Raw genomic sequence first — 900,022 nt, forward strand, 5'->3', positions numbered from 1 at the left:
GCAAGCCGGGCATGGTCGGCGACGGCATCCGCGGCGCGTTCACCGTCACCGGCTCCGCGCAGCGCTCGGTCGACACCGACACCCGCCTCGCCGAGGCCACCGCGGGCTACCAGCGCTACGTGAACTCGCAGGTCGAGGCGCTCGTGCCGAAGACGCAGGAGTTCGTCGACGCCGTGGTGGCCGGTGACGTCGAGGGCGCGAAGGCGCTGTACCCCGTCGCCCGCACCTACTGGGAGCGCATCGAGCCGGTGGCGGAGTCCTTCGGCGACCTCGACCCGCGCATCGACGGCCGCGACGACGGCGAGCCCGGCGTCGAGTTCACCGGGTTCCACCGCCTGGAGCGCGACCTGTGGCAGGACGGCCTGCAGCCCGACTCCACGGCGATCGCCGACATGCTGATGGACGACATCACCGAGCTCGCCAACCGCGTCCCTTCGGTCGAGCTCACCCCGCTCGCGCTGGCCAACGGCGCGAAGGAGCTCCTCGACGAGGTCGCCACCGGCAAGATCACCGGCGAGGAGGACCGCTACTCGCACACCGACCTGTGGGACTTCCGCGCCAACGTCGACGGCTCGCAGGGCGCCATCGCGGCCCTGCGCCCGGTCATCGACGAGCGCGACCCCGATCTCGGCCCCCTGCTCGACGAGCGCTTCGCGGCCCTCGACGCCCTGCTGGAGAACTACCGCGACGGCGACGGGTTCGTGCTCTACACCGCGCTGACCCCGGACGACGTCAAGGCCATGACCGAGGCGGTCGACGCGCTGGGTGAGCCGGTGAGCCAGGTCGCGGGCGTCGTCTCGTCGTGAACGCCTTCTCGCGTCGCCGCCTGCTCGGCTGGACGGGTGCCGGCGCGGCGGCCGTCGGGATCGGGGCGGTGGCCGGGTGCGCCGCCCCGGCCGCGCCGGCCCCCGCCGAGCTCGTCGTGCCGTTCCGCGGCGAGCACCAGGCCGGGATCGTCACGCCGGCCCAGGACCGGCTGCACTTCGTCGCCCTCGACGTCCTCACCGACGACCGCGAGGAGCTGCGCGCCCTGCTGCAGCGCTGGACCGCGGCCGCCGAGCGCATGACGGCGGGTGCGGAGACCACCCCGGGCGGGGCCACCGGCGGCAACCCGAACTCCCCTCCCGACGACACCGGCGAGGCGCTCGGGCTGCCCGCGGCCTCGCTCACCCTGACCTTCGGGGTGGGGGCGTCGCTGTTCGCGAAGGTCGGCCTCGACCCGTCGCTCGTGCCGCCCGGGCTGGCCGAGCTGCCCCGGTTCGCCGGCGACCAGCTCGACCCCGCGCTGTCCGGCGGCGACCTGTGCATCCAGGCCTGCTCCGACGACCCGCAGGTCGCGGTGCACGCCGTCCGCAACCTGGTCCGGATGGGCTTCGGCACCACCGCGGTGCGCTGGTCGCAGCTCGGGTTCGGGCGCACGTCGTCGACGTCGACCGCGCAGCAGACCCACCGCAACCTGTTCGGCTTCAAGGACGGCACCAACAACCTCAAGGCCGAGGACCCCGACGGCCTGCGCGACCAGGTCTGGGTGTCGCCCGACCGGGCGCCCGCGTGGCTCGCGGGCGGGAGCTACCTCGTGGCCCGGCGGATCCGGATGCACATCGAGATCTGGGACCGCACCTCGCTCGCCGAGCAGGAGGTGATCATCGGCCGGACGAAGGACTCCGGGGCCGCGATCGGCGCGGCCGGCGAGTTCGACCCCGCCGACTTCGCGGCCGTCGACGAGACCGGGGCCCCGCGGATCGCGGTCGACGCCCACATCCGGCTGGCCTCGGCGGAGTCGCTGGGCGGGGTGAAGATCCTGCGGCGCGGCTACAACTTCGTCGACGGCAGCGACGGGCAGGGGCACCTCAACGCCGGGCTGTTCTTCATCGCCTTCATGAACGACCCGCAGGCCCAGTTCGTGCCGATGCAGCGGGCGCTGGCGCAGTCCGACGTGCTGATGGAGTACATCGAGCACACCGGGTCGGCCGTGTTCGCCTGCCCCGCCGGGCTCGGTGAGGGCGCCTACTGGGGTCAGTCGCTGCTCGAGGCCTGACCCGGGGTCAGGAGACCGGGGCGGCCGCCGTCGCGTACCGGTCGGCGGCGGCCCAGACCAGCCGGGCGTACTCGCCGGAGCGGTTGTAGGTGAGCACCCCGTCCCACCAGCCGGCGCCGTCCGCGGTGTCGCGGTCGTCGGCGCACAGGTAGGCGGCCGCGCCGCGGGCCGCGTCGTCGATCTGGTGGGGGTCGGCCACGCCGTCGCCGTCGCCGTCGGCGCCGTAGGCCTCCCACGTCGTCGGCAGGAACTGCAGCGGGCCGACCGCGCGGTCGTGGACGGTGTCGCCGTCGAGCCGGCCGCCGTCGGTGTCGAGGATCTCGCGCACGCCGGCGGAGCCGTCCAGGGGCACCCCGACGATCCGCGGGGTCGGCCGCCCGTCGTCGCCGAGCGCGGCCCGGCCGAGGTTCCCGTGGTCGGACTCGACGCGCGCGATCCCGGCCAGCGTCGTCCAGGACAGGCGGCAGTCGGGGGTGTCGGTGCGCTGCGCGAGTTCCGCTGCCCCGTACGCCCGCAGCGCGCGGGCCGGGACGCCGGTCTGCCCGGCCGTCGCGTCGGCCCAGGCGACGAGGTCGACATCGACGGCGAGGGGCGCGCCCTGGGCGACCGGGGTGTCGCGGTCGACGTCGGCGGCCACGAGCCCGTCACCGCGGGACTCCCGCTCCCCGGACACCCCCCGGACGATCGCGACGAGCACGGCGACCACCACACCGAGGGTGACGAGGACGGCGACCGTTCCGGCCGATCGGGAGTTCACCCCGTCCAGACTAGCGGGGCCAGAACCGTCGCCAGGCCTGCTCGTCGAGGGAGTGGGGGTCGAGCCCGGCGTCGCGGGCGGCGGTCTCGGCCGCGCGCACGTCGGCCTCGAAGCGGCGGGCGGTGGTGCGCAGCTCGGCCTCGGGGTCGATGCCGGACAGCTTCGCGCGGGCGGCGAGGGCGAAGAGCTGCTCCCCGATCCCCGAGCCGGACGGCAGGAGGTCGACGGGCAGCCCGGCGCGCGAGGTGCGGCTGGCCAGCTTGGCGGCCAGCGCCACCGCGGGCTGCGCCGTCGCCACGCCGTCGACGCTGGACCCCCGCTGCTTCTCCGCGCGCTTGAGCTCCTCCCAGCGGTGCTCCTGCTTCACGGCGGTGTCGACGGTCTCCGCCGTGTCGATCCCCGACGGGGCGAACACGTGCGGGTGCCGCCCGACCAGCTTTGCGACGAGGTCGGCCGCGACGTCGTCGATCGTGAACGGGTCGGGGCCCTCGGCGGCGATGCGGGCGTGGAAGAGCACCTGCAGCAGGACGTCGCCCAGCTCCTCGCGCACGGCGACGCGGTCACCGTCCTCGATCGCCTGGTAGAGCTCGTAGCACTCCTCGACGAGGTACTGCAGCAGCGACTCGTGGGTCTGCTCGGCGTCCCACGGGCAGCCGCCGGGCGAGCGCAGCCGGTCCATCACCTCGACGGCGTCGAGGAGCGGGGAGCCGCTCACCCGGCTGCGGGGGGCGGCAGGATCGAGCCGGCCGTCTGGTCCTCGGCGACGACGGCGAGCTGGATCGGGTCCCACACGCCGTAGCGGGGGTTGACCTGCACGCCCAGCTCCTCCGACGCGGGCTGCAGCATCCGGTAGCCGATGAGCTGCAGGTCGGACTGGCCGAGCTGGTCGACGATCGACGGGCCCTCGGCCGGCAGGTCGGTCGTGCGGTCGAGGATCCGGATGACCGTCCACGGGGCGCCGTCCTGCGCCGGGCGCAGCACGATCACCGAGCCGGCCGGGGTGCCGAAGGCGAACGAGGTGGCGAGCGCGGGGTTGTCGACGGCCCGCACCTGCTGGGCGCGCTGGTCGGCGGGCACCCCGGCGAACACGGCCTCGGCGTCGGCGCCACCGGCCGCGACGGCCCGGGCGGCGCCGATCGCCTCCTCCTCGGACGGCAGCGCGACGAACTCCAGCGTCACGGCGAGCCGGTCGACGTAGCGGGCGCCGAGCGCGGCGGCCGCGAGGTCGTCGCGGATCTTCTCGCGCTGCACCTCGGGCGTGTACAGCGAGGACTGCGCGATCTCCTCGGGGGTGCCGGCCGTGGCCAGCGCGGCGTCGAGGTCGGCGTCGCTGATCGAGATGCCCTCCTCGGCGGTGCGCCGGTCGAGGAGGTCGCCCAGGATCGCGCCGGTGACGATCTCGCGCGCGACCTGCGGAGACCCGTAGCCGCCGCCCGCGCCCTGGTTGCGCCCGGAGACCGCCTGCGCCTTCTCCGGGCTCAGCGCGAGCGCGATCTGGTCCTGCACCACGTCGAGCGCGATGGCGTCGGTGCCGACGATCGCCGCCGACCCGATCTGACTCGGGCCCGACCCGCACCCGCTGACCATCGCGCCCACGACCGCCACCGCGGCCACGACCCGTCCCACCTGCCTGTGCACGGCGCCCACCCTCTCACGGGCCCGCGGGTCCCCCGGATTCCACCCGCGGGTCACCGGTCGGCGGGCACGACCACGGTGTCGCAGATCTTGTCGGCGAAGGTCTGGCTGCGGTCGTCCCACAGCGGCCACAGGTAGCCGACGTAGAACGGGACCGCGTCGACGACGTGCAGCAGCTGGCGGCCGATCGCGAGTCCGAACCCGACGGGCTGCAGGTCCCGCACCCGGACCAGCTTCGTGCCGACGATCCGCTTGCCGATGCTCTGGCCCGTCGTGCCCTGGCGGTAGCCGCTGTTCCAGATCGCGAACGCGAAGAGGGCGAGGTAGACGACGCCGCCGACGGTCAGCAGCAGGGTCAGGTCGCCGGAGGCCGAGAGCGGCACGATGACCAGGAGCGCGACGGCGGCCGGGACGACGCCGTCGATCAGCGTGGCGGCGACGCGCAGGCCCCACGGCGCGTAGGCGGTGGACGTCGTCGCGCCGCGGTCGGGCGTCGGGTAGCCGGCCGCCCCGCCGTACGCGGACGATCCCCCGTAGGCCGGTTGGGCCCCGTACGCCGGTTGGGCCCCGTACGCCGGTTGGGCCCCGTACGCCGGTTGGGCCCCGTACGCCGGTTGGGCCCCGTACGCCTGGTCGGGCCCGTACGCCGGACCGGCGGCGTAGCCCGGCCGGTGGTCGTACCCGAGTGGGGCCGCGTACCCGGGCTGGTTGCCGTACCCGGGCTGACCGCCGTAGCCGGGCTGGCCCCCGTAACCGGGTGGGCCCCCGTAGCCGGGCTGGTTGCCGTACCCGGGCTGGCCCCCGTAGCCGCGCTGACCGCCGTACCCGGGCTGGTCGCCGTGGCCGGGCCGGGGCCGGCCGGGGCCGGGGTGGGCGGGCGGTGGGGTGGCGGTCACGGGTCCTCCCGGGGGTGCGGACGGGGCCGGTACCACGGTCCGGCCCGGTCCACCGCCTGTGTTCTCGTCCCCCGGCCCGCGGCGTTACCCCGCGGCGGGCGCCGCCGTCGGCAGGACCAGGTCGTGGACCAGGCGCGTGCACCACTCCAGCAGCTCGACGTCGCGCAGCGGGGCTCCCCCGATCCGCCCGCCGGCCACCGGCTTCGGGACCACGACCGCCCGCGCGGCCGCCTTGTACTGCGACTTCGGGTAGAGCCGGTTCAGCCGCAGCTGGCCGGAGTCGGGCAGGTCGACCGGACCGACGCGGATCCCGTTGCCCGCCACCGCGACCTCGGCGATCCCGAGCCGGCGGCACTTCTGCCGGAACTCCGCGACGGCGAGCAGGTTGCGCACCGGCTGCGGCGGCTCGCCGTAGCGGTCGGTCAGCTCCTCGACGATCCGCTCCAGCGCCTCGGCGTCACCCGCCTCGGCGATCTTGCGGTAGACCTCCAGGCGCAGCCGCTCGCCGGTGACGTAGTCGTGCGGCACGTGGGCGTCGATCGGCAGGTCGACGCGCACGTCGGTGAGCTGCTCCTCCTCCTCGCCCTCCCCCGCGCCCGCCTGCTGCCGGAACGCCGCGACGGCCTCGCCGACGAGCCGGATGTAGAGGTCGAACCCGACGCCCGCGATGTGCCCGCTCTGCTCGGCGCCGAGGATGTTGCCCGCGCCGCGGATCTCCAGGTCCTTCATCGCGACGGCCGCGCCCGCCCCGAGCTCGGAGTGCTGGGCGATCGTGGCGAGCCGGTCGTGCGCGGTCTCGGTCAGCGGGTGCTCCGGGGGGAACAGGAAGTAGGCGTACCCGCGCTCGCGCCCCCGGCCGACGCGGCCGCGGAGCTGGTGGAGCTGCGAGAGTCCGAGGGTGTCGGAGCGCTCGACGATGAGGGTGTTGGCGTTGGAGATGTCGAGGCCGTTCTCGACGATCGTGGTGCAGACCAGCACGTCGAACTCGTTGTGCCAGAAGCCGTTGACGGTGCGTTCGAGCAGGTCCTCGTTCATCTGCCCGTGCGCCACCGCGATCCGGGCCTCCGGGACGAGGTCGCGGATCGTCTTGGCCGCCCTGTCGATCGTGGACACGCGGTTGTGCACGTAGAACACCTGCCCGTCGCGCAGCAGCTCGCGGCGGATCGCGGCGGCGACCTGCTTGGTGTCGTAGGCGCCGACGTAGGTGAGCGTGGGGTGGCGGTCCTCGGGCGGGGTCGTGATCGTCGACATCTCGCGGATGCCGGCCAGGCTCATCTCCAGGGTGCGCGGGATCGGCGTGGCGCTCAGCGTCAGCACGTCGACGTGCGTGCGCAGGGCGGTGATGTGCTCCTTGTGCTCGACGCCGAAGCGCTGCTCCTCGTCGACGATGACGAGCCCGAGGTCCTTCCACCGCACGCTGCTCTGCAGCAGCCGGTGGGTGCCGACCACGACGTCGACGGTGCCGTCGGTGAGACCGGTGATCGTCTCCTTGGCCTCGGCGTTGTCGGTGAACCGGGACAGCCCGCGCACGGTGACGGGGAACGCGCGCATCCGCTCGGTGAAGGTGTCGAGGTGCTGGGTGGCGAGCAGCGTCGTCGGGACGAGGACGGCGACCTGCTTGCCGTCCTGCACCGCCTTGAACGCCGCGCGCACCGCGATCTCGGTCTTGCCGAACCCGACGTCGCCGGAGATCACGCGGTCCATCGGGACGGGGCGCTCCATGTCGGCCTTCACCTCGTCGATCGCCGCCAGCTGGTCGGGCGTCTCGGTGTAGGGGAAGGCGTCCTCCATCTCGCGCTGCCACGGCGTGTCCTTCGCGAACGCGTGGCCGGGCGCGGACTGGCGCGCCGCGTAGAGCTGCACGAGCTGCGCCGCGATCTGGCGGACGGCCTTGCGCGCGCGGCCCTTCGTCTTCGCCCAGTCGCCGCCGCCGAGCTTGTTGAGCGTGGGGATCTCGCCGCCGACGTAGCGGCTGATCTCGTCGAGCGCGTCGGTGGGCACGAACAGCCGGTCGGCGGGCTGCCCCCGCTTGCTCGACGCGTACTCCAGCACCAGGTACTCCCGGGTGGCCCCGCCGACGGTGCGCTCCCGCATCTCCACGAACCTGCCGATGCCGTGCTGGGAGTGCACGACGTGGTCGCCCGGCTTGAGAGTGACCAGGTCGACGGTGTTGCGGCGCTTGCTCGGCATCTTCGTCGGGGCCGTGGCGGCGGCGCGGTTGCCGGTGAGGTCGGCCTCCGACAGCAGGACGAGCGGGCCCGCGGTGAAGCCCTGGTTCAGCCGCCCGCAGGTGACGGTGACGAGCCCCTTCTCCGGGTCGTCGGTCAGCTCGTCGACCAGCGTGGCCGGGACGTCGGCCTCCCGGAGCTGCTCCAGGCTGCGCTGCGCGGTACCGGCGCCGCCGACGACGAGCACGGCGGTGCCGCCGGAGGAGACGTGCGCGCGCAGGTCGACGAGGGCGCGGTCGGTGTCGCCGCGGTAGGACTCCACCTCGTGGACGGGCGGGGCGAGCGCGTCGTCGCGGCCCGAGAGCAGCGGGCTGAACGTGACGACCGGGTGGCCGGTGGCGGCGGCGTGGTGCAGCACGTCGTTCAGGTCGCGGTAGGCCGAGGCGCCCACGTCGATCGGGGCGTCGGCGCCGCTGGAGGCGGCGAACCAGGACGCCTCCAGGAACTCCTGCCCGGTGCGGACGAGGTCGGCGCTGCGGGTGCGGACGCGCTCCGGGTCGGCGACGAGGACGAGCGCCGTGGCGGGCAGCAGGTCGGTGAGCAGCTCCAGCTCGCCGCCGGTCAGCACCGGGACGAGCGACTCCATGCCCTCGGACGGGATGCCGTTGGCCAGGTGGTCGAGCAGCTCGCGCAGCGGGGGGTTGTTCTCGTGCGCCCGCGCGAGTGCGGCGGCCCGCTCGCGCACCGGGGCGGTGAGCAGCAGCTCCCGGCAGCCCGGGGCGTGCAGGACGTCGACGGGGGCGACCGAGCGCTGGTCGGCGACGGAGAACGTGCGCAGCTCGCTCACCTCGTCGCCCCAGAACTCGACGCGCAGCGGCTGGTCGGCCGTCGGGGGGAAGACGTCGACGATCCCGCCGCGGACGGCGAACTCGCCGCGCGCGGTGACCATCTCGACGCGCGTGTAGGCCAGCTCGACCAGGCGCTCCAGCAGGGCGTCGAAGTCGGCGGTGTCGCCGACCCGCAGCGACACCGGCTCCAGGCGGCCCAGGCCCGGCGCGATCGGCTGGATCAGGCTGCGGGCCGCGGTGACCAGCACCCGGGGCGCGGTGTCCGGGTCGGCGAGCCTGCGGAAGATCGACAGGCGGCGGCCGACGGTGTCGGGGCGCGGCGAGAGGCGCTCGTGCGGCAGCGTCTCCCAGCTCGGCAGCACCGCGACGGCGTCGGCGTCGACCAGGTCGGCGAGCGCGGCACCCAGGTCCTCGGCCTCGCGGTCGGTGGCGGTGACGGCCAGGACGGTGCGGCCCGCCTCGCCGAACCCTGCCGCGAGGAACGGGCGCAGCGCGGCCGGGCCCTCGACGCGCAGGGCCGGACCCCCGTCGGGGCCGGTGTCGGCCCGGGTGTCGCGGGCCGCGTCGAGGACGGCCCGGATGTCGGAGTCGGCGAGGACGGTGCGGAGGAGACCGGCGAGCTTGGCCACGGTGGCGGGGACCCCTTAGACGCGGATGGACGCACGCGGAACAGACCCCTGCCCGGGACGAATGCCCGGTCGGGGGTCTCGCACCCCACCCTACGCCGGGCCCCCGACGCCCTCCCCCGGCGTCGGATCAGGCGCGCGGCGGGAGGTCGGGGCGACGGCGGCTGGGTCGGGTCGCGATGTCCGGGGGCCGCACCGCCGGGGTGCGCTCGAGCGCCTCCAGCGCGAGGGCGATCGCCCGGTCGAGCTGGGGGTCGCGGCCCGCGGCCCAGTCCTGCGGCGTGACCACCACCTCGACGTCCGGCTCGACCCCGACGTTCTCGACGTCCCAGCCGAGGTCGTCGAACCAGTGCGAGTAGCGGGGCTGCGTCACCCCCGTCCCGTCGACGAGCCGGTAGCGGCTGTCGATGCCGATCACCCCGCCCCAGGTCCGCACGCCGACCACGGTCGCGATGCCGCGGCGCTTGAGCGCGACCGTCACGATGTCGCCGTCGGAGCCCGCCAGCTCGTCGGCGACGGCCACGACCGGGCCGCGCGGGGCGTCCATCGGGTACGTGCGCGGCGGGCGGTGCCGGGCGATCGTCCACGCCGTGACGCGCCGCGCGAGCTTCTCCACCACCAGCTGCGAGGTGTGCCCGCCCCCGTTGATCCGCACGTCGAGCACCAGCCCGTCGCGGGTGAGCTCGCGGCCCAGGTCGCGGTGCAGCTGCGCCCAGCCCGGCGCCATCATGTCCGGCACGTGCAGGTAGCCCAGGCGCCCGCCCGACCGCTCCGTGACGTGCGCGCGCCGCCCGGCCACCCAGTCCTGGTAGCGGAGCTGGTCCTCGTCGGGCAGCGGCCGGACGACGACGCGGCGCACGTCGGCCCCCGAGCGCACGGTGATCTCAGTGAGCGTGTCGGCGGTGCCGGCGAGCAGCGGCGCGGGCCCGGCGGCGGGGTCGATCGGCCGCCCGGCCACCTCCAGCAGCACGTCACCGGCCCGCACGTCGACGCCGGGCGAGGCGAGCGGGCTGCGCGCCCCTGGCGCGGACGTCTCCGGCGGCAGGACCCGCTCCACCCGCCAGCCGTCGTCGGAGGGCGCGAGGTCGGCCCCGAGGAACGCCGGGGCGACCCCCACCGGCCGCGGCCGGGCGCGGACGTAGGCGTGCGAGGAGCCCAGCTCGCCCTGCAGCTCCCACAGCACGTCGACGAGGTCGTCGTAGCTGCCGACGGCGTCGACGAGCGGGCGGTAGCGCTCCTGCTCGGCCGCCCAGTCGACGTCGGCCATGTCGGCGGTCCAGAAGTGGTCGCGCATGAGCCGCGCGGCCTCGTCGAACATCTGCCGCCACGACGCCGTCGGGTCGACGGTGACGGACAGGCGCGCGAGGTCGACCTCGTACTCGTCGGCGCCGTCGCCGCCCTCGGGGGCGCCGGAGCCGGACCGGTCGGTGCGCAGCACTCGCAGCGCCGTGCCGTCGCGGACGAGCAGCCGGGTGCCGTCGCCGCTGACCGCGTACCCGTCGACGGCGTCGGCGATCACGTCGAGCTTGCGGCGCACCAGGTCGAAGCGCTCCAGCACGGTCCGCCGCGGCTTCTCCGACGTGCCGGCCCGCCCGTCGCCGAGCACGCCGTTGACCGGGCTGCGCAGCCACAGCAGGCAGTCCTTGCCCGCCGTCAGCCCGGAGTACCTGGCCTCCACCACCGGCACCGGGACGACCCGCCCGGCCAGCCCCTCGACGTCGACGACGACCTCGGGCACGTCCGCGTCGGGGGCGGCGGGCACGGACGCGGCATCGGGCGACGACGGGTCGTCCGGGCCGGGCGCGGGCGGGTCGGCCGGGCCCTCGTCGCCGGGGCTGACCGGGCGCCCGTCCGGGCTCGCCCCGAACGGCGACGGCGTGCGCGCGGCCAGCGGCACCAGGAACGGTCGCCACGACGCCGGGAAGGTCAGGTCGAACGAGTGCTCGTCGTAGATCGGGTCGAAGCTGCGCCGCGACAGGAACGCCAGGTAGCGGCCGTCGTGGGTGAACGCGGGCCTGCGGTCCAGGAAGCGGGCCGGGGTGACCGGCACCAGCTCGCCGTCGGCGACGCGGGCGAGCACGATCCGGGTGGCCACCGCCTGCTCCACCGGCTCGGCGTACGCGAGCCACGCGCTGTCCGGCGACCAGTCCAGGCCCGACACCTCCACCCCGTCGGCGCTGCGGGCGAGCTCGCGGAACCCGCCGGACGCGGCGTCGAGCAGCAGCAGCCGGCCGTCGTGGGTGGCGAGGGCCACGGTCGTGCCGTCCGGGGACGGCTCGAGCTCCAGCACCCGGCCCAGCTCACCGGCCCCGCTGCGGCGCGGGGCGTCCCCGGCCAGCGGGTCGAGCGGGGCGACGCACACCGCGTCCTCGCCGAGCACGTCGTCGACCCACACCGCCCGGTCGGTGCCCAGCGGCCGCGCGAGGCGGGCCCGCGCGCCGGGCTCGGACAGCAGCGTCCGCGCCGGGCCGTCGCGGTGGGTCAGCCGGTGCACGGTGCCGCGGACCAGCGCGATGCTGGTGCGCCCGGTCCGGTCGGGCACGGCGGCGTCGACGCGGCCGGTGACGCGGTGGGGCTCGCGCGCGGTGCGCGGGCCGCCGAGCCGGACGTCGACGCGGCGGGGAGCGGCGTCGAGGGAGTCGAGGACCCAGATCTCCCCCGCCGACTCGTAGACGACCCGTCCGCCGTCGCTGGTGGCGTGGCGGACGTAGAACGCCGGCGCGTCCGGGCCGCCGTGGTCGGTGTGGCGGCGCAGGTCGGTGCCGTTGTGGGCGATCGAGTAGAGGTTGCCCCACCCCTCGTGGTCGGCGACGAACGCGATGCGCCCGCCGATCAGCATCGGCGACTCGATCTGCCCGTCGACGTGGGCCGCGACCCGCGCGAACGACCCCGCCGAGCCCGCGTCCCACCACAGCTTGCCGACGGTGCCGCCGCGGTAGCGCTTCCACCACGCGGGCTCCCGGGACAGGACGCTGAGCAGCAGCGTCCCGCTCTCGTCGGCCACCAGGTCGGCGACCGGCCCGACGGGCAGCGCCCGCGGGGCGCCCCCGGCGGCCGGGATCGCGAACGCGAAGGTGCGCCGCGGCGAGTGGTAGCCCGTCGAGGTGACGCCGAGGACCTCCTGGTCCGACGCCCAGCCGAGGTTGCGGGCGCGGGGATCGCCCCACCAGGTCAGCCGCCGCGCGACGCCGCCGTCCAGCGCCGTGACGAAGACGTCGGGCCCGCCCTCGCGCCAGGACGTCCACGCGACCCGGGTGCCGTCCGGGGAGATCCGGGGGTTCGCGACCGGGGCCGCGTCCGCGGTGACCCGGTGCGCCCGGCCACCCGCGAGCGGGACCGTCCAGACGTCGTCCTCGGCCGCCAGGACGAGGGTGTCGCCCCGCAGGTGGGGGAACCGGAGGTAGCTGGGCTGCGACATGGATCGCACCGTAGCCAGTCGAGGGCCCTACGGTCGCCTCACCCGGTCGGAGGCAGGATGGCGGCCATGCGGCGTGCGAGTGCAGCGGTGGCCGTGGCCGCCGCGCTGGTCCTGACCGGCTGTGCGGGGGCCTCCCCCGAGTCCGTCGCGGGGGGTGGCGCCGGCAGCGCACCGGCCGGCGGGGCCGAGGGCGGCCCGAGCCGCACCGGCACCCCGGAGCTGCGGGTCAGCGAGATCGCCGCCGGGTTCGACAACCCCTGGGACGTCGGCGTGCTGCCCGACGGGCGGGTGCTGGTGACCGAGCGCGACGGGCGGCTGAGCCTGCTGTCCGGGGTGACCGCGGGCGCCACCGTCACCCCGGTGACGGCCGACTTCTCCGACCTCCTCGCCCAGGGCGAGGGCGGCCTGATGGGCATGGTCGTGCACGACGACTTCGCCGAGACCCGCCGCTTCACCACCTGCCAGACCCACGTCGAGGGCGGCACGCCCACCGACGTCCGGCTCGTCACCTGGGAGCTCGCCGCCGACGGCTCCGCGGCCACCCGCGTCGCCGATCCGCTGGTCGGCGGCCTGCCGATCAACCCGTCCGGCCGGCACTCCGGCTGCCGCCCCACCCTCGCCGCCGACGGCGCGCTGCTGGTCGGCACCGGCGACACCGCCCGCGGCACGATCCCGCAGGACCTGTCCTCCCTGGGCGGCAAGGTGCTGCGCGTCGACCTCGCCACCGGCGGGCCGGTCGCCGGCAACCCCTTCGCCGACGCCGCCGACCCCGCGCAGCGGCTGATCTACACCTACGGCCACCGCAACGTGCAGGGCGTCGCCGTCGACGCGGCGGGCGGGGTCTGGACCGCCGAGCACGGACCGAGCACCGACGACGAGGTCAACCTGCTGCGGGCCGGCGGCAACTACGGCTGGGACCCGGGCCAGGGCGGCACCGTCGGCGGCTACGACGAGTCGGTGCCGATGACCGACCTCACCCGCTTCCCCGACGCCGTCCCGGCCGCGTGGAGCTCGGGCAGCCCGGTCGAGGCGCTCTCCGGTGCCGCGTTCCTGGCGGGCAGCCAGTGGGGCGACCTCGACGGGACGCTCGTCGTCGGCGCGCTGCGCGGGGAGAAGCTGCTGTTCATGACGCCGGGCGGGGACGCGATCGCCTCCGTCGCGGTGCCCGAGGCCCTCGACGGCACCTACGGGCGGCTGCGCGCGGTCCGCCTGGCCCCGGACGGCGCGCTGCTCGTCAGCACCTCCAACGGCGGCGACGACCGGATCCTGCGCATCGATCCGGTGTGAATGAAATGTCTGGTTCGTCACCCTCACCCTCGGTGACTCGTTAGGCCGAACGGGGGTCGTCGCTCGGCCTCCCGCCCGGACCCTTTCGAGAGAGGCCCCCGATGCCGACGACCTTCCGTCGCTCCCTGATCGCCGTCGCCGCCGTGACCACCGTCGGCGCGGCCGCGTTCGCCCCCGCCGCGTTCGCGACCGACGACGAGGACTCCTACGGCAAGGGCCTGCACGCCGTCGGCCTGGTCGACGGCACGACCCTCGTCGGCTTCGACACCGGTGACGCGGGCGCGACCTACGAGATCGGCGACGTCGACCTCGACCGCGACGCCTACCTCGTCGGCATCGACTACCGCGTCCAGGACGGCGGCCTCTACGGCGTCGGCAACCTCGGCGGCCTCTACCTGATCGACGACGAGGACGCCGACGCCGAGAAGATCGGCGAGCTGACGACCCCGCTGGTGGGCGTCGACTTCGCGGTGGACTTCAACCCGGCCGCCAACGCGCTGCGCATCCTGTCGGACACCGGCCAGAACCTGCGCCAGCCGTTCGCCGCCACCCCGCTGGCCGCGACCGCCGTCGACGGCCCGCTGACCAACCCGGCCGTGGCCCCGGCCACCGGCACCGTGCCCGCGCTGGGCGTGACCGGTGCGGCGTACACGAACAACGACCTGGACGCGGTCACCGCGACCACGCTGTTCGACCTCGACACGGTCCTGGACCGCGTGGCGCTCCAGTCCCCGGCCAACGCCGGCACCCTGGCCCCGACCGGCAGCCTCCCCGCCGACATCGGCCCCGACGCCGGGTTCGACATCCACTCCTCGCTCACCGACGGGGTGACCGACGGCAACGCCGCGTTCGCCGCGGTCGAGGTCGACGGCGAGCGCCGGCTGTGGAGCGTCGACCTGCTCACCGGCGGCGCCTACGACCTCGGGGCCTTCGGCGACGACGTCACCGACCTCGCGATCCAGCTCGACCAGTAGGTCCTCCGCGAACGGCCCGTCCCGGTTCCCGGGGCGGGCCGTTCGTGCGTTCAGCGTCCGTAGCGCACGGCCGCCCGCTCCCGCGCCTTCGCCGCCTCCACCTCGCGGTCCTTGGGCGGGGCGGCGGTGACGAGGGAGTCGAGCAGCTCGCGGGTGGCCGCCTCCACGGCGGCGACGGCCCGCTCGAACGCCTCGGCGTTGGCGGCGGACGGCTTCGCCGCCCCCGAGATCTTCCGGACGTACTGCAGCGCGGCCCCGTGCACCTCGTCCGGGGTGGCGGGCGGCTCGAAGTTGTGCAGGGTCCGGATGTTCCGACACATGCACCCGTTCCTACCGCATTCCGGAGCCGTGGTGCTGTTCCCGGGGTCCGGAACCGGCAGTACGGCTCCGAAGTGCGTCAGGGCGTGAGGGCCGCCGTCACCGTCCGCACCACCGCTCTCGGGTTCCGGAGCATCGGTGCCGTCACGAAGACCACGTCCCACCCCGCCGCGTGCACGCGGTTGAGCCGGTCGCGATCGCGGTTGAGCGACCAGCGGTCGCCGTCGCGCCAGTCGCCGTCGTACTCGATCGCCACCCGCTGCTCGGGGAAGGCCAGGTCGACGCGGGCCAGGCGCCCGGTCCGGTCCTCGACCCAGTGCTGGGGCACCGGTTGCAGGCCGGCCAGCACCAGCAGGACCCGCAGCCTCGACTCCGGCAACGACTCGGCCCGCGGATCGGCCAGCTCCACCGCCCGGCGGGCCCGGACGATGCCGTTGTCGGAGCGCCCCCGCACCATCGCGGCCACCGCCGCGCGGTCGACCCGGCCCGCGCGGAGCACGGCGTCGAGGTCGGCGACGGCGTCGGCGAGGGGCCGGTCGGGCACCAGCATGTCGAGCGCCGCGCGCATCGGCGAGGCGAGGAGGCCGTAGGCCCACGGCTCGGCGTCGTCCGGTCCGATCCCGCTGCGCCGGACGTCGAGCCCCGGGCGCCGGCCCAGCCGCATGTCCGGCGGCGCCAGCACCTGCACCGGGTCGTCCGGCCACGCCAGGCGGACCCCGCGCACGGTGAAGGCCGACCGCCCGGTGATCACCGCCCCGCGCGGCAGCCCGAGCGACGCCGCGCGGCACCGGACCTCGTGCGTCACGGGCACGCCCGCCCGCACGTACACGTCGCGGAGCACGCGGATGACCCGGTCGCCGCGCAGCTGTGCAGGACGGATCACGCCCGCGGCCACCGCCGCCGACCCCAGGAACACGTCATCCCGAACCGAGCCCATGCAGAAAAGCTGGCACAGGAACGCGAATGACACCGAAGCTTGTCCACACCCCCCGCACTTCGGAGCCGTAATGGGGTTCCGGGACCCCCGAGAACAGCACTACGGCTCCGAAGTGCGGTGGGGGCTGCTACAGGACGCGCATGTTCTGGTCGAGGGTGCCTTCGGCCTGCCTGCGGTTGAGGACCGCGAGGCGGGTGAAGCTCTGGTCGAACGCCTCCTGGGTCAGGCCGCGCTCGGTGTACTCCGCGGCGAGCTGGCGGGCGCCCTCCGGGATGCTCCACTTCGCCTCGAAGTCGAGCTCCTTGCGGGCGCGGGAGAAGTCGACGCGGTAGCTGCGGGGGTCGTTGCCCGCCTCGCCGGTGATGTTGAGCGTGGAGCCCGGCACGGCGTCGATGACGGCCTGCGCGATCTCGGCGACGGTGCGGTTGTTCTTCTCCGTGCCCACGTTGAACGCCCGGGCGCGGACGACGTCGGCGGGCGCGGCCAGCCCCGCGACGACGGCACCGGCGATGTCCTCGGCGTGCGCGAGCGGGCGCCACGGGGTGCCGTCGGAGAGCACCGTGACCTCGCCGGTCAGGATCGCGCGGCCGACGAGGTTGTTGAGCACGATGTCGGCGCGCAGCCGCGGCGAGAAGCCGAACGCGGTGGCGTTGCGCAGCGAGAACGGCACGAAGTCGGAGTCGGCGAGCTTCGCCAGGTCGTCCTCGACGCGCACCTTCGAGATCGCGTACGGCGTGACGGGCTTGAGCGGGGCGTCCTCGTCGACAAGGTCGTCGCCGGACTGGGCGCCGTACACCGAGCAGGTCGACGCGTACGCGAAGCGCTGCACGCCCGCCTCCTTGGCCAGCGTGGCCAGGCGCGTCGAGGCGTGGTGGTTGATGTCGTAGGTGATCTCCGGGGCCAGCGACCCGAGCGGGTCGTTCGACAGCGCCGCCATGTGCACGACCGCGTCGTAGCCCGCGAGCTCGGCGACGGTGACGTCGCGCAGGTCGGTGGAGATGCCGTCGACGTCGGGGCGGTCGAGGCCCCCGAGGATGCAGTCGGCGAACAGGCCGGAGTCCAGGCCCGTCACCTCGTGCCCGGCGGCCGCCAGGATCGGGGCCATCACGGTGCCCAGGTAGCCCTGGTGGCCGGTCAGCAGAACTCGCACGTCGGGAATCTCCTCAATCTGTCAGTCGACCGGGTCGGGACCGGTCAGCGGTGCCACTCCGAGCACCAGCTTGGACACGTGGAAGGCCTCGGCGTACCGGGCGTGGCACTGCACGCCCCGGATCCGCGCGAGGCCGGCGAACGTCTCGGGGTCGAACCAGCTGCGGTCGCGCTGGCTGCCGTAGTGCTCGTGCAGCTTCGCGACCTTCTCCCGCAGCACGGGCTCGGCCAGGGGCAGGTAGGCGGTGGGCTGCTGCAGGTCGCCGTCCCACTTGAGGATCTCGTAGCCCAGCGCCAGGTGGTCGCGGAACACGGTGGGCACCAGCTCGGCGAGCGTGCGGTGGTCCTGGTGGGCGTCGTGCGGCGACGGCGCGAAGATCAGGTCCGGCTCGCCGTGGGAGCGCAGCTCCTCCAGCCCCAGCTTGGCCCGCTCCCAGCGGGTGGGGACGCGGCCGTCGGGCAGGTCGAGCACGGCCACCTCGAGGTGCGCGCCGGGGCAGAACGCGGCCAGCGCGGCCCGCTCCTCCTCCTCGCGCAGCGATCCCCCGCCGGTGAGCACCAGTGCCGAGACCGTGATCCCGGGGTGCGACCGGCACAGCTCCAGCAGCGCCCCGCCCGCGCCGATGGCGATGTCGTCGCAGTGGGCGCCCAGGAGCAGCATCCGGTCGAGCCGCTCGGGCAACAGGCTCAGCACGCTCGACAGTGTTCCACGGACGGGGGACGGCCCGGGTCGCCGGTGGGGGCGGTCAGCGGGCGGCGAGCTTCGCCAGGCGGGTCGGGGTGGGCCAGCGGACGTCGTGCGCCCACCCGAACCGCTCGAAGATCCAGATCGTCCGGGCCGAGATGTCGATCTGTCCGGGCAGGACGCCGTGGCGCGCGCAGGTGGGGTCGGCGTGGTGCAGGTTGTGCCAGGACTCCCCCATCGACAGCACCGCGAGCGGCCAGAAGTTGCGCGACCGGTCGCGCGAGCGGAACGGCCGCTTCCCGACCATGTGGCAGATCGAGTTGATCGACCAGGTGACGTGGTTGGAGATCGCCAGGCGCACCAGCCCGCCCCAGAAGAAGCCGGTGACGGCGCCCTGCCACGACCACGTCACCAGGCCGCCGATGACGGCCGGGAGCAGCAGGCTGACCGCCACCCACAGGCCGAACGTGCGGGCGACCCGGGTGATCGCGCGGTCGGCCAGCAGGTCGGGGATGAAGCGCGCGTGGTTGGTCTCGTTGCGGTCGAAGAACCAGCCCATGTGCGCGTGCACGAAGCCCTTGGCGACGGCCGCGGGCGAGGTGCCGAACGCCCACGGCGAGTGCGGGTCGCCCTCCTTGTCGGAGAACGCGTGGTGGCGCCGGTGGTCGGCCACCCAGTTGAAGACGTTGCCCTGCACGGCGAGCGACCCGCTGATCGCGAGCGCGACCCGCAGCCACGGCCTCGCCTTGAACGCCTTGTGCGTGAAGTGCCGGTGGAAGCCGACGGTGATGCCGAGCACGGCCAGGGTGTAGAAGCCCGCGAGCAGCGCGAGGTCGTGCCAGCCGACGCCCCAGCCCCAGGCCAGCGGGACCGCGGCGACCAGCGCCAGCATCGGGCCGCCGACGAACACGTAGATCATCGCGTGCTGGAACCGGGTGCGCTGCCCCCCGAGGACGGGGTGGGGGCCCTCCCGCAGGGGATCGGGAACGGCCTCGGCAGTGGTCGACATCGGGCTCCTCGGGTGGGGGGTCTGGGGCCACGGAGGCGCCGGACGGCGACCCTGCGCACCGTCGAGGGTAGGTGGCGGGTCGGGCCGGGCGCAGCCCCTGTAACGGGAACTCCGGGCAGATCGCCCTCGACCGCAGGTCGACGCCCGTGGTGGCCCCGGCGTACGGGTGAGCCCCCGTGCCAGGATGGAGGCCTGTCCGCCGTGGTGTAAGGGCAGCACTGCTGATTTTGGTTCAGTAGGTCCAGGTTCGAATCCTGGCGGCGGAGCTCCCACCCCCGGACACGACGAAGGGCGGACGACCGTGGTCGTCCGCCCTTCCGTCGGTTCCGCCTCAGCGACCGCCCGGCCGCGGAGGCGGCGTCGGCTCCGGCCGACCGTTGCCCGTGCACCTCATGCTGCGCCCCTCATGTGTCGTACCCCTCGTGATGACCGGCCTCATTCGAGGCCGGCGTCCAGCGTGATCGTGGTGCCGGTGAGCGCCTTGCTGACCGGGCAGCCCTCCTTGGCCTTCTGCGCGGCGGCCTCGAAGCCGGCCGCGTCGAGGCCCTCGACCTCACCGCGCACGGTGAGCGCGATGGAGCTGATGGCGAAGCCGCCGTTGGCCGAGTCCGGGCCCAGCGTGACGTCGGCCGTCACGTCGAGGGACTGGGGCGTGCCGCCGGCCTCGGCGATGAACGCGGAGAGCTGCATCGCGTAGCAGGAGGAGTGCGCCGCGGCGATGAGCTCCTCCGGGCTGGTGGTGCCGCCGGCCTCGTCCGCCGCGCGCTTGGGGAAGCTGACGTCGTAGGTGCCGACCTTGCTGCTGCTGAGCTCGACCTGCCCCGATCCCTGCTCGAGGGTGCCGTTCCAGGCGGTGCGTGCGCTGCGGGTGGGCATGGGGTGGACCTCCGTTGTTCGTCGACGTCTCTGGTGGTTCCAACACCTGAGGCGTCCCGGACATTCGGTTTCTCACGCAGTGTGAGACGACCGGTCCCGGATCAACGGCGAACGGGTGAACACCGGCGGTCGCCCGCGGCCCGGTACCCCCGATCCGGTGACGGTCGTCCGGTCAGCGGTCGAGCGGCCCGCGCGGCCTCAGTGGACCTCGACCGGGTCCCCGGGCTCCAGGAACTCGAACCACGCCTCGGCGTCCTCGTAGGCCATCCGGACGCAGCCCGCCGACGGCGTGTGCAGGTTGCCCTCGTGGAAGGCGATGCCGCCGGGCGCGAAGAACACGGCGAACGGCATCGGCGCCCCGTTGAACTCGGTGCTCTTGTGGTCCTTGTTCTTCCAGTCGACGGTGAAGCTGCCGCGGGGCGTCTCGCGCCCCTCGCCGCCCGTGCTCACCGGGACCGGGCCGCGGACGATCTCGCCGTCGTCGATGAGCCAGGCCTGCTTCGACGCGATGTCGACGCAGGCCCGCGTCGTCACCGAGCACGGGGTCCCGTCGATGATCCCGTCACCCGCCGTCGCGGTCCCGACCACTCCGAACGCGGCCAGACCGGAGACGACGAGCGCCACCGCCGCCCGCGCCCGGAACGAAACGCCCTTGCTGTGCGCACCCATCCGACGTCCTCACACCCAGTAACCTCGCGGGCCGGTTCGTCGTGCCGCGCGTCCGCTCGCCCAACGAGCGACGGCGGCCGCTGGTTACTCACCGCAAGAGGTGGTTGACACGGGGTTCCGTGACCTTCCCGGGACGTCCCGGGGGCCGCGCCGGGCACGACGTAGGATCCCGGGGTACTCCGACCGGTGCCGCCCCCGCGGCCCGGCCGGATCGCCAGTCGACCAGGGAGCCGCTCCCATGCCCGACCCCCTTCCCCCGGTGACCGCCGCGTCGGCACCCCCCGCCGCGGCGATCGTCCTGGCCGCGGGACGCGGCACCCGGATGCGCTCGTCCACGACGAAGGTGCTGCACCCGATCGGCGGGCGCACCCTGCTCGGGCACGCCGTGCACGCCGTCGCCGCGCTGGACCCGGCGCACCTCGTCGTCGTCCTCGGCCACGACCGCGAGCAGGTCACCGCGGCCGTCGACGGCCTCGGTTCCGAGCTCGGCCGCACCGTGCACGTCGCCGTGCAGCACCGCCAGCTCGGCACCGGCCACGCCGTCGCCTGCGGGCTCACCGCGCTGTCCGGCGACGTCACCGGCCCGGTCGTCGTCAGCAGCGGCGACGTGCCGCTGCTCGAGACGCGCACGGTGCACGCCCTGCTCGCCGAGCACCGGCGCACCGGGGCCGCGGTCACCGTCCTCACCACCGAGCCCGAGGACCCCACCGGCTACGGCCGCGTGCTCCGCGACGCCGACGGGTCCGTGTCGGCGATCGTCGAGGACCGCGACGCCACCGCGGCGCAGCGCGCCGTCCGGGAGATCAACTCCGGGGTCTACGCGTTCGACGCGGCCTTCCTGCGCTCCGGCGTCCCGCGCCTGCAGACCACCAACAGCCAGGGCGAGCTCTACCTCACCGACCTCGTCGCGCTGGCCCGCACCGACCGGGCGCACGTCGGGGCGCTCGTGTGCACCGACCCGTGGCAGGTCGCCGGCGTCAACGACCGCGTGCAGCTCGCCGCGCTGCGCGCCGAGCTCAACCGGCGGGTGCTGGAGCACTGGATGCGCGAGGGCGTGACCGTCGTCGACCCGGCCACCACCTGGGTCGACGTCCAGGTGCAGCTCGCCCCCGACGTCGTCCTGCACCCCGGCACCCAGCTGCACGGCGTCACCTCGGTGGCGGGCGGGGCGCAGATCGGGCCCGACACCACGCTCACGGCGTGCGAGATCGGGGCGGGCGCGGTCGTGGTCCGCACGCACGGCAGCGAGTCGGTGATCGGGGCGGGTGCCTCGGTCGGGCCGTTCGCCTACCTGCGGCCCGGCGCGCGGCTCGGCGAGCGCGGCAAGATCGGCACGTTCGTCGAGGTGAAGAACTCCGACATCGGGGCGGGCACCAAGGTGCCGCACCTGACCTACGTCGGCGACGCCTCCATCGGCGAGAACAGCAACATCGGAGCCGGCTCGGTGTTCGTCAACTACGACGGCGTGCGCAAGCAGCGCACCACCGTCGGCTCGCACGTCAAGACCGGCTCGGACAACACGTTCGTCGCCCCCGTGCACGTCGGCGACGGGGCCTACACCGGAGCCGGCACCGTCGTCCGCGAGGACGTGCCGCCGGGGGCGCTGGCCGTGTCGGCCGGGTCACAGCGCACCATCGAGGGGTGGGTCGTGCGCAAGCGGCCCGACACCCCCGCCGCCCAGGCGGCCTACGACGCCCTGGAGGCTGACGCCCGGTGAGTGCCATGACCGCCACCCCGAAGAAGAACCTCATGCTCTTCTCCGGGCGCGCCCACCCGGAGCTGGCCGAGCAGGTCTCCAAGCACCTCGACGTGACGATCACGCCGCAGTCGGCCTACTCCTTCGCCAACGGCGAGATCTTCGTCCGGTTCGAGGAGTCGGTCCGCGGCTGCGACGCGTTCGTGCTGCAGAGCCACTCCGCGCCGATCAACGACCAGATCATGGAGCACCTGGTCATGGTCGACGCGCTCAAGCGCGCCTCGGCGAAGCGGATCACCGTCGTCATGCCGTTCTGGGGCTACGCGCGCCAGGACAAGAAGCACCGCGGGCGCGAGCCCATCTCCGCGCGCCTGATCGCCGACATGTTCCTCGTCGCCGGGGCCGACCGGATCATGACCGTCGACCTGCACACCGCGCAGATCCAGGGCTTCTTCGACGGCCCGGTCGACCACCTCTTCGCGCTGCCCGTGCTCGCCGAGTACATCAAGCGCACCTACGCCGACCGCGAGCTCGCCGTCGTCTCCCCCGACTCCGGCCGCGTCCGGCTGGCCGAGCGCTGGGCGGAGACCCTCGGCGGCACCCCGCTGGCGTTCATCCACAAGACGCGCGACCCGCGCAAGCCGAACGAGGCCGTCGCGAACCGGGTCGTGGGCGACATCGACGGCCGCACCTGCGTCGTCATCGACGACATGATCGACACCGGCGGCACGGTGGCCAAGGCGGTCGAGGCGCTGCTCGCCCAGGGCGCCCGCGACGTGATCGTGGCGGCCACCCACGGCGTGCTGTCCGGCCCCGCCACCGAGCGCCTGTCCACCTGCGGCGCGCGCGAGGTGGTCTTCACCGACACCCTGCCGATCCCGGACGAGAAGCGCTTCCCGGCGATGACCGTGCTGTCCATCGCGCCGCTGCTGGCCCAGGCGATCCACCAGGTGTTCGACGACGGCTCGGTCACCAGCCTGTTCGACGGCAACGCCTGACCCGCGCGCCGGCGCCGCGGCGCCCGGGCGTATCGTTGCCCGCAGTTCCGCGGCGAGGGCGGGTGCACTTCTAGCCCGCCGTGATCGACGCAGGCCCGGTCCTTCCGGTCAGCCTCGCCGCGCGTCCGCATCGTGAAACGCAGATCGAGGAGTACCACCGTGGCCGAGGCCCGTATCGACGCCGAGACCCGCACGGAGTTCGGCAAGGGCGCTGCCCGCCGCACCCGTCGCGCGGGCAAGATCCCCGCCGTGCTCTACGGGCACGGCACCGACCCGCAGCACCTCTCGCTCCCCGAGCTGGAGTTCAAGCGGATCGTCCGCGAGCAGGGACGCAACGCCGTCGTCACGATCAACGTGGGCGGCACCCCGCAGCTCGCGCTGACCAAGACGGTCGTGCAGCACCCGATCCGTCCCTACATCGAGCACGTCGACCTGCTGGTCATCCGCCGCGGCGAGAAGGTCGTCGTCGACGTCCAGGTCATCGTCACCGGCACCGCGGCCCCCGGCACCCTGGTCACCCAGGAGCTCGGCTCGCTCGAGGTCGAGGCCGACGTCTCGTCCATCCCCGAGAACGTCGAGGTCTCCGTCGACGGCCTGCCGATCGGCACGCAGATCTTGGCCGGCTCGCTGACGATGCCCGCCAACACCGACCTCCGCACCGACCCGGAGGCGCTGGTCGTGAACGTCAACGCCGCGCCGACCGAGGAGGACCTGGAGGCCGAGATCGACACCGAGGGTGCCGGGGTCGTCGAGGACGCGCCGGAGACCGAGGAGGACGAGGCCACCGACGCCGACTCCGCCGAGTCGTCGGACGAGAAGTCCGAGGGCGACTCGGACTCCGCGGAGAGCTGACCGTGGAGCGGGGCTCTGCAGCGCCGGGCCCCGCCCTGGTGGTCGGGCTCGGCAACCCCGGGCCGGACTACGCCGAGACCCGGCACAACGTCGGCTTCCGCGTCGTCGACCTCCTGGCGACGCGGGCCGGCGGGGGCCGGTTCTCCAAGCACCGCAGCAACGCCGACGTGCTGGAGGGCCGGCTCGCCGGGCGGCGGGTCGTGCTGGCCAAGCCGCGCACGTACATGAACGTGAGCGGCGGGCCGGTCGCGAACCTCGCGAAGTACTTCTCCGTGCCCGTCGCCGACATCGTCGTCGTGCACGACGAGCTCGACCTCGGCTTCGGCGTCGTCCGCCTCAAGCGCGGCGGCGGCGAGGGCGGGCACAACGGGCTGCGCTCGATCACGTCGTCGATCGGCACGCGCGACTACCTGCGCGTCCGGTTCGGGATCGGCCGCCCGCCGGGGCGCCAGGACCCGGCCGACTACGTGCTCAAGCGGTTCTCCGGGGCGGAGGCCAAGGAGCTGGGGTTCGCGGTCGACCTGGCCGCCGACGCCGCCGAGGCCCTGCTGCTCGACGGCCTGGAGCCGGCGCAGAACCGCTTCCACGCCCTCTCGGGCTAGACGCGGGCGCGGAGCAGGTCGCCGGTGGCGGCCCGGCGGAGCTTGCCGGACGGGGTCTTGGGCAGGCTGCCCGGCCCGAGCACCACGACGTCGGCCGGCCGCACCCCCACCGCGGACACGACCCGCGTGGTGACGTCCTTGCGGATCACCTTCTCCGCCTCCGGGTCGCCGGCCCGCCGCGACTCGACGGCCACCGTGAACGACTCGCGGTGCCGCCCGCCGTCGCCGCCCGCGAACATCCGGACGGCCACGACGTTGCCCGCGCGCACGTCCCCGGCCTCGGCCGCCGCCCGCTCGATGTCGGTCGGGTAGATGTTGCGGCCGCCCATGATGATCACGTCCTTGCGGCGCCCGCAGACGACGACCTGACCGTCGGCGAGGTAGCCCTCGTCGCCGGTGTCGAGCCAGCCGTCGGCGTCCTGCGTGGCGAGCGGGCCGTCGACGGTGAGGTAGCCCGGCGTCACCGACTCCCCGCGCAGGTGGATCATCCCGACCTCGCGCTCGCCGCGCACCGCGCCGTCGTCGCCGACGATCCGCACCTCGATGTCGGGCAGCGGCGGACCGAGCTTCGGGAAGCGGCGGGTCGGGCCGTAGGTCGCCGGGGCGGCCCGGCGGTGGGCCTCCAGCTGGTCGGCGTCGACGTGGTCGACCTGCAGCCCCGTGTCGATCGGGGCGAACGAGACCCCGAGCGCCGTCTCGGCCATGCCGTAGGCGGCGAGGACGGCGTCGGGCCGCAGCCCGAACCGCGCCCCGGCGGCGACGAACGCGTCGACGGCGTCCGGGTCGATCGGCTCCGCACCGTTGAGCGCGATGCGCAGCGACGACAGGTCGAGCGGGCCGTCGGCGCGGGCGAGCTGGCGGGCCAGCACGGCGTAGGCGAAGTTCGGGGCCGCGGTGACGGTGCCGCCGTACTTCGAGATCAGCTCGGCCCACAGCAGCGGGCGGGTCAGGAAGTCGACGGGCGTGACGGTGACGAGGTCCAGCCCGGTGGCCATCGGGATCGTCAGGAACCCGACCATCCCCATGTCGTGGAACAGCGGCAGCCACGACACCATGACGTCGCGCTCGACGTCGAGCGCGGACGCGGTGACCATCCCGGTGATGTTGGCGTGGAGGTTGCCGTGGGTGATGCGCACGGCCTTGGGCTCCGCGGTGGACCCGCTGGTCAGCTGCAGCAGCGCGGTGTCGGACTCCCCGGCGACCTCGGCGTCGGGGGTGAGGGGGTCGCCGTCGAGCTCGTCGATCGTGCGGAAGGCGATCCCGCGCTCGGTGAGGACGGGCGCGAGCGCGTCGAAGGGCGCGCCGAGCAGCACCAGCTCCGCGCCGATCATGCCCAGCACGGTGACGGTGTCCTCGGCCCACGCGGCCAGGTCGGTGCGGGCGGTGGGCTGGTGCAGCATCGTCACGCTGCCCCCGCACAGCCACACGGCCTGCGCCGCCGGCGCGATCGCGGCGGGCTCCCCGGCGAGCACCCCCACCGCGGTGCCGGGCGCGACGTCGGCCCGCAGCGCCCCGGCGATCCGCCGGGCCCGCTCGTGCACCTCCGGCCAGGTGCGGCGGACGGGCTCCTTCGGCTCCCCGGTGGTCATCGCACGGGAGGAGCCGACGGCGGACTCCAGCAGCATCGCCAGGAACCGGGACATACCGGGAGCCTACGTGTTCCGGGCCCGGCCGGTGATCCGTAGGACCACGGGCGGGGGGCCACTACCATCGGGGCCCGTGTCCGATGCCACGCTGCCGCCCTCCCCCGTCACCGCCGCCGTCGAGGCCGCCCTGCCCGGCGCCCGGGCCGACCTGGAGCGGCTCGTGCGCATCCCGAGCATCTGGGCCGATCCCGCCCGCGCCGACGACACCCGGCGCAGCGCCGACGCCGTCGCCGAGCTGGCGCGGGCGGCCGGGGCCGCCGACGTGTCGGTGGTCGCGGCCGAGGGCGGCGCGCCCGCCGTCCTCGCCCACTGGCCCGCCCCCGAAGGGGCGCCGACCGTCCTGCTCTACGCCCACCACGACGTCCAGCCCACCGGCGGCGACGACGAGTGGACGAGCCCGCCGTTCGAGCCGACCGAGCGGGCGGGCCGCCTCTACGGGCGCGGCGCCGCCGACGACAAGGCCGGCGTGATGACCCACCTCGCGGTCCTGCGCGCCTACGACGGGCGCCCGCCGGTCGGCGTCACGCTGTTCGTCGAGGGCGAGGAGGAGTCCGGCTCCCCGACGCTGCCCGCGCTGCTGCGCGAGCACCACGAGGCGCTGGCCTGCGACGTGATCGTCATCGCCGACGCGGGCAACCCCGCCGTCGACGTCCCGGCGCTGACGACGAGCCTGCGCGGGCTCGTCGACGTGGTCGTCGAGGTCTCGATGCTGGAGCGGCCCGTGCACTCCGGGGTCTACGGCGGCCCGGTCGGCGACGCCCTCACCGCGCTGTGCCGCACGCTCGCCAGCCTGCACGACGAGAACGGCGAGGTCGCGGTCCCCGGGCTGGTGCACGGCACGTCGCAGGCCCCGGAGTTCGACGAGGCCACGTTCCGCTCCGACGTCGGGCTGCTCGACGGCGTCGAGCTCATCGGGTGCGGCACGATCCCGGAGCGCTCGTGGAACAAGCCCGCCGCCGCGGTGCTGGGCATCGATGCGCCGGGCGTCGACGACTCGTCCAACGTCCTGCTCCCCCGCGCCCGCGCCGCGGTGAGCCTGCGCCTGGCCCCCGGCGACGACGCCACCAAGGCCCGCGACGCGCTCACCGAGCACCTGCGCGCGCACGTCCCGTGGGGCGCGCGCGTCGACATCCGCCCGCACCACGGCACCGCGGAGCCGTTCAGCATCGAGGCCACCGGCACCGCCTACGACGCCGCGCGCCGCAGCTACGCCCACGCCTTCGGCAACGCGGCCGTCGAGACCGGCATCGGCGGCTCGATCCCGTTCATCGCGGAGTTCGCGCGCACCTTCCCCGGCGCGGCGGTGCTGGTCACCGGCGTCGGCGACCCGGCCAGCCGCTGGCACGGCATCGACGAGAGCCTGGATCTGGGCATGTTCGGCCGTGGCGTCCTCGCCGAGGCGCTGCTGCTCGCCGATCTCGCCGGGATCGATCAGGGCGGGATTCAGGTCGCCGACTGACCGCAGGCGGGTCCACTCTGGTCCGGTGATCCACGCACGCGGGCTCGCCCGCACGTTCAAGACCCGGCGCGGACCGGTGGAAGCGGTGTCCGGCGTCGACATCGACGTCGAGCGCGGGGAGCTGGTCGGCTTCCTCGGCCCCAACGGCGCGGGCAAGTCCACGACGCTCCGGATGCTCACCACCCTGATCGACCCGACGGCGGGCACCGCCACCGTCGCCGGGCACGACCTGCTCACCGAGCCGGTCGAGGTCCGCCGCAGGATCGGCTACGTCGGCCAGAACGGCGGTGCGGGCCCGGACTGCCCGGTCGGCGAGGAGCTGGTCCTGCAGGGCCGCTTCTACGGCCTCACCGCGGCCGAGTCGGCGAAGCGGGCGGGCGAGCTGATCGGCGACCTCGACCTCACCGGCCTCGACGACCGGATCGTCGGCACCCTGTCCGGCGGGCAGCGCAGGCGCCTCGACATCGCGATGGGCCTCATGCACCTCCCGGCGCTGCTGTTCCTCGACGAGCCGTCCACCGGGCTCGACCCGCAGAGCCGCGCCAACCTGTGGGGCCACATCAGGGGCCTGCACGCCGAGCGCGGCACCACGCTGTTCCTCACCACGCACTACCTCGACGAGGCCGACGCCCTGTGCGACCGGATCCTCGTCATCGACCAGGGCCGGATCGTCGCCGAGGGCACCCCCGACGCGCTCAAGCGCCGCGTGTCCGGCGACCTCGTCGTCGTCGACTCCACCGACCCCGCCCGCACCGCCGACCTCGCCGGGCGGATCGGCTCGGAGGTCGCGGTCGAGGGCACGGTGGTGCGGTTCCGCGTCGAGGACGGCGCGCGCGTGCTGCCCGCCGTCCTGCGCGAGCTCGACGCGGCCGGCATCGCGATGACCGCGGTCGAGGTCCGCCGCCCCAGCCTCGACGACGTCTTCCTCACCCTCACCGGCCGCTCGCTCCGCGAGGACGCGGAGGTGCCGGCATGAGCGTCGCCACCGACACCTGGCTGATCTTCCGGCGCTCGATGAAGCAGTCGCTGCGCAACCCGTTCTGGGTCGTCATCGGGATCGTGCAGCCCTTCCTCTACCTCGCGCTGTTCGGGCCGCTGCTCATCCCGATCGTGCAGAGCACCCCCGGCTTCCCGCCCGGCGACGCCTGGCAGGTGCTCGTGCCCGCGCTGCTCATCCAGCTCGGCCTGTTCGGCGGGCTGTTCGTCGGCTTCTCGATCCTCACCGAGTTCAAGGCGGGGGTCGTCGAGCGGATGCAGGTGACGCCGGTCAGCCGCGTCGCGCTGCTGCTGGGCCGCGCGCTCAAGGAGACCGCGGTGCTCCTGACGCAGGGCGTCCTGCTGACGGTCATGGCGATCCCGTTCGGCCTGCGCGCGCCGATCGGCGGCGTGGTCGTCGGGCTGGCGCTCGTCGCGGTGCTCGGGTTCGCCGCGTCCTGCGCCTCCTACGCGCTCGCGCTGCGCGTCAAGAGCGAGGACGCGTTCGTGCCGATCGTGCAGTCGGTGTTCCTGCCGCTGCTGCTGCTCTCGGGCATCCTGCTGCCGATGACGATCGCCCCGGCGTGGCTGTTCGCGCTGTCGCGGGCCAACCCGTTCGTCTACGTCGTCGACGCCACCCGCGCGGTGTTCGTCGGCGACCTGTTCACCGCCACCGCGCTCGTCGGCATCGTCGTCGCGGTCGTGCTCGCGGCCGCCGCGCTGTTCTGGGGGGTGCGCACGTTCCAGCGGGAGAGCGCCTGATCACCGTCAGCGGGCAGACTGGACCGGTGCGGATCAGGCTGCTCGGGGCGGTGGAGGCGTGGCCGGACACGGCCGCGGCGCCGATCCCGGGACGGCGGGTCCGCGGCCTGCTCGCGCGCCTGGCCCTCGACGCCGGACGGCCCGTCGGCACGGCGGTGCTCGTCGACGACCTGTGGGGCGAGCAGGCCCCGGACGGCGTGGGCAACGCGCTGCAGGCCCTGGTCTCCCGGCTGCGACGGGCGATCGGCACCGAGCTCGTCGGCACCGGGGCGGGCGGCTACCGGCTGCGGCTCGACCCCGGCGCCGTCGACGCCCTGCGCTTCGAGGAGCTGACCGCCGCCGCCACCGCGGCGGAGGAGCGCGGGGACCCCGCGGGCGCGCACGCGCTGCTCCGCGACGCCGTCGGGCTCTGGCGCGGTCCGGCGCTCGCCGACGTCGACGGCCTCCCCTTCGCCGGCCCGGCCGCCGCCCGCCTCGACGAGCGGCGCGCGGTCGCGGTGGAGCGCGCCGCCCGGCTGGCCCTGGGCCTGGGCCTCGCCGACGGCGAGCGCGACGCGCTGGCCGCCCAGCTCGACGCGCACCCGCTGCGGGAGACGACCGCGGCGCTGCTCGCCCGCGTCCTGCACGCCGCGGGACGACAGGCCGACGCGCTCGCCGTGATCGACCGCACCGTCGCCCGCCTCGCCGACGAGCTGGGCGTCGACCCGGGCGCGGAGCTGGCGGCGGCCCGCATGGGCGTGCTCCGCGAGTCGCCGCTCCCCCGCCCCCGGATCGCGGCCCCCGTCAGCAGCTTCGTCGGCCGCGACGGCGACGTGCGCCGGGTCCGCGGGCTGCTCGGCACCCACCGCCTCGTCACGCTCACCGGGCCCGGCGGCGCGGGCAAGACCCGGCTGGCCCGCGAGGCCGTCGACGGGGAGGAGCACGTGCGGGTCGCCGAGCTGGCCGCGCTCACCGGCCCGGAGCAGCTCCCGGTCACGCTGCTCGCGGCCGTCGGGGGCCCGGAGGTCCAGCTCCGCACCTCCGACGACGCCGCCCCCGCCACCCCGGACCGGCTGGTGGCCGCGCTCGCCGGCCGCGACACCCTGCTCGTGCTGGACAACTGCGAGCACCTGGTGCACGCCGTCGCCGCGCTCGTCGACACGCTCCTGCCCCGCTGCCCCGGCCTGCGGGTGCTCGCCACCAGCCGAGAGCCGCTCGGGGTGCCGGGCGAGGTGCTGCACCCCGTCGACGCACTGGACGGGGCCGACGCCGTGCGGCTGTTCGTCGACCGGGCGGTGGCGGTCCGGCCCGGGTTCGCGCTCACCCCCGACGTCGGTCCGGTCGTCGCCGAGATCTGCCGGCGCCTCGACGGCCAGCCGCTGCCGATCGAGCTGGCCGCCGCGCGGATCCGCACGCTGAGCCCGGCCGAGATCGCCGAGCGCCTGGCCGACCGCTTCCGGCTGCTCACCACCGGCGCCCGCACCGCGCTGCCGCGGCACCAGACGCTGCGCGCGGTCGTCGACTGGAGCTGGGACCTGCTCGCCGACCCGGAGCGCGCCGTGGCCCGGCGGCTCGGCGTGTTCGCGGGCGGGGCGACCGCCGCGGCGGTGGAGCGGGTCTGCGGGGCCGACGTGTTCGACGAGCTCTCCTCCCTCGTCGACAAGTCGCTGGTCGTGGCCGTCCCGCAGGCCGGAGGGCCCACCCGCTACCGGATGCTGGAGACCATCCGCGTGTACGCGGCGCAGCGCCTCGACGAGGCCGGGGAGCGCGCCGCCGCCGAGGCCGCGCACCTCGGGTTCGTGCTCGACCTGGTCGAGGAGGCCGAGCCGCTGCTGCGCGGCCCCGAGCAGCTCGACCGGCTCGCCCGCCTGCGCGCGGAGGCCGAGGAGATCGACATCGCGCTGCGCCGCACCGTCGCGGCCGGGGACTCCGCGGCCGCGCACCGGCTGGCCGCCGCGACGGGCTGGTCGTGGATGGTCCGCGGCCTGATCGACGAGGCGCGCCGCTGGCTCGGGCTCGTGCACGCCCTCGACGGGCCGGCCCCGACCGCGGCGCGTGCGCTCGTCACCGGCTACCTCGGGATCTCGCAGGTCACCGGGCCCGGCTCCGCGCGCGGCATCGCGCTCCTCGCCGACGCGGTCGCCCTGGTCGAGACGCTGCCACCGCCCCGGCACCCGCTGCTGGAGCTGCTCGGCCCCGGCACGGCCGCCTTCTCCGGGGACGACACCGCGATCCGCGCGCTGTCGGAGGAGGCCCCCGACCCGTGGCTGCGCGCGTTCGCCCTGCAGGTGCGGGGCGTCATCGCCGAGAACGACGGCCGGATCGACGACCAGCGCCGGTTGCTCCGGGCCGCCCGCGCGCTGCACGTGCGGACCGGCGACCGGTTCGGGCTCGGCATGGCCGTGCACTCGCTCGGCGAGCTGGAGGAGCTCGCGGGCGACCCGGTGGCGGCCGCCGCGGCCTACGACGAGGCCATCGCGCTGGCCGGGGCGCTCGGCAACGACGACCGGGTGCAGTTCCTGAGCCGCCGCGCGCTGCTGCACGCGCGGCTCGGTGACCGGGCCGCGGCGTGCACCGCGCTGGACCGGGCGGCCGCCGTCGGCGACGGGTCGGCGGAGTCGCGGTGGACGATCGCGATGACCCGGGCCGGGATCGAGCGCTTCGCCGGGGAGGTCGACACGGCCCGGGCGGCGGTCGGGGTCGCCGCAGAGGGGCTGCGGGAGCTGCAGGGCGAGTTCGGCCTCGCCATCGCCCAGCGACGGGCCTGGGTCGGCGCGCTCCACGCCGAGGTCGAGCTGCGGGCCGGGGACCCGGACGCCGCGGGCGGCCCGCTCGCCGACGCCGTCGCCGCGGCGGTGGAGGCGCGCGACGGCCCGGTGAGCGGGATGGTCGCCGAGGTCGCGGCCCGGCTGCTGCTCGCCGTCGACGACGCGGAGGGCGCCGCGGTGCTGCTCGGGGTCGCGCACACCCAGCGCGGGGCGCTCGACCTGGGCCACCCCGACGTCGTCGCGGGGGTCGCGCGGGTGCGCGACGCACTCGGCCCCGCCGCCGCCGGGGAGGCGGAGCGGCGGGGCCGGGAGCTGTCCCGCGAGGGCGGGCTCGCCGAGCTGCAGCGGGCCGTCGATCAGGTGCGGCGGCGGTAGAGGACCACGGCGAGCGGTGCGAAGACCGCCACGACCATTGCGGCGGTCACCAGCGTCGCCGTCGCCGGGCCGAGCACCGGACCCCCGTTGAGCAGCCCGCGGACCGCGTCGGCCGCCTTCGACACCGGGTTGATCTCGACGAACGCCCGCAGCCAGGACGGCAGGGTGTCGGCGGGCACGAACGCGCTGGAGCCGAACGTCAGCGGCAGCATGACCATCGCGCCGAGGCCCTGCACCGAGCGCGGCTCCTTCACCACCATGGCCAGCGCGGTGAAGATCCAGCACAGGGCGAAGGCGAGCGCCATCACCAGGCCCATCGCGGCGACGAAGGCCAGCGGGCCCGCGTCCGAGCGGAACCCGAGGACCGCACCGAAGGCCAGCATGATCACGCCGGAGGTGAGGTAGCGGACGAGGTCGGCGCCGATCGCGCCGAGCAGCGGGGCCGTGCGGGAGATCGGCAGGCTGCGGAAGCGGTCGAAGATGCCGGTCTTGAGGTCGTCGGCGAGGCCGACGCCGGTGCCGGCCGAGGCGAACACGACGGTCTGCACGAGCACACCGGGGAGCGCGAACTGCAGGTAGCTGGCCGGGTCGCCGGAGATCGCGCCGCCGAAGACGTAGACGAACAGCAGCAGGAAGATCACCGGCTGCAGCGTCACGTCGAGCAGCGCCTCCGGGGAGTGGACGGTCTTGACGATGCCGCGCCAGGCCAGGGTGCCGCCGTGGCGCAGCGTCGATGCGAACGGCGTGGACGGGCCCCGGCGGGCGGGGACGGTCGAAGCGGGCCGGGCGGGGTCGAGGGTGGTGGTCATGCGGCGGCCTCCTCCGGTGCACGGCCGGTGAGGGTGAGGAACACGTCGTCCAGGCTGGGCAGGCGCAGCCCCAGCTCGGCGACGGTGACGCCGGCCCGGTCGAGGTCGGCGCCCGCGCGGTGCAGCAGGTCGGGCCGGTCGGCGGCCACGGTGATCTCGCCCGCGGCGTCGGCGGCGGGGACGTGGCCCGGCGTCAGGTCGGCGACGACGGCGAGCGCGGCGGCCAGGTCGGCGCGGTGCAGCGGGCGGACGTGCAGCCGCTGCCCGCCGACCTCGGACTTCAGCGACGCCGGCGTGCCCGCCGCGATGACCGAGCCGCGGTCGAGGACCACGAGGTCGTCGGCCAGCTGGTCGGCCTCCTCGAGGTACTGCGTGGTGAGCAGCACGGTGACGCCGTCGGCGGCGAGCGCGCGCACGGTGTCCCACACCTCGGAGCGGTGCCGCGGGTCGAGCCCGGTCGTCGGCTCGTCGAGGAACAGGACGTCGGGGCGCGCGATCAGGCTGATCGCGAGGTCGAGGCGGCGCCGCATGCCCCCGGAGTAGGTGCGGACGCGCCGGCCGCCGGCCTCGGCCAGGCCGAAGCGGTCCAGCAGCTCGGTGGCGCGGCGGCGGGCGTCGGCGCGGGGGAGGTCGAGCAGGCGAGCGACCAGCACGATGTTGTCGCGGCCGGTCAGCGCCTCGTCGACCGCGGCGTACTGGCCGGTGAGGCCGATCCGGGAGCGCACGGCGTCGGCGTCGGTGACGACGTCGTGGCCGAGCACCGAGGCCGTCCCGCCGTCGGGGCGCAGCAGGGTGGCGAGCACGCGCACGGTGGTGGTCTTGCCGGATCCGTTGGGGCCCAGCAGGCCCAGGACGAACCCGGCGCGGGCGGTGAGGTCGATGCCGGCCAGGGCGGTCGTGTCGCCGTAGCGCTTGACCAGGCCCCGGACGTCGATGACGGAGCGGGTGTCGGGGTTCATGACGACGACCCTGCGCCCGTCCGCTGACACGGCCCTGACCGCGCGCTGACACGTCCCGGTCAGCGGCGCGCGCAGGGGGTGCGCGGACCGGTCCGCCGCCGTCGAACGGCGGACCGGGCCTCGCGGTGTGCGTGCTCCCCAGCGGGGTCCCCCGACCCCATCCGCACGGGATCGACGCTAGTCCCGCCACCGGCTCCCGCGCCTCGGTCGAAAGGCCTAGGTCCGGTGGACGTCGGTCGGTCAGCCCTCCGCGAGCTCCGCCGCCTCCAGCCAGGCCAGCTCCACGGTCTCGATCTCCGCGTCGACGTCCTTGAGCTCCGCGTTGAGGGTCTGCAGCCGGCCGGGGTCGGTGGCGGCCTCGGCCAGCGCCGCGTGCAGCTTCTCCTGCTTCTGCGTCAGCGCCGTCATCCGCCGCTCGATGCGCTGCAGCTCCTTGCGGGCGGCGCGCTGGTCGGCCGCGCTCGACGCGGGCCGCGACACCGGCACACCCGACGACGCGGTCGCGGTGAGCCCGTTGCGCTGGTCGCCGTCGGCCGCGCGGCGGCGCAGGTACTCCTCGATGCCGCCGGGCAGGTGCGTGATCTTGCCGTCGCCGAACAGCGCGACGACCGTGTCGGTGGCGCGCTCCAGCAGGTAGCGGTCGTGGCTGACGACGACGAGCGTGCCCGGCCAGCCGTCGAGCAGGTCCTCCAGGCGCGCGAGGGTGTCGACGTCCAGGTCGTTCGTCGGCTCGTCGAGCAGCAGGACGTTGGGCTCGGCCATCAGCAGCCGCGTGAGCTGCAGGCGGCGGCGCTCGCCGCCGGACAGGTCGCCGACCGGCGTCCACTGCCGGGCGGCGGGGAACCCCAGCCGCTCCAGCACCGAGCTCGCCGTGAGCTCCAGCTTCCCGAGCTTCACGTACTTCGCCACCTGCTCGGTGGCCTCCAGCACGCGCATGTCCTTCGGCAGGTCCACGAGCTCCTGGCTCAGCTCCGCGAGCTGCACCGTGGTGCCCGTGATCAGCCGGCCCTTCTCCAGCGGGCGCTCGCCGGTGAGGGTCCGCAGCAGCGTGGTCTTGCCCGAGCCGTTGACGCCGACGATCCCGATGCGGTCACCCGGCCCGAGCCGCCAGGTCACGTCGTCGAGCAGGGTGCGCCCGGCGACGGTGGCGGTGGCGTCCTCCAGCTCCAGCACGGTCTTGCCGAGCCGGTTGGTGGCGAAGCCGAGCAGCTCGACGGTGTTGCGCGGCGGCGGCACGTCGGCGATCAGGGCCTCGGCGGCCTCGATCCGGTACCGCGGCTTCGACGTCCGCGCGGGCGGGCCGCGCCGCAGCCAGGCCAGCTCCTTGCGCGCCAGGTTCTGCCGCTTCGCCTCCGCGGAGTCGGACTGCCGGGTGCGCTCGGCGCGGGCGTAGATCCAGTCGGCGTAGCCGCCGAGGTAGCTCTCGACCCGGCCGCCCGCCACCTCCCAGGTGCGCGTGCACACCGCGTCGAGGAACCACCGGTCGTGCGTGACGACCAGCACCCCGCAGCGCCGCGAGATGAGGTGCCCGGCGAGCCAGGTGATGCCCTCGACGTCGAGGTGGTTGGTGGGCTCGTCGAGGACGACCAGGTCGGGGTCGCCGACGAGCGCGGCGGCCAGCGCGACGCGGCGCTTCTCCCCGCCGGACAGGCCGTCGGTGGTGCGGTCGAGGTCGCCGATGCCGAGCCCGTCGAGGACGTCGCGCACCTTCGCGTCGGCGGCCCACTCGTGGTCGGCCGCCCCCTCCCAGTGCGCGAGCACGACGTCGCGGACGCGCGCGCCCTTCGCGAGCTTGTCGCCCTGCGCGAGGTGGGCCAGGTTGAGCCCGCCCACCCGGCTGACGCGGCCGCCGTCGGGGGCGCGCTCGCCGGTGATGATGTCGAGCAGCGTGGTCTTGCCCCCGCCGTTGAGCCCGACGACGCCGACCCGCTCGCCGCGCTCCACGCCGAGCGACACGGCGTCGAGCAGGACGCGCGAGGCGTCGCCCGGGACGTGCGCGGTGACGGCCTCGAGGTTGACGAGGTTCTGGACCTTCGGTGGCATCAGCCGCGTCCTGCCGCTTCCTGGTTGTCGATGATGCGGGCCCCCGGCACCGGCCCGTGCGCGACGCGCACGGTGCGGCACACGCCGAGCCCGGCGAGTTCGGTGGCCACGTCCATGGCCGCGTCGGCCCCGCTGCACAGGAACGCGCAGGTGGGGCCGGATCCGGAGACGAGCCCGGCGAGCGCCCCCGCGTCGACGCCCGCGCGCAGCGTGCGCCGCAGCTCGGGGGCCATGCTGACCGCCGCCGCCTGCAGGTCGTTGCCCAGCGACAGCGCGAGCTGCCGCGGGTCGCCACCCGCGATGGCCTCCAGCACGGGCTCCACCGGCCGCTCGACGGGCTCGCTCCCCGCCCGCAGCCGGTCCAGCTCGGCGAACACCTTCGGCGTCGACAGCCCGCCCCGGTGCAGGGCGATCACCCAGTGCTGCGGGTGCCGCGAGAGCACCGGCACGATCCGCTCGCCGCGGCCGGTGCCCAGCGCGGTGCCGCCGTAGAGCGCGAAGGTGACGTCGCTGCCCAGCTCGGCGGCCATCGGGGACAGCTCGTCGCGGGTGAGGTCGAGCTTCCACAGCGCCGACAGCCCGACCAGCGTCGCGGCGGCGTCGGCGCTGCCCCCGGCCATGCCGCCGGCGACCGGGATCCCCTTGCGCAGCACCAGCCGCACGTCCGGGTCGCGCCCGGCCCGGTCGGCGAGGAGCTGCACCGCCCGCCACGCCAGGTTGGTCTCGTCGACCGGCACCTCGGTCACGCCCTCGCCGAAGACCTCGATGCCCGGCTCGTCACCGTGGGCGACCGACACCTCGTCGAACAGGCTCACCGCGTGGAAGAGCGTGACCAGGTCGTGGAAGCCGTCGTCGCGCAGAGGTCCCACGGCCAGATGCAGGTTGATCTTGGCAGGGACCCGCACGGTGACCGGGGGCGGGACGGCGGACAGCACCCGTCAACACTACGGGCAGCGACCCGCGCGGGTGGCGCCGCAGCTATCCGACCGGGGTGACGGTGGTCGCCCCCGCCGGCCGCAGGCGGGCCAGGTGCCGGGGCAGCGCGAACCCCAGCGCCGCCACCAGCCCGATCAGCACCACGCCCGCGGGCAGCAGCAGCGCCTGCGCCATCGCCGTCGCGAACCCGGCGTGCAGGGCCTCGGGGAGCCGGGCGATCGTCTCCGTCGACCCGCCACCGGGTGCCGCCGGCAGGTTCGCCGCGAGCCGCGACGCGATGAGCACCGCGATCGCCGCGCTGCCCAGCACGGCGCCGACCTGGCGGGTGGTGTTGTAGACGCCCGACCCGGCCCCCGCGTCGGCGGGCGGGAGGTTGCGGGTGGCCGTGGTGGACACCGGGGCCCAGACGAACCCGTTGGCCACGCCCAGCAGCGCGATCGGCAGCAGCAGCTGCCAGATCGGGGTCTGCGGACCCATGACGGCGGCGAGCCACACCAGCGACACCGACCACGACGCCAGCCCGACCCCGGCCAGCACCCGCGGGTGCACGCGGTCGCTCAGGCGCCCGACGACCGGGGCCAGCCCGCCGGAGACGACGGCCATCGGCACGAGCAGCAGCGCCGAGCCGGTGGGGCTCAGGCCGAGCACGGCCTGCGCGTAGAACAGGATCGGGAAGACCATCGCGGTGACGGTGAAGCCGACCGTGGTGATCACGACGTTGGCCAGGCTGAAGTTCCGGTCGCGGAACAGCGCCAGCCGCACCAGCGGCTCGGCCGCACGCCCCTGCCACGCCACGAACGCCACCAGCACCACGACGCCCGCGACGATCAGCGACCACACCGACACCGGACCGGCGATCGTGCCCCAGGCGTAGGCCTGGCCCTCCTGGATGCCGAACACCAGCAGGAACATGCCGACGGCGCTGAGCCCGACACCGACGAGGTCGAACCGGCGCACGTGCGTCGGGAGCTCGGGGACGAGCCGCAGGGCCAGCACGAAGCCGACGACCCCCACGGGCACGTTGATGAAGAAGATCCACTCCCAGCCGAGGCCGTCGACCAGCACCCCGCCCAGGATCGGCCCGACGAGCGTGGCGATGCCCGCGACGGCGCCCCACAGGCTCATCGCACGGCCGCGGTTCTCCGCGGGGAAGGTCCGGGTGATCACGGCCATCGTCTGCGGCGTCATCAGCGCCGCGCCCAGGCCCTGCACGACCCGGGCGGCGATCAGCCCGCCGAGCGTGCCGGTGAGCCCGCACCACAGCGAGGCGACGGTGAAGACCACGAGGCCGACCAGGTAGACCCGGCGCGGGCCGAAGCGGTCGCCGAGCCGGCCGGTGACCAGCAGCGGCACGGCGTAGGCCAGCAGGTAGGCGCTGGTCACCCAGACGACCGCGTCCACGCCGACGCCGAGGTCGGCCATGATCGCCGGTGTCGCGACGGAGACGATGGTGGAGTCCACCAGGATCATGAAGAAGCCGAGCACGAGGGCCCAGAGGGCGGGCCACGGGTTCTCGGGGGTCCCTTCCGCTCCCCTCACCGGCTGCTGGGTGGTCATGTCCGGAGTATCGGCCGGAGCAGGTGGGCCGACAACTCGACCCCGCACGGCGGCCGGGGCGAACCGGTCAGACGGTGGCGAGCCGGGCGAAATCGTCGATGCCGAGCCGCTCGGCGCGGGTCATCGGGTCGATCCCGGCCGCGCGCAGGGCGTCCTCCGCGGCGGCCGGTGACCCCGCCCAGCCGGACAGGCCGCTGCGCAGCGCCTTGCGCCGCTGGGCGAACGCGGCGTCGATCAGCGCGAACACGGTCTCGCGGTCACCGGGCGGGGGGTCGCGCCGGTCGAAGGCCAGCAGCCCGGAGTCGACGCCCGGCACCGGCCAGAACACCGCCCGGGGCACCGGCCCCGCGCGGCGCGCGGCGGCGTACCACGCCAGCTTCGCGCTCGGCACCCCGTAGGCCTTGCTGCCGGGGGTCGCGGCCAGGCGCTCGGCCACCTCGGCCTGCACCATCACCAGGCCCCGGCGCAGCGCGGGCAGCTCCGCGAGCAGGTGCAGCACGACCGGCACGCCGACGTTGTAGGGCAGGTTCGCGACGAGGGCGGTGGCCCCGGGCAGCTGCGCGGCGGTGACCCGCAGGGCGTCGGCCCCGACGACGGTGAGCCGGTCGGCCAGCGTCGGCGCCCGGTCCGCGACGGTGGCCGGCAGCCGGGCCGCGAGGACCGGGTCGATCTCGACGGCGTGCACCCCGGCCACCTCGGGCAGCAGCGCGAGCGTCAGCGACCCGAGGCCCGGGCCGACCTCGACCACGACGTCGTCCGGCGAGAGCTGCGCGGCCCTCACGATGCGGCGGACCGTGTTCGGGTCGTGCACGAAGTTCTGGCCGAGCTTCTTCGTCGGCCGCAGGCCCAGCTCGTCGGCGAGGGCCCGCACCTCCGCGGGGCCGAGCAGTCGGGAGGGTCCGGTCACGCCCGCATCATCGCGGGAGGCCCAGCTTGCGCGCGCAGGCGGGCCAGGCCCCGTAGCCGCCGCGGTCGTCGCGGACCTTCGTGGCGATGGCGATCTGCTCCTCGCGGCTGGCCTGGTGCGGCAGCTCGGCGTACTCGTCGCCGCCGTAGGCGTTCCAGGTCTGGCGGTCGAACTGCAGGCCGCCGTAGTAGCCGTTGCCGGTGTTGATCGCCCAGTTGCCGGTGGCCTCGCACTGCACCAGCCGGTCCCACACGCCGCCGTCGGAGACCGCGGGGGCCTGCGGGACGTCGTCGTTGGTGCCGACCTTCACGATCCGCGGCGACGGCGGCGTCGTCGACCCGGCGCGCACCTGCACGCGGCGCACCTCCTGGCCGTTCTGGACGAAGACCCGCACGACCGCGGTCTGCTCGCCGGGGCGGCCCGGGTCGACGACCTCGCGCTCACCGCGCGGCATCTCCGGGTCCTCGACGATCTGCTCGGGCGGCTCGATGGTGCGGGTCTCGATGACCTCGCCCTCGCCGTTGCGGACGATCTGCACCGCGGTGCCCTCGGCGAGGACGGTGTCGGGGCTGGGGACCGCGACGTCGTCGGGGCCGAGGGTGACGCCCTGCTCGGCGAGCAGCCCGGCGACCGTGCCGGCCGTCGTCGTGACGGGCACCTGCGCGGCGGGGCCGTCGGCCAGGCTGACCGTGCGGGGGATGTTCAGCTCCAGCGCGAGCCCGGACAGCGGGATCGAGGCGTCGGGCGCTGCGGACATCTGGATCGGCGCGGCCCGCAGCCCGAGACCGGCCAGCGCGTCCTGGACCGACGCGGCGGTCGTCCAGATCTGCCGCTCGTGCCCGCCCTCGACGAGCGTGAGCGGCCGGGCGCGGTTGACGATGATGTAGTCGCCGTCGGCGACGTCGGTGGGCAGCGCGGGCTGCACGCGGTCCTGCGGCGTCGGGGCCAGGCCCGCCGCGGCCAGTGCACCGGCGACGTCCCCGGCGAACGTGTGCAGCGTGCGCTCCTGGCCGTCGACGGAGAGCACGACCGTCTTGTCCATCGCCAGCGCGCTCGCCCCGCCGCCGACGAGGGCGAGCAGGACGGCCAGCACCGTGGCGCGGACGCCGACGCGGGTGGTGGAGCGCGCACGCCGGGGGGCGGGGACCGCCTCGGCCCGCACCTGCGCGTCGGGGTCCTGCGCGTCGGGGTCCTGCGCGTCGGGGTCCTGCGCGTCCGGGACCTGCGCGTCCGGGTCCTCGAGGGCGGGGCTCTCGAGGGCGGGGGCGTCGACGGCGGGGGCCTCGGGCGCGATCGCCGCGAACTGCTCGGTGTGCGGCTCGTCGTCGGCCGCGGGGAGGGCGGCCGGGGCGAAGGCGGGGACGGTCCCGGACTCGGGGGCGACCGTCGGGAGCGGGCCGGTGAGGTCGTCGACGAACGGGTCCAGCTCGCCGGTGAGCTCCTCGGGGCGCTGGTCGCCGCGCACCAGGGCGATCGGGCCGGTCGGGGGGAGGCTCTCGATCTCGGGGATCCCGAGGCGGCGCATGCGGTCCGGGCGGCCGAAGCCGGTCTCGGCGGGCCACATCTCGGTGGCGGGGGCGGCCGAGGGGGCCGGGAACGCGTCGGCCGTGCCGAACCAGTGGTCGTCGTCGAGGGCGAGGGACGCCGCGTCGCCGCTGCGCTGCGACTCGGAGGACAGGGCCTCGGAGGGCACGAACTCGCCCACCCGGGCGAGAGCGGCACGGCGTCGCGCGCGCGCGGAAACGTCGACCACAGCGATCCTGACCTCGACGGACCCGGGCAGGGGAGGAATCACCGGCCGCGGTGGTCCGAGGGCGTGGTGCTGGGGGAGCGCCTCGAACCACCGCGGCCGCTGTGCTGGGGAGCGTTCCCCACCCCGGCTTGAGCGATCACGGAACCGTAACGGGCGGTGACCGGATGCGTTGGGTTGCGACACACCGTGAGCGCCGAGCGGCACGTCCGCTACGCCGAACGTGCATTTCCTACGCCGAGCGTGCCGACCGGCGCGACGGGTGACAGCTCAGCGGCTCCGGATCACCGCCCGGCGCGCCGTCAGGCCCCGAGACCGAAGACCCGCTCGGCGTTGCGCCGGGCGGCGTCGGCGACGTCCTCGGCCGGCACCCCGCGCAGCGCCGCGATCCCCCGGACCGTCCACGGCAGGCAGTACGGCTCGTTGGCGCGGCCGCGGTGGGGGTGCGGCGTCAGGAACGGGGCGTCGGTCTCCACGAGGAACGCGTCCTCGGGCACCAGCACCGCCGCCTCCTGCAGGTCGTGGGAGTTCCTGAACGTGACCGGGCCCGCGAACGACAGCACGTACCCGGCGTCGACGCACTCGCGCGCCATCGCCGCGTCGCCGGAGAAGCAGTGGAACACCACCGTCTCCGGGGCCCCCTCCTCGCGGAGCAGCCGCAGGACGTCGGCGTGGGCGTCGCGGTCGTGGATCATCAGCGGTTTGCCCAGCCGCTTCGCGAGGTCGATGTGCCAGCGGAACTCGCGCTGCTGGGCCTCGGGCGGCGAGTGGTCCCAGTGGTAGTCCAGCCCCGTCTCCCCCACCGCGACGACGCGCGGGTCGCGGGCCAGCTCCTCGATCTCGGCGCGCTCGGCGTCGCTGACGGCGGCGGTGCGCGTCGGGTGCAGGGCGACGGCCGCGTGCACCCGGTCGTCCCAGTGGGCCGCGCGCACGGCGAACCGGGCGCCGTCGAGGTCGTCGGCGATCGTGACCGCCCGCGTGACGTTCACGGCCGCGGCGCGGTCCATCGCGGCCCGGACGTCCTCGGCGGTGACGCAGCCGCACGCGTCGAGGTGGGTGTGGGAGTCGACGGTGGGCACGCCGAGCGCCACGGGCGGATCAGGAGCAGCCCTGCGCCCGTGCCCGCTCACCGCCGTCCCCGGCACTTCGGAGCCACGATGCCGTTGCCGCGCCCCGGAAACCGCGTTGTGGCTCCGACGTGCGGTCGGGAGGGGGTCACGGGACGATCGGGGCCCACTCCGGGCCCGTCTCGCCCAGCTCCGGGTCCAGTTTCGTGAAGATGGGAGTGGGCTTCTGCAGGGGGCGGCCGATCTCGATCGGGGTGCTCGCCCAGGACGCCTGCTCCGCCGCGTAGTCGCCGGTGAGGACCGGGTAGCCGGGCCCCTCGCCGAGCTCCTCGACCTCGCGGACCTCCGGCTGCGCCGCCCACACGCCGGTGCCGCCCAGCGCCTCGTGCACCTGCTGCGCCGAGTGCGGCAGGAACGGCGTGAGCAGCGTGTTCGCGTCCTGCACGACCTGCAGCGCGGTGTGCAGGATCGTGTCGCGGCGGTCGGGGTCGTCCTTGCGCTTCCACGGCTCCTGGTCGCTCAGGTACCGGTTGGCCAGCGTGACGATCCGCATCGCCTCGCCCGAGGCCTGCTTGAACCGGTTGCGCGCCAGCAGCGCGCCCACCGAGTCGAAACCGGCCCTCGACGCCGCGAGCAGCTCGGCGTCGGCGTCGGTGGGCGCGGTGGGCTTCGGGATCGCGCCGACGTTCTTGTGCGCCATGGAGATCGAGCGGTTGACGAGGTTGCCCCACTCGTTGGCCAGCTCGAAGTTGGTGCGGCGCACGAACTCGTCCCAGGTGAAGTCGGTGTCCTGGTTCTCCGGGCCGGCGGTGGCGATGAAGTAGCGCAGCGCGTCGGGGCCGAACTCCTTCAGGAAGTCGGTCACGTAGATGACGGTGCCGCGGCTGGTGGAGAACTTCGAGCCGCTCATCGTCAGGAACTCCGACGACACGATCTCGTCGGGCAGGTTCAGCGTGCCGAACGCACCGGGCGTGCCGCCCTTGTCGCCCGCCCCGTTCTGGCCGAGCAGCAGCGCCGGCCAGATGACGGAGTGGAAGACGATGTTGTCCTTGCCCATGAAGTAGTAGGCCTGGGCCGACGGGTCGGTCCACCACTTCTTCCAGGCGTCCGGGTCGGGCCCGCGCCGCGCCCACTCCACCGACGCCGACAGGTAGCCGATCACCGCGTCGAACCAGACGTAGAGCCGCTTCATCGGCTGGTCGCTCCAGCCGTCGAGCGGGATGGGGACGCCCCAGTCGAGGTCGCGGGAGATCGCGCGCGGCTTGAGGTCGGCGGCGAGGTTGGCCGAGAACTTCAGGACGTTCGGGCGCCAGTCGGTGCGCGTGGACAGCCACGACCCCAGCGACTCGGCGAACGCGGGCAGGTCGAGGAAGAAGTGCTCGGTCTCGACGAAGACCGGCGTCTCTCCGTTGATCTTCGACTTCGGGTTCTTGAGATCGGCCGGGTCGAGCTGGTTGCCGCAGTTGTCGCACTGGTCGCCGCGCGCGTGCTCGTAGCCGCAGATCGGGCAGGTGCCCTCGACGTAGCGGTCGGGCAGCGTCCGGCCGGTCGACGGGCTGATCGCGCCCATCGCCTTCTTCGTGAACACGTAGCCGTTCTTGTGCAGCGCCAGGAACAGCTGCTGGACGACGGCGTAGTGGTTGCTCGTGGTGGTGCGCGTGAACAGGTCGTAGGACAGGCCGAGGCCCTGCAGGTCCTCCACGATCACGCGGTTGTACTTGTCGGCGAGCTGCCGCGGCGTGAGCCCCTCGGCGTCGGCCTGCACCTGGATCGGCGTGCCGTGCTCGTCGGTGCCGCTGACCATCAGCACGTCGTCGCCGACCATCCGCCGGTAGCGGGAGAAGACGTCGGAGGGCACGCCGAAACCGCTGACGTGACCGATGTGCCGCGGGCCGTTGGCGTAGGGCCAGGCCACGGCGGTCAGCACGTGGGAACTCATGGTGACCAGCGTAGGCCCGGGCGGCCACCGGGTTCCGCGCGGTCGCGGGTCGGCGGATCGGCGAACAGGGTCTCGTCACCTGAGCACAGGTGTGCCTATCCTGTGCCGTGCGCAACCTCGATCAGGTGATGCCCGGGCTGCACGGCGTCGACCTGCACCTCGGCTACCACGGCGTACCCGTCGTGCACGGCGCAGGCGTGGCGCTGGTCCCCGGGCGGATCACGGCGCTGGTCGGGCCCAACGGCAGCGGCAAGTCGACGCTGCTGCGGGCGCTCGCGCGGCTGCACGCGCCCTCCACCGGCGAGATCCACCTGGGCGACGGCACCGACGCGCTCACGCTCACCCGCCGTGACTTCGCCCGCCGCGTCACGCTGCTCGCCCAGAACCGCCCGGTCCCCACGGGGCTGTCGGTGCGCGACGTCGTCGGGTTCGGCCGCCACCCCTACCGCGGCCGGTGGCGCGGCGCCGACCCGGGCGGGCCCGCCGCCGTCGACCGGGCGATGGCGGTGACCCGCGTGCAGGACCTCGCCGACCGCCCCGTCGACGAGCTGTCGGGCGGGCAGCTGCAGCGCGTCTGGCTCGCCGGCTGCCTCGCCCAGGACACCGGCGTGCTGCTGCTCGACGAGCCGACCAACCACCTCGACCTGCGCTACCAGGTCGAGATCCTCGACCTGCTGCGCGACCTCGCCGACGACGACGGCGTGGCGGTCGGCGTGGTGCTGCACGACCTCGACCAGGCCGCGGCCGTCGCCGACGAGATCGCGCTGCTCGCCGAGGGACGGGTGCGCGCCGCCGGCGCCCCCGAGGACGTCCTGACCACCGAGCTCCTCTCAGACGCCTACGGCATCCGCGTCGAGATCGACCACGACCCCGTCACCGGGGCCCTGCGCACCCGGCCGATCGGCCGGCACACCGAACGGAAGGCACTGCGATGAAGAAGGCAGTCCGATGAGGACGAGGTTCCTGCCCGTGCTCGCGGCGGCGGCGCTCGCGCTGGCCGCCTGCGGCACCACCGAGGAGGCCGCGGCCCCCGACGCGGCCCCGGCGGGCGAGCAGATCACCCTGACCGACGCCCGGGGGCAGGAGGTCGTGCTCGACGGGCCCGCCGAGCGCACCGTCGGCCTGGAGTGGAACGTCGTCGAGCACCTGGTCTCGCTCGGGGTGACGCCGGTCGGCGTCGCCGACGTCGAGGGCTACGGGAACTGGGTGCAGAGCGCGCCGCTGACCGGCGAGGTCACCGACGTCGGCGTGCGCGGCGAGCCCAGCGTCGAGTCGATCGCCGCGCTCGCCCCCGACCTCGTGGTCGCCACCACCGACCTGCCCGAGGCCGCGGTCGCGCAGCTGGAGACCGTCGCGCCGGTGCTGCTCGTCCGCTCCGCCGACGCCGCCGACCCGATCGGGCGGATGCGGACCAACGTCGACCTGGTCGCCCGGGCCACCGGCACCCAGGACGCCGCGACGGCGCTGCTGGCCGACTTCGACGCCGCGCTCGCCGAGGGCGCGGCGGCGATCGGCGCCGCCGGGCTGACCGGCCGGCCGATGGCCTTCTCCGACGCCTACGTCGACGGCGGTCAGCTCTCCATCCGGCCGTTCACCGGCGGCTCGCTGGCCGGGGCGGTGGCCGCGGAGATCGGGCTGCCCAGCGCCTGGACGGTCGAGGGCGACCCCGACTACGGCCTGGCCTCCACCGACGTCGAGGGGCTGACCGCGCTGGGCGACGTGGAGTACGTCTACTACGACAACGCCGCGGTGACCCCCGACCCGATCACCGAGACGCTCACCGGCAACGCGGTGTGGGAGTCGCTGCCCTTCGTCCGGGCGGGCAACGTCACCCGGCTGCCCGACGGCATCTGGATGTTCGGCGGGCCCGCGTCGATGCAGGCCTACGTCGACGCCGTGGTCACCGCGGTGACCGGCTGACGTGACGCTCGCCCCCACCGCTCCCGCGACGGCGGCACCGGTCCCGGCCCGGCCGCTGCGCGTCACCGGCGCCACCGTCGCGGGCACGGTCCTGGTCGCCCTGGTCGCGGCCGTGCACCTCACCCAGGGCACGGCCGCGGTCGACGCCGCCGACCTCTGGGCGCTGCTGACCGGCGGCGGCACCGACCAGGCCGCGGCCGTGGTCGTCGCCTCGCGGCTGCCCCGGCTGCTGGCCGGGCTCGTCGTCGGGGCGGCGCTGGGCGCGGCGGGGGCGGCGCTGCAGTCGATCGCGCGCAACTCCCTGGCCGCCCCGGACACCCTCGGGGTGAACGCCGGCGCGCACCTCGCGGTGGTGGCCGTCGCCGCGGTCGGGGTGAGCCTGCCGTTCTACGCCTCCGGGCTGCTCGCGTTCGCCGGCGGGCTGGTCGCGGCCGGGCTGGTGCTGGCGCTGTCCGCGGGCGGGGGCTCGGCGCCGACCCGGCTGGTCCTGGCCGGCTCGGCGGTGTCGCTGGCGCTCCACGCGCTCACCACCGTGCTGCTGCTGCTGTTCGCCCAGGAGACCTCCGGGCTCTACGCCTGGGGCAGCGGGTCGCTGGCGCAGACGGGGCTGTCCGCGGTCGGGCAGGCCGCGCCGGTGGTGGCGCTCGGGATCGCCGCGCTGGTCCTGCTCGGGCGGCGCCTGGACGTGCTCGGTCTCGGCGACGACACCGCCGAGGTGCTGGGCGTGCCGGTGCGCCGCACGCGCGTGGTCGTCGTGGTGCTGGCGGTGCTGCTCGCGGCCGCGGCGGTCACCGTGGCGGGTCCGGTCGGGTTCGTCGGGCTGTGCGCACCCGCGGCGGTCCGGATCGTCGCGCCGCTGGTGCCGGGGATGCACCGGCACCGGGTGCTGGTGCCGTTCTCGGCACTGGCCGGGGTCGCGGTCGTGCTCGGCGCGGACGTCGTGGTCCGTGCCGCGCTCGGCGGGCAGGCCGGGGTGGAGGTGCCCACGGGCGTCGTCACGACGGTGTTCGGCGCGGTCGTGCTGGTGCTGCTGGCCCAGCGGTTCCGCGACTCGGGGCCGGTGCGCCACGCGCCGTCGGCGCGGTCGGCACGGCTGCGCGACCGGCGCGCGTTCGCCGTCGTCGTGGCCGTGCTGGTGGTGGCCACCGCGGGCGTCGCGGCCGGGGCGCTGCTGCTCGGCGACGCCACCCTGCTCGGCGGTGACGTCGTCAACTGGCTCGCCGGGCGCGGCGGCCGGGTCACCACGTTCGTGCTCGACACCCGGGCGCCGCGGGTGCTCGCGGCGCTGCTGGCCGGCGCGGCGCTGGCGCTCGCCGGGACCGCGGTGCAGGCCGTGTGCCGCAACCCGCTCGCCGAACCCGGGCTGCTCGGCGTCAGCGGCGGGGCGGGGCTGGCCGCCGTCGCCGCGATCACCCTGGCGCCCACGCTCGGCACCTGGACCCTCGCCGGCATCACCGCCGCCGGCGCGCTGGTCGCGTGTGCGCTGGTGTTCGGCCTCGCCGCCCGCGGCGGGCTCGCCTCCGACCGGCTCGTGCTGATCGGGGTCGGCGTCTCCTACGGGACGCTGTCGCTGATCACCGTACTGATCGTGCAGACCGACCCGTTCAACGAGACCAAGGCCCTGACCTGGCTGTCGGGTTCCACCTACGGCCGGACCGTCGTCCACCTCGTCCCGGTGCTGGTCGCGCTCGTGCTGGCCACCGTGCTGCTCGCCCGCGCCCGCGAGGAGCTCGACCTGATGGCGCTCGACGACGACACCCCGCGGGTGCTGGGCATCGCGCTGGGCCGCACCCGGCTGGCGCTGCTCACCGTGTCGGCGCTGCTCACCGCGGCCGCCGTGGCCGCGGTCGGGGTGATCTCGTTCGTCGGGCTGGTCGCCCCGCACGCCGCCCGCGCGCTCGTCGGGTCGCGGCACGCGCGCGTCGTCCCGGTGGCGATGCTGCTCGGCGCGGTGCTGGTGTGCGTGGCCGACGTGCTGGGCCGCACCGTGATCGCGCCGGCCCAGCTCCCGGCGGGCCTGCTGACGTCGCTGATCGGGACGCCGTACTTCGTCTACCTGCTCTGGCGCTCCCGGGCCCGCTGACCCGGGCCCGGGACCGCCGGGACGGCTAGAGGATGTAGAGCATCTCCTGGTAGGTCGGCAGCGGCCACAGGTCGTCGGCGACGACGCCCTCGAGCACGTCCGCGGCCTCGCGGACCGCCGCCATCGCCGGGAGCAGCTCGTCGCGGGCGTGCTCGGCCTCGTCGAGCGCGGTCTCCCCCGGCTCGGCCGCCAGCGCGGCCTTCAGCGTCGCGAGCGCGGAGCGCAGGGCGGTGAGCGGGCCGGTGACCTCCGCGAGCGCGGACGCGTCGGCCTCCACCCCTGCCGACCGCAGCGCCCCGAGGTTGACCGCCAGCTCCGTCTGGTGGCGCACCGCCGCCGGGAGGATCGACGTCGACCCGACCTCCAGCGTGATCCGCGCCTCGACGCCGACGGTCAGCGCGTACTGCTCCAGCCCGACCTCGTAGCGGCTGTGCATCTCCCGGTGGTTGAACACGCCGTAGCGCTCGAACAGCTCCATCGCGGGCGCGGCGATCAGCTCCGGCAGGGCGTCGAGGGTGGTGCGCAGGTTCGGCAGCCCGCGCTCGGCCGCCTCGACCTGCCACTTGTCGGAGTACCCGTCGCCGTTGAACACGACCGCGCCGTGCGTGGCGATGATCTCGGTGAGCAGGTCCTGCACCGCGGTGTCGAAGTCGGTGCCCGCCGCCACCGCGGTCTCCAGCTCGGTGGCGCAGTGGTCGAGCGCCTCGGCCATGATCGTGTTGATCGTGACCATCGGCCCCGCGACCGTCTGCATGGAGCCCGGGGCGCGGAACTCGAACCGGTTGCCGGTGAACGCGAACGGGCTGGTGCGGTTGCGGTCGCCGGGGTCGGTCGGCAGCACGGGCAGGGTGTCGACGCCGATCACCATCGTCCCCTTGCTCTTCGACGACGTGGCGCGGCCCTTGGCGATCTGGTCGAACACGTCCGCGAGCTGGTCACCCAGGAAGATCGAGATGATCGCGGGCGGTGCCTCGTTCGCGCCGAGGCGGTGGTCGTTCGTCGCCGACGCCACCGACGCCCGCAGCAGGCCCGAGTACTTGTGCACCGCGCGGATCACGGCCGCGCAGAACACCAGGAACTGGGCGTTCTCGTGCGGGGTGTCCCCGGGGACGAGCAGGCTGCCCAGGTCGGCGTTGCCGAGCGAGAAGTTGACGTGCTTGCCCGACCCGTTGACGCCCTCGAACGGCTTCTCGTGGAACAGGCACTCCATCCCGTGCTTCTTCGCGATGGTCTTGAACGTCGTCATGAGCAGCTGCTGGTGGTCGGCCGCGACGTTGGCGCGCTCGAACATCGGCGCGATCTCGAACTGCCCGGGCGCGACCTCGTTGTGCCGCGTCTTCGCCGGGATGCCGAGCTTGAACAGCTCCCGCTCGGTGTCCATCATGAACCCGAGGACCCGCTCGGGGATGGCGCCGAAGTAGTGGTCGTCGAACTCCTGCCCCTTCGGCGGCTTCGCGCCGAACAGGGTGCGGCCGGCGTTGAGCAGGTCGGGCCGGGCCAGGAAGAAGTGCCGGTCGACCAGGAAGTACTCCTGCTCCGGGCCGCAGAACGACACGATGTGGCCCGGCTGCTCGTGCCCGAACAGCTTCAGGACGCGCTCGGCGTGCACGCCCATCGCCTGCTGCGAGCGCAGCAGCGGCGTCTTGTGGTCGAGCGCCTCGCCGGTCATCGACACGAACACCGTCGGGATGCACAGCGTGTTGCCGTTCGGGTTCTCCAGGACGTACGCCGGGCTGGTGACGTCCCAGCCGGTGTAGCCGCGGGCCTCGAACGTGTTGCGCAGCCCGCCGCTGGGGAAGCTGGACGCGTCCGGCTCGCCCTGGACGAGGGTCTTCCCGGCGAACTCGGCGAGCGCCGAGCCGTCCGACACGGGCTCCAGGAAGCTGTCGTGCTTCTCCGCGGTCAGCCCGGTCAGCGGGTAGAAGACGTGCGCGTAGTGGGTGGCGCCCTTCTCCAGGGCCCAGTCCTTCATCGCCGACGCGACGGCGTCGGCGACCAGGGGGTCGAGCCGGGCACCGCGCTCGATGGTGGCCATGACCGACCGGAACACCGACTTCGGCAGCCGCTTCTGCATCACGGCCTTGTTGAACACGTTCTCGCCGAACACCTCGCCCGGGGCCTCCCCGGCGTGGCTGATCGTCGGCGGGACGTAGGCCTCGACGTCCTTGATCGCCTGCAGACGGACGGTGTTTCCACTCATTTTCCCGGCCCTTCGATCGGCTCGCTCCACGGCCGCGCACGAGCTCGGCCGGTCGACGCTACGAATCCGGCGTGCCGGTGGTGTTTCGTCGCGGTGACACCGGCGTGCGCCAGGTCAATTCCCCGTGCCGCTTTCGCCGATCGGCCGATCGGGACCGGCGACCGCCCTAGTGTCGTGACCGTGTCGTCACCGGACCGCCGCCTCCACGACGGACGGATCGTGACCACGCGGACGGAGCTGCTGCGCCGCCTCGGCGTGCCCGCGCCGACCGGGGAGGCCTGGTACCGCGACCGGGACCGCAACGGGCACCCGCCGCCGGTCGCCGCGGTGGGCAGGCGCCGGTACTTCGACGAGGCCACGCTGCTCGCCTGGGTCCACGCCCAGCTCCATCCCGCCCCCGCACCGGCCCGGATCGTGCGCAACGGCCGCACGCTCGTCAGCCGCGCGGAGCTCGCGCGGCTCGCCGGGCTCCCCGAACCGGTGCTCGCCGACCTCTACGCCCGGCGGGCCACCACCCGCCACCCGGTCGCGGTGCACCGGCACCGCCTCGACCTCTACTTCGACGAGGTCGAGGCGCTGGCCTGGCACGCCGCCCGGCTGGCGGGGCCGTCACGCCGGCGGAGCGGGCGCTGACGCGACGGGCGCCGGGGCGAGGGGCGCCGCGGCCGTCCGCGCCTCCCCCGCCCTGACCACGACGACCCCGCCCAGGACGAGCAGGCCGCCGAGCAGCTGGATCCCGGACGGTGCCTCGGCCAGCAGGATCCACGCGCAGGCCAGCGCGGCGAGCACCTCGCCCAGCGCGACGAAGGACGCGAGCCGGGACCCGAGCCTGCGGGTGGCGGCGATGCCGCTGACGTAGGCGAGCGCGGCGGTGACCAGGCCGAGCGCGGCCACCGGCAGCCACCACGGCACGGCGAACCCGCTGAACGCGACCGGCGCCGCCGTCACCGCGAACGGCAGGATCCCCACCGCCCCCGCCAGCAGCAGGGTGCCGCCGCCGACCAGCAGCCCGCCCGCGGCGAGCACGACCGGGGGGAGTCCCTCGACGTCGCGCGAGGAGAGCACGAAGTACGACGCCGCCCCGACCATCGCCCCCAGCGCCCACAGCACGCCGACGACGCTCACGTCGGCCCCGGACAGCACGTCGAGCACGAGCACCAGCCCGGCGGCCCCGAGGACCGCGCCCAGCGCCGTCAGCCGGCCCGGGCGCTGCCCCTGGCGCAGCCAGAGCCACAGCACGACCGCGACGGGCGCGGTGTACTCGATGAGCAGCGCGACCCCGACCTCCATGTGCGCCACCGCGTTGAAGTAGGCGAGCTGGCAGCCCGCGACGGCGAGCAGGCCGAACCCGACGATCAGCCCGACGTTGCGCCGCACCGGCGCCCAGCGCCCGCGCAGCTGCCGCACCGCGACGGGCACGAGCACGGCCGCCGCCAGCAGCACCCGGACGGCTACCGCCGCGGCGGCCGACCAGCCCGCGTCCATCAGCCCGCGGGCCAGCGGGCCGGAGAGCCCGAACGATGCCGCGGACACGACGGCGAGCCCCAGTCCGGAGGTGAGCCGCGCCGAACTGTCAGGTGCCAACGTCGTCATGGGTCATGACGCTAGGGTCCGTGCCGTAAGGTGTCAACGTGGTCTTCGCTCATGACACGAACGCGTCGCTGCAGGCCGCGGTCGTCCTTGCCAACTCCGCGCTGGAACCCGACACGCTGACCACGGTCGCCCAGCTCGACGCGTTCTACGCGGAGTTCTCCTACACCGGCACCCACGACGGCGACGCGGCCGAGCTGGCGGCGGTCCGGGCGCTGCGCGGTCCGCTGCGCGAGCTGCTCACCGCCGACCGGGACACCGCGGTGCGGCTGGTCAACCGGACGCTGGCCGAGCGCGACGTCCGCCCGCGGCTCGTGCGCCACGACGGCTGGGACTACCACCTGCACGTCACCGACCCGGCCGCCCCGCTGGCCGACCAGATCGCCGTGGAGACGGCGATGGCGATGGTCGACGTCATCCGCGCCGACGAGCTGGGTCGGCTCTCGATCTGCGCCGACGACACCTGCGACGGCGTGGTACTCGACCTGTCCCGCAACCGCTCGCGGCGCTTCTGCAGCACGGCCTGCACCAACCGCGTGGCCGCGGCGGCGTACCGGGCCCGGCGCTCCGGCTGACCCGCCTCAGCCCAGCGCGCGGTCCAGGTTGATCGCCGCGCTGATCAGCGACAGGTGGGTGAAGGCCTGGGGGAAGTTGCCGAGCTGGTCCCCGGTCAGGCCGATCTCCTCGGCGTAGAGCCCGAGGTGGTTGGCGTAGGTGAACATCTTTTCCAGCGCGACCCGAGCCTCGGGGAGCCGGCCGGCGCGGGTGAGCGCCTCGACGTACCAGAACGAGCACATCGAGAACGTGCCCTCGTCGCCGTCGATGCCGTCCGGGGCGTCGTAGCGGAAGACCAGGGTGTCGACGACGAGCTCCTCCTCGATCGCGCGCAGCGTCGAGAGGAACCGCGGCTCGGTCGGCGCCACGAACTTCACCATGGGCATGAGCAGCACCGACGCGTCGAGCGTGGTCGCGTCGTAGCGCTGCACGAACGAGCCGCGCTCGGCGTCCCAGCCGCGGTCCATGATCTGGTGGTAGATCTCGTCGCGGGTGGTGGTCCAGCCGGAGAGGTCGCCGGGCAGGCCGCGGCGGCGGGCCATCCGGATCATCCGCTCCAGCGCGACCCAGCACATCAGCCGCGAGTAGACGTGGTCGCCGCGGCCGCCGCGGGTCTCCCAGATGCCCTCGTCGGGCCGGTCCCAGTGCTCGCGCAGCCAGTCGATGGCCCCGCAGAGGTTCTGCCAGTCGTCGTGGGAGATCCCGGCGCCGTACTTGTCGTAGAGGTAGACCGAGTCGATGATCTCGCCGTAGACGTCGAGCTGGAGCTGGTCGCCCGCCCCGTTGCCGACCAGCACCGGCGTCGAGCCGCGGTAGCCGGACAGGTGCTCCAGCTCGACCTCGGCGGGCGGCGGGTCGCCGTCGATGGTGTACATGACGCGCAGCGGGCCGCTCTCGTCGTCGCGCGGCTCGGCGAAGCGGTCGGTCAGCCACCCGACGAACGCGCCCGCCTCGCGCGTGAACCCCAAGCGCAGCAGCGCGTAGAGGGAGAAGGCGGCGTCGCGCAGCCACACGTAGCGGTAGTCCCAGTTGCGCTCGCCGCCGAGCTCCTCGGGCAGCCCCATCGTCGGGGCGGCGACGATCGCGCCGGTCGGTTCGTGGGTCAGCAGCTTAAGCGTGATCGCCGAGCGGTGCACCATCTCGCGCCAGCGCCCGGTGTAGGTCGAGCTGGTGAGCCAGTCGCGCCAGAACCGCAGGGTGGCGTCGAACAGCGCGTCGACGTCGGACGGCGCGAGGTCGTCCGGCACGTCGTCGGAGGGGTCCCCGACGGCGAGCACGAACAGCGCGCTCTCCCCCGCCGCGAGGTCGAACTCGGCGGACGCGTCGGCGTCGCCCGTGGCCAGCCCGACGGAGCTGCCGACAGCGAGCGTCAGGTCCTCGCCGGTGAACAGGACCCCGCCCGGCACCGCCTTGGCCGCGGCCCGCTCGCGCGCGTACCCCGGGCGGGGCACGATCTCGGTCCGCATCCCGACCTCGCCCCGCACGTTCAGCACGCGCCGCACCAGCCGCTGCGGCCCGTCCCCGACGGGCATGAAGTCCTGCACCTCGACGATGCCGTGCTCGGTGAGGAAGCGCGTGACGAGCACGGCGGAGTCCGGGTAGTAGAACTGGCTGCGCGAGGCGACCTCACAGGTCGGCGCCATCGCCCAGTGCCCGCCGCCCTCGGCGTCGAGCACGGCGGCGAACGCGCTGGGCGCGTCGAAGCGGCCGGGGCAGAACCAGTCGACGGTGCCGTCGGTGCCGACGAGCGCGGCCGAGCGCAGGTCGCCGATGAGGCCGTGCTCGGCGATCGGGAGGTAGCTCACCCGGGCAGCCGCCAACCGCGCTCGCCGGCCAGGTCGAGCGCCTCCTGCGGCCCCCACGACCCCTGCTCGTAGCGGTGCACCGGCGGCGGGTCGGCGAGCACCGGGTCGCACAGCTCCCAGAGCCGCTCCACCTCGCGCGTGCTGGTGAACAGCGTGTGGTCGCCCGCCATCGCGTCGAGGAGGAGCTTCTCGTAGGCCTCCAGCGAGTCCTCGCCGCCGAACCGCAGCGACAGCGTGTGGGCCTCCAGCGCGAGCTCGGGCCCGGGCGTCTTGGTGCGGATGTCGAGGGAGATGCGCGGCTCGTCGGTCAGCTCCAGCACCAGCTCGTTCGGGGCGCCGTCGGTCTCGCCCGCGAACATCGCCAGCGGCGGCTCCCGGAAGCCGAGCGTGATCGTCCGCCGGGTGGCGCCCATCGACTTGCCGGTGCGCAGCAGGAACGGCACGCCCTTCCAGCGCCAGTTGTCGATGTGGGCCTCGATCGCGACGAACGTCTCGACGTCGGAGTCGTCGTCGACGCCCTCCTCGTCGCGGTAGCCCGCGTACTGGCCGAACACGACGCGCTCGGGATCCAGCGGCCGGATCGCGCGGAAGACCTTGGCCTTCTCCTCGTGCAGCGCGTCGGCGTCGAGGACGACGGGCGGCTCCAGCGCGACGAACCCGAGCAGCTGGAACAGGTGCGTGGAGATCATGTCGCGGAACGTGCCCGTCGACTCCATGAACGACGCCCGGCCCTCGATCCCGATCTCCTCCGGCACGTCGATCTGCACGTAGGCGACGTGCTGGGCGTTCCAGATCGGCTCCATGAGCCCGTTGGCGAAGCGCAGCGCGAGGATGTTCTGCACCGCCTCCTTGCCCAGGAAGTGGTCGATGCGGAAGACGTCGTCCTCGCCGAAGGTGCCCAGCACCGCCGCGTTGAGCGCCTTCGCCGAGGCCAGGTCGCTGCCGAACGGCTTCTCCAGGACGAGATGGGCGCGTTCGGCGAGACCCGTCGAGTCGAGCATCGCGATCATGGGTTCCATCGCCGACGGGGGGACCGACAGGTACAGCAGCCGCCGGACGTCGTCCCCGCCCAGGTCCTTCTCGGCCTCGGCCACCGCGGCGGCGAGGTCGTCACCGTCGTCGGCCGAGGACACGACGAACCGGATCCCGGACGCGAACTCCGCCCACTCCTCGCCCCCGTCCTCGGGGGCGACGGACGAGCGGAACTCCTCGTCGGAGCCGGGCGAGTGCCGGCCGGTTCCGATGATCCGTACCTCGGGCAGGAGCCCGGCGCGGTGCAGGCGGAACAGGCCCGGGAACAACTTGCGCTTCGCCAGGTCGCCGGACGCGCCGAACAGGACCAGGACGTGGGGTGACGTCATGGGACCAGCTACCCGCTACGGCTACCGTGGACACGTGAACGTAGAGGTGACGCCGCTCCCAGGCATCGGTGTACGCAAGGACTTCGCGCTGCGCAACGGACGGCGCGTCGGCGTCGTCTCCCATCGCGACGGCCAGATCGAGCTGATCATCTCCCACGTCGACGACCCGGACGCCTCGCTCGCCGAGGTCCCGCTCGCGCCCGACGAGGCCGGGGCGCTGGCCAACCTGCTCGGCGGGCCGCAGCTCGTCGCCCAGCTCACCGACGAGCACCGGGAGCTGCCGGGGATCCACACCCGGCAGATCCCGGTCGGGCCGCCGTTCGACGGGCGCACGCTGGGCGACACCGCCCTGCGCACGCGCACCGGGGTGTCCGTCGTCGCGGTGATGCGCGCGGGCCAGGTCCACCCCTCGCCCACCCCCGACTTCACGCTGACCGCGGGCGACCTCATGGTCACCGTCGGCACGACCGAAGGGCTCGACAACGCCGTCGCGATCCTGAAGAAGGGCTGACGCGTGGAGGAATCGGCCCTGCACCTGCTCGAGCTGGGTGCGGTGTTCTTCGTGCTCGGGCTGCTGGGCCGGCTCGCGGGCCGGATCGGGCTCTCCCCGATCCCGCTCTACCTGATCGGCGGGCTGGCGTTCGGCAACGGCGGGATCATTCCGCTGGGCGGCATCGAGGAGTTCACGAGCCTCGCGGGCGAGGTCGGCGTCGTGCTGCTGCTCCTGCTGCTCGGGCTGGAGTACTCCGCGGCCGAGCTCGTCACCGGGCTCAAGCGGTCGTGGACGGCGGGGCTGCTCGACATCGTGCTCAACGCCGCGCCGGGCGTCGCCGTCGCGCTGATCCTGGGCTGGGGCCCGGTCGGGGCGCTGGTGCTCGGCGGCGTCACCTACATCTCCTCGTCCGGGATCATCGCGAAGGTCCTCGGCGACCTCGGCCGCCTCGGCAACCGCGAGACCCCGGTGGTGCTGTCGATCCTCGTGTTCGAGGACCTCGTGATGGCCGTCTACCTGCCGATCCTCACCGCGGTGCTGATCGGGGTGTCGCTCGTCGGCGGGCTCACGGCGGTCGCGGTGTCGGTGGCGGTGCTCGCCGTCGTGCTGCTGGTGGCGCTGCGCTACGGCCGCTACGTCTCCGCGCTCGTCGACTCCCCCGACCGCGAGGTCTTCCTCCTCAAGGTGCTCGGACTCGCCCTGCTCGTCGCCGGGTTCGCGCAGGCCATGCAGGTCTCCGCGGCCGTCGGGGCGTTCCTGCTCGGCATCGCGATCTCCGGGTCCACCGCGGAGAACGCCACCAAGCTGCTGGAGCCGCTGCGCGACCTGTTCGCCGCCGTGTTCTTCGTCGTGTTCGGCCTCAACACCGACCCGGCGTCGATCCCTCCGATGCTGGGCTGGGCCGTCGTGCTCGCCGTCTCCACCACCGCCACGAAGATCGCGACGGGCTGGTGGGCGGCGCGGAGACAGGGCATCGGGCCGCTCGGCCGGGCCCGGGCCGGGGCCGCGCTCGTGGCCCGCGGGGAGTTCTCGATCGTCATCGCGGGACTGGCCGTGAGCTACGCGGCCGTCGACGACCGGCTCGCCGCCCTCGCCACGACCTACGTCCTGCTGATGGCCGTCATCGGTCCGGTCGCGGCCCGGGTGGTGGAACCGGTGGTGCGGAGGCTCCGCCGCAGTCCGGCCCCGGTCGCGGCGGTCCCGGCCACGGGCCCCTGACCCCCCGCTCCGCCCCCACCCGGCGAGTTTGCCGCCCCCACCCGGCGAGTCTGCCGCCTGCGCCCCGCGAGTTTGCCGCCCCCACCCGGCGAGTTTGTGGCCTACGCCCGGCGAGTTGGCCGCCCCCACCCGGTGAGTCCGCCGATGACGCCCTCATCCCCGGACGCGATCGGCAAAGACGCCGTGCCCCGGCGGAAAACTCGCGGGGGTGGGGTCAGTCGCGGGCGGCGAGGGCCGCCTCGTAGAGGTCGCGCTTGCCCACCCCGGCCGCCCCGGCCACCGCGGCGACGGCGTCCTTGAGGCGCTCGCCGTCGGCCACCCGCTCGGCGACGGCGTCGACGAGCGACTCCACGGGCGGCGCGGTCGTCGGCGCGGCCCCGGCCAGCACCACCGTGATCTCACCGCGCACCGGGCCCTCCCGCGCCCACGCGGCCAGCTCGGCCAGCGGCCCGCGCAGGACCTCCTCGTGCTTCTTCGTCAGCTCCCGGCACACCGCGGCGCGCCGGTCGGCGCCGAGGACGGTGACGGCGGCGGCGAGGGTGTCGGCCAGGCGGTGCGGCGACTCGAAGAACACCGTGGCGCGCGGCTCGGCGGCAAGGGTCTGCAGCCACCGCGTCCGCTCCCCGCCCCGGCGCGGCGCGAAGCCCTCGAAGCAGAACCGCTCCACGGGCAGGCCGGACAGCACGAGCGCCGTCGTGACCGCCGACGGGCCGGGCAGGCAGGTCACCGGCAGGTCCTCGGCGGCGGCCGCGGCGACGAGCCGGTAGCCGGGGTCCGACACCGCGGGCATCCCGGCGTCGGAGACGAGCAGCACGGTGCGGCCGCCGCGCACGTCGTCGAGCAGGCCGGGCAGCCGGGCCGCCTCGACGGCGTCGTAGTGGCTGATCACCTTCCCGGTGACGGTGACGCCGAGTGCCGCGGCGAGCGACCGGAAGCGCCGCGTGTCCTCCGCCGCGACGACGTCGGCGCGGCCGATCGCGTCGACGAGCCGGGCCGACGCGTCGCGCGCGTCACCGAGCGGGGTGGCCGCCACGAGCAGCATCCCGGGGGCCCCGGCGTCGGTCGACATGTGGCCCACCCTACGAGCGGCCTACCATCTGCCGGGTGACCGACCGCTCCCTCGCCGCGCGCCCCCGCGTCGCGACGGTGCCGGTCGACGACCGGGCGCCCACGCCGGGCAGCCGTCCGCTCGGCCCGGAGCCCCCGCTGTCCCCCGCGCCACCGGTCACCCCGGCGCTCCTCGGGGCCCCGCCGCCGACCGACCGCGTCCGCGGCTGGGTCGTCGCGATCGGGCTGGCGCTGGTCGCGCTCGTCGTGCGGTTCGTCGACCTGGGCCGCGTCACCGACGGCGGCACCCCGGTCTTCGACGAGAAGCACTACGTGCCGCAGGCCTGGCAGATGCTGCGCAACGGCGGCGTCGAGGACAACCCCGGCTTCGAGCTGATCGTGCACCCGCCGCTGGGCAAGCAGCTCATCGCGATCGGCGAGCTGCTGTTCGGCTACGACGGGTTCGGCTGGCGGGCGTCGGCCGCGTTCACCGGCGTGCTCGCGGTCCTGATCATCGTGCGGGTCGCGCGGCGGCTCACCCGCTCGACGCTGCTCGGCGCCGTCGCGGGCGTGCTCCTGATCTGCGACGGGCTCTCGCACGTGCAGTCGCGGATGGGCATGCTCGACGCCTTCGCCGCCCTGTTCGTGCTCGCCGCGTTCGCCACCCTGGTCCGCGACCGCGACGACGTGCGCGAGCGGATGGCCCTCGTCGTCGCCCAGGGCCGGATCGGCGACACCCCGTACGGGCCGCGGCTGGGCTGGCGCTGGTGGCGCCTGGCCACCGGGGTGCTGCTCGGGCTGGGCTGCGCGGTCAAGTGGTCGGGCCTGTACTGGCTGGCCGCGTTCGCCGTGCTCGCGGTGCTCTGGGACCTCACCGCGCGGCGCTCCGCGGGCGTCGAGCGGCCGGTCAAGGGCACGATCGTCCGCGATCTCGCCCCCGCGCTGTGGGCGCTGGCCCTGGTCCCGGTGCTGGCGTACCTGTCGGGCTGGTGGGCGTGGTTCGGCAGCGAGACCGCGATCGACCGGTACGCCACCGGCGGGCCGTCGTTCCTGCCCGGGGCGCTGCGCGCGCTCGTCTTCTACAGCGGCCACGTCCTGGACTTCCACGCCGGTCTCACCACCGCCGTCAGCGGCGAGCACCCGTGGGAGTCGAAGCCGTGGACGTGGCCGATGGGGCTGCGGCCGATGCTCTACTACTTCGCCTCCGGCGAGCAGGTCGTCGGCTGCGGCACGAACGACTGCGTCAGCGCCGTCATGCTCGTCGGCACCCCGGCGCTGTGGTGGCCCGCGTTCGGCGTGCTGGGGTTCGCGATCTGGCGCGTCGCGACCCGCCACGACTGGCGCTACGCCGCCGTGCTGGTCGGGTACGGGGCGGGCATCGTCCCGTGGTTCCTCAACATCGACCGCCAGATGTACTTCTTCTACATGGCGCCGGTCGTGCCGTTCCTGGTGCTGGGCACGGTGCTGGTGATGGGCGAGATCCTCGGCCGGGCCGACGCCCCGCGCGAGCGCCGGCAGACCGGGATCCTGCTCGTCGGGCTGTGGGTCGGGCTGGTCGTCGCCAACTTCGCCTGGATGTGGCCGATCATGAACGGCCTGCCGATCACCCAGGAGATGTGGGACGCCCAGCTCTGGCTGCCGTCCTGGCGGGCGAAGGGCTAGCAGCCCGCGGTCCCGCGGTGCACCGGATCGACGGCCAGCGTCACCGGCTCGATCCGCGAGACCAGCACGCAGCCGCCGGTCCGGACCTCCACCTCGTCGACGCCGCGGAACGCGACCCCGCCGGGCCCCGCGCCCTCGGGGTCGCCCTGCCACACCAGCGACTCCTGCTCGAACGGGCCCGCGCCCGCGCGCAGCACGACCCGGAACACCGGGTCGATCGTGAACGCCGCGCCCTCCTGCACCACCAGCCGCCGGTCCCCCGACGCCACCTCCACGACGGCCGAGCGCGGGTCGTCCAGGCCGATCGCGAGCCAGGCCGTGAGCCCCCACCCGACCGCGAGGATCCCGCCCACCACCAGCACGAGCAGCCGGAGCGCGAACACCCGCACCGCGACGGCCAGCGCCGCGGTGACCAGCACGATCGTCAGCAGCACCGTCCCGGCGACGAACCACTGCACGTGGCGGAGGTGGAACGGGTCGAGCACGGCGAGCCCGGCGAGGAGGGCGGCGAGGATCGCGCACGCCGCGAGGACGGCGGCACGGCGCAGGGTGGTCATCCGGGGAGGCTAGAGCGGGGGCACGGGGGCGGGACCACGCAGGACCCGTTCGGCGCGGCCCCCGGCCCGCGCGGCGAAGCTGCAGTCGCGACCGGCCCGCTTCGCGGCGTACAGCGCGGCGTCGGCCGCGCGCAGCAGCGCCTCTCCCCCACCCCCGACCACCTCCGCCGCAGCCACGCCGACCGACATCGTCTGGCCGTCGACGAGGTCGGCGAGACGGGCCGGGGTGGCCGCGCGGAGCCGCTCGGCCGCGGCTCGCGCACCGGCGTCGTCGGTCCCGGGGAGCAGGAGGCAGAACTCCTCGCCACCGAGGCGGACGGCGACGTCGCCGATCCCGGCGTGCTCGCGCAGCAGCTCGCCCACCCGGCTCAGCACCCGGTCCCCCACGGCGTGGCCGAACCGGTCGTTGATCGACTTGAAGTGGTCCAGGTCGCACAGCACGACCGCGATCCCCTCCGGGTGCCGGGCCAGGTCGTCGAGCACCGCCTCCAGGTCGCGGCGGTTCCGCAGCCCGGTGAGCGCGTCGTGGTGGGCCTGATGCTCCAGCTCCGAGCGGTGCCGCGCGACCGCGAGGGCCGCCGTGGCCTGGTCGGCGAGCAGCAGCAGCTCCCGCTCGGTCTGGGCGTCGGGACGCAGCCCGTCCTCCGGGTCGTCGAGGACCAGCAGCCCGACGAGCAGGCCGCCGGGCCCGCGCAGCGGCACCAGCAGCCAGTCGTGGCTCCAGGCCCGCGATCCCCGGCGCCCGCGCTCCGCCGGGCGCTCGTGGGTCCGGAGGAACCAGGCCCGCTCCACCGTCCGGCACCCGGCGTCGGCGGACGGACCCGGCCGGTCGAGCGCCGCCAGCACCGACTGCAGCGGGATGCGGGTCGTGCGGGCGCGGCCGGCCACCGGGACCAGCCACTCCCCCCGGCACACGTACGCCGTCACCGAGCCGAACCCGAACGCCTGCGTCGCGACGGCGCAGACCCCGTCGAGCACGGCGGCGTCGCTCGTGCGGGCCCCGAGGCGGGCCGAGAACCCGGCCAGGGCCATCAGCACGTCGCGGTGGCGCGCGGCCGCCCGGTTGCGCTGGGCCGTGTCGAGCGCGAGCGCGGCGTGGGCGCTCACGGCGACCAGCATCTGCAGCTCCGCGTCGGTGGGTCGGCACCCGGAGGCCGGCTGGTCCACCGACAGCAGGCCCAACGGCTCCCCCGACGGGGACCGCAGCGCCATGATCAGGCCGTCCTCGGGCTGCCAGTCCCCGGACGCGGGCGACGTCGGGGTGTAGGTGGTCCCCAGGTCGTCCCACACCGCGTCGCCCCCGGTCAGGAAGTAGACCCCCGGGAGGAGCTCGAACTCCGGCCGCAGCAGCTCCTCGTGCAGCACCTCGTAGGAGTTGGTGGTGTACATCAGGGCGGCGCGCGCGTCGGCGTCACCGAGCACCAGGACGACCTCGTAGTCGTGCCACGCCGGGCGGTACACGTTCACCGCGACGGCGCCGTACCCGAGCACCGACTGCACGGTGTCGGCCACCGCGACGAGCGTGTCGGACACCGACCGGTCCCGCCCGGTCCGGGCGAGCGCGAGCAGCGCCTCCAGCCACCGCGCGGCCACCGGCCCGCCCTCCGCTGCCGTCATGCGCAGACCGTGGCACAGGCCCGCCGCCGGACCAAGCGAGGGCGGCGCTCGGCCCCGACCGCCCACCACGGGCCTGCGGCGCTGCCGCGCGGCGGCCGAGACGACGAAACGGCCTGGTCGGTGGATGCGGATGCACCCCGACCAGGCCGTTCGGTGGTGGAGCTGAGGGGAATCGAACCCCTGACCTCTTCGATGCGAACGAAGCGCGCTACCAATTGCGCCACAGCCCCGGTGCCCGCCGAGGCGGACCTGAGAAACCCTACCAGCCGCTCACTCGCCCGCCGCACGGCGGTAGTCGGGGCGGACGGGACCCTCGAGATCGTGCAGGGCCGGGTCGTCGAGGTCGTCGCCGACGACCGTGGTCCCGGCCGGGACGGCGGGCGGCGGGGCCGGCGTGAGGCGCGGGAGGGCGGGCTGCTCGGCCGCGTCGGCGCCCGTGACGCGCAGCGGCCCGATCGGCTCGCCGGTGCCGGTGACGCGGTCCGGGTCGTCGTCGGCGGGCACGACCTCGTCGAGCTCGTCGTCGGCGTCGTCGACCTCGTCCTCGCGGCCGTCGCCGTCGCGGGCGGCCGGGCGGGCGGCCTCCTGGCCGCGGCGCGCCCACTCGTCGAGCTCGGGGTCCTCGGCCGCGGGCGGACGGCGGGTGCCCGCCATGCGCGCGGCGCGGCGGTCTCGGATCGCCTCCTCCATCTTGACCTGCCGGCGCAGGTAGACCAGGTAGCCGACGAGCGCGATCCCGGCGACGGCGGTGAGCCACCACAGCGCGGGCACGGCGATCACGGCGATCAGGGCGGACAGGCCCGTGGTGACGAGCAGACCCAGCACCACCCGCTGGCGGAAGGCGTAGCGGGCGCGGGCGGTGATCGCCGCGGCCTCCGGGTCGAAACCGCCGCGGCCGGGGCGGTAGCGCGGGGCAGGGCGCTCCCAGCCGTCGTCGTACCCGTCGGCGCCGTATCCGTCGGCGTACCCCTCGGCGTACCCCTCGGCGTCGTAGCCCTCGGCGTCGTCGTGGTCCTCGTACGCGTCCGGCCCGTGGTCGTCGTCGGGCACCACGTCGTCGGTCTCGTGCGGGGCCGTGCGGGCCGCGGGGATCCGCGAGGACACCTCGAGCCGCGTCGAACCGCGTGCGTCGTCGTCGGACTCGTCCACGTCGTCCACCTCCTGGATCCGGTACCGGCGCTGGGGCCGGTCGAGCACCCGCCCGGAGAGGGCGGCGTAGCTGGGCCGGGCCACCTCCTGCTGGTGTCGCGCCACCGCCGGCACGAGGATCAGCAACCAGAGCACGACCAGCCCGACGAAGATCAACGAGCTGGGCACTGGCAGCCTCCTCCCCGTCGGCGCGAGGGGCGACTCCAGGGCCCTCCGCGGCCGAAGATCGCTCCCGGACACCACGGTAGTGAGGGAAGGCGGCGGAATCGCTCAACGACGCGCCGTGACCGTGAGGTTCACCCCAGGGTCGGCAGGGGCCCGTGTGACTCGTGTGGGTGATCAGGCGCGTTCGGCGCGCCCCGATGAGACCAACCGGCCGGCCAGGCCGCCGGGCGGGACCTCCTCGGCGGTCAGCGCGAAGCAGAGGTGGTCGCGCCAGGCCCCGTCGACGTCGAGGTAGCGGCGGAAGAGCCCCTCCTCGCGGAAGCCCAGCTTGACCAGCACCCGGCGGCTGGCGACGTTCTCGGGCCGGACGGTCGCCTCGATGCGGTGCAGCCCGGCCGGCCCCAGGCAGTGGTCGACGGCGAGCGCGACGGCCGCCGTGGTCACCCCCGACCCCGTGACGCCCCGGTCGCACCAGTAGCCGACGTACGCCGACAGCAGCGGCTCGCGCACGACGTTGCCGATCATGACGTGCCCGGCGAGGCGCCCGTCGAGGGTGATCGCGAAGGGCAGCGCGGTGCCCTTGCGGGCCGCCGAGCGCAGCAGCATCCAGCGGCCGGGCCACTCCGCCGAGGAGTGCCGCTGCGCCCACGTGCCCGGCATCGTCGGTTCCCACGGCGCGAGGTGGGCCTCGTCGCGCAGGCGCAGCGCCGACCACGCGGCGCCGTCGAGCAGCCGCACCGGACGCAGCTCCACCACCCCGGCGCCGACCCGCAGCGCCCCCAGGCGAGCGGGCCATCCCGGGTGCCGCCCCCCGGCCGGGAACGGGGCGGCCATCAGGGCCGGGCCATCACGCGGGCGCGGGCAGGAACGCGACGGTGACGACCTCGTCGACGGTGGCCTCGGTGACGTCCTCGCCCACGACGATCAGCCCGTTGGACTCCCCCAGCGACGACAGCAGGTGCGTGCCGGAGGTGCCCAGGGGCTGCACCAGGTACTCCCCGGTGGCCTGCTCGCGCAGCAGGCGGGCGCGCAGGTAGCCGCGCCGACCGGGGCGCGAGGAGATCGGCGACGTGAGCCGGGCCGTCATGGTGCGCCGGTAGGGATCGGGCCGGCCCAGCGCCGTGCGCAGCAGCGGCCGCACGAACACCTCGAACAGCAGCAGGGCGGTGGCCGGGTGGGACGGGAAGATGAACGTCGGCACCCCGTCGGGGCCGAGCCGTCCGAAGGCCTGCGTCGAGCCGGGATGCATGGCGACGCGCGTGGCGTCGAGGTCGCCGAGGCCCGACAGCGCCGCGTGCACCTCCGCGCCCGCGTGCCCGCCCGCCGCCCCGCAGACCACGATGACGTCGCTGAACGGCAGCCGGTCCTGCATCGCGGCGCCGATCTCGCGCGCGTCGCCGCGGACGAGCCCGGCCTTGCCCGTCTCGGCCCCCGCGTCGCGGGCGGCGGCCGAGAGCGCGTGCGAGCAGACGTCGGCGACCTGCCCGGCCCCCGGCGTGCGGGCCACGTCGACCAGCTCGTCGCCGACGGAGATGATCGAGACCCGCGGCCGCGGGTGCACGAGCAGCTTGTCGCGGCCCGCGGCGGCCAGCAGCCCCACCTGCGTCGGGCCGACGATCGCGTCGCGGCGCACCGCCACGTCACCGGGCTGCACGTCCTCCCCGACGCGCCGGACGAACGCCGCGGACGGCACCCCCCGCGTCGCGACGAGCCGCGCGGACCCGCCGTCGGTGTAGCCCAGGGGGACGACCGCGTCGGCGAGCGTGGGCAGCGGGGCCCCCGCCGTGACGCGGACGGCCTGACCGGGCTGCAGGCGCAGCGGCTGCCGGGACCCGGCCGGGATCTCCCCGACCACCGGCAGCGACGCCGGCTCCGCCTCCGACGCCCCGACCAGGTCGACGCTGCGCACCGCGTAGCCGTCGACGGCGGCCTGGTCGAACCCGGGCAGCGGCCGCGACACGACCACCTCCTCGGCGCACCGCAGGCCGTATGCCTCGGAGATCGACACCCGTACGGGTGCCGGGCGGACCACCCCGTCGAGGATCCGTGTGAGCTGCTCGTCGACCGTGCGCATGGGAGCTCAGTCCGCCAGGCGCGCGGCCAGCCAGGTGCGCAGCTCGGGGCCGTAGTCAGAGTGCTCCAGGGCGAAGTCGACGAACGCGCGGACGTAGCTGCCCGGGTTGCCGAGGTCGTGTCGGCCGCCGCGGTGGACGACCACGTGGACCGGGTGGCCCTCGGAGATCAGCAGCGCGATCGCGTCGGTGATCTGCAGCTCGCCACCGGCGCCGGGGGTGATGCGGTCGATCGCGTCGAACACGGCGACGTCGAGCAGGTAGCGCCCGGCCGCGGCGAAGGTCGACGGGGCGTCGGCCGCGGCGGGCTTCTCGACCATGCCGTGGACCTGCTTGACGTCCGGGTCGTCGGTGTCGCTGACGTCGAAGACGCCGTAGGCGGAGATCTCCTCGCGCGGGATGTCGAACGCGCACAGCACGCTCCCGCCGAACTGCTCGCGCACCGCGGCCATCCGGCTCAGGACACCGGTGGGCAGCACCAGGTCGTCGGGCAGCAGCACCGCGAACGCCTGCTCGTCGTCGGCCAGCGCGCCGCGGACGCAGCCGATCGCGTGACCCAGCCCCAGCGGCTCGTCCTGGGTGACGGTGCGGACGTCGAGCAGCTCATGGGCCCGGCGCACCTTCGCGACCAGGTTCTCCTTGCCGCGGGCGGCGAGGGTCTTCTCCAGCTCGGAGGAGTCGGCGAAGTGCGCGGCGACGGCGTCCTTGCCCGGCGAGGTGACGATGAGCAGCTGCTCGGCACCGGCCTCGGCCGCCTCGGCGGCGACGAGCTCGATGCCCGGGGTGTCGACGACGGGCAACAGCTCCTTGGGCACGGTCTTCGTGGTGGGCAGGAACCGGGTCCCCAGGCCTGCGGCGGGGACCACGGCCGACCGGAAGGGCGTCGCTGTCATGGGCACGAACCTTATCCGCGCCGGTAGCGTGCCCGCGTGACGGCACGCACTGACGATCACGACCAGTCCTCCAAAGATGTGTGGCGGGAGCGGATCCTGCGTGCTCGCAAGGCGCTCGACCCGGCCGTCCGGACCCGGCGGGCCGCCGACCTCACCCGCGGTGCGCTCGCCCTGGCCGCGGCCACCGGCGGTCCCGTGTGCGCCTACCTGCCGATCGGCACCGAGCCCTGGTCCGCCGACGGCGTCGACGCGCTGCGGGCCGCCGGGCACGAGGTGCTGCTGCCGGTGGTGCCGGGCGCCCCCGGCCCTCTGGACTGGGCCCGCCACGACGGCCCCGGCTCGCTCGCCCCGGGACCCATCGGCCTGCGCGAACCGTCAGGCCCGCGCCTGGGCCCCTCGGCGATCACCCGGGCGCGGCTGGTGCTCGTGCCGGGGCTGGCCGCGGACCGCGGCGGGGTGCGCCTCGGCCGGGGGAAGGGCCACTACGACCGCACGTTGCCGCTGGTGACCCCCGGTGTGCCGATCGTGATCGTGATCGACGACGACGAACTCGTGGACGCGCTGCCCGCCGAACCGCACGACCACCCGATGTCGGCCGCGCTGCTCCCCCGCGCCGGGCACACGCTCCTCGGGAAGAACGGCTGACGATCGCGGGTTATGCTGGCACTCAGTGCGCGAGAGTGCCAAGACGTCCCGGGAAGGACCACGAGCGTGCCCACCTACCAGTACGCCTGCACCGCCTGCGACCACCGGTTCGAGGCCGTGCAGTCGTTCTCCGATGCGTCGCTGACCGTGTGCCCGGAGTGCTCGGGTGCGTTGCGCAAGGTCTTCTCCTCGGTCGGGATCGTGTTCAAGGGCAGCGGCTTCTACCGCACCGACAGCCGGTCCGGTGCCGTGCCCGGCGGCGACCCCAAGCCCGCCTCGTCGTCGAGCGAGGGCTCGAGCGGTGAGAAGAGCGGCGGCGAGAAGAAGTCGTCGGAGAGCACCGGCGCCAAGAAGGACTCGGGTTCGTCCTCGTCCACATCCTCCACGAGCTCCCCGGCACCGGCAGCCGCCAAGAGCTGAGTTGTCCACATCGCGGTGGCTCCGTCCACAGGCGGCGTGATCGATCCCCGTCCGGCCTGACGCCGCCCTAGCGTCGTCGGCATGAGCGACGACCCACCGCGACGCGTCCCCCGCCTCCTCGCCCCGCTCGGGGCCCCGGGCTGGCGGCGCACGGCGCTGCTGCGCCGCGCCGGGGCGGGCCTCCTCACGGTGCTGGCCCTGGCCCTGGCGCTCGCCCCGCAGGCCCGCGGCACCCCGGTCGTCGTCGCCGCGTCCGACCTCGCCGCCGGTTCCACGCTCGCCGCCGACGCGCTCGTCGTCCGGGAGTGGCCGCGCGAGCTCGTGCCCGCAGGGGCGGTGCCGGCCGTCGCCGACGCCGCCGGGCGGGTGCTCGTGGGCGCCGCGCGGGCGGGCGAGCCCCTCACCGACGCGCGGCTCACCGGCGACTCGGCACTGCCCGGCGACGCCGCCGCGGTACCGGTCCGCCTCGCCGACCCCGACGTCGCCCCGCTGCTGGTCGCGGGCCGCCGCGTCGACGTCGTGACGCTCGGCGAGCGGGCGGGCGAGCCGCTCGTGCTGGCCTCCGACGCGGAGGTCGTCACCGTCCTCCCCGGGCCGCTGGTGCTGGTCGCGATGCCGCGCGGCCTCGCCACGCGGGTCGCCGCTGCCGCCCTGTCGGACCAGGTCGCGGTTACGCTCCGCTGATCTCACCGACCACCGAGGAGGCACGATGATCAAGGGTTTCAAGGACTTCATCCTGCGCGGCAACGTCGTCGACCTCGCCGTCGCCGTCGTCATCGGCACGGCGTTCGCGTCGATCGTGTCGTCCTTCACCGACGGCATCGTCCAGCCGCTGATCAACGCGGTGTCGCCGCCGGAGAGCACCGGCCTGGGCTTCTCGATCGTCGCCGGCAAGGAGAGCACCTACGTCGACTTCTCCGCCGTCATCACCGCGGCGATCAACTTCCTGATCGTGGCGGCGGTCGTCTACTTCGTGATCGTGCTGCCGCTCAACACCCTCAAGGAGCGGCGCAAGAAGGGCGAGGAGCCCGGCCCGGCCGAGCCCACCGACGTCGAGCTGCTCATCGAGATCCGCGACCTGCTCAAGACGCAGCAGACCCGCGGCTGAGCCTCAGCGGTCGTGGTGCGGGGGGCGGTCGGCGAGCAGTTGGGCGTCGTTGCTGTCCGGGGAGGGGTCGCGCTCGTCGCCGGTGGTGTCGGGGAGCGCGTCGCCGAACACCGCGGCGAGCCGGCGGCGGACGGCGTCGGACAGGCCGGAGTCCGGCGGATCGGCGTCCGGCGGTCCGGCGGCGTCCGCGGGGCCGGGGGTCCGGTCGGGCACGGCGGTCCCTAGTCGTCGAGCCCGGACAGCTCGGCGATCACGTGGGCGACCAGCGGCGTCAGGGTGGCCATGCCGTCGCGGACGGCGGCCCGGGACGGCGCCAGGTTCACCACGAGCGTGCTGCCCGAGACACCGACCAGCCCGCGGGAGAGCCCGGCGTCGACGGCACCCGCCGCCAGACCGGACGCCCGGATGGCCTCGGCGATGCCCGGGATCGGGCGGTCGAGGACGCCCGCGGTGGCGTCGGCGGTGACGTCGCGCGGCGACACACCGGTGCCTCCGACGGTCACGACGAGGTCGACACCGCCGATCACCGCGGTGTTGAGCGCGTTGCGGATGGCCACCGGGTCACCGGGCACGACCACCGCCGCGTCGACGACGAGCCGGGCCTCCTCGAGCAGCTCCGTGACCAGGGGACCGATCGAGTCCTCGCGCTCGCCGTGGCTCACGCGGTCGTCGACGATGACGACCAGAGCACGACCGATCTGAGGCGGCGCCATTTCCATGCGCTCACCGTAGCGGCCTTACCGATCGCGAACCCCGCAGGCCGGACTGGTCCGCCCGGCCTAGCCTCACGACGGTGCGCATCCTGATCACGGGCGGGGCGGGCTTCGTCGGCTCGCACGTCGCCGACCACCTCTCCTCCGACGGCCACGACGTCGTCGTGCTCGACGCGCTGCTCCCCCAGGCGCACGACGGTGCGCCGGGGTGGACGCGCGACCACGAGTTCGTCGAGGGCGACGTCCGCGACCCCGACCTGCTCGCCCGGCTGCTGCCCGGCGTCGACGCCGTGTGCCACCAGGCGGCGATGGTCGGGCACGGCGTCGACCCGTCCGACGCGCCCGCGTACGCGAGCCACAACGACCTCGGCACCGCGGTGCTGCTGGCCGCGATGCACGCGGCGGGGATCGGGCGGCTCGTCCTCGCGGGGTCGATGGTCGTCTACGGCGAGGGCGCGTACACCTGCGCCGAGCACGGCCCGGTGCGCCCGGGCCCGCGCCGCTTCGCCGACATCGACGCCGGGCGGTTCGAGCCGCCGTGCCCGGTGTGCGGCGCGCCGCTGGAACCCGGGCTGGTGGGCGAGGACGCCCCGCTCGACCCGCGGTCGACCTACGCCGCGACGAAGCTCGCGCAGGAGCACCTGGCGTCCGCGTGGGCGCGGCAGACCGGCGGGTCGGTGTGGTCGCTGCGCTACCACAACGTCTACGGCCCGCGGATGCCCCGCGACACCCCCTACGCCGGGGTCGCGTCGATCTTCCGGTCGGCGCTGGAGCGCGGCGAGGCCCCCCGCGTCATGGAGGACGGGCGGCAGCGGCGCGACTTCGTGCACGTCACCGACGTGGCCGCGGCCAACGTGCTCGCGCTGGGCACCGACCCGGCCGAGGGCACGCTGGTGCCGGTGAACGTCTGCTCCGGCGAGCCGCACACCATCGGCGACCTCGCCGTCGCGCTGGCGGCGACCATCGACGGCCCGCCGCCGGTGATCGTCGGCGGGGCCCGCCCCGGCGACGTGCGGCACGTCGTCGCCGACCCCGCCCGGGCCCGCACCCTGCTGGGCTTCCACGCCCGGACCGGGTTCGCCGAGGGGGTGCGGGACTTCGCCACCGCGCCCCTGCGCTCCCCCGTCGGGGCGAGCTGACGGTTCACCGCGCCAACGGCAGCCGCACCTCGAACCGGCACCCCGGCCCGTGGTTCCGGGCGTCGATCTCCCCGGAGTGCGCCTCCACGAGCCCCCGCGCGATGGCCAGGCCCAGCCCGCTGTGGCCCTCGCCGTCGGGGGTGCGGGCGTCCTCGCCGCGGAAGGCGACCTCGAAGACCCGCCCGAGGTCGTCGGCGGGGATGCCGCCGCAGCCGTCGTCGACGCGCAGCCAGGCGCGGTCGCCGACCACCCCGGCCGCGACGACGACCGCACCGTCGGGCGGCGTGTGCCGGATCGCGTTGGACAGCAGGTTGCGCACGACGCGGGCGAGCTCCGGGTCGCTGCCGAGCACCACCGGCCACTGGCTGTCGGCCGCCGCCTCGACGCGCACGCCCTTCCGCGACGCCGCCACCCCCTCGACCGCGACGGCCTCGGAGACCACCTCGTGCAGCGGCACCTCCGACAGCGTCAGCGTCAGCGCGCCGGAGGTGATGCGCGAGAGCTGGAACAGGTCGTCGACCATCCCGGACAGGCGCACGGTCTCGCCGCGGATCCGGCGCGCGTACTCGGCGACCTCGTCGGGGTCGGAGACGACGCCGTCGGTCAGGGCCTCGCTCATCGCGCGGATCCCGGCGAGCGGGGTGCGCAGGTCGTGGCTGATCCAGGCCACCAGCTCGCGGCGCGACGCCTCGGCGACGCGCTCGGCGTCGTGGGCCTCGTGCAGCCACATCACGTCGTTGGCGATGCCGCGCCCGAGCATGAGCGCCGCGGGCACCGTGAACGCGGCCACCACCGCGCACACGACGAGGAACCCGCCCAGCTGCGGGGTGTACATGAACCCGCTGACGCCGATCACGCCGGCGAGGGTCGCGAGGACCGGCACCAGCACCAGCACGGTGACGGCCGCGGTGATCGAGTTGCGCCGCATCCGCGTCAGCAGCAGCGCGCCCAGCAGGGCGACCGGCACGGAGAACGCCAGCGCCAGCGGCACCGACGCCAGCAGCATCTCCATCACGGGGAACCGTCGTAGCGGTAGCCGACGCCCCACACGGTCGCGATCCGGACCGGTGACGTCGGGTCGATCTCGATCTTCTCGCGCAGCCTGCGGACGTGGACGGTGACGGTGGACTGGTCGCCGAAGTCCCAGCCCCAGACGCGCTCGAGCAGCTCGGCGCGGGTGAACGCCTGGCCGCGGCGGCGGACGAGGAAGGCGAGCAGGTCGAACTCGCGGACGGTCAGGGCGAGCTCGCGGTCGCCGATCGACGCGCGCCGCCCGGGGATGTCGACGCTCAGCTCCCCGTCGACGACGGGCTCGACGCCGGTCTCGCGCACCGGCCGCTCCCGCGAGCGCCGCAGCACCGCCGCGACGCGCAGCACCAGCTCGCGCGGGCTGAACGGCTTGGTGACGTAGTCGTCGGCGCCCAGCTCCAGGCCGAGGACGCGGTCCTCCTCCTCGCCGAGCGCGGTGAGCATGACGATCGGGACGCCGACCGACCCCCGCCGCAACCTGCGGCACACCTCGAGCCCGCCGAGCCGGGGCAGCATGAGGTCGAGGACGACGACGTCGGGCGTCCGCTCCGCGACGGCGCGCAGCGCGGCCTCCCCGTCCCCGGCGACGTCGACGCGGTAGCCGGCCCGGTCGAGGTAACGGCTCACGACGTCGCGGACGGTCGTGTCGTCGTCCACGACCAGCGCGAGCGGGCGGTCGGTCATGACGCCGAGGCTAGCCGCGGCGCGGGGGAGTCCCTGCGGACGTCACAGAGCGGTAATCCGCTCACCCGACGTCACCGATCGGTAAGCCGTTTCACCGCGCGGCGCTCCGCCGACCGGCCTAGCTTCACGATCATGGACCAGCTCGTCGACGTGATCCTCCCCTGCCTGGACGAGGCGCAGGCGCTGCCCGGGGTGCTGCGGGCGCTGCCTCCGGGGTTCCGCCCGCTCGTCGTGGACAACGGATCGCGCGACGGCACCCCCGACGTCGCCGCGGGCCTCGGTGCGCGGGTGGTGCACGAGGCCCGGAAGGGCTACGGCGCCGCGGTGCACGCCGGGCTGGAGGCCGCGACCACCGACGTCGTCGCCTTCCTCGACGCCGACGGCTCGCTCGACCCGGCCGAGCTGCCGGGGATGGTCGCGCTGCTCGACGGGGGCACCGGGAACGCGGACCTGGTCGCCGGGCGCCGCAGGCCGCAGGGCCGCGGCGCGTGGCCGTGGCACGCGCGGGCGGGCAACGCCGCGATCTCCGCCCTGCTGCGTCGCCGGGGCGTGCCGGTGCACGACATCGCGCCGGTCCGGGTCGCCCGGCGCACCGCGCTGCTCGACCTCGGCGTCGCCGACCGCGCCTTCGGCTACCCGCTGGAGCTGCTGGTCCGCGCCGGGGCCGCCGGATGGCGGATCACCGAGGTCGACGTCGCCTACCGGCCCCGCACCGGCGGCCGCTCGAAGGTGTCGGGCTCGGTCCGCGGCACCGTCCGCGCCGCCCGCGACATGGCCGGGGTGCTGCGGTGACGGCCCTGCTCGTGCTGGCCAAGGCCCCCGTCCCCGGCCTGGTCAAGACCCGCCTGTGCCCGCCGCTGGAGCCCGCGGCCGCCGCCGACCTGGCCGCCGCCGCGCTGCTCGACAGCCTCGACGCGGCGTCGGGCGTACCCGGTGCGACGCCGGTGGCCGTGCTGACCGGTGACCCGTCGCGCGCCGCCCGCGGCCCCGAGGTGCGCGCCGCGCTCAGCGCGGTCCGGGTGGTCCCCCAGCGCGGCGACGGGCTCGGCGCCCGCATCGCCGCCGCCCACGCCGACGCCGCGGCGCTGCTGCCCGGCCGCCCGACGCTGCAGATCGGCATGGACACCCCGCAGGTCACCGCCGGCCTGCTGGCCGACGCCGCCGACCGGCTCAGCGGCGTCGACGCCGTGCTCGGCCTCGCCCTCGACGGCGGCTGGTGGGCGCTGGGCCTGCGCGACCCCGCGGCGGCGTCCCTGGTCGCCGACGTCCCGACCTCGCGCGACGACACCGGCACCCGCACCCTCGCCGCCCTGCGCGCCGCCGGGCTGCGGGTGCACCTGCTGCCCGAGCTGTCCGACGTCGACACGATCGACGACGCACTGGCCGTCGCCGCGCTCGCCCCCGGCACCCGCTTCGCCGCCGCGCTCCGGTGCCTGCCCGTCCCGGCCGGGCGCCGGTGACGACCTCCTTCGCCCGGGCTCTCGCGGGCCACGACGCCGAGCTCGTGCGCAGCGACGGCGGGACCGCCCGGCTCGACGTCGACCGGTGGCGCGGTGCGGCGGCCGGCGAGGACGCCTGGCTGATCGAGCGCTGCCGAGGGTCCACGATCGACCTCGGCTGCGGACCCGGACGGCTCGTCGAGGCCCTGGTCGCCCGCGGCATCGAGACCCTCGGCGTCGACGTGTCCCCGGAGGCGGTGGCCCAGTGCGCCGGCCGCGGCGTCCCCGTCCTGCACGCCGACGTCTTCGGGGAGCTGCCCCGCGAGGGCCTGTGGTCGCACGCGCTGCTCGCCGACGGCAACCTCGGCATCGGCGGCGACCCGGCCGCGCTGCTGCACCGCGCGGCCCGGATCGTCGAGCCGGGCGGCACCGTGATCGTCGAGCTCGATCCGGCCGAGCCGGGTCTGTGGCGCGGCGAGGCCCGCGTCCGCAGCCGCGACGACCTCACCCCGCCGTTCCCGTGGGCCTGCGCCGGGCCCGCGGCGCTCCCGGAGCTCGCGGCCGGGGCGGGCCTGCGGGCCGGGGCGCACTACCGGGGGGTGCGCCAGTTCGTGGAGCTCACCGTGCTGCGGAGCCACGCCGATGCCGGGAGGGGGTGTCGGCACCGACGCGGCCCGCTGGTCCCGGAGCGCGGGGCACCGCGCGGGACCAGGTGAACGAGACCACCCCGGCGGACGATCCGCAAGACCCGGATGGATCAGTACACACAGGACGCAACGTGCCGGACCGGACCGGCCACCGACGGTGACGTCCCCGGCGGGCCGCCCGGACGGCATCGCCCGATCGCACGCACGGGGCACGCCGCCCGGGTCAGCCGGACTCGCCGCCGAGGGTCACGTCGACCGGCTGCCCGTCCACGACGAGGGTGACGAGGTCGCCCGGGGCGTTCTCGCGGATCGCCGCGATCAGGTCGTTGCCGTTGGTGACGACCCGGTCGCCGACCCGCGTGACGACCTGTCCCTGCCGGATCCCGGCCAGCTCGGCCGGTCCGCCGGGGACGATGCTGTTGAGCACCGCGCCGCTGAGCTCCTGCGCGTTGCCCGCGTTGACGCCGGCGCCGAGGATCGCGCGGGTGGCGCGCCCGGTGTCCTCCAGCTCCTGCGCGGTGCGCCGGGCCTGGTTGACGGGGATCGCGAACCCGACGCCGATCGACCCGCCCTCCGCACCGGTCGTCGCGATCACGGAGTTGATGCCGACGACGCGGCCCTGCATGTCGGTCAGCGGGCCGCCGGAGTTGCCGGGGTTGATGGCGGCGTCGGTCTGCAGCGCGCTGAGCACCGTGGCCTCGCTGGCCCCCGACTCCTCCCCCACGCTCACGGCCCGGTCGACCGCGCTGACGATCCCGGTCGTCACCGTGCCGCCCAGCCCCAGCGGGGAGCCGAACGCGACGACCTGCTGGCCGACGCGCACCGCGTCGGAGTCGCCGAACTCGATCGGCGTCAGCCCGGAGACCCCGCGGGCGCGGATCACGGCGAGGTCGGAGCCCGGATCGAGACCGACGACGTCGGCCGGGGCGGTGCTGCCGTCCTGGAACACCGCGAGGATGGCGCCGCCGCCGGTGGAGGCCTCGACGACGTGGTTGTTGGTGAGGATCAGCCCGTCGCCCGAGAGCACCATCCCCGAGCCCTCGCCCGCGGCCGTGGGGCCCTGCACGAGCAGCCGGACGACCGACGGCAGCACCCGCTGCGCCACCGCCTCCACCGGGCTGAGGGGGGTCGTCGAGGCGTCGGGGGCGGGCAGGGGCGCGCCGAGCACCCCGGACGACCCGCCGCTCCCGCTCCCGCCGCCCGCGAGCGTGGCGCCGACGGCACCGCCCACCCCGCCGCCGAGCAGCGCGGCGACCAGGCCGACCGCGACGAGCGCACCCCGGCCGGTGCGGCGCTGCGCCGGGGGGGCCTGCGGGGGGCCGTACGCCCCCACGGCCGAGTGGGCGCCGCTGCCCTGGACGCCCCCGCCCTGGTTGCCGCCGCCCTGGTTGCCGCCGCCGTTCCCCGGGTAGGTGCCGCCGCCGTAGGCACCGCCGCCGTACCCGCCGCCGGGGGCCCCGTAGGTGCCCGGGGCCGCCGCCTGTCCGCCGCCCTGCGCGTACTGGGCCGATCCGGTGTGGGCCGACCCGGCCTGGGCCGACCCGTACTGCGCTGCTCCGTACTGGCCCGGTCCCGGCTGGCCGGATCCGTACCGGCCCGACGCCGGCTGGACCGAGCCGTACTGGCCCGATCCGTGACGGCCGTCGGTCCCGTACGGCGCACCGGGCCCGTACTGCGCGGTGGCCCCGGGCCGGACGGCCGGACCGGCGCCCTGCCCCCCCGCAGCGGCCTGCTGACCGGTCCCCGCGGCGGGCGTGCCCGGCCGGGCGTACGGGTCGGCCTCGGCGGGGGCGCCGGTGTCGGGTCGGGGGTGGAAGGTCGTCTCGGCTGCGCGATCCGGGCGGGGCTCGCCGGGGCCGGGGGTGTCGTTCGACATGACCTCACCACGTTCGGGGGCTCGCCGGTCGCGGACCCGCCACGCCAGCGTAGGACGGTCCCGACGCTACTGCCCGCTCGGCGGGAGCCCTCCCGGGGAACGGCCCGGCAGCCGCATCGCCATCAGCGCCCCGCCGCCGGGTGCCCGGCCCGCCCACACCGCGCCGAGGTGCCGCATCGCGACCTGCCGCACGATCGCCAGCCCCAGCCCGGATCCGGGCATGGTCCGGGCGCGGTCGGCCCGGTAGAAGCGGTCGAACACGCGCGGCAGGTCCTCCTCGGCGATGCCCGGCCCCTCGTCGGCCACCTCCAGCAGCACCGACCACCCGTCGAGCTGCCGCATCCGGACCGTGACCGTGCCCCCGGCGGGGCTCCACTTGACCGCGTTGTCGAGCAGGTTGAGCACCGCGCGCTCCAGCGCCGTCGAGTCGCCCATCAGCGTCCACGGCACGAGCCGGGCGTCGAACTCGACGTCGCCCGCCCGCCGCTTCACCCGCTCCAGCGCCCGGTCGACGACGTCGGTCAGCTCGACGGGCTCGTGCACCTTGAGCGGGGCGTCGTCCCTGGCCAGCTCGACGAGGTCCCCGACGAGCGTCGAGAGCTCCTCGACCTGCGCGTGGACGTCGGTGAGGATCTCGGCGCGGTCGGAGTCGGGCAGCGTCGGGGCGCCGGGACGGCTCGCCGACGCGAGCAGCTCGAGGTTGGTGCGCATCGACGTCAGCGGGGTGCGCAGCTCGTGCCCGGCGTCGGCGACGAGGCGGCGCTGCTGCTCCTGCGAGGCCGCGAGCGTGCCGAGCATCTCGTTGAAGCTGATCGTGAGCCGCGCGAGCTCGTCGGCGCCGTCGACGGGGATCGGGCGCAGGTCCCCGGTGGCCGCGACCCGCTCGGTCGCCGACGTCAGGCGCTGCACCGGCCGCAGCCCCGTGCGGGCCACCGCGATCCCGGCCAGCCCGGCCAGCACCACCCCGATCGCGCCGACGAGGGGCAGCGCGAACGCGAGCTTCGTCAGCACCTGCTGGGTCGGGTCGAGCCGCTGCCCCATCACCAGCGCGCGGCCCGGCCCCGCCTGCACCGCGACGACCCGGTACGGGTCGGTGCCGATCGACGCCGTGCGCACCGACGACGGGGCCAGCCCGCGCGCCACCTCCAGCTCCGGCCCCTCGATCGGCGGCGCGGACAGCTGTCCCTCCGCCGACTGCGCGCTGCCGTTCGCGGCGAGCAGCGCGATCCGGATGTCGCCGGCGCCCAGGACGTCGGGCGGGATCGTGGACAGCTGCAGGGGGTCGGCGAGCTCGCTCTGCGCGGCGGCGACGGCGCGCTGGAACAGGTTGGTGTCGAGCGTGGCGAGGATGTTGGAGCGCACCGTGAGGAACGCGGCGAGCGACACCAGCACCACCGCCATCGCCGCGACCAGCGCGGCGAGGATGCCGATGCGGGAGCGCAGGGAGAACCGGTCGAGCATCTCGACGCGCGCGACCGACCCGTCGGGCCTGCTCACGGCGGCGTGTCGCGCAGCACGTACCCCACCCCGCGCACGGTGTGGATCAGCCGGGTCTCGCCCTCGGCCTCGGTCTTGCGGCGCAGGTAACCGATGTAGACCTCCAACGCGTTGCCGGTGGTCGGGAAGTCGTAGCCCCACACCTGCTCGAGGATCTGCGTGCGCGACAGCACCCGGCGCGGGTTCGCGAGCAGCAGCTCCAGCAGCGAGAACTCGGTGCGGGTGAGGCTGATCGGGCGCTCGCCGCGACGGACGTCGCGGGTGTCGGGGTCCAGCGAGAGCCCGGCGAACTCGAGCACCGCGCTGTGCCCGGCCGCCGCGGCCGCGACGTCCTCGGGGGTGCGGCGGCGCAGCAGCGCGCGGAGCCGGGCGAGCAGCTCCTCCAGCGCGAAGGGCTTGGGCAGGTAGTCGTCGGCGCCGGCGTCGAGGCCGGAGACCCGGTCGGACACGGCGTCGCGGGCGGTGAGCACGAGGATCGGCAGCGCGTCGCCCGCCCCGCGCAGCCGCCGGCAGACCTCCAGGCCGTCCAGGCGCGGCATCATCACGTCCAGGACCATCGCGTCGGGCCGCTGGGCGTCGACGGCCTCGAGGGCGGCGTAGCCGTCCTCCGCCAGGTCCACCTGGTAGCCGTTGAACGCGAGTGACCGCCGCAGCGAGTCGCGCACGGCCCGATCGTCGTCGACCACGAGGATGCGCATGGCGTCCAGTGTGGCCGCTTCGTCTGAGACGTCCCTGAGAGCCTCCCTAGAAGGAGGCCAGGTAACCGGCCGCCATGTCGTCGTCGCCGTGCCCCGCGTCGGCGGCGCGGTGGTAGCGGGCGGCGGCGGCGGGGGCCACGTCGAGCCGGATCCCGGCCTCCTGCGCGGCGGCGGTGATGAGGTCGGCGTCCTTGGCCGCGTTGGTCACCGAGAAGCTCGGCGTCCAGTCCCGCGCGCGGATCGCCTTCGCCTTGGCCTGCAGGTAGGGCAGGTCGAGCGGGCCGCCGCCGACGGCGTCGAGGAACGCCTGGGGGTCGACGCCCAGCCCCTCCGCCAGCGCGACGGCCTCGCCGGTCGCCGCGGTGATCGCCAGCACCCAGCTGTTGACGACGAGCTTGAGCCGGCTCGCCGCGAGCCCGGACGCGGTGTCGGCGACCCAGCGCGTCTCGCGGCCGACGGCGTCGAACACGGGCTGGACCGTCGCGCGCGCGTCGGCCGACCCGGCCGCGAGCACCAGCAGCTGCCCCGCCTCCGCGGGGGCGCGGGTGCCCACCACGGGGGCGTCGACGAACCGCAGCCCGCGCTCCGACGCGATCGCGAGCAGCGCGGTCTGGTCGACGCCCGCGGTCGTCATCTGGGCCCAGACCTGGCCGGAGGTGGGCTCGGCCCGCTCCATCACCTCGCGGACGTGGGTCCCGTCGCCGAGCATCGTGACGATCACGTCGGCCCCCGCGACGGCCTCGGCCGGGCTCCCGGCGACGACGGCGCCGGCCTCGCCGAGGGCGAGCGCCTTGTCGGCGGTCCGGTTCCAGACGCGCAGCGGGAGCTCGGCGGCGAGGATGTTGAGCCCCATCCCCGCCCCCATGATCCCGGTTCCGAGCAGTGCGACGGTGGGTGTGTCGGTCATGCCCCCGACGCTACGACGGTCGCCCGCAGCCGTCACACGCGGCTCGTGACGATCACCGCAGGCGGCCGTCCGGGGCGGTGGGGCAGGATCGGACGGTGGGTTACGTCGTGTTCGTGCTCGTGTTCGTCGCGCTGCTGCACGGGTACGTCTACCGCCGGGCCGTCCACGACCTGACGGCGAGCCGCCGGGTCCGGATCGCCGGCGCCGCGCTGGTGGCGCTGCTGGGGCTCGCAGTCGCCGGGGCGCTGGTCACCCGCGGCGCGCCGCCCGACGCGGTGCGCCCGCTGCACTACCTCGGCTTCTTCTGGCTCGCGGTACTGGTCTACCTCGGCGTCGTCCTCGCCCTCGGCGAGCTCGTGCGGCTCGCGGTGCGGTTCGTGCGCGGGCGTCCGTCGGAGGACCGGCGGCGGTTCCTGGCCCGGGTGGTCGCCGGGACGGCGGCGGTCACGGCGGCCGGCACCGTCACCTACGGCGCCGTCGTCGCCCGGCAGCCGCGCGTGGAGCGCCGCGAGGTCCTGCTCGACCGCCTCGACCCCGCCTTCGACGGCTTCACCGTCGCCGCGATCTCCGACATCCACCTCGGCCCGCTCGTCGACGGGGCCGACGTGCGCGGCTTCGTCGAGATGATCAACGGGGCGGCGCCGGACGCCGTCGCGGTGGTGGGCGACCTCGTCGACGGCAGCGTCGCCGACCTCGGGGGCTACGCCGCCCCGCTCGCCGACATCGCCGCGCCGACGTACTTCGTCACCGGCAACCACGAGTACTACTCCGGCGCGGCGGAGTGGGTGGAGTTCCTGCCGAGCCTGGGGATCCGCGTGCTGCGCAACGAGCGCGAGGAGATCCGCCGCGGCGACGCCGTGCTGCACATCGCCGGCTGCGACGACCGCACCGCCGCCGCGTCCGGCGTGCCCGGGCACGGCTTCGACCTCGACGCCGCGCTCGCCGGCCGCGACCCCGAGCAGCCCGTCGTGCTGCTGTGCCACCAGCCGGTGATGGTCGACCGGGCGGTGCGCGCGGGCGTCGACCTGCAGATCTCCGGGCACACCCACGGCGGGCAGCTGTGGCCGGTCACGCAGGTGGCGCTCGTCGACCAGCCGGTGCTCGCCGGGCTCGTCCGGTTCGGCCCGACGTGGCTCTACGTCACGCGCGGCACCGGGTTCTGGGGGCCGCCGGTGCGCGTCGGCTCGCCGCCGGAGATCACGCTGCTCACCCTGCGGTCACGCTGAGCGGCGCTTCGGGGCCGCCCGCACGTGCATCTTCTCCCCCTGCTTGCCGAACAGGCTGAGCATCTCGACGGGCCGGTCGTCGGCACGGCCGAACCAGTGCGGCAGCCGGGTGTCGAACTCCGCGGCCTCCCCCGCCCGCATCACGAAGTCGTGCTCGGCCAGCACCACCCGCAACCGTCCGCTCAGGACGTAGAGCCACTCGTAGCCCTCGTGCGTGCGGGGATCGGGCTCCCTGCGCGGGGAGTCGGCCGGGATCGTCATGCGGTAGGCCTGCAGCGGCCCGGTCTGCAGCGTCAGCGGCTGGAACACGACGCCGTCGCGCTCGAACGGCTCCAGCCGCACCCGCGGGTCCTCCACCGGCGGTGCCCCGACCAGCTCGTCGAGCGGCACCCGGTGCGCCCGCGCGATCGGCAGCAGCAGCTCCAGGCTGGGGCGGCGACCGCCGGACTCCAGGCGCGACAGCGTGCTCACCGAGATGCCGGTGAGCTCGGCCAGCGCCGCGAGCGTGACGCCCCGCTGGCGGCGCAGCCGCCGCAGCCGGGGGCCGACCTCGTTGAGCACGTCGTCGTCGGACATGCCGCCATCTTGCCATAGCGGCAACATTGCTTGTCGGATTCGTGGATCCGGGCGCATGGTCGGGACATGACGAGATACGACGTACTGGTGGTGGGCGGCGGGGCCGCCGGGCTGAGCGCGGCGCTGGCGCTGGGCCGGGCGCGGCGCCGGGTGCTGGTGGTCGACGCCGGAGCCCCCCGCAACGCCCCGGCCGACGGGGTGCACAACTTCCTCTCCCGCGACGGCACGCCGCCCGGCGAGCTGCTCGCGGCCGGACGCGCGGAGGTGCGCGGCTACGGCGGCGAGATCGTCGAGGGCACGGTCACCGCGCTGGCTTCCGACCTGACCGCGACGCTGTCGGACGGCTCGACGGTCGCCGCGCGGGCCGTCGTCGTGACGACCGGGCTCGTCGACGAGCTCCCCGCGATCGACGGGCTGCGCGAGCGCTGGGGCCGCGACGTCCTGCACTGCCCCTACTGCCACGGCCACGAGGTCGCCGGGACCGCGGTCGGGGTGCTCGGGTCGGTGCACAAGGCGCTGCTGGTGCGGCAGTGGTCGAGCGACCTCACGCTGTTCCTCGACGGCGGCCCCGACCCCACCGAGCAGGAGTGGGCGCAGCTCGCCGCGCGCGGGATCTCCGTCGTCGACGGGAAGGTGTCCGGCGTCGTCGTCACCGACGACCGGCTGGTCGGCGTGCGGCTGGCCGACGGCACCGTCGTCGCGCGCACCGCGCTGTTCGTCAGCCCGTTCTTCCGCGCCTCGGGCGACCTGCTCACCGCCCTCGGTGTCGAGACCGCCGACCTCGTGTTCGGGGGCGTGCCGGTGGCGACGCACGTCGTCGCCGACGCGTCCGGCCGCACGTCGGTGCCCGGCGTGTGGGCCGCGGGCAACGTCGTCGACCCGATGGCGCAGGTGGTGACGGCCGCCGCGGCCGGGATGGCGGTGGGGGCGCAGGTCAACGCGCACCTCGTCCTCGACGACACCGACCGCGCGGTGCGCGGGCGGGAGGCGGCGGCCCTGGAGCGGCGGGTGTCGGAGATCGTCCTCGGCGACCGGCGTCACGGCCTCTCCTTGACGCCCTCCCCCAGCAGCTCCACGACGTAGGCGATCCGGCGGGCGCGCTCCTCGGGGCGCTTCTTCGTCCCGTCGATCCAGCGGAGGTAGGCGCGGCGGTGGAACTGGGCGAGGGAGTCGAAGAACGCCCCGGCGGCCGGGTGCGCCTCCAGCGCGGCGGCGAGGTCCGGGGCCAGGTCGCCGCGCTGCGGGCCCTCCGGGGCCAGCTCGACGTCGACGACCTGTCCCGGCCCGATCCCGCGGTCGCGACCCCAGGCCGGCCCCAGGACGATCCGCCCGCCCGCGACCGTCCCCCGCACGTCGCAGCCGGCGACGGTCCCCGCGACGCGGTGGACGGGCTTCGCGCCCCAGGCCTCGTCCGGGTCGAACGGCACGGGGATCGCGACCCGCCCCCGCTTCCCGTCCTCGGTGGTCGCGGTGAACCGGCGGGGCTGCATGCGCCCCAGGATGCTTCACCGGCCGCCGCGGCGGGTACTGACCGCCGTGGACACCACCAGGATGGGACGTCAGGGACTCAGCGGATGGCGGATGCGGGTCGGCGGGCCCGTGTCGCAGCAGGTGGCGCGGCGGACCGGCGTCGCACCCGAGACGGTGCAGGCCGTGCTCGGCGCCGCGTTCTTCCTCAGCTCCGCCTGGTATGTCGCGGCGACGATCGCGGCGATCGTGCGGGAACGCTGACCCGGCGGCCGCACTCCTAGCCCAGCGCCGCGACGACGGCCCGGGTCGCCTCCGCGATCGTCTCGTCCGACGGGTCGGCGTCCGGGTCGGCCGGTGCGGTGTAGACGGCGAGGACGATCGGGGCGCGGTCGGGCGGGTAGAGCAGGCCGATGTCGTTGCGCTCGCCCCGGAACCCGGTGCCGGTCTTGTCGCCCACCCGCCAGCCCGCGGGCGCGCCGGCGCGGATCGTCCTCCCACCGGTGGTGTTGGCCAGCAACCAGCCGGTGAGCCGGTCGCGGCCGGCGGGGGCGAGCCCGTCGCCGAGGGTCACGGCCTGCAGGCTGCGCACGATCGCCGACGGGGTGCTCGTGTCGCGCTCGTCGTCGGGGCCGGTGGACTCGTTGAGTTCCGGCTCGGGCCGGTCGAAGCGGGTGACGTCGTCGCCGGTGCCGCGGACGAACGCCGTGACCGCGGGCGGGCCGCCGACGACGTCGAACAGGAGGTTCGCGGCGGCGTTGTCGCTGTAGGTGATGGCGGCGTCGCACAGCTCGGCGACGGTCATGGCGGGGTTCTGCTCGGTGATCGGCGAGTTGGCGACGAGCACGCCGCGGTCGTAGGTGATGACGCGGTCGAGCAGCGCCGGGTCGTCGGCGGCGCGCCGCAGCACGGTGGCGGCGATGAACGCCTTGCTCGTCGACGCCAGGAGGAAGCGCTCGTCGCCGCGGTGCGACACGACCGCGCCCGAGCCGGTGTCCAGTGCGTGCACGCCGAGGCGGCCGCCGAACGCCTGCTCGACGGCGGCGAGCCCGTTGTCGACCTGCACCGGCGCGGGTGCGGTCGGGGCGGCACAGCCGACCAGCGCAGCGCCGAGCCCGAGCAGGAAGGTGCGTCGTTCGATCGTTCTCATGGCGCACACCAGACCAACTCCGGATCGATAGTGCAAAGACGAAGATGATCGCCCTTCGATAGCCGAACGCCTATCGAATCTGGTGGGATACGGGACGTGGACCTGCTCCGGCACCTGGATCTCTTCGTCACCGTGGCCGAGGAGGGGCACTTCGGGCGGGCCGCGACGCGCCTCGGCATGACGCAACCGCCCCTGTCCCAGGGCGTGAAGCGCCTGGAGTCGGAGCTGGGCGTCGTGCTGCTGACCCGCAACGCGCGGGTGGTCCGGCTGACGCGCGCCGGCGCCGACCTGCTCCCCGCGGCGCGCGCCCTGCTCGACGACGCGGCGGCGCTGCGGGCGCGGGCCGCCGACCACGCCCGCCCGCAGCCCGCCCTGCGGCTCGGGGTGGTGCCGCAGGTCGGGGCGGCGCTCGCCGCGTCCCTCGCCGCCGCGGCCGGCCCCCGGTCGGCACTGGTCACCGCGCCCACCACGCACCTCGTCGACGCCCTCGACGCCGGACAGCTCGACGTCGCGGTCGTCCGGCACCCGGCCGTGCTGGGGTCGCTGACCGCGGGCGCGGTGACCGGGCTGCCGACCGTCGCCCTCGTCCCGGCGTCGTTCGCGGCCACCCGCGTCACCCTGCGCTCCCTGACCGGCCTCCCCCTGGCCGTCCCGCCCCGCACGCACGCCCCCGCCGCCCACGACCTGCTGCTCGACACGCTCGTCGAGCGCGGCTGGGACCCGCCCACGGTCACCGCGGCCGACGACCGGGCCGCGCTGGCCCTCGTCGCGTCGGGGCAGGCGGTGGCGCTCACCGCCGATCCCGCGCTGTCGGCGCCGGGGGTGCGCCGCATCGACGTCGGCCCGCTCCCGCTGTGGGTGCGGCCGGTGTGGCGCGACCCGGCCCCCGACACCCTCGCCGCGATCACCGCTGTGCTCCGGGCGGCGTCGTGACACCCGCCGTCACCCCGGCGGAACGGGTGCGGGCGGCGTTCGCCGAGGCCGGCGTCGAGGGCCGCCTGCACGCCGTCGGACTGCACCGGTCGCGGCCCCGGGAGGTGGCCGTCGACGCCGACGAACCGGTCGTCATGGCGTCGGTCTACAAGCTCGTGCTGCTGGTGGCGTTCGCCCGCCTCGTCGACGACGGCGGGCTCGACCCCACCGAACCCGTCACCGTCCCCGCCGCCCGCCGCACCCCCGGCCCCACCGGGCTGTCCGCGCTGCGCGACGCGGTGACCGCGACCTGGCGCGACCTGATGACCCTGACGATCACGCACTCCGACAACACCGCGGCCGACGTCGTCCTCGCCCGCGTCGGCCTCGACCGGCTCGACGCGATGCTGGACGGGTTCGGCCTGCACGCCACCCGGGTGCTCAGCGGCACCGACGACGTCCAGCACGAGCTGCGCGTCCAGACCGGGGCCCGCGACGTCGCGGCCGCCTTCGCAGCGCTGGCCCGCGACGACGGCGTCGGGGACGTCGCCGCCTACGACCCCGCCCTGACCAGCGCGACCACCGCCCGCGACACGACCCGCCTGCTCGGGATGATCTGGGACGACACCGCGGCGTCACCGGAGGGCTGCCGCTTCGCCCGCGACCTGCTCGGCGCCCAGATCTGGACCCACCGCCTGCGCGCCGGCTTCCCCCGCGGCGCCCGCGTGGCCGGCAAGACCGGCACGATCGGCGCCGTCCGCAACGAGGTCGGGGTGGTGACGTTCGACGGCGAGCACCCCGTCGCCGTCGCGGTGTTCACGCGGGCCGCCCGCGCCGACCCCGTCCTGCCCCGCGCCGACGCGGTGATCGGCGAGGCCGCCCGCATCGCGGTGACCGACCTGCGGTCCGGCCGGGTGGAGTAGTCACCCGCGCTCGCCGAGCAGGTACGCGGCGGTGTGGGCCACGCCCGGGTCGGGGTCGTCCCGGAGACCGGCCAGCGCCGCGGCCGCCCGAGGTCCGGGGATCCCCGCGAGCGCCTCCGCCAGACGGCGGCGGGCCGGACCGTTCGCGTCCGCGAGCTCCGCGGCGATCGCGCCGGCGATCTCGTCCGCCCGTCCGTGCCGGGAGGCGAGCGCGGCGAGCACGTCGGCGGCGTCGACGTCGTCGGGACCCTCGACGACCAGGACGACGAGCTCGGAGACGGTGTCGACCTCGCCGCGCGCGCCCCGGGCCAGCGCGACCCGCCCCCGCACCAGCGGGTCGGGATGCCCGGCCGCCGCGGCCAGCGCGGCGTGCGCCCGCGCCGAACCGATCTTGACCAGCGCCGCCAGCGCGCGGTGCCGCCGGTCGGCGTCGGCCGAGTCCAGCGCCTCCGCCAGCACCGGGACCGCGGCGTCCCCGGTCCGGGCGAGGGCCCAGTCGAGCGCCCCGGCGACGTGCGGGTCGGGCTCCGCCAGCGCCGCCTCGGCGAGGGGGACGGCGTCCCGGTCGCCCGCGGCGGTGAGCGAGAGGGCGAGGCGTTGGCGGGCCGAGGGATCGTCGACGTCGAGGCCCCGCACCAGCCCGATCGTCCGCAGCACGTCCGACCACGCGGAGGGGTCGCTCGCCTGCACCCGGCCGAGCCTGCGGAGCAGCTCCTCCTCGCGCGCGAGGCGCTCGCGGGCCCCGGCGACGAGCTGCTCCACCATCGCGGCCGGGCTGAACGACAGGTCCCCGAGCACGTCGGCGACGTCCTGCAGGCTCAGCCCCAGCGAGCGCAGACCCTCCACGTGGAACAGGCGACGGAGGTCGTCCTCGGAATATTGCCGGTACCCGGCGGTCGTGCGCCCGGTCGGCGACACGAGCCCGACGGAGTCGTAGTGACGCAGCATCCGCGCACTGATCCCGGACCGCTCGGCGACCTCCCCGATCAGCACCCCGCCCACCCCTCGGACCCGGCGTCGGGGTCCAGCAGCACCCGCTCGGTGGCGGCCGCGTGCGCACGCACACCGGCGTCCCGGTCGGTCATGGCGCGCCGGACGGCGGGCAGCGCCACCTCGCCGAGGACGACGAACGCGCGACCCAGGCTCCGCCGCACCTCCCCGCCCCCGCGGCCGAACTGGGTGGCCAGCGTCTCGGCGAGACCGGCCTCGTGCCCCTGCGGGACGAGGCCGACCGCGGTCCGCCACGCCGCCCTGGCGACCTCGTCGTCGTCATCGGTCAGGAGCTCGACGGTGATCGCCGGCCACGTGGTGGCGTCCCCGATCTTCGACAGGGTGTGCAGGGCCTGGCTGCGCGCCTGCGGGACCTCCGACCGCAGCTCCGACAGCAGCCTCGGCACCGTGAGCGAGCGGGCGTGCCGGGTGAGCGCCCAGGTCAGCATGTCGCGGACGAAGAAGTCCGGCTCGACCCCGCACCGCTCCACCAGCACCCCGACGTGCTCGGGCGCGGGCCGCGTCCCGGCGGCGAGGGCCGCCCGCAGCCGCACCGACACGTCCCCCGACCCCCACGACCCGTCCATCCCGACCACCTCCGCCCCCGATCCCAGACCCTGCCACGGTGTGAAGGTCAAGCCGGTGCGCCGGTGTGCGGAGGGGGCCCGGGTAGTCTGCGCAGGCGCCCTCGTAGCTCAGGGGATAGAGCACCGCTCTCCTAAAGCGGGTGCCGCAGGTTCGAATCCTGCCGGGGGCACAAGCACTGACCAGCGGATACGTCCCGCAATATCGCGGGCAGACACCCCGCGTGGCACGTTTCGTGGCACGAACTCGCTCTACGGTGGCTCCATGCCACCTCGGAAACGACGGCAGCGCGGCTCGATCCTCCCGCTGCCGAGCGGCTCCTACCGCGTCACCGTGTACGCCGGCCGCGACGCGCTGACGGGCAAGGCGCGGCAGCTCCGCGAAACCGCGAAGACCTACGACGAGGCCAAGAAGGTGCTCACGCGCCTGCAGCGCCAGGTCGACGAGGACAAGCAGCCGAAGAGCAACATCACCGTGCGCCAGGCCGTCGAGCAGTGGCTCGAGGTCGCTGTGCTGGAGGAGACCACGCGCGAGCGGTACGACGACCTGCTGCGCCTCTACGTGCTGCCGACGCTCGGCCACCTCCAGGCCGCACGTCTCGACGCCGAGCTCCTGGAGCGCTTCTACGCCCGGCTGCAGCGCTGCCGGGAGATGTGCACCGGCCGAGCCCGCGGCGGCCACACCTGCCGGCCGCTCAGCAGCAGCACGACCCGGAAGATCCACTACCTCATTCGCGGCGCGCTCGACCGCGCCGTCCGCTGGCAGCACCTCGGCGTCAACAAAGCGGCGATGGCCACCGCGCCGACACCGGGACACCACGAGCCCGACCCGCCCAACGCCGGGGAGGCAGCACGGCTCCTGAACGCCGCCCAGGCCGATCCGGAGTGGGGCCTGCTCCTGTGGCTCACCATGCTGACCGGACCACGACGTGGCGAGATATCCGCACTGCGCTGGCGCCACGTCGACTTCGAGCGCGGCTTGCTGACAATCCACCGCAGCAACGCCCAGCCGAAGACCGGGCTGAAGGAGAAGACCACCAAGACCGGTCAAGCCCGCAAGATCGCCCTCGACCCTCACACCCTCGGCCTGCTCGCCGCCCACCGAGAGCTGTTCGAATCCCGCTGCGCCGAGCTCGGCTCTACTCTCAGCCTCGACGCCTTCGTCTTCTCCCCCGCCCCCGACGGCTCGACCCCGTTCCTGCCGAGGGCCATCAGCCAGCGCTACCGCCGGCTCGCCCTGCGCCTCGAACTCCGCAGCACCCGCCTGCACTCGCTACGCCACTACTCGGCAACCGAGCTCATCGCGGCCGGCGTGGACGTCCGCACAGTGGCCGGCCGTCTCGGCCACGGCAGCGGCGGAGCCACCACACTCAAGGTCTATGCGGGCTGGGCTAACGAGGCCGACCGCCGCGCTGCCGTCACAATGGGAATGATTTTGCCGAAGCCTGCTCCGGCGCCGGCGCGGTCCCGCTGGCCCTACGAGACCATAGCCGACGCGCTCCGACGAGAGATCGAAACTGGCCGACTAAAGCCCGGCGATCAACTCCCGACCGTTGTCGAGCTCGCTGTCGCCAACGCCGTCGCAGTCGGCACCGCACATCGCGCCTTAGCTGTGCTAAAACTGGAAGGCCTCGTGTCAGTAAAACGCGGTCAGCGAGCTATTGCGCGAAGGCTATCGGTGACCGGCCCCGACACTCTTCACCACCACAAGTCGTTCGCCTCAGACTGCTCCGATCAAGCTTAGAATCGCGTTCCCATGATACGCTTGCCCAGTGGCGATAGACGACGACCAGCAGCACATCGGTCGGTTCTGGACTAGCGATAGCGAGAATCGAGTTGGGGGCGTACTCAAGCTCCGGTCCGGCAGAGCTCCACGCGTCGAGTTGCACGACGAGTTGACGCCTGGATTCAGACCAGTCAATGATGCAGAAGATGGGCAGTGGCGCACCCTCGGTCCGGCGAACGATGGCCCGCACGTCGAGTCCCTCCTTCTCCATGGAGAGATTTCCAGCTCGCCGCGAGCAGTCACCCTTGTCGACTGCTTCACATACCACCGCCGATTTCAGCTCTTCGGAGAAGGGGTATCAGAGCAGTTTCTACAAGCGCGGTACGCCCTGTTCGGCGCTCATGTCGAGTCACAAGATCTCAAGTTTAGCGGCGTGAGGGTTCGTTTGAGTTCTCTGGCCGCGTGGGCCAACCTCGAAGGATTCAGCGGAACGCAATCCCCAGGAGCAAAAGCCAGTCTGCATCTAGATTACGAGACCCCTGAAGTACCGCAGATAAAGCTTCATAATGGGGCAACGCTCCGGATTGTGCCGACAATCAAGCTGCCTGTATCCGTCACGCCCGACGGAGTATCAATCAGTAGATCAGTGTTCGTGGAGATCACTGGTGCACCATCATCGGACTGGAACGGCATCGACCGATCGTACGTTCGCCCGCTCCGCAGCTTCCTACAGCTATGCACACTCCGCGAAAGCATGGTTGATCAAGTCGAAGTGCAAGTGGGCGGCAACTGGATACGGTTGGTCGCATCAAGAATTGGAGGAAACGCTCTCGCCAATCAGACCGCCGACTCAGTAATCAGATTCAGCGATATCGGTATTGAACCATTGGCCGAATGGCTGGATTGCGTCGACGACCTTGGCCCAACCCCAGCGGTTGTTTCCGACGGCATTACCGGGAGCCAAGACACCATCGAGACGCAGCTCCTCGAACTTACAACCGTCGCCGAGGGCTTACACCGATCGATCTTTCCTCAGGAAGACCGTCTGACAGTCGACCAGGCTGAAAACGTTAGATTGATCGTTCGGGAAGCCATCAAGTCCGAGCCTTCTCGTGTCCAAGACGTTGTCAACGGGCGGTTCGGATACATCGAGGAGATGAGCTACCCGCATCGACTGCGAGCGATTGCGAAGGAAGCAGCGGTGGCGCTTCCAGAGATCGCAGGCAGAATCAACCGGTGGGCTGATGCAGTTTCGACCGCGCGAAATCGGTTTGCGCACGGTACCGGTCGAGGCGTCAAGGAGGAAGAAACGGATGAGCTAATCGGCCTGATCGAGTCACTCCGATGGTGCCTCACTACAGTCCTTCTTCTCAACTGCCACACACCGGCCCAAGTCATCGCAGATCGATTCAAATCGCATCAGAGGTTCGAGCACTACACTGCACAGGTCAAAGTTTCGTTACCTCGAGTCTACGCGGAGTAGAGGTCGAGCGCAGCGACCGCTCACTTTTCGAGTGCGTCCGCAATGTTGTCTCACAGCCGCTCCCGCGCCACCATCGCGTACTCCTGCAAGTTCCCGATCGCGACGTCAAGCGAAAGTCGCGCCGCCCGCACGCTGGCGAGTCAATCGTCAAGCCGAGGCGTGTAAGGACCGCCAAGCCCTCAATTGGCTCGTGCACCGCCGTTGCGCCCAGTCGTTTCAGCGGCTTGACGGATCGTTTCGCGGATGGCGGCCGCGGCTGGCACATCTGGCGCCGTTCCGGCGAGCTCACCCCTCCGCTCTCCGTTTCGCCGCGGCGGCGGCTTTCCACCGGTAAACGGTCCGCTCGGTCACTCGACACCGTCTCGCCACGGAGGCTGGCGAGCGACCCGTGGCCAGGAGTGCCGCGCCGATTGCCGCGTTCTCCGACCGTGTGCTCGCTGGTAGATCGAAATCCGTCCGGATGTCGATCTGGTGCCAGCGGCTGGCGCGGCGCTCCTCGGGCGTCAGCCCACCCGCGATCCCGTGCGGGAGGAGCTCGAACGCCTCAACGAAGCACTCGGTTATCACCGGGCAACCAGCGCAGACCGCCTTGGCAGTAGCAACTTGCCGCTCGAACGTCGCGCCAGTCGTCGTGACGGGGAAGAAAAGCTCGGGGTCAACATCGCGGCACGCGGCGAAGGTATGCCAGATCCGGGCAACCGGCTCGTGTCTTGCGGTCGTGCGGACCATCGCGGCCTCCATGCAGCAGCTGCGGGCCTGGTGGCCCGGTAGAGGTGGCGGGTGCTCTCCCCGCCGCCTTACGAGCGCGCTGCGCGGCCGCGGAGGCTCGGTGTCCAGGGCGGCCAGAGGCCGTCGGCGAAGCCGATGCGAAGCACCCTTGACACTGAGGGCGGCCGTGCTCAGCTCCGGGCCGCCAGGCCCGCCCCGCCGCAGGCGGGTCCATCGGCGGTTCCTCGGCCCGCGCGGCCGTGAGCGCGATGTCGACCGGCTCGTGGCCCGTCGCCCGTCTGACCAGCGCAAGCCCCTTCGCAACGTCGGCGGGTCCTGGCACCCTGGCTGTCGTGCGCGTGACGGAGGCCGACATCGCCCGCATCCCGGCGGGGAACCTGCGGGTGTCCCGGGCGGAGTTCGTCGCGCTCTGGATCGCGGCCGAGCAACTCTGCGACGAGCAGGGCGGGCGCGGCGTCACCGACTGGTACGCGGCCGGCGTGGCCGCAACGTGCGAGTGGCTCGCGGCCGCGGTGTTCCGTCCGGCGACCGGGCCACAGCAGGACGCGGTCTCCCCCGTCACCGGCCGCAGCGCCCGCGCCTACGAGGAGCTGATCGAGGCGGAGTGCGTCGCCGCGGAGCGGATGCTGGCCCGCCACCCTCAGCCCCCGACGATGCGCCGCCGGCCGGGCTGGGTTCCCGGCATCACTGCGACCCTGCGGTGGGCGTGGCTCGCCAGCGGCCGCGCACCACTGGCCACTGCGGGTCTCGACGCCGGCTGATCGTCACCACGCGGTGTCGTCCCGTTCGAGCGCGGGGTCGTCGTCGAGGAAGGCCGCGTCCTCGGTGCCGTAGTCGTCGACGTGCCAGCGGGTCAGCTGCTCGATGTGAGCGGCCTCGGCCTCCCGGGCGGTGTCGGCAGCCTCCCGCTCCCTGATCACGTGCAAGGCCCGCTGCGCCCGGCGGATCGACTCCGCCGTCTCGTCGCCTGATGGCACCCGTACCGCGTCTTCCGCCGTCGGCGCCGGCTCCGTGGCGGCGAGCTCGCGGACGTCGTCGACCTCCTCGCGCGTCTGCTCGCGCTCGACGTCGTCGAAGTGCTCGGGGATCTCGCGGTACCGGTCCTCGGCGCGCATCGCATCGTCGTGGGCGGTGATCCATTCATCGGCGGTGATGTCCGGCTCTCCCGGCTCCCTACCGGCCTGCCGGGCCGACAGCTCGGCCGATGCGCGATCGGCCGCAACACGGGTGGCCGCGGTGTGCACCAGCCAGCGGGCGCGCGCCATGTCGGCAGCGTCGAGTTCGGCCGCCTGGCCGTCGAGCAGTTGTGCGAGCGCGGTCGCGTCCGCGGCCTCGCGCAGCAACCGCGCGCGCTCGTCGCCGCTCGTGTTCTCCGCTTCCGCGGTGCGGAGCGCTGCCGTCCCGCGGTGGGTCTCAGCAACCCGCCGGGTGGCGGCGAGCTCGTTCGCGACGTACCGCGGCGCCCACGCCTTCTCCCGCTCGTAGGCCCGTACGCGCATGCGCAGCCGTCCGTCCGACATCTCCAGCTCGTCACACTCGGCCTCCGGTCGTCCCAGCGCACGCCAGGCCGCCCGCCACGACGCGTAGTCCTCGGTCTGCCCCGGCTTCGGGACGGCACCGAGGGCGGTCGCGTTGTCGTCGTGGCCGCTGGCCTCTCGGTGGGCGGCGACGGTCCCGACCCGCCACTCCCACACCGCCCGCTCCTGGCCCGCGGCCGGCGGCATGCCGAGCGCCTCGACGGCCCACTGCGGTGGTTCGTCGGCGAGCTGGGCGCCGAGCTCGTCGCGGCGCTCATCGGCCGCGGCGGCGAGGGTGTCGAGGTACTGCTGCCAGTCGGGCTCGTCGACGCGCGGGACGCGCTCGGCGAACGAGTCGCCCGTCGGGTCGAGCCGGAGCCCTCCGGCGATGCGGTGGTGCAGGACGTTCGTGAGCTGACGGGCGTCGTCGAGATCGCGTGCGGCGACGGTGTCGCGCAGGACCTGCTCGGCGTCGGCCCCGCTGAGCTCGACGCGGCGCAGCAGCCGCGCGAGCGTCGTGGCGCCGTCCTCGGCGGCGAGCGTGGCGCGCTGCTGCGGCGTGAGCAGCTCGTCGTCGACGAGCCGGTCGAGCCAGCGCGCGGTGCGGCCGGCGGTGGCGATCTCGATCGCATCGGTGAGCAGCTCGGCGGGGGTGCGCACGGACCGGTTCTCCTCGGCGGACTCGGTGGCCGTCGCGAGCGCCGACTTGCTGGTCTCGCCCGCCTCCAGGACCCCCGCGAGGACGGCGGTAGGCGAGCGGCGCAGGACGTCACGCGCACCGCCCTGCGCGGGGTCGTCGGGCATCGCGGCTGTGGTGACGTGCGCGGTGTTCGCCTCCCGGCCGCGGCTCATGCCGACGTAGAACGACGCCGCGCCGGTCGTCCCGGCGACGACCGTGTGACTGGTGTCGACGGTGCGGCCCTGGCCGGCGTGCGCCGTCGACGCGTAGGCGAGAGCGACGTGCGCGGAAACGTAGGAGCCGGGGAGCGTCATCTGCTCGCCCAGCTGGTCGCCGTTGTCGTCACGTCCGACGATGGGCGCGACCAGCAGGCCGCCGTCGGCGCGAGTGTCGAGCACGCGATAGGTCTCGCGGTTGATAGGGCCGCGCCGGTTGCCCTCGACGCCTGCGAGGTTCCATCCGTTGAGACGCGCCTGCACGACGTCACCGACCCCCGCGTAGGTGCCTTCCAGCTCGAGCGGCACGCCTTCCTCGGCGACTCTCCCCAGTCGGACCAGCTCCGCGCGCAGTGACGCGGACAGGCGCGCGGCCTGCTCGTTGGTGTCGACGACGAGCAACGTGCTGCGGCCGGCGAGGGTGTCGGCGAGCCATCCCCTGGCGGCGGACTGCTCTGCCACCTCCGTCGTTCCGGCGTCGATCAGCCGGCCCTGCTTGTGATACTCGCCGAGCACCGTTTCGTCGCCCTCGCGCAGGCGCAGTGACGCGTCGCGCTCCCACTCGTGCGTGAACCGGCGGGCCTCGGCCAGCTCGTAGCGGGCGCCGGCGTTGGCGAGCAGCTCCATCGCTCCCCCGGCCCCGACGGCGGCGAGCTGGCGGTGGTCGCCGACGAGCAGCAGCTTCGCGCCCGCGTCGTCGACATAGCGGTGGACGGCGGCGAGGTCTGCGGTCGCGGCCATCGCGGACTCGTCGATGACGACCAGGTCGTCGGGCCGCAGCCGCCACGCGATGTCCTCGCCACCGCGGCCCCCGGCGAGCCGCTCCTGCGTACCCAGCCAGCGCGCGATGTTCGATGCGCGCAGTCCTTCGCCCGCCAGAACGTCGGTGGCGATCTGGCTGGCGGCGAGGCCGAAGACGCGGCGTTCGGGCCCGCCCCACAGCGCCGGGTCCTCCCACGCCTTCGCGAGCGTGCCGACCACGAAGGACTTCCCCGTCCCCGCGGGGCCGACGAGCGACTCGATGCGGGCTCCGGACGTGAGCACTCCGCGCACGGCGGCGGCCTGGTCGGCGCCGAGCTCGATGCCGGACGCGGCGAGCTCGGCGACGAACCGCTGAGCGAGCTCGGGTGGCAGGGCCGGCGCGCCATCGCGTGCGGCGGCCTCGACGAGAGTGCGCTCGCTGTGCACGTGATCGGGCGTCGCGTAGAGCAGCGACCCGGGCGCGCGGTACGCCGTGTCACCGTTCGCGAGCCGCAGCTGTGCGGGCACCTCGTCCTCCCCGGGGCGCCGCACGGTGAGCTGTGAGGCGCAGTCGAGCGCTGCCTCGGTGAGGGTGTCGAGCAGCTGCGCGATCTGGTCGTCGGTCAGGTCACCGAGTTGGTCGGGCAGGGCGTCGGAGATCGCGCGCGTCAGGTCGGGCGCGTACCAGGCGGACTTGCGGCTCTGGACGTCGGCGAGCGCCGTCTCGAGGACGGCTGTGGGCGACCAGGTGTCGACCGACGGCTGCTCCCCAGCCATAGCCAGCACGGAGTCGGCGACCTGGGCCAGGCCGCCGTCGATCTCGGCGTGCAATGCGGCGTCCCAGCGTTCGAGCATCTCCTCCCGGGTCTCGCCGTCATGGGTCTTCGACCGCCTCGTCGCGAGCGTCGCCTGCCGGGCGAGCCGGACCAGCTCCAGCGAGTTCGGCTGGCGGCCGAACTTGGCCTCGAACGCCGCGGCGAGCTGGGCACCCTTCTCGGTGACCTGGCGACGACGGGTGCTGAACAGGTCCATCGCCTGCTGCGAGACCCCGACGATCTCGCGGGACTTCCCGTCGGGTCGGGTCGCGGCGAGGACGCCGAGGGAGCGCGTGAGGCGGGCGACCACGGTCCGCTCCCCGACCGCGGACGCGGCCGGGCGCCAGCGGCGCAGGCTGCGCCCGTCGAGGGTGCGCCAGGTCCCGTCCGGCCCCTGGACGCGGTTGAGGACGCCGTTGTGGATGTGCAGGTGCGGGTCGAGCTCGCGGTTGTCGTGCTGGAAGAACGAGGCGACGACCCACTCGTGCGCGTCGACGTAGCGGCCGCCGGCCCCGCCGTGGTGCCCGACGCGGGAGTAGCCGGCCTTCTCGGTGAGGTAGTCGAGTGCGGCGTTGTTGCCTGCCCAGATCGCATCCTCGACGGCCTCCCGATGTGCGGCCCACGCCGCGGCGATCTCCTCCTCCCCCGCGGCCCGCGCCTTGGTCTCCTGCGCCTCGAAGGCCGTGTGCATCACCGTGATCGACTTCGGGACGTTCAGCGTGACGTCCGTGAACGCGACGTTGTGCCGGGCCTGTTTCCCCGCCGCGAGCCGCAGCTCGGCGCGGCGTTCAGCGGATGCGTCCGGCTCGGCGTCCAGCGCGCGGTTGTACAGCTCCTCCTCCGTGGCGTAGCGACGTCCGGTGTGACCGAGGGTGGACGCCTCATCCCACTGCGACGGGTCGCGGAACCGCTCGTCGCGCGGGTCGATGAACCGTTCGTACAGCGCGGTCATGTCCTGGTGGTCGACGAGCCCGCGCAGGCCGAGCGCTTCCGCGCCCCGGCCGTACCAGCGCCCCGGAGGCTCTCCGGCGGCGACCGCGCCCGTGTAGTAGTTCTCTCGACCCGTCGCGACGGCGTCGAGCAGGTACGCGGCGGAGTGCCCGGAGGAGATCGTCAGCATGGCTGCGGCCCGCCGTTCGTCCGCGTCGCCGAAGGCGGCGCGACGCACCATCGGATCGTGATGCAGAGGTGTGCTCTGCAGTTGTCCTTGTTCGTGGTCGGTCGTCGTGTCGCTTCGTCGTGGGGTCGAGTCGTGCTGGTCGTCGTGGTCATGGCTGAGTCCTGGTGATCTCGTCGGGTGCTACGAGGTGGAGTGCGGTGGCTCGGTTGCGGAGGGCCTTGAGTGCCTCTCCTGCGGTGCCTCGGGAGACGTCGGCGAGGTCCATGAGCCGGGTGACGGTCGGGAGCTCGCCGTACTCGTGGGCGTGGCGCTCCGCGGCCGTGCGGGCCCGTTCACCGGCCGGGGCATCGGACGGCCGCCGTCGGGCCGCAGGCGCCGGATGTTCAGCTGGTGAGGGCTGTACGACGTCCGGCTGTACGGCGGGCGCGGCCTGTACGGCCGGCTCGACGAGCAGGTACAGCAGGTGCGCGACGACCGCCGCCGCGACGGCCGGCCACGCGCCGACGCCGAACCGCAACGAGGCGGGCGCGACGGAGTCGACACCACCGGCGAGGTAGCTCGCCTGTGCGAGCCCGGACAGGCCGGCGGCGAGGACGACGACGGTCCACGCGTACCGGCGCGCACCGCCGTCGAGCCGGGCCGTGGCCGCGTAGGCGACGAGCGCGAGCCCGTCGGTGATCAGGGGGTAGATCCACGCCAGTCCGGAGGGCACGCCCGCCGCGGCGGCGACCTCGAAGAGGCCGTGCGCCGTCACGACGGCCGCTCCGACGGCCACCAGGAGCCCGGGAATCCAGATCGCGCGGGCAGTCAATTCGGGCCACCCGGTGAGGCGAGGTGCTCGGCGGTGGGCTCGGGCCCCCGGCCGGCCCGGTCGTGGGCCCACCACGCGGCGATGTCCCCGACGGCGTCCGGGCGCCGGGAGACGAACGACGCCCGCTGCCGGTCGGGCCGGTCGAGGTGCACCTCCAACGAGCACGTCCCCGCCAGGCCCTTGACCCGCCGCACGACGCCGGGCCGGTACCGGTCGTGCCAGTCGGCGACGAGCGCTACCGACGCCTTCTCTTCCTGGTACGCAGCGAGCCATGCCCGCATGAGCCAGAGCAGTTCCTCGACGATGTCCGGATGCCACAGCCAGCACTCCGGCAGCGCAGTCGCGGCGTCGGTGTACCGGAGCAGGACCATCGCGACCCATGCGTCCAGTTCGGCCAGCAACGAGCGGGTGACGTCCGCGTCCTCAGGCGCGACGATCCACGACGGCATCGCCCCCGGCTTCGGCGCGACGGTGAGGTCTCGGACCTGGGCGCCGAGCTCGGCGGTGAGGCGAGCGAGATCGGCGATCCGGCCCGGCAGCGGGTCGACGGCACGGCGTAGCGCCTCGACCTCGCTCGCGAGTCCGGCGACTGCTGCGGCACTGGCCGTCTCGGGGTCGCTCACCGCGACCTCCGAGCAACCTCACGCGCGCTGCGGACGCGCCGCAGCACCACCACGACGATCGCCGCCGCCCCGACGGACCAGGCGATGACGACACCCGCTGCGGGCCAGGCCGTCGCGACGAGGGCGAGCAGGCACAGCACCGTCAGAGCCACGGCCATCCGGTCGACTTCGGCTTCGCGCGGGCGACGGGCCGCGCAGCGGCTCACCGGTCCCACCGCTTCGCGACCGCCGGGCTGTACCCCGTCCAGCGCAGGTCGTTGTCCGTGCGTACCTCGGACGCGGTCTTGCTCAGGTGCGGGCTGAGCTCTGCGAGCGCCGCCGCCGTCCAGTCGAGTGCGTCCGCAGCCCAGGCCCGGGCTGCGCACCGGCGCTTCGCCCACGTCGTCGCGCGGACCACCGCACGGACGTCACGCCGCTTCCAGGCCATCTGAACCCGCCCGATCGCGGGCGGCATCCCGCGTCGGATGACGACCGCCCGGCCGGCAGGCAGTTGCGCGACCTGAGCCGGGGAGAGCACAGCGACCCTGTGGGCGGCCGTCGAGTGCAGGTCCCCGTCGCGGCCCCACGTCGGTGCATCCTCGTAGCGCTCGCCGGTCAGGCCGGAGTACGCGGCGAGATCGTCGGGATCCCGCGTTCCGCCGTAGATCATCAGTGTGGCGGCGTTGTTGAGGATCGCGGCCGCGCCGACATCACCCCAGCGCTGGCGCAGCTGGGCGCGCGACTGCGCGGCGATGTGGATGGTGACGCCCCGGCCGCCCATGTCAGCGGTCCAGTTGTCGAGCGGGATCGGGCAGATCAGTGCGGCCTCGTCGAGCGCGAGGGTGAGCGGCGGGTCGAGCCGCCCGCCCGGCTTGTGGCCGGCGATCCGGCGCGCCTCCCGCGCGATGTGCCCGGTGAGCGCGGTGACCAGCGGCGCGACCTGCCCGTCGTCGGCGCCGAGCATGTAGACGGTGCCTCGGAGGTCGAGCAGCTGATCGACGTCGAACGCTCCCCCGGTCGCCGCCTCCGCGGCGGTGGAGTCGGAGAGCCAGCCGAGCGCGGGCATGATCGTCGAGCAGATCGACGACCGGGTCCGCTCGTTCGTCCCCAGGAACTGCTGGGCGTCGAGCTCGAAGGCCGGCTCGGGCGAGTGCCGCAACGCCCGCTGGACGTCGCCGCTCGCAGCGTCGGGGTCGGCGACCCAGGACAGGACGTCCCGCATCGTCGCCCCGCCCACTGCCGCGGCGTGGAGCAGCGCGGCCAGGACGCGCCGGGCCTGTTCCTGCCAGAACTCCATGTCTCCGGCCCGGCCGGTCGCCGCGACCCCGGCGAGCAGGTCGGATGCCCGCGTCACCGCCGTCCGAGGATCGGCACAGCCGGAGATCGGATCGAAGGTGATGGTGGACGCCAGCCCGCCGAGACCGCTGGGGTTGAAGACGTGCACCGGCCCGCACAGCGAGCGGATCGGCCCGGTGAGGTAGACGAGATCGGTCCGGGTGCTCGTCGCGATCACGGCGCCGGGCGCCTCGACGACGCGCCCGGCGAGCTCGCCGGTCTTCCCGGTGCGCGGGCCGCCGATCCGGATCGTCACGTCCTCGGCGGACGACCAGATCCGCAAGGCCCCGACCCGTGCGAGAGCAGTCGCGAACTCGGTCGTCGGGACGAAGGGCCGGCGCCACCGGGGCACCTGCGCGAAGCTCGGCCGGACGATCGTCGCGCGGCGGCGGACCGCGATCCACGACGCGACGCGGAGCAGGGCCCACGGGCTGGCTACTCCGTCGTTGCGGCGCGAACGGCGCGACCACCGCTGCACCTGGCCGGCTGACCCGCCGTGGCGACGCCACAGGACGATGCCGAGCAGGAGCAGGATCAGCGCGCCGACGAGGACGAACCCCGTCGCGACGCGGGTCGCGTTCACATCGATCGGCCGCCGGAGCCCGGCCGCGCCGATCAGCACGAGTCCGACGCCGACCGCTGCCACCTTGGCGAGAGCACGACCCCGCAGCGCGCGGGCGCTCATGCCGCACCTGCTCGGTGCAGGGTGTCCGGCGCCTGCGCAGCGGCGTGGCGCCGCCAGGAGCGCGCGGAGACGCGAGCGTGCGCCTGGGCGACGAGCGCCGCCCGCCACATGAGTCGCGACCGGGTCGTCTCGAACAGAGTCGCCCAGAGCCATGCCTCGTAGTCGAACTGGTCCGCGAGCAGGTGCGAGCGGGCCGGTGACGCCTCCGTCCGCAGCAGCCGCTCACGGTCGCGGTAGAGCTCGTCGAGCTCCGCCTCGATGGTGCTCGTGCGGGGCGGGAGGATCGCGGTCATCGCCGCACCACCGCCCAGCTAGCGGCGTCGACGACGCCCTGCTCTGCGACGGTGGCATCGACCATCGCCTCGATTGCTTTCGCCGGGACGATGAGTCGTCCGCGGATCCGCATGGCCGGGAACTCGCCGTCTCGGATCGCCCGGTAGAGCGTCACCGCGGAGGTGCCGATCAGCTCGGCCGCCTGCGGGACGCTGTAGAAGAGCGGCGACGGTGCCACGGTGGCGATGTCCCCGCTGGTCGTTGGTGCTGTCATCTGCTGCCTCTTCTCCGAAACGGCCTCGGAATGTCAGGCCGTGGAGCTAGCGTCGAGGCGCATTCCTGATTGGACCCGGAAGAAGATTCCGGGGTCTCTCGTCGGCTTCGGGGGAGGTTGCAGTCCATGCGCGGGATGACCGAGACGATGACCATCGGCGAGCGCGTCGCGTTCTACCGGCGGCGCCGCGGGATGGCTCAGGTCGTGCTGGCCGGTCTCGTCGGCCGCACCGAGGACTGGCTCAGCCGAGTGGAGAACAACAAGATCGAGCTGGACCGATTGTCGGTGATCCGCAACCTCGCTGACGCCCTGGACGTCACGCTCGCCGATCTCGTCGCGGAGCCGGCGCTGCTCGACTGGACGTCCGACAGCGGCGTACGAACTATCCCAGCTCTACGCGCGGTCCTCATGAACTACGGGCTCGCGGTCCCGGCTCTCGCCGACGATTCCAGCGACGAACCGCCGAGCCTCGACGACGTGCAGCGCGCCATCGGCGAGGTCTTCGACGCCTATCAAGCGTCGCGGTACGGCTACGTCACGGGCCGGGCACCCTCCGTCTTGTCCGACGCGCTGCGCGCCTCCCGCGCGGCAGGCGCTGACGAGACGAACCGCGCCAGCGCCCTCCTCGCGCTCGCGTACCAGTCGACGGTGTCGGTATTGACGAAGCTCGGCGAGACCGACCTTGCCTGGATCGCCTCCGAGCGCGGCCTCTACGCCGCGCAAGCCGCCGACAACCCCGTCGTGCTCGGCTCACTGTTCCGCTGTGTTGCGCACGCGGTGCACTCAACGGGCCGGTTCCAGGACGGCGTGCGGCTGGTGCAATCCGCGGCAAACGTCCTCGAACCGCACATCGGGACCCGTGCCGAAGACGCCCTGGTCTCGGTCTACGGCACGCTGTTCCTGACCGGCGCCGTCGCTGCCGCCCGCGCCGACGACCGGGGATCGGTCACCTCGTTCCTCGCGGAGGCGGCCGAATGCGCGGGCCGGGTCGGCCGCGATGCGAACGCGATGTGGACCGCCTTCGGCCCCACGAACGTCGCCATCCACCGCATGACCGCGGCGATGGAGCTCGGCGACGTGCAGATCGCCGTCGACCTTGCTCCCCGCATCGACACCTCGAGGCTACCGGCCGAGCGGCGGGTGCGCCACGCGATCGAGACGGCCCGCGCCTACACGGCTCGTAACCGCCGCGACGACGCGCTCGGCGTCCTTCTGGACGCGGAGCAGCTCGCGCCCGAGCAGATCCGCCATCACGCGATCAGCCGGCAGCTCGTGCTGAGCTGGCTCCGGAACAACCGCGGCGCGCGAAGCGTGGCGCTTGAGCAGCTTGCCGGGCGCCTCCGCCTGGCCTGACCATTGCTCGTACGCTCGCCGTGTGTCCGACCCAAGCGAGTCTTTCGCGACCCCCCGCGTCGCCGCCGGCGCCCTGTTCTTCGACGAACAAGGCCGCATTTTACTCGTCCATCCCACTTATAAGGACACGTGGGACATTCCCGGTGGTTATGTAGAACAGGGTGAGTCGCCTGCAGCTGCGTGTCGACGCGAGCTGAAAGAAGAGCTAAACATCGACTGTACGCCCATTAAGCTGCTTGCTGTGGACTGGGCACCAAGCGATTCCGAAGGCGACAAACTGCTGTTCCTATTCGACTGTGGACGACTTGACCAAGCCCATGCTGAGATTCAGCTCGACGAGAACGAGCTTGACCACTGGGAGTGGGTTGATCTGAGCGTCCTCTCCGACTATGTGTCGGAAAGGATTAGTCGGCGCATCCACTCGACTGCCACCAGGACGGCACTTTATCTTGAGCACGGGCTAAACCCGACTCCACACTGACTCCCCCGACTCGTTCCGTCGATCTCACCATTCCGAGTCGTTTGCGCCGGCCGCGTCCAAGATCCACGCACCCAGCACGTTGCTATATTCGCGTTGAGCCTCAACGACCTGTTGATTGCCGTCTCCGACGGCGGTAACGCAGGTTTGTCCCTTGCGGGGGCGCCCCCCTTGACCTGCAGCTCTCCTTCTTGAGAACACATGAGGAAACTCACCTTGCAAGGAGCGGTTCTGGCTTCACCTCACTTCTCGCAAGCGCCACCAGCACGGGGACATCCGGCAGTCATTCGATTGCCATACCGTGCGGTTGCCTACCACAGCCAACAAGGAGGTCCGGACTCACGGGCGTGAGCATTTTCGACGGCTGACCCAACTCCGCAGGCTCAATGCCGCCGTTGCCGTGACTGGCTGCCTGAACCTCAGGAGCCCGGCGGCATTCGCAATGCCGCCGGGCTCTGAGCGATCAGCGCGTCAGCCCGGCCTCCTCGAGCAGCGTCCACACCGCGGAGGGCGACATCGGGAGCTCGACCAGACGCTCGGCGATCTCCGGAACGGCTGCCGCCACGGCGTTGGCGATCGCCGCCGGGGGCGGGATGATCCCGCTCTCGCCGAGGCCCCTGAAGCCACCCGGATTAAGGGCCGAGGGAGTGACCAGATGTTCCTGGACGATATCGGGGACGTCTTCGGAGAGCGGCAGCAGGTAGTCCAAGTAGGTCGCGGTGATGGGCTGGCCGGTGTCCGAGTAGCCCACCTCCTCCAGCAGGGCCGCACCGATTCCCATCGCGACCCCGCCGGTCATCTGTCCCTCGGCGACCAACGGGTTGACCACCACACCGGCGTCGTGGACCAGCCAGTAGCCCTCCACCGCCACCTTGCCGGTGTCGAGGTCCACCGCGACCTGCGCACCGTGAGTGGCGTAGCCGTAGGTGATGCTCGGTGGGTCGAACTCGGCGAGCTCGTCGAGTGCGATCGGGGCTGTCGGGTCCGTGAGGTCGCGCCCCCAGCCCATCCAGCCGCGATGGGCGATCTCCGTCCAGGCCACCGTCGCACCGGCGGGCCCGTGGAAGTCCGCTCCGTCGAAGGTGACGTCGCTGACGTCGACCTTGAGGTAAGCCGCGGCGAGCTCGTGCATCCGGGTCCGCATCCGGTCGGCGGCCTGCCACAGCGCTCCGCCGCCGAGCGGGAGACCACGGCTGGCCTGCGAGCCCATGTTCGAGTAGGGCGCGGTGTCGGTGTCGCCGAGCTGCACCTCGACCAGGTCCAGCGGCACCCCGAGACGATCGGCTGCGATCTGGGCGAGGGCCGTCTCGATACCCTGCCCGATCGAGGTGACGCCGGAGAACACCGTGACGGTGCCGTCCTCGTTGACCCGGATCCGGGACGCGTCGTAACCGCTCCAGTGGATGTTGAACATCTCGAGCAGCGCGCTGGGGGCAAAACCGGTGATCTCGGTCATCGACGCGAGACCGACGCCCCGCCGGATCCGGCTCGAGATCGGAACGGTCGTCGTCCGCTCCGCACCGATCGCCGCGGCCCGAGTGAGGGCCTCCGGATAGTTGCCGCTGTCGTAGGGCATCTGGGTACGGGAGACGAAGGGGAGCTCGTCGGGACCGAGCATGTTCCGCTCGCGGAGCTCGACCGGGTCCGCGCCCAGGACACGGGCGGCCTCGTCGACGAGGCGCTCTCGGACGTAGCAGGACTCCTGCATCCCGTAACCGCGGTAGGCCCCGGTCGGCACCGAGTTGGTGTACCAGGCGGTGACAGTGGCAGCCGCAAGCTCGAAGCGGTACGGCCCCTCGACCATCAGGCCGGAGACCTGGAAGGGGCCGGCCCCACCGGTGCCGGTGCTCGGAAATGCGCCGAGATCGCCGTGGATGTCGAGGTGCAGCGCGAGGAAGCGACCGTCGACGTCGAGCGCCAGCCTGCCGCGGGTCCGCTGCCCGCGGCCCTGGTAGGCCGCGATCAGGCTCTCGGACCTGTCTTCGATCCACTTCACCCGCCTGCCGAGCGTCTTGGCAGCCAGGCAGACGAAGGTCTCGTCAGGGAACAGCGATGTCTTCTGACCGAACGCCCCGCCGACGTCGGGGGCGACCACGTGCACTCGGTCCACCCGCAGTCCCAGCACCCGGCCGAGCTCCTGGCGGACCAGGTGCGGTACCTGGGTGCTGGAGATGACTTCGAGCCGTCCGGTACCGGGCACGTAGTCGGCGACGAGGCCGCGGGTCTCGAGGGAGTTGTGGCCGACCCGCGGGATAACGAACTCCCGGTCCACCACGGTCGCGGCACGGGCAAACACGTCGTGGAGGGACTCTGCGGGATCGCCGTAGTGCATCGACCCGACGCGGTTAGAACCCAGCTCGGGATACACCAACGGTGCGTCCGGGGCGGCGGCCGCGGCCACGCCGACAACGGCGTCGCGCTCCTTGAAGTCGATCTCCACCAGTTCGGCGGCGTCCTCGGCCATCGCCCGGCTGGTCGCGACGACCACGGCGAGCGGCTGCCCGACGTAGCGGATCTGAGTGTCGGCCAGCTTCACGTCCGCGACTTGCTGGCCGGGGATCAGCCACGGGTGCGGGATCGTCCCCAGAGCCGCGGTGACCTCGTCCGGTCCGAGCACCAGCGACACGCCCGGCAGGGCCAGGGCGCGGCTCGTGTCGACTGCGATGACCTCACCGCTGGAGACGGGGCTGCGGACGATCGCGGCATGCAGCGTCCCGACGTCGTCGATGTCGTCGACGTAGCGGCCATGGCCACGCAGCATCCGGTCGTCCTGCACCCGGGGAACCCTGGCGCCGATCCGACCCGCCAGGGCCGTCGCGGGTTGGACGTTCGGGGAGGTCTCGGTCGTCGGGGTGCTCATGCCTTCTGCCCTTCCTGCCAGGTCTCGCGGATCGCGGCGCGGATGCCGGAGTAGCCGGTGCAGCGGCAGACGTGGCCGCCGAGCACGACCTCCTCCGCGTGTTCGACGGTGTCGCCGTCACGCTCGGACGCAGCAACGCTCATCAGGATCCCGGGGGTGCAGAAACCGCACTGCAGCCCGTGGTGGCGCCGCATCGCGCCCTGGAAGCAGGAGAGCTCGTCTCCGTCGGCGAGCGACTCGACGGTCTCCACGGTCCGGCCGTCGACCTGGACGGCGAGCATGAGACAAGATCGGACGGCCTGCCCGTCGACCAGCACGGTGCAGGCACCGCAGACGCCCTGTTCGCACCCGACATGGGTACCGGTGAGGCCCCTGTCGTGCCGCAGGAAGTCGCTGAGCAGGGATCGGACCTCGACCTCGGCGGTTGCCGGGCTGCCGTTGACAGTGACGGTGATAGTGCGCGTGTCCGATGTCATCGGGTCTCCTCGAATCGGGCGGCGAGGCGGCGGACGAGGGTGCGCAGCAACCCGCGGCGGAAGGCAACCGTGCCGTGGTGGTCGGCCGGCGGGTCGATCTCCGCGGAGGCGGCCGCGGCGGCGTCCTCGACCGCCTCGGCCAGCGGCCGCCCGAGAACTGCCGCCTCGAGTCCGACCAGCCGAACCGGCCGGTCCGCCACACCTGCGGCGGCCGCGATCACCTCGGCGACCACCCCTGCCTCGGTGCGCACACCGAGACAGAGCCCGGCGAACGGGAAGTCCCCGTGCCGGCGGGAGATCTCGTCGTAGAAGACGGTCATCCCGGGTCTGCGAGGGAACTCGACCGCGACAAGCAGCTCGTCGGGCTGTTTCGCCGTGGTGAAGACGGTCTCGAAGAAGTCCGCGGCCGGGACCACCCGTGCCGCGCCGCGCGAACGCAGATGGATCCGTGCCCCGAGGGCCACCGCAACGGTGGGCATCTCGGCGGCTGGGTCGGCGTGGCAGAGGGTGCCGCCGAGGGTGCTGCGCACCCGGATCTGGGGGTGGGCCACCCGGGACGCAGCCTCGGCGAGGACGGGCATGGCCCCGGCGATCCCGGTGTCGTGCTCCACGGTCGCCAGCCGCACCGTGGCGCCCAAGGTCACCGCGTCGTCGGTGATCGTGATGCGGTCCAGGCCTGCTACCCGGTTGAGGTCGATGAGGACCTCAGGCCGGGCCAGGCGCATGTTCAGCAGCGGCATCAGGCTCTGGCCGCCGGCCAGCAGGGTTGCGTCGTCGGTGTGCTCGGCGAGCAGGGAGAGCACGTCGTCGACGGTCGTGGGATCGCGGTAGTCGAACGGTGGTGGTTTCACGGATGTCCTCCTTTGGGCGGGTACGGGCGTCGGCTCGGGCGCAGGTCGGTCAGCGGGGAGCGAGGAGGGCCCCGGCCCGGGGGGCGACCGGGTCGAGGCCGAGGTCGGTGAGGAGGCGCCAGACTGTCGCCGATGCCGCGGAGACGACCGGGATGTCGAACTGCTGCTGAACGGTGTCGAGCACGGCCAACGAGGGCATCTGCACGCACGCGCTCAGCACCAGCGCGTCCGCGCCGCGGGTGTCCACCTGCTTGGCCAGCCCGACGAGCTGCGATGGATCGAGGCGGCCGACGGCGAGATTGTCCGCGACCTCCAGGCTGATCGAGTCGGTGACCTGGACACCCTCATGCTCGATGTACTCGCACACCGTGGCCGTCAGCGGGCGCATGTAGGGCGCGAGCACCGCGATCCGGCGGGCCCCGAGATGGTGCAGCGCCTGCACCAGGGCACCGGCCGAGGAGACGACGGGGACCGCCTCGCCGGACTCGGCCTCGGCGGCGGCGGCCAGCTTCTTCTGCGAGTCCCGGTGGTATCCCAGCCCCTGGGCCATGATCGCGACGAGGCAGGCGTAGGCCATCACGTCGACGCGGGCGTCGGACAACTCGACGGCGCACCGGAGCGAGTCGGCGTCCATCGCGGCGAGCTCGGCCGGGTCGACGTGTTTCATCCGCATCCGCGACGAGTGGAAGGTGAACCGCTCGGGACGGATCTCCTCGCGAGCCCGCAGGATCGCCGGGATCTCAGTCTCCATGGTGGTGTTCGAGCTCGGCACGATGAGCCCGACCCGGTACTGCGACATGGGGTGTCCTTCTTCGGTAGGGGTGTCGTTCGGCGATCCCGGCGGTGTCATCGTCCGGCGGGATCAGCCATCGGCGGGACGGCGGACCCGTCCGCCCGGCCGCGCGATCCCGCGGATCGACAGCCCGGAGTCGGCGGTGAGCATCGATCCGGTCATCGCCTCCCCGTCGGCCGAGGCGAGCAGGGCGAACACGCCCGAGTAGGCCTCCGGGTCGGGGACCTCCTGCAGCGGGAGCGCGGCGCGGGTGCCGTCGAGGACGGAGTCGCTCGCGCCCTGGCCGAGCGCCGCCGTTCCGCGCAACCGGGTCGGTGCGACCCCGGGGGCCACCCCGTTCACCCGGACGTCAGGGGCCAGCTCGTAGGCGAGCTGGCGGACCAGCCCCAGCACTGCGTGCTTGGAGGCCGTGTAGAGGACACCGCCGCCGGCGGCGTTCGCCCCGGCGAACGAGCCGGTCAGGATGATGCTGCCGCGGGCCGCGATCAGGTCGTCGAGACTGGCGCGCACGCCGAGCATCAACGCCAGCACGTTCACCCCGAAAAGCTCCTCGAACGCCGGAGTCAGCTGCGGTCCGGGGATCTCCTCCAGGGGACGGGCCGCGTCCGTGATCCCGGCGTTGCCGACGAACACGTCGATCCGGCCCCACCGTTCGCGGGCCGCCGCAGCCACGGCCTGGTTGTCCTCCCACGACCGCACATCGGCGACCATCGGCAGGACCGAGTCGCCGAGCTCGTCACCCAGCCGGTGCACGGTGTCGGCGACGTCGACGGCGACGACCTTGGCCCCCTCGGCCACGTAGCGGCGAACGACGGCGCGGCCGATGCCCCCGGCCGCACCGGTGAGGATGGCGACCTTGCCGTCGAGCCTGCCGTCGCGTTCGCCTTCGGGAAGGCCCATCGGATCATCTCCGGTCAGGATGGTCGAGGATTCGATTCATGTGCATCCACAAGTGTGTGCACTATGCGAGGATCGAAGCGCACCGCGCCGCACACGTCAATGGGTTGCGCCGCTCCAAGTTGGATGCAAAACTGTGCACACTCTAGGAGGTGAGTTCGTGACTCTCACGAAGACCCGTGTCCCGGTGGGCAGCGCCCTGCACAACGAGGTCGTGGAGTGGCTCTATACCGAGGCCGAGCTGCTCGATGACGGGCACGAGGCCCAGTGGCACCAGGAGATGGTCAGCAGGGACATCGTGTACCGGGTCCCGCTGCGGCAGACCGTCGAGCGGGCGCGCGGCAAGGGCTTTGCCGAGGGCACCTACCACCTGGACGAGACCTACGGCTCGCTGGGCAGCCGGGTCTTGCGCAACCAGACCCCGTACGCCTGGGCGGAGGACCCGCCGTCGCGGATCCGGCACTTCGTGACCAACGTGCGAGTTGCCGAAGCCGACGAGGACGCTGTTGCCGTCCGCTCGAACTTGTTGATCATGCGGACCCGGCAGGAGCAGACCCAGCCCCAGATCTTCGCCGGTGAACGCCAGGACCTCCTGCGTCGCGAGGAGGGCGTGCTGCGGCTCTTCCGCCGGACCGTGCTGCTCGATCTGACGGTCATCGGCACGCACAACCTCGCGATGTTCTTCTGAGCCGGACCGGCTTCCTGCGCGCCCGACGATCCTTCCCCGAGGAGAGGCCATGACCACCACGAACCCACAGCACGAGAGTTCGGCCGCCGGCTGGACCGCCGACGAGGTGCTGCACAAGCTCGACGACGGCCTGCCCCAGGGCGAGATCCCCGCCGCGCTGTTCGGCAACGCCGATGTCTACGACCGGGAGCTGCGGTCGGTCTTCGGCCGCTGTTGGGTCTTCCTCGGCCACGAGTCGGAGATCCAGGCCAAGGGCGACTATGTACTCCGCAGGATCGGCGAGGACAACTTCGTCGTCGTCCGCGACGAGGACGGCGGGATCAACGTCCTGTTCGACGCCTGCCGCCACCGCGGGGTGCAGGTCTGTCGTTCCGACTCCGGCAACACGTCGCACTTCCGTTGCCCGTACCACGGCTGGACCTACAACACGAAGGGCAACCTGGTCGGGGCGCCCCTGTGGCGCAACGCCTTCGGCGGCATGTCCAAGGAGGGCAACGGGCTCAGCCCGGCCGCCCAGGTCGCTTCCTACCACGGGCTCATCTTCGCCACCCTCGACGCGACCGCCCCATCGTTGGAGGAGTACCTCGGCGGGATGACCTGGTACCTGGACCTCGTCTTCGGGCTCAACTCCGACGGCATCGAGGTGCTCGGCCCGCCCCAGCGCTTCGTCATCGACGCCAACTGGAAGTCCGGCGCGGACAACTTCTCCGGCGACGACTACCACCTCGGCACGCTGCACCGCTCGGTCTGGGAGATCGGCGCGTTCCCGGTGCCGTTCCGGGAGAACATGCTCGGTTACCACGTCCAGGCCTCGCCCGGACACTCCCTGTCGTTCTCGATGGCGCCCACCGAGGACGAACCGGGCCCGAAGTTCTTCGGCTACCCCGAGGACCTCGCGGCGACCTTCGACACGAGCCGGATCAGCGAGCACCAGCTCAACGTCGCCCGGCGCTCCCGGGTGTTCGTCGGGAACGTGTTCCCGAACTTCTCGATCCTCGCGCTCCCGATGACGGAGGACGGCAGTAGCCACCCGCCCACCGGCATCCTCACGATCCGCACCTGGCAGCCCAAGGGCCCAGGTCAGGTGGAGGTGTGGAACTGGTTCTGTGCCTACAAGAACATGAGCCCAGAGCAGAAGGAGCGCACCTACCGCGCGGGCCTGGGGACCTTCTCCATGGGCGGTTCCTTCGAGATGGACGACACCGAGCCCTGGATCACCGTCAGCCGCACCGGCCGTTCGGTCGCGGCGGAGGTGCTCGACTTCTCGCTGAACTACCAGATGGGGATGCCCGGGGTCGGCATCGCCAAGCAGGTCGACGATTGGCCGGGCCCGGGTATCGCCTACTGGACCCGCTACGAGGAGGGCGTGCAGCGCAATCTGTTCTCCTTCTACTCCCGGATGATGCAGGCCGCCCCCGGGCAGTGGCCCGACCTGCGGTTTCCCGAGTGAGCGGGCCGGAGTGGATCGCTGAGGTGCGCGAGCGCTACACCAGTGGCGGCCTCGCCGGCCGGCTGCGCCCCGGTGCGCGGCCCGCGGTCGTGGTGATCGACCTGATCCGTGGGTTCACCGATCCCACCTGCCCACCCGGCTCAGATCTCGACGCCGTCGTTGGGGCGACGCGCCAGGTGCTCGACGCGGCGCGCGCCGCGACGGCGCCGGTGCTGTTCACCAGCATCGCGTTCACCCCCGACGAGCTGGACTCGACGCTCTGGCTAACGAAGATGCCCGCGATGCGTGTGCTGCTCGCGGAGTCGCCCTGGGTGACGGTGGACGAGCGACTCGCGCTGCGGCCGGACGAACCGGTCGTCGTCAAGCGGGCGGCGTCCGGCTTTAACGGGACCGACCTGGCCGCGCGGCTGGACGCCGCCGGAGCGGACTCGATCGTCCTATGCGGGGCAACCACCTCCGGTTGCGTGCGGGCGACCGCGATAGACGCGTGCGCGCTGGGCATCCCCACCTTCGTCCCGCGTGAGTGTGTCGGCGATCGGGCGGCGGGTCCACACGAAGCCAATCTGCTCGACATCGACGCCAAGTACGCCGACGTCACCGACCTGAACCACGCGCTCGAGCTTCTCCGGATCCCCTCCCCCGCGGGGGCCGGCCGATGACCACCGGCACACTCGACCCGACGGCCGCCGCCGGGCACCACCCGTCGATCACGCCGCGGTTGGCCGTCCCCGGCACCGCCCGGGGCCCGCTGGCCCTCGCCGAGGAGCGGGCGCTGGGCACCTATACGCCGCCGCAGGTGCCCGACGTCGTTGCCGCGCTGGCCGAGGCGGACCTGCGCGGACGTGGCGGCGGGGCGTTCCCGGCCCACGTCAAGTGGGCGGCCGTCGCAGCGGGGACCGGCCCGCGGGTCGTCGTCGCCAACGGCGAGGAGGGCGAACCCGCGTCGGCCAAGGACCGCTGGCTGCTCACCCATCGCCCGCATCTCGTGCTGGACGGGCTCCTCCTCGCCGCGCGCACCGTCGGCGCGGAGCGCACGGTGGTCTATCTCTCCCATCCCGGCACGGTGCAGGCGATCGAGCAGGCGCTCGACGAGCTGCGGGACGCCGGTGGGCTGCCCGGGGACGTCCGGATCGACGTACACGTGGTCGCCCACAGCTACGTCGCGGGTGAGGAGACCGCCGCCTGCCGCGCGATCGACGGTGGTCCCGCGCTGCCCGTGGCCAAGCCCCCGCGGCCCTTCGAGAGTGGGGTCGGCGGCGCCCCCACCCTGGTGAGCAACGTCGAGACCCTCGCCCACGCCGCCTGGATCTCCCGCAACGGCGCCGCGGCCTACCGGGAGGTCGGCACCGCGGCGTCACCCGGCACGACGCTGGTCACCCTGAGCGGTGCCTGCGCCCGGCCCGGCGTCTACGAGGTGCCGTTCGGGCTGTCCGTCCTCGACCTGTTCACCTCGGTCGGAGGCGGGCTCACCAGCGAGCCGTCCGGCTACGTCATGGGCGGATGGTTCGGCGGTGTGCTGGCGCCGCAGCGCGCCGCGGTCGGCTGCTGCTACGACGCGGTCCGCATGATCGGGTCCGGGCTGGGCTGCGCAGCGATCACCGCGCTGGGCGCGACGGAGGACCCGGTCGTCATCGCCGCGGACATCGCCGCCTGGTACGCCCGCGAGACCGCCGCTCAGTGCGGGGTCTGCGTCCGCGGCACCGCCTCGATCCGGGACGCGCTCGGCAGGTTGCGGGACGGAACGAGCGCCGGCACCGAACCCGATGATCTCGCCCGATGGGGCGCCGGCCTCTCGCGCCGCGGTGCCTGCGCCTTCCTCGACGGCGCCGCCACTCTCGCCCGAACAGTCGTCGCCGAGTTCCCGGTCCGCGTGGCCGACCGGGCGCGCTCGGCCCACCACCACACCCCAGGAGACCCCTCATGAAGGCCTACGTGGACTCCACGCAGTGCTCTGGATACGGCACCTGCGCCGAGGCCTGCCCCTCGGTGTTCTCGCTCGACGAGTGGGGTTACGCCGCCACCGAGGCCGACGGCGCTGTGCCCGCCGACGCCGAGGAACAGGTCCGGGTGGCCGCCGCCGGATGCCCCGAAAAAGCAATCCGGTACGAGGACTGACCGCCGTGGACATGGAACTCGCGGGCAGCGTCGCGCTCGTCACCGCAGCCAGCAAGGGTATCGGCAGGGCGATTGCCGAGCGCCTCGCCGCCGAGGCGGCGACCGTGGCACTCAGCTCGCGCGACGCGGGCCGGGTCGAGCAGACGATCGCCGAACTGGGTCCGCTCGCCGGCGCCCTCCACGCTCATCCCGCCGATCTGTTCGACCCGGCGGCAACTGAGGCGCTCGTACCCGGTGTCGTCGCCGCGCACGGGCGGCTCGACGTAGCGGTGCTGAACACTCCCGGCCCGCGCATCGCACCCTTCCTCGACACCACCGACGCCGACTGGGCCGGCGCCTACGACCTACTCGTCCGCCCGGTCGTGCAACTCGCCCGGGCCGCAGCCCGGCAGATGGTGCAGCAGGGTGGGGGCAGCATTGTCTTCCTCACCTCGACCTGGGTCCGCCAGCCCGCGCCCGGCGGGGTGCTCTCCGCCGCGATGCGGTCGGCCCTGTCGGCCACCGCGAAGCAGATGGCCCTGGAGCTGGCCCCAAACGGTGTTCGGGTCAACCAGGTGATGCCAGGGGCGACGGGAACCGGGCGGATGGAGGCAATCCTGGCTGCCAAGGCCGCCGCCAACTCCAGCTCCCGGGACGAAGAGCTGGCCAAGGTCGTCGACAACATCCCACTCGGCCGCTGGGGCGAGCCCGCCGAGATCGCCGACGCCGTCGCGTTCCTCAGCTCGCCGCGATCGGCCTTCATCACCGGCTCGACGCTCGCCGTCGACGGCGGAGCCATCCGCTCCGTCTGACCATTTTCACGAAGGGACGCACCACGCAATGCCGAAGACACTTCGCGAGCTGTTCGTCGATCAATTCCACCTCTGCGGCGTGCAGGCGAACGAGACGATCGGGGTGATCAGCGAGCTCGGGCAGAAGACCGAGTACGTCGAGGCCGCCGTCGCCGCCGCACGCGACCTCGGGGCCGGGGCACTCGTGCTCACCGCCTCGAGCCTGTCCAACCCGATGCTCCCGCCCTACTCGGCGGACGGCCGCGAGATCGCCGCGCTGCTCGCCGGCGCCGGCGAATGCGACATGGTGGTCGACGTGACCGTCGGCGGCCTCATCCACTCCGACGTCCGGACGCGGATCACCGGCGCCGGAAAGCGCATGCTCTTCGTCGCCGAGCCCCCCGACGTGCTCGAGCGCCTGATGGGCTCCACCGAGCTGCGGTCCGTCGTCGAGACCGGTGGGAAGCGCCTCAAGGCCGGCACCACCCTGAAGGTGACCAGCAGCGCCGGGACCGACCTCACCGCGGACATCTCCGGCTCGGAGCTGCCGGTGACCCACCAGTGGGGTTACGTGGACGAGCCGGGGCGCTGGGACCACTGGCCTAGCGGCTTCGTAGCCTGCTTTCCGCACGACCGCACGGCCGAGGGCACGCTCGTCCTGCAGCCCGGCGACGCGCTCGTCCCCTGGCAGCGCTACGTGCGCGAACCCGTCACGCTGACCGTGGAGAAGGGCTTCATCACCGACGTGACCGGCGGTGCGGACGCCTTCCTGCTGCGCGACTACTTCGAGAGCTGGGAGGACCCGGAGGTCTGGGCACTGTCGCACATGGGCTGGGGGATGCTCCCGGTCGCGCGCTGGTCGGCGTTCGAGGTGTACGACCCGCGCTCGCTCTACGGCCAGGAGCTTCGCTCCACGGCCGGGAACTTCATGTGGTCCACCGGCTCGAACCGCTTCGCCGGCCGCGAGACTCCGGCGCACCTCGACATCCCCATGCGCAACTGCACGGTCACGATCGACGACGTCGCCGTCGTGCGCGACGGCCGACTCACGGAGGGCTGATCGTCATGGACTCGAAGATCCTCGAGCGCGCCATCCTCACGCTTGCGGGCGACCCGGACCTGCTCGACAGGTTCCGGGCGGAGCCTGCCACGGTCGGGCCCGAGCTCGGGCTGGACGCCGAGTGGGCCGGGGTGATCACCAGGGGCGACCGGGACCGGCTCCGGTCCGCCGGGCTCGGCGACGGCATCACCATCCTGGTCAGCCGCTGGTTCGCCGACGACCTCGGCGACTCGGCGAGTACCGGCCGATTCTCCGTCGAAGCTGGCGGCGAGCTGCCCGATCCCGACGTGCCGTCGAACCTCGTCTTCGCCGGGGGCTGCTCGCACGTGCCTGACCTGCTGGCCCGCCCCGAGATCGACCCTGCTGACGGGGTGGACCGTCTGACGGCAGGATACCTGCGGTTGGCCGCTGACCTCGCTGCCGCGGAGCCAGACATCATTCTCGTCACCGCGGACTGCCACTTCCAGAGCTTCACCACCGGCGCCACGGTCGTCGGGACGGGATCGGCGCACACCGGGTCCATGGCCTTCTTCAAGCGCCCCGACCTGGACCTGGAGTTGCAGGGCGACCCGACCTTCGCCCGAGCGATCGTCGACGCCGTCCGCGCGGAGGGCCTCGAGGTCGAGGAGTCCACCCGGATCGAGCTCGACCACGGCCTGATCGTGCCGCTGCGGATGCTGCTGCCGCGGCCGGACATCCCTGTCGTGCCGATCATCACCCAGCCGGCGCGCGGATTCTCCCCCTTCGGCTCCCGGGCCTTCGGCGAGGTCCTTCGCACCGTCGTCGAGTCGGGCAAGCGCCGCGTCGCCATGCTCGCCACCGGGGGCCTGTCGCACTGGCTCGACCCTGGCAAGTTCGGCCACGTCGACGAGGAGTTCGACACCTACCTGCTCGAGATGCTCAAGGCCGGCAAGGGCCTCGAGCTCGGCAACCTCGAGCCCTACGCCTTGCTCGACCACGGCCAGTACGAGTTCCCGAACTGGCTGATCATGCTCGGGCTGGTCGGGCCCGGGATCCGTGGCGACGTCTACGCCTACGAACCGATGCAGGCTTCCGGCGGTGGCTGGACCGTGGTCAACATGCCGCTTCCACGGAAGGTGCCCGCAGGTGTCTAAGCGGGAACGGGCCGCGAGTCTGCGGATCGGGCTGACCCAGTGGCGCCCGACCCGGGACATCGCAGCCAACCTGGCGACGGCGACCGACCTGGTCGCCGCCGCCGGGCCCGGCGCGGATCTGGTGCTCCTGCCGGAGAACGGCCTGATGCTCGGCAGCAACACCGAGATGCGCGAAGCGGCCCTCGCCGTCGATTCGCCGGAGATCGACGAGCTGCGCGCCGCCGCCGAGACGGCCCGGACCGCAGTGGTCCTCGGCGGCTTCAAACACCGCACCGACGACGGACGGATCACCAACACCGCCCTGGTCATCGGCTCGGACGGGGAGATCGCGGGCAGTTATGACAAGATCCACTTGTTCGACGCGCGCATCGCCGGGACGTCGTTCGAGGCATCCTCGGTGGAACAGCCCGGGGCCCGCCCCGTAATCGTCGAGATCGAGGGCGTACGCGTCGGCCTTTCCATCTGCTACGACGTACGGTTTCCTGAGCTGTACCGCGGGCTGGCACTCGCCGGGGCCGAGGTGATCCTGGTGCCGGCGGCGTTCACCCACACGACCGGGAAGGCACACTGGGAAGTGTTGCTGCGCGCACGCGCCATCGAGAGCGCCGCATTCGTCGTCGCGTCTGCCACGATCCGGGGCACCGACGGCACGGACGCGTTCGAGACCTACGGCCACGCGCTGGCTGTGGACCCATGGGGCGAGGTGCTCGCCGACCTCGGCGAGGCCGCCCCCGCCTGGCAGGTGCTCGAGCTTCCCCTGGCCGAGGTGCACCAGGTCCGCGACCGGCTCCCGGTCCTGCGTGGCGTCCGTCCAGAGGCAACGGGCGCGCCTCCTGAGATCATCCCGGTGCGCTGACATGCTCGAGGGAAGGAACAAGGACGTGCATGAGAACCAGGACGACGACGGCATCGTGCGGGTCGGCGAGGCCTTCGGAATCGGTAACGAGTTCACCGGGGTGCAGGTCCGCAAGGTGTGGACCCGGCAAGGTGAGCGCCTGGAGCTGACCGTCCCGCGCACCGAGCGTCGCATCCTGCTCGACGCGATGCAGCTGGAGATCATCACCGCGCAGGACCCCGAGAAGTTCAGCGAGCTGTTCGCCATTCAGTTCGAGGCTCACGAAGGACCGCAGCCGTGACCGGGGTACGGGCGGGCAACACGGTAGACGAGATCTACCACACCCTGCGTGAAAGGATCATCGACGGCGTGTACGCGCCGGGGGTCCGGATGTCGCAGAACACCCTGGCCGCCGAGTTGAGTGTCAGCCGGACCCCGCTCCGGGAGGCGCTGCAGCGCCTGGAAGGCGACGGCCTGCTCGTCTCCAAGGCCAACCGCGGGATGCAGGTCGCTCCGACCGATGTCGGGCAGGTCGAGCAGCACTACGCGATCCGGCTCCTCCTCGAGCCGCCGACGATCGCCGCGATCGTGGCCGATCTGGCCGAGGCTGACCACGCGAAGATGGCCGCGGAGCTCGACGCCATGGAGGTCTACCGGAACCGGATCCGGGACTTCCAGGAAGCGCACATGCGCTTCCACGAGTTCTGTATCAACCACTATCCACCGGCCCTCGCCGAGCTCACACACACGCTGCACCTGAAGATCTACCGGCACCAACGGCTCTACCTGTCGCGGCCCGAGGTACCCGAGGACTTCACCAACGTCGATCGGATGTTCCTGGACGCCATGCGCGCAGGGGATGCCGAGCTCACCCGGCAGCTCCTGGAGTTCCACCTCATCGACGCCGCCATCGGTCTGGTGTCAGACGGCGCGCCGGACCACCGCTACGACGCCCTACTTGTGGCGGCCCGGGGGGTGGGCATCACACTCGGGGTGGAGGCCGACAACACGGCGAGGCGTCCGGCGTCGATCTCCTGGGTGAGGAACGGCGCCCACACCATCCCCTCCATCACCACTGCGAACCTCGTCCACAGCGCCGACGCACGACCGGACCAGGGCGACTGACGAGCTAGGCTTCAGCCACCAGAGGACAGCCGGGGTCGGGCGGCGGAGGTTGGAGGGTGGCTTCGCGGTGTGCCATACGGAGGGGCCGGAGCGCCACCGGTACGGCCGATAACGCGCTCGCCCCGCCATCCGCGTGGAATGTCTTGTGGAACGAACGAGGGGACTGGGCGGATTCCCTGAGGAACGTAGAGCGAACCTGGAGCACTGGTAGAGCTGCTTAGGGCCCCGCAGTTCACCCAGTCTACCGGCCTCCTAAAGCGGGTGCCGCAGGTTCGAATCCTGCCGGGGGCACACAGGTCACGGCCTCGCGCCGCAGGTCAGGCCGCTCGACGTGGAGCTATACGTGGAGCGAGCCTGCTACCGTCGCTCCATGCCGGGGTCCTCGAAGCGTCAGCGGGGCGAGATCGAGAAGCTGCCCAGCGGCTCGCTGCGGGTCCGCGTCTACGCAGGTCTTGACGCTCTGAGCGGCAAGCGCAACTACCTCGTCGAAACCGTCCCCGCAGGCCCGAAGGCTGCCGCGGAGGCCGAGAAGGTCCGGCGCCGGCTGGTGCACCAGGTTGACGAGCGCCGCAACCCGCGCACCAAGGCGACGGTCAACCAGCTGATGGACCGCTACCTCGAGCTGCTCGACGTCGAGGAGACCACCCTCGACCGGTACGAACAGACGATCCGCGTTCACATTCGCCCGCTCCTCGGGCACATCCCGCTAGCCAAGCTCGACGGCGAGACGATCGACAACCACCAGGCGATCCTCCGCCGCTGCCGCACCCATTGCGACGGCCGGCCATTCATGGAGCACGCCGTCAGCGGCTCCCACGAGTGCTCAGAGAAGTGCCGGGCGCACGTCTGCCGCCCGCTGGCGACCTCGACGATCCGCAAGGTGCACTTCTGCCTGAGCGGCGCTCTCGGCCGCGCTGTCCGCTGGCGCTGGATCACGGTCAATCCCCTCGACCAGGCGGAGCCACCCCGCGGTGGCCGCTCCGACCCCAACCCCCCAACTTCCGATCAGGCCGCAGCGATCCTCAACGCCGCGTTCCCGGACTTCATGTGGGGCTGCTTCCTCTGGCTGGCCATGACCACGGGCGCCCGGCGCGGCGAGCTCTGCGCGATGCGCTGGGACCTCCTTGACTTGGACCGCGCCGTCCTGACGATCCGCAGCAGCATTGCTCAGCAGGGCACACGTACCTGGGAGAAGGACACGAAGACCCACCAGCAACGCCGGATTGCGCTCGACGACAACACGGCCTCCCTGCTGCGTGCCTATCGTCAGCTATGCGAGCAGAACGCTGCAGCGGTCGACGTCACGATCGCAGAGGACGGGCGATTGTTCTCCGCGTCCCTCGACCACCGGGTGTGGCTTCGACCCTCATCCGTCTCGAATCGCTACGCCCGGATGTGCGGGCGACTCGGCTGGGACATGCATCTTCACCAGCTGCGCCACTATTCCGCCACCGAACTGATCGCCGCGGGTGTAGACGTCCGCACCGTGGCCGGTCGGCTCGGACACGGCGGCGGAGGTTCGACGACGCTGCGCGCCTACACAGCCTGGGTCGCCGAAGCGGATCAACGAGCGATGAAACTTGCCGGAGTTCGAATGCCGCCGCCGCCCATCAGTAATCATACTATTGAAACAGCAGGGCTTTCGACGACACAGCCTTGCCGCAGTAGCCCCTACCGGCGGATAGCCAAAGACCTTAGGTCCGCTATTGCATGTGGCGCAATCACGGCAGGCTACACTTTGCCAACAATCACCACCTTGCAGCAGCGCTACGGAGTATCAGCAGGAACGGCTCACCGCGCCATCGCTCTACTCAAGACAGAAGGACTTATCGCGACGACTAGGGGCAAGCGCGCTGTCGTTACCACTCCACCGGCACGAATACACGATAAGCAGTTCAGTATAGACGCCCGGCCGGTCGAGCAGCACAGCCCCATCAGAAGGCGACCTCGGCAGTAAGTAGACGGTCCAATGACCAACCGAGCTGTGAACATCAGGAGGCTGAACTATGGATTGCGAGAAACTTCCTGAAGAAGCGCGATGGCAGTACGTTGCAGTTACATTCGGCACCATCGAAGATGCCCCCTCGTCAACTGGGTCACGGCTGGTGATCGACCAGATTCGTCACGATCTCAAGAAACAAGGGCTATCCGATAACGTCATTCACGAGGTGGCCACATATGCCCTTCTGTCGGATCTCGCTGGCGGCGATCCAACGGACGAACTGTCGTCGCTCGTAGCTGATGTCGCCTCGCACGGATTCGCGACAATCGGTTATGCCGTTCAATTCATCATCGAGAACTCTGACTGGATAGCGGCCGCTGCGACGAGCGGCATCATTGGAAATCGAACCGATGCAGCGATTCTATCGATCGTCCGGCGACTTCAGAAGCAGCGAACCATTCGAGACCTTCCGGAACTGACTCTGCAGAATGCAACAGTAAACGCCCGGCACGCAATAATTCGCACGTTCTCACTACCACGGACAGCCAGGTTCAGCCCGCAGGGGCAGGAGCAGCAGCCGGACGGTTCGTGGATACTGACATTCCATTGCTGGACTGGTCGCACCGTCGACGCCGAGGAACACGATGGATGGCGATACTCCGCACACGTGCTACATATTTCGGACACCGAACAATCGGAGCGCGGACGATTCGCCGCAACTCGGGTGAAGCGTGTCCGATCCTGACGACCGCAAAAGTACTCAGGTCCACAACTTTCTACTCCGAGCAACATCGACAACCTCTGAGTTGCGCAGCCGCCAAGATCCTTCGCTCACATACAAGTCCCACAATGACGAAACATTATACTTGTCTCTCAGCTTCTCCACCATGGCGGCTCCAGCGACCCAGGAGTGCGAAACGCTTTGCACTCTTTCTAGGTAGTCCATTCCCATGTACCAGTTGCAGGAAAATGCATGAGAGGCACCCCGCAGCAGCCAAAATGAACAATCGCTCGGTGAATCTTGGGAACGAATATCTGCGACCAGCAGATCGATCCAGCAGGCCAGATCATAATAGCCTGCTGCGACAAATCCCTCAGACAGCGCCATAAGCCGGTCGCGCAGCTGTTGCACCTCTGAATCACCTGCGTCACGTGATCGTGCTACCGCGCATCGACAGGTCACAACGTCTAGGTGCCCTTGCAAGTAGACCGCACCGGTACCGAAAGCTGCCTGGGCGCCTACCTCTAATGCATCCTCGGCGCCTGAGAGATCTTGTTCCTCCAGTCTGGCCTCGGCCAACAAACGAGCAGAGTCTGCTAAGAAGTATGAATGATTCAGTGATGCGCTAACATTCATCGCCCGCTCCGCATACGAACGTGCCTCAACCAGATTGCCTCTGCGTCGCTCGAGCATGCTTGAGTTCTGCAGGCAAACAGACAACATCTCCGAATTCCCCGTGAGCTCACTAAGCTGACGCCCTCGTTCTAGCATCTCAGCAGCTCTGTCTAGGTGTCCAGCAGCTGCATAAACCCCGCCAAGATGCCCAATCGGGTAACATTCACCCACCGGGCTCTTCAACGCAACCCACCTATCCCGGCAATTCAGAAGTGATTCTTCTGCGACTCCCCATCGCCCCGCATGCCAGGAGAAGTAGCCGATGCTATTCAAGGCATAACCAGAACTTACAGGATCAGGTTGCGACCCATCCCCGCGCGAAAGCATCTCTTTCACGGCGACTAGTGCGTCATCAAATCGTCCAAGTCTATCCAGCGCAAGACCCACTATTCCGAGTGAACGATTGTAGAAGTTTTCTTTTCCCATCTCATCATTAAGAAGCATGCTTTGGCCAGCGACGGTGATTGATTCCTCATAGCGGCACAGATACCATAGTGCGACGCTACGTTGATAGAGCAACTCAGCCATCAACTCGCGATCCGAATCCACGCCAGGCGTAGCTAAGAGCTCCTCATAGGTTCGCTCTGCCGCAGCGAAATCAAATCGTTGACGGTACAATGATCCTTCATAGAATCGAATCCAACTTTCGGGCAGAGCACCTTCAAAATCCGCCTCATACGCCACCTTAATAATCGACTCACATAGTTCCGGCTTGATCGCCAGCGCCGCTGAGGAAAAGAACGACCTAAGGGACTTGAAGCCTTCAGGAGGATCCGACGAGAGAACATGATACAACCACTCGATGAAATACTGGTCATCATCTACATTCAGACGTCGACGCGCCGCGTAGAACGCTGCAGCGGAGCTATGCAGGCTAGCGTGAAGTGTGGGCTCCTGCCGCCGCAAGTCTCTCAGAATGAAGTCCCGGACGCTGTCATGCACCGCATAGCCGTACCGATCATGCTTCATGAACCGTGCTGCAAGCATGCTTATGATCGCAGCTTCATCACCGAGGTTAAAGGCATTCAGAGTCTCGCGATTAAACCTACGAAACACAGCGAGTCTCTGGAGGGCAGTTCGGTGCTCAGCGGAGAGCTCCCCGAGAAACACTGCAATCATTCTGTCTACGACGAACGCATCAACATCTTCGTCCTGCTGCAGGACACCGAGCGAGCCAGCGCTCTCGACGGCCAGCTCAAGGGCAAGCGGGATCCCAGCGGAAGACCGCGCTATTCTGTCCCTCAGAGAGTCTTCGCGAACACCGGCAATGCTTAAGTACTCCTGCACTTCAGCCGCAGTGAGCGGGCCAAGCTCGTAGATCTTTACTCGACCGGGTGGCGGCTGCCAACTGGGCGGAATGTCGTTTCGTCCAGCAGTAATGATCGTGATGCCACGGATCAGAGGAAGAAGATCCCTCCAGAGCCATTCTCCAAGATGCGCTGGAATCTTCTCGGTGCGATCGAGCAAGAACAACGAGCGTGAAGAAGCACCTTCCACATCCGAGCCAAACGCATCTGCCATCACATTCAACGGACTTAAGAAGAAGCTGCGATCGTCCGCATCGAGAGCCGCATAGATGGATAGGAGGCTATGCTGATCCACTCCTGCCAGGCCAATATCAACACTCTCAGGAACGTCGTAATGGGACATCTGAAGTTCATGACGCTTAGATACAAACACTACAGCTGATTGACTTAACTTCGGATTGCGCAATAGAACCGCCTCAATGCGCTCATACCGAGCGCTCGCCTGCGCATAGGCAGAGAACGCAAACTCTCCAATCGACTGAAGCGTCTGCGCTAGCCTACGCAGAAGGTCGAGCGGACTGCGCACAAAAGCCAAATCAATGTATGCCGGACTCCGCCCCAGGGATCGCGCGTCCATCGCCAATTGCTGAAGAAGCGACGACTTCCCAATACCACCATGCCCGATAATATGAAGCGGAGTCGACCCCTGCCCGCCGGCAATCCTCTCAATAATAGCTTGCTTTAGCTCAACTCTGCCAACAAAGAACGTCGACTCGCTCGCTTCTATGGCTCTCTTCCTTGTCTCGCCCCTGGCAGAAGCGCCTAATGCGCTAGAGAAGCTTTCAGCACCCACATCATTGGCATTCGGCCGACTAGTTATGACACCGATGAGGGCGTCAGCATCAATGAGTTGCGCCACCCGCGAAGACTCGTCTCGGTCCGCTTCTACTACCATTCCCACGACGATCTCCTGGTTCTCATCGAAAACCGCTGCGCCGCTGTAACCGCGTTGAATGCGATGGCCCGAAATTCTGGTACCGTCGAACTGCATTCGCCCCCCGGGTTGAGAGCCAGAGATCGTTCCTCGTGCCCACTCTCCATCGGGGTGACTCACGGAGAGTCCTCCTGGCTGCACAATACTGCGGAAACCATACGCCTTTACCGCTGCCCCCGGTCTCGGCGTACCGAGCATCGCAGGTTGCACTCCCTCAGGAGCTTCCCCGGCGAGCTGTATGACAGCAACATCTGCAGCCAGCGACGGCCTCAACCTAGATCGACCACGCGGCGTATAGCGATTTCGGTCGACTATTCCGTCGCGATAGACCGTTTCTCCCTGAAACGGAAAGGCGACGCGCACTACAGCGCCTGACCCTCCCCGATGCCAGTTGACGCCAAGTACGTCATCCAAAACATGGGCGCACGTTACAACTTCTTGAGATGAGACTAGTATTCCCATGCCAAACACAAATGGGCGATATCCCTGTTGGGCTCCAGGGACCACCGCGCATACTCCATCTACGTCGGTCCCCACAGAATCCTCCAAAGAAGCCAGTGTCGAGCCACCAAAACACGAACAGCGGAATGATGAGGCAGGTACCTATGCTGTGAAGCGGCGTATACTATCTTAGCGCTGCTACCTGGGCAACCTCTGACGAATGGTGGCCATACTGCGCGCGACAGGCACTTCGGGCTCCGGCAAAGCGAATTATCGGCCATCTGCCTCCCGTCATCTTGAGGTCTCCGATGCCGAAACGCTATGAAGGTCCACGGATGACTTAGACAGCCAATAGAAATAATGGCCTTACCGACTTTATCTGGACTGCCGGACTCCACTTGATCCGTGACACGCTTGCTTCACTTGATGGGCGTCGCTCCCGTCCCTGGGTCTGCTGCGCGCGACCCTCGTCATGCGGGAGGGCTCGGGCTGATGCCCGTGGAGGCAGGCGTCGTTTCACGCCGTCATGGAGGCCCTGTCCGGCGCTGGTGGTCGAGGCGGCCGAGCGCGACGCGGTCTTGCGCAGATCCGTGCACCACTGGGTGCACCGCTACCGCGAGGAGGGACTGGCCGGGCCGGCCGACAGATCACAACGTCAGCACCAGCATCTCCTAGCAGATCGCCCGGGAGATCGAGCCACGATCTGCGAGCTCCGCCGCAACCACTACCGCCGGGGGCCGCGCCAGCTGGGCCACGAGCTCGCGCGCAGCGGCGTGACGCCGGAGCCGTGTTGCGAACGTGTGCCGCGGGCAGGGCCAGAGGGGTGCGAGCTCGACGAGGTGATCGCGCTGGGCATCGACCACGACACCGCCCAGGTCATCGTCGACGGCGCCCTGACCCGCAGCACCGCGCTCGTCCTCACTCCCGGCCCAACGCCACCGGCCCCCGCGCCGCCCAGATCGCAGGCACGCCACTCCAACCCGATCAGTGCCGACCCGGAACCAGCAGCGCGCCTCCTCCGGCGGCATCACGCAGGTAATCAGGCAAGGCGTCCCCGTCGGGCTCCGCCACGCCGGCCGCATCGTCACCATCGAGATCAGCGACACCGTCGTGCGCGTGTTCGACGAACACCGCCACACTCTGATCACCCATGTCCCCGCACCAGTACCGTCGCCCATCAGTTGAAACCGGCCTGTCCCGCATCGACTGGAACTCGACACGACTTCGTCGAGTCCTACTTCTTACCTAAATGCGAAGGAGGTACGCAGCACGCCGTACCGGACCAACTAGCACGCTGGCGCCCCAACGTTGCTTGTAGCGAAATAGCGTCTCCGAGGTACCATATCCCAGATCGACGACTTCCATACCACATTCTCTATAGTGATCGATGAAGTTCCAATATACTGAATCAGAGGCCCCGGCCATAGACTTCCTAAAAAAGGCCCAGCGCGCCACCACAACGCCGCTTGACATCACCCGGCAAATCTGTGCTCCCCCGATCTCGCCGTCACGCATCGCGACAAAGGTTGCAGCGTCTTCGTAGAGGTCCTCCCTCAGTGCGAGCCGCATACGTTGACGTTGGGGAACAGGTATCCCAGGGTTACCCAGATATGGCTCCATGAGACTGCTCAGAATATCGCCTCCGACGAACCCGAGGTGGTACGATACCTGGAATTTTCCAGAGGTCGCTCGCCTAAAGTTTCGGTGACGCGAAAGCCGATTCATATCAAGCGACGCAAGGTCAATCTGAAGTATCGAGTCATAAGGCCTTGCGACTGAAACCTGCTCTACTCTCCAGGGGCCTTCTCGCGGCGGCTCGTATAGCTGGAGGCCCCAGACCTCGAGTCGTTCTGGGTCGAAAGTGCTAGTGATACAGCGGACCGCATCTTCGATCTCGACATTATCGCCAGCGTCCTCGGTTAACAGTATCGTGCAAAGTGATACGGTGTCACCTGAGACGAACGCAAGGAATCGGCCGATCTTGATTGGTTCACCTAGCCACGCAGACATAACAGGCAAATCATGGTCTGTCGTCCAGCCACAACGCGACACCAAAGCGGAAAGATCAGATGAATCGACGAGATTGCTCACCATAAGCTATCCAGCTCGTCAAAACCCGCAACCGGTGCCTGGAGGATACCAAGACCGACGTCGTCTCTTGCCAGGCCAGCACGACGGGCATGCGTGTCGAGCGCGCGGACGACGTCCTCCGCCCAATGCCTCGGCCGTCTGCCATCAGCGAAGAGCGCCTGTGTCCAGAGTGCCGCTATGCCCGCTACGTGCGGGACAGCCATGCTGGTACCGCTCATACGCGCCAGGCCTCCGCCAGCACGAGCAGATTCGATCGCGACGCCGGGCCCAGCGTAGGCGCAACCAGTATTCGAGAACGGTGCGATCTTAGCTTCGCCGCGGCCAGTCACGCCGACGGCTCCCACCGAGAAGAATCCTTTGGTACCCGCCGGCTGAACCGTCCCGACAGTGAATCGGAGGTCGACCTGACGCAGGCTGTTGTTGCCGGAAGCGGCGAACACGAGTGGACGGGAGCTACTCGCAGAGAGGAAGGCGCTTAGATGGTCGAAAAGGCGAATATTTGCCTGGTACGCTTCTAGAGCGCGTGACGTCGCGACGACCAGCGGATAGTCCTGAGCAAGAAATAACTCAACAATCTTGCTGAAATCCATGCTTAAAGACATTACTATTATGTCTGCCCCGCAGTTTACTGCCCACTGCATTGCTCTTACAAGTGCGCCTGTTGTCCCGCCACGGTCATCAATGACCTTCCCGATTATCGGTCGAGCTATTCCTGGCGCAACACCTATACGGGCTGCATCAACATCTCTACCTAGTACTGTTCCTAGGACGTGCGTCCCATGACCGTTAGAATCACGTACATTATGGACATCACTCTCTGAGCTAGAGGTGACGATGAAGTTCCGCATCAACTCTGACTCGAACGCTACCCCGTTGAACGCAAGGTGCTCGCAGTCAACGCCGGTATCGAGCACGGCAACAGAGACGCCTTTGCCGCTGTAGCCGCACGAATCCAGACCGCTTGCCTTGAACGCCCACGCTGGATCGTCAACCGGGGACGAATCACCTCCGTCGGTCTGAGGCTCTACCAACTGCAGGCTCACCTCTGGCGCAACCTCGAGCACGGCGGGGTCCGAAGCGAGCTCCGCTTCCTCCCGCCTGTCCGCATCCACTACCGAAACAGCCCAATCCAAGTCCGCTCCATGAACGCTTACAGGCTCAAGGAACGGGTCACCTGCGCCGTCTGATCGGAGCACTACGTACTTCATTACTGGTCGCCTCGACCCAGTGCTTCGCTATGGTCGCCATCGCCAACGGCGTCGAGAATGGCGAGCTCAACGGCTTCCGATGCGGCCGTCCCAAGCAGCGAGATTGAGCAATGCAATTCTCCGTCGATCGGTCCCGCTGCGAATATAGCGTCTCCATCGACGTCGGTATGCGAAGGCCTGATCACGCGGGCAATGCCGTTCTGTGCAACCGTGGCCACGCGATTAGCATTCTCCTTCGTCAGAACGGCATTTGTGCAGACAACTCCGATCGTAGTGTTCTTGAAATCAAATGCGCTGAGTCCGACCGATCCGCGCTTCTGACATTCGTAGGTGTTGACGAAGTTCCCCAAGTTGTCACGAGTGCCTGCCAGGATCCTGTTCGATGAGGGACAAACAACATCTCCGAACGCATTCACAACGACTACTGCACTTACCTTCACGCCACCGGGAAGAGAGACTGTTGCGGTACCCAAGCCGCCAGGGGATGCCCCTCCGATACCGAACAGCTTGCCTACCGTTGCACCCGTACCGGCGCCTACACGGCCCCGCTCGAATGGCCCACTTTTCGCGGCCATACACGCTTCTACTCCCATCTGAACATCTGGCCTGATCGATGAGCTGCCTATGGAAAGGTCGTATATGACCGCTGCGGGAACGATTGGGATGCGCGCCACCTTTACGTCGAACCCGCGGCCGATTGACTCCAGATGGCGGGCTACGCCGCTAGCTGCCTCCAAGCCAAATGAGCTTCCGCCGGTCAGTAGGATCGCATGAACTTCAGGCATCACCGAAGTTGGCCTCAGCAAGTCGGTGTCCTTAGTCGAGGGATTCGCTCCTCGTACATCTACACCGGCCACTGTTGGAGTATCAAACACTACAACTGTACAGCCAGTCATACTCTGCTTATCTGTGACGTGTCCCAAGCGAACGCCTTCGATATCGGTTAACACGATGCTCCCCTCGCTACAGACGGTTCATTCGTAAAGCTAAGTTGGTCTTCCACGTCCGGGAGGGCACTTGCGCAGCAGCTGCAGCCAAGGGGCCCAATCGAGTCGGTAGTGCCCACACCCTGTCACGCCGCAGCCCCTTCGATCGGACGCTGGCGCAGTAAGGGCGGAGCCACTCGGTGAAGTGGCCCTCGGCTCCAATCCCGCAGCGGCCATGCTACTTCGGAGTCGAGTACTGGTTCCGAAGCAACTGCCGCCTGACCTTCCCGGAGTCGGTACGAGGGATCTCGCTTACCGCGACGACTCGATCTGGCTGCATCTCGGGTGGGAGGCCTGCGTGCAGGAGGCTGTGCAACGAATTATAGTCGAGGGCTTGCGCGCGGACGGAAACAAATAGCCAAATCTTCTCGCCATAGTAGTCGTCTGAAACCCCGACGGCCGCCGCTTCGGCGACCGTACTCTCCAGGGTGGCAACTTCTTCTATGTCTGCCGGCATGATAGTCAGCCCACCCTTAATTATCACATCCTTCTTTCGGCCGACTATCTGCAAATAGCCTTCCGGGTCTATTGATCCTAAGTCTCCAGTCTCTAGCCATCCATCCTCGTCAACAGTCAAGTTGTAGGAAGCTGCGTCGCCTCCGACGTACCCAAGCATCGTGTACTCGCCTCTGATGAAGACCTCGCCTACCTGGTCGCTACCAAGACGCTGACCGAACTCGTCACGAACTTCAATTTCATTTCGGCGTAGTGCTATCCCGACTGTCCCCAGGCGCCTGGCGGCCGGGCGCTCAACCGATGAGAAGCAAGTTGCTTCACTGAGTCCGTACTCCTGCAGCACTTCGACTCCGTACATCTCCTGAAAAAGAATGAGATCAGCGGCCTTAACTGGGGCTGCGCCGCAGATGAAGTATCTCAGGGAAGCGAGTCGTGGAGCTTGATTCGGAGGCAGCCGCAATAGAGTGTGGATTATGGTCGGAACGACATCGACGTAGTTGACCCCGAACTCTTCAATCTGGCCCCACAGACGTGAGAGGGCCGTGATATTGTACTGGCCGCCACAGATAATCGTACTGCCAGTCACTACCGGAACGAGGATGTTCGCGATCTGCGCATTCGTGTGATGCATCGGGAGCAAGCCAAGCAGTCGGGCGCTTGATATACCTACTGCTGCGGCGAAGTCGGTAGCATTGGCCAACATTCCTGACGCTCCCAGTCGAACCCCTTTAGGTGTTGAGGTTGTGCCGGAGGTGAATAGCGTCACTGCGTTCCCTGCAGTTTGTCGCCACTTCGTTTGAGGAACGACGCCGCGGTTTAGCGCGACACGCGACACTGCAGCGGCATCAATCAACGGAACTTGTGACGAGATTGTTCGGTCGGCGACTACAGCGCCCGCTCCCGCCATTTGCGCTATACGATCAATGGCCGAAGCCGTCGAGGCGGGGCTACATGGAACGACGCACACACCGGCGCGAAACAAGGACAAGTAGACCAGCGTAAAGAGGTACTGATCACTAATACTCAGGATCACGCAATTCTTATCCTTCATTAGGGCCGATGTGACGGATGTCGCAATTGCGCTAGTACGGGCTTGCAGCTCGCCGTAGGTTATCGACACCCCAGTACAGGCATCAATCGCAAATAGCTGGTCCGGTCTGGTTGCATGAATTATTCTATCGAGCTCCTCCAGCTCGGTGGTCCTAGGCATCATTGCCTCGCTTCTCGATCAGCTGCTTTTTGGCGAGAACCATGTCCGCGAGGTCGTAGACGGAGGAGAAGTTGTCGTACGTAATATCCTCTATACCAACGCGCACCTTGAAAACATTCTCGATGAACTTCGCAAGTTCCACTATCTCCAGGGAATCGAGTTCATTTACGAGGCTGGCTGCACGGTCTGCGATTGCCCCGTCAGCAAATCCCATTAAGATCTGAATAACGGGTTCGCGAGTATCGCTATTCTGATCAGTCTGCGCGGGCCGGTCTGGGCCATTGCTCATGGATTCTCACCGCCAGTGGCTCCAGAGTTCTGACCAAAGTGATGATCTAAGCACTCTTCTCCCGGACGGGTAGTCAATGAGCGCTCCAGATCGGGAAGCAGTTTGACTGCCACGGTCTCGCCAAGAATCTCCAACGCTGTGTGCCAGATCGATTCGCGTACTGCCTGCTGAATGCTCACCTCAGTTTGATTGTTGGGCCGCCTCACACTCTCTGTCCTGCAAGCACAGGAAGTTTGACTTAGAGTGTTCACAACGCTGCGGCTCCGCGTAGCCACGAATTCATCAAGTAGCCCTACGACCTGCCGGTAGCATTGCGGGCACGTGAAGGGGATCCGGCTACTCTTTCGAATACTTGTCGCTTGGTTGAAATAGTATGGTTTGTGCCAAGCGACAGAAACGCAGCTTAGCTCGTCCTCATTGAGTTGTTCAAGCACGCTGATTAGGCTCCAGAGTGACGGAGGCCGAAATCTATCGTTTTGCCATAACCAATGAGTGAGTGTCCCCACCTTGATACTCGTCGGGAAAATGTAGCAATCTCTGATGCCGATTTCAAGTAGCCAGCGGATTGACCGGACGCAATCCGAGATCGATTGGCGTTCCGATAGGAACGGGGCGCCTAGAATCAAGTTGGTCGAGAGGGCGATATCATACCTTGTAGCGCTTGCAAACGCGTTGAGAAGGGTGCTCGTCGGAAGGTCCTTATTAAAGACGTTTCTTCTCACCCATGGATGCGCCGATTCGACTCCGCATACAACTTTTAGAGGTATGTCCGGCATTAGCTCACGGAAGCGACTTAATACCTCATCCGTGACGTACTGAGCTTGCGCCTCGGTTTCGAAGCCGGCGAGCGGTAGCTCCCTAGCCATCGCAAGTATCTGGTCTAGCGCGTGGGCGGGTACCTCACCCTCGTCAAGCAGGCTGCCCGACGGGTTAATAAGAAGTTTGTCTCCTGCCTGTAAGCCGGCTTCACCCAGCGCGCTGGCCACACTCTGAACCATCTCGTCAGTCCCCACCTTATGGTGGCGACCGTAGTTGCACATCGTGCAGCCACCCTGCAGGAAGTACCTGCATCCTGCAGTCTTAAACCAGACTTCGACAAGCCTGCAACCCTTATCTACGGCCTCTCGAACAGTGTACGGACGAAGGGTCTTCGGTGAGTCCCTTATCAGTTTGGCCGACATGGCGCCGAGCATCTCGTTGTAATCGTGTGATCGAATGTACAACGCTACCCCCGCATGGGTGTGGCCAGGCTTCATGTATCGACCTAAGTATGAGGACTGTACTAAGCGCTTGTCGACATGCGATCGGTTCTTGGCCCCCATCCACCCAGACGGACCTGGCATGATGCCTGGCCGCCGTCGTTCGGGCGTGGGCAGCAAGGCTGCGCTGGCGGCGGGAGGGGCAAGCACGCTGTTCCGCTTGCGGCTCCCCCCGCCGGTGTGGTTTCCCTTCGGGCGACCGAGCGACGGCGGGACCTCCCCAACCACCTCCCCACCGCGGCGTACGCCGTTGGCCGCCTCCGCCGGAGTGAGTGGTCTCTATGTCCTGTCAACCCGCGACTCGTCGGCGGAGTGGCCCTGGCCAGGCTCCGTCTCGATGACGGCTGACGCGCGTTCTAGTCTCCACCGTCGGTCGGGCGTGCGCAGCAAGGCCGCGCCAGGGGTGGTCGGGGCAAGCAGCGCTTCCGCTTGCGCCGACCACCCCTGGTGTGGCATCCCTCGGGGCGACCGAGCGGCGGTGGAGACTCCCCCCTCCACCCGACCGAGGGTCTCTTCTGGTCCTTCACGCCGCGGCAGCGGCCGGGTTCAGTTTGTCAGCGACCGGGGGGCCGGTAGGGGTGGCCGCTGCGGAGCATTGCGTAGAGGACGTCAAGGCGGCGGCGGGTCAGGCAGATCAGGGCGCTGTTGTGCCGCTCGCCTTCGGCGCGTTTGCGGTCGTAGTAGGTGCGGCTGGCCGGGTCGGCCAGGCTAGCGAACGCGGAGAGGAACAGCGCCTTCTTCAGCCCGTGGTGCCCGCGCTTGGACCGGGTCTGGCTCTTGACCGAGGTGCCGGAGCGCCGTGTGACCGGGGCCAGGCCGGCGTAGGCGGCCAGGTGCGCGGCGCTAGGGGACCCTGAGGCGTCACCGACGACGGTCAGCACCGTGAGTGCGGTCCTGAGCCCGACCCCGTGCATCGACCTTCAGGACTGCGGCAAGAGGGTGGGCCGCCAGGCGTTGCTCCAGCTCCGCGGCCAGGGCGTCGCGTTCGATCCGAACGTCACGCAGCTGTGCTGCGACGCCCGCGATGACCCGGGCGAACGCCCCGGCCCCCGGGGTAACCACCGTCTGCGCGTGCAATGCGTCGGTGATCGGCTCCGGCAGCGTGCGTGCCATGTGCGGGGACCGTGGCCGCAGCAGCCCGGCGATCCCGTCGGCGCCCAGCTCGCGCAGCGCCTGCGGGGTCGGGGCGGCGGCAAGCAGATCCAGCACTCCTGGTCGATCCAGACGGGCCCCAGGACCCGCTCCAGCGCGGGGTGGACGTGGAGCAGCGAGTCGCGGAGCTGGTTGGACAACCGGGCCCCCGACTCGACCAGGTCCGCGTCGTAGCCGGCGAGGACCCGTAGCTCGGTGACGGTCTCCTCGTCGACGCTGACCCGGCGCAATGTGTGCGGCATGCTCCGGGCCGCGTTGGCGATCAAGAACGCGTCGCGTGCATCGGTCTTGGACTGGCCCGGGTTCAGGTCCGCGATGCGGCGCATCGCCAACCCGGGCAGATACGCCACGTCGACGCCCATGGCACGGGCGACCGCGATCGCCAGTGCACCGATCGACGCCAGCTGATCGACCACCACCAGGACCCGCCCGTGTACACCGAGGTCGGTGAACACCTGCCGCAGCGCCGTCTCGTCGTTGGGCAGCGCCTTGTCGTGCAGCCGGTGCCCGGACGGGTCCAGCGCACACGCGTGATGCGTGGACTTCCCGACGTCGACCTCGCAGAACACGGCGTAGTCGACCGGCCTACCCTCGGGCTCGTCTGCTGAATCCGTCACCTCGCGGCTCCTGTTCCGCTGGGCAGGCCGACCGCGAGCACCCTCACCGGCAGCCACGTCACGGCAGACCACGAAGGCTCGGGTCAGGTCTCCATCAGCGGTCGCTGGCGCCCTCCGACCACGGCGACATCACTCTCTTGATCATCGAGTGACAGGCCGGGAAGTCGTACCGTGGCCGGCGGCCTGCAAGCCCTCACGGGCTGATCGACAAGGTAACGAGCCGGGTCCGGGCGGAGCCCGGGTAGTTCGTGCTTCCGGATGGTCGGGGGTCGGTCGCATACTCAGGTCATGTCCACGCTGGCCCTGCCGTCGTGGGTGGTCCCGGAGTTCGACGCGGTGATGGAGTGCGAGCGGGTGGCCCGGCGCCGACTCGGGCTCGGGCAACGCGCGGTGACCGCCCGCGATATCGGCGTGACCGCGGCGCTGGCGTGGCTGACGCTCGGCGAGGTGTCGCCCATCACCCGCCGCGCATCGCCGGGCGAGCACCGACCGGACGGCTCGTGGACGGCGGGCGTCTCGTGGGAGCTGGCGCGGGCGGAGTCGTGGGTGGCATTGTGCGTCGCGGCCGGGGCCCCGGAGCCGAGGGCGGAGGACTGGCGCCGGCTCGGCGTCGAGCCGATGCCGGCGGCCGTCGACGACGTGGAGTTCGCCTACGGCGCCTGGCGAACGCTGGCGTGGCTGCTCGGTGTCCGGGAGGACTTCCCGATCTACACGAGCTGGCACCGGGCCACGGGCATCCGGCGCGACCGGACGCACCTCTACGGACGTCGGCCCGCCGAGCGGGATGCAGCCTGGCGGGGCGCCGAGCAGGCTGCGCGCGACCAGGCGCAGGCCGACGCGCGGCGCTATTGGGCGCACGTCCGAGCGCGGGTCGACGCCACGGCGTAGGCGCCGACCCGCGGGCCGGAATCAGCGATCGCGGACCAGCTCCGCGCCGTCGTCCATCTCGACGACCGGCTCGGCCTGCCGGCCCAGCTCGATCAGCTGCTCGTCCTCGGCGGCCCGCGCAGCGCGGGCAGCCTCGACCTGCTGCCGGGCTGCGATCTCGGCGAGGGCGGCCTGCGCGCGCTCGACGGTCTCAGCGGTCTCGTCGACCGTCGGGATGCGCCGACGCTCAGCCGCGTCGGTCCGCTCGCTGACGTGCGCGGTACTGACCTCACGGACGTCGGGCACGGCGGTCTCGACCGCGTCGACCGGCTCGTCGAGTAGCTCGGCCGCCGGGTCGTGCAGTTCGTGCTCGTCGTGGATCGCGCGGTCACGCTCGGCGTCGGCCTGCTCGGCGAGGTGCGCGGCGAGCCACTCGTCCGCCGTCACACGGTCGTCCTGCTCGTCGGGGTCGATGCCGCGGGCGCGGAGTTCGGCGCCGGAGCGGTGGGCCTCGTCCCGCGTGACGGCGGTGTGGACGTACCACCGGCCGCGGGCCTCGTCGGCGTCCTCGAGCACAGCGGCGCGTGCGGCGAGCTGCTCCGCCTCCTGCGCGGCCGCGGCGGCGTCGGCACGGAGCCGCGCGGCGTCGGCCTCGTCGACGCCCGAGGCGTCGGCGTGCGCGGCCCACACCTCGGCGTCGGTGCAGGCCTGGGCGAGGGCCTGGTGGACGGCGTCGAGTTCGTCGGCGACGTCGCGCGGCGCCCATTGCTCCTCCCGCTGGTACGCGACGTACCGGGCGCGGAGCTGGCCGTCGGTCAGGTCGGCCTCCTCGGCGCCGGCGTCGAGCAGCCCGAGCGCCTCGTGCGCGGCCCGGTAGACCGCCGCCTTCTCCGCGAGTCCGGGGGCTGGCGCGAAGCCGAGCGGGTCGCGGTCGTCGGTGTATCCGGCGAGTTCGCGGTAGGCCGCGGCCCAGCCGGCGCGGTGCTCCCACTCCTGGCGGGCGAGCACGTCGTCGTCGGCCGGGACCGGGCCGAGCGCATCGAGGGCCCATCGCGGCGGCTGCTCGGCGACTTCGGCGCCGAGTTCGTGGCGGCGGGTGTCGGCGGCCTCGGCGCGGTCGCGCATCCATGCGGCCCACTCCTCCGGCACCCGGGACGGGATGAGGTCGCTCATCGTCGTCAGGTGCGGGGTGAGCCGGCCGGCGTAGGCAGTGGTAATGCGGCTGTGGAGCACCTGGGCGGGTGAGCGGGCGCCGGTCAGGTCCCGGTCGGCGAGCACGCCGGACAGCACGGCATCGGGGTCGTGGCCGGCGAGTTCCGCGGTGCGCAGCAGCCGCTCCAACGAGCCGAACGCCTCGTCCGCGGCGAGCGCGGTGCGCTGGTCGGGCGTGATCGCGCCCTCGGCGGTGAGCCGGTCGAGCGTGGCCGCGGTCCGGCCGACGGTGACGGTGCGGCCGATGACGTCGGCGAGCTGGTCGACGTGGGTCATCGTCGAGCGCGCGGCCATCTCGTCCTGCTCGCGCTCGGCCAGCGCGGAGCGCTCGCGCTCGTACCCGTCGAGCACGTCGGCCAGCACCGCGGCGGCACTGCGCGGCTCAATCTCGAACGTCTGCCCGGTGTCGGTGTCCGCTGCGGTAGCGGTGGTGACCACCCACGCGGCGTTGCTCTCCCGCCCGCGGGTCATCGGCACCAGCAGTCCGGGAAGGTCCGTCCCGGACCCGGGCACGCAATGGGCGGTGTCGACCGTGCGGCCCTCGGCGGCGTGCACGGTGGAGGCATAGCCGAGCGTCAGGTCGGCGGTCACGTAGGCGGGCGGCAGGGCGAGCGGGTCGCCGAGCACCTCCCCGTCCGGGCGCCGCTCGACCACCGGCGCCACGGTGAGCCCGCCGTCCGGGCGCAACGCGGTGACGCGGTAGGTGTCGCGGTTGATCGGGGCGCGGGTGTTGCCGTCGACGCCGATCAGCTCCCACCCGTTGCGACGGGCCTGCACGAGATCGCCGACGCCGGCCACGACGCCCTCCCAGCCTTCGCGGGCGAGCGGCACACCCTGCTCGTCAACCCGGCCGAGCGCGACCAGCTCGGCGCGCAGCGCGGCCGACACCCGCGCGGCGGCGGCGTTGTCGCGGACCATCAGCAGCGACTCGCGGCCGGCGAGGGTGTCGGCGAGCCACGCCCGGGACGCGGCGGTCTCGGCCTGCTCGGGCGTGCCGCCCTCGCGGAGCCGGCCGTGCTTGGCGTACTCGGCGAGCACACCCGTGTCCCCGTCACGCAGTCGCAGCGACGCGGCGCGCTCCCACTGCGAATGGAAGCGGCGGACGTCGGTGAGCTCGTAGCGGATACCGTGCTCGGCGACGTCGGCCAGCGCCCCGCCCGGCCCGACGGCGCCGAGCTGGCGCGGGTCGCCGACGAGAAGCAGCTTCGCACCGGACTCGGCACACCGGGCCTGGATCTCGGCGAGCTGGTCGGTCCCGGCCATGTTCGCCTCGTCGACGACCACGAGATCGTCGGGCCGCAGCCGCCACCGCTCGTCGGCCGCGGAGCCGGCGCGGAGCCGGTTCTGCGCACCGAGCCACGCGGCGGTGTTCGTCGCGGCGGTGACGCCCTCCTCGGCGAGCACCCCGGCCGCCACCTGCGACGGGGTCAGCCCGAAGACGCGCCGGTCGTCGAGGCCGGCCCACGCCTCGGACAGCGCGCCGACGACGAACGACTTGCCGGTGCCGGGCGCGGCCGACAGGACCTCGACCTGCGCACCAGAGGTCAGCACGCCGCGCAGCGCGGCCGCCTGGTCGACGCCCAGCGGGCGCCCGGACGTGGCGAACCGGGCGACCATGGAGTCTGCGGCGTCCGTGGTGAACCGGGCCGTGCCGCGGCGGACCATCGCGGCGCGCAGCGCGTGCTCCGCCGAGACCTGGCCCTCGGTGGTGAACAGGGCGACGGCGGGCGCGGTGTAGGGCGACTGGCCGTTGGCGAGCAGCTCCGACGCCGGCAGGTTGGTCGTATCGCCGGGGCGGGTCACCGGAACCGCACCGTCGAGCGCGGCGTCGGTGAGCCCGTCGAGGAGCGGCCGGACGTCCTCGGGCCGTATGCGGAGGTTGCCCGGCAGTGCGTCGGAGACGGCTCGCAGGAGCCCCGAGCGGGTCCACGCCTGCTTCGTCTCCGACACCCCGGCGAGCGCGCGGTCGACGACGTCGCGCACCGACCACGCGGCCGCCTCGCTTGCCTGCTGGGCGCGGGCCCGCACGTCGTGGGCGATCTGCCCGAGTCCGGTCCCGATCGTGCTCGCGCACTGCTCGGTCCACCGGGCGAGCTGCTCGCCGCGGGTCTCCCCCACGTGCGACTTCGCCGCGCGGGTGGCGAGCGTGGCCTGCCGGGCGATGTAGAACCGCTCCGCAGACGACGGCTCGCGCCCATAGGTCCGGCGGAACTCGCCGAGCATCTCCGCCGTCCGGCCGGTGACCGCGCGCCGGCGCGAGGAGAACAGGTCCATCACCTCGGCCGACACGCCGACCACCTCGCGCGCCCGCCCGTCGGGACGGGTGGCGAACTCGACGCCGAGCGAGCGCGTCATGTGGGCCTCCATGACCCGCTCGCCGATCGCGCCGGCCGCGCCGCGCAGGGCGTGGATGGCGCGGGAGTCGAGCGTGCGCCACGTGCCGTCCGCGCACGGGACTCGGTTGAGCACGGCCTGGTGGACGTGCAGCTGCGGGTCCTTGTCGCGGGAGTCGTGCTGCAGGAATTGCGCGACGACCCACTCGTGAGCGTCCACCCAGCGGCCTGCCCCTCCGCCGTGGTGGCCGACGCGGGAGTAGCCGGCCTCGTCCTGCAGGTAGTCGATCACGGCGCGGGCGCCGGCCATCACGGCCTCCTCGACGGCCTGCGCGTGTGCCTCCCACGCCTGCGCGGCTTCCTCGTCGCCCGCGGCGCGGGCATCGTTGGCCGCCCGCTCGAAGGCGACGGCGAGGACGGTGACGCTCTTGGGCGCGGAGAACGTCAGGTCGAGGAACGCGACGGCCTGACGGGAGGAACGCTCGGCCTGCGCGCGCAGCTCGGCCCGCTCCTCGGGTCCGGCGTCCGGGCGCGACTCCAGCAGCCCGGTGTGGATCTCGTCCGCGCTGCGGTACTTGCGGTGTCCCGGCGCGAGCGCGTCGGCCTCGTCCCAGGTCTCCGGCGAGCGAGAGCGCGGGTCGCGAGGGTCCCGCAGGTGCGAGTAGAGCGCCTCCATCAGGTGCGGGTCGACGTGGCCGTCGAGCCCGAGGGCCTCGGCGCCGGCGCCGTACCAACGTCCCGGCGGTTCGCCCGCAGCGACGGCGCCGGTGTAGTAGTTCTCGCGGCCCTTGGCGACGGCGTCGGTGAGGTAGCGGACGGAGTGTCCGGTAGCGATGCTGAGCACGGCAGCCTCCTTGTTGATCTTGCCATCGAGCGAGCACGCCAGGGCGAGCGAAGATCACCACGGGATCGTGATGCCTCGGTGTGCTTCGTCCTGGGTTCTTCTGCTCGTCCTGGCGGTGATGCGCTTCGGTCAGGTGCGTCGGTGTTGCTGGCGGGTGTGGATGTCGGCTTCGTGGAGCTGCTCGTCGGTCGGTTCGGGTCGTGGGGCGAGTGCGTCCTTCGTCCAGGCGATGGCGATCAGCTCGGCGTGTTCGGCAAGCGGCGCGGGTGCGGCCGGCCGGGCGTGCGCGGTGCCGGTGCGGTGCAGGGACAGCTCGCACGTCCCGATCGCGGCGCGGACGCGCTTGGCGACGCCGGGGCGCTGGCGCTCGTGCCAGTCGCCGACGCGGGGCCAGGTGCCCGCCTGGGGGTCGAACGCCTCGGCGTGCGCGCGGCGCAGCCACCACAGCTCCTCGATCACGTCCGGGTGCCAGAGCCAGCACGCGGAGAGCACGGCGTCCGGGTAGCGGAGGTAGACGCGGCGGGTCCACGCGATCAGGTCGGCGAGGTCGGTGACGGCCTGCTCGGGGTCCTGCGCGAGCATCCAGGACCGGACCGCGGTCGGCGCCTCCCCGGCCGGAGTGAGGGCGGCGGCCACCTCGGCGAGGTCCCCGGCGAGCTGGCGGACCAGCGCGTCGAGCGCGGATACCCGGCGGCTGTTGCGCTCCACGGCCTTCGCCACGGCGCCGAGCTGCTCGTCCTCGGACGCGCTCATCGCGGCCACCGGTCGCCCTCACCGCGCACCACGCGGAGCAGCGGACGCTCCTCGATGGGCACAACCTCGACGGCGCGCCACGGGTCGGCGGCCCGACGGAGGACGCTCGCCGCCCACGCGACCGGCCGGGCGACGCGGACCGCCAGCCACCGGCGGGCCGTGCGGGCGGTGGCGCGCAGTCGGACGTCGGGCGCGTCCGGGTGCTGCCACGCCCGGACGTCGGGGCGCCGGTACGCCATCTCGACGCGTCCGATGACTGGCGGCATCCCGCGGCGGAAGGCGACGACGGTCTCGGCGGGCAGGTTCGCGATCTGCGCCGGTGCGAGCACCGGGACCCGACGGACCGTCCGGGACGCGACGCGCCCGTGCAGATCGGTCGTGGTGATCGGCTCGTCTCGGTCGCCACCCAGCGTCGACCAGTAGTTGAGGTCGTCGCGGGACCGGGTGCCGCCGAACACCATGACGGCGGCGGTGTTGTTGAGGATGACCTCGGCCTTGGCGTCGCCCCAGCGGTCGAGCAACTGCGCGCGGGACTGGAACGCGCCGATGATGGTCACGCCGCGCCCACCCATGTCGGCCGTCCACTGGTGCAGCGGCACCGGGCAGATCAGCGCGGCCTCGTCGAGGGCGAGGGTGAGCGGCGGGTCGAGCCGACCGCCCTTGCGCAGCGCGGCGATCCGCCGGGCCTCGCGGGCGATGTGCCCGGTGAGGGCGGAGACGAGCGGCGCGGTCTGCGTCTCCTCGGCGCCGAGCAGGTAGACCGTCGCGCGGGCGTCGAGCAGCTCGGCGACGTCGAACCCGGCTCCCCCGGTCCGCGGGCCCGTCGCCGCGGCGGTCGCCGCCTCGTGGGTGAGCCAGCCGAGCGCGGGCATGATCGTCGACGTGATCGAGGAGCGGGTCTTCTCGTTCGTCGCGAGGAACTGCGCGGCGTCCTGCTGCAGGGCCGGCTGCGGCGAGCGACGCAGCAGCGACGCCACCTCGGCCTTGGCGTCGTCCGGGTCGGTGACCCACCGCTGCACGTCGTGCATCGTTAGGTCGCTGTCGAGGGCGGCGGCGTGCAACAGCGCGGCCAGGACGCGCCGGGCCTGCGACTCCCAGAACTCCCGGTCGCCCGACCCGCCGCCCCACATGCCGGCCGAGAGCAGGTCGGCGGCGCGCTCGGCGGCCGTTACGGGGTTGGTGCAGCCGGTGAGCGGGTCGAAGGTGATCGTCGAGCCGAGCGACGCGAGCCCCACCGGGTTGAACACGTAGACCGGGCCGCGGGCGCGGCGCAGGGGCGCGGTCAGGTCGTAGAGGTCGGTGCGGGTCGACGTCACCAGGACGGCGCCGGGCGCGTCCAGGATGCGGCCGGCGAGATACTGCGACTTGCCGGTCCTCGGGCCGCCGAAGATGCACACGACGTCCTCGCTGGACGCCCAGACGCGCATCAGCCCGGCGCGGCAGAGCAGCACGGCGACGTCGGCGGTGCGGACAGTCCAGTAGCGGGCGACCCGCTGCCAGCGCGTGACAGCAGCGAAGGACGGCCGGACGGTCCCGGCCCGGCGGCGCATCGCCAGGGAACCGGCCACCCTCACGATGTCGGCTGTGGAGGCGACGCCCACCTTGCGCCGAGTGCGGGCACCCCAGCGGACGACGACCGCGGACGTGCGGGCGTAGCGGTGCCAGAGCAGCAGGGCCGCTGGCGCGAGCAGCAGGGCGAGGACCCACCCGGGGGTCTGCCGGTATAGCGTCATCGCCGGCAGCAGGGCGAACGCCCCGAAGGCGACGGCGACCAGACGGGCACCGCGACTCCAGGCGGCCCAGGCCACCCCGGCGGACACGGCGAGTACGAGCAGGGCGGAGCCGTTCACGGCTGGATCTCCGATCGGATCGGGGCGCCGTTGGTGGCGGCGTGGGCGAGTTCGGGCGGTGGGGTGGTGGTGCGGGCGCGGTCGATCAACCGGCGGGCCTCGTACTCCGAGACCCCCAGCTCGCGGGCGATCCGGCGGCGGCCGGCGCCCTCGGCAATCAGGTCGGCGGCGCGCGGTCGTCGTCGACGTCCGGTTCGGCCGGCGCCGCGTCCGGCACGGGACGGCCCACGTGCACCGCCAGGTGGACGACCGCACCGAGCACGGCCGGTGCGACGGCGGAGACGATGACGACGACCCACCAGGCCGGTCCCTGGCCGAAGGCGGCGAGCCCGTGGCCGAGCGCGTTGGCCGCGACCGACAGCCCGAGCAGGGCCAGCGCGAGCGAGCGGGCGAACCTGCGGGCGCCCATCGGCACGGCACCGCCGAGCCAGACGAGCGACCCGGCCGCGGCGCCGGCGTCGACGACGACCGGCAGCAGCCACGCCAGCTCCGGCGAGAACCCGCACAGCAGGGCGAGATCGCGCAGGGCGGCGAAGGACAGGACGGCGGCGGCCGTCGCGACGACCAGCAGTAGCCCGTAGAGCACGGCGCGGGCCCTCACGTCGGCACCTCGACACCGATGTGGCCGATGGTCGACCAGAACTCGTTGAACCGGCTCTCGGCCGCTGCGACGCCGGCGCGGGCGGCGCGGAGCTGCTCGACGGCGTCGGCGAGCCGGGTGGCCGGGTCGACGGCGCGGGTGTCGTCGTAGAGGGTGCGGCCGGTGGCGTAGCGGGCGACCTGGGCGGCGAGCACCTGCGTCAGGTCCTCGACCGCATGCAGGGTGCGGACCAGCTCGCCGGCGAGGGCGCAGAAGTCGGCGTGATCCGGGCCGGCCCAACGCTGGAGGCGGGCGACGTCCTCCCACCCGTCGGTCGCCTGCTCGGCGCGGGCGACCGCGGGCGCGCGGCCGTCGTCGGTGGGTGTCGTTGCGGTGGTGCTCATCTAGGATCGGGCCCTTCCTGCGTCTGTGTCCCTGCCTGGGTGCTGTGCGTGTGGGAGATCAGGAGGGGGGCCCGGTTGCAGCCGCGGCTCCCCTCCGCCTTGCTGATCCAGCGGGTGACGGTGCGGGCGGTGACGCCGCACCGGTGGGCGACCTCGACGACCGGTCGTCCCGCCGTCAGCAGGACCCGCCCGGCAGCCTCGACCTCCACCCGCGTCGCGCCCGGCCGCAGCCCGGCGTCGAGCACGGCGGTCGCCCGCCCCGCCTCCGCCGACCCGCGCCCCCGCCGCTCCTCGGGCGTGAGCCCGCCGGCGATCCCGAACGGGATGCGCACCAGCGCCTCGGCCAGGCACTCGGCCCGGACCGGGCACCGCGCGCACACGGCCTTGGCGACGGCGACCTGCGCCTCGTAGACCGGACCGTCCTCGGCGGTGGGGAAGAACGTCTCGGGCTCGACCGAGCGGCACTCCGCCCAGGCCCGCCACTCGCCGTTCACCCGACCGCTCCGGACCCGGACAGGGCCGGCGTCGCAGCGTTGTCGAGGGTTGAGAGGAACGTCGCGACGGCGCTGGGCAGACCTGCACCGACCGGCGTCGAAACGAAGAGAACGATGGCGACGAGCGCGAACACCACGGCCCCGCCGGGCACCCGTGCCTTGGCGCAGATGATCGCGCCGACGATGGCGAAGAAGATCAGGACTCCGACGCTGGGCATCGCTCACACCCCCCGGCCGGGCTGGAAGGGGACCCACTCCGCGGCGTCGACGACGCTGCGGTCCGCCACGGCGGCGTCGACCATCTCCTCGAGCGCGCGGGCCGGGACGATGAGCCGGCCACGGATCTTCACGGCCGGGAACTCCCCCGCCGCGATGGCCCGGTAGACCGTCATCGCCGACATCCCGAGCAGCCGCGCCACCTCGGCGACGCTGTAGAACTGCGGCGCTCCGGCGGGCGGTTCCGTTCGCAACTGCAAACCTCGCATGACCACTCCCTCATTGTGTACACGTACGGTACGTGTACTAGATAGCGTAGGCACGAGTGGCGCTTTGTCAACGCTGTGACCTCGTGCGATACCGAGAGTGCGGGCGAGGTGGGTGTGGCGGCAGATGACGCGGGATGACGTGGGGTGACGCGAGTTCCGCATCAGGGTTGATCTCCGCAGGTCAGCGCGTCATGGTGAGGAGGAGGTCGACCAGGAGGAGCGATGCCGAACCGGCTTGCTCAGGCACGTGCAGAAGCGAAGTGGACGAAGTCGCGACTCATCCACGAGCTGCGCCGCGCCGCGAGATCCACGGCGCTACCGACCGACGAGAGCCTGAAGCGCCGGATCGCGGTGTGGGAGAACCAGGACGGCGCGGTCAGTGACTTCTACCGCGACCTGCTCTGCGCGGCCTACCGCCGAAGCGCCGTCGAACTGGGCATCGCAGACGTGCCGGCACTTCCGCCACCAACGCCGGCCCTCGACGATGCGCTACCGGTTGCCTTCACCCGTCTCGATCCCGGCGTCGTGGCCTTGCTCCGCGACCACACGCAGAGCATCCGCCTGCTCGACCGCCGGCTCGGCGGCGCGCTGACGTTCAAGCAGACCGTGGCGCACGTCGAGCAGATCGACGGCCTGCTCCGGCACGCTCTGCCGAGCGCGCATCGGGAGGCGGCCGCCGACGAGCTCGGCCAGGCCGCCGCGCTCGCCGGCTGGCAGGCGCTCGACAGCGGCGACGTGCGCGAGGCGTGGCGGCTTCACGAGCTCGCGACGGCGGCCGCGCGGGAGAGCGGGCAGGCGGCTGGCCTCGCGTACGCCACCGCGCAGCAGGGCTACGTCCTCCTCGACGCGGGCCAGGCGGACGACGCGCACGCCCTCATCACCCGTGCCCGGGCGCAGGCCGCCACCGCCGTTCCTTCGGTCCTGCTCGCGTGGCTGCATGCCGCCGAGGGCGAGTCGCTCGCAGCTCTCGGCCGGCGCGACGGCGCCCTACGTGCGCTCGACGCGGCAGCCGATCTGCTTCCGACCGACGCGCAGGACGACTCGCTGCCCTATGTCATGCTCGGCGCCGACCACCTCGCCCGCTGGCGCGGCCACTGCCTAGCCCGGCTCGGCGACGGCGACGCGATCGGCGACCTGATGAGCGCACTGAACGCGATGGGTGAGGGCCAGTACGGGCGCGCGGAAGTCGGCCTGCGCGTCGACCTGGCGCTCGCCTTTGCCGCGCGTGGCGACGTCGGCGACTCGCAGGCTCACGCACGCAGGGCCGCGGAACTGGCCGGCCGTACCGGCTCGGTGCGTCAGCGTCGGCGAATCGCGCAGCTACTCGCCGCGTGACGTCGGTGCGCCCGGCCCACTGAGCGCGAGGACGTGCAGCAGCCCGACGAGCGACCCCGAGTTGACGATCTTCTGCGTGCGGATCAGCTCGGGGACGTCGGCGAGAGGCACCCACTCGAAGGTGCCCTCGTTCAGCTCAGTCGCCTCGGCCACCTTCTCGGCGCCGCGCGCGAGGAACACGTGGTGCGCGTTGCGGACCATGCCGACGTTCGGCTCGAAGGTCACGAGGTGCTCGACGGACCGCGGGCGGTAGCCCGTCTCTTCCTCGACTTCTCGCGCCGCGGTCTCGGCCGGCGTCTCCCCTGGGTCGAGCAGGCCGCCCGGCAGCTCCCAGTTCCACACGTCCGGCGCGAAGCGGTGCCGCCACGCCATCAGCACTCGCTCGCCGACGTCGTCGAGAACAACGGTCATCGCGGCCGGCTTCATGGTGACGACGTGGTGCTCGAACCGCTCCCCCGACGGCAAGCCGACTTCGGCAAGGTCCACAGTGACCCACTCATTGGCGTAGACCTGTCGCTCGCCAGCCACAACCCAGCGATGCCCGGCTGCCGCACTGTCGGTCATGCCCGAACCCTAGTCAGACGTCATGCACGCTCCGAGCCGAGACCCGGCGCAGGAAACGCGCCAGAACCGTGACGCACGATCACCAAACCCTCCTCGACGAGCTGCCGGTACGCCCGTCTCACCGTGTTGCGGGAGACGCTGTGTGCCGCCATCAGCTCAGCCTCACTCGGCAGCGGCGTCGTGGGTGACCATCCAGATCTCAAGCGCTCGCGAAGGTCCGCGGCCACCCTCTCCCACGCCGTCGCCGCCGACCACCTAGCGGAGTTGCCGACGATCCGGCGGCCCTGACCGGGCATCACCTCGAGAAGTCCCGCGTCTACAAGGACGGCAAGAGCTGTCCGAGCCGTCCCGCGCGACACTGAGTACTCGCGGGCGAGATTCAGCTCGCCTGGCAACATCGATCCCGCCGGTAGCTCGCCAGCCTCCATCCGACGACGCAGATCGGCGGCAATATGGCGGTAGCTCCCACGCGGCGCCACTTCCCCACACTCCTCGGTCAGTCGGCTCGGAGGGCTAGCGTACGACCTGGATCTTCCTGATCGAGTCGACGCGTCTAGGAGGCAGCGCGCTGACATGCAAGCGACCGAGCGCTACACCCTCTGCATGTTCATCTCGGCGCATCAAGGCGCTTGCACCCGAGAACTGCCCCACGGGGCACGCCTATGATCCCGATTCGGGCCAGTAGCGGAGGCAAGCTCACGGTGACGAGACGTGCAGGCGAGGCGGAGGCGGAGCAAGCAACATGTACCTTCATCGGATTCAGGTGTCATCCGTTCGAGGATTCTCCGGTAAACGCACGGTAGACATTCAACTTCGTCGCTCTGGGCGCAACCGAGATATCATTCGATCCTATGCGGGCTGGAACGTCATCGCCGGCCGCAATGGATCCGGAAAGACAACACTGCTACGAGCGATCGCATTAGCGCTGGCTGGACCCGAGATCGCGACGACTCTCACCGAGGGTGAAAGCGATTGGGTTACTGCTGGCAAGGCCACAGGATTCGTTGTCGCCGAGTTCCATCGGGACGGTCGCGAGCAAAATCTGGGATCAGGGCGACCCGCCACAAACTTTGCCGCACGACTTCGCTGGAACGCTCAGGACGGCCCCAGGCCTCGACCTCAGGCGGAATGGCCGAAGGGTGGAGTTGGCGGCCGAATGGCCGAACGTTCAATATGGTCACCGAAGCCCACCGGCTGGTTCTCTGCCGGATACGGCCCATTCCGTCGCCTCGCGGGAAGCAGTGCAGAAGTTGCGCGACTCATGGCTGGCGACTACGCGATGTCTCGCTTTGTAACTCTCTTCAGAGAAGAGGCCTCACTCGCCGAGACAGTCCAGTGGCTCCAGCAAGTCAATTACCGTGTCACATCTGGCCGGTCGGGATACGCATCGCTCGAAGCTAACGTTCTGCAGATTCTTAATGACGGCCTGTTTCCGGACGGCCACAAGATCGAGAGAGTCGATCCCGACGGGCTTTGGATCGGACGTGAAGGTCAGCCACCGATTCGTGTAGAAGAAATGAGCGACGGTTACCGAACTGTTAGCGCGTTGGTCATTGACATCATCCGGCAGATATATCAATGCTTCGACGAGAAGATCGAGTGGGACAACGGTGAGCTTGGCCCCCGAGTCCTCACATCAGGAATCGTGTTAATCGACGAAGTTGACGTCCATCTTCACGTGTCGTGGCAGAAGAAGATCGGACCCTGGCTGGTCGAGCACTTCCCGGGCATTCAGTTCATTGTTACGACCCATAGCCCATATGTGTGTCAAACTGCGGACGAGGGTGGCCTTATTCGTCTGGCAGGGCCGAACGAGAAGTTTGCGCCCCACATAGTGGACGAGGATCTTCATCGCAGAGTGACCATGGGCAGCGGCGACGACGCTGTCATGACGGAGCTATTCGGCCTTGACTCTCCCTACTCTCTCGACGCCGAACGAGCTCGACGCGAACTATCGTCTCTCGAGGCCAAGATGATCCGCGGCGAAGCAAGCGAAGATGATCGCATTCGCCTATCTAATCTGGTTGAGGAGATTGAACCGTCCCCACTCAGTCGTGTCCAAGACATCAGCGAGCGCTCCCGCGGATGATCCTCTTGCAGCGGCCCGCAGTTGATAAGGGGACCCGGAAGGCTCTCGATTCCGCGACAGAAGTCGTGCTCAATGCTGACAGTCAAAAGCGCCATGCGGTCGCCAGAGCATCGTGGACGAGTCGACGCACGTTACGCCAGCGCTTGAAGACAGAACTTGAACGGACGGCTCATAGGCCAGACTTCTGCATGTACTGCTATGAGAGCAGAGGCACGGATGTCGACCACTTCGAGCCGATCAAGAGCGAACCACTGCGGACCTTCGATTGGACCAACCACCTCCTGGCTTGCGGCTTTTGCAACCAGCAAGCGAAGCGTGAACAGTTCCCACTCGACGTGGATGGCAATCCACTCCTCATCGACCCCTTCGTCGTTGACGCTTGGGACCACTTGCGACAGGGTCCGAGTGGACACCTTCACCACCTCACAGAAATGGGGGAGCAAACCATTGAGGTTCTTGGACTCAACCGAAGACCGCAACTAGTCGAAGCCCGCCGCGTCTCATGGCGATTCATAGTTGAAACCTTTGATCGGCTGCGAAAATCGGCTACCGCCACGAGCGTCGACGATCTAGTTGATCTCCGATTCTTGCCGGTCGTAGATTCGCTGCACTACTTCGCACATGACGCTGCCGCCGGGCTACTAAAAGATCGCGCAGTAAGCGCAGAATGCGCACAATTTGCTGCTAGCATGTTGCCGACACTGCGAACCGTGTTTCCGGCTTGCTCCCTATAGGACGTCGCGTGCAAGCGGGTCTCCTACAAGCCCCCCGGTGGCGGCGGTGCGGACCGGATGCTCATGGAGCCACACGTGGAGCGAAATCGCGGAGAACGACGTTGCGATGTGCGTCCGACGTGCTGGTTACTGGAGATGAAGCGCACGTAGATGCGGATGCTTAAGAGCAACCAGACACTCCTAAAGCGGGTGCCGCAGGTTCGAATCCTGCCGGGGGCACAGGTGAGGCGCTCCACGGCGCGTTGCTCGACGCCACCAGGCGGTCCTCCCCCGCTGCCGGGCCCACTGCGCCGGAGTCGGTCCAGCGCAAAGGCGGGCGCGTCGGCCCGGCTCCCCCCGAGGTGACCGCTCAGAGCCCGAGGAACCCGGAGACCGAGTGCCTCAACCCGGCGACGTCGATGCCGTGGGCGGTCTCGTGCTCCTCGCGGGACCCGTACCGGCGCAGCTCGCTCTGCCCGACACCGAGCCCGAGGGTGCGGTGCCGGAGGTCGCCGAGTGCGCGGGCGACCTCGGCGGTGGAGGTGTCGCGCAGGTAGGGCTCGACGAGGACGACGTCCGGCGCGGACAGGGTCGCGCGCAGCGTGGCGGCGTCGAACGGGCGCACGGTCGGCGCGTACAGCACGGTCACGTCGAGACCCTCGGTCGCGGCCAGGACACGGTCGAGCAGGGGGCCGACCGCGACGACCGTCCCGTGGCGGCCCCGTCGCTCGACGTGCATCCGGGTGCCGTCGACCCGGCGAGCCGCCTGGTTGGAGGTTCCGTCCAGGCGCAGGTACACGCGATCGTCGCCGGCGACCGCGGAGCGCAGCAGGGACTCCATCTCGTCGGCGTGGCCGGGGACGTGCACGGTCCAGCCGTCGAGGGTGTCCAGGAGGGCGACGTCGCGGTGACCGAAGTGGGTCTCGCCGCCGCCCGGCCAGTCGTGCGACCCGCCCGCGGAGACCAGCACCGCGCCGACGCCCTGGTGCCCGAGATCGAGCTTGACCTGTTCGAAGGGGCGTTCCACGAGGAACGGCGCGAACGTGTGGGCGATCGGGCGCAGCCCGGCCAGCGCGAGACCGCCCGCGGTCGAGACCAGCAGCTGCTCGCGGATCCCGAGGTTGACGACGCGGTCCACGTCCCGGAGGCCGTCCAGGTCGAGGTAGCTCACCCCGATCTCGGCGAGCACCGCCACCACACGCGGGTCGGCGGCGATCAGCTCGGGCAGCAGCTCGTAGAAGCGCGTCCGCTGGTCCGGTGCCGCGGTGGTCGGGGACGCCGGGGCGGTGAGCTCGGCGGAGGACATCAGGACTCCTTCGACTCGACGTGGGCGACCACCGCGTGCGGGCGGCCCCCGGTGGATGCGGTGAACGCGCGGTGCAGGGCGTCGTGGTCGCGGCCGTCGACGTCGGCGGTACTCCAGCCCTCGACGGCGAAGCGGGCGGCGATGCCGCCCGGCCAGCCCTGCGAGGCGGACGAGTTGTCCACCACGACGGTCATCAGCCGGTCCAGACCGGCCCGGCCGGCGTACTGGATCGCCTCGGCGTTGGAGCCCTCGTCCAGCTCGGCGTCCCCGACCAGGACGACGGTGCGCGCGTCCCGGCCGGCGATGCGGTTGCCGAGGGCGGTGCCCACCGCGAGCCCGAGCCCGTGCCCGAGCGATCCGGAGCCGATCTCGACGCCGGGCACGAGGGTGCGGTCCGGATGGTGGCCCAGCACCGAGTCGAACCGGCCGAACGTGTCCAGGACGGACTCCTCGACGAAGCCCATCGCGGCCAGCACCGCGTAGTAGGCCATCGGGCCGTGCCCCTTGGACAGCAGGAAACGGTCCCGGTCGGGGTCCTCGACGGTGTCCGGACCGACGCGCAGCACACGCTCGTACAGCACCCAGATCGCGTCCAGGGTGGACGTCGCGCTCACGTCGTGCTTCTCGTCCCCGGTCATCCGGGCCAGCAACCGTGGGAGATCGGAGTATCCGTGTCTCGTGATCCGCATGGCCTCCACGGTGCAACGTGAAGCCGACTTCAGGTCAAGCGGGAGACGACTGCACTCCGACCACCTCCCGCCCACCGGGCCCGGTCCGCCGACGCCGGTGCGCACCGCGGTCGGTACCCGACCTCCTTCCGGGAACCCGGGTGCGGGCCGGCCGGATGCGCTCTAGCGTCACCCGACGATGACCGACACCACCGACGCCCGCATCCGCCGCGCCCTGGCCAACTCGACCAAGGGCGAGGCCGGGCGGATGACCCTGCCCGCGTGGGTCCGCGACCTCGACCTCGACGCCGTCGACGACGTGCTGGGGTGGCGCGACCCGAAGGCGCCGGACCGCGGCGTCCTGCTCGTCCCCGGCGACGACGGGCCGGTGGCGATCGCGGTGCGGGCCGGGGAACGGGCGGCGCGGGCCACCGCCATGTGCGCGCTGTGCCGCTCCACCCACGCCCCGGGCCGGGTGGAGCTGCTGGTGGCGCGGCGTCCCGGACCGGCCGGGCGCAACGGGGACACCGTCGGCACCTACGTGTGCGGCGACCTGCGGTGCGCGCAGCACGTCCGGGTCGAGAAGGCGACGGCGGCGCTGCGGCCGACGCCGGGCACGAGCGTCGAGGAGCGGCGCGAGGGCCTGCGGGAACGGGCGCGGCAGTTCGTCGACGCCGTGCTGGGCTGAGGCGCGACGGGGATCAGGCCCGGGAGCCCTGCCTGACCAGCCGCCGCCGACGGTGGGCCGCCATCCGGACGGGGGCGTCGGTCCAGCCGTACCCGTCGTACGCGCCGACCCGCTGCACGAACGCCAGGAACAGCCGCCCGCCCAGCACCTCGGTGCACACCTGCAGGTAGGCGCCGTCGGGCGTCTCCTCGTACAGCACGCCCAGGTCGCGGAACTCGGCCAGCCGCGCGGGCGGGAGGCCGAGGCGGGCGTCGAGGTCGGCGTAGTAGTTGTCGGGGATGCCGAGCAGCGGTGCGCCCGCGGCGCGGGCGGCCCGGGCGGTGGCGAGGACGTCGTCGGTGGCCAGTGCGACGTACTGGGGCTCCGCGACGCCCGGTGACCACTCGCCGCGGCGCAGCAGCGAGACCGTCAGCGCGAGCCGGACCCGGCGGCGGGGCTCGGTGAGGGCGCGGCTGCGGACCAGCCCGAACGGGGCGGCGAACTCACCCACCGCGGCCGGTTCGAGGCCGAGCACCGAGCGGTAGAACAGCGCGGCCTCATCAACGTCGTGGCCGTGGCGACGGGGCGCGACTACTACCGCACCCCCACCGAGCAGCTCGGCGGGCCCGTCCGGGACGCGCGACCGGCCGCCCCGGTCGGCGGATGAGCGACGAGTACGCCGTCTACGCCGTCCGGTACGCCTCGCGGGCCGGACGGCGCGGGCAGCACTTCCTCGGTTTCGACGACCGCTCCGCCGAGCCGCACCCCACGGCCTACTACGTGTGGCTCGCGGTGTCGGGGCGGCGGGCGGTGGTCGTCGACGCCGGGCTCGACCCGGCACGGCCGCACGGCCTGGAGGGGCTGGAGTTCCACTGCTCGCCGGTGGACGGGATCGCCGCGCTCGGCGTCGACCCGTCCGACGTGGAGCACCTGGTGCTCTCGCACCTGCACTACGACCACACCGGCACCGCGGCGCACTTCCCGCGGGCCCGCCGCGTCGTGCAGGCGGGCGAGGCCCGCTACTGGACCGGGCCCGCGGCCGCGCGCATCCACCGCGAGCGCTGGCTCGTCTCCGACGACGACCTGGGCGACGTCCTGGGCACCACCGACCGGCTCGACCTCGTCGACGGCGACACCACCCTCGCCCCGGGGATCAGCGTGCACCTCGTCGGCGGGCACACCGCGGGCCTCCAGCTCACCCGGGTCGACACCGCCGCCGGCCCCGTCGTCCTGGCCTCGGACGCCGTCCACTTCTACGAGAACATCGACGACGACCGCCCGTTCCCGATCCTGCACTCGATGCCCGGGGTGTACGCGGCCTTCGACCGGGCGGCCGAGCTGGGCGGGCCCGGGCTCGTCGTGCCCGGCCACGACCCCGAGGTCTCCGCGCGCTTCCCGGCCGTGCCCGGCGTGTCGGCGGTGCGCATCGCCTGAGCGCCGGGCCGACCGACCGCTCAGACCGCGGCCGTGCCGATCAGCCCGTTGCGGGTGACGAGCGCGGCGAGCGCGTCCTCCGCCAGGCCGCCGGTGCCCTCCGGGCGCCGCGGCACCACCAGGTAGCGCGACTCCGCGCTCGCGTCCCACACGGTGACCGCGGTGCCGGCGGGCAGCTCCAGGCCGAACTCGCGCAGCACCCCGCGCGGGTCGCGCACCACGCGCGAGCGGTAGGCCTCGCTCTTGTACCAGCTCGGCGACGGCCCGAGCAGCGCGATCGGGTAGCACGAGCACAGCGTGCAGACCACGACGTGGTGCTCGTCGGGGGTGTTCGCGACGACCTTGAGCCGCTGCTCCTGCAGCCCGCCCGCCATCGACAGGCCGAGCTCGCGGATCGCGGTGTTGGCGTCGGAGAGCAGCCGCCCGGCGAACCCCGGGTCGGTCCACGCGCGGGCGACGATCCGGGCCCCGTTGGCCGGGGTGCCCCCGGCGAGGAACGCGTCGATGCGGGCGTCGATCTCGCCCGGGTCGAGCAGGCCTCGGGTCTCCAGCAGCGCCTCGACGTGCCGGACCTGCGCCGAGATCGTCGAGCTCGGGTGGTGCCCGCTCACGGTGCCTCCTCCAGGTAGTCCTCCCACAGCTCGACGACCACCGCGTGGTCGCCCGCCCCGAACAGGTCGGCCGCGGCGAAGCGGACGTGGTGCACGGCGTGCGGGTCGGGGGTGCCGCCGCGGGCGCGCTCGTCGGCCAGCGGGTGCGCCCCGGCCCGCTCGACGACCGTGCCGACGGCACCGCGGGCGTAGCGGGGCAGGCGGGTGTGCCCGTCGGGGTCGGTCGCGCGGGTGCGGACGCGGTCGCCCGGGGCGAAGCGGTCAGCCATGCGGGAGCTCCAGGTCGGCCGAGGTGGCCACGCCCTTCTCGACCAGCAGCACGCGGATCGCGGCGAACCACCGCTCGTAGTAGGACGCGGCCAGGTACTCCGGCACCGGCAGCCGCTCCTGGGCGTCGCGGAACTCGTCGAGGTTGTAGATCCCGCGCCGGATCAGGGCGCCGTTGAGCGCGAGGACGTGCGCCTCCCAGTCGGCGTGGAAGGGCGGCTCGTCCGGCTCCTGCACGATCGCGGCGAACCCGGTCATCCCGCCGACGTCGTTGATGCGGCTCACCCGTCCTTCCTACCCGGACCGGGGGTGACCGCACCACCGGCCGCGTCGTCGGGCGCCCCGCCGATCAGGTCGCGGATCCGGTCGTGGCGGCGCGCGTAGTCGGCCCCGAAGCGGCGCCGCGAGCGCGCGAGTGCGGGCTCGCCGTAGCGCCGCCGGGCCCAGACCGACCCCGGCTTGGCCAGCCGCAGCGCCCCGACCGTCGCCACGATCGGGACCACCACCCCGATGACGCCGGTCGCGAGCTTGCCCTTCGCCACGCAGACCCCCGCGGTGACCAGGTGCAGTGCGACGACGAGCAGGTAGAGGACCGTCCCGAGGGCCCCGCCGTCGGTGGCCGGGCCGACCGGGGCGGCCTGCAGGAGCAGCGAGACGCCGAGCGCCCCGCCGACGAGGACGGCGTCGATCGACTTGCGGCCGTCCGCGCCCCAGTAGACGTCGTCGAGGTGGAGCCAGAGGGCGAACTCGTCCAGGGCCAGCGCGGCGCCGGCGCCGAAGCCGACCGCCAGCACCTCGGTCCACGGCGAGCCCGGGTCCCAGCGGAACTCCACCAGCCCCGCGACCAGCACGAGGAGGATGCCCCACACCTGGTGGTGCACGTGCACCCCGGCGATGTGGACGTCGGCCAGCGCGCCGCCCCCGTCGGCGGACGGGCCCGCGACCCGCCGGGCGCGGATCCGCCGGGTCACCGCGCGGGTCACGGCGAAGGTGACGAGGAAGGCGAGCAGCGCCCACAGGGCGGCTGCGCGGCCGGAGTCCACGATGACGCGTTCGTACCAGTCCATCGACGATCCTCGCCCCGGGCGGATGCGGCCGGCCCCCACGCTGTCGGACCGGCCGGTGCGGGACAAGGCCCGGGTCGCCGACGGGACACCCCGGCCGGCCGGGGCAGGGCCGATCGGAGCCGTGCCGTGGGCCGCACGGCCCGGAAGGCGGGGCCGAGCGGCCCTGATCCGCCGGAACCGCTGGCGAGGGCGCCGACCCCGCCTCTACCGTCGACCCTCGACCTCGGGTTGGGAGACCTCATGCGGACCGCACCGCGCGCGCGCACCGCGATCCTGGTCGCCGCCGTCTACCTCGCGCTGGTCTGCGCGGTCTGGTTCCTCACCGGCACCGACTACACGACGATCGGCACCACGGTCGGGACCACCGTCGCGGGGATCGTGGTCCCGGTCGGGCTCGGGGCCGTGTTCCTGGCCGCCGTCACCACCTACCTCGGCTGGTGGCGTCCGGTCCTGTACGAGGAACCGCGCGTCGGGCCGCGCTGGCTCCTGGTGGTCCCCGTCCTGTTCGTCGTGATCGCGGTCGGCACGCTGACCCGGGCCGACCTGTCCCGCTTCTCCGCCACCCACCTGCTGATGCTGGTCGTGGGGGTGGCGCTGGTCGGCTTCTCCGAGGAGCTGCTCTGCCGCGGCATCGCCGTCGTCGGCCTGCGCGGATCCGGCTCGGAGGTCGTCGCGTGGCTGGGCAGCTGCCTGGTCTTCGCACTCCTGCACGGCGTCAACGCCCTGTTCGGCGCGCCCGTCGCCGCCACCGGGGTGCAGGTCCTGTTCGCGTTCCTGGCCGGGAGCGTCCTGTACGTGACGCGGCGCGTCACGGGCGTGCTGGTGGCCTGCATGGTGATCCACGCGTTCTGGGACTTCACCTCCTTCGCCGCGCAGGCGGCTCCGGCGCAGGGCCCGTCGCCGCTCGGTGTGCTGGCGCTGCTCCAGTACCCGACCGTGGTCCTCGCGCTGGTCGGGGTGCTCCTGCTGGTGCGGCGGCCGGTCCCGCAGGCCGCCTGACCCGGCGGCCCTCAGGTCCTGCGGACCACCCGCTCGTCCTGCCCCGGCTTCCAGATGCCGACCTCCATGTGCCCGTCGACGATCTCCACCGACGACGCCCCGGTGGGGTGGGCCTCGTAGAAGTGGTCGAACGTCCCGCCGCGCAGGTCCAACCCGATGTCGTCGAACAGGTCCTGGGCGAACCGCTGGTGCAAGTCGGTGTCGCGGACGTCGGCGACCGTGCCGAACAGCTTGGCGTCGCCGTCGCCGACCTGCGTGTCGACGGTGGCGGTGTGCAGGCAGAAACGGGGGTCGCGGTGCAGGTCGTGGAACTTGGTCGTGTCGGGCATCCCGATCAGCCACAGCCGGTCCTCGAACACCCGCGGCTCGATCGGGCTGATCCGCGGGGAGCCGTCGGCGCGCAGCGTCGCGAGCAGGCAGAGCTTGCCGGTCGCGGCGTGGCGGCGGGTGAAGATGGCCGAGATCCGCGGGGCGCCCGCGGTGAAGTCCGTCCAGCTCGTCATGGGGACGACGCTAGGACCGGTTCCTGACAGCTCCTGTCAGGAACCGGCGCGCGAACGCCAGGTAGGCACCGGCCAGCGCGGGCCCGGCCACCGCCAGCCCGACGACGGCACCCGCCGTCCCGGGCAGCAGCGGCAGCACCGCGGGCACCCCCGCGACGACGAGCGCGGTCGCGACGGCCTTGTGCACCGCGGGCCACACCCGGGACAGCCACAGCAGCACCAGCCCGACGACGGCCCCGGCACCGAGCGTCAGCAGGGACGTGGCCAGCAGGTGCACCGGGGCGAGGTCGCGGGTGCGGAACGGGTCGGGTCGCTCCCCCGTGCGCTCCAGCTCCGCGCGCACGAGACCGGCGGGCGGGCCCAGCTCGGCGAGCGCCTCCCGGATCCGCTCCTCCGACGCCCCGGGCCCGGCGCGCTCGGCGCAGTGCGTCCAGATCCGCGACCCCACCTCCAGCCGCGAGACCGGGGAGAGCTGGTGGGCGCACGCGTCGAACTCGCGGAGGTAGGTCGTCAGCGCGCTCACCGGGCGACCCGCCCGGACAGCTCCGCCCCCAGCGCCACCGCGGCCGCCCGCAGCACCGGGGTGATCTGCTCGACGGCCGCCCACGTCACGCGCGTCTCGGGCCCGGAGACCGACACCGCGGTCGGCGACGGCCCGCCCGGCACGGCCACGGCGACGCACCGCACCCCCAGCTCCTGCTCGGCGTCGTCGACGGCGAAGCCCTGGCGGCGGATGCGGTCCAGCTCGCCCAGCAGCGCGTCGGGGTCGGTGATCGTGTGCGGGGTCGGCGCGGCCATCCCGGTGCGGGCCAGCATCGCGCGCACCTCGACGTCGGGGAGCCCGGCGATCAGCGCCTTGCCGACGCCCGTGCAGTGCACCGGCACGCGGCGGCCGACCTCGGTGAACATCCGCATCGAGTGCCGCGACGGCGCCTGCGCCACGTAGACGACCGCGTCGCCGTCGAGCATCGCCATGTTGGCGGTCTCCCCCAGCGCGTCGACGAGCGCGGCGAGCTGCGGCTGCGCCCACGACCCGAGCAGCCGCGACGCGGCGTCGCCCAGACCGATCAGCCGGGGCCCCAGGCCGTAGCGGCGCGACGGGAGCTGCCGGACGTACCCGGACGCGACGAGCGTGCGGACGATCCGGTGGATCGTGGGCAGCGGCAGGCCGGAGCGCGCCGCGAGCTCGGACAGGGCGAGGTCGCCGTCGGCCTCGGCGAGCAGCTCGAGCAGCCCGAACGCCCGGTCCAGCGACTGCACGCCCGCCGACCGTTCGATGCGCCCGGCACTGCTCATGATCACCCGATTCCGGTCCCGCCTGCGCACGAGCGTATCGCCCGCCCGCGGCGACCCGTGCCCGTACCGCGATCACGGCGCCCCGTCCGGCGATCACGACGAATGCGACGTACGGTCGCCGACCGGACACCGACGTCCACCTTCGGAGGGGTCATGGCCACGCACGCACCGGAACCCGCACTGCGGACGTCGCGCAAGGTCGCGGCGGCGAGCCTCGTCGGCACCACGATCGAGTGGTACGACTTCTTCATCTTCGGCACCGCCGCGGCGCTGGTGTTCAACCAGGTGTTCTTCCCGTCCTTCGACCCGGTCACCGGCACCCTCGCCGCGTTCGGGTCGTTCGCCGTGGGCTTCATCGCGCGGCCCGTCGGCGGGGCCGTGTTCGCCCACTACGGCGACCGGATCGGGCGCAAGCCGATGCTCGTGTGGTCGCTGCTGATGATGGGGGCGGCGACCGTCCTGATGGGGCTGCTGCCCGGGTACGACCAGATCGGGGTCTGGGCGCCGGTCCTGCTCGTCGTGCTGCGCTTCCTGCAGGGCTTCGGCGTCGGCGGCGAGTGGGGCGGGGCGGCGCTGATGGCCGTCGAGCACGCCCCGTCGAACCGGCGCGGCTTCTACGGCAGCTGGCCGCAGGTCGGCGTCCCCGCCGGGCTGGTCCTCGGCACCGGCGCGTTCGCGATCCTGTCGGCCACGCTCACCGACGAGCAGTTCCTCGCCTGGGGCTGGCGCATCCCGTTCCTGGTCAGCGCCGTCCTGATCGGCGTCGGCATGTGGATCCGGCTGACGGTCAGCGAGAGCCCCGTGTTCCAGGAGTCGCTCGACACCAAGGCGGCCGCCCGGATGCCCGTCCTGGACGCCCTGCGCACCTACCCCAAGGAGATCGCGCTGGCCTCGGGGTCGTTCATCGCGACCCACTCCACGTTCTACGTCGGCTCGGTCTGGCTGGTCTCCTACGCGACGACCACCCTGGGCTACGAGCGCTCGGAGATCCTCAACGCCAACGTCGCATTGAGCGCGTCCGACATCCCGATGATCCTCGCGTTCGGCCTGCTGTCGGACTACGTGGGCAGGCGGAAGCTGTTCCTCGGCGGGATGGGCCTGCTGGTGCTGTTCGCGGTGCCCTACTTCTTCCTCGTGGGCACCGGCTCCATCTGGCTGTTCCTCCTCGGCGGCCTCGTCGTGCAGGCCTGCCGCAGCGCCGTCTACGGCCCGCAGTCGGCCTTCTTCGCCGAGCAGTTCTCCACCGGCATGCGCTACAGCGGCAGCTCGCTGGCCTACCAGTTCGCGGCCATCATCGGCGGTATGGCGCCGCTGATCTGCACCGCGCTCGTCGCCTGGACCGGCAGCCTCTACGCCGTCGCCGGCTACGTCGCGTTCCTCGCGCTCGTCTCGTTCGTCTGCTCGTACCTCATGACCGAGACGCTGCGCAGCGGCCTGCCGACCGACTCCCCGGTGCGGGTGGGCTCCCGCTGAGGCCCGCCGGCCGGGACCGTCCCCGTGCTGCGGCGGTCCCGGATGCGCCGTACGGTCCGCGACCGGGTGACGGAGCACACACGGGGGTGGGCGATGACCGAGGCGGTCGCATCGACGGCGGGTCCGGCGCAGCTGCGGCGGGTGGCGCTCGCCAGCGCCGTCGGCACGACGATCGAGTGGTACGACTACTTCATCTACTCGACGGCGGCCGCGCTGATCTTCGGCTCGCAGTTCTTCTCCACGCTCGAACCGGCGTCCGCCACGCTCGCCGCGTTCGCCACGCTCGGCGTCGGGTTCATCGCCCGGCCGGTCGGCGGGATCCTGTGGGGCCACTTCGGCGACCGCGTCGGGCGCAAGGCGATGCTCGTGGCGTCGCTGCTGCTGATGGGCGTCGCGACGGTCGGGGTCGGGCTGCTGCCGACGTTCGCCCAGATCGGGGTGTGGGCACCGGTCCTGCTGCTCGTGCTGCGGCTGCTGCAGGGCCTGTCGGCAGGGGGTGAGTGGGGCGGGGCGGCGCTGATGGCCGTCGAGCACGCCCCCGCCGGGCAGAAGGGGCGCTACGGCGCGTACTCGCAGATCGGCGTGCCGGCCGGGTTGATCCTGGCGCAGCTCGTGTTCGTGCTGGTCGGGGCGACGTTGACCGACGAGCAGTTCGCCGCGTGGGGCTGGCGGCTGCCGTTCCTGCTCAGCATCGTGCTCGTCGCCGTCGGGCTGTTCATCCGGCTGCGGATCGAGGAGAGCCCGGTCTTCAGGGAGCTGCGCTCCGGGCGGGAGCGGGCGCGGCTGCCCATGGTCGAGGTGTTCCGGGAGCGCCCGCGCGAGCTGCTGATCGCGTCGGTCAGCTTCATCGCCAACACCGCGATCGGCTACGTCTTCCTCGCCTACCTGCTGTCCTACGGCACGTCGGTGCTGGGCCTGAGCCGCACGCTGATGCTCACCGTCGTGATCGTCGGCAGTGTGTCCTGGCTGGTCAGCATCATCGTGGCCGCACGGTGGTCCGACCGCGTCGGCCGCAAGCCGGTGTACCTGGTCGGGTCGGTGCTGCTGGTGGTGTGGCCGGTGCCGTTCTTCCTGCTCATCGACACCGGCGACCCGGCGCTGATGGTCGTGTCGGTGATCGTGCTGACGATCGGGCTCGGCCTGTCCTACGGCCCGCAGTCGGCGCTGTTCGCGGAGATGTTCGAGGCGCGCTACCGCTACAGCGGCGCGTCCTTCTCCTACGCGGTCGGCGCGGTGCTCGGCGGCGGGTTCGCGCCCGTCGTCGCGACGGCGCTGCAGAGCGCCACCGGCACGTCCCTGTCGGTGGCGGCGTACATGATCGCGACGGCGGTCGTCAGCCTGCTGGCGGTGCTGGCGATCCGGGAACCGGTCACGTCCCGCTGACCGCGGTCAGGCGGTGCAGGGCGAGGCGGGCGACCGGGAGGTAGGCGGCGACGACGGGCGCCGGGCCGTCGACGGTGAGCCAGGTCGACCCGTCGGCGTCGACGCCGTGGCGCAGGTGCATCCGCAGCGGGCCGACCCGCACGTCCCACGCCCACGTGCGCGCGGCCTCGTCCACGGCGGTGACGACGAACGCGACCCGGATCCCCACCGGCCCGTGCACGGTGCCGGTGACGCCCGGCGCGATCCGGGCGGCCGCGGTGTCGACGCGGCGGATCTGCGGAGCCCAGCCCGCCCACCGCGCGGGGTCGGCGTAGCGCTCCCACACCAGCGCGGCCGGCGCGGGGCCCCGTGCACTCGTCCCGGCCCGCATCGTCCGATCGTCGCGGAGACCGGGCGGAGGCGCGCGTCGAGCCCTACCGTGGAGGGGTGATCCGTTCCGAGCAGTCCGTCGCCGCGCCCGCCGCCGTCGCGCACGCCGTGCTCACCGACGTGGCGGCCTGGCGGTTGTGGTCGCCGCACATCCGCTCCGTCGACTCCGCGGGCGAGGTGATCCAGGACGCGAGCTGGAGCGGGCTGGTCAAGCCCTGGTTCGGGCCGGCCACGCTGATGGAGGTGACGTGGTGCGAGCCCGGCCGCGGCATCCGCTGGACCTCCCACGCCGCCGGCCACCGCCTCGACTACGCCGACCTCATCACCCCGCACGGCGACCAGCGCTGCACGGTGACGATGACGGCCGAGGTCACCGGCCCGGCCGGCCCGCTCGTGCAGGGCGTCGTCGGACCGCTGTCGGCGTACGGGCAGCGCAGGCGGCTGACCCGCCTCGCGGCGCTGGCGGAGTTCCTGCACCGCCGGGCGATCGTCTACGCCGCCTGAGCACCGTGCGCGGAGAGGCGTGCCCCGGCACACCTCTCCGCGCACGAGGTCACCGGCTCAGGACCTCCGTCAGGACGCGGGTGAGCTCGGACGTCGGGTCGTCGGCCAGGCCGTGGCTGCGCCAGGCCACGTGGGTGTCGGGCCGGACCAGCACGCAGCCGTCCTCGCCGACCTCCCGGGCCCGGGCCCAGTCGTCGTAGAGGTCGATGTGCTCGCGGCCCGGGCCGATCACGTACGGCACCAGCTCGACGCCCAGCTTCTCCGCGACCTGGACGGCCGCCTCCGCCCACGCCGACCCGCTGATCCCGGTGAGCAGGGCGAAGCGCCCCTTGCCCGCGAGGTCGTGCGTGGAGACCCGCCGCCCGCCCGCGCCGCCCAGCCAGACGTGCGGCAGGCGCGCCCCCGGCCAGGTGGTCGGGTGGTAGTGCAGCTCGGGGTCGCGGGTGAACTCCGGCTCGGGCGTGCCGTCCGGGACCACCGCGTTCGAGGCGTAGCGGTGGTTGAGCTCCACGCCGTGCGCGTTGAACTCGTAGTTCTTCAGCTCGAGGGCCTTGCGCAGCTTCGCGCGCTGCTCCGCGGCCTCGGGGGTGTTGTCGGCGCGCGCCGCGATGTGCCGCGTCATGACCTCCGGGTCGCTCTCCCCGAGCAGTCCCAGCGCGTCGAAGATCGGGCCGAACTCCTCGATGCTCTTGTTGGCGCGCAGCACGATCTGCTTGCCGATCGGGGCGCGCTCGGCGTCGAAGGAGTCGAGCAGGCCCTCCCCCGCGGTGCCCCGCAGCACGTACGCGAGCTTCCAGGCCAGGTTGTAGGCGTCCTGGATGGAGGTGTTGGACCCCAGCCCGTTCGACGGGGGGTGCCGGTGGCAGGCGTCGCCGAGGCAGAACACGCGGCCCGCGCGGTAGCGGGTGGCGTAGCGCTTGTTGTTGCCCCACAACGAGGTGGAGCGGATCGTCACCGGGATCGTGTCGTCGCCGACCAGCTCGTGCACGATCTTGATCGCCTCGGCGTCGGTGACCTCGGGAGGCGGCTGGGAGATGTCGTACCCCCAGATCACGAGCCACTCGTTCCACGGCCGCACCATCCGCACCACGCCCATGCCGATGCCGCCGACGTCGGACCCGGGCTGCAGGATCCAGTACAGGACGCTGGGCCGGTGCTCGACGTAGTGCGACAGGTCGGCGTGGAACACGATGTTCATCGAGCCCGCGAGGTCCATCTCGCCCTCGAACGGCAGGCCGACGTCCTCGGCGACCTGGCTCCGCCCGCCGTCGGCGCCGAGCACGTACTTCGCGCGGATCGTGTACTCGTGGCCGGTGGTGCGGTCCCGCACGGTGACGGTGACGCCGTCGGCGTCCTGCTCCAGCCCGACGTACTCGGTGTCGAACCGGATCCGGCTGCCCCGCGACGCGGCGTGCCCGACGAGGATCGGCTCCAGCAGCGTCTGCGGGATGTCGCAGTTGGGCGACGGGCTCGCGGCGATGTAGTCCGACGCCCGCTCCGGCGCGGTCTCCCAGGTGCGGACGCGCCCGATCTCGTCGCCGGCGAGGCTGGTGCAGAACACCGTCTCGCCCATCCGGTCGTGCTCGGTCCCCTGGGCGAGCACGTCGTCCTCGATGCCGAGGTCGCGGAAGATCTCCACGGTGCGCTGGTTGGTGATGTGGCTGCGCGGCGTGTTGGCCGTCCAGCGGTACTTGGTGATCACCATGTGGTCCACGCCGAGCGTGGCCAGGGACAGGGCGGCGCCGGAACCGGCGGGCCCGCTCCCGATGACGAGGACGTCGGTCTCGAACGCGGCGGTCACTTACTTCTCCTTCGCGAGGACGATGTCGAACTCGATCGACGCCCACGGCTCGGTGAGCTCGCGGCCGTCGGGTGCGGTTCCGGGGGCGTGGTCGGCGACGTCGACGACGAGGCTGTCCTTGACGCCGAACACGGCGTCGCTGGCGAGGTACTCGTCGCCCGCCACGAAGACGTGGGTGATCAGGGTGCGGTACCCGGGCGCGGTGACCATGAAGTGCAGGTGCGCCGGGCGCATCGGGTGCCGGCCGGTGGCGGCGAGCAGCTCGCCGACCGGGCCGTCGTCGGGGATGCCGTAGCAGGACGGGCGCACCGACCAGAACCGGTACTCGCCCTCGTCGCCGGAGGTGAGCCAGCCGCGGCCGGCCGTGCGCGCGTCGGAGTACTGGACGTCGTAGAAGCCGTCGTCGTCGGCCTCCCACACCTCGATGCGGGCGCCGGGGACCGCCTCGCCGGTGGTCGAGCGCACGGCACCCGACACCCAGCACGGCGTGCCCTTCGCCCCGACCGCGATGTCGCCACCGAGCTCGATGCCCGGGGCGCCCTCGACGAAGAACGGGCCGAACACCGTCGACTCGGTGGCGTCGGGCTCGGGCGCGGCGTTGATCCCGACCGTCAGCATCGACAGGCCCAGCACGTCGGAGAGCAGGATGAACTCCTGGCGCCGGTCGTCGGTGATGTGCCCGGTCCGGGTGAGGAACTCGATCCCGCGCATCCACTCGTCCTGGGTGAGGCGGACGTCGCGGGCGAACGCGTGCAGGTGCCGGGTGAGGCTGCGCATCACCTCGGCGAGCCGGTCGTCGTGCCCGAAGCTCGCCACCACCTCGTCGGTGACGGCCTGCTCCCGTTCGTCCTGGGTCATCGCTCTCCCTCCCACGCCCTCTGCACCAGCTGCCTCATCGCGCCGCCGCCGACCGGCACCGGGTTGTCGGCGGGCACGACCCGCTCGGTGCGCTCCGCCACCTCGTCGAGCTGGTCCGCGCGCAGGCCCAGCTCCGCCAGCCCCGTCGGCATCCCGGCCGCCGCGACCACGGCCCGCAGGCCGGCGACGGCGTCGTCGCAGCCCAGTGCGCGGGCGATGCGCGCGGTGGCGTCCGGCGAGCCGGGGGCGTTGAACGCCAGCACGTGCGGGAGCAGCGTCGCGTGGCTGCGGGCGTGCGGCAACCCGAGCCCGCCCAGGACGTGCGCGAGCTTGTGGTGCAGGCCGCTGCCGGCGACGGCGAACGCGGAGCCCGCGAGGTAGGCGCCGAGCAGGAGCTGCTCGGGGTCGTCCTCGCGCAGGCCGGCGGCGAGGGCGCGGACCCCCTCCTCCGCGACGACGCTGCTGACGGGGTTGCGCCGCGGCGCCCAGAACGCCTCGACGCAGTGCGCCATCGCGTTGAGCGCACTCGCCCTGGCCAGCCCGGGCGGCAGCGACGCCGTCAGCTCCGGGTCGTAGACGACGGTGCGCGGCAGGACGACGGGGTCGGTGCCCGTGGTCTTGACGCCGTCCTCCGACAGCCCCCAGACCGGCGTGACCTCCGAGCCCGCGTACGTCGTGGGGACGGCGAGGATCGGTAGCCGGGTCGTCAGCGCGACGGCCTTGGCGGCCCCGACCGTGGATCCCCCGCCCACGCAGAGCACGGCGTCGGTGCCCACCGCGGCCTCGCGGGCCGCCTCGGCGGTGGCGACGGGGACGTGCTCGCGCACCGCGGTGAACACCGCGGCGATGCGGTCGGCGAACGGCGCGGTGAGGGCCCGGACGCGCTCGGTGTCGCGCTCGGAGGCGATCAGCAGGACCTTCGAGGCGCCCAGCCGCTCCACCTCGGCGGCCAGCCCCGTCCGCGCGACCCCGGACCCGAACACGACGCGGCCGGGCAGGGCGTCGTAGGTGAAGGAGTGCACGGGCTCACACTGGACCATCCATCAGCCACACGTCCAACACGCTTCGGTGACCCCCAGCCATACGATGAACCATGGACCTGCGGCAGCTCCGGTACTTCGTCACCGTCGCCGAGGAGCGGTCGGTGACGCGGGCGGCGGCCCGGCTGCACCTCACGCAGCCGCCGCTCTCGGCCCAGATCGCCCGGCTGGAGCACGAGCTGGGCGTGCCGCTGCTGGTGCGCCACCGCCGCGGCGTCGACCTCACCGAGGCCGGGCGGCTGCTCGTCGAGCACGCGCGGTCGGTGCTCGCCGACGTCGACGCGGCGGTGGAGTCGGTGCGGCGCACCGGGCAGGGACGCAGCGGGCGGCTGACGCTCGCGTTCGTCCCGGCGACGGCGTGGTCGGTGCTGCCGGGGCTGCTGCGCGGCTTCCGGGCGGTGCGTCCCGAGGTCGAGCTGCGGTTCCTGGAGGGCGGGTCGGACGCGGTGGCCGAGCACGTGCGCGCCCGCCGGGCCGATCTCGGGCTGCTGCACCTGCCGCCCGGCGGGGCGGGGGCCGGGCCCGATCTCGACGTGGCCGTGGTGCGCCGCGAGCCGCTCGTCGCGGTGCTCCCCCGCGAGCTCGCGGCGCGGTTCGGGGACCGGGTCGACCTCGCCGACCTGGCCGACGAGCCGTTCCTCGCGCCGTCGCGCGAGCTGGCCGGCGGACTGGCCCCGCACCTGCTCGGGGCGTGCCGCCTGTCCGGGTTCGAGCCGGTGCCGCGGGACGTGGAGCTGGTCGCGACGGTGGTGGCGCTGGTCGGGGCGGGCGTCGGGGTGTCGGTGCTGCCCGCGTCGGTCGCGGCGGTGTGCGGGCCCGACGCGGTGACCCGCCCGCTGGCGAGACACGTGCCGGTGGTGGAGACCGGCCTGCTGCGCAGACGCTCGGACGCCCCGACCCCGGCCGTCCAGCGGTTCCTGCGCCTGGCCCTGGACACCCCCGAGCCCGACGCCCTGGGCCCGGCCTACGCCCGCCCCTAGCCGGGGCCCACCCGCGCCGCGGGCCGCGCACCCCCCCGCGCCGCAGTGGGGTGGCTCCACTCCGACCGGGCTGCAGTGGAGCCACCCCACTGCACGCGGGGGCGGGCGGGGCTCGCCCGGGTTGCGGCGTTCCGCCACGGGCTGGGGGCGGCGGCTGGCACCATGTCCACCCGTGACGATCACCGCCCGCACCCCGCGGATCACCTCGCTGCACGTGTTCTGCGCGGTGCTCGTCCTCGCGATCGCGGCCCGGCCGCTGATCACCGACGCGGCGTCCGCCCCGGCCGTCCGCACCGCGGCCACCGTGTTCGTCGCGGTGTGCGTGCAGGCGCTGCCGTTCCTGGTGCTCGGGGTGCTGCTGTCCGGGGCGATCGCCGCGTTCGTCTCCCCCGTGGTCCTGCGCCGGGCCCTGCCGCGCCACCCCGTCGCGGCCGTGCCGGTGGCCGGGGCGGCGGGCCTGGTGCTGCCGGGGTGCGAGTGCGCGTCGGTGCCGGTGGCACGGCGGCTGATCGGTCAGGGCGTGCCGGACGCCGCGGCGCTCACCTTCCTGCTGGCCGCCCCGGCGATCAACCCCGTCGTGCTGGTCGCCACCGCCGTCGCGTTCCCGGGTGAACCGCGGATGGTGCTCGCGCGGTTCCTCGGGTCGCTGGGCACGGCGTGCGTGATGGGCTGGCTGTGGCAGCGGGTCGGGCGGGCGGAGTGGATCACCGAACGGGCCCGGCGCTCCACGCCGCGCCGGGACGGGGAGCACCGGTGGGCCGTCCTCGCCGAGACCGCCCGCCACGACCTCGTCTCGGCGGGCGGCTTCCTCGTGCTCGGCGCGGTCACCGCCGCGGCGCTGTCGGTCCTCGTCCCCGCCGAGTGGACCGACGCGCTCGCCGGCCGGCTGCTGCTCGCGATCGTCGTCATGGCGGTGCTCGCGGTCGTGCTGGCGCTGTGCAGCGAGGCCGACGCGTTCGTCGCGGCGTCGCTGTCGATGCTGCCCCTGCTGCCCCGCCTGGTGTTCCTCGTCGTGGGCCCGGCGGTCGACGTCAAGCTGATCGCGTTGCAGGCCGGCACGTTCGGGCGGGCGTTCGCGGCCCGGTTCGCGCCCGCCACCTTCGTCGTCGCCGTCGTGTGCGCCTGCGCGGCCGGGGCGGTGGTCCTGTGAGGCGCGAGACCCAGCACGTGCTGCTGGTCCTGCTCGGCGGGGCGCTGCTGCGGATCGCCGCCGACGACACCCACCTGCGCTACGTGAAGCCGTCGCACCGCTGGCTGCTGGTCGCGGCCGGGGCGGTGATCGTCGCGCTCGCGGTGGTGGCGCTGGTCCGGGACCTGCGGGGGCACGGCCCGGCCGACGACCACGACCACGCCCGGTCGCACGTCCCGTGGCTGCTGCTCGCCCCGGTGCTGGTCATCGCGCTGGTCGCCCCGCCGGCACTGGGTGCCGACTCGGTGAACCGCACGGGCGCCCGCAACGCCGTGGTGCAGGACGGCGACGTCTTCCCCCCGCTCCCGGACGACCCGCGGCTGACGGTCGCCGAGTTCGTGCAGCGGGCCGCCTGGGACACCTCCGGCTCCCTCGACGGCCGGGAGGTGACGCTCACCGGTTTCGCCGTGCGTCGCGGGGCGGCCGTCGAGCTGGCCCGGCTGACGATCTCCTGCTGCGCCGCCGACGCCCGCCCGAACCGCGTGCGCCTGGTCGGCGACCTCGGTGATCCGCCGCAGGACACCTGGCTGCGGGTCCGCGGCACCGTGCAGACGGGCAGCGCCACCGCCGCCACCGGGTACGTCCCGGCGATGACGGTGGCGGCGGTGGAGGTCGTCGACGCCCCACCCGACCCCTACGAGTACTGACTCACACCGGCGAGCGCCGGACCACGAACCAGCCCGCGACGGCGAACACCGCGCCGATGGCCACCAGCCGCACGGTGTCGGCGACGGGGATCGGGGCGCCGATCGTCAGCAGGCCGGTGGCGACGACCACTCCGAAGGCCGCGGCCCCGGCGAGGACCGCCCCCACGACCAGCCCGGGCACCCCCCACCGCGCGTGCAGGACGACCCCCAGCAGCACCATCGGGAGGGTCAGCAGCAGCGGTGCGGCGAAGACCACGAACTGGCCGACGGGGTTGCCCACCGCCTCCCAGCCCGCGCCGAGGAACCGCACGTCGCCGCCCCAGCCGCCGGTGAGCTGCTCGACGCCCAGGAACAGGAACAGCAGCGCACCGAGCACGAGGGTCTCCAGGAGGACGAACAGCACGGTTCCGAGGTAGTAGTCGCGACGCGTCCGGCCCATCGCGACGGAGAACGGGAGCAGGCGCGACAGCGACGTGGCCTGGGCGCCGGCGACGCCGCCGTAGGCGCCGCCGATGATCCCGATGGCGAAGCCGCGGCCGAAGCTGCCGCTGGCCGCGATCTCCGCCGCGGTGATCCCCACGCCGAGCGCGACGAACAGCAGCACCCCGGCGAGGGTGCCCAGCACGAGCCGGCGGTCGAGCAGGTGCACGCGAACGATGTCGATGGCGTGGTTCATCGGGCCTTCCCCCGGTCGGCGTCCGGTGCGGACGCGGTGTGGACGATGAGCTGCTGGAGCGACACGGGCGTGACGTCCAGGTCGGGCGGCACCGCGGCGGGCGTGCCGACGGCGGTGACCCGCAGCGTCGGGCCGAGCTGCTCGCGGTGCAGCTCGCCGCACCCGGCGACGAACCGCTCCACGGTCTCGACCGGCCCGCTGACGGTGACGGCGCGCCCGCGCAGGGCGTCGACGTCGTCGTCGAGGACGACCCGGCCGCGGTCGAGGACCACGACGTGCTCGAGCAGGTCGGCGACCTCGTCGATCAGGTGGCTCGACAGCACGATCGTGCGCGGGTGCTCGGCGTAGTCGGCCAGCAGCACCTGCGACAGCGTGGCGCGGGCGCCGGCATCGAGGCCGAGGTAGGGCTCGTCGAGCAGCGTCAGCGACGCCCGGGACGCGACCCCGATCGTGGCGCCGAGCATCGAGCGCTGGCCGCGGGAGAGCTTCCTGATCCGGCGGTCCAGCGGCAGCCCGAACCGCGTCACGAGGTCCTGCGCCACCTCCTCGGACCAGTGCGGCTGCAGCAGCGCCGCGGCCCGCAGGGCGTGCCCGACGCGGTAGGTGTCGGGGTGGGTCTGGTCCTCGCGGACGAGGCAGACCGTGGAGCCGACGCCGGTGACGGTGCCCGCCGACGGGTACTCCTGGCCGGCGAGGATCCGCAGCAGCGTGGTCTTGCCCGCGCCGCTGGCCCCGAGCAGGCCGTGGACCGCGCCCTCGGCCAGCGTGACGTCGACGGCGTCGAGCGCGTGGACGTCCCCGTAGTGCCGGGTGAGCCCGGTGGTCGTGACGCTCATGCGTCCCCCCAGGTGTCGATCATCTTCTTGACCTGCTCGGCGTCCATGCCGAGCTTGCGGGCCTCCGCCAGCAGCGGGGCCAGGTAGGCCCGGGCGAACTCCTCGCGGCGCCGCTCCAGCAGCAGCGCGCGCGCGCCGGTGGCGACGAACATGCCGATCCCCCGTCTCTTGTAGAGGACGCCGCTCGTGACGAGCTGGTTGACGCCCTTGGCCGCGGTGGCCGGGTTGATGCGGTGGAAGGCCGCGAGCTCGTTGGTGGACGGCACCTGCGCCTCCTCCGCGAGCGAGCCGTCGACGACCGAGTTCTCGATCTGCTCCGCGATCTGCGCGAAGAGCGGCCTGCCGTCGTCCCTCACCCCGACCCCCGGTCCGTTGGTTCGTTACTCATGTAACTAACCATGCAACCGATGAAGCTCGGTGTCAACCCGGACGCCGCCAGCGCGCGGAGCACCGCGGGTCCCGCCGACGGCACCGGGCCGGGTCCGCGCCGGTCGGGCGGGCACCGCGGCGCCGACGGGCGGCAGGCACGGCCGCACGGCCGTGACGGTCACGAGCAGCACCGTCGACGGCGGGGAGGGGCCGCTGGGCACCGACTGCGCGACGGGCACGGCGTCACCCGCGAGGACGACCGTCACCGCCGCGACCGGGCCCCGGCCCGCGCCGGTGGCACGAGCGCACCGCCGCCGGGCGGACGGGTCAGCCGGGCAGCCGGAACTGGATCCGCTCGATCGACGCGCTGATCGGCGCGAACAGCTCGCGCCGGATCCGGTTGTGCTCCTCGTCGCGGTCGTAGACGCGGTAGGCGTCCTCGTCGTCGAGGTCGACGGTGATCGCGTAGCTCGCGTTGCCCTCGCGCAGGCCCAGGTCGACCCCGGAGACCATGCGCAGCTCGACACCCTCGACGCGCAGGTCGCGCAGCGCCTGCAGGGCCGTCTCCACCTGCTCGGCGGACACGTCGGGGAGCAGCCGGCCGACCACCACGTTGCGGATCACCGGATCAGGCTAGCGACCCCCGGTCACACCTCGCTGCGGTGGTCCACCAGGGTCTGCGCCACCTGCGCGAGCTTGACGTTGAGCGACTGCGACGCCGCCCGGAGCACCTCGAACGCCTCGTCGGAGCCGATCTTGCGCCGCTCCATCAGGATGCCCTTGGCCTGCCCGATGACGTCCCGGCTCTGCAGCGCCTGGCGCAGCTGCGCGGACTCCAGCTCGGCCGAGGTGGCCGCCATCGTGGCCGCGAGCGCGGTGGAGGCGTGCGCGGCGAGGACGATGGCGAGGTCGCGGTCGAGCTCGTCGAGCCCCGCGACCCGGCGCGAGTAGACGTTGAGCGCGCCCATCCGCGGGCCGTCGCCGTCGGGGAACAGGCCGACGGCCAGCACGCTGTGCACGCCCAGTTCGGCCGCCGCCGGGCCGAACCCGCCGAAGCGGGTGCTCGTCGCGAGGTCGGAGCAGAACGTGAGGCCCAGCCCGGCCGTGCGGGTGGCGGCGACGCACGGCCCGTCGTCGAGGCGGTACTGGATCTCGTCGAGGCGGGTGGCCAGCGCGTCGGTCTCGACGGGGGTCTGGAACCCACCCGCGACGCGCAGTGTGACGCTGACGAGGTCGGCGCCCGGCACGACCGCCTTCGCCGCCTCGACGACCCGCACCAGCACGCCGCGCACCGTGCTCGCGTCCATCAGCGCGGAGGCGAGCGCGAGGAACTCCGCGGCCACCGGGCCCGGCACCTCGTCGTCGACGACCGCCAGCACCGCCTGTTCCGCCGCACCGTCCGTCGTCACCCGGCACCCCCGATCGCTCCGTTTGTCCGGCGCGGAAGCTTGACCCACGGCCCCCCTTGCGGGCAAGCCGCCCCCCGATCGGCCGATCAGGTTCCTCCGGCGCGGTGGCGGGCGGTCGGGGCCGGACGCCGGGCGCGCAGCTTGCGCACGATCAGGACCACCACGGCGACGACCACCACCCCGGCCACGACGTAGGACACCGGTCCCAGCCACTGCTCCACGACCTCGAAGTTCTCCCCGAGGTACCACCCGAGCCCGATGAACACGGCGTTCCAGACGCCGCTGCCGATCGCGGTGAGCAGGCTGAACCGCCACACCGGCATCCCCACGATCCCGGCCGGGATCGAGACCACGCTGCGCAGCAGCGGGACGCAGCGCGCCAGCAGGACGACCTTGCCGCCGTGCCTGTCGAACAGCGCGTGGCCGCGCTCGAGGTCCTTCTGGCTGGACAGGATGAACCAGCGCCGGCCGGCCAGGTCGTGCAGCCGCTCGTAGCCGAACCAGGCCCCGAAGCCGTAGAGGATCAGCGCCCCGAGCAGCGACCCGAGGGTCGCCGCCCCCCACGCCGCGACCACGTCGAACGCGCCCGCCCGCGCCCGGAACCCCGCCAGCGGCAGGATGATCTCCGAGGGGATCGGCGGTATCACGTTCTCCAGCAGGATCAGCAGACCCACACCCGCCGCGCCGAGGCGGTCGACGATCGAGAACACCCAGTCGGCCATGACTCAAGGTTGCCCGATTCGTCCGGAGATCATCCGATGCGGGTCGTGAGTCTCACAGCCGGGCATGATGGGACCATGGCCGTGAACCCGTCCGGGGCCGACATGAAGGCGTTCCTCGCCGCCGACCCCGACCAGCCGATCGTCATGCTCAACCTGCTGCGCTTCGCCGAGGGCGGGGCGGAGCGCTACGAGGCCTACCTCGCGCACTTCCGGCCGTTTGCCGAGAAGGTGGGCGCGAGCGTCGTGTACTTCGGGCACGGCGCCGACCCGGTCGTGGCCGAGCACGGGCAGGACTGGGACGCCGTGCTGCTCGTGGCGTACCCGAGCCGACGCGCGTTCTCCGACATGGTCCGCGACCCGGGCTACCAGGAGGGCACGCACCTGCGCACGGAGGCGCTGGTGGAGGCCGTCCTGCAGCCCACGGTGCCCCGCGGATGACGACGGAGTTCGACTACTCCAACCTCAGCGGCCGCCCGTCCGGCCCGGTGCTGCGCCTGCTGTCCCGCGTGCTGCCGGGCGTGCGCAGCGTGCAGGACCAGGTCGAGCCGTACGCGCGGGCCTGGCAGGAGCACAACCGGGCGGCACTGGCCGCCGACGGTCCGCTGTGGGTCGCCCTGGGCGACTCGCTCACCGTCGGGATCGGGGCCGGGGCCCACGACCGGGGATGGGTCGGGCAGCTGGCGTCGCGGATGCCGGGGTGGCGGGTCGTCAACCTCGCCGTCAGCGGCGGCCGGGTGCGCGACGTGCTGGACCGCCAGCTCCCCGCGATGGAGGCGCTGGGGCAGCGGCCCGACCTCGTCACGCTGCTCATCGGCAACAACGACCTCGTGAGCCCGCGCCTGCGGCCCGCGCTGCCCGGCAACCTCGACGAGCTGCTGCACCGCCTCCCGCCCGGCACCGTCGTGGGCAACCAGCCCGCCACCTACTCCGCGGCGCTGGAGGTCAACCGCCTGATCGACGACGCCGTGGCCGAGCGCGGGCTGCGCCTGGCCGAGCTGCGCGTCCCCCGGACCCGCGACTGGTCGGGCAAGCTCGCCGCCGACCACTTCCACCCCAACGAACGGGGCTACGAGGGGCTCGCCGCGGTGTTCGGCGCCGCGATCGGGTACTGACGCGGATCGGGCGCTCATCGGTGGACGCGCGCGGCTCGACCCTCGGGTCCGCCGTGCCGTGGACCGCATCGCAGCATGGCCACCTTCACGCAACGAGGTGGCGTGAAGGTGGCCATGCTGCAACGGGAACAGCCGGGGATCAGGCCGCGACGGCCGCCTTCGCCCGCTCGCGCAGGCTCGCCGGGACCGCGAACCGGTCGCCGTGCTTGGCCGCGAACTCGTCGGCCCGGGCCACGAAGCCCGCGACCCCGCCCGGGTAGCCCTCGACGTACTGCACGACGCCGCCGGTCCAGGCCGGGAAGCCGATCCCGAAGATCGAGCCGATGTTGGCGTCGGGCACCGAGGTGAGCACGCCCTCGTCGAAGCACTTCACGGTCTCGAGCGCCTCGATCACCAGCATGCGCTCGGACAGCTCGTGCAGGTCGACGTCGTGGTTGGTCGCCCCGAACTCGGTGCGCAGCCCCGGCCACAGGCCGGTGCGCTTGCCGTCGGCGTAGTCGTAGAAGCCCGCGCCGCCGGACTTGCCGGGACGGCGGGCGTCGACCAGCCGGTCGATGACGGCCTCGGACGGGTGCGCCGTCCAGGTGCCGCCTGCCGCCTCGACCGCCGCCCTCGTCTCCTTGCGGATCTTCTGCGGCAGCGTGAGCGTGAGCTCGTCCATCAGCTGCAGCACCGGCGCGGGGTAGCCCGCCTGCGACGAGGCCTGCTCGATCGTCTGCGGGTCGATGCCCTCGGCCAGCATCGCGACGCCCTCGTTGATGAAGGTGCCGATGACGCGGCTGGTGAAGAACCCGCGGCTGTCGTTGACGACGATCGGGGTCTTCTTGATCCCCAGCGTGAGGTCGAACGCCTTGGCCAGCGCGGCGTCGGACGTGCGCTCGCCGCGGATGATCTCCACGAGCGGCATCTTGTCGACCGGGGAGAAGAAGTGCAGGCCGATGAAGTCGGACTCGCGGTCGAGCCCTGCGGCCAGCTCGGTGATCGGCAGCGTGGAGGTGTTGGAGCACAGCAGGGCGTCGGGCTCGACGACCTTCATCGCCTCCCGGAACACCTCCTGCTTGAGCGCGACCGACTCGAACACGGCCTCGATGACGACGTCGCAGCCGACGAGGTCGCCGTAGTCGGCGGTGGGCGTGATGCGCGAGAGCAGCGCCTCACCCTTCTCCTGCGTGGTCTTCCCGCGCTTGACCCCCTTGGCGACGAGGCCCTCGGAGTATGCCTTGCCCTTCTCCGCCGAGGCGAGCTCGACGTCCTTGAGCACGACCTCCCAGCCGGCGAGCGCGCAGACGTAGGCGATGCCCGCGCCCATCATCCCGGCGCCCAGCACGGCGACCTTGCGCGGCGCCCACTTCTCGAACCCGTCGGGCCGCGACTTCCCGCCGTTGATGGCCTGCAGGTCGTAGAAGAACGCCTTGGTCATGTTCTTGCTGACCTGGCCGCAGACGAGCTCGGTGAAGTAGCGCGCCTCGATCCGGAACGCGGTGTCGATGTCGACCTGCGTGCTCTCGACGGCGGCGGCCAGGATGTTGCGCGGCGCCGGCATCGGCGCACCCTTGATCTGCTTGCGCAGGTTGGCCGGGAACGCGGGCAGGAACGCCGCGAGCTTCGGCGACGACGGGGTGCCGCCGGGGATCCGGTAGCCGGGCTTGTCCCACGGCGCCGACGCGTCGGGGTTGGCGGCGATCCAGGCGCGCGCCTTGTCGAGCATCTCCTCGGGCGTGGCCGCGAGGTCGTCGATCACGCCGACCTCCAGCGCCTGCGCCGGCTTCATCCGCTGGCCCTGCGCGAGGACCTTCATGAAGCCGTCGGCGATGCCGAGCAGGCGCGTGACGCGCACGACGCCGCCGCCACCGGGCAGCAGCCCCAGCGTGACCTCGGGGAGGCCGTAGAGCACGCCCTTCGCGTCGAGCCCGATGCGGTGGTGGCAGGCCAGGCCGATCTCCAGGCCGCCGCCGAGCGCGGTGCCGTTCATGGCCGCGACGACCGGGCGCCCGAGCGTCTCCAGGCGGCGCAGCACCGTCTTGATCGCCATGGACTGCTCGAAGAACCGCGGGGCGTCGGCCGCGGTGGCCTTCGACAGCGAGTCGAGGTCGCCGCCCGCGAAGAACGTCTTCTTCGCCGAGGTGAGGATGACGCCGGTGATGGCCTCCTTGTCGGCGACGAGGGCGTCGACGCACTCGAGGAAGGCCTCGCCGAAGCGCTCGTTCATCGTGTTGGCGCTGCGACCCGGGTCGTCCAGGGTGACGACGACGATCCCGTCGGCGCCCTTTTCCCAGCGCACTGCCTTCTGGTCGCTCATCAGATCCGCTCCACGATCGTCGCAATGCCCATGCCGCCGCCGACGCACAGCGTGGCGAGGCCGTACCGCAGCTCGCGCCGCTCCAGCTCGTCGATCAGGGTGCCGAGGATCATCGCCCCGGTGGCGCCGAGCGGGTGGCCCATCGCGATCGCGCCGCCGTTGACGTTGGTCTTCTCGTGGCTGATGCCCATGTCGCGCATGAAGCGCATGGCGACGGCGGCGAACGCCTCGTTGATCTCGAACAGGTCGATGTCGTCGACGCTCAGGCCGGCCTTGGCCAGCGCCTTCTTCGACGCGGGCGCGGGGCCCGTCAGCATGATGGTCGGGTCGGCGCCGGACAGCGCGGTGGCGACGATCCGCGCGCGGGGGCGCAGGTTCGCGGCCTTGCCCGCGGCCTCGGTGCCGATCAGGCAGAGCGCGGCGCCGTCGACGATGCCGGAGCTGTTGCCGGCGTGGTGCACGTGGTCGATCTTCTCGACCCAGTGGTACTCCTGCAGCGCGACGGCGTCGAAGCCGCCGGCCTCGCCCATCATCGCGAAGGAGGGCTTGAGGCCCGCCAGCGAGTCGAGCGTGGCGCCGGCGCGGATGAACTCGTCGTGGTCGAGGACGGTCAGGCCGTTGCGGTCCTTGACCGGCACGACGGACTTGGCGAAGTAGCCGTTGGCCCACGCCTTCGCGGCGCGCGCCTGCGACTCGACGGCGAACGTGTCGACGTCCTCGCGGTTCCAGCCCTCCAGCGTGGCGATCAGGTCGGCGCCGATGCCCTGCGGCACGAACCCGGTCTGGTAGCTGGTGTCGGGGTCCATGGCCCAGGCGCCGCCGTCGGAGCCCATCGGCACCCGCGACATCGCCTCGACGCCCCCGGCGAGCACCATCTCCTCCATGCCCGAGCGCACCTTCTGGGTGGCGACGTTGACGGCCTCCAGCCCGGACGCGCAGAAGCGGTTGAGCTGCACGCCCGCGACGGTGTGCGGCAGGCCCGCGGCGATGGCGGCGGTCTTGGCGATGTCACCGCCCTGGTCGCCGATCGGCGACACGACGCCGAGCACGACGTCGTCGATGGTGTTGGTGTCCAGCTCCGGGTAGCGGGAGCGGATCTCGTCGATGAGACCGGTGACGAGCGAGACCGGCTTGACCTCGTGCAGCGAACCCGAGGCCTTGCCTCGGCCGCGCGGTGTGCGGATGGCGTCGTAGACGAACGCCTCGGGAATCTCAGCCATGGTCCTTTGTTACAGCAGTACTGTCACATAGGTCAAGGTTGGGCGTACGGTGCCACACATGACGGGCCAGCTCACCATCGACCAGCTCGCGGAACGCACCGGGGTCACCGTCCGCACGATCCGCTTCTGGGCCGGCCGCGGGCTGCTCCCGCCGCCCACCCTGCGCGGCCGGACCGGGCTCTACGGGCCCGACCACATCGCCCGGTTGGAGCTGGTCAGCGAGCTGTCGGCGCTGGGGTTCACGCTCAGCGCGATCGAGGGCCACCTGGGCCGGCTCCCGTCCTCGGCGGGCGCGGCGGAGCTCGCGCTGCAGCGCGCCCTGCTCACCCCGTGGGTCCCCGAGCAGATCGAGGAGGTCGACCGCGCCGAGCTCGACCGCCGCGCCGGCCGGACGCTCGCCGACGCCGACGTCGACGCCCTGCACGGTCTCGGGGTGATCGAGGTCCTCGACGGGGACCGCGTCCGCCTGCACGGGTCCGGCACGCTCGGCGAGGGACTGGCCGTGATCGACTCCGGCCTGCCCGTCGACGTGTGGCGCCGCGCCCACCAGATCATCGAGCAGCACACGACGGCGCTGGCCGAGGACCTGATGAAGGTCTTCCAGGACGAGGTGCTCCAGCCCTACCGCGACCGCGGCCGTCCGGCCGACGAGCGCACCCGGCTCGCCGAGGCCTTCTCCCAGCTCAAGCCGATCACCGTCCGGGGCGTGGTCACGGCCTTCGGCCGGGCGGTCAACCGGACGATCCGTGAGCGGGTCGGTTAGATTTCACCCATGCGGGTTCTTCGCGCCGCCGGTCACTTCGCGGTCCCCGACGGCGAGCCCAACCAGTACCGCGAGCACCTCCGTGCCGCCGACCTGTCCGTCGGCACCTACTGCATCCCCGTCGGTGGCAAGGACGGCCAGCCCGCGCACGGCGAGGACGAGGTCTACGTCGTCGTCCGCGGGCGGGCCCGGCTGGTGTCCGACTCCCTCGACATCGTGGTCGGCCCCGGATCGGTCGTCTACGTCCCGGCGTGCGAGGAGCACCAGTTCGTCGAGGTCAGCGAGGACCTGTCGATGATCGTGGTGTTCGGGCCGGCCGAGCGGTCGCGCGGATGACGTTCACGCACCCGCACCAGGTGCGCTACCTGGAGGTCGACGCGCAGGGCGTGGTCTTCAACTCCTGGTACCTCGCCTGGTTCGACGACGCGATGACCGCGTTCCTGCTGCACCGCGGCCTCCCCTACGCCGACATGCTGGCCTCGGGCCACGACGTGCAGCTGGTGCGGTCGGAGATCGACTGGCGCACCGGCGTCGGGTTCCAGGACGAGGTGGCGATCGCGGTGTCCACCGCCCGCATCGGCCGCACCTCCTTCGCACTGGACTTCGAGGTCCGCCGCGGCGACGAGGTCACCTGCGCGGGCCGCACGGTCTACGTCGTGATCGCCACCGACGGGTCGGGCAAGCGCGCGATCCCGCCGCTGATCGCCGACGCGCTCGGCGAACCGGCACCGCTGCTCGCCCCGTGAGCCCCGCCCCGGTCCAGGCCCTGCTCGTCGTCGACGTGCAGGCCGCGACGGCCGCCGACGAGGAGCTCACCGCGGTGCGCCGCCTGCTCGGCGCGGCCCGGCGCACCGGGGCGCTCGTGGTGCACCTGCGCCACGACGGCCCGGCCGGGGCACCGGACGAGGTCGGCACACCGGGCTGGCGGCTGCACCTGCCGGTCGGCGGCGGCGAGCCGGTGCTGGGCCGGGCGGGCGACGACGGCTTCGCGGGCACCGACCTGGGTGCGCTGCTCGACGCGCGCGGGGTCCGTCGGACGGCCGTGTGCGGGATCTCCCCGGCCGCGACGATCCGGGCCGCCCTCGACCGCGGTCTCGACGTCGTGGTCGCCGACGACGCCCACGCGGTGCCCGGGGCGGAGGTCGCCGACGCGACGGAGGTCGTCTTCACCCGTACCGGTGTGTGAGACGTCTCAATTCGGGTCACGCAGCCGGGCCGGGCGCAGGCACACTGCCCCCAGTCCGCACCGCTGCCGACCTCAGGAGGTCCCGATGTTCGCCGTACCCGACGGTCCGCTGACCCGCGAGGTCTGGATGCGGTACGCGCTGGTGCGGATCCAGGAGCTCGTCGACAAGCCACGGGCCGACATGACCGACACCGAGCTGGCCATCTACACCTTCGCCACCGCGGCGCTGTCCGGCGGCCAGCCGATCGTGCCGCTCGGGTCGCCGGGGCTGCGCGCCGTGGAACCCGCCCGGGCGCGCCTGTGCCGGGTGTGCGGGGCGGAGTGGCCGCTGCGCGGCGCCGCCGAGCACGTCGCCGGCTGCCCGATCCGCACCGCCACCGCCTGACGGCTCAGCGGGCGGGGAGCACCCGGCCGCGCACCTCGCCCAGCTCCAGGCGTCCCCCGCCGACCGCGGGGGCCGTCGCGGAGATGACGACCTCGTCGCCGTCCTCCAGGTACGTGCGCACGGCGCCGCCGCCCAGGGCGAGCGGTTCGGTGCCGCCCCAGCTCAGCTCCAGCAGGCAGCCGCGCTGGTCGCGCCGGGCCCCGGACACCGTGCCCGAGCCGAGCAGGTCACCGGCCCGCAGCGGCGATCCGTTCGTCGTCAGGTGCGTGACGAGCTGGGCAGGCGTCCAGTACAGGTCCACCGCCGGCGGCCGGGACACGGTGACGCCGTTGATCGCCAGCTCCAGGGCGACGTCGAGGCCGCGGTCGGCGGCGCCGCTCAGGTAGGGCAGGGGGGCGGGGTCGCGCGGGGGCGGCTCGGTCCAGGCGGCGGCCAGCTCGTCGAGCGGGGTGACCCACCCCGAGACCGACGTGGCGAACGACTTCCCGAGCAGGGGCCCGAGCGGGCGCGACTCGAAGGACTGGACGTCGCGCGCGGACCAGTCGTTGAGCAGCACGACGCCGAAGACGTGGTCGAGCGCGTCCTCGAGGGGGACCCGGCCGGCGGAGCCGCCGAGGACGAACCCCAGCTCGACCTCGACGTCGAGCTGCCGCGTCGGCGCCAGCTCCCCCGCGGCGACCTGGCCCCACGGGCGCACCACCGGCGTGCCCGACACCCGCACCGTGCCCGCGCGCCCGTGGTAGCCGACCGGGAGGTGCTTCCAGTTCGGCGGGAGCGACGCGCCGGTGGGCCGCGCGATCGTGGCGGCGTTCAGCGCGTGCCGCTCGCAGGCGAAGAAGTCGACGTAGTCGGCCACGGCGAACGGCAGCCGCAGCTCCAGCCCGGCCGGGGGGAGCACGTACGGCGCGTGGTCGGTGCGCAGCCGCTCCGCGAGCCAGCCGTGCACCTCCCGCCAGGCCGGACGGCCCGCGGCCAGCAGCGCGTCGAGGGAGGGGGCGGCGAGCAGCTCCGGGTGCGGCCCGCCCTCGACGTCGGCCAGCGACCCGACGTCGACGACCCCCTCGGGCGAGCGCGCCACGACCCGACCGGGTCCCGGCCGACCCGACCCACCCACGACCCCCAGCGCCAGGCTCCGCATGCCCGGCACCGTAGCCGTCGGTCAGCCCAGCTCGTAGGTGAACGCGTAGGTGTGCTCGCCGTCCGGGGAGCGCTGGATGCTCAGCTCGCCGCGCAGGCCGGTCAGCGCACCGGTGGCCGAGCCGGGCACCACGTCGATGCTCGCCGACCCGCCGGTCGCGCTGCCCACCGCCGAGTGCCGCAGCACGAACGTGCCCGACCGACCGTCGACCGCCGCGGTCACCCGCTCGATGCCGACGTAGGCCGCCGACCCCTCCTGCGCGAACGCCTGCAGCAGCTGCGTCTCGCTGCCCCCGCTGATCCCGCCCTCGAACGCCTTGGTGCTGCTCACCCGGAGCAGCCTCGCGCCCTCCGCGTCGTCGTAGACCTCCTCGTCCCAGCGGGTCAGGTCGAACCGTCCGGTCGTCGTCGTCATGGCGCCATCCTGGTCGGGTCCGCGCGGTGGGCATTGGAGTTTCCCGACACGCGGCGCAGCACCCGCAGCCAGGGCGCACGGTCGTCGCCGTGCTCACCGCCCGCGCGGTCAGCCCCGCTTCCGGGTGACCGACTCCAGGTAGGCCGCCGTCCAGCCGTCGGAGCCGCGGCGGATCCACAGCGCGAGGGTCGCCTCGGCCTCCTCGGCGGCCCCGTCCATCCGCTGCAGCGCCTCGCGGCGCAGCTGGGCCTTGGTGAACGCGAACGTGTCGGCCGGGATCCTCGACGCCAGGTCGCGGGCGCGGTCGAGCGCGGCGGGCAGCAGGTCGTCGGCGGGCAGCACCTCGTCGACCAGGCCCATCGCCCGCGCGTCGGCGGGGAGGTGGGTGTCCGCGCCGGTGATCAGCCTCCGGGCCACCTGGTCACCCACCGCGTACCGGACGACCTCGACCGCGACCCGGGGCAGCGGCACGCCCACCACGAGCTCCGGGAGCCCGATGCGGGCCGGGCCGTCGGCCATCAGCACGACGTCGGCGGCCGCGGCCAGCACGGCCCCGCCGGCGATCGCGTGCCCGTTGACCGCCGCCACCACCGGCTTGCCCAGCTCGAACACGCTGCGGAACAGCCCGTCCAGCGCCGGGACGAACCGCCGCGCGTAGGCCTCGCCGTCGGTCACCAGCCGCCGCAGGTCGGCGCCCGCGGAGAACGCCCGCCCCGATCCGGTGAGCACGACGGCGCGCACCGGATCCGTGACGAGTGCCCGGACCTGCGCTGCGACCGCGTCGCACAGCTCGGGGTCCAGGGCGTTGACCGGTCCGTGGGACAGGCGGAGGACGGCCACGTCGCCGTCGCGCTCGAGTTCGATCACGAACCGGGACGGTACCCGCAGCGATCACATGGCAGGCTCCGCATGAGCCGAGACCGACAGAGGAGTTGCCATGCCGCAGAACGTGCGCGGGGTCGTCGCCATGAAGAAGGGCGAGCCCGTCTCCGTCGAGACGATCGTCATCCCCGATCCCGGACCCGGCGAGGCGGTCGTCCAGGTCCAGGCCTGCGGCGTCTGCCACACCGACCTGCACTACCGCGAGGGCGGGATCAACGACGAGTTCCCGTTCCTGCTCGGCCACGAGGCCGCGGGCGTCGTGGAGTCCGTCGGCGAGGGCGTCACCGACGTCGCGCCGGGTGACTTCGTGATCCTCAACTGGCGCGCGGTCGACGGCACCTGCCGGGCGTGTCGCCGCGGCGAGCCCTGGTACTGCTTCTCCACCCACAACGCCGCCCAGAAGATGACGCTGGAGTCGGGCCAGGAGCTCTCCGCCGCGCTGGGCATCGGCGCGTTCGTCGAGAAGACCCTCGTCCACGCCGGGCAGTGCACGAAGGTCAACCCGGCCGTGAAGCCCGAGGTCGCGGGCCTGCTGGGCTGCGGCGTCATGGCCGGCATCGGGGCGGCCATCAACACCGGCGGCATCGGCCGCGGCCAGTCGATCGCCGTCATCGGCTGCGGCGGCGTCGGTGACGCGGCCATCGCCGGAGCGCAGCTCGCCGGGGCGGCGACGATCATCGCGATCGACACCGACGACCGGAAGCTGGAGTGGGCCAAGGGCTTCGGCGCGACCCACACCATCAACGCCAAGCAGCAGGACGTCGTGGAGGCCGTGCAGGCGCTCACCGACGGCAACGGCGCCGACGTCGTCGTCGACGCGGTGGGCCGGCCGGAGACCTTCAAGCAGGCCTTCTACGCCCGCGACCTCGCCGGCACCGCCGTCCTGGTCGGCGTCCCGACGCCGGACATGGTGCTGGAGCTCCCGCTGATCGACGTGTTCGGCCGCGGCGGCTCCACCAAGTCCTCCTGGTACGGCGACTGCCTGCCCAGCCGCGACTTCCCGATGCTCGTCGACCTGCACCTGCAGGGCCGGCTGCCGCTGGAGAAGTTCGTCAGCGAGACGATCGCGCTCGACGGCGTCGAGGCGGCGTTCGAGAAGATGCACAAGGGCGACGTCCTGCGCTCGGTCGTGGTCTTCTGATGGCCCCGATCGACCACCTGGTCACGTCCGGCACGTTCTCGCTCGACGGCGGCACCTGGGACGTCGACAACAACGTGTGGATCGTCGGTGACGAGAACGAGGTGTTCGTCATCGACGCCGCGCACGACGTCGAGGCGATCGTCGCCGCGGTGAACGGGCGCACGGTGAAGGCCGTCGTCTGCACCCACGCCCACGACGACCACGTCAACCAGGCCCCGGCGCTGGCCGACCGGTTCTCCGCCCCGATCCTGCTCAACCCGGCCGAGTCGGTCCTGTGGGACATGACCTGGCCGGACCGCAGGCCCGACGGCGAGCTGGCCGACGGCCAGGTCCTCACCGCGGGCGGCGTCGAGCTGCGGGTGCTGCAGACCCCGGGCCACTCCCCCGGCTCGTCGTGCCTGTACTCCGCGGAGCTGGGCACCGTGTTCTCCGGCGACACCCTGTTCCAGGGCGGGCCCGGTGCCACGGGGCGCTCGTACTCGAGCTTCGACACGATCATCGAGTCGATCCGGACGACGCTGCTCACGTTGCCCGGCGCCACCACCGTGCGCACCGGTCACGGCGACGCCACCAGCATCGGCGACGAGGCCCCGCACCTGGAGGAGTGGATCGCGAAGGGCGCCTGACGGGCGGTGCCGGGGCCCGGCTCCACCTGCGGGTGCGCGGTGGCGGCCGGGCGCGTGGGGCCTGGTCAGCCCACGAACGGGTGGATGATCCAGAACGCCAGCGCCGCCGAGAGCCCGGCCATGGGGATCGTCAGCACCCAGGCGATGGCGATGTTGCCCGCCACGCCCCACCGCACGGCCGAGAGCCGCTTGGTGGCCCCGACCCCGAGGATCGACGAGGTGATCGTCTGGGTCGTGGAGATGGGGGCCGCGAACACGAACGCGGTCGTGTAGAGCACCGCGGACGCCGTGGCCTCGGCGGCGAACCCCCGCGGCGGGTCGAGGTCGATGATCCGCCGCCCCAGCGTCCGCATGATCCGCCAGCCGCCCGCGTACGTCCCGGCCGACAGCGCGCCCGCCGAGAGCACGACGACCCACCACGGGACCTCGAACCCCTGGTGGTAGCCGCCGATGACGAGCGCGAGCACGATCACGCCCATCGTCTTCTGCGCGTCCTGCAGCCCGTGGCCCAGCGCCATCGCGGCGGCCGACACGGTCTGGGCGTAGCGGAAGCCGCGGGAGAGGCGGCGCGGGCGGCCGTTGCGGAAGATCCACAGGATCGCCAGCATCACGGCCCCGGCCAGCACGAAGCCGACGATCGGCGAGAGCACCATCGGGATGACGACCTTCTCGACCACCCCCGTCCACTGCACCGTGCCCGCCGCGGCCAGCGCCGCCCCGACGAGCCCGCCGATCAGCGCGTGCGACGACGACGACGGCAGCCCGAACCACCACGTCACGAGGTTCCAGGCGATCGCCCCGATCAGCGCGGCGAGCACCACGACCAGCCCGGAGATGCCCTGCGGCGCCTCGATGATCCCGCTGCCGACCGTGGACGCGACCTCGGTGCCGAGGAAGGCCCCGACCATGTTCATCACCGCGGCCATGATCAGCGCGGTGCGCGGGGCGAGCGCGCGCGTCGACACCGACGTCGCGATCGCGTTCGCGGCGTCGTGGAAGCCGTTCGTGTAGTCGAACCCGAGAGCCACGACGATCACCACGACGACCGCGGCGAGCTCCACTCAGGCCTCCTTGACGGCGATGCTCTCGACGGTGTTGGCCACCGTCTCGAACGCGTCGGCCGCCTCCTCGAGCGTCTCGACGACCTCCTTGACCTTGAGCACCGTCAGCACGTCGGCGGGCGGGGCGCCGTCGGGCGGGGCCAGCAGGTCGCCGAGGAGCCGTCGGTAGACGGTGTCGGCCTCGTCCTCCAGGGAGTTGACGTGGATCCAGTACTCCTGGAGCTCCGCCATCTTCTCCAGCCGCGGCATCGCGTCCGCGGTGGCCGCGGCCGCGCGGCGCAGCACCTCGACCTGCTCGGCGACGCCGCCGGGCAGCGTCCCGAGCCGGTACAGCACGATCCGGTCGGCGGCCTCCTCGATGAAGTCGAGGACGTCGTCGAGGGAGGACGCGAGGCGGTAGATGTCCTCGCGGTCGAACGGCGTCACGAACGTCGAGTTGAGCTTGACCATGATCTCGTGGGTCACCGTGTCGCCCGCGTGCTCGGCGTCCTTCACCCGCTGCGCGAGCGCGGGACGGCCGGACGGCTCCGCGGCCACGAGCTCGGCCAGGTCGTCGGCCGCGGCGACGATCGTCTCCGCCGCCCGGGTGAACAGCGGGTAGAAGCCTCGTTCATGGGGCGTTAACCGGAAAGCCACCGGGACTTTCTACCCTGCACCGATCGGCGCACCCACGGCGCGCCCACGGCGAGCAGCACGACCGCCGAGAGGCCGAACGCGGCGCGGAAGCCGAACGGGTCCGCGACCGCCCCCAGCCCGACGGCGCCGATCCCGGTCCCCGCGTCGTAGGCGATGTTCCAGGCCGCGCTCGCCGAGCCGTACCCGGTCGGGCCCGACGCGGCGAACAGCGTGGTGAGGGCGTCGTTCTGCACCAGGCCGAAGCCGACACCGACGATCCCCGCCCCCACGACGACCAGCGGCCCGGGCCCGCCCAGCGCGAGCACCTCGACCGCCATCCCCACCGCGGCCAGCGCCACGCCGGGCCGCAGCAACCGCCCGCCCATGCCGTGCCGGTCCACCAGCCGCCCGGCCGCCGTGCGCCCGACCAGGGCCCCGGCCGCGGTCACCAGCAGGGCCGCCGCCACGAGCCCCGCCGCCCCCGGCACGGCCAGCGGCAGGAACGTGACGAGCCCGCCCTGGGCCACCGAGCAGGCCAGCATCGCGACGAGCGGCGCCGCGGCCCCGCGCGCGAGCCGGGGCCGGCGCTCCCCGGGGTCGCCGGTCCCGCGCCCCCGGGCCGCGTGGTCGGGCACCCGCAGCCACGGCAGCGCGACGAGCCCGAGCAGCGGCGCCACCCCGGCCGCGACGAACACCCCGGTGAACCCGGCGACGTCGACGACCGCCACCCCCGCGGGCAGCAGCGCGAGCTGCGGCACCCCGATGGCGACGCCGTAGCGCGCCGCGGCCCGCCCGTGCTCCGCGGGCGCGACGAGCTCGGCCACCAGCGCGCTGCCCACGACCGTCAGCAGCCCGAACCCGACGCCGCGCGCCGCCGACACCGCGAGCACCGGCCCGATCGCGGACGAGAGCGCGAGCAGCGGCGTCGGCGCCCCGAGCATCAGCAGCCCGACGGCGAGCACCGACCGGTAGCCCCACCGCGCCACCAGCCACGGCACGGCGAGCTGGGTGAGGATCGTCGTGAGCATCAGCGCACCGGTCGTGGCCCCGGCGGCCAGCTCCCCCGCCCCCGACGCCCACAGCGGCACCACCGGCAGCAGCAGCGCGTAGCCGCCGAACCCCAGGACGGTCGCGACGAGCATGAGCCGGAACGGCCACGACCTCACGGGGCGGGTCGCCAGACCCGGCGCTCGGTCACCACCGCGGTGACGAGGTCGGCGGGCGTCACGTCGAACGCGGGGTTCCAGGCCGGGCCCTCGCAGACCTCGCGGGGGTCGCGCTCCTCGATCTCGATGTGCCGGCCGTCAGGGGTGGCGGGGTCGACCGTGCTCTCCGGTGCGGCCACGAGGAACGGGATCCGGGCGCGGGCAGCGGCGAGCGCGAGCGGGTACGTCCCGATCTTGTTGGCGACGTCGCCGTTCGCGGCGATCCGGTCGGCCCCCACCACCACGGCGTCGACGAGCCCGCGCGCGATCACCGACGCCCCCGCCCCGTCGACGACGACGTGGTGCTCCACGCCGATCACGGCGAGCTCCAGCGCGGTGATCCGCGATCCCTGCAGCAGCGGCCGCGTCTCGTCGGCGACGACGTGCCGGACCCGCCCGCGCGCGTGCAGCGAGCGCACCACACCCAGTGCCGTGCCCCACTCGACGCAGGCCAGCGCCCCGGCGTTGCAGTGGGTGTGCAGCCGGAGCGGGCCCTCGCCGCACAGCTCCGCGAGCAGGTCGGCGCCCCGCTCCCCGATCGCGTGGCAGGCGGCGACGTCCTCGTCGCGCAGCTCCAACGCGGCGGCGAGGGCGGCGGCCGGCCCGCCGGGCAGCGCGGCACGGGCCCGCCCGACCCCGACGGCGAGGTTCACCGCGGTCGGCCGGGCGGCGGCGATGCGGTCGCACGCGGCGTCCAGGGCGGCGCCGTCGAGCGTGCGGGCGGCGAGCGCCACCCCGAGCGCCCCCGCCACGCCGAGCGCGGGCGCCCCGCGCACCACCAGCCGTCGGACGGCGTCGACCAGCGCGTCGACGTCGGTGACGACGGTCGTCCGGATCTCGGGGAGCGCGGTCTGGTCGACGAGCACGATGCCGTCGCCGTCCCAGTCGATCGTCCTCGGCAGCACGAACCGGACCCTATGTCGCAAGTTGGGACACACATCTCCGTTGGGATGCAGTACGAACTCGGTTAGCCTCACTGCACGAGCGGAATTAGAGGAGACTAATGATCGGCGATCGAGTGCCCGACTGCTGCCGGATGCCGCACACGTCCGCGGTGGAGGACACGCTGCGCACCGTGTTCGTGCGCAGCGGTCGCAGCGAGCCGGTCAGCACGTCGGCGCTCGCCGACGAGCTGCACGTGAGCCCGCCCACCGTGTCGATCATGCTCAAGCGGCTCACCGCGGCCGGGCTGCTGCGCCGCACCGACGGCCACCTCGCCGCCCTCACCGAGCACGGCGCCGCGCACGCCCGCGACGTCGTGCGCCGCCACCGGCTGCTGGAGGCGTTCCTCGCCCAGGAGCTGGGCGTGCCGTGGGACGAGGTGCACTCCGAGGCCGACGCGCTGGAGCACGCGGTGTCCGACCGCCTGGTCGACCGCATCGACCGCCACCTCGGCCGCCCGGAGCGCGACCCGCACGGCGACCCGATCCCGCGCGGTGCCGGCGGCCTCGACGAGGGCTGGGGCGTGCGGCTCGACGCCGCACCCGACGGCTCGACGTTCGACGTCGAGCGCGTCTACGACCGCGACAGCGCCGCCCTGCGCTACCTGGCCGGCCTCGGCATCCAGCCCGGCGTCCGGCTCGACGTGACCGAGCGCCAGCCCTTCGGCGGCCCCCTCTGGGTCCGCGTCGGGGCCGCCGACCACGCGCTGGGCGAGCCGCTGACCCACCTCGTGCACGGGCGGGTCGTGGCATGAGGAGGGTCCTCGCGGCGCTCGCGCTCGTCGTGCTCACCGGCTGCACGTCCACCGCCGCGTCCGGCGACGAGCCGATCGGCGACCGCCCGGTCCGCGTCACCACCACCACCAACTTCATCACCGACACCGTCGAGCGGATCGGCGGCGCGGACGTCGAGGTCACCGGGCTGATGGGCCCCGGGGTCGACCCGCACCTCTACCGCGCCAGCGCCGGCGACGTGCAGACGCTCCGCCAGGCCGACGTGATCTTCTACGGCGGGCTGCAGCTGGAGGGCCGGATGGCCGAGCTGCTCGACGAGCTCGCCGCCCGCCAGCCCACGCAGGCCGTCACCGACGACATCCCGCGCACCGACCTGCTCGCCCCCGCCCCCGGCGCGAACGAGGAGTACGACCCGCACGTGTGGTTCGACGTCGGGCTCTGGGAGCAGGTCAGCCGCACGATCGCCGCGACGCTGTCCGAGCGCGACCCGGCCCGCGCCGACGCCTACGCGACGCGCCTGGACACCTACCTCGCCGAGCTCACCGAGCTCGACGCCTACGTCGCCGCGCGGATGGCCGAGATCGCGCCCGAGCGGCGACTGCTGGTCACCTCGCACGACGCGTTCGAGTACTTCGGCCGCCGCTACGGCCTGGAGGTGGCCGGCATCCAGGGCATCTCCACCGCCGCGGAGGCCACCACCGCCGACGTCGAGCGCGTCGCCGAGCTGATCGCCGCCCGCGGCGTGCCCGCGGTGTTCGTCGAGTCCAGCGTGCCCCGCCAGACCATCGACGCCCTGATCGCAGCGGCGGGCCGGCGCGGCGCGGCCGTCACCGTCGGCGGCGAGCTCTACACCGACGCCGCCGGGGAGCCCGGCACACCCCAGGGCACCTACGTCGGCATGCTCCGCGCCAACGCCGACCTGATCGCCGACGGCCTCACCGAGACGCAGGGAAGCTGAGATGTTCATGCCCGCACGCACGACCCACGCCCTGGAGATCCGTTCCCTGACGGTCTCCTACCGGTCGGCCCCGGTGCTCTGGGAGGTCGACGCCCACTTCCCGGCCGGTCGGCTCGGCGCGATCGTCGGCCCCAACGGCGCCGGCAAGTCGACGCTGCTCAAGGCCGCGCTCGGGCTCGTGCCCACCGACGCGGGCCGGGTGCTGATCGACGGCGCGGAGGGGCGGACCGCGCTCGACCGCGTCGCCTACGTGCCGCAGCGCGAGTCCGTCGACTGGGACTTCCCCATCACCGTCGACGAGGTCGTCGCGATGGGCCGCTACCGCGCCACGGGCTGGTTCCGCCGCGTCGGCCGCGCCGACCGGGCGATCGCCGCGCAGTGCCTGGAGCGCGTCGGGATGGCGGCCTACGGGAAGCGGCAGATCGGGCAGCTGTCGGGCGGGCAGCGCCAGCGCGTGTTCCTCGCCCGCGCGCTGGCCCAGCAGGCGCCCGTGCTCGTCATGGACGAGCCGTTCGCCGGGATCGACGCCCGCACCCAGTCCGACCTGCTGGCGCTGCTCGGCGGCATCCGCGACGACGGCGGCTCGGTGATCGTCGTGCACCACGACATGGCGCAGGTGCGCGCCGCGTTCGACTGGACGCTGCTGCTCAACGTCCGCGCGCTGGGCTGCGGCCCCACCGCCGAGGTGCTGACGTCGAGCGCCGTGCGCAGCGCGTACGGCGTGCCCGACGAGGCCGTGGCCTGGGCGGGCTGAGGTGTTCCCCCTCGCGGCGCTCCCCTACACCGACACGGTCGTGGTCCTCGGCGCGCTCGTGCTCGGCCTCACCAGCGGCGTCCTCGGCACGTTCGCGGTGCTGCGGCAGCGCAGCCTCGTCGGGGACGCGGTGGCGCACTCCACGCTGCCGGGCGTCTGCGTGGCGTTCCTCGTCGCCGGGGTGAAGGACGTGCCCGGCCTGCTCGTCGGGGCGGCGGTGGCCGGGCTGGTCGCGGCGCTGCTCATGGTCGGCATCGAGCGCACCGGGCGGATCAAGCCCGACACCGCGATCGGCGTGGTGCTGTCGGGCTTCTTCTCCCTCGGTGTCGTCCTGCTGACCCACATCGCGAGCACCGCCGACGCCGACCAGGCCGGCCTGGAGAACTACCTGTTCGGCCAGGCCGCGGGCCTGCTCGCGTCCGACGTCGTGGTGATGGCGGTGCTCGGCGGCGTCGCGCTGCTGGTCGTCGGGGCGCTGCGCCGCGCGCTCACCACCACCCTGTTCGACTCCTCCTACGCCGGGTCGATCGGCCTGCCGGTGCGGGCGCTGGAGGTCCTGATGACGGGGCTGCTGGTCGTCGCCGTCGTCATCGGCGTCCGGGTGGTCGGGGCGATCCTCATGGTGGCGATGCTCGTCGTGCCGACCGTCGTGGCCCGCCAGCTCGCCGACCGCTTCACCTACGTGCTGCCGCTCGCCGGGGTCGTCGGCGCGGTCGTCGGGATCACCGGGTCGCTGCTGGCCACCCGCGCCGCGCTGCCGACCGGGCCGGTGATCGTGCTGGTCGGGTTCTCGATCGCCGTGGCGGCGGTGCTGCTGGCGCCGGGCCGCGGGGTGCTGTGGCGGGCCTCCCGGCTGGCGAACCGCCGCCGCCGGGTGCTCCGCGACGCCGTGCTCGTCTCGCCGGGTGCCCCGATGCGCTCGGTCGGCGACCGCATGGCCCGCGCCTCCCTGCGCCGCTCCGGGCTGCTCGACGACCACGGCCTCACCCCCGCCGGGCACCGCGCCGCCGACGAGCTGGCCGACCGCCGGGCGCTGTGGTCGGCGTGGCTGGAGCACGGCGCGCTCGTCGACCTGCCCGACGCCCGCGAACCCGACCCCACCGACCTGCGCGGCAGCCTCGGCGACGACGCCGTCGCGCAGCTGCGCCTGCTGAGCGCCGGAGGCCGCCGTGGGTGACGCCGTGCTCGGCGACAGCATCGTGATCATCGTGGTGGCCGGGCTGGTCGCCACCGCCTGCGGGCTGCTCGGCCCGTTCCTCGTGCTGCGCCGGATCGCCCTGCTCTCCGACGCCGTCAGCCACGCCGTGCTGCCCGGGATCGTCGCCGTCTGGCTGGTCTGGCAGACGCGCGCGCCGCTCCCGGTCGTCGTCGGGGCGGCGGCGTTCGCGGTGCTCTGCGTCCTGGGCATCGACGCGCTGCGCGCCAGCGGGCTCATGGCGTCCGACGCGGCGATCGCGCTGGTGTTCCCCGCCCTGTTCTCCCTGGGCGTCCTGGGCGTCACCCGCTTCGCCGACGGCATCCACCTCGACCTCGACTCCACGATCTACGGCGAGATCGCGTTCGTCCCGTTCGACGCCATCGACCTCGGCGGCGGGGTCGGCGTCGCGCGGGCCGGCGTCACGCTCGCCGTGGTCGTGGTGCTCAACCTGCTGCTGGTGACCCTGCTGTGGAAGGAGCTCAAGGCCACCACGTTCGACCCGGCCTTCGGGGCGACGGTCCGGCTGCGGCCGCAGCTGCTCTCGCGGCTGCTGCTCGTCGCCGTCGCCGTCACGGCGGTCTCGGCGTTCGAGGCGGTGGGCGCGATCCTCGTCGTCACGATGCTGATCGTCCCCGCGGCCACGGCGTACCTGCTCACCGACCGGTTGGTCGTGATGGTGGCGCTGGCCGTCGGCGTCGGGTGGGTGGGCGCGATCGCCGGGCACAGCCTCGCCATCGCCTACGACAGCTCGATCGCCGGCGCGATGGGCCTGGTCTGCGCGGCCTGCTTCGTGCTCGCCCTGCTGCTGTCCCCGAAGCACGGCCTGCTCACCCGGCGCCTGCGCCGCAGAGCCGGCGTAGCGTCGGCCCCGTGATCTGGCCCGACGCCGACTTCCCCGACACCCCCTACCCCGGCACGGTCCCGCCCGCGTCGTTCGTCCACGTCGACGGGGCCTCCCACGAGCTGACGCCCGGCCCGTCGCGGGTCGACGACGTCCCGCTCGACGACTGGCTCGCCGCCCGCGGGGCCGCCCCGGCCGCGGGACGGGTCCCGGTGCTGGCCTACGGCTCCAACCGCTCCCCCGGCAAGATCAGCTGGCTGCGGGCCGAGATGGGCCTGGGCGCGGACCCCGTCGTCGTGCTGCGCGCCCGCACGTCCGGGGTGACCGCGGTGTGGGCGGCCGGGCTCCGTGCCCGCGACGGTCAGCGGCCCGCGACCCTCGCCGCCGCCCCCGGCATCGAGGAGGAGCACGCGGTCTGGTTCGCCACGCCCGAGCAGGTCGCGGTGCTCGACCGCTGCGAGGGCCGCGACGAGCGCTTCCGCCTCGCCCGCCTGCGCACCGGCACCGTGCACACCGAGGACGGCGCCCGGATCGACGAGCCGTGGGTCTACGTCGGGCACTCCCCCGCCCGGGCCCCGCTGCACGTCGGCGGCGAGCCCGTGCGGTGCGTCTCCACCCCGCAGGCCGCCGCCGTCGACCTGGTCGGCGAACCCGGCCCCGACGGGCTCGACGCCCCCACCGCCGTCGGCGCGCCGCATCCCGACGAGTGGCCGACGGAGCTGTTCGCCTACGGCCTGCTGCAGCCGGGGCAGGTCTCGTGGCACTACGTGGAGCCCTACGCCGCGGGCGGGCACCGGCACGCCACGGTCGCGGGGTCCGTGCTCGACACCGGACGCGGCTATCCCGCCTGGCTCCCCGACTCCGTCGGCGCCGTCCCGGGCACGCTGATCGCGCTGCGCGACCCGGTCGCCGCGTTCCCCGCGATGGACGCCTACGAGGGCCCCGAGTACCAGCGGATCCGCACGGTCACCACCGACGGCACCGTGGGCTGGGCCTACGCCTGGCGCGCACCCGTCGACGGGTTCCGGCCGGGCTGGACCCCCGCCGCCGGCTGACCCCCCGCACGGACCGCGGGGCCCGCACACAGGTTCTGACCTGCGTGCGGGCCCCGCGGCGTGTGCGCGACCGGGATCAGCCGACCTTCTCCCGGATCAGCGACGCCCCCGAGCCGGGCAGCGGCTGCCCGGCGCTCTCCTTCACCAGCAGCACCGCCCCCAGCGAGATCAGCGACGCCACGGCGACGTAGATGCCCGGGCTCGCGTTGTTGCCCGTGCCCGCCACCAGCAGCGCCAGGATCGCGGGCGCCGTGCCGCCGAAGACCGACGTCGAGATGTTGTAGCCGATGGAGAACCCGCCGTAGCGGACGTCGGTGTCGAACAGCGCGGGCAGGGTGGCCGACATCGTGCCCAGCAGGAGCACGAGCAGCAGCCCCAGCACGACCAGCCCGCCGACGGTGCCCAGTGCCGTGCCCGAGTCGAGCATGAGGAACGCGGGGTAGGACAGCACGATGAACCCGATGCAGGACCCGAGGATCAGCGGCTTGCGGCCGATCCGGTCGGACAGCGCACCGACCGGGATGATCACGATCATGATCAGCAGCATCATGCCGAGGATGTAGAGCAGCGCCGGCGTGGGCTCCAGCCCGGTCGTCGACTCCAGGTACGTCGGCATGTAGAAGAGGATCGTGTAGACCGCGACGTTGTAGAACAGCACCAGGCCGACGCAGACGAGGATCGGGCGCCAGTGCTTGGTGAGCACGTCCTTGAGCGGCGACTCCGAGACCTGGGCCTTCTCCTCCAGGGCCAGGAACGCCGGGGTGTCCTCGAGCTTGCTCCGCAGGTACAGCCCGACCAGGCCGAGCGGACCGGCGATCAGGAACGGGACGCGCCAGCCCCAGGAGTTCATGTCGGCCTCGGACAGCGACACCTGCAGCAGCGTCACCATGCCGGCCGCCAGGACGAACCCGCCGGTCGTGCCCAGCTCGAGGAAGCTGCAGTAGAAGCCGCGGCGCTTGTCCGGGGCGTACTCGGCGATGAACGCCGCGGCGCCGCCGTACTCGCCGCCGGTGGCGAAGCCCTGCACGATGCGCAGCAGGATGAGCATGATCGGCGCCGCGATGCCGACCATCGCGTACGTGGGCAGCAGGCCGATCAGGAAGCTGGCCCCCGACATGACGATGATCGTCAGCGCCAGGACCTTCTTGCGGCCGATCCGGTCGCCGAGCGGGCCCAGGATGATCCCGCCGAACGGGCGTACGAGGTACGCCACGGCGAAGATGGCGAGGGCGAAGAACGGACCGGCGTTCTCGGTGTCACCGCCCGGGATCAGGTTGAGCGTGATGTAGGCGACGACGTAGCTGTAGATGCCGTAGTCGAACCACTCGACCAGGTTGCCCATCGCCGCCGCCCCGACGGCCTTGCGCACCGTGGGTTCGTCGACCTCTGTCGCCGCGAAGGTGTCCGACTTGGACATCTCGGGCATGTCCGATGTGGTCATGGTGGAGCCTCCCCCGATTGGCCGACCACGCTAGGAGCGCCCGCGCAGGTCTGCAACCGCTGGCTATCCGCGCCGGGCCACGATCGCCGGCGCCAGCCGCCCGCCCTCGATGCCGTAGAGCCGGGCCGCGTTGCCCCCGAGGATCGCCCGCCGGGCGTCGAGGTCGAGGTCGCGGTAGCGGCCGCGCAGCTCGTCCGGGAAGCGGTACTCGGCCAGCTGCTCCACCAGCCGGCCCGGGCGCACGAGCGGGTAGCCGCTGCCGAACAGCAGGCGCTCCGGCCCGAACGCGAGCAGCAGCTCCCCGAACGCGCGCCCGAACTCCGCACGCGCGTCGGTGGCGGAGATCCACGGCAGGATCTCGGTGAGAAGGACGTGCACGTTGGACAGCCGGGCCAGGCGGCACAGCTCGTCGGCGGGCAGGCACCCGGCCCCGAGCACGAACGACGTGCGCGGCAGCGCGGTGGCCAGCTCCCGGAAGTGGGCGACGTCGAACCCCGCCGACGCCACGCGCTGCACCGGCCGCGTGCGCACCGGCAGCGCCGATCCCGAGCGCACCGGCTCGGCCCAGCTCGGCAGCCGCGGAGCGGTGCCGTGGACCCGCTGGCCGGCCGCCGCCCGCCAGCGGCGCCACGGCGCGGGCCCGGCCGACGGTGCGACACCCAGGTGCACCACGCCCGCCCCGGACGCCGCGCAGCGCGCCAGTGCCCGCCGCAGCCAGGTCTCCCGCAGCTCCATGCGCCCACCCGGGCGCCGGGACTCGCAGAACGTCAGCCCGCGCATGTCCCAGCGGCGCACCTTCGCGGCGATCCCCCGTGCGCCGGGCTGGCCGGCGTCCGGGTCGAGCTCGCCGCTGAGCACGAACCGGCCGGGCATCCGCGCGGCCAGCTCCGCGTGCCAGGCCACGGGCGAGAACCCGAGGACGAACAGGTCACCGAGGACGACGGGTTGCAGCACCGCCCGGTCGACGTGGCCGCCGGCGAAGACGTCCCGCCGCAGCCCGTCCTCGGTGACGCGCTCGACCTCCGGCAGCGGCACCGCGGAGCCGTCCAGCTCCCGGTGCCGCCGCAGGAGGTCGGCGGCGAACACTTCACCTGCAGGCCCCGCCTGGTTGTGCGGACTCGCGTCCCAGGCGTGGACCTGCGCGTCGACCACGAGGTAGGTCTCGCCGTCGACGTCGTACATCTACCCCACCTGCGGGCCGAGCCCGAGCGACTGCGGCGTGCTGGAGTCCGGCGAGGGCTGCGGGATGCCGTCGTCGAGGGGGCCGTACTCGGTCATCAGGGCCTTGTTCCACGGCGTCTGCTCCTCGGCCACGAGCGAGTTCGTGGTGAGGATCAGACCGGCGACGGACGCGCCGTTCTGCAGCGCGGAGCGCACGACCCGCAGCGGGTCGATGATGCCCATCTCGATCATGTTGCCGAAGCGGCCCTCGAGGGCGTCGAAGCCCTCGTCGACGCCGAGCGCGGACACCTGCTTGACGGTGTCGTTGCCGTCGTACCCGGCGTTGGTGGAGATGAGGTGCACCGGCTCGGTGAGCGCGGCCCGGACGATCTCGACGCCGATCCGGTAGTCGCCGGACACGTCGAGCGCGTCGAGCGCGGGCTCGGAGTGCAGCAGCGCCGACCCACCGCCCGCGACGATGCCCTCGGCCATGGCGGCGCGGGTGGCCTGCAGCGAGTCGTCGACGCGGTGCCGGATCTCCTTGAGCTCCGCGTTCGTCGGCGCACCGACGGAGATGATCGCGGCCTTGCCCGACAGCCGCGCGATGCGGTCGTTGAGCCAGTCCTCGTCGGTGCCGATGCTGGCGCGGTTCATCTCGGCGCGCAGCTGCGAGAGCCGGCGCTCGACGGACTCCTTGGCGCCCTGCCCGCCGATGATCGCGGTGTGCTCGTTGGTGGCGCGGACCTGTGAGGCCCGGCCGAGGTGCTCGGCGGTCATCTGCTCCAGTGAGAACGACGACGCCTTCGAGTGCACCTTGCCGCCGCATAGCGCCGCGATGTCCTCCAGCATGTGCACGCGCTTCTCACCGAAGCCGGGCGCCTGGATCGCGGTGACCTTGAGGTGCCCGTTGACGTGGTTGTGCACCAGCATCTGCAGGGCGGAGCCCTCAACCTTCTCGGCGATGATCACGAGGGGCCTCGGGTCGCGCATGATCTTCTCGAGCACCGGCATCAGCGACCGCACGTCGGTGATCTTCTCGGCGCTCATCAGGATGTAGGCGTCGTCGAGGATCGCCATCATCGACCCGGGGTCGGTGACGAGGTACGGGGAGACGTACCCGTTGTCGAACTCGAAGTCCTCGACGAAGTTGACCGAGAGACCGAGGACCGGGCCGTCGTCGACCGAGATCACGCCGTCGTCGCCGACGGTGTGCAGCGTCTGCGCCACCACACGGCCGATCGACTCGTCGTCGTTGGCGGAGATGGCCGCGACGCGGGAGAGGTGCTCCAGGCTGTCGACCTGGTGGGCCACGGTGGACAGGTGCGCGACGATCGCGCCGACCGCGATGTCGATGCCGCGCTTGACCAGCACCGGGTTGCCGCCGGCCTGGATCGCCTTCATGCCCTCGCGGACGATGGCCTGCGCCATCACCGTGGCCGTGGTGGTGCCGTCACCGACGATGTCGTTCGTCTTGATGGCGGCTTCCTTGAGGATCTGCGCCCCCATGTTCTCGAACGGGTCCTTGAGGTAGATCTCCCGTGCGATGGTCACACCGTCGTTCGTGACCTCCGGCGTGCCGGTGATCTTCTCGAGGACGACGTTGCGGCCCTTCGGGCCCAGGGTGGACTTGACGGCCTCGGCGAGTTGGTCCACGCCCGCCTTGAGCAGATCGCGGGCTTCCTGTCCGAACTTGAGTTCCTTGGCCACGGGGCCCTCCTGGAGACGTTTCTCAACATGTGCGCGGGTGATGCGAGAGGAAAAGAACAGCGGCCCGGGCCGCCGTCCGCACCGGCGTGCGCGAACGGCGACCCGGGAACAGTGAGCCGAGAGGTGCTACTTCACCTCGGGAGGCAGCATGTCGCCGATGAACTCGGCGGCCTCCTCCAGATTCCCGAACATCACGGTCCGGTCATCCATGTGGATCATCTTGCCGTAGTGCGTGGACATGTTCTCCTCGAACTCGGAGGCGTCGTAGAAGCCCTCCTCCTCGCCCAGTGCCTCGGAGATCTCGTCGTAGACGAAGTCCATCCGGCCCACGCAGTCCACGCGGATCATGGAGGGCAGGTGCGTGATGGTCACGTTCTCCTGCTTGTTCATGACGTCCGCGACGACCACGCCGACCTGGTTGTTCATCAGCGTCACGCCGGCCATGTTGCTGGCGGTGTTGTTCGCCTTGAACGGGCTCTCAGCGGTCTTGAAACCAGTCACTGCGACAGCTCCTTCGGGGGCTCCAGTCCGAGTTCGGTCACGATGCCGGCGAAGCGGCTCTTGGCCCGGTCGAGTGCGTCCTCGAAACGCGGGGGCTTGGCGTCGGGCTGGCTCCACAGGGGCTGCAGCGCGCGAGCGGCCTCGAGGCAGAGCGGAACCCAGTGGGACAGCCAGCCCTGCATGAGCTCCTTGTTGTAGGCCGCGAACTCCTTGTCCTGCGTCAGCGGGCCGAAGCACGCCTGCGTCCAGCGCAGGTCACGCTGCGAGTAGTCGTACTCGCCCGCGCCGATGACGGTCGGGGTCACGAAGTCGCCGTTGCCGGCCGCGGCCTGCTGGACCAGGTTGCTGCGGAACAGCTCGCCGATCAGGGGCTCGAAGACTACGTTGGTGGCGAAGGCCATCTCGCCCCAGTCGTCGTCGACGGCCGTGAGTGCCTCGACGACCTTGCGGACGCCCTGCCACTCGGCGTCGTTGTTCCACGCGTCGAGGTGCGCGGTGCCGTCGAAGCCCTCGATCTCCTCGGAGAGCGTGAGGTTGTACAGCGCCAGGTCCTGCGCGAAACGGATCTTGTGCATGCTGTTCACGACCATCGCCGTGTTGTGCATGTTGGTGGGGCAGGACCGGTTGATCGCGGCGAAGACGTACAGGCCGAGGATGTGCTCGATGTGCATCCACGCGCCGACGTTGCGCTCGACGAAGGTCTTCCAGTTCGCGGTCCAGTTGTCGAAGGCCTTCGCCTGACGGGCGTTCTCGACGTTCTGGGTGGTCTGGCGGACGACGTTCGCGTTGTAGCGGTAGAACGTCATCTCCCATTCCTCGTTGGGATCCCGGAACTCGTGCCAGCCGTGGGCGGGCCACTCCTCGACGTGGTTGTTGCCGGTGCCGACGCCGTTCTCCGGCTCGGGCTTGTCGACGCCCCAGGCCTTGAGCTTCGTCCAGGTCAGCGGGTATCCGCGGCTGCCGTCGGCGAAGCCGTAGATCCACCCCTGGGCGAGGTAGTGGCGGGGGTCGGGCTGGACGTCGACCGTGACGTCCTCGTAGTGGGTCTGCTTACGCTTCGCCGGCTTGTAGTAGTTGTACCGACGTGCGCTCGCACCGGAGTCCGGGAACTCCTGCGCGCCTGCCTCCGCATCCGTGAACTGTGGCTTCGGGACACTGCGTTCGGGACGTTGAGCAGTGGTCATGGGCTGTCCTCGCCTTCCGGTTCACCGGTGGTGGTGAACTTGTCGTAGAAGATGTTCGCCTCGAGTACACCGAGTGCCGTGAGCTTCGCCAGCGCCGCATCCACCATCGGCGGAGGCCCGCACACGTACGCGTCCCGACCCTTCAGATCGGGCTCGAGCCGTTCGACGACATCGGTGATGAGCCCGACCTCGCCGTCCCACTCGTCGTCACCGGCTGGCTCGGAGAGCGCCGGGACGTACCGGAAGCCGGGGATCTTCTCCTCCAGCTCCCGGAGTTCCTTCTCGAAACACAGGTCCCGCGACTGCCGGCCTCCGTAGTAGAAGATCGGCTTGCGGTCCGTCCCGCGTTCCGCCATCGAGCGCAGCAGGCCCAGCACCGGCGCCATCCCGGCTCCACCGCCCACGAAGATGATCGGCGAGGTCCGACTCTCCCGAAGCGTGAAGGTCCCGAAGGGGCCCTCCACATCGAGCCGGTCACCGATCTGCACCTTCTGGTCGAGGAACTCCGAGAACAGCCCATCGGGGTAGACCTTGATGACGAACTCGAACACGCCTTCGCGGCCCGGGACGTTCGCCATCGAGAACGAGCGGCTCTCGTCCGTGCCGGGTACCGTGATGTCCAGGTACTGGCCGGGAAAGAACTTGATCTCTTCTGGCTCGATCAACTTGAGGACGAGGTGTCGCATGTCGTGGGTGACCGACTCGTTCGAGACGACCTCGGCCACGCCCTTCTTCAGCGGCAGCCCCGACCGGATGATCTCCTCGTCGTACTGGAGGAGCTCGATCACCAGGTCCGAGTACGCGTGCGCCCGGCAGAGGAGGGTCTGCCCCTCCTCACGTTCGGAGTCCGGCAACGCGAACGTGGAGTACTTGTCGAGTTCGATGTCGTCCATGTCGCCCTCGAGGACGAACGACTTGCACGCCGCGCACTGACCCTCTTTGCAGCCGTGCATGAGCTGCACGCCGTTCTCGGCTGCGGCGCGGAGAATGTTCTGATCCTCGTCGACCTCGATCTCGATGCCCACCGGCTCGAACCTGACGATGTGCTTCTCACCCATTAGCTGTCTTGCGCCCTTCGCCGGTGGACCTGTGTGAATTACTGAGGCTGGCCTGAGCAGGGGGAGGGCCGACGATGGAGTCGCCGACCCTCCCCCCTCACCTGACCCGCGCTCAGGCGCTCGCGGGTGCCGGTCGTCCGGCGGGGCCCTGCTTGTTGTAATCAGCGAGGAACGCGGCCTTGCCGGCGGCGTCGAGCTCGTTGATGATCACGTTGGGGCTACCGCACGGCGGGCAGCGACGCAGGTGGTCCAGCGTCCACATCTTCTTGGGGTTCAAGTCGAGGTGGGGCTGTGCCGTCATGGTCTTGCCGTCGTCGCGGACGAAGCCCATGTCGGACACCACGTCGGCCCAGTTCCAGCCGTGGTAGAGCGTCTCCCACTCGCGGTGCCCGACCAGACGGCCCATGTTCGGGGTCTCGCGACCCTGGTACGTGGGACGGAAGGCCTCGACATCGGTCCAGCGGCAGACCTCGTGGCAGTACGTGCGCGTCACGCCGTCGATGTCGGCCATGACCATGTCCTCGCGGACCAGGCACGGGACCATGCAGGTCCAGCAGCGGGCCGGGTAGACGTAGTCGACGTCCTCGAAGACGATCGGGTTGTGCCCGTTCGGCACGGCGAGGCGGTTGTAGTTCTCCCACCACGCGCCGTACTTGTCGTACCAGCCCGGGTACTTGTACTCGAACCACTCGAAGTCCGTGTCGGTCATCGCGTCGATGCGCCAGTAGTTGGCGAGCCAACCGGTGGCGAAGAACTGCGCGACCTCGTGGACGTAGCCCTTCTCCCAGATCTGCTTCCACGACTCCTCGATCAAGTCGTGCGGGATGACCAGGCCGTACTTCTCGAGCGGGACGAGGTACGAACGGTAGTAGTCGTCGTAGATCCAACGACGCCACATCTCCGCGTAGGACTCGCGGTCCTTGCGGCGGTCCTTCGTGCCGTACTCGATGAAGGTACCGATGGCGGCGTCGACGACGCGGTGGTTGTTCCACCACGCGTAACGCAGGTCGCGCTCGAGCAGCTGGCGGTTGTCCTCGTCGGACAGGGCCATCAGCAGCGTGGCGTAACCGTTGGAGATGTGGCGCGACTCGTCGGACTGGACCGAGTGGAACACCGTCGGCAGCAGGTAGTCACCGTTGGCCGCAGCCTCGGCCGGCATGGCCACGAACAGGGTGTTCGTGAACGCCGTCTCGGCGACGATCGTCAGGTAGATGCTGGCCGCGGTGATCGCGTCACCGGTGATGAACCCCTCGGCGAACTGACGGCCGATGGTGCCGCAGTAGTCGCTGTGGAAGTTCCGCAGGCTGTTGTTGAAGCCCGCCGGGTCGATGTAGTTGTTCATGTAGAGGCGCTTCAGGTTCTGCTGGATCGTCGAGTGGCGAACCTCGTCGATCATCTGAATCGCCTGGCCGTTGTGCAGCTCCGGGTTCGGGACCACGTGGAACAGCATCGGCATCGACCGTGCGGCCGAGACCTCGGGCAACGGGATGATGCTGAGGAACAGCTTCTGCCACTCCAGCCAGCGCTCCTGCACCTGCCGGAACATGTTCCCGCGGATGGCTCCGTCAGACGCGCCGTAGACGCGGTGGTCCTTCTCCTCCTGCATGGGGAAGTAGGACCGCAGGACCTGCTTGAGCGGGTCCTTCTTGGCAGCCTTGCGGAAGGTGTAGTCGGTTCCGTACTTCATGTACGGCTCGTGGTACTGCGGCTCCCAGGAGAGTTCCTGGATCTTCTGGTGAGCCTTGGCCAAACTCTGCCGACTCAACGTCGTCTCCTCACGGTGGTGGTTTTCCGCGTTGCCGACACGAGCGCGGGCGTCTCGGCACCGGAGGTGAGCGCGGAGGTTGCGGCTGGCCGGGGGCTTGCGGGCCCCGGTGCTGCTCTCTCCGTGCCGGGAATCACACCTCCCCGGGAGGCAGCGTGCGGTCTCATTATGAGATTGTCCGACGTTACGACTCGCCCACTACCACTCGGTGCAGTGCGGCTGTACGGTCCATAGGCGCACCGGCCACCGCCGCGGACCACAGCAGCTCCGAGAAGGGCAACCGGTTGGACCACCCGGACGAGCACGCACTCGACCTCAGTGTCTCCCTGCGAGCGGCCTACGACCGTCGCGGGGCTTCTGCACGCCCAGGTCAGATGCGTCCCGCTCCCGACGGCGGCTCCGAGCAGCTCGCCCGCGCCCGCACCTCCTTCCTCGTGGACGAGGAGGTGGAGCCCGGCGTCGTCCGGGAGCCGATCCTCGCCTCGTGGACGCGCTCCCGGCACTACGACGTCGACGCCGACCGGCTCGAGCTGCCCTACGACTCCGACATCTCGATGGACTCGCAGCTCACCCGGGCGGCCGGCCCGATCATCCGGGAGGTCGCCGACCAGCTCGCCAGCGAGCCGGTCAGCCTGATCCTCACCGACGCCGACGGTGTCGTCCTCGACCGCCGCAGCGGCGACGGCGGGCTCACCCACCACCTCGACCGCATCTGGCTCGCGCCCGGCTTCAGCTACGCCGAGCGCTACGTGGGCACGAACGGGATCGGCACCGCGCTCGAGGGCCGCGGGCCCGCGCAGGTGTTCGGCCACGAGCACTACGCCGAGCACCTCGAGGACCTGGCCTGCGCCGGGGCCCCGATCCGGCACCCCGTGAGCGGCAAGGTCCTGGGCGTCGTCGACCTCACCTGCTGGCGCAGCGACGCCAACATGATGATGACCGCGATCGCGTCCACCGTCGCGAAGCGGATCGAGGAGACGCTGCTGGAGCAGTCCGGCCGCCGCGAACTCGCGCTGCTGCACGACTACCTCATCGCCTGCCAGCGGGGTCGCGGCGCGGTGTTCGCGCTCAGCGACGACCTGCTGATGATGAACGACCGCGCCCGCGAGCTGTTCGACCCGTCCGACCAGGGGCCGCTGCTGGCCGAGGCGGGCGAGGCGCTCAAGTCCGGCCAGCGCCACCAGGTCCTCGTCGACCTGCCCAGCGGCAACACCGCGCGCATCCAGCTGCGGCCCAGCTGGACCGAGGGCAACCGCGCGGGCGGCATCGCGCAGGTCCAGCTCATCACCAACGGCGCCGTGCCCACCCCGCGGACGTCCACCTCCTCGCCCGCCCTCCCGGCCGCGGTCGGGTCGGGCGCGCTGTGGACCAAGTGCTGCCAGGCCGTCGACCGGCACTTCCGCGCCCGCGAGTGGCTGGTGCTCGAGGGCGAGCCGGGGACGGGCAAGACCACCGTCGCGCGGGCCACCCACCAGGGCCGCACCCCCGCGGCCCACCTGCGGGTCCTCGACGCGGCCGACGCCGGCCCGCGCTGGTTCGCCGACGTCGCCGAGGAGCTGCAGACGGGCGGGGGCACGCTGGTCCTCACCCACGTCGACAGCCTGGACCCCGACGGCGTGCAGGCGCTGTGCGACGTCCTCGAGGAGCACCGCGACACCACCGACCCCGAGCGCCCCTGGGTCGTCGCGACCGTCACGGCGGGCACCGGGTCCCCCGAGCACCTCGGTGAGCTGCTGGGGCACTTCCCGAGCACCGTCGAGGTGCCGCCGCTGCGCCACCACGTCGAGGACGTCTCCGAGCTGGTGCCCTACCTGATCGCGCGGCTCACCCGCGGGGCCGAGCTGACCTGCTCCCCCGAGGCGATGCGCGTGCTCATGCGCAACCGCTGGCCCGGCAACATCGAGCAGCTGTACCAGGTGCTGCGCAAGGTCGTGGCCAAGCGGCGCACCGGGATCGTCTCGCCTGCCGACCTGCCCGCGGAGTGCCGCGCCATCACCCGGCGCGTGCTCACGCCGCTGGAGGCCATCGAGTGCGACGCGATCGTCGACGCCCTGCTCGACGCGTCGGGCAACAAGGCCGAGGCGGCCCGGCACCTCGGGATGTCGCGGGCCACCATCTACCGCAAGATCCGCGGCTACGGGATCTCGATGCCCACCTCGGGATGACCGCTGTCATCTACCCCGGTGACAGGCGGCACGGGTGATCGTCGGCCCCCGTCGCTAGGGTCGGCCGCATGTTGGACATCCGGGGGGTCTCCAAGCGGTTCGGGCAGGTCCAGGCGCTCGACGACGTCGGGTTCTCGGTGCGGCCCGGTGAGGTGTTCGGGTTCGTCGGGAGCAACGGCGCGGGCAAGACCACGACCATGCGGATCGTGCTCGGCGTGCTGTCGGCCGACGCGGGAGAGGTCGTCTGGCAGGGCCGGCCGGTCGACGCCGAGCTGCGCCGGCGCATCGGCTACATGCCCGAGGAGCGCGGCCTCTACCCGAAGATGAAGGTCGGCGAGCAGCTCACCTACCTCGCGCGGCTGCACGGGCTGCCCGCACGCGAGGCCCGGTCGGCGGTCGAGCGGTGGACGGCGCTGCTCGACGTGGGCCACCGGCTCGGCGACGAGGTCCAGAAGCTGTCGCTGGGCAACCAGCAGCGGGTGCAGCTGGCGGCCGCGCTGGTGCACGACCCCGAGGTGCTCGTGCTCGACGAGCCGTTCTCCGGGCTCGACCCCACCGCCGTCGAGGTGATGAGCGGGGTGCTGCGCAGCAAGGCCGACTCGGGCGTCCCGGTGATCTTCTCCAGCCACCAGCTCGAGCTCGTGGAGCGCATCTGCGACCGGATCGGGATCATCTCCGGCGGCCGGATGGTGGCGGCCGGATCGGTCTCCGAGCTGCGGGAACGCGAGGGGAGCGTCGTGCTGGAGGTGGAGGGCCCGCCCCCGGGGTGGGCGGCGGGCGTCGACGGGGTGGAGGTGGTCGCCTCCGACGGTCCCGGCACCCGGCTGCGCCTGGCCCCCGGCACCGACGACCAGCGGGTGCTCACGGCCGCACTGGCCGCGGGGCCGGTGCACGAGTTCCGGAGGTGGCGCCCGCCGCTGACCGAGCTGTACCGCGACGTCGTGGAGTCGGGGGTGCCGGCATGACCGCGCCGCTCGGTTCGCGTCAGGCGGTGCTGCTGGTCGCGGGCCGCGAGTTCACCTCGCAGGTCCGCTCCCGCAGCTTCGTGATCGGCCTGCTCGTCACCCTCGTGCTCTTCGGGGGCATCGGGCTGCTCGGCAGCGTCATCGCGGGGCAGTCGTCCAACCCCTCGCTCGGCGTCACGCCGGAGACGTCGTCGCTGCGGACCGCGGTCGAGCAGGCCGCCGCCACGCAGGGGCTCGACGTGCGGATCGTCCCGGTCGAGGACGGTCCGGGCCGGGTCCAGGTCGACGCCGACGAACTCGACGCCCTGCTCACCGGGTCCGCGGGCGACTACGAGCTGCTCGGCCGCGACGCCGTCGACCCCCAGCTGGAGGCGGTCGTCGGCACCGCCGTGCAGCAGGAGGCGCTGGCCGCCGCGCTGTCGCAGTCCGGGGTCGACCCGGCGCAGCTCGCGCAGCGGTCGCAGGTCAGCACCGACACGCTCCAGCCGGTCGACCCCGACCGGGGTGAGCGGCTCGCGCTCGCGCTCGTCGGCACGGTCCTGCTGTTCATCTCGCTGTCCGGCTACGGGCAGCTCGTCGCGACCGGGGTCGTCGAGGAGAAGCAGAGCCGCGTCGTCGAGCTGCTGCTCGCCACCATCAAGCCGTGGCAGCTGCTGGCCGGGAAGGTGCTCGGCCTGGGGGCGGTCGGGCTGCTCCAGCTGGTGATCCTGGGGATCATCGGCACCGTCGCCGCGGCGGGGGGCGGGTTGCTGACGGTGCCCGGGGCCGCGGCGGGGATGTTCGCGATGGTGGTGCTCTGGTACCTGCTCGGGTTCTTCCTGTTCGCGGCGCTCTACGCGGCGATCGGGTCGACGGTATCGCGCCAGGAGGAGCTGAACTCGGTCGTCACACCGCTGATCTTCGTGCTGATCGTCCCGTTCGTGCTGGTGGTCAACCTGCTCCCCGGGGATCCGCGCAACGAGCTCGCCGCGGTGCTCTCGTTCATCCCGTTCCTGTCGCAGACGATCATGCCCGCGCGCTACGCCCTGGGCGTCGCCCCGCTGTGGGAGGTCGGGGTGTCGGCGCTGATCGCGCTGGTCGCGGTCGTCGGCGTGGTCCGGGTCGCCGGCCGGGTCTACCAGAACTCGATCCTGCGCACGGGTGCGCGGGTCACGCTGCGGGAGGCGCTCGGCCGGCCGGCCGCTCAGTCGATGACGAGGTCGAGGGCGTAGTCGGGGAACCAGCCGCCGGCCTCGGGTTCGCCCGCGCGGCAGGACCCGTCCGACTCGCCGGGCCGTTTGATCCACAGCAGGGCGTCGACCAGCGGGATGCCGGGGTCGAGGGTCGGTGCGGTGCCGAGCAGGCGGTCGGGCGGGTTGCACCAGTTCGGGGCGCCGTCGGTGGGCTCCCCGGGACGGCCCGCCCCGTTGCGGCTGGTGTCGACGACGAACCGGACCCCGCCGCCCAGCGCCTCGGAGATCGCGGTGCCGTACGCGACGCTGGCCTCGGTGGTGTAGAAGTTCGCGACGTTGAGGCTGAACCCGGCGGCGCGGTCGACGCCGGCCCGCTCCAGCGCCGCGGCGGTCGCGGCGGCGTCACCGGTGAACCCGGGGTTGCCCGCGTCGATGTAGACGCGCGCGCCCGCGGCGGTGAAGGCGTCGACGGCGCCCGCGAGCAGCTCGTAGCGGCCGGAGCCGCCCTCCTCGGCGCACCCGGTGAGCTGGTGGGACAGGGCGTCGGGCTCCAGCACGACGATCGACTCGGCACCCCCGAGCCCTCCGGCGACCGACTCGATCCAGGACCGGTACTCGGCGGCGTCCGCCGCGCCACCGCCGGAGAAGCTCCCGCAGTCGCGGTCGGGGATGTTGTAGGCGACGAACAGCGGGATCGTCCCGGCCGCGGCGGCGCGGGCGGTGTAGGCCGCGACCGTGGAGCGCGTGCCGTCGCCGCCGGTGAGCCACAGCGGGACCGCCCGGTCGGCGAGGGCGCGGAGGGCGTCGGCGTCGGCGGTGCGGCCCTGCGCGGTCCACTCCTCGACCTGCCGGGCGGCGGGCGTCGTCGGGTCGACGTAGAGCGGGCCGTCCTGCGCGACGGGGGTCGGGACGAGGCAGCCGGTCCCGTCGACGTCCTGCACGCAGCCGATCTGCCGTGCCTGCGGCGGCGCGGCGGCGGTCGGGGCGGGGCCGGCCGAGACCACGATCCCGGTGACGGCGATGACCGCCGCCCCGATCAGCGCGGGCAGCTCGTGGGTGAACAGGCGCGAACGGCGTCGGCGGGACGGGGCCGGCGGGGCCTCCCCCCGCGGTGCCCGCGGGCGGGGCACCTCGAACCGGGGCGGGGCGGCGAGCTCGGCGGCGAGGCTGCGGTGCACCTCGATCTGCGCGAGCAGGTCCGGCGGCAGGCGGTCGAGGACCGCGACGGGACCGCTCCCGGGCCGGGCGCCGGCGCGGCCCGGACCGCGGTCCGGATCGGCCGACCGGTACAGACCGGTCACCCTCTCGCTCCTGTCCCTCGTCGACGTCCGTCGGATAGATCCGCCCGAACTGCCGATTCGTTACACGAAAGGGTGAGCCGACGCCGTCAGGAGGACTCGCGTCGTCGCGGAGAGTAGGCCGTGAACCCGGCGGCGACCGCATCCTCGGGGGTCCGGAACCACACCTCGGCCTTCGTCCGGCCGAAGTACGGGCTCGACGGCGGGTGGAACAGCATCGACCCCGCGTTGCCCTTGATCGTGAACTCCGGTCCCGGCGCCGACCCGTCCGGGAGCGGGGCGGCCGACCCGGGGCCGTACGGACTGACCCGGGGACGGGGCTTCGGGGACGGGCGGCGGGTCGGCTCCGGGGTCGCCACGGCGGACTGCTGCCCGGGTGGGGACGAGGTCAGCGACCGGACCGTGGGCGATGGGCGGGGGCCTGGGCTGGGGCGAGGCGGGGCGGGCGGGGCCGCAGCGGCGGGTGCCGGGGCGGGCGGCGGCGGGGCGGGCGCCTCGCGCACCGTCGCGTCGTCCGCGGACGTCGGGGCCTGCGCGGACGACGACGCGGACGGCGCGGGCGGCGGCGCCGGGGCGGGCGGGGCGGCCGGAGGCGACGGCGCGGGGGCGGCCGCAGGCGGGGCGGCGGGAGCCTGTGGGGCGGCGGAGGCCGTCACGGGTGCCGGGGCGCTGCCGTTCGCCGTGGTGCGGGGGGCGGCCGGCGGGCGCGGCGCCCGGACGTCGACGGGCTCGGCGGCGCGGCGGCGGGCGATCACCCAGGCGGCCCCCACCCCGAGCAGGAGGGCCGGGACGATCCAGCGGCCACGGCGGGACGGGCGGGCGTCGGTCACAGGTCTGCTCCCCTCGCGTGCGTGACGACGAACCTACCGTCCGCGTTCCCCCGTCCCACCGCACCACCTCGCAGGCGTCACTGACGGGCCGCCTTGACCAGGTCGAACCGCGCCAGCGCCTCCAACCGCTCGGCCTTGTGGTCGACCATCGGCTCCGGGTAGCCGTCCGGGACGCCGTCGGGCAGCGTCCACGGCTGGTGCGCCGCCTTGCCCGCCACGTCGCGCAGCTCCGGCACGTACCGCCGGACGTAGGCGCCGTCGGGATCGAACTTCTCCCCCTGCGTGATGGGGTTGAACACCCGGAAGTAGGGCGACGCGTCGGTGCCGCTGCCCGCGGTCCACTGCCACCCGTGCTGGTTGGAGGCCAGGTCGCCGTCGACGAGCAGGCGCATGAAGTGCCGGGCCCCCCACCACCACGGCAGGTGCAGGTCCTTGACCAGGAAGCTCGCGACGATCATGCGGACGCGGTTGTGCATCCACGCCTCCTCGCGCAGCTGCCGCATCCCGGCATCGACGATGGGGAACCCGGTCCGCCCGTCGCACCACTGCTCGAAGGCGCGGCGGGCGGCCGCCCCGGACGCGGTCGGCAGGGCGTCGAAGGACCGGTCGTAGTTCTCGCGGGCGGAGTCGGGCCGCTGGTGCAGGACGTCGGCGTAGAACTCCCGCCAGGCGATCTCGGTGCGGTAGGTCTCGGCCGACTCGCTGCGCCTGCGCGCCAGATCGGCCAGCAGCGTGCGCGGGTGCACGAGCCCGTACTTGAGGTAGACCGACATCCGCGAGGTGCCCGGCTTGTCCGGGCGGTCGCGGGCGGCGGAGTAGTCGTTGACGTCGTCGTCGAGGAAGGCCCGCCAGCGCGCCAGCGCCGCGTCCTCGGTGGCCTCGGGCAGCTCGGCGTCGACGGGCTCGTCGTCCGGGATCGCGACGCCGTCGAGATCGGCGGGGTCGATCCACTCGACCGTCGACGCGTCGGTGTCGGCCGGCCCGCGCCATCCGTGCTCGGCCCACGCCCGGCGGAACGGGGTGAACACCCGGTACGGGTCGCCGTCGCCCTTGCGGATCCGGCCGGGGGCCACCGCGTACGGCGACCCGGTGCGGACGAGCTCGCGGCCGGCGTCGGCCAGCGCCTTCGCGACGGCCTCGTCGCGGCGGGTGCCGTAGGGCCCGTAGTCGGCGGCGACGTGCACCGCGCCCGCCCCGACCGCCTCGGCGATCCGCGGCACGACCTCGGCCGGGTCGCCCTCGACGACGAGCAGCCGCCCGCCGAGCGACTCGTCGAGCGAGCGCAGCGCCCGGAACAGGAACGTCGAGCGGGCGGCGCCGGACGGGCCGAGCAGCGCGGGGTCGAGCACGAACAGCCCCAGGGCGCTGGGGGCCGCGGCGAGGAAGGTCGGCTGGTCGCGGACCCGGAGGTCACGCCGGAACCAGACGACGGAGGCGTCACTCATGGAGCGCGACGCTAGCGGCCGGTGCGGCCCGTCGCCCGGTGACGCCCGGTGTCAGGTCGGACCGTCCGGCCGGACCCGGGCCGCGAGCACCCGTTCCAGGGGCGGGCGCACCCACGCCGCCAGCGCCTCCGGGTCGTCGGGGCCGCGGACGAGCGCCGTGAGCACCAGCCCGTCGACGACCGCGGCCAGCTCCTCGGCGGCGGCCACCGGGTCGGCGGCACCGGCCCGGTCGAGCATCCGCGCACCGAGGCGGCGGATGGTGTCGCCACCGGCCAGCAGCGCGGACCGCAGGTCGGGGTCGCGGACGGCGGCGAGGCTCAGCTCGTGGCGGGCGAGGGTGCGGTGCCGCTGGGTGGTGGCCATCGAGACGGCGACGGCGACGAGCCCGTCGAGCAGGTCGACCGGCCCGTCCAGGCCGGCGAGCTCCCGCTCCAGGTCCAGCTCCAGCAGGCGTTCCACGCACCCGGACACCAGCGCCGACCGGCTCCGGAAGTAGTACGACGTGCTGCCGGCCGCGGCGTCGACGGCCCTGCACCGGGCCGGGCACGCGGTGACGGTGCTCGAGCGGGCGGGCGAGCTGCGCGAGACCGGGGCCGGGATCGGGATCATGCCCAACGGCGTGCTGGCCCTGGACGCCCTGGGGCTCGGCGGGCCGGTGCGCGAGCGGGCGGCGCCGTTCGCCGAAGGGGGGATCCGCGACCGGCACGGGCGGGCGCTGCTCGCCACCGACCGGTCCGCGCTGCGCGACCTCGTCGGCGCGCCCGTGACGGTGCTCACCCGCCCCTGGCTGCACCGGCTGCTCGCCGCGGCGCTGCCCGCGGGCACCGTCGTCACGGGGCGGGCGGTCACCGCGCTGCGGGAGGGCCCCACCGGGGTCGAGATCGACGGTCACCGGACCGACGTCGCGGTCGTCGCCGACGGGGCGGGGAGCCGGTTGCGGGCCGCGCTGTTCCCCGCGCACCCCGGGCTGCGCCGGTCCGGCGAGTCCGCCGCGCGGTCCGTCGCGACCGGGGTGCCCGCCGACCTCCCGCTCGCGCCGGGCGAGCTGCTCGACCACCGCACCGGCGACCGGTTCGGCTGCATGCCGATGTCCGACGGCGGCGTGTACTGGTACGCGACCTGGCGCGACACCGCCCCGGACGACCCACCGGCCCGGCACCGCTGGCTGCGCGAGCGCCGCGCCGACTGGCACCCGTGCGCGGCCGCGCTGATCGACGCGACCGCGCCCGAGGCGGTCCACGTCGTGCAGACCGCGCAGCTGGCCCGGCCGCTGCCGGCCCTCGCGGTGGGGCGCGTCGCACTGCTCGGCGACGCCGCCCACGCGATGACCCCCGACCTCGGCCAGGGCGCCTGCCAGGCGTTCGAGGACGCGGTGGCGCTCGGGGCGGTGCTCACCGGCGCCGGCCCCGCGGAGGCGCCCGCCGCACTCGCGCGCTACGACGCCCTGCGACGGCCCCGCACGAGCGCGCTCCAGCGGCAGGCCGCGCGGGCGAACCGCGTGCTGGGCCTCCACGGACCGGCGGGCCGGATCCGGGACGCGGCGCTCCGGCTCGTCCCGGGGGCGCTGTCCACGAGGGCGCTGGCCGCGCAGCTGGCCTGCACGCCGCCGCCGGACCCCACCCGTCACGCAGCAAGGCCACCTTCCCGCAACGAGATCGCGTGAAGGTGGCCTTGCTGCAACGGCGGGGAGGGTGGGGTCAGCGCTCGCCCATGCCCACGTAGGCCCGCTCGGCGGACCCGGTGTAGAGCTGCCGCGGGCGGCCGATCTTCGTGCCCGGGTCCTCGATCATCTCGCGCCAGTGGGCGATCCAGCCGGGGAGCCGGCCCAGGGCGAACAGGACGGTGAACATCTTCGTCGGGAAGCCCATCGCCCGGTAGATGACGCCGGTGTAGAAGTCGACGTTCGGGTAGAGCTTGCGCTCGATGAAGTAGTCGTCGGCCAGCGCCTTCTCCTCCAGCGCCATGGCGATGTCGAGGAGCGGGTCGGTGACGCCGAGGGTCTTGAGGATCCCGTCGGCCTGCTGCTTGACGATCTTCGCGCGCGGGTCGTAGTTCTTGTAGACCCGGTGCCCGAAGCCCATCAGGCGGGCGCCCTTGTCCTCCTTGTTCTTGACGCGGTCGACGTAGGCGTCGACGTTGCCGTCCTCCTCCTTCTGGATCTTCTGCAGCATCTCGAGGACGGCCTGGTTGGCGCCGCCGTGCAGCGGTCCGAACAGGGCGTTGATGCCGGCGGAGATGGAGGCGAACAGGTTGGCCTGCGACGAGCCGACGAGCCGGACCGTGGACGTCGAGCAGTTCTGCTCGTGGTCGGCGTGCAGGATCAGCAGCACCTCGAGCGCGCGGGCGACCTCGGGCTGGATCTCGTACGGCTCGGCGGGGAAGCCGAACGTCATGCGCATGAAGTTCTCGACCAGGCCCAGCGAGTTGTCCGGGTAGAGGAACGGCTGGCCGATCGACTTCTTGTACGCGTACGCCGCGATCGTCGGCACCTTGGCGAGCAGGCGCACGGTGGAGAGCTCGACGGCGTCGTGGTCGAACGGGTCGAGGGCGTCCTGGTAGAAGGTCGACAGCGCGCTGACCGCGCTCGACAGCACCGGCATCGGGTGCGCGTCGCGGGGGAAGCCGTCGAAGAAGCGCTTGAGGTCCTCGTGCAGCAGCGTGTGCCGGCTGACCTTGTTGGTGAACGCCGAGAGCTGCTCCTGGGTGGGCAGCTCGCCGTAGATCAGCAGGTAGCTGGTCTCGAGGAACGTGGACTTCTCGGCGAGCTGGTCGATCGGGTACCCGCGGTAGCGCAGGATCCCGGCGTCGCCGTCGATGTAGGTGATGGCGGACGTGCACGCCGCCGTGCTGCCGAAACCCTGGTCGAGGGTGACGAGTCCGGTCGTGGACAGCAGTTTCGACACGTCGAAGGCGGGTGCGCCCTCGGTGGGCGTACTGATCGCCATCTCGTGCTCGCCACCGGGGTAGTGGAGTACGGCGGCATCGCTCTGGTCGGCCATGTGGAGGTTCCCTCACACTCGCGTGGTCCAAGTCTGTTGAGCATCACGCTAGTGCGCCGGGCACCCGACCCGCTGGGCAGAGGTGCCCACATCACGCGAGGAGCGTCCCGGATGGCCCGCTACGGCACCCAGTTCGGCCCCGACATCACCTTCCTCGGCGTGCCCCGCTGCGACTGGTCGGATCCCGCGTCCTTCGCCGGTGCCGCGGTCGTCGTGCTGGGTGCTCCGTTCGACGGCGGGACGTCGCACCGACCGGGTACGCGGTTCGGCCCCCAGCACATCCGGCAGTCCTGCTACCTGCCGCACGACGGCTCCCGACCCTCCCTCGCGCTGCGCGTCGACGGGTTGGCCGACCTCGCCGTGCACGACGCGGGAGACGTCGAGATGTTCTCCGGCGACGCCGAGCGATCGGTGCGGGATCTGCAGGAGGCGGTGCACGCGATCGCGGCCGCCGGGGCCGTCCCGCTGGTGCTCGGCGGAGACCACACGATCGCGTGGCCCGACGCGGCCGGGGTCGCCCAGCATCTGGGACAGGGGCGCGTCTCGATGATCCATTTCGACGCCCACGCCGACACCGGCGACATCGAGTTCGGCTCGCTCGTCGGGCACGGGCAGCCGATGCGCCGGCTGATCGAGTCCGGCGCGGTGCGCGGTGACCGGTTCCTGCAGATGGGGCTGCGCGGGTACTGGCCGGGCCCGGAGACGCTGTCCTGGATGGCCGGCCACGGCATGCGGTCCTACGAGATGACCGAGATCGTCGCCCGCGGGCTGGACGCGTGCCTGACCGAGGCGTCCGCGATCGCCGTCGACGACTGCGACGGGGTGTTCCTGTCCGTCGACATCGACGTGTGCGACCCCGGCCACGCCCCCGGCACGGGCACGCCGGAGCCCGGCGGGCTCACCGCCCGCGAACTGCTCGACGCCGTGCGCCGCCTGGCCTACGAGCTGCCGGTCGTCGGCGTCGACGTGGTGGAGGTGTCGCCGCCGTACGACCACGCCGAGATCACCTCGTTCCTGGCCAACCGGGTGGTCCTGGAGGTGCTCTCCGGCATGGCCCGGCGCCGCCGCGACGCCGCCGACGGCACGACGTGGGACCCCCGCCGGCCGCTGCTCGACGGGCGCTAGCTGTACTGATCGGACAGGTTAGTCAATCTGGTGATCGGTGGGTGTCCGCCGCAGGCGGTGTGGGGTCGGTGATGGTTGTACTCGTGAATCCAGCCCGGTAGGGCTTTGCGGCGGTGGGTTTCGCTGGCGTAGAGCCGGCGGAACGCCCATCCCTCGACCAGGGTCCGATGGAACCGTTCGACCTTGCCGTTGGTCTGCGGGCGGTAGGGGCGGGTGCGGCGGTGGCGGATCTCAAGCTCGGCGCAGGCCTCGCGCCACAGGTGTGAGCGGTAGCAGGCGCCGTTGTCGGTCAGGACCGCCCGGACGGTGACGTGGCGGGCGGCGAACCAGGCCACTGCCCGGTGCAGCACGGCGACCGCGGTGGCGGCGGTTTCGTCGTCGCACATCTCGGTGTAAGCGACGCGGGAGTGGTCGTCCAGGACGGTGTGCAGGTAGCCGGTGCCCATCTTGGGATGGTGGTGACGGTTGCGCGGCTTGCCCGGGGTCGCGGCCCGATGACGCTTGCCTTGGGCGCGTCCGACGAAGCGCCATCCGCCGCCGTCGGGGATGTTGCCCAGCTTCTTCACATCCACGTGGGCCAGGTCGCCGGGGTGGGGATGTTCGTAGCGGCGCACAGGTTCCCCGGTGGCCCGGTCCAGGTGGGAGAGCCGGTTGATCCGGCACGAGGTCAGGATGCGGTGCACCGTGGAGGTCGACAGCCCCAGGATCGCGGCGATTCCGACCGGCCCCAGGCGTTGCTTCCAGCGCAGGTGCACGACCTTGCGCACCGCCGGGGCCGGCGTCGCGCAGGGTGAGTGGTGCGGGCGGGAGGACCGGTCTTGCATGCCGGCCTCGCCCTCGCAGGCGTACCGGTCGGCCCAGCGTTTCGCCGTCGGCCAGGACACCTGAAACCGTTCCGCAGCCCGGGCGACGGGCCAGTCCTGCTCGACGACCAGCTTCCCCAGCCGTAGTCGTGCGGTCGGGGTCAGCGCGGCGTTAGCGTGCACGGTGAGGACCTCCTGGGTCGTGGTGTGGGTGCCGTCAGACAGCTCCACACCACCCCAGGGGGTCCTCACCTATCAAGATCAGTCAGACCGTGTCGTCACACGACCTCGACCAACGTCTCCGATCAGTACACCTAGCCCTGCTCGAGCCGCTCCGCGTCGAGGTCCACCCGGCCCACCACGACGTGGTTGACCGCCCACAGCACCACGCCCACGACCAGCAGGACCCCGGCCACGAGGTACTCCGCGAACGGCTTGCCCGACAGCGGCGTCACCAGGAACCCGCAGAGCGCGATGCCCAGCCAGGGCGACCAGGACGGCGCGCGGAAGTGGTCGTGCTCGACGGGACGGCGGCGCAGCACCAGCACCGCGATGTTGACGATCGTGAACACGAGGAGCAGGAGCAGCGACGTGGTGCCGCCCAGCAGCGTGATGTCGGCGGACGCCACGAGGATCACCGCGATGACGCTGGTGAACACGATGGCGACCCACGGCGTCCGGCGGCCCTCGTGGACCCGGCCGAACACGCTCGGGATGACCCGCTCGTTGGACATGCCGTAGAGCAGCCGGCTCGCCATCAGCATGTTGATCAGCGCCGAGTTCATCACGGCGAACAGCCCGATCACCGCGAACAGGGCCAGCGGGAACCCGGGGGCGCCGACCTCCAGCACCCGCAGCAGCGCCCCGCTGCCCGCCTCCTCCAGCTCTCCGGCCGGCACCAGCAGCGACGACAGGACCGCGATCACCACGTAGATCGCGGCGGCCGCCCCCATCCCCCACAGCATCGCCCGCGGGAAGATCTTCGCCGGGCTGTGGCACTCCTCGGCCATGTTCACCGAGTCCTCGAAGCCGACCATCGCGAAGAACGCGAGCCCGGTGGCGCTGGTGATCGCCAGCAGGGCCGTCGAGTCGCCCGTGTCGATCTGGGTGAGCCGGGCGGGCTCGCCCTGGCCCTGCGCCACCGCGTAGAGCCCCACGCCGATGATCAGTAGCAGGCCGGACAGCTCGATGACCGTGAGCACCACGTTGGCCTTGACCGACTCCCCCACCCCGCGGAAGTTGATCAGGGCGAGGCCGAGGATGAACGCGCCCGCGACGGCCCAGGTGGGCAGCTCGACGAACTCGCGCAGGTAGGTGTCGCCGAACGCCTTCGCCGCCGTCGCCGCCGACGTCACCCCGGACGCCATCACGGTGAAGGTGACCATGAAGGTCAGGAAGTTGATGCCGAACGCCTTGTGCGTGTACAGCGCGGCCCCGGCCGCCCGCGGGTACTTGCCGACGAGCTCCAGGTAGCTGAACGCCGTGAGGAAGGCGACGACGAACGCCAGGAGGAACGGCAGCCACAGCGCGCCGCCGATCTTCCCCGCGACCGAGCCCATCAGCGCGTAGATGCCCGCGCCGAGGATGTCGCCGATCACGAAGAACAGCAGCAGCTTCGGCCCGATCGCGCGCTTCAGCTCAGGCTGGGCTGTGGCCGTGGTCACCCCGTCGCTCATACGGGGAGATGGTGAGGCATCCGGTGCGCGACGTCATCCGGAAGCGGGACCCCGGTAGCGCCAGAAGTCCGGGTAGCGCCGCACGACCACCAGCGCCCCGACGACGACGGCGACCCCGCCGGCCACGACCGCGGGCCCCGGGCCCGCCAGCGCGGCCGCCGGCCCGTGCCACATGTCGGCGATCCGCGGGCCGCCCGCGACCACCACGATGAACACGCCCTGCATCCGCCCGCGCATCTCGTCGGTGGCCACGGTCTGCAGCATCGACGAGCGGTAGACCGAGCTGACGAGGTCGGCCGCACCGCCGACGGCGAGGAACACGACGGCCAGCCACAGCGAGCTGGTCAGCCCGAACAGCGCGATCGACACACCCCAGACGCAGATCGCGACCGTCACCGCGACGCCCTGGCGCTGCACCCGCTGCAGCCAGCCGGAGAACAGCCCGGCCAGGACCATCCCGATCGGGATGGCCGCGAACAGCAGCCCGAGCGCGGGCCCGCCCCCCGGCGGGTCGCCGAAGACCGTCTGCGACATCTCCGGGAACACGATCCGCGGCATCCCGAACGCCATCGCGACGATGTCGATGAGGAACGACACCAGCAGCACCGGGTAGGCGGCCGCGTAGCGGAAGCCGTCGGTGATCTCGCGCAGCCCGGCCCGCCGCTTCGGCGCACCCGCCGGGCGGGGCTCCGGCGGCACCGCGGGCAGGCGCCAGGTGGCCCACAGCGTGGCGAGCAGGGCGATCGCGTCGAGCAGGTAGAGCATCGGGAGGCCGATCACCGGGATGAGCACCCCGGCGAGCAGCGGGCCGGCGATGGCCCCGATCTGGGCGACCGTCATGTTCAGCGCGTTGGCCGCGGGCAGCTGGTCGGCCGGGAGCAGGCGCGGGATCACGGCGCTGCGGGTGGGCTGGTTGACGGCCAGCAGCCCCGACTGCAGCGCGAACAGCGACAGGATCAGCCACACCCCGCCGACGCCGGTGGCCGAGGTGACCCACAGCAGCAGCGAGCTCGCCGCGATCCCGGATCCCGTGATCAGCAGCAGCGTCCGCCGGTCGACCGCGTCGGCGATCGCCCCGCCCCACAGCCCGAACACCACGAGCGGGACCAGGCCGAACAGCCCGGTCAGCCCGACCCAGGCCGACGACCCGGTGAGCTGGTAGATCTGCGTCGGCACCGCGACGACCGAGAGCTGCGCCCCGATGACGGTGACGACCCCGGCGAGCCAGAGGCGGCGGTAGGACGGGGTCGCGAGCGGCCGCGTGTCGGCCAGCACGCTGCGGATGCGGGCGAACCGCCGCGTGGGCGCATCGGCCGCGACGGGCTCGGTCGGCTGCTCCGGCCGCCGGTGGGGATGGGTGGGCTGGTCCGGCACACGTCAGGCTTACCACGCGGGCGGAACGGCGGTCCGCCGCCGACGTCCGGTTCCGCCCCACCCGTCCCGGACGTCCGGTGCGGCGTCCGTCTCAGCGGGTCGGCGTCTCAGGGGGCCAGGCGGCGGACCGTCCAGGTGCGGTCGCGGTCGGCCTCGAACCGCAGCCGGTCGTGCATGCGGTTGGTGCGGCCCTGCCAGAACTCCACCTGGTCGGGCACGATCCGCCAGCCGCCCCAGTGCGGCGGGACCGGCACCGGGTCGTCGCCGAAGCGCCGGGTGACGCCGGCGAGCGCGTCGTCGAGGACGCGGCGGTCGCGCACCCGCACCGACTGCGCCGACGCCCACGCCCCCAGCTGCGAGCCGCGCGGCCGCGTCGCCCAGTACGCCTGGGTCTCCTCCGCCGTGACCGCCTCGACGGTCCCGCGGACGTGCACCTGCCGGTGCTGGAGGTACCAGGGGAAGGTGGCGCTCGCGTAGCGCGTCGCGCGCAGGTCGTGGCTCTTGGCCGAGGTGTAGTTGGTGTAGAAGACGACGCCGCGGGCGTCGAGGCCCTTGCAGAGCACCGTGCGCGACGCCGGACGGCCGTCCTCCCCCGCGGTGGCCAGCACCATCGCGTTCGCCTCGACGACCCCGTCGGCCTCCGCCTCGGCCAGCCACGCGGCGAGCTGCCCGTGCCAGGTCGGGTCGAGCTGCTCGACGTCGAGCCCCTCGGACCGGTAGTCCACGCGCATGCCCGCCAGCTGATCCGTCATCGATCGCCTCTCCGTCACCCCGACGCGACGGTAGGTGGCCGCAGCGGCCCGGACAATCCCGGTGACCGATCCCACCCGGCTGCTGTGTTGCCTCCGCCCCATCACGGGGGCAGGGTGACGCCAACCGTGCCGCCCGACTGCGCCCATCTGCGCCGTGCGGACGCGGTTCGCGCACGTCCGGGGCACCCGATCCGGATCTGTGCGTGCTCCGGCCGACGACGCCACCGGTGTCGACCGGGGTGTCCGAAGTCGGGACCATTCGAGGAGGACGCGTGTCCACTGCGTCGACGGCGCCGACCGCGCCGGGATCCGCAGCCGACGCGGAGGCGGTACCTCCGCCTCCGCCCGGTTTCAAGTCCGGCCTGGAGGGCCACGTCGCCTTCCGGACCCAGATCGCCGAACCCGACAAGGACGGCGGCGCCCTGCGCTACCGGGGCGTCGACATCGAGGACCTCGTCGGCAAGGTCAGCTTCGGCAACGTGTGGGCCCTGCTCGTCGACGGCCGGTTCGGCCCCGGGCTGCCCCCGGCGGACCCGTTCCCCATCCCGGTGCACACCGGTGACGTCCGCGTCGACGTCCAGGCCGCGCTCGCCATGCTCGCCCCGTACTGGGGCTACCGCGCCCTGCTCGACACCGACGAGCAGGAGGCCCGCGACCAGCTCGCCCGCGCCTCCGTGATGGCCCTGTCCTACGTGGCCCAGTCGGCGCGCGGGATCGGCGTCCCCGCGGTCCCGCAGGCCCGGATCGACGAGTGCACGACGATCACCGAGCGCTTCATGACGCGCTGGCGCGGCGACCCCGACCCGGCGCACACCAAGGCCATCGACGCGTACTGGGTGTCGGCCTGCGAGCACGGCATGAACGCCTCGACGTTCACCGCGCGCGTCATCGCCTCCACCGGGGCCGACGTGGCCGCGGCCATGTCGGGCGCGATCGGCGCCATGTCCGGCCCGCTGCACGGCGGTGCGCCCGCCCGCGTGCTGCCGATGCTGGAGGAGGTCGAGCGGACCGGCGACCCGGCGGCGCTGGTCAAGGGCATCCTCGACCGCAAGGAGAAGCTCATGGGCTTCGGGCACCGGGTCTACCGGGCCGAGGACCCGCGGGCCCGCGTGCTGCGCCGCACCTGCCAGGAGCTCGACGCCCCGCGCTACGAGGTGGCCGTGGCCCTGGAGCAGGCGGCGCTGTCCGAGCTGCGCGAGCGCCGCCCGGACCACCCCATCGAGACCAACGTCGAGTTCTGGGCGGCGGTGATCCTCGACTTCGCCGAGGTGCCGCCCCACATGATGCCCGCGATGTTCACCAGCGCCCGCACCGCGGGCTGGTCGGCGCACATCCTGGAGCAGAAGCGCGAGAACAAGCTCGTGCGCCCGTCGGCCCAGTACATCGGCCCGGGCCCGCGCAAGCCCGAGGCCGTCGAGGGCTGGTCGGAGATCTGACCGTGCGCGGAAACGGCGGCCCCGGCCGCCGTTTCCGCGCACGACCTACACCGGGACCGGCTCCCGGCGCACCATCAGCGACAGCACTCCGGCCAGCAGGCACAGCGCCCCGCCGATCTGCCAGGCCAGGTCGTAGGCGCCGATCTGGTCGCGCACCACGCCGGCGCCCAGCGCCATCAGCGCCGCCCCGACCTGGTGGCTCGCGAACACCCAGCCGAACACCACCGGCGCCCGCGCGCCGAAGATCTCCCGGCACAGCGCCATGGTCGGCGGGATCGTGGCCACCCAGTCCAGGCCGTAGAAGATGATGAACGCCAGCATGGTCAGCTGGATGTCCGGCCCGAACAGGGCCGGCAGCGCGGCGAGGGAGACCCCGCGCAGCACGTAGTAGACGAGCAGCAGCACCCGCGGGTCGTAGCGGTCGGTGAGCCAGCCCGACGCGGTGGTGCCCGCGATGTCGAACAGGCCGACCAACGCGAGCAGCCCGGCCGCCACCGTCTGCGGCATCCCGTGGTCGTGCGCGGCGGGGATGAAGTGCGGCTGGATCAGCCCCATCGTGGTGGCGCCGCAGATCATCATGCCGGCGGCGAGGTACCAGAACGGCCTGGTGCGCGCGGCGTCGACGAGGGCGCGCACGGCGGTGCGGCCCGCCCCGGTGCGGATCGGGTCCCTGTCGTCGGCCGCGGTGCCGCCGTAGGGCGTGACGCCCAGGTCGCGCGGGCGCTCCCGCAGGAGCAGCAGCACCAGCGGGACGACGGCGAGGGCCACCACGGCCACCCCGAGCGCGGCGGCGCGCCAGCCCGACGACTCCGCGACGAGCGCGATGACCGGCAGGAACACCAGCTGCCCGGCCGCGCCACCGGCCGTCAGGACGCCGGAGACCAGGCCGCGCCTGGCCACGAACCAGCGGCCGGTGACGGTGGCGACCAGCGCCAGTGCCATCGAGCCCGTGCCCAGCCCCACCAGCACGCCCCAGCACAGGACGAGCTGCCAGCTCGCGGTCATGAACACCGTGAGCCCGCTGCCCGCGGCCACGACGACGAGCGCCGCGGTGATCACCGGCCGAATGCCGAAGCGCTCCATCAGCGCCGCGGCGAACGGGGCGGTGAGGCCGTAGAGGGCCATGTTGACGGCGACGGCGGCCGAGATCGTGGTGACCGACCAGCCGAACTCGTTCTGCAGCGGCTCCATCAGCACGCCCGGGACCGCCCGGAACCCGGCGGCCCCGACCAGCGCCAGGAACGTCACGGCGGCGACCCACCAGGCGGGGTGGATGCGCCGGGCCGACACGCTGAGTTCGCTCATGCGACTCAGCATCGCCCATCACCCCTTCCGGCGGAAGCCCCCGGGGTGATCGGGCGCACGTGAGTCGGCCGGAACGCGGGTGCGACCGGCTGCGAGACTGGTGTCCGTGACTGCTTCGACGCCGACCGACCTGCAGATCCCCGCCGACCTCCTCCCCGCCGACGGACGGTTCGGCTGCGGCCCGTCCAAGGTACGGCCCGAGCAGCTCGCCGCGCTCGCCGCCGCCGGGGACCTGATGGGCACCTCCCACCGCCAGAAGCCGGTCAAGGCGCTGGTCGGGCGCGTGCGGGCCGGGCTGGCCGACCTGTTCTCGCTGCCCGCCGGCTACGAGGTCGTCCTCGGCAACGGCGGGTCCACCGCCTTCTGGGACGCCGCCGCGTTCGGGCTCGTCCGGGAGCGGTCGCTGCACCTGACCTACGGCGAGTTCTCCGCCAAGTTCGCCGAGTCCACCCGGGGCGCCCCCTTCCTGGCCGACCCGGTGGTCGTGAGCGCCGAGCCGGGCAGCGCCCCCGAGCCGCAGGCCGACCCGAGCTGCGACGTGCTCGCCTGGGCCCACAACGAGACCTCGACCGGCGTGTCGGTGCCGGTCGTCCGCCCGGCCGAGGCACTGGGCAACCAGCTCGTCGTCATCGACGCCACCTCCGGCGCGGGCGGCCTGCCCGTCGACGTCTCCCAGGCCGACACCTACTACTTCGCCCCGCAGAAGGGCTTCGCCGCCGACGGCGGGCTGTGGTTCGCGCTGATGAGCCCGGCCGCACTGGAGCGGGTCGCGGAGCTGGCCGCGTCCGACCGCTGGATCCCGCCGTTCCTGTCGCTGGCCACCGCCGTCGACAACTCGCTCAAGGACCAGACCTACAACACCCCCGCGCTGGCCACGCTCGTCCTCATGGCCGAGCAGGTCGACTGGATGAACGAGCTGGGCGGCCTCGACGCGTGCGTCGCGCGCACCGCGGACTCGTCGGGCCGGCTGTACGCGTGGGCGGAGAAGGCGGAGTACGCCACGCCGTTCGCCACCGACCCGGCGCACCGCTCCCAGGTCGTCGGCACGATCGACTTCGACCCCTCGGTCGACGCCGCGGCCGTCGCGAAGGTCCTGCGCGCCAACGGCGTGGTCGACACCGAGCCCTACCGCAAGCTCGGCCGCAACCAGCTGCGCATCGGCATGTTCCCCGCGGTCGACCCGGCCGACGTCGAGGCGCTGACGGCCTGCATCGACTGGGTCGTGACGCAGCAGCGCTGACCCGCCGCCCCGCCCCTGTCGCCCCGCCCGTGTCGCCTCGCCCGTGTCGCAGTGGGGTGGCTCCACTGCGACCGGGCTGCAGTGAAGCCACCCCACTGCGATTCGTCTCGCGAGGGCGGGTTGCTGCGCGTAGTCACATCTGCAACATCTGCCTCAGCTTTACCTCGCGTCGCACACGTGGCACGCTGCGTGTGCGGGGGTGTGCTCAGCACTTCCTGCGACGTCAGACGGGGTGCGCCCGCCCCGGCGCGCCTCCGCGGCTGGTTGCGATTCGGCATCTACCGTCACCCGGACGGGGAGAGCCACAGAACGGTTGGAGGCCGCGGATGCGCGCGCTGCGGGTCGTCGGGATCACCGAGGGCGGCGATGTCGTCCTCGAGGACTCCGGCCGTCGCGAGCGCTTCACCGTGCCCGCCGACGAGCAGTTGCGCGCCGCCGCCCGGGGGGACCTGACCAGGCTCGGGCAGATCGCGATCGAGTTGGAGAGCCAGTTGCGCCCACGAGAGATCCAGGCCCGCATCCGCGCCGGAGCGTCCGTGGAGCAGGTCGCGTCGGCCGCCGGGGTGCCCATCCAGAAGATCGAGCGGTTCGCCTACCCGGTGCTGCTGGAGCGGTCCCGCACCGCCGAGGTGGCCCAGCGGGCCCACCCGGTCCGCGCCGACGGGCCCGACGTGCGCACGCTCGGCGACGTCGTCGCCCACACGTTCGGTCTGCGCGGCCAGGAGTACACCGAGGCCGAGTGGGACTCCTGGAAGGGCGAGGACGGCAAGTGGCTCGTCGCCCTGTCCTGGCGGGCCGGCCGGTCGGACAACCGCGCCCACTGGACGTTCCAGCCCGGTGCGCACGGCGGCACCGTGACCGCCGTCGACGAGCACGCGTCGGACCTGGTCGAGGGCCTGCCCGCCCGGCCGCTGCGGCCCGTCGGCCCGGTCATCGACATCGCCCGGCCCGAGGAGCTCCCGCCGACCCCGCAGCCGGCCGCCGAGCTGCGCGCCACCGGCTCCGACGTCGTCCGCGAGCGTTCGCCGGAGTACCGCGCGCCCGAGTACCGGGGACCGGAGCGCCGCGCCCCGCTCGACCGCACGCCCGCCGACCGGCCCGGGGTGCCGACGGGTGACCGGACCCTCCCGGACCGGCCCGCCACCGACCGGCCCGCCACCGACCGGCCCGCCACCGACCGGCCCGCCACCGACCGGCCCGCCACCGATCGCACCGTCACCGACCGCCCCGTCACCGACCGCCCCGTCACCGATCGCCCCGTCACCGATCGCACCGTCACCGACCGCGCCGCCGTCGTGGAGCGCGAGACCCCGGACCGGGCCCCGGCCGACCGCAGCGGCGTCGACCGCGGCTCCGTCGACCGCGGCTCCGTCGACCGCAGCCCCGTCGACCGCAGCGCAACCGGCCGGGGTGCCGCCACCCCGGAGGCTCCGGCCGCGGCGCCCGCCGCGCAGACACCTGCCGCGCCGACGCCCGCGGAGCCGGCCCCCGCGCCCGCGCCGCCCGCCGCGGAGCGAGCGGCCGAGCCCACCGCCACCGAACCGGCCGTGCCCGCCGCCACCGTGCCCGTGGCCACCGAGCCCGCCGCCACCGAGCCGGAGACCCCCGCCGAGCCCGCGCCCACGGTCGACCGGGAGAAGGCCGCCGAGCCGGCGGCCCCGCCGGCCCAGCGGCGGTCCGAGCCGGAGACCCCCGCCGAGACCCCGGCCCCCGAGCCCGCACCGGCCGCGCGCCGCACGAAGAAGGGCAAGCCCGTCATGCCCTCCTGGGACGAGGTGCTCCTCGGGGTGCGCGGGCAGCGCTGAGGCGCGCCCTCAGCCCAGCAGCGACACCAGCAGCACGACCCACGCCACCACCAGCCCGACGGCGGCCCCCATCGCGGGCCACCGCCAGAACGGCACGGTGCGCAGCAGGTAGAGCGACGGGGCCAGTCCCAGCCCGACGAGCAGGTTCGCCGGGACCCACAGCAGCCCGAACGCCTCGGCGAACGCGCTGCTGAGCTGGACGTCCCCGATCGCGACGAGCACCGCGAAGAACCCCGCGATCGGCAGCCCGGTGGCCCACGGCGTGGGCCCCGGGGGCTCGACGGCGAGCGATCGCCTGCGACCCTCGGCGCGCGGCACCGGCGACGGGACGGCCCGCACGGACTCCACGGCGCCGCTCATCGGGTCGACGTAGTCCACCGGCCGCCCGCGCACCCCGGCGACGCGGGAGGCGAGCTGGCGACCCCTGCGGCGCACGAGCTCGCGCTCGTCGGGCATCCCGGAGCGCCCCGCGGCCACGGCGAACGCCGCCCACTCGCGGAGGGCGGTCTGCAACTCGTCGGGAAGGGGCGGATCCTCCGGCCGGCGGTCCCCGAGCTCCACCCGGCCCCCCGCGGCCCGTAGCACCGGATCAGGATACGACCGCGCCGATCGCGTGGAACGCGACCGCTCCGGCCGTGGCGACGTTGAGCGAGTCGACGCCCGTGGCCATCGGGATCCGCACGCGCAGGTCGGCCGCGGCCAGCGCCTCGTCGGTGAGCCCCGGCCCCTCGGCGCCCAGCAGCACCGCGACCCGCCGCCCGCCCAGCCCGGCCCCGGCGAGCGGGACGGCGTCCGGTGCGGGGGTCAGCGCGGCCACCCGCAGCCCCGCGTCGCGCAGCAGGTCCAGCGCACCCGGCCACGGGCCCGCCAGGTCGGCGAACGGCACGCGCAGCACGTGCCCCATCGAGACGCGGACGCTGCGCCGGTAGAGCGGGTCGGCGCAGCGCGGGCCGAGCAGCACCCCGTCGACGCCGAGCGCGGCGGCGTTGCGGAACAGCGAGCCCAGGTTCTCGTGGTCGTTGACGCCCTCCAGCACGGCGAGCGAGCGGGCGGTGCGCGCCAGCGCGGCGGCGTCGACGGGCGCGGCGCGGTCGGCGACGGCGAGCACCCCGCGGTTGAGGTGGAACCCGACCGCGGTGGCCATCGTGTCGGCGTCGGCCGCGTAGGCGGGGACGTCGATGGCGGCGAGGTCGTCGGCGAGCTCGTCGAGCCGCCGGGGGACGCCGAGCAGCGACCGGACGAGGTACGGCGACGCCAGCAGCCGGCGCACCACGACCACCCCTTCGGCGATGACGAGACCGCGTCCGCCGGGCCGGTCCGGGCGGCGGTCGGCGGTGGTCAGGTCGCGGTAGTCGTCCAGCCGGGGGTCGGCCGGGTCGTCGACGGGGATGAGGGTGGCCACGCGCGGATGCTCCCAGGTCGGTTGTCAACGTCGATCACGCCTCATCCGGTCGGCCGTAGCGGCATTCGTAGCCGTGTGTCACGGTGGACCACTCGCCCGTCCGGCCACCGCCGGACCGGGCTCGGCCCGGGGGGCGAGGAGGCAGTGTCACGTATGGGCCAGGACGTCGACCGGACCACGTTCAGTCGGCGGGACCGCCAGAACTACCGCGCCAAGGTGCAACGCTGCCTCGACGCGCTGGCCGTGATGCTGAAGGAACACACCTTCGCCCGTGACGAGCCGATGACCGGCCTCGAGGTGGAGCTCAACCTCGTCGATCACGATCTCGCCCCCTCCGCGTCGGGTGCCGCCGTGCTCGAGTCCATGGGCGCGAGCGAGTTCCAGTCGGAGCTCGGGCAGTGGAACCTCGAGCTCAACCTGCCCCCGCGGCCGCTACCCGGCGACCACTGGCGGCGGCTGGAGCGCCAGCTGCTCGACGAGCTCGCCACGGTCCGGGCCAGCGCGCTGGAGCACGGCGCCCAGCTCGCCGTCATCGGCATCCTGCCCACGCTGGAGCACCGGCACCTCGTCGCCGAGCTGCTCTCGCCCGACAGCCGGTACACGATGCTCAACGAGCAGATGCTGTCCGCGCGCGGCGAGCCGATCCGCCTCGACATCGCCGGTGACGACCCCTCCGGGCGGCACGACGTCGCGCCCGAGCACCTCGTCGCCGACTTCGACTCGATCGCCCCCGAGGCGGCCTGCACGTCGATGCAGCTGCACCTGCAGGTCCCGCCCGACTCGTTCGCGGCGTACTGGAACGCGGCGCAGTGCGTCGCGGGCGTGCAGCTGGCCGTCGGGGCCAACTCCCCGTTCCTGCTCGGCTCGCGGCTGTGGGCGGAGACGCGGATCCCGCTGTTCGAGCAGTCCTGCGACGTGCGCACGCCCGAGCTGCGCAACCAGGGCGTGCGGCCGCGGGTGTGGTTCGGCGAGCGTTGGATCACCTCGGTGCTCGACCTGTTCGCCGAGAACACCCGCTACTTCCCCGCGCTGATGCCGGTGGCCGAGGACAACGACCCGTTCGCGGAGCTGGAGTCGGGCATCGCCCCCGGGCTCGACGAGCTGCGGCTGCACAACGGCACGATCTGGCGCTGGAACCGCCCCGTGTACGACATCGCCGACGGCGTCCCGCACCTGCGGGTGGAGAACCGGGTGCTGCCGGCCGGGCCCACGGTCGTCGACATGGTGGCGAACGCACTGTTCTTCTACGGCCTGCTGCGCGAGCTGGTGGAGGCCGACCGCCCGCTGTGGAGCTCGATGTCGTTCGAGGCGGCCGAGGAGAACTTCACGACGGCGGCGCGGCACGGGCTCGACGGGCCCCTGTACTGGCCGGGCAACGGCTGGATCCGCCCCGACGAGCTGGTGCTCCGCAAGCTGCTGCCGCAGGCGGCGGCGGGGCTGGCGCGCTGGGGGGTCACGACCGAGGTGGCCGACCGCTACCTCGGTGTGATCGAGCGGCGGTGCGTGGAGCGGCGGACCGGGGCGTCCTGGCAGCTCGACACCGTCGCCGCTCTGGAGGCCCGCGGAGCCGACCGCCCGGCCGCGCTGCGCGGGATGCTCGCGCGCTACCTGGAGTCGTCGGCGGCGAACGAGCCGGTGCACGACTGGCCGGTCCCGGCCTGACGCCCGTCCGGCGTTAGCGGCCGCACACCCTTTCCCGGAACGCCCACGGGCGCGGCGGCGGGTTCCTAGTGTCCCGTCCGTCCTGAGCGCGGCCCGCCCGGCCGCCGCGAGTCCCGTCCGTCCCCGTGGCCGCCCCGTCGGAGCGTCCCGGGTGCCGCACGCCCGTTCCCCGGGGGAACCATGCCCACCCGCCCCGCCCGCCGACCCGGCCCGCCGCGGTGACGGCCGTGTCCCGCTTCCGGATCTTCGGACGCTCCACCCCCGGACCGCCGCCGTACCCGTCGCCGCCGTACCCCGGGCCGCAGCCCTCGCCGCCGTACCCGGGTCCGTCGCCCGGTGCCCGGTCGTCTCCGGGGTCCCGGCCGGCCGGGACCTCCGCGTGGCCGTCCGTGGGCCCTCCCCCGGCGACCGGGCCGGGGCGCGGCGCGACGGCGGCCCCGTCCGGAGGTCCGCAGGAGGCCCGGGGCCCCTACGACGACCCGCCCACCGACCCGTTCGGCTTCCCCCCGGTCCCCGCGCCCGCCGCACCCCGACCCGACGCGGCCGAGGCCGCGGCCCTCGCGGGCGCGTTCGCGGTCGACTACCTGTCCTGGGACGAGGACGACCCGGCCCGCCGCGGCCGCGTCCTGCGCGACTACCTCCCGACGCCGGGGCGCGACCCGGCCCGGCTGGGCTGGTCCGGGTCGGGGCGCCAGCGCGCGGAGTTCGCGCTGCCCGGGCTGGTGCGCGCCGACGGGGAGGGGCGGGTGCTCGTCGACGTGCGGGTGCGGGTCACCCCGTACCGCGCGGTGGGCGAGCACGGCCCCGACCCGGGCCCCGACCCGGAGCCCGAGGTCGCGGGCATCCCGGCCGTGGCGCCCGCCCCGACCGGGCGCGGCTGGCGCAGCCTCGCGTCGTCGTGGATCCGGATCAGCGTGCCGGTGGTCGCCGAGGGCGGGCGGCTCGTCGTCGACGCCTGGGAGGAGACGCTCGGTGAGGAGCCTGCTCCCGCTCCCCCCGCACCCCGCACCTCCGACGACCCGTCCCTCGCCGACGACGACCCGCTCGCCGCACCGGGGAGCGCGTGGTGAGGGCGCCGGTGGTCGCGGGGGTCGCGCCCGGGGTCGGCACGAGCACGCTCACCGCCGCCCTGCACGGCGTCGACGGCGGCGTGGTGGGCCGCGGCGGCCGGGTCGACGTGCTGGTCTGCCGGGCCGACTCGCTCGGCGCCGCCGCCGCTGTCGGGGCGCCGGTGCTGGCGGTCGTCGCCGACCGGGAGCCCCCGCTCGACCGGTTCGCCGGGCGGTTCGGCGCGGTCGTCACCGTGCCCCGCATCGCGGGCTGGACCGGGTCCGGCGTGCCGGAGGTCGCCGGACTGCTCGCCGTCGCCCCGGCCCACCGGCCGGCCCGGCTGCGGCCCTACGTCGACGCCCTCCTGGCGATCGTCGACGCGCTCGTCGGCTCGGGCGCCCTCGGACCTCCCGCCCGCTCCGCCGTCGAGGGCCGCCGGACGACCCCGTCCGGCCCGGTGGCCCCCGTCGCCCCCGGGCTCGGATCCGCGGTCGGGTCGGCCCCGGGGACCTCGTCCGGGTCCGCCGCGGGGCGTGCCGTCGTCCCCCGCGCCGTCCTGGCGGGTCCGCCGGTCCCGGTCGGCGGCGCAGCGGTCCGCCGGCCGACCCCCGTCGTGCCCGTCGCGACGGGACGGGCCCCGTGGACGCCCCCGGTCGTGTCCGGCACACCCGTTCCGGCCGTCGCCGGAGCGACCCGGATCGTGGCCGCCGCCGCAGGCCCGGTCGCGCGGGCGGAACCGGTCCGGGTCGGCGAGCGACCGCTGTGGCGGGGGCTGCAGGCGGTGGAGCCGGTGCGGGCGACGGGACCCGGGAGCGCCACCCGGGATCTCGACGACGACGCGCTCGACGCGATGCGGGCCGGGTGACCGGTGTCCCCGTCGGCTCTCCTGCACCGGCCCCTCGCGGTGGCCGTGACGGCGCTGGTCGGCCTGCTGCTGGGCGCCGCCCCGGCCCGGGAGCAGGCCGACCCGGTGCCCGGCGTCGACGCCGCCGCCGTGCCGGACGCGGCCCGCGAGTGGCTGCCGCTGATCGGTGACCTCACGGCCACCGGCTGCCCCGAGCTGCCGCCGGTGTGGGTCGTGGCCCAGGTGCAGGTGGAGTCGGGCTGGGACGCCTCGCTCGTCGCCGACGCCCCGGGCGGTCCCGCCGGGCTCTACCAGTTCGACCAGGACAACTGGATCGCCGCGGGCGGCGCGGCCTGGGCGACGGACCCCCCGACGTCCGCCGACGACGTCACCGACGTCGAGGCCCACCTGCGCGTGGCGGTGCCGTGGATCTGCACGAACCTGCGCGCGGTGGCCCGGCACCTGGAGGACACGGGCAAGTCCGCCGACCCGCTCGACGCGATGCTGGTCTGCCACCTGGCCGGGTGCGGGCGGGTGGCGGGCAGCGCCACGGGCGTCCCGGTGGCGGGCGAGGCGAACTGCGGGGAGCGCTGCGCCGACGTCGTCCGCCGCTACATCGACGCCGTGCACGCCGAGGTCGACCGCTTCTCCGGCGCACCGGCCGGGCCCGACCCCGAGGCCCCGGCGGAGGTCGACCCGGCGGTCCCGGAGCCGTGGACCGGGGGCGCCACGGGGTGCGACAGGACCGACCCCACCGGCGACGGCTGCCTGACCGGGGCCGCGCTGCACGGGCTGGAGGCGGCGTCGGCGGCGTTCGGCGGCTGGTCCGGCGGTCCCGTGATCCGCAGCGCGGGCTGCTGGGACGCGCACGCCTGGAACCCGCGCAGCGACCACCCCCGCGGCCGGGCCTGCGACCTGTTCCCCGGCACGCCCGGCGCGTTCGCCGAGGGCGCGGAGCTCGAGGCGGGCTGGCGGGTCGCCGACTGGTTCCGCGCCCACGCCGAGCCGCTGGCCGTGAAGTACCTCATCTGGCAGGGCCGCTACTGGGACCCGGGCGTCGCCGACGAGGACGGCTGGGGCCGTCGCTACACCGGCGGCGGGGTCTACGACACCCGCGACGCCACCGGTGGCCACTTCGACCACGTCCACGTCAGCTTCCGGGAGTGAGCACCGTGTCCCGACTCCGCCTCCCCCTCCTCGCCGCGACGGCGGCCGTGCTGGTGACGCTCGGGTCCCTGCTGCTCACGGGCGGCGGCGCGGTCGGGCCCAGCGGCGGTGACCCGGTGCCGGGCCCGGTCGTCGACGGCGAGGACCGGGCCGCGCTCGACGCCGCCCCCGTCCTGCGCGGCGCGGAGGCTCCGTCTCCGGACCCGGGCGTCACGCTCACCGACCCGGAGGCGGTGGTCCGGGCGTACCTGCAGGCCGCTCACGGGGCCCGGCCGGAGGACGGTGGCCGCACCCACCTGCGGGCCGCGCCGTACGCGGTGCCGGGCACGGCCGCCGCCGCGGTCGGGGTGCTGGTCGTCGACCCGCCGCCGCCGGGCAGCGAGCGCACGGCCACCGTCCGTCGTCTCGACCTCGTGGCCGCCGACCGCGCCGACCGCCGCCGCGGCTACCTCGCGGCGGTCGAGACCCGCACCGCGCCCGGAGGCGGGACCGCGGTGCTCACCAGCAGCGTCGTCGTCGCCCGGCAGCCCGACGGCCGCTGGCTGGTGGCCGCGGAGACCCCCGAGAACCCCGACCTCCCGGCCGGGGAGGACTGACAGGAGCACCCGTGGACCTGGACGAGATCGAGGACCTGATCCGGCGCTACCTCTCCGCCGGCATCGCGGTGGTGCTCATCCTCATCGCCCCCGGCGGCGGCGAGGAGCCCACCGTCCCACGGACCGACCCGGCGGTCGTCACCGTCACCCCGTCGGAGCGGGGCGCCGACGACCTCGACGCGCGCGGCCCGGGCCCCGCGTCCGGCGACGAACCCGGCACCACCGCGGACGGCGAGGACACCGCGGCCACCGCCGACGAGGACACCGCGGCCGCCGACGACGAGGACGACACAGCGCAGGACGACACAGCGCAGGACGACACAGCGCAGGACGACACAGCGCAGGACGACACAGCGCAGGACGACACAGCGCAGGACGACACAGCGCAGGACGACAGCGGGGAGGACCGCACCGGGCAGGACGCCGGCGGGGAGGACGGCACCGGCCAGGACGGCACCGACGCCGGGCCCGGTGACACCCCGACCCGGGCGACCCCGCCGAGTGGTGGGACACCCCGCCCGACCCCCCCCCCCCGCGCCGCGGATCCCGACGCCACCGACCGCGACACCACCGGGGCCGACGACGACCCGGGCGACGACGGCGCCGACCCGGACACCGGCGACCGCCCCACCCCCGACGCCGACCCCGCCGACCCCGACCCCACCGACGCCGACGCCGACGCCGACGTCACCGACAGCGACCCCACCGACAGCGACCCCACCAGCGCCGACCCCACCAGCGCCGGCACCCCCGGCGCCGACCCCACCGCCCCGAGCGCCACCAGCCCCACCGCCGCGGAGGAGCTCGGCTGGGGCACCCCCGTCCAGGAGGACGACTTCACCGCGGGCCTGTCCCAGTGGGACCTCTACGAGGGGCCCGGCCACGCCGGTCAGGGGATGCGGTCCCCGTCGGCGGCCACCGTCCAGGACGGCGTCCTCACGCTCACCGGGGACGCGGCCGGCACCACAGCAGGCATGTGCTGGACGCAGGGGCAGCGGTACGGGAGGTGGGAGGGGCGGGTGCGCGCCCCCGCCTCCGACCCGTCCTACGACGCGCTGCTCCTGCTCTGGCCCGACGACGACGCACCGGGCGGCGGGGAGGTCGACTTCATGGAGATGCAGGACCCCACCCGCCGCACCACCGACTTCTTCCTCCACCACGGACCCGACGACCGGCAGGTCACCGGCCAGGTGGAGATCGACGCGACGCGGTGGCACACCTGGGCCGTCGACTGGGCGCCCGACGCGATCACGGCCTACGTCGACGGCGAGCAGTGGTTCCGCACCACCGACACCGCGACGTTCCCGCCGGGGCCCATGCACCTGTGCGTCCAGCTCGACTGGTTCCCGCAGGGACCCGAACCGGTCCGCGAGTCGCGCATGCAGGTCGACTGGGTCCGCCGGTACGCGCCGGAACCGGCCCGGTGACGCGGATCGGGGCCCTGGCCGACCGGCCAGGGCCCCGATACCGTTTCCCGAACTGACGCGCCGCTCCCACCACGAAGCGACGTGCATGAGGTTAGCCTAAGCTTGGTTCCGGTCGCAAGAGGGATCTCGGACCGCCCGCCCTGCGCACCAGCACCAGCGTCACGACCAGCACCGACACCACCGTGACGATCCCGCCCAGCACGAGCGGCGACCGGCCGCCCCAGCTCTCGGCGAGCATCCCCAGCAGCGGGGCCCCGACGGGCGTGCCGCCGAGGAACAGCAGGATGTAGAGCCCCATGACGCGCCCGCGCATCGCCGGCTCCACCGACAGCTGCACCGCCGAGTTCGCCGCGGTGGTGAACGTCAGCGCCGCGAACCCGAGCGGCACCATCACGATCCCCGTGAGCAGGTAGGTGGGCATCAGCCCGGCGAGCGCGACGAGCACCCCGAACGCCAGCGCCGCACCGACGACCAGCCGCAGCCGCGGGCGCCGCATCCGCCGCGCCGCGAGCACCGCGCCGGCCACCGACCCGACGGCGAGCAGCGTCGTCAGCAGGCCGTACGCGTCGGCACCGAGGCCGAACACGTTGCGGGCCAGCAGCGCGAGCGTCAGGTAGAAGTTGATGCCGAAGGTCGAGACGAGGAAGACCAACACCAGCACGGCGACGAGGTCGGGCCGCCCGCGCACGTAGCGCAGCCCCGCGCGGAGCTGGCCGGGCGCGCGCGGCACGGGGGTCACCCGGTGCAGGCGCGCGGGGTCCATGAGCGCGAGCCCGGTGATCACCGCCGCGAAGCTGACCGCGTTGATGAGGAACACCCAGCCGGTGCCGGTCACCGCGATGAGCACGCCCGCGATCGACGGGCCGACGATCCGCGCCAGGTTGAACGTCAGCGAGTTGAGGGCGACGGCGTTGCCGAGCTGCGCGTCGCCGACGAGCTCGGGGACGAACGACTGGCGCACCGGCACGTCGAGCGCGGAGAAGCAGCCGAGCAGCAGGCAGAACAGGTAGACGTGCCACAGCTCGACGACGCCCGTGACCACGGCGGAGCCCAGCACGAGTGCGCACAGCCCCATCCCCGCCTGCAGCACCACGAGCGCGCGCCGCTTGTCGACGCGGTCGGCGAGCACCCCGCCCCACAGCGAGAGCAGGAGCGTGGGGGTGAACTGGAGCGCCGCGGCGATCCCGAGCGCGGTGGCGCTGCCGCCGGACAGGTCGAGGACCAGCCAGTCCTGGGCCACCCGCTGCATCCACGTCCCGGCGAGGGAGACGATCTGACCCGAGGCGTAGAGCCGGTAGTTGCGGACCTTCAGCGACGCGAACGTGGACCGTCCGGCGGGAGCATCGAGGGTGGCGGTCACTGTATTTAGCTTACAACAACTACCCGGCGAGCAGCACCCGGATCGGACCCACGGAGAAGAACGCGACGAACGCCACGGCGACGACCCACATCAGCGGGTGCACCGACCGCGCCCGGCCGGTCGCCGCGGCCAGCAGCACGTAGCTGACGAACCCCGCGCCGATCCCGTTCGCGATCGAGTAGGTGAACGGCATGACCACGATCGTCAGGAACGCGGGCAGCGCGATCCGGAAGTCGGAGAAGTCGATCTCGGTGATCTGCCGCATGATCAGCGCCCCGACCACCACCAGCGCGGGCGCCGCCGCCTCGATCGGCACGATCGCGTACAGCGGGGTGAAGAACATCGCGAGCAGGAACAGCACCCCGGTCACGACGTTCGCCAGGCCCGTCCGCGCCCCCTCCGCGATGCCCGACGCCGACTCCACGAACACCGTGTTCGACGAGCTCGACGCCGCCCCGCCGAGCACCGCCCCTGTCCCCTCGACGACCAGCGCGCGTCCGACGTTCGGCAGCTGCCCGTCCTTCCCGACGAAGCCCGCCTGCTTGCCGAGCCCGGTCATCGTGCCCATGGCGTCGAAGAAGTTGGCGAGCACGAGCGTGAACACGAGCAGGACGACGGTGACGACGTCGAGCCGGGCGAACGCCCCGAACGACACCGCGCCGACGAGCGAGAGGTCGGGCACGCCGAACACGCTGTCCGGCAGCGCGGGCACCGACAGCGCCCAGCCCTGCGGGTTCGTCCCCATCGACGGCCCCACCTGCACGACCGCCTCGACGACGATCGCGATCACCGTCGTGACCGCGACGCCGATCAGGATCCCGGCCCGCACCCCGCGCGCCACCAGCAGCGACGTGATGAGCAGCCCGACCACGAACACCGCCGTCGGCCACGACCCGATCGACCCGCCGATGCCCAGCCCGACCGGCACCGTCGTGTTCGCGGAGTCCGCGATCCGGCGGACGAACCCGGCGTCGACCAGCCCGATGAACGCGATGAACAGCCCGATCCCGACCGCGATCGCGGCCTTGAGCTCCGGCGGCACGGCGTTGAACACCGCCGTCCGGAAGCCGGAGACGGCGAGCAGCACGATCACCAGCCCGTTGACGACGACGAGCCCCATCGCCTCCGGCCACGTCACCAGCGGCGCGATCGACACCGCGACGAGGGTGTTGATGCCCAGGCCGGTCGCGATCGCGAACGGGTAGTTGGCGACGAGCCCGAACAGCACCGTCATCACGCCCGCGACCAGCGCGGTGACGGCGGCGACCTGCGGGACGCCCAGCACGGCCCCGGTGACGTCGGCCTTCGCGCCCGGCCCGTCGGCGGCGAAGCTGCCGAGGATCAGCGGGTTCAGCACGATGATGTAGCTCATCGTCACGAAGGTGACGAGTCCCCCGCGCAGTTCGCGGGGGACGGTGGAACCGCGCTCGGACACGCGGAAGAAGCGCTCGATCACGGCGACACCGTAGATCGGCGGGGATCACTACGCTGGATCCGTGGTCGATCCCCCGCCCCTGCCCCCGCGCCTGTCCGACATGGCCACTGTCGTCGGGCTGGGATCGGCGCTGTGGGCCCTCGGCGCGGTCGCCCTGCTGGTCACCGGACGGGCCCCCGGCGTGCCGTTCGCGACCTGCCTGGCCGGCGCTGTGCTGGGCGGGGTCGGCTGGGGGATCTTCCGCTGGCAGCGCGCGGCGGTCCGGCGCGGGTCGCGGGGGGCGCAGCAGGGTCTCGACGTCTGATCTAGTTTGCTGCCATGAGCACTCCTCCCGTCGCCGTCGTCACCGGGGCCAGCTCGGGCATCGGCGCCGCCACCGCCCGCGCCCTGGCCGCCGCCGGGTTCCACGTCGTCCTCGGCGCCCGCCGCGTCGACCGCTGCGCCGAGATCGCGAAGGAGATCGACGGCACCGCGGTGCGCCTGGACGTCACCGACGCCGAGTCGGTCTCCGCGTTCGCCGCCGCCGTGCCGGAGTGCCGCCTGCTGGTCAACAACGCCGGCGGCGCGAAGGGGCTCGAACCCGTCGCCGAAGCCGACGAGGACGCCTGGCGGTGGATGTTCGAGACCAACGTGCTCGGCACGCTGCGCGTCACGAAGGCCCTGCTGCCGGCGCTGCTCGCCTCCGGCGACGGGCACATCGTCACCGTCACCTCGATCGCGGCGCTGGAGGCCTACGACAACGGGGCCGGCTACACCGGCGCCAAGCACGCGCAGGCGATGCTGCACCGCACGCTGCGCGGGGAGCTGCTCGGGCAGCCGGTGCGGCTCACCGAGATCGCGCCCGGGATGGTCGAGACCGACTTCTCCCTCGTCCGCTTCGACGGCGACCAGGCCAAGGCCGACAAGGTCTACCAGGGCATCACGCCGCTCACCGCCGACGACGTGGCGGAGGTGATCGCGTTCGCCGCCACCCGCCCCAGCCACGTCAACCTCGACCAGATCGTGCTCAAGCCGCGCGCGCAGGCCAGCGCCATGCGCGCGCACCGCGAGGGCTAGGCGGTCTCCGGGGTGGCGCGGTGCTCGTCGGCCGCGTCCCCCGGCGCCTCCCCGCCGGCGGCCGCCGCCACCCGCTCCTCGCTCTCGGCCAGGATCGCCGCGGCCCCGGCCTCGCGGTCCTCGCCGCCGGTCTCGGCGGCCCGCTCCTCGGGCAGCGGCTCGGCGCGGGTGTGGGCCTTGTCCTCGGGGGAGCTCATGCCAGGCGGTACCCGCGCGGGCGCCACCGCGAAACTCACAGCGCCGAGAGCTGCTGCCACTGGTCGTAGGGCAGCGTCCAGTCCCAGATGTCGCCGTCGCGCGAGGCGAGCGGGACGTCGGTGCCGGTGACCTCGACGGGGTCGCCGTAGATCGCGGTGTCGTAGTAGGCCTGCGCGTCGGCCGTGGACAGGTTGACGCAGCCGTGGGTGACGTTCGACGACCCCTGCGCCGACGCCGACGCCGGGTTGGCGTGGATGAACTCGCCGTTGTTGCTGATCCGCACGGCCCACTTCTCGACGAGGTCGTAGCCGTAGCGCTCGCTGACCATCCGCTTGTCGGTGAACCGCTCGGACACCACGTGGACGCCGGAGCGGGTGGTGCGGTCGGGGTCCCCGGACAGGCCGTAGCTCGCGGGGTAGTCGGCCACCTGCTCGCCGTCGCGGAACACGAGCATCCGGTGGCTGTTGACGTCGGCGCGGACGACCTGGGCCCGGCCGATGGTGAACGTGCTGGTGACGTCGGCCCGGCCGTAGGCGCCACCGCCGTAGGGGACGCCGAACAGGTCGGCCGTGACGGTGACCTCGGTGTAGGCGGGCCAGTACTCGGCGGGCCGCCAGTGCACGCGCGAGCCGCCGTTCTCGTCGGGCAGCCAGCCCCACGACCCCTCGACGGGCACGGACGTCTCGACCGACAGCGCGCGCTCGACCGCCGCGCGGTCCTCGACGTGCGCGTCGAACTGGATCTCGATCGGCGCGGCGATGCCGACGGTGCGGTCGTCGCCGATGTTGAGGACGCCGCGGACGACGTCGGCCGGGGCGAGCGTGGTGAACGACCCGTCGACCGGGACCGAGGCGCCGTCGGGGCCGGTGGCGGAGCCGGACCAGGTGTAGGTGGAGTCGTAGGCGAGATCGCCCGCCGAGCTCCAGGACCTGCCGTCGGCCCCGAGCGCGCCCTCGACCACCGCGCCGTCGGGGCCGGTGAGCGTGACGGAGTCGAGGGTGCCGTCGACGACCGAGACCGTGGCCGGGGCGATCGGGCTGACACCGGTGGCCCCGGGCGCGGGCTCGTGGACGATCGACGCGGCCGCCGGCAGCAGGGCCGGACCCACGGCCCCGGAACCGGACGTGCCGTGCCCGCCGGCCCCGGCCATCGCGGCCACGGTCAGGCCGAGCACGCCCACCAGCACCACGGCCACCACGAGCAGGACGCGTCGCATCGTCACCTTTCCGTTCCCCCGACCGGAGACAGGCTCCCCGCACCTGAAGACGTGCGGGTCCCGTTCGAGTTGCCCCGCGTGCCCGAGGTTACAACCGGCAACCGACGAGAACCGGTTCCGGCGCGAGGTCGACCCCGAACGTGGAGCGCACGCCGTCGCGCACCTCCCGGGCGAGCACGAGCAGGTCAGCCGCGCTGCCGCCGCCCCGGTGGGTGAGCGCGAGGACGTGCTTGCTCGACAGCGCGACGCGCCCACCCGGGCCGGCGTGCCCGCGCGCGAACCCCGCGTGCTGGATCAGCCACGCCGCCGGCAGCTTGACCCGCTCCCCCGCGGGCCAGCGGGGGGCGCCGGGCGGGGCGTCGGCCTCGGCGACGATCGGGTTGGTGAAGAACGACCCGGCGCTCCACGTGTCGTGGTCGGCGGCGTCGAGCACCATCCCCTTGCCGCGGCGCAGCGCGAGCACGGCGTCGCGGGCGACGGCCGCGGGCACCCGCCCGCCCGGCTCGACGCCGAGCGTCGTGGCCAGCTCGGCGTAGCGGATCGGCGCGCTGTCGCCGTCGCCGGGCAGCGCGAACCGCACGCGCAGCACCACGGCGTCGTCGCGGCCCTTCAGCGTGCTGGTCCGGTACGCGAGCCCCAGTTCGGCGGCGGGCACGTGCTCGCGGACGGTGCCGGCGCGCCGGTCGTAGAGGTCGACGTCGACGAGCAGCTCCGCGATCTCGACGCCGTACGCGCCCACGTTCTGCACGGGCGTGGCTCCGGTGCGCCCGGGGATCCCGGACAGGCACTCCAGCCCGCCCAGCCCGTCGGCGACGGTGGCGGCGACGACGGTGTCCCAGTCCTCCCCCGCCTCCACGGTGAGCAGCACGGACCCGTCGGGGCGGCGCTCGGTGCGCACGCCGGTGGAGGCGACGTGCACGACGGTGCCGGGCCAGCCCGCGTCGTCGACGACGAGGTTGGAGCCGCCGCCCAGGACCAGCACGGGCTCGCCCGCCGCGTCGGCCGCGCGGATCGCCTCGACGACGGCGTCGGCGGTGCTCGCCTCCACCAGCCGCCGCGCCGGGCCGCCGAGGCGCAGGGTGGTGAACGACGCCAGCTCGGTGGTGGACACGGGACGCAACGGTAGCCTCCGTCCATGTCACGACAGATCGACTACCGGTCGTCGTCGCACCACGGCGCCGACGACGTCGCCGCGGTGATGCTCGACGAGGAGTACCTGCGGGCCCGACTGGCCCAGCTCGGCGGGCCCGGCGCGAAGGTGCTGGCGCACGAGTCCACCCCGGACGGGGGGACGTACACGATCCGCCACGGCGTCGACCAGGCCGCGCTGCCGTCGATCGTCAGCTCGCTGGTCAGCGGGAACCTCATCATCCAGCGCACGGAGTCGCTGCGCCGTCAGTCCGCGGGGCGCTGGGCGGGCGACGTCGACGTGCAGATCCCCGGCACCCCCGCGTCCGCGGTCGGGTCGCTCGGCCTGCACGACGTCGCCACGGGCAGCGAGCTGCTCGTCCGGGCCGACGTCACCGTCAAGGTGCCGTTCCTCGGCGGCAAGATCGAGGCCGTGATCGTCGACCAGGTGCAGCAGCTGCTCGCCGCGGAGACGGCGTTCACGCTGGAGTGGCTCGCCGGCAAGCACCGCTGATGGACGACCGGCGCTACGTCATCACGCTGAGCTGCCCCGACACCACCGGCATCGTGGCCCGCATCGCGGGCTTCCTCGCCGACGCGGGCGGCTGGATCGTCGAGGCCGCCTACCACTCGGAGCCGGCCACCGGCTGGTTCTTCACCCGCCAGGTCGTGCGCGCCGATTCCCTGCCCTTCGACGCCGACGAGCTGCGCGAGCGCTTCACGGAGGTGGCCGCGGAGATCGGCCCGGACACGCGCTGGTCGGTGACCGACACCGCGGTGCCCAAGCGGGCGGTGGTGCTGGTCAGCAAGGAGACGCACTGCCTGCACGACCTGCTCGGCCGGGCGTCGAGCGGGGAGCTGCCGGTGCGGCTGGAGGCCGTCGTCGGCAACCACGCGTCGCTCGCCGGGATCGTGCAGGCGCACGGCGTGCCGTTCCACCACGTCCCGTTCCCGGTCGCGGGCGACCCGCGCCGGGAGGCGGGCAAGGTGGAGGCGTTCGAGAAGGTGCGCCAGGCCGTCGACGCCCACTCCCCCGACGCGATCGTGCTGGCCCGGTTCATGCAGGTGCTGCCGGCGCACCTGTGCGAGCGGTGGGCCGGGCGGGCGCTGAACATCCACCACAGCTTCCTGCCCTCGTTCGCCGGCGCGCGGCCGTACCACCAGGCGTACACCCGCGGCGTGAAGCTGATCGGGGCCACCTGCCACTACGTCACGGCCGACCTCGACGCCGGCCCGATCGTCGAGCAGGACGTCATCCGGGTCGACCACGGCGACACCGCCGACGACATGGTCCGCCGCGGCCGCGACATCGAGCGGCTGGTGCTCTCGCGCGGCCTGCGCTGGCACCTGGAGGACCGCATCCTGGTGCACGGCAACAAGACGGTGGTGTTCCGGTAGGTCAGGGGGCGTAGGCCGCCCACTCCGGACGGGCGGTGCCGTGCAGCGACGCCTCGAGGCGGTCGAGGTACCAGCGCCAGCCCGCGGTGACGTCGGCGGCGTCGAGGCCGTCGGCGACCTGCTGGGTGAACACCAGCACCGACCCCTCCCCGTCCGGGGCGATGTCGACGGCCACCCGCCACGAGCGGGTCGCGCTCTCCGGGATGTCGACGACGAGCCGGCGCGGGGCGTCGCACTCGAGGATCGTCACCGTGACCGGCTCGGCGACCGTGCCGCCCGCGTCGACCTCCCCGGTGACGGTGAGCTCGACGGTGCCCCCGACGCGGCCGCGGCCGGTGTAGGTGCCGATCCAGCGGCCGAGCCGCTCGGAGTCGGTGACGGCGGACCACACGTCCTCGACGGGGTCCGGGAACTCCTTGCGCAGGACGATCTCACGCGGTGCGGTCATCGACGTCTCCTCCTCCGGCCCCGCGGCGCTGTCGCCGGCCGCGGTGCATCTCGGTGTCCAGTGCGTCCAGGCGCCCGGCCGGCCCGGCCGCCGGGCGCAGCGGGCGGAACCCGTCGAGCCAGGCGTCGAGCTCGGCGAGGGGCGCCCGGTCGAGCGCGTACAGGCGGTGCCGGCCCGTCACCCGCGAGGTGACGAGGCCGGCCTCCCGGAGCACCCGCAGGTGCCTGCTGACGGCCGGTCGCGAGACCGGGAACCGCTCCGCGATCGCCCCCGCCGTGCTCTCCCCGACGGCGAGCAGCTCGACGATCTCCCGGCGGACCGGGTCGGCGAGGGCGGCGAGGGCGAGCACCGCGAATGTGTAACACATCAGTTACGCGTTCGGCAACGGACCGGCGGGCGTCAGGCGGGTTTGATGTTGGCGTTGGCGCGGAACACGTTGGCCGGGTCGTACTGCGCCTTGATCCGGGCCAGCCGCTCGTACTTCCCCGACCCGTAGGTCGCCCGCAGGGTCCGGTCGTCGACCTCGGCCATCAGGTTCACGTACCCGCCGGGCCCTGTCGCGACCGGCCGCAGCGCGTCCCAGGTGTCCCGGACCCACCGCCGGTCGTGGTCGTAGGTCCCGGGGTCCGGGGAGGTCCCCTCGATCGCGACCAGGTAGCGCATGGACCGGCTCCCGCCGAACGCGGTGTCCTCGTCCGCGACCCGGGCGAACGCGCCGCCGAAGGGGAAGATCAGGACCTGGGACAGCGGCGAGGCCCGGCCGGGCAGGCGCTCGGCGAGGACGTCGACGGCGGCGTCGGGCAGCTCGTCGAGGTAGAGGCCCTTCGTGTAGGACCGGACGCCCCAGAACGAGCCCTCGTCGAGCATCTGCTGCAGCGCGACATAGGGCAGCGGCAGCACGGCCTCGAAGAGCGGGCCGAGCGCGTCCCGCACCGGCGCGAGCGCGGCGGCGTGCTCCTGCGCCGTCCCGAACCCGACGATCATGAGCGCGACGCCCGGTGCGGAGTGGTGCTGCTCCGGCACGAACGGCGCGGGCGGGGCACTGATGCACGCGATCCCCGGGCTGATCCCCGGCGGGACCGACCGGAACGCCTCGCGCGCCGTCCGGATCGCGTGCGCCGCCCGGTCCTGCTCCACGAACATCAGGCCGAGGTGCACGATCGGCCCCACCGGGTGCAGCCGGAACTCGAACTCGGTGACGACACCGAAGTTGCCCCCGCCGCCGCGCAGGGCCCAGAACAGGTCCGGGTGCTCGTCGGCGCTCGCCCGCACGCAGCTCCCGTCGGCCAGCACCACCTCGGCCGACTCCAGGTTGTCGATCGACAGTCCGTGCAGCGGCGTGAGCCAGCCGAACCCGCCGCCGAGCGTGAGCCCGCCGACACCGGTGTGGCTGACCGTCCCGGCCGGGACCGCGAGCCCGTGCTCCTGGCAGGCCGCGTCGAGCCGCGCCAGCGTCGCCCCTCCCCCGACGCGGGCGCGGCGGGCGCCCGGGTCGACGACGACGGAGTCGAGCGGGCTCAGGTCGATCATGAGGCCGTTCTCGGGCACCGCGGCACCCCAGTAGCCGTGGCCGCCCCCGCGCACCGCCACGTCGAGGCCGCGCTCCCGCGCGCACGCCAGCGCCTCCGCGAGGTCGGCGGGCGAGGTGCACCGCGCCACCACCGCGGGGTAGCGGTCGATGGCGCCGTTCCAGATCAGGCGCGCACCGTCGTAGTCCGGATCACCCGGCACGAGGACGGTGCCGGCCAGGGCCGCACGCAGCGCGTCGAAGGTGTCGATCATGACTTCTCCCTCGGGTCTCGGAACCTGCCGGGGGATGGAGTCACCGGGGGCCCGTCCGGATACGCGAACGGCGCCCCCATCCGACCGGGATCGGGTGGGGGCGCCGTGTCGTGCGCCGGGGTCAGGCCGCGGCGGTCACCTCGGCCGGCTCCAGGGCCAGCTCCAGCACCTCCGCGACGTCGGCGACCGGGTGGATCCGCAGGCCCGTGCGGACCTCGTCGGGCAGGTCGTCGAGGTCGGGCTCGTTGCGCTTCGGGATGATCACGTCGGTCAGGCCCGCCCGGTGCGCGGCCAGCAGCTTCTGCTTGACCCCGCCGATCGGGAGCACCTTGCCCTGCAGCGTGACCTCGCCGGTCATCCCGACCGACGCCTTCACCGGACGCCCGCTGGCCAGCGACGCGAGCGCCGTGGTCATCGTGACGCCCGCGCTCGGCCCGTCCTTCGGGACCGCGCCCGCCGGCACGTGGACGTGCAGCTTGCGCGACGCCAGGTCACCGGCCAGCCCGCGGGAGCGCAGGTAGGACAGCGCGATCGAGACCGACTCCTTCATGACGTCGCCCAGCTGACCGGTGACGATCAGCCCGGCCTCGCCCTCCATCGAGGTGGCCTCGATGAACAGGACGTCACCACCGGCCCCGGTGACGGCGAGCCCCGTCGCGACGCCGGGCACCGAGGTGCGCTCCGCCGACTCCGGCGTGAACTTCGGCCGCCCGAGGAACGTGACGAGCGCGTCGGCGTCGATGTGGATCGGCGCCTCCTTCCCCGAGTCCAGGGCCACGGCGACCTTGCGCAGGGCCTTGGCCAGCCCGCGCTCCAGCTGCCGCACGCCCGCCTCGCGGGTGTACTCGGCCGCGATCATCGACAGCGCGACGTCGGTGAACTCCACGTCGCCGGTGTCGAGCCCGGCCTTCTCGATCTGCCGGGGCAGCAGGTGGTCGCGCGCGATGGCGACCTTCTCCGCCTCGGTGTACCCGTCGAGCGTCACGACCTCCATGCGGTCGAGCAGCGGGCCGGGGATCGTGTCGAACTGGTTGGCCGTGGCCAGGAACAGCACGTCGGACAGGTCGAGGTCGACCTCGAGGTAGTGGTCGCGGAACGTGTGGTTCTGCGCCGGGTCGAGCACCTCGAGCAGCGCCGCGGTCGGGTCGCCGCGGAAGTCGCTGCCGACCTTGTCGATCTCGTCGAGCAGCACGACCGGGTTCATCGAGCCCGCCTCGCGGATGGCCCGGACGATCCGGCCCGGCAGCGCGCCGACGTAGGTGCGGCGGTGGCCGCGGATCTCGGCCTCGTCACGGACGCCGCCCAGCGCCACGCGGACGAACTTCCGGCCCAGCGCGTGCGCGACGGACTCCCCGAGCGAGGTCTTGCCGACCCCGGGGGGCCCGACGAGCGACAGCACCGCACCGGAGCCGCGGCCGCCGACCTTGTCCATGCCCTTGCGGTCGCGCCGGGAGCGGACGGCGAGGAACTCGATCAGCCGCTCCTTGACGTCGTCGAGGCCGGCGTGGTCGGCGTCCAGGATCTCCCGGGCCGCCTTCAGGTCGGCGTTGTCGGTGGTGCTCTCCGTCCACGGGATGTCGAGGACGGTGTCGAGCCAGGTGCGGATCCAGCCCGACTCCGGGCTCTGGTCCGACGCCCGCTCCAGCTTGCCGACCTCGGTCAGCGCGGCCTTGCGGACGTGGTCGGGCAGGTCGGCCGACTCCACGCGGGTGCGGTAGTCCTCGACGCCCTCGGTGTCGTCGTCACCCAGCTCCTTGCGGATCGCGGCCAGCTGCTGGCGCAGCAGGAACTCGCGCTGGGTCTTCTCCATGCCCTCGCGGACGTCGTTCGAGATCTTCTCGGAGACCTCCTGCTCGGCGACGTGCGCCCGCGTCCACTCGACCAGCAGCTCCAGCCGCTTGACGGCGTCGGGCTCGGCGAGCAGCTGGGCCTTGTGCTCCAGGTCGAGGTAGGAGGCCCAGCCCGCGGTGTCGGCGAGCTGGCCGGGGTCGGTGATCTGCTGCACCGAGTCGATGACCTGCCAGGCGCCCCGCTGCTGCAGGATGCCGACGACCAGCGCCTTGTACTCCTTGGCCAGCTCGGTCGCGCGGCCCGTGACGGGGGCGTCCTCGATCGGGGTCGCCTCCACCCACAGCGCGGCACCGGGTCCGGTCACGCCGGAGCCGATCTGCGCGCGGCCCTCGCCGCGCACGACGGCCGCCTTCTCCCCGCTGGGGAGCCGGCCGACCTGCTCGAGGACGGCGATCGTGCCCACGGCGGCGTACTTCCCGTCGAGGCGGGGGACGACCAGAACCTTCCGGTCGACGCTCTGAGCTGCGTCGACCGCTGCCTGGACCTCTGCGTTGTCGAGGCGAACGGGAACCACCATGCCGGGCAGCACCACCGAGTCGGCGAGCGGAAGCACCGGCAGCTTCTGCGTCTCTGTCATGCCCGGTCCAACCGTTACAGCGTTGAACTTGTTCCAGCGTTCAAGGAAGTACGCTGCCGGCGAACGCAGGAACCCTGAGCGGGGTCGGCTCTACCGGCCGAGCCCCCCGATCACCTCGACGCCGGGCAGGCGGGCCGCCAGCGACCCCGGCAGGGCGAGCTTGGAGTGCCGCACCCCCGACCCGATGACGACGGCGGGCGCGGCCGCCACGGCGGCGTCGACCAGCACCGGCCAGTCCTCGGGCAGCCCGATCGGGGTGACGCCCCCGTACTCCATGCCGGTGATCGTCACGGCGTCGTCCATCGGGGCGAAGGAGGCCTTGCGGGCGTCGAGGCGCCTGCGGACCAGCCCGTTGACGTCGGCCCGGGTCGTCGCCAGCACGAGGCACGCGGCGTAGCGGACGGCCTCGCCGCGGCGGCCGGCCACGACGACGCAGTTGGCCGAGCCGTCGAGCGGTGAGCCGTGGGCGGCGCAGAACTCGGCGGTGTCGGCGAGCGTCGGGTCGATCTCCGCGACCCCGACGAGCGCGGCGTCGGCCGGGTCGAGGGCCTTCAGGGCGAGCGCGACGGGGTCGGCGAGCAGGTCGGGCCGGTCGAGGGCCGGCACCGCGTGCAGCGTGCCCAGGACGGACCAGGTCACCAGTGCGGTCCGCCGCCCTGGACACCGACGATCGCCGGCTTCACGTCGACGATGTAGACCAGCGACGCCACGAGCGCGGCCAGCCAGAACAGTGAGCCGCTGCTGCCCAGGCCGCCGTAGAAGACGATGAGGATCAGCACGCTGGCGCCGGTGATGCCGAGCCAGGCGGGCTTGGTGAGCTTGTCGGCGGCGGTGAACGCGTCGGCCCGCTGCATCAGCGCGTGCACGAAGGCGTAACCGCCGACGGGGATCGCGAGCAACCCGATGCCCCACAGGATGTAGTTATCCAGGACATCCAGGAACTCGTACACGTCGTCAATGTACCCGCCGCACCCGGGCAGCACAGCGCCCCCGGGGCGCGGGAGGCTCCGGGGGCGCTGTGACGTCGCGCGGCGACGTTCCGCGTGATCAGCTCGAGGTGGAGCCGTTCGTGGCGCGGCGGGCGGCCGGCTTGCGGGTGGCCGTCTTCGGCGCGGTGCGGTTGGCGGCCTTGCGGCTCACCGAGCGGGTGGTGCTGGCGGCCTCGTCGCCGGCCTCGTTGATCGTGGCGGCGGCGTCCTTGCCCGCCTCCGCGACCTTGCCGGACGCGTCCTCGGCGACCTCGGCGACGGTCTCGGCGGCCTCCGCGGCGAAGTCCTGCGTGGCGCGGGCGGCCTTCTCGCCGACCGAGCGGGTCTGGCGGGTGACCGTCGACAGCGCCTTCTCGGCGACGTCGTGGACCTCGTCCACCGCGGTGTCGACGCGGGCGTCGAGCTTGTCGGTGTAGGTCTCGATGGTGGAGATGGCGTTCTTCACCTGCGGCTGCTTGCGGATGCGGCCCCAGGTCTTCTCGCCGCGCTCGGCGAGGTCGGTGTAGCGCTCCTCGGCGTCGGCGCGCAGGTCGGCGACCAGCTGGCGCAGGCTCTCGGGCGAGAGGCGCTGGGGCAGCTCGGCGGCGCGGTTCGCGGCCTCCTCGGCACGGGCCCGGGCGTCGGCGACGGCCTTGCTCACGCTGGTGACGGCGTAGTCGCCGGCACCGAGGACGGCGAGCAGCGGGGTGCGGGCGACCTCAGCGCGCTCGGCGGCCTGCGCACGCGCCTTGCGGACATCGGTGGAAGTGGGCAGCTGGACGGCCATGGAGGTCACTCCTTGTCTGTGGTTCCGGGTGCGACGGCGTCGTTCTCCCGGCGGAAGGTGGCGTAGATGTCGAGGAGCACCTGCTTCTGGCGCTCCGTCAGGGTCGGATCGGCGAGCACGGCGTCGGTGACGACGCTCGCCGGGCGCTCGTCGAGGATCCCGGCTCTCACGTACAGCGCCTCCGCGGAGATGCGGAGACCCTTCGCGATCTGCTGCAGGATCTCGGCCGACGGCTTGCGCAGGCCCCGCTCGATCTGGCTGAGGTAGGGGTTGCTGACGCCTGCCGTGCGGGCGAGCTGGCGCATCGACACGTCGGCCAGCTCGCGCTGGCTGCGGATGTACGCGCCGATGCCCTCGACGGTCTGACCGACGGCGTGACCGGCGTGCTCGACCACATGGCCGACCTGCTCGACGACGTGACCCACCCGCTCGGTGGATCGGTCCTGCTTGTCGTTCGGGCTCATTCCGCTCACCTCCGTCCCTGTCCCCAGCGACGCTACCCGGCACTGCTAGCAGTTGCAAGCACAGTGCTTGCGCAGGTCGCGTGGCCTCCACCACACCCGGGTACGGTGCGCGGATGACCACCGCACCCCTCACCGGGCAGGCGCCCGCGCTGGCGGCAGTCGCCGCAGGCGGGGCGCTGGGGGCGCTCGGCCGCCACGGGCTGGGGCTCGCGCTGCCGCACCCGGTCGGCTCGTTCCCGTGGGCGACGTTCGCCGTCAATGTCACCGGGTGCCTGCTCATCGGCGTGCTGGTCGTGCTGGTCACCGAGCGCCGGGAGGCGCACCCGCTGGTCCGCCCGCTGCTCGGCACCGGGGTGCTCGGCGGGTACACCACCTTCTCCACCTACGCCGTCGACGCGCACCAGGTGCTGGGCGCCGGACGCCTCGTCGCGGCCGGGGCGTACATCGTCGGCACGCTGGTCGCGGCGCTCGTCGCCACCTGGCTGGGGCTGCGGCTGACCCGCCTGGCCGTGGGGCTCCCCCGGTGACCGCGCTGCTGGTGGTGCTCGGGGCGGCCGTCGGGGCGCCGCTGCGCTACGCGACCGACCGGATCGTGCAGGCGCGGCACTCCACCGGGCTGCCGTGGGGCACGTTCGTCGTCAACGCGGTCGGGTCGTTCGTCCTGGGTCTCGTGGTGGGCGCGAGCGCCTCCCCCGAGGTGACCGCGCTGGTCGGCACCGGGTTCTGCGGCGCGCTCACGACCTACTCGACCTTCGCCCTCGAGACGGTGGCGCTCGGCGAGCGGCGGCGCCGCGGCGCGGCGGTCGCCAACGCCGTCGGCTCGGTGGTGGCGGGCCTCGCCGCGGCCGGTCTCGGCCTGCTGCTCGGCGGCGCCCTCACCTGAGGGGCCGCCCGCTCAGCCGAAGACGACCTGGCTCACCGTGTAGATCGCCAGGCCGGCCAGCGCTCCGACGACCGTGCCGTTGATCCGGATGAACTGCAGGTCGCGGCCCACCTGGAGCTCCACCTTGCGGCTGGTCTCCTCGGCGTCCCAGCGCGACACGGTGTCGGTGATCAGCGTCGTGATCTCGCCGCGGTAGTGCCGCACGACGTAGCCCGCGGCGTCGGCGAGCCAGCCGTCGAGCTTGGCGCGCAGCGCGTCGTCGGAGTTGAGGCGCGCCCCGAACGACAGCAGCCCGTCGCGCACGCGCAGCCGCAGCGCGCTCGACGGATCGGCCGCCGCGTCCAGGATCAGGCCCTTCACCACGCCCCACGCGCCGCCGATGAACTTCTGCACGTCGGGGTGCGCCACGATCTGCACCTTGATCTTCTCGGCGCGTTCGATGGTCTCCGGGTCGTTCTGCAGGTCGGCCGCGAACTCGTCGAGGTAGCGGTCGACGGCGAGCCGCAGGGGGTGCTGCGGGTCGGTCTTGACGGCCCACGCGAACGTCTGGACCTCCAGGAACACGCGGTCGGCGATGAGGTCGTCGACGAACCGCGGCGACCACGACGGCGCGCGCTCGTGCACCACCCGCAGCACCATCTCCTGGTTCTGCGAGACCCAGTCGTACGCGCGGTCGATGACCAGGTCGACGAGCTTGTGGTGCGACTGGTCGGCGAGGATCCCCTCCAGCACCGTGCCCAGGGGCGGCCCGACCTGCCGCTCCATCAGCTTGCGCACGAGGACCTGCTCGATGACCTCCTGCACGTCCTCGTCGCGCAGGACGGTGACGACGCCGCGCGCGGCCGTGGCGAGCTCCGCGGTGACGCGGTCGGCGTTGGCCTCCTGCCCGATCCACGCCCCGACCCGGGAGGAGACCTCGACGCGGGCCAGCTTGTCGCGGACGACGTCCTCGGCGAGGAAGTTCTCGCCGACGAAGTCACCGAGGCTGTCGCCGATCATGTCCTTCTTGGTGGGGATGATCGCCGTGTGCGGGATCGGCAGCCCGAGCGGGCGGCGGAACAGCGCGGTGACCGCGAACCAGTCGGCCAGCGCGCCGACCATCGCGGCCTCCGCGGTGGCGCGGACGTAGGCGATCCAGACCGGGCCGTCGGCCGACTCCCACCAGCGCGACGCCAGGAAGATCACCGTGGCGAGCAGCAGCAGGCCCGTGGCCAGCGACTTCATCTTCCGGAGGTCGCGGGCCTTCGTGGCGGGGTCCATGGACCCGATGCCGAGCCCGACCTCCACCACCGGCCGGGAACGGGGCACGGGTGCCGCCGTTCGGGTGTTCTGCGAGGTCTGCACGAACCCATAGTGCCCGCGTGCGCGAACCCCCGTGTGACCGGACGCGTTCCGGTCGATGCCTCCCGGGGACGTGTTGCCCCCACGACTCCGGGAGGCATCATCGCGCCCGGGCACCGCCTGGTCATGACCGGGGCCGATGGTGATCCACCGGCCCCGGCCAGGTTCGGGGTGCGGCCGCGCCGGGAGGGAGAAGTGCCCCCTCCGGGCGCCGCACCTCGCCGGACGGTCCGGCGGTCCCGGCGCGACCCGACGGGTCGCTGCAGCGGGACCGACCGGTCCGGCTACGCGGCCCCCGTCAGGACCGCATCCCCGCCACGGCGGCAGCGGCGGGCCGCTGGGCGCCCGGATGCCTGTCGTGGTCGGCCCGCCACCGAACACTCTCCGTAGCGGCGGGGACGATCAGCTCGGCCGAGGGCAGCAGGTACCCGGTGAGGGCCGGAGCCACCCGCCAGTGCACCCAGCCGTCGGGGACCTGCGACGGCGGCGCGAGCACGGAGCCGCCCGTCGAGTGCAGCACGACGCCCTCCGCCGCGAGGAGATCGGCGGGCGGAACGGCGCCCGGGGCCATCGGGTACCACCACGACCCGGTGGGCGTCCCGGCCACCGGGACGACGATGTCCACCGCCCGGAGCTGGGCACAGATGCCGCGGCCGACGACGGCGGGCACCTCCAGCACGTCGAGCGTGGTGCCCGTGACGAGGCGCAGCGCAGTGGCCGACTCCTCGATCACCGGCCACCCGTGGACGGTGAACTCCCGCGCCGCCGCGCGCAGCTCCGCACCGTGAACCGTGCGGTAGCTGTCCCAGCCCGGCATGTCTCACTCCCCTTGCCTCGATGTCGTCCTGTGACACTCAACACCAACATCGGCACGCGGAGACGCACCTGGAGTCCCCGAGCGGCGACCGTGCGTGACTTCGGGACGAGTGGAACGGCGCACCGTCGGGCGACGCAGGGCGACCGCGGGGCAGCGGGCGACCGGTCCACGCCGGCGGGCCGACGGCTACTCCGATCGGTCGACGGACCGGTCGCCGTCCGGCCGCCGTCGACCAGCGGCTGCGCCGAGGGCCCGGTGCTTGCCAGGATCACCCCATGTTGATGGTCACCGGAGCAACGGGCTTCCTGGGCAGCGCACTCGTCGAGCTGGCGGTGCGCCGGGGGCTGGAGGTCCGGGCGGCCGTCCGGGACGCCGACCGGGCGCGGGCCCTGCTGCCCGCGGGGGTGGACGTCGTCGTGGCCGCCCTGGACGACCTCGACGGGCTCACCCGCGCCGCGCGGGGCTGCACCGGCGTGCTCCACCTCGCCGGCTCCGTCGGGCACTCGGCGGAGGAGACCCGCCGCGCCAACGTCGACGGCACGCGGACGGCGCTCGCTGCGGCGACGGCCGCAGGGGCGGAGCGGTTCGTCTGCACCAGCAGCAGCGCGGCGATCATCGACGCGGACGGGCTGGTGGCGGAGGAGCCGACGGGCCCGCCCGCGCTGACCGACCCGTACTCGACGAGCAAGGCCGAGGCGGAGCGGATCGTCCTGGGCGCCGACGGGATCGGGGCGATCGTCGTCAACCCCGTCAACATCTACGGGCCGAGTCCGCAGGGACCGCACTCCTACAACGGGCTGTTCCTCGCCGCGGCCCGCGGCGAGGTGCCCGCCGTCGTCGACGCGACGGTGGGCTGGGTGCTCGCCGAGGACGCGGCGCTGGGCCACCTGCTCGCGCTCGAGCACGGCACCCCGGGGCGGCGCTACGTCCTGTGCGGGGGGACCGCGACCTTCGGGCACGTGCTGCACACCTTCGCCGGGCACGTCGGCGGGGGGCGGGTGGAGGTGCTGCCACCCGGGTCGGCGCTCGGGGACGGCGCGGGGACGTTCGCGCGGCGCTCCGAGGTCTACGGGCACTTCCCGCCGGTGCGGGTGGACGACCGGGGCGCCCGCGGACTGGGGTTCGCGCCGCGCGGTGTCGACGAGGGCCTGGCGCTGACCGCGCAGTGGCTCGCCGGTTCCTGACCCCGCAGACGCCGGAGCCGGCGACCCCGAGGGGATCGCCGGCTCCGGAACCTCAGCCCTGGGGACCTCAGATGGGGCGGACCGTGTCGGCCTGCGGGCCCTTGGCGCCCTGGCTCGACTCGAAGTCGACGCGCTGGTTCTCCTCGAGCGTACGGAACCCGTCCGTCTGGATCGCGGAGTAGTGGACGAAGACGTCCGGACCGTTGTCGTCGGTCGCGATGAAGCCGAAGCCCTTTTCGGCGTTGAACCACTTGACGGTGCCCTGCGGCATACCTGATCTCCCACACGTGAAGCGGACCCGGACGGCACTGTGCCGACCGGGGGCTGCGGGGTGGGGCACGGAACGGCGAGCGTGCGACGCCCGTGAAGCCCACCGTCACTTTCCACGGACGCTTCACAACGAGCGAGGAAGACACGACTGCAACCGCGCGGAAACCTATCACGCGGCTCCGGGGCTCCGAGGGCCCCGCGAAGATCGCCACCCGGCCCGCGGACCAGCCCGGATGCCATCACCCACGGTGAGAGGAACGCCCCGACACACCTACGGAAGGTGACGATCTTGATCTTTCGGGGGACGTCGGACAACTCCCACCTCGACGGGTGACCGGGAGCCCGTCCCAGGTCGCCCCACCGGGCAACGGGCGGCGCGTCGGGCGGACCGCGGCGTGTCGCCACCCCGACGGGGTACCCCGATGCGGTGGACGTGCCGCCCGCGGTGACCCAGAGACGCGTCCGGGGCGCCGGCCGCGGGCCGCGCGGCGCCGTCGCACCCTGGCGTCCGAATGGTGCCGCGCGCATCATTCCGCCCGTCACGTCCGTCGAATTCTCGGGGAGGGCTCCTGTGCGGAGTCGGAGATTTGTCCTAGCGATCATCGCCGTATCGGCGAGCGGCGCCCTCGCCGTCATCGGCGCCACCGGCGCGTACGCCGCCACACCGGAGCAGGTGATCCCGGAGGTCCCGGAGCCGCCGACCCCGGTCGGCGGACTGCTCAACGGGCTGCTGGTCACCCTGCAGGACCTGCTGCCCGACGTCCTCGGCGGCACGGTGCCGACCGACACCGCGCTCGTGCCAGTCCCGGGGGGCGTCGCGGCGGTGCCCGCCGCACCCGCCCTGCCCGCCGCGCCCGCCGTGCCCGCACTCCCGGCCGCCGCGCCCGCACTCCCGGCCGCACCCGGCCTGCCTGCCGTCGGGGAGCAGATCCCGGAGCCGCCGGTCCCGACGCCACCGGTGTCCGACCCGTGCGCGGTGGTGCCCGCCGACCCCACCGATCCCTCCGCCGCCGGTCCCGGCCTCGTCCCGCCCGTTCCCGCGGCTCCGGGCGTCCCCGCCGACGTCCCGGCCCTGCCCGCGGACCCCGCGCTCCCGGCGGAGCCGGCGCTGCCCGCCGATCCGGCCCTGCCCGCCGATCCGGCGGCGGTCGACCCCGCGGCGATCGACCCGTCCGTGATCGACCCGGCCACCGGGCTCCCGGTCGGCTGCCCGCCGGTCGGCGACCTGCCGGCCGACGTGCCGGCGCTGCCGGACCCGGCCGCCGGCCTGCCCGCGGTGCCGGAGCCCGCCCTGCCCGAACCGGCCCTGCCCGATCCCGCCCTGCCCGATCCCGCCCTGCCCGGACCCGCGGTCCCGGACCCGGCCCTGCCCGCCCCGGCGCTCCCGGCCGCCCCGGCCGGGCTGCCCGCGCCGACGGGCTGACCGCAGGGCCCTGAAGAATTGCGCCGGCCGGCCCCTTTCCCGGCCGGCCGGCGCAATTCAGGAATGGTCGGGCGACGCCGTCAGGAATCGGGGGCGAGCGGCCCGGTGAGGCCGCTGTCGAGCGCCCGGAACACCCGGTCGAGCAGATCCCGCAACTCACCGTCGCCGTGGCCGAGCCACCGCTCGTACGCGGCGAGCGCGACACCGAGGCTCGCGTGGCCGACCGCCTGGGGCACGAGGTCGTCGCTGGACATCCCGAGCCGCCCCGCCACGTAGTCGGCGACGACCCGGCGCCAGGCCGCGTAGCGCAGCGTCGAGTGGGCCTGCAGGGCGGGTGTGTCGAGGATCAGGCGCAGCCGGCTGCGGTGCCAGTGCTGCTCCTCCACGGGCACCTCGTTGAAGTCGAGCACCGCGGCCCGCACCCCGTCCATCACGGGCAGGTCGGGCGGCAGCGCGGCGAAGGTGGCCCGCATCCGGTCGAGCTGCTCGTCGAACGCGCCCCACGGGATGTCGTTCTTGGAGGCGTAGTAGCGGAAGACGGTGCGGCGGCCGATCCCGGCCGCGGCGGCGATGTCGTCGACGGTGGTGGTGTCGAAGCCGCGACGGGTGAACATGTCGAGCGCGATGTGCTCGATCTCGACGCGGGACGTGACGGGGCGCCGACCGGCCCGACGGGATCCGGCCGCGGCTTCCCCGGTGTGCGTGGACATCGGCCCTTCCTCGGGCGCTCCGTGCTCGGCACCCACCCAGATCGTGCCACGGCCGGCCGATCAGGACCCGTGCACGGGGCTCCTCGACGCCGATCCGCCCGGCTCGTCGACGGCGTGCAGCCCGTGCCGCACCAGGTTGCGTCCCGCGGCCTTCGCCGCGTACAGCGCGGCGTCGGCCACCTCGAGCAGCCGGTCGAGGTCGGCGCCGTCGGCCGGGTAGGTGGACACGCCGACCGACACCGACACGTCGTCGATGACCGTGGACCCGCCCGACACCGCGACCTCGGTGCGCAGCTCGCCGATCCGGCGGCGGATCCGGTCGGCCACCGCGCCCGCGCTCGTGTGCAGGTCGTCCACGTCGGCCGCGGCGAGCAGCACGACGAACTCCTCGCCGCCGAAGCGCCCGACGAGGTCGTGGTCGCGGACCTCGGCGCGCAGCGCGGCGCCGATGCCGGAGAGCACCTGGTCGCCCGCGAGGTGGCCGTAGCGGTCGTTGACGACCTTGAAGTGGTCGATGTCGATGAGCAGGACGGCGACGGTGCCACCGGAGTTGCGGGCCGCACGCAGCGCCAGGTCGGCCTGCAGCCGCCAGGACGCCGCGTTGAGCAGACCGGTCTTCGCGTCGGTGCTGGCCGCCTCCTCCAGCTGACGGACCAGGACGGTGCGGTGCAGCACGACCAGCGGCGGCAGCACCAGCACCGCCAGCGCGACCCCGAACGCCGAGACGGCCGCCGCGACCACCGCGCCCAGCGTGAGGGTGGTGAGCTCGAGCAGGAGCTCGTCGCGGTGCCCGACCGCCCGGCGCCAGGACGTGCCCGATCCGCTCATCCGGATCGCGACGACGACGAGGACCAGGTTGACCAGGCCGTAGGTCAGGACCGCGAGGGCGACGAGGACCAGGCCGACCGCCGAGCGGAACGGGTCGGCCCCGCCGCCCAGCCCGGCGACGGACGCCGCGGCGTGCACGGCGAGGACCACCGTGGCCGTGCTGAACACGACCCGGTGCACCGGGAACCCCGACGGGCGCCAGGCCCGCAGGTACAGGTGCAGGTAGACGAGCAGGACCACGGCGGTGGCCAGGCAGCCGGGGAGGAGCAGCGCGGCCGCGAACGTCCACACCGAGCTGAGGTCGAGGTGCGGGGTCTGGTCGACGCGCCGGCGCATCCGCTCGACGCCCAGCGCCGACTCGGTGTGCACCATGCCGAGGAGCGCGAGGACCGCGACCGTCCAGAGCCCGGTGGCGGTGACGTCCGGCGGGGAGACGACACCGTCGACCACGACGACGAGGACCGCGAGGATCTCCACCGACACCAGGACGGCGACGAGCCGGCGCGGTACGGACCGGATGGCCCACCTCGCCGACCCGATCGACCGATCCGGTGACGGTGGCATGCCCCGTGCTCCCCCTCGTCCACGAACGGGGCACGGTAAGGCGCCCCTTACGGGTGATGGTAGCGGCCGGCGCGTGATGTCGTCAGCCGTCAGTCAAAGCGGTAGTCGAAGTCATCGTCCTCCACGTCGTCGCCCGAGGAGTCGTCGCGGTCGCCGTCGTCGTCGTCCTCGTCGAGGACGGCCGGGTCGGTCCGCTCGTCGAAGACCCCGTCGCCGTCGTCGAGGTGGAGCACGGCGGTGAGGTCGTCGTCGTCACCGGTGGCGGGGACGGGCTCGGTGAGGGTGACCGTGACGGGGCCCGCCTGACCGGGCTGCACCGGGGCGGAGCCGAGGACGCGGCCGTCGGAGTCGTCGTCGGTGCGGATCACGACCCAGCCGGGACCCGCGGTGACCCGGGCCTCCCGGACGACGACCGTGCGGCCGTCGCCGGACTGGTCGTCGGCGTCGACGGTCGCGCCGGGGTCGGCCACCGGGGCCACGCCGCGGGCGGTGGTCGCGGGGGCCGGCGCGGTGGTGGCCGGGGCGACCTGGGGTGCGGCCACAGGGGCGACCGGGGTCTCGGCGGCACCGGATCCGCACCCGGCGAGGAGCGCGGTACCGGCGGCGAGGGCGAGGAGCGTCGTCTTCTTCATGGCACCGAGTCCACCGTCCGGGTGTGAGACCCCGCTGAGCTGATTCTGAGACGGGTCTCATCTGGCACCCTCACCGATCCGACCGGTCCACCCCCACGCCCGACCGCGCGGTGGTGGCGTCGACGACGACATCGCGTACGTCCCGCCGTGGGGTCCGACCCGGCGCGGGTCGCCCGCGCACGGCGCACTGCTCGCCCGGCGCTGCCCGGGTGCCGAGCTGCGGCTCCGCGTCGGTGCGGCCCCTGTCTCGGCGCTCGGGAGCGCCGCGCGGGAGCTGGAGCGGCTGCGGGCCGCCTAGCTGTCCCACCGACGGAGGTTGGTGACGCGGGGGCGGACACGCAGGATCGATGATCTTGCGTAAGGGAGGACCTCCAGGCGGAGTGTGGAGCTGCTGAAGGCGACCACACCACCGGCTCTGGAGGTCCTCGTGCCGCACCGTAATGCCCCGCTGACCGTCGAGGGCAGACGACGGTTGTGCGAGCGTGTCGACCGGGCCGGGCCCGCGCGCATGTCGCGGCCGAGGCCGGGATCTCCCGTCAGTGCCCCTCGACCTGGCACCGCCGGTGGCAGGTGCAGGGCGAGGACGGTCTGATCGACCGGTCCAGTCGTCCGCACCGCTCCCCGAACCGGACCCCCGCTGCGGTCGAGGCCCGGATCGAGCAGATCCGCCGCGACCGCAAACTCGGACCCGAGCGGATCGCCCACGAACTGCGCCGCACCGACGCCACGGTGATCTCGCCGTCCGGGGTGCACCGGGTCCTGGTCCGGCTCGGGATCAGCCGGCTCCGTGACCTCGATCCGCCGACCGGGCAACAACTACGCCATGCCGATCCGGCCACCACGGTGGCAGGTCCGAACCGGTGGCGCCGCTACGAACGCGCCCGCCCCGGCGAGCTGGTCCACATCGATGTGAAGAAGCTCGGCCGGATCCGGGACGGTGGCGGGTGGTGGGCCCACGGCCGCGACAGCGCCCAGTCACGGGCCGCCCGGACCGGGCCGCGGGTGGGTTACGACTACGTCCACGTCGCGGTCGATGACCACTCCCGCCTGGCCTACGTCGAAGTCCTCGACAGCGAGAACGCCACAGCCTGCACCGGGTTCCTGCGCCGGGCCGCGGCGTTCTACGCCGGTTACGGGATCACCGTGGAACGGGTGATGACCGACAACGCCATGGCCTACCGCCGCAGCCGCGACTTCGCCGCAGCCCTGGCCGAGCTCGGCGCGACCCACAAACTGATCAAACCCCGCTGTCCATGGACCAACGGCAAAGCCGAACGGTTCAACCGCACCCTGGCCCTGGAATGGGCCTACGCCGCGGTCTATGACTCCAGCACCGCGCGTGTCGCCTCGCTCCCGGCCTGGCTCCACGGCTACAACCATCACCGGCCCCACACCGCGCTCGGTGGACACCCACCCGCCCACCGCGTCAACAACCTCTGTCCCGGGGACACCTAGCCGACCTTCGCCGCCTCGCGCATGCGGTCCAGCACCGCGTCCTGCTCCGGCGTGGTCGGGCGACCGGCCGCCGGCGAGGCCCCGCCCTTGTCCCGGTTCATCAGGAGCGGGATGTCGGGCTGGCCGTCCTCGGAGACCCGGGCCGTGGACCACCGCGAGAAGACGCGGTCCTCCACGTCCTGGGCGTCGATGACGGACAGCCGCTCGTGGCGCTTGTCCTTCTCGATGTGGTCGTAGAGCGCGCGGACGGCCGACTCCTCACCCTCAAGGGTCTGGACGAACCAGTCGCCGTCGATCAGCAGCGCACCGGTGATGTCGGCCTTCTTGTTCTGCGACCGGGCGACGCTGAAGATCGCTCCCAGCTCGCTCTTCAGCTGGTCGGCCGGGATGCGGTTGTGACTGCGGTAGATCAGGCGGAACGGCAATTCACGTCTCCTTCGACGCCCGGCTCGCATGTGGGTCGGATCACATGCGTGCACGAGCATCGGGGACGGGGTCGACCCCCGGAGTCTCAGTTTGCGACTGCTCCGACCCCTGCCGTCCGGGCGCCGGATCAGGGCGCGAGGTGCTGGACGAACCAGTCCCTCGCGGCCGGGCCGGACGCGTCGAACCCGTCGACGTAGGCGTCGAAGTGCCCGCCGGGCAGGATCTGCAGCCGCTTCGGCTCGCGGGCCCTCTCGTAGGCGGCGATCGCCAGGTCGGTCGGGGTGAGCACGTCGTTCTGCGCGGGCATCAGCAGCAGCGGCGTCGGGCTGATGTAGGGCACGTAGCTGATCGGCTCGTACTCGGTGAACATCTCGACGCTGCGCAGGGTCACCTCGTTGCGCCAGGACGGCGCGCGCAGCTCGTGGGTGTCGGTGAACCAGGTGTAGGAGTCCGGGGTGGGCAGGGCCGAGGGGGCCAGCGGGTCCTTGTCGACGACCGGCACCATGCCGGGCTCCGCGCCCCCGTGGCGGGCGAGGCGGTCGGCGTCGAACAGGGCGCGGAAGCCGTCGATGAAGTCCGCCCGGACCAGCGCCCGGAAGTTGTCGTGCCCGGACACCAGCGGCACCTGCGCGACCACGGCCTTCACCCGGCGGTCGATGGCCGCGACCACGAGCACGTGACCGCCGGAGTACGACGAGCCCCAGACCCCGATCCGGTCCCCGTCGACCTCGGGCAGGGTGAGCGCGTGGGTGATGGCGTGCCGGTAGTCGCGGACCTGCGCCCACGGGTCGATCTCCTGGCGCGGCTCGCCGTCGCTGGCCCCGAAGTTGCGGTTGTCGAACACGAGGGCGTTCAGCCCGGCGGCGGCGAACGTCTCCGCGTACCGGTCCAGGTACATCTCCTTGACCGCGGAGAACCCGTGCGCCATGACGACGGTCGGCGCCGCCCCCGAGGCACCCTCCGCCCCGTAGAACCAGCCGCGCAGGGTCACGCCCTCGGCGTCGAACTCCACGTCCCGTCGGGCCATCGTCGGTCTCCTTCGTGAGAGGGGTGCACGACGCGGAGGAGGTCTCGACTCAGCCCCGGGCCGCTGTGACCCCAGTCTCACCCGGGCGGGACCGGGCTCCTTGCACCTGCACGACAGGAACTTGGACGGAGCCGCCAACCGTGCGCGCCGCCGAGCGGTACTCCCGCGGCGAGGAGCCGTAGTGCGCCTTGAAGCTGCGGGTGAAGTGGCTGGGGTCGGAGAAGCCCCAGCGGTGGGCGATCGCCGAGACCGGCAGGTCCGAGTCCGTCAGGTCCTCGCGGGCCCGCGCGAGCCGGCGCACCCGGATCACCTCGCCGACGGTCTGCCCGGTGGCGTTGAAGATCCTGTTGACGGTGCGCACCGAGACGCCGTGCGCGGCCGCGACGGCGGTGGGGGTGACGGTGCCGTCGAGCAGGTGGCGCTCGATGTAGCGGTCCATGGCCGCCCGCAGCGCCGGTTGCGCCGCGCTCGTCGACGGCACGTCGCCGTCGACCCGCAGGGCACCGGTCAGCAGTTCCAGCGTCGCGTTCCGGGCCGCGGCGACCGCGGGCGTGCCGAGCGCGGGCAGTGCCGTGCTCAGGGCGTCGAGGTAGGAGACGAGCAGCCGGGTGGCCGGCGCGTCGCCGTCGAGCATCACCCCGGCCGCGGTCCGGGCCCGCCCGCCGACCTCGTCCAGCGCGGCGCGCGGGATGAGCAGGCTGCGCTTGGCCAGCGGCTCCCACACCGCGAACCGCGCCGCCGTGGTGCTGTCCCACACCACCGCGTCGCCGGGCCGCAGCTCCGCCTCGGCGTCGCCCTGGCTGACGGTCTCCCGCCCGGCCCGGGTCATCAGGACGACGACGAACTCGCCGTCGGTGTCGCCGATCTGGCGGCGCTGCCGCGTCCCGGAGCACGGGCCGCACTCGCAGTCGACCAGGGCCAGGTCGTCGATCCACCACCGGCGGACCCACGCCTCGAAGGGCGGTCCGTCGTGGTCCGGGTCGATGCGCACCGACCAGGGCAGGTGCGTCGCGGACAGCATCCGCTCCCACTCGCCCGGCTCGCCGCGGGTGCTCGTGGACCAGTACTCGCCGGCCGGCTCGCCCATCCGACACCCTCCCGCTCGACCTCGCCGTCGAACTGCGCCCGCACGGGGCCGGGTGCGCGTTCCCCGGTCGGGACGGGTGATGTCGCAGACGCTACCGATGCACCACGGCCGGGACCAGCACGTCGACGCGCGTAACCGCCGGACGCGGGACCGCGCCGGGGTGGGGGGAGAGCCGCCGCGGGACGGGCCCGCTGGTCGGGAAGGTGGCCAGGGGCGGGGTCGAACCGCCGACCTACCGCTTTTCAGGTCGCGACGGTCGCACGTCGTGGGCGCTCGCACAAGGCTGCAGAGTTCTCCGAGACCCGTAGCGACCCACCTCGTCCCGGTGGGTTGCCGTCAGCGCTGCCGTCAGGATCGGACGCTGGAACGTCGTCGACACATCGTCGCTCGGCTCGGTGGACGTCGTGATCACCGACCAGATCGACACAGCGACAATCCCAGGTCTTCGCCGGCACGTCGAGACGGGAGCAGCAGTCGGCCCAGGCCGACCATGGCGCGCCGGAGGCAGGCGCCATGGTCAGGCCGACGGGTCGACTGCCCGCGAACCGGAACCGTTCGGGCCGGCGCCAGCACCAGGGCTTGTCCCATGTGCCATATCTGTCCGTGAACACGAACAGCTCAACGATCACGAGCTTCCGATCTGGCGCCCGGCCTTCCCTGGGCCCGAACTGGTCGGCGCAGCCGCCGACCTCATCCCCCACATCCGGGACGACGGCGGCCGCGACACGGTGACGCGGGAAGGACCGCGCTGGCAGATCGTTGTGAGCCCCGGCGTGATCCGCGTGCAGACCCGCGACGTCGCCCGCGCCGAGCGGACTCGCGAACGCGCCGCGGAAGCACGCCGCCGTGAGATCGACATGCGGGTCACCTGGACGGCGAACGGCGAAGCCGCCCCTGAACCGCTGCCCACCCGCGGCACGATCTTCGCCTGGAGCCCCAAGTCCCGCGCGCGCATGGTCGCTCGGCTCTCGGACCTCGACTACAACCGTCTCTACGGCCAGTACCGGATCTGCTCGGACTGCGGCACCGACTACGCGGATCACCGGTTCACCTGCCCCGGCTGCCGCTCCCCCAGATTCGTCGCCGTCGACCGCTCGGGCCGGCTCCCCGCAATGATCACGCTGACCTACCCCGGTGACTGGCTCACCGTCGCCCCGACCGCCGAGAGCGCGAAGCGCCACTTCTGGGCGCTGTGCAAGCGCTACGAACGCGCGTGGGGCGAACCCCTGATCGGACCGTGGAAGCAGGAATTCCAGCGCCGCGGCGCCCCGCACCTGCATCTCTCGACCACCCCGCCGATGGGCTTCACCTCGATCAACGACCCGCACACCGGTCAACCCCGGATGGTCGACTTCCGACAGTGGCTCTCGATCACCTGGGCCGACATCGTCGCCCATCCCGACGCCGAGCAGCGCCGCCGCCACCTCGCTGCCGGCACCGGCGTGGACTACGCCGAGGGCATCAAGCTCACCGACCCGCGCCGCATGGCGATCTACTTCGCCAAGTACGGCGCAGCCGGCGCGAAGGAGTACCAGCATCGCGTGCCGCGCGAGTGGCTGACGACGTCGCTCGTGTGCGACGACTGCGGGTGCGAGTTCGACGAGGACCGCGACGAGTGCCCTGAGTGCGGCAGCATCGACGCCCAGGTCCTCGACACCGTCGGCGCCGGCCGCTTCTGGGGCTACCGCGGCCTCCGCCCCGCGCTCGCCGTCCGGGATCTCACACCCGACGTCGGGATCGCAGCCGGCCGCGTCATGCGCCGCTGGTACCGGTCCAAGCAGCTCACGAAGAAGGTCAGACGTGTTCGAGTCGAGCAGGACACCGGCCGAGCTCGCTACCGGTCGACCACCGTGCGCAAACAGCTGTTCGTGCACGGTCGCGGATTCGCGACGGTGAACGACGGCCCAGCTTTCGCGTCCCAACTCGCGCGATATCTCTCCAGCTCACACCAAATCGGGGCAAAAGCTCCCGTCTTAGCTCCGACCAGCGCTCCGGCCTCGACTATGGACATGTGCCAGAACTTGGCCGAATTACGGGAACAACGATACGCACTCCCCTAGCGCATGCGGGCAAATGGAAGGTAATGGCCGACCTGCATGCAGCATCGCCAAGCTGAGCGACAAACAGGACCATTGCACGACAGCGGAGTCAAGTCCTCAGCAGTCACCCAAAGCGCATTTCTTACAGTAGAACTGCGACAAACTCTAGCTGACGGCCTTTGAAACGCGAGTCTTAGGAACAGAATAGAAGCAGGTGGGAACTTCGCTCGCAGTGCCGAATCCAGATAGACATCGCACGCCGACCCGAACCTCGGTGTCTGCATCGAATCGCCGAAGATTCACCGTTACCGAAGACCAGCCGCCGGAAGAATTGGTTGTCGTTCTTGCTGATTCAGTTGCAGAAGACTCGTAGGTAACGAGATCTAAGGTGCTCGCAAAGATCTGAATCCCATTACTTGGTACTGGACAGTTGGCCGTGGGTGTCACAACGGCGCTCAGCACGGCAGGGTCTGTTGAAGTAGACACCTGCACGCGCGCTGCGACACCTTGGGTGCCAATGAAGAGAGAATCCGCGTACTGCTTCAGTACCGCCCCATTACTGTCTTTACATTTGACCCTGATCGTCCAGCTGATAGGTGCCGCAACCGCCAAGCCGGATCGGGAATCTACGACTGTCGCACCCGTAAACGTCTGCTGTCGAATCCTCCACATCCCGTCAGCGCCGACAGACGACCGCCCGAGGCTATCAACGCCGACAGCCTCCAGCGACGCACTGACGGACCCCGTAGGACATGGCGTTGACGGCGTTACTGTTACTACGGTGCCAGTCGGTCCACTAGCTGGATCAAGCCGAATCTCAGAGGGCACATCTCGGCCGACGCGGCGTTCCCATACGTCGCGCGCAGCGAAGTCCACATAGCCCGACGACACATACCTGAAATGCGCACTCCTGCCAGTAAATAGCGTTAATGCGTTCAGAGTGTTGTAGTTGCAGATGGCATCACCGTTCAGGCAAGCGTCAATAGACCGCGCAGTTACGTCCGGAGCTAAGATCTGATGGGTAACCTGGCCGAAAGATGGCCTGGCCCCCCGACGCTTAGCATTGAAGCTACCGTAGTCCTGAGGCAATGCTGGCAGGAAGCTGGGATTCCCGAAGAGTGCAACGCTAACCGTGCGACGCTCGTCCCGAGTCATTTCATTCACTACCTGCGAAACAACGTCCGCGCCTTGGCTATAGCCAGCTAGGAAAATGGTCCGAGTTGGGCAGGCGCGAACGGTTCGAAGCACTTCCTTCATTCGCGCAACGCCCACTGCCTCACTACGCGCGAGGCCATCCCAGTCAAATGAACCGTTCGGCCGCAGATAGCGGGTTACGGGTACTGCTGGATAATTGACAGGCACGATAGCAAGGTCGAATCCATCGGCTCGGGCCTCCGCCCGCATTTGGGTTCCGAGGCGATCCATCTCGGCCGACCCATCCCTCTGATTTGAACCTGCAACGGTAACGAGAACTGGCTGACAGTTGACCGCCGCGTCAGCAGGAGGAGCTGTCGCAGCCGAGGTAACGCCAGCCGCAGCAAGTGTCACCAGGAAGGCCGAAAGGAGCGCACGGCGCGAGTTCGTCTTCAAAAGAGGCCCCTACGAAGTTCCCAGGCAAGTAGACCGACTACCGTGTTTCGCAGTGTTGCCACGTATCGTTACATGGATCACACGCCGGACCATGCGGCATCCCGTCGACCTGGCAACGCCCGACCGCGCGGCACGTCGGGCGCAGCATGCAGAACAACTCGACCGGACAGTCCAGGCCTGCGCCCGGCGTGCCGTGTGGTAGCCCTCCGGGAGGTCGACGGGATGCCGCACCCGCCACCCAATCGCCTCGACCGCACCCGATGAGCACAGCCGGCCATCCCGGAGACCTGCCCGCCCGGCGAGGGCATGCCTCTACGCCGTAGCCGCAACCAGCGTCGCGCGGAAGTCGGTTGCTCGGGACTCCGTTGGGTAACGCTTCCGCAGAGCGTCGTCGAGTTCGGAGCCGATCATCAGCAGCGAGGGACGCGAACGGCGGTCGATCGAAAGCGCTTCATCGGCAAGCGCGAGCGCCTGGTCCAGCTCGCCGTCTCGCGCCGCGACGACGGCGAGTGTCAGGCGCGCCTCTGCCGTCCGCATCGGCGACTGAGAGGTGCCGTCGGGGCTCATCGTCTTCCGGATGATCTCGGTGGCGTGCATCTCGGCGAGCTTGTCGTCACCGATCAGCCGGTAGCAGTCCATAGCGTAGAAGTCGAACTTGTCGGGGTCGACCACGAAATGGTTGTCGGGCCGTTCCGGATACGGCAGCGAGTCGAGCAGGACGCGGCCCTTCTCCAGCGCACGAGTCACATGGCGGTGGTTGCCCATCCGGGCCCACGCTTTCGCTTCCTGGCCAAGCAGCTGCACCGCGACAGAACGACCGGGCGCCGCGTCCTGGCCGGCTTGTGCGGCCTGGATGACCTCGCGATAGCGACCGTGGGTGAGTGCGAACCAAGCGCGCATTTCGTGCGCCCACGCGATGACGGCCGCGTTGTCGGCTTCCTCGCCGAGCTGGAGCGCTGCGACGCGCGTCGACTCGGCGGCACGGGTCTGGCCGGTGTCGTACTCCAAGCATCCGATCAGCAGCGTGAGCCAGCCTGCCGCGTCGAGCGCGTCACGGTGCTGGGGCAGGCTCAATCGTTGGTCAAGGATCTGCGTAACGTTCGTCAGCCATTCGCGGCTCTGGGTGATGAGCGCGTGGGGCTCGGCGCTGGCGTAGTCGCAGCACATCTGCTCGACGGTGAAACCGAGCGCGTCCAGCGTGTTGTCGTTGACCGACGACTGCCGGATGCGTTGCACGAGCTCGTGGGTGTCCATGCCGCTGCGGATGATCATCAGATCGTCGGTCGTCGGCAGCCGGGGCGCACGGTCCTCACCGAAGATCGATTCCACGACGGTGCCGAGAGTGGCGGCGATCAGCGGGCGGTAGAACTCATCGGGCCTGTTGCGACCGCGCTCCCAGCGCTTCCACTGATCCTTCAGGCCGTCGGGCAGCGCAACGTCGGAGAAGGTGCGCATTGCAGCCACGGCGTCGGCCTGCGACCATCCGCGGGCCTGCCGCTCGCGGCGCAGGCGATCCGCCCAGGCTGGCTGCGTCGCGTCCTGTTCCGTCACGACTCGCAGGGTACCGACGGAGACCGACACACCGAGGGCGTTCGGGGAATCTCCTGCCAGGGGGCACAGGTGCCCCCTTGACATGCCCCCTAGGTGCCTCTGCCCGGAGTGACACACATCACCGACTCTGAGATCAGGCGATCGAGGAGGACGGGCAGATGTCGATGTCGAGCAACGAGCGGGACGAACTGACCGCGTGGCTGGTGCAGCTCACCGAGGAGATGGAGGGCCTGAGTCATCGGGTCCGGGTGCTGGCCGTGGCGATCCGGGAGGATCGGCCGCCGCCGGAGGAAGGACCACCGCCTCCAGGTGACTGATCCGGTCGACCAGCTCGTGCATGGCGTTCTGCACGGATGTGAGCTGTTCGCGGATCGTCGCGTACTCGGCGGACTCGGCCGGCTCGGGCGGCAGCTCGTCGCGGACGAAGTAGCCGCGGGTCGAGCGGGACACGATCAGCCCCTCGTCACGGAGTACGCGCAACGCGCTCTGCGTCGTGACGGGCGCGATCTCGAACCGCTCCGACAGGTCCCGGACCGAGGGCACCCGCTCCCCCACCGGAAGCTGTCCATTCCTGATCTCGGCTCGTAGGACGTCGGCCACCTGGAGGTAGGTGGGCCGGGAGTCATCGAGCGTCAGCACAGCCGCAGCCTACGAACCAGGCGAGATCTACACCAGTCCAGCCATTTGAAACGCCTGAACCTGTCGTGTCGGTTGTGCTGGTACAGTGCACACAGATGGCACACGCCATCCCGACCGAGGAGAGAACACCCGTGCAGAACTTCAAGATCGACCAGGCGTTGACGTTCCTGTCCGTGCTGCTGCTGTCGTGCGAGCCCAAGACGGCGTACGGCGACCAGTACCGGCAGGAGACGACGAAGGACGGCACTCCCAAGTGGGAGGCGCAGCTCGTGGCGGCGTTCCAGCAGTTCGGGCGGCCGCAGAACGAGATCATCAAGGTGGGTATCGCGTCCGACCGCAACCCGGGCGACGGGATCGCCGTGGCCACGCCGGTGCAGCTCATCGACTTCGAGATCGGGGTCATGGAGCGCAAGAAGAAGGACCCGTCAACCGGCGACGAGCGCGTCGTCGGTGTGCAGGTCTGGTACCGCTGCGCGGAGATCCGTCCGCTGTCCGCAACCGGTGGCGGCAAGCCGCGCCCGGCCGCCGAGGCGGTGAGTTGATGTGTGCGCGATGCGAGCTGACGACGGCCGGGGAGCCGAGCTGCGACCGGCCGGCCGTCGTGCGGATCGTCGACCGGGTCGGCGGATCATCCCCGGGCTGCGACCGGCACGGCGTGCGGGCGCTGCGGGCCATCGAGGGGGCGCGGGTGTACCCGCTGACCGGGGAGCACGACGGCTACGCGATCGCGGTCTACCTCAGCGCACGCGGGGAGGGCCGGCCATGAGGTGGCTCGACCGCATCAGCGGCTACCAGTTCGTTGCGGGGTGGCTCGCGTTCATGTGCGTGTTCGCCCTGGCCTGCGCGGTCTGGCCCGAGCTGGACCGGCTCGCCACAGCGCTGTCGGAGCCGGCCCTATACCTCGGTCTCCTGCTGGCCGCGGGATACCTGGGATGGACGGCGTGGGCCGAGATCTGGAAGGCCCTCCGCCGCCATAGGACGGCCGGCGAGCGTGGGCAGGTGCGGCGATGACCGGGCCGCGTGCACTCGAAGCAGTCGTCGAGGGGCATCCGGTGCTGATCTGCCAGGGCTGCCGTTTCGCCTGGGAGCCGACCGGGCCCGACTGGACCGGCGAACACCTCCAGGCCCTGTCGAACGGCTGCCCGGAGTGCGGGGACTGGCTCTACCTGGGCGAGATCGCGCCCCCCGACCCGACACCTAGGAGCGCGGACGCGTGACCACCTCCATCCACACGTCGATGTTGTCCGTGCCGTCGATGGTCGAGGCCGCGGTCCGCCGCGTCCGCAACGAGCAGCAGCGCGCGGCCCTCCTGATCACCGGCGCGGCCAAGTACCGCCGGCTCTCGACCCTGCACGAGCAGGAGGCACGCCTGTGGACCCTGCTCGTCCGGCACACCGCCGAACCCGTGCACCGTCGGGCCGCCACCGACGCGCAGTGCGTCGCCCGGGCGAGGGCCCGCGAGTACGCCGAGGTCGCGCAGCACTGGCCCGCACTCGACGCCGGCCAGGTGGGGCAGACGCCATGACGCCCCGCGTCCCGTCGCCGCTGCCCGACCAGTGCGAGGTATGCGGCCGGCCGCTGATCAGCCGCCGGGTCCGCCAACGGGGCCGCTGCGACGTCCATCCGCGCCAACCCGTCATCCCGCAAGTCCCGAGCCGACGCGAAGGAGCGCCGCGATGAATCCGACAGCCATCGACATGAACCCGACGGCCACGGCCGAGGAGGGGCCCGACCACTGGGCCGCGATGCGCTCAACGACGATCCGGGCCGGCTCCGCGCTGATCCGCGGCACGATCACCGCCTGGCGGTACGTGTGTACGCTGCTCACGCTGGCCCGGCTGGGCCTGCTCTGGAAGGCGTTCTGCGCCGCCACCGGCCTGGCCATCCAGCGCACGCACGCTGACCAGTACGGGACCCGGCTGCACACCACCGTGCACGCGGTGCCCCGGTTGGACCGGTACCGGGTGAACGCGCACGGCTGGACCATGCGCGTCCGGCTCCGGCCCGGTCAGCACCTCGGGCAGTACACGGAGGCGGCGATCCCGCTACGCCACACCGCGCGCGTCCAGGCGGTGAAGGCGATCGAGCTGCCCGAGCAGCCCGGCTTCCTCGAGCTGCGCATCCTGCGTCGCGACCCGCTGGTCCGCGTCACCGAACGGCCGCGGGAGATCGAGCCCGGCCGGCTCGCGGTCGGCGCCACCGAAACCGGCGACTCGATGGTCCTCGACTTCACCGAGCACCCGCACTACCAGCTCATTGGGGCCACCGGTTCCGGCAAGTCGATGCTGCTGTCCTGCGTGCAGGCCGCGATCGCGCCGACCGACGGTGTGCTCGTGTTCTGGGACCTCAAGTTCGGGATCGAGGCCGAGGCATGGCGGGAGCGCTACACCGAGGTCGCCGTCACGCAGCGGGAGGTCCTGGCGTCCTGCGGGCGGGTCCTGGCGTTGGCCGAGCAGCGCGCCGCGATCCTGCGCCGGCTTGGCGTGCGCAACGTGGCCGAGGCCGACGCGGCCGGGGTGCACCTGCGGCGGGTTTACGTGCTCGTCGACGAGGTCGCCGAACTCGCCCACGACCACCAGACCGACAAGATCGCCGACCAGCTGCTCCGGGAGCTGCTGCGCATCGTGCAGCTCGTCCGCGCCATGGGCATCCACGTGATCCTCTGCGGGCAGCGGTTCGGCTCCGACCTGGGCAAGAACATCACCAGCATCCGGGCCCAGGTGTCCGGGCGGATCTGCCTCCAGGTCAACGACCCCCAGACCGCCGAGATGGTGCTCGGCGGACTCGCGTCCGAGGACCAGAAGCGGGCCCTGACCCTGATCCGGCCGGGCATGGCGATCGTTCAGGACGGCCAGCAGTGGCACTACGCCCGCTGCTCCTACCTGACCACCGTCGAGATCCGCGCCCTGGCCGCCGCGCACGCCGACAAGCGCATCGGCTGGGACGAGCTCGCGGCCGACGACCAGCTCACCGCCGCGATCCACACCCGACAGGAGACAGCGAGATGAGTACCGCCACCACCATCGCCGTAACCGTCCTGCTGCTCTCGCTCGTGCTCATCGCGCTGGCCTGGAAGGCGCGCGGGGTCGGCCCGCTCGTCCTGGCCGGCGTCGTCCTGGGCGCGGCTGCCGGCATCTCGGCCACCCTGCTCGCGGCAGGACTCACCTGATGAGCGTCGTCATGGAACCGGTCTTCCTGACGGTCGAGGAGACGGCCGGCGTGCTCCGTATCAGCCGGACACGCGTGTTCGACCTGATCCGGACCAACCGCCTGCGCTCCCGCAAGTTCGGCCGGCTCCGGCGCATCCCGGTCTCGGCCATCCGCGAGTTCGCGAGGGACCAGGAGGACCGCCGATGACCGAGGGGAGCGCCGGCCGCAAGCGGGCCAACGGCGAAGGAACGATCTACGCCCGCAAGGACGGACGGTTCGAGGGTGCGGCCTACGTGCTGATGACCGACGGCACGGTCCGCCGACAGCGCGTCTACGGCCGCACCCGGCGGGAGGCGTTCGACAAGCTGGCGAAGATCCAGCAGCACAGCCGCGAGGGCATCCCGATGCCGTCCGAGTCGTGGACCGTGGACCGCTACCTCGCCTACTGGCTCGAACACGTCGTCAGGCCGAGCAGCAAGCCCAAGACGCACGAGGGCTACGAGGGGATCGTCCGCGTGCATCTGGCCCCGACGCTGGGTCGGAAGCGGATCAAGAGTTTGCAGGCGGCCGACGTCCGCCGGCTCCTGCTCCGGGCGGCCAACCGTTGTCGGTGCTGCGAAGAGGGCATCGACTCGGCCCGGCCGGAGAAGCAGCGCAAGTGCTGCGCGGTCGGGCGATGCTGCGGCAAGTTCCCCGGCACGCGACGGCTGCAACAGATTCACGCCGTGCTCAGGAACGCGCTACAGAGCGCATGCAAGGAAGAGATCATCATGCGGAACGTGGCCCGGCTGGTCTCGGTGCCGGCGCCGAACTACCGCGTCCACCGCGGCGTCAACGTCGAGCAGGCTCGCCGGCTCATCGCGGAGGCCGAGGGCGACCGGTTTCACGCGCTCTACGTGATGACGCTCTACCTCGGGATGCGCCGCGCCGAGCTGCTTGGGCTCGCGTGGACGGACGTCGACCTCGACGCGGGGCACCTGGAGATCACCCAGACGTTGCAACGGGTCGACGGGGCGCTACGGCTCGTGCCGACGAAAACCCGAAGCTCGGAACGGACGGTCCCGCTCGTCGGGCAGTGCGGGGAGGCTCTGCGCGCGCACCGGGCCCAGCAGGCGTGGGACGCGACCCAGACCGACGGGTGGACGGACAGCGGCCTCGTCTTCACCAGCACGACCGGCACCCCACTGGAGCCGGACAACCTGCGTAGGAGCTGGTACCCGCTGCGCGAGCGGGTCGGCCTCGGCGGCGTCCGCTTCCACGATCTGCGGCACTCGGCCGTCTCGCTGCTGCTCGGGCTCGGCGTGCCGCCGCACATCGTTCGGGACATCGTCGGGCACGCCCACATCGGCGTGACCATGGAGATCTACGCGCACGCATCGCTGGCCGAGAAGCGCGCCGCGCTGGCCAAGCTGGATGAGAGGCTGCGATGACGTTGCCGTCACGGTTGCCGTCAGAACGACACGGGGAACGTCACCTTCAAGGTGAAACCGCAGGTGAGAAGGTGTGGCCAGGGGCGGGGTCGAACCGCCGACCTACCGCTTTTCAGGCGGTCGCTCGTACCAACTGAGCTACCTGGCCGGGAGGTCCGGTGGGACACCGAACCATGGTGGAGCGACCCAGACGGGACTCGAACCCGCGACCTTCGCCGTGACAGGGCGACGCGCTAACCAACTGCGCCACTGGGCCTTGCTGTGAAGCTGTGTGAAGCGTACCCCCAACGGGATTCGAACCCGCGTTGCCGCCTTGAAAGGGCGGAGTCCTAGGCCACTAGACGATGGGGACTCGGACCGCCGAGGCCGTCCGTGCCGTCAACGACTGTCCGTTGGGAGCCCGCCAAGCATAGGACAGGCCCCCGACGGGCCCCGCAGCGGGGTGCCGCTCAGCGGCTGACCGGCGGCGGGAGGTCCGGCGTGGACGAGATCAGACCCAGCATGTCGAGCAGTTCGCGCAGGTCCTCGGACCCCGAGGAGTTCTTCGCGACGACCAGTCGCGCGCTGTGCAGCTGGTCGTCGCTGACGCGGTAGGCGTCGGACGCGGTGCGCTGGCTCGGGATCGACCCCGAGGTGACGCCGTCGCCCGTCTCCCGCCGCGCGCTGCCGATACCACCGGTCATCCCAGCCTCCCGCCGCTGTGGCCACCCCCGTGACCGTGACCGAGACGTTACCTATCGGGGGACCCCCGCGCACGCCCCTTCCCGGGTGAGCGGACCGGCCGACGGTGACTCTGCGGGGTCGGGCGGCCACCGGTGTCCGGGCCTCCCGACGCCTCTGCCACCATGTCCGGCAGCCCGTTCGAGGAGGTCCGATGGCTGTCCAGGCCCCGTTCCGCACGCACGTCACCGTCACCGGGATGACGTGCCGGCACTGCGTGATGTCGGTCACCGAGGAGGTCTCCGAGATCGACGGCGTGAGCGCCGTCGACGCCGACCTCGACAGCGGCCGGGTCACGGTGCTCGCCGACCGCGACATCGAGCCCGACGAGATCGCCGCGGCCGTCCACGAGGCGGGCTTCGAGCTCGTCGGCTGACCGCCCCGGCGCCGTAGGGTGCCGGGCATGCCGTCCGATCGCCGTGCGCGCCGCCGCTCCCCGGGACCCGGGCCGGACGCGCACGATCCCGAGCTCGACTCCTACCTCGCCGCGCTCGCGCCCGGGGCCGAGGAGCACACCACGGAGCTGACGGGCCGGTTCGGCTCGGCCCAGGTGTTCCAGCTCCGGCTGCCCGCGCTGCGCATCGAGCAGCTGCGCCGGATCGCGGAGGAGCGCGGGGTCTCGCCGGGCGCGCTGGCCGTCGACTGGGTGGTGGAGCGGCTCGACCGCGAGGACACCCCCACCGGGCCGCTCGCCGTCGTGGAGCAGGCGGAGAAGCGCCGGCGCGGACCGCTGAGCCGGCTCGGCAGGCGGGACCGCTCCTAGGGCCCGGAGACCAGGACGCGGCTCGGGCCGCCGTCGAGGCAGGGGCTGCCGGTCAGCAGGGACGGGTCGAGCGCGTCGGCCAGCGCGCGGTACCCGGCCGCCGAGAGGTGCAGGCCGTCGCCGGAGTCGAAGGCCGGCACCAACCGGGTGGGGTCGGCGGGATCGGTCACGGCCGCGGCGAAGTCGGCCACCCCGTCGGCGTGCTCCGCGCCGTGCGCCCGCACCCACGCGTTCACGGCCTCGCGGGTGGCGATCGCCTCCGGCGTGCCGTGCGCGCCCGTCGCGGACGGTGTGATGGTCGTCAGCACCACCCGGGTGCCGCCGGCGTGGGCGCGCTCGGCGAACCGCACCATCCCCGCGACGATCTCGTCGGCCGTGCGGCCGGCCGCGATGTCGTTGGTCCCGATGTGCAGCACGACGTCGGACGCGGCCCCGACGTCGCGGTCGTAGCGGGCCAGCGGCGAGTCGCCGTCGAGCAGCGGGTCGTCGGTGAGCAGCTGGTTGCGGGAGATGCCGGAGTTGAGCACCGACATGACGGCCGGGCCGCCCGCGGTGGTGAGCCGCCGCGCGAGCGCGTCGGACCAGCGCTCCCCCGGCCCGGCGCCGACACCGTCGGTGATCGAGTCACCGATCGTCACGACCGCGTTGACCGGGCGCGGCGCCAGCACGTCGACGCCGGTGAGCACCATCCAGGACGTGACGGGCGTGTCGAACGCGGCGCCGTCGTCGACGAGCGCGGCGTCGCCGGGCGTGGACAGGTAGGACGTCTGCAGGGCCACACCGTGCTGGGTGAGCACGTCGGGCGGGGTCACCAGGAACAGGCTGACGGCGAGCGGGCGGCCGACCTCGGCGACGAGCGCCACCGGGTCGCTGACGACCTCCGCACCCGGCGGCACCGTCACCGCCGGCACCCCGCCGAACGCGACCGGGCGCATCGTGCCGGGCACCAGCCCGGCCGCCCCGTCGGACCAGGCCGCGGACACCGTGCCCACCTGCATCGGCGTGGTGCCGTAGGCGTTCGACAGCCGGACCCGCACCTGCGACCCGGTGACCTGCGGCGAGACCACCATCCGCAGCGTCCGACCGGCCATGCCCGGGTCGGCGGGCAGCGGCTGCGCCGCGGCGTGCCAGGCACCCGCCCAGGCGGGCGCGCAGTCGGGCCCGGGATCGGTCGAGGCGACGGACCCGACGGTCTCGGGGGCGCGGTCGGTCAGGGCGAACGCCCCCAGCAGGCAGATCATCGCGGCGGCGGCGACGAGCCCTCGCACCCCGTTCCGCACCCGTGCCCCTGCCCGCATCGCCCGCCCCACCGACCCCTCGCTCCGAACCGTCCGCAGTGTCATCGCCGCACCCGGCGCGAACGTGACGACACACGTCGCTAGAACGGGTAGTAGGCGATCCGTTACGTAGGGTGGAACGAGCGAGACCACCCGATCGTGAGTCGGCCGATCGGGTGGTCACGTTACGTCGAGTCCGATTCACTCTCCGTGAGTGACTCGACCGGGGCGCCGGGTGGTCCCCCACCACCCGGCCAGGTGAACCGGCCCCGGATCAGGGGATGACGACCGGCGGGGCGCCCTGCGGGTCCCTCGCCAGTGCCGCGCGGCGGGCCGCGGCCCACGCCCAGCCGGTGTGCCGCGGCGGCGTGCCGTCGACGATCCAGCGCTCCAGCAGCATGCCGACCTTCGCCGTCATCTCGGTGCGCAACCGCAGGAACGAGGTCTCGGGGACCTCGTCCACGTAGCCGAGCAGCAGCCACCAGGCCCAGGCCGCCGCCCCGGCGTTGGCGACGAAGTCGGGGAGCACCGGGATGCCCCGCGCGGTGAGCATCGCCTCCGCCTCCGGCGTGGTGGCGGTGTTGGCCGCCTCCACGACCACCTTCGCGGCCACGTCGAAGGAGTTGTCCGGCGTGATCGCGTAGGAGATCGCGGCGGGGATGAGGATGTCGGCGGCCGTGGCGATCACGGCGTTGCGCGGGAGGCGCTGCACGTCGGACGGCACGCGGTCGCGGTCGATCTCGCCGAACTCGTCGCGCAGCTCCAGCAGCGCGGGGATGTCCAGGCCGCCCGGGTGGTAGAGCGTGCCGGCGGCGTCGGCGACGGCGACGACCCGCATCCCGGCCTCGTGCAGGTAGAAGGCCGCGGCGCCGCCCATCGTGCCGATGCCCTGGATCGCGACGGTCGTGCCGGGCAGCGACCAGCTCCACGTCTGCGCCGCGGCCAGACAGGCCTGCGCGACGCCGTAGCCGCCGATGACGTCCCCGAGCAGACCGCCCTCGACCGGGGCGTCGAGCCCGGCCCGGACGCGGCGCATCGTCGCCTCCGGGTCGGCCGACCGCGTGATCGCCGCGTGGTAGCTCTGGCCGAGGCCGATGCGCGCGAAGACCTCGTCGATCAGGTGCTGCGGGACGCCCAGGTCCTCCGCGGTCACCCAGTAGCCGTCGAGCCAGGGGCGCATGGCCTCGCAGAAGCGCGTGAGGACGTCGAAGGCGCGGGGGTCCTTGGGGTCGATGTCGATGCCGCCCTTGGCCCCGCCGACGGGCAGGTCGAACACGGCGGTCTTCGCGGCCATGCCGCGGGCGAGGTCCTCGACCTCGGCCATCGTGCAGCCCGCGCGCATCCGCGTGCCGCCGGTGGCCAGGCCGGACACCAGCAGGTGCACGACGAGGTAGCCGAGGGTGCCGGTGACGGGGTCGGTCCAGGTCAGGCGGATCAACGGGTCCTGGTCGACGGCCCCCGGGTCGCGGACGACGGCCGGCTGGACGGGCGTCTCGACGGCCTGCCGGGCGGGCTGCTGCACGGGCATCATCGGGTCCTGCATCGTGGTCACGTCGCACCACTCCCATCGTCTGGTCGGCCGGTGGCCCCAGCGTGGGTCCGGCGCCGGACGTGCGTCTAGTTACGGAACCTGCACAGGGGCGTTCACCGGTGCTTACGCTGCGACCGTGGACCTCTCGCTGCAGCGCCTGCGGATGCTGCGCGAACTGCGTCGCCGCGGCACCGTCACCGCCGCCGCGCAGGCGCTGCACTACACGGCGTCCGCGGTGTCCCAGCAGCTCGCACAGCTCGAGCGCGACGTCGGCAGCTCCCTGTTCGAGCGCCTCGGCAGGCGGGTCCAGCTCACCGACACGGGCCTCGTGCTGGCCGAGCACGCCGAGGAGATCCTGGGGGCAGTCGAGCGGGCCACGCTGGCCCTGGAGGAGGCGCAGGCCACAGTCTCGGTGCGGCTCACGGCCGGGGTGTGGGCGTCGGTCGCGTCCGGGCTGCTGCCCGCCGCGCTGACCGTCCTCGCCGCCGAGCACCCGGGGATCCGCGTCCGCACCGTCGAGCTGGCCCCCGAGGACACCGCGGGCGCGGTGCGCGACGGCACGCTCGACTTCTCCTTCGTCATCGAGTACTCCGGCTACCCGCTGGCCTGGGACTCCGGCCTGGACCGGACGGTGATCGCCGACGAGCGGCTGCACGCCGCGGTGCCGCCGGGCACCATCGCGGCCCCCACCGTCGTGCTGGCCGACCTGGCCGAGCACCCGTGGATCCTGGCCGGGCCCCGTTCGCACCTGGGCCGGGCGGTGCGCATCGCCTGCCAGCGCGCCGGGTTCGAGCCGCGCGTCGAGCACGAGGTGGGCGAGCAGTCCACCGCACTCGCCATGGTCGCGGCGGGGCTGGGCGTCACCCTCGTCTCCGACCTCGGCCTCGCGCTGTGCCCGCCCGGTGTCGATGTCCGCGCGATGACCGAGCCCATCACCCGGACGGTGTCGATCGCGTACCGCACGGGCACCGCCCGGCGCACCTCGCTGCAACTGGTGATCGACGCCGTGCGCACCGAGGCCGCCGCGCGCGGCCTCGGTGCGCGCTGACCCGCGCCGGGTCACCGAACGCGGGCGAGCGGTCAGGCGACGGTGCGGCCGATGTGCGGGTTCGACGGGCGGGTCCCCTTGGCGTAACCCCGCATCGCACTGATCACGGGGTCGGCCTCCCTGGTGTCGTGGCCCGGCTCAGGGGCGCCGCCGGCGCTGTGGTCGGTCAGCACCGGCATGCCGGCCGGCTGGTCGTCGTCGGACACGCGCGCCATCGACCAGCGCGAGAAGGCCCTGCTCTCCACCGCCTCGGCCTCAAGGAGCGTGACGGCCTCGTGCCGGTCGTCGGCGGCGATCTTCTCGTAGAGGCCGCGCACCACGCCCTCGTCGCCCTCCAGCGTCTGCACCACGTAGTCCTGCCAGACGAGCAGGGCGCCCGTGATGTCGCGGTTGACGTTCTTCGCGCGGGAGTTCTCGAGGATCGACTCGATCTCGACCTTGCGGTCCTCCGGCGAGATCGTGAGTTGGCTGCGGTAGACGATTCTGAACAACGGGGCAGTGTCGGCCACGAGAGGCCTTCCTGTTCGTGTACTCCACCGGTCACGATGACCGGCGTCTCAAACCGTAACTCGATGTGATCCGGGCCACATGTCGATCTTGAGCGGCCCCGCGATGCCCCGGGCCTGCGAGGACCCGGTCGGCGTCTCCGCACGCCGCACTAGGGTTCCCGCAACCGGATACGGCGAGGAGGGCGTGGACGTGGGCGTGTACGAGGAACTGTTCCGTTCGAGCGTGGAGGACCCGGAGCGGTTCTGGCTCGACGCGGCGGAGGGGATCGACTGGCACGTCGCCCCCACGAGGGCGCTGGACGACTCCCGCCCGCCGTTCTACCGCTGGTTCCCCGACGGGGAGCTCAACGTCTGCCACAACGCGCTCGACCGGCACGTCGACGCCGGCCGCGGCGACCAGCCCGCGCTGATCCACGACTCCCCGGTCACGCAGTCGCAGCGCACCTTCACCTACCGCGAGCTGCGCGACGAGGTGGCGGCCTTCGCCGGCGTGCTCGCCGGGCTGGGCGTCGGCGTGGGCGACCGCGTCGTCGTCTACCTCCCGATGGTCCCCGAGGCCGCGATCGCGATGCTCGCCTGCGCGCGGATCGGCGCCGTCCACTCCGTGGTGTTCGGCGGGTTCGCCCCGAAGGAGCTGGCCGTCCGCATCGACGACGCCGCCCCGAAGGTGATCGTGTCCGCCTCCTGCGGCATCGAGGGCAAGCGCGTCATCGAGTACAAGCCGCTGCTGGACAAGGCGATCGAGCTGGCGTCGCACGAGCCCGAGCGCTGCGTGATCCTGCAGCGCCCGCAGGTCGAGGCCGCGATGGGCGAGCGCGACGTCGACTGGGCCTCGGCGGTGGCCGGTGCCACCCCGGCCGACTGCGTGCCGGTCAAGGCCACCGACCCGCTCTACGTGCTCTACACCTCGGGCACCACCGGCAAGCCCAAGGGCGTCGTGCGCGACTGCGGCGGCTACGCCGTGGCGCTGAACTGGTCGATGCCGAACGTCTACGCCGTCGGGCCCGGCGAGACGATCTTCACCGCCTCCGACGTGGGCTGGGTCGTCGGCCACTCCTACATCGTCTACGCGCCGCTGCTGGCCGGGGCGACGTCCGTGCTCTACGAGGGCAAGCCGGTGGGCACGCCCGACGCCGGGCAGTTCTGGCGGGTCGTCGCCGAGCACGGGGTCAAGAGCCTGTTCACCGCGCCGACCGCGTTCCGGGCGATCAAGAAGGAGGACCCGAACGGCGAGTACGCGAAGAAGTACGACCTGTCATCGCTGCGGTACCTGTTCCTCGCCGGCGAGCGGCTCGACCCGGAGACCTACCGGTGGGCCGCGGAGCTGCTGGAGATCCCGGTCATCGACCACTGGTGGCAGACCGAGACGGGCTGGCCGATCGTCGCGAACCCGGCCGGCATCGAGCTGCTCCCGGTCAAGCCCGGTTCCCCGACGACCCCGCTGCCCGGCTGGGACGTGCAGGTCCTCGACGGCAACGGCAAGCCGGTCGAGGCGGGCACGGACGGCGCCATCGTCGTCAAGCTGCCGATGCCGCCCGGCTCCCTGCCCACGCTGTGGAACGACGACGAGCGCTTCCTCAACTCCTACATGGAGGCGTTCGAGGGGTACTACCTCACCGGCGACGGCGGGCGGATCGACGAGGACGGCTACGTCTACGTCATGGGCCGCACCGACGACGTGATCAACGTGGCCGGGCACCGGCTGTCCACCGGCGGCATGGAGGAGGCCCTGGCCTCCCACCCGGACGTCGCCGAGTGCGCGGTGATCGGGGTGGCCGACTCGATGAAGGGGCAGGTGCCGCGCGGGTTCGTCGTGCTCAAGGCGGGCGTCGAGCGCGACGAGGACGAGCTGCGCGCCGAGCTGGTGCAGCTCGTGCGCGACCAGATCGGGGCCGTCGCCTCGCTCAAGGACGTCGCGGTCGTCGCGGCGCTGCCCAAGACGCGGTCCGGGAAGATCCTGCGCAAGACCATGCGCGGCATCGCCGACGGCGTCGACGAGCCGGTGCCCGGCACGATCGACGACGCCTCGGTGCTCGACGCGCTGCGCCCGGTCCTGCGCCGCGACTGACGCGCGACCCGCCCCGACGAACGGCACGTCCGTCCACTCAGGTGGGACGGGCGTGCCGTTCGTCGCGTCGCACGCCGACCTCGGCGCACCGTGGATCGGGTCACACTCGATCGGGTAACGCGTGGTGACACTCTGCGATGGGTGAGAGCACGGCCGACGCTCCCCACGACGGCCGCACCCCCTGTCGTTGCCCGAGAGGATCCCCGACTCTCATGGACCTGCACCGCCCGCGTGCGGCCGCGCTCTGCGCCGCGATGAGTGCCGCGCTCGTCGTCGGCATGGCCGGCACCGCCGTCGCCTTCTCCCCGCCCGAACCGCCCGCGGCGCAGCTCGTCGCCGTCCCGACCGCATCCCCGACCGGCGGTCCGGCCACGACCCCCGCCGTCACCGCCCGGACGCCCGCGCCGTGAGCCGGCTCGTGCACCTCGTCGTCGCGCTCGTGGGCTGTGCGGTGCTCGCCGGGTGCTCCGCCCCGCCCGCCGTCACGCCCGCGTCGTTCCGGACGCCGGTGACGCGCTCCGTCGTCCCCCTCGCGGCGACCCCGCAGGCCCCCGAGGTCGTGCCCGCACCGGTCGCGGCGGCGCCGGCCGTGCCGCCGCTGCGGCCGGTCGACCGGCTGGAGCAGTCCCCGCCCGCCGCCCTCGACGTCCCGGCCATCGGCGTGAGCACCGACCGGATCGCCGCGCTGGCCCCCGACGCGGGCGGTGTGCTCGCGGCCCCGCCCGACGCCGCCACGACCGGCTGGTTCACGCGCGGCCCGACGCCCGGGGCCGAGGGGCCCGCGGTGATCGCCGGGCACGTCGGCGTGGGCGGGAGCACCGGGCCGTTCGCCCGGCTCGCCGACGTGGCCGCGGGCGACGAGGTGACGGTGCACCGCGCCGACGGCACCGCCGCCGTGTTCACCGTCTACCGCGTGGAGCGGCTCACGCGCGAGGCGTTCTCCGCCGACGACGTCTACGGCGACACGGGCGGCCCGGAGCTGCGCCTGATCACCTTCGGCGGCGTCTTCGACCGCGGCGACGGGCCGTACCCGGACAACGTGGTGGTCTGGGCGCGCCTCGCGGGCGTCCGCTGAGTTGCTGAGGGTCGCCTTCGGTGACGAGCAGGCCCCCGCCGGTGCACGATGGCGGCATGAAGATCGAGGTGGATTTCGACCTGTGCGAGTCCAACGCCGTGTGCATGGGGATCGCTCCGGAGGTGTTCGAGGTGCGTGACGACGACTTCCTCTACATCCTCGACGAGAACCCGGGCGAGGAGCTGCGGCCCAAGCTCGAGGAGGCCGTGCAGGCCTGCCCGCGCGCGGCGATCAAGCTCGTCGGCTAGTCCGGCGGGTCGGCGGTTGCCGCCCCGCCTCGGAGGGCAGAGGATCGACGTCCGCCGTCCCGAGGAGAACCGCCGATGAGCACAGTCTGGAACACCCCGCTGACGCCGCTGGCGTTCCTGCGCCGGTCCGCGGAGGTGTACCCGGACAAGACCGCGATCGTCTACGGCGAGCGCCGCTCGACCTACCGCGAGTTCGCCGCCGAGGCCACGCGGGTCGCGCACGCGCTGCGGGGGTCGGGCGTCGAGCCCGGCGACCGCGTCGCCTACCTCCTGCCCAACGTCCCCGAGATGCTGGTGGCGCACTTCGCGGTGCCGCTGGCCGGGGCGGTGCTCGTCGCGATCAACACGCGGCTGTCCACCGAGGAGGTGCGCTACATCCTCGACCACTCCGGGTCGAAGGTCCTGGTCGTCGACGCGGCGCTGCACCCGACCGTCGCGCCGGTCGCGGGCGAGCTGAAGACCGTCGAGGAGATCATCACGGTGGTCGACCCGGCCGCTCCGGGTGACGGCATCGGCAGCGGCGTGCGCTACGACGACCTGCTCGCCCGCGGCAACGACGAGCCGCTCCCCTGGTCCGTCGAGGACGAGGACGGCACCATCGCGATCAACTACACCTCGGGCACCACGGGCAAGCCCAAGGGCGTGATGTACCACCACCGCGGCGCGTACCTGAACTCCTTCGGCGAGATCGTGCACTCCGCGCACAGCCCGGACAGCGTCTACCTGTGGACGCTGCCGATGTTCCACTGCAACGGCTGGTGCACGCCCTGGGCGCTCACCGCCATCGGCGGCACCCACGTGTGCCTGCGCGAGGTGCGCGGCGACGTGATCTGGCAGCAGATCACCGCGCACGGCGTGACCCACCTCAACGGCGCCCCCACGGTCGTCACCACGATCATGCGGGCGCCCGAGGCCGTCACGCTGGACTACCAGCTGGTGATCACCACGGCCGGGGCCCCGCCGTCGCCGACCACGATCCTGCAGATGGAGCAGATGGGCTTCCGGATCGTGCACGTCTACGGGCTCACCGAGACCTACGGGCCGTACTCGGTCAACCAGTACCAGCGGGCATGGGACGACCTGCCCGCCGAGGAGCGCGCGTCGCTGCAGGCCCGGCAGGGCGTGGGGATGCTGTGCGCCGACCACCTGCGCGTGGTGGACGAGGACATGGCCGACGTGCCCGCCGACGGCGTCACGATGGGCGAGATCGTCATGCGCGGCAACAACGTCATGAAGGGCTACTACGAGGACGCCGCCGGCACCGAGAAGGCGTTCGCGGGCGGGTGGTTCCACTCCGGCGACCTGGGCGTCATGCACCCCGACGGCTACGTCGAGCTCCGCGACCGCGCGAAGGACGTGGTGATCTCGGGCGGGGAGAACATCTCGACGGTCGAGGTCGAGCAGGCCGTCGTCTCGCACCCGGCGGTGCTGGAGGCCGCGGTGATCGGCGTGCCCGACGAGAAGTTCGGCGAGCGGCCGAAGGCGTTCGTGGTGCTGGCCGACGGGAAGGACGCGACGCCCGACGAGCTGATCGAGCACGTGAAGTCGAGGATCGCGCGCTACAAGGCGCCGCGCGACGTCGAGATCGTCGACGAGCTGCCGAAGACCTCCACCGGCAAGGTGCAGAAGTTCGAGCTGCGCGAGAAGGAGTGGGGCGGGGAGACCCACCGCATCCGCGGGTAGCGGCCGCTATCGCAGCCATAGCGGGCTGCGCATCGACCGGGGGCGACGGCGGTCACAGACTCGCGGCATGACCGACGTCGCGTCACCGGCCCCGCCATCGGCCGTCGGGTCCACCTGTCCGGTGTTCGACCCGCACTCGCCCGATCTGTCCCCCGAGCGCGCCTACGCCCTGTACGACGAGCTGCGGACGAGCTGCCCGGTGTCGCGCGGCGAGAACCACGGCGGCTACTGGTCGCTGGCGCGCTACGCGGACGTGCGGGCCGCCGCCATGGACCACGACACCTACTCGTCCACGGGCGGGGTCTACCTGCCGCCGGTCTCCGACAGCCGGTTCCCGCCGATCGACTACGACCCGCCCGAGCACGCCGGGTTCCGCGAGCTGATCGCCCCGCTGACCAGCGGCGCCGCCGCGAAGGCGATGGAGCCGATGATCCGGGGATCGGTCGAGGCGATGGTGGACGGGTTCGTCGACCGCGGATCGGCCGACCTCGTCGAGGAGCTGGCGGTCCCGCTGCCGCTCGACGTCATCACCCACCTCTACGGCCTAGACCCGCAGCGCGCCGAGGACATCCGCGGCTACTCGCTGGAGTTCCTGGAGCACGCCGGCGGGCCGAAGGGCCGCGAGGTGATCGACCGGGTCTGCGCCTACTGGATGGAGCTGTTCGCGCAGCGCCGCCGCGACCCGCAGGACGACTTCGTCACCCACCTCGTGCAGGCCGGGCACGGCGCCGACGACCCGACGCTGGCCAACATGATGTTCATCCTGACGTACGCGGGGCACGACTCCACCGCGCTCGGGCTGTCCAACACCCTGCTGTACCTCGCCGAGCACCCCGAGGTCCAGGAGCAGCTGATCGAGCGGCCGCGGCTGGTCGTGACCGCGGTCGACGAGATCCTGCGCTACGAGACGCCGCTGCACTGGTTCCCCCGCAACCTCACCCGCGACACGTCGATGGCCGGGCAGGAGATGAAGGCGGGCGACCGCGTCGTCCTGCTGTTCGCCTCGGCGAACCGCGATCCCGAGGAGTTCGACCGCGCCGACGAGGTCGTCATCGACCGCCGTCCCAACCGGCACGTCGCGTTCGGCGCGGGCATCCACACCTGCCCCGGCATGGCGCTGGCGCGCGCGGAGATCCGGATCGCCGTGGAGACCGTGCTGCGCCGCATCCCCGGCTTCCGCGTCGACGGCACGGTGGAACGCACCGATCCGCTCGAGGGCGGGGGGCGCCATCTCGGCGTCCGGACCCTGCCGGTGACGTGGTGAGCGCCCCGGTGGCGCCGACGCGGCGTCAGATGATCACGGCGGGTGCGGCGTCGACGGTCGGGTTCGCGTTCGACCTGTTCGACCTGTTCATCCTGCTCTACGTGGCCTCGACGATCGGCCCGCTGTTCTTCCCGGCCGAGAGCCAGACGCTGCAGCTCGCGGCGACGTACGCCTCGTTCGGCGTCAGCCTGATCATGCGACCGCTCGGCGGCGCGGTGTTCGGCCGCTACGCCGACCGCGTCGGCCGGCGCCGGAGCATGATCGTGACGATCACCGGCGTCGGCGTGGCCACGGCGCTGATGGGCGCGCTGCCCACCTACGCGGCCATCGGGGTGATGGCCCCGGTGCTGTTCGTGGCGCTGCGCCTGGTGCAGGGCCTGCTGGTCGGCGGCGTCGTGGCGTCGACGCACACCCTGGGCACGGAGTCCGTGCCGCAGCGCTGGCGCGGGATGGTGTCCGGGCTGGTCGGCGGGGGCGGCGCGGGCCTGGGCGCGGTGATCGCGTCGCTGGTGTTCCTCGGCGTCTCGGCGGCGTACCCGGGCGAGCAGTTCGCCGTGTGGGGTTGGCGGGTCATGTTCTTCACCGGCCTCGCGGCGTCGCTGCTGAGCCTGGCGCTGTTCCGGTACCTGGAGGAGTCCCCGATATGGGCGGCCGCGGCGGCGCAGCGGGGACCCGACGTGCGGCCGGCCCGGGCCCGTGACCTCGTCGCCCCCGGCCGGGTGCCCGTGCTGCTCACCAGCCTGGCACTGGTGATCGGCGCCGGGGCGCAGTACTACCTCACCTCGGGCTACCTGCCGACGTTCTTCGCGAGCGTCAACGAGATGCCCCCCGGTCCGCGCGGCCTGCTGCTCGTCTGGACGAGCCTCGCGATCCTGCCCGCCGCTCTGCTGGTGGGACACCTGTCCGAGCGCATCGGACGGCGCCGGGTCTTCCTCGGCATCGGGGTGGTCAACCTCGTCGCGCTACCGCTGCTGGTACTCGCAATGGGCGCGCTGGGCCCGGACGACACCGGCTCCCTGCTGCTCTACGGGCTGGCGCTGACCGTGCTGGCCAACGCGTCCTACGCCGCGGTGCCGATCTACCTCAACGAGCGCTTCCCGACCCGCCTGCGCGCCACGGCCACGGCACTGGTGTGGAACGGCGGCTTCGCGATCGGCGGCCTGATGACGACGTTCGTGACGCTCGCCAGCCCCACCGTCGGCGACATCCCGAGCCGCCTGGCGATCTTCCTGGCCGCCTGCGTGGCGATCTTCCTGGTCGGTGCGGCGCTCTCCCCCGAGACCCGCGGAGCGCTGGAGCGCCCGGACCCGATCGACGACACCGCAACCTCCCCCCGACTCGAAGGATCTCCCTCGTGACCAGCGAACACTCCGGCCGCGTCGTCGTCGTGACGGGCGCCGCAGGCGGGATCGGCGGCCGCTACGTCGAGGCACTCACCGCGGCGGGCGCGCTCGTCGTCGCCGCCGACGTCGCCGCCCTCACCGACGCCGGCACCGAGCTGGCCGGAAAGGCCACCGCCGCCGGCCCCGGCCGTGCGGTGTTCGTGGCCGCAGACATCACCTCCGACGAGGACTGGACGGCCGTGGTCGACACGGCCCGCCGCGAGTTCGGCCGGATCGACGCGTTGGTCAACAACGCCGCGATCTACCAGGGACTCGGGGGCAAGCGGCACCTCACCGAGCTGACGAACGACGAGTGGGACCGCGTGCTGACCGTCAACGTCCGCGGCACCTGGCAGGCGATCAAGGCCGTCACCCCGCTGATGCGCGAGGGCGGCGGCGGCCGGATCGTCAACATCTCCTCGACCGTGGCGCGGATGGGCGCGCCCGGGTTCGCGCACTACGTGGCGTCCAAGGCCGCGGTGGACGGCCTCACCCGGGCCGCGGCACGGGAGCTCGGGCCGGACGCGATCACCGTGAACGCCGTGGCGCCCGGCCTGGTCAGCGACGAGGCCTCCCGCACCCTCAACACCGACGACTACATCGCGACGGCCGCGAAGGGCCGCGCGCTGGGCCGCGAGATGGCGCCGGACGACCTGGTCGGCGCGGTGCTCTGGCTGGCCGGGCCGACGAGCGGGTTCGTCACCGGGCAGACCGTGGTGGTCGACGGTGGTGGCGTTTTCACATGAGCGATCTCCGGTCCTGGCTCGCCGAGCTGGCCGGGAACGGCGACCTCGGCGTGCTGTCGTCCCCGGTCGACCCCGACCAGGAGGTGGCCGCCGTCCTGGAGGCGGCCGACGGCCGCCGCGCGGTGCGCTTCGACGCGGTGCGGGGCGCGCGTTTCCCGCTGGTGGGCAACACGATGGTCGGGCGCGACCACCTCGGGCCCGCGCTGGGCTGCGCCACGCGCGACGCCGCCGACCGGATGGCCGACGCGCTGGACCGGCCCCGCCCCTGCGTCGAGGTCACCGAGGCCCCGGTGCTCGCCGAGCAGCTCACCGGCGACGCCCTGCTCTCCGCGCTGCCGCTCACCCGCCAGCACGAGCACGACGCGGGCATGTACCTGACCTCGGCGCTGCTGTCGGTCCGCGACCCGAGGAGCGGCACGACGAACCTGTCGATCAACCGGATGCTGGCCGTCGGCGAGCGGGAGCTGCGGGCGCTGCTGCTGCCCGGGCGGCTGCGGGCGATCTTCACCCGGGCCGAGGCGGAGGGCCGCGACCTCGACGTCGGCATCGTCGTCGGGGTGCACCCGGCGCTGGTGCTGGCCAGCCAGTCACCGCCGGACCGCGACCTCGACGACCTGGAGGTGGCCTCGGCGCTGCTGCCGTCGCCGCTGCGGGTCACGCGGGCCCCGGCCGTCGACGCGGTCGTCCCGGCCGACGCGGAGTTCGTCCTGGAGGGCCGGTTCCGCGCCGGGCGCCGTGCGGCGGAGGGCCCGTTCGGGGAGTTCCCGCGCACCTACGGGCCGGGCGGGCCGGCGCCGGTGATCGAGCTGGTCGACGCGTGGCACCGCACCGACGCGGTCTTCCAGACGATCCTGTCCGGCGGCCGCGAGCACTTCCTGGCCGGCGGGCTGCCGCGCGAGGCGCTGCTGATCCGGGCGCTGCGCCGGGCCGGGCTCGACGTCGCCGGCCTGCGCCTGCCCGAGCACGGCTCCTGCCGCTTCGACGCCGCGGTGGCGCTGCGCGACCCCGCCCCCGGGGCCGCGACCACGGCGATGCTGACGCTGTTCACCGCGGCCGCGACCGTCAAGACGGTGACGGTCGTGGACGACGACGTCGACGTGTTCGACGACGAGCAGATCGGCTGGGCCGTGGCCACTCGCGTGCAGGCCGACCGCGACCTGCTGGTCGTACCCGGGGCGAAGGGCAGCAGCCTGGACCCGTCGGCCCGCGGCGGCACCACGGCCAAGCTCGGCATCGACGCCACGGTGCCGGCCGACGAGCGCGACGCCTACCGGCAGATGCGGGTGGCCCCGCCGGATGCGGAGCGGCTGCGCGCGCACCTGCTCGAGCTGGGTCTCGCATGAACCGGCGCGTGATCGTGGCCCTGACCGGCGCGTCGGGGGCCGTCTACGGGATTCGGGCGCTGGAGATGCTCCGCGAGCTGCCCGACGTCGAGACGCACCTGGTGCTGACGAAGGCCGCGCGGGCCACGATCGACCACGAGACCGACCTGGCGGTGGCCGACGTGCGGGCGCTCGCCGACGTCGTCCACAGCGACGGCGACCTGGGCGCCCCGATCTCCAGCGGCTCGTTCCGCACGGCCGGGATGCTGGTGGCGCCGTGCAGCGTCAAGACGCTCTCGGGCATCGCCACCAGCTACGACGACACGCTCGTGGTGCGCGCGGCCGACGTCGTGCTCAAGGAGCGGCGCCCGCTGGTGCTGCTGCTGCGCGAGACCCCGCTGCATGCCGGGCACATCCGGCTGATGGCCGACGTGACGGCGTCAGGCGCGATCGTGATGCCGCCGGTGCCGGCGTTCTACACGCGGCCGGTCACGATCGCCGACATCATCGACCACACCGTCGGGCGGGCGCTGGACGCGCTGGGGATCGAGACCGACCACGTGCAGCGCTGGGACGGGCAGCGCGGCGCGCCGGCTCAACCCGTCGACTTCGACAGGATCGCCAGGAACGCCGCGATCGGGGCCGAGGTGAGCGAGGTCTCCCGCCAGACCACGCCCAGCTCGCGGTAGGCCCCCGGGTCGCAGACGGGCACGACGTCGGTGGTGTCGTGGCCGAGCGCCAGGCGCGGCAGCAGGGCCACCCCCATCCCGGCGCGCACCATGCCGCGCACGATCGAGAGCTGCCCGGTCTCCAGCGCGATCCGCGGCGTGACCCCGGCCTGGGCCCACAGCCGGTCGGCGAGGTCGCGCAGGCCGTAGCCGCGGCGCATGGCGACGGTCTCGGCGTCCGGCAGGTCGCGCAGCCACACGCCGGGACGGCCGCGCAGCGGATGGCCGGGCGGGACCAGCAGCACGACCGGCTCGCGCACCAGGGTGCGGGCGGCGAGCCCGGCGGAGGTGGCGGGCATGCGGGTGACGGCGAGGTCCAGCGTGCCCGCCGTCACCATCTGCTCGAACTCCCGCGAGACGTCGTGCTCAACCAGGTGCACGGTGACCTCGGGGTGCTCGGCCCGGAACCGCGCGACGACCTCGGGCAGCAGCTGCGCACCGACGCTGGGCAGCACGCCCACGGTGACCTGCCCGCCCCGCGCCTCGGAGACGGCGGTGACGCGCTCCCGGGCCTCCTCCATCTCGGCGAGCGCCCGGACCGCGTGCTCCCGCAACACCTCTCCGGCCGCGGTGAGCACGACGCGGCGGCCGGTGCGCTCGAACAGCGCGGCCCCGACGGTCTGCTCCAGCTTGCGGATCTGCACCGACAGCGACGGCTGGGCGAGAAACAGCCGCGCCGCCGCGCGGGTGAAGCTGCCCTCCTCGGCGACGGCGACGAAGTAGCGCAACTGGTGGAGCTCCATCGGACCACCTCCTGACCGTATGTTTCGTACCATTTCCTCCGCATGATCGGTACCGCAGGCCCTGAAGTGCCCATTAGCATTGCTCACATGAGTCCTGGTGCGAGGGCCGTGCTGGGCGCCGTCACGACCACGACGGTGTCGGTGCTGCCGGTTTTCCTCACGGCCGGGCTGGCCGTGCAGATCTCCGCCGAGCTGGGCTTCGACCCGGCCGGGCTCGGCCTGGTGGTGGCCCTGTTCTTCGGCGTCAGCGCGCTCGCCTCGCTGCCGTGCGGGTGGCTGGTCGAGCGGTACGGGTCGGGCCCGACGAGCCGGCTCGCGGTGCTCGGCGCGGCCCTCGTGATGGCGGCCGTGGCGCTGTTCGCCCGCTCCTACCCCGCGCTCGTGGCGATCCTGCTGGGCAGCGCCTGGTGCAACGTGCTGGGCCAGCTCGCCGCGAACCTGACGCTCGCGCGGTACGTGCCCGCGGACCGGCTCGGGCTCTCCTTCGGCGTCAAGCAGGCCGCGATCCCGGCGGCCACGCTGCTGGCCGGGGCCTCCGTGCCCGCCGTCGCGTTGACGCTGGGCTGGCGCTGGGCCTTCGTCATGGGTGCGGGGCTGGCGCTCGCCGCGCTGCTGGTGGCCCCGCGCGACACCGCGGGTCGCGAGCCCACCCCGGCGACCCCGGGCGAGCGGGCCACCGGCGCGCTCTCGGTGATCGGCCTCGCGGCCGGGCTGGCCGCCGCCTCGTCGTCGGCGCTGGGGATCTTCCTGGTCGCCTCCGCCGTCGACCAGGGCATCGACCCGGCCGCGGCCGGGCTGACGCTCACCCTGGGCAGCGTCGTCGGGCTCACGCTGCGGCTGCTGCACGGGTGGGCGGCCGACCGCCGCTCCGGCGGGCACGTCGCCGTCGTCGCGGGATCACTGGTGCTCGGCGCGGGCGGGCTCGCGCTGCTCGCCGTGCCCGGCACGCCCGCGCTGGTGATCGGCACGGTGCTCGGGTTCGGGCTCGGCTGGGCGTGGCCGGGGCTGCTGCAGTTCGCGGTCGTGCGGCTCAACCCGTCGGCGCCCGCGGCGGCCACGTCGATCGTGCAGGTCGGGGTGTACGGCGGCGGCTTCGTGGGGCCCGTCGGCTTCGGGTTCCTGGCCGCGCACGTCTCGTTCCCTACGGCGTGGCTGGTCGGCGCGGTGACGATGCTGGTCGCCGCCGCGCTGATGGGGCTGGGCCGGCGGATGCTGGTGGCGCATCAGGCCAGCCGGTCGGCCAGCGCGATCGCGTCGTAGGGGGCGTGCACCTTGGCGTCGTTGTCGAAGTAGACGACGACGTCGAGCCCGGCGGCGCGCCACGCGGCGACCCGCGCGGCCCAGGCGTCGAGGGCGCCGGGGGTGTACCCGCCCGCGTACAGCTCGTCCTGCCCGTGCAGCCGGACGTAGGCGAAGTCGGCGGTGAGCTCGTCGAACACCGGCCAGGTGCCCGCGGAGTCGGCCCGCACGAGCGCGACGCCGTGCTCGCGCAGCAACGCGGCGAACGCCGGGTCCCGGAAGCTCTCGTGCCGCGGTTCGATCGCGTGCCGCAGCGGGCGGTCGGCGTCCGTCGCGAGGTGCGCGCGGCCCGCCACGCGCTCGTCGTGGCGGCCCGCGAGGCCGACCGCGGCGGTGGTCGTGGCCGGCAGGAGCGCGAGGAAGGCGGCGACCCGGTCGCGGTCGAAGCGCATCCGGGGCGGGAGCTGCCACAGCAGCGGCCCCAGCTTGGGGCCGAGCGCGAGCACACCGGAGGCCAGGAAGTTCGCCACCGGCGCCTCGACGTCGCGCAGCTGCTTCAGGTGCGTGACGAACCGCGGGCCCTTGACGGCGAACACGAAGTCGCCGGGCGTCTCCGCAGCCCAGGCCCGGTAGCTCTCCGGGCGCTGCAGGGCGTAGAAGGACCCGTTGATCTCGATGCTGTCGACGCGCCGCGAGAGGTACTCCAGCTCGCGGCGCTGCGGCAGCCCCTCGGGGTAGAACGTGCGGCGCCACGGCGGGTAGCGCCACCCCGACGTGCCCACCCGTACCCGTGTCATGACCGGTGAGCATGCAGGATGGGGGCCGTGGATGCAGTCATCGTCACAGGCGCCGCGGGCGCACTCGGGCACGCGGTCGTCGCCGAGTTCCGCTCGCTCGGCCGGGCCGTCGTGGCGCTGGACCGGGCCGGGGAACGGCTCGACACGCTCGGCAGGCAGGAGGGCGTGCACGCCGTGGCCGTCGACCTGTCGAGCCGCGCCGCGGTCCGGGACGCCTTCGCGCAGATCGACGTCGCCTGCGACGCGCTCGTCGGGCTCGCGGGCGGGTTCACCCCGGGCGCGCTGGCCGACGTCGACGAGGAGACGCTCGAGTCGCTGTGGCGCTCCAACTTCGGCTCCGCGCTGTGGACCGCACAGGCCGTCGTGACGCTGTTCCGCACCGGCGGGTCGATCGTCACCGTCGGGTCGAAGACCGCCGTGCAGGGCCCCGCGCCCGTCGCGCACGCCACGAGCAAGGCCGCCGTCGTCCGCCTGACCCAGCTGCTCGCCGACGAGCTGCGCCCGCAGCGGATCCGGGTCAACGCCGTCCTCCCCTCGGTGATCGACACCCCGGCCAACCGCACGTGGATGTCCGAGGAGCTCGGCGCCCGCGCGGTCTCCCCCGCCGCGATCGCGAAGGTCATCGCGTTCCTCTGCGGCCCCGACGCCGCCCCGATCAGCGGGGCCGCGATCCCCGTCTACGGCGATGCCTGATCTGCGGTCGGCCGTCGACGCGGCCCTCGACTGGCCCGTCGAGCACGTCGCGGTGGCCGTCGTCCGCGCCGACGGCACCGTCCTCGCCACCGCGGGCGACCAGGACCGGGAGTTCCGGCTGGCGTCGGTCACGAAGCTGCTCACCGCGTACGCGGTGCTGATCGCGGTCGAGGAGGGCGCGGTGGAGTGGGACCAGCCGGCCGGGCCCGACGGGTCCACCGTCCGCCACCTCGCCGCGCACACCTCGGGGCTCTCCTTCTCCGACGGGGTGGTGCAGGCCGCGCCGGGCACGCGGCGGATCTACTCGAACTCCGGCTTCGACGTGCTGGGCTCGGTCGTGGGCGAGGCCGCCGGGATGCCGTTCGCGCAGTACCTGCACCTCGCGGTGTGCGAGCCGCTCGGCCTCGCCTCGACCCGGCTCGACGGCTCCCCCGCCGCCGACGGCGTCTCCACGGCGGCCGACCTCTCCCGCTTCGCCGCCGAGCTGCAGGCCCCGACGCTGGCGCACACGTTCGACGAGGCGCGCACCGTCGCCTTCCCCGGGCTCGACGGCATCCTCCCCGGCTACGGCCGCCAGAAGCCGAACGACTGGGGGCTGGGGTTCGAGATCCGCGACGGGAAGTCGCCGCACTGGACGGGCTCGGACAGCTCGCCGCGCACGTTCGGCCACTTCGGGCAGGCCGGCACGTTCCTGTGGGTCGACCCGGACGCGGGCGCCGCGTGCGTCGCGCTCACCGACCGGGACTTCTCCGACTGGTCGGTCGCGGCCTGGCCCCCGTTCACCGACGGGGTGCTGGCGGCGCTGTGATCGCCCTCGATCCGTGCACGGCCGAGGACCTCGACGACTTCCTGGTCCTCGCGCTCGACCCGCGGATCACCGCCCGGATCGGCGACGGCACGCCGTGGAGCCGGGAGACGGCGGTCGCCCGGTTCCGGCGCGGGCTGGCGTCGTGCGGGCGCGGGGACGGGCTGTGGTTCCTCGCGCGCGACGGCGACGACCTCGTCGGGGTCGTGCTGGGCGAGCTCGACCACCTCGCCGAGATCGAGATCGGCATCTGGCTCGCGCCGGACCACTGGGGGCAGGGGCACGGCCGCGCACTGCTCGGGCTGCTGCTGCCGGTGGTGCGCCTGCGCTTCCCGGGCGTCGTGCCGACGGCGTACGCGAACGTCGACCACGCCGCGTCCGCGGCGATGCTGCGCGCCGCCGGGTTCGTCGACGACGGCACGCTGACCGGCCGCTACGGCACCGAGGTGACCCGCTTCGTCGCGCGCTGATCAGAAACCGAGGAGGCGCCGACCGCCGACCCAGAGGCAGACGATCGCGACGAACAGAACAGAGCGACCCACAGGATCGCGGGGATCCAGGTGAATCGGGAGAGCTGGGCGGCGTCGGATCCGCTCACGCCCAACCCCTGGCCGAGCAGCGCGCGGATGCCGCCGAACAGCATGAGCCAGACGAGCGTCACGGCGACCAGCGCCTGCAGGTCGTCGCTGCCCGTCGCGGCCACCCAGCCGATCCCGGCACCCGCGAGGACCACGACGAGGTTGGTGAACAGGCCGCGGGCGTGCAGGAACGACCCGATGAGCAGGAGCACCGAGACCCACAGCACCGACCACGACTTCCCCGCGAGCACCAGGTTGGCGCCCGCGAGGCCGAGCAGCGGTGGGGTCAGGTAGCCGGCGAGGCCGATGAAGATCAGCGACACGCCCCAGCCCGCGTCGAAGACCGTTTCGCCTCCTCCTCCGTCGCCCTCGTTGACCTTGAACCCTCGCGGGTTGCGTCCGCTCAGCAGCGCGACGACCACGTGCCCGCCCTCGTGGGCCACTGTGGCGATCGACGCGGCCCACGACCCCGTGAACACCACCAGCAGCAGCGCCACGAACCCGGCCACGTGCACGACGGTCGACCCCGCCGTGACGGGCCCGATCACGTCGCTGACCATGACGGGGGATTCGGCCCCCGGACCTGCGGTGTTACGGCTGTCACCCCGGGAATGGGGCCCGGGGGGACCCGGTTGTACGGGCAGTCCGAGCGAGTGGGACACCAGCTTCCTGCCCGGGAATCTTCCTGGACCCGGGAGGGTTGAGGAGAGAGTCCGAGCCGGGCGACCTGTGTCCCCGGGTCTCACCGAATTGCCGCCCCACGGGGTGCGCCACGCGCCGAGAGGCGACCAGCGCCCGGTTCGGACACCTTCTTCCACCCCCACCAGCCCGCCGTGCCCCCGCGATCCGCGGGAGAGCGCGGCTGCCCGGGCGGCGCCGTCCCCCCACGGTGCCGCCCCCCACACGTCCGGGAGGACCCATGAAGGGCGACCGCGTCGAGATCGTCATCGACGCCGGATCCGGCACCACGAAGACCTACGAGGTCGTCGCGACCCGGGCCGGGCGCTCGGTCGGCGTCACGCACTCCCGCGGGGTCGTCGAGGTGGCCGAGTCCACCCGAGGCGGATCCGTCGTCCGCACGGCCCGGTTCCTGGCCAACCGCGTCCTCGCGCTGGTCGAGCACCCCGCCGCCGACGTCCCCGCCGCCGACGAGATCACACCGGCCCTGCGGTCGGCCTGACGGTCCCGCACAGGCACACTGGTTCCACGATGTCCCCCTCGCCCTCCCGCGCCACCGACGCGCGCCCCGAGGCCGCCGGCCCGCCCGGATCCGACGTGCAGCACAGCCACGATCCCGCCGGTGCACGGCGGGAGAGCGGCTCTGCCGCCACGGGCGATCGGTCCGCCGTCGGCGACCGGATCGCCCCGGGTGACCCGGCCGCCGTGAGCGACCGGGGTGCGTCCGGCGACCGGGGCGCGTCCGGCGACCGGCCGTCCGAGCGCACGCGTCGCCCGCGGCGTCGGCGGCCGCGCGGCCGGAGCACGCAAACCGGAGTCGTCCAGCCCGGGGCCGCACCCCCCGGCGCCGCCCAGCCGGACGCCGACCAGCCGGACGCGGGCGCGGCGAGCCCCGGCGAGCCGGGCACGGATCCCGCCGAGCGGGACCGACCGCGTGCCGGTGCCCCCGCCGACGGCACCCGTGCGCGGCGCTCCCGGACGCCCGGAGGAGCCCCGGCCGACCGCGGCGCCCGTGCCGACGGCAGGCCGGCCGATGGCGGCCGCGGTCGGCGTCCCCGGGCCGACGCGCAGCCCACCCGTGAACGGCGTCCCCGGACCGCCTCCGCGGAGGACGGCGCGACCGACGTCCCCGAGTTCTCCGACGCCGACATCACCGCCCTCGACGAGCGACTGCCCGAGCTGTCCCTGCGCGACGAGCACCGCCTCGCCCGGCGTCTGGACACCGCCCGCCGCACCCGCGACCCCCTCGCCCGCAACCGGGCACTGGCCGGGATCGCCGCCGGCGTCGACGAGGGCGAGCGCCGCACCGCCGCCCGCCGCGCCGCCGTCCCGGCGATCACCTACCCCGAGACGCTGCCGGTCAGCGCGCGCCGCGAGGACATCGCCGCCGCCATCCGCGACAACCAGGTCGTCATCGTCGCGGGCGAGACCGGCTCCGGGAAGACCACGCAGATCCCGAAGATCTGCCTGGAGCTCGGCCGCGGCGTCCGCGGGCTGATCGGGCACACCCAGCCGCGACGGCTCGCCGCCCGCACCGTGGCCGCGCGCATCGCCGAGGAGCTCGGGTCCGAGATCGGCGACACCGTCGGCTGGAAGGTGCGCTTCACCGACCAGGTCGGCGAGAACACGCTGGTCAAGCTGATGACCGACGGGATCCTGCTCGCCGAGCTCACCGGCGACCGGATGCTGCGCCAGTACGACACCCTGATCATCGACGAGGCCCACGAGCGCAGCCTCAACATCGACTTCATCCTGGGCTACCTCGCCCAGCTGCTCCCCCGGCGCCCCGACCTCAAGGTGATCATCACCTCGGCCACGATCGACCCGGAGCGGTTCGCGCAGCACTTCGCCTCGCCCGACCGCCCGGCGCCCATCGTCGAGGTCTCCGGCCGGAGCTACCCGGTCGAGATGCGCTACCGGCCCGTCGTTGACCCGGACGACCCCGACGCCGACCCGGACCGCGACCAGCTCGCCGCCATCGCCGACGCCGTCACCGAGCTGCGCCGCGAGGGCCCCGGCGACATCCTCGTGTTCCTGCCCGGCGAGCGGGAGATCCGCGACACCGCCGACGGGCTGGCCAAGCGGCAGTTCCCGGGCATCGAGATCCTCCCGCTGTACGCCCGGCAGACCACCGCGGAGCAGCAGCGGGTGTTCGCGCCGAAGCAGGGGTCGCTGGGCCGGCGCGTCGTGCTGGCCACCAACGTCGCCGAGACCTCGCTGACCGTCCCCGGCATCCGCTACGTCATCGACCCCGGGCTGGCCCGCATCTCCCGCTACTCGCGGCGGCTGAAGGTGCAGCGGCTGCCGATCGAGAAGGTCAGCCAGGCCAGCGCCAACCAGCGCGCGGGCCGCTGCGGGCGCGTCGCCGACGGCATCTGCATCCGGCTCTACGCCGAGGACGACTTCGACGCCCGCCCCGCGTTCACCGACCCGGAGATCCTGCGCACCAACCTCGCGTCGGTGGTGCTGCAGATGATCTCGCTGGAGCTGGGCGAGATCACCGAGTTCCCGTTCGTCGACCCGCCCGACCGGCGCAGCGTCGACGACGGGCTCGCGCTGCTCCACGAGCTGGGCGCGCTCGACGGGAAGCAGGAGCTCACGGCCGTCGGACGGGCGCTGGCCGGCCTGCCCGTCGACCCGCGCCTGGGCCGGATGCTCGTGGAGGCCGACCGCAACGGCTGCCTGCGCGAGGTGCTCGTCATCGCCGCCGCGCTGTCGGTGCAGGACCCGCGCGAGCGGCCCACCGAGCAGCGCCAGGCCGCCGACGAGAAGCACGCCCGCTTCGCCGAGGACGGCAGCGACTTCCTCGCCTTCCGCAACCTCTGGGCCTACGTCGCCGAGCGGCGCCAGGAGCTGTCCGGCAGCCGGTTCCGGAAGACGCTGCGCGAGGAGTTCCTGCACTACCTGCGCATCCGCGAGTGGCAGGACCTGCACGCCCAGCTCCGCTCCGCCGCGCGCAACGCGGGCATGACGCCGAACGACGCCGACGCCTCCCCCGACGCGATCCACACCTCGGTGCTGGCCGGGCTGCTCTCGCAGATCGGGCTGCGCGAGGCGGAGACGAAGGAGTACCTCGGCGCGCGCGGGGCCAAGTTCATGATCTTCCCCGGCTCGTCGCTGGCGAAGAAGGGGCCGCGCTGGGTGATGGCCGCGGAGCTCGTCGAGACGTCCCGGCTGTTCGCGCGCACCGTCGCCCGGATCAAGCCGGAGTGGGTCGAGCCGCTGGCCGGGCACCTGGTGAAGCGGTCGTACTCGGAGCCGCACTGGTCGCGCAAGCGGGCGGCGGCCGTCGCGGTCGAGCGGGTCACGCTCTACGGGGTACCGATCGTCGTCGACCGCACCGTCGACTACGGCCGCATCGACGCCGAGGTCTCGCGCGAGCTGTTCATCCGGCACGCGCTCGTCGAGGGCGACTGGGACACCCGGCACCGCTTCTTCCACGCCAACCGCGAGCTGCTCGACAGCGCCGAGGAGCTGGAGAACCGCGCCCGCCGCCGCGACCTGGTCGTCGACGAGGAGACGCTCGTCGCGTTCTACGAGGAGCGCATCCCCGCCGACGTGGTGTCCGGGCGGCACTTCGACACCTGGTACCGCCGGGCGAAGCCCGCGCTCGAGCTCACCGAGGAGATGGTGCGCACCGCGCAGGCGGCCGAGGTCGACGCGGCCGCGTACCCCGACCACGTCGAGGCCGGCGGGCTGACGCTCCCGCTGTCCTACGCGTTCGAGCCCGGGAAGCGCGACGACGGCGTCACCGTCGACGTCCCCGTGGCGGCGCTGCACCAGATCGACCCCACCCCGTTCACCTGGCAGGTGCCCGGGCTGCGCGAGGACCTCGTCACCGCGCTGATCAAGACGCTGCCGAAGAACCTGCGCCGCAACTTCGCCCCCGCCCCCGACCACGCCCGCGCGGTGCTCGCGCGCCTGCAGGCGGGCGACGAGCCGCTGCTCGACGGGCTGGAGCGCGAGCTGGGCCGGATGAGAGGAGTGCGCATCCCGCGGGAGGCCTGGGAGCTCGACCGGCTGCCGGAGCACCTGACCGTCACGTTCCGGGTGGTCGACGAGCGGGGTCGCGAGGTCACGCGCGGCACCGATCTGGAGGCGATGCGCCGCGAGCTCGCACCGGAGGTGCGGGCCGAGCTCGCCGCGGCCGGGGTCGAGCTGGAGCGCACCGGCCTCACGACGTGGAGCATCGGCACGCTCCCGCGCGAGCACGCGATCCGGCGCGGGCGGCACACCGTCACCGGCTTCCCGGGGCTGGTCGACCGCGGCACCTCCGTCGACGTGCGGGTGTTCCCGCTCGCCGCCGAGCGCGACCCCGCGCACCACCGCGGGGCCCGGCGCCTGCTGCTGCTCGACACCCCGTCGCCGGCCAAGCAGGTGCAGCGCGGGCTCGACAACTCCGCCAAGCTCGCGCTCTCGCGCAACCCGCACGGCTCCGTCGCCGCGCTGCTGGAGGACTGCACGGTCTGCGCGGCCGACGCCCTCATCGCCGCCGTCGGCGGGCCGCCGTGGGACGAGCGCTCCTACCTGCGGCTGCAGAAGGTGTTCCGCGAGAAGCTGGTGCCCACGACCCTGCAGGTGCTGCACGCCGTCCGCGCGGTCCTCGACGTGCGCCTGCGCGTGCAGGCCCTGCTCACCGATACGCACCGCACCCCCGGCGTCGCGGCCGGGCTGGCCGACATCGAGGCCCAGCTCGCCGATCTCGTCGGGCCCGGCTTCGCGACGGCCGCCGGCGCGTCCCGGCTCGGCGACGTCGCCCGCTACCTCGAGGCCATCGAGCGGCGCGTCGAGAAGCTGCGCGTCGACCCGGTGCGCGACGACGGCTGGACCGCCCAGGTCCGCGTGGCCGCCGACGAGTACGCCGCCGAGCTCGCCGCCCTGCCCCCCGGCGTCGAGCCGGGGCCGGAGCTGCGCGAGATCCGCTGGATGATCGAGGAGCTGAGGGTGGGCCTCTACGCCCACCCGATGCGCACCCGCTACCCGATCTCGATCAAGCGCATCCAGAAGGCGATCGACGACCTCCCGAGGTGACCGGCGTTCCGAGATGACCAGCAGGGTGGTTCCGGAGCGATCCGGCCACTCTCCTGCACATCTCGGTCGTACCCTCCCGCGATGGTCGAGGTCCCGGGCTGGCCGGTGGCGTTCCGCGGGTCGTCCGCCGTCGCCGCCGGGCTGGTCACGAAGAACCAGCTGCGGGGTCCGCGCTTCACCCGCCTGTTCCCCGACACCTACGTCCGCGCCACCGACCGGCCGCCGGACCTCGCCCTGCGGTCGCACGCGGCGTACCGGTACGTGGAGGGGCGCGGGGTGCTGTCCGGCTACTCCGCGGCCGAGGTGCTCGACGCCTCGTGCGGGCCGGCCGACGCTCCGGCCGAGGTGACGGTGCCCCGCGGCGGACAGCGCCTGCACGACGGGCTGCTGGTGCGCCGCGACCGGCTCGCGCGCGGCGAGATGTGCGACGTCGGGACGCTGCGCACCACCACCCCGCTGCGCACGGCGTACGACCTCGCCCGGCGCGGCGGCCTGGTCGACCGCGTCGTGGCCGTCGACGCACTGTCCCGGCGACACGGGTTCTCCCCCGACCTGCTGCTGAACTTCGCGGTGCACTTCCCCGGCTCGCGGGGCAACGACCGGGTGGCCGAGGTCCTCGCGCACGCCGACCGCCGTTCGGGATCGCCGATGGAGTCGCGGCTGCGGATGCTGCTCGTACTGGCCGGGCTGCCGCGGCCGCAGGCCCAGTGGGTCGTGCAGGACGAGGAGACCCGACGGGCGATCTGGCTCGACCTGGCCTACCCGGAGCAGCGGATCGGCATCGAGTACGAGAGCGAGCTGCACACCACCGCCGAGGCCGTGCTGCGCGACGCCGGCCGGTACACGCGGCTCGTCGACCGCGGCTGGCGGATCTACCGCTACACGAAGTACGAGGTCCTCGACGCGCCACGCACGATCGTCGACCAGATCAGCCGTGCGCTGGCGCGACCGAGGTGAACATCAGGGTGGTCCGACGGGCGACGGACCACTCCCCTGTTCACCTCGGAACGCGTGGGTAGGGTCGGGCCGGTGACCGAACCGCTCCGCCCCGACGACAGCCACCTCCGCTTCCTCGACGCCGCCACCGCCCGGGCCGCGGAGACCGCCGAGCCGCTGACCTCGGACCACGCCGGGGCGTCGGACGCGGTGCGCGCGCGGGTTATCGAGGCGGTGTCCGGGTACGGCGACCAGCTCGTCGCGCTGAGCCGGGACCTGCACGCCCACCCCGAGGTGGGGTTCGCCGAGCACCGGTCGGTGCAGGCGGTCGCCGACCTGCTCGCCGCGCACGGGCACGAGTCGCGGATCGGGGCGGGCGGGCTCGACACCGCGCTCGTCGCCCGCGCCGGGTCCGCCGGCCCGCACGTCGCCGTCCTCGCCGAGTACGACGCGCTGCCCGGCGTCGGCCACGCCTGCGGGCACAACATCATCTGCTCGACGGCGGTGGGCGGGTTCCTGGCCGCGGCGAAGGTCGTCGGGGAGACCGGCGGGCGGGTGTCGCTGATCGGCACGCCCGCCGAGGAGGGCGGCGGCGGCAAGGAGACGCTCGCGCGGGCCGGCGTCTTCGACGACGTCGACGCCGTGGTGATGCTGCACCCGTTCTCCCACGACGTGGCGATGCACCCGTTCCTGGGCCGCCGCCAGCTGGAGATGGTGTTCCACGGGGTCGCCGCGCACGCCGCCGCGCAGCCGTTCATGGGCCGCAACGCCCTCGACGCCGCGGTCGCCGCGTACCAGGGCGTCGCCGCGCTGCGCCAGCACCTGCCCGGAACCGACCGCGCCCACGGCGTCTTCACCGACGGCGGCGCGCGCCCCAACGTCGTGCCCGAGCGGGCGGCGCTGCTGTTCTACCTGCGCTCCGCCGAGCCGGAGACCCTGCGCGACCTCGCCGAGCGCGTCGCCGCCGTCGCGCACGGGGCCGCGGCGATGCACGGGTGCGGCGTCGAGCTGCACTGGGACGCCCAACCCGCCTACCTGCCGATCCGCTTCAACCGCACGCTGGCCGCGCGCTGGACCGTCAACCAGGGACCGGCCGGGCGCACCCCGCTGCCGCCCGGCGTCGTGCCGGAGTTCCTCACCGGCTCCACCGACCTGGGCAACCTCAGCTTCCGGATGCCCGCGATGCACCCGATGCTCGCCGTCGGCGACGCAGCCCTGCACACCGCCGAGTTCGCGACGGCCGCCGGGAGCCCGGCGGGTGACCGCGCGGTCCGCGACGGGGCGCTCGGCCTCGCCCTCACCGCGGCCGACTACCTCGCCGACGCCGAGCTGCGCGACGCCGTGCACGCCGAGTTCGCCGAGCGGGGCGGCCCGCTGGACGTGCCCGCCTACTTCAGCTGACGCCCGGGTGCACCATCACCTTCACCGACGCGGGGTCGGTGCGGCCCACCGTCAGTGACGCCTCGGCGTCGGCGAGCGGGTAGTGGCCGGTGACCAGCCGGTCGAGGTCGATCCGCCCGGCGGCCACCAGCGCGATCGCGGTGGGCCAGGTGTTGGCGTAGCGGAACGTGCCGGTGACCTCTAGCTCGCGCTCCTGCACGACCGAGAGCGGCAGCGGCACCTCGTCGCCGCCCATCCCGACGAGGACCGCACGGCCGGCCGGGGCGAGCGCCCGGATGCCCTCGGAGATCACCGGGGCGACGCCGGAGCACTCCAGCAGGACCTCCGGCGGCGGCACGTCGAGCACCGACTCCGAGCGGGCGTCGACGGTGTCGGTGGCGCCGAGCGAGCGGGCGAGGGCGAGCCGGGCCGGGTTGACGTCGGACACCGTCACCGAGGTCGCGCCGGCGGCCAGCGCCGCCTGCACCGCGACCAGCCCGATCGGGCCCGCTCCCGTCACCAGCACCCGGGAACCCGCACCGACCCGCCCCTTCGTGCACGCCCACAGCCCGACCGAGAGCGGTTCGAGCAGCGCGGCGGCGTCGTCGCTCAGGGCGTCGGGCACCGGGTGCGCGAACGCCCGGTGCACCACCACCTGCTCGGCGAACGCGCCGTCGACCGGCGGGGTGGCGAAGAACCGCACGTCGGGGCAGAGGTTGTAGCGGCCGGCGAGGCACTGCGGGCAGGAGCGGTCGGGCACACCGGGCTCGACCGACACCCGCTGCCCCACGTGCAGCCCGGTGACGCCCTCGCCGAGCGCGCCGATCACCCCGGCCGACTCGTGCCCGAGCACCAGCGGCTCGTCGACGACGAACCGCCCGATCCGACCGTGCTCGTAGTAGTGCACGTCGGAGCCGCAGACCCCCACCGACGTGACGTCGACGAGCACCTCGCCCGGCCCGGGCCGCGGGGCGTCGCGCTCCTCCAGCACCACCCGGCCCGCTCCGTGCAGCGCGGCGACCCGCATCAGGGACAGACCTGGATCTTGCGGCCGACCCCCGCCCGGAACTGCTCCAGCGCCGCCGGGTACTCCTCCAGCGGCTTCCGGTCGCTGATCATGATCTCCGGCCGCAGCACCCCGTCGGCGAACAGCTCCGCAGCCCGCTCGAAGCTGTGCAGCACCGCCATCGAGCCGACGATCCGGATCTCCTGGTTGTAGACCCGGAACGGCGAGAAGCGCGCGACCGCGTCCTCGTTCGCCACGCCGAACTGCTGGAACGTGCCCCCGCGGATCACCCGGCCGAGGCCGTCCTCGATGGCCGCGACGACGCCGGTGCAGTCGACGACGTTGTCCCACCCGCGCCGCTGCTCCAGCTCGTCGGCACTGGTCACGGTGTGCGTGCAGCCCAGCTCCTTCGCCGTCTCCAGCCGGGCCGGGTTGAGGTCGACCATGCTGACGCTGGCGGCGCCGGCCCGCTTGGCCAGCTCCATCATCATCAGCCCCATCGTGCCCGCGCCGTAGATCAGGTAGTGGTCGCCGAGGCGCGGGGCGAGCACGTCGAAGCCGCGGACGGCGCACGACAGCGGTTCGATCAGCGCCGCGTCGGCGGGGGCGACCCCGTCGGGCAGCACCACGCAGTTCGCGACCGGGGCGACGGCGTACTCGGCCGCCCCGCCCGTCGTCGACACGCCGATCGCGGCCCAGCGCTCGCACAGGTTCCCCCGGCCGCGGCGGCAGAAGTAGCACTCCCCGCAGTGCAGCGACGGGTCGACCGCCACCTGCTGCCCGACCTCGATCTCGGTGACGTCGCGACCCCTCGCCACGACCTCACCGGCGAACTCGTGCCCGGGCGTCACCGGCAGCGTCGGCGCGAACTCCCCGTCGGCGATGTGCAGGTCGGTGCCGCAGATGCCGCACCCGGCGACCGAGACGACCACCTCCCGCGGCCCCGGCGTCGGGTCCGGGACGGTCTCCACGGTGACCCGGTCGGCCGAGATGACGGCTGCTCTCATTACTTGATCGCTCCCAACGACAGTCCCTGCACCAGCTTGTCCTGCGCCGCGAACCCGGCGATGAGCACCGGCAGCGACACCACCACGGCCGCCGCGCACACCTTCGCCAGGAACAGGCCCTGGCTGGTGACGAAGCTCGTGAGGAACACCGGGGCGGTCTGCGCCACCGTCGCCGTCAGCACGCGGGCGAACAGCAGCTCGTTCCAGCTGAAGATGAAGCAGATCAGCGACGTCGCCGCGATCCCCGGCAGCACGATCGGCATGACGATCACCCGCAGCGTGTGGGTCAGCGACGACCCGTCGACGGCCGCCGCCTCCAGGATCTCGACCGGCACCTCCGCCAGGAACGACCGCATCATCCACACGGCGATCGGCAGGTTCATCGAGGTGTAGAGCACGATCAGCAGCCAGATGTTGTCGAGCATCCCGATGCCCTGCGCGATCAGGTAGACCGGCAGCAGACCCGCCACGACCGGCAGCATCTTCGTCGACAGGAAGAAGAACAGCACGTCGGTCCACTTGCGGACCGGCCGGATCGACAGCGCGTACGCGGCCGGGATCGCGAGGATCAGCACCAGCAGCGTCGACAGGACGCTCGCCGTCATCGAGTTGAGCAGCGGCGGCCACGGGCTCGCCCCCGTCGACGCGCCGAAGAAGTTCGCGTAGCCGTCGAGGGTGAGCGGCGCGAACACCGACGGCGGGTTCGTGGCCGCGTCGTTCTCGCTGTGGAACGAGGTGAGCACCATCCACACGACCGGCAGCACGAACAGGATGCCGACGATCCAGGCGAGCACCCCCAGGAACGCCCCTGATCGCCTGCGCCGGGGCGGCGCGACGGCCGCCTCGGACGGGGTGAGCGCCGTGCGCTCCGCGGTCGTGGTCATCGGGAACCCTCCTCGCGGAACAGGGACGACACGGTGCGCAGGGCCAGCGTGGCGATCAGGATCGTGCCGATCACCACGACGACGCCCGCGGCGGACGCCCGGCCGTAGTCCTGGGCGTTGTAGAAGGTCTGATAGATCGTGTACGGCAGGTTGGCGGTGCCGAGGCCGCCGGAGGTGATCGTGAAGACGGCGTCGAAGTTCTGGACGATGTAGATCGACCCGAGCAGCCCGCCGAGCTCCAGGTACTGGCGCAGGTGCGGGAAGGTCATGTGCCGGAAGATCTGGAAGTTCGAGCAGCCGTCGAGCTGGGCGGCCTCGATGACGTCGAGCGGCTTGCTCTGCAGGCCGGCCAGGATGATCAGCATCATGAACGGCGTCCACTGCCAGACCAGCGCGGCGACGACGGACGACAGCGGCATCGTCGACACCCAGTCCGGCTGCGGTGCCCCCGCCCCGAAGATGCCGGTGAGCAGCCCGTTGAACAGGCCGTACTCGGGGTTGTAGAGCGCGTGCTTCCACACCAGGGCCGCCGCGACCGGCACCACGAGGAACGGGGTGATCATCATCGTGCGGACGAACCCGCGGCCGAGGAACGCCCGGTCGAGCAGCAGCGCGACGAGCATCCCGAGCACCAGGCTGATCAGCACCACCGAGACCGTCAGCACGATCGTCGTGACGATGGCCTCGCGCGTGGTGACGTCGGTGAGGACGCGGGCGAAGTTGTCGAAGCCCGCGAACCCGCGCTCGTCGGGATAGTAGGCGTTCCAGTTCATGAACGAGATCACCAACGTGCCGACGAACGGCAGCTGCGTCACGATGATCAGGAAGACCAGCGCGGGCAGCAGCGGCGCCCGCCGGGCCCAGTCCCCGGTGCGGCGCAGAGCCGGTTGCGACGTCCTCTGCGGCGTGACCTTCTCCTGCGTCGTCGTCATGACCCTTCCTCCCGGGACCGGTACCGCTCCGCCACGTCGTCGGCGAGCTGCTGGCCGCGCTCCAGCGCGTCCTGCACGGTCACCTGCCCCGCGATCGCCGAGCTGATCTGCTGCGACACCTGCGTCCCCAGGTCCGGGAACTCCGGGATGCCGACGAACTGGATGCCGATCGCGGGCCGCGGCTGGACGCCGGGGTTCCGCGGGTCGGCCGACTCGATCGCCGACCGCGTCTGCTCGGCGAACGCCCCCGCCTCGGCGAGGTACTCCGGGATCTCGTAGGTCGAGGCCCGCTTGCCCGCGGGCACCGACGACCAGCCGACCTGCTCGCCGACGAGCCGCTCGTAGTCCTTGCCCGAGGCCCAGGAGACGAACTGCCAGGCCGCGTCCTTGCGCTCGCTCGCCGCCTGGATGCCCCACGACCAGGCGTAGAGCCAGCCTGCGCTGTCGGTCTCGACGACGGGCGCCGGCGCGTAGCCGATCAGCCCGCGGACGGGCGAGTCCTCGGCCTCCAGCGACCCCGCCGCCGACGTGGCGTCGTACCACATCGCGACGTTGCCCTGGATGAGGTTGTTGAGGCACTCGGTGAACCCGGCCTGCGGCGCACCGGTCTCGCCGTGCTCGCGGACGAGGTCCACGTAGAACTGCACCGCCTCGGTGAACTGCGGGGAGTCGACCTGCGCCTGCCAGTCCTCGGAGAACCAGGTGCCGCCGAAGGTGTTGACCACCGTCGTCAGGGGGGCGAAGACCTGCCCCCAGCCGGGCTGCCCGCGCAGGCAGATCCCCGCCATGCCGGGCTGCGCCCCGTCGACGCGGGCGGCGATGTCGGCCACCTCCTGCCACGTCGGCTTCGCCGGCATGGCGATCCCGGCCTGCTCCAGGACGTCGCGGCGGTACATGAGGAACGACGACTCGCCGTAGAAGGGCTGGCCGTAGACCTGCCCGTCGTCGCCGGTCAGCGAGGTGACCATCGGACCGAGGATGTCGTCCTGGTCGAAGCCGGGGTCGTTCGCGATGAACTCGTCCATCGGCGCGATCCAGCCGCTGCGGGCGTAGATCGGGACCTCGAAGTTGCTCAGGGTGGCCACGTCGTACTGCCCGGCCTGGCTGGAGAACTCCTGGCTGATCTTGTCCCGCACGTCGTTCTCCGGGAGCACCGTGAAGTTGACGGTGATGCCGGTCTCGCGGGTGAAGTTCTCCGCCGTCAGCCGCTGCAGGTCGACCATCTGCGGGTTGTTGACCATCAGCACGTTGATGCTGTCCGGCCCGCCGCCGCCGACCGATCCGCCCCAGCCCGCGCACGAACTCGTCGCGAGCACGGCAAGAGCGAGCAGTACCGCTCGAACACGCCTCATTGCGTCCCTCCCCGACCGCTCAGATGAGCAGCGCCCCGATCACACGATCAGGATGTGGCAGTGCTCACGTCGCGTCAATGGCGCGTGCAAGAATGGGCGTTGCACCGCTCAGATGAGCACGTTGGGAGACGTCGATGGCCCGGGGCCCGGCACAGCTCGTCCTCACCGCGTCGGTGGCCCGGCGCTACTACCTCGACGGCCGGTCCAAGGTGGAGATCGCCGAGGAGTTCGCGCTGAGCCGGTTCAAGGTCGCCCGGCTGCTGGAGGACGCGCGCACGAGCGGGCTGGTGCGGATCGAGATCGGCCATCCCGGCACCGTCGACGTCGAGCTGTCGGGGTCGCTCATGCGGGCGCTGGGCCTGCGGCACTGCGTCGTCACCGACACCCCCGACGACGATCCCGCCACCCTGCGCGAGCACCTCGGCTCCGCGGCGGCCGACCTGCTCAGCGAGATCATCACCGCCGACGACGTCCTCGGCCTGTCCTGGGCCCGCTCGGTCAGCGCCATGGCCACCGCGCTGAAGGAGCTCGCGCCCGTCCCGGTCGTGCAGCTCACCGGCGCACTGGCCCGGCCCGGTGTCGACGACAGCTCCATCGAGCTGGTCCGCGAGGTCGCGCGCGTGTCCGGCGGGCCCGCGTACTTCTTCTACGCCCCGATGGCCGTGCCCGACGCCGCCACCGCCCGCGCGCTGCGCCACCAGCCCGAGGTGGCCAGGGCGTTCTCGCTGATCGGGTCGGTGACCGTCGCGGTGGCCGGGGTCGGCGCCTGGGCCCCGGAGCAGTCCACGCTCTACGACGCCACCGGCGAGGCCGAGCGCGCGGAGCTGGTCCGCCGCGGGGTGTGCGCCGACGTCTCGGGCGTGTTGGTCGACGCCCACGGCGCGACGGTCCCCGCCGCGCTGACCGACCGCATGATCGGCATCACCTACGAGCAGATGCGGGCGGTGCCGGAGGTGATCGGCATCGTCTACGGCAACGCCAAGGTCCGGGCCGTGCTGGCCGCCGTGCACGGGGGGCTGGTGAACAGCCTGGTCACGCACTCGACGATGGCGACCGCGCTGATCGAGGCGGCCGGGGTCGAGGCGGCGGGGGGCGAGGCCGCGCATGACCGCTGAGGTCCCGCTGCTCGGGGGCACCGCCAACCGCGGGCGGGTGCACCGCGTCGGCGACACCGTGCGGCGCCCCCTGCGCCCCACCGCTCCCGCGGTGCACGCGCTGCTGCGCCACCTGGAGTCGGTCGGGTTCGACGGGGCGCCGCGCGTGCTCGGCGTCGACGACGCTGGCCGCGAGGTGCTCAGCTACATCCCCGGGCAGGCGGTCACGGCCCCTGCGCCGCCGTGGGGTCTCACCGACGCGGCGCTGCGCAGCGTCGGTGAGCTGCTGCGGCGCTTCCACGACGCCGTGGCGGGGTTCGACGCGCGGCCCTACTCGTGGTCGCCGGCCGCGCCGGCACCGTTCGCGGGCGGTGCGATCACCCACAACGACCCGAACCTCGACAACGTCGTGTTCCGCGACGGGCACGCCGTCGCCCTCATCGACTTCGACCTCGCCGCCCCCGGCGCCCCGGTCTGGGACGTCGCCGGCACCGCCCGGTTGTGGGCCCCGCTGCGCGACCCGGCCGACACCCCGGACGGGCGGCGCCACCGCGAGCTCGCCCGCCTGCGGGTCCTCGCCGACGCCTACGACCTCGACGACGACGGGCGCACCCGCCTCGCCGCCGCCGCGGCCGCGCACCACGCGTGGATGTGCGACCTGGTCGGCGACGGGGCGCGGCGGGGCGTGCCCGGCTTCGCCGAGTACTGGACGCCGGACGCCCGGGCGCGCGCCGACCGCACCGGCGCCTGGCTGCGCACCCGCGCCGACGAGATCACCGCGGCCCTGGCCTGACCGTCGTCGCACCGGGCCGTCGTCAGATCCGGGCGAACACCTCGGTCCGCAGCCGCTCGCACGCGTCCTCGCGACGGCTGCCCGTACCCAGGGCGACGTCGGGCACCAGGAGCTCGTCGATCCCCGCCGCGGGGTAGCGCGCCACGACGTCGAGCACCTCCGCGGCCGAGCCCATGACCACCGGGCGGCCCGCGGCCTCCAGCCGCTGCCGCCGTTCCCGCGCCCCGGCGTCGCCCGGCTCGACGACCTCGATCATCGCCTGCGCCGACCGCCGGACCGTCGACGGGTCGCGGCCGATCCGCGCGCAGTGCTCCGCGAACACCCGCCCCTTGTGCGCGGCGAGCTCCGGCAGGCCCCAGTGGTTCCACTCGTCGGCGTGCCGGGCGACGATGCCGAGCGCCACCTCCTCCCCCGCCGCCCCGATCAGCACCGGCAGGCGCGCGGGCTTCGGCTCCAGCGGCGCGTCGACGAGCCGGTAGTGGTCACCGTCGAACGTGGTGCGCTCCTGCCCGAGCAGCCCGGTGACCACCCGGCACGCCTCGTCGAACCGGGCCAGGCGCTCGCGGACCGGCGGGAGCTCGATGCCGTACGCCTCGTGCTCGTTGACCTGCCAGCCCGCGCCGATCCCGAGGACGAACCGGCCGCCGCTGATCTCGTCGAGGGTGGCCGCCTGCTTCGCCACGACCGCGGGGTGGCGGTAGGTGTTGCCGAGCACCATCGAGCCGACCCGGACCCGCTCGGTGCGCGCCGCGATGCCGGTCAGCAGGGCGAGGCACTCGTGCACCGGGCCGGAGACGTCGTCGCGGTTGGGCATGAAGTGGTCGGCGATCCAGACCCCGTGCCAGCCGGTGCGCTCGGCGTACTCGGCGCCCGCGAGGACGTCGGACCAGGGGACGGCCGCGCTCGGCCACAGCGAGTAGTCCACCGCCGCGAGACTAGCCGTCGTTGCAGTTGACGCAACTTGCAGTCACTGCAACTATGGCGGCGTGACGAGCCCCGGGCGCGAGCGCCGCAAGCAGGCGACCCGGCGCGCGCTGCGGTCGGCGGTGCTCGAGCTCGGACTCGCGCGCGGGCTGTCCGAGGTGCCCGTCGAGGAGATCGCCGCCCGCGCCGGGGTCTCCACCCGCACGTTCTTCAACTACTTCGCCACCAAGGAGGACGCGGCACTCCTCGACCTCTTCACGATCGGCGACGACGCGCTCGCCGCGTTCGCCGCCGCTCCCCCCGACGGGGCGTGGGCCCGGCTGCGCGAACTGTTCGTCGACGACGTGCGGCGCGTCGACCGGGAGGGCACGGACGTCCCGCGGTGGCTGGACCTGCAGGCCCGGCACCCCGCTCTGCAGGCCCGCCAGTTCGCGCGGTTCGCCGCGTTCGAGCGGCGGCTGTGCGACGCGATCACCACCCGCCTCGGCGGGCCGGGACACCGGCTGCGCGCCGAGGTGATGGCCGGGGCCTGCATCACCGCGGTGCGGGTCGGCCTGCAGCACTGGGCCGGCACCGGGCGCGGCGGCGTGGTCGCCCACGTCGAGGCCGCCTTCGACCTCCTGGATCCCGCGTTCGCCTGAAGGAGCAGCCGTGCCGATCGCCGTCGTCGCCCTCGACACCCGGGGCGGGGTCCAGCCCTACGCCGCGCTCGCGCTCGGACTGCAGGAGGCGGGCCACGAGGTCCGCATGGTGGCCCCGGCCGGGTTCACGCCGTGGCTGGCCGGGATGGGCCTGGACGTCCACGCCGTCGGGGTCGACACCGCAGCGGCCCGCGCCGACGGGGTCGCCGAGATGGGCCGGGTCGCACGCACCCGCTACATGCGCGCCCGCGCCGTCGAGCACACCGCGCGGTCGGCCACCGACGTGCTGCGCGCCTGCGAGGGGGTCGACCTGCTGATGGGCGGCATCGGCGGGGCGACCCTGGGGCGGCCGGTGGCGGAGAAGCTCGGCGTGCCCTTCGTCGACGCACACCTGCACCCGATCGGGCCGCCCACCGCCGCGTTCCCCGGTGTCCTGCTGCCCCGCACACCGCGGTTCGCCTGGAAGGCGAGCCACGGGCCGTCGCGGCTGGGGGCGACCCTGCCGTTCCGGTCGGCCGTGCGCCGCGCGCGCCGCGACGTCCTCGGGCTGCCCGCGCGACCCGCGCCCGTCGACCACACCCTCCCCGCGCTCTACGGCTACAGCCGGCACGTGCTGGCGGCGCCGCCGGAGTGGGGCCCGCGCCACCACGTCACCGGGTACTGGACGCTGCCCGGCGCCGGGCCGCTGCCGCCCGCGCTGGAGGGGTTCCTCGACGCCGGGCCGCCGCCGGTCTGCATCGGCTTCGGCAGCATGACCGGCGCCGACCCCGCCGCCCTCACCGCGCTCGTCCTCGACGCCGTCCGTCGCGCGGGGGTGCGGGCCGTGCTGCTGTCCGGGTGGGGAGCGCTGACGCCGCTCGACCGCGAGGACGTGCTCGTCGTCGAGGAGGCCCCGCACGACCTGCTGTTCCCCCGCACGGCCGCGGTCATCCACCACGGCGGGGCGGGCACCACCGGTGCGGCGCTGCGGGCGGGAGTGCCGTCGGTGGTCGTGCCGTTCGCCGTCGACCAGCCGTTCTGGGGTGCGCGCGTGGCGGCGCTCGGTGTCGGCCCCACCCCCGTCCCGCGACGCCGCCTCACCGCCGGCGCGCTGGCCGACGCGCTGCGCGCCACCGCCGACCCCGGCATGCGCGGGCGAGCCGCGTCACTCGGACGGCTGATCCGGGCCGAGGACGGCGTGGTGAACGCCGTCGCCGCGCTCGGCAGGGTGCGCGGGTGAATGGCACGATCACGGGATGGCCGAATACGCGCACCTCGGTGAGGCACTGGGTACCGACTTCTTCTCCGTCCGCGACCAGTTCACCGGCGAGCAGTGGGACAAGTTCATCGCGGTGCGCAAGTTCGTCGACGACGAGGTGCTGCCCGACATCGGCGACTACTGGGAGAAGGCCGAGCTGCCGTGGCACCTGTTCCGGCGGCTGCCGGAGCTGAAGGTCGTCGGCGAGGACATCGACGGCTACGGCGCCGCGGGGATGAGCCCGATGGCCGTCGGGCTCGTGCACATGGAGCTGCACCGCGGCGACGGTTCGCTCGGCACGTTCCTCGGCGTGCACGCGGGCCTGGCGATGCAGTCGATCGCGATGTGCGGGTCGGAGGAGCAGAAGCAGCGCTGGCTGCCGTCGATGTCGACGCTCGACAAGATCGGCGCGTTCGCGCTCACCGAGCCGAACCACGGCTCGGACTCGATCGCGCTGGAGACCACGGCCCGCCGGGACGGCGACCACTGGATCCTCGACGGGTCCAAGCGCTGGATCGGCAACGGCACCATCGCCGACCTCGTGGTCGTGTGGGCCCGCGACACCGACTCCGGCGAGGTGCTCGGCTTCGTCGTGGAGACCCCGGCCGAGGGCTACGAGGCGTCGGTGATCACCGGCAAGGTGTCGCTGCGGTCGGTGTGGCAGGCGAACATCGAGCTGAAGGGCGTCCGCGTCCCGGACGAGAACCGGCTGGAGAACGCCCGGTCGTTCAAGGACTGCGGCCGGGTGCTCGCCAACACCCGCGGCATCTGCGCGTGGATGGCGCTGGGGCACGCGACCGCGGGCTACGACGCCGCGATGCGCTACGCGATGGCGCGCGAGCAGTTCGGCAAGCCGCTGGCGTCGTTCCAGATCGTGCAGCAGCGGCTCGTGCACATGCTCGCCGACCTGACGTCGATGCAGCTCTACTGCATGCAGCTCGGGCGCCTCGCCGACGCCGGTCGCCTCTCGCCGACCGTCGCCGGGCTGGCCAAGATGCACAACACCCGCACGGCCCGGAAGATCCTCTCCGAGTCCCGGGACCTGTTGGGCGGCAACGGGATCCTGCTGGAGCACCACGTGGTGCGGCACTGGGCCGACATCGAGGCCATCCACACGTTCGAGGGCACCGAGACGATGCAGACCCTCATCGTGGGCCGCGACATCACCGGGCTCGGGGCGTTCGCCTGACCCGCCCTCAGGCGGGGCCGAACTCCTTCTTCCACGCCTGGTAGCCGCCGTCGAGGTCGGTGGCGTTGTGCAGGCCGAGGTCCTGCAGCGACGCCGCCGCCAGGCTGGAGCTGTAGCCCTCGGAGCAGACCACGATCCAGGTGACGTCGTGGTCGACGGCCTCCGGGATGCGGGCGTCGGAGCTGGGGTCCAGGCGCCACTCGATGTGGTTGCGCTCGATGAGCAGCGCGCCGTCGAGCTCGCCCTCCTGCTCGCGCTGCCAGGCCGGGCGGGTGTCGACGAGGATCGCGCCGTCGGCCACGAGCTCGGCGGCGCGCCGCGGGTCGGGACGGTCGAGCCGCGCGCGGGCGGCGGTGAGCAGTGCGTCGATCGTGGTCATCCGATCCCCTCCGAGCTGCCGGCCTCGACGAGGACGCTGCGGGTGCGGCGCAGCCGCGGGAGCACCCCGTCGGAGTCGGGGGCGTAGTAGGACATCGCGGTGAGCGGCGGGGAGTAGGCGTGGACGCTCACCGCGGGCGTCGGCGACGGGTTGGCGACGTCGTGCACGTGGCCCAGGCCGAACCCGACGCTGCGCCCGGCGCGCAGCTTCCTGCTCCGCAGGCCGCCCGCCGTCCAGCGGGTCTCGGTGAGTGCGCCGGAGACCACCGTCAGCGCGCCGAACGACCCGGCGTGGTCGTGCAGCTCGGCGTACTGCTCGGTGGCCCAGCTGATCAGCCAGACGTCGACGAAGTCGTCGCCCTGGATGCGCTGGTACCAGCGGCGGGAGGGGTCGATGACGACCTCGTGGTCGCCGGCGCGGACCTCCGCGGCGACGCGCTGGGTCAGTCCGACGAGATCGGTGAGGCCGAGCGAGATGGGGGCGACGATGCGGCGAGGGGCGTGCAGCAGCACGGAGTACTCCAGTGGTCGTGCTTCGAGCGGACGGGTGTGAACGTCAGCTCGTGCGACAGCACTGGTCGAAGTGGTCGGCCCGACGGCTGCCCCAGATCTCGCCGAGGTCCGGGGCGGGGGGCATGACCACATCCGAGCATGCGCACACCCGTTGCCGCCACACCCTCCCACGAACCGGGACGTCCGCGGCGCGCGTCCGGCCGAATGTCCGACAACCCGGATACGGCAGGATGGTCGCGTGGCGACGCTCCTCGACGACGGCAGCTGGGAGGTCCAGGGCAGGCGGATCGGGTTCCCCGTCCGGATCGGTGAGGCCTCCGCGGCCTGCGCGACGTACCTGGTCCGGGCGGCCGGGGTGCGCGCGCTGCTCGCCGGCACCGGGTTGGAGCCCGTCTCGGTGGCCGGGCGGACCCCGCTGTTCCTGGTGCTGGTCGACTACCGCGTCAACGACCTGGGCGACTACGACGAGGCCGGCGTCGCGTTCCTCGTCCGCCACCGCGGACGGATCGGCCCCTACGTCCACCAGCTGCCGGTGACCCAGGCGTTCACGATGGAGGCCGGCCGCGCGCTGTGGGGGCTGCCGAAGTGGCTCGCCCGGGCGGAGCTCGCGATCGACGGTCCCGACGCCACCTGCCACCTCGCCGACGACGAGGGCCGCCAGGTCCTCACCACCGCGATGCACGCGGGGCTGCGGCTGCCGTTCACGCTGCCCGGGGCGGTCACCGCGCTCGCCCCGCACGACGGCGGCGTGCTCGCGTCCCCGGTGCGGGCCCGGATCGGGGGCCTGCGCGTCGGGCGGTCGGCGTCGGTGGTGCCGGGGTCGGGGCACCCGATGGCCGACGAGCTGCGCGCGCTCGGCCTGTCCCGCCGGCCGCTCGCCACCGTCGTCGCCGACCGGGTGGCGTTCGACATGGACCCGGCGACGGCGCTCCCCCGCTGAATCCGCGGCCTGCTCCCCCCTCGGGGTTCAGCGGTGGGCGGCGAGCCACTCGCGCAGGTCGGCGAGGGGCCGGTCGCGCTCGGGCTCGTGGTAGATCTCGTGCCACAGCCCCTCGTACCAGCGCACCGTGCGGTCCGGGGACCCGATCTGCGTCTCCAGCGCGCGGGTGCCGGCCGGATCGGTGAGGACGTCGGCGGTGCCGTGCTGGACGAGCACCGGCAGCCGCAGGTCGCGGGCCCGGCGGGGCAGCACGTCGAACTGCGCGAACAGGGCCGCGGACAGGCCGAGCGTCGGGTGGCCGTGGTGGACGAGCGGGTCGCCCAGGTAGTCGGCGACGACCGCGGTGTCCTTGCTGATCCTCGTCGGGTCGATCCCGGCCGGGCGCAGCGTGGGCGTCACCCTGGCCAGCAGCTTCAGGACCGGGACGGCCGCCTTCGGCACGGCGTCGCTCGCCAGCGCGGGCGCCGACAGCACGAGCCCGGCGAGCCCGGCCCCGTGGTCGAGCGCGTAGGCCAGCGCGATCTGGCCGCCCATGCTGTGCCCGAGCAGGAACAGCGGCAGGCCGGGGTGGCGCGCGGCGACGTGGAGGCGGAACGCGTCGAAGTCGGTGAGCCAGTCGGAGTAGCGGTCGAGGTGGGCGCGGCGGCCCGTCGACCGGCCGTGGCCGCGGTGGTCGAGTCCGTAGACCGCCCAGCCGTCGGGCACGAGGGCGTCCTCGACGCTGGTGTAGCGGCCCGAGTGCTCGCCGAGGCCGTGGCAGACGAGCAGGACCCCGGTCGGTTCCCCCTCGGGCAGGCGGCCCCGCCAGAACAGCTCGACGCCGCCGACGCCCGGCAGCGTGCCCTCGACCCGGTCCCGTGTCTCCGTCACCGGCCCAACCTATCCGGCGGGCACCCCCGCTGGCTCGAGCTCCACGTCGTGCACCCGCTCCGCCTCCTCCGCGACGCTGACGAGCACGACGTCGGCCTCGCACCCGGCGGCGGCGACGGACACGGCGTACTCGCCCGCGGCGAGGTCGGCGACGAGGTAGGCGCCGTCGGCGTCGGTCTCCGCGACCTCGACGACCTCCCCGTCCTGCACCAGCGTCACCCGCGCACCCGCGATCGGGCCGTCCTCGCCGGTGACGGTGCCGACGAGGGCGGCGGAGCGGACGAGCTGCACCTCGACGTCGACCGGCTCGTCGCCCACGGTGAGCGCCACGGCTCCGGGCTGGTGGTCGGGGGCGGTCGCGATGAGCACGTACGCGCCGGGGTGCGGGGCGGTGAGCTCCCCCGAGGCCGAGCGCCCGGCCGAGACCTCGCGGCCGAGGTCGTCGAGCAGGGTCACCGCGGCGTCGGCGACCTCGGTGCCGTCGTGGCGCACCGCGCGGAAGCGGACGGGCTGCGCCGCCCCGACCGCGGGCGGGCGCTCGGGACGGTGCGTCCCCTCCAGCGCCACGACCGGCGCCCGCTCGGGACGTGCCGAGGGGTCGCCGAACGTGCGGAGCAGCGCGAGGTCGGCGGCGGCCTGCTCGGCGGCGAGGTGCTGCGGGTCGCGCGGGGCGCGGCGGGCGACGGGCTCGGGGTCCGGTACCGGCGGGGTCGGGGCGGCCGGCACCGAGTCGGTCGGGCCGACGGGCGCCGGGGCGATCGGGGCGGCGGATGCCGGCGTGGCCGGGGCGGCGGACGCCGGCGCGGGCGGCGCGATGGACGCCGGCGCGGCGGGCGCCGGGGGGAAGTCGAAGAGGAGGTCGGGGTCGGCCTCCGGGAAGTCGTCGTCGGACGAGAGGTCCTCGACGGACGGGGCGGGCTGGACCGGGATCGGGGCGGTGCGGTCGTCGACGTCCCCCTCCCCGGCGCTCCGGTCCTCGGCGGTCCGGTCCTCGGCGCTCCGGTCCTCGGCGCTCCGGTGGGACAGCAGCGCGCCGGCGAGTGCGGCGGTCCCGGCGATCCCCGCCGCGGCGGCCACGTCGGCGCGGTCGACCGGCGCGGGCCGCTCCACCACCGTCAGCCGCTCGGTGACGTCGTCGGGGGCGGTCGCGCCGGACGTCGTGGCATCCGGCGCCGGGTCGATCGCGTCGTCCGCACCGGCGTCAGCGTCGGTGCCGACGGCGGTCGCACGCCCGTCGGCGTCGTCCGTCGACGCGGCTCCGTCGACGTCCGAGGCGTCGGCGACGACGGTCTCGTCAGCGGCAACGGCGTCGGTGCCCGCGGCGGCCTGCGCCGACGTGTCGGCGTCGGGCCCGCCTGCCGTCGCGCCCGCGGCCACGGGGTGGGGCGAGCCGGCGGCGTCGATCGGATCGGTGCCGATCGCCTCGACCGTGCCGATCGGGGCCGTCGCCGAGTCGGCAACGTCCGCCGGGTCGGCAACGTCCGCCGGGTCGGTCGCGTCCACCGCGTCGGTCGCGTCCACCGAGTCGTCGGTCGGGTCCGCCGAGTCGGTCTCGTCCACCGAGTCGGTCGCGTCCACCGAGTCGGTCGCGCCCGTCGAAGCGGTCGCATCGGTGGTGTCGGCGACGACCGCCGGGGCGGTCGCGTCCGCCGGAGCGGCCGTCTCCGCCGCTTCGGTGCCGTCGTCGGCGGGGTCGGCGTCCGCCACGGCACCGGCCGCGTCGGCGACGTCCGTCGAGGGCTCCGCCGGGTCCGGCCCGTCGACGGGCTCGGCGGGCTCGGCGGGCTCGGCGGGCTCGGCGGCAGCACGGTCGGCCGGGCCGGTCGATCCCGTCGCAGCGGCGGCCACCGCCACGCCGGCCGTGCCGGCGAGGACCACCGGCGCGGCCGCACCGACGACGTCGACCGGCTCGGTGGCGTCCGCCGGATCCGGGACGTCCGTCGGTCCGACGGCATCCGCGGCGGCCGTGACCTCGTCGCGGACGTCGGGCCCGGCGGACGCACGGGGGGCGGTATCCGGCCCACCGACGGCGGCGAGCCCGATGGCGGGACGGGGCGGGACCGCGGTGAGGCGGGGGGCGGTGAACGGGTGGGGCGCGTCGATCGGCTCGGGGCGCCGGGGCGGGCGGCGGAGCAGGGCCAGTGCGGGCACCCGCCGCTGCTCGTCGGTCTCCGGCTCCGGCGACGGCTCGGCGGAACCCGCGATCTGCGCGGCCCGGCGCCACGGCACGTCGTCACCGAGCGGCGGCACCGACCGCGCGGCCGTCGCCCCGCCCCCGGTCTCGTCGTCGGCCTCGGGCTCGTCCACGGCCTCGTCGGCGACGACCGCGGGCTCGTCGTCTACCGCCTCCGCCGCCGGGGAGTCCGACTCCGCAGCGGGGTCGTCGGCGACGGTCGCCTCCTCGGTGACCTCCACCTCGTCGACGGCCGGGGCCGCGACGGGCGCAGGCTCGCGGTCGGCGCGCTGGGCGACCAGGTCGGCCACCGTCCGCGGACCGGGTGGCACGGCCCGCACGGTGCGTCTGCGCTGCAGGAACAGGCCGAGCAGCAGAGCGAGCAGCAGCAGAACCGCCACCGCGATCAGCACCACCGGAAGCGTGATCATCTCCGGTCCCCCGTGGGTCGATCCGAGAACCAGACCGGGCCGGTCCGACCTGCAGAACCTAGCATTCTTGCGATCACGCACCGTGATGTGACGCGGGTGTCGGGCGAACGGGAGCAGAGTGGACGTCGAACTGATCGAGCTGGCCGCCGCGCACGGCGTCGCCACCGGGTACCGCGACGGTGACCGCCGGCCCGTGAGCGTCGACGAGGACGTGGTCGTCCGGGTCCTCGCCCTCCTCGACGTCGACGCCTCGACCCCCGGCGCCCGCCGCGCCGCGCTGGACGCGGCCCGGGCCGACGCCGACCGGCTGCCCGGCACGATCGCCGTCCGCACCGACCGCTCGCGGGAGCTGCCCGGGCCCGGCGTGCTCGTCGACGAGGACGGCGGCCGCCGCGACATCACCGAGATCCCGGCCGGTCTCGCACCTGGCTGGTACACCCTCGAGATCGACGATCGCACGGTCACGGTGGTCGTCGCGCCGCCCGCGCTCCCCGACGCCGAGCGCGCCTGGGGCTGGATGCTGCAGCTCTACGCCCTGCACTCCGAGGCCTCGTGGGGCATCGGCGACCTCGGCGACCTCCGGGACCTCACCGCGTGGACCGGCCGCGAGCACGGCGCGCACGCGGTGCTGCTCAACCCGCTGCACGCGTTCACCCCGGTGCCGCCGGTGCAGCCGTCGCCGTACACGCCGTCGAGCCGCCGCTTCGGCACCCCGCTCGCGCTGCGGATCACCGACCTGGACGCCTACGCCCGCGCCGACGAGGCGACCCGCGCCGAGGTCGACGCGCTGGCCCCCGCGCCGGGCGAGCGGATCGAGCACGACCGCGTCTGGGCGGCGAAGCGGTCCGCCCTGGAGCTGCTCTGGCGCGCGGAGGGCCGCCCCTCCCCCGACGTCGACCCCGACCTGGCCGAGTTCGCGACCTTCTGCGCGCTCGCCGAGCGCCACGGCGCCCGGTGGAGCCGCTGGCCCGAGCACCTGCGCCGCCCGGTCGTCGAGGACGGTCCGCGCACCGCGTTCCACGCGTGGGTGCAGGTGCAGGTCCAGGAGCAGCTCCGGGCCGTCCGCGAGACCGCGCGCGGGGCGGGCGTCCGCGTCGTCCACGACCTCGCCGTCGGCTGCGACCCGGAGGGCGCCGACGGCTGGGCCCTGCAGGACGTGCTGGCGCTGGGCGTCCGCGTCGGCGCGCCGCCGGACGCGTTCAGCCAGCAGGGCCAGGACTGGGGCCTGCCGCCGTGGCGCCCCGACCGCCTCGACGCCACCGGCTACGCCGCCTACCGCGATCTCCTGCGCGCCCTGCTCCGCCAGGCCGACGGGCTGCGGATCGACCACGTCGCCGGGCTGTGGCGGCTGTGGTGGGTGCCGCCGGGCTGCTCGGCCGACCGCGGCACCTACGTCCACTACGACGCCGAGGTCATGCTCGCCGTCCTCACGCTGGAGGCCCACCGGGCGGGTGCGCTGGTGATCGGCGAGGACCTGGGGACGGTCGAGCCGGAGGTCACCGCGGGGCTCGCCGAGCGGCACATGCTGGGCTCGTCGGTGCTGTGGTTCACCCGCGACCTCGACGACCCGGGCGAGCCGCTGCTGGCCCCCGACCGCTGGCCCGACGACGCCGTCGCCACGGTCTCCACCCACGACCTGCCGACCGCCACCGGCTTCCTCCGCGGCGAGCACGTCCGGGCGCGCGCCGAGCTGGGCCTGCTCGACGACCCCGCGGCCGAGCGGGAGAAGGCGGCGGCCGACCGCGCGGAGCTGGTGGCGCTGCTGCACGACAACGGGTTCGCCGCCGCCGACGCGACCGAGGAGGAGCTCGTCGTCGCCATGCACGCCCTGCTCGCCTCGACACCGGCCCGGCTGGTCCTGGTCTCGCCCTACGACGTGATCGGCGAGGTGCGCCAGCCGAACCTCCCCGGCACCGTCGACGAGTACCCGAACTGGCGGCTGCCGCTGCCGGTGACGCTGGAGGAGCTGTACCGCGACCCGCGCGTCACCGCCGTCGTCGACGCCGTGCGAGCCGGCCGTGGCTGAGGCGCTGCGGTCCGCGGAGGTCCTCTGGGCGGCGTGGCGCAGCGGGGAGCGGATGGCCGCGCTGCCCGAGCCGCCCGCCGACGAGGCCGCGGGCATGGCGGTGCAGGACGCGCTGCGCACGCTCGTCGGGGAGTCCTACGGGTGGAAGATCGCGGCGACGTCGGCGGCCGGGCAGGCGCACGTCCGCGTCTCCGGTCCGCTGCCCGGACCGCTGTTCACCCGGTTCCGGTACGGGCCCGGCGACGTCCTGCCGTCGCACGACCTGCACATGCGCGTGGCGGAGGCCGAGTTCGCGTTCCGCATGGGCGCCGACGTCCGCCCCGGCGACGACGTGCTCGCCGCCGTCGAGGCGCTGCACCTCGCGGTGGAGCTGCCCGACTCGCGCTACACCGACTTCGCCGCCGTCGGCCCCGCCCAGCTGCTCGCCGACGCCGCGTGCGCGAGCCGGTTCGTGCTCGGACCGGAGGTCCCGGACTGGCGCGAGGTGGACCTGTCCACAGCGGGGACAGCCCTGTGGATCAACGGAGCGGAGGCCGCCCGCGGCGCCGGTGCGGCGGTGCTCGGGGACCCGCGGACGGCGCTGGCCTGGCTCGCCGCGGAGCTCCCGCGGTACGGGCACCACCTGCGGGCCGGCGACGTGGTCACCACCGGCACCACGACCACGCCCCCGACGATCGGGCCGGGCGACGCGGTCCGCGCCGACTTCGGCGACCTGGGCTCGGTGCCACTCTCCCTGCGCTGACCCCTCGTGCGCCTGCGTCTCGCGGCAATCACTGGCCCGTACCGGCCGGGTGATCGTTCCGAGCCGAGCCTCACGGTCGTCCGGACGACCACCGCGCTCAGTTCGTGGCGATCATGCAGCGGTAGGGCATCATCGGGCCGTGGAGTCGAGCCGACTGGACCGCTGGCTGTGGGCGGTGCGCCTGACCAAGACCCGCCCGGACGCCGCGACGGCCTGCCGGGCCGGCCACGTCCGCGTCAACGACCGGCCCGCGAAGCCGGCCACCCCGGTGAGCCCCGGCGACGAGGTCCGGGCGCGCGTCAACGACGTCACGCGGGTCGTCGAGGTGGTGCGGATCCTGCCGCGCCGCGTCGGGGCCGCCGACGCCGCCACCTGCTACGTCGACCACACCCCCGCACCCCCGCCGGAGATGGCGATCCCGGTGGCCCGCCGCGACCGCGGCGCCGGCCGCCCGACCAAGCGCGAGCGGCGCGAGATCGACGAGTTCCGCAGCGGCGGGCTCTGAGCGATCCGGTCGCGCCTCGGCGGGTCCTACGAGGATGTCGTCACGGTCGGCTCGATGGTGATCGTCGACGGTAGCGTCGTGGTCGGATCCGGGGTGCCCTCGTCGACCGGCGGTTGCGTCGTCGTCACCGGAGGACGTGTGGTGGTAGGCGGTACAACAACGATGGGCGGGTCCGCGGTGATCGGCGGAGGCGGGGTGTACGTGACCGTCGCGTCCGTCTCGCACACCATCTGCACGACCGACCCCTGCTCCGGCGGCAGGATCCGGATCACCACCTCCCCCTCGTCCTCGCTGCCGACGTTGCAGGGCAATCCCTGCAGCGCGTCGAGGCTCTCGATCCCGTCCCCTGCCGGCCCGCGCGGCCCTCGCGGACCCGTCGGCCCGGTCAGGCTCGCAGCCTGGCTCAGGGCGATCGCGTACTCCTGGAACGGGCCCCGTGTGGCGCACCGCCCGCCGCGTTGCGGGTCGACGACGCGGAGCATCCCGGTCCTGGTGCTGACGCAGCCGTGGAGCGCCTCGCCGCCGCTGTTCGAGCCAGCTGCGTACGCGACGGTCAGCGTCCCTGCCACCACCACCCCGACCGCGGCGCAGGACACGACGACGAGGGCACGGCGGGACAACCGGTTCACGAGTTCTCCGATACGGACGGCGCTGGGGGCGCTACAAGATCGCCTCGCCCGGTGCGTCCGTTACGTGCCCTGGGGCACGACGACCGCCACCACCGGCCGCTCCCCGCGCTCCCGCAGGCCCAGCGCCGTCACCGAGGCGACGATGACCGCCAGCCCGACCCACTGCGTCCACACCAGCTCGGTCCCGAGCAGCGTGACGCCGATGAGCGCCGCCGTCACCGGGAAGGCCATCTCCGCGAGCGTGGCGCGGGCGGCGGGGGTGGAGCGCAGGCCGACGTAGTACAGCGCCAGCCCGAGCAGGCCGGGGATCAGGGCGAGCAGCGCCAGCGGGCCGAGCTGGGCGGGCGTGACGGCGACGGGGCCGCCGGTCAGGGCGAGCACGACCGCGCTCGCCGGGAGCCCGATCGCGAACCGCAGCACCGTGACGTCCCGGCTGGAGATCCGCACGCTGACCAGGCGCCCCAGCACCGTGCCCACGGCCCACAGCGCCGCGGCGCCGACGGCGAGCAGGGCCGCGGTGACCGCCTGGGGCGCCGCGGACAGCGGGTCGCGGAACGCCATCAGCCACGCCCCGGCCAGTGCGGGCACCGCGAACAGCCAGTACCGGCCGCGCACCCGTTCCCCGATCAGCGCCGCGGCCACGGCGACCGCGATCAGCGGCTGGAGCTTCTGCAGGACGACGGGCGTCACCGGGTCGCCGTAGCGGAAGGCCTCGGTGAACAGCGCGGTCGCGACGGCCGACGCCCCCGCCCCGATCACGACGAGCGCCGCGCGCTCCCGCCCGGACGCCGCGCGGAAGGCCCGGTACGCGGCGGGCAGGAACGGCACCAGCACCACGACGATGATCAGGTGCTCCCAGAACACGATCGTCGCGGCCGGGAGCGCGCCGGCCAGCGGCTGGCGCAGCAGGGCGTCGGTCCCCCACAGCGCCGCGGCGAGCGCCACCAACCAGGTGCGATCGGGCCGCGCGGGATCGGAAGTGCCGGAAACGGGCGTTGCCCCCAGTCGGTCCACGACTGGGGGGCAACGCCGGAGAGCTCCGATCGATACCGGAGCGGGGGAGATCGATCAGCCGGTGACCGGGAGGCTGGCCTGCACCACGGTCGGGGACGGGGCCACGCCGGGCGCGTCGTCGGTCGAGTCGGCGTCGTCGCCGTTGTCGCCCGAGCCGTTGTCGTCGCCGTCGGAGTAGTCGTCGTCCTTGCCGTCGCCGTCGTCGCCGTCGTCGCCGCGGTCGGTGCAGGTGGCGGAGCCGACGGTGACGGTCTGCAGCGCGCCGTCCAGGTCGCCGCCGAGCGCGTCGGTCAGCTGGGTGAGGACGTCCTGCTCGGTGGCCAGGGTCGTCGGCAGCTCGACACCGAGCAGGTCGCCCAGCACCGGCAGCTGCGCCCGGTCCTCGGAGTCGAGGGTCTCGTTGACGCCGTCGCCGCGGCCCGGGAGGACCTTCAGCTCGATGCCGGTCACGGTCAGCGAGCCGTCGGCGTTGCGCGTCTGGTCGTTGAGGGTGACGGTGGCCAGCGGCGAGAGGTTGATCTCGGTGCCCGGGACGGCGGTCTCGGGGAGCGGCTGGCCGAGCAGGGTGCCGTTGACGATCTGCAGCCCGGACTCGTCGGGGTCGGCGTCCTCGCAGTGGGTGCGGATGACGTCCGCGCGCAGGATGTTCAGCAGCTCGACGCGGGCGACGCTGGTGTCGGAACGCCCGGCCTCGGCCGAGGCGTTCAGCACGCCCACGAAGATGCCGGCGGCGTCGTCGGGGGTGCGCTCACCCAGCCCGAGCACCTCCTTGCTGACGTATTCGCCGTCGAAGGACTCGACGCCTGCGGGGAGCGGGGCGATGTCCAGCAGCCCGGAGGCCGAGATCGCGTACGCGGAGTCGTTGAACGACTCCTCGTCGGCGAACGCCGGAGAGGCCCCCAGCAGCAGAGCGGCCGACACGGCCACGGTGGCGCCGGCACCGACGATCTTCTTGTTCCTCACGTACGTGATCCCCTTCAATCCTGATCGATCATGACGAGCGTGCCGAGCGGCACCTCGACGAGTTCATCGAGCGCGTCCTGCGGGACGCGGATGCAGCCGTTGCTGGCGGCCGAGCCGAATCCGTCTGCGGTCGGCCACGTGTGGATCGCGACGGTGCCCGGACCGCCGCCGAAGGTGTCGAGCGTCGGGCTGTGCGCCCCGAGCGGGAGGATCACCGGCGAGAAGTCCTGCGCCGGGTCGGTGAACGCGCCGAGGATGAAGGTGCGGCCGACGGGCGTCGGGGTGTCGGGCGCGCCGATGCCGATCTCCCACTCCCCGACGACGGACTCCTCGCGCAGCAGCTGCATCGTCAGCGAGCCCAGGTGCACCTCGACGCGGTACGGCGTGGTCGCGCGCTCCATGTCGGCGCTGCGGACCCAGCCGGTGGAGCCGAAGGGCTTCGACGGCAGCAGGATCTGCACCCAGTCGCCCTGCTCGGCGATCACCGGGAACCAGACGTCGCCGAACTGCGTCGGCTCGACGCGTGCGATCGGGGCACCCTCGGGGGCGTCGTGCACCGGCGTCTGGCGCTCCGGGTGCACGACGATCCCGTCGGTCGCCACCCCGGCGGCCGGGTCGACCGGCGCGCCCTCGACGACGCCGTAGGTGTCGGCCAGCGGCAGCGCCGCGATGTCGACGACCGGGGGCGCGTCGGAGCCCGCGGTGGAGGCGGGCCCGCTGCCCAGGAACGTGAACCCGAGGATCACCACGAGCACCAGCGCGACACCCCCGACCACCCAGGGGAGGAACGCCGGCCGTGACGACGACCGCGGACGGTCCGTGCGGACGGGGAGCGAATGCCGAGTCATGACCCACCCAACCGGGGCAGTGCGAACGGGGAAGGTGCCGCAGAAGAGTGACGGCATCCGCTCATCGAGTGCGACGAAAAGGCTATATCGGGCACTTCGGTACGCGAACGAGGGACCCCGACACGCTCTGTCGTCGCTCGGGCGCTCTGAGGGATCGGCACGATCACCCCAACGAGGGGGTATCGAACGAGTGACGGCCGATTCCATGAGAATCGGCCGATGACCCCGCTCCCCACCGTCGACGACGTCCGCGCAGCCGCCGAACGGCTGCGGGGCCACGCCCACCGGACCCCCGTCCTCACCTCGCGGCGGGTCGACGAGGCCCTCCTGACCTCGGTGTTCTTCAAGTGCGAGAACTTCCAGCGGATGGGGGCGTTCAAGTTCCGGGGCGCGTTCAACGCTCTGTCACGATTGGATGACGGCGCCCGCCGCCGGGGGGTCGTCGCGTACTCCTCGGGCAACCACGCGCAGGCGATCGCGCTCTCCGCACGGATCCTCGGCGTCCCCGCGACGATCGTGATGCCGCACGACGCCCCGGCGAGCAAGGTGGCCGCCACGCTCGGTTACGGCGCCGAGGTCGTGCGGTACGACCGCGTCACCGAGGACCGCGAGGCCATCGGCGCCGGCATCGCCGCCGAGCGCGGGCTGACGCTGGTCCCGCCCTACGACCACCCCGACGTCATCGCCGGGCAGGGCACCGCCGCGCTGGAGCTGTTCACCGACGTCGGCGAGCTGGACGCGCTGTTCGTCTGCCTCGGCGGCGGCGGGCTGCTGGCCGGGTCGGCGCTCGCGGCGCGGGCCCTGTCCCCCGGCTGCCGGCTCTACGGCGTCGAGCCGGAGGCGGGCGACGACGGGCGGCGCTCGTTCCGCAGCGGCGCGATCGTGCACATCCCGACGCCCGACACGATCGCCGACGGCGCGCAGACCCAGCACCTCGGCGAGCTGACGTTCCCGATCATCCGCCGCGACGTCACCGACGTCCTCACCGTCTCCGACGCCGAGCTCGTCGACGCGATGCGGGTGTTCGCGAGCACCCTCAAGATCGTCGTCGAGCCGACGGGCTGCCTCGCGTTCGCGGCGGCCCGCCGGCTCGCGCCGACGCTGCGGGGACAGCGGATCGGGGTGATCGTCAGCGGCGGCAACGTCGACCTCGACCGCTACGCCGCGCTGCTCACCTCGTGACCGGGGCCGCCGCGAAGAAGGTCCGCAGATCCCCCACCACCGCGTCCGGGCGCTCCATCGCGGCGAAGTGCCCGCCGTCGGGGAACCGGCTCCAGTGCACGATGCCGCTGTTGTCGCGCTCGGCGAACGCGCGGATCGTCTGGAAGTCGTCGGCGAACACCGCCACCCCGGTCCGGGCGGAGCTGACCCGCGGCTCGGCCCCGCTGCGCGCGTCCTCCAGGTAGGAGCGCGCCGCCGTCGCCGAGGTGTTCGTGAACCAGTACAGCGAGACCTGGGTGAGGACCTGGTCGCGGGTGACGAGGCTGGTGCCGTTGCCGAAGGACTCGAACAGCTCGCTGTAGGCGAGCTGGCCGACCGGGGAGTCCGACAGCCCGGCGGCGACGGTCTGCGGCCGCGACGCGTTCATCGCGTTGTAGCCGCCGACCGACTGGAACCACTGCATGTGCTCCAGCCCGGCGTAGTCGGCGGGTTCCAGGGCCTCGAACTCCGCCGGGTCGCCCGAGGGGAACGAGAACAGCTGCAGGACGTGCAGCCCGAGGAAGCCGGGCGGGTCGAGCAGGCCCAGCTCCCGAGCGATGATCGCGCCCATGTCGCTGCCGTGGACGCCGTAGCTCGCGTAGCCCAGGCTCCGCATCAGCGCGTCGAAGGTGCGGGCGGTGCGGGCGGAGGTCCAGCCGCGGTCGACCACCGGCGTGCTGAACCCGAAGCCCGGGATCGACGGGACGACGACGGAGAACGCGTCCTCCGCCCTCCCGCCGTGGGCCACCGGGTCGGTCAGCGGCCCGATCACGTCGAGGAAGTCGGCGAACGAGCCCGGGTAGGTGTGCACCAGCAGCAGCGGCGTGGCGTCCGCCTCGGCCGACGGCACGTGCAGGAAGTGCACGGTCTGCCCGTCGATCTCGGTGAGGTACTGGGGGAAGGCGTTCATCCGCGCCTCCTGGGCCCGCCAGTCGAACGCGGTGCGCCAGTGCTCGACGGTCTCCTGCAGGTGGTGGTTGGGCACGCCGTAGTCCCAGTCGTCGCCGGGGGCGGGGCGCGGCAGCCGGGTGCGGGCGAGGCGGTCGGCGAGGTCGTCCAGGTCGGCCTGGGGGATCTCGACGCGGAAGGGGCGGGGGTTCTCGGTCATGGGAGCACCGTAGGAAGGAATGCGGAACGGTACGTTCCGCTTCGTGCACGAGACCACCTCCCGGATCCTCAGCCTGCTCGCCCTGCTGCAGGTGCGGCCCCGCTGGACCGGGCCCGAGCTCGCCGAGCGGCTCAGCGTCACCACCCGGACGATCCGCAACGACGTCAACCGCCTGCGCGAGCTCGGCTACCCCGTCGACGCCGAACTCGGCTCGCACGGGTCCTACCGGCTCGGGCCGGGGGCCAAGCTCCCGCCGCTGCTCCTCGACGACGAGGAGGCCGTCGCCGTCGCGGTCGGCCTGCGGGCGGCCACCGGGATCGCCGGCATCGAGGAGAGCAGCGCCCGGGCGCTGACCAAGCTCGAGCACGTGCTGCCGCACCACCTGCGCCGCCAGGTGGGCGCGGTCCACGAGGCCACCACGCGCGCCCCGGACAACACCGACACCGACGTCGAGGACCCGACGGTGGACCCGGCCGTCCTCACCGCGGTGGCGAGCGCGATCCGCGACACCGAGTGGCTGCGCTTCGACCACCCCGGCTCCGACGTGCCGCTCGTCGTCGAGCCGTACCGGCTGGTCAGCTGGGTGCGCCGCTGGTACCTCGTCGCGCGCGACCCGGCCTCCGGCGCGTGGCGGACGTTCCGCGTCGACCGGCTCACCCTGCGGATGGCGACCCACCGCCGCTTCACCCCCACCCCGCTGCCCGGCGGCGACTACACCGCCTTCGTCCTGCGCGACGTCGCCTCCACCGGCTGGAGCGTGCACGCCCGGATCACCGTCCACGCGCCCGCCGACGCGGTGCTGGCCCGGATCAACCCGACCGTCGGGGTGGTGGAGGCCCTCGACGCCTCGACGTGCGTGCTGATGACCGGGGCCGACAGCCTGGAGATGATCGCGGTCTACGTCGGCATGCTCGGGCTCGACTTCCGCGTCACCGAGCCGCCCGCGCTGGTCGAGCACCTGCGCGTGCTCGCGGAGCGCTACGCCCGCGCCCTGCCGGACGGGCCCTGACGCGCGCCGTCCCCACATCGGTGACCTGCTCCGTGGGCCGGGGAACACCGCCGGATGGTGTGCCAGACTCCGGAGGACGACGGTGGAGGCGGGGTGGGACGGATCGGCATCGACGTCGCCCTGCCCGACCAGCGGCCGCCGAGCGCCCCCGAGGTGCTGTGCGACCCGGGTCGCCTGCTGGCGCTGGCGCAGTCGGGGCTCGACTCGGAGTCGGACCCCGCGATGGAGCTCGTCGCCCGGCGCGTGCAGCGCTGGCTGGACGTGCCGGTCGCGCTCGTGACGCTGGTGCAGCCCGAGCAGCAGGTGTTCCCCGGGCTCGTCGGGCTCCCCGAACCGTGGGCGTCGCGCCGCGCGACCCCGCTCACCCACTCGTTCTGCCAGCACGTCGTGACCACCGCCCAGCCGCTGATCGTGGAGAACGCGCCCGAGCACCCGCTGGTCCGCGACAACCTCGCCGTCCCCGACATCGGCGTGATGGCGTACGCGGGCATGCCGCTGACCGACGCCGACGGGCACGTGCTGGGCTCGCTGTGCGCGATCGACACCCACCCGCGCGCCTGGACCCCCACCCAGATCGACGTGCTGCGCGACCTGGCCTGGGGCTGCTCGGTCGAGCTGCGGCTGCGCCTGGCGCGCTTCGACGCCGAGCAGGAGCGCACCCGCCGCGACGCGCTCGAGAGCACCCTGCGCGAGTCGTTCGAGCAGAGCCAGTCGCTGCTGGAGGTCTCGCAGGCGTTCACCCGCACCGCGACCGTCGCCGACGTCCGGGACCGGATCGTCGAGCTGGCCACCGGTCGGCAGGCGCCCGCCTACGTCGGCATCTCGCTGCTGCAGCCGGACGGGCGGCTGCGCCGCTACGACGACGCCGGGCCGCTGAGCGCCACCGGCCGCGACGCCGACGGGTCGTGGTCGCTGTACCCGGTGTCGGCGGAGGCGCCCTCGGCGGCGGCGGTGCACCAGGCGCGGATGGTGCACCACGGCGACCGGCCCGCCTTCGACGCGGAGTACCCGGCACCGGCGCGGCAGGCGCTGCGCGACCTCGGGCTGCACTCCGTCGTGGCCGCCCCGCTCGTCGGCGACGACGGCGTGCTCGGCTCGCTGCTGCTGGGCTGGGACGAGCCGCGGTCCTTCGACCCCGTCGAGCTGCTGACGCTCAGCACGGTCGCCGGGTTCGCCGCCCAGGCGCTGCACCGGGCCGAGCTGCTGCAGCACCGGATCGGCGTCGCCCAGCAGATGCAGCAGGCGATGCTCGCCCCGCTGCCCACCGTCGCGGGGCTCCTCATGGCCGCGCGCTACCGGCCGGCCGACTCCCGCGAGCACGTCGGGGGCGACTGGTACGACGCGGTGCTGCCGACGGCCGACCCGTCGCTGGTCGCGGTGTCCGTCGGCGACATCGCCGGCCACAACCTCGCGGCCGCGATCGCGATGGGGCAGGTCCGGCCGATGCTGCGCCAGGCCTGCTTCGACCACGCCACCGCGGCCCCGTCGCACGCGCTCGCCGCGCTGGAGACCGCCGGTGCGGGGCTGGGCGTCACCGCGATGGGCTCGGCGATGCTCGCCTACCTGCGCGCCGGGGCGGGCCGGACGTGGTCGGTCACCTGGACCAACGCCGGCCACCCGCCCCCCGTCGTCCTCGCCCCGGACGCCCCCGCCCGGCTCCTCGACGAGCACGACCACCTGTTCGGCGTCGGCCCGCTCGCGCACCTCCCCCGCCGCGACCACGACGTCGTCCTCGCCCCGGGGACCACCCTGTTCCTCTACTCCGACGGGCTCATCGAGAGCCGCGGCGACGACATCGACGCCGGGATCGACCGGCTCACCGCCCTGCTCGACGCGCACCGCCACCTGACCTGCCAGGAGCTCGTCGACCTCTCCATCGACACCCTGGCCACCGACTCCCCCGACGACGTCGTCGCGCTCGCCGTGCGCATCCCGGCCATCTGACTCCGTGTGATCTGCATCACATCAACGGCCGCAGGTTCCCGGGCCTCGGCCCTACCGTTGCCGGCCATGGACGTCACCGAGATCCGCCGCCACATCGTCGACACCCTGCCCGGGACGGACGTCCTGGAAGCGGCCGGAGACCTGTTCTTCGTGCACGACCCCGACCGCGACCTGCCCGACGCGCGCAGGATCCCGTGGGCCACGATCGTCACCTCGAACGCCTACGACGACGGGTCCGACCTCGACCGCCCCGGGGTGTTCCGGCTCAACGTCGGGCTGACGAAGGACGAGTTCGCCCGCCGCTTCCCCGCCGGCGGCGAGCACGACCCGACCGCGCTGGACGTCCTGCTGCCGCACCCGACCTACGGCGACCGGTACTGGGCGTGCGTGCTCAACCCGGACACGACCTGGCCCGAGGTCCGCGACCTGCTCGCCCGCGGCCACGCCCGCGCCGTCCGCCGGCACGCCGCCGCCGCGGCCCGCCGGGAGGCGTCCCGGGGTGCGACCGGACGCGTGCCCGAGGTCGAGGGGGGCACCCGCCCGACGACGTCCGGCTGACCCCGACGATCGATCCCCTCGATCGACTCCGTGCCGCTCAGGTACGCAGGGCCTGGCCGACCCGCGCCGCCTGGCCGGTGAGGTGGCGGCGCTCGGGGACGGTGGGGGCGGAGCGGGCGGCGTCGGCGTACAACCGCGCCGCGGCGGCCAGGTCGCCGGCCTTCTCGTGCAGGTGCGCGGACGCCGCGGCGTACCGGGGCAGGCCCGGGTCCACGTCGGACAGCGCGGCGAGCCCGGCGGCCGCCCCGTCGGCCTCCCCGACCGCGACGGCCCGGTTGAGCGCCACGACCGGGCTCCCGGTGATCCGCAGCAGCTCGTCGTACCAGCCGACGATCTGCGGCCAGTCGGTCTCCTCGGCGCGCGGGGCGTCGGCGTGCAGCGCGGCGATCGCGGCCTGGGCCTGGAACTCGCCGAGCCGGTCGCGCGCCAGGGCCGCCTGCAGGATCCCGACGCCCTCGGCGATGAGCGCGGTGTCCCACCGCGAGCGGTCCTGCTCGGGCAGCGGGACCAGGATGCCGTCGCCCCGCGTCCGCGCCGGGCGCCGGGCGTGGTGCAGCAGCATGAGCGCGAGCAGCCCCGCGGTCTCCTCGTCGCGCGCCCGGCCGGCCAGCTCCCTGGTCAGCCGGATCGCCTCCGCCGCCAGGTCGACGTCGCCGGTGTAGCCCTCGTTGAAGACCAGGTAGAGCACGCGGCGCACCGTCGCCGGATCACCCGGCCGGTCGAACCGCACGTCGGCGACCGTCCGCTTGGCCCGGCTGATCCGCTGCGCCATCGTCGCCTCCGGCACGAGGTAGGCCGCGGCGATCTGCCGGGTGGTCAGGCCGCCGACGGCGCGCAGCGTGAGCGCCACCGCCGACGCCGGCGTCAGCGACGGGTGGGCGCACAGGAAGAACAGCGCGAGCGTGTCGTCGACGGTCTCGGCCGGCCCCGGCGGCGGCTCGTCCTCGACCCGCTGCTCCCTCGCCCGCCGCGAGACCTCCGAGCGGTGGGCGTCGAGGAACTTGCGCCACGCCACCGTGACCAGCCAGCCCCTGGGGTCGGCGGGCCGGCCGTCCGGCCAGCTCAGGGCGGCCTGCAGCAGCGCCTCCTGCACGGCGTCCTCGGCCGTCGCGAAGTCGACCCCGCGACGGACGAGGACACCGATCACCGCGGGGGTCAGCTCCCGCAGCAGGAGCTCGTCCGCCCCGGTCACTCGGTGACCGTCGGCGGGGTGCCCATCAGCGGGCGCAGCTCGAGCCACTCGTGGATCGGCTCCCCGCCCGCGCCGGGGGCGGCCGACAGCTCGCCGGCGAGGGCCAGCGCGCGGTCGTAGCTCTCGACGTCGATGATCATCCAGCCGGCGATCAGGTCCTTGGTCTCCGCGAACGGGCCGTCGGTGACCGGCGGGCGGCCCTCCCCGTCGAAGCGGACGAAGGTGCCCTCGGGCGAGAGCGCCTGGCCGTCGACGTACTCGCCGGTGCCCTCGAGCCGGGCGGCGAAGTCGTTCATGTAGCGGATGTGGTCCTCGACCTCCTGCGGGGTCCACTGGTCCATGGGGACGTCGTTGACCCCCTTCGGGGCGCCGCGGTAGTGCTTCAGGAGCAGGTACTTCGCCATGGTGGATCTCCTCGGTCCGTGCGGCCCCGGTGGCCGCATCCGACCCTGGGACGGAGCCGGCACGCCGGTCTCGACATCGTTGGGCGAACTCTCTCCGGTCGACTTCCGCCGGTGCGGGCCACCGGCCGGCGGATCCCCGCCGACCGGTGCCCCGGTGCGGATCAGCCGCTCATGCCGCCGTCGATCGCGAACGTCGTCGAGGTGATCATGGCGCTCGCGTCGGAGGCCAGGTAGAGCGCGGCCTGCGCGATCTCCTCGGGGGTGGTGTGGCGCCCCAGCGGGATCATGCCGTCGAACACCTCGGCCGCGTCCTGCTGCGACTTGCCGGTGGCCGTCATCTCGATGGCGTCCTGGAAGGGCGTCGAGGTCGGTCCGGGGTGCAGGGTGTTGACCCGGATCCGGCGCTCGGCCAGCTCCTTCGCCGCGGACCGCATCAGGCCGACCTGCCCGTGCTTGGCCGCGACGTAGGCCGACAGGTCCCCGAACCCGACCAGCCCGACCACGCTCGAGGTGATGATCACGCTGCCGCCGTCGTTCAGGTGCGGGACGCCGTGCTTGAGCACGTGGAAGGCGCCCTGGACGTGCACGGCGAGGGTGCGGGCGAAGACGTCCGCCGGGTAGTCGACGATCTTGCTGATCGCCCCGCTGATGCCCGCGTTGCTGAACAGCACGTCGTAGCGCCCGTAGTGGTCGGCGCCGGCCCGGACGGCGTCGCGGACGGCGTCCTCGTCGGCGACGTCCGCGACCGAGGTCAGCGCCGCGTCCGCGCCGAGCTCGTCGGCGGCCGCCTTCAGCGCGGCCTCGTCGATCCCGACGAGGTGCACCCGCGCACCCTCGGCGACGTACAGGCGCGCCGACGCCAGCCCGATGCCGCTCTCGCCCCCCGTGATCAGCGCGACCTTGTCCTGCAGTACACCCATCGTCGGGTCCTCCTGATCGTGTGGTGGGTGGTGCCGCACCGATTGTGGACGAGATCCCGCGCGCCGCACCCCTTGCTCGGCCGGCGGAGCAGCCGGTGTACTTCCGGGGCCGGCGTCGGACGAAGGGACCAGTTCATGCGCGCAGCCGTCTACCACGGAGTCGGTGACATCCGGATCGAGGACGCCCCCGAGCCGCGGCCCGGCCCGGGCGAGGTCAAGATCCAGATCGCGCACAACGGGGTCTGCGGTTCCGACCTGCACGAGTACTTCTCCGCCCCGACGTTCGTCCCGCTCGAACCGCACCCCCAGACCGGCGCCGCGGCGCCCGTCGTGCTGGGTCACGAGTTCTCCGGGACCGTGGTGGAGGTCGGCGAGGGCGTCACGTCCGTCGCGGTCGGGCAGCGCGCCGCGCTGCGGCCCACCTACTCCTGCGGCACGTGCGCGTCCTGCGTGCGGGGACTGCCCAACATCTGCCGCGTCCTCGCCTTCCACGGCCTCAGCGCCGCGGGCGGCGGGCTGTCGGACTTCACCGTGATGCGCGCGGACATGGTGCACCCCCTGCCCGACGGGGTGTCCCTGGAGCTGGGCGCGCTCGTCGAGCCGATGGCCGTCGGGCACCACGCGGTCGACCGCTCCGGGCTGACCCCGGACGACACCGCCGTCATCGTCGGCGCCGGGCCCATCGGCATCGGCCTGTGGTTCGCCCTGCGCGCCCGCGGCTTCGCCCGCGTCCTGGTCAGCGAGACCTCGCCGCAGCGCCGGGCCGCCATCAGCGGGCTGGGGGCCGAGGAGGTCATCGACCCCCGGGAGACCGACCTGACCGACGCGGTGCTCCGGCTCAGCGACGGCGTCGGCGCGGCCGCGGTCTTCGACGCCGCCGGCGTGGGCGCCGCGATCGAGCACAGCATCCCCGCCCTCGCCCCGCGGGGGAAGATCGTCGTGGTCGGCATCCACGAGCAGCCGTTCGGCTTCAACCCGACGAGCCTGCTCCTGCAGGAGGTCGAGGTCGTCGGCTCCATCGTCTACGACGACTCCGACTACCGGGCCGTCATCGAGAACATGGCCGCCGGCCTCTACGACACCACCGGCTGGGTCGAGCACACCCCGCTCTCCGGGCTGCTCGACGCCTTCGACGAGCTGCGCGCCGGCCGCAAGATGAAGATCCTCGTGGACCTCTGACGCGGGCCGGTGCCGGTCACCGCGGGGGGAGGACGTCGTCGATCACGACCGTGACGTCGGCGGGCTCCAGGTCGGTGAGCTCCCGGATCCGGGCGGCGACCGTGCGCCGGACGCGCTCGCCGAGGGCCACCAGGTCGGTGCCGTAGCCGGCGGCCAGGGTGATCTCGACCGCCGTGCTGGCGCCGGTGGCCCCGGCCGCGACTCCGGGTCCCCCCAGGTGCCTCGACAGCGCGACCCGCACCCCGGGCACCTCCTGCGCGCTCTGCCGGGCGGTGGCCACGACCACGCGGGCGGAGATGCGGACGAGCCCCTCCGCCGAGGGCACGAGCCCCCAGTCGGTGTGCTCGACGGCCTGGCGGATCTTCTCGAGCGCGGCCTCGAGGATGCTGTCCGGCGCCTCGACCCGCTCGGCGGCCAGGTCCCGCACGGGGGCCCACAGCCGGTCGTACTCGGCCAGGGCCGCCCGGCAGTGCGGGCACCCCTGCTGGTGCGGGTCGCGCTCGTCGGCCCGGCCGTCGGCGACCTGGTCGAGGACGCCCTGCACCTCCCGCCCGCAGGCCAGGCGCCCGTCGCTGTGCGGAAGGGTCATGACCAGCTCCGCAGGGTGTCGAGCAGGTGGCGCCGGGCGCGGTAGAGCCGCCCGCGGACGGTGGCCTCGGAGACGTCCAGGATCGTGGCCACCTCCTGGTAGCTCAGACCTTCGATCTGCTGGAGCACGAACACGGCCCGCAGGTCGGGCGGCAGCGACCCGATCGCCCGCAGCGTGGCCGCGCTGCGCTGCCGCGCGACGACCTCGTCGTCGGCGCCGACGGTCGGTGGATGGTCGGAGTCGAGTATCGGGCGGCTCGGGGGGCGTTGTCGAACGACGTTGAGGCAGCGGTTGACGACGATCCGGTAGAGCCAGGTCGTGAACGCCCCCTCCCCCGCGAACCCCGCGAGCGCGGTCCAGAGCTGGATGACGACGTCCTGGGCCACGTCCTCGGCGTCGTGCGGGTTGGCCAGCATCCGCAGGGCGATGCGGTAGATGCGGTTGCGGTGGCGCCGGACCAGGACCTCGTACGCGTCGACGTCGCCGGACTGGGCCTTCCCGATCAGCCAGTCGTCGGCGGCGGCGTCGAGCTCGTCGTGCTCCACCGCCACCCTCCGGTCCCGTTCGACACCTGCGCGCTCCACGCGCCCGACCTGTACGCCGTCCCGAGGACGGACCGGATCCCTACCGCGCGGACGGGGCCGCGCCGGTGGTCGCCCCGCCGCGGCGGGCCAGCGGCCCGCGGGAGCGACGGCGCAGCCAGTCGCGCCCGTACTTGAGGGCCCGGCTCGCGGCACCGGGCCCGTTGCGGCGCTCCAGGGCGTCACCCACCGTCCCGAGCAGCGCGCCCAGGATCGGCGCGCCGATCGCGAAGAGCGCCCACATGCGCAGTCTCCTGCTCAAGAACACCCACATCAGGTTCTCCTCCTCGTCGGTCACCCTGAGCGACACCCGGTCCGGGCACCTGCTCGACACCTGTTGGACACGTGCCGGGGCGCGTCCTCACGGCCACCGGACTGTTTCCCCGATCTCGTCCGCTCCAACCACGGCCGATCTACCCGCCGTCGGCGACATTCCGGCAGGTCAGAGCGACACGCCGTGAAGAACGCACGATCCCAGTGGTGATTGCCACAGCAACTACCGCTGGACGGCTCCGCGTGCTCATCATTCGTCGACACCGCCGGACGGGCCACCCGCCGGGGCGAGGTGACCAGGGTCACGTCAACCCGGCGTGACGACCGGCCGCCGCCGGTGTCGAACCAGAGCGAGTCGCGGAACGGGATGACCGGTCCGCGGTAGCGCCGTCCTCCCCGCACGATCCGACCCAGGAGTTCGCATGAGCAGCCCCACCAGCCAGCCCGCCACCACCCCGAAGCCGTCCCCGAGCCCGGGCGCCGGCCCGCTGGCCACCGGCCAGGGCACCACGAAGATCGCCGAGGCGGTCGTGTCGAAGATCGCCGGGCTCGCCGCCCGCGAGGTCGGCGGCGTCCACGCCCTCGGGGGCGGGGCGGCCCGCGCGTTCGGCGCGATCCGCGAGCGCATCCCCGGTGCGGCCACCAACGCCTCCCAGGGCGTGTCCGTCGAGGTCGGCGAGAAGCAGGCCGCGGTCGACATCGACGTGGTCGTCGAGTACGGCGTCGCGATCGCCGACCTGGCGAAGGCCATCCGGCGCAACGTCATCTCCGCGCTGGAGCGCATGACCGGGCTCGAGGTCGTCGAGGTCAACGTGTCGGTCAACGACGTGCACCTGCCCTCGGACGACGCGGACGGCGACGACAGCCCCGCCGAGCCCCCGCGCGTGGCGTGACGCTCCCGCCCCCACCGGCGACGTCACCGGCGACCGGGGCCGAGCCGATCGGCACCGGTCCCGTGGCCGCCCACCTCGTCGACGCCGACCTGATCGTCGCCGCCGTGCTGGGCTGCCACTCGGTGGCCGCCCTGCACGGCGGCCGGTTCGGGGAGGTCGCGACCTACCTCCCCGGTCGGCGCGTCCCCGGTGTCCGCCACGACGGCGGGCGGGTCGCGGTCCACGTCGTGGGCCGCTACCCCGCCTCCGTCACCGACATCGCCGGCCAGGTCCGGGACGCGGTCGCCGCGGTCCTGCCCGGCCCCGTCGTCGACGTCACCGTCGAGGACTACCTCGACCCGCACCCGCCCTCGCACAAGGAGTGACCATGGTCCCCGCAGTCAACAACGGCCAGCTCGGCCTGATCGTCGGGCTCGTCCTCGGGATCGCCGGCGCGTTCGGCGGCTTCTCGGCGTTCGTCGTCGTGCTGCTGCTCGGGGCGGTCGGCCTGCTGGTCGGGCGCTACCTCGACGGCCAGCTCGACCTCTCCGAGCTCTCGGAGCGCTCCGGGCTGACCGGCCGCGGCTCCGACCGGCGACGCGGATGACCGTCGCCGACCTGGTGCCGCCCGCCGCACCCCACGTCCCGGCCGGGCGGCACCGCGCACTGCGGGAACCCGCCCTGCGCGGGGACCTGCACGTCGCGGACGGGGTCGTGGAGAAGATCACCGCGACCGCGCTGGGCGAGGTCCCCGAGATCGGTGGCACGGCCCGGCGGGTCCTGGGCGTGGCGGTGGGGTCCGACGACCTGCCGCACGTCACGGCCACCGTGTCCGGCGGGGCCGTCGTCCTCGACGCGGCCGTGTCGGTCGTCTACCCGGCGCCGGTCGCGCCCGCCACCGACCGGGCCCGTGCGCACGTCGTCGACCGCGTCGGCGAGCTCACGGGCCTGCGGGTCGAGCGGGTCGACATCACCGTCACCGCCCTCACCCGCCCCCCGATCTCACCCCGCCGACGGGAGCTCACGTGATCCGCCGTCCCCGCCGGACGGTTCCGGCCACCGTCGTCGCGCTCGTCCTGCTCGCCGCTGCGGTCCTGGTCGCGGTCTCGGGCGTCCAGGTGCTGCTCGGCCGACCCCCCGTCGTCCCGTTCGGCGATCTCGCCGCCCTCGGCGCACAGGTCACCCTCGCCGATCCCGCCGTCGTCGCCGCGGCGGCCGGGACCGCGCTGGTCGGGCTGCTGCTCCTGGCGCTCGCCCTGCGACCCGGGTCCCCCACCGTCCTCCCGCTGAGCGACGGCGGCTCGGGGATCGACACCGGCATCACCCGGCGCAGCCTCGACCGCGCGTTGGCCGACGCCGCCGGGCGGGTCGACGGCGTCCGGTCCGCGACGGTCCGGTCGCGCCGCACCCGGGTCCGCGCCGACGTCCGACCGGCGTTCGGCGATCCCGCGCAGCTCAGGTCCCGGGTCCGGGAGCAGCTCGCCGAGCGGCTGGCCGGGATCGGCCCCGCCTCCACCCCGCGGATCACGGTCCGCGTCGTCCGACCGAGGAGGACCTGATGGCGTCCCCGAACCGTCCCGCCCGGCTCAACCGGACGCTGCTCGCCGTCGTCGGGCTGGTCCTGCTGCTCGTGGGCGCCGTCGGCGTCGCCGCCGGGGCCGGGCTGCTGCGCGGCATGCTCCCCGCGGTCGACCCGGGCGTACCCCTGCTCCCCGCCGAGCTCGCGCTGCCGCAGTGGGCGACCTACGTCGCCGTCGCTGGTGCGGTGGTCGTCGGGCTGCTGGCCCTGCGCTGGATGATCGCCCAGGCCCGGCGCCGCCCCCCGACGGAGACCTGGCGGCTGCCCGCCGCCCCCGTCGACGGAGCCGACCGGGGATCCACCACGATCGACTCCGACGACGTCGCCGACGCCTTCGCCGCCGACATCGAGACCTACCCCGGCGTCCTGTCCGCGGCGGCCGCGCTCACCGGCCCCCGCCACCGGCCCGACCTGCACCTGGAGATCACCGCGGGCACCGACGTCGATCTCGCGGACCTGCGCGGACGCATCGCCGAGCACGCGCTGCCCCGCCTGCGCAGCGCGATGGACATCGAGGGCCTGCGCGCCGACCTGGTCCTGCGACTGGACACGACGACCGCCGACGCGCCGGCCGTCCACTGAATCCGCTCGTGCGGATCTTCTGCTCTTGAGGAACCGCACAAGCTCGTTCTACGCTCCTCCTCATGACGCGTCTGCTGATCGGCATCGCGGCGCTCGTCGTCGGGCTGCTGGTGGGGTGCGGCGCCCCTGCCGTCGCGCCGGCACCCGCGGGAGCTCCGGCCGAGGTCCCACCGGTCGGCACCGTCCGCCTCACCGGCGACCTGGTGGCCCCGACCGGCGTCACGCTCGAGGACCTGGCCGCGCTGCCGCAGCAGACCGTCGAGGTCTCCTTCGGCAGCGGCCAGGGCCGGCAGACCCGCACCGAGACCGGCCCCGCCCTCGCCGACGTCCTGCCGGCGGACGCGCTGGCCGTCGCCCCGGACCGCCACAACGACCTCCTGTCGTTCGCCGTCCTCGCGGTCGGCTCCGACGGATACACCGCGGCCGTCGCCTACGGCGACGTGTCGGCCGACTTCGGCGACCGCGGCCTGCTGCTGTCCCTCGTCGAGGACGGGCGGGCGCTGGAGCGGCCGCGACTGGTCGTGCCCGGCGACGTCCGCGGCGGGCGCTACGTCAGCGATCTCGTGGAGCTCCGTGTCGTGCGGGTGCGGTGACCGGTGCGCGTGCCACAGTGCCCCGTGACCGCGCCCCCGATGGGCCCCGCCGCCATGCTCCCCGGCTGGTGGACGCTCATGCCGCTGGGCCCCGACGGCGAGCACCTGTGGGCGCGCATCGTGCGCCTGCTGCCGCCGGAGTGGACCCAGGAGGACCGCTGGGCCGTCCAGCTGCGCCGCGACGCCGACACCTGGTGGGTGAAGTGCGCCCCGTCCGCCCAGTTCCCGGTGTGCGACGTCGACCCGACCGGGTGAGGGCGGGACCGGTCCCGCCCTACCGCTCGCCCGCCCCGCGCGGCCGCAGGTCGGCGAACCGGGTGAGCTGCGTGACGTGCTTGGGCTCGAGCTCTTCGATGCTGGTCACCTGCAGCAGCTTCATCGTGCGCACGATCTGCTCGGACAGGATCTCGATCATCCGGTCGACGCCCTCGCGCCCACCGGCCATCAGGCCGTAGAGGTAGGCCCGGCCGACGAGGGTGAACTTCGCCCCCATCGCGATCGACGCGACGACGTCGGCGCCGTTCATGATCCCCGTGTCGATCATGACCTCGACGTCGTCGCCGACCTCCCGGACCACCTCGGGCAGCAGGTGGAACGGCACCGGGGCGCGGTCCAGCTGCCGCCCGCCGTGGTTGGACAGCACGATCGCGTCCACCCCGAGGTCGGCCAGGCGCTTGGCGTCCTCGACGTTCTGCACGCCCTTGATCGCGATCCTGTGCGGCCAGATCTTCCGGATCTCGGCCAGGTCGTCGTAGTCGATCGACGGGTCCATGGCCGCGTTGAGCAGCTCGCCGACGGTGCCCCCGGTCGAGGACAGCGAGGCGAACTCCAGCTTCGGCGTGGTGAGGAAGTCCCACCACCACCACGGCCGCGTCATCGTGTTGGCCACGGTGCGCAGGCTGATCTGCGGCGGGATGGAGAAGCCGTTGCGCTTGTCACGCAGCCGCGCGCCGGCGACCGGGGTGTCGACGGTGAAGAACAGCGTGTCGAACCCGGCCGCGGCCGCCCGCTCGACCAGGCCGTAGGAGATGTGCCGCTGGTTCATGACGTAGAGCTGGAACCAGTTGCGGCCGTTCGGATTCGCCTCCTTCACCGTCTCGATCGACGAGGTCCCAAGGGTGGACAGGCAGAACGGGATGCCCGCCGCACCGGCCGCCCCGGCCCCGGCCTCCTCTCCCTCGGTCTGCATCAGCCGCGTGAACCCGGTGGGCGCGATACCGAAGGGCAGGGCGGACGTGCCGCCGAGGATCCGGGTGGTCGTGTCGACCGTGGAGACGTCGCGCAGGACCGACGGGTGGAACTCGATGTCCTCGAACGCCTGGCGGGCCCGGCTCAGGGACAGCTCGCCGTCGGCGGCGCCGTCGGTGTAGTCGAACGCGGCAGCGGGCGTGCGCCGCTTCGCGATCCGGCGCAGGTCCTGGACGGTCAGCGCGGACTCGAGACGGCGCTTGCGGCCGTCGAACTCGAACCTCTTGAACCGCAGCAGCTCCAGAACCTCTGCCGGCCTCGGGGCCTGACGCTTCACCATGACTTCTCCTTCTGGGCATGCTGTGGTCTGACCACACGGTAGCAACGTGGTCAGACCACAGCAAGTACCCTCTCCCCATGCCCGCCGGACCCCGCGCCTCCGAACTCGTCCTGGCCCACGTCGAGGCCGAGCTCAGCGCCGGCCGATTCACGCTGGGCGGCCGGCTGCCTGCGGAACGGGCCCTCGCCGAGCAGCTCGGGATCTCCCGACCCTCCGTCCGCGAGGCGATCCGGGCGCTGGAGGTGCTCGGTGTCGTGCGCACCGGGACCGGCTCCGGCCCCGACGCCGGCGCGGTGATCGTCGCGAACCCGGCGGCGGGGATCGGCGCGGCACTGCGCCTGCACCTGGCGACCACCGGGGTGTCCGTCGGCGACGTCGTGCAGCTGCGCGTCCTGATCGAGGGGTGGGCACTGCGCGAGGCGGCCGGCCGTCCCGACGCCGCCGTGTTCGCCACCGCGGCCGCTCTGCTGGACGAGATGGACGCCGAGCCCGACCCCCACCGCTTCATCGACCTCGACACGGCCTTCCACACCAGCCTCGTCGGCCTGTGCGGGAACGTGCTCGTCACGGCCGTCATGACCAGCGTCCGCGGCGCCGTGCGGTCCTACATCGGGACCGGGGCCACCCGCCTCCCCGACTGGGGCGCGACGTCCGAGCGGCTCCGCGCCGAGCACCGGCGCATCTACGACGCCGTCCGCACCGGCGACGCCCCGCGCGCCGAGCGCGAGGCGATCGCGCACATCACGGGGTACTACCGCGACTCGGGGTTCGGCTGAGCACGGTCGGGCCGGTCGCTGGTGACGGTGGGCCCCCGGGGGATCGAACCCCGAACCCGCGGACTCCCGCGCGATCATCTCCGACTTTCGTGGACATCCCGCGTGACCTGCGAGAACCACTCCCCCGACCTCTGATCGTTCGTGATCGTTCGGCGCCCCTCTGAAGACGTTTCATGTCCCAAAAGTGTCCACAGGATCTTGAGCTGCACCGTCCCGCCGAACTCGCGCCGGCCGTTCTCCGCCCACGCCGGGAGCTGGTGGTGATCTCCTCGCGGCGCGGGTGGAACCCTGCCGGGCCGAGGGGTGGGGCGCAAGGCACGTCTTCCCGCCTTGCGCCCCACCCCTCGGCCCGGTAGCCCTCGGGCGCGCCGTGAGGAGATCACCACCCCCGCCGCACCTCCCCCGATCTCCGAGTGGTGTCGGGTTCGGGCGGAGCCCGTGCACTTTCACCCATCACCGCTGAGAGCTAGCATCGCTCTGTGGCGATGAGTTGTTGTCCTGACGATGCAACCCCGGCGGTCGCGCTGTTTCGATCCCTCGGTGACCCCGCCCGATTGGCGATCGTGTCCCGCCTGGCACAGGGAGAGGCCCGGGTGGTCGACCTGACCCGCTTGCTGGGGTTGGCGCAGTCAACGGTGTCCAAGCACCTGGCCTGCCTCCGGGACTGCCAGCTCGTGGACTTCCGCACGGAGGGGCGCCAGTCCTACTACTCGTTGACCCGCCCTGAACTGATCGACCTGCTGCGCAGCGCAGAGCTGCTGTTGGCCGAGACCGGAGCTGCGGTGGCGCTGTGCCCGGTCTACGGCGAACCGGCGCAGACCATCGAGACGAAGATCGTGACGACCTCATGACGTCCGTCGCGCTCTCGTCCGATCGTCGGGCCGTTCTGCGCCGCCGTATTCGATGGCTGGTCGCCGGCACGATCACCTACAACCTGGTCGAGGCTGTGGTGGCCCTCGCGGCCGGAACAATCGCCTCCTCGGTGGCCCTGATCGGATTCGGCCTGGACTCACTGATCGAGGTCAGCTCGGCCGCGGCGGTCGCCTGGCAGTTCGCCGGCTCCGATCCTCAGCGCCGGGAGCGGGTGGCGCTACGGGTCATCGCCTGGTCGTTCTTCGCGCTCGCGGCCTACGTGACGGTCGAAGCGGGTCGTGCGCTGCTGGGAGGAGCTGAGGCAGAGCGCTCGACCGTCGGCATCGTCCTGGTGGCCGTGAGCGTGGTCGTCATGCCGTTCCTGTCGCTGACGCAGCGCCGGGCGGGGAGAGAGCTGGGCTCGGCCAGCGCGGTGGCGGACTCCAAGCAGACACTGCTGTGCACCTACCTGTCCGCGGCGGTCCTTATCGGCCTGGTCCTCAACGCGACGCTCGGGTGGTGGTGGGCCGACCCCGTCGCCGGCCTGGTCCTCGCGGTGCTCGCCGTGCGGGAAGGTCGTAACGCGTGGCGCGGTGACCTGTGCTGCGCTCCGACGCCCAATGCGGCATCCGGACCGGCGTCGACGTGCACGGACGGTTGCTGCTCGTCGTGACTGAGCCGTACTGACTCTGAGATCAGGCACGTTCTCGGTGGTGGCGTGGCCGGGTAGACGGACACGCCACCTCGGCACGGGCCGGAGGTGGAGTGCTGAGGTGTGGGCGGAGCCCGCGTCCTACCTCCGTTGACAGACGATCGTCAGGTTCTACTGTCACGGGTCAGGGCGATGAGATGGCCGAGCCCGTGATGGCGGTGAGATCCGTTCAGGAAGGTAGCTCGTGACTGCTGAGGTTGAGACGACGAGGTCGGAGCCGCCCTCGCCCAGCTGTTGGTGCTGCGGCGGCGAGTTCGCTGAGGTCAGCCTGGTGCGGTTGGGCGCTCGGCCAGAGGTGACGATCTGCCTCGATTGCGCGCGATTCTTGAACCGGCGGGCCCTCGCTCGGCGAAACGAGCACCGGTGGACGCCCCTTGGCGCGGTGAGAGGCCGTGTCCAGCGGGTGCGGGACTGGGTAATCGAAAACGGCTGGCACCGGCGCGGGCTGTTGGGCGCGTTCCTGCGCAGACTGGATCGTTTCCTGCCATGAGTGAGGCCGTTCGAGTCGAGGTTCTCCACCACGAGGGATGCCCACTGTTCGCGTCGGCGCTGGAGCTTGTTCGCGACTGCGTGCGTGAGGAGGGCGTTGATGCGGTCATCAGCGAGCGCGTGGCTCGGTACCCGTCACCGACGGTCCTCGTCGACGGTCGAGACGTGATGGGCGATCCGCGCGACGCGACGGATGTGGATGCGTGTCGGCTCGATGTGCCGACCCGCGAGCGTGTTGCCGATGCTCTGAGATCAGCGTCGTCCTCGCGATGAGGGCCGGCGTGGCCGGCCCGCGCCGCCGGAGGCGGCGCCTTGATCCCATAGAGACAGATTCGGCAGCATCGGGCGTGACGTGCGTGTCCGGTCCCGGCTGATGCTTGACACTGCGGTCTCACCTGATGCTTGACGCTCGGGCCTGATCGGCTTTCCTGCTCCTCGTCCTGGTGGACGTGGGTGGGAGGCCGGGATTGGCCCTGGTGGACATGACCGTTGTCGAGCAGCGCTACCGCGCCGTGCTCGCTGTGCAGCGCGGTGAGACGAAGACCGACGTGGCCGCCCTGGTCGGGGTGTCGCGCCAGTCGGTGCACTCCTGGTGTGTCCGGTATGCCGTGCACGGGCTGGCCGGTCTGGTCGACCGTTCGCACCGCCCGGACTCGTGCCCGCACCAGACCTCGCCGGAGATGGAGGCGTGGGTGTGCGAGATCCGCCGGGAGCATCCCGGGTGGGGCGCGCACCGCATCGTCCACGAACTCGCCCGGCTCGCCGGGTCGGGTGTGGTGGTGCCGTCGCGGAACTCGGTGCACCGGATCCTGGTCCGCAACGGGCTGGTCGACCCGCGCCGGCGAAAACGGCGCCGGGAGGACTACCTGCGGTGGGAACGCGCCACGCCGATGGCGTTGTGGCAGCTCGACATCGTCGGCGGCGTCATGTTGGTCGACGGCACCGAATGCAAGATCGTGACCGGGGTCGATGACCACTCCCGGTTCAACGTGATCGCCTCGGTCGTGGCCCGGGCGACCGGACGCGCGGTCTGCCTCGCGTTCATCGAGGCGATGCGCCGCTACGGCATCCCCGATGAGGTCCTGACCGACAACGGCAAACAGTTCACCGACCGCTTCGGGAAAGGCGGAGAGGTGTTGTTCGACCGGATCTGCCGCGACAACGGCATCACCCACCGGCTCACCCAGCCCGCGTCACCGACCACGACGGGGAAGGTGGAGCGGTTCCACCAGACGCTGCGCCGGGAATGGCTTGACCACGCCGGTCCGTTCGAATCGGTGCTGGCCGCGCAGGCGGCGTTGGACACCTGGATCACCGCTTACAACCTCGACCGGCCGCACCGTTCCCTGGACATGGCCTACCCAGTCGACCGGTTCACCGCAGGTCAGGACCATCAAGCCGGGACAGAGGAGCTGCTACCGCTGCGGGTCCCGCCGATTCTCGAGCCCGACCCCAGACCGGTCGCACCCGCTCCCGCCGCGCCACCGGTCCGACCGGTCGAAGTCGGCGCGCCACGCGAGGACGGTGACGCCCCACCCGCCGGCGCGGTCTATCGGGGTGGGGCGGTGGAGTTCGAACGGGTCGTCCCGGCCTCGGGGAATCTCGGGGTCGCGGGCAAGCAGTTCTGGCTGGGCCCGGTCCGCGCCGGGGTCACGGTCACCTTCTGGGCCGACCACGAACTGATCCACCTCAGCATCGCCGGGGCGCGGATCAAGACCGTCCGCTCCCACCTCTCAGCTAATGACCTCGCCGCGCTCGCCGCGGGCGGCGGCCGCCCGGCCGGGGCATCCCCACTCCCGCCGACCGAGCCGGACGGCACCGCTCTGGAGGTCGACCGCACCGTCAGCAAGGACGGACTCATCTCCTTGGGGCAGCGGTCCATCCTGGCCGCGGAGATCCTCGCCGGACGCCGAGTCACCGTCCGGATCGAGGAGCACACGCTGATGTTCTTCAACCCCGACACCCGCGAGCTGCTCCGAACCCGACCCAACCCACTCACCTACGAACAGGCCCGCAAGCTGCGCGGGGCCCGACCCGCCGGCGCACCGCCCCGGCCCGCGGTCGAGCCGATCACCGTCCAGCGTCGGGCCTCCAACAGCGGCGTGATCATGGTCGTCGGGCAGAAGCTCGCCCTTGGCCGGGCCCACGCCCACACTGTCGTCACCGCCCACGTCGCCGAGCACACGATCACCGTCGACTTCATCGACGGCGGACGGCGAACCTTCCGCCGGACCACCGACCAACCGGTCCGCAGCTGGAAGGCCCAGAAGCCCCGCAACCCCTCAGTTTCCTAGCCCGAACGACAAGGATCAGGTGAGAGCCAAACGTCAAGCATCAGCTGGGACCAGACACGGGCGTGACGTGCGCCGACACGGAGAACACGGTCTCACCTGATCGTTGACACGTCGCGCGGAACGGCTTCGGCAGACGCTATGTGTCGGCGGTGGTCCGGTAGATCGATGGCTCGTAGCGACCCGGACGGTCTGCCGCAAGTAAGTCGGTCAAGGTGGCGAACGCGGACAACGTGGACGCACCTAGCAGCTCCGACAACCGGCGCACGCTGACGAATGCCGCTCCGTGGGTTCGAGCATCATCGGCGAATCCGTCGACGGCTGGAAGATCAGCCGTGGTCGGCTCGTGCACCGGACGATCGGCTAACTGCACGGCCTTCTTGGTCTCGTATGCGATCTCAGAGATCCCCGTGGCATCGCGGACGATCTGCTCAGCTTCTTCGAGCGACTCGGTCTCGGTCAGACGTGCTGCAGGAGTGAAGTGGGCTGCTCGTTCGGCATCGACAGCCCAGATCGCGGTGGTGGCGTCGGTCATCTCGACGTGGTCGCCGGCGTCACGGACCTCGACTCGTCCTCGTCGCCCGGCAGCTGCGGCGGCGAGCAGCCCGGATGCCTCGGAGGGATGCCACTCGAACACATGCCGGACAGGAGCGATGACCTGTTCGTCGAGATTGGGCCGGGAATGCGCGTCGAGCTGGGCCAGGCGCTCCCCGACGACCGCAGCCGGAAGCTCACCGTCGAGGCCCGCGCCGGCGATGAGCAATCGCGTCGGGATACCGGTCCGGACGCATGCAGCGATCGCGAGCTGGTCGGCAAGCGGACTGCGTAGTCCGGGGTCGTCGCCGTTGGTGAGGGCGTCGCCTCCGACGTCGATGAGGTCGATGTCGTCGAGCTGGAAGAACTCGACGGTGGCCGCGATCTGGCGGGCCATGCCGACCGCTCCCCCACTCGGGTCGAGCAAGAGCAGCCGGGCAGGCAGCTCGGCCGCAAGCCTGGGGAGTGATGAGCCGGCGCCACCGATGGGGGTGGTCATGGCGACCACTTCGAGCACGTGCGGCGCGAGCTGGCGCAGGCCGGTGAAGTCGGCGGCGGACCGCGGACCGGGAAGCGGGTCGACCATGAGTCGATCCCATGAGTAGGTCATGACGATCGGCGGGCCGGACGTGGCCTGGCGGCCGCCGATCGCGGCGCCGGTGATGGCGTCTCCCCCGCCTCCGGCGGCGACAATCAGTGTCCGCACACGGGCGACCCTACGTGAACTCCAGTGAACGCCAGGGGCCTAGAGTGGCAAGTGGCATAGGACAGTTGATGAGTCCAGCGAGGGGCAGATGCCCGAGATCCAGAAGGTGCTCCCGAAGTACCTGCAGATAGCCGGCCACATCCGCGACCAGATCGTCCGCGGCGACCTCAGCCCCGGCGATGAGGTCCCGTCGGAGCGCGAGCTGGCCGCGCGGTGGAGCGTGGCTCGCCCAACCGCGGCCCGCGCCTTGGAGTCACTGCGCGTGCAGGGCCTCGTGGAGTCCCGGCAGGGGTCGGGTACCTACGTCCGGGCGAGTCAGTCCGCGCCGCGGGCCCGTGAGCGGTACGAGCGGGGCCGTGATCTCGGCACCATGTACGGCGCGACGGAGTCGGTCGAGTTCCTGGCGACCGACATCGTGGCCGGCCCCGATCACGTCGTCGAGGCGCTGCAACTGCCGGCCGGCAGCGATGTGATCCGTCGGACCCGCCTGCTCCGCGGTGAGGGCGGGAAGCCGATCGAGCTGTCGACGTCGTGGTTCGCCCCCGACCTCGCCGAGCAGGCGCCTCGCCTACTGCACCCGGAACGGCTGCTCGGTGGGACGGGCAAGTACATCGCGGAGGTGACCGGGCGCGTGTCCGAGTACGCCCGCGACCAGGTCGCCGCTCGACTCGCCACAGCCGACGAACGCCGACTGCTCGAACTCCCCCGACCCGCGGCCGTCCTGGTCTACCGCCTGACCGCCTACGACTCCTCTGACCTGCCGATCCAGTTCGACGACGCGACGTATCCGTCGGACCGCTGGGCCTTCCGCCAGGAGTACCCGCTGGCCCGGTAGCCCCTCCCCCGACGGAGTTGTCCACACCCCCTTTGCGTGAGTGGCCTATGCCACTTATAGTGGTAAGTGGCATAGGCCACACGGTCTGCCGCACATCACAGGAGACGCAATGGCGATCAACGGCAGGTTCAAGGTCAACCACGGCGACGTGTTCCCGCACGGCGCGTTCGTGGTCGGGGACGTGGAGGCGGTGCGGGATTTCGAGCGCTCGACCCGGGAGCGGCCGGTGCAGGCCACCGACAAGGAGTCCGGCCAGTTGGTGTGGTCGGTGTCGGTGCTCGACCCCGACCCGGAGGCCCGGAAGGACGCCAAGACGGTGACGGTGAAGATCTCCGCCCCGGTGCAGCCGGTCCCGCCCGGCGAGCTGGCGGCGGGTCTGCCGTTCCGTCCGGTGGAGTTCGACGGCCTGACCGTCACGCCGTATTTGAACGAGAACGGCGGCCGGCCCCGCGTGGCCTACAGCTTCCGCGCGACCGGCATGCGGTCCCCGGCAGGTGCGGGGAAGCCGTCTCCGCGCTCGGGATCGGAGGCGGCCTGAGCAGGCACGGCGGAGGGGAGTCCGGCGGCAACCGGGCTCCCCTCCTGATCTCCCACAGCTCCAACCCCTGGCAAGGAATCCGAGTCCCGGAAGGACCGCGAGCCTAGATGCACACCATCACTGATCGACACCACCACGCCCGACCCGATGACCACACCCGCCCCGGTGCGCGGCGGCTGGTCGTCGACATCCCGGCCCACGTCGTCATCGCCCTGGGCGAGCTGGACGACGCCTACGGCGCCGCCGTGGCCATGCCGCACGGCGGCAATGTCGAGCACGCCGATCGCGCCCTGGCCATCGCCCGGGTCTGCGCCCGGCGCGCCGCGTGGTGGCGGGTCCTGGCCCGGTTCACCTACCGCGCCGGCTACCACCGCCTGCACGGCAAGGCAGCCCTGCTTGCCAGTGACACGGAGCGGGACCGGGCCCGGTTCTGGCGCGACATCGCCGCGGACTGGCGCGCCCGCGCCGACCAGCAGCCGACCTCCGACGCCGCGGGGGCGCTGTCGAACTGGGCCGAGCTGGGGGTGTCGGCATGACCACCGCGACCCACCCTCACGGCCGGGACTGGCGGCGTGACGCCGCGTGCGCCGAGGTCGACCCGGAGATCTTCTACCCGCTCGACCTCGACCCGACCGGTCCCGCGGTCACCGCCGCCCGGCAGGTGTGCGCGGGGTGCCCGGTCCGGCTGGACTGCCTGCTCGACGTCATGGAGGGCGAGGACCCGTCCCGCCGCTGGGGCATCACCGCCGGGCTGACCCCCGACGAGCGGGCCGCCGTGTCCGCCGGTCGCCGGATCTCCCCGGCCTGGGCTGCGGCGGTGGCCGCGTGAGCGCCCGGACCCGATCCCGTGTCAATGCCCGCTTGACGACCGGCCGGACCCCACGGGTGGTGGAGAACTCCGAGTTCACCGCGTTCGGCCGACGCGTCATCCGCGCGGCAGGGCGCCGGATCGCAGCCGGGGACGTCGAGGCCCTGCCCGACCTCGCCGCCCTCTCGGCCGACCTGGACGCCGCCATCACCGACGCCGTCGCCGGGCTCCGCGCGGCGGGCTACAGCTGGGGCGAGATCGCTGCCCGGCTCGGTGTCACCCGGCAGGCCGCGCACCAGCGCTGGTCCGCCCCTACTGCTCGTGAGGTGGCGTGATGACTACCGCTCAGCTGGTCCTGCTCGCCCTGGGCGCCGGGGCCGGGCTGTGGATGCTGCACACGCTCGGGCGCTGGCTGACCCAGCTCCTGGAAGCGCTCGCCGCGATCGCGGTCGTGTTCGTGACGCTGTGGTTCGCGGTCAAGGCCGTGTGGTGGATAGGCCGGCGGATCGTGCGCCACTGGCGCACCAGCCTCGGCACCGCTGCCGTGGCCACCTGGTGCTACCTCCTCGGGTGGCCGTCACTGCTCATCACCGCCGCCGTCGTCGGCGCGGGGCTACTCGGCTGGTTCTGGCTCGGGCGGGAGTCGTTCGAGCCGTGGGCCGGCCGACACCTGCGCGCCTGGTGGCTGCGCTGGGCGCTCTACGCCCGCACGATGCCCCGCTGGCTTCGCGCCTGCGGGCTCACCGTCGCCGACCGCGACCCCGGCGTCCACGTGCAGGTCAACCCGTTCCGACGGACCGCGGTACAGCCCAAGGTCAAGCCGGGCGCCGGCCGCACCCCCCGCGTGGTCGGGGTCCGCTCCGGCGGGTCCTGGGACGAGGTCCGGGTACGGCTCGTTCCCGGGCAGACTCCCGAGGACTTCGACCTGGCGGCCCGCTCGCTGGCCGTGGCTCGGGGTGTGGCCCGCTGCCAGGTTCGGGAGCTCGGCCCGGATCTCGTCTCCATCGACTTTCAGCGCCACGACCGGCTCACGGCGGTGGTCGACTGCCAGCCCCTGCCCGCCCTGTGGGGCGTGGCCGGGGAGCAGGTCGACTTCCGCCGCGTCTGGTCCGGCCGCACCGAGTACGGCACGGACTGGTGGCAGGCCATCGAGGGCAGCCACACCCTGGTCGCCGGGTCGACCGGGGCCGGGAAGAACTCGCTGACCTGGGCGCCGATCATCTCCATGGCCCCCGCCATCCGTGACGGCCTGGTCCGCGTGTCCGGGATCGACCCCAAGGGCATGGAGCTGGCCTACGGGCGGCGGGTATTCCACCGCTACGCCTCCACCTCCAAGGACGCCCTGGCGCTGCTCGACGACCTGATCGACGGCATGACCGCGCGCAAGGAGCGGTTCTCCACCCACAAGCGAGTCGTCCCGATCAGTCGCGAGTACCCGTTGGAGCTGATCGAGTTCGACGAGATCGGCGCCCTCGTGCGCTACGTCGGCGACCGCAAGACCCGCGAAGCGATCGTCGAACGCGTTGCCGTGCTGACCACGCAAGGCCGCGCACTCGGCTACGCGGTCCGCGGGTACGTCCAGGAGCCGACGAAGGACACCGTCCCGGTCCGGGAGCTGTTCCCGCGCCGCATATGCCTGCGCGTGGCCTCCAAGTCGCACGTGTCGATGGTGCTCGGGGAGCACGCCTACGACCGGGGCGCCTGGGCGAACCGGATCGGGGAGCACGAGCCCGGGGTGGGCTACCTGTTCGGCGAAGGCATCCGCGAACCCCTCCGTGTCCGCTCCGCCTGGGTGCCCGATCACGTGATCAAGGAGTTGGAGCGGTTCGTCACCACCCCGACCGGGCTCGCCATCCCCGCCCAGGCCGGTCCGCTGTCTCTGCCCGTCCCGGCCCTGCACGCGCTCGGAGGCCCCACATGACCACCACCGACACCACGACTCCGCACGACGCCGCCCCGGTCGAGGCTGGCGCCGGCTACGTCGACCACGACCAGCTCACCCGCGCACAGAAGGCGCTCATGGCCCTGTCCGGGGACGTGGCCCGGCAGCTCGCCGAGCAACACGGCGTGTGCGTGCGCCCGCTCGCGCTCCGGCGGATCGATCTGACGTCGGGGAAGGTGGACGTCGTCCCCGTCCCTTGTGGCGCCCGGCGGGAGGACGTGTGCAAGCCCTGTGCGGAGAAGAACCGCCGCATCCGCATGGTCCAGTGCCGGGAGGGCTGGCACCTCGAGCACGAACCCATTCCCGACCGCCCGGACCCCACCGAGGCGCAAATGCAGCTCATAGCCGCCCGCGCCGAGCTGCACACCGCCTACCAGAACGCCCGCGCCGACTCCGACGACGACGAGTGCCAGGCCATCCGCGACACCGTGGTCGTCGTCGACGACGAGCTGCGCCGCCTCGGGGTCACCGGCCGGCTCGAACCGCTCGATCGGCCCGACCGGCCGGCGGTCAAGCGGTCCACCCGCCGCCGCCAGGACCTGCCCGACCTGCCCCGGCGGCCGGTGGAGAAGCGCACCCTCGGGCGCGTGTTCGGGAACAAGTACCGCCCGTCCACCTTCCTCACCCTCACCCTGGACTCGTACGGGCGGGTGGACGCCGACGGGGCCGCTCTCGACCCAGACGCCTACGACTACCGCCGCGCCGCCCGGGACGCGATCCACTTCCCGAAGATCCTCGACCGGTTCTGGCAGAACACCCGCCGCTGCGTCGGCTGGGACGTCCAGTACTTCGGCACCATCGAACCCCAACGCCGCGGGGCCCCGCACTTCCACGCCGCCATCCGCGGCACCATCCCCCGCGCAGAGCTGCGCGCGATCGCGGCCGCGACCGATCACGGCGTGTTCTGGCCCGCCCACGACGAGATCCGCTACACGGGCAAGGACATGCCGCGGTGGGACGACCGGACCAAGGGATTCGTCGACCCCGACACCCGCGAACCCCTGCCCACCTGGGAACAGGCCACCTCACCGGACGCGCTGACCGAGCCGTCCCACGTCGTCCGGTTCGGGACACAGGTCCACGTGAAGGGCATCCTCGGCGGCACCGAGGAAGCCGGGCGCCACATCGGCTACCTGACCAAGTACCTGATGAAAGACGTCGCCCACGCCGCCGGCCTCGACGACAACGCCACCGAGCGGCAGCGCGAGCACCACCGCCGCCTCGTCGCCGAACTCCGGATCACCCCCTGCTCGCCCAAGTGCCCGATCTGGCTGATCTACGGGGTACAGCCCAAGGGTGCGCGGCTGTCGATGGCGTCCGGGCAGTGCAAGGGCAAGGCGCACCGGGCCGAACACCTCGGCATCGCCGGGCGCCGCGTCCTGGTCTCGCGCAAGTGGTCCGGCAAGACCCTCGCCGACCACGCCGCAGAGCGCGCCGCGTTCGTTCGGCAACTGCTCACCGCCACCGGCGTCAGACCCGGTTACGCGGTCGATGACGGGCCGTTCGAGTGGGAACGCACGAAGGCCGGCGACCCCGACGTCCCCACCAGACCGGCGCTGCTGCTGCGCGCGATCTCGGAGAGACAGCGCTGGAAGGCCGACTACGACGCCGCCCAACTCTTGGCCGGCGCACCAACGCAGGACCGTTCGGCAATCGAGGAGGCAGCGTGATGGACAGCCCGGCACTGATCGCCCCGCTGTGGACGATCAAGGACGTCTCCGACTACCTGCGCGTCCCGGTGCAGACCCTGTACTCCTGGCGGGCGCAGGGATCGGGACCGCCGGCTCGACGGGTGGGGAAGCACCTGCGGTACCGCCCCGATGAGGTCGTGAGCTGGCTCGACTCCTTGGACGACGGGGCGGCCTGATGCCTCGCCCGCCGCTCCCGATCGGCAGCTACGGGAAGATCACCGCCTGGCGGGACGGCTCTGGGTGGCTGGCCCGCACCAAGTTCCGGGACTTCGACGGCGTAGCCCGGCTGGTCAAGCGCAGCGGGAAGAGCCGGGCGGCCGCGGAACGGGCTTTGCGCGCTGCCCTGGTCGAGCGCCAGGCGCCCGCCGCGGAGTCGGACGTCACGCCCGCCACGAAGTTCGGCAAGGTCGCCGACCTGTGGATCGCCGACGTCGAACGCGCTGTGGATGCCGGCACCCGGAGTCCGGGCACGCTCGACACCTACCGCTCGATTCTGCGGCGTCACGTCCGGCCGGCGCTCGGTGAGCTGCGCATCAGGGAGGTGACGACGCCGGCCGTCGATCGGGCGTTGTCCGTGATCTCGAAGCGGTCCGTGAGCGGCGCCCGGACGTCGAAGATCGTGATCTCGGGGACGATGCGCTACGCCGCGCGGCACGGGGCGGTGACCGTGAACCCCGTCCGGGAGGTCGGCCGCATCGAGAGCACGCCGCGTCGGCAGCCACGCTCGCTGTCCGCCGACGAGCGCCGGGAGTGGCTGGCCGCGGTCGAGTCGAGCCGGAAGGCGCGGGACTGGGATCTCGCGGACCTCACCCGCATGATGCTGGCGACAGGGTGCCGGATCGGTGAGTGCCTCGCGATCGGCTGGGCCGACGTCGACCTGGACGACGCGACGGTGGACGTCTGCTGGCGGCTGGTCCGGCGTACCGGGGTCGGGCTGCAGCGGATGCCCTCGACGAAGTCCGGCCGTAAGGGTGAGCGCCTGATCCCACTTCCGAGCTGGGCCATGACGATGTTGAAGCGGCGCCGGCTGGCGATCGGGCCGGGCGTCGAAGCGGTGTTCCCCGACTCGCTCGGCGGCTGGCGTGACCCGTCGAATGTGCGGCGGGTCTGGCGTGAGGTCCAGGCGGAATCGGAGATCGCCGGATTCGTGACGCACACGCTGCGCAAGACCGTGGCGAGCTTCCTCGACGACGCCGACGTGTCCACCCGCAAGATCAGTGACCAGCTCGGCCACGCCAAGGTGAGCATGACGCAGGACCGCTACCTCGGGCGCCGGCTCACCGACCGCCAGACCGCCGACGTGCTCGAAAATCTCCTGGGGTCCGGCGGGCCCGACGACGAAAAGAGTCCAAAAAGTGTCCCGTGATCTTGACGCGGAACGGCGGTCAACGCGGTGACCAGGGGAAGAGGTGGGCCCCCGGGGGATCGAACCCCGAACCCGCGGATTAAAAGTCCGCTGCTCTGCCGATTGAGCTAGAGGCCCTGCTCGCCCGCCAACCCTACGACGCCGACCGGTCAGGCGTACGTGCGGACGAGGCGGAGGACGTCGTCCGCGTCGGGACCGGTGGCCGTCACGGCGGAGGCCGCGGGGTCCAGGCGGCGGGCCGCGATCAGGCAGAACTCGACCGCCGGGCCCGTGACGACCGTGGCCGCGCCGTCGTCGCCGATCCGCCACGTGCCGCCGTCGGGGGCCGTGAGGTGGGCGGCGACCGGGCCCGCGGGGGCGGCCAGGCCGGCGCGGGCGAACGCGTAGGGGACGGTCCGGACGGCGAGGCGGGCGATGTGCCGCAGCCGGTCGCCCGGGACGAGCGCGACCCCGGCGGCGGCGGCGACGTCGTGGGTGTGGATCCAGCACTCCGACAGCCGGGTGGTGGCCATCGTGCGTGCCGGGAGGTCGCGGACGACCCACGGCATCGGGCGGCGGGCGTCGGACGCCGCGAAGACGTCCCGCACCGCCGACGACGCGGCCCGCCAGCGGGCGTGCACCTCGGGGCCGGATGCGCCGCGCTCGTGCTCGACGAGGCGATCCACGGTGTGGTCGACGGTCTCCCCGATCGCACCGGGGAGCATCTTCTCGGCCGCGGCGGGGAAGCCCGCGTCGAGCGACGAGACGACGAGCTCGTCGGTCTGCGCCAGGTGCAGGACGACGTCGGTGACCGACCAGCCCGGGCAGTCCGGGACCGGCTCCGCCCAGCCGGCCCCGTCGAGCCCGGCCAGGATCGCGTCGAGCTCGTCGTGCTGCTCCCGCAGCGCCTGCGTGATCGCCTCCACGGCGTCCCCTCCCTGGCCGTCCCCTCGTACGGAGTAACAGAGGGTCGGTACGTACTACTACGCGTCACCGCCCATCCTGTCGACCATGAGCTCCTCCCGATTCGCCGGCCTCGGCCTGATCGGTGCGTTGGCGCTGACGGGCTGCGCGACCACCGTCGTCCCGGTCGCGCTGCCGTCCCCCGCGACGGACCGCAACGTGCAGGTCAGCACCACGTTCAGCGCCGACGGCGGCACCGGCGTCACCTACGACCCCGTGCTCGTGCCGGTCGGGTCCCGCGGCGCGGTCAGCGCGGAGTCCGGCGAGGCGGGCACCACCGTCACGCTCGCCGTGCGGGGCCTGGAGCCGGACCACGCCTACGGCGCCCACGCGCACAGCCAGCCGTGCGGCCCGACCGGCGACGCCGCCGGACCGCACTTCCAGCACCAGGCCGACCCGGTGCAGCCCAGCGTCGACCCGGTGTACGCCAACCCGGGCAACGAGATCTGGCTCGACCTCACCACCGACGCCTCGGGCGCCGGGACCGTGACGGCGTCGGTGCCGTGGACGTTCGACGCCGACCGGCGCGCCGGGTCCGTCGTCATCCACGCCATGCCGACCGCCACCGCCCCCGGTGAGGCCGGGACCGCGGGCCCCCGGGCGGCCTGCATCTCCGTGGACTTCTGAGACGAGGGATGATCGGGGCGTGACCGCCTCGACCCGCTACCGCCCGCTGCGCATCGGACCCTTCGTGTCCGAGACCCCGGTCGTGCTCGCCCCGATGGCCGGCATCACCAACGCCGGCTTCCGGCGCCTGTGCCGCGAGCAGGGTGCCGGGTTCTACGTGTGCGAGATGATCACCTCGCGCGGGCTGGTGGAGAAGAACCCGCTGACCCGCCGGATGATCGCGTTCTCCGACGACGAGTCGCCGCGGTCGATGCAGCTCTACGGCGTCGACCCGGTGGCGATGGGCCGCGCGGTGCGGATCGTCGCCGAGGAGGGGCTCGCCGACCACGTCGACATGAACTTCGGCTGCCCGGTCCCGAAGGTCACGCGCAAGGGCGGCGGCGCGGCCCTGCCGTACAAGCGCCGGCTGTTCGAGGCGATCGTGATGGCCGCCGTCGACAACGCGGGGTCGATCCCCGTCACGGTCAAGATGCGCATCGGCATCGACGACGGGCGCCACACCTACCTCGACGCCGCGCAGCGCGCGGTGGGGGCCGGCGTCGCCGCGGTCGCCCTGCACGCCCGCACCGCGGCGCAGCGCTACTCCGGCACGGCCGACTGGTCGGCGATCGCCCGCCTGCGCGACGCCGTGCCCGCCGAGATCCCGGTGCTCGGCAACGGGGACGTCTTCAGCGCGGCCGACGCTCTGGCGATGGTCGACCGCACCGGCTGCGACGGCGTCGTGGTCGGCCGCGGCTGCCTGGGCCGCCCGTGGCTGTTCGGCGACCTGGAGGCCGCGTTCGCCGGGCGCCCGCTGCCCGAGCCACCGACGCTGCGCCAGGTCGCGGCCACCATGCACCGGCACGCGGAGCTGCTCGAGGAGCACATGCGCACCGACGCCGACCCGACGAAGGGCATCCGCGACATGCGCAAGCACGTCGCCTGGTACCTCAAGGGCTTCCCGGTGGGCCCGGAGGTCCGGCGCAGGCTGGGGCTGATCAACAGCGTCGACGAGCTCGACGAGCTGGTCTCCGCGCTCGACCTCGACCAGCGCTTCCCCCCGGAGGCCGACGGCCCGCGCGGCCGCCAGGGCTCCCCCGGCCGGGTCGTCCTGCCCGAGCACTGGCTCGACGACCCCGACGACGTCACCGTCCCGCTGGGCGCGGAGATGGAGAACTCGGGCGGCTGACCGGGGCCCCGGATACGCCGTCGAGGGACGCCTCCTCCACCTCGTCGGGTGACCAGAGTTGATCTTCGACTCCCCGGTCGGGTGGCCCCGCGCGCGAAGGGGTGGCCCGGCTCAAGCACCACCACGTCCCCGTCGATCCAGGGGTACGAGATGTGAGGTGGGCATGGTGGGAATCACGACGGGAACGCCGCCCCGGGCGGTCGCCCGGCACACGGCTGCGGCGGAGGACCTCGCCGCGGAGGGCCGCTGGGAAGAGGCGTACGAGCACCTGCGGGCCGCGATGCGCGCACTCGGCGGGCGCCCCGCCCCGACCGACGAGCTGGACCGCCTCCGACGCGAGCACGCCGAGGCGCGCGAGCAGAGCCGCCGCGACAGCCTCACCGACAGCTACAACCGCCGCTACCTCGACGAGCGGCTGTTCGCGCTGCTCGACGCCCCGGTCCGCAGCGGCGCGCTCGGGCTGTCGGTGGCGATCGTCGACGCCGACCACTTCAAGCAGATCAACGACACCTACGGTCACCAGTTCGGCGACCGGGTGCTGCAGCGGCTGGTCACCCTGCTCGACGCCGGACTCCCCGACGGCGGGTTCTGCGCCCGCTACGGCGGCGAGGAGTTCGCGCTCGTGCTCCCCGACCACGACCTCGCGGCGGCGGTCCGGGTCTGCGAGGCCGCCCGCGACCGCATCGACCGCCACCCGTGGGCCGAGCTCGACCCGGGCCTGCGCGTCACGGTCAGTGCCGGCGTCGCGCACTCCGACAGCCACCCGCCGGAGGTCGAACAGGTCGTCGGCGCCGCGGACGTGCTGCTCTACGCGGCCAAGGCCGCCGGCCGCAACGCCGTGGCCTTCCGGGACCCGCGCACCGGTCTCGTCCGGCTCGCCGGGCCCGCCGCCCGCCGCCGCTCCGTCCCGCAGCCGGAGCGCACCACCGGCTGAGCGCGTGACGTGACCCGGCTGTGATCAAACCCGGGCGCCTCCGTACGCTCGTCGAGGCCGCGGAGGCGGGGTCTCGGGAGGTGCGATGGAGGACGGTCACGACCGTGCCTCGCGCGATCCCCGGCCCGACGACGTGCTCGCCCGGTACGGCCTGGTCGACGACGGGGACGGCACTCCCGGGGGCCGCGCCTCCCGGCGCAGGGTCGAGGACGGGCACACCGACATCGTCCCGCCCGTCGTCCCGGGCCCGGTCCCGCCGGCCGGGCGCCGGCCAGCGGGTCCCCCGCCGGGCGCCGTGCCCCCTGGTCCGCCCGCCTCGCGGCCGCCGACGGGCGGGTACCCGGCCGGGCGTCCGGGGCCCGGATCCGATCCGGCGTTCCGCCCCGTCGGCGGTCCCGGGCCGGGCTCCGATCCCGCGCTCCGCGCCGCCGGCGCACCGGTCCGGGGCGCCCCGCCCGCCGGCCGGCCCGGACCGCCTCCCGGCCCGTTCCGCGGCGGGCCGCCCGCACCCCTGCCGCCCCGGCGCCCCGGGCCGCCGGTCGGTCCCGGCGCGCCCGGGCCCGGCTCCCTCCCGGGCCTCCAGCGACCCGTCGACGGCGCCCGCCCGTCCGCCCCGCAGGCACCCGGCCCACGGCCACCCGTCCCGCTGAGCCCCGGACTGGTCGCGCCCGGCCCCCGGACCGCGGACGCGCGGACCCCGGATGCCCGGCCCACCGACCGGACCCCCGGGGCAGCCGCGTCCGATCCGGCCCTGCGACCCGCCCGACCGGTCGGTGCCCGCTCCACCGGATCGACGGGCGCAGCCAGCGGCACCGCGACCCCGGGCGCCGCGACCCGCACCGCCCTCCCCGACGACCCCGACGACTCCTCGGCCCCCGGCCGGCGCCGCCGCCGCGCGACCGCGACCGCCGGCACCGCCGGGGAGCGGGCCGAGGCGGCGGCGGGCGAGGCCGAGGAGGTCCGGCGGATCGACGAGACCCTCACCCGGCTCACCGCCGCCCACGCCGGCGTCACGCTCGCGAGGACCGACGCCGACGCTCCCGCCCCGACGCCGGAGAAGGTGCGGGTGCGGCCCGGCGTCGGGCAGCTGCTGTTCGCGGCCCTCGCGCTCGCGGTGTTCGCGGTGACCGCGTTCCAGTACGTCGGCAAGGCCCGCCTGGACGCGGCCGTCACCCAGGTGACGGCCCTGGACCCCGACTCCGGCGCCATCGTCGACGCGGACGCCCAGGCCGGGGCCGAGAACGTGCTGATCCTCGGCACCGAGCCGGCGGACCCGGCGGGCGGCCCGCCCACCGACACCGTGCTGCTCGCGCACGTCCCGGCCGGTGGCGGCGACGTGGTGGGCCTGTCGGTCCCCTACGACCTGGAGGTCAACCGGCCGCCGTGCCGCCGGTGGGACCCGGCCGCCCGCGACTACCTCGACGAGACGGTCCCGGCGCAGGCCCGCACGCCGCTGCGGACGGCGTTCGAGGTCGGCGGCCCGCAGTGCGTCACCCGGGTCGTCCAGCAGCTCACCGGGCTCGCCGTCACCCGCTTCGTCGGCCTCGACCTCGACGGCATCGGCGATCTCGTCGACGCCGTGGGCGGGGTCGACGTGTGCGTCGAGCAGCCCGTCGTCGACGGCCTGCTGGGCGCGGTCGTCCCGCGGGCCGGGGTCACGACGCTCGACGGCCTGACCGCGCGGGACTTCGTCGCCGCGCGCACCGTCGAGGGCGACCCGGTGGGCGGGCGCGGGGTCCTGGAGCGCCAGCAGCGGCTGGTCGCGGCGGTCCTGGAGAAGACGCTGTCGCGCGAGGTGCTGCTCGACCCGGCGCGGATCGGCTCGCTCGGCCCGGCACTCGGCGGGGCGCTCAGCGCCGACGACGCCGACCTCGACCGCATCCTCGCCACGGCCCGCTCCGTGCGCAGCTTCGCGGCCCGGGGCGTCACCTTCACCACCGTACCGACGGCGATCGAGACGAGCGGCCAGGGCAACACCGTCCTGCGCGGTGCCGACGCCGCCGCCCTGTTCACCGCCCTGCGCGAGGGCACGCCCCTGCCGGACCAGACCGTCCTCGCCGCGGGTGCGGGCCCCGCTCCCGCCGACGTCACCGTCGACGTCCTCAACGCCTCCGACCGCCAGGGCCTCGCCGCCGAGATCGGCGGCACGCTGGGCACGCTGGGCTTCCGCGTGGACGAGATCGGCAACGCCGACGAGACCGCGCCCGACACCGTCATCCGCTTCTCCCCCGACCGCGCGGCCGCCGCCCAGCTCCTCGCCGCCACCGTCCCGTCCGCGACGACGGTGCCCGACCCGGCCGCGAGCGGTGTGCTGCAGCTCGTGCTGGGCAACTCCTTCGACGGCGTGGTGCGCGCCCCCTCGACGGCCGCCGCGGCCACCCCGGCGGAGCCTCCCGCGGTCTGCGCCTGACGCCCGGCGGGGAGCGTTCACCTTCGGTTCACCCTGGGACGCTGCCGGACCCGTCGCGCACCTCTAGTCTCAGACCATGCGCGACGCCTACCAGGAACAACTCGACAACCTGGCCGACGAGCTCGCCGGCATGTGCGACCAGGTCGCCGACGCCATGGCCAAGGCCACGACGTCCCTCCTCGAGAGCGACCTGCAGCTCGCCGAGGAGGTCATCACCTCCGACATCCGGATCGACGAGCTGCGCGCCAACGCCGAGGAGAAGGCGTTCGCCCTCCTGGCCCTGCAGGCCCCCGTCGCCACCGACCTGCGCACCGTCGTGTCCGCCATCCACGGTGCGGGCGACATCGAGCGCATGGGCGACCTGGCGCTGCACGTAGCGCAGGCCGCCCGCCGCAGGCACCCGCAGCCGGTGCTGCCCACCGAGATCGGCCCGTACTTCGCGGAGATGGGCCGGGTCGGCGTGGAGCTGGCGCACAAGGCGGGCGAGGTCATCCGCACCCGCGACCTCGGCCGGGCCGAGGAGCTCGAGCGCGACGACGACGCGATGGACGACCTGCACCGGCACATGTTCACCGTCCTGATGGACCCGGCCTGGACCCACGGCGTCGGGCCTGCCGTCGACATCACCCTGCTCGCCCGGTTCTACGAGCGCTACGCCGACCACGCCGTCGCGGTGGCCCGGCGCATCGTCTACGTCGTCACCGGCCGGATGCCCGGCCCGCTGGCCGTCTGACGCCGTGGTCCCGGCCCCGCTGTCCCAGCAGCTCAGCGACCTGTCCGAGCTGCTCGGCCGCATGTGCCTGCACGCCGCGGGGTCGCTGCAGAACGCCACCGCGGCCCTGCTGGAGTGCCGGGAGCGGCTCGCCGCCCAGGTGATCGCGCGGGAGCAGGAGCTCGAGGCGCTGCGCGCCCAGACCGAGGACCTCGCCCGCGACGCCCTGCTGTTCCACCAGCCCGTCGCCGGCGACCTGCGCGCGGTCGTCTCGACGATCCGCTCCGCGGGCGACATCGACCGGATGAACCGGCTCGCCCTGCACGTCGCCGAGGCGGTGCAGCGCCGCCATCCCGCACCGACCCTGCCGGCCGAGGTGCGCGACGACTTCGCCGAGATGGGCCGGGTCGCCGTCGCACTGGCGGTGAAGGCGGCCGACGTGGTGCGGTCGCGCAACGTCGTGCGGGCCGTCGAGCTCGACCGGGACGACGACGAGATGGACGTGCTGCACCGGCACATGTTCGAGGTGCTGATGGACCCCGACTGGCCGCACAGCGTGTCCGCGGCCGTCGACATCACCCTGCTGGCCCGCTACTACGAGCGCTTCGCCGACCACGCGGTGGCGATCGCCCGGGAGACGGTCTACGCCGTCACCGGGCAGGAGCCGGACGCCGTCCCGATCTGAGACCCGGGATCGAGCACCCGGCCCAGCGCACCGAGCGACTCCGGCCGGGCCCGGTACCAGACGTTCATCCCCCGGCGGGCGCCCTCGGCGAGGCCCGCCTTTCGCAGCTGCGCGAGGTGGTGGCTGACGGTGGCATCGGACAGCCCCACCTCCGCGGCGAGGTCGCAGGTGCACAGCTCACCCTCGGTGAGCAGCATCGACATCAGGCGCACCCGCGTCGGGTCGGCCAGCGCCTTGAGCCGCAGCGCGACCTCCAGCGCCTCCGCCTCCCCCATCCGGCCGGCCGCGACCGGGGCGCAGCAGATCGGGGCGGTCAGGTCGATGACGGGCAGCGCGCGGGGCATGCCGCCGAGAGTACTTGACGTATGTCGAAGAGGTGGGCACCCTTTCGACGAACGTCTAATCATCGGAGGAACCATGTCCCGCGTCCAGCTCGCCCTCAACGTCGACGACATCGACTCGGCCGTCGCCTTCTACACCACGCTCCTCGGCGTGGAGCCGGCCAAGCGCAAGCCCGGCTACGCCAACTTCGCCGTGGCCGACCCGCCGCTGAAGCTCGTGCTGCTGGAGAACCCCGGGCAGGGCGGCTCGCTCAACCACCTCGGCGTCGAGGTGGAGAGCAGCGAGACGGTGCACGCCGAGATCGCCCGGTTCACCGGGGCGGGCCTGTTCACCGACGAGGAGATCGGCACGACGTGCTGCTTCGCCACCCAGGACAAGGTCTGGGTGACCGGCCCGGGCGGCGAGCGCTGGGAGGTCTACACGGTGTTGGCCGACAGCGAGACGTTCGGCCCGACCCCGGAGCCCGGGCCGGTCTGCTGCACCTCTTCCTGACCTCCTCGGCGCAGCTCGTCACGCTCGGGTGCGAGGCCCACGTCGACCCGGTGGGCGGGACGCCGCTGGAGAACCGGGACACCGACGAGCCGTCCGAGTGCGGTGTCGACGACATCACCGCGCACGTCGGCGCGCCCGCCGAGCGGCTCCGTGCACGAGGGACGATCGGACATGACGACGGGGCGGGGCACGCCCCGACCCCGTGCCGACGTGTCCTCAGCCGAAGCGGCCGGACACGTAGTCCTCGGTGGCCTTCTGCGTCGGCTGGGAGAAGATCTTCTTCGTCTCGTCCATCTCCACCAGGTGGCCGGGCTTGCCGGTGCCCTCGATGTTGAAGAAGCCGGTGTAGTCGCTGACCCGCGCGGCCTGCTGCATGTTGTGGGTGACGATGACGATCGTGTAGTCCTGCTTGAGCTCGTTGATCAGGTCCTCGATCGCCAGCGTCGAGATCGGGTCGAGCGCGGAGCACGGCTCGTCCATCAGCAGGACGTCGGGCTGCACGGCGATGGCCCGGGCGATGCACAGGCGCTGCTGCTGCCCGCCGGAGAGCCCGGAGCCGGGCTTCTCGAGGCGGTCCTTGACCTCGTTCCATAGGTTCGCGCCGCGCAGGGACTGCTCCACCAGCGCGTCGGTGGCCTCCTTGCGCATCTTCTTGTTGTTCAGGCGCTGGCCCGCGATGACGTTGTCGTAGATCGACATCGTCGGGAACGGGTTGGGGCGCTGGAACACCATGCCGATCTGGCGGCGCACGCCGACCGGGTCGATGCCCGGGCCGTAGAGGTCCTTGCCGTCGAGCTCGAGCCGGCCCTCGACGCGCGCGCCGGGGATGACCTCGTGCATGCGGTTGATCGAGCGCAGGAACGTCGACTTCCCGCAGCCCGAGGGGCCGATGAGCGCGGTGACGGTCTTGGGCCGGATGGCCATGCTGACGCCCTCGACCGCGAGGAACGACCCGTAGTAGATGTTCAGGTTCTTGGCGTCGATCGACTTGCCCACGGGATGCTCCCTTATCGGGTCTTCGGGGCGAACGCGCGGGCGATGAGTCGCGCCAGCAGGTTCAGCACCATGACGATGATGATCAGGACGAGTGCCGCGGCCCACGCGCGGTCCAGGTACGGCTCCCGCGGCACGCCGGGCGTCGCGTAGGAGAAGTACGAGAAGACCGGCAGCGTGGCCATGCGGCCGTCGAACGGGTTGAGGTTGACGCCCGTGGTGACGCCGACGGCCACCAGCAGCGGCGCGGTCTCGCCGATGACGCGGGCGATCGCCAGCGTGACACCGGACGCGATGCCCGCGACCGACGTGGGGATGACGACCTTGAGGATCGTGCGCCACTTCGGCACGCCGAGGGCGAACGCCGCCTCGCGCAGCTCGTTGGGGACGATCTTGAGCATCTCCTCGGTGGCCCGCACGACGATCGGGATCATCAGCACCGACAGCGCGACGGAGCCGGCGAACCCGAGCCGGGCACCGGGCCCGAGCAGCAGCGTGAACAGGGCGACCGCGAACAGGCCGGCCACGATCGACGGGATGCCGGTCATGACGTCGACGAAGAACGTGATGGCCCGCGCGAGCCGGCTGTTCTTGCCGTACTCGACGAGGTAGACCGCGGTGAGCAGGCCGATCGGGATCGAGATGACGGCGGCCAGCGCGGTGATGATCAGCGTGCCGAGGACGGCGTGGTAGACCCCGCCGCCCTCACCGACGACCCCGCGCATCGAGGAGGTGAAGAACTCGGCGTCGAAGCGGGTGAGCCCGTTGCTGACCACGGTCCACAGGACCGAGACCAGCGGCAGCAGCGCCAGCAGGAACGCGGCGGTCACGATCACGGTGACGAGCCGGTCGGTGGCCTTGCGCCGGCCCTCCACCGCGCGGGAGGCGGCGTAGAGCCCGACGGCGAACAGGACGAGGGTGCCGAGGACCCACAGGGCGATGTTGAAGCCCGTCAGGGCCAGCAGGCCGCCGGCCACCGCCGCGGCGACCACCACGCCGCCGGGCACGGCGAAGCGGGGAAGCCGGCCCTGCCTCTCCAGCACCGCGGGCTCGACGATCACGGGGTCGCGCTCCGTGTCGCGCTTCTCGGTGTCGATGGACATCAGTTGGCCCCCGAGAAGTCGCGGCGTCGGTTGATGATGTAGCGGGCGAGCGAGTTGATCGCGAGCGTGATCAGGAACAGCACGAGGCCGCTCGCGATGAGCACGTTCACGTCCAGGCCGCTGGCCTCCGGGAACTGCAGCGCGATGTTCGCCGCGATCGTGCCCGGGTTGCCGTTGCTGATCAGGTTGAAGGTGACGCCGCCGGAGATCGACAGGATAAGGGCGACGGCCATCGTCTCGCCGAGCGCGCGGCCCAGGCCGAGCATCGCGCCGCTGATGATCCCGGAGCGGCCGAACGGCAGGACGGCCATCCGGATCATCTCCCAGCGCGTGGCGCCGAGGGCGAGCGCGGCCTCCTCGTGCAGCTTCGGCGTCTGCAGGAAGACCTCGCGGGCGACCGCGGTGATGATCGGCAGGATCATGATGGCGAGCACGGCGCCGACGACGAGCATCGCGCGCCCGGCGTTCGAGGCGGGCCCGGCGAACAGCGGGATCCAGCCGAGGTTGTTCTCCAGCCACAGCAGGAACGGCACCGAGGCGATGGAGAACGTGTACGCGCCCCACAGGCCGTAGACGATGCTGGGGACCGCGGCGAGCAGGTCGATCACGTAGCCGAGCGCGGCGGCGAGGCGGCGCGGGGCGTAGTGGGTGATGAACAGGGCCACGGCGACGGACAGCGGCGTGGCGATGAGCAGCGCGATGACGGCGGCGAGCAGCGTGCCGAACACCAGCGGCCAGACGTAGACGACGAACCCGCCGCCGCCCTGGACGTCCTCCGCAGGCGCGAGGACGGCCGGGAGCGACTGCGCCACGAGGAACGCGGCCACGCCGGCGAGCAGGACGAGGATCAGGATCCCCGAGCCCTTCGCCATCCCGGAGAACACCCGGTCACCCGGCTGCACCACCGGCTTCGGCGGGGGCGGGGCCGCGGCCTGCGGCGGCCGCGGACTGGCGTCTGTACTCACGTCATCCCTTCGAACGGGTTGGTCGTGGGGGCTGGGGCCGAGCGGCCCGGGCGGTCCTCATGATGACGACCGCCCGGGATCCCTGGCTAGGTGACGACCGGCTCAGCCGGCGGCGGAGATCGAGTCGATCACGGGCTGGAACTGCGCCCGCTGCTCGGCGGTGATCGGGGCGTTGCCGGCGTTGGCGTTCGCGGCCTGCTGGCCCTCGTCGCTGGCGATGTAGGTCAGGAACGCCTTCACCGTGTCGGCGACGGCCGCGTCGGCGTACTGGGTGCACGCGAGCGTGTAGGACACGAGGACGACCGGGTAGGTGCCCGACTCGGTGGTGTCGCGGGCGAGCTCGACCGAGAAGTTGGCCGCGCCCTTGCCCTCGACCCGCGGCGACGCGGCGACGACCGCGGCGGCCGCCTCGGCCGTCGGGGCGACGTACTCGGAGCCGACCTGCACGCTGACCTTGCCCAGGTCACCGGCCTGGCTCTCGTCGGCGTAGCCGATGGAGCCCGCACCGGAGCCGACCAGGCCCACGACGCCCGAGGTGCCCTGCGCGGACGCGCCGCCGCTCAGCGGCCAGACGCCGTCGGGCTCGGAGGTCCAGTCGGCGGGGGCGGTGGCGGCGAGGTACTCGGTGAAGTTCTCGGTGGTGCCCGAGTCGTCGGCGCGGTTGACCGGGGTGACCGCGAGGTCCGGCAGCGTGACGCCGGCGTTCTCCGCGGCGATCGCCGGGTCGTTCCAGTTGGTGATGGAGCCGTTGAACAGCTTCGCGATGGTGGCCGGGCTCAGCTGCAGCTCGGTGACGCCGGGCAGGTTGAAGATCACCGCGATCGGCGAGACGTAGAGCGGGAGCTCGATGACGTTGTCGGCGCCGCCGCACAGCGTCTGGGCGAGCGGGAGCTGCTCGTCGTTCAGCGCCGAGTCGCTGCCGGCGAACTGCACCGCGCCGTCGACGAACTGGGTGCGGCCCGCGCCGGAGCCCTGGGCGTCGTAGCTGACGGTGGCGTCGGGGGCGACCGAGCTGAAGCCGGCGACCCAGGCCTCCATGGCGGCCTGCTGGGACGTGGCGCCCGCACCGGCGATGGACGCGCTGGCGGAGGCCGCGGCCTCGCCGCCGGCGGCGGGGGCTCCGGACTCGTTGGCCGCACCGCAGCCGGCCAGCAGCAGTGCACCGCTGGTGGCGAGGCCCACCGCGGCAACTCGGGCACGGGCGCTGTGCCGCACGATCTTCACGTGAAGTTCCTCCGTCGTCGGACCGGGAAGGGTCGTTGCGGCTCGGGGTGGCCGCTCGCCGCGGACGCTAGGTAGCGACAGTGGACGCACTCCCCCGATCAGGTAAACGGGGCATGAACACATCACCGAAGGTGAGGCACAACACCCGATCGGTGCAGCCGTGATCGCGCTGTGACCTGCGGGTTCCGTATCGCCCGGGACATGACGACGGGGTGAACCGCGGGGGGCTCTCAGCTGTCGATCGCGACGTTCCGGGCGAAGAGGACGTCGCTGTGGCGGACGGTGAAACCGAGCTTGCGGTACACCCGCACGGCCGCGTCGTTGTCGGACTCCACGTAGAGCAGCACCTGGCGCAGACCGCGCGCGTGCAGGTGGCGCAGGCCCGCGATCGTCAGGACGGAGCCGAGCCCGGTGCCCTGCGCCGACGGGTCGACGCCCAGCACGTAGACCTCGCCGATGTGCTCGGGCTCGGTGTGCACCTTGGTCCAGTGGTAACCGCGCAGCCGGTCCCGGTCGTCGACGGCGAGCAGGAAGCCCTCGGCGTCGAACCACGGCTCGGCCTCGCGGGCCCGCACCTGCTCGACGCCCCAGCCGCCCTGCTCGGGGTGCCAGTCGAAGGCGGCGTTGTTGACGCGCAGGAACTCGTCCTCGTCGGAACCGACGACGAAGGACCGCAGCCGGATGCCCTCCGGCGGGGCGAGCGCGGCGGGGGCGTCGGGCAGGTCCAGGTGCATCTGCCAGAGCTCGCGGACCCGGGTGAACCCCAGCGCACCGGCGAGCGCGACCGCCCCGGGGTGCTCCCCGTGCGCCCACACCCGCAGCGGGGCGTCACCGGTGCGGTCCACCATCGCGCGCGCGAGGCGCGTGCCGAGCCCGGCCCGGCGGTGGTCGGGGTGCACGACCAGCTCGCCGCCGCCCTCGGGATCGAGGTGGGCGAACCCGACGAGATCGGACCCGTCGCGGGCGAACAGGTGCGCGGCGTCGGCGCTGCGCAGCTGCAGCAGCACCTCGTCGGAGAGCGGGGCGCTGCCGTCGGCGGCCGCGGCGGCCGAGGCGAGCGCGCGCACCACCGCGACACCGTCGTCGTCGAGCCCGGCCCGCCACTCCAGTTCGATCACACGGCGAGACTACGCGCGGAAGGAGAACCGTTCGTCGGAGTCGGCGTCCTCGTCGTCGGACTCGACGGCGGGCGCCCCCAGCGATCCCCGGCCCGGGCGCACGAACTTGTAGCCGACGTTGCGGACCGTGCCGATCATCTGCTCGTGCTCGGTGCCGAGCTTGGCGCGCAGCCGCCGGACGTGGACGTCGACGGTGCGGGTGCCGCCGAAGAAGTCGTAGCCCCACACCTCCTGGAGCAGCTGGGCGCGGGTGAACACCCGGCCCGCGTGCTGCGCCAGGTACTTGAGCAGCTCGAACTCCTTGTAGGTGAGCTCCAGGAGCCGCCCGCGCAGGCGCGCCGCGTAGGTGGCCTCGTCGATCACCAGCTCACCCAGCACCAGTGCGCCGCTGCCGGCCCCGCTGTCGGCGCCGGGCCGGGCCTTGAGCAGGCGCAGCCGCGCGTCGACCTCCGCGGGGCCCGCGCCGGGCAGCAGGATCTCGTCGACGACCCACTCCCCCGAGACGGCCACCAGCCCGCCCTCGGTGAGCACCGCGACGACCGGGACGTCGGTGCCGGTGCTGCCGAGCAGCCGGCACAGGCTGCGGGCGGCCACGAGGTCGGTGCGCGCGTCGACGAGCACCGCGTCGTGCGGGCCGGCGTCGAGCAGCGCGGCCACCTCCGGCGCGGCCGTGCGCACGCCGTGCGGGAGCAGGGTCAGTGCCGGCAGCACCGAGCCCGGATCGGGGTCGGCCGTCAGCAGAAGGAGCTCCATCTGGTTCCTCCTCATCGGGGCGGGGCACGCCCCCTCCTGGAGAAACGGCGGGCAACGCTGACGCACCGTGTTCACTCCCGCGTGATGTGTGAGTGACGTCCACGCGGATCGGGAAAGCGTAGCCCGCTACGCACCGGTACCCCTAGTCCCGCGGCGCAGGTCACGGCCCGGCCGCGGGCCGGAACGGGCCGCGCTCTACGGTTCCGGGGCAAGGAGCGGACGTCATCGGAGGTCGGATGAAGCGCCTGATCGTCGGGCTGATCGTGCTCGTCGGCGTGCTCGTGGGCGTCGACTTCGGGGCGGCGGCGCTCGCCGAGTCGGCCGTGTCCCGGCAGATGCGGGAGCAGATCGGCCTCCCCGACGACCCGGACGTGCGGATCAACGGCTTCCCGTTCGTCACCCAGGCCCTGGCCGGGCGGTACTCCAGCATCGACGTGTCGGCCGACCGGCTGCAGGTCGGCGAGCTGCAGGAGGTCGAGGTCGTCGCGGTGCTGCGCGACGTCGAGGCCCCGCTGTCGGAGGTGCTCGGGTCCGGGCCGAAGTCGCTGCGCGTCGGGGAGGCCGACGGCACCGTCCGCGTCGGGGCCGACGACGTCGAGCGGCTGCTCGGCTCCGTCGACCGCCTGCGCATCGAGTCGCTCGACGCCGACGCGCTCGAGCAGGCCGTCGAGGACGGGGCGGACGCCTCGCTCGCCGACGCCGACCCCGACACCGTCGCGCGGCTCGTCGGCACCACGGCGGTGCTGGGCGAGGACACCGAGGTCTCGGCGATCGTCGCGCTGGAGCTCGCCGACGGGCTGGTGCGGATCGTGCCCCGCGACATCCGGGTGGGCGGCCCCGACGCCCCGCCGCTGCCGGAGTCGACGCAGAGCGCCCTGCGCGACCGGTTCACCGTCGAGATCGACCCGGGCTCGCTGCCGCTGCAGGTGACGCCCACCGAGCTGCGGGCCGTCGACGGCGTGCTCGAGATCAGCGGCCGCACCACCGGCCTCGTGCTCGGCGCCGGAGCGCCGGCCGCGAGCTGACGGACTGAACCGGCCCCCGGAGGCGTTGCAGCCGTCATGGACCCGATCGGAGCAGCCGTACTCGTCGCCGCACTGGCGCTCGCCACGGCGGTCGGCCTGCTGCTGCGCCGCCGCGACGGCCGCATCCGCACCGGCCGGGCGCCCGAGCAGAGCGCGTCGGGCGGCTGGGCGCTCGCCGGCACCACCCCCGGCGCCGACGACCGCGTGCTGCTGCTGCAGCTGTCCTCGCCGGTCTGCACGCCGTGCCGGCGCACCGCGGAGCTGATCGGCGACCTGCGCACCCGGCGACCGGGCGTCGCCCACACCGAGGTCGACGTGGCCGACCGTCCGGACGTCGCGCGGACCCTCGGCGTCCTGCGCACCCCCACCGTCGTCGCGTTCGACCGGGCCGGGGCGGAGCTGCTGCGCATCTCGGGGCTGCCCCGCGCGGCCGACCTGGAGGCCGCGCTCGACCCCGTGCTCGGCCCACGATGAGGTACGACACCGTCCGCCTCTCGGGAGCCCGGTCCCGAAAGGCGGGATCCTGGGATACCCTCGGCGTTGTGTTCTGGCCGTTGACCCGTCGCCGCGCAGTGGACCTGTGCCGCGTGGGCAGCTGCCTGTGTCACGCCTCCTGAGCGACCCGCCTCCGTTCACCCCGCTCGTCTCAGGAGTACCCCCGTGTCCGCATCGGACCCCCAGCTCGATCCGCGCGGCGTCCGCTTCGCCGCGGCGCTCACCACCGTCGTGCTCGCGATCGTGCTGCTCAGCGGCAGCGGCTGGCTGCTGGCCGCGCAGACCGTGGTGTTCGCGCTCGCCGCGTTCGCCGGGCCGCGCTTCGCGCCGTACCCGCTGATCTTCCGCACGCTCGTCGCGCCCCGCCTGAACCCGCCCACCGAGCGCGAGGACGCCGCCCCCGTGCGGTTCTCCCAGCTCGTCGGGTTCGTCTTCGCCGCCGTCGGCACGGTCGGCTACCTCACCGGGCTCACCGCGCTCGGCGTCGTCGCCACCGCGTTCGCCCTCGTCGCCGCGTTCCTCAACGCCGCCTTCGGCTTCTGCCTCGGCTGCGAGATGTACGGCCTGATCCAACGATTCCGCCCGAACCGCAACCAGCAGGGAGCCACAGCATGAGCCGCGAGGACGTCCTCGTCACCGCCGATTGGGCCGAGAAGAACCTCGGCACCGACGGGATCGTGTTCCTCGAGATCGACGAGGACACCGCCGCCTACGACGGCGGCCACCTGGACGGGGCGGTGAAGATCAACTGGACCACGGAGCTGCAGGACACCGTGCGCCGCGACATCGTCGACGCCGACCAGTTCGGAGCGCTGCTCTCGGCCAAGGGCGTCTCCAACGACGACACGGTGGTGCTCTACGGCGGCAACAACAACTGGTTCGCCGCCTACGCCTACTGGCAGTTCAAGCTCTACGGGCACGCCGACGTCAAGCTGCTCGACGGCGGGCGCAAGAAGTGGGAGCTCGACGGCCGCCCGCTCACCACCGACGAGGTCGCCCGCCCCGCCACCACCTACACCGCGAAGCCGGCCGACACCTCGATCCGCGCGTTCCGCGACGAGGTCGTCGAGGCGATCGGCACCAAGAACCTCGTCGACGTCCGCTCGCCCGACGAGTTCTCCGGCAAGATCCTCGCGCCGGCCCACCTGCCGCAGGAGCAGAGCCAGCGCCCCGGCCACATCCCCGGCGCCATCAACATCCCGTGGAGCAAGGCGGCCAACGAGGACGGCACGTTCAAGTCCGACGAGGACCTGGCCAAGCTCTACGGCGACGAGGGCTTCGACGGCTCCCGCTCCACCATCGCCTACTGCCGCATCGGCGAGCGCAGCTCCCACACCTGGGTCGTGCTGCACGAGCTGCTCGGCCACGGCGACGTCAAGAACTACGACGGCAGCTGGACCGAGTACGGCTCGCTCATCGGCGTGCCGATCGAGCTCGGCTCGGGCAAGGCCTCCTGATGTGCGGCGCCCCTGACCAGGCGGTCTCGCTGCCCGCGGGCACCGACCTCACCAAGGAGACCGTGCTCGTCGGGCGGGTCGTGGCCGGCGGCGAGCCCGTCGGCGGCGCGTTCGTCCGGCTGCTCGACGGCACCGGCGAGTTCACCGCCGAGGTCGTGGCGAGCGCGAGCGGCGACTTCCGCTTCTTCGCCGCCCCCGGCACCTGGACGCTGCGCGCGCTGAGCCGCAGCGGCAACGGCGAGGCGGTCCTGACGGCCGACGCCCCGGGACTGCACCAGACGCAGGTGGCGGTGGGCTGACCGGCCCGTCGCCGTTGCAGGAAGGCCACCTCGCCGCCGTCTCGTTGCGGCGAGGTGGCTTTCCTGCCATCCGGGGCCGGACGGGGCAGGACTAGGGTCCTCCCCGTGCACTGGTTCTTCACCGGCTTGTTGATCGCGGCCAGCGGGGGCACGGTGGCCTACACCGGCTACCTGCTCCGCCGGCTGTTCACCACCGAACCCCTCACCGCCGAGCACGCGGAGCCCACGTCGTGAGCGGGCCCGAGGAGGAGTTCCCGGGCACCATCACCGGCCCGGCCAACGCCGCTCCCGACTCGCCCCGGCGCAACCGCCCGCGCTTCGAGGACCTGCCGGTCCCCGACGACACCGCCAACCTGCGCGAGGGGCCCGACCTGCACCAGCAGTGCCTGGGCCTGCTGCCGCTCGTCGGGGTGTGGCGCGGGGCGGGCGAGGTCGTCTACCCGACGATCGACGGCCCGTACGCCTTCGGCCAGCAGCTCGTGTTCGCCCACGACGGACGCCCGTTCCTGTCCTACGAGGCGCGCGCCTGGCTGCTCGACGACGACGGGCAGGTCATCCGCCCCGCCGCGCGCGAGACCGGCTTCTGGCGGCCGCAGGAGGGCGGGGACCTGGAGGTCCTCATCACCCACGCCACCGGCATCTCCGAGCTATTCTACGGCCGCGCGCTCGACCTGCGCTCGTGGGAGATCCGGACCGACGCCGTCGTCCGCACCCCGACCGCCCAGGACGTGCAGGCCTCCCACCGGCTCTACGGGCTCGTCGAGGGCGGCGACCTCGCCTACGTCGACGAGCGCGCCATGATGGGCCAGCCCCTGCAGCCGCACATCTCGGCCCGGCTCAGCCGCATCGCCGGCTGAGCCCGGCCCGCGCGCGGGTCGTGCGCGGCGTCAGCCGACCCCGACGCGGGCGGACAGCAGCCCGCGCAGCTCGTCGTCGGACAGGCCGGAGAGGCGGGCCAGCTGGTCGGGGGCCAGGCCCGCGTCGGCCAGGCGGGTGAGCACCGAGCGCAGCGTCTCGCGCTCGTGCCGGACGGCGTCGGTCAGCCGGTCGAGCTGGCGGCGGCAGGCGTCCAGCTCGACGGTGGCCCCGACGGCCCGCACCGGGTCGTCCAGCAGGACGGCGAGCAGGCGGTCGCGGGCGTCGCCCCGCTCGGACGGCACCGGCTGCTCGGGAGCCGACCAGGCGGCGTCGGGCACGGGGGCCTGCTCCGCGGGCTCGTCGGACGGCGGCGGCTCGGCGGGCGGTGCGTCGGCGGCCGCGACCCTGGCCCGCGCCTCGCGGACCGCGAGGGCCTGGGCGACGGCGGCGGCGACGGTGCGCCCGGACCCCACCCGGTCGGCGGGGTCGAGCTCGGCGCGGTCGGCCTGCTCCCCGGCCGCGGCGGGCTCGGTGTCGGGGCGGTGGGCGCCGGGGGGGTCGGACTCGACGGGGTCGGCGTCGGGGCTCTCGGCGGGGAGGTCGGCCTGCGGCGCGGACCCGGTCTCGCGGACCGCGTCGGCCACCGTCGGACGGCCCAGCGCCCGGGTGCGCCTGCGCCGCCGGACCACGAGCACGACGACGAGCAGGGCGAGAGCGAGGAACAGGGCCCCCGCACCGACCGGGACCAGCACCTCAGGCGTCAGGGCCAGCTGCATGGTTGCGCACCGTACGCCGTTCGGCGTAACAGCGCGCAACCGGGCTCACGCGGAGCGTGACGGCGACGTCGAGCGGGTGCTGCCGTTCGACCCGTCACCCTGCTCCGGACGCCCAGCGGCGGGCGGCGGCGAGAGCAGGGTCGGCTCGTCCGGCCGGACCGTCGCGACGGCGGTGGTCGGGTCGGCCGGGGTGGGTCCCGGACGTCGCACGACCGAGGTGCGCTCGCCGGCGTCGGTCGTGTCGTGCGGCACGGCGGTGGTCTGCGGCTCCGCCGACCGGGCCGGACGGAACAGGTCGGCGGGCTCGGGCTCCGGCTCGCTGCGCGGGCGCATCGACGAGTTCTCGCCGACCGCCGGGTACGCGCCGGTGGGGAGCCGGTGGGCGGCCTTGCCCGACTCGCGGACGGGCAGCTTCTCCTTCGCCGTGACCGCATCGGCGGGCGCGCCGCTCCCGGTGCCCGGCGTGGAGGCGCCCGCCTGCGCCGCGCGGACCGGCTGGGCCGCCGCGGGCGAGCCGCCGGACTGCGGGGTGCCGGACTGTGCTGAACCGGACGTCGACGGGCCGGACTGCGCTGAACCGGACGGCGCCGCGGCGTGCGAGCCGGCCGACGGCGTAGAGCCGGCGCGCGCACCCGCGGAGGACGATCCCTCGGCCTGCGCCGAGCTGACGTGCGCCCCGCCGGACCCGGAGGTGCCGGTGCGCGCACCGGGACCCTGCACCGAGCCCTGGGACGGCGAACCCGCCTGCGCCGAACCCGCCTGGGCCGAACCCGCCTGCGGGAAAACCGACTGCGCCGAACCCGACTGCCCCGGGCCGACCTGCGACGACGCGACCTGCGGACCGGCCGTGCGCGGGCCACCGGACGGCGCGCCGCCCGACGTCGGCGTGCTCGGGCTCGACGTGTGCGGGGCCGACCCGCCGGGCTGGGAGCCGCCCGACGACGAGCCACCCGAGGACGCGGAGCCCGAGTGCGCACCGCCGGACGACGGGGCCGGGGACGCCGACGACGCGGACGCGGTGCGACCGGAGGCGGGCGACGGGCGGCCCGGGTCGCCCGACGCGGCGGCCGCGGCGCGGCGGTCGGCCGCGGCCGTGGCACCGGAGGGCAGGGCGGTGGTGGAGGAGGCGCCCGACGGCGAGCCGTCCGGGGCGTCGGCGGCCGCGGCCGCGGGGGCCTTCTCCGGCGAGGGGGCCGGACGAGGGGGCTGCGGAGCGCCCGCGGGAGCCCGGTGGCCGCCGTCGGCGGGCGCGGGGGCCGGGCGCCCGACCTGCGGGACGGGGCCGGTGCCGGGACGCCGCTCGGGCCGCGGGCCGTCACCGGGGCGCGGGACCTCGGCGGACCAGTGGCCGTCAGGAGCGCGCTGGTCGGACGGGCGCGGGCCGTCGAGGTCGTGGCGGCCCACCGGGTACCGGCTGGACTCACGAGCCGGCATCTGCGCGGTGGGCGCCGCCAGCAGGCCCTCCAACTGCGACCGCATCCGCGTGAGCTCGGCCAGCACGGCGTCGCGCTGGCGGATCAGGTCGGCCACCTGCGCCCGGACGCCGTCGGTCTCGGCGCGGGCCGCGAGGTGGGCGTTGCGGCGGATCTCCGCGGCCTCCTCCTCGGCGGACGCGAGGATGCTCTCCATGCGGTCGGTGAACGTGCCGATGGTGTCGGGGTTCTCCGCCGGGCCACCGGGCCGGGGACGCGGGGTCGGGCGCGGCCGGGCGGGCTGGCCCGGCGTGACGGCGGGCATCGGCTGACTGCGCGCGACCTCCAGGTCGGCCCGCATCCGGGCGAGCACCCGCTGCAGCCGGTCGACGTGCTCGTCGACCTGGCGCCGGTCGTATCCGCGCAGCACGACGTCGAAGCGTGGAGCGCCGGGCACCCCCGCGTCAGTCGTCATCGCTAGCCCTCCCGTGCGTGCCGTCACCGTGCATTCCGCCGAGGGTAGGGGGGTCGTTTCGCCCGATCCCGGCCGTTCACCCTTTCGCAGCATACCGAGGCGGAACGGGACAGGCAGCCGCGGTGCGAGCGGCGGCGGCCTACCATCGACGCGGTGGACACCTCGACCCGGCTCGACACCGCAGGTGAGCGGCACGACGCCGCCGGCGGACCGGAGAACCTGAAGAGCACGCTGCACCGTCGCGGGCTCCGGATGACCCCGCAGCGGCAGCTGGTCCTCGACGCGGTCCGTGAACTCGGGCACGCCACCCCGGAACAGATCTGCACGCAGGTGCAGAAGGTCGCACCGGCGGTCAACATCACCACCATCTACCGCACGCTGGACCTGCTGGAGAAGCTCGGCGTGGTCCGGCACACGCACCTCGGGCACGGTGCACCGAACTACTCCGAGCAGGAGCACCAGCACGTCCACCTCGTGTGCCACGAGTGCGGGGCGGTCGTCGAAACTCCCTCCGATCTGATGAACGGGCTGGCGTCCCAGCTGCAGGCGCTGTCCGGGTTCGAGCTCGACGTCACCCACGTCGCGCTGTCCGGCCGCTGCAGCGACTGCGCGGGAACGGCGGAGGACGCATGACCGGCACCGAGCTGACGCCCGACGCCCCCGACCGCGACTCGGCCGTACCGGCCCACCGCGGCGACCCGCTGGCCGAGCAGCGGCGGATGGCCCGGTCGGCGACGGTGGTGGACCGGAGCCACCGCGGCGTGATCACGGTGACCGGCGAGGACCGCCTGAGCTGGCTGCACCTGCTGCTCACCCAGCATGTCAGCGAGCTCCCCGCCGACACCGGCACCGAGACGCTGATCCTGGACCTCAACGGCCGCGTGCTGCACCACATGGTCGTGGCCCACGCCGGCGAGACGGTCTACCTCGACACCGAGCCCGGCGACGTCCCCGAACTGCTCGACTACCTCACCAAGATGGTCTTCTGGTCGAAGGTGGAGCCGCGCGACGCCACGGCGGAGCTCGCGGTGCTCAGCGTCGTCGGGCCCGACACCGCGGCCGTGCTCGGCGCGGCGGGCGTCCCGGTCCCCGACCGGCCGCACGGCGCGCTCGCCCTGCCCGGCGGCGGCGTCGTGCGCCGGATGCCGTGGCCCGGCGTCGACGCGGCCGACCTGCTGGTGCCCCGCGCGGAGCAGGACACCTGGTGGGCCCGGCTCACCGCCGCAGGCGCCCACGAGGCCGGGACGATGGCGTTCGAGGCGCTGCGGGTGGAGTCCGGCCGTCCGCGGCTGGGCCTCGACACCGACGAGCGCACGATCCCGCACGAGGTCGGCTGGATCGGCGAGGCCGTGCACCTGACCAAGGGCTGCTACCGCGGCCAGGAGACGGTCGCGCGCGTCGCCAACCTCGGCCGGCCGCCCCGGCGGCTCGTGCTCCTGCACCTCGACGCGGGCGACGAGCACCTGCCGGAGCCCGGCGCCCCCGTCACGCTCGGCGGGCGGCCCGTCGGACGGGTGGGCACGGTCGTGCAGCACCACGAGCTGGGCCCGGTGGCGCTGGCGCTGGTCAAGCGCTCGGTGGCGGTCGATGCGGAACTCGTCGCGGGCGAGGACGAGCGAGCCGCCCCGGCGCGCATCGACCCGGACTCGGTGCCCCCCGAGGACGGCACGCCGCCCCCCGGCCGCGCGGCCCAGGGCGGCCTCCGCCGCTGACCGTCCCACAGTGCGGGAGCGTGCTCCCGGATCGCGAGAACCGGGCGTAGCGTCCGGCGGGTGGACGCACCCCGTTACCGCTGGGTGGTGCTCGCCGTCGGCACCGCCGCCCAGGCCGCCACCGCGGCCTACTTCCTCGGGCTCGCCGCCGTCACCCCGGCCCTGCGGGCGCACTTCGACCTCGACCTCGCCGGCGTCGGGCTGCTGATCGGGGCGATCTCGGTCGGGCTCGTCCCGACGCTGATCCCGTGGGGCGCGGCGGCGGACCGGTTCGGCGAGCGCGGCGTGATGACGATCGGGCTCGTGGGGTCGGCCGCCGCGCTCGGGGCCACGTCGCTCGTGGCGCACCCCCTCGCCGCGGGCGCCCTGCTCATGCTGACGGGCGCGTCGGGGGCCTCCGTCAACGCCGCGAGCGGGCGGGCGGTCATGACCTGGTTCCCGGCGCGCAGCCGCGGCCTGGCCATGGCGGTGCGGCAGACGTCGGTGCCGGTCGGGGCCGCGCTCGCCGCGGTCGCCCTCCCGGCCGTCGCGGGTGCGGGCGGGGTGCCCGCGGTGTTCCTCGTGCTCGCGGCCATCTGCCTGATCGCGGCGGCGGCGGTGGCCGCGTTCGTCCGGGAGCCCCCGGACGCCCCGGCCCGCCGCGCCCGGCCCGCGGGACGGATGAGCGACGTCCTCGCCGACCGCAGGCTGCAGCGGCTGAGCCTGGCCGGGCTGCTGCTGGTCGTCCCCCAGTTCCTCGGGTCGGTCTTCCTCGTCGAGGTCCTGCACACGGGCAGCGGGATGCCCCTGGCCGCGGCGGGGGGCCTCCTCGCGCTCACGCAGGTGCTCGGTGCCGCCGGACGCCTCGGCAACGGGTTCTGGTCGGACCGCGCCGGCAGCAGGCTGCGGCCGCTGCGGATCGTCGCGGTGGCCGTCGCGCTCGGGTTCGGGGCGGCCGCGCTGCTGCAGCCGGGGCCGGTCGTCCTGCTCGCCGCGGTGCTCGTCCCGGCCGCCGCGCTCGCGATCAGCTGGAACGGGCTCGTGTTCACCGCGGCGGGCGAGCTGGCGCCGCCGGGCCGGGCGGCGACGGCGATGGCGGTCTCGAACACCGCCAACTACGTCGGCGCGGCCGCCACCCCCGTCGTCGGCGGGCTCGTCGCGCAGGCGGCCGGCTGGCCCGCGATGCTCGCACTGGGCACCGTCGCCGCCGCACTAGCACTCCTGACGCTGCGCGGCCTCCGGGAGCCGGGTGACGCAGGCGACGTGACACCGGCGGTGCCACGTCGCACGTCCGGGCGTGGGCACGGTACGGTGGTGCCAGGACACTGATGACATGAATGGGGCCGCCGAGACATCCGGCCGCCCCTTCCCTGTTGTAAGGGGGACCAGCCATGGGGCGCGGACGAGCCAAGGCCAAGCAGACGAAGGTGGCCCGAGAGCTCAAGTACAGCTCCCCCACGATGGATCTCGACGCGCTGCAGCGCGAGATCGGTAGTGGGACGGTGCTCCACGACACGGAGGCGGAGGACGAGTACGACCCCTACGCCCCCGAGTCCGACAGGGACGACGACCACCGGCGTTGACCGGCTCGCCTTCCTGAGCACCCGAGCGCAGCGGTCGGACACGGGTCGCCCCGTGTCCGACGGCACGGTCGACGGGTCGCACCGACGCAGGTGCACCGGTTCTCTTCGACGTGCCCGCTGACGACGGCGCGGTGACCACGCCGGCACGGTGACCACGGCTCGACGTGGGCACCCCGGTGCAGCGGCGGCCGTGCGGGCCGGACCGGTGGCGGGCGCGCTCGACCGCCGGCCCACCCGGAACGGGCGAGCCGGGTCGCGCGGGCGTCAGAACCGCGGGTGGTCGCCCCGGAGCGCGACGCGGGGCGCCGACGCGTCCTCGGTGCGCGAGACGCCGCCGAGGACCCACGCGGGCACGTGCCGGGCCGTCAGCACCGCGAGGGCCCGGTCGACGTCGTCGGCGGGGAGCACCGCCACCATCCCGACGCCCATGTTGAACGTCTTCTCCATCTCGGCGCGCTCCACGCGGCCCCGGGAGGCGATGAGGTTGAAGATCGGCTGCGGGGTCCAGGTGTTGCGCTCGACGACGGCGCTGAGCCCGTCGGGCAGCACGCGCTCGAGGTTGCGGCCCAGCCCACCACCGGTGATGTGCGCGAAGGTGTGCACGCCGGTCTCGGCGGCGAGGGCGAGGCAGTCGCGGGCGTAGATGCGGGTGGGGACGAGCAGCTCCTCGCCGAGGGTGTGGCCGAACTCCTCGACGTGGCCCTCCAGCGACATCCGCGCGATGGTCAGCAGCACGTGCCGGGCCAGCGAGTAGCCGTTGGAGTGCAGGCCGGACGCCCCGAGCGCGACGAGGACGTCACCGGGCCGGACCCGGTCGGGCCGCAGCATCCGCTCGGCCTCGACGATCCCGACCCCGGTGCCGGAGATGTCGTACCCGCCGACCTCCATCAGCCCCGGGTGCTCCGCGGTCTCGCCGCCCAGCAGGGCGCAGCCCGCCTGCTGGCAGCCCTCCGCGATCCCCTTGACGACGGACGCGACCTGCTCCGGGACGAGCTTGCCGACGGCGATGTAGTCCTGCATGAACAACGGCTCCGCGCCGCAGACCACGAGGTCGTCGACGACCATCGCGACCAGGTCGAGCCCGATGGTGTCGTGCTTGTCCATCGCCTGCGCGATCGCGACCTTGGTGCCGACGCCGTCGGTGGACGCCGCGAGCACCGGCTCGGTGTACTTGCCGATCTTGAGCGCGAACAGGCCCGCGAAGCCGCCGATCCCGCCGAGCACCTCGGGCCGGTTCGCCTTCTCCGCGTACGGCCGCAGGGCGTCGACGGCCCGTTCCCCGGCCTCGATGTCCACCCCTGCGGCGGCGTAACTGGCTCCGGGCAGGTCGGTCGGCATGCTCGTTCTCGCTCTCGGCACCCGTGGGCGCGGTGTGGGTCGGGGAGGCGCGCAGGATCAGGGGCGCTCGAGCGCGCCCGAAGCACCGTAGCCGACGGGCAGCGCCGGTGTCCGCTCCGCCGGAGCGCCGCGCAGCGGCCCGGCGTCGCCCGACGCGGCCCCCGAGACGTCGGGTCCCGGTACGTCGGACACCGCTACGGGCTCCAGCAGGTGCTTGCCCAGCCGCGCCTCCTCGGGCAGCGGGATCGGGTACTCGCCGTCGAAGCAGGCGGAGCAGAGCCGGGTCCGGGGCTGCTCGCTGGCGGCGATCAGACCCTCGAGGGAGACGTAGCCCAGCGTGTCGGCCCCGATCGAGCGGCGGACGCCCTCGGTGTCGATGCCGCTGGCGACCAGCTCGGCACGGGTGGCGAAGTCGATGCCGTAGAAGCACGGCCAGCGCACCGGCGGCGACGCGATGCGCACGTGCACCTCGAGCGCCCCGGCCTCGCGCAGCATCCGCACCAGCGCGCGCTGGGTGTTGCCCCGCACGATCGAGTCGTCGACCACGACGAGCCGCTTGCCGCGGATGACCTCACGCAGCGGGTTGAGCTTGAGCCGGATGCCGAGCTGGCGGATGGTCTGGCTGGGCTGGATGAACGTGCGCCCGACGTAGGCGTTCTTGACCAGGCCCTGGCCGTAGGGGATGCCGGACGCCTGCGCGTAGCCGATGGCCGCGGGGGTGCCGGACTCCGGCGTCGGGATCACCAGGTCGGCCTCGACGGGGTGCTCCTCGGCCAGGCGCCGTCCGATGTCGACGCGGGTGGCGTGCACCGAGCGCCCGGAGATCGTGGTGTCCGGGCGGGCCAGGTAGACGTACTCGAAGACGCAGCCCTTGGGCTCGGGCGCGGCGAAGCGGGAGCTGCGGATGCCGTCGGCGTCGATCGCGATCAGCTCGCCGGGCTCCACCTCGCGGACCATCGAGGCGCCGACGATGTCGAGCGCCGCGGTCTCGCTGGCCACGACCCAGCCGCGGTCGAGGCGGCCGAGGACCAGCGGGTGGACGCCGTGCCGGTCGCGCGCCGCGTAGAGGGTGTTCTCGTCGCCGAAGACCAGGCAGAACGCCCCGCGCAGGCGGGGGAACAGCCGCATCGCGGCCTCCTCCACCCCCAGGTCGGCGGCCGAGTCGGCCATCAGTTCGGCGATCAGGTCGGAGTCGGTGCTGGCCTGCATCCGGGAGCGGTTCGACGCCGGGGCCTCGACGAGCCCGGCCACCTCGTCGCGCAGCTCGGCGGTGTTGACCAGGTTGCCGTTGTGGCCCAGCGCGATGCCGCTGCCGGTGGCCGTGGTGCGGAACGTCGGCTGCGCGTTCTCCCAGGTGGTGGACCCGGTGGTGGAGTAGCGGCAGTGCCCGATGGCGATGTGGCCCTTGAGCGAGCTGAGGATCTGCTCGTCGAACACCTGGCTGACCAGGCCCAGGTCCTTGAACACGACCATCCGGCGCCCGTCGGACACGGCGATGCCGGCGGCCTCCTGGCCGCGGTGCTGCAGGGCGTACAGGCCGTAGTAGGCGAGCTTGGCGACGTCCTCGCCCGGCGCCCAGGCGCCGAAGACACCGCACTCCTCGCGGGGCTCGTCGTCGGTCGGATCGGACTCCGTGCGGGTGGTGGCACCCAACGCGCGCTCCCCAGGATCGACGACCGTTCAGGACGCGATGCTACGCCGCAGGAGGTCCGGAACCCACTCGGCGGGACCGGCGTCACCGAACCACCGTCCCTGGCCCACGTCGCACCCGAGCGCGGCGAGCCGCTCCGCCTGCAGGTCGGTCTCGACCCACTCCGCGGTGACCTCCAGCCCGAGCGCGTGCGCCATCCCGACCAGCGAGCCGACGATGGCCGAGTCGACGGTGTCGGGGTCGGGGTGGCGCAGGCCGTCGATGAACGACCCGTCGATCTTCAGCGCGTGCACCGGGAGGCGCCGCAGCCAGACCAGGCTGGAGTAGCCGGTGCCGAAGTCGTCGAGCGCGAGGCGGACGCCTGCGGCGCGCAGGGCGAGCAGCGCCTCCAGCGCCGCGGCCTCGTCGCCGAGCACGGCCTGTTCGGTGATCTCCAGCTGCAGCAGCCGGGCGGGCAGCCCGGTGGCCCGCAGGACCGAGATGACGATGCGGACGAAGTCGGGCTCCGCGAGCTGCACCGGCGAGACGTTCACGCTGACGAACGGCGCGTCCGCACCGAGCTCGCGGTGCCAGGACGCCGCCTGCTCGCACGCGGTGTGCAGGATCCAGTGCCCCAGCGGCACGATCGCGCCGCTGTGCTCGGCCAGCTCGATGAACCGGCCCGGGCCGAGCAGGCCCTGCACGGGGTGCTGCCAGCGGACCAGCGCCTCCACCCCGCGCATCCGCGGATCCTCGCCGAGCCCCACCAGCGGCTGGTAGACCAGCCGGAACTCACCGCGCTCGATGGCCCGGGGCAGCCCCGTGAGCAGCGCGTAGCGGGCGGACTCCCCCGCGTCCCGCTCGGGGTCGAACACCACCCTGCGCGCGCCGCCGCGCGACTTGGCCCAGTTCAGAGCGACGTCGGCGGCCCGCATCAGCTCCTCCGGGCACGCGACCGCCGTCGGGGCCACGGCCACGCCGATGCTCGCCGAGACCGTCAGCGTGTGCCCGCTCACCAGGAACGGGGTGGCGAAGGCCTCCAGGATGCGGTCGGCGATCCGGCAGACCTCGGCGAGCCCCTCGGGGTCGGCCACCAGCACCGCGAACTCGTCGCCGCCGGTGCGGGTGACCAGGTGCTCGCCCGCGGCCATCTGCAGCCGGGCGGCCACGGCCAGCAGGACCTGGTCCCCGACCTGATGCCCGAGCCCGTCGTTGACACGGGTGAGCCCGTCGAGGTCGAGGGAGCAGACGCCGACGTGCTCGGGGCCGCCCGACTCGAACGCGCGGTGCACCCACTGCTCGGTGAGCGAGCGGTTGGGCAGCTGCGTGAGCTGGTCGTGGTAGGCGGCGCGCTGCAGGCGCAGCCGCAGCCGGGTGCGCTCGGACTGGTCCTCGACGACGGCGATCAGGTGCGCGGGCGACCCGTTCTGATGGCGGACCAGCGAGGCCACCACGTCGGTGAACAGCACGAGCCCGTCGGGCCGGACGAAGCGCAGCTCCATGCGCATCACGTCCGGTTCGCCGCGGTGCAGCCGCTTGAACCGGTCGACGACGTCGGCCACGTCGTCGGGGTGCACGAAGTCGGTGACCGGCCGCGGCTGGTCGAGCGGCCCGGCGATCCCGAACATCGTGCGCAGCGCCGGGTTCAGGTCGACGACGAACCCGTCGAGGCCGACGATGCCGATCCCGACGGCGCCCTGCGTGTAGACGGTGCGGTAGTGGCTCGCGCTCAGCGACAGCTCCCGCACGACGCCGGCCTGGGCCCGCACGGTGCTGGTGAGCAGCTCGGCCTGCTCGGCGACCGCCCGGTCGCGCAGCGCCCCGGTGAACCCGGTGGTCAGCTCGTCGAGGGCCGCGGCCAGGCGGTCCCCCGCGTCCGGGCCGCCGGAGCCCAGCACCGCCGGGCCGGACTCGCGCAGCAGCCGCAGCGTGGCGGGCAGCACCTCCTCCGCGGCCTGGGCGACGTCGGCGGGTGGCCCGCACAGCCCGCTCGTGAGCAGGTCGGCGCCGATGTCGCGGGCGGCCATCGACCAGAACGGCTCGGCGGCCAGCGTGGTGGCGAGCCGGCGGAGCAGGGTGGCCAGGCGGGCGGCGAGGGTCGGGTCCGCGACGGGCGCGATCTCGGCCCAGCGCGCGGCGAGGCGGTGCAGCGCCGGCCCGTTCGCGGCGGTCCCCGATCCCGGCCCTGACGTCGTAGTGCGGGCGCGCGGGACACCGGTGCCGCTGCGTGCTGCGACCATCCGGCGCCTCCTGTCACCCGTCTGCTCGGGGCGGTCCCCCGGACGGCGTGATTCTCCGTATCGCTTAGTACTTACGCCAGTACGTGCGGTTTTGGTTCGTCAGATCGCCTGATGGTGAAGAATCCGCCGTTCAGACCAGTGGGAGCAGCGCCGCCACGTCACCCGATCGGCCGCCCGATGCACGCAGGTCACCCGTGGCAACCGCATCCTCCCAGCTCAGGCGGCCCGTCACCAGCGCGAGCCAAGTGCGGGCGTCGGACTCGACCACGTTCGGCGGAGTACCCCGGGTGTGTCGCGGTCCGGGGACGCACTGCGCGGCTCCGAACGGCGGGATCCGGACCTCCACGCTCCGACCGGGTGATGCGGCCACCAGAGCCGCGAGGCTCTCCTTGACCGCCGCACGCAGGACGGGACGCTCCGGCTCGGGCCCCCCGTCGAGCCAGGCCAGGACCGCGTCCGGGCCGGGATCGCCGGTCACGCCGGTTCCCGGCCCGTGACCTGACCGATCGGCCAGGTCGCCGGCCCGGCGCTCACCCGGAGACCGGGTGGTCGAACAGGGCCGGCAGGGTGCCCTCCCAGGCCGTGCGCAGCGCGGTCAGCGGGAGCGGCTCGAGCGCGTCGACGGCCAGCGCCGACCCACCGGTCACCCCGAGGAGCCGGGCCGGGACCTGCGCGGCGGACGCGGCCGTGAACAGCTCCTCGGCCCGCTCCGGGGCCACCGTGACCAGCACGCGGCCCGCCGACTCCGAGAACAGCCCGACGAAGGCGTCGGGCGTCGGGAGGGTGACCCGCGCGCCGCGGCCCCCCACCAGGCAGGCCTCGACCAGCGCCTGCGCGAGGCCCCCGTCGGAGAGGTCGTGGGAGCCGGTGACCAGCCCGCGCGCCGCCGACGCCGCCAGCAGCCCGGCGAGGCGGTGCTCCGCGGACAGGTCGACGACGGGCGGGCGGCCACCGAGGTGCCCGTGCACGTGGTGCGCCCACTCGCTGCCGCCGAGCTCGTCGCGGGTGTCGCCGAGCAGCACGATCGTGTCGCCGTCGCGGACGAACCCGGACGGCACCCGGCGTGCCACGTCGTCGATGACGCCGAGCACGCCGATCACCGGCGTCGGCAGGATCGCGCGGTCGCCGGTCTGGTTGTAGAAGCTGACGTTGCCGCCGGTCACCGGGATGCCCAGGAGCGCGCAGCCGTCGGCGATGCCGCGGACGGCCTGCTCGAACTGCCACATGACGTGCGGGTCCTCGGGCGAGCCGAAGTTCAGGCAGTCGCTGACGGCGAGCGGCACCGCCCCCGAGGTGGCGACGTTGCGGTAGGCCTCGGCGAGCGCGAGCTGCGCGCCGACGTACGGGTCCAGCGCGACGAACCGGGCGTTGCAGTCGGTGGCGACGGCGATGCCGCGGCCGGTGACCTCGTCGACGCGGACCATGCCCGCGTCGGCCGGCTGGGCGCTCGTGGTGTTGCCGCGGACGTAGCGGTCGTACTGGTCGGTGACCCACGCCCGGCTGCACAGGTTCGGGCTGGCAGCCATCCGCAGGATCTCCGCGCGCAGCTCGACGGGGCCGGACGGGCGGCGCAGCCGGTCCGGGACGTCGGCGACCAGCGCGTCCTGGCCGGGGCCGCGCTGCACCGGGCGGTGGTAGACCGGGCCGTCGTGGGCGACGGTCCGCGGCGGGACGTCGACGACCGTCTCCCCCCGCCAGGTGATCACCAGCCGCCCGCCGTCGACGACCTCGCCGATGACGTTCGCGAGCACGTCCCACTTCGCGCAGACCGCGAGGAACGCGTCGACGTCCTGGGGGCGCACGACGGCGCACATGCGCTCCTGCGACTCGCTGGACAGGATCTCCGCGGCCGTCATACCGGAGGCCCGCAACGGGACGGCGTCGAGGTCGATGCGCATGCCGCCGTCGCCCGCGCTGGCCAGCTCGGACGTGGCGCACGACAGGCCCGCACCGCCCAGGTCCTGGATCCCGACGACGAGCCCCGCGTGGTACAGCTCCAGGCAGCACTCGATGAGCACCTTCTCGGTGAACGGGTCGCCCACCTGCACCGCGGGGAGCTTCTTGCGGCCCGTGTCGCTGCTGAAGGTCTCGCTCGCCAGCACGGAGACGCCGCCGATGCCGTCGAGGCCGGTGCGGGCGCCGAACAGGACGATCAGGTTGCCGGTGCCCGAGGCGAACGCCAGGTGCAGGTCCTCGGTGCGCATCGCACCGACGCACAGCGCGTTGACCAGCGGGTTGCCCGCGTAGCCCGCGTCGAAGACGACCTCGCCGCCGATGTTGGGCAGGCCGAGGGAGTTGCCGTAGGTGCCGACGCCGGCGACGACCCCGGGCAGCACCCGCTTGGTGTCGGGGGCGTCGGCCGGGCCGAAGCGCAGGGGGTCGGCGACGGCGATCGGGCGCGCGCCCATCGCCATGATGTCGCGGACGATCCCGCCCACGCCGGTGGCCGCGCCCTGGAACGGCTCCACGTAGGACGGGTGGTTGTGCGACTCGACCTTGAACGTGACGGCCCACCCGTCACCGATGTCGACGACGCCCGCGTTCTCGCCGATCCCGGCCAGCATCTTCTGCTTCATCGCCGGGGTCGTCCTCTCCCCGAAGTACGCCAGGTGCACCTTCGAGGACTTGTACGAGCAGTGCTCGCTCCACATCACCGAGTACATCGCCAGCTCGGCGTCGGTGGGGCGGCGGCCGAGGATCGAGCGGATGCGGGCGTACTCGCCGTCCTTGAGGCCCAGCTCGCGGTGGGGCTGCGGCTGGTCAGGGGAGGCGGCGGCGCGGGCGACGGTGTCGACGGCGGGAACCACGTCGTCGGAGGGCAGGGCGGGGGAGGCGGCCACGGCTGCTGAGCCTACGGAACGACCTCGCTCAGCCGCCGTCGCGGCCCGTGGGGAGCTGCACCACACTCACGAAGAAGTGGTCGATCTGCTTGATCGCCTCGATGAACCCCTCGAAGTCGACGGGCTTGGTGACGTAGGCGTTGGCGTGCAGCTGGTAGCTGCGCAGCACGTCCTCCTCGGCCTGCGAGGTCGTCAGCACGATCACCGGGATGTGCCGCAGCGCGGGGTCGTCCTTGACCTCGGCGAGCACCTCGCGGCCGTCACGGCGGGGGAGGTTGAGGTCGAGCAGGATCAGGTCGGGGCGCGGCGCGTCGGCGTACGGGGGCTCGTTGCGCAGGTAGGACAGGGCCTCGGCCCCGTCGGTGACGACGTCGAGCCGGTTGTGCAGGTACTCGTCGAAGGCCTCGCGGGTCATCAGGACGTCGCCCGGGTCGTCCTCGACCAGCAGGACGTTGACGATGCGGGGTTCGGGCGTGGTCATGCGGGGAGCTCCTCGGGGTTCTTCGACGGCGGGGGGAAGACGACGGCGACGGTGGCGCCCGGCCCGTCGCTCTGCACGACGCGGATGGTGCCGCCGTGGAACTCGGCGATCTTCTTCGCCAGCGACAGGCCGATCCCGGTGCCGGCGTAGACGTCGCGCGCGTGCAGGCGCTGGAAGATCACGAAGATCTTGTCCTCGTACTCGGGCTCGATGCCGATGCCGTTGTCGGAGACGCGCAGCTCGACCTCGCCGTCGCGCTCGGTGCCGGTGACGTGCACGACCGGCGGCACGCCCTCGCGGTGGAACTTCAGCCCGTTGCCGATCAGGTTGGCCAGCAGCTGCCGCAGCAGCTGCGGGTCGCCGGAGATCGTGGGCAGGGACCCGACGACGATCTCGCCGTCCAGCTCCGAGCGGGTCGTCTCGAGCCCGGCCGCGGCGGCGGCGGCGACGTCGGCGAGGGGCACGTCGACGAAGCCCTCGGTGGTGCGGCCGACGCGGGAGAACGCGAGCAGGTCGTTGATCAGGCGCTGCATCCGCTGCGCGCCGTCGACGGCGAACTCGATGTACTGGTCGGCCCGGTCGTCGAGCTGCCCGCCGTAGCGGCGCTGGAGCAGCTGGCAGAAGCTCGACACCTTGCGCAGCGGCTCCTGCAGGTCGTGGCTCGCGACGTAGGCGAACTGCTCGAGGTCGCGGTTGGAGCGCTCCAGCTCCCGGCCCTGCTCGGCGAGCCGGCGGTTGGCCTGCTCGGCGCGGTCCAGGTCGGCCAGGATGCGCACCCGCATCGCCTCGACGTCGGCGCCCAGCTCGAGGATCTCGCGCGGCCCGTCGGCGTGCACGCGCTGGTCGGCGTCGCCGCTGACGACCGACCGCACCTGTGCGGCGAGGTCGGAGACGGGCCCGAGGACCGTGCGGCGCAGCCCGACCGCGGCGGCCACCAGCACGAGCACGAGCAGCACCGCGACGGCGACGGCGGCCGTCTGCAGGAACGCCGCGGCCGCGGTGACGGCGGCCCGCCCCTCGCGCTGGCGCTCGGTGAGGTCGCGCAGCAGCACGTCGGCCCGCACCCGCACCTGGTCGAACAGGGTGCGCCCCTGGAGCGGGTCGGGCGCCGCGGCGCCGGTGTCGACCGCGGCGACGGCCGGCTCGGCGAAGCTCTCCCGCCACCGCTGCGCCGCCGCCGACACCGCCTCGACGTCGCGGGTCAGGCGCTCCTGGTCGACGAGCCCGCGCAGCTCCGCGGTGGCCGCCGCCTCCGCGTCGACGCCCGTGCGGAACGGCTCGAGGAAGTCGGGGCGGCCGGTGAGGCTGTAGCCCCGCACCCCGGTCTCCTGGTCGAGCAGGGCCACCGACAGGCGCTGCGCCGCGTCCAGCGCGGGCGACACCCGGTCGAGGAGCACCGCCCGCGACGCCGTCAGCCCCGACAGCGCGAGGCCGCCGAGGGTGATCGCGGCGACGGCGAGCAGCGCCAGCACCGCGGCCCCGACGGCGAACAGCCGCCCCAGCGGCCAGCGGTCCCCGGGGTGCTCGGCCGCAGCGGGCCGCCTGCGCAGCAGGGCGCGCGTCGTCACGGGCCGGCCGCCGTCAGCAGGAGGATCGCGACGTCGTCGGAGAGCGGGCCGCCGTTGAGCGTCTGGACGCGCTCGACGAGCCGGGCCGGGAGGTCGTCGGCGGGGGTGCCCGCCTCGTCGACGAGCAGCTCGATCAGACCCTCCGGCCACAGCGGTTCGTCCGGCACGGCGCCCTTCCCCTCGATGAGTCCGTCGGTGAACAGCAGCAGCGCCCAGCCGGGGTCGAGGCGCAGCGACTCGGCCTCCCACGCGGCGTCGTCGGAGATGCCCAGCGGCAGCCCGATCAGCGGCTCCACCTGCGCGGGCGGGTGCAGCGACACGGGGGCCGGATGGCCGGCGAGGCGGACCAGCGCGTCGCCGGACGCCTCGATGAGGACCGTGCAGACCGTGGTGAACAGCGTCGGGTCGTGGCGCTCGCTGACCAGGACCTGCTGCAGCTTGGGCAGCACCTGCGGCTCGTCGACGCCCGCGAGCACCAGAGCCCGCCACGACACCCGCAGCAGCGCACCGAGCGCCGCCTCGTCGGGGCCGTGGCCGCAGACGTCGCCGATGATCGCGTGGACGGTGCCGTCCGGGCCGCGGACGGCGTCGTAGAAGTCGCCGCCGAGCACCGCGCGGGCGCGCCCGGACCGGTAGAACGACCGCGCGCGGACGGGGCTGCCCGCCAGCAGCGGCGTCGGGAGCAGGCCGCGTTCCAGGCGCGTGGCCTCCGCGGCGACCAGCCGCTCCTCGCGCAGGCGCAGCGCGCTGGTCTCGGCGCGGCGGCGCTCCACGGCGTAGCGGATCGCGCGGATCAGCACCGGGCCGTCGACCTTGCCCTTGACCAGGTAGTCCTGTGCCCCGGCCGCGACGGCGGCGACACCGAGGTGCTCGTCGTCGAGTCCGGTGAGCACGCAGACCGCGGCGCCGGGATCGGACCGCAGGATGGCATGCAGGCCCTCCAGCCCGTTCGTGCCGGGGAGGTTGAGGTCGAGCAGGACGCACTCGCAGTCGGCCAGCAGCTCACCGTCGGCGACCTCGGCCAGCGAGACCGCGACCGTCAGGCGCAGGTCCGGATCGACCTCGGCCAGCAGCTCACCCACGAGGAAGGCGTCGCCGGGGTCGTCCTCGACCAGGAGTACCGCTCGCCCGCCCACCTAGCTGCCGACCGCCGCACCCAGAACGGAGGTGAACAGCACGAGACCGTCGTCGGACGGACCCGTCAGGGGGTCGATGGCGTGCTCGGGGTGCGGCATCAGGCCGACCACCCGCCCGTCAGCCGAGGAGATGCCCGCGATGTCGGCGAGTGCACCGTTGGGGTTGCCGCCGAGGTAGCGGAACGTGACCCGCCCCTCCCCCTCCAGCCGCGCGACCGTCTCGGCGTCGGCGACGAACCTGCCCTCGCCCGACTTGAGCGGCACCAGGACCTCCTGGCCCGCCGTGGCGGCCCCGGTCCACGCGGTGGCGGTCGACTCGATCCGCAGCCGCTGGTCGCGGCAGACGAAGTGCAGCCCGGAGTTGCGGACGAGCGCCCCCGGCAGCAGCCCCGCCTCGCACAGGATCTGGAAGCCGTTGCAGATGCCGAGCACCGGCAGCCCGCGCCCGGCAGCCGCCTTCACCTCGGCCATGATCGGCGCGAGGCTCGCGATGGCGCCGGCGCGCAGGTAGTCGCCGTAGGAGAAGCCGCCGGGGACGACGACCGCGTCCACGCCCAGCAGGTCGTGGTCGGCGTGCCACAGCGCCACCGGCTCGGCGCCCGCGTAGCGCACCGCGCGGGCCGCGTCGACGTCGTCGAGGGTGCCGGGGAAGGTGATGACCCCGATCCTCACTTGCGCGTCACCACCCAGTCCTCGATCACCGGGTTGGCGAGCAGCTCGCCGGCGATGCGGTGCAGGGTCGCGTCGTCGATCGCGTCGTCGACGTCGAGCTCGAAGTGCTTGCCCTGCCGCACCTCGGCCACGCCCGCCACGCCGATGCGGCCCAGCGCCCGCGTGACGGCCTGACCCTGCACGTCGAGGATCTCCGGCTTGGGCATCACGTCCACCACAACTCTGGCCACGGACCAGAGCCTACGGCCCTCCTCAGTCGAGGAACGCGGCGAGCATCGGCAGCAGCAGGTCGACCCGTCGCGGGGCCTGCATGTGGGTGGTCCCGGGCAGGATCGCGAGCTGCGACCCGGGGATCAGCTCCTGCATCAGCGCACCGTGCGCGGGCACGGTGAAGTCGCGGTCGCCGATCACGATCAGCGTGGGCGCGGTGACGGCCGCGAGCTGCTCGTCGGTCCAGCCCGTCCAGCCCTTGACGGTGCCCATCGTGCGGCCGGGCAGCGCGTCGAACTGCTCGGGGTGCGGGGACAGGCGGGCGTAGGCCTCGGCCATGTCGGCGAAGTCCTGCGCCGTCGGCATGATCGGGGAGGTGGCGTAGGTGCTCGGGTCGGCCAGGTCGGGGTGCGCCCCGTCGGGCCGCACGCTGGCCGAGATCGGCACGACCGAGAGCAGCCGGTCGGGGTGGCTCACCGCGAGCTCGAGCGCCGTGCCGCCGCCCATGCTGTGGCCCATCACGTGGGCGCGGTCGATGCCGAGGTGGTCGAGCAGCGCGACGACGTCACCCGCCAGGGCCGCGTAGCTCATGTCCCGGTCGATGTCGGCGGTGCGGCCGTGGGCCTGGAACTCCACCGCGATCACCCGGTGCCTCTGCGCGAGCGTCGGGATGCTGTCGGCCCAGGTCAGGTCGATGGTCATGACGCCGCCGTGCAGCAGCACCAGCGGCGTGCCCGCGTCGCCGTGGATCTCGTAGTACATGTGCAGGCCGTTCACGTCGGCGTATCCGTTGCTCATGCCCTTCAGACGCCGGCGGTGCCCCGGACTCATCGGCTCTGCGCGAACTCCCTCGACCGGGTCCGGCCGCGCCGCTGTACTGCCGGTATGGGCAGCTGGCTGGTTCTGGGCGGTACGCGGTTCCTCTCGCGCGCGGTGGCGGCCGAGGCCGTCGCGCGGGGGCACGAGGTGACGTGCGTGGCGCGCGGGGAGTCCGGGCCGGTGCCCGAGGGGGCGGCGCTCGTCGTCGCGGACCGGGACGTGCCCGGCGCGCTGGACCCCCTGCGCGGGCGGCGGTTCGACGCGGTGGTCGACGTGGCCACGATGTCGTTCCCCTGGGTGCGCGACGCGCTCGCCGTGATCGACGCCGACCACTGGACGTTCGTCTCGACGATCAGCGTCTACGCCGACACCGCGACGCCGGGCCAGGGCGTCGACGCGCCGCTGCTCGACCCGCTGGAGGGCGGCGGCCCGGCCGACGGCCCGGAGGTCTACGGGGCGGTCAAGGTGGCCTCGGAGGACGCCGTGCGGGCCGGGCACCCCCGTCCGCTCGTGGTGCGGGCGGGCCTGATCTGCGGGCCCGGCGACCGCAGCGACCGCTTCGGCTACTGGCCGGCCCGGTTCGCCCGCGGCGGCCCCACCGTCGTCCCGGACGCCCGTGACCAGCCGGCGCAGATCGTCGACGTGCGGGACCTCGCCGCGTGGATCGTCTCGTCCGGGGAGCGCGGGCTGACCGGGACGTTCGACGGCAGCGGCCCGCGCACGACCCTCGGCGCGGTGCTCGACGAGATCGCGGCGGCGGTGGGTGCCCCCGACCTGGTCCCGGTGCCGCTCGCCCCCGCCGCGCTGGAGGCCGCCGGGGTGTCCCCGTGGGCGGGGCCGCGCTCGCTGCCCCTGTGGCTGCCCGACTCCCACGTCGGCATCGCGGCCCGCGACACGTCCCCCGCCGCGGAGGCGGGCCTGGTGTGCCGCCCGGTCGCCGACACCGCCCGCGCCGCGCTGGAGCACGAGCGCACCCTCGACCCGGCCCGCGCCCGCGGCGCGGGCCTCGCCCCGGACGACGAGCGGGCCCTCCTCCCCGACCCCCCGCCCTGACCCGCCGGTGGCAGGGTGGCGGTCGTGCAGATCACCCACTACGGCCACTCGTGCGTGCTGCTCGACACCGGCGCCGCGCGACTCCTGATCGACCCCGGCACGTTCTCGGCCGGGTTCGAGTCCCTGACCGGGCTCGACGCCGTCCTCGTCACCCACCAGCACCCCGACCACCTCGACCTCGACCGCCTCGCCCCCCTGCTGCGCGCCAACCCCGGCGCCCGGCTGGTCGTCGACACCGGCACGGCGGGTGACCTCGCCGGGACCGACCACGAGGTGACCACCCCCGGAGCGGCGCTGGAGGTGGCCGGCGCCCGGATCGAGGTCCTCGGCGGCGAGCACGCGGTGATCCACCCGGACATCCCGGTGATCCCCAACAACGCCTACCTCGTCGACGGCACCCACCTGCACCCCGGTGACGCGTTCCCCGCCGTTCCCGTCCCGGTGGACGTGCTCCTGCTGCCCACCGCGGCACCGTGGCTGAAGGCGTCGGAGTGCGTCGACTACCTCCGCGCGGTCGCCCCCCGCACCGCCGTGCCGATCCACCAGGGCCTGCTGGCCCGGCCGCAGGTGTTCTACGGCCTGTTCACCGGTCTCGCCCCCGAGGGCACGGCGCTCCGGGTCCTGGACGAGGGCGAGCCCACCACCTTGTGACGCGCCCCGCGCGTCAGGCGGCGACCACGGACGCCGGGAGGCGGTAGGTCACCGGGGTCGCACCGAGGGCGAGGGCCCGGTCGACCGCCGCCAGCGCCGCCTCGACGCGCGCCGGTCGCCTCAGGTCCTTGGCCCGGACGTTGATCCGGACGACCCCGCCGCGCCGGGCCGTCCGGGCGACCTCGGCCAGCAGCACCCGGCCGCGCCAGGACTCCGCGGCCCGTGCGTCGTCGGCGACGGGGCGCCGCTCCGCCGAGGCCCGGAACCCGAGCACCCGGGCGCGGGCCGAGCCGGGGCCGTCGAGGCGGTGCACCCCGTTCTCGTCGGCGTACGCCGTGAAGCCCTGGTCGCGCAGCGCGTCGACGGTCCCCGCCGAGGCGATCCAGCGGGGCGGGACGAACAGGTCGGTGCGCAGGTCGACCGCCCCGAGGGTGCGCCGGGCCGCGCGCAGCCGCAGCCCGGCCTCGTGCCGCGGCAGCGCGGCGAACTCGGCGCGGCGACCGACCCGGGTGGGTCCGGAGCTGTGGTCGAAGCCGTGCAGCACGATCGCGTCGCCGCGGTCCCGGCGGCCGTGCAGCCACGTCACCAGCGGCGACGCGGCGAGGCCCTCCTCGAACGGCCCGGGCCGGAACAGCTGCGACAGCGCCACCCCGCGGGCGTCGAGGGCGTCGGCGAACTCCGCGCCGCGGGGCAGGGAGTCGTCGGTCAGACCGGACAGCGAGACGATCAGGCGGGCCACGCCGCCATGAACGCACGCCCGGGTGAACGCCGACCGACGCCGCGCGGACGGGCGCCGGTCAGGACCAGGTCCGTCCGGTGAGCCGCTCGTAGACCTCGACGTACCGGGCCCGGGTGGCGTCGACGACCTCGGCGGGCACCTCGGGCCCGGGCGGGGTGCGGTCCCAGTCGAGACCGGCCGACCAGTCGCGCACGAACTGCTTGTCGAAGGAGAACTGCGGCCCGCCCGGCGCCCACCGGTCGGCGGGCCAGTAGCGCGACGAGTCCGAGGTCAGCACCTCGTCGGCCAGCACGACCTCCCCCGACGGGTCGAGGCCGAACTCCAGCTTCGTGTCGGCGACGAGCAGCCCCTGCGCGGCGGCCGTCTCCGCCCCGCGCGCGTAGACGGCGAGGGTCAGGTCGCGCACCTGCGCGGCCCGGTCGGCCCCGATCAGCGCCTCGACCTCGGCGAACGACATGAACTCGTCGTGCTCCCCGACGGGCGCCTTGGTGGTCGGGGTGAAGATCGGCGACGGCAGCTTCGAGCCCTCGACGAGCCCCGGCGGCAGCTCCACCCCGGACACCGACCCGTGCCGCTGGTACTCCTTGAGCCCCAGCCCGGCCAGGTACCCGCGCGCGATGCACTCGACGGGCAGCATCTCCAGGCGGCGGCAGCGCACCGCGCGCCCGGCGAACTCGGCCGGCACGTCGGTCGCCGAGATCACGTGGTGCGGCACCAGGTCGCTGAGCTGCTCGAACCACCACAGCGACAGCTGGGTCAGCAGCGCGCCCTTGTCCGGTACGGGTGTGGGCAGGACGACGTCGTAGATCGAGAGCCGGTCGGAGGCGACCAGCACCAGGTCGTCGCCGTCGGCGTAGACGTCGCGGACCTTGCCCGAGTGCAGGAGGTTCACAGGATCGCTCCGGGCGAGTAGGCGGCGGCGGACGGGTGCGCGGCGACGATCCCGTCCACCCGGGCGACGACGGCCGCCACCTGCGCCGTGGCCGCGCCGGTGAAGGCCAACGGGTCGGTCAGCAACGACTCGAACGAGCCCCCCAACCTCTCGTCGGCCGCGAGCCGGGCCATCAGGTCGTTGTCGGACTGGCCCTTCTCCCGCATCGCCAGCGCGACGCCCACCGCGTGCTCCTTGATCACCTCGTGCGCGGTCTCCCGCCCGACGCCCGCCCGCACCGCGGCCATCAGCACCGAGGTGGTGGCCAGGAACGGCAGGTAGCGGTCGAGCTCGCGGGCGATGACGGCCGGGTAGGCGCCGAACTCGTCGAGGACGGTGAGCGTGGTCTCGATCAGCCCGTCGAGGGCGAAGAACGCGTCCGGCAGGGCGACGCGGCGCACCACGGAGTCGGAGACGTCGCCCTCGTTCCACTGCGACCCGGCCAGCTCGCCGGCCATCCCGGCGTAGCCGCGGAGCAGGACCATCATCCCGTTGATCCGCTCGGTGGAGCGCGAGTTCATCTTGTGCGGCATCGCCGACGACCCGACCTGGCCGGGCTGGAAGCCCTCGGTGGCCAGCTCGATGCCGGCCATCAGCCGGATCGTCGTGGCCAGCGAGGAGGGCCCGGCGGCGAGCTGGACCAGCGCGGAGAGCACGTCGAAGTCGAGCGAGCGGGGGTAGACCTGGCCGACGCTCGTCATCGTGGCCTCGAAGCCGAGGTGCGACGCGACCCGCGCCTCGAGGTCGGCCAGGCGGGCGGCGTCGCCGTCGAGGAGGTCCAGCATGTCCTGCGCGGTGCCCATCGGGCCCTTGATCCCGCGCAGCGGGTAGCGCGCCCGCAGCTCCTCCAGCCGGGCGAACGCGACGAGCAGCTCGTCCGCGGCGCTCGCGAAGCGCTTGCCCAGCGTGGTGGCCTGCGCCGCGACGTTGTGGCTGCGCCCGGCCATCGTCAGCTCGGCGTTCTCGGCAGCGCGGCGGGCGAGCCGGGCCAGCACGGCGACCGAGCGGTCGCGGACGTGCTCCAGCGAGAGCCGGATCTGCAGCTGCTCGACGTTCTCGGTGAGGTCGCGGCTGGTCAGTCCCTTGTGCACGTGCTCGTGCCCGGCGAGCGCGTTGAACTCCTCGATCCGCGCCTTCACGTCGTGCCGGGTGACGCGCTCGCGCGCCGCGATCGAGGCGAGGTCGACGTCGTCGACGACGCGCTCGTAGTCCTCCACCACCCCGTCCGGCACGTCGACGCCGAGATCGCGCTGGGCCCGCAGCACCGCGATCCACAGCCGGCGCTCCAGGACGATCTTGTTCTCGGGCGACCACAGCGCCACGAGCTCACGGCTCGCGTAGCGGGCGGCCAGCACGTTGGGGATCACGTCTGGACACCCTACGTGCGCCGGTCAGAGGTGCCGGAGCAGGATCTCGCGGGCCGCCGCCCGTGGGTCGGGATCGGACTCGATGAGCGCGCTGATCACCGCCCCGTCGACGAGGAACACGAGGTCGCGCAGCGCCTCCGGGGCGAGCGGGCGGCCGGCGCGGCGGAACACGTCGGCGAGCAGGGCGTCGAGCTCGGGACGCAGCGACCGCATCAGCGGCGCGAGGTACGGGCGGCGGCCGGCCCCGACGAGCCGCTCGTAGCGCAGCAGCACCGCGTCGAGCCCGCCGTCGCGGGACTCCGGGCCGAGGAGCTGGTCGATCACCAGCTCCACGGCCTCCGCGGTGTCGGGCTCACCCGGGCCCAGCGCGGCGAGCTGCGCGTGGCCCTCGGCGAGCTCGTCGCGGCTGGTGCGCTCGGCGGCGGCGGTGATGAGGTCGTCGAGGGAGTCGAAGTAGTAGGTCGTGGACGACAGGGGCAGCCCGGCCCGCTCGGCCACGGCCCGGTGCCGGACCGCGTCGAAACCCCCGGAGCGCAGCAGGGCCGCGGCCGCCGCCACCAGCTCGGCGCGCCGCCGCTCACCCTTCGGCGTCCCCACGGCGCCCATCCTCCCCTCCGCGCGCAGGGTCAGAGGCGGGGGGCGAGGTAGGCGGCCGCGGCGTCCAGACGGCCCGCGAACGGGACCGGGGCGCCGGGGCCGTCGCCCCGGGAGCTGACGACGACGGTCCCGCCCGACGCCGTCGGCGCCGACGCGCTCGTGCCGCTCACCGGACCGGGCGCCTCACCCGGCGGCAGGTACTCGACGGAGAGCAGCCCGGCCGTGCCCGCGTCGTCGACCTCCAGGCTGACGCCCCGCTCCCCGCCGGGACGGCAGTCCATCGTCACCGCCCCCTCGGTGGCCCCGACGACCTCGGGCAGCACCTCCTCCAGGTACGCCCGCAGCGCCGGGTCCTGGCGCTGCGCGCACTCCGTCGTGCCGGGGCCGAGCGGGGTGCCGGAGAACTCGGACGGGCCGCGCAGCGCGTCGGGCGCCTGCGCCGCCTCGGCCCGGGCCTCCGCGTCGGACGCCGCCCCGGGGGCCGCCGCCGGGGCCGCGGCCGTCGACGAGGCGTCCCCTCCGGGACCGGGCAGCGCGACCGCCACGCCCACCCCGGTGACGACGAGCAGCGCCATCGCCCCGCCGAGCACGGCGGAGCGGCGGCGGGCGGTGATCCGCCGGGAGGTCGCGACCACGCGGGCGTGGTCGAACCCGGCCGGCGGCGGGGTCTCCGAGGCGGCCTCGGAGAACAGCGCGGCCATGCGGTCGTCGTCGGTCATCGCAGTCTCCTCTCAGCCGGCGGGTCGCAGGTCGTCGAGCGTGTCGCCGAGCACCGCGCGGAGCGCGGCGAGCCCGTGCGAGGTCTGGCTCTTCACGGTGCCCTCGGAGCAGCCCAGCGCCGCGGCGGTGCCTGCGACGTCGAGCCCCTCGAGGTAGCGCAGCACCAGCACGGCGCGCTGGCGCGGGGGGACGGAGCGCAGCCCGTCGACGAGGACGTGCCGCGTGGCCACCCCGTCGGTGGCGGACGCGACGGAACCCGCCTCCACGACGTCGGTGAACCGCTCCCGCCGCCACGGCCGGCGCGACTCGTCGACGACGGAGCGCACGAGCGTGCGGCGCATCCACGCGTCGAGCGCGTCCTTGTCGCGGATCCAGCGCCAGTGCCGGTGCAGCGCCACGAACGCGGCCTGCGCGTGGTCGTCGGCGCGGTGCCAGTCGCCGCAGAGCAGGTACGCGGTGCGGCGCACGGCGTCGCGGCGCGCGCGGAAGTAGGCCTCGAACTCCGCTTCGGCGGCCTGGTCCAACGCGGTTCCCTCCTCCCCGTTCGCCGACAGGACGGGCGTGCGGGCGGACACGGTTGCACGCCGCCGCGAGCTTCCCCCGATCGGCCCAATGTCGTGACCGGACCGTGACCCTGACGCGACCGCGGCGAGTCCCCCTGGTTGAATCGACCGCTGTGCGACCCACCTCACGTTCCCGCCGGGCGTCCGCGAAGTCAGGTCCGATCGACCTGCGCTCGGACACCGTCACGCGCCCCACCAAGGAGATGCGCGCGGCGATGGCCGCGGCGGAGGTCGGTGACGACGTCCTCGACGGCGACCCGACCATGCGTGAGCTGGAGGTCCGCGTCGCGGGCGTGCTCGGCGCGGCCGACGCGCTGTGGACGCCGAGCGGCTCGATGGGCAACCTCATCGCGCTGATGGCGCACCTGAACCGCGGCGACGCCTTCCTCGCCCCGACGGGCGCGCACGTCCTCGACGCCGAGCTGGGCACCGCCGCGTGGCTGGCCGGCGGGATGCCGCGACCGCTGCCGCACGACGCCGGTCCGGGCCGCGTCACCCCCGACGCCGTGCGCCGGGCCGCGGGCGCCCCCGGGCCGTACTTCACGCTGCGCACCACGCTGCTGTGCCTGGAGAACACCCACAACGCCGCGGGCGGCACGATCACCGCCCCCGAGCAGCACGCCGCCGTGGCCGCCGCCGCGCGCGCCGCGAAGCTGCGCGTGCACCTCGACGGCGCCCGGCTGTGGAACGCGGCCGCCGCGCTCGGGGTGCCCCCCGGCGCGCTCACCGTCGGCGCCGACACGGTGCAGGTGTGCCTGAGCAAGGGCCTCGGGGCGCCGGTCGGGTCCGTCGTGGCGGGCTCGGCCGAGTTCGTCGAGGAGGCGCGGCGGCTGCGCAAGATGCTCGGCGGCGGCGTCCGCCAGGGCGGGGTGCTGGCCGCGGCCGGGCTCGTCGCGCTCGACCGCGTCGACCGGCTCGTCGAGGACCACCGGCGCGCCCGCACCCTCGCCGACGGGCTGCGCGAGCGCGGCTGGCAGGCGGCGGTCCCGCAGACCAACATCGTGCTGATCGCCGTCGCCGACCTCGACGGCACCCTGCGCCGCTTCGAGGAGGCGGGGGTGCGCGCGGTGGCGATGTCGGGTCAGGTCCGGCTGATGACCCACTGCGACGTCGACGACGCCGACATCACCGCCGCGCTCGACCGCATCGGCTCCCCCGGCGCGGGCACGGGCGAGGACGGCCGCGCCGACGGCCGCACGGCGTACGCGCCCACCCAGCGCGGCCTCAGGACGGGTGGCGATCGCGCTCCAGCGCGTCCAGGCGGGCGCTGATCGTCCGCAGCTCGGCCAGCACCAGCCCCAGCCGGCCCTCGACGTCCTGGATGTCGTCCTCGAGCTCGTCGCCGATCCGCTCCCCCGCCTTGCGCAGGTTCTCCACGAACCAGCTCGCGATCGACGCCGTCACGACGCCGAGCAGCGCGATCCCGGCGACCATCAGCGAGCCCGCGACGACCCGCCCCTCGAACGTCACCGGATAGCGGTCGCCGTAGCCGACGGTGGAGATCGTCGTCAGCGTCCACCACACCGCGTCACCGAAGGTCGTGATCGACGCGTCCGGGGCGTCGCGCTCGGCGTCGAGCACCGCGAGCGAGGCGACGAACCCGACCAGCGCCACCGTCCCGACGACGTAGAACACGACGCGGCCGCGCACGTCGTCGCGGAGCTGGCGGTTGAGCACGCTGATCACGGTGATCACCCGCAGCGCCCGGAGCTGGCGGAACATCGGCAGCAGCAGGATCGCGAGGTCCAGCAGGTGGGTGCGGACGAACCGCCACCGGTCGTGCGCCAGCGAGATCCGCACCAGGTAGTCGAGGCCGAACAGCGCCCAGACCCCGGTCACGACCGCCTCCAGCACGATGGCCCCCGGCTCGCCGATCGCGGGGTCGAGCACCTGCCAGGCGTACGCCACGAGGAACAGCACCGCGAGGCCCGTGAGCCACCAGTCCACCCGCCGGTCCCAGGCCTCGATGCGCGGCTCACCGTCCATGGCGCGGGACAGTACCGATGCCCGGCCGGGAACCGTCCCGGTCCGGCTCCGCGCAGGCCCGTGCCCGGAGCCGTCAGTGCTCCCGGGAGCACTCCGCCGCGGTCATCGGGTTCGCGTAGATCTCGACGGACCATCCGTCCCGGACGGCCACGCCGCCCCCGACGGGCGTCCGGCCCGGCCCGGTCAGCGACTCCCACGAGCACACCACCTGGAACTCGACGTCCGCGCGGGTGTTCCAGCCGATCCGGCGGGCGAACGCGTCGGGGTCGGCCGATCCCCTGATCGCCCTGATCCGCTGCTCGGTGACCCAGACCAGCGCCGCGCGCGGGTCCGTCTCGGTGCCGATCCAGTCCTGGGAGACGATCCGCTGCCACCGGTCCATCGCGTACCGCTCGCGGACGTTCGTGCCGATCTCGGTGAGCGTGAGGTGCCAGTGGGTGACTCCCTCCTCGCGCCAGCGACCGGAGTCGACGAGCCCGTCGAAGAACCCGGGATCCGGTGCGGACGACGGGACGTGGGCCACGCCCGGACGCTAGCCACGGCCCCCGACAGGACCGGGGGTCCGCCACTCCGGGGGGACGGCTCGGGCCCCGGACGGTTCCGGGTCTCGTCGGTGCTGCGTGGGACGATCCCCGCGTGGACGATCCCGACGCCGCCGCCCAGCCCCGTCCGTGTGTCCGGTGCGCCGAGCCGTGCGTGCTGTGGGTCGTCGGACGGTGCGCCGACTGCATGGCGGACCTCTACTTCCACCACCCCGAGGAGTACCGGGTGTTCAAGGACGACGTGCGCAGGGAGTACGGCACCAAGGCCACGTCGTGACCGTCCGGCGGCCCGCGGGGCGCACCTACGGGTGCTCGACGGCGACCTCCAGCCACCCGCCGAGCCGGCGCAGCGCCTCCCGCACGTCCTCGGTCGCCCCCGCGCAGGAGAACCGGATCCAGCGGTGCCCGTCGACGGGGTCGAAGTCCAGCCCCGGCGCCACCGCCAGCCCGACGTCGGCGAGGAGCCGGTAGGTCAGGTCCATCGAGTCGGCCGTGAGGTGGGAGACGTCGGCGTAGACGTAGAACGCGCCGTCGGCGGGGGCGAGCCGCGTGATGCCGAGGCGGGGCAGGCCGGCGAGCAGCAGGTCGCGGTTCACCGCGTAGCGGCCCACGTGCCCGTCGGCCTCGGCGTAGCTCGACTCCGCGAACGCTCCCAGCGCCGCCCGCTGCGCCGGGGCGGGCGGGCAGACGGTGAAGTTGCCCGCCACGCAGTCGGCCGCGCGCAGCAGCCGCGGCGGCAGCAGGAGCCAGCCGAGGCGCCAGCCCGTCATCGAGAAGTACTTGGAGAAGGAGTTGACGACGATCGCCTCGCGCGAGGTCTCCCATGCGCACGATGTCGCTGGGGTCCCGGGGTAGGAGATGCCGTGGTAGATCTCGTCGCTGACGAGCTGGATCCCGGTGCGCGCGCAGTGCTCCGCCAGCGCGGCGAGCTCCCCGGGGGCCAGGACGGTGCCCGTCGGGTTCGCCGGGCTGGCCACGACCAGGCCCTTCACCGGCTCGTCGAGCGCCTCCAGCATCTCCACCGTCGGCTGGTAGCGCGTCTCCGGCCCGCACGGGAGCTCCACGACCTCGCAGCCCAGCGCGGTGAGGATGTTGCGGTAGCAGGGGTAGCCGGGGCGGGCCATCGCCACGCGGTCGCCCGCGTCGAACGCCGCGAGGAAGGCGAGCAGGAACCCGCCCGACGAGCCGGTGGTGACGACGACCTGCTCGGCAGGCACGTCGAGCCCGTAGGTGCGGTCGTAGTGGCCGGCGATCGCGGCGCGCAGCTCCGGGATCCCCAGCGCGACCGTGTAGCCGAGGACCTCGTCGGCGATCGCGGCCGTCGCGGCGTCGCGCACGGCCTGCGGCGCCCCGGTGGAGGGCTGGCCGGCGGAGAGGTTGACGAGGTCACCGTGGGTGCGCTGGCGCTCCCCCGCGGCCGCCCACACGTCCATGACGTGGAACGGGGGGATGGCGGCGCGGCGCGAGGCGGTGGGCAGTGGGGTCGGCACGCCCTAGGAAAGCACGACGCCGGAAGCACGACGGGCGGGCCGCGCTCCCCCCAGAGGAGCCCGACCCGCCCGCAGGCGTGCGCCTACCTCAGAGGATCCCGCTGACCAGGTCCGAGGCCGAGAACAGGGAGCCGGTGTCCGCGTCGTCGACGTCCGCCTCGTCGACGTCCGCGTCGTCGACGTCGGTGCCATCGACGTCCGCGTCATCGACGTCCGTGCCGTCGATGTCCGTGCTGTCGACGTCGTCGGCGGCCGTGCCGTCGGTGTCGACGTCGTCGGCGCCCGCGTCGAGGTCCATCGTCGCCGAGAGCGGCAGGTCGGCCGGGGCGTCGGTGCCGGGCAGGGCCGGGACCCCGTCGGTACCGGGCAGGGCGGGGAGGCCGTCGGTACCGGGCAGCGCCGGCAGACCGTCGGTACCGGACAGCGCCGGCAGCGAGTCGGCGCCCGGCAGGGCCGGGAGACCGTCGGTACCGGACAGCGCCGGCAGCGAGTCCGTGCCGGGCAGGGCGGGCAGGCCCGGGAGCGCGGCGACGTCGAACGCGTCCCCGGCGGGGAGACCGTCGAGCCCGGGGAGCTCCGGCAGGGCGGCCTGCGACATCTCGCCGTCGACGGAGAACGCGTCGGCGGACAGGTCGGCCTGGAGGCGGTTGTCGTCGAGGTCGGGCACGGCGGCGGAGGCCGGTCCGGCGACGGCGAGCATCGCGACCGGGGCGCCGACGACGCCCAGTGCCACCCGGCCGGCGACCACCGCGGAGCGGCTCGGAGCGGCGTGACGGGGGTTGCTCATACAGGATCCTCTGCTCGGGGAAGGGTGCTGCCCGGAGGACCGCGGCCATGGCCGGTTGATGCGGGGAGCGACGTCCATGTCGATCTCTCCGGACGCGCAAAGACTGGCGTCAACCCGGGAGCACTGCAAGTCGCGCACAGTGACCGATTCGCGAGGTCCTGCGTCCGAACGGGTGCACTACCTGCACAGACGGTCGCGTCGTCGACGATCACGACTCCACGACATCATCAGATCGGGTGACGTGGCGTAACCCCGTCACCCGCCCGAGGGAACGGTGACCTCTCCGCGCACGGCCCGCAGAGCGATGTCGGTGCGGTGGTGCGACCCGGCCAGGTGCACGCCGTCGAGGCGGCGGTAGGCGTCGTCGCGGGCCGCGGCGAGGTCGGGGCCCGTCCCGACGACCGACAGCACCCGCCCGCCGGAGGACACGACGGCCCCGTCGTCGCGGCGGCGGGTGCCGGCGTGCAGCACGCCGTCGCCGTCGGCGCCGGAGATCGGGTCGCCCACCCGCGGGGTGCCCGGGTAGCCCTCCGCGGCCACGACGACGGTGACCGCGGCGCCGGGAGCCCAGTCCAGCGCGGGCACCCGGGCGAGCGTGCCGGTCGCGGTGGCGTGCAGCAGCCCGGCCAGCGGGGTCCGCAGCAGCGCGAGCACGGCCTGGGTCTCCGGGTCCCCGAAGCGGCAGTTGAACTCGATCACCGACGGGCCGTTCGAGGTGAGCGCGAGCCCGGCGTAGAGCAGGCCGGAGAACGGGGTCCCGCGCGCCACCATCTCCCGGGCGACCGGCCCGACCACGGACTCCACCAGCTCGTCGGCCAGGTCCGGGGACGCCCAGGGCAGCGGCGCGTAGGCGCCCATCCCCCCGGTGTTGGGGCCGCTGTCGTCGTCACCGACGCGCTTGAAGTCCTGAGCGGGCAGCAGCGGCACGACGGTCTCGCCGTCGACGAAGCAGAACAGCGACGCCTCCGGGCCGTCGAGGAACGCCTCCAGCAGCACGGGGTGCCCGCCGTCGAGCAGGGTCATGGCGTGGGCGCGCGCGATGTCACGGTCGGACGTGACGACCACGCCCTTGCCCGCCGCGAGCCCGTCGTCCTTGACGACGTAGGGCGCGGTGAAGCGGTCGAGCGCGGCGTCGAGGTGGGCGGGGTTGTCGACGATCTCGCACCCCGCGGTCGGCACCCCCGCCGCCGCCATGACGTCCTTCGCGAAGGCCTTGGAACCCTCGATCCGGGCGGCGGCGGCCCCCGGCCCGAAGCAGGCGATCCCGGCGGCGCGCACCGCGTCGGCGACGCCCGCGACGAGCGGCACCTCCGGGCCGATCACCACGAGATCGGCCCGCCACTCCGCGGCCAGCGCCGTGACCGCGGCGGGGTCGACGACGTCGATCCCGCGCTGCTCGGCCACCGACGCCGTGCCCGCGTTGCCCGGGGCACAGGCCAGCGCCGTCACCCCGGGGTCCTGCGCGAGGGCGATGAGGATGGCGTGCTCCCGAGCACCGGACCCGACGACCAGAACGCGCACGAGGGGGAAGAGTAGAGCGCAGGCTCACGGGTACGCTCGCCGCACCTGCCGTTCACACCCCGGACCCGGTGTCGACGCTCTCCCGTGGTGACGCGGTGGTCCGACCGGTCGAGTCTGCACCTCATGCCTCCCCGTCTCCCACTGCGAGGACTCACCGTGGCCGTACTCTCCGCCGTCACCGTGGCGGGAGCTCCCTCCGCCGCCCCCGTCGTGCCGGCCGGGGAGGGGGAGACCGCCCGGGTCGTCGTGATCGGGCACCGCGGCGCGTCCGGCTACCGCCCCGAGCACACCCTCGCCTCCTACGAGCTCGCAGCCCGGATGGGTGCCGACTTCATCGAGCCCGACCTGGTCACGACGGCCGACGGGGTGCTGGTCGCGCGGCACGAGCCGGAGATCGGCGGCACGACCGACGTCGCCGACCACCCGGAGTTCGCCGACCGGCGCACCACCAAGACCATCGACGGCGCCGAGTACACCGGCTGGTTCACCGAGGACTTCACCCTCGCCGAGCTGCGCACGCTGCGCGCGACGGAGCGGATCCCGCAGGTCCGCCAGGAGAACACGATCTACGACCGCCGGTTCGTCATCCCCACCTTCAACGAGGTGCTGGAGCTGCGCGAGCGCCTGTCCCGGGAGCTGGGCCGCGAGGTCGGCGTGTACCCGGAGACCAAGCACCCCACCTACTTCGCGACGCTCGGCCTCCCGCTCGAGCCGGCGCTGGTGCGGGCGCTGGACGGGGCCGGCCTCAACCGCGCCGACGCACCGGTGTTCGTCCAGTCCTTCGAGACGACGAACCTGCGCGCGCTCGACGCCGACCTCGCCGTGCCGCTGGTGGCCCTGCTGGAGGCCGACGGCATCCCGGCCGACCTGGCCGCGGCGGGCGACACCCGCACCTACCTCGACCTCATCACCCCCGACGGCCTCGCCGACCTCGCCACGTTCGCCGACGGCATCGGCCCGGACAAGAACCTCGTGATCCCCCGCAACCCCGACGGCACGCTCGGCACGCCCACCCCGCTGGTCGCCGCGGCCCACGCGGTCGGGCTCGTCGTGCACCCGTACACGTTCCGCAACGAGAACCAGTTCCTGCCGACGAACCTGCGCTCCCCCGGCTCCGACACCGACTACGGGGACGTGTTCGCCGAGTACGAGGCGTTCTTCGCCGCCGGCGTCGACGGGGTGTTCGCCGACAACCCCGACACCGCCGTCACCGCGCGGTCCCTGCACGGGTAGGGGTCAGACGATCCGCTCGTCGGCGTAGCACCACCGCCACGTCTCACCCGGCTCGAAGGAGCGGACGACCGGGTGGTCCTGCGCCGTGGCGTGGGCGGTGGCGTGCCGGTGCGGGCTGGAGTCGCAGCAGGCGACGTGCCCGCAGCTCAGGCACAGCCGCAGGTGGGCCCAGACGTCCTCGCCCAGCGCGCGGCAGTCGGTGCACCCGTCGGCGCTGTCGGGGGCGGGCTCGGACCAGGACCGCTCGTCGAAGGTCACGGTGTGGGCGCAGGTCATGTGGGCCATCCTTCACCCATGCACGTCGAGCTCACACTCCTCCTCCTCGTACTCGGCGCGCTCGCGATCACGGCGGTGTGCCGGCGCCTCGACGTCTCCGCTCCGCTGGTGCTGGTCGTCGCGGGCATCGCCGCGTCGTTCCTGCCCGGCGTCGAGGACCTGGAGCTCGAGCCGGACATCGTGCTGCTGGTCGTCCTGACGCCGCTGCTGTACTCCGCGGCGCTGGAGTCGTCCTACCTCGGGATCCGGGCCAACCGGCGGCCGATCGGGCTGCTCGCCGTCGGGCTGCCGGCGTTCACGGCGCTGGTCGTCGGGCTGGTGGCGTGGTGGCTCGTGCCCGAGCTGTCGCTGCCCGCCGCGCTCGTGCTCGGTGCGGTGGTCGCGCCGCCGGACGCGGTGTCGGCCCTCGCCGTGGGGCGCCGCCTCGGGCTGCCGCGCCGGGTCATGACGATCCTCGGCGGAGAGAGCCTGATCAACGACGCCACCGCGCTGACGCTGTTCCGGGTGTTCGTCGTCGTCGCGGCCGGCACGGCGGTCTCGGTGGCCGAGGCGGCCGGGATGTTCCTGCTCGCGGCCGTCGGCGGCACCGTGATCGGGCTCGCCGTCGGCTGGGTCGTGCACCGGCTGCGGATGCGGCTGCACGACGCGCGGGTGGAGAGCGCGCTCGGGCTCGTCGTGCCGTTCGCGGTGTACCTGATCGCCGAGCAGGCGCACACCTCCGGCGTGCTCGCCGTCGTCGTCACCGGGCTCTACCTGGGCCACCACGCGCCCGAGGGCGGCTACGCGTCGCGGCTGCAGGAGCAGGCGGTGTGGCAGGCGAGCGACACGATCCTGGAGTCGGTCGTCTTCGCGCTCATCGGTCTGCAGCTGACGACCGTGATCGCGCAGGCCGGCGACGCGGGGCGGCTCGTGCTCTACGGGCTGGCCGTCACCGCGGCCACGGTCCTCGCCAGGGTGCTGTGGGTCTTCCCGGCGACGTACCTGCCCAGGGCGCTGTTCCGGGGCGTCCGCAAGGCCGATCCGCGGCCGCCGTGGCAGGTGCCGGCCGTCATCTCCTGGTCGGGGATGCGCGGGGTCGTCACGCTGGCGGCCGCGTTCGCGATCCCGGCCGACGTCCCCGGCCGCGAGACGATCGTGTTCCTGGCCTTCTTCGTGACGATCGCGACGCTGCTGCTGCACGGCCTCACCCTGCCCGCGGTGATTCACCGACTCGGCGTCCGCGACACCGGCGGGCAGGCCCAGGTGCTCGCCGAGGCCCAGGCCCAGTACGCCGCGGTGCAGGCCTCGATCGGGCGGCTCGACGAGCTGATGGCCGAGGCGGGCGGCGGCGCCACCGCGCACACCGCGGAGAAGCTCCGCCGGTTCGCCCAGATGCGCGCCAACCAGGTGTGGGAGCAGCTCGGGCGGCCGGACTCGGAGGCGGGCGAGAGCCCGAGCGCCGCCTACAACCGCCTGCGCCGCGAGATGCTCACCCGCGAGCGCGACACCTTCGTCGCCAGCCGCGACGCCGGGGAGATCGACGACGAGATCCTGCGCCGGGTGCAGCGCCAGCTGGACCTGGAGGAGGCGATGCTGGCGCGCGACGACCCCTGACCCGCGAGTTTGCCGACCCCACCCGGCGAGTTTGCCGACCCCACCCGGCGAGTTTGCCGACCCGGCCCGGCGAGTTGGCCGGACGGGTACGGGGATCAGGACGTCAGGAAGCCGGCCAGCAGCCCGTTCACGACGTCCGGGCGCTCCTGGTGCGGGAAGTGCCCGACGCCCGCCAGCAGCTCCGCCCGGTAGCCGGCTCCGGCCCAGCGCCCCGACAGCGCGGCCGTCGACGGGAGCAGGCACGGGTCGCGCTCGCCGTGGATCTGCAGCACCGGCGCGTCGACGGGCCGGGAGACGGCCGCCGCGAACCGCCGCCCGTCCCCGCGGAACTGCGACCGCAGAGCCCACCGGTAGTACTCCATCGCGCAGTGCACGACCCCCGGCACCCGGATCGCGCTGCGGCAGCGGGCCGCCGCCTCGGCGAAGTCGTCGGTCCGCACCCAGTCCGGGCCCGACCACCCGCGCAGGATCGCCTCGACGCGCGCCCCCTCGTCGCGGCGCAGGGCGCGTTCGGGCCACCGCGGGACCTGGAACGCCAGCGCGTAGCTCGAGGTGGCCCGCCCCTGCCCGCGCAGGTCACGCACGAACGCCGACCGCACCGCCATCGGGTGCGGTGCGCCGAGCACCGTCAGCGACCGGACCCGGCGGGGGTGCAGGGTGGCCGTCGTCCAGCCGATCAGCCCACCCCAGTCGTGCCCGACGACGTGCGCGCGGGTCTCCCCGAGCGCCCCGATCAGGCCCGCAGCGTCCCCGGCGAGGGTCCACAGGTCGTAGCCGCGGGGCGGCTTGTCGGAGTCACCGTAGCCGCGCAGGTCGACCGCGACGGCCCGGAACCCGCGCTCCGCGAGGCCGACGAGCTGGTGGCGCCACGTCCACCAGAACTCGGGGAAACCGTGCAGCAGCACGACCAGCGGGCCCTGCCCGCACTCGACGACGTGCTGCCGGATGCCGTTGGCCGAGACCTCGGAGTGCGTCCACGGACCCGGGATGCGCACCGACGACGGATCGGGTGCGCGCACGGGTCAGCCCGTGCCGCGGCCGTTCAGCTGGGCCGGGGTGTCGGCCCGGTTCCGGTTCGACAGGACCTGCGCCGACTCCTTGAGCGAGCTGATCGTGCGCTCGGGCTTGCGGATCTTGCGCACCCGCAGGTAGCCGAGCAGCCCGAACACGCCCGCGACCAGCAGCATGAAGCCGAACACGATCCAGAACGACGCGGAGCGGTTGAGGAACAGCGCGAGCGTCTCGCCGAGGGCGAAGAACAGGAAGAACAGGCTGAACAGCGCCACGACCAGCGCGACGATGAAGAAGATGCTGCCCTGCAGGCCCTTCTTCACCTCGGCGGTGACCTCGGAGCGGGCGAGCTCGACCTCGGCGCGCACGAGCGTGGAGACCTGCGCGGTTGCCTCGCGGACGAGCCCGCCGATCGACTGGTCGGCCGCCGCGACGACCGGCTCCTTCGAGAGCGGGATCGAGGGGAGCACGGGCGGAACCTCCGTGCCGTTGGAGCTGGTCGGGCTGGCCACCACTGTCCTCCTGCACATCCTGCTGGTGTGTCTCGATGATCGGAACGCATCCTTCCACGCGGGGGGCACCGGTGCCCGACCAGGCGCGTCAGGTCCACTCGTCGGGTGCAGCGTGCACCCGTCCGCGACGCACGAGCAGCGCCGCGCCGATCAGCGCCGCGGCCGCGGAGGCGATGAGGATGGCGGCCTTCGCGGCGTCGAGCACCTCGGGCTGGTCGACGAGCGACAGCTCGGCGATCAGCAGGCTGACGGTGAATCCGACGCCGCCGAGCATCGACACCGCCGCCATGTCGCGCCACCCCAGGCCGCTCGGCCGGCAGGCCGGGGTGATCCGGATGGCCAGCCAGGCGAAGCCGAGGATGCCGATGACCTTCCCGACGAGCAACCCGGCCATGACGGCGAGCGGGACCGGCGCGGTGAACACCTCGCGCAGCGCGTCGGCCCCGACCGGGACACCGGCCGCGAACAGCGCGAACACCGGCACGCACAGCCCGGCCGACCAGGGCTGCAGCCGGTGCTCCAGCCGCACCGCGGGCGCGTACCGCTCACCGTCGTCGGGCCGGACCCGGGTGAGCAGGCCGAGCAGGACCCCGGCGATCGTCGCGTGGATCCCCGCCTCGTGGATCGCCACCCAGACCGCGACGCCGAGCGGCACGTAGATCCACCAGGCCCGCACGCGGCGCCGCTGCAGCCACCAGTAGAGCGCGGCGCCGAGCAACCCGGCCCCGAGCGCGAGCAGGTTGAGCCCGGAGCTGAAGACGAACGCGATGACGGCGATCGCGCCCAGGTCGTCGGCCACGGCCAGGCCCAGCAGGAACACCCGCGCGGTGGCCGGCAGGGCCGACCCGGCCAGCGCGAGCACGCCGAGGGCGAACGCGATGTCGGTCGCCACCGGGATGGCCCAGGCCTGCTCCATGCCCGGCGCTCCACGGCCCACGACCAGGGCGATCACGGCCGGGACGACCATCCCGCCGAGGGCCGCGGCCACCGGCAGCAGCGCCTGCCGCAGCTTCGACAGCTCCCCGACGACCAGCTCGCGCTTGAGCTCCAGCCCCACGACGAAGAAGAAGACCGCGAGGAGGCCGTCGGTGGCCCACTGCGCGAGCGTCAGGTCGAGGTGCAGCGCGGCCGGGCCGACGACGGTGTCGCGCAGCCCCACGTACGCACCGGACCACGGGGAGTTCGCCCACAGCAGCGCGACGGCGGTGGCGACGAGCAGGACCATCCCGCCGACGGTCTCGGTGCGCAGGTAGCGGGCGAACTCGGAGGCGGGGCGGGGTGCGATCACGGGCAGCTCCGGGGGCGTTCGGGCACGACGACGACGTTGCCGACCAGACTTCCCGGCGCACCGCGGGGGACGTTACCCGTCGTCGGGGCGGCCGCGCAGCCGCTTGACCCGGCCCCGCCGCGTCTTCTCGTCCATCCGGCGGCGCTTGGCCCCCTTCGACGGCTTCGTCGGCCGCCGGGTGGGTGGGTCCGCCGCCGTGGCCCCGCGGAGGGTGGCGGCGAGGCGCTCACGGGCCGCCTCGCGGTTGCGCAGCTGGCTGCGGTGCTCCGACGCGACGACCGTCAGCACCCCGTCGACCAGCCGGCCCGCCAGGCGCGCGAGCGCCCGGCTGCGCAGGTCGTCCGGCACCGACGGCGAGCGCGCGACGTCGAAGGACAGCTCGACGCGCGAGTCGGTGGTGTTGACGCCCTGACCACCCGGCCCCGACGCGCGCGAGAACCGCCAGTGCAGCTCCCTCGCGGGAAGCACCAGCGGTCCTCGCACGTGCAGGTCGTCGTCGAGCAGGTCAGTCCTCCGACTTGCTGCCGTCCTTGAGCCCCGAGGAGATCAGGTCCATGACGGTGGAGTCGGCCAGCGTCGAGACGTCGCCCACGTCGCGGTTCTCGGCGACGTCGCGCAGCAGCCGGCGCATGATCTTCCCGGAACGGGTCTTGGGCAGCTCCTCGACCACGAGGATCTTCTTGGGCTTGGCGATCGGCCCGATCTCCTTGGAGACGTGGTCGCGCAGCGCCTTGATCGCGTCCTCGCCGCCGTCCTTCGCCGCGTTGCCGCGCAGGATGACGAACGCGACGATGCCCTGCCCGGTGGTCTCGTCGGACGCCCCGACGACCGCGGCCTCGGCCACCGTCGGGTGGCTGACCAGCGCCGACTCCACCTCGGTGGTGGAGATGCGGTGCCCGGACACATTCATCACGTCGTCGACGCGGCCGAGCAGCCAGATCGCGCCGTCGTCGTCGTACTTCGCACCGTCGCCCGCGAAGTAGTAGCCCTGGTCGGCGAAGCGCGACCAGTAGGTGTCCTTGTAGCGCTCCTCGTCGCCCCAGATGCCGCGCAGCATCGACGGCCACGGCTTGTCGAGCACCAGGTACCCGCCGCCGCCCGGGCCGACCGGCTCGGCCTCCTCGGAGACGACCTCCGCGCTGATCCCGGGGATCGTGCGCATCGCCGAACCCGGCTTGGTGGCGGTGACGCCGGGGAGCGGGGCGATCATGATCGCGCCGGTCTCGGTCTGCCACCAGGTGTCGACGATCGGGCACCTGTCGTGCCCGATGTTCTCCCGGTACCACATCCAGGCCTCGGGGTTGATCGGCTCGCCGACGCTGCCGAGCACCTTGAGCGAGGAGAGGTCGTACTTCTCCGGGATCTCCTTGCCCCACTTCATGAACGTGCGGATCAGCGTGGGCGCGGTGTAGTAGATGGAGACGCCGTGCTTCTGCACGATCTCCCAGTGCCGGCCCTCGTGGGGGGTGTTGGGCGTGCCCTCGTAGAGGACCGAGGTGGCGCGGTTGGCCAGCGGTCCGTAGACGATGTAGCTGTGCCCGGTGATCCAGCCGATGTCGGCGGTGCACCAGTAGACGCTCTCGCCGGGCTTGTGGTCGAACACCACGTGGTGGGTGTACGCGGCCTGCGTGAGGTAGCCGCCCGAGGTGTGCAGGATGCCCTTCGGCTTCCCGGTGGTGCCCGAGGTGTAGAGGATGAACAGCGGGTGCTCGGCGTCGAAGGCCTGCGCCTCGTGCTCGTCGGACTGCCTGTCGACGACGTCGTGCCACCAGACGTCGCGGCCCTCGGTCCAGGGCACCTCGGTCTCGGTGCGCTTGACGACGAGCACGTGCTCGATCGACGGGGTGTCCTTGACCGCCTCGTCGGTGTTCTCCTTCATCGGCGCCGGCTTGCCGCGCCGGAACTGCCCGTCGGAGGTGATGAGCAGCTTGCACTCGGCGTCCTCGATGCGGGCCTTGAGCGCACCGGGTGAGAACCCGCCGAACACGACGCTGTGCATCGCGCCGAGGCGCGCGCAGGCCAGCATCGAGATGACGGCCTCGGGGATCATCGGCAGCTGGATGGCCACCCGGTCGCCCGCCTGCACGCCCAGCTCGGTGAGCGCGTTGGCCGCCTTGCTCACCTCGCTCTTGAGGTCGGCGTAGGTGATGGTGCGGGAGTCGCCGGGCTCACCCTCCCAGTGGAAGGCCACCTGCTCGCCGTGCCCGTCGTCGACGTGGCGGTCGACGCAGTTGTAGGCGACGTTGAGCTTGCCGTTCACGAACCACTTCGCGAACGGGGGCTGCCAGTCGAGGACCTGGTCCCACTTCTGGTGCCAGTGCAGGCGGTCGGCCTGCTCTGCCCAGAACCCCTCCCGGTCGTCGTCACCGCGGGCGTACCACTCCTCGGTGGCGTTGGCCTGCGCGGCGAACTCCTCGCTGGGAGGGAAGCTGCGGCTCTCCGTGGACAGGTTGCTCAACGTGGGTCCCGAGTCGGCCATCCGTACCCCTCCTGCTCGTCTCCGCACCGGGCATCGGCGCCCGGCACGCAATCTTGGGACGACGCTATCGCCCACCACCGACCCGCGCACCGCCTGTCCGGCCAGTACTGCCCCTACTGGCAGCATGGATCGGGTGATCGCCACCGACCCGCTCGCGCCCCTGACCGAGCTCCCGGGCGTCGCCGAGGCGGTGACTCGGGCCCGCGACGCGGTGGTCGCCGTGCACAACCACCCCGCCAACCGGCAGGGCTGGCCGGCGGGCGCCGCGGAGGCCGGGATCCGGGCCGCGCGTGCGTCGGCCGCGCTCGACGGGGCCCCGCTCGACTCCCCCGACACCGTCACCGACCCCGTCCTCGCGGGCGCCGTGCGGATCGCCGAGGAGTCCGGCCGGCTGCTGGCGGCCTGGCGCACCTCCCCCTCCCAGGCGCTCGCCCGGCTGCACGTGCTGGCGGCCACCGACCTGGTGCCCGTCGAGCGGCACGGCACCGAGCTGGGCCGGCCGCGGACGGGGCCGGGCGTCACCGACCGGCTCGCGCTGCTGGCCGGGCTGATCACCGGCGGCACGCGGGCCCCGGCCCCGATCCTCGTCGCCGTCGTGCACGGAGAGTTACTGGCGCTGCGCCCTTTCGGCTCCGCCAGCGGCGTCGTCGCGCGGGCGGCGGCCCGGCTCACCGCGCTGACGGCCGGGCTCGACCCCCGCGGCCTCGCCGTCCCCGAGGTGGGCCACCTGCGCCGGGCCGCGGAGTACCGCGCGGCAGCGGAGGGGTTCGCGGCCGGCGGGGCGGACGGCGTCGGCGCCTGGATCCTGCACTGCTGCGCGCAGTGGGAGGCCGGTGGCCGCGAAGGCACCTCGATCGCCGACGCCCGCAGCTGAGGAGGCCCCCTACCAGCGGGAACGCGAGACGGGCGGCCCCCCTCCGGGGAACCGCCCGTCCACTCGCGACGAATCGGGATCCAGGCGTGCACTACGTGTCGTGTTGGTGGCCTCGGCGTCCGGCGTCCCGGTACGCAGGCCCACGACGACATGCCTCCCGCGGCGTGCTGTGCGTGGAGTGCCCGCTTCCTCGCGCACGGAGCCCCGGTCGGGGGAGACGGGTGCTTCTCCGCCGCACCGCCCCTGGCCTTCCGGAAGTCCGTACGACATGTGTAACCGGTGACTCCCGACACAGCAAGGGGCGGCGTCGGGTGCACCGGTTCAGCGACGGTGCGTCACGAGCGGCGGTTGCGGTAGGAGTACCAACCGGCTCCGAGGATCGCCGCCATCCCGACTCCGCCGATCGCCGCGGCCACCGGGACCGGCGGCCGGAAGCGCACCCCGAGCGCGACGGGCGCGGTGAAGGTGAGGATCGGCCAGCCGCGCTCCAGCGCCTCGCGGCGCAGCGCCTTGTCCGGGTTGACCGCGGTCGGGTGCCCCACCGCCTCCAGCAGCGGCAGGTCGGTGATCGAGTCGGAGTAGGCGCGGCAGTCGGCCAGCCGGTAGCCGCGCGCGGTGGCGATGTCGCGGGCCGCGCGGGCCTTCTCCTCGCCGTAGCAGTAGTACTCGACCTCGCCGGTGTACCGCCCGTTCACGACGCCCATGCGGGTGGCCAGGCAGCGGTCGGCCCCCACGAGCGCGGCGATCGGCTCGACGACCTCCTGGCCCGAGGCGGACAGCACGACCACCTCCTCCCCCGCGGCGCGGTGCTCGGCGATCAGCTCGGTGGCCTCGGCGTAGACCAGCGGCTCGACGATCTCGTGCAGCGTCTCCGCGACGATCGCGCTCACCTGCGCGACGTCCCAGCCGGTGCAGAGCTCCGTGATCCGCCGGCGCAGGTGCTCCATCGTCCCCGCGTCGGCGCCGGAGAGCACCAGCAGCAGCTGGGCGTACCCGCTGCGGAGCACGGCCCGCCTGCTGATCAGGCCCTGCCGCCGGAACGGGCGGCTGAACGCCAGCGCGCTGGACCCGGCGATGATCGTCTTGTCGAGGTCGAAGAAGGCGGCAGCGGTCGGCCGCCGCGGGAGCGGGATCGACGGCGCACCAGGCATGTCGAGCGAGCTTGCCAGACCCCGCCGCGACCGCAGGTGGCGCGGGGGGTGACGCGCCGGGGATCTCGCCCCAGATGCTCCGTACAGGGGCGCGCGCACGGCCTGATGTCCGGCTACAGTTGACGTCGTCCGGACACGTCCGGACGTGGTTCAGCTCGACCCCCCGGAGCTGAACCGACGACGACCCCCGCCAATCCCCCCTGGCGGGGGTCGTCCCGTGTCCGGGCCCTCCCCGTCCCAGATTGCCGCACCACCCCGACGGCCGGCTGTCGCGAATCGGCCGACCGGGTCGAGTTGTCCACATCGGTCTCCCACTGTCCACAGGAAACCGGTTCATCGCTGCGCCCACCCGATCCCGGGCGACCCTGGATCCCGTCCCGCACCGGGCGGGGCACGACCAGGGAGGCCGCGATGCGCCGATCTCAGCGGGGGCTCGTGATGGTGTCCGATCCCGAGCTGCTCGACGCCGTGCTCCGGCTCGCGGCGGCGGCCGGGTGCGAGCTGGAGCGGGCCGTCGACGCCACCGCCGCGCGGCGGATGTGGGCCGAGGCGCCCGTCGTGCTGCTCGACGCGGGGGCCGCCCAGCACTGCGCGCGCCACGGCCTGCCCCGGCGCGGGCGCGTCGTCGTCGCGGTCCGGGGCGAGCCACCGCCCGGGGTGTGGCAGCAGGCCGTCGCCGTCGGGGCGGAGCACGTCGTGTCGCTGCCCGACGCGGAGCCGTGGCTGGTCGCGGCGCTGTCGGAGGCCACGGAGGAGCCGCGCGGCCGCGGGCCCGTGCTCGGGGTGGTCGGCGGCCGGGGCGGGGCGGGGGCGTCGGTGCTCGCCGCGGCGGTGGCCGTCGCCGCCGTGCGCGACGGTCGCCGGGCGCTGCTGGTCGACTGCGATCCCCTCGGCGGCGGGCTCGACCTCGTGCTGGGCGCGGAGGATCTCGACGGCCTGCGCTGGCCCGGGGTCGGCGTCGGCGGCGGGCGGGTCCCGGCGGCAGCGCTGCACGCCGCGCTGCCCGCGCCCGCCGTCGCCGGCCGGGGCGGCGGTGAGCTCGCGCTGCTGTCGTGCGACCGGGCCGCCGGCGGTCCGGGTGGGGGCGGGCCGGGCGCCGGGGCGGTCTCCGCGGTGATCGACGCGGGTCGCCGCGCGGGGGAGACGGTCGTGTGCGACCTGCCTCGCCACGGCACCGACGCCGCGCTCGCCGCACTGAGTGCGGCCGACCTCGTGGTGCTGGTCGTGCCCGCCGACGTGCGGTCCTGCGCGGCGGCGGCACGGGTCGTCGCGGTGCTGGCCGACCACGGCGCGGTGCCGCGGCTGGTCGTGCGCGGGCCGGCGCCGGGCGGGATCGACGCCGCGGAGGTCGCGCGGGCGCTCGAGCTGCCGCTGCTCACCACGATGCGGTCCGAGCCGGGGCTCGCCAGGGCCCTCGAACGCGGGGAGGCCCCGGGTCGGACCCGTGGCCCGCTCGCCGCCGCGGCCCGCGCGGTGCTCGCGGAGCTGGGTGCGGCCGCCGGGGGCGGGTCGTGAGCGAGCGGGCGGGCGGGGTGCTCGTCGACCGCGTCCGGTCCCGGCTCGCGGCCACCGGCGACGGCACCGGGGTGGCGGCCGTCGCGGCCGCGGTGCGGGCGGAGTCCGGCGGCGTCGCGTCCGACCTCGACGTCCTCGACGCGCTGCGCGTCCTCCGGGAGGAGTTCGTCGGCGCGGGCCCGCTCGACGCGCTGCTGCGCGACCCCCGCACCACCGACGTCCTCGTCGGCGGCGGGGGCCGGGTGTGGGTCGACCGCGGCACCGGCCCCGAACCGGCCGCGGTCCGGCTGCCCGACGAGGCCGCGGTCCGCCGGCTCGCGCAGCGGCTCGCCCTGGCCGCGGGCCGCAGGCTCGACGACGCCTCCCCCTACGTCGACGGCTGGCTCGCCGAGGCCGGCGTGCGCCTGCACGCCGTGCTCCCGCCGATCTCCCCCGACGGCACCTGCCTGTCGCTGCGCGTGCTGCGGCCCGCGGCCCACGACCTGGCCGCCCTGCGCCGCACGGGCACCCTCGACGCCGGAGGTGAGGACCTGCTGCGCGCCGTGCTCGCCGCGCGCCTGGCCCTGCTGGTCTCCGGCGGGACCGGCACGGGCAAGACCACCATCCTGGGGGCGCTGCTCAGCGCGGTCGACCCGCGGGAGCGCATCGTCTGCGTGGAGGACGCCCAGGAGCTGGCGCCCCGGCACCCGCACGTCGTCCGCCTGGTGTCGCGGCCCGCCAACATCGAGGGGGCGGGCGGCGTCGTGCTGCGCGACCTCGTGCGCGAGGCCCTGCGCATGCGGCCCGACCGGCTCGTCGTCGGGGAGGTGCGGGGCGCCGAGGTCGCCGATCTGCTGTCCGCGATGAACACCGGCCACGACGGCGGGGCGGGCACCGTGCACGCCAACTCCGTCCGCGAGGTGCCCGCCCGGCTCGAGGCGCTGGCCGCCGTCGGCGGGATGTCGCGGGTGGCGCTGCACAGCCAGCTCGCCGCGGCGGTGCAGGTGGTGCTGCACATGCGCCGCCTGCCCGGCGGGGCACGCGTCCTCGACGCGGTCGGGGTGCTGGCCCGCTCCGACACCGAGGTGCAGGTCCGGCCCGCCTGGACCCGCTCCGGCGGCTGGACGGCGGAGCGGGAGACCCTCGGGCGGCTGCTGGCCGAGCGCGAGGTGCGGGTCCCGTGGTGACGGCGTCGTGCGCCGCGCTCGCCGCCGCGCTGCTCTGCCTGCCCCCGCCGGCCGCGGTGGGGCGGCTCGGTGCGTTGCGGCCCCACACCGCCCGCCCGCGGTCGTGGCGGGCGCCCGGGGCGGCACTGCCCGTCGTCGCGGGTGGGGCGATCGGCCTGCTCGTCGCCGGGCCGGGCGGGGCGATCGCCAGCCTGCTGGTGGCCGCGACGGTCCGCCGGCACCGGGCGGCCCGCCGCACCGAGACCGCGGCCGCCGACACGGCGGTCGAGCTGGCGTCGGCGATCTCCCGGATGGCCGACGAGCTAGCCGCCGGGGCCCATCCGGCCACCGCGCTCGGCGGCACCTCCGCCGACGGCCCGCGGGCCCGCGCGGTGCTCGCGCCCGCGGCGGCCGCGGGCGGACTCGGTGACGACGTCCCGGCCGCACTGCGCCGCGGTGCCGGGGAGCACCCGGAGGTCACCGCCGAGGTCGAGCGGCTCGCCGCGGCCTGGGCCCTGTCCGAGCGCAGCGGGGTGCCGCTGGCCGAGCTGCTCTCCGGGGCGGCGGCCGACCTCGGCTGGCGGGTGCGGTTCGCCGCCCGGGTCCGTGCGGAGCTCGCCGGTCCGCGGGCCACCGCCCTCGTGCTCACGGCGCTGCCCGCGCTCGGGCTGGCCCTGGGCCAGCTCGTCGGGGCCGACCCGCTCGGTGTGCTGCGCAGTGGGCTGCTCGGCCAGGCGCTGCTCGTGGTCGGGGTGGCGCTCGCCGCGGCGGGCGTCGCGTGGACCGAGCAGATCCTCCGGTCGGCGGTGCCCCGATGACGCCCGCGGCCCTGTTCCTGCTCGCCGCAGCGCTGCTGGTGGGCGGGCCCCGGGTCGGTTCGGCGCGGTTGCGTGCCGCCCCCCGTCCCGGTGGCGCCCCAGCGGCGGTGCTCCGACCGGCGTGGATCGCGGTGGGGGCCGCGGCGGCCGGCTCCGCAGGCCTCGCCCTGGGCGGCCCTATCCCGGGTGCGGTCGCGGCGCTCGGCGCGCTGGGTGCGCTCGTGGCGCTGCGCCGGTTGCCCGCGCGGGCGGCCCCACCCGACCTCCCCACGCTGGCCACCGGATGGGAGCTGCTCGGCGTGTGCCTGCGCGCCGGGCTGCCGGTCGCCTCGGCCGTCGCGGCCGCGGCCGGCCCGCTGCACGGCCCCACCGGCACCGAGCTGCGGCGGGTCGCGGGGCTGCTCGAGCTCGGCGCCGACCCGGCCGACGCGTGGCGGGCGGCACAGGACGTGCCCGTCCTCGCCGTGTTCGCCCGGGCCGCCGGACGCTCCGCCGGAACCGGTGCCGCACTCGCACAGGTCGCGGTCGCGGAGGCCGCCCGCGTGCGCGCGGAGCTCGTCGACACCGCACAGGCACGCGCCCAGCGGGCGGGCGTGCTCATCACCGGGCCGCTCGGCCTGTGCTTCCTGCCCGCCTTCCTGGTCCTCGGCATCGCCCCGGTCGTCATCGGCCTGGCGGGCCAGGCACTCGCACGGTGGTGACCACCGTGTCCGTCCCGACGAAGGAGACAACCCATGACCACGATCCCCACGACCCTCACCCGACGCCTGCGCCGGCTCGCCGTCCGCGACGACGGGATGTCCACGGTGGAGTACGCGATCGGCACGGTCGCGGCCGCGGCGTTCGCCGCGGTGCTCTACACCGTCGTCAGCGGCGAGAGCGTGGTGACGGCACTGACCGACCTCGTGACCCGCGCGCTGAGCACCACCTTCTGACCGGTGACGCCGGTGCGGTGACCGTGGAGGCCGCGCTCGCGCTGTGCAGCCTCGCGCTGTTCCTGGCCGTCGCGATCGGGGCGGTCGCCTCCGTGGCGGCGTCGGTGCGCTGCATCGACGCCGCCCGGGAGCTGGTCCGGCTCGCCGCCCGGGGCGAACCGGAGCGCGGCCGGGAGATCGCCGGGCGGCTGGCCCCGACGGGGGCCCGGATCGAGCTCGTGGTGCGCGGCGACGAGGTGACCGCCGAGGTCACCGCACCCGCCGTGCCACCGCTCCCGCTGCGCGTCGGCGGTCGGGCGGTCGCGGTGCTCGAGCCCGGGGCGATCCCGTGACCGGCCCCCGCCGCGGCCGCACACCCGACGACGGCGTCGCGACCGTGTGGGCGGCCGGTGCGGTCGCCGTGCTGCTCGGCCTGCTGGTGGTCGGCATCGAACTCGGCGCCGGCGTCGCGGTCCGGCACCGGGCCGAGGCCGCCGCCGATCTCGCCGCGCTCGCCGCCGCGGGCCGTGCCGTGCACGGCACGGCCGCCGCGTGCGCGCGGGCGGCAGCGATCGCCGGCGGGATGGACACCCGGCTCCGCACGTGCCGGCTCGACGGGTGGGACGTGCTCGTGGCGACGGAGGCCGATCTCGCGCTCACCGTCCTGGGCCCGCCGACCGTCACCGCCCGGGCGCGTGCGGGCCCCGCCCAGCCCGATCCCCCGCCGGATCCGCCGCCCGTCGCAGGGCCCGACGGCACCCCGACACCGCCGCCACCGCCCGGAGCACCATCCACACCCCCCGCACCACCCGCATCACCTCCCGGCGGCGGGCCCAGCGCGCGATCAGCCACGCCCAGCGGACGGAATCGGTCGTCGAGCGGTCACGGAGCGCGTGGAGCGGCAGGTCACGCCGCCGCAGGCGCCCCGATGAGGCCGCAACCCCCGTCCGCGGCGCTCGTCGTCACCGGCCTGCCGATCGGCGACGATCGCTGGTGCCGCAGGCGGTTGCGGTGCCTACTGGGCGGGAGACAGGAGTCACCTCCCCGTCTCCTCCGACCCGCTCCCCGAGCTGCGGCGGGGCCGGCACGTCCCCCGACGTGACCCCCGGCCGGCCCGCCGCACACGGGGTCGTTGCCGGCCGGCCCCCGCCCCCGCGGGCCGGCCGGCAACGACCTACCGATCGCCCGCCCGGTGTCGCTCCGTCCCGGACCGGGACGGACCGGACAGCGCGGCGAGCACCACGTCGAGCACCGCCACCGCCCCGCGCTTGTCCAGCGGTGCGTTCCCGTTGCCGCACTTGGGCGACTGCACGCACGACGGGCACCCACTGCGGCAGCCGCAGTCGCGGATGGCCGAGCGCGTGGCCGTCAGCCAGGCCCCGAGCACCTGGTGGCCCCGCTCCGCGAAGCCGGCTCCGCCGGGGTGGCCGTCGTGCACGAACACCGTCGGGCGCCCGGTGTGCGGGTGAAGCGCGGTGGACATGCCACCGATGTCCCACCGGTCGCAGATCGCGAACAGCGGCAGCAGCCCGATCGCCGCGTGCTCCGCCGCGTGCAGCGCACCCGGCACGTCGTCCGGGCCGATCCCGGCGGCGGCGAGCGCGGCGTCGTCGACGTCGTAGAACACCGAGCGCGTGCGCAGCGTCTGCTCCGGCATGTCCAACGGCACCGTCTCGAGCACCGTGCCGTCGGGGGCGCGGCGCTGGTAGGCCACCACCTGGGTGCTCACGTCCACCTCGGCGAACCCCACCCCCACCGGACCGTGCTCGCGCCGCGACAGCACCCGCACGACCTGCACGTCGGCGGTCGACCGCGCGTCGGTGCGCCACCCGGGATCCGCGGCCACCACCAGCGCCACGCCCGCGTCGAGGTCGAGCTCCTCCACGAGGTGGCTCTCGCCGCGGTGCAGGTGGATCGCGCCCGGGTGCAGCGTCGCGGGCGCCGACGCCGCGTCGGCCGTGCCGAGCATCCGCCCGGTCCCGGCCTCCACCACGGCCACCTGGCCCAGCCCCGAGCCGCGGATGTCGACCGAGCCGGCGGGGCGCTCCCGCGTGGAGGGCCAGAACCACCCGGTGGGCCGCCGGCGCAGCACCCCGTCGGCCACCAGCTCCTCGAGCACGGCCGCGGCGGGCGCCCCGCCGAACGGGCCGTCGACGTCGGCCTGCGTGAGCGGCAGCTCGGCCGCGGCGCAGACGAGCTGCGGGGCGAGGACGTAGGGGTTGGTCGGGTCGAGCACGCACCCCTCGACGGGGCGGCCGAGCAGCGCCTCGGGATGGTGGACGAGGTAGGTGTCCATCGGGTCGTCCCTGGCCACCAGCACGACGAGCGCCGAGTCGGTGGCCCGCCCGGCGCGCCCGGCCTGCTGCCAGAACGACGCCCGGGTGCCCGGGAACCCGGCCACGACGACGGCGTCGAGCCCGGCGATGTCGACGCCCAGCTCCAGCGCGTTGGTGGTGGCCACCCCGAGCAGCGCACCGCTCGCGAGCGCCGCCTCCAGCGCACGGCGCTCCTCCGGCAGGTACCCGCCGCGGTAGGCCGCCACCCGCGCGGCCAGGTCGGGGTCGACGTCGGCGAGCAGCCGCCGGGCGCCGAGCGCGGTCAGCTCCGCGCCCCGCCGCGACCGCACGAAGGCGAGCGTGCGGGCTCCCTCGATCACGAGATCGGCGAGCATCCGGGCCGCCTCGGTGCCGGCGGGGCGGCGGACGGGCGCCCCGTTCTCCCCCGTCAGCTCGGGCAGCAGCGGCGGCTCCCACAGCGCGACGGTGCGTCCGGCGTGCGGGGACCCGTCGACCGTCACGGCCGTGACGTCGCGCCCGGTGAGCCGGCTCGCGAACGCCGCGGGCTCGGCGACGGTGGCCGAGGCGAGCACGACGGTCGGGTGCGAGCCGTAGCGCGCGGCGACGCGCAGCAGGCGCCGCAGCAGCAGCGCCACGTGCGAGCCGAACACGCCGCGGTAGGTGTGGCACTCGTCCACCACGACGACGTGCAGGCGCCGCAGGAACGTGGCCCACCGGGCGTGCCGGGGCAGCACCGCGCGGTGCAGCATGTCGGGGTTGCTGAAGATCCACCGGGAGTGGGCGCGGGCCCAGTCGCGCTCCTCCACCGCGGTGTCGCCGTCGAGCGCGGCCGCCCGGACCCCGGGCAGGTCGAGCTCGGCGAGCGCGCGGAGCTGGTCGGCGGCGAGGGCCTTGGTCGGCGAGAGGTACAGCGCCGTGGCCCGCGGGTCGGCGGCGAGCCGCGAGAGCACGGGCAGCTGGTAGGCCAACGACTTGCCCGACGCGGTGCCGGTGGCCACCACGACGTCGCGGCCGGCGTGCGCCAGCGAGGCCGCCTCGGCCTGGTGCCGCCACGGCGCCCGCACCCCCCGCCGGAGGAACGCCGCCCGCACCTCCGGCGGCACCCAGTCCGGCCACGGCACGGCGTCGCCGTCGCGGGCGGGAACCCGGGCGACGTGCCGCAGCGGCCCGTCCCCGTCGAAGGACCAGGATCCGAACGGGTCGACCCCGGCGGCGGCATCGGCCCCGGCCAGCACCCGCCGCAGCAGCACCTCACCGCGGTCGGCGGTCACCGCCCCACCTCGGGGTACCGCGTCGCCGTCCACGGGGACCGAGGTTGGCACACCCCACCGACAACCCGACCGCCCCGCCGGCGACGCGGGGTCAGCCGAGCGCCTCCACCGCCGCCGCGGCCACGGCCGTGACCTCGGCCCGGGCCGCGCTCCACCCCGGCCCGGTGGGCACGCGCGTCAGCACCGACACGACGTAGCGCTGATCCAGCCCCACGGTCCCGGCGCTGTGCAGGTAGTACTGCCCGGAGAAGCAGCACATCCAGCCCTGCTTGGCGTGCGCACCCACGCCGCCGGCCCCGTCCACCACCGGGTCGAGCAGACCGAAGGCCTGGTCGAAGCCGTCGGCCGCGATCGACGGCGCGGCGGAGAGGGCGTCGACCACGACGGCTCGGTCGTCGGCCGGCATCTCCCCGAGCACGTAGTCGTAGACGCGCAGGTAATCGGTGGCCGACACCGACATCTCGCCCCACTGCGACGGGTCGTCGGGCGCCGTGGTGCCGGTGAGCCCCAGGTCGGCGCTCACGCGCGCGGCGGCCCCGACCCCGTCGAAGCGCACCCAGAGCGCGTTCATCGCGGAGTCGTCGCTGGGCCCGAGCGCCCGGCGGATCAGGTCCAGGTCGTCGTCGGTGACGACCAGCCCCTCGGTCCGGCGCCGGTCGAGCACGTCGACGGCGACCACCAGCTTCGACAGCGACGCCGTGTAGAACGGCTCGGCGCCGCGGTCGCCGACCGCGGCCTCCCCGGTGGTGCGGTCGAGGACCGCCACCCCGAGCTCGGTCGTGGGGGCGGCGGTCGACTGCGCCGCGTCGACGGCGGCCTGGGCGGACCCGGTGGGCAGCGGCGCCAGGGTGAACGCGAGGTCCGGGATGGTGGGGACCAGGGCCGGGGCGGACGCCGACGGCACCGCGACGGCGGAGCGGGTCATCCCCACCGGGCGGTCCGGGGCCGCGAGGAGCGGGATCGCCAGGCTCACCACGGCGAGGCAGGCGCACACCAGTCCACCGGCGGCCACCGGTCGGGTTCGGGAGGTCACGCAGCGTTCACGATCGACACGCGTGGAGAGTTCGCGAGGACACGCGGTCGGGGCACTTCGTGACCTTATCGTTGCGCGGCCGTCGCCGCGCACCACCGCCCGAACGCGGCGCACGTCACACATTTACACTGCACGCGCCCGCCACCGCGCCTACCTGCGGAGACGGCTCGTGAAGACGCCAGGGTCGACGTCCACGCCCCTGGCCCTAGTGATCCACTGAACCAGGAGGACGGATGTCTCGGTCCACCCTCGCCGCGGACGCAGGTTCCATCGCGCTCGCGTCGAACGACTACATCATCGTCGGTGTGGTCGCGGTGGTCGCCCTCGCTGCACTGGCCATCGGCTTCGTCCTGCGCAGGGAGGTGCTCGCGGCTGACGCGGGCACCCCCAAGATGCAGGACATCGGCCGTGCGGTCCAGGAAGGCGCCACGGCGTACCTCAACCGCCAGTTCAAGACGCTCGCCGTCTTCGTCGTCATCGTGTTCTTCCTGCTGTTCGCGCTTCCCGCAGCGAACTTCGGCGAGAGCATTGGCCGCTCGATCTTCTTCCTGATCGGCGCGCTGTTCTCCGCCACCATCGGCAGCCTGGGCATGCGCCTGGCGACGGCAGCGAACATCCGTGTCGCCTCCGCGTCGCGCGAGGAGGGCGGCCGGGAGAAGGCCACCCGCATCGCGTTCCGCACCGGTGGCGTCGTCGGCATGTTCACCGTCGGCCTGGGCCTGTTCGGTGCGGCCGTGGTCGTGCTCGTCTACGCCGGTGGCGCTCCCCGCGTGCTGGAGGGCTTCGGCTTCGGAGCCGCGCTGCTCGCGATGTTCATGCGCGTCGGTGGCGGCATCTTCACCAAGGCCGCCGACGTGGGTGCCGACCTGGTCGGCAAGGTCGAGCAGGGCATCCCGGAGGACGACCCCCGCAACGCCGCCACGATCGCCGACAACGTCGGCGACAACGTGGGTGACTGCGCCGGCATGGCCGCGGACCTCTTCGAGTCCTACGCCGTGACGCTCGTGGCCGCGCTGATCCTCGGCACCGCCGCGTTCGGCCTGCAGGGCCTGCTGTTCCCGCTGATCGTGCCGGCCATCGGCGTGATCACCGCGGTGATCGGCGTCTACATCACCCGCACCCGCCCCAACGAGGGCAGCCTGACGACGATCAACCGGAGCTTCTACATCTCCGCGGCCATCTCCGCGGTGCTCAGCGCGATCGCCGCGTACGTCTACCTGCCCGACAGCTTCCAGGGGCTGACGAACCCGACCGACGGCACCGTCGTCGCCGCCATGACCGGCACCGACCCGCGGCTGCTCGCCACGGTCGCCGTGGTCATCGGCATCGTGCTGGCCGCGGCCATCCTCAAGCTGACCGGGTACTACACCGGCACCGAGGACAAGCCGGTCAAGGACGTGGGCGAGTCCTCGCTCACCGGTGCCGCCACGGTCATCCTGTCCGGCATCTCGATCGGCTTCGAGTCGGCCGTCTACACCGCGCTGGTCATCAGCGCGGCCGTGTTCGGTGCGTTCGCGCTGGCCACGGGCTCGATCACGGTGGCCCTGTTCGCGGTGGCGCTGGCCGGTACCGGCCTGCTCACCACGGTCGGCGTCATCGTCGCGATGGACACGTTCGGCCCGGTGGCCGACAACGCCCAGGGCATCGCCGAGATGTCGGGCGACGTGTCGGGCCCCGGCGTCGACATCCTCACCGAGCTCGACGCGGTGGGGAACACGACGAAGGCCATCACCAAGGGCATCGCGATCGCCACGGCCGTGCTCGCGGCCACCGCGCTGTTCGGGTCGTACCGCGACGCGATCAACGTGGCTCTCGTCGAGGCCGGTGCGTCGCTGCCCGACCTCGCCTTCGCGGTGTTCACCCCGAACACCCTCGTCGGCGTGATCATCGGTGCCTCGGTCGTCTTCATGTTCTCGGGTCTGGCGATCAACGCCGTCACCCGGGCCGCGGGCGCGATCGTGTTCGAGGTGCGCCGGCAGTTCAAGGAGAACCCGGGGATCATGGACTACTCCGTGCGCCCCGACTACTCCCGCGTGGTCGACATCTGCACCCGCGACTCGCTGCGCGAGCTGGCCACCCCCGGCCTGCTGGCGATCTTCGCCCCGATCGCGGTCGGCTTCGGCCTCGGCGTCGGCCCGCTGGCCGGCTACCTGGCCGGCGCCATCGCCACCGGCACCCTGATGGCCGTGTTCCTGGCCAACTCCGGTGGCGCATGGGACAACGCGAAGAAGCTGGTCGAGGACGGTGCGCACGGGGGCAAGGGATCGCCCGCGCACGAGGCCACGATCATCGGTGACACCGTCGGTGACCCGTTCAAGGACACCGCCGGCCCGTCGATCAACCCGCTGCTCAAGGTCATGAACCTGGTCGCCGTGCTCATCGCGCCGGCCGTCGTGGCCCTGTCGTTCGGCACCACGGCCAACCCCGTGATCAGCATCGTCATCGCGCTCGTCGCGGTCGCGATCATCATCGGGGCGATCGTGGTCGCCAAGCGTCGCTCGACGTCGATCACCGACACCCCCGCGGAGAGTGCGGTCGCCTGACCCCGCCCCCCGCCGTCCGGAGGCCGTCCACCCCACGGGTGGGCGGCCTCCGGCGCGTCGGGGGTCGGCAGGATCGAACGGGTGTTCTATCCTCCGGGCGTGCCGCAGCTGTCGCTGTTCTCCGCCGACGCGCGCCCGGCCGGGGTGCGCGATCTCGGCGGCCTGCTCTGCGGGCCGGGCCGGATCGTCCGCTTCGGCGCGGGGGACCAGGCCCGGCTCTCGACCGTCCTGGTCGACGCCGCCCGCGGGCCCGCCGTCGCCGCCGCCTGCGCCGCCACCGGCATCCGGGTCGAGGTCGTCACCACGGAGTCCGGCGCGGCGGCCGTCCGCAGCGCGTTCCGCTGCGACCTCGTCGGCCTGGCCGCCGAGTGGACCGCCGGGTCGGTCAAGACGGTGCCGGCGGGCTGGCAGCTCGACGGCGCCGCGCTGCGGCTGTGGGCGCTCGCCGCGGGCCGCCCCGACGACCACGGCGGCTACCTCCTGATGCTCGACCCGGACGCCCCCGGGACGCACCTCCCGCTGCTCGCGGCCACCACCCGGCTGGGCATCCCCCCGGCCAGGACGGCCTGCGGCACGGCCCTGCGGATCAGCGGGACGCGGCGGGTCCAGCGGCTCGTCGAGCTGGTCGGCCCGGCCCCCCGCGGGGTCCCCGACGGCGACTGGCCGCGGTGCTGGGGACGCCGGGCGAGTTGACAGAGGTGGTTACGCTCCCCCGGCACGGAGCGTCCCGGTGTGACCGAGGCGACACCCTGCGTGGGTGGGCAGGCCCGGTATCGGTGTGTAGGCCGGAGTGGGAGGCCCGCATACTGCGAGGGCAGGCCACCGCGCAGCCGCGAAGGAACAGGACAACGTGACAACCGGAACGACGAGCTCAGCACCCGACACCGGGGAAGACACCGGCGCCCCGAAGGCAGGGGGCGGCCGGCGCACCCGCACGCCCTCGGCCACCGCGACCGGACGTCCGACCCGCCGGCTGGTGATCGTCGAGTCCGGCACGAAGGCCGCCAAGATCCAGAAGTACCTGGGCAAGGACTACGTGGTCGAGGCCTCCGTCGGCCACATCCGCGACCTGCCCCGCGGCGCGGCCGACGTCCCGGCCAAGCACAAGGGCGAGGCGTGGGCCCGCCTCGGCGTCGACGTCGACAACTCCTTCGCCCCGCTCTACATCATCACGCCGGAGAAGCGCAGCAAGGTCGCCGAGCTGCGCGAGGCGCTCAAGTCCGTCGACGAGCTCCTGCTCGCGACGGACCCCGACCGCGAGGGCGAGGCCATCGCCTGGCACCTGCTCGACACCCTCAAACCGAAGATCCCGGTCCGCCGGATGGTCTTCCACGAGATCAGCGAGCCGGCCATCCGCGCCGCGGTGGAGAACCTGCGCGACCTCGACCAGGACATGGTCGACGCCCAGGAGACCCGCCGGATCCTCGACCGCCTCTACGGCTACGAGGTCTCCCCCGTGCTGTGGAAGAAGGTCATGCCGAAGCTCTCGGCGGGCCGGGTGCAGTCGGTGGCCACGCGGATCGTCGTGGCCCGCGAGCGCGAGCGGATGGCGTTCGTCTCCGCGTCGTACTGGGACATCGCCGCGCAGATGGACGCCGGCGCCGACGCCACGCCGCGCCAGTTCGGCTCCCGCCTGGTCGCGATCGACGGCACGCGCGTCGCCACCGGCCGCGACTTCGGGGCCGACGGGCGGCTCAAGTCCGACGCGAAGGCCCTGGACGAGGCGGGCGCCCGCCGGCTCGCCGAGGCGCTGCAGGGCCGCGACCTCACCGTCGAGTCGGTCGAGTCGAAGCCGTACACGCGCAAGCCGTACGCGCCGTTCATGACCTCGACGCTGCAGCAGGAGGCCGGCCGCAAGCTCCGCTTCTCGGCCGACCGCACGATGCGCAGCGCGCAGCGGCTCTACGAGAACGGCTACATCACCTACCTGCGCACCGACTCCACCACGCTGAGCCCTGCCGCCATCGACGCGGCCAGGAGCCAGGCGCGCGAGCTCTACGGCGACGCCTACGTGCCCGCGCAGCCCCGGCAGTACACCCGGAAGGTCAAGAACGCGCAGGAGGCCCACGAGGCCATCAGGCCCGCGGGCGACGTCTTCCGCACGCCGGGCGAGATCGCCCGCGAGGTCGACGGCGACGACTTCCGGCTCTACGAGCTGATCTGGCAGCGCACGGTGGCCTCGCAGATGGCCGACGCGCGCGGCACCACGATGAGCATCCGGATCGCGGGCACCGCCGCCACCGGCGAGGCCGTCACGTTCGCCACCTCGGGCCGCACGATCACCTTCCCCGGGTTCCTCAAGGCCTACGTCGAGACCGTCGACGACCAGGCGGGCGGCGAGGCCGACGACGCGGAGTCGCGGCTGCCGGAGCTGACGAAGGGCCAGGCGGTGACCGCCGCGTCGCTGACGCCGGAGGGCCACTCCACCAACCCGCCGTCGCGGTTCACCGAGCCCAGCCTGATCAAGCAGCTCGAGGACCTCGGGATCGGCCGCCCGTCCACCTACGCCTCGATCATCAAGACGATCCAGGACCGCGGGTACGTGTGGAAGAAGGGGCAGGCGCTGGTCCCCTCGTGGATCGCGTTCGCCGTCGTCGGGCTGCTCGAGCACCACTTCGGCCGCCTCGTCGACTACGACTTCACCGCCGCCATGGAGGACGAGCTCGACGCGATCGCCGCGGGCACCCAGGGCCGCACGCACTGGCTCTCGGGCTTCTACTTCGGCGGCGACCAGGGCAGCGAGGGCTCGGTCGCCCGCGCGGGCGGGCTGAAGAAGCTCGTCGGCGTCAACCTGGAGGAGATCGACGCGCGGGAGATCAACTCCGTGCCGGTCTTCGACGACGTCGTGGTCCGGGTCGGCCGCTACGGCCCGTACCTGGAGCGGATCCGCGACGGGGCGTCGCAGCGGGCCAACCTGCCCGAGGACCTGCCCCCGGACGAGCTCACCCGCGAGGTCGCCGAGCAGCTGTTCTCGGTGCCGCAGGAGGGCCGCTCGCTGGGCGTCGACCCGATCAGCGGGCACGAGATCGTCGCCAAGGAGGGCCGCTACGGGCCCTACGTCACCGAGCTGCTCCCCGAGCCGGAGGCCCCGCCCGTCGTGGAGGGCGCGAAGCCCAAGAAGGCGCCCGCGAAGCCGAAGCCGCGCACGGGGTCGCTGTTCAAGGGCATGTCGACGGAGACGATCACGCTGGAGGAGGCGCTGCGGCTGCTGTCGCTGCCCCGCCTCGTCGGCGCCGACCCGGAGAGCGGCGAGGAGATCACCGCGCAGAACGGCCGCTACGGGCCCTACCTCAAGAAGGGCACCGACTCGCGGTCGCTCACCGACGAGGAGCAGCTGTTCACGGTCACCCTCGAGGAGGCCGTGGAGATCTACAAGCAGCCCAAGCAGCGCGGCCGGCGCACCGCGGCGGCCACCCCGCCGCTGCGCGAGCTGGGCGTCGACGTCAACTCGAAGAAGCCGATGGTGATCAAGGACGGCCGGTTCGGCCCGTACGTCACCGACGGGGAGACGAACGCGAGCCTGCGCAAGGGCGACAGCGTCGAGCAGATCACCGACGAGCGCGCGTCGGAGCTGCTGGCGGAGCGGCGGGCCAAGGCCCCGGCCCCGAAGAAGGCACCCGCGCGCAAGCCCGCGGCCAAGAAGCCCGCGGCCAAGAAGCCGGCCGCGAAGCGGGCCCCGGCGGCGAAGAAGGCCCCGGTCGACAAGTAGCTCGACGCGGGGCCTCCGGGGGTCAGCCGGGGAGCAGCAGCGCCTTCACCGCGGCGGCCACGCGCCCGCCGTCGGCGCGGCCCGCCGCGGCGGCGTTCGCGCGCTTCATGACCTGGCCCATCTGCCGCGGGCCGGGCTGCTCGCCGAGCTCCGCCGCGGTCTCGTCGACGGCCGTGCGCGCGATCGCGGCCAGCTCGTCGTCGGAGAGCTGGGTGGGAAGGTAGCGGTCGAGGACCTCGCCCTCGGCCCGTTCCTGGGCGGCCAGCTCGTCGCGGCCCGCCGCGGCGAACGCCTCGGCCGACTCCGCGCGCTTCTTCGCCTCCTTCGCGATCACCTTGAGCACCTCGTCGTCGGAGAGCTCGCGGGCCTCGGTGCCGGCGACCTCGGCGTTGCCGATGGCCGTCAGCGTCATCCGGAGGGTGGACTTGACCAGCTCGTCGCGGGCCTTCATCGCCGCGGTCAGGTCGGCCCGCAGCTGCGCCTTCAGGGTGCTCACGGCACGGGACGCTACTCCCGCCGTACCCTGGGCCGGTGAACAGCTGGGCTCGGCTCGCGATCGGCGCCACCACGACGGGGGCGGCCGCCGTCGCCTACGCGGCGGGTGTCGAACGCCGCCGGTGGACGCTCCGGGAGGCGACGCTGCCCGTGCTGGCGGCCGGCACCCGCCCGCTGCGGGTGCTGCACGTCTCCGACCTGCACATGACGCCGGGCCAGCGCAGCAAGCAGCGCTGGGTCGCCGAGCTCGCCGCGCTCGAGCCCGATCTCGTCGTCAACACCGGCGACAACCTCGCCCACCCGCGCGCCGTCCCGAGCGTGATGGCGGCGCTCGACCCGCTGCTCTCGCGCCCCGGCGTCTTCGTGTTCGGCAGCAACGACTACTTCGGCCCCACCCCGAAGAACCCCGGCCGCTACCTGACGAAGACGAGGTCGAAGCCGACCGGTGAGCTGCTGCCGTGGCGCGACCTGCGCGCGGCGATGATCGAGCGCGGATGGCAGGACGCCACGCACGCCCGGCTGACGGTCGACGTCGACGGGGTGTCCGTGGCGGTCGCCGGCGTCGACGACCCGCACCTGGGCCTCGACCGCCACGACCGCATCGCCGGGCGCCCCGGCCCCGACCACGGCCTCTCGCTCGGCCTCACCCACTCCCCCGAGCCCCGCGTGCTCGACGCGTTCGCCGCCGACGGCTACGACCTGGTCATGGCCGGCCACACGCACGGCGGACAGCTCCGCGTGCCCGGCGTCGGGGCGATCGTCACCAACTGCGGCATCGACCGCTCCCGCGCCCGCGGCGCCTCCCGCTGGGGCACCCACACCCTGCTCCACGTCTCCGCCGGGCTGGGCACCTCGCCGTGGGCTCCGGTCCGCTTCGCCTGCCCGCCGGAGGCCACCCTGCTGACGCTCGTGCCCCGCCCGGTCGTGGTGCACACCTCGGAGTCGACCCCGGCGAGCGCCGCGTCGGACGTCGGCTAGACTTCACCACGGCCCTCGGGCCATCGGGGTGTGGCGCAGCTTGGTAGCGCGCTTCGTTCGGGACGAAGAGGTCGCAGGTTCAAATCCTGTCACCCCGACCACACAAAAGCCCTGGTCACAGGCTCCGCAAGGAGACCGGGACCAGGGCTTTCGTAGTTCCCTCGGCCGGGTGGGTGACTAACTGCGTGACTACCCCGACGCACGCGGGAAGATCCGGTCCATGACGGTCGCACCGTCCTCGACCACCGGCCGGATCTGCTTGCGGTACACCAGCTCGGTGACGCTGGTCCCAGCGTGGCCGACGAGCCGGGAGATCTGCTCGATCGGCACCCCGTCGTCGGACAGCAGGGACACGAAGCTGTGCCGCAGTTCGCGCGGGGTCCAGTCCTTGGCCGGAAGCCCCGCCGTCGTTGCGATCCGCCGGAACCCACGACGGACGTTCGCCGCGTCCAGAGCCGTCCCGACCTCGGAGGCGAACACGAGGTCGCCGCTCACCCAACGCGCGCCGGCCAACCGTCGGGCCGCTGCCTGTCGGACGTTCTGAGCTTGGAGGACGTCGACGCAACGTTGCGGCAGCGCGAGCGTGCGCCGGGACTTGCGGGTCTTGGTGTCACCACCGGCCCGGACCGAGCGCCAGACCATGATGTGCGGCGGGGTGGCGTCGAGGTTCACGTGCGCCCAGGTCAGCGCCCGCAGCTCCTCCGTCCGCGCCCCGGTGAGCAGCGACAACACGACGTAAGCGCCGATCGTGGAGTCCTCCGACGCCGCCAACAGCGCCTCGGCCTCGGGCAAGGTGAGTGCCTTGGACGGGCGGCCGATCTGCCCGACCGGGGTGTCGCAGAGCAGCACGACGTTGCGCTTGACCTTGTCGCGAGCCTGAGCCCGAGCGATGGACCTGCTCAGGATCGCGCGCACGTCCCGCAACGTCCGGGTGCTCAGCGTCCGCGCCTTCTCGGCCAGCCACCGGTCGACGTCCTCGGCCGAGAGCTTCGCGAGCTTGCGTGCACCGAGAGCCGGGATGACGTGCTGCGTGGCCAGGATGCGCCGCGTCTCGACCGTGCTGGCATCCCGTCCGCTGAGCCCGTACGCCAGCCAATCCGTCACCGCCTGGCCCACCGTGTACGCGTGGGGCGTCGACGCAAGCCCGTCGTCGTAGTCGCGGATGATCTCCTTGAGCTTGTTCTTCGCCTCCGTCTTCGTGCGCCCGCTCCCGCGTTTGACGATGCGCTTGCCCGCCGGGGAGTAGCCGACCGTCACGGAGGCGATCCACCGTTCGCGAGCGGCATCCCAGTGCAGGCCACCGTCTCCGCGGCTACGCCGGCTGGTCATAGCCGACCCCCGATTCCGCGACGAGCAGGTCGACGTAGTCGGCGATCGCGGCCGCCGGGATGAGCCGGGCCCGTCCCTGGCAGACCGAGCGCAGCCGACCGGCCCGGATCTGCTCGTAGATCACGCTGCGGCTCAGCGACAGGAGGGCCATGGCCTCGGTGACGCGGTAGAGCTGCCTGCTGGTCATGTCGTCCTCCTGGTCGCGCGTCGGTGTGATCGGTTGCGTTCTGCGATGGCGGCCGCCAGCTCGCGTTCGCCGTCGTCGCGGTGCCCGAACCGGACCGGCACCCAGTCGTTGACGACCACGACGGTGTAGGGGTCGATCGGCTCGACCTGGTCGAGCGCGGACAGGTCCTCCCGGAGTCGCCAGAGCCGGCGCTCGCCGCGGATCGTCCGGAAGCTGACGCTGTACCGCTGCGACTTCGTGAGGAAGTGGCCGCGGAAGCCGAGCATGTGGGCCCAGCGGTGCAGGTTCAGCGCCTCGTACTGCTTCAGCTCGCCGAGCAGCCACGCCGTCTCGATCATCGCCCGGTGGTGCGGGGTGAGGTCGAGGTACCGCACGTGCTCGAGGTCGCGGATCGGGCGGTCGGCCCCGTTGGTGGCGCCGGTGCCCTTGGTGGCGTACTTGGCGATGTAGCCGGCCAACGCCGCGTCGGTGATCTCGCCCGCGTCGTTCTCGACCTGCCGGGCCGCGGACGGGGTGACCGGGCGGAGGTCGAGCTGTGCACCCCAGCCAAGCGTCATCGCCGCCCCGTCGGGTCGGGTGATGCTCAGCGAGGCGGCCGCCGCCGCGGTGGTGATGGCTACACGCAGTGTGGTGTCGTCGAGTCCGGTCGGGCAGGGGTCGGCCGGCCCTCCGGGTCCGTCGAGGCGGATGACGGCGTGGAAGTGGATCAGGCCGCGGCGTTGGTACTCGGCGACCTTGGCGTAGGACAGCCGGGCGTGGTCGCGGAACGCGCGCGCTTTGACGCCGAGCTCGGCGGCCAGGGCGCGGCGCAGCGTGGTGGTGAACCGCGCCCACAGCGCCCCGGCATGCGCCTGCCAGAGCACAGCCCCGATGTAGTCGTAGGTGTCGGGGTCGACGGCGCAGCCGATGCGAGGGTCGTCGGGATGATGGCGCTGCCCGCACCGGCAGGGCATCACGAACCCGCGGGCGGTGACCTTCCTGGTGTGGACGTGCCCGAAAGAGGGCGCGGTGAGAGTGAGGAACGCCCGCGGCCGGTCCGTCACGCTCGCCGGGACGTTCTTGGTGTCGTCTCCGGCGAGCCCGGCGCGCAGGAGGTGGAAGGCGTCGGCGGCGTAGCGGTCCGAGCAGGCCGGGCAGACGGACTCGCGGCGGTTCCCGCAGGGCGCGAGGGCGTCGCCGGAGCGTTCGAGCAGGACCGCCCCGTCTCGGCCGAGGACGCGGGAGGAGCCGCGGAGGTGGATGGGTGCGGCGCATCCGCCGGTCTGCTCGACCGCGGCCCGCCAGGCCGGGTAGCCCGGGGACCGCAGCCGGGCGCTGAGCTGGTCGTCGATGACGGTCATCCGGACCACCACCAGCGCAGCCCGGCCTCGTGCGCCCACTCGCGGGCGAGCTGGCGGGTGGCGTACAGCTCGGCGAGGACGGCGATGAGGCAGACGAGGGTGAATCCGCCGGTGCCGACGCCGAAGTAGAGCCAGCCGGCCCCGACGCCGAGTGCGAGGACCAGCGTGCACTTGAGCCAGGTGAGCACGGCCCATTCGGTGACGTCCCACATCACGCCACCCCCGCCAGGTACTCGGCGCGCCAGGTAGCGGCGGTGAGGGCGTCGGCGCGGTCCTCGCGGCGTTCCCGCAGCCACCGGACGCCGAGGCGCACGGCGACGGCCAGGACGACGAGCAGGCCGAGGGTGAGTAGGCCGAGGGTGACGGCGTGCTCGACGGCCGGGACGATCGCGGCCGCGCAGCCGATCGCGCAGACGACGGCGATCAGGGCGGTGATCAGGCGGGCTTCGTAGGTCTGGTGGGTGGTCATGACGCGGTCTCTTCTCCGGCCGGGCCGTGGGTGGTGTGGGTGGGGAAGGGCAGGACGTCGCCGGGGCTGCGCGGGGCCGGGACGTCGAGGCCGCGGGGTGCGCAGCGGGTGGCGAGTTCGTCGATCTCGTCGTCGGTGACGTAGCCGGCCCGGAACCGCACCGGCAACCGGGAACGTGAGTCGATGACGAACCCGATCCCGGCGTGGGCCTCGTCGCCGGGGATCTGGTCGGCCAGCGCGCCCCGGTCGCGGGCTCCGTCGCCCAGTGCCATATCGACGTGGCTGGCGGCGGTGACGCCGAGGCAGATCCGGGTGGTGAACAGGTCCCGGACGTCGACGACGTCCTTGGATGGTTCCTGCACGTAGCCCATGACGGTGTGGTCCGCGGCCCGGCCCTGGGTCAGGATCTCCGCGAGCAGGCGCAGGGCTTCGCGGACGCCGCTGCGGTCGCCGTAGGCGGTGAGCATGGCGAGTTCGTCGATGACCAGCAGCTCGACCGGGGTGTCCCGGCTGATCTGGCAGGTGCGGATCTTGTGTTCGCGCATCCACGCCTGCCGGGCGATCATCGAGTCGCGGAAGTCGCCGAGCAGGTCCAGGGCGTCGTCGAAGGTGGTGGCCCAGCGGTGGAACAGCGCCGCGCCGCGGTCGGTCTCGGTGCCGCCCTTGAGGTCGATCGTCCAGACCCGAACGAGGCCGTCGCGGATCATCGGACCCATCGCCCGCATCGGGTTCCACAGCAGCGAGCCCTTGCCCGCGCCGGACGCGCCGACGACGAGCAGGTGCTTGCCCCGGACACGGATGGTGAACGGCTCGCCGCGTTCGTTGTCCCCGACATCCAGGGCGCGGAGGTCGACGAGATCGGAGGCGGCCGGGATCGGGGCGGCGTCGATGACGTTCGGGAACGGCATCCGCCGCTCCACGACCATCGACAGGACGCCGGGGCGGGCGCGGGTGACTGCGACCCGGTGGGCGCCGAGGGCGTCGGCGAGGGCGGGCATCTTCTCGGTGAAGGTGGCCGGGTCCTGCCCACGGACGGTGCGGACGCTCAGGGTGTCGATCGACGGTGTCACTGCCCGGACCCGCAGCACCCGCGGGCAGAGGATCTGGCCGGTGCGGCGGTTCTCCCGGGTCAGGTCGCAGTCGGTGAGGACGCCGCGCCAGCGCCGGCCCCGGTAGGCGGTCCAGCGTCGCCAGATGGTGCGGATGCGGGGGGCGATCCAGCGGTCGTAGGTGGGCGGGTGGGCACGCCACCAGATCAGGAATCCGGCGAGCAGCCCGCCCAGGCCGGAGGCGACGGCGGTGGCACCCCACAGCGCCACGGCCCAGATGCCGAGGACGGGGATCAGGGCGAAGGCGGGGTGGCGGAGCAGCCAGACCAGGGCGCGGATCTCGGTGCCGGTGGAACGGGTGGCGCCACGGACTCCGCGGTCGGCCGGGTGGTTCGCGAACGGGATGTTGCGTGCAGTCATCGGAATCAGTTCCTCATGTCGGAGTGGAATGGGTCGGGCCGGGACACGGTGCGTTCTTCTGTCCCGGCCGAGATATTGCGGTGGGGTCTAGCGACTGTTCTTGCCGTCGAGCATTCCGCGGGCGGAATCGAGCTGGACCATCAGGAACGCGACGTCGCGGGCGAGGTTGCGGTGGGTCGTGCGGAACCCGCCGGCCCGGAACGGGATGCCGCGTACGGCCTTGCGGAGTCGGCGCATCGCGGCGTCGAGGTCGTCGATCGCGCGGTCCACGGTGACGGCCATCAGGACCGCCATTCGCGGGAGAGGAGATCGGCTTCCCAGCGCTTGGCCGAGGCGGCGATGACGCGGAGGGTGCGGTGGGTCTTCTTCGCCGCGGACTTGATCTCCTCCGGGGTGGCGACGGCCCAGGAGCGGCCGTTGACCCCGTTGGAGGCGCGGGCCCGTTGGGCGTCCTGGGCCTTGGCGCCGAGCTTCTCGATCTCGGCCAGGGCGTCGCCGACCTGCTGCAGGGACGCCCAGAACTCGGCGAACTTCGCGACCGACCTGCGGTTGAGCGGTCCCCGTGTGCGGAGCCGGGTCCGGGTGGGGGCGGTCATCTCAGACGCCCTTCCGGATCGCGGTCTGCGCCAGCCGCAGCCCTTCCGCGACGCCGGCCCGCCAGGCCTGTTCGGTGGCCATCAGCTCGACCCCGTCGCGCAGGGTCCAGCGGCGCCGTTCGCGTTCCAGCCGGCGCACCAGCCGGGCGACGCCCTGGGTGCGGGCCCGGGTGGCCGGTCTCGTCATCGTGTTGGTGGTCATCACGCACTCGCCTTCCACAGCGCCATGGCGCTGGTCTCGTCGTGCTCGGGATCGGGGGTCTCGCAGGTGCCGCCGCAGTCGACGCACACCCCGTCACCGGTGCAGATCTCGCACTCGGTGCCGTCATGGGCATTCGGGTAGGAATCGGGGAGCGTGCCGTATCCGTCGCACGGGTCACACGCCCCCGATCCGCTACAGCCATCACAGATCATCGAACTCACCTCGATGAGTCGGTTTCGGTCCGGAGCACGAATGTGGGCCGGATTCAGGCATGGGTGTAGCCACTGTGGAATTCTCAAAGAACGTGGCGGACCATTCCGCCGAGCCGGATCAGTTCTCCGGCGAGCGCCTCCGACAGGAGGACGCGGGAGTCAGGCCACCGAGTCGGCGGCGGGGGCGTCCAGCTCGGCCAGAGCCGTGGAGGCGATGTCGATCAGGCGGGCGAGGTCGTCGCGCTGGGCGAACACCGCGACACCGGCCCGGTTGGCGCCCGCGATGTGCAGCACCACCCGCGACTCAGCCGGGTGGAGTCGGTAGAGCAGCGCGGTGCGCTCGTAGATGTGGACGTTGACGTCCATCGGGGCGTCCTCCGCCCACGTGGCGCCGTAGCCGGGGGTGCTCACTTCTCGCCCCGAGGTGCCGGAGCGAGTCCTGCCGGGGCCAGGGACAGGGCCTTGAACGAGATCCCCGAGATCGACCGGCCGTCGGGGCTGTCGATCTGGTAGGCGTTGATCCGGGCGTTCACCAGCGCGACCCGGGAGTCCTCGCCGAATCCCTCACCGGGGTCGGTCTCCAGGGTCACCTTGATCTCCTCGCCCTTCTGGGGCCGCTGCCCGGGCGCGGTGCGCAGCTTCGCGAACAGGGACACCACGAACTGCGTCACGCCGTCGCGGTTGGTCACCGGGAGCCAGCCGCCGTTGCCGTCCTCGCGCATCTTCGGCGCGGGCGGCTCGACCACCGTGAGCTTGTAGCCGTCCAGGACGACCGGGATGTCTCGCATCGTTGCCTCCTCATCGTCGGGGCCGGTCGGTTCCGGCCCGTCGAGGACAACTCTCCGCAGAATCGCCGGACGGCCACACCCCGTAGCTGGACAACGCAGGACGTCTCAGGGACGATCGAGTCGTCCCTACTTGTGCGGAGGTTCCGGTGGCGAACGAGCGACTGCGGGACGCGATCCTGGCCGCGGGTCTCACCTACGAGCAGGTCGCCAAGGAAGCCGGCGTGGACCCCAAGACCGTCGAGCGCTGGAGCCTGCAGACGGGCCGCAAGCCCTACGCCCGGCACCGCCGCGCCATCGCAGCTTTGCTCGACCAGTCGGAGTCCTGGCTGTGGCCCTCAGCCGTCCCGCCGGAGCGCCAAGCGAGCATCGCCACGTCGGAGATCGTCACCGCCTACCCCCACCGCAACGCCATCCCGTCCGACCTGTGGGAACGCCTGCTGCACGCCACCGACGACCGCATCGACATCCTCGTCCACTCCGGACTGTTCCTCGTCGAGCGCCCCGACTTCATCCGCACCATCGCCGAGAAGGCCGACGCCGGGGTGACCATCCGCATCGCATTCGGAGACCCCGACTCCGACGCCGTCACCCTGCGCAGCGCGGAGGAGAAGCTGGGCGACGGAGTGCTGGCCATGCGGATCAAGTACGGCCTGGCCGCCTACACCCCGCTCGTCGGGACGCCCGGGGTCGAGTTCCGCTTCCACGGGACCACGCTCTACAACTCGATCTTCCGGTTCGACGACGAGATGATCGTGAACAACCACGTCTACGGCGTCCCCGGCGCCCACGCCCCCAGCCTGCACCTGCGCAAGCTCGGAGCCGGTGACCTGTTCAGCACCTACGCCAAGAGCTTCACCGACGTGTGGGCCCTGTCGAGGCCGGCCGCATGGTGATCTGATCGGGGCATGGCGCGCACCGACCACTACCACGATCCCGACGCCCCGAAGGCGACCAGCATCGTCATCGCCGCGAGCGCGTTCGTCGTCGACGACTCCGAGCGCCTGCTGATGATCCGGCGCACCGACAGCGGCAAGTACGCGCTGCCCGGTGGGCGCCACGAGCTCGGCGAGACCATGACCCAGACCGTCATCCGCGAGACCGAAGAAGAGACCGGCGTGACCATCGAGGTCACCGGCCTGATCGGCATCTACTCCAACCCCCACCACGTCATCGAGTTCAGCGACGGGGAGGTCCGGCAGGAGTTCTCGATCTGCTTCCGCGGCCGAGCCGTCGGCGGGGAACCGCGACCGAGCGATGAGACCACCGAGGCACTGTGGGTCCAGCGCGACCAGGTCGCCGGACTCGACGTCCATCCATCCATCCGTCTCCGCATCGAGCACGGCTACTCGTCTGCTACTGAGCCGCACTACACCTGATCGGCAATCCCCACGCTGTCGATCCACTCCGAAGCCCGCGCCACCGCTGCCCGCCGCTCCGCCATCCCCGCGTCGAGAGCCTGGATCACGTAGTGGGCGGGGGCGTAGCGGGCCCGGACGTCGTCCATCCGCGCTTCGAAGTCCATGCACTGCCCGTCCGGGCCGATCGTCATGTCCACGAACCACAGCAGGTCACGGGTCAGGCTGCGCTCGTCGACGAAGCCGACCATCTGGCCGTCGAGGCCCAGGGCCGACGCTTCCGCGGACGCGGAGGAGTGCAGCGCGACGAGGTCAACGACGCGGTCCGGGACGTCGACGGTCCGAAGGTAGAGGGCGCCGTCGAGGGGATGGAATCCGCTCACTGCCAGAGGCGGCGCGTAGCCGACGTCATGCAGCCACGCAGAGACGTGCAGGATCTCGCCGTCCTCGCCGAGGTGGGGCGCCAGCCGGCCCGCCCGAGCGGCCACGTTCTGCACGTGCGCCCATCGCCGGGGCAACGCATCGCTCAAGAACACCTCGGCCGTCGACTCGGCCCACTCCACTAGCTGCACCTTGCGAGCCTACGGACGCACGAGCACCGCTAACCGCGCCGTCAACAACGTCTTCGTCAATTCGCCCATCGGCGCAGCTCAGGACCGGTCCGACGCAGCCATCGGCTGCGGTGTTCAGACTTTCAATCCCTGTTCAAGGCGGCGCCGTGCGGCGCCGCGCGGCGCTGTGTCCGATGCAGCCGCAAGCGCTCGCGCGGGGCGTGCGGCCTCCGGCCGGTCCCCGCGCGGCGCGCGGCTGCTCCCTCTGCCGACGCGCTACGGCAGCACAATCACGCCAGTGGCAATGAGAATCTCCACACTGGACGCTACAGCGTATACGGCAATGAATGCCCACGGAGTCCACACCTCGCGTGACGTGAACGTGCGGTACCGCTTCGGTTGGCGACCCTCTCCAAGCGCCTTCCATTCAGCCAGAAAGATCGCGGCAGGGAACAGCTGCTCGATTCGGTTGATTACGGCGAACTTACCAGTATTGAGCTGACCGAACGATACGATCAGAGTGCGCCACGCCGTCGACAGAATTCCACCAGTCAGAGTGAGCGCCAGCATCGCTACCGCTTGCAGTCGCGCGTCTCTTCCATTGGTCAGAATAAGCCCGGCCACCGTCACAATTGCCCCATTAACAGTCAGAAAGAACGTGTTGAGACCTTGCCGACGAGCAACGAGCGCCTCAGAACTGGCAACCATTAGTTTGTACAGCTCAAAGAGTCGATCCATTTCTTTCTCCGACTGAGGCAGGCCGTTAGGAAACAGATTTGCGTCTAACGGGCCGGGGCCGGTCACAGATTGCGCTCCACCCTTGCGGCCACCTCATGGATGGCCCGGACGTACGGCATGTCCTCCAACGCGACATCCCTGGACAGTTCTTCGAATGGCACCGAGGAAGCATGGCCTGGATTCACGTCATTGCTCCACGCAACCCAGGCATTGTGCACGTCGCGAGCATCCACCCTGCCGCCCTTGGCAAGCAATAGCACGGCATAGATCCGAAAGAGCGGAAGAGAGCTCTCGTCTGGAAGATCTTTGCGTGGGACCTGTTCGCGTATCTCATAAGCGAGCTGGTCGATGTAGTTCAAATCAAACCCAAGTCGAGAGCCACTTGATGATCTGATCGAAGTCCCAACGGACCACATTCTTAGCGGGAAGTCCAGCGGGGATGCTATGTGTCTTGTCTCTGTTTATCTGAATGCCAAAGATGTAGTGGCCTTGCCGAACAGTCTCGGCAATCTCCCATAGGACCGCCTCAGACTTGTACGTCGTAGGTCCGACAAGGACGATCGTCCCCTTCGTTCGCGCAATACGCAGCTTACACTCTGTCTTCCATGAACTATCGAACGGATCTTGAACAGAGTAATCCACGAACGAGATGTCGTTGTTCTTGTCTTTAGCTTGCTGCACAAGGAAGTCCCTTGCCCATCGATCTTCCATCTCAAAACTGACAAACGCACGGGGGGCCATGCGACTCCTTCCACTCACGGCGAGTTTTCCATGAACTCCGTTGGGTGTGCCGTTGACGCGCCCAAGCAACATCTGCCCTCGCCGGGCGGCAGGTCTCCGGGATGGCCGGGTGTGGCATCCCATCGACCTCCCCCGAGGGCTACCACACGACGTCCCGGGGGCAGAGCTGCACAACGTCAGCCGGCGGTTGCGCCGAGGGCTGCCCCCGGGCCGCCGCGCGGTCGGGCGTTGCCAGGTCGACGGGATGCCACACGAGCCCCAGCGTGGCGGGCGGAGCAAACCCGGAGCACGCGGCCTGGGGCGGCCATCACCTCCCGAGACGCGCCAGCACGAACACCCAGCTCAGCGGTCACGCGACAGCACGACCTGTCAGCACGCGGAACTCTGCGTCCGCCTTGACACCGAAGCCCGTCAGAGCCGTGGTGGGGCTACGTTCATTGACGGTCCTCACTACTGTGCCCAGCATGGTGAGTGAGGACGCTAGCTTCCACGGACCTGAGCACGTCACCGACCTCCGCAACCTGCTCGATGAATTGATCACACGGTGGCGCGAAGGGCCGATCGAGGCGACCACGCCGCGCGGAAAGTTGTGGACTCTCTCCCGGGCGAAGCTGATCGGCGGGCTGGCTTCCAGCGCTCATCGCTTAGGTCACGCGGTTGCGCTCCTTAGCGACCAAGGCATGCACGTCGAGACGGCACCGACGGCTCGATCCGTGCTGGAGCATGGCGTCACTGTTCAATGGTTGCTCGCCTACGGCGATGAGGCCGTCTGGGGCGTGCTGAACGAGGAACAGCGGCAACGCCGCAACACGGTGGCCACCCTGAAGAATCTTGGTTCGTGGCAGAGCCACGCGGAGGCTCAGCAACTGATTGACCTCGTTAGCGCGGAACCGCGTTACAACAAATCCATGTCCGACGACCCTGCACGCAAGTTCAATGAGATGTGCAGCGACCTGGACCGAGGCGGTGACTGCTACATGCAGTTCCGGGTTCTCTCTTCCCTTGTGCATCCCGGAATTCCACTAGCGGAGCGCTACATAGAGCGGCACGAGCCGCCGGAGATTGCAATCGAACCGCGGCCGGTCACCGACCCGATCATGTTTCTTTACCCCACCTGTATCGGCCTGATCTGGGCAGCACGCGCGATGGACACAATTGATTCCAAACACCCGAGCCGCGAGTGGCTGCGCGGACAGGCCCGCCGCCTGGACATCCCTGTCGAGCTGAAGCTGAGCGAAGCCGGCATTAAACGACGTCAACAAGATCAGCGGGCGCGACGTCTTGCGAAACATGCGGCGCGACAGGACAAGGCGGCCGAGACGACACACAATGGACGGCCTCCACCTCCCCTGCGCTGACGGCTATGGCCGGGCAGCTCGAACGATCAGCGCACTGCGCGCTCGACGTCGCATCGAAGTACTCGTCACGATCCGGGCGTAACGGGTGGACCGCTTCGACCGAAGGACCTGGGCAGGCAAGCACGTAGAGGGAGAGCCGCCCGTGGGCATGATCCGCAAGATGACCAGCATCAGCACGCTTGGGCTGGTGGACTTCCGCTCCGACAAGGAGCGCACCGCGCGGTACACCCGCCAGACCCGCAACGCGACGCGAGCCCAGGTCGCCCAGAACATGCAGGCGCTGGAGCTCCAACGCGAGCAGCTGGCCCAGGCGCACGTGCACCACGTCGAGGCCCAGGCGCAGCGCATCGCCCCTGTCAACGCGCAGGCGTACCTCGCCCCTCCCCCGCCGATGCCGCCGGCCGGCTGGTACCCGGACCAGGACTCCGGGGTGCAACGCTGGTGGGACGGCGGCCGCTGGACCGAGCACACGCAGCCGCTGCAGCCTGGGGGCCGGCCTCCGGCGCTGAGTAACCAACTGAGTGACAACCGGGCAGTACAGCCGTACCGCCCGGCGGACGGCCACGGACGCTGGTAGCAGGCTGACCTGCGGATCGTTCCTCGTCGATGGCCCGGCTCCATTGCTTCGGGACGAAGAGGTCGCAGGTTCAAATCCTGTCACCCCGACCACACGCAAGGCCCTCTGACCAGTAGGTTCAGAGGGCCTTCGGTCTTTCCGGGAGAAGCGTGGACGGCACGGTCGACCTCAAGCGCGAGCTGCCCTGCTACCGCGCGCGGCGGGACGCGCCGCAGGTCGTCGACGTGCCGGACCTGCAGTACCTGATGATCGACGGCCACGGCGACCCGAACACGTCCGTCTACGCCGACGCCGTCGCCGCGCTCTACCCGCTCGCCTACGCGCTGAAGTCCGCCGCGCGGGCCGAGCTCGGCCGCGACCACGTCGTGATGCCGCTGGAGGGGCTGTGGTGGGCGCAGGACATGGACGCCTTCACCACCGCACGGGACAAGAGCCGGTGGGACTGGACGCTGCTGATCCTGCAGCCCGACTGGATCACCGCCGGGATGGTCGGCGACGCCGTCGGGCGGCTGGGATCCGGGAGGCGCCGCCCCGAGCGGCTCGCCGACGTCCGGCTGGAGACGCTGTCGGAGGGACGCTGCGTGCAGGCGCTGCACGTGGGGGCCTACGACGACGAGGCCGGGCTCCTGAGGCGCGTCCACGAGGAGTTCCTCCCCGGCCGAGGGCTCGTCCCGGCCGGTCGGCACCACGAGATCTACCTCAGCGACCCGCGGCGGGTCGAGCCGGCCAGGCGACGGACGATCCTGCGGCAGCCGGTGCGGGAGCTCGTCGACGATCGCCGGTAGCGGTCGCGGAGATCCCGGCGGATCAGACGTCGAGCTGGTCGAGCACGCGCTGGGCGGCGTCGAGCTCGGAGCGCAGCTGCTCCACGCGGTCGCGCTGCCGCTGCCGCGCCCCCTCCAGCGACGACTCGATCGCCTCGGCGACGGCGGGCGGCAGGGACCGGGCCGCGGTGGCCAGGTCGGCGGCCGGGACCGGCACCGCGGGCACGACCCGCTTCGTGCCCACCCGCACCTCGACGCTCCACTCGCCCTCGGGCGTGGCCTCCAGCGTGACCGTCATCCCCGACGGACGGGCGGCCCTGACCCGCGCCGGGCGGGTGGTGGGCACCGGCGTGCCGGCCCGCGCCAGGTCGGCCGCGGACCCGGCCCGGCCGGACGCCGCCGGTGCGGACCCGGCCGGGCCGGACCGCCCGGTGGACGTGGCCTCGCCGGCGGTGGCCGCACCGGCGGTGGCTGCGCCGGCGGTGACCGCGGTGGAGGTGGCCGCACCGGCGGTGGGTGCACCGGCGGTGGGCGTGGCCGCCGTGGAGGTGGCCGGGCCGCTGCCGGCGGCGGGCCGGGGCGTCGACGTCGAGGCGCCCGCACCGGGCGTCGCGCCGCGGGCCGCGGCCGGACGGACCGGTGCGCCGTCGGGAGCGGCGGCCCGGGTGGCCGGACCCGGTCCCGCCGCGGCCGCCACGGCGGTCGCCTTCCCCGTGGCCGCCTTCCCCGTGGCCGCCTTCCCGGTGGCCGCCTTCCCGGTGGCCGCCTTCCCGGTGGCCGCGGGCGCGGTGGCGGACCGGCGGGCCGGACGGGTGAGGGTCAGCTCGTTCGGCGAGCAGAACATCGTGTCGCGCGACCCGGCCGGCTTGACCTGGATGAAGTCGCCCTCGGACGCGTCGCCGACCGCGGACACCTTCGCCGACCGCCCCGCGGGCACGCCGACGGCGGCCTCGGTGAACCACACCGTCACCGGCTTCCCCGCGGCCGCGGACTCCCGCACGGCCACCACGTCCTGCTCCGTCAGCGCACCCGGTGCCGTCATCCCCGTCGTCTCCCTCGCGTCGTCCGTGCGCATCATGCCCGGCACCCCCGACAGTCCCGACCGGCGACGGGCCGTTACCCCACCAGCTCCGCCACGACCTCCAGCTCGGCCCGGTCGCCGCCGACGACCATCGTCGTGATCAACGACGACCGCCACACGTCGAGCTCCTCGGCGATCTTGCTCCGGGGACCCACCAGCGCGACCTGCTCCACCATGTCCAGCGGCACCGCGGCGGCGGCCTCGTCCTTGCGCCCGGCCAGGTAGGACTCCTGGATGCGGGCGCACTCGGCCTCGAAGCCCATGCGCGCGAACACGTCGTAGTGGAAGTTCGCGCCCTTGGCCCCCATGCCGCCGATGTAGAGCGCGAGCATCGGCCGGACCCGGTCGGCCGCCGCGGAGACGTCGTCGTCGACCACGACCTGCACCATGCAGACGACCTCGAAGTCCTCGGCGGTCCGCCGCGCCCCGGGGCGGGCGAAGCCCTCGGCGAGGCGGTCGCGGTAGAACGCGTCGTGGCGCGGCGCGTAGAACAGCGGCTGCCAGCCGTCGGCGATCTCGGCCGCCAGCGCCACGTTCTTCGGGCCCTCCGCGGCCAGCAGGATCGGCAGGTCGTCGCGCAGCGGGTGGATCGTCGGGCGCAGCGGCTTGCCCAGCCCGGCCCCGCCGGGGTGCGGGATCGCGTAGTGCTCCCCGGAGAACTCGACGCGCTCGCGGGCGATCGCCGACCGCAGGATCTGCACGTACTCCCGGGTCCGCGCGAGGGGCCTGGGGTAGGGCTGCCCGTACCAGCCCTCCACGACCTGCGGCCCGGACGCGCCGATGCCGAGGACCATCCGGCCGCCGGAGAGGTGGTCGAGCGTCAGCGCGGCCATGGCCGTGGCCGTGGGGGTGCGGGCGGACATCTGCACCACCGACGTGCCCAGCCGGACGCGCGAGGTGCGCGCGCCCAGCCAGGCCAGCGGGGTCAGGGCGTCGGAGCCGTAGGCCTCGGCGGTCCAGATCGAGTCGAAGCCGAGGTCCTCGGCCGCGGCGACGCGGTCGGCGGTCGCGGGGTCCGGGCCCGCTCCCCAGTACCCGAGCGCCAGTCCGAGGTCCATCAGAGGGAGTCCACGAAGAAGTCGAGCTCGGGGTCGTCGGTGCCGCCGTACTCCGAGAGGTCGGTCCTCCCCGACCGCGCGAGCGCCTCGACGTCGAGGAAGATCTGCCCGGTCGGCCGCTCGGCATCGGTGAGCAGCGCGACCGCCGCATCACCCATGATCTCGACGCTGCGCGACCGGCCGGCCGCCTCCTCGCCGCCGAGCAGGTTGACCACCGCCGCCGTCGCGATCGTGGTCTGCGGCCACAGGCAGTTGGCCCGCACGCCCTTCTCCGCGAACTCCGCGGCGAAGCCCAGCGTCAGCAGCGTCATCCCCATCTTGCTCAGCGCGTACGCCGGGAACCTCCCCAGCCAGTGCGGCGCCAGGTTGATCGGCGGCGACAGCGTGACGATCTGGGCGTCGTCGCTGTCGAACAGGTGCGGCAGCGCCGCGCGGGTCAGCTGGAAGGTGCCCCTGCTGTTGATCTGCTGCATGAGGTCGTAGCGCTTCGGGGTCAGGTCCAGCGTCCCGGCCAGGTTCAGCGCCGAGGCGTTGTTCACCACGATGTCCACCCCGCCGAACGTCTCCACGGCGGTCGCGACCGCGCGGGCGACGTCGGCCTCCTCGCGCACGTCCCCGACCACGGCGACGGCCCGCCCGCCCGCGGCCTCGATCTCGGCGACCGCGGTGTGCACGGTGCCCGGCAGGCGCGGGTCCGGCTGGTCGGTCTTGGCCAGCAGCACGGCGTTCGCGCCCTGCCTGGCCGCGGCGGTCAGGATGGCCAGCCCGATGCCGCGGCTGCCGCCGGACATCACGATGGTGCGGCCCTTGAGGGAGTCGGTCACATCAGCTCCAGGTTCGACGGACAGTCAGTGCTGACCGTATCGGAGGCGGGCCGGTGCGGGGGCCCCGTGGGCGGGACGACCCGGCCGCGGCGCGCACGGGGGCCTGCACGGAGATCCACCGGCCGGGCGAGCTGACGTCGACGGTGGTGTGGCTGCGCGCCGAGTGGCCGGCCGTGCTCGACGGCCTCACCGACGCCGACCTCGACGCCCCGGCCGGCGGGACCGGGCAGCTGCGGGCGGCGGGTCAGGGCGCGACGTAGACGTGGACGGTCCGGCGGCGGCCGTCCTGGGCCATCCAGTCGGCGGGCCGGGTGTCGACCCGGCGCCAGCCCAGCCGCTCGTAGAACGCGACCGCGGGCTCGCCGTCGACGACGTCGAGCCACAGCCCCTCGCCCGCGCCGGCCGCGGCTGCGGCGACGAGCGCGGCCGCCACCCCGCGACCGCGGGCGGCCGGGGTCGTGAACAGCCGCTTGACCGCGACGAGCAGGTCGGCCGGCACGCCGGTGTCGGCGACGACGGCCGCGTCGGCGGCGGCCGCGACGCAGACGTGCCCGACGATCGCGCCGTCGACCTCGGCGACCCATGCCGCCGTCAGCCCGTCGGGGTCGAGCCACGCCGCGGGATCGGCGGGCCAGGCCGTCGGGTAGCGGTCGGCGTCGTGCACGGCCCGCAGCGCGGCGACGCAGCCCGCCACGTCCTCCGGTCGTCGCGCACGGACCCCGGGAGCCGTCCTGCTCACGGCGTCACCCCGGCACCGGCGTCCGGCCGGGGCTCCTCCGGCTCGTCGGCCCCGGGCACGTCGTCGCGGATGAGGACGTCGATCCAGCGGGTGTGCGGGTGGATGTCGACGAGCAGGGCCTTGGCCAGCAGCGTGAGCGGGATCGCCAGCAGCGCACCCAGCGGCCCGACGACGAACCCCCAGAACACCAGCGCGAGGAAGGTGACCGTCACCGACAACCCCACCGCGTCGCCGACGAACCGCGGCTGGATCACCGTCTGCAGCGCCACGTTGATCACCATGAACGAGACGACCACCGCGAGCATGAGCCCCGGCCCGCCCTCCAGCAGCGCGAGCAGCGCGGGCGGGGCGAGCGCGATGACGAACCCGATGTTGGGCACGAAGTTCGCGACGAACGCGAGCAGCCCGAACACCAGCGCGAGCGGCACGTCGAGCACCAGCAGCACCGCCACGTCGAGCGCGGCGATGACCAGCCCGAACACGGTGGCGACGGCGAGGAAGCGGCGGGTGCCGTGCGCGAAGGAGGTGAGCGCGTCGACGACGTGCGGGCGCGAGCGGGCGAGCGCCGTCATCCGCTCCGGGAAGGTCGCGGAGTCGAACGCCATGAACAGCAGGACCGACAGGATGAGCAGCAGGTTCGACAGCAGCCCGGCGAACTGCGCGAGGAAGCCCTGCAGCACGCCGACGAGGCTGCCGATGTCGAACTGGTCGAGCGCGGCCTGGATCTGGGCGGGCCCCACGCCGATCGTCGCGAGCAGGTCGGAGGCGGCGCGGAGGAGGTCGTTGAGCTGGCCGCTGTAGGTCGGGAGCACGGCCGCGAGCTGGGCGACCGCGTAGACGAGCGAGCCGACGAGCGCGACCAGGATCGCGTACACCGACCCGAGGGTGACGAGCGTGGCGAGCCAGCGCGGCACGCCCCGGCGCCGCAGCGCGCCGGCGATCGGGGCGACCGTCACCATCAGCACCAGCGCGAGGAACAGCGGGCCGAGGAGCCCGCCGAACGCCTGCAGCCCGGCGATCGTCACGACGGCGGCGGCGAAGCCGAACAGCGGGTTCGTCCAGCTCCCGCCCGTGCGGGGTGCGGCGTCGGTCACGCGCAGATGGTGGCAGACCGGGGTCCGGGTGCCCTCACGAGCCGATCCAGCGGCCGGCCGCACCCACCGCGGCGAGCCGGCCCCGGGCGTCGTGCAGCTCCGCACGGCCTGCCGTGAACCGCGAGCCCGCGTGCACCGGTGTCGCCCGGGCGGTGAACACCGTGCCGTCCGTGGGGACCGGGCGGACGAAGGTGACGTCGAGCTCCACCCCGCCCGCCGCGGCGTCAAGGGCGTGCGCGAGGACCGTGGCCAGCACCCCGCCCTGCACGGTGGAGCCGAAGTTGGCCAACCCCGGGTCGGCCGTCGCGGACGCGGCACCGGGCGTCACCCGCAGGGCCAGCGCGGCGGGCGAGGACTCCGCGACCGGCGGCGGGCCCGCCGCGGGCAGCACCGCGCACCGGCTGCTCAGCGTCGCGACGGGCGACCCGTCGGCGGCGCACACCTCGGCGGTGCTCACGCCGGTGGCGCCGAGGTGCCCGAGCCGGGCCGTCGCCGTCAGCGCTCCCGTGCCGGGCGCGTGGACCGACGCGTGCAGGCTCAGGGTGCTCACCCGCTGCCCCGGCGCCAACCCGGTGCCGACGACGGCGCCGAGCAGGAAGTCGGCGAGCACGAGCGCGGCCCCGAGCGGCGGCAGCACCTCCGCGGACGGCAGCCCGGCGACGACCAGCCCGGGCTCCACCTCGACGAGCCGCGCCCCGACCGTCCGCGACGCCGGGGCGAGCCGGGTGGGGTCGGTGACCGCGGCGCGGAGGCGGTCCAGCGTCGAGACGGGCACGGCGGGACCGTAACCCGCCGGAGGGCGCGGATAACGATCAGGCACTGATCGCCGCGCGGAATCACGAGCCGGCGACCGTCGCTCCTACTATTTCGCCGCCCCGACGGATCCCCCCAGGAGCTGGATCATGAACCCGATCGCTCGACGTGCCGCCGTCGCACTGGCCGCAGGCGCTCTCTTCTCCGTCTCCGCGTGCAGCGGCACCAGCGTGCTGAACCTCGAGGTCGGCCAGTGCATCGCCGACGCCGCGACCGGCGACCAGGTGAGCTCCCTGCCCACCGTCGACTGCTCGGAGCCGCACGCCGGCGAGATCTACGCGCTCCCCCAGCTCCCCGACGGCGACTTCCCCGGCGACGAGGCCGTCAACGAGCAGGCCCAGCAGCTGTGCTCGGGTCAGGCCTTCCAGGACTACGTCGGCAAGCCCTACCAGGACTCGGAGATCTACTACTCGACGCTCTCCCCGAGTCTCGAGACGTGGAACGAGGACGACGACCGCGAGATCGTCTGCATCCTGACCACCCAGGACGGCAGCCCGCTCGAGGCGGGGTCCCTGCGCGGCGCCAACCGCTGACCGGGGCGGGCCGGGTGGCCGTGCGGCAGGATCCGGGTCGTGACGACCCATCCCGCCGCCCCCGTACCCGAGACCCTGTTCGACGACGAGCGCGAGCAGCGCTGGCGGGCCCGGTTCACCGCGCCGCGGATGTCTCGCCCGGCGTGGGCCCTGGACGCACCCGACCGCTGCCTCTACACCTCCAACGCCAGCGGGACGACCGAGATCTACGTCTGGGACCGCGCCACCGACACCCACCGCCGCGTCACCGACCGCCCGAGCGGCACCCACTCCGCGACGCTGCCGCCGGACGGGTCGGCCGTCTGGTGGTTCGCCGACACCGACGGCGACGAGTTCGGGCACTGGGTCGTCGAGCCGTTCGCGCCGGACGGGACCGCGGCGGCGCCCGCCCTGCCCGGCGTCGAGGACGGCTACCCCGCCGGGCTGGAGATCGGCCGCCGCGTCACCGTCGTGGGCACCTCCACCGACGACGGCACCCGCATCTGGCTGCGCCACGACCCCGACGCACCCGCGACGGTCGTGTACGAGCACGCCGAGGACGCCGGCGTCGGCGCGCTGTCGGAGGACGAGACCCTGCTCGCGATCGGCCACTCCGAGCACGGCGACTCGCGGCACCCGTCGCTGCGGGTGGTCCGCGTCGCCGACGGCGGCACGGTCGCCGAGCTGCACGACGGGCCCGGCAAGGGGCTGGGCGCGATCGCGTTCGCCCCGGTCGCGGGCGACCCCCGGCTGCTGGTGCAGCACGAGCGCCGCGGTCGTGAGGAGCTGCTGGTCTGGGACGTCGTCGCCGGCACCGAGACCGAGCTCGACCTCGGCCTGCCCGGCGAGGTCTCCGCCGACTTCACCCCCGACGGGCGCGCGCTGCTCGTCGGGCACACCCACGCCGCCCGCACCCGCCTGCACCGCTACGACCTCGACACCGGCGTGCTCACCGAGCTGCCCGTCGCCGCCGGGTGCGTCGGCTCGGCGGACGTCCGGCCGGACGGCACCGTCGAGTACAGCTGCAGCTCCGCCGCCGAGCCGTCGACGATCCGGGCGCTGCACCCCGACGGCACCGACCGCGTCCTCGTGACCCCGCCCGGGGAGCGCGCGCCGGGCTCGGTGCCGGTCACCGACCTGTGGGTCGACGGGCCCGGCGGGCGCATCCACGCGCTCGTCGCCACCCCGCCCGACGGCGACGGGCGGGCGGTGTTCAGCCTGCACGGCGGCCCGCACGCGGCCGACGAGGACCGGTTCGGGGCGATGCGCGCGGCGTGGGTCGAGGCCGGGTTCGTCGTCGTCGAGGTCAACTACCGCGGCTCCACCGGCTACGGCTCGGCGTGGCGCGACGCGATCGAGGGCCGCCCGGGCACCACGGAGCTGGAGGACGTCGCCGCGGTGTTCGACGCCTGCGTCGCGCAGGGCCTCATCGACCCGGCGCGGTCGGTCGTCGAGGGCTGGTCGTGGGGCGGCTACCTGGCGCTGCTCGCCGTCGGCACGCAGCCGCAGCGGTGGGCCGCGGGGCTCGCGGGCGTGCCGGTGGCCGACTACGTCGCCGCCTACGCCGACGAGATGGAGCAGCTCCGCGCGTTCGACCGCGCCCTGTTCGGCGGGTCGCCGGAGGAGGTGCCGGAGCTGTACCGGACGGCGTCACCGCTGACCTACGTCGACGCCGTCCGGGTGCCGGTGCTCGTGCTGGCCGGGGAGAACGACCCGCGCTGCCCGATCCGGCAGATCGACAACTACCTCGACGCCCTCGCCGCCCGCGGCGACGTGACCTACGAGGTGGCGCGGTTCGACGCCGGCCACGGCAGCCTGGTGGTGGACCAGACGCTCCAGCACATCGCGACGGAGATCGACTTCGCCCGGCGCGCCCTCACCTGAGTTGCAGCATGGCCACCTTCACGCCGTCTCGTTGCGTGACGGTGGCCATACTGCAATCGGGGCCGAGCGGCAATCGGGGCCGAGCGGCAATCGGGGCCGAGCGTCAATCGGGGCCGAGCGTCAGACGGTGGCCTTCAGCTCCACGTCGACGTTGCCGCGGGTGGCCTTCGAGTACGGGCACACCTGGTGGGCGCCCTCGACGAGCTCGTCGGCCTGCGCCTGCTCGAGCCCGGGGAGGTGGGCCGTGATGACCGCGCTGATGCCGAAGCTGGTGTCGTCGGGGGCCAGGCTCACCGACGCGTCGACGGTGGCGCCGTCGGGCACCTGCACGCCCTTGTTCTTCGCCACGAGCCGCAGCGCGCCGTGGAAGCAGGTGGCGTAGGCCGCCGCGAAGAGCTGCTCGGGGTTGGTGGCCCCACCGGGACCGCCGAGGGCGGGCGGCATCTTCAGGTCCTGGTCGATGATCCCGTCGCTGGTCCGGACCCGCCCGTCCCGGCCTCCGCCCGACGAGGTCGCCTCGGCCGTGTAGATCGCGTCCGCCATGGTGCTGTCCTTCCGTCGAAAACCTTGTCGCGCACAACATACCTCCGGTCGACGACCCCGCGCCGTCACGCGTCGGTAGCCGGACGGAAACACGCGGCGCGCACGATGGCGGTCGTCCCGAGGAGGTGGCGGCTCGATGCTGTGGCGTGTGCACGTGGAGCTGGAGGACCGGCCCGGCCGGCTGGGCGAGCTCGCCACGGCGGTCGGCGACGCGGGGTGCAACATCATCTCGCTGCACGTCGTCGGCGAGCCGGCCGACGACGGGTCGGTCACCGACGAGCTGCTGGTCCGGGTACCGCCGGGGATCGACGCGGCGGAGATGGCGGCCGCGGTCGAGCGGGCCGGGATCCCGTGCTCGCTGCTGGTGCGGGCCGACGCCCAGGAGCTCGCCGATCCCGCGACGACGGCGCTCGCGCTCGCGCGCATGGTGGCGGCCGACCCGGGGAGCGCCCCGCGGGCGGTCGCGACGATGCTGCGCGCGCGCCTGGTCGATCCGGCCGATCCCGATCCGGGCGGTCACACCCACGCCCTGCGCGTGGGGGCGCGGCAGCTGCGCCTGGGCCGGGCCTGGCCGTTCACCGCCACCGAGATCTCCCGCGCCGCCGCGCTGCTGGAGCTCGCGGCGCAGCTCGCGCTGCGCCCGCCCACCGCGCCCGAGCGCGACGACCGCATCCTGCTCCTGCGCGACGGCTCCGAGGTGCGGATGCGCGCCGCCACCCCGGGCGACGCCCCGCTGGTCGCGGCCCTGCACGCCCGCTGCTCCCCGGCCACGCGGCGGTCCCGCTTCCTCAGCCCCGCCCCGCGGCTGGACGCCGCCGAGCTGGAACGCCTCCTCGGGGGCGACGACGGCGAGGCCGTCCTCGCGATCACCGTGGACGGCGGCAGCGCCGTGGGCATCGCCACCTTCGGCCCGGACGGCCCGACCGCGGCCCGGTTCGGCGTGCTCGTCGCGGACGCCTGGCACGGCCGCGGCGTCGGCACGTCCCTGCTGCGGCGGATGGCCGACATGGCCGCCGACCGCGGACTGTCCGAGCTGACGGGCGTCGCACGCCCCGACGACCTCGGCGTCACGCGCCTGCTGCGCCGGGCCGGGCTGCGCCCGTCGGCGGAGATCTCCGACGGCGAGGTGCGGCTGCGCGCCGCCCTGCCGACCTCGAGCGGGACCCTGGTCGGGTAGTCCCCCGGGAAGGGGCGGCCCGCAGGCCGCCCCTTGCCCGGACCGGTCAGGACTCCGCGGGCGCGATCCGCGAGCCGGTGCCCGGCGAGAACACGTGCTCCTCGCCCGGGCGGATGGCCAGGTGGATGATCTCGCCCTTGCGCGGGGGCGTACGGGCGTCGACGCGCACGGTGAGCAGCTTGGCGTCGCCCGCGACGGACCCGTCGTCGATCTTCAGGCTGCCGTAGGCGAACGCGTCGGACCCGAGCTCCTCGACGACGACGACCTCGAACGGGAAGCCCTCGCCGTCGCCGACCACCGAGATCGACTCCGGGCGGAACCCGAGCGTCGCCGTGCGCGCACCCTCGGCCGACAGGGCCGAGCGGACCGAGCGCTGCAGCGGCAGGGTGTGCCCGCCGATCTCCGCGCCGTCCTCCGAGATCGGGACCTCGGCGAGGTTCATCGCGGGCGAGCCGATGAAGCCGGCGACGAACACGTTGTCCGGGCGGTCGTAGAGGTTGCGCGGGGTGTCGACCTGCTGGAGCAGCCCGTCCTTGAGCACCGCCACGCGGTCGCCCATCGTCATGGCCTCGACCTGGTCGTGGGTGACGTAGACGGTCGTGGTGGCCAGGCGCCGCTGCAGCGCCGCGATCTGCGTGCGCGTCTGCACGCGCAGCTTGGCGTCGAGGTTGGACAGCGGCTCGTCCATGAGGAAGACCTGCGGGCTGCGGACGATCGCGCGCCCCATCGCGACGCGCTGGCGCTGGCCGCCGGACAGCGCCTTGGGCTTGCGGTCGAGGTAGGAGTCGAGGTCGAGGATCTTCGCGGCCTCCTCGACGCGCTTGCGGATCTCCTCCTTGCCCATGCCGGCGATCTTGAGCGCGAAGCCCATGTTGTCGGCGACGGTCATGTGCGGGTAGAGCGCGTAGTTCTGGAACACCATCGCGATGTCGCGGTCCTTCGGCGGCAGGTGCGTGACGTCCTTGTCGCCGATGAGGATCTTGCCGCCGGTGACCTCCTCCAGCCCCGCCAGCATGCGCAGCGAGGTGGACTTGCCGCAGCCGGACGGGCCGACGAGCACGAGGAACTCGCCGTCGGCGATGTCGAGGTCGAGGGCGTCGACGGCGGGGTGCGGGGCACCCGGGTACGTGCGCGTGGCACCGTCGAAGGTGATGCTGGCCATGGTGGTTCCTCCGGGGAGGTCGTGGGCGGGCGCGCCGGGCCCCCGGGGATCCCCGGGCCTGCCTGCATGGTTGACCGGTCTGCAGGTCGACGTCGGCGCCCGGTCACTGTCGCACGGGATCTGTGCCGCGCGCCACAGTCGGTTCGGGCGCCCCGCGGCTCAGGCGCCCTGCGGCGGCCCGGTGCTGGAACGGACGACCAGCCGGGTGGGCACGACGACGTCGACGGGGCCCGCTGCGCCGCCGTCGAGCTGGTCGAGCAGCAGCCGGGCGGCGATCGCACCCTGCTCCCGGACCGGCTGGGCCACCGTGGTCAGGTCGAGAACCGAGGCCATCTCGTGGTCGTCGATCCCCACCACCGAGATCCGCCCCGGCACCGGCACGCTGCTGCGCCGCAGCGTGCGCACCGCCCCGATCGCCACCTCGTCGTACTCCGCGAGGACGGCCGTGGGCAGCCGCGGCCGCTCCATGATCCGCGCCATCGCCTCCGCTCCGCCCTCGATCCCGTAGGTGCCGGCCTCCACCACGTCGCCGCGGGCGTCCAGGCCGGCCGCGGCGAGCGCCTGCCGGTACCCCTGCACCCGGTCCGGCCCCGCGACGAAGCCGAACCCCTCGTCGTCCTGCCGGGTGGTGATCATGACGATGTCCCGGTGCCCCTGGTGGAGCAGGTGCCGGACCGCGTTGCGGGCGGCCGCGACGTCGTCGACGCGCACCGAGGAGACGCCGTCGAGCCGGGCCCCGAGCGTGACCAGGGGCATGTCGAGCGCCCGCAGCGCGAGCGTGTGCTCGTCGGTGAGCGGGAGCGACAGCGTGAGGACCGCGTCGACGCGGCGGGCGAGCGGCATGCGGTCGAAGAACCGGTCGCGGGCGGCGGCGTCGCCGAGGTGGTAGAGCAGGACGTCGAAGCCGGCCTCCCGCAGCGCGTCGTGGGCACCGGCCACGGCATTGGCGTAGAACCACCGCGTCACGAACGGCACGACCACGCCGACCGACAGCGTGCGCCCCGACGCGAGTCCCGACGCGTGCGGCGAGACCGTGTAGGCGAGCTCCCTGGCCGCCTCGGCGACGCGCCGTCGGGTGGCGGCCGCGACCGTCTCGTGGCCCCGCAGCGACCGGGAGACCGTCGACGGGGAGACCCCGGCGAGCGCCGCGACGTCGAGGATGCTCGCGTGCCGTGGGCGGCGGTCCGGCCGAGCTGCGTCCTCAGTGCCTTCCGCCATCAGACCGCCCTTCTATCACGGTACCGCCGAGCGGACGAATCCCTTCTTCGTGATGCACACGCTTGCACCGAGACCCGCGAGGACAACCGCCAGGTCAGGCGTGCATAGTCACGAAAAAGTAACGCGGACTTCACTCTATCCATGCGGGTATGACCCGTGCCACTCTGCTGAGCGCAAACGTTGTCTCGGCGTCGTACGCCCGGGACGCGCCACGGTCGACACAGCACAGAAGGGAGCCGCTCATGCGCCGCAGGTCAACCGCGCTCGGAGCCATGACGGCCATCGCCGCACTCGTCCTCACCGCGTGCGGCGGGGGCGGCGGGGGCGGCGGCGGCACGGCCGGCACCGCACTGGAGGGCACCGGCCCGATCACGCTGGTGCAGGGCAAGGACGTGTCCGGGTTCGTCCAGGGGATCCTCGACGAGTGGAACGCCGCCCACCCCGACGAGACGGTCACCCTGATCGAGCTGCCGGAGAGCGCCGACGCGCAGCGCCAGCAGATGATCCAGAACGCCCAGGCCCAGTCCAACGCCTTCGACGTGCTCGTCGTCGACAACGTCTGGACCGCGGAGTTCGCGGCCAACCGGTACATCGTCGAGCTGCCCGAGGACCAGTTCCCCGTCGACGACATGCTGCCGCCGGTGATCGACTCGGCGCGCTACCTCGACAAGCTCTACGCGGTGCCGAACTCCTCCGACGGCGGGATGCTCTACTACCGGACCGACCTGCTGGAGGCCGCCGGAATCACCGCCCCGCCCACCACCTGGGCCGAGCTCGGTGAGCAGTGCGCCGCGATCCAGGCCACCCCGCAGGGCGCGGGCGTCGCCTGCTACGCCGGTCAGTTCGAGAAGTACGAGGGCCTCACCGTCAACTTCGCCGAGGTCGTCAACGGCGCGGGCGGCGTCATCACCGAGGACGACGGCACCCCCAACGTCAACACCCCCGAGGCGCGGGCCGGTCTCGACTTCCTGGTCAACGGCTTCGCCAGCGGCGAGATCCCGGCCGAGGCGATCACCTACAAGGAGGAGGAGGGCCGTCGCGCCTTCATGGAGGGTCGCCTGATCTTCCAGCGGCAGTGGCCCTACCAGTACTCCCTGGCCAACGCGACCGACGGCTCGTCGTCGGTGGCCGGCAACTTCGCCGTGGCGCCGCTGCCCGGCCTGGACGGGCCCGGCGTGTCCAGCCTCGGCGGCCACGCGCTCGGCATCTCCACGTTCTCCCAGAACAAGGCCACCGCGCTGGAGTTCATCAAGTTCTACACGACGCTGGAGAACAGCCAGAAGTACCTGGAGCTGGCCTCGCAGGCCCCGATCTACACCTCCATCTACGACGACCCGGCCCTGCAGACCGAGTTCCCGTACCTGCCCGTCCTGAAGGAGTCGATCCTCACCGCGGTCCCGCGTCCGAAGGTGGTCCGCTACGGCGACGCCACCCTCGCCATCCAGGACGCCGCGTACGGCGCACTGACCGGCGAGATGACCTCGGAAGAGGCCCTGACGCAGCTGCAGACCCAGCTCGAGGCACTCACCACCAACTGACGCAGCCGGAGCAGAACCGAACGGGCGGTGGACGGACGGCACGTCCGTCCACCGCCCCTTCGTCGAGGAGGTCGGAAATGGCAACCATCGAGGCGCCGGCGCAGAAGAAGCCCCCGCCCACCACCCACGGGGACAAGGACACCCGGCAGCAGGGCAAGCTGGCGCGGATCCTGCTCACGCCGACGATGCTCGTACTGCTCATCGTCATCGGCTACCCGATCCTGGCGGGCACGTACCAGTCGCTGTTCAGCCAGAGCCAGGGCGTCGACGAGTCCGGCTTCGTCGTGCAGGGCGACCAGTTCGTCGGGCTCGACAACTACACCGCGATCTTCACCGGCGCGGCGGGCGAGCGCTTCTGGAACGCCTTCTACAACACCACGTACTTCACCGTCGTCACCGTCACGCTCGAGGTGATCCTCGGCATCGCGATGGCCCTGATCATGAACCGCGCGTTCCGCGCCAAGGGCATCATCCGCGCCAGCATCCTCATCCCGTGGGCGATCCCGACGGTGGTGTCCGCGCTGCTGTGGCGCTGGATCTTCGACGCCAACGGCATCGCGAACGACCTGCTCGGCACGCAGGTGCTGTGGTCGACCGACGGGGCGCAGGCCCAGTGGGCGATCATCATCGCCGACGTCTGGAAGACCTCGCCGTTCATCGGCCTGCTCGTGCTCGCCGGCCTGCAGGTCATCCCGGCCGAGGTGTACGAGGCGGCCAAGGTCGACGGCGCCAGCGCCCTGCGCCAGTTCTGGAGCATCACGCTCCCGCTGGTGAAGCCCGCGCTGCTGGTGGCGGTGCTGTTCCGCATCCTCGACGGGCTGCGGATGTTCGACCTGCCGTTCGTGCTGGTGGGCCAGGGCAAGCCGAGCGTCGAGACGGTGTCGATCCTCGCGTTCCTGGAGAACTCCAACGTCCGCTTCGGGGCGGCCGCGGCGTACGCGGTGCTGCTGTTCCTCTACATCGTCGTCGTCGCCTACGCCTTCGTCCGCCTCCTCGGCGCCGACCTCATCGGCGACGCCAAGCAGAAGACGCCCAAGCCCGCCGGTGGCCGACGCCGCCTGCGCACCGTCGCCAAGGGAGACATGCCGTGACCGTCGCCATCGGCGCCCCCCAGCAGGGTGAGGCGCAGGACGCCGCCGCCGTACCGGAGGGCAGGCGCCGGTTCCAGCCGACCGGCAGCTGGGGCCAGTACGCCGCCTACCTCGGCATCACGGCCCTCATCGTCTACTGCCTCGCGCCGTTCTACTGGATGCTCGTCACGAGCCTGCGGCGGCCAACCGACACGTTCGACACCGCGATCGTGCCGTCGCCGCCGTCGTTCCAGAACTTCGTCGACGTGTTCGACCCGAAGAACAACTTCGCGATCGCGCTCGGCAACAGCGTGATCGTCGCGGGCATCACCACCGTGCTCGTGCTGGTCATCGGCACGTTCGCGGCCTACGCGCTGGCCCGCCTGGAGTTCCGCGGCAAGAACCTCGCGCTGGGCATCATCATCGCGACGTCGATGTTCCCCGGCATCGCGATGGTGATCCCGCTGTTCAAGCTGTTCACCGACATCGGCTGGATCAACTCCTACCAGGCGCTGATCCTGCCGGCGATGTCGTTCGCGCTGCCCCTCGCGGTCTGGAACCTCACCGCGTTCTTCCGGCAGATGCCCGCGGAGCTGGAGCAGGCGGCCATGATCGACGGGTGCACCCAGGGCCAGGCGTTCCGGCTGGTCATCCTGCCGCTGGCCGCGCCGGGCGTGTTCACCACCGCGATCATCGTGTTCGTCGCGGCCTGGAACGAGTACATCATCGCCCTGACCATGACCAACCGGGCCGACATCCGCACGGCGTCGGTGGCGGTCACGTTCTTCACCGGCACCACCGGCCGGGACATCCCGACCGGCAGCATCATGGCGGCGGGCATCATCCTCACCGTGCCGCTGGTGATCATGGTGCTGATCTTCCAGCGCCGGATCGTCGCCGGGCTCACCGCCGGCGGGGTGAAGTCCTGACCGCGTGAGCTCAGGCGAACGGCGGGGTCCGGCTGCGGCCGGGCCCCGCCGTCGCCGTTCCGGTCGGTCAGCCCGCGGCGCGCTCGGCCAGGCCCAGCGCGTAGTCCGGGTACCACTGCCCGGCCTCCGGCTCGCCGGGGCGGCATGCGCCGTCGGACTCGCCGGGGCGCTTGACCCACAGCAGCGCGTCCACCAGGGGGTGGCCCGCGTCCAGGGTCGGGGCGGCGCCGAGCGCGCGGCCGGGCGGGTTGCAGAAGCTGGGTGCCCCGTCGATGTCCTCCTCCGGCGGGGCACCCGCACCGTTGCGGCTGGTGTCGACGACGAACCGCGCCCCGTCGAGGCGCTCCGAGATCGCCGTGCCGAACGCGATGTTCTCCTCGGTCGTGCGGAAGTTCGCGACGTTGAGGGAGAACCCGTCGGCCCGGTCCACCCCGGACCGCTCCAGCGCGCCGGCGAGCGCGTCGGGGTCGGAGATGAAGCCGGGGTTGCCCGCGTCGAGGTAGACGGTGGCGCCCGCGGCCGTGAGCTCGTCGATCGCCGCGCCCAGGAGCTCGTAGCGCTCGTCGCGCAGCTCCCCGTCGACGCAGCCGGACAGCTCGTGCGGCACGGCGTCGGGCTCGAGGATCACGGTGGCGCCGCTGCCGTCGAGGGCGAGGGACAGCGCGGCGACCCAGGACCGGTAGTAGTCCCCGTCGGGCGCCCCGCCGCCGGAGAAGCTGCCGCAGTCGCGGTGCGGGATGTTGTAGGCCACGAGCAGCGGGCGCGCGCCCGCGGCGGCCGCACGCCCCACGTACTCCGCCGCCTGCGCGCGCACCTGCTCGGCGTCGCCGGTGACCCAGAGCGGGAACGGCTGCCCGGAGATGCGGCGGATCAGCGCGGCGTCCTCGGTGCGGCCCTCGGCCTCCCAGCGCGACGCCTGCCCGGCGGCCGCGGTGTCCGGGTCGACGTAGAAACCCGACCCCGACACGACGGCGGCCGGGACGGGGGCCGGGGCGTCGGCGGGCGGTGCGGAGCAGCCCGCCGCCACCCCCACCGCGAGCAGCGCAGCCAGTGCACGGGCGGGCCTCACGTCACCTGCACCCATCTCGCGACCGACGGCGTGCCCTCGTCGTCGACCAGGAACAGCATGTAGAAGCCCGGCGGCACCAGCGTGGCCTCGCCCGGGACGGTCAGCCCCAGCGTGCCGTCCGGGCGCCGCTCGACGTCGAGCGCGACGCTGCGCTGCTCCAGGTCGGTGACGTGCGTCGCGGCGCTCGGCCGGATCAGCCGGGCGCGGTCGATCCGCGGGGCGTCGGGCGTGGCGACCGTCATCGTCTCCCCGAGCGCGACGGCCGCGGGCGCGTCGGTGATCTGCGGTCGCTCGCCGTGGAACAGGTAGGGCGGCGTGTAGATCTCCAGCCGGTGCTCGAACTCGGCGTCGCGGGTGTTGAGCGGGTCGGAGAACAGGGCGTCGCCGCCCATCACGACGACCTGCCCGTTCGGCAGCAGGACGCCGGCCGAGTGGTAGTCGCGGCCCACCGAGGACTCCGCGGCGGGCCGCAGCGTGTTCGACGACGGCGTGTACAGGCTCGCCTCGAAGATGTGGCTCTGCCCCTTGCCCCGGTAGTCGCGGGAGCCGCCGGCGATGAGGATCTCGTCGGTCGGCAGCGTCACGACGTTGGGGTAGCGCGTGGGCTGGGGCAGGTCGGGCCCCGGCGTGTAGGCGGGCTGCTCGGCCGTCAGGTCGATGACGTCGGTGCGCGCGGTGGACAGCGGGGACTCCCCCACCCCGCCCCCGCCGACGACGAGCATCCGCTGGTCCTGCACCGGACCCGCCCACACCGATCCGGAGGTCTCCATCATGTCGGGGTCGCGCAGCCCGGGCACGGGCTCGAAGGTGTTGTCCCCCAGCCGCCAGAAGCCGGGGACCCGCCCCTCCTCGGCGGGCCCGTACCCCGTGCTCGATCCGGTGTAGAACAGCTCGCCGGGTTCCGCCGTCTGGAACAGCGCGGGGTAGGTCGGGAAGTACCGGAACAGGTCGGGGCGCTCGGTCCAGGTCTTCGTCGCCGGGTCGTAGACCTCGTTCTGGCCGGGCAGGATCTGCCCGGTTCCGTCGAGGCCCGACACCGACAGCACGGTGCCGTCCGACAGCGGGGTGAGGCTCGGGTACCAGCGCTCGTGCACCATGTCCCCGACGCGCACGTACTCCTCGGTGACCGGGTCGAACTCGAACGAGTCGGCGATCCCCTGGTAGTCCTGCTTGTCGAGGTCCATGTCCTCGGCCAGGCCGTAGAAGTTCTCCGCGTCGGCGCCGGTCAGCCCCGTGATCGCGTACTGGGCCGGGTCGGCGGTGACGCCGGGGGCGCCCTCGACCTCGGCCTCCACCCACACCACCGTCTCGCTCGCGGTGACCGTCGCCGAGCCGTCGCGCGCGATCTCCTTCTGCGCGGGCGGCACCGTGAACGCGTTCGTCGCGCGGTAGGACTTGCCGTCGGGGGCGACGAACTCGGTGCCCTCCGGGAAGTCGCGCCCGGCGTCGGGGAACTCGTTCTTCACGCGCATCGCGCCGGCCGCGAGCCGGACGTCCCCCTCGAGCACCTCGTAGCGCTGCGTCCCTCCGGCGACGAGCAGCCGGCCGTCGGAGAGGAACGCGTGCCCGGCGCAGAACATGTCGGCCGGGGTCAGCACCGTGCGGGTCTGGCCGGTGACCGGGTCGTAGATCAGGCTCCGGAACGTGCCCGCGTCGAACTGCGCGCGGTCGTTGCCGGAGCCGGCGATGATCAGCAGCCTGCCGGTGGGCAGGAGCGCGGCGTGGATCGCGTTGATCTGCTGGTCCTCCGGCAGCTCGACGACGTCCCAGTGGCCGAACTCGGCCTTGTACTCCGGGCTGTCGATCAGCTGCTGGTGGCGCATCTCGGTGACGAAGGCGACCGCGGGCGGGACGTTCACCGCGATCAGCACGGTGGGCGCCAGGATGATCGTGAGGATGCGCCCGCGCCGGATGATCGCGGACAGGGTTCTGCGCAGCAGGCGCCTCACGTCGGGTCGCTCCTGGTGTCGGGGCCGTCGGGGCCGGGTCGGGGGGTGGGCGCGATCCGGGGGACCACGGGCAGACCGGCGGGCGGGGCCTGCTGGTCCCGCCCGATCGGGTCGAGGTGGGGCCGGGGGTGCACGGCCCGCGATCCCGCGGGCACGCCGGGCCGGGGGGCCTCGCGCGGCACGGGCGGGCCGTCGTGGCGCGACCGGGCCGGGTCGTGCCGCGGCCGCGGGGCGGGCGGGAGACCGTGCCCGTGCCCCGGATGGCCCGGCTGCACCGGCACCCGCACCGGACCGCCGGGCGACCGCGGGCCCGGACCGGGCCGCGGCGCGGGCGGACCGGTCCGCGGGACAGGTGGGACAGGCGGGGCGGGCGGGCCGGACGGCGGGCCGGGACGGGCGGGCGCCGGGGCGGGCGGGCGCGGACCGGCCGGGCCCGCCGCGACGGCGGACCGGCGCGCCGCCCGGGCGTCGGCCCTGCGCGGGTCGATCGGCACGCCGCGCAGCGAGGTGCGCAGCGGCTCCTCGCCGCCGTCGGGGTCGTCGTCGAGGTCGTCGGGGCGGACCGCGTTGGCCAGGACGACCGGGTCGGCGTCCACCGCGGCGTCGACGACCTCGGCCCCGGTCGCGACGCTGCGCGAGACGTCGGCGTTGAGCCACCACAGCGCCACCGGCGCGAGGCTGATCAGCAGCGCGAGCGCGGGCCACATCATGACCTCGACGTTCGCGTAGCCGAGCACGACCGAGCCCGCGAGCGCGACGCCGAGCAGCGCCGTCCACTGCAGGTGGCGGCGGAAGGTGACCAGCCGGTCGCGGGTGGCGGCGTCGCTCTTGGGCGTCACGACGAACCTCGCGGGCCGGCGCAGCAGCGTGGCGATCAGCGAGCTCGCGTAGATCGGCGAGGAGATGACCGACATCGCCATCCCGCGCACGCCCGGCGAGTTCTCCTCCTCGTACGGGCTGACGTTGTAGCGCCGGTTGCGGATGTAGACCCACAGCTGGAACGCGGTGGCGTCGATGTAGAGGGCGAGCCACAGCTGCGGCGGGACGACGATGCCGGACACGCCCATCGTCAGGTACAGCACCGCGTTGACGCCGCCGAGGATCCAGCCCGCCGCCATCGACGGGTAGAACGTCGTGATGAGCAGGTAGTGCAGGGTCCGGCCGGGGGTGAGCCGGCGAAGCCGCTTCCAGAACGGGCCGGAGAGGATCTCGAACGTGCCCCGCGACCAGCGCAGCTGCTGGGAGAAGTAGTCGCTCCACGACGACGGGCCCTCGCCGACGGCGACGACGTCGGGCGTGTAGACCGACTTCCACTTCGCGCCGGTCACCGGGTTGCGGCGGGAGTGGATGGCGAGCCCGGTCGCCATGTCCTCGGTGATCGAGTCGGCGAACCCGCCGATGCACACCAGCGCGTCGATCCGGATCGCGTTGTTCGTGCCGACGAGCATCGGCGACTCGTAGGCGTTGGCCGCGCGCTGGATCACGCTGTGGAACGGGAACTGCTGGCTCTCCGCGCCCTTGGTGACGAAGTTGTCGACGTTGGCGTAGCACTGGGGCCCCACGACGAACGCGACGTCGGGGTCGCGGAAGTAGCCGAGCATCCGCTCCGCGTAGTTGGGCAGCGGCACGTGGTCGGGGTCGACGGAGAGGAAGACCTCGTAGCGGTGGCCGTAGCGGTCGACCCAGGCGTTGTAGTTGCCGTGCTTGGTCCTCGCCTTGAAGTGGCCGGTCGGCTGGTTGTACTCGGGGATCCCCCGCCGGGTGAAGTGCCGGACGCCCTCGGCCCGGCACATCGCCTTCACCGCGGGGTCGTCGCCCTCGTCGAGCAGCCACACGTGGAACACGCCGTCGTGGCGGATGCGGCGGGCGGCCTGCACCGTCGCGCGCACCATCTCCAGCGGTTCCTTGCCCGGCACGATCGTGGTGAGGAACGCGACGCGCAGGCGGGGGTCCGGGCGCACCGGGACCGGGTCGCGCGCGAGCATCGAGGCCAGCGACAGCGAGAACACGTTGACCAGCCGCAGTCCCTCCACCAGCGCGATGGAGGCGATGACGAAGACGTTCGCGGCGACGGTGACGGGCTGCGTCGTGTCGATGTCGGGGGTGTGGGAGGGCTGCAGCAGCCAGTAGACGAACGCCGCCTCGAACGCCACGTTCAGCGTGATGATCAGCAGCGACACCAGCCACGAGCGCCGGCCCGACGACGCGTGCACCCCGCGGAACCGCACCCGGTACCCCGGCCCGGCCTCGCCCACCGCGCCCGAGAGCTGGCTGAAGTCGCGGACGGCGAACGCACCGGTCTCCGGACCGATGGTCGGACTGTCGTGCACGCAACTACCCCCGATGGACTTCACTCACGAGCGTGATCGTGGCGGCGGCCGGAGCCTGTTACACAACACAACGTGACGACAAGTCGGTCGGTTCGGTGGGTTCGGTCCGGCCCGTAGCCCGACCAGGCGACATCGGAAGCGGTTGCGTCCGCCCCGCGTGACGATCACCACACACGCGTCGGCCCCCGCACCGGAGTGGTGCGGGGGCCGACGGGGTACGGGCGGGGGCTACGTCGAGAGCAGGGCCCGGGTGGCCGCCTCGACCCGGTCGCCGATCTCCTTGTCCACGTTGCGCCAGTACTCGAACGCGCGGAGCAGGACGGGCTCGGAGACGCCGTCGGCGAGGTGGCCGGAGACGTTCTCCACGAAGCGGGCGCGCTCCTCGTCGTCCCAGACGTCGCGGACCAGCGTGCCGGCCTGGCCCCAGTCGTCGTCCTCGGGGCGCAGCGTGTAGGCGGTGCGCACCATCTCGCCGTCGGAGTACCAGGTGCCGCCGTCGTCGGTCCGCGACGGGTCCGCCTGCGGGCCGCCGTAGGAGTTCGGCGCGTACACCGGGTCGGCGACCGGCGTGATCCGCATGGCGCCGTCCTTGGAGTAGCTGTTCACCGGCGCCGTCGGGGCGTTGACCGGGATCTGCTTGTAGTTGACCCCGAGCCGGGCGCGGTGCGCGTCGGCGTAGGAGAACCCGCGGGCCAGCAGCATCTTGTCGGGCGAGAGCCCGGTGCCGGGCACGAGGTTGTTCGGCTCGAACGCCGCCTGCTCGATCTGGGCGTGGTAGTCGGTGACGTTACGGTTGAGCTGCAGCGTCCCGACCTCGATCAGCGGGTAGTCGGCGTGCGGCCACACCTTGGTGAGGTCGAACGGGTTGAAGCGGTAGGTCTTCGCGTCCTCGAACGGCATGATCTGCATCTTCAGCGTCCAGGACGGGAAGTCGCCCGCCTCGAGCGCGTCGTAGAGGTCGCGCTGGTGGGCGTCACCGTCCTTGCCCGCGAGGTCGTCGGCCTCGTCCTGGGTCAGGTGCTCGACGCCCTGGTCGCTCTTGAAGTGGTACTTCACCCAGAACTTCTCGCCCTCGGCGTTGATCCACATGTAGGTGTGGCTGGAGTAGCCGTTCATGTGGCGCCAGGTCTTCGGGATGCCCCGGTCGCCCATCAGCCAGGTGACCTGGTGCGCCGACTCGGGCACCAGCGTCCAGAAGTCCCACTGCATGTCGTGGTCGCGCAGGTTGTTGGCCGCGCGGCGCTTCTGGCTGCGGATGAAGTGCTGGAACTTCATCGGGTCGCGCAGGAAGAACACCGGGGTGTTGTTGCCGACCAGGTCGAGGTTGCCCTCGGTGGTGTAGAGCTTCAGCGAGAAGCCGCGCGGGTCGCGCCAGGTGTCGGGGCTGCCCCGCTCCCCCGCCACGGTCGAGAACCGGATGAGCCCCTCGGTCACGGTGCCCGGCTGGAACACCGCGGCGCGGGTGTACGCGCTGACGTCCTGCGTCACCGTGAACGTGCCGAACGCGCCACCGCCCTTGGCGTGCGGCTGGCGCTCCGGGATGCGCTCCCGGTTGAAGTTCGCCATCTGCTCGATCAGGTAGTGGTCGTTGAGCACCAACGGACCGTCGGGCCCGACGGACAGCGAGTGCTCGTCGCTGGCGACGGGGGCACCTCCGTCGGTGGTGGTGGCGGGCCTCTGGGTTGCCGTCACGGGCGTCTCCTTGCTGTGGTGGGGTATGACGTCCGGCTACCGCGAGGTGCTCGCCCTGCCCGGCGTCACCCCGCTGATGGCCTTGTCGCTCCTCACCCGGGTACCCGCCTCGGCCGCGGCGATAACGCTGACGCTGCACGTGGTGCTCACGCTCGACCTCGGCTACGCGGCCGCGGGTGCGGTCGGGGCCGCGTCGACGGTCGGCATGGCGATCGGCGCGCCGACGCTCGGGAGGTTCGTCGACCGCCGCGGGCTGCGCACGATGCTGGCCGTCACCACCGCGGCGGCGGCCGTGTTCTGGGCGGTGGCGCCCCACCTGACCTACCCGGCGCTGCTGGTCGGGGCGTTCCTCGGGGGGCTGCTCGCGTTCCCGGTGTACTCGATCATCCGCCAGGCGATCGCGTCGGCGGTGCCCGAGAGCAGGCGGCGGCCCGCCTTCGCGCTCGACTCCATGTCGGTGGAGGTGTCCTACATCATCGGGCCCGCGGTCGGGTCGCTGCTGGTGGTGACGCTGTCCAGCCCGGTGGCCATGGCGGTGGTCGGCGCGGGCTGGGTGGCGACGGGCGTCGCGTTCTGGGTGCTGGACCCGCCCACCCGCACCGGCGCGGCCGAGCCCGGCGAACGACCGCCGCCCGTGCGGACCTGGCTCGACCGGCGCCTCGTCGCCGCCCTGCTCGGCACGGCCGCCACCGTGCTCCTGGTCTTCGGCACCGAGCTCTCGGTCATCGCGAGCGTGCAGGCGACCGGTCCCGTGTACGCGATCGCGCTGGTCAACGCCGTCTGGTGCCTGGCGTCGCTGGGCGGGGGCTACCTCTACGGCGGGGCCCGGCGCACGTCGTCGCAGCTCGTGCTCGTCGGCGCGCTCGCCGTGGCGACGCTGCCGGTGGCCCTCGGCGGTGCGTGGTGGAGCTTCGCCCTGCTGCTGGTGCCCGCCGGGATGCTCACCGCCCCGGCGCTGGCGGCGGGCTCGGAGCGGGTGTCCCTGCTCGCCCCGGAGCCGGCCCGCGGCGTCGTCACCGGGTTGCACGGGTCGGCCACCACGCTCGGCGCGGCCGCGGGCACCCCGCTCGCCGGCGTCCTGATCGACGCCGCCTCCCCCGCCACCGCGATCGTGGCGGTCGCCGCCGTCGGTGCGGCCCTGGCCGCGGTGTCAGCGCTGATCACGCGCCGGGTGCCGACGGCCGTGTGACGGTCCCGTGGAGATCCCGTGCGGATCGGGGTCGGCCCCCGTCGTCGGGCCGCCGGGGCGGGCACACTCGACGGGGATGATCCCCGCACCCGCCGCCCCCGCCCGGCCGACGCGCTCGGTCCCGCGACGGGTGGCCGTCCTCGCGGCCTCCGCGGCGGTGACCCTCGGGGCGGCACTGCTGCTCGTGCCCGACCTGGCCGGGCTCGACGTGCGGACGCCGTTCGCCCAGCTCGTCGCGTTCCGCCCGGCCCTGCTGGCGGTCACCGCGGCGCTGCTCGCCGTCCCGCTCACCGTCCTGCTGGTCACCCGCCGCGCGCTGCCGCTGGTGGTCGGGGTGCTGGCGGTGCTGCTGCTCGCGGCGGGCACCCTGCCCGCCCGGGCGGTCGCCACCACCCCCACCGGCGACGGCCCGGTGCTGACGGTGCTCGCCGTCAACGTCTACGAGGGCCGGGCCGACGTGGAGCAGGTGGCCGCGCTGATCGCCGCCGAGCAGCCGGACCTGGTGTCGGTCCCGGAGGCGGGCCCGCGCTTCCGCGCGCTGCTGGCGCCGCTGGTGGAGCCGCTGGGCTACCGGTCCTACGGCTCCACCGAGAGCGGCCCCGACGTGTCCGGCGTCAGCGCGCTGGCCGCTGCGCGGCTCGGCGACCTGACCGCGGGCGTCGACGACGGCACGCCGGAGCCGTCGGTGGTGCTCACCGGCGGCGCGCTGGGTGAGCTGCGGTTCGTGGCGTTCCACTCCGCCGCCCCGACGCCCCGCGGGCTGCCCCAGTGGGTGGCCGACCAGGCCCACGTGGCCACCTGGTGCGCCGGGCCGACCCCCGCCGTGGTGGCGGGCGACTTCAACGCCGGCCTCGACCACTCGCCGTTCCGCGCCGGCACCGCCGGGTGCGGCGACGCCGCCGAGCAGGCGGGAGCGGGGCTGGTCGGCACCTGGCCGTCCGGCGTCCCCCGCCCGATCGGCACCCAGATCGACCACGTGGTCGCCACCGACGGCATCACCGCGGAGTCGTTCACGGTCCACGACGTGGCCGGCAGCGACCACCGGGCCGTGGTGGCCCGGCTCCGGCTCCCCGGGCCGGGCGTGTCCGGCTAGAGCGTGCCGGCCACCGTCTCGGCGATCTCGTAGGTGTTGAGCGCCGCGCCCTTGCGGAGGTTGTCGCCGCAGACGAACAGCTCCAGGGTGTCGGGGAAGTCCAGCGCCTGCCGGATCCGCCCGACGACCGTCGGGTCGCCGCCCACCGCGTCGGCGGGCGTCGGCCACTCCCCGGCGGCCGGGTCGTCGCGCAGCACGATCGTCGGCTGCGCGCCGAGGACCTTGTGCGCGGCGTCCACGGTGACCTCGCGGGAGAAGGTGGCGTGCACCGCGAGCGCGTGCGTCGTGATGACGGGCACGCGCACGCAGGTGGCCGACACCTTGAGGTCGGGGATGCCGAGGATCTTGCGCGACTCGTTGCGCACCTTGAGCTCCTCGGAGCTCCAGCCGTCGTCCTTGAGCGAGCCCGCCCACGGCACGACGTTGAGCACGAGCGGGGCGGGGAACGGCGAGTCGGTGCCCAGCCCGGCCTCGGCGAGCGCCTCGGCGACGTCACCGCTGCGCGACCCGACGTCCTTGCCCGCGACGGCCGCGATCTCGGCCTGCAGGCGGTCGATGCCGCCCTGGCCCGCTCCGGACGCCGCCTGGTAGGACGAGACGACCAGCGCGGTGAGGCCGAACTCGCGGTGCAGCGCCCCCATCGCCGCCATCATCGACAGGGTCGTGCAGTTGGGGTTGGCGATGATCCCCTTGGGCCGGTTCGCGGCCTCGTCGGCGTTGACCTCGGGCACCACCAGCGGCACCTCGGGGTCCATCCGGAACGCGCCGGAGTTGTCGACGGCCACGGCCCCGCGCGACGCCGCGATCGGCGCCCACTCGGCGCTCACCTCGTCGGGCACGTCGAACAGGGCGATGTCGACGCCGTCGAAGACCTCGGGCTCCAGCAGCCGGACGGTGACGTCCTCACCGCGGACCTTCAGCACCTTGCCCGCCGAGCGGGCCGAGGCGACGAGCCGGATCTCCGACCACGGCACGGTCTCGCGCGCGTCGATGATCTCGATCATCGTGGAACCCACCGCGCCGGTGGCACCCACGATCGCCAGAACGGTCATCGCCCGGTCCCCGCGTGCACGACGGCCTGCTCGCTGCCGCCGAGGTCGAACGCCTTGTGCAGGGCCTGCACCGCGTCGTCGAGCTGGTCGACCCGGCAGATCACCGAGATCCGGATCTCCGAGGTGTTCATCGTCTCGATGTTGACGCCGGCCTCGGACAGCGCCTCGCAGAAGGTGGCGGTGACGCCCGGGTGGTTGCGCATCCCGGCGCCCACCAGCGACACCTTGCCGACCTCCTCGTCGTGCAGGATCTCGGCGAACCCGATCTCCGGCTGCACCGCGGTGAGCGCGGCGACCGCACGGGCGCCGTCGGTGCGCGGCAGCGAGAAGGTGATGTCGGTGAGCCGGTCGGAGGTGCGGCTGACGTTCTGCAGCACCATGTCGATGTTGATGTCGGCGTCGGCGACGGTCCGGAAGATCCGCGCCGCCATGCCGGGGTTGTCCGGCACGTCGGTCACGGTGATCTTCGCTTCGGACCGGTCGTGCGCGACCCCGGTGATGATCGCGTTCTCCAAGGGGATCTCCTCGATCGAGCCGGTGACGAGCGAGCCCGGCTTGTCGGTGTACGAGCTGCGCACCCGCAGCGGGACGTTGTAGCGCCGGGCGTACTCGACGGCGCGCAGGTGCAGCACCTTCGCGCCGCACGCGGCCATCTCCAGCATCTCCTCGTAGGTGATCTGGTCGATCAGCTGCGCGTCGCCGACGATGCGCGGGTCGGCGGAGAAGATGCCGTCGACGTCGGTGTAGATCTCGCAGACGTCGGCGTGCAGCGCGGCCGCGAGCGCGACGGCGGTGGTGTCGGACCCGCCGCGGCCCAGCGTCGTGACGTCCTTCGAGTCCTGGCTGACGCCCTGGAACCCGGCGACCAGCACGATCGAGCCCTCGTCGAGGGCCTCGCGCAGCCGCTGCGGGTTGACGTTCACGATCCGCGCGTCGCCGTGCTTGGAGGTGGTGACCATCCCGGCCTGCGACCCGGTGAACGACCGCGCCTCCACGCCGAGCGCGTGGATCGCCATGGCGAGCAGCGCGTTGGACATCCGCTCGCCCGCCGTGAGCAGCATGTCGAGCTCGCGCGGTGGCGGCGAGGGCGACACCTGGTCGGCGAGGTCGAGGAGTTCGTCGGTGGTGTCACCCATCGCCGAGGCGACGACGACGACGTCGTGACCCTCCTTGTGCGTCCGGACGATCCGCTCCGCGACCTTCTTGATGCGGTCCGCGTCCTGAACGGATGATCCGCCGTACTTCTGCACGACGAGGGCCACGCCGACCTCCTGTAACCGGCACGGCGGGACTCCGCGCCCGTGGGCTCACCGCCCGTGAGGGCGCTGGTCGGGTGCTGACAGTACCGGCATGCGGGTGCGGGGCCGATCGAGATGACTGACGCCACAGGGTGCCTCTCATCAGAATCGACTACAGAACCCGCCCGACCGCAACACCCAGCGTGATCGTCGCGATGGAGGGCCGGTGGACGGAGACCCTCGCCCACCGCCCTGCTCATCGTGGAGTGCCCGTGCGTTCACCCCTTCCCCGTCTCCTCCGCCGGACGACCCGGGCCGGCACCGTCCGCGTCGCCGAGGCGGACATCCTCATGCCGTGCAGCGCGTCCACCCCGGTGTGCGAGTTCAACCGCGACGGTGGCACCGCGGCCGTCGTCGACGACGGCCGCGCGCAGACGGGCCGCGGTTACCTGCGCCTCGACACCGCGGTCGCCAACGCCAAGGCCACGGTCTCCACCACGGCGTTCTCCGGGAGGAAGCTCTCGGAGATCACCACGCTCGGGTACCGCACGCTGGTCGAGCAGCTGGGCACCAGCGACGCCCGGCAGGCTCCCGCGCTCAACATCTCGATCACGCCGGTCGGCGGCGGCTTCACCACCCTCGTCTGGGAACCCGTCTACACCCCCGACGGCACGATCACGCAGGGCGCGTGGCAGCAGTGGTCGCCGTCGAGCAGCCGGGGCGGCTGGTGGGCCAGCGGCACGAACCCCGTCACCGACCAGACCAACGTCTACGGCTTCAAGAGCTTCACGGCGAGCTTCGCCGACGTGCAGGCCGCGCAGGGCGACGCGATCGTCCAGCTCATCGGCGTCAACCAGGGCGGCGGCAACCCGGGCCTGCGGGCGGGCGTCGACCTGCTCACCGTCAACGAGACCACCTACGACTTCGACAACCCGGTGGTCGCGACCGCCATCGCCGCGACCGACGGCAACGGGCAGTCCGCGGAGGTCGGCAAGCCGTTCGCGAAGCCGCTCACCGCGACGGTGACCGGGGCCGGTGGCGACCCGGTGCCGAACGCGCCCGTCACCTTCGCGGTGACCGGCGGCAGCGCCGCCTTCGGGACGTCGGCCACCGCGAGCACGACGACGAACGCCGCCGGCGCGGCCGTCAGCCCGACCCTGACGGCGGGCGCCACCGCGGGCCCGGTCACGGTGACCGCCACCAGCGGCACCTTCACGGCGACCTACACGCTGACCGTGACACCCGCCCCCGTGGTGGGACCGGCCCGCGCCGACGTGTCCGTCGCGATCACCGCGCCGGCCACCGTCCGGCAGGGCGGGACGTTCACCGCGACCGTGACCGTGCGCAACGCCGGCCCGGCCGCGGCGACGACGGTCGCGTCCGGCCTGACCGTGCCCAAGGGCCTGCGGATCACCGCGGGCGGCGGCGGGATCGTCGCCAGGGACGGACGGGCCGTCGCGTTCGTGGCGCCGTCGATCGCCTCGGGGTCGACCGTGACCTACACCGTCACCGTCGCCGTCGACCGGGGTGTGCGGGGTCAGCAGACGCTGGCCGCGGCCGGCACCTCGCTGCGGGTCGCCGACCCGAACCTGCGCAACAACGCGGCCACCGCCCGGACCACCGCCGGCTGACCCCGCGGACGGGCCGGCGGCCGCTCGGTCGCCGGCTCAGCCCGCGCGGCGGACGAGGCGGACGACGACGGTGGTGATCGCGAACCAGATGAGGGCGGCCGTGCCGTAGTTCAGCACCACGCCGAGCTTGGGCTCCGCGGGCTGGAACAGGTCCGAGAGCCCGAGTTCGAAGGTGTTCGCGAGGTCGGTCACGAGCGTGGTGAGCCCGTTCTCCGGGTTCGCGTCCAGGAGCGTGAGGACGATGAAGACGACCAGCACCAGGACGATCGCCATCCCGATGATCCGCAGGACGTTCGCGAGGGCGTCGATGCCCCGCCGCGCCGTGGTTCCCGTTGCCACTTGTGCCCCACCCTCGTTGCCGTCGACCGCACGTTGGCCGACATCGTGACAGAACGCCGGATCCGCACCCTACTCGTAGGTATCACCCGATCGGGTGATGCACGGTCCGGATGGGGGTTGCGGCCGGGACGGGGTTCCGGGCTAGTGTCGTCGACGTGGCGCGCCTGCTCCTTGGTTGCCGCGGCGGGGTCTGACCGACCGGCCCCTCGTCGCGGGTTCTCGGCGTGCGCCGGTCTTCCCTGATCGGCCCACACCTGGAGCATGGACACCGTGACCACCTCGCCCGACGCCTACACCACCTCCTCGCAGAGCCGCCTGCGCACGCCGTCGCGGCCCGCGCCCGACGGCCAGCCCGTCTGGAACCCCCAGCTCGGCTCGCACCTGCCGGTCGACCGGTACCGCCCGTTCCACGACCTGGTCGAGCCGGTGTCGCTGCCCGACCGCACCTGGCCGGACAAGCGCATCACCACCGCCCCCATGTGGTGCGCGGTCGACCTGCGCGACGGCAACCAGGCGCTGATCGACCCGATGAGCCCGTCGCGCAAGCGGCGCATGTTCGAGCTGCTCGTCCGCATGGGCTACAAGGAGATCGAGGTCGGGTTCCCGGCCGCGAGCCAGACCGACTTCGACTTCGTCCGCGAGATCATCGAGCAGGACATGATCCCGGACGACGTCACGATCCAGGTGCTGACGCAGGCCCGCCCCGAGCTGATCGAGCGCACCTACGAGGCGTGCGAGGGCGCGGCGCGCGCGATCGTGCACGTCTACAACTCGACGTCGATCCTGCAGCGGCGGGTCGTGTTCCGGTCCGACCGCGCCGGCATCGCCAAGATCGCCACCGACGGCGCGGAGGAGGTGCTGCGGTTCAGCGAGAAGTACCCGAACACCGACTGGCGCTTCGAGTACTCCCCCGAGTCCTACACCGGCACCGAGCTGCAGTACGCCGTCGACGTCTGCAACGCCGTCAGCGAGATCTGGCAGCCGACGCCCGAGTCCCCGATGATCGTCAACCTGCCGGCGACCGTCGAGATGGCCACGCCGAACGTCTACGCCGACAGCATCGAGTGGATGCACCGCAACCTGGCCCGCCGCGACGGCATCGTGCTGAGCCTGCACCCGCACAACGACCGCGGCACCGGCGTCGCCGCCGCCGAGCTGGGCTACCAGGCCGGGGCCGACCGCATCGAGGGCTGCCTGTTCGGCAACGGCGAGCGCACCGGCAACGTCGACCTGGTGACGCTCGGGATGAACATGTTCACCCAGGGCATCGACCCGCAGATCGACTTCTCCGACATCGACGAGATCCGCCGCACCGTCGAGTACTGCAACCAGCTGCCCGTGGCCGAGCGCCACCCGTGGGGCGGCGACCTGGTCTACACCGCGTTCTCCGGCAGCCACCAGGACGCGATCAACAAGGGCTTCGACGCGATGAAGGCCGCGGCGACCGAGTCCGGGGTCCCCGTCGAGCAGCAGCCGTGGGAGGTGCCCTACCTGCCCGTCGACCCGAAGGACATCGGCCGCAGCTACGAGGCCGTGATCCGGGTCAACTCGCAGTCGGGCAAGGGCGGCGTCGCCTACATCATGAAGGCCGAGCACCAGATGGACCTGCCGCGGCGGCTCCAGATGGAGTTCTCCAAGGTGATCCAGGAGGTCACCGACTCCGAGGGCGGCGAGGTCTCCCCCAAGGAGATGCGCGACGTCTTCGAGACCGAGTACCTCGACCGCGTCACCCCGCTCAAGCTGATCCGCCACCGCCTGACCAGCGACGGCGAGGGCACCGACGAGATCGTGGCCACGGTGCGCGTCGAGAACGACCTGCACGAGATCCACGGCCGCGGCAACGGCCCGCTCGCCGCGTTCGTCGACGGGCTGGCCGGCATCGGCTTCGACGTGCGGATCCTCGACTACCACGAGCACGCGATGTCCTCCGGCGACGACGCCCGCGCCGCGGCGTACGTCGAGTGCACGGTGGAGGGCAAGGTGCTCTGGGGCGTCGGCGTCGACGGCTCGATCGTCAGCGCGTCGCTCAAGGCCGTGGTGTCGGCGGTCAACCGGGCCATGCGGTAGGGCGAGTACCGGGCGGCCGGTCAGCCGGCCGCCACCCGCCCCTCGGCGAAGAACGCCGCCACCGCCTCGGCGGTCGGGAGGTCGGGTGCCGGGCGCAGTGCTCCGAAGCTCGCGTTCCAGAACCCGCCCTCCCGTGGCGTCCACGGGCCGACGTAGGCGTACGGCGCAGGGTGGCCCGCGTCGCCGGGTGAGATGCCGTAGTTCACCTCGTCGACGGTGACCGCCAGGTCGAAGTGCTCGGGCCACAGCACCGGCTCGACGTCCGCGGTGAACGCCCGGAGCCCGGCGTCGCCGCGGGCGAACCAGTCGGCGATGCCGGCGGCCGCGGCGGGGTCGACGGCGACCTCCTCGTCGAGGTCCACCCCGGAGGTGTCGGAGTAGGACCCCGGCACTCCCGGGTCGGCGATCCCGGCCGCGGCGGCGAGCGCCCGGTAGGTGCCGGCCAGCGGGGCGCGCCCGCCGTCCCACACCAGCTCGGCGCCCTCCACCCGGACCGGGGCGACGACGCCGCCGAACCCGCCGGGCGTCGCCCGGAGCCGGATCGTGCCGTGCGCGCGGTACTGGGGACCGGCGATCAGCAGCTCGGCCACCCCGTGCAGCGACCGGCGGGTGTCGTCGTCCATGGATGCCTCCCGTGTAACGCCGGCGCGGGTGCGCGGCACTGTTCGGGCACTACGTGTGGTCCGACGGCGGGAGCGTTACACATGGACAGCGAGATGCTGCTGGTCGCCCGGTTCGACGAGCTGGTCGAGGACAGCCCGGCGCACGCGTCGGCCGACGGGATCGATCTCGTCGTCGTGCGGCGCGAGGGCACCGCGCACGTGTTCGAGGGCCGCTGCCCGCACCGCGGCGCGCTGCTGGCCGACGGCCGGGTCGAGGGCGCGAACCTCGTCTGCGGCGTGCACGGCTGGGACTACCGCCTCGACACCGGCGTCAGCGCGTACAACCCGGCGGAGCGGATCCACAAGTTCGGCTGCCACGTCGTCGACGGGCAGGTGCTGGTGACGAAGGAGGAGCTGGCCGGGTACCGGTCGATGCGCCCGGAACGCGCGGTCACCTCCACCTACGACCGCCTCTTCGACGACCCGCACCAGGACACCGCCGAGGAGCCCTACGTCTCGGAGATCCACCGGCTGGCGCGCAGCGGGCTGTCCGGCGCGCACGGGGCCGTCGCCGCGATGGGGGTGCCCCGGGCCGAGCTGCCCAGCTGGGACGATCTGCAGGTCCTCACCGCACAGCTGCACCGCTTCCCCATTCTCGACGACGAGCCCGTCGACACCGCGGTGACGATCGGCCCCGCCGCCGCGAAACCGTTGCGCCTGGACATCCCGGTGTTCGTCTCCGACATGAGCTTCGGGGCGCTGTCGGAGGAGGCGAAGGTCGCGCTCGGGCGCGGCGCGGAGGGCGCGGGCACCGCGATCTGCTCGGGCGAGGGCGGGATGCTGCCCGAGGAGGTGGCCGAGAGCTCGCGCTACCTCTACGAGCTGGCGTCGGGCCGGTTCGGCTGGGACGAGCGGCACCTCGACCGCGTGCAGGCGCTGCACCTCAAGCTCGGGCAGGGCGCGAAGACCGGCACCGGCGGGCACCTGCCGGGGAACAAGGTCGTCGGCCGGATCGCCGAGGTCCGCGGCCTGCCGGAGGGCACGTCGGCCGTCTCCCCCGCCCGGTTCACCGACTGGACCACGCTGCTGGACGCGAAGGCGCTGGTCGACCGCGTGCGCGAGCGGTCCGGCGGCATCCCGGTCGGGGTGAAGATGTCGGCCCAGCACATCGAGGCCGATCTCGACGCCGCGCTGGACCTCGGCGTCGACTACGTCATCCTCGACGGCCGCGGCGGCGGCACCGGCGCCGCGCCGACGATCTTCCGGGACACGATCAGCGTACCGACGATGGCCGCGCTCGCCCGGGCCCGGCGCCATCTCGACCTGGCCGGCGCCCGCGACGTCACGCTGATCTCGACGGGGGGCTACCGCCGCGCGCAGGACATGGTCAAGGCGCTGGCGCTGGGCGCCGACGCGATCGCGGTCTCGAACGTGGCGCTGCAGGCGATCGGCTGCGTCGGCATGCGCGCCTGCCACACCGACAACTGCCCGATGGGCATCGCCACCCAGAAGCCGCACCTGCGCGCCCGGCTCCCCGTGCAGCGGGCGGCCGAGCAGCTCACCCGCTACCTGGGTGCGATCACCGAGCTGATGGTGGTGCTCGCCCGCGCCTGCGGGCACGACTCGCTGTCGCACTTCACCCCGCGCGACCTCACGAGCTGGAAACGCGAGGTCGCCGAGCTGGTCGGCGTGCACTACGCGGGAGTGGCCCGATGAGCGAGGCAGGGAGGGCGACGAGCTGGCACCGCATCGACGAGACCCCCGACGAGGGACGCGTCCGCACCGCCGTGGTCGACGGGCGCACGCTCGCCGTCGCCCGGTGCGGCGGGAAGATCGGGGCGCTGGACAACCACTGCCCGCACCAGGGCGGGCCGCTGGGCGAGGGGTCGATCGAGAACGGGCTGCTGCGCTGCCCGTGGCACGGCTACGACTACGACCCGCTCACCGGCACCCCGCCGGAGGGCTTCTCCGACGCGCCGCGCGCCTTCCCGGTGCAGGAGCGCGCCGACGGCACCTACGTCGAGCTGCCCGACGTCGTCGAGCGCCCGCGCAGCGTGTCCGACGTGCTGGTGGAGACGCTCGTGGCGTGGGGCGTCGACACGGTGTTCGGCATGGTCGGGCACTCCAACCTGGGCTTCGCCGAGGCGCTGCGCCGGGCCGAGGAGCGCGGCGAGCTGCGGTTCGTCGGCATCCGGCACGAGGGTGCGGCGGCGTTCGCGGCGTCGGCCTACGGGAAGCTGACCGGGCGGCCCGCGGCCTGCTTCGCCATCGCCGGGCCGGGGTCCACCAACCTGCTGACCGGCCTCTACGACGCCAAGCTCGACGGCGCCCCGGTCCTCGCGATCTCCGGGCAGGTGCCCTCGTCGGTGCTCGGGCGCGGCGCGTTCCAGGACGTCGACCTCTCGGCGGTGTTCCGCGACGTCGCGGTCTCCACCGTCACCGTGCACGCCGGGTCCGACCACGCCGAGCTCGCCGCCACCGCCGTCAAGCACGCCGTCGACGGGCGCGGCGTGGCGCACCTGGTGCTGCCCGACGAGGTGCAGGACCGGCCGTCGGACGCACCGGCCGCACCGCCCCGGGGGCGCCGCGCCGACCTCGCCGTCGCCCCGCCCGCGGCCCTGCTCGACACGGCGGCCCGCGCGCTGCGCGATGCCCGCCGACCGGTGCTCGTCGTGGGCCAGGGCGCCCGCGGCGCGCTCGACGAGGTGCGCGCGCTGGCCGAGCGGCTCGGGGCGCCGGTGCTCACGACGTTCCGCGCGAAGGGGCTGCTGCCCGACACGCACCCGCTCGGCGCGGGGGTGCTCGGCCGCTCCGGCACCCCGGTGGCGTCCTGGCTGATGAACGAGTCCGACCTGCTGCTCGTCGTCGGGGCGTCGTTCGCGAACCACACCGGGATCGCGCCGTACAAGCCGATCGTGCAGGTCGACGACGCCCCGTCGGCGATCGGCCGGTTCCATCCCGTCGAGGTGGGGCTGCTCGGCGACGCCGCGGTCACGCTGCGCGCGCTGGCCGCGGGCCTGGACGGGGCGCAGGCCGTCGACCAGCGCCCCGACGTGGCGGCGCGCTGGGCGATCTGGCGCGCGGAGAAGGCCCGCCGGGCCGCCGACGACCGCGGCCGCGGCGTCGCCTCCGCCGCCGTGTTCGCCGCACTGGGTGCGCAGTGCCCGGCCGACGCGGTGATCGCCGTCGACGTGGGCAACCACGCGTACTCGTTCGGCCGCTACTTCGAGAGCGCCGGGCAGCCGGTGCTGATGTCGGGCTACCTCGGCTCGATCGGGTTCGGCTACCCGGCCGCGATGGGGGCGCACCTGGCGTGCCCGGACCGGCCGGTCGTGGCCGTCACCGGCGACGGCGGGTTCGGCCAGTACCTCGCCGAGCTCACCACCGCCGTCAGGTACGGGATGCCGGTCAAGCACGTGCTGCTCGACAACGGGGCGCTGGGCAAGATCAGCAAGGAGCAGCTGGGGGCGCGGCTGCCGGTGTGGCAGACCTCCCTGGTCAACCCGGACTTCGCCGGGTACGCGCGGCTGTGCGGCGCGGCCGGCATCCCGGTGCACCGGGCCGACGAGCTGGACGACGCGATGAAGGAGCTCTTCGCGGCCGACGGTCCGGCGCTGCTGCACGTGCACGCCGACGGGGAGCTGGTGTGAGATGTCGACCGGGCTGGTGATCGTGCTGGCCGTGGCGGCCGGCGCCCCGCTGCTGCTCGGCCTGCTGCCGTGGCTGCGGCTGCCCGGGGCGCTGCTGGAGATCCTGGCCGGGATCGTGCTGGGGCCCTCGGTGCTCGGCTGGGTCACCCCGGACGCCACGATCCGCGCGCTGGCCCTGCTCGGCCTGTCCTTCCTGCTGTTCCTGGCCGGGTTCGAGATCGACCTGCGGCGGTTCCGGGGCACGCTCGGCCGCCGCGTCGCGCTGTCGCTGGGGATCTCCGTGCTGGCCGCGGTCGCCGTGGGCGCGGTGCTGGTGGCGCTGGGCGTCGGCGGGGCGGCCCTGATCGGCGTGGCGCTGCTGGCCACCTCGCTGGGGCTGGTGGTGCCGGTGCTGGCCGACTCCGGTGCGCTGGAGCGGCCGGTCGGGCGGATCGCCCTGGCCGGGGCGTCGGCGGGCGAGGTGGCCGCGGTGGTGCTGCTGTCGGTGGGGCTCGCCGGCACCGACACCCCGCTCGCCGGTCGGCTGCTGCTGCTCGGGCTGCTGCTCGCGGCGCTGGGCGTCATCGCCGTCGCCGTGCTGGGCGCGGAGCGGTCGATGCGGATCACCGACCTCGTGGCGCGGCTGGACGACACCAGCGCGCAGATCCGGGTGCGGCTCACCGTGCTGCTCGTGGCCGGGCTCGCGCTCGCCGCGCAGCTGCTCGGCTTCGAGGCGATCCTCGGCGCGTTCCTCGCCGGGCTGCTGCTGCGCGCGCTCGACCCGGAGCCCGAGCGCACGCATCCGCTGTACCCCGTCAAGCTCGACGCGGTGGGCTTCGGCCTGCTCGTGCCGGTGTTCTTCGTGACCAGCGGGCTCACCCTCGACCTCCGCGGCCTCGTCGCGCAGCCCGCGGCGATCGCCGCCGTGCCGGCGTTCGTGGGGGCGTTGCTGCTGGTCCGGGCGCTGCCTGTGGTGGCGTTCCGGGGTGAGCTGCCGCGCCGCGAGCTCGTGGCGGCCGGGCTGCTGCAGGCGACGTCGCTGCCGCTGCTGCTCGCGGCCGTCGAGATCGGGGACGAGATGGGGCTGCTCGCCCCGGCGACCGGGGCCGGGCTGGTGGCCGCGGGGCTGGTGTCGGTTCTGGTGTTCCCCGCCGCGGCGCTGACGCTGCTCGCACGGCGGTCCCGGGTGCCCGCGTGAGGGATACCCTGCGCGGGTGCTGGTCGACGACCCGGCTCTGCTCGGGCGGCTGCGCGCCGGGGACCAGGCGGCCTTCGCCGGGATCGTGCGCGCGTGGTCGCCCGCGATGCTGCGCGTCGCCCGGGCCCACGTCCGCACGCACGCCTCGGCCGAGGAGGTCGTGCAGGAGGCCTGGCTCGGCGTCATCCGGTCGCTCGACGGCTTCGAGGGCCGCGCCCAGCTGCGCACCTGGGTGTTCCGCATCCTGCTCAACACCGCGCGGCGCCGCGGCCGCGTCGAGGCCCGCACCGAGGACCGCGGCCCCACCGTGGACCCGGCCCGCTTCCGGGACGCCGACGACGAGTACCCCGGACACTGGCGCGACGACGCCGTGCCCGCCGACTGGGGACCCGAGCCCGCGCTGCTCGCCGCCGAGTTCCGCACCCAGCTCGCCCGCGCGCTCACCGAGCTGCCCGAACGCCAGCGCGCCGTCGTGGAGCTGCGAGACGTGCACGGGCTGGACGGTGAGGAGGTGTGCGAGCTGCTCGGCCTGACCGCCGCCAACCAGCGCGTGCTCCTGCACCGCGGCCGGGCCCGGCTGCGGTCGGTCCTGGACGGGGTGCTGGCGTGACCCCGCGCGACGTCGCCTGCATCGAGCTCGTCGAGCTGCTCACCGACTACCTGGAGGGCGCGCTGCCCCCCGCCGACGTCGCCGCCGTCGAGGCCCACCTGGCGCAGTGCCCGGCCTGCCGGCGCTATCTCGACCAGATGCGCGCCACGATCGCGACGCTGGGCACGGTGCCGGTGGAGACGTTGTCGGACGGGGCGTGGGGCGTGCTGCTGGACGCGTTCACCCGCCGCACAGGGCCTCGGTGAACGGACCGGCAGGACGCAGGGGCGGCCCGACGGAGTCCTGTCAGCCCGCGCCGTAGGCCGTGAACCCGCACCAGTTGACGAACTGCCGGTGGTCCCGGGCGTCCAGGCCGGCCCGGGCCCGGTGCAGCGCGTCGGCCATCGTCAGCCCGGCGGCCAGGCCGGCGTGCAGCGGCTCCATCAGCGAGGCCGACTCGGCGTCCCCGACCGCGACGACGCTGGCGACGACGCCGGTCGTCCCGCGGGCCAGCAGTGCGCCGACGAACCCGAGCACCTCGTCACCGGCGTAGGTCGTGTCGGCCGCGGAGTCGCAGGAGGCGAGGACGATGCGACCGGGGGCCACGCCGCGCAGGTCGAGCTCGTGGACCGTCAGCGGTCCGTCGGCCATGGTGAGCGCGGAGAACATCGGGTTGTCGGCCCGCAGGACGCCGTGGCACGCGAGGTGCACCAGGCCGGCGCCGGACATCGCGTCCAGCACGGCGCCGGTCGTCGCCTCCTCCGGCAGCAGCACGCGAGCGGCCCGGTGGTGCGCGGCGACCGCCCCGGCCTCGGCGGCGGCCCCGGCCAGGTCCGGCCCGGCCACCACGACGACCGGACCGGAGCGGGCCGGACCGGCCCGCGTGGCCGCCCACAGCGACGCGGACGAGGCCACCTCGACCGGACCCCGGTGCAGGGCCGACCAGGCGACCCGGTGCGTGTCACCGGTGGGCACCACCACCAGCGGGGTGTCCGCGTCGATCCCGAGCGGTGCGACGGCGAGCTCGCGCAGCCGGTCCAGGGCGTGCTCGGCGCTGGCCCGCGCGCTGTCGAGCGCCGCGGCGGACCCGGCGCGGGTCAGCCGCCGCAGCGCGAACAGCAGGGCGTCGGCCTCGAACCGCAGCGGGGCGAGCGGGCCGAGCGGCACGAGCCGGCTCCGCGACCGGTCGACGACGACGGCGACGAGTTCGGCACCGTGCCGGACGTAGGAGACCAGCGCGCGCCCGTCGAGCAGGCTCCGGACGTCGCGGGCCGACCGGGGTGAGCCGGCCCGGCCGTGCGGGGTCGCCCGGCGCCAGGTCGCCCGCCGGATCCGGGCCTCGCCCTCCGCCTGCCGGGCGAGCAGGTCGGCCGGTTCGGCCCCGGTGTCCCGGCGGGCCTCGGTGATCTCCGTGCGGAGCGCGGCGAGGGCCGCGAGCTCCCCACCGACGTCCTCCGCGCCCGGTGGCGCCACGGCGAGCAGTGCCGCGGCGCGGGTGCGCTCGGTCCAGTCGAACACCCGCGCCGGACGTCCGGACCGCAGCAGCACCTCGAGTCCGAGCGCCCCGAGCTCGACCCCGTGGCCGGACGCCAGCGCCCGCAGCTCCATCGACGGGAGGACGGCCCGGTGCGCGGCGAGGTCGGCGAGCCCGGCGCGGCAGTGGGCGAGCACCGCCGCGCCGTCCCCGTCCGACCGGGCCGCGAGCGCGCCCGCCAGCCTGCCCCGCAGCCGCACCAGCACCGCTCCGTCGCGGGACCGCGCGCAGGCCGCGGTCCACCTCCTCCGCGCCACCGCCCACCGGTCCGTCGCGGCCGCGACCCGGCCCACGACGACGTCGGCCTCGACCGCGCTGCTGACCATCCCGAGCCGCGCCAGCACGTCGGCCGCCCGGCGGACGCGGTCCAGGTCGCCCTCCTGCACCCGTCCCGCCTGGCGGGCCGACTCGACGGCGACGACGGTGGCGAGCGCGGACCACCCGAAGCGGCGCTGCCCGCGGAACTGCTCGATCGCGCGCTCGGCGGCGGCCGCCGCGGTGGCGACGTCACCGGCCAGGAGGGCGATCTCGGCCTGCCGCAGCCGGGCCTCCGCCGCCATCAGCGGGACGTGGTGCCGTTCGAGCTCCTCGGCGGCGCGGCGGCACAGGTCGGAGGCCTCGGGGAGCACCCGCAGCGCGGCGAGCGTCTCCGCGTGCTCGACGAGGACCTCGCCGGTCGGCAGGCCCGCGGCCGTCATCAGCGCGGCGGCCCGCTCGAACTGGCCCAGCGCCTCGGCGACGCGGCCGGACTGCGCGAGCACGATGCCGCGGTTGAGCACCGCGAAGGCCAGCAGTGCGGGCCCGACCCGGGGGGCCAGCTCCACGGCGAGGTCACCGAACCGCAGCGCCGCGGCGGCGTGCCCGAGCAGCGACTCGGCCAGCGACAGGTTGGTGGCCGCCCGCATCCGCACGTCGACCGGGGCCTCCGGCGCCGCGACGACGGCGCGCAGGATCTGCGCCCCGGCGTCGATCCGGCCGATGTTGCACAGCAGGACGGCCTGCTTGAGGCTCAGGTCCGGGGTCGCGGCCGCGGAGACGAGCTGCGCGGCCCGGTCCAGGTCACGGCGGGCCGCGTCGGTGCGGCCGAGCTCCAGGTGGACGGCGGCCCGGGTCGTCAGCACCTCGCCGAGCCGGTGCGGCAACCGGGCCCGACGCGCCAGGCGGGCGGCCTCCTGGAGCAGGCGCAGGGCCCGGACGTTCTCCAGCTGAGCCCGCTCCGCCCACGCGACCGCGCGCAGCGCCACGACCTGCGACTCGACGTCGCCCGCCCGCCGCGCCTCGGTGAGCACCCGCCGCGCGTCGTCCCGGAACGCGGCCGGATCGCCGACCGCGCCGTCGTAGGCGGCGACGGCCCGTATCAGGAGACCGTCGGACGCGCTCTGGTCAACGGCGCCGGTCACCGCACGATTCTGCCCACGCCCGCCCGGCCCGTCGAGGACTCGACGAAAGGACAGCAATGGCTCTGAAGAAGCCGTTCGGCGACAAGGACTACCGGGACCGTCGAACCCGGGCCCAGCGCGAACGCGAGCGGATCGAGACCCAGAAGCAGGGGGACACGCTGGTCCGCCGGGCCGGCGACGATCCCGAGCGGCGGCGGCTGGTGGAGAAGCTGCGGGCCCGCCGGGCGACCGACCGCGAGGCGCTGCAGGTGGAGATCGTGCCCCGGGCGAACGCGCTGGACGTCGTCGCGGCGTCGCGGCGGCTGCTGATCCCCGTCGACGACCTCCCGGCCGCCCGGTCGGCGCTCGCGGACCGGGGCATCACCGAGGCCGCGACCAGCGGGCGGACCGTGCTGCTCGACGTCCCGGCGTCGGCGTCCCGCGGCAGCATCGCCGGGCTCGCGAAGGAGCTCCGGGCCGGTGGCCTGCGGGTCTCGCTCGACCACGTCGCCCCGCTCGGCGGCTGGGTGAAGGGCGAGGGCGGGCCGGAACCGACCGCCGGCGGAGGGGCCGTGCCCGCCGTGCAGATCGCCCAGGTCACGGACCCTCCGTTCGTCGCGGTCCTCGACTCCGGGATCAGCGACGCCGGGCGCACCGACGGCTACCTCGGTGCGGGCGTCGACCCGGCCGATGTCGACCCGCTGGACGTCTTCCCCGTCCACGGCCTGCTCGACGGCGACGCCGGGCACGGATCGATGGTCGTGGGGATCGTCCAGCAGATCGTGCCGACCGCCCGGGTGGGCAGCTACCGGGTGGCCGACACCGACGGCGTCGCGTCGTCGTTCGACGTGGCGCGGAAGATGCGGCTCGCGGCCGAGGACGGGGCGACGATCCTCAACCTGTCGCTGGGAACGGGCACCGAGGACGGGAACCCGCCCCTCGCCCTCCTCGACGTCGTCGACGAGCTGCGGCTCTCCCATCCCGACCTGCTCATCGTGTGCGCGGCGGGCAACGAGGGCGGCACGGACCCGATCTGGCCCGCCGCGTTCGCCGGGACCCACCCGAACGTCGTCGCCGTCGGCGCCCTGCAGGCCGGTGGCGCGGAGGCCCCGTGGTCGACGCGCGGGCCGTGGGTCACCTGCTCGACGATCGGGCAGGGGGTCGCCTCCACCTATGTCGTCGGGACCGAGGACGGCGTCCTGATCGGCGACCCGGACCCGGACACCTACCCCGGGCCGAACCCGTGGGCGGTCTGGACCGGGACGTCGTTCGCGGCTCCCCAGATCGCCGGCGCCGTCGCCCGGATCTGCGCGGAGAACGCGGGGATGACGCCCCCGCAGGCCCTCAAGACGCTGGAGAGCCAGGGCACCGCCGCGACGGTGCCGAGCACCGGCTTCGGCTGGACGGTCGAGATCCTGCCCGGCACCTGACCGCCGACCGGACACCCCGGAGCCGGCGCCGCGGTCGCGGTGCCGGCTCCCGCCGTGTCCGGCGGCCGGGCGTCAGACCACCGTGGACGCCGACTCCACGGTCGCGCCGCCCGGGGGACGGCAGCGCAGCGTGACCCGTCGCGGCTCCCGGGGCAGGGCGACGGAGAACCGGCCCATGGCGTCGGCGGAGGAGACGGCGAGGACCTCCCCGTCGGACAGCAGCTCCAGCTCCGCGACCTGCGCCGGCACCAGCTGCCCCAGCAGCCGGCGCCCGGACGGGGTGGCGTCCACCTCCACCTCGATCGTCAGGCCGTCGGCCTCGAACGTGAGGATCCGCGGCTGGGCGGCGGCGCGGACGCCGGCCGGGGCGTCGTCGAGCAGGGAGTCGAAGGTGAGGGCGGCGATCTCGGCGTCGACGGTGCGCCAGGTGAAGGCCTCGCGGGCCGCGTGCAGCACCTCGGGCGGGGGCTCGTTGTGCGGGCCCAGCAGCGTCGCGAGCTCGTCGAGCAGCACGTCGTCGTCATCGGTCACGTCAGGCACCCCCCGCGGCGCTCGTCATGCCGTCGGCGGCGAGCAGCCGGCGCAGCCGTTCCAGACAGCGGGCCCGGGTGGGCCCGATGCTGCCGATCGGCATGTCCAGGGCCGCGGCGACCTCGGCGTACGGCGGGGCGACGACCACGACCATCCGCAGCAGCACCCGGCAGTTCTCCGGCAGCGCGGCGAACGCCCGCCAGAGCCGGTGGTCGCGGTCGCGGTCCACGGCGACCGACTCGGGCGTGGGGGTGTCGAGGTCCGGCTCCAGCCGGGACTCGTCCTCGGTGAGCACCTCGCGGCCGCGCAGGCGCAGCAGCCGCAGCGACTCGCGCCGGGCCGTCGTGGCCAGCCAGCCACCCAGCCGCTCGGGCTGGCTGATCCGGTCGAGGTTCTCCACCAGCCGCAGCCACGTGGTCTGCGAGACCTCCGCGGAGTCCGCCGGGCCCAGCCGGTGCGCGGCCGCGATCGACCACACGAGCCGGCCGAACCCCGCCACCAGCGCGTCCCAGGCGGCGCGGTCGCCCGCCGCGGCCGCCCGCACGGCGTCCGCCACTTCCGTCGGTTCCACCAGTCCCACCCAAAGTCCGCCGCGTCCGCGGGTCCCGCGGATCGCCGACGGTAACCCAGACCTCGCCGCCCATGTCCCACCTTCTCCCGCTGTCCTGAACGAGGGGCGGGGCGAGGCGGGAGATACCGGACGTCCGGGTGATCGGAGGCACCCGGACGGCGGATCAGGCCTGCACGACCTGTGACCGGTAGCTCTCGATGATCTCCATGAACTCCTTGTGCTCGGGCGCGGGCACGCCGAGGAAGTTCAGGGTGGCGGCGATCTCGAACGCGACAGCGTCGAACTGCTCGGCGGTGATGGAGAGCTGGTCGTGAGCCTTCGTCATGTCCAGGCCGGGGTAGCACTTCGGCCCGCCCGTCGCCTCGATCGTCCACGCGGTGACCAGGAACTTGTAGCCCGGGGCGTTCGCGGGGTCCCCGTGGTGGGCGTGCACCGCCTCGTTCGCGTTGACCGAGACGTTCGCGAAGAGCCGGTCGACGAGGACGTCGACGGCCCCGCCGATGCCGTAGGTGCCGCCCAGCCGCTCGTACAGCGTCGCTTCCGCCATGGTCTGCTCCTCGGTGCGCGTGGTGGTGTGAGCGGCCTCACTGTCCCAACCGGATCACCGAGCCGTCAACGTGCACAACAGGATCTTGCACGATCTAGCGGCCGAGGATCTCCGTGACCGAGCCGGGCAGCTCGGGCGCGGCGGCGGCCCCGAGCACGTCATCGGTGGCGACGGCCTCGACGCGGTGCGGCTGGAGCACCCCGCTGCGGATGTCCTCTGCGAAGTGACAGGCCACCCGGTGCCCCTCGGTCGCCCCGTCGACGACGCGCAGCTGCGGGCGCTCGTCGTCGCAGCGCGTCGGCTGGCGCCACGGGCAGCGCGTGTGGAAGCGGCAGCCCGGCGGCGGCGCGGCCGGCGAGGGCAGGTCGCCGGTGAGCAGGATCCGCTCGCGGCGGTCCTCCAGCTCCGGGTCGGGCACCGGCACCGCCGAGAGCAGCGCGCGCGTGTACGGGTGCTGCGGGTCGTCGTAGAGGTCCTGGCTCGGCGCCTCCTCGACGATCCCGCCCAGGTACATGACGCCGATCCGGTCGCTGACGTGCCGGACGACGGCGAGGTCGTGCGCGATGACCAGGTAGGTCAGGCCCAGCTCCCGCTGCAGCCGCCCGAGCAGGTTGAGCACCTGGGCCTGCACGGACACGTCGAGGGCGGAGACCGGCTCGTCGGCGACGATCAGGTCGGGCTCGACGCACAGCGCGCGGGCGATCCCGATGCGCTGGCGCTGCCCGCCGGAGAACTCGTGGGGGTAGCGGCGCAGCGCCGAGACCGGCAGCCCGACCTGCTGCACCAGCTCGCGCAGCCGCGCGTCGTCGGCCTCGGGGCCCTTCGACAGCCCGTGCGCCTTGAGCCCCTCCAGCAGCAGCGACTCCACCGACTGGCGCGGATCGAGGCTGGACAGCGGGTCCTGGAACACCATCTGGAAGCGCCGGCGCATCCGGCGCAACTCCTCGCCCTTGAGCGAGGCCACGTCGGTGCCGTCGAAGACGATCGAGCCGGCCGTCGGGTCGACCAGCCGCAGGATCGCGCGGCCCAGCGTCGACTTCCCGCAGCCCGACTCGCCGACCAGCCCGTAGGTCTCGCCCCGCGCCACGGTCAGCGAGACGCCGTCGACGGCGTAGACGTGGCCGACGGTGCGGTCGAGCACCAGCCCGCGCTTGATCGGGAAGTGCACGGCGACGTCGCGGACGTCGAGGAGCGGGTCGGTGTCCATGTCGCTCATTCCGCGGTCGCCGGGACGGGGTTGTGGCAGCGCAGCAACCGCCCGCCGCTGGTCTCCGCCTCGGGCGTCGTGGTGCGGCAGACGTCGATCGCGCGGGGGCAGCGCGGCGCGAACGCGCACGCGCTGGTCCACGGCAGGTTGTCGGCGACCGAGCCGGGGATGGCCAGCAGGTCCTCCCCCGCGGGCGAGTCCAGCCGCGGGATCGAGCCGAGCAGGCCGTTGGTGTACGGGTGGCGCGGCGTGCCGAACAGCCGGTGCCGCTGCGCGCGCTCGACGATCCGGCCCCCGTAGAGCACGTTGACCGTCTCGCACAGCCCGGCGACGACCCCGAGGTCGTGCGTGATCATCACCAGCGCCGCGCCGGTGTCGCGCACCATCTCCTTGAGCAGCTCCAGGATCTGGGCCTGGATGGTGACGTCGAGTGCGGTCGTCGGCTCGTCGGCGATGAGGAGCTTGGGCCGGCAGGCCAGCGCGATGGCGATCAGCGCGCGCTGGCGCATGCCGCCGGAGAGCTGGTGCGGGTAGGAGTCGAGGCGCCGGCGCGGGTCGGGGATGCCGACGCGGTCGAGCCACTCGGCCGCCTCGGTGCGCGCGGCCTCCTTCTTCAGGCCGCGGTGGCGCGTGAGCACCTCGGTGACCTGCACGCCGATCGGCACCACGGGGTTCAGCGACGACAGCGGGTCCTGGAACACCATCGACAGGTCCCGGCCGCGCTTCTCCCGCATCGCGCTCTCGGGCAGCGTGAGGAGGTCGACGCCGTCCATCGTCGCGCTGCCGGTGACGCGCACACCGCGCGCCGGGAGCAGCCGGGTGATCGCCATCGAGGTCACGGACTTGCCGCAGCCCGACTCCCCCACCAGCCCGACGATCTGCCCCGGCGCCACGTCGAAGCTCACCCCGTCGACGGCGACCGTGTCCGGTTCGCCGCGGCGGGTGAAGGCCACGGTCAGGTCGCGGACCGACAGCAGCGGCTCCGCGGTGGACGGGCCACCGGGCGACTTCTGCAGCGATGCGGTCATCGGCTCCCCTTCGGGTCCAGCGCCTCGCGCAGCGACTCGCCCAGCAGCGTGAAGCCCAGCGCGATGACAATGATCGCGGCGGCCGGGTAGAGGGCGAGCGCGGGCCGCACCTCGAGCAGCACCTGCGCCTGGGCGAGCATCAGGCCCCACTCGGCCCGGCCCGGGTCGGCGTCGCCGAGTCCGAGGAACGACAGCGCGGCGGCGTCGAGGATGGAGGTGGCGAGCGTCAGCGTCGCCTGCACGACGACGGGCCCGATCGCGTTGGGCAGCATGTGCCGCAGCACCACCGCCGGGCGCTTGACGCCGAGCGCGGTGGCCGCCACGACGTGGTCGCTCTCCCGCTGCGCGAGCATCGAGCCGCGCAGCAGCCGCGCGAAGATCGGCACCCCGACGATCGACACCGCGATGATCACCGAGGTCTGCGACGGGCTCGCGAACAGCGCCGCCACCGAGATCGCCAGCAGCAGGCTCGGGATGGCGAGCAGCACGTCGGTGACGCGCATGAGCAGCGTGTCGACCCAGCCGCCGAACGCACCGGCCAGCGTGCCGATCACGACGCCGACGACGAGCCCGATCAGCGTGGCGAACACGCCGACCAGCAGCGTCTGCTGCGAGGCCAGGATCAGCCGGGAGAAGAAGTCGCGGCCGAGCTGGTCGCTGCCGAGCGGGAACCCCTCCTGCGGGCCGGGGATGAAGCCGGGCCGCAGGTCGGCCTGCAGCTGCGGGAACGACTCGGTGGCGCTGTTCGGCGCGATGAACGGCGACAGCACCGCGATCACGACGAACACGCCGACGATCACCGCCCCGGTGATGGCGACGGGATCGCGGCGCAGCCGGCGGAACGCCTCCGCGGTGAGGCTGCGGCCGCCCGCGAGGTCGTCGACCCGCTTGCGCTTGCGCTGGAGCAGCGTGGTCATCAGGAGAGCCTCACCCGCGGGTCGATGATCGCGTACGAGAGGTCGACGAGCAGGTTCACCAGCACGTACACCAGGGCCCCCAGGAGCAGGATCGCCTGCAGCCGCGGGTAGTCCCGCAGCGTGATGGCGTCGGCGAGCAGCGTGCCGATGCCGCCCCAGACGAACACCCGCTCGGTGAGCACGGCGCCGGCGAGCAGCAGGCCGACCTGCAGGCCGATCGTCGTCGACACCGGGAGGAGGGCGTTGCGCAGCACGTGGCGCCCGCGGACGGTGCCCGGCGCGAGCCCCTTCGAGTTGGCCGTGCGCACGAAGTCCGCCCCCAGCACCTCCAGCACCGACGCCCGCGTGATGCGGACGATCACCGCGAGCGGGATCGTCGCCAGCGCGACGGCCGGGAGCACGAGGTGCGAGAGCGCGTCGAGCGCCGCGTCGAACTCGCGGGTGAGCACGCCGTCGAGCACCGCGAACCCGGTGACGTCGGTGGCGTCCACCGCCACGGACTGGCGCCCGGACGGCGGGAACAGCCCGAGCTCGACGGCGAACACCGCCTTGAGGATGTAGCCCAGGAAGAACACCGGGACCGCGACGCCGACCAGCGTGCCGATCACCGTGGAGACGTCGAGCGGGCCGCCGCGCTTGCGGGCGGCCAGGTAGCCGAGCGGGATGCCCAGCAGCACCGCGATGAGCAGCGCCGCGACCGACAGCTCGATCGTGGCCGGCAGCGCCCGCCCGATCTCGGTGAGCACCGGCTCTCCGGTGATGGTCGACGTGCCGAAGTCGCCCGTGACCACCCGGCCCAGGAACTGGGCGTACTGCACCGGGATGGGCTGGTCGAGCCCGAGCACCCGTTCCAGGTTGGCGACGGACTCCGGCGTGGCGCGGTCGCCCAGGAACGCCGTCGCCGGCCCTCCGGGCAGGCTGCGCAGCCAGGCGAACACGAGCACCGACAGCAGCAGCAGGGTCGGGATCACCTGCAGCAACCGCCGCACGATGAAGCGCAGCACGATCCCCCCTCTCTCCCCCTGCGGACGCACGAGGGTGGCACCGCCGCGTCCGGCGGTGCCACCCGGGTGTCGTCCGTCAGTTCTTGCTGACCGTCAGGAAGCGCTCGTCGGTCAGCGGAGAGGGCACGAGGCCGGTGATGGCCTCGGAGACCACCACCGCGGGCGGCGAGCTGGAGATCGGGATCGCCGGCAGGTAGGCCATGATGTCGCGGTTGGCCTGCTCGTACGCGGCGTCCTTCGCCGCCACGTCGACGGTGCCGTCGGCCGTGGCGAGCGCGCTGAACAGCGCCTCGTTGGTGAACCCGAACTCCGGCTTCTCCCGGCCGAAGAACGTGCCGATGAAGTTGCCCGCGTCGTTGTAGTCACCGGTCCAGCCGAGCAGGTGCAGGTCCTGCACCCCGTTGACGTTGACCGAGTCGAGGTACCCGCCGTTCCACGGCTGCGCCACCGCGTTCACGGTGATGCCGACCTGGCGGAGGTTCTCCGACAGCGCCGTGAAGATGTTGGTCGGGTTCGGCATGTAGGGCCGGGTGACCTCGGTCGGGTAGTAGAAGTTCAGCGTCAGGTTCGACTGGCCCGCCTCGGCGAGGAGCTGGCGCGCCCGCTCCGGGTCGTACGGGATCGGCTGCAGGTCGTCGGCGTAGCCCGCGACCGTGTCCGGCATGAACTGCGTGGCGACGACCGCACCCTCGGGCAGCTGGTTGCGCACGAACGACTCGCGGTCGAGCGCGTAGCCGATGGCCTGGCGGACGCGGACGTCCTGCAGCGCCGGGTTGTTCTTCTGGTTGATGCCCAGGTAGAGGATGTTGAACGGCGGGCGCACCAGCACCTGGTTGCCGTCGGCCTCCAGCGCGGCCCAGTCGGCCGGGCTCGGGAGGTCGTAGCCGTCGATCGTGCCGGCCTGGAGCTCCTGGCGGCGGGCGTTCTCGTCGGGGATGACGCGGAAGATCAGCCGCTCCAGCTGCGCGGGCTCGCCCCAGTAGTCGTCGTTGCGGACGAGGGTGATGGTGCCGGCGGCGCGGTCGAAGCTCTCGAACTTGAACGGGCCGGTGCCCGTCGGGTGCTCGTTGGCGTAGTCGCTGTAGGTGAACGCCTCGCCGCTCTGCTCGATCGTGTCGGCGCTGTACTGCTGCAGCGCGGTCGGGCTGGAGATCGACAGCGAGGTCAGGCCGAACGCCGCCGGGAACGCGCCCTTGTTGCGGTTCAGCGTGATGACCGCCTGGTTCGGGGCCGGGGCCGCGCACGAGTTGTAGACGGGGTCACCGCCGCCCGCGAGGTTGTTGGCGTAGCCCTCGAACGTGTCCGAGTAGTAGATCGCCTGGCTCTGGGCGGCCTCGCTGGAGAGGTTGAACCAGCGGTCGAAGTTGAAGCAGACCGCGGCGGCGTCGAACGGGGTGCCGTCGTGGAACGTGACGCCCTCGCGGAGCGTGAACGTCCACTGGGTGCCGTCGGCGTTCGGCGTCCACTCGGTGGCCAGGCCCGGCGCGAGGTCGGAGGTGCCCTGCGCGTAGGTGATCAGCGTGTCGTACATCTGCCGCGCGGGGCGGAAGGTCTCGCCGTCCGTGGCGAAGATCGGGTCGAACATGTCGGGCGCGCCGGGCGCACCGAACACCATCGTGCCGCCGGCCTCGCCGGAGCCACCCGCGGCACCGTCGTCCCGCTCGGACGTGGCGCAGGCGGCAAGGGTCACGGCGAGCAGGCCTGCTGACAGGGCAGCGGTCAGTCGACGGGCAGATCTCATGGACGGCACCTCTTCGTAGGAGACCCGCGAACGGTAATGGGGCCCCGTACTCAGCGGTAGGCCTGGGAGTCACGGTTGGGCTACGACCTGTCCACCTCCGTGACACCCATCAGTCAGCCCGTCACAGGGTGTCGAACTCGCCCGCCTTGACACCCTCAACAAAGCTCTCCCACTCCGTCGCCGTCAGCGTCAGCGTCAGGTTGGGCCGCTTGCTGTCGCGAATCAGTACTTCCCCCGCGTTCGACCTACCGACCTCCAGGCATGCCCCCACGGCGCAGAAACTACTGGACCGGTAGATCGGCTTCCCGTCGTCCATCGAATGATCCACTCCCTCGCCTCACCATCATCTTGACAGCGATGCGACCTCAAGACCAGAGGGGACCACACAAGCACAGGGCCTCGAATTGATCGTGGGCGCCGGGGTGATCCGCAGTCAGGCGGGCTTTATAGATCAAATTCTCCTGCTCGCACACCTAAAAGAAATGCCGCCCACTCGTCAGGCGTGAAAGAGAGTTCAGGGCCGTCCGTCAACTTGGCGTCGCGAACCCTGACGCCGCGCTCGGGGTCGATTGCCACTTCGACACACGTGCCGACGCTACAGAAAGAGCTCTTCTTGAAGTATGGTCGGCCCCACTGGCGCACTGCGAACTCCTCGACTTGATCGACACGACGTCCCCGACGGTGGCGAACGAGCAGAGTCGCGCGTACGTGACTGTCGAGTCACCCACATGGGTCGATTTGTGCGCCGAACGAGCGAGTTGGGACGTCAAGTGGTTGCCGGCTTCCCCCCTGTGGCCTATCGGCAGTTGGACATCTCGATCAGCATCGGTCCCGCAACCACATCTCCGTCTCCACCGGGCCCAGCGCGCGACGGGAGACGTCATCGAAGATTCGGACGTACGTCTCGACGCCGAAGTCGCCCTCAAGGTAGAGGTTCCCCGCCTGGCTCTCGACGTAGACGACGTCTTGATCAACAGACTCCTCGAACTCGATGACCATGAACGGACCAGCAGACGCCCTGACGAACCCTGCGGAGAACGGAAGCAACTGCAGCGTGATATTCGGCATGCGTCCCCATCTGAGAAGCTGCTGGAACTGCTCGACCATGATCTCGCGACTTCCCACCTCTCGACGCAAAGCGGCTTCATCCAGCACGGCATGGAGACTAAGCGGACGTTCCGCCTCGGTAAGAATCTCCTGACGGCGAGTCCGCAACTGCACCAATGAGTCGATCTCGTCTACGCTGTGCTGCGGGAGTGCATTGGCGAGAACGGACCGCGCATAGGCCTGAGTTTGCAATAGCCCGAAGATGCAAGGTTGGGCGAAGGCCTTTATGCGCGACGCATCCGACTCGAGGGCAACGAGACGGTCTACCCCGTCGAGCATGAACGGCTCGGCGTCGAGAAGCTTCGTGTACTCCTGCCACCAACCGGCCTTCGCGCCCTCGCGCGCCCAGCGCAACAAGCGTTCCAACTCGGCCTCGGCCTGCTTGCCGTAGAGCCGGGCCAGGTCCCGGACGTCTCGCTGCTTGGGCAAGCCTTTGCCGGTCTCGAGGCGTGAGATCTTCGAGGTCGAGCACTCAAGTGCGACCGCCGCCTGCTCGAGGGTCAGGCCGACGTCCTCCCGCAGTCGGCGAAGTTCCGCGCCCAGCCGACGACGCGGGACCGCGGGGCCCTGAGACGGCATCGACATGATCGGTCACCCACCTCTGCTCTTGTGCAATTGCATGGCGGTCTTGCACAATCGGACGTGCACGACTTGGCCGCCGTGGGCGACCGACCCGTGTCGAGCAGGCGTTTTGGACGTTACGGAGCCGAGGGCGACAGCCAAGGACTCGGCGAGGCTAACGGAGGCAATTGCACGAGGCAAGTGCTTGCTGAAAGTCGGGGAGGCCAAGCACATGCGCGAGCCCGAGAGAGTCCCGTCCTCCTCGTTCCAGGATGGAGCGAACGGAGCGGGTGATCGTGTGTTGATGCCCTTGATTGCAGGAGGCGGCCTCGGTCTGATGATCGGACTCGCGGTCCTGGTTGGCCAACGCCGGACCCAAGAGGTCGCCTGGCGATGTATCGCCGCAGAGCGCCGGGAACTCGACCAGTGGGAACGGGAACTGATCGCGGCCGCGGAAGGCCGCGGGTGTCCGGCCTGCCGGCTCCGCTACGAGAACGGGGACATCTGATGTCCGAACTCCTCGCAGTGCTCGGACCAATGATCTTGGTGTCCCTCGGCGCCTTCATCGGACGGCTGTCGATCAGCCAGCAGCAGCGCATCGTGCGGCTACGGCAGGAACGACACCGCTGGCTGCTGCACGACTGGCAGCACGAACTCGAGCGGAGCGAGGGCCTCTGCGCCCGATGTCGAGGCCGTTAGGAGGGATCGGAGTCCGCCGACTTCGCGGCGGCGACGAACTCAGCCCACTCCGTCCGACTGAACATCAGCTGGCCACCAGCCGGGTTCTTGCTGTCCCTCATCACGACGCCACCCGCCGGGAGCTCACCGACCTCGACACAGTTGCCGAGGGTGCAGAAGCTGCTGGTCCTGAACTCGATCACGGCGTGGCCTTCCGGCGCTGGGGAGCGTGTACGGCGAGATAACGATCGATCAGATCGCTCGACGCGGCCGGGTCGAGTGATCGATCGGCCGCATCGGCGAGCACATCCTGGTACACAGCCACGTCGGACTCGGCATCGAGGTAGCTGTCGCCTGCCGGGCCCTCTACGTAGACGACCGACGGCCCCAATTCGTCTCGGAAGTCCAGGATCGCGAAGCGGCCGGCATGAGCCCGATGCATACCAGCCTCGAAGGGCAGGATGCGCAGTTCGACATGCGGCAGCCGCATGACCTGTAGCAGGAAGCGCAGTTGCTCGACCATGACCTCGGCACCCCCGATGGCACGGCGCAGCACGGACTCGTCGATCACCGCCGAGTATCGCAATGGATCCGGCCGCCGGATGAGCGCTTCCTGTCGCTTGAGCCGGAGGGCCACCAACTGTTCGATCTGCTCGGTGGAGTGCTGAGGCAAGAGCGCACCGACAACGGCTCGGGCGTAGTCGGCGGTCTGCAGGAGCCCGTGCACCGCAACGATGTCGAACGTGCGTACCGCGATGGCGTCAGCCTCCAGCGCCGTGTAACGGTTCGAGTCGTCAAGAACGAAGCGCTCCGGCGTGATGCCGTCGGTATACGACTCCCACCAGCCGTGCCCGCGGCTGTCCCGAGCCAGCCGCATCAGCATGTCGTGCTCGGTCTCGGAGCTGACGTCGTAGATCTCCATGAGCTTCTGCACATCGGCGAGCTTGGGAGACCCCTTGCCCGTCTCCAACCGGCTGATCTTGGAGGTCGAGCAGTTCATCCGCTCGGCGACGACGTCCAGATGAAGACCGCAGTTGCTCCGTAGACGACGCAACTCCGCGCCGAGGCGTCGCCGGGCACCGGCCGGTCCTTGCGCGCTGGTCATGCGGACGGCCTCCTCGCTGGTACGAACGGGGGATCTTCTGCAATCCCATCAGGAACGCAATTGCAGAACCGCGCTGTGGGCGAGAGCCTAGACACAGCACCCGCAGTGGTGAAGCCGCCACACCGGGTCGCTGGCATCTCTCCCGAGAGGAGGCCGACGTGATCGATGTATCCACGACCCTCCGCTCCGCCTCCTGCTTCCGCCTCGACGGCCGGCCACCACCCCGGGCCCCCGTCTCCCGTCCCGGCCCGCACCGGGAACCTCCGACGACCGGCGACCGCCGGTGCACCGTCGTCCACGGGAAAGGAGCACGTCGATGTCCGCGAAGAAGATCCGCCGATCGGCCACGGTCCCCGGGAGGTGGTCCCCGTGACCATCGCCCTGATCGTCGCCGGAATCGCACTGATCGCCCTGATCGCCGTCGTCGTCGGGATCGTCGACGCGGCCCACGCCGGGGCCTGGCGGGAGATCGCGGCGCAGCGCCGCGAGCAGTGGCTGTCCCGCCAGCCCGAGTTCCACGGCGTCGACCCCGACGCCTGGGACGAGGACTGACCCTCCCGGGCCGGTCCCGGGGGGCGACCGGGCCGGGAGCCGGCCGTCGGGCCCCTACAGGGCGCGGCGGCCGGACAGGGCCCGGCCGAGCGTGAGCTCGTCGGCGAACTCCAGGTCGCCGCCCATCGGCAGCCCCGAGGCCAGCCGGGTGACCGACAGCCCGGGGAAGTCCCGCAGCAACCGCACCAGGTAGGTGGCCGTCGCCTCGCCCTCGGTGTTGGGGTCGGTCGCGATGATGACCTCGGCGATGTCGGTCTCGTCCGACGCCGGGCCGGTGCCGCCGAGCCGGGCGAGCAGCTCGCGGATGCGCAGGCCGTCCGGGCCGACGCCGGCCAGCGGGTCGAGCGCCCCGCCGAGCACGTGGTACCGCCCCTTGAACTCGCGGGTCCGCTCCACCGCCAGCACGTCCTTGGGCTCCTCCACGACGCAGACGATCGTCGGGTCGCGCCGGGCGTCGGCGCAGTAGCGGCACCGCTCGTTGGCGGAGACGTTGCCGCACAGGTCGCAGAACATCACGCCCTGCTTGACCTTCTGCAGCACCTCCTGCAGGCGGGACACGTCCACCGGGTCGGCCGCGAGCAGGTGGAACGCGATGCGCTGCGCGCTCTTCGGCCCGACCCCGGGCAGCCGGCCCAGCTCGTCGATCAGGTCCTGGACCGGCCCTTCGAACATCTCAGGCGCCGGGCAGCCCGAGGCCGCCCATCCCGCCGGCGAGCGGGCCCATCTTCTGCGCCTGCATCTCCTGGGCCGCGCGGGCGGCGTCGTGCAGGGCGCCGACGATCAGGTCCTGCAGCGTCTCGACGTCGTCCGGGTCGACGACCTTCGGATCGATCTTCACCGACCGCACCTGCCCGGCCGCCGTCATCGTCACGTGCACCAGCCCGTTGCCGGCCTGCCCGAGCACCTCGGCGGTGGCCAGCTCGGCCTGCGCCGACATCAGCTGCTCCTGCATCTGCTGGGCCTGCTGCATGAGCTGCTGCAGGTCGAGATCCCCCGGGTTCACGGCGACTCCATGGGTCGGTCGGCTGGAGACTCCAGCCTACGGTGGGGCTCAGGCGGCGCGCCGGTAGACCACCCGCGCCGCGATCTCGATCGCCACCACGCCCACCGCCGCGACGGCGAGGCCGGTCAGCATCGTCGGGGTGTGACCGGGGTCCAGCTGCCAGAACTCCTGCCCGAAGAAGATCGGGAGGAACAGGGCGTAGCAGAACGCGGCGACCGTGAACCCGATCATCACGACCTTCCACCACACGAACGGCCGGGCGACGACCACCAGCACCCAGGTCGCGACGACGAACAGGGCGAGCACCGCCGCCGTGCTGTGCTGGACCTCGGTGGCTCCCGCGTCGTTGCGCACGAGCAGGTAGGTCACGAACGTGACCAGGCCCGCGACCACCCCGGACGGCACCGACAACCGCAGCACCCGGCGCACGAAGCCGGTGCGGGCGCGCTCGGCGTTGGGGGCGAGCGCGAGGAAGAACGCCGGGATGCCGATCGTCAGCGAGCCGATGAGCGTGAGGTGCCGCGGCAGGAACGGGTACGGCACGCCGAGCGCGCCGATCGCGATGGCCAGGAACACCGAGTAGACGGTCTTGGTGAGGAACAGGTTCGAGACGCGCTCGATGTTGCCGATCACTCGCCGCCCCTCGGCCACGACGTGGGGCAGCGTGGCGAACGAGTTGTCCAGCAGCACGATCTGGGCGACGGCGCGCGTCGCCGGGCTCCCCGACCCCATCGCCACACCGATGTCGGCGTCCTTGAGGGCGAGCACGTCGTTGACGCCGTCGCCGGTCATCGCGACGGTGTGCCCGCGCTGCTGCAGCGCGCCGACCATCTCCCGCTTCTGCGCCGGCGTGACCCGCCCGAACACCGTGCCGGCCTCCAGCCGGTCGGACAGGTCGGCCGCGGTGAGCGTGCGGGCGTCGACGGGCGCGTCGGCGCGCGGCAGGTCCAGCGACGCCGCGACGGCCCCGACGGACAGCGCGTTGTCGCCCGAGATCACCTTGACCTCGACGTCCTGCTCCGCGAAGTAGGCGAGCGTGCCCGCGGCCTCGGGGCGGACCCGCTGCTCCAGCACGACCAGCGCGGCCGGTTCGACGGGCCCCTCGGGCTCGGAGCGGCGGCCCAGCAGCAGGACGCGCAGGCCGGTGGAACCGATCCGCTCCGCCTCGACGCGCTCCGGCGCCCCCTCCGGCAGCAGCACGTCCGCTGCGCCGAGGACCCACGTGCCGTGCTCGGCGAACGTCGCCCCGCCCCACTTGCGCGCGGAGGAGAACGGGACGGTCTCCGTGACCGCCCAGCCCGGGTCCGGGCAGCCCTCGACGACCGCGGCGAGGCTCGCGTTGGGGCGCGGGTCGGCGGCGCCGAGCGCCCCCAGTGCCGCGCGCACGTCGGCCGCGTCCGGCCGGATCTCCGACAGCCGCATCCCGTTCTCGGTGAGCGTGCCCGTCTTGTCGGCGCAGACGACGTCGACGCGGGCGAGCCCCTCGATCGCCGGGAGCTCCTGCACCAGGCACTGCCGCGCCCCGAGCCGCACCACCCCGACGGCGAAGGCGATGCTGGTGAGCAGCACCAGCCCCTCGGGCACCATCGGGACGAGCGCCGCGACCATGCCGCGCAGCGCGTCGTCGACGTCCCCGCCCGCCGTGCGGAACTGGCTCCAGATGATCAGGGCGGCCGCCGGCACGAGCAGGTAGGTGATCACCCGCAGGATGGTGTTGATCCCGTCGCGCAGCTCGGAGCCGACGAGGGTGAACCGGCTGGCCTCCTCGGCGAGCTGGGCGGCGTAGGCCTCGCGGCCGACCTTCGTGGCGCGCTGCGCCCCGCCGCCGACGGTGACGAAGCTGCCGGAGAGCAGGGGGTCGCCGACCTCCTTGTGCACGGCGTCGGACTCGCCGGTGAGCAGTGACTCGTCGACCTCGAGGCCCGCGGCCGCGAGCACCACCCCGTCGACGACGATCTTGTCGCCCGGGCCGAGGTCGATGACGTCGTCGAGCACCACACCGCTCGGGGCCAGCTCGACGGTCGCGCCGTCGCGGCGCACCCGCGGACGGGCCTCGCCGACGATCGCGAGCCGCTCCAGCGTCCGCTTCGCCCGCAGCTCCTGCACGATCCCGATCAGCGTGTTGATGATGATCACGAACCCGAACAGGCCGTCCTGGATCGGGCCGATCACCAGGATGATCGCGAACAGCACGCCGACGATCGCGTTGAAGCGGGTCAGCACGTTGGCGCGGACGATCTCGCCGACGCTGCGGCTGGCCCGCGACGGCACGTCGTTGGTCTGCCCCGCGGCGACCCGCTCCGCGACCTGCGCCGCGGTGAGGCCGTGCAGGACGTCGGGCTCGGCAACCGTCACGTCACCGGAGCCTACGCAGGCCGCCGGGGCCTCCGGATCGGACATTCGGCCGAGGGATCAGTGCTGGTCGAGGGCGCGGGCACCGAGCTGCGTGGTGAGCAGCTCGATGGCCGCCTCCTCGGGGTCGCGGCGCTCGGCGTGCGACGTCACGGGGGCCGCGGCGGCCTCCGCGATCATCGACTCCTCGTCGTCGGGCGGGGCGTCCTCGGGGGGCGGCTCGGGCGGCAGCGGCGTGCCGTCGTCGGGGGCCGTGGACCGCCGCGTGGGCGGCGGGCGGCGCGGCGGCGCCGGCGCGGCGGCGGGCGGGGTCGGGCCGCTGCCGCGCGGGGCGGACCCGGCCGGGGTGCCGCCGTCACCGTGCTCGCAGCGGACGCGCCAGCTCACTCCGAGCACCGCGTGCAGGGACTCGGCGATGACGTCGGTGTTGCTCTGCTCCGACAGCAGCCGCGCCAGCGGGGCGGTGCCGATGCTGAGCACGAGAGTGTCGTTCTCCACCGCCCGGACCGTGGCGCTGACCAGCAGCGCCGCGGTGCGCTTCTTGCGCTCCTTCGCCGCCGAGAGGATCTCCGGCCACACGCGGCGCACCGCGGCGGCGTCGAGCCCGGACGCGGGGCGGGCCGGTGCGGTCGGCCGGTCCGGCTCGGCGGGCTCCCCGGCGGGGGCGGCGGCCGCGGGGGCGGACGGGCGGCCGTCCCGGGTGTCGGCGGTGCGGTCGTCGGGGGCGGGCGGCGGCGCCGCTGCGGGACCGGCGGCTGCGGCGCCGTGCCCGGACCCGGCGGAGCCGGTCCGGTCGGCGACCGGTCGGCCCTCGGGCGCCTGGCGATCGGGCGACCCGTCGTCGGCACCGCGGGCGGGGCCGGCACCGGGGCGGGCGGGATCGGGACGGGCGGGATCGGGGCGCGCGGATCCGGAGCGGGCCGCGTCGGGGCGGGTGGAGTCGGGGCGGGCGTCGGCAGCGCCGCGGGGGGCCGCGGTGCGGGCGGGCCCCCGCTCCGCGGGGTCGGCCGCGCCGGTGCCCGCCGCCCCGGTGGCGGACCCGGGCGCCGCCGGTGGCGCCCCTGCCGGGGACGCGGCGACGGGCGGCGGGACGGGCTCCGCGGAGGCGGGCTCGCGCGCGGCGGGAGGTGCCGCGGCGGGAGGTGTCGCGGCGGGGCGGGAGGCGGCCGGAGCCGCGTCGGCGGGGGCCGCCTCGCTGGCGCGCCGGAACGTGCGGCCCGACGCCGACCCGCCGCCGTCGGCGACGGGGTGCTCCACACCGGAGGTGGCGGCGATGTCGGACCGGCGCTCCAGCCGTTCGAGCCGCTCCAGCATCCCCGGCTCGGCGGTGCTGGCTGCGGGCAGCAGCATCCGCGCGCAGAGCAGTTCGAGCAGCAGCCGCGGTGCCGTGGCGCCGCGCATCTCGGTGAGGCCGGTGTGCACGATCTCGCCGTAGCGGGCCAGGGTGGCCGGTCCGATCCGGTCGGCCTGCTCGACGATCCGCGCGACCTCGTCGGCCGCCGCCTCCACCAGCCCGCGCTCCGCCGCGTCGGGGACGGCCTGCAGGAGGGTGATGTCGCGCAGCCGCTGGAGGAGGTCGGAGGCGAAGCGGCGGGGGTCGTGACCGGCCTCGACCAGCCGGTCGACGGTCTCGAAGACCACCGACCGGTCGCCCGCGGCGAGCGCGTCGACCATGTCGTCGATCAGGGCGACGTCGGTGACGCCGAGCAGCGCCACCGCCCGCTCGTAGGTGACGCCCTCGGGGCCGGCCCCGGCCAGGAGCTGGTCGAGGACCGACAGCGAGTCGCGCGCCGATCCCCCGCCCGCGCGGATGACCAGCGGGTACACCGCGGGCGCGACGACGGCGCCCTCGTCGGCGCAGATGCCCTCCATCAGGCGGCGCAGCGTGCCGGGCGGGATCAGCCGGAACGGGTAGTGGTGGGTGCGCGAGCGGATGGTCGGCAGGACCTTGTCCGGCTCGGTGGTGGCGAACACGAAGACGAGGTGCTCCGGCGGCTCCTCCACGATCTTGAGCAGGGCGTTGAAGCCCTGCGTGGTGATCATGTGCGCCTCGTCGACGATGAACACGCGGTAGCGCGACTCGGCCGGCGCGAAGAACGCGCGGTCGCGCAGCTCGCGGGTGTCGTCGACGCCGCCGTGGGACGCGGCGTCGAGCTCGGTGACGTCGATGTTGCCCGGGCCGCCCGGCGCGAGCGCGATGCACGACGCGCACACCCCGCACGGGTCGGGCGTGGGGCCCTGCTCGCAGTTGAGCGAGCGGGCCAGGATCCGCGCGCTGGAGGTCTTGCCGCAGCCGCGGGGCCCGGAGAACAGGTAGGCGTGGTTGATCCGCCCGGCCGCGAGAGCGGTGCTCAGCGGCTCGGTGACGTGCTCCTGCCCGACGACCTCGGCGAACGTCGCCGGGCGGTACTTGCGGTACAGAGCCAGCGCCACGGTCGCGAGGCTACCCACCGACCCCGACGGCCCGTGCGCCGGGAGAAGACGAGAGCGGGCCCCGCGCACCCGCCAGAGCCTGTTGACCCTTGCTGCCTTCCGGCCCTGGGGGAGTTCACAGGATGGGCGCCGCGCGGGACCCGCCGTGAAGTGTAGTGCCGAGTCGGGGGCCCGCGACGGGGAGGTTATGCTTCTCGCCGTTGGAGGATTCGCCTAGTGGCCTATGGCGCACGCTTGGAAAGCGTGTTGGGTTCACGCCCTCGGGGGTTCGAATCCCCCATCCTCCGCAGGTGGAGCCGGGTGTCCCGCAGGTCGGGGCACCCGGTTCCGTCGTTGTGACCCCTCAGTCGACGACGGCGGTCGCCTCCACCTCGACCAGTACGTCGGGCTCGAAGAGCTGCTCGACCCCGATCAGCGACGACGGCGGGAGCGGGGACGGCAGGCCGATCTCGGCCGCGACCCGGTCGACGCCGGCCAGGAGGTCGGCGATCCTCCCCGGCTCCCACCGCACCACGTAGAACGTCAGCCGGAGCACGTCGTCGAACGTGGCGCCCGCCGCGGCGAGGCCCGTCGCGGTGCTCCGCAGCGCGTGGGCGACCTGGCCGGCGAGATCGCCCGGGGCGACCGGGGCGCCGTCCGCGGTGCGGGCGACCTGGCCGCTGACGTGCACGTGGCGGGTGCCGGTGCCGACGGCGACGTGGGCGTAGGGGACGGGCTGGAGCATCCCGTCGGGGGTGAGGCGGCGAACGGTCATCGGGGGTCTCCTCGTGCTGGACGACTAGGTATACCTTTGCTACCTGGTGCACGAAGGACACTTCAAGGAGACCAGGTATCCCCATGGACACCGCCCCCGCCCCGGACGGCGAGCTGCGGATCACCGCACCGCACCGCGAGCTCCTCGACCAGGTGCTCGACAAGTGGTCGCTGGCCGTGCTCGACGAGCTCTGCGAACGGCCCCGCCGCTTCAACGAGCTGCGCCGCGCCGTCCCCGCGGTGACGCAGAAGTCGCTCACGACGACCCTGCGCCGGCTCGAGCGCAACGGGATCGTGGAGCGCACGGTCCTCGACACCCGCCCCGTCGCCGTCGAGTACCGGATCACCCGGCTCGGCAAGACCCTCCGCCACCCGGTCGACGTGCTGCTGGGCTGGGCGTCGGACCACATGCCCGAGATCGAACGCGCCCGGCAGGCCTTCGACGTGCGCTGACCGTCCCGGGACCGTGGTCAGATCGCTCACCGTCGCTGGCCGCCACCCGCCCGGTCCCGCTACCGTCGGGGACGGGTCCGCCTCCTGCGACACCCCCGGACGAGGCGCGTCGTACCCGGCACGACGACGACGCGGTACCGGAGGTGTGTCATGGCGTGGGTCGTCCTCGTGATCTCGGGAGTGCTGGAGACCGTCTGGGCCTCGGCGCTGGCCCGCTCGGCCGGGTTCAGCCGGCTCGTCCCGTCCGTGGTGTTCGGCGTGGCCCTGGTGCTGAGCATGGCGGGCCTGGCGTTCGCGCTGCGGACGATCCCCGTCGGCACCGGCTACGCGATCTGGGTGGGCATCGGTGCCGTCGGCACCGCGGCGTACGGGATGGCGGTGCTCGGTGAGCCCGTCACGACGGCCCGGATCGTGTGCCTGGTTCTCATCGTGGGTGGCGTTGTGGGGTTGAAGTTCGTCCATTAGGCCGAACAACGGCGAAGAAAGGTCACAAGAACCTCACGGCTGGTGGAACCGCGGTTGGTGGGTCCCCCGACCGGGCACTCCGTCTCCAGCAGGCCGCTACAGCGGCCGCAGGGGCATACAGGAGGATTCGAGATGGGCATTCTGGGCTGGATCATCGTCGGTGGTCTGATGGGCGCGCTGGCGAAGGCCATCATGCCGGGCAACGACCCGGGCGGCATCATCGTCACGATCATCATCGGCATCGTCGGCGGTCTGCTCGGCGGATTCATCGGTTCCGCCGTGTTCGGCGTCTCCACCGGTGGGTTCTTCGAGATCCGCACCTGGCTGATCGCGCTCGTCGGCGCCCTCATCCTGCTGGGCATCTACCGCGTGATCTCCGGACGCCGAGCCGTCCGTCACTGACGTTCCTCCGACGAAGGCCCCGTCCCCTCCCGGGACGGGGCCTTCGTCGTGTCCGGGGCCCATGATGGCGGGGTGCTCGTCCGCCTCCTGCTCGCGCTGGCCTGCGTCGGCGTCCCGGCGTGGGTGCTCGCCACCCGCTGGTCGACCGTCCTGAACGACCATCCCGCGTACCTGGTCCTGCTCGTCGCGCTCGTCGTCGTGGGGGCGACCCTGGGCCTGCGTGCGCGGCGGCCCCGACCGTCGGGCCGGTGGCGCACGACCGGGCGGGTGGCGGCGGCCGTCCTGCTCGTCGCCGTCCTCGGCGCCGTCGGCTGGCTGCGCCCCTTCGCGGCGACGTCCGGCGACCCGCTCGCGGTCGGCACCCCCACCACGTGGGAGCTGCGGCCGTCCGGCCCGGTGTCGGACGTCGGGGTCGTGTTCTACCCGGGCGCGCGCGTCGACCCCCGCGCCTACCTCGCCCTGCTCCGCCCGCTGGCCGACGACGGGCACCCGGTCGTGGTGGTGAAGCCGCCGCTCGACATCGCGCTGCTCGTCGGGGCTCCCCCGTTCGACGACCACCCGGAGGTCTCGCGCTGGGTCGTCGGCGGGCACTCCCTCGGCGGCACGGCGGCGGCGATGGTCGACGACCCGCGCGTGGCCGGACTGCTGCTCTGGGCCTCCTACCCCGCCGACGACCAGTCGTCCCGCGACCTGCCGACGCTCTCGGTCTCCGGCGACCGCGACGGCCTCGCCACGCCCGCCGACATCGCCGACACCGCGCCCCGGCTCCCGGCCGGTGCCCGGCTGGTCACGGTGCCCGGCGGCGTCCACGCCTTCTTCGGCGACTACGGCGAGCAGCCCGGTGACGGCGTCCCCGCCACCGACCGGGCGACGGCGCAGCGGCAGATCGTGGAGGCGAGCCGGGCGTTCGTCGACGAGCTCGGGTGATCACGGCCGGGGCCGCGCGGGGCGTCGCGCGGGAGTGGGTGCGGCGGCACGCGGCCGGTGCCCGCGGCGCGTTCGTCATGGGCTCGGCCGCCGCACGCGGTGCGGACGAGGTCCTGCCCGCCACCTCCGACGTCGACGTCACCGTGGTCGTCGACGGGCCGCGGGTGCCGCCGAGGACCGGGCTGTTCCGCCGGGACGGGGTGCTGCTCGACGTCGGCTTCGTCACCGCGGCCGACCTGGAGGCGTCGGCCCGGTCGTGGGTGTTCGCCCCCGGTCTCGCCGCCGGGCACGTGCTCGCCGACGCCGACGGGCGGCTCACGGCCCTGAGCCGCGCGGTCGCCGCCCGGTTCGCCGAGCCCGCCGAGGTCGCCCGGCGCGTCGACGACGTCGCCGCCGCCGTGCGGGACCGGCTCCGGCCGCCCGACCCGGCCCGGCCGTGGCCCGAGCAGGTCATCGCCTGGCCGTTCCCGACCACCCTGCTGACGCACGTACCGCTGGTCGCCGCGCTGCGCACCCCGACCGTGCGGCTGCGCTACGTCGCGGCGCGCCCCGTCACTCCCCCGGACCTCTACCGCGCCCTGCTCGCCGACCTGGGCTGCGCCGACGTCCGGCCCGACGCCGTGGCGCACCACCTCGACGTCCTCGACGGGCTGCTCGGCGCGACGGCCGTCGAGCGCCCGGCCGCGATCGACGGCGGCCGCGAGCTCGTCGCGCGCGGGGACCACCGGGAGGCGGTGTTCTGGCTGGTCGCGACCCTGGCCCGGGCCGCGGAGCGGGACCCGGCCGCGGACGCGGCCCTCCGCGCCGCCGCGGCCGACCTCGTCGGCGTGCGCACCCCCGCGGACCTGACCCGGCGCCGGACCGGGACCCTCGTACTGCTGGACCGGCTCCGGGACGCAGGAACGCCGGGCGTCCGTGAGGACGACCCGGCGTCGACTGGCGGTGGCGGTGGGATTTGAACCCACGGAGGCTTTCACCTCACACGCTTTCGAGGCGTGCTCCTTCGGCCGCTCGGACACGCCACCGCGGAGAAGCTTACAAGAGCGCCGCGGCGGTGCCGCCGGCCCCCGGCCGTGAGCGAACCGTGATCGACGCCGACGCCGCCGACGTGCAGAATCCGCCCGTGGCCACCCCGCTCCGGCGCCTGCTCGCCGTCACCACGCTGCTGCTCGCCGCCGGCTGCGCCCCCGCGGCCCCCACGGAGCCCGCCGCGGCCGCCTCCTGCGAGCCCGGCGCGCTGCCGACCCTCACCGCGGGCACCCTGACGATCGGCACCGACCAGCCGGTGTACCCGCCGTGGTACCTCGACGACGACCCGACGTCCGGGCAGGGCTTCGAGAGCGCCGTCGCCTACGCGGTGGCCGAGCAGCTCGGGTACGCCCGCGACGCCGTGAGCTGGGTGCGCGTGCCGTTCAACGCCGCCATCGCCCCGGGCCCGAAGACCTACGACCTCAACCTGACCGAGTTCTCGATCAGCGACGAGCGCCGCCAGGCCGTCGACTTCTCCTCGCCCTACTACGACGTCGCACAGGCCGTGATCGCGATCGAGGGCAACCCGTTCGCGGGCGCCACCAGCATCGCGGAGCTGAAGGACGCGCGGATCGGCGGGCAGGTCGGCACCACTAGCTACCAGGCGATCGTCGACCAGATCGCCCCCACCACCGAGCCGTCGGTGTTCAACACCAACGACGACGCCAAGCTCGCGCTCGGCAACGGCCAGATCGACGCGCTCGTGCTCGACCTGCCCACCGCGTTCTTCGTCACCTCCGCCGAGCTCGACGGCGGCGTGATCGTCGGGCAGCTCCCCGCGGGCACCGGCACGCCGGAGCAGTTCGGCGCGGTGCTGGACAAGGACAGCCCGCTGACGGGGTGCGTGTCCGACGCGGTCGACGCCCTGCGCGCCGACGGCACACTGGACGCGCTGGAGACGGAGTGGCTGGCCTCGGCCGGGGCGGCGCCCGAGCTGCGGTGACCGTCGAACTGAGCCCGCTCGCGCAGGACCGGGCCGCCTACCGGCGCTCCCGCGCGCGCCGGTCCACCACCGTCGCGCTGGTCTCGACGGTGGTGTTCGCGGCGGCGCTGGTGATCGGCCTGGTCAACACGCCCGGCTGGCCGCGGGTGCAGGAGACCTTCCTCGACCCGCAGGACGCCTGGGCAGCGCTGCCCGCGGTCCTGTCCGGGCTGTGGCTCAACATCCGGGTGCTCGTCGTCGCCGAGCTCGGGATCCTCGCGCTCGGGCTGCTGATCGCGCTGCTGCGCACGCTGCGCGGCCCGGTGTTCTTCCCGGTCCGGGCACTGGCGATCGGCTACGTCGACCTGTTCCGCGGCGTCCCGCTGCTCATCGCGCTCTACCTGATCGGGTTCGGGGTGCCGGGGCTGCGGCTGCAGGGCGTGCCGAACGACGTCGCGGTGCTCGGGACGGTCGCGCTGATCCTCGTCTACTCGGCGTACGTGTCCGAGGTGTTCCGCGCGGGCATCGAGTCGGTCCACCCGTCGCAGCGGGCGGCGGCGCGGTCGCTGGGGCTGACGCACCGGCAGTCGATGCGGCTGGTGATCCTGCCGCAGGCCGTCCGCCGGGTGCTCCCGCCGCTGCTCAACGACTTCGTCGCGCTGCAGAAGGACGTCGGGCTGATCTCCGTGCTCGGGGCCGTCGACGCGATCCGGGCGGCGCAGATCCAGTCGGCGCTGCTGTTCAGCTTCACCCCCTACGTCGTGGCCGGGCTGCTGTTCGTGCTGCTGGCCGTCCCGACGGGGCGCATCGCCGACGCGGTGGCAGCGCGGGCGGCCCGGCGGGAGGCCGCATGACCCCGGTCCTGGACGTGCAGGGGCTGGTCAAGCGCTACGGCGACACGACCGTGCTGGGCGGCGTCGACCTCACCGTCGCCGAGAACGAGGTGATCACGCTGATCGGGGCGTCGGGATCGGGCAAGTCGACGCTGCTGCGGTGCGTCGACCTGCTCGAGGAGATCGACGACGGGCGGATCCTGCTCGACGGCGACGACGTCTCCGACCCCCGGCGCGGCCCGAAGGCGGCCGCGGCGGCGCAGCGGCGGATGGCGATCGTGTTCCAGGCGTTCAACCTGTTCCCGCACATGACGGCACGGCAGAACGTGGCGCTCGCGCCGCGGGTGGTGCACGGGCTGACCGGCGAGCAGGCGGACGAGCGCGCCGACGAGCTGCTGCACCGCGTCGGGCTGGAGTCGTTCGCCGGCGCCTACCCGGACCGGCTCTCCGGCGGGCAGCAGCAGCGGGTCGCGATCGCCCGCGCGCTGGCCGTGCGGCCCCGGCTGCTGCTGCTCGACGAGATCACCTCCGCGCTCGACCCGGAGCTGGTCGGCGAGGTGCTGGCGATCGTCCGCGAGCTGGCCCGCACGTCGGTGACGATCCTGATGGCGACCCACGAGATGGGCTTCGCGAAGCAGGTGTCGAACCGCGTGTGCTTCCTCGACGGCGGCGTGGTCCTGGAGTCCGGGCCGCCCGACCAGGTGCTCGGCGAGCCCCGGGAGGCCCGCACGCAGGAGTTCCTGGCGCGCGTCATCGCGGCGGGGCGCCTGGCCTGATCCCCGCGGCCCCGATCCCCGCGGCGGCGAGCCCGACGTCGATCATCCGGGACCGGTCGAGGCCCTCGACGTCGGCGAGCGGGACCCACGCCGCGTGGTCGGAGCTGCCGCCGACCTCGTGCCGCAGGGTGCCGCCGGTGATCTCGCCGGAGAACAGGATGCTGATCATGTGCAGGCGGTGGCCGCGGTCGTCCCACACCCGGGAGCCGACGTCGAGCAGCGGCCCGAGCGCCACGTCCAGCCCGGTCTCCTCGGCCACCTCCCGGACGGCCGCGTCGCGCGGGTCCTCGCCGTGGTCGAGCCCGCCACCGGGCAGGGCCCACCGCCGGGAGCCGGTGAACCGCACGAGCAGCAGCGACCCCTCCCGCACGCAGACCACGTACGCCCCGACCCGCTGCCGCTGCTCCGCCCCGGTCACCCGGACCACGCTAGCGCCGGTCGGCGAAGAACGACTCCATCAGCGCCGCGCACTCCGGCGCCAGCACCCCGCCGACGACCTCGGGCCGGTGGGTGAGGCGGCGGTCGCGCAGGACGTCCCACAGCGAGCCGGCCGCGCCGGTCTTGGGCTCCCACGCCCCGAACACCACCCGGGCCACGCGGGCCGCCACCAGTGCGCCCGCGCACATCGTGCAGGGCTCGATCGTGACCGCCAGCGTGCAGCCCTCCAGCCGCCACTCCCCGCGCACGGCGGCGGCGGCGCGCAGGGCGAGGACCTCGGCGTGGGCGGTGGGGTCGCCGAAGGCCTCCCGGCCGTTGCAGGCGGCAGCCAGCTCGCACCCGGACTCGTCGACGACGACCGCGCCGATCGGGACGTCACCGGTGCGCGACGCGGCCGCGCCCAGCACCAGGGCACGGCGGATCAGCGCCTCGTCCGAGGCGGGCGCGGCCGTCACCGCGCGTCGACGACCTCGGCGAGCGCGTCGGCGAACCCGCAGCGGCGGCCGATGGTGGCCAGCTGCTCGTCGGGGTAGAGCTCCAGCTCTCCGGCGAGCATCTCCAGCTCGTCGGCGGGCAGGCCGAAGTCGGCGAGGATCGACAGGTCGCCCTCGGGCCACGGGTCGTCGAGTGCGTCGTCGTCGGGCGGCAGCTCGACGCGCAGCAGGTCGAGCACGTCGGCGGCGACGTCGTAGTCGAGCGCGGCGACGGCGTCGGACAGCATCAGCGCGATGCCCCCGGGCACCGGGCGGACGATGACGAAGAACTCGTCGTCGACGTCGAGCAGACCCACCACCGCACCCTGCACGCGGAGCTCGCGCAGCTCGGTGATCGCGGCGTCGAGGTCGACGAGGGACTCGGCGGCCAGCCGCGTGCACCGCCAGCGGCCCTCCTCCCGGATCGCCGCGACGGCGTACCCGGGCAGGGACTGTCCCCGCACGCCCGGACGCGCTTCGACGCTCTGCACCGCCATGACACTACGGTAGGCCCACCCGGCACTGTGGTCCACACCACACCCGGAAGTCCACCCCCTGGTGACCACCTCGTGATGCCAGGATCAGCGCATGTCCGACCTCGCAGCACAAGCCCGCGCGCTGCAGCCGCGGACGCTGGCGATGCGCCGGGCGATCCACCGCAGGCCCGAGATCGGGCTGGACCTCCCGCACACCCGTGACGCCGTCGTCGACGCCCTCGTGGACCTCCCGCTGCAGGTGCACCTCGGCGTCGGCGTCAGCTCGGTCGTCGCGGTGCTCGAGGGTGCCCGCCCCGGCCCCACGGTGCTCCTGCGCGGCGACATGGACGCGCTCCCGATGCACGAGGACACCGGGCTGGAGTTCTCCTCCGAGGTCGACGGCGCGATGCACGCCTGCGGGCACGACACCCACGTCGCGATGCTCGCCTCCGCGGCCCGCCTGCTGGCCGGGCGGCGCGACGAGCTGGCCGGGCGGGTGCTGTTCATGTTCCAGCCGGGCGAGGAGGGCTTCCACGGCGCCCGCCACATGATCGACGAGGGGCTGCTCGACGCCACCGGCCCCGCCGGGCGCCCGGAGCGGGCCTACGCGCTGCACATCAGCGCCACCATCCCGGCGGGCGAGCTGCACCTGCGGCCGGGCCCGCTGATGGCGGCCGCGGACACGGTCCGGATCACCGTCCGCGGGCGCGGCGGGCACGCCTCCGCCCCGCACGACGCCGCCGATCCCGTGCCGGCCGCGGCCGCGATGATCGGGGCGCTGCAGACGGCGATCTCCCGGGAGATCGCCGCGCACGACCCCGCCGTCCTCACCATCGCCCACCTCACCGCGGGCACCACCACCAACGTCATCCCGGAGACGGCGTTCATGGAGGGCACGATCCGCACCCTGTCCGCGCCGGTCCGCGAGCACGTGCGCGAGATCGTCCGGCGGGTCTGCCGCTACACGGCGCTGGCGCACGGCTGCTCCGCGGACGTCTCCGTCGAGCCCGGGTACCCGGTCACGGTCAACGACGCGGGCGCGGTCGACCAGCTCTCGGCGGTGGGCCGCGACGTGCTCGGCCGCGACCGGGTGCTGACGATGCCGTCGCCGATCCTCGGCGCGGAGGACTTCTCCTACGTCCTGGAGCAGGTGCCGGGCGCGCTCGCGTTCCTCGGCGGGTGCCCGCCGGCCGTCGACCTCGCGACCGCGCCCGCCAACCACTCCAACCGCGTGGTCTTCGACGAGTCGGCGATGGCGTCCGGGGTGGCGGTGTACGCGGGGCTGGCGCTCGACGCGCTGGGCTGACGCCCCACTATGGCGGGGTGATCTCCCTGCCCGAACTGTCCGCCGCCCTGCGCTCCGGCGCGCTGTCGCCGGTCGAGCACGTCCGCGACACCTGCGAGCGCCTGGCCGCCGACACCCACAACGCCGTCGTCCTGCTCGACACCGACCGCGCGCTCGCCGACGCCGCCGCCCGGGCCGACGAGCTGGCGCGCGGGGAGTGGCGGGGGCCGCTGCACGGCGTCGCGGTCGGGGTGAAGGACCTCTTCGACGTCGCCGGGCTGCCCACCCGCGCGGGATCCGACGTCCTCGCCGACGCCCCGCCCGCCACCGTCGACGCCGCGGCCGTCACGCGGCTGCGGGCGGCGGGCGCGGTGGTCGTCGCGAAGCTGCACACCCACGAGTTCGCCTACGGCCCGACCGGCGACGTCTCGGCGTCCGGTCCCGCCCGCAACCCGCACGACCCCACCCGGATCACCGGCGGGTCGTCGTCCGGGTCGGCCGCGACGGTCGCGGCCGGGCACCTCGCGCTGACGCTGGGCACCGACACCGGGGCGAGCGTGCGGACGCCCGCCGCGCTGTGCGGGGTGGTCGGGCTCAAGCCGGCGTACGGGCGGCTGCCCGTCGAGGGGGCGTTCCCGCTGTCGGAGACGTGCGACCACGTCGGGCTGCTCACCGCCGACGTCGACGGCGCCGCACTGGCCTGGGACGCGCTCACCGGGACGGGGACGCCGGCCGTCACGACGCGGGTCGGGGTGCTCGTCGACGACTACTGGCGGGCGGTGGACCCGGCGCTGACCGCCGCCGTCGACGCCGCGGTGGCGCGGCTGCGGGCCGACGGCGTCGCGGTCGTGGAGATCCGCACCCCGATGATCGACGAGCTGGCCGCGGCCTACCCCGTCATCGTCGGGGCCGAGGCGTACGCGACGCACGCGCGGTGGTTCGAGGACCGTCCCGAGGCCTACCAGCCCGCCACCCGCGTGCGCCTGGAGCCCAACCGCGACCTGCCCGCCCACGTCTACGTGGAGGCCCTGCGCACCCGCAGGCGGCTGGTGGCGGAGTTCCGGGCCGCCGTCGACGGGGTGGACGCGCTCGTGCTGCCCACCACCCGGCTGCGGGCCACCCCGATCGGGCAGGAGGACGTCGACGGGGTGGCGGTGCGGCCCGCTCTGCTGGCCCTGACGCTGCCGTTCAACCTCACCGGCTGGCCCGCGGTGTCGGTCCCCGGCACGACCGAGGGTCTCCCGGCCGGGGTGCAGGTCGTCGGGGTGGCGCTGGACGAGCGGGGCGTGCTCGCGCTGGCGGCCCGGCTCGCCTGACCCGTCCGGGGACGCCGTCGCTACTCTCTGCGCGTGACGGAGCGAGCGGTCTGCGTGATCGGTACCGGGTTGATCGGCGGCTCGCTGATGCGGGCCGCGGAGAAGTCCGGCCGGGCGGTGTGGGGCACGAGCGCGTCGGACGCGACGGCCGCGGAGGCCCGGGCCGACGGGTTCGACGTCACCACCGACACCGACGACGCGCTGCGCCGGGCCGCGGAGGCCGACGCGCTGGTCGTGCTGGCCGTGCCGCTGCCGGTGCTGCCCGCGGTGCTGCAGCGGGTCGACGCCGTCGCGCCGACGGTGCGGCTGACCGACGCCGTCAGCGTCAAGGTCGCCGTGGCCGACGCGGTGGCCCGGCACGCGCCGCGTGCGCGGTTCGTGGGCGGGCACCCGATGGCGGGCACCAGCGAGTCGGGCTGGGCGGCGGGCACCGCGGAGCTGTTCGTCGACGCCGCGTGGGTGGTGGCAGCCGACGACGGCCTCGACCTCGACGTGTGGCGCGACGTCGCCGAGCTCGCCTGGGCCTGCGGGGCCCGCGTGGTCCCGGCCGCGGCCGACGAGCACGACCTGGCCGTCGCCCGGGTCTCGCACCTGCCGCACCTGCTCGCCGCCGTGCTCGCCGCCGTCGGGGCCGGGGGCGAGGACGCCCTGCCCCTCGCGCTGGCCGCCGGGTCGTTCGCCGACGGCACGCGCGTCGCGGGGACCCGCCCCGAGCTGGTGCTGGCGATGTGCGAGGGCAACCGCGACGCCCTGCTCGGCGCCGTCGACGACGCGCTGGGCCGGCTCGGCGCGATGCGCGGCGCACTGGCGTCCACCGGAGGGCTCACGGCCACGGTGTTCGCCGGGCACGCCGCCCGCGAGCGCTGGGCGGCCGCCCGCACCCCGAAGGGCGTCAGGGCGAGCCTGACCACCCGCGCCCCGCTCGCCGCGCTGCGCGCGATCGGGCGGCGCGGTTCGGTGGTCACGGGCTGGAAGGCCTGACCGGCGAGTCCGCCGTTCCCACCCGGCGAGTCTGCCGTTCCCACCCGGCGAGTGTGCCGTTCCCGCCCGGCGAGTCCGCCGACGGTGCGTGCGTGATCGGCAAAGACCCCGAGCGCCGGCCGAAAACTCGCGGTCAGGGGGTGGCGGGGGTCGACAGGCGGGTGGCGACGCCCGGGTAGTGCTGCACGACACCGTCGGCGTCGACCGTCAGCTCGGCGCTGAAGTCGTCCCAGCGGAAGCCGATGCAGGCGGCGCCGGAGTCGTCGAGGACGGAGGCGGTGCTGTAGACCTGCTCCACCTCCGCCACCTCCAGCTCGGGCAGCGTCACGAACACCATCGGCAGGGAGTGCTCCGCGGCCTCGGTGTGCAGGCCCAGGCGCCGGATCGGCACGGTGTTGAACATCGGGCTGTGCGCCAGGTCGACGTCGACGGCCCCGCCGAACTCCGCGCGGGTGCCCCCGTTACCGGTGTCGAGGAGCCAGAAGCCGTCCTCGGTGCGGTTCATCGTGAGGTGCCGCTCGCGCTGGGCGGTGGCGGTCGTCAGGGACACCCGTTCGACGGTGCCGCCCTCGGTCACCACGAGCCGGTAGGAGGCGGTGAAGTCGCCGTCGGGGCCGGTCCGGACCAACCGGCCCAGCGCGCGGAAACCGCTCCCCGCCCCGAGCAGCAGCCGGGTGCCTTCGAGCCCTTGGCCGTCCTCGGCCTGCCAGGTCAGCATGGTCGTCACCGGGCCCACCGTAGTTGCCCGAGGTGAGAGCGTGCCCCCTCCGGCCGAGGGGGCCGGTCACATCTGCGTTGCACTGGTGTGGTGCCCCCTTCTCGAGCGTCCGGCGTCATCCTGCCCCGGGCACGGTGATCACACCAGCCGCACGGCGTCGGCGGGGTGCAGGTCGTCGCGGATCCCGCGCAGGACCGGGCGCCGCAACCGGCCCGACCCCGTCCAGCCGACGTGCTCGACGTCGACGACGACCGCCGGTTCGCACCAGCGGGCCCCGGTCGCGTCGACGGGCTCGGGCCGCTCGACGAACGGCGGCGACGGCGCCGCGACGGGCGCCAGGCGCTCGGCGAGCTCGCGCCGGGCCGGTGGGTCCACCGCCACGCGGCCCGCGTACGCCAGCCCGTGCCGGTTGAGCACGCCGAGAAGCAGCGACGCGATACCGGGCCCGCCGTCGTGCCAGCCGCCGACCAGGCAGGCCTGGGTCCGCCGGTGGGTCACGGTGACCCAGGCCGGGCTGCGCTCCCCCGGCCGGTACGGCGCGTCGCCCCGCTTCGCGACGACACCCTCCATCCCGCGCTGCTCCGTGGCCGCGGCGAGCGCGGGACCGTCGGCGTAGGTGGGCGACAGCGAGAGCGTGGCGGCCGCGGCGGCGTCGAGGCGCTCCAGGGTGGCGCGCCGCTCGTCGAAGGGGCGGTCGAGCAGGGGCACCCCGTACAGGCGCAGGACGTCGAAGGCCATGAACGTGACGGGCCGGGCGCGGGCGGCGCGCTCCCCGATCGGGTGACCCATGCGGTCGGCCAGCCGGTCGGGGCTGGGCACGCCGTCCTCGAGCAGCACCACCTCGCCGTCGAGCAGGACGTCGGGGGCCAGCGCGCGGAGGTCGGCCAGCTCGGGGAAGTGGCCGGTGACGTCGTGGCCGTCGCGGTCGTGCAGCGTCAGCACCCCGTCGACGACGTCGGCGAGCAGGCGCATGCCGTCCCACTTCACCTCGTAGACCCACCCCGGGCCGGCCGGAAGGGCTCCAGGGGTGGCGAGCATGGGCTGCACCCGGCCATGCTGACATCCATGCGGGCGATGTGGAGCGGTGCCGTGTCCTTCGGGCTGGTGAGCGTGCCGGTGAAGGCGTACGCGGCCACGACCAACCACGACATCCGGTTCCACCAGGTGCACGGTGCCGACGGCGGACGCATCAAGTACAAGCGCACCTGCTCGCTCGACGGCGAGGAGGTCGAGTACGCCGACATCGTCAAGGGCTACGAGACCGAGGACGGCGAGCTGATCACGCTCACCGAGGAGGACATCGACTCGCTGCCCACGGCCACCGGCCACGAGATCGACGTCATCGAGTTCGTCCCGGCCGACCAGATCGACCCCCTGCTGTTCGAGAAATCCTACTACCTCGAGCCCGACGCGAAGGCGGCCAAGCCCTACGCGCTGCTGCGCGAGGCGCTCATCGACACCGACCGCATGGCCGTCGTGAAGGTCGCGCTGCGGCAGCGGGAGAGCATCGCGCTGCTGCGGGTGCGCGGCAAGGCGATCGTGCTGCAGACGATGCTGTGGCCCGACGAGGTGCGCGAGCCCGAGTTCGACATCCTCGACAACGACGTGGAGCTGCGCCCCCAGGAGCTGCAGATGGCGGCGTCGCTGGTGGAGAGCCTGGGTGCCGACTTCGACCCGTCGGACTTCCACGACGAGTACCGCGACGCCGTCGTGGCGATGATCGAGCAGAAGCGGTCCACCGGCGAGACCCGCCCGGCGCCGGTCGTGGAGAAGGCCGACGACGGCGACTCGATGACCGACCTGCTCACCGCACTGCAGCGCAGCGTCGAGGCCGCCCGGGCCGGGAAGCCGGCCGAGGAGAAGGCGGACGAGCCCGCGGAGAAGCCGAAGCCCGCGCGCAAGGCGCCCGCCCGCAAGTCGGCGGCCAAGAAGAAGGACGACGACGAGGACGCGGCGCCCAAGCGGACCCGCAAGCCCGCCTGACGCCGCGCACGGGTCAGGGGCCGAGCTGGTTGCCCGAGGGCACCTCGTCGTCGGCGAGGGTCTCGAACAGCGCCGAGGCGCGGTCGCGGTCCCAGTTCACGACCCCGTCGCGCACCGGGACCGTCGTCGTGACGCCGCCGTCGGACACCCCGCGCATGGCCAGTCCGAAGAACGCCAGGTTCCAGACGTGCGCCCCGTCGTCGACGGTGATGGCGCTGGACAGCCCGGTGGCGAGCGGGACGATCCGGAACGGGTTGAGCAGCGTGGCCGGGCTCGTGACCTTCTGCAGCAGCGCCGAGATGAACGCGCGCTGGCGCTCGACGCGGCCGAAGTCCGACGACGCCGTGGCGCGGGTGCGGACGTAGCCCAGCGCGGTGGCCTGGTCCAGGGTCTGGCAGCCGGCCTGGATGTCGAGGGCCGCCTTCGGGTCGGTGATGGCCTCGGGGACGCAGAGGTCGACGCCGCCCACGGCGTCGACGACGTTGACGAAGCCGGTGAACCCGATCTGCACGTAGTGGTCGATGCGCAGGCCCGTGGCGCCCTCGACGGTGCGCGTGAGCAGCTGCGGACCGGAGCCCGCCGCGTCGCGCTCGCCGCGGCCGTACGCCGAGTTGATCTTGTGCCGGCCGTGCCCCGGGATCTCGACCATCGAGTCGCGCGGGATGCTGACGAGGGTGGACGGCCCGCTGCCGGTGTGCAGCAGCATGATCGTGTCGGTGAGCTCGGACTCCGGGTCGCCGGTGGCCAGCTCGGCGCGCTGCTCGGGCGTGAGGTCGGCGCGGCTGTCGGAGCCGACGATCAGGTAGTTGGTGCCCCGCGAGGAGTTCGCGCTGTCCTCCGGGAGCGCGGAGACGCGGTCGAGCGACACGTCGATGTACACGGCGAAGCCGACGATCAGCACCAGCGCGACGATCAGCCCGGTCTTGATCCGGCGGCCCCAGTTCGGGCGACGGCCACCCGGCCGGGGACCCGACGGGCGCCGCGGCGGCGGGCCGGACGGCCGCCGGTCGGACGGCCGGGCCGGGCGGCGCGGCGCGTCCCGCCCGGGCGGCAGCACCGAGGTGGGGTCGGGCGGACGGCCGCCTCCCGCCACCGTCGGCCGGTGGCCCTGCTGCGGGGCGGTCGGCTGGGCGTAGCGCGGCAGCGAAGGGGGCGGCAGCGGAGGGGACGGCGACGGGGGCCGGGCGACACCGGGCTTCGGCGGGGGCGGCGGCCACGACGGCGGCAGCGGTCGGCCGCCGGGCGGCGACTGCCCGCCCGACCCCCACCCGCCCGGCCTGCGCGGGTCCCCCGGCCCGCCCGAGGACGCGGACGGTCGCCGGGGCTGCTGCCCCCAGCCGGGCGTGCCCCGCTTCGGCGGTCGTCCGTCGTTCATCCGTCCACCCTTCCTCACCGGGCGGTCAGGGTACGCGCGCGGCCTCATCCGCTCGGACGAACGAGGCCCCCGCGCGGTTCCCGGTCAGTCGTCGAGCAGCGGCTCGCCCTCGAAGACGCCGAGGTCCTCGCGGTAGAACTCGATGCCGACGCCGTTGGGGTCACGGATGTAGAGGCTGTTGTCGATGCCCCGGTCCGGCCCGATGTACTCGACGCCCGCCTCGTCCAGCCGGGTGCGCACGGCCGCGAACTCCTCGGCCGAGGTCGACAGCGCGATGTGCTGCACGGCGCCGATCGTCTCGGAGAAGTCGGGGTGGTCGTGGCCGGGGAAGTCGAAGAAGCCGAGCAGGTTGCGGTTGCCGATGTCGAAGAAGAAGTGGCTCGATCCGCTGTAGTCGCGGTTCTCCACCAGCTCGACCAGCGGGAACCCGAGCAGATCCTGGTAGAAGCGGATCGTCTCCTCGACGTCCTTGCAGATCAGTGCGGCGTGGTGGACGCCCTTCACCGTCGACGCGGGCCGCTCGGCGAGCGGTCGCAGGTACTTGTCCTTGAGCTCGGCGCGGCGGGCGCGGACGGCTTCGAGCTCGGCACCTTCGGGCTGCGGCATGAGGTCTCCCTGGTCGGTCGGAACGTGCCCCGCACAACGGTAGTTGCGTCTGCAACATTCCGCGAGGGGGTACACCGGGAGCATGGACGATCGCTTCGACGGTTTCATCGCCGGACTGGGTGCCGCCTCCGGCCTGAGGGCGGTCGTCGGGCACTGGCCGCGCTCGCCGCTGGGGGCGTTCACCGACGTGATGGTCGAGCAGCCCGGCGGGCACCGGCTGCTGCTCGCCCCCTCCGACGCCGTCGCGGAGTTCGTCTCGGCCACGTACACCTTCGACGAGGTGCGCGTGGGCCCGGTGACGGCGCGGACCGACGGCGTGCGGTGGGTCGTCGACGCTGCGCCGCTCGCCCTGGAGTTCACGACCGGGCGCCGGTCGGGCCTGGGCCTGCTGCTGCGCGCGGTGCCCCGCCGGCTGGCCGTGGCCCCGGCGTGGATCTCGGTCGTCGACGTCGTGGCGCGGCGCGTGCTGCCCGGCGTCCGCACGCGCGGGTCGGCGGGCGGGGGCCGGGAGGAGTTCTACGCGGCTCTCGACCTGCACCGCATCACCTCCGCCGCCGTCGACTGGGACGGCGCGGACCAGGGCCCGCTGGCGCCCGTCGACCCGCCGGTGCGGTTCGGCTTCGGCTCCACGCCCCGCTCCCCCGCCCTGACGCGGGTGACGACGATCGTCAGATCCAGCGGGGCGGGGTCGGCAGGTCGCCGTCGAGCGTCGTGAGGGCGCTGCCGTCGCCGCGGCCGGTCAGCCAGGCCAGCAGCGACGCGGCGGGCCCGTGGACCTGGAGCGTCGCCCCCTCGGGACCCAGCGGCCAGGTGCGGTCGCGGTCGGTGGCCGTCAGGACGGCCCGCGGGCAGCCGTCCTTGCCGGACAGGACGCCGGTGACGTCGTCGAGCAGGGTGTCGACGACCTCGGGCGGCAGGTCCGACACGGTGGCCCCGGACGCCAGGTCGACCGCGTGCAGCCACACCTCGCGCACCCGCATCCACGGGACCTCGGCGGCGGGGATCTCGCGGCCGAGCGCGCTGCGGACCGTGGCCCGCCAGTCGCCGTCGTCGAGCCGGGACAGGGCGACGTCGAGGGCGTCGGCGGTGGTCGAGAGCTCGCGGCGCAGGCGGTCGGCCGGGAACCGCGACGACGACTCGATCTCCGCGGCGCGCTGCTCGGCGTCGGCGTACATCGGGGTCTCGACGCCGGTGCGCGCCCACTCGGCGAGCCGGGTGAGCGCCTCGGCGTTGCGGGCGACGTGCGCGACGACGTGCGCGCGGGTCCAGCCGGGCAGGCCGCTGGGGGCGCGCAGGGCGTCGTCGGGCAGGGCGTCGACGAGCTGCACCAGGAACTCGGTACCGGCGCCCATCCACGGCAGCGTCGCCGTCACGTCGCGTCTCACGATTCCCCCAGACGCCCCCGCAGGGCCTTCTTGTCGATCTTGCCGACCTTCGTGACGGGCAGCTCGCCCACCAGTTCCAGCCGTTCGGGTCGCTTGAACCGTGCCACACCCGACATCACGTCCTGGATCTCGGCCAGTGTGACGCTCGCCCCGGAGCGGGTCACGACGAACACGCAGACGCGCTCGCCGAGGTCCGGGTCGGGCATCGCGACGGCGGCGACCTGGCTGACGGCGGGCAGCTGGTAGACCAGGTTCTCGACCTCCTCGGCGCTGATCTTCTCCCCGCCGCGGTTGATCATGTCCTTGTCGCGGCCCTCCACGACGAGGTTGCCCTCGGGGGTGCGGCGGCAGATGTCGCCGCTGCGGTACCAGCCGTCGGCGGTGAACGCGCGGGCGTTCTGCTCCTCGGCCCGGTAGTAGCCGCGCAGCGTGTACGGGCCGCGGGTGAGCAGCGAGCCGGGCTCGCCGTCGGGGACGTCCTCGTCGAGCTCGTCGACCAGGCGCACCTCGTCGTCGGGGCACATCGGGCGGCCCTGGGTGGTGCAGACGACGTCGTCGGGGTCGTCGAGGCGGGTGTAGTTGAGCAGCCCCTCGGCCATCCCGAACACCTGCTGGAGCGCCGCGCCGAGCACCGGGCGGATCCTGCGGGCCAGCTCGTCGGCCAGCCGGGCGCCGCCGACCTGCAGGACCTGCAGCGGCTCCGGCCGCCCGTGCTCGGCCGCGTGCTCGAGCCAGCGCCCGGCGACCGCGGGCACGACGGCGGTGTGCGTCACCCGCTCGGCCGCGATCGTCGCGAACGCCCGCTCCGGCTCGGGCGAGGGCAGCATGACGACCCGCCCGCCGGCCAGCAGCGTCCCCAGGATGCCGGGGCAGGCCAGCGGGAAGTTGTGACCCGCGGGCAGGCTGACCAGGTACGCCGTCCCGGCGTCGACCCCGGAGACCTCGGCGCTCGCCCGCGCGTTGTAGGCGTAGTCGTCGTGGGTGCGCGGGATGAGCTTCGGCAGGCCGGTCGTGCCGCCGGAGAGCAGGAACACCGCGACGGCGCGGGGGTCCGGGGCCGGCCCGGCGTACGCGGGGCCGGGGGCGCCCAGCGCGCGGAGGTCGACGTGGCCGTCGGTGGCCGCGCCCGCGACGAGGACGTGCCGCAGCGAGGCGACCTCGCCGACGAGCTCCGCGCCCAGCGCCTGGTGGTCGAAGTCGCGCAGCCGGTCGGGCACCGCGACCGCGACGGCCCCGGCGTGCTCGGCGAGGTAGGCCAGCTCGGCGTGGCGGTGGGCGGGCAGGGCCATCACCGGCACGATCCCCGCGCGCAGGCAGGCGACCGTCAGGACGACGAACTCCCAGCCGTTCGCGAGCTGCACGACGATCCGGTCGCCCGCGGCGATCCCGAGGTCGACGAGCCGGGCGGCCATCGCGTCGGAGCGGGCGAGCAGCTCGCCGTGGGTGAGCCGGGTGTCGCCGTCGACCAGCGCCGGGGCGTCCGGTGAGCCGGCGGCGACGTCGGCGAGCAGGTCGCCGAGCGGGCGTCCCGCCCAGTACCCTGCCTCGACGTACCGGGTGACGAACTCCGCAGGCCACGGGACGAACTCGACCATCTCAGCGCCCTTCCACGATCACGGCGTCCAGCGCCACGAGCCCGTCCGCGGTGAGCCGCAACGGGTTGATCTCCACCTCGTCCAGGCCGGGGTGGTCGAGCAGCAGCCCGCCGACGGCGTCGACGACGTGGGCGAGCGCGGTGCGGTCGAGCACCGGGCCGCCGCGCCACCCGTCGAGCAGGGCGCGGCCCGCGAGCTCGTCGACCATCGCCCCGGCGTCGGGCGCCGGCGCGACCCGGACGGCGACGTCGGCGAGCGCCTCGGCCGTGGTGCCGCCGAGCCCGACCAGCACGACCGGTCCGAAGACGGGGTCGCGGCGGGCGCCGACCACCAGGTCGACGCCGGGCGCGGCCATCTCCTCGACGAGCACGGTCCCGGACCCGATCGCGTCGAGCGCCTCGTCCAGCTCCGCGGCGGTGCGCACGCCGAGGCGGACACCGCCGACCTCGGTCTTGTGCAGCACCGCGGCGTCGAGCAGCTTGACCGCGACCGGTCCGCCCAGCTCGTCGAGGGCCCGGTGCGCGTCGGCGCGCGAGCGGCAGGCGCGGCGCGGCGGGGTGGTGATCCCGAGCGCGTCGAGGACGGACTTGGCCGCGTGCTCGTCGACGGGGCCGCCGGGGACCTCCACCGACGCGTGACCGGGGGCCGTGCGGGGGGCGCGACGGCCCGCCGCGTCCGCCACCAGCGCCGCCACCGCGGCGGACAGGCCGCGGGGGTCGGCCAGGGCCGGGACGCCGCGGGCGCGCAGGGCCGCGCGGGCTGCGGCCACGGCCGGCCCCGCCCCGCCGACGGCGACCACGAGCGGGACGGAGCCGTCGTGGCCGTCGGCGACGGCGACCAGGTCGAGCGCGTCGGGCTCGTGCAGGGCGTAGGCGGCGACGACGTCGACGCCCGGGTCCCCGGCCACCGCGGCCAGCACCCGCCCGAACGAGGGGTCCGGGCGCCCGGTGTCGACCGGGTTGGCCTGGTGCGTGAGCGGCGGGAGCAGCGTGCCGAGCAGGTCCTGGGTGGCGCGCGTCAGCTCCGGGACGTCGACGCCGCGGCCGCGGAGGTCGTCGAGCACCAGCAGGCCGGGGCCCGCCTGTCCGGTGAGGACGCCGACCCCGGTCGCCCCGGCCGGCAGCCGGACCTGGGACAGCGCGCCGACGGCGTCGACCAGCTCCCGCTCGTCGTCGACGAGGACGGCGCCGGCCTGGCGCAGCGCCGCGCGGGTCGTGCGCCACGAGGTGGCGAGCGCACCGGTGTGCGACCGAGCGAACGCGGCCACGTCGTTGCGCCCCACGACGAGCGCGACGACCGGGCGCGTCACCGCGAGCCGGGCGACCGCGGCCGTCAGGCGCGGCCCGTCGGCGACGGACTCCACGTGCAGCGCGACCGCGCCGGTGCCGGGGTCGGCGGCGAGGTGGTCGAGGACGTCGGGCGCGGACACGTCGACCGCGTTGCCCAGACCCACCGCGAGGCTGACGCCGTGCCCGGCCTCGGTGAGCAGGAACGCGAGCGCGTGGTTGACCCCGCCGCTCGCGGCGACGACGGCGACCCGCCCGGCCGGGACGTCCGCGACGCCCGGCACGAAGCTGGCCGTGACGCCCGCGGACGGCACGAGGAAGCCGGAGGTGTTGGGGCCCAGCACGCGGATGCCGGTGCGGGCGACGACGTCGGCGAGCGCGGCCTGGTGGGCGACGCCCTCCTCCCCCGACTCGGCGAACCCGCCCCCGCACACGACGGCGGCCCCGGCCCCCGCGGCGGCGGCCTCGGCGACGGCTCCCGCGGTGGCCGCGGCGGGCACGCAGACGATCGCCAGATCGACGGGTCCGTACCGCACGACGGCCTCGGCCACGGACGGGCACAGGGCCTCGTCCCGGGCGTTGACGAGCGCGACGGGCCCGGGGAAGGACGCCAACGACCGGGCCATGACGGCCCCGAGCTTGGCGGGGTCCCGGGAGGCCCCGACGACGGCGATCGCGCGTGGGGCGAACAGCGACGACAGCACTCCGGAGCCGTAGTGCTGTCGTGGGGGCCCCTGGGGAGCATCATGGCTCCGGAGTGCGGTCACGGGGCCACCGTCGCGAGGTCGGTGCGGCCGGAGAGGACTGCGGTCAGGGCCTTGTCCTCGTCCATGTCGTCGTCGATCAGGACGGTGGTCAGGCCGTGGTGCATGCGGGCCTGCTCGCAGACCAGGGTGCGGGTGAACGAGGTGCCCCCGTGGACGGCCACGAGCCCCGAGCCGGGCAGCTGCGCGAAGGCGGCCGGCAGCCCGCTCTCGTCGTCGGGCGCCGCCACCCCGGTGGCAGGAAGGCCACCTTCATGCAGCGTCGTTGCGTGAAGGTGGCCTTGCTGCGATGCCGGCCGCACCACGAACCCGCCGCCCGTCCCCGGCTCGGCCGTCACCAGCCGCCCGGGGAACGTCACGTCGCCCACCTCCAGCGGGGTCTGCAGCGGCTCGGCGCCGTGCTCGGCGACCCAGTGCTCGTGGCTGCTCGCCACGAACTCGGGCGCGCGGCGGGCCAGGCGGGCGTCGGTGATGCTGCGGGAGAGGAAGTGGTAGGCGAACTGCCACGGCGCGAAGAAGTCGTGGTAGCGGCCGAAGTGCTCCCACCAGGCCAGGCTCGGCCGGGCGGAGCCCTGGATCTTCTCCACCGACGGGCGGGCGGCTGCCTCGTACGCGGCCAGCGCCTCCCCGAGGTCGGCGTGGGACACCAGTGCCGCCGACAGCGCCACCGCGTCCTCCATCGCCATCTTCGTGCCGGAGCCGACGGAGAAGTGCGCGGTGTGCACGGCGTCGCCGAGGAACGCGACGGGCCGCGGGTCGAGCGTGGTCCACGACGGGGTGCGGCGGGTCCGGAAGTTGCCCCACCGCGAGTTGTTGACGAGCAGCTTGCGCCCGTCGATCCGGTCGGCGAACAGCTCCTCGAGGTAGGCCTTCGTCTTCTCGTCCGAGGCGCCGGGGGGCTGGGTGACGTCGAACTCGTCGAGGCCGGCGGCCCGCCACGACTCCTCGTCGGTCTCGACGATGAACGTGCTCACCTCGTCGGAGATCGGGTAGCCGTGCACCGCGAACACGCCGTGCGGGCCGCGCTCGTGCACGAACGTCAGCCCGGAGAACAGGTAGTCGGTGCCGAACCAGATGAACTTCGCCGTCGCCGTGTCGACCGTGGACTCCAGCCCGACCTCCTCACGGATCGCCGAGCCCGTGCCGTCGGCGGCCACGACGAGGTCGTAGCCCTCGAGGTCGGCGAGGGTGACGAACGTGGAGAAGTGCAGCGTCGCGCCGAACTCCCGGGCGCGGTCCTGCAGCAGCCCGAGCAGCACCTTGCGCGAGATCGCGGCCATGCCGTTGCCGCCGCAGCGCAGCACGTCGCCCTTGAGCCGCACCTCGATGTCGTCCCAGTGCACGCCGTGCTCGCGCAGGCCGTCGCGCAGCACCGGGTCGGCCTCGTCGATCGCGGCCAGGGTGCGGTCGGAGAACACCACGCCGAAGCCGAACGTGTCGTCGGCGCGGTTGCGCTCGAACACGTCCACGCCGATCGACGGATCGGCCTTGCGGAGCAGCGCGGCCAGGAACAGCCCGCCCGGCCCACCCCCGACGACGGCGACCCTCATGGCGCGCAGACGTTCCGGCACTCGCCGACGCCCTCGACCCGCGTGACGACCGCGGAGCCCTCGACGAGGTAGCGCGGGGGCTTGCGGGCGTGGCCGACGCCACCGGGCGTGCCGGTGGCGATGAGGTCGCCGGGGGCGAGGGTGATGATCTGCGAGATGTAGCGGACCAGTGCGACGGCGTCGTGCACGAGGTCGCCGGTGTCGGCCTTCTGGACGACGTCGCCGTCGACGGTGCAGGAGATGTCGCCCGGCTCCGCGTCGGTCACGAGCCACGGCCCGACCGGCGTCGACGCCTCGAACGTCTTGCCCTGCAGCCACTGCACGGACCGGTACTGGAAGTCGCGGGCGGTGATGTCGTTGACGACGGTGTATCCGGCGATCGCCGCGCGGGCCTCCTCCTCGGAGGCGTTGCGCACCTCCGCGCCGATGACGACCCCCAGCTCGGCCTCCCAGTCGACCTCGTCGGACCCGGCGGGCAGCGTGATCGGGTCGAACGCGCCGATCAGCGAGCGGTGGTACTTCGCGAACAGCGTCGGGAACTCGGGGAGCTCGCGGCCCATCTCGCGGATGTGCGTGGCGTAGTTCAGGCCGACGCACAGGATCTTCTCCGGGCGCGGGACGGGCGGGGCGTAGTCGAGCCCGTCGAGCGGGTGGACGGTGCCGGTGGCCGCGGCGGCCTCGGCCCTCCAGTCCGGGCGGGCCAGCAGTGGGCCCAGGTCGGCGTGACCGAGCTCGACCGCCCCGTCGTCGTCGACGCGGACGGCGCGGGTGCCGTCGGCGGTCCTGATCGTCGCGAGCTTCACGAGCCGTCCTCCACGGAGGTGCGGGCGAGGCCGAGCGCCTCGAACACGGGGTCGTCGGAGAACCGGAACGCGTCGAGCCCGCCGTCGGTCCGGATCGTCACCGGCGCCCACGAGGGCACCGCGAACAGGTCGCCCGTGCCGACGTCCCAGGTCTCGTCGCCGACGGTGACCGAGCCGGAGCCGGAGAACACCTGCCACACCCCCGACCCCGCGACGCGCGTGGTGAGCGACCGCGCGCCGGTGCCGAGCCGGTGCATCTCGGTGCGGATCGTCGACAGCGCGTCGCGCCCGGTGGCCGGGTTGGTGAAGCGGACGACCGCGTGCCCCGGCGAGACGACGCCCGGGTGCCCCTCGGCCTCCAGCTCCAGCTGCGCGGCGAGCGCGGCGTCGGTGTGCTCCCAGCGGTAGGCCATCAGCGGCGACGCCGCGGGCGCGGGCGCTCCCACCGGGCGCAGGCCCGGGTGCCCCCACAGGCGCTCGTTGCGCGAGGCGGCCGGGGTCTCCGTCGTGGACAGCACCTCGGGGCCGAACTCGAAGAACCCGGCGTCGAGCTGGCGGACCAGCGGGATGTCGAGGCCGTCGATCCAGGCCATCGGGTGGTCGGTGGTGTTGTGGTGCTCGTGCCAGTGCATGCCCGGGGTGAGCAGCAGGTCGCCGCGGCGCATCGCGACCGGGTCGCCGACCACGTTGGTCCAGACCCCCTCGCCCTCGACGACGAACCGGAACGCCGTCTGCGTGTGCCGGTGCGCGGGGGCCTCCTCGCGCGGGCCGAGGTACTGGATCGCGGCCCACAGCGTCGGCGTGGCGTAGGCGGTGCCGGGCAGGCCGGGGTTGGCCAGCGCGATCGCGCGGCGCTCCCCGCCGCGGCCGACCGGCACGAGCTCGCCGCTGCGCGCCGCGAGCGGGTAGAGCGTGGACCAGCGCCACAGCGCCGGCACCGCGTGCGGCGACGGGGTCTGCGGCATCAGGCCGCCGCGCTGGGTCCACAGCGGGGCCATGTTCGCCGCGGCGAAGTCGGCGTACAGCTCGTCGAGCTGCGCCAGCTCCTCGGCGGTGGGTTCGTCGGTGACGGCGGTCATGCCGTGGCCTCCTTCTCGATGCGGGGTGCAGCGGTGCGCGCGGTCCGGGTACCCGGGATCAGGGCGATGAGCAACGCCCCGGCCAGTGCGGGCACCGCGAAGCCGTAGAAGTTCCACTCGAAGCCGAGGCCCGACGCCAGCACCCAGCCGCCGAACAGCGGGCCGACGATCGCCCCCGCCCGCCCGACGCCGAGCGCCCAGCCGAGCGCGGTGGCGCGGCTCGCGGCCGGGTAGTGCACGGCGACGTAGCCGTTGACCAGGATCTGCGTGCCGACGCTGCCGAGCCCGGCGATCGCGACGGCACCGAACAGCAGTGCGGTGTCGAGCCGCTGCGAGAGCAGCAGCAGGCACGCGGTGGCGGCGAGGAACGCGCCCGCGGTGACCGGCTTGGGGCCGAACCGGTCGGCCAGCGCGGAGGCGCCGATCGCGCCGACGATCGCGCCCAGGTTGAGCACCAGCAGGAACTGCAGCGCGGAACCCAGCGGGTAGCCCGCCTCGCGCATGATCTGCGGCAGCCAGGTGTTGAGCCCGTAGACGAGCAGCAGCCCGCAGAAGCTCGCCGCGCCGAACAGCAGCGTGGCCGTGCGGTGGGTGGGGGTGAACAGGGCGCGCGGGCCGGCGACGGCGCCCGCCCCGGGCGGCGGGTCCAGCACGGCGCCGTAGCGGGCGGCGAGCGCCTCGGCCTCCTCGCGACGGCCGCGGGCGAGCAGGTGGGCGGCCGACTCGGGCAGGAACGCGATCGCCGCGGGCAGCACCAGCACCAGCGGCGCGACACCGATCCAGAACATGGTCCGCCAGCCCTGCTCGGCGACCAGCGCGAGCGCCAGCACCGCGGCGAGCACGCCGCCGACGGAGTAGCCGACGAACATCAGCGCGTTCCACAGCTGCCTGCGCCCGCGCGGGGCGTACTCGACGGTGAGCGCGATCGCGCTGGGCAGCACGCCGCCGAGACCGAGCCCGCCGAGGAACCGGAACAGGCCGAACAGCTCGGGGCCCGGCGCGATCGCGCACAGGGCCATCGCCACGGAGAACCAGGTGATGCCGACCAGCATGATCCGGCGACGGCCGACCCGGTCGGTGACCGCGCCCGCGACCAGCGCGCCGACCAGCATGCCGGCGAGCGCGTAGCTGCCGATCGCGCCGGCCTGCGCCGGGCCCAGGCCCCAGCCCGGCTCGGCGAGCAGCGTCGGGACGACGGAGCCGTAGACGATCAGGTCGTAGCCGTCGAACACGATCGTCAGGAAGCAGATCGCCACCACGGCGAGGCCGCGGCGGGACCCGGTGGGCGCGGGCTCGGACACGGGCGACCTCCTCGTCGGACTGCTACGAGCTCACGTTACAACGTTTATCCGACGACCGTCCAGTCTTCGTTACGTATTCACGACGCCTGGCTCAGCCCGTCCGCCACCTCGTCGACGAACCCCTCGGCCGCGGCGCGCAGCAGCCCGTGCGCCTCGAGGAAGACCTCGTGCGCGGCCCGGCCCGACCAGCCGGCCGGCAGCAGCTCCGGCGGGAGGTCCGGGTCGCGGAACGGGAAGCGCCGGTAGTCGTGCATCAGCCGCATCCGCTCGACGAGCGCGTCCTGGCCGAGCAGCTCCCCCGCCCGGTAGCGGGCCAGCCGCGGCCGGTACTCCGCGAGCAGGGTCGCGTAGTCGCGGTCCAGTGCGGCGAGGTCCCAGGACCGGTCGGCCATGTCGCGGTCGGCCCCGATGCCCTCCGAGCGCGCGTGGAAGGCGTCGAGCCGCACGGCCGGATGATCGACGAAACCGGCCTTGACCTGTGCGATCCGATCATGGGGACTCAGCCAGACCGACGCCGACAGCGGCCCGAACCCGAGCCACGCCAGCTTCTTGCGCAGCCGCTCGCGCAGCGCGCGGTCGGTCTCCGGCACCGAGTAGATGACCATGTGCCAGTGCCCGTCCCACGGCCCGGCGGCGCGGTCGAAGATCCGGGCCCGGCCCTCGTCGAGCAGCGCCCACGCCGCGTCGGTGAGCAGGTAGGTGGTCTCCCTGCCGTCGCGGCGGCTCTCCAGCCAGCCCTCCTTGCGCAGCCGCGTGACGACCACCCGCACCGTCGCCTCCGGCACGTCGAAGCAGGCCATCAGCGCCGTGAGCGTGCGCAGCCGGGCCTCGCCGCCGCGGTAGCGGAGGTAGTCGCCGAACAGGTCGAACACCAGCGATCGAGCCTTCACCGCTAGCCGCCTCCCGTGCCGTTTCGTTGACGACCGTTGTCACAGCGCTCCATGATGGCGCCCCGACACACTTCCCCCGGTCCCTGGGAGCACATGATGGCCGAGACGTTCGTCCTGATCACCGGAGCCTGGCACGGCGGATGGGCGTGGCGCCCGGTCGCCGAGCACCTCCGGGCCGCCGGGCACACCGTCCACACCCCCACCCTGCCCGGGCTCGCCGACGGCGACGACCCCACCGCCCTGCACCTGTCCGACGTCGTCGACTTCGTCGTGAGCTACGTGGAGCGCAACGACCTCACCGACGTGACGCTCGTCGGCCACAGCTGGGGCGGCTACCCGATCACCGGTGCCGCGCCCCGCCTCACCGACCGCCTGAAGAAGCTCGTCTACTGGAGCGCGTTCGTGCCCGCCGCGGGCAGGAGCCTCTACGACGAGGTGCCGCCGCCCTACCAGGAGCTCTTCGCCGGCGTCGCCGGTGCGTCGGGGAACAACACCGTCGTGCTCCCCTTCGAGGTGTTCGCGGGCGGCTTCATCGGCGACGCCCCGGAGCCCGTCCAGAAGCTCGTGTACGACCTGCTCGTGCCGCATCCGATGCAGTACTTCACCGAGACCGTCGAGCCGATCGACCCCGCGACGCTCGGTGTGCCGGTGGCCTACGTGTTCAGCGTCGACGACGTGGCGCTGCCGCCCGGCGAGTACGGCTGGGTGCCGCGCTTCCCCGAGCGCCTCGGCGTCACCGCGACCGAGGCCCCGGGCAGCCACGAGTCGCTGCTGACCCAGCCGGCGGGCCTCGCGGAGGCCCTGCTCAAGGCCTGACCCCGCCGCCGGACAGGCCGCGCAGGGCGTCCCCGACGACCGACGCGGCCCAGTCCGGCCCCCCGGGGATCCCCGCCAGGTGGTCGGCGTACAGCACGCCGATGATCATGCTCGTGGCCCGCTCGACGTCGAGGTCGGCGCGCAGGTCGCCCCTCTCGACGCCGGCCCGCAGCACCCGCGCGAAGTAGGCCCGTCGCGGCAGCAGGGTGCTCTCCCGGATCAGCGCGAGCAGCTCCCCCGACCGGGGTTCGGCCGCGAGACATGTCCCCACGATGCTCATCCCGCCGACCTCGTCGTACTGCCTCCGCATCTCGCCGAGCAGCGCGACGAGGTCGGCGGTCGTGTCCCCGGTGAGCTCCGGGACGTGGTCGACCTGCAGGTGCGTGAGTGCGGCGCCGATCAGCGCCGACTTGCCGGGCCAGCGCGAGTAGACCGTGACCTTGGAGACGCCGGCCTCGGCCGCGACCCGGTCCATCGACGTGCCCGCGACGCCCTCCAGCGCGAGGACCTTGATCGTCGCCTCGAGCACGGCGATGTCGATCGCCGGATCCTTCGTGCGCCCGCGACGCCCCGCACCCGCCATCCCCCGAGCGTAGGCCGCGACCCGATGTGGCCCTTGACACTCCCCGGACCTCCGCCCAATATCTGTACTGAACAGTTCAGTTCAAGAAATCGGGGGAAGCATGCTGCCGACCAGCCCGCCCACGGTGCGGTTCGATCCGCTCGACCAGGACATGCGGTTCCACGACTTCGGCGTCTACGACGAGATCCGCGCCGCCGGAGGCGTCGCCTGGTCGCCCGAGCGCGGCGGGTTCTGGGCCGTCGCCGACCACGCGCTGGCCCGGCAGATCGCGTCCGACCACGGTCGGTTCCGCTCGGCGGCGGGGGTGCGGATCCCGCCGAACGGCACGCCGCCCACCTTCGCGCTGGAGTACGACCGCCCCGAGCACACCGGGCACCGGAAGATCCTCACCGCGGCGGTCGGGCCGCGGGTGGCGCCCGGCCTGGACGCGATGGTCCGCGGCCACGCCCGCGCACTGCTCGCCACGGGCGCCGACGGCCGGCTCGACCTCGGGGCCGGCTACGCGTTCCGCCTCTCGCTCGACGTGATGTTCGAGCTCATCGGCGCCCCCGGGCACCTCAAGGACGAGGTCGAGCTGCTGGCCGAGGCCCTGTTCCTCTACCGGACCCCGCTGCCCGACGGACGCGACGCCGCCGGCCGGCTGCGGGAGATCCTGCAGGAGATGGTCGCGAGCCGGACCGCGGAGCCGCGCGGGGACTGGCTCAGCGAGGTGGTCGCCCGCGGCCGCGACACCGAACACCCGCTCAGCGAACAGGAGGTGCACGGCGCGATCGTCGCGCTCCTGGTGGGCGGGCACCACTCCACGGCCCGCGCCACGGCGTGCCTGCTCGCCCACGTCGTCACCCACCCCGAGCTCCAGGAGACGCTGCGCGCGGCTCCCGAGCGGATCCCCGAGGCCGTCGAGGAGGCCGTCCGGATGTGGACGCCGCTGCGCTGGTTCGCGCGCACCGCGGCCGAGGACGTGGGTCTCGGCGGCGTCACCGTCCGGGCGGGCGAACGGGTCCTGCTGCTCTACGCCGGCGCCAACCGCGACCCGCAGCGGTTCGCGGAGCCCGACGAGTTCGTGCTCGGCCAGTCCCAGCCCAACACCCACCTCGCCTTCGGCTGGGGCATCCACCGCTGCGTCGGGATGCCGCTGGCCCAGCTCGAGGTCCGGGTGGCCGTCGAGGAGCTCTTCGCCGCCACCGAGTGGGTCGCGCCGTACGACGACATCACCTGGACCTCCTCCACCGAACCCCGCCGCATCCCCTGCGCCCTGCGCTGACCCCACCCCCGACCGCCCCGACCTCGACGACGAGAGGCACCGCCATGTCCGAATCCGTCCTGAACCCCGCACCGGGTCTGTCCGCGCCGTCGGGCCGGGCCCGCACCCGGGCCGTCGTCGCGGTCGCGGTCGGCAACCTGCTGGAGTGGTACGACTTCGCGGTCTACGCGGGGATGGCCGCACTGCTGGCCACGCTGTTCTTCCCCTCCGACGACCCGATCGCGTCGCTGCTGGCCTCGCTCTCCGTGTTCGCGGTGGGGTTCGCGCTGCGGCCGGTCGGCGCGATCGTCTTCGGGCGCATGGCCGACCGGCACGGTCGCCGTCCGACCCTGCTCGTCGTCATCACCCTGATGGGCGTGGCCACGGTGCTCATCGGCGTGATGCCGACGTACGCGACCGCCGGGGTCTGGGGCGCCGTCCTGCTCGTCCTCGCCCGCTCCGCGCAGGGGCTCTCGGTCGGCGGCGAGTTCAGCGCGTCCACCGCGTTCCTCGTCGAGTTCGCCCCGGCCGGCCGGCGCGGGTTCTACGGGTCGCTCGCCTACCTGACCGCGTGCCTCGGCTCGTTCCTCGGCCTCGGCGTCGTCACCGTGGTCCGGTCGCTGTCGAGCCCGGAGTTCCTGACGACGTGGGGCTGGCGCATCCCGTTCCTGCTGAGCTTCCCGCTGCTCGCGATCGGCCTCTACATCCGGCTGCGGGTCGAGGAGTCCCCGGCCTTCGTCCGGACGGCGGCGGGCCCGGACGTCTCCCCCGTCACCGAGTCGGTCCGCTCCCAGAAGCGCGGGATGCTGCTCCTGTTCGGCGTCACCGTCGGGTTCGCCGTCGGCTCGTACACGGTGCTCGCGTTCGTGCTCGGCTACCTGACGACCGTGCTGGGGTACCCGCCCGCCGACGCCGCAGCCGCCGTGCTCGTCGCCACGCTCGTCGGCTCGCTGAGCATCCCGCTGTTCGGGCACCTGTCCGACCGGGTCGGCCGCCGCCCGGTGCTCGTCACCGGGTGCGTCGGCCTGGCCGTCGCCGCGTTCCCCGCCTACGCCCTGATGGGGCTCGGCGGCATCGTCGCGGCCGTGGGCGGGCAGCTGCTCATCTGGGTGTTCATGGCCATGCTGTGCGGCGCCTGCCCCGCGGCGTTCTCCGAGCTGTTCCCGACGCGGCTGCGCACGACGGCCGTCGGGGTCTCGTACTCGTTCGCGCTCGCCCTCTTCGGTGGCACGACCCCGCTGGTCTCCACCTGGCTGGTCGGGGCGACCGGCAGCACGCTCGCCCCGGCGTGGTTCCTGGTCGTGACGGCGGCGGTGAGCGCGGTCGCCGCGCTGCGCCTGCGGGAGACCGCCCGCGATGCCCTGCAGGCCTGACCCCGCACGACGAACGGCCCCCCGTCCACAGCGGTGAGGACGGGAGGGCCGTTCGCTCGTTCCCGGCGCCGGGGACCCCCGGTCGGCAGGGCGCCGGGCGGGGCCGGCCGCGGCCGGCCCCGCTCGTTCGGGTGGGTCAGCCGTCGGACGGGCGGGGGTCACCGCCGACGTTCGGCGGGAACCGCAGCGGCGGGAGGCCGGTCAGCGGCGGCTGCGGCAGGTTGCCGACCTCCGCCGGGACCGGCGCGCCCTGGACGGGGTTGCCCAGGGGCTCCAGCGGGTCGACGGGGTCGTAGGACTCCAGGCCGGGGCCGCTGCCGTCGAAGGACTCGGTGCGGTCGCAGCCGAGCAGCGTCACGTCGAGCGGACCGTTGGTGGTGACGCGCAGCTCCGCGTCGCAGTCCACCCCGGCGCGCTCCGGGTCGATCGTCACCGCGCCCACGTCGACGCCGGTGATCTCCAGCGCGTTCTCCACCGGCGCGTCGACCGGCTCGTCGAGCGCGCGGAACTCCCGCAGGTACGGGTTGACCGGGGAGAAGGTGCCGTCGGAGACGCCCAGCTGCGACTGCGACGCCGGCACCGGGGCGTCGGTGACGCCCTGCCCGCGCGACACGACGTCGATCTGCGCGATGCCGTCGTCGCGGCTCGTGATGCCCGAGAGCCAGTACGCGTGGTCACCGACCAGCCCCGAGGCCGGGTCGTCCATCAACGGGTTGCGGACGTAGGTGACGTGGTGCGGGTCGACGGCGCGGGTGTCGTCGCCGAGCCACTCGGTGGCCAGGTCCCACATGCCGTTCTTGCACATCACCAGGTGCTCGGCGGCGAGGCCGACCCAGCTGATGAACTCGTAGTCGTAGTCGCCGGCCGCGTACGCGTCGGCCCGCTCGCGGGTGATGTTGTAGGGGATGAAGTCGTCGTTGACCCCGGCCCACTCCATCACCGGCTGGTTGCGCCGGCTGGGCAGCAGCGGGGTGAGCTTCGACCCCGCCTCGTGGTTCGTCAGCGTGTCGACCGGCAGCGTGTCGGCGACCCCGTTGAGCCCGGGGAACGACGGGGCCACGTCGAGCCCGTCGCAGATGAACGCCTTCGAGAACACGTCCGGGTAGGTCAGCGACAGCTTGTTGGCCATGTACGCGCCGCTGGAGAACCCGCCCATCGCGGTGCGCTCGGTGTCGAGGTCGTAGTGGCTGCGGGCGTCGGCGATCGCCTCGAACACCGCGGCGCCGGACTGGCCGTAGCCCCACTCGTCCTGGCCGCGGGCGTCGACGTCGATCACCATCGTCGGGTTGCCCGAGCGCTCGGCGAACGCCCGGTAGAGGTCGCGCTCGCCGGCGACGTCGTCACCGGGGCGCAGGGCGTAGCCGTTGGTCCACACGATCGAGGAGTAGCCGTCGGCCGGGGCCGCGGCCTCGGGCACGTAGACCATGTAGCGCTGGAGCTGCCCGGGCAGGTCGGGGACGCAGTCGTCGCGGCACGGCCAGCCGAAGGCGACGCTGGGGCGCTGGTCGCCGCTGCCCTCGCCCGCACCGGTCGCGATGCCGCCCTGCTGGGTGCCGCTGCCGGGGGGCGGGCCGCCCGGGTCGCTCGGCAGGCGTCGGCCCTGCTCGGTCTCGAAGCGGCTCGCGAACACCCGCGTCATGTACCCGGTGGTCGGGACGCCGCTCTCGTCGTCCTCCCCCGCGCGCAGCGCGTCGAAGTCGACGGTGGCGGAGAACGGGCTGAGGTCGCCGTCGGCGATCGCGCGCTTCTGGTCGTTGTCGCGGTACGGGGCCTCGAAGGGCTCGTCGAAGCGGAACGCGCTGTCGAAGAACGCCGAGGGCGTGGCGTCGCCGATCACGGCGCCGCCGGGGTGCGTCTCGTCGGCGGTGAGCTGCGGGACGAGGTACCCGCCGTCGCCCCACAGGCCCGCGGCGGCGGCGATCCGCTGCGCGCCGTCGGCGGCGAACGCGGAGTCCGGGACGACGATCTCGACCTGGCGGCGCTCGACGTCGACCGTCACCTCCGGGGTCTCGGCGAGGGTCTCGCCGGACGCGGCGTCGACGATGTCGCCCTCGGAGCCGTGCACGGTGACGAAGCGCTGCGCGGGCAGCACGGTGTTGGCGCCGTGCGGGGCGGGCAGCGGGGCGGCGGAGTCGCCCAGGGCGATCGTGATCCCGTACAGCTCGGGGTCGACCATCGTGTTGAGCGTGACGCGGAACGCGGTGCCGCCGTCGACCGGCTTGGCCCGCAGCTCGACGATGTCGGCCGCGTTGCGCCGGTAGGCCTGCGCCTCCGGGTAAGTGTAGTTGCGCAGCAGCGTGTCGTTGGGCCAGCGGTACTGGTTGCCGCCGCCCTGGTCGTCGTAGACGCAGCCCTGGTGGACGTACTCGCCGTCGCGGTAGGCGCTGGTGTGGCAGATCCCGATCGGGTCCGCCTCCCAGATGCCGGTGTTCTCCAGCTGCGGCGCCCGCGGGGGCTCCGCGTACAGCAGCGCCGGGCCGGGCGTGGCCGGGTCCTCGTCCACCGCGGGCTGGGCCAGCGCCGGGATCACCGCCACCGTGGCCGTCAGCACCACACCCGTGGCCAGCACCGCGACCCCGGATCCGATCCGCCTTCTCATCCCCACGACACCTCCGGTCCGCACCGGCCCCGACGCCGGTGTGACCCGTCCAACGCGCGACGCGGTCGATAGTGACGAATTTTCGTGCAGCGTCGCCCGGACGTAACTCCCTCGGGGACCTTCACCCCGTCGGCCGCGGCTGGGAGGATCGCGGCGGTACCGGGATCGGGGGATCCGGCCGTCCCTGGTCCCCGACGCGGAGGCGCCCGCATGGCGCGTGACGAGCAGGAACCCGGGGTGCTCGACCGCCCGCGGGTCGTCGAGCTGCTGCGGGCCGCGACCCGGCGACGGGTGACGCTCGTCGTCGCAGGCGGGGGGTTCGGCAAGACCACGGCCCTGCGCGACGCCACCGCCCGACCCGACGGCCGCGGCGGCTGGCTGGCCCTGCGCCAGGCCGACCGGGCGGTGGAGGTGCTCGCCCCGCGGCTGGCCGCGGCGCTCGGCGTCGCCGCCCCGCCCGGGCTGTCGGTGCGCGGGGGCGCGACGGGGGCGGAGGACCGGCGCGCGCTCGCCGAGGGCCAGGCCGGGCTGCTGTGCGAGGCCGTCGAGGGCACGGCGGGCCGCACACTCGTCGTCGACGACCTCGAGCAGCTCGGCGACGACGACTCCGGCACCGCGCTGCTGCACGCGCTGTGCCTCCAGGCCCCGCCGCAGCTGCACGTCGTGCTGTGCGGGCGGCGGCTGCCGCAGCTGGGCCTGGGGCGGCTGCGCGGGCGCGGCGAGGTCGCCGACGTCGCGGCGGCCGACCTCGCGTTCACCGAGGACGAGACCGCCGCCCTGCTCGTCGCCCGGTTCGGCGCGGCCGACCTGGCCGCCCCGCTCCGGTCGCTGACGGCGGGGTGGGCCGCGGCCGTCGCGCTCGCGGTCGACCGGCTGGAGGGGATCGCCCCCGGGCGGCGGGCGGCCGCGCTCGCCGAGTGGGAGCGCCACCGCGGTGCGAGCTGGCGCGACTTCGCGGCCGAGCTCGTCGCCGTCGAACCCGCGGACACGCGGCGGTTCCTCGCGGTGGCCGCCACGACCGGCGTCGCCGACGTCGGGCTGGCCCGCGGGCTCGGCGTGCCCGTCACCGAGGACGACGCCGACGAACTGCAGGACCGCGGCCTGCTGGTGCCGGTCGGCGGTGCCGCGGGGTCGGCGGGCGAGGGCCGCGTCGTGTCCCCCGTGCTGGCGTCCGCGGCCCGCGCGCAGCTCGACCCGGACGCCGCGGCCGCCGTCCGCCGCGACGCCGCGGCCTGGCTGGAGGGCCGCGGGCGGCTGGAGGAGGCGCTGGAGTGCAGCGTGGGCGCCCCGCCCGACGCGACCCGCGCGCTGCTCGCCCGCTGCGGGTACGCGCTGGTCGGGCGCGGGTGCGGCGGGCGCCTCGCCGAGGTGCTCGGCGCCGTCGGGACCGGCGGTGACCCCGCGCTGGAGGGCGCGCTCGGCGCGGCCCTGCAGGCCGCGGGCGACTGGGACGGCGCCCTGGAGGTCTACACCCGGCTGCACCGGACGACGGGCGACCGGTTGCCGCCGCAGGTCGCGTGGCGCTACGGCGCGCTGCTCTACCTGCGCGGGGAGGCCACCGCGGCGCTCGGGGTGCTCTCCCCCGACGACCCGGACCCCCTGGTCTCGGCGTGGCTGAGCGCGACCCTGTGGACGAGCGGCGACCTCGACGGGGCCGCCGCGGCGGCGCAGCGGGCGGTCGACGGGGCGGGGGACGACCCGCTGGCCCGCACGGCCGCGCACGTCGCCGCCGCGATGGTGGCCGCCGGGCGCGGTGACCGCGAGCGCAACGCCGCCGAGTACCGCCTCGCGCTCGCCGCGGGAGCGGTGGCGGGCGACTCGGCGCAGCTCGCGCGCATCCACGCCAACCTCAGCTCCCGCGCGGTCGAGGAGGGCGACTACCGCGGGGCCGTCGAGCACGCCGACGAGGCCCTGCGCGCCGGGGCCGGCCACCGGTTCTTCGCCGCGCTCGCGCTGGGCAACAAGGCCGACGCCCTGCTCCGGACGGGCCGGCTCGACGAGGCCAGCGCCGCCCTCGACGAGGCCATCGGGACCTACGCGCGGCTCGGGTCGCTGCGCGAGTGCGTGCCGCGCGCGCTGCTCGGCGCGCTGCACGTCGAGCGCGGCGACCTCGTGCGGGCGCGGGTGTGCCTGGACCAGGCGGTCCGGATCGCCGAGCGCGCCCGGGACGCCCACGCGCGGGTCAGCGCCCTCACCGCGCTCGCCCCGATCCTCGCTGCCGACGACGTCGGGGCGGCCCGCGCGGTCGCCGTCGACGCACTGGAGGGGGCGAGCAGCCTGGAGCTGCCGCGGGCGCTGTGCGCGGCCGCGCACGTCGAGCTGCTCGGCGGCGACGGGCCCGCGGCCGCCGCGCTCGCCCGCCGGGCCGAGGCGGAGGCCCGGCGCACCCACGACCGCGCCGCCCTCGCCGCGGCCCTCGAGCTCGCCGGCGCCGCGGCCGACCCGCCCGACCTGCGGCTGCTGCAGGACGCCGTCGCCGTGTGGGAGGTGGTCGGGAACCCGATCGCGCACGGCCGCACCCGGCTCGTGCTGGCCCTGCTCCGCGGCGACGAGGAGCAGGTGGCCGACCTGCGCCGGGAACTGTCGGCGCTCGGCGCGAGCCCGGACGTCGGCGTGCCGGCGCTGCTCGCCGCCCGGCTCCCCGCGGCCGGGCCCCCGGCGGCGGTCCGGATCACCACGCTGGGCCGCTTCCAGCTGCTCCGGGCGGGCCGCCCGGTCGCGGCGTCGGACTGGCGCTCGCGCAAGGCCAGGGACCTGCTGAAGATCCTCGTCGCGCACCTCGGCCACCCCGTCACCCGCGACGCCGTCGCCGACGCGCTGTGGCCGGGCGAGCCCGGTGCGCGCGTGGCCAACCGGCTGTCGGTGGCGCTGAGCGTGCTGCGCCGCGTCCTCGACCCGGGCCGGACGCTGGCGGGCGACCACTACCTCGACACCGACCACCGCGCGCTCGCGCTGCGCACCGACCGCGTCGAGGTCGACGTCGTCGCGTTCGACGCGCTCGCCCGCGACGGGATCGCGCTCGTCGCCGACGGCGACCCGGGCGCCGCGGAGGAGCTGCTGCGCCGCGCCGAACGGCTCTACGCGGGCGACTTCCTGGAGGAGGACCGCTTCGAGGACTGGGCCGTCGACCGGCGCGAGGCCGCGCGCGCGACCGTGCAGACGGTCTCGCGGCTGCTGGCCCGCCTCGCCGCGGACCGCGGCGACGAGGAGACCGCCGGGCACCACCTGTGGCGGCTGCTCGAGCGCGACCCCTACGACGAGGACGCCTGGCAGGCCGCGCTCGGCACGCAGCTGCGGCTGGGGCGGCTCGGGCACGCCCGCCGCCTCTACGCCGGGTACGTGCGGCGGATGGGCGAGCTGGGCGTCGCGCCGCTGCCGCTCGCGCACGCCCGGGACAGGCGAGCCTGACCTCGTTCACAGGTCGCGCTCAGGCCGTCGGAAGGGCGGCGGCGGACCCTGACCCGCATGCCCACGTTCGTGCTGCGCCTGCAGGTCCCCGAGCCCCCGCTCGCGGCGTCCGTGCCGCTCCGCGGCGTCGTCGACGAGGTCGCGACGGGCGCGTCGAGCACCTTCGCCTGCGCCGCCGAGCTGATCGCCGTGCTCACCGCGGCGCTGCGCGCGGGGTCCGCACCCGGGCGGGCCGAGCGGTGACCGCCGAGGAGCCGGCCGACCTGCTCCGGCGCGTCGCCGCCGGGTGCCCCGGGGCCTGGGAGGACCTGATCCGGCGCTACGGGTCGCTGGTCCGGGCCCGCACCACGGCGTACCGGCTGCAGGAGGCCGACGCGCACGACGTCGCGCAGACCACCTGGCTGCGCCTGGCCGAGAACCTCGACCGGATCCACACCCCCGGGCACCTGGCCGGCTGGCTGGCGGCCGTCGCGGCCCACGAGTGCCAGCGGGTGGCCCGGGACCGGACCCGGGTCGTCGTCTCCGACGACGCGGCGCTGCCGGCCCCGGAGTGGGAGTCCGGGCCCGAGCAGGCGGCGGTCGACGGGGACGTGCGCCGCGCCGTCGCCGGGGCCATCGCCGGGCTCCCGCCCCGCCGCCGCGCCCTGCTCGCCGCGCTGTTCGCCGAGGACCGCAGGCCCTACGCCCAGATCGCCCACGACCTGGGCGTGCCGGTCGGCAGCCTCGGCCCGACCCGCGCCCGGCTGCTCCGGGTCCTGCGCCGGACCCTGGCCGACTCGGGGATCGCGGCCTAGGCGGCGATCGGCGCACGGGGGCGAGGCCGGCCGGGGCCGTGCGTCAGTCGATCGGGCGACCCCGCCCGGCCGGACCGCGAGGGCGGTCGCCGGTACCGTCGGTGCCCGCCGCGCATCCGGTCGCGGCACGGCGGGAGGACTCGTGCAGCCAGGATCGGACCCCACCCGGCGCATCCCGGACCCGACGCGCCGCTTCGACGGGGCAGGGCCCGGGTCGAACGGGCCGGCGACCGAGCGGATCGCCCCGGCCGGGGGCCCCGGTGCGGTGCTCGGCGGGCGCTACCGCCTGGAGGGGCTGCTCGGCGCGGGCGGCATGGCCGACGTCTTCCGCGCCGAGGACCTCCGGCTGCACCGCCCGGTCGCCGTCAAGGTCTTCCGGCCGGGCACCGACCCCGACGGCGAGCGGCGCTTCGCCGAGGAGGCGCGGACGCTCGCCGGGCTGCGCCACCCCGGGCTCGTCGCCGTGCACGACTACGCGGTCGAGCACGGCCGGGCGTACCTGGTGATGGAGCTCGTCGACGGCCCGACGCTGGCCCAGGAGCTCACCCGCGAGCCCTACGACGCCGAGTCCGCCGCGCGCGTCGGGCTGGAGCTGGCGCAGGTGCTCGCCTACGTCCACGGCGAGGGCGTGGTGCACCGGGACGTCAAGCCGTCCAACGTCCTCGTCGACCACGACGGGCGGATGCGGCTGGCCGACTTCGGCATCGCCCGGCTCGTCGGGAACTCGGGGATGACCTCGGCCGACCTCGACGTCGGCACCGTCGCGTACCTGGCGCCGGAGCAGGTCCGCGGTGAGCCGGTCGGCCCGCCCGCCGACGTCTACGCCCTCGGCCTGCTGCTGCTGGAGGCGATCCGCGGCCGCCGCGTCTACGACGGCGACGACTGGGCCGCGGCCGAGCAGCGCCTCGACCGCAGGCCGCCGATCCCGGCCGACCTGCCCGAACCGCTGCGCGGCACGCTGCGCGCGATGACCGACCCGGACCTCCGCCGCCGCCCCGACGCCCGGCAGGTGGCGGCCCGGCTCAGCGCGCCCGCCGTCGAGCCGGAGCCGGAGCCGGAGCGCCGGGGCTCGCGCGGGCTGCTGATCGGGTTGGGCCTGCTGGCGGTGCTCGCCGTCGTCGTCTTCGCCCTCACCCGGGGCGGCGACGAGCAGACCGACGTCTCCGCCCAGCCCGCGACGTCGACGGTCGAGACCACGGAGGCGGCGCCCACCGAGGACGCCGCCGAGCCGACCGCCGACGGGGGCGGGGGCAGCGGGATCTCGATCCCCGACATCCCGACCGCGATCCCGGACCTGCCCGACATCGACATCCCCACCGCGATCCCGGACATCCCGGAGGTCCCCGAGGGCGCCGTCGACGACGCCCGCAACGCCTGGGAGCGGTTCACCGACTGGCTGGGGCAGTTCTTCTAGGCGCCCTCGACCGACCCCGGTGCGAGGAAGTCGACGTCGTGCTGCGCCGAGAGCCGGACGACCTCCTCGGGGTCGGTCAGGTCGTGCAGCCGGTCGAACAGCTGCGCGAGCCGGCCGGCCGGGCTCACCCAGAACAGCGCGCGGGAGTTCGCGTCGCTGCGGTTGTAGTAGGCGTGCGGCATCCCCTTCGGCATGCGGACGGTGTCGCCCGGCCCCGCCTTCTCCCACTGCCCGTCGAGGTAGAGCGTGAACACGCCCTCCAGCACGTAGATGTGCTCGTCCTGGGTGGTGTGCACGTGCGGCGGCACGCCGGTGCCGGGCGGGTCGAGCGTCTCGAAGGCGAAGCTCGTCTCGCTCGCGGCCTTGAGCCAGTAGGTGTGGCCCAGCACGTTCCACACGCGGCTGCCCTCGTTCGCGAGCGTGATGCCGGCGGGCAGCGGTCCGAGCACGATCTCGTCAGCGGTCATGGGGCCGGATCAGACCAGATCGCCCCGGCTGAGTACACCCACCAGCACCCCGTCGTCGACGACGGGCACCATGCGGAGCCCGCGGTCGGCCACCAGCTCGACGGCCTCGCCGACGGTGGCGCCGACCGGCAGCGTGACCGGCGTGCGGGTCATCACCGCGCTGACGCTGCGCGGCTCGCGGCGGCCGGCGAGGCGGTCGCCGAGCAGGTCGGCCTCGCTGACGACCCCGACCAGCCGCCCGTCGGCGTCGACCACCGGCAGCGCGGTGAACCGCCGGGCCAGCAGCAGCTCGACGGCCACCTCGACGGGATCGGTCGGCAGCACGGTCACCGGCTCGCGGGTCATCACCTCCTGCACGGGGGTGGAGGCGACGGCCGACGGCCGCTCCCGGCCGGGCCGGGCCAGGCCGATCAGGACCTCGTCGGCGGCGTCGTCGCGGCCGGTGATCCGGCGGACCAGCGCCCCGAACCGGCCCACCGGCTCGGAGGTCCGCAGCAGGTCGCTGCGGGTGACGATCCCGACCAGGGTGCCGCGCTCCACGATCGGCATGACCCGCAGCTCCCCGTGCGACCGCATCCGCTGCGCCACCACCGCGGGGCTCGCGGTGGGCGGCATCGCGAGGACGTCGGGGTTCATCACGTCGTCGACGGGGTCGGCGTCGGTGCCGCCGGACTCGCGGTGGCGCAGCACGTCGAGCAGGCTGACGACGCCGACGAGCCGGTGCCGCGCGTTCACCACCGGCAGCGCGCTGAACCCGAAGCGCCGCATCCGCTCCACCGCCGCCGACACGGCCGCGTCCGACCGCACCGTCACGACCCGCCTGCTCATGACGTCCTGGACCCGTCGCGCCATCACCCCACCGTAGGTGCGCCTGCACGCCCCGGCCACGGCTGGCGACCCTGCGGCAGAATCGGCCGGGTGAGCGACACCACGGTGGAGGACCCCGACCTCGCCCGCGCCCGCGCGGGCGACGACGCCGCGTTCGACCGGCTCGTCGCGCCGCTGCGGCGGGAGCTGCACGCGCACTGCTACCGGATGCTCGGTTCCACCCACGACGCCGACGACGCCCTGCAGGACGCGCTCGTGCGCGCCTGGCGCGGGCTGGCCCGGTTCGAGGGCCGCGCGTCGCTGCGGTCCTGGCTCTACACCGTCGCCACCCGAACCTGCCTCACCGCGGCCGAGCGCCGGGGGAAGCGGGCGCTGCCCGTCGACCTCGGCCCGTCCAGCGACCGCGCGGTGCACGGCGACGCGCCGCGCCGCGAGGTGGCCTGGCTCGGCCCCTACCCCGACGGCGACCTGGCCGACGGTCCCGCCGGGCCGCACGCGCGCTACGAGCAGCGCGAGGCCGTCGAGCTGGCGTTCGTCGCGGCGCTGCAGCACCTGCCGGGCAACCAGCGGGCGGCGCTGCTGCTGTTCGAGGTGCTCGGGTTCTCCGCCGCGGAGATCGCCTCGGTCATGGACACCTCCACCGCGTCGGTCAACAGCGCCCTGCAGCGGGCCCGCAGGATCGTCGCCGAGAAGGTGCCGGACCGCTCCCAGCAGCGCACCCTGCGCGACCTCGACGACGCCCGGCTGCGGCGGGTCGTCGCCGACTACTCCGCGGCGCTCGAGCGCGGCGACGCCGACGCGCTGGTCGCACTGCTCACCGAGGACGTCACGTGGTCGATGCCCCCGCTGCCGCACTGGTACCGCGGCATCGAGGCCGTCACCGACTTCGCCGTGGCCGTGCCGCTGGGCGCCTGCGGCGCGTGGCGGCGGATCCCCACCGGGGCCAACGGCCAGCCGGCCGCGGCCTCCTACCTGTGGGACCACTCCGCGGGGGCGTTCGGGGCGTTCGCGATCGACGTGCTCACCCTGCGCGGCGACCGGATCGGGGAGATCACCACGTTCATCGGGCCGGAGCACGTCGCAGCGTTCGGGCTGCCGCTCACGCTCGGCCGCTGAGCCCGGTCCTCCCGCTCAGTCCTTCTCCCACAGCGCCCACGGTCGGTCACCCGCGAGGTAGGCGCGCTCCAGCGCGGAGCGCTCCTTGTTGGTGTCGGCCGGGGCCCAGAACCCGCGGTGGCGGTGGGCGAGCAGCCTGCCCTCCTTCGCGAGCGCCGCGCAGGCGTCGTCCATGAGGTCGCCGCCCTCGGGCAGGTAGTCGAAGATCTCCGGCCGGAGCACGAAGAACCCGCCGTTCTCCCACAGCGGCATCCGGTGCAGCGGCGTGACGCCGGAGACGCGGTCGTCGGCGCCGAGGTCGACGCAGTGGAACGAGGCCTGCGGGGTGACGGCGAGCAGCGTGGCGACGGCGTCGGTGGCCGCGAAGTCGTCGACCATCGCGTCGAGGTCGAGGTCGGTGAGGACGTCGGCGTAGTTGGCCAGGAACATCTCCTCGCCCTCGAGGTGCTTGCGCACGCGCCGCAGGCGCTCCCCGATCGGCGACCCCTCGCCGGTCTGCACGAACGTGATCGTCCAGTCCTGGATGTCGGAGCCCAGGAGCTCCACCTCGCCGCCGCGCAGCACGAAGTCGTTGGAGGCCGTCTCGGAGTAGCCGAGGAAGAAGTCCTTGATGTACTGGGCGCCGTAGCCCAGGCACAGCACGAAGTCGGTGTGGCCGAAGTGGGCGTAGTAGCGCATGACGTGCCAGATCAGCGGCCGGGGGCCGACGGGGTACATCGGCTTCGGTACGTCGGACACGCCGTCGCGCATCCGGGTGCCGTAGCCACCGCAGAAGAGAACGACCTTCACCGGCACACCTCGAGAACGGACATACCACTACTCTACGGGTGCGTGAGGGTTGCACACCCCTCATCGTGTGGTGATCCATCCTTCCGAACCGCCGGGCGCGGTGACCCGAAGCGCGAATCGCCACGGGCCCGCGCGATGGGGCACAGTCGTGGGGTGTCCGGTGCCCGCGTCGTCCTCGCCGTCGACGGCAACTCGATCGTGCACCGGTGCTTCCACTCCCAGGCCCGCACCGGGTTCCGCTCGGCCGACGGCCGTCCGCGCTGGGCGGTGCGCGGGCTGCTCTCGCAGCTCGTGGCCGCGGTCGACCGGATCGGGCCCGACCACGTCGTCGTCGGGTTCGACGACCCGGCCGCGAGCGTGCGCCGCGAGCGCTGGCCGCAGTACAAGGCGCACCGCACCGAGAAGCTGGCCACGCTCGTCGAGCAGCTCGACGCCGCCGCCGGCGTCCTGCGGGACCTCGGCGTCGCCGTCGTCGTGCCGACCGGGTGGGAGGCCGACGACGTGCTCGCCTCCGTCGCCCGCCAGGCCCCCGCGGCGGGCGCGACGACCGTCGTCATGACCTCGGACCGCGACGCCTTCGGCCTCATCGACGCCCACACGCGCGTGCTGCGGATCATCAACGGCGGCGTCGACGCCTCGCCCGTCCTCACCCCCGACCGGCTCGTGACCCTGCTCGGCGTGCGCCCCGACCAGTACCCCGACTTCGCCGCCCTGCGCGGCGACCCGTCCGACAACCTGCCCGGTGTCCGCGGGGTCGGCCCGCGCATCGCGGCCCGGCTGCTCACCGCCCTGGGCTGCGCGGAGGCCGCGTTCGACGACCTCGCCGCGGGCGGCACGCGCGTCGCCGACGCCGTCGGACCCGCGGTCGCCGCGCGGCTGGCCGCGCCGGAGGCCCGGGCGTCGTGGGCGCTGAACCGGCAGGTCATGGTGATGCGCGACGACGTCCCCGTCGACCTCGACGCCGGGCGGCTGCCGCTGCCGGTCGACGCCGTGCGCGCCGCGTTCGCCGAGCAGGACCTGCCGTGGACCGCCGCCACCGCGCTGCGCACGCTCGCCCACGACGACACCGCTCCCCCGCCGCCCGCCCGCACCGACCTGGAGACGGGCTGGTCGCCCGGGTCGTCCCGACCCCCGCGTCGCCCCGCGCTGCCGCGCAGGCCCGTCGTCGACCAGCTCTCCCTGTTCTGAGTGAGCCCCGTCTCGAACACGTGAGGAATCGGGCGGAACGGGAATCCTACCGGTGAGTACATCCGCGAACCCGAGAGGAACCCGTCATGGCCGACCGTCACGTCGTACCCGCAGAGACCGGCTGGCAGGTCGAGAAGCCCGACGCCAAGCGCCCCAGTGCCAAGACCCCGACGCAGGCGGAGGCGATCACCCGCGCCGTCGAGATCGTCGCGAACGACGGCGGCGGCGACGTCGTCGTGCACGGCACCGACGGCGCGGTCCGCGAGACCCGCACGATCGCCGCCGGCACCGAGGACACCGCGACCCCGGCCGCCGTCACCACGGCCTCCGCCACCGCCAAGGGCGCGGCGGCCACCGCGGACAAGGCGGCTGACGCCGTCGCCGCCACCACCGGGAAGCTGGCCGACCAGGCCGAGGGCGCGGCGAAGAAGACCCGCCGCACGACGAAGGCCACCGCCGGGAAGACCGCCGACACCGCGGCCGACGCCGCCGGCGACGTCGCGGACGAGCTCGCCGACGCCGTCAACGGGCGCAAGAAGGCCGGCACCGCCGCCCGCCGCTCCGCCGACACGGTCAGCGCCGCCGCGGAGAAGGTCGGCGAGGACGTCTCCGCCGCCGCCTCCGACGTCGCCGACGACGTGAGCGCCGCGGGCACCCGGGCGCGGGCGCAGCTCGACCGCACCGCCCGCCAGGCCGGGGACGCCGTCGTCGACGGGGCCGACCGCGCCGCCGGCGTCGGCGAGGACGCGGGCGACCGCCTGCAGGACGCCTCGCACCGCGCCGGCCGGTTCATCCACTCGTTCACCGAGCGGGTGGCGTCGCCGATCGACAACGCGGCCCACGCCCTCAACCCGGTCCGCATCGCCGGCCGCACCGCGGGCGCCGTGATCGCCGGGGCCCTGCACGTCGGCGCCGTGGTGACGACCCGCGGCACCGAGCGGGCCCGCCGCACCGCGCGCCTGGTGACCGGCCGCCGCTGACCCCGGTCCGCATCGCCGAGCCGTACCGCCGGCCCCGCCGGCCGCGGTACGGCTCCGCCGCGCGGCGGAGCCCTACGGCGTCCAGCCGAGCTCGCGGATGTAGCAGCCGCCGCACATCGACTCGTAGCCGATCTCGCCGCCGACGGATCCGTCGATGGCGACCTGGTCACCGGACTGCGTGAACCGGCCGTCGACCGTGCGGGCGTTGAGGATCGCCTTGCGCCCGCAGCGGCAGATCGTCTTGAGCTCCTCGATGGAGTGCGCCAGCTCCATCAGCCGGATGCTGCCCGGGAAGCCGCGGGTGCGGAAGTCGCTGCGCAGCCCGTAGGCGATGACCGGGACGCCGTCCTGCACCGCGAGCCGGAACAGGTCGTCGACCTGCTCGGGGGCCAGGAACTGGGCCTCGTCGACGAGCACGCAGTCGACCTCGCGGCCCGCCAGGATCCGCTCCCGCACCGCCACCTCCGGCCCCGCGACGAGGTCCACCTCGCGGTCGACCCCGATGCGCGACAGCACGGCCGGGCTCTTCGTGTCGACCGCCGGCTTGACGATGAGGACGCGCTGCCCGCGCTCCTCGTAGTTGTGCGCCACCTGGATCAGCGCCGTCGACTTGCCGGAGTTCATCGCGCCGTAGCGGAAGTACAGCTTGGCCACGGCTCACGGTAGCCCGGCTGTCCCGGCACGCACCTGGGCGGCGGTCGCGAGGGTGCCGCCGGCGTCGGTGATCAGCCGGGCGGCGCGCTCGACGAGCTCCCGGTTGCCGTCCGGGCAGCCCAGCGGGGCGTCCTCCAGCCCGGCGCGCACGTGCCCGCCCGCCCGCACCGCCGCCCCGATCAGCGGCTCGACGTCGACGCCGAGCCCGGCCACCATCCACGGCGCGCCCGGCGCCTCGTCGCGCAGCAGCCGCAGGTACGCCTGCAGCGCCCACTCCTGCGGCGGGAACCCGAACGTGAACTGGTCGGTGAACATGAACCGGTAGACCGGCTGCGGCGCACCCGGCACGGCCCGGTGCAGGGCGGCCCCGAGCCGCAGGAAGCCGGGCTCGTAGATCGCGTAGGACGGTGTCATGCGGTGCGCCTGCGCGAGCGCGAGGCCGTGGCGCACGTGCGACTCCGCGTTGGCGTAGACGAAGCCCTCGCGTCCCTGCGCGACGTCGTCGGCGAGGGAGATGTTGACCGATCCCGGGTCCACCACCGACCACTCGATCAGCCCGGCCTCCAGCAGCCGCTCGACGGCGGCGAACCGCTCGGCGGGCGACAGGGGCTCCGTCGAGTCCCCGCTCCCGGCGAACGGGATCGTCGGGCAGCAGACGACGTCGACCGAGGACCGGATGCGCTCGATGATCGGCGCGTAGATCTCGTAGGCGTCGCGCTGGCGGCCGCTGCGCTCGTCGTAGGCGTGGAGGTGGATGACCGCCGCACCCGCCCCGGCCGCGGCGAGGGCGTCGGCGACGATCTCGTCGGCCGTCACGGGGATGCCGGGCTGCCGGTCCCGGCCCCACGGTCCGTTCAGCGCTGCTTCGAGCCAGACGTCCATCCCGGCATTATCGGGGTTGTCGCGGCGACCCTCCCGCTGCACAGTGGCGCCGGTGCGACTCGAGAACCTCGTAAGGGACGCCCGCGACCCCATCGGCTCGCCCGGTTCTGGACCGCGGCGCTCGGGGCGGAGCCGATCACCACCGAGCCGGACCTCGTCGAGGCCCGGCTGCGGATCGGCGACGACCTCTTCCTCGACCTGTGCTTCCCGCGCGTCACCGCCCCCTCCGACGCACCCGCCCGCCTGCACCCCGACCTCGCCGGTGGCGCGCGCCCGCAGGACGTCGTGCGGCGGCTGCTCGACCTCGGCGCCGAACCCGCCGACATCGGCCAGGGCGACGTGCCGTGGACGGTCCTCACCGACCCCGAGGGCAACGCGTTCTGCGTGCTGGCCGAGCACGAGCGCGACACCGGACCGATCGCCGCGCTCCCCCTCGACAGCGCCGACCCCGGCCGCGACGCCGCGTTCTGGGCAGGGATCACCGGCTGGGTGCCGGCCGGTGCGACGGCCCTGCGCCACCCGTCCGGCGTCGGCCCGCTGCTGCAGCTGTGGCCCGAGCCCGAGCCGAAGCGCGGCAAGAACCGCCTGCACCTCGACGTCCGCCCCGACGCCGGGGACGGCGACGTCGTCGACCGCGTCCTGCGCAGCGGCGGAACCACGTCCGGCGCCCCGTCCGACCATCCGTGGCGCGTGTGCGCGGACCCGTCCGGCAACGAGTTCTGCGTCCTGTCCATGGCGCAGGGCGGAGAACGAGTCAGGCCCTGACCGTCGGTGCCGGTCAGGGCCTGTGTGGTGATGGCGCGCCCGAAGGGATTCGAACCCCTTACCTTCTGATCCGTCGTTCGGACGCTGGCGTACGCATGGTGGGCGACCTGGGCGGACGGCGGCGAAAGTGGCTGCCGACCGCGCAGATTCGGCACCACGTGTCAGCAGTTCGTGGATCAACTCGTGGATCGGGATCGACTTCCGGCACCCGCGGCGGGCCTCGGTTTGCGGCCGGGCCGGACTGCGCTCTACTACGGTCGTGATCACGCGATCAGTGCTGGAAGCTCACCACGCCTACGTACGCGGGGACAACGCGTGGCAGCAGCGCGCACGCCTGCACCAGTCCCTCTGGCGGCAAGCACACGGTCTTGTCGCCGGCATGCACGATGGCCGGCCGCTCGGTTCGCGCCTCACCTCAGCCGACGCCGAACCTCCGGCGCTCTCGAACTATCTCTCGCCACAAGCGCAGCACTGCGTCGAGGCAGCCGTCGCAGAGGCGCCGAAGACCGGTGCTCTCCTCGGCCGACCGCGGCTCTGGGTCGACCTGCTCTCCAGCCAACCGCTCTGCTTCAACCTGTTCGGGCCTCTCGCCGAGGACCACACGCTCGCTGGCCGTGTCCTGTCGACACTCTGGCCCGACATCCGCACGGTCAACGACATCCGATTCGAGTGGTCGCCCGGACGGGGCGACGAGGCTTACACCGGCAATCGCTCCGCGTTCGACGTCTTCGTCGACTACGACGGCCCGCTCGGGCGCTCGTTCCTCGGGATCGAGGTCAAGTACCACGAGGATCTCTCCGGCAAAGCCGCGAAGGACGAGAACGGCAGGTACACGGCCTTGGCCAACAAGCACGGGATCTTCCGCAAGGATCTCGTCCCCGCGCTGCAGAAGCCTCCGCTGCAACAGATCTGGCTCGACCACCTCCTCGCCCTGCAGCTGAGATCCAACCCGAAGAACGACGGTTGGAAGGCCGGCATCTTCGCGCTGCTGTATCCCGTCGGAAACACCGCCTGCGCCGACGGAGCGGCGCGCTATCGCCGATGCCTCAGCGACCTCGAGACCTTCGACGCTCGCACGCTCAACGACGTCGTCCAGGCCGCCCGGCTGACGAGTCCAGCCTCATGGCCAGACGATGTGTACGCCCGCTATCTCGATCCGGCCCTGGTCAACGCCACGATCGCCGATCCCGCTGGCACATAGCCGGCTCGTCGTTCGCGGCATACTTCCCGCCGTGGACTACGAGGTCTCGACGCCCGTACCCGGCTCCGTCGTCGAGGCCGTGTCGTGGGCACGTCTTCCTTTCGAGCCCAGAGGCTGGCTCGTCGACTTCCGGCGTGACCTCGCGCAGGCTTGCAGGACTCTGACAGCCGGCCCTGACCAGGTTCTTCACGCCGTCTACAGCTCGGCCGACCGTCGACTGTCCGACATCGAGAACGTCCTGAGCTACAACCTCGGAACCGGCGCTCTCCGGGCGGCCGCCGCGCACGGGCTCATCCTCGAACGATCCTTCGCCGCACCACCAACTGCTCCACACCACTACCGCTACGAGATCGTCATCGACAGCACCCCGTGGCGGTGCTGGCGATCAAGCCGGCTACTGGCCGACCTCACCATGGACGCCCCACTGTCCCTGTTCACCGAGCCGAAGGCCGGACGGTGGTGGCTCGCGGCCCGGCGTGGCGAGGTCACCACACAGTCGAACCGCTCGGAGCCACCCGAGGCCTACGCCTTGTCGATCACGGTGTCGCCTCCGGCCGGATGGCGCGGAAGCCTGTCGGGACTGATCAAATCTCTCGCCGACGGCATCGTCTCCGCCCTCCACAACCACACCGGCCCTGTCGACCAGATCGTCGACCGCGCATCGTCGATCGACCCCACGCTCACCGCCGGAGAACTGACAGCGCTCCTTGCGCGAACGGGACCAGCACCGCTCGGCGCCGTGCGGCTCCTCACGCCGTGGGGCGCCGGGGTGCAGTGGCGGCCAGCCGACGACGGAATCGTCGCGCTCGACGTGCGGGTCACGAGCGGCACTGCTCCAGGAACGGTCGAGGCGAGGGCACACCTCGTCGAAGAGCTCACCCAGTCACGGCTGGCCCAGCCGGACTGAACTCGACGCGATGTCGCTCGTCCCCTGCACCGACGCGTCGACACGGCACAGGCGGCACCGCCGGGCAGTAGCTCGTGGATCGAGATCGACAGCCGTGGTCGCGGCGTGGTCGGTTCCTCGCCGTGGCCTTCTCGGGCAAGGTGGCCCCGTCAGGGATCGGATCGGCGGGAGTCAGCGAGCTTATGAGCGGCAAGCAGATCAAGCTGTTCCTCGTCGACGGCACACCCGGCGGCCTGACCACCGCCGAGATCCCGAACTGGACCGGGCACGTCGTGACCTCGTCGCGCTCCGACCTCGGCAAGCTGCTGTCGAGGGATGAAGCGGAGCGTACGGGCGTCTACTTCCTGCTCGGCGACGACGAGCTGAGTGAGACCCGCTGCTACATCGGCGAAGCCGATGTCGTCGGCACCCGCCTCAAGCAGCACCTGGCGGGCAAGGACTTCTGGGACAAGGTCGTCGTCGTCACCTCGAAGGACGCGAACATCACGAAGGCACACGGCCGCTACCTGGAGTCGAGGTTGATCGCTCTGGCGAAGCAGGCCGGACGCGTGCACCTCGAGAACAGCACGGCACCCGACGTGCCCAAGCTGCCCGAGGCCGACGTCTCCGACATGGACGAGTTCGTGATCCAGCTACAGATCGTGCTGCCGGTGCTCGGGATCAACGCGATCCGCGTCAAGCCGTCGCCGAAAGTGCCCGCCGAGTCCCAGGAGTCGCCGATCTTCCGGCTGGTCAACACCAAGGCCGGAGTCGACGCCCAGGCTCAGCAGATCGACGGCGAGTTCACCGTGCTGGCGGACTCGGCGGTCGTCGCGGCGTTCCCACTGGCCAACCCGAAGCACTCGCCCAGCACAGCGAAGCAGCACGCGGCCCGGCTCGCCGAGTATCAACGCCTCCTTGCCGACGGGGCGATCGTCGTCACCGACAACGTCGGCCGCGTCGCCCGGGACATCGTCTTCACCTCGCCTTCAGCGGCCGGCTCGGTCATCCAGGGACGCTCGTCGTGCAACGGGCGCACCGACTGGATCTCCACCGACGGCCAGACCTTCGGCGCGTGGGAGAGCCGCGGCGTCCACTGAGCCAGCGGACCACGAGCGGCGTGACCGCAATGCCGCATGCGGTCACGCATCCGGCGGATGTGGCCGCGGGATCGGGCCTTCGCTGGCTCGGAGACAGCGGTCATGGCTGCGGAAGCTAGCAGGCTTCGTGGATCAGACCGTGGATCGAGATCAACTAGCCGACCCCGAAAAAGATCTAGCCCTGACCGTTCGTGCTGGTCAGGGCTAGCTTGACGATGGTGCGCCCGAAGGGATTCGAACCCCTAACCTTCTGATCCGTAGTTGGCAAGCTGCCGCGCGCATGGCCGGTGACCAGGCGTATCAGCGGTACCACGCGTACCGGTTTGCGCGGCACAGGCACCAGTCGGTAACAGCTCGTGGACCAGTTGGTGGACCGAGATCAACTCAGTCGGGCGGGTACCGCTGACCAACGCCGGGATCGCACCAGGCGGCAGGCCCAGCAGCAGGGCCGCCGCAGCGGGAGGCCCCGACGATGACCACCGTGCGGGGGCGAATCGAGAAGGCGCGCGCGAGCCGAGCCGGCCCATCACGTAACCGAGCCCGCAACCTCCCACAGCCCACGCGGCCTCTGTCGTGGACAGGCCGCGTTGATCAGCAGTGGGGCCTGGTTGACCACGACCGCGGTGTGGGGAACGTTGCCGGTGTGACGGCCGCGACCATGACCCGGAACGCGCGACTGCGCGCGAACATGGACGGAGTGTGTTCGGTCGTGGCGGCAGCGTCGGGGTTCTCTCCGGCTTCCACCTGACCCGATAGGGTTTGATCGACCCGGTCCTTCGGACCGGGACGTTACACGCGGAGGCAGCGGTGGGCGTCGTTGATGTGCTCGTCGTGACGGCGCTGATCGAGGAGCAAGACGCCTTCCTTGAGATCGCTCGCGAACGGACGCCAGCACGTCTCGGAGTGGCAGACTGGACCGACGTGCCGGGCGATCTGCCGTATCGCGTGGGCAGCCTGATCCTCCCGGCCGGGCGGTCCATTCGCATCGGCGTGGCGCGGCCGATCCGAAAGGGCGGCACCGAGGCGGGGCTTGTGGCCGGAGCGCTGACGGAGAGACTGCGGCCGGCCCTATTGGCCATGTCCGGCGTCTGCGCCGGGAATCCTCGCGAAGTCGTGCTCGGGGACGTCGTCGTCGCCGAACTCGCCTACCGCTACCAGGACGGGAAAGGGTCACCGAACGCCCTGCGACCGGATCACCGACAGACGGTGCTCGATGACGACTGGATCCGGGCTGCGCAGGAGCTGCCACTCGACGGGCTCGTCACTAACGGTCCGGCCAGCGCAGAGGAGGTGCGGCTGTGGTTCCTCGCCTGCTTGGAGAACGGTCTAGATCCCCGCGAGCATCCGGCTCGGCCTCGATACATCGACGATGAGCAGTGGCCCATCGTGCTCGACGCACTTAGAGACGACGGGCTAATCCAACCCTTCCGAGGGGGGCCGCGGTCCACCCTCACGCCCCTGGGGCGCAGCCACCTCCGCCATCAGCGCTACCGCGAAGTCGGATCGCCCCAGGTAATGCCCTACCGCGTCACGGTCGGGCCCATGGCGAGCGGCGACGTCGTCGTGAAAGATGGCTTGACCTGGGACACGCTGCGGGCAAGCGGCGTCGAGACCGTAGCCGGACTAGAGATGGAGGCAGCCACCATCGCCCGGACGGGCGCCGGCCTCGGGAAGATCTCCTGGCTCGTGGCCAAGGGTGTCATGGACTACGCCGACCCCCGGAAGAACGACAACGTAAAGCAGTTCGCCGCCCGTGCGTCCGCCGACGTGCTGCTGCAGTTGATTGCCACGCACCTCCCGGGGACCGCGCCAGCGATGCCGATGACGTCGCACGAACCCCGCCCGGTGGTGGACGCCCACTCCGACGGGGGGTGGCGACGTCGAGCCGACGTCGATCACGACCAGCTGTTCGGCACCCAAGAAGTGCTGCCCAGGATCGGCAAGGCCCTCGTGAACCCCGACGGTGACGGGCTGATCAGCATCTTCGGGCCCGGCGGAGCTGGTAAGACAACGCTGGCCTACGAGGCCGTTAAGCAGTTCGCCGGGGACGGCGGCTTCACGCGGGTGGCGTGGGTCTCAGCGAAGCTCAGCCACTTACGCGACCTCGGCGTCATCGAGACCTCCCGCCACACCCGAACCGGCTGGCTCGACATGATTGCAGAGGTAGCTGAGCAACTCGACGTGCGTGTTGATTTGCATCCGGCGAGGCTTGAAGAGAGCCTGGCCAACGCACTCCAGAGCAGCATCGAGATCGCCCGGCCGTGCCTCATAGTGATCGACAACCTGGAGAGCGCTCCCGACGCGCAGCTCGCGGTTGACTTCCTGACGCGATCGCCCGTGCTGCGGCCGCACAAGGTCGTCCTCACGACCCGGAACTCCGCGCGGTTGATAGCCCCGACCGTGCGCGAGTTCGCATGGCACGGCTTGGACAGCGACGCGGTCCGCGAGTTCGCTGCCTACCTCGCCGCCGACACGTCTGGGTTCGAGCTAGACGACCTAGACGTCGACGAACTCATCAGCATGAGCGGCGGGATCCCGCTCCTTGTCAAGGTAGCCGTCCGACTCGCAGTCCACACCTCCCAGCCCCTGCGGACGGTCATTGACCAGGTCCGCAACCCCGGCGGTGAACTCGGCTCCCTGGTCGGCCAGTTCCTTTACGAGCAGTCCATGACAGCCCTCGCCGCGAGCGCGGGCGTCGGGGACGACAACGCGATCGGTCTCATGAACTCCTTCTGCGCCCGGCCCGACGGCGAGTCCCTCAACCTCGAAGACTTCTTCGAGCTAAGCCTGATCGCCGATCGGGCACAATTCGAACGAGCGCGGACGACTGCCCACAAGCTCGCGTTGATTCGCGGCGTCGACGGAAACCGCCGATTCACGATCCATCCGCTCCTCCGCGATTTCGTCTGTCGCGGGTGAGTGAGCGCCGAGATGGCCGGCGACGGTGCGTCCCCAAGCTGGGCGGCCAGGCTGCGGGCGGGCCGGCGAGAGCGATACTGGAAGACCAGCACCATGCTCCTCCTCCGCGACATGGAGGATCTCAAAGGTCGGGAGCTGCGAGGGAAGATCAAGGACCTGATCTTTTGGTGCGATTCGAGCGTGGCGGATCCAGAGGTGATCGACGCAGAACTGTTTGCCGACTTCGTGGACGGTATGTGCCGTGTGGTGGGGAACTACGGGGTAATCGACGGGGTCGCGGTTGAGCCGGCGCTTCGCCGCATCATCGACCTGCAGGAGAGCCGCCGCGACACGACCACGAAGCTCTGGCTGACCCTGGCCCGCTTCAGGTCAATGATCTCACTGGAGGACGACCGGCGGGAGGAAGCGCTGAACGCAGCGCTAGAAAGCGCCCCTGTTGGCTCGGCACTCTGGGCGGAGTCAGTGCTCGCCAAGGCATGGTACCTCAACGACATCAGCCGGTACGGTGATGCGCTGCGCATCGTTGGACGACTGCGGCAGGCGATTCCTCAGGAGCTGTACGACGGGTACTACGCGTGCGGCGCGGACACGATGGCAGGCGTCGCGCTCTTCACCTCGTTCCGCGACCTGGGCGCGGCTCGACAGAAGCTCACCCGTGCATGCACCTTCTCTAAGGAAGCAGACGACGACGTGCAGCTGCGCCGCTGGACGGCGACCGCCCACCACTACCTCGGGCGGATTGCCGAGGTCGACCGGGATTACCCGGAAGCCCTCGCGAGGTACGTCCAGGGGCACGCATTACAGACCCGCTGCCCGGAAGAGCTGCAGTCGATCGCGTTCATTCATCTCCGCATGTCCGAGCCACTGATCGCGCTGGGATACTTCGACGAGGCGGAGGACCACCTGCGCACAGCCGCGCAGGTGTGCTCCGACTATGCCGACTACAGCTCCGGCCGGCTCCAGGTCCAGCTGGGTTTCGCGACCCTGGACGTCGCGAAGGGAAGAACCGGCTTCGCACTTCAAACCATCGATGCCACCCGCAACGAAGCGCGGGCGATCGGCTATTGGCGGGGCGAGCTGCTCTGTCTGGGCTACAAGTGCGCGGTGCTCCTCCGTACGCGCAGCGTCCTTCGGCTTGTGCCGGTGCTGCTGGACATCATCATGACGATGCGAGGCGGGGAGCTCGGACGCGGCAACGCGGCACGACTGCTCCTGCGACTTCCGACCGTCCTCGGGGTCGCGGTTCGGCGGATGTCGTTCCGGCCCAGTCGCCCGCTCCAGCCCGCGACGACCACGGGATGTCCCTGTCGCGTCCATACTCCCGCCGATGCTGTGGCGGCGGGCGGGCCGAGCGCGTGACTTTCCCCGGTCAAGTTCGCCTAGTGCCCGCCCCGTGCGGATGCCCTCGACTGTGCCTGGAACTGCTGCGTTTCGCAACTGTCAAACAAATGCAAGGACTGTGGCCGCAGCGAATAGCGCCGCAACAGCGTACTGCAAACCTTGAATGATTACTCTATACGAATAGAGCCTGGAGCGTCGCGCTTGGCCCGCATCCACGACTAGCCGGGCGCCTACGCAAATGTCGCCGGCGTCAGCCTGCTCGCCCTGCGTCACTTCAAGACCTCGTAGGGCATCTTCTGCGACATCAATGAGTCGGCGAGTTCGCTCGTCCAGCAGCGAGAATGACACACTTGCTATCATGCCGGCCATCGCAATGCCGGCAGCAATACCTCGAAGATTTCCAATCCTGGCTTGAACATACGCTGCTCCGAGAAAGGAGATAGCAACTAGCCAGAAGTTAACTAGCTGCATCCGTTGGCCGGAGTGTAGTGCGAACCAGTTCCAAGCATATTCGCGTTCCGCATTGCGGGCTGTGGGCATTATGGCAGCTCCATCCTATAACATTAGTGAAACAGGCTTGTATTTGGTCACCACGGCTTCGATATCGTCCCATCGTAGTTCAATCCATAGCGGCACGTTGCCGACCACCCTGGATAGGTCAGCTGGTTCATAGCATCCATCAAATTGTAGAATCCTCGTTTCGTACCACCACTCACCGCTTGACGGAACAAGCGAATTGCTTCGTCGCGATCGCCGAGGCCGGCATGCGCCCAAGCAAGCAACTCGATCGCATCGATGTCGTTCTTGGCGATCAGTGGACCTAAGATTCGAACTACTACATCTAGCAAGCCAGAGTCACCGGCCTCCTCAGCGATGATCATTCGAGCTCGGTCGCACCTACGTTCATCCGGAATAAGATTCAGAGTCTCCTCCGACATACTGAGTTGCCCGATTCGCGCGAAGAGAATGGCGCCATACTGTATCGCAGAATCTTTCCCACTCTGGACCATTTCCTCTGCCGCCTGCGCGGCTCCCTCCAGATCCCCAGAAAAGAATCTTGCCGTGGCGATCGAGCAAGCAGTTAAAGCGTCCCCACGTTCCACGCCATCTCGCAGCCGAGCTTCAAGGTCGTCCACTCGATTTGTCAATCCGACAAGGCGACTCAGCATTTGTGACTTGTATTCGGAAAGACCGACCTTCGAGTCGAGTAAGACGTCTACGGCCGAGTCTAGATCGCCCGCCCATTCGTAGAACTCTGCCAGATCTGCGGCAGCGCGAGGGTCGCCTCCTTCGAGCATCGCAACAAGAAGGCGTTGGACGAGATCGTACCGACCAATGCTGTCGAGATAAGCGTAGAGCGACATCCAAGGACCTCGGCTATAGGGAAGCCCTCGGGCCGCCTGCACCTCCGCGTCCATGTACCGGCCATGCCGAGCGAGGTACATTGTATAATCCGTCAACAAGTCGAAATCAAAATCCTCGGATCTGCGAGCACGAATATCCTCCTCGAGGTGCAGTGGCGCCGGATGTGCCTGCAACTTGTTCATCCAGAACCGAGCAGCATAAGCATTTCCGATGCTTGCCAGCTGCTTGATTCTTTCAACGAGCTGTTTTTCACTCTCCGAATGAAGCTCCGCGAGAAAACATTCTGCCGCATCACTACCCGAGGCGCTACGCTGTTTCCAGATCTTCTCGGCCATGCCATCGGATTCGTCGATGGATGCGAGCAGATACGCAGCATGCTCATCGGACATTCGATCAAGATCGCTGTGGTCTCTCCACAGCTGCAAGACAGCTTCGTGGTGACCCGCTCGCACTAAGACTTCTTCGGCGAAGTCCAACGACGACCCTCCCAGTTCGCAGGATCGCATGAATAGTCTAGCGGCAACTTTAGACAGCCCGCGACGCCTAGCATGGATGCCAAACCAGTGCACATCTGTTGCGCTTTGCTCATGTCGCACCACCGAGTCCCAGAAAGACTCGGGTGGAACGATGAACTGTCGCCGCTTCGCGACCTCCTCCCGGATGTAGCTCGACGGCGTGTACAGAGTCCTGTTCGGTATTGTCGGATGCCGTACTGGTTCAAGTAGTGCGATAGTGTTTCGAAGCCTAAACGTACAGTACCTCAATGCATCGGTGAACCATTTGTCGTCTCCGACTATAGGCCACGCTGCACCGTCGATGTAGTCGAGGCATGCGTCACGCAAAAAATCGATCGAAACACGACCCGATGGAGATAGCCGCACCGCATCGATTGCGGCGTCGACCAGCGCGCGGCTGAAGGTGTCGGCATCGCGATATCGGTGGGCAGCTTGAATGCCACCCGCTAGGTACTGGGCGATTTTACCTGTGCTTCCAGTCTCTTTTAGGGCCAAAGCTATACGGGTGTCACCGATTGCCGCCCGCTCGGCTGTCGATCGTTCGGTACTATCGAAGTGATCGAGCACGTCGATACGGGTTGCGAGGTTCAGTAAGATCTGCGCGTCGGCATAGACGGAAGTTTCGAGCGCAGTTGCTGCTTCTGCTAGATCTTGCCAACTCCTATTCCACAATGTACCCAAGATAAGTAGGTCACCTTGCGCCTGCATTGCATTATGCAATGCACCAACCACGGCACTTCCTGTCGAGCCTTGCAAGTATTCGTGAAATTCATCCAGCCACAAGATAGTGCGGCCACCTAGACGCTCAAGGGCGTTCAGTAGTCCAGCCGGTTTGGACGGATAGACAGGATGAAGGACGGAATATCCGCTGGACAAATCGGCTTTCAGGGCTTCGTACATCGAGCGAGTCTTGCCCGTGGCTGGAGGTCCGACCAGAAGAATGAGCCTCGGTCTTGCCCTATTCAAAATGGCCTCCCCCAGGGAGAGATCATGTCCTCGTGAAATATAAACCGGGAGCGGTGGCTCTTCTTTACCGACGGCACGAGATGCTATGGATGGGTGAACACCCAAGCTTATCGGGTCAAGATTGACAGGATCCCGCGTAAGGGGTTGCATCGGATCTGACGAAGCTAATACTTCACCGCTGGGAAGTTCCCTAGGACGCCCAGTTAACCCTGTCCAGATCCGTAGATCCAAGGTTTCGTGAACATAATCGGCAGCATACGCGGCTGTTGAAGCTGCAGCCCGTACGTGAAAGCTGTCATCCTTCAGCTCGTCGCCGAAATCCGACACCGATCGCACGATGAACCATGGCGTTGGCGGATATCGAGTCTCGCACGCCTTGACAAATCCGGCAGCTTCCATCTCACCGCCGCGGATCTGTTGATGCAATCTATTGGCCGCATCGACGACGACGTCTGGGTCACGCAGCAGAAGATTGTCGGATAGGATTGCAGAATCATGAACTGTAGGGACGGACGCGACCTCGGCACGCTCATCTACTGATAGACGAGCCGGCATCGGTGGACAGTTTAGGGCCAGCAGAAGCTTCTGATAATGCGCTTCCCAGCTAGACCGAGAACCCGCAGCGGCGGCATTCATCTGCAGCACGCCCTTTAGTGGTGTCGAGATGCTCGGTCGCGCAATGAGTGCGCCGCGCTCAACTACCTTAATCGTTGTATCAACTACGGCGCGAGGGACAATTACGTCGCCGATTTTCACTTTGCCGCGACGGCCAGCTGCGATCCCACATAGAAGCATAAATGAAGCGCCGTCGTTAAGGATCCTAGCCGCATCGGCTGCCGAGGCGACATTCCCGGCTTCCCCTAATGGATGAAGGCGGAGGCGAATCTGCCCGCTGAATCGGGTCTGAAGGATCTTCTCGTAGTAGAGAAATCCGTCTCCTGGAACTCGATGGTCCTCGCTTATATCGAATGCAGCCTTCAGAGCGGCCGTCTCCACTCCGAGCATGGTGACGACGCCTACAATCGGGGGCTGCCTTGGCGGTCGGTCCATTCATCACCTTTTGCATCGTGGCCGACACTAACGGAGGTCTCGTATCCGAACGCGGTGAGCCCCCGAGGATTTCATGTCCAGTTAAACTTTGACGCTTAGTATATCGCGGCGACACCATACGACCGACTTCAGCCCGGAAACTTGTTAAAGGTGCCTTGTCCGTGCCAGTCTACTGTTGGCACGCGTACGTTGTCCTACCGCCGATCGGCACGCTGTCTGAAGTGACTGTGAGGATGATCCGCGGGCCTGTGCTCGGATCCTCGCCCGCAGAAACGCGGACCCTGGTCGCGGTCACGCATACGCCAGATCACGCATACGCCAGATACTGCCTCGCTGTCGCGGCTCCCACACGACTGTCATGGATCGAAGTCTTGCAACATTCATGTATCGGTTCGTGGATCGAGATCACAGCACCCTCTGCAAGGTCACGGGCCCAACCGTTCGTGCTGGTCAGGACCTGCGTCGAATTGGCGCGCCCGACAGGATTCGAACTCCCAACCTTCTGATCCGTATCGCGTCGCCCACTTGCTACAAGGCGCCTAGCTATCGTCCGACTCCGCCCTCTTGACGTTCCAGGGCCCGTCGCGCGTAGACGCGTGCGCCGGACATGCGCCACTGCGCGAACTCGATGCTCACGTCGAAGTGCTCGGCGACCAAATCGTTGGTCCAACCACGGAACGCGGCCCATCTCGCGGCCTTCTCGGGTAGCAGCAGCTCACCGGAGAAGTACTTGGCTTGCTTCTCGTGGGCCGAGCTGAACTGTCGGCACCCGTCGTCGGTAAGCAGGACGTCGTGGAAGTCGTGCTCTAGAAGGAAGTGACCGAGTTCGTGGGCGATCGACGACCGTCGCCGCCGCGGGTCGTGGCTGACGTTCTCCAGGATGATCCGAGCGGATCCGATCGGCACGAGAGCCGCCGACCAGGCCGCCTGCCGGACGGAGGTGAAGTGCTCGACAGCGAAATGGGAGCAGTGCTCGCCTGGCAACTCGTCGATGGCGTAGATGTCGATGCCGTGGGTGACGGCCAGCGTGTAGGGGTCGAGGCGCTCTCGAGGGGTTACGCCCTGCTCGGACCTCTCCTCGGCAGCGACCTCGCGCATCTTCTGCTGCGTCCAGGCGCGACGGGCCGCCGGGCTCACGCGGTCTCCGTCCTCCGGGACTCGCCGAACCGACGTACCGCAGCTCCAATAATCTCTTGCAGGTACCTCACGTCCTCGGCGTCGAGATCGGTGCGAGCGCGAAGCAACGGAGCCAGTTCGGCCATCAGTTCCGGTTCGGACACCGTCGGCAAGGATGCCTCTGAGCGGATACGGAAGGTCTCAGCCGGCACGTTGAGCCAGTGGGTCATCGCCATGAACGCGTGGACGTCGGGGCTCTTGAGGTTCGCCAGACGGGACAGTGTCGACGGGCTTAGTCCAAGCTCTCGGGCCAGTTCTCTCCACGACAACCCGCGGCTCATCCGGGCAGCGTCGAGCGCTGCATGCAACGCGGCAACGTCGACGTGAGCGTCGGCCATGGTGTCCTCCCGCGGCGACCGTACCCACAAGAACGTTCGACATGTCGAGAACGAGCGCGTAGCGTGATCCGCAACGTTCGACATGTCGAGCATCGTTGCTCAAGTGGGTCGACGTCCCGAGGGGCCCCAGCCCTCGTCCACACGAGGTCGCGCACCCCGGTACCCGATCTCTGATGTCCTCAAGGAGGACAGCATGCCCGCGTCTCACCTCCGCTCGGCCGCGTTTTGCGCTGGCCCGGAATCCGCTGCCATTCAGGTTGCTCGCCGGAGAGGATCCGCGCTGTGAGCCGGCTGGCTACTCCGACACCGGCGCGCCGGCGGACGCCAGAGATCGGCTTGCCCGGGATTGCGGATGCACGCCTGCTGCCTGATGCAGAGTTCACAGGGGCGTGGGAGTCGAACCTGCTGCCCGAGGGCATGAAGGCGCGGTTGGTGCAGGACGCCGTTGCCGGAGTGCAGCTGCGGCGGGCAATCCGGTTCGAGGATCTTCCGCTGCACGGTCTGACCCTGCTGATCGGCCCCCCCCCGGGGTCGGGAAGACCACTGTGGCTCGTGGCCTGGCCGACAAGATCGCCCGGACCCTGCCCGACGAGTGGCTGTTCGTCGAGGTCGACCCGCACGGCCTCGTCAGCGCTGCGTTGGGACGTAGCCAGCGCAGCGTGGAGAATCTGTTTGGCACGGTGCTCGATGAGTACGCCGCATCTGGGCCGATGGTGGTCCTGATCGACGAGGTAGAGACACTGGTTACCGACCGGTCTGGGCTGTCGCTGGAGGCCAACCCCATCGACGTACACCGGGCGGTGGATGCCGCGCTGGTCGGGCTGGACCGGTTGGCCCGCCGGCATCAGAGCGTGCTCGTGCTGGCGACGAGCAACTTCCCCGAGATCATCGACCCGGCGCTGGCCTCGCGGGCCGATCGGGTTATCGAGGTCCCACTGCCGAGCGAGGCGGCGCGGCGAGAGATCCTCGAAGCGACAGCCCGGGCAGTGGCCACGGCTTTCCCCGGGGCGACGTCGCTGCTGCACCCCGCAGTCCTCGACCAGGCGGCTCGCCTCACGGAGGGCATGGACGGCAGGAGACTCCGCAAGGCGGTAGCGGCGGCGTGCGGGCGACGCGGCGAGTGCGCCGCCGACCCGTCTCTCGTGACAGGGGACGACCTGCTGGCCGAGCTGCACGAACCGCGGTGGGCACAGTGAGCGTCGTTGCCCGCCGCGTCGCAGCCGTCCCCGCCCGGTCCGCAACCGACACCTGGCGAGCGATCACCGCCCTGCTGACCGCCGACGGCGATCCCGCCCGGTCACGGCTCGAGGCGGTGACGAACTTGGCCGCGATGCTGATCACGGAGGAGTACACCACGCTGGCCCCGATCGTCATCCTGCCCGCGGTGGGTGACCGGATCCGGATCTATACCGTCCACGGCGAGGCCGCCGCCGACGCAATGCACGAGGAGCAACCTCTGGCCAGCTGGCCGTTGCAGGCGTCGGGATGGACGATCTCGTTTCCGTGCGAGGAGCTCGACCTGGCCGACACAACCGAGGCTCTGCGCGCGCACCCGGGCTTCACCGCTCGCGATCTCCGCGCCGGAGCCGACAGCACCGCCGAGAGCGCTGTCGAAAGTGGTGGTGCGCCCGCTCGCACCGCTGATCGTCGCGATGCGCTGGTCGTGGACCTCGAGGAGTTGAGGCGGTCGTGAGCACGGTGCGCGTCAACACCGCCAGCTTCGCCCACACCCACGTCGCGACCAACCTGTTGCGCGGACTCAAGCGCATCGTGCAGGCCAGTGGTCTGTCGACCGCGAGCTTGATCGGTACGTGGTCGGTCCTGGAGGACGGCGTGGCCACCTGGCTGGGCACCGGCCACCTGCAGACCCTTGTGCTGGAGGTATTGGGACTGCCCAGACTTTGGTTGACCCAGTTTCGGTAGGTGGGTCAGGCTGCGTGGGCGGTGTTGAGCAGTGTCTCGAACTCGATCGGGGTCAGTCGTCCGAGGCCTTGTTGGCGGCGTCGGCGGTTGTAGGTGGTCTCGATCCAGGACACGATCGCCAGCCGCAGCTCGGCGCGGGTGGCCCAGCGTCTGCGGTTCAGGACGTTCTTTTGCAGCAAGCTGAAGAACGACTCCATTGCGGCGTTGTCGGCACAGGTTCCGACGCGACCCATCGAGCCGCGTAGTCGGGCGGCGCGGAGTTCGCGCTGGTAGGCGTGTGACCGGAATTGGCTGCCTCGGTCGGAGTGCACGATCGTCGCCGCCGAGGTTCCGCGCAGCGCCACCGCGTTGCGCAGCGCGGTGACCGCCAGCGCGGAGGTCATACGAGCGTCGATCGAGTAGCCCACGATCCGCTTGGAACAGGCGTCTTTGATCGCGCAGAGATAGATCTTGCCCTCGCCGGTGGGGGTGCTCGGTGATGTCGGTCAGCCACAGCTGGTTCGGTCGCGCCGCGGTGAACTCGCGTCGCACGAGGTCATCGTGCACCGGTGGTCCGGGCCGGCGCTGGCGGCCGCGTCGGCGGGCGTGAGTCGACCACAGCTGCTGCAGCGTGCACAGCCGGCTGACTCGATTGCGCGAGGCTGCCCAGCCCTGCGCAGCGAGTTCGTCGGCGATGAACCGGTAGCCGAACTCGGGGTCGTCGTGGTGGACATCGATCGCGGCGTTGATCAGATAAGCGTCGTCGTAGTCACGATCGCTGACCGGCTTTGCTTTCCACTGGTAGAAGGCCTGTTTGGAGAAACCCAGCACCCGGCAGGTCACCGCGACCGGGATCTTGTCGTCGGCGAGGTCGAGGACCAGCGGGTACATCATTTTGGGAGGACGTCGCGGGCGAAGTAGGCCGTCGCGCGGCGCAGGATCTCGTTCTCCTGCTCGAGCTGCTTGGTCCGGCGGCGCAGCTCGCGGTTCTCGGCCTCTAGATCACCCGAGCGGCTGCCGTGGGCCGGAGCCGAGGACGAGGCGGCCTGGGCAGGCAGGCCGTTCTCGCGGTCGGCGATCCTCAACCATCGGTTCAGACACGACTCTGAGATCCCGAAGCTGCGCGCGACCTGGGCCATCGACTGGTCGCCCTGACGGGCGACCGCGATCACATCACGTCGGAACTCGGCCGGGAACGGCTTGGGCACGATGACGATCCTTCCAGCGAGGACCACGTCCTCACAGGTCAGGAGTCAACCGAACCCTGGGCAGTCCCATTCGACCCGGACCGGCGCGCGGGAAACGACCTGGTCGGCCGGTTCGACTTCGCCATCGACTACGGCTACTACTCCGACGGCGACGGTGAGCTGTGGTACGACCCCGACAGCATCGCCTTCGCTGTCAGGAAGGCGGGCGGGTACCTGTCGCGATGCCAGTATCGGGTGGTGGCCACGACCGCGCCCGGGCGTCCCGACGTAGCGGGATGGTCCACCACATCGCTGCGGGAGACGACCGGCTTCCAGCGCCATACCACCGGTACGGCCGTCGGCGGGGGCGCGCTCGGCGCCAGCTTGGCCTACTACACGAGGACTGCATGATGCTCACTGTCAGCGAGGCGTTCGACAAGTTCAGCAGCCGCTTGGAGATCACCGAGACCGAGGAGAAGGCGGCCAGCCGGCGCCAGCAGGACATCCGAGCCCTGCTCGGCGACACGTTCGCCATTGACGACGACTTCTTGACCGGATCCTACCGGCGGGAGACCAAGACCAAGCCGTTGCGCGACGTCGACATCATGATCGTGCTCGCCGACCGCGACTACCTCGACCGCCACCCTCGCAATGTCCTCGCCGACGTCGAGGCCGCCCTCGCGCCCAACTACGGGCAGAACCGGGTTGAGCCCGACCGGCGCGCGGTGCGCGTCGACTTCGACGTCGTTGGCGACGTCACCGGGCTGGACGTGGTCAGCTTCGACGTCGTCCCCGCGTTCGCCGACGACGTGAACTACCTGATTCCCGACGACGTGCTCGGGGAATGGATCTCGACCAACCCGAAGGTCCATGCGGAGAAGGCCACCGCGGCGAATCAGGCGTTCGCGAAGCAGTGGAAGCCGCTAGTGAAGATGATCAAGAGCTGGAACGGTCAGCACGGCAACCCCATCGATCCGTCGTTTCTGATCGAGGTCATGGCGCTGGACATCATGACCGGGCCCTGGGGTAGCGATCGCCCTCGAGAACTGCGTCAGTTCTTCGCCACAGCTCACGACCGCATCGACGAGCGGTGGCGCGATCCGGCCGGACTCGGTCCCGACATATCGGACACCCTGCACGACACCCCGGGCGCCCTCGAAGCGGCTCGCACCGCCCTCCGAGCCGCCGAACAGACCTGCACCCGAGCAATTCAGCTGCAGAGTAGCGGTCGCATTGGAGAGGCGCTCGACACCTGGCAGGGGCTGTTCGGCTCCGCGTTCGCGAAGTCGTGACCCAGCCTGCACGACCGGTCCCATCTGGGAGTTCCGCCGACATCACCCGTCGGCAGAACCAACCTGATCATCTCGCCCGCCTGCGTGCCTACAGCCGCCTCTACGCTGTGGCGCAGCGCTGGCGTCGGGTCCGCGTGCTCGGCACCCTTATCCTTGCTATCACCGGCCCGGTGCTCGCACTGAGCAGCATCGACACCAAGGGCGTGCTCGGCGCCATCAGCGCGGCCTGGCTGATCCTGGGCCGGACCGTTCTTTCCAGGCTCGAACAACGTGCTCGCAGTCAGGCTGTCACCGTTCACGAGCTCTACGACACGGAGCTGTTCCGGCTGCCCTGGAACGACGCCCTCGCCGGCCGCCGACCGCTGCCCGACGATGTCGCCGCCGCAGCGCGCCGCCAATCCGACCACCAACGGTTCCACACCTGGTTCACCGTCGACCTCGCCAGCGTCCCTTGGCCCGCCGACGTTCTGCTCTGTCAACGGCAGAGCACTGTGTGGGGTCGAGGCGACCATCGCAGCTACGCCACCACCGTCGCCGTATTGGGAGCGATCTGCCTACTAACCGGCGTGGCTATAGCCGTGACGATGGGCCTCACCCTCGCTGACTACTTGGTCAAGCTCTTCCTGCCGACCGCGCCGGCCTTGCTCGACTCAATCGAGATTTCGCGATCGCACCGGGGTACCTCCGTGACCCGCACCGACGACGTCGCCGCGATCGACGACCTCTATGAAGCCCACCGTGATGACCTCAGCGCCATCTCGGTCAACGAGGTGCGCGCCATACAAGACGCCTCGTTCACCGCCCGCATCGACACCCCACGGGTACCCGGCTGGTTCTACAAGATCCGCCGCCGGGGAACACACGCCGACACCGCTGCCGGGGTCGACACCCTTCGCAGATCGACCTCGACGTAATCGCCCAGAAATCCATCACAGACCGAAGATCCGACCGCCTCTATGTGGTGGCGGTATGGCCGCGGCTGCACGTGATCGTCGGCCTGCTCGACGACTACCCCGGCGTCGACGCCCCGGTCATCGCCAGCCGGCTCGGCGAGACCCTGCGCTGCACGCGATCGAACTCAACGCCGGCCGCGACGTGCCCATCGGGATCCGCCGCGCCGTCCGCCACCTCGGCGACGCGGTGCGGGGCGAAATGCAGCCAACCCTCGCAGCCCCGGGCAGGCCGACGGGCGCCTATCGACCGTTGCTGGTGATCCGGGGCAGGGCCCCGGCGAGACCGAACAGGTCCACGTCGCCCTGCTCGGTCAGGCCCGGAACGACGCCGATCAGAGTGTCGGCCACGCAGACCCGGTACTCCTGGCGGCCGCGATCCATCGCCGCGATGACGAGAGCGTCGGATGCCGCTTCGATCGCCTCCGCCTGCGTCGTCACGATCCCGCCGGCCAGGTGCTGCGCATTCTCCACTCCAGCGCTGAGCACACCGAGCGTCCAGATGATGTCCATCCGCGCAGGATCACAGGTTCGGGGCGGCCGCGTCGGCGACCGCCCCGAGTTGTCCACAACCCGCGCGCTACTCGTCCTCGGTGGGGTTCTCCCCCAACAACCGGGCCGCCTGACGCCACGCGCGCAGCATCGAGGTGTAGGCGGTCGCGTCGCACACCTCCCACGTGACCGGACCGATCTCGATCCGCAGCATCGCCGGAACCGCCCCACCCACCTGGGACGGCAGCGACGCCCACGTCACGTCCGGCAGTCCGGCGAACCGGATCATCGCCGCCACCGTCGTGGGCCCGATCAGCAACGGCCGGCGCCCCGCGACCGCCGGGGCCAGCGACCGCGCTCCGACCGCGGCGCCGCTCCACCCGTCCGCGACTGCCCGGGCGGTCTCCCCGGCTCGAACGTAGATCAGCACGGTGCCGAGGGTGAGACCGAGCTGCTGCTCCGCCGTGCCGACGTGAGCGAGATCGAGACGGGCGGGAACGAGTCCGGCGGCGCGGACGGTCAGGCTCGTGACCACCGAGGACTTGGTGATCATCCGTGCCTGCGTGGTCGGGCTCGGCTGCTCGACGGTGCGGCTGCGGTTAGAACGTGCGGGCATGGCGGCCTCCCGGGTCCGGGTGGGCCTGTCGGCCCGTCCCCTTGGGGTGGCGGGGCGCTGTGTTCCCCGCCGCCGTAAGGCGTCCCAACACGGCCTGCGAGGCTCGCGCTCAAGGGCGGCCGAAGGCCGTCGCATGCGACGCGAGCGCAGCGAGCGCCCTTGAACGTGAGTCAGGCCGTGTTAAGCCACAGGGCCGGCAGGCCCCCGCCGAAGGCGGTCCATCAGCACTTCCTCGGCCTCGCGGCCTTGAGCGAGAGTGACCCCCTCCCTGGCCGCAGTCGTTCCCCGCCGCCGACCCCCGGAACCGGTGCGGTGGTCAGGTTCGCCACCCCGTCATCAGTGCGGAGCAGGATGAGCGCACGACGGTGATGGCAGTCGTGCGGGAGTGTCGCGATGACGAGTGGTGGGGTGTCGTCGACTCCCCCACCTCTCTGGGCGGTTGCTGGACGCACTTCAGCGCCGTCGCCGTGCCCGGGTACAAGTCGCTGAACGCAGGACAGGTCGTCGAGCTGGAGTGGAGACCGCGCAGCAGAACGGCTACGACTACCGGGCGGTGCGCGTCTGGCCCAGCGGATCAGACCCGCACACCGAGCCAGCAGTCGACGGGCCGAAAGGCGCCTACCGCAGCTCACTGACGATCACGTTTGACGCCGAAGAAGGAGCAGCGCGCTGATGGACGACGAGTGGGTGCCCGAGGCCACCAGGCTGGCGGTGGTTCGCATCCTGGAGCACGCTGAGCTGGTCGGTCTCGCCAACACCGAGGAGTTCACGTTCCGGTCGTTCTTCATGACGGCCGCCTGCGAGTTGCTCTACAAGCCGCGCTTCCAGACCGATGGCGCACGTTCGACCTCCTCGTCCAGGCCGACGACACCGCCTCGTTGATCGAGTTCAAGTACTACATGTCGAGGCCGACCTACCGCCTCGACGGCAGCGCCGGCCCGAGGAAGGGCGGCGCGAGCGCGCAGAACGAGCGCGAGTTCCACGCCTGCGTCGAGAAGCTGGGCACCACCACCATCGACGGGATCGACCAGCGCAGGCTTGTGCTGGTCTAACACCGCGACGATCGCACCGCCGGCCGCAGCTCGCGGTCGCTGCACGGCAGCTACGCCGGCTCGGGCCGTCCGCGTCGGTGGCCCGGGTCTGGTCGTTCGCACACGAGGGCCTCGAAGCACGCGTCCTCGAACCCTCACTCGGCGTGGATGCGCTCAGATGCCCCTGAGGTGCAGCCTTGAGCGCGTCGTACGACGCGACCCGTGACTGGACGTCAACCTCAGCGGGGGCCTCGGCGGTACTACTTCATCCGGGAGCCCGGTCTGCTGCAACCGTCGTCTCGACCTCGACCGCACGCAGCATCTCGGAGGAGTTCTCCGCGCAGGCCGAGCAGATCGCGGCGCCGCCGGCGGACGGGTCGCGGTCCATCTCGATCGCCACGTAGGACAGGTCGCAGACGTGGCAGCGGATCCGCGCCTCCCAGGCGTCGTCGACCTCGTCGCGCGGGTCGTTGCCACGCGCCTGCAACGTCGATGCGCCGTAGCGCTCTGCCAGCGCGTACCCGGCCACGGCCAGGACGACTGTGATGACGGGCGCGAGCTCAGCCGCTACCGCGGACGCCGTCTGCACCGTCAGCGCGATGCCGATCCCCGATGCGACGATCCAGGCCAGTGCGCCCGCGGTGAGGGCGGGCAGCCGGCCCGGCCGGAACTCCGGGATCTCGGCATCACTGCGGTGCAGGAAGATGTGGGTCATCGCGATCGCGACCCATGCGGTGATGAACACGCCCTGCCAGGCCAGCGCGACGAGCAGGTAGCTGAGTACGTCGGTGAGCATCAGCAGATAGGCGATCACTCCGGCCACTCCCACCCAGACCACGCGCGGCGGATGCAGGCGCAGAACGCGTGACCCGAAGGCCTCGAGGTTGGATGAGGCGAGGTAATAGTTCGCCGTGTTGATGCGGGTCTGGGAGACGAAGATGACCAGCACGCCCACGAAGCCGAGCGCGTTGATGAATGCATCGATCACGCCGGTCTCGGAGCCGCTGATGTCCCAGGCGCGCAGCAGGTAGATGCCGATGAGCCCGTTCACTGCGAACGTGAAGACGTAGAAGACCCAGCCGAACGTGACCGTCGAGTGGAAGCGCTGGTCCTCGACCTTGCCGAATCGCGCGTAGTCGAACGTGAACATCATCATGATCCACACACCCATGTAGATCAGGTAGGCGGTGAGCCATCCGGGCAAGGCACTCGAACTCGCGGCCGAGCTCAGCCAGTTCTCCGGGTAGCCCTGCCGAACGGTGGTGGCCACGACCGCAGCGATCAGTCCGGCGACGTAGAACGGCAGCAGCACCCCGTTGAGCCGGTCCAGCCAGATGCGGACGCCTCCGATCACGAGCGGCAGTGCGTAGATCACCACCGCGAGGTACCACAGCTTCAGCTCACCGCCGAAGTACTTCTGGAACGCGACGGCGATGACGGAGCCCTCGAAAACGGCGTAGTAGACAGCTGTCGCCGCAAAGATCAGCGGCGCCAGCGCCGAGCCGAGCAGGCCGAACAGGCGGCGGGAGAGCAGCGCGACGGTGAGCCCGGTCCGGGCTGCGTAGCGCGAAAGCACGGAGTTGACCGCCCCGTAGGTGACGACGGTGAGCGCCATGCCGATGAGGGTGTTCGGCGTGCCCACCGCGTCGGCCGAGGCCACAGCGACGTAGAGCCAGAACATCGCGGAGAACAGCGCCCACCGGGCCGACGCCAGCGACCACCTCCCCGAGCGCCAGGAATGCGGGACGACATGCGTGGAATAGTCCTCAGTGGCGGCGGCGCGCACCACACGTTCGTCGTCGGTGTAACTGATGTCCAGCGCAGCCTGTTGTTTCGGCAGAGACATAGGGTTCCTCATCGCAGTGCCGGGTCCGATTTCGAGCTGATGGAAGTGTCGTTCACTTACCGTTCAGCCAGCACTGCGCGATGTGGCGCAACCGGCGCGTCCGGTGCCCCGTTCTGGACAGTCAGGAAAGGTGCTTCGGCAGTTCCTGCACCGCCCCAGAAATGGCGCCCTCGAACGCCTCCGCGAGAGTGACCGGCTCGATCTCGGTGGTGTAGACGACGACTGACCGCCCCGCGTTGACCTCGATGACGTCAACCGTGCCCAGGTGGTACTCGACAGGGAGGTCTCCTCCCACGATCCGGTACTGGAACCGGCGCAATACCGGGTCGGAGTTGACGACGATCTCGTCGAGGCGGGATCCGTCCTGGAGCACGACCGTCCGGTGCGTGCCGTCGCCAGAGGACGAGCGCATGGCGGGGAACCAGTCCGCGATGTTCGCGGTGTCGCTGACGAGCTGCCACACCGTGTCCGGAGTCGCGTCGATGACGACGTGGGAGCGAAGGGATGTCATGACTTCTCCATTGCGGTGAGGTGGGGCGTCAGCCCGCCAGGACGGACGCGATGTCGAGGGAGCGATCGGCCAGCACCGCGCGCAGCGTGGTCTGCGCGTGCTCGAGCTCGGCCGGGGTGAGGTCGGCGCGGGCGGTGAGGCGCAGGCGGCTGGTCCCTGTGGGAACGGACGGCGGGCGGAAGCATCCGACGCGCAGGCCCAGCTCGGCGCAACGGCGGGCTGCCTCGACTGCCGGCCCGGGCTCTCCGATGACGACGGGGACGATCGCAGATGGGGGCGGAGCCACGCCGGCTGCCGAAGCCAGTTCGCTTGCTGCGCGCACCACCGCGAGGCTCAGGCCGGGATCGTCACGCAGCACGCGCAGCGCGGCGAGCGCCGATCCGGCGCAGGCCGGCGCCAGGCCCGTATCGAAGATCATCGTCCGAGCGGTGTCGATCAGGTGCTCCACGACCCGACCCGGAGCGAGGACGACGCCGCCCTGGCTACCGAGGGCCTTGGACAGCGTCGCGGTGATGATGATGTCGTCAAGGCCGGCGAGGCCGGCGGCGGCGCACAACCCTCGGCCACCGAGCCCACATACGCCCAGGCCATGTGCTTCGTCGACGACGAGGACAGCCCCATGGGCACGGGAGATCCGGTGCAACTCGCGTACCGGGGCTCGGGACCCGTCGATCGAGTTGATGCTCTCGGTGATGACGAGCGCTTGCGCCTGGGTGCGGCCGGCCAGCACGCGCTCCGTGGCGATCAGGTCGTTGTGGGGCACCACCTCGACGCGGCTGCGGGTGAGCCGGCAGGCGTCGATCAGGGAAGCATGGTTGGCGGCATCGGAGACGATGAGGCAGTCGGGCGAGCTCAGCGCTGTGACGGCGGCCAGGTTGGCGGTGTAGCCGGAGGAGAACACGAGCGCGCTCTCGGTGCCGGCGAAGGCGGCGAGCTCGTCCTCCAGGGTCTCGTGCAGTTCGGTCGTGCCCGTCACCAACCGAGAGCCGGTGGACCCCGCACCCCAGGTGCGCAGGGCGCGGATGCCCCCGTCGATGACCTCGGGGTGGCGGGAGAGCCCGAGGTAGTCGTTGCTCGCGAGGTCGAGCAGTGACCCCGTCGGCGAGCGCGGGGTGAGTCGGCGGCGCAGCCCCATCTCTTCCCGGCCGGCTGCGTGCACGTCCAACCAGGCCAACGGGTCGAGTCGTCGTGTCATCGGTCTCACCAGTCCACGGCCAGGTAACTGATCTCGAGGAACTCGTGGATGCCCTCGAATCCACCTTCGCGGCCGATGCCCGACTGCTTCATGCCGCCGAACGGGGCGGCGGGATCGGAGATCGCGCCACGGTTGACCCCGACCATTCCCGACTGCAGGCGCTCCGCCACGGCAAGCGCGCGACCGAGGCTGCCGGAGTAGACGTAGGCGGCGAGTCCGTACTCACTGCTGTTGGCTAGGGCGACCGCGTCGTCGTCGTCGGCGACCTCGATGATCGGGGCGACGGGCCCGAACGTCTCGTCCGTCGACAGCACGCTGCCGCGATCGACGTGAGACAGCACGGTGGCCGGATAGAAGAAGCCTGGCCGATCCAGCGGTGCTCCTCCGGTGTGCAGCTTGGCGCCCTCCCCGACGGCGGCGTCGACGCGCGCAGCGAGATCGTCCTGCCGCCGGGCGTTGACCATCGGTCCAAGCTGCGTCTCCTCGTCCGTCCCGGCCCCGACGATGAGCCCGGCCATGCGCGCGGCGAGCCGGTCGGCGAACTCGTCGGCGACCGCACCGTGTACGAGGAATCGATTGGCTGCCGTGCAGGCCTGACCGCCGTTGCGCATCTTGGCGAACATGGCCCCGTCGACCGCGTCATCGAGGTCCGCGTCGTCGAGGACGATGAAGGGGGCGTTGCCGCCCAGTTCGAGCGACGTGTTGACGATCCGGTCGGCGGCCTGGCGGAGAAGGAGTCGGCCGATACCCGTGGATCCGGTGAACGACAGTTTGCGGATCCGCGGATCGGCCAGAGCGTGCTCGACGAACTCACCTGGCCGGTCCGTCGTCAATACATGGACCACCCCGTCGGGAACGCCGGCACGCCCGAGCAGACCCGCGAGGTAGATCGCGGTGAGCGGGGTGTCCTCGGCCGGTTTCAGGACAGCCGTACAGCCGGCGGCGAGAGCGGGCGCGAGTTTGCGCGCCGCCATCGCGGCAGGGAAGTTCCACGGCGTGAGCAGCAGCGCCACACCGACCGGGCGGTGCACGGTGAGGATGCGGTTGGCGCCGCCGGGCGCTGTGCGCAACTCGCCACAGATGCGGACAGCTTCCTCGGAGAACCAGCGGAAGAACTCTGCCGCGTAGCGCACCTCGGCGCGGGCGTCGGCTCGGGTCTTGCCCATCTCCAAGCTCATCAGAAGGGCGAGCGGCTCGAGTTCGGCGAGCATCAGCTCGTGGGCGGATCGCAGGATCTCGGCGCGCACCCGCGGCGCTGTGGCCGACCATGACGGAAGCGCCTCGGACGCCTCGTCGATCGCGCGGTCGACGGCGGCGGGCCCGACCCGGGCGACGTCGGCGATCGGCTCGCCGGTCGAAGGATCGAGCACAGCGAAGCCCTCGTCAGGCGTAGCCGGGGTGTGCTTGCCTAGCATCGGGCCGAGCATCGGGCGGATGTCGCCCGTGCCGATCGTGCTGTCGAGGATCACCTCGTGCTCCGTTCTCGGGCATCACGACGAAGGCCCGGGACGGTCGTCGGCGAGCCTCATCGTGGATCAGAGTGGTGGTTGTGCCGGTCAGGGGATCGCCGGACGACTACCCCCTCACGGAGTCGATGACCCCACGCACCGCCCGAGCGACCTCAACAGCGTTGGGCGTGTCGGAATGGACACAGATCGAATCGACCCGCATCGGGAAGTCCTCGCCGGTGTCGGCCGTCGCGAGACCTTCCGTCAGCGCCTTCCGAGCACGTTGCTGGGCGTCCTCCACCGGGGTCGCGCGGGGCCGGCGCGCGATGATCAGACTGCCATCTGCGCGGTAGCCGAGATCGACGTAGAACTCCGCGACGAAGGGCACGTTGCGCTTGTTCGCCACCGCCTCGTGCTCGGTACCGGCCATACCGAAGACGGGTACGCCGTACTGGACGGCGACATCGCAGATCGCGTCCATGATGTCCTCCTGCCGGGCGGCCATCCCATAGAGCGAACCGTGCGGCTTGATGTGGTCGAGCGAAGCCCCGGCGGCGTCCAGGAAGGCGACCAACGACCCCACCTGGTACCGGACGAGATCGGCGGTCTCATCGCGATCGAGCTTCATCTCCCGGCGGCCGAAGCCGACCAGGTCAGGAAGGCCTGGGTGGGCGCCGACCGTGACACCGGCGGCGAGCGCTTTCTCCACGGTCTCGCGGATCCCGGTCGGATCACCGGCATGGAACCCGCAGGCCACATTCGCGGTGTCGATGAGCGGCACCAGCGCATCGTCGTTGCCGAAGGAGTGAATGCCGAACGATTCACCCATGTCGGAGTTCAAGCTAACCATGGAATCTCCTCGGTAGGATTTCGAGCCGCTCAGGCATCCGGCTCGCCGGTCGGGTCGTTCTCGTACTCGTAGGCGTCGCAGAAAAGCTTCCCGTTGCGACCCCAGCTCTCACGATCCACCTCGGTGAAGATGAAGTTGATCGTTTCCGGTTTGCAGTCACCGATTCTCGAGAACTCTCGGGTCAGGACCTCGGCCAGCTCGCGCTTCTGCTCGAGCGTGCGTCCTGGGAACCAGTCCACTCGAATGAACGGCATGGCGCTGTACCTCCGGTTGTCGGACCGACGGAGCTGCACTCCACGGCGACGTGGCTGTCTCATCAGCTTGCAGTCCGGCCTGCAGTGCGACGATGCGCAGTCTGTACAAGCCGTCTGCTCGACGTGCGCCATACCGATCACCGTCGATCCGTCGGCGTGCGCTCGCCGTGGCGGGAGCATCGCGCCCGCCAGCTGAAGGGATCGACCTGCACGACCATCCGCCGCCCGCACGCCGTGCAGTACCGGGGTGGATCGAGGCCATCGCGCGCACACGCATCGAGGCAGGTCGGACCGCGCACCTGCCCGCAATGCCCGCAGATCGTCTCCACCGTCGCCGAGGTGCTCATAGCGCCTGGTTGAGCGCCTTGATCGGCATCTGCAGCTCGGTGAGCAGATCGAGGTCGGTCTCGGCGGGCCGCCCGAGGGTGGTGAGGTAGTTGCCGACGATGATCGCGTTGATCCCACCGAGCAGCCCCTGGCGTGCACCGAGATCGCCGAGGGTGAGTTCGCGACCACCGGCGAACCGCAGGACGGTTCGCGGCAGGGCGAGGCGGAACGCTGCCACCGTCCGCAGCGCGTCGCTCCCCTCGAGCTGCGGCAGGTCACCGAATGGTGTCCCCGGGCGCGGGTTGAGGAAGTTGAGCGGCACCTCGTCGGGTTCGAGTGCGGCGAGCTGCCCCGCGAACTCGGCCCGTTGCTCCAGGGACTCACCCATACCGACGATGCCACCGCAGCACACCTCCATGCCCGCCTCGCGGACCATCTGCAGCGTCCCCCAGCGCTCCTCCCACGTGTGCGTGGTGACCACCTGGGGGAAGTAGGACCTCGCCGTCTCGAGGTTGTGGTTGTAGCGGTGAACCCCCATCGCAGCGAGCCGGGTGACCTGGTCCTCGGTGAGCATGCCCAGCGAGCACGCGACGTTGATCTCGACCGCGTCGTTGATGGCGGCCACCGCTGCAACCACTTGTGTCATGAGGCGCTCGTCGGGTCCGCGGACTGCGGCGACGATGCAGAACTCGGTGGCTCCGGCCTTGGCCGTCTGTTTGGCCGCCTCGACCAGGGAGTCGATGTCGAGCCATGCCGATCGGACCGGCGAAGCGAACAGGCCGGATTGGGAGCAGAAGTGGCAGTCCTCGGGGCAGCCGCCGGTCTTGAGCGAGATAATGCCCTCGACCTCGACCTCGGGCCCGCACCATCGCATGCGCACTTCGTGCGCAAGCTCCAGCAGCGGTGTGAGCGCCTCGTCGGGCAGGCGAAGCACCTCGAGGACGTCGGGCTCGGACAGGCCCCGGCCCTTGTCGAGGACCTGGCTCCGGGCACGGTCGAGAACGGCGAATCGAACGGTTGTCATGGTGTCCTACTCCGGTGGCTGCGGCTCGGCTCGTCGATGACGTGACGTCCTACGCGAGCAGCTCGGCGACGCGGGCGCTGCGGGCCCGATAGTCGCGACGCGCCGCGAGCGCCCCGTCCATGTCCACTTCGACGAACCGGGTCCTGGTGTTCGGGGCGGACTGAGCGACGACATCGAGGTCACCGCTGATGACCGTCCCGACCATCATGTATCCGCCACCGGAGACGGCGTCACGGTGCAGGATGATCGGCTCCACCCCGCCGGGGACCTGGATCGAGCCGATCGGGTACGGCGCGTCCACGATGTTCGACGGGTCCTGGCCTGCCCCGAACGGCGGTGTGCGTTCGATGGTGCTGAGCTCCGCTCCCTTGTAGCGGAAGCCGACGCGGTCGGCCACGGGGGTGAGGGTCCATGTCGTCTGCAGGAAGTTGTCCCGGCCCTCTGGGGCGAGGACGTGGTCGTAGAGACCCATCACGACCCGGACCTCGACGTCCTTGCCCAGCGCCGGCAGCAGGTCGCCGGGCAGGACGCGGCCCGGGGTACCTGCGCCGGCCCCGATCGGGAGAGTGTCCCCCGCGACCAGTGGTCGGCCCTCCATCCCACCGAGCGCACCGAGGCCGTAGGTGGCCCGGCTGCCCAGGACGACCGGGACGTCGATGCCTCCAGCGACCGCGATGTACGCGCGGGCGCCGCCCTTGACGAATCCGAAGCTGAGAACGTCCCCGGCCGAGACCGGGAACGACTCCCACAGCGGTCGCGCTTCGCCGTTGATGCGGGGCGGCAGCTCCGCACCGGTGACCGCCACGACAGCATCTTCCGTGAACAGCAGCTCGGGTCCCATGTAGACGACCTCGAGTGCGCCGGCATCGGGAGGGTTGCCGACCAGACGGTTCCCGGTCGTGAGCGAGTACAGGTCCAACGCTCCGGACGGCGGGATCCCGACGTCGTAGTAGCCGCTGCGGCCGGTGTCCTGAACGGTGGTCGACAGTCCCGGCTTACGCACCTCAATCGACACGGAGCACCTCCAGGAGACGGGAGTTGAAGCCGGCTGGGTCATCCAGGAACGGCTGCAGGTTGAACTCGACCTCGCGGGAGCGGATCCGGTAGTCGCGCCGCTCGACCTGCACGAGAGTGTCGTCGTACTCGTCGCGGTCGATCGCTCGGAACGACGCGATGTCGCCGGGCCGGAAGAACACCATGAAGTCGGCGAAGTCCGGGCTGGACTGCGTCGGGTCGTAGATCGGGGCCGGCGTGATGCCGAACATCTGGTAGCCGCCCGCACCACGCACCGAGTAGATGCAGCCGAAGCATCCGCCGTGACCGACCGTCTGTTTGGGCGTGTCGGTGCGGGGTCGCAGATACTTCGGGACGACGAGCTGTCGGTCCTGCGGAACCATCTGGAACATGAACGGCAGGCCGGCCACGAACCCGACCATGGAGGTGAACCACGGCGATCCGGTGTGCGCTGCGATGAAGGCGTCGGCGTCGGGCAGCCCGTTGATCCGCGCGGCGTAGTCGATGTCGGTGGCGTCCGGGTCCTGGTGGCGGTCGCGGAACCTCATCAGCGTCTCGGTGGTCCACGGGTCGCGGTAGAGAACCGGGATCTCCACGACGCGGGTCGACAGGCTGACGTCGCTCGCGTCACCGACCTTCTTCTCGAGGTCCTGCAGGTGTGCGAGCAGCGTGTGCGGCTCGATGACGTCGGGGTCGTAGCGGACCTGGTAGGACGCGTTGGCCGGGCAGATCTCGAGGATCCCGTCCGGGCGTTCCTCCTTCAGTGCGCGGGTGATGGCCATGGCGCGGAAGTTGGCGCGAAGGCTCATCTCCTCGGACAGCTCGACGAAGATGAACTCGTCACCGCCCCAGCTGTAGCGAGCCGGGCTCGCCGTTTCGCTCATCGGGAACCTCCTGCTGACGCGGCCCGCTCGGCGAGCCACTCCTCGAGAGTGCCGGTGTTGAACCGCGATTCGGCGAACCACGGTTGGTCGAGCAGTTCGAGCAGCAGTCCCGTGGTGGTCGGTACTCCGCTCACGACGAGCTCGCCCAGTGCCCGACGCGACCGAGCGAGCGCTGTGGCACGGTCGTCGCCCCACACGATCACTTTGGCGACCAGCGAGTCGTAGAAGGGCGAGACCCGGCTGTCGGGTCCGAGCCAGGTGTCGGTGCGGACCCACGGCCCGCCGGGCAGCACGACCTGGTCGATCCGGCCGGGTCCCGGCATGAAGTTCTTGTCCGGGTTCTCGGCACACACCCGGAACTCCACTGCGTGCCCGCGCGCGACGATGTCGGCTTGGCGCAGCGACAGCGGGTCGCCCGCGGCGATGCGCAACTGGGCGGCGACGAGGTCGATCCCGCTGATCCACTCCGAGACCGGGTGCTCGACCTGGATGCGGGTGTTCATCTCGATGAAGAAGAACTCACCGGACTCGTCGTCGACGAGGAACTCGACGGTGCCCGCGCTGCGGTAGCCCACCTGCTTGCACAATCGGACCGAGGCCGCCGTCATCTCCGCACGGATGCGGTCGTCGATGCCGGGCGACGGCGCTTCCTCGACGACCTTCTGGCGGCGCCGCTGCAGGGAGCACTCGCGCTCGAACACGTGCACGGCGTCGGTGCCGTCGCCCAGGACCTGCACCTCGACGTGGCGCGCGCTGCGGATGAACCGCTCGAGGTACATGCGGCCGTCACCGAAGGCACTGGCGGCCTCGCCCGAGGCCTGTGGGAAGGCCTTCGTCAGTTCGGTCTCGTCCGCCACGACCCGGATCCCACGCCCGCCACCGCCCGCGGCGGCCTTGAGCATGACCGGATAGCCGATCTCGCGGGCGGCCTCGACGGCGGCGGCGACGCCGTCGACACCGTCGGTGGTGCCGGGCACAGTCGGAACGCCGGCGGCCATGGCGACCTGCCGGGCGCGGACCTTGTCGCCCATCTGCTCGATCACCGCGGCCTCGGGTCCGACGAACGTGAGACCGGCGTCGGCGACTGCAGCGGCGAAGGATGCGCGCTCGGACAGGAACCCGTAACCCGGATGGACCGCGTCCGCGCCGGACTCCCGGGCAGCGGCGATGATTGTCTCGCCGACCAGGTAACTCTTCGCGGCAGGAGACGGACCGATGTGCACGACGGAGTCCGCGAGCCTGGCGTGGGCGGCGTCGGTGTCGGCCTCACTCGCGACCGCGACCGTCTCGATGCCCAGGTCTTTCGCCGCCCGGATGATGCGGACCGCGATCTCGCCGCGGTTCGCGATCAGGAGGCGTTTCACCCGTCCACCTCGATCACCAACAGCGGCTGCCCAGCGTCGACCACGGTCTCGCCCTCCACGAGGTACTCGACGACCGTGCCCACCACCTCGGACTCCACCGGGTAGTACGTCTTCATCACCTCGACCAGCCCGACGGTGTCGTCCGCCGCGACCTGCTGGCCGGGCTTGAGGTACTCGGGGCTGCCGGGGTCGGGCCTGCGGTAGAAGACGCCCGGGATCGGGGACACCACCTCGTGTCGGGACATCGGGACCTCGCTTCGTCGATCGTGGGTGGGGTTCGGGGGTTCGGTACCGGGTCAGGAGTGCGCGATCTTCGGGGTGTCCCCGTCCGGGTCGATGTAGATGTCGTCGCCGTCGAGCTTGACCGGGTACCGGGCCAGCTCGGAGTGACCGGGGTTGATCCCCTTGCATGTCGTCAGGTCGAACGTCCACATGTGGTTCGTGCAGATCAGGGTCTTCTTGTCCAGCTCGCCCTCGACGAGTTCGACCTGCTGGTGCGGGCAGATGGCCTGGGTGGCCACCACCTCGCCGCCGTCGAGGTGGACGATGAGGATCTCCTTGTCGCCGACGTCGAACGACTCCATGTCGTTCTCCCAGACGTCATCGAGCGAGCACACCCGTACGAATGCCATTGCAGCCGTGCTCCTATCAGCAGAATCGGTCGTAGTGGAGGTGGTCGGCGGCCACGCCGGCGTCGAGAACCAGGGCCCTCGCGAGCGCGTCGGTCATCGCCGGGGGACCGGCCGCGTAGTAGGTGAAGTCGGTCAGGGATCCCGCGAGGCGGTCGAGGACCGCCTCGTGGAGGAACCCGCGGAAGGGCTCGGCGCCCTCCACCTCGGCGCGTACGCCGTCGTCGTGCTCATCGGAGATCGCTGTGTGCACGTTCAGCGCGCCGAGCTGGCGTCCTGCGAACGCGATCGACTCCGGGATGTGGAGGTCCTTGCGGGTACGGCCTCCGCAGAACAGGTGGACGGTCCAGTCGCGGGAGTCCGGCCGGGCGGCGACGCCGAGCACGATCGAGATCATTGCGCCGAGCCCGGATCCGCCACCGGCGCAGACGATCCGCCGGTTCCCGTCCTCCCGCAGGTACGCGTGCCCGAAGGGCCCGTCCAGCGTGACCTCCGACCCGACCTCGGTGTCGTCGAACAATGCAGCGGTGGCCCGGCCTCCCGGCATCCGCTTGACGACGAACTTCCATTCGCCGTAGCAGTTGCCGAGGTTGCTCATGGAGTACGCGCGCTCGACCTGCCCGTCGGGCAGTGTGATCATCGCGTACTGGCCGGGCCGGAAACCGGCGTGGGACTGCGCCGCGAACACGAACTCCTGCATGTCGTGGGTCAACAGGGTCTTCGAGCGCAGCTGTGCGGTCTGGCGGAACGGCCGGTGCCGGGCCTGGCCGACCATCTGTCCGACCTTGATGGTGCAGTCCGAGCGCGGCTGGCTCTGGCAGGCTAACTTGCGCCCCTTTCGGCGGTCACGGGGGCTGAGACCAGGGGCGTCCGGGCGACGGTCGTGCATCTCGCCCTCAACCAGGTCGTACCGACAGCTCCCGCAACCACCGCTGTTGCATTCGTAGGCCAGCCCGACCCCCGCGCGGAGGGCGGCACGCAGCAGCGTGTCGCCCTCCGCGCAGGCGAAGCGAACGTCGGACCCGTCGACCGAGATGAGATGTTCGGCAGGGGTCGTCATCGCAGAGTCAGCCGCCGAGGCCGAGCTGCCGCTGGAACGCCCGCACTGCACCGATGGCGTTGTCGACGGCTTCGGCGTTCTCCGGGATCTCCTCGCCGTAGGCACGAACGGCCTGCTCGGCGAGCGGCTGCCACTTCTCCACCCACGAAGTCAGGATGGGGACATTGGCGTCGACCTCGAACATCTGCTTGACCAGCGCCCCGGTCCACCGCCGAGACCGCTCGCTGTCACGCAGGTGTGCCTCGGTGAGCAGCGCGTGCAGCAGGTCATCCTGCCGTCGCGCCGACAGCCCGAGCTGGCGCAGGACGATCTCATCCAGTGCCGGCTTGGCGACGATGTTGAGCGCGACGAACGCCTCCGCCCAGTCGAAGGTCGTCAGCTGACGCTCCATCAGCTCCCGGAATCCCTGCCAGGCCGGATGCTCCTCCCACAGCTCGCGCTCGCGCTCGCCGAACCCGGCGCCGGGGTGGGCCAACTTGAGCTCAGCCGTCCGGTACGAGACGTTGGTGACCCAGCGCAGCTGGTCCGCGGCCTGGAAGGCCGCACAGTTGCTGATGGTGCTGGTCGGTGCGATGTGCACCAGGTAGGCGCTGGCCATCTGCACGGTGTGCAGGAGGTACCGGCTCGGCGTGTAGAGCTGCGACAGGGTGGCGACCCACTCCGGCGACAGCCCCTTGTCGTGGCCCTCGGCGTTGTGCTGGTCGAGCAGACCTTCGGTGTAGGTCTCCTGCCCGTCCTGAAGGATGTTGTAAGTCCGGTACACGAGCTCGTCGGGGTCGCGGAACGCGTCCCAGTCCGGGTGCGTGATCGGGCTCTGGTTGCGGTGCTTGCGGTAGTGGTCGGACATGATGCTGTTCGGTCCGACGTCCCACGGCTGCTCGGGGTCGCGCATGTGCCACAGCAGATTGGTCGAGACGATCTCGTACTCACTGGGCTTGCGACGCCGCTTGGTGAGGTGGCTCCAGGTCTTGAGCGGCTTGAGCGGAGTGGTCATTTCCCGGCCTCCTTGACAGGGAAGCCGCTGGTGTCCTGCTTCCCGGTGTAGAAACGGACGATCTCGGTCCCGGTTTCGATGCGACCGACAAACGACGGCATGTTCACTTCCAGCTCGGCGAGCCGGAACGGGCGGCCGAGTTCGGACTCGATGGTCGCGCGGCGCAAGATGCACTCGCCGCCCTCGACCTCGATACGGACATAGGAACCGCGGTCCCGAACGTTGACGGTCCGGCCCGGGTTGTCGATCTCGGCTGCCTGCGCCACAGCGCGGGCGATCTCCCCGGACTGCATGACGGGGCCCGCCGGCCTGGAGATGGCCGCGGTCGTCGCCTCCTCACCCATAGAAGACCTCGATGCACTCAGTCGGCTCCAGGCCGGAGTTGGCGACCGTCATGTCGCGCGGAAACGGCTCGGCCGCGTCCTGCTTGCGCACCCGCAGCACGCGATCGGGCTGCGCCTCGACGTGAATGCCCAGCACGTTCTCCGAGGCGGCCGCGGCCACCTCGTCCATCGTGTTCTCGGAGTCGACGGGGAGCAGCTTGAGGACGAAGTCCCCGTCGAAGTGCGATGCCAGTGGAATCAAAGCCATGTCGAACTCCCTTCTATCTCGCCGTCACGAGCTGCTTGCGGTAGGCGTCGACCCACTTGTAGCCGTGGGCGTCGTCACCGCCGTCGCTGACCACACCGAGGCCCATGTACTCCAGGGCTCCGCCGAGATCGGCCGGCTGGATCTCGCCACCGAGGAACCGGTCGATGAGGTTCTTGTGGCTCTTGTACCGCTCGGGATCGTCTTCGAAGATCCACCTGTCCACCTCGGAAGCGAAGTGGTAGCGACGACCCTCGTGCACGATGGAGATGTCGCGCAGCGTCTGCGACGGCGTGCCGACGATCGGCAGCTGCGACACGTTGCAGATGATCGGCAATGTGCCGGGGACGGTCTTGTCCATCCGGTCGTTGGCCATGTTGTCGATGATCACGTCCCAGACCTTGCCGAACGTGTCGTTCCAGCCGGGGTACTTCTCCTCGAGCCAGTCCCGCTCCTCGGGGCTGACGCCGGCCGCCGGGTTCCACCACAGGGTCGGCCGCCACGAGTAGGTGCCGAGTTGCTGGCCGTGATGGTGCTCGGAGAGATCGCGCAAGAAGATGTCCCAGTACCAGGGCTTCGAGAGCCCGAGGTCCTCGAGGGACTGCATGAACTGGGTGACGATCCACTCCTCCATGAACTCCTTGAACGACGCCTCCCGCACGCTCAGCGGGACGTAGTAGTCCATCGGAATGCCGGAGAGCACCGTGAAGAGCCGGTAGGAGCGCCAGAAGGCGATGTCGATCGTCTTCTGCGCCTTGTCGCGCTGCCCGTTCTCGATCATCATCTGCAGCAGCGGGGTGCCCAGCTGGGCGTGTCGCGCCTCATCGGACTGGATGCTCTGGATCAGCTTGGAGAAGGTGTAGTCACCGGCCTTGGCGGCATCGCCGGAGAGCCCGATGAACTGCAGGTTGGTGAAGCCGGTCTCGAAGGCGAAGTTCGCGCAGATGGCCGTTGAGATGGCGTCGCGGGTCATCAGCATGTCGTCGAAGAAGTGCCGAGCGCCGAGGACGACCCAGTTGTTCGTGTGCATCGCCTGGTGGGACCAGTCGAACTGCCGGTCCTTGCTGACGTACTCGTGGGGGAAGAACAACTGCATCTGGGCGTGCCGGATCTCGTCCAGCATCCCGAAGGTGGCCATGTTGCGCATGCCAGGTGCCTTCGACCACCGGACGTACCGTGATTCCTGGAAGGCGGCGCCGTACTCGACCACCGCCACCGCGGCGTAGTGCTCCTTGAGGATGGAGATCCAGCCCGGATCCGCCTTGTTGTAGAGGTCGGCGCGCTCCAGAGCAGCCTTCACCGAATAGGCGCCGGCGTCCTTCTGCCGCTGGATGTCGACGTACTCGCGGTAGCTGACCTTGTAGGGCTCGTCGTAGGTGCCCCAGACCTCTTCGGGGATGCCGACCCCGCCGCTGAGCTCGGGCGGGAACAGCTCGTCCTGCGTGACGTAACGGGGTGTCCATTCGGTGGTGCGCGCGATGTCGTACCACTGCGCGCGGTCCAGCAGAGCCATGGAGTTGCTCCTCAGGGTGTCGGTGCGTGAACTCGAACGGGGTCAGCTGCCGTGCTCGGATCCGAGCGGTCCCTCGCCGCCCGGATAGACGAAGCTCATGGAGGGCGTGTAGAAGCCGAAGGTGATCTGCAGCGGATCGGCCGGCCGGAGTTGGTACGTGGGGTGGGTGCTGTCGAGGAACTCGAACGACTGCACTTCGAAGTGCTCCGCGATGTCGCAGACGTAGGCATAGCGCCCGCTGATGAACTCGTCGTCGCGACGGGTGATGTAGCGCAGCTGCCCCACTGCCCGCTGCGGTGTACCGATCGACACCCTCGCGGTCGTGCGGATGATCGGGCGGCCGTCGATGTGCGTCGTTGCAACCAGCGTGTCCCCGTCGAGATCGAGTGTGGTGCGGCCGGGCTCGCCCGCCGGCACACCGTGCTCGCGGGCGTATCGGCTCATCACGTCCGAGCTGTTGTAGTAGTGCGTCCACCAGCGGGCGGGGACGCCGACCTCGGTGTCCAGCCCCGCCAGGTCCGCGCCCAGGTAGGTGAGCGAGTAGGCGCCGAAGGTCTCCTCCCCGTCCGAGGACGTCAGATCGGCGCCCTCGACGACGTATTGGTTGATGTAGCAGGTGCGGGCGGCGGCCGGCGTCAGACCTTCCGGGACGAGCTTCGCGACCGCGTCCGGGTCCGCCGGTACCCAGACGAGGTAGAGCGTCCGCGAGTTGGTGATGAGTTGTGGTGGGTGCAGCGACGTGCCCATGGCGTCTCCTTGCGGACCGTCGAAGGTGAGTGAACCGTCACCGAAGAGTGGTCGTCAGGGCGCTCGCCATGAAGTGCGCACGTTGGACAACGACCACGTGACCGGTGCCACTTTGGCGAAACCTGCAGCTCAGAGCTGGTCGTCGAGCTGGAGCGCGATCCATAGCTCCGCCCGGGTGGACGGGTCGTCCATGTCGCGATCGAGCGCCTCGGCCACCTTCCCCATCCGGTAGCGCAGGGTGTGCCGATGGATACCGAGCGCAGACGCCGACGAGTCCGACTGACCGTTGTTGGCCAGGAACGTGCGCAGGGTCGCCCGCATATCGATCTTCGAGACTCGGTCTCGCTCCGTGAGCGGTGCAAGAAGCGCCTGTGCCCAGCCGCGCGCTTCCTCGTTGTCGAGGTGGCGCATCAGTCCGGCGGTGGCCACGTCGCTCGCGAACGCGAGCTTGCCGGCCGAGCCGGGCGCACTGTTGAAGACCGACCGCACCTGCCCCCACGCCTGCGGTAGCTCGCGGCCGGGCACCGGGTCGCTGACGGCGCCGCGCGCGAGCGGGATCCGCCGCAGCAAGGATTCGAGCGTGCGCACGTCCCCCTCGGCCGGTGGCATCAACACGACGACACGGCCCTTCTCCCACTCCGCGACCAGTGCGCAGAGGCTACGCAGGCCGTAGTCACTCTCGGCGTGCTCGAGCAGCTCGACCTCGTAGCCGGGCGGGACGCCGAGCACCGCGACTCGAAGATCCCCCTCGGGGAGGTCCACAGCGAGGGACTCGGCGATCGAGCTCGCGAGGGTCAGATCACCCTCGATCGCCACCTTGAACACCGCGAGCCGGTGCCTGCGCTCGCTGTCCAACAGGCCCCACTCGCTGTGGAGGTCGGCGCACAGCAGGGACACCGCCGTGGTCACGATCGCCTGATCCGCATGGCTCAGCAGCGTGCTGCGGCCGACCGCGAGGAAGCCCCGAACGGTGCTGCGCACGGTGAGCGGCAGGAGAACGACCGACTCGCCCGCCACGGTCATGCTGAGGCTCGACGCACCGCCCGGTTCCCGCAGCCGCGGCAGATCGATGCGCACCCGAGGCAGATGCGTGCGGCCGGCGGGGACGCCCGCACGCAGCGTGCCGTCCTGGTCCAACAACAGCGTCCACCCCTGGATGGCCTTCGCCAGCCGCTCGACGATGGCCCGGGCCGCATACGGCGACAGCGACGCGCGGGAAAGATCCCGTTGGGCGGCGACGGCGTAGTTCAGTTCCTTCTGCCGCTCGTCGGACAGGTAACCGGCGACGAGCCGGCTGATCACGCCGAATCGGGTGGCGGCCGGCACACACAGCACGGGCAGGTCGACGAGGTCCGCGGCGGCGACCAGGTCGGCGGGCACGTCCGGGTAGAAGGAGCTCACCCCGAACCCCAGCGCGACCGCGCCGGACTCCTTGAGCCGGCTCACATACAGCTTGCGGGCCGCCGGGCCCTGGGAGAGCCGGGAGCCCGTCGTCAGCACCAGCTCCCCGCCGTCGATGTACGGCGACGGATCCGGCAGCTCGCTGATCAGCGCCCAGGTCAGCTCGCCGCGCAGGGCAGTGGCCGAACCCGCGATCCGTCGCAGCTCCAGGTCTGCGCGGTCGATCAGGTTCTGAACCGTGAGCGACATCGATCCCTCCGGGACAGCGTGACGCGAGCAAGTTCATGCCTGCGCGCGTGCGTACCCGCCAGCCCGCCCACGCAGGATGCACGGTGCCGCAGCGGGAGTCGACCGCACCGGATGAACCGCAGGCGATGAGCGGTCTGGACAAGCACTGGCGCCGGTCTGTACAACGCGCGCACAGCCGATGCCGTCCAGGCCGGGCACGATCCCGGATCAACCGTCGCGCCGAAGGGAACCCATGCCAGCCATCGTCCAGCGGCGGGAGCTGGGCGCAGGGCGTCCAGTGGTCACCTACCGGACCGCTGGTGACCGGGCCATGCTCGTCGAGTACGGCGATGCGTATCCGGTCGACCTCGCCGTCAACTTCTTCGTGCACGCGACCGCGAGTCACCTGGGTACGCATCCCGTTCGCGGTCTGTTCGAGATCGCCCCTGGCCTGCGCTCACTCCTGATCTACTACGACCCGATCGTGATCTCGCAGGAGAAGCTCATCGCCGCGATGGACGACCATCACGCGGACATCCCGGAGCCGGCATCGATCGTCCTCCCGAGTCGACAGCTGCGTCTTCCGATCGCGTTCGATGACTCCGCCTCGCGGGAGGCCGTGAACCGCTACCGCATCACCATCCGGCCAGACGCGCCCAACGTCGTCGACGGCAACAACATCGACTACATCGTCCGCTACAACGGGCTGGCCAACCGAGATGCCCTGTACGAACGCATCCTCGGGACCACGTGGTGGAACGCCTTCAGCGGGTTCTACCCCGGCCTGCCGTCGCTCCTGCCCCTCGATCCCCGCTCGGAACTCATCGGGCCGAAGTACAACCCGGCCCGGACCTGGACCCCCGAGGGCGCGGTCGCCCTCGGCGGCCCGTGCCTCGTCGTCCATCCGATCGAATCGCTGGGCTCCTACCAGATCTTCGGCCGCACCCTTCCCATCAGCCATCTCTCACCCCGGCGCGTGCGCGCGCACCGCATCGACCCGATCCTGATCCATCCGGGCGACCGCATCACGTTCACCGCGATCTCCGAGGGAGAGCTCATCGAACTGCGCAGGCAGGTCTTCGAAGGCCGCTACGACTACGAGATCGAGCCCGGAAGGTACGCCGTCGCCGAGCACTTCGCGGTGGCGACCGAACCGGCGGTCGTGGCCGAGGCCGGCCGTCGGCGTGCGGCTCGGGCCGCCGCACAGCAGCTGGTCAAGATCCCGTGAGCGCACGCCCCGCCGCAATGCCCATGCTCGAGATCGTCGATCCCGGACTTCAGACGACCGTGCAGGACTACCCGGGCCGGCTCGGACGTCAGTCACTGGGCTTCTTCCCCTGCGGTCCCGTCGACCATCTCGCCTTCCGCGCCGCGAACCTGCTCGTCGGCAACCGGCTGGGGGCTGCCGCGCTGGAGATCCCGCTCGGCCGCTTCCAGGCCAACGTGCTGCACGCCGGCACCATCGCGATCACCGGGCCGGAAACCCATCTCACCGTCAACGGCAAGCCCGTGTCGCTGTGGGAGTCGGTCCCGGTGAAGGAGGGCGACGTCGTCGCGAGCAGCGTCATCCGCGGCCCCGGCTACCGGCTGTACCTGGCAGTTGCCGGCGGTATCGAGGTGCGTGACGCCTTCGGCTCCCGGGCAACGCACATCGTCGCCGGCATCGGCGGCTTCGACGGGCGAGCGCTCGAACGGGCCGACGTCCTCGACGTCGTGGCCACCAACGAACCTGCACGGCGAAAGCGCCTACCTGTCTCCCTCCGCCCGACCTACTCCAACAACTGGGAGGTCGAGACGATCATGGGGCCGCACGCGGACCCGGACTTCCTCACCAACAACGATGTCGAGCACTTCCTCACCGCAACATGGCGCTGCGACCTCAACTCCGACCGGGTGGGCGTCCGGCTCAACCCGCACCGGTTCCAGTGGGCCCGCGAAACCGGTGACGTCGCCGGTGGCCACCCGTCGAACGTGCTCGACAACAGCTACCCGCTAGGCGGCATCCTCGCCTACGGCGACGTGCTGACGATCCTGGGACCAGAGAGCAACTCCTCCGGCGGATTTGCCGTGATCGCGACGATCCCAGAGGCCGCACTGTGGAAGGTCGGCCAGTTCAGGCCAGGCCGTGACACCGTCGTCTTTCGCGCGATCGACCTCGCCCAGGCTGCCGCTCTCCACGACCACGTCGCGCAGGTCCTCGACACAAGGCACCTTGATCGCTCTGGCAACGGCGGCTGAGCCCTGGTCGTCAACCGTGGGGCCCCGAGGCCGAGCTGGCATCGCGGCCGGCCGACGGCACGGCCCGGGCCAGCATCCTCGCGGGCTTCCAACGCCATGGCCGCCGGGCCGAGGTCGTTCTTGCCGATGCCCACTGAGGGCCAGTCCCGCGCTCAAGCCCCCGGCCGTCCGGACGGCTTGTCGTCCCCCGCGTATGTGGGGGTAGTCGCCGAAGGCTTGGCGATCATCCGGCTCTCGGACGGTCGGGATGATCTGCTCGCTGGCAACGATGCAGCTCGGTGCCTCAGGCGCTGGGAGGGCACCCCGCGGCTCGACCGTCGAGGCCGGGGCTTACACCACAGCGGGGACGTGACCGCACGCTGCCCGGTAAGCGCAGACCCAACCCGGGTCGAATCGGCGGCCCAGAGACCTGCTTGGACGTCGAGAAGCGTCGGTGGCTCGTGCGACTCTGGATCCATGGAGGTGACGGAGAAGGACGTTGAGCGCATCCTGCTGCGCAACCTTCGCGTGCCGCTGGACGAGTTCGTCGCGGTGTGGGCGGAGGCGGAGCGCCGAAACACCGAGCAGTCCAAGCGGGGCACCACGGACTGGTACGCCGGGGGCGTGATTGTGACGTGCCGGTGGTTGGCGCGTGCGGTGGTGCGGCCGGCGTCGGGGCCGCGACGGTTGGCCCGGCCTCCGGTGTCCCGGCACGACGAATCCGCTCGTGAGGAGCTGATCGAGGCGGAGTATCTGGCCGCGGAGCTGCTCGACGTTCGCCGGCCGGATCTCGTCGAGTCGCGGGCGGGCTGGTGCGAGGCGATCCGGGCCACCTTGCGGTGGGCATGGCGCAGCTCCGGGACGCCGCCGATCGACGTTCCGGTGCACGCAGCGGGATGACCGCCACCCGCGCCGGCCCTGCTCAACGAGGCATCGCTTCGTCATAGCTGTCCATGTCGGTGTACTCGTCGACGTCGGCGGTCTCGACGGCCTGGTCGTCGACATGCCAGCGGTCGAGTTCGGCGGCCCGGTGCTCGGTCTCCTCCCGCAGGTCGATGGCCCGGCGAGCGTTGATCTCGGCGAGCGCGCGAGTCGCATCCGCGTAGTCGTCGGCGGTCTCAGCCGGCGTCGGGATCCGGACAGTGTCTTCGTTTACCGCCGCGGGTTCGTGGGCTGCGACTTCGCGGATGTCAAGATCCGGTGCTTCCACCACCACGTCGTGAGCCGCGGCAACGATGTGGTCCGCGTCATTGTCGATCATGTCGGCCTCGGTGACGGCGCGGTGCTGGTCGTCCGCAACCGTCGCGTGGTGGTCAGCGGCGAGCCATTCGTCAGCGGTGACGAGCTGCTCGGGCTCGGTGTCGTCGATGTGGCGGCGGGTGAGCTCGGCTTCGCAGCGGCGTCCGTAGCCGAGGGTGCGGGCGTTGTCGGCGAGAAAGTGCGCGCGGGCGTCGTCGATGACCTGGAGCTTCTCCGCCTGCGCGTCGAGGGTCTCGGCGAGCGCGCGGGCTTGCGCGGCCTCGGCCTGCAGGCGCTCGCGCTCGGCGGGGTTGGCGTTGGCTGCGGCGGCGCGGAGCTCGGCGGTCTGGCGGTGCGTGGCCGCGGCGTGGCGGGTTCCGGCGAGTTCGTTGCCGACGTAGCGCGGCGCCCATGCCTCCTCCCGGTGCGCGGCGCGGATCCACATCCGGAGCTGGCCGTCGGTCATCTCCAGCTCTTCGCGCTCGATCTCCGGGCGGCCCAGAGTCCGCCAAGCGGCGCGGTAGGCGGCGTACTGCTCGACCTGCCCCGGCTTCGGGGCGGGGCCGAGCGCGTCGACGGGGTCGTCGTGGCCGCGCATCTCCCGGTACGCGGCGACCAGGCCGGCGCGGCGTTCCCAGTCCGCGCGGGCGTCGCTGTCGGTGGGCGCGGCTCCGATGGCGCTGGTGAGCCAGTCGGGCGCGGCGTCGGCCAGTTCGGCGCCGAGCTGGTCGGCGCGCTGGTCGGCTGTCTCGGCGAGCGCGGCAAGATAGCGGCGCCACTCGGGGTTGTCGACGCGGGGCGTCCAGCTGGTGAACGAGTCTCCGACCGGGTCGAGCTGGTCGGCGTGCTCGGTGCGGATGCGGCTGTAGATCGCGTTGGACGCGTTGCGCACCCCGTCGAAGGGGCGTTCGGCGATCGCGTCGTGCAGCACCTGGCGCGGGTCGTGCCCGGCGAGTTCGGTGCGACGCAGGATCCGGGTCAGCGTGGCGGCGCCGTCCTCGGCGGCGATGCGCGATCGCTCGGCCGGGTCGAGGACGCCGTCCTGGGCGAGCTGGTCGAGCCAGGTCGCGGTCCGTTCCGTCGCGGCGAGCTGGGCGGCGTCGGCGAGAAGATCGGCGGCGGTCCGGGTGCTGGCGGCGTCGGTGGCGGCCTGGGTGGCGGTGGCGAGCGCGGACCGGTTGGCCGCGTCCGCAGCGTCGGTGCTGCCGAGTACTTGGGCGAGGACGGCGACGGGGTCGCGGTGCAGCGTGTGGGCGTCGCTGCCCTGCGCGGCGTCGTCGACCGCGGCGAGGGTGACGACGTAGGCGGTGTTGGTGTCGCGGCCGCGGGTCATCGGCACCAGGAGCCCGGCCGGGCTGGTCCGTGGGGTGGCCACGGTGTGGCTGGTGTCGACCGACGCGCCCTGGGCGGCGTTCTTCGTCGAGGCGTATCCCAGCGCCAGGTGCTCGGCGACGTAGCGGGCGGGGAGCACCATCCGTTCGCCCAGGACGTCGCCGGCCGCGGTCCGGCCGCGGACAACGGCGACCTCGAGGGCGCCGTCGTCGCGCACGGCGTGGACCCGGTAGCGCTCGCGGGTGATCGCGGGGCGGGTGTTGCCCTCCACTCCCTGCACGGTCCAGTCCAGGGTGCGGGCCTCGACGAGATCGCCGACCCCGGCGTAGGTGCCCTGCAGCCCGAGCCGCACACCGTGTTCGGCGACCTGGCCGAGCCGGACGAGTTCGGCGCGGACCTCCGCGGACAGGCGCGCGGCCTGTTCGTTGGTGTCGACGATGAGCAGCGACTGCCTACCGGCGAGGGTGTCGCCGAGCCAGCCGCGGACCGCTGCCTGCTCGGCCTGCTCGACGGTTCCGGCGTCGAGCAGCCGGCCCTGCTTGTGGTACTCGCGCAGCACGGTCTCATCACCCGCGCGCAGCCGCAGCGACGCGTCGCGCTCCCAGGCGTGGGTGAACCGGCGGGCCTCGGCGAGTTCGTAGCTGGCGCCGGACTGTGCGATGAGGTCCATCCCGCCGCCGGCCCCGACGGCGGCGAGCTGGCGGTGGTCCCCGACCAGCAGCAGCTTCGCTCCGGCCGCGTCCACATGGCTGTGGATGGCGGCGAGCGCGGCGGTGTCGGTCATCGCGGACTCGTCGACGACCACGAGGTCCCCGCCGTGCAGCCGCCACGCCTGATCGCCGTCGACGGGACGCGACCCGCCCGAGCCCGGGCTGGCGGCGAGACGACGCTGCGCACCGAGCCAGGCGGCGACGTTGCTCGCGGTCACCCCTTCGGACTTCAGGACCTCGGTCGCGATCTGCGAGGTCGCCAGGCCGAACACCCGCCGCGGCGTCTCCCCGCCGGTGTGGGCGGGGTCGGTCCAGCCGCGGGCAATCGCACCCACGACGAACGACTTCCCGGTCCCGGGCGGCCCGATCAGGGTCTCGACCCGCGCACCGGAAGTCAGCACGCCACGGACGGCGGCGGCCTGGTCGACCCCCAGTTCGATCCCCGACTCGGCCAGCTCCCCGATGAACCGTTGCGCCCGGTCGTATGGCAGCGCCGTCCCACCGCCCACGGTGGTGGCGGCGACCAGCGCGCGTTCGGTGCGGACCTGATCGGGGGTGGCGTAGAGCATCGCGCCCGGCGCTTGATAGACGCTGGAGCCGTTGTCGAGGCGCAGCTCGGCGGGGAGGTGCTCGTCCCCGGGACGGCTACCGTCGAGCACGATGGCGTACTTCAGGGCCTCGTCGGTCAGCGTGTCGACCAGCCGGCCGACGTCGGCGCCGTCGGTGATCCCGAGGTAGTCGGGCAGCGCGGCGTTGATCGCCCCGCTGAGATCTCCCCGGTGCCAGCCCGCCTTGCGGGACTGGATATCCGCGAGCGCGGTCTCGATCACCCCCTGTGGTGACCACTCCATCGGCGCCGGCCTGTTCTCCCGGGCGGCGAGCACGGCATCGGCGACGCCGGCCAGCCCTCCGTCGATGTCTGCGCGCACGCGCTCGTCGATGCGGTCGAGCAGCTGCTCGCGGGTCTCCCCAGTGTGCGACTTCGACCGCCGGGTCAGCAGCGTGGCCTGCTGCGCGATCCGGTCGCGCTCCAGCCCGTTCGGGGCTCGCCCGTACCGGTCCTCGAACGCGCTGATCAGCTCGTCGGCCTTCGCGGTCAGCGTCCGCCTGCGGGTCGAGATCAGGTCCATCGCCTCCTGCGCGACGCCGACGATCTCGCGGGCCTTCCCGTCCGGGCGGGTCGCCAGCACCACCCCGAGCGCATGCGTCAGCCGCTCCTCGGTGGTCCGCTCCGCGACCGCGGCGCCCGCGCGCTGAAACTTGAACAGCGCCCGCGAATCGATCGTGCGCCACTTGCCGTCCGGGCCCGGCACCCGGTTGAGGACGGCGTTGTGGATGTGCAGGTGCGGATCGTGGTCGCGGCTGTCGTGCTGGAAGAACGACGCCACCGTCCACTCGTGCGCATCGGCCCACCGCCCCGCCGCGCCGCCGTGCTTCCCGATCCGCGTGTAGCCGGCCTTCTCCGCCATGTAGGCGAGACCAGCGTTGTTGCCCGCCCAGATCGCGTCCTCCACAGCCACCCGACAACGGGCCCACGCCTGCGCGGTCTCCTCGTCCCCGGCCCGCCGCGCCGCCACCTCCTTCGCTTCGAAGGCGGTGTGTACGAGCGTCACGCTCTTCTGCAGGTTGAACGTGATGTCGTAGAACGCCACGTTGTGCCGGGCGGACTTGCCCGCTTGAACACGCAGTTCAGCGCGCCGTTCAGCGCTCGCACCGGGCTCCTGTTCAGTCGCCGCGGCGTACAGGTCGTCCTCGCTGGCGTACTTGCGACCGGTGTGGCCGAGGGTCGCCACCTGGTCCCACATCTTCGAATCCTTGAACCCGGGATCGCGCGGGTCGAGGAAGCCCTCGTACAGCGCACGCATGTCCTGCGCATCGACGATCCCGGACAGGCCCAACCGCTCCGCACCGGCACCCCACCAACGCCCCGGAGGCTCCCCTTCCGAGACGGCACCGGTGTAGTAGTTCTCCCGGCCGGTCGCCACCTCCCGCAGCAGGTAGTCCGGCGAGTAGCCGGACGCGATGCTCATCACCACGGGGACCACCGCCCCGCCGCAACGATCTTGAAAGTCGCGACAGCAAGATCAACCGCGCAGAGCGTCGGTTGTGGCCGGCCGGAGGCCGGCCCGGACCCGTCGATCAGGATGCCAAGGTGTGCTGCAATTGATCTTCTGGTTCTTGGGTCTCGTTCTCGGTCCTCGTTCGTCTGTCTGGCGTCGTGCTGGGTCTCGGTGTTCGTGTTCGGCTGGTTGGTGGTGTTCGGGCTGCTGGTGCGGCTCATGTCGGTCATGGCTGGGTCGCCTTCTCGATGGTCGGGTCGTCCTCGTGCTCGCTCGGTTCGGGCTGCTCGGTGCTGCGGGCGATCAGGTGCAGCGGGGTCGGCTGGGCTCGGAGGTGCTTGAGGGCGGTGGAGGCGGTTCCTCGGGAGACCTCGGCGGCCGCTTCCAGCTCGGTGACCGTCGGGAGGGCGCCGTGTCGGTGGGCGTGCCGCATCGCGGCCGCCCGCGCCCGCTCCCGGGCCGGAGCGACGGACTGCTGTTCAACCGGTGCCGGGGCGAGCGCCGGTCGGCCCGCGGGGGCGGTGACCTCGGATGGACGTTGAACGGCGGAGGGCGGCGCGGGTTGAACAGCGTGGGCAGTGACCTCTTGAACAGGGTGTGGGTCGCGTTGAACGGAAGCCGAGTCGAACGGCTCCGGCTGAACACCGCCGGCGGCCGGACCGTCCGCGTTGCCCGGGGCAGGGCGTTCGTCGGCGGCCAGGAGGTAGAGCAGGTGCGCCACGATCGCGGCGGCGATCGCCGGCCACGCGCCGACCCCGAACCGCACCGCCGCCGACGCCTCGACCGCCGACCCGGACGCCAGGAACACGGCCTGTGCGAGCCCGGACAGACCGGCGGCAAGCACGACCACCGACCACGCGTAGCGGGCCGCCGATCCCGACAGACGCGCGGTGGCGGCGTAGGCGACCAGAGCGAGCCCGTCGGTGATGAGCGGGTAAAGCCAGGCGATCGCGGCCGGGACCCGGGCGGCGTGCGCGACTTCGTAGAGGCCGTGCGCGGTCGCCACCGCGGCGCCCAGTGCCACGGCGAGCCCGGGCAGCCAGATCACGGCCCGGAGCACCCGGGCACCCGGCTCGCTGCTGCTGGTCATCGGTGGGGCCCTCCGTTCAGAGCCGCCCCGATCGGCGACGCGGACGGTTCCGGCGCGGGGTCATCGCGCCGGGTGGCCCACCACTCGGCGATTGCGGCGATGGCGTCGAGGCCGGGGACCGCGGCAGCACCGGTCGGGCGCTGGTCCCAGTCCGCGCGGGTCTGATGCCGCTCGATCGAGCACGACCCCGCCGACGACCGGATCCGCCGGACGACGCCGGGGCGTTGGCGGTCATGCCAGTCCCCGGCGAGCTGCACGGACGCACCCTTGCCCTGGTAGGCGGCGCACCAGGCGTGCATGAGCCACAGCAGTTCCTCGACCACGTCGGGGTGGTAGAGCCAGCACTCCGGCAGCGCCGTGACGCCGTCGGGGTAGCGGAGGAAGATCCTGTGCAGCCAGGCGCACAACTCGCTGAGCGCCCGCTCGACCACCGTCTCGTCGGCCGGAAGCAGCAGCCAGGACGGGGCCGGCGTCGCGGCCGGCCGCCTGGTCATCGCGGCGACGGAGTCGGCGAGCTGCCCGACCAACCGCCCCAGGTCGTTGACTCGTCCGCTGACCTCGCGCAGCGGATCGACCGCACGGCGTAGATCGTCGAGATCGCGAGCGAGTCCGGCGAGAGCGTCGGCGCGGGCGAACTCGGCGTCATAGTTCGTGCCGGTCATGGCAGACCCGGCCCGTCGTCCATGGCGGAGCGCGACCCACGCGGCTTCTGGTGCACGTCGTCCACATCGAGGGTGTCGGCCGTGTCGTCGGTGTGCCAGCGGACAAGCTGCTCGCGGCGCACAGGGTCGTCCTCGACGATCTGCCCGCGCAGTTCGGTCGCCAGGTGGCCGTCGGCGATGCGGGCGATCAGTGCGTCCTTGTCGGCCAGGAACGCCGCCTGCTCCCGCGAATCCACGGCCCGACCGAGGGTGGACAGTTCACGCAGTCGGCGGGTCAGGGCGGCGATCTCGGCGGCCGACGGACTGGCGCTGTCCGGCCGATCGCTGGGGTGGGCGGTCACAGGGCACCTCCGGGGGTGTGGGTGTGGGTGCGGCCGTTGCTGGTGTGCGCGGCCTGGACGGGCAGCTCGACCGTCGGTGCGTCGAGGTCGACCGGGACGTCGTGCGTGCTGGTGGGGGTCAGGTGGTCCCGGATCCGGCGCCAGGCCCGCACGATGGACGCGCAGATGGCGCGGCAGCACCCGCCGACGAGGGCGCCGATCCACCGCAGCGCAGCGACGGCGGGGCCGGTCAGACGCGACCACCAGCGATGCGCCGTCGCAGCCCAGCGCGCGAGCCAGGCGGCGAGCGCGGGGTGCGCGATCTGAAACGCGCGCCAGCGGACGTCGCGGCGATTCCACGCCATCTGCACTCGCCCGATCACCGGGGCCAGACCGCGGCGGATCAACATCACCCGCCCTGACGGGAGGTTCGCCAGCTGCGCCGCCGGGAGCACCGGCACCCGCCGCGTCGTCCGGGACGCGACCCGGCCGTGCATGTCGGTGGTCAGCGTCGGCTCGTCACGGTCCCCGGCCAGGGTCGACCAGAACTGCAGGTCGTCACGGTCGCGGGTACCGCCGAACACCATCACCGCACCGCAGTTGTTCAGGATCGTGGCGGTGTTGTGCTCGCCCCACCGGGCCAACAGCTGGGCGCGGGACTGGAACGCGGCGATGATCGTCACCCCGCGCCCGCCCATGTCCGCGGTCCAGGACTCCAACGGGACCGGGGAGATCAGCGCCGCCTCGTCCAGCGCCAACGTCAGGTTCGGGTCCAGCCGACCCTTCGGCGCGACCGCGGCCAGCGCGCGGGCCTCGCGAGCGATGTGCCCGGTCAGCGCACACACCAACGGCCCTGTCTGGGTCTCCTCCCCGCCGAGCAGGAACACCGTCGCCCGCTCGGCGAGCAGCCGCTCGACGTCGAACCCGCCCCCGGCACCGGCCTTCGCCGAGCGTTCGGCGTCGGGATGGTTGAGCCACCCCAGCGCCGGTGCGACGGTCGAGGTGATCGACGTCCGCGTGTTCGTGTTCGTGCCCAGGAACTGGGCCAGGTCCTGCTCGAACGCCTGGACGGTCGAGCGGCGCAGCAGCGGCGGGACCTCCCGGGCGGCGTCGTCGACGTCGGCCACCCAGCGGCCCACGTCCTGGATGGACTTCCTGCCAAGCGCGGCGGCGTGCAGCAGCCCGGCCAGGACGCGGCGGGCGTGGCCGTTCCAGAACTCCCGGTCCCCACCCCCGCCCGCCCGGGACACCGCGGCGATCAGATCGCTGGCCCTTTCAGCGGCGGTCACCGGATCCGTGCACCCGGTCAGAGGGTCGAATGTGATGGTCGAGGCGAACGCCTTCCCGCCGAGCCCGACCGGGTTGAACACGTACACCGGTCCACGCTGCGCACGTAGTGGCGCGCACAGCTCGTAGAGATCGGTGCGAGTGGAGGTGACCAGGACGGCGCCGGGGGCGTCGAGGATCCGGCCGGCCAGCCATCCGGTCTTACCGGTGCGGGGTCCGCCGAAGATCATGACGACGTCCTCGATCGGCGACCACACCGTGAGCCATCCCGTACGGCACAGCTCGATCGCAACCTCGACCGCGGGCAGTCGCCATCGCGCCCACCGGCCCAGCTCGGCCAGGGATGGGCGGACGGTCGCGGCCCGTTGGCGCATGGCGCGGGCGGAGGCGTGACGCAGGATGTCGAAGGTGGAGGCGACGCCGGCCTTGCGCCGGGACTGGCTGGACCAGCGGGTCACCAACGCAGCCGAGCGGGATAGGTGATGCCACCCCACCGCCGCGCCGACCACGCCGGCGATCAGGTACCCCCACCACGGGAGCTGCCGCAGCAGCGCCCACGCCGGGAACCCGGCGAGCAGGATGCAGAGCAGGGCGTAGGCGTACGAGCCGCGCCGCCACAGCACCGCAGCCGCGATCCCCAGCACCACCAGGAGTAGGAGCAGGTTCATCGGTCTGCCCCCACCGCGTGGGCGACCGCTGTGGCAACTGCACGAGCGTTACCCGGGCCCATCGCCCGGAACCGGAACCGGTCCGTCCCGACGGTGATCGCCAGGTCGAGCACCGCGAGCTCCGTCGACGACGCGGTGTCGAACCGGCCGTTGTCGAAGGCGATACGCGCGGCCCGGAAGTCGATCCACCACCCGCCGTCCGGGCTGTGATTCACACACGCCGCCACGAACTCCGTCCGCCGCGGCCACACCTCGTGGGCCAGTAGCAACCACACCGCGGCCTGCACGTGCGGGTCGTGACCGTCGATCCACCGGTGCAACCCGGCCACCACCGCGGCGGGGCCGCCGATCGCGCGTACCTGGCGGGTCATCGGGACACCTCGCCCTCGGCGCGGCCGGCGGCCGGGTCGTCCTCGACGCCGATGTGGCTGATCGCGCTCCAGAACCGGTTCGCCACGTCCAACGCGCATCCGGCCGCGATCGCCAGCTGGTCGAGATCACAACGGGCATCGATCAGGCGCTCCCGCGGGTCCTCCCGCCACCGGTCCACCCCGCGCGCGTCGTCGTAGACCCGCTTCCCGGGCGGCTGCCGGTCGGCGTAGCTGCACACCGGGTCGGCAAGCAGCCGGGCCAGCGACTCGATCGCGGCGAACGTGTCGACCAGGTGCCCCGCCAGGTTGTAGAAGTCCGCGTGATCGGGCGCTGCGCCACGCTGCGCGTGCACCACCGCCCGCCACGCCTGCGCCCCGCTCTTGGCGCGCTGGACCGCCTCGGGGCGGTCGTCGGGCTCGTGATTGGTCCGGGTACTCATCTAGAATCAAGCCCTTCCGCTCGTGTCCCTGCCTGGGTTGCTGTGTGGGAGATCTGGAGGGGAGCCCGGTGGCCGCCGGTGCTTCCCTCCCCTAGTTGGGTCGAGGTCGTGGGATAGATGGCGCGAGCCCAGCGGCCCGCCGTACGGGCGGAGACCAGGAACTCCCCCGCCGCGTCGGGCACCGACATGCCGGCCGCGATCGCGGCCCGTCCGACTTCGGCGATCTCGGCGCGCGTCGCGTTCACCGGCCGCTGCGGGGTCCGTGGCCGTGGGAGCCGGCCCTGCTGACGACCACGCCGCTGGGCGAGCTCGTGGCGGCGCTCGTGCTCGGTCATCCCGCCCGCGATGCCGTCCGGCTGGTGAGTCAGCGCCCAGGTCAGGCACTGCTCCCGGACCGGGCAACCGACGCATACGGTCTTGGCGAGCGACACCTGCGCCTCGAGCTCCGGACCGGCCACCGCGGCCGGGAAGAAGATCTCCGCATCGACCGACCGGCACGCCGCGCGGTGTCGGAAGTCCTCCGGCCGCACGTGGCCGCCGACCGGCTCGCGTCGGGTCGTCCTTGTCGCAGGGGCGCTCATCCCACGGCTCCCGAACCCTCGGTCAGCGGCTCGGAGGCGGCGCCGACCGTGGACAAGAAGTCCGCGACCATGCCGGGCAGACCGGCGCCGGCCGGGGTGCCGATGAATAGCACCAAGGCCAGCAGCGCGAACACGATCGCCCCGCCCGCGACCCGCGCCTTCGCGCAGATCGCCGCGCCGACGATCGCGAAGAAGATCAGCAGTCCGACGGCACCCATCACGCCACCCCGCCCGGAAGCTCCACGTTCGCCGCAGCGACGCGACCAAGCGCGGCGATCTGGTCGTGACGCCACTGTTCGGTCCAGGCGCCCAGGTCGACGCAGCGGCCCGTGACGAGTACGTCGTCGACGAGCCGGTCCAGCACGGCCCCGGGCACGACGTAGCGCCCGCCGATCTTGAGCCCGGGGAACGTCCCGTTGCGGAGATGTCGGTACAGCGTCGACTCGTCGAGCCGGAGAATTTCGGCGGTCTCGGCCGCCGTGTAGAAGGACGGCCGCTTGACGGCCGGCTGATCGGTTCGGTTGTTGCTCACTGCACGCTCCTCGGGTTGTCCTGCCACTCCTGCGTCTCGGTGCCCGTGCATCTCGCCATCTCGCGCTCTGCCAGTTTCACACTCAGTTTGAGCGTCGATTGATAGTTCGTCAACAGAGTTCTACGCGCGACCTACGCGCGGCTTCGCGCTCTAGCTACTCTCGGCAGACCTCGACCCGGGAGAGCACATGAGCCAAGACTGGCCGGCTGTCGGCGCGGCGATCCGCGCCCGGCTGGACGACCGCGGCATGACGATGACGGAGCTGGCCACGCGCTCCGGCGTCTCGCTTACGACGGTCCGCGAACTGGTGCACGTGCTCAACGAGCGGCGACGGCAGCCACGCACGCTGGCGTCGCTGTCGAGCGCACTCGACTGGCCCGCCGATCACCTCGGCGCAGTTCTCCGCGGACGCTCCACGGACGACATCCCTACCGACGACCTGGCCGCGATCCGCCGCGACCTCCGTGACCTGCGTCACCGCGTCGAGGTGCTGGAGCGCGAGAACGGCACTCCCTCGTAGCTGTGGCATCTCTCGCCTCCTGTCGTTTCGGGCGCCGAGGCTGTCCTGCACAGGGACCAGCCTGGATGTCCGGAACCGCCTCCAACAGGGCGCAGTAGGGGGCACACTTGCGCACAGGGCGCAGGTCAGGGAGGTGATCGGTCGTGCCGACGAACGAACGCCTCGTCGCACTCATGACCGAAGCCGGCTTCCTCGACGGCCGCGGTGAGGTCGGCCGGAAGAAGTTCGCGCGGGCAGTCAATGACTCCCCGGCCGGGCGCGCCGCAGGGAAGCGGTTCAATCACACCTACGTCAGTCGCTGGCTGTCCGGCGTCTCCCCCCGGGACGACGCGACCCGCGACGCGATCCGAGAGGCCCTCGCCGTTCGGCTCGGCCGGCGTATCTCGCCCGACGAGCTTGGGTTCCGGTCGATGCTCTCCGTCTCGCCCGACGTCGGGCTCGCCTACCCCTACCGACCTGACGACGGCGTGAACAGCGTCGCCGAACTGCTCGAAGCCGATCTCGCGGGAACCGCCGCTCTCAGCAACGCGCCGGCCAACGTCGGGGCCTGGCACGACGCCTCGATGGCGTGGCTGGTGGATGCACAACAGAGGCTCGGCTCGGGCTCGAGCCCGAAGAAGGTCGGCGCGTCCGACGTCGAGCGGTTACGCACGATGCGATCAACGTTCGACCGCATCGACAGCACCTTCGGCGGCGCCCACGCGCGCAACGCCCTCGTGCAGTACCTCCGCGGCGAGCTTCCCCAGCTCCTACGCGCACAGGGCACCGCCGACGTCCGCGCATCCCTCTTCTCCGCAGCCGGCGAGTCGACGCAGCTGGCCGCGTGGATGTCGTACGACGCCGGACACCACGGACTCGCACAGCGCTACTTCATCCAGGCCCTCGGGTTTGCCGACGCTGGAGAGGACCGACTGCTTGCGGCGAGCATCCTCGACGCGATGAGCCACCAGGCCAGCTTCCTCGGCCGGTACCGGGAAGCCGCGAACATGGCCCGCGCGGCACGACTCGGGACGGAATCAACCGGCGTCGCGATCCTGACGTCGCACTTCTACGCGATGGAGGCGCGCGCACTCGCGCGACTCGGCGACGCAACGGCGTGCGACCGGGCGATGGGCGCCGCGATTGACCACTTCGAACGGCACACCCCGGGCGAGGGGCCTGCGTGGCTCGACTACTTCGACGACGCCGAGCTTGCAGCAGAGCTGGGCCACTGTCACCGCGACCTCGGCCGGCCGGATCGGGCGATCGAGTTCGCAAGGCGCGCCCTGAACTCGGCGTCCGGTGACTACGTCCGGAGTGACTTCTTCGTAGCGATGGTTCTCGCTGACGCGCACCTCGACCGCGGCGACGTCGACGAGGGATGCCAGATTGCCGCGCAAGCGTTCGCCGTCGGCGAAGGTCTGGAGTCGGCGCGCTGCCACAGCTACGTGACCGAGTTCCGAGAGCGGCTGGCGCGGCATGGGCGAGCGCCCAGCGTTCGAGAGTTCGCCGCCAGCGTTCGAGACACGCGTATGTGGTCACGAAGTGAGCGGTCACTGCGGTAGAAGTGTTCCGCAACCTAACTGACGTGGCCCCCAGCTGCCTTGACCTCTTCCGTCATCAAAGGCGCGCTTGGCGCGTCGCCAGCCCGAAGCCGCCTTGCCACTCCACTGACGGCGGGACCGGGCCGATGTGTGCGAAGCTGCCCTGACGGTGGAGATGCATGGCGAGGGGCTTCGTCTGTCGATGTCGTGAAGTCACGATGCGGTCATACTTTTCGACAGTCAGCCCATCTGTAGATGGCCGGGCGTTGTGCTGCCTAGACATTCGAGTACGAGGGGCGGCACATGACATAGCGATCAGCATCCCCAACTAAAAAGATCGCATCTCACGATGGCCTCGCAATTAACTCACAGGCTCCCGAATCCAGAAGGGGTACGTTGCGCCTACACCGAGACCTGCAATCCTCACGCCGATTTTACAGCACTCCTAGGAGGCAGATATGAGCTCGCGAAAGATGGGCCGCGAGCTCATCCAATACTGGCCTCTGGCCGCAACGCTCCCAATCGTTGGAATCCTTCACGCCATACTGGTTGCGGTCAACGATACATGGAGCGCCAAAGACTGGGCCAGCAACATAGTCTTCGCATACGTAGTCACAGTCGCGACCGTAATTCTCGCGAATCGCCAAGCGCGAACGCAAAGGTCTGCGGCCGCATCCGTCACACTTCTAGAGAAGCGGAGCACAGTTGCAGAATTGCTAGGCTTGTTCTCAGCAGATCTTCGCGCAGGTACAGCGAGTCAGATCATGATTGAGATGCGAGCAGGCGCCAGCGCATACGGGTCCGCTGAGAAATCCTCTCGAACGAACTACCTCAAGTTTGTGGCGCACGCAGCTAGTGACGTGCACAGGTCTTTGACGGAGTCAGTACGAGCGTACACAGTATGGGAAACTGACGACTGGAACAACCTGGTCGTTGAAGTTCAGGAACTTAAGGATGAGATAGAGTCGGCGGTGCAGCGCAACGACGACCAAAGCTTGAACACCTACCCCCAACTACAGGGTCGACTGAATGAGCTTCTAGCTGTACCGCCGGTCGAGTCGGTGATCCCCTTCGAGATCTTCAGGGCGTCGTACGAGAATGGCGACGTTTACAACCGAATTCAGGTGGGGCTTAAATGGCAAGTTCTGGCTGAGCAGATTCAGCAAGGCGCCAAGATTACCGTCCACCGAGCGTTCTCTGTGAAGTGGTTCGAGGAGAACACGGTTCTGTCAGTGTGGTGCGCAGCGCCCGACGGCGGTCCGTCGGATTCGGCGGCGCCTGGTGCAAAACCGGTCGAATTTGACGACACCAGGGCGTATATGGCGGCACTCGAAGCGAACTCGACCTTTCGGGTGGGCGAGATGGCAAGTGCGCTCGGACAGAAGCCTGGTGGCAAAATTCAAACGACAGTTCTCGTTACTCTAGAGCTCGGGCCCAATAGACTGCTAGTCCTTGATGGAAACCACCGAGCCGCAGCCATTCGTAGAGGGAGAGGCGACGGGCGCCCCCTTGAGGTGCAAATTGTCGAATGTAGGATAACGGGAGCCAGCCTCGACGAGCAGATGCTCCCTGATCTACGACTACACCCACCCGCAAGTTGATGCCGAGCCGAGCGTGAGCCCTACCCTTTAGCGTCTCTGATCTTCGCGTTTACTAAGGCGCCGTCGCAGAAGCGCGTCACCTATCACCCGGGGACTGGCGGCGAAGTCACGGCGTGACAGGCAGCGGTCGAAGGTCTCTACGTATCTCAGCTACACGTTCCGACACCCGTGACAATGTCCGGAGAAACGGATTCAGAATCTCAAGCTGACCACCTCCGAAGTGCTAGTATGCGCTCCAATCATGCCTACTTGAGCCCGTGCGAATCGCCGATACCCTTTTCAGGGCCTCCGCTGCGGTACTGGTCGAGTCTCCCGCCTTTCTGCACAGCCACGTTGTCATGGCAATCTCACGCATATCAGCTAGTTCGCCGTAGTAGGACCAGCGCATCAGATCGTATCCGTAGACGTTCACGAATTCCATGTACTCGTCGCGGGTGTGCCATCCGAGCCGATCGTAGAACAATGCAGTCTGGATTAGGTCCCATTCGCGCGGACCAGTAGAAAAGCCGTCTAGGTCGATCAGAACCGCGCGGCCCTTGTCGTCGAGTAGGACGTTGCCCACATTGGCATCGCCGTGCACGACACCGGAGGGGAGCACGAACGGGAGGCACGGGAACCGCAAACGTGCCCATTCGAGCCTCTCGAGGAGGAACTGCGCATCGTGCTTCGGGATCGCTGCAAGGTCCGGAAACGGGTCGCCCGGCGCTCCCAACGGTTGAAGTGCCGGCAGAGCCAAGGTTGGCGGCACTTCGAGATCGTGAAGCCAGCGCGTCAACCTCGCGACCTCGTGGATCGGGGCGTAGCGGGTCTCCGGGGCGATCGACTCCCAGAACGTCACAACCCGGCCCTCGGCGTCGACGGGCTGCTCGATGTCGAGCGCGCGCGTCGCGGGGTAGTCGATATCCCGCAACCAGCGGGCGACGTCGATCTGCTTCTGCGCGTTCTCGCGGTGCGCCACCGACGGTGCCACCCGCGCAATGGTCGCCGCGTTCACCCGGAACACCGCGTTGGAGCCGATGCGAATCAGCTCGGCGTCGCTGTAAGGGAGCCCGACCTGTTGACACGCACGCGTCAACGCCCGACGGGCCGTGGTCTCCGTGAGCGCCTCGCTGGAGCTGGTCGCGAGTTCGGCCATTTCGGCGCTGTCCCCACCTTCGGCTCGACCGGGAAGCGATCGTGCCTCAGGGTACGCGCGGACCGTGCCGAGTCGCCGGGCCTACGAACGGTCGACCGGCCGAAGGACGGGCATCCGACCCCCGATGACGCCGGCTGCCGCGGAGTCGGCCGAGCCGACCCATGCGGCGTAGTGGCGCAACGTCGTCGTGCCGTCGCCATGCCCGAGCCGGCCGGCCACGGTGCGCAGATCCACGCCCGCGGTGAGCAGCTCCGTCGCGGAGTAGTGCCGCAGCTCCTTGAGCATCGTGTCGATGCCGAGCTTGGCTACGAGGCGCCCGTAGCGGCGCGTGAGCGACGCCGGGTCACGCGGGCTGCTCAGGTCCGGCTTCGCCGAGAACACCCACGTGCGGTCCGTCAGGGAAATGCCGAGCAGCGCGAGCCGGCCCGCGCAGTCCTCCCGGTGCTGGCGGAGCAGCTCGACGGTCGGAGCGTCGATCGACACCCGCCGCATCTGGTGCGACTTCGTGTCCTTGAGGACCATGCCGTCATTCGTGCGGACGTAGTTCTCGTCCAACCGCACGACCCCGGCGGCCAGGTCGACGTCCTCCCATTGCAGAGCGACCACCTCGCCTCGACGCGCGCCGAGCACCGCAGAGAGCCAGACGTAGAGACCCCACTCGGCCGACGAAGACCAGGCGGCCTCCACGATCCGGGCCATCTGCTCGCTCGTCGGCGGGCGCGGCTGCGGGCGTGGTTTAGCCGGCGGCCGGACCGACGGCATCGGATTGAAGCTGATCCAGCCCCACCGCACGGCGGCGCTGCATGAGCCGGACAGGATGGCGTGGATCGACCGGACGCTCGACGCGGCATAGGGCTTGCAGACATGCACCTTGCAGCCGGCGGCCGCGCAGTCGTGCGACCCCTTCTCGACGTGGCGCTCGATGAACGGCTTGCCGCTGCACAACGCCCGGCATTTCCGGAGCCGGCTGTAGAGCGTCTCCAGTCGTTGCGAAGCGTCCCGCACGAACAGGACCAGTGGGACGTCTCCGAGTGCGGGAACGATGTACATCCGGATCTGCGACTCGTAGGTCATGCGCGTCGTCGCGTCGATCTCGTGCTGCGCCATCCAGCGCTCCAGCAGCGCACCGACCGTCGCCTTCGTCCGCGCGACTTTCAATGCGTCGGCGTCAGCGAGCAGCTTCGTCCGGAGCTTCTCCGCTTCCCGGTAGGCGGCGCGCTCGGCGCGGTCGCCCTGGCCCTCGATCTCGACGCTGTCGACGAGCACGATCCGCTCGCCGGTCGAGGGGTCCTCGCCGGCCGAGACCCGAACCTCGTAGCAGCGCGCGCGGCGTCGGATGCTGCCGCGCTGGCGCGACACCGGCGCGTCCGATCGGGTGGTCACGAGCGGAAGCTAGCAGCGTTCGTGGACCGGGCCGTGGACCGAGATCAACTACTCGATCCAGGAAATGATCTAGCCCTGACCGTTCATGCTGGTCAGGGCCAGTGCGACGATGGTGCGCCCGAAGGGATTCGAACCCCTAACCTTCTGATCCGTAGTCAGATGCTCTATCCGTTGAGCTACGGGCGCATGTCGTGCTGATCTTCAGTTGTGAACCTCGGCAGCCTAACAGGCCACGTCGGAGCGGAGGCTCCGGGATTTGAACCCGGGATGGGGGGTTACCCCAAACCGCATTAGCAGTGCGGCGCCATAGACCAGACTAGGCGAAGCCTCCCGAAGCCGTACCTGGGCAACCTTACTAGATCCCCCCGCGCCCGTTCACGACCCCCCGGGCGCGAGCGCGAGGAAGGGGGCCAGCGCGTCGGGGTTCTGCAGCGCCCCCCTGCTCACGGCCTTGTCCGGGGCGATGCCGGCGAGGATCTTCTTGACCGGCACCTCGCACTTCTTGCCGTTGAGCGTGCGCGGGATCGCGTCGACGAGGACGAACCGGTCGGGGACGTGCCGCGGCGATAGCTCGGTGCGCAGGGCCTTGCGCAGGTCGGGCTCGACGTCCTCCAGCGCGGCCCCGGGGGCGAGCACGAGGAAGCAGAGCAGGGCGCCCTCGTCCTTCGCGCCGAGCTCCGTGGTGTCGATGACCAGGGCGTCGGCGACGGACTCGAACCCCTCCACGACGGCGTAGAAGTCGGCGGTGCCCATGCGGACGCCGCCGCGGTTGAGGGTGGAGTCGCTGCGGCCGTAGATGACGTAGGAGCCGCGCGGGGTGTGGCGGACCCAGTCGCCGTGGCGCCACACGCCGGGGAACTCGTCGAAGTAGGCCTCGCGCAGCCGCGATCCGTCGGGGTCGTTCCAGAACATCACCGGCATCGACGGCGTGGGCTGCGTGATCACCAGCTCGCCCACCTCGTCGACGAGCTCCCGCCCCTTCTCGTCGTAGGCGACGACGGCCGCACCCAGCGCGGCGCAGGAGATCTCGCCCATCCACACGGGCACGTTCGGGGCCGAGCCGACGAAGGCGGCGCACACGTCGGTGCCGCCGGAGACCGAGCAGATCTGGATGTGCTCGCCGACCGCGTCGCCGACCCAGCGGAACCCGTCCTCCGACAGCGGCGCGCCCGTCGACCCGATGGCGCGCAGGCCGGAGAGGTCGAACTGGTCGCGCGGGCGCAGGCCGGCCTTGAGGGAGGCCTGGATGTAGGGCGCCGACACCCCGAAGTAGGTGACGCCGTGCCGCTCGGCCAGCGCCCAGAGCGCGCCGAGGTCGGGGTGGCCGGGGTTGCCGTCGTAGAGCACCACGGTGGAGCCGACGAGCAGGCCGCCGATGAGCAGGTTCCACATCATCCAGCCGGTGGTGGTGAACCAGAAGAACCGCTCACCCGGCCCGAGCTCCATCTGCAGCCCGAGCGCCTTCACGTGCTCGAGCACGATGCCCCCGTGGCCGTGCACGATGCCCTTGGGCAGGCCGGTGGTGCCGGAGGAGTAGAGCACCCACAGCGGGTGGTCGAACGGCACCGGCTCGAACTCCAGCGGCGCGTGCTCCGCGGTGAACTCCTCCCACGGCACGGTGCCGTCGAGTGTCTCCCCGAGGTAGGGGATGAGCACCGTCTCGCGGACGGTCGTGAGCTGCTCCTGCAGCGCCGTGACCGTCTTCCGGACGTCGTAGCGCTTGCCCCCGTAGACGTAGCCGTCGACGGCGACGAGCACGACCGGCTCGATCTGCGCGAAGCGGTCGTGCACGGCGCGGGCGCCGAAGTCGGGCGAGCACGAGGACCAGATCGCGCCGAGGCTCGCGGCGGCCAGGAACGCGACCAGCGTCTCCACGGAGTTCGGGGCCAGCGCGACGACCCGGTCCCCGACCCCGACGCCCGCCCGCACCAGACCGGCGCGGGCCCGGCCGACGGCGTCGCGCAGCTCGGCGTGGGTGACGGTGCGCTCCAGGCCGTCCTCGCGGGCGAACAGGACGGCGACGTCGTCGTCCTCGCGGCCGGGACCGGGCGTCAGCGCGTGCTCGGCGTAGTTCAGCGTCGAGCCGGGGAACCACTGGGCCCCGGGCATCTCGCGCGAGCCGAGCACCGCCGTCGGCTGCGTCCGGAACCGCACGCCGAGGAACTCCGCGACCGCCGACCAGAACCCGTCGAGGTCCTCGGTGGACCAGCGCTGCAGCGCGGCGTAGTCGGACGCCTCGACGCCCCGGTGCTCGCGCACCCACGCGGTGAACGCGGCGAGCGGACCGGAGTGGTCGGGGTCGGGAGCCCACAGGACGGCGGGGGTCTCGGACATGGCGCCAGCATGCAATCCGCAGCGGCCGCGCGCCAGGGAGGAGCGCACACATCACCGCCGGCCGGCATGTGGCGCGGACCCGCTCCTGATCATGTGGCTGCGCGGGCCGGTGATCGAGAGCCGGTCGGCCTCCGCGGGCCGGATCGGCGGACTCGCCGGGCCAGGTCGGCAAACTCGCCGGGCCGGATCGGCGGACTCGCCGGGGCGGGTCGGCGAACTCGCCGGGGCGGGTCGGGCCGTCAGCGCAGGTGGCTGTCGAACCAGTTCAGCGTGCGCTGCCAGGCGTCGGCGGCGGAGTCGGGGTCGGCGTCGAACCGGTAGCCCGTGCGCGGGTAGACCACCAGGTCGGTGGCCTGCTCCGACTTCGCGGCCGCGTCGCGCAGCTGCTCGATCTCCGGGTCGCGCTCCCCGGCGGTGTCCTCGCCGTAGATGCCCAGCCACGGGCAGGTGAGCCCGGGGGCCGCGTCGACGAGCGCGGGGAGGCCGCTGGAGGGCGTCTCCACGATCCCCTCCCCCGCGACGGTGACGGCCGCGCCCAGCGTCCGCTTCGCCGCCACGAGGAGCGCGACGGAGCCGCCGAGGTCGAACCCGATCACGCCCATCCGGTCGGAGGTGATGTCGTGGTCGGCGAGCCAGCCGAACGCGGTATCGGTGTCGGCCATGACCTGTTCGCCCTCGAGGCGGTCGACCTGCTGCTGCACCTGGCCGTCGTCGCCGTCGACCTCGTCGGCGCCGTCGCGGTGGTACAGATGGGGGGCAACGGTGAGCCATCCGTCCGCGGCCAGGCCGCTGACCAGGCCTCTCACGGTATCGGTGACGCCGCGCGCCTCGTGGAGCACGACGATCCCCCCGCGGACCGAGCTGACCGGCTCGGCGACGGTGAGCCGCAACGCGCTTCCGTCGACCAGGGGAACGGTCTCCGTGCGGATGTCGGTCATGGCTCTAGCCTGGCACGACGCGTCCGATCGGACCGGACCGGGCGGCTTATGGTGATCCTCGTGACGACGATCCGTGCCGACCTCGACGGCCTCCCCGCCTACGTCCCCGGCCGCGCGGTCCCGGGCGCGATCAAGCTCGCGAGCAACGAGGTGCCGCTCCCCCCGACCGCCCCCGTCCTCGCGGCGATCGCCGAGGCCGCCGCGGGGGGCAACCGCTATCCCGACCTCGCGACGGTCGGTCTCACCGCGCGCATCGCGCAGGCGCTCGGCGTCGCGCCGGAGCGGATCGCGACCGGGTGCGGATCGGTGAGCATCTGCCAGCAGCTCGTGCAGGCCACCTGCCTGCACCCCGAGGACGAGGTCGTGTTCGCCTGGCGCTCGTTCGAGGCGTACCCGATCGTCACGCAGATCGGCGGCGCGACGGCCCGCACCGTCCCGCTCACCGACGACTTCCGCCACGACCTCGACGCCATGGCCGCCGCCGTCGGGCCGCACACGCGCCTGGTGATGGTGTGCAGCCCCAACAACCCGACGGGCACCGTCGTCACCCGCGCCGAGCTGGAGCGCTTCCTCGTCGCCGTCGGCCCGGACGTGGTGGTCGCCTTCGACGAGGCCTACCGCGAGTACGTCACCGACCCGGACGCCGCCGACGGGCTCGCGCTGGTCGACGCCCACCCCAACCTCGTGGTCCTGCGCACGTTCTCCAAGGCCTACCGCCTCGCCGCGCTGCGGGTCGGCTACGCCGTCGCCTCGCCCGAGGTCGCCACGGCGCTGCGCAAGGTGTGCGCGCCGTTCAGCGTCAGCTCGGTGGCGCAGGCCGGCGCGATCGCCGCGCTCGACCACGCCGACGAGCTGCTGGCCGCGTGCGCCGAGGTCGTGACGGAGCGGGTCCGCGTGCGCGACGCGCTGACCGCCGCCGGCTTCACCGTGCCGCCGACCCAGGCCAACTTCGTGTGGCTGGCCCTGGGCGGGCGCACGGCCGACTTCGCCGCGCACTGCCTGGAGCACAAGGTGGTGGTCCGGCCGTTCCACCCCGACGGCGTGCGGGTCACGGTGTCGACACCGGCCGAGAACGATGCGTTCCTCGATGCGGCGACATCGTTCCCGGGCTGACCTGATCTGCGGTTCAATGGGGCGATGAGCTCCTACCCACCGCCCGGTCCGTCCTGGCCGCAGGGTTCCGGCTCGGGCGAGCTCGTCCCGTCCGAGGACCGGAACTGGGCCGTCGGCGCCCACCTCGGCAGCTTCGTCGCCGCCTACATCGCCCTCGGCCTGATCGCGCCGCTGATCGTCCTGCTGGTGCGCGGCGGGCAGTCGCCGTTCGTGCGGCGACAGGCCGTGGAATCGCTGAACTTCCAACTCAACGCACTCGTCATCATCGCGATCGGGTGGTTGCTGGCGATCGTGTTGATCGGATTCGCGATCCTCATCGTCTACGGCGTGTTCTACGTCGTCTGCGTCGTGCTGGCCACCATCAGGGCGTCGCAGGGCCAGGACTTCCGCTACCCGCTCACCATCCGCCTGATCAGCTGATCCGGGAGGATCGACCGCCGGGGCGTGACGATCGGGTCACGGTTGAGGGGCGTTCCAGGATCTTTCGGAGGAACGTCCGGAATCCGCGCGCGTCCGGCGTGGTCACGGGCCCCGGAGCGGCCCATACTTCCTCCCACCTCGCAACGGGGCGTGAATCGGGAGGAATCATGGGATTCATCGGTTGGATCATCGTCGGCGGCCTGATGGGCGCGCTCGCGAAGTACATCATGCCGGGTAAGGACCCGGGCGGGATCATCGTGACTCCTGATCGGCATCGTCGGCGGCCTGCTCGGCGGCTGGATCGCCTCGGCGGTCTTCGGCGTCAGCACCGGCGGCTTCTTCGAGATCCGGACCTGGCTCATCGCTCTCGTCGGATCCCTGCTCCTGCTGGGCATCTACCGCCTGGTGACCGGGCGGCGCAGCGTCTCGCGCTGACCCCCGACACCGCCGACGGCGCCCCCTCCGCTGCGGCGGGCGGGGCGCCGTCCGCGTCTCACGGCTCCAGGACGTACCCCGCGCCGCGGACCGTGCGGATCCGCTCGGGTCCGATCTTGCGCCGCAGGTAGGAGATGTAGACCTGCACGAGGTTGGCCGACGCCGGCTCCGACCACACCTCGCGCGCGAGGCGGTCGGGCGACACGACCTGTCCCGGCTCCGCGAGCATGGCCATGAGCAGGGCGAACTCGGTGGGCGAGAGCGAGACCGTCTGGCCGTCGACGGTGACGTCCCCGAACTCGGTGTCGACGACCAGCTCCCCGTGCCGCAGCACCGCGTGGTCGAGCGCCGGACCCAGTCGCAGCCGCAGCCGGATGCGCGCCGCGAGCTCGTCGACGGCGAAGGGGCGCAGCACGTAGTCGTCGCGGTCCCCGCGGAGCTGGTGCAGCAGACCGGCCCGGCGCTCACGCGGGGTGATCGCGATGACGGGGACGCCGGGCGCCTCGTTCTGGACGGCGGCGAGCACCGAGGTCTGGTCCGGACCGGGCAGTTCGACGTCGAGGACGATCAGCGCAGGGTCACGGGTGCGGATGGCGTCGAGCACGCCGATGCCGTGCCCGACGGGGCTGACGCTGACGCCGTCGGCCCGCAACGAGCGCAGCACGGAGGCCGACGCGGCCGTCGGGGGCAGCGCCAGCAGGACGTGATCGACCTGGGGCACGGGCACGCGTGGCTGGGGAATGACCGGCACGTACGTGGACGCACCCCCTGGGGGAGCAGCAGGGAGCATCGACGCCCACTCTGCCCCATCACCGACCGGAGTAACAATCCGCTAACGGAGCGACATCACCCCTCGGCGCAGGCGTCGTGACGCAGAGCTGAGAACTTGACTGAGCCGAACGGACTACCGGACACCCACCCGAGCGCGAACGGGCCGCGTTCCGGCGCTCCGGAACGACCTGTTGGCGCGTGCGCGCAACCCGCCCTCTCAGGTTCGTCGATCACAGGGCGTCATCTTCCTACTGTTCCGACCCATGCGACGGAAACCCCCCGCTGATACCGGCCGCTCGGAGACCACCGCCGAGCTGATCGCCCGCATCAGTGCCGAGCGCGACGCCCCGGTCGAGTCCACCGGCCGCCACGCCGTCCTCACCGCTCCCCCGCGGACGGCGTCCCCCCGGACCGCGGCCGAGCCGGACGTCCGGCGGCCGCGCCGCCCCGCGGCCGACCGCGTCGCCACCCCGCCGGCGGGTCCCCGGACGCGGCTCGCCCCCCTCGACGACGAGTCGCCCGCCGAGCGCACCGGGCCGATCGAGCCGGTCGGGATCCCGGCGCCGCGCACCGGCCCCGACGCCGACGCCCCGCGGCGCCGCCGCGAGCTGGCCGTCGTCGACGACGTCCTCGCCGACCCCACGGCCGACGAGACCCCGACGACCGTGCTGCAGTTCCTCGCCCCGGACCCGCCCGCGCGGCGCAGGCCGGTGCGGATGCTGGTGTCGGGCGCGCTGGTGGCCGTGGCGATGGTCGTCGTCGGGGCCGCCGCGGCCGGCTGGTTCGGCGGGACGACCCCGAACGCCCCGGCCCAGCTCACCGCGGTGAGCAACGGCGTGGTCCCGGAACCCGGCCCGACCGGGCCGACGGTGCCCGCCCCCGTCAACGGGGCCCCGGCCCCGGAGCCGGCCGCCGACGTGCAGACGACCGGCGGCGCCGTCGCGCCCGCCGACGGCGGCTACGGCTACTGACCGCACCCGTCCCGCCCGGCGCTCCCCAACGGGCGGGACGGGTGCGGTCAGATCGCGCGCTTGCTGTGCGGGCGCGGCCCGCGGGTGCCGCGGACCGGGTCGCCCTGCGGGCCGACGTGACCGGGCTGCGCGGGCGTGCGGGCCTTCTTGCGCCGGTCGGCGCGGTTGAGCGGGGCCTCCGGCGCCTCGACGTCGTCGACGGCGTCGGGGGTCTCGGGCTCGGGCGTGCTGGGCTTCTCGGACATGGCGACCTCCGGTGGGTGGGGCGACGGCAGCGGCGGCGGATCAGGAGATCATCGGCCGATCCTAGTGCCGCGGGGCACGGGCCCTCAGCCGGTTTCAGGCCAGCAGCGGGACGAGCCGTTCGGCGTGCTCGCGCAGCAGCCGGACGAGCTCGTCGTTGGGCTCCGCCACCCGCGCCGCGGGACCGCACAGCGCCAGCCCGGCCACGAGCGCACCGGTGGCCGGGTCCCGGATCGGGACCGCGAGGCAGCCCTTGTCGGCGGTGAGCTCGCCGCACTGCCGGGCCAGGTCCGCGTCCCGCACCAGCGCCAGCCGGTCCCCGAGCTCGGTCGTGCCGGTGACGGTGTGGGCGGTGAGCGGGCGCAGGTCGCGGGCCAGTGCGCGCCAGTCGGCCTGGTCGGCGAGCAGCAACCGCCCCAGCGCCGACGCGTGCGGGTAGCGGGCGAGCACGGCCGACTCCGTCGGCGGGTGGTCCGGGTCGGGATCGACGAGCGTGAGCGTGCCGCCGCGGAACGACGCGAGGTGCACACCCCAGCGCACCAGCCCGCGCAGGTGCTCGACGACGGCGCGCGCGGCCGCGGGCGGCTGCGTCACGACGGGCAGCGCGAGCCGGGCGGCGCGGCGGCCGAGCGCGAACCCGCGCAGGTCCGGCAGCCGCACCAGGTACTCCTCCCCCACCAGCAGGTTCAGCAGCCGGTACGTCGTGGCCTGCGGGAGCTTCAGCGCGGCGGAGATTTCCTTCGCCGTGACCCCGGGCCCCGCGGCCACGACCTCCTCCAGCACCGCCAGCGCGCTGCGCACCGCGCGCGGCTGGCGTCCGGAGAGCGGGGAGGGGTCGGTCACGGGCGGACCAGCACGTCGTCGGCGACGGTCTCGTCGTACGCCCCGATGCCGGCCAGCTCGCCGGGCCGCCGCCACCGCAGCCAGCCCAGCCACGCCAGCCCGGCGAGCACCAGCACGCCGATCACCAGCGGGATCACCCCGCCCCACGCCGACACCACGAACGCGACCAGCACCGCGAGCAGCACCGGCACCGCGACCGCGGTGACGACGAGCGGCGGCGCCGTCAGCTCGCCGATCCGGCGCAGGAACAGCGGAGCGGCCAGGCAGATCAGCAGGTAGGCGACGAGGTAACCGGCGGTCGCGACGGTGAGCAGCCCGGCCAGCACCTGCGATCCCGCGACGCCGGCCGCGAGCAGCCCGGCCGGGACGGCCGCCACCACCGGCAGCGCCACGGCGATCGCGACGTGCGGCGTGCGGAACCGGGGATGGGTGGCACCGAGTCGCGCGGGCACGATCCCGTCGCGGGCCATCGAGAACACGACCCGGACCAGCGCGCCCAGCGTCGCGAGCGTGCACGCGGCGAACGACATGGCGATGCCGACGTCGAGCAGCACCGCGATCCAGGCCTCGCCCCGGGCCATCACCAGCGTCAGGACCGGCTCGGGCTCGGTCGTCAGGCCGCCTGCGGCGAAGCCGCTGACCTGGGTGTAGGCCCCGAACAGGTACAGCACGCCGGCCGCGCCCGCCGTCCAGGTGACGACGCGCGGCACCGTCCGGAACGGCCGCCGGGCCTCGACGCCCATCGCGGTGGCCGCCTCGAAGCCGATGAACGCGCCGAGGGCGGGCAGGACCCCGGCGGCGATCCCGCCGAGGCCGGGGTCCGGCGGGGGCGGGCCCGCGGGGGCGTCGGCGCCGAGCAGCGCGAGGAACACCACCGTCATGACGGTGATCGAGACCGCCTCGACCAGCAGCACCACCCGCGCCGAGAGCCGCACCCGCACCAGCACCCCGCCGGTCGCGAGCACCGCGAGGACGCAGACGGCCAGCACCAGCACCGGGCGCGAGCCCTCGGTCCCGCCGAGCCGGGCCACCAGCGCGTCGAGGTAGATCGCCGAGCCGGTCATCGCCGCCATCGCGAGCACGCCGTAGCCGACGAGCAGCGCCACGCCCGAGCTGAACGCCGCGACCGGGCCGAGGCCCTGCGCGGTCAGGCTGTAGAGCGAGCCGGCGGCGGCCATCCGGCGCGTGAACTGGCCGATGCAGCTGCCGATCAGGAGCGCGACCGCCGTCGCGACGGCGAAGGACCACAGCGTCCCGGGCCCCGCGGTGGCCGCGACGATCGCGGGCACGGTGGCCATCGCGGCGGCCGGCGCCGCCCCGGCGACGGACTGCGCCAGCACCTCGGCCGGGCCGAGGTTGCGGCGGTCCAGGCCGTGCACCGGGGAACGGTGACGCAGGTGGGGCACGCGACGGTCCTTCATGTGGAGAGCCTTCCGCCGCTGGTCGGCGCAGCGTAGGACGCTATCGCCCGGATGCTGCGGAAGGCGACCGTCCGAATGAGAAAACCGCCGGGCGCGTTCCCGGGAGGTGGGAACGGGCGGCGGGCGATTCGCGCGAGCGGGCCCGGACCGTTGCCGGTCGGCGGGACACCGGCGGACGGTGCTGCGCAACCCGTCCCCGGAGGTCCGCATGACCGACCGCACGCACACCCTGACCGGCTCGCTCGGAGTCGGCTCCATCGTCTTCATGGTCGTGGCGGCCGCTGCGCCGCTGACCGTCATCGCCGGCACGGTGCCCCTGGGCATCGCCATCGGCAACGGCGCCGCGTTCCCCGCCACGTTCGCGCTGTGCTCGGTGGTGCTGCTGCTGTTCGCCGTCGGCTTCTGCGCGATGACCAAGCACGTGCCCGACGCCGGCGCGTTCTACTCCTACGTCGAGCGCGGTCTCGGGCGCGCACCCGGCTGGGGCGCCGCGTTCCTCGCACTGGCGACCTACACCGCCGTGCAGCTCGCGGTGTACGGCTACATCGGCGCGATCCTCGACGGACTCGTCCAGCACTACGGCGGCCCGGCGCTGCCGTGGTGGCTGTACTCGGTGGCCGCGCTGGCCGTCACCGGGGTGCTCGGTTACCGGCGGATCGAGCTGTCCAGCCGGGTGCTCGGCGTGCTGCTGGTGTCCGAGGTGGCGATCGTGCTCGTGTTCGACGCCGTCGTCGCGACCACAGGGTCGACGCCGTCGACCGCGCTGTTCGTGCCCGCCCAGATCGGGTCCGGCTCGGTCGGCGTCGCGATCATGTTCGCGATCGCCAGCTTCATCGGGTTCGAGGCCACCGCGGTGTTCCGCGACGAGGCCGTCGACCCGGAGCGCACCATCCCCCGCGCCACCTACCTCGCGCTCGTCCTGATCGGCGCGTTCTACACCGTCTCCGCGTGGGCCGTCGTGTCCGCGTGGGGCGACACCGAGGCCCTCGCTCAGGCCGGGGCCGACCCCGGCAACATGCTGCTGACGACGATCACGAACACGCTCGGCCCCGTCGGCGGCGACATCGCCCAGGTGCTGCTCGTGACCAGCCTGTTCGCCGCGATCCTGTCCTTCCACAACGTCCTGGCGCGGTACCTGTTCGCCCTCGGTGGCACCGGCGCGCTGCCCGCGGCCTGCGGGCGCAGCCACACCGTGCACGGCTCGCCGCACATCGCCTCGTTCGCGCAGACCGGCACCGCGCTGGTGTTCGTCGCCGTGTTCGCGCTCGCCGGGATGGACCCGGTGACGCAGGTGTTCGCGTGGATGGCCGGCACCGCGACGCTCGGCGTCCTCGCCCTGATGGCCCTGACCTGTCTGGCCGTGCTCGTGTTCTTCCGGCGCACCGGCGCCGACCGCAGGCCGTGGCAGACGGTGGTCGCGCCCGGGCTCGGACTGGCCGGACTCCTCGTCTGCCTCTGGTTGACGATCTCCAACTTCTCCACTCTGATCGGTGGGTCCACCGGACTCGCCACCGCGATCGGCGCCGTGCTGGTCGTGTTCTTCGTCGCCGGAGCCGCCTGGTCGGCCCGGCCCGTCCCGACCGTCGCGCCCGCTGCATCTGGGAGGCACTGACCATGACCCTCGCCGAGACCCGCACCACCCATCCGCTGGAGCTGACGACCGCAGCCGAGGTCGACGCCGTCCGCACGGCGCTCGTCGAGGCCGGGCTGCTGGGCGAGTCCGTCCGGTTCGCGTTCTTCGCCCCCGAGGAGCCCGTCAAGTCCGCCGTGCTCGACGGCACCGCGGCCGACCGGCGCTTCCGGGCGGTCCTGCTCGACGTCGCCACGGGTCGCTCGGTCGACACCGTCGTGTCGGCCACCAGCGGCGAGGTCGTCTCCTCCCGCGAGCTCGACCCGCCGGTCGACGGCCAGCCGCCGATCATCGACACCGAGTTCGAGATGATCGAGGAGATCCTCAACGCCGAGCCGGCCTGGCTGGCCGCGCTGGAGGCCAGGGGCATCGCGCCGGAGTCCGTGCGCGCCGTGCCGCTCTCGGCCGGGGTCTACGAGATCCCGGGCGAGGTCGGGCGCCGGATCGTCCGCGCGTTCGGGTTCCAGCAGGACCACGAGAAGGACCACCCCTGGGCCCACCCGATCGACGGGCTCGTCGCCTACGTCGACCTCACCGGCCGCTCGGTCGACCGCGTGATCGACACCGGGCCCGTGCCGGTGCCGTCGACGTCGGGCAACTTCGACGACCCCGCGTTCGTCGGCGAGCCCCGCACGACCCTCAAGCCGATCGAGATCACCCAGCCCGACGGCCCGTCGTTCTCCGTCGAGGGCAACCGGGTGCGCTGGGAGAAGTGGGACCTGCGCATCGGGTTCAACGAGCGCGAGGGCCTGACCCTGCACCAGATCAGCTTCGACGGGCGGCCGGTGGTCTACCGGGCGTCGGTCGCGGAGATGGTGGTGCCCTACGCCGACCCGGCGCCGGTGCGCTTCTGGCAGAACTACTTCGACTGCGGCGAGTACATGTTCGCCCGCTACGCCGACTCGCTGCAGCTCGGCTGCGACTGCCTCGGCGAGATCCACTACCTCGACGCCGTCATCGCCGACGACCTCGGCCACCCGAAGACGATCACCAACGCGATCTGCATGCACGAGGAGGACACGGGCGTCCTCTGGAAGCACTCCGACCTGTTCACCGGCAGCGCGGAGACCCGCCGCCAGCGCCGCATGGTGTTCTCGTTCTTCACCCCGATCGGCAACTACGACTACGGCTTCTACTGGTACCTCTACCTCGACGGCACCATCCAGCTCGAGGTCAAGGCCACCGGCATCGTGTTCACCGCGGCCGCACCGTCGGAGTACGCCACGGAGGTCGCGCCCGGGCTCATGGCGCCGTTCCACCAGCACCTGTTCTCCGCCCGGCTGGACATGACCGTCGACGGGGTGGCCAACGCCGTCGACGAGGTGCAGGCGCAGCGCGTGCCGGTGGGCCCGGAAAACCCCTACGGCAACGCGTTCCGCAGGGCCCGGACGCGCCTGACGACCGAGTCCGACGCCCAGCGCCTCGCCGACACCTCCGTCGGACGGACCTGGCACATCGTCAACCCGGACGTGCAGAACGCGCTGGGCCAGGACGTCGGCTACGCGCTGATCCCGGAGGGGCGCCCGGCGATGCTGGCCGACGAGTCGTCGTCGATCCACGCCCGCGCCACGTTCGCCACGAAGCACCTGTGGGTGACGAAGTACGACCCGGCGGAGCGCTACCCGGCCGGGGACTTCGTGAACCAGAACCCCGGCGGGGCGGGGCTGCCGGCGTGGGTCGCGGCCGACCGGCCGGTGGACGGGGAGGACATCGTCGTGTGGCACACGTTCGGCACCACCCACTTCCCGCGGCCGGAGGACTGGCCGGTGATGCCCGTCGACCACACCGGCTTCACGCTCAAGCCCGTGGGCTTCTTCGACCGCAACCCCACCCTCGACGTGCCGAGCAGCGGGGGGAAGCACTGCAGCTGACCGGTCCCGCGGGCCGCGGAATGGGGGCGGTCGCAGGGGCGTTCGAGCCGGGTGATGGCACCCGTCCGGCTCTCGCTCCTCGACCGCTCCCGCACCCGCGCCGGTGAGCCCGACGCCGCCGCGCTGCGGCACACCGTCGAGCGCGCCCGCCGGGCGGAGGCGTCGGGGTACCACCGGTTCTGGGTCGCCGAGCACCACGCCGTCCCGGGGATCGCGAGCGGCAGCCCGCCCGTCCTGATGGCCGCGGTCGCCGCGCGGACCGAGCGGATCCGCGTCGGTTCGGGCGGGGTGATGCTGCCCAACCACCAGCCGCTCGTCGTCGCCGAGCAGTTCGCGATGCTCGAGGCGCTGTTCCCGGGCCGCGTCGACCTGGGCGTCGGGCGGTCGCTCGGGTTCACCGCCCCGGTGCGCGAGGCCCTGCGCAGCGACGGCGCCGACACCTTCGCCGACGACCTCGCCGAGCTGCGCTCCTACCTCGACGGTCGCGCGGCCGTCACCGCCCGGCCCCGGCTCGACCACCCGCCGCCGGTGTTCGTGCTGGCCACCGGCTCGGGTCTCGCCGTGGCCGGGGACGCCGGGCTGCCGGTCGTGCTGGGCGGCCCGGTCCTCGACGACGCCGCGGTCGGCGAGCGCATCGCCGACTACCGCTCCCGGGCCCGGGCGGCCGGTGCGGAGCCGTACGTCGTCGTCTCGCTCGACGTGCTGGTGGCCGACTCCGTCGACGCCGCCCGCGAGCTCGCGGTCCCGGAGGCGTGGGCGCTGGCCGCGGCCCGCACGACGGGGGCGTTCCCGGCCCTGGAGCCGGCCGACGCCGCGCGGCCGCTCACCCCGCGGCAGCGCGAGGTCGTCGACGCGGCGGTGGGGCGCACCGTGGCCGGGGACGACGCGACGGTGGCGGCCCGGCTCGACGACCTCCTCGCCCGCACCGGGGCCGACGAGCTGCTCGCCTCCACCTCGACGTTCGACCGCGACGCCCTGCGCGAGTCCGACGGCCGCCTCGCCGCGCTCTGGGCCCGCCGCGCTTGACCGGTCGGGCCGCGGGGTTCAGGCGGCCGGGCGCGGACCGGGCACCGGGGAGATGCCGGGGACGGGATCGGCCCCGCCGCGACCGGCCGGGGAGGTGCCCAGGTCGTCGAGGCGGACGGGGCGGTCGCAGCCCCGGCAGGCCAGCTGGGGGTGCACCACCCGCCCGCACTTCTCGTGGCGGATCACCAGCGCCCGGCCCTCCGGTGAGCGGAAGTTGCGCTGCCCCCACTCGACGGTCTGCAGCACGACCGGCAGGAAGGCGCGCCCCTTGCTGGTGAGCCGGTAGTCGAACCAGTCGGGGCGCTCCGCGTCGGGCACCGCCTGCATGACGCCGATCTCGCAGAACGTGCGGAGCCGCTCGGTGATCGTCGGGATCGGGCCGCCGAGGAACTGCACGAACTCCGAGTGCCGGGTGACCCCGCGGAAGGCCGCACCGACCACCGCCCACGACCACCGGTCGCCGATCAGCACCATCGTCTCCGGGAACTCCCCCGCGGTGACCCCGGTGGACCGGGAACGCCGCCGGTTGGCGACCTCGGGGATCGACCGCAACCACCCGCCGCTCGGCCCGACGGTCATCCGCAGGTGGCGTCCGGCGATCTCCGCGCCGCACGCCGCGCACTCGGTGCACGGGTCGAGCACCCGGCCGCAGGGCAGGTGCACGATGTCGAACCCGGGGCGCCCGGGCACCGTGCCCCACCGGCTCTCCCACGCCCAGATCCCGACGAGCGCGGGCCAGGTCGCCCGGCCGCGCGGCGTCAGCTCGTAGCTGTGGCGGACCGGGTTGGTCTGGTACGCCTCGCGCCGGAACAGGCCGAGATCGGTGAGCATCGCGAGCCCGCCGCTCAGCACGGAGTTGGAGATCTCGCCGTGCCGGATCCAGTCGGAGAAGCGCCGGTCCCCCGCCATCGCGCGGGCCAGGATCCACAGGTTCCACTCACTGGCGAGGATCTGCGACGCGAGGGCCAGGGCGTTGGGACCGCCTTCGGGCAGCACGATCTGCCGGCCCCGGACGTCATCCGGCACACGACCACCCCCGCCCCGTCGCCGGACCGTACAGCAGCCCAGCTGCGGAGATTGTCCCTCACGCCTTCCCCGCCAGCAACCCGGCGTGCTACAACTACCGGAGTCACTTACATCAGTTAACAGAGTGACTTGGTCAGGAGGCCGTCGTGTTGGACATCGAGGACCTGTCGATCTCCTTCGGCGGCGTGACGGCGCTGGACGGCATCGGGCTGCAGGTGGCGGCCGGGGAGATCTGCGGGTTGATCGGGCCGAACGGGGCGGGGAAGACGACCCTGTTCAACTGCGTCACCCGCGTCCACCACCCGTCCGCCGGCCGGATCGGCATCGGGGACGTCGACGTCCTCTCCCTGCGCCGGCACGAGGTGGTCGCGCACGGCATCGCCCGGACCTTCCAGAACCTCGCGCTGTTCGCCTCGATGACCGTGCGCGAGAACGTCCTGGCCGGCGTGCAGCACCGCGCCCGGCCCCGCCTCGTCGCGGCGCTCGTCGGCTGGCCCGGCGAGCGGGCCCGCAGCCGCGCCCTCGACCGCGAGGTGGACGCCCTGATCGACCGGATCGGGCTCGCCGGCGTCGCCGACCGCACCGTCGCCGAACTCCCCTACGGCACGCTCAAGCGGGTCGAGCTGGCCAGGGCGCTGATCGCCCGGCCCGCCGTGGTCCTGCTCGACGAGCCCGCGGGCGGCCTCACCCACGGCGAGGTGCGCGAGCTCGGCGAGCTGATCCGGCAGGTCCGCGACGACACCGGCACCGCGTTCCTGCTGGTCGAGCACCACATGGGCCTGGTGATGAGCATCAGCGACCGGGTGGTCGCGATGGAGTTCGGCCGGGTGATCGCGCAGGGCACACCGGCCGAGATCACCCGTGACCCCGCCGTCGTCGCGTCCTACCTGGGGAGCCGGGCGTGAGCGCGGTGCTCGGGGTCGCCGGTCTCGACGCCGGGTACGACCGCGTGCAGGTCCTGCGCGGCATCGACCTGGAGGTGCGCAGCGGCGAGGTCGTGGTCGTGCTCGGGTCCAACGGTGCGGGCAAGACGACGCTGCTGCGGGCCGTCAGCGGACTGCTCCCCCACCGCGGCACGGTCACGCTCGACGGCGTCGACGTCAGCGGGGCCGCCCCGCACGCCCTGGTGCGCCGCGGGCTGAGCATGGTCCCGCAGGGCCGGGGCACGCTCGCCGCGCTGTCCGTCGAGGACAACCTGCGGGTCGGCGCCACGGCGCGCGGGGACCGCGAGGGCGTCGCCGGCGACCTGGAGCGCTGGTACGACACCTTCCCCCGGCTGGCCGAGCGCCGGAGGCAGGTCGCGGGCACGCTCTCCGGCGGCGAGCAGCAGATGCTCGCCATCGCCCGGGCGATGATGAGCAGGCCCCGGCTGCTGCTCTGCGACGAGCCCAGCCTCGGGCTCGCCCCGCTGGTGACCCGGATGCTGTTCGAGCGCCTGGTGGAGATCAACCGCACCGACGGTGTGGCGCTGCTGCTCGTCGAGCAGAACGCCGACCTCGCCCTCGAGATCGCCACCCGCGTCTACGTGCTGGAGACCGGCGCGGTGCGCGCCACCGGCCCTGCGGCCGACTTCACCGACAGCGACGCGATCCGCGCCGCCTACCTCGGACTGTGAGGGCCCCGTGGAGATCTTCCTGACCCGGCTGTTCAGCGGGTTCGCCGCGGGCTCGGTCTACGCGCTGATCGCGCTGACGCTGGTGATCGTCTTCCGCAGCTCCGGCACCATCAACTTCGCGCAGGGCGAGTTCGCGCTGTTCACCACCTACCTCGCCTGGTGGCTGAACCAGCTGGGGCTGCCGCTGCTGGCCGCGCTCCCGGTCGTCGTGCTCGTCGGGTTCGGGATGGGCGCGGCCACCGAGCGCTTCCTCATCTCCCCGATCAGCGCGCGCAGCGAGATGGGCGTGCTGATCGTCAGCCTGGGGCTGTTCACCGCGCTCAACGGGTTGTCCGGGCTGCTGTGGGGCTCGGACGACAAACCGTTCCGCGGGGTGCTCCCCGCGGGGTCGTTCGAGATCGGCGGCGCCCTGCTGCCCTACGACGTGGTCGGGCTGATGCTGGTCCTCGTCGCGGTCGTCGTGGCCGTCCACCTGCTGCTGACCCGCACCCCCCTCGGGCTGTCGATGCGGGCGGTGGCGACGAACCGCGAGTCCGCAGCGCTCAGCGGCGTCGACGTCGGCCGGGTCCTGATGTCCGGCTGGGGTCTCGCCGCGGCGATCGGCGCGCTGGCCGGGGTGCTGCTCACACCGGTGCTGCCCCCCAACCAGCTCTCGCTGGCCACGATGTTCACGGTGCTCATCTACGGGGCCGCGGCGGCGCTGCTCGGCGGGCTCGACAGCATCCGGGGCGCGGTGGTCGGCGGGCTCGCCCTGGGCGTGGCGCAGGCGATGATCGGCGGCTACCTCGGTGCCGTCGGCGCCGAGATGAAGCTGACGATCGCGTTCCTGATCATCGTCGGGATCCTGGTGGTGCGCCCGGCCGGGCTGTTCGGCACGCGCGGGGTGGTGCGGGTATGACCGCCACGACCGAAGCCCCTCCCGCCGCGCCGCGACGCGGACCGCGCGTGGTCGTCCGGGGCGGGCGCACGCACCGCACCGCACTGGCCGCACTGGCCGTCGCGGCGCTGCTCGCGGCGGCGGGCGGTGCCGGACTGGACCCCTTCCTCCGCGGGCAGGTCACCCTCGTCCTGATCTACGCCGTCGCGATCTCCGGACTGAACCTGGTCAACGGCTACACGGGCCTGATTTCCGTCGGGCACTCCGCGTTCTTCGGGCTCGGCGCCTACGTCACGGGCGTGCTCGTCGTCCGGTTCGACCAGGACCCGCTCTCCACCATCCCGACGGCGATGGCCCTGTGCTTCGTCGTCGGGCTCGCGGTCGGCATCCCCGCGCTGCGGCTGCACGGCCTCTACCTGGCGACCGTCACGCTCGCCCTCGGCATCGCCTTCCCCGAGGTGGTCGCCCGCCTGGAGGGCCTCACCGGTGGCGCGGCGGGGCTGCAGATCCCCCGGCGGCTGCTGGCACCGCCGCCGTGGACCGGCCTGACCGTCGGGCAGAAGGACCTGTGGATCTACTGGCTGTCGGTGGTGCTGCTCGCCGTCGTCCTGCTCGCCGTGCACAACCTGGTCACCAGCCGGTTCGGGCTCGCCATGCGGGCCGTGCGCGACCACGAGGTCGCGGCGGCCGCGTCCGGTGTCGACCTGGCCCGGGTCAAGGTGCTGGTCTTCGGCCTCTCCGGGGCCGTGACCGGGCTGGGCGGCTGCCTGTTCGCGATGTACATCGGCAGCCTCTCGGCGTCCGGCTCGTTCTCGCTGCTCCAGGCGATCGCGCTGCTCACCGGGCTCGTCATCGGGGGCAGCGCCACCCGCACGGGCCCGCTGGTCGGTGCGTTCGCCGTGGTCTTCCTCCCGTACTGGACCTCCTCGATCGGCGCGGGCCAGCTCGCGTCCGTGCTGTTCGGCGTGGTGCTGATCGCGATCGTCTTCGTCATGCCCGAGGGCATCGTCGGCGGTCTCGCCCGGCTCTCGCGCCGCGTGCTCGTCGTCCGTCCGGCTCCACCCCATCCCCCCTCCGCCCCGAAGGACGCACCATGAGAGTCCGTTCCCTGATCGCCACCGCGGCGGTCGTGACCTCGTTGACCGCCTGCGCCAACAGCGCCGGGGAGACGTCGGCGCCCGCAGCCGCGACGGGCGACGGCCTGATCTCCACCGACGCGTGCACCGACCCGGCCGCGGCCACCGCGCCGATCACCGACACCATCCGGATCGGGTGGACGGCCGCCCTGTCGGGCACCTTCGCCGCCTCCGTGCGCCAGAGCTTCGACGGGATGCAGGCCCGCATCGACACCGAGAACGCGCGGGGCGGGATCGACGGCGTCATGATCGAGCTCCTGGAGCGCGACGACGCGTTCCAGCCGGCCCGCGCCAAGGCGAACGTCACCGAGCTGATCCAGCGCGAGGACGTCGACATCATCGGCGTCGCCGGGGCCGGGCAGCTGGGCGCGGTGATCGACGACCAGAACGCGGCCTGCGTGCCCGCGCTGATGACCGGCACGTCGGCCGCGCAGTTCCGCGACGTCACGACCTACCCGTGGACGACCCAGTCACTGCCGGCGGGCACCGGGGAGGCCACCTTCCAGGCCGGCTACATCGCCGAGACCTTCCCGGACGCGCGGGTCGGCGTCCTGGAGAACCAGACGGAGTCCGGCAAGGCCTCCTCCGCCGCGTTCCAGGCGGCCGCCGAGGCCGCGGGCGTCGAGGTGGTCACGACCGTCCCCCTCGGCGACGACAAGATCGTCGCGTTGACGTCGCTGCAGGAGGCCGGCGCCGACGTCTACCTCGTCGCGGGCGTCGTGACCGACTGCCTGGCCGTCTCCGAGGCGCTGGGCCGGGTGTCCTACCAGCCGAGGCTGGTCGTCCAGGCCTCGACCTGCGCCGACGCCGACCTCATCTTCAAGCCGGCCGGGGCCGTCGCCGACGGCCAGATCGTCGGCAGCTACATGCGCCTGCCCGCCGACCCGGTGCAGAGTGCCGAGCCCGCCGTCCAGGAGTACCTCGCCGCCGCGGCCGCCGCCGGGCTGGAGTCGCCCACCTCGGCCTACGCGGTGGACGGCTGGATCAAGGCCGACGTCACGATCGCCGCCATCCGCGCCGCCGCCGAAGGACCCCACGGGCTCAGCCGCGCGAGCATCATGACGGCCGCGCTGAACCAGGACTACGCGCCGCCGATGTACCTCGACGGCATCCGGTTCGTGTCCACCCCCGAGCGGTTCACCGGCACCACCGCGCTGCAGGCGCTGCGGTGGGACGCCGCCGCACAGGCCTTCGAGCCCGTCGGCACCCCGATCGCCATCGGCTGAAGCACCACGAGAGGACACGCACCGCATCATGGCCACCGTGGACCCGGACGTCCGGGCCGTCCTGGACGAGCTCGCCGCCGGCGCGTACGACACCGGGCGGATCGACCGCTCGGAGACCGACGAACAGCGTCGCAGCGCGATCGAGACCGACCCGCTGCTGCGCCGGGAGACCGCGCCGGGCCTGCGGACCCGCGACCTGCTGGTGCCCGGCCCGCACGGGGACGTCCCCGTGCGGGCCTACCTGCCGGCCGGCACCGGGGAGCCACCCGGGGTGGCGATGTACTTCCACGGAGGGGGGTTCCACAGCGGCACCATCGACCTCTACGACGCCACCTGCCGCGAGCTCGCGGCCGGGAGCGGGTGCGCGATCGTGTCGGTCGGGTACCGGCTCGCCCCCGAGCACCCGTACCCCGTCCCGCTGGACGACTGCTTCGCCGCCACCGCCTGGGTGCAGGACAACGCCGCGGAGCTGGGGGTCGACGGTGCGCGGCTCGCCGTCGTGGGGGGCAGCGCGGGCGGCAACCTCGCCGCCGCGGTGGCCCTGCGGGCCCGCGACGGGTCGGGCCCGCGCATCACGCACCAGGTGCTGCTGTTCCCCGCCGCGGGACACCGCCCGGACAGCCCGTCGATGCACGAGTTCGCACAGGGGTACTGGCTCACCGCCGACACCGTCGAGTACTGCTGGCACACCTACCTGCCGCGGCCGGAGGACCGCACCGACCCGTACGCGTCACCGATCGACGCACCGGACCTCTCCGGGCTGCCGCCGGCGCTGGTGATCACCGCCGAGTGCGACCCGCTGCGCGACGTCGGCGAGCTCTACGCCCAGCGGCTCGCCGACGCCGGGGTGGCGACCCGGCTGTCGCGCTACTTCGGCACCATCCACGGCTTCACCCTCATGGCGGGCCGGATCCGGCGGGGGCGCGAGGCGCTCGCCGAGGTCGCCGCGTCGCTGGCGGGCGCGCTCCGCTCGCCCCACGGACACGACGGGCTGGTGGCCTCCGCCCTCGCGGCGGAGGTCGTGCGCCGCTACTTCGAGGACGAGCTGCACCACGCCGACCTCGACGGGGCCGACGCCCTGCACGGCGAGGACTACGTCTGGCACGCCCCGAACGGCCGCTCCCTGGACCGGGACGAGACCTCCCGCTTCGTGCGGAGCCTCTACCGGGCGCACAGCGACGTCACCGTCGACGTGCACGACCTCGTCGCGCAGGGCGACCGGTGCGTCGCCCGGTTCACGATGGCCGGCCGGCAGACCGGGACCTGGATGGGGGTCGGCCCGGCGGACCAGAAGATGAGCATGCGCGGGCAGATCCTGTGCCGGGTGCGCGACGGGCGCATCGTCGAGGCGTGGGAGCTGATCGTCGAGGAGCGGGGATGACGCTGCACCTCTCCGCCGTGCTCGGCGCGCTCCCCGGCCGGTCCGACGACGACGCCGTGCTGCGGTTCGGCGACGCCGTCTGGACCCTGCGCGAGCTCCGCACCCGCGGTGACCGGCTGGCCGCGGCGCTGCGGGCCCGGGGCGTCGGGCCGGGCGACCGGGTGGCCTTCCACGACACCACGTCGCCGCACACGTTCGTCGCGCTCCGGGCGGTGACCCACCTCGGCGCCGTGCTCGTGCCCCTGAACTGGCGGCTGACCCCGACCGGCCTGGCCGAGCTGATCGCCGACTGCGACGCCCGGGTCGTCCTCGCCGGACCCGGGGCCCCGCACGCGCTGCCCGGTGCCGTCGCGCTGGACGACCTCGTCGCGGAGGCGGGAGCCGACCCCGGCCCGGTCGTCGGCGGACCCGACGACGTGGCCGTCCAGATGTACTCCTCGGGCACCACCGGCGTCCCCAAGGGCGTGCTGCTGACCCATCGCAACCTGCTCGGCAAGTTCGTCGGCCGCCCGTCGGTGTGGGGGGTCGGACCCGGCGACGTCGTGCTCGCGACGATGCCGTACTTCCACATCGGCGGACTGGGCTGGGCGCTCGCGGGCCTCGTGCACGGCGCCGTGGTCGTCGCGGGTCCGGCGCTCGGCCCGGCCGAGACCGCCGAGCAGGTGCGGCGCACCGGCGTGACGCACGCCTTCTGGGTGCCCGCCGTCCTCGTCGCGCTCCTCGACGCGGGCGTCGACCTGGCGATGCCGGACCTGCGGGTGGTCGTGTACGGCGCCGCGCCGCTGGAACGGTCCGTGCTCGACGTCGCCCTCATGGTCCTGGACTGCGATCTGGTGCAGGGCTACGGGCTCACGGAGACCACCGGGCAGGTGCTGAGCCTCTCGGCCGAGGACCACCGGCGGTGGGCCGGCGCACCCGGGCCGCTGCCGACCGGGCGGCCCGACCCGGGCGTCGAGGTGCGGATCCGGCCGCTGCCCGGTGACGGGGCGACCGCACCGGACGGGATCGGGGAGATCGAGATTCGCGGTGAGCAGGTCACGCCCGGCTACTGGCGCCTCCCCGACGCCCGGCCCGTCGACGAGGACGGCTGGCTGCGCACCGGGGACTGCGGGCGCAGCGACGACGACGGCTACGTGTGGGTCGTCGACCGGATCAAGGATCTGATCATCAGCGGCGGGGAGAACATCACCCCGGCCGAGATCGAGGCGGTGCTCGACGAGCACCCGATGGTCCGCGAGTGCTGCGTGGTCGCCCGCGCGTCCCGCCGGTGGGGTGAGGTGCCGCTCGCCGTCGTCGTGCCGGTCGACCACGCGCAGGCCGACGCCGACACCCTGCTCGCCCACTGCGCCGCGCGGCTCCCCGCCTTCCGGCGACCCGCCGCGGTCGAGTTCGCCGGGGAACTGCCCCGCAACGCGATCGGCAAGGTGCTCAAGAACGAGGTGCGCCGCCGCTTCGCGGGCGCCGACGGAGGTGCGCGGTGACCGTCCACGTGCTCGGAGGGGCGCAGACCGACTTCGCCAGGGTCTGGTCCCGGGAGTCCACCGAACCGATCTGGGCGATGCTCTCCGCCGTCGTCCCGGCCGCGCTGGCCGACGCCGGGGTCGACGCCGCCGACGTCGAGGCCGGGCACGTCGCCAACCTCGCGGGCGAGCTGTTCGCGGGCCAGGCGCACCTGGGGGCGATGCTGCCGGCCCTGGACCCCGCCTGGTCGGACCTCCCCACCTCCCGGCACGAGGCCGCCTGCGCCTCGGGCGGCGTCGCCCTGCTGGCCGCGGCCGCGGAGATCGAGGCGGGTCGCTACGACGCGGTGCTGGTCGTGGGCGTCGAGCAGATGCGCAGCGTCGCCGGGACCGAGGCGGCCCGGCACCTGGGTTCCGCGGCCTGGGTCGGGCGCGACGAGATCCGGGACGGCCTGCCGTGGCCGTCGCTGTTCGAGGCGATCGCCCAGGAGGTCGACGACCGGTACGGGCTCGACCGCGACCACCTGACCGCCCTCGCCGTCGCGGCCCGGGAGCGGGCCACGCACAACCCGTCGGCCCAGACCCGCTCGTGGCACCGGTCCGACGCCGACTTCGCCGCGGACGACCAGACGAACCCGCTGGTCACCGGCCGGATGCGGCAGAGCGACTGCGGCCGGATCACCGACGGCGCGGCCGCGGTGGTGCTGGCCGGGGACGCCTTCACCGAGCGGTGGCGACGGCGGCACCGGGCCCCGGCCCCACCGCACCTCGCCGGGTGGGGACACCGGACGGCGACGCTGTCGCTGGCCGACAAGCTCGCCGCGAGCCGGGGCGGGCCGTACCTGTTCCCGCACCTGCGGCGGGCCGTCACCGAGGCCTACGACCGCGCCGGGATCGGCGGGCCCGCCGACCTCGACGTGATCGAGACCCACGACTGCTTCACCATCACCGAGTACGTCGCGCTGGACCACCTCGGCATCACCCCGCCGGGCCGCAACCACGAGGCCGTCGAGGACGGGCGGATCTTCGCGGGCGGGGCCGTCCCGGTGAACCCGTCGGGCGGGCTGCTCGCCGCAGGGCACCCGGTCGGGGCGACGGGGGTCCGGATGCTGCTCGACCTCGCGCGGCAGCTCACCGGTCGGGCCGAGGGCTACCAGGTCGAGGGCGCCCGGCGCGGGGCGATGCTCAACATCGGGGGCAGCGCCGCGACCGTGGTGACCGCGGTGCTCGCCCGCTGACCGGTCAGGGGCGGGGGTAGCGGATCAGCAGGCTGGCGTGCACGTCGGCGTCGAGGCCCGCCGCGTAGCCGTGCGGCACGTCCGACGCCCACTCCAGGTGCTCCCCGGGGCCCGCGCGCCGGGGGGCGTCGGTCGGGCCGGCCTCGAGCGTCCCGGCGAACACGGTGACGTGCTCGGTGACGCCCGCGTGGTGGGCCGGGGAGGTCTGGGCGGCGCCGGCGGGCAGGTGCATGCGGTAGAGCTCGTAGGTGACCGGGCCGTCGTCGAACACCCGCAGCAGGGCCATCTCCGCAGCCGACCCGCGGACCGGTCCGGGCGCCGCGACCAGGGCCGTCAGGGGGAGGCCGAGCGCGCTCGTCACCGCGTAGAGGGTCTCCAGCGTGGGGTTGCGGGTGCCGGACTCCAGGCCGGACAGCGTCGCCTTCCCGATCCCCGCCCGCCGGGCCAGCTCCGAGAGCGACAGTCCCCGTTCGCCGCGCAGGGCCGTCACGCGCGCGCCGATGCCGGTGCTCTCCGTCAGAGCGGGGCGGCCTTCCTCGGCGCTGGGCATCGGGCTATCGTGCCATCGTTCCGTAAACGGAACACTTGAGCATCCGGCCGGTTGCAGTGGGGTGACTTCACTGCGACCGGGCTGGGGTGGAGCCACCCCACTGCGGGGCGGGGCGGGAGGTGGCGGGTGCAGGCGGTGCTGGCGGGGATCGTCGCGGCGCTGGTCGGGTTCGCGGGCGCGTTCACCGTGGTGCTGACGGGGCTGCGGGCGGCCGGGGCCGACGAGGCCCAGGCGGCGTCCGGGCTGCTCGCGGTGTGCGTCGCGTCCGGGATCGTGGCCGTCGTGCTCGGCCTGCGGTACCGGATGCCGATCAGCATCGCCTGGTCGACGCCCGGCGCCGCGCTGCTGATCTCCGCGGGCACCCCGGACGGCGGCTTCCCGGCGGCGGTCGGCGCGTTCCTGCTGTGCGGCGTGCTGATCGTCGTCGCCGGGCTGGTGCCCGCGCTGGCCCGGCTGGTGGCCGCGATCCCGCCGCACGTGGCCGGGGCGATGCTCGCCGGGGTGCTGCTGCCGCTGTGCCTGGCGCCGGTTCGGGCGGTCGCGGAGGTGCCGCTGCTGGCCGCGCCGGTGGTGGTCGTGTGGGTGCTGGTCGGGAGGTTCGCGCGGGCGTGGGCGGTGCCGGGGGCGCTGGTGGTGGCCGTCGGGCTGATCGTCGCGACCGGGCCGACGGTCGTCGGCGGGGCGCCCGCGGTCGTGTGGACGCCGCCGACGTTCGACCTGCCGGCGCTCGTCGGGATCGGGCTGCCGCTGTTCCTCGTCACGATGGCCTCGCAGAACGTGCCGGGGATGGCGGTGCTCGCGCAGTTCGGCTACCGGCCGCCGCTGCGGCCGATCCTGGCCGCCACCGGCGTCGCGACGGTCGCGGGCGCCCCGTTCGGCGGGCACGCCGTGAACCTGGCCGCGATCAGCGCCGCACTGGCCGCGGGGCCGGAGGCGGGTGCTCCGGAGCGGCGGTGGATCGCGTCGGTCACCAACGGGGTCGGGCTGGCGGTGCTCGGCCTGGGGGCGGGGCTCGCGACGGCGGTCGTGGTGGCGTCGCCACCCGTGCTGATCGAGGCCGTCGCCGGGCTGGCGCTGCTCGGGGCGCTGGCGTCGTCGCTGGCGGCTGCGGTGGCCGACGTCGACGGGCGGGAGGCCGCGGCCGTGACGTTCGTGGTGACGGCGGCCGGCGTCGCGTTCCTCGGGCTGGGCTCGGCGTTCTGGGGGCTGCTGGCCGGGGCGGCGATGACGCTGCTGCACCGGCGCCGCGCCGCCGTTCCGGGGCCGCCTACGGCGTCCGGCCGATGAACGCCAGCAGCTTCGTCTGCTCGTCGGCGTCGTCGGGGACGGGCACGCGCGGGCCGTAGTGGCCGCTGGTCCGCAGCACCTCGTCGAGCGGGAGCATCCCCTCGTAGAGCCGGTGCACCTCGTCGGGATCGAGCCGCTCGTCGCCGCCGGTGGCGCGGGCGAGGTCCCAGGTGTGCAGGAAGACGTCGGTGGTGCCGATCATGTCCAGGGTCGCGGCGAAGGTGTTCCGGCCCATCGGGGTGTCGCGCTCGGCGTCGGCGACGGCGGGGTCGGCCAGCGCCGAGCGGAGCAGGGCGTCGAGCGCCGCCCACGCGGCCGCGGGGTCGTCGTCGACGGACGGGATCTCCGCCGGGGGCAGGTCCCACTGCCCCGCGAAGAACCCCGGGATCCACTCGACGAGGTGCCGCACCACGTCCCGGGCGACCCAGCCCTCGCACGGCGCCGGGTGGTCCCAGGCACCGGGCGGGACGGCGGCGACCCGCCTCGTGAACCCGTCGGCGATCCAGCGGTAGCGCTCGGCCTGCTCGGTCATCGTTCCTCCTCGGTTGGGCGTCCACGGAGGGGACGACGACGACGGTCACGACTCATCGGTTCCTACCCGAGCAGGCCCCGACGGGTCAGCAGCGGGGCGAGCTCCGGGTCGCGTCCGCGGAAGGCGCGGTAGGCCTCCATCGGGTCGACCGCGCCGCCGCGGGAGAGCAGCTCGCGCCGGAAGGTGTCGCCGTTGGGCCTGCTCAGGCCGCCGTTCTCGGCGAACCAGTCGACGGTGTCGGCGTCGAGCACCTCGCTCCAGATGTAGGAGTAGTAGCCGGCGCTGTAACCGCCGCCGAACACGTGGTTGAAGTACGTGGAGCGGTAGCGCGGGGGTGCGCTCGGGACGTCGACGCCGGCCGCCGCCAGCGCGTCGGCCTCGAACGCGAGCACGTCGTCGACGCGGGCGTCCGGGCCGAGGCGGTGCCAGGCCAGGTCGAGCAGGGTGGCGGCCAGGTACTCGGTGGTCGCCGTGCCCTCGCCGAAGCGCCGCGCCTCCCGCAGCCGCTCCACCAGCTCGACGGGCAGCGGCTCCCCCGTGACGTGGTGGCGGGCGTAGTTCGCGAGGACCTCCGGGTCCTCCAGCCACATCTCGTTGACCTGGGACGGGTACTCCACGAAGTCGCGCGGCACCCCGGTCCCGGAGAACGTCGGGTACTCGACGTCGGACAGCAGCCCGTGCAGCGCGTGCCCGAACTCGTGGAACAGCGTGCGGACCTCGTCGATCGTCAGCAGGGTGGGCTCCCCGCGCGCGATGTTGAGCGTGTTGAGGACGACGGGCCGGGTGCCGAGCAGCCGCGACTGCGTCACGAAGCTGTTCATCCACGCGCCGCCGCGCTTGGAGTCGCGGGCGTAGAGGTCGGCGACGAACAGCCCGAGCGGGCCGTCGTCGTCGGCGACGTCGAAGACCCGCACGTCGGGGTGGTGGAGCGGGAGGTCGTGGCGCTCGGTGAAGGTCAGGCCGTAGAGCCGGCCCGCGGCGAAGAAGACGCCGTCGTGCAGGACGCGCTCGAGCTCGAGGTAGGGGCGCAGTGCGGCGGAGTCGAGGTCGAAGCGCTCCTTGCGCAGGCGCTCGGCGTGGAACGCCCGGTCCCACGGCTCGATCGCGTGGCCCGCCGTCTCCGCCAGCTCCGCGGCCTCGGCGCGGGCGTTCGCGGCGGCCACGGGCACCAGCTTCGCCAGCATCTCGTCGATCGCCTCGACGGACCCCGCGGTGCCCTCCTCCACGACCCAGCTCGCGTGGTGCGGGTGCCCGAGCAGCGCGGCGCGCTCGGCCCGCAGGGCGACGGTGCGCAGCACGATCTCGCGGGTGTCGTGCTCGTCGCCGTGCGCACCCCGGGTGACCGACGCCGTGTACAGCTCCTCGCGCAGCCCGCGGTCGGTGAGCGAGGCCAGCGCGGGCTGCGCGGTCGGCAGGACCAGCGCGATCCGGTCGCCCCGCGCGGCGACGGCGGCGACCGTGTCGGCGGAGAGGCCGTCGAGGCGGGCCGGGTCGTCGACCGGGACGGCCGCCGCGTTGGCCCCCGCGAGCAGCCGCGCCCCGAACTCGGTCGACAGGGCGGAGAGCTCGGCGTTCAGCTGGCGCAGCCGCCGCTGCTCGTCGGCGCCGAGGCGGGCACCGGCGCGCACGGCGTCGCGGTGGTGGCGCTCCAGCAGCCGCCGCGACTCCCCGTCGAGCCCGTCTGCGGGGACCGCCTCGATCCGCGCGAACAGCGCCGGGTCCAGCGTGATCGCGTCGCCGTGCGCGGCGAGCCGCGGCGCCACCTCGGCCTCGATCGCCCGGATCCCGGGCGTGCTGTGCGCGCTGACGAGCGTGAAGAACACCGCCGACACGCGGCGCAGGGTGGCGCCGGAGCGCTCCAGCGCCTCGATCGTGTTCGCGAACGTGGCCGGCTCGGGGTTCGCCGTGATCGCGTCGATCTCGGCCCGCTGCTCGGCCATCCCGGCGGTGAACGCGGGCGCGAAGTGCTCCTCGCGGATCGCGTCGAGGTCGGGGTAGCCGAGCGGCAGCGGACTGGGGGCGAGGAACGGGTTCACGCCCCCGACACTAGGTGCTCCGGGCGGCGTCCTCGGCCGGGCGTGCCGGGGCCGGACCTCCCGGTGACCTGGAGGCGTGCCGCACCGCCGAGGATGGGGCCGTGGCGCAGGTGCGGGTGGGTGTGGCGGCGGTCGTCGACGACGGGGGCCGCTGGCTGGTGCTGCGCCGCCGCGGCGCGCACGGCGCCGGGACCTGGGGGTTGCCGGGCGGGCACCAGGAGTTCGGGGAGTCGCCCGAGCAGACCGCCGTGCGGGAGGTGGCCGAGGAGACCGGGCTGACGGTCGTCGCCGACGCCCGGCTGGGCTTCACCGACGACCCGATGCCCGAGATCGGGCGGCACTACGTGACGCTGTTCGTCGGCTGCACGGTGACCGGCGGCCGGGCGCGGGTGGCGGAGCCGGACAAGGCGTCGGAGCTGGCCTGGCTGACCCCCGACGAGCTCCGGGCCCGCGACGACCTGTTCGCGCCGCTGCGCCGGTTCCTCGCCGTGAGCGGATAGGCGCGCCGGGGCGGCCGTATCGCGCACGGGTGGCGTCAGCCGCGCACCAGCTCGGCCGCCCGCTCCCCGATCGCGACGGCCGTGGCGGACGGGCCACGCCGCGGCACCGTCGGCAGCACCGACGTGTCGGCCACCCGCAGCCCCTCGACGCCGAGCACGCGCAGCGCGGGGTCCACGACCCGCCCGATCGCGGCGGTGCCGCACAGGTGGACCGAGGTCGTCAGGTGGTCGGCGATCCAGGCGTCGAGGGTGCGGTCGTTGCCCAGCACCCCTCCGTCGGGACCCACCCGGGTGCCGACGCCCGCCCGGAGCAGGTCGGCCGCGGTCCGGATCGCGTGGCGCAATCGGCGGCGGTCGTGCTCGGTGCGCAGGTAGCGGTACTCGATGCGGTCGAGGGTGAGCAGCCCGCGGCTGTCCGGGTGCTGCAGCGCGCACATCAGGTGCAGCGGACCGCCCGGGGCGAACGGGCGGACGAACGCGAGCACCTCGACGTCTCCGGCGGGGTCGGCACCCGCGTCCCAGTTCAGCGCCACCTGGCTGCCGGGTGCGTGCGGGTGCGCGGGCGGGTCGTCGGCGGCGAAGGGGAGGAAGACGGCGGGGTGGTCGGAGAAGTCGACGCCGACGGGGAGGTCGACGCGCAGCCCCGGCCCGATCCCGGAGCGCAGCAGCAGCCGCGGCGTCCCGACCGCCCCGGCCGCGAGCACCACCTCCCCCGCCTCGACGACCTCGCCGTCCGCCAGCAGCACGCCTCGCGCGCGGTCGCCGTCGAACAGGACCCGGTCGACCGGGGCGTCACCGCGCACGGCCGGGCCCCCCTCCCCGCCCAGGTACGCCGTCGCCGCGTCGATCCGCACCCCGTCGACGCTGTTGGTCGGCACCACCCCGGCGCCCGGGGCCGCACCGGCGTTCTTGTCCGGCTCGGCCGCGAAGCCCAGCCGGCGCGCCGCGTCGAGGAAGCGGGAGGCGGCGGGGTGCAGCAGGTCCCCGGACGGCCGCCGCACCGGCACCGGCCCGGTCGTGCCGTGCAGCGGGTCGGACTCGGACCGCTCGTAGAACGGCAGGAGGTCGTCCCAGCTCCAGCCGGGGCCCCACTCCTCCGACCGGGTCGCGCGCACCCAGTTGGCCCCGTTGATCGCGCTCGACCCGCCGAGACCGAGCCCCCGCGGGACCACGGCGGGCCGCCCGGGACGCAGGAGCACCTCGTGCGCCCAGTTCCGCGGGTGGTCGGGGGCGGTGGCGGCGAGCGAGGTGGCGTCGAGCAGCTCGGGGAGCCCGGACACCGGGCCGGCCTCCAGCAGCAGCGCCCGCGGGCCGAGCCGCCCGGCCAGCGCGCACCCGGCCGACCCGCCCCCCACCACCACGACGTCCCGCACCCCGGCAGGATGCACCGGGTGGACGATCTCGCGCAGGATCTCGCCGACTTCATCGTCGCGTCGCCGACGCCGTACCACGCGGTCGCGGAGGCGGTCCGGCGTCTGGCGGCGGCCGGTTTCGTCGAACAGCCGGAGGCCGGGCCGTGGACCGACGGCCCGGGCGGGCGCTACCTCGTCCGCGACGGCACGGTGCTCGCCTGGTCGGTGCCCGAGGGCGCGACGCCCGGCACGCCGATGCGGATCTTCGCCGCGCACACCGACTCGCCGACGCTGAAGGTCAAGCCGAACCCGGACGTCGGCGCGGGCGGGTGGCGGCAGGTGGCCGTCGAGGTCTACGGCGGGGCGCTGTGGAACTCCTGGCTCGACCGCGACCTCGGCCTCGCCGGGCGCCTCGCCCTCTACGACGGCTCGACGGTGCTCGTCGACGTCCACCGCCCGCTGCTGCGCGTCCCGCAGCTCGCGATCCACCTCGACCGCGGCGTCAACTCCGAGGGCCTGCACCTCGACGCCCAGCACCACCTGCTGCCGGTCTGGGGACTCGGCGCCCCCGCCGAGGGCGACCTGCTGGAGTTCCTGGCCGGGGAGGCGGGCGTCGACGCCGACGAGATCGCGGCGCACGACCTCGTCGTCCACGACGTCGTCCCGCCCGCCCGCCTGGGCGAGGAGGAGGAGCTGCTCGCCGCCCCGCGCCTGGACAACCTCGCCTCCGTGCACGCCGGCATCGGCGCGCTGCTCGCCGCGGCCGGCACGCCCGGGGTCGTCCCGGTGTTCGTCGGGTTCGATCACGAGGAGATCGGGAGCGGCTCGGCGACCGGAGCGTCCGGGCCCCTGCTGGAGACGGTGCTGACGCGCCTCGCCGGCGGGTTCGACGCCCGGGGCGCGGCCTTCGCGACCTCCCGCTGCCTGTCGGTGGACGTGACCCACGCGGCCCACCCGAACTACCTCGGCCACCACGACCCCGGGCACCGCAGCGTGCCGAACCTGGGCCCGGCGCTGAAGGTCAACGCCAACCAGCGCTACGCCACCGACGCCCCGGGCGCGGCGGCGTGGCGGCGGGCGTGCCGCGACGCGGGCGTCCCGACGCAGGTGTTCGTCGGGAAGAACACGGTCCCGTGCGGCACGACCGTCGGCCCGCTCCTCGCGACGCGGCTGGGCATCCGGACCGTCGACGTCGGCATCCCCGTGCTGTCGATGCACTCCGCGCGCGAGCTGTGCGGGGTGCGCGACCCGGCGTTCCTGGCCGCCGCGGCGACCACCTTCCTCACCGATCTGCAACCCTGAGGTTGCTTCTGGGCGCAGCATGTGCAACTCTCGGGTAGCAGGTCAACCGAGAGGAGATCGTCATGAGCGACCGCATCGAGCGCGAGATCCACGTGGACGCCCCCATCGAGCGGGTGTTCGCGCTGGTCAGCGAACCGGGGTGGTGGATAGAGGACGGCCCGGAGCGCACCGTGACCCGCGAGGGCGAGCTGACGCTCGTCGAGCTCCCCACGCACGGGATGACCTTCCCCGTCCTGCCGGTCAGCCAGGACCCGCCCCGCTACGCCTCGTTCCGCTCGGCGTACCCCGGGATGGAGGCGGTGGTGGGCACCTCGACGCTCGTGGAGTTCACGCTGACCGCGCAGGACGGGGGAACGCTGGTGCGCGTCGTCGAGAGCGGCTACGACGCGCTGACCGTGCCCTGCGACACCGCCGGCAGCACCGAGGGCTGGGAGCAGGAGCTGCGGGCGGCGAAGCAGCGGGCGGAGCGCGTCCCGGCATGATCGACGAGCAGGTCGGCGACGTCCTCACCGCGCTCGCCGACCCCACCCGCCGGCTGCTGCTCGACGCCCTCGCGGACGCCGGGCGGGCCAGCGCCACCGTGCTCGCGACGGGTCTGCCGGTGTCGCGGCAGGCCGTCGTCAAGCACCTGCAGGTGCTGGAGGCGGCCGGGTTGGTGACGGGCGCCCGCGCCGGCCGGGAGGTGCGCTACGTCGTGCGCCCGGACCCCCTCGACGCCACCGCCGACTGGCTGGCGTCCCGCTCCGCCGCATGGGACCGCAGGCTCCGCTCGCTGAAGCGGGCCGCGGAGGCGCCACCCGCGTCGCCGTAGGCCGCGGACGTCCTCCCGTCGTCGGGTCGCGGGCGTCGGTGGCACGTGTTGTCCTGGACGGGTGACGGTGGCGGTGGAGGAGGACCTGGGCCTGTTCGGGCCCGGGTCGGTGACGTGGCGCGTGCACATCGAGCCGGTGATGTGGGTGGCCGGGTTCCGGGCGCTGCTGCTGCAGTCGCTGGAGCCGCGGGTGATGCGCGGGACGTACCAGAACTCCGCGCTGTTCGACCCGGCGAAGGCCTGGGCGCGGTTCCAGCGGACCGTCGAGTTCGTCGGGACGCGGACGTTCGGGTCGACCGCCGACGTGGAGCGGGTCGCGGCGCGGGTGCGGAAGCTGCACGCGAGCCTGCGCGGGTACGACCCCGACACCGGCGAGACCTTCCGCCTCGACGAGCCCGCGAACCTGCTGTGGGTGCACGCCACGGAGGTCGAGTCCTACGCGCACATCGCGCTGCGGGCCGGGCTCGTCGACACGATCGACGCCGACCGGTACCTCGCCGAGAGCGTCCGGGCGGCCCGCGTCATCGGGCTGATCGACGCCCCGTCGTCGCGCGAGGAGATGGCCGACTACTACGCGCGCCGGCGCCCCGACATGCGGATGACCGACGAGGCCCGCCGCGCCACCATGAACCTGTTCGCCCCCAAGGGGCAGGCGCCGACGGCGGTGAAGATCGCGGTCCCGACGATCGCGACCCTCGCCGTCGCCACGCTCCCCCGCTGGGCGCGCCGCTGCTACGGCCTGCCCGGACTGCCCACCACCGACATCGGGGCGACCCTCGCCCTGCGGGCCCTGCGCACCGCCACCGGCGTCCTGCCCGACGTGCCGGCGCCGCCGAACATCGAACGGGCGCGCCGGCTGGTCCGCGGCCTGTCCGCCTGACCGGCCCGCGTCAGGGGCGGGGTCGCAGCAGCAGCGGCAGCAGCGCCGCGAGCGCCAGGCCGAACAGCGCCACCCCGGTGATCCCGCCGAGCGCCCACAACCCGTAGAGCCCGATCGTCGCGACGTCGGCGCCCATCCCCGCCACCGACGTGACGGTCGCCCGCGACGAGGAGTCGATGCGGTCCTGCATCCGCGCGTCGGTGACGGCGAGCACCGCCCGGTATCCCGCGTAGAACAGCAGGACACCGACGATCCCGATCGGCCGCCCGACCAGCCCCGCTCCGGCGAACACCAGCATCGACGCCGCCAGCAGCGCCGCGAGCCGCCCCGCCCGCAGCCCCGCGGCCCGCCCGGCGAGCGCGGCCCCGGCCATGCCGCCCAGCACGATCGGCAGATCGGCCACCGGCACCAGCGCCACCGGCACCCCCCACCCCGCGACGATCAGCGGGAAGTACTCCTCGACCCCGTCGATGCTGGTGACCAGAGCCGCCGCGGCGACGACGCCGGGCACGCCCGGCCGGGACGCGGCGATCCGCAGCCCCGCCCGCAGCGTGGCGAGGTAGCCGGGCTCGTCCTCGTCGTCGGCCGTCCGCGGGGCCTCCGGGATCGTCGACGCCACCAGCGCCGCGGCCAGGCAGGTCGCCACGCTCACCCACCCGACGAGCGCGTACCCGCCGAGCGGGAACAGCAGTGTCGCGAGCCCGGCGGCCGGGAGCTGCGCCGCCAGCTCGGCCGCGGAGATGCGGCCGTTGACGCCCGCGTAGTGCTGCGCCGCGCCCGCCGCCGCGAGCCCGTCGTAGAGCAGCGCCTCCCGCGCCCCCGACGCGAGCACCCCGCCGAGCCCCCACAGCACGAAGCCCGCGAGGAACGCCCCGAACCCGGGTGCGGCGGTCCACAGCCCGAACCCGGCCGCCTGCAGCACCCCGGCCGCGACCAGGCAGGTGCGGCGGGAGAACCGGTCGGCGAGCGCCCCGGTGGGCACCTCGGCGAGGATCCCGACGACCGACCAGGTCGCGAACAGCAGCGAGATCTCGGCGTCGGACAGGCCGGTGTCGGAGAACAGCAGCGCGTACAGCGGGTACAGCGCGACGGCGTCGGACAGCAGCGCCCAGCCGAGCATGCGGCGGGCGAGCGGTCGGGCGCGGGGCGGTAGGGGGCGTCAACCGGGCATGCGAGAAGGCTAGGACCGACCGCAACCCGTTTCCTGCGGTCAGGAACCGGCCGCTGGGCGGGCCACCCTGGGGTCATGATCCGAGAAGCGCAGCTCTTCCTCCTCGCCGACGCGGCGCTCGTCGACACCGTGGCCCGCGTCGACGACTGGGACGCCGTCGTGCCGCCGGTCTTCGACATGCCCGGGGCCGACCGGCCGGCGACGGTGCGGGCGATGGTCGCCCACCTCTCCTACGACGAGGGCTGGGTCCCGGCGATGCTCGCGGGCCGGACGATGGACGAGGTCGGCCGCGACCGCTTCGACGACACCGGTGCCGACCCGCGCGCCACCCTCGTCCGGCACGCCGACGCGGCCCGCGCGGCCGCCCGCACCGTCACCGACCCCGACGCCCCGGTGCACTGCGCCTACGGCGACTGCCCCGCCTGGCACTACCTCTGGCAGCTCGTCATCGCCCGCACCCTGTCCGCCGTCGACCTCGCCGCCCGTCTCGACCTCCCCGACCCGCTCGGTGAGGAACTGGCCCGCGGCCTGCACGAGGGCACGGCGCACATGCCGGAGTGGCGCGAGCTCGGCGTCTACCGCACCGCACGACCGGTGCCCGACGGCGCGTCGTGGCACGACCGCTACCTGGCCCTGACCGGGCGCGGCACACTGGCCGCATGAGGTTCCGCGCCGAAGTGGTCCTGGCCGGGAAGGCCGCCACCGGCATCCCCGTCCCCGACGACGTCGTCACCGGTCTCGGGTCGGGGAAGCGCCCCGCCGTGCACGTCACCGTGGGCGGGCACCGCTACCGCAGCACGATCGCGCCGATGGGCGGACGGTCCTGGATCCCGCTGTCGGCCGAGCACCGCGCGGCGGCGGGCGTCGCGGCCGGGGAGGAGGTGGACGTCGAGGTCGAGCTGGACACCGAGCCGCGCACCGTCGAGGTGCCCGCCGACCTCGCCGCCGCGCTCGACGACGACACCCGCCGCGCCTTCGACGCGCTGAGCTACAGCAACCGGCGCCGGCACGTGCTCGCCGTCGAGGGGGCGAAGGCGGCGGAGACCCGGGCGCGCCGGGTGGCGAAGGTCGTGGACGAGCTCCGTGCCGCCGGAACGGGCAGGTGACCGTTGCCACGCGAGTGATCGGGAGGCGATGATGACCGGCGTGGCGCCGACGACGACCCGCAGTCCCGATCTGTCCGTGATGACAGACCTGTTCGTGATGGCCGAGCGGATGCTCGTCGAGGTGCTGGGGCGCATCAAGCCCGGCGACGGGAAGATCGTCCTGCCCCCGATGCGGGTGGGTGACGCGCCGCAGACGATCCGCGAGTCGGTCGCGCGGCACGCCCGCGACGAGGCGCGCCTGGCCGGTCTCCCCGAGGTCGAGCTGGGCGCGGACCCGCACCCCGTCGTCGCCCGGCTCGCCGACGAGACGATCGAGGCCGCCCGCGCGGGCCGGATCGACGCCGACGAGCTGCTGCTCGCCACGATCACCCGCTGCTTCCTCGCCCACGACGTGGCGTTCCACCTCGGGTCCACGGCCTGCCCGCTGCCCGAGGAGCTGGCCCGCCCGCTGTGGGAGATCACCGACCCGCAGGCCGCGGAGTGGCGCGAGCGCCGCGTGTTCGGGGAGCCGCTGCTGCCCATGCCCCCGCACGTCTCGTGGCGCGACCGCTTCCTGCGCACCGCGGGCCGCGACCCGCACCCGCACTTCGACTGAGTGCTCGTCCACCACACCGCGCGGGAGATGGCGCGGGCGCTGCGGGCGCGTGAGGTGTCCGCGCGCGAACTCGTCACGGCGCACCTCGAACGGATCGACGAGGTCGACGGTCGCGTCAACGCCGTGGTCACGCGCGTCCCGGAACGGGCGCTGGCCGAGGCCGACGCCGCCGACGCGCGGCTGGCCGCGGGGGAGCCGGTCGGCCCGCTGCACGGGCTGCCGATCGCGCACAAGGACACCCACCTGACCGCCGGGATCCGCACCACGTTCGGCTCGCCGCTGCTCGCCGACTTCGTCCCCGACGCCGACGAGCTGGTGGTCGAACGGATCCGCGGCGCCGGGGCGATCACGATCGGCAAGACGAACGTGCCGGAGTTCGCGGCCGGATCGCACACGTTCAACCCGGTGTTCGGCACGACCGCGAACCCGTACGCCCGCGACCGGAGTGCGGGCGGCAGCAGCGGCGGTGCCGCGGCCGCGCTGGCGTCGGGCATGCACCCGCTGGCCGACGGCTCCGACATGGGCGGCTCGCTGCGCAACCCCGCGTCGTTCTGCAACGTCGTCGGTCTGCGCCCGTCCCCCGGGCGCGTGCCGTCGCACCCGTCGGCGCTGCCGTGGGCGACGATGGGCGTGCAGGGGCCGATGGCCCGGACGGTCGCCGACGCCGCGCTGCTCCTGTCGGTGCTGGCCGGACCGGACCCGCGCTCCCCGATCTCCCTCGACGACCCCGGCTCGACGTTCGGCGGCCCCCTCGACCGCGACCTCGCCGGCCTGCGCGTCGCCTGGGCCCCGACGCTCGGCGGCGCGGTCACCGTCGACCCGGCGGTCACGGCCGCGCTCGCCCCGGCCGCCGCCGTCTTCACCGGCCTCGGGGCGCACGTCGAACCGGACTGCCCCGACCTCACCGGCGCCGACGACGTCTTCCGCACCCTGCGGGCCTGGCAGTTCGCCGCGACGATGGGCCCGCAGCGCGACCGGGTCAAGGCCGCGCTCGCCGCCAACATCGACGACGGCCGTCGCCTCACCGGCGACGACCTCGCCCGCGCCGAGCTCGCCCGCGCCGCCCTGTTCCACCGCGTCCGCGACTTCTTCACCCGCTACGACGTGCTGCTCGCCCCCGTCTCGCAGGTCCCGCCGTTCGACGCCGCCCTGGAGCACCCGACCGGGATCGACGGCGTGCCGCACCCGCACTACCTCGACTGGATGGCCTCGGCGTACCTGGTCTCCGCGGCCGGGCTGCCCGCGCTGTCGGTGCCCGCCGGGTTCACCCCCGACGGCCTGCCGGTCGGGCTGCAGGTCGTCGGCCCGCCCCGCGGCGACCTGCTGGTCCTGCAGGTCGGGCACGCGTTCGAGCAGGCCACGCAGGTGGGGCTACGCCGTCCCGACGTGTGAGCGGCGCCGGGCGTGCACCACGATGTCGCGCACGGTCAGCTCCGTCCCCTCGTGCGTCCGCGCGGCCCGCGGGCGGGCCTGCGCGACCAGCACCTCCCAGTCGCGCGGGTCGAGGATCGCCGTCACCTCGTCGGCGGTGAAGAACATGCCGGGGACGTGCGGGCGGTGGTGGCCGGCGTCGTCGGTGGGGTCGTGCCCGACGATGAGCAGCGACCCGCCGGGGGCGACGCCGGTGGCCAGGCGCGCGTAGAGGTCCAGCAGGCCCGGCAGGTGCACGAACTGCGCGGAGACCAGGTCGTAGGCGCCCTCCTCGGGCGTCCACGCGGTGAGGTCCTCCGCCCGCCACTCGACGTCGGTGCCGTGGGCCTGCGCCCGGGCGAGGGCGGTGCGGGAGAAGTCGACGCCCGTGACGCGCCAGCCCTGCTGCGCGAGCCAGATCGCGTCGCCCCCCTCGCCGCAGCCCGCGTCCAGGGCGCGACCGGTGGGCAGGTCGGCGACCTGCGCCACGAGCTGGGCGTTCGGCTGCCCGCTCCAGATCCCGTGCTGGTGCTCGGCGCGGGCGCCGTAGCGCTCCTCCCAGGCCTCCTGGGTGAACATGTCCGGGTCCGTCATGTCCCCGTGCGTCTCCGTCATGCCGACGACGCTCCTCCGCTCCGACGATCTGGGCAACCTTCGTTGCCGTTCCGGCAAGAGGGGCCCGTCGGGTGCGTGACACACGCCGGGCTGTACGCGGGCCCGCCGTACCCGGTGACCGAGGTCGACGCGGTGCACGAGCGGGCGAACACGCTCACGTCGCGCCGACCTCCCGGCTGACGATCCGAGCGTGCTTCCCGACCTGCGGGCCGCGGACGAAACCGCACTCCTCGAACAGCTCGACGGTGCCGCTGAACAGGAACCGTCCCGCCGCTGCACGTCCCTCCGTCACCTCGGAGATCGCCTCGACGAGTCCGCCCCCGCTCCGGGCGATCAGGTCCAGCGCGCCGTGCAGCGCCGCACGCGCGACGCCCTGACCGCGGTGACGCCGGTCGACGAAGACGCAGGTGATGCGCCAGTCGGCCCGGGGTGGCGCCTCCTGTTCGTAGCGCCGCCGGTTCTTGATGTTCGGGAGCTCCTCGGGACTGCCGTACTGGCACCAGCCCTGCGCCACCCCGTCCCCGTCGAGGACGAGGGCGGCGTGCGCACGGTCGGTCCGGACCCGCTCCTCCTTGACGGCGCGGTGGCTGATCCCCCGCTGCCCGCGTTCGGGATGGAAGCCGATGCACCAGCAGCCGCCGAAGACGCCGTTGTTGCGCTCGACGAGCTCGGCGAAGGCGTCCCACGACCCGGCGTCGAGGGGGACGATCGAGTAGGGCCCCGTCATGCTCTCCGAGCATAGGGCCGGATACCGCCGACCGGCCGGCGGTCGGCCCGCCTCAGACCGCGACGGCGGCGCCGCAGATGCCGCACGCCTCGAACTGCCTCCGGCCCCACCGGGCGAGCGGGACGAAGAACACCGAGAACTGCCGGAACTCGCGCATCCTCGCCCACTGCGTCGTGTTGTGGCAGCGGGGACAGGTGCGCGTCTCCCCCGGGCCGAGGTGCTTCTGCTTGGTGCCGAGGCCGAAGAGGAAGAACACCGGACCCACTGTAGGGAGCGACCCGCCAGGCCGCGCGTTCCGCGGAACGCTCCGGCGGACCGGCACCGGTCGCGGTCGAGCGGGTCGGCCGCTCCGCGTAGGCTCCTCGCCGGCGACGGTGTCCTGGTCGGGACCGAGGCGAACGGACGGGTCGATGGCCGAGGAGATCATCCGCCTGGCGTACGACGAGGCTCGCGCCGCACTCCGGGAGCAGGACGCGACGCTGGCGAACGTCCGGAACCGGGCGACGGGCCTCCTCGCTGCCGCAGCGGTGGGCACGTCGTTCGCGGCGAGCGTCGGCCTCCTCAACACCGACCCCGGACGCGGCGCCACCTTCCCGGGCTGGGCGGGCTGGACGCTGTTCGCACTGGTGACCGTGATCGGGGTCGGCGTGCTGGTCGTCCTGTGGCCGGTCGCGCGGTGGGGCTACGGACCGCAGCCCGCGACCCTGCTCGGGCACGCGAGCGCCGACGCCGACGCCACCCTCCGGCAGGCTACCGAGGCCATGATCGTTGCGATAGCGTCCAACGACCGCCTGCTGACCCGCCGGATGACGACCTACCGCATCACGGCCGGTGTGCTGATGGTCGAGATCCTGACGCTGGTTGCGGCCTTGCTCATCCGGGGGTAGTGCGATGACGACCGGCGACGGCGGTGACGACGGCGTTCCCCCCGAGGCGCCCCGGAGTGAGTGGATACGCCACGGCCTGAACCACAACCCGGTCCAACCGGGGTACGGGCCGCAGTCCGGCCCACCGCCGTCCGGCGCCCCATGGGCCCCGGGCGCCCCGCCCGGCCGCACCCGCCGCAGCCCGCTGATCCCGCTCCTGGTCGGGGCGGCGACCGTCCTGGCCGTCCTGGTCGTCCTCCTGCTGCTCGCCTGACCCGCAGGGCCGGGCGGTCCGCGGCGCCGGACCGACCCGGGCGCGTTGCGGAAGCGGAGGGATTTGAACCCCCGAGTGGTTGCCCACTGCTCGCTTTCAAGGCGAGTGCATTCGGCCGCTCTGCCACGCTTCCCTGCCCGCAGCGTAGCGGTCCGGGTTCCCCGGCCCGGTGCCTCCGGTGTCGCGCGCCGGGGCCCGTGTGGTGGGATTCGGCCGATCACCGGGTCTGGGGAGACAACCATGCGGTTCAACGAGAACGCCGATCTCGACACCTCGCAGATCGACGACCTGCGCGGCGGCGGCCGTGGGGGCGGGGGCGGCGCGCTCGGCGGCCGGGTGGCGGCAGGCGGCGGCGGCCTCGGCATCATCGGCCTGATCCTGTACTTCCTGATCTCCCAGCTCGGCGGGGGTGGCCTCGGCGGGGGCGGTGGCGGGTTCGACCTGCCCAGCGGGCTGTCCGGCCTGTCGTCGGGCCAGACCGCCGACACCTCGCAGGTCGCGCAGGCCTGCCGCACCGGCGCCGACGCCAACAACCAGCTCGACTGCGAGGTCGTCGCCGTCGTCAACTCCCTCGACGGCTACTGGTCCGACGCGTTCGCCCGCTCCGGCCAGACCTACCAGCCGCCGCGCACCAACTTCTTCTCCGGCGGTGTCAACACCGCGTGCGGCAGCGCCAGCTCCGCGACCGGCCCGTTCTACTGCCCCGGCGACAACGAGGTCTACATCGACCTCTCCTTCTTCCAGGAGCTGGAGACCACGTTCGGCGCGCGCGGCGGGACGTTCGCCCGCGCCTACGTCATCGCGCACGAGTACGGCCACCACATCCAGGCCCTGCTCGGCACCACCTCCCGCGTGCAGGCTGGGGACGTCGGGCCGACGTCGGGCTCGGTCCGGCTGGAGCTGCAGGCCGACTGCTACGCCGGGGTGTGGGCCAACCACGCGACGACGGTGCCGACGTCGTCGGGCGAGCCGCTGATCGTCGACGTCACCCAGGACGACGTGGCCGCCGCGCTCGACACCGCCGCCCGCATCGGTGACGACTACATCCAGACCCAGCTCGGCGGCGGCCGGGTCGACGAGAGCCAGTTCAGCCACGGCAGCTCCGAGCAGCGCGAGCGCTGGTACACCACCGGCTACGACACCGGTGACCCCTCGCGGTGCGACACGTTCGCGCGCGGCGTCGACCTGGGCTGAGCGGCCCGGCAGCGGTCAGGCCGCGCCGAGCAGGCCGAGGCACCCGTCGACGCCCCCGGCCCGCAGCACCCAGTCCGGCCGCCGGAACCCCGCCGCGTCGAGCACCAGCCGGACGTCCTCGGTGGGCCGACCGCGCCGCACGGCGGTGGCGGTGCCGTCGCGGCGGTAGCCGAGCTTCGCCGAGACCCGGTGCGAGGCGTGGTTGTCGGCGAAGGCGTCCGACCGGGCCCGGACCGCCCCGAGGTGGTCGAACGCGAAGAGCAGCACCGCCGCCCGCATCTCGGTGCCCAGCCCGCGGCCCTGGTGCGCCAGCCCGAGCCACGACCCGCTCGACACCTCCCGGGTGACCGTGAAGTCGGTGCCGTCCAGGCTCTGCATCCCGATCACGGTGCCCTCGTGCCGCACCACGAAGTTGACCGTCCAGCGCTCCGGGGCCAGCGCCGCGCGCTGCGACCAGAAGTACTGCAGGATCCCGCGGCCCAGGTAGCGGGGATCCGCGTCGGTCCACGGCACCAGGAACGGCATCTCCTCGGGCGGGTGCACCCCGGCGTAGGCCGCCTCCACGAGGCCGTCGAGACCGGCGTCGTCGTCGGGGCGCAGCTCCAGGCGGGGCGTGCGCAGGACGAGGTGCCGCAGCGGCCAGTGCTCCATGGCGCGCCACGGTCCCCGATCGCCCGGGCGGGCGCGAGGGAATACCGTCCCGCCCATGTATGCGATCACCGTCAGCGAGCCGGGTGGACCCGAGTCGATGCAGTGGACCGAGGTCCCCGACCCCGTCGCGAAGCCGGGTGAGGTCGTCCTCGACGTCGTGGCGAGCGCGGTCAACCGGGCCGACCTCATGCAGCGCGAGGGGAAGTACCCGCCGCCGCCCGGGGCGTCGGAGATCATCGGGCTGGAGTGCTCGGGGCGGATCGCGGAGCTCGGCGAGGGCGTCGACGGGTGGGCGGTGGGCGACCAGGTGTGCGCGCTGCTCGCCGGCGGCGGCTACGCCGAGAAGGTGGCGGTGCCCGCGGCGCAGCTCCTGCCGATCCCGGTCGGCGTCGACCTCGTGACGGCCGCGGGGCTGCCCGAGGTGGCCTGCACCGTGTGGTCGAACATCGTGATGGCCGGGCGGCTCGCCTCCGGGGAGACGTTCCTCGTCCAGGGCGGCAGCAGCGGCATCGGCACGCACGCGATCCAGGTGGCGAAGGCGCTGGGCGCGCGGGTGGCGGCCACCGCGGGCGCCCCCGACCGGTTGGAGCGCTGCCGCGAGCTCGGCGCCGACATCGTCATCGACTACCACGACGACATCGCCGAGGAGCTGATGACGGCCACCGACGGGCACGGCGCCGACGTCATCCTCGACAACATGGGCGCGAAGGGCCTCGCCGGCAACATCGCCGCCCTCGCCCCCGACGGCAGGCTCGTCATCATCGGGATGCAGGGCGGGGTGAAGGGCGAGCTCGACATCGGCGCGCTGCTGCGCAAGCGCGGCTCCGTGACGGCGATGGGTCTGCGCGGGCGGCCGGTCGACGGGCCGAACGGGAAGGGCGCGATCGTCGCCGAGGTCACCGCGAACGTCTGGCCGCTGATCGGGGACGGGAAGGTGCAGCCGATCGTGCACGGCAGCGTGCCGATGGCGCAGGCCGCGGAGGCGCACCGGACGCTGGAGGGCGGCGGGGTCGTCGGCAAGCTCCTGCTGACGACCTGAACCGCGGCCCGGAGGGGTCAGAGCAGGGCGGGGAGGACGGCCAGGGCCTCCGCCAGTGCCCGGGTCTCCGCGCGCGTCGTGTAGTGGCCCAGGCCGACGCGCACGACCCCGCCGATCTCCGCGGTGCCCAGGTGCGCGAGCACCCCCCGCTCCCCCGGGTCCGGCAGGACGCAGACGCCGTGGCGGACCAGGTGGTCGGCCACGTCGACGGCGGGCAGGGCGTGGGTGAAGGCGAGGGCCGGGATGCGCGACCGCGGCGAGCCGAGCACCGTGGCGCCCGAGCCGACCAGGTCGAGCACCAGGTCGTCGACGAGGCGCTCCTGGTGGAACTGCAGCTCGTCGAGCGAGGTGAGCAGGCGCTCGGGCCGGGTGCCGGTGGCCGCGTCGTCGAGGTCGGCGAGGTGGTCGACGGACGCGACGAGGCCCGCGAGCTGGGGGTAGGACTGCGGACCGATCTCGAGGCGCTGCGGGCCGCGGGCGCCGGGATCGAGCGAGCAGGCGGTCAGGCGGTCGAGCAGGGCGGGGGTGCGGAACACCAGCGCGCCGACGTGCGGCCCGCCCCAGGCCGCGGCGTCCAGGGCGAGGACGTCGGCGCCGAGCGCGTCCATCCGCACCGGCCCGTACGCGGCCGCCGCGCACGCGTCGACGACGAGCAGCGCGCCGGTGTCCCGGGTGCGCTCCGCCACCGCCGCGACGTCGACGCGCGTGCCCACCTGCCCCGACGCCGCGGTGACGGCGACGACCCGCGTGGCGTCGGTGAGCAGGTCGTCGTACTGCCACGCGGGCAGCTCGCAGGTCTCGATGTCGATCTCGGCCCAGCGGACCCGGACGTCGCGCCGCCGGGCCGCCCACAGCCACGGCGCGACGTTCGCGGCGTCGTCGAGGCGGGAGACGACGACCTCGTCGCCCGCGACCCAGGTGTCGCCGAGGGCGTCGGCGAGCCGGCGCAGCAGCTCGGCCGGGCCGCCCGGGCCGAGCACCACGCCGCGGGGATCGGCACCGACCAGGTCGGCCACGGCCAGCCGGGCGTCGGCGTCGAGGTCGGCCGACCGCCGCGAGGCGGGGAACGGCGCTCCGGCCGCCGACCGGGACCGCCGGAACGCCCCCGACACCGCGGACACGACGCCCTCGGGCGGCTGCATCCCGGCCGTCGCGTCGAGCCGGACCCAGCCGTCGCCGAGGGCCGGGATCAGCCCGCGCACCCGAGCGACGTCGTACGGCATCCGGATACGGTAGCGGGGGCACCTAATCGATCAGTCACTCAGCGAGCACGGAGCGTGGTTTCATGACTCAGCCCGAGAACGGCGCCGAACAGCAGGTCATGGTCATCGGCCCCGACGGGCAGCCCGTCGGGATGGCGCAGCTGCCGCAGTCCGGCGGTGAGGGCGACGGCGGTGGCGGCATCGGCGGGATGGTCGAGCAGCCCGCGAAGGTCATGCGCATCGGCACGATGATCAAGCAGCTGCTCGAGGAGGTCCGGGCGGCGCCGCTGGACGACGCCTCGCGCGCCCGGCTCCGCGAGATCCACGAGAACTCGATCAAGGAGCTGGAGGACGGCCTCGCCCCCGAGCTGCGCGACGAGCTGAGCCGGCTCTCGCTCCCCTTCACCGAGGACGCCACCCCGTCCGACGCGGAGCTGCGGATCGCCCAGGCCCAGCTCGTCGGCTGGCTGGAGGGGCTGTTCCACGGCATCCAGACCGCGCTGTTCGCCCAGCAGATGGCGGCCCGCGCGCAGCTGGAGCAGATGCGCCGCGGCCTGCCCCCGGGTGCGACGCCCGGCCAGCCCGGCGAGGGCGGCCTGGGTCGCGGGACGGGGCAGTACCTGTAGGTCCGGCCCGGGCCCCGGGGCCACCGCGCCGGGGCCCCACCCGGCGGCGCCGGTAGGCTCGATCCGTGGCACAGACGGTGACTGCCGGCGACGACCGGGCGGAGGGCTCCACGACGCCTGCCCTCCCGGACGAACCCGGCCCGCGCAGCTGGTCGCGCGCGTTCGGAGATCTGGGCCAGGGCTGGAAGCAGCGGCCGCTGTGGGGCTACCTCGGCTGGCAGGACATCAAGCAGCGCTACCGCCGCTCGGTGCTCGGCCCGCTGTGGATCAGCGTCACGATGGCGGTCGTCGCCACCGCGATGGGCATCCTCTACGGCGCGCTGTTCGGCGAGGACATCGCCACATTCCTGCCGTACGTCGCCACCGGCCTGCTGATCTGGTACTTCATCAACGGCTGCATCCTCGAGGGCAGCGAGGTCTTCATCGCCAACGAGGGGCTGATCCGGTTCCTCCCGGCCCCGCTGAGCCTGCACATCTACCGGCTCGTGTGGCGGCAGTCGCTGTTCTTCGCGCACAACCTCGTGGTGTGGGTCGTGCTGGTCCTGATCTTCCCGCAGCCGCTGAGCTGGTCGCTGCTGCTCGCGATCCCGGCGTTCCTGCTGCTCGTGCTCAACGGGGCCTGGATCTCGATGCTCACCGGCATCATCGCCACCCGCTTCCGCGACATCCCGCCGATCATCGGCAGCCTCGCGCAGCTGCTGTTCTTCATGACGCCGATCGTGTGGCAGTACGACACGCTGCTGAAGAACCCGGCGGTCGCCGAGCGCGCCCGGATCGCCGAGCTCAACCCCGTCATGCACTTCGTGGAGATCCTGCGCCAGCCCATGCTCGGCCAGGAGATCGTGTGGCGGCACTGGTACATCGCCGGCGCGATCACCGTCGTCGGGATCGTCGCCGCGCTGCTCTGCCTGCGGAACTACCGGTCCCGCGTGGCGTACTGGGTCTGAGGAGCACGCCGTGGTCAGCATCGACATCCAGAAGGCCTCCGTCGACTTCCCGATCTTCGACGCCAAGACCCGCTCGCTGAAGAAGGCCGTCCTCGGCCGCGCGGGCGGGCGGATCGGCACCGACAGCAAGGTCCCGATCATCGAGGCGCTGCGCGACATCACGCTGTCCCTGCGCAAGGGCGACCGCGTCGCGCTCGTGGGGCACAACGGCGCGGGCAAGTCGACGCTGCTGCGGCTGATGTCCGGCATCTACGAGCCCACCCGCGGCCGCGCGCGGATCGTCGGCAAGGTCGCGCCGGTGTTCGACCTCGCCGTCGGCATGGACCCGGAGATCTCCGGCCTGGAGAACATCCTCATCCGCGGCCTGTTCCTCGGGATGACGCGCAAGGAGATGGACTCCCGCGTCGACGACATCGCCGCGTTCACCGAGCTCGGCGACTACCTCGACATGCCCCTGCGCACCTACTCCACCGGCATGCGGGTGCGGCTCGCGCTGGGCGTGGTCACCAGCGTCGACCCGGAGATCCTGCTGCTCGACGAGGGCATCGGCGCCGTCGACGCCGAGTTCCTGGCCAAGGCGCGCGACCGGCTCAAGGAGCTCGTCGAGCGCTCCGGGATGCTGGTGTTCGCGAGCCACTCCGACGAGTTCCTCGCCGACCTGTGCAGCACGGCGATCTGGATGGAGCACGGCACCATCAGGGAGCACGGGCCGCTGCGCGACGTCCTGCACCACTACAAGGGTCGCGACGTCCTCGCGGAGATCGAAGCCCGGTGACCTCGCTCGGCCCCGACTCCGTCGTCGCCGTCGTCGTCACCCGGCACCGGGCGGAGCAGCTCACCGAGGCGCTCGCGGTGCTGGCGGAGCAGACCCGCCCCGTCGACCACCTGGTCGTCGTCGACAACGGCCCCGACCGGCCGGCCCGGGACGTCGTCGACGCCTGCGGGATCCCGGCCACCTACCTCCCGTCGTGGAACAACATCGGCGGCGCGGGCGGGTTCGCCCTGGGCATGCTGCACGCGCTGGCCATGGGGGCCGGCTGGATCTGGCTCGCCGACGACGACGGGCGCGCGGCCGACGGGACCGTGCTGGCCACCCTGCTGGACCTGGCCCGCTCGCGGGCCCTGGCCGCCGTCTCCCCCACCGTCGCCGACCTCGACGACCCCGACCGGCTGGCCTTCCCCGTCCGCCGCGGCCTCACCTGGCACAGCTCCCGCGCGGCGCTGGCCACGGCCGAGGGCGCCGATCCGGACCTGCTGCCGGGCATCGCCGCCCTGTTCAACGGGGCCCTGTTCCGGGCGTCCACCCTCGACGTCGTGGGCGTGCCGGACCTGCGGCTGTTCGTCCGCGGCGACGAGGTCGAGATGCACCGGCGGCTGGTGCGCTCCGGGCTGCCGTTCGGCACGGCGCTGCACGCCGCCTACCTGCACCCCGCGGGCCGCCACGAGGACAAGCCGATGCTCGGGGGCCGGCTGCACGCCCGCGACCCCGAGGACGAGGTCAAGCGGTTCTACACCTACCGCAACCGCGGCTACCTCATCTCCCAGCCCGGGATGCGCCGCGTCGGACTGCTCGAGCTGCCCCGCTTCGCCTGGTACTTCCTCGTCACGCGGCGCAACCCGCGCGAGTTCGCGACCTGGATCCGACTGATCCGACTAGGCCGTGCGGAACGCTTCCACCGCGCCTGACTACTCCATGTAGCTGACTTCGCCGCCTCCGCACGGTGGAGTGGCATTACGCACCCCTACCAGTCACCGACCCGTTGAACCGAACGTGGCGATCACGGTGAAACCGGGTGGCGGCTCCACCACCGTCGAGATCCGTACCCCGTCGGGGTGCGGATCATGATCGAGCACTGGTCCGTCGTCGAGCACTGGGAGCTGTTCCTCCCGATCGGCGTCATCGGCGCGATCTCCTGGACGGTCTGGCTGGTCCGCAAGCTGCTCTCGGCGCGGTACCGCCCGCTCGTCAACGACTTCCGCACCACGACGTCGGTGGTCGTGCCGTCCTTCCACGAGGACCCCGACGTCCTGGAGCGCTGCCTCGACACCTGGCTCGACCAGGGGCCCGACGAGGTCATCGTGGTGCTCGACGTCGCCGACACCGAGGCGCGCGACCGGCTGATGGTGCGCAGCGACCCCCGCATCCACGTGATGATGTTCCGGCACGCGGGCAAGCGGTCGGCGCTGGGCGTGGGCATCCGCGCCGCGCGGTTCGACGTCCTCGTGCTCACCGACTCCGACACCGCGTGGGAGCCCGGCCTGCTCGACGCCGTGCAGATGCCGTTCGTGGACCCGCTCGTCGGCGCGGTCGGCACCCGGCAGAACGTGTACGAGCCGCACTCGAGCATCTGGCGCCGCGTCGCCGACTGGATCATCGACCTGCGCTACCTCGACTACGTGCCGGCCACCGCGCGGCGCGGCGGCGTGGTCTGCCTGTCCGGGCGCACCGCGGCCTACCGGCGCTCGGCGGTGCTGCCGGTGCTGACCCACGTCGAGCACGAGTACTTCCTGGGCAGGCGCTGCGTCGCCGGCGACGACGGCCGGCTGACCTGGCTGGTGCTCGCGCAGGGCTACCGCACCGAGCACCAGGACTCGGCGCGGGCGCTGTCGATGTTCCCGGCCACCTTCACGGCGTTCTGCAAGCAGCGGGTCCGCTGGAGCCGCAACTCCTACCGCTGCTACCTCACCGCGGTGTACCAGGGCTGGCTGTGGCGCCAGCCGCTGATCAGCCAGCTGACGGTGTTCCAGATCCTGTTCACCCCGGTGACGATGTTCGCCACCGTGTACTACGTCGCGGCCGCCTTCACCAGCCCGCAGCGCGACCTCGCCGTCGCGCTCGGGATCACCTGGCTGTTCGTCGGCCGCGCCATCCGCTCGTTCTCCCACCTGCGCCGCAAGCCGGCCGATCTGGCGATCCTCCCGCTGGTCACGCTCGTGATCATGCTGGTGGCCCTGCCGATCAAGACGTGGGCGTTCGTGACCATGAACAAGCAGGGCTGGCTGACCCGGCACGCCGACCGCATCGGCGGCGAGGGCCAGGACGAGGCCAGCCTGACGACGGGGGACGCACGTGCCGGAGCCTGAGACGCCCGCAGCCGACCGGACCGGCAGGCGGCGGTCGCTCCTGACCGTCCTGACCGTCGGCGTCACGCTGGCGGGGATCGTCGGCACCGTCGTCCTCGACGGCCCGACCGACGTCCCGGCGCGCCCGGCGCCTGCCGTCGCCGAGGTGGACGGGTCGGCGGACGCGACCGCCCCCGTCGTCGACCCCTCGGGGGACGCGCAGGCCCGGATCGTCACCGCCGAGGACGACCGCGTGTTCGCGACCGTCGGTGACTCCCCCGGCACGGGCGCGCCCTACGAGGTGCCCGCGGTGGCCCCGTCGATCGTGCCGACCGTCGTGCTGACCGCGCGCGAGCGGCCCTACGACCTGCCCGCGCTGGAGCGCCTCGACGCCGCCGCGCGCATGCAGGGCGGGGACTGGATGCTCACGCGCTCGGTGCTCGTCGGCCGCGGCGCGGTGCTCGACGTCCAGGCCCCCGGCTCGACGCTGCGGATGGCGAGCGGCACGGCCGGGTTCGCCGCGCTGGTGGTCCTGCGCGGCACGCTCCGGATGGGCGGGGAGCCCGGGGCGCCGCTGCGGGTCACGAGCTGGGACCCGGCCGCGGGCCGCGTCGACACCGAGCTCGCCGACGGGCGCTCCTACGTGCGCAGCGTCGGCGGCCGGATGGACCTCTCCCACGTCGACGCCTCGGAGCTCGGGTTCTGGAGCGGGCGCACCGGCGGCGTCGCGTGGACCGGCAGCGCGGGCGAGCCGGGCCGCGGCTCGGCCACCGCCACCGTGGTCTCCCGCAGCCACTACGGCATGTTCACCAGCCGCGTCGAGGACCTGCTGATCAACGGCGGCGCGGTGCGCGACAACGCCGCCGACGGGCTGCTGGTGCACCGCGAGTCGGCGGGCGTCACGGTCCGGGAGCTCGCGACCAGCGGCAACGCCCGGCACGGCGTCGCGGTGTCGTCGGGGACCGAGCGGGTCGTGCTCTCGGGCGTCACCGCCGAGGCCAACGGCGGAACCGGCATCCGCATCGACGGGTCCGCGCCCGCCGCCAGCGCGTCGGCGAGCGGGGCGAGCACCGCGCCGGGCCGCGGGTTCACCGTGGAGCGCTCGGCGGCCACCGGCAACGGCGAGACGGGCATCCTCGCCGCGGGCGCCACCGACCTCGTGCTGCGCGGCAACACCGTCGCCGGCAGCCCCGACGGGATCGTGGTGCGCGGCGCCGCGGCCGGCCCCGAGCTGACCGGCAACGCGGTCGACGCCGAGGGCTTCGGCATCGCGGTCCGCGACGGCGTCACCGACGCGCGGCTCACCGGCAACTCCGTCACCTCCGCGACGGTCGCCGTGCAGGTCTCCGACGCCGCCGCCACCGTCCGCGACACCACCGTCTCCGACGCCGCCCGGTACGGGGTGTCGCTGGTCGGCGCCGTGGACGGGACGGCGGTGGAGGCCAATCTGCTCGCCGGCAGCGGGCCGGCCGCGGTGGACGTCCACCGCGTCGCCGTGGGCTCCAACGTCACCCTCACCGGCAACGACGCCACGGGCTGGACCGTCGACCGCGACGACGTCGCCTACTGGGCGGCCTACGTCGTCGACCACCCGCTCGTGCTGCTCTGGCTGCTGATCCTGCTGGTGCCGGTCGCGGCGCAGGTGCGGGCCCGGATCCGGGCACGCGTGCGGGCCGTCGTGGCGACCCCCTACCCGCCGCTCGACGGCGTGCCGCCGGTGCCGCCCGCCACCCCCGCCCTGGCTCCCCTGGACCGCATCGCGCTGGCCAGGGCCGTCGCGGCGCGGGGGACGACCTCCCGGCCGGGGCACCCGCCGGTGCCCCCGCACCGCCCGGCCGCGGGCGCGACCCGCGTCACCGTCGTCCCGGCGGACGAGTGAGACGCCTCGCGCTGGCCGGCGCGCTGCTCGCCCTCGCGGCGTGCGGCTCGCCGGCGCCGCCGCCCGTCGGCGCCCCGGCACCGGTCACCGCCGGCTGCGCGGGCGTCCCGGTGGCGGACGGCGACGCGCTCACCGCGGCTCTCGCCGACGCCGGGCCGGGCACGGTGATCGCGCTCGCGCCGGGCACCTACCGCGGCCGGTTCGTCGCCCGCACCGCCGGCACCGCGGAGGCCCCGGTCACGCTGTGCGGCCCGCGCGAGGCCGTCCTCGACGGCGGCCCCGTCGACGACGGCTACACGCTGCACCTCGACGGCGTCGCCCACTGGCAGCTGCGCGGGTTCACCGTGCGCGGCGGGCAGAAGGGTGTGATGGTCGACGGGGGACAGCGCGTGCTCGTCGACGGGCTGCTCGTCGAGGGCACCGGCGACGAGGCCGTGCACCTGCGCCGCCACAGCAGCGACAACGTCGTGCGCGGTCTGACGATCCGCGACACCGGCCTGCGCCGCGAGAAGTTCGGCGAGGGCATCTACGTGGGCAGCGCCGAGAGCAACTGGTGCGAGCTGACCGGCTGCGAGCCCGACCGCAGCGACCGCAACACCATCGAGGACAACACCATCTCCGGCACGACGTCGGAGTCGGTGGACATCAAGGAGGGCACCACCGGTGGCCTCCTGCGCGGTAACCGTTTCGACGGTGCCGGGATGACGGCGGCTGATGCCTGGGTGAACGTCAAGGGCAACGGCTGGACCATCACCGGCAACACGGGTATCGACAGTCCCGAGGACGGGTTCCAGGTGTTCGAGATCCTCGACGGCTGGGGACTGGACAACACGTTCACCGGGAACACCGCCACCGTCAACGCCGACGGGTACGCCTTCAACATCACGCGCAACGACGAGCGCAACCGCGTCTCGTGCGACAACACCGCCACGGGTGCCGGCAGCGGCCTCACGCGCGCCACCTGCACCTGACACCCCCGAGGGAGAACACGTGTTCGCACGACGGATCGCCGTGATCGGCACCGGGTACGTCGGCCTCACGACGGGCGCGTGCCTCGCGTCGCTGGGCCACCACGTCGTCTGCGCCGACATCGACGAGGCCAAGGTCGCCCGGCTGCGGGCGGGCGAGGTCGGCATCCTCGAGCCGGGGCTGCCCGAGCTGGTCGCCGAGGGCACGGCAGCGGGCCGGCTCGGCTTCGTGCTCGGCGCGAGCACCGCCGTCACGCAGGAGGCGGGGGCGGAGATCGTGTTCCTCTGCGTCCCGACGCCGATGGGCGAGGGCGGGGCGGCGGACCTCGCGGCCGTGCAGGCCGTCATCGACGAGGTGCGCGACCTGCTCCCCGCGGGCTGCGTCGTGGTGAACAAGTCGACGGTGCCGGTGGGCACCGCGGCCACCACGCTGCAGATGCTCGGGCGCACCGACGTGGCCGTCGTCTCCAACCCGGAGTTCCTGCGCGAGGGCAGCGCGGTGCACGACTTCCTCAACCCGGACCGGATCGTCGTCGGCAGCGACTCCCAGGAGGCGGCCGAGCGGGTGGCGGCGCTGTACTCCCGCCTGGGCGCGCCGACGCAGCTCACCGACGCGGCGAGCGCGGAGATGGTCAAGTACGCGGCCAACTGCTTCCTCGCGATGAAGCTGTCCTACGTCAACTCACTGGCCGACCTGTGCGAGCGGCTCGGCGCCGACGTCCTCGAGGTCACCGAGGGGATGGGCTACGACAAGCGGATCGGGCAGACGTTCCTCTCGCCGGGGCCGGGCTGGGGCGGGTCGTGCTTCCCCAAGGACACCAACGCGCTGCTGCAGATCGCCGAGGCCGCCGGCATGGACTTCGAGCTGGTGCGCGCGAGCCTGAACGTCAACGCCGCGACGCGCGCGCTCGTCGTCGACAAGGTGCGGGCCGCGGTCGGCGGGTCGCTGGCCGGGGCGCGGATCGGGCTGCTCGGGCTGACGTTCAAGGCCGGCACCGACGACCTGCGCGACTCCCCCGCCCTCGCCGTCGCCGAGCTGCTCGCCGCCGAGGGCGCGATCCTCACCGGCTACGACCCGGCGCACCCCGTCGGCGTCCCCGGGACGACCGACGCCGTCCAGGTCGTCGACGACCCGCTGGCCGCGGCCAAGGACGCCCACGCGCTCGTGGTGCTGACCGACTGGCCCCAGTTCCGGACGCTCGACTGGTCCGCCCTCGGCGGGGTCGCGACCGTGCCGATGGTCGTCGACGCCCGCAACCTGCTCGACGCCGACATCCTGCGCCGGGCCGGTTTCACCTGGATCGGCCTCGGCCGGGGCTGATCTTCACGGACGGTGCACATCCCGCCCCGAACGGGGGCGAGATGTCCCGTTCCGCTCCCTCCTCCGGGGCCTCTGGGGCACCATCCGTCACATGCGAACCGGATCGGTGTGCAGGACGGCCACGACGTGCCTGGCGACGGCGGTGGCCGCCGCCGTGCTGACGGTCGCCGCCGCGCAGCTCGCGGCGGCGGCCCCCGGCCCGGTGCCCGTGGCCGCGCAGCAGGACGACGACGGGTCGGGGCAGCGGGCGCCGTCGCGGACCGCAGCCGGGCCGGTCCCCGCGGGCACCGAGCTCGCCGAGCCGGTGGCCGGCACCCGCACCGTCGACGTCTCCGACGCCGGGGAGCTGGAGTCGGCCCTGGAGGACGCCGCACCGGGTGACGTCATCCGGCTCGCCGCGGGCACCTACGAGCCGATCGAGATCACCGCGTCCGGCACGCCGGAGGCCCCGATCACCCTCACCGGCCCGGCCGATGCCGTGATCGACGCGGGCGACGACTCCGGCTACGCGGTGCACCTGCAGGAGGCGAGCCACTGGCAGCTCGCCGGGTTCTCCGTGGTCGGCGGGGGCAAGGGGATCGTCGTCGACGGCGGCGGCTCGAACCTGCTCGACTCGCTCAGCGTCGGGCGGACCGGTGACGAGGCCGTGCACTTCCGCTCGTCGTCGTCGGGCAACACCATCCAGCGCTCCCGCATCCACGACACCGGGCTGGAGCAGCCGCAGTACGGCGAGGGCGTCTACGTCGGCAGCGCGAAGAGCAACTGGCGCAAGTACGGCCTCGACGGCGGCCCCGACCTGTCGATGGACAACCGCATCCTGGAGAACACCTTCGAGCGAATCACCGCGGAGAACGTCGACATCAAGGAGGAGACCGGCGGCACGATCGTGGCCCGCAACGACTTCGACGGCTCCGCGATCAGCGGCGAGAACTACGCCGACTCCGTCGTGGACGTCAAGGGCTTCGACGCGCAGATCCTGCACAACGTCACCACCGGCCGCAGCGACCGGCTCGGCAACATCATCGAGACCCACGTGATCACCGAGCCGGAGACCTCGGGCTGCGGCAACGTCATCGAGGGCAACCGGGTCGAGGGGTTCGAGCCGACCGGCGAGCTGGTGGCCGTGGACCGCAAGTGCGACTAGCGCGCCCGGAACACCACGGTGCGCAGCAGGACGAAGTTGACGACCGTGGCCACGCCCTGCGCCAGCACCCACGCCGCGCTCGTGCGCAGCGGCATCACCGGCAGGAACGCCAGCGCCAGGGTATTGACGCCGACGTTGAGCGCGAACGTGGTGCCGTAGAGCAGCACGAACCCCGCGAACCGGCCCTTCCCGCCGCCGGAGGCGGTGAAGGTGTAGCGGCGGTTGAGCAGGTACGCGGTGGTGGTGCCGAGGACGAACGAGACGCCCTTGGCCACCGGCGGGATCACACCGAGCTGGAGCAGCAGGTGGTAGACCCCGAAGTCGACGGCGGCCGACACCACCCCGACGGCCACGAAGCGGGCGAGCTGCCCGCGCAGGCCGGGAGGGGTGGTGTCGGTCGCCGTCACGTCACGAAGGGTAGCGGGGCGCTCAGGCGGCCCCGATGAACCCCTGCTCCGCCAGCCAGGTGCGGGCCACCTCGCGCGGGGCGAGGCCGTCGGCGGAGACCTGCTTGTTCAGCTCGGCCATGGTCGCGTCGTCCAGTGCCGCGGCGATGGGCTCGAACACCTGCGAGATGTTGGGGTCGCGGTCGTAGGCCTCGCCGCGCACCGTCACCGACGCGTTGTAGTTCGGGTGGTACCTCTTGTCGTCCTCGAGGACGCGCAGGCCCAGCTGCGGGATGCGGCCGTCGGTGGTGAACACCAGGCCGAACAGGCAGTCGCCGTCGGCGGTGGCCTGGTAGATGGCGCCGGTCTGCAGGATGGTCGGCGCGGGCACCTGGAAGCCGTAGGTCGTCTGCAGGCCGGAGATGCCGTCGTCGCGGCTGGCGTACTCGGTCTCGATGCAGACCGAGCCGGGCTGGCCGGAGTTGATGTAGGCCGCCATGTCCGACAGCGTCGTGAGGTTCAGCTCGGCGGCCTTCTCCTCCTTGACGGCGAACGCGTAGGTGTTGTTGAACGGCGTGCGGCCGATCCAGTGGATGTCGTTCTCGGCGAGGTCGCGGTCGCGTACGGCGACGTACTGCTCCTCCTCGTCCGGGATCGGCGTGGTCTCGCCGAGGAAGGTGATCCACCCGGTGCCGTTGTAGTCCCAGTACAGGTCGATGTCGCCGGCCAGCAGCGCGTCGCGGGTGGCCTGGGTGCCGCCGACGTTGCAGCGGTCGGTGACGGTGGCCTGCACCGACTCCAGCGCGGCCACGGCCACCTGGCACAGGACCAGCTGCTCGTCGAAGTCCTTGCCGCCGACGGCGTAGGACTGGCCCTCGAGCGACACCGAGTCCGACAGCCCGCCGCCCGCGGCGGACGGCCCGGAGGCCTCCAGCCCGCCGCACCCGGCCAGCGCGACCGCGGCGAGTGCCGCGGCCGCTGCCGTCGCCGTGCGACGGCTTCCCCTGCTCGTCCAGCTCACGATGTGTCCTCCTCGGTGGTGGTGCCGGCGCGGTGGCGACGGCCGGAAGTCAGGAGCCGCGGCGGGCGACGGCGTACTCGGCCAGCCCGCCCAGCCAGTCGACGAGCAGCGCGAGCGCCGCGACCAGCGCGGCGGCGAGCAGGGTGCCGTTGGGCCGGCCCAGCCGCAGCATGCCGTCGATGATGTTGCCCAGACCGCCCGCGCCGATGAACGTGGCGAGGGTGGCGGTGCCGACGTTGAGCACCAGCGCGACGCGGACGCCCGCGAGCATGACGGGCACCGCCAGCGGCAGCTCGACCTGCAGCAGCGTCTGCCGGGCCGACATCCCGATGCCGCGCGCCGCCTCGACGAGGCTGCGGTCGACCTGCCCCAGCCCCACGACGGTGTTGGTCAGCACCGGCAGGAACGAGGCGATGACCAGAGCCAGGATCGCGGTGGGCTGGCCGAAGCCGAGCGGGGTGAACGCCAGCAGGATGATCACCCCGAACGGCGGGAGCGCCTGCATGAAGCCGCCGAACGCGAGCAGCCCGGGGCGGACGCGGCGCAGCGCGGGCCGGCTGAGCAGGATGCCGAGCGGGATGGCCAGCACGATCACCAGGACGGTCGAGACCGCCATGAGGAACAGGTGCTCGCGCAGCCGGTCGAGCACGACGTCGGGCGCCAGCGCCCGCTGCTCGACGCTGTCGAGCGTCTGCGTGGACAGGTAGCCGAGCACCAGCGCCAGCCCCACGACGATGATGACCGGCACGCCGACGAGCCTGCGGTCGATCCGGCTCCGCCCGGAGCGGATCGGGCCGGCCACACCGCCGGGGGCCAGCGCGGTCACTGGACGCGGCCCTTGGTCTGCATCTCGCCGACCAGCGCGTCCCAGCGCAGCGCCCCCTGCGCGCGACCCGCGTCGTCGACGACGAGGACGAGCGGCGCGCGGCCGTCGAGCATCACGTCGACGGCGTCGTAGACGGTGCCGGTGATCGGCACGGTGCGCAGCGGGGGCAGGCCCGCCGCACCCGGCAGCGCGGCCCACGCCGTCGGGCGGCCCTGCGCGTCGGCGGTGTAGACCGGGACCTCGCGGCCGTTCGCCTCGCTCTGCGCCACGACCGGCTCCAGCAGCAGGCGGTCCAGCCCCAGCAGCGACAGCCGCCGGACCGCCGCCCCGCTGCCGACGAACTCGGCGACGAACTCGTTGGCCGGCTCGGTGAGGATCTTCTCCGGGGTGTCGTACTGCTCCAGGACCCCGCCGGGGCCGAACACCGCGATCCGGTCGCCGAGCTTCACGGCCTCGGTGAGGTCGTGGGTGACGAAGCAGATCGTCTTGGCGATCTGACGCTGCAGCTCCAGGAACTCGTCCTGCAGGCGCTCGCGGGTGATCGGGTCGATGGCCCCGAACGGCTCGTCCATCAGCATCACGGCGGGGTCGGCGGCGAGGCCGCGAGCCACGCCGACGCGCTGCTGCTGCCCGCCGGAGAGCTGGCGGGGGTAGCGGTCGCGGAACTGGGCGGGCTCCATGCCCACCAGGTGCAGCAGCTCGTCGACCCGGGCGGTCACCCGCTTGCGGTCCCAGCCCAGCATCTTCGGGACGACGGCGATGTTCTCGCCGATCGTGAAGTGCGGGAACAGCCCGACCTGCTGGATGACGTAGCCGATGCGGCGGCGCAGCTGGTCGGCGTCGACGTCGGTGACGTCCTCCCCGGCGAGCAGGATCCGCCCGCTGGTCGGCTCGATCAGCCGGTTCATCATCTTCAGCGTGGTGGTCTTGCCGCAGCCCGAGGGCCCGATGAACATCGCGATCGTGCCGTCGGGGACCTCGAGGGTGAGGTCGCGGACGGCGGGCACGTCCTGCTTCGGGTAGGTCTTGCTCACGCCCTCGAGCGCGATCATGGCGCCGGAACCGGCCGGGCTGGTCTCAGGCACGGATCCCCCTGGGGGTCGTCAGGCGGCCGACGAGGGCGAAGACGATCTCGTACACCGCGGCGACCAGCAGGCAGCCGAACGTGCCGACCACCACCTGGTTGAACGAGTTGACGGCCCCGAGCCGGGCCAGGCCCGCGAAGAGCAGCTGCCCGAGCCCGGGACCGCTGACGATCGCGGCCACCACGGCGATGCCGATGAGGATCAGCATCGCGACGCGGATCCCGGACAGGATCACCGGCCAGGCCAGCGGGAACTGGATGCGCACCATCCGGCGGACCGGGCCCATGCCCATCCCGCGGGCGGAGTCGAGCACGGCGGAGTCGACGGAGGACAGCCCGGCCACGACGTTGCGCAGGATCGGGTAGACGCCGTAGATCGTGAGCGCGACGAGCGAGGGCGTGGCGCCGAGGCCCAGGGCCGGCTGCAGCACGCCGAAGAGCGCGAGCGAGGGGATCGTCAGGGCCACCGAGGACAGCAGGAGCAGGGCCTCGCGGCTGCCGGCGCGGAACCGGGTGGACCACGACGGGGGGGCCAGGCCGGTGGTGTGCAGGGCGACCCCGAGCGCGACGGCGATGAGTGCGGCGAGCCCCACGGCGTAGGCCACGAGCAGGAAGTGCTGCTGGACGCGGAAGAGCAGCTCGGAGGAGTTCCGGACGACGTACTCGTCGAGACCCAAAGCCCACCCCCCTCTGCCGCGGCGCGGTGACGCGGACGGCGCACCATAACCCGATCGCGTGGGGCCGGTCGGGTGATCGCGACCTATCCGTGATGTGGGATCAGAACTTCAGACCACCCACCTGGTAGCGCCGCCGCACCGTCACCGAGCCCATCCCGGTGCGCCCGTGCACGACGAAGTGCACCGACCCGGGGCGCGGGCGCGAGGGCACCTTGCTCTTGACCGTGCCCATGCCGGAGGCCACGTCGTCGACGTTCGCGGTGGCGTCGTCGGGCACCAGGAGGCGGATGCTGCCGGCCCCCACGTCGACCTCGATCTCGACGACCGCGTGGTGGATCGTGGTGTCGCAGAAGTCGAGCACGATCGTGCCCATCGCCGACTGCAGCCGCAGGCGGGCGGGCACGTCCCAGTCGCCGGTGCGCTTGATCGTCGACATGCCGGCGCGGAGCACCACCGGAGGCCCCGACGGGGTGGACGGCACGGCGGCCGCCGCCGTGACCGCGGCGCCGGGGAGGTCGGCCAGCGGCGGCACCAGCTCGGCCTCGTAGCGGGCCGCGTAGACGACGGAGAGCCGTTCCTCCAGCTCGGAGACCGTGATCCGGCCCTCGGCCAGCGCCTGGTTGAGCCGCGCGGCGGCGCGCTCCCGGTCGGCGTCGGAGATCCGGATTCCCGGCGGATCGGGCGGCTGGACGGTCACGCCGTCGAGGATAGTGCGGGCGCGGCCGGTGGTCCGTGCGCGCGTAACCTGACCCCGATGCCGAACACCAGCCTGCGCGGATGGGGACGCACCGCGCCCACCCGCGCGCACGTCGTCCCGGTGCGCTCCGCCGCCGACGTCACCGCGGCCCTCGCCTCGGCCGGGCCGCGCGGGGTGATCGCCCGCGGCCTGGGCCGCTCCTACGGCGACCCGGCGCAGAACGCGGGCGGGACCGTCCTGGACATGACCGGGCTCGACCGCATCCACTCGGTCGACGCCGACTCCGGTCGCGTCGTCGTCGACGCCGGCGTCAGCCTCGACACGCTGATGCGCGCCGCGCTGCCGTTCGGGCTGTGGCTGCCGGTGCTCCCGGGCACCCGGCAGGTCACCGTCGGCGGGGCGATCGGCGCCGACATCCACGGCAAGGCCCACCACGTCGTGGGCAGCTTCGGCAACCACGTCGAGTCGCTCGACCTCGTCACCGCCGACGGCCGCGCGCACACCCTCACCCCGTCCGACGACCTGTTCTGGGCCACCGTCGGCGGCATGGGCCTCACCGGGATCGTCGTGCGGGCGGTGCTGGTGCTGCACCACGTCGAGACGGCGTACTTCACCGTCGACACCGAGCAGATCGACAACCTCGACGAGCTGATGGCGCGCCAGTCCGTCGACGACGAGAAGTACGCCGAGACGGTGTCCTGGTTCGACGCCGTGACCACCGGCGACCACGCCGGGCGCGGGCTGCTCATGCGCGCCAACCACGCCACCCTCGACGAGCTGCCGCCGAAGCTGCGCGCCCACCCGCTGCGCTTCGACGCCCCGCAGCTGCTGACCGTGCCCGACGTCTTCCCGCCCGGGCTGCTCAACCGCTTCACGGGCAAGCTGTTCAGCGAGCTCTGGTACCGCAAGTCACCCACGAAGCTGGGGGCGATCCAGAACATCACGCAGTTCCTGCACCCGCTCGACGTCCTCGGCGAGTGGAACCGCGGCTACGGGCCGCGCGGGTTCCTGCAGTACCAGTTCGTGGTGCCGCTCGAGCGCGGCGACGTCGTGCGGGGCGTGCTGGACCGGATGCACGCCGCGGGCCAGGTCTCCGCGCTCAACGTGCTCAAGCGCTTCGGCGAGGGCAACCGGGCGCCGCTGTCGTTCCCGCGGCCGGGCTGGACGCTGTGCGTCGACATCCCCGTCAACGACGGGCTCGGGCCGCTGTGCGACGAGCTCGACGAGCTGGTCCTCGACGCGGGCGGGCGGCACTACCTGGCCAAGGAGTCCCGCACCACGCCCGAGGCGATCCGCCGCGGCTACCCGCGACTCGACGAGTGGCGCAAGGTCCGCGACGCCGCCGACCCCACGGGCGTGTTCACGTCCGACATGTCCCGACGCCTGGAGCTCACCTCATGATCGATGCCGTCGGCAACCCGCAGTCCGTCCTGGTGATGGGCGGGACCAGCGAGATCGGCCTCGCCGTCGTCGAGGCCTTCGCCTCCGACCGGCCGCTGCGGGTCGTGCTCGCCGCCCGGAAGTCCGACCGGCTCGACGCCGCGCGGGCCCGGCTGGAGGCGCTCGGCTGCGCGGTGGAGACGGTCGAGTTCGACGCCACCGCCCCGGAGACGCACACCGAGGTCGTGCGCACCGCGTTCGCGGGCGGCGACATCGACGTCGCGCTCGTCGCGTTCGGGCTCCTCGGCGACAACGAGGTGGCCTGGACCGACGTCGACGCCGCCGTGGAGCTCGCGCAGGTCAACTACACCGCCGCGGTGTCGGTCGGGGTCGCGCTCGGCAAGCGGATGACCGAGCAGGGCCACGGCGCGATCGTCGCGCTCTCCTCGGTGGCGGGCGAGCGCGCGCGGCGCTCCAACTTCGTCTACGGCTCCACCAAGGCCGGGATGGACGCGTTCTACTCGGGGCTCACCGAGGCGCTGCGGCCCGCTGGCGTGCACGTCACCGTGGTGCGGCCGGGCTTCGTGCACACCCGGATGACCGAGGGCATGTCCCCCGCGCCGCTGTCGACGACGCCCGAGGCGGTCGCCGCGATCGTCGTCGACGCGGTGCGCAACCGGCGGGAGCTGGTCTGGGCACCGGGCCCGCTGCGGTTCGTCATGAGCGCCCTGCGGCACGTGCCGCGGCCGCTGTTCCGCCGTCTGCCGGTCTGAGCCCGGGGAGAACCACGTCCGCCCCTCCCGCCGTGTGGAGAAGGGGGCCACCGGCGGGAGGGACGGGCGGTTCTCCTACTCGCTCCCCGCGTGCAGGATCGTGGCGCGCACCTGGCCGGCGCGCTCGAACGCGCCCCAGGTGTCGGCGCGGTGGGTGGGCCGGCGGCGCTGCACGGAGACCAGCGCGGCGGCGAGCGTGGGCTGGCGGGTCGGCGAGGCCGCGTGCCGCGGGGCGGGCGGGAGGTAGGTCGTCGTCTCCGGGAGGGACTCGCGGGCCGCGAGGAACGTCGCCACCGTCGTGGGCACGGCCGGACGCGGGGCGCCGACGCGGCGCAGCGAGCGCCGGGCGGGCTCCTCGACCCAGCGGAACGCCGCGGCCGCCACCGGGTAGGTCGCGCCGATCACGGCGAGGGCCGCCAGGTGCCCGACGACCCCGCCGCGCAGCTCCGGCACGTAGGCCTGGGCCAGCCAGAAGACCTCGAACATCGGGATGTGGACCAGGTAGAGGCTGTAGGACACCTTCCCGCCCTGGACGAGCGCGGGACGGCTGAGCACCATCGCCGGGCCGCGGTCGGCCAGCGCGAGCGCCCCGACCAGCACCGGGAACCCGACGATCACGACGCCGCCGAACCCGGGGGCGACGAACTGCCCGGCCCACAGGCCGACCGCCATCGTCAGGGGCAGCACCCACGCCGTCGTCGACGCGATGCGGCGGACCAGCTCGGTGCGCGGCAGCCGCGTCACCACCAGGTGGACGAGCACGCCCGCGCCGAAGCCGCAGAGGATGCGGGTGACCCAGCTCCACGCGTAGTACGGGCTGCCGATCGTGGCGTAGGACGACGCGATCGGGAGCATCAGCGCCACCGCGGCGACGGCGAGCACGACCAGCGGGAGGTTGCGCAGCCGGTAGAACAGCAGCGCGGCCACCGGGAACAGCGAGTAGGCGAGCCACTCGGCGCTGATCGACCAGGTGGAGCCCACCCAGGACGCGCCGTCGAGGAACTCGTTGTTCCACATCTGCACCATCAGCAGCTGCTGGACCCACTGCCCGACGCTCATGATCGGCTGTACGCCCTGGAAGGCGATGTTCTCGTCGGAGCCGAGCAGGAGCCGGGCCAGCAGCCACAGGCCGAACAGGTGGAAGACCAGCGCGTAGACCGGCCACATGCGGCAGAACCGCGCCCAGACGAACCGCACCGTGGGGCCGACGTGCAGTGCCGGCCCCATCGATGCGAGGTAGGTGTGGGCGATCACGAACCCGCTCAGCACGAAGAACAGGTCGACGCCCAGCGCGCCGGAGGTGATCAGCGGCCCCAGCCAGCCGACCACCTCGGTGACCCCGCTCATCGCGGTGAAGTGGAAGTGGAACGCCACGACCCACACCGCCGCGACGATGCGCAGTCCCGTCAGACCCCGGATCTCACCGGAGGAGGAGGCTTGAGTGCCGGATGGAGTGGTCCGCGGGGCTGCGATCGTCACGTTGGGGGTAACGGGGGCATTCAGACCAGCGGTGCGGGTGACACCCGGACCGTACCTGGATGCCGAAAGCCGTCACTGTCCGCTCACGGAGGGTGCGACGACCGGGTGACCGTCAGCCGGTCGGGGACGAGGCGCCCGCGCCGGCCGTGGTCACGCTGGGCTACCAGCGGTCGAGGTGCAGCACCCGGTCGAGCGGCTCCCGCTTCGCGGGGCGGAACGTCTCGCCCGTGAAGTAGGCCGTAGGGAGCAGCACGCCCTGGCGAACGTCGGACGGGATGCCGAGCAGCTCGGAGATCTCCTTCTCGTAGCGCAGGTGCAGCGTCGTCCAGGCGCTGCCGAGCCCGCGGGCCCGCGCGGCGATCTGGAAGCTCCAGGCCGCGGGCAGCAACGAGCCCCACAGCCCGGCCTGGTTGCCGCCGGGCAGCTCCTCCCCCGCCGTGATGCAGGCGATGACGTGGACGGGCACCCGCCCCATCACCTCCGCCAGGTACTCCGCCGACGACGTCACCCGCTCCTGGACGGCCTTCCGCTCCTCGGTGTGGTCGGTCCCGGCCCGCCCCGCGTAGAGCGGCGAGTTGCGGTAGGCGTCGAAGGCCCGGGCGTAGTAGCCGCCGATGCCCGCCCGCAGCTCGGGGTCGGTGACGACCATCCAGTGCCAGCCCTGGGCGTTGCTGCCGGTGGGTGCCTGCAGCGCGACCTCCAGGCTCTCCCGGATCAGCTCCGGCGGCACGGGGCGGTCCAGGTCGAGGCGCTTGCGGACTGAGCGGGTGGTGGAGAGCAGTTCGTCGGGGGCGAGGTCGAGGGTCATGCTCCCGATCATGCACGTCACTCGACGGGGAGGCACTGCGCCGCGACGCGGGGGTCTCGGTCGTAGCGGTAGGACGTGCGCTCCAGTGCCCCGGTGACGTTGCGCACGAACCGGTCCAGGGTCAGCGGGTCCCGGTAGGACGCCAGGAGCTCCTGCGTGGCCGGGCACGCGAGGGCCGCCCGCGCGGCCGCGATGCCGGCCGGGTCGACGAAACCGGTCTCCGTCGTGCCTGAGTCGGCGACGAACCACTCGGGCGGCAGGTCCTTGTCGTGCCCGATCCGCCCGTCGGGCACCGACGTCGCGTGGGTGGCGAGCGGGTGGGTCAGGCCGACCCCGTCGAGGACGCGGGTGTCCAGCGGCGCCAGCTCCCCGGTGACACCCAGGTTGAGCCAGGTGATGGTGCTCGGTCGGTCCGGCGTGGGGAACAGCCACCAGCGCAGTCCGTCGGGGCCGGGGCCGGGCAGGGCCAGCGAGGGCCCCGGCGCACCGGCGAGCTCGGCCACGCCCTCCGGGGCGACGGGGTGGTCGACGAAGTCCTCGGCGACGATCGGGTTCGGCCGGTCGACGATCACGACGTAGTAGAGGCGCTCGTTCGCGATCCAGTTCGGTCCCAGGGTGTCGTACGCGGGCCGCAGGGCGAGCAGGGACGTCGCGGCCCACGCCGCCATGGCGAGCACCGGGACGGCGGTGCGCCGGGTGAACGGCACCGCCGCCAGCGGCAGGGTCAGGCAGAACAGGGCGGGCAGCAGCATCCGTCCGTGCATGAAGTCGCCCCCCACCCGCGTCACGTACGTGGCGAGCAGTGCGGACGACACCCACGGCACCGCGACGACGACAGCCGTCGCCACGGTGGCCGTGCGGCGCAGCCGGACCAGCAGCAGCACCGCGGCGACGAGGCCGATCAGCACGGGGACCACGAGCCAGTAGGTGTCGGTCAGGTCGCGCAGGTAGTGGTAGCCCTGGCGCCAGCGCGACGTGCTCGCCTCCTTGGCCAGCGCCGTACCGGGCACGAGCAGCCCGTAGTACCCCGCCCGGAAGACCTCGTAGGCCAGCGGCAGCGCCGCGGCGACGGCCGCCAGCCCCGCGATCCGCCGCCACCCGCGGCCGCGCTCCAGCACGACGAGCGCGGCCGCCGCGGCGAGCCCGAACAGCGCGAGGTCGGGCCGCACGAGCGGGGCCAGGCCCAGCACGGACGCGACGGGCCAGGCCCGGCCACCACCACCCGAGCGGTGCGCCTCCAGCCGGCCGACCAGGAGCCACCAGGTGAGTCCCAGCCAGCCCACGATCAGCCCGGTCTCCAACCCGGAGGTGCCGAAGTCCCAGAACGGGGGGAGCGCGACGACCACCAGCGCCCCGAACGGGGCCATCCACCGCGCGCCCCCGAACAGCCGCCGCGCCGCGTCGAGGGCGAACCCGACCCCGGCCACCGAGCACACGAGCCCGAGCGCCACGGCCGCCCAGTTGAGCGACACCCCGGCCAGGCCGGGCAGCGCGAGCAGGTAGGTCCACAGCGTGGAGGTGTTGGCCTCGACGCGTTCGCCCTGGTTGAAGACCGGCCCGGCCCCGGCCAGGAGCTGGCGGACCGTGCGCAGCACGATGAGCCCGTCGTCGCTCATCCAGCGACGGTGCCAGATCATCACGGCGAAGCCGACCAGCACCACCGCGAACCCGACGGTGGTGGCGGTGGCCGTGCGCGGCCGCGGGGGGCTGGGCGTGGGCGAGCCCGCGGGCTCCGCCTCGACGGTCGCGCTGATGGTCGCCACCTCACTGACTGGGGCCGGTCCGGGTCCGGACCATCGTCCCCGGCGGTGCCCGCGCGCCCGGTGGTGGGTCACCCGGGCGGTCGACGGAGCGGCGTCGCGCCCGCCTAGGGTGACGCCGTGCTCTCGCCCGCGCGGTCGGCGGCCCCGCAGGCGCCGCACACCCCTGCCGACTCCCGAGCGCGATCGGTGCTGGTACTGGGCCTGGTCGCGCTCCTCGCCGCGGTCGCGTTCCCGTTCGCTCCGGTGCAGCAGTCGCGCGTCGAGTACTCCTGGACCGCGAGCGACGGCCCCGCGGCCATCCCGCTGATGCCCTACGAGCCGGTCGCCCTCACCGTCACGACGAGCTGCGACGCGGTCCGACGCGGTGGTGTGCTGCTCTCGACCGTGCCGCTGCGGCCCGACCCTGCCGCCGAACCGCTCTCCGGTCTGCGCCTGGGCTCGGCGGACGGGCGGCTGTCCGTCGCGAGCGCCGGGTCGGACCTCGGCGCCGTACCGCTTCCCGACCGGCCCTGCGCGATCGTGCTGACGTCGGACCCCGCACGCACCGAGGTGCTCGTCGACGGGGAGCCGGTCCTCACCCGCGAGGGCGACGTGCGCCCGTCCGTCGCGGGGGCGTTCTCCGATGCCGGTGGCGGCGTCGCGCTCACGCTGACCGCCGACACCCGCTTCGAGACCACGATCTCCCCGCTCAAGGCCGGCATCGCCGCGGTCGGGGTCCTGGCGCTGCTCGGGATGCTCGCCGCGCTGGCCCGCGCGGACGGGCCCACCCGCGTCCGGCTGCTCCCCCGCCGCTGGTGGGTCCCCCGCCCCGTCGACGCGGCCGTGACGGCGCTGCTCGGCGCGTGGTGGGTGGTCGGGGCCGTCACCGTGGACGACGGCTACATCAGCGGGATCGTGCGCAGCCGCGGCAGCAACGGGTTCGTGGGCAACGTCTACCGCTGGCTCAACGCGCCCGAGGCCCCGTTCAGCTGGTTCTACGACCTGTCGCACCTGTGGTCGCTCGTCTCCGCCTCGACGCTGTGGATGCGCCTGCCCGCCACGCTGCTGGGACTGCTCACGTGGCTCCTGCTGTCCCGGGCCCTGCTCCCCCGGCTGGGCCGCGCGGCGCAGCTGCCCTGGCTCGCCGCGCTCGCGTTCGGCACCTGGTGGGTGCCGTACCAGCTGGGGTTGCGGCCGGAGCCGTGGGTGGCGCTGGGCCTGATGGGCGTGCTGCTCACCGTGGAGCGCGCGGTCGCGACCCGGCGCCTCCTCCCGCTCGCCGTCGGGCTGGTCCTGGCCGGGGCGACCACGGCGCTGACACCGGGCGGGATCGTCGCCTTCACCCCGTTCCTCGCCGCGGCCGTCCCCCTGATCCGCCTGGTGCGCGCGCGCACCGACCTGCACCGGTGGCCCCTGGTCGTCGTCGCGCTGGCCGCCCCGGCGTCGGCGGTGCTGCTGATGGTGTCCGACCAGAGCCTCGCCGCGGTCCTGGAGGCCACGCGGGTGCGGCAGCTGATCGGCGGCGGTGTCGAGTGGTACCAGGAGTACGAGCGCTACGCGCTGCTGCTCGAACCCGGCGGGTTCCAGGGCGGGATCGGACGGCGGGCGGCGCTGCTGGTCTCCGTGCTGGCCGCCGTGGGCGTCCTGGTGGCACTGCGCCGCGGCCGGAGCGGGCTGGCCGGCGGACCGGCGTTCCGGCTCGCCGCGTCGGTGCTGCTGTCGCTCGCCGTCATGACCGCGTCGCCGACGAAGTGGACGCAGCACTTCGGCGACCTCGGCGGGATCGGCGCGGCGGTGCTGGTGGCGGGCGCGGTGGCGTGGCGGTCGGGTGCGCTGCGGAGGCGTCCGGCCGCGTTCACCGCCGCATTGGCCGCCGCCACAGCGGTCGGGTCCGTGGTGCTCGCCGGGTACAACGCGTGGCCCTCCGCCTCGGGGTGGTTCGCCCCGACGTTCTCGACGCTGCCGCCGCAGGTGGCGGGCGTGGCCGTGGCCACGGTCCTGGTGCTGGCCGGGCTCGCCGTCGTCGCGGTGCTCGCCGCCCGCAGCGCCGCGGCACGGGCAGCGGGCCGGCCGGATCCGGGCGTACCGCTGCGGGTGCCCGGCCCGGTGCCGGTCCTCGCACTGGTGCTGGTGACCGTCCTCGCTCTGCAGGTGCTCAGCCTGGCGCGCACGGCCGTCGGGCACCGCGACAGCTACACCCTCGCCTCCGACGCCGTGTCCACGGTGGGCGGTGCACCCTGCGGGCTGCAGGAGCGCCTGTCGGTGGAGACCGACCCGGCTGCGGGGCTGCTCCCCGCCCGGACCGTCCCGGCCGTGCGCGGGGAGCGCCCGGTCGACGTCGGCGGCGCGCTGGTCCGCGGCATCGCGGTGGCCGGCTCGTCCACGACGGCCTGGTTCGCGCTGGACCCGGAGCAGCGCGCCGGGACCCTGCCCGTCGTCGTCACCACGTCCGGCACGCTGCGCCCCGGTGACGTGCTCCGCATGGAGTTCGGCGACGCCGGGGGCGCGGTGCTGGAGGTGCGCCCGCTCGGCACCGGCGACGTCCGGCAGATCGCGCCCGCGGGAGCCGAGTCGGTGCGGCTCGTCGTCGCGGGCGCGACCACGGCCGGCCCGCACGCGATGGTGACGCTGCCGCGCGCGCCCCGGCTGACCCGGATGACCGACCTCCTGCCGCCCGGGAGCACCGCCATCCTCGACTGGCCGGTCGCGTTCCTCTTCCCGTGCCTCGATCCCGAGCCGATCCGCGACGGGGCCGCGGGCCTCGCGGCGTGGCGGGTCGCCCCGCCCGCCGAGGACGACGCCGCGGCGATCACCTACGCACCGGGTTTCGGCGGCCCCTTCGCCGCGCCCCGGCTGCTCGTCACCGAGCGCACCATGGCGACCTACCTCGACGGCGACCCGATCCGCGACGCGGCGCGGGTCGTCCGCTGGGACCCGACGGAGCCGCTGGTCAGAGCCACACCCACCGTCACCTCCGAGACCGTGCCCGGGTGGGGACGAACCGGACGGGCGCGGGTGCCGGGGCTCGATCCGGTCGGCTGACACAATGACCCGAGACACCGAGCCCGACCGGAGGACGACCCTTCCCCATGCTCACCACCCCGGACCGCACCGACAGCGCCGTCGCGTCCGCCCCCGAACCGACCGCGCCGGTCACCGGACGGATCCTCGCCCAGCGGGGGCTGTTCTTCGGCCCGTCGGGCCTCGTGCCGGAGGACCTCTACTCCGTCGTCGAGGCGGGCGCCGCCCGGCGTGAGCGCGACCGCGTGCACCTGGCCCCGGCCACCCGCGTCAGCACCAACACCTACTTCGGCCGCGTGCACGCCACCTACTGGCAGCGCTGGACCGCCGTCTCCGAGATCGAGGTGGCGCTCACCGTCTCGGGCACCGGCCGCGTCCGCGTCCTCGCCTCCGACACCAACAAGGTGTGGCGCATCGTCGCGGTGCAGGACGTCGAGGACGCGCGGGAGCAGGTCGTCACGCTCACCGCGCAGATCGACCGCTTCCTCGACGGCGGCGGGCTCTACCTGCAGCTGTCCACCGAGACCGGCGAGATGACGGTGTCGGGCGTCGAGTGGAGCGTGCCGCGACCCGCGCGGATGCCGCGCACCGACGTCACCATCTGCACGTTCAACCGCGTCGAGGACTGCCTCAACACCCTGCAGGCCCTCGCCGACGACCCCCGCGCGCTCGGATGCGTCGGCGTCGTCCAGGTCGTCGACCAGGGCACCGACCCGCTGGAGTCGCGCGAGCGGTTCGCCACCGTGTCCGCCGCGCTCGGCGCGCAGCTGCGCTACGTCCGCCAGCCCAACCTGGGCGGGGCGGGCGGCTTCACCCGCGGCCTGTTCGACGCCACCGCCGGCGCTCCCGACGAGCAGTCCGACGTCCTGCTGATGGACGACGACGTGCTGCTGGAGCCGGAGATCCTGGTGCGGCTCACGTCGTTCGCGGCGTCCACCACGCACCCGACGATCGTCGGCGGGCAGATGCTCAACCTGCTGCACCCCACCCACCTGCACATCGCCGCCGAGTACGCCGACCCGGAGATCCTCACCGTCGGCATGCCCGTCACCGGTTCGCTGCAGGAGGCCAACCTGCTCGGACTCGACGAACGCGACCTGCCGATCAACCAGGAGCGGCGCGTCGACACCGAGTACAACGGCTGGTGGTCGTGCCTGATCCCGGCCGCGATCGTCCGCGAGATCGGCTACCCGCTGCCGCTGTTCTTCCAGTGGGACGACATCGAGTTCGGCTACCGCGCCCGCGCCCACGGGTTCCCGACGGTCGCGCTGCCCGGCGCCGGCGTGTGGCACGCCGACTTCGGGTGGAAGGACTGGGACGAGTGGCACCGGTACTTCAACCTGCGCAACGGCCTGATCACCGCGGCCCTGCACACCCCGTTCTCCACGAAGCGGATCGTGCGCCGGCTCGGCCAGATCCTCGCCCAGAACCTGGTGGCGATGCACTACGGCCTCGCCGTCACGCTGCTGACGGCCGTCGAGGACTTCCTGGACGGGCCCGACATCCTGCGCGACGGCTCCGCCGCCGCCGCCGCGGAGATCCGGCGGATCCGCTCCGCGTACCCGGAGACGGTGGTGCACCCGATCACCGACCTCGCCCGCGACGCCCCCGACTTCCGCGACGCCCAGGTCGTGCGCAACCCCGGGATCCCGTCGAAGGAGCGGCTCACGTGGCTCAAGCGCGCGGTGTACCTGGCCGCGAACCGGGCCCCGCACCGCACCGGGTTCGTCCCGGCCGGTGACGCGCACTGGTGGCACGTCTCCAACTTCGAGCGCGCGATCGTCGCCGACATGGGCGAGACGGGCTACCGCATCCGCACCCGCGACCGGGCGAAGGTCCTGGAGCTGACCAAGCGCGGGGCGCGGCTGCTGCGCCGGGTGCTGGCCGAGGGGCCGGCCGCGGCCCAGCTGTACCGCGACGCCATGCCGCAGCTCACGAGCCGGGCGAACTGGGCCCGGCTCTACGGCGTGGACGAGTAGGACGGCGCGGGCGCCGAACGGCGCCCGCGCCCCCCTCACCTCTCGAAGACGTTCCGACCCCACGCCTCACGGCTGGTGAGCTCGGGCAGGGCGTCGCGGTAGCGCTGCCGCAGCTCCGGCCACACCCGCGCGACCTCGCGCACCTGCGCCACCGACTGCTTCATCATCGCCTTGAACAGCGCGGGGTCGCGACGGCGGAAGGTGACGCCGCGGCCGTCCGGGGTGGAGACGGTGGCCGAGTCCAGCCGGGAGAGCACGAACCACTGCGCCTGCTTCGACGGCACGTTGCGCTGCGGCACGACGTGGTGCGCCGGGTCGACCGGGCGCAGGTTGTGCAGCACGCTCTTCGCGAGGCCCTTGGCGATGGCGAACTTCTTGGTCGGCGGCTCCGGGAACGCCTGCGCGGCCAGGGCGTCGAGGTCGGAGAGCGGGACCTGGGTGGCCGAGTCGAGCGGGCGGCCGTCGTCGAACTCGGCGCGCTTCGCCCGGATCTCGCCCAGCACGACCGGCAGCTTCGGGAAGAGCTGCTCGGGCCCGGCGAGGAAGTCGCGCAGCGCCATCTCCTGCAGGGCCATCGCCGAGTACTCCATGAGCATCAGGTGCCGCAGCGAGCGCTTGACGGTGTCGACGAGCAGCGCGCGCGGGTTGTCGGGCCCGTGCAGCGCGGCGGCGACGTACCGGTTGCGGTAGTGGAAGTAGGCCTGCCAGTCGCTGGTGTCGTCCTTCTCCAGGAACGACATGTGCCAGATCGCGATGCCGGGCACGGTCGCGGTCCGGTAGCCCTTCGAGCGCGCGCGCAGGCCGTACTCGGCGTCGTCCCACTTGATGAACAGCGGCAGCGGCAGGCCCAGGTCCTCGGCGACGGCGCGCGGGATCAGGCACATCCACCAGGCGTTGTAGTCGACGTCGGTGCGCCGGTGCAGCCACGGCGTCTGCCGCAGCGTCTTCTCGGCGAGGTCGTGGTGCGGTTCGGTGCCGGGGGCGTTGCGCCACAGGAAGGCGTTGCGGTCGACGACCTCGCCCATCGTGGACAGCTGCGAGCGCGCCTGCAGCGACAGCATCTGCCCGCCGACCAGCATCGGCTCGCGGCTGTAGCGGGAGAACGCGACCGCGCGGAGCACGGAGTCGGGCTCGAGCAGGATGTCGTCGTCCATGTAGAGGATCTGCTCGCAGTCGGTGCTGCCGAGCGCCTCGTACATGATCCGGGCGTAGCCGCCGGAGCCGCCGAGGTTGGGCTGGTCGATGATCCGCAGCTTGTCGCCGAGCCTCGCCGCGACGGCGTCGAACCCGGCCTCGTCGCGGACCTTCTTCGTGCCCTGGTCGGGGATGATCACCGCGACGACGGCGTCGAGCACCGCGGGGTCCTCGGCGATCGCGGTCAGCGTGGCGACGCAGTCGGCGGGCCGGTTGAACGTCGGCATCCCGATCGTGACGGCGGCGCGCGTCTCCGACTCCTCGGCGGCGTACCAGCCGCCCTCGCTCAGCGTGAGCTCGCCGGAGTCGGTGGTGAGGTCGAACCAGTACCAGCCGCCGTCCTCGAAGGGGCGCAGGTCGAGCGGCATGTCGAGGTCGAGCCGGCCGTCGACGACCTGGCCGCCGACGAAGATCTGCGAGCCGTCGGCCTTGCTGCGGTAGACGTCGACGCGCCCGGAGCCGGACAGCGACAGCCGCAGGTGCACCTCGGTCAGGCTCGACCAGTGCCGCCAGTAGCCCGCCGCGAACGCGTTGAAGTACGCCCCGAACGACACCTCGCTCTGCTCGGGGACCAGCGCGGAGGTGCGCGAGACGACCCGCAGGCGGCGGGACGTGGCGGCCGTGCCGACGAGGGTGACCTCGCGCAGGGGCGAGCCCGGCAGCGGGGGCGGGGTCGTCAGGCGGAGGCCGGTGCGCTCGTCGACGTAGAGGGAGCGGACGGCGATCGGGTCACCGGAGCGCGGCAGGATCACCCGCTGCAGCAGCCCGTCGGAGGTCGTCGCCCCCGATGCTGCGGCGGCGGTGGTCGTGGCGGCGGTGGTCGTCACAGCGTCGTCCTCGCGGTTGCTCGGGGGTGTGCGCGTACTGCCACCGAGGGTAGCGACGTGAGCGGGACCACCCGTCAGTGCGTGCGCGCCGACCCGGGTCAGTCCTCGGACTCGGTGCCGGCCAGCGCCTTGCCCTCGGTGAAGTACGGGGCGATGCGGTTGTCGAACATGCTCAGCGCCGAGCCGATGGCCATGTGCATGTCGAGGTACTGGTAGGTGCCCAGGCGCCCGCCGAACAGCACGTTGGCGTTCGCGGTCTCCTTGCGTGCGAGCTCGCGGTAGCGCAGCAGCTTGGCGCGGTCGTCGGGGGTGTTGACCGGGTAGTAGGGCTCGTCACCGGGCTCGGCGAAGCGGGAGAACTCGCGGACGATGACCGTCTTGTCGCTCGCGTACTGCCGCTCGGGGTGGAAGTGCCGGAACTCGAGGATCCGGGTGTAGGGCACGTCCTCGTCGTTGTAGTTGATCACCGGCGCGCCCTGGAAGTCGGGGGTGTCGACGATCTCCTGCTCGAAGTCCAGCGTGCGCCACGACAGTGCGCCCTCGGAGTTGCCGAAGTAGGCGTCGAGCGGACCGGTGTAGACCGTGGGCGTACCGGCCGGGATCTGGTCGCGGACGTCGAAGTAGTCGACGTCGGTGCGCACCTCGATGTTCGGGTGGTCGGCCATCCTCGTCAGCCACGCGGTGTACCCGTCGACGGGCAGGCCCTCGAAGGTGTCGTTGAAGTAGCGGTTGTCGAACGTGTAGCGCACCGGGAGCCGGGAGATGATCGACGCGTCGAGCTTGGTCGGGTCGGTCTGCCACTGCTTGGCGGTGTAGCCCTTGACGAACGCCTCGTAGAGCGGGCGCCCGACCAGCGAGATGCCCTTCTCCTCGAGGTTCTTCGCGTCCTTCGTGTCGATCTCGCCGGCCTGCTCGGCGATCAGGGCGCGGGCCTCGGTGGGGGTGTGCGACCTCCCGAAGAATTGGTTGATCAGCGCCAGGTTCATCGGGAACGCGTAGACCTGGTCGGCCACCTTCGCGAAGACGCGGTGCTGGTAGCCGGTGAAGGCGGTGAAGCGGTTGCAGTACTCCCACACCCGCGCGTTCGAGGTGTGGAACAGGTGCGCGCCGTAGCGGTGGACCTCGATGCCGGTCTCCGGCTCCCGCTCGGAGTAGGCGTTGCCGCCCAGGTGCGAGCGCCGCTCCAGCACCAGCACCCGCTTGTCCAGCTCCTCGGCCACCCGTTCGGCGATGGTGAGGCCGAAGAAGCCCGAGCCGACGATCACGAGGTCGTAGTCCGCATAGCTCACGGTGCCCACGGTAGCGGCGGGTCCTGAAGCGCGACCCGCGAGGTGCAGTACCTGTTATCACGATCCTTCGTCAAACAGCACGACGCCACTGCTGGCAACTGATTGCGCACCGCTAGTCTCCGGTTCGGCAGGGGACGCGGTCCGGCGTCGCTGGCGACCGGAGGCGGTCGACCCCTGGATCCGAGATCGGCCGCAAGGAGTCGAAATGCCCGAACTCGTCCCCAGTTCGTCAGTTCTTGCGATTGCCAGTTACTTAATGCTCTGCATGGGGCCCGGATTCTTAATAGGTGCGGCGGCAGGACTTAGAGGCTGGCTTCTGGTGGCAATTAGTCCGCTCCTCACCTACGGACTAGCTGGCGTGGCGGGTCCCACCCTCCCGCTCGTTGGAGTTCTTTGGAGTCCACTAACGTTGGCGGCCTGTACCATAATTCTCGCCTCCATCGCAGCATGTACCCGACTCGTCTCCGGCCGAGTACGCCCCCAAGCCAGGACCGATGAGCGGGCCACCGAGACTTGGGCGATCGCTGAACATGTTGGAGTCTCAGCGGCAGTTGCGATTGCTACGACCGTCGGCACACTTGTAACTATCAGCGCTACGCGGAACTTCACGGCAATCCCCCAGATCTGGGACGCAGTGTTTCACGGAAATGCCACGTATTTCATCGCGGAGACGGGTCAATCGTCTCCCGCTGCGTTACGAGCGCTCAATGAACCCGCTGTGACGAACTACTACTACCCGAACGGTTACCATCTAGTCACAGCCGCGTTCGTGATGTTTAGTGAACGTTCGGTGACCACCGCCCTAGAGGTCAGCTTCGCTGTGGTGCCAGGACTAATAGCGGTCGGCATGGCGGCACTCGTTCGTACCCTCGGCGGCAGACCGGCCCTAGCTGGAGCTGCAGCACTTCTTTCATGTGCATTCACTGCGTTTCCGTACGATCTGATGCCCTGGGGAACCCTGCTTCCGTTCCTTACAGCGGTGGCCCTCCTGCCTGCTTTTGCCGCCTTGTGGGTCCGCCTCCTTCAAGTAAACTCTAATAACCCGTACATACGAGCCGCGGTACTGGGCCTGTCCGGGGTTGGCATCATTGGATTGCACCCCAGCGTTGCAGTCGCTGCCGTACTTATCGGCGGCGGCTTTTTAGCTCAGGCCTGGCTAGAACGGAAGCCTAGATCTGCGGACTTTCGAATCATCGGGGCGACCGTCATCGCTGCCGGCACACTCGGCGCCCCCCTGATCCTCGCCTCCGCGGCGGTGGCGGCCGGACCAGCATACGATTGGCCCACAACGCTACTCCCAGCCGATGCTCTCGGCCAAGTTCTATTCATGAGCCATGCGCAAGAATTTCCTCAGTGGTGGCTAGCACTGCTCGTACTCATCGGATTAGCACTCCTTCGTCGTAGCCCACAACTAGCACCGCTCGCCATCATCGGACTCACCTTCGCTAGCCTCTTCATGCTGGCTGCGAGCTATGAAGGGCCCGTTGTCGAACTACTCACCCGACCATGGTGGAACGACAAATGGCGTCTAGCTGGACTATGGACGCTATGCGCCATTCCGATTGCAGCCGTCGGAGTTGTCAACATGAGCGACCTCCTCACACTGGCCATTCACCGAGTGCAGAGAACTGCCCTCGGCAGCGCCGATCGGCGATGGGTCCGAACGATCTCTACGGCAACCCTACTGGCCGTACTCGCAATCCTCGTGCAAGTCACCGATGGCCTATACGCGGAGCGGAACACCGCACGCCTCTCTCAGGCTTTTGCAGACGGCCCTACGGTTAGTCAGGATGAAGCAGACGCCTTCCAAGTCCTCGCCCAGTTGAACCCTGATGGCGCCCTAGTGATGAACGACCCGTACGACGGATCAGCTTGGATGTGGGCACTAGCTGGCGTTCAGCCAGTGTTCGCAACCCCGGTCATTGCCGGAAACGAGCTTCCGATCATGGAAAGCAATCGGAGAGTTTTGTTTAGTTCATTCAATGAGCTGGACACCAGTCGTACGGTTCAGAATGCAGTTAATAATCTGGGGATCCGCTACGTTATTCTTTGCAAGGGCTTCATCGCACCAGCTTCCGACCACGTTCCCGGAATGCAGAACCTCGATTCCGTCACGACACTGCAGCAAGTCTTCGAGAATAGTGACGCGGTAATCTACGAGATCCGGCGGCCGCCGGTCTCCTCAGTGGGGTAACGGATCTGGTCGGTCGGGCAATCGATCGATGCCACCTAGCCTCCGTTCACCGTCCAAGAACACGTCGACAACTAGATCCTGAGCCGCACAGCCCAACGGCCCTGTACCGGCATCTTCGGCATCATTCGGCGTATTGCCGGCCGCGACAGGGATCTCCGCTCCACCGATCCATCTGAGCCTCCTTACGGACGACTGGGGAGCAGCAGGGCAAGTCGCGCCGCAGCGACCCCGAGCACTACCGCTGGTCCTGCGATCTGGCCGACCAGTGCGGCCTGGATAGGGTCGATCGGTGCGAGAAGCGCGGCCAAGAAGACCACTGCGCCGGCAGTCCAGGCGAACATCACGGTGCGCTGCTCGCGGAGTGCGACCAATGCGGGCTGCAGCACCAGCGCCGCCATGATCAGCACGGCCGAGAACGCCAACAGTCCGAAGACCAGCCTTGACGGCGGAGTTTCCACCGCGAAGAGCGTTCGCACTCCCCACGGGCCCAGTAGCGTACCTAGACCAACGCTCGGTATTCCAACTGCCCCAACCGCAAGCAGTACCTGGCGCATCCGGTGCCGTACAACGTCTATCCGACCGAGTTCGGCTGCACGTGTGAGGTGCGGCAGCAGTACCGCCTGGATCGGGGCGAAGAGCATCAACGGGATGCGGGCCAGGACGAAGCTCACCGCGAACGCACTCGCGGTGATGGCATTGCCCGGCATCCGGTATGTGACGACGACCGGGGCCAGGTTGGCAACGAGCTGAGTCAGCAGAGTGGCTGTCACAAGGAACGACAGACCGCGGCCGATCGTTCCGACCGGTGGGCCCCCGACGCCAGACGGTCCCAACCGTAACGACGGCACGAGAGCGACCGCCGCGACGCCGGCGCCAACGGCGAAGGCAAACCCAAATGCCGCGGGCTCTCGAACTGCGAGCAGGAACAGCACCACGCACGGAAGTAACCGGGCGGCACCCTCAAGGTACAGGCTCGACCCATATGCCCCGAAACGCTGCTGCCCGCTGAGCAGGCCGCGCGCCCAGTAGACAGCTGCAGCCCCAGCCGCAGCCACCATCAGGGCTACGAGCAATGACGGCCGCTGGGCAAACACTTGGTCGAGCACCGCCGGCCACAGGAGCGCGAGCACCAGCGCAAGCGCTGCCAACGTGCCCACAGCGATGAGGGCAACCCGCCGCGCTACTGGACGGATAGGCTCACCCGCAGCGACCTGGGCACTAACGGCACGGCTCAACTCCGGCTCCAGCGCCGCAAACAGCCCTGGTCCGATGATGTTGACCAACAGGTACAGCGACGTCAGCGCGCTCAGCTCAGCCGCGTTGGCCGGACCGGCGAACACCCGCCCCACCACCGCCACGAAGACGTAGCCGGCCAGAGCGACCAGCCCCAGTCCGACGCCTAGATGGAGGCCGGTCCCCAGCCTCCCGCTAGCGATGGCACGCACACCAGCACTGTAGGGCTCCTCCCGTGCCCTACGGATGCGGGCCGTCGATGCCCACGAGGATCGCGTTCGCAGCCTCGTACTGCGACGCATAGCGGCAGCTCAGACCCTCCTCCTGCGACACCTCACGCCAGTCGTTGTCCTTGGACACACGGCGGTAGTAAGCCTGACGGTCGAAAGAGAACCGGCCGCTCCGGATATCCTCGTCGAGGCCGCCGTTGTACCCAAGCGGAACTGTCACCAGCAGCCTGCCGCCCGGCTTGACGGTTGCCTTGAGGCTGTCCAGCGCAAGGGAGGACCCGCGCGGGTCCTTCAGGAGTTCCTCGTCGAACCGCACGTGCTCCAGCGTCGAGATCGACACCACCGTGTCGTACAGCTCGGCGGCCTGCCAGCCGATCATGTCCTCATTGATGATGCCGTCGACATCCTCGTACCGGTCGATGACGTCGTGCCCGACGTACCCGAAGTGACCAAGTACGTTGCCGAGCTCCAGCATGCGACCCGTCGGGCGGTGCTTAAGGAACTTGTGGGCCACGGCGATCTCGAGACTGCGCTCATTGCGCCACGTCTGGCTGTAGAGGTGGTACGCGAACGGCACCTCCTCGCCGAACAGCGTGAACCGCTTGTCCGCGCGGCGCTTGCGCATGACCGGGTACTCGAGGTGCTCCACAACGAGCTTCCCGAAGAACTTGGCCGTTGGAACGACACCCTCGTCCTTGGTCATCACTCGAGCCCGATTCACCACCCGGCCTACCTCGATCTTGATCTCATCGGTTCGTCGTCCCACGTGCGCTCCTCCAGTAGTTATGTCGTCACACGGGGTTGGCGACAGCAAGAGCGGCGTGCAGCGCGCCCTCCATCGCCTCGCCCGCGGTGTCCCAGCTCAGGGATGCCACCGCCGTGCGCGCCGAGAAGGCCTCAGCCTCATCGAAGGGCTTCGCGAGCAGGTCGAGCATCGCAGATGCGAATCCGTCACCGGTTGCGCCGACCCGTAGGTGCGCCGTGATCGTGGGTGGCAGGCCCCTCGTGCCTACCGCCGTCGTCACCACCGGCCGGCCGACGGCCAGTGGTTCGAGCACCTTGTTGTTGACGCCCGCACCGCGGACGACAGGCGCCACGATCCCGCGTGCGCCGTTGTAGACCGCGGAGAGTGGGTCCACGAACCCAGCGTGAGTTACCAGCCGGTGTACCCGCTGACCGTTCTCGTCACCGTTGCGGGAGCGGCGAGGGTCTCCTGCGCCGAAAGTGCGGACCTTGGTCAGTACGTCATCGGACAGCAGCGGCGCCACCTCGTCAACGAACCAGGCGTAGGACTCACGGTTAGGCGCGTACGTCCAGTCGGCGAGCCAGGCTAGATAGCCCTCATCGGGCGGCGTTGTGAGCGTGACGTCGAACAGGTCGCTCTGCACTCCGTTGGGCACGACGAGGGCTGGAGGAAGAGCGCAGACGCGAGCAGCGTCGACATCGCGATCCTCGGCGGAGATGTAGGTGACGCCGTCGGCCATCGGGAGCAACCCCTGCATGACAGGCAGCAACTGAGCCGCCTGGGCCGACGCCGAGACCCATTGACCCACGGTTACCCGCGGTGCCGCGCCGACCAGCCGGTACGGGCTGTCGACCAGGTCGACGACTGTCTTGCAGCCAATCTGCCGCAGTACGGGCATCATCGGCAAACAGAAGACGTCTCCCAAGAGTACGACGTCGGCCCGGCGGGCGCGGTCACGGAAGGAGCTGGTTAGCGCCAGCCGTCCCGCGGCGAGAGCGGATCGGACACCCGGACGGGCGGGGACGTCGAGCCGGTCGATGGTGTGACCGCGGCGTACGAGGGCGGCGAGGACGTTGTCCCGACGGAGCCGTCCTCCAGTCAGGGCGGTATGCGGACCGTAGCTCGTACAGGCGAAGATCTTCAGCGGAGGCACCGGTTCTCGCATTCTCAGACAGCGGCCGACGGCACGCTAGCAGCGGGCGTAGGCGGTACCCGCCGTCGGGTTCTCCGCACCCTCACGTGCGGAACCAGAACGCCCCGCCGACGCGCTCCATGTCCGGGACACGGGGATCGGCCCACAACGGGTCCAGAATCGAGGCGAGCGCCTCCGTCACCGCGACATGGCGTGACGGGAACACGATCTCCGGCATTGCCGCCAGCAGGTGCACAGCCAGCAGGTACTGCTCGTTGTAGTACCGGATCGCCCATTCAGGCCGGTAGTCCCAGGGTAAATCGATGTCGTGGATACCGATCAGCAGCCCACGAGGGAGCTCCGGGAGTACCTCCAGGAAGAAGACGCTAACGTCGGAGTTCATGAACGACCGGTGCGATCCGTCGAAGAACACGATGTCGCCGGGTTGCACGTCCGAGAAGACGGCTAGGTCCGCGTCTTCCAGCCGGTTACGAATCACACGATCGCAGAGATTATTCACCTCCGCGCGCGGAAAGGGATCTACTGAGATGATCTCGGTGGGCAGACCGCCGTCCGTCACAGCCATGCGGGCCAGTTTCGTCGACTCACCGGAGCCAATCTCGACATAGCGAGCGGGCCGCTCCGAACGAATCAACGTGTAATGCGCAACCATGTCAATCGGAGGAAGCCATCCGTTCCGCCATGATGTCAGCGACGATCCGACGCCGGGCATCGCCGGAATCGACGCCAGCTCCTCGCGGTAGTCCAGCGCCGCGATGAGCAGAGCTGCATACGCATCGTTAGTCCTACTGATCAACTCGTGCAACCTCGGGTGCGCTGGTTTGCCGTGCCCATAGCGGGGCGCCGATCGCACGGGGTAGTCGAGGTGTACCCGCTGCGCCGAGCGCAGTCTCCAGATCGCGGCGGCGAAGCCTGGGCTGTCTTCTAGGAGATCACGAAGGCGGGTGATCGTGCGCGGATGGCGCTGGAGAGCGGTCTCTAGTCTACGGAGTAGCACCTTGCGACCGTAGCGGGCGAAACGGTCAGCGTCCGTCCGGGTCGCCCGACAGCGCATCCGTTCCCACTGACTCGATCTTCTCGAGACGGAGCCGGATGGCCCCGACCTCCTCCGCCAGCGTCCGGCTTTGCTCCTCGAGCAGCCCCACCTCCCGGGAGAGCTGCAGCGAAACAGCGAACAGCGTCAGAACGGAGCCGAAGAAGAGCAGGTTGCTCGGAGTACGGATGCCTATGACGTCGGAGGTCCACTGAAGCAACGCAGGGAAGACCGCGACGATCACCGTGGCCACGGAGATGAGCACCCAAATGACTGCGTACTTCTCTCGCAGTCTGCGGCGGCGTAGCAGTTCGATGACGAGAAGCAGCGCCGCCACAGCCACGCCGATAGACAGGATCGTCAGGCGCGGGTCGGACATCACTCGCGCCCGGCCGTCGGGGCCCGGCGGACAAGGGCCAGCGCTACCGCTATCACGACGCGGAACAGGTACATCGCCGCGCGGAATGGATTCTGGCTGGCAACCCCGGTCTCCCGGGCCCGCATCGTCACCGGCACCTGCGAGACTACCATTCCCGCCCGGTGGGCTATAACGAGTGACTCGACCGTGTCGCCGAGGTACTCCTCGGGGTAATGCTCAGCGAATAGGGCTAGCGCGCGGCCGTGGACGAGGCGGAAACCGGACGTCGGGTCCGTCAGACGGGTGCCGACGATACGGCTGAGAACTGAAGACAGTAGGCGCATGGCCCAGCGCCGCGGGCCACGGACGACATACTCGCCCCGGCCCGCGAACCGGGCGCCGATGACGAGGTCGGCCCCTGCAACCGCTAACAGGTGCGCAATCTCGCGAGGATCGTGCTGACCGTCTGCGTCGACCTGGACGACGGATGAATAGCCCTGGTCACGTGCGTACCGGTAGGCGGCTCGCATGGCGCCTCCGACGCCCAGGTTGAAAGGCAGACGCATGACGTCGGCCCCGGCCGCCGCCGCTCGAGCGGCTGTGGCGTCAACTGAGCCGTCGTCAACGACAAGAACGTCGTAGTCGGTGCAGGCCAGCCGCACCTCGCGGATTACTCGCCCGACGGAATCCTCTTCGTTGAGCGCCGGCAGCACGATGAGCAGCTGGCCGGTACCCGTGGTGTCGGCGCGGCACGCGTTGCGTTCTTCGACACCCTCGACGGTCATGATGTGACCTCATTGCCCTGGAACTGCACGGCGCGCACTCTAGCCCGCTGCAGTCTCCACCCTGCGTCGGCGCGCGGATTCACGCGTAGACCGCCACCGTGAGCGCGGCGATCCAGGCGAGCGCCAGCACCTGCAGCACCCGGTCGCCCAGCGCGATCTCCTCGGGCTCGCCCCCGTTGCCGTTGTCGACGTCCACCGCGTACCGCAGCACCGCCACCACGAACGGGACGATGGAGATCGCCGACCAGACGGGGTTGTGCTGCGTCTCGCGGATCTCGAACGCCCACAGGCTGTAGGTCGTGATCAGCACGGTCGCCGAGAGGCCCCAGACGAACCGCAGGTAGGACGCCGAGTAGCTCTCCAGCGACTTGCGGATCTTCGCGCCGGTCCGCTCGGCCAGCATCATCTCGGCGTAGCGCTTGCCGGCGACCATGAACAGTGAGCCGAACCCGGCGACGAGCAGGAACCACTGCGACAGGGCGATGCCGGTGGCCGCGCCGCCCGCGATGGCGCGGAGCAGGAACCCGGAGGCGACGATGCAGATGTCGAGGACCGGCTGGTGCTTGAGCCAGAAGCAGTAGGCCAGCTGCACCACGACGTAGACGGCCAGCACGATGACCAGCTGGTAGCTCGCGACCAGGCTGATCGCGACGGCCGCGGCCAGCAGCAGCACCGCGACGGCGACCGCCAGCCGCGGCGGGACGATCCCCGCGGCGATGGGCCGGTTGCGCTTCGTCGGGTGCACGCGGTCGGCCTCGACGTCCTTCGCGTCGTTGACCAGGTAGATCCCCGACGCCGCCAGCGAGAACGCGACGAACGCGACGACGAGCTGCAGGCCGATCCCGGGCTGCAGCAGGTCGCCGGCCGCGAAAGGCGCCGCGAGCACGAGGACGTTCTTCACCCACTGCCGGGGGCGCATCGTCTTGAGCACCCCGCGCGCCACACCGACCGGCGTACGGGTCGGTTCCGCCGTGGTCGGCGGGACGTCGGTGCTGGTCATCGGGTTCTCCTCCGGGAGATGCGACGGGCGCCCGCGGCCACGGCGGCGCCGAGCAGCGAGCCCGCGACGACGTCGCTGGGGTAGTGGACGCCGAGCACGAGCCGCGACAGCGCCATCGGCGGCACGATCACGGCGACCAGCGGCCGGTGCAGCAGGGCGCCGAACAGCACGGCGGCCGCGGTGGTCGACGTGGCGTGGGCGGACGGGAAGCTGAGCTTCGACGGCGTGCCCACCCGCACCTCGACGGCCGGGTCGTCGGGCCGGGGGCGCCGCACGACGCGCTTGACGCCGATCGAGGCACCGTGCGCGAACGCCACCCCGGCGGTGGCGACGAGCCACTCCCGCCGGCGGGGACGGTCCAGCACCGCGCCGGCGGCCCCGAGCGCCAGCCAGCCCGCGGCGTGCTCACCGAACAGCGACATCCCCCGGGCCACCCGCACCACGGACGGCGGGCCGCCGACGGTGCGCTGCACGGCGTTCAGCGCGCGCACCTCGATGGCGCGGACATCGGACTGGGCCACGACGGGGGCCTCCAGGGCGCCGGCGGCGTCGAGCGCGCCGGCCGATCGGGTTGCTCGGGCGACGGCGATCCTACGCGCGCCCGTCAGAACCACCGTTCGAGCACCAGCGCCAGACCGTCGTCGGCGTTGCTCGCGGTGATCTCGTCGGCCACGTCGTGCAGGATCGGGTGGGCGTTGCCCATCGCCACGCCGTGCCCGGCCCAGCGCAGCATCTCCAGGTCGTTGGGCATGTCCCCGAACGCGACGACGTCGCCCACGTCGACGCCGAGCCGCCCGGCCACCTCGGCCAGCCCCGTCGCCTTGGTGACGCGCGGCGGGGACATCTCGACCAGGCCGCGGGGGTGGGAGAACGTGAGGTCGGCCGTGTCGCCGACGACCGGGGCGAGTGCGGCCACCATCGCCTCGCTGCTCAGCTCGGCGCAGCGCACCAGCATCTTGACGGCGGGTGCGGACAGCAGCGCCGAGCGCTCGGTGACGTGGTTGTCGGAGTCGGGCCAGGCGTGCCGGTAGGCGGGCTCGGCGACGAACGGGGCCGTGCCGCGGGCGCCGGTGCCGACCCGCTCCACCGCGAGGCCGCCGGTGGGCAGCACCTCCCCGACGGTGCGGGCGAGCGCGGCGAGGGCGTCGGGGTCGAGGGTCTGCGACCACACCACCCGGTCCTCGAGGGCGTCGTAGAGCACCGCCCCGTTGGCGCACACCGCGTAGCGCCCCACCCCGACCGCCTCGACGACGGGCGGGATCCACCGGGGCGGGCGCCCGGTGACGAGGACGAACCCGACGCCCGCCGCGACCGCCCGGCCGATCACCGCGGCGGTGCGGTGGGTGACCTGGTCGTGGGGGTCGAGGAGGGTGCCGTCGACGTCGGTCGCGACCAGTCGGGGAGCCTGCACTCCCCCAGACTACGGAGTGGCGCCGGCCGGCTCGTCCAGGCGGACCGGCATGAGCAGCGAGAACGACTCCGCGAACCGGATGGCCACCGGGGCCAGCGGGCCGTCGAGCTCCAGGCGGAGCTGCCCGGCACCGCCCGCGTCGACGGCCTCCAGCAGGAACTCGGCGTTCACCCCGACCCCGTCGGCCGACGGGTCGACCACGATCCGCCCGGCGGCGTCGACGGTGAGGACCGTGACGTCGGCGTCCGCGACGCGGCGGGTCCCCTCCGCGGCGACGGCGGCGCGCAGCTCGGCCGCGTCGACCGCGACGCCGCCGCCGGTGCCCGCGGGGAGCAGCCTGCGGTGGTCCGGGAACGTGCCCTCCAGCACGGCGCGGGTGCGGCCGTCGACCGAGACCCCGGCGTCGTCCACGCGGATCGCGACGTCGCCCGCCCGCCCGTCGACGGCCAGGTCGGCCGGCACCACGACCGCGCGCTCCGGCCCGTCGAGGGCCCGCACCGGCGCCGTGGCGACGGCCAGCCGGTAGCGGTCGGTGGCGACGACGGTCACCACGTCGGCGGCGACGTCGAGCAGGATCCCGTGCAGCACCGGGAGCTCGGGGTCGGACCCGACGGCGAAGCGGACGGCGCGCAGCGCGTCGGCCAGCGCCGACGCGGGCACGGTGACGGTGGTGGGGGTCATGGGGTTCTCCTCCGGGGCGAGCAGGTCGCGGACGGTGGAGAGCTCGCGGCGGGCGGCCGCCACACCCTGCTCGAGCCGGTGCAGGTGCCCGGCCAGCAGGGCGTCGACGGCGTCCGGGTCGTGCCGGTGCTCCAGCACCTCCCGGATCCCGGCCAGCGGCATCCCGACCCGCCGCAGCGACGCCACCAGGCGCGCGACGACGAGCTGGTCGGGCGCGTAGCGCCGGTAGCCGCTGTGCGGGTCGACGTGCGCGGGCCCGAACACGCCCGCGCCGTCGTAGAAGCGCAGCGCGCTCACCGTCAGGCCCGACGCCCGGGCCATCGCCCCGATGCCGCGCCAACTCCCGCCGGTCCCGCTCTCCACGCCGTCGAACCTCCCGCCTCGACCTGGTCGAGGGTCAAGCGTCAGACCCGGACGACGCGCAGTCCGGCGATCCCCTCGACTGCGGCGACGTCGTCGTCCTGCGTCACGACGGGCAGGTCCCGGGACGCGGCGCTGGCGGCGATCCACAGGTCGTCGACGTCGACCCGACGCTCGGACCCGGCGAGCTCCACGCGCATGCGCGCCCAGGTGTGCGCGGCCGCCTCGTCGATGTCGATCAGCTCCACGTCGCCGACCGCGTCGAGCGTCAGCAGCCGCCGTGCGCGCGTCTCGACGTCCGTCGCGGCGAGCACCCCCGCCTGCAGCTCGGCGAGCGTCACGACCGAGACCGCCGACTCATCGGGGAGCAGGTCCGTCCGCTCTCCGCGGCGATGAAGACGCTGGTGTCGAGGACCGATCCACGCCCGTCGGGATCGCTGCACGGGGACGAGTTCGGCCACGGCGCGCCCGTTCACGGTGATGGTCACCCGCTCACCGTCCTGCACCCGGCGCAGTACGCCCGCGGTGTCGTTGCGCAACTCACGACTGGGCACCTCGGACATGGCTACGACCGTAGCGCCTGCGTAGGCCGTCTCGGCCCGCCGTGAGTACCGATGGGTCGCCCCGGCGGCCGGGAGTGGGCGGTACCGCCGGCCGCCCGAACCTGCGGCCTGCCCGGTCAGATGATCGCGAACGCCACCACGAGACCCAGGGCGAGGTGGGCGGCGGAGATGAGGAAGCTCTGCGGGAGGACGCGGTCGGCGGCGAGGACCGCGCCGATGTCGATGCCCATGACCCACTCGACCAGCCGGACGGCGCCGACCTGGGCGAGGATCCCGATGATGCCGAAGACCGCGGTCTGGATCAGGCCCTCGGTGAGGAAGCCCGAGGAGGTGTAGATCGCCGTGACCACGATCAGCGCCATGCTGATCATGCCGGCCGCGGTGATGACGACGGCGTTCGGCAGGCCCTCGCGGACCATCACGTTGAGCTTGCCCGGCGTCGTCAGGTCGACGGCGTAGAAGCCGAGCAGCATCAGGATGACGCCGAGGACGGCGTAGAGCAGGATCGCGCCGATCCCGATGCCGATCACGGAGAAGAAGCCCGGGTTGATCATTCTGGGGAGCCTTTCAGGTCTGAGCGGGGATGCGGTGGGGGACGAACGCCGCGCCGTCGTCGGTGACCAGCCCGACGGTCTCGCGGATGCCGAGGCCGGCCGCCGTGTCGCCGACGACCCACGCGCCCAGCGCGGGGCGGAAGCCGTCGAACTCGGGGAGCGGGGCGAAGAGCTGGTAGACGAAGCCCTCCTCCCCGTAGACGCCGCCGGTCTCGTGCTCCATGCCGGGGGCGACGATCGTGACGTTGGCGCCCTCGCGGCCCAGCCGCGGCTTGCGGACGTACTCGGTGAGCAGCCCGGGCTGGTCGAGGAACGCGGGCAGCAGGTTGGGGTGCCCGGGGTACATCTCCCACAGCACCGCGAGCAGCGCCTTGTTCGACAGCAGCGTCTTCCACAGCGGCTCGACCCAGAGCGTCTCGGGGAGGCTGCGCAGGACGTGCTTGCCGAAGTCGTCGGTGACGACCCACTCCCACGGGTAGAGCTTGAAGACCGCGCTCATCGGGGCCTCCTCGAGGTCGACGAAGCGGTCCAGTGCGGCGTCCCAGCCGATGTCCTCGATGGCGAGGCCGACGGTGTTCAGACCGGCCTCGGCCGCGGTCTCCTGCAGGTAGCCGACGGTGACGTGGTCCTCCCCGCTCGCGTCGGCGCCGGACCAGGTGAAGTGGACGTCGTCACCGGGGAGGCGGGCCTTGAGCTCCCCCCAGCGCTCGACGAGCTTCTCGTGCAGCGAGTTCCACTGGTCGTCCTCGGGGTGGGCGTCCTTGAGCCAGTACCACTGCAGCAGCGACGCCTCGAGCAGCGTGGTGGGGGTGTCGGCGTTGTACTCCAGCATCTGCGCCGGGCCGGAGCCGTCGTAGCGCAGGTCGAAGCGGCCGTAGACGTGCGGGTCGCTGCGCCGCCAGGACGCCGCCACGCCCTCCCACGCGTACTCCGGGATGGCGAAGTCGCGGAACCGCTCGGTGGTGACGACGTGGTCGACGGCCTCCAGGCACATCGAGTGCAGCACCTCGACGTCGGCCTCCAGGGAGAGGATCTCGTCCATCGAGAAGGCGTAGTGGACGGACTCGTCCCAGTACGGCCGGGCGACGCCGCCCTGGCCCCGGCCGGGCGCGCCGAAGACCATGCCCTGCTCGCGGACGGTGTCCTCCCACCCCGCCCGCGGCTCCCCCCGATGCCGCTGCACGGCGCTAGCTGCCGCTCGACGAGCTGCCGCCGGACACGCCCAGCCCGCCGCGGGAGACGCTGTCGGACCCCGACGACGACGCGCGCGGGGACACGTCGCGGCCCGACGACGTCGTGACGCGCGTGCCGCCGCTCGGCACGACCGTCGTGCCGCCGGACACCCGCTGCCCGACGGTGCCGGTGCCGCCGTAGTTGTAGTGGTACTGGCGGCCGCCACCGCCGATGAAGATCGGGTAGAAGCCGCCGCCGTGGTAGCCGTTGCTCGCGACCGGGGTGACGCAGTTGGAGTCGTCGACGATCTCGCCGGACTCCTCGTCGACGCACTGCGCCCGGACCTCCTCGTCGGGCCGCGCCACCGCGTACCCGACGGCGATCAGCGCGACGACCCCGACCGTGACGCCCGCCCCGACGAGGATCCGCCTGCGCTTCTTCTGCCCGCGCTCCTCGTCCTCGGCCGCCTGTCGCGCCGCGGCCTCCTGCCGGCGCGCGGCCTGCTCACGGGCGCGACGCTCCGCGAGCGTCGGCTCACGCGGCGTCGTGGACGAGTCCTGGAACCGCATGCTGCCCGGCTCCGGACGTTCCTCGTCGTCGCCCATGACCGCCCCCTCACAGATCAGTTCGCGCGCGCACCGTACCCGGGGCGGCCACCGGGCCGGACACGGACGTTCGCAGCACGCCGACGACCGATGACCGCGCGGGAGCGACCGCGACGCGGAGTGACCGAACAGGTCACGGCATGATGACGGTCGTCATGGACCGAACCCTCACCGCTCCCCGGCCCGTGCGTGACGACGACGCTCCCCCGCACTCCCCGTCGTCCGCGCCCTCGTCGGGTGGACGTGCACCCAGCCCCTCCGTGCACCCCCTGCGGCGCGTCGTCACGGGCGTCGTCGTCGGCGCCCTGCTGATGCTGGGCGCCGCCTCGCTCGACACGTTCACCGGCGCCGAGGTCCCCGTGCTGGGTTCCTTCGCCGCGGTGGCCGCGCCGCCCGACGAGCCCGAGATCGTCGAGGTCCCGGCACCGCCGGCCACCCCGGGCACGTGCCTGACCTGGACCCGTCCCGACGCGGTCGACACCGCGCTCGTCGACTGCGCCCAGCCGCACCTGTTCGAGCAGGCCGGCACGGTCGTCCTGGCCGACCAGGTCGCGCTGCCGGACGACTCGACGTGGCGCCAGCTCGTCGACGAGCGGTGCGGACCGGTCGTCATGACCTACCTGAACGACGTGTTCGATCCCGACGGCCGCTACCGCGTCGGCGCGCTCAAGCCGTCGCCGTCCAAGTGGGAGCAGGGCGACCGGGAGCTGCGCTGCGGGCTGCAGAGCGCGTCGCGCTCCGGTGCGCTCTACCCGATGACCGGCCGCGTCGCCGACGGTGACCAGGCCGCCGTCCAGGAGCCGGGTGTCTGCCTGGCCATCGACGGCCCCCGCGTCGGCGACCCCGTCGCCTGCTCCGGGCCGCACGCGCTGGAGACCGTCGGCATCGTCGACATGGCGGCCGACTTCCCGAACGGCTACCCCGCCGTCGCCGACCAGGACGCCTACCTGCAGCCCAAGTGCAACGAGATCGCGGCGGCCTACGCGGGCGGCCCGACCGTCGTCACCGACAAGGGCCTCACGGTCTACTGGAACAACATCAGCGAGGAGTCCTGGGCGGCGGGCACCTACCGGGCCAACTGCAACGTGGCCGCGCTGCTGCCCGACCGCAGCGGGTTCGCGCCGGTCACCGGCCCGGTCACCGGCGACGTCGTCATCGGCGACCAGCTGGCCCCGCCCGCGGAGAACACCCCCGACGCCGGCATCCCCGCCCCGCCGACGACCACGCCCGCCGCGCCGTCGAGCACCCCGCCCGCCGACGGGTCGACCGCACCGACGGACGGCGCCCCCGCCTCGGAGGCCCCGCCCGCCGGAGAGGCCCCGCCGGTGCCGGTGGAGGTGCCGGTCCCGCTCGAGGGGACCTGACCGTCGCCGGCATGGAGATGACCCGGCTCCGCTTCGAGGAGCTGGTCGCCGACGCGCTCGACACGATCCCGGCCGAGCTCACCCGGGCGATGGACAACGTCGTGGTGCTCGTGGAGGACCGCCACCCCGAGGACCCCGACCTGCTCGGGCTCTACGAGGGCGTCGCCCTGACCGAGCGCACGTCGTCCTACGGCGGCGTGCTGCCCGACCGGATCTCGATCTACCAGGACGCGATCCTGTCGATCTGCTCCGACGCCGACGAGGTCGTGCACGAGGTCGCGGTCACGGTCGTGCACGAGGTGGCCCACCACTTCGGCATCGACGAGGACACGCTGCACGACCTCGGCTGGGGCTAGCCCCGTCCCGGCCGGAGGGCTCAGTCGGCGGGCCCGCCCGCCGTGACGTCCCCGACCACCGGGACCGCGCTGTCCCACTGCTCCAGGGTCCAGCCGGTCGCCGGGGAGCCGGTCAGGACCACGAGGCCGGTGTTCGGGACGTAGGCGGTCTCCGCGGGGTCGCCGAGCAGTGCGCCGCTGGCGAGCCGGATCGCGGCGCCGTGGCTGGCCAGCAGCACCGTGCCGTCGACGCCGTCGGTGGCCCGTTCGACGGCGGGCAGGAACCGGGCCCGCAGGTCCAGCGCCGACTCGCCGCCGGGCAGGTGGGCGCCGAGGTCACCGGCCAGCCAGGCGGCGTAGACGGTCTCGAACCGCTCGCGCGCCGCCTCGTCGCCGCGGCCCTCCAGGTCGCCGCAGAACACCTCGTGCACGCCCTCGACGACGCCGACCTCGAGCCCGTGCACCGCGGCGACGGGGGCGGCGGTCTGCTGGGCGCGGGTCGCGGTCGAGGCGAGCACGACGTCGATCCGCTCGCCGCGCAGCCGCTCCCCCAGCGCCGCGGCCTGCTCCCGGCCCAGCGCGTTGAGCGGGGGCCCGGGCGGCGCGGAGTCGAGGACGCGGCCGACGTTGGAGTCGGTCTGGCCGTGCCGGGCCAGGATCAGCCGGGTCATGCCACGCTCCCCGCGCGCAGGGCGTCGAGCCAGGCCTGCGCGGCGGCGAACGCGGTGCCGGTGGCGGCGCCCAGCGGGGCGGCCGGATCGGTGGTCCCCGTCGGGGGGACCCCGGTGCCCGCGCGCGGGAACGAGCCGAGGAAGCGCACCTCGTCGCAGCGCCGGTGCAGCGCGGCCAGCGCCTCCCCCATCGCGGGGTCGGCGACGTGGCCGGTGCAGTCGATGTGGAACCAGTACTCCGCGTGCCGGTCCTTGATCGGGCGCGACTCGATGCGCGTGAGGTCGATGCCGCGGACGGCGAGCTCGGTGAGCAGGCCGAGCAGCGACCCCGGCTGGTTGCGGGTGGTGGCCGCGAACGTCGTGCGGTCGTGGCCGGTCGGCGCGGGCGGCGGGCCGGGCGGGGCGACGAGCACGAACCGCGTGACGGCGCCGGGGTTGTCGGCCACGTCGTCGACCGCGACGACCAGCCCGTGCTGCTCCGCGGCGAGCGGGGCGGCGACGGCGGCGTCGAGGTCCCCGCGGGCGACCTGCGCCGCGGCCTCCGCGGTGGACGTCGTGAGCAGCACCTCCGCGTCGGGCAGGTGCGCGGCGAGCCAGCCGCGGGTCTGCGCGACGGCGTGCGGGTGCGAGCCGACGCGCCGGATGTCGGCGGTCGCGGTGCCCGCCCGCACCATCACGGCGAAGCGCACCGCGACCAGCGCCTCGCGGACGATCACCAGCGGCGGCGAGCCGACGAGCCCGTCGAGCACCGCCCCGACGGCGCCCTCGACGCTGTTCTCGATCGGGACGCACCCGGCGTCGACCTCGCCGCTGCGGACGGCCGCGAGCACCGCGGGGCTGCCCGCGCACGGCACCAGCTCGGCACCGCGGGACTCGGGGAGCGACCGCAGCGCCTGCTCGGTGAACGTGGCGTGCGGACCCAGGAACGCCAGACGGACCACGCCCCGGACCCTAATCCCCGCCGCCGGGCGCCCGGTCAGCGGGAGAGCAGGCCCAGACCGGCGAGCGCGGAGCCGGGCGCGGGGTCGGCCCCGCACCGCGAGAGCAGGCCCCGCACCCCGGAGACGGCCCGGTCGGACCACTCCCCGATCTCCGCCGCGAGCGCCCCGCCGTCGGTGCTGCGCAGGGCCGCGGCGACGTCGCCGCCGCCGAGCGCGCGGGCCACGGCGACCAGGAGGTTGACGATGCCGTGCCGCCGCGCGGACGGGCTCTCGACGCGCACCGCCTCGTGCAGCCCGAGCGTGGTGAACCCCCGGCCGGTCGACGCGACGACCCGGACGAACCGCTCGACGTCGTCGGTGGAGGGGGCGTCGGTCGGCCGGGGCCCGCCGCAGCGCAGCTTGGGCGCGTGCCCCTGGTCGGCGACGCGGCGCACGGCGTCGAGCCACGCGTCGGTGGCGCCGGGGTCGTCGTGGGCGGGGCGGCGGGGCTCGACGACGGCGACGACGTCCTCCGGCACGAACTCCGCGACGCGGTCGAGCCACACCCCGTCGACGTCCGGGGGCGCGGCGGTCTCGACGGTCCGGGGCGCGAGCAGGGCCGGGCGCGACAGGACGGTGGACAGCGCCTTCGGCACCGACCCCAACCCGGTGTCGACGACGAGCGAGAGGTCGACCGGGCGGGCCGGCGCGGACCGGGCGAGCTCCTTGACCAGTTCGGGCAGGCGCGACACGGGACAGGCGAGCTGGCCGACGAGACCGCTGAAGGCCCCGTCGCGGGCGGCGAGGTAGCGGGCGACGACGCTCTCGACCGGATGGGTGTCCCTCGGCCCGAGCAGGCCCGTGTCGTCGACGAGCTGCGCGAACAGGGGCGGGATGGACCAGGGTTCGGTTCCCGCCGTCGGCTGCGTCGTCACGGCCACAGACGCTAACGGGTCGGTCACGGCCGATCGACTCGGGCTGACGGTTGCGCCGTCCGACCCGTGGGAGCTAGCTTAGGCTCACCTAATTCGGAGGTGTTCCTTGGGAACCACGCGCCTGCGGCGTCCACCCGCCCCGACCGACGCCGAACGCGCCCGCAGCCTCACCGTGCGCGGGGGCGGCGCTGCGGCGCTCGTCGGCACCGGCTCCCCGGTCGCGCACCCGCGCACCCATCACGTGCACGCCGACGGATCGGCGATCCTGCTGCTCGCCGACGACGAGCCGGTGCTGGCCCGGCTGGGCGGGCGGCGGCCGGGCGACGAGCCCGAGCTGGCCGTGATGCTGGAGCTCGCCGACACCGCGCCGGTCGACCTGCGCGAGCCGGTCCGCGGCCTGCTGTGGATCACCGGGCACATCACGCCGGTCGAGCCGGAGCGGGCCCGGCGCATCGCGGTCGGGCTCGTCGAGCACCACCCGCACCCCGCCCTGCTCGAGCTCGGGCACGGCGCCGTGATGGTGCGCCTGACCCCCGGCTCCGCGGTCCTGTCCGACGCCGAGGGCACCGCCGCGCTGACGCCCGTCGACCTCGCGGCCGCCCGGCCCGACCCGTTCTGCCGCTACGAGCACCAGTGGCTCGGGCACCTGGAGCGGGCGCACCCCGAGGTGTTCACCGCACTGTCGCGGCACCTGCCCCCGGCGCTGCGCGACCTCGGGGACGTGCGCGTGCGCCCGCTCGGCGTCGACCGCTGCGGCCTGCGGCTGCGCGTGGAGACCGCCGACCGCGACCACGACGTGCGGCTCGCCTGGGAGCAGCCCATCGACACCGTCGAGCAGCTGCGGACGCAGTTCCAGCGGATGGTCGGGTGCCCGGTGCGGCGGCCCTGACCGCCTCAGGCCGCCGGGCGCAGGGCCTGGACCCGCCGGGTGACCGCGCGCTCGGCCACGAACGACGCGATCGGGATGGTGCCGGCGAGCAGCACGACCAGTGCCTCCAGCGGCTTCGCGCGCACGCGCTCGGCCAGGATCAGCGTGCAGACGATGTAGAGCATGTAGAGGAAGCCGTGCGTCACGCCGACGACCGCGACCGGGCCGGGCGTGTCGAAGAAGTACTTCAGCGGCATCGCGACGAACACCAGCACGATCAGGCCGATGCCCGTGACCCAGGCGGCGACGCGGTAGTTGCGCAGAGCGGTCGGGATCGACACGGGCCGTCCTATCGGGAGTCGCGCTCGGCGAGCTGCCGGAGCATCTGGTTGTAGGCGACGAGGCGGGGGTTCTCGTCGGCGTCGAGCTCGGGCACCGCGACGCGCGGGCGGGCGGTGAAGGGGCTGTCGGTGTCCGGGCCGGCGGCGGCCGGGCCCTGCTCGACGACCGGCTCGGGCTCCGGCACGGGCGCGACGGCGTCCCCGACCTCGACGGCGTCACCGACCTCGACGGCGTCCCCGACCTCCACGGCGGCGGGCCCCGCGGCCAGCGTGGCCGCCTCCATGCGCAGCAGCCGCCACCACATGACGCCGAAGAACAGCGCGAACACCGGCCACTGCACGCCGTAGCCGACGTTGAGCGCACTGCCCAGCGCCGAACCGGCCCGCTGCCACTGCCACACCGCGAGCCAGCCGCAGGTGGCCATCGCGCCGAGCGTCAGCAGGTGCCACGCCATCCAGCGGGGGGAGAGGGCCAGCCGCAACACGTCGTCCAGACTACGCCGCCGGTAGCGTCGGGACGTGTCCACGCCCGTGACCCCCGCTGTCGTGACCGACCCCCGCACCCGCCGCATGCTGGGCACCGAGGTGCTGGTGGTGCTCACCGTCACGCTGGGGCTCTCCGCGGTGCGCAGCGCGCTGAGCCTGGTCGACTCGCTGCTGCAGCCCGTCCCGCTCTCCGAGCAGCAGGTGGCGCTGAACGCGCCCGCCGCGCAGGCCGACCTCGTCGACCTCGCCCTGCAGCTGGTCCGCGTGCTGCAGCTCGTCGGCTGGGGGGCGCTGGGGGCGTACCTGCTGGTCCGCGGCGGCCTCGCGCTGCGCACCGTCGGCCTCGACGCCCGCCGCCCCGGCCGCGACGCGCTGGGCGCCGCCGGTCTCGCCGCGCTCATCGGCGTCCCCGGGCTCGGGCTCTACCTCGTCGCGCGCGCACTCGGCGTCAGCCTGACGATCGCCCCGACCACGCTCGACCAGACCTGGTGGCAGCTCCCGGTCCTGATCCTGTCCGCCGCGGCGAACAGCTGGGCGGAGGAGCTGGTGATGGTGGCCTACCTGATCACCCGGCTGCGCCAGCTCGGCTGGTCGGACAACGGCGCGCTGCTCGCCCAGGCGCTGCTGCGCGGGGCGTACCACCTCTACCAGGGGCTCGGCGGGTTCGTCGGCAACGTCGTGATGGGGCTGGTGTTCGGGCGGGTGTGGCAGCGCACGCACCGGCTGTGGATGCTCGTCGGGGCGCACGCGCTGATCGACGTGGTCGCGTTCGCCGGCTACGCGCTGCTGGCCGGGAGGGTGGGCTGGCTCCCGTAGGAGCCCGCCCACCCGTCCGGCGCGGCGTCAGAGGGCCAGGATCTGGTACCGCATCCGGGCCATCATGTTCTCCGGGCCCGGCTGGATGCCGCTGGCGGTCCACAGGTCGTCGATGCGGCCGCCGATGTCCTCGGGGTCCCAGCGCTTCCCGTCGTTCTTGACCTCCGCGACGCTGGTGAACGGCTGGAAGATCTCGATGCTGTCGCCCTGCACGCCGAAGACCTTGCCGCTGATGTGCGACGAGGCGTCGGAGCAGAGGAAGGCGACGAGCGGCGCGACGTTCTCCGGGGCGAAGAAGTCGAACTCGCCGCGGGCGATGGCGGCGTCGCGCTCGTCGCGGAACTCCTGCGGCATGAGGTCGAGCGTCATGGCGGTCAGCGCCGTCGGGGCGATCGCGTTCGAGGTGATGCCCCCGCGCGCGCCCTCCATCGCGACGATCGTGGAGAACGCGGCGATGCCGGCCTTGGCCGCGCCGTAGTTGGTCTGGCCGAAGTTGCCGAGGATCCCCGACGTCGACGCCGTGTGGACGACGTGGCCGGGCTGCTTGGCCTCCTTCCAGTGCTGCACCGCCGCGCGCGTGGGCAGGAAGTGCCCGCGCAGGTGCACCCGGATCACCGCGTCCCAGTCGTCGTCCGACAGCTTGGCCAGCGTCTTGTCGCGCAGGATCCCGGCGTTGTTGACCAGGGCGTCGAGGCGCCCGAACTCCGACAGCGCGGTGGCGACGAGCGAGTTCGCGACGTCGGCGTCGGCGACGTCACCGCTCGCGGCGACGGCCCGCCCACCTGCGGCGACGATCTCCTTGGCCACAGACTCGCCCGTGCTCGGGTCGAACTCGGCCACGACCACGGCCGCGCCCTGTGCCGCGCACTCCAGCGCCTCGCCGCGGCCGATCCCGCGACCGGCGCCCGTGACGATGACGACCTTGCCGTCCAGAAGTCCCATGGCCGGACTATATGACCCGTCGGTAACCGACGCAGACGTAGCATGGGGTGATGTCCGACGAGTCCTTCGCCGCCTCCAAGTTCCAGGCACTGCTGCGCGACCAGATCCGCAACGAGTTCACCGCGTCCCAGCAGTACACGGCGGTGGCGGTGCACCTCGACGACCAGGACCTCCCGCAGATCGCCGCGCACTTCTACGCGCAGGCGGTCGAGGAGCGCAACCACGCGATGGCGATGGTGCAGTACCTGCTCGACTCGGACCTGCCCGTCCACATCCCGGGAACCGACGACGTCCGCAACGACTTCGCCGACGTCGAGGACGTCGTGCGGCTCGCGCTCGCGCAGGAGAAGGCGGTCACCGCCCAGATCACCGCACTGGCCCGCACCGCGCGCGACGAGGGCGACTACCTCGGCGAGCAGTTCATGCAGTGGTTCCTCAAGGAGCAGGTGGAGGAGGTCGCGTCGATGTCCACGCTGCTCACGGTGGTGCAGCGGGCCGGCGACAACCTCTTCCACATCGAGGACTTCGTCAACCGCGAGCTGAGGAAGGGCGCCGGCACCGCCGACCCGACCGCACCGCCGGTGGCCGGCGCCCGGGCCTGAGCCGGGCTCAGCCGCCGCCGTGGGCCCGCACGGCCAGCGGCTGCCACTCCTCCCAGCTCGCGAGGCGCGACTCGTAGTCGGCCTTCGCGATGGCCAGCGGGGCCTCGCCGAAGAACGCGCGCAGCGGCGGGTCCTCGGCGTCGACGAGGGTGAGCACGGCCTCGCGGGTCGCCACCGGGTCGCCGGGGGTGCCGCGCCGGCTGGGCCGGTTCGCCGCCGCCTCGCGCACGCCGTCGTAGGCGTCGATCGGGGTCGCGTGCTTCGCCGACGCGCCGCCCCAGTCGGTGGCGTAGCCGCCCGGCTCGATGAGGGTGACCCTGATGCCGAACCCCGCCACCTCCTGCGCGAGTGCCTGGGAGAAGCCCTCCACGGCCCACTTCGACGCGTGGTAGATGCCGACGGTCGGGAACGCGGAGATCCCGCCGATGGAGCTGACCTGCAGGATGTGCCCGCTGCCCTGCGCGCGCAGGAACGGCAGCGCGGCCTGGGTGACCCAGAGCGTGCCGAACAGGTTGGCCTCGATCTGCTGCCGGGACTCGGCCTCGGACAGCTCCTCGATCATGCCGAACTGGCCGTAGCCCGCGTTGTTGACGACGACGTCGAGCCGGCCGAAGTGCCCGTGCGCCCGCGCGACGGCGGCGAACGCGGCGTCGTGGTCGGTGACGTCGAGGGTGATCGGCAGGACGGCGTCGCCGTAGGTCGCGACGAGGTCGTCGAGCGACGCGGTGTCCCGGGCGGTGGCGGCGACGCGGTCGCCGCGCTCGAGGGCGGCGAGGGCCCACTCGCGGCCGAAGCCGCGCGAGGTGCCGGTGATGAACCAGGTCTTCATGTGCTCAGTCCTTCCCGGTGACGGTGAAGCGGAACCGGTCGCGCTTCGCGTGCAGGTCCCAGAGGTGCCCGGCCAGCACGGCGGGGTCCTTCTCGGGGTCCCCGGCGACGATCTGCCCGGGGATGATCAGCTGCGACACCTGGATGCCCTCCTCGCCGAGCACCTCGTGCAGCAGCTGGGCGTAGGCGGCCTGGCCGGCGAACGCCACGGACGTGCCGGTGACGGCGCGCCCGGGCGTCACGGCGGAGCCGCCGTTGACGAACAGGACGGTGCCCCTGCCCTCGCCGAGGAAGCGCATCCCGGGCAGCACCTGGTGCACCGCGGCGACCGGCCCGTAGATCGAGAACTCGACCGGCCCGACGAGGTCGGCCGGGGTGGTCTCCAGCACCGGCCGCATGAAGTCCTTCTGCGGCAGCGGGCTGTACTGCAGGACCTCGACGGGTGCGAGCTCCTCGGCCACCCGCTCCAGGGCGGCCGACAGCGAGGCCGGGTCGCGGACGTCGGCGGTGAAGCCGCGCGCGGAGATGCCCTCGGCGCGCAGGTCCTCGGCCAGGGAGTCGACCCGGGCCCGGTTGCGGGAGATCAGCGCGACGGAGAAGCCCTCGGCCCCGAACCGCCGCGCGACGGCGGCCCCGAGGCCGCGCCCTGCTCCGATGATCGCGATGGAGGTCATGGCCCGTACAAGGACCACGACCCCCGTCGCTGTTCCGACGACCTAGCGGAGTGTGACCTGTTTCCCGGCGAGCGCGTCGCGGGCGCGGCGCTCGTCGGAGGTGAGGGGGGCGGTGTCGGCCAGGGCCGTTTCCAGGCTCGCGGCGAAGTCGGTGACCGGCTTCGACCACTCCGACGGGTGCAGCTCGCGGTCGAGGTCCCAGACCGGCACCAGCAGCCCGTGCGCGCGGAACGAGCCCGCGTACTTCGTGCCCTCCCCCAGGCCGAGCTCGCCGCGGGCCTGCAGCCGGGCGAGCGCCGCGACGAGCCGCTCCTCGGGCTCCGGGCGCACCCAGCGCAGGTGCGCCTTGGTGCCGGTGTCGACCCAGTAGGCGGCGCGGACGCCGTCGCCCTCGACCGCCTCCGTTGGCATGATGACGGCGTTGGCGCGCTCGACGGTGGCCAGCACCTCCGCGGTGGGCTCGCTGCCGTCCTCGGGGGCGACCCACCAGGCGAAGTCGCCGTGCACGGTGAGGTCGAGCGGGGCGTCGACGTCGATGAGGTCCTGCAGGCGGTCGGTACCGGTGAGCGCGGGCCCGACGACCGGCAGCGCCGTTCCCGGCTCGGCCGCCAGCCCCCACTCGATCGCGCGCGCGAGGTCGGCGGACAGGTCGCCGGAGCGGGTCTGGACCTGCATGCCGAGCAGGACCTCCCCGCTCGGGCGGACCAGCGCCGCCGACGCGCCGGGCAGCACCGACGCGATCACGACCGGGCGGTCGGCCGAGGCCCGCAGGCTCAGCGGCGCCGTGGCCGACGGCAGGAACTCGCGGAGCGCGACGAGGTCGCACTCCATCGCGAGGCCCTCGAACGGGCGGGTGACGATGACGTCGTCACCCGCGCCGTGGCAGGCCTTGAAGCGCTTGCCGGAGCCGCAGGGGCAGGGACGGCGCGGGTTCTCCCCCGCAGGGGCCGCAACACGTGTCTTCTTCGCCATGGTTCCGGAAACGCTAGCGGGGCCGCGGGGACGGGGTCGGGCGGGGTGTGAACGCGTCGACCGTCGGCCGCGGCGCGACCGTCCCGACCACCGGGCGGCCCGCCGCTCCGGCCCCAGTCAGCGAGCGCACCTCCATCTCGGCGAAGCGGCGGTCGGCGTCGTCGTCGCGCGGGCCGAGGAACGTGCCGATCGCCCCGAGCAGGAACGACAGCGGGATCGACACGATGCCCGGGTTGGCCAGCGGGAACAGCGCGAAGTCCGCGCCGGGGATCATCGAGGTGGGCTGGCCCGACACCGCGGGCGAGACGATCACCAGGAACAGGGCGGTGCCCATGCCGCCGTACATGCTGTAGAGCGCGCCGGTGGTGTTGAACCGCTTCCAGAACAGCGAGTAGACCAGCGACGCCATGTTGGCCGACGCCGCCACCGCGAACGCGAGCGCCACGAGCACCGCGACGTTCTGCCCGTTGGCCAGGATGCCGCCGCCGACAGCCAGCAGCCCGACGACGAGCGCGGTGCGCCGGGCCACACGCACCTCCTCGGCCGGCTCGGCCCGCCCCTTCTTGATGACGTTGGCGTACACGTCGTGGGCGAACGAGGCGGACGCCGCGATCGTCAGCCCGGCCACGACGGCGAGGATCGTCGCGAACGCGACCGCGGCGACGATCCCGAGCAGCAGCTCCCCGCCGAGGCGGTAGGCCAGCAGCGGGGCCGCGGAGTTCGACGCCCCCGGCGACGCGGCGATGACGTCGGCGCCGACCAGAGCGGTCGCGCCGTAGCCGATCACCAGGACGCACAGGAAGAAGCCGCCGATGAGCCAGATCGCCCAGACCACCGAGCGGCGGGCCTCCTGGGCGTTGGGCACCGTGTAGAAGCGCATGAGGATGTGCGGCAGGCTCGCCGGGCCGAGGATCGCGGCCAGCGACAGCGAGATGAAGTCGATCTTCGACAGCTCGGTGCGCCCGTACTGCAGGCCGGGGGCGAGCAGCGCCTCGCCCGCCTTGGGGCTGTTGTCGACGGCCGCGCCCAGCAGGTTGGAGAAGTTGAAGCCGTACCGGCCGAGCAGCCATGCGGCCAGCACGAGCCCGGTGACGATGAGCAGGTTGGCCTTGAAGATCTGCACCCACGTGGTGCCCTTCATGCCGCCGACCAGCACGTAGACGATCATGACGGCGCCGACGACCGCGATCACGACGCTCTGCGCGAACCGGTTGGAGTTCGGGATGCCCAGCAGCAGCGCGATGAGGCCGCCCGCCCCCGCGATCTGCGCGACCAGGTAGAACACCGACACCAGCAGCGTCGAGGTGGCCGCCGCGGAGCGCACCGGGCGCTGGCGCAGCCGGAAGCTCAGGACGTCGCCCATCGTGTAGCGGCCGGTGTTGCGCAGCCACTCCGCGATCAGCAGCAGCGCCACCAGCCAGCCGACGAACGAGCCGATCGCGTAGAGCAGGCCGTCGTAGCCGAAGACGGCGACGGCGCCGGCGATGCCCAGGAACGCCGCGGCGGAGAGGTAGTCCCCCGCCAGCGCGACGCCGTTCTGCGCACCGGTGAAGTTGCTGCCTCCGGTGTAGTAGTGGGCCGCGGTCCGGTTGCCCCGCCCGGAGCGGAACACCACCACGAGGGTCAGCAGCACGAATGCGCCGAAGATCGTCACGTTGACGGTGGGGTTACCCACCGTCGCGGGTTGCGCGAGCAGCACGTCGTCGTCCTTCCAGGGCAGAATGCGGGCACGGCCCGTGACTGGTCCAACGACGCTCGATGCGTTAAGTCACCATATGGTCACGTTGGGAGACGTTTCTGTGCCTCTGTTCGACCCAGCCGACCACCGCTTCCTGGCCGATCCCTATCCGGCGTTCGCCGTACTGCGGGCGCTCGGACCGGTGCACGACCACCCGCTGCTCGGCACCCCGGTCGCCGTCTCGCACGCGGCCTGCTCGGCCCTGCTGCGCGGGCGCGACCTGGGCCGGATCTGGGCCGACGCCGAGCCGGCCGACGCGTTCGGGGCGTTCAACCTGCTGCACCGCAACTCCCTGCTCGAGCGCGAGGGCGAGCCCCACCACCGGCTGCGCGGGCTCGTCGCGGGCGCGTTCAACCGCGGCCACACCGCCCGCCTGGAGCCCTGGGTCCGCGGCCTGGCGACCCGCCTGGTCGACGACCTCGCGGCCGGCATCGCCGCCGACGGCCGCGCCGACGTGATCTCCGTGCTCGCCGCGACGCTGCCGGTGGAGGTCATCGCCGAGCTGCTCGGCGTGCCCGAGCCGGAGCGGTCGGCGCTGCGCGGGTGGTCGAACACGATCGTCACGATGTACGAGCCCGGCGTCGACGACGACCGGCGGGCGGCCGCCGAGCGGGCGAGCGCCGAGTTCGTCGACGCGCTGCGCGGCCTCGCCGAGCACCGCCGCCGCCGTCCCGGGGAGGACCTGGTCAGCGACCTCGTGGCCGCCGGGGTCGAGTCCGACGAGCTCGTCGGCACGGCCGCGCTGCTGCTGATGGCCGGGCACGAGGCCACGGTCAACGTGATCGGCAACGGGGTGCTGGCCCTGCTGCGCCATCCCGTGCAGTGGTCGGTGCTCGCGACGGCGCCGCTCGCGCCCGCCGTCGAGGAGCTGATCCGCTACGACCCGCCGCTGCAGCTCTTCGAGCGCACGGCCGTCGTCGACACGGAGGTGGCCGGGCACCCCGTGCCCGCGGGCACCCGGATCGCCGCCCTGCTCGGGGCGGCCGCGCACGACCCGCAGGTGTTCGACCGGCCCGACGAGCTCGACGTCACCCGCTCCCACAACCCGCACCTGGGCTTCGGGCTCGGCGTGCACTACTGCCTGGGCGCCCCGCTGGCCCGCCTGGAGGTCGCCGCGGCCCTCGACGCGCTGCGCACCCGCCTCCCGGACCTGGCGCTCGCCGCCGAGCCCGAACGGCGGCCCGACTTCGTCATGCGCGGGCTGCGGACGCTGCCGGTCCACTAGCCCGTGCGCGGGAACGGGGGCCGGGGCCGCCGTTCCCGCTCACGGGCGGACGGCGACCAGGAGTTCGCGGCGGTCGGTGCGGGCCGGGGCGAGCAGCCGCGTCAGGCGCGTGACCAGCACCGCGGTGACGCCCGCGACCACCGCGGCGAGCAGGTCGAGGACCGCGTGCAGGACGACGCCGTCGGCCCGGGCCTGCACGCCGGTGCGCAGGCCCCACAGCAGCACCACCGCCGACAGCACGACGCCCGCGGCCCACAGCCCCCACCAGGCGAGCACCAGCCGCGACGGCCGCGGACGCTCGGCGGCGGGCCGGCCCAGTGCCGTGTGCTCAATCTCGGCGAACACGGCGCCGGGCACGGCGAGGTTGACCCCCGGCACCAGCCACCCGACGACGATGTCGCGGGCCCGCCGCGAGGGCACCACCCCGGCGGCGTCGGCCGCGGCCGCGGTGGCCCGCACCGTCCAGAGCACGACGAGCGTGCCGACGATCAGGGTGAGGATCGGGGCGATGGTGCCCGCGGAGAGCACCAGTGCGTCGGACGCGGCGACGACCGGGGCGCTCAGCGCGTCGGACCGGCTCGCCAGCAGCAGCCCGTAGCGCCATCCCTCCGCACCCGCCGCGACCAGCGCGACGGCCACCGTCGCCCACAGCAGCGGCACGACCGTGCCGGCGAGCGAGCAGGCCGTGGTGAGCGGCCCGGGCGCGACCGGGCCGGACGCGCGGACCCAGGGCCGTGCCGGGTACCCGCCGCGCTGCGGACGGGCCTGCGGCGGCCCGGAGTAGGGCCGGCGCGGCGCGGGCACCACGGCGGGGGTGTCGGGAGCGGGCGGCAGCGCCACCCACTCCAGCGCGGCCAGGTACCGCCCGCAGTACGGGCAGAACGGACCGGCCCCCGGCTCCGACGTGCGGCGGCAGCGGGGGCAGGTCTGCGGTCCGGCCGCGGCGGGGGCCACGGGGAGCTAGACGATCGCCGGGGCGGCGCCGCCCTCGGCGACGACCGGGCGGCCCTGCGCGGCCCAGCCCTGCATCCCGCCCTCGACGTTGACGGCGGGGTGGCCCTGCGCCACCAGGTACTGCACGACCTGCGCCGACCGGCCGCCGGAGCGGCAGACGACGTAGAGCGGGTCGTCGGCGGGGACCTCGCCCAGGCGGGCGGTGAGCTCGGACATCGGCAGGTGCCGCGCACCGGGCGCGTGCCCGGCGTCCCACTCGTTCGCCTCGCGGACGTCGAGCATCGCGGCCTCGGCGGGCACCTGCGCCACCGGCACGGAAGGAACGGTCATGCGCCGGATCCTCCCACGCACACCGGTCAGGGCCCGGTGAGGCTCAGGGCCCGGTGGGGCTCAGCGCCTGGTCGCCTTCTCCGACCCGGCGCCGGTGAGGGAGCGGACCTCCATCTCGGCGTACTTGGCGTGGTCGAAGTCGCGCGACCCGCCGACGTAGGTGCCGATGATCCCGAGCAGGAACGACAGCGGGATCGACACGATGCCCGGGTTCTCCAGCGGGAAGAACGCGAACCCGCCGTTGGGGAGGATCACGCTGCGCGGGCCGGACACCACCGGCGAGAAGACGATCAGCAGCACGCAGCTGGCGAGGCCGCCGTAGATGCTGAACAGCGCGCCCATCGTGTTGAACCGCTTCCAGAACAGCGAGTACAGGATCGTCGGCAGGTTCGCCGAGGCCGCGACGGCGAACGCCAGCGCCACCAGGAACGCGATGTTGATGCCGTTGACCAGGATCCCGCCGACGATCGCGACGGCGCCGACGACCAGCGCCGTCATCCGGGCGACGCGCACCTCGGCGTCCGGCGACGCCTCCCCGTGCTTGACGACGTTGGCGTAGACGTCGTGCGCGAACGACGCCGACGCCGTGATCGTCAGGCCCGCGACGACCGCGAGGATCGTCGCGAAGGCGACCGCGGAGATGATGCCGAGCAGGATCTCCCCGCCGAGCTGGTAGGCCAGCAGCGGCGCGGCGGAGTTCTGCCCGCCGGGCGCGGCCGCGATGGCCTCCGGCCCCACGAGCGCCGCGGCGCCGTAGCCGAGGACCAGCGTGAACAGGTAGAACACGCCGATCAGCCAGATCGCCCAGACCACCGAGCGGCGGGCCTCCACGGCCGTGGGCACGGTGTAGAAGCGCATGAGGATGTGCGGCAGCCCCGCGGTGCCGAGCACGAGCGCGAGGCCGAGGGAGATGAAGTCGACCGGGTTCGTGTACTGCAGGCCGGGCGTCAGCAGGGCCTCACCGCGCTCGGGGCTGTTGGCGACGGCCCGGCCGAGCAGCTCGGAGAGGTTGAACCCGACGATGCCGAGCACCCACGTCGTCATCACCGCGGCGCCGACGATCAGCAGCCCGGCCTTGATGATCTGCACGTAGGTGGTGCCCTTCATGCCGCCCACCAGCACGTAGACGATCATGAGGATGCCGACGACCGCGATCACGACGCTCTGCCCGACCCGGTCGGTGTTCGGGATCTGCAGCAGCAGCGCGATCAGGCCGCCCGCGCCCGCCATCTGCGCGAGCAGGTAGAAGAACGACACCACCAGGGTCGAGGTCGCGGCGGCGGCGCGGACCGGGCGCTGCCGCATCCGGAACGCCAGCACGTCGCCCATCGTGAACTTGCCGGTGTTGCGCAGCAGCTCCGCCACGAGCAGCAGCGCGACGAGCCACGCCACGAGGAAGCCGATGGAGTACAGGAAGCCGTCGTAGCCGTTGAGCGCGATGGCGCCGGCGATGCCGAGGAACGACGCGGCGGAGAGGTAGTCCCCCGCGATCGCGACGCCGTTCTGCGGCCCGGTGAACGAGCGGCCGGCGGCGTAGTAGTCCGACGCCGACCGGTTGGTGCGGCTGGCGCGGTACACGAAGTACAGCGTGACCAGCACGAACGCGGCGAAGATGCCGACGTTGAGCCCGACGTTGCCGACCTGTGTGGGGCCGGCCGCCTGGGTCGGGACCATCAACCCCTCCCCTCGACGCGTTGGCGGATGCGCTCGGCGGCCGGGTCGAGGTGCTTGTTGGCGTACCGCACGTAGGCCGTGGTGATCGCGAACGTGGTGACGAACTGCAGCAGCCCGATGACCAGGCCCATGTTGATGTTGCCGAGCACCTTGATCGCCATGAAGTCGCGCGCGTAGGACGCGAGCAGCACGTAGGCGAGGTACCAGACCAGGAACGCCGCACTCATCGGGAACACGAACCGCCGCAGCCGCGACCGCAGTGCCGCGAACTCGTCGCTGTCCTGGACCTCTTCGTAGACGGTCCTCGTCGATCGATCGCCGACCATGCTCACGGCGGGCCTCCCTCGTCCTGGCTCCGCCCGTGCGGGGCCCACTACCCAGTCGAACGAGGGAGCCATCCACACGGGAACGCCGGAATACTCCAACGGGTACACAGAGCGGGCAAGACCTAACGCACTGTGCGGTTGTCCTCGTCCGCCAGGCGGTCGCGGGTGAGGCCGAGACGCTCCGGGGCGTGCAGCCGCAGCAGGATCTGGTCGACGTCGGTCGGCCGGCGGTCGCGCGTGAGCAGGCTGACCACCACCATCGTCGCGAACGCCGCGGGCACGCTGACGATCGCCGGGCGGTAGAGCAGCACGCCGAACACGCCCGGGCCGCCGAGACCCGCGAGGCTGACGGCCACCGCCCCCGCCGAGAGCACGCCGCCCACCAGCAGCCCGGCCACCGCCCCGCGGTCGGTCAGCCCCCGCCACCAGATGCCGAGGACGAGCAGCGGGCAGAACGTCGAGGCGGCCACGGCGAACACGAGCACGACGGCCTCGGAGAAGTCGAGGCGCTGCACCCCCAGCGCGAGCGCGAGCGGCACGGCCCCGGCGAGCACGGCCGCGAACCGGAAGTCGCGCACGCGCCTGCGGTGGAACACGTCCGTGGACAGCACCCCGGCGACGCTGACGATCAGCCCCGACGACGTCGACAGGAACGCGGCCCACGCCCCCGCCGCGACCAGCGCCCCGATCGCGATCCCGGCCCAGCCGGTGCCCAGCACCGCGGTGGGCAGCAGCAGCACCGCGGCGTCGGTCTCGCCGCTGACCAGCAGCTGCGGCGTGTAGAGCCGCGAGAGCGCACCGAGCACCGTGACCGTGATGTAGAAGCCGCCGAGCAGCGCGAGCACCGCGACGGCGCTGCGGCGGGCCGTGCGCCCGTCGGGGTTGGTGTAGAAGCGCACGAGCACGTGCGGCAGGCCCATCGTGCCCAGGAACGTGGCGATGATCAGCGAGTAGATCGCCAGCAGGCCGTTCTGCCTGCCCTCGGGGAACGGGGTGATCCACTCGGCGTCGTCGGCCGGGGTGCCCGCGACGACGGGGACCGTCGCCCCCGCGGCGAACCCGAGCTGCGCCCCCTCGTCCGCCGCGTGCAGGCCCGGCTCCCAGCGCAGGCCCGCGTCGCGGACGTCGATGCCGTCGATCCGGCCGGTGGCGACGAGCTCGGTGGGCACCCGCACGTCGAGCAGGACGTCGGTGCGGATGTCGACGGTGGTGGCGGAGGCGAACTGCGGCGGCGCCGGGCGGTCGAACTCCCGCGCGTCGCCGAGGAAGTAGACGACCGCGACGATCGCCGGCAGCGCGACCGCGGTGAGCTTGAGCCAGTACTGGAACGCCTGCACGAACGTGATCGACCGCATCCCGCCGAGCACGACGGTGGCGACGACGACGATCCCCGCCGCGAGCACCCCCACCCACGACGGCAGCACCCCGCCGGTGACGATCGTGACCGTCAGCCCGGCGCCCTGCAGCTGCGGCAGCACGTAGAGCCAGCCGATGAGCAGCACCAGGCCGGTGCAGACCCGGCGCAGCAGCGGGGACGCCAGCCGGGCCTCGGCGAAGTCGGGCACCGTGTACGCCCCGGACCGCCGCAGCGGTGCGGCCACGAACAGCACCAGCGCGAGGTAGCCCGCGGTGAACCCGATCGGGTACCAGAGCGCGTCGACGCCGTCGCGCAGGATCAGCCCGGCGACGCCCAGGAACGACGCGGCCGAGAGGTACTCCCCCGAGATCGCCCCGGCGTTGGCCGTGGGGCCGACGGTGCGCGAGGCCACGAGGAAGTCCGAGGTGCTGCGCGCGACCCGCACGCCGAGCGCGCCGATCACCGCCGTGACGACGGCGACGAGCACCATCGCGCCCAGTGCGACCAGTGCGGCCGTGCTCACTCCGTCACCCGGACAGGTGACGCGGCGGATGACATGCCGTCACTATGGCAAGTGGACCCACGTTCGGTCACCACCCGCCCCCCGGACGGGGGCGTCACGCCGGGTCGGGGTCGTCGTCGAGCCGGTCGTGGCTCAGGCCGAGCCGCTCGGGGGCGTGCAGGCGCAGCAGCGCGCGGTCGACGTCGGCCGGCACCTCGTCGCGGGTGAGGCGGCTGACGAGCACCATCGTCAGGAACGCGGCGGGCACGGTGACCGCGGCCGGGCGGTTGAGCAGCACCCCGACCCAGCCGGGGGGCAGGACCGCGAACATGCTCACGGCGGTGCCCGCCCCGGACAGCCCGCCGCCGACCAGCACCCCGGCGACGGCTCCGCGCGCGGTGAGCCCGCGCCACCAGATGCCGAGCACCAGCAGCGGGCAGAACGTCGAGGCGGCCACGGCGAACACCAGCGGCACGGTGAGCGAGAAGTCCAGCCGCGTGACCGACAGCGCGAGCGCCAGCGGCACGACCGTCGACAGCACCGCGGCCAGCCGGAAGTCGCGCCAGCGCCCGGTGAGCACGTCGGTGAACAGCACGCCGGCCAGGCTCACCACGAGCCCGGACGACGTCGACAGGAACGCGGCGGCCGCCCCCGCGGCGACGAGCGCGCCGAGCAGCCAGCCGAGCAGGCCCGGCCCGAGCGCCGCCACCGGGACGAGCAGCACCGCGGCGTCGGTCTGCCCGCTGACCAGCAGCTGCGGCGTGTAGAGCCGCGACAGCGCGCCGACGAGCGTGACCAGCACGTAGAAGCCGCCGATCATCGCCAGCACGATCACGGTGGTGCGGCGGGCCGCCCGGCCGTCGGGGTTGGTGTAGAAGCGCACGAGCACGTGCGGCAGGCCCATCGTGCCGAGGAAACCGGCGATGAGGATCGAGTAGATCTCCAGCAGCTGGTCGGGCCGGTCGCCCGACATCGGTTCGAGCCACTCCCGGTCGGTGGCCGGCGTGCCCAGCACCGTCGGCACCGGGGCGTCGGCGGGGAAGACCAGCCTGCTCCCCGCGAGCACCTCGTGCGGGCCGGGACCCCAGTCCAGCGGGCCGTCGACCGTCGCGCCGTCGACCTGGCCCGCGGCACCGACCCGGACCGGGTCGACGACCTGCAGCACGACGTCGGTCCGGATCGCGACGGTCGTCTCCGCCGGGAAGGTGGGCGCGGACGGGCGGTCGAAGGTGTGGGTGTCGTCGAGGAAGATGCCGAGCACCACGACGGCGGGGACCAGCAGCGCGGTGAGCTTGAGCCAGTACTGGAACGCCTGCACGAACGTGATCGACCGCATCCCGCCGCCCACGACCGTCGCGAGCACCACCACCCCCGCGGCGGCGACGCCGGTCCAGGAGGGCAGCGCGGTGAGGGTGGTGAGGGCGAGGCCCGCCCCCTGCAGCTGGGGCAGCAGGTAGAGCCAGCCGATGACCAGCACGAACACCGTGCACACGCGGCGCAGCAGCGGCGAGGCGAGCCGGACCTCGGCGAAGTCGGGCACGGTGTACGCCCCCGACCGGCGCAGCGGTGCGGCCACGAACAGCACCAGGGCCAGGTAGCCCGCGACGAACGCCACCGGGTACCAGAGCGCGTCGGCCCCCTCGCGCAGGATCAGCCCGGCGATGCCCAGGAACGACGCCGCCGACAGGTACTCCCCGGAGATCGCGCTCGCGTTGGCGACCGGGCCGACGGTGCGCGAGGCGACCAGGAAGTCCGACGTGCTGCGCGCGACCCGCACCCCGTACGAGCCGATGATCGCCGAGACGACCCCGACCAGCGCGATCGCGACGAGCGCGTACTGCGCGGCCGGGCTCACGGGCGCCTAGTCCTGGACGTGGTCGGCGAAGTTCTGCTCCACGCGCTCGGCGGTGCGGGTGTGCCACCAGCCCAGGCCGAGCAGGAACGGGTACACCAGCACGCCGAGCAGCAGCCAGGGCAGCCGCAGGCCGAGGACCTCGGTGCGCCCGATCTCGGGGAACAGCGCGAACGCCAGCGGCAGCAGGCCCAGCGTCAGCGCCGCGAGCAGGGCGAACCGCAGCGCGACGGTGAGCTGGGAGCCGATCAGGTTGCTGCGCAGCAGCTCCCCGACGGCGCCGCCCTCCTGGATGTCGACGACCGTGCGCACCGGGTGGGCCTGGTTGCGCCGCTCGGACAGGATCACCTTGACCCGGCGCACCGGGATCCCGGAGTCGGCGACGGTCTCGTCCGGGTCGGCGGGCCGCGGCGCGGGCAGGTCGACCGGGAGGGCGGGGGTCGCCAGCGCGGTGCCGTCCGGGGCCACCGGGGGCATGTGGGCGCTCCACAGGACCGTGTCGTCGCCGTCCTCGACGCCGCCGGGCGCGTCGTCGTCGACCGGCGTCAGCGGGCCGGTGAGGTCGAGCCGGTCGACGAGTTCGAGGACGCGCGGGGTGGACGACCAGGGGTCCGGGGCGCCGGTGCGGGGCAGCGCGGTGGTGGGCATCGCGGTGGTCGGGAGCGCCGCAGCGGGCACGGGGGCCACGGGCGCGCCGGGGGCGGCGAGGAGCCGGGCCGGGGCGCGCGGGGGCAGGACGTCGGAGCCGGCCTGCGGGCGGGCGGGGGCGTCCGGGCCCCGGGCGTCGACGGGGGTGGCCCCGTCGGGAGCGGGCTCGCCGAGTGCGGTCCGGTCGAGGGGGGTCCCGTCGAGGCCGGGGAGGTCGGGGCCGGGGAGGTCGGGGCCGGGGAGGTCGGGGGCGGGGAGGTCGGCGTCGGGGCCGGTGGGGTCGGCGGGCGGGGGGACCTCGCGGGCGCCCACCGCCCCGGGCCCGAGCGCGACGACGGTGGAGACCGGGGCGTCGTCGCGGTCGTCGAGGTCGCCCTGCGCGGCCGCGAACTCGGGGCCGCCGAACTCGTCGGACGGGGGTCGCCGCGTGGCGCCGTCGGCGAACGCGGGGCCGCCGAACGTGGCCGGGGCGTCGCTGGGGACGCCCCGGGCCCCGGGCCGGTAGGCGCGCGGGATCCGCCGTCCGCCCGGCGTGGCCTCGTCGTCGGTCCCGGGACCGGACCAGCTCTCGCCGGGGTCGGCCGGGCGCCGCCTGCGCACGGGTGCACCGGAGGGGGGCAGGGAGGGTCCGCCGATCGGGCTGGGGGCGGGCGCACCGGGCCCGGGCGTGGCGACGGAGTGCCGGGGGACGTGCCCGACGCCGCCGGGCGGCTCGCCCGCGGGGTCGCGGCGGGCGTGCCGGCCACCGGCCCCGGAGCGGCGCTCGGCCATCCGGCGCCGGATCTCCTCCTGCAGCCAGGCGGGACCGGTGTCGCCGGGGCCGTCGGCGGCGGGCTCGCCGTCGTCCGGCCCAGGAGTCACCGACGGCGGTGCGCCGTCGATGAAGGTGCTCACAGCAGACCCTCGCTACGCGCCGTCGGCGGTCATCGCTGGCTCCACGCCTGCTTCGTGGCGCGCACCAGCCGGTCCTTGAGCTCGCGGGTGTGGCGGCGGCTCACGGGCAGCTCGGCGCAGTCGGGCCCGGTGCCGACGCGCACGACGTAGCCCGATCCGGACAGCCGCAGCTCGGTGACCAGCGGCAGCGACACCAGGAACGAGCGGTGGATGCGGACGAAGCCGGCATCGCGCCAGCGGTCCTCCAGCACCGAGAGCGGGATGCGGACGAGGTGGCTGCCCTCGTGGGTGTGCAGCCGGGCGTAGTCGCCCTGGGCCTCGACGTAGCGCACGGCCGAACGGGGAACGAGCTTGGTGGTGCCCGCGAGCTCGACGGGGATGACCTCGTCCTCGCCGTTCTCCTGCTGCACCGGCTCGGCCATCGCCGCGGTGCGGCTGGCCAGGATCCGGTCGATCGACGCCGAGAGGCGCTCGGAGCGCAGCGGCTTGAGCAGGTAGTCGACGGCGCCGACCTCGTAGGCGTCGACGGCGCGGTCGTCGTGGGCGGTCACGAAGACCACCGACGGCGGCACGGCCATCGAGGAGAACACGCGGGCGAGCTCGAGCCCGTCGAGGCCCGGCATCCGGATGTCGAGGAACACGACCTCGACGTCGGTGCGCTCGGCGACGCGCGTGCCCGTGGCCTGGTTCATCGACCCGCGCGGGCCCTGACCGGCCGTGGCGGCCTCGCGCACACCCTGGCGGCTGTTCAGGATCCGCAGGGCGTCCGTGGCGTCGGACGCCTTGAGCACGAGCCCGACACGGGGGTCCTCGCCCAGCAGGTACGCGAGTTCCTCGAGTGCCGGCTCCTCGTCGTCCACGGCGAGGACGACCAGGCCACCGGAGCTGTCGTTGCTGTCCACGATCTCCTCATCCTGCCCGCGACGATCACGGGTGCCGCCAACCATGGTGACGGCCAATCCGTGTGAGTGCCAGGGGCACGCACCATTCGGGTTCGTTCGATCACACGCCGCTACAAACCGTACCGTGCCCACGCCGAGCGGATCTCGGCCGCCTGCACCATCCCGAGCAGGCCGTCCGCACCGAACGGGGTGCCGCCCGCGGCCGGGCCGCCCAGCCCCAACCGGGCGAGCAGCGGCTTGCGCGCGTCGACGGTCACCAGCTCGGCGTCGGGGTACCGCTCGGCGAGCACCGAGCGGGCGGTGCCCAGCCCGTCGGCCAGGCCCAGCTCGACCGCCCGCGCGCCGGTCCAGACCTCGCCGGTGAACAGGTCGGCGTCCGCGGCGAGGCGGTCGCCGCGGCGGGAGGTCACCCAGTCGCGGAACATGGTGTGCAGCTGGTCCTGCAGGTCGCGCAGCCAGACGACGTCCTCGGGCTTCTCCGGCAGGAACGGGTCGAGCCGCGCCTTGGACTCCCCCGCGGTGTAGAGCCTGCGCCGCACCCCGTACCGCTCGATCAGGCCGTCGAGGCCGAAGCCCTGGCTGACCACCCCGATCGAGCCGACCAGCGAGGTGGGGTGCGCGTGGATCTCGTCGGCGGCGCACGCCAGCCAGTACCCGCCGGACGCGGCGACGTCCTCGCAGAACGCCAGCACCGGCACGCCCTTGTCGTCGGCGTGGCGCCGGATCGCGTCGGCGACCAGCGCGGACTGGGTCGGCGAGCCGCCCGGGGAGTTGATCAGCAGGGCCACCGCGGCCAGCCGGTCGTGGCCGAACGCCCGGTCCAGGGTCTTCTCGACGGTCTGCGCGTTGATCACCGCCCGGGGCACGGGCCCGGCCGTCGGCGTGATGACGCCGTGCAGCCGGACCAGCGGCACGACGGGCTTGTCGGAGCGTGCTCCGGGGAGCCGGGAGGTCAGGGCGTCGGGGAAGCGCAGCACGTCCATGCCGGCCACGCTACGCGCGCGCCGCGGGCCGGGTCGGGGCCGTCAGACGCGGACGTTGGCCCGGAACTTGGGCACCCGCAGCGTGATCTTCATGCCCTCGCCGATGTTGGTCTCGACGACCAGGCCGAAGTCGTCGCCGAACGCCGAGCGCATCCGGTCGTCGACGTTGCCCAGTCCGACGTGGGCGCCGGAGAGGTGCGCGTCGTCGAGGTCCTCGGTGAGCCGCGCGGGGTCCATGCCCACGCCGTTGTCCTCGACGATGATCACGCACTCGGACCCGGCGTTCTCCGCGGTGAGGGTGATCGTGCCGCCGCTGGGCTTGCCCGCGAGCCCGTGCCGCACCGCGTTCTCCACCAGCGGCTGCAGCGCGAGGAACGGCAGCACGACGCCGAGCACCTCGGGCGCGATCTGCAGCTTGATGTTGAGCCGGTCGGAGAAGCGGGCCTTCTCGAGCTCGATGTAGCGCTCGATGTTGGTCAGCTCCTCCTTCAGCGTCGTGTACTCCCCCGCCGTGCGGAAGGAGTAGCGGGTGAAGTCGGCGAAGGACAGCAGCAGCTCGCGCGCCCGCACCGGGTCGGTGCGGATGAACGAGGCGATCGTCGTCAGCGCGTTGTAGATGAAGTGCGGCGAGATCTGGGCGCGCAGGGCGCGGACCTCGGCGCGGTCCAGGCGGCGGCGCGACTCGTCGAGCTCGGCGAGCTCGAGCTGGCTGGAGACGTAGCGCGCGACCTCCGCGGTGGCCCGCAGCAGCACCGGACCGGCCGTCGAGGTGGTGAGGGCGGCGAGCGTGCCGACGATGTTGCCGTCGGTCTCCAGCGGAACGACGACGACGCCGCGCACCTCACAGCCGGGGTGGTCGCACGAGATCGACGTGTGCGACATGACCTCCTGCCGACCGGTGGCCACCACCTTCTCGGCGAGGATCCGCACGTCGGGCTGGTGCTGGTCGGAGTCGCCGTCCCAGGCCAGTGTGGCGCCGCGGCTGTCGGTCATCGCCAGCGCGCAGGTCTCCAGCAGCGTGCGCAGGTAGGGCAGCGCGAAGCGGGCCGACTGCGGCGACAGGCCCTCGCGCAGGGCGGGCGCGGCGAGCGCGACCGTGTGCAGCGTGCCGAACGTCGCCTTCTCCAGCGGGTTGGCGAAGGTGTTGCGCTTGTTGCGGAGGAAGTAGAAGACGGCGGCGGCCACGCTGATGACCAGCAGGCCGGCCAGCACGAGGAGGGCCGGGGACAACGCTTCCACGCCTCTACCTCACCAGCCGGGACAGTCGACGATCCGCCAGCGGCTTGCCGCCGGTCTGACATCCCGGACAGTACTGGAACGACTTCGTCGCGAAGGACACCTCTCGGACGGTGTCACCGCAGACGGGGCACGGCAGGCCGGTGCGGGCGTGGACCCGCAGGCCGGAGCGCTTCTCGCCCTTCAGCTCGGCCGCCTTCTGCCCCACCGACCGGTCGACGGCGTCGGTGAGCACCGAGCGCAGCGCCTCGTACAGCGCGTCGACCTGCTCGGCGGACAGCCGGCCCGACGACGCGTACGGCGAGATCCTCGCGGTGTGCAGGATCTCGTCGCTGTAGGCGTTGCCGACGCCCGCGAGCACCGTCTGCTCCACGAGCAGCGTCTTGATCCGCTCGCCGCGCCCGGAGAGCAGCGCGCCGAACTCGTCGCGGGACAGCGCCAGCGCGTCGGGGCCGAGCCGGGCGATGCCGGGGACCCGCTGCGGGTCGGGCACGAGGTAGACGGCGAGGCGCTTCTGGGTGCCGGCCTCGGTGAGGTCGAAACCCGGCCCGCCGACGTGGTCGAGGTGCACCCGCAGCTCCAGCGGCCCGCGGCCGGGCTTGGGCGGGGTGAGCGTCGCGGTGTCGTGCCAGCGCAGCCACCCGGCCCGGGACAGGTGCGTGATCAGGTGCAGCGGGTCGTCCGGCCGGTCGAGGAACTCGACGGCCAGGAACTTCCCGTACCGGGCGGCCCCGGTGACCACCCGGTCGGCCAGCGCCGTGACCGGCGGGTCGAAGGTCTTGACCGCGCTCATCGACGCGACGTCGACGCGCGCGACGGGCCGGTAGATCGCGTGCTCGCGAAGGTGGTGGGCCAGCGCCTCGACCTCGGGGAGCTCGGGCATCAGTTCACCGGTTGCAGCGGACTGTCGGCGTGGCCGGGCGTGCCCTGCGTGCGCAGCCGCCGGACGACGATCCGCAGCTCCTCACGGGCCTTCGCCCCGCCGCGGACCAGACCCGTCCAGCGCTCCGCGGGCTGGTCGTAGCTGCCCGCCGTCTCGGCGACGACCGTCCACGGCCTGCGCAGCCACCAGCGGATCGGGAAGAACAGCACCACGGCCCCGGCCAGCAGGATCAGGAACCACGGGATGTGCACCAGCGACGGCGTCCAGACGATGAGGATCACCCAGAACAGGAACAGCGCGGACAGGATGAGGACCGCGGCGCCGCGGCCGCCGTCGACGTCGTGCTCGAAGTCGTCGCCCGTGGCGGGCACGGACCACTCGATGTTGCGGCGCACCTGCCAGGTGCGTCCGTCGACGCCGGCGACCGTCTTCGTTCCCACACCGTCAACTGTCCCACACCGGAGCCCCCGCGGGCGGGAGCGTTCGTCAGGCGGCGGGGCACGCCGCAGGGGCGCTGAGCTGGTCGGGGGCGCCCGGGGCGAGCAGGTAGGCCACGACCAGCTCGGCGGTGACGTCACCGTCGTTGCGCAGCGTGTGCGGCACGGCGTCGGGGACGAACAGGGCGTCACCCGCGTCGTGGGTGACGGGCTCGCAGTCGTCGCCGGCCTGCAGCGTGACCGCGCCGGCGGTGACGATCGTCGTCTCGGTGCCGGGATGGCGGTGCCACCCGATCGAGACGCCCGGCGGGATGCTCGCGGTGCGCACGGAGTAGACGGCGGGCCCCGGCGTCCGGATCTCCAGCGGGTCCTCGACGAGGCCGCTGCCGAGCAGCTGCGGCAGCCGCGGGGCGGAGCCGTCGCCCACCGGCGGGGCGTCGGTCGGGGTCTTCTCGACCGGGTCGCCGAGCTGCCCCGGCTCCGCGCACCCGGCCAGTGCCACGACGAGCCCGAGGACCGCCACCATCCGGACCGTCCTGCGCACGCGAACCTCCCGCGGTCGTTCGGCCACCCACGGTAGCGGGAAGGATCATCCGCCCCTCGTCCGGTCCTCCCCGGGCCGGGTGACGCGGAGCGGGAGGCGGGTCAGGCCGTTGATGAAGTTGGACGTGAGGCGGCGCGGCTCTCCGTCGAGCTCGACCGGGGGCCGGGCGAGGAACTCGGTGAAGAAGGCGCGCATCTGCAGCCGCGCGAACGCCGCGCCCAGGCACAGGTGCGGCCCCTGGCCGAAGGCGAGGTGCTCGTTGGGCGTGCGGGCGGGGTCGAAGCGCAGCGGGTCGGGGAAGCGGCGCTCGTCGGCGTGGGCGGAGCAGTGGTAGACGACGACCTTGTCCCCCGCCGCGATCTCCCGTCCGGCGAGCACGAGGTCGCGGGTGGCGGTCCGGCGGAACGTCAGCACGGGCGGGTGGACCCGCAGCATCTCCTCGATCGCCGCGGGCAGCCCGGACGGGTCGGCGCGCAGGCGGGCGTACGCGTCGGGGTGGCGCAGCAGCGTCAGGACGCCGCCGGGCAGCGCGCTGCGGACGGTGTCGTTGCCCGCGATCACCAGCAGGAAGAAGAACATGTGCAGCTCGGCGTCGGTGAGGCGCTCGCCGTCGACCTCGGCCTGCACGAGCGCCGTCATGACGTCGTCGGCGGGGTGCCTCCGCTTATGCGCGGCCAGCGACCCGGCGTAGGCGAACATGTCGGCCAGCTGCGCGGGCGAGCGCGGGTTGACCGGCCGCCCGTCGGCGTCGGTGACGACCACGGCGTGCTCGGGGTCCTGGTAGCCGATGACGCGGTCGGTCCACTCCTTGAGCAGCGGCCGGTCGGCGGGCGGGACGCCGAGGAGGTCGGACAGGTTCTGCAGCGGCAGGTCGTCGGTGACGTCGCGGGTGAGGTCGAGGCGGTCGCCCGCCGCGTCGAGCAGGGCCCGCGCCCGCTCCCGGATCCCGTCGGCGAAGCGCTCCAGGCGCCGGCGGGTGAACGCGCCGGTGACGAGCGTGCGCAGCCGCACCTGCTCGGGCGGGTCCATGTTGAGGACCATCCGCCGGATGAACGGCAGGTCGGCGGGGTCGGGGTCGCGGATCTGCGTGGCGCCCAGCGACGAGGAGAAGTCCTGCGGGGTGCGCAGGACGTGGCGGACGTCGTCGTAGCGGGTGACGGCCCAGAACCCCGGACCGGCCGGCCAGATGCCGACCTCGTGCTCGTCCTGCCAGCTCACGGGGTCGGTGTCGCGGAGCGTGCGCAGGTCGTCGTGCGGGACGCCGCGGGCGAAGACGCGGGGGTCGAAGACGTCGATGCTCACGTGAACTCCAGCGCGGACGGGAGGACGCCCTCCAGGGCGAGCAGCCACTCCTTGGTGGCGCGGCCCCCGCCGAACCCGCCCAGCCCGTCGGCCCCCAGCACCCGGTGGCACGGCACGACGACCGGGATCGGGTTGGAGCCCATGACCGAGCCGACGCCGCGCGGGTTCCCGAGCCCGCTGCGGGTTGCCAGCTGCCCGTAGGTGACGGTGGCCCCGAACGGCACGGTGGCGAACAGCGACCCCAGCACCCGGCGCTGCAGGCCGGAGGCGAGGCTCCAGTCGAGCGGCGTCGTGAACGCGCGGCGCGCGCCCGCCAGGTACTCCGCGACCTGGGTGTGCGCCTCGGTGTCGGCGGAGTCGACGACCCGTGCCCCGAGCCGGTCGGCCGCCCGCGCGGCGGCGGCGCGGTCGTCGCCGAACACCACGAGCGCGAGGCCCGCCGCGGTGACCCCGAGGGTGAGCGCCCCCATCGGGCCGGGGGCGGGCAGCACGGAGACGGCGAGGTGGGCCGCGGGAGGCACGTCGGTGTGCGCACTCATGCCCCGAGTCTCCCCCACCGGCGGGTCCGCCGACGCCCCCCGGCGAGTCCGCCGTCGCTCCCCGGCGAGTTTGCCGTCGCTCCCCGGCGAGTTTGCCGACGACGCGCGGCGAGTTTGCCGTCGCTCCCCGGCGAGTGTGCCGCCGACGGCTCCCGGCGGGTCCGCTGCCGCACGCGGGGCGGGGCGTCGCAGGTCCGCGGCCCGGGCGGGACCGGGACGGGTGGTGCGGACGCGGCGGGCTCAGGGGAACAGGTCGGCCAGCAGGTGGCGGGTGGCCCAGTCGGCCCAGTCCGGGACCGTCCAGCCGTGGCCGACGACGAGCCGCCCGTAGACCTCGGGCGACAGCAGGGCGTCGAGCATCTCGGTGGCCCGCTGCAGGGAGACCCGGGTCGTGAAGCCGGGCCGGTCGGCCAGCTCGTCGACGACGCGCGCGTGGGCGGCCAGCTCCGCGCGGCGGGCGCGGTCGAGGAGCTCGGCGGGGTCGGGATCGGCCGCCGCGGCGCGCAGGACGGCGTCGAGGGGGTGCCGGCGGGCGACCTCGGCCGTGGCGGCGTCGACGTAGGCGGTCAGGACGGCCGGGCCGTCGCCCGCCGCCCCCGGGTCCCACCCGGACCGGTGATCCTCGCGATCCGCGTCGAGGACGGCCTCCAGTACCGCGGCCTTGCTGCCGAAGGACAGGTAGAGCGTCTGCACGGCCACGCCGGCCGCCGTCGCCACCGCGGACATGGTGGTGTCGAGGTAACCGCGCTCGACGAACAGCGGTGCCGCCGCGTCGACGATCCGGGTGCGGGTGGCCTCGGCCCGGGCCGAGCGTGTCCCGATGGGCACGGAGCTCCTCACTGCACGAACGATGTGTAATGACGTTCCATAACCAGGTTACATCATGCTTCTACACATGATCATGTCAGTGCAGGGCAGGAGACTCCGGTGCCGCCGAGCCCGCAGTAGCCGCCCGGCACCTTCGCGAGGTACTGCTGGTGCTCCTCCTCGGCGTGGAAGAACGTGCCGAGCGGGGCGATCTCCGTGGTGACGGCGCCACGGCGGGCGGCGGCCAGCGCAGCGCCGTACGCCGCGGCGGAGGCCTCGGCGAGGAGGCGCTGGTCGTCGTCGGCGGTGTAGATCGCCGACCGGTACTGGGTGCCGCGGTCGTTGCCCTGGCGCATGCCCTGGGTCGGGTCGTGCCCCTCCCAGAAGATCTGCAGGAGGTCGGCGTAGCCGATCCGGGTCGGGTCGAACACGACCAGCACCACCTCGGCGTGCCCGGTGCGGCCGGAGCACGTCTCGCCGTACGTCGGGTTCTCGGTGAACCCGCCCGCGTAGCCGACCGCGGTGGACCAGACGCCCGGCGTCCGCCAGAACAGCCGCTCGGCCCCCCAGAAGCAGCCCATCCCGAACACCGCCGTCGCGAGGCCGTCCGGGAAGGGCGGAGCGATGCGCCGGCCGGTCACGACGTGGCGGTCCGCCACGGGCAGCGGCGTCGACCGTCCCGGCAGTGCGCGGTCGGCGGTGACCATCCTCCGACGTCCGAACAGACCCATCGGGCCAGGCTACGCACGTCCCGGGCCCGCGACGCCGACCGGAAGGCGGCGGTCAGAGGGCCGCGGTCAGAGGGCCGCGGTCAGAGGGCCGCGGCGGCGCCGACCCCGCTGCGGGTGTCGGCGGCGGCGCGCAGCAGCGGTCCCCCGCCCCGGCCCACCGCGCACATCCGGCCCAGCGCCCACTCCCCCGCGTCGACGACCTCGTGCCCGCGGCGGCGCAGGTCCTCCAGCGTCGCCGCACCCAGCCGCGACTCGACGACCAGGCCCGCGGGCTCCCATCCGCGCGGGGCGAACGAGCCGGGGAACGCCGTGGAGTGCCAGGCCGGGGCGTCGATCGCGGCCTGCAGGTCCAGCCCGCCGACGGTGTGGGCCAGCCAGAAGCACAGCTGCCACTGGTCCTGCTGGTCGCCGCCGGGGGTGCCGAAGGCGATCCGCGGCTCGCCATCGTGCAGCCCCAGCGACGGCGACAGCGTCGTGCGCGGGCGCCGCCCCGGGACCAGCGACGACGGCAGCCCCTCCTCCAGCCAGAACATCTGCGCGCGCGTGCCGAGGCAGAAGCCGAGCGCGGGGATCGTCGGGGAGGACTGCAGCCAGCCGCCCGACGGCGTCGCGGAGACCATGTTGCCCGCGGCGTCGACGACGTCGACGTGCACGGTGTCGCCGCGGACCGCGCCGCTGCGGCTGACGGTCGGTTCGCCGACGCCCGGCCCGCCGGTGCCGTCGCTGCGCCGCATCCCGGGCCGCCGCGCGTACTCGCCGAGCCGCGGGGCACGGCCGTCCGGTGCGCCCGGGCGCAGCTCGCGCGACGCCTCGGCGCCGATCAGGGCCCGGCGCCCGTCGGCGTAGGCGCGGGACACCAGCGCGTCGAGGGGGACGGGGGCGCTGTCGCCGTACCAGGCCTCGCGGTCGGCGAAGGCGAGCTTCGCGGCCTCCGCGGCGCGGTGCACGGTGTCGGCGGTGGCGACGCCGTCGGCGTAGCGGACGTCGTCGCGCAGCAGCTGCAGCATCTGCGGGAGCACCGGGCCCTGCGACCAGCCGCCGGGCTTGGCCACCGTCCAGCCCCCGCCGACGTCGACGGTGAGCGCGTCCTCGTAGGTCGCCGACCAGCGGGCGAGGTCGTCGGCGACGAGGAGACCGGGGTGGTCGCGGCCGGTCTCGTCGCGGACCGGGACGGCGCAGAACGCGGCGATCTCCTCGGCGACGAAGCCGCGGTACCAGGCGTCGCGGGCGGCGTCGATCCGCGCCTCGCGGGACGGGCCAGTGGCGGCGTCGAGCAGCCGCTGCCAGGTGGCGGCCAGCGCGGGCAGCCGGTGCACCGACCGCGGCACGGAGCCGTCGGGCAGCCAGGTCCGCGCCGACGACGGCCAGTGCGCGCGGAAGTGGTCGGCCACCGTCGCGATCGTCGGCGGGATGCGCGGGACCAGCGGGAACCCGCCCGCCGCGTACGCCAGCGCCGGGGCGAGCGCGTCGGCGAGGCTCCAGGTGCCGTGGTCGCGCAGCAGCGTCAGCCAGCCGTCCCAGGCACCGGGGACGGTGGCCGCGAGCAGCCCCGTGCCGGGCACGATCGGGAGGCCGAAGCCGTCGCGGACGCGCTCGACGGTCGCCGCCGCCGGGGCGACGCCCTGCCCGCAGAGCACGCGCGGCACGGCGTCGGACGCGGTGACGAACACCGCGGGCACCTCGCCCCCCGGCCCGCACAGGTGCGGCTCGACGACCTGCAGCACGAACCCGGCCGCCACCGCCGCGTCGAAGGCGTTGCCGCCCCGGGCGAGCACGGACATCGCCGTGGACGTGCCGAGGTAGTGGGTGCTGGAGGCGGCCCCGGCCGGCCCCCGCTGCTCGTGCTTCGTCGGTGCCACCGCGCCAGCCTGACGCCCGGCGCCCGCGCCCGCACGATCGGACGCACCCCGGTCCCCGGACCTGCGCGCCGACGGGGTCGTCGGCCGCGCGGGCCGCGGGTCAGAGATCGGCGGCCAGCGGCACGTCGTCGATCGCCGGGGACGTCATCCAGTGCCGCACGGCGTGGGTGGCGGCGACGTCGTCGGCGTTGTACTCCAGCAGTCGGGCGCGCTGGACGGCGTCGGGCGCGGCACCGTCCATCCCGACGGCGTCGCGGTACCAGCGCATCGAGTTCTCGCCGCTCGCCTCGGCGTCGTGCCAGGCGAACCCGGCGGCGGGGGCGATGCGCTTGAGGCCCTTGCCGTGCGCGCACAGGAACCACTCGTTGACGACGGCGAACAGGTCGACCCAGCACGGGTCGTCGATGAACGCCTGGACCTCGGCGAGCGGCGGGATGCCCGGCATCCCGGCGAAGCGCTGCGCGGAGCCCAGCAGCCAGCGGTTCTCGGCCTGCTCGTTGTAGCAGTAGGCGGCGAAGGTGCGTCCCGACGCGGCGGCCCGCGCCCGCACCCCGGAGAGCCAGGTCCAGAACTCCGCGAACGAGCGGGCCTCGTCGAGGGTGGGCACCGGGTCCCAGGTGGCGAACGCGCGGTAGCCGTCGGGCTCGTCTCCGGGGCGGGCACCGCCGGGATGGGTGAGCAGGGCGCCCCACAGGTACGCCCCGGACTCCCCGAAGCTCTCCATGTCGATGTCGACCTCGACGTCGGCGCGCAGCACGGGCACCCGCGGCACCCGCCGGACCACGGAGAGGTCGCGCCGCCAGGCCCGCGCGAGCGCGACGACGTCGGGGTAGGGCTGGGCGGGGAACGGGACCGGGGGCTCGGCCGTGGGGTCGAGCGCGGCCAGCTGGTCGACGGTGTGCACGCCGACCTCGCGCAGCGCCACCGCCATCTCCCCCCGCACGACGAGGCTCACGTCGCCGGTCCGGCGCAGCTCGGCCTCGCAGGTGGGCCACCACGGGCAGTGCCGGCACTCGTTGACCCGCGACGGCGCGGCGAGCGCGGGCGCCCCGGTGACGGCGGCGAGCGCGACGGCGGACCGGTCGGCGAGGCGGACGTCGTACTCGGCGAGCGTGGAGCGCCCGCCCGGCCAGTGCCCGGCGCGCAGGTCGTGCCAGACGACGGCGTCGGCGTCGAGCCCGACGACCCCGCCGGCGTGGGCGTGGCGCACCTCGTCGGCCGGGGCCCAGCCCGCGGAGCGCAGCAGGCGGTGCAGGTGGGCCAGGCGCAGCAGGTCGCGCGGCTGCGAGCGGATCTTGCGGGCCTCGTCGGGCAGCGCGCGGTCGGGGTGCGGCGCGAGCAGCGGTGACGTGACGGCGCCGGTGCCGGGATCGGTGATCCGGTGCCGCACGACGACCAGCGGCACGTACCCGCCCCCGACCCGGACCAGCAGCTCCGCCCCGCCGCGCCGCGCCCCGTCGGACGGCAGCACCGCGCCCCACACGTACGGCGCCCGCTCCGCCACGGCGGCGGCGGTGGCCGCTGCGCTCCCGGCCGTGACGAGGCCCGGCAGCGCGGCGGCGAGCTGCGCCCGCAGCTGCTCGCGGTGCACCGCGGCGTCGGCCCGGCGCTGCTCCAGCGACGGGTCGGGCAGGGCGCGCGGCACATCGGCCGCCGACGGGTCGTGGTCGAGGTGGATGCGCCGGCGGCAGCGGGTGAGCGACCCGGCGTCGAGCAGGACGGCAGGAGGGCAGGAGGTACCAGCGGTCGCCGTCACACCCACGAGGGTAATGAGGACCCCCGACAACCTCCGCGCCTGCCGGGCCGACCTGATCGTCATAGGCTGCGCCCACCACCGGTCGAGGAGGACGCACATGGCTCTGGGGCGACGATCCCGACGGACCGACCCGGCGAAGGCCGTCACCGACGCGGCCACCGACGTCGGCAGGGCGGTGAAGAAGCCGCTGACCGGCAAGCAGGCGAAGCGGATGATCGGCGTGGGCACGGCCGTGGCCCCGCTGCTCGCCCCGTACGCCCTGGCCGCGGCCGGTGCGGCGCGCGGGGCGTGGGACGCCCGCAGGGCGGCGCGGCTCGGTGTCGCCACCGACCAGCTCGGGGCCTACGCCGGACCCGGCGGCGCCCTGCACGCGCGCCTGTCGCGGGTCGCGGAGGCGCTCACCGAGCTGGAGTCGTCCGAGACGCACGCCTCCGACGCCGCGACGGCGTTCATCACCGACACGCGTCCGCGGCTCGCCGACCTCGCCGTCGCGGTCCGGGCGGCCGAGCAGATGCCGACCGCGCGGCGCCGCACCGCGTACCGGGCGATCGGGCACGAGCTCGACCGCGTCGAGATCGACCTCCTCACACACCTGGGCGTCGCGACCGCCTGACCCACCGGCTACCGTCGACGCCGTGACCGGCGTCGGAGCAGGAGTGCGCGGGAGCGCGTTGGCGCTGCTCAGCGCCCTGCTCACGGCCGCGGGTCACGCCGCGGCCGGCGGGTCGCTTCCCGACCTCGCCCTCCTGGTCGTCCTGCTGCCGCTGCTGTGCGGGGCGCTCGTCACGGTCGCCGACCGCGCCGCCGGGATCGTCGGGCTGCTCGGCGTGCTCGCCGTGGGCCAGCTCCTGCTGCACCACCTCCTCGAACTGCTGCACCCCGCCCACGCCGCCGCCCCCGCGCTGTTCGGGCCGGCCGGGATGTGGGTGGTGCACGGCGCCGCCACGCTCGTCGTCGCCGGCGCGGTGCGGCACGCCGAGTCCGCGCTCGACGCGGTGCGCGCGACCTGGGTCCTGCCCCGCCGCCTCGTGCCGCCGCCCGCCCGGCGCCCGCTGCGCGCCCCGGTGCCGGCCGGGCCCGCCACGGGCCTGCGCCTGGCCGGTGCGCTCGCGGCCGCCCGGCTCCGGAGGGGCCCGCCGCTGGGGTGCTGACCCCCACCGCACCCCACATCCGGAGACCCCCATGTCCACTCGTCCGCGACGGCTCGCGCTGCGCGCCGTCACCGTCCTCGCGTCCGCGGGCGCACTCGTGCTCCTCGGCACGGCCCCCGCGTTCGCCCACGTCACCGCCCAGCCCGGCGAGGCCCGCCAGGGCGGCTACGGCGTCGTCAGCCTGCGCGTGCCCACCGAGTCCGAGACCGCGGGCACCGTCGCGCTGCAGGTCACGCTGCCGGCCGACCACCCGATCCGCTCCGTCCGCACCAGCCCGATGCCGGGCTGGACGGTCGCGCTGGTGCGCAGCGGCGAGACCGTCACCGGCGTCACCTGGACCGCCGACGCCGGGGTCCGCATCGGCCCGGGCCAGTTCGCCGACTTCGCCCTGTCGCTGGGCCCGCTGCCGTCCGACACCGACACGCTCGTCCTGCCCACCGTGCAGACCTACGACGACGGCGAGGTCGTCGCGTGGGACCAGCCGCCCAACGCCGACGGCTCCGAGCCCGAGCGCCCCGCCCCCACCGTCGAGCTCCTGCCTGCCGGGTCCGGGGGCGAGGAGACCGCCGCCGCCACCGACGGCACCGCCCGCTGGCTCGGCGGCGCCGGGCTGCTGGTCGGCGCGCTGGGCCTCGGTCTCGGCGGCGGGGCCGTCCTGGCGAACCGCCGCACCGCGAAGGAGAACCACCGATGACCCGCGCCCTGCGCGCCGTGGCCCTGACCCTGCTGTGCGGGTTCGCCCTGCTGCTCGGCACCGGCGTCGCCTCGGCCCACACCCGCCTGCTCGGCAGCGACCCCGCCGACGGCTCCAGCCTCGACGCCGGGCCCGACCGCGTCTCGCTGGAGTTCAACGAGACGATGCAGGCCGACTTCTCGACGATCACGGTCGTCGGTCCGGACGGCACGCAGTACCAGACCGGTGAGGTCACCGCCGACGGCGGCACCGTGAGCACCGCGGTGTCCCCGCTCGGGGCGGCCGGGGCCTACGAGATCGGCTACCGCGTGATCTCCGAGGACGGGCACCCGGTCACGGGCAGCGTCGCCTTCACCCTGACGACCGACGGCCCCGCGGCGGCCGCCCCCGTCGCCGCGACCCCGAGCGCGTCGGCCGCGGCACCGGCCCCCGCCGCCGTCGCCGCGCCCGCCGACGAGGGCGGCGCGCCCGTGTGGCCCTGGATCGTCGGTGCGGTGGTGCTGGTCGGCGGCGGGGTCGGCGCGGCCCTGCGCTTCGGCCGGTCGTGACCCCGCTCCCGACGACGGCCGGCTGACCCCGTGACCGCCCCGACCGCGACGGCCGACCGGCTCCGCCCTGCCGTGTGGACCGCACTCGCGGTCGGGGCGGCGCTGGTCGCCACCGCACTCGCCGGGGCGACCGCCGCGGTCCCGCTCGGCGTGGCCGTCACGCGGGTCGGTGCCGACGCGGCCGGGGTCGCGTGCGTCGGGCTCGCGCTCGTCGCGGTGCTGCTGCCCGGCCCGACCGGGGCCACCCGGCGCGACCTCGCCCGCATCGACACCCGCGTCGACCGCGCACTGCTGGTGCTCGGCGGCGGCTGGGTCGTGCTGGTCGTGCTCGGCGTGACGTTCCGGTCGGCCGACGCGTTCGGCCGCACGCTCGGCCGCCTCGGCGGGGGCGAGGTGGTGGCCTGGTCGACGCGGCTGGCCGCGGGCCGCGGGATGGTCCTGACGGCCTGCTGCGCGCTGGTCGTGCTGGTCTGCGCGGTCGTGCGGCTGCGCGACCCGGACCGGATCGCCGTGCGCATCCCGCTGATCGCGGCGCTGCTCGGCGTGCTGACGCCCACCGTCACCGGGCACGCCGGGTCGGCCCCGGACCACCAGCTCGCGGTGGTCACCGCCGCGCTGCACGCCGGGGCGGCCGCGCTGTGGGTGGGCGGGCTCGGGGCGCTGCTCGTGCTCGTCGCCGCGCACCGTCCGCTGCTCGACGCCACGATCGGCCGGTTCTCGCAGCTCGCGGGCCTCTGCATCGTCGTCGTCGCGATCACCGGGGTGCTCGGCGCGCAGGTGCGTCTGGCGGACTGGGGCGCGCTGCTCAGCACCGGCTACGGGCTGCTCGTCGTCGCGAAGGGCGTCGCGCTGGTGGCGCTGGGAGGGTTGGGCGCACTGGCCCGGCGGCGGCTCGCCACCGGGCGCACACCGGTGCTGCGCTGGGCCGGGATCGAGGTGGGCCTGATGGCCATCACGCTCGGGCTCGCTGCGGCCCTGACCCAGACCGCCCCCTAACCGCGGTAGGACTCCAGCAGCCGCAGCCACACCTCGCTCATCGTCGGGTAGGCGGGCACGGCGTGCCAGAGCCGGTGCAGCGGCACCTCCCCGACCACCGCGACCGTCGCCGCGTGCACCAGCTCCGCGACGTCCTGCCCCACGAAGGTGACGCCGACGAGCACGCCGCGCGCCTCGTCGACGATCATCCGGGCGGCCCCGTCGTACCCGTCGGCCTGCAGCGACGACCCGCCCACGGCGATGGGGATGTCGACCACCCGCACGTCGAGCCCGGCCTCGCGGGCCTGCGCCTCGGTCCGCCCGACGGCCGCGACCTCGGGGTCGGTGAACACCACCTGGGGCACGGCGACGTGGTCGGCGGTGGCGGCGTGCTCGCTCCACGGCGCCGTGTCCACCGGCTTCCCGGCCGCCTTCGCCCCGATCACCGCGCCGACGATCCGCGCGGCGTACTTGCCCTGGTGGGTCAGCGGGGCGCGCCCGGTGACGTCGCCTGCGGCGTAGAGCCAGCCGCCGTCGACGCCGCGCACCAGCCCGGAGTCGTCGACGTCGAGCGGCTTCCCTGCCTCCAGCCCGACTGTCTCGACGCCCACGTCGGCGGTGTTCGGCCGGCGCCCGGTGGCGACCAGGAACTCGTCGACGACGATCTCCGCCCCGTCGACGTGCAGCGCGATGGCGTCGCCGGACGGGGAGACCGAGTCGAGCGACGCACCGAGCCGCAGATCGACGCCCTCCTCGCGCAGCGCAGCGGCGACCCGCTCGCCCGCGAACGGCTCCATCGACTCCAGCAGCGACGACCCGTGCTGCACGAGCACGACCTGCGAGCCGAGCCGCTGGAAGGCCTGGGCCAGCTCGCAGCCGATGACGCCGCCGCCGAGCACACCGAGCCGGGCCGGGATCTCCTTCGCCGAGGTGGCGTCGCGGGAGCTCCAGGTGCGGACGGTGTCGATGCCGTCGACCGGGGGCGTGACCGGTGTGCTGCCGGTGCACACGACGACGGCGTGCCGCGCGGTGTACGCCTGCCCGTCGATCTCGATCGCGCGCTCGCCGGTGAGTCGCGCGTGCCCGCGCAGCACCGTGATCCCGGCTCCCTCCGCCCACTCCACCTGGCTCGCGTCGTCCCAGTCGTGGGTGAAGGAGTCGCGGCGGTCGAGCACCGCCTGCGGGTCGAACGCCGCCGTCGTGCCGGGCAGGCGGCGCAGCGCTGCGGCGGCGTGCCCGGTGCGCAGCAGCGCCTTCGACGGCATGCACGCCCAGTACGAGCACTCGCCGCCCACCAGCTCGGACTCCACCATCGCGACCGACAGCCCGGCCTGCGCCGCGTAGCCAGCGGCGTTCTCCCCGACCGCGCCTGCCCCGATGACGAGGACGTCGAACTCGGTCACGACGTCACCGCGACGACGGCCTCGAGCACGTCGACGTCGCCCTCGCGCAGCTCCAGCACCCGGCCCGCGGTGCCGGGGGCGTCGAGCAGGGCCGCGAGCACGGCGGCGGTGTCGTCGCGGGTGACGTCGGCCCGGTCGACCGGCGGGGTGGCCAGCAGCACGGTGCCGACGGCCGGGTCGTCGGTGAGCCGGCCGGGCCGCAGGATCGTCCAGGCCAGGTCGGTGGCGCGGATCGCGTCCTCCGCGGCCTTCTTCGCCCGCAGGTAGGCCACCCAGACCTCGCCGCTGCCGGGGTCCGGATCGGCTTCGACCCCGGTGGAGGAGACCAGGAGGTAGCGGCTCACCCCGGCCTGCTTCGCGGCGTCGGCGAGCAGCACCGCGGCGGCGCGGTCGACGGTGTCCTTGCGGGCGACACCGCTGTTCGGGCCGGCGCCCGCGGCGAACACCACCGCGTCGGCCCCCTTCAGGTGCGACGCCAGCTCGTCGACCGACGCCGTCTCCAGGTCGACGACGGCGCAGGTCGCGCCGGCCGTCTCGACGTCGGCCCGGTGGTCGGGGTTGCGCACCACGGCCGTGACCGTGTCCCCCCGCCCGGCCAGCAGTGCGGCGAGCCGCAGTCCGATCTTCCCGTGTCCACCCGCGATGACGACATGCACGTGGGCGACGCTAGCCCCGGCCTGCTGCGACCGCAGGCCCGGGCGCCGCGCCGATCTGCGCGCGCCGCTGGGCGCGGCCAACGCGGTCACCGCTGCCGTCGTCATCCTGGGCACGTCCGCGGTGCTGGCCCGCCGCTGGCACGCCGCCGCCCCGCGGGCCCGGCGGGTGCTGGCGCCCCTCTACGCCTACGGGATCGCCGCGGTCGTGAGCGTCTCCTTCGCGGCCAACCTGTACCGGCTCGTCCCGGCCGACCCGATCACCGTCTTCCAGGCGCAGGTCGGCGTGCTGGCCGGGATCCCCGTCGCGTTCGCGGCGGGCGTGCTGCTCGGCGGGTTCGCCCGGACCGCCGAGACCGAGGAGCTCGCCGCCTGGCTGGGCACGGCCGACCGGCGGCGCGACGAGCTGGGCGACGCGCTCGCGCGGACCCTGGGCGACCCGTCGGTGCAGCTGGTGCTGCGGACGGACGACGGGTGGATCGACGCGGCGGGCGACGCCGCCGAGCTCCCCGCCGACCACGTGCCGGTCCGGCTCGGGAAGCGGACCGTGGGGGCGATCGGCTACGACACGACGCTGCTCCCGGACCCCGCCGTGGTGGACACGGCGGGTCGCGTCGTCGCCATCGCGGTGGACCGCGAGCGACTGACGGCGCAGCTGCTGGCCGGGCAGGAGCAGCTGCGGGAGTCCCGGACCCGGCTGGTCGAGGCGGGCGACCGGGAGCGCCGTCGCCTCGCCCAGGACCTGCACGACCGGCTGCAGGGCAGGCTGGTGCTGCTGGCGCTGCGGGTCGGGACCCTGCCCGGGGGCGACGACGTCGAGCAGGTCCGGCTCGACGTCGACGCGGTCCTCACCGAGCTGCGGATGCTCGTGCAGGACGTCATGCCGGCGCTGCTGATCGAGCGGGGACTGGCCGCGGCCGTCGAGGACGTGCTGGAACGGGCGCCGCTGCGCACCGCGCTCGACGTCACCGACGACGGGGACGGGTCCCGGCTGCCGGGCCCGGTGGAGGGCACCGCGTTCTTCGTGGTGTCCGAGGCGGTGACCAACGCCGTCAAGCACGCGGACGCCGAGCGGCTGCGGGTCGGGCTGCACCGCAGGGCCGGGGTGCTGCACGTCGACGTGGACGACGACGGCAACGGTGGCGCGGCCCCCGGCGGCGGCGCGGGACTCCGCGGGATCGCCGACCGCGTCGACGCGCTCGGCGGCAGGCTGCACCTCGACAGCCCGTCCGGGGGCGGCACCCGACTGCACGTGGAGATCCCGTGCGCGTCGTGATCGGCGAGGACGAGGCGCTGCTGCGCGAGGGCCTGACGCTGCTGCTGGGCCGCGCCGGGTTCGACGTCGTCGGCACCGCAGCCGACGCGCCTGCGCTCGTCGAGCTCGCCGTCGAGCTGGCTCCCGACCTCGTCCTGACCGACATCCGGATGCCGCCGACCCACACCGACGACGGCCTGCGGGCGGCGCTGCGCATCCGGGCGGGTCGCTCCGGTACGGCCGTGCTCGTCCTGTCGCAGCACGTCGAGCGCCGCTACGCCGTCGAGCTGCTCGCCGACTCCCCCGACGGCGTCGGGTACCTGCTCAAGCAGCGGATCGGCGACGTCGCCACCTTCTGCGACGACGTGCGCCGGGTCGCGGAGGGCGGCACCGCGCTCGATCCCGAGGTGGTGACGGCCATGCTCCGGAGGCCCCGGCCGGCCGACGACCCGCTGGCCCGGCTGACCCCCCGCAGGCGCGAGGTGCTGGCCCTGATCGCCGAGGGCCGCACCAACGCGGCCATCGCCCGCCGGTTGTCGATCTCGGAGAAGTCGGTGGTGGCCCACACCTCCGGCATCTACGACGCGCTCGGCCTGGCCCCCGACCAGGACGACCACCGCCGCGTCCTCGCGGTCGTCAGGTACCTCTCCGGCTGACCGCGGCTCAGCGGTTCGGGCGCAGCGTCCAGACCACTGTCATCCGGGTCGTCTCGCGGTCCCGGGCGTCGGTGATCGTCACGCTCACCGTGAACTCCGGGCGGACGCCCGCGTCGAGCTCGGCGAGCACCTCGTCGGCCGGGCGGTCGAGGACCGCCACCGCCGTGAGGGGGCCCGTCGCCAGCCGGGAGTAGGCGATGTCGGAGCGGACGACGAGCGGGGTGGCCCGTTCCATCACCGCGCCGAACGCGGCCAGGCCGACCGCGCCCGAGGCCGTCTCCCCCAGCCCGAAGATCATCGCGGCGTGCGGGCCGCCGACGTGGTTGTGCAGCTCGGGGTCGTCGGGGAGGTGGGCGACCGCGCGCTGCGCCGTCGTCTCGCCGAAGGTGATGCCGACCGTGCGCACCCAGTGCACGGTCTGCGTCATCGCGGGGCCGACCCAGCTGGTGTCCGTCGTCATGGCCGTATGTTACCCACGAGTACGGATGAGGCGAACCTAAGCCCGATTCGTCCGTTTTCTCGCCATGCGGAATAGGTGCGGTTGTGAGCGGCAGCACCTCGCACTGAACTGGGGGCCAGACAGAGACGTCCCCAGGGAGGTTCGCCGGTGAAGGCCGTTCGGGTACACGCGTACCACGCCGATCCCACGATCGACGACATTCCGGAGCCCACGATCCAGGGCCCGCTCGATGTGATCATCAAGATCGGTGGTGCCGGCGTCTGCCGCACCGACCTGCACATCATCAACGGCGACTGGGCCGAGGCCCAGAACCCGGAGCTGCCCTACGTCATCGGGCACGAGAACGCCGGATGGGTGCACGAGGTCGGGTCCGGCGTCACCAACGTCGCCGTCGGCGACACCGTGATCCTGCACCCGCAGCCGTCCTGCGGGCTGTGCCTGGCCTGCCGGCGCGGCCGCGACATGCAGTGCGAGGCCGCGTTCTTCCCCGGCCTGTCCAACAACGACGGCGGCATGGCCGAGTACCTGCGCACCACCGCGCGGGCCTGCATCAAGCTCGACCCGACGACCAACCCGGCCGACGTGGCCGCGCTCGCCGACGCCGGCATCACCGCCTACCACGCGGTGCGCAAGGCGGCGGGCGGCCTGTTCCCCGGCACCACCGCGGTGGTCCAGGGCGCGGGCGGGCTGGGCCACATCGGCATCCAGTCCCTCGCCGCCATCACCAGCGCGCGGATCATCGTCGTCGACCGCAACCCCGACGCGCTGGCCCTGGCCAAGCAGCTCGGCGCCGACGAGACCGTGCTCGCCGACGGCAACCAGGTCGAGGCCGTCAAGGACCTGACCAACGGCCTCGGCGGTGACGTCGTGTTCGACTTCGTCGCCGAGCAGGGCGCCGAGCTCGACGCCTGGCAGATGACCGCCCCGGCCGGCTCGCAGTACATCCTCGGCTACGGCGGCGAGTTCAAGGCCCCCACGCTCGACTTCGTCGGTGGCGAGAAGAACGTCATCGGCAACATCGTCGGCACCTACTCCGACCTGTCGGAGCTGATGGTCCTGGCCCAGGCGGGCAAGGTCACGCTCCACACGAAGCAGTACCCCCTGGATGCGGCGCTCGACGCCCTCCACGATCTCGACGCCGGCCGGGTCCGCGGCCGCGCGATCCTCGTTCCGTAAGTACTGACGCAGAGAGGTTCCCACCACATGTACGAAAAAGATGGCGAGAAGTACTTCGTAGTCGACTCCCACTCCCACTTCTGGGACGCGAGCCGCGAGAACTGGCGCGAGGGTCGCGAGGAGTTCGCGAAGGGCTGGATCGACTGCTTCTACGGCTACCACCAGCTCGCCCCGCCGGAGACCCACTGGGACTACGAGAAGTACCTCAAGGTCACGCCCGAGGACTTCAAGCGCGACATGTACGAGGAGGGGCACGTCGACGTCGCGATCTTCCAGTCGACGTACCTCAAGGAGTGGTACACCAACGGCTTCAACACCGTCGACCAGAACGGTGCGCTGCTGGAGGAGCTCGGCGACAAGATCATCGTCAACGGGCGCTTCGACCCGCGTGACGGCGCCGAGGGGCTCAAGCAGCTCGAGGCGGACGCGAAGAAGTACAACCTCAAGGGCTGCAAGCTCTACACCGCGGAGTGGAACGGCGACTCGCGCGGCTACAAGCTCACCGACCCGGCCACGTACGACTTCCTGCAGGCCGCGCAGGAGCTGGGCATCAAGAACATCCACGCCCACAAGGGCCCGACGATCTGGCCGCTGAACAAGGACGCGTTCTCGGCCGACGACGTCGACCAGTGCGCCACCGACCACCAGGGCCTGAACTTCATCATCGAGCACGCGGCCATCCCGCGGATCGACGACTTCTGCTTCATGGCCGTGCAGGAGCCCAACGTCTACGCCGGCCTGTCCGTCGTCGTCGGCGGCCTCATGCACGCCCGCCCGAAGTTCTTCGCCAAGGTGATGGGCGAGCTGCTGTTCTGGGTCGGCGAGGACCGCATGACCTTCGGCGGCGACTACAACATCTGGACCCCCAAGTGGCAGGTCGAGGGCCTGGTCGACTGGCAGATGCCCGACGACCCGGCGTTCTCGGACTACCCGCGGATGACCACGGCGTCGCGCAAGAAGATCCTCGGCCTCAACGCCGCGCGGCTCTACGACATCCCGGTGCCCGCCGAGCTCCAGCTGCCGACCGACGACCCGGCACAGCCGGGAGAGCAGCTGGTCGACGCATGACCGCCACCGTCGACGGCGTCTGGCAGGCGTTGGAGACGGTGATGGACCCGGAGCTCGACGAGCCCATCACGGATCTCGCCTTCGTCGAGTCCCACACCGTCTCCGACGACGGGGTCGCCACGGTCGTACTGCGGCTCCCGACGTTCTTCTGCGCGCCGAACTTCGCCTTCCTCATGGTCGCCGACGCCTACGACGCGGTCATGGAGGTCGACGGGGTGCGGCACGCGGTGGTGACGCTGCAGGAGAACCAGACGGCCGACGCCATCAACAAGGGCGTCGCGGCCCAGGCCGGGTTCGTCAAGGCGTTCGAGGGGGAGGCCACGGCGGAGCTCGACGAGCTGCGCACGGAGTTCCTCTCGAAGGCGGCGATCGCCGGTCAGGACCGGGTCGCCCAGCCGCTGGTCGACGACGGGGCGCACCCGGACGAGCTCGCCGCCATGGTGCTGGGCGACGTGCCACCCTCGGTGGACCTCGACCGGCTCCGTGACCGGCGGCGGAAGATCGGCCTCCCGGCGGGCGACGACGCGCCGTTGCTCATGCACCCCGACGGGAGCCGGGTCACCACGGCACAGGTGCCGCTGCACCTGCGCCGGGCCCGGCTGCGCCGGGTCGGCATCGAGGCCAACGGTCACATCTGCCGAGACATCATGCAGGCCAAGTTGGCGGTCGGCGCTCCGTAGCGCCCACCGCCGGACGGCGCCCCGACCCCGGATCCCGGGGCCGGGGCGTCGTCGTGAACGGGGGAGGTCGGGTCACCCATGACGGTGGCGATGCAGCGGCTGATCACGGCGATGCAGGAGCAGACCGACGCCTTCCACGCGGCGGTCCACGCGGCGGGCGACCTCGAGGCGGCGCTCGCAACGGTCGCCGCGGACGGCACCCTGGAGGACGTGCCGGTCGGCGGGCCGTACACCGGCGACGAGCTGCGCCGCCACCTCGCCGAGGACGTGCTCCCGCACCTGCCCGCCGACCTGAGCTTCCGCCGCGTGACCCGCACCGCCGACATCCGGACGCTGGTCGACCAGCGGCTCGTCCGCTTCACCCACGACCGCGAGCTGCCGTGGCTGCTGCCCGGGGTCGCCCCCACGCACCGGCCGGCCGAGGTGCTCGCGATCTCCGTGGTCGCGTTCCGGCACCGCACCAGCGGAGCGGTCGTGGAGTCGCTCATCTCGTCCTACCGCACCCTGTGGGACCACACGGGCCTGCGCGCCCAGCTCGGCCTCTCCTGACCTCCATCCCCCCGTCGCCGGACGCCCGGGCGCGGACCGGTCTAGGTTGACGCGGGTGGACGTGCGCGCACTGGTGTTCGACGTGTTCGGCACCGTGGTCGACTGGCGCTCGGGCGTGGCCGCGGAGGTGACGCGGCTGCTGGGCCCCGGGGTCGACGCGGGTGCGTTCGCCGACGCCTGGCGCGGCCACTACCTCCCGTCGATGGACCGCGTCCGGCGCGGGAAGCGGCCGTGGACCGGGCTGGACGGCCTGCACCGCGCGTCGCTGGACGAGCTGCTCGACGAGTTCGGCGTGCCGGCCACCCCCGAGGACGTGCGCGTCGAGCTCGTCCACGCCTGGCACCGGCTCGACCCGTGGCCCGACTCCGTCGAGGGGCTGCAGCGGCTGAGGTCGCGGTTCGTCGTCGCGACGCTGTCCAACGGCAACGTCTCCCTGCTCGTCGACATGGCCCGCCACGGCGGGCTGCCGTGGGACACCGTGCTGTCCGCGGAGCTGTTCGGGCACTACAAGCCCGACGCCGAGGTCTACGACGGCGCCGCCCGCCTCCTCGACGTCGTGCCGGGGCAGGTGCTGATGGTCGCCGCGCACCTCGACGACCTGGCGGCCGCGCGCGGCCGCGGGATGCGCACGGCGTACGTACACCGGCCGGACGAGAAGGGACCCGGTACCGCGATCGCGGAGTCGGACCCGGCTGCCGACGTCTCCGTCGGCTCGCTCGTCGAGCTGGCCGAACGCCTCGCTTGCTGACCCGAACGGGTGCAGAACCGCGTCTGATCGGCTGAGCGGTGTCCCTCGAACGGGTGATTCGAGGCGTTTCGCCTGAACTCCGCTGAAGCGGACTTCCTTGGTGCTTCGATCCGCAGAAGCGGACACCCGATCGATACACGTGACGCGGAACACCGACCGCTTCGGGAACTTTACGCCGCCCGATCGGCTGACCTGGCCTTATCGCCCATATCTGGGCCGCTCCGCACTTCGTTTGGTCTCCGACAATGCCGAACGCGGGCGACCCCTGCGCGTCGGGAGTCTGACGAAAGGACGACGGTGTCCGCTCACCTCGTGACGACCGGCACACACCAGCTTCCCGGTGTGCCGGTCCTCGGCGTGGGCGCGCCCCCGAGCCGCACCTAGCCGTACTCACCACCACGCAGTTCCGAACTGGGTTCACTCCCCCCGCACCCTCCTGTCAGGGGCGGGAACCCTGACAGGAGGACATCGATGCCCGCTCACAGCGCAGGCACCACCACACGCTCCGAGTCACGTGACTCGGGCACCGGGTTCATGACGGTCGGCCGCCGCAAGTTCCTCGGCTACCTCGTCGCTGCACCGACGCTCGTCGTCGTCGCCGACATCGGCCGCCAGGCGGCCTGGGGCGGCGCCCAGGCCAGCGCCGCGGCGCTGCCCTCGCCCCCGCAGACCCCCGAGGTCTACGAGTTCGTGGACGCGTACCGCGACGCGTGCCGCCCGACCAACCCCCTCCTCGCTGTCGAGGTCAAGGAGGACGGCCGGGTCGCGTTCGCGCTGCCCCGCTCGGACAACGGCCAGGGCATCATCACCTCCTTCGCGATGGTCATCGCCGAGGAGATGGGCATCGACCCGTCCGACGTCGACGTCACGCTGGCCGACGCCCGCCCCGAGCTGATGTTCAACCAGCTCACCGGTGGGTCCAGCTCGACGTACTCCCTCTACACCCCGGTCCGGGTCGCCGCCGCGATCGCCAAGGGCGCGCTGCTCGACGCGGCCGCCGCGCAGCTCGGCCAGGAGAAGCGCCTGCTCGAGACCGCGGGCCTGACCATCGTCGACACGGCCGGCCGGGCGATCCCCTTCGGCGAGCTGAGCCGACTGGCGGCCGTGCCGGTCACCACGGCGGCCGAGGTCGTCCTGAAGGACCGCGAGGAGTTCACGGTCCTCGGCAAGTCGCGGGGCAAGAGCGACGCGCTCGCCATGGTCACCGGCGCCAAGAAGTTCGCCATGGACCTGATGCCGGAGGACGCGCTGCCCACGGTGATCTGCCGGGCGCCCGACCTCAACGGCTTCCCCGACGGCGGGCCCTCGAACCTCGACGAGGTCCGCAACATGCCCGGCATCACCGACGTCGCGCCGATCGGCAACGGCATCGCCGTCCGGGCGCGGACGTTCGGCCAGGCCATCGACGGCGTGAACGCGCTGCAGGTGAACTGGAACCCCGGAACCGTGGCCGGCCAGAGCGACGAGGACATCGTCGAGGGGCTGCGCCGGGCCGAGCTGCCGCTGGTCACGCCGCCGATCCCCGGCAAGACCCTCGAGCAGGAGCTGGTGCACTTCTCCCGCAACGGCTCGGCGCTGGAGACCAACTGCGCCATCGTCTCGGTCAAGGACGGCAAGGCCGAGGTCTGGGCCCCGGCGAAGAGCCCGATCTCCGGCCAGAAGATCGCCGCCGAGAAGCTGGGCCTCGCCCAGAACGACGTGACGTTCCACGTCATCCCGGGTGGTGGCTCGTTCGGCCGGCGGCTGTTCAACGACAACATCCAGGAGGCCGCCGAGGCCGCGAAGGCCATCGGCAAGCCGGTCAAGCTGATGTGGGACCGCGCCAACGACTGCCGCCAGGGCCGCGTGAAGCCGCTGTGCGTCACGCGGGTGCGCGCCGTGGTCACCGACGACGCGGTGGCGAGCTTCGAGCTCCGCTACTCCGGCGTCAACATGGAGGTCGACGAGGGTCTGACCGACGTGCTCACCTCGCAGCTGATCAAGGCGCCGGGCGGGAACCTGGGCGTGTCCGAGACCTTCTGGGAGATCTCGGTCCACACGCCCTACAACTTCGGCGTCAACACCCGGGCCATGGTCGAGACCAACTACGGCTTCAACACCGGCTCGACCCGCAACGTGTACGGCCCGGACACCTGCACCGCCCGCGAGCTGATGATCGACCGGATCGCCGAGCGCCTGAGCAAGGACCCGGTCGACTTCCGGACCGAGTTCGTCAAGACCGACCGCCTGCGCAAGGTCATCGAGCGGGCCGCCAACGAGGCCGACTGGGGCAAGTCGATGCCGGAGGGCACCGCCCAGGGCATCGGCGTCCACCAGGAGTACAAGTGCGCCACGGCCTGCGTCGTGGAGATCGACGCCCGGCCCGAGACGGTGAACCGCAACATCCGCTCGGCCCGCACCGGACCGCGCGTCACCAAGGTCACCTTCGTCGTCGACCCCGGCCTGCTGCTCAACCCGCTCGGGTTCGAGGCGCAGGTGCAGGGCGGGATCAACGACGGCATCGCCAACGCCATGACCGCGGGCCTGCACCTGGTCGACGGATCGTTCGTCGAGGCGAGCTGGGACAACTACTTCTACACCCGGCAGTGGAACACCCCGCCCGAGGTCAACGTGATCCTGATCGAGGACTCCGAGTACCCCGAGCCCGGCGGTGCCGGCGAGGTCTCGGTCGCCGCCACCATGTCGGCCGTCGTGAACGCCTTCCGGCGCGCCACGGGGATCGAGCCGGAGTACACCCCGGTCCTGCACAAGGAGCCGTTCCCGGAGGGCTTCACGCAGTACCCGACGTCCCCGCCCATCCCCGCCTCGCCGACCAACGGTCTCGAGTTCACCTTCTAGGAGCCAGACATGCCCACACAGACTTTCAACCTGAACGGTGAGCAGGTCACCGTCGAGGTCGAGGACGACGTCCGCCTGCTCTGGGTGATCCGCGACATCCTCGGCGTCACCGGCCCCAAGTACGGCTGCGGCATCAACGTCTGCAAGGCCTGCACCAGCCACATCAACGGCAAGGCCTTCAACCCCTGCAGCGTCCCCGTCAGCGACATCTCCGCCGACGACGAGATCACCACCATCGAAGGCCTCGCCGACACCGTCGACTCCGACCTGCACCCCATGCAGGAAGCCTGGATCGACAAGGACGTCGCCCAGTGCGGCTACTGCCAGCCCGGCCAGATCATGGCCGCCGTGGCCAAGGTCCGCCAGTGCGCCGAAGAAGGCCGCAAGCTCGACGACGCCGCCATCGAGGAGATCCGCAACATCTGCCGCTGCGGCACCTACAACCGCATCCGCGAAGCGATCTACGCCGGCGCCGAGAACATGTGACCGCCGTGGGCCCCGGGTGCCTGATCCCGGGGCCCACTCCCCCTTCCTTCACGACGAGACGAGGACGAACCACATGAACACAGCGAAGCGCGTGACCCTGGCGGCCGTTGCCGGTGGCCTGCTGCTGGTCGGGGCCGGAGTCGCGGCGGCCGACGACAACGAGGCCGACTTCACCAACACCCAGAACCCGGGCCAGCTCGGCACCTCGGTGTCGGAGATCCTGGGCGAGCTCACGTTCCAGGGCACCGACGCCCTCAACGGCGACAACCGCCCCGACGGAGCCAACGGCGTCGAGAACGAGTTCCCGCCCGTCAACCCCCGCTACGTCGAGGGTCCGGTCGGCGGCCTGCTCAACGGCCCGTTCGACTAGGGCCGGACCCCACCGACGATGCGCCGGCCCCGGGTCATCTCCTCCCGGGGCCGGCGCGTCACCACCCGGCGGACACCGTCGACGGAGTCACCCGTTCGAGTGACGTCGTCGTCCGCCACAGATCTGTCGATGAGGAAGAGAAGCCCGATCCGTGCCGCATCTGCGGAGCTGATGCGGCCATCGGGCCTTTCCCGGCCCCCTGGAGCACCTGTTCGCTCCCCGGGGTCGTGCGACACCGCGTATCCGGAGCGACGCACGGATCGTTGACCTTCCGACGATGCCGGCGGCACGGGCCCACCCGTACCGCCGGCATTCTCGACGAGAGGACGACGATGCCCGCTCCACCCCACGACGACCGGCACACCCACCGCGGTGCGCCGGTCGTTCGCGTGGGCGGGCCCGCGTCCGCACGATGATCCGCCCCGCGCGGAACCGGACCACCCGAACGCGCCGCGCTCCCCCGTCGGCGGCTGAAGAACAGGACCTCTGGATGGCCCACCACCGCTTCGCATCCCCGCAGCCCGCGGCGCCCCGCGCCCAGGTCAGCCGACGCAGCTTCCTCGGCTTCGTCATCGCCGCGCCCACCCTGGTCGTCGCCGCCGAGATGACCACCGGCTTCCTCGGACTCGCCCCGACCGCGGCGGCCGACCCGCTCGTGTCCGTGCCGCAGACGCCGGAGGTCTACGACCTGCTCGACGCCCTGCGCGACGCGGCCCGCCCCACGGCGAACCTCATCCGCGTCCAGGTGAACCGGGACAGCACGGTCTCCTTCGAGCTGCCCCGCTCCGACAACGGCCAGGACATCATCGGCGCCACGCAGATGATCATCGCCGAGGAGATGGGCCTCGACCCGGAGCAGGTGCTCGTCACCCTGGCCGACGCCCGTCCCGAGCTGCTGTTCAACCAGCTCACCGGCGGCTCGAGCACGATCTTCACCACCTACACGCCGATCCGGGTCGCCGCGGCCATCGCGAACATGCGCCTGCTCGACGCCGCCGCCGCCCAGCTGGAGCAGGAGGTCAACCTCCTCACCACCCGCCGGGGCGTCATCACCGACACCCTGGGTGCGGCCATCCCGATCGGCGACCTGGCCGAGATCGCCGGCAGCGACGTGACCGAGCCGGTCGAGGTCGTGCTGAAGGGGCGCGAGGAGTTCTCCGTCATCGGCACGCCGCGCAACAAGCACGACCAGCTCGCGATGGTCACCGGCGCCAAGAAGTTCGTGACCGACCTGAAGATCCCCGACGCCCTGCCGACCATGGTCTGCCGGGCACCCACGCTGAACGGCACCGTCGAGTCCGTCGACAACATCGACGAGGTCCGGCGGATGCCCGGCGTCACCGACGTCGAGGTCGTCGGCACCGGCATCGCCGTGCGGGCCGCGACCTTCGGCCAGTGCATCGACGCCATCCAGGTGCTGCGGGCCCAGTGGGGCCCGGGCACCGCGGAGGGCGCGAGCGACGACTCGGTCCTGGAGACGGTCCGGGCGGCCCAGCTCCCGCTCGTCGTGCCCGCCGGTGTGGTCGGCGAGAGCATCGAGAGCGAGCACACGTTCTACTTCCGCAGCGGCAGCTCGCTGGAGACCAACTCCGCGATCGCCGACGTGCGCAGCGGCTCGGCCGAGATCTGGGGCCCGGCGAAGAACCCGATCGCGGCCCAGGGCGAGATCGCGAAGATCCTCGGCCTCCCCGTGGGCGCCGTGACCTTCCACGTCGTCCAGGGCGGCGGCTCCTTCGGCCGCAAGCTGTTCTTCGACGGCGCGCTGGAGGCCGCGGAGATCTCGCAGAAGATGGGCAAGCCCGTCAACCTGTTGTGGCACCGCGCCGACGACTCCCGCGTCGGGCGCGTGCACCCGCTGTGCACCTCGCGGATCCGCGCCGTCGTCTCCGGGGACAAGGTGCTCAGCTTCGAGCAGCGCCACACCAGCGTCTCCTCGGAGATCAACCCGGGCCTGGGCGAGCCGATCACCGCGGCCGCGATCAAGGCCCCGCTCGCCAACCTGACGTTCTCCGAGTCGGTCTTCGAGCTCACGCAGGTCGCCCACTACGACTTCGGGGTGAGCACCCGCCTGCTCAACGAGGTCGACATGCGCTTCAACACGCAGTCGACGCGCAACATCTACTCCCCCGACGTCACCGCCGCCCGCGAGCTCATGGTCGACCAGATCGCCGAGCAGATGGGCAAGGACCCCTACGAGTTCCGCCGGGAGTTCCTCAAGTCCGACCGGGCCCGCGGCGTGCTCGACAAGGTCGCGGAGGAGGGCGAGTGGGGGAAGTCGATGCCGGAGGGCACCGCCCAGGGCATCGGCTTCCACTTCGAGTACAAGGGCGTGTCGGCCTGCCTGGTCGAGATCGACTGCCGCCCGGAGACGGTGAACCGGCCGATCCGCGAGGGCGTCACCGGCCCGCGCGTCACCAAGGTGACCTTCGCGATCGACCCCGGCCTGGTCATCAACCCGCGGGGCGTCGAGGCCCAGATGATGGGCGGCATCAACGACGCCATCGCCAACATGCTCACGGCCAGCCTCCACCTGACCGACGGGTACTTCGTCGAGGCGAGCTGGGACAACTACTTCTACACCCGGCAGTGGAACACCCCGATCGAGATGGACATCCACATCGTCGACTCCGGGTTCCCCGAGCCCGGCGGAATCGGTGAGGCCGGCGTGGCCTCCACCGGCGCCGCGGTGGCCAACGCCTACCGGCGGGCCACCGGCATCACGCCGGAGTACTTCCCGATCAACCACAAGGACCCGTTCCCGTTCGAGCCGAAGCCGGTCGTGCCGCCGGTCCCGCAGTCGCCGACCGACGGCCTCGAGTTCACCTTCTAGGAGCCAGACATGCCCACACAGACTTTCAACCTGAACGGTGAGCAGGTCACCGTCGAGGTCGAGGACGACGTCCGCCTGCTCTGGGTGATCCGCGACATCCTCGGCGTCACCGGCCCCAAGTACGGCTGCGGCATCAACGTCTGCAAGGCCTGCACCAGCCACATCAACGGCAAGGCCTTCAACCCCTGCAGCGTCCCCGTCAGCGACATCTCCGCCGACGACGAGATCACCACCATCGAAGGCCTCGCCGACACCGTCGACTCCGACCTGCACCCCATGCAGGAAGCCTGGATCGACAAGGACGTCGCCCAGTGCGGCTACTGCCAGCCCGGCCAGATCATGGCCGCCGTGGCCAAGGTCCGCCAGTGCGCCGAAGAAGGCCGCAAGCTCGACGACGCCGCCATCGAGGAGATCCGCAACATCTGCCGCTGCGGCACCTACAACCGCATCCGCGAAGCGATCTACGCCGGCGCGGAGAACATGTGAGGGGCATCCGGATGAAGAAGAAGCTCGTCGTGGGCGCGCTCGTCGCCGCCGCCGTGGTCGGCGGGGCGGGCGTGGCCGTCGCCGACCCGATCTCCACCCCGGACGACCTGGGCCAGGGCGGCAGCGCCGTCACCGCGCTGCTCGGCGACCTGGGCGCCCAGCTGACCGACTTCGTCGACGGGCCGCGGCCCGAGGGCGTCGACGGCACCGAGGTCGAGCCGGTCGACGCCGACCCCCGCTTCGTCGAGGGTCCGCTCAGCGGGATCGTCCAGGACGGGCCGTTCGAGTGACCTGATCCGCTCCGACGAACGGGCCCCCGCCACCGCGGGGGCCCGTTCGTCGTCTCAGGGCCGGGCGACCAGTACCCGGAACGCGTTGTTCAGGACGTAGCCCGCGCCCTCGCGGTGGCGCTCCAGGCGGTCCAGCACCGCCGCGCGCACCGCGGCCGGCCCGGCCGCGTTCATCGCGTGCCGGCCGATGCCGGAGTCGAACAGCGGGCCGACGACCGCGTCCTCGTCGGGGTAGCGGAACGCGCACACCACCTGCTCGGACGACACGACCTGCAGTCCGGCCCCGCCGACGAGGTCGGCGAGCTGGTCGGGGCCGTCCTCGGGCGGCGGGCGGCGCGGCCCGAGCCACGGCGCCAGCGCCTCGCCGAAGGCCCGCACGTCGCAGTCCTGTTCGCGGCCCCACACCGTGACGGCGACGAGCCCGCCCGGCGCCACGCGCGCGGCCTCCGACAGCGCCCGCCGCGGGTCGCGCAGGTGGGCGACCAGCTGCACCATGCCGACCACGTCGACCGGTCCGACGTCACCGAGATCGGCCGCGTCGCCGACGGCGAAGGTCGCCTCCGGCACCTCGCTCGCGGACAGCGCCACGGCCGAGGGGTCCCCGTCGACGCCGTGCACCCGCGCCCCGCGCGCCACCGCGGCGCGGGAGAACCCGCCGCCGCCGCAGCCGACGTCGAGCACGCGCGTGCCCTCCCGCACTCCGGTGGCGTCGAGGACGGCCGCGTACAGCGGGTCGGCCCAGCCCGCGGGTCCCTCGCTCACCCGGACCCCCACACGTCGTCGGCGACCCGCACGATCAGCTCCAGCTTCGCCTTCTGCTCGTCGACGGTGAGGTCGTTGCCCTCCACCGTGGACGAGAAGCCGCACTGCGGGGACAGGCACAGCTGGTCGAGCGGCACGTGCGCGGCGGCCTCGTCGATGCGGCGCTTGAGGGCGTCGGCGTCCTCCAGCTTCCCGGTCTTCGTCGTGACCAGCCCGAGCACCACCTTCTTGCCCGGCGGCACGAACCGCAGCGGCTCGAACCCGCCGGAGCGCTCGTCGTCGAACTCGCAGAAGAAGCCGTCGACGGCGAGCTCGCCGAACAGGGCCTCGGCGACGTGGTCGTAGCCGCCCTCCGCCGCCCACGACGAGCGGTAGTTGCCGCGGCACATGTGCGTGGTGACCCGCAGGTCCGACGGCCGGTCGGCGATCGCGGCGTTGATCTGGCGGATGTAGCGCAGGTGCTGGGTCTCGGGGTCGTCGCCCTTCGCGGCCAGGTCGGCGCGGTGGGCGGGGTCGTTGAGGTAGGCCAGCGCGGTGTCGTCGAGCTGCAGGTAGCGGCAGCCCAGGCCGTGCAGGGCGGTGATCTCGTCGGCGTAGGCGGCGGAGAGGTCGGTCCAGAACTGCTCGAGGTCGGGGTAGACGCCGCGGTCGATCACCGCGGAGCCGCCGCGGGCGTAGACCATGCTCGGCGACGGGATCGTCAGCTTCGGCACGACGGTGCCGGTCCGTCCGGCGCCCACCTGCTCGGCGAGGAACGCGAAGTCGTCGGCGAAGATCGGGGTGTCCAGCCGGACCGGGCCGTCGACCGCCATGCCCGCCGAGGTGAACGCGCCCTCGCCCGCGGCGTTGCGCATCTTCACCTCGATCCGCTGGTCGGTCTTCGTGATGCCGCCGAGCCGGTAGATGAAGTCCATGTGCCAGGAGGTGCGGCGGAACTCGCCGTCGGTGGCCGAGCGCAGGCCGGCCTCCGCCTGCAGCGCGACGACGTCGCGGATCGCGGTGTCCTCCGCGGCACGCAGGCCGGCGTCGTCGAGGGAGCCCGCGGCGTGCTGCTCCCTCGCGGAGAGCAGCGCGGGTGGGCGCAGGAGGCTGCCGACGTGGTCGGCGCGGAACGGAGCCGTCATGCCCGTGAGGCTATGCCCGCGGGCGCATCGGCTGCATGATCAGCTCATGGACCTCGGCGTCGTGACCTTCCTGACCGACTACGGCATCACCCCCGTCGAGCTGGGCCGGGCCGTCGAGGAGCGCGGCCTCGGCGCCCTGTTCCTCACCGAGCACACCCACATCCCGACCAGCCGCGAGTCGCCGTGGCCGGGCGGGCCGGAGCTGCCGACCCGCTACTCCCACACCTACGACCCGTTCGTCGCGCTCGCGGCGGTCGCCGCCACGACCGAGCGGATCGTGCTCGGCACCGCCGTCTCGCTGATCGCCCAGCACGACCCGATCGTGCTGGCCAAGGCGGTCGCGAGCCTCGACCGGATCGCGGGCGGGCGCTTCGAGCTGGGGATCGGGCCGGGCTGGAACGCCGAGGAGATGGCGCACCACGGCGTCGACCCCGGGAGGCGGACGGCCCGGATGCTGGAGCACGTCGAGGCGATGCGGGTGATCTGGACGGAGGACGAGGCCGAGTACCACGGCCGGTTCGTCGACTTCTCCCCGATCTGGTCCTGGCCCAAGCCGACGCGCGTGCCGCCGGTGCTCATCGGCGGCGGCGGGCCGACGGTGCTCGACCGCGTCCTGTCCCACGGCGACGGCTGGATCCCGCTGCGCGTCCCGGTGTCGGCGCTCGACGAGTTCGGCGAGCGCGTCGCCGAGCTGCGGCGGCGCGCCGCCGAGGCCGGGCGCGACCCGCTGCCGGTCACCCTCTACGGGGCGTCGCCGAAGCCGGAGGCGCTCGCGTCCTACGCCGCGGCGGGGGTCGACCGGGTGCTGTTCGAGCTCACCGACCCGGGCCCCGGCGGCACCGACGCCACCCTGCGCGAGCTCGACGGGCTGGCGGCGCTGGTCTAGTGCCCGCCGGTCGCGCGGGCGTCGTCGGTCTCGGCCCGCGCGACGCGCGCCGCGGCCTCGCGCACGGCGACCTCCAGCTCCCAGCGCCGGGCCGCGAACTCCGCGCGCGTCACCGTGACCCCGACCGCCGACCGCACGGCGCCGCCCGGCCCGGGCACCGGGGCCGCGACGCCCGCGATCCCCGGCCGGTACTCCTCCACCTCGACCCCGACGCCCGCCGACCGGACCCGCATGAGCTCCCGGTCCAGGCCCCGCCGCTCCACGAGCGTGCGCGAGGTCAGCCGCGGCATCCCGTACGGCGTGAGCAGCTCGCTGACCCGGGCCGGGCGCAGCGGCGCGAGCAGGACCTTGCCGCCCGCGGTGGCGTGCGCCGGCGTCGGCTCGCCGACGTCGAAGCCGTCGGGCCGGGCGTGGTGGGCGCAGTCGTCGACGGCCGCGACGACGATGTCGGTGTCGCGGAAGACGACCAGGTGGCACGCCGCCCCGACGGACTCGTGCACCTCGTGCAGGATCGTCCGCACCGGCGACGCGGGCCGGACCTGGTCGACCAGGCTGCGCTGCAGCTCCCCGATCCGGTACCCCAGCCCGTAGCCGCGGACCTCCTGCAGGCGCACCAGGTAGCCCTCCTGCACCAGCGTGCCCAGCGCCCGGTAGACGGTGGGCAGCGGGCTGCCCAGCCGCCGGGCGATCGCCTTGGCCGTGACCCCGTCGCCCGCGGCCGCGACGGCCTCGACGACGCGCAGCGCGCGCGTGATCGACGTGCCGGTGCCGCGGTCGGGTTCCACGCGTCCAGTGTCCAGCCGCTCAGCGTCCCGGCGCCAGCAGCATCCGGCACCACAGGTCGGCGAGGTGCTCCCCGAACCGCTCCGGCGTCCAGCCCCGCTCGTGGACCAGCAGCACGTAGTACTCGGCCGAGTTGGTGCTCCAGACGATGTCGGCGACCTCGTCGTCGGTGAGGTCGCCGCGGAGCTCGCCGGTGGCGCGCAGATCGGCCGCGAACAGCCGCATGTTGGCCGCCCGCCGCCGGGTGATCTCGGTGCGCAGCCGCGCGCACTGCGGGTCACGGGCGGCCGCGTCGCGCAGCGCGGTGAGGATCGGGGCGGTGCGCGGACCCATCTCCGCGACGGCCGCCGCGTAGAGCCCGATCTTCGCCCGCGCCCCTGCCGCGGCCCGGACCGCGTGCACGTAGCCGCGCTGCTCGGCCGGGACCGCCCGGTCGGTGCCGGAGATCGCGGTCTCCACCACCTCGCGCAGCAGCACCGGCTTGCGCCCGACCGAGGCGTAGAGCGTGTCGACGTTGACGCCGGCCCGCTCGGCGATCTGCGCGACGGTCGTGGCCGCGTACCCGCGGGCCAGGAACAGCTCGCGCGCCGCGTCGAGGACGGCCCGCCGGGTGCCGGCCGCCTGCTCCGCGCGCCGCGGGGCCCGGTACCCCCGCCGCCCCTTGACGTCGTCGCCCATCGGCGCCAACCTTACCGGTATTCGTCCGAACTGCATTCGGATCAACCCAGGGAGCGGACCGTGGTCTACGCCTTCACCCAGGACGTGCCGATCGACGCCGACCTCTACCGGCGGATCACCGACGAGCTCGGCCCGGAACCGCTCGACGGCCAGCTGCTGCACCTGTGCGTCCGGCGCCCGGACGGCGGGCTGCGCTACATCGACGTGTGGGAGTCCCGCGAGCACTGCGCCCGCGCGTTCGACGAGCGGATCCACCCGGCCGTCGACCGGGCCCTCGGCGGTGCGCGGCCGTCGCAGGAGCCGGTGGTGACGCACCTGGAGGTGCTCGACGCCAGCGGGGCACTGCTGGCCGCACAGGGCTGACGAACCTGGGAGCATCGGGGCCATGGACGACGAGGCACTGCACCACCGCATCGACGAGCTGGTCGCCGAGGAGCACCGCCTGGAGCGGGCCCACATCGGCTCGGCGCTCTCGGCCGAGGAGAAGGAGCGCCTCGACCGGTTGGGGGTGCAGCTCGACCGCACCTGGGACCTGCTGCGCCAGCGCGACGCCCGCCGCCGGGCCGGGCTCGACCCCGACGGCGCCACCGAGCGCGACGCCGACACCGTCGAGGGATACCGGCAGTAGTCCGTGCAGGTCACCCCGCTGACGCCCGACCGGCTGGCCGTCGAGGTCGTGGGGCTCGTCGACGCCCGGCCGGGCCGGGTGCGCCTGGCCGTCGACGGCCCGCCCCCGACGCACCCGGAGGTGCTCGCCGGGCAGGTCGCCGAGGACCTGCGGACGCGCGGGCGGGCCGCGGTGGTGGTGGCCGCGGCCGACTACCTGCGGCCCGCGTCGGTGCGGCTGGAGCACGGCCGCGAGGACCCCGACGAGCTCCTCGACGGCTGGCTCGACGACGCCGGGCTGCGCCGCGAGGTCCTCGACCCGGCGGCGTCGACGGGCCGGGTGCTGCCGCGCCTGTGGGACGCCGCGGCCGACCGCGCGTTCCGCGACGGCTACACCCGGCTCCCGCCCGGCGGGGTCGTGATCGTGGCCGGCGCGCTGCTGCTGGGTCGCGGGCTGCCGTTCGACCTCGCGGTGCACCTGCGGATGGGCCCGGCCGCGCTGGCCAGGAGGCTGCCGGAGTCGGAGCACTGGACGCTGCCCGCCCACGCCCGGTACGCCGCAGAGCGCGACCCGGCGGGCCACGCGGACCTGCTGGTGCTGGCCGATCACCCCGACCGGCCGGCGGTGCAGCGGTGATCGGCTACCGCTCGGCGACGCCACGGTCGTGCTCGGCGATCAGGTCTCGGACCCGTAACGGTCCCGGGGAGGGCCTCGGCCTGGAGACCGGCGGGCCACGGGGCCTCGGAGGAGGCCCGTAGATGATGTTGTGGGCGAGGAGGGAGTTGAACCCTCACGTCCTTTCGGACACACGGACCTGAACCGTGCGCGTCTGCCATTCCGCCACTCGCCCTGGCAGGAGGAAAGCTAGCACGGGCGGGCGCACCCCCCGTCGCAGACCCCCGCATCGGGGGGCGGCACTCTGGGGGGTAGCACAGATACGATCGGTGCTGTCAGCAACACGCCGTCGTGAACGGAGGAAGATCGGTTGGGCCGCGTCGGAAGGTTCGAGCGCCGTCTACAAGGGATGGTGGGCGACGCTTTCGCACGGGTTTTCGGTGGCAGCGTCGTACCCCAGGAGGTCATGCAGGGGCTGCTCCGGGAAGCCGAGGACCACATCGAGCAGTTGGCGGGGGGACGGCTCCTGGCGCCGAACCGCTACACCGTGCTGCTCGGGCCCGCCGATTTCGATCGCATGGCCGGTGACACCGCGCAGATCGTGGACTCGCTGTCGAGTTACGTCACCGAACAACTCGCCGACCAGGGATGGGACACCTACGGCGAGGTCGTAGTCTTTCTGGAGCGCTCCGATGCGCTGCACACGGGACAGTTCCGCACCCGCTCGTCCGTGGACCCCGACGCTTCCCGTCAGGACGCCACTCGAGCACGCGACGCAGGAGAAGCACCCATGAGCCAGCAACCGGGCCACCCCGAGGAGAACGGGCAGTACGGCTACGACCGTCCCGCCCCCGGCGGATACGGGCAGCAGACGTACGCCCCTCCCGCCTACGACCAGCGCCAGGGGGGGTACGACCAGGGCGAGCAGCCCCCGCAGGGCTACGGCCAGCAGGCGGGCGCCCCGGGCACCCCCGACCCCTACGGCCAGCAGGGCTACGGCCAGCAGCAGGGCTACGGGCAGCAGGGCGGCGCCCCCGACCCCTACGGCCAGCAGGGCTACGGCCAGCAGGGCGGCTACGGGCAGCAGCAGGGCTACGACCAGGGCTACGGCCAGCAGCAGGGCTACGCGGGGCAGCAGCCCGGCTACGGCCAGCCCGGATACGACCAGGGCTACGGGCAGCAGCAGGGCTACGGCCAGCAGGGTTACGACCAGGGTTACGGCCAGCAGCAGGGCTACGGCCAGCAGGGCTACGACCAGGGCTACGGCCAGCAGCAGGGCTACGGCCAGCAGGGCTACGACCAGGGCTACGGCCAGCAGGGTTACGGCCAGCAGGGCTACTCCGCCACGCTGAGCCTCGACGACGGCTCGGGCCGCAACTACGAGCTGACCCAGGGCAGCCACGTGATCGGCCGCGGCCAGGAGTCGGCGTTCCGCCTTCCGGACACCGGCGTGTCGCGCCGTCATCTGGAGGTCAGCTGGGATGGTCAGTCGGCCACGCTCACCGACCTCGGCTCCACGAACGGCACCACCGTGAACGGCAACCCGGTGCAGACGTGGCAGCTCAACGACGGTGACGTGATCCGGGTCGGGCACTCGAGCCTGGTCTTCCGGACCCAGTAGTCACCGCACAAGACCCCAGAACGGAGTTCGCCGCGAGTGCCGGAGTTGGTGCTGCAGCTGACCAGGGCGGGCTTCCTCGCCCTCCTCTGGCTGTTCGTGCTGGTCGCGCTCCGGGTGGTGCGGTCGGATCTGTACGCCGCGTCCGGGCTCCGGTCGATGCTGCCCGGAGGCGGTCGGGCGGCGCCCCGCGGCGGGAGCCGGGGCCGCACGCCCCGGCAACTGCTCGTCACGGCGGGCGCGCTGGCGGGCACCCGGGTGTCGTTGGAGGACTCCCGGCCGATCCTCATCGGCCGGGCCGACGACTCCACCCTGGTGCTCGACGACGACTACGCCTCGACCCGCCACGCACGCATCTCCCTGCAGGGAGAGGAGTGGTACGTCGAGGATCTCGGGTCGACGAACGGGACGTACCTCGACCGGGCTAAGGTCACCGGACCCACCCGGGTCCCCCTGGGAGTCCCTGTCCGCATCGGCAAGACGGTGATCGAGCTCCGATCATGAACCGGTTCCCTTCCGGGCCCGCCGACCGAGCCGCCGGAGCCGCCCGATGACGCTGGTCCTGCGCTACTCGGCCCGCAGCGACCGCGGGCTCGTCCGGCAGAACAACCAGGACGCGGTCTACGCCGGTCCCCGGCTGCTGGCCCTCGCCGACGGCATGGGCGGTCACGCCGCGGGCGAGGTCGCCTCGTCCCTGGTGATCTCCGCGCTCGCCCCGCTCGACGAGGACGACCCCGGCGACGACCTGCTCCGCGAGCTGCGCGACGCCACCGTCGAGGGCAACGCCGCGATCACCCAGCACGTCCGCGACGCCCCCGACCTGGAGGGCATGGGCACCACGCTCACCGCCATCCTGTTCGCGGGTTCGCGCCTGGGCCTGGTCCACATCGGCGACTCGCGCGCCTACCAGCTGCGCGGCGGCACCTTCACCCAGATCACGAAGGACGACACGTTCGTCCAGTCGCTGATCGACGAGGGCCGGATCACCGAGGAGGAGGCGCACACGCACCCGCAGCGGTCGCTGCTGCTGCGCGCCATCACCGGCCAGGACATCGACCCCTCGCTGACGATCCGCGAGGCCCGGGCGGGCGACCGCTACCTCCTGTGCTCCGACGGCCTGTCCGGCGTCGTGAGCGACGAGACGCTCGCCGACACGCTGCGCGGCTACCGCGACCCCCGCGAGTGCGCCGACCGGATGATCGACCTCGCCCTGCGCGGCGGCGGCCCCGACAACATCACCTGCATCGTCGCCGACGTCCTCGACATCGAGTTCGGCGAGGACGCCCCGATCGTCGGCGGGGCGGCGGGCGACGGCCGCGACGACGACGTCGCGCGGCCCGACTCCTCGGCGGCGCGCGCCTCCGCCGCCACCATGACCCGGCCCGCGCCGCAGCGGACCGCCCCGGCCGCGCAGGCCCCGGCCGCGAAGCGCTCCCGCGCCCGGCTGCTGATCGCCGCGCTCGCGGTGCTGGTCGTGCTCGTCGGCGGCGGGCTGCTCGCCCGCATCTGGGTGCTCCAGCAGTACTACGTGGGCGCCGACACCGACCGCGTCACGATCTTCCAGGGCGTGCAGGGCGACGTGCTGGGCGTTCCGCTGCACACCGTGGCCGAGCGCACCGACATCGCGCTCGACGACCTCACCGAGTCCGACCGCTCCCTGGTCCGCGGCGGGATCGACGCGGCGGGCCTCGAGGGAGCGCAGGGCGTCGTCGAGCGGCTGCGCACGAAGATGCTCGCGCCCTGCCCGGCCCCCACCGCGCAGACGCCCGAGACCGCGCTCGTCCCGACGCTGCCCGACGTGACCTTCCCCGACTACGGCACCACTCCGCTGCCGAGCGTGCCGCCCGAGCCGGGGATCAACTGCCGGCCGGTGGGCTGACGTGGTCGGGCTGGGCACGAAGGGCGGGGCGCGGGAACAGGCGGGCCCGCCGACCGGCCGCACGATCGAGCTCGTGCTGCTCGCGTTCGCCGCGGTGCTCGTCACCGGCGCGCTGATCCTCGTCGAGGCCAACCAGGAGCAGACGCTCACCATCGACCTGCTGCTCATCGGCGCGGCCTACCTGGCGCTGCTGGTGGCGGCCCACGTCGCCGTCCGGTGGCTCGCGCCGTACGCCGACCCGCTGATCCTGCCCGCGGTGGCCCTGCTCAACGGGCTGGGCCTGGTCATGATCTACCGGCTGGACCTGGCCAAGGCCGACCGCGCCGTCGCACTGGGCAACGACCTGCCGACGCTGCTGTGGCCGCGCCAGGTCGCGTGGACCGGCGTCGGGCTCGTCCTGTTCGTCGCCGTGCTGTGGATCGTGCGCGACCACCGCAAGCTCGCGGCGTACGCCTACACCGCCGGGTTCGCCGGGCTGATCCTGCTCGCGCTGCCGGGCGTGCTGCCGTCGTCGATCTCCGAGGTCAACGGCGCGAAGATCTGGCTGCGCCTGGGCATCTTCTCCATCCAGCCCGGCGAGTTCGCGAAGATCCTGCTGATCATCTTCTTCGCGGCGTTCCTCGTGCAGAAGCGCGACCTGTTCTCCACCGCGGGGCGCCGCTTCCTGGGCATGGAGCTCCCCCGCGCCCGGGACCTCGCACCGCTGCTCGTGGCGTGGGCGTTCTCGGTCGGGGTGCTCGTGCTCGAACGCGACCTCGGCACGTCGCTGCTGTTCTTCGGGATCGTCCTGGTGCTGCTCTACACCGCCACCGAGCGCGTCTCGTGGCTGCTCATCGGGCTGTCCTTCTTCGCCGCCGGCGGGATCGTCGCCTACCAGCTGTTCGGACACGTCCGCACCCGCGTGCAGGTCTGGATCGACCCCTTCGCCGACTTCGACGGCGCCGGCTTCCAGATCGGGCAGGCGCTGTTCGGCCTGGGCACCGGCGGGCTCGGCGGCACGGGGCTGGGCGCGGGCCGCCCGGAGCTGGTGCCGTTCGCCGAGAGCGACTTCATGCTGTCCTCGCTCGGCGAGGAGCTCGGCCTGATCGGCCTCGCCGCGATCATGGTCATCTACCTGGTGCTGATCACCCGCGGCCTGCGCAGCGCGCTCGCCGTGCGCGACAGCTTCGGCAAGCTGCTGGCCACCGGGCTCGCGTTCACCCTCGCCCTGCAGGTGTTCATCGTCGCGGGCGGGGCGTCGAAGCTGATCCCGCTGACCGGCCTGACGCTGCCGTTCCTGTCCTACGGCGGCAGCTCCCTGGTCGCCAACTACGCGCTGGTGGCGCTGCTGCTGCGGGTGTCCAACGCCGCCCGCGCGCCGCTCCCCCGCCGCCCGGCCACGCCGCTGCCGCCCATCGCGGAGGCCGGCACCGAGCTGGTGGAGCGGCCCTCATGATCGGTCCCCGGCTGTGAACACTCCCGTCCGCCGCATCGCGATCGCCGTGATGGCGATGATCCTGCTGCTCATGGCCAACCTCACCTACGTCCAGGTGGTCAAGGCCGGCGACTACCGCACCGACCAGCGCAACCAGCGCGTCCTGCTCGCGGAGTACTCGCGCCAGCGCGGGCAGATCAGCGCGCAGGGCGGGCAGGTGCTCGCCCGCAGCGTCGAGACCGAGGGGCAGTACCCCTACCAGCGCGAGTACCCCGACGGGCCGGCGTTCGCGTCCGTCACCGGGTACTACTCGCTGGTCTACAGCGCGGGCGGCCTGGAGCGCGCGGCCAACGACGTGCTCAACGGCAGCGACGACCGGCTGTTCACCCGCCGCCTGTCCGACCTGATCACCGGCCGGGACCCGAGCGGCGGCAACGTCGTCACCACGATCGACCCGGCGGTGCAGCAGGCCGCCTACGACGCGCTGTCCGACGCCGGCTACACCGGTGCGGTCGTGGCGCTGCAGCCGGCCACCGGCGCGATCCTCGCGATGGCCTCGACGCCGTCCTACGACCCGAACCCGCTGGCCGCGCAGAGCGCGCAGACCCAGCAGGACGCCTGGGCGGAGTACACCTCGGCCGAGCCGCCGCAGCTCACCAACCGCGCGATCCAGGAGATCTACCCGCCCGGGTCGACCTTCAAGCTGATCGACGTCGCCGCGGCGCTGGAGAGCGGCCGCTACACCCCGGACAGCCAGCTCACCGCCGCGTCCAGCATCACCCTCGCCGACACCGCCACGCCGCTGCAGAACTTCAACGGCAACGCCTGCGGCACCGCGGCGACCGCGTCGCTGCGCGAGGCCCTGCAGCGCTCCTGCAACACCGCGTTCGCCGAGCTCGCCCAGCAGCTCGGCGAGCAGGCCATCCGCGACCAGGCCGAGGCGTTCGGGATCGGCACCGAGGACCTCGCCATCCCGATGGGCGTCGTCCCGTCCACGATCGGCGACATCGAGAGCACCGCGGCCCTGCAGCAGACGAGCATCGGACAGCGCGACGTCGCGCTCACCCCGCTGCAGAACGCGATGATCGTCGCCGCCATCGCCAACGACGGGCGCCTGATGGCCCCGTACCTGATCTCGGAGATCCAGGGCCAGGACCTGGAGACCCTCGACACCACCCAGCCCGACCAGCTCGGCCAGTCGGTGAGCCCCGCCGTCGCGCAGACGCTCACCGACCTGATGGTCAACAACGAGAACAGCTACCAGGGCGCCGGCAAGATCCGCGGCGTCCAGATCGCGGCCAAGACCGGCACCGCCGAGCACGGCACCGACCCCAAGTCGACGCCGCCGCACGTCTGGTACGTCGCCTTCGCGCCAGCGGAGAACCCGCAGGTCGCGGTCGCGGTACTGGTGGAGTCCGGGGGCGACCGCAACAACCTGGCCGCCACCGGCGGGGCCGTGGCGGCCCCGATCGGCCGGGCCGTGATCGGCGCGGCGCTGCGGGGGTCCCAGTGACGGGATGCGCAGTGACGGGGTGCGCAGTGACGGGGCGCGCAGTGATCGGCGGGCTCCGGTGAGGGCGTTCGCGGCCGGGGTGCTCATCGCCGACCGGTACCAGCTCGACCGGCGCATCGCCGTCGGCGGGATGGGCGAGGTCTGGGAGGCCTCCGACACCCGGCTCGGGCGCAGCGTGGCCGTCAAGGTGCTGCGGCCGGAGCTCTCCGACGACGAGGAGTTCCTGCACCGGTTCCGGATCGAGGCGCGCACGGTGGCGTCGCTGGACCACACCGGCATCGCCGCGGTGCACGACTACGGCGAGGACGACCCGTCCGACAGCGGACGGCGCACGGCCTACCTGGTGATGGAGCTGGTGCGCGGGGAGCCGCTGTCGGCGGTCATCGCCCGCGGCCCGATCGACACCGCCGAGACGCTGCGGATCATCGAGGAGACCGCCCGCGCGCTGCAGGCCGCGCACGAGCGCGGGTTCGTGCACCGCGACGTCAAGCCGGGCAACATCCTCGTCCGCACCGACGGCCTCATCAAGATCACCGACTTCGGCATCGCGAAGGCCGCCGACGCCGTGCCGGTCACGCGTTCGGGCATGGTGATGGGCACCGCCCACTACATCGCCCCCGAGCAGGCCAGCGGCGCCGAGGCCGGGCCGGCGGGCGACGTCTACTCGCTCGGGATCGTCGGCTACGAGTGCCTCGCCGGGCACCGGCCGTTCCGCGCCGACAGCGCCGTGGCCGTCGCGATGATGCAGGTGCGCGACGAACCGCCGCCGCTGCCGGACACGATCCCGCTGAAGGCCCGCGAGCTGATCGAGTCGGTGCTGGTCAAGGACCCGACGCAGCGCTACGCCACCGGCGGGGAGTTCGCCGAGGCCGTGGCCGCCGTCCGGCGCGGCGAGGCGATGCCGGTGCCGTCCGGGTTCACACCGCACGGCGGGTCGGCCGCGGTGGAGCCCCGCACCCGCCGCACCGCGCCCGTGCCGCCGCCCGCGTTCACGCCCGACGAGCGGTACGCACCCGACCGGTACCGGGCCGAGGAGCCACAGGTCGCCCACGACGACGACGCGGACCTCTACATCGGCGACCAGCCCTACACACCCGCCCGCCGGCCCGCGCCGCCGACGGAACCGCTGCGGCTCCAGCCCACCGCCGGGCCGGGTCGGGGCCTGCTGATCGTCCTGTTCGTCCTGCTGACCGTCGCCGCGGTGGTGTTCGGCATCTTCGTGCTCCGCGCTCTCGGCGGGGGCGACCCCGGCGCAGGTGCGGGGATCCGGGTCGTGACGTCCGTGGGGGCGGCGTCCGCCGGAATGATCGACAACGGAGTCGTCCGGTGAACCCGCACAACCCGCCGACCGGCGCTCCACGGGTCGTCGGTACACCCCGGACGCACACCCCGCCCGGCATGATGACCTCGTCCACCCGAACCTCCCAGAGGGCGCGATGACCACCCCCCGACTGTTGTCCGAGCGCTACGAGCTGGGCGAGACGCTCGGCTACGGCGGCATGTCCGAGGTCCACCACGGGCTCGACACCCGGCTGGGCCGCGACGTCGCCATCAAGGTGCTCCGCGCCGACCTCGCCCGCGACCCGCAGTTCCAGATGCGCTTCCGGCGCGAGGCGCAGAACGCCGCGGCGCTCAACCACCCCGCGATCGTCGCCGTGTACGACACCGGCGAGGTGCAGAGCGAGGTTGGGCCGCTCCCGTACATCGTCATGGAGTTCGTCGACGGCCAGACGCTGCGCGACATCGTCAAGACCACCGGTCCGATGAGCCAGCAGCGGGTGATCGAGGTGATGGCCGACGTCTGCGCCGCCCTCGACTTCAGCCACCGCCACCAGATCATCCACCGCGACGTCAAGCCCGCGAACATCATGATCAACAACGCCGGCGCGGTGAAGGTGATGGACTTCGGCATCGCCCGCGCGCTGGGCGAGGGCCAGAACGTCACGCAGACCGCGGCCGTCATCGGCACCGCGCAGTACCTCTCGCCCGAGCAGGCGCGCGGCGAGGCCGTCGACGCCCGCTCCGACGTCTACGCCGCCGGGTGCGTGCTGTTCGAGCTGCTCACCGGGGAGCCCCCGTTCACCGGCGACACGCCCGTCGCGGTCGCCTACCAGCACGTCCGCGAGGACCCGCGGCACCCGTCCGAGCTGAACCCGTCGATCCCCGCCGCGCTCGACTCCGTCGCGCTCAAGGCGCTGTCGAAGAACCCGGCCAACCGCTACCAGTCCGCCGCCGAGATGCGGTCGGACCTCGTGCGCGTCCGCAGCGGGCAGGCGCCGATGGCGCCCACGGTCATGAGCGAGGACGAGCGCACCGCGATGCTCGCCAGCCAGACCGGCCCGACGCGGCGGGTCAACGGCGGCGGCCGGCACACGATGCCGCCGTCGGCCCCGGCCTACTACGACGACGAGGAGCCGCGCCGCAACACCGGCCGGACCGTCGGGATCGCGGCGGCCGTGGCCGTCGCGCTGGCCCTCATCGGGTTCGTGGCGTACCAGATCTTCGGGGGTCCGGCGGCGCCGGAGCAGTTCGCGATGCCCGACGTCGTCGGGCAGGAGCAGGAGGCGGCGCGCACCGCCCTGATCAACGCGGGGCTCAACCCGACGGTCCAACCCGAGGAGTCCTCGGTCGAGGACCAGGGCCGCGTCGTGCGCACCGACCCGGTCGCGGCCACCCAGGTCGAGGAGCGGCGGGCCGTCACCCTGTTCGTCGGGTCCGGGCCCGCGGTGGCCGCCGTGCCCCCGTTGGCCGGCCTCTCGCTCGCCGACGCCCAGACCGCACTGGCCGCCCGGGGTCTCACCCTGGGCGAGCAGACGCCCGAGGAGACCACCGACGAGGCGCTGATCGACAGGATCATCCGCTCGACGCCGGCGGCCGGTGCGGACGCGCCCGGCGGGAGCGCGGTGGCCGTGGTCATCGGCACCCGGCCCACGACCGTCGCCGTGCCGTCGGTGAGCGGCCAGAGCCGCGAGCAGGCCACCCAGACGCTGGAGGCGGCCGGCTTCGAGGTCAGCGAGACCCAGGTCGACGGCGGCGGCAGCAACGGCGACGTGCTCGGCACCAACCCGGCGGCGGGCGCCCAGGCCGCACCGGGGTCCACCGTCACGCTGCAGCTCTCGCGCGGCAACCAGGCCACGGTGCCCAACCTCGTCGGGCTCGACCGCAGCGACGCCCTGCGCGCGATCCAGCAGGCCGGGATCAGCCTGGGCGACGTCGACCAGCGCGAGCGCGGCGTGAGCGACAGCTCGCAGGACGGCCGGGTCATCGAGCAGTCGATCGCCGAGGGACAGCCCTTCGAGGACGGCGACGAGCTCGTCATCACGATCGGCGACGCCGGCGGCGGATTCTTCGGCGGGAACTGAGTGGCGCGCCGGGGCACACTGGTGCCCATGCGCGTGCTCGTGATCGACAACTACGACAGCTTCGTCTACAACCTCGTCCAGTACCTGGCCCAGCTCGGGGCGGAGACGACGGTGCGGCGCAACGACGAGGTCGACCTCGACGAGCTCGGCGACGTCGACGGCGTGCTCGTCAGCCCCGGCCCGGGCGTGCCGGAGCGGGCGGGCGTGAGCGTCGAGGCGATCCGGCGCTGCGCCGACCGCGAGGTGCCCCTGCTGGGCGTCTGCCTGGGCCACCAGGCCATCGGGGTGGCGTGGGGCGGGGTCGTGGAGCGGGCGCCCGAGCTGCTGCACGGCAAGACGTCGCTCGTGCACCACGAGGGGGCCGGCGTGCTCGCCGGGCTGCCCGACCCGTTCGTCGCCACGCGGTACCACTCGCTGTCCATCCGGCCCGACACCCTGCCCGCGGAGCTGGAGGTCACCGGCCGCACCGAGAGCGGCGTGATCATGGCGGTGCGGCACCGGTCGCTGCCGATCGAGGGCGTGCAGTTCCACCCGGAGTCCGTGCTCACCGAGTTCGGTCACCGCATGCTCGCCACCTGGATGGCCGGCGCGGGCCATCCCGCCCCCGAGCCGCTCGTGGAGGCCCTGACCGCGGAGACGGCGGCCCTGAGCGCCCGAGCCTGACGCCCGGCCGCTGCGCGAGCCGCGCGGCCGCGGTGCGGCGACCGCCGGGAGCGGGGAACAGCGGGAGTGCTGGTGGAAGCCGTGCGCGCGATAGCCTGGGCCCAGAGTCCGGTGCGGTGCGCGCCGGAGACGCCGTCTCACGAGGTCTGCAGATGCCCAAGAGCAAGGTCCGCAAGAAGGCCGCCTACGTCCCGCCCCCCGGCGACAAGCGGACGACCACGCCGGTCAAGGTCAAGGGCCCCACGAACCCGATCTACGTCGCCGTCTTCCTCGGTCTGATGCTGCTCGGGCTCGTCTGGCTGGTGGTCAACTACCTGGCTGTGGACTACATCCCGTGGATGGCCGCGCTGGGCCCGTTCAACTTCCTCATCGGCTTCTCACTCATCGTAATCGGGCTTCTGATGACGATGAGATGGCGCTGAGCAGCGGAAATACATGACTGTAAGTAGTCCCCAGTGTGGACAAGTGCTGTGGACAAACTACCGTGAGTGATCATGGATCGGCCGTTCGGACCTGGAGTCCGGCGGCCGGACTGGTCGTGCTCGGGTGGCTCGCCGCGGTCGCCGCGACGGCGTGGTGCGTCCTGCTGACGACCTCGGGGGCCGATCCCACGGGCCGCCTGCTGGCCGGCTGCGCGGCGGCCGGGCTGGCCCTCGCCGCCCTGTACGGGACGCGCGCCCGGCCGCGCCTGCGGGTCGACGCCGACGGCCTGACCGTCGGCGGGCTGCTGCGCGCCCGGCACCATCCGTGGCCGCTCGTGCAGGGCGTGCGCGTGCTGCGGACGCGCCGGTTCGGCCGGGAGAGCTCGCTGCTGGAGGTCGACACCGTCACCCCCGACGGCGGCGAGCGGCTGCTGCTGTTCGGCCGCCTCGACCTCGGCGCCGATCCCGAGGACGTGGCCCCCGAACTGCTGGACCTACGACCCCGCTAGCACCGCGCCCGCGGTGATGACGACCAGCAGGACGACGGCGATCGCGGCCAGTCCCCCGGCCTGCAGCGGCGTGCGCCGGGCCGGCGGGGCGTAGACGAGCACGGCGGTGGCCGCGGCGCCCGCGAGCAGGCCCCCGACGTGGGCCTGCCAGGAGATGCCGGGGACGAAGAACCCCAGCGCGAGGTTGACCACGAGCAGCCCGACGACCTGGTTGAGCGGCCTGCGCAGCCGCAGCAGGGCGACGGCGAGCCCGCCCATCAGGCCGAACACCGCCCCGGACGCACCGGCCACGTACTCGTCCGGCCCGTAGAGCAGCATCACCGCGGCCGCACCGCCGAGCATCCCCAGCAGGTAGACGGCCAGGAACCGGCCGCGGCCGAGCAGGGTCTCCATGTCCCGGCCGATCACCCACAGCGCGAACATGTTGAACGCGATGTGCAGCGGGCCGATGTGCAGGAAGCCCGAGGTGACGAGCCGCCACCACTCCCCGGCGGCGACCGTGCCCGGCGAGAGCGCCCAGTCGACGAACAGCGCCGAGCGGAAGTTGGACGCGATGCCGCCCGCCTGCACGGCCGTGACCGCGAAGGCGAGCAGGTTGAGCACCACCAGGGCGGGCACGACCACCGGTCGCGCCCCCGGGACGGCGCCCGCGACGGTGGTGCCGCGGCGCACCTCCCGCTGCCCCTGGTGGACGCAGTCGACGCACTGGTGCCCCACCGACGCCTCCCGGAGGCACTCCGGGCACGCCGGACGCCCGCAGCGGGTGCAGGCGAGTCCGGTGGGCCGGTCGGGGTGGCGGACGCACACCGCCGGAGCTCCGGCGGGCGGGCCGGCGGGGTACGTCACGGCGCGTCGCTCAGGAGATCTCGATCTTCTGGATGACGACGTCGGTCAGCGGCCGGTCGGACCGGTCGGTGCTGGTGGCCGCGATCGTGTCGACGACGGCGCGCGAGTCGGCGTCGGCGACCTCACCGAAGATCGTGTGCTTGCGGTTGAGGTGCGGCGTGGGGCCCACGGTGATGAAGAACTGCGAGCCGTTGGTGCCGGGTCCCGCGTTGGCCATGGCCAGCAGGTAGGGGCGGTCGAACTGCAGCTCCGGGTGGAACTCGTCGCCGAACTGGTAGCCGGGGCCGCCGCGGCCGGTGCCGGTCGGGTCGCCGCCCTGCAGCATGAAGCCGCTGATGACGCGGTGGAAGACCGAGCCGTCGTAGAACGGGCCGGAGTCGCCGCCGCTGGCGTTGGGCTGGCTGTAGTCGCCCTCACCCGTGGCGAGCCCGACGAAGTTCGCGACCGTCTTCGGCGCGTGGTCGGGGAAGAGGGTGATCACGATGTCGCCCTCGGAGGTCCGCAGCGTCGCGGTGTTCTTGGCGTTGCCTGGTTCCGTCACGCACCCCATCGTGCCAGCACGTCGGAGAGGAAGGTCGTCACGGTGCCCTCGTAGGCGGCCGGATCGGCGTTCCAGGCCGCCGTGTGCTCCGGTCCGGCGACCTCCACGTACCGCAGCGGCCACCCCAGTCCGGGTGCCGCGGCGGCGAGCGCGCGGCTGGCGGTGACCGGCACGGAGGTGTCGTCGTCGGTGTGGAAGAGCAGCGTGGGGGGCCGGACGGCGGGGGGCCGCCGGGCGAGGTCGAACCGGCCGAAGTCGATCCGGATGCGCCGGCTGGTGATCGCGGCGGCCAGCGGCGTGAGCCCGGGCGGCAGCCTGCGGTTGCGGGCCTGCTGGCGCAGGGTCGCCATCCAGTCCACGAGCGGCGCGTCCCAGACGACGGCGGCGACGGTCCCCGCCTCCGTCGAGCGGTCCAGGAACGCCCCCGTGATCGCGCCGCCCATCGACCACCCGTAGAGCACGATCCGCCGGGCGCCGCGCGCGCGGGCGAACCGCACCGCGGCCTCGACGTCCTCCCACTCGGCGTCGCCGAGGTGGTCGCGGCCGTCGGGGCTGGCCGGGGCGTCGCCGTCGTTGCGGTAGCTGACGACGAGCACCGACAGGCCGAGCGCGTGCAGCGCGGGCAGCACCCGCAGCGCCTCGCGCCGGGTGCCGCCGCGCCCGTGCACGGCGATCACCCAGGTGTCGACGTCCGGGCCGTCGCCGGCCGGGGACGCCGGGCCGGGGACGAGCCAGGCGGGCGCCGGGCCGAGCGGGGTGTCGACCTCGACGTCGGAGTAGCGGTGGCCGCGGGCCGCCGGGTCGTCCCAGGGGCCCGTGTCGAGGACGGCGGCGGTGCCGACGACGGGCACGTCGCCGCCGACCAGCGGGCGGACCACGCGGCCGTCCGCGACCGTGTCGACCGGCCCCATCCGGGCCAGCCCGCCGACCCAGCGCAGGCCCCACGTACCGGGCTGGCGGGTCAGGCGCGACTCCGCGAGCGTCACCGTCGTGGCGCTGACCGCGAGCACCTGCTCCGGATAGACCAGCTGCCGGCGGGTGTCGAGCAGGACCCCGGAGTAGAACCAGCCGATCCCGCCGAGCGCGGACCCGATCCCCACACCTGCGCCTGCCGCCGCGAGCCTCGCCACCACCGTCACGGTGTCGATGATGTCCGACACGCCGGGGTTCTCGCGATGCCCACCATAACGAGTGAAAGACGATGACGGCCACGTTAAGTGCACAACTGGTTGCAGAACGTTTCGTTATCCGGTCTGACAACGATCGCGTCTGAAGGGACTTCCCGCATGAGCAGCCTTGCTCGGCGCAGCCTGCGCACCACCGCCGCAGCGGCCGGAATCGCCGCACTGGGCGTGGGCCTCGCCGGCCACGCCTTCGCCGCCCCGGAGCTCCCGGAGCTCCCCGGAACCGACGGCCTGCCCGCCCTGCCCGAGGCCCCGGCCGCCCCCGGCGCCGACGCGGCCCCCGGCGACCTGGCCGCGCCCGGCCTCCCGTCCGCCGAGGGCTGGAGCGTCCCCGGCCTGTTCAACGTCGAGATGCCGTCCGTGAACACCGCCGCGCCGGAGCTCCCCGCCGGTGACGCGTTCGCGCTGCCCACCCTGCCCGTCGACGGCGGCAAGGGCGGCGGCCTGCCCGGGCTCCCGGGGCTCCCCGGGCTCCCTGCCCTGCCCGGCACCGACGGCCTGCCCGCCCTCCCCGGCACCGACGGCCTGCCCGCCCTGCCCGGCACCGACGGCCTGCCCGCCGCACCCGCGCTGCCGATCTCGGAGGGGCTGCCCGAGGCCCCGGCCCTGCCCGGCGCCCCGGCCCTGCCGGAGGCCCCGTCCACCGAGGGCATCGTCAACATGGACGGTGGCTTCGACCAGGTCAGCGGCCCGACCCCGGACGGCGTCGGCCAGAACCAGGTCGGCGCGCTCGCTGCGGCCGACATGGCGAAGATGATGCTCGAACTGGCGCAGAGCGCCGCGGCCGGCGAGTCCGTCACCCAGAACCAGCAGATCGGCTGATCCACGCCGGACTCGACGGCCCGCTGCGCAACGGTGCGCGGCGGGCCGTTGTCCGTTTACCCCGCAGGTCATCGACCCGACGACCCCCGCTGCACGACAGTCGTCGCATGACCACTTCCACCGCGTCCACCGCCCCCACGACCTCCGACGCCCCGCTGCGGCTCGCGCTGCGGATCGACGCCACCGCCTCCGGCGCGCTGGGCGTGCTCGCCCTCGCGGCGACCCCGCTGCTCGTCGACCTGCTCGGCCCGCCCGCCCCCGTGCTCGTCGGGGTCGGCGCCTTCTTCGTGGTGTTCGCGGCCGGGCTGCTCGTGCTCGCCGCCCGCCGCCGGATCCCGCGGCCCGCCGCCCGGACGGTCGTGGTCGGCAACGCGGCCTGGGTGGTCGCCAGCGTGCTCGTCGCCGTGCTGGCCGGGCAGGTGCTCACCGGGCTCGGCGTCGCCGTCGTCCTGGTCCAGGCCGGCGCGGTCGCGGTGTTCGCCGAGCTGCAGCGGCGGGGCCTGCGCCGGATGGGCTGAGGATCAGCGGACCGGGGTGCAGCCCCGGGGCGCGGGGCGGCCGGCCCGCCGGGCGCGGCGGGCCGGCCCCACCCGCGCGGGACCGGGCACGTCAGCGGGGCGTGATCTCGCCCATCGGGCCCCAGCCCTTCACCTGCTCGTCGTCGACGTACATGATCTGCGGCTGCCGCGAGACCAGGTCGGGGGCCTTCTCGACGAAGTCGGCGAAGTGCGCGGTCTTGGTGTGGGCGCCACCGGCGTCACCGTCGCGGAAGCACTCGATGGTGACGAAGTCGAGCGGGTCCGTCAGGCCGCGCGACCACTCGAAGAAGACGCAGCCCTCCTCCGCGTTGACCGCGGCCGCGTAGGACTCGGCCAGGGCCAGCCATTCGTCCACCTTCTCGGGGCGGATCGGGAACTTGACGTTGATCAGGATCATGCGGCACATGCTAGTGACGGGGCCCCTGTTCCACGTGGAACGTCCCGGGATGAGACGCCGTATCGAACTGAGACCGGCCGACCCGGCGCCCGCCTCTACCGTGGCGCGATGGGTGACCAACGCCTCGCCGGACCGGCCGACATCCCACTGGTCGCGCGGTGGGGCACCGAGCATCCGGCGGCCCCGCTCGTCGTCGCCCTGCACGGCCGCGGCACCAGCGAGCACTCGCTGATCGAGATCTCCCCGTGGCTGCCGCACGGCCCCGTCGCGTACGTCGCGGTGCGCGGGCCCCTGCAGCTGGGCAGCGGCTACGCGTGGTTCACCGACACCGGGGACGAGCCGCCCGACGCCGACGACCTGGCCCTGACCTGCCGGTGGTTCCTCGACTGGCTCGACACCGAGGGCAACCCGGACCGGCCGGTGCTGCTCATCGGCTTCCGGGAGGGCGTCACGTTCGCGGGCGCGCTGATGCTCACCGCCCCGGAGCGGTTCGCCGGGGCCGGGCTCATCTACGGGGCCCTGCCGCTCGACTCGGGCCTCAAGACCGACCGCGGCGCGCTCTCCGGGATGCCGGTCTTCCTCGCCCACGGCCAGGACGACGTGCGCACCCCGGCTCCGCTGCTCGCCCGCACCTGGGACTGGCTGGCGAAGGAGAGCGGGGCGCCGCTGTGGGCGGAGCGCGAGCCGGGCGGGGACCAGCTCGTCGGGGCCGTCGTCGGGCACCTCGGCACCTGGCTCGGCGACCGCCTCGACCACATCCGGGCCCACGGCGAGAACCCGCTCCCCGACGGCGACGAGCCGCCGTGGCCGACCGTGCCCGGCGGCCGCCTCCCGGTCCGCGGCGGGCCCCCGCCCGAGGTCACGACCACGACCCCGCAGAGCCAGGTGACGCAGACCGCGCCCGCCGCGCTGCAGGAGGAGCTCTGGACGCGGCTCACCGCGCTCGACGCCGTGACCACGGCCGCCGCCACCGTCGGCCCGGAGGGCACGCGCTCGCTGCTGCTCGACCGCACCGCCGCCACCGGCCCCGACTCCGCGTACCTGCTCCCCGACCTGGGCGAGTTCGCCCACCTGCACCCCGACCCCGACGGCAGCCTGCACGCCGCGCTGCCCGACGAGCTGGCCTACGACGCGATCGCGAAGGGGTGGGCGGTGCCGCACCCGCTCGCGGGGGTGCGGGTCCACTCGGGGACGGTGCTGGTCCCCGGCCCGCGCGACGCGGGCGAGGTCGACGTGGTCGCGGGGATCGTCGCGGCGGCCCACCGGCACGCGACGGGCTGATCCGGGAGCTACGCGCGCGGGACGCGCGGGAGCAGCACGATCTCGTCGGGGTCCCGGTCCGGGCGCAGGCCGCGCCACACGGCGTGCCGGAGCCGGTGGTCGTGGGTGAGGGTGCGGTACTCGACCTCCCCGACCAGCACGGGGTCCACCCAGTGCGCGGGCCGGGCGTACTCGCGCGGCACCTCGTCGGCGTCGAACGGGCTGGTGTCGCGGTGCAGCGGGGCGAGCCGCGCGTGCAGGTCGCGCAGCACCGCGTCGGTGAACCCGGTGCCGACGTGGCCGAGGAACCGCAGCCGGCCCGCGCCGTCGTGGGCGGCCAGCAGCAGCGCCCCGACGCCGCCCGCGCGCCGCCCCTCCCCCGCCGTCCAGCCCGCGACCAGCACCTCCTGTGCGGACAGCAGCGCGGTCTTCACCCACGCCGACGACCGCCTGCCCGGCTCGTAGCGGGACGCGCGGCGCTTCGCGACGATCCCCTCCAGCCCGTGCGCCCGCGCCACCTCCAGCAGCTGCACGGCCGGCACGTCGGGGACCGAGGGCGGGACCTGCACGCCCGGCACCTCCCCCAGGCCGAGCTCGTCGAGGCGGCCGCGGCGCACGTCGTAGGGCTCGCGGAGCAGGCTCTCCCCGTCGATCTCGAGCAGGTCGAACACGTACAGGGCCACCGGCACCCGCTCCACCACCTCGGGGGCCGGGTGGCGCAGGTGCATGCGGTGCTGCAGCAGCCCGAAGTCCGGCCGGCCGGCCCCGTCGAGCGCGACCAGCTCCCCGTCGAGCACGACCGACCGGCCCGCGGCCCAGCCGCCGACGGACCCGGCGCGGACGAGCTCCGGGTACCCGGCGGTCACGTCGTTGCCGTTGCGGCTGGTCAGGGTCACGCCGTCGGGGGTGCCGGCGACGATCGCCCGCACCCCGTCCCACTTGAACTCCACCGCCCACCCCGCCGTGACCACCGGCGCGGCGCCCGCGGTGGCCAGCATCGGCCGCAGCGGCGCGGACGGCGGGGGGACCATGTGCCCACCCTGCTCGCCCGGCGCACCCGGCACCAGCCGCCGACCCGATCGGGGCCGCCGGGTCGCCGACCCCGCCCCCGTCACCTACGGTGGGCCGCGGTTGAGACCCCAGCCACGCCGTGCCCCATCCCGAGAGGAACGAGGGCGGACCGTGACCGGGTTCTCTCCGGCATCCCCGCAGCGCCCATCATCGCAGCGCCCGTCATCACAGCGCCGCTGCCTGTTCGACGTCGCGGCGAGCGGCGTCGACGGCCGATTCGACGTCGTGCCGGCCGGCGAGCTCGACGCCGCCTGCGCGGATCGGTTCCGCGGTGTCCTGCACGAGTGCGCCGCGGCCGGCGCCGCGCTCGTCGTGGTCGACCTGGCCGGGCTGCGGCTGCTGTCCGCCGCGGGGGTGGCGGTGCTCGTCGACGCCCGCGAGGTGCTCGACGCGTGCGGGGCCCGGCTGGTCCTCACGCGCGCCACCCGGGCCGCGACCCGGGTCCTCCGGCTCACCGGGCTGGACGTCCTGCTCGGCGATCCCGGTGACGCCGACCCGGTGCCCCGACCGCGTCCCGGTCGGGTCGCCGCCGGGCCGGAACGGGCTTAGCGTGGGGTCGGCGGCCGCATCCACCGGCGCCCTCCCCGACCGGCGATCCGCCGGTCCCCACCGGCGTTCCGCCGGGCACCGCACGCATCTCCGTGCGGACTACTGAGAGCAGATCCTCCTGATGAGCAACGACAACACCCTCGTCCGCAGCCTGCACGACCTCGGCCTGAGCGCCTGGTTCGGCGGCTCGCTGATGGGGGCGGTCGGCGTCAACGGCGCGGCCGACGACGTGCACGACCCCACCGAGCGGCTGCGCGTCGCCAGTTCCGGATGGGCCCGCTGGGCGCCGGTGAACGCGGCGGCGATCGGGGTCCACCTCATCGGCGCGGTGGGCATGCTCTCGGCCAACCGCGAGCGCGTCCGCCGCGAGCCCGGCGTCGGGACGTCCAGCGCGGTCAAGACCGCCCTCACCGTCGCCTCGCTCGGGGCCACCGCCTACTCCGGGTGGCTCGGCTCCCGCACGGCGAAGGGCGTCGGCGCGCCGGCCGCGGGCGGCGTCACGCCCTCATCGGGCACCCCCGACGACGTGGCCGACGCCCAGCGACAGCTGCGGGTCGTGCAGTGGGTGCTCCCGCTGCTCACCGGCGCGCTCGTCGTCGTCAGCGCGCTGCAGGGCGAGCAGCAGCGTCCCCGGGTCCGGGCCGGCGCGCTCGCCCGCTCGATCCAGGACCGGGTCGCCGCCGCCGTCTGACGGATCAGGTGCGCACCCGCATCCGGACGGTCGAGCCGACCGGTCCGGGCTCGATCTCGAGACGGTCGGTGAGGTGGCGCATCAGCCAGAGGCCGCGTCCGCGCGGCTGACGCGGGTCGGGCGGTGTCCGGCCCGCGTCCTCGTGCAGCGGGGGCCCCGCCGGGCTGCGCACCTCGACGACGAACGACGCGCCGTCGGTCCAGCAGCGGACCGTGCCGCTCCCGCCGCCGTGCTCGATCGCGTTCGTCGCCGCCTCGTTGACGGCGAGCACGAGGTCCTCGACCCGGTCCGCCGCGAGCCCCGCCGCCGCCGCGCCCTCCCGCGTGACGTGCCGCACCGCCGCCAGCCCGTCGGGACCGAACGACAGGACCGGCCCGCCCGGCACGGCGGTGGCCGGGTCGTCGCTCAGGGCTTCGCTCATGACGCACGGACCTCGTCTGCCCTCGTCGGGCGATCGTCGCGGCCCGGCGGCCCGGCGCAGGGCGGAACGGACCGTCGCCGGGGTCCGGGGCGATGGGAGGAGGGTACGGGCCCGCCCCCTCGCACGCCCGCCGAGACCGTGCCCCGGCTGTCGCAGACTGAGACTGTTCTTGATTGATTCCAGAAACAGGGCCAGACTCGGACCCGTGCCGACACCGGAGTTCGAACGCCTGCTGCGCGGGGCCGCCCTGCGCGTCACGCGTCCGCGGCTCGCGGTGCTCTCCGCGGTGCACGACCATCCCCACGCCGACACCGACTCGATCCTGCGGGTCGTGCGCGAGGATCTCGGCGAGGTCTCCCACCAGGCCGTCTACGACGTGCTGCGCGCGCTCACCGCCGCCGGCCTGGTCCGTCGCATCCAGCCGCAGGGCTCCCGGGCGCGCTACGAGTCGCGGGTCGGGGACAACCACCACCACCTCGTGTGTCGGTCGTGCGGCGTCATCGCCGACGTCGACTGCGCCGTCGGGACCACCCCGTGCCTGACGGCGGCCGACGACCAGGGCTTCTCCATCGACGAGGCCGAGGTCATCTACTGGGGCCTGTGCTCCACCTGCTCCACCACCACAGCCATCCACTGATTACGGAAGGACCCCCGTGACTGACGACCAGCTCTCCGCTGATCACGAGACCGTCGAAGCCGACATGAACACCGAGCAGGCCGGCGGCTGCCCCGTCCACGCCGGTCGCATGGGGCACCCGACCGAGAGCGCCAGCAACACCGACTGGTGGCCGAACCAGCTCAACCTGAAGATCCTGCGCAAGCACCAGCCCGCGTCCGACCCGTTCGGCGGGGAGTTCGACTACTCCGCGGCGTTCGCCAGCCTCGACCTCGACGCGCTCACCGCCGACGTCGACGCGCTCATGACGGACTCGCAGGACTGGTGGCCCGCCGACTTCGGTCACTACGGCGGCTTCATGATCCGCATGGCGTGGCACAGCGCCGGCACCTACCGGGTCGAGGACGGCCGCGGCGGCGCCGGGGCCGGCATGCAGCGCTTCGCCCCGCTGAACAGCTGGCCGGACAACGGCAACCTGGACAAGGCGCGCCGCCTGCTGTGGCCGATCAAGAAGAAGTACGGCAACAAGATCTCCTGGGCCGACCTCATGGTCTTCGCGGGCAACCGCGCGCTGGAGACGATGGGCTTCACCACCTTCGGCTTCGCCGGCGGCCGCGCCGACGTGTGGGAGCCCGACGAGGACGTCTACTGGGGCCCGGAGCGCACCTGGCTCGGCGACGAGCGCTACACCGGTGACCGCGAGCTGGAGAAGCCCCTCGGCGCCGTCCAGATGGGTCTGATCTACGTCAACCCGGAGGGCCCGAACGCCAACCCGGACCCGCTGGCCTCGGCCCGCGACATCCGCGAGACGTTCGGCAGGATGGCCATGAACGACGAGGAGACCGTCGCGCTGATCGCCGGCGGCCACACCTTCGGCAAGACCCACGGCGCGGCCGACCCCGACCAGTTCGTCGGCCCCGAGCCCGAGGGCGCCCCGATCGAGCAGCAGGGCTTCGGCTGGAAGCAGGGCTTCAACGACGGCAAGGGCCGCAGCGTCATCACCTCCGGCCTGGAGGTCACCTGGACCTCCGAGCCCACCAAGTGGACGAACAAGTACTTCGAGAACCTGTTCGCCTACGAGTGGGAGCTGGAGAAGAGCCCCGCGGGCGCGTGGCAGTTCCGGCCGAAGGACGGCGCCGGCGCCAACACCATCCCCGACCCGGAGACCGGCGAGCTCAACCGCTACCCGACGATGCTGGTCAGCGACGTCGCCCTGCGCGTGGACCCGATCTACGAGCCCATCTCGCGGCGGTTCCTGGAGAACCCGGACCAGTTCGCCGACGCGTTCGCCCGCGCCTGGTACAAGCTGACCCACCGCGACATGGGCCCGATCCAGCGCTACCTCGGCCCGCTCGTGCCGCAGGAGGAGCTGCTCTGGCAGGACCCGATCCCCGCCCGGGGCGACTACACCCTGTCCGACTCCGACGTCGCCACCCTCAAGGCGTCGATCCTGGACTCGGGCCTCACCGTCGCGCAGCTGGTGTCGGCCGCGTGGGCCTCGGCCTCGACGTTCCGGATCAGCGACAAGCGCGGTGGCGCCAACGGCGGCCGCATCCGCCTGCAGCCGCAGGTGGGCTGGGAGGCCAACGACCCCGACGAGCTCGCCCAGGTCATCCGGACCCTGGAGGGCATCCAGTCCTCCTTCGGCAAGGAGGTCTCCTTCGCCGACCTCGTCGTCCTCGGCGGCGTCGCGGCCGTGGAGAAGGCGGCGAAGGACGCCGGCCACGACGTGGCCGTCCCCTTCACCCCGGGCCGGAAGGACGCCACGCAGGAGCAGACCGACGTCGACTCGTTCTCCTACCTGGAGCCGACGTCCGACGGGTTCCGCAACTACCGCGGCAAGGGCCACCGCCTGCCGGCCGAGTACCTGCTCGTCGACCGGGCGAACCTGCTCAGCCTCAGCGCGCCGCAGATGACCGTCCTGGTGGGCGGCCTGCGCGTGCTGGGCGCGAACACCGGTGGGTCCACCGCGGGCGTCCTGACCGACCGGCCGGGCACCCTGACCAACGACTTCTTTACCAACCTGCTCGACATGGGCACGCAGTGGTCGTCGGTCGGCGGTGACGAGGACTCGTTCGAGGGTCGCGACGCCAGTGGCGCCGTGAAGTGGACGGGTACCCGCGCCGACCTGGTCTTCGGCTCGAACTCCGAGCTGCGGGCCATCGCCGAGGTGTACGCGAGCGACGACGGCGGGGAGAAGTTCGTCCACGACTTCGTCGCGGCGTGGGACAAGGTCATGCAGCTCGACCGCTACGACCTCTCCTGATCGCGCAGGTCTGATCCGCCGACAGCCCCGACCGGTTCCGCCGGTCGGGGCTGTCGGCGTTCCGTTCCCGGCGCTCTCAGCGGGTCCGGGGCGCCGGGCGGGCCGCCGGGAGCCCGGCCGGGTCGAGCTCCCGGTCCACGATCCGGCGCGACACCTCCGCCAGGCGCGTGTTGCTGCCCCGGGCGTACCCGCGCAGCAGCGTGAAGGCCTCGTCCATCGCCAGCCCCGTGCGCTGGGCGACGACCCCCTTGGCCTGCTCGATGACCACCCGGCTGTCCAGCGCCGACTGCAGCTGCTCGTTGAGGACCGCGCCGCGCCGGATCGCCCGCTCGGACAGGATCCCGATCGTCGCGACGTCGGCGAGGGCCTGCCCCAGGACCAGGTCCGGCTCCGGGAGCGGGCCGGGGATCCGGTGGAACAGGGCCAGCACGCCGACGGCCTCCCCGCGCAGGCGCAGCGGGAGCGCGTGCACCGACCGGAACGCCCCGGACCGCTCGACGGCCGCGGTGTACGCGGGCCAGACCACCGTCCGGTCGGCCAGGTCGGGGACGCGGACCTGCCGGGCGGAGCGGTAGCACTCCAGGCACGGTCCCTCGTCGGCCTGCAGGGCCAGCAGCTCCATCGTGGTGGCGTCCTCGCTGGAGGCGGCCACCACGCGCAGCTCGTGGCGCGCGTCGGCGAGGAGCAGGCCGGCCGCGTCCGCCGCCAGCAGGTCCACGCAGTGGCCCACCAGCCGGCCGAGCAGGTCGACGACGTCGTAGTCGTCGACCAGGCTGTCGGCCAGCGCGACGAAGGCCCGGCCGACCTGCTCCTCCCGGTCGACCCGGCTCACCCGGTGTCCTGCACGTCGCCGGGCCGCGCCCGGGTCCAGCTGGTCATGCCGTCCGTCCGTCCGTTCGCGCACGGCGCGGAGCCGTGCGGATGGCCGCCGGGGGCTGGGGCGGTGGAGATCGTTGCTCTCCACCGTGGCACGGATCCGTCGCGGGCGGTAATCGGGGACCGTCGCCGGACCTCCTCAGTGACGCAGACCGGCCTGCTTCAGCAGCGGCATGACCTCCTCGCCGAAGTACTTGAGCTCCTCGTTGTAGTCGATGAGCCCGAAGATCATGCCCTCCATGCCCGCCTCGTTGAGCCGGCCCAGCTCCTCGGTGACCTGCTCCGGGGTGCCGACGATCGGGTAGCCGCCCCAGCCGGCGATGAAGCGCTCCTGCATCTCCTTGACGGCGTGGTCGAACGACTGGCTCGCGCCGGACCCGGCGATCTTGATGACGTTGCCCGCCGCACCCCAGTCGCCCTCGTCGACGACCTGCTGGAACGCGCGCTTCGCCTCCTCCTCGGTGTCACGGCACACCACGAGGCCGTAGGTCATGGCGTGGATCTCGCGCTGGTACTCCTCGCGCGCCTTCGCCTTGAGCTTGGTCGTGTAGCCCTTGATGTTCTCCAGCGTGTCGAGCGAGGCGAAGTTGAAGTCGACGTTGCGCGCGGAGAACTCGATGCCCGACGGCGAGTTGCCCGCGTTGATCAGCGCGGGGCGCGGGCCCTGGTGCGGCTTCGGGTAGGCCTCGAGCAGCTCGGCGTCGAAGTACTTCGAGTGGATCGCGAACGTGCCCTCCTCGGTCCACAGCTTGTTGACGAAGTCGAGCCACTCCTGGCCGTAGGCGTAGCGCTCGTCGTGCTCGCGCTGCTCGGAGCCGAACATCTCCATCTCCGGCGGCACCCAGCCCATGACCATGTTCAGCGCGAAGCGCCCCCCGGAGATCCGGTCGACCGTGGTGGCCTGCTTGGCGGCGACGATCGGGTGCATCGTGGGCAGGTGGCTGGTGGCCGCGACGGCGATCCGCTCGGTGGCCTCGGCGACGCCGGCGGCCCAGGTGTAGGTCTCGAAGCAGTTGCCGTTGAAGTTCGTCGATCCGCCGAAGCCCTTCCAGCGGGCGACGGGGACGAGCACGTCGAAGCCGAGCCGGTCGGCGCGCTGCGCGATCTCCTTCGTGTGCTCCCAGGTGATCTCGTAGCTGCTCGGTGCGTGGCTCATGATCAGCCCGTAGGAGCAGTTGCTGCCGAACAGGCCCAGCTTCATCTTCTGGTCGCCGAACAGCGGGTTGGTCTCGGTGCGGTCGGCCGCGGGCCGCGTCTCCGCGGGCGGGCGGGGGTCGGTGGGGGCGAGGCCGAGGCGCTCGTTGGCCGTGACGGTCATCGTCTTCTCCTCTGGTCGGTTCAGCCGAGCTGGAAGGGGTCGCGGGTGCCACCGGTGAGCTCCACGAAGATCGACTTGTTCTCCGTGTACTCCTGGATCGCGTCCACGCCGTTCTCGCGGCCGATGCCGCTGGCACCGAAGCCGCCGAAGGGCATGTTGGGGGCGATCACGCGGTAGGCGTTGATCCAGACGGTGCCGGCGCGCAGCTTCGCGGCGACCCGGTGGGCGCGGTGCACGTCCTTCGTCCAGACCGATCCGGCCAGGCCGTAGGGGGTGTCGTTGGCGAGCTTGAGGGCCTCGGCCTCGTCGGTGAAGGTGTAGGCGGCCAGCACCGGCCCGAACACCTCCTCGCGGACGATGGTGTTTTCCGGGCCGACGCCGGTGACGACCGTCGGCTTCACGAACAGCCCGCCGCGCTCGGCGTCGGGCTCGCCGCCGCAGGCGAACGTCGCACCCTCGGCCGCGGCGCCCTGCAGGTAGCCGAGCACCTTGTCGTACTGCGGGCGGTTCGCGACGGGGCCCATCTCGGTCTCGGCCTCGTTGGGGTCGCCGAGCTTGATCGAGTTCGCCCTGGCCACGACCTTCTCGATCAGCGCGTCGTGCACGTCGGCGTGCACGATCAGCCGGGAGCCGGCCATGCAGGTCTGCCCGGTCGCGGCGAACACGCCCGCGATCAGCCCGTTGGCCGCGGCGTCGAGGTCGGCGTCGGGGAACACGATCTGCGGGCTCTTGCCGCCCAGCTCGAGGGTGACCCGGTTGAAGTTGGCCACCGCGGCCTGCGCGACCTTCGCCCCCGTCGCCGACGACCCGGTGAACGCGATCTTGTCGACGCCCTGGTGGGTCGCCAGCGCCTCGCCGGTGGAGCGGTCCCTCCCGGTGACGACGTTGAGCACGCCCGCGGGCAGCCCGGCCGCGTGCAGGATCTCGGCGAACGCGACGGTCGAGGCGGGCGCGTGCTCCGACGGCTTGACGACCATCGTGCAGCCCGCGGCCAGCGCGGGGGCGAGCTTGAACGTGAGCAGCAGCAGCGGGGAGTTCCACGGGGTGATCGCCCCGACGACCCCGACCGGCTCGCGCGTGGTGAACCCGAAGTAGTTGGGGTTCACCGGCGGGACGGTGCGGCCCTCGATCTTGTCGGCCAGCCCGGAGAAGTAGTAGTACCAGTTCGGCAGCGCGGTGAGCTGCCCGATCATCTCGCGGTAGAGCTTGCCCGAGTCGTTGACCTCCAGGCGGGCCAGCCGCTCGGCGTTGGCCGCGATCGCGTCGCCGACCTTCCGGATGACCGCGGCGCGCTGGAAGCCCGTCATGGCGCCCCACTCGCCGTCGAACGCGGCGCGGCTCGACGCGACGGCGTCGTCGACGTCCTCCGGCCCGCCGTCGGCCAGCCGGGCCCACGCCGTGCCGGTGTAGGGGTTCTGGGACTCGAACGTCCGGCCGGACCGTGCGTCGACGGACTTCCCGTGGATGAAGAGCTTGAGCTCCTCGAGCTGTGCGGGTGGCGTCATCGCCCTCTCCCTCGTCGGGTCTGCGTGACGGCGACGCTAGGGACGTGACCGAGGACACCGATATCCCGCGACGGCGCGGCTCGATCCGCTGAGCGCAGTCGTGTACCGCGCTCAGCGGCTGGTCGAGCGCCGCCGGGGTCCCTACTCTCGGGTGCAGGGACTGACACGAGGAGGTGTCGAGACGGGATGGAGGCCACACCCGACCTGTCGCGGTTCCCGGTGCTGGGCACGACGAGCCTGGACGAGGCCCGCGACGCCGTCACCCGGGTCTACCTCGACCACGAGCTGACCGCGCCGAGCGAGACCATGCACATGACGCTCAACGCCGTGTCCGACCGCCACTTCACGCTCGGGTACCTGGCCTACGGGGCGTCGGCGAAGCTCGTCATGCCCCCGACCGAGGACTGCTACCACGTCAACCTGACGCTGAGCGGCCGCACCGACGCCGACCGCAGCGACGGCGGGCGGGCCACCACGCACGCCCGGCGCAGCGGGCTCGTCCTGTCCCCGCACCAGCGCAACACCGTGCGCTGGTCGCCCGACGCGGAGCAGCTGATCCTGAAGATCCCCCGCACCGGCCTGGAGGGGCACCTGGGCGACCTGCTGGGCCGCCGCGTGCACGACGTGGTCGACTTCGACTTCGGCCTCGACCTGGGCAGCCCGCAGGGCAGCACGCTGCTGGCGTCGGTGGAGTTCCTGGCCCGCGAGCTCGACCGGCCGGGCGGGCTGGCCGAGATGCCGCTGGCTCGCGAGCAGCTCGAGGCGTTCGTGATGACGCAGCTGCTGCACGCCGGCCGCCACCAGTTCACCGACGACCTGCACGCCCCGGCCGAGCCGCTCCGGCACGGCCGGCTCGCCCCGGTGCTGGAGTACATGGAGCAGCACGCCGACGAGCCGCTCACCCCGCAGGAGCTGGCCCGGGTGGGCTGCATGAGCGTGCGGACGCTGCACGCGACGTTCCAGCAGGCGCTGGGCGAGTCGCCGATGAGCTACCTGCGCCGGATCCGGCTCGACCACGTCCGCACCGAGCTGCAGCGCAGCGACCCGTCGCTGGTCCGCGTCACCGACGTCGCCGTCCGGTGGGGGTTCCTGCACCAGAGCCGCTTCGCCCAGCAGTACCGCGAACGCTTCGGCGAGCTGCCGCGGGAGACCCTGCGCGGATACTCCCCGGCCGCCACCGGATAGCGCGGCGCCGCCGCCGTTCCTAGGGTCGACCCGTGAACCCCGCACTCGACGGCGTCCGCGTACTGGAGCTCGGCACCCTGATCGCCGGGCCGTTCTGCGGGCGGCTGCTCGCCGACCAGGGCGCCGACGTGATCAAGATCGAGGCCCCCGACCGGCCCGACCCGCTGCGCGACTGGGGCCAGGCCGAGGTCGACGGCCACCACTTCTTCTGGACCGTGCACGCCCGCAACAAGCGCTGCATCACCCTGGACCTGCGCAGCGAGCGGGGCCGCGAGCTGTTCCTCGACCTCGTCGGCACCGCGGACGTGGTGCTGGAGAGCTTCCGCCCCGGCACGCTGGAGCGCTGGGGCATCGGCCCGGACGTCCTGTCCGCGCGCAACCCGCGGATCGTGCTGGCCCGGGTGTCGGGCTACGGGCAGACCGGCCCGCACAGCAGGCGCCCCGGCTACGCGTCGGTCGCGGAGGCGGTCGGCGGCATGCGCCACCTCAACGGCTTCCCCGACGAGCCGCCGCCCCGCGCGGCGCTGTCGCTCGGCGACTCCCTCGCCGGCATGTTCGCGGCGCAGGGCGTGCTGACCGCGCTGTTCGCCCGGGAGCGCGACGGCGGGCCCGGGCAGGTCGTGGACGTCTCGCTGGCCGAGTCCTGCCTGGCGATGCTGGAGTCGACGATCCCGGACTACTCCGCGACCGGGCACGTCCGCGGCCCGGGCGGCACCCGGCTGGAGGGGCTCGCCCCGTCGAACCTCTACCGCTGCGCCGACGACCGCTGGCTGATCATCGCGGCCAACCAGGACACCGTCTTCGCCCGGCTGTGCACCGCGATGGAGCAGCCCGAGCTGGCCACCGACCCGCGGTTCGCCACCCACACCGCCCGGGGCCGCAACCAGGACGAGATCGACGCGATCGTCGGCGACTGGGCCGCCGGCCACGACGCCGACGCGCTGACCGCGCTGCTGGAGGCGGCCGGGGTCGTCGTCGGCCCGGTCAACACGGTCGCCGACGTCGTGCTGGACCCCCAGTTCCTGGCGCGCGACATGCTCGTCCCGCACCACGACGAGGCCATCGGCCGCGACGTGCTGGGGCCCGGTGTGGTCCCCCGGCTCGACCGCACCCCCGGGTCCGTGCGGTGGGCGGGCCCGCCCCGCCCGGGCACGCACAACACCGAGGTCTACACCGGCCTGCTCGGGCTCGGCGAGGACGAGCTGAAGCAGCTCGGGGCCGACCGGATCGTCTGAAGGAGAGCCATGACCACGCCCGTCGACCTCCGCGAGGTGGGCCTGCGCGACGGCCTGCAGCTGGAGGCCCCCGTCCCGCTCGCGACGAAGCTGGAGATCCTCGACGCCGTGTCCCGCACCGGGGTGCGCCGCGTCGAGGTCACCTCGTTCGTCTCCCCCACCGCGGTGCCCGCGCTCGCCGACGCCGAGCAGGTCGTCGCCGAGCTGGGCCGCTGGCCCGAGCTGCGGTTCTCCGCACTGGTCGCGGGCTACGGCGGGGCCCGGCGCGCCGTCGCCGCCGGGCTGCCGCACCTCGAGTACGTCATCTCCGCCTCCGACGGGCACAGCCTCGCGAACGCCCGCCGCACCTCCGACGAGGCCGTCGCGGCCACGGCCGACATCGCGCGGCTCGCCCACGACGCGGGCGGGGAGTGCGAGGCGATCATCGCCGTGGCCTGGGACTGCCCGTTCGACGGCCGCACGCCCGTCGCGCGCACGGTGGAGGTCGCCCGCCGGGCCGTGGAGCTCGGGGCCGACCGGATCTGCCTGGGCGACACCATCGGCACGACGGTGCCCGGTCGCGTCGTCGAGCTGGTGGAGGCCGTGCGGGCCGCCTGCCCGGGCGTCGAGGTCGGGGTGCACCTGCACGACACGCGCGGCTCCGGGATCGCGTGCGTGCTGGCCGCGGTGCAGATCGGCGTCACGCAGATCGACGCGGCGGTCGGCGGGCTGGGCGGCTGCCCGTTCGCGCCGGGCGCGAGCGGCAACATCGCCACCGAGGAGGTCGTCTACCTGCTCGAGGAGTCGGGGTACAGCACCGGGCTCGACCTCGGCCGGGTCCTGGAGGCCGCCGCGGTGGTGGAGCGGGCCGTCGGCCACGCCCTGCCCAGCGGTCTCTACCGGGCCGGCGGCCCCTCCCGCCCGGTCCCGCGGCCGGTCTGACCGATCCCGTACGCCCCGCGGTGGAACAGCAGCGGGAGCCGGCTGCCGTCGGCGCCGAGGTGGTGCACCCGCCCGACGACGATCGTGTGGTCGCCGCCGTCGTGCTCGTCGGACAGGGAGCAGTCGATCCAGGCGCACGCGCCGTCGAGGACGGGTGACCCGGACGGCCCCGCGGCCCAGGCGACCCCGGCGAACTTGTCGGTGCCGGAGCGGGCGAACGCGTTCGACAGGTCCTCGTGGTGGTCGGCGAGCACGTTCACGCAGAACCGGCCGACCTCGCGGATCCGCGGCCACGTCGACGACGTCCGCGCGGGCGCGAAGCTGACCAGCGGCGGGTCCAGCGACAGCGACGAGAACGACTGGCAGGTGAACCCGACCGGCCCGTCGGGCCCGGCCGCCGTCACCACCACGACGCCGCTCGCGAAGTGCCCCAGCACGTCCCGCATCCGGGCCGGCCCGACGACCTGCTCCTGCACCACCTCGTCCATGCCCCCGACGCTAGGGAGCCCGGTCCGGCCCGCGCTATCCGCAGATCGCAGGCCTGTGTCCACCCCGCCGCGCAACGGATACAACGGCGCGGCGCACGGATAGTCCGCACGCCCGGCGGCTCGTAGCGTCCGGGCTCACCCCACCCACGAGGAGTCCCGATGTCGGACGAACCGGTCGCCCTGCCCCCGACGCGCGCCGTCCAGCACGCCGTGGCGGCGCTCGCCGCGGGCGGCATGGTCGTCGTCGTCGACGACGCGGACCGGGAGGACGAGGGCGACCTCGTCGTGGCCGCCGCGACCGTCACGCCCGAGCAGGTCGCGTTCGTCGTCCGGCACACCACCGGCATCCTCTGCGCCCCGATGACGGCCGAACGCGCGGAGCTGCTGCGGCTGCCGCAGATGGTCGCCGACAACGCCGACGCCCACGGCACCGCCTTCACCGTCACCGTCGACCACGTCGACGCGGGCACCGGGGTCTCCGCCGCCGACCGGGCCCGGACGCTGCGCGCCCTCGCCGACCCCGCGACCGCGCACCACGACCTGCGCCGGCCCGGTCACGTCTTCCCGCTGCGCGCCCGCGACGGCGGCGTCCTCGTCCGGGCCGGGCACACCGAGGCCGCCGTGGACCTCCTGCGGCTGGCCGGGCAGGAGCCGGTCGCCGTCATCGGGGAGATCGTCGCGCCGGACGGGTCGATGTCCCGCGGCGCGCCGCTCCGCGCGTTCGCCGCCGAGCACGGCCTCCCGGTGCTCGCCATCGCCGACCTCGTCCGGTACCGGCGCGCGACCGAGCGGCTGGTCGAGCACGTCGCCACCTCCTCGATGCCGACGGTGTTCGGCGACTTCCGCGCCGTCGCCTACCGCTCCACCCTCGACGGCACCGAGCACCTCGCGCTGGTGCTCGGCGACCTCGCCGAGGCCGGGAACTCCGACCGCGGGGCGCTGGTCCGGGTGCACAGCGAGTGCCTCACCGGCGACATACTCGGGTCGCTGCGCTGCGACTGCGGCGCCCAGCTCGAGCAGGCCCTGCGGGCGATCGCCGACGAGGGCTGCGGTGCCGTGGTCTACCTGCGCGGCCACGAGGGCCGCGGCATCGGCCTGGCGCACAAGATCCGGGCGTACGCGCTGCAGGAGCAGGGGCTCGACACCGTCGACGCCAACACCGCCCAGGGCCTGCCCGTCGACTCCCGCAGCTACGGGACGGGCGCCCGGATCCTCGCCGACCTCGGCGTCCGCCGGCTGCGCCTGATCACCAACAACCCGGCCAAGTACGGCGGCCTCGACGGCCACGGGCTCCAGGTCGTCGGCCGGGTGGCGCTGCCGTCGGCGGAGAACCCGCACAACGTGCGGTACCTGCGCACCAAGCAGGACCGGATGGGGCACCGGATCAGCGGCTGACCCGGCGCCCCGGACGGGTCAGCCGGCCACCACCGCGGGCCGGTGCGCGGCCCACGGCAGCGCCCGCTCCAGGTCGCCGGCCAGCGCGAGCAGCGTCGACTCCGCCGCGTACGGCGCCATCAGCTGCACCCCGATCGGCCAGCCCTCCACGGACCGGCCGAGCGGCAGCGAGACCGCCGGGTTGCCGGTCACGTTGGCCAGCGCGGTGAACCCCGCGCTCGCGAAGATGCGGTCGTACCAGCCCCGCGCGCCGAGGGACGCGTCGTCGGCGTCGAGGTGGCCGAGCACGGTGTTCGGCGCGTTCGTGGTCGGGGTGAGCAGCAGGTCGTGGGTCCGGTGGAACGCCGCGACGGTGCGGGTGGCGGCGTTGAACACGCGGTCGGCGGCGTAGAGGTCACCGGCCGTCAGCGTGCGGCCGTGCTCGACACAGGCCAGGGACGTCGCCTCCAGGTGCTCGGGGCCGGGCACGACGCCCAGCAGCGCCGCCAGCCCGTCGACGGCGTCGGCGAGGAAGCTGGTCCAGGCGACCAGGTTGGCGTCGTCGAACGTCGCGGGGTCGACGCCGGGCGAGGCCTCCTCCACGGTGTGGCCCATCCCCTCCAGCACCCGCGCGACGGCCTCGACCGCGGCGACGCACTGCGGGTCGGTGACGCCGGTGCCGGACAGCGGGGTCGTGCACAGCGCGATCCGCAGCGGACGGCTGCCCGCCGCCACCTCGTCGACGAACGGCCGGGCGGGGTCGGGGAGCAGGTAGCGGTCACCCGGCTCCGCCCCGTGGACCGCGTCGAGCAGCCCGGCGCAGTCGCGCACGGTGCGGGTCAACGCGAACTCGACGCCCAGGCCCAGCAGCGGGTCGGCGTAGTCGGGACCGGGCGAGGTGCGGCCGCGGCTGGGCTTGAGCCCGACCAGCCCGCACGCCGCGGCGGGGATCCGGATCGAGCCGCCGCCGTCGTTGGCGTGCGCGACCGGCACGCCGCGCGCCGCGACCAGCGCGCCCGAGCCCCCGCTGGACCCGCCCGGGCTGCGGCTGACGTCCCACGGGTTGTGCACGGCGCCGGTCGCCACCGACTCGGTGCTCGCGTTGAACCCGAGCTCGGGCGTCGCGGTGACCGCGGCGGTGGCGAGCCCGGCCCGCCGGAACCGGGCCATCAGGTGCGTGTCGGACGGCATCGGCACGCCGTCGCCCAGCAGCCGCGTCCCGGCCCGCTGCACGACCCCCTCGGCGTGCAGGATCAGGTCCTTGATCGCGAACGGGACGCCACCGAACGGCCCGTCGGCGTCGTGCGCGAGTGGCTCGGCGAACCGCGGCTGGACCAGCGCGTTCAACGCCGGCGCCACCGCGTCGATGGCGGCGGCCGCCGCGTCCTGCACCTCCGCGGCCGTGACCTCGCCGGAGCGGATCAGCGCGGCCAGCTCCGTCGCGTCCCGGTCTGCGTACTCGTCGACGCGCATCGCGTCCTCCTCTGGGTGGGGTGCGCGGACGCTACGGCCGCGCACCGGTCCCGTCATCGGTCGACCGACCGATGACCCTGGTCAGCGGCTCGTGCCGGTGCGTAGCGTGGCGCCGGTGAGCCCGCCGACCGCGGCCAGGGAGCTGCGGACCTTCCTGCGCCACGCCGGCGCCCGCACGCCGGGGGCCGCGGCGGCCGCCCTCGAGGCGCTGCACGCCGTCGTCCCCGCCGACTGCGCCGCACTGTCGCGGTGGGACCCGGTCGCGCGCCGGCACGTCACGCTCGCCGCCACCTACCCCGCCGCGGCGGTGGCCGTGATCGACGACCGGATGCACGCCGACCCGCTGTTCGCCGACGTCCGGCGCACCCGGGTACCGGTCCGGGTGCGGGACCTGCCCCGGCGGCAGCGGCGCGGCGAGCTGTTCGAGACGCTGATCGACCCCCTCGGCTTCCGCGACGGCCTCACCCTCTGCCTCTTCGCCGCCGACGGCCGCTACGTCGGCGTGCTCAACGCCAGCACGCTCGACCCCCGCCACCCCGACGACGACGTCGTCGCGATCCTCGACCTCCTCGCCGCGGACCTGGGCGCGGCCCTCGACCCGCTGCCGTCGGCGGTCGCCCGCACGAGCGCGCTCGCGTCCGGGGACGCGGAGGGGCTGCTGGTGCCCGCGTCGGGGCCGGTCACCGCGCTCTCGCCGGGCGCCCGGCCCGATCTCGTCGCGCCCGGGTCCCCGCTGCTCCGCCTCGTGGCCGCGGTGCTCGCCGGCGACCCGGCCCCCACGGGGACGCTGCACGTGCTGGTGGACGGGCGGGTGCAGGCGGTCGACCTGCAGGGCGGCCCGTCGGGGGTGGTCGTCCTGCACCGCGAGGTGGACGCGCCCCGCGGCCTGACGCCGCGCGAGCTCCAGGTCCTCGACGCCCTGTCCCGCGGCCGCACCAACGCCGAGATCGCGCGGGCGCTCGGCGTCGCGCCCCGCACCGTGGCGACGCACGTCGAGCACGTGCTGGCCCGGACCGGCTGCCCCAACCGCGTCGCGGCGGCCCGGCTGGCGACCCGGTGGGGCCTGCTCACCCGGCCTTGACGATCCCCATCGCGAACTCGGTGTACTGCCACGCGACCTCGTTCTCGGTGGGGCCGGCGTCCTCGCGGAACCACACCGCGACGCCCATCCCCAGGTCGAGGATCGCGTAGGAGGCGAGCTGCGCCGACGCGACGCGGAAGACCCCGGCCGCGACGCCGTCCTCGACGAGCCGCCGGAAGCACTGCTCGTACTCGGCCCGGCGGGCGAGCACCGCGGCCCGGTGCGGCTCGACGAGCCCGCGCAGCTCCCGGTTGCCGACGAACGCCTCGCGCCGGTGACGGGCGTGGAAGCGCACGTGCGCGTCGGTGGCGCGGCGCAGCCGCTCCACCGGGTCGTCGGTGCCGGTCACGGCGACGCGGTGGGCCGCCAGCAGGTCGTCCATCGTCGCCGTCATCAGGCTCGCCAGCAGCTCCTGCTTGGACGCGACGTGCTTGTAGAGGCTCGGTCCCCGGATGCCGACGGCCGCGCCGATGTCGGCCATCGTGGTGGCCTCGTAGCCGAGGCGGGTGAACAGGTCGAGCGCGGCGGCCCGGATCTCGGCGGCGCGCACCGTCCTCGCTGTCTCGGTCACCGTGCGAATCTACGCTAGCTCCGGGTGTGACGGAGACGGCACAACCTTGCTCCTACCGCCGATCAGTGGTCCGATCGAACGGCTAACACTCATTAGCCGAAGGGATCCCCATGCCGATCGATCTCGCTCCCGACCCCGCGGTGGCCGATCTCGCCGCCCGCACGGCCGCGTTCGTCCGGGAGGCCGTGGTCCCCGTCGAGGTCGCCCACGACGGCGTCGTGCCGTCCGAGGCCGTGCGCGCCGAGCTGCAGGCGGGTGCCCGGGAAGCGGGGGTCTTCGCCCCGCACGTCTCCGCCGAGTTCGGCGGCCACGGCCTCGACATGGTCGGCCGCGCCGCGGTCTTCGAGGAGGCCGGCTACTCGCTGCTCGGCCCGCTCGCCCTCAACATCGCCGCCCCGGACGAGGGCAACATGCACCTGCTGGAGGCGGTCGCCACCGCCGACCAGAAGCAGCGCTACCTCGCCCCGCTCGCCGCGGGCGACGTCCGGTCCTGCTTCGCGATGACCGAACCCGCCCCGGGGGCCGGCTCCGACCCGGACGCGCTGACCACCCGGGCGGTGCGGGTCGCCGGCGGGTGGCGGATCGACGGGCGCAAGTGGTTCATCACCGGCGCCGACGGGGCCGGGTTCGCGATCTGCATGGCGCGCACCGCGGGCGAGCCGGGTGAGCGCGGCGGCGCCACGATGTTCCTCGTCGACGCCGACAACCCCGGCATGCACGTCGGCCGGCACATCCCGACGCTCGACGAGAGCCTCTACGGCGGCCACCTCGAGATGGAGTTCGCGGACTGCGTCGTGCCCGACGAGGCCGTGCTGGGCGAGGTCGACCTCGGCTACCGCTACGCCCAGGTGCGGCTGGGCCCGGCCCGGATGACGCACTGCATGCGCTGGCTGGGCATCGCCCGCCGCGCGCAGGACATCGCCGTCGCCCGCGCGGCCGGGCGCCGGGTGTTCGGGTCGCGGCTGGCCGACCTCGGCATGGCGCAGCAGATGATCGCCGACAACGAGATCGACATCGCCGCCGCGCGCGGGCTGATCCTGCAGGCCTGCTGGGAGCTGGACCAGGGGCGGTCGGGGTCGCAGTCGGTGTCGATCGCCAAGACGTTCACGGCGGAGGCGGTGTGGCGGGTCGTCGACAGGTCCCTGCAGCTGTGCGGGTCGCTCGGTGTCTCCGGCGACATCCTGCTCGGCCGGTTCCTGCGCGAGGTCCGCCCGTTCCGGATCTACGACGGGCCGTCGGAGACCCATCGCTGGTCGATCGCCCGGCGGGTGGTGGGCCGCCACACCGCCCCCGCCCCCGCCCCGGTGCCGGCGTGAGCGCGGCGACCGTCGAGGGCCTCGACCTGCCCGCCCTCGACCGCTTCCTGGCCGAGCACGTCCCCGGCTACGCGGGTGGCCTGCGCGCCGAGCTGATGACCGGGGGCCGGTCCAACCTGACCTACCGGCTCACCGACGGCGTCAGCACCTGGGTCCTGCGGCGGCCCCCGCTCGGCACCCTCACCCCGTCGGCGCACGACATGGCGCGCGAGTACCGCGTCGTCGCCGCGCTCGGCGCCAGCGACGTCCCGGTCGCCCCCGCGGTCGCCCTCGCCGACGAGTCCGTGATCGGGGTGCCGTTCGCCGTCGTCGGGTTCGTCGCGGGGTCGGTGATCGCCGACGAGTCCGAGCTCGCCGCGCTGGCCGACGCCGACGTGCACCGCTGCGCCCTCGGGCTCGTCGACACGCTCGCCGCCCTGCACGCGGTCGATCCCGCGTCCGTCGGGCTCGCCGACTTCGGGCGGGCCGAGGGCTTCCTGCGCCGCCAGGTCCGGCGCTGGTACGGGCAGTGGGAACGCGTCCGCACCCGGGAGGTGCCCGACGTGGAGACCCTGCACGCCCGCCTCGACGCCGCCTGCCCGGACGAGAGCGGCACCGCGATCGTCCACGGCGACTTCCGCATCGACAACACCATCCTCGACCCCGACGACCCCGCCCGGATCCGGGCGGTCGTCGACTGGGAGATGTCGACCCTGGGGGACCCGCTCGCCGACCTCGGGGTCCACCTGGCCTACCGCGACCCGGCCTTCGCCCCGATCCTCGGCGGCGCGGCCGCGTCCACCAGCGACCGGATGCCCCCGGTCGCCGACCTCGCCGAGCGCTACGCGCGAGCCTCCGGGCGCGACCTCACCGACCTCGGCTTCCACCTGGCCCTGGCCTACTTCAAGATCGCGGTCATCGCCGAGGGGATCCACCAGCGCCACGAGCGCGGGGACACCCGCGGCGACGGCTTCGCCACCGTCGGAGAGGCGACGGCCCCGCTCGCCGCCGCCGGCCTGCGCGCCCTGGGAGACCCCCACCCCTCGAAAGGACAGCCGTGACCAACCCCGTCCTCGACCGGTTCCGCCTCGACGGCCGCGTCGCCGTCGTCACCGGGGCCAGCTCCGGCCTCGGGGCCGGCTTCGCGGTCGCGCTGGCCCACGCCGGCGCCGACCTCGTGCTCGCCGCGCGCCGCGCCGACCAGCTCGCCGCCACCGCGGCGGCGGTCGAGGCGGTCGGCCGGGTCGACGTCCTGGTCAACAACGCGGGTCTCGGCACGGCGGTCCCGGCGCTCAAGGAGACGCCCGAGCAGTTCCGGCGCGTCGTCGCCGTCAACCTCGAGGGCGCGTACTGGATGGCGCAGGCCTGCGCCCGCGTGATGGAGCCCGGGTCCAGCATCGTCAACATCTCCAGCACGCTCGGGCTCGTCGCCTCCTACGCCCCGCAGGCCGCCTACGCCGCGACCAAGGCCGGGCTGATCGGGCTCACCCGCGACCTGTCCCAGCAGTGGGCCGGGCGCCGCGGGATCCGGGTCAACGCGATCGCCCCCGGCTACTTCGCCAGCGAGATGACCGCGGAGATCCCGGCCGAGCAGCTCTCGGCGTTCGTCGCGAGCCGCAGCCCCCTGGGCCGTCTCGGCGAGCAGCAGGAGCTCGACTCGGCGGTGGTCTTCCTGGCCGCGCCGGCCTCGAGCTACGTCACCGGGAGCACCCTCGCCGTCGACGCCGGGATGTCGGGGCACTGAGCAGAACACCCCCTTTGGTGCACTGACCCGGGCCGTTCGGGCCGACCTACCGTGAGGTCTCCCGGACGAAGGAGTTCAGATGACCGGCACGCTCCCGGACCTCACCACCGAACCGTCGCACTTCGCGGCGGACTCCCGGCACTGGCACCCGTTCACCCCGTACAGCGACGAGGTGCACCTGAAGGTCTTCACCGCCGACGTGGCGCGGAACGAGACCGCGGTGATGCTGCGGGCCGAGGCGGGAGCGCAGCTCGGCGTGCACGACCACTTCGGCCGCGTGCTGGCCTACACCCTGCGGGGGCGGTGGAGCTACGCCGAGCACGACTGGGTGTCGGGCCCCGGGGACTTCGTGTACGAGGTCGCCAACAGCCAGCACACCCTCGTCGCCGACCCGGCCGAGGACATCGAGATGTTCATCTACGTCGAGGGCCCCATCCACTTCCTCGGGGCGGACGGGGAGATCGTCGGCATCGAGACCGCCCGGACCTTCGCCGATCGCTACCTCCGGTTCTGCCTCGACAACGGGTACCCTGCACCCGAGCTGAACCCCTACTGAGCAGCAGGTTCGCGGAGCGCAGCACGTGCTGGAGGTGCGATGCCCCGACACACGACACCGGCCGCGACGCTGACCGTCGCCGACTACGCGCGGGCGTTCCGGCTCGTGGACCGGTGCGTCGACGCCGCGTCCGTCGAGTCCCTCCGGGAGGAGCTCCTGGAGGGACTCGGCTCCGTCTACGGCATCGTCGACTCCGCGTTCTTCTGCGCCACCACCTTCACCAGCACCGCCGCCGACCCCGACCCGGTGCTCAACGGGCGCACCGCCGCGATCATCGACGAGTACCGCGAGCGCTGGTGGCGCTCCGACGTCATGTTCGTGGCCGACTCGCTGGCCGGCATCCGCCGGTGCGGGGTGAGCGCGCTGTCCCGGCTCGACCCGCAGCACCTGTCGGGTCCCGCACGGAGCTACGTCACCGACTTCCTCCTGCGGGAGGGCGTGCGGTTCGTCTGCGCCCTCGACCTCGACCTGGCCGACGGCAGGCGCGGCGTCGTCGGCCTGTTCTCCGAGCGGCCCGAGCACCTCGACGACGGCGACCTCGCCGGACTGGAGCTGGTCGTCCGGCAGATCTCGGCGGTCTCCCGCCGACTCCCGCTCCGCGACCGGCCGACGACCGCCCTCGACGGCCTGACCCCGCGGCTGCGCGAGATCGCCCTGCTCGTCGGCGAGGGGTGCACCAACGCGGCGATCGCCCGCCGCACGTTCCTGAGCGTCGACACCGTGAAGAAGTACGTGACCCAGGCCCTCGCCCGCACCGGCTGCCGCAACCGCACCGAGCTCGCCCTGCTCTGCCGCACCTCGACGGCCCGGACGCCGGTCGACCCTCCCGGGTGCCCGGGGACCGACCTGCCCGCCGCCCGTCACGCACCCTCGGCCCGGTGACCGGCCGGTCCGTGCGCGGCCCGGGGCACTAGTTGTAGTGCCCATGTGCGTTGTTGACGGCGTGGCGGCTTGAACAGGGCGAGACCTCCGGGCGAGGTGGGAGTTGCTGACGCTCACACCCGCACGGAGGTCTCATGGCCCACCGTAATGCCCGCCTGACCGTTCACGGCCGCAAGCTCCTCGTCGACCGGGTTCTGTCCGGTCGGCCCGTCGCCCACGTCGTCGCCGAGATGGGAGTGTCCCGCCCGACCGGCTACAAATGGGTCGCCCGCTATCGCGCCGAAGGCGACGCCGGGCTCTGCGACCGACCCAGCCGCGCCCACCGGATCCCGCACCGCACCGGTACCGAAGTCGAAACCCAGATCATCGAGCTGCGGCGCGCCCGCAAGCTTGGGCCCGCCCGGATCGGGCCGCTGCTGGACATGCCCGCCTCGACCGTGCACGCCGTGCTGACCCGGCACGGGCTGTCCCGGCTGGCCTGGATGGACCGCCCCACCGACACAGTGATCCGCCGCTACGAACGCGACCGCCCCGGCGAGCTGGTCCACGTCGATGTCAAGAAACTCGGCCGCCTCCGCGACGGAGGCGGATGGAAAGTCCACGGCCGCGACAGCTTGGTGCACCGCCGAGCCCGCTCAGGGCCACGGGTCGGGTTCGACTACGTCCACGCCGCGATCGATGACCACACCCGCATCGCCTACGCCGAGATCCACCCCGACGAGAAAGCCGGCACCTGTGCCGGGTTCCTGCGCCGCGCCGCCGCAGCACTAGCCGAGCACGGGATCGACCGGATCGAGCGGGTCATGACCGACAACGCCATGGCCTACCGCCGCTCCGCGGCCTGGCACGACGCCCTGGCCGAACTCGGCGCGAGCGCCCGGTTCACCCGCCGTTACCGACCCCAGACCAACGGCAAAGCCGAACGGTTCAACCGGACCATGCTCGAGGAATGGGCCTACCAACGCCCGTTCACCAGCAACACCGACCGGGCCCAGGCCTTGCCCGGATGGTTACACACCTACAACCATCACCGCGGACACACCGCGCTCGGAGGTCTCCCACCTATCAGCCGGGTCAACAACCCGCCTGGGCATTACAACTAGTCGTCGTAGCGGGCGGCGATCGCGAGGGCGCGGTCGCGCAGGGCGGCCCGCAACGACGGCGGGGTGAGGGCCTCCGCGTCCGCACCGAGCCGCCACACCGCCCACTCGGCGTGCCGCGCGTCCTGGAAGGTCACCTCCAGGTGCAGCCGGCCCTCGTCGTCGGGGTGCTCGGCGAGCACCGCGAGCGCGGTGCCCACCAGCTCCTCGCGGCGGGCCGCCGTCAGCCGGACCTGCACGGTGACCTGGTCGCCGCCGGTCCGGAACCGCGTGCTGCGCTCGCGCCAGAGCCGGTCGAGGTCGATCCCGTCCGGCCGCTGCGCGGGTTCGTCGAGCTCCTCGGCGGCCAGGATCCGGGAGAGCCGGTAGGTGCGGTCCGCGCCCGACGTCGTGGCCAGCAGGTAGCCCCGGTCCCGGACGGTGACCAGGCCGATCGGGTCGACGGTGCGCCAGCCCGGCTCCCGGTCCACCGGCGCGTAGTGCAGGCGCAGCCGGTGGCCGGCGAACACGGCGCGCCGGACCTCGGCCATCGCCTCGGCAGCGACCTCCTCGGTGACCGTCCGGCGGGCGAGCAGGTCGGTCTCCGGCTCGACGAGGAACCGTCCGGCCGCCTCGCCCACCGCGGCCGGGTGGCCCGCGGGCAGGGCGTCGACCACCTTGCGCACGGCCGAGGCGAGCGCCGAGCCGAGCCCGAACACCTGCTCGCCCCGGGCCGTCCCGGCGGCGAGCAGGGCCAGCGCCTCGTCGTGGTTCAGCCCGGTCAGCTCGGTCCGGAAGCCGGGGGCCAGCACGAAACCGCCGTAGCGGCCGCGCTCCGCGTAGACCGGGACCCCGGCCGCCGAGAGCGCCTCGATGTCGCGCAGCACCGTGCGGCGGGTGACCTCCAGCTCGCGCGCCAGCGTCTCGGCCGTCAGGCGGCCGCGCCGGCGCAGCAGCAGCACCAGCGACACCAGCCGGTCGGCACGCACCCGGGAACCGTAGCGGAATAGGTGACCGGAGATGTCACCTATCAGCGGCAGGCTCCGCCCCACGGATCGAACGAGGGAGCGTGACGATGGAACGGACGGCCGTGAACCCGGTGCCGTGGTCGGTGGAGCTGGGGTTCAACCAGGGCGAGGTCGTGTCCGGGGCGACCCGGACGCTGTACTGCTCCGGGCAGACCGCGACGGACGGGGACGGGAGGCCCCGGCACGACGGGGACATGGCGGCGCAGGTGGGGCTGAGCCTCGACAACGTGGAGGCCGTGCTCGGCGCGGCCGGGATGGCGCTCGCGGACGTCGTCCGGCTCACCGTCTACACCACCGACGTCGAGCTGCTCCTGCAGCACTACGGCGTGCTGGCGGCGCGGTTGGGCGCCGCCGGGGTGGCCCCGACCACCACGATGCTCGGGGTGACCCGGTTGGCGGTCCCCGGCCAGCTGGTCGAGCTGGAGGCGACCGCCGTCGCCTGACCGGACGGGCTACCGGGCGCCGACCGGAGCGACCCCGGCGGAGGTCTCGTACGGGTTGGCGTAGGGCAGCGGCTCGTCCCCGCCCGGCGTGGTGGTCTCGAAGACCCCGTCCAGGTCGGTGTCGTCGAAGATCACGTCCGCCAGGCCGTCGGCGTCGAAGCCCAGCGCGACGACGTCGGCGACGAACGTGCCGTCACCGGGGGTGTTGTCGAACGCCGCCACGTCGTCGTAGAAGTCGCCGTCGACGTCGACGAGCACGGTGTCCAGGGTGCCGTCACCGTTGGTGTCGAGCTGGGTGGTCTCGGTGTAGCCGTCCCCGTCGAGGTCGACGTAGCCGAAGCCGCTGCTCTCGTCGAACTCCGGGACCTCGGGGGTGGTGGTGTCGATCGGGGTGGTGTCGATCGGGGCGGTGTCGATCGGGGCGGGGTCGTAGCACTCGGACATCGGATCCTCCAGGGGTGTTCGCGGCGGCCTCGGTGGCCTCTCGTGAACACCGACGCCGGCCGAACCGCCCGGGTTACACCGGATCCGGAGCGATCAGGGGTCAGCCGCGCGGCCTCAGGCGCGCGTTCGGCAGCTCCGGGGCCGGGAGCACGTCCGCCCAGGCCGGTGGGAACGTGCCGAAGCGCCTGCTCCCGACGACCCCACCGGACCGTTCGGCCTCCCACTGCGCGCGGTAGCCGGCCACCTCGTCGTGGGTGCGGCCGACGAAGTTCCACCACATGACGATCTGCTCCCCGAAGGGCGTCCCGCCCAGCAGCACGACGCGGGCGGGCCCGTCACCCGTCGCCTCCAGGACGAGCTCCCCGGAACCCGGCGGCCGGTACAACAGCCGTCCCCGGCCGACCTCGTGCCCGTCCACCGCCACCGGACCGGCGTCGACCAGCACCCCGTGCTCGAAGCCCGGCTCGACGGCGAGGCGCAGCGTCGCACCCGGGTCGAGACCGATCTCCGCACCCACCAGTGGGCTGAACGTGGTGACCGGCGACGACTCCCCCGCCAGCGTGCCCACGAACACCAGGACGCGGCTGCCGTCGCCCACGACCGGGCGCGGCACGTGGCTCTCGAACCCCGGCGGGGCGTCGCGGTGCGGTTCGGGCAGCGCCACCCACAGCTGCACCCCGTGCAGGATCCGCGAGTCCGCGGTGGACACCTCGGAGTGGGCGATGCCGTGGCCCGCCGTCATGAGGTTCACCTCGCCGGGGCGCACCACGGCGTGCGCGCCCGTGGTGTCGCGGTGCTCGATCCGGCCCTCGAACAGCCACGACACCGTCTGCAGGCCGGTGTGCGGGTGGCCGGGGATGGAGGACCCCCCGGTCACGGCCGTCTCGTCGGGGCCGTAGTGGTCGAGGAAGCACCAGGCGCCGATCAGCGTGCGCTCCCGCTGCGGCAGCGTGCGGCGCACCGGCACCGCCCGCGCCCCGCCGAGGGGGACCAGGCGCGGTTCCAGCACCTCCGGTGCGGGCCGGGTCGGCCCGCCCTCGCAGACCGTCTCGACCGGGCGGGCCTCCACGTTGCTCACGTCAGCTCCTCGGGTGTGCGCCGGGACCGGCTCGTTGATACCACCTCGCGCCGGCTACAGCCGGACCTCGGTGAGGGAGCCGAGGGGGACCCACCGGTCGCGGGGACCGACGCCGACCGGCGCGGGGGCGGCGAAGCGGTCGGCGGCCACGAGCGGGCCCAGGTCCAGTCCGGTGAGGACGGCGATGTCCTCGACGGGCACCTGGAACGTGCGGAACGGGCCCAGCGGCGGGGGGTCGGCGGCCGGGGGCTCGCCGACGTCGGAGAAGTCGATGTCGTCGAGCTGCGGGGTCTGGTCCAGCACGTAGCCCGTCGCCGCCACCCCCGGCTCCCCGTCCGGCCCGGGCGCGGACCAGGCGGCCACCTTCCAGAACAGCCGCGGGATCCCCACGCCCCGGTACCGCGGGTCGTCGTCGGCCAGCACGGGGGCGGTGAACACGCTCAGCTTCGTGTCGTAGGTGTCGGCGTGGGTCAGCACGTAGTCCTCGAGGCCCAGCCACAGCTCCATGGACTGGTTGAACTGCGCCGCCTGCGGGGCCGCGTTCGCGTAGGAGAACGTGTCGCGGTCGGCCTGCTCCGCGACCGCAGGCGCACCCCAGACCGGATCGCTGCGGCGCACCAGGTGCCCGCGGTCGAGGTCGTTGTCCCGGTACAGGTCCGGGCCGGCCTGCTCGTCCGCCCCGACCCGGGGGTCCAGGCGCCAGTCGTCGCTGCGCGCGACGTCACGCAGAGCGGACCCGTCGATGTTGACCCCGGTCGCCACCGCCAGTCGCCGTGCGGGGTCGAGCAGCACCGTGAAGTGGACGTAGGTCAGCTCCCGCAGCACGCGCCCGTCCGCCGGGATCGGCACGGCGGTCGGGGCACCGAGGAAGTCGTCGTCGTACCCCGGTGCTGGCTCTGCGGCGCTCATGCCGCAGACCCAACCACGGGCGTCCGGTCAGGGCTGCGGCGCGCCGAGCGGGGCGCCCCCGGCGGAGGTCTCGTACGGGTTGGCGTAGGGCAGCGGCTCGTCCCGAACCGCCCGGGTTGCACCCGGAGCGGCGGGCCGCACCCCCCGCGCCCAGGTTCTAGGCGCCCGTGAACACGACCCGGTTCCCGTCGGGGTCCTGGAGGGCGAGGATCCGCGACGAGGTGACCGGCTGGGGACCGTCGTGGGCCACACCCGCGTCGGTCAGCCGGGCGGCCAGCGCGTCCAGGTCGTCCTCGCCCAGCACGATCGACGACCGACCGGCGCGGTCGGGCTCGGCGAAGACCTGCACTCCGAAGGTGCTGCCCAGGTGCCACTCCAGCAGACCGCCCATCGGCCGGGCGTCGGGCGCCCGGCCGAACACCGCCGAGTACCACCGCTCCGCGGCAGCGAGGTCGCTGACGGTGGCCTGAGCCAGGACGCTGTGCATCGCCATGAGAAGAGTCCTCCCTGCCGGCGAACCGCCGGCCCCTCGTGGTCACCTGCGCCGCCGTCGGGCAGTGGCACAGGTGCTCACCCGGGCAGACCACCGCCACGCCCGGAACTCATCGGGGCGCCCCGGGCGGCCGTGCGCGCCACCGTCAGGAACTGCGTCCGGGCTGGGCCGCCGCTAGGGTCTGCCGCCATCGGAAGGGATCACCGTCGATCGGGAGGCGTGATGGCCGGCACGTTCGAGGTCTACCAGGACCGCGCAGGCAAGTTCCGGTTCCGGCTCAAGGCCAGCAACGGCCAGGTCGTGGCCACCGGCGAGGCCTACGAGACCAAGGCCGCGGCGAAGAAGGGCTGCGAGTCCGTCCTCCGCGCCGCGGACGGCGCGCCGATCGAGGAGGTCGACGCCTAGCTCCCCGACCCGGGGCGGTGTCCTACTGTTCCTGCGCGACCCCATGATCACGACGATCACCGGGTCGCAGCCGGCCGTGCGGGCACGGTCGGGGCCGAGCGGTGTCGGGGGTCGGAGTGCGGGAGCTGCGGGCGGGTGAGCCGCACACGATCGGCCCCTACCGCCTCGTCGGGGTGATCGGCGCGGGCGGGATGGGGCAGGTGTTCCTCGGCGTCGCCCCCGACGGCCGCCTCGCCGCGGTCAAGCAGGTCCTGGCCGGGTTCGCCGACGACCCCGGGTTCCGGGCCCGGTTCGCCCGCGAGGTCGACGCCTCCCGTCGCGTCTCCGGCGCCTACACCGCGCCCGTCCTCGACGCCGACCCGCACGCCCACACCCCCTGGCTGGCCTCGGTCTACGTGCCCGGCCCCAGCCTCCAGCAGGCCGTCACCACGCACGGCCCGCTCCCGGAGACCACGCTGCGTCGCCTGGGCGTCGGCCTGGTCACCGCGCTGGCGGAGATCCACCGGGCCGGGCTGATCCACCGCGACCTCAAGCCCGGCAACGTCCTGCTCACCGACGACGGCCCACGCGTCATCGACTTCGGCATCGCCCACGCCCTGCACGACTCGGCCCCGCTGACCCGGACCGGTGCCGTCATCGGCTCCCCGGGGTACCTGTCCCCCGAACAGCTCGACGACCTCCCCCTCACCCCCGCCTCCGACGTGTTCGCCCTCGGCGCCGTCCTCGCCTACGCCGCAGGCGGGCAGGCACCGTTCGGGACCGGCACCCCCCAGGCGATGCTCTACCGGGTCGTGGCCGCCGACCCCGACCTCACCCCCGTCCCGCCCGCCCTGCGCCCGCTGCTGGCCGCCTGCCTGGCCAAGCACCCGGCGCAGCGCCCGACGATCGCGCAGCTGCGGGAGGCGATGGGCCGGCTCGAACCCACCCACACCTGGCTCCCACCCGCCCTGCACGCGATGGTCGCCGACCAGGCGACGGCCGCGCGGCGCCTCGCCGGGCTCGCCCCCGCGCCCCCCGCGACACCGCCGCCGCCGGCCGCGGGTCCCGGTGCGCACGGCCCCCATGGGGTCGCACCGCCGCCCCACCCGACGTCACCCCCGGCCGCGGGACGGCGCCGCGGACGGGTCATCGCGGCGGCCGGTCTCGCCGCGGTCGCCGTCGTCGCCGCGGTCGTCGGCCTGGTGGCGTTCCTCCCCCGCCCCGGCACCACCCCGGCCGCGGGCGACGGCGCCGAGCAGGGGTTGTCGGCGCCGGACGCCGCCGCACTGGTCACCGACCTGCTCCCCGACCCGGAGACGCCCCCGCCGGGGTTCCGGCTCGTCGACGACCCCGGCACCCCCGAGATCGACGGCGTGACCGCCGACCCGCTCGCGATCGACCGCAGCCGCACCTACTTCGCCTGCGAGGTCCAGGCCGACCCACCCACCCCGGCCGAGGCCGGGGTCACCGCGGTCAGCGGAGTCCGGTTCGTCGAGGACACCGACATGGCCGCCGGCCGGTTCCGCGACTACCGGTTCGTCACCGTCGCCCACCTCGCCCCCGGCAGCCGCGACCAGATCATGCGCGAGATCCGCGGCCGCATCGGGGACTGCCGCACCGACATCCCACCCGGGTTCACCGACTGGCGGTTCACCGACAACACCGTCACCGGCGCCGACGAGACCGTCGGCTACATCGCCAACCAGGAGCCGGATGCGACCTTCCCCGAGTTCCCCACCCGCGTCGGCGCCTGCGACTTCGCCCGCGTCGGGGCCGTCGTCATCCGCGCCTGCACCCTGATCAGCAACACCCCGAACGCCCTCGGAGCCACGTCGACACTGGCCCAGGACGACACCCTCCGCGCCCGCAACCGCGAGATCCTCGAACCCCTCGTCGCCCGCGCCCGCGAGCTCCGCACCGGCTGAGCGACGGGACGCTCCGCGACGACCGCCGTCGCCACGACCCTCCGGCGCCCGGACGCTAGACCGCGGACCCGGCCCGACGGTCGGCGACGGGCTCGGTCGGTGCCCGGTCGTCGGCCCGGCGCCGTTCGAGGAAGACCGTGTCGCGCCAGACGCCGTGATGCCGGCCGATGCGTTCGCGGAGGCCGAGGGTGCGGAAACCGGCGGACCGGTGCAGGGCCAGGCCGGCCCGGTTCTCGGGGAAGACGCTGGTCTGCAGCGTCCAGAGCCCGGCACCGTCGGCCGCGTCGACCTGACGGTGCAGGAGCGCCCTGCCGACGCCGCGGCCGCGGACGCCCTCACCCACGTAGACCGAGGTCTCGGCGACGCCGGCGTACACGGGGCGGGGGGAGACGGCCCGTGCCGCGGCGAATCCGACGACCCGGCCGTCGATCTCGGCGACCCACCGGTGGGCGGGCAGCCAGGCGTCGTCGAGCGCGTCGCGTGCGGGGACCGCGGTCTCGAATGTCGCGTGGCCGGTGGCGATCCCCTCGGCGTAGATCCGACGGACGTCGGCCCAGTCACCGGGTCCGAGGGCGCGCACGACGACGTCGGCCGGGAGGTCCCCGGGGCAGCAGGGACGGGGGGCGAGCATCCCCATGACGGCGTCGGCGGCGTGCGGCAGGCCGGTGCAGCAGGCCGGGTTCACCGAGACCAGGGTCGCGGTGCGGTCCTTGCGCAGGTGCACGAAGCCGACGTCGGCGAGCCTGCGCACGTGGTGCGAGCACGTGGACTGGCTGATGCCGAGCTGCTCGGTCAGCTCCCCCACCGTGACCGCCCGCCCGGCGACGGCCACGGCGTGCAGCAGCCGGACCCGCATGGGCTCGGCCAGGCACGCGAACCACTCCGCGTAGGTGCTCGCGTCGGCCGGTGCCAGCTGCTCGACCGGTGGGGCTGCCGGGGACGTCGTCATCCCCCGAGTATCGACGGCGATCGATGGTTGCGTCAATCGATGCACGTCGATACTGTCCCTGCCTGGATCGACCGTCATCGATGAAGGAGTGGTGGACGTGGACGAGCTTCCGGTGGTCGTGGTGGGCGCGGGTCCGGCCGGTCTCGCCGCCGCGGCGCAGGCGGTGGCCCGGGGCCTGCCGGTGGTCGTGCTCGAGGCGGGGCCCTCGGCCGGGACCGGGGTCCGGGAGTGGCACCACGTGCGGCTGTTCTCCCGGTGGGGCGAGGTGGTGGCGCCGGCGGCGGAGGAGCTGCTGGCCCCCACCGGGTGGCGGATCCCCGACGCCGGGTCGTGTCCGACCGGCGCGGAGTGGGCGGAGTCGTACCTGCAGCCGCTGGCCGACGTGCTCGGTGACCGGGTCCGCTACGGCGCCCGGGTGGTCGGGGTCTCGCGCCACGGCTGGGACCGGTCGGTCGACCGGGCCCGCGACACCGAGCCCCTCAGCGTCCGCGTCGTCACCGCCGACGGCGAGGAGCGCATCCTCGCGCGGGCCGTGATCGACGCGTCCGGGACGTGGTCGGCGCCGAACCCGCTCGGCGGCGACGGCCTGCCGGCCCTGGGCGAGACGGCGGCGGCGGACCGCATCACCCACCGGGTGCCGGACCTGACCGATCCCGCGGTGCGCCGGCGGTACGCGGGCCGGCGGATCGCGCTCGCGGGCAGCGGCCACTCGGCGCTGACCGCGCTCGTCGCGTTCGCCGAGCTGGCCGAGCAGCACCCGGACACGCACGTCCAGTGGCTGCTGCGCCGCGGCGCGGTCGGCACCACCTTCGGCGGCGGTGACGCCGACCAGCTGCCCGCGCGCGGCGCGCTCGGGATGCGCGCGGCGCAGGCCGTCCGGGCCGGGCGGATCACGACGGTCACCGGGTTCCGCACCGCGCGCGTCGACCGCACCGACGACGGCCGGGTCGTGCTGTCGTCGTTCGGGGACCGCCGCCTCGGTCCCGTCGACGAGGTCGTCGCCCTGACCGGGTTCCGCCCGGACCTGAGCTGGCTCTCCGAGGTGCGGCTGGACCTGGACCCGACCCTGCAGGCCCCGCGCGAGCTCGCCCCGCTGATCGATCCGAACGTGCACTCCTGCGGCACGGTCCACCCCCACGGTGCCCGCGAGCTCGCCCAGCCCGAGCCGGGGCTGTTCCTGGTCGGCATGAAGAGCTACGGCCGCGCCCCGACCTTCCTCGCCCTCACCGGCTACGAGCAGACCCGCTCGGTGGTGGCCGCGATCGCCGGCGACCGGGACGCGGCCGACCGGGTCGAGCTCGTCCTGCCCGAGACCGGGGTCTGCGGAGGGGCCGGGCTCGTCGACGCACCCGGCGACGACGCCGGCGGGTGCTGCGGACCGGCCGAGCCGCTCGTCGTCGGTACCCGGCCGAGCGCGGCGGGATGATGCAGGATCGTCGTCGATGAACACGAACGCGGCGGGCCAGGGCGTGCTGTCCGACGCCGGGCTCCGTCGCGTGCTGGGGGTCCTGTGCGTCACCGAGATCGTCAGCTGGGGGGTGCTGTACTACGCGTTCCCGGTGCTGGCGCCCGGCATCGCCGCCGACACCGGATGGTCGATCAGCACCGTCACCGGGGCGTTCTCCGTCGGGCTGGTCGTCTCCGCGGTCGTCGGCATCCCCGCGGGGCGGTGGCTGGACCGGTGGGGCCCACGACCGGTCATGACCGCCGGGTCGGTCCTGGCGGTGCCCGCCGTGGTCGGCATCGCGACCGCTGAGGACGTCCGGTGGTTCTTCGCGTCCTGGGTGGTGGCCGGGGTCGCGATGGCCGGGGTGCTCTACCAACCGGCGTTCGCGGCGCTGACGCGCTGGTGGGGACCGCGGCGGGTGCGGGCGCTGACCGCCCTGACCCTGGTCGCCGGCCTGTCCAGCACGATCTTCGCCCCGATCACCGCGCTGCTGGTCGAGGGCTCGGACTGGCGCCGGACCTACCTGGTCCTGGCCGTCGTCCTCGGCGCCGTCACGATCCCCGCCCACCTGTTCGGGCTGCGCGGTCGCTGGCCCGAGCCCCCGGCTGCGGAGGAGCACCACGGCGATCCCGGCGCGATCGCCCGCAGCCGCCCGTTCGTGCTCCTGGTCGTCGCGATCGGCCTCGGCTCGTTCACCTGCTTCGCCGTCGTGGTCAACCAGGTCCCGCTGCTCCTCGAACGCGGGCTGTCCACCACCACCGCAGCCTGGGCGCTGGGCCTGGGTGGCGCGGGCCAGGTCCTCGGCCGCCTCGGCTACGGGCTGCTCGACCGGGCGACCGGCGTGCGCACCCGGGGCGTCGCCGTCCTCGCCGCGACCGCCGCGACCACGGCCCTGCTCGGCGTCCTGCCCGGGCCGGCCGTCGCGCTGATCGCGGTGGCGATGCTCGCCGGCGCCGCCCGCGGTGTCTTCACCCTGCTCCAGGCCACCGCGATCAGCGACCGCTGGGGATCGACCCACTACGGCCGCCTCGGCGGGATCCTCACCGCGCCCGCCATGGTCGCGACCGCGATCTCCCCCTGGGCCGGGGCCGTCCTGGCCACCGCACTGGGCGGCTACCCGGCGGTGTTCGCCCTGCTCGCCGCCATCGCCGCGGTGGCCGCGGTCCTCGCGGCGAGCAGCGTCCCGCGGCCGCCGAACGCCACCTGACCCGCTACGCGCCGGGGTCCGGGACGAGTTCGCGCAGCAGTCGCCGCACACGGGCGTCGATGTCGTCGCGGACCAGGCGCATCCGCTCGACGCCGTCGATGCCCCGCTCGGAGGGCTCGTCGGTGTCCCAGTTGCGCAGGTCGGTGCCGGGCGGGACGTCGAGCTGCGCCTCGCGGCCCAGCGTCACCACGACGTCGACGCCGGCGAGCAGCGCCGGGTCGACGGGCTTCGGGACCTCGCCGGACATGTCGGCGCCGACCTCGGCGAGCACCTGCGCCGAGAGCGCGTTGATCGACGACCCGGGCCGCGTCCCGGCGGAGTGCGCGACGACCCGCCCGCCCGCGGCGCGGCGCATCAGCCCGGCCGCCATCTGGGACTTGCCGCCGTTGCGGACGCAGACGAACAGCACCGACGGGATCATCGGGCCGTCAGCTCGGCCAGGAGCGCGCGCACCCGGGCGTCGATGTCGTCGCGGATCGGGCGGATCTCCGCTGCCGCCCTGCCCGCGGGGTCGGCGAGCTCCCAGTCGAGGTAGCGCTTACCGGGGAACACCGGGCAGGCGTCACCGCAGCCCATGGTGATCACGACGTCTGCGGCCTCGACGGCCTCGGTCGAGAGCTTCTTCGGGATCTCCCGGGACAGGTCCAGGCCGATCTCGGCCATGACCTCGCGGACCGCGGGGTTGACGCTGTCGGCGGGCGCGGAACCCGCGGAGGTGACCCGCACCGAGCCGCCGGCGTGGTGGGCCAGCAGCGCGGCGGCCATCTGCGAGCGGCCGGCGTTGTGGACGCAGACGAACAGGACCTCGGGGACGGTCATCGGTTCCTCCGTCGGTGTCGTCGTCATCGCGGGGCGGGGACGAGCTCGGCGAGCAGCGCCCGGACCCGGCGCTCGATCTCGTCGCGGATGGGACGGACGTCGTCGACGGTCAGACCCGCGGGGTCGTCGAGGTCCCACTCCTCGTAGCGGCGGCCGGGGAACACCGGGCAGGCGTCACCGCACCCCATGGTGATCACCGCATCCGCGGCTCGGACGATCTCGTCGGTCCACGGCTTGGGGTACTCGCCGGAGATGTCGATACCGCGCTCGGCCATCGCCGCGACCGCGGCCGGGTTGACCGCCGTCCCGGGTTCCGACCCGCCGGACCAGGCGATCGCGTCGTCGCCCGCGAGGTGGGTGAAGAACCCCAGTGCCATCTGGGAGCGGCCGGCGTTGTGGGTGCACAGGAACAGCACCACCGGCCGGCCGTCGTCGCTGCGGCCCTCGACCCTGGCCAGCGCGCGCAGGCGCTGGCGCGCGAACTTCTCCGCCAGCAGCGGCAGGAAGTTCAGTACGACCGCGCGCCCGGCGAACTCCTCGTAGGAGGAGTGCAGGAACCGCTCGATGGTCTCCGTGCCGAAGGTGCCGTCGAACTGGCGGGCGAGGTTGCCCGCGGCGGTCCTGAGGGCGAGCTGCTGGTCGATGGACAGGGTGTCGCGGTGCCACGTGCTGGTCACGACGGCCTTCTTCCTCGGGTCGATCGGTGGACGGGCGGCAAGGGCTCAGGTGGTGGTGCGCCAGCGGCGGCGCAGCGCCAGCGACACGTAGACCAGGCCGACGAGCACGGGCACCTCGATCAGCGGCCCGACGACCCCGGCCAGCGCCTGACCCGAGGTGACGCCGAACGTGGCGATGGCGACGGCGATGGCCAGCTCGAAGTTGTTGCCCGCCGCGGTGAACGCCAGCGTCGTGGTCCTCTCGTAGGACAGGCCGATCGCCTTCCCCACCGCGTAGGACCCCGCCCACATCACGGCGAAGTACACCAGCAGCGGTAGCGCGATCCGGGCGACGTCGAACGGGCGGGAGAGGATCGCGTCGCCCTGCAGCGCGAACAGCACGACGATGGTGAACAGCAGGCCGTAGAGGGCGAAGGGGCCGATCACCGGCAGGAACCTGGTCTCGTACCACTCCCGGCCCCTGGCCCGCTCCCCCAGCCGGCGCGACAGGTAGCCCGCCACGAGCGGGACGCCCAGGAAGATCAGCACCGACACCGCGATCTGCCACGGGGACACGTCCAGGTCGGCCTGCGGCAGACCCAGCCAGCCGGGCAGGACCGTCAGGTAGAACCAGCCCAGCACGGCGAACGCGAACACCTGGAACACCGAGTTCAGGGCGACCAGCACGGCCGCGGCCTCACGGTCCCCGCACGCGAGGTCGTTCCAGATGATGACCATCGCGATGCACCGGGCTAGACCGACGATGATCAGCCCGGTGCGGTACTCGGGGAGGTCGGGCAGCATCAGCCAGGCGAGCGCGAACATCAGCGCCGGGCCGAGCACCCAGTTCAGGACGAGCGACGCACCGAGCAGCCTGCGGTCGCCGGTGACGGTGTCGAGGCGGTCGTAGCGGACCTTCGCCAGCACCGGGTACATCATCACGAGCAGCCCGATCGCGATCGGCAGGGAGACGCCGTCGATCGCGACCGCCCCGAGCGCGGCCCCGAGGCCCGGGACCAGCCGCCCCGCCACGAGTCCGACGACCATCGCGGCGACGATCCAGACCGGGAGGAAGCGGTCGAGGGTGGAGAGCCGGGCGACGACGGGCGCCTGCGGGGCCGCGGTCATGCGGTCACCTCGACACCGGACGGGACGAGGACGTCGGACAGGAGCCGGATGCGGTCCGGCACGACCCGGTAGTAGATCCAGGTCCCGCGCCGCTCGCCCACGATCAACCCCGCCTCGCGCAGCACCTTGAGGTGGTGGCTGATGGTCGGGCCGGTCAGGTCGAAGGAGCCGGTCAGGTCGCACACGCACGCCTCGCCACCCTCGTGCGCGGCGATCAGCGACAGCAGCCGCAGCCGCACCGGATCGCCCAGCGCCTTGAACGCCGACGCCAGCTCGACCGCCTCGTCCCCGGTCAGCGGGGCCCGGGTGCGCACCGACGAACAGAGCCCGCGTTCTTGATTCAACACTCGTCTATCTTGACGATCGTCGAGCCAACCGGGCAAGTGAACAGACCATGAACATCGACGCGCGTCGAAACAGGCCGACTCCCCGGGCACCGCCACTGACCGTGGCTCTCGCGTGACGAACGTGCGGTGTCGGGCCGCCACGCGACGCAACGGGGCGCCGACTCGGAACGCCCCGGAGCCGCGTTCGTGCGGTCACGCCGAGACGGACCAGCGGAGCGTTGCGGACGCGGTCGACCACGTGCCCGACGTGGCGCATACTCCATGGTCGCCAGGTGGCGTGCGTCACAGGTGTAACCCGGGGGCCGGCCGCGACCTCCACCAGACGACACACCCGACACCCCGCACCCGAGGAGCCCCCGATGTCCGACATCTACTACACCAGCGACGGCAGCATCGTCGAGCTCACCGACGCCGACGGCGACGGCTACCAGGAGACCACCCTCGTCGACCAGAACGCCGACGGCGTGGTCGACGTGGAACTCGTCGACCGGGACGGCGACGGCTACGACGACTACGCCGGCTTCGACAACACCCCGGAGGACCACCGCTTCCAGGCCGACGTCATCGCCTACGACACCGCCGAGGAGGGCGGCCGTGACCACCGCACCGACGTCGTCTACGACGACCGGGACTTCGACGGGACCTTCACCGGCCCGGACGACACCGCCTCGCACAACTACACCGGGCCCGTGGCCAACGCCAACCCCTACGCGAGCCCCTACGGCGACGACGACGTGCAGGCGACCGTCAACGAGGTCTACGACCAGCGATGAGGCTGACCACCTGACGAACCGGGGTTCGCCTGGGCGCTGGTGGAGACGAGGGAATCGTCCTATGTGGACGATTACGTCGTGCACCCCGGAGACGAGCATCCACGCCGCTAGGTAACGAACGCGATCGTCGGGGAGGCAGAGGTGTAGAGGAGCCCGGCGACAACGCTGGCCGCGACGTCATGGATCGCTTTATAGTTCAGCTCGTGCTGACCAGTGAGACCCGTGAAGCCGCCCTCGCCCGCGTCGGCAAGGCTCTCGCCGACCCCACCCGCTGCCGCATCCTGGTCGCACTCCTCGACGGCGCCGAGTTCCCCGGGCAACTCGCCGCACAACTCGCGCTGACCCGTCCGAACGTGTCCAACCACCTGGCCTGCCTGCGCGGCTGCGGACTGGTCACCGCCTCTTACTACGGCCGACAGGTCCGCTACGCGATCGCCGACCCCCACCTCGCCCGCGCGATCACCGAACTGATGGCCGTCGTCCTGGCCGTCGACACGGACCCCGCCTGTCTCGACGAGGACGACTTCAGCCCGACCGCATCACGCACCCCCGGGAACACGGCATGAGCGACGACGCCCGTCCTGGCCTCGACCGCACTACCGCGACCTGCGCCGACTCGTGTTGCGCCACGTCCGAGACCGCACCGGCATCGGCCGCGCTCCGACCGCCTACGGATCGGCTGACCCCGCGACGACGTGCGGCCCTTCACCGGCGAGTCCGCCTACTCGTCGCCGCAACGATCACCTACAACGTCATCGAGGCAGTCGTCGCGATCAGCGCGGGCCACCTCGCTTCGTCCACCGCCCTGATCGGCTTCGGCCTCGACTCCATCATCGAGGTCGCCTCCGCTACTGCTGTCGCCTGGCAGTTCGCCGGAACCGACCCGCAGGAGCGCGAGCGCACGGCGTTGCGCGTCATCGCGGTGTCGTTCGTCGCTCTCGCCGTCTACGTCGGTGTGGAGTCCGTCCGGAACCTGCTCGGCGGCGCCGATCCCGACCATTCCACCGTCGGCATCGTCCTCGCCGCAGTGTCGCTGCTGATCATGCCCTTCCTCTCCGCCGCACAACGCCGGGCGGGCCGCGAGCTCGGATCCACCAGTGCGGTCGCCGACTCCAAGCAGACGCTGCTCTGCACCTACCTCTCAGCCGTCCTCCTCGTCGGACTCCTGCTCAACAGCCTGTTCGGCTGGGCCTGGGCCGACCCCGTCGCCGCACTCGTCATCGCCGCCGTCGCCCTCCGCGAAGGACGGGAGGCATGGAGGGGACAGCACTGCTGCTGAGCTGCAGTTCCCATTCCTCCGCAGCAGGTTGTTGCCCGGGTTGAAGGCGGCCGGGGGCCCGCGCGGAGCACCCTCCGTCGAGAGAAAGGCGTGTGAAGGCAAGCGCCGGCAAACCTCACCGGAGGCGTCCAGCAGAGGTTTCCCGGCCTGCGCGGCCGTGAGCACTCACCCATCAGGCGCTGCGTTCGAGCTCGACCGCCGCAATGGTCTGCCGCCATCGGAAGTGATCACCGTCGATCGGGAGGCGTGATGGCCGGGACGTTCGAGGTCTACCAGGACCGCGCAGGCAAGTTCCGGTTCCGGCTCAAGGCCAGCAACGGCCAGGTCGTGGCCACCGGCGAGGCCTACGAGACCAAGGCCGCGGCGAAGAAGGGCTGCGAGTCCGTCCTCCGGGCCGCCGAGGGCGCACCGATCGAAGAGGTCGATGCCTGACTCTCTGCCCGGCCATCGGCCGGATCCGATGGCCCATGGCCTACTGCCGCGGCGCCTGGTGCGTTCTCTTCCACGACGCCGTCCGGCGACTCGACGACCGGTCGGTCGAACTGGCTGCGTGACCCACGCCGAGCTCTCGCGCCCGCGGGTCGAGGTCCACGAAACCCCCGTCGCGTTCGATCCGGCGAACCGCTGCGCGGGGCCTGTCGCCAGGTGGACCTCCCCGACATCGACGTGCCCGCGGTGGCACTGCTGGACCCCGACGGCGCCATCGTCCGCCACGCCGCCGCGGACGGTGTGGCCCGGACCGACGCCTCGGCCGGGCCACACCGACCCGTCACACCTGCTGGAGCAGCGTGTCCATTTCGGTGATCTCGGCCTGCTGGGTGTCGATGATCTTCTGCGCCAGCGCGAGCGCGTCCGTGTCGGCACCGTCCTGCAGCTCGGTCTGCGCCATCTCGACCGCGCCCCGGTGGTGCTCGGTCATCATCTCCAGGAACATCTGGTCGAACGCCGGCCCGGACGCACCCTGCAGCTGCTGCATCTGCTCGGGGGCCATCATCCCGCCCATGGCGCTCATGTCCCCGCCGTGATCCATACCGCCCATGCCACTCATGCCGCTGCCCTCGGCGGGCACCTCGGCGCCCCACTCCTCGAGCCAGCCGACCATCGTGTCGATTTCGGGCTGCTGCCCGCCACCGATCCGCGCAGCCAGGTCGATCACGTGCGCGTTCTGGCTACGACCTGCCGCCGACTCGGCCATCTCGACCGCCTGACGGTGGTGCGGGATCATGCCCTGCACGAACGCCACGTCCGCGTCGTTGTGCTCGCCCTGCGTCGCCGACGACGGCGAGCCGCCCGGGGCGGCGGACCCGGAGGAGGAGGTGTCGGGGCCGGCGGCACAGCCGGTCAGGATCAAGCCCGCGGCCGCGATACCGGCCAGCAGGCGCGCTGAAGAAACCCGTGCGTTCATCGGTGAGAACCTCTCGTACGTCTGGGGAAGTGCGGATCAACCGAGTCGCTCGGTCGACCTCACGTCCGCAGGACGCAGAGGAGTGCCAGTCGTGCCGGAGAGGTGGCCGGTGGGGCACGCGGCGCAGGACGCACGCCGGATCTGCCCGCGCGGGGCGCGACCGGGGCGAAGTCCGACCTCCGCCACAGCACCGCCGAGACCAGCACGACGGCCACGGCCGTGAGCACGGCCAGGCACAGGTGCAACAACGCGGACTCATGGTCCTCGCCGGAGTGCGCCGGGCCCGGGTCCATGTCGGATTCCACCATCGCGACGGCGGAGACTCCCGTGCTGTCCGGTGTCACCGACAGGTGGTGCATCCCCACCAGGCCGACGAACAGACCGGCGACCAGGACGCCGAGCAGGACTGCCCGTCTCCCCCGCTGCGCCACCGACCTGATCATCAACTCGAAGAGTACCCCGGCCCGGATTCGCCACCCGCGAGCACATCCGGGGTTCCGTCGATCGGGATCGTCGGGCACGCTCGGAGCGTGAACAGGGACGCGGCCGGAGTCGACCGCGCTCCTCGTCACCGCTCGTGAACGGTGTGCAGCACGCCGCCGTGGCGATGCGTCGGCTCGGATTGCGCCTGACGGTCGTCGCCGTCGTGGTGGGCCTGCTCGCCGCTCTGGTCGGAGTCGTGTTCGTCGCGATGTCCGCGGTGCTGGGTTCCGGGGTCCGGCAGTCGGGGGTGTGCGGCCCGAGTGGTTCCGGGGTGCCGATCGAGGCCTCCGGTGACGCGCAGACCACCGACGAGCAACTCGTCAACGCGGCCGCCATCGTCGCCACCGGCCGCGACATGGGCGTCCCCGAACGCGGGCTGTGGGTGGCACTGGGAACCGCGTTGCAGGAGTCCGGCCTGCGCAACCTCGACTACGGCGACCGCGACTCCCTGGGTCTGTTCCAGCAACGTCCGTCCCAGGGATGGGGCAGCCCCGCCCAGGTCCGCGACCCCCGCTACGCGGCCACCCGCTTCTACGAGCGGCTCGTCGAGGTCCCGGGCTGGACGGAGATGCCGCTGTGGCAGGCGGCGCAGACCGTGCAGCGCTCGGCCTTCCCCGTGGCCTACGCCAAGTGGGAGCAGACCGCGGCCGACATCCTCGCCGAGGTCGACGGCAACCCCGCCCTGCGTGTCGCCGCCGCGGTGCAGGACTGCGTCCCCGGCTCGGTCACTCCGTTCGACGGCGGCGGCACCGGATGCGTCGAGGACGACCCGACGACGAACGGCTGCATCACCTCCACGACGCTCTACGCGGTGACACAGGCAGCCGCGGCGTTCGGCGGGCTGCGCAAGGGCCCGGTCATCCGGTCCGCGGGCTGCCACGCACCACGCCCGGCCAACCCGACCAGCGACCACCCCCTGGGCAAGGGTTGCGACTTCTTCCCCGGCGAGGGCGGCCGCTTCGCCCGGGGGGTCGAGGTGGACGACGGGTGGCGGGCAGCCGAGTGGTTCCGGGTCAACGCGCAGGCCCTGCAGGTCGACTACATCATCTGGCAGGGCCGCATCTGGACCCCCACCTCGCCCGACCAGGACGGCTGGGGCCGCCCCTACAGCGGCGGCGGCGTGTACGACCCCTCCGACGCCGTCGGTGGCCACTACGACCACATCCACGTCTCCTTCGCCTCGTAACGGGCGGCTCCCCACCGGAGGTCGGCAGCCCGCGTGGGACCGGCCGACAGCCGGTGCGTTACGGCGTCCCCTGCACACCGAGGCGGTCCGGGCGGACCGGCACGGACGACGGTGGGGTCGGGTACCCGCGGGTGAATCCGTCCTTGCTGCGTATGCCCCATAGGGGTATACCGTATCTACCGAGGACGCCTGGAGGCACCGATGAACGACACGCAACGGCCCGACGGCCCTGTGACGACCGGGCCGCGCCCCGCGCCGGACGACACCACCACCGACCGCGGCGGTCACCGTGGGCACGGCGACCACGCTGCGGCGTTCCGCGACCGGTTCTGGGTGAGCCTGGCGCTCGCGGTGCCCGTGGTGTTCTCCAGCCACATGGTCGCCGACCTGCTGGGCTACCACGTCCCCTCCTGGGCCGCCTGGATGGCGCCCGTGCTCGGCACGGCCCTGTTCCTCTACGGCGGGCAACCGTTCCTCACCGGCGCGGTCGGCGAGCTGCGGGGGCGCCGCCCGGGGATGATGACACTGGTCGCGCTGGCGATCACCGTGGCCGCGGTCGCGAGCGCGCTGACCACACTGGGCGTCGGCGGGCTGATGCTCGACTTCTGGTGGGAGCTCGCGCTCCTCATCGTGATCATGCTGCTCGGCCACTGGCTGGAGATGCGGGCGCTGGGCCAGGCCTCCGGCGCGCTCGCCGCGCTGGCCGAGCTGCTGCCCGACACCGCCGAACGGGTCGGGGCCGACGGTGCGGTCACCTCCGTTCCGCTCGCCGAGCTGCGGGTCGACGACGTGGTGCTGGTCCGCTCCGGCGCCCGCGTGCCCGCCGACGGACAGGTCAGCGACGGGGCCGCCGAGATGGACGAGTCCATGGTCACCGGCGAGTCCCGCCCCGTGCCGCGCGCCGTCGGCGACCGGGTGGTCGCCGGCACCGTCGCCACCGACTCCGCCCTCCGCGTCCGGGTGCAGGCCGTCGGCGAGGACACCGCTCTGGCCGGGATCGGGCGCCTGGTCGCCCAGGCGCAGGCCTCGACGTCGCGCGCCCAGGCGCTCACCGACCGCGCCGCCGCGGTGCTGTTCTACTTCGCCGCCGTCGCCGGCGCGGTCACCTTCACCGTGTGGGCGGCGCTGGGCGACCTCACCGCGGCGGTCGAGCGCACCGTCACCGTGCTGGTGATCGCGTGCCCGCACGCGCTCGGGCTGGCCATCCCGCTCGTCATCGCGATCTCGACGTCGATGTCCGCGCGGGCCGGGATCCTGGTGAAGGACCGGCTGGCGCTGGAGCGGATGCGTTCGGTGGACACCGTGCTGTTCGACAAGACCGGCACCCTCACGCGGGGCGAGCCGGCCGTCGTCGCGGTCCTGCCCGCCGACGGGGTGACCGACGCCGAGCTGCTGGGCGCCGCCGGCGCGGCCGAGTCCGACTCGGAGCACCCGCTCGCCCGTGCCGTCGTCGCCGCCGCCCGCGCGGCGACCGCGATCCCCACGGCCACCGGGTTCCGGTCCCTGACCGGACGCGGTGTCCGGGCCGTCGTCGACGGCCACGACATCGCCGTCGGCGGGCCGACGATGCTGCGCGAGCTCGGGGTCACCGCGCCGGGCGAGCTCACCGGGCCGACCGCGACCTGGGCGGACCGGGGCGCGACGGTGCTGCACGTCGTGCGCGACGGACGGGCGATCGGGGCGCTGGCCCTCGCCGACGACATCCGACCGGAGTCCCGCGAGGCGGTGCGCGATCTGCACGCCGCCGGGGTGCGCGTAGTCATGATCACCGGTGACGCGCGGGACGTGGCCGAGGCCGTGGGCGCCGAGCTGGGCGTCGACGAGGTACTCGCGGAGGTGCTGCCCGCCGACAAGGACGCCGCGGTCGCCCGCCTGCAGGCTCGTGGGCTGACGGTGGCCATGGTCGGCGACGGGGTCAACGACGCCCCCGCGCTCGCCCGCGCGGACGTGGGCATCGCGATCGGCGCCGGCACCGACGTGGCCGTCGAGTCGGCCGGGGTGGTGCTCGCCTCCGACGACCCGCGCGCCGTGCTCGCCGTACGACGGCTGTCCGAGGCCGGGTACCGCAAGATGTGGCAGAACCTCATGTGGGCCACCGGCTACAACGTGCTGTCGGTGCCACTCGCCGCCGGGGTGCTCGCCGGAGCCGGGTTCGTGCTGCCGGTCGCCGTCGGGGCCGTGGCGATGAGCGTGTCGACCATCGTCGTCGCCCTCAACGCCCAGCTGCTGCGCCGGGTCGACCTCGGCGTCACCGCCGGCTGAGCCGGCCGCGCTCGAATGCCTTACCCCCCTAGGGTATCGTCGCCTGTGACGAAGGAGGACGCATGAACGGGTACGCGCAGGACAAGGATGCCTACCTCAAGCGGATGCGCCGCATCGAGGGCCAGGTGCGTGGCATCGCGAAGATGATCGAGGACGACAAGTACTGCATCGACGTCCTCACCCAGGTCTCGGCCGTCACCAAGGCTCTGGAGGCCGTGGCGTTGGGGCTGCTCGACGAGCACCTCAAGCACTGCGTCACCCAGGCCGTGGCCGAGGGCGGTGCCATCGCCGACGAGAAGGTCGCCGAGGCCAGCGCCGCGATCGCCCGGCTCGTCAAGTCCTGAACACCACGAGGAAGGAAACGCAGTACGCCATGAGCGAGACCACTTACACCGTCACCGGGATGACCTGCGACCACTGCGTCGCCTCGGTCACCGAGGAGATCACCGAGATCGACGGCGTCACCGCGGTCGCGGTCGACCTGCCCACCGGCGCGGTCACCGTCACCAGCGACGCGTCGGTCGACGAGGCGCGTGTCCGCGCCGCGGTCGAGGAGGCCGGCTACCGCCTCACCGCGGCGTAACCACCACCCCGGCAGCACCGCTGCCGCCCGACCAGGAAACGGATCATGAACACTGCAGCGAAGCTCTCCGCCTACGGTGCGGCGCTCGCCCTGCTCACGGCAGGAGCGTTTGCGACCGGATCCGCTGTCGGTCCCCTCACCACCGTCGCCGCCTCCGGCGGACACGGTGCGATGTCCGGCGATGAGGTCGCCGGGCATGGGGACACCCACAGCGGCACCGTCCCGGGGACCGCCGACCAGCCCGCGGGGCTGGCGTCGAGCAGGGGCGGCTACACCCTCACGCCCACCGACCCGACGCTCACCCCGGCCACCCCCGACACCTTCTCCTTCGTCATCACCGGACCCGACGGCGCCCCGGTCATCGCGTACGACGTCGAGCACGACAAGCGGATGCACCTGATCGTCGTACGGCGCGACACCACCGACTTCGCCCACGTGCACCCGGAGATGGCTCCGGACGGCACCTGGTCGGTCCCGCTCACGACGGCGTCGGCGGGTTCCTACCGGGCGTTCGCCGACTTCACCCCGACCGGTGGCGAGGCCACCACGCTCGGTGTCGACCTCGTCGCGCCCGGGGTGTTCGAACCGGTCGCCCACACGCCGAGCCGCACCGCGCAGGTCGACGGCTACACCGTGGAGCTGACCGGGGACCTCATCGCCGGTCAGGCGTCGCCGGTCACGTTGGCCGTGAGCCGCGACGGCGTACCGGTGACCGATCTGCAGCCCTACCTGGGGGCGAACGGCCACCTGGTCGCGCTGCGCCAAGGCGATCTCGCCTACCTGCACGTGCACCCCGAGGAGACGGCGAGCGCGGGGCCGGAGATCCCGTTCGTCGCCGAGGTCCCCACCGCCGGCGGTTACCGGCTGTTCCTGGACTTCCAGCACGACGGCGTCGTGCGCACCGCGGAGTTCACCGTGCCGACCAGTTCTGAGCCCACTGGGCTCCCATCCAGCCCGGCCCCGGCGCACGACGCCGACGGTCACGGCCACTGATCCGGGCGAAGGAGGAGACGATGAGTACGACCAGCACGCCCACCGGGGCCCCCGTCACCGACATCGAGCTCGCGATCGGCGGCATGACCTGCGCGTCGTGCGCGAACCGGATCGAGCGCAAGCTCAACAAGCTCGACGGCGTCACCGCCACCGTCAACTACGCCACCGAGAAGGCCAAGGTCACCTACGCCGAGGGCGTCGACCGCGACGACCTGCTCACCGCCGTCGAACAGGCCGGCTACACCGCGCGGCTGCCCGAACCGCCCCGCGACACCGACGACGACGTCGAGGACGACGTCGAGGACGGCCCGGTGCGCGCGCTGCGCACCCGGCTCGTCGTCAGCGCCGTGCTCTCCGTGCCGGTCGTCGCGATGGCGATGGCCCCGGTGCTGCAGTTCACGTACTGGCAGTGGCTCTCCCTCACCCTGGCCGCGCCGGTCGTGGTGTGGGGCGCGCTGCCCTTCCACCGCGCGGCGTGGACCAACCTGCGCCACGGCGCGGCCACCATGGACACGCTGATCTCCCTGGGCACCCTCGCCGCGCTGGCCTGGTCGCTCTACGCGCTGTTCCTGGGCACCGCGGGCGTGCCGGGTATGACCCACCCCTTCGAGCTGACCATCGCGCCGTCCGACGGCGCCGCGAACATCTACCTCGAGGTCGCCGCCGGCGTCACGACGTTCATCCTGGCCGGGCGCTACTTCGAGGCCCGCTCCAAGCGCCGCGCCGGGGCCGCACTACGGGCGCTGCTCGAACTCGGTGCGAAGGACGTCGCGGTCCTGCGCGACGGCGAAGAGGTGCGGATCCCGACCGCGCAGCTCGCCGTCGGGGACCGGTTCGTCGTCCGCCCGGGCGAGAAGCTCGCCACCGACGGGGTCGTCGAGGAAGGCAGCTCCGCGGTCGACGCCTCGATGCTCACCGGCGAGTCCGTGCCCGTCGAGGTCCGTCCCGGCGACGCCGTCGTCGGCGCCACGGTCAACGCCGGTGGCCGGCTGGTCGTGCGCGCCACCCGGATCGGTTCGGAAACCCAGCTCGCCCAGATGGCACGGCTGGTGGAGGACGCCCAGAACGGCAAGGCGCAGGTCCAGCGTCTCGCCGACCGGATCTCCGGGGTGTTCGTGCCGATCGTCATCGCGCTGGCCGCCACCACCCTCGGGTTCTGGCTGGGCACCGGTGCGGGCGCGGCCGCGGCGTTCACCGCCGCCGTCGCCGTGCTCATCATCGCCTGCCCCTGCGCACTCGGGCTCGCCACGCCGACCGCGCTACTGGTCGGCACCGGCCGTGGAGCCCAGCTCGGCATCCTGATCAAGGGCCCGGAGGTGTTGGAGTCCACCCGCCGCGTCGACACCGTGGTGCTGGACAAGACCGGCACCGTCACCACCGGCCGGATGAGCCTGGTCTCGGTGCACACGTCCGAGGACGAGGACGTGGTGCTGCGGCTGGCCGGGGCGCTGGAGAGCGCGTCGGAGCACCCGATCGCCGCCGCGGTGGCGGCCGGGGCCCGGCAGCGGGTCGGCGCGCTGCCCGACGTCGAGGACTTCACCAACGTCGAGGGCCTCGGAGTGCAGGGCGTCGTCGACGGGCACGCCGTGCTGGTCGGGCGGCCGGCGCTGCTGGAGCAGTGGAGCCAGCCGCTGACCCCGGAGCTCGCCGCGGCCAAGGCCGCCGCGGACGAGCGCGGGCACACCGCGATCGCCGTGGCGTGGGACGGCGAGGCGCGGGCGGTGCTCGCCGTCGCCGACACCGTCAAACCCACCTCGAAGGAGGCGATCAGCCGGCTCCGGGCACTCGGGCTCACCCCGGTGCTGCTCACCGGCGACAACGCCACCGTGGCCCGCACCGTGGCCGACGAGGTCGGCATCACCGAGGTCATCGCCGAGGTCCTGCCCGCCGACAAGCTCGACGTCGTCAAGCGGCTCCAAGACACGGGCAGGGTCGTGGCCATGGTCGGCGACGGCGTCAACGACGCCGCCGCGCTCGCCCGAGCCGACCTCGGTCTCGCCATGGGCACCGGCACCGACGTCGCCATCGAGGCGAGCGACATCACGTTGGTCCGGGGCGATCTGCGCGCCGTCCCGGACGCTATCCGGCTTTCCCGGCGCACGCTGGGCACGATCAAGGGCAACCTGTTCTGGGCGTTCGCCTACAACGTCGCGGCCCTGCCACTGGCCGCGATGGGACTGCTCAACCCGATGATCGCCGGAGCGGCGATGGCGTTCAGCTCGGTGTTCGTCGTCGGGAACAGCCTGCGCCTGCGCAGCTTCCGCTCCGACGCCATCTGAGCCCGGGGCAACGCCGGTGGCCGACCCCCGGCTGTGGGGGTCGGCCACCAGCCGTTCACGATCGTGGGCCAGCGGCACCGCCAGAGTGGTGGATGGTCCCTCGTCGAGCAGCCCGGGACGGTCAGCGAGGCGACGCCGGTCCGGAACCGGCCGACAGGCGTTCGAGGATCACGCGCGCGACGTCGACCCCACCCGGCATGCCGTGGTGATGGTGGGCGAGGCCGCGGGCCGGTGCCGCGTCCACGACTGTGGCCCCGGCGTCGTCCGACGGCCCACCGGCCGGTACGACGACCTCGACCGCGACCAGTCGGCCGCCGACGGCAGCGGCGCGGGTTGTCATCTCGACGACGTCAGTGCCCAGGAGATGTCGAGCCGGGCGGTGGGGCACCTCGGTCGTCCCGTCGGGGGTGACACGCTGCACGACGTCGATCGGTTCGCCGTCGAGGTGCAGCACACGTCGGTCGTGGACTCCCGCAGACGCAGCGGCTCACCCGTCAGCGGGTCCTGACCGGCGTAGACGATCACCTGGAAGGACTTCCCGCGGCGGCGGATCATGTCGCGCGGGCGCCCCTGAGCAGGCTCTTCGGCCACACGAGGACCGTACTCGATGCCATCGTCGATTGATCGGATCTGGCGAGCGGATCGAGGCTGTTCTAACTGGTCAGGCTGGTGGAGACGAGGGGAATCGAACCCCTAACCCCTGCCTTGCAAACGTGCGGTGTGGCGCCTGCTCGGCCGGATCCAGCTGGTGAGCGTGATGCTGCCACTGCCCACGCTGCCTGCGTTGGATGCCAGCGGCTGCCGTTGGATGCCATCGTGGATGCCAATTCGTCCTATGTGGATAAACCCGAGCGACCGACCTTTCATTCAGACAGTGGGCCTGCTGCGTCGCACTGGCAGCGGGTGAAGCCTCTATCTGGGAGGGTTGCCATCGACGGCGACCGGTTTCGTCGCTGGACGGTGGTCCTGCGGAGCTAAGCCATGATGTTGGCACGTCTGCTCGGCCGCGTATCGAGCAGATCCACGCCCGCTCCGAGTCCCTTGAGACTGAGAACCCAGCCGGGCGATTGCGTGCGGAGGCACGCCTGTACCGCGGGCTCGAACTCGACTCAGTCTGGGCACACCCGGAGGAGCCGGCCGCTGAGGAACCGTCCCTGACTGTCGAGGGTCTCAGGCCTCGTGCTCCGCCTACGGGAGTCCACGAGGAACAGCTGCCCGTCGAGTTCGGCCATGTCGGTGACGTTCACGTAGTTGTCGGGCACCTCCACTGGGATCTCGCTGCGGGCCTGCTCGACGCCGGTGGCGGTGAGCACGATCCGCAGTAGGTGGCTGCGCTCCGGCGCGCCGGGGAGGCTGGAACTGAGAAGCGCAGCGGACGCGATGACGAGGTCATCGTCTAGGAACACCATGGCGGCGGGTTGGCGGTAGTCGCGGTCGCTGGCGGCGAGGTCGGACCCCTCGAAGGTGCCGGTGCCGAGTTCGGCAACCGTTCTGATCAAGCCGGGGCCCCCGCCCGTGCGTGGTATAGAGACGACGACGCCGGTGTAGACCGATCCGAGGAACCGCCATCCGCCGACGAACACACGGTCTCCGCGCACGGCAAGGGTCGTGGGGAAGAAGCCCGGGACGTCCCCGGTGTTCCACAACTGCCGCAGCTGCCCGTCGGCGGTGATGATGAACGGCAGGACGTTGCCGCCGGCGAGAATTGCGGCGAAGGCCCCGTCGCCGGCAGCGGCCAGCGCGAGGACTGGACGTCCGACGTTGTGGATGACTGTGGTGCCGGGTGGGCTGAGGTTGAGTCGCACAATACGTTCGCCGCGTGTGGCGAAGATGTCGCCGGACCCCGGTTCGTCGCTGGTGAGGTGGCCGACGCCGGTCTCAGTACCGAGGTCGACCATCGGCGGGTCCTCGTCCAGTGCGATCAACCGCACCCGCGACGGCGACCCTTGAGGGCTAAGCAGAACGGGTTCGCCGGCGTCGGAGTACACGAAGCTACGGCTGGTCACCGGGAGTACGGAGGTCGGGAAGATCTGTCGGCCCGCCGCGTCGATGTCGGTGATGATCGACGTGCCCACGCACTGACCGAGGATCCGGCGAATGCGCCGTCGCATGAGCAGGACGAGCCGTCGGTTCTTCATGCGTGCCTCCCTCACTCCCTTCTCGACTCGCCAGGCGCGAAAGCGACGTTACGAACTGACACATGTGCAGCGCATGAGATGCATGCTGAATGCCGGCATCCCAGGATGCCCGGCCAGCAGGGGTCAGTTCAACCTTCGGCCATCCTCGTCTCGCCATCCGATACGGCGGCCCAGGACAACCCGGCCCTGACGCCGACGAGATCCTCATCCACCCCGGGAACGGCCGGAACTCCTACCGGGCAACGGACGCGCACGTCGATGTCCGGGACGGGATCCTCATGGTCGACGGCGAAACCCGATAGAGCCGCGCCGGAAGCGAGCACATGCCCGGTCTCACCAGGACCAGCAAGTATCTTTGCGAGCCCGACGGTGGCCCCGTCGGTCGTAGTAAGAGTCGTAGCGGACAAGGACTCGATCGCTACTCGGGCAAGTGCCCGTAGCGACAGGTGAGAAACTTGATCAACACCACCGTTTGCGTGCACAGAATCCTCCGGTGAGCGCTCCGTCCGGCAGGTTGCCACTGGGGGCGTCGACGTAGACCTCTTCATCCCAGTCGGCCACGCCGTTGCCGTCGTCGTCGCCGTACACCTTCGGATTCCCGCACGGCGGGGCATAGATGCCCTCAGCCCGGTACTCGGCGATGCCGGCCGCGGAGGCGATGCGCTCGTCGTAGGTGGCGTTGGCCTGGTCTTCGGCAGGCTTGCCCCGGCCGTTGAGCACGATCTCGTTTCCCAGGTCATGCGCGTACATGGGCAAGCCATCACGATCCGTTGACTAGGAGTACTGGACGTAGCGCAGCAGCCGTCCGATCTCGTCCGACTCGACTCCGGGCTCGGCGTGCAGCTTGATCGGATGCCCCCCGACGATCCCGCGGGTGAACTCGGTCGCCCCAGGGCATGCGCAGGCGTCCACATCGGGAACCTGGACGCCGAGCAGTCGTACCGTGCGCCCGTCAGCGAGCTCCAGGGTGTTGCCATCAAGGACTCGCGCTACCGACACGAGCTCCCCGCCGGGGTGGCACGTGTCCTCGTCGTCGTACACGGTGTCGTCGGAGAAGCACTCCGACTCAACCGCGCGATCGACCGTCGATGCTGCGACGACCTGCGGTGCGGCGGCGCTGTTCGATGCTTCGGAAGCCACGCTCGGAGCGTCGACCTCGTTCCGTGCGTTGTTGCAGGAGCCGACGATGACGACGAACGCGACGGCTCCGAACAGCAGCCTGCCTTTACCCACCCGTGCACACTCCTGTAGCCAGATCGCTCATAGAGCGTCCAGACCGGGAGGCTAGGTGATCGCTCAATCGCAGGAGCCTGGTCGTTACGACGCATTCGAGCGGAACGAGTCGGCCGCACGCAGGGCGTCGGCGAGGTCGATCAGGTCGACGTCGCCGCGCGCGGTCAGTCCGGGTCGGACGATGAACCGGGTGTCGGCCACGCAGATCCGGTACTGCTGGCGGCCGCGATCCATCGCCGCTACGACGAGAGCGTCGGATGCCGCTTCGACCGCCTCCGCCCGTGTACCCGCAGTGCCGTCGGCCAGGTGCTGCACGTTCTCCACCCCGGCGGTGAGCACGCCGACGGTCCAAAGTTGTGGTGTCCACCCCCGCAGCATCGTGGAATCGGTGCGGCCGCGTCGGCGACCGCACCGAGTTATCCACAGTTGCTGCCTCTACTCGTCCTCGGTGGGGTTGTCCCCCAGCAACCGGGCCGCCTGGCGCCAGGCGCGCAGCATCGAGGTGTAGGCGGTGGCGTCGCAGATCTCCCAGGTGACCGGCCCGGCCTGGATTCGCAGCACCGCCGGGACCGCCCCACCGGCGCGGGCGGGCTCGAACGCCGAGATCACCCGCGGGGATCCTGCGTAGCGGACCATCGCCGCGACCGTCGTCGGCCCGATCACCAACGGCCGGTGCCCCGCCACCGCCGGTCGGAGCGACCGGGCCGCGACGGCGGCGTCGGTCCAGCCGTCGGCGATCGCGCGGGCGGTGATCCCGGCCCGCAGGTACACCAGCACGCAACCGAGGGTGAGGCCGAGCTGCTGCTCCGCGGTCCCGACATGGGCCAGATCGAGCCGAACTGGGACGAGCCCCGCGGCGTGGACCACCACGCCGGTGACCACGGAGGACTTGGGTGATCAGCCGCGCCTGCGCGGTCGGGCTGGTGTCCTCGCCGGTGCAGTGGCTGGTACGTGCGGTCATGGTGGCCTCCCGAGATCGTGGGTGGGCCTGTCGGCCCGTCCCCCTGGGGTGGCGGGGCGTTGTTCCCCCGCCGCCTTGGGGCGACCCGGCACGGCCGTGGAGGCTCTCGGTCAAGGGCAGCCCGCCAGGGCTGTCGCGCAGCGACGCGTAGCGCAGCGGAGCGCCCTTTACCGGGAGTGAGGCCGTGCGAAGCCCACTGGGCCACTATCAGGAGGTGTCGGCGGCCGATGCCGTCGATGCACCCGAGGTGCCACCGGGTCACCGCCTTGGTAAGCCGACGGCTTGACGTCCGCCCTTAGAACGCGGGGCTCGGTGGTCACCTGGGTCGCGCGGACCGTCAACAAGGGCTGAGCGCCGCGAGCGCCGAACAGTGAGCGTGCGGGAGCCGCGACCCGGAATCCATGGGTGCCGACACGCCGAGCACCCCGGAGCATCCATGCCCGACCACGCCCCCATCGACGCTGCGCCCGTCCTGCTGCCGGACCTACCGCCCGGCGGGGTCACCGCCGGCGTGGATTGGGCCACCGCCGACCATGTCGTCGCCGTCGTCGACGCCCGCGGCACCGTGATCGACCGGTTCGCCGTCGACGCCACCGCGGCCGGTCTACGCGAGCTCGTCCGCCGGCTGCGCCGCAACCACATCACCGAGGTCGCGATCGAACGCAGCGACGGCCTCGTAGTCGACGCCCTGCTCGGCGCCGGTCTAACGGTGGTGGTGATCGCCCCGAACCAGGTGAACAACCTCCGCGGCCGCTACGGCTCCGCACGGAACAAGGACGACCGGTTCGACGCGTTCGTCCTGGCCGACACGCTGCGCACCGACCGGGCCCGGCTGCGCCCGCTGATCCCCGACACCCCGGCCACGGTGCTGTTGCGCTCAACGGTGCGGGCGCGGAAGGACCTGCTCACCCACCGGGTCGGGCTGGCCAACCAGCTCCGCGCCCACCTGCAAACCTTCCACCCCGGTCCGGTCGGGCTGTTCGCCGACCTCGACGGCATCACCAGCTTGCGGTTCCTCGCCGCGTTCCCCGGCCAGGACGACACCGACTGGCTCACCCCCTCCCGGCTGACGACGTGGCTGCGCCGGGCGAACTACACCGGCCGCAAGGACCCCGCCATCCTGCACGCCCACCTCGCCGCCGCCGCCCGCGGCGCGACCGGACCGGCCGGCGCCGCGGCCGCCGAGGTCACCCGGGCGTTCGTGGCCGCGCTGACCGCGATCGTCGTCCAGATCAAGGCCCTGGACAAGCGGATCACCGCCCAGCTCGCCGAGCACGCCGACGCACACATCTTCCGCAGCCTGCCGCGCGCCCAGGCCCTGCGCGCCGCCCGGCTGATCGCCGAGATCGGCGACTGCCGCGGCCGGTTCCCCACCCCCGAAGCGCTGGCCTCCCTGGCCGGGGTCACCCCCTCGACCCGGCAGTCCGGGAAGGTGCGCACCACGTCGTTCCGTTGGTCGGCGGACAAGCAGCTACGCGACGCGGTCTGCGACTTCGCCGCCGACTCCCGCCACGCCAACCCGTGGGCCGCGCACGTCTATCGTCAAGCTGTCGGGCGCGGACACCGCCACCCGCACGCCGTCCGGATCCTCGCCCGCGCCTGGCTACTGGTCATCTGGCGCTGCTGGCAGGACCACCAGCCCTACCAGCCCGACCAGCACCGCGCCCTGCAGACCGTCCTGCGTGAGCGGTCGCCCGCCACTGCTGCCTGAACACGGTCGCCGCCGGCCGCGGTCCCCCGCCTGACAAGGCAGACGGCCGGTCTCGGGTGGTGATCTCCTCGCGGCGCGGGTTCATCCCGGCCGGGCCGGTGGCCCCGGGGGCAAGCCAGCTGTTCAGGCTTGCGGCCCGGGCGACCGGTCTGGCAGCCCTTGGGCGCGCCGTGAGGAGATCACCACCTCCCGCAGGTTCAGGGGATCTCTGAACGGTGCCGGGTCCGGGCGGAGCCCGGCCGCCGGAGGCTCCGCGCAGCGCATCCGAGCCGCACGGATGACGATCGTGTCGATATGACTAACGATCATCATATGGTTCCAACCGGAAGCTCACCGCGACTTACTGCCCTTGACCCGGGCGTGGCGCGAACACCCTGAACGCGTTGCCATCGGGATCAGCCATCTCGATCCACTGCACGCCGTTAACCTCGTGCTCGCCGACGCGCCGAGCGCCCGCCCTCTCCGCCCGGTCGGCCAGATCCCGCCATCCCTCACCGTCCGGCCCGGAAATGTCCAGCCCTATCCGGGACGAACCGCCTGCCATCGCATCGTCCCGCTCGAACATCCACGTCACCGGGCCGACCTCGTGATCGAAGTCGAGCATCATCAGCTCGTCGGTCGAGTGCTGCGAGATCGGCAGCTGCATCACCTCCGCCCAGAACGTGCCCAGACGGCCCGGATCGCCAGAGCGGAACGCGTACATGCCGACAACCGGTCGCGAGTTCGTCACGTCACCCATCGAAGATCCTCTCATCGTCGAGCCTTGAAGGCGTTTACCCAGCACCGACGACTGCCGAGCCCCGAACTCATCGGCCCGGAGGAGGTTGACACAGGGCTCTAAGGGCCGGCAGGCCCCGCCGAAGGCGTCCACAAAGGGCGGTTCTCGGCCGCGCGGCCCTTGAGCGCCTGATCTGCCGCACGGCCTCCGCCAGGTCAACCGCTCAGGTGTTCTCGAACTCCTCGCAAGGAGATCGCGAGCTGGCGCTGGGAGTAGGCGGTGAGGTCGTCGAGTCGGGTGGCGAGTTCTTCGCTGACCACTCGCTCCGCGCGTTCGTGCACCTGCCGGCCCGTTCGGGTGACGATGAGCAGCGAGGAGCGCCGGTCGCCGGGATGTGGCCGGCGCACGCACAGCTGTGCTGCTTCCAGCCGGTCCACGAGCTTGCTCGCCGCGCCGACGGAGATGCCCACCGCCGACACGACGTCGGCGATCCGGCACGGGTCGGTGGTCGCCACGACCCTCAGCACCTCGACGCGACCGAGCGGCAGGTCCAGTTCGTCGCGCAGTCGCCGGTCCACGGCCTCCCACAGCAGGATCTCGACGCGGACGAGGTCGTCGAACAGCCGGCGCAGGTCGGGCACGTGAGTAGATTACGCGGAATCATCTTCCGCGGAATGGTGTTGCTCCGGGTGCCGACCCGGAGGAGCGACCGATGACCGACCCAATCCCGACGACGATGCGCGCGGTCGTGCTCGACGCCCCCGGCCCGCCCGAGGCCCTCCAGATCCGGGAGCTGCCCGTCCCCCGGCCCGCACCCGGCTGGGTACTCATCCGCGTCACCGCGTCCGGCCTCAACCGCTCCGAGCTCCACACCCGCCTCGGACTAGCCGGGGGCGTCACCTTCCCCCGCGTCCTGGGCATCGAGGCCACCGGGGTCGTCGCCGCCTGCCCGGGCGGCGAGTTCGAGGCCGGGCAGCAGGTCGTGGCCATGATGGGTGGCATGGGCCGCACCATCGACGGCGGCTACGCCGAGTACACCTGCGTCCCCGCCGCCCAGGTCGTCCCCTTCCGCAGCGACCTCGACGCCGCCACAGTCGGCGCCGTCCCCGAGATGCTCCAGACGGCCTACGGCGCACTCACCGTCGGCCTGGACGCGCAGCCCGGCCAGACGCTGCTGATCCGCGGCGGCACCTCCTCGGTCGGGCTCACCACAGCCGTCCTCGCCAAGCGCCGGGGGATGACGGTCCTGGCGACGACCCGGGACCCCGACCGCGCCGCGTTGCTGCGCCGCGTGGGCGTCGACCATGTCGTGCTCGACGACGGGGCCGTCGCCGCGGGGGTCCGTGACATCGTGCCCGACGGCGTCGACGCCGCGCTCGAGCTCGTCGGTACCCCGACCCTGCCCGACACCCTCGCCGCCACGCGGGTGCACGGCGTCGTCTGCTTCGCCGGGATGCTGTCCAACCACTGGACGGTCCCCGACTTCTACCCCATCGACTACCTGCCCCGCGGCGTCCGCCTCTCCGCCTACGGCGGCGACGCCTCCGACCTCCCGCCCGCCGTGCTGCAGGAGTTCCTCGACGACGTCGCCGCCGGCCGCGCCGTGGTGCCCCTGGACCGCGCCTTCGCCCTCGACGGCATCGCCGAGGCCCACACCCTCATGGAGCACGGCGGCGCCGCGGGCAAGCTCGTCGTCGTCCCCTGATCCCCGTTCCCGGGCGTCAGCGCGTCGGGTCGACCAGCACCTTCATCTTCTGCCCGGCGCGCAGCGCTTCGAAGCCCTCGGCGAGCACGTCCCCCATCGCGATCTGCTCGACCCAGCCGGTGGTGTCGTAGTGCCCGCGCGCCATCAGGTCGATCACGGCACGGTAGTCGTCACCGGTGTAGCAGAGGGTGCCCTGGATGCGAGCCTCGCGGAGCACCAGCTGCAGAAGCGAGGTCTCCAGCGCCCGGTCGTAGATCGCGACGCTGACCAGCGCCTTCGTCGGGCCCAGGCACAGCAGGGCCGACTCGACCGACGCCCGCACGCCGGCGGCGTCGAAGGCGGCGTCGACCCCGCGCCCGTGGGTGTGGTCGGCGACGAGCGCGGGGACGTCGACCGCGGTCGGGTCCACCGTGCGCGCGCCGAGTCGCTCGATCGCCGCCCGGCGCACCGACGAGGGCTCGACGACCAGGACGTCCTCGATCCCTCTCCCCCGCAGCGCGAACCACAGGCCGATGCCGATCGGACCGGCGCCGAAGATCACGCTGGTGCCGTCGGCGGTGGCATCGCTGAGCATGGTGGCGTGGTAGGCGACCGACATCGGCTCGACCAGTGCGCCGAGCTCGGTGGAGACGCCGTCGGGCAGCTTGTGGGCCATGATCTGGTCGATCACGGTGTACTCGGCCATGCCACCGTCGGTGGACAGCCCGTGGAAGCCGACGCTGGTGCAGATGTTGTAGCGGCCGGCCAGACAGGGGGCGCACTTCCCGCACCGGTACACCGGCTCGCACGCGATGCGGTCGCCCTCGGCCAGGTCGGTCACGCCCGCCCCGACCTCGACGACGGTCCCGGCGAACTCGTGACCGAGGACGACGGGCATCTGGTCGAGGGTGAGCGGGTGCGGCTCCGTCGGCACGAAGATCGGGCCGTCGAAGTACTCGTGCAGGTCGGTGCCGCAGATCCCGTTGAAGTCGACCCGGACCCGGACCTGACCGACACCGACCTTCGGCTCCGGCACCTCGGTGACGGCGACGTCGTTGCGTCCCCGGTAGACGACTGCTCGCATGGTGGGACTCCTCGTCCTCTCGGCTCTGAGTGGTGGTGGACGGACGGCGCTCATCCGTCCCGGTGGAACAGCTCCAGCTGGATCCCGTCGGGGTCCCGGAAGACGATCGCCGAGTAGCTCCGCGCGACCTTGTCGATCACTCCGGAGTGCGCTACCCCGAGGTCGTCGAGCCAGCCGGCCCACGCGTCGAGATCGGCGCGGTCACGCACGCCCCAGGCGATGTGGTCGAGCCCCGCCCGTCGCTCGTCGAACGGCCCGCCGTGGTGCCCGTGGTGGTGGTGCAGCCCGATGAGCAACCCGGTGCGCCGGTCGATCAGCAGGACCGCGTACCCGCCGTCCTCGTCCCCGTGGTGGCGGGCCTCGCCGGGTAACCGGTCGAGGTCGAACACCCGCGCGTACCAGCCGGCAGACGCCTCCACGTCGGAGACCGTGGGCGAGAAGTGGTGCACCCCGGTGGTGGGCGGGGCTCCTGTCACCGGGCGTCGGACTGCGTGTAGCCGAGGAACGGCGTCATGTAGGTCGAGCCGAACCCGTCGAGGATCTTCTTCGCCGCCTCGTCGGGCCAGCCGTAGACGACGAATCCGTCGATGGTGACGAGCTGGCCGAACTCCTCGGCGAACCGGGAGAACGTGCCCTCGACGTGGGCGACCACCGCCGCGGAATCGCGGTAGCTCTCGTAGATGTGGACCACGGTGCGGTCACTGCTGACGCTGTAGTCGTAGGCGTTCGAACCCGGCTCCTCGCGGGTGGCGGCCACGAGCGGGGTGATCGCCTCGACGAAGGCGTCGTAGTCCCCGGGCTTGAGGGCCGCGGTGACGACCCAGTAGATCTCGTCGCGCATGGTGTGGGTGCCTTTCGGTGGGAACGAGGGGTCAGACGGTGGCGGTGGTGGGCTCGAGCCTCTGCTGCACCGCGGGGATCACGTGGTCGGCGATGTACTGCACGCGTGCAGAGCCCGACTCGACCGTCTCGCCGGGGAACTGCGCCCAGAAGTGGAAGTCGCGGATCTGCGGGTTCTGCTCGGCGAGTGCGGTCATCTCGGCGATGCCCGCGTCCGCGTCCCAGAGCTTGTACACGCCGAAGTCCAGGAGCTGCTGGGGTGTGTCGAAGTGGTCCGGCACGCCCGATCCCTCGAACGAGCCCCACTCGATGTACTTGTTGACCTGGTACAGCACGTGCTCGCCGATCCGGGCCCACTCCCGTTCTGGATCCTCTGCCAGCACCACCCACTGGCTGGCGTAGATGGCGCCGTCGTCGAGGCTCTTGCCGTTCGCGACCAGCGCGTCGAGGTAGACCTGGAAGTGGTCGTTGGACAGCGTGATGACCCCGTCGCCCAGGCGCGCGGCGCGCTCAAGACCCTTCGGGGCCACGGCTCCGATGGGCATCCGGGGCGTCTTCTCGGCGACCGGTGTGACCCGCACGGCCGGCATCGACAACCGCTTGCCCTCGTACCCCTCGTCGCTCCCGCTCCATGCGGCGCGGATGATCGCGATCGCGTCCTCGAACAGGCTCGGCCGCTGCTTGCGGACCCGGCCGAACGCCGTGAACTCCCGCTCGTTGTAGCCGAGCCCGACGCCGAGGTCGAACCGGCCGTCGGTGATCAGCGACAGGGCGTTGGCGTCCTCCGCCAGACGCACCGGGTTGTGCAGGGCGGCGACGATGATGTTCGTCGCGAGCCGCATCTCCGACGTGCGCGCACCGACGGCCGCGGCGGCGATCAGCGGCGAGCAGGCGTAGTCATCGGGCGCGAAGTGGTGCTCGCTGAACCACGCGGACCGGAAGCCGATCTGCTCGGCCCAGACGGCCTGGTCGATCGTCTCCCGGTACAGCCGGCCGATCGGCTGGCTCCACTGCGCGGGATTGCGGAAGTCGTACCAGAGACCGAAGGTCGGTGCGGGCATCGTCGTCCTCACTCGGATCGGAACGGACCGGCACGTCGTCGGCCGGTGGCGGGAGACCACGCTCACACGACCGGGATACGCGGTGCTGTTCGCTTCTGGGACACATCCGGCGATCGCACGCACCGGCGCCGAAGCTGTGCCAGGAATGAACACGGCCGACCAGGAAACCCGGGCGACACTGACCTCATGCACTTCTTCATCAGCGCTGATTCGGTCGAGCTCGTCGACCCGCAGGACGTGACGGCGTTCTCAATCCGCTGCCCGGCAGAGCTCGACGACGGGGATCTCGCCGCGAGTGCCGAGCGCGCCGGACTGGGTGAGGTCCTCGAGTCGGGCCACGTCATGGTGCCCGTCGCGACGATCCGCCGGATGGCGGGCGACCGGGTCGGTCCGAGCTGGGAGGACGACCTCGCGGGGATGCTCGCCTACGCCACGCGCAAGGGCTGGACCAGCGAGGACGGCACCCGGGTGCGCGCGCACGTCGAACGGACCTGAGCGCCCGATCTGTCCCAAGACCGAACACCCGCCGGTCGGATGCCCGCAGAGACTGGTCGTCTCGACGTCGAGCGGAGGGATACGTCATGGGAGACATCTCGGGGGCGGTCGCACTGGTGACCGGAGCGGCGCAGGGCATCGGGCGGGCCATCGCCCTGCGGTTGGCGCGGGACGGGGCAGACGTGGCCGTCGTCGACCTCAACGGCGACAAGGCCGCCGCAGTGGCCGAGGAGATCCGCGCGCTCGGTCGCAAGGCCGCCTCGATCCGGGCCGACGTCAGCGACCGGGACCAGGTATTCGCGGCCGTGGCGCAGGCCCGTGCCGAGCTCGGAACGCTCGACATCATGGTCAACAACGCCGGAATCGTGCAGGTCGAGCCGCTGCTCGACGTCACCCCCGACAAGCTCGACGCCATCCTGGGGGTCAACCTCAAGGGCGTGGTCTGGGGCATCCAGGCCGCCGCGGAGACGTTCCGGGAGCACGGCACGAAGGGCGCCCTCATCAACGCCTCCTCCATTGCGGGACACGACGGCTTCGCCATGCTCAGCGCCTACTGCGCCTCGAAGTTCGCCGTCCGGGCGCTCACGCAGGCCGCCGCCAAGGAGTTGGCCGCGGACGGCATCACCGTCAACGCCTACTGCCCCGGGGTCGTCGACACCGACATGTGGGTCACGGTCGACGAGGAGTTCGCCCGCCACACCGGGGCCGAGAAGGGCGCCACCTTCGAGCAGTTCGTGGGGACGATCGCGCTCGGCCGGGCCGAGACGCCGGACGACGTCGCCGGCTTCGTCTCCTACCTCGCCGGCCCCGATGGCCGGTACATGACCGGCCAGTCCGTGCTGATCGACGGAGGCATGGTCTACTGCTGACGCGCCGGTCAGGTCAGGTGGAACTCCCGCATCTTGCGATAGAGCGAGGAGCGGGAGATCCCCAGTTCGGCAGCCGTCGCGGCCTTGTTGCCGTCGTGGGCCGACAGCGACGCGCTGATGGCGTCGGCCTCTGCCGCCTGGATGGCGGTGAGCCCGGCCCGGGCCGCGTCGCGCGACCAGCGTGCGGGCAGGTCGACGACGTCGAGCACCGGTCGGCGCTGGTTGCCGATCCAGCGCCGGAACTCCTCGAGCTGGCGGTGGTTACCGGGCCACGGATGCCGCTCGACGAGATCGACCGCCGCCGGGGACAGCACCGGCATCGTCGGCCCCTGGTCCACCAGCCGCCCGAGGATGTCCCGCGGCCGTCGGCGCAACGGCGGGACCTCGAACGGCTCCGAGGCGAAGCGGTCGAGGAGTGACTGCAGCACCGGCCCGGCCTCCACACCGGTCGGTGTCCAGGTCGCGACGACGCGCAAGGCGTCGCCGGATCGCGGCAGCGCGTCGAGGATGCGGCCCAACGACCGGGAGGCGCCGATGGTCAGCGACTCCAGGTGCGACAGCAGCAGTGCCGGTGCCGCGGGGTCCTCCACGGTTCGGGTGAGGACCTCCCGGGCCATCGCGAGCCATTGCCGCGACCCGACCTCCTCGGCCTCCGCCCCGTCCAGCTCGGGCAGGAGCCCCGACGACCCGAACGTCTCCTGCACGAGCGTCCGCTTCCCGACGCCGGACTCTCCCGTGACGAGGAACCGGTCCGACCCGCGCGACACCGCCCGCAGGCGGGTGGGCAGGTCGGACCAGTGCGGAGTGCGTGAGGAGACGGTCAGGCGACCCGGCGCGGTGGCGGCCGGGGCCTCGTCCGTCGGGGTGTCGGAGACGATCACCAGCCCGACCACGGAGCCCGCGTGCTCGATCGCCCGCCAGCTGATCTCGTCGGATCGGTCGAGCACGACGTCGGTCGTCCGCACGCGACCGGCGGTCACCTGGTTCCACAGGGAGCGATGGTCGATGCCGAGCTTGGCCCCGGCCTTGTTGGCGATGACGGTGTCCCCGTTCACCACCACGACCGCACTGTCCGCGCGCCGCCGCTCGGCCAGGAAGTGGTGGAGCAGCTCACGCTCGCGCAGCGTGCTGGCGCCGTAGAGCTGCTCCTCCACCTCCCTGACGAGCTTGAGCAGCGTGGCCGCCATGAGCGGGCTCGCGTCCTTGTTCAGGCTGGTGACGCTGAGCGTGCCCGCGACCCGGCGCGTGATGGGGTGGCGGATCGCGGCGCCCGCGCAGGTGAAGGGGTGCAGAGCCTCGGCGAAGTGCTCCGATCCGTGGATGGTGATCGCTTGCGCGGTCTCCAACGAGGTACCGAGTCCGTTGGTCCCGACGACGTCCTCGCTCCACCGGGTGCCGACGACCGCGGAGTTGCGGTCGAGCAGGGCACTCAGCCGGCTGTCCTCGTCCCAGCGCCAGAGCATCGTGCCGTCCGGGGCGCTGAGCAGCAGACTGGTGTTGGCGCCGATCAGGACCTCGGCCATGGAGCCGAGGACCGGCACCGCGACCCGCGCGATCTTGGAGTCGAGCGGGGCGTCGCCGGGCAGGATCGCCACCGTGTCCGGGCTGACGCCGCTGAGCCGGCTGCGGCGCCACGAGTTCGCGATCTCCGGACGCAGCACGGAGCCGGGCCGGCTGCCGTTCTCCAGCCATTCGCGATCGTCGTCGATCATGAACCCATCCCTCCGGGCGCCCTGTCCAGGGTCCCCGATGCTCCGCGCGGCGTCGACCCCCGCAGCCGACGCCGCGGCGGTGTCCGTCAGGCCTTGCCCGCGTCGGCGCGCTCCTTGGCGTGCCGGTCGGTCGCCGCCTGGATCGCGGCGCCCTGACGGTCGTTGAGCTCGGTCCAGCGCGACGTCGCGTAGTCCGAGGCCTGCTGCAGGCGCGACGCGCTGCCCTGGAACTTGGGCCTCACGTACTCGGCGAACAGCTCGTAGCTCCGGAGCGTGGCGGCGTGCCGGGCCCACTCGTGGTGGATGAGCAGGTAGGACCCGAATCCCTTGGACTGCTTCTCCAGCCGCTCGATCTGGGCCACGGCGTCGTCCGGGGTACCGATGACGCCGAGACCGGACTCGTTGACGAAGGCCACCCGCTCCTCGAACGTCTCACCGGCGGCGCGGAAGTGCGGAGCGGCGAGGATGTGCTGGGTGTAGTGGCACCAGTCGTCGAGGCCGTGGCGGACGTCCTCGATGGCCTGCTCCTTGGTCTCCGCCAGGTGCATCGGGCCCGCGAGGCGCCACCCGGCGCGGTCCGGGGTGTGCCCGAACTGCGGGGCCCGCTCCTCCATGACGTCCCAGTGCAGGGCGAGCGCGTCGAATCCACCAGCGGCCGTCGCGCCGACCGACAGGAGGTTGATGCCGTTCTTCGCCGCCACACGCGGGCCGGTCGGGCTGGCGATGGCCGCGCAGACGATGTCGAAGTCGCTGTAGGGCGCGAACTGGGTGCGCGCCTCGTGCAGGCGGTAGCGCGGCGTCTCGTGAGTGACGGACTCGCCCCGCAGGATCGCCATCAGCACGTCGACGTCCTCCTCGAAGGCACCGCGCTGCTCCTCCAGGGACAGGCCGATCATCGTGGCGTCGGTGGGCAGTGCGCCCGGGCCGAGACCGAGCATGAACCGACCGCGCAGGAGGCGGTCGGTGAACAGCGCGCGGTCCGCGATCCACAACGGGTTGTGGTAGGGCAGCGACACCACTCCGGTGCCGAGCTTGATGTGCTTGGTCTCCTGCGCCGCGTAGGCGATGAAGATGAACGGGTCCGGGATCAGCTCGGCGCCGCAGGAGTGGTGCTCCCCGATCCATGCCTCTTCGAACCCGAGCATGTCCATGTGCCGGATGACGGCCAGGTCGCGCTCGATCGCGTAGGTGGGGTCCTGACCCACGGGGGTGTGGAACGGGGCCATGAACGTCCCGAACTTCAGTGCCATGTCAGCTCCCTTGCTGGGCCGTGCGAGTTAGCGTCGGCGCTGCCGGTGCAGCGCGTCGGACCGGCAGGTTCACACGGTGGCAAGAGGGCGGAGTGTTCTCTTCTGGGACACTCGTCACGCACGACCGCCGATGCCCGGGAGTGGCCGATTCTGCAACACTCCGCGGCCCTCGCCCGGAGCTAGCGTCCCCGACGTGGGCGTCGGAGCGGACGCCCCGGGAGGGAGCGGCCCCGATGGACGGGCGGAACCGGAGCATCGAAGCGGTGACGGCGGTGGACCAGCTGCGCCGGGCCTTCGGCTGCTTCCCCTCAGGCGTCACCGCGGTCTGCGCGGACGTCGACGGCGTCCCCGTCGGCTTGGCGGCGAGCTCGTTCACCTCCGTCTCGGTGGAGCCACCGCTGGTGTCGGTGTGCATGCAGCACAGCTCCACGACCTGGCCGGTCCTGCGGCGAGCGCCCCGGCTCGGGCTCAGCGTTCTCGCCGAGGGCCAGGACGAGGTCTGCGCCCGGCTGGCGAGCAAGACCGGCGACCGGTTCGCCGGCACCGACTGGACCGCTTCCGACGACGGCGCTGTCCACGTGCACGGCGCCACGCTGTGGCTCGACTGCACCATCCACGCCGAGGTCCCGTCCGGCGACCACGACATCGTGCTGCTGCGCATCCACGGCGTCAGCGCCGATCCGGACGCTGCACCCCTCGTCTTCCACGGCAGCCGCTTCCGGCGCCTCGCCGCCCTCTGACCGGCAAGGACACCCGTGGACATCCCCTCGTACGAGCTCGCCGACGATCGCGTCGGCGCCGCGCTGGTCGCCCTGGCCGCAGGTCGACCGGTCGTGGTCGTCGACGATGCCGACCGGGAGAACGAGGGCGACATCGTCTTCGCGGCGAGCCTCGCGACGCCGCAGCTCGTCGCCTTCACCGTGCGCCACACGTCCGGCTTCGTCTGCGTCGCCCTGCCGGAGCAGGAGTGCGCTCGCCTCGACCTGCCGCCGATGCACCACGACAACGCCGACCGGTTCCGCACCGCCTACCGCGTCACCGTCGACCTGGCCGGCACGGGCACCGGGATCTCCGCCGCTTCGCGGGCGGCCACGATCGCCGCTCTCGGTTCGTCCACGACGACCCCGCGGGACCTCGTCCGGCCGGGGCACGTCGTCCCGCTGATGGCCAGGGCCGGCGGGGTGCTGGTGCGCCCGGGCCACACCGAAGCTGCGGTCGACCTCACCCGCCTCGCCGGGCTCGCGCCGGCGGGTGCGCTGTGCGAGATCGTCTCCCGGGACGTGCCGGGAGAGATGGCCCGCGGTCCGGAGCTCGAGCGCTTCGCCGCGGAGCACCGCCTCGTGCTGCTGTCCGTGGCCGACATCGTCGCCTACCGGCTCCGGACCGAGCAGCAGGTGCAGCGCGTGGTCAGCACCGTCCTGCCGACGGAGTTCGGGCCCTTCCACGCCGTCGGCTACCTCGGCTGCACCGACGGTGCCGAGCACATGGCACTCGTGGCCGGCCGACTCGACGCCGTCGACGCGGACGTGCCGGTCCACATCCACACCCAGTGCCTCAGTGGCGACGTCCTCCGCTCGACCCTGTGCGGCTGCCGTCGCTCGCTCGACGACGCCCTGCGGCGATTCTCCGAGGACGGCTGCGGCATCGTCGTGTATCTGCGTCCCACCGGGGCCAGTGCCGCGTGTGCACTGCTCGACGGTGCACTCGAGCCGTCCCCCGTTCTCGCCGCCGCAGCGGACGGGATCCTCGCCGACCTCCGCACGAGGACCCCGGCCGCCGGCCCGACGAACCCCCGACTGGACACCCTGGCCGCCGCACGCGCCCGCCGCACCGCCGGCGAGCAGCGCATCGCCGGCTGACGACCCACGAGAGGAAGCCCCCGATCATGAGTGAGACATCGGTGTCGGCCGAGGACTTCGAGTTCATCCGCAAGCAGGTGCGTACCTTCATCCGGTCGACGGTCGTGCCGCGCGAGAACGAGATCATGACGACCGACCGCATCCCCGACGACCTCCGCACGGCGTCCGCGGAGATGGGACTGTTCGGCTACGCCATCCCCGAGGAGTGGGGCGGGCTGGGTCTCGACCTCACCCAGGACGTCGAGCTGGCGATGGAGTTCGGCTACACCACCCTGTCGCTGCGCTCGATGTTCGGCACCAACAACGGCATCGCCGGGCAGGTGCTCGTCGGGTTCGGCACCGATGAGCAGAAGCAGCGGTGGCTCGAACGGATTGCCTCGGGCGAGGTCGTCGCGTCGTTCGCCCTGACCGAGCCGGGGGCGGGCTCCAACCCGGCCGGTCTGCGCACCCGCGCGCGGCGTGACGGCGGGGACTGGGTGATCGACGGCCGCAAGCAGTACATCACCAACGCCCCCATCGCGGACCTGTTCGTCGTCTTCGCCCGCACCGCCGAGCCCCAACCGGGCAACCCGGGCATCGCCGTCTTCCTGGTCCCCGCCGACACTGCCGGCGTCGAGGTCGCACCGAAGGACGCCAAGATGGGTCAGGAGGGCGCGTGGACCGCCGACGTCGCGTTCGACGGCGTCCGGGTGCCCGCCGACGCCCTCGTCGGGGGCGAGGAAGCCGCCGGCTACCGCGCCGCGATGACCTCGTTGGCCCGCGGGCGCGTGCACATCGCGGCCCTCGCGGTCGGCACCGCCCAGCGGGCCCTGGACGAGTCCGTCTCCCACGCCGCGCACACCACACAGGGCAGCGACCGCATCGGCGACTTCCAGCTGGTCCAGGCCATGCTCGCCGACATGGCGACCGGTGTCCTCGCCGGGCGCGCGATGGTCCGCGAGACCGCGCGGGCCTACGTCAGCGGGGAGGACCGGCGCATCGCCCCGTCGGCGGTGAAGCTGTTCTGCACCGAGATGGTCGGGAAGGTCGCCGACCTCGCCGTGCAGGTGCACGGCGGGGCCGGCTACATGAGGGAGATCCCGGTCGAGCGGATCTACCGCGACGTCCGGCTGCTGCGCCTCTACGAGGGCACCAGCGAGATCCAGCGCCTCATCGTCGGCGGTGGTCTGGTCCGCGCCGAGCTCGGTAAGTCGTGAGCCCGACCCACGTGGACGCCGCACTCCCCCTGGCCGGCATCACCGTCGTCGCCCTCGAACAGGCCGTCGCCGGACCGCTCGCCACCCGGCACCTGGCCGACCTCGGCGCTCGCGTCGTCAAGATCGAACGACCGGGCGAGGGTGACTTCGCCCGCCACTACGACCACGCCGTCCACGGGCTCGCCTCGCACTTCGTGTGGCTCAACCGCGGCAAGGAGTCGATCGTCCTCGACCTCAAGACCGACCGCGGTCTCCTCGTCGCCCGCGAGCTGATCGCGCGCGCCGACGTGTTCCTGCACAACACCGCGCCCGGCGTCGTCGAGCGGCTCGGTCTCGACGGACCGACCCTGCGGGACGCGGACCCGCGGTTGGTCGTGGTCAACATCTCCGGGTACGGCACGAGCGGCCCGCGCAAGGACCGCAAGGCCTACGACATGCTGATCCAGGCCGAGTCCGGGATGGTCGCCGTGACCGGCACCCCTGACACCCCCACGAAGACGGGCGTGCCCAGCGCCGACATCGCCGCTGGTCTGTACTCGACGACGTCCGTATTGGCGGCGCTGTTCCGGCGGGAACGGACCGGTGAGGGCGCGATCGTGGACGTCTCGATGTTCGACTCCGCCGTGGAGTGGATGGGGCATCCCCTCTACATGCAGCTCTACGGCGGCAGGCAGATCCCGCGCATGGGGCTCAGCCACGCCGCGATCGCCCCCTACGACGCGTACCCGACGAAGGACGGACAGGTGCTCATCGGCGTGCAGAACGACCGCGGCTGGCGGGCGCTGGTGACCGAGGTGTTCGGCGCCCCCGAGCACGCGGACGACTCCCGCTTCGCCACCAACGTCGAACGCGTGCAGCACCGCGCCGAGTGCGACGCCCTGGTCGCGTCCTTCACCAGCACGTGGACCACCGAGGATCTCGACGACCGCCTCGCCCAGGTGGGCATCCCCGCGGCACAGATCAACTCGACCGCCGCACTCGTCGAGCACCCGCAGCTCGCGGAGCGCGACCGGTGGCGACCCGTGGCGACCGAGGCCGGCGAGATCCGGGGGGTGCTGCCGCCGATGACTTTCCGCGACGTCGAGCTCCCGATGGGGGCGGTACCCGCCCTCGGCGAGCACACCGCCGCCATCCTCGGCGAGCTGGGCCTGGACTCGTCCGACTACCAGTCGTAGAAGCCCCTGCCGGACTTGCGACCCAGCTCCCCCGCCGCCACCTTGTCGACCAGGAGCTGCGGCGGGGCGAATCGCTCTCCGAACGCCTCGGTGAGGTTGCGGGCGATGTCGAGCCGCACGTCGAGACCGACGAGGTCGGTGAGCCGCAGCGGCCCCATCGGGTGCCGATAGCCCAGCTCCATGGCCTTGTCGATGTCGGCCGCCTCCGCCACTCCGTCCTCCAGCATCCGGATCGCCTCCAGCCCGAGCGTCACACCGAGGCGGCTGGTGGCGAAACCGGGTGCGTCCCGGACCAGGATCGTCTCCTTGCCCACCAGCGCCGCGGCCGTGCGGGCGCGGTCGATCTGCTCGTCCGCGGTCGCATCGGTGTGGACGATCTCGATCAACGGCATGGACCACACGGGGTTGAAGAAGTGCAGGCCCAGGAACCGGTCCGGATGCTGCAGCACCTCACCCAGCGCGGTGATCGGCAGCCCGCTGGTGTTGGACGCCAGCAGGACGGGGTCGCGGCGCTCCGCAGCGGCGAGCACCGAGCGCTTGAGGTCGAGCCGCTCCGGCACCGACTCCACGATCAGGTCGAGCCCGCCGTCGAGGTCCTCCACCCCGGCGGCCGTGCGGAGCAGGCCGGGCACCGCGTCGGCGGCGGCCTGATCGAGCTTGCCGCGCTGGGCGGCGCCCGCGGCCCGGGTCTCGATCGTCTCTCTGGCCGCCGTCGCGCGCTCCTCCTGGGGCTCCACGAGCGTGACCGAGCAGCCGGCCACGGTGAAGACGTAGGCGATGCCCGTGCCCATCGTGCCTCCGCCGATCACCCCCACCCGCCGCACCTCGGCCGGGGAGCGCTCAGGAGTCGGAGCTGGTCCTGTCGATGTGCTCATGCTCCGAGGATCTCCGCCATGCGCGCACCGATCAGCACGCACGTCGCCATGGTCGCGACGCCCGGGATGCGGGGCATGACCGACGCGTCGGCGACGCGGAGGTTCTGCACTCCGTTCACGCGCAGCTCGGGGTCGACGACGGCCGCGGAGTCGCGTCCCATGCGGCAGGTACCGGTCTCGTGGAAGTAGGTGGTGGCGCCGTTGCGGACGAACTCGACGAGCTCCGACGGCGTGAGCTCCCGGCCCGGCGCCACCTCCCGCTTGGCGAACGGCCGCATCTGCGGGGAGTTGCCGAGCTCGCGGCACAGCTCGATGCCCTTGGCCAGCGCCGCGACGTCGTCCGGGTGCGAGAGGAACGCGGCGTCCAGGACCGGCCGGTCCTGCGGGTCCGCCGATCGCAGGGTCATCCGTCCCCGGCTCTTCGGCGCGACCAAACCCGCGCACAGGGCCCAGCTGGAGGGCGGCGGCGCGTACTGCGCGGCCACGACCTCACTGGCGTACGGGATCTCGATCTGCACGATGTTGAGGTCGGGCGAGGCCAGGACACTGTCGGACTTCCAGAAGCCCGCGGCGTTGGCGGCACTGTTGCGCGGCGGCTGCGCCTCGTGCGGCTCCCACAGGCAGCCGCCGTGCAGGATGTGGTCTTGGAAGTTGGCCCCGACCTCGGGCGAGTCGACCACCACCTCGATCCCGTGACCGCGCAGGTCCGCCGCGTCGCCGATCCCGCTGAGCATCAGGATCTTCGCGGTGTTGATGCCACCCGCGCTCAGGACGACCTCGCTGCCGGCCCCGACGACGCGGCGGCCGCCGTCGACGGTCACCTCGACGCCGGTGGCCCGCCCACCCGTGATCACCACTCGATCGACGTGCGCGCCGGTCAGCACGGTGATGTTGTCCTGCGCCAGCACCGGGTAGAGGAAGGCAGCGGCCATGTTGCGGCGCTGACCGTCCCTGATGATCTGGTTCATGAGGGCGAAGCCGCCTGCGCTCTCCTCTCGGGCGCCGTTCTGGTCGGCCAGGACGGGGTGACCCAGCCCTGCGGCTGCGTCGAGCAGTGCGGGGACGTGCGGGGACGGGTCGTGGGCCGGCTGGCACCAGACCGGGCCGCCCTTGCCGCGGTAGCGCGGGTCCGCATCGCCCTGCCAGTCCTCGACCTGCCGGAAGATCTCCAGGCCGTGCTCGTAGCCCCACGCCGGATCGCCGGTGACGTCTGCCCAGTGGTCGAGGTCGGCCTTGAACGGGCGGGCCCAGATCGTTGCGTTGATGCTGGTGCCGCCGCCGACGACGCGGCCCATGTGCTCCGGTATCGCCCGGCCGTTGACCCCGGGGCCCGGGACCGCGACGTCGCCCCAGTCGCGCTCGGTGCCGAGGTTGGTGAACCACTGTCCGGGATCGAGCACCTGGTCGGCGGTGTCCCAGCCGCCCGCCTCGATCAGCAGGACGCTGACCGAGGCGTTCGCCGCCAGCCGGGAGGCGATGACGCACCCCGCGCTCCCCGAGCCGCACACGACGTAGTCGTAGGACGGCTGCAGGTTCGTCCGCCGCCGATCGTGGTCGGCCCGGATCGCCACGAGCCCTCCGGCCGTCGCCTGGTCCTCACGGTTGTTCGACATGATCCGCCTCGATCCCCGTCGGTGTCTCCAGCGACACCGGCATCACCCGAAAGATACAACGATTCCTCGACGGACGTCTACGAAACGTTACTTGTCGATCGAGTGTCGGTACCGACGGCAGGGGGTCCGCCGCCGGCACCGCACCCTCACGTGGCGACGGTGAAGAAGGTGTCCGGCAGCTGCCCGCCGTACCAGACGATCGCCTTCTCGATGTTCGCCCCGTCCCAGATGATCGGCTGCCAGTCCGGGCCGTGGATCGGGTAGCCGCCGGAGAACAGCTCGACGCGGTTGCCGCCGGGCTCGAAGACGTAGATGAAGAACGCCTGCGTCAGCCCGTGCTTGCCGGGGCCGGCGTCGATCGGAGTGCCCTCCTCGACGAAGGTGTCCGCAGCCCGCAGCAGGGTCTCGGGGGTGTCGAGGTAGTAGGCGATGTGGTGCAGCCGCCCGCGCTCGCCCGAACCGTCGCGCATGATCGCGAGGTCGTGGACCTGCGAGGTGACCGACATCCACACCCCGATGTCACCGTCAGGGGTGCGGGCGGCCTCGCGGAGCTTGAACCCGAGAACGTCGGTGTACCAGTCCCGCGCCTCGTCGACGTTGCGCGCGGTGATGTTGAGGTGGTCAAGCCGACGGGCCCCGATCCCCGGGGTCGGGAACCGGACGGGCTGGCTGAGCAGCTTCGACGCGGCCTCGGGCTCGTAGCGCTCGAAGTCGTAGAACAGTTCTGTGCGGTGCCCGAACGGGCCGGTGAAGCTGAGGGTGTCGCCCTGGGCGAAGCGCGAGCCACCGGCTTCGAGCTTGTGCTCGACGCCCTTGTCCCGGAACCGGCGGGCCCAGCCCTCGACCTGGTCGGGCTCGGCGACCTGCCAGGCCATGTGCCCCAGGCCGGGCTGCGCGGCCTCGGTGAGGATCGTGGAGTAGCGGGCCCACTCCCCCGCTCCGCGCAGGTAGACCGACTGGCCCTCGCGGTGGGTCTCGTGCAGCCCCAGAACGCGGGTGAAGAAGTCGAGCGACTCGTTCGGCTTGGGGGTGAACACCTCGACGTGGTGCAGGTTGTGCACGCGAGGGGTGCTGACCTCGACCACCTGGGGCTGCGAGGTCTGCGGCTGGGTCACGGTGCTGGTCACCTGACCGGCTCCTTCCGTTGTGGCTTGCGGGTACGGGTCATCGACCCGGGTGCCGACGGCACCGGGTGGTGGGTGGAACGGACGAGCGGTCGGCCGGCTAGATCCAGCCGGCGACGAACTCCTCGGCGAGCTCCTCCATCGCGCTGAGCTGGAGCGGCAGCGCGGTGGGGGTGGAGATCCGGGTGCTGCGCCCGGTCGCATCGAGACCGTCGCCGCGCCGGTGGAAGGAGCCGCCGTGGAACAGCAGCGGCTCGTTCGGCCGGATGGCGATGTCTTCCACGCGTCCCAGGTAGAGGACGTGGTCGCCGCCGTCGTAGGAGCGCCACGGCGTGCACTCGATCGTCGCGTGCGTGTGGCGCAGCCGCGGCGCGTGGCGGCCCTGGTCCCACGCGATGACGGCGGCCTCGTCGGGCCGGCCGGCGAAGGTCATCGCCACGCCGATCTGGCGGGCCGAGAGCACGTTCACCGCGAACGCCGTGTCCTGCAGCAGCGGACACGCCCTGGCGGTGCGGGCGACCGACACGAGAACCAGCGGCGGATCGAGCGACACCGAGCTGAACGCGTTCACGGTCGCCCCGCGGGGCTGCCCGTCGTGCGAGTAGCTGACCACGGTCACCCCGGTGGCGAACCGTCCCAGGCAGGACCGCAGCCGTGCGGGGTCGATCACGTCGGCCGTGATCGCCGGCGCCTCCTCCGGCGGGTCGGTGGGGTGGGTCATGGTCGTCCTTCCTGTCCGTCGTGGTGGCGGCGTGCCGTCACCCGGGCCGGGTCATCCGGCCTCGGAGTCATCGGCGCCGCCGGTGCCGCGCCCGATCCCGGCCACCGGTGACTTCTCCGGCTGCGCGAGGCTGATCATGTCGACGCGGTGGAGCCGGGTGGCCGTCTCGAGCCGCTTGCGGTCCTTCGCGCGGATCGCCTCGAGGATCTGCGCGTGGACGCGCAGGTTGTGGTCGATCGTCTCCTCGTGCCCGGCCGTCCAGACAGCGCGGACCAGTGCCCCGGTGAGGACGGTGACGAGGCTGTCGTAGATGCCGATCAGCACCGTCACCCCGGTGGACCGGGCGATCGCGCGGTGGAACTCGACGTTGGCCTCGAAGAACCCTCGCGGGTCCTCGGCGGAGTTACCCATCCGCTGCAGTCCCCGCTCCATCGCCATGTGGTCGTGCGGCGAGGACTTCTGCAGGGCCAGCAGGTTGAACATCTCCTCGAGCAGCGTCCGGGACTCGAAGATCTCCAGCGGTGGCACGGTGAGGCCCTGGAACCACAGGTCTAGTGCGCCGAGCCGGACACCCGGCGGCTGGTCCGCGGTGAACACACCACCACTGGGCCCCGGCTTGACCGTGATCAGCTCGCGGTCGCGCAACAGCCGCAGGGCCTCGTTCATGACCCCGGGGCTGACCTCGAAGCGGCTGATCAGCTCCGTGCGCAGGCCGAGGCGGGTGCCCGCGGGCTGGCCGGAGCGCAGGATCTCCATCTCCAGCCGCGCCGCCACGTCTTCGGCGCGCGACCCCGCACCCCGCCCAGCCCTGACGTCCACGTCCCTGGCCATCCGAGCACTCCTCGCCGTCACCGTTCACCGCCCCGGCCGGTCCCGGGTCCCGTCGGCGATCAGTGTCGCGTCCACCGCCGGGTCCCGGACCGTCACCCCGCTACGACGCTCCGCTGTTCCCGACGCGCCGCACGTCGTCGTTGTTGATCAGGTCGGGCACCGTCCAGCCGTTCAGGTCGTACTCGGACATGCACTGGTCGACCATGGCCTTGTAACCGTCGATCTGACCGGTCTGCACCTGGCCCAGGTAGGCCTCGATGCGCAGGTTCTCGTGGTTGCCGGAGTAGTTGCGCTCGTAGAGCTCGTGGCGCCCGCCGAACTCGGAGCCGATCGCGTCCCAGATGAGCTTCATGAGCTTGACGCGGTCCTCGGCCGTGCGGCCGGCCGACCCGCGCACGTAGCGGTCGAGGTAGGGCCGCAGCTCGGGGTTCAGCCAGTCCGCCGAGCTGGACGGCAGGTAGATCAGCGCGCTCGCGACGTCCTGCTCGAAGATCTCCTTCGCCCGCGGGTAGGCCTGCGTCATCATCAGCCGGTACACCCCGGCCGAGTCGGGGTTGGGCACGCAGGTGCCGTCGGCCCACGGAGCGGGGTTGTCGACCATCGAGTCGACGCACGCCCAGAACAGGTTGCGCAGGCACACCAGCTCACCGATGCGGGTCTGCACACCGCGGAAGTTCGACGTGCCGGTCATCTCGAGGGCCTTGACGAACAACCCGACGAGGAAGTCGAACTTGACCGCCAGCCGCACGCAGCCGTGCAGCATCGCCCGGAAGACGAACCCGGAACCGGCGAAGAAGTTGTTGGCCTTGTCGACGTCGTAGCAGAAGACGCTGTCCCAGGGCACCAGGACCCGATCCATGATCAGGATCGAGTCGTTCTCGTCGAGCCGGCTCGACAGCGGGTAGTCGAACGGGCTGCCGGTCGTGGCCGCGTTGAACTCGTAAGAGGAGCGGCAGATGAGCTTCAGACCCGGTGTGTTCATCGGGACCATGAAGATCGCCGAGAACTCCTTGGACTTGACCGGCAACGGGCCGTAGTTGCCGACGAAGTTGTAGTGCGTCAGCGCGGAGTTGGTGGCCACGACCTTCGCGCCGGAGACGATCAGGCCCTCGGCCGTCTCCTCGACCACCTTCATGAAGACGTCGGCGGCGCCCTCCATGCCGAGGTCGCGGTCGACCGGCGGGTTGATGATGGCGTGGTTGATGTAGAGCAGACGCTCCTGGGCCTCGGCGTACCACCGCTTCGCGTTGTCCTGGTACGGCGCGTAGAACTCCGTGTGCGAGCCCAGCGTGGACAGGAACGAGGCCTTGTAGTCGGGGCTGCGCCCGAGCCATCCGTAGGTCAGCCGCGCCCACGCCGCGGAGCCCTCGGCTCCGGCGCGCAGCTCCGCCGGGGAGTACGGCGCCTTGTAGAAGGGGTGCGTGAACCCGCCGTTGCCGGTGTCGGTAGGCACCGCGAGGGTGCCCTCGTTCGCCGGGTCGTGCATGGCGTCGTAGAGCCGGGCGACCATCCGCGCCGAGTTGCGGAAAGCGGGGTGCTCGGCGACGTTCTCGATCCGCTCGCCGTGGATCCACACCTCACGGCCGTCGTTGAGGCTCTCCAGGTACTCCGCACCGGTGAAGGGACGGCGGGAGTTCTCTCCCGCGGTCTCGGCGGACGTCTCGCTGATCATCTGCGTCACTGCAGCACTTCCTTCGTGAGAAGTCGATGTCCTGGTCGACGGGAAGTTTGTGATTCTGCATGAAGATATCTAGGAGGTGTCAGCGCGTCAACCACCATCTGAGCTGGTGATCAATGCAAGGAGCGATCGAGAGCTTCCCTTCGCATCCGCAAAACTTCTTGGTATCGTGGCAGCGCTCCGGCGAGCCGCCGGCCCGCCGCACCACGACTCCGGAGGCCATCGATGACCCAGACCGTGACCGAGGCGAACCCGGAGGTCGGGCGCAGCATCGTGGCCGGCGGGATCACGACGAACTACCACGACCACGGCGCCGGTGACCCGGTCCTACTCCTCCACGGGTCGGGACCGGGGGTCTCCGCCTGGGCGAACTGGCGGGGAGTGCTCCCACCGCTCGCTCGCGAGCGCCGCGTGATCGCCCCCGACGTCGTCGGGTTCGGCTACACCGAGCGGCCGCCCGGTTTCACGTTCTCCCACCAGGACTGGGTCGCCCACATCGTCGGTTTCCTCGACGCCTTGGACCTGCCGAGCGTGTCGGTCGTCGGCAACAGCTTCGGTGGCGCGCTGGCGCTGCGGCTGGCCGACCAGCACCCCGACCGCGTGCAGCGCCTCGTCCTCATGGGCAGCGTCGGCACCCGGTTCGAGATCACACCGGGGCTCGACGCCGTCTGGGGCTACGAACCCTCGGTCGAGAACATGGCCGAGCTCATCGACTACTTCGCCTTCGACGCGTCGCGGCTCGGCCCGGACCTGGTCCGCCTGCGGTACGAGGCGTCCATCCGGCCGGGCGTGCAGGAGTCCTACTCCGCGATGTTCCCCGCACCCCGCCAGGCAGGCGTCGACGCCTTCGCGCTGCCCGACGAGTCCCTGCGCGCCCTGCCGCACGAGACCCTCGTCGTGCACGGGCGCGACGACCGGGTGATCCCCGTGGCGTCGTCGATCCGGCTCAACGAGTTGATCCCGCGCTCCCAGCTGCACGTGTTCAACCAGTGCGGGCACTGGACCCAGATCGAGAAGGCCGACGAGTTCGTCCACCTGCTCGAGGGCTTCCTCCCCCGCCCATGACTCCTCTTGAGCGATTCGAGGTCCAGGCCACCGGTCGGATCCTCAGCAGGTGAGCAGTTCATTGCTGCAGCGCTCGCGAAACCGAGAACTCCGTCAGGGCCTCGTGCGATCGTGGGCGGGTGGAGGTGACCGAGTCCGAACTGGCTCGAGTCCCGGCGGGGAACGTTCGCGGGCTCCGGGCGGAGTTCGGCACGATCTGGGCAGCGGCTGAGTTGCGGATGGCCACGGCAGCAGCCAACGGGTTGACCGACTGGTACTCGGGCGGAGTCGTCGCCACCTGCCGATGGCTCGCCGACGCGGCTGTCACCGACCAGACCGGACGGCGCCGCTTGCCGAGATCACCTGCGACGGGGCAGGTCGTCCGCGCCTACGAGGAACTGATCGAGGCGGAGTACCTCGCCGCCGAGAACTTGCACCTGGCGCGCCCGGACCTCATCGAGCACCGCCCCGGGTGGTGTGAGGGGGTTCGGGCCACGCTGCGGTGGGCGTGGCGATGCAACGGTCCGGCTCCCTATGCCGAACCCCACGCAGCTAGCAGCTTGCCTGGTCAGTAGTCCCCGTAGGCGAACTCATGTTCGTCCGTGTGCTCGTCGACGGCCGCCTGGTCGTCGGCGTGCCAGTGGGCGAGTTCGGCAGCACGGTGTTCGCTGGCTTCCCTCCCGTCGAGCGCTTCGCGGGCACGGATCTCGGCCAGCGAGCGGCGGGCGCCGTCGATCGAGTCGGCGGTCTCGTCGGCGCTGGGGACCCGGACAGCGTCCTCGCCCATCGCTCGCGGTTCGTCCGCGGCGATCTCGCGAACGTCGACGTCGTCGTCGCGGTGCTCGGTGCGGTGGTGGTCGTCCGTGGCGAGGTCAGACTCGGTGATCTCCAAGTAGCGGTCGTCGGCGGCGACAGCTTGATCGTGGGCATCGAGCCATTCTTCGGCGGTGACGCGCTGCTCCGGCTCAGCGTCGTCGACGTGCCGCAGCGCGAGTTCGGCCTTGGACCGCTCGGCCCGTACGCGGCTGCCAGCGGTGTGGGCAAGGAACGCCGCTCGGGCGTCGTCGACCTCCTGCAGTTGCCCGGCTCGAACGTCGAGGGTGTCTGCGAGTGCCGCGGCTTCCCGGGCCTCGCGCTGGAGCCGCTCCAGGTCATCGGGGTGTGCGGTGGTGGACTCGGCCGTACGGAGGGCGGCGATCTCGCGGTGGCGATCGGCTGCCTGACGGGTGCCGGCGAGCTCGTTGGAGACGTAGCGCGGCGCCCAGGTCAGTTCGCGTTCCCAGGCTCGGACACGCATGCGCAGCTGCCCGTCGGACAGTTCCAACTCCTCCCGGTCGATCTCCGGGCGGCCGAGAGCGCGCCACGCTGCCCGGTAAGCGGCGTAGGCCTCGGGCTGCCCTGGCTGCGGGGACGGTCCGAGGGCCTCGTTCGTGTCATCGTGGCCACGCAGCTCTCGATAGGCGGCCACGGTCCCGGCTCGGATCTCCCATTCGCTGCGTTCGATCGGGTCAGTAGGAACTGGACCGAAGGCCTCGACCGCCCATGCGTGCTCGGTCGCGGCCGTCTGCCGGCCGAGCTCGGCGGCGCGTTCGTCGGCTCGGGAGGCGAGCACCGTGAGGTAGTCCTTCCACTCCGCGTTATCGGTACGCGGGATCCAGTCGGTCCAGGCGGTGCCGGTGGGATCGAGTTGGCGGTCGTACTGCGTGGTGATCCGGCTGTAGACCACGTTCGTCGGGTTGCGGGCGTCGTCGAGCGGCCGGTCCGCGATCGCCTCGTGCAGGACCTGTCGAGGGTCGTGGCCGGCGAGTTCAGCGCGGCGCAGGACCCGGGCGAGGGATGCCGCGCCGTCATCAGCCGCGATCCGGCCGCGCTGCTCCGCACTCAGCGCACCGTTGGCGACGAGCTGGTCGAGCCAGGTCGCGGTGCGTTCAGTGGCGGCCATCTGCGCAGCGTCGGCGAGTAGCTCGGCGGCGGCGCGGACGCTGCCCAGGTCGTCAGCGGACTCGGTGGCGGTGGCCAGCGCGGAGCGTGCGACGGCGTGGTCGGCGTCGGCAAGGACGCCGGCGAGGACGGCGATCGGGTCGCGGTGCAGCGTCTCGTGCTCCCGTCCCTGCGCCGGGTCCTGGGCGCCGGTGTGGGTGGTGACATGCGCGGTGTTGGCGTCGCGACCGCGGGACATCGCCACGTAGACCGCGGCCGGGGAGGTGGAGGCGGTGACGACGGAGTGGCTGGTGTCGACCGTCTGACCTTGCGCCGCGTGCACAGTGAGCGCGTAGCCGAGGGTGAGGTGTTCGGCGACGTAGGAGGCGGGCAGCACCATCCGCTCCCCCACCTCCGCGCCATCCGCGCTGAGGGCGGTGGTCACATCGAGGCCACCGTCGGGCCGGAGAGCGGTGACGCGGTAGGTCTCGCGGTTGATCGGGCCGCGCCGGTTGCCGTCGAGTCCGGCGAGGTCCCAGCCGTTGCGGCGGGCCTGGACCAGGTCCCCGACCCCGGCGAAGGTGCCCTGCATCCCCAACGCGACCCCGTGCTCGTCGACCTGACCGAGCCGGATCAGCTCGGCGCGCAGCTGCGCCGACAGCCGCGCGGCCTGCTCGTTGTCGTCGACCAGCAGCAATGACCGCTGATCGGACAGGGTGTCGGCCAACCAGCCGCGAGCCGCGGAGGTCTCGGCCTGCCCACGCGTTCCGGCATCGAGCAGCCGGCCGTGTTCGTGGTAGTCGCGCAGCACGTCGGTGTCCCCGGCGCGCAGCCGCAGCGACGCCTCCCGTTCCCATTCCGCTGTGAACCGGCGGGCCTCGGCGAGCTCGTAGCGTCCCCCGGCCGCGGCGAGTAGCTCCATCCCGCCGCCGGCGCCGACGGCGGAGAGCTGGCGGTGGTCTCCGACGAGCAGCAGCTTCGCTCCGGCAGCCTCGACGCGTTGTTGGATGGCGACCAGGGCGGGGGTGTCGGTCATCGCGGACTCGTCGACGACCACCAGGTCTCCGGCGTGCAGCCGCCACGCCTCGTCCCCGGCGACCGGGCGGGGCCCGTCGGTGTCGGTGCCGGTGGCGAGGCGTTCCTGGGTGGCGAGCCAGCGCGCCACGTTCCGCGCGGTCAACCCCTCGGCGGTGAGGACATCAGTGGCGATCTGCGAGGTCGCTAATCCGAACACCCGCCGAGCCTGCTCACCCTCGACCTGCTCGGCTTGGGTCCAGCAGCGGGCGATCGTCCCGACCACGAACGACTTTCCCGTTCCCGCCGGGCCGACCAGCGACTCGATGTGCGCGCCGGAGGTCAGGACCCCGCGGACCGCGGCGGCCTGGTCGACCCCGAGCTCGAGCCCCGACTCCCGCAGGTCCTCGAGGAACTGCTTCGCGACCTCCGGTCGCAGCGCCGCCGCACCGCCGGGGATGCGGGCGGCGGCGAGGACACGTTCGGTCCGCACGTGCTCCGGCGTGGAGTACAGCTGCGCACCATGGGCCTGGTAGGTGGACTCCCCGTTCTCTCGCCGCAGCACGTCCGGCAATGACTCCGCGCCCGGGCGGGCCGCGTCGAGGGGGACGGCCTGGGCGAGGGCGTCGTCGGTCAGCTGATCGAGCAACTTCCCCACCTGTGCCCCGTCCGGGATGCCGAGGTAGTCCGGCAGGGCCCGGTTGATCGCGCTGGCCAGATCCGACGCCGTCCACGCCGCCTTCCGCTCCTGAACATCAGCCAGCGCAGTCTCGATCACCGCCTGCGGCGACCACTCCCGCGGCGCCTGACCCTGCCCCCGCGCCGCCAGAGCGGCGTGGGCGACACCATCGAGGCCACCGTCGATATCCGCACGCAGTTGCCCATCCACCCGGTCCAGTACCTGTTCGCGGGTCTCCCACTCGTGCGACTTCGCCCGCCGCGTCGCGAACGTGGCCTGCCGCGACAACCGGTCCCGCTCGGCGCTGTTCGCGGCCCGGCCGTGGCGGGTCTCGTAGGCGTCGATCAGCTCCTGGGCCTTCGCGGTCACCGCGCGGCGGCGTGAGGAGATGAGGTCCATCGCCTCCTGCGCGACCCCGACGATCTCCCGTGCCTTCCCGTCCGGGCGGGTGGCGATCAACATGCCCAACGCGTGGGTCAACCGCTCCTCGGTGGTGCGCTCGGCGACCGCCGCGGCGGCGGCGCGCCACCGGTAGAGACCTCGGCCGTCGATCGTGCGCCAGGTCCCGTCCGGGCCCTCGACACGGTTGAGGATGCCGTTGTGGATGTGCAGCTGCGGGTCGTGATCCCGCGAGTCGTGCTGGAAGAACGACGCCACCACCAACCCGTGCGCATCCACATACCGGCCCGCCGCCCCGCCGTGGTGGCCGACCCGGGAGTAGCCGGCGTGCTCGGCGAGGTAGGCGAGCCCGGCGTTGTTCCCGGCCCAGATCGCGTCCTCGACGCTCTGCCGGAACGCCGCCCACGCCTGCTCGGTGTCGTGATCGCCGGCGTTGCGGGCGGCGACCTCCTGGGCTTCGAACGCGGTGTGGATGAGCGTCACCGACTTCTGGACGCTGAACGTGGCATCGAAGAACGCCACGTTGTGCCGAGCGTTCCGGCCCGCCTCCAGGCGCAGCTCTGAACGGCGTTCAGCCGAGGCGTCCGGCTCCCGTTCAAGGGATGCGTTGTACAGCTCGTCCTCGGTCATGTATCTGCGGCCGGTGTGCCCGAGGGTGTCCACCTCATCCCAGCGTTCAATGTCGCGGAACCCGTCAGCGCGAGGGTCGAGGTAGCGCTCGTAGACCGCCCGCATGTCCTGCGCGTCCACCAGACCGGTGAGGCCGAGCTTCTCCGCTCCGGCGCCCCACCAGCGCCCCGGAGGTTCCCCTTCGGCGACCGCGCCGGTGTAGTAGTTCTCCCGCCCGGTCGCGACCTCCTTCAACAGGTACTCCGGGGAGTAGCCCGAGGCGATGCTCAGCACCCCGACCACCCCGCAACGATCGTCGCGGAGCGGTTTGCAAGATCAACCGCGCGGAGCGTCGGTTGGGGCCGGCCGGAGGCCGGCCTCCACCCTCGGATCGTGATGCATCGGTGTGATCCCTTTGATCTTGGTGCTTGTCGTTCGTGTTCTCGGTTTTTGTTCGTCTGACTGGAGTAGTTCTGGGTCGAGGTTGCTCGGGTTCTGGTGAATGACTGAGTCGTGGTGCTGGGAGTGCTGGTTCGGGTCGATGTAGTCATGGCTGGGTGCTCTCCTCGATGGTCGGGTCGTCGTCGTTGGTGATCAGGTGCAGCGGTGTCGGTTCCTCGCGGAGGGTCTTCAGGACGGTTCCGGCGGTGCCTCGGGAGACCTCGGCGATCGCGGCGAGCTCGGTGACGCTGGGAAGGTCGCCGCGGCGGTGGGCGTGCCGCAGCGCGGCCGCCCGAGCCCGATCGCTGGCCGGGGACTCCACCGCGCGCGATGCCCGGTGTTCAACCGGTGCCGACGGCAGAGCGGGGCGGGTCTCCAGAGGCCGGTCACCGGCTGAACGCCGAACACCGGTAGCAACCGGCGGCGCGGCGTCGTACATCGGCTGTTCAGGCTGAACGGTGGTGAACAGTCCGGGTTGAACACCGCCGGTGTACGCCGGGGAGTCCGACTCCGGGGACGTATCCCGGTCGTCGGTCGCCAGAAGGTAGAGCAGGTGGGCGACAATCGCGGCGGCGACTGCGGGCCACGCGCCGACGCCGAATCGCAGGGCCGGGGAGGCGTCGACCGCTGAGCCGGACGCGAGGAACACCGCCTGCGCGAGTCCAGATAGACCGGCGGCGAGCACGACGACCGCCCATGCGTAGCGCGCCGCCGAGCCGTGCAGCCGGGCCGTGGCCGCGTAGGCGACGAGCGCGAGCCCGTCGGTGATCAAGGGGTAGATCCACGCGATTCCGGCCGGGACGCGGGCGGCGTGGGCCACCTCGTAGAGACCGTGCGCCGTCGCGACCGCGGCGCCGAGCGCGACGGCGAGGCCGGGAAGCCAGATCGCGGCCCGCACGCTACGTCCGGGCTCGTCGCCGCTCACCGGTAGTACTTCCGGGTCATCGGGCCCGGCTCGGGCGCGGGGTCGGCGCGGCGCGGACCCCACCACGCCGCGATCAGCGGGACGGCTTCCACCCCGGGCAGCACCGGTGCCTCGGCCGGTCGACGGTCCCAGCCCTCCCGCGTCATGTGGTTCTCCAGCGAGCACGACCCGGCGAACTGCTTGATCCGGCGCACGACACCGGGCCGCTGCCGGTCGTGCCAGTCCCCGACCAGCGCGACCGACGCGGCCTTTCCCTGGTAGGCCGCGAGCCAGGCGTGCATCAGCCAGAGGAGCTCCTCGACGATCTCGGGGTGCCAGCACCAGCACTCGGGCAGCGTCTGGAACCCGTCGTGGTAGCGCAGGTAGACCGCCGGAATCCACGTCACGAGCTCGTCGAGGATGAGCAGGGCGGTCGGTTCGTCGGCGGGCAGCATCAACCAGGACGGGCACGGCGTCGGACCGCGCCGGGATTCGAGAGCGGAGACCGTCGTCGTCAGGTCAGCGACGAGCGCGACGACCTCGTCGAGGCGGTCCGACAGACCGGCGACCCGGCCGAGCTGCCGGCGAAGATCCTCGATCTCGCGGGCGAGCGCGGCGACCGAGCTCGATCCGTTCGTTTCGCTGTTCCCCGGCGCGGGCGGGACGGGTGGCTTCATCGGGTTCCCCGATCCGGCAGGGGGTTCTGCTCGACGACCCGGAGCTGCGGCACCCGCGTGCTGCTGGCCGCTCGGCGAGCTCGGTCTGCCCGACCGGTACGGCCGACAGACGCTCCGAGGCCGGCGAGCGCGTCGTATCCACGGACGACACCGATGCGTGCTCTCTCGACCGCGCGCGTCCACTGGTCCCGCACCACCCACAACTGCTTGACCAGCCGGGGATGGCGCCGCAGGAACGCTGCGGTGCGCACGTCACGCCGTCGCCAGGCCATCGTCGCGCGCCCGATCACCGGCCCGATACCGCGGCGGATCACCAGCACCTGCCCGGCCGGCAGGTTCGCGATCTGCGAAGGCGGTACGACCGGCACCTTCCGCGTGGTCCGGGACGCGACGCGCCCGTGCAGGTCCGTGGTGGTGATCGGCTCGTCCCGCTCCCCCGCCAGCGTCGCCCAGAACTGCAGGTCGTCCCGGTCGCGGGTGCCGCCGAAGACCATCACGGTGCCGGTGTTGTTCAGGATCGTCGCGGTGTTGTGTTCGCCCCACTTCGCCAGCAACTGCGCCCTCGACTGGAAAGCCGCGAGGATCGTGACGCCGCGACCACCCATGTCCGCCGTCCACGACTCCAGCGGGACCGGCGAGATCAGCGCGGCCTCGTCGAGCGCCAGTGTCAGCGGTGGATCGAGCCGACCGGCGGGCTCGACGGCCGCCAGCCGCCGGGCCTCCCGGGCGATGTGTCCGGTGAGCGCGCACACCAGCGGTGCGGCCTGGGTCTCCTCGGCGCCGAGCAGGAAGACCGTCGCCCTGGTTCCGAGCAGCTGCGCGACGTCGAATCCGTGCCCCGGCGAGGCGGCCGCAGCAGCGGCCGGGTGGGTGAGCCAGCCGAGGGCCGGCATCACGCTCGACGTCACCGACGTTCGGGTGCGCTCGTTCGTCGACACGAACTGGGTGGCGTCCTGCTCGAACGCCGGCACACCGGAGCGCCGGAGCAGGACGGGGACCTCGCGCGCAGCGTCGTCGGCGTCGGCGACCCAGCGCAGGACGTCGGCCATCTGCTTTCCGCCGAGCGCTGCGGCGTGGAGCAGCGCGGCGAGCACGCGCCGGGCCTGGGCGTCCCAGAACTCACGGTCCCCCGATCCGGCCCGGCCGGTGGCGGCGAGCAGATCGGTCGCGCGCTCCACAGCCGTGACCGGATCCGCGCAGCCCGTCAGGGGATCGAACGTGATCGTGGACGGGATGCCGCCGAGGCCGACGGCGTTGAAGACGAACACCGGGCCCTTGGCCGCGCGGAGCGGACCGCACAGGTCGTGCAGATCCGTTCTCGTCGAGGTGACGACGGCGGCGCCCGGGGCGTCGATGACCCGGCCGGCCAACCAGCCGGTCTTCCCCACTCGCGGACCGCCGAAGATGATGACGACGTCCTCGATCAGCGACCAGACCCGCACCACTCCGGCCCGGCAGAGCTCGACCGCCACTTCCGAGGTCGGCAGGCGCCGGCGACGCCACCGGGACAGGCCAGCGAGCGAGGGGCGGACCGTCCCGGACCGGCGGCGCATTGCCGACGCCGACGCGTGCCGCACGATGTCGGCCGTCGAGGCGACGCCGGCCTTACGTCTGGTGCGTGCACTCCACCGCGTCACGATGCTCGCCGAGCGTGCCCAGCGGTGCCAGACGACCACCGCACCGAGCACCCCGACGGCCAGGTAGACCGGCCAGGTGAGCTGGCGCATCAGTGTCACGGCCGGAAGTGCCGCGAACAGTCCCGCCCCCGCGGCGACGCCGTAGGCGCCGCGACGCCATGCGATCAGGGCCACCGCAACCAGGGCGGTGAGCAGCAGAGCGGGGCTGGTCATGCCGTCACCTCCACACCGATGTGCGAGATCGCCGACCAGAAGCCGTTGGCGTGCTCGTGGGCCGAGGCGAGCGCGTCGCGCAGCAGGGCGAGCCGCTCGGCCGCGTCGGCCAACCGGGCCACGGGGTCGATCTCGCGGGTGTCGTCGTAGACGCGGCGACCGTCCGCGTAGCGGGAGACCTGCTGCCGCAGCACGTTCGCGAGATCCTCTAGTCCGTAGAGCGTGGGGACGAGCGCGGCGGCCAGGGCGTAGAAGTCGGCGTGGTCCGGCGACGCCCAGCGCTGGAACCGGACGGTGTCCGCCCACGCCTGTTCACCGGCCTCGGCACTGACCACGGCCGGACGCGCTTCCTCGGTTTCGGCGGTACTCATGCCACTCCCCTCGTCGTGCTCGTGTCCGTGAACTGCGTGGCCCAGCGGGCGACCGTCCGGGCCGATACGCCGCACCGGCGTGCGACCTCCTGCTGCGTTCGGCCGGCGGCCAGGAGGACGCGACCGGCCGCCTGGATCTCCGATCGCGTCGCGTCGGGCCGCGGACCGTCGTCGAGGGCGACCACCGGTTCGACCACCGTCTTGCGGGGACGGGGAATGCGTCGTTCCTCCGGCGTCAGTCCGCCGGCGATGCCGTACGGGATGCGCGCCCGCGCCTCGACCAGGCACTCGGCCCGGACGACGCACCGTGCGCAGACGCTCTTCGCGAGTGCGACCTGCGCGTCGAGCGCCGGACCGTCCTCGGCGGTCGGGAAGAAGATCTCCGGGTCCTCGAACCGGCAGGCGGCTCGTTCCATCCAGTCGTTGCCGTTCACCCGACGGCCCTCGATCCGTCCAGGGCCGGCGTCGATGCCTGGTCGATCGTCGAGAGGAAGTCGGAGATCGCACCCGGCAGACCGGAGCCGGCAGGCGTGGAGATGAACAGCACGAACGCCACTAGCGAGAACACGATCGCGCCGCCGGCCACCCGCGCCCGGGCGCAGATGAACGCCCCGATCAGGGCGAAGAAGATGAGGACGCCGACGCTCATGCCACACCGCCCCGCGTGCCCTCGCGCCACTGCTGGGCGACCTCGGCGGACTCGACGCAGGTCCCGGCGTCGGTCGCACCGTCGAGTAGCCGCTCGACCGCCTTGGCGGGGACGACGTACCGGCCCTGCCCTCGTCCCGCCCGCATCCGGACCGCCGGGAACCCGTCGGACTGGATCAGTCGGTAGAGGTACTCCTGCGAGATGCTCAGCAGCGCCGCGGCCTCGGGCACCGAGTACGTCGGCACCCCGGCTGCGCGCTTGCGCATCGCGTTCTCCAGGGCCTGCGTGCGCAGAGTGCCGCGCCACTCCCCTGGGTTCTTGCCTGGTTGAACCGCAGCCTGTCCGGTGGCTGCGGAGTTCTCGTGCTCCTGCATGCCATGCTCCCGTCTCTGCTCTGCTTGCCTAGCCAGCATAGCTAGTAATGTTAGCAAAGCAGAAAGACAGCTAGGGATAGTGCTAGCTGCGCTAGTTGGGGAGTAGCCTCTCGACGTGCAGCCGCTTGACCCCGATGACCCGCGACCGCCGTTCCAGCAGGTCGCGAACGTTCTGCGTGCCGCGATCAAGACACGGCGCTTCGAACCCGGCGAGCAACTGCCGTCGCTGAACGAGCTCTCGAAGACCTACGGCGTCTCGCTGATGACGGTGCAGAAGGCGATCGCCGTCCTCCGGGACGAGGGCCTGATCATCTCGCGGCAGGGCAAGGGATCGTTTGTCCGTCAACGCACGGAGCGGGCCGTCGGTCTGCGGCCGCACATCGAGCTGGCCTTCGAGCAGCAGCGCGTCACGATCGACTTCGCAGGCTTCACCGGCGAGACGCTGTCCGGCGCGATTCAGGAGCCTCTCGACAAGATCCGGAGCGGACGTCTCACTCCGGAGGAGATCGCGCTCCGTGTGCTGCTCCCCGACATGACCGCCCCCGTCGGTCTGCCGGCACTCGCGAGCACCGGCGAGGACGACGAACGCGTGCGCGGCCGGATGGACCAGATCATGCGGCGCTTCAACCAGGCCCTGGCCGACTCCCTGCAGGAGCTTTCGGATCTGCAGCTGGTGCGCTCGGCGACCGTCGAGGTCCGCACCTACCGGACCAGCCCGCTGTTCAAGCTCTACATCATCAACGGCGACGAGGTCTTCTACGGCTTCTACCCCGTGCTTGAACACAAGGTCGTGATCGACAAGGAGCCGACGGCGATCCTCGACCCGATGGGCAAGGACGCCACCCTCTTCCACTTCGCCGCAACCGAGGACGACTCGTCGGTCGGGGCCCAGTACGTCGCCGAGGCACAGAAGTGGTTCAACTCGGTGTGGGACAGCGTCGCGCGCCCGGTCGGCTCGTGACGGCCGACGAGAAGCTCGTCGAGGTCCTAGAGCGGGCCCGCGCGGTCCTCTTCGACTTCGACGGCCCCATCTGCTCAGTGTTCGCCGGCGAGCCGGCGCCCGGCGTCGCGCGGGACCTGCGTGAGCGACTGGCCGAGTGGGACGTCGCCGTGGAGCTCGACGACGAGCTGGCCGACGATCCGCTCGAGGTGCTCCGCGCGGCCGTTCGCTTCGGCGACAAGGTGACCAGGACCGCCGACGACCTCCTGACCGGCGCCGAGATCTCCGCCGTCCGATTGGCGGAGCCGACGCCGGGGGGTGTCGAGAGCATGCGCGCCTGCCGTGCCGCCGGCCTGCGCGTCGCGGTGGTCAGCAACAACTCTGCCGCGGCGGTGAACGAGTACCTGGCGCTGCACCAGCTCGTCGACCTGGTCGAGGTCGTCGTCGGGCGGGAGTACGGCAAGCCGGACCTGATGAAACCGCACCCTAAGCCGATCCACGACGCACTGAAGCGCCTACGGATCGGCCCCGACGTCGCGCTCCTCGTCGGCGATTCGCTGACCGACGTCGACGGCTCGCGCGCAGCGGGGATCGCCTGCATCGCCTACGCGAACAAGCCGGGCAAGGATCGGCTACTGGCGGCCGCGGACGCCCAGGTCGACGACATGCAAGTGCTCGCAGACCACCTGTCCGGCCTGGCACGGAGGAACGCCGGTTGACGGCGCTGGACAACATCGCCGACGTCGAACGTCCGGTGATGCACGACGCCGCGCAGCAGCTCGGGCTCGACACCACCGGCAGCCGCCTGATCTCCGCCTCGTCCCGCCTGATCTGGCACCTGCCGGTGGACCGGGTCGCGCTCACCATCACCCGGCCCGGCAGCAAGACGGCGGACGACATCGGCGCAGAAGTGGCGGCGGTTCGCTCGGCGTCGGCCGGCGGTGTGCGCACACCTCCCCTACTCGCTGAGCCCATCGAGCTCGCAGACTCCCGCTTCGCCCTGCCCTACCGCTGGATCGACGGCCGCGCGTTCGAGTCGACGGACTGGCCGGCCGGAGTCGTGGAGGCAGCGAAGCTCGCGAGATGCGACCCCGAGGGCCTGCGCCGGCTGAGGTGGCCGACCGACTGGCCCGATCCTGCCTGGGAGCCCCTTCTCGGCCAACCACTCTTCACAGAAATCAGCGGACGTGTTCATCAAGCCGAGCAAGCGGTCGACGATCTACTCAGAGTTGACAACCTCGTCCTCTGTCACGGGGACCTGCAGCCTGCGAACTTCCTCGTCGACGAAGCGGGCGATCCATGGCTCGTCGACCTGGAGTACGCCTGCCTTACTCCGCCCGGTTGGGACGCAGCCAAGATCATCCTTCTCGCCGATCGGTTCGGAGACCCTGCGAGCTACGACGATCTGCTTCGCGCCTGGGGCGAGCTGAACCCGCGCGACCTTGCGTCGTGCGTGCTCGCCCAAGAGGTCCAGATCGTCTGCTGGCTTCTTCGCATGGCTCGCGCAGGCGGCTCGCGTGTCGAGGAGGAGTCCCGAGCCCGGGCGAAGACGCTCACGAACCGCCACCGACGGTGGCGGCACCTTTCGGGCTAGTACGGATTCCAGCAACTCGGCGACTCCGCTGCCGTTATACATCCGACTCTTGATGCCGTTCGGAAGATCAACTGCTGGCAAGGTGTTGACCTCCGTCGATCACGCCCTCGGAACGTCCACGCCGAGGCGTGAAGGCAACCGCGCCGCGGCCCTCACCCGAGGGCCGGGGAGCTTAGCGTCGGGCCCCCTACTCAGGCGCGGTGTCCTCGACGCCGGGCGCGCGGTCCACGCCGGAAGGCAACGCTCCGGACTCGTCGAGTTGCCGCAGGTGCTCCCGCACTATGCGCTCCACCTCGGCGGCGTCCGAGCCGTCCACGTGAACCGTCACGGACGGAGGATCCGGCGTGCTGGGCTCGGTGCTGGTCTCCCGATCCTGGAGATAGGCGGCCACGGCCACCAGGAGCGCGATCACCGCCAAGAGTCCGCCGTTGGCATTCAGGATCAGGCCGAGGCGCCCAAACATCGGTGCCTGTTCTTGAACCTGACGTGCGGCCTGGTCGGCGGGCACCGAGTGCGCCAGGGCGTTCGCCAGGATCGCCACCACTACTGCGTAATCGGCGACCGTGGCGTCGGGCGGACGGACCGCCTCGGCTACTGCGCGGACGACCGTCAGGTTGCCAACCGCCTCGGCGGACGCGATGCCCCTCGCCTGGATCGTCGTCACGCGCCTGATCGTCGGTGTACCTACGGCCTCGGCCGAGGGGATGCCCGCGGGGCGGAGCGTAGCCATGACCCAATTCTCCACGAGCACCGAGACGGGTACACCACCCTCCCCGAAGGCGTCGGCCCGGCAGGGGCGCAGCCGGGGCCCAGATCCCGGACGGGGTGAGTCGTTTCCGCCGAGGCCTGGGACGTTCAGGAACGGAGCACGTCGCAGGAGCATCGGCGCGCGCGTCGCCAGGATGCGGACCGGGCCCCGAACTGGACGGCAACGGGCAGGGACTGGTTGTGGAGCTCCCGATAATGGGCTGCTGGAGCTGCCAAGACTTGGGCTGGCGCGCCGAGCTCGAGCAGCAGGCGGGTGTCCGCACGCCCCCCGTCTATCTACGTGGACCTAGCCGACCGCATCCCCGCGACAGATGAGGTACCTCGTGGGCCCGCGCGGGCCGGCCGGCCCCTCCCATAGAAGTGGGCCGCGCACCGTTGTTCCACGTGGAACGACGCGGCCAAACCCAGGCTGATCCGGCGGGCCGCGCTCAACCGACTACGGCCAAGCGAAGACTCCGGCGAAAAAACCTCACCCACGTCTGTGGACAACCGTGTGGATTACCGTCCGGGCACCGGTGGATGAGTGGCGGCGAATCGGTGGACAACCGGTCCGCATGCGGTGGACAAGTTCTCGATTCCTCCCAGGGGCCACAGTCTGTCACCCTCTCTGACCGGCAGAACAGCAGGTCAACCACCATTATCGAGCGCGACGTGCGGACAGAGTCGCGTCCACAGTTTCGGACGCAGACCAGTTGGTGGGTGGACTCGCGCCGTTTCGACCGGGATGACACCCGCTGCCGTGAGGCTCTACGGTTGCTCCAGAAACGCGAACGGGGTCCCCCGACACATGGCTGGAGGACCCCGGTCAGGAATCTCTGGCAGGAGACTCCCGTTCGTCGCGGTTTCCAAGCAACCGGCAGGCTCCGAGGAAAGGACTCACACGACGTGACGACCGTACCGTCTGACTCATCCCCGCAGAACCCCTCTCCCCGCGACGGGTGGATTGCCCAGCTTGTTGGGGCCCTGTATCGGGCACTCTTCCTGGAGAGCTGGGCGCCTTGGACTCGGATCGTCCTCGGCGCGATCGTGTTCGTCGGCTTGTACCTGGCGGTGCGGACCCTCGGGTAGGCCACGGCCTGCACGTCCATACCCGGGCCGCCGACCGGGACGCCCACGATTCGAGTCTGGGCGTCCCGGATGGCCGCGAGTTGCCTCGCTCAGCGATCAGATTGCCGGGGCACCAGGCCCGGTCTACGGCGCGACATGCTGCTCTTTTGCGCGCCGCGCGCACGCCTCGACGTGTCGATTCGGCTGTGTCCGCGGGACAGGGCTGGAGCTGTTCACTCCGTCGGCGGAATTGCGACCTTCGAGGGGCGAGTCATACGTCCGGCGAGCAACTCAGCTGCGCGGCGGTCTGACTCGCCAACCCACGCCGCATATACGCGCAGGGTTGTTGCTCCGCCACCGCCATGTCCCAGTCGTCCCGCAACGGTGCGGAGGTCAACGCCTGCCGAAAGCAGTTCCGTAGCTGAGTAGTGCCGGAGTGCGTGCAGGTGGCTGTCAATGCCGAGCTCGGCGCACATCCGGCTGTAGCGGTGGGTCACGCCGCTCGGGTCGCAGGGACGGTCGAACTCCGGTCGGTAGGAGAACAGGAACGCGTCCAGTCGGGGCTCAGTAGCCGCTTGGCGGCAGAGCGCGGCGTAGCGGTCGTGGTGCTCGGTCAACACCTCCACCGTGGCCGGGTCGAGCGCGAGGCGGCGCATTTGGTGCGTCTTCGTGTCCTTCTCGATGGACTGCCGGTTCACGCGCACGTAGTTCCGGCGGACGGTCACCACACCGGCGGTCAGGTCGACGTCGGACCAGCGAAGCGCGAGCAGCTCGGCCCGCCGCATGCCGGTCACCATCACGAGCCAGACCAGCGTCCCCCAGCCCTCATCCTCGGCCCACGCCGCATCAATGATCTGGGCTGCCTGCGCGGCGGTGGGCGGGTTGGGCTGCGGGGTCGGTTGCCGGGGCTTCCGGGCCAGGACCGCCGGGTTGCTCGTGATCCACTCCCACCGCTGGGCCGCGGACATGACGCCGCGGATCGCGAAGTGGATGCGGCGGATCGTCGCCGCGGCCAGCGGGCGGCACTCGTGCGGGCGACACTCCACAACCTGGCAGCCCGTCTCCGTGCAGTCGTGCGGTGGGTAGCCACCTGCTGGAGGCCGGCCGGGCCGGCGGCGGTGCTTCACGACGCGGCACTCGTGCGGCTCGGTCGTCCGGTGCTCGAGGAACGGGGTCCCGGCGCACCGCACGCTGCAACGCCGGAGCTCGGCGTAGAACTCCTCCAGCAGCCGCGTGGACACCTTGCCGATCGGCTCGTCACCGAAGGCCGGGTAGATGTGCACACGGGCGTACAGCTCGTAGCTGGCTCGCGTGGTCTCCTCGATCTCGTGGGTCCGCAGCCACGCCTCCATCGCGACCTTGAAGGATGCGTTGGTCTTAGCGTGCCGCTGCTGGTCCACACGGGCGCAGAGGCGAGTGACGGCCTTGCGGGCCTCGGCCTCGGTCGCCACTGACTCGCGGAGGTGGACCTTCTTACCGGTGAGCGGGTCGATACCGGCGTAGACCACGACCTGGAACGAGCTGCCGCGGCGACGGATCATGCCGCGAGAACGGCGCTCACCGGCCTTGTTCGCCACACGACCCAGGATACTGGCTGCCACAATGGCTGCCATTGATCAACAGGTACGACCTAGATGGTGCTGTTATCGCTGGTCAAGCTGGTGGAGACGAGGGGAATCGAACCCCTAACCCCTGCCTTGCAAAGGCAGTGCTCTGCCAATTGAGCTACGTCCCCGGTGGTGCTGAGGCGACACGATACCCGCTCAGCGGGTGGTGGCCTCGTGCCACAGGTCGGCCTCCGGGCGCGAACCGCGGATCTTCGAGAAGACGAGGGCGCCGGCGGCGAGTGCGGCGACGACGGTGAGGAACTTCTTCATCGAGTCTCACGTCCTGGGTGCCGGAGGAGTAGTGCGGAGTGGGCCTAGGTGGATTTGAACCACCGACCTCGTCGTTATCAGCGACGCGCTCTAACCAACTGAGCTATAGGCCCCTGCGGCGGAGACGAGGTTACCCCAGCGCTTCCACCGCCCTCACCGGTGGGGTCAGTCGCGCTCGGAGAGCGTGACCTCGACGCCGCCGACCAGGTCGGCGGACACGTTGTAGACGAACGCCGCGATCGTGACGGCGACCGCGAACAGCAGGCTGTTGATCGCGCCGACCACCGCCGCGAACCCGAACACGCGACCCGCGCTGATCAGCGGGGCACCGGTCTGGGCCTGGCCGGAGACGAGGTCGGCGTAGGTGCCGTTGAGGCGGTCCCAGACGCCGATGCCGTCGAGGACGCCGTACAGGACGCCCACCGCCACCAGCCACACGAAGAACAGGACGACGGCGAGCACCAGGGCCAGCTTGAGCACCGACCACGGGTCGAGGCGGCGCAGCTGCAGGGCCGCCTGCCGCGGGGCCCGGCTGCGGGCCGCGCGGACCGGCGACCGGGTGCCGTCCTCCGCGCGGGCCGGCTCGGGCTCCGGCGCGCGCAGGAAGGCCGTGGGGCCCTCGTCGAGCAGGCCTCCGGCGGGGGCCTGCTCGCGGGAGGCCTCGCGCGGGTCGGGGCCGCCCTGGCCGGGGATGCGGTGCCACGGGGGCGGGGTGGCGGCGTCGGGTCCGGGCCCGGGCACCGGGCCCGGAGCGGGGACCGGGCCGCCCGCCGGGCGGAGCACCTGCTGGGTCGGGCCGTCGACCGCGGCGGCGGACGGACCGCCGCCGGCGGAACCGTTGCTGCCGGCCGAGCCGTTCTCGGCACCCGAGCCGGTGCCGGCCGCGGAACCGTTGCCGTTGGCGTGGCCTCCGGCGCCGGCACCGTCCGGCACCCGCATCTGCGTGGTGGGCGCGTCCGCCGGGGCGACGGGCACGTCGATCACGGTCTCGTCCTCGACGACCGGGACGGCGCCCTTCGTCAGCGGTACGGCGCCCGCCCCGTCCGGTCGAGCACCCGGATCCGCGTCGGCCGTGCCGTCGGCGGGCGGCGGCCCGTCGACGGCCTCGGCGGGCGCAGCGGATGCGTCGGTGACCACCGTGGACCCGGTGTCCGGGTCGCGGTCGTCCGCGGCGTCGCGGTCCGGCTGCTCGTCCGGGGTGCTCGTCTTGTCGCTCACGAGGTGGAGATCTCCTCGGTACTGGGGGGCGGTGCGGGGTCAGGCCCCGCCGGTGACCTCGGGGGCGTCCGCGTCGTCCTCGGCGTTGCGCGCGACAGCCAGCAGTGTGGCGGTCTCGCCGAGGTTCATCAGACGGACTCCCTTGGTCTGCCGGCCCGCCTTGCGCACTTCCCGGGCCGACGTCCGGATCACCCCTCCGGTGGAGGTGATCGCGTACAGCTCGTCGTCGATCCCGACGATGAGCGCACCCACCAGCGTGCCACGACGCCGGTCGTACTGAAGGGTCAGCACGCCCTTGCCGCCGCGACCCTGTACCGGGTAGTCCTCGATCGGCGTCCGCTTGGCGTAGCCACCGGTCGTGGCGACCAGGACGAAACGGTCGTCCTGGACCACCCCGAGGGAGAGCAGGCGGTCGCCCACGTTGAACCGCATCCCCAGCACGCCGGACGTGGCACGGCCCATCGGGCGCAGCACCTCGTCGCTGGCGGTGAACCGGATGGACTGGCCCTCCGCGGAGACCAGCAGCAGGTCGTCGTCGGCCGAGCAGAGGACCGCGCCGACGAGCTCGTCGTCCTCGCGCAGGTTGATGCCGATCAGGCCGCCGACGCGGGGCGAGTCGAAGTCGGTGAGCTTCGACTTCTTCACCAGGCCGGTGCGGGTGGCCAGCACCAGGTACGGCGCCACCTCGTAGTTCTTGATCTGCATGACCTGGGCGATGTGCTCGTCGGGCTGGAACGCGAGCAGGTTGGCCACGTGCTGGCCGCGCGCGCTGCGGTTGGCCTCGGGCAGCTCGTAGCCCTTGAGCCGGTAGACCCGGCCCTTGTTGGTGAAGAACAGCATCCAGTCGTGCGTGGAGCAGACGAAGAAGTGGGCGACGATGTCGTCCTGCTTCAGCGCCGCGCCCTGCACGCCCTTGCCGCCGCGCTTCTGCGCCCGGTACAGGTCGGTCTTGGTGCGCTTCGCGTAGCCGGTCTGCGTGATCGTGACGACGATGTCCTCGACGGCGATGAGGTCCTCGTTGGTGACGTCGCCGTCGTCGGCCACGATCTGGGTGCGCCGGTCGTCGCCGTGCTTCTCGACGATCTCGGTGAGCTCGTCGCGGACGATCTGCCGCTGCCGCTCGGGGCGGTCGAGGATGTCCTGCAGGTCGGCGATGGTGCGCTCGATCTCGGCCAGCTCGTCGATGATCTTCTGGCGCTCGAGTGCGGCGAGGCGCCGCAGCTGCATGTCGAGGATGGCCTGGGCCTGGATGTCGTCGACGTCCAGGAGCTCCATCAGGCCGGTGCGGGCGACGTCGACCGTGGCCGAGGCCCGGATCAGGGCGATGACCTCGTCGAGGGCGTCGAGCGCCTTGACGTAGCCGCGCAGGATGTGGGCCCGCTCCTCGGCCTTGCGCAGCCGGTAGCGGGTGCGCCGGACGATGACCTCGATCTGGTGGCGGATGTAGTGCCGCACCATCTGGTCCAGGCGCAGGGTGCGCGGCACGCCGTCGACGATCGAGAGCATGTTGACGCCGAACCCGTACTGCAGCTGGGTGTGCTTGTAGAGGTTGTTCAGCACGACCTTCGCGACGGCGTCGCGCTTGAGCGTGATGACGATCCGCATGCCGATGCGGTCGGAGCTCTCGTCGTTGATCTCGGCGATGCCGGCGAGCTTGCCGTCGCGGTGCTGCGTGGCGATCGACTCGATGAGGTTGTCCGGGTTGACCTGGTAGGGCAGCTCGGTGGCGACGAGGATGGTGCGCCCCTTGGCGTCCTCCTCGACCTCGACGACCGCGCGCATCCGGACCGACCCGCGGCCGGTGCGGTAGGCCTGCTCGATGCCGTCGCGGCCGACGATGAGCCCGGCCGTCGGGAAGTCGGGGCCCTTGATCCGCTCCATCAGCGCGGCGAGGGTGTCCTCGTCGGAGGCCTCCCAGTTGTCCAGCGCCCACACCACGCCCGCGCCGACCTCGCGCAGGTTGTGCGGCGGGATGTTGGTGGCCATGCCGACCGCGATGCCCGAGCTGCCGTTGATCAGCAGGTTGGGCACCCGCGACGGCAGGACGTCGGGCTCCTGGCTCTTGCCGTCGTAGTTGTCGGAGAAGTCGACGGTGTCTTCTTCGATGTCCTGCAGCATCGCCATCGCCAGCGGCGAGAGGCGGCACTCGGTGTAGCGCATCGCGGCGGCCGGGTCGTTGCCGCGGGAGCCGAAGTTGCCCTGGCCGTCGATGAGCGGGTAGCGCAGCGCCCACGGCTGCGCGAGGCGGACCAGCGCGTCGTAGATCGAGGAGTCGCCGTGGGGGTGGTAGTTGCCCATCACCTCGCCGACGACGCGCGCGCACTTCACGTAGCTGCGGTCGGGGCGGAAGTTGTTCTCGCCCATCGAGTACAGGACGCGGCGGTGCACCGGCTTGAGGCCGTCCTCGACGAGCGGCAGGGCGCGCCCGACGATGACGCTCATCGCGTAGTCGATGTAGGAGCGCTGCATCTCCTGCTGGATGTCGACCGGCTCGGTGCGGTCGCCTCCACCCGAGGCCGGGGGCAGCGTGGGGTCCAAGGTGTCTGTCACTGGGGTTCCTTCCGCGGTTCTCGGACTAGACGTCCAAGAAGCGCACGTCCTTGGCGTTGCGGGTGATGAACGACCGGCGCGACTCGACGTCCTCGCCCATCAGCACCGAGAACAGCTCGTCGGCGGTGGCGGCGTCGTCGAGGGTGACCCGCAGCAGGACCCGGTGGGCCGGGTCCATCGTGGTCTCCCACAGCTCCTTGGCGTTCATCTCCCCGAGGCCCTTGTAGCGCTGGATGCCCTCGTCCTTGGGGACCTTCTTGCCCGCCTCGCGGCCGGCCTCCAGCAGGCCCTGCAGCTCGCGGTCGGAGTAGGCGAACTCCGGCTCGGACCCCCGGCCACCCCACTTGATCTTGTAGAGCGGGGGCTGGGCCAGGAAGACGTGCCCGTGCTCGACGAGCGGGCGCATGAACCGGAACAGCAGCGTGAGCAGCAGCGTGCGGATGTGCTGGCCGTCGACGTCGGCGTCGGCCATCAGCACGACCTTGTGGTAGCGCAGCTTGCTGACGTCGAACTCGTCGTGGATGCCGGTGCCCAGTGCCGTGATGATCGCCTGGACCTCGGTGTTCTTCAGGACGCGGTCGATCCGGGCCTTCTCGACGTTGATGATCTTCCCGCGGATCGGCAGGATCGCCTGGAACATCGAGTCGCGGCCGGACTTGGCCGACCCGCCCGCGGAGTCGCCCTCCACGATGTAGACCTCGGACTTGACCGGGTCGGTGGAGCGGCAGTCGGCCAGCTTGCCGGGCAGCCCGCCGATGTCGGTGGCGCTCTTGCGGCGCACCAGCTCACGGGCCTTGCGGGCCGCGGCGCGGGCCTGCGCCGACTGCACTGACTTGTTGACGATGATCTTCGCCTCGGCCGGGTTGCGCTCGAACCAGTCCGAGAGCCACTCGTTGCTCACCCGCTGCACGAACGACTTCACCTCGGTGTTGCCGAGCTTGGTCTTCGTCTGCCCCTCGAACTGGGGCTCCTTGACCTTGACCGAGACGATCGCCGCCAGCCCCTCGCGGATGTCGTCGCCGGACAGCGCCGGGTCCTTCTCCTTGAGCAGCTTCTGCGTGCGCGCGTAGCGGTTGACCGTGCTCGTCAGCGCCGAGCGGAAGCCCTCCTCGTGGGTGCCGCCCTCGTGCGTGTTGATCGTGTTGGCGAACGTGTAGACCGACTCGGTGTAGCCGGAGTTCCACTGCATCGCCACCTCGAGCGCGTGGCCCTCGGCCTCGCCGGAGAACGACACGAGCTTCTTGTGGATCGGGTCCTTCGACTTGTTCAGGTGCGCGACGAAGTCCTCGAGCCCGTTGGGGTAGCAGTAGACGTTCTCGACCGTCTTCGCCACGTAGCCCTCGGCGTCGGGCTCCTCGGCCCCCTCGTTCGCGGTGCCGTTGCGCTCGTCGCGCAGCACCATCGTGAGCCCCTTGTTGAGGAACGCCATCTCCTGCAGCCGGCGACGGATCGTCTCCAGGTTGTAGGTGGTGGTCTCGAAGATGTCCGGGTCGGCCCAGTAGGTGATCGACGAGCCGGTGCGCGTCGTCTCCTCGCCCTTGCGCAGCGGGCCGGGGATCGAGCGCGCGTAGTGCTGGCGCCAGACGAAGCCGTCGGTGTGGATCTCGGCGTCGAGCGCGACCGACAGCGCGTTGACGACGGACACGCCGACGCCGTGCAGGCCGCCGGAGACGGCGTAGGAGTCGCTGTCGAACTTGCCGCCCGCGTGCAGCATCGTCAGCACCATCTCGATGGCGGGCTTCTTCTCCACCGGGTGCATGCCGACCGGGATGCCGCGGCCGTCGTCGACGACGCGGACGCCGCCGTCGTCCTGCAGCGTGACCTCCACGCGCGTGGCGTGCCCGGCCATCGCCTCGTCGACCGCGTTGTCGACGACCTCCCAGATCAGGTGGTGCAGGCCGCGCTCACCGGTGGACCCGATGTACATGCCGGGTCGTTTCCGGACGGCCTCGAGGCCCTCCAGGACCGTGATCGACGATGCGCTGTAACCGTTCTTCTGCTCCGGCACGGGCCGTCTGTCTCCTCGCTGCGCCAGCCCGGACCGCGGGGAGATCGGCCGGGCGTTCAACCGGGTCCGCGGAGGCACCCGGAAACACTCCCTCCATCCTACCGGGGCGGTCCGACAGAACGGCGGCTAGGACCCGCTCAGATGGGCCGCTGAGCGCCGAACTGTCACCGGTTCGGGTCGGGCGGCACGGGCGGGGGGTGAGCGGCGGCTGCGGCGACGTCATGTCGCCCTGAGCGGGCGCAGAAGCGTTGCGCCTGCTCAGCCGTACGTGTCCCGGGGTCCGCGGCCCCGGACGGTGCGGGGGCCGTGCCGCCAGGTCGGTGCGCTCGGGCCGACCACCCGGATCCGCCGCACGACGTCCTTGCCGACCGCGCCTGCCAGGCGCACGAGCAGCTGGCGCTGCAGCGTCCGCAGCTGCGTGGCCCACGCCGTCGACTCCGCCTGGAGCACGAGCTCGCCGTCGCGCAGCGACACCGGGGTGCAGTGGTCGGCGATGTCGGCGCCGACGAGCTGCGGCCAGCGGCCCAGGACGGTGGCGTCGGTGAGCCGAGGCGACCATCCGCGGTCGAGCGAGACGCGCGAGGCGATGCGGCCGAGCAGCTGGGGGTCGCGGTCGTCGGGGCCGGGGCCGGACCAGCGTCGCCGTCGCCCGCTGCGCCCGCTCGACCGCGTACCGCGACGCTCCGTCGCGCGCTGGGCCGACCTCTCCGCGGAGGCCTCCCGCGCGGCCCGCAGCGCCTCCCGCGCGATGTCCGATCCACGACCGGCGGTCGGTGGCGCGTCATCCCCAGGGGTGGGGACAAACCCCCCCGATCGGGTCGCGCCGGACGGTTCACCGGACACGATCGACGGTCGTTCCGGCCGGTCATCACCAGTACGGGCCGAGTTATCCACAGTATCCACAACCTTGTCCACAGCCGGTCGGGTTCACGGTCACGCTCCTGACGAGCCGGTTCGCGTCCCGGACGACACGACGCCGCCGCCCACCGCGAGGCGCGCGCCGTCGAGGCCCTCCGGGACGTCCTCGGCCACCGCGGCGGTCACGAGCACCTGTTCGGCGCGCCGGGCGACGTCGGCGAGCGCCCGGCGGCGCCGCGCGTCGAGCTCGGCGAACACGTCGTCGAGGATCAGGACCGGTTCGACGTCGTCGGCGCACAGCAGGCGGTAGGACCCCAGGCGCAGGGCCAGCGCGAGCGCCCAGGACTCCCCGTGGCTGGCGTAGCCCTTCGCGGGGCCGGGGCCGAGCAGGAGGTCGAGGTCGTCGCGGTGCGGCCCGACCAGGCACACCCCGCGCTCGACCTCCTGGCGGCGCACCCGGGCCAGCTCGTCGAGCAGGAGGGGCTCCAGCTCGGCCGGGGAGGCCGGCAGCTCGCCGGGCACGCTGGAGCGGTAGCGCAGCGCGATCGGGTCCGACGTCGGCGCGACCTCCGCGAACGCCTCGACGGTGTACGGCGCGATCCCGGCCACGAGGTCGAGGCGCCCGGCCAGCAGCGCGGCGCCGGTGCGGGCGAGGTGGCCGTCCCACACGTCGAGGGTGGAGAGGTCGGCCCGGCCGCCCCGGGCGGTCTTGAGCAGGGCCGAGCGCTGCTTGAGCACGCGGTCGTAGTCGGAGCGGACCGAGGCGTAGCGCGGGTAGCGGATCGTCAGCAGCTCGTCGAGGAACCGGCGGCGCTCCCCCGGGTCGCCGCGCACCAGCGCGAGGTCCTCGGGGGCGAACAGCACGGTGCGCAGGATCCCGAGGACGTCGCGCGGCCGCGCCACCGGCGCCCGGTTCACGCGGGCCCGGTTGGCGCGGCCTGCGGTGATCTCCAGCTCGACGTGCAGCTCGCGCCCGAGGTGCACCACCGACCCGCGCACGATCGCCCGCTCGGCCCCGCGCCGGATCAGCGGCGCGTCCGAGGCGACCCGGTGCGAGCCGAGGGTCGCCAGGTAGCCGACCGCCTCGACGAGGTTGGTCTTCCCGACGCCGTTCGGCCCGACCAGCACCGTGACGCCCGGTTCGAGGTCGAGCTCGGCCGACTCCCAGGAGCGGAAGTCGGTGACGGCCAGGCGGCGCAGGTGCACTAGCTCTGGGTGGAACCGGTGCCCGAGCTGGGGCCGGCGTGCTCACCGGGGGTGCCGGACGGCCCGGCGGCGGCCCGCACCGCGTGCCCGCCGAACTGCTGGCGCAGCGCCGCGACGGCCCGCATCGCGGGCGAGGAGTCCTGCCGCGAGGCGAAGCGGGCGAACAGCGCAGCGGAGATGACCGGGAGCGGCACCGCGTGCGTGATGGCCTCCTCGATGGTCCAGCGGCCCTCGCCGGAGTCGTCGACGTAGTCGTCGAGCCTGCTCAGCGAGGCGTCGTCCTTCAGCGCCAGCACGAGCAGGTCGAGCAGCCAGGAGCGGACGACGGTGCCGCGCGACCACGCCTGGAGCACCGCGGGCACGTCGGTGACGAGGTCGACCGCGGACAGCAGCTCGAAGCCCTCCGCGTAGGCCTGCATGAGGCCGTACTCGATGCCGTTGTGGACCATCTTCGAGAAGTGCCCGGCGCCGACGGGCCCGGCGTGCGCGAAGCCCTCCTCGCGCGGCCCCTCGGGGCGCAGGGCGTCGAAGATCGGCATGGCCATCTCGACGTGCTCGGCGGAGCCACCGGCCATCAGCCCGTAGCCGTTGTCCTTGCCCCAGATGCCGCCGGAGACGCCGCAGTCGAGGTAGCCGATCCCCTTCGCGTCGAGCAGGGCGGCGTTGGGGCCGTCGTCGGTGTAGCGGGAGTTGCCGCCGTCGATGACGAGGTCGCCGGGCTCCAGCACGTCGGCCAGCGCCTGCACCGTGCCGCGCGTGGCGTCGCCGGAGGGCACCATGACCCAGACGACGCGCGGGGCGGTCAGCGCCGCGGCGAGCGAGGCCAACGAGTCGACGTCGGTGACCTCGGGGCGCGGGTCGTAGCCCACGACCTCGTGGCCGGCAGAGCGCAGGCGGTCGCGCATGTTGCCGCCCATCTTGCCCAGACCGATGAGTCCGAGTTGCACGGTGTCGCTCTCCTGGTTTCTCGGGTTGACGCCGTGCGGGACCGGGCTCAGCCGGGCAGGCGGACGGGCATCAGCAGGTGCAGGTATCCGGGGACGGCGTCGGCGGTGGCGCCCGCGCCATCATCGCCGGTGCCCGTGGGCGGCGCGGGAACGGGGCGGACGAGCGCGGGCCGGTTCGGCGTCGTGAACGTCAGCTGGGCGCGGTCGGTGTGCAGCGCGCCCAGCGAGTCGAGCAGGTAGGTCGGGTTGAACGCGATCGTCAGCGGGGAGCCGTCGAGCTCGCAGGGGAGCTCCTCCTCCGCGCTGCCGACGTCGTCGCCGCCCGCGGCCAGGCGCAGCCCGTCCTCGCCGAACTCCATGCGGACCTGCGCGACGCGGTCGGTGACCAGCGCGACGCGCTTGATCGCCTCGACCAGCCCCGCCACCTCGACGATCGCGGCGCTGGTGTGCTCGGCCGGGATCAGCTGGCGGAAGCGCGGGAACTCGGCGTCGAGCAGGCGGGTGGTGGCCCGGCGGCCGGCGCCGGTGATGCCGAGCATGCCGTCGCCCGCGGACAGCGAGATCTCGACGCGGCCCGCGCCGGCGAGCGACTTCGCGACGTCGGACAGCGTCTTGGCCGGGATCAGGACCGCGACGGAACCGGAGGCCAGGTCCTCGCCGGGCTCCCAGTCGAGCTCGCGCACGGCGAGCCGGAAGCGGTCGGTGGCGGCGAGGGTGAGCCGGCTGCCCTCGATCTCCAGGCGGATGCCGGTGAGCATCGGCAGCGTGTCGTCCCGGCCCGCGGCGACCGCCACCTGCGCGACGGCCTCGGCGAGGTCGGTGCCCGCGACCGTGCCGGCGTGCTGCGGCATCGCGGGCAGCTGCGGGTAGTCCTCGACCGGCATCGTCGGGAGGCTGAACCGGCTGTTGCCGCAGTTGATCGTGGCCCGCGACCCGTCGACGACGAGGTCGACCGGCTTGGAGGGCAGCGCCCGCGTGATGTCGGCCAGCAGGCGCCCCGACACGAGCACCCGCCCCGGGTCGCCGATCGTGGCGTCCAGCTCGACCCGCGCCGAGGTCTCGTAGTCGAAGCCCGAGACCGTGAGCCGGTCGCCGTCCGCGCCGCTGCTCGCCTCGACCAGCACCCCGCCGAGCACGGGGACCGGCGGCCGCGCCGGGAGGCTGCGCGCCACCCACGCGGCGGCGTCGGCCAGGACGTCGCGTTCGACCCGGAACTTCATGGCGGGGACCTCTCGCGGCAGGGAAGGACTCACCGGTCGGTTGGGGAGCCGGGAGGACCACCACCGTAGAGCCTCCCGGCGGCGGGTGTCATCCCGCCCGATCGGCGCTCGACCGCTCCCCGACCGGCGCTCCGTCCACACACCGGTTCTTCTTGTAGTTCATGGAGAAGAGAGATCCAGCAGTAGTACTCACACCTGTGGGTTGTGTGGATGGAGCGCATCGCCGCAGGTCGCAGGGTGTGGCGTCCTGTGCACCCCGGCGGGGGACGGCCGGGGGACGGTTCGGTCGACCGGTGGATGGACACCGGACCCACCGGGTTGTCCCCCGGCTGGACACCGGTTGTCCACCGATTCACGGCCATCCGTCCACCGGTCTGCGCACGCCGATCCACAGAGTTGTCCCCAGATGTGGGTGAAAGTGCGCCCGCACGGGGACGCACGGCGACGGGTTGGTCGCGCTCGGCGTGGCCGTTCGGCGGCGCGGAACTCACAGAGTTCCCGCGCGGCACACCCGGTTCAACGCTGCGTCACCACATCGGTCACTTTCCGTTCGTGACCGACACGCCGTCCGGCGCCGAACGCGATCCCCTCGACGGCGAACGGTCCGCCTCCGTCGGCGAGTCGCCGGCCCGTGACGGGACGCGTGTCGCCGACGCCGGGTGCGGGGGCCGGTCGTGATCGCGGCGAAACGTGCCGGAAAGCGGCCGCGACCGCGCGGACGCACATCTCGCGACGATCACGACCGGGCGGGAGGACTTTCAGTGCCGTGCGCGCTGCTTGATCCGGGCCGTCAGTTCCTGGACCTGTTCGAAGGTCTTCCGGCGCTGGGCGATCTCGTTGCGGATCTTCTTGTCGGCGTGCATGACCGTGGTGTGGTCGCGGCCGCCGAAGGTCTGCCCGATGCGGGGCAGCGACAGGTCGGTGAGCTCGCGGCACAGGTACATGGCGATCTGGCGGCTCTGCGCGAGCGCCTTCGTCTTGCCCGGCCCGCACAGCTCGTCCATCGTGACGCCGAAGAACTCGGCCGTGACGCCCATGATCGTGGACGCGGTGATCTCCGAGGCGCCGGAGTCGGGGATGAGGTCGCGCAGCACGATCTCGGCGAGCTGGGTGTCGACGGGCTGGCGGTTGAGCGACGCGAACGCCGTGACCCGGATCAGCGCGCCCTCGAGCTCGCGGATGTTGCGCTCGATGCGCTCGGCGATGAAGGACAGGACGTCGTCGGGGACGGCGAGGCGGTCCTGCGCGGCCTTCTTCCGGAGGATCGCGATGCGCGTCTCCAGCTCGGGCGGCTGGATGTCGGTGATGAGGCCCCACTCGAACCGCGTGCGCATCCGGTCCTCGAGGGTCTCCAGGCGCTTGGGCGGCCGGTCGGAGGACACGACGATCTGCTTGTTCGCGTTGTGGAGGGTGTTGAAGGTGTGGAAGAACTCCTCCTGCGTCCCCTCCTTGCCCTCGAGGAACTGGATGTCGTCGACGAGCAGCACGTCGACGTCGCGGTAGCGGCGCTGGAACGCCACCTTGCGGTCGTCGCGCAGGGAGTTGATGAAGTCGTTCGTGAACTCCTCGGTGCTGACGTACCGCACGCGCATCCCCGGGAACAGCCGCTGTGCGTAGTGCCCGACGGCGTGCAGCAGGTGCGTCTTGCCGAGCCCGGAGTCGCCCCAGATGAACAGCGGGTTGTAGGCCCGCGCGGGCTGCTCGGCGACGGCGACGGCCGCGGCGTGGCTGAAGCGGTTGGACGCCCCGATGACGAAGGTGTCGAAGATGTACTTCTCGTTGAGGCGCGACTGGGAGCGCGGCGCGGCGGCCGGCTCGCTCGCGTGCGGCGCCGAGTAGGTGGGCCAGACCTCGGCCCGGCCCTCGCCGATGCGCCCGTCCGGCATCCGCCCGTCGGTGGTGCGGCCGTCGGGCTGACCCGGCTCGTCGCCGCGGGGCGGGGGGTCGACCGCCAGCGGCGGGCCCGGTCGCCGGTCGGGGGCGTCGCCGTTGGTGTGGGCGTCGGCGCCGTCGTAGCCCGGGGCGCGGACGGGCAGCGGTCCGGTGCCCTCGGCGTCGCCGCGGCCGATCGGGTCGCCGCGGTGCATCGGGTCGCCGCCGCGGTCGTCCGGGCGGTGCCGGTGGTCGTGGTTCTGCTGACCGGGCGGGTCGGGCACCTCGGTGCCGCCGGACGCCGCGGAGGCGTCGACGACGACGGCGAGGTTGACGGTGACCCCGAGGTGGCGGCCCAGCGCGTCGCTGATCGGCTGGCGCAGCACGCGCTCGATGGCGTTCTTCGCGAACTCGCTCGGCGCGGCCAGCAGCGCGGTGCCGTCGATGAGGCCCAGCGGGCGGGTCAGGCGGAGGAAGGCGCGCTGCTGCGACGACAGCGCCTGCAGGGAGTTGGGGCCGCCCGCCGCACCCGAGAGATCGGCGATGACGCGGTTCCACACCTGTCCGAGGTCGCCCGGCTGATCAGCCACGCCGACCCCCTTCCGCTTCGATCCAGTGGCCGCCGCGGGCCGGCCGGGGAACCATCCCCAGACTTGTCCACACCTGTGTGCAGGACCGTACGCGGGCCGGCGGGAAGGAGGCCCCGCGGGCCCGTGCTGTCCTGCTGTGGTGCGACCGATCCCCCCGGATCGACACTGTGAGGGGGCAAGGTAACAACACCGCCCGCCAGTCACAAGCCGCCCGCCGGCGGGACGGGCCGGGGTGGTTTGACCCTCATCGAGCGGGCTGCGTACCCTGGTCCCAGGAGTGCCGCAGGTTGGGCACCGCATGTACCAGTACGTCAAGCAGTCACACCGTTCCGAGACAACAGCGGACGGCGGACGCGTCGCCGGAGTCCGCGGCGTCGGTCCCCGCGCCGTCGAGCAGGAGAGCCGACCGTGAGCAAGGGCAAGCGCACCTTCCAGCCGAACAACCGCCGCCGTTCGCGTACGCACGGTTTCCGGCTGCGCATGCGTACCCGGGCCGGCCGCGCGATCCTGGCCGCCCGTCGCGGCAAGGGCCGCGACAAGATCTCGGCCTGATCCGGCCCCGCCGGTGCTGCCGGCCGCTTCCCGACTGACCAGGGGCGACGAGTTCGCCTCGGTCATCCGTCGGGGTCGACGCAGCGGCAGGCCCCGGATGGTCGTTCATCTGCAGATCATGGGAGACACCGACGCCGCGCCGCGCGCCGGTCTCGTCGTGAGCCGTGCCGTGGGAGGTGCCGTCGTGCGCCACCGCGTGTCCCGGCGTCTGCGCCACCTCCTCGCACCCCGGCTGGCCTCGCTGCCCGCCGGGGCCTGCGTCGTGGTGCGGGCCCTCCCCCCGGCGGGCACGGCGACGTCGGCCGAGCTCGCCGTCGACCTCGACGCGGGCCTGCGCGGCGCGCTCCGCAAGCTCCCGGCCTCCGGACCACGGCGATGACGGCCTCGCGCGCGGCCCGTCCCCTGATCGCCCTGCTCCGCGGCTACCAGACCTACGTCTCCCCCGCGTTCCCCCCCGTGTGCCGGTTCCACCCCACCTGCAGCAGCTACGCCGTCGAGGCGCTGCAGGTGCACGGGGCCCTGCGCGGTTCCTGGCTCACGCTCCGGCGCCTGCTCAAGTGCGCGCCGTGGCACCCTGGCGGTATCGACCTGGTTCCGGCCCGACCGAACCACCACGAGGAGCAAGCGCCGTGCTGAACTTCATCTACTACCCGGTCTCGTTCATCCTGTGGGTCTGGCACAAGGTCTTCGGCGCCGTCCTCGGCGCCGACAACGGGATCGCCTGGGCGCTGTCGGTCGTGTTCCTCGTCTTCACCCTGCGCGCGATCCTCTACAAGCCGTTCGTCAGCCAGGTCCGCTCCATGCGCAAGATGCAGGAGTTCCAGCCGGAGATCGCGAAGCTCCGCAAGAAGTACGGCAACGACCGGCAGAAGCAGGCCGAGGAGATGCAGAAGCTCCAGAAGGAGCACGGCGTCAACCCGGTCGCCGGCTGCCTCCCGGTGCTCGTGCAGGTCCCGGTGTTCATCGGCCTGTTCCAGGTGCTGCGCAACTTCACCCCGCTCAACAGCAACGGCACTCCCCGCACCGAGAACTACTTCTTCGGCCAGGAGGAGGTCTTCTCCTTCATCCGGGCCGACTTCCTCGGCGCGAAGCTCGGGGCGATCGTGGTGAACGGCCCCGAGGCGATGCTGGCCGAGGGCACGTCGATGACGTCGATGCTCATCGTCATGATCCCGCTGATGATCATGGCGGGCATCTTCACCCACATCACGGCGCGGCACTCGGTGGCCCGCCAGACCGCGGCGCAGGGCGACAACCCGCAGACCGCGATCATGAACAAGCTGATGCTCTACGTCTTCCCCATCGGCGTCGTCGTCGGTGCGCCCTTCCTGCCGCTCGCGGTCCTGCTCTACTGGGTCGCCAACAACCTGTGGACGCTGGGCCAGCAGTACGTCGTCTACAAGCGGATCGACGTCGAGGAGACGGCGAAGCGCGAGAAGGCCGTCGTCGACCGCACCGCCCGCGCCCCCAAGCCCGGCCAGAAGCCGGTGCGTCCGGAGACCGCCGCGGTCGAGGCCCCGGAGAAGACCCCCGGCGCCAAGCCGGTCCTGCGCAAGAAGTCCCCGGCGGGGTCGAGCAACGGCTCCTCCGCGAACGGGTCCTCCGGCAACGGCACGTCGACGAACGGATCGGCGGCGAACGGATCCGCGACGAACGGGGCCGCGGCGAACGGGACCCCGGCCGCCGACAGCACCACCGACAGCAGCGCCCCGAACGGCAGCCCCGCGGGCGGGGCCACCTCGGCAGGCGCCGCCGCGCGCCGCGCCGGCGGGGGCTCGCGTCCGCCGGCGCGCCGCAAGGGCAAGCGCCGCTGACCCACGAACCACCTGCGTCCGCCCGCGTCGGCGGTCGCTGCGGTGACGTCCGGGACCATCCGGGCGGCACCGGCCCATCTCGGAGAGGAGACGCATCGTGCCCCAGACTGCGCAGGACGGTACGGCCGAGGACACCGCCGCCACCCCGCCGAAGGCGGCCACCACGGCGGAGGACCAGCTCGTCCGCGAGGGCGACATCGCCGGTGACTACCTGGAGCGGCTGCTCGACGTCCTCGACTTCGACGGCGACATCGACCTCGACGTCGAGGCCGGTCGGGCGATCGTCAGCATCGACGGTGGCGACGACCTGAACAAGCTCGTCGGCGACCGCGGGGCGGTCCTCGAGGCGCTCCAGGAGCTCACGCGGCTGGCGGTGCAGCAGGAGTCGGGCAACCGCAGCCGGCTGATGCTCGACATCGCCGGGTGGCGCCAGGGCCGCCGTGACGAGCTCACCGAGCTGGGCACCCGCACCGCGAACGAGGTGCTCGAGTCGGGCGAGTCGGCCCGGCTGCGGCCGATGACCCCGTTCGAGCGCAAGGTCGTCCACGACGCCGTCGCGCGGGTGAAGGGCGTGTCCAGCGAGAGCGAGGGCGAGGAGCCGCGTCGGCAGGTCGTCGTCTTCCGCAATGGCTGACGTCGATCTGGTGGTCGACCGGGCGGTCGCCGAGCGCGTGTTCGGTGACCGCCTCCCGCTGGCCCGGCGCTACGCGGAGCACCTCGTCACCTCCGGCGTCGAACGCGGGCTGATCGGCCCGCGCGAGGCACCGCGGATCTGGGACCGGCACGTCCTCAACTGCGCGGTCGTCGCCGAACTCCTGCCGGACGGCGCCCGTCTGGTGGATGTGGGTTCGGGCGCGGGCCTGCCCGGGATACCGTTGGCCCTGGCCCGCCCCGATCTGCAGATCGCGCTCGTCGAACCGCTTGCCCGCCGGGTGGACTGGCTCGACGAGGTGGTCGCCGATCTCGGGCTCGACGTCCGGGTCGACCGGGGCCGGGTCGAGGAGACCGCCGTGCGGCGGCGATGGGAGGGAGCGGACGTGGTCACCGCCCGTGCCGTCGCGCCGCTCGCCCGCCTCGCCGGGTGGGCGCTGCCGCTGCTGCGCACCGGTGGACGGCTGCTCGCGGTCAAGGGCGCCTCGGCGCCCGAGGAGATCGCGCGTGACGCCGTCGCCGTCCGCAAGCTCGGGGGTGGCGACCCGGAGATCGTGCTGTGCGGCACCGGTGCCGTCGACCCGCCCACCACGGTCGTCGTGGTGGAGCGGCTGCGGGGTACGTCCCGCCCGGCCCGCCGGGACAGGAGATGACCGTCGTGCCGGGGCGCGTCGGCGAGGAGGGTTCGTGCGGTTGACCGAGCAGCATGTTTCACGTGGAACACCGGAGTGGACGCCGATCGCCGAGGAGGCGGAACGGGCGGCCCGCGTCCTGCACCCCGACCGGCACGGCATGCCGCGCCCGGTGCACCGCCGGGTGCTGACGGTCGCCAACCAGAAGGGCGGCGTCGGCAAGACGACGAGCACGGTGAACCTGGCCGCGGCGCTCGCGATGCACGGCGTCCGCGTCCTCGTCATCGACCTCGACCCGCAGGGCAACGCCTCCACCGCGCTCGGCGTCGAGCACCGCCTCGGCACGCCGTCGGTGTACGAGGTGCTCCTCGGGGAGATCCGGCTCGCCGAGGCGGCCGTCGCGAGCACCGCGTCGCCCAACCTGCTCTGCGTCCCCGCCACGATCGACCTCGCGGGCGCGGAGATCGAGCTCGTCAGCATGGTGGCGCGGGAGCAGCGGCTCAAGCAGGCGCTGACCGCCGACGCCCTCGACGAGCTCGACGTCGACTACGTCCTCATCGACTGCCCGCCCTCGCTCGGCCTGCTCACGGTCAACGCGCTCGTGGCCGCCGACGAGGTGCTCATCCCGATCCAGTGCGAGTACTACGCGCTGGAGGGATTGGGTCAGCTGCTGAGCAACATCGACCTCGTCCGCGCGCACCTCAACACCGACCTGCATGTGTCGACCATCCTGCTGACGATGTACGACGGGCGCACGAAGCTGGCCGACCAGGTCACCACCGAGGTCCGCACCCACTTCGGTCCGACCGTCCTGCGCACCGTCATTCCGCGCAGCGTCAAGGTCTCCGAGGCGCCGGGGTACAGCCAGACGGTGCTCGCGTACGACCCCGGCTCGCGCGGGGCGATGAGCTACGTCGATGCCGCCCGGGAGATCGCCGAACGCGGTGCCTCCGGACGCATCCGGACCGACGGGCGGTAGGGCGGTGGCCGAACGGAAGACCCCGGAGCGCAAGGGCGGGCTCGGCCGGGGGCTGGCCGCGCTGATCCCGACCGGGCCGCCGCCGGCTCCCGTGCTCGCCGCGCCCGTCCTCGACGACGCGCCGGTGATGACCTCGTTCGACCACGGCGCCCCGGCCCCGCGCACCGCGCCCGAGGCCGCTCCGTCCGCCGTCGAGGGGGCGGAGTACCGCGAGATCGCCGTCGCGGCGATCCACCCGAACCCGCAGCAGCCCCGCTCGCAGTTCGACGAGGAGGCGCTCGCGGAGCTGGAGCACTCGATCCGCGAGTTCGGGCTCCTGCAGCCCGTCGTCGTGCGCGAGGTCTCCCCCGGCTCGTACCAGCTCGTCATGGGCGAGCGCCGGTGGCGCGCGACCCAGCGCGCCGGGCTGGAGCGCATCCCGGCGATCGTCCGCAGCACCGGCGACGACGTCATGCTCCGCGACGCCCTGCTGGAGAACATCCACCGCGTCCAGCTCAACCCGCTGGAGGAGGCGGCCGCCTACGAGCAGCTGCTCGCCGAGTTCGGGGTCACGCACACCGAGCTGGCCGACCGCCTCGGCCGCAGCCGCCCCGTCGTCACCAACACGATCCGGCTGCTGAAGCTGCCGGTGTCGGTGCAGCGCCGGGTCGCGGCGGGCGTGCTGTCCGCGGGGCACGCCCGCGCACTCCTCGGTCTCGAGGACCCCGGTGCGCAGGAGGACCTCGCCACGCGCATCGTGGCCGAGGGCATGTCGGTGCGCGCCACCGAGGAGGCGGTCGTCCTCGCCCGCCGCGACACCCCCACCGCGAAGCCGGTCCGCCGCCGCCCGATGCAGGCGCCCGGTCTGCAGGAGCTCGCCGAGAAGCTGTCCGACGCGTTCGACACCCGGGTCAAGGTCGAGCTGGGTCAGCGCAAGGGGCGGATCGTCGTCGAGTTCGGGTCGGTCGACGACCTCGAGCGCATCGCCGGCCTGATGAACCGGTCGGTCCCCCAGGACTGACGGCGTCGCTGTTTCACGTGAAACAGCGCGGGTGGCCCGGTCGGTGCATTCCTCCCGGCGATCGGTCCGACGCGCGCGCAGGTGCTCGGCGCGTCCGGTTCCGACCGGCCGGCCGGTGTCGGTGTCGACCGGCCCTGCCCGTCCCGCCGGGGGTATACGGGGCGCGGGCCGGCGACCCGGGACGACGGGCGGGGCAGCCGACCGTCGCGTGGGTGGGACCCCATCGGCCGCCGTCGTTCGTGGCGGGACGTGGAGGGCCTGCGGCTGCCGCCCGAATTCAGCCGTCGTAGCCGACCCGAGGTGTCGGTTCAGGACGCAGGGCGGCGTGACCGCCGTCGTGCGGACCGGGACGGGTCGCGGCGATCGTCTCCGTCTGCTCTCCTGCTCCCGGCCCTGACCGGTGTGTGGATCGCCCGCGTCGGGAGCGGTCGCGGTCGCCGCCGCGGACCCGGGTGCGGGCACAACCGGGTTCGTCGGTGGCGGGCCCGACGGGCGTGCGACCCGGCCCGCGCCACGACGCCTCCTCTGCCGGTGCAGTTCGTCGCGGTCCGCGCCGGCCAGGTGCGGTACGGCGTGGGCCGAGACGTCGGCGACCACCAGCCGTCGGCGTCGACGCACCGGTCGAGGCGGAGTCCGTCCTCCATCGTTCCGGTGGTCGTCGTCCTGCGTGGCTCTGCGGACGATCGCCGTGACTGGCCCCGGCAGCTCCACCGCGCACGACTCGGGCCGATCCTCGCGCCGAGATGCAGGCGCGGCCCGCTGCCCGAGGTTCGAGGCGCCCCCGGCACCGTTCGCGTGGCGGGCGGATTGCGTGGTCGACCGGGATCGCCGCGGGCCCGGCCGGCCCCCGGGGTGATCCGGCGTGCGTGCGCGGCGCTCGGTCACCGGGCCGGTGGCGGCGCGGACTCGGCCCGTGGTCGCTCAGGTCTCGCGGACGATCGCGAACACGCTCTCGTCTGCCATTGCAGCGGCCGCCCGCGCAGGTGCAGGCAGCTGGCGGCTCACGATCTCGTGCAGCTCGCGGAGCGTGATCTCGTGCAGGCGCCGTATCTGATCCTGAGCAGGCTGCTGGGCGCGATTATGTGCCCGCCCGGCTCGCCCCGGTCCGCCCCGGTCCGCACGGGTAGCCTGGCCCGCCCGGCTCGACCCCGTCCGCCCAGCTCGACCCGGTCCGCCCAGCTCTACCCGGTCCGCCCAGCTCTACCCGGTTCGGCTCGACTCGGCCCGGCCGCCCCGGCCCGGCTCGGCTTGGCCCCGCGCCTCGGTTCGGCTCGGCCCGGCCCCCGGCCCCGACCCGGTTCGGCTCAGCCCGGCTCGGCTCAGGCCGGCCCGGCTCGACCCGGCCCGGCCCCGCCTGGCACGCCTCGGCCTGACCGGGCCTGACCCGGTGGACCGGCCTGGCCGCGCTGGGTCCACCTCGACTGCCGTCGAGTCCTAGCCGGTCGACCTGTGCAGCGGACGACGCCGAGCCGCGAGTGCGGTGGCGGCGAGCAGCGCGCCGGCCCGGACCCAGGGGCGGGGCTGTTCGCAGCGAGCGATGCCGGTCGACCGATCCGGACGGCGAGGCGATGCCGGTCCGTCCCGCGAGGTCGCGGCGCCGACTGCCCCCGCCCCGGCTCGATTCCCCGCCCCGGCTCGCAACGATGGGGTGCGCCCGTGTCGCGCGGCCCGTGATGCGCGCGCTGCGGTCGTCGCGGTACAGGGTTGTTCCACGTGAAACACAACCCTGTGTTTCACGTGGAACGGAGCTCAGTGGCCGCGTTCCACCGCGCGCTCGACGAGCGCCGCGTAGAGGTCGCCGAGCTCGATGTCGGCCGCCGCAGCGGCGGTCGGCAGGAGCGAGGTGTCGGTGAGGCCGGGCGACACGTTCACCTCGAGGATCTGCACGCGCCCCTCCGCGTCGACGACGGCGTCGAGCCGGGACACGTCGCGCAGGCCGAGCAGGCGGTGCGCGGCGAGCGCGGCCTCCTCCAGCGCGGCGATCGTGGAGGGGTCCAGCCGGGCCGGACAGTGGAACGTCGCGGCCCCCGGTGTGTAGCGGGCGGTGTAGTCGTAGACCCCGCCCGCGGTGTCGACCTCCACCGGCGGCAGCGCGCGCGGCTCGGCCCCGTCGTGCACCACCGAGACCGCCACCTCCGTGCCCGCGACGAACCGCTCCGCGAGCACGGTGTCGGCGTAGGCGAGGCAGCTGACCATCGCGGCGGGCAGCTCCGCCGCCTGCTGGACGACCTGCGCGCCCAGCGCCGAGCCGCCCTGGTCCGGCTTCACCATGAGCGGCAGGCCGAGGCGCTCGACCATCGCGTCCAGGACGGCCTGCGCCCCGAGCTCGCGGAACGTGCTGTGCGGCAGCGCCACCCAGTCCGGCGTCGTCAGCCCGGCCCGCCGGAACTCGGCCTTCGCCGTCGGCTTGTCCCACGCCCGGCGGCAGGCCGCGGCCGGGGTGCCGACGAACGGCACGCCGACGAGGTCCAGCACCGCCTGCACCGACCCGTTCTCCCCCTCGCCGCCGTGCAGCGCGATCGCGACCGCGTCGGGGCGGTCCGAGCGGATGCGGCCGAGCAGGGTCGCGTCGACGTCCCACTCGACGACCGAAAGCCCCGCCTTGCGCAGCGACGTCGCCAACCGGCGCCCGGAGCGCAGCGACACCTCACGTTCGTGGGACAGCCCACCGGCCAGCACGGCCACCGTTCTCGAAGTCACCGGGGCATTCTGCGCCACGGCGCGTCGAGGCGGTGGTCCGGTGCGGCGGACCCGCGCGGCCGAGGTGCGATCGGAGGCCGGTGTGCCGCGCCGAGCGCCGCGTTCCGCGGGACACTCATCGGCGGCCGCGGCCGGGAGGGTGGTGCGTCACCGGTTCCGCGCCGCCGGCGTCGGTACGGAGAGCAGGTTCCGCCCGTCTGTGCGCCCTCGGAAGGGCGCATCAGCCGCCGATCCCGCACCGACGACGCGTGTCGGGTGGGCTACGGCGTGTGCGGCGAGGGGGCCTGCGGGCCGTCGCGGGGCTCCGGCGGGGTGGCGGGCAGGCGGGCCGGTGTGCCGAACGTCCGCATGACGTCGAGCTCGGCCTCCAGCACCGCGGCCAGCCGCCGGACGCCCTCGGTGATGCGCTCGGGCGTCGGGTAGCAGTAGGACAGCCGCAGCTGCCGGCTGCCGAACCCGTCGGCGTAGAAGCCGGTGCCCGACGCGTACGCCACCCGGGCGGTGACGGCGCGCGGCAGCATCGCCTTCGTGTCGACGCCCTCCGGCACGGTGAGCCACACGTAGAAGCCCCCGTCGGGGACGTTCCACGTGCACCCCTCGGGGAGGTGGGTCTCCAGAGCGCGGAGCATCGCGTCGCGGCGGTCGCGGTACGCCTCGGTGTAGGTCTTCACCTGGCTGCGCCAGTCGTGCGCGGCGAGGTAGCGCGACACCAGCATCTGGTTGAACGACGGCGGACACAGCGTGGCCGACTCGGCGGCCAGCACGAGCCGGTCGCGCACGGCGGGCGGCACCAGCGCCCAGCCCACGCGCAGCCCCGACGCGAACGTCTTGGAGAACGACCCGAGGTAGACGACGTCGCGGTCCATCGACCGCAGCGCCGGGTAGATGGTGCCGCTGAACCCGAGCAGCCCGTACGGGTTGTCCTCGACGACCGCGACGCCGTACTCCGCGCAGATCGCCAGGATCTCCGCGCGCCGCGGAACGGCGAGCGTGACGCCGGCGGGGTTGTGGAAGTTGGGGATCGTGTACAGGAACTTGGGCGTGGTCCCCTGCTGCGCCAACGACTGCAGCGCCGACCGCAGCAGCGACGGCACCAGCCCGTGCTCGTCCATCTGCACGTGGACGACCCGCGCCTGGTACGCCGCGAAGCTGCCGAGCGCGCCGACGTAGGAGGGCCCCTCGGCGATCACGACGTCGCCCGGGTCGCAGTAGATGCGGGTGACGAGGTCGAGCGCCATCTGGGAGCCGACGGTGACCACGACGTCGTCGGGATCGGCGCGGATCCCCTCGAGCGCCATCACCTCGCAGATCTGCTCGCGCAGCTCGGGCCGACCCTGCGCGGAGCCGTACTGCAGGGCGACCTGCCCCTCGCGGGCGACGAGATCGGCCACCTCGACGGCGAGCGCGTCGAGCGGGAGCGCCGCGATGTTGGGCATCCCCCCGGCCAGGGAGACGACCTCGGGCCGGCTCGCGACGGCGAACAGGGCCCGGATCTCCGACGCCGTCATCCCCGCCGTCCGGGCTGCGAACCGCTCCGCCGGGGCCGTCGCGGACGGTCGGTGGGGCTGGGGCAGCGCGTCGGACACGGTTCCTCCCGGAGGTAGAGATCCGATCGAGTGTAACCAGGTGGGGTGGAACGCTGCCCTTCGTCGTGGGTGAGGCACCGGTCGCAGCACAATGCCTGGTCTCCCGCGCTGGATCGATCTATCGTCGGGACGTCGGCGCGTCGGGCGGCGGCATCGTGGAGCTCGCCGCCGGAGGTAGTTGTGTCCTGGCACGTTGCTCCGATCACTCTGGACAATCTGGACGATCTGCCCAAGCGGTGTCGTCGGTGCGTGTTCTGGGAGCTGTCGGAGACGCTCGGCAAGCAGGCCGTCGAGTTTGGCTCGGTGGAGCTGGAGAAGGAGGCGTGGGTCTCCGAGGTCCTGCTGGAGTGGGGGTCGTGCGGGCGGATCGTCCACGTCGACGGCGCCCCGGCCGGCTACGTCATCTACGCGCCGCCCTCGGCCTCCCCCCGGGCCGCCGAACTGCCGACCGGTCCGGTCAGCGCCGACGCCGTGCTGCTCACCACGATGCAGGTGATGCCGGAGTTCGCGGGCGAGGGCCTGGGCCGGATGCTCGCGCAGGCGGTCGTGCGCGACCTGACCCGCCGCGGCGTCAAGGCGATCGAGGTCTTCGGCGAGGCGCGCCCCGGCACGGAGCCCGGCTGCATGATCCCGGCCGACTTCCTGCGCAGCGTCGGCTTCAAGACCGTGCGCCCGCACCCGCGCTGGCCGCGGCTGAGGATGGAGCTGCGGTCGGCGATGACGTGGAAGGAAGACGTCGAGGCGGCGCTCGAGCAGCTGCTGGGTTCGATCACGATCCCGATGCAGGCCGCGGCGCCCGTCGAGCGGGTACCGGCCCGGTCCTGATCACCCGTCAGCGGCGATCTCAGGGCGCCCTGAGATCAACGCTGGCGCCCTGTCCCGGGTCACCGCAGGTGAGGGGCCCGGGACGCGCCTTCAGATCGCCTGCGCCCCGCCCCGCTCCAGTTCGCGCGCGAGCACGTCGGAGAAGGTGAACGTTCCGGTCGGCTGATCGTTCTGGCCGAGCAGGTAGAGCCGTTTGACGCCGACGAGGATGCCCTCGGCCACGACGTCGCGGAATCCGGGGTCGAGCAGGTTGCGCCGGTCGCCGAGGTTGGTCAGGTAGCCGACCTCGATGCGCACCGTCGGCATGCGCGTCAGCCGCAGCAGCTCCCAGGTGCGGCCCTGGGTGCCGCAGTCGGTCATCGCGGTGCGGGTGAGCAGCTCGCGCTGGATCAGCCCGGCCAGGGCCTCGCCCACCGTCGAGGTGGAGCCGGAGCCGTTGCCGAAGTGGAACGTGGCCAGCCCGTTGGCGTGCATGCTCTGGTTGGCGTCGGTGTGCAGCGACAGCACGAGATCGGCGCCCGCGCTGTTGGCGAACTCCGCCCGCTCGAGATCGGTGGGGCAGGTGTCCTCGCGCCGCGAGAGCATCGCCTCCATGCCGGTGGCCGTCATGCGGCCGACGAGCCGGCGGCCGAGGTCCCACATCAGGTCGGCCTCGGTGGCCCCGGCGACGGCGACGCCGCGGTCGAGCCCGCCGTGCCCCGGGTCGACGACGATCCGCTTGCCGCGCATCCGCGGGCCGGCCTCGCGCAGCAGCTCCTGCTCGCGCAGCAGGTGCGGGCGCCCGCCGGTGACCTTGCGGCCCAGCTGCTTGAGCGAGCGGAGCGTGGCGGGCCCGCAGGCGCCGTCCGGGACGAGGCCGTACTCGCGCTGGAACGCGCGCAGCGCCTTCTCCGTGCGCTCGTCGAACACGCCGCCCGGGCGCCCCGGGTCGAACCCGAGCTCGAGGAGGCGCTCCTGGAGCGTGGTGACGTCGTCGCCGCTCATCGGCGCGGAGATCATGAGGGCGAGCATCCGGTCGCCCAGGCTCCAGCCCGCCTCGCGCAGTGCGCGGTAGGTGGCCGGCCCGACGATCCCGTCGGTGATCAGGCCCCGGCGCTGCTGGAACGCCCGGACGGCCTGTTCGACGTGGACGTCGAAGATCTCGTCCGGGAAGCCGGGCTGTGGCCCGGGCAGCATGCCGAACTGCCGCAGCGTCGCCCGGACCTCGACCACGGCCCGACCGCTGTCACCTCGGCGCAACAGCTGCATGCACCCCTCACTCGGTGTCGCTCACACCACCCGACTCCGGGCGGTCCGGGGACTCATTGTGCCCTGCCGGTACCCGGAAGGAGGACAGCGGTCGGTTCCCCGGCGTGTTCGAGTCGTGATAAAAGCGTGCCCCGCTCCACCGGGAGCGGAGCACGCGGGCCGGGATCAGCCCAGGTAGTCGGCCAGGTCCTTGAGGAGGGCGGCCTTCGGCTTGGCGCCGACGATCTGCTTGACCGGCTTGCCGTCCTGGAACACGATCATGGTCGGGATCGACATGACCTGGAACGTCCGGGCGGTCTCCGGGTTGGCGTCGATGTCGAGCTTCGCGACGGTGAGCTTCTCCTTGTTCTCACCGGCGATCTCGTCCAGCACCGGCGCGACCATCTTGCACGGGCCGCACCAGGTGGCCCAGAAGTCGACGACGACGACCTTGTCGCTCTTGAGGACGTCGGCGTCGAAGGTGTCGTCGGTGACGTCGACGGTGTTGTTGCCCATGGGTGGATTGCTCCCTCTCGTGTTGGTCGGACGGTCTCAGCCGGTGACGGCAGCGACCTGCTCGGACGCCTGGCCGTAGCCACCGCCCGCCATCTCTGTGCTGACCGCCCCGTCGGCGAGCCAGCGCTCGGCGTCGATCGCCGCGGAACAGCCGGAACCGGCCGCGGTGATCGCCTGCCGGTAGGTGTGGTCGACGAGGTCGCCGCAGGCGAAGACCCCGGGGATCGCGGTGTGCGTGCTGGGCGACTGCACCTTCACGTAGCCGGCGTCGTCGAGCTCCAGCTGGCCCTTGACGAGCTCGCTGCGCGGGTCGTGGCCGATCGCGACGAACATCGCGGTGGCGTCGAGCGTGCGCTCCTCGCCGGTGACGGTGTCGCGCAGCTTCAGGCCCGACACGCTGCCCTCCCCCTCGACGCCGACGACCTCGGCGTTGAGCGCCCAGCGCATCTTCGGGTCATTCTGGGCCCGCTCCAGCATGATCTTCGACGCCCGGAACTCCTCGCGGCGGTGCACGATCGTGACCGACTTCGCGAAGCGCGTGAGGAAGGTGGCCTCCTCCATCGCGGAGTCGCCGCCCCCGACCACGGTGATGTCGTGGTCGCGGAAGAAGAACCCGTCGCAGGTGGCGCAGGAGGACACGCCGCGGCCGAGGAGCTCCTGCTCGCCGGGCACGTTCAGGTACCGCGCGGCCGCCCCCATCGCGAGGATGACGGCGCGGGCCCGGTAGGTGACCCCGTTGGCCTCGACCGTCTTGACGTCGCCGGTCAGCGAGACCTTCTCGACGTCCTCGGCGCGCAGGTCGGCCCCGAAGCGGGTGGCCTGGCCGCGCATCTGCTCCATGAGCTCCGGGCCCATGATGCCGTCGGTGAAGCCGGGGTAGTTCTCCACCTCCGTGGTGGTCATCAGCGCACCGCCGAACTGCGTGCCCTCGAAGACCAGAGGGGCCAGCTGCGCGCGCGCGGCGTACACCGCGGCCGTGTAGCCGGCCGGTCCGGAGCCGATGATGATCAGCTCGTGCACCTCGTCGGTGGTCACTGCTACCCCGTCCTCTCGACTGTGCGGTGGTACATCGCCTGCAACACGATCCCAGGGGCCGACATTCCGTGCCGGACCGGGCTAGGGACCGCCGACCACCGTGTCGTCAAGCACGGAGCAGGACGGGCTGACGACCAGCACCCGGAACCGCCCCAGCTCGCCCGTGGACAGCACCAGCAGCACCCCCGGTGCGCCCTCCAGCCGCACCTGCCGCCCGCCCAGGACCCGGGCCCCGTCGACCCCGACGGCGCTCAGGCACCCGTCGCGGCGGGCCGGGTCGGCGAGTGCCCCGAGGTCGGTGAGCCCGACGGTGGAGCGGGCGGCGGCGGCCAGCTCCACCCGGTCGACGTCGAGCACCCCGTCGGAGCGGGTCGCCGGCAGGCCGGGAACGAGCGCGACGGCGGCCGCGGCGGCTGCGGCGAGGACCCATCGCGCCCGGCGACCGGCCCCGGACCGGGCCGGACCGGGACGCAGGCGGGCGCGCCGGCCGTCCACGGCGCCGGTCGGGATCCGGGACGGCCCGGCGGCCCGCCGGGGGTGGCCGGCGACGGTGGACGGCCCGGTGGCGGTGGACGGGGAGTCGGGCGGCGCGGTGTCGGGCGGGCCCGGGTCGGCGCCGGGATCGTCGACGGGCGCGGTCCAGCGCCCCAGAACGGCCGGTGCCGGGGGCACCGGCAGGGCGGCGAGGTCGGCCCGGGTAGCGGCCAGCGCGTCGAGGACCGCGGCGCAGCGGGGGTCGGCCAGCGCGGCCCGGCGCACCTCGTCGGCGCGGGCGGGGGCGAGCAGGCCGGCGTCGAGATCGGCCAGCAGCTCGACGTCCGGGTCGGTCATCACGCCTCCTCCCGCAGGTGTCCGAGCAACCGCGCCAGCCGGGTGCGGCCGCGGGCGCACCGACTCTTCACCGTGCCGGCGGGCACGTCGAGGATCTGGGCCACCTCGGCGACGGAGAAGCCCTGCACGTCGACGAGGACGACCGCCAGCCGCTGCTCGGTGGGCAGCTCGGCCAGCGCGTCGGCCACGGCCATCCGCGTGGCCAGCTCGCTCGCGGTGTCGGGCCGCCGGGACGGGACGTCGTGCGACGGCCAGGGCACGGTGCGCCGCGCCGCCTCCCGCCGGATGCGGTCGATGCAGGCGTTGACGAGGATGCGGTGCAGCCAGGTGCGGACCGACGCGTCGCCGCGGAACCGGTGGGCGTTGCGGTGCGCCGACAGCAGCGCCTCCTGCACGACGTCCTCGGCGGCGTCGCGGTCGGCGAGCGTCTGCACCGCCACCCCCCACATGCGGTCGGTGTGCCGGCCCACCAGCTCCGCGAAGGCGCCCGGATCGCCGTCGCGGTGCGCGGCGAGGAGCTGCGCGTCGCTCCGGGGGGTGGTCACGCGCGGAGGGTAGGTCGGCGACCCCCGCCCCCGTGGCCGAACGGGGCAACTCGGCCCCCGTGGCCGAACGGGACGACTCAGCCCGCGCGGCGGAACTCCACCTCGCCGACCTCCGAGGAGAACCCGTCACCGGACGGGGCGAGCTCGGTGATCCACAGCAGGATGTGCTCGACGGGCTGGCTCCCGTCGAGCGCGACGACGGTGGTGCCGGCGTCGAGGGTGGCGTCGGTGATCAGCTCGGTGTCGTCGACGGAGGCGTCCGCCGAGGGGGCCGAGCGCACCTCGACGCGCGTGCCCGCGCTGGGCGAGGTGATGCTCAGCTCGGAGAGCTGCACCGCGGACGCGAACGACGCCATGATCCCGATCCCGGGCTTGAGCGCCGGGAGCTGCTGGCGGTAGGTGACCGTGCTCCACGTGCTCGACGGGTCGCCGTCGATGACGCGGCTGACCCGGTTGAGGTTGTCGCGGTCGCCCGTCTCGACGACGACGGTCACCTCGGCCACCCGGACCGGTCCGGCGACGGGAGCCGCCGCACCGTCGGCGGCGGGGGGCGGATCGCTGCCGCCGGCGTTCGGGCCGACGACGATCGTGGGGGTGGACGGGTCCGAGAACAGCGACGTGACCTGCACCCCGACGTAGCCCAGCACGAGCAGGACGGCCGCCGCCAGCGTGGCCAGCCCGACGAGCAGGCGCCTGCGGCGCACCGGGTCCGGCGGGTCGACCGGGCGGCCGCGGTCCTGCCACACGTCGTCGGGGTCGGAGGGGACGCCGTCGTGTGCGGGCGGGAACAGCGCGTTGCGCTCGTCCTCGGCCACGACGTCGCCGAGGACGCGGTGCACGGCCGCCGCGGTGTGCACGTGGCCGGGCGCGTTCTCCGGGCCCAGGGCGCCCCGGGCGACGGTGTCGAGCTCCAGCGGCACACCGGGGCGCACCGCGGACGGCGGCTCCAGCGCTCCCGCCGCGGTGCGGGTGGCCGCGGGGAGCCCGGCGCGGGCGGCGTCGGCGCCGGACAGCGGCCACCGCGACGTCAGCAGGGTGAACAGGACGGCTCCGAGGCCGCGCACGTCGTCGGAGGGGCGCAGGTCGGGCCGCGGCAGGGCGAAGCACATGCGGGCGCGGCCGTCGGGGGTGACGCGGACGCGCTGCGGGTGGTCGCACCCCAGCACGAAGCCGTGCCGGTGGGCCTCCTCGGCCGCGGCGGCGAGCGGGACGACGGCCCGGGCGGCGGCCAGCGGCCGGAGCATCCCCTCGGCGACGGCCTCGGCGAGGCTGCGCCCGTTGACCCACTCCGTGACGGCGGCACCGAGCACGTCGCCCGGCAGGCCGGGGGCGCCGGGGGCGAGCACGTCGAGCAGCCGGGCGCAGCCGGGGTGCTCGAACGACCCCGACCGCAGCGCCCGGACGATCATCTCCCCCGCGCGGGTGGCGCCGGTGGGGTCCTCGTCGCCGCCGATGGCCCCGTGCTCGGGGGCGAGGGTGCGCAGGAGCGTGACGGCGACGTCGCGGCGCAGCACGGTGTCCTGGGCCTGCCAGAACTCGGCACCGGCGAGGAGGTCGGACCCGACGCGGGTGCGGAGGCGGTAGCGGCCGGCGAGCATCGCCCCGGGGCCGGCGGGCGGCGCGGAGTCGCGGTCGGCCGGACCGGCCTGCACGGGGATCAGTCCCGGGGGTTCGCTGGGCGGCGACGGGCGGCTAGCCAGCTCGCTCACCACGTACCTCCCCCGGACCATGATCGGCCGTTCCGCCCGTCGCACAGCCTACGTCAGGCACCGCTCCCACGACGAGGAATCACGCGCGCGGCGAGCCGGGAGAATCGGTCGACGACCCCGTCGACCTCCTTGACCCTGAGCAGCTTCATCGCGGCCAGCATCGCGGGCGCGGCGACGATCAGGGCGACGACCAGGGAGGTCCACGCCGTGGCGGGGGCCGACCAGCCGGCCGGGAGGGGCAGGAGCGTCACCACGCCGAACGCCACGAAGGTGCCCAGCAGCGCCGCGACCGTGACCGATGCCATGGTCCCGAGCACCTCGAGGGTGGGCAGGGGACCCAGCCGGCGCCGCAGCAGGAACTGGCCGAGCACCGCGCCGAACACGAACGACGCGCTGTTGGCCGCCGCCAGGCCGAGCACCACCTGCTCCGGCGGCAGCACCGCGCCCGCCAGCAGCAGCATCGGGATCTTCACCCCGACGGTGAAGACCTGCACCAGCGTCGGGGTGCGGCTGTCGGCGAGCGCGTAGAACACCCGCAGCTGCAGCATGGTGATGGCGTAGGGCAGCAGGCCGAACGCGGAGACGGCGAGCGCGCTGCCGAGGACCTGCGCGCCCGGGACGTTGTCGGCGTCCCAGGCGAACAGCGCCAGCGCGATCGGCGTGCCGAACACCGTGATCAGCGCCGAGATCGGCACGAGGAAGACCGCGGACAGGCGGCTGCCCAGCGCCAGGTCGGCCACGACGTCGGCGGTGCGGCCCTCGGCGGCGGCCCGGCTCATCCGCGGCATCAGCGCGGTGAGCATCGAGACCCCGAGGATGCCGTACGGGACCTGCAGCAGCAGCCACGCGTTGGTGTAGGTCGCCGGGCCGCCCGGGGAGGCGGCGATCGCGACGTTGGTCGTGACGACGAGCCCGATCTGCCCGATCAGCACGTAGCCCACGACCCACAGGGCCAGCCCGCCGGTCTCGGTGAGGCGTCGGTCCCAGCCCCAGGTGGGCTTGTAGCGGAACCCGATCCGGCGCATCGCCGGGATCAGCACGGCGGCCTGCACGACGATGCCCAGCGTGGTGCCCAGACCCAGGACGAGGAGCTTGGGCTCCCCCATCCGCACCGGGTCGATGCTGATCTCGCCCGGGATCAGCACGAAGACGCCGAGCACGAGCAGCACGACGACGTTGTTGAGGACGGGGGCCCAGGCGAAGGGGCCGAACACGCCGCGGCTGTTGAGGATCGCGCCGAACAGCGCGCCGAGGCCGTAGAAGAAGATCTGCGGCAGCAGCAGGTAGGCGAACGCCGTGGTCAGCGGGCCCGTGGCGGCGTCGTCCGCCGCTCCGACGTAGATCGAGGTGATCAGCGGGGCCGCGACCATCGCGACCACGGTGGCCAGGAGCAGCGCCGAGCCGGCCAGGGTGAGCAGGCGGCGGGTGTAGGTGTCGCCGCCGTCCTCGTCCTCGGTCTGGGCGCGGACCAGCAGCGGGATCAGCACGCTGGACAGCACGCCGCCGATGAGCAGCTCGTAGATGATGTTCGGCAGGTTGTTCGAGACCGTGTACGAGCTGTTGACGAGCCCGAGACCGAGCACGCCGACCAGCACGATCTGGCGCAGGAACCCGGTCACCCGCGACACCAGGCTGGCGATCGCCATCAGGCTGCTGGAGCGGCCGAGCGACGGGGCCGGTTCGGCGTCGGTGACCGGCGCGAAGATCTGGGTGATCTCGTCCGAGCTCGGCGGCGGGGCGTAGCGGGTCCGGATGATGTTGGTCGGCTGGTCGCCGCTGCGGTCGGGGCGCGACGCGCCGGGGCGCCGCGAGTCGGCCCACGGCGGCGGGACGCCGGGCAGCCCGGGCGGTGGTCCCTGAGGCGGTGGCCCCTGCTGCGGTGGTCCCTGCGGTGCGGGTCCCTGGGGTCGACGCCCGCGCGGGTCGGGCCCGCCGGGGCCAGCGGGCGGGCGGCGCGGCGGGCCGCCGAACCGGTTCGGGCCGCCGACCGGACGGCCGGGCGGCGGCGGTCCGCCCGCCGGTGGGACGGGCGGGCCGCCGGGCGCGCCGGGAGGCGGCCCGCCGGGACGGGGCGGGGCGGCGTGCTGACCGGCCGGGGGCCGGCCGGGCTGGGGTCGGCCCGGCGGGACCGGTCCGGGGTTCTGGGGCCCGGGGTTCTGGGGTCCGGCGTGCCGGGGGCCGGGGCCCTGGGGTCCGGGTTGCTGGGGTCCGGGTTGCGGGGGTCCGGGCGCCTGCCCGGGCGGAGGAGAGCCGTGCGGCGGGGGCCCGGCGAACGGGGGCCCGGCGAACGGGGGCGCGTCGGGGTGCGGCCCGGGTCCGTGCGGAGCGACCGGCCCACCGGGCCGCCCGGGCGCACGCGGGCCGGGGCCGGCCGGACCGCCGGCGGGCGGGACGGCGCCCGGCCGGGCGGCACCGGGCGGCACGGGGCCGGGTGCTGCGGCACCGGGCGGCACGGGACCGGGCTGGGCGGGCCCGGGCGGCACCGCACCGGGCGGGACGGGGCCGGCTGGACCGGGTCCGGCCGGGACGGGCCCCGGGGCGTCCGGCGGCACCCGGCCGCCGGCGTGCGGGGGTGCGGGCGGTCGGTCGTCCGGGTGCCGGTCCTCGGGCTGCCGGGTGTCGGGGTGCGCGTCCCCGCCCGGGCCGCCGGGCACTAGCGGGACCCCGGCGGACGGACCGGGGGTCGGCCCGGCCGCGGCGGGACGGAACCGGGCGGGACCGGGACGTCCGGACGCCGCACCACCGGGGGCGGGCCGGACGGCTCGGACGGGGCGGACGGGGCGGGTCGGTTCCGGCCAGTGGCTGGGCCAGCCGGGATCGGTCCGTTCGGTGCGGGAAGGGGATGCGGGGTGAGCGCGGGAACCGGGAGCGTCCGGTCCCCCGCCGTCGTCGCCGTCTCCCCCGCGCCGGTCCGGGATGGGGTCGTCGGGGGCGGCCGCGTCCCCGGCCGGTCGGCCGGCAGCGCGGTCTCCGCGGTGTCCGGGATCGTCTCCGGGGAGCCCGGCCGCGGCGGCCGGGGCGTGTTCCGGCCCGGCTCCGAGCGGATCCGCCGCAGGATCCGGCGTGCCGCCAGCACCACGAGCAGCACTCCCGCGGTCCCCGTCAGCCACAGGGTGATCGTGCCGTAGGCGGTGGAGCGCACCTGCAGGCGGCTCGGTGACCCCAGCAGACCGCCGTCGATCGAGCGGACGGTGGCGTCGACGGTGAACACCCCCGACCGCTGGACCTCCGCGCTGGCCTGGATCTGCCGGCGCCCGAACGGGGGCACCTCGACGACCGGGATCGGTGCGACCCGCAGCCCTGAGGTGCTGGACACCTCGACGCGCACCCGCATGGTCACCGGGAGCCCGTTGGCCACCGTGAGCAGCAGCGGGGACGTCGAGGTGCCGAGGGAGAACGGGCTCGGGGGCTCGAGCACCGCGACGGCGCCCCGGAGCTCGGCGACGCGGTCGGCCAGCGCGTCGGCGGCCTCCGTCGCCTGCTCGGGGCTGCCCCGCCACGCGGCCGAGGCCGGGCGGACGGCGCCGAGGACCAGGGGGTCGAAGAGGTCGTCCGGGTCGACCCCCAGCTCGTCGTCGACGACGGAGGAGTCGAGGTCGGCGATGTCGTCGAGCACCGGGCCGATGGCCGCGACGGCGGCCGGGGCGACCTCGCGGGCCCCGGCGTCGATCGGGTAGTCCAGCGTGCGCTCGGCCGTGGAGGTGGGTGTGGCCAGCGCCGAGCCGAGGCCGCGCGGGCTGAGGAACCCCGCGTCGACCAGCGTGCCGAACCCGTCCAGCAGGGCCCGGGCGGCGCCGCCGTCGAGGTCCCAGCGGTGCGGCGGGGCGATCACCAGCGGACCCCCGGTCGGCGCCTCCTCGACGGCCCGGAACGCCACGGTGCCGAGCACGTCCTGACCGGAGAGCGGTCCGCCGGCCGTGGTGGCCGCGGCCGCCCCGCCGCGGCCGGGGACCGCGGTGGTGCTCGTGCTGCGGCCGCCCGCGGCCAGCGTCACCAGCGGGTCGGTGACGACGGCGGTGACGGCGGGCCCGGCCGTCGCGACGGGCACCGTGCCGGCGGACTCGGCCTGCGCGGGCAGGTCGAGCCCGTCGGCGGAGAGCACCAGCGACCGCACGTCGCCCTCGGTGAACGCGGCCAGCCCGGCCTCGTCGACGACGCCGTCGGCCGGCCAGGCCGTGCCCTCGAGCACGGGCGTGCCGAGCAGGTCGGCGACGAGCCCGCGCCCGGCGGTGACGGCCCCGACGGCGCTGCCCGCGAGGTCGCCCCGGGCCAGCGCGACGACGTCGGCGTCGGCGAACGGGAGCGCGAGCACGCACATCCCGCGCGCGGCCTCGGCGAACGCGGCGAGCCACGCCCCCGCGGCCTCCGCGCCGCGCCCCGGGACGAGCGAGCCGTCGGCGGCGGGGACGACGTAGCCCTGGCTCATCCCCTGGGCGGTCTGCAGGAGGTCGGCGTCGGTGACCACGCAGGTGGCCGTGCGGACCGGGGACCCGGCGGGGGCGGCCTCGGCGAGCGCGGTGACGAGCCCGCCGAGCCGACCGGTGGGTGCGAAGGAGTCGGCGAGGGAGTCGTCGGTGAGCCGGACGGGCTCGCCGGGCGCCGTCGTCAGCCGCCGCGGGACGTCGACGACGGGGTAAAGGAGGGAGAACGGGGTGGCGGCCGTGGGCGGGGTGCCCGCGTCGGCGACGTCGGGCAGACCCACCACCGGCAGCAGCATCCGCACCGCGGCGAGCCGGGCGCGGTCGCCGTCGCCGGGCACGCCGTTGACGTTGACGAGCAGCTCGTAGACGCCGGTCGCCGCCAGCGCCAGCGTGGTCTCGGGGGCCCCGCGCAGCGGCACCGTCAGCCGGACGGGCACCTGCTCGCCCACGCCGAGCGCGTCGGGGAGCTCCTGGAACTGCGGCGCGATCGAGTCGGTCGGGGCGTCGCCCTCCAGCGCGTCGCGCACCGCGCCCTCGGAGGTGAGCGGCTGGCCGCGCTGCAGGCGCACCCCGATGTCGGTGACGGTCTCGTCGCCGGTGTTCGTGAGCGTGCCCGTCACGGTGAGGACGGTCGGGCCGGACCCGGTCACGACCCGCGGGGCGAGCTCGTCGAGGACGAGGGTGAGGGCACCGGGCGCCGGGACCGGGGCAGGCTGGCGGGGTGCCGCGAGCGCCGCACCCGTGGCCGGGCCGACGAGCAGCACGACGATGATCGCGACCAGGGCCGCGACCGGTCTCACGCCGAATCCTCCAGCAGCTCGGTGGCCCGCCGGATCAGCCGTCGTTCGTCGGCGTAGGCGAGCCGCGACTCGAGCTCCCGCAGCGGCACCCATGCCACCTCGGAGACCTCGACGTCGGAGTCGGACAGCTCGCCGCCCAGGGCGCGCATGAGGAAGTGGTGCACGGTCTTGTGCACGCGGCGGTCCTCCGCGACGAACCAGAAGTCGATGGTGCCCAGGGGTGCGACCACGGTGCCGATGATGCCGGTCTCCTCCTCGACCTCGCGCACCGCGGCCTGCTCCGCGGTCTCACCGGCCTCGATGTGGCCCTTGGGGAGCGACCAGAGCAGCCGTCCGCGCCGGTCGAGGCGTCCGATCACGGCGGCCGTGCCGGAGGCGTGGTCGACGACGAGGCCGCCCGCCGACGTCTCGTCGACCGTGCGCAGCCGGCGTCGTCGGTCCGGTGGGCCACCCGCGCGGCGCCCACCCGAGCGACCGCGGGATGTGGACATGTGGCGATGGTAACGAGCCGATCGCGAAGGCACCGGGGACGCGCGGGCCGGTGTCCCGGCGCGTGACCCCGCCGAGGCCACCTAGACTGACCGGTCGTGCCTCCCACCGACCTCCTCCGCGCGCAGCACAATGCGCTCGTGGACCTCGTGCCGATCCCGCCGGTGGCCGACGAGCTGGCCGAGCGGTTCGCCGCGGCCGGTCACCGGCTCTACCTCGTCGGCGGCAGCGTGCGCGACGCCCTGCTCGGCCGGGGGGTCAACGACCTCGACTTCACCACCGACGCCCGCCCCGACGACGTGCTCGCCGCGCTCGCCGGCTGGGCCGACGCCGTGTGGGACACCGGGATCGCGTTCGGCACCGTCGGGGCGCGCCGCAAGGGCCAGACCGTCGAGATCACGACGTTCCGCGCCGACAGCTACGACGGCGTCACCCGCAACCCGGTCGTCGCCTTCGGCGAGTCGATCGACGACGACCTGGTCCGCCGCGACTTCTCGGTCAACGCCATGGCCGTCGAGCTGACGGGCGAGCGCACGTTCGTCGACCCGCACTCCGGCCTCGCCGCGCTGCACGCCGGCACGCTCGACACCCCGGCCACCCCGGAGGAGTCGTTCTCCGACGACCCGCTGCGGATGCTGCGCGCCGCCCGCTTCGTCTCCCAGCTCGGGCTCACCCCCGCGCCCCGGGTCGTCGCCGCGATGACGGCGATGGCGGGCGAGCTGTCGCGGATCACCGCGGAGCGCGTGCAGGCCGAGCTGTCCAAGCTGCTCCTCGGCGCCCACCCGCGGCGGGCGATCGAGCTGCTCGTCGACACCGGGCTGGCCGAGATCGTGCTGCCCGAGGTGCCCGCGATGCGGCTCGCCGTCGACGAGCACATGCAGCACAAGGACGTCTACGTCCACTCGCTCGTCGTGCTGGAGCAGGCGATCGACCGCGAGACCGACGGGCCCGACCTCGTCCTGCGCCTCGCCGCGCTGCTGCACGACATCGGCAAGCCCGCCACCCGGCGCAAGGAGCCCGACGGGCGGGTCAGCTTCCACCACCACGAGGTCGTCGGCGCGAAGATGACGCGGCGGCGGCTGCGCGAGCTGCGCTACCCGAAGTCGGTCGTCGACGAGGTGGCACAGCTGGTGTTCCTGCACCTGCGCTTCCACGGCTACGGCAACGGGGCGTGGACCGACTCCGCGGTGCGCCGCTACGTCACCGACGCCGGTCCGCTGCTGGACCGCCTGCACCGGCTGGTGCGCAGCGACTGCACCACCCGCAACCGCCGCCGGGCCGCCGCGCTGCAGCGCAGCTACGACGGGCTGGAGGAGCGGATCGCGGCACTGCGGGAGCAGGAGGAGCTCGACGCCATCCGGCCCGACCTCGACGGCAACGCGATCATGGAGATCCTCGGCGTCCCCGCGGGTCCGCTGGTGGGCCGGGCCTACAAGCACCTGCTCGCGGTGCGCATGGAGCAGGGCCCGCTCACGCGCGACGAGGCGGAGGCGGAGCTGCGGCGGTGGGCGGCCGAGAACGTCTGAGCGGGCCTACTGCAGCGCGGGCCGGCGTCGCCGCAACTGCTGGTCGTGCGCCAGCAGTCCGGCGACGTAGAGCAGCGCCGCCCCGGTAAGCAGCAGCGGCGCACGGCCGTCGGGCGGGCTGAGCAGCGCCGTCGCCGCGACCGCCAGCACGTAGCCGACGTTGAACACGATGTCGTAGAGCGCGAACACCCGTCCCAGCACGCCGTCGCCCGCCTCGCCCTGCACCGCGGCGTCGGTGCACAGCTTCACGACCTGCCCGGTCAGGCCGATCACGAACGCCGCCACCATGACGGCGGGCAGGCTGAGGAACGCGGCGAGCGACAGCTGCGTGACGGTGGCGACGACGAGCGCGGTCCGCACCGTCCGCGCCCGGCCGATCCGCCGGATCGACCACGGGGCCACCAGCGCCGCGACCCCCAGCCCGGCCGCCGCGAGCACGACGGCCTCCCCCAGCCCGGCGAACCCGGCCCGCAGGACGCCCTGGTCGGTGAAGGCGTAGCGGAACAGCAGCAGGGTCGTGAGCGTGTTGACGCCGAAGGCCAACCGGTGCGCGGCGAGCGCGGCGAACGAGGCCGCGACCGTCGGGGTGGCCGCGACGGCCCGTGCCCCGTCGGCGAACCCCCTGGCGACGGCGGCCGCGGTGGTGCGCTCCCCGCCGGTCGTGCCGTCCGGGCCGAGCCGGCCGCGCCCGAACCCGGCGGCGAACACCGCGGCCAGCGCCGACCCGAGCACCGCGATCGCGACCGTGGCCGCCGAGCCCGCGTCGTCGGCGCCGAACAGCGCGCGCAGCCCCACCGCGCTCACCCCGCCGAGCGCCGAGACCGCCGCCCCGGCCGTGACGGCGAGCGTGTTGGCCTCGACCAGGTGCCGGCGCGGCACCACGTGCGGCAGGGCCGTCGACAGGCCGGCGAGCACGAACCGCGCCACCCCGGCCACCGACAGCGCGGCCACGTACAGCCCGGGCCCGGTGACCCCGCCCAGCACCACCGCGGCGACGACGAGCACGAGCGCCCCGCGCAGCAGGTTGGCGTACAGCAGGACCCGGCGGCGGTCCCAGCGGTCGAGCAGGGCGCCCGCGAACGGTCCGATCAGCGAGTACGGCAGCAGCAGCACCGCGAGCCCCGCGGCGACGGCGAGCGGATCGGCCTGCCGCTCCGGGTTGAACAGCAGCGCACCGCCGAGTGCGGCCTGGAACAGCCCGTCGCCCCACTGGGCCGTGAACCGCAGCCCCAGCAGGCGGGCGAAGCCGGGCGTGGCGACGAGGCCGGCGAACCCGAGCCGGTCCTCGGGCGGGGTCGTCGGCACGGGGGAAGGCTACGCACCGGGGAGGCTGGACAGGGGTCGCAGGTGCGACGATGGGCGCGTGGTGGACGACCGTGCCCCAGACCCGACCGGAGTCGCGCCCGGCATGCTGCTCGTCGCCGCGCCGGGGCTGACCGACCCGAACTTCAAGCGCACCGTCGTCTACGTCATCGAGCACCGCGAGCAGGGCAGCCTCGGCGTCGTGCTGAACCGGCCGAGCGAGGTCACCGTCCACGACGTCCTCCCGTCGTGGGCCCCGCTGTCGTCGACGCCGCAGGCGGTGTTCGTCGGGGGGCCGGTGGAGTCGGAGACGGCGCTGTGCCTGGCCGCGCTGCGCACCGGGCAGACCGTCGAGGGGGTGCACGGGCTCGTCGCCGTCCGCGGCCCGGTGGCGCTGGTCGACCTCGACGGCGACCCCCGCGCACTCGCCCCCCGGCTGCGCGGGCTGCGGGTGTTCGCCGGCTACTCCGGCTGGGACGCCCGCCAGCTCGCCGGGGAGATCGAGCGCGGCGACTGGATCGTCGTGCCCGCCCTGCCCGACGACGTCGTCGCCGGGCACGGTCCCGAGCTGTGGGCCCGCGTGCTGCGCCGCCAGGGGGTCCCGGTCGCGCTGCTGGCCACGTTCCCGGACGACGTGAAGCTCAACTGACCGCCGCGCGGCCGCCGGCCGGGCGCGCCAGGATGGACCCGTGCCCCGACCCCGCCCCGAACCCGCAGGCCCCGGCCAGGAGTCCGTCTGGGACTACCCGCGCCCGCCCCGCGCCGAGCCCGACCACCGACGCGCCGTGCTGCGCCACGGCGGCGTGGTCGTCGCCGACACCACCGACCTCGTCCGGGTGCTGGAGACCAGCCACCCGCCGACGTTCTACCTGCCGCGCACCGCGTTCGGCGCGTTCCTGACGCCGGTCGAGAAGACCACGTTCTGCGAGTGGAAGGGCGTCGCCCGCTACGTCGACGTCGTGGTGCCCGGCGCGGAGCCGCTGCGCGAGGTCGGCTGGTGGTACCCCGAGCCGGACCGCCGCTACCCCGAGCTGCGGGACCGCGTCGCCGTCTACGCCGCGCCGTTCGACGAGATCACCCTCGACGGAATGACCGTGGTGCCCCAGCCCGGCGGCTTCTACGGCGGCTGGGTGACCCCGGAGGTGGTGGGGCCGTTCAAGGGAGGTCCGGGCTCGTGGGGCTGGTAGGGCGGCAGCCGGCCACCAGGTCGCACCCGGCGCACACCCCGCCGCAGGCCACGGGCTCCGGCTCGACCGGGACCGTCGCCGCCGCGCGCTGACCGACCATCCCGCCGAACGCCCCGAGCACCAGCGTGCCGACGACGGCGACGGCGAGCACCACGACCGACACCGCGCCGACGGGCCCGGCGGCCAGCACGGCCCCACCGACGAGCGCCACCGCCCCGGCCGCCCCGACCGGGGCGGCGGCGACGCGGTTGGCCAGCGCGAAGGCGGCTTCGGATGCGAGGGTCTCGGTGGTGCGGACCCCGATCCAGCGGTTGCGCCGCAGCCGCCCGCGCGCCCCGAGGACCGCGACGGCGAGCAGCGCCAGACCGGCGAGCACGAGCAGCGCGGCGATGATTAGACGGGGCACGAGGGGCACGGGACCAGCGTAGGTCAACCCGATCGCGGCGCGACCCGGCCCGGCGTTACCCTGGGCACGTGGCCCGTCGCCTTCTCCTCGAGGCCGTGCCGGTCTGACACGACACCGGCGCGGCGACCCCTCCTGCCTCACGGCGGAGGGGTTCCTTGCTTTCCGGGCCCACACGACATCACCGGGATGGACATGAGCACCGACACCAGCACCGTCGCCGACACCGACGCCCCGCCGTTCCGCTACGGCGCCGCGCTGGCCACCGAGATCGAGCGCCGCTGGCAGGACCGCTGGGAGAGCGAGGGCACGTTCCACACGCCCAGCCGCCCCGGTCCCGACGCGGGCGAGAAGGTCTACCTGATGGACATGTTCCCGTACCCCTCCGGGTCGGGACTGCACGTCGGGCACCCCCTGGGCTTCATCGGCACCGACGTCCTGGGCCGCTACCTGCGGATGAACGGCCGCACGGTGCTGCACACGATGGGCTTCGACTCGTTCGGCCTGCCCGCCGAGCAGTACGCGGTGCAGACGGGCACGCACCCGCGCACCACGACCGAGGCCAACATCCGGCGCTACAAGGAGCAGCTGCGCCAGCTGGGCCTGGCCCACGACGACCGCCGCTCCGTCGCCACCACCGACGTCGAGTTCTACCGCTGGACGCAGTGGATCTTCCTGCAGATCTACAACGCCTGGTACGACCCGGAGCAGCAGAAGGCGCGCCCCATCGCGGAGCTGGAGGCCGAGTACGCGGCCGGCACCCGCGGTCCGTGGGACGGGCTGTCCCGCGTCGAGCAGCGGAAGATCATCGACGGCCACCGGCTGGCCTACATCTCCGAGGCGCCGGTCAACTGGTGCCCCGGGCTGGGCACGGTGCTGGCCAACGAGGAGGTCACCGCCGACGGCCGCAGCGAGCGCGGCAACTTCCCCGTGTTCCGGCGCAGCCTCAAGCAGTGGATGATGCGGATCACCGCGTACTCCGACCGCCTGGTCGCCGACCTGGACCGCCTGGACTGGCCCGACTCCGTCAAGGCCATGCAGCGCAACTGGATCGGCCGCTCGGAGGGCGCCGTCGTCCGGTTCGGCACGGCCACCGGCAGCGGCTCGCCCGTCGACATCGAGGTCTTCACGACCCGCCCCGACACCCTGTTCGGCGCCACCTACATGGTGCTGGCCCCCGAGCACCCGCTGGTCGGGAGCCTGACGCCGCTGGAGTGGCCCGAGGGCACCGACGAGCGGTGGACCGGCGGGGCCGGCACGCCCGCGCTGGCCGTCGAGGACTACCGGTTCGAGGCCGGGCGCAAGACCGACCTGGACCGCCAGGAGAACAAGGAGAAGACGGGCGTCTTCACCGGCGCCTACGCCGTCAACCCGGTGAACGGGCAGCAGATCCCGGTCTTCGTCGCCGACTACGTCCTGATGGGCTACGGCACCGGCGCGATCATGGCCGTGCCCGGCCAGGACCAGCGCGACTGGGACTTCGCCGCCGCGTTCGGGCTGCCCGTCGTGCGCACCGTCGACCCGGGCGCCTGGGAGGGCGAGGCCTTCACCGGCGACGGCCCGGCGATCAACTCGGCCAACGAGGAGATCAGCCTGGACGGGATGGGCGTCGCCGACGCGAAGCGCGCGATCACCGAGTGGCTGGTCGCCCGCGGCGACGGCGAAGCCGTCACCCAGTACAAGCTGCGCGACTGGCTGTTCTCCCGCCAGCGCTACTGGGGCGAGCCGTTCCCGGTCGTCTGGGACGCCGACGGCCTGCCGGTCGGGCTGCCCGACTCCGAACTGCCCGTCGAGCTGCCGGAGATCGACGACTACTCCCCCAAGACCTACGACGCCGACGCGGCCGACACCGAGCCGGAGCCGCCGCTGTCGCGCAACGAGGACTGGGTCGTCGCCGAGCTGGACCTGGGCGACGGCCCCGCGGCCTACCGCCGCGAGACGAACACGATGCCGCAGTGGGCGGGCTCGTGCTGGTACCACCTGCGCTACCTGGACCCCGACAACACCGAGCGGTTCGTCGACCCCGACATCGAGCGGTACTGGCTGGGGGCCGACCCGTCGAAGCCGGGCGACCCGGGCGGGGTCGACCTGTACGTCGGCGGCGTCGAGCACGCCGTGCTGCACCTGCTGTACGCCCGCTTCTGGCACAAGGTGCTGCACGACCTGGGCCACCTGAGCTCCGAGGAGCCGTTCCGGCGGCTGTTCAACCAGGGCTACATCCAGGCGTTCGCCTACACCGACGCGCGCGGCACGTACGTCCCGGCCGAGGAGGTCACGGAGACCGCCGAGGGTGGTTTCAC

Annotated in this window: 901 protein-coding genes, 16 tRNA genes, 1 other RNA gene, 3 pseudogenes and 1 riboswitch (2 of these 922 cut by a window edge); of the genes and pseudogenes, 418 read left to right on the forward strand and 503 right to left on the reverse strand. The window is 73.0% G+C overall.

Annotation, left to right across the window (positions count from 1 at the left end):
• On the forward strand, window positions 1-806 hold the 3' portion of the coding sequence (gene efeO, locus H6H00_RS04205; protein WP_185720043.1) for an iron uptake system protein EfeO. Its footprint begins 322 nt before the window's first position; the window shows 806 of its 1,128 coding nt (coding positions 323-1,128); the start codon falls outside the window, past its left edge; its stop codon occupies window positions 804-806.
• Window positions 803-2,038, forward strand: a complete 1,236-nt coding sequence (gene efeB, locus H6H00_RS04210) for an iron uptake transporter deferrochelatase/peroxidase subunit (RefSeq protein ID WP_185720044.1) — start codon at window positions 803-805, stop codon at window positions 2,036-2,038. Before efeO ends, efeB begins: the two co-directional genes overlap by 4 nt.
• A gap of 7 nt (window positions 2,039-2,045) precedes the next feature.
• On the opposite strand, the gene H6H00_RS04215 is transcribed toward efeB, so the two are convergent.
• From H6H00_RS04215 to H6H00_RS04240, 5 genes are all read right to left on the reverse strand, one after another.
• Window positions 2,046-2,795: a lytic murein transglycosylase gene (locus tag H6H00_RS04215; protein WP_255425572.1), complete on the reverse strand. Its 750-nt coding sequence runs from the start codon at window positions 2,793-2,795 to the stop codon at window positions 2,046-2,048.
• A gap of 10 nt (window positions 2,796-2,805) precedes the next feature.
• Complete coding sequence (locus H6H00_RS04220; RefSeq protein ID WP_379540073.1) at window positions 2,806-3,747, reverse strand: nucleoside triphosphate pyrophosphohydrolase; 942 nt, start codon at window positions 3,745-3,747, stop codon at window positions 2,806-2,808.
• Between the two features lie 736 nt (window positions 3,748-4,483).
• Entirely contained in the window at window positions 4,484-5,326 is an 843-nt protein-coding gene (locus H6H00_RS32660) for an RDD family protein (protein WP_185720046.1), read from the reverse strand.
• Between the two features lie 84 nt (window positions 5,327-5,410).
• Window positions 5,411-8,971: a transcription-repair coupling factor gene (gene mfd, locus H6H00_RS04235; protein ID WP_185720047.1), complete on the reverse strand. Its 3,561-nt coding sequence runs from the start codon at window positions 8,969-8,971 to the stop codon at window positions 5,411-5,413.
• A gap of 127 nt (window positions 8,972-9,098) precedes the next feature.
• Window positions 9,099-12,386 carry a S41 family peptidase gene (locus tag H6H00_RS04240; RefSeq protein ID WP_185720048.1) on the reverse strand — a complete coding sequence of 1,096 codons (3,288 nt, stop codon included), beginning with the start codon at window positions 12,384-12,386 and terminating at the stop codon, window positions 9,099-9,101.
• Window positions 12,387-12,452: 66 nt separating this feature from the next.
• On the opposite strand from H6H00_RS04240, the gene H6H00_RS04245 reads away from it, so the two are divergent.
• Window positions 12,453-13,673 carry a PQQ-dependent sugar dehydrogenase gene (locus H6H00_RS04245; RefSeq protein ID WP_185720049.1) on the forward strand — a complete coding sequence of 407 codons (1,221 nt, stop codon included), beginning with the start codon at window positions 12,453-12,455 and terminating at the stop codon, window positions 13,671-13,673.
• A 101-nt stretch (window positions 13,674-13,774) separates the two neighbouring features.
• Window positions 13,775-14,647 (forward strand): DUF4394 domain-containing protein, encoded by an 873-nt coding sequence (locus H6H00_RS04250; RefSeq protein ID WP_185720050.1) that lies wholly within the window; start codon window positions 13,775-13,777, stop codon window positions 14,645-14,647.
• Between the two features lie 50 nt (window positions 14,648-14,697).
• On the opposite strand, the gene H6H00_RS04255 is transcribed toward H6H00_RS04250, so the two are convergent.
• The 5 genes from H6H00_RS04255 to H6H00_RS04275 all read right to left on the reverse strand — a co-directional run bounded on the left by H6H00_RS04255 (window position 14,698) and on the right by H6H00_RS04275 (window position 18,745).
• Complete coding sequence (locus H6H00_RS04255) at window positions 14,698-14,967, reverse strand: DUF2277 domain-containing protein (protein ID WP_185720051.1); 270 nt, start codon at window positions 14,965-14,967, stop codon at window positions 14,698-14,700.
• 77 nt (window positions 14,968-15,044) lie between these two features.
• A complete protein-coding gene (locus tag H6H00_RS04260; protein ID WP_185720052.1) occupies window positions 15,045-15,902 on the reverse strand; it encodes an endonuclease domain-containing protein in 858 nt (285 codons plus the stop codon).
• A 127-nt stretch (window positions 15,903-16,029) separates the two neighbouring features.
• Entirely contained in the window at window positions 16,030-17,052 is a 1,023-nt protein-coding gene (locus H6H00_RS04265; RefSeq protein WP_185720053.1) for an NAD-dependent epimerase/dehydratase family protein, read from the reverse strand.
• A gap of 21 nt (window positions 17,053-17,073) precedes the next feature.
• Window positions 17,074-17,745, reverse strand: coding sequence for a PIG-L deacetylase family protein (locus H6H00_RS04270; RefSeq protein ID WP_221775787.1), 672 nt, complete (start codon window positions 17,743-17,745; stop codon window positions 17,074-17,076).
• A gap of 52 nt (window positions 17,746-17,797) precedes the next feature.
• A complete protein-coding gene (locus H6H00_RS04275) occupies window positions 17,798-18,745 on the reverse strand; it encodes an acyl-CoA desaturase (protein WP_185720054.1) in 948 nt (315 codons plus the stop codon).
• Between the two features lie 195 nt (window positions 18,746-18,940).
• Between H6H00_RS04275 and H6H00_RS04280 the strand changes: the two genes are divergently transcribed.
• A tRNA-Gln gene (locus tag H6H00_RS04280) sits at window positions 18,941-19,011 on the forward strand.
• 169 nt (window positions 19,012-19,180) lie between these two features.
• Here H6H00_RS04280 and H6H00_RS04285 read toward each other — a convergent pair.
• Together H6H00_RS04285 and H6H00_RS04290 are read right to left on the reverse strand one after the other, a co-directional pair.
• Window positions 19,181-19,621, reverse strand: a complete 441-nt coding sequence (locus H6H00_RS04285; protein WP_185720055.1) for an OsmC family protein — start codon at window positions 19,619-19,621, stop codon at window positions 19,181-19,183.
• A gap of 198 nt (window positions 19,622-19,819) precedes the next feature.
• Window positions 19,820-20,290, reverse strand: a complete 471-nt coding sequence (locus tag H6H00_RS04290; protein WP_185720056.1) for a L,D-transpeptidase — start codon at window positions 20,288-20,290, stop codon at window positions 19,820-19,822.
• 238 nt (window positions 20,291-20,528) lie between these two features.
• Between H6H00_RS04290 and glmU the strand changes: the two genes are divergently transcribed.
• The 4 genes from glmU to pth all read left to right on the forward strand — a co-directional run bounded on the left by glmU (window position 20,529) and on the right by pth (window position 24,438).
• Window positions 20,529-22,007: a bifunctional UDP-N-acetylglucosamine diphosphorylase/glucosamine-1-phosphate N-acetyltransferase GlmU gene (glmU, locus tag H6H00_RS04295; protein WP_185720057.1), complete on the forward strand. Its 1,479-nt coding sequence runs from the start codon at window positions 20,529-20,531 to the stop codon at window positions 22,005-22,007.
• A gap of 5 nt (window positions 22,008-22,012) precedes the next feature.
• A complete protein-coding gene (locus tag H6H00_RS04300; RefSeq protein WP_185720058.1) occupies window positions 22,013-22,984 on the forward strand; it encodes a ribose-phosphate diphosphokinase in 972 nt (323 codons plus the stop codon).
• Between the two features lie 159 nt (window positions 22,985-23,143).
• On the forward strand, window positions 23,144-23,836 hold the full coding sequence (locus H6H00_RS04305; protein ID WP_185720059.1) for a 50S ribosomal protein L25/general stress protein Ctc: 693 nt from the start codon (window positions 23,144-23,146) through the stop codon (window positions 23,834-23,836).
• A 2-nt stretch (window positions 23,837-23,838) separates the two neighbouring features.
• The gene (gene pth / locus H6H00_RS04310) at window positions 23,839-24,438 is read left to right on the forward strand and encodes an aminoacyl-tRNA hydrolase (protein ID WP_185720060.1); all 600 of its coding nucleotides are present in this window, start codon (window positions 23,839-23,841) and stop codon (window positions 24,436-24,438) included.
• On the opposite strand, the gene H6H00_RS04315 is transcribed toward pth, so the two are convergent.
• Window positions 24,435-26,081, reverse strand: coding sequence for a fatty acyl-AMP ligase (locus H6H00_RS04315; RefSeq protein WP_185720061.1), 1,647 nt, complete (start codon window positions 26,079-26,081; stop codon window positions 24,435-24,437). The genes pth and H6H00_RS04315 overlap by 4 nt on opposite strands.
• A gap of 76 nt (window positions 26,082-26,157) precedes the next feature.
• Between H6H00_RS04315 and H6H00_RS04320 the strand changes: the two genes are divergently transcribed.
• From H6H00_RS04320 to H6H00_RS04335, 4 genes are read left to right on the forward strand one after another with little or no spacing between them, the layout of a single operon-like run.
• A complete protein-coding gene (locus H6H00_RS04320; RefSeq protein WP_221775788.1) occupies window positions 26,158-27,543 on the forward strand; it encodes a dipeptidase in 1,386 nt (461 codons plus the stop codon).
• A 25-nt stretch (window positions 27,544-27,568) separates the two neighbouring features.
• Window positions 27,569-28,519, forward strand: a complete 951-nt coding sequence (locus H6H00_RS04325; RefSeq protein ID WP_185720062.1) for an ATP-binding cassette domain-containing protein — start codon at window positions 27,569-27,571, stop codon at window positions 28,517-28,519.
• Window positions 28,516-29,280 carry an ABC transporter permease gene (locus H6H00_RS04330; protein ID WP_185720063.1) on the forward strand — a complete coding sequence of 255 codons (765 nt, stop codon included), beginning with the start codon at window positions 28,516-28,518 and terminating at the stop codon, window positions 29,278-29,280. The genes H6H00_RS04325 and H6H00_RS04330 overlap by 4 nt, the downstream gene beginning before the upstream one ends.
• Before the next feature lie 26 nt (window positions 29,281-29,306).
• Window positions 29,307-32,402, forward strand: a complete 3,096-nt coding sequence (locus tag H6H00_RS04335) for an AfsR/SARP family transcriptional regulator (RefSeq protein WP_185720064.1) — start codon at window positions 29,307-29,309, stop codon at window positions 32,400-32,402.
• Here the strand turns inward: H6H00_RS04335 and H6H00_RS04340 are convergent.
• From H6H00_RS04340 to metG, 9 genes are all read right to left on the reverse strand, one after another.
• Window positions 32,384-33,211 (reverse strand): ABC transporter permease, encoded by an 828-nt coding sequence (locus tag H6H00_RS04340; protein WP_185720065.1) that lies wholly within the window; start codon window positions 33,209-33,211, stop codon window positions 32,384-32,386. The two genes, H6H00_RS04335 and H6H00_RS04340, sit on opposite strands and share 19 nt — an antisense overlap.
• Entirely contained in the window at window positions 33,208-34,170 is a 963-nt protein-coding gene (locus H6H00_RS04345) for an ATP-binding cassette domain-containing protein (RefSeq protein ID WP_185720066.1), read from the reverse strand. Before H6H00_RS04345 ends, H6H00_RS04340 begins: the two co-directional genes overlap by 4 nt.
• Window positions 34,171-34,410: 240 nt before the next feature.
• Complete coding sequence (locus H6H00_RS04350) at window positions 34,411-36,213, reverse strand: ABC-F family ATP-binding cassette domain-containing protein (protein ID WP_185720067.1); 1,803 nt, start codon at window positions 36,211-36,213, stop codon at window positions 34,411-34,413.
• Window positions 36,213-37,148, reverse strand: coding sequence for a 4-(cytidine 5'-diphospho)-2-C-methyl-D-erythritol kinase (locus H6H00_RS04355; protein WP_185720068.1), 936 nt, complete (start codon window positions 37,146-37,148; stop codon window positions 36,213-36,215). The genes H6H00_RS04350 and H6H00_RS04355 overlap by 1 nt, the downstream gene beginning before the upstream one ends.
• 43 nt (window positions 37,149-37,191) lie before the next feature.
• Complete coding sequence (locus H6H00_RS04360; RefSeq protein WP_185720069.1) at window positions 37,192-38,706, reverse strand: DHA2 family efflux MFS transporter permease subunit; 1,515 nt, start codon at window positions 38,704-38,706, stop codon at window positions 37,192-37,194.
• Window positions 38,707-38,773: 67 nt separating this feature from the next.
• Window positions 38,774-39,613: a 16S rRNA (adenine(1518)-N(6)/adenine(1519)-N(6))-dimethyltransferase RsmA gene (gene rsmA / locus H6H00_RS04365; protein ID WP_185720070.1), complete on the reverse strand. Its 840-nt coding sequence runs from the start codon at window positions 39,611-39,613 to the stop codon at window positions 38,774-38,776.
• A 7-nt stretch (window positions 39,614-39,620) separates the two neighbouring features.
• Window positions 39,621-41,318 (reverse strand): resuscitation-promoting factor, encoded by a 1,698-nt coding sequence (locus H6H00_RS32665; RefSeq protein WP_185720071.1) that lies wholly within the window; start codon window positions 41,316-41,318, stop codon window positions 39,621-39,623.
• Between the two features lie 347 nt (window positions 41,319-41,665).
• Window positions 41,666-42,454 carry a TatD family hydrolase gene (locus H6H00_RS04375; protein ID WP_255425573.1) on the reverse strand — a complete coding sequence of 263 codons (789 nt, stop codon included), beginning with the start codon at window positions 42,452-42,454 and terminating at the stop codon, window positions 41,666-41,668.
• A 124-nt stretch (window positions 42,455-42,578) separates the two neighbouring features.
• Window positions 42,579-44,369 (reverse strand): methionine--tRNA ligase, encoded by a 1,791-nt coding sequence (metG, locus tag H6H00_RS04380; RefSeq protein ID WP_185720073.1) that lies wholly within the window; start codon window positions 44,367-44,369, stop codon window positions 42,579-42,581.
• Between the two features lie 128 nt (window positions 44,370-44,497).
• Between metG and H6H00_RS04385 the strand changes: the two genes are divergently transcribed.
• The 3 genes from H6H00_RS04385 to H6H00_RS04395 are packed head-to-tail and all read left to right on the forward strand — an operon-like array spanning window position 44,498 to window position 48,372.
• Window positions 44,498-45,304: an ABC transporter ATP-binding protein gene (locus H6H00_RS04385; protein ID WP_185722160.1), complete on the forward strand. Its 807-nt coding sequence runs from the start codon at window positions 44,498-44,500 to the stop codon at window positions 45,302-45,304.
• A 13-nt stretch (window positions 45,305-45,317) separates the two neighbouring features.
• Window positions 45,318-46,289, forward strand: a complete 972-nt coding sequence (locus H6H00_RS04390) for an iron-siderophore ABC transporter substrate-binding protein (protein ID WP_185720074.1) — start codon at window positions 45,318-45,320, stop codon at window positions 46,287-46,289.
• Window position 46,290: 1 nt separating this feature from the next.
• Window positions 46,291-48,372 (forward strand): iron ABC transporter permease, encoded by a 2,082-nt coding sequence (locus H6H00_RS04395; protein WP_185720075.1) that lies wholly within the window; start codon window positions 46,291-46,293, stop codon window positions 48,370-48,372.
• Window positions 48,373-48,397: 25 nt separating this feature from the next.
• On the opposite strand, the gene H6H00_RS04400 is transcribed toward H6H00_RS04395, so the two are convergent.
• Window positions 48,398-50,572: a glutamine synthetase III family protein gene (locus tag H6H00_RS04400; protein ID WP_185720076.1), complete on the reverse strand. Its 2,175-nt coding sequence runs from the start codon at window positions 50,570-50,572 to the stop codon at window positions 48,398-48,400.
• 219 nt (window positions 50,573-50,791) lie between these two features.
• On the opposite strand from H6H00_RS04400, the gene H6H00_RS04405 reads away from it, so the two are divergent.
• Window positions 50,792-51,205 carry a hypothetical protein gene (locus tag H6H00_RS04405; RefSeq protein WP_185720077.1) on the forward strand — a complete coding sequence of 138 codons (414 nt, stop codon included), beginning with the start codon at window positions 50,792-50,794 and terminating at the stop codon, window positions 51,203-51,205.
• Here the strand turns inward: H6H00_RS04405 and H6H00_RS04410 are convergent.
• Window positions 51,182-52,165: an EamA family transporter gene (locus H6H00_RS04410; protein WP_185720078.1), complete on the reverse strand. Its 984-nt coding sequence runs from the start codon at window positions 52,163-52,165 to the stop codon at window positions 51,182-51,184. The genes H6H00_RS04405 and H6H00_RS04410 overlap by 24 nt on opposite strands.
• 38 nt (window positions 52,166-52,203) lie before the next feature.
• Here H6H00_RS04410 and H6H00_RS04415 point away from each other — a divergent pair, with 38 nt between their 5' ends.
• The gene (locus H6H00_RS04415) at window positions 52,204-52,737 is read left to right on the forward strand and encodes a CGNR zinc finger domain-containing protein (protein WP_185720079.1); all 534 of its coding nucleotides are present in this window, start codon (window positions 52,204-52,206) and stop codon (window positions 52,735-52,737) included.
• A 6-nt stretch (window positions 52,738-52,743) separates the two neighbouring features.
• Here the strand turns inward: H6H00_RS04415 and H6H00_RS04420 are convergent, their stop codons facing one another.
• Together H6H00_RS04420 and zwf are read right to left on the reverse strand one after the other, a co-directional pair.
• Window positions 52,744-54,522 carry a glycoside hydrolase family 15 protein gene (locus tag H6H00_RS04420; RefSeq protein ID WP_221775789.1) on the reverse strand — a complete coding sequence of 593 codons (1,779 nt, stop codon included), beginning with the start codon at window positions 54,520-54,522 and terminating at the stop codon, window positions 52,744-52,746.
• Window positions 54,519-55,883 carry a glucose-6-phosphate dehydrogenase gene (gene zwf / locus H6H00_RS04425; protein WP_185720081.1) on the reverse strand — a complete coding sequence of 455 codons (1,365 nt, stop codon included), beginning with the start codon at window positions 55,881-55,883 and terminating at the stop codon, window positions 54,519-54,521. Before zwf ends, H6H00_RS04420 begins: the two co-directional genes overlap by 4 nt.
• A gap of 34 nt (window positions 55,884-55,917) precedes the next feature.
• On the opposite strand from zwf, the gene H6H00_RS04430 reads away from it, so the two are divergent.
• Window positions 55,918-56,394 (forward strand): cation:proton antiporter regulatory subunit, encoded by a 477-nt coding sequence (locus tag H6H00_RS04430; RefSeq protein ID WP_185720082.1) that lies wholly within the window; start codon window positions 55,918-55,920, stop codon window positions 56,392-56,394.
• A 3-nt stretch (window positions 56,395-56,397) separates the two neighbouring features.
• Window positions 56,398-57,594, forward strand: a complete 1,197-nt coding sequence (locus H6H00_RS04435) for a cation:proton antiporter (protein WP_185720083.1) — start codon at window positions 56,398-56,400, stop codon at window positions 57,592-57,594.
• 214 nt (window positions 57,595-57,808) lie between these two features.
• On the opposite strand, the gene rsmI is transcribed toward H6H00_RS04435, so the two are convergent.
• Window positions 57,809-58,663, reverse strand: coding sequence for a 16S rRNA (cytidine(1402)-2'-O)-methyltransferase (rsmI, locus tag H6H00_RS04440; RefSeq protein WP_185720084.1), 855 nt, complete (start codon window positions 58,661-58,663; stop codon window positions 57,809-57,811).
• 77 nt (window positions 58,664-58,740) lie between these two features.
• On the opposite strand from rsmI, the gene H6H00_RS04445 reads away from it, so the two are divergent.
• Complete coding sequence (locus H6H00_RS04445; RefSeq protein ID WP_221775914.1) at window positions 58,741-60,303, forward strand: dolichyl-phosphate-mannose--protein mannosyltransferase; 1,563 nt, start codon at window positions 58,741-58,743, stop codon at window positions 60,301-60,303.
• On the opposite strand, the gene H6H00_RS04450 is transcribed toward H6H00_RS04445, so the two are convergent.
• The 7 genes from H6H00_RS04450 to H6H00_RS04480 all read right to left on the reverse strand — a co-directional run bounded on the left by H6H00_RS04450 (window position 60,300) and on the right by H6H00_RS04480 (window position 66,756).
• Window positions 60,300-60,860, reverse strand: a complete 561-nt coding sequence (locus tag H6H00_RS04450) for a hypothetical protein (protein ID WP_185720086.1) — start codon at window positions 60,858-60,860, stop codon at window positions 60,300-60,302. The genes H6H00_RS04445 and H6H00_RS04450 overlap by 4 nt on opposite strands.
• A 9-nt stretch (window positions 60,861-60,869) precedes the next feature.
• The gene (locus H6H00_RS04455; protein ID WP_185720087.1) at window positions 60,870-62,477 is read right to left on the reverse strand and encodes a GGDEF domain-containing protein; all 1,608 of its coding nucleotides are present in this window, start codon (window positions 62,475-62,477) and stop codon (window positions 60,870-60,872) included.
• A gap of 154 nt (window positions 62,478-62,631) precedes the next feature.
• A tRNA-Ala gene (locus tag H6H00_RS04460) sits at window positions 62,632-62,707 on the reverse strand.
• Between the two features lie 40 nt (window positions 62,708-62,747).
• A complete protein-coding gene (gene sepX, locus H6H00_RS04465) occupies window positions 62,748-63,794 on the reverse strand; it encodes a divisome protein SepX/GlpR (RefSeq protein ID WP_185720088.1) in 1,047 nt (348 codons plus the stop codon).
• 171 nt (window positions 63,795-63,965) lie between these two features.
• Window positions 63,966-64,625, reverse strand: coding sequence for a GNAT family N-acetyltransferase (locus H6H00_RS04470; protein ID WP_185720089.1), 660 nt, complete (start codon window positions 64,623-64,625; stop codon window positions 63,966-63,968).
• Between the two features lie 13 nt (window positions 64,626-64,638).
• Window positions 64,639-65,865 (reverse strand): molybdotransferase-like divisome protein Glp, encoded by a 1,227-nt coding sequence (gene glp, locus H6H00_RS04475; protein WP_185720090.1) that lies wholly within the window; start codon window positions 65,863-65,865, stop codon window positions 64,639-64,641.
• Between the two features lie 6 nt (window positions 65,866-65,871).
• On the reverse strand, window positions 65,872-66,756 hold the full coding sequence (locus tag H6H00_RS04480) for a UTP--glucose-1-phosphate uridylyltransferase (protein ID WP_185720091.1): 885 nt from the start codon (window positions 66,754-66,756) through the stop codon (window positions 65,872-65,874).
• Window positions 66,757-66,792: 36 nt separating this feature from the next.
• On the opposite strand from H6H00_RS04480, the gene H6H00_RS04485 reads away from it, so the two are divergent.
• From H6H00_RS04485 to mscL, 4 genes are all read left to right on the forward strand, one after another.
• Window positions 66,793-67,401: a 5-formyltetrahydrofolate cyclo-ligase gene (locus tag H6H00_RS04485; RefSeq protein ID WP_185720092.1), complete on the forward strand. Its 609-nt coding sequence runs from the start codon at window positions 66,793-66,795 to the stop codon at window positions 67,399-67,401.
• A 66-nt stretch (window positions 67,402-67,467) separates the two neighbouring features.
• Entirely contained in the window at window positions 67,468-67,821 is a 354-nt protein-coding gene (locus H6H00_RS04490) for an FmdB family zinc ribbon protein (protein ID WP_185720093.1), read from the forward strand.
• An 81-nt stretch (window positions 67,822-67,902) separates the two neighbouring features.
• On the forward strand, window positions 67,903-68,505 hold the full coding sequence (locus tag H6H00_RS04495; RefSeq protein ID WP_185720094.1) for an SAF domain-containing protein: 603 nt from the start codon (window positions 67,903-67,905) through the stop codon (window positions 68,503-68,505).
• A gap of 25 nt (window positions 68,506-68,530) precedes the next feature.
• Window positions 68,531-68,929, forward strand: coding sequence for a large conductance mechanosensitive channel protein MscL (gene mscL, locus H6H00_RS04500; RefSeq protein WP_185720095.1), 399 nt, complete (start codon window positions 68,531-68,533; stop codon window positions 68,927-68,929).
• A gap of 3 nt (window positions 68,930-68,932) precedes the next feature.
• Here the strand turns inward: mscL and H6H00_RS04505 are convergent, their stop codons facing one another.
• Window positions 68,933-69,142 (reverse strand): hypothetical protein, encoded by a 210-nt coding sequence (locus H6H00_RS04505; protein ID WP_185722933.1) that lies wholly within the window; start codon window positions 69,140-69,142, stop codon window positions 68,933-68,935.
• Window positions 69,143-69,150: 8 nt separating this feature from the next.
• Complete coding sequence (locus H6H00_RS04510) at window positions 69,151-69,642, reverse strand: MogA/MoaB family molybdenum cofactor biosynthesis protein (RefSeq protein ID WP_379540077.1); 492 nt, start codon at window positions 69,640-69,642, stop codon at window positions 69,151-69,153.
• Window positions 69,643-69,722: 80 nt separating this feature from the next.
• Here H6H00_RS04510 and H6H00_RS04515 point away from each other — a divergent pair, with 80 nt between their 5' ends.
• On the forward strand, window positions 69,723-70,781 hold the full coding sequence (locus H6H00_RS04515; protein ID WP_185720097.1) for an NAD-dependent epimerase/dehydratase family protein: 1,059 nt from the start codon (window positions 69,723-69,725) through the stop codon (window positions 70,779-70,781).
• A 4-nt stretch (window positions 70,782-70,785) separates the two neighbouring features.
• Here H6H00_RS04515 and H6H00_RS04520 read toward each other — a convergent pair whose 3' ends face one another.
• Window positions 70,786-71,793, reverse strand: coding sequence for a sensor histidine kinase (locus H6H00_RS04520; RefSeq protein ID WP_185720098.1), 1,008 nt, complete (start codon window positions 71,791-71,793; stop codon window positions 70,786-70,788).
• On the reverse strand, window positions 71,793-72,494 hold the full coding sequence (locus tag H6H00_RS04525) for a response regulator transcription factor (RefSeq protein WP_185720099.1): 702 nt from the start codon (window positions 72,492-72,494) through the stop codon (window positions 71,793-71,795). Before H6H00_RS04525 ends, H6H00_RS04520 begins: the two co-directional genes overlap by 1 nt.
• Before the next feature lie 132 nt (window positions 72,495-72,626).
• On the opposite strand from H6H00_RS04525, the gene H6H00_RS04530 reads away from it, so the two are divergent.
• The 3 genes from H6H00_RS04530 to H6H00_RS04540 are packed head-to-tail and all read left to right on the forward strand — an operon-like array spanning window position 72,627 to window position 74,649.
• Window positions 72,627-73,286 carry a glycosyltransferase family 2 protein gene (locus H6H00_RS04530; RefSeq protein WP_185720100.1) on the forward strand — a complete coding sequence of 220 codons (660 nt, stop codon included), beginning with the start codon at window positions 72,627-72,629 and terminating at the stop codon, window positions 73,284-73,286.
• Window positions 73,283-73,954 (forward strand): TIGR04282 family arsenosugar biosynthesis glycosyltransferase, encoded by a 672-nt coding sequence (locus H6H00_RS04535; protein ID WP_185720101.1) that lies wholly within the window; start codon window positions 73,283-73,285, stop codon window positions 73,952-73,954. The genes H6H00_RS04530 and H6H00_RS04535 overlap by 4 nt, the downstream gene beginning before the upstream one ends.
• Window positions 73,951-74,649, forward strand: a complete 699-nt coding sequence (locus H6H00_RS04540; protein WP_185720102.1) for a methyltransferase domain-containing protein — start codon at window positions 73,951-73,953, stop codon at window positions 74,647-74,649. Before H6H00_RS04535 ends, H6H00_RS04540 begins: the two co-directional genes overlap by 4 nt.
• A 154-nt stretch (window positions 74,650-74,803) precedes the next feature.
• Here the strand turns inward: H6H00_RS04540 and H6H00_RS04545 are convergent, their stop codons facing one another.
• From H6H00_RS04545 to H6H00_RS04560, 4 genes are all read right to left on the reverse strand, one after another.
• Window positions 74,804-76,456 (reverse strand): S1C family serine protease, encoded by a 1,653-nt coding sequence (locus H6H00_RS04545; RefSeq protein ID WP_185720103.1) that lies wholly within the window; start codon window positions 76,454-76,456, stop codon window positions 74,804-74,806.
• 66 nt (window positions 76,457-76,522) lie between these two features.
• Window positions 76,523-77,917, reverse strand: a complete 1,395-nt coding sequence (locus tag H6H00_RS04550) for a sensor histidine kinase (RefSeq protein WP_185722161.1) — start codon at window positions 77,915-77,917, stop codon at window positions 76,523-76,525.
• Window positions 77,918-77,949: 32 nt separating this feature from the next.
• A complete protein-coding gene (locus H6H00_RS04555) occupies window positions 77,950-78,651 on the reverse strand; it encodes a response regulator transcription factor (RefSeq protein ID WP_185720104.1) in 702 nt (233 codons plus the stop codon).
• A gap of 46 nt (window positions 78,652-78,697) precedes the next feature.
• Window positions 78,698-79,558 carry an NAD(P)-dependent oxidoreductase gene (locus H6H00_RS04560; protein WP_185720105.1) on the reverse strand — a complete coding sequence of 287 codons (861 nt, stop codon included), beginning with the start codon at window positions 79,556-79,558 and terminating at the stop codon, window positions 78,698-78,700.
• A 95-nt stretch (window positions 79,559-79,653) separates the two neighbouring features.
• On the opposite strand from H6H00_RS04560, the gene H6H00_RS04565 reads away from it, so the two are divergent.
• Entirely contained in the window at window positions 79,654-80,784 is a 1,131-nt protein-coding gene (locus tag H6H00_RS04565; protein WP_221775790.1) for a metallophosphoesterase, read from the forward strand.
• Here H6H00_RS04565 and H6H00_RS04570 read toward each other — a convergent pair.
• A complete protein-coding gene (locus tag H6H00_RS04570) occupies window positions 80,776-81,360 on the reverse strand; it encodes a helix-turn-helix domain-containing protein (protein WP_185720106.1) in 585 nt (194 codons plus the stop codon). The genes H6H00_RS04565 and H6H00_RS04570 overlap by 9 nt on opposite strands.
• Before the next feature lie 66 nt (window positions 81,361-81,426).
• Here H6H00_RS04570 and H6H00_RS04575 point away from each other — a divergent pair, with 66 nt between their 5' ends.
• Entirely contained in the window at window positions 81,427-82,443 is a 1,017-nt protein-coding gene (locus tag H6H00_RS04575; RefSeq protein ID WP_185720107.1) for an NAD(P)/FAD-dependent oxidoreductase, read from the forward strand.
• Here the strand turns inward: H6H00_RS04575 and H6H00_RS04580 are convergent.
• A complete protein-coding gene (locus tag H6H00_RS04580; protein ID WP_185720108.1) occupies window positions 82,398-82,850 on the reverse strand; it encodes a YdeI/OmpD-associated family protein in 453 nt (150 codons plus the stop codon). The two genes, H6H00_RS04575 and H6H00_RS04580, sit on opposite strands and share 46 nt — an antisense overlap.
• Window positions 82,851-82,896: 46 nt before the next feature.
• On the opposite strand from H6H00_RS04580, the gene H6H00_RS04585 reads away from it, so the two are divergent.
• Window positions 82,897-83,091, forward strand: coding sequence for a hypothetical protein (locus H6H00_RS04585; protein WP_185720109.1), 195 nt, complete (start codon window positions 82,897-82,899; stop codon window positions 83,089-83,091).
• Window positions 83,092-83,107: 16 nt separating this feature from the next.
• On the opposite strand, the gene bla is transcribed toward H6H00_RS04585, so the two are convergent.
• A complete protein-coding gene (gene bla / locus H6H00_RS04590; RefSeq protein ID WP_185720110.1) occupies window positions 83,108-83,977 on the reverse strand; it encodes a class A beta-lactamase in 870 nt (289 codons plus the stop codon).
• A gap of 96 nt (window positions 83,978-84,073) precedes the next feature.
• Between bla and H6H00_RS04595 the strand changes: the two genes are divergently transcribed.
• A complete protein-coding gene (locus H6H00_RS04595) occupies window positions 84,074-84,910 on the forward strand; it encodes a LysR family transcriptional regulator (protein WP_221775791.1) in 837 nt (278 codons plus the stop codon).
• Complete coding sequence (locus H6H00_RS04600; protein WP_185720111.1) at window positions 84,907-85,812, forward strand: serine hydrolase; 906 nt, start codon at window positions 84,907-84,909, stop codon at window positions 85,810-85,812. The genes H6H00_RS04595 and H6H00_RS04600 overlap by 4 nt, the downstream gene beginning before the upstream one ends.
• On the opposite strand, the gene H6H00_RS04605 is transcribed toward H6H00_RS04600, so the two are convergent.
• Together H6H00_RS04605 and H6H00_RS04610 are read right to left on the reverse strand one after the other, a co-directional pair.
• Window positions 85,813-86,805 (reverse strand): HEAT repeat domain-containing protein, encoded by a 993-nt coding sequence (locus H6H00_RS04605; protein ID WP_185720112.1) that lies wholly within the window; start codon window positions 86,803-86,805, stop codon window positions 85,813-85,815. It lies immediately after the preceding gene.
• Window positions 86,799-87,389: a HEAT repeat domain-containing protein gene (locus tag H6H00_RS04610; protein ID WP_185720113.1), complete on the reverse strand. Its 591-nt coding sequence runs from the start codon at window positions 87,387-87,389 to the stop codon at window positions 86,799-86,801. Before H6H00_RS04610 ends, H6H00_RS04605 begins: the two co-directional genes overlap by 7 nt.
• Window positions 87,390-87,486: 97 nt before the next feature.
• Here H6H00_RS04610 and H6H00_RS04615 point away from each other — a divergent pair.
• From H6H00_RS04615 to H6H00_RS04625, 3 genes are all read left to right on the forward strand, one after another.
• Window positions 87,487-87,559, forward strand: a tRNA-Arg gene (locus H6H00_RS04615).
• A 92-nt stretch (window positions 87,560-87,651) separates the two neighbouring features.
• Entirely contained in the window at window positions 87,652-89,130 is a 1,479-nt protein-coding gene (locus H6H00_RS04620) for a tyrosine-type recombinase/integrase (protein ID WP_185720114.1), read from the forward strand.
• A 28-nt stretch (window positions 89,131-89,158) separates the two neighbouring features.
• Window positions 89,159-90,595 carry an ApeA N-terminal domain 1-containing protein gene (locus H6H00_RS04625; protein WP_185720115.1) on the forward strand — a complete coding sequence of 479 codons (1,437 nt, stop codon included), beginning with the start codon at window positions 89,159-89,161 and terminating at the stop codon, window positions 90,593-90,595.
• A gap of 285 nt (window positions 90,596-90,880) precedes the next feature.
• On the opposite strand, the gene H6H00_RS32770 is transcribed toward H6H00_RS04625, so the two are convergent.
• Window positions 90,881-91,324 carry a WhiB family transcriptional regulator gene (locus H6H00_RS32770; RefSeq protein ID WP_185720116.1) on the reverse strand — a complete coding sequence of 148 codons (444 nt, stop codon included), beginning with the start codon at window positions 91,322-91,324 and terminating at the stop codon, window positions 90,881-90,883.
• A gap of 332 nt (window positions 91,325-91,656) precedes the next feature.
• Between H6H00_RS32770 and H6H00_RS04635 the strand changes: the two genes are divergently transcribed.
• Entirely contained in the window at window positions 91,657-92,085 is a 429-nt protein-coding gene (locus H6H00_RS04635; RefSeq protein ID WP_185720117.1) for a hypothetical protein, read from the forward strand.
• A gap of 3 nt (window positions 92,086-92,088) precedes the next feature.
• Here H6H00_RS04635 and mobF (H6H00_RS04640) read toward each other — a convergent pair whose 3' ends face one another.
• The 7 genes from mobF (H6H00_RS04640) to H6H00_RS04665 form a co-directional block, all read right to left on the reverse strand.
• A complete protein-coding gene (gene mobF / locus H6H00_RS04640) occupies window positions 92,089-96,462 on the reverse strand; it encodes a MobF family relaxase (protein ID WP_255425574.1) in 4,374 nt (1,457 codons plus the stop codon).
• A 97-nt stretch (window positions 96,463-96,559) separates the two neighbouring features.
• The gene (locus H6H00_RS04645) at window positions 96,560-97,222 is read right to left on the reverse strand and encodes a DUF2637 domain-containing protein (RefSeq protein ID WP_221775792.1); all 663 of its coding nucleotides are present in this window, start codon (window positions 97,220-97,222) and stop codon (window positions 96,560-96,562) included.
• Window positions 97,219-97,845, reverse strand: a complete 627-nt coding sequence (locus H6H00_RS31765) for a hypothetical protein (protein ID WP_221775793.1) — start codon at window positions 97,843-97,845, stop codon at window positions 97,219-97,221. The genes H6H00_RS04645 and H6H00_RS31765 overlap by 4 nt, the downstream gene beginning before the upstream one ends.
• Window positions 97,842-98,003: a hypothetical protein gene (locus H6H00_RS04650; RefSeq protein ID WP_185720119.1), complete on the reverse strand. Its 162-nt coding sequence runs from the start codon at window positions 98,001-98,003 to the stop codon at window positions 97,842-97,844. The genes H6H00_RS31765 and H6H00_RS04650 overlap by 4 nt, the downstream gene beginning before the upstream one ends.
• A 44-nt stretch (window positions 98,004-98,047) precedes the next feature.
• Entirely contained in the window at window positions 98,048-99,844 is a 1,797-nt protein-coding gene (locus H6H00_RS04655) for a type IV secretory system conjugative DNA transfer family protein (RefSeq protein WP_185720120.1), read from the reverse strand.
• Window positions 99,841-100,137, reverse strand: a complete 297-nt coding sequence (locus H6H00_RS04660; protein WP_185720121.1) for a hypothetical protein — start codon at window positions 100,135-100,137, stop codon at window positions 99,841-99,843. Before H6H00_RS04660 ends, H6H00_RS04655 begins: the two co-directional genes overlap by 4 nt.
• Complete coding sequence (locus H6H00_RS04665; RefSeq protein ID WP_185720122.1) at window positions 100,134-100,391, reverse strand: helix-turn-helix domain-containing protein; 258 nt, start codon at window positions 100,389-100,391, stop codon at window positions 100,134-100,136. The genes H6H00_RS04660 and H6H00_RS04665 overlap by 4 nt, the downstream gene beginning before the upstream one ends.
• A gap of 135 nt (window positions 100,392-100,526) precedes the next feature.
• Here H6H00_RS04665 and H6H00_RS04670 point away from each other — a divergent pair, with 135 nt between their 5' ends.
• Both H6H00_RS04670 and H6H00_RS04675 read left to right on the forward strand, forming a co-directional pair.
• Window positions 100,527-101,744: a helix-turn-helix domain-containing protein gene (locus H6H00_RS04670; protein ID WP_185720123.1), complete on the forward strand. Its 1,218-nt coding sequence runs from the start codon at window positions 100,527-100,529 to the stop codon at window positions 101,742-101,744.
• Between the two features lie 22 nt (window positions 101,745-101,766).
• Window positions 101,767-102,225 carry an NUDIX domain-containing protein gene (locus H6H00_RS04675; RefSeq protein ID WP_185720124.1) on the forward strand — a complete coding sequence of 153 codons (459 nt, stop codon included), beginning with the start codon at window positions 101,767-101,769 and terminating at the stop codon, window positions 102,223-102,225.
• A gap of 460 nt (window positions 102,226-102,685) precedes the next feature.
• Here H6H00_RS04675 and H6H00_RS04680 read toward each other — a convergent pair whose 3' ends face one another.
• From H6H00_RS04680 to H6H00_RS04700, 5 genes are all read right to left on the reverse strand, one after another.
• On the reverse strand, window positions 102,686-104,998 hold the full coding sequence (locus H6H00_RS04680) for a xanthine dehydrogenase family protein molybdopterin-binding subunit (RefSeq protein WP_185720125.1): 2,313 nt from the start codon (window positions 104,996-104,998) through the stop codon (window positions 102,686-102,688).
• 80 nt (window positions 104,999-105,078) lie between these two features.
• Complete coding sequence (locus tag H6H00_RS04685) at window positions 105,079-105,558, reverse strand: (2Fe-2S)-binding protein (protein ID WP_185720126.1); 480 nt, start codon at window positions 105,556-105,558, stop codon at window positions 105,079-105,081.
• Window positions 105,555-106,409: an FAD binding domain-containing protein gene (locus tag H6H00_RS04690; RefSeq protein WP_185720127.1), complete on the reverse strand. Its 855-nt coding sequence runs from the start codon at window positions 106,407-106,409 to the stop codon at window positions 105,555-105,557. The genes H6H00_RS04685 and H6H00_RS04690 overlap by 4 nt, the downstream gene beginning before the upstream one ends.
• 49 nt (window positions 106,410-106,458) lie before the next feature.
• The gene (locus H6H00_RS04695) at window positions 106,459-107,208 is read right to left on the reverse strand and encodes a maleate cis-trans isomerase family protein (protein WP_185720128.1); all 750 of its coding nucleotides are present in this window, start codon (window positions 107,206-107,208) and stop codon (window positions 106,459-106,461) included.
• A 63-nt stretch (window positions 107,209-107,271) separates the two neighbouring features.
• Window positions 107,272-108,102, reverse strand: a complete 831-nt coding sequence (locus tag H6H00_RS04700; RefSeq protein ID WP_185720129.1) for an SDR family oxidoreductase — start codon at window positions 108,100-108,102, stop codon at window positions 107,272-107,274.
• 157 nt (window positions 108,103-108,259) lie between these two features.
• On the opposite strand from H6H00_RS04700, the gene H6H00_RS04705 reads away from it, so the two are divergent.
• The 13 genes from H6H00_RS04705 to H6H00_RS04765 all read left to right on the forward strand — a co-directional run bounded on the left by H6H00_RS04705 (window position 108,260) and on the right by H6H00_RS04765 (window position 119,944).
• On the forward strand, window positions 108,260-108,787 hold the full coding sequence (locus H6H00_RS04705; protein ID WP_255425575.1) for an aromatic-ring-hydroxylating dioxygenase subunit beta: 528 nt from the start codon (window positions 108,260-108,262) through the stop codon (window positions 108,785-108,787).
• 49 nt (window positions 108,788-108,836) lie between these two features.
• A complete protein-coding gene (locus H6H00_RS04710) occupies window positions 108,837-110,237 on the forward strand; it encodes an aromatic ring-hydroxylating oxygenase subunit alpha (RefSeq protein WP_185720131.1) in 1,401 nt (466 codons plus the stop codon).
• Entirely contained in the window at window positions 110,234-110,896 is a 663-nt protein-coding gene (locus H6H00_RS04715) for an isochorismatase family protein (protein ID WP_221775794.1), read from the forward strand. The genes H6H00_RS04710 and H6H00_RS04715 overlap by 4 nt, the downstream gene beginning before the upstream one ends.
• Entirely contained in the window at window positions 110,893-112,161 is a 1,269-nt protein-coding gene (locus H6H00_RS04720; protein ID WP_185720132.1) for an NADH-ubiquinone oxidoreductase-F iron-sulfur binding region domain-containing protein, read from the forward strand. Before H6H00_RS04715 ends, H6H00_RS04720 begins: the two co-directional genes overlap by 4 nt.
• On the forward strand, window positions 112,158-112,352 hold the full coding sequence (locus H6H00_RS04725) for a ferredoxin (RefSeq protein ID WP_185720133.1): 195 nt from the start codon (window positions 112,158-112,160) through the stop codon (window positions 112,350-112,352). Before H6H00_RS04720 ends, H6H00_RS04725 begins: the two co-directional genes overlap by 4 nt.
• A gap of 11 nt (window positions 112,353-112,363) precedes the next feature.
• Window positions 112,364-113,143: an SDR family oxidoreductase gene (locus H6H00_RS04730; protein ID WP_185722166.1), complete on the forward strand. Its 780-nt coding sequence runs from the start codon at window positions 112,364-112,366 to the stop codon at window positions 113,141-113,143.
• A gap of 28 nt (window positions 113,144-113,171) precedes the next feature.
• The gene (locus H6H00_RS04735; protein ID WP_185720134.1) at window positions 113,172-114,182 is read left to right on the forward strand and encodes a 2,5-dihydroxypyridine 5,6-dioxygenase NicX family protein; all 1,011 of its coding nucleotides are present in this window, start codon (window positions 113,172-113,174) and stop codon (window positions 114,180-114,182) included.
• A 5-nt stretch (window positions 114,183-114,187) separates the two neighbouring features.
• Window positions 114,188-115,297, forward strand: coding sequence for a DODA-type extradiol aromatic ring-opening family dioxygenase (locus H6H00_RS04740; protein WP_185720135.1), 1,110 nt, complete (start codon window positions 114,188-114,190; stop codon window positions 115,295-115,297).
• Complete coding sequence (locus H6H00_RS04745) at window positions 115,290-116,153, forward strand: nitrilase-related carbon-nitrogen hydrolase (RefSeq protein WP_185720136.1); 864 nt, start codon at window positions 115,290-115,292, stop codon at window positions 116,151-116,153. The genes H6H00_RS04740 and H6H00_RS04745 overlap by 8 nt, the downstream gene beginning before the upstream one ends.
• A 1-nt stretch (window position 116,154) precedes the next feature.
• Window positions 116,155-116,433, forward strand: coding sequence for a hypothetical protein (locus H6H00_RS04750; protein WP_221775796.1), 279 nt, complete (start codon window positions 116,155-116,157; stop codon window positions 116,431-116,433).
• Window positions 116,430-117,257 carry a GntR family transcriptional regulator gene (locus H6H00_RS04755; RefSeq protein WP_221775797.1) on the forward strand — a complete coding sequence of 276 codons (828 nt, stop codon included), beginning with the start codon at window positions 116,430-116,432 and terminating at the stop codon, window positions 117,255-117,257. Before H6H00_RS04750 ends, H6H00_RS04755 begins: the two co-directional genes overlap by 4 nt.
• Before the next feature lie 370 nt (window positions 117,258-117,627).
• Entirely contained in the window at window positions 117,628-119,214 is a 1,587-nt protein-coding gene (locus H6H00_RS04760) for a tyrosine-type recombinase/integrase (RefSeq protein WP_185720137.1), read from the forward strand.
• Window positions 119,215-119,362: 148 nt separating this feature from the next.
• Window positions 119,363-119,944, forward strand: a complete 582-nt coding sequence (locus H6H00_RS04765) for a hypothetical protein (RefSeq protein ID WP_185720138.1) — start codon at window positions 119,363-119,365, stop codon at window positions 119,942-119,944.
• A 15-nt stretch (window positions 119,945-119,959) separates the two neighbouring features.
• Here the strand turns inward: H6H00_RS04765 and H6H00_RS04770 are convergent, their stop codons facing one another.
• The 8 genes and pseudogenes from H6H00_RS04770 to H6H00_RS04805 form a co-directional block, all read right to left on the reverse strand.
• Window positions 119,960-123,298: a trypsin-like peptidase domain-containing protein gene (locus tag H6H00_RS04770; protein ID WP_255425806.1), complete on the reverse strand. Its 3,339-nt coding sequence runs from the start codon at window positions 123,296-123,298 to the stop codon at window positions 119,960-119,962.
• Window positions 123,299-124,261: 963 nt separating this feature from the next.
• On the reverse strand, window positions 124,262-124,414 hold the full coding sequence (locus H6H00_RS32155; RefSeq protein WP_255425576.1) for a hypothetical protein: 153 nt from the start codon (window positions 124,412-124,414) through the stop codon (window positions 124,262-124,264).
• Between the two features lie 950 nt (window positions 124,415-125,364).
• Window positions 125,365-126,576, reverse strand: coding sequence for a S8 family serine peptidase (locus H6H00_RS04780; RefSeq protein ID WP_185720141.1), 1,212 nt, complete (start codon window positions 126,574-126,576; stop codon window positions 125,365-125,367).
• Entirely contained in the window at window positions 126,576-127,526 is a 951-nt protein-coding gene (locus H6H00_RS04785) for a P1 family peptidase (RefSeq protein ID WP_185720142.1), read from the reverse strand. The genes H6H00_RS04780 and H6H00_RS04785 overlap by 1 nt, the downstream gene beginning before the upstream one ends.
• A 214-nt stretch (window positions 127,527-127,740) precedes the next feature.
• The gene (locus tag H6H00_RS04790) at window positions 127,741-129,231 is read right to left on the reverse strand and encodes a class I adenylate-forming enzyme family protein (RefSeq protein WP_185720143.1); all 1,491 of its coding nucleotides are present in this window, start codon (window positions 129,229-129,231) and stop codon (window positions 127,741-127,743) included.
• Complete coding sequence (locus H6H00_RS04795; protein ID WP_185720144.1) at window positions 129,221-129,517, reverse strand: hypothetical protein; 297 nt, start codon at window positions 129,515-129,517, stop codon at window positions 129,221-129,223. The genes H6H00_RS04790 and H6H00_RS04795 overlap by 11 nt, the downstream gene beginning before the upstream one ends.
• The gene (locus H6H00_RS04800) at window positions 129,514-130,773 is read right to left on the reverse strand and encodes a hypothetical protein (protein ID WP_185720145.1); all 1,260 of its coding nucleotides are present in this window, start codon (window positions 130,771-130,773) and stop codon (window positions 129,514-129,516) included. Before H6H00_RS04800 ends, H6H00_RS04795 begins: the two co-directional genes overlap by 4 nt.
• A gap of 557 nt (window positions 130,774-131,330) precedes the next feature.
• A pseudogene (locus H6H00_RS04805) lies at window positions 131,331-132,545 on the reverse strand (IS110 family RNA-guided transposase).
• 288 nt (window positions 132,546-132,833) lie between these two features.
• Here H6H00_RS04805 and H6H00_RS04810 point away from each other — a divergent pair.
• Window positions 132,834-133,433: a hypothetical protein gene (locus tag H6H00_RS04810; RefSeq protein WP_185720146.1), complete on the forward strand. Its 600-nt coding sequence runs from the start codon at window positions 132,834-132,836 to the stop codon at window positions 133,431-133,433.
• 21 nt (window positions 133,434-133,454) lie between these two features.
• On the opposite strand, the gene mobF (H6H00_RS04815) is transcribed toward H6H00_RS04810, so the two are convergent.
• The 8 genes from mobF (H6H00_RS04815) to H6H00_RS04850 all read right to left on the reverse strand — a co-directional run bounded on the left by mobF (H6H00_RS04815) (window position 133,455) and on the right by H6H00_RS04850 (window position 142,367).
• Window positions 133,455-137,801 carry a MobF family relaxase gene (gene mobF / locus H6H00_RS04815; protein ID WP_185720147.1) on the reverse strand — a complete coding sequence of 1,449 codons (4,347 nt, stop codon included), beginning with the start codon at window positions 137,799-137,801 and terminating at the stop codon, window positions 133,455-133,457.
• 129 nt (window positions 137,802-137,930) lie between these two features.
• The gene (locus tag H6H00_RS04820; RefSeq protein ID WP_185720148.1) at window positions 137,931-138,554 is read right to left on the reverse strand and encodes a hypothetical protein; all 624 of its coding nucleotides are present in this window, start codon (window positions 138,552-138,554) and stop codon (window positions 137,931-137,933) included.
• On the reverse strand, window positions 138,551-140,404 hold the full coding sequence (locus tag H6H00_RS04825; RefSeq protein ID WP_255425577.1) for a type IV secretory system conjugative DNA transfer family protein: 1,854 nt from the start codon (window positions 140,402-140,404) through the stop codon (window positions 138,551-138,553). Before H6H00_RS04825 ends, H6H00_RS04820 begins: the two co-directional genes overlap by 4 nt.
• 157 nt (window positions 140,405-140,561) lie before the next feature.
• Entirely contained in the window at window positions 140,562-141,005 is a 444-nt protein-coding gene (locus tag H6H00_RS04830) for a DUF2637 domain-containing protein (protein WP_185720149.1), read from the reverse strand.
• Window positions 141,002-141,388 carry a hypothetical protein gene (locus tag H6H00_RS04835; protein ID WP_185720150.1) on the reverse strand — a complete coding sequence of 129 codons (387 nt, stop codon included), beginning with the start codon at window positions 141,386-141,388 and terminating at the stop codon, window positions 141,002-141,004. Before H6H00_RS04835 ends, H6H00_RS04830 begins: the two co-directional genes overlap by 4 nt.
• The gene (locus tag H6H00_RS32955; protein WP_185720151.1) at window positions 141,385-141,882 is read right to left on the reverse strand and encodes a WhiB family transcriptional regulator; all 498 of its coding nucleotides are present in this window, start codon (window positions 141,880-141,882) and stop codon (window positions 141,385-141,387) included. Before H6H00_RS32955 ends, H6H00_RS04835 begins: the two co-directional genes overlap by 4 nt.
• Window positions 141,879-142,100: a hypothetical protein gene (locus H6H00_RS04845; protein WP_185720152.1), complete on the reverse strand. Its 222-nt coding sequence runs from the start codon at window positions 142,098-142,100 to the stop codon at window positions 141,879-141,881. The genes H6H00_RS32955 and H6H00_RS04845 overlap by 4 nt, the downstream gene beginning before the upstream one ends.
• Before the next feature lie 3 nt (window positions 142,101-142,103).
• The gene (locus H6H00_RS04850) at window positions 142,104-142,367 is read right to left on the reverse strand and encodes a helix-turn-helix domain-containing protein (RefSeq protein WP_185720153.1); all 264 of its coding nucleotides are present in this window, start codon (window positions 142,365-142,367) and stop codon (window positions 142,104-142,106) included.
• 222 nt (window positions 142,368-142,589) lie between these two features.
• Between H6H00_RS04850 and H6H00_RS04855 the strand changes: the two genes are divergently transcribed.
• Window positions 142,590-143,702 (forward strand): NsdA family TPR-like regulatory protein, encoded by a 1,113-nt coding sequence (locus H6H00_RS04855; protein WP_185720154.1) that lies wholly within the window; start codon window positions 142,590-142,592, stop codon window positions 143,700-143,702.
• Here H6H00_RS04855 and H6H00_RS04860 read toward each other — a convergent pair.
• Together H6H00_RS04860 and H6H00_RS32780 are read right to left on the reverse strand one after the other, a co-directional pair.
• Window positions 143,688-144,266 carry an NUDIX hydrolase gene (locus H6H00_RS04860; RefSeq protein ID WP_185720155.1) on the reverse strand — a complete coding sequence of 193 codons (579 nt, stop codon included), beginning with the start codon at window positions 144,264-144,266 and terminating at the stop codon, window positions 143,688-143,690. The two genes, H6H00_RS04855 and H6H00_RS04860, sit on opposite strands and share 15 nt — an antisense overlap.
• A 20-nt stretch (window positions 144,267-144,286) precedes the next feature.
• Entirely contained in the window at window positions 144,287-144,841 is a 555-nt protein-coding gene (locus H6H00_RS32780) for a GntR family transcriptional regulator (RefSeq protein WP_185720156.1), read from the reverse strand.
• Between the two features lie 167 nt (window positions 144,842-145,008).
• Here H6H00_RS32780 and H6H00_RS04870 point away from each other — a divergent pair, with 167 nt between their 5' ends.
• A complete protein-coding gene (locus H6H00_RS04870) occupies window positions 145,009-146,355 on the forward strand; it encodes an AAA family ATPase (protein WP_185720157.1) in 1,347 nt (448 codons plus the stop codon).
• A 131-nt stretch (window positions 146,356-146,486) separates the two neighbouring features.
• Here the strand turns inward: H6H00_RS04870 and H6H00_RS04875 are convergent, their stop codons facing one another.
• The 3 genes from H6H00_RS04875 to H6H00_RS04885 form a co-directional block, all read right to left on the reverse strand.
• Window positions 146,487-146,768 carry a hypothetical protein gene (locus H6H00_RS04875; RefSeq protein WP_185720158.1) on the reverse strand — a complete coding sequence of 94 codons (282 nt, stop codon included), beginning with the start codon at window positions 146,766-146,768 and terminating at the stop codon, window positions 146,487-146,489.
• Between the two features lie 670 nt (window positions 146,769-147,438).
• Window positions 147,439-148,374 carry a transketolase family protein gene (locus tag H6H00_RS04880; RefSeq protein WP_185720159.1) on the reverse strand — a complete coding sequence of 312 codons (936 nt, stop codon included), beginning with the start codon at window positions 148,372-148,374 and terminating at the stop codon, window positions 147,439-147,441.
• Complete coding sequence (locus tag H6H00_RS04885; RefSeq protein ID WP_185720160.1) at window positions 148,374-149,063, reverse strand: thiamine pyrophosphate-binding protein; 690 nt, start codon at window positions 149,061-149,063, stop codon at window positions 148,374-148,376. Before H6H00_RS04885 ends, H6H00_RS04880 begins: the two co-directional genes overlap by 1 nt.
• Before the next feature lie 178 nt (window positions 149,064-149,241).
• Here H6H00_RS04885 and H6H00_RS04890 point away from each other — a divergent pair, with 178 nt between their 5' ends.
• Window positions 149,242-149,730, forward strand: a complete 489-nt coding sequence (locus H6H00_RS04890) for an FBP domain-containing protein (protein WP_185720161.1) — start codon at window positions 149,242-149,244, stop codon at window positions 149,728-149,730.
• Window positions 149,731-149,743: 13 nt separating this feature from the next.
• On the opposite strand, the gene H6H00_RS04895 is transcribed toward H6H00_RS04890, so the two are convergent.
• A complete protein-coding gene (locus tag H6H00_RS04895; RefSeq protein ID WP_185722169.1) occupies window positions 149,744-150,325 on the reverse strand; it encodes a VOC family protein in 582 nt (193 codons plus the stop codon).
• Window positions 150,326-150,372: 47 nt separating this feature from the next.
• Between H6H00_RS04895 and H6H00_RS04900 the strand changes: the two genes are divergently transcribed.
• Window positions 150,373-151,143, forward strand: coding sequence for an N-acyl homoserine lactonase family protein (locus H6H00_RS04900; protein ID WP_185720162.1), 771 nt, complete (start codon window positions 150,373-150,375; stop codon window positions 151,141-151,143).
• Window positions 151,144-151,163: 20 nt separating this feature from the next.
• On the opposite strand, the gene H6H00_RS04905 is transcribed toward H6H00_RS04900, so the two are convergent.
• Genes H6H00_RS04905 through H6H00_RS04920 form a run of 4 tightly spaced genes read right to left on the reverse strand, consistent with a single transcriptional unit; the run spans window position 151,164 to window position 153,088 of the window.
• Window positions 151,164-151,754, reverse strand: coding sequence for a nitrile hydratase subunit alpha (locus H6H00_RS04905; RefSeq protein ID WP_185720163.1), 591 nt, complete (start codon window positions 151,752-151,754; stop codon window positions 151,164-151,166).
• The gene (locus H6H00_RS04910; RefSeq protein WP_185720164.1) at window positions 151,751-152,023 is read right to left on the reverse strand and encodes an SH3-like domain-containing protein; all 273 of its coding nucleotides are present in this window, start codon (window positions 152,021-152,023) and stop codon (window positions 151,751-151,753) included. Before H6H00_RS04910 ends, H6H00_RS04905 begins: the two co-directional genes overlap by 4 nt.
• The gene (locus H6H00_RS04915; RefSeq protein ID WP_185720165.1) at window positions 152,016-152,306 is read right to left on the reverse strand and encodes an SH3-like domain-containing protein; all 291 of its coding nucleotides are present in this window, start codon (window positions 152,304-152,306) and stop codon (window positions 152,016-152,018) included. The genes H6H00_RS04910 and H6H00_RS04915 overlap by 8 nt, the downstream gene beginning before the upstream one ends.
• Complete coding sequence (locus H6H00_RS04920; RefSeq protein ID WP_185720166.1) at window positions 152,303-153,088, reverse strand: hypothetical protein; 786 nt, start codon at window positions 153,086-153,088, stop codon at window positions 152,303-152,305. Before H6H00_RS04920 ends, H6H00_RS04915 begins: the two co-directional genes overlap by 4 nt.
• A 240-nt stretch (window positions 153,089-153,328) precedes the next feature.
• Here H6H00_RS04920 and H6H00_RS04925 point away from each other — a divergent pair, with 240 nt between their 5' ends.
• A complete protein-coding gene (locus tag H6H00_RS04925) occupies window positions 153,329-154,087 on the forward strand; it encodes a CPBP family intramembrane glutamic endopeptidase (protein ID WP_185720167.1) in 759 nt (252 codons plus the stop codon).
• A gap of 11 nt (window positions 154,088-154,098) precedes the next feature.
• On the opposite strand, the gene H6H00_RS04930 is transcribed toward H6H00_RS04925, so the two are convergent.
• From H6H00_RS04930 to H6H00_RS04940, 3 genes are read right to left on the reverse strand one after another with little or no spacing between them, the layout of a single operon-like run.
• Entirely contained in the window at window positions 154,099-154,590 is a 492-nt protein-coding gene (locus H6H00_RS04930) for a pyridoxamine 5'-phosphate oxidase family protein (RefSeq protein ID WP_185720168.1), read from the reverse strand.
• Window positions 154,591-154,600: 10 nt separating this feature from the next.
• Window positions 154,601-155,113, reverse strand: coding sequence for a hypothetical protein (locus H6H00_RS04935; protein ID WP_185720169.1), 513 nt, complete (start codon window positions 155,111-155,113; stop codon window positions 154,601-154,603).
• Window positions 155,110-155,886 (reverse strand): IclR family transcriptional regulator, encoded by a 777-nt coding sequence (locus tag H6H00_RS04940; RefSeq protein WP_185720170.1) that lies wholly within the window; start codon window positions 155,884-155,886, stop codon window positions 155,110-155,112. Before H6H00_RS04940 ends, H6H00_RS04935 begins: the two co-directional genes overlap by 4 nt.
• A 153-nt stretch (window positions 155,887-156,039) precedes the next feature.
• Here H6H00_RS04940 and H6H00_RS04945 point away from each other — a divergent pair, with 153 nt between their 5' ends.
• The gene (locus tag H6H00_RS04945; protein WP_185720171.1) at window positions 156,040-157,359 is read left to right on the forward strand and encodes an MFS transporter; all 1,320 of its coding nucleotides are present in this window, start codon (window positions 156,040-156,042) and stop codon (window positions 157,357-157,359) included.
• A 93-nt stretch (window positions 157,360-157,452) separates the two neighbouring features.
• The gene (locus tag H6H00_RS04950) at window positions 157,453-158,742 is read left to right on the forward strand and encodes an MFS transporter (protein WP_185722170.1); all 1,290 of its coding nucleotides are present in this window, start codon (window positions 157,453-157,455) and stop codon (window positions 158,740-158,742) included.
• Here H6H00_RS04950 and H6H00_RS04955 read toward each other — a convergent pair.
• Window positions 158,729-159,112: an SRPBCC family protein gene (locus H6H00_RS04955; protein ID WP_185720172.1), complete on the reverse strand. Its 384-nt coding sequence runs from the start codon at window positions 159,110-159,112 to the stop codon at window positions 158,729-158,731. The two genes, H6H00_RS04950 and H6H00_RS04955, sit on opposite strands and share 14 nt — an antisense overlap.
• A 56-nt stretch (window positions 159,113-159,168) precedes the next feature.
• Between H6H00_RS04955 and H6H00_RS04960 the strand changes: the two genes are divergently transcribed.
• Entirely contained in the window at window positions 159,169-159,615 is a 447-nt protein-coding gene (locus H6H00_RS04960; RefSeq protein WP_185720173.1) for an SRPBCC family protein, read from the forward strand.
• A 49-nt stretch (window positions 159,616-159,664) separates the two neighbouring features.
• Here the strand turns inward: H6H00_RS04960 and H6H00_RS04965 are convergent, their stop codons facing one another.
• The 3 genes from H6H00_RS04965 to H6H00_RS04975 are packed head-to-tail and all read right to left on the reverse strand — an operon-like array spanning window position 159,665 to window position 163,296.
• Entirely contained in the window at window positions 159,665-161,416 is a 1,752-nt protein-coding gene (locus H6H00_RS04965; protein ID WP_185720174.1) for an FAD-dependent oxidoreductase, read from the reverse strand.
• On the reverse strand, window positions 161,417-162,274 hold the full coding sequence (locus tag H6H00_RS04970; RefSeq protein ID WP_185720175.1) for an intradiol ring-cleavage dioxygenase: 858 nt from the start codon (window positions 162,272-162,274) through the stop codon (window positions 161,417-161,419). It lies immediately after the preceding gene.
• The gene (locus H6H00_RS04975; RefSeq protein WP_221775799.1) at window positions 162,271-163,296 is read right to left on the reverse strand and encodes a maleylacetate reductase; all 1,026 of its coding nucleotides are present in this window, start codon (window positions 163,294-163,296) and stop codon (window positions 162,271-162,273) included. Before H6H00_RS04975 ends, H6H00_RS04970 begins: the two co-directional genes overlap by 4 nt.
• Window positions 163,297-163,367: 71 nt before the next feature.
• Here H6H00_RS04975 and H6H00_RS04980 point away from each other — a divergent pair, with 71 nt between their 5' ends.
• The 3 genes from H6H00_RS04980 (at window position 163,368) to H6H00_RS04990 (ending at window position 166,130) form a co-directional block, all read left to right on the forward strand.
• Window positions 163,368-164,294: a LysR family transcriptional regulator gene (locus H6H00_RS04980; RefSeq protein WP_185720177.1), complete on the forward strand. Its 927-nt coding sequence runs from the start codon at window positions 163,368-163,370 to the stop codon at window positions 164,292-164,294.
• Between the two features lie 172 nt (window positions 164,295-164,466).
• A complete protein-coding gene (locus H6H00_RS04985; protein WP_185720178.1) occupies window positions 164,467-165,444 on the forward strand; it encodes a permease in 978 nt (325 codons plus the stop codon).
• Entirely contained in the window at window positions 165,441-166,130 is a 690-nt protein-coding gene (locus tag H6H00_RS04990; RefSeq protein WP_185720179.1) for a TIGR03943 family putative permease subunit, read from the forward strand. Before H6H00_RS04985 ends, H6H00_RS04990 begins: the two co-directional genes overlap by 4 nt.
• A gap of 1 nt (window position 166,131) precedes the next feature.
• On the opposite strand, the gene H6H00_RS04995 is transcribed toward H6H00_RS04990, so the two are convergent.
• From H6H00_RS04995 to H6H00_RS05020, 6 genes are all read right to left on the reverse strand, one after another.
• The gene (locus H6H00_RS04995; protein ID WP_185720180.1) at window positions 166,132-166,806 is read right to left on the reverse strand and encodes a hypothetical protein; all 675 of its coding nucleotides are present in this window, start codon (window positions 166,804-166,806) and stop codon (window positions 166,132-166,134) included.
• A complete protein-coding gene (locus tag H6H00_RS05000) occupies window positions 166,803-167,642 on the reverse strand; it encodes an ATP-binding cassette domain-containing protein (protein WP_185720181.1) in 840 nt (279 codons plus the stop codon). Before H6H00_RS05000 ends, H6H00_RS04995 begins: the two co-directional genes overlap by 4 nt.
• Window positions 167,639-167,998, reverse strand: a complete 360-nt coding sequence (locus tag H6H00_RS05005) for a GntR family transcriptional regulator (RefSeq protein ID WP_185720182.1) — start codon at window positions 167,996-167,998, stop codon at window positions 167,639-167,641. The genes H6H00_RS05000 and H6H00_RS05005 overlap by 4 nt, the downstream gene beginning before the upstream one ends.
• A 340-nt stretch (window positions 167,999-168,338) precedes the next feature.
• Window positions 168,339-168,635, reverse strand: coding sequence for an antibiotic biosynthesis monooxygenase family protein (locus tag H6H00_RS05010; RefSeq protein ID WP_185720183.1), 297 nt, complete (start codon window positions 168,633-168,635; stop codon window positions 168,339-168,341).
• A gap of 23 nt (window positions 168,636-168,658) precedes the next feature.
• Entirely contained in the window at window positions 168,659-169,420 is a 762-nt protein-coding gene (locus tag H6H00_RS05015) for an ANTAR domain-containing protein (protein WP_255425578.1), read from the reverse strand.
• An 86-nt stretch (window positions 169,421-169,506) separates the two neighbouring features.
• Window positions 169,507-170,142 (reverse strand): DedA family protein, encoded by a 636-nt coding sequence (locus H6H00_RS05020; RefSeq protein WP_255425579.1) that lies wholly within the window; start codon window positions 170,140-170,142, stop codon window positions 169,507-169,509.
• Window positions 170,143-170,217: 75 nt separating this feature from the next.
• Here H6H00_RS05020 and H6H00_RS05025 point away from each other — a divergent pair, with 75 nt between their 5' ends.
• Both H6H00_RS05025 and H6H00_RS05030 read left to right on the forward strand, forming a co-directional pair.
• Window positions 170,218-170,580 (forward strand): DUF1330 domain-containing protein, encoded by a 363-nt coding sequence (locus H6H00_RS05025; RefSeq protein ID WP_185720184.1) that lies wholly within the window; start codon window positions 170,218-170,220, stop codon window positions 170,578-170,580.
• Window positions 170,577-171,254, forward strand: coding sequence for an SGNH/GDSL hydrolase family protein (locus H6H00_RS05030; RefSeq protein ID WP_185720185.1), 678 nt, complete (start codon window positions 170,577-170,579; stop codon window positions 171,252-171,254). Before H6H00_RS05025 ends, H6H00_RS05030 begins: the two co-directional genes overlap by 4 nt.
• 139 nt (window positions 171,255-171,393) lie before the next feature.
• Here the strand turns inward: H6H00_RS05030 and H6H00_RS05035 are convergent, their stop codons facing one another.
• Complete coding sequence (locus H6H00_RS05035) at window positions 171,394-173,553, reverse strand: 3-hydroxyacyl-CoA dehydrogenase NAD-binding domain-containing protein (protein WP_185720186.1); 2,160 nt, start codon at window positions 173,551-173,553, stop codon at window positions 171,394-171,396.
• Window positions 173,553-174,773, reverse strand: coding sequence for an acetyl-CoA C-acetyltransferase (locus H6H00_RS05040; protein WP_185720187.1), 1,221 nt, complete (start codon window positions 174,771-174,773; stop codon window positions 173,553-173,555). Before H6H00_RS05040 ends, H6H00_RS05035 begins: the two co-directional genes overlap by 1 nt.
• A 58-nt stretch (window positions 174,774-174,831) precedes the next feature.
• Here H6H00_RS05040 and H6H00_RS05045 point away from each other — a divergent pair, with 58 nt between their 5' ends.
• The 5 genes from H6H00_RS05045 (at window position 174,832) to H6H00_RS05065 (ending at window position 177,107) form a co-directional block, all read left to right on the forward strand.
• Entirely contained in the window at window positions 174,832-175,536 is a 705-nt protein-coding gene (locus H6H00_RS05045; protein WP_185720188.1) for a MerR family transcriptional regulator, read from the forward strand.
• 9 nt (window positions 175,537-175,545) lie between these two features.
• Complete coding sequence (locus H6H00_RS05050; protein WP_185720189.1) at window positions 175,546-175,872, forward strand: cupin domain-containing protein; 327 nt, start codon at window positions 175,546-175,548, stop codon at window positions 175,870-175,872.
• A complete protein-coding gene (locus tag H6H00_RS05055) occupies window positions 175,869-176,282 on the forward strand; it encodes an acyl-CoA thioesterase (protein ID WP_185720190.1) in 414 nt (137 codons plus the stop codon). The genes H6H00_RS05050 and H6H00_RS05055 overlap by 4 nt, the downstream gene beginning before the upstream one ends.
• Window positions 176,279-176,722 (forward strand): isochorismatase family protein, encoded by a 444-nt coding sequence (locus H6H00_RS05060; protein WP_185720191.1) that lies wholly within the window; start codon window positions 176,279-176,281, stop codon window positions 176,720-176,722. The genes H6H00_RS05055 and H6H00_RS05060 overlap by 4 nt, the downstream gene beginning before the upstream one ends.
• Before the next feature lie 85 nt (window positions 176,723-176,807).
• Window positions 176,808-177,107, forward strand: a complete 300-nt coding sequence (locus H6H00_RS05065; RefSeq protein WP_185720192.1) for a hypothetical protein — start codon at window positions 176,808-176,810, stop codon at window positions 177,105-177,107.
• 4 nt (window positions 177,108-177,111) lie between these two features.
• Here H6H00_RS05065 and H6H00_RS05070 read toward each other — a convergent pair whose 3' ends face one another.
• The 3 genes from H6H00_RS05070 to H6H00_RS05080 all read right to left on the reverse strand — a co-directional run bounded on the left by H6H00_RS05070 (window position 177,112) and on the right by H6H00_RS05080 (window position 179,526).
• Complete coding sequence (locus H6H00_RS05070; protein ID WP_185720193.1) at window positions 177,112-178,245, reverse strand: fumarylacetoacetate hydrolase family protein; 1,134 nt, start codon at window positions 178,243-178,245, stop codon at window positions 177,112-177,114.
• Window positions 178,246-178,266: 21 nt separating this feature from the next.
• Window positions 178,267-178,659, reverse strand: coding sequence for a DUF3224 domain-containing protein (locus H6H00_RS05075; protein WP_185720194.1), 393 nt, complete (start codon window positions 178,657-178,659; stop codon window positions 178,267-178,269).
• Window positions 178,660-178,767: 108 nt separating this feature from the next.
• Window positions 178,768-179,526, reverse strand: coding sequence for an enoyl-CoA hydratase/isomerase family protein (locus H6H00_RS05080; RefSeq protein ID WP_185720195.1), 759 nt, complete (start codon window positions 179,524-179,526; stop codon window positions 178,768-178,770).
• Window positions 179,527-179,596: 70 nt separating this feature from the next.
• Here H6H00_RS05080 and H6H00_RS05085 point away from each other — a divergent pair, with 70 nt between their 5' ends.
• Together H6H00_RS05085 and H6H00_RS05090 are read left to right on the forward strand one after the other, a co-directional pair.
• Window positions 179,597-180,682 (forward strand): S-(hydroxymethyl)mycothiol dehydrogenase, encoded by a 1,086-nt coding sequence (locus H6H00_RS05085; RefSeq protein ID WP_185720196.1) that lies wholly within the window; start codon window positions 179,597-179,599, stop codon window positions 180,680-180,682.
• Window positions 180,682-181,308, forward strand: coding sequence for an MBL fold metallo-hydrolase (locus H6H00_RS05090; protein ID WP_185720197.1), 627 nt, complete (start codon window positions 180,682-180,684; stop codon window positions 181,306-181,308). Before H6H00_RS05085 ends, H6H00_RS05090 begins: the two co-directional genes overlap by 1 nt.
• A gap of 65 nt (window positions 181,309-181,373) precedes the next feature.
• Here H6H00_RS05090 and H6H00_RS05095 read toward each other — a convergent pair whose 3' ends face one another.
• From H6H00_RS05095 to mtnA, 4 genes are read right to left on the reverse strand one after another with little or no spacing between them, the layout of a single operon-like run.
• A complete protein-coding gene (locus tag H6H00_RS05095) occupies window positions 181,374-182,369 on the reverse strand; it encodes an inorganic phosphate transporter (RefSeq protein ID WP_185720198.1) in 996 nt (331 codons plus the stop codon).
• A complete protein-coding gene (locus H6H00_RS05100) occupies window positions 182,370-183,005 on the reverse strand; it encodes a DUF47 domain-containing protein (protein ID WP_185720199.1) in 636 nt (211 codons plus the stop codon). It abuts the gene before it with no gap.
• On the reverse strand, window positions 182,990-184,150 hold the full coding sequence (locus tag H6H00_RS05105) for an MFS transporter (RefSeq protein ID WP_255425580.1): 1,161 nt from the start codon (window positions 184,148-184,150) through the stop codon (window positions 182,990-182,992). The genes H6H00_RS05100 and H6H00_RS05105 overlap by 16 nt, the downstream gene beginning before the upstream one ends.
• Window positions 184,147-185,091: an S-methyl-5-thioribose-1-phosphate isomerase gene (gene mtnA, locus H6H00_RS05110; RefSeq protein ID WP_185722173.1), complete on the reverse strand. Its 945-nt coding sequence runs from the start codon at window positions 185,089-185,091 to the stop codon at window positions 184,147-184,149. Before mtnA ends, H6H00_RS05105 begins: the two co-directional genes overlap by 4 nt.
• 101 nt (window positions 185,092-185,192) lie before the next feature.
• Between mtnA and H6H00_RS05115 the strand changes: the two genes are divergently transcribed.
• Genes H6H00_RS05115 through H6H00_RS05140 form a run of 6 tightly spaced genes read left to right on the forward strand, consistent with a single transcriptional unit; the run spans window position 185,193 to window position 190,671 of the window.
• The gene (locus H6H00_RS05115) at window positions 185,193-185,885 is read left to right on the forward strand and encodes a metal-dependent transcriptional regulator (RefSeq protein ID WP_185720200.1); all 693 of its coding nucleotides are present in this window, start codon (window positions 185,193-185,195) and stop codon (window positions 185,883-185,885) included.
• Window positions 185,882-186,823 (forward strand): metal ABC transporter solute-binding protein, Zn/Mn family, encoded by a 942-nt coding sequence (locus H6H00_RS05120; RefSeq protein WP_185720201.1) that lies wholly within the window; start codon window positions 185,882-185,884, stop codon window positions 186,821-186,823. The genes H6H00_RS05115 and H6H00_RS05120 overlap by 4 nt, the downstream gene beginning before the upstream one ends.
• A 7-nt stretch (window positions 186,824-186,830) precedes the next feature.
• A complete protein-coding gene (locus tag H6H00_RS05125; protein WP_255425581.1) occupies window positions 186,831-187,577 on the forward strand; it encodes a metal ABC transporter ATP-binding protein in 747 nt (248 codons plus the stop codon).
• Between the two features lies 1 nt (window position 187,578).
• Complete coding sequence (locus tag H6H00_RS05130; RefSeq protein WP_221775800.1) at window positions 187,579-188,754, forward strand: metal ABC transporter permease; 1,176 nt, start codon at window positions 187,579-187,581, stop codon at window positions 188,752-188,754.
• Window positions 188,747-189,649 (forward strand): metal ABC transporter permease, encoded by a 903-nt coding sequence (locus H6H00_RS05135; protein WP_255425582.1) that lies wholly within the window; start codon window positions 188,747-188,749, stop codon window positions 189,647-189,649. The genes H6H00_RS05130 and H6H00_RS05135 overlap by 8 nt, the downstream gene beginning before the upstream one ends.
• On the forward strand, window positions 189,646-190,671 hold the full coding sequence (locus H6H00_RS05140; RefSeq protein ID WP_185720203.1) for a gamma-glutamylcyclotransferase family protein: 1,026 nt from the start codon (window positions 189,646-189,648) through the stop codon (window positions 190,669-190,671). Before H6H00_RS05135 ends, H6H00_RS05140 begins: the two co-directional genes overlap by 4 nt.
• A 76-nt stretch (window positions 190,672-190,747) precedes the next feature.
• Here H6H00_RS05140 and H6H00_RS05145 read toward each other — a convergent pair whose 3' ends face one another.
• The 7 genes from H6H00_RS05145 to H6H00_RS05175 all read right to left on the reverse strand — a co-directional run bounded on the left by H6H00_RS05145 (window position 190,748) and on the right by H6H00_RS05175 (window position 199,473).
• Window positions 190,748-192,112 carry an MFS transporter gene (locus H6H00_RS05145; RefSeq protein WP_255425583.1) on the reverse strand — a complete coding sequence of 455 codons (1,365 nt, stop codon included), beginning with the start codon at window positions 192,110-192,112 and terminating at the stop codon, window positions 190,748-190,750.
• 63 nt (window positions 192,113-192,175) lie between these two features.
• The gene (locus H6H00_RS05150) at window positions 192,176-193,294 is read right to left on the reverse strand and encodes an amidohydrolase family protein (protein ID WP_185720204.1); all 1,119 of its coding nucleotides are present in this window, start codon (window positions 193,292-193,294) and stop codon (window positions 192,176-192,178) included.
• Window positions 193,295-194,980, reverse strand: a complete 1,686-nt coding sequence (groL, locus tag H6H00_RS05155; protein ID WP_185720205.1) for a chaperonin GroEL — start codon at window positions 194,978-194,980, stop codon at window positions 193,295-193,297.
• A gap of 126 nt (window positions 194,981-195,106) precedes the next feature.
• Window positions 195,107-195,481 (reverse strand): propane 2-monooxygenase effector subunit MimD, encoded by a 375-nt coding sequence (mimD, locus tag H6H00_RS05160; RefSeq protein WP_185720206.1) that lies wholly within the window; start codon window positions 195,479-195,481, stop codon window positions 195,107-195,109.
• The gene (locus tag H6H00_RS05165) at window positions 195,478-196,665 is read right to left on the reverse strand and encodes an aromatic/alkene monooxygenase hydroxylase subunit beta (protein ID WP_185720207.1); all 1,188 of its coding nucleotides are present in this window, start codon (window positions 196,663-196,665) and stop codon (window positions 195,478-195,480) included. The genes mimD and H6H00_RS05165 overlap by 4 nt, the downstream gene beginning before the upstream one ends.
• The gene (locus H6H00_RS05170; RefSeq protein WP_185720208.1) at window positions 196,662-197,723 is read right to left on the reverse strand and encodes an FAD-binding oxidoreductase; all 1,062 of its coding nucleotides are present in this window, start codon (window positions 197,721-197,723) and stop codon (window positions 196,662-196,664) included. The genes H6H00_RS05165 and H6H00_RS05170 overlap by 4 nt, the downstream gene beginning before the upstream one ends.
• Before the next feature lie 112 nt (window positions 197,724-197,835).
• Entirely contained in the window at window positions 197,836-199,473 is a 1,638-nt protein-coding gene (locus tag H6H00_RS05175; protein WP_172167838.1) for a ferritin family protein, read from the reverse strand.
• A gap of 389 nt (window positions 199,474-199,862) precedes the next feature.
• Between H6H00_RS05175 and H6H00_RS05180 the strand changes: the two genes are divergently transcribed.
• From H6H00_RS05180 to H6H00_RS05190, 3 genes are all read left to right on the forward strand, one after another.
• Window positions 199,863-201,653, forward strand: coding sequence for a sigma-54-dependent Fis family transcriptional regulator (locus H6H00_RS05180; RefSeq protein ID WP_185720209.1), 1,791 nt, complete (start codon window positions 199,863-199,865; stop codon window positions 201,651-201,653).
• Window positions 201,654-201,721: 68 nt separating this feature from the next.
• Complete coding sequence (locus H6H00_RS05185; RefSeq protein ID WP_185720210.1) at window positions 201,722-202,618, forward strand: ABC transporter ATP-binding protein; 897 nt, start codon at window positions 201,722-201,724, stop codon at window positions 202,616-202,618.
• Entirely contained in the window at window positions 202,615-203,829 is a 1,215-nt protein-coding gene (locus H6H00_RS05190; RefSeq protein ID WP_185720211.1) for an ABC transporter permease, read from the forward strand. Before H6H00_RS05185 ends, H6H00_RS05190 begins: the two co-directional genes overlap by 4 nt.
• Here H6H00_RS05190 and H6H00_RS05195 read toward each other — a convergent pair.
• The 4 genes from H6H00_RS05195 to H6H00_RS05210 form a co-directional block, all read right to left on the reverse strand.
• A complete protein-coding gene (locus H6H00_RS05195; RefSeq protein ID WP_221775801.1) occupies window positions 203,802-205,091 on the reverse strand; it encodes a glycoside hydrolase family 6 protein in 1,290 nt (429 codons plus the stop codon). The genes H6H00_RS05190 and H6H00_RS05195 overlap by 28 nt on opposite strands.
• A gap of 86 nt (window positions 205,092-205,177) precedes the next feature.
• Window positions 205,178-205,918, reverse strand: a complete 741-nt coding sequence (locus H6H00_RS05200) for a sunset domain-containing protein (RefSeq protein ID WP_185720212.1) — start codon at window positions 205,916-205,918, stop codon at window positions 205,178-205,180.
• Between the two features lie 77 nt (window positions 205,919-205,995).
• Window positions 205,996-207,363: a cryptochrome/photolyase family protein gene (locus H6H00_RS05205; protein ID WP_185720213.1), complete on the reverse strand. Its 1,368-nt coding sequence runs from the start codon at window positions 207,361-207,363 to the stop codon at window positions 205,996-205,998.
• 51 nt (window positions 207,364-207,414) lie between these two features.
• A complete protein-coding gene (locus tag H6H00_RS05210; RefSeq protein WP_185720214.1) occupies window positions 207,415-207,822 on the reverse strand; it encodes a TetR family transcriptional regulator C-terminal domain-containing protein in 408 nt (135 codons plus the stop codon).
• 43 nt (window positions 207,823-207,865) lie between these two features.
• On the opposite strand from H6H00_RS05210, the gene H6H00_RS05215 reads away from it, so the two are divergent.
• Window positions 207,866-209,026: an FAD-dependent monooxygenase gene (locus H6H00_RS05215; RefSeq protein ID WP_185720215.1), complete on the forward strand. Its 1,161-nt coding sequence runs from the start codon at window positions 207,866-207,868 to the stop codon at window positions 209,024-209,026.
• Window positions 209,027-209,060: 34 nt separating this feature from the next.
• On the opposite strand, the gene H6H00_RS05220 is transcribed toward H6H00_RS05215, so the two are convergent.
• Window positions 209,061-210,362 carry a citrate synthase gene (locus tag H6H00_RS05220; protein ID WP_185720216.1) on the reverse strand — a complete coding sequence of 434 codons (1,302 nt, stop codon included), beginning with the start codon at window positions 210,360-210,362 and terminating at the stop codon, window positions 209,061-209,063.
• A gap of 111 nt (window positions 210,363-210,473) precedes the next feature.
• On the opposite strand from H6H00_RS05220, the gene speB reads away from it, so the two are divergent.
• On the forward strand, window positions 210,474-211,487 hold the full coding sequence (gene speB / locus H6H00_RS05225; protein WP_185720217.1) for an agmatinase: 1,014 nt from the start codon (window positions 210,474-210,476) through the stop codon (window positions 211,485-211,487).
• Here speB and H6H00_RS05230 read toward each other — a convergent pair.
• From H6H00_RS05230 to pdxH, 4 genes are all read right to left on the reverse strand, one after another.
• Window positions 211,484-212,473 (reverse strand): IS481 family transposase, encoded by a 990-nt coding sequence (locus H6H00_RS05230; protein WP_185722178.1) that lies wholly within the window; start codon window positions 212,471-212,473, stop codon window positions 211,484-211,486. The genes speB and H6H00_RS05230 overlap by 4 nt on opposite strands.
• Window positions 212,474-212,604: 131 nt before the next feature.
• Window positions 212,605-213,966, reverse strand: coding sequence for an APC family permease (locus H6H00_RS05235; RefSeq protein ID WP_185720218.1), 1,362 nt, complete (start codon window positions 213,964-213,966; stop codon window positions 212,605-212,607).
• Window positions 213,967-213,999: 33 nt separating this feature from the next.
• A complete protein-coding gene (locus H6H00_RS05240) occupies window positions 214,000-215,340 on the reverse strand; it encodes an MFS transporter (RefSeq protein WP_221775802.1) in 1,341 nt (446 codons plus the stop codon).
• A 107-nt stretch (window positions 215,341-215,447) separates the two neighbouring features.
• Window positions 215,448-216,092, reverse strand: a complete 645-nt coding sequence (pdxH, locus tag H6H00_RS05245; protein ID WP_185720219.1) for a pyridoxamine 5'-phosphate oxidase — start codon at window positions 216,090-216,092, stop codon at window positions 215,448-215,450.
• Between the two features lie 362 nt (window positions 216,093-216,454).
• Between pdxH and H6H00_RS05250 the strand changes: the two genes are divergently transcribed.
• Window positions 216,455-217,528 carry a citrate synthase 2 gene (locus H6H00_RS05250; RefSeq protein WP_255425808.1) on the forward strand — a complete coding sequence of 358 codons (1,074 nt, stop codon included), beginning with the start codon at window positions 216,455-216,457 and terminating at the stop codon, window positions 217,526-217,528.
• Window positions 217,529-217,573: 45 nt separating this feature from the next.
• Here H6H00_RS05250 and H6H00_RS05255 read toward each other — a convergent pair whose 3' ends face one another.
• Entirely contained in the window at window positions 217,574-218,833 is a 1,260-nt protein-coding gene (locus H6H00_RS05255) for an MFS transporter (protein WP_255425584.1), read from the reverse strand.
• Window positions 218,834-218,939: 106 nt separating this feature from the next.
• Here H6H00_RS05255 and serC point away from each other — a divergent pair, with 106 nt between their 5' ends.
• Window positions 218,940-220,073: a phosphoserine transaminase gene (serC, locus tag H6H00_RS05260; RefSeq protein WP_185720222.1), complete on the forward strand. Its 1,134-nt coding sequence runs from the start codon at window positions 218,940-218,942 to the stop codon at window positions 220,071-220,073.
• A gap of 326 nt (window positions 220,074-220,399) precedes the next feature.
• Complete coding sequence (sepH, locus tag H6H00_RS32165; protein WP_255425585.1) at window positions 220,400-221,878, forward strand: septation protein SepH; 1,479 nt, start codon at window positions 220,400-220,402, stop codon at window positions 221,876-221,878.
• 9 nt (window positions 221,879-221,887) lie between these two features.
• On the opposite strand, the gene H6H00_RS05270 is transcribed toward sepH, so the two are convergent.
• Both H6H00_RS05270 and H6H00_RS05275 read right to left on the reverse strand, forming a co-directional pair.
• Window positions 221,888-222,391, reverse strand: a complete 504-nt coding sequence (locus tag H6H00_RS05270) for a DUF2537 domain-containing protein (protein WP_185720223.1) — start codon at window positions 222,389-222,391, stop codon at window positions 221,888-221,890.
• Window positions 222,392-222,467: 76 nt separating this feature from the next.
• Entirely contained in the window at window positions 222,468-223,280 is an 813-nt protein-coding gene (locus H6H00_RS05275) for a TrmH family RNA methyltransferase (RefSeq protein ID WP_185720224.1), read from the reverse strand.
• A gap of 153 nt (window positions 223,281-223,433) precedes the next feature.
• Here H6H00_RS05275 and H6H00_RS05280 point away from each other — a divergent pair, with 153 nt between their 5' ends.
• The 6 genes from H6H00_RS05280 (at window position 223,434) to H6H00_RS05305 (ending at window position 230,026) form a co-directional block, all read left to right on the forward strand.
• On the forward strand, window positions 223,434-224,942 hold the full coding sequence (locus H6H00_RS05280; protein ID WP_185720225.1) for a glutamate-cysteine ligase family protein: 1,509 nt from the start codon (window positions 223,434-223,436) through the stop codon (window positions 224,940-224,942).
• Window positions 224,943-225,331: 389 nt separating this feature from the next.
• Window positions 225,332-226,012, forward strand: coding sequence for a hypothetical protein (locus H6H00_RS05285; RefSeq protein WP_185720226.1), 681 nt, complete (start codon window positions 225,332-225,334; stop codon window positions 226,010-226,012).
• A complete protein-coding gene (locus H6H00_RS05290; protein ID WP_185720227.1) occupies window positions 226,009-226,857 on the forward strand; it encodes a hypothetical protein in 849 nt (282 codons plus the stop codon). Before H6H00_RS05285 ends, H6H00_RS05290 begins: the two co-directional genes overlap by 4 nt.
• 3 nt (window positions 226,858-226,860) lie before the next feature.
• Complete coding sequence (locus H6H00_RS05295) at window positions 226,861-228,003, forward strand: VldE C-terminal domain-containing protein (protein WP_185720228.1); 1,143 nt, start codon at window positions 226,861-226,863, stop codon at window positions 228,001-228,003.
• Window positions 228,004-228,008: 5 nt separating this feature from the next.
• Window positions 228,009-228,599, forward strand: a complete 591-nt coding sequence (locus tag H6H00_RS05300) for a hypothetical protein (RefSeq protein ID WP_185720229.1) — start codon at window positions 228,009-228,011, stop codon at window positions 228,597-228,599.
• A gap of 11 nt (window positions 228,600-228,610) precedes the next feature.
• Window positions 228,611-230,026 (forward strand): glycoside hydrolase family 16 protein, encoded by a 1,416-nt coding sequence (locus H6H00_RS05305; protein ID WP_185720230.1) that lies wholly within the window; start codon window positions 228,611-228,613, stop codon window positions 230,024-230,026.
• 91 nt (window positions 230,027-230,117) lie between these two features.
• On the opposite strand, the gene H6H00_RS05310 is transcribed toward H6H00_RS05305, so the two are convergent.
• Both H6H00_RS05310 and H6H00_RS05315 read right to left on the reverse strand, forming a co-directional pair.
• Window positions 230,118-231,386, reverse strand: coding sequence for an MFS transporter (locus tag H6H00_RS05310; RefSeq protein ID WP_185720231.1), 1,269 nt, complete (start codon window positions 231,384-231,386; stop codon window positions 230,118-230,120).
• Between the two features lie 19 nt (window positions 231,387-231,405).
• A complete protein-coding gene (locus tag H6H00_RS05315) occupies window positions 231,406-232,842 on the reverse strand; it encodes an NCS2 family permease (protein WP_185720232.1) in 1,437 nt (478 codons plus the stop codon).
• Window positions 232,843-232,882: 40 nt separating this feature from the next.
• Here H6H00_RS05315 and H6H00_RS05320 point away from each other — a divergent pair, with 40 nt between their 5' ends.
• Together H6H00_RS05320 and H6H00_RS05325 are read left to right on the forward strand one after the other, a co-directional pair.
• On the forward strand, window positions 232,883-233,125 hold the full coding sequence (locus tag H6H00_RS05320; RefSeq protein ID WP_185720233.1) for a DUF2530 domain-containing protein: 243 nt from the start codon (window positions 232,883-232,885) through the stop codon (window positions 233,123-233,125).
• 14 nt (window positions 233,126-233,139) lie between these two features.
• The gene (locus H6H00_RS05325; protein ID WP_185720234.1) at window positions 233,140-233,877 is read left to right on the forward strand and encodes an SDR family NAD(P)-dependent oxidoreductase; all 738 of its coding nucleotides are present in this window, start codon (window positions 233,140-233,142) and stop codon (window positions 233,875-233,877) included.
• Here H6H00_RS05325 and H6H00_RS05330 read toward each other — a convergent pair.
• The 3 genes from H6H00_RS05330 to H6H00_RS05340 all read right to left on the reverse strand — a co-directional run bounded on the left by H6H00_RS05330 (window position 233,874) and on the right by H6H00_RS05340 (window position 236,402).
• Window positions 233,874-234,074, reverse strand: a complete 201-nt coding sequence (locus tag H6H00_RS05330; RefSeq protein WP_185720235.1) for a hypothetical protein — start codon at window positions 234,072-234,074, stop codon at window positions 233,874-233,876. The two genes, H6H00_RS05325 and H6H00_RS05330, sit on opposite strands and share 4 nt — an antisense overlap.
• Window positions 234,075-234,109: 35 nt before the next feature.
• Window positions 234,110-235,291 (reverse strand): L,D-transpeptidase, encoded by a 1,182-nt coding sequence (locus H6H00_RS05335; protein WP_185722180.1) that lies wholly within the window; start codon window positions 235,289-235,291, stop codon window positions 234,110-234,112.
• A gap of 88 nt (window positions 235,292-235,379) precedes the next feature.
• Window positions 235,380-236,402 carry a UDP-N-acetylmuramate dehydrogenase gene (locus H6H00_RS05340; protein ID WP_255425586.1) on the reverse strand — a complete coding sequence of 341 codons (1,023 nt, stop codon included), beginning with the start codon at window positions 236,400-236,402 and terminating at the stop codon, window positions 235,380-235,382.
• A gap of 24 nt (window positions 236,403-236,426) precedes the next feature.
• Here H6H00_RS05340 and H6H00_RS05345 point away from each other — a divergent pair, with 24 nt between their 5' ends.
• The gene (locus tag H6H00_RS05345) at window positions 236,427-236,933 is read left to right on the forward strand and encodes a DUF2505 domain-containing protein (protein ID WP_185720237.1); all 507 of its coding nucleotides are present in this window, start codon (window positions 236,427-236,429) and stop codon (window positions 236,931-236,933) included.
• Window positions 236,933-237,817 carry a formyltetrahydrofolate deformylase gene (gene purU / locus H6H00_RS05350; RefSeq protein WP_185720238.1) on the forward strand — a complete coding sequence of 295 codons (885 nt, stop codon included), beginning with the start codon at window positions 236,933-236,935 and terminating at the stop codon, window positions 237,815-237,817. The genes H6H00_RS05345 and purU overlap by 1 nt, the downstream gene beginning before the upstream one ends.
• A gap of 1 nt (window position 237,818) precedes the next feature.
• Here purU and H6H00_RS05355 read toward each other — a convergent pair whose 3' ends face one another.
• From H6H00_RS05355 to H6H00_RS05390, 8 genes are all read right to left on the reverse strand, one after another.
• Complete coding sequence (locus H6H00_RS05355) at window positions 237,819-238,265, reverse strand: SRPBCC domain-containing protein (protein WP_185720239.1); 447 nt, start codon at window positions 238,263-238,265, stop codon at window positions 237,819-237,821.
• Window positions 238,249-238,614: an ArsR/SmtB family transcription factor gene (locus tag H6H00_RS05360; protein ID WP_439653256.1), complete on the reverse strand. Its 366-nt coding sequence runs from the start codon at window positions 238,612-238,614 to the stop codon at window positions 238,249-238,251. The genes H6H00_RS05355 and H6H00_RS05360 overlap by 17 nt, the downstream gene beginning before the upstream one ends.
• A gap of 50 nt (window positions 238,615-238,664) precedes the next feature.
• Window positions 238,665-240,047 carry an FAD-binding oxidoreductase gene (locus tag H6H00_RS05365; RefSeq protein WP_185720241.1) on the reverse strand — a complete coding sequence of 461 codons (1,383 nt, stop codon included), beginning with the start codon at window positions 240,045-240,047 and terminating at the stop codon, window positions 238,665-238,667.
• Between the two features lie 121 nt (window positions 240,048-240,168).
• The gene (lon, locus tag H6H00_RS05370; protein ID WP_185720242.1) at window positions 240,169-242,475 is read right to left on the reverse strand and encodes an endopeptidase La; all 2,307 of its coding nucleotides are present in this window, start codon (window positions 242,473-242,475) and stop codon (window positions 240,169-240,171) included.
• Window positions 242,476-242,565: 90 nt separating this feature from the next.
• A complete protein-coding gene (locus tag H6H00_RS05375) occupies window positions 242,566-243,117 on the reverse strand; it encodes a YbaK/EbsC family protein (RefSeq protein WP_185722181.1) in 552 nt (183 codons plus the stop codon).
• Window positions 243,111-243,413 carry a DUF2516 family protein gene (locus tag H6H00_RS05380; RefSeq protein ID WP_185722182.1) on the reverse strand — a complete coding sequence of 101 codons (303 nt, stop codon included), beginning with the start codon at window positions 243,411-243,413 and terminating at the stop codon, window positions 243,111-243,113. Before H6H00_RS05380 ends, H6H00_RS05375 begins: the two co-directional genes overlap by 7 nt.
• A gap of 109 nt (window positions 243,414-243,522) precedes the next feature.
• Window positions 243,523-244,230, reverse strand: a complete 708-nt coding sequence (locus tag H6H00_RS05385) for a hypothetical protein (RefSeq protein WP_185720243.1) — start codon at window positions 244,228-244,230, stop codon at window positions 243,523-243,525.
• A 5-nt stretch (window positions 244,231-244,235) separates the two neighbouring features.
• Window positions 244,236-244,694, reverse strand: a complete 459-nt coding sequence (locus H6H00_RS05390; RefSeq protein WP_185720244.1) for a helix-turn-helix domain-containing protein — start codon at window positions 244,692-244,694, stop codon at window positions 244,236-244,238.
• 113 nt (window positions 244,695-244,807) lie between these two features.
• On the opposite strand from H6H00_RS05390, the gene crcB (H6H00_RS05395) reads away from it, so the two are divergent.
• Entirely contained in the window at window positions 244,808-245,221 is a 414-nt protein-coding gene (gene crcB / locus H6H00_RS05395) for a fluoride efflux transporter CrcB (RefSeq protein ID WP_185720245.1), read from the forward strand.
• Window positions 245,218-245,577, forward strand: a complete 360-nt coding sequence (gene crcB / locus H6H00_RS05400; protein WP_185720246.1) for a fluoride efflux transporter CrcB — start codon at window positions 245,218-245,220, stop codon at window positions 245,575-245,577. Before crcB (H6H00_RS05395) ends, crcB (H6H00_RS05400) begins: the two co-directional genes overlap by 4 nt.
• A 12-nt stretch (window positions 245,578-245,589) precedes the next feature.
• Here crcB (H6H00_RS05400) and H6H00_RS05405 read toward each other — a convergent pair whose 3' ends face one another.
• Both H6H00_RS05405 and H6H00_RS05410 read right to left on the reverse strand, forming a co-directional pair.
• A complete protein-coding gene (locus tag H6H00_RS05405) occupies window positions 245,590-246,837 on the reverse strand; it encodes a DUF445 domain-containing protein (protein ID WP_185722183.1) in 1,248 nt (415 codons plus the stop codon).
• 379 nt (window positions 246,838-247,216) lie between these two features.
• On the reverse strand, window positions 247,217-247,735 hold the full coding sequence (locus tag H6H00_RS05410) for a bifunctional DNA primase/polymerase (RefSeq protein ID WP_185720247.1): 519 nt from the start codon (window positions 247,733-247,735) through the stop codon (window positions 247,217-247,219).
• 275 nt (window positions 247,736-248,010) lie between these two features.
• Between H6H00_RS05410 and H6H00_RS05415 the strand changes: the two genes are divergently transcribed.
• Window positions 248,011-248,919 (forward strand): NAD-dependent epimerase/dehydratase family protein, encoded by a 909-nt coding sequence (locus tag H6H00_RS05415; RefSeq protein WP_185720248.1) that lies wholly within the window; start codon window positions 248,011-248,013, stop codon window positions 248,917-248,919.
• A gap of 67 nt (window positions 248,920-248,986) precedes the next feature.
• On the opposite strand, the gene H6H00_RS05420 is transcribed toward H6H00_RS05415, so the two are convergent.
• Window positions 248,987-249,190, reverse strand: coding sequence for a cold-shock protein (locus H6H00_RS05420; RefSeq protein ID WP_141279928.1), 204 nt, complete (start codon window positions 249,188-249,190; stop codon window positions 248,987-248,989).
• A gap of 672 nt (window positions 249,191-249,862) precedes the next feature.
• On the opposite strand from H6H00_RS05420, the gene H6H00_RS05425 reads away from it, so the two are divergent.
• Window positions 249,863-250,612, forward strand: coding sequence for a hypothetical protein (locus tag H6H00_RS05425; protein ID WP_185720249.1), 750 nt, complete (start codon window positions 249,863-249,865; stop codon window positions 250,610-250,612).
• Between the two features lie 80 nt (window positions 250,613-250,692).
• Here the strand turns inward: H6H00_RS05425 and mftR are convergent, their stop codons facing one another.
• From mftR to H6H00_RS05440, 3 genes are all read right to left on the reverse strand, one after another.
• Window positions 250,693-251,322 carry a mycofactocin system transcriptional regulator MftR gene (gene mftR, locus H6H00_RS05430; RefSeq protein WP_185720250.1) on the reverse strand — a complete coding sequence of 210 codons (630 nt, stop codon included), beginning with the start codon at window positions 251,320-251,322 and terminating at the stop codon, window positions 250,693-250,695.
• A gap of 60 nt (window positions 251,323-251,382) precedes the next feature.
• Complete coding sequence (locus tag H6H00_RS05435) at window positions 251,383-252,714, reverse strand: GGDEF domain-containing protein (RefSeq protein WP_185720251.1); 1,332 nt, start codon at window positions 252,712-252,714, stop codon at window positions 251,383-251,385.
• A gap of 89 nt (window positions 252,715-252,803) precedes the next feature.
• Window positions 252,804-253,346 (reverse strand): DUF7282 domain-containing protein, encoded by a 543-nt coding sequence (locus H6H00_RS05440; RefSeq protein WP_185720252.1) that lies wholly within the window; start codon window positions 253,344-253,346, stop codon window positions 252,804-252,806.
• Between the two features lie 427 nt (window positions 253,347-253,773).
• Between H6H00_RS05440 and H6H00_RS05445 the strand changes: the two are divergent.
• Window positions 253,774-254,801 (forward strand): annotated as a pseudogene (locus tag H6H00_RS05445) (IS481 family transposase).
• Here the strand turns inward: H6H00_RS05445 and H6H00_RS05450 are convergent.
• The 3 genes from H6H00_RS05450 to H6H00_RS05460 form a co-directional block, all read right to left on the reverse strand.
• Window positions 254,798-255,226, reverse strand: coding sequence for a BLUF domain-containing protein (locus H6H00_RS05450; protein ID WP_185720253.1), 429 nt, complete (start codon window positions 255,224-255,226; stop codon window positions 254,798-254,800). The pseudogene H6H00_RS05445 and the gene H6H00_RS05450 overlap by 4 nt on opposite strands.
• 128 nt (window positions 255,227-255,354) lie before the next feature.
• Window positions 255,355-256,254 (reverse strand): alpha/beta hydrolase, encoded by a 900-nt coding sequence (locus H6H00_RS05455; protein ID WP_185720254.1) that lies wholly within the window; start codon window positions 256,252-256,254, stop codon window positions 255,355-255,357.
• Between the two features lie 49 nt (window positions 256,255-256,303).
• Window positions 256,304-257,341, reverse strand: a complete 1,038-nt coding sequence (locus H6H00_RS05460; RefSeq protein ID WP_185720255.1) for a helix-turn-helix domain-containing protein — start codon at window positions 257,339-257,341, stop codon at window positions 256,304-256,306.
• A 404-nt stretch (window positions 257,342-257,745) separates the two neighbouring features.
• Here H6H00_RS05460 and H6H00_RS05465 point away from each other — a divergent pair, with 404 nt between their 5' ends.
• Window positions 257,746-259,401 (forward strand): hypothetical protein, encoded by a 1,656-nt coding sequence (locus H6H00_RS05465; RefSeq protein WP_185720256.1) that lies wholly within the window; start codon window positions 257,746-257,748, stop codon window positions 259,399-259,401.
• A 144-nt stretch (window positions 259,402-259,545) separates the two neighbouring features.
• Here the strand turns inward: H6H00_RS05465 and H6H00_RS32785 are convergent, their stop codons facing one another.
• From H6H00_RS32785 to H6H00_RS05480, 3 genes are all read right to left on the reverse strand, one after another.
• A complete protein-coding gene (locus tag H6H00_RS32785) occupies window positions 259,546-260,928 on the reverse strand; it encodes a cutinase family protein (RefSeq protein ID WP_369408066.1) in 1,383 nt (460 codons plus the stop codon).
• Between the two features lie 354 nt (window positions 260,929-261,282).
• Window positions 261,283-262,521 (reverse strand): helix-turn-helix domain-containing protein, encoded by a 1,239-nt coding sequence (locus tag H6H00_RS05475; protein ID WP_221775803.1) that lies wholly within the window; start codon window positions 262,519-262,521, stop codon window positions 261,283-261,285.
• 210 nt (window positions 262,522-262,731) lie between these two features.
• Window positions 262,732-263,160, reverse strand: coding sequence for a GntR family transcriptional regulator (locus H6H00_RS05480; RefSeq protein ID WP_185720258.1), 429 nt, complete (start codon window positions 263,158-263,160; stop codon window positions 262,732-262,734).
• A gap of 95 nt (window positions 263,161-263,255) precedes the next feature.
• Here H6H00_RS05480 and H6H00_RS05485 point away from each other — a divergent pair, with 95 nt between their 5' ends.
• From H6H00_RS05485 to H6H00_RS05525, 9 genes are all read left to right on the forward strand, one after another.
• Complete coding sequence (locus H6H00_RS05485) at window positions 263,256-263,702, forward strand: hypothetical protein (RefSeq protein WP_185720259.1); 447 nt, start codon at window positions 263,256-263,258, stop codon at window positions 263,700-263,702.
• Window positions 263,702-263,926, forward strand: a complete 225-nt coding sequence (locus tag H6H00_RS05490; protein ID WP_185720260.1) for a hypothetical protein — start codon at window positions 263,702-263,704, stop codon at window positions 263,924-263,926. Before H6H00_RS05485 ends, H6H00_RS05490 begins: the two co-directional genes overlap by 1 nt.
• A complete protein-coding gene (locus H6H00_RS05495) occupies window positions 263,923-264,171 on the forward strand; it encodes a hypothetical protein (RefSeq protein ID WP_185720261.1) in 249 nt (82 codons plus the stop codon). Before H6H00_RS05490 ends, H6H00_RS05495 begins: the two co-directional genes overlap by 4 nt.
• Window positions 264,168-264,377 carry a hypothetical protein gene (locus H6H00_RS05500; RefSeq protein WP_185720262.1) on the forward strand — a complete coding sequence of 70 codons (210 nt, stop codon included), beginning with the start codon at window positions 264,168-264,170 and terminating at the stop codon, window positions 264,375-264,377. Before H6H00_RS05495 ends, H6H00_RS05500 begins: the two co-directional genes overlap by 4 nt.
• Window positions 264,374-264,685 (forward strand): hypothetical protein, encoded by a 312-nt coding sequence (locus tag H6H00_RS05505; RefSeq protein ID WP_185720263.1) that lies wholly within the window; start codon window positions 264,374-264,376, stop codon window positions 264,683-264,685. The genes H6H00_RS05500 and H6H00_RS05505 overlap by 4 nt, the downstream gene beginning before the upstream one ends.
• Before the next feature lie 151 nt (window positions 264,686-264,836).
• The gene (locus H6H00_RS05510; protein WP_185720264.1) at window positions 264,837-266,168 is read left to right on the forward strand and encodes an FtsK/SpoIIIE domain-containing protein; all 1,332 of its coding nucleotides are present in this window, start codon (window positions 264,837-264,839) and stop codon (window positions 266,166-266,168) included.
• Window positions 266,165-266,329: a hypothetical protein gene (locus H6H00_RS05515; protein ID WP_185720265.1), complete on the forward strand. Its 165-nt coding sequence runs from the start codon at window positions 266,165-266,167 to the stop codon at window positions 266,327-266,329. The genes H6H00_RS05510 and H6H00_RS05515 overlap by 4 nt, the downstream gene beginning before the upstream one ends.
• Entirely contained in the window at window positions 266,329-266,517 is a 189-nt protein-coding gene (locus H6H00_RS05520; protein ID WP_255425587.1) for a helix-turn-helix domain-containing protein, read from the forward strand. The genes H6H00_RS05515 and H6H00_RS05520 overlap by 1 nt, the downstream gene beginning before the upstream one ends.
• The gene (locus H6H00_RS05525) at window positions 266,514-267,740 is read left to right on the forward strand and encodes a site-specific integrase (protein ID WP_185720266.1); all 1,227 of its coding nucleotides are present in this window, start codon (window positions 266,514-266,516) and stop codon (window positions 267,738-267,740) included. Before H6H00_RS05520 ends, H6H00_RS05525 begins: the two co-directional genes overlap by 4 nt.
• A gap of 74 nt (window positions 267,741-267,814) precedes the next feature.
• On the opposite strand, the gene H6H00_RS05530 is transcribed toward H6H00_RS05525, so the two are convergent.
• The 4 genes from H6H00_RS05530 to H6H00_RS05545 form a co-directional block, all read right to left on the reverse strand.
• Window positions 267,815-267,888 (reverse strand) — tRNA-Phe (locus H6H00_RS05530).
• Window positions 267,889-267,922: 34 nt separating this feature from the next.
• A tRNA-Asp gene (locus H6H00_RS05535) sits at window positions 267,923-267,996 on the reverse strand.
• Window positions 267,997-268,019: 23 nt separating this feature from the next.
• Window positions 268,020-268,092 (reverse strand) — tRNA-Glu (locus H6H00_RS05540).
• A 97-nt stretch (window positions 268,093-268,189) separates the two neighbouring features.
• Complete coding sequence (locus H6H00_RS05545) at window positions 268,190-268,423, reverse strand: hypothetical protein (RefSeq protein WP_185720267.1); 234 nt, start codon at window positions 268,421-268,423, stop codon at window positions 268,190-268,192.
• A gap of 191 nt (window positions 268,424-268,614) precedes the next feature.
• Here H6H00_RS05545 and H6H00_RS05550 point away from each other — a divergent pair, with 191 nt between their 5' ends.
• Complete coding sequence (locus H6H00_RS05550; RefSeq protein ID WP_185720268.1) at window positions 268,615-268,836, forward strand: heavy-metal-associated domain-containing protein; 222 nt, start codon at window positions 268,615-268,617, stop codon at window positions 268,834-268,836.
• 27 nt (window positions 268,837-268,863) lie between these two features.
• On the forward strand, window positions 268,864-269,223 hold the full coding sequence (locus tag H6H00_RS05555) for a hypothetical protein (protein WP_185720269.1): 360 nt from the start codon (window positions 268,864-268,866) through the stop codon (window positions 269,221-269,223).
• Here the strand turns inward: H6H00_RS05555 and H6H00_RS05560 are convergent.
• The gene (locus H6H00_RS05560) at window positions 269,220-270,491 is read right to left on the reverse strand and encodes a GDSL-type esterase/lipase family protein (RefSeq protein ID WP_185720270.1); all 1,272 of its coding nucleotides are present in this window, start codon (window positions 270,489-270,491) and stop codon (window positions 269,220-269,222) included. The two genes, H6H00_RS05555 and H6H00_RS05560, sit on opposite strands and share 4 nt — an antisense overlap.
• Window positions 270,492-270,774: 283 nt before the next feature.
• Window positions 270,775-272,052, reverse strand: coding sequence for a Glu/Leu/Phe/Val dehydrogenase dimerization domain-containing protein (locus H6H00_RS05565; RefSeq protein WP_255425588.1), 1,278 nt, complete (start codon window positions 272,050-272,052; stop codon window positions 270,775-270,777).
• A gap of 115 nt (window positions 272,053-272,167) precedes the next feature.
• On the opposite strand from H6H00_RS05565, the gene H6H00_RS05570 reads away from it, so the two are divergent.
• Window positions 272,168-273,079 carry a LysR family transcriptional regulator gene (locus tag H6H00_RS05570; protein WP_185720271.1) on the forward strand — a complete coding sequence of 304 codons (912 nt, stop codon included), beginning with the start codon at window positions 272,168-272,170 and terminating at the stop codon, window positions 273,077-273,079.
• 32 nt (window positions 273,080-273,111) lie between these two features.
• Here H6H00_RS05570 and H6H00_RS05575 read toward each other — a convergent pair whose 3' ends face one another.
• Entirely contained in the window at window positions 273,112-273,570 is a 459-nt protein-coding gene (locus tag H6H00_RS05575; protein WP_185720272.1) for a BLUF domain-containing protein, read from the reverse strand.
• Between the two features lie 208 nt (window positions 273,571-273,778).
• Here H6H00_RS05575 and H6H00_RS05580 point away from each other — a divergent pair, with 208 nt between their 5' ends.
• The 10 genes from H6H00_RS05580 (at window position 273,779) to H6H00_RS05625 (ending at window position 284,065) form a co-directional block, all read left to right on the forward strand.
• A complete protein-coding gene (locus H6H00_RS05580; RefSeq protein WP_185722187.1) occupies window positions 273,779-275,656 on the forward strand; it encodes a propionyl-CoA synthetase in 1,878 nt (625 codons plus the stop codon).
• Window positions 275,657-275,868: 212 nt separating this feature from the next.
• Window positions 275,869-276,066: a hypothetical protein gene (locus H6H00_RS05585; RefSeq protein ID WP_185720273.1), complete on the forward strand. Its 198-nt coding sequence runs from the start codon at window positions 275,869-275,871 to the stop codon at window positions 276,064-276,066.
• Window positions 276,063-276,731: a sortase domain-containing protein gene (locus H6H00_RS05590; protein WP_185720274.1), complete on the forward strand. Its 669-nt coding sequence runs from the start codon at window positions 276,063-276,065 to the stop codon at window positions 276,729-276,731. Before H6H00_RS05585 ends, H6H00_RS05590 begins: the two co-directional genes overlap by 4 nt.
• Before the next feature lie 56 nt (window positions 276,732-276,787).
• Complete coding sequence (locus tag H6H00_RS05595; RefSeq protein ID WP_185720275.1) at window positions 276,788-276,979, forward strand: ferredoxin; 192 nt, start codon at window positions 276,788-276,790, stop codon at window positions 276,977-276,979.
• Window positions 276,980-277,054: 75 nt separating this feature from the next.
• Window positions 277,055-278,662 (forward strand): acyl--CoA ligase family protein, encoded by a 1,608-nt coding sequence (locus tag H6H00_RS05600; protein ID WP_185720276.1) that lies wholly within the window; start codon window positions 277,055-277,057, stop codon window positions 278,660-278,662.
• A 67-nt stretch (window positions 278,663-278,729) separates the two neighbouring features.
• Window positions 278,730-279,926, forward strand: a complete 1,197-nt coding sequence (locus H6H00_RS05605) for a cytochrome P450 (RefSeq protein WP_255425589.1) — start codon at window positions 278,730-278,732, stop codon at window positions 279,924-279,926.
• The gene (locus H6H00_RS05610; protein ID WP_255425590.1) at window positions 279,923-281,284 is read left to right on the forward strand and encodes an MFS transporter; all 1,362 of its coding nucleotides are present in this window, start codon (window positions 279,923-279,925) and stop codon (window positions 281,282-281,284) included. The genes H6H00_RS05605 and H6H00_RS05610 overlap by 4 nt, the downstream gene beginning before the upstream one ends.
• Window positions 281,281-282,054, forward strand: coding sequence for an SDR family oxidoreductase (locus tag H6H00_RS05615; RefSeq protein ID WP_221775804.1), 774 nt, complete (start codon window positions 281,281-281,283; stop codon window positions 282,052-282,054). The genes H6H00_RS05610 and H6H00_RS05615 overlap by 4 nt, the downstream gene beginning before the upstream one ends.
• On the forward strand, window positions 282,051-283,397 hold the full coding sequence (locus H6H00_RS05620; protein ID WP_185720277.1) for a UbiD family decarboxylase: 1,347 nt from the start codon (window positions 282,051-282,053) through the stop codon (window positions 283,395-283,397). The genes H6H00_RS05615 and H6H00_RS05620 overlap by 4 nt, the downstream gene beginning before the upstream one ends.
• Window positions 283,394-284,065 carry a UbiX family flavin prenyltransferase gene (locus H6H00_RS05625; protein WP_185720278.1) on the forward strand — a complete coding sequence of 224 codons (672 nt, stop codon included), beginning with the start codon at window positions 283,394-283,396 and terminating at the stop codon, window positions 284,063-284,065. The genes H6H00_RS05620 and H6H00_RS05625 overlap by 4 nt, the downstream gene beginning before the upstream one ends.
• On the opposite strand, the gene H6H00_RS05630 is transcribed toward H6H00_RS05625, so the two are convergent.
• A complete protein-coding gene (locus tag H6H00_RS05630; RefSeq protein ID WP_185720279.1) occupies window positions 283,972-284,847 on the reverse strand; it encodes a LysR family transcriptional regulator in 876 nt (291 codons plus the stop codon). The two genes, H6H00_RS05625 and H6H00_RS05630, sit on opposite strands and share 94 nt — an antisense overlap.
• An 87-nt stretch (window positions 284,848-284,934) precedes the next feature.
• Here H6H00_RS05630 and H6H00_RS05635 point away from each other — a divergent pair, with 87 nt between their 5' ends.
• Window positions 284,935-286,107 carry an MFS transporter gene (locus tag H6H00_RS05635; protein WP_185720280.1) on the forward strand — a complete coding sequence of 391 codons (1,173 nt, stop codon included), beginning with the start codon at window positions 284,935-284,937 and terminating at the stop codon, window positions 286,105-286,107.
• Here the strand turns inward: H6H00_RS05635 and H6H00_RS05640 are convergent.
• Window positions 286,071-286,883, reverse strand: coding sequence for a DUF72 domain-containing protein (locus tag H6H00_RS05640; protein ID WP_185720281.1), 813 nt, complete (start codon window positions 286,881-286,883; stop codon window positions 286,071-286,073). The genes H6H00_RS05635 and H6H00_RS05640 overlap by 37 nt on opposite strands.
• A gap of 27 nt (window positions 286,884-286,910) precedes the next feature.
• Between H6H00_RS05640 and H6H00_RS05645 the strand changes: the two genes are divergently transcribed.
• From H6H00_RS05645 to H6H00_RS05655, 3 genes are read left to right on the forward strand one after another with little or no spacing between them, the layout of a single operon-like run.
• On the forward strand, window positions 286,911-287,576 hold the full coding sequence (locus H6H00_RS05645; protein ID WP_255425591.1) for an SDR family NAD(P)-dependent oxidoreductase: 666 nt from the start codon (window positions 286,911-286,913) through the stop codon (window positions 287,574-287,576).
• Window positions 287,569-288,384, forward strand: coding sequence for a serine hydrolase domain-containing protein (locus tag H6H00_RS05650; RefSeq protein WP_185720283.1), 816 nt, complete (start codon window positions 287,569-287,571; stop codon window positions 288,382-288,384). Before H6H00_RS05645 ends, H6H00_RS05650 begins: the two co-directional genes overlap by 8 nt.
• A complete protein-coding gene (locus tag H6H00_RS05655; protein ID WP_185720284.1) occupies window positions 288,381-288,851 on the forward strand; it encodes a GNAT family N-acetyltransferase in 471 nt (156 codons plus the stop codon). Before H6H00_RS05650 ends, H6H00_RS05655 begins: the two co-directional genes overlap by 4 nt.
• Here the strand turns inward: H6H00_RS05655 and H6H00_RS05660 are convergent.
• Window positions 288,815-289,507, reverse strand: a complete 693-nt coding sequence (locus H6H00_RS05660) for a M50 family metallopeptidase (protein WP_185720285.1) — start codon at window positions 289,505-289,507, stop codon at window positions 288,815-288,817. The two genes, H6H00_RS05655 and H6H00_RS05660, sit on opposite strands and share 37 nt — an antisense overlap.
• Before the next feature lie 371 nt (window positions 289,508-289,878).
• Here H6H00_RS05660 and H6H00_RS05665 point away from each other — a divergent pair, with 371 nt between their 5' ends.
• From H6H00_RS05665 to H6H00_RS05680, 4 genes are all read left to right on the forward strand, one after another.
• Window positions 289,879-290,139: a DUF8836 family protein gene (locus H6H00_RS05665; RefSeq protein WP_185720286.1), complete on the forward strand. Its 261-nt coding sequence runs from the start codon at window positions 289,879-289,881 to the stop codon at window positions 290,137-290,139.
• 29 nt (window positions 290,140-290,168) lie between these two features.
• Window positions 290,169-294,668, forward strand: a complete 4,500-nt coding sequence (gene hrpA, locus H6H00_RS05670) for an ATP-dependent RNA helicase HrpA (protein ID WP_185720287.1) — start codon at window positions 290,169-290,171, stop codon at window positions 294,666-294,668.
• A gap of 81 nt (window positions 294,669-294,749) precedes the next feature.
• On the forward strand, window positions 294,750-295,625 hold the full coding sequence (locus H6H00_RS05675) for an endonuclease domain-containing protein (protein WP_185720288.1): 876 nt from the start codon (window positions 294,750-294,752) through the stop codon (window positions 295,623-295,625).
• A gap of 72 nt (window positions 295,626-295,697) precedes the next feature.
• The gene (locus H6H00_RS05680) at window positions 295,698-297,005 is read left to right on the forward strand and encodes an amidohydrolase (RefSeq protein WP_185720289.1); all 1,308 of its coding nucleotides are present in this window, start codon (window positions 295,698-295,700) and stop codon (window positions 297,003-297,005) included.
• On the opposite strand, the gene H6H00_RS05685 is transcribed toward H6H00_RS05680, so the two are convergent.
• The 5 genes from H6H00_RS05685 to H6H00_RS05705 are packed head-to-tail and all read right to left on the reverse strand — an operon-like array spanning window position 296,998 to window position 302,165.
• Window positions 296,998-298,011 (reverse strand): NAD(P)-dependent alcohol dehydrogenase, encoded by a 1,014-nt coding sequence (locus tag H6H00_RS05685; protein ID WP_185720290.1) that lies wholly within the window; start codon window positions 298,009-298,011, stop codon window positions 296,998-297,000. The genes H6H00_RS05680 and H6H00_RS05685 overlap by 8 nt on opposite strands.
• Window positions 298,011-298,997, reverse strand: coding sequence for a zinc-dependent alcohol dehydrogenase family protein (locus tag H6H00_RS05690; RefSeq protein WP_185720291.1), 987 nt, complete (start codon window positions 298,995-298,997; stop codon window positions 298,011-298,013). The genes H6H00_RS05685 and H6H00_RS05690 overlap by 1 nt, the downstream gene beginning before the upstream one ends.
• Entirely contained in the window at window positions 298,997-299,881 is an 885-nt protein-coding gene (locus H6H00_RS05695) for a carbohydrate ABC transporter permease (RefSeq protein WP_185720292.1), read from the reverse strand. Before H6H00_RS05695 ends, H6H00_RS05690 begins: the two co-directional genes overlap by 1 nt.
• Entirely contained in the window at window positions 299,878-300,813 is a 936-nt protein-coding gene (locus H6H00_RS05700; protein ID WP_185720293.1) for a carbohydrate ABC transporter permease, read from the reverse strand. The genes H6H00_RS05695 and H6H00_RS05700 overlap by 4 nt, the downstream gene beginning before the upstream one ends.
• Window positions 300,810-302,165, reverse strand: a complete 1,356-nt coding sequence (locus H6H00_RS05705; RefSeq protein WP_185720294.1) for an ABC transporter substrate-binding protein — start codon at window positions 302,163-302,165, stop codon at window positions 300,810-300,812. The genes H6H00_RS05700 and H6H00_RS05705 overlap by 4 nt, the downstream gene beginning before the upstream one ends.
• 134 nt (window positions 302,166-302,299) lie before the next feature.
• Between H6H00_RS05705 and H6H00_RS05710 the strand changes: the two genes are divergently transcribed.
• On the forward strand, window positions 302,300-303,280 hold the full coding sequence (locus tag H6H00_RS05710; protein WP_185720295.1) for a sugar-binding transcriptional regulator: 981 nt from the start codon (window positions 302,300-302,302) through the stop codon (window positions 303,278-303,280).
• A complete protein-coding gene (locus tag H6H00_RS05715; protein WP_185720296.1) occupies window positions 303,270-304,052 on the forward strand; it encodes a phosphotransferase in 783 nt (260 codons plus the stop codon). Before H6H00_RS05710 ends, H6H00_RS05715 begins: the two co-directional genes overlap by 11 nt.
• Window positions 304,053-304,074: 22 nt before the next feature.
• Here the strand turns inward: H6H00_RS05715 and H6H00_RS05720 are convergent, their stop codons facing one another.
• Window positions 304,075-304,977 (reverse strand): TIGR03560 family F420-dependent LLM class oxidoreductase, encoded by a 903-nt coding sequence (locus H6H00_RS05720; protein ID WP_185720297.1) that lies wholly within the window; start codon window positions 304,975-304,977, stop codon window positions 304,075-304,077.
• A 61-nt stretch (window positions 304,978-305,038) separates the two neighbouring features.
• Between H6H00_RS05720 and H6H00_RS05725 the strand changes: the two genes are divergently transcribed.
• From H6H00_RS05725 to H6H00_RS05735, 3 genes are read left to right on the forward strand one after another with little or no spacing between them, the layout of a single operon-like run.
• On the forward strand, window positions 305,039-305,617 hold the full coding sequence (locus H6H00_RS05725; RefSeq protein WP_185720298.1) for a TetR/AcrR family transcriptional regulator: 579 nt from the start codon (window positions 305,039-305,041) through the stop codon (window positions 305,615-305,617).
• Window positions 305,618-305,627: 10 nt separating this feature from the next.
• Window positions 305,628-306,836 (forward strand): glycosyltransferase, encoded by a 1,209-nt coding sequence (locus tag H6H00_RS05730; protein WP_185720299.1) that lies wholly within the window; start codon window positions 305,628-305,630, stop codon window positions 306,834-306,836.
• Window positions 306,837-306,852: 16 nt separating this feature from the next.
• Entirely contained in the window at window positions 306,853-308,043 is a 1,191-nt protein-coding gene (locus tag H6H00_RS05735; protein WP_185720300.1) for an acyl-CoA dehydrogenase family protein, read from the forward strand.
• A gap of 7 nt (window positions 308,044-308,050) precedes the next feature.
• On the opposite strand, the gene H6H00_RS05740 is transcribed toward H6H00_RS05735, so the two are convergent.
• Complete coding sequence (locus H6H00_RS05740) at window positions 308,051-308,422, reverse strand: rhodanese-like domain-containing protein (RefSeq protein ID WP_185720301.1); 372 nt, start codon at window positions 308,420-308,422, stop codon at window positions 308,051-308,053.
• On the reverse strand, window positions 308,419-308,934 hold the full coding sequence (locus H6H00_RS05745; RefSeq protein ID WP_255425592.1) for a cysteine dioxygenase: 516 nt from the start codon (window positions 308,932-308,934) through the stop codon (window positions 308,419-308,421). The genes H6H00_RS05740 and H6H00_RS05745 overlap by 4 nt, the downstream gene beginning before the upstream one ends.
• A 238-nt stretch (window positions 308,935-309,172) precedes the next feature.
• On the opposite strand from H6H00_RS05745, the gene H6H00_RS05750 reads away from it, so the two are divergent.
• Window positions 309,173-309,874 (forward strand): acetoacetate decarboxylase family protein, encoded by a 702-nt coding sequence (locus H6H00_RS05750; protein WP_185720303.1) that lies wholly within the window; start codon window positions 309,173-309,175, stop codon window positions 309,872-309,874.
• Window positions 309,875-309,901: 27 nt separating this feature from the next.
• Here H6H00_RS05750 and H6H00_RS05755 read toward each other — a convergent pair whose 3' ends face one another.
• Both H6H00_RS05755 and H6H00_RS05760 read right to left on the reverse strand, forming a co-directional pair.
• Window positions 309,902-310,744, reverse strand: a complete 843-nt coding sequence (locus tag H6H00_RS05755; protein WP_185720304.1) for an alpha/beta hydrolase — start codon at window positions 310,742-310,744, stop codon at window positions 309,902-309,904.
• A gap of 9 nt (window positions 310,745-310,753) precedes the next feature.
• Complete coding sequence (locus H6H00_RS05760) at window positions 310,754-313,348, reverse strand: carboxypeptidase-like regulatory domain-containing protein (protein WP_185720305.1); 2,595 nt, start codon at window positions 313,346-313,348, stop codon at window positions 310,754-310,756.
• Between the two features lie 118 nt (window positions 313,349-313,466).
• On the opposite strand from H6H00_RS05760, the gene malQ reads away from it, so the two are divergent.
• From malQ to H6H00_RS05775, 3 genes are all read left to right on the forward strand, one after another.
• Window positions 313,467-315,374 carry a 4-alpha-glucanotransferase gene (gene malQ, locus H6H00_RS05765; RefSeq protein ID WP_221775805.1) on the forward strand — a complete coding sequence of 636 codons (1,908 nt, stop codon included), beginning with the start codon at window positions 313,467-313,469 and terminating at the stop codon, window positions 315,372-315,374.
• Window positions 315,367-316,116, forward strand: coding sequence for a 2-keto-4-pentenoate hydratase (locus H6H00_RS05770; protein ID WP_255425593.1), 750 nt, complete (start codon window positions 315,367-315,369; stop codon window positions 316,114-316,116). The genes malQ and H6H00_RS05770 overlap by 8 nt, the downstream gene beginning before the upstream one ends.
• A gap of 139 nt (window positions 316,117-316,255) precedes the next feature.
• Window positions 316,256-316,621 carry an RNA-binding S4 domain-containing protein gene (locus tag H6H00_RS05775; protein ID WP_185720306.1) on the forward strand — a complete coding sequence of 122 codons (366 nt, stop codon included), beginning with the start codon at window positions 316,256-316,258 and terminating at the stop codon, window positions 316,619-316,621.
• Between the two features lie 26 nt (window positions 316,622-316,647).
• Here H6H00_RS05775 and H6H00_RS05780 read toward each other — a convergent pair whose 3' ends face one another.
• From H6H00_RS05780 to H6H00_RS05795, 4 genes are all read right to left on the reverse strand, one after another.
• On the reverse strand, window positions 316,648-317,217 hold the full coding sequence (locus H6H00_RS05780; RefSeq protein WP_185720307.1) for a hypothetical protein: 570 nt from the start codon (window positions 317,215-317,217) through the stop codon (window positions 316,648-316,650).
• Between the two features lie 93 nt (window positions 317,218-317,310).
• On the reverse strand, window positions 317,311-318,195 hold the full coding sequence (locus H6H00_RS05785; protein ID WP_185720308.1) for a DMT family transporter: 885 nt from the start codon (window positions 318,193-318,195) through the stop codon (window positions 317,311-317,313).
• Between the two features lie 123 nt (window positions 318,196-318,318).
• The gene (locus tag H6H00_RS05790) at window positions 318,319-319,227 is read right to left on the reverse strand and encodes a choice-of-anchor P family protein (RefSeq protein WP_185720309.1); all 909 of its coding nucleotides are present in this window, start codon (window positions 319,225-319,227) and stop codon (window positions 318,319-318,321) included.
• A 14-nt stretch (window positions 319,228-319,241) separates the two neighbouring features.
• Window positions 319,242-320,003, reverse strand: coding sequence for a L,D-transpeptidase (locus H6H00_RS05795; protein ID WP_185720310.1), 762 nt, complete (start codon window positions 320,001-320,003; stop codon window positions 319,242-319,244).
• Between the two features lie 291 nt (window positions 320,004-320,294).
• Here H6H00_RS05795 and H6H00_RS05800 point away from each other — a divergent pair, with 291 nt between their 5' ends.
• Window positions 320,295-321,257 (forward strand): threo-3-hydroxy-L-aspartate ammonia-lyase, encoded by a 963-nt coding sequence (locus tag H6H00_RS05800; RefSeq protein ID WP_185720311.1) that lies wholly within the window; start codon window positions 320,295-320,297, stop codon window positions 321,255-321,257.
• Here the strand turns inward: H6H00_RS05800 and H6H00_RS05805 are convergent.
• Window positions 321,247-322,383 (reverse strand): epoxide hydrolase family protein, encoded by a 1,137-nt coding sequence (locus H6H00_RS05805; RefSeq protein ID WP_185720312.1) that lies wholly within the window; start codon window positions 322,381-322,383, stop codon window positions 321,247-321,249. The genes H6H00_RS05800 and H6H00_RS05805 overlap by 11 nt on opposite strands.
• Before the next feature lie 43 nt (window positions 322,384-322,426).
• On the opposite strand from H6H00_RS05805, the gene H6H00_RS05810 reads away from it, so the two are divergent.
• The 3 genes from H6H00_RS05810 (at window position 322,427) to H6H00_RS05820 (ending at window position 325,894) form a co-directional block, all read left to right on the forward strand.
• Window positions 322,427-323,392 (forward strand): helix-turn-helix transcriptional regulator, encoded by a 966-nt coding sequence (locus tag H6H00_RS05810; protein ID WP_185722193.1) that lies wholly within the window; start codon window positions 322,427-322,429, stop codon window positions 323,390-323,392.
• Window positions 323,393-323,485: 93 nt separating this feature from the next.
• On the forward strand, window positions 323,486-325,336 hold the full coding sequence (locus tag H6H00_RS05815; RefSeq protein WP_185720313.1) for a GAF domain-containing SpoIIE family protein phosphatase: 1,851 nt from the start codon (window positions 323,486-323,488) through the stop codon (window positions 325,334-325,336).
• A gap of 66 nt (window positions 325,337-325,402) precedes the next feature.
• Window positions 325,403-325,894 (forward strand): DUF6194 family protein, encoded by a 492-nt coding sequence (locus H6H00_RS05820; protein ID WP_185720314.1) that lies wholly within the window; start codon window positions 325,403-325,405, stop codon window positions 325,892-325,894.
• A gap of 37 nt (window positions 325,895-325,931) precedes the next feature.
• Here the strand turns inward: H6H00_RS05820 and H6H00_RS05825 are convergent, their stop codons facing one another.
• The 3 genes from H6H00_RS05825 to H6H00_RS05835 all read right to left on the reverse strand — a co-directional run bounded on the left by H6H00_RS05825 (window position 325,932) and on the right by H6H00_RS05835 (window position 328,410).
• Entirely contained in the window at window positions 325,932-327,086 is a 1,155-nt protein-coding gene (locus H6H00_RS05825; RefSeq protein WP_185720315.1) for an RNA polymerase sigma factor, read from the reverse strand.
• Window positions 327,083-327,490, reverse strand: a complete 408-nt coding sequence (locus tag H6H00_RS05830) for a YciI family protein (protein WP_185720316.1) — start codon at window positions 327,488-327,490, stop codon at window positions 327,083-327,085. The genes H6H00_RS05825 and H6H00_RS05830 overlap by 4 nt, the downstream gene beginning before the upstream one ends.
• 161 nt (window positions 327,491-327,651) lie before the next feature.
• Complete coding sequence (locus tag H6H00_RS05835; protein WP_185720317.1) at window positions 327,652-328,410, reverse strand: SDR family NAD(P)-dependent oxidoreductase; 759 nt, start codon at window positions 328,408-328,410, stop codon at window positions 327,652-327,654.
• Window positions 328,411-328,545: 135 nt separating this feature from the next.
• On the opposite strand from H6H00_RS05835, the gene H6H00_RS05840 reads away from it, so the two are divergent.
• A complete protein-coding gene (locus H6H00_RS05840; protein ID WP_185720318.1) occupies window positions 328,546-329,589 on the forward strand; it encodes a 2,3-butanediol dehydrogenase in 1,044 nt (347 codons plus the stop codon).
• Between the two features lie 16 nt (window positions 329,590-329,605).
• Here the strand turns inward: H6H00_RS05840 and H6H00_RS05845 are convergent, their stop codons facing one another.
• The 3 genes from H6H00_RS05845 to H6H00_RS05855 form a co-directional block, all read right to left on the reverse strand.
• Window positions 329,606-330,178 (reverse strand): Asp23/Gls24 family envelope stress response protein, encoded by a 573-nt coding sequence (locus H6H00_RS05845; RefSeq protein WP_185720319.1) that lies wholly within the window; start codon window positions 330,176-330,178, stop codon window positions 329,606-329,608.
• Entirely contained in the window at window positions 330,175-330,723 is a 549-nt protein-coding gene (locus H6H00_RS05850; protein WP_255425594.1) for an RNA polymerase sigma factor, read from the reverse strand. The genes H6H00_RS05845 and H6H00_RS05850 overlap by 4 nt, the downstream gene beginning before the upstream one ends.
• A gap of 79 nt (window positions 330,724-330,802) precedes the next feature.
• Window positions 330,803-331,069 (reverse strand): hypothetical protein, encoded by a 267-nt coding sequence (locus H6H00_RS05855; protein WP_185720320.1) that lies wholly within the window; start codon window positions 331,067-331,069, stop codon window positions 330,803-330,805.
• A gap of 385 nt (window positions 331,070-331,454) precedes the next feature.
• Here H6H00_RS05855 and H6H00_RS05860 point away from each other — a divergent pair, with 385 nt between their 5' ends.
• The 8 genes from H6H00_RS05860 to H6H00_RS05895 all read left to right on the forward strand — a co-directional run bounded on the left by H6H00_RS05860 (window position 331,455) and on the right by H6H00_RS05895 (window position 334,913).
• Window positions 331,455-331,925 carry an Asp23/Gls24 family envelope stress response protein gene (locus H6H00_RS05860; RefSeq protein ID WP_185720321.1) on the forward strand — a complete coding sequence of 157 codons (471 nt, stop codon included), beginning with the start codon at window positions 331,455-331,457 and terminating at the stop codon, window positions 331,923-331,925.
• Window positions 331,922-332,290: a hypothetical protein gene (locus H6H00_RS05865; protein WP_221775806.1), complete on the forward strand. Its 369-nt coding sequence runs from the start codon at window positions 331,922-331,924 to the stop codon at window positions 332,288-332,290. The genes H6H00_RS05860 and H6H00_RS05865 overlap by 4 nt, the downstream gene beginning before the upstream one ends.
• Window positions 332,291-332,292: 2 nt before the next feature.
• A complete protein-coding gene (locus tag H6H00_RS05870) occupies window positions 332,293-332,511 on the forward strand; it encodes a hypothetical protein (protein ID WP_185720322.1) in 219 nt (72 codons plus the stop codon).
• Complete coding sequence (locus tag H6H00_RS05875) at window positions 332,508-332,933, forward strand: Asp23/Gls24 family envelope stress response protein (RefSeq protein ID WP_185720323.1); 426 nt, start codon at window positions 332,508-332,510, stop codon at window positions 332,931-332,933. Before H6H00_RS05870 ends, H6H00_RS05875 begins: the two co-directional genes overlap by 4 nt.
• Complete coding sequence (locus tag H6H00_RS05880; protein ID WP_185720324.1) at window positions 332,930-333,463, forward strand: DUF6286 domain-containing protein; 534 nt, start codon at window positions 332,930-332,932, stop codon at window positions 333,461-333,463. Before H6H00_RS05875 ends, H6H00_RS05880 begins: the two co-directional genes overlap by 4 nt.
• On the forward strand, window positions 333,463-334,065 hold the full coding sequence (locus tag H6H00_RS05885; protein WP_185720325.1) for an alkaline shock response membrane anchor protein AmaP: 603 nt from the start codon (window positions 333,463-333,465) through the stop codon (window positions 334,063-334,065). Before H6H00_RS05880 ends, H6H00_RS05885 begins: the two co-directional genes overlap by 1 nt.
• Before the next feature lie 62 nt (window positions 334,066-334,127).
• Window positions 334,128-334,658: a molybdopterin-binding protein gene (locus H6H00_RS05890; RefSeq protein ID WP_185720326.1), complete on the forward strand. Its 531-nt coding sequence runs from the start codon at window positions 334,128-334,130 to the stop codon at window positions 334,656-334,658.
• A 24-nt stretch (window positions 334,659-334,682) separates the two neighbouring features.
• Window positions 334,683-334,913, forward strand: coding sequence for a hypothetical protein (locus H6H00_RS05895; protein WP_185720327.1), 231 nt, complete (start codon window positions 334,683-334,685; stop codon window positions 334,911-334,913).
• A gap of 19 nt (window positions 334,914-334,932) precedes the next feature.
• Here the strand turns inward: H6H00_RS05895 and H6H00_RS05900 are convergent, their stop codons facing one another.
• Window positions 334,933-336,186 carry an alpha-hydroxy acid oxidase gene (locus tag H6H00_RS05900; RefSeq protein ID WP_185720328.1) on the reverse strand — a complete coding sequence of 418 codons (1,254 nt, stop codon included), beginning with the start codon at window positions 336,184-336,186 and terminating at the stop codon, window positions 334,933-334,935.
• A 77-nt stretch (window positions 336,187-336,263) separates the two neighbouring features.
• On the opposite strand from H6H00_RS05900, the gene H6H00_RS05905 reads away from it, so the two are divergent.
• From H6H00_RS05905 to H6H00_RS05925, 5 genes are all read left to right on the forward strand, one after another.
• Window positions 336,264-336,962 (forward strand): FadR/GntR family transcriptional regulator, encoded by a 699-nt coding sequence (locus tag H6H00_RS05905; protein WP_185720329.1) that lies wholly within the window; start codon window positions 336,264-336,266, stop codon window positions 336,960-336,962.
• 485 nt (window positions 336,963-337,447) lie between these two features.
• Window positions 337,448-337,813, forward strand: a complete 366-nt coding sequence (locus H6H00_RS05910) for an ArsR/SmtB family transcription factor (protein WP_185722196.1) — start codon at window positions 337,448-337,450, stop codon at window positions 337,811-337,813.
• Window positions 337,810-338,487 (forward strand): cation efflux transmembrane domain-containing protein, encoded by a 678-nt coding sequence (locus H6H00_RS05915; protein WP_185720330.1) that lies wholly within the window; start codon window positions 337,810-337,812, stop codon window positions 338,485-338,487. Before H6H00_RS05910 ends, H6H00_RS05915 begins: the two co-directional genes overlap by 4 nt.
• 525 nt (window positions 338,488-339,012) lie before the next feature.
• The gene (locus H6H00_RS05920) at window positions 339,013-339,288 is read left to right on the forward strand and encodes an alkylmercury lyase (protein ID WP_185720331.1); all 276 of its coding nucleotides are present in this window, start codon (window positions 339,013-339,015) and stop codon (window positions 339,286-339,288) included.
• A 209-nt stretch (window positions 339,289-339,497) separates the two neighbouring features.
• Window positions 339,498-341,309 carry an IS481 family transposase gene (locus tag H6H00_RS05925; protein ID WP_221775807.1) on the forward strand — a complete coding sequence of 604 codons (1,812 nt, stop codon included), beginning with the start codon at window positions 339,498-339,500 and terminating at the stop codon, window positions 341,307-341,309.
• Between the two features lie 136 nt (window positions 341,310-341,445).
• Here the strand turns inward: H6H00_RS05925 and H6H00_RS05930 are convergent, their stop codons facing one another.
• A complete protein-coding gene (locus tag H6H00_RS05930) occupies window positions 341,446-342,546 on the reverse strand; it encodes a DUF1152 domain-containing protein (RefSeq protein ID WP_185720333.1) in 1,101 nt (366 codons plus the stop codon).
• Window positions 342,547-342,634: 88 nt separating this feature from the next.
• On the opposite strand from H6H00_RS05930, the gene H6H00_RS05935 reads away from it, so the two are divergent.
• The 9 genes from H6H00_RS05935 (at window position 342,635) to H6H00_RS05975 (ending at window position 349,726) form a co-directional block, all read left to right on the forward strand.
• A complete protein-coding gene (locus H6H00_RS05935) occupies window positions 342,635-343,381 on the forward strand; it encodes a GntR family transcriptional regulator (RefSeq protein WP_185720334.1) in 747 nt (248 codons plus the stop codon).
• 109 nt (window positions 343,382-343,490) lie between these two features.
• Window positions 343,491-343,919 (forward strand): plasmid replication, integration and excision activator, encoded by a 429-nt coding sequence (locus H6H00_RS05940; RefSeq protein ID WP_185720335.1) that lies wholly within the window; start codon window positions 343,491-343,493, stop codon window positions 343,917-343,919.
• A 107-nt stretch (window positions 343,920-344,026) separates the two neighbouring features.
• Entirely contained in the window at window positions 344,027-344,455 is a 429-nt protein-coding gene (locus H6H00_RS05945; RefSeq protein ID WP_185720336.1) for a hypothetical protein, read from the forward strand.
• Window positions 344,452-344,748, forward strand: coding sequence for a WhiB family transcriptional regulator (locus H6H00_RS05950; protein WP_185720337.1), 297 nt, complete (start codon window positions 344,452-344,454; stop codon window positions 344,746-344,748). Before H6H00_RS05945 ends, H6H00_RS05950 begins: the two co-directional genes overlap by 4 nt.
• A gap of 59 nt (window positions 344,749-344,807) precedes the next feature.
• Window positions 344,808-345,062, forward strand: coding sequence for a hypothetical protein (locus H6H00_RS05955; RefSeq protein ID WP_221775808.1), 255 nt, complete (start codon window positions 344,808-344,810; stop codon window positions 345,060-345,062).
• Entirely contained in the window at window positions 345,062-346,648 is a 1,587-nt protein-coding gene (locus H6H00_RS05960; RefSeq protein ID WP_185720339.1) for an FtsK/SpoIIIE domain-containing protein, read from the forward strand. The genes H6H00_RS05955 and H6H00_RS05960 overlap by 1 nt, the downstream gene beginning before the upstream one ends.
• Window positions 346,645-348,339: a replication initiator gene (locus H6H00_RS05965; RefSeq protein WP_255425595.1), complete on the forward strand. Its 1,695-nt coding sequence runs from the start codon at window positions 346,645-346,647 to the stop codon at window positions 348,337-348,339. The genes H6H00_RS05960 and H6H00_RS05965 overlap by 4 nt, the downstream gene beginning before the upstream one ends.
• A complete protein-coding gene (locus H6H00_RS05970) occupies window positions 348,339-348,536 on the forward strand; it encodes a helix-turn-helix domain-containing protein (protein ID WP_185720340.1) in 198 nt (65 codons plus the stop codon). Before H6H00_RS05965 ends, H6H00_RS05970 begins: the two co-directional genes overlap by 1 nt.
• Complete coding sequence (locus H6H00_RS05975; protein WP_185720341.1) at window positions 348,536-349,726, forward strand: site-specific integrase; 1,191 nt, start codon at window positions 348,536-348,538, stop codon at window positions 349,724-349,726. The genes H6H00_RS05970 and H6H00_RS05975 overlap by 1 nt, the downstream gene beginning before the upstream one ends.
• A 44-nt stretch (window positions 349,727-349,770) precedes the next feature.
• Here the strand turns inward: H6H00_RS05975 and H6H00_RS05980 are convergent.
• Together H6H00_RS05980 and H6H00_RS05985 are read right to left on the reverse strand one after the other, a co-directional pair.
• Window positions 349,771-349,843, reverse strand: a tRNA-Lys gene (locus H6H00_RS05980).
• Window positions 349,844-349,875: 32 nt separating this feature from the next.
• Complete coding sequence (locus H6H00_RS05985) at window positions 349,876-350,631, reverse strand: maleylpyruvate isomerase family mycothiol-dependent enzyme (protein ID WP_185720342.1); 756 nt, start codon at window positions 350,629-350,631, stop codon at window positions 349,876-349,878.
• 85 nt (window positions 350,632-350,716) lie between these two features.
• Here H6H00_RS05985 and H6H00_RS05990 point away from each other — a divergent pair, with 85 nt between their 5' ends.
• The 6 genes from H6H00_RS05990 (at window position 350,717) to phoU (H6H00_RS06015) (ending at window position 357,204) form a co-directional block, all read left to right on the forward strand.
• Complete coding sequence (locus H6H00_RS05990) at window positions 350,717-351,295, forward strand: superoxide dismutase family protein (protein ID WP_185720343.1); 579 nt, start codon at window positions 350,717-350,719, stop codon at window positions 351,293-351,295.
• Between the two features lie 19 nt (window positions 351,296-351,314).
• The gene (gene dusB / locus H6H00_RS05995) at window positions 351,315-352,463 is read left to right on the forward strand and encodes a tRNA dihydrouridine synthase DusB (protein WP_185720344.1); all 1,149 of its coding nucleotides are present in this window, start codon (window positions 351,315-351,317) and stop codon (window positions 352,461-352,463) included.
• A gap of 163 nt (window positions 352,464-352,626) precedes the next feature.
• Window positions 352,627-353,397 carry a GGDEF domain-containing protein gene (locus H6H00_RS06000; protein ID WP_185720345.1) on the forward strand — a complete coding sequence of 257 codons (771 nt, stop codon included), beginning with the start codon at window positions 352,627-352,629 and terminating at the stop codon, window positions 353,395-353,397.
• Window positions 353,398-353,482: 85 nt separating this feature from the next.
• The gene (locus H6H00_RS06005; RefSeq protein WP_185720346.1) at window positions 353,483-355,807 is read left to right on the forward strand and encodes an LCP family glycopolymer transferase; all 2,325 of its coding nucleotides are present in this window, start codon (window positions 353,483-353,485) and stop codon (window positions 355,805-355,807) included.
• Window positions 355,808-355,883: 76 nt separating this feature from the next.
• Window positions 355,884-356,540 (forward strand): phosphate signaling complex protein PhoU, encoded by a 657-nt coding sequence (gene phoU / locus H6H00_RS06010; RefSeq protein ID WP_185720347.1) that lies wholly within the window; start codon window positions 355,884-355,886, stop codon window positions 356,538-356,540.
• A 4-nt stretch (window positions 356,541-356,544) separates the two neighbouring features.
• The gene (gene phoU, locus H6H00_RS06015) at window positions 356,545-357,204 is read left to right on the forward strand and encodes a phosphate signaling complex protein PhoU (RefSeq protein ID WP_255425596.1); all 660 of its coding nucleotides are present in this window, start codon (window positions 356,545-356,547) and stop codon (window positions 357,202-357,204) included.
• On the opposite strand, the gene H6H00_RS06020 is transcribed toward phoU (H6H00_RS06015), so the two are convergent.
• On the reverse strand, window positions 357,162-357,548 hold the full coding sequence (locus H6H00_RS06020; RefSeq protein ID WP_185720348.1) for an Rv2640c family ArsR-like transcriptional regulator: 387 nt from the start codon (window positions 357,546-357,548) through the stop codon (window positions 357,162-357,164). The genes phoU (H6H00_RS06015) and H6H00_RS06020 overlap by 43 nt on opposite strands.
• Before the next feature lie 73 nt (window positions 357,549-357,621).
• On the opposite strand from H6H00_RS06020, the gene H6H00_RS06025 reads away from it, so the two are divergent.
• On the forward strand, window positions 357,622-358,038 hold the full coding sequence (locus tag H6H00_RS06025; RefSeq protein ID WP_185720349.1) for an ArsI/CadI family heavy metal resistance metalloenzyme: 417 nt from the start codon (window positions 357,622-357,624) through the stop codon (window positions 358,036-358,038).
• A 216-nt stretch (window positions 358,039-358,254) separates the two neighbouring features.
• Here H6H00_RS06025 and pstB read toward each other — a convergent pair whose 3' ends face one another.
• The 6 genes from pstB to H6H00_RS06055 all read right to left on the reverse strand — a co-directional run bounded on the left by pstB (window position 358,255) and on the right by H6H00_RS06055 (window position 364,194).
• Window positions 358,255-359,034, reverse strand: a complete 780-nt coding sequence (gene pstB, locus H6H00_RS06030; RefSeq protein WP_185720350.1) for a phosphate ABC transporter ATP-binding protein PstB — start codon at window positions 359,032-359,034, stop codon at window positions 358,255-358,257.
• Between the two features lie 11 nt (window positions 359,035-359,045).
• Window positions 359,046-360,134 (reverse strand): phosphate ABC transporter permease PstA, encoded by a 1,089-nt coding sequence (gene pstA / locus H6H00_RS06035; protein WP_185720351.1) that lies wholly within the window; start codon window positions 360,132-360,134, stop codon window positions 359,046-359,048.
• Window positions 360,134-361,099, reverse strand: coding sequence for a phosphate ABC transporter permease subunit PstC (pstC, locus tag H6H00_RS06040; protein WP_255425597.1), 966 nt, complete (start codon window positions 361,097-361,099; stop codon window positions 360,134-360,136). The genes pstA and pstC overlap by 1 nt, the downstream gene beginning before the upstream one ends.
• Window positions 361,100-361,201: 102 nt before the next feature.
• Window positions 361,202-362,323, reverse strand: coding sequence for a phosphate ABC transporter substrate-binding protein PstS (gene pstS, locus H6H00_RS06045; protein ID WP_255425598.1), 1,122 nt, complete (start codon window positions 362,321-362,323; stop codon window positions 361,202-361,204).
• A 230-nt stretch (window positions 362,324-362,553) separates the two neighbouring features.
• The gene (gene mshD / locus H6H00_RS06050; protein WP_255425599.1) at window positions 362,554-363,441 is read right to left on the reverse strand and encodes a mycothiol synthase; all 888 of its coding nucleotides are present in this window, start codon (window positions 363,439-363,441) and stop codon (window positions 362,554-362,556) included.
• Window positions 363,442-363,450: 9 nt separating this feature from the next.
• Window positions 363,451-364,194, reverse strand: coding sequence for a winged helix-turn-helix transcriptional regulator (locus H6H00_RS06055; RefSeq protein WP_185720353.1), 744 nt, complete (start codon window positions 364,192-364,194; stop codon window positions 363,451-363,453).
• A gap of 236 nt (window positions 364,195-364,430) precedes the next feature.
• On the opposite strand from H6H00_RS06055, the gene H6H00_RS06060 reads away from it, so the two are divergent.
• From H6H00_RS06060 to H6H00_RS06085, 7 genes are all read left to right on the forward strand, one after another.
• Window positions 364,431-365,219 (forward strand): LmeA family phospholipid-binding protein, encoded by a 789-nt coding sequence (locus H6H00_RS06060; protein ID WP_185720354.1) that lies wholly within the window; start codon window positions 364,431-364,433, stop codon window positions 365,217-365,219.
• Between the two features lie 36 nt (window positions 365,220-365,255).
• Complete coding sequence (locus H6H00_RS06065) at window positions 365,256-365,693, forward strand: thioredoxin family protein (RefSeq protein ID WP_185720355.1); 438 nt, start codon at window positions 365,256-365,258, stop codon at window positions 365,691-365,693.
• A 186-nt stretch (window positions 365,694-365,879) separates the two neighbouring features.
• Window positions 365,880-366,329, forward strand: a complete 450-nt coding sequence (locus H6H00_RS06070) for a DUF4395 domain-containing protein (protein WP_185720356.1) — start codon at window positions 365,880-365,882, stop codon at window positions 366,327-366,329.
• Window positions 366,326-367,171, forward strand: a complete 846-nt coding sequence (locus tag H6H00_RS06075; protein WP_185720357.1) for a sulfurtransferase — start codon at window positions 366,326-366,328, stop codon at window positions 367,169-367,171. Before H6H00_RS06070 ends, H6H00_RS06075 begins: the two co-directional genes overlap by 4 nt.
• Window positions 367,171-367,470 (forward strand): DUF1416 domain-containing protein, encoded by a 300-nt coding sequence (locus tag H6H00_RS06080; protein WP_185720358.1) that lies wholly within the window; start codon window positions 367,171-367,173, stop codon window positions 367,468-367,470. The genes H6H00_RS06075 and H6H00_RS06080 overlap by 1 nt, the downstream gene beginning before the upstream one ends.
• Before the next feature lie 105 nt (window positions 367,471-367,575).
• Entirely contained in the window at window positions 367,576-367,704 is a 129-nt protein-coding gene (locus H6H00_RS32170; protein ID WP_255425600.1) for a hypothetical protein, read from the forward strand.
• Between the two features lie 29 nt (window positions 367,705-367,733).
• Window positions 367,734-368,327, forward strand: coding sequence for a heme-binding beta-barrel domain-containing protein (locus H6H00_RS06085; RefSeq protein ID WP_255425809.1), 594 nt, complete (start codon window positions 367,734-367,736; stop codon window positions 368,325-368,327).
• A gap of 30 nt (window positions 368,328-368,357) precedes the next feature.
• On the opposite strand, the gene H6H00_RS06090 is transcribed toward H6H00_RS06085, so the two are convergent.
• Together H6H00_RS06090 and H6H00_RS06095 are read right to left on the reverse strand one after the other, a co-directional pair.
• Window positions 368,358-369,104, reverse strand: a complete 747-nt coding sequence (locus H6H00_RS06090; protein ID WP_185720360.1) for a hypothetical protein — start codon at window positions 369,102-369,104, stop codon at window positions 368,358-368,360.
• A 45-nt stretch (window positions 369,105-369,149) separates the two neighbouring features.
• Window positions 369,150-370,991 carry a hypothetical protein gene (locus tag H6H00_RS06095; protein WP_185720361.1) on the reverse strand — a complete coding sequence of 614 codons (1,842 nt, stop codon included), beginning with the start codon at window positions 370,989-370,991 and terminating at the stop codon, window positions 369,150-369,152.
• 252 nt (window positions 370,992-371,243) lie between these two features.
• On the opposite strand from H6H00_RS06095, the gene H6H00_RS06100 reads away from it, so the two are divergent.
• The 4 genes from H6H00_RS06100 to H6H00_RS06115 all read left to right on the forward strand — a co-directional run bounded on the left by H6H00_RS06100 (window position 371,244) and on the right by H6H00_RS06115 (window position 374,265).
• A complete protein-coding gene (locus H6H00_RS06100; protein ID WP_185722201.1) occupies window positions 371,244-371,624 on the forward strand; it encodes a Fur family transcriptional regulator in 381 nt (126 codons plus the stop codon).
• Complete coding sequence (gene ygfZ / locus H6H00_RS06105) at window positions 371,621-372,703, forward strand: CAF17-like 4Fe-4S cluster assembly/insertion protein YgfZ (RefSeq protein ID WP_185720362.1); 1,083 nt, start codon at window positions 371,621-371,623, stop codon at window positions 372,701-372,703. The genes H6H00_RS06100 and ygfZ overlap by 4 nt, the downstream gene beginning before the upstream one ends.
• Before the next feature lie 60 nt (window positions 372,704-372,763).
• Complete coding sequence (locus H6H00_RS06110; RefSeq protein ID WP_255425601.1) at window positions 372,764-374,011, forward strand: MFS transporter; 1,248 nt, start codon at window positions 372,764-372,766, stop codon at window positions 374,009-374,011.
• 62 nt (window positions 374,012-374,073) lie between these two features.
• Window positions 374,074-374,265 (forward strand): DUF3073 domain-containing protein, encoded by a 192-nt coding sequence (locus tag H6H00_RS06115; RefSeq protein ID WP_185720363.1) that lies wholly within the window; start codon window positions 374,074-374,076, stop codon window positions 374,263-374,265.
• A gap of 264 nt (window positions 374,266-374,529) precedes the next feature.
• On the opposite strand, the gene purM is transcribed toward H6H00_RS06115, so the two are convergent.
• The 11 genes from purM to H6H00_RS06170 form a co-directional block, all read right to left on the reverse strand.
• Window positions 374,530-375,603: a phosphoribosylformylglycinamidine cyclo-ligase gene (purM, locus tag H6H00_RS06120; protein ID WP_185720364.1), complete on the reverse strand. Its 1,074-nt coding sequence runs from the start codon at window positions 375,601-375,603 to the stop codon at window positions 374,530-374,532.
• A 57-nt stretch (window positions 375,604-375,660) separates the two neighbouring features.
• Window positions 375,661-377,256, reverse strand: a complete 1,596-nt coding sequence (gene purF / locus H6H00_RS06125) for an amidophosphoribosyltransferase (protein WP_185720365.1) — start codon at window positions 377,254-377,256, stop codon at window positions 375,661-375,663.
• Between the two features lie 27 nt (window positions 377,257-377,283).
• Window positions 377,284-379,473, reverse strand: a complete 2,190-nt coding sequence (locus H6H00_RS06130) for a putative bifunctional diguanylate cyclase/phosphodiesterase (RefSeq protein ID WP_185720366.1) — start codon at window positions 379,471-379,473, stop codon at window positions 377,284-377,286.
• Window positions 379,474-379,603: 130 nt separating this feature from the next.
• Window positions 379,604-379,951: a sterol carrier family protein gene (locus H6H00_RS06135; protein WP_185720367.1), complete on the reverse strand. Its 348-nt coding sequence runs from the start codon at window positions 379,949-379,951 to the stop codon at window positions 379,604-379,606.
• A gap of 52 nt (window positions 379,952-380,003) precedes the next feature.
• Window positions 380,004-382,313 (reverse strand): phosphoribosylformylglycinamidine synthase subunit PurL, encoded by a 2,310-nt coding sequence (gene purL, locus H6H00_RS06140; RefSeq protein WP_255425602.1) that lies wholly within the window; start codon window positions 382,311-382,313, stop codon window positions 380,004-380,006.
• Between the two features lie 28 nt (window positions 382,314-382,341).
• A complete protein-coding gene (locus tag H6H00_RS06145) occupies window positions 382,342-382,794 on the reverse strand; it encodes a response regulator (protein ID WP_185720368.1) in 453 nt (150 codons plus the stop codon).
• The gene (locus H6H00_RS06150) at window positions 382,791-384,362 is read right to left on the reverse strand and encodes a sensor histidine kinase (RefSeq protein WP_185720369.1); all 1,572 of its coding nucleotides are present in this window, start codon (window positions 384,360-384,362) and stop codon (window positions 382,791-382,793) included. Before H6H00_RS06150 ends, H6H00_RS06145 begins: the two co-directional genes overlap by 4 nt.
• Window positions 384,359-385,498, reverse strand: a complete 1,140-nt coding sequence (locus H6H00_RS06155) for a PP2C family protein-serine/threonine phosphatase (protein WP_185720370.1) — start codon at window positions 385,496-385,498, stop codon at window positions 384,359-384,361. Before H6H00_RS06155 ends, H6H00_RS06150 begins: the two co-directional genes overlap by 4 nt.
• Window positions 385,499-386,170, reverse strand: a complete 672-nt coding sequence (purQ, locus tag H6H00_RS06160) for a phosphoribosylformylglycinamidine synthase subunit PurQ (protein WP_185720371.1) — start codon at window positions 386,168-386,170, stop codon at window positions 385,499-385,501. It abuts the gene before it with no gap.
• Window positions 386,167-386,400: a phosphoribosylformylglycinamidine synthase subunit PurS gene (gene purS / locus H6H00_RS06165; RefSeq protein ID WP_185720372.1), complete on the reverse strand. Its 234-nt coding sequence runs from the start codon at window positions 386,398-386,400 to the stop codon at window positions 386,167-386,169. Before purS ends, purQ begins: the two co-directional genes overlap by 4 nt.
• A 22-nt stretch (window positions 386,401-386,422) precedes the next feature.
• Window positions 386,423-387,178 (reverse strand): alpha/beta fold hydrolase, encoded by a 756-nt coding sequence (locus H6H00_RS06170; protein ID WP_185720373.1) that lies wholly within the window; start codon window positions 387,176-387,178, stop codon window positions 386,423-386,425.
• 87 nt (window positions 387,179-387,265) lie between these two features.
• Here H6H00_RS06170 and H6H00_RS06175 point away from each other — a divergent pair, with 87 nt between their 5' ends.
• Both H6H00_RS06175 and H6H00_RS06180 read left to right on the forward strand, forming a co-directional pair.
• Window positions 387,266-388,252, forward strand: coding sequence for a Rossmann-fold NAD(P)-binding domain-containing protein (locus H6H00_RS06175; RefSeq protein ID WP_185720374.1), 987 nt, complete (start codon window positions 387,266-387,268; stop codon window positions 388,250-388,252).
• A 24-nt stretch (window positions 388,253-388,276) separates the two neighbouring features.
• Window positions 388,277-388,903, forward strand: a complete 627-nt coding sequence (locus H6H00_RS06180) for an MBL fold metallo-hydrolase (RefSeq protein ID WP_185720375.1) — start codon at window positions 388,277-388,279, stop codon at window positions 388,901-388,903.
• 13 nt (window positions 388,904-388,916) lie between these two features.
• Here the strand turns inward: H6H00_RS06180 and H6H00_RS06185 are convergent, their stop codons facing one another.
• From H6H00_RS06185 to H6H00_RS06210, 6 genes are read right to left on the reverse strand one after another with little or no spacing between them, the layout of a single operon-like run.
• A complete protein-coding gene (locus H6H00_RS06185) occupies window positions 388,917-389,642 on the reverse strand; it encodes a DUF2334 domain-containing protein (protein WP_185720376.1) in 726 nt (241 codons plus the stop codon).
• A gap of 58 nt (window positions 389,643-389,700) precedes the next feature.
• Window positions 389,701-390,534: a phosphoribosylaminoimidazolesuccinocarboxamide synthase gene (locus H6H00_RS06190; RefSeq protein WP_185720377.1), complete on the reverse strand. Its 834-nt coding sequence runs from the start codon at window positions 390,532-390,534 to the stop codon at window positions 389,701-389,703.
• Window positions 390,531-391,940 (reverse strand): adenylosuccinate lyase, encoded by a 1,410-nt coding sequence (gene purB / locus H6H00_RS06195; RefSeq protein ID WP_185720378.1) that lies wholly within the window; start codon window positions 391,938-391,940, stop codon window positions 390,531-390,533. The genes H6H00_RS06190 and purB overlap by 4 nt, the downstream gene beginning before the upstream one ends.
• A 24-nt stretch (window positions 391,941-391,964) precedes the next feature.
• Window positions 391,965-392,546 carry a TetR/AcrR family transcriptional regulator gene (locus H6H00_RS06200; protein WP_185720379.1) on the reverse strand — a complete coding sequence of 194 codons (582 nt, stop codon included), beginning with the start codon at window positions 392,544-392,546 and terminating at the stop codon, window positions 391,965-391,967.
• A 20-nt stretch (window positions 392,547-392,566) separates the two neighbouring features.
• Complete coding sequence (locus tag H6H00_RS06205) at window positions 392,567-393,256, reverse strand: hypothetical protein (RefSeq protein WP_185720380.1); 690 nt, start codon at window positions 393,254-393,256, stop codon at window positions 392,567-392,569.
• A gap of 12 nt (window positions 393,257-393,268) precedes the next feature.
• A complete protein-coding gene (locus H6H00_RS06210) occupies window positions 393,269-393,781 on the reverse strand; it encodes a SigE family RNA polymerase sigma factor (RefSeq protein ID WP_185722204.1) in 513 nt (170 codons plus the stop codon).
• 242 nt (window positions 393,782-394,023) lie between these two features.
• Here H6H00_RS06210 and H6H00_RS06215 point away from each other — a divergent pair, with 242 nt between their 5' ends.
• Window positions 394,024-395,091, forward strand: a complete 1,068-nt coding sequence (locus tag H6H00_RS06215; protein WP_379540051.1) for a threonine aldolase family protein — start codon at window positions 394,024-394,026, stop codon at window positions 395,089-395,091.
• Here the strand turns inward: H6H00_RS06215 and H6H00_RS06220 are convergent.
• Both H6H00_RS06220 and H6H00_RS06225 read right to left on the reverse strand, forming a co-directional pair.
• A complete protein-coding gene (locus H6H00_RS06220; protein ID WP_185720382.1) occupies window positions 395,045-395,806 on the reverse strand; it encodes a potassium channel family protein in 762 nt (253 codons plus the stop codon). The genes H6H00_RS06215 and H6H00_RS06220 overlap by 47 nt on opposite strands.
• 73 nt (window positions 395,807-395,879) lie before the next feature.
• The gene (locus H6H00_RS06225; protein WP_185720383.1) at window positions 395,880-396,329 is read right to left on the reverse strand and encodes a hypothetical protein; all 450 of its coding nucleotides are present in this window, start codon (window positions 396,327-396,329) and stop codon (window positions 395,880-395,882) included.
• A gap of 113 nt (window positions 396,330-396,442) precedes the next feature.
• Here H6H00_RS06225 and H6H00_RS06230 point away from each other — a divergent pair, with 113 nt between their 5' ends.
• Window positions 396,443-396,625, forward strand: coding sequence for a hypothetical protein (locus H6H00_RS06230; protein WP_185720384.1), 183 nt, complete (start codon window positions 396,443-396,445; stop codon window positions 396,623-396,625).
• A 25-nt stretch (window positions 396,626-396,650) separates the two neighbouring features.
• On the opposite strand, the gene H6H00_RS06235 is transcribed toward H6H00_RS06230, so the two are convergent.
• From H6H00_RS06235 to purD, 3 genes are all read right to left on the reverse strand, one after another.
• A complete protein-coding gene (locus H6H00_RS06235; RefSeq protein WP_185722205.1) occupies window positions 396,651-397,781 on the reverse strand; it encodes a pyridoxal phosphate-dependent aminotransferase in 1,131 nt (376 codons plus the stop codon).
• Between the two features lie 145 nt (window positions 397,782-397,926).
• Window positions 397,927-398,625: a collagen-like domain-containing protein gene (locus H6H00_RS06240; protein ID WP_185720385.1), complete on the reverse strand. Its 699-nt coding sequence runs from the start codon at window positions 398,623-398,625 to the stop codon at window positions 397,927-397,929.
• A gap of 255 nt (window positions 398,626-398,880) precedes the next feature.
• A complete protein-coding gene (purD, locus tag H6H00_RS06245; RefSeq protein WP_185720386.1) occupies window positions 398,881-400,146 on the reverse strand; it encodes a phosphoribosylamine--glycine ligase in 1,266 nt (421 codons plus the stop codon).
• Window positions 400,147-400,269: 123 nt separating this feature from the next.
• Between purD and H6H00_RS06250 the strand changes: the two genes are divergently transcribed.
• Window positions 400,270-401,379: a glycerophosphodiester phosphodiesterase gene (locus H6H00_RS06250; protein ID WP_185720387.1), complete on the forward strand. Its 1,110-nt coding sequence runs from the start codon at window positions 400,270-400,272 to the stop codon at window positions 401,377-401,379.
• A 3-nt stretch (window positions 401,380-401,382) separates the two neighbouring features.
• Here H6H00_RS06250 and H6H00_RS06255 read toward each other — a convergent pair whose 3' ends face one another.
• Window positions 401,383-401,655 carry a UBP-type zinc finger domain-containing protein gene (locus tag H6H00_RS06255; RefSeq protein WP_379540052.1) on the reverse strand — a complete coding sequence of 91 codons (273 nt, stop codon included), beginning with the start codon at window positions 401,653-401,655 and terminating at the stop codon, window positions 401,383-401,385.
• A gap of 18 nt (window positions 401,656-401,673) precedes the next feature.
• Between H6H00_RS06255 and H6H00_RS06260 the strand changes: the two genes are divergently transcribed.
• Window positions 401,674-403,248 carry a Na+/H+ antiporter gene (locus H6H00_RS06260; protein ID WP_185720389.1) on the forward strand — a complete coding sequence of 525 codons (1,575 nt, stop codon included), beginning with the start codon at window positions 401,674-401,676 and terminating at the stop codon, window positions 403,246-403,248.
• Window positions 403,249-403,343: 95 nt separating this feature from the next.
• Here the strand turns inward: H6H00_RS06260 and H6H00_RS06265 are convergent, their stop codons facing one another.
• From H6H00_RS06265 to acs, 5 genes are all read right to left on the reverse strand, one after another.
• Window positions 403,344-404,267 carry an alpha/beta fold hydrolase gene (locus H6H00_RS06265; RefSeq protein ID WP_185720390.1) on the reverse strand — a complete coding sequence of 308 codons (924 nt, stop codon included), beginning with the start codon at window positions 404,265-404,267 and terminating at the stop codon, window positions 403,344-403,346.
• Window positions 404,268-404,270: 3 nt separating this feature from the next.
• A complete protein-coding gene (locus tag H6H00_RS06270) occupies window positions 404,271-404,771 on the reverse strand; it encodes a phage holin family protein (RefSeq protein ID WP_255425604.1) in 501 nt (166 codons plus the stop codon).
• An 88-nt stretch (window positions 404,772-404,859) separates the two neighbouring features.
• Window positions 404,860-406,059, reverse strand: coding sequence for a Na+/H+ antiporter NhaA (gene nhaA / locus H6H00_RS06275; protein ID WP_185720392.1), 1,200 nt, complete (start codon window positions 406,057-406,059; stop codon window positions 404,860-404,862).
• A 72-nt stretch (window positions 406,060-406,131) separates the two neighbouring features.
• Window positions 406,132-406,563, reverse strand: coding sequence for an alternative ribosome rescue aminoacyl-tRNA hydrolase ArfB (arfB, locus tag H6H00_RS06280; RefSeq protein WP_185722206.1), 432 nt, complete (start codon window positions 406,561-406,563; stop codon window positions 406,132-406,134).
• 1 nt (window position 406,564) lies between these two features.
• Window positions 406,565-408,538 carry an acetate--CoA ligase gene (gene acs / locus H6H00_RS06285; protein WP_185720393.1) on the reverse strand — a complete coding sequence of 658 codons (1,974 nt, stop codon included), beginning with the start codon at window positions 408,536-408,538 and terminating at the stop codon, window positions 406,565-406,567.
• A gap of 133 nt (window positions 408,539-408,671) precedes the next feature.
• On the opposite strand from acs, the gene H6H00_RS06290 reads away from it, so the two are divergent.
• Window positions 408,672-409,412, forward strand: a complete 741-nt coding sequence (locus H6H00_RS06290; protein ID WP_379539833.1) for an oxidoreductase — start codon at window positions 408,672-408,674, stop codon at window positions 409,410-409,412.
• 335 nt (window positions 409,413-409,747) lie between these two features.
• On the opposite strand, the gene H6H00_RS06295 is transcribed toward H6H00_RS06290, so the two are convergent.
• Complete coding sequence (locus tag H6H00_RS06295) at window positions 409,748-410,563, reverse strand: HAD family hydrolase (RefSeq protein WP_185720395.1); 816 nt, start codon at window positions 410,561-410,563, stop codon at window positions 409,748-409,750.
• Between the two features lie 411 nt (window positions 410,564-410,974).
• Here H6H00_RS06295 and ssd point away from each other — a divergent pair, with 411 nt between their 5' ends.
• The 7 genes from ssd (at window position 410,975) to H6H00_RS32175 (ending at window position 416,057) form a co-directional block, all read left to right on the forward strand.
• Window positions 410,975-412,078 carry a septum site-determining protein Ssd gene (gene ssd / locus H6H00_RS06300; RefSeq protein WP_304633055.1) on the forward strand — a complete coding sequence of 368 codons (1,104 nt, stop codon included), beginning with the start codon at window positions 410,975-410,977 and terminating at the stop codon, window positions 412,076-412,078.
• Complete coding sequence (locus H6H00_RS06305) at window positions 412,075-413,244, forward strand: TadA family conjugal transfer-associated ATPase (protein WP_255425605.1); 1,170 nt, start codon at window positions 412,075-412,077, stop codon at window positions 413,242-413,244. Before ssd ends, H6H00_RS06305 begins: the two co-directional genes overlap by 4 nt.
• Entirely contained in the window at window positions 413,238-414,041 is an 804-nt protein-coding gene (locus H6H00_RS06310) for a type II secretion system F family protein (protein ID WP_185720396.1), read from the forward strand. The genes H6H00_RS06305 and H6H00_RS06310 overlap by 7 nt, the downstream gene beginning before the upstream one ends.
• Entirely contained in the window at window positions 414,038-414,742 is a 705-nt protein-coding gene (locus tag H6H00_RS06315; protein WP_185720397.1) for a type II secretion system F family protein, read from the forward strand. Before H6H00_RS06310 ends, H6H00_RS06315 begins: the two co-directional genes overlap by 4 nt.
• Window positions 414,743-414,775: 33 nt before the next feature.
• On the forward strand, window positions 414,776-414,976 hold the full coding sequence (locus H6H00_RS06320) for a DUF4244 domain-containing protein (protein ID WP_185720398.1): 201 nt from the start codon (window positions 414,776-414,778) through the stop codon (window positions 414,974-414,976).
• 17 nt (window positions 414,977-414,993) lie between these two features.
• Complete coding sequence (locus H6H00_RS06325) at window positions 414,994-415,308, forward strand: TadE family type IV pilus minor pilin (protein WP_221775809.1); 315 nt, start codon at window positions 414,994-414,996, stop codon at window positions 415,306-415,308.
• Window positions 415,309-415,394: 86 nt separating this feature from the next.
• Complete coding sequence (locus H6H00_RS32175) at window positions 415,395-416,057, forward strand: Rv3654c family TadE-like protein (protein ID WP_379539846.1); 663 nt, start codon at window positions 415,395-415,397, stop codon at window positions 416,055-416,057.
• Between the two features lie 72 nt (window positions 416,058-416,129).
• Here H6H00_RS32175 and H6H00_RS06335 read toward each other — a convergent pair whose 3' ends face one another.
• Together H6H00_RS06335 and H6H00_RS06340 are read right to left on the reverse strand one after the other, a co-directional pair.
• A complete protein-coding gene (locus H6H00_RS06335) occupies window positions 416,130-418,523 on the reverse strand; it encodes a DEAD/DEAH box helicase (protein ID WP_255425606.1) in 2,394 nt (797 codons plus the stop codon).
• A 91-nt stretch (window positions 418,524-418,614) separates the two neighbouring features.
• A complete protein-coding gene (locus H6H00_RS06340; RefSeq protein ID WP_185720401.1) occupies window positions 418,615-419,556 on the reverse strand; it encodes a serine hydrolase family protein in 942 nt (313 codons plus the stop codon).
• A 233-nt stretch (window positions 419,557-419,789) separates the two neighbouring features.
• Between H6H00_RS06340 and H6H00_RS06345 the strand changes: the two genes are divergently transcribed.
• The 3 genes from H6H00_RS06345 (at window position 419,790) to topA (ending at window position 425,808) form a co-directional block, all read left to right on the forward strand.
• The gene (locus tag H6H00_RS06345; protein ID WP_185720402.1) at window positions 419,790-422,099 is read left to right on the forward strand and encodes a sodium-translocating pyrophosphatase; all 2,310 of its coding nucleotides are present in this window, start codon (window positions 419,790-419,792) and stop codon (window positions 422,097-422,099) included.
• A 99-nt stretch (window positions 422,100-422,198) separates the two neighbouring features.
• Window positions 422,199-422,792 carry a hypothetical protein gene (locus H6H00_RS06350; protein ID WP_185720403.1) on the forward strand — a complete coding sequence of 198 codons (594 nt, stop codon included), beginning with the start codon at window positions 422,199-422,201 and terminating at the stop codon, window positions 422,790-422,792.
• A 283-nt stretch (window positions 422,793-423,075) separates the two neighbouring features.
• A complete protein-coding gene (gene topA, locus H6H00_RS06355; protein WP_185720404.1) occupies window positions 423,076-425,808 on the forward strand; it encodes a type I DNA topoisomerase in 2,733 nt (910 codons plus the stop codon).
• Window positions 425,809-425,830: 22 nt separating this feature from the next.
• Here the strand turns inward: topA and H6H00_RS06360 are convergent, their stop codons facing one another.
• Window positions 425,831-426,304 (reverse strand): GatB/YqeY domain-containing protein, encoded by a 474-nt coding sequence (locus H6H00_RS06360; RefSeq protein ID WP_185720405.1) that lies wholly within the window; start codon window positions 426,302-426,304, stop codon window positions 425,831-425,833.
• Window positions 426,305-426,339: 35 nt separating this feature from the next.
• Here H6H00_RS06360 and H6H00_RS06365 point away from each other — a divergent pair, with 35 nt between their 5' ends.
• Both H6H00_RS06365 and H6H00_RS06370 read left to right on the forward strand, forming a co-directional pair.
• Window positions 426,340-427,281, forward strand: a complete 942-nt coding sequence (locus tag H6H00_RS06365) for a metallophosphoesterase (protein ID WP_185720406.1) — start codon at window positions 426,340-426,342, stop codon at window positions 427,279-427,281.
• A 24-nt stretch (window positions 427,282-427,305) separates the two neighbouring features.
• Window positions 427,306-427,382: transfer RNA gene (locus tag H6H00_RS06370), tRNA-Pro, on the forward strand.
• 88 nt (window positions 427,383-427,470) lie between these two features.
• Here H6H00_RS06370 and H6H00_RS06375 read toward each other — a convergent pair.
• From H6H00_RS06375 to H6H00_RS06425, 11 genes are all read right to left on the reverse strand, one after another.
• A complete protein-coding gene (locus tag H6H00_RS06375) occupies window positions 427,471-428,538 on the reverse strand; it encodes a tyrosine-type recombinase/integrase (RefSeq protein WP_255425607.1) in 1,068 nt (355 codons plus the stop codon).
• A 55-nt stretch (window positions 428,539-428,593) separates the two neighbouring features.
• The gene (locus H6H00_RS06380) at window positions 428,594-428,797 is read right to left on the reverse strand and encodes a helix-turn-helix domain-containing protein (RefSeq protein ID WP_185720408.1); all 204 of its coding nucleotides are present in this window, start codon (window positions 428,795-428,797) and stop codon (window positions 428,594-428,596) included.
• A complete protein-coding gene (locus tag H6H00_RS06385; RefSeq protein WP_185720409.1) occupies window positions 428,794-430,137 on the reverse strand; it encodes a replication initiator in 1,344 nt (447 codons plus the stop codon). Before H6H00_RS06385 ends, H6H00_RS06380 begins: the two co-directional genes overlap by 4 nt.
• On the reverse strand, window positions 430,134-430,349 hold the full coding sequence (locus tag H6H00_RS06390) for a hypothetical protein (RefSeq protein ID WP_185720410.1): 216 nt from the start codon (window positions 430,347-430,349) through the stop codon (window positions 430,134-430,136). Before H6H00_RS06390 ends, H6H00_RS06385 begins: the two co-directional genes overlap by 4 nt.
• Entirely contained in the window at window positions 430,349-430,606 is a 258-nt protein-coding gene (locus H6H00_RS06395) for a hypothetical protein (protein ID WP_185720411.1), read from the reverse strand. The genes H6H00_RS06390 and H6H00_RS06395 overlap by 1 nt, the downstream gene beginning before the upstream one ends.
• On the reverse strand, window positions 430,603-432,075 hold the full coding sequence (locus tag H6H00_RS06400; protein WP_185720412.1) for an FtsK/SpoIIIE domain-containing protein: 1,473 nt from the start codon (window positions 432,073-432,075) through the stop codon (window positions 430,603-430,605). Before H6H00_RS06400 ends, H6H00_RS06395 begins: the two co-directional genes overlap by 4 nt.
• 87 nt (window positions 432,076-432,162) lie before the next feature.
• Complete coding sequence (locus H6H00_RS06405) at window positions 432,163-432,369, reverse strand: hypothetical protein (RefSeq protein ID WP_255425608.1); 207 nt, start codon at window positions 432,367-432,369, stop codon at window positions 432,163-432,165.
• The gene (locus H6H00_RS06410) at window positions 432,357-432,671 is read right to left on the reverse strand and encodes a hypothetical protein (protein WP_185720413.1); all 315 of its coding nucleotides are present in this window, start codon (window positions 432,669-432,671) and stop codon (window positions 432,357-432,359) included. Before H6H00_RS06410 ends, H6H00_RS06405 begins: the two co-directional genes overlap by 13 nt.
• A gap of 1 nt (window position 432,672) precedes the next feature.
• Window positions 432,673-432,873: a hypothetical protein gene (locus tag H6H00_RS06415; RefSeq protein WP_185722934.1), complete on the reverse strand. Its 201-nt coding sequence runs from the start codon at window positions 432,871-432,873 to the stop codon at window positions 432,673-432,675.
• A 371-nt stretch (window positions 432,874-433,244) separates the two neighbouring features.
• Window positions 433,245-433,496: a hypothetical protein gene (locus tag H6H00_RS06420; RefSeq protein WP_185720414.1), complete on the reverse strand. Its 252-nt coding sequence runs from the start codon at window positions 433,494-433,496 to the stop codon at window positions 433,245-433,247.
• On the reverse strand, window positions 433,493-433,873 hold the full coding sequence (locus H6H00_RS06425) for a hypothetical protein (RefSeq protein WP_185720415.1): 381 nt from the start codon (window positions 433,871-433,873) through the stop codon (window positions 433,493-433,495). The genes H6H00_RS06420 and H6H00_RS06425 overlap by 4 nt, the downstream gene beginning before the upstream one ends.
• Before the next feature lie 146 nt (window positions 433,874-434,019).
• On the opposite strand from H6H00_RS06425, the gene H6H00_RS06430 reads away from it, so the two are divergent.
• A complete protein-coding gene (locus H6H00_RS06430; RefSeq protein ID WP_185720416.1) occupies window positions 434,020-434,766 on the forward strand; it encodes a helix-turn-helix domain-containing protein in 747 nt (248 codons plus the stop codon).
• A gap of 12 nt (window positions 434,767-434,778) precedes the next feature.
• Window positions 434,779-435,249 carry an NUDIX hydrolase gene (locus tag H6H00_RS06435; RefSeq protein ID WP_185720417.1) on the forward strand — a complete coding sequence of 157 codons (471 nt, stop codon included), beginning with the start codon at window positions 434,779-434,781 and terminating at the stop codon, window positions 435,247-435,249.
• On the opposite strand, the gene H6H00_RS06440 is transcribed toward H6H00_RS06435, so the two are convergent.
• The 4 genes from H6H00_RS06440 to H6H00_RS06455 all read right to left on the reverse strand — a co-directional run bounded on the left by H6H00_RS06440 (window position 435,240) and on the right by H6H00_RS06455 (window position 437,258).
• Window positions 435,240-435,791, reverse strand: a complete 552-nt coding sequence (locus H6H00_RS06440) for an HD domain-containing protein (protein ID WP_185720418.1) — start codon at window positions 435,789-435,791, stop codon at window positions 435,240-435,242. The genes H6H00_RS06435 and H6H00_RS06440 overlap by 10 nt on opposite strands.
• A 264-nt stretch (window positions 435,792-436,055) precedes the next feature.
• Complete coding sequence (locus H6H00_RS06445) at window positions 436,056-436,583, reverse strand: RipA family octameric membrane protein (RefSeq protein WP_185720419.1); 528 nt, start codon at window positions 436,581-436,583, stop codon at window positions 436,056-436,058.
• Window positions 436,580-436,876 (reverse strand): DUF7701 domain-containing protein, encoded by a 297-nt coding sequence (locus H6H00_RS06450; protein WP_185720420.1) that lies wholly within the window; start codon window positions 436,874-436,876, stop codon window positions 436,580-436,582. The genes H6H00_RS06445 and H6H00_RS06450 overlap by 4 nt, the downstream gene beginning before the upstream one ends.
• A gap of 1 nt (window position 436,877) precedes the next feature.
• On the reverse strand, window positions 436,878-437,258 hold the full coding sequence (locus H6H00_RS06455) for a TIR domain-containing protein (RefSeq protein WP_185720421.1): 381 nt from the start codon (window positions 437,256-437,258) through the stop codon (window positions 436,878-436,880).
• A gap of 464 nt (window positions 437,259-437,722) precedes the next feature.
• Here H6H00_RS06455 and H6H00_RS06460 point away from each other — a divergent pair, with 464 nt between their 5' ends.
• The 3 genes from H6H00_RS06460 (at window position 437,723) to H6H00_RS06470 (ending at window position 439,978) form a co-directional block, all read left to right on the forward strand.
• Complete coding sequence (locus H6H00_RS06460; RefSeq protein WP_185720422.1) at window positions 437,723-438,616, forward strand: DUF5677 domain-containing protein; 894 nt, start codon at window positions 437,723-437,725, stop codon at window positions 438,614-438,616.
• Between the two features lie 148 nt (window positions 438,617-438,764).
• Complete coding sequence (locus H6H00_RS06465) at window positions 438,765-439,193, forward strand: DUF2510 domain-containing protein (protein ID WP_255425812.1); 429 nt, start codon at window positions 438,765-438,767, stop codon at window positions 439,191-439,193.
• A 149-nt stretch (window positions 439,194-439,342) separates the two neighbouring features.
• Window positions 439,343-439,978, forward strand: coding sequence for a GyrI-like domain-containing protein (locus H6H00_RS06470; protein WP_185720423.1), 636 nt, complete (start codon window positions 439,343-439,345; stop codon window positions 439,976-439,978).
• A 22-nt stretch (window positions 439,979-440,000) separates the two neighbouring features.
• Here H6H00_RS06470 and H6H00_RS06475 read toward each other — a convergent pair whose 3' ends face one another.
• The 3 genes from H6H00_RS06475 to H6H00_RS06485 are packed head-to-tail and all read right to left on the reverse strand — an operon-like array spanning window position 440,001 to window position 442,920.
• Window positions 440,001-441,035: a DUF6319 family protein gene (locus tag H6H00_RS06475; protein ID WP_185720424.1), complete on the reverse strand. Its 1,035-nt coding sequence runs from the start codon at window positions 441,033-441,035 to the stop codon at window positions 440,001-440,003.
• Between the two features lie 38 nt (window positions 441,036-441,073).
• Complete coding sequence (locus H6H00_RS06480; protein ID WP_185720425.1) at window positions 441,074-442,096, reverse strand: LLM class F420-dependent oxidoreductase; 1,023 nt, start codon at window positions 442,094-442,096, stop codon at window positions 441,074-441,076.
• Window positions 442,096-442,920, reverse strand: coding sequence for an SDR family oxidoreductase (locus H6H00_RS06485; RefSeq protein WP_185720426.1), 825 nt, complete (start codon window positions 442,918-442,920; stop codon window positions 442,096-442,098). The genes H6H00_RS06480 and H6H00_RS06485 overlap by 1 nt, the downstream gene beginning before the upstream one ends.
• 53 nt (window positions 442,921-442,973) lie before the next feature.
• Here H6H00_RS06485 and H6H00_RS06490 point away from each other — a divergent pair, with 53 nt between their 5' ends.
• Window positions 442,974-443,180, forward strand: coding sequence for a hypothetical protein (locus H6H00_RS06490; protein ID WP_185720427.1), 207 nt, complete (start codon window positions 442,974-442,976; stop codon window positions 443,178-443,180).
• Here the strand turns inward: H6H00_RS06490 and H6H00_RS06495 are convergent.
• Genes H6H00_RS06495 through H6H00_RS06505 form a run of 3 tightly spaced genes read right to left on the reverse strand, consistent with a single transcriptional unit; the run spans window position 443,165 to window position 445,528 of the window.
• On the reverse strand, window positions 443,165-443,659 hold the full coding sequence (locus tag H6H00_RS06495) for a GNAT family N-acetyltransferase (RefSeq protein ID WP_221775811.1): 495 nt from the start codon (window positions 443,657-443,659) through the stop codon (window positions 443,165-443,167). The two genes, H6H00_RS06490 and H6H00_RS06495, sit on opposite strands and share 16 nt — an antisense overlap.
• Complete coding sequence (locus tag H6H00_RS06500) at window positions 443,656-444,753, reverse strand: AI-2E family transporter (RefSeq protein WP_185720428.1); 1,098 nt, start codon at window positions 444,751-444,753, stop codon at window positions 443,656-443,658. The genes H6H00_RS06495 and H6H00_RS06500 overlap by 4 nt, the downstream gene beginning before the upstream one ends.
• A gap of 34 nt (window positions 444,754-444,787) precedes the next feature.
• A complete protein-coding gene (locus tag H6H00_RS06505) occupies window positions 444,788-445,528 on the reverse strand; it encodes a PaaI family thioesterase (protein ID WP_185720429.1) in 741 nt (246 codons plus the stop codon).
• A gap of 127 nt (window positions 445,529-445,655) precedes the next feature.
• Here H6H00_RS06505 and H6H00_RS06510 point away from each other — a divergent pair, with 127 nt between their 5' ends.
• Window positions 445,656-446,099, forward strand: coding sequence for a septum formation family protein (locus H6H00_RS06510; protein ID WP_185720430.1), 444 nt, complete (start codon window positions 445,656-445,658; stop codon window positions 446,097-446,099).
• Between the two features lie 39 nt (window positions 446,100-446,138).
• Window positions 446,139-447,962 carry a prolyl oligopeptidase family serine peptidase gene (locus tag H6H00_RS06515; protein ID WP_185720431.1) on the forward strand — a complete coding sequence of 608 codons (1,824 nt, stop codon included), beginning with the start codon at window positions 446,139-446,141 and terminating at the stop codon, window positions 447,960-447,962.
• Between the two features lie 120 nt (window positions 447,963-448,082).
• Here H6H00_RS06515 and H6H00_RS06520 read toward each other — a convergent pair whose 3' ends face one another.
• A complete protein-coding gene (locus H6H00_RS06520) occupies window positions 448,083-448,505 on the reverse strand; it encodes an organic hydroperoxide resistance protein (protein WP_185720432.1) in 423 nt (140 codons plus the stop codon).
• Window positions 448,506-448,641: 136 nt separating this feature from the next.
• On the opposite strand from H6H00_RS06520, the gene H6H00_RS06525 reads away from it, so the two are divergent.
• The gene (locus H6H00_RS06525; protein ID WP_185720433.1) at window positions 448,642-449,682 is read left to right on the forward strand and encodes a GNAT family N-acetyltransferase; all 1,041 of its coding nucleotides are present in this window, start codon (window positions 448,642-448,644) and stop codon (window positions 449,680-449,682) included.
• Between the two features lie 46 nt (window positions 449,683-449,728).
• On the opposite strand, the gene H6H00_RS06530 is transcribed toward H6H00_RS06525, so the two are convergent.
• A complete protein-coding gene (locus H6H00_RS06530) occupies window positions 449,729-450,844 on the reverse strand; it encodes an ABC transporter ATP-binding protein (RefSeq protein WP_185720434.1) in 1,116 nt (371 codons plus the stop codon).
• Window positions 450,845-451,003: 159 nt separating this feature from the next.
• Entirely contained in the window at window positions 451,004-452,062 is a 1,059-nt protein-coding gene (locus H6H00_RS06535; RefSeq protein WP_185720435.1) for a LacI family DNA-binding transcriptional regulator, read from the reverse strand.
• A gap of 242 nt (window positions 452,063-452,304) precedes the next feature.
• On the opposite strand from H6H00_RS06535, the gene H6H00_RS06540 reads away from it, so the two are divergent.
• The 3 genes from H6H00_RS06540 to H6H00_RS06550 all read left to right on the forward strand — a co-directional run bounded on the left by H6H00_RS06540 (window position 452,305) and on the right by H6H00_RS06550 (window position 455,599).
• The gene (locus H6H00_RS06540; protein ID WP_185720436.1) at window positions 452,305-453,600 is read left to right on the forward strand and encodes an ABC transporter substrate-binding protein; all 1,296 of its coding nucleotides are present in this window, start codon (window positions 452,305-452,307) and stop codon (window positions 453,598-453,600) included.
• Window positions 453,601-453,677: 77 nt separating this feature from the next.
• Window positions 453,678-454,691: a carbohydrate ABC transporter permease gene (locus H6H00_RS06545; protein WP_185720437.1), complete on the forward strand. Its 1,014-nt coding sequence runs from the start codon at window positions 453,678-453,680 to the stop codon at window positions 454,689-454,691.
• The gene (locus H6H00_RS06550; RefSeq protein ID WP_255425609.1) at window positions 454,688-455,599 is read left to right on the forward strand and encodes a carbohydrate ABC transporter permease; all 912 of its coding nucleotides are present in this window, start codon (window positions 454,688-454,690) and stop codon (window positions 455,597-455,599) included. The genes H6H00_RS06545 and H6H00_RS06550 overlap by 4 nt, the downstream gene beginning before the upstream one ends.
• Window positions 455,600-455,666: 67 nt before the next feature.
• Here the strand turns inward: H6H00_RS06550 and H6H00_RS06555 are convergent, their stop codons facing one another.
• The 4 genes from H6H00_RS06555 to H6H00_RS06570 form a co-directional block, all read right to left on the reverse strand.
• Window positions 455,667-456,668, reverse strand: coding sequence for a glycoside hydrolase family 6 protein (locus tag H6H00_RS06555; protein WP_221775812.1), 1,002 nt, complete (start codon window positions 456,666-456,668; stop codon window positions 455,667-455,669).
• Window positions 456,665-458,617, reverse strand: a complete 1,953-nt coding sequence (glxA, locus tag H6H00_RS06560) for a radical copper oxidase GlxA (protein ID WP_255425610.1) — start codon at window positions 458,615-458,617, stop codon at window positions 456,665-456,667. The genes H6H00_RS06555 and glxA overlap by 4 nt, the downstream gene beginning before the upstream one ends.
• On the reverse strand, window positions 458,614-460,947 hold the full coding sequence (locus H6H00_RS06565; RefSeq protein WP_221775813.1) for a glycosyltransferase family 2 protein: 2,334 nt from the start codon (window positions 460,945-460,947) through the stop codon (window positions 458,614-458,616). Before H6H00_RS06565 ends, glxA begins: the two co-directional genes overlap by 4 nt.
• Before the next feature lie 228 nt (window positions 460,948-461,175).
• Window positions 461,176-462,639, reverse strand: coding sequence for a catalase (locus tag H6H00_RS06570; protein ID WP_185720439.1), 1,464 nt, complete (start codon window positions 462,637-462,639; stop codon window positions 461,176-461,178).
• Window positions 462,640-462,664: 25 nt separating this feature from the next.
• On the opposite strand from H6H00_RS06570, the gene H6H00_RS06575 reads away from it, so the two are divergent.
• Both H6H00_RS06575 and H6H00_RS06580 read left to right on the forward strand, forming a co-directional pair.
• Window positions 462,665-463,828, forward strand: a complete 1,164-nt coding sequence (locus H6H00_RS06575) for an MFS transporter (RefSeq protein ID WP_185720440.1) — start codon at window positions 462,665-462,667, stop codon at window positions 463,826-463,828.
• 76 nt (window positions 463,829-463,904) lie between these two features.
• Window positions 463,905-464,921, forward strand: a complete 1,017-nt coding sequence (locus H6H00_RS06580; protein ID WP_185720441.1) for an endonuclease/exonuclease/phosphatase family protein — start codon at window positions 463,905-463,907, stop codon at window positions 464,919-464,921.
• Here H6H00_RS06580 and H6H00_RS06585 read toward each other — a convergent pair.
• Both H6H00_RS06585 and H6H00_RS06590 read right to left on the reverse strand, forming a co-directional pair.
• Window positions 464,918-465,973: an aspartate-semialdehyde dehydrogenase gene (locus tag H6H00_RS06585; RefSeq protein WP_185720442.1), complete on the reverse strand. Its 1,056-nt coding sequence runs from the start codon at window positions 465,971-465,973 to the stop codon at window positions 464,918-464,920. The genes H6H00_RS06580 and H6H00_RS06585 overlap by 4 nt on opposite strands.
• Window positions 465,970-467,235, reverse strand: a complete 1,266-nt coding sequence (locus tag H6H00_RS06590; RefSeq protein WP_185720443.1) for an aspartate kinase — start codon at window positions 467,233-467,235, stop codon at window positions 465,970-465,972. Before H6H00_RS06590 ends, H6H00_RS06585 begins: the two co-directional genes overlap by 4 nt.
• A gap of 248 nt (window positions 467,236-467,483) precedes the next feature.
• On the opposite strand from H6H00_RS06590, the gene H6H00_RS06595 reads away from it, so the two are divergent.
• A complete protein-coding gene (locus H6H00_RS06595; protein ID WP_185720444.1) occupies window positions 467,484-468,842 on the forward strand; it encodes a DUF11 domain-containing protein in 1,359 nt (452 codons plus the stop codon).
• Between the two features lie 36 nt (window positions 468,843-468,878).
• On the opposite strand, the gene H6H00_RS06600 is transcribed toward H6H00_RS06595, so the two are convergent.
• Entirely contained in the window at window positions 468,879-469,181 is a 303-nt protein-coding gene (locus tag H6H00_RS06600; RefSeq protein WP_185720445.1) for a hypothetical protein, read from the reverse strand.
• 261 nt (window positions 469,182-469,442) lie between these two features.
• Here H6H00_RS06600 and leuA point away from each other — a divergent pair, with 261 nt between their 5' ends.
• Window positions 469,443-471,248: a 2-isopropylmalate synthase gene (leuA, locus tag H6H00_RS06605; protein ID WP_185720446.1), complete on the forward strand. Its 1,806-nt coding sequence runs from the start codon at window positions 469,443-469,445 to the stop codon at window positions 471,246-471,248.
• 20 nt (window positions 471,249-471,268) lie between these two features.
• Here leuA and H6H00_RS06610 read toward each other — a convergent pair whose 3' ends face one another.
• Window positions 471,269-471,871 carry a hypothetical protein gene (locus tag H6H00_RS06610; protein WP_185720447.1) on the reverse strand — a complete coding sequence of 201 codons (603 nt, stop codon included), beginning with the start codon at window positions 471,869-471,871 and terminating at the stop codon, window positions 471,269-471,271.
• Between the two features lie 81 nt (window positions 471,872-471,952).
• On the opposite strand from H6H00_RS06610, the gene H6H00_RS06615 reads away from it, so the two are divergent.
• Genes H6H00_RS06615 through H6H00_RS06635 form a run of 5 tightly spaced genes read left to right on the forward strand, consistent with a single transcriptional unit; the run spans window position 471,953 to window position 477,532 of the window.
• Window positions 471,953-473,566: a glutamate synthase-related protein gene (locus tag H6H00_RS06615; protein ID WP_185720448.1), complete on the forward strand. Its 1,614-nt coding sequence runs from the start codon at window positions 471,953-471,955 to the stop codon at window positions 473,564-473,566.
• Window positions 473,563-475,500, forward strand: a complete 1,938-nt coding sequence (locus H6H00_RS06620; protein ID WP_185720449.1) for a thiamine pyrophosphate-binding protein — start codon at window positions 473,563-473,565, stop codon at window positions 475,498-475,500. Before H6H00_RS06615 ends, H6H00_RS06620 begins: the two co-directional genes overlap by 4 nt.
• A 1-nt stretch (window position 475,501) precedes the next feature.
• Window positions 475,502-476,677: a cation:proton antiporter gene (locus H6H00_RS06625; protein WP_185720450.1), complete on the forward strand. Its 1,176-nt coding sequence runs from the start codon at window positions 475,502-475,504 to the stop codon at window positions 476,675-476,677.
• 16 nt (window positions 476,678-476,693) lie between these two features.
• Complete coding sequence (locus H6H00_RS06630; protein WP_255425611.1) at window positions 476,694-477,287, forward strand: RNA polymerase sigma factor; 594 nt, start codon at window positions 476,694-476,696, stop codon at window positions 477,285-477,287.
• Entirely contained in the window at window positions 477,284-477,532 is a 249-nt protein-coding gene (locus tag H6H00_RS06635; protein WP_185720451.1) for an anti-sigma factor family protein, read from the forward strand. Before H6H00_RS06630 ends, H6H00_RS06635 begins: the two co-directional genes overlap by 4 nt.
• Window positions 477,533-477,572: 40 nt before the next feature.
• Here H6H00_RS06635 and H6H00_RS06640 read toward each other — a convergent pair whose 3' ends face one another.
• On the reverse strand, window positions 477,573-480,200 hold the full coding sequence (locus H6H00_RS06640; RefSeq protein ID WP_185720452.1) for a CHAT domain-containing protein: 2,628 nt from the start codon (window positions 480,198-480,200) through the stop codon (window positions 477,573-477,575).
• A gap of 56 nt (window positions 480,201-480,256) precedes the next feature.
• Here H6H00_RS06640 and H6H00_RS06645 point away from each other — a divergent pair, with 56 nt between their 5' ends.
• Window positions 480,257-481,609: a S8 family peptidase gene (locus H6H00_RS06645; protein ID WP_185720453.1), complete on the forward strand. Its 1,353-nt coding sequence runs from the start codon at window positions 480,257-480,259 to the stop codon at window positions 481,607-481,609.
• 72 nt (window positions 481,610-481,681) lie between these two features.
• Here the strand turns inward: H6H00_RS06645 and H6H00_RS06650 are convergent, their stop codons facing one another.
• From H6H00_RS06650 to H6H00_RS06700, 11 genes are all read right to left on the reverse strand, one after another.
• Complete coding sequence (locus tag H6H00_RS06650; protein ID WP_185720454.1) at window positions 481,682-482,140, reverse strand: hypothetical protein; 459 nt, start codon at window positions 482,138-482,140, stop codon at window positions 481,682-481,684.
• A gap of 1 nt (window position 482,141) precedes the next feature.
• Window positions 482,142-482,711, reverse strand: coding sequence for an RNA polymerase sigma factor (locus tag H6H00_RS06655; protein WP_255425612.1), 570 nt, complete (start codon window positions 482,709-482,711; stop codon window positions 482,142-482,144).
• Between the two features lie 163 nt (window positions 482,712-482,874).
• Window positions 482,875-483,258 carry a group I truncated hemoglobin gene (locus H6H00_RS06660; protein WP_185720455.1) on the reverse strand — a complete coding sequence of 128 codons (384 nt, stop codon included), beginning with the start codon at window positions 483,256-483,258 and terminating at the stop codon, window positions 482,875-482,877.
• A 94-nt stretch (window positions 483,259-483,352) separates the two neighbouring features.
• Window positions 483,353-484,474: an ABC transporter ATP-binding protein gene (locus H6H00_RS06665; RefSeq protein ID WP_185720456.1), complete on the reverse strand. Its 1,122-nt coding sequence runs from the start codon at window positions 484,472-484,474 to the stop codon at window positions 483,353-483,355.
• The gene (locus H6H00_RS06670; protein WP_185720457.1) at window positions 484,471-485,493 is read right to left on the reverse strand and encodes an ABC transporter ATP-binding protein; all 1,023 of its coding nucleotides are present in this window, start codon (window positions 485,491-485,493) and stop codon (window positions 484,471-484,473) included. Before H6H00_RS06670 ends, H6H00_RS06665 begins: the two co-directional genes overlap by 4 nt.
• Window positions 485,490-486,410: an ABC transporter permease gene (locus tag H6H00_RS06675; protein ID WP_185720458.1), complete on the reverse strand. Its 921-nt coding sequence runs from the start codon at window positions 486,408-486,410 to the stop codon at window positions 485,490-485,492. Before H6H00_RS06675 ends, H6H00_RS06670 begins: the two co-directional genes overlap by 4 nt.
• Window positions 486,410-487,414, reverse strand: a complete 1,005-nt coding sequence (locus H6H00_RS06680) for an ABC transporter permease (protein ID WP_185720459.1) — start codon at window positions 487,412-487,414, stop codon at window positions 486,410-486,412. Before H6H00_RS06680 ends, H6H00_RS06675 begins: the two co-directional genes overlap by 1 nt.
• Window positions 487,415-487,490: 76 nt before the next feature.
• On the reverse strand, window positions 487,491-489,155 hold the full coding sequence (locus tag H6H00_RS06685; protein WP_185720460.1) for an ABC transporter substrate-binding protein: 1,665 nt from the start codon (window positions 489,153-489,155) through the stop codon (window positions 487,491-487,493).
• Window positions 489,156-489,276: 121 nt separating this feature from the next.
• Window positions 489,277-489,471, reverse strand: a complete 195-nt coding sequence (locus H6H00_RS06690) for a DUF397 domain-containing protein (protein WP_185720461.1) — start codon at window positions 489,469-489,471, stop codon at window positions 489,277-489,279.
• A gap of 128 nt (window positions 489,472-489,599) precedes the next feature.
• Window positions 489,600-489,797: a DUF397 domain-containing protein gene (locus H6H00_RS06695; protein ID WP_185720462.1), complete on the reverse strand. Its 198-nt coding sequence runs from the start codon at window positions 489,795-489,797 to the stop codon at window positions 489,600-489,602.
• A 177-nt stretch (window positions 489,798-489,974) separates the two neighbouring features.
• Window positions 489,975-490,847, reverse strand: coding sequence for a helix-turn-helix domain-containing protein (locus H6H00_RS06700; RefSeq protein WP_185720463.1), 873 nt, complete (start codon window positions 490,845-490,847; stop codon window positions 489,975-489,977).
• A gap of 483 nt (window positions 490,848-491,330) precedes the next feature.
• Between H6H00_RS06700 and H6H00_RS06705 the strand changes: the two genes are divergently transcribed.
• Window positions 491,331-491,522, forward strand: a complete 192-nt coding sequence (locus tag H6H00_RS06705; protein WP_185720464.1) for a hypothetical protein — start codon at window positions 491,331-491,333, stop codon at window positions 491,520-491,522.
• Here the strand turns inward: H6H00_RS06705 and H6H00_RS06710 are convergent.
• Together H6H00_RS06710 and H6H00_RS06715 are read right to left on the reverse strand one after the other, a co-directional pair.
• On the reverse strand, window positions 491,519-491,704 hold the full coding sequence (locus H6H00_RS06710) for a DUF397 domain-containing protein (RefSeq protein ID WP_185720465.1): 186 nt from the start codon (window positions 491,702-491,704) through the stop codon (window positions 491,519-491,521). The two genes, H6H00_RS06705 and H6H00_RS06710, sit on opposite strands and share 4 nt — an antisense overlap.
• Window positions 491,701-492,606 carry a helix-turn-helix domain-containing protein gene (locus H6H00_RS06715; protein ID WP_185720466.1) on the reverse strand — a complete coding sequence of 302 codons (906 nt, stop codon included), beginning with the start codon at window positions 492,604-492,606 and terminating at the stop codon, window positions 491,701-491,703. Before H6H00_RS06715 ends, H6H00_RS06710 begins: the two co-directional genes overlap by 4 nt.
• 369 nt (window positions 492,607-492,975) lie before the next feature.
• Between H6H00_RS06715 and H6H00_RS06720 the strand changes: the two genes are divergently transcribed.
• Window positions 492,976-493,158, forward strand: coding sequence for a hypothetical protein (locus H6H00_RS06720; RefSeq protein WP_185720467.1), 183 nt, complete (start codon window positions 492,976-492,978; stop codon window positions 493,156-493,158).
• A gap of 54 nt (window positions 493,159-493,212) precedes the next feature.
• Here the strand turns inward: H6H00_RS06720 and recR are convergent, their stop codons facing one another.
• From recR to ffs, 5 genes are all read right to left on the reverse strand, one after another.
• The gene (recR, locus tag H6H00_RS06725; RefSeq protein ID WP_185720468.1) at window positions 493,213-493,830 is read right to left on the reverse strand and encodes a recombination mediator RecR; all 618 of its coding nucleotides are present in this window, start codon (window positions 493,828-493,830) and stop codon (window positions 493,213-493,215) included.
• 1 nt (window position 493,831) lies between these two features.
• Window positions 493,832-494,161 carry a YbaB/EbfC family nucleoid-associated protein gene (locus H6H00_RS06730; protein WP_255425613.1) on the reverse strand — a complete coding sequence of 110 codons (330 nt, stop codon included), beginning with the start codon at window positions 494,159-494,161 and terminating at the stop codon, window positions 493,832-493,834.
• 48 nt (window positions 494,162-494,209) lie between these two features.
• Complete coding sequence (locus H6H00_RS06735; protein WP_185720469.1) at window positions 494,210-496,561, reverse strand: HAD-IC family P-type ATPase; 2,352 nt, start codon at window positions 496,559-496,561, stop codon at window positions 494,210-494,212.
• Window positions 496,562-496,573: 12 nt separating this feature from the next.
• Window positions 496,574-498,946, reverse strand: a complete 2,373-nt coding sequence (locus H6H00_RS06740; protein ID WP_185720470.1) for a DNA polymerase III subunit gamma and tau — start codon at window positions 498,944-498,946, stop codon at window positions 496,574-496,576.
• A gap of 49 nt (window positions 498,947-498,995) precedes the next feature.
• Window positions 498,996-499,092: signal recognition particle sRNA small type (gene ffs / locus H6H00_RS06745), an RNA gene on the reverse strand.
• A gap of 56 nt (window positions 499,093-499,148) precedes the next feature.
• Here ffs and H6H00_RS06750 point away from each other — a divergent pair.
• A tRNA-Ser gene (locus H6H00_RS06750) sits at window positions 499,149-499,233 on the forward strand.
• Between the two features lie 56 nt (window positions 499,234-499,289).
• Here H6H00_RS06750 and H6H00_RS06755 read toward each other — a convergent pair.
• Window positions 499,290-499,700 (reverse strand): Rid family hydrolase, encoded by a 411-nt coding sequence (locus H6H00_RS06755; protein WP_185720471.1) that lies wholly within the window; start codon window positions 499,698-499,700, stop codon window positions 499,290-499,292.
• 83 nt (window positions 499,701-499,783) lie between these two features.
• Between H6H00_RS06755 and H6H00_RS06760 the strand changes: the two genes are divergently transcribed.
• From H6H00_RS06760 to H6H00_RS06780, 5 genes are all read left to right on the forward strand, one after another.
• Complete coding sequence (locus tag H6H00_RS06760) at window positions 499,784-500,152, forward strand: winged helix-turn-helix transcriptional regulator (RefSeq protein ID WP_185720472.1); 369 nt, start codon at window positions 499,784-499,786, stop codon at window positions 500,150-500,152.
• Window positions 500,153-500,222: 70 nt separating this feature from the next.
• Window positions 500,223-500,288: riboswitch (guanidine-III (ykkC-III) riboswitch) on the forward strand.
• 14 nt (window positions 500,289-500,302) lie between these two features.
• Window positions 500,303-500,617 carry a DMT family transporter gene (locus H6H00_RS06765; RefSeq protein ID WP_185720473.1) on the forward strand — a complete coding sequence of 105 codons (315 nt, stop codon included), beginning with the start codon at window positions 500,303-500,305 and terminating at the stop codon, window positions 500,615-500,617.
• Window positions 500,618-500,785: 168 nt separating this feature from the next.
• Window positions 500,786-501,019 (forward strand): GlsB/YeaQ/YmgE family stress response membrane protein, encoded by a 234-nt coding sequence (locus H6H00_RS06770; RefSeq protein ID WP_425566729.1) that lies wholly within the window; start codon window positions 500,786-500,788, stop codon window positions 501,017-501,019.
• A gap of 72 nt (window positions 501,020-501,091) precedes the next feature.
• Complete coding sequence (locus H6H00_RS06775) at window positions 501,092-501,946, forward strand: alpha/beta hydrolase (protein WP_185720474.1); 855 nt, start codon at window positions 501,092-501,094, stop codon at window positions 501,944-501,946.
• Entirely contained in the window at window positions 501,943-502,905 is a 963-nt protein-coding gene (locus tag H6H00_RS06780) for a hypothetical protein (RefSeq protein WP_185720475.1), read from the forward strand. Before H6H00_RS06775 ends, H6H00_RS06780 begins: the two co-directional genes overlap by 4 nt.
• Here H6H00_RS06780 and H6H00_RS06785 read toward each other — a convergent pair.
• Window positions 502,884-502,971: transfer RNA gene (locus H6H00_RS06785), tRNA-Ser, on the reverse strand. The two genes, H6H00_RS06780 and H6H00_RS06785, sit on opposite strands and share 22 nt — an antisense overlap.
• A gap of 98 nt (window positions 502,972-503,069) precedes the next feature.
• On the opposite strand from H6H00_RS06785, the gene H6H00_RS06790 reads away from it, so the two are divergent.
• The 3 genes from H6H00_RS06790 to H6H00_RS06800 are packed head-to-tail and all read left to right on the forward strand — an operon-like array spanning window position 503,070 to window position 505,506.
• On the forward strand, window positions 503,070-503,918 hold the full coding sequence (locus H6H00_RS06790; RefSeq protein ID WP_221775815.1) for an ABC transporter substrate-binding protein: 849 nt from the start codon (window positions 503,070-503,072) through the stop codon (window positions 503,916-503,918).
• Window positions 503,915-504,751, forward strand: a complete 837-nt coding sequence (locus H6H00_RS06795) for an amino acid ABC transporter permease (RefSeq protein ID WP_185720476.1) — start codon at window positions 503,915-503,917, stop codon at window positions 504,749-504,751. The genes H6H00_RS06790 and H6H00_RS06795 overlap by 4 nt, the downstream gene beginning before the upstream one ends.
• Window positions 504,748-505,506, forward strand: a complete 759-nt coding sequence (locus H6H00_RS06800; protein WP_185720477.1) for an amino acid ABC transporter ATP-binding protein — start codon at window positions 504,748-504,750, stop codon at window positions 505,504-505,506. Before H6H00_RS06795 ends, H6H00_RS06800 begins: the two co-directional genes overlap by 4 nt.
• Here H6H00_RS06800 and H6H00_RS06805 read toward each other — a convergent pair.
• The 3 genes from H6H00_RS06805 to H6H00_RS06815 are packed head-to-tail and all read right to left on the reverse strand — an operon-like array spanning window position 505,481 to window position 506,914.
• Complete coding sequence (locus tag H6H00_RS06805) at window positions 505,481-505,924, reverse strand: NUDIX hydrolase (protein WP_185720478.1); 444 nt, start codon at window positions 505,922-505,924, stop codon at window positions 505,481-505,483. The genes H6H00_RS06800 and H6H00_RS06805 overlap by 26 nt on opposite strands.
• Window positions 505,925-505,934: 10 nt before the next feature.
• A complete protein-coding gene (locus H6H00_RS06810; protein WP_221775816.1) occupies window positions 505,935-506,399 on the reverse strand; it encodes a nucleoside deaminase in 465 nt (154 codons plus the stop codon).
• A complete protein-coding gene (locus H6H00_RS06815) occupies window positions 506,396-506,914 on the reverse strand; it encodes a tRNA adenosine deaminase-associated protein (RefSeq protein WP_185720479.1) in 519 nt (172 codons plus the stop codon). Before H6H00_RS06815 ends, H6H00_RS06810 begins: the two co-directional genes overlap by 4 nt.
• Before the next feature lie 91 nt (window positions 506,915-507,005).
• Between H6H00_RS06815 and H6H00_RS06820 the strand changes: the two genes are divergently transcribed.
• From H6H00_RS06820 to H6H00_RS06830, 3 genes are read left to right on the forward strand one after another with little or no spacing between them, the layout of a single operon-like run.
• Window positions 507,006-508,199, forward strand: coding sequence for a M20 metallopeptidase family protein (locus H6H00_RS06820; RefSeq protein WP_185720480.1), 1,194 nt, complete (start codon window positions 507,006-507,008; stop codon window positions 508,197-508,199).
• Window positions 508,200-508,216: 17 nt separating this feature from the next.
• Window positions 508,217-509,494: an amidase gene (locus H6H00_RS06825; RefSeq protein ID WP_185720481.1), complete on the forward strand. Its 1,278-nt coding sequence runs from the start codon at window positions 508,217-508,219 to the stop codon at window positions 509,492-509,494.
• Window positions 509,495-509,527: 33 nt separating this feature from the next.
• Complete coding sequence (locus H6H00_RS06830) at window positions 509,528-510,475, forward strand: prephenate dehydrogenase (protein ID WP_185720482.1); 948 nt, start codon at window positions 509,528-509,530, stop codon at window positions 510,473-510,475.
• Window positions 510,476-510,608: 133 nt separating this feature from the next.
• Here H6H00_RS06830 and H6H00_RS06835 read toward each other — a convergent pair whose 3' ends face one another.
• Window positions 510,609-511,193, reverse strand: coding sequence for a putative glycolipid-binding domain-containing protein (locus H6H00_RS06835; RefSeq protein WP_255425814.1), 585 nt, complete (start codon window positions 511,191-511,193; stop codon window positions 510,609-510,611).
• A 138-nt stretch (window positions 511,194-511,331) separates the two neighbouring features.
• On the reverse strand, window positions 511,332-512,231 hold the full coding sequence (locus H6H00_RS06840) for an ATP-dependent DNA ligase (RefSeq protein ID WP_221775922.1): 900 nt from the start codon (window positions 512,229-512,231) through the stop codon (window positions 511,332-511,334).
• Window positions 512,232-512,258: 27 nt separating this feature from the next.
• On the opposite strand from H6H00_RS06840, the gene ku reads away from it, so the two are divergent.
• A complete protein-coding gene (ku, locus tag H6H00_RS06845; RefSeq protein WP_185720485.1) occupies window positions 512,259-513,176 on the forward strand; it encodes a non-homologous end joining protein Ku in 918 nt (305 codons plus the stop codon).
• A 13-nt stretch (window positions 513,177-513,189) separates the two neighbouring features.
• Here the strand turns inward: ku and H6H00_RS06850 are convergent, their stop codons facing one another.
• A complete protein-coding gene (locus tag H6H00_RS06850) occupies window positions 513,190-514,551 on the reverse strand; it encodes an LCP family protein (RefSeq protein ID WP_221775817.1) in 1,362 nt (453 codons plus the stop codon).
• 84 nt (window positions 514,552-514,635) lie between these two features.
• Entirely contained in the window at window positions 514,636-515,157 is a 522-nt protein-coding gene (locus H6H00_RS06855) for a VOC family protein (RefSeq protein ID WP_185720486.1), read from the reverse strand.
• Between the two features lie 82 nt (window positions 515,158-515,239).
• Here H6H00_RS06855 and H6H00_RS06860 point away from each other — a divergent pair, with 82 nt between their 5' ends.
• On the forward strand, window positions 515,240-515,872 hold the full coding sequence (locus tag H6H00_RS06860; RefSeq protein WP_185720487.1) for a hypothetical protein: 633 nt from the start codon (window positions 515,240-515,242) through the stop codon (window positions 515,870-515,872).
• Here the strand turns inward: H6H00_RS06860 and H6H00_RS06865 are convergent.
• From H6H00_RS06865 to H6H00_RS06900, 8 genes are all read right to left on the reverse strand, one after another.
• Window positions 515,826-516,542: a maleylpyruvate isomerase family mycothiol-dependent enzyme gene (locus H6H00_RS06865; protein WP_255425614.1), complete on the reverse strand. Its 717-nt coding sequence runs from the start codon at window positions 516,540-516,542 to the stop codon at window positions 515,826-515,828. The genes H6H00_RS06860 and H6H00_RS06865 overlap by 47 nt on opposite strands.
• Window positions 516,539-518,137: a (2,3-dihydroxybenzoyl)adenylate synthase gene (locus H6H00_RS06870; protein WP_185720488.1), complete on the reverse strand. Its 1,599-nt coding sequence runs from the start codon at window positions 518,135-518,137 to the stop codon at window positions 516,539-516,541. Before H6H00_RS06870 ends, H6H00_RS06865 begins: the two co-directional genes overlap by 4 nt.
• Before the next feature lies 1 nt (window position 518,138).
• On the reverse strand, window positions 518,139-520,190 hold the full coding sequence (locus H6H00_RS06875; RefSeq protein WP_255425615.1) for an acetate--CoA ligase family protein: 2,052 nt from the start codon (window positions 520,188-520,190) through the stop codon (window positions 518,139-518,141).
• Window positions 520,187-521,737: an FAD-dependent monooxygenase gene (locus H6H00_RS06880; protein ID WP_185720489.1), complete on the reverse strand. Its 1,551-nt coding sequence runs from the start codon at window positions 521,735-521,737 to the stop codon at window positions 520,187-520,189. The genes H6H00_RS06875 and H6H00_RS06880 overlap by 4 nt, the downstream gene beginning before the upstream one ends.
• Window positions 521,734-522,540, reverse strand: coding sequence for a fumarylacetoacetate hydrolase family protein (locus H6H00_RS06885; RefSeq protein ID WP_185720490.1), 807 nt, complete (start codon window positions 522,538-522,540; stop codon window positions 521,734-521,736). The genes H6H00_RS06880 and H6H00_RS06885 overlap by 4 nt, the downstream gene beginning before the upstream one ends.
• The gene (locus tag H6H00_RS06890) at window positions 522,537-523,619 is read right to left on the reverse strand and encodes a cupin domain-containing protein (RefSeq protein WP_185720491.1); all 1,083 of its coding nucleotides are present in this window, start codon (window positions 523,617-523,619) and stop codon (window positions 522,537-522,539) included. Before H6H00_RS06890 ends, H6H00_RS06885 begins: the two co-directional genes overlap by 4 nt.
• Window positions 523,616-524,920, reverse strand: a complete 1,305-nt coding sequence (locus H6H00_RS06895) for an MFS transporter (RefSeq protein WP_255425616.1) — start codon at window positions 524,918-524,920, stop codon at window positions 523,616-523,618. The genes H6H00_RS06890 and H6H00_RS06895 overlap by 4 nt, the downstream gene beginning before the upstream one ends.
• Window positions 524,921-524,997: 77 nt before the next feature.
• Complete coding sequence (locus tag H6H00_RS06900; RefSeq protein WP_185720492.1) at window positions 524,998-525,810, reverse strand: PaaX family transcriptional regulator; 813 nt, start codon at window positions 525,808-525,810, stop codon at window positions 524,998-525,000.
• Window positions 525,811-525,906: 96 nt separating this feature from the next.
• Between H6H00_RS06900 and H6H00_RS06905 the strand changes: the two genes are divergently transcribed.
• Window positions 525,907-526,626 carry an alpha/beta hydrolase gene (locus H6H00_RS06905; protein ID WP_185720493.1) on the forward strand — a complete coding sequence of 240 codons (720 nt, stop codon included), beginning with the start codon at window positions 525,907-525,909 and terminating at the stop codon, window positions 526,624-526,626.
• Here H6H00_RS06905 and H6H00_RS06910 read toward each other — a convergent pair.
• The gene (locus tag H6H00_RS06910) at window positions 526,616-527,209 is read right to left on the reverse strand and encodes a TetR/AcrR family transcriptional regulator (protein WP_185720494.1); all 594 of its coding nucleotides are present in this window, start codon (window positions 527,207-527,209) and stop codon (window positions 526,616-526,618) included. The genes H6H00_RS06905 and H6H00_RS06910 overlap by 11 nt on opposite strands.
• 100 nt (window positions 527,210-527,309) lie before the next feature.
• On the opposite strand from H6H00_RS06910, the gene H6H00_RS06915 reads away from it, so the two are divergent.
• Both H6H00_RS06915 and H6H00_RS06920 read left to right on the forward strand, forming a co-directional pair.
• Window positions 527,310-528,473 carry a cytochrome P450 gene (locus tag H6H00_RS06915; protein WP_185720495.1) on the forward strand — a complete coding sequence of 388 codons (1,164 nt, stop codon included), beginning with the start codon at window positions 527,310-527,312 and terminating at the stop codon, window positions 528,471-528,473.
• 44 nt (window positions 528,474-528,517) lie between these two features.
• Window positions 528,518-529,825 carry an MFS transporter gene (locus H6H00_RS06920; RefSeq protein ID WP_185720496.1) on the forward strand — a complete coding sequence of 436 codons (1,308 nt, stop codon included), beginning with the start codon at window positions 528,518-528,520 and terminating at the stop codon, window positions 529,823-529,825.
• A gap of 136 nt (window positions 529,826-529,961) precedes the next feature.
• Here the strand turns inward: H6H00_RS06920 and H6H00_RS06925 are convergent, their stop codons facing one another.
• Window positions 529,962-532,424 (reverse strand): hypothetical protein, encoded by a 2,463-nt coding sequence (locus H6H00_RS06925; RefSeq protein ID WP_185720497.1) that lies wholly within the window; start codon window positions 532,422-532,424, stop codon window positions 529,962-529,964.
• 210 nt (window positions 532,425-532,634) lie between these two features.
• On the opposite strand from H6H00_RS06925, the gene H6H00_RS06930 reads away from it, so the two are divergent.
• From H6H00_RS06930 to H6H00_RS06945, 4 genes are all read left to right on the forward strand, one after another.
• Window positions 532,635-535,832 carry an AfsR/SARP family transcriptional regulator gene (locus H6H00_RS06930; RefSeq protein ID WP_185720498.1) on the forward strand — a complete coding sequence of 1,066 codons (3,198 nt, stop codon included), beginning with the start codon at window positions 532,635-532,637 and terminating at the stop codon, window positions 535,830-535,832.
• 57 nt (window positions 535,833-535,889) lie between these two features.
• The gene (locus tag H6H00_RS06935) at window positions 535,890-536,075 is read left to right on the forward strand and encodes a hypothetical protein (RefSeq protein ID WP_185720499.1); all 186 of its coding nucleotides are present in this window, start codon (window positions 535,890-535,892) and stop codon (window positions 536,073-536,075) included.
• Entirely contained in the window at window positions 536,072-536,626 is a 555-nt protein-coding gene (locus H6H00_RS06940; protein WP_185720500.1) for an RNA polymerase sigma factor, read from the forward strand. The genes H6H00_RS06935 and H6H00_RS06940 overlap by 4 nt, the downstream gene beginning before the upstream one ends.
• A 142-nt stretch (window positions 536,627-536,768) precedes the next feature.
• Window positions 536,769-538,040 (forward strand): serine/threonine-protein kinase, encoded by a 1,272-nt coding sequence (locus H6H00_RS06945; protein WP_185720501.1) that lies wholly within the window; start codon window positions 536,769-536,771, stop codon window positions 538,038-538,040.
• Here the strand turns inward: H6H00_RS06945 and H6H00_RS06950 are convergent.
• Together H6H00_RS06950 and H6H00_RS06955 are read right to left on the reverse strand one after the other, a co-directional pair.
• Window positions 538,037-538,507, reverse strand: coding sequence for a cupin domain-containing protein (locus tag H6H00_RS06950; protein ID WP_185720502.1), 471 nt, complete (start codon window positions 538,505-538,507; stop codon window positions 538,037-538,039). The genes H6H00_RS06945 and H6H00_RS06950 overlap by 4 nt on opposite strands.
• A gap of 9 nt (window positions 538,508-538,516) precedes the next feature.
• Window positions 538,517-539,359, reverse strand: a complete 843-nt coding sequence (locus H6H00_RS06955; RefSeq protein WP_185720503.1) for a CBS domain-containing protein — start codon at window positions 539,357-539,359, stop codon at window positions 538,517-538,519.
• Between the two features lie 66 nt (window positions 539,360-539,425).
• Here H6H00_RS06955 and H6H00_RS06960 point away from each other — a divergent pair, with 66 nt between their 5' ends.
• Window positions 539,426-540,451 carry a sigma-70 family RNA polymerase sigma factor gene (locus H6H00_RS06960; protein ID WP_185720504.1) on the forward strand — a complete coding sequence of 342 codons (1,026 nt, stop codon included), beginning with the start codon at window positions 539,426-539,428 and terminating at the stop codon, window positions 540,449-540,451.
• Window positions 540,452-540,466: 15 nt separating this feature from the next.
• Here the strand turns inward: H6H00_RS06960 and H6H00_RS06965 are convergent, their stop codons facing one another.
• The gene (locus H6H00_RS06965) at window positions 540,467-541,240 is read right to left on the reverse strand and encodes a sugar phosphate nucleotidyltransferase (protein WP_185720505.1); all 774 of its coding nucleotides are present in this window, start codon (window positions 541,238-541,240) and stop codon (window positions 540,467-540,469) included.
• 153 nt (window positions 541,241-541,393) lie between these two features.
• On the opposite strand from H6H00_RS06965, the gene H6H00_RS06970 reads away from it, so the two are divergent.
• Together H6H00_RS06970 and H6H00_RS32180 are read left to right on the forward strand one after the other, a co-directional pair.
• Entirely contained in the window at window positions 541,394-542,428 is a 1,035-nt protein-coding gene (locus H6H00_RS06970) for a 5'-3' exonuclease (RefSeq protein WP_185720506.1), read from the forward strand.
• An 86-nt stretch (window positions 542,429-542,514) separates the two neighbouring features.
• Window positions 542,515-543,408 (forward strand): DUF2188 domain-containing protein, encoded by an 894-nt coding sequence (locus H6H00_RS32180; RefSeq protein WP_185720507.1) that lies wholly within the window; start codon window positions 542,515-542,517, stop codon window positions 543,406-543,408.
• A 72-nt stretch (window positions 543,409-543,480) separates the two neighbouring features.
• On the opposite strand, the gene H6H00_RS06980 is transcribed toward H6H00_RS32180, so the two are convergent.
• Together H6H00_RS06980 and H6H00_RS06985 are read right to left on the reverse strand one after the other, a co-directional pair.
• A complete protein-coding gene (locus H6H00_RS06980; RefSeq protein WP_185720508.1) occupies window positions 543,481-544,062 on the reverse strand; it encodes a thymidine kinase in 582 nt (193 codons plus the stop codon).
• Between the two features lie 3 nt (window positions 544,063-544,065).
• Window positions 544,066-544,944 (reverse strand): beta-keto acid cleavage family enzyme, encoded by an 879-nt coding sequence (locus tag H6H00_RS06985; protein ID WP_185720509.1) that lies wholly within the window; start codon window positions 544,942-544,944, stop codon window positions 544,066-544,068.
• A gap of 135 nt (window positions 544,945-545,079) precedes the next feature.
• On the opposite strand from H6H00_RS06985, the gene H6H00_RS06990 reads away from it, so the two are divergent.
• The 6 genes from H6H00_RS06990 to H6H00_RS07015 all read left to right on the forward strand — a co-directional run bounded on the left by H6H00_RS06990 (window position 545,080) and on the right by H6H00_RS07015 (window position 553,174).
• A complete protein-coding gene (locus H6H00_RS06990; RefSeq protein WP_255425815.1) occupies window positions 545,080-545,709 on the forward strand; it encodes a VOC family protein in 630 nt (209 codons plus the stop codon).
• A gap of 259 nt (window positions 545,710-545,968) precedes the next feature.
• A complete protein-coding gene (locus tag H6H00_RS06995) occupies window positions 545,969-546,910 on the forward strand; it encodes a PGN_0703 family putative restriction endonuclease (protein WP_185720510.1) in 942 nt (313 codons plus the stop codon).
• 31 nt (window positions 546,911-546,941) lie between these two features.
• Window positions 546,942-547,817: a hypothetical protein gene (locus H6H00_RS07000; protein WP_185720511.1), complete on the forward strand. Its 876-nt coding sequence runs from the start codon at window positions 546,942-546,944 to the stop codon at window positions 547,815-547,817.
• Between the two features lie 182 nt (window positions 547,818-547,999).
• On the forward strand, window positions 548,000-548,896 hold the full coding sequence (locus H6H00_RS07005) for a GIY-YIG nuclease family protein (protein WP_185720512.1): 897 nt from the start codon (window positions 548,000-548,002) through the stop codon (window positions 548,894-548,896).
• A gap of 807 nt (window positions 548,897-549,703) precedes the next feature.
• Window positions 549,704-551,815 carry an AAA family ATPase gene (locus tag H6H00_RS07010; protein WP_185720513.1) on the forward strand — a complete coding sequence of 704 codons (2,112 nt, stop codon included), beginning with the start codon at window positions 549,704-549,706 and terminating at the stop codon, window positions 551,813-551,815.
• A complete protein-coding gene (locus tag H6H00_RS07015) occupies window positions 551,816-553,174 on the forward strand; it encodes a tetratricopeptide repeat protein (RefSeq protein ID WP_185720514.1) in 1,359 nt (452 codons plus the stop codon).
• Between the two features lie 81 nt (window positions 553,175-553,255).
• Here the strand turns inward: H6H00_RS07015 and H6H00_RS07020 are convergent, their stop codons facing one another.
• From H6H00_RS07020 to H6H00_RS07035, 4 genes are all read right to left on the reverse strand, one after another.
• Window positions 553,256-553,696, reverse strand: a complete 441-nt coding sequence (locus H6H00_RS07020; protein WP_185720515.1) for a hypothetical protein — start codon at window positions 553,694-553,696, stop codon at window positions 553,256-553,258.
• A gap of 47 nt (window positions 553,697-553,743) precedes the next feature.
• Entirely contained in the window at window positions 553,744-557,052 is a 3,309-nt protein-coding gene (locus H6H00_RS07025; protein ID WP_379539844.1) for a phosphorylase family protein, read from the reverse strand.
• A 543-nt stretch (window positions 557,053-557,595) separates the two neighbouring features.
• Entirely contained in the window at window positions 557,596-558,189 is a 594-nt protein-coding gene (locus H6H00_RS07030; RefSeq protein WP_255425617.1) for an ImmA/IrrE family metallo-endopeptidase, read from the reverse strand.
• Entirely contained in the window at window positions 558,186-558,566 is a 381-nt protein-coding gene (locus H6H00_RS07035) for a helix-turn-helix domain-containing protein (RefSeq protein ID WP_185720517.1), read from the reverse strand. Before H6H00_RS07035 ends, H6H00_RS07030 begins: the two co-directional genes overlap by 4 nt.
• 389 nt (window positions 558,567-558,955) lie before the next feature.
• On the opposite strand from H6H00_RS07035, the gene H6H00_RS07040 reads away from it, so the two are divergent.
• Genes H6H00_RS07040 through H6H00_RS07050 form a run of 3 tightly spaced genes read left to right on the forward strand, consistent with a single transcriptional unit; the run spans window position 558,956 to window position 560,489 of the window.
• The gene (locus tag H6H00_RS07040; protein ID WP_255425618.1) at window positions 558,956-559,762 is read left to right on the forward strand and encodes an ATP-binding protein; all 807 of its coding nucleotides are present in this window, start codon (window positions 558,956-558,958) and stop codon (window positions 559,760-559,762) included.
• Window positions 559,759-560,259 (forward strand): CBASS system Cap8 protein, encoded by a 501-nt coding sequence (locus H6H00_RS07045; RefSeq protein WP_185720519.1) that lies wholly within the window; start codon window positions 559,759-559,761, stop codon window positions 560,257-560,259. Before H6H00_RS07040 ends, H6H00_RS07045 begins: the two co-directional genes overlap by 4 nt.
• Window positions 560,256-560,489 carry a hypothetical protein gene (locus H6H00_RS07050; protein WP_185720520.1) on the forward strand — a complete coding sequence of 78 codons (234 nt, stop codon included), beginning with the start codon at window positions 560,256-560,258 and terminating at the stop codon, window positions 560,487-560,489. The genes H6H00_RS07045 and H6H00_RS07050 overlap by 4 nt, the downstream gene beginning before the upstream one ends.
• A gap of 5 nt (window positions 560,490-560,494) precedes the next feature.
• On the opposite strand, the pseudogene H6H00_RS07055 reads toward H6H00_RS07050, so the two are convergent.
• A pseudogene (locus H6H00_RS07055) lies at window positions 560,495-561,676 on the reverse strand (IS3 family transposase).
• On the opposite strand from H6H00_RS07055, the gene H6H00_RS32790 reads away from it, so the two are divergent.
• The 3 genes from H6H00_RS32790 to H6H00_RS07070 are packed head-to-tail and all read left to right on the forward strand — an operon-like array spanning window position 561,641 to window position 563,861.
• Window positions 561,641-562,066, forward strand: a complete 426-nt coding sequence (locus H6H00_RS32790) for a hypothetical protein (protein ID WP_185722227.1) — start codon at window positions 561,641-561,643, stop codon at window positions 562,064-562,066. The pseudogene H6H00_RS07055 and the gene H6H00_RS32790 overlap by 36 nt on opposite strands.
• Window positions 562,063-562,947 (forward strand): CBASS oligonucleotide cyclase, encoded by an 885-nt coding sequence (locus H6H00_RS07065; RefSeq protein ID WP_221775818.1) that lies wholly within the window; start codon window positions 562,063-562,065, stop codon window positions 562,945-562,947. The genes H6H00_RS32790 and H6H00_RS07065 overlap by 4 nt, the downstream gene beginning before the upstream one ends.
• Complete coding sequence (locus H6H00_RS07070; protein WP_185720521.1) at window positions 562,944-563,861, forward strand: S-4TM family putative pore-forming effector; 918 nt, start codon at window positions 562,944-562,946, stop codon at window positions 563,859-563,861. Before H6H00_RS07065 ends, H6H00_RS07070 begins: the two co-directional genes overlap by 4 nt.
• A 279-nt stretch (window positions 563,862-564,140) precedes the next feature.
• Here H6H00_RS07070 and H6H00_RS07075 read toward each other — a convergent pair whose 3' ends face one another.
• On the reverse strand, window positions 564,141-564,410 hold the full coding sequence (locus tag H6H00_RS07075; protein WP_185720522.1) for a hypothetical protein: 270 nt from the start codon (window positions 564,408-564,410) through the stop codon (window positions 564,141-564,143).
• A gap of 67 nt (window positions 564,411-564,477) precedes the next feature.
• Window positions 564,478-565,005 (reverse strand): hypothetical protein, encoded by a 528-nt coding sequence (locus tag H6H00_RS07080; RefSeq protein ID WP_185720523.1) that lies wholly within the window; start codon window positions 565,003-565,005, stop codon window positions 564,478-564,480.
• A gap of 514 nt (window positions 565,006-565,519) precedes the next feature.
• Between H6H00_RS07080 and H6H00_RS31785 the strand changes: the two genes are divergently transcribed.
• Genes H6H00_RS31785 through H6H00_RS07095 form a run of 3 tightly spaced genes read left to right on the forward strand, consistent with a single transcriptional unit; the run spans window position 565,520 to window position 566,057 of the window.
• A complete protein-coding gene (locus H6H00_RS31785) occupies window positions 565,520-565,678 on the forward strand; it encodes a hypothetical protein (RefSeq protein WP_221775819.1) in 159 nt (52 codons plus the stop codon).
• Complete coding sequence (locus H6H00_RS07090) at window positions 565,678-565,887, forward strand: hypothetical protein (RefSeq protein WP_185720524.1); 210 nt, start codon at window positions 565,678-565,680, stop codon at window positions 565,885-565,887. Before H6H00_RS31785 ends, H6H00_RS07090 begins: the two co-directional genes overlap by 1 nt.
• A complete protein-coding gene (locus tag H6H00_RS07095) occupies window positions 565,884-566,057 on the forward strand; it encodes a hypothetical protein (RefSeq protein WP_185720525.1) in 174 nt (57 codons plus the stop codon). Before H6H00_RS07090 ends, H6H00_RS07095 begins: the two co-directional genes overlap by 4 nt.
• Before the next feature lie 244 nt (window positions 566,058-566,301).
• On the opposite strand, the gene H6H00_RS07100 is transcribed toward H6H00_RS07095, so the two are convergent.
• From H6H00_RS07100 to H6H00_RS07190, 20 genes are all read right to left on the reverse strand, one after another.
• Window positions 566,302-567,882: a purine-cytosine permease family protein gene (locus H6H00_RS07100; RefSeq protein WP_185720526.1), complete on the reverse strand. Its 1,581-nt coding sequence runs from the start codon at window positions 567,880-567,882 to the stop codon at window positions 566,302-566,304.
• A gap of 121 nt (window positions 567,883-568,003) precedes the next feature.
• Window positions 568,004-568,393 carry an SRPBCC family protein gene (locus H6H00_RS07105; RefSeq protein ID WP_185720527.1) on the reverse strand — a complete coding sequence of 130 codons (390 nt, stop codon included), beginning with the start codon at window positions 568,391-568,393 and terminating at the stop codon, window positions 568,004-568,006.
• Window positions 568,394-568,421: 28 nt separating this feature from the next.
• Entirely contained in the window at window positions 568,422-569,588 is a 1,167-nt protein-coding gene (locus H6H00_RS07110) for an 8-amino-7-oxononanoate synthase (protein ID WP_185720528.1), read from the reverse strand.
• Window positions 569,589-569,593: 5 nt separating this feature from the next.
• A complete protein-coding gene (locus H6H00_RS07115) occupies window positions 569,594-571,015 on the reverse strand; it encodes an NAD-dependent succinate-semialdehyde dehydrogenase (RefSeq protein WP_185722229.1) in 1,422 nt (473 codons plus the stop codon).
• A 148-nt stretch (window positions 571,016-571,163) separates the two neighbouring features.
• Window positions 571,164-571,886: a 5-oxoprolinase subunit PxpA gene (gene pxpA / locus H6H00_RS07120; RefSeq protein WP_185720529.1), complete on the reverse strand. Its 723-nt coding sequence runs from the start codon at window positions 571,884-571,886 to the stop codon at window positions 571,164-571,166.
• A gap of 29 nt (window positions 571,887-571,915) precedes the next feature.
• Complete coding sequence (locus H6H00_RS07125) at window positions 571,916-572,140, reverse strand: tautomerase family protein (protein WP_185720530.1); 225 nt, start codon at window positions 572,138-572,140, stop codon at window positions 571,916-571,918.
• A 137-nt stretch (window positions 572,141-572,277) separates the two neighbouring features.
• A complete protein-coding gene (gene bsaP / locus H6H00_RS32185; protein ID WP_255425620.1) occupies window positions 572,278-572,487 on the reverse strand; it encodes a biotin synthase auxiliary protein BsaP in 210 nt (69 codons plus the stop codon).
• Window positions 572,484-573,491 (reverse strand): biotin synthase BioB, encoded by a 1,008-nt coding sequence (gene bioB, locus H6H00_RS07130; RefSeq protein ID WP_185720531.1) that lies wholly within the window; start codon window positions 573,489-573,491, stop codon window positions 572,484-572,486. Before bioB ends, bsaP begins: the two co-directional genes overlap by 4 nt.
• A 49-nt stretch (window positions 573,492-573,540) precedes the next feature.
• Window positions 573,541-574,548: a 5-oxoprolinase subunit C family protein gene (locus H6H00_RS07135; protein ID WP_185720532.1), complete on the reverse strand. Its 1,008-nt coding sequence runs from the start codon at window positions 574,546-574,548 to the stop codon at window positions 573,541-573,543.
• Window positions 574,496-575,389: a 5-oxoprolinase subunit B family protein gene (locus tag H6H00_RS07140; RefSeq protein WP_185720533.1), complete on the reverse strand. Its 894-nt coding sequence runs from the start codon at window positions 575,387-575,389 to the stop codon at window positions 574,496-574,498. The genes H6H00_RS07135 and H6H00_RS07140 overlap by 53 nt, the downstream gene beginning before the upstream one ends.
• The gene (locus H6H00_RS07145) at window positions 575,386-576,753 is read right to left on the reverse strand and encodes an acetyl-CoA carboxylase biotin carboxylase subunit (RefSeq protein WP_185720534.1); all 1,368 of its coding nucleotides are present in this window, start codon (window positions 576,751-576,753) and stop codon (window positions 575,386-575,388) included. Before H6H00_RS07145 ends, H6H00_RS07140 begins: the two co-directional genes overlap by 4 nt.
• Complete coding sequence (locus H6H00_RS07150) at window positions 576,750-576,998, reverse strand: acetyl-CoA carboxylase (RefSeq protein ID WP_185720535.1); 249 nt, start codon at window positions 576,996-576,998, stop codon at window positions 576,750-576,752. Before H6H00_RS07150 ends, H6H00_RS07145 begins: the two co-directional genes overlap by 4 nt.
• 51 nt (window positions 576,999-577,049) lie before the next feature.
• Entirely contained in the window at window positions 577,050-577,385 is a 336-nt protein-coding gene (locus H6H00_RS07155) for a monooxygenase system ferredoxin subunit (protein ID WP_185720536.1), read from the reverse strand.
• Window positions 577,386-577,401: 16 nt separating this feature from the next.
• Window positions 577,402-578,442: a 2Fe-2S iron-sulfur cluster-binding protein gene (locus H6H00_RS07160; protein ID WP_185720537.1), complete on the reverse strand. Its 1,041-nt coding sequence runs from the start codon at window positions 578,440-578,442 to the stop codon at window positions 577,402-577,404.
• A gap of 7 nt (window positions 578,443-578,449) precedes the next feature.
• Window positions 578,450-579,436 (reverse strand): aromatic/alkene monooxygenase hydroxylase subunit beta, encoded by a 987-nt coding sequence (locus tag H6H00_RS07165; protein ID WP_185720538.1) that lies wholly within the window; start codon window positions 579,434-579,436, stop codon window positions 578,450-578,452.
• Window positions 579,433-579,780 carry an MmoB/DmpM family protein gene (locus tag H6H00_RS07170; protein ID WP_185720539.1) on the reverse strand — a complete coding sequence of 116 codons (348 nt, stop codon included), beginning with the start codon at window positions 579,778-579,780 and terminating at the stop codon, window positions 579,433-579,435. Before H6H00_RS07170 ends, H6H00_RS07165 begins: the two co-directional genes overlap by 4 nt.
• Window positions 579,773-580,027: a toluene-4-monooxygenase system B family protein gene (locus H6H00_RS07175; protein ID WP_185720540.1), complete on the reverse strand. Its 255-nt coding sequence runs from the start codon at window positions 580,025-580,027 to the stop codon at window positions 579,773-579,775. Before H6H00_RS07175 ends, H6H00_RS07170 begins: the two co-directional genes overlap by 8 nt.
• A gap of 13 nt (window positions 580,028-580,040) precedes the next feature.
• Complete coding sequence (locus tag H6H00_RS07180; RefSeq protein ID WP_185720541.1) at window positions 580,041-581,537, reverse strand: YHS domain-containing protein; 1,497 nt, start codon at window positions 581,535-581,537, stop codon at window positions 580,041-580,043.
• 42 nt (window positions 581,538-581,579) lie between these two features.
• Window positions 581,580-582,284 carry an acetoacetate decarboxylase family protein gene (locus H6H00_RS07185; protein ID WP_185720542.1) on the reverse strand — a complete coding sequence of 235 codons (705 nt, stop codon included), beginning with the start codon at window positions 582,282-582,284 and terminating at the stop codon, window positions 581,580-581,582.
• 129 nt (window positions 582,285-582,413) lie between these two features.
• Window positions 582,414-583,934 carry a PucR family transcriptional regulator gene (locus H6H00_RS07190; protein WP_185720543.1) on the reverse strand — a complete coding sequence of 507 codons (1,521 nt, stop codon included), beginning with the start codon at window positions 583,932-583,934 and terminating at the stop codon, window positions 582,414-582,416.
• A gap of 232 nt (window positions 583,935-584,166) precedes the next feature.
• Here H6H00_RS07190 and H6H00_RS07195 point away from each other — a divergent pair, with 232 nt between their 5' ends.
• The 3 genes from H6H00_RS07195 to H6H00_RS07205 all read left to right on the forward strand — a co-directional run bounded on the left by H6H00_RS07195 (window position 584,167) and on the right by H6H00_RS07205 (window position 587,030).
• Window positions 584,167-585,141: a carboxyltransferase domain-containing protein gene (locus tag H6H00_RS07195; RefSeq protein ID WP_185720544.1), complete on the forward strand. Its 975-nt coding sequence runs from the start codon at window positions 584,167-584,169 to the stop codon at window positions 585,139-585,141.
• Between the two features lie 23 nt (window positions 585,142-585,164).
• A complete protein-coding gene (locus H6H00_RS07200) occupies window positions 585,165-586,151 on the forward strand; it encodes a 5-oxoprolinase subunit C family protein (RefSeq protein ID WP_185720545.1) in 987 nt (328 codons plus the stop codon).
• 456 nt (window positions 586,152-586,607) lie between these two features.
• Window positions 586,608-587,030 carry a hypothetical protein gene (locus H6H00_RS07205; protein WP_185720546.1) on the forward strand — a complete coding sequence of 141 codons (423 nt, stop codon included), beginning with the start codon at window positions 586,608-586,610 and terminating at the stop codon, window positions 587,028-587,030.
• Window positions 587,031-587,052: 22 nt separating this feature from the next.
• Here the strand turns inward: H6H00_RS07205 and mobF (H6H00_RS07210) are convergent, their stop codons facing one another.
• From mobF (H6H00_RS07210) to H6H00_RS07260, 11 genes are read right to left on the reverse strand one after another with little or no spacing between them, the layout of a single operon-like run.
• On the reverse strand, window positions 587,053-591,441 hold the full coding sequence (gene mobF / locus H6H00_RS07210) for a MobF family relaxase (RefSeq protein WP_185722230.1): 4,389 nt from the start codon (window positions 591,439-591,441) through the stop codon (window positions 587,053-587,055).
• Window positions 591,441-591,701 carry a hypothetical protein gene (locus tag H6H00_RS07215; RefSeq protein WP_185720547.1) on the reverse strand — a complete coding sequence of 87 codons (261 nt, stop codon included), beginning with the start codon at window positions 591,699-591,701 and terminating at the stop codon, window positions 591,441-591,443. Before H6H00_RS07215 ends, mobF (H6H00_RS07210) begins: the two co-directional genes overlap by 1 nt.
• Window positions 591,698-592,561 (reverse strand): hypothetical protein, encoded by an 864-nt coding sequence (locus tag H6H00_RS07220; RefSeq protein WP_185720548.1) that lies wholly within the window; start codon window positions 592,559-592,561, stop codon window positions 591,698-591,700. Before H6H00_RS07220 ends, H6H00_RS07215 begins: the two co-directional genes overlap by 4 nt.
• On the reverse strand, window positions 592,558-593,223 hold the full coding sequence (locus H6H00_RS07225; protein WP_185720549.1) for a hypothetical protein: 666 nt from the start codon (window positions 593,221-593,223) through the stop codon (window positions 592,558-592,560). The genes H6H00_RS07220 and H6H00_RS07225 overlap by 4 nt, the downstream gene beginning before the upstream one ends.
• Window positions 593,220-593,564, reverse strand: coding sequence for a hypothetical protein (locus H6H00_RS07230; protein ID WP_185720550.1), 345 nt, complete (start codon window positions 593,562-593,564; stop codon window positions 593,220-593,222). Before H6H00_RS07230 ends, H6H00_RS07225 begins: the two co-directional genes overlap by 4 nt.
• Window positions 593,561-595,498, reverse strand: coding sequence for a type IV secretory system conjugative DNA transfer family protein (locus H6H00_RS07235; RefSeq protein ID WP_185720551.1), 1,938 nt, complete (start codon window positions 595,496-595,498; stop codon window positions 593,561-593,563). The genes H6H00_RS07230 and H6H00_RS07235 overlap by 4 nt, the downstream gene beginning before the upstream one ends.
• Window positions 595,495-595,869 (reverse strand): hypothetical protein, encoded by a 375-nt coding sequence (locus H6H00_RS07240; RefSeq protein ID WP_185720552.1) that lies wholly within the window; start codon window positions 595,867-595,869, stop codon window positions 595,495-595,497. Before H6H00_RS07240 ends, H6H00_RS07235 begins: the two co-directional genes overlap by 4 nt.
• Window positions 595,866-596,309: a hypothetical protein gene (locus H6H00_RS07245; RefSeq protein ID WP_185720553.1), complete on the reverse strand. Its 444-nt coding sequence runs from the start codon at window positions 596,307-596,309 to the stop codon at window positions 595,866-595,868. Before H6H00_RS07245 ends, H6H00_RS07240 begins: the two co-directional genes overlap by 4 nt.
• Window positions 596,306-596,890 (reverse strand): WhiB family transcriptional regulator, encoded by a 585-nt coding sequence (locus tag H6H00_RS32960; protein WP_185720554.1) that lies wholly within the window; start codon window positions 596,888-596,890, stop codon window positions 596,306-596,308. The genes H6H00_RS07245 and H6H00_RS32960 overlap by 4 nt, the downstream gene beginning before the upstream one ends.
• Entirely contained in the window at window positions 596,887-597,108 is a 222-nt protein-coding gene (locus H6H00_RS07255; RefSeq protein ID WP_185720555.1) for a hypothetical protein, read from the reverse strand. The genes H6H00_RS32960 and H6H00_RS07255 overlap by 4 nt, the downstream gene beginning before the upstream one ends.
• Window positions 597,108-597,422 carry a helix-turn-helix domain-containing protein gene (locus tag H6H00_RS07260; RefSeq protein WP_221775820.1) on the reverse strand — a complete coding sequence of 105 codons (315 nt, stop codon included), beginning with the start codon at window positions 597,420-597,422 and terminating at the stop codon, window positions 597,108-597,110. The genes H6H00_RS07255 and H6H00_RS07260 overlap by 1 nt, the downstream gene beginning before the upstream one ends.
• Window positions 597,423-597,609: 187 nt before the next feature.
• Between H6H00_RS07260 and H6H00_RS07265 the strand changes: the two genes are divergently transcribed.
• The 3 genes from H6H00_RS07265 to H6H00_RS07275 all read left to right on the forward strand — a co-directional run bounded on the left by H6H00_RS07265 (window position 597,610) and on the right by H6H00_RS07275 (window position 601,066).
• A complete protein-coding gene (locus H6H00_RS07265) occupies window positions 597,610-597,942 on the forward strand; it encodes a helix-turn-helix domain-containing protein (RefSeq protein WP_141282605.1) in 333 nt (110 codons plus the stop codon).
• A 143-nt stretch (window positions 597,943-598,085) separates the two neighbouring features.
• Window positions 598,086-599,486: an NsdA family TPR-like regulatory protein gene (locus H6H00_RS07270; protein ID WP_185720557.1), complete on the forward strand. Its 1,401-nt coding sequence runs from the start codon at window positions 598,086-598,088 to the stop codon at window positions 599,484-599,486.
• 437 nt (window positions 599,487-599,923) lie between these two features.
• The gene (locus H6H00_RS07275; protein WP_185720558.1) at window positions 599,924-601,066 is read left to right on the forward strand and encodes a hypothetical protein; all 1,143 of its coding nucleotides are present in this window, start codon (window positions 599,924-599,926) and stop codon (window positions 601,064-601,066) included.
• A gap of 223 nt (window positions 601,067-601,289) precedes the next feature.
• Here H6H00_RS07275 and H6H00_RS07280 read toward each other — a convergent pair whose 3' ends face one another.
• The 6 genes from H6H00_RS07280 to H6H00_RS07305 all read right to left on the reverse strand — a co-directional run bounded on the left by H6H00_RS07280 (window position 601,290) and on the right by H6H00_RS07305 (window position 606,856).
• Complete coding sequence (locus H6H00_RS07280; RefSeq protein WP_185720559.1) at window positions 601,290-602,201, reverse strand: aminoglycoside phosphotransferase family protein; 912 nt, start codon at window positions 602,199-602,201, stop codon at window positions 601,290-601,292.
• Window positions 602,202-602,282: 81 nt separating this feature from the next.
• Window positions 602,283-603,584, reverse strand: a complete 1,302-nt coding sequence (locus tag H6H00_RS07285; RefSeq protein ID WP_185720560.1) for a site-specific integrase — start codon at window positions 603,582-603,584, stop codon at window positions 602,283-602,285.
• Window positions 603,585-603,694: 110 nt separating this feature from the next.
• Window positions 603,695-603,770: transfer RNA gene (locus H6H00_RS07290), tRNA-Arg, on the reverse strand.
• 55 nt (window positions 603,771-603,825) lie between these two features.
• Window positions 603,826-603,915: transfer RNA gene (locus H6H00_RS07295), tRNA-Ser, on the reverse strand.
• A 44-nt stretch (window positions 603,916-603,959) separates the two neighbouring features.
• Entirely contained in the window at window positions 603,960-605,918 is a 1,959-nt protein-coding gene (locus tag H6H00_RS07300) for an acetoacetate--CoA ligase (RefSeq protein ID WP_185720561.1), read from the reverse strand.
• Window positions 605,919-606,157: 239 nt separating this feature from the next.
• Entirely contained in the window at window positions 606,158-606,856 is a 699-nt protein-coding gene (locus H6H00_RS07305; RefSeq protein ID WP_185720562.1) for a dienelactone hydrolase family protein, read from the reverse strand.
• A 60-nt stretch (window positions 606,857-606,916) separates the two neighbouring features.
• On the opposite strand from H6H00_RS07305, the gene hisC reads away from it, so the two are divergent.
• The 3 genes from hisC to H6H00_RS32795 all read left to right on the forward strand — a co-directional run bounded on the left by hisC (window position 606,917) and on the right by H6H00_RS32795 (window position 608,824).
• Window positions 606,917-607,969, forward strand: a complete 1,053-nt coding sequence (hisC, locus tag H6H00_RS07310; RefSeq protein ID WP_379540044.1) for a histidinol-phosphate transaminase — start codon at window positions 606,917-606,919, stop codon at window positions 607,967-607,969.
• Between the two features lie 24 nt (window positions 607,970-607,993).
• Window positions 607,994-608,389 carry a DUF4870 domain-containing protein gene (locus H6H00_RS07315; protein WP_185720564.1) on the forward strand — a complete coding sequence of 132 codons (396 nt, stop codon included), beginning with the start codon at window positions 607,994-607,996 and terminating at the stop codon, window positions 608,387-608,389.
• A gap of 300 nt (window positions 608,390-608,689) precedes the next feature.
• Window positions 608,690-608,824: a GlsB/YeaQ/YmgE family stress response membrane protein gene (locus tag H6H00_RS32795; protein WP_369408067.1), complete on the forward strand. Its 135-nt coding sequence runs from the start codon at window positions 608,690-608,692 to the stop codon at window positions 608,822-608,824.
• Between the two features lie 58 nt (window positions 608,825-608,882).
• Here the strand turns inward: H6H00_RS32795 and H6H00_RS07325 are convergent, their stop codons facing one another.
• Entirely contained in the window at window positions 608,883-609,551 is a 669-nt protein-coding gene (locus H6H00_RS07325) for a response regulator transcription factor (RefSeq protein ID WP_255425621.1), read from the reverse strand.
• 307 nt (window positions 609,552-609,858) lie between these two features.
• On the opposite strand from H6H00_RS07325, the gene H6H00_RS07330 reads away from it, so the two are divergent.
• Window positions 609,859-610,566, forward strand: a complete 708-nt coding sequence (locus H6H00_RS07330) for a hypothetical protein (RefSeq protein ID WP_185720566.1) — start codon at window positions 609,859-609,861, stop codon at window positions 610,564-610,566.
• Window positions 610,567-610,613: 47 nt separating this feature from the next.
• Here the strand turns inward: H6H00_RS07330 and H6H00_RS07335 are convergent, their stop codons facing one another.
• The 3 genes from H6H00_RS07335 to H6H00_RS07345 form a co-directional block, all read right to left on the reverse strand.
• Window positions 610,614-610,811: a hypothetical protein gene (locus tag H6H00_RS07335; protein WP_185720567.1), complete on the reverse strand. Its 198-nt coding sequence runs from the start codon at window positions 610,809-610,811 to the stop codon at window positions 610,614-610,616.
• A 94-nt stretch (window positions 610,812-610,905) separates the two neighbouring features.
• On the reverse strand, window positions 610,906-611,652 hold the full coding sequence (locus tag H6H00_RS07340) for an IclR family transcriptional regulator (protein WP_185720568.1): 747 nt from the start codon (window positions 611,650-611,652) through the stop codon (window positions 610,906-610,908).
• On the reverse strand, window positions 611,649-613,058 hold the full coding sequence (locus tag H6H00_RS07345; RefSeq protein ID WP_255425622.1) for an APC family permease: 1,410 nt from the start codon (window positions 613,056-613,058) through the stop codon (window positions 611,649-611,651). The genes H6H00_RS07340 and H6H00_RS07345 overlap by 4 nt, the downstream gene beginning before the upstream one ends.
• Before the next feature lie 223 nt (window positions 613,059-613,281).
• Here H6H00_RS07345 and H6H00_RS07350 point away from each other — a divergent pair, with 223 nt between their 5' ends.
• The 3 genes from H6H00_RS07350 to H6H00_RS07360 are packed head-to-tail and all read left to right on the forward strand — an operon-like array spanning window position 613,282 to window position 617,600.
• Window positions 613,282-614,685, forward strand: a complete 1,404-nt coding sequence (locus H6H00_RS07350; RefSeq protein WP_185720570.1) for an APC family permease — start codon at window positions 613,282-613,284, stop codon at window positions 614,683-614,685.
• Between the two features lie 2 nt (window positions 614,686-614,687).
• A complete protein-coding gene (locus H6H00_RS07355) occupies window positions 614,688-616,574 on the forward strand; it encodes a primary-amine oxidase (RefSeq protein ID WP_185720571.1) in 1,887 nt (628 codons plus the stop codon).
• A gap of 54 nt (window positions 616,575-616,628) precedes the next feature.
• Window positions 616,629-617,600 carry an MsnO8 family LLM class oxidoreductase gene (locus H6H00_RS07360; protein ID WP_185720572.1) on the forward strand — a complete coding sequence of 324 codons (972 nt, stop codon included), beginning with the start codon at window positions 616,629-616,631 and terminating at the stop codon, window positions 617,598-617,600.
• Between the two features lie 18 nt (window positions 617,601-617,618).
• Here the strand turns inward: H6H00_RS07360 and H6H00_RS07365 are convergent, their stop codons facing one another.
• Complete coding sequence (locus H6H00_RS07365) at window positions 617,619-618,626, reverse strand: winged helix-turn-helix transcriptional regulator (protein WP_185720573.1); 1,008 nt, start codon at window positions 618,624-618,626, stop codon at window positions 617,619-617,621.
• Window positions 618,627-618,772: 146 nt separating this feature from the next.
• On the opposite strand from H6H00_RS07365, the gene H6H00_RS07370 reads away from it, so the two are divergent.
• The 8 genes from H6H00_RS07370 to H6H00_RS07405 are packed head-to-tail and all read left to right on the forward strand — an operon-like array spanning window position 618,773 to window position 627,559.
• Entirely contained in the window at window positions 618,773-619,531 is a 759-nt protein-coding gene (locus H6H00_RS07370) for an ABC transporter ATP-binding protein (protein ID WP_185720574.1), read from the forward strand.
• Window positions 619,528-620,241, forward strand: coding sequence for an ABC transporter ATP-binding protein (locus H6H00_RS07375; RefSeq protein ID WP_185720575.1), 714 nt, complete (start codon window positions 619,528-619,530; stop codon window positions 620,239-620,241). The genes H6H00_RS07370 and H6H00_RS07375 overlap by 4 nt, the downstream gene beginning before the upstream one ends.
• A 7-nt stretch (window positions 620,242-620,248) precedes the next feature.
• Window positions 620,249-621,139, forward strand: a complete 891-nt coding sequence (locus H6H00_RS07380; protein ID WP_185720576.1) for a branched-chain amino acid ABC transporter permease — start codon at window positions 620,249-620,251, stop codon at window positions 621,137-621,139.
• A complete protein-coding gene (locus tag H6H00_RS07385; RefSeq protein ID WP_185720577.1) occupies window positions 621,136-622,215 on the forward strand; it encodes a branched-chain amino acid ABC transporter permease in 1,080 nt (359 codons plus the stop codon). The genes H6H00_RS07380 and H6H00_RS07385 overlap by 4 nt, the downstream gene beginning before the upstream one ends.
• Window positions 622,212-623,480 (forward strand): ABC transporter substrate-binding protein, encoded by a 1,269-nt coding sequence (locus H6H00_RS07390; RefSeq protein ID WP_185720578.1) that lies wholly within the window; start codon window positions 622,212-622,214, stop codon window positions 623,478-623,480. Before H6H00_RS07385 ends, H6H00_RS07390 begins: the two co-directional genes overlap by 4 nt.
• Window positions 623,481-623,508: 28 nt before the next feature.
• On the forward strand, window positions 623,509-624,861 hold the full coding sequence (locus H6H00_RS07395; RefSeq protein ID WP_185720579.1) for an alpha/beta hydrolase fold domain-containing protein: 1,353 nt from the start codon (window positions 623,509-623,511) through the stop codon (window positions 624,859-624,861).
• On the forward strand, window positions 624,858-626,342 hold the full coding sequence (locus H6H00_RS07400; RefSeq protein ID WP_185720580.1) for an AMP-binding protein: 1,485 nt from the start codon (window positions 624,858-624,860) through the stop codon (window positions 626,340-626,342). Before H6H00_RS07395 ends, H6H00_RS07400 begins: the two co-directional genes overlap by 4 nt.
• Window positions 626,339-627,559: an acetyl-CoA acetyltransferase gene (locus H6H00_RS07405; protein WP_185720581.1), complete on the forward strand. Its 1,221-nt coding sequence runs from the start codon at window positions 626,339-626,341 to the stop codon at window positions 627,557-627,559. The genes H6H00_RS07400 and H6H00_RS07405 overlap by 4 nt, the downstream gene beginning before the upstream one ends.
• Window positions 627,560-627,563: 4 nt before the next feature.
• On the opposite strand, the gene H6H00_RS07410 is transcribed toward H6H00_RS07405, so the two are convergent.
• Window positions 627,564-628,109, reverse strand: a complete 546-nt coding sequence (locus tag H6H00_RS07410; RefSeq protein ID WP_185720582.1) for a helix-turn-helix domain-containing protein — start codon at window positions 628,107-628,109, stop codon at window positions 627,564-627,566.
• A gap of 126 nt (window positions 628,110-628,235) precedes the next feature.
• Here H6H00_RS07410 and H6H00_RS07415 point away from each other — a divergent pair, with 126 nt between their 5' ends.
• Window positions 628,236-629,396, forward strand: coding sequence for a benzoate/H(+) symporter BenE family transporter (locus H6H00_RS07415; protein WP_185720583.1), 1,161 nt, complete (start codon window positions 628,236-628,238; stop codon window positions 629,394-629,396).
• Here H6H00_RS07415 and H6H00_RS07420 read toward each other — a convergent pair.
• Together H6H00_RS07420 and H6H00_RS07425 are read right to left on the reverse strand one after the other, a co-directional pair.
• The gene (locus H6H00_RS07420; protein ID WP_185720584.1) at window positions 629,377-629,928 is read right to left on the reverse strand and encodes a TIGR03086 family metal-binding protein; all 552 of its coding nucleotides are present in this window, start codon (window positions 629,926-629,928) and stop codon (window positions 629,377-629,379) included. The two genes, H6H00_RS07415 and H6H00_RS07420, sit on opposite strands and share 20 nt — an antisense overlap.
• Window positions 629,929-629,990: 62 nt before the next feature.
• Window positions 629,991-631,964, reverse strand: coding sequence for a M3 family metallopeptidase (locus tag H6H00_RS07425; protein ID WP_185720585.1), 1,974 nt, complete (start codon window positions 631,962-631,964; stop codon window positions 629,991-629,993).
• A 101-nt stretch (window positions 631,965-632,065) separates the two neighbouring features.
• On the opposite strand from H6H00_RS07425, the gene H6H00_RS07430 reads away from it, so the two are divergent.
• Window positions 632,066-632,464, forward strand: a complete 399-nt coding sequence (locus H6H00_RS07430; RefSeq protein ID WP_185720586.1) for a nucleotide triphosphate diphosphatase NUDT15 — start codon at window positions 632,066-632,068, stop codon at window positions 632,462-632,464.
• Window positions 632,465-632,499: 35 nt separating this feature from the next.
• On the opposite strand, the gene H6H00_RS07435 is transcribed toward H6H00_RS07430, so the two are convergent.
• The gene (locus H6H00_RS07435; protein ID WP_255425623.1) at window positions 632,500-633,837 is read right to left on the reverse strand and encodes a GMC family oxidoreductase; all 1,338 of its coding nucleotides are present in this window, start codon (window positions 633,835-633,837) and stop codon (window positions 632,500-632,502) included.
• 18 nt (window positions 633,838-633,855) lie between these two features.
• Here H6H00_RS07435 and H6H00_RS07440 point away from each other — a divergent pair, with 18 nt between their 5' ends.
• The 4 genes from H6H00_RS07440 to H6H00_RS07455 all read left to right on the forward strand — a co-directional run bounded on the left by H6H00_RS07440 (window position 633,856) and on the right by H6H00_RS07455 (window position 636,809).
• Window positions 633,856-635,118, forward strand: a complete 1,263-nt coding sequence (locus tag H6H00_RS07440; RefSeq protein ID WP_221775821.1) for a M18 family aminopeptidase — start codon at window positions 633,856-633,858, stop codon at window positions 635,116-635,118.
• Between the two features lie 62 nt (window positions 635,119-635,180).
• The gene (locus H6H00_RS07445) at window positions 635,181-635,600 is read left to right on the forward strand and encodes an SRPBCC domain-containing protein (protein ID WP_185720588.1); all 420 of its coding nucleotides are present in this window, start codon (window positions 635,181-635,183) and stop codon (window positions 635,598-635,600) included.
• Window positions 635,597-635,929, forward strand: coding sequence for an ArsR/SmtB family transcription factor (locus H6H00_RS07450; RefSeq protein ID WP_185720589.1), 333 nt, complete (start codon window positions 635,597-635,599; stop codon window positions 635,927-635,929). Before H6H00_RS07445 ends, H6H00_RS07450 begins: the two co-directional genes overlap by 4 nt.
• 61 nt (window positions 635,930-635,990) lie before the next feature.
• The gene (locus H6H00_RS07455; protein ID WP_255425624.1) at window positions 635,991-636,809 is read left to right on the forward strand and encodes an oxygenase MpaB family protein; all 819 of its coding nucleotides are present in this window, start codon (window positions 635,991-635,993) and stop codon (window positions 636,807-636,809) included.
• Between the two features lie 10 nt (window positions 636,810-636,819).
• On the opposite strand, the gene H6H00_RS07460 is transcribed toward H6H00_RS07455, so the two are convergent.
• Entirely contained in the window at window positions 636,820-637,929 is a 1,110-nt protein-coding gene (locus tag H6H00_RS07460) for an MFS transporter (RefSeq protein ID WP_185720590.1), read from the reverse strand.
• Window positions 637,930-638,055: 126 nt separating this feature from the next.
• On the opposite strand from H6H00_RS07460, the gene H6H00_RS07465 reads away from it, so the two are divergent.
• From H6H00_RS07465 to H6H00_RS07480, 4 genes are all read left to right on the forward strand, one after another.
• Complete coding sequence (locus tag H6H00_RS07465) at window positions 638,056-638,643, forward strand: DinB family protein (protein WP_185720591.1); 588 nt, start codon at window positions 638,056-638,058, stop codon at window positions 638,641-638,643.
• Entirely contained in the window at window positions 638,640-639,086 is a 447-nt protein-coding gene (locus H6H00_RS07470) for a YdeI/OmpD-associated family protein (RefSeq protein WP_185720592.1), read from the forward strand. Before H6H00_RS07465 ends, H6H00_RS07470 begins: the two co-directional genes overlap by 4 nt.
• Window positions 639,087-639,165: 79 nt before the next feature.
• On the forward strand, window positions 639,166-639,681 hold the full coding sequence (locus H6H00_RS07475; protein ID WP_185720593.1) for a hypothetical protein: 516 nt from the start codon (window positions 639,166-639,168) through the stop codon (window positions 639,679-639,681).
• 27 nt (window positions 639,682-639,708) lie between these two features.
• Window positions 639,709-641,073: an amidase gene (locus H6H00_RS07480; protein ID WP_185722233.1), complete on the forward strand. Its 1,365-nt coding sequence runs from the start codon at window positions 639,709-639,711 to the stop codon at window positions 641,071-641,073.
• Here H6H00_RS07480 and H6H00_RS07485 read toward each other — a convergent pair.
• From H6H00_RS07485 to H6H00_RS07495, 3 genes are all read right to left on the reverse strand, one after another.
• Entirely contained in the window at window positions 641,053-641,706 is a 654-nt protein-coding gene (locus H6H00_RS07485; protein WP_255425625.1) for a class I SAM-dependent methyltransferase, read from the reverse strand. The genes H6H00_RS07480 and H6H00_RS07485 overlap by 21 nt on opposite strands.
• Window positions 641,707-641,860: 154 nt before the next feature.
• Window positions 641,861-642,433: a GNAT family N-acetyltransferase gene (locus tag H6H00_RS07490; protein ID WP_185720594.1), complete on the reverse strand. Its 573-nt coding sequence runs from the start codon at window positions 642,431-642,433 to the stop codon at window positions 641,861-641,863.
• A 52-nt stretch (window positions 642,434-642,485) separates the two neighbouring features.
• Window positions 642,486-642,689, reverse strand: coding sequence for a zinc-ribbon domain-containing protein (locus H6H00_RS07495; protein ID WP_185720595.1), 204 nt, complete (start codon window positions 642,687-642,689; stop codon window positions 642,486-642,488).
• Between the two features lie 154 nt (window positions 642,690-642,843).
• Here H6H00_RS07495 and H6H00_RS07500 point away from each other — a divergent pair, with 154 nt between their 5' ends.
• Together H6H00_RS07500 and H6H00_RS07505 are read left to right on the forward strand one after the other, a co-directional pair.
• On the forward strand, window positions 642,844-643,320 hold the full coding sequence (locus H6H00_RS07500) for a hypothetical protein (protein WP_185720596.1): 477 nt from the start codon (window positions 642,844-642,846) through the stop codon (window positions 643,318-643,320).
• Window positions 643,321-643,324: 4 nt separating this feature from the next.
• Entirely contained in the window at window positions 643,325-643,573 is a 249-nt protein-coding gene (locus tag H6H00_RS07505) for a hypothetical protein (protein ID WP_185720597.1), read from the forward strand.
• Window positions 643,574-643,621: 48 nt separating this feature from the next.
• Here H6H00_RS07505 and H6H00_RS07510 read toward each other — a convergent pair.
• Window positions 643,622-643,706 (reverse strand) — tRNA-Ser (locus H6H00_RS07510).
• A gap of 107 nt (window positions 643,707-643,813) precedes the next feature.
• Here H6H00_RS07510 and ypfJ point away from each other — a divergent pair.
• The gene (gene ypfJ / locus H6H00_RS07515; protein ID WP_185720598.1) at window positions 643,814-644,767 is read left to right on the forward strand and encodes a KPN_02809 family neutral zinc metallopeptidase; all 954 of its coding nucleotides are present in this window, start codon (window positions 643,814-643,816) and stop codon (window positions 644,765-644,767) included.
• 15 nt (window positions 644,768-644,782) lie between these two features.
• On the opposite strand, the gene H6H00_RS07520 is transcribed toward ypfJ, so the two are convergent.
• The gene (locus H6H00_RS07520) at window positions 644,783-645,418 is read right to left on the reverse strand and encodes a GNAT family N-acetyltransferase (protein ID WP_185720599.1); all 636 of its coding nucleotides are present in this window, start codon (window positions 645,416-645,418) and stop codon (window positions 644,783-644,785) included.
• 55 nt (window positions 645,419-645,473) lie between these two features.
• Here H6H00_RS07520 and H6H00_RS07525 point away from each other — a divergent pair, with 55 nt between their 5' ends.
• Window positions 645,474-646,457 (forward strand): NAD(P)H-quinone oxidoreductase, encoded by a 984-nt coding sequence (locus tag H6H00_RS07525; protein WP_185720600.1) that lies wholly within the window; start codon window positions 645,474-645,476, stop codon window positions 646,455-646,457.
• Window positions 646,458-646,474: 17 nt separating this feature from the next.
• Here the strand turns inward: H6H00_RS07525 and H6H00_RS07530 are convergent, their stop codons facing one another.
• Window positions 646,475-647,680 carry an aminotransferase class V-fold PLP-dependent enzyme gene (locus H6H00_RS07530; protein WP_185720601.1) on the reverse strand — a complete coding sequence of 402 codons (1,206 nt, stop codon included), beginning with the start codon at window positions 647,678-647,680 and terminating at the stop codon, window positions 646,475-646,477.
• A 131-nt stretch (window positions 647,681-647,811) separates the two neighbouring features.
• On the opposite strand from H6H00_RS07530, the gene H6H00_RS07535 reads away from it, so the two are divergent.
• The 9 genes from H6H00_RS07535 to H6H00_RS07575 all read left to right on the forward strand — a co-directional run bounded on the left by H6H00_RS07535 (window position 647,812) and on the right by H6H00_RS07575 (window position 657,607).
• Complete coding sequence (locus H6H00_RS07535) at window positions 647,812-648,285, forward strand: bacterial proteasome activator family protein (RefSeq protein WP_255425816.1); 474 nt, start codon at window positions 647,812-647,814, stop codon at window positions 648,283-648,285.
• Between the two features lie 65 nt (window positions 648,286-648,350).
• Window positions 648,351-649,232 (forward strand): galactan export ABC transporter permease subunit Wzm/RfbD, encoded by an 882-nt coding sequence (gene wzm, locus H6H00_RS07540; RefSeq protein ID WP_379540045.1) that lies wholly within the window; start codon window positions 648,351-648,353, stop codon window positions 649,230-649,232.
• Window positions 649,233-649,242: 10 nt separating this feature from the next.
• A complete protein-coding gene (gene wzt / locus H6H00_RS07545) occupies window positions 649,243-650,007 on the forward strand; it encodes a galactan export ABC transporter ATP-binding subunit Wzt/RfbE (protein WP_185720603.1) in 765 nt (254 codons plus the stop codon).
• Entirely contained in the window at window positions 650,004-650,918 is a 915-nt protein-coding gene (glfT1, locus tag H6H00_RS07550; RefSeq protein ID WP_185720604.1) for a galactofuranosyltransferase GlfT1, read from the forward strand. The genes wzt and glfT1 overlap by 4 nt, the downstream gene beginning before the upstream one ends.
• A gap of 156 nt (window positions 650,919-651,074) precedes the next feature.
• On the forward strand, window positions 651,075-652,316 hold the full coding sequence (locus H6H00_RS07555) for a glycosyltransferase (RefSeq protein WP_185720605.1): 1,242 nt from the start codon (window positions 651,075-651,077) through the stop codon (window positions 652,314-652,316).
• Window positions 652,303-654,174: a right-handed parallel beta-helix repeat-containing protein gene (locus tag H6H00_RS07560; protein WP_185720606.1), complete on the forward strand. Its 1,872-nt coding sequence runs from the start codon at window positions 652,303-652,305 to the stop codon at window positions 654,172-654,174. Before H6H00_RS07555 ends, H6H00_RS07560 begins: the two co-directional genes overlap by 14 nt.
• A complete protein-coding gene (locus H6H00_RS07565; protein WP_185720607.1) occupies window positions 654,171-655,145 on the forward strand; it encodes a NosD domain-containing protein in 975 nt (324 codons plus the stop codon). The genes H6H00_RS07560 and H6H00_RS07565 overlap by 4 nt, the downstream gene beginning before the upstream one ends.
• A 19-nt stretch (window positions 655,146-655,164) precedes the next feature.
• A complete protein-coding gene (locus tag H6H00_RS07570) occupies window positions 655,165-656,463 on the forward strand; it encodes a UDP-glucose dehydrogenase family protein (protein ID WP_185720608.1) in 1,299 nt (432 codons plus the stop codon).
• Between the two features lie 91 nt (window positions 656,464-656,554).
• Window positions 656,555-657,607: a right-handed parallel beta-helix repeat-containing protein gene (locus tag H6H00_RS07575; protein WP_185720609.1), complete on the forward strand. Its 1,053-nt coding sequence runs from the start codon at window positions 656,555-656,557 to the stop codon at window positions 657,605-657,607.
• On the opposite strand, the gene H6H00_RS07580 is transcribed toward H6H00_RS07575, so the two are convergent.
• The 6 genes from H6H00_RS07580 to H6H00_RS07605 all read right to left on the reverse strand — a co-directional run bounded on the left by H6H00_RS07580 (window position 657,604) and on the right by H6H00_RS07605 (window position 662,298).
• Complete coding sequence (locus H6H00_RS07580; protein ID WP_185720610.1) at window positions 657,604-658,014, reverse strand: GtrA family protein; 411 nt, start codon at window positions 658,012-658,014, stop codon at window positions 657,604-657,606. The genes H6H00_RS07575 and H6H00_RS07580 overlap by 4 nt on opposite strands.
• Window positions 658,015-658,036: 22 nt before the next feature.
• Window positions 658,037-659,014, reverse strand: a complete 978-nt coding sequence (locus H6H00_RS07585; RefSeq protein WP_185720611.1) for a glycine betaine ABC transporter substrate-binding protein — start codon at window positions 659,012-659,014, stop codon at window positions 658,037-658,039.
• Between the two features lie 49 nt (window positions 659,015-659,063).
• The gene (locus H6H00_RS07590) at window positions 659,064-659,840 is read right to left on the reverse strand and encodes an ABC transporter permease (protein WP_185720612.1); all 777 of its coding nucleotides are present in this window, start codon (window positions 659,838-659,840) and stop codon (window positions 659,064-659,066) included.
• Window positions 659,837-660,892, reverse strand: a complete 1,056-nt coding sequence (locus tag H6H00_RS07595; RefSeq protein WP_185722236.1) for an ABC transporter ATP-binding protein — start codon at window positions 660,890-660,892, stop codon at window positions 659,837-659,839. Before H6H00_RS07595 ends, H6H00_RS07590 begins: the two co-directional genes overlap by 4 nt.
• 25 nt (window positions 660,893-660,917) lie before the next feature.
• Window positions 660,918-661,601 carry an ABC transporter permease gene (locus tag H6H00_RS07600; RefSeq protein ID WP_185720613.1) on the reverse strand — a complete coding sequence of 228 codons (684 nt, stop codon included), beginning with the start codon at window positions 661,599-661,601 and terminating at the stop codon, window positions 660,918-660,920.
• A 100-nt stretch (window positions 661,602-661,701) separates the two neighbouring features.
• Window positions 661,702-662,298 carry a DUF1707 SHOCT-like domain-containing protein gene (locus H6H00_RS07605; protein ID WP_185720614.1) on the reverse strand — a complete coding sequence of 199 codons (597 nt, stop codon included), beginning with the start codon at window positions 662,296-662,298 and terminating at the stop codon, window positions 661,702-661,704.
• 57 nt (window positions 662,299-662,355) lie between these two features.
• On the opposite strand from H6H00_RS07605, the gene dprE1 reads away from it, so the two are divergent.
• Both dprE1 and dprE2 read left to right on the forward strand, forming a co-directional pair.
• The gene (gene dprE1 / locus H6H00_RS07610) at window positions 662,356-663,699 is read left to right on the forward strand and encodes a decaprenylphosphoryl-beta-D-ribose oxidase (protein ID WP_185720615.1); all 1,344 of its coding nucleotides are present in this window, start codon (window positions 662,356-662,358) and stop codon (window positions 663,697-663,699) included.
• Window positions 663,696-664,451 (forward strand): decaprenylphospho-beta-D-erythro-pentofuranosid-2-ulose 2-reductase, encoded by a 756-nt coding sequence (gene dprE2, locus H6H00_RS07615; RefSeq protein ID WP_185720616.1) that lies wholly within the window; start codon window positions 663,696-663,698, stop codon window positions 664,449-664,451. Before dprE1 ends, dprE2 begins: the two co-directional genes overlap by 4 nt.
• 75 nt (window positions 664,452-664,526) lie before the next feature.
• Here dprE2 and H6H00_RS07620 read toward each other — a convergent pair whose 3' ends face one another.
• From H6H00_RS07620 to H6H00_RS07630, 3 genes are all read right to left on the reverse strand, one after another.
• Window positions 664,527-665,930 (reverse strand): acyltransferase family protein, encoded by a 1,404-nt coding sequence (locus tag H6H00_RS07620; RefSeq protein ID WP_255425626.1) that lies wholly within the window; start codon window positions 665,928-665,930, stop codon window positions 664,527-664,529.
• 160 nt (window positions 665,931-666,090) lie between these two features.
• Complete coding sequence (locus tag H6H00_RS07625; RefSeq protein WP_221775822.1) at window positions 666,091-666,738, reverse strand: nitroreductase family protein; 648 nt, start codon at window positions 666,736-666,738, stop codon at window positions 666,091-666,093.
• A 17-nt stretch (window positions 666,739-666,755) separates the two neighbouring features.
• Complete coding sequence (locus H6H00_RS07630) at window positions 666,756-668,501, reverse strand: arabinofuranosyltransferase AftB family protein (protein WP_255425627.1); 1,746 nt, start codon at window positions 668,499-668,501, stop codon at window positions 666,756-666,758.
• A gap of 117 nt (window positions 668,502-668,618) precedes the next feature.
• Here H6H00_RS07630 and H6H00_RS07635 point away from each other — a divergent pair, with 117 nt between their 5' ends.
• Together H6H00_RS07635 and H6H00_RS07640 are read left to right on the forward strand one after the other, a co-directional pair.
• Window positions 668,619-671,522 (forward strand): arabinosyltransferase domain-containing protein, encoded by a 2,904-nt coding sequence (locus H6H00_RS07635; RefSeq protein WP_185720619.1) that lies wholly within the window; start codon window positions 668,619-668,621, stop codon window positions 671,520-671,522.
• A gap of 47 nt (window positions 671,523-671,569) precedes the next feature.
• Window positions 671,570-673,480, forward strand: coding sequence for a glycosyltransferase (locus tag H6H00_RS07640; protein WP_185720620.1), 1,911 nt, complete (start codon window positions 671,570-671,572; stop codon window positions 673,478-673,480).
• A gap of 35 nt (window positions 673,481-673,515) precedes the next feature.
• Here the strand turns inward: H6H00_RS07640 and H6H00_RS07645 are convergent, their stop codons facing one another.
• Window positions 673,516-675,501, reverse strand: a complete 1,986-nt coding sequence (locus H6H00_RS07645) for a glycosyltransferase (protein WP_255425628.1) — start codon at window positions 675,499-675,501, stop codon at window positions 673,516-673,518.
• 98 nt (window positions 675,502-675,599) lie between these two features.
• Entirely contained in the window at window positions 675,600-676,790 is a 1,191-nt protein-coding gene (gene glf / locus H6H00_RS07650; protein ID WP_255425629.1) for a UDP-galactopyranose mutase, read from the reverse strand.
• A gap of 205 nt (window positions 676,791-676,995) precedes the next feature.
• Here glf and H6H00_RS07655 point away from each other — a divergent pair, with 205 nt between their 5' ends.
• Window positions 676,996-678,984, forward strand: a complete 1,989-nt coding sequence (locus tag H6H00_RS07655) for a DUF6541 family protein (RefSeq protein WP_185720622.1) — start codon at window positions 676,996-676,998, stop codon at window positions 678,982-678,984.
• Window positions 678,985-679,166: 182 nt separating this feature from the next.
• Here H6H00_RS07655 and H6H00_RS07660 read toward each other — a convergent pair whose 3' ends face one another.
• From H6H00_RS07660 to H6H00_RS07730, 14 genes are all read right to left on the reverse strand, one after another.
• Window positions 679,167-680,429 (reverse strand): polysaccharide biosynthesis protein, encoded by a 1,263-nt coding sequence (locus H6H00_RS07660; RefSeq protein ID WP_185720623.1) that lies wholly within the window; start codon window positions 680,427-680,429, stop codon window positions 679,167-679,169.
• A 28-nt stretch (window positions 680,430-680,457) separates the two neighbouring features.
• Entirely contained in the window at window positions 680,458-681,213 is a 756-nt protein-coding gene (locus H6H00_RS07665) for a hypothetical protein (RefSeq protein ID WP_185720624.1), read from the reverse strand.
• Between the two features lie 25 nt (window positions 681,214-681,238).
• Complete coding sequence (locus H6H00_RS07670; protein ID WP_185720625.1) at window positions 681,239-682,345, reverse strand: glycosyltransferase; 1,107 nt, start codon at window positions 682,343-682,345, stop codon at window positions 681,239-681,241.
• Window positions 682,346-682,427: 82 nt separating this feature from the next.
• Window positions 682,428-683,150: a class I SAM-dependent methyltransferase gene (locus H6H00_RS07675; protein WP_185720626.1), complete on the reverse strand. Its 723-nt coding sequence runs from the start codon at window positions 683,148-683,150 to the stop codon at window positions 682,428-682,430.
• Window positions 683,151-683,367: 217 nt separating this feature from the next.
• Window positions 683,368-683,757, reverse strand: a complete 390-nt coding sequence (locus H6H00_RS07680; RefSeq protein ID WP_185720627.1) for a DUF2304 domain-containing protein — start codon at window positions 683,755-683,757, stop codon at window positions 683,368-683,370.
• A complete protein-coding gene (locus tag H6H00_RS07685) occupies window positions 683,757-684,521 on the reverse strand; it encodes a glycosyltransferase family 2 protein (protein WP_185720628.1) in 765 nt (254 codons plus the stop codon). The genes H6H00_RS07680 and H6H00_RS07685 overlap by 1 nt, the downstream gene beginning before the upstream one ends.
• Window positions 684,522-684,600: 79 nt before the next feature.
• Window positions 684,601-685,521, reverse strand: coding sequence for a decaprenyl-phosphate phosphoribosyltransferase (locus H6H00_RS07690; RefSeq protein ID WP_185720629.1), 921 nt, complete (start codon window positions 685,519-685,521; stop codon window positions 684,601-684,603).
• Window positions 685,518-686,042, reverse strand: coding sequence for a phosphatase PAP2 family protein (locus tag H6H00_RS07695; protein ID WP_379540047.1), 525 nt, complete (start codon window positions 686,040-686,042; stop codon window positions 685,518-685,520). The genes H6H00_RS07690 and H6H00_RS07695 overlap by 4 nt, the downstream gene beginning before the upstream one ends.
• Window positions 686,043-686,125: 83 nt before the next feature.
• Window positions 686,126-686,932: an HAD family hydrolase gene (locus H6H00_RS07700; RefSeq protein ID WP_185720630.1), complete on the reverse strand. Its 807-nt coding sequence runs from the start codon at window positions 686,930-686,932 to the stop codon at window positions 686,126-686,128.
• Between the two features lie 9 nt (window positions 686,933-686,941).
• On the reverse strand, window positions 686,942-687,976 hold the full coding sequence (locus H6H00_RS07705) for a DNA polymerase III subunit beta family protein (RefSeq protein ID WP_221775823.1): 1,035 nt from the start codon (window positions 687,974-687,976) through the stop codon (window positions 686,942-686,944).
• Between the two features lie 41 nt (window positions 687,977-688,017).
• Window positions 688,018-688,536, reverse strand: a complete 519-nt coding sequence (locus tag H6H00_RS07710; protein WP_221775824.1) for a type II toxin-antitoxin system prevent-host-death family antitoxin — start codon at window positions 688,534-688,536, stop codon at window positions 688,018-688,020.
• Window positions 688,537-688,652: 116 nt separating this feature from the next.
• On the reverse strand, window positions 688,653-689,090 hold the full coding sequence (locus tag H6H00_RS07720; protein WP_185720631.1) for a DUF350 domain-containing protein: 438 nt from the start codon (window positions 689,088-689,090) through the stop codon (window positions 688,653-688,655).
• 13 nt (window positions 689,091-689,103) lie between these two features.
• Window positions 689,104-690,273, reverse strand: a complete 1,170-nt coding sequence (locus H6H00_RS07725) for a glutathionylspermidine synthase family protein (RefSeq protein ID WP_185720632.1) — start codon at window positions 690,271-690,273, stop codon at window positions 689,104-689,106.
• A gap of 4 nt (window positions 690,274-690,277) precedes the next feature.
• The gene (locus tag H6H00_RS07730; protein ID WP_255425630.1) at window positions 690,278-690,868 is read right to left on the reverse strand and encodes a hypothetical protein; all 591 of its coding nucleotides are present in this window, start codon (window positions 690,866-690,868) and stop codon (window positions 690,278-690,280) included.
• 260 nt (window positions 690,869-691,128) lie between these two features.
• Between H6H00_RS07730 and H6H00_RS07735 the strand changes: the two genes are divergently transcribed.
• Window positions 691,129-692,232, forward strand: coding sequence for a septum formation family protein (locus H6H00_RS07735; RefSeq protein WP_185720633.1), 1,104 nt, complete (start codon window positions 691,129-691,131; stop codon window positions 692,230-692,232).
• A gap of 11 nt (window positions 692,233-692,243) precedes the next feature.
• Complete coding sequence (locus tag H6H00_RS07740) at window positions 692,244-692,588, forward strand: metallopeptidase family protein (protein WP_255425631.1); 345 nt, start codon at window positions 692,244-692,246, stop codon at window positions 692,586-692,588.
• Window positions 692,589-692,608: 20 nt separating this feature from the next.
• Here H6H00_RS07740 and H6H00_RS07745 read toward each other — a convergent pair whose 3' ends face one another.
• From H6H00_RS07745 to H6H00_RS07755, 3 genes are read right to left on the reverse strand one after another with little or no spacing between them, the layout of a single operon-like run.
• The gene (locus H6H00_RS07745) at window positions 692,609-693,238 is read right to left on the reverse strand and encodes a histidine phosphatase family protein (protein WP_185720634.1); all 630 of its coding nucleotides are present in this window, start codon (window positions 693,236-693,238) and stop codon (window positions 692,609-692,611) included.
• On the reverse strand, window positions 693,235-694,179 hold the full coding sequence (gene pheA, locus H6H00_RS07750; RefSeq protein ID WP_185720635.1) for a prephenate dehydratase: 945 nt from the start codon (window positions 694,177-694,179) through the stop codon (window positions 693,235-693,237). The genes H6H00_RS07745 and pheA overlap by 4 nt, the downstream gene beginning before the upstream one ends.
• A 35-nt stretch (window positions 694,180-694,214) precedes the next feature.
• A complete protein-coding gene (locus H6H00_RS07755; RefSeq protein ID WP_185720636.1) occupies window positions 694,215-695,093 on the reverse strand; it encodes a hypothetical protein in 879 nt (292 codons plus the stop codon).
• A gap of 106 nt (window positions 695,094-695,199) precedes the next feature.
• Between H6H00_RS07755 and H6H00_RS07760 the strand changes: the two genes are divergently transcribed.
• Window positions 695,200-695,982: a DUF2470 domain-containing protein gene (locus H6H00_RS07760; RefSeq protein WP_185720637.1), complete on the forward strand. Its 783-nt coding sequence runs from the start codon at window positions 695,200-695,202 to the stop codon at window positions 695,980-695,982.
• Between the two features lie 5 nt (window positions 695,983-695,987).
• Here the strand turns inward: H6H00_RS07760 and H6H00_RS07765 are convergent, their stop codons facing one another.
• Together H6H00_RS07765 and H6H00_RS07770 are read right to left on the reverse strand one after the other, a co-directional pair.
• Complete coding sequence (locus H6H00_RS07765) at window positions 695,988-696,302, reverse strand: DUF3817 domain-containing protein (RefSeq protein ID WP_185720638.1); 315 nt, start codon at window positions 696,300-696,302, stop codon at window positions 695,988-695,990.
• 8 nt (window positions 696,303-696,310) lie between these two features.
• Window positions 696,311-696,787, reverse strand: a complete 477-nt coding sequence (locus H6H00_RS07770; protein ID WP_185720639.1) for a hypothetical protein — start codon at window positions 696,785-696,787, stop codon at window positions 696,311-696,313.
• Between the two features lie 85 nt (window positions 696,788-696,872).
• On the opposite strand from H6H00_RS07770, the gene H6H00_RS07775 reads away from it, so the two are divergent.
• Window positions 696,873-697,604 carry a CPBP family intramembrane glutamic endopeptidase gene (locus tag H6H00_RS07775; RefSeq protein WP_185722243.1) on the forward strand — a complete coding sequence of 244 codons (732 nt, stop codon included), beginning with the start codon at window positions 696,873-696,875 and terminating at the stop codon, window positions 697,602-697,604.
• 27 nt (window positions 697,605-697,631) lie between these two features.
• On the opposite strand, the gene H6H00_RS07780 is transcribed toward H6H00_RS07775, so the two are convergent.
• Window positions 697,632-698,546: an SDR family NAD(P)-dependent oxidoreductase gene (locus H6H00_RS07780; protein WP_185720640.1), complete on the reverse strand. Its 915-nt coding sequence runs from the start codon at window positions 698,544-698,546 to the stop codon at window positions 697,632-697,634.
• A gap of 50 nt (window positions 698,547-698,596) precedes the next feature.
• On the opposite strand from H6H00_RS07780, the gene H6H00_RS07785 reads away from it, so the two are divergent.
• Window positions 698,597-699,148 carry a ferritin gene (locus tag H6H00_RS07785; RefSeq protein ID WP_185720641.1) on the forward strand — a complete coding sequence of 184 codons (552 nt, stop codon included), beginning with the start codon at window positions 698,597-698,599 and terminating at the stop codon, window positions 699,146-699,148.
• Window positions 699,149-699,155: 7 nt separating this feature from the next.
• Here H6H00_RS07785 and H6H00_RS07790 read toward each other — a convergent pair whose 3' ends face one another.
• Genes H6H00_RS07790 through H6H00_RS07805 form a run of 4 tightly spaced genes read right to left on the reverse strand, consistent with a single transcriptional unit; the run spans window position 699,156 to window position 703,321 of the window.
• The gene (locus tag H6H00_RS07790; RefSeq protein WP_185720642.1) at window positions 699,156-699,977 is read right to left on the reverse strand and encodes an SDR family oxidoreductase; all 822 of its coding nucleotides are present in this window, start codon (window positions 699,975-699,977) and stop codon (window positions 699,156-699,158) included.
• 4 nt (window positions 699,978-699,981) lie between these two features.
• Window positions 699,982-700,650 (reverse strand): SDR family NAD(P)-dependent oxidoreductase, encoded by a 669-nt coding sequence (locus H6H00_RS07795; protein WP_185720643.1) that lies wholly within the window; start codon window positions 700,648-700,650, stop codon window positions 699,982-699,984.
• A 42-nt stretch (window positions 700,651-700,692) separates the two neighbouring features.
• Entirely contained in the window at window positions 700,693-701,622 is a 930-nt protein-coding gene (locus H6H00_RS07800; RefSeq protein WP_185720644.1) for a DUF5926 family protein, read from the reverse strand.
• Between the two features lie 13 nt (window positions 701,623-701,635).
• The gene (locus H6H00_RS07805) at window positions 701,636-703,321 is read right to left on the reverse strand and encodes a monocarboxylic acid transporter (RefSeq protein WP_185720645.1); all 1,686 of its coding nucleotides are present in this window, start codon (window positions 703,319-703,321) and stop codon (window positions 701,636-701,638) included.
• A gap of 106 nt (window positions 703,322-703,427) precedes the next feature.
• Here H6H00_RS07805 and H6H00_RS07810 point away from each other — a divergent pair, with 106 nt between their 5' ends.
• Window positions 703,428-704,585 carry a cytochrome P450 gene (locus H6H00_RS07810; RefSeq protein ID WP_255425819.1) on the forward strand — a complete coding sequence of 386 codons (1,158 nt, stop codon included), beginning with the start codon at window positions 703,428-703,430 and terminating at the stop codon, window positions 704,583-704,585.
• A 39-nt stretch (window positions 704,586-704,624) separates the two neighbouring features.
• Here the strand turns inward: H6H00_RS07810 and H6H00_RS07815 are convergent, their stop codons facing one another.
• The 19 genes from H6H00_RS07815 to H6H00_RS07905 form a co-directional block, all read right to left on the reverse strand.
• Window positions 704,625-705,539 carry a DUF4328 domain-containing protein gene (locus H6H00_RS07815; protein WP_185720647.1) on the reverse strand — a complete coding sequence of 305 codons (915 nt, stop codon included), beginning with the start codon at window positions 705,537-705,539 and terminating at the stop codon, window positions 704,625-704,627.
• Between the two features lie 6 nt (window positions 705,540-705,545).
• Window positions 705,546-705,869, reverse strand: coding sequence for a rhodanese-like domain-containing protein (locus tag H6H00_RS07820; RefSeq protein WP_185720648.1), 324 nt, complete (start codon window positions 705,867-705,869; stop codon window positions 705,546-705,548).
• Between the two features lie 60 nt (window positions 705,870-705,929).
• The gene (locus tag H6H00_RS07825) at window positions 705,930-707,543 is read right to left on the reverse strand and encodes a monocarboxylic acid transporter (protein WP_185720649.1); all 1,614 of its coding nucleotides are present in this window, start codon (window positions 707,541-707,543) and stop codon (window positions 705,930-705,932) included.
• Window positions 707,543-707,869, reverse strand: coding sequence for a DUF485 domain-containing protein (locus H6H00_RS07830; protein WP_185722244.1), 327 nt, complete (start codon window positions 707,867-707,869; stop codon window positions 707,543-707,545). Before H6H00_RS07830 ends, H6H00_RS07825 begins: the two co-directional genes overlap by 1 nt.
• A 122-nt stretch (window positions 707,870-707,991) precedes the next feature.
• Window positions 707,992-709,749, reverse strand: coding sequence for a sodium/solute symporter (locus H6H00_RS07835; protein WP_221775825.1), 1,758 nt, complete (start codon window positions 709,747-709,749; stop codon window positions 707,992-707,994).
• Window positions 709,750-709,843: 94 nt separating this feature from the next.
• Window positions 709,844-711,583 carry a sodium/solute symporter gene (locus H6H00_RS07840; RefSeq protein WP_185720650.1) on the reverse strand — a complete coding sequence of 580 codons (1,740 nt, stop codon included), beginning with the start codon at window positions 711,581-711,583 and terminating at the stop codon, window positions 709,844-709,846.
• 6 nt (window positions 711,584-711,589) lie between these two features.
• Window positions 711,590-713,122, reverse strand: coding sequence for a hypothetical protein (locus H6H00_RS31790; RefSeq protein WP_221775826.1), 1,533 nt, complete (start codon window positions 713,120-713,122; stop codon window positions 711,590-711,592).
• A 29-nt stretch (window positions 713,123-713,151) separates the two neighbouring features.
• A complete protein-coding gene (locus H6H00_RS07850; protein ID WP_185720651.1) occupies window positions 713,152-714,024 on the reverse strand; it encodes a LytR/AlgR family response regulator transcription factor in 873 nt (290 codons plus the stop codon).
• Between the two features lie 110 nt (window positions 714,025-714,134).
• A complete protein-coding gene (locus tag H6H00_RS07855) occupies window positions 714,135-714,998 on the reverse strand; it encodes a S49 family peptidase (RefSeq protein ID WP_185722247.1) in 864 nt (287 codons plus the stop codon).
• A 51-nt stretch (window positions 714,999-715,049) separates the two neighbouring features.
• Complete coding sequence (locus tag H6H00_RS07860; RefSeq protein WP_255425632.1) at window positions 715,050-716,246, reverse strand: sensor histidine kinase; 1,197 nt, start codon at window positions 716,244-716,246, stop codon at window positions 715,050-715,052.
• Window positions 716,247-716,250: 4 nt separating this feature from the next.
• The gene (locus H6H00_RS07865; protein ID WP_185720652.1) at window positions 716,251-717,126 is read right to left on the reverse strand and encodes an Fpg/Nei family DNA glycosylase; all 876 of its coding nucleotides are present in this window, start codon (window positions 717,124-717,126) and stop codon (window positions 716,251-716,253) included.
• The gene (locus H6H00_RS07870; RefSeq protein WP_185720653.1) at window positions 717,126-717,566 is read right to left on the reverse strand and encodes a hypothetical protein; all 441 of its coding nucleotides are present in this window, start codon (window positions 717,564-717,566) and stop codon (window positions 717,126-717,128) included. The genes H6H00_RS07865 and H6H00_RS07870 overlap by 1 nt, the downstream gene beginning before the upstream one ends.
• Window positions 717,567-717,612: 46 nt before the next feature.
• A complete protein-coding gene (locus tag H6H00_RS07875; RefSeq protein ID WP_185720654.1) occupies window positions 717,613-718,107 on the reverse strand; it encodes a cupin domain-containing protein in 495 nt (164 codons plus the stop codon).
• A gap of 45 nt (window positions 718,108-718,152) precedes the next feature.
• A complete protein-coding gene (locus H6H00_RS07880; RefSeq protein WP_185720655.1) occupies window positions 718,153-719,409 on the reverse strand; it encodes a cytochrome P450 in 1,257 nt (418 codons plus the stop codon).
• Entirely contained in the window at window positions 719,406-719,948 is a 543-nt protein-coding gene (locus tag H6H00_RS07885) for a methylated-DNA--[protein]-cysteine S-methyltransferase (protein WP_221775827.1), read from the reverse strand. The genes H6H00_RS07880 and H6H00_RS07885 overlap by 4 nt, the downstream gene beginning before the upstream one ends.
• Before the next feature lie 240 nt (window positions 719,949-720,188).
• On the reverse strand, window positions 720,189-720,776 hold the full coding sequence (locus H6H00_RS07890) for a TetR/AcrR family transcriptional regulator (protein WP_185720656.1): 588 nt from the start codon (window positions 720,774-720,776) through the stop codon (window positions 720,189-720,191).
• Window positions 720,777-720,847: 71 nt separating this feature from the next.
• The gene (gene msrA / locus H6H00_RS07895; RefSeq protein ID WP_185720657.1) at window positions 720,848-721,486 is read right to left on the reverse strand and encodes a peptide-methionine (S)-S-oxide reductase MsrA; all 639 of its coding nucleotides are present in this window, start codon (window positions 721,484-721,486) and stop codon (window positions 720,848-720,850) included.
• An 80-nt stretch (window positions 721,487-721,566) separates the two neighbouring features.
• Complete coding sequence (locus H6H00_RS07900; protein ID WP_379540048.1) at window positions 721,567-723,345, reverse strand: gamma-glutamyltransferase family protein; 1,779 nt, start codon at window positions 723,343-723,345, stop codon at window positions 721,567-721,569.
• A 100-nt stretch (window positions 723,346-723,445) separates the two neighbouring features.
• Complete coding sequence (locus H6H00_RS07905; protein WP_255425633.1) at window positions 723,446-725,101, reverse strand: TM0106 family RecB-like putative nuclease; 1,656 nt, start codon at window positions 725,099-725,101, stop codon at window positions 723,446-723,448.
• A gap of 13 nt (window positions 725,102-725,114) precedes the next feature.
• Here H6H00_RS07905 and H6H00_RS07910 point away from each other — a divergent pair, with 13 nt between their 5' ends.
• From H6H00_RS07910 to H6H00_RS07930, 5 genes are read left to right on the forward strand one after another with little or no spacing between them, the layout of a single operon-like run.
• Entirely contained in the window at window positions 725,115-725,714 is a 600-nt protein-coding gene (locus H6H00_RS07910) for a DUF6474 family protein (protein ID WP_221775828.1), read from the forward strand.
• A gap of 22 nt (window positions 725,715-725,736) precedes the next feature.
• On the forward strand, window positions 725,737-726,252 hold the full coding sequence (locus H6H00_RS07915; protein ID WP_185720660.1) for a hypothetical protein: 516 nt from the start codon (window positions 725,737-725,739) through the stop codon (window positions 726,250-726,252).
• A gap of 31 nt (window positions 726,253-726,283) precedes the next feature.
• A complete protein-coding gene (locus H6H00_RS07920; protein ID WP_185720661.1) occupies window positions 726,284-726,946 on the forward strand; it encodes a YcnI family copper-binding membrane protein in 663 nt (220 codons plus the stop codon).
• Window positions 726,943-727,494, forward strand: coding sequence for a copper resistance CopC family protein (locus H6H00_RS07925; protein WP_185720662.1), 552 nt, complete (start codon window positions 726,943-726,945; stop codon window positions 727,492-727,494). The genes H6H00_RS07920 and H6H00_RS07925 overlap by 4 nt, the downstream gene beginning before the upstream one ends.
• Before the next feature lie 30 nt (window positions 727,495-727,524).
• Complete coding sequence (locus H6H00_RS07930) at window positions 727,525-728,490, forward strand: CopD family protein (RefSeq protein WP_185720663.1); 966 nt, start codon at window positions 727,525-727,527, stop codon at window positions 728,488-728,490.
• On the opposite strand, the gene H6H00_RS07935 is transcribed toward H6H00_RS07930, so the two are convergent.
• Complete coding sequence (locus tag H6H00_RS07935; protein ID WP_185720664.1) at window positions 728,487-729,872, reverse strand: dihydrolipoyl dehydrogenase family protein; 1,386 nt, start codon at window positions 729,870-729,872, stop codon at window positions 728,487-728,489. The genes H6H00_RS07930 and H6H00_RS07935 overlap by 4 nt on opposite strands.
• Complete coding sequence (locus H6H00_RS07940; RefSeq protein WP_185720665.1) at window positions 729,869-730,528, reverse strand: SDR family oxidoreductase; 660 nt, start codon at window positions 730,526-730,528, stop codon at window positions 729,869-729,871. The genes H6H00_RS07935 and H6H00_RS07940 overlap by 4 nt, the downstream gene beginning before the upstream one ends.
• On the opposite strand from H6H00_RS07940, the gene H6H00_RS07945 reads away from it, so the two are divergent.
• Window positions 730,515-731,801: a sensor histidine kinase gene (locus H6H00_RS07945; protein ID WP_185720666.1), complete on the forward strand. Its 1,287-nt coding sequence runs from the start codon at window positions 730,515-730,517 to the stop codon at window positions 731,799-731,801. The two genes, H6H00_RS07940 and H6H00_RS07945, sit on opposite strands and share 14 nt — an antisense overlap.
• Window positions 731,789-732,436: a response regulator gene (locus H6H00_RS07950; RefSeq protein WP_185720667.1), complete on the forward strand. Its 648-nt coding sequence runs from the start codon at window positions 731,789-731,791 to the stop codon at window positions 732,434-732,436. The genes H6H00_RS07945 and H6H00_RS07950 overlap by 13 nt, the downstream gene beginning before the upstream one ends.
• A gap of 7 nt (window positions 732,437-732,443) precedes the next feature.
• Here the strand turns inward: H6H00_RS07950 and H6H00_RS07955 are convergent, their stop codons facing one another.
• On the reverse strand, window positions 732,444-732,896 hold the full coding sequence (locus H6H00_RS07955) for a DUF4442 domain-containing protein (RefSeq protein WP_185720668.1): 453 nt from the start codon (window positions 732,894-732,896) through the stop codon (window positions 732,444-732,446).
• A 147-nt stretch (window positions 732,897-733,043) separates the two neighbouring features.
• Between H6H00_RS07955 and H6H00_RS07960 the strand changes: the two genes are divergently transcribed.
• From H6H00_RS07960 to H6H00_RS08010, 11 genes are all read left to right on the forward strand, one after another.
• Window positions 733,044-734,072: an NAD(P)-dependent alcohol dehydrogenase gene (locus tag H6H00_RS07960; RefSeq protein ID WP_185720669.1), complete on the forward strand. Its 1,029-nt coding sequence runs from the start codon at window positions 733,044-733,046 to the stop codon at window positions 734,070-734,072.
• Window positions 734,073-734,099: 27 nt separating this feature from the next.
• The gene (locus H6H00_RS07965) at window positions 734,100-735,140 is read left to right on the forward strand and encodes an amidohydrolase family protein (RefSeq protein ID WP_185720670.1); all 1,041 of its coding nucleotides are present in this window, start codon (window positions 734,100-734,102) and stop codon (window positions 735,138-735,140) included.
• A complete protein-coding gene (locus H6H00_RS07970) occupies window positions 735,137-735,820 on the forward strand; it encodes an iron-sulfur cluster assembly protein (RefSeq protein WP_185720671.1) in 684 nt (227 codons plus the stop codon). The genes H6H00_RS07965 and H6H00_RS07970 overlap by 4 nt, the downstream gene beginning before the upstream one ends.
• A gap of 78 nt (window positions 735,821-735,898) precedes the next feature.
• Window positions 735,899-736,369, forward strand: coding sequence for a hypothetical protein (locus H6H00_RS07975; protein WP_185720672.1), 471 nt, complete (start codon window positions 735,899-735,901; stop codon window positions 736,367-736,369).
• Between the two features lie 55 nt (window positions 736,370-736,424).
• On the forward strand, window positions 736,425-737,117 hold the full coding sequence (locus H6H00_RS07980; RefSeq protein WP_185720673.1) for a haloacid dehalogenase type II: 693 nt from the start codon (window positions 736,425-736,427) through the stop codon (window positions 737,115-737,117).
• Between the two features lie 534 nt (window positions 737,118-737,651).
• Window positions 737,652-739,955, forward strand: coding sequence for a molybdopterin cofactor-binding domain-containing protein (locus tag H6H00_RS07985; protein WP_255425634.1), 2,304 nt, complete (start codon window positions 737,652-737,654; stop codon window positions 739,953-739,955).
• Between the two features lie 9 nt (window positions 739,956-739,964).
• Window positions 739,965-740,441 (forward strand): (2Fe-2S)-binding protein, encoded by a 477-nt coding sequence (locus H6H00_RS07990; protein WP_185720675.1) that lies wholly within the window; start codon window positions 739,965-739,967, stop codon window positions 740,439-740,441.
• Between the two features lie 73 nt (window positions 740,442-740,514).
• Window positions 740,515-740,811, forward strand: a complete 297-nt coding sequence (locus H6H00_RS07995) for a hypothetical protein (protein WP_185720676.1) — start codon at window positions 740,515-740,517, stop codon at window positions 740,809-740,811.
• Window positions 740,812-741,301: 490 nt separating this feature from the next.
• On the forward strand, window positions 741,302-743,641 hold the full coding sequence (locus H6H00_RS08000) for a molybdopterin cofactor-binding domain-containing protein (RefSeq protein WP_185720677.1): 2,340 nt from the start codon (window positions 741,302-741,304) through the stop codon (window positions 743,639-743,641).
• Between the two features lie 9 nt (window positions 743,642-743,650).
• Window positions 743,651-744,127: a (2Fe-2S)-binding protein gene (locus H6H00_RS08005; RefSeq protein WP_185720675.1), complete on the forward strand. Its 477-nt coding sequence runs from the start codon at window positions 743,651-743,653 to the stop codon at window positions 744,125-744,127.
• Complete coding sequence (locus H6H00_RS08010; RefSeq protein ID WP_185720678.1) at window positions 744,124-744,417, forward strand: hypothetical protein; 294 nt, start codon at window positions 744,124-744,126, stop codon at window positions 744,415-744,417. Before H6H00_RS08005 ends, H6H00_RS08010 begins: the two co-directional genes overlap by 4 nt.
• Before the next feature lie 54 nt (window positions 744,418-744,471).
• On the opposite strand, the gene H6H00_RS08015 is transcribed toward H6H00_RS08010, so the two are convergent.
• Window positions 744,472-745,179: a class I SAM-dependent methyltransferase gene (locus H6H00_RS08015; protein ID WP_185720679.1), complete on the reverse strand. Its 708-nt coding sequence runs from the start codon at window positions 745,177-745,179 to the stop codon at window positions 744,472-744,474.
• On the reverse strand, window positions 745,176-746,303 hold the full coding sequence (locus H6H00_RS08020) for a 5-methyltetrahydropteroyltriglutamate--homocysteine S-methyltransferase (protein ID WP_185720680.1): 1,128 nt from the start codon (window positions 746,301-746,303) through the stop codon (window positions 745,176-745,178). The genes H6H00_RS08015 and H6H00_RS08020 overlap by 4 nt, the downstream gene beginning before the upstream one ends.
• Window positions 746,304-746,349: 46 nt before the next feature.
• Here H6H00_RS08020 and H6H00_RS08025 point away from each other — a divergent pair, with 46 nt between their 5' ends.
• Entirely contained in the window at window positions 746,350-747,189 is an 840-nt protein-coding gene (locus H6H00_RS08025; protein ID WP_185720681.1) for an LLM class F420-dependent oxidoreductase, read from the forward strand.
• Here the strand turns inward: H6H00_RS08025 and H6H00_RS08030 are convergent.
• Window positions 747,186-747,974 carry an IclR family transcriptional regulator gene (locus tag H6H00_RS08030; protein ID WP_185720682.1) on the reverse strand — a complete coding sequence of 263 codons (789 nt, stop codon included), beginning with the start codon at window positions 747,972-747,974 and terminating at the stop codon, window positions 747,186-747,188. The genes H6H00_RS08025 and H6H00_RS08030 overlap by 4 nt on opposite strands.
• A 19-nt stretch (window positions 747,975-747,993) precedes the next feature.
• The gene (locus H6H00_RS08035) at window positions 747,994-748,650 is read right to left on the reverse strand and encodes a TetR/AcrR family transcriptional regulator (RefSeq protein ID WP_185720683.1); all 657 of its coding nucleotides are present in this window, start codon (window positions 748,648-748,650) and stop codon (window positions 747,994-747,996) included.
• Between the two features lie 60 nt (window positions 748,651-748,710).
• On the opposite strand from H6H00_RS08035, the gene H6H00_RS08040 reads away from it, so the two are divergent.
• Genes H6H00_RS08040 through H6H00_RS08050 form a run of 3 tightly spaced genes read left to right on the forward strand, consistent with a single transcriptional unit; the run spans window position 748,711 to window position 749,893 of the window.
• Window positions 748,711-749,013 carry a hypothetical protein gene (locus H6H00_RS08040; protein ID WP_185720684.1) on the forward strand — a complete coding sequence of 101 codons (303 nt, stop codon included), beginning with the start codon at window positions 748,711-748,713 and terminating at the stop codon, window positions 749,011-749,013.
• A 22-nt stretch (window positions 749,014-749,035) separates the two neighbouring features.
• Window positions 749,036-749,278, forward strand: coding sequence for a DUF2630 family protein (locus tag H6H00_RS08045; RefSeq protein ID WP_185720685.1), 243 nt, complete (start codon window positions 749,036-749,038; stop codon window positions 749,276-749,278).
• 3 nt (window positions 749,279-749,281) lie between these two features.
• Window positions 749,282-749,893: a nucleoside/nucleotide kinase family protein gene (locus H6H00_RS08050; protein ID WP_185720686.1), complete on the forward strand. Its 612-nt coding sequence runs from the start codon at window positions 749,282-749,284 to the stop codon at window positions 749,891-749,893.
• Between the two features lie 131 nt (window positions 749,894-750,024).
• Here H6H00_RS08050 and H6H00_RS08055 read toward each other — a convergent pair.
• A tRNA-Leu gene (locus H6H00_RS08055) sits at window positions 750,025-750,107 on the reverse strand.
• Between the two features lie 135 nt (window positions 750,108-750,242).
• Between H6H00_RS08055 and H6H00_RS08060 the strand changes: the two genes are divergently transcribed.
• From H6H00_RS08060 to H6H00_RS08105, 10 genes are all read left to right on the forward strand, one after another.
• Complete coding sequence (locus H6H00_RS08060) at window positions 750,243-751,493, forward strand: FHA domain-containing protein (protein WP_185720687.1); 1,251 nt, start codon at window positions 750,243-750,245, stop codon at window positions 751,491-751,493.
• Window positions 751,494-751,529: 36 nt separating this feature from the next.
• On the forward strand, window positions 751,530-751,994 hold the full coding sequence (locus H6H00_RS08065; RefSeq protein ID WP_185720688.1) for an FHA domain-containing protein FhaB/FipA: 465 nt from the start codon (window positions 751,530-751,532) through the stop codon (window positions 751,992-751,994).
• Between the two features lie 46 nt (window positions 751,995-752,040).
• A complete protein-coding gene (locus H6H00_RS08070; protein WP_185720689.1) occupies window positions 752,041-753,369 on the forward strand; it encodes a PP2C family protein-serine/threonine phosphatase in 1,329 nt (442 codons plus the stop codon).
• A 1-nt stretch (window position 753,370) separates the two neighbouring features.
• On the forward strand, window positions 753,371-754,804 hold the full coding sequence (locus tag H6H00_RS08075; RefSeq protein ID WP_379540067.1) for an FtsW/RodA/SpoVE family cell cycle protein: 1,434 nt from the start codon (window positions 753,371-753,373) through the stop codon (window positions 754,802-754,804).
• A 13-nt stretch (window positions 754,805-754,817) separates the two neighbouring features.
• Window positions 754,818-756,296: a peptidoglycan D,D-transpeptidase FtsI family protein gene (locus H6H00_RS08080; protein ID WP_185720690.1), complete on the forward strand. Its 1,479-nt coding sequence runs from the start codon at window positions 754,818-754,820 to the stop codon at window positions 756,294-756,296.
• A 58-nt stretch (window positions 756,297-756,354) separates the two neighbouring features.
• The gene (locus H6H00_RS08085) at window positions 756,355-757,626 is read left to right on the forward strand and encodes a protein kinase domain-containing protein (protein WP_255425635.1); all 1,272 of its coding nucleotides are present in this window, start codon (window positions 756,355-756,357) and stop codon (window positions 757,624-757,626) included.
• 106 nt (window positions 757,627-757,732) lie between these two features.
• The gene (gene pknB, locus H6H00_RS08090) at window positions 757,733-759,658 is read left to right on the forward strand and encodes a Stk1 family PASTA domain-containing Ser/Thr kinase (RefSeq protein ID WP_185720692.1); all 1,926 of its coding nucleotides are present in this window, start codon (window positions 757,733-757,735) and stop codon (window positions 759,656-759,658) included.
• A 27-nt stretch (window positions 759,659-759,685) separates the two neighbouring features.
• Complete coding sequence (locus H6H00_RS08095) at window positions 759,686-760,321, forward strand: aminodeoxychorismate/anthranilate synthase component II (RefSeq protein WP_185720693.1); 636 nt, start codon at window positions 759,686-759,688, stop codon at window positions 760,319-760,321.
• A gap of 152 nt (window positions 760,322-760,473) precedes the next feature.
• Window positions 760,474-760,743: a cell division protein CrgA gene (gene crgA / locus H6H00_RS08100; RefSeq protein ID WP_185720694.1), complete on the forward strand. Its 270-nt coding sequence runs from the start codon at window positions 760,474-760,476 to the stop codon at window positions 760,741-760,743.
• Window positions 760,744-760,859: 116 nt separating this feature from the next.
• Entirely contained in the window at window positions 760,860-761,252 is a 393-nt protein-coding gene (locus H6H00_RS08105) for a PH domain-containing protein (protein ID WP_255425636.1), read from the forward strand.
• Here the strand turns inward: H6H00_RS08105 and H6H00_RS08110 are convergent.
• Genes H6H00_RS08110 through H6H00_RS08120 form a run of 3 tightly spaced genes read right to left on the reverse strand, consistent with a single transcriptional unit; the run spans window position 761,238 to window position 763,799 of the window.
• Window positions 761,238-762,098: a rhomboid family intramembrane serine protease gene (locus H6H00_RS08110; protein WP_185720696.1), complete on the reverse strand. Its 861-nt coding sequence runs from the start codon at window positions 762,096-762,098 to the stop codon at window positions 761,238-761,240. The two genes, H6H00_RS08105 and H6H00_RS08110, sit on opposite strands and share 15 nt — an antisense overlap.
• 10 nt (window positions 762,099-762,108) lie before the next feature.
• On the reverse strand, window positions 762,109-762,648 hold the full coding sequence (locus H6H00_RS08115; protein ID WP_185720697.1) for a peptidylprolyl isomerase: 540 nt from the start codon (window positions 762,646-762,648) through the stop codon (window positions 762,109-762,111).
• The gene (locus H6H00_RS08120; protein ID WP_255425637.1) at window positions 762,636-763,799 is read right to left on the reverse strand and encodes an alpha/beta hydrolase family protein; all 1,164 of its coding nucleotides are present in this window, start codon (window positions 763,797-763,799) and stop codon (window positions 762,636-762,638) included. The genes H6H00_RS08115 and H6H00_RS08120 overlap by 13 nt, the downstream gene beginning before the upstream one ends.
• Before the next feature lie 126 nt (window positions 763,800-763,925).
• Between H6H00_RS08120 and H6H00_RS08125 the strand changes: the two genes are divergently transcribed.
• Entirely contained in the window at window positions 763,926-764,645 is a 720-nt protein-coding gene (locus H6H00_RS08125) for a hypothetical protein (protein ID WP_185720698.1), read from the forward strand.
• 107 nt (window positions 764,646-764,752) lie between these two features.
• Window positions 764,753-765,163, forward strand: a complete 411-nt coding sequence (locus tag H6H00_RS08130; protein ID WP_185720699.1) for a hypothetical protein — start codon at window positions 764,753-764,755, stop codon at window positions 765,161-765,163.
• A gap of 91 nt (window positions 765,164-765,254) precedes the next feature.
• Here the strand turns inward: H6H00_RS08130 and H6H00_RS08135 are convergent, their stop codons facing one another.
• Window positions 765,255-765,581, reverse strand: a complete 327-nt coding sequence (locus H6H00_RS08135; RefSeq protein ID WP_185720700.1) for a putative quinol monooxygenase — start codon at window positions 765,579-765,581, stop codon at window positions 765,255-765,257.
• Window positions 765,582-765,689: 108 nt separating this feature from the next.
• Between H6H00_RS08135 and H6H00_RS08140 the strand changes: the two genes are divergently transcribed.
• Window positions 765,690-766,862: a luciferase domain-containing protein gene (locus H6H00_RS08140; protein WP_185720701.1), complete on the forward strand. Its 1,173-nt coding sequence runs from the start codon at window positions 765,690-765,692 to the stop codon at window positions 766,860-766,862.
• 8 nt (window positions 766,863-766,870) lie between these two features.
• Here H6H00_RS08140 and ligD read toward each other — a convergent pair whose 3' ends face one another.
• A complete protein-coding gene (gene ligD, locus H6H00_RS08145) occupies window positions 766,871-767,872 on the reverse strand; it encodes a non-homologous end-joining DNA ligase (RefSeq protein ID WP_255425638.1) in 1,002 nt (333 codons plus the stop codon).
• 151 nt (window positions 767,873-768,023) lie between these two features.
• Here ligD and H6H00_RS08150 point away from each other — a divergent pair, with 151 nt between their 5' ends.
• Entirely contained in the window at window positions 768,024-768,461 is a 438-nt protein-coding gene (locus H6H00_RS08150; RefSeq protein WP_185720702.1) for an STAS domain-containing protein, read from the forward strand.
• A gap of 121 nt (window positions 768,462-768,582) precedes the next feature.
• Window positions 768,583-769,152: a hypothetical protein gene (locus H6H00_RS08155; protein ID WP_185720703.1), complete on the forward strand. Its 570-nt coding sequence runs from the start codon at window positions 768,583-768,585 to the stop codon at window positions 769,150-769,152.
• 4 nt (window positions 769,153-769,156) lie between these two features.
• Here the strand turns inward: H6H00_RS08155 and H6H00_RS08160 are convergent, their stop codons facing one another.
• On the reverse strand, window positions 769,157-769,573 hold the full coding sequence (locus H6H00_RS08160; RefSeq protein WP_185720704.1) for an ATP-binding protein: 417 nt from the start codon (window positions 769,571-769,573) through the stop codon (window positions 769,157-769,159).
• A 205-nt stretch (window positions 769,574-769,778) separates the two neighbouring features.
• Here H6H00_RS08160 and H6H00_RS08165 point away from each other — a divergent pair, with 205 nt between their 5' ends.
• A complete protein-coding gene (locus H6H00_RS08165; protein ID WP_185720705.1) occupies window positions 769,779-770,210 on the forward strand; it encodes a Fur family transcriptional regulator in 432 nt (143 codons plus the stop codon).
• A 64-nt stretch (window positions 770,211-770,274) separates the two neighbouring features.
• The gene (gene katG, locus H6H00_RS08170) at window positions 770,275-772,455 is read left to right on the forward strand and encodes a catalase/peroxidase HPI (protein WP_185722254.1); all 2,181 of its coding nucleotides are present in this window, start codon (window positions 770,275-770,277) and stop codon (window positions 772,453-772,455) included.
• Between the two features lie 76 nt (window positions 772,456-772,531).
• On the opposite strand, the gene H6H00_RS08175 is transcribed toward katG, so the two are convergent.
• The 3 genes from H6H00_RS08175 to H6H00_RS08185 all read right to left on the reverse strand — a co-directional run bounded on the left by H6H00_RS08175 (window position 772,532) and on the right by H6H00_RS08185 (window position 776,154).
• Window positions 772,532-773,287, reverse strand: coding sequence for a GAF and ANTAR domain-containing protein (locus H6H00_RS08175; protein WP_185720706.1), 756 nt, complete (start codon window positions 773,285-773,287; stop codon window positions 772,532-772,534).
• 183 nt (window positions 773,288-773,470) lie between these two features.
• On the reverse strand, window positions 773,471-774,649 hold the full coding sequence (locus tag H6H00_RS08180; protein ID WP_185720707.1) for an LLM class flavin-dependent oxidoreductase: 1,179 nt from the start codon (window positions 774,647-774,649) through the stop codon (window positions 773,471-773,473).
• A 20-nt stretch (window positions 774,650-774,669) separates the two neighbouring features.
• Window positions 774,670-776,154, reverse strand: coding sequence for an aldehyde dehydrogenase (locus H6H00_RS08185; RefSeq protein ID WP_185720708.1), 1,485 nt, complete (start codon window positions 776,152-776,154; stop codon window positions 774,670-774,672).
• A 186-nt stretch (window positions 776,155-776,340) separates the two neighbouring features.
• On the opposite strand from H6H00_RS08185, the gene H6H00_RS08190 reads away from it, so the two are divergent.
• From H6H00_RS08190 to H6H00_RS08200, 3 genes are read left to right on the forward strand one after another with little or no spacing between them, the layout of a single operon-like run.
• Complete coding sequence (locus H6H00_RS08190) at window positions 776,341-777,339, forward strand: AraC-like ligand-binding domain-containing protein (RefSeq protein ID WP_185720709.1); 999 nt, start codon at window positions 776,341-776,343, stop codon at window positions 777,337-777,339.
• A 32-nt stretch (window positions 777,340-777,371) separates the two neighbouring features.
• The gene (locus tag H6H00_RS08195; RefSeq protein WP_185720710.1) at window positions 777,372-778,574 is read left to right on the forward strand and encodes a CaiB/BaiF CoA transferase family protein; all 1,203 of its coding nucleotides are present in this window, start codon (window positions 777,372-777,374) and stop codon (window positions 778,572-778,574) included.
• A gap of 9 nt (window positions 778,575-778,583) precedes the next feature.
• Window positions 778,584-779,495, forward strand: coding sequence for a hydroxymethylglutaryl-CoA lyase (locus H6H00_RS08200; RefSeq protein WP_185720711.1), 912 nt, complete (start codon window positions 778,584-778,586; stop codon window positions 779,493-779,495).
• Here the strand turns inward: H6H00_RS08200 and H6H00_RS08205 are convergent.
• Entirely contained in the window at window positions 779,450-779,983 is a 534-nt protein-coding gene (locus H6H00_RS08205) for a flavin reductase family protein (RefSeq protein WP_221775829.1), read from the reverse strand. The genes H6H00_RS08200 and H6H00_RS08205 overlap by 46 nt on opposite strands.
• Before the next feature lie 159 nt (window positions 779,984-780,142).
• On the opposite strand from H6H00_RS08205, the gene H6H00_RS08210 reads away from it, so the two are divergent.
• Window positions 780,143-781,378 (forward strand): bifunctional 3,4-dihydroxy-2-butanone-4-phosphate synthase/GTP cyclohydrolase II, encoded by a 1,236-nt coding sequence (locus H6H00_RS08210; RefSeq protein ID WP_185720712.1) that lies wholly within the window; start codon window positions 780,143-780,145, stop codon window positions 781,376-781,378.
• Window positions 781,379-781,396: 18 nt separating this feature from the next.
• Here the strand turns inward: H6H00_RS08210 and H6H00_RS08215 are convergent, their stop codons facing one another.
• Window positions 781,397-782,830: an amidase gene (locus tag H6H00_RS08215; protein WP_185720713.1), complete on the reverse strand. Its 1,434-nt coding sequence runs from the start codon at window positions 782,828-782,830 to the stop codon at window positions 781,397-781,399.
• A gap of 115 nt (window positions 782,831-782,945) precedes the next feature.
• Between H6H00_RS08215 and H6H00_RS08220 the strand changes: the two genes are divergently transcribed.
• Window positions 782,946-783,911: a helix-turn-helix domain-containing protein gene (locus H6H00_RS08220; RefSeq protein WP_185720714.1), complete on the forward strand. Its 966-nt coding sequence runs from the start codon at window positions 782,946-782,948 to the stop codon at window positions 783,909-783,911.
• On the opposite strand, the gene H6H00_RS08225 is transcribed toward H6H00_RS08220, so the two are convergent.
• Window positions 783,898-784,482, reverse strand: coding sequence for a TetR/AcrR family transcriptional regulator (locus tag H6H00_RS08225; protein ID WP_255425639.1), 585 nt, complete (start codon window positions 784,480-784,482; stop codon window positions 783,898-783,900). The genes H6H00_RS08220 and H6H00_RS08225 overlap by 14 nt on opposite strands.
• Before the next feature lie 110 nt (window positions 784,483-784,592).
• Here H6H00_RS08225 and H6H00_RS08230 point away from each other — a divergent pair, with 110 nt between their 5' ends.
• From H6H00_RS08230 to H6H00_RS08255, 6 genes are all read left to right on the forward strand, one after another.
• Window positions 784,593-785,798, forward strand: a complete 1,206-nt coding sequence (locus H6H00_RS08230; RefSeq protein WP_185720715.1) for an acyl-CoA dehydrogenase family protein — start codon at window positions 784,593-784,595, stop codon at window positions 785,796-785,798.
• On the forward strand, window positions 785,795-786,838 hold the full coding sequence (locus H6H00_RS08235) for a phosphotransferase family protein (protein WP_255425640.1): 1,044 nt from the start codon (window positions 785,795-785,797) through the stop codon (window positions 786,836-786,838). Before H6H00_RS08230 ends, H6H00_RS08235 begins: the two co-directional genes overlap by 4 nt.
• Window positions 786,835-787,521, forward strand: a complete 687-nt coding sequence (locus H6H00_RS08240; protein WP_185720716.1) for an SDR family NAD(P)-dependent oxidoreductase — start codon at window positions 786,835-786,837, stop codon at window positions 787,519-787,521. The genes H6H00_RS08235 and H6H00_RS08240 overlap by 4 nt, the downstream gene beginning before the upstream one ends.
• Before the next feature lie 79 nt (window positions 787,522-787,600).
• On the forward strand, window positions 787,601-788,077 hold the full coding sequence (locus tag H6H00_RS08245; RefSeq protein WP_185720717.1) for a 2,4'-dihydroxyacetophenone dioxygenase family protein: 477 nt from the start codon (window positions 787,601-787,603) through the stop codon (window positions 788,075-788,077).
• A 39-nt stretch (window positions 788,078-788,116) separates the two neighbouring features.
• Complete coding sequence (locus H6H00_RS08250) at window positions 788,117-788,959, forward strand: response regulator transcription factor (RefSeq protein WP_185720718.1); 843 nt, start codon at window positions 788,117-788,119, stop codon at window positions 788,957-788,959.
• Window positions 788,960-789,093: 134 nt separating this feature from the next.
• A complete protein-coding gene (locus tag H6H00_RS08255; protein ID WP_185720719.1) occupies window positions 789,094-790,062 on the forward strand; it encodes an IS481 family transposase in 969 nt (322 codons plus the stop codon).
• Here H6H00_RS08255 and H6H00_RS08260 read toward each other — a convergent pair.
• Window positions 790,059-791,027, reverse strand: a complete 969-nt coding sequence (locus tag H6H00_RS08260; protein WP_185720720.1) for a helix-turn-helix transcriptional regulator — start codon at window positions 791,025-791,027, stop codon at window positions 790,059-790,061. The genes H6H00_RS08255 and H6H00_RS08260 overlap by 4 nt on opposite strands.
• Before the next feature lie 86 nt (window positions 791,028-791,113).
• On the opposite strand from H6H00_RS08260, the gene H6H00_RS08265 reads away from it, so the two are divergent.
• The gene (locus tag H6H00_RS08265; protein WP_185722258.1) at window positions 791,114-791,509 is read left to right on the forward strand and encodes a RidA family protein; all 396 of its coding nucleotides are present in this window, start codon (window positions 791,114-791,116) and stop codon (window positions 791,507-791,509) included.
• A gap of 9 nt (window positions 791,510-791,518) precedes the next feature.
• On the opposite strand, the gene H6H00_RS08270 is transcribed toward H6H00_RS08265, so the two are convergent.
• From H6H00_RS08270 to H6H00_RS08285, 4 genes are all read right to left on the reverse strand, one after another.
• A complete protein-coding gene (locus H6H00_RS08270; protein WP_185720721.1) occupies window positions 791,519-791,953 on the reverse strand; it encodes a hypothetical protein in 435 nt (144 codons plus the stop codon).
• A gap of 100 nt (window positions 791,954-792,053) precedes the next feature.
• A complete protein-coding gene (locus H6H00_RS08275; RefSeq protein ID WP_185720722.1) occupies window positions 792,054-793,031 on the reverse strand; it encodes a pirin family protein in 978 nt (325 codons plus the stop codon).
• 54 nt (window positions 793,032-793,085) lie between these two features.
• Window positions 793,086-793,940, reverse strand: a complete 855-nt coding sequence (locus tag H6H00_RS08280; protein WP_185720723.1) for a DNA/RNA non-specific endonuclease — start codon at window positions 793,938-793,940, stop codon at window positions 793,086-793,088.
• Window positions 793,941-794,097: 157 nt separating this feature from the next.
• Window positions 794,098-794,433: a VOC family protein gene (locus H6H00_RS08285; RefSeq protein ID WP_185720724.1), complete on the reverse strand. Its 336-nt coding sequence runs from the start codon at window positions 794,431-794,433 to the stop codon at window positions 794,098-794,100.
• A 222-nt stretch (window positions 794,434-794,655) separates the two neighbouring features.
• Between H6H00_RS08285 and H6H00_RS08290 the strand changes: the two genes are divergently transcribed.
• Both H6H00_RS08290 and H6H00_RS31795 read left to right on the forward strand, forming a co-directional pair.
• A complete protein-coding gene (locus H6H00_RS08290; protein WP_185720725.1) occupies window positions 794,656-794,838 on the forward strand; it encodes a YegP family protein in 183 nt (60 codons plus the stop codon).
• Window positions 794,839-794,939: 101 nt separating this feature from the next.
• Entirely contained in the window at window positions 794,940-796,742 is a 1,803-nt protein-coding gene (locus H6H00_RS31795; protein ID WP_255425641.1) for a serine/threonine-protein kinase, read from the forward strand.
• Between the two features lie 55 nt (window positions 796,743-796,797).
• Here the strand turns inward: H6H00_RS31795 and H6H00_RS08300 are convergent, their stop codons facing one another.
• Entirely contained in the window at window positions 796,798-797,691 is an 894-nt protein-coding gene (locus tag H6H00_RS08300) for a helix-turn-helix domain-containing GNAT family N-acetyltransferase (RefSeq protein WP_185720726.1), read from the reverse strand.
• 97 nt (window positions 797,692-797,788) lie between these two features.
• Here H6H00_RS08300 and H6H00_RS08305 point away from each other — a divergent pair, with 97 nt between their 5' ends.
• Window positions 797,789-799,117 carry an FAD-dependent oxidoreductase gene (locus H6H00_RS08305; RefSeq protein ID WP_185720727.1) on the forward strand — a complete coding sequence of 443 codons (1,329 nt, stop codon included), beginning with the start codon at window positions 797,789-797,791 and terminating at the stop codon, window positions 799,115-799,117.
• 16 nt (window positions 799,118-799,133) lie between these two features.
• Window positions 799,134-800,345, forward strand: a complete 1,212-nt coding sequence (locus tag H6H00_RS08310) for an MFS transporter (RefSeq protein ID WP_185720728.1) — start codon at window positions 799,134-799,136, stop codon at window positions 800,343-800,345.
• Window positions 800,346-800,349: 4 nt separating this feature from the next.
• On the opposite strand, the gene H6H00_RS08315 is transcribed toward H6H00_RS08310, so the two are convergent.
• From H6H00_RS08315 to H6H00_RS08335, 5 genes are read right to left on the reverse strand one after another with little or no spacing between them, the layout of a single operon-like run.
• Window positions 800,350-800,766, reverse strand: a complete 417-nt coding sequence (locus H6H00_RS08315; RefSeq protein WP_185720729.1) for an arsenate-mycothiol transferase ArsC — start codon at window positions 800,764-800,766, stop codon at window positions 800,350-800,352.
• The gene (locus tag H6H00_RS08320) at window positions 800,763-801,164 is read right to left on the reverse strand and encodes an arsenate reductase/protein-tyrosine-phosphatase family protein (protein ID WP_185720730.1); all 402 of its coding nucleotides are present in this window, start codon (window positions 801,162-801,164) and stop codon (window positions 800,763-800,765) included. Before H6H00_RS08320 ends, H6H00_RS08315 begins: the two co-directional genes overlap by 4 nt.
• Window positions 801,165-801,187: 23 nt before the next feature.
• Window positions 801,188-801,841 (reverse strand): arsenate reductase ArsC, encoded by a 654-nt coding sequence (locus tag H6H00_RS08325; protein WP_185720731.1) that lies wholly within the window; start codon window positions 801,839-801,841, stop codon window positions 801,188-801,190.
• A gap of 45 nt (window positions 801,842-801,886) precedes the next feature.
• Window positions 801,887-802,948 (reverse strand): ACR3 family arsenite efflux transporter, encoded by a 1,062-nt coding sequence (gene arsB / locus H6H00_RS08330; RefSeq protein WP_185720732.1) that lies wholly within the window; start codon window positions 802,946-802,948, stop codon window positions 801,887-801,889.
• Window positions 802,945-803,262: an ArsR/SmtB family transcription factor gene (locus H6H00_RS08335; protein WP_255425642.1), complete on the reverse strand. Its 318-nt coding sequence runs from the start codon at window positions 803,260-803,262 to the stop codon at window positions 802,945-802,947. Before H6H00_RS08335 ends, arsB begins: the two co-directional genes overlap by 4 nt.
• 392 nt (window positions 803,263-803,654) lie before the next feature.
• Here H6H00_RS08335 and H6H00_RS08340 point away from each other — a divergent pair, with 392 nt between their 5' ends.
• From H6H00_RS08340 to H6H00_RS08355, 4 genes are all read left to right on the forward strand, one after another.
• Window positions 803,655-804,068, forward strand: coding sequence for a hypothetical protein (locus tag H6H00_RS08340; protein WP_185720734.1), 414 nt, complete (start codon window positions 803,655-803,657; stop codon window positions 804,066-804,068).
• 203 nt (window positions 804,069-804,271) lie between these two features.
• Window positions 804,272-804,634, forward strand: a complete 363-nt coding sequence (gene cmtR, locus H6H00_RS08345; protein ID WP_185720735.1) for a Cd(II)/Pb(II)-sensing metalloregulatory transcriptional regulator CmtR — start codon at window positions 804,272-804,274, stop codon at window positions 804,632-804,634.
• On the forward strand, window positions 804,631-805,347 hold the full coding sequence (locus H6H00_RS08350; RefSeq protein WP_185720736.1) for a cation efflux transmembrane domain-containing protein: 717 nt from the start codon (window positions 804,631-804,633) through the stop codon (window positions 805,345-805,347). Before cmtR ends, H6H00_RS08350 begins: the two co-directional genes overlap by 4 nt.
• Before the next feature lie 249 nt (window positions 805,348-805,596).
• Window positions 805,597-805,779 carry a YegP family protein gene (locus tag H6H00_RS08355; RefSeq protein ID WP_185720737.1) on the forward strand — a complete coding sequence of 61 codons (183 nt, stop codon included), beginning with the start codon at window positions 805,597-805,599 and terminating at the stop codon, window positions 805,777-805,779.
• Between the two features lie 337 nt (window positions 805,780-806,116).
• Here H6H00_RS08355 and H6H00_RS08360 read toward each other — a convergent pair whose 3' ends face one another.
• Window positions 806,117-806,752, reverse strand: a complete 636-nt coding sequence (locus tag H6H00_RS08360) for a DUF305 domain-containing protein (protein WP_185720738.1) — start codon at window positions 806,750-806,752, stop codon at window positions 806,117-806,119.
• A 59-nt stretch (window positions 806,753-806,811) separates the two neighbouring features.
• On the reverse strand, window positions 806,812-807,195 hold the full coding sequence (locus H6H00_RS08365) for a DUF6153 family protein (protein ID WP_185720739.1): 384 nt from the start codon (window positions 807,193-807,195) through the stop codon (window positions 806,812-806,814).
• Window positions 807,196-807,329: 134 nt separating this feature from the next.
• Here H6H00_RS08365 and H6H00_RS08370 point away from each other — a divergent pair, with 134 nt between their 5' ends.
• From H6H00_RS08370 to H6H00_RS08400, 7 genes are all read left to right on the forward strand, one after another.
• Window positions 807,330-808,421 carry a VldE C-terminal domain-containing protein gene (locus H6H00_RS08370; RefSeq protein ID WP_185720740.1) on the forward strand — a complete coding sequence of 364 codons (1,092 nt, stop codon included), beginning with the start codon at window positions 807,330-807,332 and terminating at the stop codon, window positions 808,419-808,421.
• A 201-nt stretch (window positions 808,422-808,622) separates the two neighbouring features.
• Complete coding sequence (locus H6H00_RS08375) at window positions 808,623-810,683, forward strand: heavy metal translocating P-type ATPase (protein ID WP_185720741.1); 2,061 nt, start codon at window positions 808,623-808,625, stop codon at window positions 810,681-810,683.
• Window positions 810,684-810,745: 62 nt separating this feature from the next.
• Window positions 810,746-811,027, forward strand: a complete 282-nt coding sequence (locus tag H6H00_RS08380; protein WP_185720742.1) for a metal-sensitive transcriptional regulator — start codon at window positions 810,746-810,748, stop codon at window positions 811,025-811,027.
• Window positions 811,028-811,056: 29 nt separating this feature from the next.
• The gene (locus tag H6H00_RS08385) at window positions 811,057-811,266 is read left to right on the forward strand and encodes a heavy-metal-associated domain-containing protein (protein WP_185720743.1); all 210 of its coding nucleotides are present in this window, start codon (window positions 811,057-811,059) and stop codon (window positions 811,264-811,266) included.
• Between the two features lie 45 nt (window positions 811,267-811,311).
• Window positions 811,312-812,259, forward strand: coding sequence for a DUF8832 domain-containing protein (locus H6H00_RS08390; RefSeq protein WP_185720744.1), 948 nt, complete (start codon window positions 811,312-811,314; stop codon window positions 812,257-812,259).
• Window positions 812,260-812,279: 20 nt separating this feature from the next.
• Window positions 812,280-814,538 carry a heavy metal translocating P-type ATPase gene (locus H6H00_RS08395; protein ID WP_185720745.1) on the forward strand — a complete coding sequence of 753 codons (2,259 nt, stop codon included), beginning with the start codon at window positions 812,280-812,282 and terminating at the stop codon, window positions 814,536-814,538.
• A 202-nt stretch (window positions 814,539-814,740) separates the two neighbouring features.
• A complete protein-coding gene (locus H6H00_RS08400; protein WP_185720746.1) occupies window positions 814,741-815,046 on the forward strand; it encodes a hypothetical protein in 306 nt (101 codons plus the stop codon).
• 601 nt (window positions 815,047-815,647) lie between these two features.
• On the opposite strand, the gene H6H00_RS08405 is transcribed toward H6H00_RS08400, so the two are convergent.
• The 5 genes from H6H00_RS08405 to H6H00_RS08425 all read right to left on the reverse strand — a co-directional run bounded on the left by H6H00_RS08405 (window position 815,648) and on the right by H6H00_RS08425 (window position 818,779).
• Window positions 815,648-816,676 carry a hypothetical protein gene (locus tag H6H00_RS08405; RefSeq protein WP_185720747.1) on the reverse strand — a complete coding sequence of 343 codons (1,029 nt, stop codon included), beginning with the start codon at window positions 816,674-816,676 and terminating at the stop codon, window positions 815,648-815,650.
• 459 nt (window positions 816,677-817,135) lie between these two features.
• A complete protein-coding gene (locus H6H00_RS08410; protein ID WP_185720748.1) occupies window positions 817,136-817,432 on the reverse strand; it encodes a hypothetical protein in 297 nt (98 codons plus the stop codon).
• A gap of 18 nt (window positions 817,433-817,450) precedes the next feature.
• Window positions 817,451-817,909 carry a thermonuclease family protein gene (locus H6H00_RS08415; protein ID WP_185720749.1) on the reverse strand — a complete coding sequence of 153 codons (459 nt, stop codon included), beginning with the start codon at window positions 817,907-817,909 and terminating at the stop codon, window positions 817,451-817,453.
• An 84-nt stretch (window positions 817,910-817,993) separates the two neighbouring features.
• The gene (locus H6H00_RS08420) at window positions 817,994-818,248 is read right to left on the reverse strand and encodes a hypothetical protein (protein ID WP_185720750.1); all 255 of its coding nucleotides are present in this window, start codon (window positions 818,246-818,248) and stop codon (window positions 817,994-817,996) included.
• A gap of 96 nt (window positions 818,249-818,344) precedes the next feature.
• Window positions 818,345-818,779: a hypothetical protein gene (locus H6H00_RS08425; protein WP_185720751.1), complete on the reverse strand. Its 435-nt coding sequence runs from the start codon at window positions 818,777-818,779 to the stop codon at window positions 818,345-818,347.
• 527 nt (window positions 818,780-819,306) lie between these two features.
• Here H6H00_RS08425 and H6H00_RS08430 point away from each other — a divergent pair.
• Window positions 819,307-820,581 (forward strand): IS110 family RNA-guided transposase, encoded by a 1,275-nt coding sequence (locus H6H00_RS08430; RefSeq protein WP_185720752.1) that lies wholly within the window; start codon window positions 819,307-819,309, stop codon window positions 820,579-820,581.
• Window positions 820,582-820,921: 340 nt separating this feature from the next.
• Here the strand turns inward: H6H00_RS08430 and H6H00_RS08435 are convergent, their stop codons facing one another.
• A complete protein-coding gene (locus H6H00_RS08435; protein WP_185720753.1) occupies window positions 820,922-821,320 on the reverse strand; it encodes a VOC family protein in 399 nt (132 codons plus the stop codon).
• A 194-nt stretch (window positions 821,321-821,514) separates the two neighbouring features.
• Entirely contained in the window at window positions 821,515-821,940 is a 426-nt protein-coding gene (locus tag H6H00_RS08440; RefSeq protein ID WP_185720754.1) for a MarR family winged helix-turn-helix transcriptional regulator, read from the reverse strand.
• 95 nt (window positions 821,941-822,035) lie between these two features.
• On the opposite strand from H6H00_RS08440, the gene H6H00_RS08445 reads away from it, so the two are divergent.
• Window positions 822,036-823,004: a zinc-binding alcohol dehydrogenase family protein gene (locus H6H00_RS08445; RefSeq protein WP_221775932.1), complete on the forward strand. Its 969-nt coding sequence runs from the start codon at window positions 822,036-822,038 to the stop codon at window positions 823,002-823,004.
• A 16-nt stretch (window positions 823,005-823,020) separates the two neighbouring features.
• Here H6H00_RS08445 and H6H00_RS08450 read toward each other — a convergent pair whose 3' ends face one another.
• Genes H6H00_RS08450 through H6H00_RS08465 form a run of 4 tightly spaced genes read right to left on the reverse strand, consistent with a single transcriptional unit; the run spans window position 823,021 to window position 825,968 of the window.
• The gene (locus H6H00_RS08450) at window positions 823,021-824,067 is read right to left on the reverse strand and encodes a 2,3-butanediol dehydrogenase (protein WP_185720756.1); all 1,047 of its coding nucleotides are present in this window, start codon (window positions 824,065-824,067) and stop codon (window positions 823,021-823,023) included.
• 50 nt (window positions 824,068-824,117) lie between these two features.
• Complete coding sequence (locus H6H00_RS08455) at window positions 824,118-824,543, reverse strand: VOC family protein (RefSeq protein WP_185720757.1); 426 nt, start codon at window positions 824,541-824,543, stop codon at window positions 824,118-824,120.
• On the reverse strand, window positions 824,540-824,908 hold the full coding sequence (locus H6H00_RS08460; RefSeq protein ID WP_185720758.1) for a putative quinol monooxygenase: 369 nt from the start codon (window positions 824,906-824,908) through the stop codon (window positions 824,540-824,542). The genes H6H00_RS08455 and H6H00_RS08460 overlap by 4 nt, the downstream gene beginning before the upstream one ends.
• A 31-nt stretch (window positions 824,909-824,939) precedes the next feature.
• Complete coding sequence (locus tag H6H00_RS08465) at window positions 824,940-825,968, reverse strand: LLM class flavin-dependent oxidoreductase (RefSeq protein WP_185720759.1); 1,029 nt, start codon at window positions 825,966-825,968, stop codon at window positions 824,940-824,942.
• Between the two features lie 186 nt (window positions 825,969-826,154).
• Here H6H00_RS08465 and H6H00_RS08470 point away from each other — a divergent pair, with 186 nt between their 5' ends.
• Window positions 826,155-826,463 carry a hypothetical protein gene (locus tag H6H00_RS08470; RefSeq protein WP_185720760.1) on the forward strand — a complete coding sequence of 103 codons (309 nt, stop codon included), beginning with the start codon at window positions 826,155-826,157 and terminating at the stop codon, window positions 826,461-826,463.
• An 86-nt stretch (window positions 826,464-826,549) separates the two neighbouring features.
• The gene (locus H6H00_RS08475) at window positions 826,550-827,332 is read left to right on the forward strand and encodes an acetoin reductase (protein ID WP_185720761.1); all 783 of its coding nucleotides are present in this window, start codon (window positions 826,550-826,552) and stop codon (window positions 827,330-827,332) included.
• 8 nt (window positions 827,333-827,340) lie between these two features.
• Here H6H00_RS08475 and H6H00_RS08480 read toward each other — a convergent pair whose 3' ends face one another.
• Together H6H00_RS08480 and H6H00_RS08485 are read right to left on the reverse strand one after the other, a co-directional pair.
• A complete protein-coding gene (locus H6H00_RS08480) occupies window positions 827,341-829,044 on the reverse strand; it encodes a sigma-54-dependent Fis family transcriptional regulator (RefSeq protein ID WP_185720762.1) in 1,704 nt (567 codons plus the stop codon).
• 86 nt (window positions 829,045-829,130) lie between these two features.
• A complete protein-coding gene (locus tag H6H00_RS08485) occupies window positions 829,131-830,294 on the reverse strand; it encodes an LLM class flavin-dependent oxidoreductase (protein WP_185720763.1) in 1,164 nt (387 codons plus the stop codon).
• A gap of 233 nt (window positions 830,295-830,527) precedes the next feature.
• Here H6H00_RS08485 and H6H00_RS08490 point away from each other — a divergent pair, with 233 nt between their 5' ends.
• The 4 genes from H6H00_RS08490 to H6H00_RS08505 are packed head-to-tail and all read left to right on the forward strand — an operon-like array spanning window position 830,528 to window position 834,524.
• Window positions 830,528-831,034 carry a flavin reductase family protein gene (locus H6H00_RS08490; RefSeq protein ID WP_185720764.1) on the forward strand — a complete coding sequence of 169 codons (507 nt, stop codon included), beginning with the start codon at window positions 830,528-830,530 and terminating at the stop codon, window positions 831,032-831,034.
• Window positions 831,035-831,049: 15 nt separating this feature from the next.
• Window positions 831,050-832,153: a 3,4-dihydroxy-2-butanone-4-phosphate synthase gene (gene ribB / locus H6H00_RS08495; RefSeq protein WP_255425643.1), complete on the forward strand. Its 1,104-nt coding sequence runs from the start codon at window positions 831,050-831,052 to the stop codon at window positions 832,151-832,153.
• A 26-nt stretch (window positions 832,154-832,179) separates the two neighbouring features.
• A complete protein-coding gene (locus H6H00_RS08500) occupies window positions 832,180-833,349 on the forward strand; it encodes an acyl-CoA dehydrogenase family protein (protein ID WP_185720765.1) in 1,170 nt (389 codons plus the stop codon).
• Window positions 833,346-834,524 (forward strand): CaiB/BaiF CoA transferase family protein, encoded by a 1,179-nt coding sequence (locus tag H6H00_RS08505; RefSeq protein ID WP_185720766.1) that lies wholly within the window; start codon window positions 833,346-833,348, stop codon window positions 834,522-834,524. The genes H6H00_RS08500 and H6H00_RS08505 overlap by 4 nt, the downstream gene beginning before the upstream one ends.
• Here H6H00_RS08505 and H6H00_RS08510 read toward each other — a convergent pair.
• From H6H00_RS08510 to H6H00_RS08535, 6 genes are all read right to left on the reverse strand, one after another.
• Window positions 834,512-835,399 (reverse strand): 3-hydroxyacyl-CoA dehydrogenase family protein, encoded by an 888-nt coding sequence (locus H6H00_RS08510; protein ID WP_185720767.1) that lies wholly within the window; start codon window positions 835,397-835,399, stop codon window positions 834,512-834,514. The two genes, H6H00_RS08505 and H6H00_RS08510, sit on opposite strands and share 13 nt — an antisense overlap.
• A complete protein-coding gene (locus H6H00_RS08515; RefSeq protein WP_185720768.1) occupies window positions 835,396-837,012 on the reverse strand; it encodes a GMC family oxidoreductase in 1,617 nt (538 codons plus the stop codon). The genes H6H00_RS08510 and H6H00_RS08515 overlap by 4 nt, the downstream gene beginning before the upstream one ends.
• 146 nt (window positions 837,013-837,158) lie before the next feature.
• The gene (locus tag H6H00_RS08520) at window positions 837,159-838,139 is read right to left on the reverse strand and encodes a catechol 2,3-dioxygenase (RefSeq protein WP_185720769.1); all 981 of its coding nucleotides are present in this window, start codon (window positions 838,137-838,139) and stop codon (window positions 837,159-837,161) included.
• Window positions 838,140-838,236: 97 nt separating this feature from the next.
• A complete protein-coding gene (locus H6H00_RS08525; protein WP_221775831.1) occupies window positions 838,237-838,857 on the reverse strand; it encodes a flavin reductase family protein in 621 nt (206 codons plus the stop codon).
• Between the two features lie 51 nt (window positions 838,858-838,908).
• On the reverse strand, window positions 838,909-839,688 hold the full coding sequence (locus H6H00_RS08530) for a FadR/GntR family transcriptional regulator (RefSeq protein ID WP_185720770.1): 780 nt from the start codon (window positions 839,686-839,688) through the stop codon (window positions 838,909-838,911).
• Window positions 839,689-839,788: 100 nt separating this feature from the next.
• The gene (locus tag H6H00_RS08535) at window positions 839,789-841,360 is read right to left on the reverse strand and encodes a 4-hydroxyphenylacetate 3-hydroxylase family protein (protein ID WP_185720771.1); all 1,572 of its coding nucleotides are present in this window, start codon (window positions 841,358-841,360) and stop codon (window positions 839,789-839,791) included.
• 231 nt (window positions 841,361-841,591) lie between these two features.
• On the opposite strand from H6H00_RS08535, the gene H6H00_RS08540 reads away from it, so the two are divergent.
• Together H6H00_RS08540 and H6H00_RS08545 are read left to right on the forward strand one after the other, a co-directional pair.
• On the forward strand, window positions 841,592-842,431 hold the full coding sequence (locus H6H00_RS08540; RefSeq protein WP_185720772.1) for an alpha/beta fold hydrolase: 840 nt from the start codon (window positions 841,592-841,594) through the stop codon (window positions 842,429-842,431).
• 119 nt (window positions 842,432-842,550) lie between these two features.
• Window positions 842,551-842,985 carry a hypothetical protein gene (locus H6H00_RS08545; RefSeq protein WP_185720773.1) on the forward strand — a complete coding sequence of 145 codons (435 nt, stop codon included), beginning with the start codon at window positions 842,551-842,553 and terminating at the stop codon, window positions 842,983-842,985.
• On the opposite strand, the gene mobF (H6H00_RS08550) is transcribed toward H6H00_RS08545, so the two are convergent.
• The 8 genes from mobF (H6H00_RS08550) to H6H00_RS08585 all read right to left on the reverse strand — a co-directional run bounded on the left by mobF (H6H00_RS08550) (window position 842,979) and on the right by H6H00_RS08585 (window position 852,297).
• Complete coding sequence (gene mobF, locus H6H00_RS08550; protein WP_255425644.1) at window positions 842,979-847,325, reverse strand: MobF family relaxase; 4,347 nt, start codon at window positions 847,323-847,325, stop codon at window positions 842,979-842,981. The genes H6H00_RS08545 and mobF (H6H00_RS08550) overlap by 7 nt on opposite strands.
• Window positions 847,326-847,578: 253 nt before the next feature.
• A complete protein-coding gene (locus tag H6H00_RS08555; RefSeq protein ID WP_185720775.1) occupies window positions 847,579-848,397 on the reverse strand; it encodes a hypothetical protein in 819 nt (272 codons plus the stop codon).
• Window positions 848,394-849,053: a hypothetical protein gene (locus H6H00_RS08560; RefSeq protein ID WP_185720776.1), complete on the reverse strand. Its 660-nt coding sequence runs from the start codon at window positions 849,051-849,053 to the stop codon at window positions 848,394-848,396. Before H6H00_RS08560 ends, H6H00_RS08555 begins: the two co-directional genes overlap by 4 nt.
• Window positions 849,050-850,903: a type IV secretory system conjugative DNA transfer family protein gene (locus tag H6H00_RS08565; RefSeq protein WP_185720777.1), complete on the reverse strand. Its 1,854-nt coding sequence runs from the start codon at window positions 850,901-850,903 to the stop codon at window positions 849,050-849,052. The genes H6H00_RS08560 and H6H00_RS08565 overlap by 4 nt, the downstream gene beginning before the upstream one ends.
• Window positions 850,900-851,274 carry a hypothetical protein gene (locus H6H00_RS08570; RefSeq protein WP_185720778.1) on the reverse strand — a complete coding sequence of 125 codons (375 nt, stop codon included), beginning with the start codon at window positions 851,272-851,274 and terminating at the stop codon, window positions 850,900-850,902. Before H6H00_RS08570 ends, H6H00_RS08565 begins: the two co-directional genes overlap by 4 nt.
• Entirely contained in the window at window positions 851,271-851,708 is a 438-nt protein-coding gene (locus H6H00_RS32965) for a WhiB family transcriptional regulator (protein ID WP_185720779.1), read from the reverse strand. Before H6H00_RS32965 ends, H6H00_RS08570 begins: the two co-directional genes overlap by 4 nt.
• Window positions 851,705-851,923: a hypothetical protein gene (locus tag H6H00_RS08580; protein WP_185720780.1), complete on the reverse strand. Its 219-nt coding sequence runs from the start codon at window positions 851,921-851,923 to the stop codon at window positions 851,705-851,707. The genes H6H00_RS32965 and H6H00_RS08580 overlap by 4 nt, the downstream gene beginning before the upstream one ends.
• On the reverse strand, window positions 851,920-852,297 hold the full coding sequence (locus H6H00_RS08585) for a helix-turn-helix domain-containing protein (protein ID WP_221775832.1): 378 nt from the start codon (window positions 852,295-852,297) through the stop codon (window positions 851,920-851,922). The genes H6H00_RS08580 and H6H00_RS08585 overlap by 4 nt, the downstream gene beginning before the upstream one ends.
• A gap of 115 nt (window positions 852,298-852,412) precedes the next feature.
• On the opposite strand from H6H00_RS08585, the gene H6H00_RS08590 reads away from it, so the two are divergent.
• From H6H00_RS08590 to H6H00_RS08600, 3 genes are read left to right on the forward strand one after another with little or no spacing between them, the layout of a single operon-like run.
• Window positions 852,413-853,258, forward strand: a complete 846-nt coding sequence (locus H6H00_RS08590) for a GntR family transcriptional regulator (RefSeq protein WP_185720781.1) — start codon at window positions 852,413-852,415, stop codon at window positions 853,256-853,258.
• Window positions 853,255-853,956, forward strand: coding sequence for an HAD family hydrolase (locus H6H00_RS08595; protein ID WP_185720782.1), 702 nt, complete (start codon window positions 853,255-853,257; stop codon window positions 853,954-853,956). Before H6H00_RS08590 ends, H6H00_RS08595 begins: the two co-directional genes overlap by 4 nt.
• A complete protein-coding gene (locus H6H00_RS08600) occupies window positions 853,953-854,831 on the forward strand; it encodes a phosphotransferase enzyme family protein (protein ID WP_185720783.1) in 879 nt (292 codons plus the stop codon). Before H6H00_RS08595 ends, H6H00_RS08600 begins: the two co-directional genes overlap by 4 nt.
• A gap of 187 nt (window positions 854,832-855,018) precedes the next feature.
• Here the strand turns inward: H6H00_RS08600 and H6H00_RS08605 are convergent, their stop codons facing one another.
• From H6H00_RS08605 to dnaA, 13 genes are all read right to left on the reverse strand, one after another.
• Window positions 855,019-855,495, reverse strand: a complete 477-nt coding sequence (locus H6H00_RS08605; protein WP_185720784.1) for a hypothetical protein — start codon at window positions 855,493-855,495, stop codon at window positions 855,019-855,021.
• Window positions 855,496-856,879: 1,384 nt separating this feature from the next.
• The gene (locus tag H6H00_RS08610) at window positions 856,880-858,223 is read right to left on the reverse strand and encodes a site-specific integrase (RefSeq protein WP_255425645.1); all 1,344 of its coding nucleotides are present in this window, start codon (window positions 858,221-858,223) and stop codon (window positions 856,880-856,882) included.
• 82 nt (window positions 858,224-858,305) lie between these two features.
• Window positions 858,306-858,381: transfer RNA gene (locus H6H00_RS08615), tRNA-Ala, on the reverse strand.
• A gap of 28 nt (window positions 858,382-858,409) precedes the next feature.
• Window positions 858,410-858,523, reverse strand: a complete 114-nt coding sequence (locus tag H6H00_RS31800; protein ID WP_221775833.1) for a DLW-39 family protein — start codon at window positions 858,521-858,523, stop codon at window positions 858,410-858,412.
• A 39-nt stretch (window positions 858,524-858,562) separates the two neighbouring features.
• A tRNA-Ile gene (locus tag H6H00_RS08620) sits at window positions 858,563-858,636 on the reverse strand.
• A 52-nt stretch (window positions 858,637-858,688) separates the two neighbouring features.
• Window positions 858,689-859,741, reverse strand: a complete 1,053-nt coding sequence (locus H6H00_RS32970; RefSeq protein ID WP_379540064.1) for a DUF3566 domain-containing protein — start codon at window positions 859,739-859,741, stop codon at window positions 858,689-858,691.
• Window positions 859,742-859,780: 39 nt separating this feature from the next.
• Window positions 859,781-862,279: a DNA gyrase subunit A gene (gene gyrA / locus H6H00_RS08630; RefSeq protein WP_255425822.1), complete on the reverse strand. Its 2,499-nt coding sequence runs from the start codon at window positions 862,277-862,279 to the stop codon at window positions 859,781-859,783.
• A gap of 37 nt (window positions 862,280-862,316) precedes the next feature.
• Window positions 862,317-864,299 (reverse strand): DNA topoisomerase (ATP-hydrolyzing) subunit B, encoded by a 1,983-nt coding sequence (gyrB, locus tag H6H00_RS08635; RefSeq protein WP_185720787.1) that lies wholly within the window; start codon window positions 864,297-864,299, stop codon window positions 862,317-862,319.
• A gap of 258 nt (window positions 864,300-864,557) precedes the next feature.
• Entirely contained in the window at window positions 864,558-865,142 is a 585-nt protein-coding gene (locus tag H6H00_RS08640; RefSeq protein WP_379540065.1) for a DciA family protein, read from the reverse strand.
• Between the two features lie 90 nt (window positions 865,143-865,232).
• On the reverse strand, window positions 865,233-866,363 hold the full coding sequence (gene recF, locus H6H00_RS08645; RefSeq protein WP_185720788.1) for a DNA replication/repair protein RecF: 1,131 nt from the start codon (window positions 866,361-866,363) through the stop codon (window positions 865,233-865,235).
• Window positions 866,363-867,361, reverse strand: coding sequence for a phosphogluconate dehydrogenase (NAD(+)-dependent, decarboxylating) (gene gnd / locus H6H00_RS08650; RefSeq protein WP_255425824.1), 999 nt, complete (start codon window positions 867,359-867,361; stop codon window positions 866,363-866,365). Before gnd ends, recF begins: the two co-directional genes overlap by 1 nt.
• Window positions 867,358-868,530 carry a DNA polymerase III subunit beta gene (gene dnaN / locus H6H00_RS08655; RefSeq protein ID WP_185720790.1) on the reverse strand — a complete coding sequence of 391 codons (1,173 nt, stop codon included), beginning with the start codon at window positions 868,528-868,530 and terminating at the stop codon, window positions 867,358-867,360. The genes gnd and dnaN overlap by 4 nt, the downstream gene beginning before the upstream one ends.
• Before the next feature lie 758 nt (window positions 868,531-869,288).
• Window positions 869,289-870,992 (reverse strand): chromosomal replication initiator protein DnaA, encoded by a 1,704-nt coding sequence (dnaA, locus tag H6H00_RS08660; RefSeq protein WP_185720791.1) that lies wholly within the window; start codon window positions 870,990-870,992, stop codon window positions 869,289-869,291.
• 408 nt (window positions 870,993-871,400) lie between these two features.
• Between dnaA and rpmH the strand changes: the two genes are divergently transcribed.
• The 8 genes from rpmH (at window position 871,401) to H6H00_RS08700 (ending at window position 876,620) form a co-directional block, all read left to right on the forward strand.
• A complete protein-coding gene (rpmH, locus tag H6H00_RS08665; protein ID WP_141282425.1) occupies window positions 871,401-871,544 on the forward strand; it encodes a 50S ribosomal protein L34 in 144 nt (47 codons plus the stop codon).
• A 13-nt stretch (window positions 871,545-871,557) separates the two neighbouring features.
• Complete coding sequence (gene rnpA / locus H6H00_RS08670; RefSeq protein WP_185720792.1) at window positions 871,558-871,923, forward strand: ribonuclease P protein component; 366 nt, start codon at window positions 871,558-871,560, stop codon at window positions 871,921-871,923.
• A complete protein-coding gene (yidD, locus tag H6H00_RS08675; protein ID WP_185720793.1) occupies window positions 871,920-872,180 on the forward strand; it encodes a membrane protein insertion efficiency factor YidD in 261 nt (86 codons plus the stop codon). The genes rnpA and yidD overlap by 4 nt, the downstream gene beginning before the upstream one ends.
• Complete coding sequence (gene yidC / locus H6H00_RS08680) at window positions 872,174-873,358, forward strand: membrane protein insertase YidC (RefSeq protein WP_185720794.1); 1,185 nt, start codon at window positions 872,174-872,176, stop codon at window positions 873,356-873,358. The genes yidD and yidC overlap by 7 nt, the downstream gene beginning before the upstream one ends.
• A 97-nt stretch (window positions 873,359-873,455) precedes the next feature.
• Complete coding sequence (locus tag H6H00_RS08685; RefSeq protein WP_185720795.1) at window positions 873,456-873,992, forward strand: Jag family protein; 537 nt, start codon at window positions 873,456-873,458, stop codon at window positions 873,990-873,992.
• Window positions 873,985-874,662, forward strand: coding sequence for a 16S rRNA (guanine(527)-N(7))-methyltransferase RsmG (gene rsmG / locus H6H00_RS08690; protein ID WP_185720796.1), 678 nt, complete (start codon window positions 873,985-873,987; stop codon window positions 874,660-874,662). The genes H6H00_RS08685 and rsmG overlap by 8 nt, the downstream gene beginning before the upstream one ends.
• 34 nt (window positions 874,663-874,696) lie before the next feature.
• Window positions 874,697-875,620, forward strand: a complete 924-nt coding sequence (locus H6H00_RS08695; RefSeq protein ID WP_304633064.1) for a ParA family protein — start codon at window positions 874,697-874,699, stop codon at window positions 875,618-875,620.
• 4 nt (window positions 875,621-875,624) lie between these two features.
• Window positions 875,625-876,620 (forward strand): ParB/RepB/Spo0J family partition protein, encoded by a 996-nt coding sequence (locus tag H6H00_RS08700; protein ID WP_255425646.1) that lies wholly within the window; start codon window positions 875,625-875,627, stop codon window positions 876,618-876,620.
• A 1,749-nt stretch (window positions 876,621-878,369) separates the two neighbouring features.
• Here H6H00_RS08700 and H6H00_RS08705 read toward each other — a convergent pair.
• A complete protein-coding gene (locus tag H6H00_RS08705; protein WP_185720798.1) occupies window positions 878,370-879,320 on the reverse strand; it encodes a D-alanine--D-alanine ligase family protein in 951 nt (316 codons plus the stop codon).
• A 260-nt stretch (window positions 879,321-879,580) separates the two neighbouring features.
• On the reverse strand, window positions 879,581-880,906 hold the full coding sequence (locus H6H00_RS08710; RefSeq protein ID WP_255425647.1) for an aminotransferase-like domain-containing protein: 1,326 nt from the start codon (window positions 880,904-880,906) through the stop codon (window positions 879,581-879,583).
• 180 nt (window positions 880,907-881,086) lie between these two features.
• Between H6H00_RS08710 and H6H00_RS08715 the strand changes: the two genes are divergently transcribed.
• A complete protein-coding gene (locus H6H00_RS08715; protein WP_185720799.1) occupies window positions 881,087-881,731 on the forward strand; it encodes a GNAT family N-acetyltransferase in 645 nt (214 codons plus the stop codon).
• A 90-nt stretch (window positions 881,732-881,821) separates the two neighbouring features.
• Here H6H00_RS08715 and H6H00_RS08720 read toward each other — a convergent pair whose 3' ends face one another.
• From H6H00_RS08720 to murJ, 7 genes are all read right to left on the reverse strand, one after another.
• The gene (locus tag H6H00_RS08720) at window positions 881,822-882,979 is read right to left on the reverse strand and encodes an N-acetylmuramoyl-L-alanine amidase (protein ID WP_185720800.1); all 1,158 of its coding nucleotides are present in this window, start codon (window positions 882,977-882,979) and stop codon (window positions 881,822-881,824) included.
• A gap of 165 nt (window positions 882,980-883,144) precedes the next feature.
• Window positions 883,145-883,474 (reverse strand): thioredoxin, encoded by a 330-nt coding sequence (trxA, locus tag H6H00_RS08725; protein ID WP_185720801.1) that lies wholly within the window; start codon window positions 883,472-883,474, stop codon window positions 883,145-883,147.
• Between the two features lie 36 nt (window positions 883,475-883,510).
• Window positions 883,511-884,509, reverse strand: coding sequence for a thioredoxin-disulfide reductase (gene trxB, locus H6H00_RS08730; RefSeq protein ID WP_185720802.1), 999 nt, complete (start codon window positions 884,507-884,509; stop codon window positions 883,511-883,513).
• 81 nt (window positions 884,510-884,590) lie between these two features.
• Window positions 884,591-885,340: an RsmA family anti-sigma factor gene (locus tag H6H00_RS08735; RefSeq protein ID WP_185720803.1), complete on the reverse strand. Its 750-nt coding sequence runs from the start codon at window positions 885,338-885,340 to the stop codon at window positions 884,591-884,593.
• Complete coding sequence (gene sigM / locus H6H00_RS08740) at window positions 885,340-885,885, reverse strand: RNA polymerase sigma factor SigM (protein ID WP_185720804.1); 546 nt, start codon at window positions 885,883-885,885, stop codon at window positions 885,340-885,342. The genes H6H00_RS08735 and sigM overlap by 1 nt, the downstream gene beginning before the upstream one ends.
• Window positions 885,886-885,962: 77 nt before the next feature.
• Window positions 885,963-887,594, reverse strand: a complete 1,632-nt coding sequence (locus tag H6H00_RS08745) for a protein kinase family protein (RefSeq protein WP_255425648.1) — start codon at window positions 887,592-887,594, stop codon at window positions 885,963-885,965.
• A 53-nt stretch (window positions 887,595-887,647) separates the two neighbouring features.
• Complete coding sequence (gene murJ, locus H6H00_RS08750) at window positions 887,648-889,435, reverse strand: murein biosynthesis integral membrane protein MurJ (RefSeq protein ID WP_379540066.1); 1,788 nt, start codon at window positions 889,433-889,435, stop codon at window positions 887,648-887,650.
• Window positions 889,436-889,912: 477 nt separating this feature from the next.
• Here murJ and H6H00_RS08755 point away from each other — a divergent pair, with 477 nt between their 5' ends.
• Entirely contained in the window at window positions 889,913-890,251 is a 339-nt protein-coding gene (locus H6H00_RS08755) for a hypothetical protein (protein WP_185720807.1), read from the forward strand.
• Here the strand turns inward: H6H00_RS08755 and H6H00_RS08760 are convergent.
• Complete coding sequence (locus H6H00_RS08760) at window positions 890,248-892,815, reverse strand: DUF6049 family protein (RefSeq protein ID WP_185720808.1); 2,568 nt, start codon at window positions 892,813-892,815, stop codon at window positions 890,248-890,250. The genes H6H00_RS08755 and H6H00_RS08760 overlap by 4 nt on opposite strands.
• The gene (locus tag H6H00_RS08765) at window positions 892,812-893,306 is read right to left on the reverse strand and encodes an NUDIX hydrolase (RefSeq protein ID WP_185720809.1); all 495 of its coding nucleotides are present in this window, start codon (window positions 893,304-893,306) and stop codon (window positions 892,812-892,814) included. The genes H6H00_RS08760 and H6H00_RS08765 overlap by 4 nt, the downstream gene beginning before the upstream one ends.
• Before the next feature lie 96 nt (window positions 893,307-893,402).
• Between H6H00_RS08765 and H6H00_RS08770 the strand changes: the two genes are divergently transcribed.
• A complete protein-coding gene (locus H6H00_RS08770; protein ID WP_185720810.1) occupies window positions 893,403-894,830 on the forward strand; it encodes a CCA tRNA nucleotidyltransferase in 1,428 nt (475 codons plus the stop codon).
• 6 nt (window positions 894,831-894,836) lie between these two features.
• On the opposite strand, the gene H6H00_RS08775 is transcribed toward H6H00_RS08770, so the two are convergent.
• On the reverse strand, window positions 894,837-896,135 hold the full coding sequence (locus H6H00_RS08775; protein ID WP_185720811.1) for an MFS transporter: 1,299 nt from the start codon (window positions 896,133-896,135) through the stop codon (window positions 894,837-894,839).
• 58 nt (window positions 896,136-896,193) lie between these two features.
• On the opposite strand from H6H00_RS08775, the gene H6H00_RS08780 reads away from it, so the two are divergent.
• A complete protein-coding gene (locus H6H00_RS08780) occupies window positions 896,194-896,781 on the forward strand; it encodes a YqgE/AlgH family protein (protein ID WP_255425649.1) in 588 nt (195 codons plus the stop codon).
• Window positions 896,782-896,821: 40 nt separating this feature from the next.
• Window positions 896,822-897,319, forward strand: coding sequence for a DUF427 domain-containing protein (locus H6H00_RS08785; protein ID WP_185720812.1), 498 nt, complete (start codon window positions 896,822-896,824; stop codon window positions 897,317-897,319).
• On the opposite strand, the gene H6H00_RS08790 is transcribed toward H6H00_RS08785, so the two are convergent.
• Window positions 897,288-897,734 (reverse strand): SdpI family protein, encoded by a 447-nt coding sequence (locus H6H00_RS08790; protein WP_255425650.1) that lies wholly within the window; start codon window positions 897,732-897,734, stop codon window positions 897,288-897,290. The two genes, H6H00_RS08785 and H6H00_RS08790, sit on opposite strands and share 32 nt — an antisense overlap.
• 183 nt (window positions 897,735-897,917) lie before the next feature.
• Between H6H00_RS08790 and leuS the strand changes: the two genes are divergently transcribed.
• A protein-coding gene (leuS, locus tag H6H00_RS08795) for a leucine--tRNA ligase (protein ID WP_185720813.1) crosses the window boundary here: on the forward strand, window positions 897,918-900,022 show its 5' portion. It continues 724 nt past the right edge of the window; the window shows 2,105 of its 2,829 coding nt (coding positions 1-2,105); the start codon lies at window positions 897,918-897,920; the stop codon falls past the right edge of the window.

The organism is Pseudonocardia petroleophila (genome assembly GCF_014235185.1).
GTDB lineage: Bacteria > Actinomycetota > Actinomycetes > Mycobacteriales > Pseudonocardiaceae > Pseudonocardia > Pseudonocardia petroleophila.

Bases quoted from the DNA above. Each gene is read 5' to 3' on its own strand.
- H6H00_RS07390 (WP_185720578.1), top strand. From the start codon at position 622,212: ATGAGAGTCCGTTCCCTGATCGCCACCGCGGCGGTCGTGACCTCGTTG.
- H6H00_RS05115 (WP_185720200.1), top strand. From the start codon at position 185,193: ATGATCGGCGATCGAGTGCCCGACTGCTGCCGGATGCCGCACACGTCC.
- H6H00_RS06840 (WP_221775922.1), bottom strand. From the start codon at position 512,231: ATGCTCGCCACCCCTGGAGCCCTTCCGGCCGGCCCGGGGTGGGTCTAC.
- H6H00_RS06820 (WP_185720480.1), top strand. From the start codon at position 507,006: ATGTCCGACCTCGCAGCACAAGCCCGCGCGCTGCAGCCGCGGACGCTG.
- H6H00_RS08365 (WP_185720739.1), bottom strand. From the start codon at position 807,195: ATGATCAGGTCGGTGGCGCAGCGGGGGAGACGGGCAGTCCTGCTCGGC.
- H6H00_RS06295 (WP_185720395.1), bottom strand. From the start codon at position 410,563: ATGCCTGGTGCGCCGTCGATCCCGCTCCCGCGGCGGCCGACCGCTGCC.
- lon (WP_185720242.1), bottom strand. From the start codon at position 242,475: ATGACAGAGACGCAGAAGCTGCCGGTGCTTCCGCTCGCCGACTCGGTG.
- H6H00_RS06670 (WP_185720457.1), bottom strand. From the start codon at position 485,493: ATGACCGCATCGCTGCAGAAGTCGCCCGGTGGCCCGTCCACCGCGGAG.
- H6H00_RS07025 (WP_379539844.1), bottom strand. From the start codon at position 557,052: ATGGACCGACCGCCAAGGCAGCCCCCGATTGTAGGCGTCGTCACCATG.
- H6H00_RS05870 (WP_185720322.1), top strand. From the start codon at position 332,293: ATGGTCCCCGCAGTCAACAACGGCCAGCTCGGCCTGATCGTCGGGCTC.
- H6H00_RS05185 (WP_185720210.1), top strand. From the start codon at position 201,722: ATGTTGGACATCCGGGGGGTCTCCAAGCGGTTCGGGCAGGTCCAGGCG.
- H6H00_RS05910 (WP_185722196.1), top strand. From the start codon at position 337,448: ATGAGTTGTTGTCCTGACGATGCAACCCCGGCGGTCGCGCTGTTTCGA.
- H6H00_RS04650 (WP_185720119.1), bottom strand. From the start codon at position 98,003: ATGGCCGTGGCTCTGACGGTGCTGTGCCTGCTCGCCCTCGTCGCGACG.
- mobF (WP_185722230.1), bottom strand. From the start codon at position 591,441: ATGAGCATCGCGTCCGGCTACTCGCCGGACTACCTGCTGCGGGAGGTG.
- H6H00_RS04545 (WP_185720103.1), bottom strand. From the start codon at position 76,456: ATGTCGAACGACACCCCCGGCCCCGGCGAGCCCCGCCCGGATCGCGCA.
- H6H00_RS06880 (WP_185720489.1), bottom strand. From the start codon at position 521,737: ATGAGGGTCGCCGTCGTCGGGGGTGGGCCGGGCGGGCTGTTCCTGGCC.
- H6H00_RS06530 (WP_185720434.1), bottom strand. From the start codon at position 450,844: ATGGCCAGCATCACCTTCGACGGTGCCACGCGCACGTACCCGGGTGCC.
- H6H00_RS07450 (WP_185720589.1), top strand. From the start codon at position 635,597: ATGATCGACGAGCAGGTCGGCGACGTCCTCACCGCGCTCGCCGACCCC.
- H6H00_RS05925 (WP_221775807.1), top strand. From the start codon at position 339,498: ATGACCGTTGTCGAGCAGCGCTACCGCGCCGTGCTCGCTGTGCAGCGC.
- H6H00_RS04900 (WP_185720162.1), top strand. From the start codon at position 150,373: ATGAGCGACGAGTACGCCGTCTACGCCGTCCGGTACGCCTCGCGGGCC.
- H6H00_RS04925 (WP_185720167.1), top strand. From the start codon at position 153,329: ATGCGGACCGCACCGCGCGCGCGCACCGCGATCCTGGTCGCCGCCGTC.
- H6H00_RS04780 (WP_185720141.1), bottom strand. From the start codon at position 126,576: ATGAAGTACGTAGTGCTCCGATCAGACGGCGCAGGTGACCCGTTCCTT.
- H6H00_RS08130 (WP_185720699.1), top strand. From the start codon at position 764,753: ATGACCACTTCCACCGCGTCCACCGCCCCCACGACCTCCGACGCCCCG.
- H6H00_RS05440 (WP_185720252.1), bottom strand. From the start codon at position 253,346: ATGAAGAAGACGACGCTCCTCGCCCTCGCCGCCGGTACCGCGCTCCTC.
- H6H00_RS08395 (WP_185720745.1), top strand. From the start codon at position 812,280: ATGAGTACGACCAGCACGCCCACCGGGGCCCCCGTCACCGACATCGAG.
- H6H00_RS06205 (WP_185720380.1), bottom strand. From the start codon at position 393,256: ATGACCGACGACGACCGCATGGCCGCGCTGTTCTCCGAGGCCGCCTCG.
- H6H00_RS06915 (WP_185720495.1), top strand. From the start codon at position 527,310: ATGCTGCCGACCAGCCCGCCCACGGTGCGGTTCGATCCGCTCGACCAG.
- H6H00_RS08095 (WP_185720693.1), top strand. From the start codon at position 759,686: ATGCGCGTGCTCGTGATCGACAACTACGACAGCTTCGTCTACAACCTC.
- H6H00_RS07220 (WP_185720548.1), bottom strand. From the start codon at position 592,561: ATGACCAGCAGCAGCGAGCCGGGTGCCCGGGTGCTCCGGGCCGTGATC.
- H6H00_RS04520 (WP_185720098.1), bottom strand. From the start codon at position 71,793: ATGGAGATGCTGCTGGCGTCGGTGCCGCTGGCGCTGGCGTTCTCCGTG.
- H6H00_RS06130 (WP_185720366.1), bottom strand. From the start codon at position 379,473: ATGGTCGCAGCACGCAGCGGCACCGGTGTCCCGCGCGCCCGCACTACG.
- H6H00_RS06870 (WP_185720488.1), bottom strand. From the start codon at position 518,137: ATGGTCGAGTTCGTCCCGTGGCCTGCGGAGTTCGTCACCCGGTACGTC.
- H6H00_RS05170 (WP_185720208.1), bottom strand. From the start codon at position 197,723: ATGGGTGAGAAGCACATCGTCAGGTTCGAGCCGGTGGGCATCGAGATC.
- H6H00_RS04275 (WP_185720054.1), bottom strand. From the start codon at position 18,745: ATGTCGACCACTGCCGAGGCCGTTCCCGATCCCCTGCGGGAGGGCCCC.
- rsmI (WP_185720084.1), bottom strand. From the start codon at position 58,663: ATGTCGACCGACGCCGGGGCCCCCGGGATGCTGCTCGTGGCGGCCACC.
- H6H00_RS05520 (WP_255425587.1), top strand. From the start codon at position 266,329: ATGAGCGTCGTCATGGAACCGGTCTTCCTGACGGTCGAGGAGACGGCC.
- H6H00_RS07195 (WP_185720544.1), top strand. From the start codon at position 584,167: ATGCCAGCCATCGTCCAGCGGCGGGAGCTGGGCGCAGGGCGTCCAGTG.
- H6H00_RS05165 (WP_185720207.1), bottom strand. From the start codon at position 196,665: ATGACCACTGCTCAACGTCCCGAACGCAGTGTCCCGAAGCCACAGTTC.
- H6H00_RS06760 (WP_185720472.1), top strand. From the start codon at position 499,784: ATGGACACCGCCCCCGCCCCGGACGGCGAGCTGCGGATCACCGCACCG.
- H6H00_RS06460 (WP_185720422.1), top strand. From the start codon at position 437,723: ATGGTGAGTGAGGACGCTAGCTTCCACGGACCTGAGCACGTCACCGAC.
- H6H00_RS07655 (WP_185720622.1), top strand. From the start codon at position 676,996: ATGCCCGAACTCGTCCCCAGTTCGTCAGTTCTTGCGATTGCCAGTTAC.
- H6H00_RS08485 (WP_185720763.1), bottom strand. From the start codon at position 830,294: ATGGCACTGAAGTTCGGGACGTTCATGGCCCCGTTCCACACCCCCGTG.
- H6H00_RS04285 (WP_185720055.1), bottom strand. From the start codon at position 19,621: ATGCCCACCCGCAGCGCACGCACCGCCTGGAACGGCACCCTCGAGCAG.
- H6H00_RS08310 (WP_185720728.1), top strand. From the start codon at position 799,134: ATGAACACGAACGCGGCGGGCCAGGGCGTGCTGTCCGACGCCGGGCTC.
- H6H00_RS04330 (WP_185720063.1), top strand. From the start codon at position 28,516: ATGAGCGTCGCCACCGACACCTGGCTGATCTTCCGGCGCTCGATGAAG.
- H6H00_RS06935 (WP_185720499.1), top strand. From the start codon at position 535,890: ATGCCCACGTTCGTGCTGCGCCTGCAGGTCCCCGAGCCCCCGCTCGCG.
- H6H00_RS08210 (WP_185720712.1), top strand. From the start codon at position 780,143: ATGTCGGACGAACCGGTCGCCCTGCCCCCGACGCGCGCCGTCCAGCAC.
- H6H00_RS06955 (WP_185720503.1), bottom strand. From the start codon at position 539,359: ATGGCGCGACGGGTCCAGGACGTCATGAGCAGGCGGGTCGTGACGGTG.
- H6H00_RS06475 (WP_185720424.1), bottom strand. From the start codon at position 441,035: ATGATGCGCACGGACGACGCGAGGGAGACGACGGGGATGACGGCACCG.
- H6H00_RS05555 (WP_185720269.1), top strand. From the start codon at position 268,864: ATGCCGTCCGATCGCCGTGCGCGCCGCCGCTCCCCGGGACCCGGGCCG.
- H6H00_RS06260 (WP_185720389.1), top strand. From the start codon at position 401,674: ATGCACGTCGAGCTCACACTCCTCCTCCTCGTACTCGGCGCGCTCGCG.
- H6H00_RS08480 (WP_185720762.1), bottom strand. From the start codon at position 829,044: ATGATCGACGACGATCGCGAATGGCTGGAGAACGGCAGCCGGCCCGGC.
- H6H00_RS05335 (WP_185722180.1), bottom strand. From the start codon at position 235,291: ATGCGACGCGTCCTGCTCGTGGTGGCCGTGGTGCTGGTGGGCGTGCTC.
- H6H00_RS07205 (WP_185720546.1), top strand. From the start codon at position 586,608: ATGGAGGTGACGGAGAAGGACGTTGAGCGCATCCTGCTGCGCAACCTT.
- H6H00_RS08255 (WP_185720719.1), top strand. From the start codon at position 789,094: ATGGCCCACCGTAATGCCCGCCTGACCGTTCACGGCCGCAAGCTCCTC.
- H6H00_RS04835 (WP_185720150.1), bottom strand. From the start codon at position 141,388: ATGAGCACCACCGCAACGACACCCACCGACGACGGCCGCGCGCCCGCG.
- glp (WP_185720090.1), bottom strand. From the start codon at position 65,865: ATGCGCACGGTCGACGAGCAGCTCACACGGATCCTCGACGGGGTGGTC.
- H6H00_RS05760 (WP_185720305.1), bottom strand. From the start codon at position 313,348: ATGATCACGCTTCCGGTGGTGCTGATCGCGGTGGCGGTTCTGCTGCTG.
- H6H00_RS08000 (WP_185720677.1), top strand. From the start codon at position 741,302: ATGGCCCACCACCGCTTCGCATCCCCGCAGCCCGCGGCGCCCCGCGCC.
- H6H00_RS08215 (WP_185720713.1), bottom strand. From the start codon at position 782,830: ATGCGCGTCGACGAGTACGCAGACCGGGACGCGACGGAGCTGGCCGCG.
- H6H00_RS06005 (WP_185720346.1), top strand. From the start codon at position 353,483: ATGGAGGACGGTCACGACCGTGCCTCGCGCGATCCCCGGCCCGACGAC.
- H6H00_RS07690 (WP_185720629.1), bottom strand. From the start codon at position 685,521: ATGACCAGCACCGACGTCCCGCCGACCACGGCGGAACCGACCCGTACG.
- H6H00_RS05640 (WP_185720281.1), bottom strand. From the start codon at position 286,883: ATGACACGGGTACGGGTGGGCACGTCGGGGTGGCGCTACCCGCCGTGG.
- H6H00_RS05920 (WP_185720331.1), top strand. From the start codon at position 339,013: ATGAGTGAGGCCGTTCGAGTCGAGGTTCTCCACCACGAGGGATGCCCA.
- H6H00_RS06920 (WP_185720496.1), top strand. From the start codon at position 528,518: ATGTCCGAATCCGTCCTGAACCCCGCACCGGGTCTGTCCGCGCCGTCG.
- dnaN (WP_185720790.1), bottom strand. From the start codon at position 868,530: ATGAAGTTCCGGGTCGAACGCGACGTCCTGGCCGACGCCGCCGCGTGG.
- H6H00_RS08300 (WP_185720726.1), bottom strand. From the start codon at position 797,691: ATGACGACGTCCCCGGCAGCCCCACCGGTCGAGCAGCTGGCACCGGCC.
- H6H00_RS04550 (WP_185722161.1), bottom strand. From the start codon at position 77,917: ATGCTCGACCGGTTCTCCCTGCGCTCCCGCATCGGCATCCTCGCCGCG.
- H6H00_RS07730 (WP_255425630.1), bottom strand. From the start codon at position 690,868: ATGGGCGACGACGAGGAACGTCCGGAGCCGGGCAGCATGCGGTTCCAG.
- H6H00_RS05500 (WP_185720262.1), top strand. From the start codon at position 264,168: ATGACCGGGCCGCGTGCACTCGAAGCAGTCGTCGAGGGGCATCCGGTG.
- H6H00_RS08525 (WP_221775831.1), bottom strand. From the start codon at position 838,857: ATGACCCACCCCACCGACCCGCCGGAGGAGGCGCCGGCGATCACGGCC.
- H6H00_RS05410 (WP_185720247.1), bottom strand. From the start codon at position 247,735: ATGCCGGGCTGGGACAGCTACCGCACGGTTCACGGTGCGGAGCTGCGC.
- trxA (WP_185720801.1), bottom strand. From the start codon at position 883,474: ATGGGCAACAACACCGTCGACGTCACCGACGACACCTTCGACGCCGAC.
- H6H00_RS04860 (WP_185720155.1), bottom strand. From the start codon at position 144,266: ATGACCGACAGTGCGGCAGCCGGGCATCGCTGGGTTGTGGCTGGCGAG.
- H6H00_RS06690 (WP_185720461.1), bottom strand. From the start codon at position 489,471: ATGGACGACGGGAAGCCGATCTACCGGTCCAGTAGTTTCTGCGCCGTG.
- H6H00_RS05875 (WP_185720323.1), top strand. From the start codon at position 332,508: ATGACCGTCGCCGACCTGGTGCCGCCCGCCGCACCCCACGTCCCGGCC.
- H6H00_RS04940 (WP_185720170.1), bottom strand. From the start codon at position 155,886: ATGAGCAGTGCCGGGCGCATCGAACGGTCGGCGGGCGTGCAGTCGCTG.
- H6H00_RS06315 (WP_185720397.1), top strand. From the start codon at position 414,038: ATGACGCCCGCGGCCCTGTTCCTGCTCGCCGCAGCGCTGCTGGTGGGC.
- H6H00_RS04790 (WP_185720143.1), bottom strand. From the start codon at position 129,231: ATGATGCCTAGGACCACCGAGCTGGAGGAGCTCGATAGAATAATTCAT.
- H6H00_RS07535 (WP_255425816.1), top strand. From the start codon at position 647,812: ATGGCGCAGCTGCCGCAGTCCGGCGGTGAGGGCGACGGCGGTGGCGGC.
- H6H00_RS08465 (WP_185720759.1), bottom strand. From the start codon at position 825,968: ATGCCCGCACCGACCTTCGGTCTCTGGTACGACTTCCGCAATCCCGCG.
- H6H00_RS05990 (WP_185720343.1), top strand. From the start codon at position 350,717: ATGAGCTCCTCCCGATTCGCCGGCCTCGGCCTGATCGGTGCGTTGGCG.
- H6H00_RS06075 (WP_185720357.1), top strand. From the start codon at position 366,326: ATGAGCCGCGAGGACGTCCTCGTCACCGCCGATTGGGCCGAGAAGAAC.
- H6H00_RS07080 (WP_185720523.1), bottom strand. From the start codon at position 565,005: ATGCCCGCACGTTCTAACCGCAGCCGCACCGTCGAGCAGCCGAGCCCG.
- H6H00_RS07065 (WP_221775818.1), top strand. From the start codon at position 562,063: ATGATGCTCACTGTCAGCGAGGCGTTCGACAAGTTCAGCAGCCGCTTG.
- H6H00_RS06400 (WP_185720412.1), bottom strand. From the start codon at position 432,075: ATGACTGCACGCAACATCCCGTTCGCGAACCACCCGGCCGACCGCGGA.
- H6H00_RS08460 (WP_185720758.1), bottom strand. From the start codon at position 824,908: ATGCGCGACGAGATCTACTGGGTCGTCACCGCGGCCCTCAAGCCCGGG.
- H6H00_RS06755 (WP_185720471.1), bottom strand. From the start codon at position 499,700: ATGACCGTTCGCCGCCTCACCCCCGACGGGATGCTCCAGCCCGTCCCC.
- H6H00_RS06850 (WP_221775817.1), bottom strand. From the start codon at position 514,551: ATGAACGACGGACGACCGCCGAAGCGGGGCACGCCCGGCTGGGGGCAG.
- H6H00_RS06095 (WP_185720361.1), bottom strand. From the start codon at position 370,991: ATGACGACTGACGCGGGGGTGCCCGGCGCTCCACGCTTCGACGTCGTG.
- H6H00_RS07985 (WP_255425634.1), top strand. From the start codon at position 737,652: ATGACGGTCGGCCGCCGCAAGTTCCTCGGCTACCTCGTCGCTGCACCG.
- H6H00_RS05550 (WP_185720268.1), top strand. From the start codon at position 268,615: ATGGCTGTCCAGGCCCCGTTCCGCACGCACGTCACCGTCACCGGGATG.
- H6H00_RS08160 (WP_185720704.1), bottom strand. From the start codon at position 769,573: ATGAGCGAAGCCCTGAGCGACGACCCGGCCACCGCCGTGCCGGGCGGG.
- H6H00_RS05715 (WP_185720296.1), top strand. From the start codon at position 303,270: ATGACCGCTGAGGTCCCGCTGCTCGGGGGCACCGCCAACCGCGGGCGG.
- H6H00_RS08125 (WP_185720698.1), top strand. From the start codon at position 763,926: ATGAGCAGCCTTGCTCGGCGCAGCCTGCGCACCACCGCCGCAGCGGCC.
- H6H00_RS08025 (WP_185720681.1), top strand. From the start codon at position 746,350: ATGGACCTCGGCGTCGTGACCTTCCTGACCGACTACGGCATCACCCCC.
- H6H00_RS07330 (WP_185720566.1), top strand. From the start codon at position 609,859: ATGCGACGGAAACCCCCCGCTGATACCGGCCGCTCGGAGACCACCGCC.
- H6H00_RS06985 (WP_185720509.1), bottom strand. From the start codon at position 544,944: ATGGACGTCTGGCTCGAAGCAGCGCTGAACGGACCGTGGGGCCGGGAC.
- H6H00_RS08280 (WP_185720723.1), bottom strand. From the start codon at position 793,940: ATGAGCGCCGCAGAGCCAGCACCGGGGTACGACGACGACTTCCTCGGT.
- H6H00_RS06240 (WP_185720385.1), bottom strand. From the start codon at position 398,625: ATGAGCAACCCCCGTCACGCCGCTCCGAGCCGCTCCGCGGTGGTCGCC.
- bioB (WP_185720531.1), bottom strand. From the start codon at position 573,491: ATGACAACCGTTCGATTCGCCGTTCTCGACCGTGCCCGGAGCCAGGTC.
- H6H00_RS07745 (WP_185720634.1), bottom strand. From the start codon at position 693,238: ATGACCCGGCTGATCCTGGCCCGGCACGGCCAGACCGACTCCAACGTC.
- H6H00_RS05435 (WP_185720251.1), bottom strand. From the start codon at position 252,714: ATGCCACCGTCACCGGATCGGTCGATCGGGTCGGCGAGGTGGGCCATC.
- H6H00_RS08450 (WP_185720756.1), bottom strand. From the start codon at position 824,067: ATGCGAGCAGTCGTCTACCGGGGACGCAACGACGTCGCCGTCACCGAG.
- H6H00_RS08265 (WP_185722258.1), top strand. From the start codon at position 791,114: ATGGAACGGACGGCCGTGAACCCGGTGCCGTGGTCGGTGGAGCTGGGG.
- H6H00_RS04735 (WP_185720134.1), top strand. From the start codon at position 113,172: ATGCCGAAGACACTTCGCGAGCTGTTCGTCGATCAATTCCACCTCTGC.
- H6H00_RS07155 (WP_185720536.1), bottom strand. From the start codon at position 577,385: ATGGCATTCGTACGGGTGTGCTCGCTCGATGACGTCTGGGAGAACGAC.
- H6H00_RS06415 (WP_185722934.1), bottom strand. From the start codon at position 432,873: ATGACCACCAACACGATGACGAGACCGGCCACCCGGGCCCGCACCCAG.
- H6H00_RS05415 (WP_185720248.1), top strand. From the start codon at position 248,011: ATGTTGATGGTCACCGGAGCAACGGGCTTCCTGGGCAGCGCACTCGTC.
- H6H00_RS07110 (WP_185720528.1), bottom strand. From the start codon at position 569,588: ATGACACGACGACTCGACCCGTTGGCCTGGTTGGACGTGCACGCAGCC.
- H6H00_RS04945 (WP_185720171.1), top strand. From the start codon at position 156,040: ATGGCCACGCACGCACCGGAACCCGCACTGCGGACGTCGCGCAAGGTC.
- H6H00_RS06585 (WP_185720442.1), bottom strand. From the start codon at position 465,973: ATGACCGTTCTGGCGATCGTGGGTGCCACCGGCGCGGTGGGTTCCACG.
- H6H00_RS07595 (WP_185722236.1), bottom strand. From the start codon at position 660,892: ATGATCGCGCTCGAGGGCGTGAGCAAGACCTACCCGAAGCAGGACGTG.
- H6H00_RS05960 (WP_185720339.1), top strand. From the start codon at position 345,062: ATGACTACCGCTCAGCTGGTCCTGCTCGCCCTGGGCGCCGGGGCCGGG.
- H6H00_RS06910 (WP_185720494.1), bottom strand. From the start codon at position 527,209: ATGGCGGGTGCGGGGCGTCGCGGGCGCACGAAGGATCCGGCGATCGAC.
- H6H00_RS08320 (WP_185720730.1), bottom strand. From the start codon at position 801,164: ATGACCGTCCCCGAGGTCCTGTTCGTCTGCGTCCACAACGCCGGCCGC.
- H6H00_RS06455 (WP_185720421.1), bottom strand. From the start codon at position 437,258: ATGGCCCCCCGTGCGTTTGTCAGTTTTGAGATGGAAGATCGATGGGCA.
- recR (WP_185720468.1), bottom strand. From the start codon at position 493,830: ATGTTCGAAGGGCCGGTCCAGGACCTGATCGACGAGCTGGGCCGGCTG.
- H6H00_RS08190 (WP_185720709.1), top strand. From the start codon at position 776,341: ATGGAGGCCACACCCGACCTGTCGCGGTTCCCGGTGCTGGGCACGACG.
- H6H00_RS05975 (WP_185720341.1), top strand. From the start codon at position 348,536: ATGCCTCGCCCGCCGCTCCCGATCGGCAGCTACGGGAAGATCACCGCC.
- H6H00_RS06385 (WP_185720409.1), bottom strand. From the start codon at position 430,137: ATGACCGTCATCGACGACCAGCTCAGCGCCCGGCTGCGGTCCCCGGGC.
- H6H00_RS07355 (WP_185720571.1), top strand. From the start codon at position 614,688: ATGACCCTCGCCGAGACCCGCACCACCCATCCGCTGGAGCTGACGACC.
- H6H00_RS04955 (WP_185720172.1), bottom strand. From the start codon at position 159,112: ATGCGGGCCGGGACGAGTGCACGGGGCCCCGCGCCGGCCGCGCTGGTG.
- H6H00_RS04885 (WP_185720160.1), bottom strand. From the start codon at position 149,063: ATGCGGATCACGAGACACGGATACTCCGATCTCCCACGGTTGCTGGCC.
- H6H00_RS05515 (WP_185720265.1), top strand. From the start codon at position 266,165: ATGAGTACCGCCACCACCATCGCCGTAACCGTCCTGCTGCTCTCGCTC.
- H6H00_RS07360 (WP_185720572.1), top strand. From the start codon at position 616,629: ATGGCACCCGTCCGGCTCTCGCTCCTCGACCGCTCCCGCACCCGCGCC.
- H6H00_RS07350 (WP_185720570.1), top strand. From the start codon at position 613,282: ATGACCGACCGCACGCACACCCTGACCGGCTCGCTCGGAGTCGGCTCC.
- H6H00_RS06660 (WP_185720455.1), bottom strand. From the start codon at position 483,258: ATGGCGGAAGCGACGCTGTACGAGCGGCTGGGCGGCACCTACGGCATC.
- H6H00_RS05595 (WP_185720275.1), top strand. From the start codon at position 276,788: ATGAAGATCGAGGTGGATTTCGACCTGTGCGAGTCCAACGCCGTGTGC.
- H6H00_RS04855 (WP_185720154.1), top strand. From the start codon at position 142,590: ATGCCGAACCGGCTTGCTCAGGCACGTGCAGAAGCGAAGTGGACGAAG.
- H6H00_RS04870 (WP_185720157.1), top strand. From the start codon at position 145,009: ATGTACCTTCATCGGATTCAGGTGTCATCCGTTCGAGGATTCTCCGGT.
- H6H00_RS06175 (WP_185720374.1), top strand. From the start codon at position 387,266: ATGGGCAGCTGGCTGGTTCTGGGCGGTACGCGGTTCCTCTCGCGCGCG.
- H6H00_RS05835 (WP_185720317.1), bottom strand. From the start codon at position 328,410: ATGGGTGTACTGCAGGACAAGGTCGCGCTGATCACGGGGGGCGAGAGC.
- H6H00_RS08490 (WP_185720764.1), top strand. From the start codon at position 830,528: ATGGACGGGCGGAACCGGAGCATCGAAGCGGTGACGGCGGTGGACCAG.
- H6H00_RS05460 (WP_185720255.1), bottom strand. From the start codon at position 257,341: ATGGGCGAGCCGGCCGGCGAGTACTGGTCCACGAGCACCCGCGGCGAG.
- H6H00_RS05905 (WP_185720329.1), top strand. From the start codon at position 336,264: ATGCCCGCCGGACCCCGCGCCTCCGAACTCGTCCTGGCCCACGTCGAG.
- H6H00_RS07460 (WP_185720590.1), bottom strand. From the start codon at position 637,929: ATGCTCGGCTGGGCGCTGCTGTCCGACGCCGTCGCGCTGTACCCGCTG.
- H6H00_RS06345 (WP_185720402.1), top strand. From the start codon at position 419,790: ATGTCTCGGTCCACCCTCGCCGCGGACGCAGGTTCCATCGCGCTCGCG.
- H6H00_RS04250 (WP_185720050.1), top strand. From the start codon at position 13,775: ATGCCGACGACCTTCCGTCGCTCCCTGATCGCCGTCGCCGCCGTGACC.
- H6H00_RS08390 (WP_185720744.1), top strand. From the start codon at position 811,312: ATGAACACTGCAGCGAAGCTCTCCGCCTACGGTGCGGCGCTCGCCCTG.
- H6H00_RS06580 (WP_185720441.1), top strand. From the start codon at position 463,905: ATGATCCCCGCACCCGCCGCCCCCGCCCGGCCGACGCGCTCGGTCCCG.
- H6H00_RS08180 (WP_185720707.1), bottom strand. From the start codon at position 774,649: ATGACCGTCACGGCCAACGAGCGCCTCGGCCTCGCCCCCACCGACCCC.
- crcB (WP_185720245.1), top strand. From the start codon at position 244,808: ATGACCACCGCACCCCTCACCGGGCAGGCGCCCGCGCTGGCGGCAGTC.
- H6H00_RS04880 (WP_185720159.1), bottom strand. From the start codon at position 148,374: ATGTCCTCCGCCGAGCTCACCGCCCCGGCGTCCCCGACCACCGCGGCA.
- H6H00_RS06620 (WP_185720449.1), top strand. From the start codon at position 473,563: ATGAGCGAGGCAGGGAGGGCGACGAGCTGGCACCGCATCGACGAGACC.
- H6H00_RS07885 (WP_221775827.1), bottom strand. From the start codon at position 719,948: ATGAGTGCGCACACCGACGTGCCTCCCGCGGCCCACCTCGCCGTCTCC.
- H6H00_RS05625 (WP_185720278.1), top strand. From the start codon at position 283,394: ATGAACCGGCGCGTGATCGTGGCCCTGACCGGCGCGTCGGGGGCCGTC.
- H6H00_RS06235 (WP_185722205.1), bottom strand. From the start codon at position 397,781: ATGGACGTGTGGGCGGCCGCGGGGGAGCGCCAGCGCACCCACGGTGAC.
- H6H00_RS04700 (WP_185720129.1), bottom strand. From the start codon at position 108,102: ATGGGCCTTCCCGAAGGCGAACGCGACGGCAGGCTCGACGGCAAGGTC.
- H6H00_RS08445 (WP_221775932.1), top strand. From the start codon at position 822,036: ATGCGCGCGGTCGTGCTCGACGCCCCCGGCCCGCCCGAGGCCCTCCAG.
- H6H00_RS07965 (WP_185720670.1), top strand. From the start codon at position 734,100: ATGTACGAAAAAGATGGCGAGAAGTACTTCGTAGTCGACTCCCACTCC.
- H6H00_RS04385 (WP_185722160.1), top strand. From the start codon at position 44,498: ATGCCCGGGCTGCACGGCGTCGACCTGCACCTCGGCTACCACGGCGTA.
- H6H00_RS05545 (WP_185720267.1), bottom strand. From the start codon at position 268,423: ATGACCGGTGGTATCGGCAGCGCGCGGCGGGAGACGGGCGACGGCGTC.
- H6H00_RS08185 (WP_185720708.1), bottom strand. From the start codon at position 776,154: ATGACGCCACCCGCACAGCTCGAGGAGCTCAAGCTCTTCATCCACGGG.
- H6H00_RS06540 (WP_185720436.1), top strand. From the start codon at position 452,305: ATGCGCCGCAGGTCAACCGCGCTCGGAGCCATGACGGCCATCGCCGCA.
- H6H00_RS05735 (WP_185720300.1), top strand. From the start codon at position 306,853: ATGGCCGAATACGCGCACCTCGGTGAGGCACTGGGTACCGACTTCTTC.
- rsmG (WP_185720796.1), top strand. From the start codon at position 873,985: ATGGCTGACGTCGATCTGGTGGTCGACCGGGCGGTCGCCGAGCGCGTG.
- H6H00_RS08155 (WP_185720703.1), top strand. From the start codon at position 768,583: ATGAGCAACGACAACACCCTCGTCCGCAGCCTGCACGACCTCGGCCTG.
- pxpA (WP_185720529.1), bottom strand. From the start codon at position 571,886: ATGGTTAGCTTGAACTCCGACATGGGTGAATCGTTCGGCATTCACTCC.
- H6H00_RS07710 (WP_221775824.1), bottom strand. From the start codon at position 688,536: ATGTCCGAGGTGCCCAGTCGTGAGTTGCGCAACGACACCGCGGGCGTA.
- H6H00_RS05040 (WP_185720187.1), bottom strand. From the start codon at position 174,773: ATGGCTGAGATTCCCGAGGCGTTCGTCTACGACGCCATCCGCACACCG.
- H6H00_RS32780 (WP_185720156.1), bottom strand. From the start codon at position 144,841: ATGTCAGCGCGCTGCCTCCTAGACGCGTCGACTCGATCAGGAAGATCC.
- H6H00_RS06465 (WP_255425812.1), top strand. From the start codon at position 438,765: ATGATCCGCAAGATGACCAGCATCAGCACGCTTGGGCTGGTGGACTTC.
- H6H00_RS07480 (WP_185722233.1), top strand. From the start codon at position 639,709: ATGGCGCGGGCGCTGCGGGCGCGTGAGGTGTCCGCGCGCGAACTCGTC.
- H6H00_RS08340 (WP_185720734.1), top strand. From the start codon at position 803,655: ATGTCCGACATCTACTACACCAGCGACGGCAGCATCGTCGAGCTCACC.
- H6H00_RS06220 (WP_185720382.1), bottom strand. From the start codon at position 395,806: ATGGACGGTGAGCCGCGCATCGAGGCCTGGGACCGGCGGGTGGACTGG.
- H6H00_RS07225 (WP_185720549.1), bottom strand. From the start codon at position 593,223: ATGACCGGCACGAACTATGACGCCGAGTTCGCCCGCGCCGACGCTCTC.
- H6H00_RS08115 (WP_185720697.1), bottom strand. From the start codon at position 762,648: ATGGGGTGCGTGACGGAACCAGGCAACGCCAAGAACACCGCGACGCTG.
- crgA (WP_185720694.1), top strand. From the start codon at position 760,474: ATGCCCAAGAGCAAGGTCCGCAAGAAGGCCGCCTACGTCCCGCCCCCC.
- H6H00_RS04710 (WP_185720131.1), top strand. From the start codon at position 108,837: ATGACCACCACGAACCCACAGCACGAGAGTTCGGCCGCCGGCTGGACC.
- H6H00_RS07520 (WP_185720599.1), bottom strand. From the start codon at position 645,418: ATGGAGCACTGGCCGCTGCGGCACCTCGTCCTGCGCACGCCCCGCCTG.
- H6H00_RS07180 (WP_185720541.1), bottom strand. From the start codon at position 581,537: ATGGCTCTGCTGGACCGCGCGCAGTGGTACGACATCGCGCGCACCACC.
- H6H00_RS04670 (WP_185720123.1), top strand. From the start codon at position 100,527: ATGACCGAGACGATGACCATCGGCGAGCGCGTCGCGTTCTACCGGCGG.
- H6H00_RS07300 (WP_185720561.1), bottom strand. From the start codon at position 605,918: ATGTCCGAGACCCCCGCCGTCCTGTGGGCTCCCGACCCCGACCACTCC.
- H6H00_RS04920 (WP_185720166.1), bottom strand. From the start codon at position 153,088: ATGGACTGGTACGAACGCGTCATCGTGGACTCCGGCCGCGCAGCCGCC.
- H6H00_RS05950 (WP_185720337.1), top strand. From the start codon at position 344,452: ATGACCACCGCGACCCACCCTCACGGCCGGGACTGGCGGCGTGACGCC.
- H6H00_RS05035 (WP_185720186.1), bottom strand. From the start codon at position 173,553: ATGAGCGACCAGAAGGCAGTGCGCTGGGAAAAGGGCGCCGACGGGATC.
- H6H00_RS04390 (WP_185720074.1), top strand. From the start codon at position 45,318: ATGAGGACGAGGTTCCTGCCCGTGCTCGCGGCGGCGGCGCTCGCGCTG.
- H6H00_RS04290 (WP_185720056.1), bottom strand. From the start codon at position 20,290: ATGGGTGCGCACAGCAAGGGCGTTTCGTTCCGGGCGCGGGCGGCGGTG.
- H6H00_RS08350 (WP_185720736.1), top strand. From the start codon at position 804,631: ATGAGCGACGACGCCCGTCCTGGCCTCGACCGCACTACCGCGACCTGC.
- H6H00_RS04750 (WP_221775796.1), top strand. From the start codon at position 116,155: ATGCTCGAGGGAAGGAACAAGGACGTGCATGAGAACCAGGACGACGAC.
- H6H00_RS07720 (WP_185720631.1), bottom strand. From the start codon at position 689,090: ATGATCAACCCGGGCTTCTTCTCCGTGATCGGCATCGGGATCGGCGCG.
- H6H00_RS05065 (WP_185720192.1), top strand. From the start codon at position 176,808: ATGTTCGCCGTACCCGACGGTCCGCTGACCCGCGAGGTCTGGATGCGG.
- H6H00_RS07970 (WP_185720671.1), top strand. From the start codon at position 735,137: ATGACCGCCACCGTCGACGGCGTCTGGCAGGCGTTGGAGACGGTGATG.
- H6H00_RS05510 (WP_185720264.1), top strand. From the start codon at position 264,837: ATGAATCCGACAGCCATCGACATGAACCCGACGGCCACGGCCGAGGAG.
- H6H00_RS07820 (WP_185720648.1), bottom strand. From the start codon at position 705,869: ATGACCGTTCCTTCCGTGCCGGTGGCGCAGGTGCCCGCCGAGGCCGCG.
- H6H00_RS05635 (WP_185720280.1), top strand. From the start codon at position 284,935: ATGAGTCCTGGTGCGAGGGCCGTGCTGGGCGCCGTCACGACCACGACG.
- H6H00_RS08405 (WP_185720747.1), bottom strand. From the start codon at position 816,676: ATGAAGAACCGACGGCTCGTCCTGCTCATGCGACGGCGCATTCGCCGG.
- H6H00_RS04695 (WP_185720128.1), bottom strand. From the start codon at position 107,208: ATGTCGCAGTACCGGGTCGGGCTCATCGTGCCGAGCTCGAACACCACC.
- H6H00_RS04575 (WP_185720107.1), top strand. From the start codon at position 81,427: ATGACGAGATACGACGTACTGGTGGTGGGCGGCGGGGCCGCCGGGCTG.
- H6H00_RS04995 (WP_185720180.1), bottom strand. From the start codon at position 166,806: ATGAACCACGCCATCGACATCGTTCGCGTGCACCTGCTCGACCGCCGG.
- H6H00_RS06390 (WP_185720410.1), bottom strand. From the start codon at position 430,349: ATGTGGGACGTCACCGAATGGGCCGTGCTCACCTGGCTCAAGTGCACG.
- H6H00_RS08585 (WP_221775832.1), bottom strand. From the start codon at position 852,297: ATGCAGGAGCACGAGAACTCCGCAGCCACCGGACAGGCTGCGGTTCAA.
- H6H00_RS05050 (WP_185720189.1), top strand. From the start codon at position 175,546: ATGCGGGTTCTTCGCGCCGCCGGTCACTTCGCGGTCCCCGACGGCGAG.
- bsaP (WP_255425620.1), bottom strand. From the start codon at position 572,487: ATGAGCACCTCGGCGACGGTGGAGACGATCTGCGGGCATTGCGGGCAG.
- H6H00_RS06815 (WP_185720479.1), bottom strand. From the start codon at position 506,914: ATGGCGGTGCAGAGCGTCGAAGCGCGTCCGGGCGTGCGGGGACAGTCC.
- H6H00_RS07185 (WP_185720542.1), bottom strand. From the start codon at position 582,284: ATGGGCACGTCGCTGCACCCACCACAACTCATCACCAACTCGCGGACG.
- H6H00_RS06405 (WP_255425608.1), bottom strand. From the start codon at position 432,369: ATGGCGGTCCTGATGGCCGTCACCGTGGACCGCGCGATCGACGACCTC.
- H6H00_RS07165 (WP_185720538.1), bottom strand. From the start codon at position 579,436: ATGACCACTCCGCTCAAGCCGCTCAAGACCTGGAGCCACCTCACCAAG.
- H6H00_RS07255 (WP_185720555.1), bottom strand. From the start codon at position 597,108: ATGGGTGCCGTCGGACTGCTGATCTTCTTCGCGATCGTCGGCGCGGCG.
- katG (WP_185722254.1), top strand. From the start codon at position 770,275: ATGAACACCGAGCAGGCCGGCGGCTGCCCCGTCCACGCCGGTCGCATG.
- H6H00_RS04260 (WP_185720052.1), bottom strand. From the start codon at position 15,902: ATGGGCTCGGTTCGGGATGACGTGTTCCTGGGGTCGGCGGCGGTGGCC.
- H6H00_RS32180 (WP_185720507.1), top strand. From the start codon at position 542,515: ATGGCCGACCGTCACGTCGTACCCGCAGAGACCGGCTGGCAGGTCGAG.
- ssd (WP_304633055.1), top strand. From the start codon at position 410,975: ATGCGCCGATCTCAGCGGGGGCTCGTGATGGTGTCCGATCCCGAGCTG.
- H6H00_RS06925 (WP_185720497.1), bottom strand. From the start codon at position 532,424: ATGAGAAGGCGGATCGGATCCGGGGTCGCGGTGCTGGCCACGGGTGTG.
- H6H00_RS06625 (WP_185720450.1), top strand. From the start codon at position 475,502: ATGTCGACCGGGCTGGTGATCGTGCTGGCCGTGGCGGCCGGCGCCCCG.
- H6H00_RS04810 (WP_185720146.1), top strand. From the start codon at position 132,834: ATGTCCACGCTGGCCCTGCCGTCGTGGGTGGTCCCGGAGTTCGACGCG.
- H6H00_RS04570 (WP_185720106.1), bottom strand. From the start codon at position 81,360: ATGTCCGACGACGACGTGCTCAACGAGGTCGGCCCCCGGCTGCGGCGG.
- pdxH (WP_185720219.1), bottom strand. From the start codon at position 216,092: ATGACGGATCAGCTGGCGGGCATGCGCGTGGACTACCGGTCCGAGGGG.
- H6H00_RS07235 (WP_185720551.1), bottom strand. From the start codon at position 595,498: ATGAACCTGCTCCTACTCCTGGTGGTGCTGGGGATCGCGGCTGCGGTG.
- H6H00_RS06645 (WP_185720453.1), top strand. From the start codon at position 480,257: ATGGCTCTGAAGAAGCCGTTCGGCGACAAGGACTACCGGGACCGTCGA.
- H6H00_RS07125 (WP_185720530.1), bottom strand. From the start codon at position 572,140: ATGCCGTTCATTCGAGTGGACTGGTTCCCAGGACGCACGCTCGAGCAG.
- H6H00_RS07995 (WP_185720676.1), top strand. From the start codon at position 740,515: ATGAACACAGCGAAGCGCGTGACCCTGGCGGCCGTTGCCGGTGGCCTG.
- H6H00_RS07240 (WP_185720552.1), bottom strand. From the start codon at position 595,869: ATGACCCGCCAGGTACGCGCGATCGGCGGCCCCGCCGCGGTGGTGGCC.
- H6H00_RS06535 (WP_185720435.1), bottom strand. From the start codon at position 452,062: ATGGCGGAAGGCACTGAGGACGCAGCTCGGCCGGACCGCCGCCCACGG.
- H6H00_RS08360 (WP_185720738.1), bottom strand. From the start codon at position 806,752: ATGAACGCACGGGTTTCTTCAGCGCGCCTGCTGGCCGGTATCGCGGCC.
- H6H00_RS08510 (WP_185720767.1), bottom strand. From the start codon at position 835,399: ATGAGCACATCGACAGGACCAGCTCCGACTCCTGAGCGCTCCCCGGCC.
- H6H00_RS04720 (WP_185720132.1), top strand. From the start codon at position 110,893: ATGACCACCGGCACACTCGACCCGACGGCCGCCGCCGGGCACCACCCG.
- H6H00_RS06520 (WP_185720432.1), bottom strand. From the start codon at position 448,505: ATGGCGGACGCGATCTACACGGCCGAGGCGACCTCGTCGGGCGGAGGC.
- H6H00_RS08245 (WP_185720717.1), top strand. From the start codon at position 787,601: ATGACCGGCACGCTCCCGGACCTCACCACCGAACCGTCGCACTTCGCG.
- H6H00_RS04665 (WP_185720122.1), bottom strand. From the start codon at position 100,391: ATGACAGCACCAACGACCAGCGGGGACATCGCCACCGTGGCACCGTCG.
- H6H00_RS08205 (WP_221775829.1), bottom strand. From the start codon at position 779,983: ATGGACGAGGTGGTGCAGGAGCAGGTCGTCGGGCCGGCCCGGATGCGG.
- H6H00_RS05885 (WP_185720325.1), top strand. From the start codon at position 333,463: ATGGCGTCCCCGAACCGTCCCGCCCGGCTCAACCGGACGCTGCTCGCC.
- H6H00_RS07245 (WP_185720553.1), bottom strand. From the start codon at position 596,309: ATGAGTACCCGGACCAATCACGAGCCCGACGACCGCCCCGAGGCGGTC.
- H6H00_RS06575 (WP_185720440.1), top strand. From the start codon at position 462,665: ATGACGTCCGGCTACCGCGAGGTGCTCGCCCTGCCCGGCGTCACCCCG.
- H6H00_RS04510 (WP_379540077.1), bottom strand. From the start codon at position 69,642: ATGGCGCCGCCTCAGATCGGTCGTGCTCTGGTCGTCATCGTCGACGAC.
- H6H00_RS07825 (WP_185720649.1), bottom strand. From the start codon at position 707,543: ATGGTCCCGACCCAGGCGGCCGGCCCCACACAGGTCGGCAACGTCGGG.
- yidD (WP_185720793.1), top strand. From the start codon at position 871,920: ATGACGGCCTCGCGCGCGGCCCGTCCCCTGATCGCCCTGCTCCGCGGC.
- H6H00_RS07035 (WP_185720517.1), bottom strand. From the start codon at position 558,566: ATGGCCGACGCTCACGTCGACGTTGCCGCGTTGCATGCAGCGCTCGAC.
- H6H00_RS06765 (WP_185720473.1), top strand. From the start codon at position 500,303: ATGGCGTGGGTCGTCCTCGTGATCTCGGGAGTGCTGGAGACCGTCTGG.
- H6H00_RS06890 (WP_185720491.1), bottom strand. From the start codon at position 523,619: ATGACCGCCGTCACCGACGAACCCACCGCCGAGGAGCTGGCGCAGCTC.
- H6H00_RS06380 (WP_185720408.1), bottom strand. From the start codon at position 428,797: ATGACCAGCAGGCAGCTCTACCGCGTCACCGAGGCCATGGCCCTCCTG.
- H6H00_RS06705 (WP_185720464.1), top strand. From the start codon at position 491,331: ATGTCCGAACTCCTCGCAGTGCTCGGACCAATGATCTTGGTGTCCCTC.
- H6H00_RS06145 (WP_185720368.1), bottom strand. From the start codon at position 382,794: ATGACCACGCCCGAACCCCGCATCGTCAACGTCCTGCTGGTCGAGGAC.
- H6H00_RS05740 (WP_185720301.1), bottom strand. From the start codon at position 308,422: ATGACCACGATCGACGCACTGCTCACCGCCGCCCGCGCGCGGCTCGAC.
- H6H00_RS08580 (WP_185720780.1), bottom strand. From the start codon at position 851,923: ATGAGCGTCGGCGTCCTCATCTTCTTCGCCCTGATCGGGGCGTTCATC.
- dprE2 (WP_185720616.1), top strand. From the start codon at position 663,696: ATGATCGATGCCGTCGGCAACCCGCAGTCCGTCCTGGTGATGGGCGGG.
- H6H00_RS07160 (WP_185720537.1), bottom strand. From the start codon at position 578,442: ATGACGACCCCTGCCGAACATCTCATCTCGGTCGACGGGTCCGACGTT.
- H6H00_RS05030 (WP_185720185.1), top strand. From the start codon at position 170,577: ATGACGACGGAGTTCGACTACTCCAACCTCAGCGGCCGCCCGTCCGGC.
- H6H00_RS04610 (WP_185720113.1), bottom strand. From the start codon at position 87,389: ATGGACGGGTCGTGGGGGTCGGGGGACGTGTCGGTGCGGCTGCGGGCG.
- H6H00_RS05860 (WP_185720321.1), top strand. From the start codon at position 331,455: ATGAGCAGCCCCACCAGCCAGCCCGCCACCACCCCGAAGCCGTCCCCG.
- H6H00_RS04245 (WP_185720049.1), top strand. From the start codon at position 12,453: ATGCGGCGTGCGAGTGCAGCGGTGGCCGTGGCCGCCGCGCTGGTCCTG.
- H6H00_RS04360 (WP_185720069.1), bottom strand. From the start codon at position 38,706: ATGACCACCCAGCAGCCGGTGAGGGGAGCGGAAGGGACCCCCGAGAAC.
- H6H00_RS04530 (WP_185720100.1), top strand. From the start codon at position 72,627: ATGGACCAGCTCGTCGACGTGATCCTCCCCTGCCTGGACGAGGCGCAG.
- H6H00_RS07200 (WP_185720545.1), top strand. From the start codon at position 585,165: ATGCTCGAGATCGTCGATCCCGGACTTCAGACGACCGTGCAGGACTAC.
- H6H00_RS08470 (WP_185720760.1), top strand. From the start codon at position 826,155: ATGCACTTCTTCATCAGCGCTGATTCGGTCGAGCTCGTCGACCCGCAG.
- H6H00_RS07400 (WP_185720580.1), top strand. From the start codon at position 624,858: ATGACGCTGCACCTCTCCGCCGTGCTCGGCGCGCTCCCCGGCCGGTCC.
- H6H00_RS06930 (WP_185720498.1), top strand. From the start codon at position 532,635: ATGGCGCGTGACGAGCAGGAACCCGGGGTGCTCGACCGCCCGCGGGTC.
- H6H00_RS08385 (WP_185720743.1), top strand. From the start codon at position 811,057: ATGAGCGAGACCACTTACACCGTCACCGGGATGACCTGCGACCACTGC.
- H6H00_RS04655 (WP_185720120.1), bottom strand. From the start codon at position 99,844: ATGAGCGCCCGCGCGCTGCGGGGTCGTGCTCTCGCCAAGGTGGCAGCG.
- H6H00_RS07530 (WP_185720601.1), bottom strand. From the start codon at position 647,680: ATGCCGTACGACGTCGCTCGGGTGCGCGGGCTGATCCCGGCCCTCGGC.
- H6H00_RS04255 (WP_185720051.1), bottom strand. From the start codon at position 14,967: ATGTGTCGGAACATCCGGACCCTGCACAACTTCGAGCCGCCCGCCACC.
- H6H00_RS05145 (WP_255425583.1), bottom strand. From the start codon at position 192,112: ATGACCACATCGGACATGCCCGAGATGTCCAAGTCGGACACCTTCGCG.
- H6H00_RS05690 (WP_185720291.1), bottom strand. From the start codon at position 298,997: ATGAGAGCAGCCGTCATCTCGGCCGACCGGGTCACCGTGGAGACCGTC.
- H6H00_RS07395 (WP_185720579.1), top strand. From the start codon at position 623,509: ATGGCCACCGTGGACCCGGACGTCCGGGCCGTCCTGGACGAGCTCGCC.
- H6H00_RS05685 (WP_185720290.1), bottom strand. From the start codon at position 298,011: ATGCGGGTCGCCGCGCTGCACGGAGCGGGCCGGGTGGTGCTGGAGGAG.
- H6H00_RS08135 (WP_185720700.1), bottom strand. From the start codon at position 765,581: ATGATCCTGATCAACGTCAAGTTCCCGATCCGCCCCGAGAAGGTGGAC.
- H6H00_RS07190 (WP_185720543.1), bottom strand. From the start codon at position 583,934: ATGTCGCTCACGGTTCAGAACCTGATCGACCGCGCAGACCTGGAGCTG.
- H6H00_RS06835 (WP_255425814.1), bottom strand. From the start codon at position 511,193: ATGCTGACCTGGCAGGCCGAGGACGGCCAAGGGCTCGAAGGCACCCGG.
- H6H00_RS06435 (WP_185720417.1), top strand. From the start codon at position 434,779: ATGGCGCGCACCGACCACTACCACGATCCCGACGCCCCGAAGGCGACC.
- H6H00_RS08020 (WP_185720680.1), bottom strand. From the start codon at position 746,303: ATGACGGCTCCGTTCCGCGCCGACCACGTCGGCAGCCTCCTGCGCCCA.
- H6H00_RS07975 (WP_185720672.1), top strand. From the start codon at position 735,899: ATGACGGTGGCGATGCAGCGGCTGATCACGGCGATGCAGGAGCAGACC.
- ku (WP_185720485.1), top strand. From the start codon at position 512,259: ATGCGGGCGATGTGGAGCGGTGCCGTGTCCTTCGGGCTGGTGAGCGTG.
- H6H00_RS04845 (WP_185720152.1), bottom strand. From the start codon at position 142,100: ATGCCCAGCGTCGGAGTCCTGATCTTCTTCGCCATCGTCGGCGCGATC.
- H6H00_RS07990 (WP_185720675.1), top strand. From the start codon at position 739,965: ATGCCCACACAGACTTTCAACCTGAACGGTGAGCAGGTCACCGTCGAG.
- H6H00_RS07410 (WP_185720582.1), bottom strand. From the start codon at position 628,109: ATGCCCAGCGCCGAGGAAGGCCGCCCCGCTCTGACGGAGAGCACCGGC.
- H6H00_RS05830 (WP_185720316.1), bottom strand. From the start codon at position 327,490: ATGGCGAAGTACCTGCTCCTGAAGCACTACCGCGGCGCCCCGAAGGGG.
- H6H00_RS04910 (WP_185720164.1), bottom strand. From the start codon at position 152,023: ATGGCTGACCGCTTCGCCCCGGGCGACCGCGTCCGCACCCGCGCGACC.
- H6H00_RS04980 (WP_185720177.1), top strand. From the start codon at position 163,368: ATGGACCTGCGGCAGCTCCGGTACTTCGTCACCGTCGCCGAGGAGCGG.
- H6H00_RS06675 (WP_185720458.1), bottom strand. From the start codon at position 486,410: ATGACCACGCTGCTCCAGCGCAAGCGCAAGCGGGTCGACGACCTCGCG.
- H6H00_RS07575 (WP_185720609.1), top strand. From the start codon at position 656,555: ATGCGAACCGGATCGGTGTGCAGGACGGCCACGACGTGCCTGGCGACG.
- H6H00_RS08535 (WP_185720771.1), bottom strand. From the start codon at position 841,360: ATGATCAGCGAGACGTCCGCCGAGACCGCGGGAGAGAACTCCCGCCGT.
- H6H00_RS06715 (WP_185720466.1), bottom strand. From the start codon at position 492,606: ATGACCAGCGCGCAAGGACCGGCCGGTGCCCGGCGACGCCTCGGCGCG.
- H6H00_RS04795 (WP_185720144.1), bottom strand. From the start codon at position 129,517: ATGAGCAATGGCCCAGACCGGCCCGCGCAGACTGATCAGAATAGCGAT.
- pstA (WP_185720351.1), bottom strand. From the start codon at position 360,134: ATGTCCATCGACACCGAGAAGCGCGACACGGAGCGCGACCCCGTGATC.
- H6H00_RS04455 (WP_185720087.1), bottom strand. From the start codon at position 62,477: ATGACGGCAGCGGAGGGCGGGCCGGTGGCCGCGCGGTGGCTGGAGGCG.
- H6H00_RS08530 (WP_185720770.1), bottom strand. From the start codon at position 839,688: ATGGCCAGGGACGTGGACGTCAGGGCTGGGCGGGGTGCGGGGTCGCGC.
- H6H00_RS08140 (WP_185720701.1), top strand. From the start codon at position 765,690: ATGGGTGACCAACGCCTCGCCGGACCGGCCGACATCCCACTGGTCGCG.
- H6H00_RS05125 (WP_255425581.1), top strand. From the start codon at position 186,831: ATGCCCGCACGCACGACCCACGCCCTGGAGATCCGTTCCCTGACGGTC.
- H6H00_RS05365 (WP_185720241.1), bottom strand. From the start codon at position 240,047: ATGATCGACACCTTCGACGCGCTGCGTGCGGCCCTGGCCGGCACCGTC.
- H6H00_RS05845 (WP_185720319.1), bottom strand. From the start codon at position 330,178: ATGACCCTTCCGCACAGCGACGGGCGCCTGGCCTGCGGGCGGGAGGTG.
- H6H00_RS07945 (WP_185720666.1), top strand. From the start codon at position 730,515: ATGACGACATGCACGTGGGCGACGCTAGCCCCGGCCTGCTGCGACCGC.
- glmU (WP_185720057.1), top strand. From the start codon at position 20,529: ATGCCCGACCCCCTTCCCCCGGTGACCGCCGCGTCGGCACCCCCCGCC.
- H6H00_RS05405 (WP_185722183.1), bottom strand. From the start codon at position 246,837: ATGGACCCCGCCACGAAGGCCCGCGACCTCCGGAAGATGAAGTCGCTG.
- H6H00_RS07115 (WP_185722229.1), bottom strand. From the start codon at position 571,015: ATGCTCGGCCCGATGCTAGGCAAGCACACCCCGGCTACGCCTGACGAG.
- H6H00_RS04660 (WP_185720121.1), bottom strand. From the start codon at position 100,137: ATGACCGCGATCCTCCCGCCCCGCACGAGCACCATCGAGGCGGAGCTC.
- H6H00_RS06100 (WP_185722201.1), top strand. From the start codon at position 371,244: ATGACCCCGCAGCGGCAGCTGGTCCTCGACGCGGTCCGTGAACTCGGG.
- H6H00_RS05490 (WP_185720260.1), top strand. From the start codon at position 263,702: ATGTGTGCGCGATGCGAGCTGACGACGGCCGGGGAGCCGAGCTGCGAC.
- H6H00_RS07865 (WP_185720652.1), bottom strand. From the start codon at position 717,126: ATGCCCGAGCTCCCCGAGGTCGAGGCGCTGGCCCACCACCTTCGCGAG.
- H6H00_RS07465 (WP_185720591.1), top strand. From the start codon at position 638,056: ATGATCCGAGAAGCGCAGCTCTTCCTCCTCGCCGACGCGGCGCTCGTC.
- H6H00_RS05600 (WP_185720276.1), top strand. From the start codon at position 277,055: ATGAGCACAGTCTGGAACACCCCGCTGACGCCGCTGGCGTTCCTGCGC.
- H6H00_RS07505 (WP_185720597.1), top strand. From the start codon at position 643,325: ATGACGACCGGCGACGGCGGTGACGACGGCGTTCCCCCCGAGGCGCCC.
- H6H00_RS07640 (WP_185720620.1), top strand. From the start codon at position 671,570: ATGCTCACCACCCCGGACCGCACCGACAGCGCCGTCGCGTCCGCCCCC.
- H6H00_RS04580 (WP_185720108.1), bottom strand. From the start codon at position 82,850: ATGCAGCCCCGCCGGTTCACCGCGACCACCGAGGACGGGAAGCGGGGG.
- H6H00_RS07780 (WP_185720640.1), bottom strand. From the start codon at position 698,546: ATGGGACTTCTGGACGGCAAGGTCGTCATCGTCACGGGCGCCGGTCGC.
- speB (WP_185720217.1), top strand. From the start codon at position 210,474: ATGGCCCGCTACGGCACCCAGTTCGGCCCCGACATCACCTTCCTCGGC.
- H6H00_RS05220 (WP_185720216.1), bottom strand. From the start codon at position 210,362: ATGGCCGACCAGAGCGATGCCGCCGTACTCCACTACCCCGGTGGCGAG.
- H6H00_RS07920 (WP_185720661.1), top strand. From the start codon at position 726,284: ATGTCCACTCGTCCGCGACGGCTCGCGCTGCGCGCCGTCACCGTCCTC.
- H6H00_RS07910 (WP_221775828.1), top strand. From the start codon at position 725,115: ATGAGGACCCCCGACAACCTCCGCGCCTGCCGGGCCGACCTGATCGTC.
- H6H00_RS06115 (WP_185720363.1), top strand. From the start codon at position 374,074: ATGGGGCGCGGACGAGCCAAGGCCAAGCAGACGAAGGTGGCCCGAGAG.
- H6H00_RS04770 (WP_255425806.1), bottom strand. From the start codon at position 123,298: ATGGGAATACTAGTCTCATCTCAAGAAGTTGTAACGTGCGCCCATGTT.
- leuA (WP_185720446.1), top strand. From the start codon at position 469,443: ATGGACACCGTGACCACCTCGCCCGACGCCTACACCACCTCCTCGCAG.
- H6H00_RS08290 (WP_185720725.1), top strand. From the start codon at position 794,656: ATGGCCGGCACGTTCGAGGTCTACCAGGACCGCGCAGGCAAGTTCCGG.
- ypfJ (WP_185720598.1), top strand. From the start codon at position 643,814: ATGCGGTTCAACGAGAACGCCGATCTCGACACCTCGCAGATCGACGAC.
- H6H00_RS06525 (WP_185720433.1), top strand. From the start codon at position 448,642: ATGCTGTGGCGTGTGCACGTGGAGCTGGAGGACCGGCCCGGCCGGCTG.
- H6H00_RS08005 (WP_185720675.1), top strand. From the start codon at position 743,651: ATGCCCACACAGACTTTCAACCTGAACGGTGAGCAGGTCACCGTCGAG.
- H6H00_RS05055 (WP_185720190.1), top strand. From the start codon at position 175,869: ATGACGTTCACGCACCCGCACCAGGTGCGCTACCTGGAGGTCGACGCG.
- mftR (WP_185720250.1), bottom strand. From the start codon at position 251,322: ATGTCCACGCACACCGGGGAAGCCGCGGCCGGATCCCGTCGGGCCGGT.
- H6H00_RS05025 (WP_185720184.1), top strand. From the start codon at position 170,218: ATGGCCGTGAACCCGTCCGGGGCCGACATGAAGGCGTTCCTCGCCGCC.
- H6H00_RS08285 (WP_185720724.1), bottom strand. From the start codon at position 794,433: ATGGCGATGCACAGCGTCCTGGCTCAGGCCACCGTCAGCGACCTCGCT.
- H6H00_RS04470 (WP_185720089.1), bottom strand. From the start codon at position 64,625: ATGGCCGCCCCGTTCCCGGCCGGGGGGCGGCACCCGGGATGGCCCGCT.
- H6H00_RS08200 (WP_185720711.1), top strand. From the start codon at position 778,584: ATGACCACGCCCGTCGACCTCCGCGAGGTGGGCCTGCGCGACGGCCTG.
- H6H00_RS04315 (WP_185720061.1), bottom strand. From the start codon at position 26,081: ATGTCCCGGTTCCTGGCGATGCTGCTGGAGTCCGCCGTCGGCTCCTCC.
- H6H00_RS08355 (WP_185720737.1), top strand. From the start codon at position 805,597: ATGGCCGGGACGTTCGAGGTCTACCAGGACCGCGCAGGCAAGTTCCGG.
- H6H00_RS05620 (WP_185720277.1), top strand. From the start codon at position 282,051: ATGAGCGATCTCCGGTCCTGGCTCGCCGAGCTGGCCGGGAACGGCGAC.
- H6H00_RS07175 (WP_185720540.1), bottom strand. From the start codon at position 580,027: ATGGCTTTGATTCCACTGGCATCGCACTTCGACGGGGACTTCGTCCTC.
- H6H00_RS05650 (WP_185720283.1), top strand. From the start codon at position 287,569: ATGCCTGATCTGCGGTCGGCCGTCGACGCGGCCCTCGACTGGCCCGTC.
- H6H00_RS08515 (WP_185720768.1), bottom strand. From the start codon at position 837,012: ATGTCGAACAACCGTGAGGACCAGGCGACGGCCGGAGGGCTCGTGGCG.
- H6H00_RS08045 (WP_185720685.1), top strand. From the start codon at position 749,036: ATGGACGACGAGGCACTGCACCACCGCATCGACGAGCTGGTCGCCGAG.
- H6H00_RS07170 (WP_185720539.1), bottom strand. From the start codon at position 579,780: ATGGGTGAGGAGGCGACGACCGCGGCCATCTCCAGGCCGGCGGGCCCC.
- H6H00_RS05820 (WP_185720314.1), top strand. From the start codon at position 325,403: ATGGACGTCACCGAGATCCGCCGCCACATCGTCGACACCCTGCCCGGG.
- H6H00_RS05900 (WP_185720328.1), bottom strand. From the start codon at position 336,186: ATGGTGAAGCGTCAGGCCCCGAGGCCGGCAGAGGTTCTGGAGCTGCTG.
- H6H00_RS04400 (WP_185720076.1), bottom strand. From the start codon at position 50,572: ATGAGTGGAAACACCGTCCGTCTGCAGGCGATCAAGGACGTCGAGGCC.
- H6H00_RS05705 (WP_185720294.1), bottom strand. From the start codon at position 302,165: ATGAGGCGTGTTCGAGCGGTACTGCTCGCTCTTGCCGTGCTCGCGACG.
- H6H00_RS07140 (WP_185720533.1), bottom strand. From the start codon at position 575,389: ATGAGCGAAACGGCGAGCCCGGCTCGCTACAGCTGGGGCGGTGACGAG.
- H6H00_RS04850 (WP_185720153.1), bottom strand. From the start codon at position 142,367: ATGCGAGGTTTGCAGTTGCGAACGGAACCGCCCGCCGGAGCGCCGCAG.
- H6H00_RS04555 (WP_185720104.1), bottom strand. From the start codon at position 78,651: ATGCGCATCCTCGTGGTCGACGACGATCGGGCCGTGCGCGACTCGCTG.
- H6H00_RS05605 (WP_255425589.1), top strand. From the start codon at position 278,730: ATGACCGACGTCGCGTCACCGGCCCCGCCATCGGCCGTCGGGTCCACC.
- H6H00_RS04450 (WP_185720086.1), bottom strand. From the start codon at position 60,860: ATGACCACCCTGCGCCGTGCCGCCGTCCTCGCGGCGTGCGCGATCCTC.
- H6H00_RS05665 (WP_185720286.1), top strand. From the start codon at position 289,879: ATGAAGGGCGACCGCGTCGAGATCGTCATCGACGCCGGATCCGGCACC.
- H6H00_RS05710 (WP_185720295.1), top strand. From the start codon at position 302,300: ATGGCCCGGGGCCCGGCACAGCTCGTCCTCACCGCGTCGGTGGCCCGG.
- H6H00_RS07005 (WP_185720512.1), top strand. From the start codon at position 548,000: ATGAGCGGCAAGCAGATCAAGCTGTTCCTCGTCGACGGCACACCCGGC.
- H6H00_RS05075 (WP_185720194.1), bottom strand. From the start codon at position 178,659: ATGACGACGACGACCGGACGGTTCGACCTGACCCGCTGGGACGAGGAG.
- H6H00_RS07090 (WP_185720524.1), top strand. From the start codon at position 565,678: ATGGACGACGAGTGGGTGCCCGAGGCCACCAGGCTGGCGGTGGTTCGC.
- H6H00_RS06860 (WP_185720487.1), top strand. From the start codon at position 515,240: ATGGACGATCGCTTCGACGGTTTCATCGCCGGACTGGGTGCCGCCTCC.
- H6H00_RS05890 (WP_185720326.1), top strand. From the start codon at position 334,128: ATGACGCGTCTGCTGATCGGCATCGCGGCGCTCGTCGTCGGGCTGCTG.
- H6H00_RS08375 (WP_185720741.1), top strand. From the start codon at position 808,623: ATGAACGACACGCAACGGCCCGACGGCCCTGTGACGACCGGGCCGCGC.
- purU (WP_185720238.1), top strand. From the start codon at position 236,933: ATGGACGACCGGCGCTACGTCATCACGCTGAGCTGCCCCGACACCACC.
- H6H00_RS06855 (WP_185720486.1), bottom strand. From the start codon at position 515,157: ATGCCGCAGCCCGAAGGTGCCGAGCTCGAAGCCGTCCGCGCCCGCCGC.
- H6H00_RS07475 (WP_185720593.1), top strand. From the start codon at position 639,166: ATGACAGACCTGTTCGTGATGGCCGAGCGGATGCTCGTCGAGGTGCTG.
- H6H00_RS06905 (WP_185720493.1), top strand. From the start codon at position 525,907: ATGGCCGAGACGTTCGTCCTGATCACCGGAGCCTGGCACGGCGGATGG.
- H6H00_RS07925 (WP_185720662.1), top strand. From the start codon at position 726,943: ATGACCCGCGCCCTGCGCGCCGTGGCCCTGACCCTGCTGTGCGGGTTC.
- H6H00_RS05915 (WP_185720330.1), top strand. From the start codon at position 337,810: ATGACGTCCGTCGCGCTCTCGTCCGATCGTCGGGCCGTTCTGCGCCGC.
- mscL (WP_185720095.1), top strand. From the start codon at position 68,531: ATGATCAAGGGTTTCAAGGACTTCATCCTGCGCGGCAACGTCGTCGAC.
- H6H00_RS07685 (WP_185720628.1), bottom strand. From the start codon at position 684,521: ATGACCGTCGAGGGTGTCGAAGAACGCAACGCGTGCCGCGCCGACACC.
- phoU (WP_185720347.1), top strand. From the start codon at position 355,884: ATGCGCGACGCCTACCAGGAACAACTCGACAACCTGGCCGACGAGCTC.
- H6H00_RS08070 (WP_185720689.1), top strand. From the start codon at position 752,041: ATGACGCTGGTCCTGCGCTACTCGGCCCGCAGCGACCGCGGGCTCGTC.
- H6H00_RS06950 (WP_185720502.1), bottom strand. From the start codon at position 538,507: ATGACCGCTGACGAGATCGTGCTCGGACCGCTGCCCGCCGGCATCACG.
- H6H00_RS05190 (WP_185720211.1), top strand. From the start codon at position 202,615: ATGACCGCGCCGCTCGGTTCGCGTCAGGCGGTGCTGCTGGTCGCGGGC.
- H6H00_RS08560 (WP_185720776.1), bottom strand. From the start codon at position 849,053: ATGAAGCCACCCGTCCCGCCCGCGCCGGGGAACAGCGAAACGAACGGA.
- H6H00_RS08570 (WP_185720778.1), bottom strand. From the start codon at position 851,274: ATGAGTACCGCCGAAACCGAGGAAGCGCGTCCGGCCGTGGTCAGTGCC.
- H6H00_RS05150 (WP_185720204.1), bottom strand. From the start codon at position 193,294: ATGTACGACGTCGACGGCGAGACCTACCTCGTGGTCGACGCGCAGGTC.
- H6H00_RS07105 (WP_185720527.1), bottom strand. From the start codon at position 568,393: ATGACATCCCTTCGCTCCCACGTCGTCATCGACGCGACTCCGGACACG.
- H6H00_RS07315 (WP_185720564.1), top strand. From the start codon at position 607,994: ATGAGCTCCTACCCACCGCCCGGTCCGTCCTGGCCGCAGGGTTCCGGC.
- H6H00_RS05525 (WP_185720266.1), top strand. From the start codon at position 266,514: ATGACCGAGGGGAGCGCCGGCCGCAAGCGGGCCAACGGCGAAGGAACG.
- H6H00_RS05800 (WP_185720311.1), top strand. From the start codon at position 320,295: ATGACCCCGCTCCCCACCGTCGACGACGTCCGCGCAGCCGCCGAACGG.
- H6H00_RS05495 (WP_185720261.1), top strand. From the start codon at position 263,923: ATGAGGTGGCTCGACCGCATCAGCGGCTACCAGTTCGTTGCGGGGTGG.
- H6H00_RS06170 (WP_185720373.1), bottom strand. From the start codon at position 387,178: ATGAGCAACGGATACGCCGACGTGAACGGCCTGCACATGTACTACGAG.
- H6H00_RS07785 (WP_185720641.1), top strand. From the start codon at position 698,597: ATGTCCGACGAGTCCTTCGCCGCCTCCAAGTTCCAGGCACTGCTGCGC.
- H6H00_RS05840 (WP_185720318.1), top strand. From the start codon at position 328,546: ATGCGCGCAGCCGTCTACCACGGAGTCGGTGACATCCGGATCGAGGAC.
- metG (WP_185720073.1), bottom strand. From the start codon at position 44,369: ATGAGTTCCCACGTGCTGACCGCCGTGGCCTGGCCCTACGCCAACGGC.
- H6H00_RS06610 (WP_185720447.1), bottom strand. From the start codon at position 471,871: ATGGACGACGACACCCGCCGGTCGCTGCACGGGGTGGCCGAGCTGCTG.
- H6H00_RS31800 (WP_221775833.1), bottom strand. From the start codon at position 858,523: ATGAAGAAGTTCCTCACCGTCGTCGCCGCACTCGCCGCCGGCGCCCTC.
- H6H00_RS07150 (WP_185720535.1), bottom strand. From the start codon at position 576,998: ATGTCCCGACACGAGGTGGTGTCCCCGATCCCGGGCGTCTTCTACCGC.
- H6H00_RS08380 (WP_185720742.1), top strand. From the start codon at position 810,746: ATGAACGGGTACGCGCAGGACAAGGATGCCTACCTCAAGCGGATGCGC.
- mobF (WP_255425574.1), bottom strand. From the start codon at position 96,462: ATGGTGCGTCGCGCCGCCTTCGGCGACGCGGACGAACGGCGGGCCGCA.
- H6H00_RS05345 (WP_185720237.1), top strand. From the start codon at position 236,427: ATGTCACGACAGATCGACTACCGGTCGTCGTCGCACCACGGCGCCGAC.
- H6H00_RS05805 (WP_185720312.1), bottom strand. From the start codon at position 322,383: ATGACCGAGAACCCCCGCCCCTTCCGCGTCGAGATCCCCCAGGCCGAC.
- H6H00_RS06090 (WP_185720360.1), bottom strand. From the start codon at position 369,104: ATGCAGCTGGCCCTGACGCCTGAGGTGCTGGTCCCGGTCGGTGCGGGG.
- H6H00_RS04820 (WP_185720148.1), bottom strand. From the start codon at position 138,554: ATGAGCGCGTCCGAGGACGAGCAGCTCGGCGCCGTGGCGAAGGCCGTG.
- H6H00_RS07275 (WP_185720558.1), top strand. From the start codon at position 599,924: ATGAGCTCGCGAAAGATGGGCCGCGAGCTCATCCAATACTGGCCTCTG.
- H6H00_RS05205 (WP_185720213.1), bottom strand. From the start codon at position 207,363: ATGAGTGACGCCTCCGTCGTCTGGTTCCGGCGTGACCTCCGGGTCCGC.
- H6H00_RS05000 (WP_185720181.1), bottom strand. From the start codon at position 167,642: ATGAGCGTCACGACCACCGGGCTCACCCGGCACTACGGGGACGTCCAC.
- H6H00_RS04740 (WP_185720135.1), top strand. From the start codon at position 114,188: ATGGACTCGAAGATCCTCGAGCGCGCCATCCTCACGCTTGCGGGCGAC.
- H6H00_RS05940 (WP_185720335.1), top strand. From the start codon at position 343,491: ATGGCGATCAACGGCAGGTTCAAGGTCAACCACGGCGACGTGTTCCCG.
- H6H00_RS07075 (WP_185720522.1), bottom strand. From the start codon at position 564,410: ATGGACATCATCTGGACGCTCGGTGTGCTCAGCGCTGGAGTGGAGAAT.
- H6H00_RS04930 (WP_185720168.1), bottom strand. From the start codon at position 154,590: ATGACGAGCTGGACGGACTTCACCGCGGGCGCCCCGCGGATCTCGGCC.
- H6H00_RS07280 (WP_185720559.1), bottom strand. From the start codon at position 602,201: ATGGCCGAACTCGCGACCAGCTCCAGCGAGGCGCTCACGGAGACCACG.
- H6H00_RS06215 (WP_379540051.1), top strand. From the start codon at position 394,024: ATGCGCGCGGCGATGGCCGCGGCGGAGGTCGGTGACGACGTCCTCGAC.
- H6H00_RS07445 (WP_185720588.1), top strand. From the start codon at position 635,181: ATGAGCGACCGCATCGAGCGCGAGATCCACGTGGACGCCCCCATCGAG.
- H6H00_RS04800 (WP_185720145.1), bottom strand. From the start codon at position 130,773: ATGAAGCCTGGCCACACCCATGCGGGGGTAGCGTTGTACATTCGATCA.
- H6H00_RS05020 (WP_255425579.1), bottom strand. From the start codon at position 170,142: ATGGCCGACTGGGTGTTCTCGATCGTCGACCGCCTCGGCGCGGCGGGT.
- H6H00_RS06800 (WP_185720477.1), top strand. From the start codon at position 504,748: ATGACCCCGGTCCTGGACGTGCAGGGGCTGGTCAAGCGCTACGGCGAC.
- H6H00_RS05700 (WP_185720293.1), bottom strand. From the start codon at position 300,813: ATGACGACGACGCAGGAGAAGGTCACGCCGCAGAGGACGTCGCAACCG.
- H6H00_RS08430 (WP_185720752.1), top strand. From the start codon at position 819,307: ATGCCCGACCACGCCCCCATCGACGCTGCGCCCGTCCTGCTGCCGGAC.
- H6H00_RS06060 (WP_185720354.1), top strand. From the start codon at position 364,431: ATGAAGCGCCTGATCGTCGGGCTGATCGTGCTCGTCGGCGTGCTCGTG.
- H6H00_RS07800 (WP_185720644.1), bottom strand. From the start codon at position 701,622: ATGGCGAAGAAGACACGTGTTGCGGCCCCTGCGGGGGAGAACCCGCGC.
- H6H00_RS05120 (WP_185720201.1), top strand. From the start codon at position 185,882: ATGAGGAGGGTCCTCGCGGCGCTCGCGCTCGTCGTGCTCACCGGCTGC.
- H6H00_RS05390 (WP_185720244.1), bottom strand. From the start codon at position 244,694: ATGAGCCCGAACGACAAGCAGGACCGATCCACCGAGCGGGTGGGTCAC.
- H6H00_RS04560 (WP_185720105.1), bottom strand. From the start codon at position 79,558: ATGACCGACACACCCACCGTCGCACTGCTCGGAACCGGGATCATGGGG.
- H6H00_RS07625 (WP_221775822.1), bottom strand. From the start codon at position 666,738: ATGACCCTCGACCTCGCCCCCGACGAACTGCTCTCCACCACCCGCTCA.
- H6H00_RS05965 (WP_255425595.1), top strand. From the start codon at position 346,645: ATGACCACCACCGACACCACGACTCCGCACGACGCCGCCCCGGTCGAG.
- H6H00_RS06735 (WP_185720469.1), bottom strand. From the start codon at position 496,561: ATGTCCGATCCGGAGGCCCCGGCGGCCTGCGTAGGCTCCGGTGACGTG.
- dprE1 (WP_185720615.1), top strand. From the start codon at position 662,356: ATGCCGAACACCAGCCTGCGCGGATGGGGACGCACCGCGCCCACCCGC.
- H6H00_RS06665 (WP_185720456.1), bottom strand. From the start codon at position 484,474: ATGAGCGACATGGACACCGACCCGCTCCTCGACGTCCGCGACGTCGCC.
- H6H00_RS05325 (WP_185720234.1), top strand. From the start codon at position 233,140: ATGAGCACTCCTCCCGTCGCCGTCGTCACCGGGGCCAGCTCGGGCATC.
- H6H00_RS07335 (WP_185720567.1), bottom strand. From the start codon at position 610,811: ATGTCCGAGAAGCCCAGCACGCCCGAGCCCGAGACCCCCGACGCCGTC.
- H6H00_RS04950 (WP_185722170.1), top strand. From the start codon at position 157,453: ATGACCGAGGCGGTCGCATCGACGGCGGGTCCGGCGCAGCTGCGGCGG.
- H6H00_RS05330 (WP_185720235.1), bottom strand. From the start codon at position 234,074: ATGAGCTCCCCCGAGGACAAGGCCCACACCCGCGCCGAGCCGCTGCCC.
- H6H00_RS04890 (WP_185720161.1), top strand. From the start codon at position 149,242: ATGACCGACACCACCGACGCCCGCATCCGCCGCGCCCTGGCCAACTCG.
- H6H00_RS06025 (WP_185720349.1), top strand. From the start codon at position 357,622: ATGTCCCGCGTCCAGCTCGCCCTCAACGTCGACGACATCGACTCGGCC.
- H6H00_RS07955 (WP_185720668.1), bottom strand. From the start codon at position 732,896: ATGACGACGGACACCAGCTGGGTCGGCCCCGCGATGACGCAGACCGTG.
- H6H00_RS06065 (WP_185720355.1), top strand. From the start codon at position 365,256: ATGGACCCGATCGGAGCAGCCGTACTCGTCGCCGCACTGGCGCTCGCC.
- H6H00_RS07215 (WP_185720547.1), bottom strand. From the start codon at position 591,701: ATGACCGACATGAGCCGCACCAGCAGCCCGAACACCACCAACCAGCCG.
- H6H00_RS05180 (WP_185720209.1), top strand. From the start codon at position 199,863: ATGCGTCCCGCTCCCGACGGCGGCTCCGAGCAGCTCGCCCGCGCCCGC.
- H6H00_RS06770 (WP_425566729.1), top strand. From the start codon at position 500,786: ATGGGCGCGCTGGCGAAGGCCATCATGCCGGGCAACGACCCGGGCGGC.
- H6H00_RS06480 (WP_185720425.1), bottom strand. From the start codon at position 442,096: ATGGACCTCGGACTGGCGCTCGGGTACTGGGGAGCGGGCCCGGACCCC.
- arsB (WP_185720732.1), bottom strand. From the start codon at position 802,948: ATGACCGCGGCCCCGCAGGCGCCCGTCGTCGCCCGGCTCTCCACCCTC.
- H6H00_RS07420 (WP_185720584.1), bottom strand. From the start codon at position 629,928: ATGACCGAGCAGGCCGAGCGCTACCGCTGGATCGCCGACGGGTTCACG.
- H6H00_RS32770 (WP_185720116.1), bottom strand. From the start codon at position 91,324: ATGGTCCGCACGACCGCAAGACACGAGCCGGTTGCCCGGATCTGGCAT.
- H6H00_RS04300 (WP_185720058.1), top strand. From the start codon at position 22,013: ATGACCGCCACCCCGAAGAAGAACCTCATGCTCTTCTCCGGGCGCGCC.
- H6H00_RS08735 (WP_185720803.1), bottom strand. From the start codon at position 885,340: ATGACCGACCCGGACGTCGAGCTGCTGGCCGATCTCGACGCCGGCCTG.
- H6H00_RS06255 (WP_379540052.1), bottom strand. From the start codon at position 401,655: ATGACCTGCGCCCACACCGTGACCTTCGACGAGCGGTCCTGGTCCGAG.
- H6H00_RS07385 (WP_185720577.1), top strand. From the start codon at position 621,136: ATGACCGCCACGACCGAAGCCCCTCCCGCCGCGCCGCGACGCGGACCG.
- purM (WP_185720364.1), bottom strand. From the start codon at position 375,603: ATGCCGACCGACCTGCCCGGAGCCAGTTACGCCGCCGCAGGGGTGGAC.
- H6H00_RS07775 (WP_185722243.1), top strand. From the start codon at position 696,873: ATGCTGGGCACCGAGGTGCTGGTGGTGCTCACCGTCACGCTGGGGCTC.
- H6H00_RS07830 (WP_185722244.1), bottom strand. From the start codon at position 707,869: ATGGTCGGCGATCGATCGACGAGGACCGTCTACGAAGAGGTCCAGGAC.
- H6H00_RS05385 (WP_185720243.1), bottom strand. From the start codon at position 244,230: ATGGCCGTCCAGCTGCCCACTTCCACCGATGTCCGCAAGGCGCGTGCG.
- H6H00_RS04725 (WP_185720133.1), top strand. From the start codon at position 112,158: ATGAAGGCCTACGTGGACTCCACGCAGTGCTCTGGATACGGCACCTGC.
- sepH (WP_255425585.1), top strand. From the start codon at position 220,400: ATGCGCGCGCTGCGGGTCGTCGGGATCACCGAGGGCGGCGATGTCGTC.
- H6H00_RS07265 (WP_141282605.1), top strand. From the start codon at position 597,610: ATGAGCCAAGACTGGCCGGCTGTCGGCGCGGCGATCCGCGCCCGGCTG.
- H6H00_RS04410 (WP_185720078.1), bottom strand. From the start codon at position 52,165: ATGACGACGTTGGCACCTGACAGTTCGGCGCGGCTCACCTCCGGACTG.
- H6H00_RS06700 (WP_185720463.1), bottom strand. From the start codon at position 490,847: ATGTCGATGCCGTCTCAGGGCCCCGCGGTCCCGCGTCGTCGGCTGGGC.
- H6H00_RS08500 (WP_185720765.1), top strand. From the start codon at position 832,180: ATGAGTGAGACATCGGTGTCGGCCGAGGACTTCGAGTTCATCCGCAAG.
- bla (WP_185720110.1), bottom strand. From the start codon at position 83,977: ATGAGAACGATCGAACGACGCACCTTCCTGCTCGGGCTCGGCGCTGCG.
- H6H00_RS08540 (WP_185720772.1), top strand. From the start codon at position 841,592: ATGACCCAGACCGTGACCGAGGCGAACCCGGAGGTCGGGCGCAGCATC.
- H6H00_RS08475 (WP_185720761.1), top strand. From the start codon at position 826,550: ATGGGAGACATCTCGGGGGCGGTCGCACTGGTGACCGGAGCGGCGCAG.
- H6H00_RS07305 (WP_185720562.1), bottom strand. From the start codon at position 606,856: ATGACCGACATCCGCACGGAGACCGTTCCCCTGGTCGACGGAAGCGCG.
- H6H00_RS04345 (WP_185720066.1), bottom strand. From the start codon at position 34,170: ATGAACCCCGACACCCGCTCCGTCATCGACGTCCGGGGCCTGGTCAAG.
- H6H00_RS06000 (WP_185720345.1), top strand. From the start codon at position 352,627: ATGGTGGGAATCACGACGGGAACGCCGCCCCGGGCGGTCGCCCGGCAC.
- H6H00_RS04350 (WP_185720067.1), bottom strand. From the start codon at position 36,213: ATGCCACCGAAGGTCCAGAACCTCGTCAACCTCGAGGCCGTCACCGCG.
- H6H00_RS32960 (WP_185720554.1), bottom strand. From the start codon at position 596,890: ATGAGCGCCCCTGCGACAAGGACGACCCGACGCGAGCCGGTCGGCGGC.
- H6H00_RS06320 (WP_185720398.1), top strand. From the start codon at position 414,776: ATGACCACGATCCCCACGACCCTCACCCGACGCCTGCGCCGGCTCGCC.
- H6H00_RS05485 (WP_185720259.1), top strand. From the start codon at position 263,256: ATGGCACACGCCATCCCGACCGAGGAGAGAACACCCGTGCAGAACTTC.
- H6H00_RS06615 (WP_185720448.1), top strand. From the start codon at position 471,953: ATGGACAGCGAGATGCTGCTGGTCGCCCGGTTCGACGAGCTGGTCGAG.
- H6H00_RS04240 (WP_185720048.1), bottom strand. From the start codon at position 12,386: ATGTCGCAGCCCAGCTACCTCCGGTTCCCCCACCTGCGGGGCGACACC.
- msrA (WP_185720657.1), bottom strand. From the start codon at position 721,486: ATGGGTCTGTTCGGACGTCGGAGGATGGTCACCGCCGACCGCGCACTG.
- H6H00_RS07500 (WP_185720596.1), top strand. From the start codon at position 642,844: ATGGCCGAGGAGATCATCCGCCTGGCGTACGACGAGGCTCGCGCCGCA.
- H6H00_RS05255 (WP_255425584.1), bottom strand. From the start codon at position 218,833: ATGAGCGAACTCAGCGTGTCGGCCCGGCGCATCCACCCCGCCTGGTGG.
- H6H00_RS04620 (WP_185720114.1), top strand. From the start codon at position 87,652: ATGCCACCTCGGAAACGACGGCAGCGCGGCTCGATCCTCCCGCTGCCG.
- H6H00_RS04685 (WP_185720126.1), bottom strand. From the start codon at position 105,558: ATGACATCGGACACGCGCACTATCACCGTCACTGTCAACGGCAGCCCG.
- H6H00_RS06020 (WP_185720348.1), bottom strand. From the start codon at position 357,548: ATGCCCCGCGCGCTGCCCGTCATCGACCTGACCGCCCCGATCTGCTGC.
- pknB (WP_185720692.1), top strand. From the start codon at position 757,733: ATGACCACCCCCCGACTGTTGTCCGAGCGCTACGAGCTGGGCGAGACG.
- zwf (WP_185720081.1), bottom strand. From the start codon at position 55,883: ATGACGTCACCCCACGTCCTGGTCCTGTTCGGCGCGTCCGGCGACCTG.
- H6H00_RS05630 (WP_185720279.1), bottom strand. From the start codon at position 284,847: ATGGAGCTCCACCAGTTGCGCTACTTCGTCGCCGTCGCCGAGGAGGGC.
- H6H00_RS06410 (WP_185720413.1), bottom strand. From the start codon at position 432,671: ATGACCGCCCCCACCCGGACCCGGCTCCGCACACGGGGACCGCTCAAC.
- H6H00_RS07100 (WP_185720526.1), bottom strand. From the start codon at position 567,882: ATGTCTCTGCCGAAACAACAGGCTGCGCTGGACATCAGTTACACCGAC.
- H6H00_RS06545 (WP_185720437.1), top strand. From the start codon at position 453,678: ATGGCAACCATCGAGGCGCCGGCGCAGAAGAAGCCCCCGCCCACCACC.
- H6H00_RS05675 (WP_185720288.1), top strand. From the start codon at position 294,750: ATGGTCGAGGTCCCGGGCTGGCCGGTGGCGTTCCGCGGGTCGTCCGCC.
- H6H00_RS08315 (WP_185720729.1), bottom strand. From the start codon at position 800,766: ATGATCCCGTCGGTGCTGTTCGTCTGCGTCCGCAACGGCGGCAAGTCC.
- H6H00_RS05280 (WP_185720225.1), top strand. From the start codon at position 223,434: ATGGGCCAGGACGTCGACCGGACCACGTTCAGTCGGCGGGACCGCCAG.
- H6H00_RS08565 (WP_185720777.1), bottom strand. From the start codon at position 850,903: ATGACCAGCCCCGCTCTGCTGCTCACCGCCCTGGTTGCGGTGGCCCTG.
- H6H00_RS04525 (WP_185720099.1), bottom strand. From the start codon at position 72,494: ATGACCGACCGCCCGCTCGCGCTGGTCGTGGACGACGACACGACCGTC.
- acs (WP_185720393.1), bottom strand. From the start codon at position 408,538: ATGGCCGACTCGGGACCCACGTTGAGCAACCTGTCCACGGAGAGCCGC.
- H6H00_RS06685 (WP_185720460.1), bottom strand. From the start codon at position 489,155: ATGAGATCTGCCCGTCGACTGACCGCTGCCCTGTCAGCAGGCCTGCTC.
- H6H00_RS08435 (WP_185720753.1), bottom strand. From the start codon at position 821,320: ATGGGTGACGTGACGAACTCGCGACCGGTTGTCGGCATGTACGCGTTC.
- H6H00_RS06250 (WP_185720387.1), top strand. From the start codon at position 400,270: ATGCCTCCCCGTCTCCCACTGCGAGGACTCACCGTGGCCGTACTCTCC.
- H6H00_RS05420 (WP_141279928.1), bottom strand. From the start codon at position 249,190: ATGCCGCAGGGCACCGTCAAGTGGTTCAACGCCGAAAAGGGCTTCGGC.
- H6H00_RS05355 (WP_185720239.1), bottom strand. From the start codon at position 238,265: ATGACCGCACCGCGTGAGATCGTCCTGCGCAAGGAGTTCCCGGACCCC.
- ligD (WP_255425638.1), bottom strand. From the start codon at position 767,872: ATGGTCCCCCCGCCGTCCGCGCCGCTGCGGCCGATGCTGGCCACCGCG.
- H6H00_RS07680 (WP_185720627.1), bottom strand. From the start codon at position 683,757: ATGTCCGACCCGCGCCTGACGATCCTGTCTATCGGCGTGGCTGTGGCG.
- H6H00_RS07485 (WP_255425625.1), bottom strand. From the start codon at position 641,706: ATGACGGAGACGCACGGGGACATGACGGACCCGGACATGTTCACCCAG.
- H6H00_RS04730 (WP_185722166.1), top strand. From the start codon at position 112,364: ATGGAACTCGCGGGCAGCGTCGCGCTCGTCACCGCAGCCAGCAAGGGT.
- H6H00_RS06200 (WP_185720379.1), bottom strand. From the start codon at position 392,546: ATGGGCGCCGTGGGGACGCCGAAGGGTGAGCGGCGGCGCGCCGAGCTG.
- H6H00_RS05085 (WP_185720196.1), top strand. From the start codon at position 179,597: ATGCCGCAGAACGTGCGCGGGGTCGTCGCCATGAAGAAGGGCGAGCCC.
- H6H00_RS08720 (WP_185720800.1), bottom strand. From the start codon at position 882,979: ATGCAGCTGTTGCGCCGAGGTGACAGCGGTCGGGCCGTGGTCGAGGTC.
- H6H00_RS04340 (WP_185720065.1), bottom strand. From the start codon at position 33,211: ATGACCACCACCCTCGACCCCGCCCGGCCCGCTTCGACCGTCCCCGCC.
- H6H00_RS06510 (WP_185720430.1), top strand. From the start codon at position 445,656: ATGAACCCGATCGCTCGACGTGCCGCCGTCGCACTGGCCGCAGGCGCT.
- H6H00_RS04970 (WP_185720175.1), bottom strand. From the start codon at position 162,274: ATGACCCAGGACGAACGGGAGCAGGCCGTCACCGACGAGGTGGTGGCG.
- H6H00_RS04480 (WP_185720091.1), bottom strand. From the start codon at position 66,756: ATGACAGCGACGCCCTTCCGGTCGGCCGTGGTCCCCGCCGCAGGCCTG.
- ygfZ (WP_185720362.1), top strand. From the start codon at position 371,621: ATGACCGGCACCGAGCTGACGCCCGACGCCCCCGACCGCGACTCGGCC.
- H6H00_RS05935 (WP_185720334.1), top strand. From the start codon at position 342,635: ATGCCCGAGATCCAGAAGGTGCTCCCGAAGTACCTGCAGATAGCCGGC.
- H6H00_RS07470 (WP_185720592.1), top strand. From the start codon at position 638,640: ATGAGGTTCCGCGCCGAAGTGGTCCTGGCCGGGAAGGCCGCCACCGGC.
- H6H00_RS06055 (WP_185720353.1), bottom strand. From the start codon at position 364,194: ATGGAGCTCCTTCTGCTGACGGCCGACCCCGATCCGGGCTCGGTGCTG.
- H6H00_RS07555 (WP_185720605.1), top strand. From the start codon at position 651,075: ATGATCGAGCACTGGTCCGTCGTCGAGCACTGGGAGCTGTTCCTCCCG.
- H6H00_RS05045 (WP_185720188.1), top strand. From the start codon at position 174,832: ATGACGGGCCAGCTCACCATCGACCAGCTCGCGGAACGCACCGGGGTC.
- H6H00_RS06425 (WP_185720415.1), bottom strand. From the start codon at position 433,873: ATGCGAGACATCCCGGTCGTCCTGGACGGCTACAAGCTCACGGTGGTC.
- H6H00_RS04760 (WP_185720137.1), top strand. From the start codon at position 117,628: ATGCCGGGGTCCTCGAAGCGTCAGCGGGGCGAGATCGAGAAGCTGCCC.
- H6H00_RS05090 (WP_185720197.1), top strand. From the start codon at position 180,682: ATGGCCCCGATCGACCACCTGGTCACGTCCGGCACGTTCTCGCTCGAC.
- H6H00_RS06395 (WP_185720411.1), bottom strand. From the start codon at position 430,606: ATGACCACCCACCAGACCTACGAAGCCCGCCTGATCACCGCCCTGATC.
- H6H00_RS08035 (WP_185720683.1), bottom strand. From the start codon at position 748,650: ATGGGCGACGACGTCAAGGGGCGGCGGGGGTACCGGGCCCCGCGGCGC.
- H6H00_RS07135 (WP_185720532.1), bottom strand. From the start codon at position 574,548: ATGACCCAGCCGGCTTCAACTCCCGTCTCCTGGAGGTGCTCCGTGTCG.
- H6H00_RS05455 (WP_185720254.1), bottom strand. From the start codon at position 256,254: ATGGCCCGACGGGACGTGGAGTTCGACGCCGAGGGCGTGACCCTGCGC.
- H6H00_RS07490 (WP_185720594.1), bottom strand. From the start codon at position 642,433: ATGACGGGGCCCTACTCGATCGTCCCCCTCGACGCCGGGTCGTGGGAC.
- H6H00_RS05235 (WP_185720218.1), bottom strand. From the start codon at position 213,966: ATGAGCGACGGGGTGACCACGGCCACAGCCCAGCCTGAGCTGAAGCGC.
- hrpA (WP_185720287.1), top strand. From the start codon at position 290,169: ATGTCCCCCTCGCCCTCCCGCGCCACCGACGCGCGCCCCGAGGCCGCC.
- H6H00_RS07740 (WP_255425631.1), top strand. From the start codon at position 692,244: ATGGAGATGACCCGGCTCCGCTTCGAGGAGCTGGTCGCCGACGCGCTC.
- H6H00_RS05070 (WP_185720193.1), bottom strand. From the start codon at position 178,245: ATGCGGAGCCTGGCGCTGGGGGTCGTGGGTGGGTCGGGTCGGCCGGGA.
- H6H00_RS06080 (WP_185720358.1), top strand. From the start codon at position 367,171: ATGTGCGGCGCCCCTGACCAGGCGGTCTCGCTGCCCGCGGGCACCGAC.
- H6H00_RS08270 (WP_185720721.1), bottom strand. From the start codon at position 791,953: ATGTCCGAGTGCTACGACCCCGCCCCGATCGACACCGCCCCGATCGAC.
- H6H00_RS08765 (WP_185720809.1), bottom strand. From the start codon at position 893,306: ATGTCCACATCCCGCGGTCGCTCGGGTGGGCGCCGCGCGGGTGGCCCA.
- H6H00_RS04495 (WP_185720094.1), top strand. From the start codon at position 67,903: ATGAGCGACGACCCACCGCGACGCGTCCCCCGCCTCCTCGCCCCGCTC.
- H6H00_RS07020 (WP_185720515.1), bottom strand. From the start codon at position 553,696: ATGCCCACAGCCCGCAATGCGGAACGCGAATATGCTTGGAACTGGTTC.
- H6H00_RS05695 (WP_185720292.1), bottom strand. From the start codon at position 299,881: ATGACCACGACCGCGGAGCGCACGGCGCTCACCCCGTCCGAGGCGGCC.
- H6H00_RS08250 (WP_185720718.1), top strand. From the start codon at position 788,117: ATGCCCCGACACACGACACCGGCCGCGACGCTGACCGTCGCCGACTAC.
- H6H00_RS05945 (WP_185720336.1), top strand. From the start codon at position 344,027: ATGCACACCATCACTGATCGACACCACCACGCCCGACCCGATGACCAC.
- H6H00_RS07790 (WP_185720642.1), bottom strand. From the start codon at position 699,977: ATGAAGACCTGGTTCATCACCGGCACCTCGCGCGGCTTCGGCCGCGAG.
- H6H00_RS07795 (WP_185720643.1), bottom strand. From the start codon at position 700,650: ATGACCTCCATCGCGATCATCGGAGCAGGGCGCGGCCTCGGGGCCGCC.
- H6H00_RS05970 (WP_185720340.1), top strand. From the start codon at position 348,339: ATGGACAGCCCGGCACTGATCGCCCCGCTGTGGACGATCAAGGACGTC.
- H6H00_RS05585 (WP_185720273.1), top strand. From the start codon at position 275,869: ATGGACCTGCACCGCCCGCGTGCGGCCGCGCTCTGCGCCGCGATGAGT.
- H6H00_RS07525 (WP_185720600.1), top strand. From the start codon at position 645,474: ATGTATGCGATCACCGTCAGCGAGCCGGGTGGACCCGAGTCGATGCAG.
- H6H00_RS08230 (WP_185720715.1), top strand. From the start codon at position 784,593: ATGCCGATCGATCTCGCTCCCGACCCCGCGGTGGCCGATCTCGCCGCC.